Source organism: Marinifilum sp. (genome assembly GCF_965230805.1).
GTDB lineage: Bacteria > Bacteroidota > Bacteroidia > Bacteroidales > Marinifilaceae > Marinifilum.
The window spans coordinates 2,018,498-2,941,243 of sequence record NZ_OZ246019.1; the positions used below are offsets into that span (position 1 = coordinate 2,018,498).

758 protein-coding genes, 18 tRNA genes, 2 rRNA genes, 2 pseudogenes and 1 riboswitch (2 of these 781 only partly in view) are annotated in these 922,746 nt (G+C 35.9%); of the genes and pseudogenes, 403 read left to right on the forward strand and 377 right to left on the reverse strand.

What is annotated here, in order from left to right; translation table 11 throughout:
- From ACO05S_RS08005 to dnaG, 6 genes are all read right to left on the reverse strand, one after another.
- Window positions 1-1,135: ribosomal RNA gene (locus ACO05S_RS08005) — 23S ribosomal RNA — on the reverse strand (it extends 1,738 nt beyond the left edge of the window).
- 126 nt (window positions 1,136-1,261) lie between these two features.
- Window positions 1,262-1,335: transfer RNA gene (locus ACO05S_RS08010), tRNA-Ala, on the reverse strand.
- 103 nt (window positions 1,336-1,438) lie between these two features.
- Window positions 1,439-1,512: transfer RNA gene (locus ACO05S_RS08015), tRNA-Ile, on the reverse strand.
- 147 nt (window positions 1,513-1,659) lie between these two features.
- Window positions 1,660-3,185: ribosomal RNA gene (locus tag ACO05S_RS08020) — 16S ribosomal RNA — on the reverse strand.
- The 16S and 23S rRNA genes sit together here with 2 tRNA genes alongside, the layout of an rRNA operon.
- A gap of 776 nt (window positions 3,186-3,961) precedes the next feature.
- Window positions 3,962-4,486, reverse strand: coding sequence for a pyridoxamine 5'-phosphate oxidase family protein (locus ACO05S_RS08025; protein ID WP_421920998.1), 525 nt, complete (start codon window positions 4,484-4,486; stop codon window positions 3,962-3,964).
- Window positions 4,487-4,553: 67 nt separating this feature from the next.
- Window positions 4,554-6,482 (reverse strand): DNA primase, encoded by a 1,929-nt coding sequence (gene dnaG, locus ACO05S_RS08030; RefSeq protein WP_421920999.1) that lies wholly within the window; start codon window positions 6,480-6,482, stop codon window positions 4,554-4,556.
- Between the two features lie 285 nt (window positions 6,483-6,767).
- Here dnaG and ACO05S_RS08035 point away from each other — a divergent pair, with 285 nt between their 5' ends.
- The 4 genes from ACO05S_RS08035 to ACO05S_RS08050 all read left to right on the forward strand — a co-directional run bounded on the left by ACO05S_RS08035 (window position 6,768) and on the right by ACO05S_RS08050 (window position 9,204).
- Window positions 6,768-7,613, forward strand: coding sequence for a hypothetical protein (locus ACO05S_RS08035; RefSeq protein WP_421921000.1), 846 nt, complete (start codon window positions 6,768-6,770; stop codon window positions 7,611-7,613).
- 9 nt (window positions 7,614-7,622) lie between these two features.
- On the forward strand, window positions 7,623-8,312 hold the full coding sequence (locus ACO05S_RS08040) for an SIR2 family NAD-dependent protein deacylase (RefSeq protein ID WP_421921001.1): 690 nt from the start codon (window positions 7,623-7,625) through the stop codon (window positions 8,310-8,312).
- A 98-nt stretch (window positions 8,313-8,410) separates the two neighbouring features.
- On the forward strand, window positions 8,411-8,536 hold the full coding sequence (locus ACO05S_RS08045) for a hypothetical protein (RefSeq protein ID WP_421921002.1): 126 nt from the start codon (window positions 8,411-8,413) through the stop codon (window positions 8,534-8,536).
- A gap of 485 nt (window positions 8,537-9,021) precedes the next feature.
- Entirely contained in the window at window positions 9,022-9,204 is a 183-nt protein-coding gene (locus tag ACO05S_RS08050; RefSeq protein ID WP_421921003.1) for a hypothetical protein, read from the forward strand.
- A 51-nt stretch (window positions 9,205-9,255) separates the two neighbouring features.
- Here ACO05S_RS08050 and ACO05S_RS08055 read toward each other — a convergent pair whose 3' ends face one another.
- Both ACO05S_RS08055 and ACO05S_RS08060 read right to left on the reverse strand, forming a co-directional pair.
- Window positions 9,256-11,559 (reverse strand): inorganic phosphate transporter, encoded by a 2,304-nt coding sequence (locus tag ACO05S_RS08055; RefSeq protein WP_421921004.1) that lies wholly within the window; start codon window positions 11,557-11,559, stop codon window positions 9,256-9,258.
- Between the two features lie 87 nt (window positions 11,560-11,646).
- Window positions 11,647-12,039 carry a methylglyoxal synthase gene (locus tag ACO05S_RS08060; RefSeq protein ID WP_421921005.1) on the reverse strand — a complete coding sequence of 131 codons (393 nt, stop codon included), beginning with the start codon at window positions 12,037-12,039 and terminating at the stop codon, window positions 11,647-11,649.
- A gap of 312 nt (window positions 12,040-12,351) precedes the next feature.
- On the opposite strand from ACO05S_RS08060, the gene ACO05S_RS08065 reads away from it, so the two are divergent.
- Together ACO05S_RS08065 and ACO05S_RS08070 are read left to right on the forward strand one after the other, a co-directional pair.
- Complete coding sequence (locus tag ACO05S_RS08065; protein ID WP_421921006.1) at window positions 12,352-12,774, forward strand: SPOR domain-containing protein; 423 nt, start codon at window positions 12,352-12,354, stop codon at window positions 12,772-12,774.
- A gap of 10 nt (window positions 12,775-12,784) precedes the next feature.
- Window positions 12,785-13,204 carry an SPOR domain-containing protein gene (locus tag ACO05S_RS08070; protein WP_421921007.1) on the forward strand — a complete coding sequence of 140 codons (420 nt, stop codon included), beginning with the start codon at window positions 12,785-12,787 and terminating at the stop codon, window positions 13,202-13,204.
- Here ACO05S_RS08070 and ACO05S_RS08075 read toward each other — a convergent pair.
- From ACO05S_RS08075 to asnS, 3 genes are all read right to left on the reverse strand, one after another.
- On the reverse strand, window positions 13,198-13,809 hold the full coding sequence (locus ACO05S_RS08075; RefSeq protein ID WP_421921008.1) for a hypothetical protein: 612 nt from the start codon (window positions 13,807-13,809) through the stop codon (window positions 13,198-13,200). The two genes, ACO05S_RS08070 and ACO05S_RS08075, sit on opposite strands and share 7 nt — an antisense overlap.
- A 135-nt stretch (window positions 13,810-13,944) precedes the next feature.
- A complete protein-coding gene (gene rpoN / locus ACO05S_RS08080; protein ID WP_421921009.1) occupies window positions 13,945-15,399 on the reverse strand; it encodes an RNA polymerase factor sigma-54 in 1,455 nt (484 codons plus the stop codon).
- Window positions 15,400-15,660: 261 nt separating this feature from the next.
- Window positions 15,661-17,106 carry an asparagine--tRNA ligase gene (gene asnS / locus ACO05S_RS08085; RefSeq protein WP_421921010.1) on the reverse strand — a complete coding sequence of 482 codons (1,446 nt, stop codon included), beginning with the start codon at window positions 17,104-17,106 and terminating at the stop codon, window positions 15,661-15,663.
- A 452-nt stretch (window positions 17,107-17,558) separates the two neighbouring features.
- On the opposite strand from asnS, the gene ACO05S_RS08090 reads away from it, so the two are divergent.
- On the forward strand, window positions 17,559-17,954 hold the full coding sequence (locus tag ACO05S_RS08090) for an HU family DNA-binding protein (RefSeq protein ID WP_421921011.1): 396 nt from the start codon (window positions 17,559-17,561) through the stop codon (window positions 17,952-17,954).
- Between the two features lie 169 nt (window positions 17,955-18,123).
- Entirely contained in the window at window positions 18,124-19,782 is a 1,659-nt protein-coding gene (locus ACO05S_RS08095) for an AMP-binding protein (RefSeq protein ID WP_421921012.1), read from the forward strand.
- 344 nt (window positions 19,783-20,126) lie between these two features.
- On the opposite strand, the gene ACO05S_RS08100 is transcribed toward ACO05S_RS08095, so the two are convergent.
- Complete coding sequence (locus tag ACO05S_RS08100; protein ID WP_421921013.1) at window positions 20,127-20,993, reverse strand: hypothetical protein; 867 nt, start codon at window positions 20,991-20,993, stop codon at window positions 20,127-20,129.
- A gap of 336 nt (window positions 20,994-21,329) precedes the next feature.
- On the opposite strand from ACO05S_RS08100, the gene ACO05S_RS08105 reads away from it, so the two are divergent.
- From ACO05S_RS08105 to ACO05S_RS08125, 5 genes are all read left to right on the forward strand, one after another.
- The gene (locus ACO05S_RS08105) at window positions 21,330-21,938 is read left to right on the forward strand and encodes a TetR/AcrR family transcriptional regulator (protein WP_421921014.1); all 609 of its coding nucleotides are present in this window, start codon (window positions 21,330-21,332) and stop codon (window positions 21,936-21,938) included.
- A 10-nt stretch (window positions 21,939-21,948) separates the two neighbouring features.
- Entirely contained in the window at window positions 21,949-23,295 is a 1,347-nt protein-coding gene (locus tag ACO05S_RS08110; RefSeq protein WP_421921015.1) for a TolC family protein, read from the forward strand.
- Window positions 23,296-23,325: 30 nt separating this feature from the next.
- Window positions 23,326-24,447, forward strand: coding sequence for an efflux RND transporter periplasmic adaptor subunit (locus ACO05S_RS08115; protein WP_421921016.1), 1,122 nt, complete (start codon window positions 23,326-23,328; stop codon window positions 24,445-24,447).
- 10 nt (window positions 24,448-24,457) lie between these two features.
- Complete coding sequence (locus ACO05S_RS08120; RefSeq protein ID WP_421921017.1) at window positions 24,458-27,895, forward strand: efflux RND transporter permease subunit; 3,438 nt, start codon at window positions 24,458-24,460, stop codon at window positions 27,893-27,895.
- 396 nt (window positions 27,896-28,291) lie between these two features.
- Window positions 28,292-28,888, forward strand: a complete 597-nt coding sequence (locus ACO05S_RS08125; protein ID WP_421921018.1) for a hypothetical protein — start codon at window positions 28,292-28,294, stop codon at window positions 28,886-28,888.
- Window positions 28,889-28,995: 107 nt separating this feature from the next.
- Here the strand turns inward: ACO05S_RS08125 and ACO05S_RS08130 are convergent, their stop codons facing one another.
- The 4 genes from ACO05S_RS08130 to ACO05S_RS08145 form a co-directional block, all read right to left on the reverse strand.
- Entirely contained in the window at window positions 28,996-30,411 is a 1,416-nt protein-coding gene (locus ACO05S_RS08130) for a glycoside hydrolase family 16 protein (RefSeq protein ID WP_421921019.1), read from the reverse strand.
- An 89-nt stretch (window positions 30,412-30,500) separates the two neighbouring features.
- On the reverse strand, window positions 30,501-31,325 hold the full coding sequence (locus ACO05S_RS08135) for a hypothetical protein (RefSeq protein WP_421921020.1): 825 nt from the start codon (window positions 31,323-31,325) through the stop codon (window positions 30,501-30,503).
- Between the two features lie 399 nt (window positions 31,326-31,724).
- Window positions 31,725-32,192 (reverse strand): toxin-antitoxin system YwqK family antitoxin, encoded by a 468-nt coding sequence (locus ACO05S_RS08140; RefSeq protein ID WP_421921021.1) that lies wholly within the window; start codon window positions 32,190-32,192, stop codon window positions 31,725-31,727.
- A 10-nt stretch (window positions 32,193-32,202) separates the two neighbouring features.
- Window positions 32,203-32,574, reverse strand: coding sequence for a carboxypeptidase-like regulatory domain-containing protein (locus tag ACO05S_RS08145; protein ID WP_421921022.1), 372 nt, complete (start codon window positions 32,572-32,574; stop codon window positions 32,203-32,205).
- A 222-nt stretch (window positions 32,575-32,796) separates the two neighbouring features.
- Here ACO05S_RS08145 and ACO05S_RS08150 point away from each other — a divergent pair, with 222 nt between their 5' ends.
- On the forward strand, window positions 32,797-33,507 hold the full coding sequence (locus ACO05S_RS08150; RefSeq protein WP_421921023.1) for a ComF family protein: 711 nt from the start codon (window positions 32,797-32,799) through the stop codon (window positions 33,505-33,507).
- Window positions 33,508-33,568: 61 nt separating this feature from the next.
- On the opposite strand, the gene ACO05S_RS08155 is transcribed toward ACO05S_RS08150, so the two are convergent.
- Together ACO05S_RS08155 and ACO05S_RS08160 are read right to left on the reverse strand one after the other, a co-directional pair.
- Window positions 33,569-34,276 carry a response regulator transcription factor gene (locus tag ACO05S_RS08155; protein ID WP_421921024.1) on the reverse strand — a complete coding sequence of 236 codons (708 nt, stop codon included), beginning with the start codon at window positions 34,274-34,276 and terminating at the stop codon, window positions 33,569-33,571.
- Window positions 34,277-34,300: 24 nt separating this feature from the next.
- Window positions 34,301-35,398 carry a sensor histidine kinase gene (locus tag ACO05S_RS08160; protein ID WP_421921025.1) on the reverse strand — a complete coding sequence of 366 codons (1,098 nt, stop codon included), beginning with the start codon at window positions 35,396-35,398 and terminating at the stop codon, window positions 34,301-34,303.
- Window positions 35,399-35,945: 547 nt separating this feature from the next.
- On the opposite strand from ACO05S_RS08160, the gene ACO05S_RS08165 reads away from it, so the two are divergent.
- Both ACO05S_RS08165 and ACO05S_RS08170 read left to right on the forward strand, forming a co-directional pair.
- The gene (locus ACO05S_RS08165) at window positions 35,946-38,672 is read left to right on the forward strand and encodes a TonB-dependent receptor domain-containing protein (RefSeq protein ID WP_421921026.1); all 2,727 of its coding nucleotides are present in this window, start codon (window positions 35,946-35,948) and stop codon (window positions 38,670-38,672) included.
- A gap of 41 nt (window positions 38,673-38,713) precedes the next feature.
- Window positions 38,714-40,966: a hypothetical protein gene (locus ACO05S_RS08170; protein ID WP_421921027.1), complete on the forward strand. Its 2,253-nt coding sequence runs from the start codon at window positions 38,714-38,716 to the stop codon at window positions 40,964-40,966.
- Window positions 40,967-41,432: 466 nt separating this feature from the next.
- Here the strand turns inward: ACO05S_RS08170 and ACO05S_RS08175 are convergent, their stop codons facing one another.
- Window positions 41,433-41,825, reverse strand: coding sequence for a rhodanese-like domain-containing protein (locus ACO05S_RS08175; protein WP_421921028.1), 393 nt, complete (start codon window positions 41,823-41,825; stop codon window positions 41,433-41,435).
- 37 nt (window positions 41,826-41,862) lie between these two features.
- Window positions 41,863-42,996, reverse strand: coding sequence for a radical SAM family heme chaperone HemW (gene hemW, locus ACO05S_RS08180; RefSeq protein WP_421921029.1), 1,134 nt, complete (start codon window positions 42,994-42,996; stop codon window positions 41,863-41,865).
- A gap of 168 nt (window positions 42,997-43,164) precedes the next feature.
- Here hemW and ACO05S_RS08185 point away from each other — a divergent pair, with 168 nt between their 5' ends.
- Window positions 43,165-43,884 carry a head GIN domain-containing protein gene (locus ACO05S_RS08185; protein ID WP_421921030.1) on the forward strand — a complete coding sequence of 240 codons (720 nt, stop codon included), beginning with the start codon at window positions 43,165-43,167 and terminating at the stop codon, window positions 43,882-43,884.
- 392 nt (window positions 43,885-44,276) lie between these two features.
- Window positions 44,277-44,705: a VanZ family protein gene (locus ACO05S_RS08190; RefSeq protein WP_421921031.1), complete on the forward strand. Its 429-nt coding sequence runs from the start codon at window positions 44,277-44,279 to the stop codon at window positions 44,703-44,705.
- Here the strand turns inward: ACO05S_RS08190 and ACO05S_RS08195 are convergent.
- Both ACO05S_RS08195 and ACO05S_RS08200 read right to left on the reverse strand, forming a co-directional pair.
- The gene (locus ACO05S_RS08195) at window positions 44,700-45,146 is read right to left on the reverse strand and encodes an RrF2 family transcriptional regulator (RefSeq protein ID WP_421921032.1); all 447 of its coding nucleotides are present in this window, start codon (window positions 45,144-45,146) and stop codon (window positions 44,700-44,702) included. The genes ACO05S_RS08190 and ACO05S_RS08195 overlap by 6 nt on opposite strands.
- Window positions 45,147-45,280: 134 nt before the next feature.
- Window positions 45,281-45,718, reverse strand: a complete 438-nt coding sequence (locus tag ACO05S_RS08200; RefSeq protein ID WP_421921033.1) for an RpiB/LacA/LacB family sugar-phosphate isomerase — start codon at window positions 45,716-45,718, stop codon at window positions 45,281-45,283.
- A gap of 837 nt (window positions 45,719-46,555) precedes the next feature.
- Between ACO05S_RS08200 and ACO05S_RS08205 the strand changes: the two genes are divergently transcribed.
- From ACO05S_RS08205 to ACO05S_RS08215, 3 genes are all read left to right on the forward strand, one after another.
- Entirely contained in the window at window positions 46,556-46,939 is a 384-nt protein-coding gene (locus ACO05S_RS08205) for a response regulator (protein WP_421921034.1), read from the forward strand.
- Window positions 46,940-47,021: 82 nt separating this feature from the next.
- Window positions 47,022-48,044 carry a Holliday junction branch migration DNA helicase RuvB gene (gene ruvB / locus ACO05S_RS08210; RefSeq protein ID WP_421921035.1) on the forward strand — a complete coding sequence of 341 codons (1,023 nt, stop codon included), beginning with the start codon at window positions 47,022-47,024 and terminating at the stop codon, window positions 48,042-48,044.
- Between the two features lie 90 nt (window positions 48,045-48,134).
- Window positions 48,135-48,464 (forward strand): hypothetical protein, encoded by a 330-nt coding sequence (locus ACO05S_RS08215; protein ID WP_421921036.1) that lies wholly within the window; start codon window positions 48,135-48,137, stop codon window positions 48,462-48,464.
- Between the two features lie 51 nt (window positions 48,465-48,515).
- Here the strand turns inward: ACO05S_RS08215 and ACO05S_RS08220 are convergent, their stop codons facing one another.
- The 10 genes from ACO05S_RS08220 to ACO05S_RS08265 all read right to left on the reverse strand — a co-directional run bounded on the left by ACO05S_RS08220 (window position 48,516) and on the right by ACO05S_RS08265 (window position 51,071).
- A complete protein-coding gene (locus tag ACO05S_RS08220) occupies window positions 48,516-49,448 on the reverse strand; it encodes a sensor histidine kinase (protein WP_421921037.1) in 933 nt (310 codons plus the stop codon).
- Between the two features lie 194 nt (window positions 49,449-49,642).
- Window positions 49,643-49,741 (reverse strand): ComC/BlpC family leader-containing pheromone/bacteriocin, encoded by a 99-nt coding sequence (locus tag ACO05S_RS08225; RefSeq protein WP_421921281.1) that lies wholly within the window; start codon window positions 49,739-49,741, stop codon window positions 49,643-49,645.
- A gap of 68 nt (window positions 49,742-49,809) precedes the next feature.
- Entirely contained in the window at window positions 49,810-49,902 is a 93-nt protein-coding gene (locus ACO05S_RS08230) for a bacteriocin class II family protein (protein ID WP_421921038.1), read from the reverse strand.
- A 74-nt stretch (window positions 49,903-49,976) separates the two neighbouring features.
- The gene (locus ACO05S_RS08235; RefSeq protein WP_421921038.1) at window positions 49,977-50,069 is read right to left on the reverse strand and encodes a bacteriocin class II family protein; all 93 of its coding nucleotides are present in this window, start codon (window positions 50,067-50,069) and stop codon (window positions 49,977-49,979) included.
- Between the two features lie 74 nt (window positions 50,070-50,143).
- The gene (locus tag ACO05S_RS08240; RefSeq protein ID WP_421921038.1) at window positions 50,144-50,236 is read right to left on the reverse strand and encodes a bacteriocin class II family protein; all 93 of its coding nucleotides are present in this window, start codon (window positions 50,234-50,236) and stop codon (window positions 50,144-50,146) included.
- A gap of 74 nt (window positions 50,237-50,310) precedes the next feature.
- On the reverse strand, window positions 50,311-50,403 hold the full coding sequence (locus ACO05S_RS08245; RefSeq protein ID WP_421921038.1) for a bacteriocin class II family protein: 93 nt from the start codon (window positions 50,401-50,403) through the stop codon (window positions 50,311-50,313).
- A gap of 74 nt (window positions 50,404-50,477) precedes the next feature.
- Window positions 50,478-50,570: a bacteriocin class II family protein gene (locus ACO05S_RS08250; protein ID WP_421921039.1), complete on the reverse strand. Its 93-nt coding sequence runs from the start codon at window positions 50,568-50,570 to the stop codon at window positions 50,478-50,480.
- Between the two features lie 74 nt (window positions 50,571-50,644).
- Window positions 50,645-50,737: a bacteriocin class II family protein gene (locus ACO05S_RS08255; protein ID WP_421921039.1), complete on the reverse strand. Its 93-nt coding sequence runs from the start codon at window positions 50,735-50,737 to the stop codon at window positions 50,645-50,647.
- A 74-nt stretch (window positions 50,738-50,811) separates the two neighbouring features.
- Complete coding sequence (locus tag ACO05S_RS08260) at window positions 50,812-50,904, reverse strand: bacteriocin class II family protein (protein ID WP_421921039.1); 93 nt, start codon at window positions 50,902-50,904, stop codon at window positions 50,812-50,814.
- Window positions 50,905-50,978: 74 nt separating this feature from the next.
- Entirely contained in the window at window positions 50,979-51,071 is a 93-nt protein-coding gene (locus tag ACO05S_RS08265) for a bacteriocin class II family protein (protein ID WP_421921039.1), read from the reverse strand.
- Window positions 51,072-51,252: 181 nt separating this feature from the next.
- On the opposite strand from ACO05S_RS08265, the gene ACO05S_RS08270 reads away from it, so the two are divergent.
- Together ACO05S_RS08270 and ACO05S_RS08275 are read left to right on the forward strand one after the other, a co-directional pair.
- Window positions 51,253-54,084: a CHAT domain-containing protein gene (locus ACO05S_RS08270; protein WP_421921040.1), complete on the forward strand. Its 2,832-nt coding sequence runs from the start codon at window positions 51,253-51,255 to the stop codon at window positions 54,082-54,084.
- A 121-nt stretch (window positions 54,085-54,205) separates the two neighbouring features.
- Window positions 54,206-55,714: an IS1634 family transposase gene (locus ACO05S_RS08275; protein WP_421918485.1), complete on the forward strand. Its 1,509-nt coding sequence runs from the start codon at window positions 54,206-54,208 to the stop codon at window positions 55,712-55,714.
- Between the two features lie 157 nt (window positions 55,715-55,871).
- Here the strand turns inward: ACO05S_RS08275 and ACO05S_RS08280 are convergent, their stop codons facing one another.
- The 5 genes from ACO05S_RS08280 to ACO05S_RS08300 form a co-directional block, all read right to left on the reverse strand.
- Window positions 55,872-57,002: a hypothetical protein gene (locus ACO05S_RS08280; protein ID WP_421921041.1), complete on the reverse strand. Its 1,131-nt coding sequence runs from the start codon at window positions 57,000-57,002 to the stop codon at window positions 55,872-55,874.
- Between the two features lie 91 nt (window positions 57,003-57,093).
- On the reverse strand, window positions 57,094-57,261 hold the full coding sequence (locus ACO05S_RS08285) for a bacteriocin (RefSeq protein ID WP_421921042.1): 168 nt from the start codon (window positions 57,259-57,261) through the stop codon (window positions 57,094-57,096).
- A gap of 249 nt (window positions 57,262-57,510) precedes the next feature.
- Window positions 57,511-57,714, reverse strand: coding sequence for a hypothetical protein (locus ACO05S_RS08290; RefSeq protein ID WP_421921043.1), 204 nt, complete (start codon window positions 57,712-57,714; stop codon window positions 57,511-57,513).
- Window positions 57,715-58,156: 442 nt separating this feature from the next.
- Window positions 58,157-58,903, reverse strand: coding sequence for a hypothetical protein (locus ACO05S_RS08295; RefSeq protein ID WP_421921044.1), 747 nt, complete (start codon window positions 58,901-58,903; stop codon window positions 58,157-58,159).
- A 1,076-nt stretch (window positions 58,904-59,979) separates the two neighbouring features.
- Entirely contained in the window at window positions 59,980-60,684 is a 705-nt protein-coding gene (locus ACO05S_RS08300) for a Crp/Fnr family transcriptional regulator (RefSeq protein WP_421921045.1), read from the reverse strand.
- 663 nt (window positions 60,685-61,347) lie between these two features.
- On the opposite strand from ACO05S_RS08300, the gene ACO05S_RS08305 reads away from it, so the two are divergent.
- Entirely contained in the window at window positions 61,348-61,545 is a 198-nt protein-coding gene (locus ACO05S_RS08305; RefSeq protein ID WP_421921046.1) for an OsmC family protein, read from the forward strand.
- Window positions 61,536-61,766, forward strand: a complete 231-nt coding sequence (locus ACO05S_RS08310) for an OsmC family protein (protein ID WP_421921047.1) — start codon at window positions 61,536-61,538, stop codon at window positions 61,764-61,766. The genes ACO05S_RS08305 and ACO05S_RS08310 overlap by 10 nt, the downstream gene beginning before the upstream one ends.
- 116 nt (window positions 61,767-61,882) lie before the next feature.
- Here the strand turns inward: ACO05S_RS08310 and pheS are convergent, their stop codons facing one another.
- The 4 genes from pheS to ACO05S_RS08330 form a co-directional block, all read right to left on the reverse strand.
- Window positions 61,883-62,905, reverse strand: a complete 1,023-nt coding sequence (pheS, locus tag ACO05S_RS08315) for a phenylalanine--tRNA ligase subunit alpha (RefSeq protein WP_421921048.1) — start codon at window positions 62,903-62,905, stop codon at window positions 61,883-61,885.
- 349 nt (window positions 62,906-63,254) lie between these two features.
- Window positions 63,255-64,079 (reverse strand): peptidylprolyl isomerase, encoded by an 825-nt coding sequence (locus tag ACO05S_RS08320; protein WP_421921049.1) that lies wholly within the window; start codon window positions 64,077-64,079, stop codon window positions 63,255-63,257.
- A 61-nt stretch (window positions 64,080-64,140) separates the two neighbouring features.
- Entirely contained in the window at window positions 64,141-64,953 is an 813-nt protein-coding gene (locus ACO05S_RS08325) for a peptidylprolyl isomerase (RefSeq protein ID WP_421921050.1), read from the reverse strand.
- Window positions 64,954-64,971: 18 nt separating this feature from the next.
- Window positions 64,972-65,322, reverse strand: a complete 351-nt coding sequence (locus tag ACO05S_RS08330; protein ID WP_421921051.1) for a hypothetical protein — start codon at window positions 65,320-65,322, stop codon at window positions 64,972-64,974.
- A 142-nt stretch (window positions 65,323-65,464) separates the two neighbouring features.
- Between ACO05S_RS08330 and ACO05S_RS08335 the strand changes: the two genes are divergently transcribed.
- The 4 genes from ACO05S_RS08335 (at window position 65,465) to ACO05S_RS08350 (ending at window position 67,446) form a co-directional block, all read left to right on the forward strand.
- Window positions 65,465-65,539 (forward strand) — tRNA-Val (locus ACO05S_RS08335).
- A gap of 24 nt (window positions 65,540-65,563) precedes the next feature.
- Window positions 65,564-65,638: transfer RNA gene (locus ACO05S_RS08340), tRNA-Val, on the forward strand.
- A 499-nt stretch (window positions 65,639-66,137) separates the two neighbouring features.
- Window positions 66,138-66,704 carry an RNA polymerase sigma factor gene (locus tag ACO05S_RS08345; RefSeq protein ID WP_421921052.1) on the forward strand — a complete coding sequence of 189 codons (567 nt, stop codon included), beginning with the start codon at window positions 66,138-66,140 and terminating at the stop codon, window positions 66,702-66,704.
- Window positions 66,670-67,446 (forward strand): tetratricopeptide repeat protein, encoded by a 777-nt coding sequence (locus ACO05S_RS08350; RefSeq protein WP_421921053.1) that lies wholly within the window; start codon window positions 66,670-66,672, stop codon window positions 67,444-67,446. Before ACO05S_RS08345 ends, ACO05S_RS08350 begins: the two co-directional genes overlap by 35 nt.
- Before the next feature lie 296 nt (window positions 67,447-67,742).
- Here the strand turns inward: ACO05S_RS08350 and ACO05S_RS08355 are convergent, their stop codons facing one another.
- Complete coding sequence (locus ACO05S_RS08355) at window positions 67,743-69,251, reverse strand: IS1634 family transposase (protein WP_421918485.1); 1,509 nt, start codon at window positions 69,249-69,251, stop codon at window positions 67,743-67,745.
- A 760-nt stretch (window positions 69,252-70,011) separates the two neighbouring features.
- Here ACO05S_RS08355 and ACO05S_RS08360 point away from each other — a divergent pair.
- From ACO05S_RS08360 to uvrC, 18 genes are all read left to right on the forward strand, one after another.
- Window positions 70,012-71,367, forward strand: a complete 1,356-nt coding sequence (locus tag ACO05S_RS08360) for a S41 family peptidase (protein WP_421921054.1) — start codon at window positions 70,012-70,014, stop codon at window positions 71,365-71,367.
- Window positions 71,368-71,374: 7 nt separating this feature from the next.
- A complete protein-coding gene (locus ACO05S_RS08365) occupies window positions 71,375-72,709 on the forward strand; it encodes a radical SAM protein (protein ID WP_421921055.1) in 1,335 nt (444 codons plus the stop codon).
- A 106-nt stretch (window positions 72,710-72,815) separates the two neighbouring features.
- Complete coding sequence (locus ACO05S_RS08370; RefSeq protein ID WP_421921056.1) at window positions 72,816-75,023, forward strand: peptidase domain-containing ABC transporter; 2,208 nt, start codon at window positions 72,816-72,818, stop codon at window positions 75,021-75,023.
- 421 nt (window positions 75,024-75,444) lie between these two features.
- Window positions 75,445-76,743, forward strand: coding sequence for an HlyD family secretion protein (locus ACO05S_RS08375; RefSeq protein WP_421921057.1), 1,299 nt, complete (start codon window positions 75,445-75,447; stop codon window positions 76,741-76,743).
- Window positions 76,744-76,901: 158 nt separating this feature from the next.
- Complete coding sequence (locus ACO05S_RS08380) at window positions 76,902-77,888, forward strand: DUF3187 family protein (protein ID WP_421921058.1); 987 nt, start codon at window positions 76,902-76,904, stop codon at window positions 77,886-77,888.
- A gap of 11 nt (window positions 77,889-77,899) precedes the next feature.
- Window positions 77,900-78,268, forward strand: a complete 369-nt coding sequence (locus ACO05S_RS08385) for a YccF domain-containing protein (RefSeq protein WP_421921059.1) — start codon at window positions 77,900-77,902, stop codon at window positions 78,266-78,268.
- Between the two features lie 375 nt (window positions 78,269-78,643).
- Window positions 78,644-80,122 carry a polysaccharide biosynthesis C-terminal domain-containing protein gene (locus ACO05S_RS08390; RefSeq protein ID WP_421921060.1) on the forward strand — a complete coding sequence of 493 codons (1,479 nt, stop codon included), beginning with the start codon at window positions 78,644-78,646 and terminating at the stop codon, window positions 80,120-80,122.
- 117 nt (window positions 80,123-80,239) lie between these two features.
- Entirely contained in the window at window positions 80,240-80,674 is a 435-nt protein-coding gene (gene dut, locus ACO05S_RS08395) for a dUTP diphosphatase (protein ID WP_421921061.1), read from the forward strand.
- Window positions 80,675-80,768: 94 nt separating this feature from the next.
- Complete coding sequence (locus tag ACO05S_RS08400; RefSeq protein WP_421921062.1) at window positions 80,769-81,773, forward strand: sugar phosphate nucleotidyltransferase; 1,005 nt, start codon at window positions 80,769-80,771, stop codon at window positions 81,771-81,773.
- Between the two features lie 7 nt (window positions 81,774-81,780).
- Window positions 81,781-83,553 (forward strand): tetratricopeptide repeat protein, encoded by a 1,773-nt coding sequence (locus tag ACO05S_RS08405; RefSeq protein WP_421921063.1) that lies wholly within the window; start codon window positions 81,781-81,783, stop codon window positions 83,551-83,553.
- Complete coding sequence (locus ACO05S_RS08410; protein ID WP_421921064.1) at window positions 83,543-84,409, forward strand: DUF4292 domain-containing protein; 867 nt, start codon at window positions 83,543-83,545, stop codon at window positions 84,407-84,409. The genes ACO05S_RS08405 and ACO05S_RS08410 overlap by 11 nt, the downstream gene beginning before the upstream one ends.
- Window positions 84,410-84,423: 14 nt before the next feature.
- Window positions 84,424-85,644 carry a murein hydrolase activator EnvC family protein gene (locus tag ACO05S_RS08415; protein ID WP_421921065.1) on the forward strand — a complete coding sequence of 407 codons (1,221 nt, stop codon included), beginning with the start codon at window positions 84,424-84,426 and terminating at the stop codon, window positions 85,642-85,644.
- Window positions 85,645-85,666: 22 nt separating this feature from the next.
- On the forward strand, window positions 85,667-88,951 hold the full coding sequence (locus ACO05S_RS08420; protein WP_421921066.1) for a DUF4175 family protein: 3,285 nt from the start codon (window positions 85,667-85,669) through the stop codon (window positions 88,949-88,951).
- A complete protein-coding gene (locus tag ACO05S_RS08425) occupies window positions 88,944-89,351 on the forward strand; it encodes an ATP-binding protein (protein WP_421921067.1) in 408 nt (135 codons plus the stop codon). Before ACO05S_RS08420 ends, ACO05S_RS08425 begins: the two co-directional genes overlap by 8 nt.
- Entirely contained in the window at window positions 89,352-89,777 is a 426-nt protein-coding gene (gene ybeY / locus ACO05S_RS08430; RefSeq protein ID WP_421921068.1) for an rRNA maturation RNase YbeY, read from the forward strand.
- Window positions 89,778-89,923: 146 nt separating this feature from the next.
- Window positions 89,924-91,801, forward strand: coding sequence for a tRNA uridine-5-carboxymethylaminomethyl(34) synthesis enzyme MnmG (gene mnmG, locus ACO05S_RS08435; protein ID WP_421921069.1), 1,878 nt, complete (start codon window positions 89,924-89,926; stop codon window positions 91,799-91,801).
- A 134-nt stretch (window positions 91,802-91,935) separates the two neighbouring features.
- Entirely contained in the window at window positions 91,936-93,579 is a 1,644-nt protein-coding gene (gene ade / locus ACO05S_RS08440; protein ID WP_421921070.1) for an adenine deaminase, read from the forward strand.
- Window positions 93,580-93,600: 21 nt separating this feature from the next.
- Complete coding sequence (gene uvrC, locus ACO05S_RS08445; RefSeq protein WP_421921071.1) at window positions 93,601-95,403, forward strand: excinuclease ABC subunit UvrC; 1,803 nt, start codon at window positions 93,601-93,603, stop codon at window positions 95,401-95,403.
- 70 nt (window positions 95,404-95,473) lie between these two features.
- Here the strand turns inward: uvrC and ACO05S_RS08450 are convergent, their stop codons facing one another.
- Window positions 95,474-96,457, reverse strand: coding sequence for a lipoate--protein ligase (locus ACO05S_RS08450; protein WP_421921072.1), 984 nt, complete (start codon window positions 96,455-96,457; stop codon window positions 95,474-95,476).
- Between the two features lie 193 nt (window positions 96,458-96,650).
- Between ACO05S_RS08450 and dtd the strand changes: the two genes are divergently transcribed.
- The 4 genes from dtd (at window position 96,651) to ACO05S_RS08470 (ending at window position 100,533) form a co-directional block, all read left to right on the forward strand.
- Window positions 96,651-97,103, forward strand: coding sequence for a D-aminoacyl-tRNA deacylase (gene dtd / locus ACO05S_RS08455; protein ID WP_421921073.1), 453 nt, complete (start codon window positions 96,651-96,653; stop codon window positions 97,101-97,103).
- The gene (locus ACO05S_RS08460; protein WP_421921074.1) at window positions 97,104-97,445 is read left to right on the forward strand and encodes a nucleotide pyrophosphohydrolase; all 342 of its coding nucleotides are present in this window, start codon (window positions 97,104-97,106) and stop codon (window positions 97,443-97,445) included.
- A 151-nt stretch (window positions 97,446-97,596) separates the two neighbouring features.
- Entirely contained in the window at window positions 97,597-98,496 is a 900-nt protein-coding gene (deoC, locus tag ACO05S_RS08465; protein ID WP_421921075.1) for a deoxyribose-phosphate aldolase, read from the forward strand.
- Between the two features lie 117 nt (window positions 98,497-98,613).
- The gene (locus tag ACO05S_RS08470) at window positions 98,614-100,533 is read left to right on the forward strand and encodes a PAS domain S-box protein (RefSeq protein ID WP_421921076.1); all 1,920 of its coding nucleotides are present in this window, start codon (window positions 98,614-98,616) and stop codon (window positions 100,531-100,533) included.
- Window position 100,534: 1 nt separating this feature from the next.
- On the opposite strand, the gene ACO05S_RS08475 is transcribed toward ACO05S_RS08470, so the two are convergent.
- Window positions 100,535-101,521, reverse strand: coding sequence for a polyprenyl synthetase family protein (locus ACO05S_RS08475; RefSeq protein WP_421921077.1), 987 nt, complete (start codon window positions 101,519-101,521; stop codon window positions 100,535-100,537).
- Window positions 101,522-101,723: 202 nt separating this feature from the next.
- Here ACO05S_RS08475 and ACO05S_RS08480 point away from each other — a divergent pair, with 202 nt between their 5' ends.
- The 6 genes from ACO05S_RS08480 to ACO05S_RS08505 all read left to right on the forward strand — a co-directional run bounded on the left by ACO05S_RS08480 (window position 101,724) and on the right by ACO05S_RS08505 (window position 107,177).
- Window positions 101,724-102,023: an ArsR/SmtB family transcription factor gene (locus ACO05S_RS08480; protein WP_421921078.1), complete on the forward strand. Its 300-nt coding sequence runs from the start codon at window positions 101,724-101,726 to the stop codon at window positions 102,021-102,023.
- Window positions 102,024-102,064: 41 nt separating this feature from the next.
- Window positions 102,065-102,511, forward strand: a complete 447-nt coding sequence (locus tag ACO05S_RS08485) for a 6-pyruvoyl trahydropterin synthase family protein (RefSeq protein ID WP_421921079.1) — start codon at window positions 102,065-102,067, stop codon at window positions 102,509-102,511.
- 167 nt (window positions 102,512-102,678) lie between these two features.
- Complete coding sequence (locus ACO05S_RS08490; RefSeq protein ID WP_421921080.1) at window positions 102,679-103,488, forward strand: 5'-3' exonuclease; 810 nt, start codon at window positions 102,679-102,681, stop codon at window positions 103,486-103,488.
- Window positions 103,485-105,452: a DNA polymerase I gene (gene polA / locus ACO05S_RS08495; protein WP_421921081.1), complete on the forward strand. Its 1,968-nt coding sequence runs from the start codon at window positions 103,485-103,487 to the stop codon at window positions 105,450-105,452. The genes ACO05S_RS08490 and polA overlap by 4 nt, the downstream gene beginning before the upstream one ends.
- Window positions 105,453-105,583: 131 nt before the next feature.
- Window positions 105,584-106,399 (forward strand): EFR1 family ferrodoxin, encoded by an 816-nt coding sequence (locus ACO05S_RS08500; protein WP_421921082.1) that lies wholly within the window; start codon window positions 105,584-105,586, stop codon window positions 106,397-106,399.
- A 178-nt stretch (window positions 106,400-106,577) separates the two neighbouring features.
- Complete coding sequence (locus ACO05S_RS08505) at window positions 106,578-107,177, forward strand: YoaP domain-containing protein (protein ID WP_421921083.1); 600 nt, start codon at window positions 106,578-106,580, stop codon at window positions 107,175-107,177.
- 105 nt (window positions 107,178-107,282) lie between these two features.
- Here the strand turns inward: ACO05S_RS08505 and ACO05S_RS08510 are convergent, their stop codons facing one another.
- From ACO05S_RS08510 to ACO05S_RS08530, 5 genes are all read right to left on the reverse strand, one after another.
- Window positions 107,283-108,971 (reverse strand): S41 family peptidase, encoded by a 1,689-nt coding sequence (locus tag ACO05S_RS08510; RefSeq protein ID WP_421921084.1) that lies wholly within the window; start codon window positions 108,969-108,971, stop codon window positions 107,283-107,285.
- A 232-nt stretch (window positions 108,972-109,203) separates the two neighbouring features.
- The gene (yidD, locus tag ACO05S_RS08515; RefSeq protein ID WP_421921085.1) at window positions 109,204-109,446 is read right to left on the reverse strand and encodes a membrane protein insertion efficiency factor YidD; all 243 of its coding nucleotides are present in this window, start codon (window positions 109,444-109,446) and stop codon (window positions 109,204-109,206) included.
- On the reverse strand, window positions 109,385-109,831 hold the full coding sequence (locus ACO05S_RS08520) for a ribonuclease P protein component (protein ID WP_421921086.1): 447 nt from the start codon (window positions 109,829-109,831) through the stop codon (window positions 109,385-109,387). The genes yidD and ACO05S_RS08520 overlap by 62 nt, the downstream gene beginning before the upstream one ends.
- 79 nt (window positions 109,832-109,910) lie before the next feature.
- Complete coding sequence (locus ACO05S_RS08525) at window positions 109,911-110,669, reverse strand: uroporphyrinogen-III synthase (RefSeq protein WP_421921087.1); 759 nt, start codon at window positions 110,667-110,669, stop codon at window positions 109,911-109,913.
- Between the two features lie 37 nt (window positions 110,670-110,706).
- Window positions 110,707-111,666, reverse strand: coding sequence for a DUF4271 domain-containing protein (locus tag ACO05S_RS08530; RefSeq protein ID WP_421921088.1), 960 nt, complete (start codon window positions 111,664-111,666; stop codon window positions 110,707-110,709).
- Window positions 111,667-112,101: 435 nt separating this feature from the next.
- Here ACO05S_RS08530 and ACO05S_RS08535 point away from each other — a divergent pair, with 435 nt between their 5' ends.
- The 6 genes from ACO05S_RS08535 (at window position 112,102) to ACO05S_RS08560 (ending at window position 119,599) form a co-directional block, all read left to right on the forward strand.
- On the forward strand, window positions 112,102-112,587 hold the full coding sequence (locus ACO05S_RS08535; protein WP_421921089.1) for an RNA polymerase sigma factor: 486 nt from the start codon (window positions 112,102-112,104) through the stop codon (window positions 112,585-112,587).
- An 11-nt stretch (window positions 112,588-112,598) separates the two neighbouring features.
- Window positions 112,599-113,684, forward strand: coding sequence for a hypothetical protein (locus ACO05S_RS08540; RefSeq protein WP_421921090.1), 1,086 nt, complete (start codon window positions 112,599-112,601; stop codon window positions 113,682-113,684).
- A 65-nt stretch (window positions 113,685-113,749) separates the two neighbouring features.
- Window positions 113,750-114,814 carry an outer membrane beta-barrel protein gene (locus ACO05S_RS08545; RefSeq protein ID WP_421921091.1) on the forward strand — a complete coding sequence of 355 codons (1,065 nt, stop codon included), beginning with the start codon at window positions 113,750-113,752 and terminating at the stop codon, window positions 114,812-114,814.
- 200 nt (window positions 114,815-115,014) lie between these two features.
- Window positions 115,015-117,012 (forward strand): tetratricopeptide repeat-containing sensor histidine kinase, encoded by a 1,998-nt coding sequence (locus tag ACO05S_RS08550; protein ID WP_421921092.1) that lies wholly within the window; start codon window positions 115,015-115,017, stop codon window positions 117,010-117,012.
- A 51-nt stretch (window positions 117,013-117,063) separates the two neighbouring features.
- Window positions 117,064-117,774, forward strand: coding sequence for a dipeptidase PepE (gene pepE / locus ACO05S_RS08555; protein ID WP_421921093.1), 711 nt, complete (start codon window positions 117,064-117,066; stop codon window positions 117,772-117,774).
- Between the two features lie 238 nt (window positions 117,775-118,012).
- Entirely contained in the window at window positions 118,013-119,599 is a 1,587-nt protein-coding gene (locus ACO05S_RS08560) for an aspartate:alanine exchanger family transporter (protein ID WP_421921094.1), read from the forward strand.
- A 47-nt stretch (window positions 119,600-119,646) separates the two neighbouring features.
- Here the strand turns inward: ACO05S_RS08560 and ACO05S_RS08565 are convergent, their stop codons facing one another.
- Window positions 119,647-120,414 (reverse strand): exodeoxyribonuclease III, encoded by a 768-nt coding sequence (locus tag ACO05S_RS08565; RefSeq protein WP_421921095.1) that lies wholly within the window; start codon window positions 120,412-120,414, stop codon window positions 119,647-119,649.
- Between the two features lie 186 nt (window positions 120,415-120,600).
- Between ACO05S_RS08565 and rsgA the strand changes: the two genes are divergently transcribed.
- Both rsgA and mnmH read left to right on the forward strand, forming a co-directional pair.
- Window positions 120,601-121,527, forward strand: coding sequence for a ribosome small subunit-dependent GTPase A (gene rsgA, locus ACO05S_RS08570; protein WP_421921096.1), 927 nt, complete (start codon window positions 120,601-120,603; stop codon window positions 121,525-121,527).
- Between the two features lie 88 nt (window positions 121,528-121,615).
- A complete protein-coding gene (mnmH, locus tag ACO05S_RS08575; protein WP_421921097.1) occupies window positions 121,616-122,647 on the forward strand; it encodes a tRNA 2-selenouridine(34) synthase MnmH in 1,032 nt (343 codons plus the stop codon).
- A 1-nt stretch (window position 122,648) separates the two neighbouring features.
- On the opposite strand, the gene ACO05S_RS08580 is transcribed toward mnmH, so the two are convergent.
- Window positions 122,649-123,173, reverse strand: a complete 525-nt coding sequence (locus ACO05S_RS08580) for a YceI family protein (protein ID WP_421921098.1) — start codon at window positions 123,171-123,173, stop codon at window positions 122,649-122,651.
- Window positions 123,174-123,392: 219 nt separating this feature from the next.
- Between ACO05S_RS08580 and ACO05S_RS08585 the strand changes: the two genes are divergently transcribed.
- The 14 genes from ACO05S_RS08585 to ACO05S_RS08650 all read left to right on the forward strand — a co-directional run bounded on the left by ACO05S_RS08585 (window position 123,393) and on the right by ACO05S_RS08650 (window position 135,724).
- A complete protein-coding gene (locus ACO05S_RS08585) occupies window positions 123,393-124,535 on the forward strand; it encodes a sensor histidine kinase (RefSeq protein WP_421921099.1) in 1,143 nt (380 codons plus the stop codon).
- 199 nt (window positions 124,536-124,734) lie between these two features.
- Complete coding sequence (locus ACO05S_RS08590; RefSeq protein WP_421921100.1) at window positions 124,735-125,262, forward strand: YceD family protein; 528 nt, start codon at window positions 124,735-124,737, stop codon at window positions 125,260-125,262.
- A gap of 16 nt (window positions 125,263-125,278) precedes the next feature.
- Entirely contained in the window at window positions 125,279-125,464 is a 186-nt protein-coding gene (gene rpmF / locus ACO05S_RS08595) for a 50S ribosomal protein L32 (protein WP_083464500.1), read from the forward strand.
- A 213-nt stretch (window positions 125,465-125,677) separates the two neighbouring features.
- Window positions 125,678-126,676: a beta-ketoacyl-ACP synthase III gene (locus ACO05S_RS08600; protein WP_421921101.1), complete on the forward strand. Its 999-nt coding sequence runs from the start codon at window positions 125,678-125,680 to the stop codon at window positions 126,674-126,676.
- A 284-nt stretch (window positions 126,677-126,960) separates the two neighbouring features.
- A complete protein-coding gene (locus ACO05S_RS08605; protein ID WP_421921102.1) occupies window positions 126,961-127,332 on the forward strand; it encodes a bactofilin family protein in 372 nt (123 codons plus the stop codon).
- Window positions 127,316-127,552 (forward strand): AtpZ/AtpI family protein, encoded by a 237-nt coding sequence (locus ACO05S_RS08610; RefSeq protein ID WP_421921103.1) that lies wholly within the window; start codon window positions 127,316-127,318, stop codon window positions 127,550-127,552. The genes ACO05S_RS08605 and ACO05S_RS08610 overlap by 17 nt, the downstream gene beginning before the upstream one ends.
- Window positions 127,553-128,384: 832 nt before the next feature.
- Window positions 128,385-129,467 (forward strand): F0F1 ATP synthase subunit A, encoded by a 1,083-nt coding sequence (gene atpB / locus ACO05S_RS08615; protein ID WP_421921104.1) that lies wholly within the window; start codon window positions 128,385-128,387, stop codon window positions 129,465-129,467.
- Between the two features lie 61 nt (window positions 129,468-129,528).
- On the forward strand, window positions 129,529-129,786 hold the full coding sequence (gene atpE / locus ACO05S_RS08620; protein ID WP_262493474.1) for an ATP synthase F0 subunit C: 258 nt from the start codon (window positions 129,529-129,531) through the stop codon (window positions 129,784-129,786).
- Between the two features lie 99 nt (window positions 129,787-129,885).
- A complete protein-coding gene (locus ACO05S_RS08625; protein ID WP_421921105.1) occupies window positions 129,886-130,380 on the forward strand; it encodes a F0F1 ATP synthase subunit B in 495 nt (164 codons plus the stop codon).
- Between the two features lie 123 nt (window positions 130,381-130,503).
- Complete coding sequence (atpH, locus tag ACO05S_RS08630) at window positions 130,504-131,052, forward strand: ATP synthase F1 subunit delta (RefSeq protein ID WP_421921106.1); 549 nt, start codon at window positions 130,504-130,506, stop codon at window positions 131,050-131,052.
- Window positions 131,053-131,194: 142 nt separating this feature from the next.
- The gene (gene atpA / locus ACO05S_RS08635) at window positions 131,195-132,796 is read left to right on the forward strand and encodes a F0F1 ATP synthase subunit alpha (protein ID WP_421921107.1); all 1,602 of its coding nucleotides are present in this window, start codon (window positions 131,195-131,197) and stop codon (window positions 132,794-132,796) included.
- Between the two features lie 118 nt (window positions 132,797-132,914).
- Window positions 132,915-133,784 (forward strand): ATP synthase F1 subunit gamma, encoded by an 870-nt coding sequence (gene atpG / locus ACO05S_RS08640; RefSeq protein WP_421921108.1) that lies wholly within the window; start codon window positions 132,915-132,917, stop codon window positions 133,782-133,784.
- Window positions 133,785-133,963: 179 nt separating this feature from the next.
- Window positions 133,964-135,055 (forward strand): AAA family ATPase, encoded by a 1,092-nt coding sequence (locus ACO05S_RS08645; protein WP_421921109.1) that lies wholly within the window; start codon window positions 133,964-133,966, stop codon window positions 135,053-135,055.
- 3 nt (window positions 135,056-135,058) lie between these two features.
- Window positions 135,059-135,724 (forward strand): DUF4276 family protein, encoded by a 666-nt coding sequence (locus tag ACO05S_RS08650; RefSeq protein ID WP_421921110.1) that lies wholly within the window; start codon window positions 135,059-135,061, stop codon window positions 135,722-135,724.
- A gap of 551 nt (window positions 135,725-136,275) precedes the next feature.
- Here the strand turns inward: ACO05S_RS08650 and ACO05S_RS08655 are convergent.
- The gene (locus tag ACO05S_RS08655; protein ID WP_421921111.1) at window positions 136,276-136,974 is read right to left on the reverse strand and encodes a DNA-binding domain-containing protein; all 699 of its coding nucleotides are present in this window, start codon (window positions 136,972-136,974) and stop codon (window positions 136,276-136,278) included.
- Window positions 136,975-137,130: 156 nt separating this feature from the next.
- On the opposite strand from ACO05S_RS08655, the gene ACO05S_RS08660 reads away from it, so the two are divergent.
- The 7 genes from ACO05S_RS08660 (at window position 137,131) to ACO05S_RS08690 (ending at window position 145,759) form a co-directional block, all read left to right on the forward strand.
- Complete coding sequence (locus ACO05S_RS08660) at window positions 137,131-137,856, forward strand: response regulator transcription factor (protein ID WP_421921112.1); 726 nt, start codon at window positions 137,131-137,133, stop codon at window positions 137,854-137,856.
- 268 nt (window positions 137,857-138,124) lie between these two features.
- The gene (locus ACO05S_RS08665) at window positions 138,125-140,548 is read left to right on the forward strand and encodes an efflux RND transporter permease subunit (RefSeq protein ID WP_421921113.1); all 2,424 of its coding nucleotides are present in this window, start codon (window positions 138,125-138,127) and stop codon (window positions 140,546-140,548) included.
- A gap of 191 nt (window positions 140,549-140,739) precedes the next feature.
- The gene (locus ACO05S_RS08670; protein ID WP_421921114.1) at window positions 140,740-141,714 is read left to right on the forward strand and encodes a polyprenyl synthetase family protein; all 975 of its coding nucleotides are present in this window, start codon (window positions 140,740-140,742) and stop codon (window positions 141,712-141,714) included.
- Window positions 141,715-141,808: 94 nt separating this feature from the next.
- Window positions 141,809-143,320 carry a F0F1 ATP synthase subunit beta gene (atpD, locus tag ACO05S_RS08675; RefSeq protein ID WP_421921115.1) on the forward strand — a complete coding sequence of 504 codons (1,512 nt, stop codon included), beginning with the start codon at window positions 141,809-141,811 and terminating at the stop codon, window positions 143,318-143,320.
- Between the two features lie 94 nt (window positions 143,321-143,414).
- The gene (gene atpC / locus ACO05S_RS08680) at window positions 143,415-143,654 is read left to right on the forward strand and encodes an ATP synthase F1 subunit epsilon (RefSeq protein WP_421921116.1); all 240 of its coding nucleotides are present in this window, start codon (window positions 143,415-143,417) and stop codon (window positions 143,652-143,654) included.
- Between the two features lie 240 nt (window positions 143,655-143,894).
- Entirely contained in the window at window positions 143,895-144,932 is a 1,038-nt protein-coding gene (locus tag ACO05S_RS08685) for a glycosyltransferase family 9 protein (protein WP_421921117.1), read from the forward strand.
- Between the two features lie 164 nt (window positions 144,933-145,096).
- Window positions 145,097-145,759, forward strand: coding sequence for a glutathione peroxidase (locus ACO05S_RS08690; RefSeq protein WP_421921118.1), 663 nt, complete (start codon window positions 145,097-145,099; stop codon window positions 145,757-145,759).
- A gap of 56 nt (window positions 145,760-145,815) precedes the next feature.
- Here ACO05S_RS08690 and ACO05S_RS08695 read toward each other — a convergent pair whose 3' ends face one another.
- From ACO05S_RS08695 to ACO05S_RS08720, 6 genes are all read right to left on the reverse strand, one after another.
- Window positions 145,816-146,817, reverse strand: coding sequence for a GDP-mannose 4,6-dehydratase (locus tag ACO05S_RS08695; RefSeq protein WP_421921119.1), 1,002 nt, complete (start codon window positions 146,815-146,817; stop codon window positions 145,816-145,818).
- A 140-nt stretch (window positions 146,818-146,957) separates the two neighbouring features.
- Complete coding sequence (locus ACO05S_RS08700; RefSeq protein WP_421921120.1) at window positions 146,958-148,667, reverse strand: ArnT family glycosyltransferase; 1,710 nt, start codon at window positions 148,665-148,667, stop codon at window positions 146,958-146,960.
- Window positions 148,664-149,314 carry a lipid-A-disaccharide synthase N-terminal domain-containing protein gene (locus ACO05S_RS08705; protein WP_421921121.1) on the reverse strand — a complete coding sequence of 217 codons (651 nt, stop codon included), beginning with the start codon at window positions 149,312-149,314 and terminating at the stop codon, window positions 148,664-148,666. The genes ACO05S_RS08700 and ACO05S_RS08705 overlap by 4 nt, the downstream gene beginning before the upstream one ends.
- The gene (locus tag ACO05S_RS08710; protein ID WP_421921122.1) at window positions 149,314-150,048 is read right to left on the reverse strand and encodes a glycosyltransferase; all 735 of its coding nucleotides are present in this window, start codon (window positions 150,046-150,048) and stop codon (window positions 149,314-149,316) included. Before ACO05S_RS08710 ends, ACO05S_RS08705 begins: the two co-directional genes overlap by 1 nt.
- 64 nt (window positions 150,049-150,112) lie before the next feature.
- Entirely contained in the window at window positions 150,113-151,369 is a 1,257-nt protein-coding gene (locus ACO05S_RS08715) for a sensor histidine kinase (RefSeq protein ID WP_421921123.1), read from the reverse strand.
- Window positions 151,370-151,390: 21 nt separating this feature from the next.
- Window positions 151,391-152,074 carry a response regulator transcription factor gene (locus tag ACO05S_RS08720; protein ID WP_421921124.1) on the reverse strand — a complete coding sequence of 228 codons (684 nt, stop codon included), beginning with the start codon at window positions 152,072-152,074 and terminating at the stop codon, window positions 151,391-151,393.
- 227 nt (window positions 152,075-152,301) lie between these two features.
- Here ACO05S_RS08720 and ACO05S_RS08725 point away from each other — a divergent pair, with 227 nt between their 5' ends.
- From ACO05S_RS08725 to ACO05S_RS08745, 5 genes are all read left to right on the forward strand, one after another.
- On the forward strand, window positions 152,302-153,639 hold the full coding sequence (locus ACO05S_RS08725; protein WP_421921125.1) for a YihY/virulence factor BrkB family protein: 1,338 nt from the start codon (window positions 152,302-152,304) through the stop codon (window positions 153,637-153,639).
- A 137-nt stretch (window positions 153,640-153,776) separates the two neighbouring features.
- Window positions 153,777-154,010 (forward strand): zinc-ribbon domain-containing protein, encoded by a 234-nt coding sequence (locus ACO05S_RS08730; protein WP_421921126.1) that lies wholly within the window; start codon window positions 153,777-153,779, stop codon window positions 154,008-154,010.
- Window positions 154,011-154,105: 95 nt separating this feature from the next.
- Window positions 154,106-155,665 (forward strand): M81 family metallopeptidase, encoded by a 1,560-nt coding sequence (locus ACO05S_RS08735; RefSeq protein ID WP_421921127.1) that lies wholly within the window; start codon window positions 154,106-154,108, stop codon window positions 155,663-155,665.
- Window positions 155,666-156,470: 805 nt separating this feature from the next.
- On the forward strand, window positions 156,471-157,451 hold the full coding sequence (locus tag ACO05S_RS08740; RefSeq protein WP_421921128.1) for a hypothetical protein: 981 nt from the start codon (window positions 156,471-156,473) through the stop codon (window positions 157,449-157,451).
- A gap of 28 nt (window positions 157,452-157,479) precedes the next feature.
- A complete protein-coding gene (locus tag ACO05S_RS08745) occupies window positions 157,480-157,977 on the forward strand; it encodes a TlpA family protein disulfide reductase (protein ID WP_421921129.1) in 498 nt (165 codons plus the stop codon).
- 254 nt (window positions 157,978-158,231) lie between these two features.
- Here the strand turns inward: ACO05S_RS08745 and ACO05S_RS08750 are convergent, their stop codons facing one another.
- The 6 genes from ACO05S_RS08750 to ACO05S_RS08775 form a co-directional block, all read right to left on the reverse strand.
- Window positions 158,232-160,289: a hypothetical protein gene (locus tag ACO05S_RS08750; RefSeq protein WP_421921130.1), complete on the reverse strand. Its 2,058-nt coding sequence runs from the start codon at window positions 160,287-160,289 to the stop codon at window positions 158,232-158,234.
- Window positions 160,290-160,386: 97 nt separating this feature from the next.
- Window positions 160,387-162,432 carry a hypothetical protein gene (locus ACO05S_RS08755; protein WP_421921131.1) on the reverse strand — a complete coding sequence of 682 codons (2,046 nt, stop codon included), beginning with the start codon at window positions 162,430-162,432 and terminating at the stop codon, window positions 160,387-160,389.
- A gap of 228 nt (window positions 162,433-162,660) precedes the next feature.
- Window positions 162,661-164,376 (reverse strand): PKD-like domain-containing protein, encoded by a 1,716-nt coding sequence (locus ACO05S_RS08760; protein WP_421921132.1) that lies wholly within the window; start codon window positions 164,374-164,376, stop codon window positions 162,661-162,663.
- A gap of 11 nt (window positions 164,377-164,387) precedes the next feature.
- Window positions 164,388-165,551, reverse strand: coding sequence for a DUF5074 domain-containing protein (locus ACO05S_RS08765; protein ID WP_421921133.1), 1,164 nt, complete (start codon window positions 165,549-165,551; stop codon window positions 164,388-164,390).
- On the reverse strand, window positions 165,548-167,563 hold the full coding sequence (locus tag ACO05S_RS08770) for a TonB-dependent receptor (protein WP_421921134.1): 2,016 nt from the start codon (window positions 167,561-167,563) through the stop codon (window positions 165,548-165,550). Before ACO05S_RS08770 ends, ACO05S_RS08765 begins: the two co-directional genes overlap by 4 nt.
- A gap of 343 nt (window positions 167,564-167,906) precedes the next feature.
- Window positions 167,907-168,116, reverse strand: a riboswitch (cobalamin riboswitch).
- 832 nt (window positions 168,117-168,948) lie between these two features.
- Entirely contained in the window at window positions 168,949-170,226 is a 1,278-nt protein-coding gene (locus tag ACO05S_RS08775; protein ID WP_421921135.1) for a KamA family radical SAM protein, read from the reverse strand.
- A gap of 480 nt (window positions 170,227-170,706) precedes the next feature.
- On the opposite strand from ACO05S_RS08775, the gene ACO05S_RS08780 reads away from it, so the two are divergent.
- The 10 genes from ACO05S_RS08780 (at window position 170,707) to ACO05S_RS08825 (ending at window position 185,276) form a co-directional block, all read left to right on the forward strand.
- On the forward strand, window positions 170,707-171,963 hold the full coding sequence (locus ACO05S_RS08780) for a peptidase U32 family protein (RefSeq protein WP_421921136.1): 1,257 nt from the start codon (window positions 170,707-170,709) through the stop codon (window positions 171,961-171,963).
- Between the two features lie 231 nt (window positions 171,964-172,194).
- Window positions 172,195-172,698 carry a TlpA family protein disulfide reductase gene (locus ACO05S_RS08785; RefSeq protein ID WP_421921137.1) on the forward strand — a complete coding sequence of 168 codons (504 nt, stop codon included), beginning with the start codon at window positions 172,195-172,197 and terminating at the stop codon, window positions 172,696-172,698.
- A gap of 3 nt (window positions 172,699-172,701) precedes the next feature.
- Window positions 172,702-173,496 carry a DUF2797 domain-containing protein gene (locus tag ACO05S_RS08790; RefSeq protein WP_421921138.1) on the forward strand — a complete coding sequence of 265 codons (795 nt, stop codon included), beginning with the start codon at window positions 172,702-172,704 and terminating at the stop codon, window positions 173,494-173,496.
- A 101-nt stretch (window positions 173,497-173,597) separates the two neighbouring features.
- Window positions 173,598-174,614, forward strand: a complete 1,017-nt coding sequence (locus ACO05S_RS08795; protein ID WP_421921139.1) for a branched-chain amino acid aminotransferase — start codon at window positions 173,598-173,600, stop codon at window positions 174,612-174,614.
- 473 nt (window positions 174,615-175,087) lie between these two features.
- Entirely contained in the window at window positions 175,088-176,491 is a 1,404-nt protein-coding gene (locus tag ACO05S_RS08800) for a leucine-rich repeat domain-containing protein (protein WP_421921140.1), read from the forward strand.
- Window positions 176,492-177,270: 779 nt separating this feature from the next.
- Window positions 177,271-178,218, forward strand: coding sequence for an alpha/beta hydrolase (locus ACO05S_RS08805; RefSeq protein ID WP_421921141.1), 948 nt, complete (start codon window positions 177,271-177,273; stop codon window positions 178,216-178,218).
- Window positions 178,219-178,448: 230 nt separating this feature from the next.
- The gene (locus ACO05S_RS08810) at window positions 178,449-179,360 is read left to right on the forward strand and encodes a helix-turn-helix domain-containing protein (protein ID WP_421921142.1); all 912 of its coding nucleotides are present in this window, start codon (window positions 178,449-178,451) and stop codon (window positions 179,358-179,360) included.
- Between the two features lie 470 nt (window positions 179,361-179,830).
- Window positions 179,831-182,413 (forward strand): DUF3857 domain-containing protein, encoded by a 2,583-nt coding sequence (locus ACO05S_RS08815; RefSeq protein ID WP_421921143.1) that lies wholly within the window; start codon window positions 179,831-179,833, stop codon window positions 182,411-182,413.
- Between the two features lie 351 nt (window positions 182,414-182,764).
- On the forward strand, window positions 182,765-184,528 hold the full coding sequence (locus tag ACO05S_RS08820) for a histidine kinase (protein ID WP_421921144.1): 1,764 nt from the start codon (window positions 182,765-182,767) through the stop codon (window positions 184,526-184,528).
- Between the two features lie 94 nt (window positions 184,529-184,622).
- Window positions 184,623-185,276, forward strand: a complete 654-nt coding sequence (locus tag ACO05S_RS08825; RefSeq protein WP_421921145.1) for a response regulator transcription factor — start codon at window positions 184,623-184,625, stop codon at window positions 185,274-185,276.
- A 230-nt stretch (window positions 185,277-185,506) separates the two neighbouring features.
- Here ACO05S_RS08825 and hemB read toward each other — a convergent pair whose 3' ends face one another.
- The 10 genes from hemB to ACO05S_RS08875 form a co-directional block, all read right to left on the reverse strand.
- Entirely contained in the window at window positions 185,507-186,481 is a 975-nt protein-coding gene (gene hemB, locus ACO05S_RS08830) for a porphobilinogen synthase (RefSeq protein ID WP_421921146.1), read from the reverse strand.
- Window positions 186,482-186,554: 73 nt separating this feature from the next.
- Complete coding sequence (locus tag ACO05S_RS08835) at window positions 186,555-187,025, reverse strand: hypothetical protein (RefSeq protein ID WP_421921147.1); 471 nt, start codon at window positions 187,023-187,025, stop codon at window positions 186,555-186,557.
- A gap of 2 nt (window positions 187,026-187,027) precedes the next feature.
- Window positions 187,028-188,422: an FtsX-like permease family protein gene (locus tag ACO05S_RS08840; protein ID WP_421921148.1), complete on the reverse strand. Its 1,395-nt coding sequence runs from the start codon at window positions 188,420-188,422 to the stop codon at window positions 187,028-187,030.
- Window positions 188,423-188,424: 2 nt separating this feature from the next.
- Entirely contained in the window at window positions 188,425-189,060 is a 636-nt protein-coding gene (locus ACO05S_RS08845; protein ID WP_421921149.1) for an ABC transporter ATP-binding protein, read from the reverse strand.
- A 186-nt stretch (window positions 189,061-189,246) separates the two neighbouring features.
- Window positions 189,247-190,323, reverse strand: a complete 1,077-nt coding sequence (locus ACO05S_RS08850) for a GTP-binding protein (protein WP_421921150.1) — start codon at window positions 190,321-190,323, stop codon at window positions 189,247-189,249.
- A gap of 1 nt (window position 190,324) precedes the next feature.
- Window positions 190,325-190,444: a GTP-binding protein gene (locus ACO05S_RS08855; protein ID WP_421921151.1), complete on the reverse strand. Its 120-nt coding sequence runs from the start codon at window positions 190,442-190,444 to the stop codon at window positions 190,325-190,327.
- Between the two features lie 84 nt (window positions 190,445-190,528).
- Window positions 190,529-191,557 carry a CobW family GTP-binding protein gene (locus tag ACO05S_RS08860; protein ID WP_421921152.1) on the reverse strand — a complete coding sequence of 343 codons (1,029 nt, stop codon included), beginning with the start codon at window positions 191,555-191,557 and terminating at the stop codon, window positions 190,529-190,531.
- Between the two features lie 493 nt (window positions 191,558-192,050).
- Window positions 192,051-192,248, reverse strand: coding sequence for a hypothetical protein (locus tag ACO05S_RS08865; protein ID WP_421921153.1), 198 nt, complete (start codon window positions 192,246-192,248; stop codon window positions 192,051-192,053).
- A 67-nt stretch (window positions 192,249-192,315) separates the two neighbouring features.
- The gene (locus ACO05S_RS08870) at window positions 192,316-193,833 is read right to left on the reverse strand and encodes a Do family serine endopeptidase (protein WP_421921154.1); all 1,518 of its coding nucleotides are present in this window, start codon (window positions 193,831-193,833) and stop codon (window positions 192,316-192,318) included.
- Window positions 193,834-194,007: 174 nt separating this feature from the next.
- Window positions 194,008-194,451 (reverse strand): Hsp20/alpha crystallin family protein, encoded by a 444-nt coding sequence (locus ACO05S_RS08875; RefSeq protein ID WP_421921155.1) that lies wholly within the window; start codon window positions 194,449-194,451, stop codon window positions 194,008-194,010.
- A 508-nt stretch (window positions 194,452-194,959) separates the two neighbouring features.
- Between ACO05S_RS08875 and ACO05S_RS08880 the strand changes: the two genes are divergently transcribed.
- Window positions 194,960-195,358, forward strand: coding sequence for a DUF2391 family protein (locus ACO05S_RS08880; RefSeq protein WP_421921156.1), 399 nt, complete (start codon window positions 194,960-194,962; stop codon window positions 195,356-195,358).
- Window positions 195,359-196,419: 1,061 nt separating this feature from the next.
- Here the strand turns inward: ACO05S_RS08880 and ACO05S_RS08885 are convergent.
- The 7 genes from ACO05S_RS08885 to ACO05S_RS08915 all read right to left on the reverse strand — a co-directional run bounded on the left by ACO05S_RS08885 (window position 196,420) and on the right by ACO05S_RS08915 (window position 203,804).
- On the reverse strand, window positions 196,420-197,154 hold the full coding sequence (locus ACO05S_RS08885) for a hypothetical protein (RefSeq protein ID WP_421921157.1): 735 nt from the start codon (window positions 197,152-197,154) through the stop codon (window positions 196,420-196,422).
- Between the two features lie 3 nt (window positions 197,155-197,157).
- Window positions 197,158-200,361, reverse strand: coding sequence for an Eco57I restriction-modification methylase domain-containing protein (locus ACO05S_RS08890; protein ID WP_421921158.1), 3,204 nt, complete (start codon window positions 200,359-200,361; stop codon window positions 197,158-197,160).
- A gap of 268 nt (window positions 200,362-200,629) precedes the next feature.
- On the reverse strand, window positions 200,630-200,899 hold the full coding sequence (locus tag ACO05S_RS08895; protein ID WP_421921159.1) for a hypothetical protein: 270 nt from the start codon (window positions 200,897-200,899) through the stop codon (window positions 200,630-200,632).
- A gap of 129 nt (window positions 200,900-201,028) precedes the next feature.
- Entirely contained in the window at window positions 201,029-201,652 is a 624-nt protein-coding gene (locus ACO05S_RS08900; protein WP_421921160.1) for a recombinase family protein, read from the reverse strand.
- A gap of 25 nt (window positions 201,653-201,677) precedes the next feature.
- Entirely contained in the window at window positions 201,678-202,007 is a 330-nt protein-coding gene (locus tag ACO05S_RS08905; protein ID WP_421921161.1) for a hypothetical protein, read from the reverse strand.
- A gap of 5 nt (window positions 202,008-202,012) precedes the next feature.
- Window positions 202,013-203,416: a hypothetical protein gene (locus tag ACO05S_RS08910; protein ID WP_421921162.1), complete on the reverse strand. Its 1,404-nt coding sequence runs from the start codon at window positions 203,414-203,416 to the stop codon at window positions 202,013-202,015.
- 199 nt (window positions 203,417-203,615) lie between these two features.
- A complete protein-coding gene (locus ACO05S_RS08915; protein ID WP_421921163.1) occupies window positions 203,616-203,804 on the reverse strand; it encodes a helix-turn-helix domain-containing protein in 189 nt (62 codons plus the stop codon).
- Between the two features lie 130 nt (window positions 203,805-203,934).
- Here ACO05S_RS08915 and ACO05S_RS08920 point away from each other — a divergent pair, with 130 nt between their 5' ends.
- The gene (locus ACO05S_RS08920; protein ID WP_421921164.1) at window positions 203,935-204,519 is read left to right on the forward strand and encodes a helix-turn-helix domain-containing protein; all 585 of its coding nucleotides are present in this window, start codon (window positions 203,935-203,937) and stop codon (window positions 204,517-204,519) included.
- A gap of 7 nt (window positions 204,520-204,526) precedes the next feature.
- Here ACO05S_RS08920 and ACO05S_RS08925 read toward each other — a convergent pair whose 3' ends face one another.
- The 6 genes from ACO05S_RS08925 to ACO05S_RS08950 form a co-directional block, all read right to left on the reverse strand.
- Entirely contained in the window at window positions 204,527-205,753 is a 1,227-nt protein-coding gene (locus ACO05S_RS08925; protein ID WP_421921165.1) for a tyrosine-type recombinase/integrase, read from the reverse strand.
- A gap of 238 nt (window positions 205,754-205,991) precedes the next feature.
- Window positions 205,992-206,063: transfer RNA gene (locus ACO05S_RS08930), tRNA-Arg, on the reverse strand.
- A gap of 64 nt (window positions 206,064-206,127) precedes the next feature.
- On the reverse strand, window positions 206,128-206,862 hold the full coding sequence (gene recO, locus ACO05S_RS08935; RefSeq protein ID WP_421921166.1) for a DNA repair protein RecO: 735 nt from the start codon (window positions 206,860-206,862) through the stop codon (window positions 206,128-206,130).
- A 59-nt stretch (window positions 206,863-206,921) separates the two neighbouring features.
- Window positions 206,922-209,177: a T9SS type A sorting domain-containing protein gene (locus tag ACO05S_RS08940; RefSeq protein WP_421921167.1), complete on the reverse strand. Its 2,256-nt coding sequence runs from the start codon at window positions 209,175-209,177 to the stop codon at window positions 206,922-206,924.
- 9 nt (window positions 209,178-209,186) lie between these two features.
- Window positions 209,187-209,768: a non-canonical purine NTP diphosphatase gene (locus tag ACO05S_RS08945; RefSeq protein ID WP_421921168.1), complete on the reverse strand. Its 582-nt coding sequence runs from the start codon at window positions 209,766-209,768 to the stop codon at window positions 209,187-209,189.
- A gap of 180 nt (window positions 209,769-209,948) precedes the next feature.
- Entirely contained in the window at window positions 209,949-210,776 is an 828-nt protein-coding gene (locus tag ACO05S_RS08950; RefSeq protein WP_421921169.1) for a universal stress protein, read from the reverse strand.
- Window positions 210,777-211,232: 456 nt separating this feature from the next.
- On the opposite strand from ACO05S_RS08950, the gene ACO05S_RS08955 reads away from it, so the two are divergent.
- Window positions 211,233-212,735 (forward strand): adenylate/guanylate cyclase domain-containing protein, encoded by a 1,503-nt coding sequence (locus tag ACO05S_RS08955; RefSeq protein WP_421921170.1) that lies wholly within the window; start codon window positions 211,233-211,235, stop codon window positions 212,733-212,735.
- Between the two features lie 166 nt (window positions 212,736-212,901).
- Window positions 212,902-214,125, forward strand: a complete 1,224-nt coding sequence (locus tag ACO05S_RS08960; protein WP_421921171.1) for a PLP-dependent aminotransferase family protein — start codon at window positions 212,902-212,904, stop codon at window positions 214,123-214,125.
- 419 nt (window positions 214,126-214,544) lie between these two features.
- On the opposite strand, the gene ACO05S_RS08965 is transcribed toward ACO05S_RS08960, so the two are convergent.
- The gene (locus ACO05S_RS08965; protein WP_421921172.1) at window positions 214,545-215,387 is read right to left on the reverse strand and encodes a PKD domain-containing protein; all 843 of its coding nucleotides are present in this window, start codon (window positions 215,385-215,387) and stop codon (window positions 214,545-214,547) included.
- A 729-nt stretch (window positions 215,388-216,116) separates the two neighbouring features.
- On the opposite strand from ACO05S_RS08965, the gene ltrA reads away from it, so the two are divergent.
- The gene (ltrA, locus tag ACO05S_RS08970; RefSeq protein WP_421921173.1) at window positions 216,117-217,433 is read left to right on the forward strand and encodes a group II intron reverse transcriptase/maturase; all 1,317 of its coding nucleotides are present in this window, start codon (window positions 216,117-216,119) and stop codon (window positions 217,431-217,433) included.
- A gap of 726 nt (window positions 217,434-218,159) precedes the next feature.
- Here ltrA and ACO05S_RS08975 read toward each other — a convergent pair.
- The 6 genes from ACO05S_RS08975 to ACO05S_RS09000 form a co-directional block, all read right to left on the reverse strand.
- Window positions 218,160-219,239 carry a Fic family protein gene (locus ACO05S_RS08975; protein WP_421921174.1) on the reverse strand — a complete coding sequence of 360 codons (1,080 nt, stop codon included), beginning with the start codon at window positions 219,237-219,239 and terminating at the stop codon, window positions 218,160-218,162.
- Window positions 219,240-220,114: 875 nt separating this feature from the next.
- Window positions 220,115-220,660: a GNAT family N-acetyltransferase gene (locus ACO05S_RS08980; protein WP_421921175.1), complete on the reverse strand. Its 546-nt coding sequence runs from the start codon at window positions 220,658-220,660 to the stop codon at window positions 220,115-220,117.
- Between the two features lie 1,063 nt (window positions 220,661-221,723).
- Window positions 221,724-223,283, reverse strand: coding sequence for a hypothetical protein (locus tag ACO05S_RS08985; protein ID WP_421921176.1), 1,560 nt, complete (start codon window positions 223,281-223,283; stop codon window positions 221,724-221,726).
- Between the two features lie 984 nt (window positions 223,284-224,267).
- Window positions 224,268-225,248, reverse strand: a complete 981-nt coding sequence (locus tag ACO05S_RS08990) for a hypothetical protein (RefSeq protein WP_421921177.1) — start codon at window positions 225,246-225,248, stop codon at window positions 224,268-224,270.
- 858 nt (window positions 225,249-226,106) lie between these two features.
- Window positions 226,107-226,463 carry a hypothetical protein gene (locus tag ACO05S_RS08995; protein ID WP_421921178.1) on the reverse strand — a complete coding sequence of 119 codons (357 nt, stop codon included), beginning with the start codon at window positions 226,461-226,463 and terminating at the stop codon, window positions 226,107-226,109.
- Between the two features lie 19 nt (window positions 226,464-226,482).
- Window positions 226,483-226,794 (reverse strand): hypothetical protein, encoded by a 312-nt coding sequence (locus ACO05S_RS09000; RefSeq protein WP_421921179.1) that lies wholly within the window; start codon window positions 226,792-226,794, stop codon window positions 226,483-226,485.
- 2,145 nt (window positions 226,795-228,939) lie between these two features.
- Between ACO05S_RS09000 and ACO05S_RS09005 the strand changes: the two genes are divergently transcribed.
- The 7 genes from ACO05S_RS09005 to ACO05S_RS09035 all read left to right on the forward strand — a co-directional run bounded on the left by ACO05S_RS09005 (window position 228,940) and on the right by ACO05S_RS09035 (window position 237,341).
- Window positions 228,940-229,740, forward strand: coding sequence for a hypothetical protein (locus tag ACO05S_RS09005; RefSeq protein ID WP_421921180.1), 801 nt, complete (start codon window positions 228,940-228,942; stop codon window positions 229,738-229,740).
- 21 nt (window positions 229,741-229,761) lie between these two features.
- The gene (locus tag ACO05S_RS09010; protein WP_421921181.1) at window positions 229,762-230,979 is read left to right on the forward strand and encodes an ammonium transporter; all 1,218 of its coding nucleotides are present in this window, start codon (window positions 229,762-229,764) and stop codon (window positions 230,977-230,979) included.
- Between the two features lie 804 nt (window positions 230,980-231,783).
- The gene (locus ACO05S_RS09015) at window positions 231,784-232,632 is read left to right on the forward strand and encodes a carotenoid biosynthesis protein (RefSeq protein WP_421921182.1); all 849 of its coding nucleotides are present in this window, start codon (window positions 231,784-231,786) and stop codon (window positions 232,630-232,632) included.
- Window positions 232,633-232,634: 2 nt separating this feature from the next.
- Window positions 232,635-233,582, forward strand: a complete 948-nt coding sequence (locus tag ACO05S_RS09020) for an alpha/beta hydrolase (protein ID WP_421921183.1) — start codon at window positions 232,635-232,637, stop codon at window positions 233,580-233,582.
- A gap of 204 nt (window positions 233,583-233,786) precedes the next feature.
- Window positions 233,787-234,695 carry a helix-turn-helix domain-containing protein gene (locus ACO05S_RS09025; RefSeq protein ID WP_421921184.1) on the forward strand — a complete coding sequence of 303 codons (909 nt, stop codon included), beginning with the start codon at window positions 233,787-233,789 and terminating at the stop codon, window positions 234,693-234,695.
- A gap of 603 nt (window positions 234,696-235,298) precedes the next feature.
- Window positions 235,299-236,450 carry a glycoside hydrolase family 76 protein gene (locus ACO05S_RS09030; RefSeq protein ID WP_421921185.1) on the forward strand — a complete coding sequence of 384 codons (1,152 nt, stop codon included), beginning with the start codon at window positions 235,299-235,301 and terminating at the stop codon, window positions 236,448-236,450.
- Window positions 236,451-236,732: 282 nt separating this feature from the next.
- Entirely contained in the window at window positions 236,733-237,341 is a 609-nt protein-coding gene (locus ACO05S_RS09035; protein WP_421921186.1) for a phosphoadenosine phosphosulfate reductase family protein, read from the forward strand.
- A gap of 316 nt (window positions 237,342-237,657) precedes the next feature.
- Here ACO05S_RS09035 and ACO05S_RS09040 read toward each other — a convergent pair whose 3' ends face one another.
- Window positions 237,658-238,932 carry a hypothetical protein gene (locus ACO05S_RS09040; RefSeq protein ID WP_421921187.1) on the reverse strand — a complete coding sequence of 425 codons (1,275 nt, stop codon included), beginning with the start codon at window positions 238,930-238,932 and terminating at the stop codon, window positions 237,658-237,660.
- 241 nt (window positions 238,933-239,173) lie between these two features.
- On the opposite strand from ACO05S_RS09040, the gene ACO05S_RS09045 reads away from it, so the two are divergent.
- Window positions 239,174-240,118, forward strand: a complete 945-nt coding sequence (locus tag ACO05S_RS09045) for an NAD(P)-dependent oxidoreductase (RefSeq protein WP_421921188.1) — start codon at window positions 239,174-239,176, stop codon at window positions 240,116-240,118.
- Window positions 240,119-240,181: 63 nt separating this feature from the next.
- Here the strand turns inward: ACO05S_RS09045 and ACO05S_RS09050 are convergent, their stop codons facing one another.
- Window positions 240,182-240,877 (reverse strand): hypothetical protein, encoded by a 696-nt coding sequence (locus tag ACO05S_RS09050; RefSeq protein ID WP_421921189.1) that lies wholly within the window; start codon window positions 240,875-240,877, stop codon window positions 240,182-240,184.
- Window positions 240,878-241,231: 354 nt separating this feature from the next.
- On the opposite strand from ACO05S_RS09050, the gene ACO05S_RS09055 reads away from it, so the two are divergent.
- Entirely contained in the window at window positions 241,232-241,663 is a 432-nt protein-coding gene (locus ACO05S_RS09055) for a hypothetical protein (RefSeq protein ID WP_421921190.1), read from the forward strand.
- Between the two features lie 76 nt (window positions 241,664-241,739).
- Here ACO05S_RS09055 and queA read toward each other — a convergent pair whose 3' ends face one another.
- The 5 genes from queA to ACO05S_RS09080 form a co-directional block, all read right to left on the reverse strand.
- Window positions 241,740-242,789, reverse strand: a complete 1,050-nt coding sequence (gene queA, locus ACO05S_RS09060; RefSeq protein WP_421921191.1) for a tRNA preQ1(34) S-adenosylmethionine ribosyltransferase-isomerase QueA — start codon at window positions 242,787-242,789, stop codon at window positions 241,740-241,742.
- 81 nt (window positions 242,790-242,870) lie between these two features.
- A complete protein-coding gene (gene truB / locus ACO05S_RS09065) occupies window positions 242,871-243,575 on the reverse strand; it encodes a tRNA pseudouridine(55) synthase TruB (RefSeq protein WP_421921192.1) in 705 nt (234 codons plus the stop codon).
- Between the two features lie 190 nt (window positions 243,576-243,765).
- On the reverse strand, window positions 243,766-244,554 hold the full coding sequence (locus ACO05S_RS09070; protein ID WP_421921193.1) for an undecaprenyl-diphosphate phosphatase: 789 nt from the start codon (window positions 244,552-244,554) through the stop codon (window positions 243,766-243,768).
- 56 nt (window positions 244,555-244,610) lie between these two features.
- Entirely contained in the window at window positions 244,611-244,856 is a 246-nt protein-coding gene (locus tag ACO05S_RS09075; protein WP_421921194.1) for a DUF3098 domain-containing protein, read from the reverse strand.
- 139 nt (window positions 244,857-244,995) lie between these two features.
- Entirely contained in the window at window positions 244,996-245,868 is an 873-nt protein-coding gene (locus ACO05S_RS09080; protein WP_421921195.1) for a cell division protein FtsX, read from the reverse strand.
- Window positions 245,869-246,081: 213 nt separating this feature from the next.
- On the opposite strand from ACO05S_RS09080, the gene ACO05S_RS09085 reads away from it, so the two are divergent.
- Window positions 246,082-247,551 (forward strand): lipopolysaccharide biosynthesis protein, encoded by a 1,470-nt coding sequence (locus ACO05S_RS09085; RefSeq protein WP_421921196.1) that lies wholly within the window; start codon window positions 246,082-246,084, stop codon window positions 247,549-247,551.
- A 369-nt stretch (window positions 247,552-247,920) separates the two neighbouring features.
- Here the strand turns inward: ACO05S_RS09085 and ACO05S_RS09090 are convergent, their stop codons facing one another.
- The 3 genes from ACO05S_RS09090 to ACO05S_RS09100 all read right to left on the reverse strand — a co-directional run bounded on the left by ACO05S_RS09090 (window position 247,921) and on the right by ACO05S_RS09100 (window position 251,046).
- The gene (locus ACO05S_RS09090) at window positions 247,921-248,784 is read right to left on the reverse strand and encodes an N-acetylneuraminate synthase family protein (protein WP_421921197.1); all 864 of its coding nucleotides are present in this window, start codon (window positions 248,782-248,784) and stop codon (window positions 247,921-247,923) included.
- Window positions 248,785-248,790: 6 nt separating this feature from the next.
- A complete protein-coding gene (locus ACO05S_RS09095) occupies window positions 248,791-249,954 on the reverse strand; it encodes a cytidylyltransferase domain-containing protein (RefSeq protein ID WP_421921198.1) in 1,164 nt (387 codons plus the stop codon).
- Window positions 249,955-250,020: 66 nt separating this feature from the next.
- The gene (locus ACO05S_RS09100; RefSeq protein WP_421921199.1) at window positions 250,021-251,046 is read right to left on the reverse strand and encodes a glycosyltransferase family 52; all 1,026 of its coding nucleotides are present in this window, start codon (window positions 251,044-251,046) and stop codon (window positions 250,021-250,023) included.
- 106 nt (window positions 251,047-251,152) lie between these two features.
- Here ACO05S_RS09100 and ACO05S_RS09105 point away from each other — a divergent pair, with 106 nt between their 5' ends.
- On the forward strand, window positions 251,153-252,340 hold the full coding sequence (locus tag ACO05S_RS09105) for a polysaccharide pyruvyl transferase family protein (protein ID WP_421921200.1): 1,188 nt from the start codon (window positions 251,153-251,155) through the stop codon (window positions 252,338-252,340).
- A 10-nt stretch (window positions 252,341-252,350) separates the two neighbouring features.
- On the opposite strand, the gene ACO05S_RS09110 is transcribed toward ACO05S_RS09105, so the two are convergent.
- The 6 genes from ACO05S_RS09110 to ACO05S_RS09135 all read right to left on the reverse strand — a co-directional run bounded on the left by ACO05S_RS09110 (window position 252,351) and on the right by ACO05S_RS09135 (window position 259,890).
- Window positions 252,351-252,740, reverse strand: a complete 390-nt coding sequence (locus tag ACO05S_RS09110; RefSeq protein WP_421921201.1) for an adenylyltransferase/cytidyltransferase family protein — start codon at window positions 252,738-252,740, stop codon at window positions 252,351-252,353.
- Window positions 252,741-252,742: 2 nt separating this feature from the next.
- Entirely contained in the window at window positions 252,743-253,927 is a 1,185-nt protein-coding gene (locus ACO05S_RS09115) for a CDP-glycerol glycerophosphotransferase family protein (protein WP_421921202.1), read from the reverse strand.
- Window positions 253,928-253,961: 34 nt separating this feature from the next.
- Entirely contained in the window at window positions 253,962-256,571 is a 2,610-nt protein-coding gene (locus ACO05S_RS09120; protein ID WP_421921203.1) for a YfhO family protein, read from the reverse strand.
- 183 nt (window positions 256,572-256,754) lie between these two features.
- Window positions 256,755-257,558 (reverse strand): carbon-nitrogen hydrolase family protein, encoded by an 804-nt coding sequence (locus ACO05S_RS09125; RefSeq protein ID WP_421921204.1) that lies wholly within the window; start codon window positions 257,556-257,558, stop codon window positions 256,755-256,757.
- Window positions 257,559-257,840: 282 nt separating this feature from the next.
- A complete protein-coding gene (locus ACO05S_RS09130) occupies window positions 257,841-259,394 on the reverse strand; it encodes a glycine--tRNA ligase (protein WP_421921205.1) in 1,554 nt (517 codons plus the stop codon).
- A 250-nt stretch (window positions 259,395-259,644) separates the two neighbouring features.
- Window positions 259,645-259,890 carry a DUF4834 family protein gene (locus tag ACO05S_RS09135; RefSeq protein WP_421921206.1) on the reverse strand — a complete coding sequence of 82 codons (246 nt, stop codon included), beginning with the start codon at window positions 259,888-259,890 and terminating at the stop codon, window positions 259,645-259,647.
- Window positions 259,891-259,932: 42 nt separating this feature from the next.
- Here ACO05S_RS09135 and ACO05S_RS09140 point away from each other — a divergent pair, with 42 nt between their 5' ends.
- The 4 genes from ACO05S_RS09140 (at window position 259,933) to ACO05S_RS09155 (ending at window position 266,237) form a co-directional block, all read left to right on the forward strand.
- Window positions 259,933-260,091 (forward strand): hypothetical protein, encoded by a 159-nt coding sequence (locus ACO05S_RS09140; RefSeq protein WP_421921207.1) that lies wholly within the window; start codon window positions 259,933-259,935, stop codon window positions 260,089-260,091.
- A gap of 91 nt (window positions 260,092-260,182) precedes the next feature.
- Window positions 260,183-262,927, forward strand: coding sequence for a hypothetical protein (locus ACO05S_RS09145; RefSeq protein WP_421921208.1), 2,745 nt, complete (start codon window positions 260,183-260,185; stop codon window positions 262,925-262,927).
- Window positions 262,928-263,084: 157 nt separating this feature from the next.
- Window positions 263,085-264,740: a hypothetical protein gene (locus ACO05S_RS09150; protein WP_421921209.1), complete on the forward strand. Its 1,656-nt coding sequence runs from the start codon at window positions 263,085-263,087 to the stop codon at window positions 264,738-264,740.
- Between the two features lie 24 nt (window positions 264,741-264,764).
- Entirely contained in the window at window positions 264,765-266,237 is a 1,473-nt protein-coding gene (locus ACO05S_RS09155) for a DUF5723 family protein (RefSeq protein ID WP_421921210.1), read from the forward strand.
- An 89-nt stretch (window positions 266,238-266,326) separates the two neighbouring features.
- Here the strand turns inward: ACO05S_RS09155 and ACO05S_RS09160 are convergent, their stop codons facing one another.
- The 3 genes from ACO05S_RS09160 to ACO05S_RS09170 all read right to left on the reverse strand — a co-directional run bounded on the left by ACO05S_RS09160 (window position 266,327) and on the right by ACO05S_RS09170 (window position 269,585).
- Window positions 266,327-266,653 carry a hypothetical protein gene (locus ACO05S_RS09160; protein ID WP_421921211.1) on the reverse strand — a complete coding sequence of 109 codons (327 nt, stop codon included), beginning with the start codon at window positions 266,651-266,653 and terminating at the stop codon, window positions 266,327-266,329.
- Between the two features lie 138 nt (window positions 266,654-266,791).
- Window positions 266,792-268,351 (reverse strand): aldehyde dehydrogenase family protein, encoded by a 1,560-nt coding sequence (locus tag ACO05S_RS09165; RefSeq protein WP_421921212.1) that lies wholly within the window; start codon window positions 268,349-268,351, stop codon window positions 266,792-266,794.
- 238 nt (window positions 268,352-268,589) lie between these two features.
- Window positions 268,590-269,585, reverse strand: a complete 996-nt coding sequence (locus ACO05S_RS09170) for a dihydroorotate dehydrogenase-like protein (RefSeq protein ID WP_421921213.1) — start codon at window positions 269,583-269,585, stop codon at window positions 268,590-268,592.
- Window positions 269,586-269,775: 190 nt separating this feature from the next.
- On the opposite strand from ACO05S_RS09170, the gene ACO05S_RS09175 reads away from it, so the two are divergent.
- The 9 genes from ACO05S_RS09175 to ACO05S_RS09215 all read left to right on the forward strand — a co-directional run bounded on the left by ACO05S_RS09175 (window position 269,776) and on the right by ACO05S_RS09215 (window position 288,654).
- Window positions 269,776-271,314 (forward strand): AbgT family transporter, encoded by a 1,539-nt coding sequence (locus tag ACO05S_RS09175; protein WP_421921214.1) that lies wholly within the window; start codon window positions 269,776-269,778, stop codon window positions 271,312-271,314.
- A 183-nt stretch (window positions 271,315-271,497) separates the two neighbouring features.
- Window positions 271,498-271,579: transfer RNA gene (locus ACO05S_RS09180), tRNA-Leu, on the forward strand.
- A gap of 611 nt (window positions 271,580-272,190) precedes the next feature.
- Window positions 272,191-272,910: a T9SS type A sorting domain-containing protein gene (locus tag ACO05S_RS09185; RefSeq protein WP_421921215.1), complete on the forward strand. Its 720-nt coding sequence runs from the start codon at window positions 272,191-272,193 to the stop codon at window positions 272,908-272,910.
- Window positions 272,911-272,956: 46 nt separating this feature from the next.
- Window positions 272,957-277,615 carry a tail fiber protein gene (locus ACO05S_RS09190; RefSeq protein ID WP_421921216.1) on the forward strand — a complete coding sequence of 1,553 codons (4,659 nt, stop codon included), beginning with the start codon at window positions 272,957-272,959 and terminating at the stop codon, window positions 277,613-277,615.
- A gap of 38 nt (window positions 277,616-277,653) precedes the next feature.
- Window positions 277,654-284,859, forward strand: coding sequence for an RHS repeat-associated core domain-containing protein (locus ACO05S_RS09195; protein WP_421921217.1), 7,206 nt, complete (start codon window positions 277,654-277,656; stop codon window positions 284,857-284,859).
- A 9-nt stretch (window positions 284,860-284,868) separates the two neighbouring features.
- A complete protein-coding gene (locus tag ACO05S_RS09200; protein ID WP_421921218.1) occupies window positions 284,869-285,264 on the forward strand; it encodes a hypothetical protein in 396 nt (131 codons plus the stop codon).
- 225 nt (window positions 285,265-285,489) lie between these two features.
- Window positions 285,490-286,023, forward strand: a complete 534-nt coding sequence (locus ACO05S_RS09205; protein WP_421921219.1) for an IS1 family transposase — start codon at window positions 285,490-285,492, stop codon at window positions 286,021-286,023.
- Window positions 286,024-287,173: 1,150 nt separating this feature from the next.
- On the forward strand, window positions 287,174-287,845 hold the full coding sequence (locus ACO05S_RS09210) for a hypothetical protein (protein WP_421921220.1): 672 nt from the start codon (window positions 287,174-287,176) through the stop codon (window positions 287,843-287,845).
- 362 nt (window positions 287,846-288,207) lie between these two features.
- Window positions 288,208-288,654 carry a hypothetical protein gene (locus ACO05S_RS09215; protein WP_421921221.1) on the forward strand — a complete coding sequence of 149 codons (447 nt, stop codon included), beginning with the start codon at window positions 288,208-288,210 and terminating at the stop codon, window positions 288,652-288,654.
- Window positions 288,655-288,716: 62 nt separating this feature from the next.
- On the opposite strand, the gene ACO05S_RS09220 is transcribed toward ACO05S_RS09215, so the two are convergent.
- Complete coding sequence (locus tag ACO05S_RS09220; protein WP_421921222.1) at window positions 288,717-290,303, reverse strand: PorP/SprF family type IX secretion system membrane protein; 1,587 nt, start codon at window positions 290,301-290,303, stop codon at window positions 288,717-288,719.
- Between the two features lie 12 nt (window positions 290,304-290,315).
- Window positions 290,316-294,380 (reverse strand): gliding motility-associated C-terminal domain-containing protein, encoded by a 4,065-nt coding sequence (locus ACO05S_RS09225; RefSeq protein ID WP_421921223.1) that lies wholly within the window; start codon window positions 294,378-294,380, stop codon window positions 290,316-290,318.
- A 1,113-nt stretch (window positions 294,381-295,493) separates the two neighbouring features.
- On the opposite strand from ACO05S_RS09225, the gene ACO05S_RS09230 reads away from it, so the two are divergent.
- From ACO05S_RS09230 to ACO05S_RS09240, 3 genes are all read left to right on the forward strand, one after another.
- Complete coding sequence (locus tag ACO05S_RS09230) at window positions 295,494-295,949, forward strand: deoxycytidylate deaminase (protein ID WP_421921224.1); 456 nt, start codon at window positions 295,494-295,496, stop codon at window positions 295,947-295,949.
- A 10-nt stretch (window positions 295,950-295,959) separates the two neighbouring features.
- Window positions 295,960-297,561 carry a S41 family peptidase gene (locus ACO05S_RS09235; RefSeq protein WP_421921225.1) on the forward strand — a complete coding sequence of 534 codons (1,602 nt, stop codon included), beginning with the start codon at window positions 295,960-295,962 and terminating at the stop codon, window positions 297,559-297,561.
- Between the two features lie 506 nt (window positions 297,562-298,067).
- Window positions 298,068-298,913, forward strand: coding sequence for a Spy/CpxP family protein refolding chaperone (locus ACO05S_RS09240; protein ID WP_421921226.1), 846 nt, complete (start codon window positions 298,068-298,070; stop codon window positions 298,911-298,913).
- 638 nt (window positions 298,914-299,551) lie between these two features.
- On the opposite strand, the gene ACO05S_RS09245 is transcribed toward ACO05S_RS09240, so the two are convergent.
- Window positions 299,552-300,403 carry a S24 family peptidase gene (locus tag ACO05S_RS09245; protein WP_421921227.1) on the reverse strand — a complete coding sequence of 284 codons (852 nt, stop codon included), beginning with the start codon at window positions 300,401-300,403 and terminating at the stop codon, window positions 299,552-299,554.
- A 690-nt stretch (window positions 300,404-301,093) separates the two neighbouring features.
- On the opposite strand from ACO05S_RS09245, the gene ACO05S_RS09250 reads away from it, so the two are divergent.
- From ACO05S_RS09250 to ACO05S_RS09305, 12 genes are all read left to right on the forward strand, one after another.
- Window positions 301,094-301,297 carry a hypothetical protein gene (locus ACO05S_RS09250; protein WP_421921228.1) on the forward strand — a complete coding sequence of 68 codons (204 nt, stop codon included), beginning with the start codon at window positions 301,094-301,096 and terminating at the stop codon, window positions 301,295-301,297.
- Between the two features lie 1,041 nt (window positions 301,298-302,338).
- The gene (locus ACO05S_RS09255; protein WP_421921229.1) at window positions 302,339-302,587 is read left to right on the forward strand and encodes a hypothetical protein; all 249 of its coding nucleotides are present in this window, start codon (window positions 302,339-302,341) and stop codon (window positions 302,585-302,587) included.
- Window positions 302,588-302,599: 12 nt separating this feature from the next.
- Window positions 302,600-302,845, forward strand: coding sequence for a hypothetical protein (locus ACO05S_RS09260; protein WP_421921230.1), 246 nt, complete (start codon window positions 302,600-302,602; stop codon window positions 302,843-302,845).
- 30 nt (window positions 302,846-302,875) lie between these two features.
- Window positions 302,876-303,253, forward strand: a complete 378-nt coding sequence (locus ACO05S_RS09265) for a hypothetical protein (protein WP_421921231.1) — start codon at window positions 302,876-302,878, stop codon at window positions 303,251-303,253.
- Window positions 303,254-303,263: 10 nt separating this feature from the next.
- Window positions 303,264-303,656: a hypothetical protein gene (locus ACO05S_RS09270; protein WP_421921232.1), complete on the forward strand. Its 393-nt coding sequence runs from the start codon at window positions 303,264-303,266 to the stop codon at window positions 303,654-303,656.
- 386 nt (window positions 303,657-304,042) lie between these two features.
- Window positions 304,043-309,622 (forward strand): hypothetical protein, encoded by a 5,580-nt coding sequence (locus ACO05S_RS09275; protein WP_421921233.1) that lies wholly within the window; start codon window positions 304,043-304,045, stop codon window positions 309,620-309,622.
- Between the two features lie 90 nt (window positions 309,623-309,712).
- Complete coding sequence (locus ACO05S_RS09280; protein ID WP_421921234.1) at window positions 309,713-310,219, forward strand: hypothetical protein; 507 nt, start codon at window positions 309,713-309,715, stop codon at window positions 310,217-310,219.
- A gap of 493 nt (window positions 310,220-310,712) precedes the next feature.
- Complete coding sequence (locus tag ACO05S_RS09285; protein WP_421921235.1) at window positions 310,713-320,075, forward strand: neuraminidase-like domain-containing protein; 9,363 nt, start codon at window positions 310,713-310,715, stop codon at window positions 320,073-320,075.
- A gap of 329 nt (window positions 320,076-320,404) precedes the next feature.
- The gene (locus tag ACO05S_RS09290; RefSeq protein ID WP_421921236.1) at window positions 320,405-327,526 is read left to right on the forward strand and encodes a SpvB/TcaC N-terminal domain-containing protein; all 7,122 of its coding nucleotides are present in this window, start codon (window positions 320,405-320,407) and stop codon (window positions 327,524-327,526) included.
- Complete coding sequence (locus tag ACO05S_RS09295) at window positions 327,519-328,145, forward strand: hypothetical protein (protein WP_421921237.1); 627 nt, start codon at window positions 327,519-327,521, stop codon at window positions 328,143-328,145. Before ACO05S_RS09290 ends, ACO05S_RS09295 begins: the two co-directional genes overlap by 8 nt.
- Before the next feature lie 179 nt (window positions 328,146-328,324).
- Complete coding sequence (locus tag ACO05S_RS09300) at window positions 328,325-329,629, forward strand: IS1380 family transposase (RefSeq protein ID WP_421921238.1); 1,305 nt, start codon at window positions 328,325-328,327, stop codon at window positions 329,627-329,629.
- Between the two features lie 381 nt (window positions 329,630-330,010).
- Entirely contained in the window at window positions 330,011-331,276 is a 1,266-nt protein-coding gene (locus ACO05S_RS09305) for an IS4 family transposase (RefSeq protein WP_421921282.1), read from the forward strand.
- Window positions 331,277-332,103: 827 nt separating this feature from the next.
- Here ACO05S_RS09305 and hemN read toward each other — a convergent pair.
- Window positions 332,104-333,468 carry an oxygen-independent coproporphyrinogen III oxidase gene (gene hemN / locus ACO05S_RS09310; protein WP_421921239.1) on the reverse strand — a complete coding sequence of 455 codons (1,365 nt, stop codon included), beginning with the start codon at window positions 333,466-333,468 and terminating at the stop codon, window positions 332,104-332,106.
- 132 nt (window positions 333,469-333,600) lie between these two features.
- Here hemN and ACO05S_RS09315 point away from each other — a divergent pair, with 132 nt between their 5' ends.
- Window positions 333,601-334,329, forward strand: a complete 729-nt coding sequence (locus tag ACO05S_RS09315; RefSeq protein WP_421921240.1) for a DUF169 domain-containing protein — start codon at window positions 333,601-333,603, stop codon at window positions 334,327-334,329.
- A gap of 10 nt (window positions 334,330-334,339) precedes the next feature.
- The gene (buk, locus tag ACO05S_RS09320) at window positions 334,340-335,413 is read left to right on the forward strand and encodes a butyrate kinase (protein WP_421921241.1); all 1,074 of its coding nucleotides are present in this window, start codon (window positions 334,340-334,342) and stop codon (window positions 335,411-335,413) included.
- Between the two features lie 427 nt (window positions 335,414-335,840).
- On the opposite strand, the gene trpS is transcribed toward buk, so the two are convergent.
- The gene (gene trpS / locus ACO05S_RS09325; RefSeq protein ID WP_421921242.1) at window positions 335,841-336,830 is read right to left on the reverse strand and encodes a tryptophan--tRNA ligase; all 990 of its coding nucleotides are present in this window, start codon (window positions 336,828-336,830) and stop codon (window positions 335,841-335,843) included.
- Between the two features lie 200 nt (window positions 336,831-337,030).
- Window positions 337,031-337,471 (reverse strand): YqaA family protein, encoded by a 441-nt coding sequence (locus ACO05S_RS09330; RefSeq protein WP_421921243.1) that lies wholly within the window; start codon window positions 337,469-337,471, stop codon window positions 337,031-337,033.
- 121 nt (window positions 337,472-337,592) lie between these two features.
- Here ACO05S_RS09330 and rbfA point away from each other — a divergent pair, with 121 nt between their 5' ends.
- The 4 genes from rbfA to ACO05S_RS09350 all read left to right on the forward strand — a co-directional run bounded on the left by rbfA (window position 337,593) and on the right by ACO05S_RS09350 (window position 340,636).
- A complete protein-coding gene (rbfA, locus tag ACO05S_RS09335; RefSeq protein WP_421921244.1) occupies window positions 337,593-337,928 on the forward strand; it encodes a 30S ribosome-binding factor RbfA in 336 nt (111 codons plus the stop codon).
- A gap of 69 nt (window positions 337,929-337,997) precedes the next feature.
- Entirely contained in the window at window positions 337,998-339,155 is a 1,158-nt protein-coding gene (locus ACO05S_RS09340; RefSeq protein WP_421921245.1) for an ABC transporter permease, read from the forward strand.
- 64 nt (window positions 339,156-339,219) lie between these two features.
- Complete coding sequence (locus tag ACO05S_RS09345; protein WP_421921246.1) at window positions 339,220-339,906, forward strand: hypothetical protein; 687 nt, start codon at window positions 339,220-339,222, stop codon at window positions 339,904-339,906.
- Between the two features lie 217 nt (window positions 339,907-340,123).
- Entirely contained in the window at window positions 340,124-340,636 is a 513-nt protein-coding gene (locus ACO05S_RS09350) for a hypothetical protein (RefSeq protein ID WP_421921247.1), read from the forward strand.
- On the opposite strand, the gene dusB is transcribed toward ACO05S_RS09350, so the two are convergent.
- Window positions 340,616-341,611: a tRNA dihydrouridine synthase DusB gene (gene dusB / locus ACO05S_RS09355; protein ID WP_421921248.1), complete on the reverse strand. Its 996-nt coding sequence runs from the start codon at window positions 341,609-341,611 to the stop codon at window positions 340,616-340,618. The two genes, ACO05S_RS09350 and dusB, sit on opposite strands and share 21 nt — an antisense overlap.
- A 170-nt stretch (window positions 341,612-341,781) precedes the next feature.
- Here dusB and ACO05S_RS09360 point away from each other — a divergent pair, with 170 nt between their 5' ends.
- Window positions 341,782-342,702 carry a CPBP family intramembrane glutamic endopeptidase gene (locus ACO05S_RS09360; protein WP_421921249.1) on the forward strand — a complete coding sequence of 307 codons (921 nt, stop codon included), beginning with the start codon at window positions 341,782-341,784 and terminating at the stop codon, window positions 342,700-342,702.
- Here the strand turns inward: ACO05S_RS09360 and ACO05S_RS09365 are convergent.
- Window positions 342,655-343,428: a hypothetical protein gene (locus tag ACO05S_RS09365; protein WP_421921250.1), complete on the reverse strand. Its 774-nt coding sequence runs from the start codon at window positions 343,426-343,428 to the stop codon at window positions 342,655-342,657. The genes ACO05S_RS09360 and ACO05S_RS09365 overlap by 48 nt on opposite strands.
- A gap of 393 nt (window positions 343,429-343,821) precedes the next feature.
- Between ACO05S_RS09365 and ACO05S_RS09370 the strand changes: the two genes are divergently transcribed.
- Window positions 343,822-345,078 (forward strand): hypothetical protein, encoded by a 1,257-nt coding sequence (locus ACO05S_RS09370; protein ID WP_421921251.1) that lies wholly within the window; start codon window positions 343,822-343,824, stop codon window positions 345,076-345,078.
- Window positions 345,079-345,174: 96 nt separating this feature from the next.
- Complete coding sequence (locus ACO05S_RS09375; protein ID WP_421921252.1) at window positions 345,175-345,624, forward strand: septal ring lytic transglycosylase RlpA family protein; 450 nt, start codon at window positions 345,175-345,177, stop codon at window positions 345,622-345,624.
- Here the strand turns inward: ACO05S_RS09375 and ACO05S_RS09380 are convergent.
- The 4 genes from ACO05S_RS09380 to ACO05S_RS09395 all read right to left on the reverse strand — a co-directional run bounded on the left by ACO05S_RS09380 (window position 345,614) and on the right by ACO05S_RS09395 (window position 349,475).
- On the reverse strand, window positions 345,614-346,375 hold the full coding sequence (locus tag ACO05S_RS09380) for a succinate dehydrogenase/fumarate reductase iron-sulfur subunit (RefSeq protein WP_421921253.1): 762 nt from the start codon (window positions 346,373-346,375) through the stop codon (window positions 345,614-345,616). The two genes, ACO05S_RS09375 and ACO05S_RS09380, sit on opposite strands and share 11 nt — an antisense overlap.
- A 49-nt stretch (window positions 346,376-346,424) precedes the next feature.
- Window positions 346,425-346,775 carry a four helix bundle protein gene (locus tag ACO05S_RS09385; protein WP_421921254.1) on the reverse strand — a complete coding sequence of 117 codons (351 nt, stop codon included), beginning with the start codon at window positions 346,773-346,775 and terminating at the stop codon, window positions 346,425-346,427.
- A gap of 82 nt (window positions 346,776-346,857) precedes the next feature.
- Window positions 346,858-348,798, reverse strand: a complete 1,941-nt coding sequence (locus ACO05S_RS09390) for a fumarate reductase/succinate dehydrogenase flavoprotein subunit (protein WP_421921255.1) — start codon at window positions 348,796-348,798, stop codon at window positions 346,858-346,860.
- Between the two features lie 20 nt (window positions 348,799-348,818).
- Complete coding sequence (locus tag ACO05S_RS09395; protein WP_421921256.1) at window positions 348,819-349,475, reverse strand: succinate dehydrogenase cytochrome b subunit; 657 nt, start codon at window positions 349,473-349,475, stop codon at window positions 348,819-348,821.
- 455 nt (window positions 349,476-349,930) lie between these two features.
- Between ACO05S_RS09395 and ACO05S_RS09400 the strand changes: the two genes are divergently transcribed.
- Window positions 349,931-350,722 carry an alpha/beta fold hydrolase gene (locus ACO05S_RS09400; RefSeq protein ID WP_421921257.1) on the forward strand — a complete coding sequence of 264 codons (792 nt, stop codon included), beginning with the start codon at window positions 349,931-349,933 and terminating at the stop codon, window positions 350,720-350,722.
- 373 nt (window positions 350,723-351,095) lie between these two features.
- On the opposite strand, the gene ACO05S_RS09405 is transcribed toward ACO05S_RS09400, so the two are convergent.
- Window positions 351,096-352,826: a bifunctional metallophosphatase/5'-nucleotidase gene (locus ACO05S_RS09405; RefSeq protein ID WP_421921258.1), complete on the reverse strand. Its 1,731-nt coding sequence runs from the start codon at window positions 352,824-352,826 to the stop codon at window positions 351,096-351,098.
- Window positions 352,827-352,907: 81 nt separating this feature from the next.
- On the reverse strand, window positions 352,908-353,102 hold the full coding sequence (locus ACO05S_RS09410) for a DUF1289 domain-containing protein (RefSeq protein WP_421921259.1): 195 nt from the start codon (window positions 353,100-353,102) through the stop codon (window positions 352,908-352,910).
- 149 nt (window positions 353,103-353,251) lie between these two features.
- On the opposite strand from ACO05S_RS09410, the gene ACO05S_RS09415 reads away from it, so the two are divergent.
- The gene (locus ACO05S_RS09415) at window positions 353,252-353,494 is read left to right on the forward strand and encodes a hypothetical protein (protein WP_421921260.1); all 243 of its coding nucleotides are present in this window, start codon (window positions 353,252-353,254) and stop codon (window positions 353,492-353,494) included.
- A gap of 362 nt (window positions 353,495-353,856) precedes the next feature.
- Here ACO05S_RS09415 and ACO05S_RS09420 read toward each other — a convergent pair whose 3' ends face one another.
- The 3 genes from ACO05S_RS09420 to ACO05S_RS09430 all read right to left on the reverse strand — a co-directional run bounded on the left by ACO05S_RS09420 (window position 353,857) and on the right by ACO05S_RS09430 (window position 360,391).
- Entirely contained in the window at window positions 353,857-356,319 is a 2,463-nt protein-coding gene (locus ACO05S_RS09420) for a helix-turn-helix domain-containing protein (RefSeq protein ID WP_421921261.1), read from the reverse strand.
- A 239-nt stretch (window positions 356,320-356,558) separates the two neighbouring features.
- The gene (locus ACO05S_RS09425) at window positions 356,559-357,806 is read right to left on the reverse strand and encodes a hypothetical protein (protein WP_421921262.1); all 1,248 of its coding nucleotides are present in this window, start codon (window positions 357,804-357,806) and stop codon (window positions 356,559-356,561) included.
- 32 nt (window positions 357,807-357,838) lie between these two features.
- Window positions 357,839-360,391 carry a TonB-dependent receptor gene (locus ACO05S_RS09430; protein ID WP_421921263.1) on the reverse strand — a complete coding sequence of 851 codons (2,553 nt, stop codon included), beginning with the start codon at window positions 360,389-360,391 and terminating at the stop codon, window positions 357,839-357,841.
- Window positions 360,392-361,134: 743 nt separating this feature from the next.
- Between ACO05S_RS09430 and typA the strand changes: the two genes are divergently transcribed.
- Window positions 361,135-362,931 carry a translational GTPase TypA gene (typA, locus tag ACO05S_RS09435; protein WP_421917766.1) on the forward strand — a complete coding sequence of 599 codons (1,797 nt, stop codon included), beginning with the start codon at window positions 361,135-361,137 and terminating at the stop codon, window positions 362,929-362,931.
- Between the two features lie 363 nt (window positions 362,932-363,294).
- Here the strand turns inward: typA and ACO05S_RS09440 are convergent, their stop codons facing one another.
- The 4 genes from ACO05S_RS09440 to ACO05S_RS09455 all read right to left on the reverse strand — a co-directional run bounded on the left by ACO05S_RS09440 (window position 363,295) and on the right by ACO05S_RS09455 (window position 366,637).
- Window positions 363,295-364,884 carry a DUF6029 family protein gene (locus ACO05S_RS09440; protein ID WP_421917767.1) on the reverse strand — a complete coding sequence of 530 codons (1,590 nt, stop codon included), beginning with the start codon at window positions 364,882-364,884 and terminating at the stop codon, window positions 363,295-363,297.
- Complete coding sequence (locus tag ACO05S_RS09445) at window positions 364,881-365,378, reverse strand: TlpA family protein disulfide reductase (RefSeq protein WP_421917768.1); 498 nt, start codon at window positions 365,376-365,378, stop codon at window positions 364,881-364,883. The genes ACO05S_RS09440 and ACO05S_RS09445 overlap by 4 nt, the downstream gene beginning before the upstream one ends.
- Window positions 365,379-365,457: 79 nt before the next feature.
- Window positions 365,458-366,288 (reverse strand): Omp28-related outer membrane protein, encoded by an 831-nt coding sequence (locus ACO05S_RS09450; protein WP_421917769.1) that lies wholly within the window; start codon window positions 366,286-366,288, stop codon window positions 365,458-365,460.
- A gap of 127 nt (window positions 366,289-366,415) precedes the next feature.
- Window positions 366,416-366,637, reverse strand: a complete 222-nt coding sequence (locus ACO05S_RS09455; RefSeq protein WP_421917770.1) for a ferredoxin — start codon at window positions 366,635-366,637, stop codon at window positions 366,416-366,418.
- Window positions 366,638-366,844: 207 nt separating this feature from the next.
- Between ACO05S_RS09455 and ACO05S_RS09460 the strand changes: the two genes are divergently transcribed.
- From ACO05S_RS09460 to ACO05S_RS09485, 6 genes are all read left to right on the forward strand, one after another.
- On the forward strand, window positions 366,845-367,267 hold the full coding sequence (locus ACO05S_RS09460) for a hypothetical protein (RefSeq protein ID WP_421917771.1): 423 nt from the start codon (window positions 366,845-366,847) through the stop codon (window positions 367,265-367,267).
- A gap of 39 nt (window positions 367,268-367,306) precedes the next feature.
- Entirely contained in the window at window positions 367,307-367,630 is a 324-nt protein-coding gene (locus tag ACO05S_RS09465; protein WP_421917772.1) for a PadR family transcriptional regulator, read from the forward strand.
- Between the two features lie 20 nt (window positions 367,631-367,650).
- Complete coding sequence (locus tag ACO05S_RS09470; RefSeq protein WP_421917773.1) at window positions 367,651-369,228, forward strand: PspC domain-containing protein; 1,578 nt, start codon at window positions 367,651-367,653, stop codon at window positions 369,226-369,228.
- A 93-nt stretch (window positions 369,229-369,321) separates the two neighbouring features.
- Window positions 369,322-369,819, forward strand: coding sequence for a DUF4252 domain-containing protein (locus tag ACO05S_RS09475; RefSeq protein WP_421917774.1), 498 nt, complete (start codon window positions 369,322-369,324; stop codon window positions 369,817-369,819).
- Window positions 369,820-369,830: 11 nt separating this feature from the next.
- Window positions 369,831-370,028, forward strand: a complete 198-nt coding sequence (locus tag ACO05S_RS09480; RefSeq protein ID WP_421917775.1) for a PspC domain-containing protein — start codon at window positions 369,831-369,833, stop codon at window positions 370,026-370,028.
- A 208-nt stretch (window positions 370,029-370,236) separates the two neighbouring features.
- A complete protein-coding gene (locus ACO05S_RS09485; RefSeq protein WP_421917776.1) occupies window positions 370,237-371,364 on the forward strand; it encodes a hypothetical protein in 1,128 nt (375 codons plus the stop codon).
- A gap of 3 nt (window positions 371,365-371,367) precedes the next feature.
- On the opposite strand, the gene ACO05S_RS09490 is transcribed toward ACO05S_RS09485, so the two are convergent.
- Window positions 371,368-371,880, reverse strand: coding sequence for a DNA-3-methyladenine glycosylase (locus ACO05S_RS09490; RefSeq protein ID WP_421917777.1), 513 nt, complete (start codon window positions 371,878-371,880; stop codon window positions 371,368-371,370).
- A 414-nt stretch (window positions 371,881-372,294) separates the two neighbouring features.
- On the opposite strand from ACO05S_RS09490, the gene rplM reads away from it, so the two are divergent.
- The 6 genes from rplM (at window position 372,295) to frr (ending at window position 376,639) form a co-directional block, all read left to right on the forward strand.
- Window positions 372,295-372,750 (forward strand): 50S ribosomal protein L13, encoded by a 456-nt coding sequence (gene rplM, locus ACO05S_RS09495; RefSeq protein WP_421917778.1) that lies wholly within the window; start codon window positions 372,295-372,297, stop codon window positions 372,748-372,750.
- 5 nt (window positions 372,751-372,755) lie between these two features.
- On the forward strand, window positions 372,756-373,142 hold the full coding sequence (rpsI, locus tag ACO05S_RS09500) for a 30S ribosomal protein S9 (RefSeq protein ID WP_054715526.1): 387 nt from the start codon (window positions 372,756-372,758) through the stop codon (window positions 373,140-373,142).
- A gap of 102 nt (window positions 373,143-373,244) precedes the next feature.
- The gene (gene rpsB / locus ACO05S_RS09505) at window positions 373,245-374,057 is read left to right on the forward strand and encodes a 30S ribosomal protein S2 (RefSeq protein WP_421917779.1); all 813 of its coding nucleotides are present in this window, start codon (window positions 373,245-373,247) and stop codon (window positions 374,055-374,057) included.
- Between the two features lie 32 nt (window positions 374,058-374,089).
- The gene (tsf, locus tag ACO05S_RS09510) at window positions 374,090-374,914 is read left to right on the forward strand and encodes a translation elongation factor Ts (protein WP_421917780.1); all 825 of its coding nucleotides are present in this window, start codon (window positions 374,090-374,092) and stop codon (window positions 374,912-374,914) included.
- A 271-nt stretch (window positions 374,915-375,185) separates the two neighbouring features.
- Window positions 375,186-375,896 (forward strand): UMP kinase, encoded by a 711-nt coding sequence (gene pyrH, locus ACO05S_RS09515; protein ID WP_421917781.1) that lies wholly within the window; start codon window positions 375,186-375,188, stop codon window positions 375,894-375,896.
- Between the two features lie 179 nt (window positions 375,897-376,075).
- Window positions 376,076-376,639, forward strand: a complete 564-nt coding sequence (gene frr / locus ACO05S_RS09520) for a ribosome recycling factor (protein ID WP_421917782.1) — start codon at window positions 376,076-376,078, stop codon at window positions 376,637-376,639.
- Window positions 376,640-376,817: 178 nt separating this feature from the next.
- Here the strand turns inward: frr and ACO05S_RS09525 are convergent, their stop codons facing one another.
- The 20 genes from ACO05S_RS09525 to ACO05S_RS09620 all read right to left on the reverse strand — a co-directional run bounded on the left by ACO05S_RS09525 (window position 376,818) and on the right by ACO05S_RS09620 (window position 397,735).
- Window positions 376,818-379,952, reverse strand: a complete 3,135-nt coding sequence (locus tag ACO05S_RS09525) for an efflux RND transporter permease subunit (RefSeq protein ID WP_421917783.1) — start codon at window positions 379,950-379,952, stop codon at window positions 376,818-376,820.
- 128 nt (window positions 379,953-380,080) lie between these two features.
- Window positions 380,081-381,565 (reverse strand): TolC family protein, encoded by a 1,485-nt coding sequence (locus ACO05S_RS09530; RefSeq protein WP_421917784.1) that lies wholly within the window; start codon window positions 381,563-381,565, stop codon window positions 380,081-380,083.
- 121 nt (window positions 381,566-381,686) lie between these two features.
- The gene (locus ACO05S_RS09535) at window positions 381,687-384,758 is read right to left on the reverse strand and encodes an efflux RND transporter permease subunit (protein WP_421917785.1); all 3,072 of its coding nucleotides are present in this window, start codon (window positions 384,756-384,758) and stop codon (window positions 381,687-381,689) included.
- Window positions 384,759-384,827: 69 nt separating this feature from the next.
- Entirely contained in the window at window positions 384,828-385,889 is a 1,062-nt protein-coding gene (locus ACO05S_RS09540; RefSeq protein ID WP_421917786.1) for an efflux RND transporter periplasmic adaptor subunit, read from the reverse strand.
- A 135-nt stretch (window positions 385,890-386,024) separates the two neighbouring features.
- Window positions 386,025-386,948, reverse strand: a complete 924-nt coding sequence (lepB, locus tag ACO05S_RS09545; protein ID WP_421917787.1) for a signal peptidase I — start codon at window positions 386,946-386,948, stop codon at window positions 386,025-386,027.
- Window positions 386,945-387,115, reverse strand: coding sequence for a hypothetical protein (locus ACO05S_RS09550; RefSeq protein WP_421917788.1), 171 nt, complete (start codon window positions 387,113-387,115; stop codon window positions 386,945-386,947). Before ACO05S_RS09550 ends, lepB begins: the two co-directional genes overlap by 4 nt.
- A 46-nt stretch (window positions 387,116-387,161) precedes the next feature.
- Window positions 387,162-387,500, reverse strand: coding sequence for a hypothetical protein (locus ACO05S_RS09555; RefSeq protein ID WP_421917789.1), 339 nt, complete (start codon window positions 387,498-387,500; stop codon window positions 387,162-387,164).
- Between the two features lie 87 nt (window positions 387,501-387,587).
- Window positions 387,588-387,806, reverse strand: coding sequence for a hypothetical protein (locus ACO05S_RS09560; RefSeq protein ID WP_421921283.1), 219 nt, complete (start codon window positions 387,804-387,806; stop codon window positions 387,588-387,590).
- A gap of 10 nt (window positions 387,807-387,816) precedes the next feature.
- A complete protein-coding gene (locus ACO05S_RS09565) occupies window positions 387,817-387,990 on the reverse strand; it encodes a hypothetical protein (protein ID WP_421917790.1) in 174 nt (57 codons plus the stop codon).
- 101 nt (window positions 387,991-388,091) lie between these two features.
- The gene (locus ACO05S_RS09570; protein ID WP_421917791.1) at window positions 388,092-389,243 is read right to left on the reverse strand and encodes a DUF4221 family protein; all 1,152 of its coding nucleotides are present in this window, start codon (window positions 389,241-389,243) and stop codon (window positions 388,092-388,094) included.
- A 106-nt stretch (window positions 389,244-389,349) separates the two neighbouring features.
- Complete coding sequence (locus ACO05S_RS09575) at window positions 389,350-389,556, reverse strand: hypothetical protein (protein ID WP_421917792.1); 207 nt, start codon at window positions 389,554-389,556, stop codon at window positions 389,350-389,352.
- 219 nt (window positions 389,557-389,775) lie between these two features.
- A complete protein-coding gene (locus ACO05S_RS09580; RefSeq protein WP_421917793.1) occupies window positions 389,776-391,056 on the reverse strand; it encodes a carboxypeptidase-like regulatory domain-containing protein in 1,281 nt (426 codons plus the stop codon).
- The gene (locus tag ACO05S_RS09585; RefSeq protein WP_421917794.1) at window positions 391,053-391,436 is read right to left on the reverse strand and encodes a DUF1573 domain-containing protein; all 384 of its coding nucleotides are present in this window, start codon (window positions 391,434-391,436) and stop codon (window positions 391,053-391,055) included. Before ACO05S_RS09585 ends, ACO05S_RS09580 begins: the two co-directional genes overlap by 4 nt.
- Window positions 391,436-392,623 carry a hypothetical protein gene (locus ACO05S_RS09590; RefSeq protein WP_421917795.1) on the reverse strand — a complete coding sequence of 396 codons (1,188 nt, stop codon included), beginning with the start codon at window positions 392,621-392,623 and terminating at the stop codon, window positions 391,436-391,438. Before ACO05S_RS09590 ends, ACO05S_RS09585 begins: the two co-directional genes overlap by 1 nt.
- Window positions 392,624-392,870: 247 nt before the next feature.
- Window positions 392,871-393,137 (reverse strand): hypothetical protein, encoded by a 267-nt coding sequence (locus tag ACO05S_RS09595; RefSeq protein WP_421917796.1) that lies wholly within the window; start codon window positions 393,135-393,137, stop codon window positions 392,871-392,873.
- A 5-nt stretch (window positions 393,138-393,142) separates the two neighbouring features.
- Entirely contained in the window at window positions 393,143-393,286 is a 144-nt protein-coding gene (locus ACO05S_RS09600) for a hypothetical protein (RefSeq protein ID WP_421917797.1), read from the reverse strand.
- Window positions 393,287-393,958: 672 nt separating this feature from the next.
- Window positions 393,959-395,242: a M56 family metallopeptidase gene (locus tag ACO05S_RS09605; protein ID WP_421917798.1), complete on the reverse strand. Its 1,284-nt coding sequence runs from the start codon at window positions 395,240-395,242 to the stop codon at window positions 393,959-393,961.
- A 3-nt stretch (window positions 395,243-395,245) separates the two neighbouring features.
- Complete coding sequence (locus ACO05S_RS09610; RefSeq protein WP_421917799.1) at window positions 395,246-395,620, reverse strand: BlaI/MecI/CopY family transcriptional regulator; 375 nt, start codon at window positions 395,618-395,620, stop codon at window positions 395,246-395,248.
- A gap of 217 nt (window positions 395,621-395,837) precedes the next feature.
- On the reverse strand, window positions 395,838-396,626 hold the full coding sequence (locus tag ACO05S_RS09615; protein WP_421917800.1) for a BtpA/SgcQ family protein: 789 nt from the start codon (window positions 396,624-396,626) through the stop codon (window positions 395,838-395,840).
- 98 nt (window positions 396,627-396,724) lie between these two features.
- Complete coding sequence (locus ACO05S_RS09620) at window positions 396,725-397,735, reverse strand: OmpA family protein (RefSeq protein ID WP_421917801.1); 1,011 nt, start codon at window positions 397,733-397,735, stop codon at window positions 396,725-396,727.
- Window positions 397,736-397,885: 150 nt separating this feature from the next.
- On the opposite strand from ACO05S_RS09620, the gene dxs reads away from it, so the two are divergent.
- The gene (dxs, locus tag ACO05S_RS09625) at window positions 397,886-399,799 is read left to right on the forward strand and encodes a 1-deoxy-D-xylulose-5-phosphate synthase (RefSeq protein ID WP_421917802.1); all 1,914 of its coding nucleotides are present in this window, start codon (window positions 397,886-397,888) and stop codon (window positions 399,797-399,799) included.
- Here the strand turns inward: dxs and ACO05S_RS09630 are convergent.
- Window positions 399,796-400,062, reverse strand: a complete 267-nt coding sequence (locus ACO05S_RS09630; protein WP_421917803.1) for a hypothetical protein — start codon at window positions 400,060-400,062, stop codon at window positions 399,796-399,798. The two genes, dxs and ACO05S_RS09630, sit on opposite strands and share 4 nt — an antisense overlap.
- Before the next feature lie 341 nt (window positions 400,063-400,403).
- Between ACO05S_RS09630 and ACO05S_RS09635 the strand changes: the two genes are divergently transcribed.
- The 3 genes from ACO05S_RS09635 (at window position 400,404) to ACO05S_RS09645 (ending at window position 405,736) form a co-directional block, all read left to right on the forward strand.
- Entirely contained in the window at window positions 400,404-402,014 is a 1,611-nt protein-coding gene (locus ACO05S_RS09635) for a SulP family inorganic anion transporter (protein ID WP_421917804.1), read from the forward strand.
- 598 nt (window positions 402,015-402,612) lie between these two features.
- Window positions 402,613-404,253 carry a dipeptidyl-peptidase 3 family protein gene (locus ACO05S_RS09640; protein ID WP_421917805.1) on the forward strand — a complete coding sequence of 547 codons (1,641 nt, stop codon included), beginning with the start codon at window positions 402,613-402,615 and terminating at the stop codon, window positions 404,251-404,253.
- A 769-nt stretch (window positions 404,254-405,022) separates the two neighbouring features.
- Window positions 405,023-405,736, forward strand: a complete 714-nt coding sequence (locus tag ACO05S_RS09645; protein WP_421917806.1) for a DNA-binding domain-containing protein — start codon at window positions 405,023-405,025, stop codon at window positions 405,734-405,736.
- Window positions 405,737-406,073: 337 nt separating this feature from the next.
- Here the strand turns inward: ACO05S_RS09645 and ACO05S_RS09650 are convergent, their stop codons facing one another.
- The 5 genes from ACO05S_RS09650 to kbl all read right to left on the reverse strand — a co-directional run bounded on the left by ACO05S_RS09650 (window position 406,074) and on the right by kbl (window position 412,371).
- Entirely contained in the window at window positions 406,074-407,801 is a 1,728-nt protein-coding gene (locus ACO05S_RS09650; protein ID WP_421917807.1) for an endonuclease, read from the reverse strand.
- A gap of 243 nt (window positions 407,802-408,044) precedes the next feature.
- Window positions 408,045-409,478 (reverse strand): MFS transporter, encoded by a 1,434-nt coding sequence (locus ACO05S_RS09655; protein WP_421917808.1) that lies wholly within the window; start codon window positions 409,476-409,478, stop codon window positions 408,045-408,047.
- Window positions 409,479-409,545: 67 nt separating this feature from the next.
- Window positions 409,546-410,289 (reverse strand): phosphatase PAP2 family protein, encoded by a 744-nt coding sequence (locus ACO05S_RS09660; RefSeq protein ID WP_421917809.1) that lies wholly within the window; start codon window positions 410,287-410,289, stop codon window positions 409,546-409,548.
- A gap of 179 nt (window positions 410,290-410,468) precedes the next feature.
- Window positions 410,469-411,092, reverse strand: a complete 624-nt coding sequence (locus ACO05S_RS09665; RefSeq protein ID WP_421917810.1) for an OmpW family outer membrane protein — start codon at window positions 411,090-411,092, stop codon at window positions 410,469-410,471.
- Window positions 411,093-411,180: 88 nt separating this feature from the next.
- Window positions 411,181-412,371 (reverse strand): glycine C-acetyltransferase, encoded by a 1,191-nt coding sequence (kbl, locus tag ACO05S_RS09670; protein WP_421917811.1) that lies wholly within the window; start codon window positions 412,369-412,371, stop codon window positions 411,181-411,183.
- 377 nt (window positions 412,372-412,748) lie between these two features.
- Between kbl and ACO05S_RS09675 the strand changes: the two genes are divergently transcribed.
- From ACO05S_RS09675 to ACO05S_RS09685, 3 genes are all read left to right on the forward strand, one after another.
- Window positions 412,749-412,822, forward strand: a tRNA-Asn gene (locus ACO05S_RS09675).
- Window positions 412,823-412,869: 47 nt separating this feature from the next.
- A tRNA-Asn gene (locus tag ACO05S_RS09680) sits at window positions 412,870-412,943 on the forward strand.
- Window positions 412,944-412,991: 48 nt separating this feature from the next.
- Window positions 412,992-413,065: transfer RNA gene (locus ACO05S_RS09685), tRNA-Asn, on the forward strand.
- Window positions 413,066-413,110: 45 nt separating this feature from the next.
- On the opposite strand, the gene ACO05S_RS09690 is transcribed toward ACO05S_RS09685, so the two are convergent.
- The 4 genes from ACO05S_RS09690 to ACO05S_RS09705 all read right to left on the reverse strand — a co-directional run bounded on the left by ACO05S_RS09690 (window position 413,111) and on the right by ACO05S_RS09705 (window position 416,838).
- Window positions 413,111-413,725 (reverse strand): deoxynucleoside kinase, encoded by a 615-nt coding sequence (locus ACO05S_RS09690; protein ID WP_421917812.1) that lies wholly within the window; start codon window positions 413,723-413,725, stop codon window positions 413,111-413,113.
- Between the two features lie 65 nt (window positions 413,726-413,790).
- Window positions 413,791-414,411, reverse strand: a complete 621-nt coding sequence (locus ACO05S_RS09695) for a deoxynucleoside kinase (RefSeq protein ID WP_421917813.1) — start codon at window positions 414,409-414,411, stop codon at window positions 413,791-413,793.
- Between the two features lie 89 nt (window positions 414,412-414,500).
- Window positions 414,501-415,280 carry a hypothetical protein gene (locus ACO05S_RS09700; RefSeq protein ID WP_421917814.1) on the reverse strand — a complete coding sequence of 260 codons (780 nt, stop codon included), beginning with the start codon at window positions 415,278-415,280 and terminating at the stop codon, window positions 414,501-414,503.
- Between the two features lie 4 nt (window positions 415,281-415,284).
- Complete coding sequence (locus tag ACO05S_RS09705) at window positions 415,285-416,838, reverse strand: GH3 auxin-responsive promoter family protein (protein WP_421917815.1); 1,554 nt, start codon at window positions 416,836-416,838, stop codon at window positions 415,285-415,287.
- 89 nt (window positions 416,839-416,927) lie between these two features.
- Here ACO05S_RS09705 and ACO05S_RS09710 point away from each other — a divergent pair, with 89 nt between their 5' ends.
- The 3 genes from ACO05S_RS09710 to ACO05S_RS09720 all read left to right on the forward strand — a co-directional run bounded on the left by ACO05S_RS09710 (window position 416,928) and on the right by ACO05S_RS09720 (window position 420,049).
- The gene (locus ACO05S_RS09710; protein WP_421917816.1) at window positions 416,928-417,470 is read left to right on the forward strand and encodes a CvpA family protein; all 543 of its coding nucleotides are present in this window, start codon (window positions 416,928-416,930) and stop codon (window positions 417,468-417,470) included.
- Window positions 417,471-418,212: 742 nt separating this feature from the next.
- Window positions 418,213-419,505 (forward strand): tyrosine--tRNA ligase, encoded by a 1,293-nt coding sequence (tyrS, locus tag ACO05S_RS09715; RefSeq protein WP_421917817.1) that lies wholly within the window; start codon window positions 418,213-418,215, stop codon window positions 419,503-419,505.
- A 73-nt stretch (window positions 419,506-419,578) separates the two neighbouring features.
- Window positions 419,579-420,049: a hypothetical protein gene (locus tag ACO05S_RS09720; protein WP_421917818.1), complete on the forward strand. Its 471-nt coding sequence runs from the start codon at window positions 419,579-419,581 to the stop codon at window positions 420,047-420,049.
- A 47-nt stretch (window positions 420,050-420,096) separates the two neighbouring features.
- Here the strand turns inward: ACO05S_RS09720 and ACO05S_RS09725 are convergent, their stop codons facing one another.
- The 9 genes from ACO05S_RS09725 to ACO05S_RS09765 form a co-directional block, all read right to left on the reverse strand.
- Entirely contained in the window at window positions 420,097-421,317 is a 1,221-nt protein-coding gene (locus ACO05S_RS09725; RefSeq protein ID WP_421917819.1) for a GAF domain-containing SpoIIE family protein phosphatase, read from the reverse strand.
- A 124-nt stretch (window positions 421,318-421,441) separates the two neighbouring features.
- The gene (efp, locus tag ACO05S_RS09730) at window positions 421,442-422,011 is read right to left on the reverse strand and encodes an elongation factor P (protein WP_421917820.1); all 570 of its coding nucleotides are present in this window, start codon (window positions 422,009-422,011) and stop codon (window positions 421,442-421,444) included.
- A gap of 148 nt (window positions 422,012-422,159) precedes the next feature.
- Window positions 422,160-422,891 (reverse strand): DUF3108 domain-containing protein, encoded by a 732-nt coding sequence (locus tag ACO05S_RS09735; protein ID WP_421917821.1) that lies wholly within the window; start codon window positions 422,889-422,891, stop codon window positions 422,160-422,162.
- A 50-nt stretch (window positions 422,892-422,941) separates the two neighbouring features.
- A complete protein-coding gene (tsaB, locus tag ACO05S_RS09740) occupies window positions 422,942-423,655 on the reverse strand; it encodes a tRNA (adenosine(37)-N6)-threonylcarbamoyltransferase complex dimerization subunit type 1 TsaB (RefSeq protein WP_421917822.1) in 714 nt (237 codons plus the stop codon).
- A 238-nt stretch (window positions 423,656-423,893) separates the two neighbouring features.
- A complete protein-coding gene (locus ACO05S_RS09745; RefSeq protein WP_421917823.1) occupies window positions 423,894-425,291 on the reverse strand; it encodes a TolC family protein in 1,398 nt (465 codons plus the stop codon).
- A 99-nt stretch (window positions 425,292-425,390) separates the two neighbouring features.
- Entirely contained in the window at window positions 425,391-426,527 is a 1,137-nt protein-coding gene (locus ACO05S_RS09750; RefSeq protein ID WP_421917824.1) for an efflux RND transporter periplasmic adaptor subunit, read from the reverse strand.
- Window positions 426,528-426,557: 30 nt separating this feature from the next.
- Window positions 426,558-427,808, reverse strand: coding sequence for an ABC transporter permease (locus ACO05S_RS09755; protein ID WP_421917825.1), 1,251 nt, complete (start codon window positions 427,806-427,808; stop codon window positions 426,558-426,560).
- 23 nt (window positions 427,809-427,831) lie between these two features.
- Window positions 427,832-429,085: an ABC transporter permease gene (locus ACO05S_RS09760; RefSeq protein ID WP_421917826.1), complete on the reverse strand. Its 1,254-nt coding sequence runs from the start codon at window positions 429,083-429,085 to the stop codon at window positions 427,832-427,834.
- A 19-nt stretch (window positions 429,086-429,104) separates the two neighbouring features.
- On the reverse strand, window positions 429,105-429,824 hold the full coding sequence (locus ACO05S_RS09765) for an ABC transporter ATP-binding protein (RefSeq protein ID WP_421917827.1): 720 nt from the start codon (window positions 429,822-429,824) through the stop codon (window positions 429,105-429,107).
- Between the two features lie 401 nt (window positions 429,825-430,225).
- Here ACO05S_RS09765 and ACO05S_RS09770 point away from each other — a divergent pair, with 401 nt between their 5' ends.
- From ACO05S_RS09770 to ACO05S_RS09780, 3 genes are all read left to right on the forward strand, one after another.
- Window positions 430,226-431,569 (forward strand): deoxyguanosinetriphosphate triphosphohydrolase, encoded by a 1,344-nt coding sequence (locus ACO05S_RS09770; protein ID WP_421917828.1) that lies wholly within the window; start codon window positions 430,226-430,228, stop codon window positions 431,567-431,569.
- Window positions 431,570-431,572: 3 nt separating this feature from the next.
- Window positions 431,573-432,094 (forward strand): hypothetical protein, encoded by a 522-nt coding sequence (locus ACO05S_RS09775; RefSeq protein WP_421917829.1) that lies wholly within the window; start codon window positions 431,573-431,575, stop codon window positions 432,092-432,094.
- A 135-nt stretch (window positions 432,095-432,229) separates the two neighbouring features.
- Window positions 432,230-432,379 (forward strand): hypothetical protein, encoded by a 150-nt coding sequence (locus tag ACO05S_RS09780; protein ID WP_421917830.1) that lies wholly within the window; start codon window positions 432,230-432,232, stop codon window positions 432,377-432,379.
- Between the two features lie 133 nt (window positions 432,380-432,512).
- Here the strand turns inward: ACO05S_RS09780 and ACO05S_RS09785 are convergent, their stop codons facing one another.
- From ACO05S_RS09785 to ACO05S_RS09805, 5 genes are all read right to left on the reverse strand, one after another.
- The gene (locus tag ACO05S_RS09785; RefSeq protein ID WP_421917831.1) at window positions 432,513-432,947 is read right to left on the reverse strand and encodes a hypothetical protein; all 435 of its coding nucleotides are present in this window, start codon (window positions 432,945-432,947) and stop codon (window positions 432,513-432,515) included.
- Between the two features lie 949 nt (window positions 432,948-433,896).
- Entirely contained in the window at window positions 433,897-434,997 is a 1,101-nt protein-coding gene (locus ACO05S_RS09790; RefSeq protein WP_421917832.1) for a hypothetical protein, read from the reverse strand.
- Window position 434,998: 1 nt separating this feature from the next.
- A complete protein-coding gene (locus ACO05S_RS09795) occupies window positions 434,999-436,873 on the reverse strand; it encodes a metallophosphoesterase family protein (RefSeq protein ID WP_421917833.1) in 1,875 nt (624 codons plus the stop codon).
- A gap of 651 nt (window positions 436,874-437,524) precedes the next feature.
- Window positions 437,525-438,232, reverse strand: coding sequence for a hypothetical protein (locus ACO05S_RS09800; RefSeq protein ID WP_421917834.1), 708 nt, complete (start codon window positions 438,230-438,232; stop codon window positions 437,525-437,527).
- A 1,082-nt stretch (window positions 438,233-439,314) separates the two neighbouring features.
- A complete protein-coding gene (locus ACO05S_RS09805; protein ID WP_421917835.1) occupies window positions 439,315-440,193 on the reverse strand; it encodes a radical SAM protein in 879 nt (292 codons plus the stop codon).
- Between the two features lie 141 nt (window positions 440,194-440,334).
- Here ACO05S_RS09805 and ACO05S_RS09810 point away from each other — a divergent pair, with 141 nt between their 5' ends.
- Window positions 440,335-440,592 carry an acylphosphatase gene (locus ACO05S_RS09810; protein ID WP_421917836.1) on the forward strand — a complete coding sequence of 86 codons (258 nt, stop codon included), beginning with the start codon at window positions 440,335-440,337 and terminating at the stop codon, window positions 440,590-440,592.
- A 36-nt stretch (window positions 440,593-440,628) separates the two neighbouring features.
- Here the strand turns inward: ACO05S_RS09810 and ACO05S_RS09815 are convergent.
- Window positions 440,629-440,699 (reverse strand) — tRNA-Gln (locus tag ACO05S_RS09815).
- A 154-nt stretch (window positions 440,700-440,853) separates the two neighbouring features.
- On the opposite strand from ACO05S_RS09815, the gene ACO05S_RS09820 reads away from it, so the two are divergent.
- Entirely contained in the window at window positions 440,854-441,219 is a 366-nt protein-coding gene (locus ACO05S_RS09820; protein WP_421917837.1) for a hypothetical protein, read from the forward strand.
- 178 nt (window positions 441,220-441,397) lie between these two features.
- On the opposite strand, the gene ACO05S_RS09825 is transcribed toward ACO05S_RS09820, so the two are convergent.
- Window positions 441,398-441,468 (reverse strand) — tRNA-Gln (locus ACO05S_RS09825).
- A 182-nt stretch (window positions 441,469-441,650) separates the two neighbouring features.
- On the opposite strand from ACO05S_RS09825, the gene ACO05S_RS09830 reads away from it, so the two are divergent.
- From ACO05S_RS09830 to ACO05S_RS09850, 5 genes are all read left to right on the forward strand, one after another.
- Complete coding sequence (locus ACO05S_RS09830) at window positions 441,651-444,704, forward strand: DUF2723 domain-containing protein (protein WP_421917838.1); 3,054 nt, start codon at window positions 441,651-441,653, stop codon at window positions 444,702-444,704.
- Window positions 444,705-445,373: 669 nt separating this feature from the next.
- A complete protein-coding gene (locus ACO05S_RS09835; RefSeq protein WP_421917839.1) occupies window positions 445,374-448,436 on the forward strand; it encodes a protein O-mannosyl-transferase family in 3,063 nt (1,020 codons plus the stop codon).
- The gene (locus ACO05S_RS09840; protein ID WP_421917840.1) at window positions 448,436-449,053 is read left to right on the forward strand and encodes a polysaccharide deacetylase family protein; all 618 of its coding nucleotides are present in this window, start codon (window positions 448,436-448,438) and stop codon (window positions 449,051-449,053) included. The genes ACO05S_RS09835 and ACO05S_RS09840 overlap by 1 nt, the downstream gene beginning before the upstream one ends.
- Window positions 449,054-449,466: 413 nt before the next feature.
- Window positions 449,467-450,735, forward strand: a complete 1,269-nt coding sequence (gene purD, locus ACO05S_RS09845; protein WP_421917841.1) for a phosphoribosylamine--glycine ligase — start codon at window positions 449,467-449,469, stop codon at window positions 450,733-450,735.
- 63 nt (window positions 450,736-450,798) lie between these two features.
- On the forward strand, window positions 450,799-451,773 hold the full coding sequence (locus tag ACO05S_RS09850; protein WP_421917842.1) for a DUF6427 family protein: 975 nt from the start codon (window positions 450,799-450,801) through the stop codon (window positions 451,771-451,773).
- A gap of 51 nt (window positions 451,774-451,824) precedes the next feature.
- On the opposite strand, the gene ACO05S_RS09855 is transcribed toward ACO05S_RS09850, so the two are convergent.
- Window positions 451,825-453,705, reverse strand: coding sequence for a DUF4114 domain-containing protein (locus ACO05S_RS09855; RefSeq protein WP_421917843.1), 1,881 nt, complete (start codon window positions 453,703-453,705; stop codon window positions 451,825-451,827).
- Between the two features lie 156 nt (window positions 453,706-453,861).
- On the reverse strand, window positions 453,862-454,941 hold the full coding sequence (locus tag ACO05S_RS09860; RefSeq protein ID WP_421917844.1) for a lysylphosphatidylglycerol synthase transmembrane domain-containing protein: 1,080 nt from the start codon (window positions 454,939-454,941) through the stop codon (window positions 453,862-453,864).
- Between the two features lie 152 nt (window positions 454,942-455,093).
- Between ACO05S_RS09860 and ACO05S_RS09865 the strand changes: the two genes are divergently transcribed.
- The 10 genes from ACO05S_RS09865 (at window position 455,094) to ACO05S_RS09910 (ending at window position 465,695) form a co-directional block, all read left to right on the forward strand.
- The gene (locus ACO05S_RS09865; protein ID WP_421917845.1) at window positions 455,094-457,316 is read left to right on the forward strand and encodes an amino acid permease; all 2,223 of its coding nucleotides are present in this window, start codon (window positions 455,094-455,096) and stop codon (window positions 457,314-457,316) included.
- A 1,058-nt stretch (window positions 457,317-458,374) separates the two neighbouring features.
- A complete protein-coding gene (locus tag ACO05S_RS09870) occupies window positions 458,375-458,479 on the forward strand; it encodes a helix-turn-helix domain-containing protein (RefSeq protein ID WP_421917846.1) in 105 nt (34 codons plus the stop codon).
- A 513-nt stretch (window positions 458,480-458,992) separates the two neighbouring features.
- Complete coding sequence (locus ACO05S_RS09875) at window positions 458,993-459,682, forward strand: HipA domain-containing protein (protein WP_421917847.1); 690 nt, start codon at window positions 458,993-458,995, stop codon at window positions 459,680-459,682.
- A 263-nt stretch (window positions 459,683-459,945) separates the two neighbouring features.
- Window positions 459,946-460,152, forward strand: coding sequence for a hypothetical protein (locus tag ACO05S_RS09880; protein ID WP_421917848.1), 207 nt, complete (start codon window positions 459,946-459,948; stop codon window positions 460,150-460,152).
- 314 nt (window positions 460,153-460,466) lie between these two features.
- Entirely contained in the window at window positions 460,467-460,976 is a 510-nt protein-coding gene (locus ACO05S_RS09885; RefSeq protein WP_421917849.1) for a MarR family winged helix-turn-helix transcriptional regulator, read from the forward strand.
- 455 nt (window positions 460,977-461,431) lie between these two features.
- Window positions 461,432-461,872: a GNAT family N-acetyltransferase gene (locus ACO05S_RS09890; RefSeq protein ID WP_421917850.1), complete on the forward strand. Its 441-nt coding sequence runs from the start codon at window positions 461,432-461,434 to the stop codon at window positions 461,870-461,872.
- A gap of 6 nt (window positions 461,873-461,878) precedes the next feature.
- On the forward strand, window positions 461,879-462,952 hold the full coding sequence (locus ACO05S_RS09895; RefSeq protein WP_421917851.1) for an alanine racemase: 1,074 nt from the start codon (window positions 461,879-461,881) through the stop codon (window positions 462,950-462,952).
- 27 nt (window positions 462,953-462,979) lie between these two features.
- A complete protein-coding gene (locus tag ACO05S_RS09900; RefSeq protein WP_421917852.1) occupies window positions 462,980-463,168 on the forward strand; it encodes a hypothetical protein in 189 nt (62 codons plus the stop codon).
- A gap of 228 nt (window positions 463,169-463,396) precedes the next feature.
- Window positions 463,397-464,863, forward strand: a complete 1,467-nt coding sequence (locus tag ACO05S_RS09905) for a sodium:solute symporter family protein (protein WP_421917853.1) — start codon at window positions 463,397-463,399, stop codon at window positions 464,861-464,863.
- Window positions 464,826-465,695, forward strand: a complete 870-nt coding sequence (locus tag ACO05S_RS09910; protein WP_421917854.1) for an amidohydrolase — start codon at window positions 464,826-464,828, stop codon at window positions 465,693-465,695. The genes ACO05S_RS09905 and ACO05S_RS09910 overlap by 38 nt, the downstream gene beginning before the upstream one ends.
- A 446-nt stretch (window positions 465,696-466,141) precedes the next feature.
- On the opposite strand, the gene ACO05S_RS09915 is transcribed toward ACO05S_RS09910, so the two are convergent.
- Window positions 466,142-466,233, reverse strand: a tRNA-Ala gene (locus tag ACO05S_RS09915).
- Window positions 466,234-466,341: 108 nt separating this feature from the next.
- On the opposite strand from ACO05S_RS09915, the gene ACO05S_RS09920 reads away from it, so the two are divergent.
- The 9 genes from ACO05S_RS09920 to ACO05S_RS09960 all read left to right on the forward strand — a co-directional run bounded on the left by ACO05S_RS09920 (window position 466,342) and on the right by ACO05S_RS09960 (window position 475,020).
- Window positions 466,342-467,634 (forward strand): tyrosine-type recombinase/integrase, encoded by a 1,293-nt coding sequence (locus tag ACO05S_RS09920; protein WP_421917855.1) that lies wholly within the window; start codon window positions 466,342-466,344, stop codon window positions 467,632-467,634.
- Window positions 467,634-468,452, forward strand: a complete 819-nt coding sequence (locus ACO05S_RS09925; protein WP_421917856.1) for a hypothetical protein — start codon at window positions 467,634-467,636, stop codon at window positions 468,450-468,452. The genes ACO05S_RS09920 and ACO05S_RS09925 overlap by 1 nt, the downstream gene beginning before the upstream one ends.
- A 227-nt stretch (window positions 468,453-468,679) precedes the next feature.
- Window positions 468,680-469,000 (forward strand): helix-turn-helix domain-containing protein, encoded by a 321-nt coding sequence (locus ACO05S_RS09930; protein ID WP_421917857.1) that lies wholly within the window; start codon window positions 468,680-468,682, stop codon window positions 468,998-469,000.
- Window positions 469,001-469,006: 6 nt separating this feature from the next.
- A complete protein-coding gene (locus ACO05S_RS09935; protein WP_421917858.1) occupies window positions 469,007-469,339 on the forward strand; it encodes a plasmid mobilization protein in 333 nt (110 codons plus the stop codon).
- Window positions 469,336-470,553: a relaxase/mobilization nuclease domain-containing protein gene (locus ACO05S_RS09940; protein WP_421917859.1), complete on the forward strand. Its 1,218-nt coding sequence runs from the start codon at window positions 469,336-469,338 to the stop codon at window positions 470,551-470,553. Before ACO05S_RS09935 ends, ACO05S_RS09940 begins: the two co-directional genes overlap by 4 nt.
- 69 nt (window positions 470,554-470,622) lie before the next feature.
- A complete protein-coding gene (locus ACO05S_RS09945) occupies window positions 470,623-473,292 on the forward strand; it encodes a toprim domain-containing protein (RefSeq protein WP_421917860.1) in 2,670 nt (889 codons plus the stop codon).
- Complete coding sequence (locus ACO05S_RS09950) at window positions 473,280-474,029, forward strand: ParA family protein (RefSeq protein ID WP_421917861.1); 750 nt, start codon at window positions 473,280-473,282, stop codon at window positions 474,027-474,029. Before ACO05S_RS09945 ends, ACO05S_RS09950 begins: the two co-directional genes overlap by 13 nt.
- A gap of 44 nt (window positions 474,030-474,073) precedes the next feature.
- Window positions 474,074-474,346 carry a hypothetical protein gene (locus ACO05S_RS09955; RefSeq protein ID WP_421917862.1) on the forward strand — a complete coding sequence of 91 codons (273 nt, stop codon included), beginning with the start codon at window positions 474,074-474,076 and terminating at the stop codon, window positions 474,344-474,346.
- Window positions 474,347-474,807: 461 nt separating this feature from the next.
- The gene (locus tag ACO05S_RS09960) at window positions 474,808-475,020 is read left to right on the forward strand and encodes a hypothetical protein (protein WP_421917863.1); all 213 of its coding nucleotides are present in this window, start codon (window positions 474,808-474,810) and stop codon (window positions 475,018-475,020) included.
- 1,011 nt (window positions 475,021-476,031) lie between these two features.
- Here the strand turns inward: ACO05S_RS09960 and ACO05S_RS09965 are convergent.
- Window positions 476,032-476,184 (reverse strand): hypothetical protein, encoded by a 153-nt coding sequence (locus ACO05S_RS09965; RefSeq protein WP_421917864.1) that lies wholly within the window; start codon window positions 476,182-476,184, stop codon window positions 476,032-476,034.
- Window positions 476,185-476,431: 247 nt separating this feature from the next.
- Between ACO05S_RS09965 and ACO05S_RS09970 the strand changes: the two genes are divergently transcribed.
- The 33 genes from ACO05S_RS09970 (at window position 476,432) to ACO05S_RS10130 (ending at window position 516,445) form a co-directional block, all read left to right on the forward strand.
- Window positions 476,432-476,740, forward strand: coding sequence for an ArsR/SmtB family transcription factor (locus tag ACO05S_RS09970; RefSeq protein ID WP_421917865.1), 309 nt, complete (start codon window positions 476,432-476,434; stop codon window positions 476,738-476,740).
- Entirely contained in the window at window positions 476,737-477,228 is a 492-nt protein-coding gene (merTP, locus tag ACO05S_RS09975; protein WP_421917866.1) for a mercuric transport protein MerTP, read from the forward strand. Before ACO05S_RS09970 ends, merTP begins: the two co-directional genes overlap by 4 nt.
- Window positions 477,229-477,356: 128 nt before the next feature.
- Window positions 477,357-477,569 (forward strand): GDCCVxC domain-containing (seleno)protein, encoded by a 213-nt coding sequence (locus ACO05S_RS09980; protein ID WP_421917867.1) that lies wholly within the window; start codon window positions 477,357-477,359, stop codon window positions 477,567-477,569.
- Between the two features lie 11 nt (window positions 477,570-477,580).
- Window positions 477,581-477,994: a Fur family transcriptional regulator gene (locus ACO05S_RS09985; RefSeq protein ID WP_421917868.1), complete on the forward strand. Its 414-nt coding sequence runs from the start codon at window positions 477,581-477,583 to the stop codon at window positions 477,992-477,994.
- A 71-nt stretch (window positions 477,995-478,065) separates the two neighbouring features.
- The gene (locus ACO05S_RS09990; protein ID WP_421917869.1) at window positions 478,066-478,371 is read left to right on the forward strand and encodes a DUF6660 family protein; all 306 of its coding nucleotides are present in this window, start codon (window positions 478,066-478,068) and stop codon (window positions 478,369-478,371) included.
- A gap of 83 nt (window positions 478,372-478,454) precedes the next feature.
- Window positions 478,455-479,405, forward strand: a complete 951-nt coding sequence (locus tag ACO05S_RS09995; RefSeq protein WP_421917870.1) for a hypothetical protein — start codon at window positions 478,455-478,457, stop codon at window positions 479,403-479,405.
- Between the two features lie 520 nt (window positions 479,406-479,925).
- Complete coding sequence (locus tag ACO05S_RS10000; protein WP_421917871.1) at window positions 479,926-484,266, forward strand: CusA/CzcA family heavy metal efflux RND transporter; 4,341 nt, start codon at window positions 479,926-479,928, stop codon at window positions 484,264-484,266.
- Between the two features lie 20 nt (window positions 484,267-484,286).
- Window positions 484,287-485,534, forward strand: coding sequence for an efflux RND transporter periplasmic adaptor subunit (locus ACO05S_RS10005; RefSeq protein ID WP_421917872.1), 1,248 nt, complete (start codon window positions 484,287-484,289; stop codon window positions 485,532-485,534).
- Between the two features lie 12 nt (window positions 485,535-485,546).
- Window positions 485,547-485,879 (forward strand): P-II family nitrogen regulator, encoded by a 333-nt coding sequence (locus ACO05S_RS10010; protein WP_421917873.1) that lies wholly within the window; start codon window positions 485,547-485,549, stop codon window positions 485,877-485,879.
- An 89-nt stretch (window positions 485,880-485,968) separates the two neighbouring features.
- Window positions 485,969-488,050 carry a heavy metal translocating P-type ATPase gene (locus tag ACO05S_RS10015; RefSeq protein ID WP_421917874.1) on the forward strand — a complete coding sequence of 694 codons (2,082 nt, stop codon included), beginning with the start codon at window positions 485,969-485,971 and terminating at the stop codon, window positions 488,048-488,050.
- A gap of 562 nt (window positions 488,051-488,612) precedes the next feature.
- On the forward strand, window positions 488,613-490,409 hold the full coding sequence (locus tag ACO05S_RS10020) for an HAD-IIIC family phosphatase (RefSeq protein WP_421917875.1): 1,797 nt from the start codon (window positions 488,613-488,615) through the stop codon (window positions 490,407-490,409).
- Between the two features lie 1,156 nt (window positions 490,410-491,565).
- Window positions 491,566-492,837 (forward strand): hypothetical protein, encoded by a 1,272-nt coding sequence (locus tag ACO05S_RS10025; protein ID WP_421917876.1) that lies wholly within the window; start codon window positions 491,566-491,568, stop codon window positions 492,835-492,837.
- Window positions 492,838-493,214: 377 nt separating this feature from the next.
- Window positions 493,215-495,596 carry an ATP-binding protein gene (locus tag ACO05S_RS10030; protein WP_421917877.1) on the forward strand — a complete coding sequence of 794 codons (2,382 nt, stop codon included), beginning with the start codon at window positions 493,215-493,217 and terminating at the stop codon, window positions 495,594-495,596.
- 6 nt (window positions 495,597-495,602) lie between these two features.
- A complete protein-coding gene (locus tag ACO05S_RS10035; RefSeq protein ID WP_421917878.1) occupies window positions 495,603-497,003 on the forward strand; it encodes a sigma-54-dependent transcriptional regulator in 1,401 nt (466 codons plus the stop codon).
- A 138-nt stretch (window positions 497,004-497,141) separates the two neighbouring features.
- Window positions 497,142-498,407, forward strand: a complete 1,266-nt coding sequence (locus ACO05S_RS10040; RefSeq protein WP_421917879.1) for a hypothetical protein — start codon at window positions 497,142-497,144, stop codon at window positions 498,405-498,407.
- A 50-nt stretch (window positions 498,408-498,457) separates the two neighbouring features.
- A complete protein-coding gene (locus tag ACO05S_RS10045) occupies window positions 498,458-499,057 on the forward strand; it encodes a carboxypeptidase regulatory-like domain-containing protein (RefSeq protein WP_421917880.1) in 600 nt (199 codons plus the stop codon).
- Between the two features lie 134 nt (window positions 499,058-499,191).
- Window positions 499,192-499,764 carry a helix-turn-helix domain-containing protein gene (locus ACO05S_RS10050; protein ID WP_421917881.1) on the forward strand — a complete coding sequence of 191 codons (573 nt, stop codon included), beginning with the start codon at window positions 499,192-499,194 and terminating at the stop codon, window positions 499,762-499,764.
- Between the two features lie 93 nt (window positions 499,765-499,857).
- On the forward strand, window positions 499,858-500,226 hold the full coding sequence (locus ACO05S_RS10055; RefSeq protein ID WP_421917882.1) for an HYC_CC_PP family protein: 369 nt from the start codon (window positions 499,858-499,860) through the stop codon (window positions 500,224-500,226).
- A gap of 102 nt (window positions 500,227-500,328) precedes the next feature.
- Window positions 500,329-504,135, forward strand: a complete 3,807-nt coding sequence (locus tag ACO05S_RS10060; RefSeq protein WP_421917883.1) for an efflux RND transporter permease subunit — start codon at window positions 500,329-500,331, stop codon at window positions 504,133-504,135.
- A 4-nt stretch (window positions 504,136-504,139) separates the two neighbouring features.
- Window positions 504,140-505,372, forward strand: a complete 1,233-nt coding sequence (locus ACO05S_RS10065) for a TolC family protein (protein ID WP_421917884.1) — start codon at window positions 504,140-504,142, stop codon at window positions 505,370-505,372.
- A gap of 11 nt (window positions 505,373-505,383) precedes the next feature.
- Window positions 505,384-507,189 (forward strand): efflux RND transporter periplasmic adaptor subunit, encoded by a 1,806-nt coding sequence (locus ACO05S_RS10070; protein ID WP_421917885.1) that lies wholly within the window; start codon window positions 505,384-505,386, stop codon window positions 507,187-507,189.
- A 62-nt stretch (window positions 507,190-507,251) separates the two neighbouring features.
- Complete coding sequence (locus tag ACO05S_RS10075) at window positions 507,252-508,067, forward strand: helix-turn-helix domain-containing protein (protein ID WP_421917886.1); 816 nt, start codon at window positions 507,252-507,254, stop codon at window positions 508,065-508,067.
- Between the two features lie 6 nt (window positions 508,068-508,073).
- Window positions 508,074-508,601 carry a hypothetical protein gene (locus tag ACO05S_RS10080; protein ID WP_421917887.1) on the forward strand — a complete coding sequence of 176 codons (528 nt, stop codon included), beginning with the start codon at window positions 508,074-508,076 and terminating at the stop codon, window positions 508,599-508,601.
- Window positions 508,602-508,612: 11 nt separating this feature from the next.
- On the forward strand, window positions 508,613-508,897 hold the full coding sequence (locus ACO05S_RS10085; RefSeq protein WP_421917888.1) for a hypothetical protein: 285 nt from the start codon (window positions 508,613-508,615) through the stop codon (window positions 508,895-508,897).
- Window positions 508,898-509,232: 335 nt separating this feature from the next.
- Window positions 509,233-509,742 carry a hypothetical protein gene (locus ACO05S_RS10090; protein WP_421917889.1) on the forward strand — a complete coding sequence of 170 codons (510 nt, stop codon included), beginning with the start codon at window positions 509,233-509,235 and terminating at the stop codon, window positions 509,740-509,742.
- 69 nt (window positions 509,743-509,811) lie between these two features.
- On the forward strand, window positions 509,812-512,157 hold the full coding sequence (locus tag ACO05S_RS10095; protein WP_421917890.1) for a copper-transporting P-type ATPase: 2,346 nt from the start codon (window positions 509,812-509,814) through the stop codon (window positions 512,155-512,157).
- A 22-nt stretch (window positions 512,158-512,179) separates the two neighbouring features.
- Complete coding sequence (locus ACO05S_RS10100) at window positions 512,180-512,569, forward strand: DUF302 domain-containing protein (RefSeq protein WP_421917891.1); 390 nt, start codon at window positions 512,180-512,182, stop codon at window positions 512,567-512,569.
- A gap of 36 nt (window positions 512,570-512,605) precedes the next feature.
- Window positions 512,606-513,070, forward strand: coding sequence for a TRASH domain-containing protein (locus ACO05S_RS10105; RefSeq protein ID WP_421917892.1), 465 nt, complete (start codon window positions 512,606-512,608; stop codon window positions 513,068-513,070).
- A gap of 56 nt (window positions 513,071-513,126) precedes the next feature.
- Window positions 513,127-513,642, forward strand: coding sequence for a heavy-metal-associated domain-containing protein (locus ACO05S_RS10110; protein ID WP_421917893.1), 516 nt, complete (start codon window positions 513,127-513,129; stop codon window positions 513,640-513,642).
- Between the two features lie 25 nt (window positions 513,643-513,667).
- Window positions 513,668-514,027, forward strand: coding sequence for a heavy-metal-associated domain-containing protein (locus ACO05S_RS10115; protein WP_421917894.1), 360 nt, complete (start codon window positions 513,668-513,670; stop codon window positions 514,025-514,027).
- Window positions 514,028-514,751: 724 nt separating this feature from the next.
- Complete coding sequence (locus ACO05S_RS10120; RefSeq protein ID WP_421917895.1) at window positions 514,752-515,639, forward strand: hypothetical protein; 888 nt, start codon at window positions 514,752-514,754, stop codon at window positions 515,637-515,639.
- 3 nt (window positions 515,640-515,642) lie between these two features.
- Window positions 515,643-515,861, forward strand: a complete 219-nt coding sequence (locus ACO05S_RS10125) for an antitoxin Xre/MbcA/ParS toxin-binding domain-containing protein (protein WP_421917896.1) — start codon at window positions 515,643-515,645, stop codon at window positions 515,859-515,861.
- Between the two features lie 215 nt (window positions 515,862-516,076).
- Window positions 516,077-516,445 (forward strand): hypothetical protein, encoded by a 369-nt coding sequence (locus ACO05S_RS10130; RefSeq protein ID WP_421917897.1) that lies wholly within the window; start codon window positions 516,077-516,079, stop codon window positions 516,443-516,445.
- Between the two features lie 446 nt (window positions 516,446-516,891).
- Here the strand turns inward: ACO05S_RS10130 and ACO05S_RS10135 are convergent.
- Window positions 516,892-516,965 (reverse strand) — tRNA-Ala (locus ACO05S_RS10135).
- Window positions 516,966-517,522: 557 nt separating this feature from the next.
- On the opposite strand from ACO05S_RS10135, the gene ACO05S_RS10140 reads away from it, so the two are divergent.
- Together ACO05S_RS10140 and hflX are read left to right on the forward strand one after the other, a co-directional pair.
- Window positions 517,523-518,206 carry an energy transducer TonB gene (locus tag ACO05S_RS10140; RefSeq protein WP_421917898.1) on the forward strand — a complete coding sequence of 228 codons (684 nt, stop codon included), beginning with the start codon at window positions 517,523-517,525 and terminating at the stop codon, window positions 518,204-518,206.
- Window positions 518,207-518,363: 157 nt separating this feature from the next.
- Window positions 518,364-519,590: a GTPase HflX gene (hflX, locus tag ACO05S_RS10145; RefSeq protein ID WP_421917899.1), complete on the forward strand. Its 1,227-nt coding sequence runs from the start codon at window positions 518,364-518,366 to the stop codon at window positions 519,588-519,590.
- Between the two features lie 57 nt (window positions 519,591-519,647).
- On the opposite strand, the gene ACO05S_RS10150 is transcribed toward hflX, so the two are convergent.
- A complete protein-coding gene (locus ACO05S_RS10150) occupies window positions 519,648-520,637 on the reverse strand; it encodes an aspartate-semialdehyde dehydrogenase (RefSeq protein ID WP_421917900.1) in 990 nt (329 codons plus the stop codon).
- 95 nt (window positions 520,638-520,732) lie between these two features.
- On the opposite strand from ACO05S_RS10150, the gene ACO05S_RS10155 reads away from it, so the two are divergent.
- Window positions 520,733-532,501: a lamin tail domain-containing protein gene (locus ACO05S_RS10155; RefSeq protein ID WP_421917901.1), complete on the forward strand. Its 11,769-nt coding sequence runs from the start codon at window positions 520,733-520,735 to the stop codon at window positions 532,499-532,501.
- Window positions 532,502-532,867: 366 nt separating this feature from the next.
- Here the strand turns inward: ACO05S_RS10155 and lpxK are convergent, their stop codons facing one another.
- Both lpxK and sppA read right to left on the reverse strand, forming a co-directional pair.
- Complete coding sequence (lpxK, locus tag ACO05S_RS10160) at window positions 532,868-533,989, reverse strand: tetraacyldisaccharide 4'-kinase (RefSeq protein ID WP_421917902.1); 1,122 nt, start codon at window positions 533,987-533,989, stop codon at window positions 532,868-532,870.
- A 202-nt stretch (window positions 533,990-534,191) separates the two neighbouring features.
- Complete coding sequence (gene sppA / locus ACO05S_RS10165) at window positions 534,192-535,985, reverse strand: signal peptide peptidase SppA (protein WP_421917903.1); 1,794 nt, start codon at window positions 535,983-535,985, stop codon at window positions 534,192-534,194.
- Between the two features lie 175 nt (window positions 535,986-536,160).
- Between sppA and folK the strand changes: the two genes are divergently transcribed.
- Window positions 536,161-536,649 carry a 2-amino-4-hydroxy-6-hydroxymethyldihydropteridine diphosphokinase gene (folK, locus tag ACO05S_RS10170; RefSeq protein ID WP_421917904.1) on the forward strand — a complete coding sequence of 163 codons (489 nt, stop codon included), beginning with the start codon at window positions 536,161-536,163 and terminating at the stop codon, window positions 536,647-536,649.
- A gap of 93 nt (window positions 536,650-536,742) precedes the next feature.
- On the opposite strand, the gene ACO05S_RS10175 is transcribed toward folK, so the two are convergent.
- From ACO05S_RS10175 to ACO05S_RS10205, 7 genes are all read right to left on the reverse strand, one after another.
- On the reverse strand, window positions 536,743-536,991 hold the full coding sequence (locus tag ACO05S_RS10175; protein WP_421917905.1) for a uracil phosphoribosyltransferase: 249 nt from the start codon (window positions 536,989-536,991) through the stop codon (window positions 536,743-536,745).
- Entirely contained in the window at window positions 536,985-537,398 is a 414-nt protein-coding gene (locus ACO05S_RS10180) for a uracil phosphoribosyltransferase (RefSeq protein WP_421917906.1), read from the reverse strand. Before ACO05S_RS10180 ends, ACO05S_RS10175 begins: the two co-directional genes overlap by 7 nt.
- A 193-nt stretch (window positions 537,399-537,591) precedes the next feature.
- Window positions 537,592-538,287 carry a RadC family protein gene (radC, locus tag ACO05S_RS10185; protein ID WP_421917907.1) on the reverse strand — a complete coding sequence of 232 codons (696 nt, stop codon included), beginning with the start codon at window positions 538,285-538,287 and terminating at the stop codon, window positions 537,592-537,594.
- A gap of 120 nt (window positions 538,288-538,407) precedes the next feature.
- Window positions 538,408-538,659, reverse strand: a complete 252-nt coding sequence (gene rpsT, locus ACO05S_RS10190) for a 30S ribosomal protein S20 (RefSeq protein WP_421917908.1) — start codon at window positions 538,657-538,659, stop codon at window positions 538,408-538,410.
- A gap of 29 nt (window positions 538,660-538,688) precedes the next feature.
- Window positions 538,689-538,763: transfer RNA gene (locus tag ACO05S_RS10195), tRNA-Glu, on the reverse strand.
- A gap of 61 nt (window positions 538,764-538,824) precedes the next feature.
- A tRNA-Glu gene (locus ACO05S_RS10200) sits at window positions 538,825-538,896 on the reverse strand.
- Between the two features lie 229 nt (window positions 538,897-539,125).
- Window positions 539,126-540,067 carry a LysR substrate-binding domain-containing protein gene (locus tag ACO05S_RS10205; RefSeq protein ID WP_421917909.1) on the reverse strand — a complete coding sequence of 314 codons (942 nt, stop codon included), beginning with the start codon at window positions 540,065-540,067 and terminating at the stop codon, window positions 539,126-539,128.
- A gap of 663 nt (window positions 540,068-540,730) precedes the next feature.
- Here ACO05S_RS10205 and ACO05S_RS10210 point away from each other — a divergent pair.
- Window positions 540,731-542,050 carry an acetyl-CoA hydrolase/transferase family protein gene (locus tag ACO05S_RS10210; protein ID WP_421917910.1) on the forward strand — a complete coding sequence of 440 codons (1,320 nt, stop codon included), beginning with the start codon at window positions 540,731-540,733 and terminating at the stop codon, window positions 542,048-542,050.
- A 54-nt stretch (window positions 542,051-542,104) separates the two neighbouring features.
- Here ACO05S_RS10210 and ACO05S_RS10215 read toward each other — a convergent pair whose 3' ends face one another.
- Both ACO05S_RS10215 and ACO05S_RS10220 read right to left on the reverse strand, forming a co-directional pair.
- On the reverse strand, window positions 542,105-544,411 hold the full coding sequence (locus tag ACO05S_RS10215) for a tetratricopeptide repeat protein (RefSeq protein ID WP_421917911.1): 2,307 nt from the start codon (window positions 544,409-544,411) through the stop codon (window positions 542,105-542,107).
- 80 nt (window positions 544,412-544,491) lie between these two features.
- Window positions 544,492-545,856, reverse strand: coding sequence for a UDP-N-acetylmuramate--L-alanine ligase (locus tag ACO05S_RS10220; RefSeq protein WP_421917912.1), 1,365 nt, complete (start codon window positions 545,854-545,856; stop codon window positions 544,492-544,494).
- Between the two features lie 107 nt (window positions 545,857-545,963).
- Between ACO05S_RS10220 and ACO05S_RS10225 the strand changes: the two genes are divergently transcribed.
- Window positions 545,964-546,806, forward strand: coding sequence for an MBL fold metallo-hydrolase (locus ACO05S_RS10225; protein WP_421917913.1), 843 nt, complete (start codon window positions 545,964-545,966; stop codon window positions 546,804-546,806).
- A gap of 20 nt (window positions 546,807-546,826) precedes the next feature.
- Here ACO05S_RS10225 and ACO05S_RS10230 read toward each other — a convergent pair whose 3' ends face one another.
- The 8 genes from ACO05S_RS10230 to ACO05S_RS10265 all read right to left on the reverse strand — a co-directional run bounded on the left by ACO05S_RS10230 (window position 546,827) and on the right by ACO05S_RS10265 (window position 555,092).
- Window positions 546,827-547,168, reverse strand: coding sequence for a hypothetical protein (locus ACO05S_RS10230; protein ID WP_421917914.1), 342 nt, complete (start codon window positions 547,166-547,168; stop codon window positions 546,827-546,829).
- 32 nt (window positions 547,169-547,200) lie between these two features.
- Complete coding sequence (locus ACO05S_RS10235) at window positions 547,201-547,581, reverse strand: DUF2752 domain-containing protein (RefSeq protein ID WP_421917915.1); 381 nt, start codon at window positions 547,579-547,581, stop codon at window positions 547,201-547,203.
- A 40-nt stretch (window positions 547,582-547,621) separates the two neighbouring features.
- Window positions 547,622-548,092, reverse strand: coding sequence for a hypothetical protein (locus tag ACO05S_RS10240; RefSeq protein WP_421917916.1), 471 nt, complete (start codon window positions 548,090-548,092; stop codon window positions 547,622-547,624).
- A 637-nt stretch (window positions 548,093-548,729) separates the two neighbouring features.
- Window positions 548,730-550,886 (reverse strand): methylmalonyl-CoA mutase, encoded by a 2,157-nt coding sequence (scpA, locus tag ACO05S_RS10245; protein WP_421917917.1) that lies wholly within the window; start codon window positions 550,884-550,886, stop codon window positions 548,730-548,732.
- A 193-nt stretch (window positions 550,887-551,079) separates the two neighbouring features.
- Window positions 551,080-551,481 carry a GxxExxY protein gene (locus ACO05S_RS10250; protein ID WP_421917918.1) on the reverse strand — a complete coding sequence of 134 codons (402 nt, stop codon included), beginning with the start codon at window positions 551,479-551,481 and terminating at the stop codon, window positions 551,080-551,082.
- 29 nt (window positions 551,482-551,510) lie between these two features.
- Window positions 551,511-553,373: a methylmalonyl-CoA mutase family protein gene (locus tag ACO05S_RS10255; RefSeq protein WP_421917919.1), complete on the reverse strand. Its 1,863-nt coding sequence runs from the start codon at window positions 553,371-553,373 to the stop codon at window positions 551,511-551,513.
- Between the two features lie 223 nt (window positions 553,374-553,596).
- A complete protein-coding gene (locus ACO05S_RS10260; RefSeq protein ID WP_421917920.1) occupies window positions 553,597-554,646 on the reverse strand; it encodes an endonuclease/exonuclease/phosphatase family protein in 1,050 nt (349 codons plus the stop codon).
- A 104-nt stretch (window positions 554,647-554,750) separates the two neighbouring features.
- Complete coding sequence (locus ACO05S_RS10265; RefSeq protein ID WP_421917921.1) at window positions 554,751-555,092, reverse strand: ArsC/Spx/MgsR family protein; 342 nt, start codon at window positions 555,090-555,092, stop codon at window positions 554,751-554,753.
- Window positions 555,093-555,526: 434 nt separating this feature from the next.
- Between ACO05S_RS10265 and ACO05S_RS10270 the strand changes: the two genes are divergently transcribed.
- The gene (locus tag ACO05S_RS10270; RefSeq protein ID WP_421917922.1) at window positions 555,527-555,724 is read left to right on the forward strand and encodes a DUF6132 family protein; all 198 of its coding nucleotides are present in this window, start codon (window positions 555,527-555,529) and stop codon (window positions 555,722-555,724) included.
- Window positions 555,725-555,757: 33 nt separating this feature from the next.
- Here ACO05S_RS10270 and prfB read toward each other — a convergent pair.
- Window positions 555,758-556,856 (reverse strand): peptide chain release factor 2 gene (prfB, locus tag ACO05S_RS10275; RefSeq protein ID WP_421917923.1). Its coding sequence is split into 2 segments (ribosomal slippage): window positions 555,758-556,792 and window positions 556,794-556,856, totalling 1,098 coding nucleotides; the frame shifts between segments, so codons are not numbered across the junction.
- Between the two features lie 442 nt (window positions 556,857-557,298).
- On the opposite strand from prfB, the gene ACO05S_RS10280 reads away from it, so the two are divergent.
- The 8 genes from ACO05S_RS10280 to ACO05S_RS10315 all read left to right on the forward strand — a co-directional run bounded on the left by ACO05S_RS10280 (window position 557,299) and on the right by ACO05S_RS10315 (window position 566,260).
- Complete coding sequence (locus tag ACO05S_RS10280) at window positions 557,299-558,156, forward strand: hypothetical protein (protein ID WP_421917924.1); 858 nt, start codon at window positions 557,299-557,301, stop codon at window positions 558,154-558,156.
- Between the two features lie 126 nt (window positions 558,157-558,282).
- The gene (locus tag ACO05S_RS10285; RefSeq protein WP_421917925.1) at window positions 558,283-559,551 is read left to right on the forward strand and encodes a DUF6175 family protein; all 1,269 of its coding nucleotides are present in this window, start codon (window positions 558,283-558,285) and stop codon (window positions 559,549-559,551) included.
- Between the two features lie 25 nt (window positions 559,552-559,576).
- Window positions 559,577-561,697 (forward strand): LamG-like jellyroll fold domain-containing protein, encoded by a 2,121-nt coding sequence (locus tag ACO05S_RS10290; RefSeq protein ID WP_421917926.1) that lies wholly within the window; start codon window positions 559,577-559,579, stop codon window positions 561,695-561,697.
- A 40-nt stretch (window positions 561,698-561,737) separates the two neighbouring features.
- The gene (locus tag ACO05S_RS10295) at window positions 561,738-562,307 is read left to right on the forward strand and encodes a hypothetical protein (protein ID WP_421917927.1); all 570 of its coding nucleotides are present in this window, start codon (window positions 561,738-561,740) and stop codon (window positions 562,305-562,307) included.
- Window positions 562,308-562,326: 19 nt separating this feature from the next.
- A complete protein-coding gene (locus tag ACO05S_RS10300) occupies window positions 562,327-563,295 on the forward strand; it encodes a hypothetical protein (protein ID WP_421917928.1) in 969 nt (322 codons plus the stop codon).
- 12 nt (window positions 563,296-563,307) lie between these two features.
- Window positions 563,308-564,384: a M23 family metallopeptidase gene (locus ACO05S_RS10305; protein WP_421917929.1), complete on the forward strand. Its 1,077-nt coding sequence runs from the start codon at window positions 563,308-563,310 to the stop codon at window positions 564,382-564,384.
- 39 nt (window positions 564,385-564,423) lie between these two features.
- Window positions 564,424-565,092, forward strand: coding sequence for a hypothetical protein (locus ACO05S_RS10310; RefSeq protein ID WP_421917930.1), 669 nt, complete (start codon window positions 564,424-564,426; stop codon window positions 565,090-565,092).
- Window positions 565,093-565,207: 115 nt separating this feature from the next.
- Window positions 565,208-566,260 carry a hypothetical protein gene (locus tag ACO05S_RS10315; protein WP_421917931.1) on the forward strand — a complete coding sequence of 351 codons (1,053 nt, stop codon included), beginning with the start codon at window positions 565,208-565,210 and terminating at the stop codon, window positions 566,258-566,260.
- Between the two features lie 295 nt (window positions 566,261-566,555).
- Here ACO05S_RS10315 and ACO05S_RS10320 read toward each other — a convergent pair whose 3' ends face one another.
- Together ACO05S_RS10320 and ACO05S_RS10325 are read right to left on the reverse strand one after the other, a co-directional pair.
- Window positions 566,556-567,410 carry a glycerophosphodiester phosphodiesterase gene (locus ACO05S_RS10320; RefSeq protein ID WP_421917932.1) on the reverse strand — a complete coding sequence of 285 codons (855 nt, stop codon included), beginning with the start codon at window positions 567,408-567,410 and terminating at the stop codon, window positions 566,556-566,558.
- Window positions 567,411-567,423: 13 nt separating this feature from the next.
- On the reverse strand, window positions 567,424-571,347 hold the full coding sequence (locus tag ACO05S_RS10325) for an NACHT domain-containing protein (RefSeq protein ID WP_421917933.1): 3,924 nt from the start codon (window positions 571,345-571,347) through the stop codon (window positions 567,424-567,426).
- 339 nt (window positions 571,348-571,686) lie between these two features.
- Here ACO05S_RS10325 and ACO05S_RS10330 point away from each other — a divergent pair, with 339 nt between their 5' ends.
- A complete protein-coding gene (locus tag ACO05S_RS10330; protein WP_421917934.1) occupies window positions 571,687-572,061 on the forward strand; it encodes a hypothetical protein in 375 nt (124 codons plus the stop codon).
- Between the two features lie 78 nt (window positions 572,062-572,139).
- Window positions 572,140-573,969 carry a tetratricopeptide repeat-containing sensor histidine kinase gene (locus ACO05S_RS10335; RefSeq protein ID WP_421917935.1) on the forward strand — a complete coding sequence of 610 codons (1,830 nt, stop codon included), beginning with the start codon at window positions 572,140-572,142 and terminating at the stop codon, window positions 573,967-573,969.
- Between the two features lie 95 nt (window positions 573,970-574,064).
- Here ACO05S_RS10335 and ACO05S_RS10340 read toward each other — a convergent pair whose 3' ends face one another.
- Window positions 574,065-574,736, reverse strand: coding sequence for a response regulator (locus tag ACO05S_RS10340; protein WP_421917936.1), 672 nt, complete (start codon window positions 574,734-574,736; stop codon window positions 574,065-574,067).
- A 247-nt stretch (window positions 574,737-574,983) separates the two neighbouring features.
- Here ACO05S_RS10340 and ACO05S_RS10345 point away from each other — a divergent pair, with 247 nt between their 5' ends.
- Window positions 574,984-575,724, forward strand: coding sequence for a LytR/AlgR family response regulator transcription factor (locus tag ACO05S_RS10345; protein ID WP_421917937.1), 741 nt, complete (start codon window positions 574,984-574,986; stop codon window positions 575,722-575,724).
- A 96-nt stretch (window positions 575,725-575,820) separates the two neighbouring features.
- Here the strand turns inward: ACO05S_RS10345 and ACO05S_RS10350 are convergent, their stop codons facing one another.
- The 4 genes from ACO05S_RS10350 to prmC all read right to left on the reverse strand — a co-directional run bounded on the left by ACO05S_RS10350 (window position 575,821) and on the right by prmC (window position 579,405).
- On the reverse strand, window positions 575,821-576,417 hold the full coding sequence (locus tag ACO05S_RS10350) for a hypothetical protein (RefSeq protein WP_421917938.1): 597 nt from the start codon (window positions 576,415-576,417) through the stop codon (window positions 575,821-575,823).
- 116 nt (window positions 576,418-576,533) lie between these two features.
- Window positions 576,534-577,943 carry an LPP20 family lipoprotein gene (locus tag ACO05S_RS10355; RefSeq protein WP_421917939.1) on the reverse strand — a complete coding sequence of 470 codons (1,410 nt, stop codon included), beginning with the start codon at window positions 577,941-577,943 and terminating at the stop codon, window positions 576,534-576,536.
- A gap of 85 nt (window positions 577,944-578,028) precedes the next feature.
- Window positions 578,029-578,517, reverse strand: coding sequence for a regulatory protein RecX (locus tag ACO05S_RS10360; protein ID WP_421917940.1), 489 nt, complete (start codon window positions 578,515-578,517; stop codon window positions 578,029-578,031).
- Window positions 578,518-578,544: 27 nt separating this feature from the next.
- Window positions 578,545-579,405 (reverse strand): peptide chain release factor N(5)-glutamine methyltransferase, encoded by an 861-nt coding sequence (gene prmC, locus ACO05S_RS10365; protein WP_421917941.1) that lies wholly within the window; start codon window positions 579,403-579,405, stop codon window positions 578,545-578,547.
- 287 nt (window positions 579,406-579,692) lie between these two features.
- Between prmC and cls the strand changes: the two genes are divergently transcribed.
- Window positions 579,693-581,165, forward strand: coding sequence for a cardiolipin synthase (cls, locus tag ACO05S_RS10370; RefSeq protein WP_421917942.1), 1,473 nt, complete (start codon window positions 579,693-579,695; stop codon window positions 581,163-581,165).
- Here the strand turns inward: cls and ACO05S_RS10375 are convergent.
- The 4 genes from ACO05S_RS10375 to ACO05S_RS10390 form a co-directional block, all read right to left on the reverse strand.
- Window positions 581,149-581,970, reverse strand: coding sequence for a carboxypeptidase-like regulatory domain-containing protein (locus ACO05S_RS10375; protein WP_421917943.1), 822 nt, complete (start codon window positions 581,968-581,970; stop codon window positions 581,149-581,151). The two genes, cls and ACO05S_RS10375, sit on opposite strands and share 17 nt — an antisense overlap.
- Window positions 581,971-581,980: 10 nt before the next feature.
- Window positions 581,981-582,832 (reverse strand): carboxypeptidase-like regulatory domain-containing protein, encoded by an 852-nt coding sequence (locus ACO05S_RS10380; protein WP_421917944.1) that lies wholly within the window; start codon window positions 582,830-582,832, stop codon window positions 581,981-581,983.
- 20 nt (window positions 582,833-582,852) lie between these two features.
- Complete coding sequence (locus ACO05S_RS10385; protein WP_421917945.1) at window positions 582,853-583,668, reverse strand: carboxypeptidase-like regulatory domain-containing protein; 816 nt, start codon at window positions 583,666-583,668, stop codon at window positions 582,853-582,855.
- 187 nt (window positions 583,669-583,855) lie between these two features.
- Window positions 583,856-584,602, reverse strand: coding sequence for a uracil-DNA glycosylase (locus ACO05S_RS10390; protein ID WP_421917946.1), 747 nt, complete (start codon window positions 584,600-584,602; stop codon window positions 583,856-583,858).
- Window positions 584,603-584,778: 176 nt separating this feature from the next.
- Here ACO05S_RS10390 and ACO05S_RS10395 point away from each other — a divergent pair, with 176 nt between their 5' ends.
- Window positions 584,779-585,597, forward strand: a complete 819-nt coding sequence (locus tag ACO05S_RS10395) for a 2,3,4,5-tetrahydropyridine-2,6-dicarboxylate N-succinyltransferase (RefSeq protein WP_421917947.1) — start codon at window positions 584,779-584,781, stop codon at window positions 585,595-585,597.
- A gap of 86 nt (window positions 585,598-585,683) precedes the next feature.
- Complete coding sequence (locus tag ACO05S_RS10400; protein ID WP_421917948.1) at window positions 585,684-586,247, forward strand: L-threonylcarbamoyladenylate synthase; 564 nt, start codon at window positions 585,684-585,686, stop codon at window positions 586,245-586,247.
- Window positions 586,248-586,394: 147 nt separating this feature from the next.
- On the opposite strand, the gene ACO05S_RS10405 is transcribed toward ACO05S_RS10400, so the two are convergent.
- From ACO05S_RS10405 to lpcA, 4 genes are all read right to left on the reverse strand, one after another.
- Window positions 586,395-587,066, reverse strand: a complete 672-nt coding sequence (locus ACO05S_RS10405; RefSeq protein ID WP_421917949.1) for an inorganic pyrophosphatase — start codon at window positions 587,064-587,066, stop codon at window positions 586,395-586,397.
- 410 nt (window positions 587,067-587,476) lie between these two features.
- Entirely contained in the window at window positions 587,477-587,644 is a 168-nt protein-coding gene (locus ACO05S_RS10410) for a hypothetical protein (RefSeq protein ID WP_421917950.1), read from the reverse strand.
- Between the two features lie 37 nt (window positions 587,645-587,681).
- Window positions 587,682-589,220, reverse strand: coding sequence for a YifB family Mg chelatase-like AAA ATPase (locus ACO05S_RS10415; protein WP_421917951.1), 1,539 nt, complete (start codon window positions 589,218-589,220; stop codon window positions 587,682-587,684).
- A 148-nt stretch (window positions 589,221-589,368) separates the two neighbouring features.
- The gene (gene lpcA / locus ACO05S_RS10420) at window positions 589,369-589,944 is read right to left on the reverse strand and encodes a D-sedoheptulose 7-phosphate isomerase (protein ID WP_421917952.1); all 576 of its coding nucleotides are present in this window, start codon (window positions 589,942-589,944) and stop codon (window positions 589,369-589,371) included.
- Window positions 589,945-590,093: 149 nt separating this feature from the next.
- On the opposite strand from lpcA, the gene ACO05S_RS10425 reads away from it, so the two are divergent.
- The 6 genes from ACO05S_RS10425 (at window position 590,094) to ACO05S_RS10450 (ending at window position 596,721) form a co-directional block, all read left to right on the forward strand.
- Window positions 590,094-590,894, forward strand: a complete 801-nt coding sequence (locus ACO05S_RS10425) for an ion transporter (protein ID WP_421917953.1) — start codon at window positions 590,094-590,096, stop codon at window positions 590,892-590,894.
- 535 nt (window positions 590,895-591,429) lie between these two features.
- Window positions 591,430-591,780 carry a hypothetical protein gene (locus ACO05S_RS10430; protein WP_421917954.1) on the forward strand — a complete coding sequence of 117 codons (351 nt, stop codon included), beginning with the start codon at window positions 591,430-591,432 and terminating at the stop codon, window positions 591,778-591,780.
- Between the two features lie 21 nt (window positions 591,781-591,801).
- Window positions 591,802-593,784 carry a DNA mismatch repair endonuclease MutL gene (gene mutL / locus ACO05S_RS10435; protein WP_421917955.1) on the forward strand — a complete coding sequence of 661 codons (1,983 nt, stop codon included), beginning with the start codon at window positions 591,802-591,804 and terminating at the stop codon, window positions 593,782-593,784.
- 126 nt (window positions 593,785-593,910) lie between these two features.
- Complete coding sequence (locus ACO05S_RS10440) at window positions 593,911-594,645, forward strand: rhomboid family intramembrane serine protease (RefSeq protein WP_421917956.1); 735 nt, start codon at window positions 593,911-593,913, stop codon at window positions 594,643-594,645.
- A gap of 55 nt (window positions 594,646-594,700) precedes the next feature.
- The gene (locus tag ACO05S_RS10445) at window positions 594,701-595,636 is read left to right on the forward strand and encodes a rhomboid family intramembrane serine protease (RefSeq protein WP_421917957.1); all 936 of its coding nucleotides are present in this window, start codon (window positions 594,701-594,703) and stop codon (window positions 595,634-595,636) included.
- 5 nt (window positions 595,637-595,641) lie between these two features.
- Entirely contained in the window at window positions 595,642-596,721 is a 1,080-nt protein-coding gene (locus ACO05S_RS10450) for an endonuclease/exonuclease/phosphatase family protein (protein ID WP_421917958.1), read from the forward strand.
- A 162-nt stretch (window positions 596,722-596,883) separates the two neighbouring features.
- Here ACO05S_RS10450 and ACO05S_RS10455 read toward each other — a convergent pair whose 3' ends face one another.
- From ACO05S_RS10455 to ACO05S_RS10475, 5 genes are all read right to left on the reverse strand, one after another.
- Window positions 596,884-597,798 (reverse strand): DUF6263 family protein, encoded by a 915-nt coding sequence (locus ACO05S_RS10455; protein WP_421917959.1) that lies wholly within the window; start codon window positions 597,796-597,798, stop codon window positions 596,884-596,886.
- A 93-nt stretch (window positions 597,799-597,891) separates the two neighbouring features.
- Complete coding sequence (locus ACO05S_RS10460; protein ID WP_421917960.1) at window positions 597,892-598,251, reverse strand: nuclear transport factor 2 family protein; 360 nt, start codon at window positions 598,249-598,251, stop codon at window positions 597,892-597,894.
- A 684-nt stretch (window positions 598,252-598,935) separates the two neighbouring features.
- Window positions 598,936-599,658 carry a head GIN domain-containing protein gene (locus ACO05S_RS10465; RefSeq protein ID WP_421917961.1) on the reverse strand — a complete coding sequence of 241 codons (723 nt, stop codon included), beginning with the start codon at window positions 599,656-599,658 and terminating at the stop codon, window positions 598,936-598,938.
- A gap of 159 nt (window positions 599,659-599,817) precedes the next feature.
- The gene (rimM, locus tag ACO05S_RS10470; protein WP_421917962.1) at window positions 599,818-600,360 is read right to left on the reverse strand and encodes a ribosome maturation factor RimM; all 543 of its coding nucleotides are present in this window, start codon (window positions 600,358-600,360) and stop codon (window positions 599,818-599,820) included.
- A gap of 10 nt (window positions 600,361-600,370) precedes the next feature.
- A complete protein-coding gene (locus ACO05S_RS10475) occupies window positions 600,371-600,913 on the reverse strand; it encodes a 30S ribosomal protein S16 (RefSeq protein ID WP_421917963.1) in 543 nt (180 codons plus the stop codon).
- A 532-nt stretch (window positions 600,914-601,445) separates the two neighbouring features.
- Here ACO05S_RS10475 and dnaE point away from each other — a divergent pair.
- The 4 genes from dnaE to ACO05S_RS10495 all read left to right on the forward strand — a co-directional run bounded on the left by dnaE (window position 601,446) and on the right by ACO05S_RS10495 (window position 608,279).
- Window positions 601,446-605,822: a DNA polymerase III subunit alpha gene (gene dnaE, locus ACO05S_RS10480; RefSeq protein WP_421917964.1), complete on the forward strand. Its 4,377-nt coding sequence runs from the start codon at window positions 601,446-601,448 to the stop codon at window positions 605,820-605,822.
- A gap of 49 nt (window positions 605,823-605,871) precedes the next feature.
- A complete protein-coding gene (gene trxA / locus ACO05S_RS10485; protein WP_421917965.1) occupies window positions 605,872-606,189 on the forward strand; it encodes a thioredoxin in 318 nt (105 codons plus the stop codon).
- A 221-nt stretch (window positions 606,190-606,410) separates the two neighbouring features.
- The gene (locus ACO05S_RS10490; RefSeq protein ID WP_421917966.1) at window positions 606,411-607,334 is read left to right on the forward strand and encodes a DUF58 domain-containing protein; all 924 of its coding nucleotides are present in this window, start codon (window positions 606,411-606,413) and stop codon (window positions 607,332-607,334) included.
- 222 nt (window positions 607,335-607,556) lie between these two features.
- A complete protein-coding gene (locus ACO05S_RS10495) occupies window positions 607,557-608,279 on the forward strand; it encodes a toxin-antitoxin system YwqK family antitoxin (RefSeq protein WP_421917967.1) in 723 nt (240 codons plus the stop codon).
- 86 nt (window positions 608,280-608,365) lie between these two features.
- Here the strand turns inward: ACO05S_RS10495 and ACO05S_RS10500 are convergent, their stop codons facing one another.
- The 3 genes from ACO05S_RS10500 to ACO05S_RS10510 form a co-directional block, all read right to left on the reverse strand.
- Window positions 608,366-610,381: a hypothetical protein gene (locus ACO05S_RS10500; protein ID WP_421917968.1), complete on the reverse strand. Its 2,016-nt coding sequence runs from the start codon at window positions 610,379-610,381 to the stop codon at window positions 608,366-608,368.
- 8 nt (window positions 610,382-610,389) lie between these two features.
- Complete coding sequence (locus ACO05S_RS10505; protein WP_421917969.1) at window positions 610,390-611,781, reverse strand: OmpA family protein; 1,392 nt, start codon at window positions 611,779-611,781, stop codon at window positions 610,390-610,392.
- A gap of 379 nt (window positions 611,782-612,160) precedes the next feature.
- A complete protein-coding gene (locus ACO05S_RS10510; RefSeq protein WP_421917970.1) occupies window positions 612,161-612,619 on the reverse strand; it encodes an Lrp/AsnC family transcriptional regulator in 459 nt (152 codons plus the stop codon).
- A gap of 281 nt (window positions 612,620-612,900) precedes the next feature.
- Between ACO05S_RS10510 and ACO05S_RS10515 the strand changes: the two genes are divergently transcribed.
- The 9 genes from ACO05S_RS10515 to ACO05S_RS10555 all read left to right on the forward strand — a co-directional run bounded on the left by ACO05S_RS10515 (window position 612,901) and on the right by ACO05S_RS10555 (window position 623,631).
- Entirely contained in the window at window positions 612,901-613,440 is a 540-nt protein-coding gene (locus ACO05S_RS10515) for a 2-oxoacid:acceptor oxidoreductase family protein (protein ID WP_421917971.1), read from the forward strand.
- 151 nt (window positions 613,441-613,591) lie between these two features.
- Window positions 613,592-613,885, forward strand: a complete 294-nt coding sequence (locus ACO05S_RS10520) for a 4Fe-4S binding protein (RefSeq protein ID WP_421917972.1) — start codon at window positions 613,592-613,594, stop codon at window positions 613,883-613,885.
- Window positions 613,886-614,072: 187 nt separating this feature from the next.
- On the forward strand, window positions 614,073-615,263 hold the full coding sequence (gene porA / locus ACO05S_RS10525; RefSeq protein ID WP_421917973.1) for a pyruvate ferredoxin oxidoreductase: 1,191 nt from the start codon (window positions 614,073-614,075) through the stop codon (window positions 615,261-615,263).
- Entirely contained in the window at window positions 615,256-616,164 is a 909-nt protein-coding gene (locus tag ACO05S_RS10530; protein WP_421917974.1) for a thiamine pyrophosphate-dependent enzyme, read from the forward strand. The genes porA and ACO05S_RS10530 overlap by 8 nt, the downstream gene beginning before the upstream one ends.
- A 140-nt stretch (window positions 616,165-616,304) precedes the next feature.
- Window positions 616,305-617,522 (forward strand): PLP-dependent aminotransferase family protein, encoded by a 1,218-nt coding sequence (locus ACO05S_RS10535; protein ID WP_421917975.1) that lies wholly within the window; start codon window positions 616,305-616,307, stop codon window positions 617,520-617,522.
- A gap of 353 nt (window positions 617,523-617,875) precedes the next feature.
- Window positions 617,876-619,909, forward strand: coding sequence for a molybdopterin-containing oxidoreductase family protein (locus ACO05S_RS10540; RefSeq protein ID WP_421917976.1), 2,034 nt, complete (start codon window positions 617,876-617,878; stop codon window positions 619,907-619,909).
- A 270-nt stretch (window positions 619,910-620,179) separates the two neighbouring features.
- Window positions 620,180-621,505 (forward strand): 4Fe-4S dicluster domain-containing protein, encoded by a 1,326-nt coding sequence (locus ACO05S_RS10545; protein WP_421917977.1) that lies wholly within the window; start codon window positions 620,180-620,182, stop codon window positions 621,503-621,505.
- Between the two features lie 168 nt (window positions 621,506-621,673).
- Complete coding sequence (locus tag ACO05S_RS10550; RefSeq protein ID WP_421921284.1) at window positions 621,674-622,864, forward strand: trans-sulfuration enzyme family protein; 1,191 nt, start codon at window positions 621,674-621,676, stop codon at window positions 622,862-622,864.
- 245 nt (window positions 622,865-623,109) lie between these two features.
- A complete protein-coding gene (locus ACO05S_RS10555; RefSeq protein WP_421917978.1) occupies window positions 623,110-623,631 on the forward strand; it encodes a GNAT family N-acetyltransferase in 522 nt (173 codons plus the stop codon).
- 98 nt (window positions 623,632-623,729) lie between these two features.
- Here the strand turns inward: ACO05S_RS10555 and ACO05S_RS10560 are convergent, their stop codons facing one another.
- From ACO05S_RS10560 to ACO05S_RS10575, 4 genes are all read right to left on the reverse strand, one after another.
- Window positions 623,730-626,081, reverse strand: a complete 2,352-nt coding sequence (locus ACO05S_RS10560; RefSeq protein WP_421917979.1) for an ABC transporter permease — start codon at window positions 626,079-626,081, stop codon at window positions 623,730-623,732.
- A gap of 20 nt (window positions 626,082-626,101) precedes the next feature.
- A complete protein-coding gene (locus tag ACO05S_RS10565; RefSeq protein WP_421917980.1) occupies window positions 626,102-628,462 on the reverse strand; it encodes an ABC transporter permease in 2,361 nt (786 codons plus the stop codon).
- A 50-nt stretch (window positions 628,463-628,512) separates the two neighbouring features.
- Window positions 628,513-630,855 (reverse strand): ABC transporter permease, encoded by a 2,343-nt coding sequence (locus ACO05S_RS10570; protein ID WP_421917981.1) that lies wholly within the window; start codon window positions 630,853-630,855, stop codon window positions 628,513-628,515.
- A 143-nt stretch (window positions 630,856-630,998) separates the two neighbouring features.
- The gene (locus tag ACO05S_RS10575) at window positions 630,999-631,691 is read right to left on the reverse strand and encodes an ABC transporter ATP-binding protein (RefSeq protein WP_421917982.1); all 693 of its coding nucleotides are present in this window, start codon (window positions 631,689-631,691) and stop codon (window positions 630,999-631,001) included.
- A gap of 210 nt (window positions 631,692-631,901) precedes the next feature.
- On the opposite strand from ACO05S_RS10575, the pseudogene ACO05S_RS10580 reads away from it, so the two are divergent.
- From ACO05S_RS10580 to ACO05S_RS10590, 3 genes and pseudogenes are all read left to right on the forward strand, one after another.
- Window positions 631,902-632,852: pseudogene (locus ACO05S_RS10580) on the forward strand (sigma-54-dependent transcriptional regulator); the annotation flags it as partial.
- A 288-nt stretch (window positions 632,853-633,140) separates the two neighbouring features.
- Complete coding sequence (locus ACO05S_RS10585) at window positions 633,141-633,263, forward strand: helix-turn-helix domain-containing protein (RefSeq protein ID WP_421921285.1); 123 nt, start codon at window positions 633,141-633,143, stop codon at window positions 633,261-633,263.
- Complete coding sequence (locus ACO05S_RS10590; protein ID WP_421917983.1) at window positions 633,253-634,596, forward strand: sensor histidine kinase; 1,344 nt, start codon at window positions 633,253-633,255, stop codon at window positions 634,594-634,596. Before ACO05S_RS10585 ends, ACO05S_RS10590 begins: the two co-directional genes overlap by 11 nt.
- A 399-nt stretch (window positions 634,597-634,995) precedes the next feature.
- Here ACO05S_RS10590 and ACO05S_RS10595 read toward each other — a convergent pair whose 3' ends face one another.
- Window positions 634,996-635,715 (reverse strand): hypothetical protein, encoded by a 720-nt coding sequence (locus ACO05S_RS10595; protein WP_421917984.1) that lies wholly within the window; start codon window positions 635,713-635,715, stop codon window positions 634,996-634,998.
- A gap of 1,066 nt (window positions 635,716-636,781) precedes the next feature.
- On the opposite strand from ACO05S_RS10595, the gene ACO05S_RS10600 reads away from it, so the two are divergent.
- From ACO05S_RS10600 to ACO05S_RS10615, 4 genes are read left to right on the forward strand one after another with little or no spacing between them, the layout of a single operon-like run.
- Window positions 636,782-637,546, forward strand: a complete 765-nt coding sequence (locus ACO05S_RS10600; protein ID WP_421917985.1) for an HNH endonuclease — start codon at window positions 636,782-636,784, stop codon at window positions 637,544-637,546.
- Between the two features lie 15 nt (window positions 637,547-637,561).
- Window positions 637,562-640,168 carry an ATP-binding protein gene (locus ACO05S_RS10605; protein ID WP_421917986.1) on the forward strand — a complete coding sequence of 869 codons (2,607 nt, stop codon included), beginning with the start codon at window positions 637,562-637,564 and terminating at the stop codon, window positions 640,166-640,168.
- Window positions 640,169-640,170: 2 nt separating this feature from the next.
- Window positions 640,171-642,336 (forward strand): hypothetical protein, encoded by a 2,166-nt coding sequence (locus ACO05S_RS10610; protein WP_421917987.1) that lies wholly within the window; start codon window positions 640,171-640,173, stop codon window positions 642,334-642,336.
- On the forward strand, window positions 642,315-643,469 hold the full coding sequence (locus ACO05S_RS10615; protein WP_421917988.1) for a DNA cytosine methyltransferase: 1,155 nt from the start codon (window positions 642,315-642,317) through the stop codon (window positions 643,467-643,469). Before ACO05S_RS10610 ends, ACO05S_RS10615 begins: the two co-directional genes overlap by 22 nt.
- Window positions 643,470-643,931: 462 nt before the next feature.
- On the opposite strand, the gene rmuC is transcribed toward ACO05S_RS10615, so the two are convergent.
- The 3 genes from rmuC to ACO05S_RS10630 all read right to left on the reverse strand — a co-directional run bounded on the left by rmuC (window position 643,932) and on the right by ACO05S_RS10630 (window position 647,508).
- A complete protein-coding gene (rmuC, locus tag ACO05S_RS10620) occupies window positions 643,932-645,305 on the reverse strand; it encodes a DNA recombination protein RmuC (protein ID WP_421917989.1) in 1,374 nt (457 codons plus the stop codon).
- 137 nt (window positions 645,306-645,442) lie between these two features.
- The gene (locus tag ACO05S_RS10625) at window positions 645,443-646,210 is read right to left on the reverse strand and encodes a UDP-2,3-diacylglucosamine diphosphatase (protein WP_421917990.1); all 768 of its coding nucleotides are present in this window, start codon (window positions 646,208-646,210) and stop codon (window positions 645,443-645,445) included.
- 143 nt (window positions 646,211-646,353) lie between these two features.
- A complete protein-coding gene (locus ACO05S_RS10630; RefSeq protein WP_421917991.1) occupies window positions 646,354-647,508 on the reverse strand; it encodes a redoxin domain-containing protein in 1,155 nt (384 codons plus the stop codon).
- Window positions 647,509-648,104: 596 nt separating this feature from the next.
- Here ACO05S_RS10630 and ACO05S_RS10635 point away from each other — a divergent pair.
- The gene (locus tag ACO05S_RS10635; protein WP_421917992.1) at window positions 648,105-649,061 is read left to right on the forward strand and encodes a bifunctional riboflavin kinase/FAD synthetase; all 957 of its coding nucleotides are present in this window, start codon (window positions 648,105-648,107) and stop codon (window positions 649,059-649,061) included.
- 158 nt (window positions 649,062-649,219) lie between these two features.
- Here ACO05S_RS10635 and ACO05S_RS10640 read toward each other — a convergent pair whose 3' ends face one another.
- Entirely contained in the window at window positions 649,220-651,736 is a 2,517-nt protein-coding gene (locus ACO05S_RS10640; RefSeq protein WP_421917993.1) for a sodium-translocating pyrophosphatase, read from the reverse strand.
- Window positions 651,737-651,939: 203 nt separating this feature from the next.
- A complete protein-coding gene (locus tag ACO05S_RS10645; RefSeq protein WP_421917994.1) occupies window positions 651,940-652,398 on the reverse strand; it encodes a Rieske (2Fe-2S) protein in 459 nt (152 codons plus the stop codon).
- 88 nt (window positions 652,399-652,486) lie between these two features.
- On the opposite strand from ACO05S_RS10645, the gene ACO05S_RS10650 reads away from it, so the two are divergent.
- The 3 genes from ACO05S_RS10650 (at window position 652,487) to ACO05S_RS10660 (ending at window position 654,030) form a co-directional block, all read left to right on the forward strand.
- On the forward strand, window positions 652,487-652,951 hold the full coding sequence (locus ACO05S_RS10650) for a hypothetical protein (protein ID WP_421917995.1): 465 nt from the start codon (window positions 652,487-652,489) through the stop codon (window positions 652,949-652,951).
- A 173-nt stretch (window positions 652,952-653,124) separates the two neighbouring features.
- Complete coding sequence (greA, locus tag ACO05S_RS10655; protein WP_421917996.1) at window positions 653,125-653,598, forward strand: transcription elongation factor GreA; 474 nt, start codon at window positions 653,125-653,127, stop codon at window positions 653,596-653,598.
- 36 nt (window positions 653,599-653,634) lie between these two features.
- On the forward strand, window positions 653,635-654,030 hold the full coding sequence (locus ACO05S_RS10660; RefSeq protein ID WP_421917997.1) for an HIT family protein: 396 nt from the start codon (window positions 653,635-653,637) through the stop codon (window positions 654,028-654,030).
- Between the two features lie 58 nt (window positions 654,031-654,088).
- Here ACO05S_RS10660 and ruvC read toward each other — a convergent pair whose 3' ends face one another.
- The 7 genes from ruvC to rplU form a co-directional block, all read right to left on the reverse strand.
- On the reverse strand, window positions 654,089-654,643 hold the full coding sequence (ruvC, locus tag ACO05S_RS10665) for a crossover junction endodeoxyribonuclease RuvC (protein ID WP_421917998.1): 555 nt from the start codon (window positions 654,641-654,643) through the stop codon (window positions 654,089-654,091).
- 7 nt (window positions 654,644-654,650) lie between these two features.
- Window positions 654,651-655,529, reverse strand: coding sequence for a DMT family transporter (locus ACO05S_RS10670; RefSeq protein WP_421917999.1), 879 nt, complete (start codon window positions 655,527-655,529; stop codon window positions 654,651-654,653).
- A 6-nt stretch (window positions 655,530-655,535) separates the two neighbouring features.
- On the reverse strand, window positions 655,536-655,838 hold the full coding sequence (locus ACO05S_RS10675; protein ID WP_421918000.1) for a DUF4286 family protein: 303 nt from the start codon (window positions 655,836-655,838) through the stop codon (window positions 655,536-655,538).
- A 36-nt stretch (window positions 655,839-655,874) separates the two neighbouring features.
- Complete coding sequence (locus ACO05S_RS10680; RefSeq protein ID WP_421918001.1) at window positions 655,875-657,692, reverse strand: tetratricopeptide repeat protein; 1,818 nt, start codon at window positions 657,690-657,692, stop codon at window positions 655,875-655,877.
- A 186-nt stretch (window positions 657,693-657,878) separates the two neighbouring features.
- Window positions 657,879-659,153 carry a serine--tRNA ligase gene (gene serS, locus ACO05S_RS10685; protein WP_421918002.1) on the reverse strand — a complete coding sequence of 425 codons (1,275 nt, stop codon included), beginning with the start codon at window positions 659,151-659,153 and terminating at the stop codon, window positions 657,879-657,881.
- Window positions 659,154-659,268: 115 nt separating this feature from the next.
- Window positions 659,269-659,529, reverse strand: a complete 261-nt coding sequence (gene rpmA / locus ACO05S_RS10690; protein WP_421918003.1) for a 50S ribosomal protein L27 — start codon at window positions 659,527-659,529, stop codon at window positions 659,269-659,271.
- A gap of 19 nt (window positions 659,530-659,548) precedes the next feature.
- Window positions 659,549-659,860, reverse strand: a complete 312-nt coding sequence (gene rplU, locus ACO05S_RS10695; protein ID WP_421918004.1) for a 50S ribosomal protein L21 — start codon at window positions 659,858-659,860, stop codon at window positions 659,549-659,551.
- Window positions 659,861-660,396: 536 nt separating this feature from the next.
- Between rplU and ACO05S_RS10700 the strand changes: the two genes are divergently transcribed.
- The 5 genes from ACO05S_RS10700 to ACO05S_RS10720 all read left to right on the forward strand — a co-directional run bounded on the left by ACO05S_RS10700 (window position 660,397) and on the right by ACO05S_RS10720 (window position 664,747).
- Window positions 660,397-660,999, forward strand: coding sequence for a bifunctional nuclease domain-containing protein (locus ACO05S_RS10700; protein ID WP_421918005.1), 603 nt, complete (start codon window positions 660,397-660,399; stop codon window positions 660,997-660,999).
- A gap of 131 nt (window positions 661,000-661,130) precedes the next feature.
- On the forward strand, window positions 661,131-662,369 hold the full coding sequence (locus ACO05S_RS10705) for an Nramp family divalent metal transporter (protein ID WP_421918006.1): 1,239 nt from the start codon (window positions 661,131-661,133) through the stop codon (window positions 662,367-662,369).
- 10 nt (window positions 662,370-662,379) lie between these two features.
- A complete protein-coding gene (locus ACO05S_RS10710) occupies window positions 662,380-663,138 on the forward strand; it encodes a LamB/YcsF family protein (RefSeq protein WP_421918007.1) in 759 nt (252 codons plus the stop codon).
- Window positions 663,135-663,815, forward strand: coding sequence for a 5-oxoprolinase subunit PxpB (gene pxpB / locus ACO05S_RS10715; protein WP_421918008.1), 681 nt, complete (start codon window positions 663,135-663,137; stop codon window positions 663,813-663,815). Before ACO05S_RS10710 ends, pxpB begins: the two co-directional genes overlap by 4 nt.
- 2 nt (window positions 663,816-663,817) lie before the next feature.
- Window positions 663,818-664,747, forward strand: a complete 930-nt coding sequence (locus tag ACO05S_RS10720) for a biotin-dependent carboxyltransferase family protein (protein ID WP_421918009.1) — start codon at window positions 663,818-663,820, stop codon at window positions 664,745-664,747.
- A gap of 155 nt (window positions 664,748-664,902) precedes the next feature.
- On the opposite strand, the gene ACO05S_RS10725 is transcribed toward ACO05S_RS10720, so the two are convergent.
- Together ACO05S_RS10725 and ACO05S_RS10730 are read right to left on the reverse strand one after the other, a co-directional pair.
- Window positions 664,903-665,259: a hypothetical protein gene (locus ACO05S_RS10725; protein WP_421918010.1), complete on the reverse strand. Its 357-nt coding sequence runs from the start codon at window positions 665,257-665,259 to the stop codon at window positions 664,903-664,905.
- 642 nt (window positions 665,260-665,901) lie between these two features.
- On the reverse strand, window positions 665,902-667,158 hold the full coding sequence (locus ACO05S_RS10730) for a nucleoside permease (RefSeq protein WP_421918011.1): 1,257 nt from the start codon (window positions 667,156-667,158) through the stop codon (window positions 665,902-665,904).
- Window positions 667,159-667,677: 519 nt separating this feature from the next.
- On the opposite strand from ACO05S_RS10730, the gene ACO05S_RS10735 reads away from it, so the two are divergent.
- From ACO05S_RS10735 to ACO05S_RS10745, 3 genes are all read left to right on the forward strand, one after another.
- A complete protein-coding gene (locus ACO05S_RS10735; protein ID WP_421918012.1) occupies window positions 667,678-668,472 on the forward strand; it encodes a thymidylate synthase in 795 nt (264 codons plus the stop codon).
- 235 nt (window positions 668,473-668,707) lie between these two features.
- Window positions 668,708-669,193 (forward strand): dihydrofolate reductase, encoded by a 486-nt coding sequence (locus tag ACO05S_RS10740; protein ID WP_421918013.1) that lies wholly within the window; start codon window positions 668,708-668,710, stop codon window positions 669,191-669,193.
- 3 nt (window positions 669,194-669,196) lie between these two features.
- Window positions 669,197-670,048 (forward strand): hypothetical protein, encoded by an 852-nt coding sequence (locus ACO05S_RS10745; protein WP_421918014.1) that lies wholly within the window; start codon window positions 669,197-669,199, stop codon window positions 670,046-670,048.
- A gap of 98 nt (window positions 670,049-670,146) precedes the next feature.
- Here ACO05S_RS10745 and clpX read toward each other — a convergent pair whose 3' ends face one another.
- The 8 genes from clpX to ACO05S_RS10785 form a co-directional block, all read right to left on the reverse strand.
- Window positions 670,147-671,361, reverse strand: a complete 1,215-nt coding sequence (gene clpX, locus ACO05S_RS10750; RefSeq protein WP_421918015.1) for an ATP-dependent Clp protease ATP-binding subunit ClpX — start codon at window positions 671,359-671,361, stop codon at window positions 670,147-670,149.
- 87 nt (window positions 671,362-671,448) lie between these two features.
- Entirely contained in the window at window positions 671,449-672,123 is a 675-nt protein-coding gene (gene clpP, locus ACO05S_RS10755) for an ATP-dependent Clp endopeptidase proteolytic subunit ClpP (protein WP_421918016.1), read from the reverse strand.
- A 158-nt stretch (window positions 672,124-672,281) separates the two neighbouring features.
- Window positions 672,282-673,631, reverse strand: coding sequence for a trigger factor (tig, locus tag ACO05S_RS10760; RefSeq protein WP_421918017.1), 1,350 nt, complete (start codon window positions 673,629-673,631; stop codon window positions 672,282-672,284).
- Window positions 673,632-673,734: 103 nt separating this feature from the next.
- Window positions 673,735-673,816, reverse strand: a tRNA-Leu gene (locus tag ACO05S_RS10765).
- A 140-nt stretch (window positions 673,817-673,956) separates the two neighbouring features.
- Complete coding sequence (gene lptB, locus ACO05S_RS10770; RefSeq protein ID WP_421918018.1) at window positions 673,957-674,691, reverse strand: LPS export ABC transporter ATP-binding protein; 735 nt, start codon at window positions 674,689-674,691, stop codon at window positions 673,957-673,959.
- Window positions 674,692-674,744: 53 nt separating this feature from the next.
- The gene (locus ACO05S_RS10775; protein WP_421918019.1) at window positions 674,745-677,249 is read right to left on the reverse strand and encodes a DUF5686 family protein; all 2,505 of its coding nucleotides are present in this window, start codon (window positions 677,247-677,249) and stop codon (window positions 674,745-674,747) included.
- 64 nt (window positions 677,250-677,313) lie between these two features.
- The gene (gene tatC, locus ACO05S_RS10780; RefSeq protein ID WP_421918020.1) at window positions 677,314-678,144 is read right to left on the reverse strand and encodes a twin-arginine translocase subunit TatC; all 831 of its coding nucleotides are present in this window, start codon (window positions 678,142-678,144) and stop codon (window positions 677,314-677,316) included.
- Between the two features lie 27 nt (window positions 678,145-678,171).
- Window positions 678,172-679,182 carry a KpsF/GutQ family sugar-phosphate isomerase gene (locus tag ACO05S_RS10785; protein WP_421918021.1) on the reverse strand — a complete coding sequence of 337 codons (1,011 nt, stop codon included), beginning with the start codon at window positions 679,180-679,182 and terminating at the stop codon, window positions 678,172-678,174.
- Between the two features lie 219 nt (window positions 679,183-679,401).
- On the opposite strand from ACO05S_RS10785, the gene recQ reads away from it, so the two are divergent.
- On the forward strand, window positions 679,402-681,579 hold the full coding sequence (recQ, locus tag ACO05S_RS10790) for a DNA helicase RecQ (RefSeq protein ID WP_421918022.1): 2,178 nt from the start codon (window positions 679,402-679,404) through the stop codon (window positions 681,577-681,579).
- 49 nt (window positions 681,580-681,628) lie between these two features.
- Here the strand turns inward: recQ and ACO05S_RS10795 are convergent, their stop codons facing one another.
- Both ACO05S_RS10795 and ACO05S_RS10800 read right to left on the reverse strand, forming a co-directional pair.
- Entirely contained in the window at window positions 681,629-682,807 is a 1,179-nt protein-coding gene (locus ACO05S_RS10795; RefSeq protein ID WP_421918023.1) for a hypothetical protein, read from the reverse strand.
- A 6-nt stretch (window positions 682,808-682,813) separates the two neighbouring features.
- Window positions 682,814-683,827, reverse strand: coding sequence for a lysylphosphatidylglycerol synthase transmembrane domain-containing protein (locus ACO05S_RS10800; RefSeq protein ID WP_421918025.1), 1,014 nt, complete (start codon window positions 683,825-683,827; stop codon window positions 682,814-682,816).
- Between the two features lie 219 nt (window positions 683,828-684,046).
- On the opposite strand from ACO05S_RS10800, the gene rsmA reads away from it, so the two are divergent.
- From rsmA to rodA, 8 genes are all read left to right on the forward strand, one after another.
- The gene (rsmA, locus tag ACO05S_RS10805; RefSeq protein ID WP_421918026.1) at window positions 684,047-684,838 is read left to right on the forward strand and encodes a 16S rRNA (adenine(1518)-N(6)/adenine(1519)-N(6))-dimethyltransferase RsmA; all 792 of its coding nucleotides are present in this window, start codon (window positions 684,047-684,049) and stop codon (window positions 684,836-684,838) included.
- Window positions 684,839-684,862: 24 nt separating this feature from the next.
- On the forward strand, window positions 684,863-686,224 hold the full coding sequence (gene mgtE, locus ACO05S_RS10810; protein WP_421918027.1) for a magnesium transporter: 1,362 nt from the start codon (window positions 684,863-684,865) through the stop codon (window positions 686,222-686,224).
- Window positions 686,225-686,466: 242 nt separating this feature from the next.
- A complete protein-coding gene (gene purH, locus ACO05S_RS10815) occupies window positions 686,467-687,999 on the forward strand; it encodes a bifunctional phosphoribosylaminoimidazolecarboxamide formyltransferase/IMP cyclohydrolase (protein ID WP_421918028.1) in 1,533 nt (510 codons plus the stop codon).
- An 80-nt stretch (window positions 688,000-688,079) separates the two neighbouring features.
- Window positions 688,080-689,102 (forward strand): rod shape-determining protein, encoded by a 1,023-nt coding sequence (locus ACO05S_RS10820; protein ID WP_110361167.1) that lies wholly within the window; start codon window positions 688,080-688,082, stop codon window positions 689,100-689,102.
- 43 nt (window positions 689,103-689,145) lie between these two features.
- Window positions 689,146-689,973 (forward strand): rod shape-determining protein MreC, encoded by an 828-nt coding sequence (mreC, locus tag ACO05S_RS10825; protein ID WP_421918029.1) that lies wholly within the window; start codon window positions 689,146-689,148, stop codon window positions 689,971-689,973.
- Window positions 689,970-690,473 carry a rod shape-determining protein MreD gene (locus tag ACO05S_RS10830; RefSeq protein ID WP_421918030.1) on the forward strand — a complete coding sequence of 168 codons (504 nt, stop codon included), beginning with the start codon at window positions 689,970-689,972 and terminating at the stop codon, window positions 690,471-690,473. Before mreC ends, ACO05S_RS10830 begins: the two co-directional genes overlap by 4 nt.
- A gap of 15 nt (window positions 690,474-690,488) precedes the next feature.
- Window positions 690,489-692,357: a penicillin-binding protein 2 gene (mrdA, locus tag ACO05S_RS10835; RefSeq protein ID WP_421918031.1), complete on the forward strand. Its 1,869-nt coding sequence runs from the start codon at window positions 690,489-690,491 to the stop codon at window positions 692,355-692,357.
- A gap of 8 nt (window positions 692,358-692,365) precedes the next feature.
- Window positions 692,366-693,790, forward strand: a complete 1,425-nt coding sequence (gene rodA / locus ACO05S_RS10840; RefSeq protein WP_421918032.1) for a rod shape-determining protein RodA — start codon at window positions 692,366-692,368, stop codon at window positions 693,788-693,790.
- Here rodA and ACO05S_RS10845 read toward each other — a convergent pair.
- Complete coding sequence (locus ACO05S_RS10845) at window positions 693,744-694,367, reverse strand: ACP phosphodiesterase (protein ID WP_421918033.1); 624 nt, start codon at window positions 694,365-694,367, stop codon at window positions 693,744-693,746. The two genes, rodA and ACO05S_RS10845, sit on opposite strands and share 47 nt — an antisense overlap.
- Window positions 694,368-695,129: 762 nt before the next feature.
- Between ACO05S_RS10845 and ACO05S_RS10850 the strand changes: the two genes are divergently transcribed.
- Window positions 695,130-696,485 (forward strand): cyclic 2,3-diphosphoglycerate synthase, encoded by a 1,356-nt coding sequence (locus tag ACO05S_RS10850; protein ID WP_421918034.1) that lies wholly within the window; start codon window positions 695,130-695,132, stop codon window positions 696,483-696,485.
- 200 nt (window positions 696,486-696,685) lie between these two features.
- Window positions 696,686-699,187 (forward strand): PAS domain S-box protein, encoded by a 2,502-nt coding sequence (locus ACO05S_RS10855; protein WP_421918035.1) that lies wholly within the window; start codon window positions 696,686-696,688, stop codon window positions 699,185-699,187.
- A gap of 2 nt (window positions 699,188-699,189) precedes the next feature.
- Here ACO05S_RS10855 and ACO05S_RS10860 read toward each other — a convergent pair whose 3' ends face one another.
- A complete protein-coding gene (locus ACO05S_RS10860; protein ID WP_421918036.1) occupies window positions 699,190-700,092 on the reverse strand; it encodes a DMT family transporter in 903 nt (300 codons plus the stop codon).
- A 93-nt stretch (window positions 700,093-700,185) separates the two neighbouring features.
- Between ACO05S_RS10860 and ACO05S_RS10865 the strand changes: the two genes are divergently transcribed.
- Entirely contained in the window at window positions 700,186-700,479 is a 294-nt protein-coding gene (locus ACO05S_RS10865) for a hypothetical protein (RefSeq protein ID WP_421918037.1), read from the forward strand.
- A gap of 198 nt (window positions 700,480-700,677) precedes the next feature.
- Here ACO05S_RS10865 and ACO05S_RS10870 read toward each other — a convergent pair whose 3' ends face one another.
- From ACO05S_RS10870 to lysS, 3 genes are all read right to left on the reverse strand, one after another.
- Window positions 700,678-702,018, reverse strand: coding sequence for a glucose-6-phosphate isomerase (locus ACO05S_RS10870; RefSeq protein WP_421918038.1), 1,341 nt, complete (start codon window positions 702,016-702,018; stop codon window positions 700,678-700,680).
- 143 nt (window positions 702,019-702,161) lie between these two features.
- Window positions 702,162-703,157, reverse strand: a complete 996-nt coding sequence (locus ACO05S_RS10875; RefSeq protein ID WP_421918039.1) for an NAD(P)H-dependent glycerol-3-phosphate dehydrogenase — start codon at window positions 703,155-703,157, stop codon at window positions 702,162-702,164.
- Between the two features lie 127 nt (window positions 703,158-703,284).
- The gene (gene lysS, locus ACO05S_RS10880) at window positions 703,285-705,006 is read right to left on the reverse strand and encodes a lysine--tRNA ligase (protein WP_421918040.1); all 1,722 of its coding nucleotides are present in this window, start codon (window positions 705,004-705,006) and stop codon (window positions 703,285-703,287) included.
- A gap of 530 nt (window positions 705,007-705,536) precedes the next feature.
- Between lysS and lipA the strand changes: the two genes are divergently transcribed.
- From lipA to ACO05S_RS10905, 5 genes are all read left to right on the forward strand, one after another.
- Window positions 705,537-706,415: a lipoyl synthase gene (gene lipA / locus ACO05S_RS10885; protein WP_421918041.1), complete on the forward strand. Its 879-nt coding sequence runs from the start codon at window positions 705,537-705,539 to the stop codon at window positions 706,413-706,415.
- Entirely contained in the window at window positions 706,408-707,094 is a 687-nt protein-coding gene (lipB, locus tag ACO05S_RS10890; RefSeq protein ID WP_421918042.1) for a lipoyl(octanoyl) transferase LipB, read from the forward strand. The genes lipA and lipB overlap by 8 nt, the downstream gene beginning before the upstream one ends.
- 40 nt (window positions 707,095-707,134) lie before the next feature.
- Entirely contained in the window at window positions 707,135-708,844 is a 1,710-nt protein-coding gene (gene recJ, locus ACO05S_RS10895; RefSeq protein ID WP_421918043.1) for a single-stranded-DNA-specific exonuclease RecJ, read from the forward strand.
- 359 nt (window positions 708,845-709,203) lie between these two features.
- Window positions 709,204-710,439, forward strand: coding sequence for a uracil-xanthine permease family protein (locus ACO05S_RS10900; RefSeq protein ID WP_421918044.1), 1,236 nt, complete (start codon window positions 709,204-709,206; stop codon window positions 710,437-710,439).
- Window positions 710,440-711,830: 1,391 nt separating this feature from the next.
- Entirely contained in the window at window positions 711,831-712,526 is a 696-nt protein-coding gene (locus ACO05S_RS10905) for a DNA-binding domain-containing protein (protein ID WP_421918045.1), read from the forward strand.
- 967 nt (window positions 712,527-713,493) lie between these two features.
- On the opposite strand, the gene ACO05S_RS10910 is transcribed toward ACO05S_RS10905, so the two are convergent.
- The 4 genes from ACO05S_RS10910 to ybaK are packed head-to-tail and all read right to left on the reverse strand — an operon-like array spanning window position 713,494 to window position 716,668.
- On the reverse strand, window positions 713,494-714,792 hold the full coding sequence (locus ACO05S_RS10910) for an NCS2 family permease (protein WP_421918046.1): 1,299 nt from the start codon (window positions 714,790-714,792) through the stop codon (window positions 713,494-713,496).
- A 25-nt stretch (window positions 714,793-714,817) separates the two neighbouring features.
- Window positions 714,818-715,489 (reverse strand): DUF5020 family protein, encoded by a 672-nt coding sequence (locus ACO05S_RS10915; protein WP_421918047.1) that lies wholly within the window; start codon window positions 715,487-715,489, stop codon window positions 714,818-714,820.
- A gap of 55 nt (window positions 715,490-715,544) precedes the next feature.
- A complete protein-coding gene (locus tag ACO05S_RS10920; RefSeq protein WP_421918048.1) occupies window positions 715,545-716,183 on the reverse strand; it encodes an HAD family hydrolase in 639 nt (212 codons plus the stop codon).
- The gene (gene ybaK, locus ACO05S_RS10925; protein ID WP_421918049.1) at window positions 716,180-716,668 is read right to left on the reverse strand and encodes a Cys-tRNA(Pro) deacylase; all 489 of its coding nucleotides are present in this window, start codon (window positions 716,666-716,668) and stop codon (window positions 716,180-716,182) included. Before ybaK ends, ACO05S_RS10920 begins: the two co-directional genes overlap by 4 nt.
- Window positions 716,669-717,212: 544 nt before the next feature.
- Here ybaK and ACO05S_RS10930 point away from each other — a divergent pair.
- Window positions 717,213-718,118, forward strand: a complete 906-nt coding sequence (locus ACO05S_RS10930) for an RluA family pseudouridine synthase (protein WP_421918050.1) — start codon at window positions 717,213-717,215, stop codon at window positions 718,116-718,118.
- 3 nt (window positions 718,119-718,121) lie between these two features.
- Here the strand turns inward: ACO05S_RS10930 and ACO05S_RS10935 are convergent, their stop codons facing one another.
- The 4 genes from ACO05S_RS10935 to purE all read right to left on the reverse strand — a co-directional run bounded on the left by ACO05S_RS10935 (window position 718,122) and on the right by purE (window position 722,228).
- Window positions 718,122-718,598: a PaaI family thioesterase gene (locus ACO05S_RS10935; protein ID WP_421918051.1), complete on the reverse strand. Its 477-nt coding sequence runs from the start codon at window positions 718,596-718,598 to the stop codon at window positions 718,122-718,124.
- Between the two features lie 54 nt (window positions 718,599-718,652).
- The gene (locus tag ACO05S_RS10940; protein WP_421918052.1) at window positions 718,653-720,686 is read right to left on the reverse strand and encodes a helix-hairpin-helix domain-containing protein; all 2,034 of its coding nucleotides are present in this window, start codon (window positions 720,684-720,686) and stop codon (window positions 718,653-718,655) included.
- A 9-nt stretch (window positions 720,687-720,695) separates the two neighbouring features.
- Window positions 720,696-721,508, reverse strand: a complete 813-nt coding sequence (locus tag ACO05S_RS10945; protein ID WP_421918053.1) for a hypothetical protein — start codon at window positions 721,506-721,508, stop codon at window positions 720,696-720,698.
- A 213-nt stretch (window positions 721,509-721,721) separates the two neighbouring features.
- Entirely contained in the window at window positions 721,722-722,228 is a 507-nt protein-coding gene (gene purE / locus ACO05S_RS10950; RefSeq protein WP_421918054.1) for a 5-(carboxyamino)imidazole ribonucleotide mutase, read from the reverse strand.
- 297 nt (window positions 722,229-722,525) lie between these two features.
- Between purE and hpt the strand changes: the two genes are divergently transcribed.
- The 10 genes from hpt to ACO05S_RS11000 all read left to right on the forward strand — a co-directional run bounded on the left by hpt (window position 722,526) and on the right by ACO05S_RS11000 (window position 734,323).
- Window positions 722,526-723,065, forward strand: a complete 540-nt coding sequence (gene hpt, locus ACO05S_RS10955; protein WP_421918055.1) for a hypoxanthine phosphoribosyltransferase — start codon at window positions 722,526-722,528, stop codon at window positions 723,063-723,065.
- A gap of 3 nt (window positions 723,066-723,068) precedes the next feature.
- A complete protein-coding gene (locus ACO05S_RS10960) occupies window positions 723,069-723,674 on the forward strand; it encodes an adenylate kinase (protein WP_421918056.1) in 606 nt (201 codons plus the stop codon).
- A gap of 12 nt (window positions 723,675-723,686) precedes the next feature.
- Complete coding sequence (gene obgE / locus ACO05S_RS10965) at window positions 723,687-724,676, forward strand: GTPase ObgE (protein WP_421918057.1); 990 nt, start codon at window positions 723,687-723,689, stop codon at window positions 724,674-724,676.
- 13 nt (window positions 724,677-724,689) lie between these two features.
- Window positions 724,690-725,382 (forward strand): phosphatase PAP2 family protein, encoded by a 693-nt coding sequence (locus ACO05S_RS10970; protein ID WP_421918058.1) that lies wholly within the window; start codon window positions 724,690-724,692, stop codon window positions 725,380-725,382.
- Window positions 725,383-725,662: 280 nt separating this feature from the next.
- Entirely contained in the window at window positions 725,663-727,495 is a 1,833-nt protein-coding gene (locus ACO05S_RS10975) for a DNA topoisomerase IV subunit B (protein WP_421918059.1), read from the forward strand.
- A gap of 60 nt (window positions 727,496-727,555) precedes the next feature.
- Window positions 727,556-730,171 carry a DNA gyrase/topoisomerase IV subunit A gene (locus ACO05S_RS10980; protein ID WP_421918060.1) on the forward strand — a complete coding sequence of 872 codons (2,616 nt, stop codon included), beginning with the start codon at window positions 727,556-727,558 and terminating at the stop codon, window positions 730,169-730,171.
- A gap of 39 nt (window positions 730,172-730,210) precedes the next feature.
- Window positions 730,211-730,732: a shikimate kinase gene (locus ACO05S_RS10985; protein ID WP_421918061.1), complete on the forward strand. Its 522-nt coding sequence runs from the start codon at window positions 730,211-730,213 to the stop codon at window positions 730,730-730,732.
- Window positions 730,733-731,129: 397 nt separating this feature from the next.
- Window positions 731,130-732,059, forward strand: a complete 930-nt coding sequence (locus ACO05S_RS10990) for an ATP-binding cassette domain-containing protein (RefSeq protein WP_421918062.1) — start codon at window positions 731,130-731,132, stop codon at window positions 732,057-732,059.
- 7 nt (window positions 732,060-732,066) lie between these two features.
- Entirely contained in the window at window positions 732,067-732,792 is a 726-nt protein-coding gene (locus ACO05S_RS10995) for an ABC transporter permease subunit (protein WP_421918063.1), read from the forward strand.
- Window positions 732,793-732,808: 16 nt separating this feature from the next.
- Window positions 732,809-734,323 carry a GldG family protein gene (locus ACO05S_RS11000; protein ID WP_421918064.1) on the forward strand — a complete coding sequence of 505 codons (1,515 nt, stop codon included), beginning with the start codon at window positions 732,809-732,811 and terminating at the stop codon, window positions 734,321-734,323.
- Window positions 734,324-735,022: 699 nt separating this feature from the next.
- On the opposite strand, the gene ACO05S_RS11005 is transcribed toward ACO05S_RS11000, so the two are convergent.
- The 19 genes from ACO05S_RS11005 to ACO05S_RS11095 all read right to left on the reverse strand — a co-directional run bounded on the left by ACO05S_RS11005 (window position 735,023) and on the right by ACO05S_RS11095 (window position 758,719).
- Window positions 735,023-736,705 carry a transglycosylase SLT domain-containing protein gene (locus tag ACO05S_RS11005; protein ID WP_421918065.1) on the reverse strand — a complete coding sequence of 561 codons (1,683 nt, stop codon included), beginning with the start codon at window positions 736,703-736,705 and terminating at the stop codon, window positions 735,023-735,025.
- A gap of 10 nt (window positions 736,706-736,715) precedes the next feature.
- Window positions 736,716-737,375 carry a DUF5683 domain-containing protein gene (locus ACO05S_RS11010; RefSeq protein WP_421918066.1) on the reverse strand — a complete coding sequence of 220 codons (660 nt, stop codon included), beginning with the start codon at window positions 737,373-737,375 and terminating at the stop codon, window positions 736,716-736,718.
- Window positions 737,376-737,402: 27 nt separating this feature from the next.
- Window positions 737,403-738,278, reverse strand: coding sequence for a ParB/RepB/Spo0J family partition protein (locus tag ACO05S_RS11015; protein ID WP_421918067.1), 876 nt, complete (start codon window positions 738,276-738,278; stop codon window positions 737,403-737,405).
- 20 nt (window positions 738,279-738,298) lie between these two features.
- Window positions 738,299-739,102, reverse strand: coding sequence for a ParA family protein (locus ACO05S_RS11020; RefSeq protein ID WP_421918068.1), 804 nt, complete (start codon window positions 739,100-739,102; stop codon window positions 738,299-738,301).
- A 217-nt stretch (window positions 739,103-739,319) separates the two neighbouring features.
- Entirely contained in the window at window positions 739,320-740,321 is a 1,002-nt protein-coding gene (locus ACO05S_RS11025) for a bifunctional heptose 7-phosphate kinase/heptose 1-phosphate adenyltransferase (RefSeq protein ID WP_421918069.1), read from the reverse strand.
- Window positions 740,322-740,754: 433 nt separating this feature from the next.
- Window positions 740,755-743,229 carry a replication restart helicase PriA gene (gene priA, locus ACO05S_RS11030; RefSeq protein WP_421918070.1) on the reverse strand — a complete coding sequence of 825 codons (2,475 nt, stop codon included), beginning with the start codon at window positions 743,227-743,229 and terminating at the stop codon, window positions 740,755-740,757.
- 122 nt (window positions 743,230-743,351) lie between these two features.
- Window positions 743,352-745,199: a 6-phosphofructokinase gene (pfkA, locus tag ACO05S_RS11035; RefSeq protein ID WP_421918071.1), complete on the reverse strand. Its 1,848-nt coding sequence runs from the start codon at window positions 745,197-745,199 to the stop codon at window positions 743,352-743,354.
- Window positions 745,200-745,216: 17 nt separating this feature from the next.
- A complete protein-coding gene (cmk, locus tag ACO05S_RS11040; protein ID WP_421918072.1) occupies window positions 745,217-745,915 on the reverse strand; it encodes a (d)CMP kinase in 699 nt (232 codons plus the stop codon).
- Window positions 745,916-746,061: 146 nt separating this feature from the next.
- Window positions 746,062-747,093: a type IX secretion system protein PorQ gene (porQ, locus tag ACO05S_RS11045; protein WP_421918073.1), complete on the reverse strand. Its 1,032-nt coding sequence runs from the start codon at window positions 747,091-747,093 to the stop codon at window positions 746,062-746,064.
- Between the two features lie 146 nt (window positions 747,094-747,239).
- The gene (locus tag ACO05S_RS11050; protein ID WP_421918074.1) at window positions 747,240-747,746 is read right to left on the reverse strand and encodes a YkgJ family cysteine cluster protein; all 507 of its coding nucleotides are present in this window, start codon (window positions 747,744-747,746) and stop codon (window positions 747,240-747,242) included.
- 4 nt (window positions 747,747-747,750) lie between these two features.
- Window positions 747,751-748,650, reverse strand: coding sequence for a DMT family transporter (locus tag ACO05S_RS11055; RefSeq protein WP_421918076.1), 900 nt, complete (start codon window positions 748,648-748,650; stop codon window positions 747,751-747,753).
- A 1,275-nt stretch (window positions 748,651-749,925) separates the two neighbouring features.
- On the reverse strand, window positions 749,926-750,651 hold the full coding sequence (locus ACO05S_RS11060; RefSeq protein ID WP_421918077.1) for a sulfite exporter TauE/SafE family protein: 726 nt from the start codon (window positions 750,649-750,651) through the stop codon (window positions 749,926-749,928).
- A 73-nt stretch (window positions 750,652-750,724) separates the two neighbouring features.
- Window positions 750,725-751,171: a FixH family protein gene (locus ACO05S_RS11065; RefSeq protein ID WP_421918078.1), complete on the reverse strand. Its 447-nt coding sequence runs from the start codon at window positions 751,169-751,171 to the stop codon at window positions 750,725-750,727.
- A gap of 306 nt (window positions 751,172-751,477) precedes the next feature.
- Entirely contained in the window at window positions 751,478-752,878 is a 1,401-nt protein-coding gene (ccoG, locus tag ACO05S_RS11070) for a cytochrome c oxidase accessory protein CcoG (RefSeq protein ID WP_421918079.1), read from the reverse strand.
- 101 nt (window positions 752,879-752,979) lie between these two features.
- Window positions 752,980-753,543 (reverse strand): cbb3-type cytochrome c oxidase N-terminal domain-containing protein, encoded by a 564-nt coding sequence (locus ACO05S_RS11075; protein ID WP_421918080.1) that lies wholly within the window; start codon window positions 753,541-753,543, stop codon window positions 752,980-752,982.
- Between the two features lie 16 nt (window positions 753,544-753,559).
- Window positions 753,560-753,760 (reverse strand): cbb3-type cytochrome oxidase subunit 3, encoded by a 201-nt coding sequence (locus ACO05S_RS11080; protein WP_421918081.1) that lies wholly within the window; start codon window positions 753,758-753,760, stop codon window positions 753,560-753,562.
- A gap of 84 nt (window positions 753,761-753,844) precedes the next feature.
- On the reverse strand, window positions 753,845-755,989 hold the full coding sequence (gene ccoN, locus ACO05S_RS11085) for a cytochrome-c oxidase, cbb3-type subunit I (protein ID WP_421918082.1): 2,145 nt from the start codon (window positions 755,987-755,989) through the stop codon (window positions 753,845-753,847).
- 4 nt (window positions 755,990-755,993) lie between these two features.
- Complete coding sequence (gene ccoS / locus ACO05S_RS11090) at window positions 755,994-756,194, reverse strand: cbb3-type cytochrome oxidase assembly protein CcoS (RefSeq protein WP_421918083.1); 201 nt, start codon at window positions 756,192-756,194, stop codon at window positions 755,994-755,996.
- A gap of 44 nt (window positions 756,195-756,238) precedes the next feature.
- The gene (locus ACO05S_RS11095; RefSeq protein WP_421918084.1) at window positions 756,239-758,719 is read right to left on the reverse strand and encodes a heavy metal translocating P-type ATPase; all 2,481 of its coding nucleotides are present in this window, start codon (window positions 758,717-758,719) and stop codon (window positions 756,239-756,241) included.
- 28 nt (window positions 758,720-758,747) lie between these two features.
- Between ACO05S_RS11095 and ACO05S_RS11100 the strand changes: the two genes are divergently transcribed.
- Complete coding sequence (locus ACO05S_RS11100; protein WP_421918085.1) at window positions 758,748-758,885, forward strand: hypothetical protein; 138 nt, start codon at window positions 758,748-758,750, stop codon at window positions 758,883-758,885.
- On the opposite strand, the gene ACO05S_RS11105 is transcribed toward ACO05S_RS11100, so the two are convergent.
- From ACO05S_RS11105 to ACO05S_RS11115, 3 genes are read right to left on the reverse strand one after another with little or no spacing between them, the layout of a single operon-like run.
- Window positions 758,882-759,802, reverse strand: coding sequence for a c-type cytochrome (locus tag ACO05S_RS11105; RefSeq protein WP_421918086.1), 921 nt, complete (start codon window positions 759,800-759,802; stop codon window positions 758,882-758,884). The two genes, ACO05S_RS11100 and ACO05S_RS11105, sit on opposite strands and share 4 nt — an antisense overlap.
- A 12-nt stretch (window positions 759,803-759,814) precedes the next feature.
- The gene (nrfD, locus tag ACO05S_RS11110; protein WP_421918087.1) at window positions 759,815-761,155 is read right to left on the reverse strand and encodes an NrfD/PsrC family molybdoenzyme membrane anchor subunit; all 1,341 of its coding nucleotides are present in this window, start codon (window positions 761,153-761,155) and stop codon (window positions 759,815-759,817) included.
- 50 nt (window positions 761,156-761,205) lie between these two features.
- Window positions 761,206-762,141: a 4Fe-4S dicluster domain-containing protein gene (locus ACO05S_RS11115; protein WP_421918088.1), complete on the reverse strand. Its 936-nt coding sequence runs from the start codon at window positions 762,139-762,141 to the stop codon at window positions 761,206-761,208.
- 719 nt (window positions 762,142-762,860) lie between these two features.
- Here ACO05S_RS11115 and ACO05S_RS11120 point away from each other — a divergent pair.
- Window positions 762,861-763,952 (forward strand): chorismate mutase, encoded by a 1,092-nt coding sequence (locus ACO05S_RS11120; protein ID WP_421918089.1) that lies wholly within the window; start codon window positions 762,861-762,863, stop codon window positions 763,950-763,952.
- A 294-nt stretch (window positions 763,953-764,246) separates the two neighbouring features.
- Here the strand turns inward: ACO05S_RS11120 and ACO05S_RS11125 are convergent.
- The 14 genes and pseudogenes from ACO05S_RS11125 to ACO05S_RS11190 all read right to left on the reverse strand — a co-directional run bounded on the left by ACO05S_RS11125 (window position 764,247) and on the right by ACO05S_RS11190 (window position 783,288).
- Window positions 764,247-765,755, reverse strand: a pseudogene (locus ACO05S_RS11125) (IS1634 family transposase).
- A 250-nt stretch (window positions 765,756-766,005) separates the two neighbouring features.
- A complete protein-coding gene (locus ACO05S_RS11130) occupies window positions 766,006-766,587 on the reverse strand; it encodes a c-type cytochrome (RefSeq protein WP_421918090.1) in 582 nt (193 codons plus the stop codon).
- A 23-nt stretch (window positions 766,588-766,610) separates the two neighbouring features.
- On the reverse strand, window positions 766,611-767,774 hold the full coding sequence (locus tag ACO05S_RS11135) for a hypothetical protein (protein WP_421918091.1): 1,164 nt from the start codon (window positions 767,772-767,774) through the stop codon (window positions 766,611-766,613).
- 17 nt (window positions 767,775-767,791) lie between these two features.
- On the reverse strand, window positions 767,792-768,313 hold the full coding sequence (locus ACO05S_RS11140; RefSeq protein ID WP_421918092.1) for a DUF3341 domain-containing protein: 522 nt from the start codon (window positions 768,311-768,313) through the stop codon (window positions 767,792-767,794).
- Window positions 768,314-768,317: 4 nt separating this feature from the next.
- Window positions 768,318-769,697, reverse strand: a complete 1,380-nt coding sequence (gene nrfD / locus ACO05S_RS11145; protein WP_421918093.1) for an NrfD/PsrC family molybdoenzyme membrane anchor subunit — start codon at window positions 769,695-769,697, stop codon at window positions 768,318-768,320.
- Between the two features lie 134 nt (window positions 769,698-769,831).
- On the reverse strand, window positions 769,832-772,795 hold the full coding sequence (locus tag ACO05S_RS11150) for a 4Fe-4S dicluster domain-containing protein (RefSeq protein WP_421918094.1): 2,964 nt from the start codon (window positions 772,793-772,795) through the stop codon (window positions 769,832-769,834).
- A 56-nt stretch (window positions 772,796-772,851) separates the two neighbouring features.
- Window positions 772,852-774,003, reverse strand: a complete 1,152-nt coding sequence (locus ACO05S_RS11155) for a hypothetical protein (RefSeq protein WP_421918095.1) — start codon at window positions 774,001-774,003, stop codon at window positions 772,852-772,854.
- A gap of 866 nt (window positions 774,004-774,869) precedes the next feature.
- A complete protein-coding gene (locus ACO05S_RS11160; RefSeq protein ID WP_421918096.1) occupies window positions 774,870-775,970 on the reverse strand; it encodes an AI-2E family transporter in 1,101 nt (366 codons plus the stop codon).
- 233 nt (window positions 775,971-776,203) lie between these two features.
- The gene (gene lon / locus ACO05S_RS11165; RefSeq protein WP_421918097.1) at window positions 776,204-778,657 is read right to left on the reverse strand and encodes an endopeptidase La; all 2,454 of its coding nucleotides are present in this window, start codon (window positions 778,655-778,657) and stop codon (window positions 776,204-776,206) included.
- A gap of 173 nt (window positions 778,658-778,830) precedes the next feature.
- Window positions 778,831-780,021, reverse strand: coding sequence for a GlmU family protein (locus ACO05S_RS11170; protein WP_421918098.1), 1,191 nt, complete (start codon window positions 780,019-780,021; stop codon window positions 778,831-778,833).
- A gap of 112 nt (window positions 780,022-780,133) precedes the next feature.
- Entirely contained in the window at window positions 780,134-780,385 is a 252-nt protein-coding gene (locus tag ACO05S_RS11175) for a type B 50S ribosomal protein L31 (protein WP_421918099.1), read from the reverse strand.
- Between the two features lie 87 nt (window positions 780,386-780,472).
- Window positions 780,473-781,687, reverse strand: coding sequence for a GNAT family N-acetyltransferase (locus tag ACO05S_RS11180; RefSeq protein WP_421918100.1), 1,215 nt, complete (start codon window positions 781,685-781,687; stop codon window positions 780,473-780,475).
- 36 nt (window positions 781,688-781,723) lie between these two features.
- On the reverse strand, window positions 781,724-782,485 hold the full coding sequence (locus ACO05S_RS11185; protein ID WP_421918101.1) for a Bax inhibitor-1/YccA family protein: 762 nt from the start codon (window positions 782,483-782,485) through the stop codon (window positions 781,724-781,726).
- A gap of 128 nt (window positions 782,486-782,613) precedes the next feature.
- Window positions 782,614-783,288 carry a DNA alkylation repair protein gene (locus ACO05S_RS11190; protein ID WP_421918102.1) on the reverse strand — a complete coding sequence of 225 codons (675 nt, stop codon included), beginning with the start codon at window positions 783,286-783,288 and terminating at the stop codon, window positions 782,614-782,616.
- Between the two features lie 120 nt (window positions 783,289-783,408).
- On the opposite strand from ACO05S_RS11190, the gene ACO05S_RS11195 reads away from it, so the two are divergent.
- The 5 genes from ACO05S_RS11195 (at window position 783,409) to ACO05S_RS11215 (ending at window position 786,152) form a co-directional block, all read left to right on the forward strand.
- Window positions 783,409-783,484, forward strand: a tRNA-His gene (locus ACO05S_RS11195).
- Window positions 783,485-783,501: 17 nt separating this feature from the next.
- A tRNA-His gene (locus ACO05S_RS11200) sits at window positions 783,502-783,577 on the forward strand.
- Between the two features lie 280 nt (window positions 783,578-783,857).
- Complete coding sequence (locus ACO05S_RS11205) at window positions 783,858-784,508, forward strand: cobalamin B12-binding domain-containing protein (protein WP_421918103.1); 651 nt, start codon at window positions 783,858-783,860, stop codon at window positions 784,506-784,508.
- On the forward strand, window positions 784,501-784,962 hold the full coding sequence (locus ACO05S_RS11210) for a hypothetical protein (RefSeq protein WP_421918104.1): 462 nt from the start codon (window positions 784,501-784,503) through the stop codon (window positions 784,960-784,962). Before ACO05S_RS11205 ends, ACO05S_RS11210 begins: the two co-directional genes overlap by 8 nt.
- A 26-nt stretch (window positions 784,963-784,988) precedes the next feature.
- A complete protein-coding gene (locus ACO05S_RS11215) occupies window positions 784,989-786,152 on the forward strand; it encodes a sensor histidine kinase (protein ID WP_421918105.1) in 1,164 nt (387 codons plus the stop codon).
- A 57-nt stretch (window positions 786,153-786,209) separates the two neighbouring features.
- Here ACO05S_RS11215 and ACO05S_RS11220 read toward each other — a convergent pair whose 3' ends face one another.
- Window positions 786,210-787,274 (reverse strand): PorV/PorQ family protein, encoded by a 1,065-nt coding sequence (locus ACO05S_RS11220; RefSeq protein ID WP_421918106.1) that lies wholly within the window; start codon window positions 787,272-787,274, stop codon window positions 786,210-786,212.
- 144 nt (window positions 787,275-787,418) lie between these two features.
- Between ACO05S_RS11220 and ACO05S_RS11225 the strand changes: the two genes are divergently transcribed.
- The 4 genes from ACO05S_RS11225 (at window position 787,419) to ACO05S_RS11240 (ending at window position 794,173) form a co-directional block, all read left to right on the forward strand.
- Window positions 787,419-788,162 (forward strand): CDP-alcohol phosphatidyltransferase family protein, encoded by a 744-nt coding sequence (locus ACO05S_RS11225; protein WP_421918107.1) that lies wholly within the window; start codon window positions 787,419-787,421, stop codon window positions 788,160-788,162.
- A 159-nt stretch (window positions 788,163-788,321) separates the two neighbouring features.
- Window positions 788,322-790,622: a tetratricopeptide repeat protein gene (locus ACO05S_RS11230; RefSeq protein WP_421918108.1), complete on the forward strand. Its 2,301-nt coding sequence runs from the start codon at window positions 788,322-788,324 to the stop codon at window positions 790,620-790,622.
- Between the two features lie 181 nt (window positions 790,623-790,803).
- Window positions 790,804-792,132, forward strand: coding sequence for an IS5 family transposase (locus ACO05S_RS11235; protein ID WP_421918109.1), 1,329 nt, complete (start codon window positions 790,804-790,806; stop codon window positions 792,130-792,132).
- Window positions 792,133-792,664: 532 nt separating this feature from the next.
- Window positions 792,665-794,173 carry an IS1634 family transposase gene (locus tag ACO05S_RS11240; protein WP_421918110.1) on the forward strand — a complete coding sequence of 503 codons (1,509 nt, stop codon included), beginning with the start codon at window positions 792,665-792,667 and terminating at the stop codon, window positions 794,171-794,173.
- Window positions 794,174-794,295: 122 nt separating this feature from the next.
- Here ACO05S_RS11240 and ACO05S_RS11245 read toward each other — a convergent pair whose 3' ends face one another.
- The 7 genes from ACO05S_RS11245 to ACO05S_RS11275 all read right to left on the reverse strand — a co-directional run bounded on the left by ACO05S_RS11245 (window position 794,296) and on the right by ACO05S_RS11275 (window position 800,068).
- Complete coding sequence (locus tag ACO05S_RS11245) at window positions 794,296-794,616, reverse strand: cation transporter (RefSeq protein WP_421918111.1); 321 nt, start codon at window positions 794,614-794,616, stop codon at window positions 794,296-794,298.
- An 89-nt stretch (window positions 794,617-794,705) separates the two neighbouring features.
- Window positions 794,706-795,572 carry a protoheme IX farnesyltransferase gene (locus ACO05S_RS11250; protein WP_421918112.1) on the reverse strand — a complete coding sequence of 289 codons (867 nt, stop codon included), beginning with the start codon at window positions 795,570-795,572 and terminating at the stop codon, window positions 794,706-794,708.
- A 124-nt stretch (window positions 795,573-795,696) separates the two neighbouring features.
- Complete coding sequence (gene coxB, locus ACO05S_RS11255) at window positions 795,697-796,647, reverse strand: cytochrome c oxidase subunit II (protein WP_421918113.1); 951 nt, start codon at window positions 796,645-796,647, stop codon at window positions 795,697-795,699.
- 3 nt (window positions 796,648-796,650) lie between these two features.
- Window positions 796,651-796,938, reverse strand: coding sequence for a cytochrome C oxidase subunit IV family protein (locus tag ACO05S_RS11260; RefSeq protein WP_421918114.1), 288 nt, complete (start codon window positions 796,936-796,938; stop codon window positions 796,651-796,653).
- Between the two features lie 10 nt (window positions 796,939-796,948).
- Window positions 796,949-797,566: a cytochrome c oxidase subunit 3 family protein gene (locus ACO05S_RS11265; RefSeq protein ID WP_421918115.1), complete on the reverse strand. Its 618-nt coding sequence runs from the start codon at window positions 797,564-797,566 to the stop codon at window positions 796,949-796,951.
- Window positions 797,559-799,169 carry a cytochrome c oxidase subunit I gene (locus ACO05S_RS11270; RefSeq protein ID WP_421918116.1) on the reverse strand — a complete coding sequence of 537 codons (1,611 nt, stop codon included), beginning with the start codon at window positions 799,167-799,169 and terminating at the stop codon, window positions 797,559-797,561. The genes ACO05S_RS11265 and ACO05S_RS11270 overlap by 8 nt, the downstream gene beginning before the upstream one ends.
- 116 nt (window positions 799,170-799,285) lie before the next feature.
- Window positions 799,286-800,068 (reverse strand): SCO family protein, encoded by a 783-nt coding sequence (locus ACO05S_RS11275; protein ID WP_421918117.1) that lies wholly within the window; start codon window positions 800,066-800,068, stop codon window positions 799,286-799,288.
- Window positions 800,069-800,292: 224 nt separating this feature from the next.
- On the opposite strand from ACO05S_RS11275, the gene ACO05S_RS11280 reads away from it, so the two are divergent.
- Window positions 800,293-800,730, forward strand: coding sequence for a c-type cytochrome (locus tag ACO05S_RS11280; RefSeq protein WP_421918118.1), 438 nt, complete (start codon window positions 800,293-800,295; stop codon window positions 800,728-800,730).
- Between the two features lie 41 nt (window positions 800,731-800,771).
- On the opposite strand, the gene ACO05S_RS11285 is transcribed toward ACO05S_RS11280, so the two are convergent.
- The 6 genes from ACO05S_RS11285 to rsfS form a co-directional block, all read right to left on the reverse strand.
- Entirely contained in the window at window positions 800,772-801,035 is a 264-nt protein-coding gene (locus ACO05S_RS11285) for an SEC-C metal-binding domain-containing protein (RefSeq protein WP_421918119.1), read from the reverse strand.
- 1,053 nt (window positions 801,036-802,088) lie between these two features.
- Window positions 802,089-802,457 carry a flotillin-like FloA family protein gene (locus tag ACO05S_RS11290; RefSeq protein WP_421918120.1) on the reverse strand — a complete coding sequence of 123 codons (369 nt, stop codon included), beginning with the start codon at window positions 802,455-802,457 and terminating at the stop codon, window positions 802,089-802,091.
- Window positions 802,458-802,470: 13 nt separating this feature from the next.
- On the reverse strand, window positions 802,471-803,247 hold the full coding sequence (locus ACO05S_RS11295) for an SDR family oxidoreductase (RefSeq protein WP_421918121.1): 777 nt from the start codon (window positions 803,245-803,247) through the stop codon (window positions 802,471-802,473).
- Between the two features lie 85 nt (window positions 803,248-803,332).
- A complete protein-coding gene (locus tag ACO05S_RS11300) occupies window positions 803,333-804,157 on the reverse strand; it encodes a phosphatidate cytidylyltransferase (protein ID WP_421918122.1) in 825 nt (274 codons plus the stop codon).
- Window positions 804,158-804,383: 226 nt separating this feature from the next.
- Entirely contained in the window at window positions 804,384-806,417 is a 2,034-nt protein-coding gene (gene ftsH / locus ACO05S_RS11305; protein ID WP_421918123.1) for an ATP-dependent zinc metalloprotease FtsH, read from the reverse strand.
- A gap of 16 nt (window positions 806,418-806,433) precedes the next feature.
- Window positions 806,434-806,817 carry a ribosome silencing factor gene (rsfS, locus tag ACO05S_RS11310; protein ID WP_421918124.1) on the reverse strand — a complete coding sequence of 128 codons (384 nt, stop codon included), beginning with the start codon at window positions 806,815-806,817 and terminating at the stop codon, window positions 806,434-806,436.
- Window positions 806,818-807,034: 217 nt separating this feature from the next.
- Between rsfS and ACO05S_RS11315 the strand changes: the two genes are divergently transcribed.
- Complete coding sequence (locus tag ACO05S_RS11315; RefSeq protein ID WP_421918125.1) at window positions 807,035-807,784, forward strand: biotin--[acetyl-CoA-carboxylase] ligase; 750 nt, start codon at window positions 807,035-807,037, stop codon at window positions 807,782-807,784.
- A gap of 564 nt (window positions 807,785-808,348) precedes the next feature.
- On the opposite strand, the gene ACO05S_RS11320 is transcribed toward ACO05S_RS11315, so the two are convergent.
- The 6 genes from ACO05S_RS11320 to pyrE all read right to left on the reverse strand — a co-directional run bounded on the left by ACO05S_RS11320 (window position 808,349) and on the right by pyrE (window position 814,169).
- Complete coding sequence (locus ACO05S_RS11320; RefSeq protein WP_421918126.1) at window positions 808,349-808,846, reverse strand: DUF4625 domain-containing protein; 498 nt, start codon at window positions 808,844-808,846, stop codon at window positions 808,349-808,351.
- A 58-nt stretch (window positions 808,847-808,904) separates the two neighbouring features.
- Window positions 808,905-809,396, reverse strand: a complete 492-nt coding sequence (locus ACO05S_RS11325; RefSeq protein WP_421918127.1) for a DUF4625 domain-containing protein — start codon at window positions 809,394-809,396, stop codon at window positions 808,905-808,907.
- Window positions 809,393-811,807: a TonB-dependent receptor gene (locus tag ACO05S_RS11330; protein ID WP_421918128.1), complete on the reverse strand. Its 2,415-nt coding sequence runs from the start codon at window positions 811,805-811,807 to the stop codon at window positions 809,393-809,395. Before ACO05S_RS11330 ends, ACO05S_RS11325 begins: the two co-directional genes overlap by 4 nt.
- On the reverse strand, window positions 811,807-812,217 hold the full coding sequence (locus ACO05S_RS11335) for a Fur family transcriptional regulator (RefSeq protein WP_421918129.1): 411 nt from the start codon (window positions 812,215-812,217) through the stop codon (window positions 811,807-811,809). Before ACO05S_RS11335 ends, ACO05S_RS11330 begins: the two co-directional genes overlap by 1 nt.
- A gap of 537 nt (window positions 812,218-812,754) precedes the next feature.
- Window positions 812,755-813,249, reverse strand: coding sequence for a hypothetical protein (locus ACO05S_RS11340; RefSeq protein ID WP_421918130.1), 495 nt, complete (start codon window positions 813,247-813,249; stop codon window positions 812,755-812,757).
- A gap of 287 nt (window positions 813,250-813,536) precedes the next feature.
- The gene (gene pyrE, locus ACO05S_RS11345) at window positions 813,537-814,169 is read right to left on the reverse strand and encodes an orotate phosphoribosyltransferase (protein WP_421918131.1); all 633 of its coding nucleotides are present in this window, start codon (window positions 814,167-814,169) and stop codon (window positions 813,537-813,539) included.
- Between the two features lie 91 nt (window positions 814,170-814,260).
- Between pyrE and ACO05S_RS11350 the strand changes: the two genes are divergently transcribed.
- A complete protein-coding gene (locus ACO05S_RS11350) occupies window positions 814,261-814,857 on the forward strand; it encodes an NUDIX hydrolase (protein ID WP_421918132.1) in 597 nt (198 codons plus the stop codon).
- A 2-nt stretch (window positions 814,858-814,859) separates the two neighbouring features.
- On the opposite strand, the gene ACO05S_RS11355 is transcribed toward ACO05S_RS11350, so the two are convergent.
- The 18 genes from ACO05S_RS11355 to ACO05S_RS11440 form a co-directional block, all read right to left on the reverse strand.
- Window positions 814,860-816,263 carry a TlpA family protein disulfide reductase gene (locus ACO05S_RS11355; RefSeq protein ID WP_421918133.1) on the reverse strand — a complete coding sequence of 468 codons (1,404 nt, stop codon included), beginning with the start codon at window positions 816,261-816,263 and terminating at the stop codon, window positions 814,860-814,862.
- Between the two features lie 21 nt (window positions 816,264-816,284).
- Window positions 816,285-817,421, reverse strand: coding sequence for a serine hydrolase domain-containing protein (locus ACO05S_RS11360; protein WP_421918134.1), 1,137 nt, complete (start codon window positions 817,419-817,421; stop codon window positions 816,285-816,287).
- 3 nt (window positions 817,422-817,424) lie between these two features.
- A complete protein-coding gene (gene coaD / locus ACO05S_RS11365) occupies window positions 817,425-817,904 on the reverse strand; it encodes a pantetheine-phosphate adenylyltransferase (RefSeq protein WP_421918135.1) in 480 nt (159 codons plus the stop codon).
- Window positions 817,905-817,944: 40 nt separating this feature from the next.
- Window positions 817,945-818,745: an ABC transporter substrate-binding protein gene (locus ACO05S_RS11370; RefSeq protein WP_421918136.1), complete on the reverse strand. Its 801-nt coding sequence runs from the start codon at window positions 818,743-818,745 to the stop codon at window positions 817,945-817,947.
- Window positions 818,745-820,967 (reverse strand): amino acid permease, encoded by a 2,223-nt coding sequence (locus tag ACO05S_RS11375; protein WP_421918137.1) that lies wholly within the window; start codon window positions 820,965-820,967, stop codon window positions 818,745-818,747. The genes ACO05S_RS11370 and ACO05S_RS11375 overlap by 1 nt, the downstream gene beginning before the upstream one ends.
- A 66-nt stretch (window positions 820,968-821,033) precedes the next feature.
- Window positions 821,034-822,161: a DUF4369 domain-containing protein gene (locus ACO05S_RS11380; RefSeq protein ID WP_421918138.1), complete on the reverse strand. Its 1,128-nt coding sequence runs from the start codon at window positions 822,159-822,161 to the stop codon at window positions 821,034-821,036.
- A 964-nt stretch (window positions 822,162-823,125) separates the two neighbouring features.
- Entirely contained in the window at window positions 823,126-824,346 is a 1,221-nt protein-coding gene (gene hydF, locus ACO05S_RS11385) for a [FeFe] hydrogenase H-cluster maturation GTPase HydF (RefSeq protein ID WP_421918139.1), read from the reverse strand.
- A gap of 16 nt (window positions 824,347-824,362) precedes the next feature.
- Window positions 824,363-825,808: a lyase family protein gene (locus ACO05S_RS11390; protein WP_421918140.1), complete on the reverse strand. Its 1,446-nt coding sequence runs from the start codon at window positions 825,806-825,808 to the stop codon at window positions 824,363-824,365.
- A 2-nt stretch (window positions 825,809-825,810) separates the two neighbouring features.
- Window positions 825,811-826,974 carry a sigma-54-dependent transcriptional regulator gene (locus ACO05S_RS11395; protein WP_421918141.1) on the reverse strand — a complete coding sequence of 388 codons (1,164 nt, stop codon included), beginning with the start codon at window positions 826,972-826,974 and terminating at the stop codon, window positions 825,811-825,813.
- 11 nt (window positions 826,975-826,985) lie between these two features.
- A complete protein-coding gene (locus ACO05S_RS11400; RefSeq protein WP_421918142.1) occupies window positions 826,986-827,948 on the reverse strand; it encodes a phosphatase in 963 nt (320 codons plus the stop codon).
- Window positions 827,949-828,282: 334 nt separating this feature from the next.
- On the reverse strand, window positions 828,283-829,623 hold the full coding sequence (locus tag ACO05S_RS11405; RefSeq protein ID WP_421918143.1) for an ABC transporter permease: 1,341 nt from the start codon (window positions 829,621-829,623) through the stop codon (window positions 828,283-828,285).
- Between the two features lie 16 nt (window positions 829,624-829,639).
- Complete coding sequence (locus tag ACO05S_RS11410; protein ID WP_421918144.1) at window positions 829,640-830,563, reverse strand: ABC transporter ATP-binding protein; 924 nt, start codon at window positions 830,561-830,563, stop codon at window positions 829,640-829,642.
- 546 nt (window positions 830,564-831,109) lie between these two features.
- The gene (gene dnaJ, locus ACO05S_RS11415) at window positions 831,110-832,258 is read right to left on the reverse strand and encodes a molecular chaperone DnaJ (RefSeq protein WP_421918145.1); all 1,149 of its coding nucleotides are present in this window, start codon (window positions 832,256-832,258) and stop codon (window positions 831,110-831,112) included.
- A gap of 108 nt (window positions 832,259-832,366) precedes the next feature.
- Window positions 832,367-832,972 (reverse strand): nucleotide exchange factor GrpE, encoded by a 606-nt coding sequence (locus ACO05S_RS11420; protein ID WP_421918146.1) that lies wholly within the window; start codon window positions 832,970-832,972, stop codon window positions 832,367-832,369.
- Between the two features lie 321 nt (window positions 832,973-833,293).
- A complete protein-coding gene (locus ACO05S_RS11425) occupies window positions 833,294-833,830 on the reverse strand; it encodes a TlpA family protein disulfide reductase (protein ID WP_421918147.1) in 537 nt (178 codons plus the stop codon).
- Between the two features lie 85 nt (window positions 833,831-833,915).
- On the reverse strand, window positions 833,916-835,226 hold the full coding sequence (gene murA, locus ACO05S_RS11430; protein ID WP_421918148.1) for a UDP-N-acetylglucosamine 1-carboxyvinyltransferase: 1,311 nt from the start codon (window positions 835,224-835,226) through the stop codon (window positions 833,916-833,918).
- Between the two features lie 117 nt (window positions 835,227-835,343).
- Window positions 835,344-835,967 carry a DUF4290 domain-containing protein gene (locus ACO05S_RS11435; RefSeq protein ID WP_421918149.1) on the reverse strand — a complete coding sequence of 208 codons (624 nt, stop codon included), beginning with the start codon at window positions 835,965-835,967 and terminating at the stop codon, window positions 835,344-835,346.
- Between the two features lie 254 nt (window positions 835,968-836,221).
- The gene (locus ACO05S_RS11440) at window positions 836,222-838,537 is read right to left on the reverse strand and encodes an ATP-dependent helicase (protein WP_421918150.1); all 2,316 of its coding nucleotides are present in this window, start codon (window positions 838,535-838,537) and stop codon (window positions 836,222-836,224) included.
- A 171-nt stretch (window positions 838,538-838,708) separates the two neighbouring features.
- Here ACO05S_RS11440 and ACO05S_RS11445 point away from each other — a divergent pair, with 171 nt between their 5' ends.
- The gene (locus ACO05S_RS11445) at window positions 838,709-840,055 is read left to right on the forward strand and encodes a gliding motility-associated C-terminal domain-containing protein (RefSeq protein WP_421918151.1); all 1,347 of its coding nucleotides are present in this window, start codon (window positions 838,709-838,711) and stop codon (window positions 840,053-840,055) included.
- Window positions 840,056-840,307: 252 nt separating this feature from the next.
- On the opposite strand, the gene ACO05S_RS11450 is transcribed toward ACO05S_RS11445, so the two are convergent.
- Window positions 840,308-842,464 (reverse strand): elongation factor G, encoded by a 2,157-nt coding sequence (locus ACO05S_RS11450; protein WP_421918152.1) that lies wholly within the window; start codon window positions 842,462-842,464, stop codon window positions 840,308-840,310.
- A 392-nt stretch (window positions 842,465-842,856) separates the two neighbouring features.
- On the opposite strand from ACO05S_RS11450, the gene rpsL reads away from it, so the two are divergent.
- From rpsL to eno, 33 genes are all read left to right on the forward strand, one after another.
- On the forward strand, window positions 842,857-843,234 hold the full coding sequence (rpsL, locus tag ACO05S_RS11455; RefSeq protein WP_054714004.1) for a 30S ribosomal protein S12: 378 nt from the start codon (window positions 842,857-842,859) through the stop codon (window positions 843,232-843,234).
- Between the two features lie 127 nt (window positions 843,235-843,361).
- On the forward strand, window positions 843,362-843,838 hold the full coding sequence (rpsG, locus tag ACO05S_RS11460) for a 30S ribosomal protein S7 (RefSeq protein WP_171595772.1): 477 nt from the start codon (window positions 843,362-843,364) through the stop codon (window positions 843,836-843,838).
- A gap of 36 nt (window positions 843,839-843,874) precedes the next feature.
- A complete protein-coding gene (gene fusA / locus ACO05S_RS11465; RefSeq protein WP_421918153.1) occupies window positions 843,875-845,989 on the forward strand; it encodes an elongation factor G in 2,115 nt (704 codons plus the stop codon).
- Between the two features lie 28 nt (window positions 845,990-846,017).
- Entirely contained in the window at window positions 846,018-846,323 is a 306-nt protein-coding gene (rpsJ, locus tag ACO05S_RS11470; RefSeq protein WP_110361030.1) for a 30S ribosomal protein S10, read from the forward strand.
- A gap of 36 nt (window positions 846,324-846,359) precedes the next feature.
- Window positions 846,360-846,977 carry a 50S ribosomal protein L3 gene (rplC, locus tag ACO05S_RS11475; protein ID WP_421918154.1) on the forward strand — a complete coding sequence of 206 codons (618 nt, stop codon included), beginning with the start codon at window positions 846,360-846,362 and terminating at the stop codon, window positions 846,975-846,977.
- Window positions 846,977-847,609, forward strand: a complete 633-nt coding sequence (gene rplD / locus ACO05S_RS11480) for a 50S ribosomal protein L4 (RefSeq protein WP_421918155.1) — start codon at window positions 846,977-846,979, stop codon at window positions 847,607-847,609. Before rplC ends, rplD begins: the two co-directional genes overlap by 1 nt.
- A gap of 11 nt (window positions 847,610-847,620) precedes the next feature.
- Window positions 847,621-847,911, forward strand: coding sequence for a 50S ribosomal protein L23 (rplW, locus tag ACO05S_RS11485; protein ID WP_421918156.1), 291 nt, complete (start codon window positions 847,621-847,623; stop codon window positions 847,909-847,911).
- A gap of 7 nt (window positions 847,912-847,918) precedes the next feature.
- Window positions 847,919-848,743 carry a 50S ribosomal protein L2 gene (gene rplB / locus ACO05S_RS11490; protein ID WP_421918157.1) on the forward strand — a complete coding sequence of 275 codons (825 nt, stop codon included), beginning with the start codon at window positions 847,919-847,921 and terminating at the stop codon, window positions 848,741-848,743.
- A gap of 19 nt (window positions 848,744-848,762) precedes the next feature.
- The gene (gene rpsS / locus ACO05S_RS11495) at window positions 848,763-849,032 is read left to right on the forward strand and encodes a 30S ribosomal protein S19 (RefSeq protein ID WP_110361025.1); all 270 of its coding nucleotides are present in this window, start codon (window positions 848,763-848,765) and stop codon (window positions 849,030-849,032) included.
- A gap of 37 nt (window positions 849,033-849,069) precedes the next feature.
- Window positions 849,070-849,483, forward strand: coding sequence for a 50S ribosomal protein L22 (rplV, locus tag ACO05S_RS11500; RefSeq protein WP_421918158.1), 414 nt, complete (start codon window positions 849,070-849,072; stop codon window positions 849,481-849,483).
- 5 nt (window positions 849,484-849,488) lie between these two features.
- Window positions 849,489-850,199 carry a 30S ribosomal protein S3 gene (gene rpsC, locus ACO05S_RS11505; RefSeq protein ID WP_421918159.1) on the forward strand — a complete coding sequence of 237 codons (711 nt, stop codon included), beginning with the start codon at window positions 849,489-849,491 and terminating at the stop codon, window positions 850,197-850,199.
- A gap of 26 nt (window positions 850,200-850,225) precedes the next feature.
- On the forward strand, window positions 850,226-850,657 hold the full coding sequence (gene rplP, locus ACO05S_RS11510; RefSeq protein WP_110361022.1) for a 50S ribosomal protein L16: 432 nt from the start codon (window positions 850,226-850,228) through the stop codon (window positions 850,655-850,657).
- A gap of 2 nt (window positions 850,658-850,659) precedes the next feature.
- Window positions 850,660-850,857 carry a 50S ribosomal protein L29 gene (gene rpmC / locus ACO05S_RS11515; protein ID WP_152732733.1) on the forward strand — a complete coding sequence of 66 codons (198 nt, stop codon included), beginning with the start codon at window positions 850,660-850,662 and terminating at the stop codon, window positions 850,855-850,857.
- Window positions 850,858-850,861: 4 nt separating this feature from the next.
- Window positions 850,862-851,119: a 30S ribosomal protein S17 gene (gene rpsQ, locus ACO05S_RS11520; protein ID WP_345740875.1), complete on the forward strand. Its 258-nt coding sequence runs from the start codon at window positions 850,862-850,864 to the stop codon at window positions 851,117-851,119.
- Between the two features lie 2 nt (window positions 851,120-851,121).
- Window positions 851,122-851,487, forward strand: coding sequence for a 50S ribosomal protein L14 (gene rplN, locus ACO05S_RS11525; protein ID WP_110361021.1), 366 nt, complete (start codon window positions 851,122-851,124; stop codon window positions 851,485-851,487).
- Window positions 851,488-851,506: 19 nt separating this feature from the next.
- A complete protein-coding gene (gene rplX, locus ACO05S_RS11530; RefSeq protein ID WP_171595778.1) occupies window positions 851,507-851,824 on the forward strand; it encodes a 50S ribosomal protein L24 in 318 nt (105 codons plus the stop codon).
- On the forward strand, window positions 851,824-852,378 hold the full coding sequence (gene rplE, locus ACO05S_RS11535; RefSeq protein WP_421918160.1) for a 50S ribosomal protein L5: 555 nt from the start codon (window positions 851,824-851,826) through the stop codon (window positions 852,376-852,378). Before rplX ends, rplE begins: the two co-directional genes overlap by 1 nt.
- 4 nt (window positions 852,379-852,382) lie before the next feature.
- Window positions 852,383-852,652, forward strand: a complete 270-nt coding sequence (gene rpsN / locus ACO05S_RS11540; protein ID WP_152732738.1) for a 30S ribosomal protein S14 — start codon at window positions 852,383-852,385, stop codon at window positions 852,650-852,652.
- 71 nt (window positions 852,653-852,723) lie between these two features.
- Window positions 852,724-853,119: a 30S ribosomal protein S8 gene (gene rpsH, locus ACO05S_RS11545; RefSeq protein ID WP_421918161.1), complete on the forward strand. Its 396-nt coding sequence runs from the start codon at window positions 852,724-852,726 to the stop codon at window positions 853,117-853,119.
- Between the two features lie 16 nt (window positions 853,120-853,135).
- On the forward strand, window positions 853,136-853,690 hold the full coding sequence (gene rplF / locus ACO05S_RS11550) for a 50S ribosomal protein L6 (protein WP_421918162.1): 555 nt from the start codon (window positions 853,136-853,138) through the stop codon (window positions 853,688-853,690).
- A gap of 18 nt (window positions 853,691-853,708) precedes the next feature.
- Window positions 853,709-854,065 (forward strand): 50S ribosomal protein L18, encoded by a 357-nt coding sequence (gene rplR / locus ACO05S_RS11555; RefSeq protein WP_421918163.1) that lies wholly within the window; start codon window positions 853,709-853,711, stop codon window positions 854,063-854,065.
- Between the two features lie 5 nt (window positions 854,066-854,070).
- Window positions 854,071-854,583 carry a 30S ribosomal protein S5 gene (rpsE, locus tag ACO05S_RS11560; RefSeq protein WP_421918164.1) on the forward strand — a complete coding sequence of 171 codons (513 nt, stop codon included), beginning with the start codon at window positions 854,071-854,073 and terminating at the stop codon, window positions 854,581-854,583.
- 11 nt (window positions 854,584-854,594) lie between these two features.
- Complete coding sequence (rpmD, locus tag ACO05S_RS11565) at window positions 854,595-854,771, forward strand: 50S ribosomal protein L30 (protein WP_282015102.1); 177 nt, start codon at window positions 854,595-854,597, stop codon at window positions 854,769-854,771.
- A 30-nt stretch (window positions 854,772-854,801) separates the two neighbouring features.
- Window positions 854,802-855,248, forward strand: a complete 447-nt coding sequence (gene rplO / locus ACO05S_RS11570; protein WP_421918165.1) for a 50S ribosomal protein L15 — start codon at window positions 854,802-854,804, stop codon at window positions 855,246-855,248.
- A gap of 9 nt (window positions 855,249-855,257) precedes the next feature.
- On the forward strand, window positions 855,258-856,601 hold the full coding sequence (gene secY, locus ACO05S_RS11575) for a preprotein translocase subunit SecY (RefSeq protein WP_421918166.1): 1,344 nt from the start codon (window positions 855,258-855,260) through the stop codon (window positions 856,599-856,601).
- 797 nt (window positions 856,602-857,398) lie between these two features.
- Window positions 857,399-857,620 carry a translation initiation factor IF-1 gene (infA, locus tag ACO05S_RS11580; protein WP_054714084.1) on the forward strand — a complete coding sequence of 74 codons (222 nt, stop codon included), beginning with the start codon at window positions 857,399-857,401 and terminating at the stop codon, window positions 857,618-857,620.
- Window positions 857,621-857,631: 11 nt separating this feature from the next.
- Window positions 857,632-857,748: a type B 50S ribosomal protein L36 gene (ykgO, locus tag ACO05S_RS11585; RefSeq protein WP_054714088.1), complete on the forward strand. Its 117-nt coding sequence runs from the start codon at window positions 857,632-857,634 to the stop codon at window positions 857,746-857,748.
- Between the two features lie 36 nt (window positions 857,749-857,784).
- On the forward strand, window positions 857,785-858,162 hold the full coding sequence (rpsM, locus tag ACO05S_RS11590; RefSeq protein WP_421918167.1) for a 30S ribosomal protein S13: 378 nt from the start codon (window positions 857,785-857,787) through the stop codon (window positions 858,160-858,162).
- A gap of 14 nt (window positions 858,163-858,176) precedes the next feature.
- Entirely contained in the window at window positions 858,177-858,566 is a 390-nt protein-coding gene (gene rpsK, locus ACO05S_RS11595) for a 30S ribosomal protein S11 (protein WP_421918168.1), read from the forward strand.
- 145 nt (window positions 858,567-858,711) lie between these two features.
- Window positions 858,712-859,320 carry a 30S ribosomal protein S4 gene (gene rpsD / locus ACO05S_RS11600; RefSeq protein WP_421918169.1) on the forward strand — a complete coding sequence of 203 codons (609 nt, stop codon included), beginning with the start codon at window positions 858,712-858,714 and terminating at the stop codon, window positions 859,318-859,320.
- 21 nt (window positions 859,321-859,341) lie between these two features.
- Window positions 859,342-860,334, forward strand: a complete 993-nt coding sequence (locus ACO05S_RS11605; protein ID WP_421918170.1) for a DNA-directed RNA polymerase subunit alpha — start codon at window positions 859,342-859,344, stop codon at window positions 860,332-860,334.
- Window positions 860,335-860,340: 6 nt separating this feature from the next.
- Window positions 860,341-860,856 (forward strand): 50S ribosomal protein L17, encoded by a 516-nt coding sequence (rplQ, locus tag ACO05S_RS11610; RefSeq protein ID WP_421918171.1) that lies wholly within the window; start codon window positions 860,341-860,343, stop codon window positions 860,854-860,856.
- 202 nt (window positions 860,857-861,058) lie between these two features.
- Window positions 861,059-862,342, forward strand: a complete 1,284-nt coding sequence (gene eno, locus ACO05S_RS11615) for a phosphopyruvate hydratase (RefSeq protein WP_421918172.1) — start codon at window positions 861,059-861,061, stop codon at window positions 862,340-862,342.
- 72 nt (window positions 862,343-862,414) lie between these two features.
- Here eno and ACO05S_RS11620 read toward each other — a convergent pair whose 3' ends face one another.
- Window positions 862,415-862,921, reverse strand: a complete 507-nt coding sequence (locus tag ACO05S_RS11620) for a response regulator (RefSeq protein WP_421918173.1) — start codon at window positions 862,919-862,921, stop codon at window positions 862,415-862,417.
- Window positions 862,922-863,138: 217 nt separating this feature from the next.
- Between ACO05S_RS11620 and ettA the strand changes: the two genes are divergently transcribed.
- From ettA to hisS, 3 genes are all read left to right on the forward strand, one after another.
- Window positions 863,139-864,827, forward strand: coding sequence for an energy-dependent translational throttle protein EttA (gene ettA / locus ACO05S_RS11625; RefSeq protein WP_421918174.1), 1,689 nt, complete (start codon window positions 863,139-863,141; stop codon window positions 864,825-864,827).
- 83 nt (window positions 864,828-864,910) lie between these two features.
- Entirely contained in the window at window positions 864,911-865,264 is a 354-nt protein-coding gene (locus ACO05S_RS11630) for a DUF4870 domain-containing protein (protein WP_421918175.1), read from the forward strand.
- Between the two features lie 498 nt (window positions 865,265-865,762).
- Window positions 865,763-867,124, forward strand: coding sequence for a histidine--tRNA ligase (gene hisS, locus ACO05S_RS11635; RefSeq protein ID WP_421918176.1), 1,362 nt, complete (start codon window positions 865,763-865,765; stop codon window positions 867,122-867,124).
- 54 nt (window positions 867,125-867,178) lie between these two features.
- On the opposite strand, the gene ACO05S_RS11640 is transcribed toward hisS, so the two are convergent.
- The 5 genes from ACO05S_RS11640 to ACO05S_RS11660 all read right to left on the reverse strand — a co-directional run bounded on the left by ACO05S_RS11640 (window position 867,179) and on the right by ACO05S_RS11660 (window position 872,788).
- On the reverse strand, window positions 867,179-867,661 hold the full coding sequence (locus ACO05S_RS11640) for a hypothetical protein (protein WP_421918177.1): 483 nt from the start codon (window positions 867,659-867,661) through the stop codon (window positions 867,179-867,181).
- 10 nt (window positions 867,662-867,671) lie between these two features.
- Window positions 867,672-868,061 carry a hypothetical protein gene (locus ACO05S_RS11645; protein ID WP_421918178.1) on the reverse strand — a complete coding sequence of 130 codons (390 nt, stop codon included), beginning with the start codon at window positions 868,059-868,061 and terminating at the stop codon, window positions 867,672-867,674.
- A gap of 67 nt (window positions 868,062-868,128) precedes the next feature.
- Window positions 868,129-868,683: an RNA polymerase sigma factor gene (locus ACO05S_RS11650; RefSeq protein ID WP_421918179.1), complete on the reverse strand. Its 555-nt coding sequence runs from the start codon at window positions 868,681-868,683 to the stop codon at window positions 868,129-868,131.
- A gap of 253 nt (window positions 868,684-868,936) precedes the next feature.
- Window positions 868,937-871,000, reverse strand: a complete 2,064-nt coding sequence (locus ACO05S_RS11655; RefSeq protein WP_421918180.1) for a transketolase family protein — start codon at window positions 870,998-871,000, stop codon at window positions 868,937-868,939.
- A 414-nt stretch (window positions 871,001-871,414) separates the two neighbouring features.
- Window positions 871,415-872,788, reverse strand: a complete 1,374-nt coding sequence (locus ACO05S_RS11660; protein WP_421918181.1) for a vWA domain-containing protein — start codon at window positions 872,786-872,788, stop codon at window positions 871,415-871,417.
- Between the two features lie 128 nt (window positions 872,789-872,916).
- Between ACO05S_RS11660 and ACO05S_RS11665 the strand changes: the two genes are divergently transcribed.
- On the forward strand, window positions 872,917-873,711 hold the full coding sequence (locus tag ACO05S_RS11665) for a DUF4412 domain-containing protein (RefSeq protein WP_421918182.1): 795 nt from the start codon (window positions 872,917-872,919) through the stop codon (window positions 873,709-873,711).
- On the opposite strand, the gene ACO05S_RS11670 is transcribed toward ACO05S_RS11665, so the two are convergent.
- Window positions 873,708-874,796: a transglutaminase domain-containing protein gene (locus ACO05S_RS11670; RefSeq protein WP_421918183.1), complete on the reverse strand. Its 1,089-nt coding sequence runs from the start codon at window positions 874,794-874,796 to the stop codon at window positions 873,708-873,710. The genes ACO05S_RS11665 and ACO05S_RS11670 overlap by 4 nt on opposite strands.
- Window positions 874,797-874,931: 135 nt before the next feature.
- Here ACO05S_RS11670 and ychF point away from each other — a divergent pair, with 135 nt between their 5' ends.
- From ychF to ACO05S_RS11690, 4 genes are all read left to right on the forward strand, one after another.
- Window positions 874,932-876,032 (forward strand): redox-regulated ATPase YchF, encoded by a 1,101-nt coding sequence (ychF, locus tag ACO05S_RS11675; protein ID WP_421918184.1) that lies wholly within the window; start codon window positions 874,932-874,934, stop codon window positions 876,030-876,032.
- 183 nt (window positions 876,033-876,215) lie between these two features.
- Window positions 876,216-876,593 (forward strand): fluoride efflux transporter CrcB, encoded by a 378-nt coding sequence (crcB, locus tag ACO05S_RS11680; protein ID WP_421918185.1) that lies wholly within the window; start codon window positions 876,216-876,218, stop codon window positions 876,591-876,593.
- Window positions 876,594-876,652: 59 nt separating this feature from the next.
- A complete protein-coding gene (locus ACO05S_RS11685) occupies window positions 876,653-877,003 on the forward strand; it encodes a DUF190 domain-containing protein (protein ID WP_421918186.1) in 351 nt (116 codons plus the stop codon).
- A 301-nt stretch (window positions 877,004-877,304) separates the two neighbouring features.
- Window positions 877,305-878,930, forward strand: coding sequence for an alkaline phosphatase family protein (locus ACO05S_RS11690; protein WP_421918187.1), 1,626 nt, complete (start codon window positions 877,305-877,307; stop codon window positions 878,928-878,930).
- Window positions 878,931-879,242: 312 nt separating this feature from the next.
- On the opposite strand, the gene ACO05S_RS11695 is transcribed toward ACO05S_RS11690, so the two are convergent.
- The 6 genes from ACO05S_RS11695 to mutY form a co-directional block, all read right to left on the reverse strand.
- Window positions 879,243-880,751: an IS1634 family transposase gene (locus ACO05S_RS11695; protein ID WP_421918188.1), complete on the reverse strand. Its 1,509-nt coding sequence runs from the start codon at window positions 880,749-880,751 to the stop codon at window positions 879,243-879,245.
- 500 nt (window positions 880,752-881,251) lie between these two features.
- Complete coding sequence (locus ACO05S_RS11700; RefSeq protein ID WP_421918189.1) at window positions 881,252-881,881, reverse strand: 4'-phosphopantetheinyl transferase superfamily protein; 630 nt, start codon at window positions 881,879-881,881, stop codon at window positions 881,252-881,254.
- A gap of 13 nt (window positions 881,882-881,894) precedes the next feature.
- Complete coding sequence (gene gldD, locus ACO05S_RS11705) at window positions 881,895-882,479, reverse strand: gliding motility lipoprotein GldD (protein WP_421918190.1); 585 nt, start codon at window positions 882,477-882,479, stop codon at window positions 881,895-881,897.
- A gap of 26 nt (window positions 882,480-882,505) precedes the next feature.
- On the reverse strand, window positions 882,506-883,744 hold the full coding sequence (gldE, locus tag ACO05S_RS11710; protein WP_421918191.1) for a gliding motility-associated protein GldE: 1,239 nt from the start codon (window positions 883,742-883,744) through the stop codon (window positions 882,506-882,508).
- A gap of 125 nt (window positions 883,745-883,869) precedes the next feature.
- Window positions 883,870-884,307 (reverse strand): single-stranded DNA-binding protein, encoded by a 438-nt coding sequence (locus ACO05S_RS11715; protein ID WP_421918192.1) that lies wholly within the window; start codon window positions 884,305-884,307, stop codon window positions 883,870-883,872.
- A 77-nt stretch (window positions 884,308-884,384) separates the two neighbouring features.
- Window positions 884,385-885,434: an A/G-specific adenine glycosylase gene (gene mutY / locus ACO05S_RS11720; RefSeq protein ID WP_421918193.1), complete on the reverse strand. Its 1,050-nt coding sequence runs from the start codon at window positions 885,432-885,434 to the stop codon at window positions 884,385-884,387.
- A gap of 149 nt (window positions 885,435-885,583) precedes the next feature.
- On the opposite strand from mutY, the gene ACO05S_RS11725 reads away from it, so the two are divergent.
- The 3 genes from ACO05S_RS11725 to ACO05S_RS11735 all read left to right on the forward strand — a co-directional run bounded on the left by ACO05S_RS11725 (window position 885,584) and on the right by ACO05S_RS11735 (window position 889,281).
- Window positions 885,584-885,868, forward strand: a complete 285-nt coding sequence (locus ACO05S_RS11725) for an HU family DNA-binding protein (protein ID WP_054714163.1) — start codon at window positions 885,584-885,586, stop codon at window positions 885,866-885,868.
- Between the two features lie 250 nt (window positions 885,869-886,118).
- Complete coding sequence (locus tag ACO05S_RS11730; RefSeq protein ID WP_421918194.1) at window positions 886,119-887,669, forward strand: Rne/Rng family ribonuclease; 1,551 nt, start codon at window positions 886,119-886,121, stop codon at window positions 887,667-887,669.
- A gap of 220 nt (window positions 887,670-887,889) precedes the next feature.
- Window positions 887,890-889,281 carry an NAD(P)/FAD-dependent oxidoreductase gene (locus ACO05S_RS11735; RefSeq protein ID WP_421918195.1) on the forward strand — a complete coding sequence of 464 codons (1,392 nt, stop codon included), beginning with the start codon at window positions 887,890-887,892 and terminating at the stop codon, window positions 889,279-889,281.
- Window positions 889,282-889,779: 498 nt separating this feature from the next.
- Here the strand turns inward: ACO05S_RS11735 and ACO05S_RS11740 are convergent, their stop codons facing one another.
- The 6 genes from ACO05S_RS11740 to lnt all read right to left on the reverse strand — a co-directional run bounded on the left by ACO05S_RS11740 (window position 889,780) and on the right by lnt (window position 895,686).
- Window positions 889,780-890,082: a two-CW domain-containing protein gene (locus ACO05S_RS11740; RefSeq protein ID WP_421918196.1), complete on the reverse strand. Its 303-nt coding sequence runs from the start codon at window positions 890,080-890,082 to the stop codon at window positions 889,780-889,782.
- An 84-nt stretch (window positions 890,083-890,166) separates the two neighbouring features.
- The gene (locus ACO05S_RS11745) at window positions 890,167-891,156 is read right to left on the reverse strand and encodes a DUF4269 domain-containing protein (protein WP_421918197.1); all 990 of its coding nucleotides are present in this window, start codon (window positions 891,154-891,156) and stop codon (window positions 890,167-890,169) included.
- A 280-nt stretch (window positions 891,157-891,436) separates the two neighbouring features.
- The gene (locus tag ACO05S_RS11750) at window positions 891,437-892,006 is read right to left on the reverse strand and encodes a hypothetical protein (protein WP_421918198.1); all 570 of its coding nucleotides are present in this window, start codon (window positions 892,004-892,006) and stop codon (window positions 891,437-891,439) included.
- A gap of 193 nt (window positions 892,007-892,199) precedes the next feature.
- Window positions 892,200-892,436 carry a hypothetical protein gene (locus tag ACO05S_RS11755; protein WP_421918199.1) on the reverse strand — a complete coding sequence of 79 codons (237 nt, stop codon included), beginning with the start codon at window positions 892,434-892,436 and terminating at the stop codon, window positions 892,200-892,202.
- 710 nt (window positions 892,437-893,146) lie between these two features.
- Window positions 893,147-894,190: a hypothetical protein gene (locus ACO05S_RS11760; protein WP_421918200.1), complete on the reverse strand. Its 1,044-nt coding sequence runs from the start codon at window positions 894,188-894,190 to the stop codon at window positions 893,147-893,149.
- Window positions 894,191-894,240: 50 nt separating this feature from the next.
- Window positions 894,241-895,686 carry an apolipoprotein N-acyltransferase gene (gene lnt / locus ACO05S_RS11765; protein WP_421921286.1) on the reverse strand — a complete coding sequence of 482 codons (1,446 nt, stop codon included), beginning with the start codon at window positions 895,684-895,686 and terminating at the stop codon, window positions 894,241-894,243.
- Here lnt and ACO05S_RS11770 point away from each other — a divergent pair.
- Window positions 895,599-895,781, forward strand: coding sequence for a hypothetical protein (locus tag ACO05S_RS11770; protein WP_421921300.1), 183 nt, complete (start codon window positions 895,599-895,601; stop codon window positions 895,779-895,781). The genes lnt and ACO05S_RS11770 overlap by 88 nt on opposite strands.
- Here ACO05S_RS11770 and ACO05S_RS11775 read toward each other — a convergent pair.
- The 8 genes from ACO05S_RS11775 to ACO05S_RS11810 form a co-directional block, all read right to left on the reverse strand.
- A complete protein-coding gene (locus tag ACO05S_RS11775) occupies window positions 895,767-896,633 on the reverse strand; it encodes a DMT family transporter (RefSeq protein WP_421918201.1) in 867 nt (288 codons plus the stop codon). The two genes, ACO05S_RS11770 and ACO05S_RS11775, sit on opposite strands and share 15 nt — an antisense overlap.
- Window positions 896,634-896,652: 19 nt before the next feature.
- Window positions 896,653-897,192, reverse strand: a complete 540-nt coding sequence (locus ACO05S_RS11780) for a DUF4924 family protein (RefSeq protein WP_421918202.1) — start codon at window positions 897,190-897,192, stop codon at window positions 896,653-896,655.
- Window positions 897,193-897,249: 57 nt separating this feature from the next.
- Window positions 897,250-897,627: an RNA-binding S4 domain-containing protein gene (locus ACO05S_RS11785; protein WP_421918203.1), complete on the reverse strand. Its 378-nt coding sequence runs from the start codon at window positions 897,625-897,627 to the stop codon at window positions 897,250-897,252.
- An 11-nt stretch (window positions 897,628-897,638) separates the two neighbouring features.
- On the reverse strand, window positions 897,639-898,259 hold the full coding sequence (pth, locus tag ACO05S_RS11790; protein WP_421918204.1) for an aminoacyl-tRNA hydrolase: 621 nt from the start codon (window positions 898,257-898,259) through the stop codon (window positions 897,639-897,641).
- Between the two features lie 161 nt (window positions 898,260-898,420).
- Window positions 898,421-899,002, reverse strand: coding sequence for a 50S ribosomal protein L25/general stress protein Ctc (locus ACO05S_RS11795; protein WP_421918205.1), 582 nt, complete (start codon window positions 899,000-899,002; stop codon window positions 898,421-898,423).
- Window positions 899,003-899,122: 120 nt separating this feature from the next.
- Window positions 899,123-900,043, reverse strand: a complete 921-nt coding sequence (locus ACO05S_RS11800) for a ribose-phosphate pyrophosphokinase (RefSeq protein ID WP_421921287.1) — start codon at window positions 900,041-900,043, stop codon at window positions 899,123-899,125.
- Between the two features lie 200 nt (window positions 900,044-900,243).
- Entirely contained in the window at window positions 900,244-900,846 is a 603-nt protein-coding gene (gene yihA, locus ACO05S_RS11805) for a ribosome biogenesis GTP-binding protein YihA/YsxC (protein ID WP_421918206.1), read from the reverse strand.
- Between the two features lie 131 nt (window positions 900,847-900,977).
- Window positions 900,978-901,958 carry a type I phosphomannose isomerase catalytic subunit gene (locus ACO05S_RS11810; protein ID WP_421918207.1) on the reverse strand — a complete coding sequence of 327 codons (981 nt, stop codon included), beginning with the start codon at window positions 901,956-901,958 and terminating at the stop codon, window positions 900,978-900,980.
- A gap of 324 nt (window positions 901,959-902,282) precedes the next feature.
- Here ACO05S_RS11810 and udk point away from each other — a divergent pair, with 324 nt between their 5' ends.
- The 3 genes from udk to ACO05S_RS11825 all read left to right on the forward strand — a co-directional run bounded on the left by udk (window position 902,283) and on the right by ACO05S_RS11825 (window position 904,906).
- Complete coding sequence (udk, locus tag ACO05S_RS11815) at window positions 902,283-902,900, forward strand: uridine kinase (RefSeq protein WP_421918208.1); 618 nt, start codon at window positions 902,283-902,285, stop codon at window positions 902,898-902,900.
- A gap of 84 nt (window positions 902,901-902,984) precedes the next feature.
- Window positions 902,985-903,707, forward strand: a complete 723-nt coding sequence (locus tag ACO05S_RS11820) for a 3'-5' exonuclease (protein WP_421918209.1) — start codon at window positions 902,985-902,987, stop codon at window positions 903,705-903,707.
- A gap of 89 nt (window positions 903,708-903,796) precedes the next feature.
- On the forward strand, window positions 903,797-904,906 hold the full coding sequence (locus ACO05S_RS11825) for a hypothetical protein (RefSeq protein ID WP_421918210.1): 1,110 nt from the start codon (window positions 903,797-903,799) through the stop codon (window positions 904,904-904,906).
- A gap of 53 nt (window positions 904,907-904,959) precedes the next feature.
- Here the strand turns inward: ACO05S_RS11825 and ACO05S_RS11830 are convergent, their stop codons facing one another.
- Together ACO05S_RS11830 and ACO05S_RS11835 are read right to left on the reverse strand one after the other, a co-directional pair.
- Window positions 904,960-905,769 (reverse strand): alpha/beta fold hydrolase, encoded by an 810-nt coding sequence (locus tag ACO05S_RS11830; protein ID WP_421918211.1) that lies wholly within the window; start codon window positions 905,767-905,769, stop codon window positions 904,960-904,962.
- A 110-nt stretch (window positions 905,770-905,879) separates the two neighbouring features.
- Window positions 905,880-906,593 carry a pyridoxine 5'-phosphate synthase gene (locus ACO05S_RS11835; protein ID WP_421918212.1) on the reverse strand — a complete coding sequence of 238 codons (714 nt, stop codon included), beginning with the start codon at window positions 906,591-906,593 and terminating at the stop codon, window positions 905,880-905,882.
- A 107-nt stretch (window positions 906,594-906,700) separates the two neighbouring features.
- Between ACO05S_RS11835 and ACO05S_RS11840 the strand changes: the two genes are divergently transcribed.
- From ACO05S_RS11840 to murI, 8 genes are all read left to right on the forward strand, one after another.
- Window positions 906,701-907,366 carry a CBS domain-containing protein gene (locus ACO05S_RS11840; RefSeq protein WP_421918213.1) on the forward strand — a complete coding sequence of 222 codons (666 nt, stop codon included), beginning with the start codon at window positions 906,701-906,703 and terminating at the stop codon, window positions 907,364-907,366.
- A 135-nt stretch (window positions 907,367-907,501) separates the two neighbouring features.
- A complete protein-coding gene (locus tag ACO05S_RS11845) occupies window positions 907,502-908,386 on the forward strand; it encodes an NAD kinase (protein ID WP_421918214.1) in 885 nt (294 codons plus the stop codon).
- Between the two features lie 208 nt (window positions 908,387-908,594).
- Window positions 908,595-909,260, forward strand: coding sequence for a DUF6089 family protein (locus tag ACO05S_RS11850; protein ID WP_421918215.1), 666 nt, complete (start codon window positions 908,595-908,597; stop codon window positions 909,258-909,260).
- 3 nt (window positions 909,261-909,263) lie between these two features.
- Entirely contained in the window at window positions 909,264-910,010 is a 747-nt protein-coding gene (locus ACO05S_RS11855; protein ID WP_421918216.1) for an isoprenyl transferase, read from the forward strand.
- 24 nt (window positions 910,011-910,034) lie between these two features.
- The gene (gene bamA, locus ACO05S_RS11860) at window positions 910,035-912,548 is read left to right on the forward strand and encodes an outer membrane protein assembly factor BamA (RefSeq protein WP_421918217.1); all 2,514 of its coding nucleotides are present in this window, start codon (window positions 910,035-910,037) and stop codon (window positions 912,546-912,548) included.
- Window positions 912,549-912,719: 171 nt separating this feature from the next.
- Window positions 912,720-913,241 carry an OmpH family outer membrane protein gene (locus ACO05S_RS11865; protein WP_421918218.1) on the forward strand — a complete coding sequence of 174 codons (522 nt, stop codon included), beginning with the start codon at window positions 912,720-912,722 and terminating at the stop codon, window positions 913,239-913,241.
- Window positions 913,242-913,270: 29 nt separating this feature from the next.
- Window positions 913,271-913,786 carry an OmpH family outer membrane protein gene (locus tag ACO05S_RS11870; RefSeq protein WP_421918219.1) on the forward strand — a complete coding sequence of 172 codons (516 nt, stop codon included), beginning with the start codon at window positions 913,271-913,273 and terminating at the stop codon, window positions 913,784-913,786.
- An 82-nt stretch (window positions 913,787-913,868) separates the two neighbouring features.
- A complete protein-coding gene (murI, locus tag ACO05S_RS11875) occupies window positions 913,869-914,696 on the forward strand; it encodes a glutamate racemase (RefSeq protein WP_421918220.1) in 828 nt (275 codons plus the stop codon).
- Window positions 914,697-914,728: 32 nt separating this feature from the next.
- On the opposite strand, the gene ACO05S_RS11880 is transcribed toward murI, so the two are convergent.
- The gene (locus tag ACO05S_RS11880) at window positions 914,729-915,262 is read right to left on the reverse strand and encodes a gamma carbonic anhydrase family protein (protein WP_421918221.1); all 534 of its coding nucleotides are present in this window, start codon (window positions 915,260-915,262) and stop codon (window positions 914,729-914,731) included.
- 453 nt (window positions 915,263-915,715) lie between these two features.
- Between ACO05S_RS11880 and ACO05S_RS11885 the strand changes: the two genes are divergently transcribed.
- From ACO05S_RS11885 to ACO05S_RS11900, 4 genes are all read left to right on the forward strand, one after another.
- A complete protein-coding gene (locus ACO05S_RS11885; protein ID WP_421918222.1) occupies window positions 915,716-918,832 on the forward strand; it encodes a SusC/RagA family TonB-linked outer membrane protein in 3,117 nt (1,038 codons plus the stop codon).
- Window positions 918,833-918,842: 10 nt separating this feature from the next.
- Complete coding sequence (locus tag ACO05S_RS11890) at window positions 918,843-920,294, forward strand: SusD/RagB family nutrient-binding outer membrane lipoprotein (protein ID WP_421918223.1); 1,452 nt, start codon at window positions 918,843-918,845, stop codon at window positions 920,292-920,294.
- A gap of 753 nt (window positions 920,295-921,047) precedes the next feature.
- Window positions 921,048-921,791, forward strand: a complete 744-nt coding sequence (locus tag ACO05S_RS11895) for a DUF6261 family protein (protein ID WP_421918224.1) — start codon at window positions 921,048-921,050, stop codon at window positions 921,789-921,791.
- A gap of 458 nt (window positions 921,792-922,249) precedes the next feature.
- Window positions 922,250-922,746, forward strand: the 5' end (the start) of a protein-coding gene (locus ACO05S_RS11900) for a 2-oxoacid:acceptor oxidoreductase subunit alpha (protein ID WP_421918225.1). It continues 1,348 nt past the right edge of the window; 497 of the gene's 1,845 nt are visible here — the first part of the coding sequence; it begins with the start codon at window positions 922,250-922,252; its stop codon lies off the right edge, out of view.

Here is a 922,746-nt window from a genome sequence, read left to right on the forward strand (position 1 = left end):
TCGACTAGTGAGCTGTTACGCACTCTTTAAATGAATGGCTGCTTCCAAGCCAACATCCTAGCTGTCTAAGCAATCTCACCTCGTTTGTTCAACTTAACATACACTTGGGGACCTTAGCTGATGGTCCGGGTTCTTTCCCTCTCGTCTGTGGACCTTAGCACCCACAGGCTCACTGCCAGATATAAGTTATAGCATTCGGAGTTTGTCTGGATTTGATAGGCGGCGAAGCCCTCGCATCCAATCAGTAGCTCTACCTCTATAACTCTCGACTCTGACGCTGCACCTAAATGCATTTCGGGGAGTACGAGCTATTTCTCAGTTTGATTGGCCTTTCACCCCTACCCACAGTTCATCCGAACACTTTTCAACGTGTGACGGTTGGGCCCTCCACTCTGGTTTAACAGAGCTTCAGCCTGACCATGGGTAGATCACCAAGTTTCGCGTCTACCCCCACTAACTTTACGCCCTATTCAGACTCGCTTTCGCTTCGACTTCGCACCTGAAGTGCTTAATCTCGCTAGTGAGGAGTAACTCGTAGGCTCATTATGCAAAAGGCACGCAGTCACACCATAAAGGTGCTCCTACCGCTTGTAGGCGTACGGTTTCAGGTACTCTTTCACTCCTCTGTTCGAGGTGCTTTTCACCTTTCCCTCACGGTACTTGTTCGCTATCGGTCTCTCAGGAGTATTTAGCCTTACCAGATGGTCCTGGCAGATTCACACAGAATTCCTCGTGTTCCGCGCTACTCAGGATACTGCTAGAATTACTTCGCTTACGTGTACGAGACTATCACTCTCTATGGCCTGTCTTTCCAAACAGTTCCACTTCACTTAGATCTTCATATTGCAGTCCTACAACCCTGACATTGCCGAAACAATATCAGTTTGGGCTAATCCCCGTTCGATCGCCACTACTAGGGGAATCACTTTTGTTTTCTTCTCCTCCGGTTACTTAGATGTTTCAGTTCTCCGGGTTTGCCTCCTTTTCAGGATACTCATTGCTGAGTGGGTTGCCCCATTCGGAAATCTACGGATCAAAGGTTATTTGCACCTCACCATAGCTTATCGCAGCTTATCACGTCCTTCTTCGCCTCTGAGAGCCCAGGCATCCGCCATACGCCCTTAATTACTTCTTTTTGTGCCAATAAAAGTATTAAACTTTCATCTCGAAATCAATCGTTGTTTCTTTACTTTGGTTACTTCTACTTTACTACTTTCAATATGTCAAAGAACTTTTAAAATACACCATTTTGTATCTTTCGTGGAGAATATCGGAGTCGAACCGATGACCTCTTGCGTGCAAGGCAAGCGCTCTAGCCAGCTGAGCTAATCCCCCATATTACGTTTCACTTATTTAATTAATAATGAATATTGTGTAATTAATAATTACAACAGCTTTCCATTGTTAATTATTAATTGATAATTATTAATTAAACCTGTAGTCCTGCGCAGATTTGAACTGCGGACCCCTACATTATCAGTGTAGTGCTCTAACCAACTGAGCTACAGGACTAAATTAATAATCCATATGCTAGCGGTTAATCACCCTAACGCTATGGGTTATGGTATATTAAAATGAAAACAAGTAAAAAGTCAGGCAAAACAGAACAATACTCTGTCTTATCACCATAAACATTTTGTCGATATCCTGAATCTCCAGAAAGGAGGTGTTCCAGCCACACCTTCCGGTACGGCTACCTTGTTACGACTTAGCCCCAGTTACCAATTTTACCCTAGGTCGATCCTTAACGGTTACGAACTTCAGGTCCCCTCGGCTTCCATGGCTTGACGGGCGGTGTGTACAAGGCCCGGGAACGTATTCACCGTATCATTGCTGATATACGATTACTAGCGAATCCAACTTCACGGAGTCGAGTTGCAGACTCCGATCCGAACTGAGACCAGCTTTTGAGATTAGCATCCTGTCACCAGGTAGCTGCCCTTTGTACTGGCCATTGTAACACGTGTGTAGCCCTGGACGTAAGGGCCGTGCTGATTTGACGTCATCCCCACCTTCCTCTCACCTTACGGTGGCAGTCTCGCTAGAGTCCTCAGCATTACCTGCTAGCAACTAACGATAGGGGTTGCGCTCGTTATGGGACTTAACCCGACACCTCACGGCACGAGCTGACGACAACCATGCAGCACCTTGTAATTTGCTCCGAAGAGAAGATCCGTTTCCAGATCAGTCAAAATGCATTTAAGCCCAGGTAAGGTTCCTCGCGTATCATCGAATTAAACCACATGTTCCTCCGCTTGTGCGGGCCCCCGTCAATTCCTTTGAGTTTCATTGTTGCCAACGTACTCCCCAGGTGGATTACTTAATGCTTTCGCTCAGTCGCGCACGGTGTATCGCGCACAACGAGTAATCATCGTTTACGGCGTGGACTACCAGGGTATCTAATCCTGTTCGCTCCCCACGCTTTCGTCCATCAGCGTCAATATCAGTTTAGTGAGCTGCCTTCGCAATCGGTGTTCTACGTTATATCTATGCATTTCACCGCTACATAACGTATTCCGCCCACCTCAACTAAATTCAAGACCTGCAGTATCAATGGCAGTTTCACAGTTGAGCTGTGAGATTTCACCACTGACTTACAAGCCCGCCTACGGACCCTTTAAACCCAATAAATCCGGATAACGCTCGAATCCTCCGTATTACCGCGGCTGCTGGCACGGAGTTAGCCGATCCTTATTCATACGGTACATTCAAACACCTACTCGTAGATGCAATTATTCCCGTAAAAAAGCAGTTTACAACCCATAGGGCAGTCATCCTGCACGCGACATGGCTGGTTCAGGCTTGCGCCCATTGACCAATATTCCTCACTGCTGCCTCCCGTAGGAGTCTGGTCCGTGTCTCAGTACCAGTGTGGGGGACTATCCTCTCAGACCCCCTAAACATCATCGCCTTGGTAAGCCGTTACCTTACCAACTAGCTAATGTTACGCATGCCCATCTTGTACCCCAAAAAGGTTTAAATCATCTCCCATGCGAAATATGATTGTTATGCGGTATTAATCCGGATTTCTCCGGGCTATCCCCCTGTACAAGGAAGGTTGCATACGCGTTACTCACCCGTGCGCCGGTCGTCATCTACTGCAAGCAGTAATGTTACCCCTCGACTTGCATGTGTTAGGCCTGTCGCTAGCGTTCATCCTGAGCCAGGATCAAACTCTTCGTTGTATAAAAGTTTTTATAATTCTGTCTCATTCAGATTATCAAAGTTTAATGGTAATTTTTTATTGACAAGGTTGTATTCTTGTTTTTACCTAACTTCTTGTTTTCAATATTTTCAAAGAACGTTCCGTTCTGCTTTTTTCCTTCTAAACCTCCTGAAAAATCAGGCGGAAAAGCGAGTGCAAAGATAAATGAAACTTACTCTTAAATCCAAATAAAATTTGAAATATTTTTGAAGTTTTTTTTTACCCGATGTGATCTCCATCAGATCAACACCTCACTCACAAAACTTTTTTTTAAACTCCCCTCGTTTGAGAAGCGGCTGCAAAGATAAATACTTTTAATTTATAATTGCAAATGTTTTTTAACTTTTTTTCCCAAGCCTCATCCTCTCGAAAGCCTCATAGATACTAGTGCTCCAAAGAATTATCTCTTGTCAAAAGCGGCTGCAAATATAAATACTTTATCTTTACAAATCCTAATCTTTTTTCAAAAAAAATCTAAAACTTTTCAAAATCGTAATCCTCTCAAAAATCTTAACGCGGTTCAACCACTCTTCCCTCAAGAATTACTCTAACGCCTTACCCTTGTAAAGCGGGTGCAAAGATAACTGATACTTTTCCTCTTTTCCAAATCGAAAAATCAAACTTTTTCTTAACACTAGGCTAACTATTTGGTAACCTGAGTAAAAAAATCGAAAAAAATTAAACTTTTTTCAATCGACACCATCCCTGATGTACCTGGACTCAAAAAAAGCCCTCTTAAGTAAGAAGGCTTTGCTGTTATAAATCTTTCTTTGATTTTTTTTGATCCCTTTCGATTTGCCATGGAAAGTTATTCCCATGCGGAGCACCAAATTCTTTAGCTGTTAACTCTTCGGGTTTTAATCGGTAAATTTCTACATTCTTAACCGCCGGTGAATTGTAAGTAAATTTTCTATCGGTATATTGTGCCATAAGAATATTTAAAGCATCAACTTTCTTGTCGTAATCGGTAATGAATTCAATTTTTCCTCTTGCAACAACACTTTTTCCTTTCATTCGGTAACTACATGCAACATGAGCATCTTGTGCAGCAAGTTCTACCGGTGTGCAAAAAGTAACACAAACCTCAGGCTTTGCTTTCATAGAATCAATTAACTTTCCAAAATCAGCTCCATGCATATAGATGTAACCATCGTGATAACCAAAATTCATCGGCACAACATAGGGTCTGTTTTCAGTATCAATAACTCCAAGATTACAGATATCACATGAACGAATAATCTCATCAATCCGTTTTCTGTCTTCAATAAATATTGTTTTCATTTTAATACAGTATCAAGTACAGAGTAATTAGTACAGAGACTATTTACAATATTGGTTATGTACAGTTTTATAGTATTGTTCGGTTTCCCAACTCTTTTGAAATCGCATTTTTGATTTGATCGAGTACCATTTTTTGTTGCATCAGCTCCAACATGCGATCGGCATCACCGTTTTCTTGAGCTTTTCGCATTTCCTGTAATACTTCATTCATTAACAAACGCACTTTTTTACCTTTGTATTCATTTACCATTTTTGGAACTAAATCTTTCAATTTCTCATGAATAGATTCCACAAAACTCCCGTTTTTGGTCCAAATCTTACTTTCTTCGTAAGGTTCACTCAAAATATCTGCGGCTAACTGACTTACTTTATCGTTCGTATGATCTCGGAAAAAGGTTTTTGCATTGAAATTTTCAATACCCATATTCGAACTATATTGATCAAAAACCAATTGATATAATGGATCTACCGATTCCAATTCATCTTTTTGTAATTCTGACACAATAAAGGAACCTACATTAGTAACCACATCCTGATCATTTTCATCCTTCTCTTCAAACAGCACCTCTGAACCAAAATTTAAAAGAAAACTTACAAGCGCTCTTTCCTCCGTATCACAAGCATTAGCAAGGTCTTTAATTCGAGATCTATCAAAACTACCAAGTTCCTTTATTTCTGCTACAGTGCCACTCTCTCTTCTTTTCTTTTCCGTTTTATTTAACTCAGAATATAAAGTTCTTTCATCAACATTTAGTATCCTACTGCACTCTTTTATGTAAGGAGGTCGAGTTGGAGGAGACATCTTTTCTATTGACCTTATTATATCAACAATTAAATTAGCTCTTTTAATAGGATCTCCTTTTGCATCATCTAAAAGTAATTTTGCTTTAAATAAAATAAAATCACTTTCATTTCTATTGATATATTCCACTAAATCTGATGCTCCCATTTTCTTAGAAAATGAATCTGGGTCTTCTCCATCCGGTAAAAGTAAGACTTTAACATTAAGCTCTTGTTCCAAAACCAAATCGATTCCTCGTAATGATGCTTTTATCCCTGCCGGGTCGCCATCATATATAATAGTAACATTGTTTGAGAATCGTTTTATCAAACGGATTTGATCAGGAGTTAATGCTGTACCAGATGATGCAACAACATTTTCGATTCCTGCCTGGTGAAAAGAAATCACATCGGTATAACCTTCTACAAGAAAACATTTATCGTTCTGAACGATTGATTTCTTTGCTTGGTAAATACCATATAAAACACGGCTTTTGTGATAAACTTCCGATTCGGGAGAGTTTAAGTACTTGGCAGTTTTCTTATCATTTTTCAAGGTACGACCGCCAAAAGCAAGAACACGACCGGCAATTCCATGGATAGGAAAAATCACCCTTCCTTTAAATCGATCTATTAACCTGCTCTCTTTAGCGATACTCAAACCTGTTTTCACCAGATACTCTTTTTTGTATCCACTATCCATAGCCTGTTTCGAGAATGCTTCCCATTCTTCGAGGCAAAATCCGATCTGGAACTTTTTAATGATATCATCGCGAAAGCCACGTTCTCTGAGATAACTCATTCCTACAGCCATTCCTTGAGGATGTTGATGTAAGTTATGAGAAAAAGTCTTTTGAGCGAAGGAGTTAACAATCATCATACTCTCACGATCATTTTTTTGCTTAACTTGTTCTGCAGATAGTTCCTGCTCAACGAATTCTATATGATATTTCTTGGCAAGGAATTTTAAAGCACTCACATAATCGAGGTGCTCATGTTCCATGATAAAGTTAACAGCGTTTCCACCTTTACCACATCCAAAACATTTATAAATTCCTTTTGCTGGAGACACCGTAAAAGAAGGAGTTTTCTCGTTATGAAAGGGACACAAACCCAAATAGTTCACTCCTCTTTTCTTCAGCGTTACGAAATCCGAAACAACTTCAGTTATCTCCGCAGCATCAAAAATTTTTGATATGGTAGCCTGATCAATCATACGAACAAAAATAGAAAACATGATTGATATACATCCAATGAATGTAGAATTTTAAAATACTTCGAGTGTCAAATATAATTTTATTAGGATTTGAGAGTTTTATAATCAGATATCACCATAACAATTTCTGTGGCTGATATTTTTTATTGAAGGATAATAAGTGTAATAAAACCAAATTGTTAGCCATGATGAAACGAGCATGATTAAAATAACGATTAAACACACAGGATAATGATTATTTTGATTTTGCGGCTTCCACCTTACAAATAAAAAAATTATAAACAGATGAAAAAACTACTTTTTACCATATTAATTTGCTCACTATGTATGCCACTTTTATCGCAAGAGCATCTACCAAATCATTCCGATTACCTGGCTTTTTTAAAAACAAAAACTCTGGTTGTACTCGATGACAATCCCATGAGTGAATACAATTTCAGAATTCGTGATGTGATCAAAAAAAACTGGAACATTACCGAATATAAGTTTATTTCCAATGCTGAATTTGAAAAGAAAAGATTCGACCCACACTATTCTTTTATCATGAATACCATAGTAACTTTTAACAAAGACAAAACCAAAGCCAGATACAATTTCTTGAGTTTGGTAATGGGGGGAAAGGAGAAAAAGATTGCCAATATGCCCGATTTGTGCTCAGTACCATTATCGTATAAACATGTGCACGAAGATGTGTATGCATATAAGTTGCCTAGTTTTATCCGCTTTATTCAAAAGCATGTGCAACTGATTATTAAAAACCCTAAAATGATATCGGCAAACATGCTGAAATACTATAACAAGAACGCTGCCTTGCTAAAAGGTAAAACTCTTTACATACTAAAGGATGAATTGCAGAAAGAGGTGAACAGCCTGGATAAAATCAGCAAAGTGTATCCAGAAAAGGTGAAAATTGTGAGTCAAGAAGAATTGGAACAGGCCATTGCGAACAGAATGGATAAAGTGGTTTTTCTGCATAAAGTAGGACCAGAACAGTTAAAAATTAAAGCACGTTGTTTTAAGATTTTGGTAGGAGCAAGCGATTCTGAATTTTATTATTTCAATTATCACATGATCAACAAAAAGCAAACCGATGGTTTTTTAGCAAAAGATTTTAGAAGAATTTCCCAATAAATGAAAACTATGAAGAAGCTTGTTGTATTAAGCGGTGCCGGAATGAGTGCTGAAAGTGGAATTAGAACCTTCCGTGATATGGGAGGTTTATGGAATGATTATGACGTAATGGAAGTAGCCAGTCCTACAGCCTGGGCTAAAAACCCCAATCTGGTTCATCAGTTTTACAACGAAAGAAGAAAACAACTGTTTGACTGCTCTCCGAATAAGGGGCATTTGCTAATTAAAGAGTTGGAAAAGCATTTTGATGTTCACATTGTAACACAAAATGTGGATGATTTACACGAAAGAGCTGGTAGTTCCAAAATATTGCATTTACATGGCGAGTTAAAGAAAGCACGTAGCACAGTTGATGAACGTCTCGTTTATGAGTTAGACACATGGAAATTAAGTTTGGAAGATACTTGTGAAAAAGGATCCCCGCTTCGCCCACACATTGTTTGGTTTGGCGAGAGTGTCCCAGCCATATCGAAAGCCGCCGAAATTGTTTCTCATGCAGATCTTCTTTTAATCATTGGCAGCTCTTTAAATGTATATCCGGCTGCCGATCTTATTAATTATATGCCAAACAACAGCCCTGTATATATTATTGACCCTAAGCAACCAGCCATTCGCACCAAAAATAACATCACTTTTATAAGTGAGAAGGCAAGTGTTGGTTTGGATAAATTTTTCGAACTTTTGAATCTTAAATCGTAAAATGTGAAACGAGCCTGCTTAAACAATTAGTTAACATTCACGATAATGGCTATTTTGATCTTGCGGCTTCGATCTGACGATTAAAAAATTATACCCAAATGAAAAATCTATTTATAACAATATTATCGATAATTGCCCTTGCCTCATGCAGCAATTTCGAATCGGAAATCCCTTTGGGTGATCCCGGGGGCAGTAAACTGGATGAAAAATTTCTTGGAAAATAGATTCTTAATCAGGAAAAGAACACTGAAGAAGTTTCGGGTCATATCGAGATTATTCCTTTCAATTCGCAAGAATATCTGGTGCAAATTACCGAATATGCCGACAGTACCGAATTCATTCAATCCATCATGAACTGTAGAATGTTTCCTTGCCAAATCAATAAAGACTTTTATTATAACGTGAGTTCGACGTAAAATTCTATCCACAGAAAGTTATATTTGCGATAGATTTGCATTAAAAATTTGGAAAGAATAGCGGGCTATTTTGAGGAATTTTTAATGTGAAGATGTCGTAAAGAGAACTTTCCATTATGTGTTTGCCTGCTTTCGGCATAAATTTCCTCAAATCTTCTTGAAATATCCCGATATTCCTTCGAAAATTTGAGAAAATTTCTACTCAAAATCAGATCAAACTGTGAACGAATTTTACCTCGAACTCACGTTATTATAATATCCAATTGCTCCACAAGAATAAAAAAAACACCTTCTTGATTTACAAACTACAAGCCATTTCCGGAAACAGATATAAACTTTTGTATTTGGCAAAGGATCATTTCGACAAGCAATTTAAGTCGGCAGATGAATTTCGCGAGTTTGTCGAGAATAACCAAAAAGAGTTTAATAAAACTTTTATAACCGAAGGAATACTGAGTCGTAAAATTGAAAAGTGAAGAAAGCCGGAATAAACAATTCCGGCTTCCAAATATCTATAAAGTCTCAAATTAATCGTTCATCTTATCTTCTTCCATCAAAGATTCCAGCTCTTCTATATTGCCGCCTGAAAAATCTCTTGAGGCTTTCAATAAATTTCCTGCATGCAAGCTAAGGTTTTTGGTTTCGCTCAAGATACCCAAGTATAGAACTGAATTTCTGGTTCCAACTTTATCGCCCTTAATTCTTTTGATTTGCTCTTTTCTGAACTTTCCAAGCAATACCAAAAGATCTTTTTGTTTAGATATTGCTTTCTGAATTTCAGCCGTATCGTAATTGTTCTCTTTCAACAAACGATTAATTGTTCTAAAGAAATCATCAAGACTGGTTTGAATGGTATTCAATTCATGCACCTGCTCCTTGATTAGAGTCTTGTGATTGTTATCCACATATTCGAATGCCGGACCAGCAATAAAGCTCATCGAGTGAGCCATTTCTCTAAGATAATCTATCAATTGAACGTAGAAAGGTCCCGTTGAAATGCTATCTTCAGTTAGCTTTTTCATCATTGCAGGAATCTGATGCTTCATTTGTTTTGCTTCTATATCCAGCTTACTTGCCTTTTTATTACAAACCTTCAATTTTGAACGCTCCTCAAAAGCCAAGCCATTAATAATTTTACCAAACAGGTTCGGAATCTTTTCAGTGATACCAGTAACCGCAAAAGTTATTTGCTCGGATATTCCGCCTTTTATAATAATGGTATCATCATCAGCAGTAACTTCTTTCCCTTTCGCTTGTGATTTTTTCTTGTGAATTACATGAGAACGAACCAAGAAAATAACAGCAATGATTAACAATCCAAATATTGCAAAACTATCCAACCAGTTAATCAGGTTAGCAAAGATAAAAGCTGCTGTAAATGCACTAAATGCAGTAAAGAACCATCCTCCAATCACAGTTAACACACCGGTAATACGGTAAACTGCCGAATCTCTACCCCAGGCTCTATCCGCTAAAGAAGTACCCATTGCCACCATAAATGTTACGTAAGTGGTAGACAGTGGTAACTTAAGAGACGTACCAATAGAAATCAATATACTTGCTACAGTAAGGTTCACCGATGCTCGAATCATATCGAAAGCAGGCTTATCCTTTGCATCAATACCAGCAGTGTGTACTTCTGCGGGTTTTTCAAATCTGTTTGAAATAACTTGATGAACACCAGCTGGCATCATGTTTTTAAGTCGGCAGTTAATATATAAGCAACGACGAACCAATAAACGCGCAAAGAACGACGAACCAAATTTCTCATCACCCTCATTCTGGCTACTTAGGCCAATTTCTGTTTCGGTAACAGTTCGTGCCTTTTTAGAAAACCAAAGTGTAACGGTCATAACTACACCCGCCACAATTAACAAGTAAGTTTCAGTTTGTACTTTCTGACTTAAAATACCCATTGTCATTCCATAAGGATCGGTACCCGGATTGGCTACAAATGCCTGGAACGATTTGAATCCGGCCAAAGGTACACCAATAAAGTTTACAAGGTCGTTACCTGCAAAAGCCATAGCCAAAGCAAATGTACCTACCAAAACAATCACCTTAAGGATATTTAATCGAACAAACCAAACCAAGGCTTGTAACAAAATTGTCCATCCCACAAATGAAACGGCAATAATTGTTAAGGTATTTGATTTAATCCAAGTTAAAGTTTCTTTGGTAATGAAAGAGGATCCTTTAGCTCCTTTAATCAGGATAAAGTAGGTGATTGCAGTAATTGCAAACCCACCGAAAATCGCACCAAAATACTTGAATTTTTTCTCGTATTTGTAGGTGAAAATTAATCGCGTAACCCATTGAACCAATGAACCTGATAAAAAGGCAATAACAACACTCAACAAAATACCCGTAATAATGGCCAGGGCTTTGGCTGAATTGATGTAATTTCCCAGATCCAACAAAGTTTGATCCGAAGAGTTCATAATTTTAACTACGGCAACGGCTACAGCAGCCCCCAGTAACTCAAATACAATAGATACTGTAGTTGAAGTAGGCAAGCCTATTGTGTTGTAAAAGTCCAACAGAATAATATCTGTAAGCATTACCGCAATAAAAATGATCATGATTTCTGCGAAGTAGAATTGATCCGGATGGAAAATTCCTTTACGGGCTACCTCCATCATACCACTCGAAAAAGTTGCTCCTATCAGAATTCCAATGCTGGCAATTATCATGATTGCCCAACGAGGAGCAGCCATAGATCCGAAAGCAGAGTTTAGAAAATTTACAGCGTCGTTACTAACGCCTACGATTAGATCGCTTATGGCTAATGCAAAGAGCACCACCACAATTAATAGATAAAAGTTCTCCATTTGATTAAGTTCATAAATGCATCACAAACATACTAACACATGAAGTTTGGTGTGTTTATTATTTCTTACGTTTGCGTTAACCACATGTTAATTTTTCTCTTCTTCAGATTTGTTTAGCTTCACTAAATAATCGGCAGTAGCAACATTCAAAGCCATAGGTACATTATTAATTACGCAGGTTCGAATTAATGTTTGGATGTCATGTTCATGACCGTGAGGTGTTTCGGCATCAATTAAAAAAATTACTTCGTCAACCTTTCCTTCGAGGATTTGAGCTGCTAAAAGGATATCACCTCCATTGGGTCCGTGCCCAAACGGCTCTACTTCAAGATCGAGAACCGAACTTAAGATTTCAGAAGTATTGGTTGTTCCAATTAATCTGTGATTCCTTAACTCATCCAGATGTCTTTTCACCCAAGCAAGCATCACACTCTTTTTTTCGTTGTGAGCAACCAAAGCGATTGTTTTACTACTTTCCATATTATTATTGTCTTATTTTGAATTAATGTTATATTCTTCTCCTTTAAAAAAGTTCCTAAGTATATAATCAAAAAAACATCTTATTTCAAAAAAATTGCTACTTAATCAATCAAGTTTTTTGTATTTTTCTGATTATTACCAAGTCCGATATTATCTGATTGGATTTTCAACTATTTGAATTAGGATTATCAGATATTAGCAGACATTACATTGTTAATATTAAATTTTAAAACAGTATAACAAATAAACGAAGTATTCTTCAAATCAGTAATAAAATAGTAAATTTGTTAATATTATATTAATGCATACAATATGAAATACCTATCTAGAATTCTGTTATTATCTATTCTTATTTGTGGAATTGGCTTAAGTTCGTGCAAGAAAGAGGTGAAAGATCCTGTAAAAAAAGAAACAACCAAAAAGGTGGCCAAAAAGCAGACAGTAAAAAAGCCGAAGCCAAAATCTGTTGAACAGAAAACTTTAATGCCCGTTGTGGAAAAGATTCCTAAGAAATATTTTCTAATTGTTGCAAGCTTTCAAGAGAAAATGAATGCTGAAAGACTTCAGTCCAAATTAAAGAGCGAAGGTTATGCATCAAATATTCATGATGCCCAAAACGGATTCTATCGTGTTTCATACAAAGCTTTTTCGGATAGAAAACTTGCATTTCAAGAATTGGCATCGGTTCGCACAACGGAAGAACACAAAGACACGTGGCTTTATATCAAACGATAATTTTTAGAACATGGCAAAACTAAGCTATTTACTCATCCCTCTTATTCTTCTTATGCTATCGTGTAAAGATGAAAAAAAGGTAACTATTGTTAGTAAAAAAAATGTTGTTGAACAAACAGCAAAAAGGCAGATGCCTGAACTCACTCCTCCGCCCGAAAAACCAGAACCAAAATTGAGCAAGGCTGAAATTGCCAAAAACAGGAAAATTTTCGATTACCATATTGTAGCAGCAAGTTACAACTACCAAAAACAAGCCGACGATTTTAAAAACAAATTGTACGAAAAAGGTTATCCTGCTATTGTTTTAGAGAAGAACGGCAAATTCAGGGTAATTCTTCAATCATTTAACAACAAAGAATCTGCTATAAAAGAATTAAAACGCCTGAGAAAACTCAATAAAAGACCCGATTTGTGGTTACTACGTCAATAGAGTTGAAGAAAAATAAGGCTAGCGAAAACAACAAAAAAACCCAATACAAAACCTGCATATACCTGGAGAGGACTGTGCAGGTTTAATTTTAAGCGGGAGTATGCCAAAAGGCCTGCAAATACAATTCCAGCCATAAAATATATTCTCATCTGTCCGGCATAAAGAATGGTAAAACACAAAATCATTCCTATAAATCCACCAATGCCAGCCATATGAATGCTTATTTTCCATTTCGTAGAAATTAAAGCAATTACAGCTATGGAGATGATTGCTGCCAATTGTAAATGAGCTACAATTCGTGTAAACGGGAATTTCATTAACAAATAAAAACCCAAAGAATAAAAGATAAGACTTAAGGCCAAGGGAACCAATCTTTCTCTACGTTGTGTTAACCCGTAATCGGAAACAAAGCTTTGAGCCTTTAAAAGTGGCAATGCACTAATGGGAAGAAGTATAGTTGTAATTGCAACAATTAGGTAGACCATACGGATTAATTGAGGAGGTGCAAAATCGAGAAAGGTTCCGGAGTGAAATAGCACAAAAATTGAATACAAAGGCATCAGCATTGGATGTGCGATTCCGGATATGATTCTTGAAAAATTCATTTTTTTTAATTTGAGATTTAAGATCGTAGCGTTTAAGCAAATGCCTTTTAATTAGATCCTGATATAAAACAAAGCTGCAAAAATAATACTTTTGCAGCAGTCTGGGAATATATTCTATTTTTTACTTTATCCTTCTTACAGTTCCTTTCTTAATCGGGCAACCGGAATATTTAATTGCTCGCGATACTTTGCCACCGTTCTGCGTGCAATTTTATATGATTTCTCCTTTAAAATTGCTGCCAGCTTATCATCGGTAAGTGGCTTTTTCTTGTCCTCATTGTCTACACACTCCTGCAAAATCTTTTTGATTTCACGAGTTGATACTTCTTCGCCGCTATCGGTTTGCAAACCTTCCGAGAAGAAATATTTTAAAGAGAAAATACCAAAATGTGTTTGAATGTATTTTGAATTTGATACCCTCGAAATGGTTGAAATGTCTAATCCGGTAATATCAGCAATATCTTTCAGAATCATCGGTTTCAACTTTTTCTCGTCACCCTCCATAAAGTATTCTCGTTGAAACTCGATAATGGCATTCATGCTAACCATTAAAGTATTTTGCCGCTGTTTAATGGCATCGATAAACCACTTTGCCGAATCGAGCTTCTGCTTCACAAACATTACTGCATCTTTCTGCTCTTTGGTTTGATTTTTTTTGTTCCCCGCATAATCCTGAATCATTTCGGAATAGGTACGGCTTACATGCAACTCAGGAACATTTCGTGCATTCAAGCTTAATCGCAAATCCCCATCTTCTTCTTCTAGAATAAAATCAGGAATAATGGTGGGCGAAGCTTTCACCAAAGGGTTGTTAAATGCACTTCCCGGCTTAGGATTAAGCTTAAGAATTTCATCAATGGCACATTTAAAATCCTCATCATTAGCTCCCACACGTTTCTGAATTTTATCGTAATGTTTCTTGGTAAACTCTTCGAAATGTTTTTTCAGAATTAAGTGTGCCAACTTAATATCAGGATTGTGTTTTCCCTTACGGGATATCTGTAACAACAAACATTCTTGCAGATCGCGTGCACCAACTCCTGCAGGATCGAAATCTTGAATGATTCTTAGCAACTCAACAAGTTCTTCAAAAGTAGTTTCGATTCCGGTTGAAAAAGCCAAGTCATCCACAATATTATCGATTTCTCTTCTCAGGTAACCATCTTCGTCGATATTGCCAATTAGGTATTCGGTTAAAGCAGCTTTTTCAGGCTGCAATATTCTTAATCCCAACTGAGAAATCAGTAATTCATGAAAGGTAGTTCCCCCCGAAAAAGGAATCTCTTCGTGCTTGTCATCTTTTGAATAGTTTTGAGCCGATAATTTATAGGAAGGAATGTCCTCATCGTTCATGTAATCCTCTAAAGTAAATTCTTCTTTATCATTATCTTGTTCACTATTGTCATCAGCTTGTATCGATTCTTGAAAATCCTCTACCTTTTCTCCTTCCTCCAGAACCGGATTTTCCTCCAGTTCTTTCTTAATTCTTTCCTCAAGCTGCAAAGTAGGAAGTTCCAACAATTTTATCACCTGGATTTGCTGAGGCGATAATTTCTGTAATAACTTTTGCTGTAAACTTTGCTTTAACATCCCTATTTGTATTCTGGTTTCGTTGGAGCAAGGTACATAATCTGCGCTGAACGAACAAATATCAAGCCAAAACTAAAAAGTTAAAAAATATTAAAGAGAATTTCGAAAACACAATGGCCAAAAATCAAATCCAAAACAGTTTCAATTGAATTCTTAAAACAAAAAACCGCATCACTTGTGTGACACGGTCTTTCAAATATTATAATTATCTCAATACTTTCACATTTGGACTTTGGATATTGAGATTTTGAATTTCACTTCCTAGAACTCAGCATTTTTAGGTGTTCTTGGGAAAGGAATTACGTCACGGATGTTACCCATACCAGTAACAAACAACATCATTCTTTCGAAACCAAGCCCAAAACCTGCGTGAGTTGCAGATCCAAAACGACGAGTATCTAAATACCAATCCATTTCTTCTGCTGGAACATCCATTTCCTTCATTCTTGTTGTTAGCTTGTCCAAATCTTCCTCACGTTGCGATCCACCAACAATTTCACCAATTCCAGGGAACAAGATATCCATGGCAGCAACTGTTTTTCCATCCTCGTTCTGTTTCATATAAAATGCCTTGATATCTTTAGGATAATCGATCAGGATAACAGGTTTTTGGAATTTTTTCTCAACCAAATATCTTTCGTGCTCCGATTGTAAATCAGCTCCCCAACCTTCAATCAAGTACTGGAATTTTTTCTTCTTGTTTGGTTTAGAGTTACGAAGAATATCGATGGCCTCGGTATAGGTCAAACGCACAAAGTCGTTCTCCAATACAAATTTTAATTTCTCGATCAACTCCATCTGACGATCTTCTGCTTTTAAGCCTTTTTCTTCTTCTTGCAGGCGTTTGCTCAAGAATTGCAGATCTTCTATACAATTTTCCAGAGCATATTTAATCATATACTTCAAAAACTCCTCAGCCAAATCCATGTTATCATTGATATCATAGAAAGCCATTTCGGGTTCAATCATCCAAAACTCTGCTAAGTGACGCGTAGTGTTCGAATTCTCGGCACGAAAAGTAGGACCAAAAGTGTAAATCTCACCCAAAGCCATTGCTCCCAGCTCACCTTCAAGCTGACCCGATACGGTTAGATTGGTTTCTTTTCCGAAGAAATCTTCTTTATAATTTATTGTTCCATCCTCGTTTAAAGGTGGATTTTTAGGATCAAGTGTTGAAACTCTAAACATTTCACCAGCACCTTCGGCATCCGATCCAGTAATTAATGGGGTGTGCATGTAGTAGAATCCTTTCTTGTTAAAGAACTCGTGCACAGCATAAGCCATTGCGTGACGAATACGAAAAACTGCACTAAATGTATTGGTACGAAAACGCAAATGCGCTTTTTCTCTTAAAAATTCCAAAGAATGTTTTTTAGGCTGTAGCGGATATTTCTCAGGATCGGCAACACCTAATACTTCAATATTTTTAGCAGCAATCTCAACCGATTGTCCACTACCTTGCGATTCGATAATTTCTCCATCAACCGAAATGGCTGCACCAGTTGTGATTTTTCTTAACAAATCCTCATTAAAATTAGGAACATCAACAACAACCTGAAGATTTTGAATAGTAGAACCATCATTTAAAGCAACGAAATTAATTTGCTTGTTTCCGCGCTTTGTTCTTACCCATCCTTTCACATTCACTGTACTGCCTGCTTCTACAGAAGCCAACAGATCTTTGATCTTAATTCTTTTCTGTTCCATTTAATTAGACTTTTTTAGCTAGCAGCACCAAGCTGTTAGCCCTCAGCTATTCTCAAACAAGAATAACACATTGTAAATATTTCTATTTGCGATCGATATTGCATCAAAAATCACTTTGCGCAAAATCGAACTACAAAAATATAAAAATTGCTTGCATTACTGTTTACTCAATGCTAATTAATTGAAAAAAAGACGGAATAGCTTTATTGTGGAAATGCTTAGTGCATGTTATCATTTCTATTCCTTTTACAAGAGATAATTTGAACTATATACCGTAGTTTTAAATGAAACCAAAGCACAATTAAAACAAAACCTGCTTTATTTCTTATAATTTTATCATGGTCATAATTTATTTTTACCATAATCATTATAACTTTTAACCATGATAAAAATTTAATAACTTAGGGTAGTTTTAATTAAAACCTAAGGTTGTTCAAAAATAAAAATACTGTATGAGTGTTGAATACAAAGTGGTAAAGATAGTTCCTCCTAGTAAAAAGGAAGAAGATTGTAAACCTTATTATCCTAGAATTACAAAAAGAGATAAAATGGATTTAAGAGGTTTGGCTGAGGACATATCCCAAATGTCAACCTTTAGTACCATTGATGTAATCGGAGTTTTGGAAGCATTCACCAGCTTAATTCCCTATTACTTAAAGAATAATTATTCAGTAGAATTAGGCGATTTGGGTACATTCTCGTTGCATATCAATGCTGAAGGATCGGAATCTCCTGAAAAGGTTAGCCGCCATAATGTAAAAGGTGTAAATATGGCATTCAGGCCAAGTCCAAGGGTGAAGAAAGACTTGCAAGATATTAGGTTTAAGAAGGCATCTAGTAAAAAATAAAGTAAGGTTCTTTTTAATTAATAACTATTTTTTTCAAGATTTACTCTATTTCCGAAAACGATTGATTTAATGACATTTAGATATGCACATATAAAAATTGCCAATGCGTAGTTTATGATTTTTTAACAAGATTATTAACTTTAGCGCTTGCATCAATCAAAGTAAATCAATGATTCAAAATAAGTTAGTCAACTGCTTGCAAGAAGCGATTCAAAAAAACCGGGATTTTCCGGCATTCACAAACTACCAAAAAGACACAGTAACATATGCAGATGTAGCCCAACGCATTCATTGGATACACATTCTTTTTAAAGAGCTGGGAATTAAAAAAGGAGACAAAGTTGCCGTTATCGGTCGCAATCTAAATAATTGGGCCATCACTTATCTAGGAACAATTAGTTATGGAGCTATTATCGTTCCAATTTTACCAGATTTTAACTCTAGCGATATTCATCATATCGCAACTCATTCCGATTCGAAACTGCTATTTGCTACAGAAAATATCTTCAACAAGATTGACGATAGCAAGATGAAACAACTGAAAGGGATTCTTTCTTTGGGTGATTATGAGATCCTTTGCTCTTCTGATGAAAAATTGGAGAAAGCCCATAAGCTTGCGAATGATAAAGCAGCAAAAAATCCTGTTGATATAGACAAGTTAAACTATGCCGATCCAAAAGAGGATGATATCGCCGTACTATCCTACACATCGGGAACTTCGGGCTTTTCGAAAGGTGTAATGCTTACTTACCGTTGCTTGCATTCCAACGTACAAATAGGATTTGATTACATCGACTTTAAACCACAGGATAAAGTGGTTTCGTTTTTGCCATTGGCTCACGTTTTTGGATGTTTGTTCGAATTCCTAACCGAGTTCTGTATTGGTTGTCATGTTACTTTTTTATCAAGAGTTCCTACTCCGCAAATCATTACCAAAGCTTTTCAGGATGTAAAACCCCGATTGATTTGTCTGGTTCCTTTAATTATGGAAAAGATTTATAAAAAGAGGATTTTGCCTGTGCTCGAAAGCCGCAGAGTTAAATTGATGCTAAAGATTCCTTTGTTGGAGAAAAAAATCTATAAAAAGATAAGGAACTCATTAATTGAAACTTTTGGAGGTAATTTTATAGAGGTAATTATTGGCGGGGCTGCTTTAAACAAAGAGGTTGAAGATTTCCTAAAGAAAATTGAATTCCCGTTTACTGTAGGTTATGGCATGACCGAGTGTGGCCCCCTGATTAGTTATAGCCCTACCAAACAATTTCGTTCTCACTCGTGCGGTAAAGTGGTAGATCGCATGCAGGTACGAATCGACTCCGAAGATCAGTACAGTGTTGTGGGAGAAATACAAGTGAAGGGCGATAATGTAATGACTGGCTATTACAAAAATTCTGAAGCTACTGCCGAAGCGATGACCGAAGATGGCTGGTTACGAACAGGCGACCTGGGAATTATTGATACCGATGATGTGATTTACATTCGTGGCAGATGCAAGAATATGCTCTTGGGGCCATCGGGTCAAAACATATATCCCGAAGAAATTGAAGCAGCATTAAATAACATGCCTTTTGTTCAGGAGTCGATTGTAACCGATGATAAAGATCACAAACTAATTGCTTTGATTTACCCTGATTACGAAGCCTGTGATGCCGAAGGTTTAAACAAAGATGAAATTCAGCAAGCCTTGGATAAGGACAAGCAGATCATCAATAAAACAATGCCTGCTTACATGCAGATTTCAAGAATCATCCTCTTTCCCGAAGAGTTTAAGAAAACACCGAAACGAAATATTAAAAGATATTTGTATACAAATTTGTATCGCGAATAATAAAGAATTAATAATGAAAGAGATACTTCGGTGTCTCTTTTTTTAGATCCCCTGAAACAAGTTATTTTTTATTATCAGATCGTATACCGGTGTTAATTCCTAAATAACGTGAGTTCGACGTAAAATTCTATCCACAGAAAGTTATATTTGCGATAGATTTGCATTAAAAATTTGGAAAGAATAGCGGGCTATTTTGAGGAATTTTTAATGTGAAGATGTCGTAAAGAGAACTTTCCATTATGTGTTTGCCTGCTTTAGGTATAAATTTCCTCAAATCTTCTTGAAATATCCCGATATTCCTTCGAAAATTTCTACTCAAAATCAGATCAAACTGTGAACGAATTTTACCTCGAACTCACGTTAAATAGTCCACGTTGTAACCTGGTTCTGTGATTTAATTTAAAAACCAAATCAACAATAGGGCTTAAGAAAACTTGTGTTTGCGAATCATTATCCAGATAATACGCCTTGTAGCCTGCCGAAATGGAAAACCTACTGTCTCGATGCCAATGAATCTTTCCCTGACTCTCGAATGCATACTCGCCATCAAAATTGATATTGTAATAGTCAGCAGAAAGAGAAAAATTAAAATTCCTGTATACATTTCCAGCCAACTCCAAACCAGCAAAATATAGTTTCTGATCATCGTAAAATGATGCCGAGCGTTGATATAAGAAATAATAATCGAGTTTCGGAAAATTGTCATCTCCCATCTTTAAAGAAAAATCGAAACCAATGCGTGCCGTTAGTATTAAATCGGGTATGCGAATAAAGCAATCTTCGGGTTGGGGGTTAAGCATTCGGCTCAAAATTAGTTCGTTTCGAAACGTGAATAGATGCGGGATATTTGCAGATTTGGGAATTTGATCCTTAAAACCGGAACTTTTTGCCCATTTTAATCCTAAACTTGGATAATAGAAGGAGTGTTGACTTGATAATAATGTATTTTTCCCAAGCCATTGATGCTTAAATCCGATATTAGGCGCAAATGGAAAAAGTAACAATTCTGAGTTCAATTCGGTTTTAGGGTAATTCCCATATCTACTCTTTGCCAAAGCACTTAGATGCAATTCTCCCATAGGAACTACTTTAGCACCCCTATCCGTCCATGAAGCATAATAATCAACTCTTTTTCCAGGAACCGGCGATTGAGCTTTCGACACAAATACACAGAAAAAAGATATTACCAACAAATAAAATAGCTTCTTCATTACTTTCAATTTTAACCCACAATTTGCATTAGCATATCAATTATAGAAGGTCTTATCTATAAATCCAATTCAAATAATAAGCGTAAAAAATCGGGTTTTATTATAAGGCGAAAAAAAAAATCACCAAATTCTATCGCCCTTTTAAAAATACCATTTACCGATAAAATTGAATTAATTACCTAATTATTAGATACACAGTCTGATTTTGGTTCTATTTTTGGATTGTTAATGTATACAATTTCAATGAATTATGGTGTTAACATGAATTATCTAAAATCTCAGGAAACTTTAAGAACTTTTATAGTTTCCCAAGTATAGTGTGGTTATATTTGGAACATGAAAAATCAGAAAACAGATATTATAGAAGTTTGTTGGGAACTTTTCTTCCAGTTTGGAATAAAGAGTGTTACCATGGATGATATTGCATGCAAACTTGGAATTTCTAAAAAAACCATTTATCAGCACTTTAATAATAAGAACGATTTGGTTGAACAAGCTTTGGAATGGCAAATTAACCATCCTAGTTTTTCATTTCAATCAATGGAAGTTAGTCATCTAAATGCCATTGATCAATACATAGCATTTTACAAGTTCGTGATATCACAAATAGAGAATTCTTGTGATTCTATGATGTACGATTTACGCAAATACTATCCCAGGATTTGGAATAAATTTCACCTTACTACACTTGCAAAGTTTCAGAAGGAATTATTTCTGAATTTGAAGAAAGGGACTGAAGAAGGCTTGTTTAGGCCAGAAATGAATATTGAATGGATCAGCAAGACCATTGCTCGTTTTTATATGAATATGGCTGAATCGGATAGTATAATTATTGAAAAAGATGATATGGCGAATATTGACTATCACAAAGAACTGGTGTTATACCATTTACATGGCATATGCACAAGCAATGGAATAGAATACGTTAAAAACAACTTTAAATAGATCAGAAATAATGAAGAACATCCTACTAACATTCGTGATGATTTTCTCGATTTTCAGCTTACCCACAAAAGCACAAACCGAAAATCCTGAAAGTTTCACATTAGCCGAAGCTCAGCAATATGCTTTGGAAAATTCATATTCGGTAAAGGGGACTGATTATGATTTAAAAGTGGCAAAGAAAAGAGTTTGGGAAACCATTGCTGATGGTTTACCGCAAGTAGATTTCGCAATGGATTATAACAATAATTTAGATGTTGCTGTATCCTTACTTCCAGCAGAATTTTTTGGTGGCGAACCTGGAACTTATACTCCAATTAAGTTTGGACAGCAATATGCCAGTTCTGCTTCGCTTAGTGTTAGTCAGAAAATTTTCGATGGTTCTTATATTGTAGGAACAATGGCCGCCCGAGTTTTTGTTCAGTTATCGAAAGACCAAAAAGAAAAGACAGAAATCGAAATTAAAGATGTTGTAGCGCAGGCGTACTATACTGTTTTGGTTGCCAGAGACAACTATAAAACCATTAAAGAGAATTTAGCCATCAACCAGAAATTACTAACTGAAACAGAAGCCTATTGGGAAAATGGTTTTCGAGAAGAATTGGATGTTGATCAGATTCGTTTAAATCTTAATGCTAGCAAAACCCAATTGTCTGATGCCAAAAGGGCAATATCCACTTCGCTCACTCTATTAAAGTATAGTATGGGAATGGACATTGATGAAAATATTGAATTAAGTAACGAGCTAAAAAATCTGGTAGATCCTATTCGATCAGCAACTCCTGAACTTAGAGGTTACGATGCTTCTGCACATATTGACTACCGAATATTAGAAACTCAGTTAAAAGCTCAGGATTTGATCATTAAAAATGAACAAGCTCAATATTTACCAAATATTTCTGCTTTTTATAGATATGGCAAAAATACAAGTACTGATTTTAGAAATGTATTTAAATCTGATGTACCGTGGTTCAAATCCTCGGTAATTGGTTTACAATTAAATATGCCAATTTTCTCGGCAGGCAAAAGAAGATCAAAAATTAAGCAAGAGCGCATTAATTACATGAGTATCCAAAATGATATGGCAATGACAGAACAAAATCTGAAAAGAGAATTAAGCGTATCATTTTCGAACTTAATGAATGCTCAGGAAACCTATGAAAATAACCTGGAGGCGGTAAAAATTGCAAAAAGAATATACGATAGAACCATTATTAAATTCAATGAGGGTATTTCCACAAGCACTGAATTATCTGAGAATGAACAACAGTATTTAACTGCTCATTCAAACTATATCAATTCTACATTATCCCTATTGAATTCTAAAATTGCTTTCGATAAAGCTCTTGGTAAATTATAATTACAAACATCCTACAAAAAATACAAACAGATGAAAAAGATATTAATTACAGCAATTATTCCATTGCTATTTGCTTGTTCTGCCAAAGATGCTGATAAGGATTTAAGCAAGGAAGATCAGTTAAAAAAATACAAGTCGGAACTTGCCATTTTAAAGAAAAAAATCTCAGAATTAGAGAAAGAGATTAAGAAAGAAAGTAATACTGAGGAAGCGGTTAATGTAGCGGTTACTACGCTCACAAATTCAAAATTTGAACACTTTATTCAACTTACAGGTAATGTTGAAGCGGATAAGAATATCACCATTAAACCTGAGGCGAATGGAAACATTATTTCCATTAATGTGACCGAAGGGCAAAGAGTGAAAAAAGGAGATGTTTTAGGAAAGTTAAATACCGAACAAATTGAAAGAAATATAGATGAAGCAAAAACGAATTTGGCATTGTCTGCAACAGTTTACGAACGTCAGAAAAGATTATGGGATCAAAAAATAGGCTCTGAAATTGAGTTTCTAACTGCTAAGGCTAATAAAGAATCGTTAGAAAGACAAATTGAAGCTTTGGAAGCTCAAAAGGATATGGCAATTATTACTGCTCCATTTAATGGTATCATCGACGAAATTTATCTGAAAAAAGGTGAATTGGCTGGACCAACGGAAGCATTCGCGCAGTTGGTAAATATCGATCAGGTTTATGTTGAAGCCGATGTTGCCGAATCGTACCTTAACTATATTAAGGCTGGTGAAACTGCAGAACTTGAATTTCCTGCCATTGGTTTTACTGCAAAAGCACCAATTTATCGCACCTCAAATATTATCGATCCAAGTAACAGAAGTTTTAAAGTTCGAATCAATTTGAATAATCCTAGTCATAAAATCAAGCCAAACTTAATCTCTGTTCTTAAAATTAAAGATTACGAAATTGATGATGTAATCGTGGTTCCATCCATAATCGTGAAGAAAGATTTTGAAGGTAGCTACTTATATGTTGCTAAAAAAGAAGCTAATCATTTGATTGCAAAAAAAACGTACATCCAAATTTCCAAAACGTACAACAATCTTTCTCTGATCGAGTCGGGCGTTCAAATGGGCGATAAAATTATTACTGAAGGTTATTCTCAAGTTGTGAATGGAACACTAATTAGCACTAAGTAATTCGAAGAAAATGGACAATATAAAAGATCATACTTCTGCCGAAAAAATTCAGCGGGAGTTTAAACCAACATTTGGTGCCTTAAAGAATAAGAACTCGATTTTTATTCTAACATTCATCCTTATTCTGTTCGGATGGTTTTCGTACCAAAGTATGCCAAGAGAATATTTTCCGGAGGTAGTTATACCCAATATCATGATATCAACACCTTATCCGGGCAACTCTCCTATTGATATTGAAAACCTTGTGACAAGACCCATAGAGAAGGAATTAAAGTCGCTAAAAGGGGTTAAAAAATTAAGTTCTGCTTCGTATGAAGATATGAGTTTAATTGTTGTAGAATTTAATACAGATGTTCCTATAAAGCAAGCCCTGCAAGACACCAAAGATAAGGTTGACAAATCTTTAAGCGAATTGCCTGATGATTTGGATACTGATCCTATTGTTGAAGATGTTGATTTTGCAGATTTCCCAATCCTAAATGTGAATCTTTCGGGTGATTTTGGATTGGAAGACTTAAAAGAGTTTGCAGAAGATTTACAAGACAAATTCGAGTCTCTTTCCGAGGTTTCGGAAGCCGATATTAAAGGTATTGACGAAAGAGAGATTAAGATTAATGCTGATTTGCATAAGATGGAAGCAAATGGTGTTAGTTTCCATGATATTGAATTGGCCATTGGCGATGAGAATGTAACTGTTAGTGCCGGTACTTTAATTACTGATAATACTCGAAGAAGCATTCGTACAAGTGCCGATTATACCAGCATGACGCAAATTGAAAACACTATTGTAAAAGTTTCAAATGGTAGAGTTGTTTACTTAAAAGATGTTGCAGAAGTTGAAGATGGTTACGAAGAGTTGTCCTCCATTTCGAGATTAAATAATCAGCCAGTGGTTTCCTTATCAATAACTAAAAAATCTGGTGAAAACCTATTGGCTGCTACCGACGCGATCTATAAAATTATTGACGAAGAGAAAGAAAATGGTACGCTTCCCAGTGGATTAGTGGTTACGGTTACCGACGATACTTCGGAGGATGTACGTGGCCAAGTTACCGATTTAGAAAACTCAATTATAATGGGAATGCTACTGGTAATTATTGTACTATATCTTTTCATGGGTCTAAGAAATGCCTTATTCTCAGGTTTAGCCATTCCCATGTCGATGCTGATTTCAATGATCATTCTAAACCAAATTGGTTATACCGTAAATCAGATGGTACTATTTTCTTTGATTTTGGCCCTTGGTATGCTTGTGGATAATGCGATTGTTGTGGTGGAAAATGTTTATCGATTGCACGAAGAAGGTTTATCGAAACTTGAAGCAACAAAGAAAGGGGTAAGTGAAATTGCAGGTCCCATTATATCGTCAACGGCAACAACATTGGCTGCCTTCTTCCCTTTGTTGCTATGGGGAGGAATCATGGGCGAGTTTATGAAATATCTACCAATTACCCTGATTATAGTATTGGCTTCATCGCTATTTGTAGCATTAATTCTAAACCCTGTATTTACCGCAACATTTGTAAAGCTTGATGATGTAAACAAAAAAATGAACAAGCAAAAGTTCATTCTTATCGGTTCTGCCTTTATAGTAGCTTCTATGCCTTTCTACCTCATGAAAATATTTGGGGTGTTGGAATCTTTTATATTGGCAAATCTACTGATGTTGATAGGTGTGATGGTGCTATTTAATTTGGCAGCACTAAAGCCATTTGCACGTTGGTTTCAAACAAAATTGTTGGTGATTCTAGAAAACCGCTACGAGAAAACATTACGTTTTGCTTTGAAAGGAATCCGGCCATTTCTATTCTTTGCCGGGACTTTCGTTTTGATGATTGTTTCAATTTCATTCTATTTTAGTACAAAACCTCTTTTTGTTTTCTTCCCTGACAACGAGCCAAAATCAATTTACGTAACCATGGAATTGCCATTGGGTACAGATATTCATAAAACCAACGAATTGACAAAGAGGGTTGAACTTATTGTGAATAAAACCATGGAACCATATGAGGATATCATTCGTTCCAAATCAACAAATGTTGGTTCAGGTAAAGGAGCAATGTTCGAGGCTGACCGCGCTCCAAATAAATCATTAACAACCATCTCATTTGTTGAGTTTAAAGAGCGAAATGGAATAAGCACTTCGGAAATTATGAAGGAATTAACTGTAAACTTCGATGGGTTTATAGGAGCAAAAATATTTGTTGAAAAAGACGACTCGGGACCACCAGTAGGATATCCAATCAACATCGAAGTTTCAGGTGATGATTTCGAAACATTATTAATTCAAGCGAATAGAGTTAAACAACTGCTCGATGATGATAGAATTCCGGGTGTTGAAGAATTAAAACTAGATTTGGATCAGGGAAAACCTGAAATGCTAATAAATATAGATCGTGATAAAGTTCGACGTTTTGGATTATCCACAAATCAAGTAGCCAGGGCATTACGTAACTCTCTTTACGGATTAGAAGTATCCAAATTTAAAGATGGAGAAGACGAATACGACATCATGCTTCGCTTAAATGACAAATACCGCTATGATGTTCCAGCACTAATGAATCAGAAAATAAGTGTATTGAGTCCGATCAGCAATAAAATGGTACAAGTTCCTATTTCGGCACTTGCAACTTATTCTTACGGATCAACATACGAAAGAATTAATCGTATCGAAAATACTCGTGTTGTAACCATTTATTCTAATGTAAAAGAAGGATTTAATGCAAATATCATTAACACAAGAATAAGGGAGTTATTGGCAGACTTTTCAATGCCAAAAGCTTACTCATACAAATTAACTGGTGAACAAGAAGAGCAAGAAGAGACTCAAGCTTTCTTAGCACAAGCTTTAATGATTGCTTTGGCTTTAATAAGTCTGATTTTAGTATCTCAGTTTAATTCGGCTATCAAGCCCTTAATTATAATGATTACAGTACTTTTTAGTACAATTGGTGTATTTATTGGTTTAGGGATCTTTCAAATGCCATTTGTAATTCTAATGACAGGTATAGGTATTATATCTCTTGCAGGAATTGTGGTAAACAATGGTATTGTATTAGTAGATTACATTGATCTTTTGAGAAAAAGAAAGATTAAAAATACTAATATGAAAGGAAGAAAATACCTGAGTCCGACTGAAGAAATTGAATGTATTACAGAGGCTGGTAAAACACGTTTGCGTCCTGTATTACTTACAGCCATAACAACAGTATTAGGTTTACTTCCGCTGGCAGTTGGTATGAACTTTAATTTCTTCTCTTTGTTGCGCGAATTCAATCCACATCTTTCATTCGGCAGTGATAGTACTTCTTTCTGGGGTCCCATGTCATGGACAGTAATTTTTGGATTATCAGTTGCCACATTTTTAACTTTGGTAATCGCTCCTGTGATGTTTCGATTATCCACACAAGTAGAACATAAGCTATACGACATTTTTTCAAAGAAATAATGGTATGCATATCATGAAAATATAGCCGATCAAAAGTCGGCTTTTTTCATGTCCTAAGGTGTGAACTTTTAAAACAAACCATTATATCTACATTACACTAAACAGTATGTCAATGCGAAAAAAATATTAGGCAAATATCAATTGCTTTTATTATCTTGATATTAGCATAAACTATAAGCGATAACTTATTGATTTAACAAATTTTAGACAATTATTTATTAAAAATTAAAATCAAATTTTCATCATTAATTAAGGCTTGTTTATCCAGAAAATATGCAGATAAATAAAATCACTTTAATTGATTTTGGGGAAAAACATAATAAGTCGTAAATTTTTTTGAAATGAGTTTGTTGTTTCCAATCAACCAAATTAATCATATTCACTAAACCTCTAAACATGGAAATCGTCTCGGTAATATTGCAAATTTTAATTTTATCAGCACTTGCTTTTATCATTTCATTCCTGATTCAGGAAAAAAGAAATGCTGCACATTCGATGTCGGATAAAGCAGAACAGGAAACAGAAGTAAAAGAATCAACCACAAGTTTACTTGTTTCCTCGGATGAGAAGAGAGAAGAATTTCTTCGAATCAATGCTTTTTTCATGAAAATTTTATGCGAGAAAAAAAGCAAAAGTAATTTTAAAAGACTTCAAAAAGAATTTTTGGAGTTGGGAACGCGATTGTACTATTTAGCTTCTGAACTAACCATTCGAAAGTTCTTAGAATTTAAATCTTTAAGTTCTTTTGTAGAAGGAACAGTACACGAGCATAAAATTGCTTTATTGTGGTTTGCCGAGTTTAATGTTTTGCTACGTAAAGATTTGGGATTGGAAACCTCCCCTGAACAGATCAAGGATTATCTAAACATCATTCTAACTTACTGGGATGAAGATGAAATGGAAAAACAAGAGTTGGATGATTTAAAAGACCAATTGGCCGATTCCATTGATAATTATTTTAGTGTATTCAATGTGGGAACATCGTTAAACTAAAAAAGAGGCCGTCTTAAAAGTAGATTTATGTGTTGGTGAGTTGAGTATTTGAAAAACCTTACAGATACCTACCCGAATACAAAATCCTTTTGAGACAGCCTCTTTTTTTATTGTCTGTTTTTTTGGTAACATCTTATCCAGTCTATTTCCATGCCTGCTTGTAAATTGCCCATTGGCTTTTTAACGGCTACACTAAAATTCAGGTACATAGCATCCTGAGGTACACCTGTTGTTTGTCTTTTTACAGGAACATCATTGATCTTCCAAACCAATTCACCTGCACTCCAGTCCAAAGTATAAATAAAGTATCCTTTGCTTAAATCAATTCCTTTCACAGTAAACTCATTTCTCTGTGGATCTGTCTCACTTCCCCAAAAGTTAGCATTCATGATTTTGCCACCATTAAAGGTTTTAAATATATCTATATGAGGAAGACTCTTATCCGCTACCATCCAGAATGCGTTTTGCACCTGCGAAGGGTTATTAACTTTTATTTTGGCCTCGAAACGCCCATATTTTTGTCGGAACGAATTTCCTGTATTAATAATTGCAGAAGTGTAATCGAATTTTTTAGGCACAAATCCTAGCTTAGGGTTCCAGATCAAACCTTCTTTCTTCTCTGTTTTGGCAATTAAACTAGCCGAAGATCCTGAAAATATTAAATTATCTCCATCGGTATAAGTGTGGAGATCGGTTTCAAGACTGTAAGACCGATCCAATAATTTATCTCCCCAAAAATAGCGTGTAATCCATTTATTTATGTTTAGACTTCCTGAATCAAATTCTTCAGAGAAAGTAAGCTTCCATAGCTTGACCTCTGCAAAAGGATTTTTATTCTTGAGCTTAAAATATTTTACAAACTGACCTGAAGATTTGAGTTTTACATACTCCTGATGCTTTTTAAAATCATCCGTCTTCTCGAATCGTTTTTTATCCAACAGGAAAGCTTTCTCATCTTTAAACTCTTGCGAACTTATCCTTTCCTCCAATTTGTAGTAACTTTTGAGTTCGGCAGATGTATCCAGCTCTTTATAAATTTTAAATGCTTTTGATCTTTGAAACTTAAAATATTCCCTAAGTCGAGAAGAAGATTTTAATGTTTTGTATTCAGCAATCTCCTCTGCATTTTTCTTTTTATGAAGCTTAGCTGATTTCTTAAGATGATCCAACTCCTTGAAACGAGTCAAATCGTCCGATGCTTCAACCAGTTCATAGGTTGATAATTCGGATGAGTCCTTCAAGCGAAAGTAGGTTTTAAACCTTCGTGATCTCTGATATTTTTTAAAAAGCTTTTCTGATTGGTAGAGTTCACTCCTCTTGAAAGATTTTCCTTCAATCATTTTCTTATTATTCCTGAAATCATCAGACAGCACAAATAATTCAAGTTGACTAAACCGCTTTAACTCTTCGGATCTAGAAAACTCTTCGAACTCTTCAAAATCGCTTCTTAGTTCATCTCTTTTTTTCTCAATCGCAACTGTATTTGATGCTTTGCGAAGTTTTAATGTTAGAAAAAAGCCCATATTTTCAATTCTTTAGGATAAAATAAATGCCAAATTTATACAATATGCATAAATAACCATAAACCGAATTAGCGTAGATACAAAATATGCTACTGCTTGACAAACTGATAAGTAATTGTCCCTTTTTGTATTTCAGAGCTTGATTTGCTTGTGTTGAATCTTGATCGATTACTTGCATCAAGGGCCGCATCAAACAAACAATCATCAATGATACTGCATTGCTCTTCAATCACTTTTGACTCAACAACTCTTCCAATTTGATTTACCCCAATTCTAACAACGATCTTGCCTTGTCCTTCGCACTTAAAAACCGGAATTGGTAAATAAGTCTTATGGCGTCCTTCCAAACTATAATAAACACTACTAGGTCCACAATACTCAATACTTTGAAGAGAATCCAGAACTTCTTGCTTTTCTCTTTCTTCTACAAGGCTTAAACTATCCTTCTTAAATTCTTTCAATCCATTCTTGCCAACAAACATATTGTCAGATCCATATACATCCAAACTCTTCTTTATCTCATCAATCATATCCTCCACCTTTTTCTTTGGATCGGCATTTGATTTTTTAACGTTTTGGTTTACGGCTATCGATCGTAGAAGTTTGTCAACCGTTTCGCTTATTTCGGAATTTTTTTTATCTAGTTCTTTTTTAATCTTTTTGTGTTTTTCTTCCAGGATCTGTTCGGCAACTTCCGGTGGAATATCAATAAATATTTCTGATTCCAGAAACAAGTTCCTTGTACGCAATTTACTGGAAAAAAGAAGAATTAATAATATCATGTGAAAACCCATGGTTCCCATCACACCATACTTATTTTTCTTTAAGAATCCATTGAATTCGGATAGCAGATGAAAAGCAAATGTTCTGATTTGCTTGACAACTAGTTTCCCTTTATCCGAAAATAACTTCATTTGTTTAGATTTTTATCCATTTGCCAGATGGAAGGTGCAAGATTAAAATAATCATTACCGTGTATGTATAATAACCATTTTAATTATGCTCGTTTCATAATTTCTATCGTCAATACATAAAGATTCCGCAATATTAGCGAATCTTATTCAAAAGTATACCAGTTTTATGATGAAATGAGTCTTAACTTATCTTGAGAATCTTGAATTTAATAAACAAAAAATAATGGCATAGTACTGGTTAAGGCTATATTTTTCAAGGGATAAACAAAAGGACCAAAGAATAAGATTGAACTCAAACTAATACTGGTAAGGCAGACATTCCTTAAAAATAAATATAAAAAGAGAGCCGCTTAATAAAAATTAAGCGACTCTCTAGAGAACTTCTATTATCTGAATTTACTAAAACTTCCGTTCTTTGATAAGCTTTCCTTTAGCATCCCAAATATACCAATTTCCGACTTTTTTTCCTTCGGAGTACTCCATTTCATAACGTTTTACTCCATTGTCGTCCCAAATGTACCATTTACCATGCTTCTTATTCTTCTTATAATTAGCTTCGGCTATTTTTACCGATTTGTCATTCCAAGTGATCCAGGTACCATCCATTAAACCTTTCACATAAGAGCGAATTTCCTGAACCTTATCATTTTCAAAGTAAAGAGTAATCTTTCCATTCCTCTTTCCTTCTTCGATATTCATTTCAATTCTTTTTACACCACTCTCATAAAATTCTGTATATGTTCCCGTGTAAAGGTCTCCATTATCTGTGTAATATAATCCCTCAACTTCCTCAATCACTTGTGAAAAAGAGTGATTCGCAACCAGACAAAATAATATGCCCAAGATTACTCCAAGCTTCTTAATCATGTACTCTAAATTAGTGCTTTTTTAGTACTAAGCGGATCACATTATTTTTTCCGCTAACGTTCACCTCTTTTAATTTATTATCTGTATACGAAATGTAGCTTGACAATACATTGTATTTTCCAGGTACTACATTTTCGATTTTAAAATTACCATCGAAATCCGTATAAACCGTTTCCTTAGATCCTTCGAAACGGATAGCAACACCAACCAAAGCTTCACCAGTTTCATTATCTAATACAATTCCAGATAAGCTTGTTGTTTCAATATTTGCTAATTCTTCAGCCTTAACTTCTTTGTCACCCTCAGGTGTAACTAAATTCACCGCTTGAATTCCAAATCCAAGTGTCATTAGTGCGATAAAAATGAAAACAAATTTTTTCATTGCTTTAAATTTTTTTGTCTTAGTAATAATTTCAGTTTGTTGTTTAAAAAGTATCTACCAATAACTATTAATCTTTTTTATCTTTAGATACTATTAATTGCAAGCGCCTTTTCACTGCAATTACATCACAAAAGTAAGGTGATAATTTTTTCTTTATATTAGAAGAAGCTTATCTAAACCTTAATTGTGAGTTAATTTAATATTGAGAAATTATTACAAGTAATGACCACAAACTTAAAACGCAATATATCAAGCTTATGCTACGATTTTATCAACTTGTTTTACCCAAATATCTGTCAGGCCTGTGGCAATGTTTTGTATAAAAACGAAACTGCCATCTGTAGTAAATGCTTACATCAGATTCCAAAAACAGATTTTCATTTACAAAAAAACAACCCCGTTTCCGTTCTATTTTGGGGCAGAGTTAAAATAGAATATGCTACCTCCTATTTTACCTTTGCCAAAGGTAGTAAATTTCAGAAATTAATACACAAATTAAAATATTATTCTGGCACAGATATCGGAATCGAACTTGGCAAGTTACTTGCCTATACCATTAAAACATCCGATTTCTATACGGATATAGACCTTATCATTCCAGTTCCACTTCATCCAAAAAAGAGAAAAATTCGAGGCTATAATCAAGCTGAGGTAATAGTAGATGGAATGAAAGAAATTCTGGAAATAGAATCCGACTATATTAATTTATACCGTTCTGTTCACACTCAATCCCAAACCAGAAAATCAAAACTCGAACGTTGGGAAAATGTAGATCAAATTTTTAAGCTACACAATCCCGAACAATTGATAGACAAACATGTACTATTGGTTGATGATGTTGTTACCACCGGCTCAACTCTAGAAGCTTGTGCCCAAGCGATATTAGATGTTGAAGGTAGCAAAGTGAGTATTGCTACCTTGGCTTATGCATGAAGTCATCTGTTTACAGCCATGCACAAAACCTGCACGGAACTTCTTAATGAACTCAGAAGATCTAGTTGGCAGCATCAACAAATTTATAACCCACACCTTTTACGGTTTGGATATATTCATCACCTATCTTTTCGCGCAATTTTCTAATGTGCACATCAATAGTTCTATCCCCAACAATAATTTTTTCTCCCCAAATAGAAGAATAAATTTCATCTCGGGTAAAAACCTTTTGCGGACGAGAAACCAACAAAATTAAAAGTTCAAATTCTTTTCGAGGAAGCGAAAATTCCTTGCCGTCTTGAATAATTAGATAGCGCTCTCTGTCGATTGAAATGTTTCCAATGGTGATTAGTCCGTTGTTTGCATTTTTTCCCTCCTCTAGCACTCGACCCGATCTTTTCAATAAGGCCTTTACTCTACTGATAAAAACTTTCGGTTTAATAGGTTTACTAATATAATCATCAGCACCCGCTTCGAACCCTGCAATTTGAGAATAATCTTCACCTCTTGCTGTTAAAAACGAAATCAGCACATTTGAAAATTCAGGTAATGATCTAATTTTTTCGCAGGTTTCAATGCCATCCATTTCCGGCATCATAACATCCAAAATAATTAGATGAGGATGCATTTTTTTTGCCTTTTCGATAGCTTCTTTACCATTATTTGCCGTTGATACCTGAAAGCCTTCTTTTTTTAGATTATAGCTAAGGAATTCAAGAATATCAGACTCATCGTCTACCAATAAAATTTTGTAATTACTACTTTCCATTTGGTATTGGTTGTTTAGTTTCTATTATTTTGATTTATCAAGAGAAAAAGTAAAACTAGTACCTTCGCCATAAGTACTGCTTACATTTATACTTTGATTGTGAGCATCAATTATATGTTTTACAATTGCCAGACCTAAACCCGAACCTCCCATATTTCTGGCTCTACTTTTATCCACTCGATAAAACCGTTCGAAAATACGTGGTAAATTATCAGATTCGATACCTATTCCGTCATCTCTTACTTCTATTAAAGCTTTATTATCCATACTCATAACTTCAATTGTAGTGGTACCTTTATCTTTTCCGTATTTTATCGAATTTACAATTAAATTATTTAAAACCTGAAAGATTTCTTTTTTATCTGCATATACAAATCGTGGTGCATCAGCTGTTTGCTTAAAATTTAGTTTAATTCCATTTTTATGAGCTCGAATTTCTTGCATCTCTAAAACTTCGTTAATCAGGTCTATTATATTAAACCTTTCAAACATGAGTTTTAACTCTCCTGATTCCAGCTTCGAAATAACTTCCAAATCTTTCACAATTGTAATCATCCGATTGATACTTTTCTCCGTTCTTTCGAGATAATTTCTGTTGATTGATTTATCCTCAAGACCTCCATCAAGTAGTGTCAAAATATAACCCTGGATGTTAAAAATGGGAGTTTTTAATTCGTGTGATACATTACCAATAAACTCTTTTCTAAATTTCTCCTGTTTTTTTAATTGTGCAACTAAAGAACCTCTTTTCTCGCTCCAGATTTTAACCTCTTTTTCAGCTTCCGCCAAAATATCAGTGCTTCTTACTTTATCTCCCAAATCCTTGTCGATTACCTGAGTATCATGTATGGTTTTATATAGCATTCTAACTTTCGAATATAAAAATCTATTTACCAATGCCTTACTAAGTTTATAAATAGTCCAAACCGTTAAAAATCCAAATAATATCATATAGCTTGGCTTTAAAGGAAATAATAGATACATGGTACAAAAAACCATTACTAAACTTCCCGCCAATAAACTTACAAATAGACTGACTTTTGTTGATGAAATAATTTTCATTTCTCTTTTTATCTTACCTGAACAACTATAATTCAAGATATTTCGTTCTGTCACTAGCATTGCATATTGTATTTTATAATGCGCTGCAAATATTTGAATAAAAGTATGATAATTTCCGAAAAGGAAGTTAACTTTTCGTTAACCTTATTGTAATTCAGGCTCTTAAATTTTAATTAAATCTTAATCATTATTAAATAATTCTGCATAGAAAATTGTTCACATTTAATACAAGTACTAAAATTAAGAATTCTTGAATGAAATTTTTCAAGTAAGAATTTAGCAAACTCATTCATTTTTTTGTAGAAATTCGAATAATAATAGACGGGTAAAATTTTTGTAATTGCAATGTAATTAAATCGTAGCATATATGCATTGCACATTGATAATGTGTCAATTACATTTGATATTAAATCAACTATGTATTGAGTTTTTAACGTTTTTTTTACATCTCGTTTACATTACTCACAAACTTTAACCTCCCCTTAACACATCAGGCATTTTTTGATAATTTTTATTTAAAGCCACCTTATTGTTCTACTCATATATCATTCCTAACATCGCATTGTGATTTGAAAGTAAAAATCGTATTGACTTATTAAGGAAAAACATGACAAAGCAATTATTCTTAGTTTTATTACTAACTCTTTCTTCATTCGGGTTATATGCGCAGAAGGGAAGCATTACCGGAAATGTAAAGGATGCAAAAACTGGCGAAGCCTTAATTGGTGCTTCTGTTTTTGTTGATGGAACTACTTTGGGAACAGTAACCGACTTTGATGGTAATTATACCATTCCAAATGTTACTGTAGGTACTGTAACTGTAAAATGCTCTTTCATTTCTTACGAAACATCTTCAAAAGAAAATGTTAGCGTAAGTGAAGGAACTCCGGCAGTTGTTGATTTTATAATGGGAGAATCAACCGTTGCTCTTGAAGATGTTAAAGTTGTTGCAAAAGCCAAAAGGGAATCAGAAGTTGTGCTTCTCTTGGATCAGAAAAAATCTGCTACAATTAAACAATCTATCGGGGCACAAGAATTAGCAACTCAAGGGGTCTCTGATGCAGCGGCAGCTGCAACGAAAATAACAGGGGTGAGCAAACAAAACGATACCAAGGGATTAAACGTTCGTGGTTTAGGAGATCGTTACAACACAACTACTTTAAACGGCTTACCTCTGCCATCAAACAATGCAGAATATAAAAATATCGATCTTGAACTTTTTACGACTGACATTATTGAATTCATCGATATCGAAAAAGTTCCGGGAGCACATTTGTATGGAGACTTTGCTGGTGCAAATGTAAACGTAGTTTCTAAGGTTCATAGTGGAGATCAATTCTTAAAAATTAGCCTAAAAACCGGGTACAACACCAGTTTGTCTGATGCAGATCAGTTTTACTTGGGTGATGGACCTGGACTGTTAGGATTCGATGATTTCGACTACCAAGATAATTTCGATGTTTATGACTTTGAAACAACTTGGAATCCTGAAAAGAAAACCATTTATCCTTTTACTGATATTTCAGTTTCGGCAGGTAAAACTTTTGAGTTTGAAAATTCTAAATTAAATGCATTTGCAACTGTTAGTTTCGATAATGAATACCAGTATAGTGATTTATTGCAAAGACAGGTTAATGGTAGTGATTTCTTTAGAAAAGATCTTTTGGGTGAGCAGTACAAGTACATGACTCAAACCACCGGGATGTTGAATTTAAACTACAACTGGAAATCGAATAATATTTATTTTAATTCGATGATGTTGAACACTTCCGAACAATCACTAAAAAATCTTCGAGGATTTATCTTCGATTTAGCAGAAGAAGGTGGATTTGTTAGAAGATCAGAATACGAAAGAAATACAGTTTTAGTAAACCAACTTTTAGGTGAGCATAAGTTGAATTCTAAAATGAACCTACACTGGGGGATTGCCTACAATACTGTAAACAACATTGTTCCCGACCGACGTCACAATACCATGGAAAATGGTACTGAATCAGAAAAATTCTTTGCCACCAATGACCAGGCCAATAATAACCGTTATTTCCACGATTTAAAAGAAGATGAAATTGCAGCTAACATTAGTTGGGATTATAGTTTTGGAGAAGGATTTGAAGATTCTGATTACCGTGGAAAATTAACAATTGGTTATAACGGTAAATACAAAGACAGAAGCTTTGAATCTACACAGTTCAACCATAAAATTATCACGAATCAGCTTACCGATATTAATAATGTAGATTCCTATTTTAACAATGAGAACCTAAAAGACGGTTTGTTCGATCTGAGAGTTCTATCAAGTAAATTTATTATCCTATCTACTTATGACGGAGAGCAAATAATTAATGCAGGTTTTGCTAATTTAGAGTACAACTTTAGTCCAAAATTTTTAGCATTAATAGGTGTTAGAGCTGAGAATGTATATCAGGAAATTGACTTCAACACAGTATTGGGTGAAGGAAAAGAAGATTTTACAGAATTCAAAGTATTACCAAGTTTATCATTAAAATATGAGTTAACAGAAAAGGCAAATATTCGATTTGCATCAGGTATTACATACACCTTGCCTCAGTTTAAAGAAACCGCCCCTTTTATTTTCGAAGGTATAACAGATGTGTCAATAGGTAATCCGTACCTCAAACCATCTACAAATTACAATGGAGAATTAAAGTGGGAATATTTTCCTAAGCCTAGCGAATTATTATCGGTAGCTGTTTTTGGTAAGTATATTTCAAATCCAATTAACCGATTTGTAAGAGCATCAGCAGGTAATGAGTTTACTTTTGGTAACACTGGAGATTGGGCTTATATCTATGGTTTAGAATTTGAAACCAAAAAAACAATCTGGAAAGCAACCGCAGAAAGCACTTCTAAAAAACTATATGCTTCAGCCAATTTCACTATAATGGATACAAAGCAAGAATTAGATGCTGATAAACTAAAAGAAGAATCAGAAGGAGGTTATACTGCAAACTTTAATAAAGACGAAGAAGACCTTCAGGGATCTGCTTCATTTTTAGCCAATGCAAATTTAAACTACAAATACTCGTGGAAAGATGGTGAAAACTCTATCACTTCATCATTAGTTTACCGATACGAATCAGACAGAATGTATTTAATTGGCTATTCAAGCCTTGGTAACCAAGTTGATAATGAGTTGCACAATCTGGATTTTGTACTTAAATCAAAATTCAATAAATGGGGAGTTAGCTTCTCGGCTAAAAACATTTTAGATCAAGATATCGAAAGATATCAGGAAAATGAAACTCAGGATTGGCTTGTTAAGTCATATAAAAACGGAATAAAATTCGGTTTAGGAATATCCTACACTTTTTAATTAGAAAACAATTTCATTTTATAATTTAATTTAACAAAACGATGAAAAATTTATTGTTAGCAATGTTAGCTGTATCCGTAATCACTTTCTCTAGTTGTTCGGATGATGATAATGATGATCCAAATCCAAATCCAGATCCGACTGATCAATTTGATCCTGCAGATTTTAAAGGCGAAATCAAAGATGGTGAGGAATACACCATGGATTCAAAAACAACTTACAAGTTGACAGGTGCCCTTGTGGTACAAACCGGTGGTACTTTAACAATTCCTGCAGGAACAAGAATAGAAGCTACTTCGCCATCAGCAACTGATACTGATGTACGTTATATCGCTGTTGCACAAGGTGGTAAAATTTATATCAACGGTACTGCTTCTTCTCCTGTAGTAATGACCTCTGACACAAAAGAGCCAGAAGCTTGGGGTGGTTTAGTAGTATGTGGTAGCGCTCCTACAAACAAAGCTGATGCGGGTAGTGCTGGTGCCGAAGTTTCAGGTTTGGCTTATGGTGGAAGCAACGTTAACGACAACTCTGGTGTTATAGAATATTTACGTCTTGAGTACACTGGTTACAAGTATACTAACGAAAAAGAATTTAATGGACTTTCTCTTTTCGGTGTTGGTGCTGGTACTGTTGTTGATTATGTGGTTTCATACAAAGGTGGTGATGATGGTATGGAGTTCTTCGGTGGAACAGTAAACGCTTCTCACCTTGTTTCTATCGATAGTGGTGATGATGGTATCGATTTCGCTGACGGATGGTCAGGAACTGGTGAATACTGGGTTTCTATTAACTCTGCCAAATCAGGTATCGAAGGATCAAATAACGGTGATAATGGAGCTGCTACTCCTATGACGGATGCTACTCTTAAAAACGTAACTGTATACGGAATGGGTGAAAAACCATTCTACTTGAAAGAAGGTGCTGGTAAGCAAACAATCAACAATATTGTAATTGGTGATTTAGCTGCTGAAAAAAGTCAAGCCTTCTTTTTTACTGATGATGATGATGCTGATGCTGCTGCAAGAATTAATGCAGGTGAAATCGTTATTACCAACGCAAATTTTGTTGATATGAAGACTGGTCAAACAAAAGCTGTTAACGGTTTAACTATTAGCGAAAATGTTGAAGCTTTAGGTGCTGGTAATGGAATTAACAAACCAGACTGGATGCCAGATGCATTAAATACAGTAGATGGTTCCACAACCGTTTTTGGTGATCCTGTAGTTGCTGAGGTAGCATTCGAAGGCGATATTACAACTGATATTACTTTAGACGCTAATAACAAATATAAACTAACAGGTGCTGTTGTTGTAAAAGATGGTGGTAGCTTAACGATTCCTGCAGGAACAGTTATTATTGCTACTGATGTTACAGCTGAAGATACTGATGTTCGTTACATTGCTGTTGCGCAAGGCGGTCAGATTTTTGTTAACGGTACTGCTGAAAAGCCAGTTGTTATGACTGCTGAAACTGAAGAACCAGAATCATGGGGAGGATTAGTTCTTTGTGGAAAAGCTCCAACTAATAAGGCAAATGCTGGTAGCGCAGGTGCTGAAGTTTCAGGTTTATCTTACGGTGGTGACGTTTCTAATGATGATTCAGGTAGTATTTCATATTTACGTCTTGAATACACTGGTTACAAGTATACTAATGAAAAAGAATTCAACGGTCTTTCACTTTTCGGAGTAGGTTCAGGTACTACAATCGAGTATGTTGTTTCATACAAAGGTGGTGATGACGGAATGGAGTTCTTCGGTGGAACTGTTAATGCTTCTTACCTTGTTTCTTACGAAAGTGGTGATGATGGTATCGACTTCGCTGACGGATGGTCAGGTACTGGTGAATACTGGATGTCATTAAAATCTGCTAAATCAGGTATCGAAGGTTCAAACAATGGTGATAATGGAGCTGCAACTCCTATGACTAATGCAACCTTAAAACACTTAACTGTTTTCGGTATGACTGAAAAACCATTCTACTTGAAAGAAGGTGCTGGAATGCAAACTATCGAAGATATCGTAATTGGTGGTCTTGATGACAACAAAGCACAAGCATATTTCTTCACTGATGGTGATGATACAGCTGCTGCTCAAAGAATTACTGATGGTGATATTAAAATTACCAAAGCTAAGTTCATTGAAATGGGTACCGGAAATACAGTTAAAGCTGCTTCTGGTTTAACTGTAGGTGAAGATGATAGTGCTACAGGTGCTGGAAACGGTAAAGACAAACCAAGCTGGTTATCTGATGCTTTAAATACAGCATACAACGGAACAACAATTGTGCAATAAGTTTCGCAATACATTTCTATAATATATAAAAGCAGACTCAAATGAGTCTGCTTTTTTTGTGTTTTACGCAATATATTTGCGTTGAAAGCTCATGTTTTAAGGCTAAAACATGAGCTTTCAATATAAAAAGGTGAAGTTGTAAAGTAAAAACTTCATCGTTTAACGTTTAGCAGTGAGCTTTCAATGTTAACCATTGAAGTCGCATCGTTAAAACATCCAGTTTTAATGTCAAAAGCTTAAGTTTTCATGATTTTAGCCGTTCTTTCGCAGCTATAGAACCTGATTTTTCGTTAAAAGTTGAACTTTTTATATTGAAACATGAACCACAGATATTCAAAGCTCAACTTAAAACGTTCAGCACTCACCAAATAACGTAGAAACCTAAGCTTTCAATGGTAAAACCTTAAGTTTTTATATTCAAAGCTTAGGTTTCAACGTAAAACACTCTGCAAATAATGCACACATCTTACTTAACAAGCTCCATTTTTAATTCATTCCAATAGTCTAATCCATCTTGCAGCGAACAAACATGAATCTTGTATTTTTGGTAAATGATTTTTCCTGCAGTAATGCTTCTTTCGCCATATTTACAATACAGCAAATAAGTCTTCTTGGTGCCCAGGGAATCAATAATATGGTATAATTTATCGGAAGTATCGGCTAGTATAGCACCTTCGATATGCCCTTTTTTAAAGTCTTTTCTTAAACGCACATCTATAATTACTGCTTGTGGATTTAACTTAGAAACCCGCAAAAACTGTTTCGGACTTAGTTCCTGTACTGTATCCCGTTGCGAAAATGCATACTGTTGCAACATCAGTACAAATAATAATACTAAACCAATTTTTATAAACTTCATTCTTATTCAATTCTAATTTGCAAATTACTGAAATAAACTAATCATCAATAAAGAAAAAATCAGACATGATATCATTAGAAATAAAAACCCCTTCATCATTCAAAATTAAGCAGTTTTTTTCTCTTCTAATATGCTTGCATTGAATATACTTTTCCGCCTTTATAATACAATGCCTGTATAATTGATCTCCAAATTGTTCCATTACCACATCAAGGTCAAGACCCCAATACGTTCGTAGCGATGTAAGTACCAAGTCGTTAAATCTTTCATAAAAACTTAAATCTTCTTTCTCAGAAAAAATACCACCCTCATTAACCGCTTTCATGTACTTATAATTGTGAGCAATATTCCATTCTCTTTCTTTAAAATTGTATGAATGAGCCGAGGGGCCTATTCCCAGGTATTGCCTCTGTTTCCAATAAGCAGAGTTGTGTTTTGATATGTAAGATTCTTTGCAAAAGTTGGAGATTTCGTAATGTGTAAAACCATTTTCGCGCGCCGAATCTATTAAATATTTAAACTGATTAAAACTTTCCTCCTCCTCAATCTCAATCAATTGTCCTTTTTGAAGCTTTTTTGCAAATACGGTATTCGCATCGTACATCAAATGATAGGAAGAGATATGTTGAATTTCTAATTCATATACCAAATTGAGATTTTCTATCCATTTCGCCATACTCAAGCTAGGTACACCATAAATCTGGTCAACCGAAATGTTATTAAATCCAATATCCTGAGCTCTTTTAATGGCCTGGTAAGCTTCATTCCCTGTATGTCGGCGGTTCATCAAAATTAAATCTTCATCATGAAAAGACTGTATTCCTACGCTTAACCTATTTACCGATGATTTTTTTAATTCGCTTAAAAACTCTTGATTTAAATCATCTGGATTGGCCTCCAAAGTAATTTCGGCATCCATATCAATATTCCAATATTTCGAACATTCATCAATCAACATCTGAATATGCTCCGGATGGTATACAGATGGAGTTCCACCTCCAAAATAAATTGTAGATAAAGATTTTTGATCCAGGTATTCCTTTCTTAATTGCAATTCCTTTTTAAAACAATCAAGCATATCTAAAATCGACTGCATTGAAATACTTTTGTGAAAAGCACAGTAATGGCAAGCTTGCTTGCAGAAGGGGATATGAAAATAAATTCCAGACATATTGAATCATTTTTCTTGCAAGGTAGAAGCATTTCTTTTATTTTCAATATTTGCTAATATTTTGTATAAATAAAAACATCTAAATTGGCGCAAAGAAATGATTTTATGCAACATTTTTATACATATGAGGGTCTTTACATCGAACATTGACATTTAAAATAAAGAACCATGAAAGGATATATTAGAATAATTTCACCAATTTTGATTTTATTAATCAGCTTTGCTACTACCCTATCCACTTTTGCAGATGGTATTAAAGGCAATGGCAATGTAAAATCGGAAGAAAGAGAAGTTGGTAATTTTAAAACCATAAAAGTAAATGGTGCATTCACAATTTATTTGTCACAAGATGATGATTACAGCCTAAAAGTTGTTGCCGACGAGAATCTATTAGATATTATCACCAGTAAGATAAAGGGAGATGTTTTGTATATCGCAACCGAAAAAAGCATTTATAAATCCACCAATTTAAAGCTTTACATCGGTTTTAAACACCTTAATGAAATCAAAGCGAATGGTGCTATTTCTTTAAAATCAGAACAAGTTTTAAGATTTGATGAATTGGAAATAGAAATTAATGGTGCTTCCTCTGCAGATTTACAACTAACAGCTAATCGCTTAAGTATTGATAATAGTGGTGCTTCAACTGTAAAGCTTGCTGGTAAGTCTGAAAAACTTGATATTGACATTTCGGGCGCCGGAAGCGTAAACGCCATTGACATGAAAGCATTAAAAGGAACAATTGATATCAGTGGAGTTGGAAGCGGAAAAGTTTATGTATTAGAAGAATTAAGAGTAAGTATTTCGGGAATCGGTTCGGTAAAATACAAAGGAGATCCGAAAGTTACCAGTGATATTTCCTTCCTGGGAAGTTTAAAAAAATATTAGAAGAAGCCTCTTTTGAAATTTCTTTGAATCATGCACAAATTTCTTCTTTTCCTCATACTTTTTTATAGCCTGTAAGAGCATTAAAATCTCTTATGGTTATCCAAGATACCAGTACTACATTTCGTTCCTAATTCGCTTTGAATGGCCATATATTTATAATGCTTTATTCTCATCACCCCTCTTCGAACTTTCTCAGTTAAAACATTCCATAGCTTATAAAAAATAAATATTGCATCTATAAAATAATACCAGTAATAAAAATAAAAAACTGGCGTAACTTTTATCTGAGCGAAATTGACCATATTAATTTTTGCTAACTTATTTATTTTAGTATTGCTTACTAACTTTAGCTTGCTAACTTTGGGTAACTATTTACTTAAGTGATAATCTTTATGAAGCTTAAATTGTTTTGGCGCAATATCATATGGGCAATAATCATTTTGATTCTTTGTTCCATTCCAGGAGACGATTTACCAAAAACATCAGCCATTCATATCCCCCACTTCGATAAAATCGTACACTTTGGAATGTTTTTTATTATGGGTATTTTTTTAATTGCCGAACTTCGTTTCCAAACGCGTTTAAAAGGTTTTCAAATCGTATTAATTACGGTTTTATTAATAGGTCTTTATGGCGGTATAATAGAATATTTACAGCAGCATTATTTCAAAAACAGAAGTGGTGATTATATCGATTTAATTGCAGATATTTTCGGAGGTATTTTCGCTGTCTTTTTATTTCCATGGTTAAAAAAACAAAAGGACTTGTTAATTAATCGCAAGCCCTTTAGTAAAATATCAATTCTTACAAAAATACTATAAAGAGATGTACTCTTTCGTATTTTCCATTTCTGTAATCAGTTGACCAATTGTTTTTCCTTGAAATAAATCGTAAATCTGTTTTCTTATGTGTCCGAATTGGTTGTGAACCGGACAAGCTGCTTGAGCTTTACTATCTGATTTACATGGGCGAATACCAATTAAACAATTTTCAAACATATCTAATCCATCAACTATTTCAACAATATTCATTAAAGTAATTTCAGATGGATCTTTTCCCATTCCAAATCCTCCATGTGGTCCTTTTGTTGATGTTAGTAATTTTTGTCTTGCTAAACTTTGCAGAATTTTTCCTAGAAATGGAGTCGGAATTTCTAATTCTTCTGCAATCTTTTTAATACCAATCTTTTTACCTTCTTTTGAAGCATTTAATGACAAATAAATTACTGAGCGAATTGCATATTTACAAGTATTCGATAACATCTTAAAAATTTAATTTAACTCCACATTTCAAAAAACAATCAGAGCAAAGATAACAATAATTAGCACTAATTAGCATCTTTAATTCTTTATTTCCTTATTTATGATGATTCTTATTATTAAAAAGCCGAGCTTATTTATAATGGTATTTTATCAATTCTCTTTTGATGTCTACCTCCCTCAAAATCTGTATTTAAAAACACTTTAGCAATTTTTTCAACCTCTTCAAATGAGACGAATCTTGCTGGAATTCCACATACATTTGCATCATTATGTGATCTTGCCAGATTAGCAATTTCCGGCGTCCAACATAAAGCAGCTCTAATTTTTTGATGTTTGTTTGCTGCCATTGTTATACCGTTACCACTGCCACACAAAGTAAAACCAAAATCAAATTCTCCTGATTCCACAGCTACAGCTAAAGGATGAGCTGTATCAGGATAATCCATACTTACTGCAGAATTGGGACCAAAATCTTTTATCTCATAACCATCATTATTTAATATTTCAGCCAATTTATTTTTAAATTGAAATCCTGCGTGATCTGCAGCTAGAGCAATTCTAATTTTTTTCATCTGTTTATATTTTTTTTATTTGTAAGATGGAAGCCGAAATATCAAGATAATTATTAACCTGTCTATTGAATAATTCTTATAATAATGCCCCCTTTTCCAACTACAACTAAATGGTAGTCATTTTCCTTCTTTGTAGCTATTAATTAAAGCTACAAAACTAAGTAATTTTAGCGATTTGCTTTCAAAAAGCTTTTCTACTTACTAAATTCCTTTATCAATGAGATTACAAGTCATTAGCAAGTTGAACTGCAATTCGCATTTGCCTATTTATGAATGGTTTAATAACCTTAAATTCACTTATACACAAAGTTGTTCACATTCAGTTAACACTCTGTTGATTTTTCCTTATTAAAATATCAAAAGATATTTTTGGAAGTAATGACTACTCATTTGTATATAAAAATTCTTTACCAGCTCCAATTTTATTTTTTACCAGAGAATTATAAGCTTTTAACCACTTTTCAACAGACTGTTGATATAGTAGAAGAATAAAATTATCACAACTTCATCTTATCAACAAGAAGTTAATAAGATGTATATCTCACTGTTTTACAACACTTCTATATTAACAAATAGTGTTCATATCACGTTAACATACTATATTTTGCAAGAAAAGCAATTTTCAAAGACACCTCTTACCAACATTATCAACAGGATATCATTATCATTATAATTTTTTAGAAATTTAAAGAAAGAAAATATTAATTAATGATGTGTTGATAAATGCATACTTGCTTATTTCCTTAAAGATTCAATGTTAAATTGTTTTTTGTGCTTACTTAATTATTTCAATGATTTTGTTATCTTGCAAACTATAGAGAATCCACACTTAAGAGAATGAGCTGGGAAACGAAAAATTATTCCATACTTCTTGTTGAAGACAACAAACTTAACCAGACTGTTGTTAAATTTACACTTAAGCGATATGGATACCATATCGATGTTGCTAATAATGGCATTGAAGCGATTGAAATGTTTAAAGATGGAACTTATGATTTTATCCTTATGGATGTAATGATGCCTGAAATGGACGGACTGGAGGCTACAAAAATTATAAGAGAACATGAGAATGAAAACGAAAGGATCCCAATAATTGCTCTCACAGCAGATATAATGGTGGCTAATGAAGAAAAATGCCTTGCACATGGTATGGATGCTCATTTGTCAAAACCGTTCGATTTAGAGCAGCTTTTTAAGATTTTAACTCAAATGGAATTGTAGTTACTTATTTCTTTCAACCGACTTTTTTTAATTTATTTAAGATTTGCTCTCCTGTTTAAAGATTTCAAATTAATTTTGGCGAATGGATGATCATCTGGATATACGAAATCATAATTTTTCTGATAGGGAAAAAGAGTTTGATAATAAATTAAGACCTTTACAATTTTCCGATTTTAGTGGACAAAAGAAAATTGTGGAAAACCTCAGTATTTTTGTTGCTGCGGCAAAAATGCGCAAGGAAGCATTAGATCATGTACTTCTTCATGGTCCTCCTGGCCTTGGAAAAACAACCCTGTCAAATATTCTAGCTAATGAATTAGGAGTTGGTCTTAAAGTTACTTCGGGCCCGGTTCTTGACAAGCCTGGTGATCTTGCGGGTTTATTAACCAATTTAGAGCCCAATGATGTACTTTTTATCGACGAAATACATCGATTAAGCCCGATTGTTGAAGAATACTTATATTCCGCCATGGAGGACTTTAAAATCGATATCATGATTGATAAAGGACCTGCTGCAAGATCTATTCAGTTAGAATTAAATTCTTTTACTCTAATAGGCGCCACTACCCGATCTGGATTATTAACATCTCCCTTGCGTGCAAGATTTGGGATCAATTCCCATCTGGAGTATTACGATCTTCCGGTTTTAACACAAATTGTTGAACGAAGTGCCAGTATTCTTAATGTTGTGATCACGCATGAGGCAGCTGGAGAAATTGCTTCCAGAAGTAGAGGAACACCGAGAATTGTAAATGCGCTATTAAGAAGAGTCAGGGATTTTGCCCAGGTTAAAGGAAATGGATCAATTGATTTAGATATCACAAATTTTTCATTAGAAGCCTTGAATATCGATAAGCACGGTTTGGATGAAATGGATAATCGAATTCTGAATACTGTAATCGATAAGTTTAATGGCGGACCAGTTGGAATTTCAACCATTGCAACAGCAGTAGGCGAAGACAGTGGAACGATTGAGGAGGTTTATGAGCCATTTTTAATAAAGGAAGGATTTATTAAAAGAACACCAAGAGGAAGAGAAGTAACTCCTTTGGCTTATTCACATCTTGGGAAAAATAGGTTTGACGATCCTGAATTACTGTTTTAGTAGAATGAAATAAGAATGATTAAACACAAATGCTAATGATTGTTTTGAACTTGCTGCTTGCATCCGACAAATGAAAATAATTATAAACAGATGAAAAGATTTTTATCAATCCTGTATGCACTTGCCACTGTATTTATTATTGTGGGAGCACTATTTATTTTGCAGGCTGAAAGTTATGGTTTAGCATTGTTAACCTCTGGGCTTGGTTTAAATATCTTATATCGAATTCTAATTTTACGTCTGCAAAAATTCAAAGTATTTAAATTGCACGATTTTCTAAAATTATTAGGAATACTAATTATGATTTTTGCTTGTGTATTGATTTTTACTAATTCCGAGTATAAATTTAATATATTGATTTTATCCGTGATTGTAGATGTGATTATTAATTATAAAGAAATTACCTTGAAAACACAATAGAAAAAGGAGCTTGTGACCAGCAAGCTCCTTTTAACATCCCTAGTTATTTTCCTAAATAGCAATATTCTTTCGAGTATTCGACGAAGAATATATTTCGTTAATATTTTGTTTTAATACAGCTTCAATTTTTTCTTTCAATACAATATTTGACTCTGAGAATTTAAAAGGAATGGTAAAATAAAATATAGAACCATCACCTAAACTAGAATCGATGTATAGTTTACCACCAAGAAATTCTACAATTTCCTTACTGATGCTTAATCCCAATCCTGCACCTGAATGTTCTCTTGTGTAAGAGTTATCCACTTGGGTAAATTTATTAAATATTTTTGCTTGTTCCTGATCACTGATACCAGGTCCTGTATCTTTCACATAGAAAAGAATATTTTGTCGATCCTGAATTGCACAGCCAAAGTCTATTTCTCCTGAGATGGTAAATTTAATGGCATTATCTAGTAAATAAGATAAAACTTTATTCAGCTTTTTGTGGTCAGTAAATATTTTGTTTTCACTCAAATCTTCTGTGTAGTTTAAAACTAAGTTTTTACCACTCATATTTATTTTTTGAGTATAGGAAGAATACAAGTTGACAAGTAATTCGTGAACTTCAACTTCCGATTCAATATATTCTTGCACACCGCTTTCTAATTGTGAAAGCTCAAGAATCCTATTAAAAAGCTCCAGTAGCTCTTTGCTACTCGATGTAAGTATTTTTGTAAATTCATTACGATCTTGTTTCGATAAAGAATCGTCACGAAGAAGTTCCGATGCCCCTACAATCGCATTCATAGGCGTTCGAATTTCATGCGACATGTTTGCAAGGAATGCATCCTTCAGCTTTTCGGTCTCTTTCAGCTGTGTTTGCGCTTCTTTCAATTGTCGCTGCAATTCTTTATATGTAGGACGTTTCTCCATGTAAATGAATTGGACTTTAATTTTGTTGATTTCTTGATCAAAGCCTAATGTAGGCTCAATCAAATACATCTAAAAAAATGTGATTATTAAAATAGATTATGAGAATTGGTTAGACTAAGATGTCGTCATCTATCATTTTGTCTTGGAAACCTCCAAGGATATGGTCTAACTTTTGAATTGTTAATACTTCTGTAGTATTCATAGTATGATGGATGGATATGATACAGGTAAATATATACATTACCATCTACTAATTCAACTATTTATACCAGAATATCGTCATCGATCATTCTTTCTCTAAAACCACCATTAATATTATTAAGATCTTCTGTGTTTAATACTTCAAAATTATTCATTGCTATTTTATTTGGTCGTTAATTATTAGGGAAATAATTTTTTGAAAATTTGGATTACTATGGTCGAGTTGGAGTTACACTAGAATTTCATCATTAATGCACTTATCATGGTACCCACCATTAATATTTTTAAGATCTTCTGTGTTTAATACTTCAAAATTATTCATTGCTATTTTATTTGGTCGTTAATTATTAGGGAAATAATTTTTTGAAAATTTGGATTCCTACGGTCGAGTTGGAGTTACACTAGAATTTCATCATTAATGCACTTATCATGGTACCCACCATTAATATTTTTAAGATCTTCTGTGTTTAATACTTCAAAATTATTCATTGCTATTTTATTTGGTCGTTAATTATTAGGGAAATAATTTTTTGAAAATTTGGATTCCTACGGTCGAGTTGGAGTTACACTAGAATTTCATCATTAATGCACTTATCATGGTACCCACCATTAATATTTTTAAGATCTTCTGTGTTTAATACTTCAAAATTATTCATTGCTATTTTATTTGGTCGTTAATTATTAGGGAAATAATTTTTTGAAAATTTGGATTCCTACGGTCGAGTTGGAGTTATACTAGAATTTCATCATTAATGCACTTATCATGATACCCACCATTAATATTTTTAAGATCTTCTGTGTTTAATACTTCAAAATTATTCATTGCTATTTTATTTGGTCGTTAATTACTAGGGAAATAATTTTTTGAAAATTTGGATTACTATGGTCGAGTTGGAGTTACACTAGAATTTCATCATTAATGCACTTATCATGGTACCCACCATTAATATTTTTAAGATCTTCTGTGTTTAATACTTCAAAATTTTTCATTGCTATTTTATTTGGTCGTTAATTACTAGGGAAATAATTTTTTGAAAATTTGGATTACTATGGTCGAGTTGGAGTTACACTAGAATTTCATCATTAATGCACTTATCATGGTACCCACCATTAATATTTTTAAGATCTTCTGTGTTTAATACTTCAAAATTTTTCATTGCTATTTTATTTGGTCGTTAATTACTAGGGAAATAATTTTTTGAAAATTTGGATTACTATGGTCGAGTTGGAGTTACACTAGAATTTCATCATTAATGCACTTATCATGGTACCCACCATTAATATTTTTAAGATCTTCTGTGTTTAATACTTCAAAATTTTTCATTGCTATTTTATTTGGTCGTTAATTACTAGGGAAATAATTTTTTGAAAATTTGGATTACTATGGTCGAGTTGGAGTTACACTAGAATTTCATCATTAATGCACTTATCATGATACCCACCATTAATATTTTTAAGATCTTCTGTGTTTAATACTTCAAAATTTTTCATTGCTATTGGATATTTTTTAGTTTTTAAGAAAATAATTACACCCCTTTATTCTGATTTTTAGAAAAAGGTAACCCTCTGATTGAAGATTTTTTAAAAAAAACTGTATATATTTAAATCCTTTAAAGAAATAAGGCGTATATAAAGCATTGTTTCTAAGAAGATTAAGAAAAACTACTTAAGCGTGAAAAAAAATCTAAAAAAAGTTCTGCTTTTCTCTGTTTTGCTTGTTTTACTAATTGGTGAGAACAAGAATATGGCTTTTACTTCCTCTATTAATACTAAAGATCAAAAACTTCTAATGATTAATCCTGACACTACTCTTGTGAATCAGGTAAATCGGGGCTTGGAATTTTATAAATCTAGGGAGTTTGTATATGCTGAGCAATGTTTTGATAATGCGATAAAAACTATTCAAAAAGGCGGAGTAATTGATAAAAATATGATTTATCGTACTTATGTAAATTTTGGTGTTATTAAAGCTAGGCTTGGAAAGAGAAGAGATGCTCTAAGGTACTATAGTTATGCTGAAAAGTTAACAATAAAGAATTTTGGAGGTAAGTCGTCTAGGCTCGTGCCAATTTATGTTAATAGCGGTAATATGTATAATGATTTGTTAGATCTATTTAAAGCCCAAGGATATTACGAGAAAGCATTATCCTTAATTGGGGATAATGAATCAAGATATTTACCTCAAATAAACAATAACCTTGGAAATATACACTACAAAAAGCAAGAATATGAAATAGCATTAAATTTTTACAAAAAATCATTGTTTATAAAAAATAATAATAATGATAGGAATACTACATCAACCCTAAATGGAATTGCAAATTGCTATAAACAATTAAAAAATTTTTATGAAGCGGATTCATATTATTTACAAAGTATTAATAATATTAAAAGTTTTGGTGACGAAAATCATTATAAATTAGGAACCTTATATTTGAACTATGGGATATTTCAAAACGAGATTAATAATAAAGAGAATGGATTAAAATTTTTGAAATTAGCTTATAATATTTATTTAAATAATTATGGTCAAAATCATCCAGATGTTGCTCATTGTTTGTTAAATTTTGGTGACTTTTATATGGATAACCAACAGAACGAATTTGCTTTGCGATATTATCAAAAAGCAATAATTTCTGAATTAGATAATTTTTCTGACACTACTATTTATACTAACCCCATTTTAGGCGAGATTGAACCACAAATTTCCATTTTAACGATTCTAAAATCAAAAGCCAATGGCCTTGCTCAACTCTATTTTGAAAAAGAAAATCTGGATGACTTAAAATTTAGTCTTGAAACTTACGATTTATGTTTTGATATCATTGATAAGATCAGGATTGGTTATCAAGATGAAGAGAGTAAATTAACTTTATCCAGTAATGAAAAGGAAACTTATACAAAGGCAATTAACATAGCTGTCCGGCTTTATGAGATAACGAAAGATCCTATCTATAAAGAGAAAGCTTTTAGATATTCGGAACGATCAAAAGCGGCAAGTTTGATGTCCTCTCTGAATGATGAGAATGCAAAGAATATTGGAGGAATTCCTCTTGAATTGCAAGAAGAGGAGATGCTTCTTAGAAAAGATATAGCCAGTTATCGTGAGAAAGTATACGAAGAAAGAAAAAAAGCTCAACCAAATCGAGAGACAATTTCAGAATGGCAGGCAAAGTTGTTCGAACTGAACGAAAGATACGACCAAATGGTTCTACGATTTGAGAAAGAATATCCCAAGTATTATGAACTGAAGTATAAGAATGCAACCATTAAGCTCTCCGATTTACAATCAAAATTGGCCTCTGATGAAATACTGTTGGAATACTCCGTCTCTGATACTTCTTTATTCACATTTGTTATTACTACAGATTCTTTTGATATCATAACTAGAAATTTGGATATTGATAGTTTAGATCAGCATATAGAGGAGCTTAGGAGTTGTTTAAGAACAAATGAATTCGCCGAAAACAGCGCTGAATATTATCGGAGTTATACCAAATCTGCATATGAATTATATCAGATTTTTATAGAGCCTCATAGTGTATCAATTCAAGATAAAAAATTAATTATTGTACCGGATGGAAAAATGGCTTACGTTCCTTTTGGTGTATTAATCAAGCAAAAGGCGAATCTAGATAGAATGAATTATCGTGATTTGGACTATCTATTAAAATCGCATGCCATTACATATCAAAACTCTGCTACTATCGGATATTCTGTTGAATCTGCAGGTTTCAGCTTTTCAACTTCCAAATCGGTTTTGGCTTTTGCACCATCTTATAAGGGTATTAATGATTCAATACTATATACAGAACGCACCTATAGAGATAAGCTATATCCTCTTCCATATACTAAGGAAGAAGTGAATAATATCTCTCATGTAATGAAGGGAGATTTATATCTTGATGATCTGGCTACAGAACAAAATTTTAAAGACCATGCAAGTGATTATGATATTCTTCATCTTGCCATGCACACTATAATTGATGATGAGAACCCGATGTATTCGAAACTTGTGTTTACACAAACGCATGATTCATTGCAAGATGGTCTACTAAACACACATGAGATTTATAATATGAATTTCAACTCAAGAATGGTTGTATTAAGTGCTTGTAATACTGGAGATGGTAAACTTTTAAAAGGTGAAGGGGTAATGAGTTTAGCACGTGGTTTCTTTTACGCTGGATGTCCTAGTATTATTATGACATTATGGACTGTCGAAGATCAAACGGGATCTAACTTAATGACTAATTTCTATACCTTTTTATCACAAGGATTGAAAAAAGATGAAGCCTTAAGACAGGCTAAATTAAAGTATTTAGAAACTTCTGATCCTTTAAAATCTCATCCATATTTCTGGTCAGGATATGTTACCATGGGTGATGTAGATCCACTATACGATTTCGATTTAAATAATAATATTGTATACATGGGATTGGGAGGTTTATTCATCATTTTATTATTCATATTCAGAAAAAAGATAGCAAGAAGAAAAGTATAACTTATACTAATACCCCTGAGTTCCGCACTTTTTTCAGGCAAAAAGATTTAAGTCGCACTATTACAGGGTTATAAGTTCTTTTTAGTTGGATGTTTGGGTGTCCCAGGCTTATATTTGCACTATGTTTGTGAGAAAAAAGAAGAACAATAGTGGTGTTGTCAGTGTGCAAGTCATTGATAAAAGCTCTGGAAAATACAAAGTGCTTAAAACTATCGGCAGTTCTTGTTCTGATACTGAAATAGAAACTCTTTACCAACAAGGACTTGATTATATCTCGCATTATGAAGGTCAACAATCTTTTGATTTTACAGTACAGGATTTCAAGGAAACCGTCAAACAAAGCATACGAAACATTTCAATTGAAGGTGTCCACCTGTTACTTGGCAGGATTTATAATGAAATTGGATTTGACACTGTTTGTAACGACCTTCTAAAACAATTAGTACTGGTTCGACTGTCACACCCGGCAAGTAAGTTAAAAACGACTCAGTATTTACACAGATACTTTTCGATAAATATAAAAGAAGACAGGATATACAGGTATTTGGATAAAGTCTATTCTGATCACAAAGAAACGCTTCAGCAAATTAGTTATCAGCATACCAAAAAGATACTTGGCGGTATCATCAGGGTTGTTTTCTACGATGTTACAACAATTTATTTTCAAATTGATGATGAAGATGATTTAAGAAAACGAGGCTTTTCCAAAGAAGGAAAACACCAGAATCCGCAAATCGTATTGGGGCTACTTGTTGGTGTTGAAGGCTATCCGTCAGCATATGAAATTCATGAAGGTAACAAGTTTGAAGGCCATACAATGCTTCCCATTATTGATGTTTTTAAAGACAAATATGATCTGGATAAGCTAGTTGTTATAGCTGATTCCGGCTTACTCTCATCTTCTAATGTCAAAGAACTTCAGAAGAAAGGTTATGAGTTTATTCTTGGCGCACGCATTAAAAATGAAAGCAAGGCGATTAAAGAAGAAATACTCGCTCTGAATCTCAAAGATAAATCCAGTGCAATTATTCCCAGAACCGATGGAACAAACTTAATTGTCGGATATACTGACAGAAGGGCTAAAAAGGACAGGCATAATAGGGAAAGGGGGCTGATGAAGTTGGAGCAAAGGATCAAATCAGGTAAGCTGACCAAGTCATCGATAAACAATAGAGGATACAATAAGTATTTACAACTGGAAGGAGATATAACTATCAGAATCAATCATGGAAAATTTGAAGAGGATGCAGCATGGGATGGACTGAAAGGTTACATGACCAATACAACACTTTCAAAGGAAGAAATCATCAATAATTATGGCCAGCTATGGAAAATCGAGAAAGCCTTTAGGGTTGCAAAGCATGACCTGAAGATCAGACCAATCTACCATAGACTGCAAAAAAGGATTCAGGCGCTTATCACCATCAATTTTGTAGCCTATAAAGTTTACAAAGAACTTGAGAGGCAACTGAAGTTAAAAACAGACAAAATGAGTCCCGAAAAAGCCATCGACATCGCCAAATCAATCTATGCAATCGAAATCTCAGATCCCAAAACTGGCAACACTTTTAAAGAAACTCTACTTCTAAATGATGAACAAAAACATCTAGCTAAATTATTTGATTTCTAATTTGGGTGTCCCAGTGCGGAACTCAGGAGAAACATGTTGGAAAGGTTATAAATTATTTATTAGCTTAATTAGTTAGAATCATCAGTTTTATTCCCCCCACAATTGTAAATTAAGGGAATCTACTTTTTCTTTATTTAGTATAAATGTTCCACTTTCATTATAATCTTAAGCCAAAAAAATGAGTCTCCTTAATTTCTCCTAAACTTCCAAGATAAAAATCATCCAAATCGGAAGTAGGATTTCCTTTACGTACATCTGCCTCAAACTTTCTTATTACCTTTAATTTGGCCATTGGATTAGGATCTGTAACCAATTTTAATGAATCCTTTATTTTTTGAAAAGGATATTTTATATACCAGCTATTTTTTAAAATATCACTATTGTTTTCATTTAATTGTAATAAACCAATTGCCGCTCTATTTTCATTCTTCAAATTGATTTCATCTGGTTTAAGATTCATATACAATGATACTTTTTCATTTTCAAAGTCAATTTTCAATGCGGGCTTCCCAAATGGTCTTTTTTTATCATTATAAGTAACCGCATCTGCAAAAAATTGTGGTTCAATGTTCCCCTTCTTCAATTCTTCAAATAATAAACTTCTCCAATTTAGTTTATTAGCTATTTGATAAATAGTATCTTTTACGTTTTTCACAATATTTTTAGCATTATTCTTTAGTCCAAAAAAATGACGATGAAGAATAAAATATTTTAGATTCATCGTATCTTTATTGTGTAAAAAATCTGGGATACCATTAATAATATAATCATCATATAACTTTTGAGATAATTGAATCATATTTCCATCATTCTCATTTGTTCCATATCCCTTTCCAGTACTTACTATATTTTGATCTTTGAGAAATATTTGATAATATTTTCTTCGCAAATCTATATTCAGTGTAGAATTATATTGTTTCTGAAGTTTTGGAAATTTTTTATTAAAACTTTTCCACTCATTACTATTCCTTAAATCTAAAAAAGCACTGGATTCAAAATCCTCTTTTGAATAACCATGCAAAACCAATTTTTCTGCTAATTCTAAAGCAGAATCAAACTTTTTACAACGAATAGCACATAAACAGGCATTATGAATATCCTTATAAAAACCCTTTTCATACTCCTTAAATATTTGGCTATATAAATTCAAAGCTTCATCAAATTGGTAATTTGAAATTAATAGTTTAGCAGTATTACACTTCTTGTGATAAGTGATGTAATTATTCTCGGAATATGAGTTATTATAGAAATAACAAACTATTAAAATTAGGTACACTATTTTTTTCATGGTAATAACAATTTACATCATCCAAGAAAATAATTTCTTGGATGATACTTAATTAACTTCTTAAAGACTATAATGGGTTAGCATGAATATATCACAAATTACCATCTCCATCACAAAATTCATGAGCATAACCACCGTCGCCAGTTGGACCACTGCCTGTATAAACGTCTTCTTTACACTGAACACCACCAGAAATTGAGGAAAGTTCATTTTTATTAATCTGACTCTTCTCAAACAATTTTGAATCTAAAGTTTTCATTTGTATAAAAATTACAGCACTTCCTTCCTCCTACAATAGCCAATTGCACAGGTCATCTCGTTTAGCTAGCTTTGCCCTTGATCAGAGTAGCTCAGCTACCAAAGTCGTTTCCGGGTTGAGAATGGACAATTTGTTTGCTTGCTCCCGAGCGACTTTATAAATGCGCATTATTATTTTAAGTCTACTAAATAAAAAAGGTTCACCGCCATTTTGGGCAGTGAACCTTTTTTATTGAACAAAAATTGCAATTTATATATATTCTATAATGTAAGTTCTTAAAACTCTAGAGTATCTAATATTAAAATCTTCATCTTTTATCGATTCTATTAACCTAAAAAGATTTCGCTCAGAAATACCTAAAAGACCGGCAAGTTCTTTTGGACAACCCGTGGATTTATTTTCCGCCAATTTTAATATTTGCTTCTTCAAAAATTCATTTTCTGTAATATTCATCGTTTGTGGTTAAATCATTTAGGCTACACCTATTAATTACAGTAAAATTTAAAGGTAAGTCTGTAAAATGTTAGAATTCGAAAATCATTTAATTTTTAATGATAATCCCTTGGCTTGATCTGTGGCTGATGGCTCATCATTTATTTTTGTAGAGTAGTTGCATGCAAAATCTATACAGCATGCAACTTCACTACAGTTCGATTGTATTTCAAGCTCCTTCGCGAAAATTGAATAATTCTTCGCAATTTTATGGAATCCATAGGGTAAAACATGCTGTCCATAGCCTTAAAAATAGATTCCTTCGAAGCTTTTACCCCTCCATAGCCTGCATTTGTAAAATCATAGCCTAAAAACATCGTCCATAGCCTAAAAAAGCCGTCCATAGCCTCAAAAGCTCGTCCATAGCCTAAACAAATCAATCTTCGTAAGGGTTTCAGAAGGTTTAGGCTTCCAATTTTTCCTTATCCGTTTTGTTTTTAGCCCTTAATTCTCTGAAATACTCGCTACCATATAATTCAATTCTTTCCTCATCTCTCCAGAAAACAAATCGTCCGGCAGTTCGCACTGCATCAACGGCTTCTTTTAAAATGGTATATGCTCTGTCGCGCATATCTTTAGCCGAAGTAGCATTTGCAGTTTTTGCACCGTGTACACCTGCCAGTAAATCGCTGCATTCGTGAGACATGCTTTCAGCCTGATCGAATAGCGCCATATCAATACTATTGGCTGTTAACTGATCGGGATTACCCTTTCCTAAATTGGCCAAATAGGCTAAATCCATCGCCAAATCGTCGTGTCCGTTACCTTCAGCAATGCGATCGACCCTGTCTTTTAAATCTTTATCGTTTCTATAGGCAAACCTACAGTAGTGCAACAAGGTATCTCTTAAATCATAAGCTTTTGGAGCCAGAACCTTCCACTCTCCTTCAGCATCCGATTTGCCTTTAAATACTTCGTCCCACAATATCTGGGCATACTTGCAGCCAAAAGCACGTGTTTCCAACTCATCAATCAATACAAGGTCAATATCTGTTTTAATAAGCTGATCCTTGTCTTGCATCGCATTTTGATTCAACTTAAGAGCCTCATTAATTGCGGTTTCAACTGGTAGGTTAGGAGATTTTACATCCTCTTTACGGATTGCAGTGTATTTTTCCAATAACAATTCGTAACATTCTTTTTCTGTCATTTTCATGATGTTTTAGGGTTAAAAATTCAGATAACTTTATCTTAAAAATATTTAAAACGAGAATCAAAGTAAGAATAATCTCGAATATATGAAAAACAAAAGCGTATTATTTGTTCATCTATCATCTTAACTTTGTTACTTATAGGGAATAATACCAGATTTTATGGGCTATACAGAAGAAATTTTTTTTGAAGATTTTATGAACAATTAGCAATTACTGCCAACCTCGATTCTTACCCTTATTTTTGTAAGATTCCTGCCTTTTCTGACAGGAATAACATCGCACTCATTGGATTTGTAAATAACGTGAGTTCGTCGTAAAATAGCACTGTCCTGCTAATATCTTCTTTTACAGGGATGTAAAAAATATGTGTAATGTTTTTCTCTCTTTTCTCGAAGTTATTCGCAGTTTTAGGTTGAAAAATAGTCATCTGGTAATAAAACACAATCAAATTAAAAGTCATAGCCTGACAGGTACAACTTGCTTATAGGCAGAGCATAACCTGTCTGAAATTTTTAAAATGATGTTTGATGCCCTTAATCAATTGTTTGCTTCTAACAGACTCATGCTTTATTGTTAATATTCTTATAAGAAGTAAAAAAAAGGGGGGTAGCTCCTTGATCTTAGTAGCTCGAAGCATGATGTAAATGCCGAGGCCAGCGCTCATGCTATGTATTTTTTAGTATTCGAACCGAAAATATCAGATTTACTATTTTGTTTTCTGCAATGATTTATACCGCTTTAATTTAGAAACAAAAACCCGTTCTAATCATAGAACGAGTCTCTTTTGGTATAGCAAGTTATTTAACGTGAGTTCGACGTAAAATTCTATCCCCAGAAAGTTATATTTGCGATAGATTTGCATTAAAAATTTGGAAAGAATAGCGGGCTATTTTGAGGAATTTTTAATGTGAAGATGTCGTAAAGAGAACTTTCCATTATGTGTTTGCCTGCTTTAGGCATAAATTTCCTCAAATCTTCTTGAAATATCCCGATATTCCTTCGAAAATTTGAGAAAATTTCTACTCAAAATCAGATCAAACTGTGTACGAATTTTACGTCGAACTCACGTTATTTAGTCTAAACCTCCGGTTTTTCGTAGCAATTTCATATTTAATATTTTTATTCTTCTGCCGTTGGTTTCGATAAGATTATCTACTTTAAACTCCGATAACAAACGTATTATCGATTCGGTAGCCGTGCCAACCATATTCGCTAATTCCTCACGCCTGAGCGATATGTTTATTGTACCGTCATGATCTAATCCAAATGTATCTTCCAATTGAACCAGCACTTCGGCAAGGCGTTCGCGAACCGATTTTTGTGCAATATCTGTAATGTGATTGTTGGCTTCACCCAGTTCGGCACAGGTAATTTTCATTAACTGCAAAGCAAAATTTGAATTCTCCTGGATTAACTTGGTAAGAATGTTGGCAGGAATAAAACATACTATTGCATCATCAATAACCTTTGCCGAGGTACAAAAACGTTCGTGACTGAGAACCGATCGAAATCCAATTAAATCGCCTTCTTTGGCGAATCGAATAATTTGTTCTCTACCTTCAACTCCTGTTTTAAATACCTTTAAAATCCCTTTAAAGAGAAAAAAGCAACCCTTGGCAAAATCCCCTTCCTTATAGATTAAACTTCCCCTTTTTTCAAAGAGTACATTTTTATCCAAAAATAAAAGGTTCTGATCTTCTACACGAAGGTTTGGAAATTTAACACCGAATTTCTTAGCCAACTGATTGCAGTTTGGAAGATTAATTTTTCTTTTCATCAGCCGATAATCTATATCCATTTATTATCCCGATAGCAATCGGGTGAGAGCTGAAAGATTGAAATAAGAATTTCAGCAATGCCTGTTTTATTTCAATCTTTACTCTATAAACTTATTATAAATCCATTTTTTATACCATCCGAAAAACAATTCAAAACAGAAGTCTCCAGAAGTTTTAATCATTATTTAATTGTAGTTTAATTTCTTTTAGAATTAGGTCTAAATATAGCAATTTCAGATTTATTTCTCCAATAAGCTTTGCAGCACTTATATCAATTAAAATCATACCCAATACAGTCCAAAAGTATCACCAACAAACCCATTATATCCAGATTCAAAATCTTATAAATTGCACTTGTCTACTTTTAGTTTAAGCTAAAGTTGAGCAAAAAAACAGTGACAATTTATTCTCGTGATGCGTAAATTTATTTTAATTTTTGAGAGGAAAAGCACATTATTCAAATGTTTTTAATGAAATTTATGCGAAAAGCATCACGGACATCTATCACAAATAGAACTTTCCGAAGATGGTATTTTAATTATAACTCACAATAATATATCAATCATGAAGCGAGCATGATTAAAATAATGATTCAACACACACGATAATGATTATTTGGATTCTGTGGTTGGCATGTAGCAAATTCAAAAAATTATAAACAAATGAAACACAAAATTGAAATGAAATGGCTGGGAAATCTTGCCTATAAAACCCATATGGATGGGCACGAATTAATAACCGACGCAGGAACACAGCTTGGTGGTGAAGGCAAGGGTGTTAGTCCAAAAAAATTAATGCTTACGGCACTAGCCGGTTGCACAGGCATTGATATGGCGATGATTTTAAAAAAATGCGGGTAATTGTAGATGATATCAAGGTAAGGGTTGAAGGGGAACTAAGCGAAGAACAGCCAAGTTATTACAAAAACATGCATGTAATTTATGAATTTACCGGCAAGGATTTACCCCATAAAAAAATAGAACGCGCCGTTAAATTATCGGAAGAAGAATATTGTGGGGTAAGTGCTTTATACAAAAAAGCCATTCCGGTAAGCTCGGAGATTATATATCACGAAGATTAAAACCAGAAAATCGAAATCCCAAAATTCAATAAATAAAGTTATTTATTGAATTTTGGGATTTGGTTTTATATAAAAAAAGCCTCCCACCAATTTTGGAAGACAATTGATAAACCTTTTTAAAAACCTGCTGCTGTAAATTGTTTCAGGAATCGAATGTCATTCTCGAAAAACAATCGAAGATCTTTGATTCCATATTTTAGCATGGTAATGCGCTCAATTCCCATTCCCAAAGCAAATCCTGAATATTTTTTGCTGTCTATTCCGTTTAATTCCAAAACATTTGGATCAACCATACCGCATCCCAAAATTTCCAACCAACCAGTACCTTTACAAACATTACAGCCCTTTCCTCCACACAGCGAACAGGTAACATCAACCTCAGCCGAAGGTTCGGTAAAAGGGAAGTAGGAAGGACGCAATCTGATTTTGGTTTTCTCTCCAAAAAATTCTTTTGCGAAGTAGCTAAGTGTTTGTTTCAAATCTGCAAACGAAACTTTCTCATCCACGTAAAGTGCTTCGATTTGATGAAAAATACAATGTGCACGAGCCGAAATTGCTTCATTACGAAATACCCTACCCGGGGTTAAGCAACGAATTGGCAATTCCATTTCCTGCAAATCGTGAACCTGCACCGATGATGTATGTGTACGTAAAATCACATCCGGATTTTTCTCGATAAAAAAAGTATCCTGCATATCACGAGCCGGATGCTCTTCGGGGAAATTTAAAGCCGAAAAGTTATGCCAGTCATCTTCAATCTCGGGTCCTTCGGAAATGGTGAATCCCACGCGGGCAAAAATTTCTGTAATCTCGTTTCTTACCAAAGAAAGTGGATGACGAGACCCCAATTCAATCGGGTCGCCTGGTAAAGTTAAATCCAATCCCGACTTAACGAATTCAGCACCAGTAAAACTCTCCTTTAAGGTATTTACTTTATCCATTGCAACTGTTTTAAGCTCATTTAAAGCTTGTCCAACAGCCTTTTTCTCTTCATTAGGAACCGTTTTAAAATCGGCAAACAAGGAAGCGATACTACCTTTTTTACTAAGGTGTTTAATTCGAAATTGTTCTACCTCTTCCAGTGTACTGGCCGAAAATCCATTCAGCTCATCAAGCAGATCTTTAATTTTGTCAAGCATGATATAACTTCTTTATTTATTGCAACAGTGCGCAAAGTTACAAAACTTTTATTTATCGAGACAAAAGCAAATATCTATTTAACGTGAGTTCGACGTAAAATTCTATCCACAGAAAGTTATATTTGCGATAGATTTGCATTAAAAATTTGGAAAGAATAGCGGGCTATTTTGAGGAATTTTTAATGTGAAGGTGTCGTAAAGAGAACTTTCCATTATGTGTTTGCCTGCTTTCGGCATAAATCTCCTCAAATCTTCTTGAAATATCCCGATATTCCTTCGAAAATTTGAGAAAATTTCTACTCAAAATCAGATTAAACTGTGAACGAATTTTACCTAGAACTCACGTTAACTAATACTTTAAAATTTTCACTTTCATCTTTACATCAGTATAAGGTCTATCGTTTCCATCGGTTTTTAGATTTACAATTTTATCTAACACCTCTATGCCACCAATTACTTCGCCAAATACTGTGTAATTATAATCAAGATGCGGAACGCCGCCAATTGTAGTATATGCTTTTCTTTGTTCAGGGCTAAACTCCAATCTTTCACTGGATGCATTATAATCAAACTCGATTGATTCTTTTATCTTATTCGCAATAGCCCGAAATTCCGGCACATTCTTAGCCTTTTTGAGTGAGTCAAGAATATGCCTTTTATTTGGAGTAAGGTATCTTTTCACAATTCGCTTTCTTAATGGAACGTTTACTTCCTTTTCCATTGCTGTTAATTCAGCATTGGTAAATACTCGTCCATGTGCAATATAGAATTGCGATACATCCGATTCTTTAAAGATATTCACCTTATCGGGTTGGCGTGGCGAAGCCAAAGCTCCCTTTTTGTGGAAAAACTCAGGGCGAAACTCCGATTCTATAGTTCTGTTGGCACTACCATAACCAATCATCTTGCCCGGAGGGGCATTTCTCGAATCCTGTGATCCTCCCTGTGCAACAAAACCTTTAATAACGCGATAAAAGAGCGTACCATTAAAATGCTGATTCTCGACCAACTGTAAAAAATTTTGTCGATGCTTCGGGGTTTCTTTATATAGCATGATTTTTAGATTCCCTAAATTGGTTTCAATAAGAACAATTGAATTGGTACTTTGAGCTAAAACAGGAGTGCAATTCAGTAGCCATATAATAAGTGCTATAAAGATTTTGAACTTTCTCATTTTCTATCATTAAAAAAGCATCACTCAAATAACTTCAAAACAATTTCCGAAGGGTTAATTTCTATTGTAGGATTTTTATTTTCATACGAACATCTTTCAATGGACGATCATATTCATCCTTTTTAACTTTTGCAATGCTATCTATGAATTGAATACCTTTAATAACCTCTCCAAAAACGGTATAATTACCGTCTAAATGTGGTATTCCACCTATTGATGTATAAGTATCCACTTGTTGCTGCGAAAAGTTAATTCTCTCAGTGGCAAAAATTGAATCAACTTTAAATTGAATTCCATCTATAAGTGCACTAAGCTTATCCAATTCACCTTCGGTTTGATACTTCATTATATCCTTAGCATTTTCTTTCTGAACTTTTTCAAAAATACGATTCTTAAGCCTATCATTTAATTTTACCCTTAAAGAATCTAAGCCCTCTTGGGAATAGACCATTCCTTGTGCCAAATAAAATTGAGAACCAGCAGATTTCTTATCTGGATTAACATCATCTCCTTCGCGAGCTGCTGCGATAACCCCTCTTTTATGGATTAAATGCGGTTTGAATTCTGCATCGATTTGGTAACCAGGTCCACCTTCTCCCAATCTGGTACCAGCTTTAGCATTTTTAGAATCAGGATCGCCTCCTTGTATCATAAAACCATCAATAACCCTGTGGAATAAGGTACCATCAAAATAGTGAGCATGTGCCAGTTTTATAAAATTATCACGGTGCAAAGGAGTCTCGTCATATAACTTGATTTCAATGCCTCCATATTCTGTTTCGATTTGAACTATTCTATTTTTCTTGCCTAATTCCAATTTTTGTTGGCAAGAAACAAATGCGAATACTATTGCTAGATAAACTATTTTTCTCATAAATGAACCAAGTATAAATTAATCGTTTAAATATCCATTATCTTTAAAATATTCCACAATCGAGGATTTTAGCAATTTCTCCTCTTTGTCTTTAGAAAAAGGAGGAACCATTTTATTTTTAATAAAAATAGGCCAATTGTCATCATCATATCCTTTAATCGAGTAATAGTTCCATTTCATCAACAAAGTACAAGTCGCCAAATCAATATGATCCCATTTTTCTTCCTTTGAATAGCTTTCCTGAAAACCTAAACCTCGTTCCTGTATACCAATTAAAAGTAGTGTTCCATTCAAATCAGCATCAACATTAAATTCTTCCGAAATTTTATATAAAAGACTGTTCCAGTCTCGTTCCAAATTATTCTCCATTGTATCAATTTTTTAAGAATGATAAAAATAAAGCTTTCCACCAAAACTATCATACAACTGAAATATTTTTTTAATTTTTTTAAAATTTAAATTTGCAGATAAAAATATTCCAACTTATATTTGCATCGCTTTTAAGGGCAAGGGGCGATTAGCTCAGTTGGTTCAGAGCACTTGGTTTACACCCAAGGGGTCATAGGTTCGAATCCTATATCGCCCACAAAAGCAAAATTTCAATAACAAAGGGCGATTAGCTCAGTTGGTTCAGAGCACTTGGTTTACACCCAAGGGGTCATAAGTTCGAATCTTATATCGCCCACAAAAAACGATCTTTGCAAGAGGGTCGTTTTTTTTGCTTAATAGTTTTATTATTTCGGATCAAACTGGATCAAGCAAACTGCCTTCTAAAATCGGATCAAGCGGAAAACGTGTGGGACGTGTATATTTCATGCATATGTTTCTCCGGTCTAACAATCCAAAATGCCCCATTTAAAGAATAAGTAATTCAACAAAGCGAATAGTTTATTATGCTATTTTAATGTAGAACTTAAATATTCAAATTGTACAAAACTCTTACATTCATTCCTTACAAGTTCATCACAAAAAAATAAGCTTTTGCCGTAACCTAAAACCAATATTAATAGTATATTGCTGAGGTTTATGATAATAAATTCAAAAAAACACAAATTTCTATAAAATCATTTAAACATTATTTTATTCATTTTCAATCATTTACATGTAGGATTGATATTTTTTTAATTTTTTTTACTTTTTGAGGGTTACCTTTTTGCCATAAAAGGAATAAAGGGATAGAAAATATGGATTACACTACTGAAGCGATACTTGAGGGAATAAGTATGAGCAACAACGATGTATTAAACTACATCTACAAAAAATTCTTCCCTAGTATTCGCAATTTTATTGAGAACAATAATGGAAACGAGGAAGATGCACGCGATCTTTTCCAAGAAGCCATTATTGTAATCTATCGAAAAATGAAAAAAGAGCCGTTGGTTCTTACTTGTAACTTTAAAACATACATCTATTCCATTTGCAGACTTTTGTGGTTAAAGCAGCTTGAGAGGAGAAAGAACAGTAATGAAATTAATTCGGAAGGTGTTTTGGATAACAGATTAGATGAAGTTTCTGAAACTTATGACCAAACTGAGAAGTACAGACTTTATCAGAAACATTTCCAAAATCTTGGACCGGATTGTAAAAAGATTCTTCAGCTTGCTCTTGACAAAATCTCACTTAAGGAAATTGCCGAAATTATGGGCTTTAAAAGTGAGAAGTATGCGAAAAAAAGGAAATTTCAGTGTAAACAAACGCTGATAGATAGTATCAAAAATGATAATGAATTTAAAGAAGTATATGATGAATGAAATGAATTTTGACCGTATTGAGGATTTCCTTGATGGTGGATTGTCTGACGATCAGCTAAAGGAATTTGAGAAGGATCTGCTTGATGATCCGGATTTACAGATGGATCTGGATTTACATCAAGAGGTTGACGAGGCCATAGTCGAAAATGACATTATGAACCTTAGAAGTAAATTAGAGGCAATAGAGTTACCCAAGAAAGAGGAGCAAAAGCGCAAGTATAAATACCTTACCAAGTGGAATATTGTTGCTGCTTCATTGGCTTTATTCATAGGATTGGGTAGTTTAATGTTCCTGGTAAATAACAAGGGTACATACTCCAATGAGAAGGTATATAGTAACTATTATAAGCCCTATGAAATCGTAGTAAATACTCGTTCGGCAGACGCCAATATAGATAATATGCTGGTAACTGCTTTAAAAAGCTACGAAGCAAAGGACTATCGGACTGCCCTTAAGTTGTTTAAACAAATATTAGATAAGGACAGTACAAATATTACAAGTAACTTTTATTCAGGAATTTCCAACCTTGAAATAAGCGAGTATCAAAAAGCGAATAAAAACTTTACTAAAGTTATTCGTCATAAGAATAACCTGTTTATAGAGCAATCCGAATGGTATCTTGGTTTTTGCTATTTAATGACTAATGAAAGAGAAAAAGCCATTAAACAATTCAATATCATTGCCAAAGGAAATAGTTTCTATAAGGCGAAAGCTCAGGAAATTCTTAATAAGTTGGAATAGATTATACTCATTCATCTACACATATATTAAAGCTGCACAATCTAATTGTGCAGCTTTCTTTATTATGACCTTAGACACAGCTTTTATACACATCATAGCAGTTATATAAGGAAATGTGTATCACTTTAAGAACCTTTTAGTGATGATAAAAAAAAAGGAAGAGCGCTAGTAACGGTTTCGTTTTTAACAAGAATAAACTCAAAAGAACAATAAGCCAACTTGCTTAATGGTATTAGTATAAGTTATACTTTTCTTCTTGCTATCTTTTTCCTGAGTTCCGCACAGGGACACCCAAATTAGAAATCAAATAATTTAGCTAGATGTTTTTGTTCATCATTTAGAAGTAGAGTTTCTTTAAAAGTGTTGCCAGTTTTGGGATCTGAGATTTCGATTGCATAGATTGATTTGGCGATGTCGATGGCTTTTTCGGGACTCATTTTGTCTGTTTTTAACTTCAGTTGCCTCTCAAGTTCTTTGTAAACTTTATAGGCTACAAAATTGATGGTGATAAGCGCCTGAATCCTTTTTTGCAGTCTATGGTAGATTGGTCTGATCTTCAGGTCATGCTTTGCAACCCTAAAGGCTTTCTCGATTTTCCATAGCTGGCCATAATTATTGATGATTTCTTCCTTTGAAAGTGTTGTATTGGTCATGTAACCTTTCAGTCCATCCCATGCTGCATCCTCTTCAAATTTTCCATGATTGATTCTGATAGTTATATCTCCTTCCAGTTGTAAATACTTATTGTATCCTCTATTGTTTATCGATGACTTGGTCAGCTTACCTGATTTGATCCTTTGCTCCAACTTCATCAGCCCCCTTTCCCTATTATGCCTGTCCTTTTTAGCCCTTCTGTCAGTATATCCGACAATTAAGTTTGTTCCATCGGTTCTGGGAATAATTGCACTGGATTTATCTTTGAGATTCAGAGCGAGTATTTCTTCTTTAATCGCCTTGCTTTCATTTTTAATGCGTGCGCCAAGAATAAACTCATAACCTTTCTTCTGAAGTTCTTTGACATTAGAAGATGAGAGTAAGCCGGAATCAGCTATAACAACTAGCTTATCCAGATCATATTTGTCTTTAAAAACATCAATAATGGGAAGCATTGTATGGCCTTCAAACTTGTTACCTTCATGAATTTCATATGCTGACGGATAGCCTTCAACACCAACAAGTAGCCCCAATACGATTTGCGGATTCTGGTGTTTTCCTTCTTTGGAAAAGCCTCGTTTTCTTAAATCATCTTCATCATCAATTTGAAAATAAATTGTTGTAACATCGTAGAAAACAACCCTGATGATACCGCCAAGTATCTTTTTGGTATGCTGATAACTAATTTGCTGAAGCGTTTCTTTGTGATCAGAATAGACTTTATCCAAATACCTGTATATCCTGTCTTCTTTTATATTTATCGAAAAGTATCTGTGTAAATACTGAGTCGTTTTTAACTTACTTGCCGGGTGTGACAGTCGAACCAGTACTAATTGTTTTAGAAGGTCGTTACAAACAGTGTCAAATCCAATTTCATTATAAATCCTGCCAAGTAACAGGTGGACACCTTCAATTGAAATGTTTCGTATGCTTTGTTTGACGGTTTCCTTGAAATCCTGTACTGTAAAATCAAAAGATTGTTGACCTTCATAATGCGAGATATAATCAAGTCCTTGTTGGTAAAGAGTTTCTATTTCAGTATCAGAACAAGAACTGCCGATAGTTTTAAGCACTTTGTATTTTCCAGAGCTTTTATCAATGACTTGCACACTGACAACACCACTATTGTTCTTCTTTTTTCTCACAAACATAGTGCAAATATAAGCCTGGGACACCCAAACATCCAACTAAAAAGAACTTATAACCCTGTAATAGTGCGACTTAAATCTTTTTGCCTGAAAAAAGTGCGGAACTCAGGAAAAAGTAGATTCCCTTAATTTACAATTGTGGGGGGAATAAAACTGATGATTCTAACTAATTAAGCTAATAAATAATTTATAACCTTTCCAACATGTTTCTTTATTTTTAGGCTTCAAACAAATTATGAACTCCTACTTAGCTTGAAAAAGCAATTTCCTCACTTTCGTCAGTTGGATGCCATGGATTGTGGCTCAACTTGTTTGCGCATGATAGCAAAGTTCACTGCCAAAAATGGCGGTGAACCTTTTTTAATTTAGTATGCTTAAAATAATAATGCGCATTTATAAAATCGCTCGGGAGCAAGCAAACAAATTGTCCATTCTCAACCCGGAAACGACTTTGGTAGCTGAGCTACTCTGATCAAGGGCAAATCTAGCTAAACGAGATGACCTGTGCAATTGGCTATTGTAGGGGGAAGGAAGTGCCATCTAATAATAAGAAAAGATGAAAAAGAATCGTTTTAATGTAATTAATGAGTCCAAATTTGAAAGATTATCAAATAAAGATATGCAAAACTCTAAAGGAGGATGGATTTGTGTTTCATGCAAAAAAAGACAAAGGAAAGTACCTATTGTTATTGGTAAATCTGCTTAATTGATGATTTAACTAACGGCTGATATTTGGTTATCAGCCACTTTTTTTATTTTAAAAATGAATAAGAAGTATAAATTTATTATACCAGTAGTTGCTATTTTTTCTGCACTAACTTCATCTGCTCAAACTAGTGAAAATCATTTAAAATTATTAAACCCGTTAAGCATTATTACAAAAGATGATTTGCTAAAAGATAAAAATGCACTTAAAAAGTTTCATCCTGGCGTATTTAAGAATTTTTCTGAACGTAAATACGATTCATTAATCGAAGCCGTTTCTATAACTTTACCTAAGGATTCCGTTACTGAAACTCAAAAAAGTTTAATAAGGCGTAAGGTGCTTGATATTATTATGTATGAGGATCCACACCTGAGATTTGTTCCTAAACTCACTACAGTAAGTGGCAAAAAATTAAACTTTAAGAGTATAAAAGTATTACCATGTGATTTTTTATGTATTAATGATACTTTGCTTGTTCATAAATCCTATAGTCCTTCTATTAATAAGGGAGATAGAATAATTTGTATAAATGGAGAAAATTCTAAGGACTATTTAAACTCATCTTACAGAGATAGATATTCACCTGCTATTTTATTACAAGCCCCGCACCATTTAAAGTTTAGCCATAGTTATAATTTATTAATTGAAAGAGATGGGAAGAGGAAGGTTATAAATGTAGATGGAATATCACTTACAAAAACCATTTATAATAAAGCTCCTTTTTTTGAACAGGTATTTTCGGATTTCGAAACAGGTTACTTTCGTATTAGTAATTTTGATTTCAACAAGCATCTAGTTACTCGTTTACGTCGTTTTCTTAAGAAATTAGAAAGGGATAATATAACGAATTTGATTATTGATATTCGTGAGAATAAAGGTGGTTCAGGAGATCGATTTGATGAAATCTTCTCGATGTTATCAAATAAAAAGAAATTAATATACCAATCAGATGCTAAGATTAAAATTTCAAATGATAATTATAAGGAATACAACTTTAATAAAGATATGATTGGAGAAGTAGTTTCATTACCAGAGAAGGAATTGGTTAAGGAATTTGCTTTAGATTCTACAAAACTTATTGGGGAAATAGATTGTTTCGTTTTGGTTAGTCGTGATACAGGATCGGTGGCTGCTAGTTTTGCCAATATTATGAATTATAATAATATAGGAACTTTAGTGGGAGAACCATTGTCGCATAATGCCTTAAAGTATGGTGATGTTATAATTGCCAAAAGAGACAATTCAAGATGGGTTATTTCTACCATTGAATATGTTGAACATTCAAATTCACAGGATGGGATACTGTACCCAGATATTTATATCCCCTTTAAAGCCAATGAATATCTTAAAGGTGGAGATCCTGTTTTAGAAGAATGTTTAGATTTAATAAAAGCTAATTCAAAAGAAAATTAAAAGAATAATGGAAAATTTAAAATGGTCTAGATATAATTTCCTTTTGAATTCTAGTCGACATGGGAAGTTTATTTATAATTCTTATACAAATACATTTTTAGAATTGGATGATTCGTTGTTTGAAGATTTTAATTCATTATCTCAATCCAAAAGTGTACAAAAAGATCTGAGAGATATCTTTTCGCAAGAAGAGTTAATGTATTTTAAGGATAACTATATACTAAATGAAAGTGATGATGATTTGGTTGATATAATGCATCATCAAAGTATGGCAAGAATTTTTGATAAAAAACATCTTGTATTAACAATAGCTCCAACCCAAAACTGCAATTTCAATTGTTCATATTGTTATGAAAAATGGCGTAATTCAGGAAGTATGAGCGATGAGACAGAGGATGCTTTAATTAAACATTTGAATGAGCTAAAAGTAACATTTGGACTTGAAACTATTAATCTTACTTGGTATGGTGGTGAACCTTTATTGGAGCATATGAGAATTGCTTCATTAGGCAAAAAAATTAATAAACTAGGCATAAAAATTATTGAATGTGAAATTATCACTAATGGTTATTTGTTTAATGAGAAGAATGTTCAAACTTTGATTGATGTTGGTGTTAATCAGGTTCAGATTACGATTGATGGATTTAAGGAAATTCATGACCAACGACGTCCACTTTTGAGTGGTATTGGTACATTTGATAAAATCATCAAAAATCTGGATTTCTTTTTTGCAAATGAGAATAAGGATAAATTGACAATTGCTCTGAGGGTAAATATTGATAAGTCAAATTCTGACACATACTTGGAAACATACAATTGGCTTAAAAGTCGCTATCCCCAGGAGAATTTACTGGTATATCCGGGTTGGATTTATTTAGATGAAACCAATGAGAAAAAATGTGATTGTTTCGGAAGAAATGAGGCTACGGATTTTTGTTTAGATTTAAGTAAAAATAATGGTATCGTTTCAGAAAAAATATTTCCTGATGATATTAATATGGAATGTTTGGTTAGGAATCCTAATAGTTTAATTGTAGGATGGAAGGGAGAGATTTATAAATGTTTTGAGGATTTAGGAAATGAAGAGTTAATTGTAGGGAGTTTGCATGATAAAGATATTTGGACAAATCAAGAGCTTATTTCTAAATATTCTGTGGGAATTGATCATTATAATGATCCAAAATGTATAAAATGTTCTTATTTACCAATTTGTAATGGCGGATGTCCTCTAAGGCGACTGGAAAATAAATATCATGGAAAGTCTAATGATTGTTGTACTCCTTTTAAAGGCAGGTTGAATGATTATTTAGAACTTTACTACGAGAATATACAAAGGAAATAAACCTTATGGTATTCATGTAGTAAATTCTTAAGCTTGAAACCTTATGGTTTCAGGCTTATTTTTGTTTATTTTTAGGCTTGAAACAAATTATGAACTCCTATTTACCTTGAAAAAGCAATTTCCTCACTTTCGTCAGTTGGATGCCATGGATTGTGGCCCAACTTGTTTGCGCATGATAGCCAAGCACCATGGCAAGAATTATACACTTCAATCTTTACGCGATAAATCGCACATTACCCGCGAAGGGGTTTCGATGTTGGGAATTGCTGATGCTGCTGAAAGTATCGGAATGCGTAGTATAGGTGTACGCATTTCGTTCGATCAGTTGGCCAAGGAAGCGCCATTACCAGCTGTTTGTCACTGGGGACAAAACCATTTTGTAGTAGTTTATAAAGTGGAAATTAAGAAGAACAAAACAACAGTACATGTTGCCGATCCTGGTTCGGGCTTGCTTAAATTCACCAAAGATGAATTTATTAAACAATGGGCAAGTACGCAAAGTCAAGGAGAGCTAAAAGGCCTGTGTTTGTTGTTGGAACCCACACCTGATTTCTACAAGCAAAAGGATGAAGATGTATCTCGTAAGAAAAGCATTGGTTTTTTGTTAAGATATCTTAAGCCTTATCGCAAATTCATGATTCAGTTGGTTTTGGGAATGCTGTTTGGCTCTTTGCTACAACTAATTTTTCCATTTTTAACGCAATCTGTTGTCGATATTGGTATCAATACTCAGAATCTTAACTTTATTTATTTGGTGTTGATAGCACAATTGGTGCTATTTATTTCCCGAATGTCGGTTGAGTTTATACGCTCCTGGATATTATTGCACATTTCAACAAGAATCAACATTTCTTTAATATCTGATTTCCTGATTAAATTGATGAAGCTGCCAATTGGTTTCTTCGATATTAAAATGATTGGGGATCTGTTACAAAGAATTCAGGATCACACAAGAATTGAAAATTTCTTGACATCATCTACCTTGAATGTATTGTTCTCGATGGTGAACTTATTGATTTTTGGAGTTGTACTGGCGGTTTACGATATGACTATTTTCCTGGTATTTATATTGGGATCAGCCTTGTACATCATTTGGGTAAATCTTTTCCTGAGAAAACGTCGAGAGTTGGATGGCAAACGATTTGCTCAAATGTCGAACAATCAGAATTCCTTGGTGCAGCTGATTACCGGAATGCAGGAAATTAAGCTGAACAATTGCGAGAAGCAGAAGCGTTGGGAGTGGGAGCAGATACAGGCTGAATTGTTTCAGGTTCGTACCAAAGGCTTGGCGTTGAATCAATATCAAGTTTCAGGATCGATCTTTTTTAATGAAACTAAGAATATCATTATCACATTTCTTGCTGCAAAAGCAGTATTAGATGGCGGAATGACTTTGGGTATGATGCTGGCGGTGCAATATATCATTGGTCAGTTGAATTCTCCGCTTGATAATTTGGTACAGGTCATCCATTCCTGGCAAGATGCTAAGATCTCTTTAGAGCGTTTGGGTGAAATCCACGAAATGCAAGAGGAAGAGATTGAGGCGGATCAAAAACTCACCGAAATCCCCGATGAAAAAACCATTGATATTGAAAATGTGAGCTTTCAGTATGAGGGTCCGCATTCCGAAATGGTGTTGAATCAGGTAAATCTAAAAGTAGAAGAAGGCAAAACAACGGCAATTGTTGGTGCATCGGGAAGTGGAAAAACCACTTTAATTAAGTTGATGCTTGGTTTTTATCCTAGCACCAAAGGCAGAATTTCCTTGGGAGGCACAACAATAGAAAACTATAGCTCGGCCATGTGGCGTCAAAACTGTGGTGTGGTAATGCAGGATGGTTTTATCTTCTCCGATACCATTGCCAAAAATATTGCTGTGGGAGTTGAGCATATCGATAAAAAAAGGTTGTTATATGCTGTTCAGGTGGCATGTATCGATAGTTTTATCGAAAGTTTGCCATTGCGTTACAATACCAATATTGGTGCTAACGGACATGGATTAAGTCAAGGGCAGAAACAACGAATTTTAATAGCTCGTGCAGTATATAAAAATCCGGAATTTCTGTTTTTTGATGAGGCCACCAATGCATTGGATGCCAATAACGAGATGGCCATTATGAAGAAGCTAAATGAATTCAACAAGGGCAGAACGGTTGTTGTGGTTGCGCATCGCTTAAGCACAGTGCGAAATGCGGATAAAATCATTGTTTTGGAGAAAGGTGAAATTGTAGAGGAAGGCAGTCATGAAGAGTTAACGGCACTTCAAGGAAAGTATTATCAGTTGGTAAAAAATCAACTGGAGCTCGGTAATTAGATCCTGATTGTTATGAGAGATATGATTTTCATAGAGTATTATATTTTAAGAAGAAAGAAAATTATTTGTATTCAGAACCTACAGGCTTGATATTGATTAGTTTTTACAATGAGTTAGGAGATGGTTTTCACGAGAGGATAGATAAACGTGCATTATTAATGTGTTAAGTGATTGGGCTTTAGAAGCTAGGAAAAAGATTGAAGTATATTACAAAGATCAAGTTGTAGGAGCTTGCCTTGCTGACATGATAGTAAAGGAAGGATAATTATTGAGCTAAAGGCAGTTGAAAAATTAGCTCGCAAATACGAGATACAGCTTGGTTTACTTCATATTTTTGTACTTAGGCCACAATAGAAGAGAAAAGTTTTCACAAAAAAATATCATACAGAATCATTAATTTCTGTGTAATCAGCGTCAAAAAATGGAAAAAGACCCGAATATAGAACTACGATCAGACGAAGTAAAAGAGATACTTGGAAGAGTTCCAAACTGGATTATTAGAAGTGGAACTACTTTGTTTTTTATCGTGATTGCTGCCCTTGTTATTGGTAGTTATTTTTTTCGATACCCTGATATAATTAATTCCAAGTTGATTCTAACCACATTAAATCCACCTGCCGAATTGGTGGCTCGATCCAGTGGAAAGATACAGGAATTGTATGTAAAGGATAATGAAGAAATAAAAGAGGGAAGCTTATTGGCGATTATTGAAAATCCTGCTTTTAATGAGGATGTTTTTGCTTTAAAAGAAAAACTGGAAACATTTCAAGCTCATATTACGGGAAGCGAGGATATTGATGCATCTATGATAGAAGGACCGTTTAGGTTGGGAGTTGTTCAATCTTATTACAATATATTTTTAAAGTCGTGTGCGGATTATCAGCGCTTTTTTGAGTTGGAGTATTACGACAGAAAGATTGACTCCTATAACAAGCAAATCAGTAAATACAATATGTATTACAATCGTCAGTATCAGCAAAAGAAAATTTTGGAAAGTGAATTGGCCATTACTAAAAAACAATACGAAAGAGATTCTTCGCTATATGAAAGGGGCGTAATTGCGCAGCAAGCGTTTCAAAATTCGAAGAAGGTATATTTAGAAAGTTCATACACTTTTCATGGTGCACGATCTGCCTTAGCTTCTACACAAATTAACATTTCGGATGTAGAACAGCAGATCATTGATTTGGAATTAAAGAAGGAAAGTGAAAGGAAAGATCTTCAAAATTTAATGATACAATCTTTTGATCAGCTAAAGGCTCAAATAGATATTTGGGAACAAAACTATCTGATACGAACACCTATAGATGGTAGGGTAAGTTTCAATAGATTTTATACCTCAAACCAGAATGTTAAGGAAGGGGAACGTGTTTTTACGGTACTTCCGATTGATTCGACTAAAGTTGTAGCAAGGGTTGAGTTAGGTATTACCGGAGCGGGTAAAGTAAAAGTCGGGCAAAGGGTGAATATTAAATTGGATAATTATCCATATTTAGAATATGGCATGCTTGAAGGAACCATACGATCGATTTCAAAAGTTCCCGAAGATCAGAAATATAGTTTGGATGTGGATTTTCCGAAGGGATTGGTAACCAATTATGGGATTGAACTTGAATTTGCTCAAAAAATTGAAGGGAATGCTGAAATTATTACTGAAGATCTGCGATTGTTACAAAGAATTTTTAATCCAATTCGAGCCTTGTTAAAAGAGAGGTTATAAGTCGGGATATTTTTTTATAGATTCTTAATAGAAGCGCTGCAGTGAGAAACTATATGCAGCGCAATCACATTCATATAGGTACATAAGAAAGTGTATGGATTCCTTCTTAATTATTTGTAGTTTTGGTTTTTTTACTAAGCAAAGCTATTATTTAAAAGATGAAGATAAGAGTTCTGATCATTTTTATTCTGCTAGATATTGCAAGTGCTGCTGCACAACAACAGGTAGAACCATTTAAGACCCACAACCAGAGTCCGTTGATTCATTTTTTTGGTATTCCAAATAGTAGTGGAGGAAATGTTCTGTCGAAAAAGCAGTTTATCTTCAGCAATTGCCTTAATATAGCCAATAATGCTACCTCTTCCCAATTGCAAGAGGAAGCCATTTATTTGGATGGGGAAATGTACCGAAACGATTTGTTTTTTCGTTATGGTGTAAGTAATAAGTTACAGGTTGAAGTAAATGTACCTTTAATTCGTCACTCAACTGGTTTAATGGATCCGTTTATCTCAGGATGGCATGAAACATTTGGATTACCTGGAAAATCGCGTGAAGTAATGTCTAATCACAATCTTACCTACTTATATCGTGAAAATGAGACCACGCATTTGTTATTGGACGAAGGAAGGCTTGATATTGGGGATATTGCAGTACGTTTGACTACTCCGATCCTAAAAAAAAGCTATTTTCAGTTATCTTTTAGTACATCTTTTAAACTGTCAACCGGAAAAAAGGATAATTTGATAGGTAGTGGTACAAATGATGTGAGTTTTAACCTTTCCGCTTCCTCTTTTTCTAAGCAAAATGAACAAACTTTTACTTGGTTTTATTCACTAGGATATTTGCACATTGGCTCAGGGGCGGTTTTGAATGATGTGCTGAGTAATAATGTGATATTTGGGAGTATTGGGACGGCTTATCATTTAAGTAAGAGGTGGATTCCTAAGGTGCAGTTTGATTTTCACACTGGGTTTTACAAAGGATCAACAACGCGACAATTGGGGGAGGAGTCGATTCAATTGGTAATAGGAACAGATTTTTCCTTATCGAAAAAATTGAATTTATCGGCGGCCTTTTCTGAGGATTTAATTGTTAATACAGCACCTGATTTTGTTTTACAATTTGGGGTTTCATATCAACTTTAATATCAAAAATTATGAGCATTATAGGAAATATTATTTGGATTGTTTTTGGAGGAATTTTAATTTTCTTTCAGTATTTAATTGCCGGATTAGTAATGTGTTTCACCATTATAGGAATACCATTCGGAATTAAAATTATGCAATTGTCGATTTTGGGATTGGCTCCTTTTGGTCAACGGGTGCAATACAACGATAATGCCGGTGGGTGTTTAAGTACCTTATTAAATGTGATTTGGATATTTATTGGAGGAATTTGGATTGCCTTAACTCACCTTTTATTTGCCTTACTATTTGCGATCACCATTATTGGAATTCCATTTGCAGCTCAACATGTAAAACTTGCGGGATTTGCTTTAACACCTTTTGGGAAAAGCATAGGATGAAAAAAACTAAACTTCTTAAAAAGAAATATCCCGGCCGAAGAGGCACGGGATTTTCACAAAATACTTAAACAACAAACACTAACATAAACGTTCCTAACGCGTATGAGTTACAAATATGAGAAGAATAATTTGGAAATAAAAGCTATTGAGAGCTTATAATGTCTAAATTATCAAATACTTAGGTCGAAAACGTTTGTGTTGTCCTTATTTATTTTCAATTTAAATACTACTAGATCTTTTTTACTCAAAAAACAAAAATGCTCCACGTGGAACATTCCTGTTCTTTTTTTATTTCATTTTCAGAAGATTGCTTATTTAAGGCTCAATGATATTATTCTGATACCTTTGCTTTTTTAACTAAAACATTACACAAAATTGAATCCTCTTAAGAAACTTGCAGGCGAAACGGCAATTTATGGTGTTAGCTCCATTGTTGGCCGATTTCTAAATTGGCTGTTGGTTCCCTTATACACCTATATTTTTGCACCCAACGAATATGGAATTGTTGCCAATTTAATGTCGTACGTTGCTATCTTCCTGGTTTTACTTACCTATGGAATGGAAACTGGATATTTTCGCTTTGCGAACAAAGAAGGTAAAGCTGATATTACTTTTAGCACAGGTTTTTTAAGTTTATGCTTATCGACAATTGTTTTTTGGATATTGATTCTTGTATTTGTCAAGCCTCTGTCAGACTACCTTAGCATTGCAGACCACAAAGAATATCTGTTATTGCTAGCAGCAACTTTGGGGTTTGATGCCATAACAGCTTTGCCTTTTGCTAAGCTCCGCTTGCAAAACAAAGCGTTTAGATATGCGGGCTTAAAATTGATTAATATTTTTACAAATTTGGGAATAAATTTGTTTTTCCTTGTTTTATGCCCGTGGATTAATATAAACTTTCCTAACATTCCGATTGAAACAATCTGGAATCCGCACATTGGGGTTGGTTATATATTTATTGCTTTTTGTGTGGCCTCACTTCTAAATTTCATTCTTTTATTGCCTGATTTTAAGTTTGTAAGTTTTAAATTGGATCTTGGATTGTTCAAAGAGCTTTTATCTTACTCTTGGCCAATCCTTGTGGTTAGTGTGTGTGGACAAATTAATTTGAATTTGGATAAAATGCTAATGCCAAATTTAATTCCAGCCAAATTAGATCCGATGTATCAAACCGGAATTTATGCGGCGAATTACAAACTTGCGGTAATTATGACCCTCTTTATTCAATCATTTCGGTATGCATTTGAGCCATTTTTTTTCGCACAGGCTAAAAAGGAGAATTCAAAACAAATTTACGCTGATGTTCTAAAATATTTCACTGTGTTTTGTTTATTGATTTTTTTAGGCGTAATGTTCTATATCGACATCGTAAAACTTCTTATAAAATCGAGTTATCACGAAGGATTAAAAATTGTTCCTTATGTTCTTTTGGGTAATTTATTCTTCGGTGTTTTCTTTTCACTATCGCTTTGGTACAAATTAAGTAATAAAACCAAATACGGTGCCTTATTGGCAATGTCAGGATCAATAGTAACCATCCTTATAAATATTCTTCTTGTCCCTAAAATGGGATATCAGGGAGCAGCTTATGCTGTTTTGATTTGTTTTGCTATGATGATGGTGGTTTCGTATTTATTGGGGCAAAAACATTATCCGATCCCTTACGACATTAAAAGGATTCTTTTCTATTTTCTTTTTGCGATGATTCTTTTTGCCATTGGCACCCAAATAAACATCGATAATCAATGGTTAAGAATGCTTGTAAAGACGCCTCTTTTATTTGCCTTTATTGGGCTGGTAATTCATAAGGAAAAGTTGTGGGGAAAGATAAAAAGCTGGGTAAATAAGTAACTCCTATTGGTAGAATTTGGATGCTCCTTAATACCGCAATTACCTTTCATAAGAGATATGAATAGTGTATCTTAGCGAATCGATAAAAATTAGCATCAAACCTTAAATTATAGACAAATGAAAGTGAAAATCGTTAACAAATCGAAACACGGTTTGCCAAAATATAGTACGGACTTATCAGCAGGTATGGATTTAAGAGCCAATATCAACGAACCTGTTTTTTTAAAATCTTTGGAAAGAAAGTTAATACCCACGGGTTTATTTATTGAGTTGCCGGCTGGTTACGAAGCTCAAATTCGACCTAGAAGCGGTATGGCATTAAAGGAAGGGATCTCAGTTTTAAATACTCCTGGCACAATCGATGCTGATTATCGTGGAGAAATAGGGGTGATTCTGGTTAATCTTTCGAACCAACTTGTTGAAATTAATGATGGGGATAGAATCTGTCAGATGGTGGTTGCAGCTCACGAAAAAGTGATATGGGAGGCTGTTGAGGAATTGGAAGTATCTGAACGAGGTGAGGGAGGATTTGGACATACAGGCAAAGCTTAATCGTTAAAAAATATTAAATCCGATTGATTGTAAAGTCTAAATCTTAAATTTGAAGCGAATTTATTTTATACAACACTACTACAAATTTTAAACAATGAAGATTATTGTACCTATGGCAGGTATGGGGAAACGAATGCGTCCTCACACCTTAACAGTGCCAAAACCGTTAATTCCTATTGCAGGAAAACCTATTGTGCAACGTTTGGTTGAAGAAATTGCTAAAGTTTCGAATGAAAGCATAGAAGAAATTGCTTTTATTATTGGAGATTTTGGCAAGGATGTTGAAAAACAACTGAGCGATATAGCTCAAAATATAGGTGCCGAATGCAGCATTTACTATCAAGAAGAGGCCTTGGGAACGGCTCATGCAATTCACTGTGCAGCGCAATCTCTATCGGGGCATGTTGTTGTTGCTTTCGCAGATACTTTGTTTAAAGCAGATTTTGTACTCGATTCAGAAGCAGATAGCGTAATCTGGGTGCAGAAAGTTCAGGATCCATCGGCGTTTGGGGTTGTAAAATTGGATGCTGAGAATAGAATAACTGATTTTGTAGAGAAACCAAAGGAGTTTGTTTCTGATTTGGCAATTATAGGAATTTACTATTTTAAAGATGGTGAAAACCTAAGGTGTGAATTGCAGTACTTGTTAGATAATGAAATTCTTGTGAAAGGGGAATACCAGTTTACTGATGCCTTGGAAAACATGAAAAACAAAGGATTGGTTTTTAAGTCAGGTCAGGTTATTGAGTGGATGGATTGTGGGAATAAGGATGCAACGGTTCATACAAACCAAAGAATTCTGGAATATCATAAGGACGATGAACTGGTTTGTAATTCATCGATTATTGAGAATTCAGTAATCATTCCTCCATGTTATATCGGCGAAAACGTAAAAATTGAGAACTCTATTGTAGGGCCTCACGTTTCGGTTGGTGCTGGAACAGTAGTTAATAATACATTGGTTCGCAATACAATTGTCCAACGCAATTCTAATTTAGAGCATTTAAATCTGGAAAATTCCATGATAGGAAATCATGTAGAGATTCAAGGGGATGTTTCTGAACTGAATGTTGGTGACTATGCGAGCTTTTCAAAATAGATAAAGGATGAAGGTGGGAAGAAAATTGTTAATGACAATATTGTTAGGGTCTTCTGTTTTTTTGGGAGTGCCTTTACATGCAAGGAATATCAAGTCAATAAAGAAAGATAAACTTCAAAAGGAGGTTAAACTAACCGAGCAACAAAGGCTTGAGTTTGATTATGCTTTTGCCGAAGCAACTAAAGCAATCCTACTTGGAGAGATAGAAAAGGGTATTTCGATGTATGTTTCCTGCCTTAAAATTGATCCATCGAGTGCGGTGGTTCGATATGAGTTAGCAAATGTTTATTTAAGCAAAGAGAATTATAACTCAGCTCTTGAATTATCCAGGGGGGCGGTGGCACAGCAGCCTCGTAACCTATGGTATCAAATTCAATTGGCTAATATATACCAGCAAAAAGGAATGATTGATCATGCTTGCAAGGTGTATGGTGAATTAATTGAGATGTATCCTGATCGTCTTGATTTTTTTTATTTGCAGGCTGCTTTATTTGCATCAGTTGAAAAGTTTGAAGAAGCTGTTGAAGTATATAATCGTCTGGAGAAGAAAGTAGGGATTCAGGAAAGTGTTTCGCTTGAAAAAGAGAGGTTGTACCTCAAAATGGGAGATAAAAAATCTGCTTATTCCGAAGTTCAGATGCTTATCAAAAAATATCCATATCGTGCTGATTTTTACGGAGTGTTAGCGGATTTATATCTAGCGGATAATGAAGAAGAAAAAGCCTTTAAGCAGTATCAGGAAATCTTAAAAATAGATCCTGATAATGGATTGGTTCATTTTTATCTGGCGGATTTTTACAGAAAAAAAGGCGAAATCGATAAGGCCAAAGAGTCCTTATTAATAGCTTTCGGCCAAGAAGAGGTTCAGGCTGATCAAAAAATTCAGTACCTGATTGCGATGCTCATGGCTCCGGATCAACCTGAATTATCAGATGATTATTTAAGGTCATTACTTGACATTCTTGTTAAGATTCATCCTGGTCATGTGCGGGTTCATGCATTATATGCCGATTTTTTAAGAAAAAGAAAAGATAACGAAGGAGCCAAACATCATCTTCAAAAAGTTCTGGAAGATGATAAATCAAACTATGTTGTTTGGGAGGAGTTATTATTGATCCATAATGAATTGTTAGATTTCGATAGCATGCTTAAGTTAAGCTCAGAAGCTTTAGCCTATTTTCCAAGTCAGCCCTTACTATATATTTTTAAAGGTGTTGCGGAGGCACAGAAAAATGATTTCAATACGGCCATAAGTACTTTCGAGAAAGGGATAATCTACGTTGGTGATAATGTTCGCTTGCGCATCCAATTTAAAAGCTACATGGGAGATGCATATTATCAGACAGGAGAGTTTCAAAAGGCCTTTAAATCATATGATGAAGTTTTGCTATATGATCCTGAAAATGTGATCATACTAAATAATTACAGCTACTATTTGTCAGTGCGAGGTGAACATTTAGAGAAAGCAAAAGAAATGAGTTTAAAGTGCATTGAATTGGAGCCTGAAAACCCAACTTATCTGGATACTCATGCTTGGGTTTTATATCGTTTGGGAGAATACAATGAAGCAAAAAAAATAATGGAAAAAGCACTAAAATTTGGAGGTGACGATTCTGCAGTGCAGGTTGAGCATTATGGTGACATTCTATACAGACTTGGTGAAGATGACAAAGCATTGGAAGAGTGGAAAAAAGCCTTAGAATTAGGTGAAGGATCGGAATACTTAGCTGAGAAGGTAAAAACAGGATCAATTCCTGAAGAAGAGAAAGATGAAGAGTAAATTAAATTCAAAAATGTATTTGGGAGCCATGGTTTTAATCATGGCTTTTATTCAGTTTTCGTGTAAAACAAGATATGAACTTGGTGTGATAAAGGCAAAACCAATGTCTGATTCAAAACTGTATCGGCACATGTTGGACAGTAGTCTTCATTACGAAACTTTGTTTATAAAAAAATTCTCAGCAAATTATTCGGTCGATGGAGTAAAAAAGAGTTTTAAAGGCGCAATTAAAATACAAAAAGATAGTTTGATTTGGATTACCATTACGGCACCTATAGGAGGACTTGAGGTTGCGAGATTAATGATTAGCCAAGATTCGGTCAAAATGATTAACCGAATGAAAAAGACTTATTTTGTGGATGATTACGACTTCTTTAGGGATCACTTAAACGTAGATCTTAACTTCGAGTCTCTTCAGGCCATCATCACTAACTCTGTTTTTCAGGCCACAAATAATGATAAGGAAAAGTCATTTATTCGTGGGTTTAACGGACGTATTGTTGATAATATGTATGTTTTTACATCTGAAAAATCCCGAAAAGTTGATCGTAAATTAAGAAAAGATAAGTTAAGAAAACTTAGCAGATTTGGTTACCAGAGAATTCAAATTGATCCTGCTTTAATGAGAATTACCGATGTATTGGTAAAAGATTTTGATGACTCAAGGGATGTTAATGTAAAATATCGCGATTTTAAAATGTTTGAGGATAGAAAATTTCCTCAGCGATTGAGTTTCGAGGTGGCTGATCCGAAACATTTATTATATTGTAGTGTTAAATTTAATAAGATTGCTTTTGACGAAAAGCTTAAGTTTTCTTTTAAAATTTCAAGTAAGTACGAAAGAATATATCCTTAATTTATAAGATGCGTGTGTTAAAAATAAGATCCTCATTTATCATTATTTATTTATTGCTTGCACTGATAAGTGGTTCTGTAGATGCTTTTTCACAGATTAGTATGTCAACTCTCAAGAAGAGAAAAGAGCAGAATGAAAAGGACATTGCCTATACCAATACGCTCATCAATAAAACGATTAAAAATAAAAAAGTAAGTTTAGGCAGATTGAATTTATTGAATCAACGAATTCGATCACGACAAGCTCTTATTATCTCAATTGAGAGTGAGGTATCGCACATTGGCAAGCAAATCCGTCAAAAAAATAAGGATATTGAGAAGCTGGAAAATGAGCTAGCCAAATTAAAGACTCAATATGCCAAGGTAATTATTTATGCGCATAAGCAGAGAAACTCATATGAGAAGTTAATGTTTCTTTTGTCTTCTAAGGACTTTAATCAGGCCTATAAGAGATACAAATACCTACAACAATTTTCTGAATACAGCAGAAATCAAGGTAAATCAATTGGAAATAAAAAAGAATCTTTAGCGGCAAAAGTTGTAGAGCTCAACAAAGTTAAGAAAGAGAAGGAGGAGCTTTTGTCCCAAAAAAATCAAGAAAACCTAAAGTTATCAGAAGAAAAATCTCAGCAGACAGCTTTGGTTCAGAAACTAAAAAAGCGTGAAAGGCAATTGCGCGATGATCTAAGAAAACAGAAAAGATACTCACAGAAACTGCAAAAGGAAATTCAAAAAGTAATTGAACGTCAAGCTTTATTGGCAAAAAAGTCTAGCAATTCATCAGGTAAATATGCGATTACCCCCGAGGATAAAACGCTTTCTCTATCTTTTGATAAAAATAAGGGAAAATTACCTTGGCCAACAAAAACTGGATTTATTTCTGAAAAATTTGGAGAACATCCACATCCAGTTCTGAAACATGTAACTGTTCGAAACGATGGTGTAAATATTACTACGGATGCACAATCGGAATGCAGGTCGGTTTTCAAAGGCGAGGTGACCCATATACTTTCTATGCCTGGATTAAATAATGTGGTGATTATCCGACATGGAGAGTTCTTCTCGGTCTATTCGAATCTTGCTTCGGTAAATGTGAAGAAGGGTGATGTTGTTCAATCGAAAGAAAAGATAGGAGTTGTATATACTGATAATTCTCAGGATCAAACGGTTCTTAAATTTCAGTTGTGGAAAGGAAGCACCAAATTAAATCCAGCGCTGTGGTTGTATCGTAACTAGTTTTATTGCGTACAGGTAAGAAATGGAAAATAATCAGAATACTTTAATTGCGAAGCTCGATCGCTTTATTCGTAAATATTATCAGAATCTACTACTACGTGGATTTCTGTTGTGTCTTGTATTGTTTTTCTCTTATTTCTTTCTCATCTCGTTTTCTGAGTATTTTCTTTACCTGTCTGTTGCAATGCGGACCTTACTGGTTAGTTTAACGGCTATTTTTATTGTGGCATTGATTTTTCAGCTTATAGTTCGTCCAATTGTAGGTCTGCTAAAAGTCGGCAAGCGAATTTCTTATCGGCAAGCGATTGAAATTATCTCCAAACATTTTCCTGAGCTTAAGGATAAGTTGATCAATACGCTAGAGTTATCAGTTCAAGCTTCTAAAATTAATCAAGACGAAAATTCGTTGCTGTTAGCAAGTATCAATCAGAGGATTGACTCAGTAAAAATTATCTCTTTCCGAAAAGCAATTTCTTTCAAGGCCAATATTAAGTATCTGAAGTATTTATTTGCTGTTATCTCAGTGCTGATTTTTGTCCATTTGTTAATTCCGGATATGTACTCTAACAGTACGGAAAGACTTCTTAATTTTAACATCAAATATACTCCTCCTGCTGATTTTACATTCCATTTGGACGATTGGTCTGGCATAGCTACTAAAGGGGCGGATTTCTCCTTAAAAGCGCATACAGAGGGGAAGTATATTCCGAAAGAGATATACTTGGTAACAGATAATTCCAGGTTCTTAATGAAAACTGAAAAACTCGGAAATTTTTCATATTTGTTCCGGAATATCAATTCCAATATTTCATTTCGACTTCAATCTGGGAATATAATTTCTAAAGAATTTCAAATCAAGCTAATTTCGAAGCCAAGCATTAAAAAATTTTCTATTTTGATCAAATCACCGAGCTATACAAAACTGCCTTTACGCACTGAAAAAAACATTGGAAATGTCAGTGTTCCAATGGGTTCTGTTTTGGAATGGGTGTTCGAAACAGACTTTTCAAGTGCAGGAGAATTGATTTTTTCTGATTCACTAAACCCTACACCATTAATTTTGGAAAGAAATTCGTTTAAATTTTCTAAAAAAATCAATGAAAAGAGTTCGTATAGAGTTTTTCTAATGAATGATGATTTTAATAGATATTCTTATGCCGAATACAATATTGATATCATTCCAGATTTGTATCCCCAAATAAAAATTTCAAGCATTCAGGATTCAATTATTGAATCCGGATATTATTTCTTAGGACAAATTAAAGATGATTATGGATTCTCAAAATTGAGATTTGTTTATCAAATAGAAAATCAAACGCCAACCTACATTCCCATCTCTGTTGATCCAAATTTAAGTTCACAGGAATTTTTCTTTTCGTTCAATTTTGCCAATGAAAATTTTGAGGATGGGAGTAATATCAAGTATCATTTCGAAGTATTTGATAATGATGGAATCAATGGATCAAAAAAAGCAATTTCACGAAGATTCAATTATTACATTCCTGATTCAAACCAACTTTATGATTTAAACGCTGCAATTCAAGATAGTATTAATAGTAAAATTAACACCGGAATGCAATTGAGCGAATCGATAAAAAAGGATATTCTTCGTATGCAAAGAAATGTTTTAAACGGATCGTCGGAAAAATGGCAACAGAAGCAACTCCTAAAAGGGATTGGGGATAAGAAGAAGCAACTGGATGAATTACTCCATGAAGTAAGGAAACAGAATGAGCGTAAGAATCGTCTAATGAATTCTTCTGGTGTTCTAAAGGAGAAACAAGCACAGATCGAAGAACTGTTAAAAAAAGTAATGGATTCTGATTTGCAGAAACTATTCAATGAGTTTAATAAATTAGCTGAAGATCTAAAATCTGAGGACATAAATAAACTTGGCAACCAATTAAAAATGTCGGTACATGATTTTCAGAAGCAGTTGGATAGAAACCTACAATTACTTGAAAGGTTCGAGATTGAGGTTCGAGTGGAGAAGCTGACGGACAGGATTAATAAGTTGGCTGAGGATCAGGAAAATGCTTTGGGAAAAGAATCTAGAAATCTTGAAATGCTAAACGAAATTCGGTATAGTAATAAGGAACAATGGGAAGAAATTACAAAAGACTTGGACGATGTTTTAGATCAGAACTCTTTCAACCATCAACCATATGATTTCGATCAAGATATTAGCAAAAAACAGGAAGAAATCAATGAAATGATTGAAGAATCTGGTCAGTTGTTGCAAAATAGAAAAGTGGGCAAGGGTGTAAAAAATATGAAAAAAACATCCTCAAAGCTCAAGAGTTTTGCCTATAAATTAAAAGAAAGCATCTCCAATGTCACTTCTGCTCAAAGGACTGAAGACATAGGAAATTTAGTTTTGCTGATGAACAATTTAATTGAGTTTTCGTTTAAACAGGAAGATGCATTAAGTCGCTTTAAGAGAGTTGGGTATTTGAATCCATTATATACCCGAATGATAGAGGAGCAAGGTGAGTTAAAAGAAGAGTACAATTTGATTCAGGATTCATTACTTGCATTATCATCAAGATCACCACAGGTTGCGTCGATGATTGGAAATAGACTATTGAATATTGAAAATGAATTGGAAAAGGTAATTGAGGAAGCTAGTGAAAGGCGAAAAGTTCAATCTGCAACAGCGCAACAAAAAGTATTAGCCGACGTTAATGAATTGAGTGTATTTCTATCTGAAGCTTTAAAACAAATGATGGAACAAATGGCTAATGCTATGCCTGGCGATCAGTTAGGCGATAAAAAACAGGGGCAGGTGTCATTCTCCGGACTCAAATCTCAGCAACAATCTTTAAAAAATATGCTGAAAGAATTAATTTCCGAAATGAAAAATGGTAATTTAGAAAATAGTTCAAAAGTGAAGTTTGGAAAGCTTTTACAGTATCAGGAAATGTATCAACAAAGTTTAAATGAATTGCTTCAAAATGGAAGGTTGGGAAACGAAAGTGAAAAAATCTTACGTGAAGTTGCCAAAATGATTGACCAAAATGAGTCTGACATTTCTAATTTTTCAATAAATTCGTCAATGATATTTCGACAAAATCAGATTTTTTCAAAATTATTAGAAGCCGAAAATGCCCATAGAGAAAAAGATTTTGATAAGAGACGTGAAAGTAAGACAGGAAATATTTTAAAATTGAGTAACCCTAGAGAAATATTTGAGTATAAAAGAGTACGAATAAATTATGAGGGCGTATTTGATGACTCAAATATAATACTGTTTGACTATTATAATAAGTTGTACTTGGATTATATGATAAAACTAAATAATGACTAAATCTGAAAACTTGTTGGTATTTCCATCTGAATTAGAGAACATAAGTAGGGTTGAAAGATTGATTGACGATATTTCATCTTCCTACAATTTAAGCTCGGAAATTTACGGTAAAATTTCTGTAGCTATTATTGAAGCTGTAAATAATGCAATTTTACATGGTAATCGATTGGATGTCTCAAAGAATGTAAAAGTTGAGTTCAATATTGATGATGAAGCTATTCAGTTTATTATCGAAGATGAAGGAAGTGGATTTGACTTTGAAAACATTCCAGATCCAACCCTACCTGAAAATATTGAAAAAACGCATGGTCGAGGGATCTTCTTAATGAATCATCTGGCTGATGATATTGAATTTTGCGAAAATGGAGCATTAGTTGATATGAAATTTAGATTTGCCTAAATGTTGATTACATATAATTCGTGTGAAACAGAAATTCCCGCGATTGATCAAAAACGCATAAGCGATTGGATCAATCGCGTTGTAGTAAATAATGGGGGGGAAATAGGAGAGGTTAATTATTATTTCTGCTCAGATGATTATCTACTAAAAATGAATCGTGAGCACCTAAATCACGATTATTATACTGATATAATTACCTTCGATTACACAATAGCCAATATCATATCAGGTGATCTTTTTATAAGTGTCGATACTGTTAGAGACAACGCAAGCCAATACAAATGCGAATATTTAGAAGAACTCTATCGTGTTATTATCCATGGTGTACTTCATTTGTTGGGAATTAACGATAAAACAGATGAAGAGCAGACTATTATGACACAAAAGGAGGACGAATCATTAGTATTACTTTCCAAGATTGATTAACTTTGTTCAATTTTACATTTTTTTTGAATAACAAGTGATTAGAAACAAATATAGTTTTCTATCAATTTGTTATACATTGGATAAGAGTAAAGAAAATATTTTTAAAATTAAACAAGGAATTAAGAATACAAATATCTGATTGTAGTATGTTGCCTAAATATGATGTAATAGTGGTAGGAGCTGGGCATGCGGGATGTGAAGCAGCAACAGCAGCGGCAAATCTAGGTTCATCAGTTCTTTTGATTACAATGGACATGAATAAGATTGCCCAAATGTCATGTAACCCCGCAATTGGTGGAATTGCGAAAGGTCAAATTGTTCGCGAGCTTGATGCACTAGGTGGATATACAGGTATTGTTACTGATCGTTCATCCATTCAGTTTAGAATGTTGAATCGATCGAAAGGCCCTGCAATGTGGAGTCCAAGAGCCCAATGTGATAGAATGGTCTTTTCCTCTGAATGGAGGAAAATTGTAGAAAATACAGATAATTTAGACATGTGGCAGGATGCTGTGATTGGCCTTATTGTAGATAATGGGACTGTAAAAGGTGTAAAAACCAAACTTGGAATTGAGATATTGTCTCAAACAGTTGTGCTTACTAATGGAACTTTTCTTAATGGACTAATGCATGTTGGAAGAGCACAGGAGAATGGAGGTAGATCTGCAGAGCCTGCATCTGTTGGGATTAGTGAACAGTTAAAATCTTTCGGCTTTAAAGTAGGAAGAATGAAAACCGGAACACCAGCTCGCTTGGATGGGAGAACTATTGATTTTTCTGTAATGAGAGAACAAGGTGGTGAAGATGGTTTTTACCAATTTTCTTATTTAAAAGATCATGTCAATAGAAAACTTCTTCAAAGGCCTTGTTATATTACCTATACAAATCCTGATGTACATGATAATTTACGTGAAGGATTTGAAGACTCTCCAATGTATAATGGTACAATACAAAGTACTGGTCCAAGATACTGCCCCAGTATTGAATCGAAGCTTGCTACTTTTTCTGAAAAGAATGAGCATTTGTTATTTTTGGAGCCAGAAGGGGAACATACGCATGAATATTACATTAACGGATTTTCATCAAGTTTACCTTGGGATATTCAACTTAAAGCCCTGCAAAAAGTACCTGGATTGGAAAATGTAAAAATGTATCGACCCGGATATGCAATCGAGTATGATTACTTCGATCCAACTCAATTGTATCACACGTTGGAAACCAAAATTATTTCGAAGCTTTATTTTGCAGGACAGATTAACGGAACAACCGGTTATGAAGAAGCAGGAGCTCAAGGTATGATTGCTGGAATAAATGCAGCATTATCAGTTCAGGGAAAATCGGATTTTACTCTTAAAAGAGATGAAGCATATATTGGAGTTTTAATCGACGATTTGGTAACAAAAGGAGTTGATGAGCCATATCGAATGTTTACCTCTCGTGCCGAGTATCGAATATTATTACGTCAGGACGATGCAGATGTTAGACTAACTCCAAAAGCATTTGAGTTGGGATTGGCCGAAAAGATAAGAATGGATTTGCTCGAAGAAAAAATTAGCTATAGGGATAAACTATTTAATTTCTGTAAAGAGTTTAGTTGTAAATCTAAATTCCTAAATCCGGTTCTTGAAAAATTGGGAACAAGTCCGTTAAAGCAAGGTGTAAAATTGTATGATATTATTTTACGACCTCAGGTTGGAATTCACGATTTAATTGAGAATGTTACTCCATTAAAAGAGGTTATAAACGAAATCCCAAATCGAAGAGATGAAATTATTGAAGCAGCCGAGGTATTGATAAAGTATAGTGGATATATCGATAGGGAAAAATTAATAGCGGATAAATTGACTCGTTTGGAAAATATCGACATAAAAGGTAGGTTTGATTATATGACATTACAGTCTTTATCAACCGAAGCCAGACAGAAGTTGGACAAGATTCAACCACAGACAATAGGGCAGGCATCACGTATTTCTGGTGTCTCGCCAAGTGACATAAACGTTCTTTTGGTACTTATGGGACGATAATGTTCCACGTGGAACCAAGGGGTATTTTTCAAATGATTACTCCTTAAAACGCCCGAAATCGATCTCCTTGTCAAAAGCAAAGTGATAGTTTCGGGCCTTTTTGTAAGTGTATTTGCACTCTTAAATTCTCTAACATGAAAGATCAAAATTTTAAAATATCGGGTAAAATTGTAGATGTAATTTCACGTGAAATTGTTTCAGGTGAAATTGAAGTAGTTGATGGCCGAATAAAATTCATATTGCCAAAAGCAGATGTTCCCGATCAGTACATATTGCCTGGATTGGTCGATTCTCATATGCATATCGAAAGTTCGCTTTTAATTCCAAGTCGATTTGCAGCTGAAGCAGTAAAGTGTGGAACCTTGGGTTTGGTAACCGATCCGCATGAAATTGCAAATGTGCTTGGCGAGATTGGAGTTGATTTCATGATCAACGATGCAAAGAAAGTTCCACTGGAAATAAAGTTTGGAGTGCCTTCTTGTGTTCCGGCAACAGAACATGAAACTTCAGGTTTTGTTTTGGATAGTAATATCGTGGAAAGTTTGCTTAAAAGAGAAGAAGTAGTTTGCCTGGCCGAGGTAATGGATTTTGTTGGCGTGGTAGAGGAGGATCTGGAAGTACTCAAAAAAATAGTTTTTTGTAAAAAGTTAGGAAAGAAAATCGATGGACATGCACCAGGCTTAAAAGGTGCGGATCTGAAAAAATATGTTGCCGCTGGAATTTCTACAGATCATGAATGTTCTACATTGGAAGAAGCATTGGATAAAATTGCTTTGGGCATGATGATACAAATTAGAGAAGGAAGTGCGGCGCGTGATTTTGATGCTCTATGTTCATTGCTTGAAACTCATCCAGAAAAGGTAATGTTGTGTACCGACGATTTGCATCCTGATGATATGGCTGAAGATGGGCATATCGATTATCTAATAAAAAAAGGATTGGAAAAAGGATATGATCTTTTTAATTTATTGAGAGCAGCCAGTTACAATCCAATTCATCATTACGGGTTGGATTTGGGTCTGATTCAAAATGGAGATTCAGCAGATTTTATTGTAGTGGACAATCTGGATTCCTTTGATGTGATCGAGTCATATCGAAAAGGGGAGTGTATTTATAAAAATGGAAAAGCTTCATTCGAAGTTCATAACGAAATTTTATTAAATAATTTCAGTCGAAAAGCAATCCAGTTATCGGATTTAAATGTCCAACCTAAAAATGGCAGAATAAAAGTAATGGTTGCTAAGGATGGAGATTTGATTACCGATTCCATTTTATGCGATCCAAAAATAGAAGCTTCAAATCTGATTGCAGATGTTGAGAATGACCTGCTAAAAATGGTTGTGATGAGTCGTTACGATAATGGAAAGCCGGTTGTTGGATTTGTAAAAGGTTTTGGATTTAAGAAAGGAGCCATTGCTGAAAGTATTGCTCACGACAGTCATAATATTATAGCTATTGGTACAAGCGATGAAGAGTTGATTCATGCCATAAATACCCTGATTGAATTAAAGGGTGGAATTGTGGCAGTGAACAAGGGCGATAGCAAATTTGTAAAATTAGAAGTAGCAGGATTGATGTCGAATAAAACAGGAAAGGAGTTACTGAATGATTATTCAGAGCTAAGAGATTTCGCTTCGGTTCTGGGATCAGATTTTGAATCTCCATTCATGACACTTGCATTCATGTCTCTATTGGTTATTCCAAAATTAAAATTATCCGATAAGGGATTATTCGATGTAGACCAATTTAAAGTGGTAGATTTATTCACCAATGATTAATAATTCTCTGTATAGTAATCGATGATTAAAAACAAAAACATTGACCATTTAAAATCTCTGATTTTAGCTTTACCTGAAGAACCCGGTGTATACCAATTCTTCGATGAGAACAATACCATTATCTATGTAGGGAAGGCAAAAAGGTTAAAGCGTAGGGTAGCTTCTTACTTTAACAAAGTGCACGACAATGCAAAGACCAATATCATGGTTCGAAAGATTTCGGATATCAAGCATATTGTTGTAAACTCGGAAGAAGATGCATTGCTACTAGAAAATAACCTGATTAAAAAGCACCAGCCCAGGTACAATGTTTTACTAAAAGATGACAAATCATTTCCATGGATTTGCATCAAGAAAGAAAATTTCCCTCGCGTTTCTGTTACCCGGAATCTGGTGAAAGATAGTTCGGAATATTTTGGTCCATTCACAAGTGTTAAGATGGTGAAAACACTTATGGACTTGATTCGTTCATTATACAAGCTTCGAACCTGCAATTTAAGTTTAAACAATGAATCAATTTTAAATGGTAAATTTAAAGTTTGTCTCGAATATCATATTGGTAATTGTAAGGCCCCATGCGAAGGGAAGATCAAGGAGGATGAATACAATGAAACCATACAGGTGATTCGAAATATTCTGAAAGGTAACATCCGAATGGTTACTTCTCACCTTAAGAATAAAATGACAGATCTTGCAGAAGAATTTAAGTTTGAAGAAGCACATGTAATTAAAGAAAAGCTTGAATTGCTGGATAAATACCAGAGTAAATCTACCATTGTAAATCCATCCATTAATAATATTGATGTGTATTCTATTTTGGATGATGAAGAATCGGCATATGTCAATTTTTTAAAGGTAGTAAATGGAACCATTATCCAGGCTCATACAATTGAGTTAAAAAAGAAAATTGAGGAGAGTAAAGAAGATCTGTTGCTTCTTGCCATTACTGAAATCAGACAAAAGATTTTTAGTACTGCAAATGAAATCCTCGTTCCTTTCGAAATAGATTTGCCATTCTCTGGGGTCAAATGTTTGGTTCCTCAACGTGGAGACAAGCGAAAATTATTGGACTTATCCTTACGCAATGTCAAATATTACCGTCTCGAGAAGTTAAAGCAGGGTGAAAAATCCAAAAAGCAATCCAATTCTGATCGAATCTTGGAAAGGATGAAAACAGATTTACGATTAAAAGATCTTCCGGTTCATATTGAATGCTTCGATAATTCGAATATACAGGGAACAAATCCTGTTGCTTCCTGTGTTGTATTTCGAAATGCCAGGCCTTATAAAAAGGATTATCGACATTATAATATAAAGACGGTAGTTGGTGCAAACGATTTTGCTTCAATGGAGGAAATTATTTATCGCAGGTACAAAAGATTATTGGAAGAAAACCAAACATTACCGCAGCTTATCGTAATCGATGGTGGGAAAGGACAATTGGGTGCGGCCTTAAATAGTTTGGGGAAATTGGATTTGCGAGGAAAAATATCACTCATAGGAATCGCAAAGAAATTAGAAGAGATTTATTTTCCAGGCGATCCTTATCCATTATATCTTGACAAGAATTCTGAAACATTAAAAACGATTCAGCACTTGAGAAATGAATCACATCGTTTTGCCATTACATTTCACAAGCAGAAACGATCCAAAGCATTTATTGGTTCGGAATTGGATCGAATAGAAGGAATCGGTCCAAAAAGCGTGCAAAAGTTAATTCAAAGGTTTAAGTCGGTTGAAAATGTGAAGAAGGCCACATTGAATGAAATCTCTGAAGAAATTGGTAATTCAAAAGCTTTAAGTGTCTGGAAATATTTTAATTAAATGAGTTTATCTGTATTAAATTGTAGATTGTAAATTACTCCTTTTCAGATACTTACTATCAAATAATTTATTAAAAAAATAACTGATATAGTTCTTTAGAGCTGATATTATTAAAGTATAAGTCTAGATTAATTAATTCAATAGTTTTGAAAATCAATGTATTAATGTGACTTATTCCTTTAAAGGTATCTAAAAAGCTTTGAAATTGCTCTCTTTTAATGCAATTGCCTGTAATTTCCAGTTCTATAATAAAACCTTTTTCCACTTTCATTTCAATTTCAAGAATTTTACCGGAAGAATAGGCGCACAACTTTTCAAATTGATAATTGGGTGAATATCCATAATTCCATTGCCAGGTTAGAAATTTATCCGTCTTTATTTTCTCAATTGCATTTAAATCTTCTTCAGAGAATGTAAATGCTGTGGAGTTAGGATAGGTATTTTCAAATTCCTGGATAAGCAAATCAGCAAAATCTGTTATCGAAATAGGAGAGGACAAGTATTCGGCAATGTTGGTTACACGACTTCTAATGGATCTTACGCCTCTGTCTTTATACTTTAATGGATTTACCTTTAAGAGTTGGTTTAAGCGCTTTAAATCGCTTGAAAATAGCATTGTGCCATGTTGCATCACCTTATTCTTATATACATGCGATGCATTTCCCGAAAACTTCTTCCCATCAATGGTCAAATCGCTCTTGCCTTCAAACTTGGCATTTACATTTAGCTTTTGAAGCGAGTTGATAATTGGTTGGCTATATGCCTTAAAATCGACCAGCTTTCCTTTTTCTCCTTTCTTGATCAGGCAATAGTTAAGGTTCCCAAAATCATGATATACTGTTCCTCCTCCCGACAACCTGCGAGTCACCGGAATATTTTCGGCATTCACACGATCAAGATTGATTTCGGCCAGGGTATTCTGATGTTTTCCAACAACTAGTGAATCCCGATTAATGTAAAGGAAAAAGAAATCTTCATCGTAATTTTTTAGAAGATATTCTTCACAGGCCAAATTGAAGTAAGGATCGTTTGATTCACTAATAAAATAATTCATGATTTTAATATTTTTTTCCGATCACAAATATCACTATTATTTATGAAAGATATTAATTTAGACTTAATTTTGATAAGCTGATTTTTTTTAACATGTCATCGATTTCATCAATGATTCCTAATCAGACTGACTTATCTTTAAAATCTGCTTTAAATAGCACCCCTAATATAAACATCTTTATAAATATTTAGTTATGCGAGTTGTAATACAACGAGTAAGTAAAGCCTCTGTGACCGTTGAAAATGAAATTGTTGGGCAAATTAACGAAGGTTTGATGATTTTGGTAGGAATCGAAAATGAAGACAACAAAGAAGATGCAGATTGGCTGACTAAGAAAATTTGCAATCTTAGAATTTTTGATGATGAAAATGGTGTAATGAACAAATCCTTACTTGATGTGAAAGGGAATATCTTAACAGTAAGTCAGTTTACCTTGCACGCCAAAACTAAAAAAGGCAACCGACCATCATATATCGCGGCAGCAAAGCCTGATATTTCTGTACCCATTTACGAGTATTTTGTGAAAGAATTGGAGAGAGAATCAGGCACAAATGTACAAACTGGAAAATTTGGTGCTCATATGGAAGTGGCATTAGTGAACGATGGACCGGTAACAATTATAATCGATACCAAAAACAAGGAATAAATGGATGAATTGACGATAAAGGAAGCGCAGAAAAGAGTAGATGATTGGATCAAAAAATATGGCGTTCGTTATTTCAACGAGCTCACCAATATGACCATTCTCGCCGAAGAGGTAGGAGAGGTGGCCCGTATCATCGCAAGGAAGTACGGCGAACAATCATTCAAGGAAAAAGATAAAGAAGTTGATTTGGCCGATGAAATGGCAGATGTACTTTGGGTTTTGATATGCCTTGCTAATCAAACGGGTGTTGATTTAAATGAGGCACTGCTCAAAAATCTCGAAAAGAAAACAAATCGTGACTCGACTCGACATAAACAAAACACCAAACTTTCTAATGATTAATGAAATAAGATAAAAATCACACATTAGGAACTGTTTTTTTGTATAGTTTTGTGACTTAACGAAGAGTACTAAAAAGTACGAAATGGAGAAATCAGTGAATAGATTCGCAACCGGTAAAAAAATAATTAATGACATTTTGAAACTTCAAAAAATGAAGAAAAACATTTTAGAGATCTTGAAAACGTACAATCTGGAATTGAACGATCAAGAAGTGGCAGATCAGGTAAAAGAGATTATCGCTTCTGATTACGATTCATTGTACAGTGTAGAGAATTTAAAGAAAAATTTTTCGTTAATCGATTTAACAACTTTAAATTCTACCGATACACACGAAAGAGCCAAAAGTTTTGCTGAAAATGTTAATAACTTCCGGAATGATTTTGACATGCCAAATGTTGCTGCAATCTGCGTATATCCATACCAAGTTCCAACATTAAATGAAAACTTAAAAGCAGAAGGTGTTAATATTGCTTCTGTGGCCGGTGTTTTCCCATCTTCACAATCATACATTGAAGTTAAGGCATTAGAATGCAAAATGGCTGTTGAAAAAGGAGCCGACGAAATTGATATCGTGATTTCAATAGGAGCTTTCCTTGCGGGCGATTATCAAACTGTATTCGATGAGATTGTGGCTCAGAAAATAGCATGTGGAGAAGGACATCTAAAAGTGATTTTGGAAACTGGCGAGTTGGAAACAGCTTCAAATATTAGAACAGCTTCAATTTTAGCAATGGAAGCCGGTGCAGATTTCATTAAAACATCAACAGGGAAAGTATCTGTTAACGCTACACTTGAGGCTGCATACATAATGACCAAGTCAATTACCGAATATTACGGGAAAACAGGTCGTATGGTAGGATTTAAACCAGCAGGAGGAGTCTCCACTGCAAAAGATGCTATCGAATTTTATACCATATCAAATCACAACTTAGGGGAAAAGTGGTTAAATAATAAATACTTAAGAATTGGGGCTTCGAGTTTGGCTAACAATCTTCTTAGTGAGATTCACAAAATGGAAACAGGAGAAGAAAAATCAATCACATATTTTTGAGATACTAATTGTAATTTTTCATAAAAGTCGGAAACTTTTTCCGACTTTTTGCGTTATATTAGGCCAACAATACTTATCGTTGAAACATTATTGATAATATTATTAAGCTGCTTACAATTGACACAGACATTTAGAGAATCCTCAGAACATCTACAACAGAAAATAAAACAACTGGAAGCCGAACTAAAGAATGTAAAGCAATCTTATGAAGCCAAGTCTGGTTTATTTAAACATTTATTTCGAAATGCTAAAAACCGAACTCAGGATAATCTATCCGTAATCGATACTGATTTTACTTTAGTAGAAGTGAATAATAATCAGTTAAAGCAAATTGGAAAAAAAAGAGCGGATATTATAGGACAAAAGTGTTACAAGGCGATTTATGGTTTACAGAAAGAATGTGAGGAATGTATTGTTAAAGATGTCGTTGCATCGAAAAAAGCAAATCGATTTTTAAAATCCTCTGAAGTTAATAATTCAATAAATTTTGAAGAGAAGCTAATTAATCCTGTACTAAATGAGCATGGAGAGGTTGAAAGGTTGGTTATTGAGAGTAAAGATATTTCTGGTTATTATCAATTGGTTGATAAGGTAGGGCAAAGAGACGATTTTTTTAAAAACATTTTTGAATCCGCAGGCGATGCTTTTTTAATTCATGATTCTAAAGGGAATTTTCTTGATTTTGGCTCAAACTTACCTTCATTGCTTGATTATAAAAAAGAGGAATTTAAAAAACTAAGAATTGATGATATAGATGACCCCACTTACTCAATAAAGTTTGATGCTAGACAACAACAAATGAAAAACAAAGATCATGTTTTATTTGAAACCGAATTGATTAAGAAATCTGGAAAAAGAATTCCTGTTGAAGCTAGTGCAACTTTAATTCCATTGCAAGGTGAACGAATCTTCTTTGTTTCAATTCGCAATTTAGAGAAGAGAAAAGTGGCCGAGGATAAACTCAAAATAAGCGAGAAAAGATTCCGAACTTTGGTAGAAAATGCTTCGGATATAATTATGAGATTTAATAGGGAATACAGATTCCTTTTTGTTAATAATGCTACAGTTAAACTATTACACATTGAAAAAAAAGAGTTTATTGGTAAAAGAAATGAAGATATTGGCTTTCCTAAATCTTTGTGTGAATTCTGGGAACGAGAAATGGAATTTGTGTTTCAGAGTTCAGAAATAAATGTAGTTGAGTTTTCGATTGAGTTAAATGGCGAACTGAAATATTTTGATTGGCAATTGATTCCCGAATTTGATGACAATGGCAAGGTAGCTACCATAATGGCTATTGCCAGAGATATAACAACTCGCAAGTTAAACGAAAAAGCTTTGGAAGAGGCTATAAAAACCAAAGATAAATTTTTCTCAATTATTGCTCATGATTTAAAGAATCCTTTTAATGCGATGTTGCCAATTGTTCAAATTTTAAAAGAGAATCACACCCATATGAAACAAGAGCAATTAACCAGTATGATTGACTTAATTGATTCTTCTTTGAAGCAAGAATACAGTTTGCTTAATAATCTACTGGAGTGGTCTAGAGCTCAAACAGGTGCTATGCAATTAAAAACCGAAAAAATAAAAGTACGAGAATTAGTAGATTCTAATTTATTACTGCACAGAGTAAAGGCAGAAAGCAAGAATATTGAGGTTAAAATAAATAGTGAAACAGATTTTGAAGTACTTGCAGACAAATATACGGCAGAAACTGTAATTAGAAATCTTATATCAAATGCTTTTAAATTTACAAATATTGGAGGTACGATTAATATTAATATTGGTGAGAAGAATGGCGAAATCTACTGTAGTATTGAAGATAATGGGGTAGGAATAAGTACTGAAAATCAACAAAAACTTTTTAGAACAGATACCAATTGTAGCTGCTTGGGAACTTTGGATGAAACAGGAACTGGCCTTGGGTTGATTTTATGCAAAGAGTTTATCGAAAAAAATGGCGGATCAATTCTTGTAGAAAGTGAATTAGGAGTAGGGAGTAAGTTCACGATTTGTTTGCCGAAAGCTACTTGAGTTATTTATTTCTGGAAATTGCATATTCAACCAATTCCTTTAATGATTGATTCGCTTCAGAATTAGGAAAATCAGTCAAAATAGCTAAGGATTTTTCTTTGTACTCAAGCATTTTATTCCGAGTATAATCAATACCTCCTTTTTCCTTCACAAACTGAATTAATTCACTTACTTTTTTAGAATTTTTATTGTGTTTTCTGATAATTTTAATAGCCCACTTTCGTTCTTTATCAGAAACATTACGTAGTACGTAAATCAACGGAAGAGTAAGTTTTTTTTCTTTAATGTCATTCCCAGTGGGCTTTCCTATATTTCCTTGTTTTTCATAGTCGAACAAGTCGTCTTTCATCTGAAAGGCTACACCCAAATATTCACCAAATTTCTTTAATTCTTCTTGCTGTTTTTGATTTGCTCCTACCGAAAGAGCTCCCAAATGTGTACAAGAAGCAATTAAGCTTGCAGTTTTTTTGTAAATGATATCAAAATAAATATCTTCTGTAATGTCCAGTTTACGTGATTTTTCGAGTTGTAGCAGTTCACCTTCACTCATTTCTTTAACAGCATCCGAAACTACTTGTAACTGATCATACTCTTTATTTTTCAAGGCAAGTAATAATCCTTTCGAAAGTAAAAAATCTCCAACCAGAACAGCAGCTTTTGATTTCCAAAGAGCATTTAGCGAGAAAAACCCTCTTCTTTCGTAGGCTTCATCAACAACATCATCATGAATAAGCGTTGCGGTATGCAGTAATTGAGTTAAAGCAGCAGCAACATAAGTCGATTCTACAATATCTCCAACCAATTTGGCGCTAAGAAAAGTAAGAATGGGTCTTACTTCCTTACCTTTTCGTTTAACAACATAATTATTGATAATATCCAGTAAGCGGACTTTGCTTTTCATCGATTGCTTAAAGTAAGAATCGAACTGTTCCATTTCCTTTTCAATAGGAGCTTTTATATTACGAATACTGCTTTTTTTCAAACCCATAGAAACCAAAGTTAACAATTTAAACCTCTCTTGAAAGCCTTACTGAATCTAATTTTTAGATACAAATATCTCTTTTTTATTAAGACTACAAATAAATTATCTACAAAACGAGAAATTTAAATATTTCGATATGATTGTAGTTTTGATTCACGAATATATTTATATATTTGCATTTGATAATTTACGTGAATAAGCTTAGTATATGAAAATTAAAGAATTAGAACCTGAAAAACTGGAGCAGGCGGCAAATATGCTAAAAGCAATCGCCCATCCAATGAGAATTGCAATTTTGGGTTATCTGGAAGATGGTAAGAAACTTACGGTGACTGAAATTCATGAATTACTTAAGATAGAACAATCTACAACTTCTCATCATTTAGGAATTTTAAAGGATAAAGGTGTTTTATCTTCAAAACGCGAAGGAAAAAATACGTACTATTTCCTTAAGCACTGTAGTTTGAGTAATATTGTTGATTGTATCAGCAATTGTACAAATGGATAAAATGTAAACCGGTATCATCCGGTTTTTTTATGACATAAAAAATGGCAAAGATTAGATTAACAAAAGAGTTCCATTTTGAAATGGCTCATGCCTTATGGAATTATGATGGATTGTGTAAAAACATACATGGTCATTCTTATATTTTATTTGTTACAGTAATTGGAGAACCGATTACAGATAAAGCAAATCCTAAGTTGGGAATGGTTATGGATTTTGGAGATTTGAAAGGGATTGTAGCTGAGGAGATTGTTGATCAGTTAGATCATGCATTGGTTCTTAGCAAAGACACACCAAATATCGATCAACTGAATATTCCTCAAATGTTCGATCGGTTTTTTGTGATGGATTACCAACCAACTTGTGAAAATATGATTGCTGATTTTGCAGAAAGAATAAAAGTCCGATTACCAAAAGAGGTAAAATTGCATTCGCTAAAACTGCATGAAACAGCAACCTCATTTGCAGAATGGTATGCTTCTGATAATTAAATAACACCTTTTTAAGATATGTTAAGCTCGAATACATTATTCGGGCTGTTTTGTTATCTATTGATTTGTAATTCGGTCTACTTTATTCATTAATAATTAATCAATGTTAATTGCGATAGCGGTATTATCTTGTATTTTTGTTTGAATACATTAATACATTCAATTTTATGCACTCATCAGCAAGTAATTCCGGCAAAAAACTATTTTTATTAGATGCGTTTGCCTTGATATACAGATCATATTACGCATTTATCAAGAATCCAAGGTTTACATCAACAGGCATTAATTCTTCAGCAATGTTGGGATTTACTAACACACTTTTGGAAGTGCTTGAAAAGGAAAAACCATCGCACATTGCAGTTGTTTTTGATCCTGTAGGTCCTACTTTCCGTCATGAGATGTTTAAAGAGTACAAGGCACAGCGCCCGCCAATGCCAGAAGATCTTCGCAAGTCAATTCCATATATCAAAAGCATTATTCAAGGATTTAATATTCCTGAAATAGATGTGAAAGGATTTGAAGCAGATGATGTAATTGGAACATTGGCAAAAAAGGCCGAAAAAGAAGGTTATAAAGTTTACATGATGACGCCCGATAAGGATTACGCCCAATTGGTAAGTGAAAATATTTTTATGTATAAACCAAAACGTTCGGGAAAAGAAGTTGAAGTTTGGGGAATTCAGGAAGTAAAAGAAAATTTTGGTGTTGATCAACCCGATCAGATCATCGACTATTTGGGATTGATGGGTGATTCTGCCGATAACATTCCAGGTTGCCCGGGTATTGGACCTAAGACTGCACAAAAATTGATAGGATTATACAAATCGATAGATGGACTCTATGAGAATACAGACCATCTAAAAGGAAAACAGAAAGAAAAAATTATAGCCTCAGAAGAGCAAGTTCGTTTTTCGAAAGAGTTGGCAAAAATTGCATTGAATGCTCCGATAGATTTCGATGAAGAAAAATTTAAATGATAGATTTTAACGAAGCCAAGTTGAAAGCTGTTTTTAAGGAATTGGAATTTTTTACGCTTGCTGAACGTGTGTTCAAGAATCAAGGTGATCTTTTCACTGCTCAGACTGAAAAATCTACGGACAGTGAGTCTACAGAAGAAAAAGAAGTCATTCTCAGAGACATAAATACTTTAAACTCCAAGTTTTTTGTGCTTGATAATGAGCAGGTAAGAGCCGACTTAAAGGCGGAATTGTGCATTCAAAAAGAGTTCGCATTTAGAACAATTTTGACTGATTCCGATCCAAACACCTCAAAATTGAGAGGAATGTGCTTCTCATTTAAGAACGACAAGTCTTTTTTTGTTCCGTTACCGGATAATGTTGAAGAAGCCAAAAAAGTTGTTAAGGAATTCAAATACATTTTCGAAGATGAGAAAATCATAAAAATTGGTCACGATTGTAAAAAGGACATTTTAGCACTTCGTTGGTTGGATTGTGAAGTGAAGGCTCCAATTTTCGATACCATGATTGCTCATTACCTGATTCAACCAGAAGTAAAGCATGAATTTTCTTTTGTTGCAAATTCTGTTTTAAACTACAACGTAATTCAGGAAGAGGAGAAAGGAAAAGGCAAAAAAGCACAATTGAGTTTAATGCTGGAGGAAGAGCCAGTGAAACACGATCAATATTGCGAAGAAGTTGTGCTTGGTTTAGAGCTAAAATCAGAGCTTGAGAGTCAAATGGAGGCCAATGGTCTAAGCAAATTGTTTAACGAGGTTGAAATGCCTCTTATGAGCATTCTGGCTGATATGGAATTCAATGGTGTTTCTTTAGATGTTCCAACCTTGAATGATTATGCCAAGGTACTTATCGAAGAGGTAAATGGAATAGAGGCTGATATCAAAGAAATGGCGGATGCAGAGTTCAAAGTTGCATCGCCAAAACAGTTGGGAGAAGTCCTGTTTGAGAAAATGGAGTTGGATAGTAAAGCTAAAAAGACCAAATCAGGGCAGTATTCTACTTCCGAAGCTGTACTTACCAAATTAAAAGGCAAGCACGATATCATTCAAAAGATTTTGGATTTCAGATCATTGAAGAAATTGATTTCAACCTATGTAGAAGCTCTACCAACCTATATCAACCAAGCTTCTGGTAAAATTCATACTTCGTTCAATCAGGCCGAAGCAGCAACTGGTCGTTTGAGTTCTACAAATCCAAACCTGCAGAATATTCCAATTCGAACAGAGCAGGGAAGATACATTCGTAAGGCATTTGTTCCATCTACAGAAGATCACATTTTCCTTTCTGCCGATTATTCGCAGGTTGAATTGCGTTTAATGGCGCACATGAGCAAGGATCAGAACATGATAGATGCTTTTAACCATGCAGCAGATTTCCACCAGGCAACTGCAGCAAAAATTTACAAATTGCCAATCGAAGAGGTAAGCAAAGACATGCGTAGCCGTGCAAAAACTGCGAATTTCGGTATCATTTACGGCATTTCAGCATGGGGATTGGCCGAACGCTTGGACATCTCAAGAAAAGAAGGGAAAGAGCTTAAAGATGGTTATTTTGAGTCCTATCCTGAAGTGAAAGCATTTATGGATGCTAGTATTGAAAAAGCACGTGAGGATGAGTTTGTAGAAACTTTGATGGGCCGACGCAGATATTTAAAAGATATCAATTCTAGCAATGCAATTGTACGTGGAGTAGCCGAACGAAATGCCATTAATGCACCAATTCAAGGTTCAGCAGCCGATGTAATTAAAATTGCCATGATAAACATCGACAAGCGGATGAAAAAGGAGGGAATGAAATCGAAAATGATCATTCAGGTGCATGATGAATTGAACTTCGATTGCCTAAAATCCGAACTGGAACAAATGAAAGTAATTCTTCGTGAAGAAATGGAAAACGCAGTTCAACTAATCGTTCCACTTACCGTGGATATGGGAGTGGGAGAGAACTGGCTGGAAGCGCATTAATTCTAGTTTTACGATATAAAAGTGCTGAATAGAGATTGATTCTTTGTTCGGCACTTTTTTTAGATAATCTTATGTTTTTTGTAGATTAGTATGCAAATCAGAATTAATTAATACTCAATCGAAAAGATTCGATGAATATAGAATTGAAATATTTTACGGGAACAGGAAATTCTTTAAAAGTTTTAGAGATATGCAATTCTATTTTCAAGAACTCAGGTCATGCTACCAGTATTTCCGAAATTTCATTAAATGAAAAAAGCCTTCCGGAATCTAACTTCCTTGGTTTTTGTTTTCCGGTTTATGCTTTTGGCATACCAAGAATTTGTCGCAAATACTTAAAAGGATTGGAACCTTTTAAAATGAAACAGAATGTCTTTCTGCTAATTACAGCGGGTGATTCTGAAGAATCAGGATTTGCAATTAGCGAATGCAGGAAGATATTGCGCAAAAAGAATTGTGAGATTATTTATTCTGCGATAGTTCAAATGCCAATAAATTGGACAACATCTCCAAAACCACCATACCCTCCTTCAAAGGAAGAAGCAATAAAAATTATTAAAGAAGCTGAAATTAAGACCAAAGAAATAGCACAAGATATATTAGACGGAACAGTAAAACATCACGATTTTAACTATCCCAAAAGGTTTTCAATATTTAAGTTTTACTGGGATTACTTGCTATTTAAGTACCTGGGAGTGCAAAACATGTGGCGACTGTTTGAGGTTTATAATAGTTGCAATGCATGCGGACTTTGCGCTAAAATTTGTCCATCCAATAGTATCCAAATTATAAATCAGAAACCTGTTTGGAGTGAAACTTGTGAACAGTGTATGAGATGTGTAAATTTCTGCCCAAAAGAGTCGATATATCAATTGCAAGGTGGAGATACGAAAGGGAAAAATAAATATCATGAACCTGATTATAAACCGAAGTATAATTACTCATAATTAGGTATGACCCAAAACTACCAAATTATTAACCTAACTCCCGAAAACATCGCCGAATATGGTGTATGCGGTTATAAGGATGTAAAAATGCACAAGGAGCTACGAAATAAGATTGATTGGTTCAAGGAATATTATCCAAAAGGATTGAGAATAAAAGCTTTGGTTATCATACCAGGGAATGTTGGAATACATTCCAGGAGAGTTGGCACACAGACCAGTAAATGCCGAAGGCTACCTGTTTATTCACTGTGTTTTTGTAGGATTTAAAAAGGGATTTAAACAAAAAGGATATGCATCGGCATTACTAAAAGAATGTATTAATGAGGCCAAGCAACAAAATAGGAGAGGAGTCGCTGTAGTCACAAGAAAAGGTTCTTTTATGAGTGATAATAATATCTTCCTGAAGCACAGATTTGAAATTGTAGGCAAAGCAAGTCCAGATTTTCAACTGTTGGCACTTCGTTTCAATGAAGATTTAATAATTCCAAGTTTTAAAAGTCATATTACTGAAAATAAGGATATCAAACAGAAAGGTTTGGTAATTATGCGATCTGTTCAATGTCCTTATATCGAGAAGAACGTAAATGCAATTCTCGAAACTGCTCAGAAAAAATATAATCTCACTGCAAAACTGATTGACTTAAAAAATCCAGAATCCGTTCAGCAAGCGCCTTGTGCATTTGGATCGTTTTGCATGATTTACAATGGAGAAGTAATCAGTCATCATCCCATAAGCAATACACGCTTTGAGAATATGATGAATAAATTGTTGAGATAATCAGTAATCTTATAGAAACAAAAAGCTCATTCCTTCCAACGAAAGAATGAGCTTTTTTATATCAATTTTATTTAGCTTCTGACAATTTATTTTGCCTTTATCTTTTTACTTGTTAATCGCATGTAATCCAATACTACCATCCAAAATACCAGCGTACTCGTTATTGTTTTCAAGGACTTCAATGGCTCGCAAAAGAGTTTTATCATTGCGCAAGCTGAATTCAATTCCACCTTTTTGGTAATGATATCTTTTCACGATTTCGTGAGCCAAAAGCTCTTTTAATTCATCTTTGAATCTTTGTAAGTCACGATCTAAATTTGGAGCTAATTTTGCTTCTAAAGCAGCAAATTCATCAGTTGAAATATCGAAGTTCTTCTCTTCTTTTGCAGATTTTTTTAAGGCTTTTATAATCTCAGTACTTTCCGATTTGTATTTAAAATCTTCTTTTGACTTCACAAATTCTACAAATTCATGAAACAGTTCATCACTAACTTCAAATTCCTTTGCAGAAGCAATGCTTTCGTGATTGTTTGCGTATAGCGTAGCAAAATCAAAAAACATGAAATCACGAATCATATTTACACTTAAAATGCTGTAAGTTTCAGGTTCAATCTTAATATCAGGGAGAATACCTCCGCCATCGTACACAGAGCGACCATTTTTTGTATGATATTCTGTAATCAAGGAATCAGCAATTTTACCAACACTGCCATCTTCGTTTCTATGACTGTAATCCAAAGCTTGAATGCATCTTCCGCTGGGAATGTAATACTTGGCCGTAGTTACCTTTAATTTGGTGTTGTAAGTAAGGTTTCGGGTCGTTTGAACCAATCCCTTTCCAAAAGTTCTATTGCCAAGTACAACTCCTCTGTCCAGATCTTGAATTGCTCCAGAAACAATCTCCGACGCAGAAGCCGAACCTCTGTTCACCAAAACAGCAATAGGAATTTCTGCATCAATAGGCAATTTTGTAGCCTTATAGCTTTTATCCCATTTCGAAACCTTTCCTTTTGTACTAACAATACCTTCTCCCTTATTCACAAACAAGTTTGTAATATCAATTGCCTGATCGAGCAAACCTCCAGGGTTTCCTCTTAAATCCAATACAATCGATTTGGCATTTTGCTCTTTCAAAGTTTTTAATGCTTCTTTTACCTCTCCAGACGATTTGTTTGTAAACTGATTTAGGTGGATATATCCGATTGAATCGCTTATCATTCCAAAGTAAGGAACTGATTGAAGCTGAATTTTTTCACGAACCAGTTTTTTTTCCATTATATTCTTAACACCCGGACGCTTAATTTTAATGGTAAGTGGCACGTTTGGTTGTCCTTTTAAAAGATTACTAACATCATCGGTACTTTTATCTTTAGTAGGTGTGCCATTAATTTCAAGCATTACATCACCTGCTTTTAATCCTGCTTTGTAGGCAGGAAATCCTTCGTAAGGTTCTGCAATAATAACTTCATCCTTGTGCTTGCTAATTAAGGCTCCAATACCTGCATATTCTCCGGTTGTCATCAGTTTAAAATCTTCAATTTCTGATTCGGATATGTATGTGGTGTAAGGATCAAGAGTTTTCAGCATGGCATCCATACTCTTTTTTACCAAATCACCAGGATCAATCTCGTCTACATAAAACAAGTTCAGTTCTCTGAACATGGTATAATAAATATTCAGGTTTTTACTGATTTCAAAATTTCTTTCATCCCTGCTGAACCCGAAGAATGCAGCACTACAAAATAGTAGAATAGCCAGCATCCATATGGCTCCTCTTTTTCCTCGAAGCTTCATATTTTTCTTTTTTTAATTGATATTTTAACTAACCCTGCGAAGATTTCCTTTCCTCAAAATAATTGTTTAGCAGAATAATTTTATTAGTAGGCAGTTACAAATATAGCTAATCCCATTGTAAATCTATCACCTTTAACATTTGTTAACCCAATTGTTGAATAATACCAATGGTGTTAGCTATCAAATAGGAATTGTCTTACCTGATAGTTTTTCAAGTTCAGATTCTTTTGATTTAAGGCACAGGATCATGGCCATGTCCTCCCCAGGGATGACAGGATAGAATTCTTCTTATAGCAAGATAAGCCCCTTTGAAGGGACCATGTTTTTTTAATGCCTGAATGGCATACGAAGAACAGGTAGGAGTGTACCTGCATGTAGAAGGAGTTAGTGGAGATATAAAATACTGATAAAACTTAATCGGCAGAATCATGATGAATAGAACTGCCTGTTTTAGTATTTTTAGAATGTTTTTCATACTCTTTAGGAATTCGTTGCAATGCCTTTTTCAGTGAATCTTCCATATCTGCAGTTTCCATAATTTTTTTTGGAAGATATACGAGCATAAAGGCGATCTGAACATTTTTATTCTCTAGTTCTTCGTAAAGCTTGTGTTTATTTAATCGATAAATTTCCCGAATTCTTCTTTTTAAAAGATTTCTCTTTACCGCATGTTTAAAGTTTCTTTTCGAGACGGTTATGGCAACTTGTGCCGGATAATTGGAATGAAGGTCAGCAGCTTTCCATACCACTCGAAAAGGATAACAGGAAAAACCGTTTCCTTCAGAAAATAGTTTGCCAATAAGAATCTTGTGTGTAAGTCTTTCAGCTTTTTCGAAAGTAAAACGTATTTTACGTGTCATTCAGTTTGGATTAAAATACAAAAATCGACAAAAAAAGGGGAAAACAAATTCCCCTTCTTAATTTTTATGTTGTGGCAGGCTACTTGTCTTTATTGTCTTTGTTATATTTCTTGATGAATTGATCCAGAGCCATAGTCATTGAAGGAGCCTGTGGCATTGGAGCCTGAATATCCAGTCTTAACATTGCATCGTTAACTGCTTTTGAAGTAGCTGGACCAAATGCGGCTATAATGGTACTATTTTGTTCAAAATCAGGAAAGTTTTGCAATAGCGAAGTAATACCAGATGGGCTATAGAAAGCAAGTATGTCGTAATTCACATCTGCCAAATCAGATAAATCACTGCTAACTGTACGATACAATATTGCCTTTGTATAATTGATTTTGTTTTTATCAAGAAGAGTTGGGATGGATTGTTTGTGAATATCTGAAAGTGGTATCAGGAATTTCTCTGATTTGTGTTTCACAATGATATCCATTAAATCTTCAAAACGTTTTTCGCCAAAGAAAATTTTACGTTTTCTGTAAACAATGTACTTCTGAAGATAGAAAGCAGTTGATTCGGAAATACAAAAGTATTTCATGTCATCGGGAACAGCAATTCTTAATTCCTCACAAACTCTGAAAAAGTGATCAATGGCTGTACGGCTCGTAAATATAACCGCTGTATGATCCAGAATATTGATTCTTTCCTGTCTAAATTCTTTGGTTGAAACACCTTCCACTTGAATAAAAGGGCGAAAATCAATTTTTAAATTGTATTTTTCGGCCAAATCAAAATAAGGGGATTTTTCTGTTTGGGGCTTTGGTTGTGATACCAGGATAGTCTTGATTCGCAAAACACTAGAGTTTAGTTCAACAATTCTTTACACCGCCTTATACCAATGATATTAACAGTTTGTAAATCACGAGTAAGGGCAAAATTTCCAAGGCACAAAGGTACAAAATCATATAAAATATTGAAACATGTTTGCGAAATAATATTTTAATGCCTCTAAACAGGCGTAATAAATAAAAAATTAAAGTAAGAATTAAACCTGCATGTAATAAAAAATGGGCAGCAAATTCGACTACAAATGGAACGCTTAAGGTAATTGGTGAAAGAAAGATTCCCAGATTTTTATTGTAGATAAATACATTGTATAAATACTCTTTCCCTTCTTTCACACCATCAAAAATATAAGCAATGGTTCTAACCACAATAAGTTTCCCAAAATAGATCAATGATAATCCTGTCAAAACAGAAAAAAATCTTAAGATTGATGATTCTTGATCAATGCCGGTGTGTATATAATTGTAGTACAGTACAGCAAAGAAAGAAAAGTTTACAAAAAACAGTCCGTTTAGAAAAATACCTCCGCGCCGATTTCTCATATTTTTTTCGAGAAACAAAGTGTTAGAAACCTGGTAGTTTAAAATCGAATCAATTAGTCTGTGTAGATATTTATTAAACGAAAAACGAATAATTGCCATAAGAATGAGAATCAAAATCCCCACGGCAGACATCCAGTCACTCTGATTTTTTTCAATTAATCTTCCATCTTTGATTAAAGGTCTTTCAATATTATTATCACGAACTGAATACTCAGCGTTTATATACTCGGGAGTTGGGATAAGATTCAGAAAAATAGTGTCAGTTCTTACGCTATCAGCAGAAGCAAGCAAAGTTTTTAATTCATAGTCGTTTGCTAGCTTAACCCCTTGTTGATTTAACGCTGTCTTATCGCTTATGACTTTCCCTTTGTTTAAGCGCTGTTGCCTAAAATTAACTTGAGGAGTAGAATCTTGAAATACCGTTTTATGAACGGGAGAGACTGATGAATTGATGAAAGCCATTATAATTTGTGTACCATTTCCACAATTACAAAGATAAATTTATTTTGAAGAGCTTGTGCATGAAGAAAAAGAAAGCCAGTAAAATTCTTAAAGCTTGAATCTTCTCATATCCAACCAAGCGTTTAATTCTTAATTTCGTTTTCTCTGTTATGTTCAATTTTTGGTTACTCTTTAGCAATGCCTGTATTAGCATAAAATAATGTAAGACTCATTTCATCCGTTTATAATATTTTTAACTTGCAACATGGAAGCTGCTAGATCAAAATTATCACTAACGAAAAAAGATTTTTCTCATTTTACTATGTGTTATATTTTTAATGATTCACTTCGAATATTGGGGAATAGAATTACACGGAAAGGAAAAATAAATTGGTTCTTCAATTTTCTTGTAACATTTCAAATGTATTATGCGTCCTAGAAACGAAACTAGCCTAAATGAATACTTTAGAGTACAATAAAAGCGTAGACAAATATGCCGATGGCATGTTTCGCTTTATCCTTAAAAACATTAAAGATGAGGATAAAGCTCGTGATATTGTACAAGATAGTTTCGAGAAGTTGTGGCGTAATGTTGAGAATGTAAATTATCAGAAAGTAAAGTCGTATTTGTTCACAACTGCTTATCGTACCATGATTGATTTGATAAGAAGAGAGAAAAGAAAAGAGGATTTTGAGAATGTTGATGTAAAAGAATATTCGCATTCCAGTCAGTATAGTGATTTGAAAGAGCTACTAAACATTGCCCTCGAAAAATTATCGGACATACAACGTGCTGTGATTTTGCTTCGCGATTATGAAGGATATTCTTATGCAGAAATAGCCAAGATTACAGACTTAAATGAATCGCAAGTGAAGGTTTATATATACAGGGCAAGAAAAAATCTTAAAAATTTTATAGGAAGTATAGAAACATTGGTTTAGAGATATTTAGGATGAGAGAAATAGACAGATACAACTACGAAGAGTTCTTTCTTGACTATCTGGAAGGAAATTTAAGTGATTCAGAAACGAAAAAACTGGAACACTTCCTTTCTGATCATCCTGATTTAAAGAAAGAGTTAGATGCAATGTGTTTACTTGAATTGCAAGAGGATAAGCTTGAGCTTGACAAATCATCACTAAAACAAATTCCTTTCAAGCTTGACTTTGATGAATTCTGTATTGCCAAATTAGAAGGAGATTTGGAGCGAATTGAAGATCAAGCCTTTATTTATTATCTAAACAACAATTTAATAGAAAAATCACAATATCAGCAATTCGAAAAAACAAGGCTAAAAGCCAATTTGGAGGTTCTCTATCCTGATAGGGATGAATTAAAAAGAAAAGATCGAAAAATTATTCCTCACTGGCTCCTTTCGGGAGTTAGAGTTGCAGCCTCTATATTGGTTTTGGTTTCGGTTTTGGATGTTTTAATATCTGTAAAAGATGATGAGCAGATTTTGGATAATCATTTAGCACTTAAAGATTCGGTAAATAAAGCAATTTTCGAAACAAATACTAAAAATGATGTTGCAAAAGAATTTTTTGCAAGCAACTCAAAGTTAGAAGAAGCGAGCAATAACTTGCTAATTGATATGAAAGACCCACAGGATAAGTTAACTGCTTTAAGTAAATCAAAATTGAATAAAATTGAAGAACCTTCTGTTTCTAATACAATTGTTAATACCCTCACAGAAAATACCAAGGCAGAACCTAAGAAAATCAGTTTGCCTGATATTATAAAAACTACTGAAATTGAGGCTTTGGCAAATGTTCAAATAGAAGAATACAAAATTGAAACAATAAATAAAGTACCTGTTAGCAGTGGATTGGCTAATTTAGGAATGGCATGGAAATCAAGTATTCCTGAGAAAAGGAACAAATCGATACTTTACGCAGTAGCTAAAATGGGAGTTGAAAAGTTAGGGGAAATAACAGGAAAAAAAGTTCAATTAGAAAAACAATACGATTCTGAAACTGAAAAAATGCGTGTAAAATTCAATACCAAAGGGATAGGCTTTTCTACATCAATAAAATAAAAGTTCACTGTAACAAAAACACCAACAAATCGTCTTACCCATAGAATTATCTAAAAAAAATGATTATGAAAAAATTACTTGTTATGTGTTTTGCATTGGTTGTAGGCTTTGGTGCTTATGCTCAGCATACAATCGATACCTTAAAAACCGATACTCTTAAGAAGAAAAAAGTCTTGATAAAAGATAGTTGGTCGAATAAAAAGGAAAAAGCTAATGAAAAAAAGACCCATACCTTGCATAAAGCTGATAGCCAAGACACCGTTAAGGTAGAATTTATGAACAAGAATGTGGTTAAGGCAGTACAGACCGACAAAGGAGCAAAAGTTAAGCTTGGCAAAATAGGCAAATTTTCTTATCAGGAAGATCGTGATACCACTAAAATTAGAATTGGAGGAAAACAAATTAATATCATAGATGGGTGGCACGGAACCAGAATCAAGATTGAAAGGGTTCATCCCTGGGATCCCAATCAAGACAAGTTCTTTCTTGAAAAAGAGCCAGGCTTTAGGGGGCATTGGGCTGGTTTTGAAATGGGAGTAAATGGATTTTCGGACGAAAGTTATACAGGATATGCTTATGATTTTATGGAATTGGATATGGCGAAATCAATAGCGGTAAACCTAAATTTTCTGCAATATGATATCAGTTTACAAAAGGAGAGAAATACCATTGGCTTGATAACGGGTTTAGGTTTGGAATGGAACAACTATCGTTTTGATAATGATATTACTTTAGCTACACAGAATGGAGTTATTCAACTGGTTGATTTATTCGAAACCTATCCAGATTGGAAGATTAAAAAAACCAAGTTAACTACTTTGTACCTTACCGTTCCTTTGTTGTTAGAGTTTCAGATACCCGTGAAATACAAGAAGAGAAGAGTTCACATGTCGGCTGGTGTAGTGGGCGGTTTACGTCTTGGTTCGCATACAAAAATTAAACATGATGGTGATAAGGTAAAAGATCATGATGATTTTAAGCTGAAAACCTTAAGATATGCAGCTCATGCAAGAATCGGTTATCGCTCGTTAAACTTTTTTGCCACTTATGGTCTTACAGAGTTATTTGAGAGTAATAAAGGGCCAGATTTAACACCGTTTACAGTGGGTATTACATTAATTAGTTTTTAAAATGAAACGAGCACGATTATAATAATTATCAAACGAGGCCGTCTTAAAAGTAGATTTATGTGTTGGTGAGTAGAGTATTTGAAAATCTTACAGATACCTACCCGAATACAAAATCCTTTTGAGACAGCCTCGTTTTTTATTGTTTGTAAGCCATTTGGGCATGTTTTGATTTTTTTAGCATAAAATAGTATATTAGGGGCATGAAAAAAATTCCCCTTACATTATTATTATCACTTTGTTTCATCTTTTCGAGCCAGGCAAACTTTGATATTCAGATTAGTTTAGATAGTCTGCAAAAAAATTATGATAAAGCTGCAGGTCACAACAAATTAAATGCACTGCTGAATCTTAGTAAATATTACTGGAATACTGATCCTTCTCTGGCAATTGAGAAATCTAAGCATGCATTGGGTATAGCCCAAACTCTCGAAAATGAAAAAAGCATGCTTAAGGCCATGTATTATTTAGGTATTGCATATCATATCGATAACCAGTTAGATAATTCCTTGGATTATTTGTTAAGAGCTCATTATTATTCACAAACACACAATTTTATTAAAGAATCAGCCGATGTAGATGTTGAATTGGCATTGGTTTATTATGAAACAAATAAGCTGCATAAAACATATGAGCATACAAATGAGGCATTCGGAATTTATAAAAAGTTGGAGGATGTTAAAGGAATTGCAAATTGCAAGAATTTATTTGGGCTCTACTATAAAGGCAACAAAGATTATAAACGAGCAGAAGAGTATTTTGAGAGTGCATTAGAATCTGCAAAAACTCTTAATAAAAAATCTTTAATCAATTCAATCATAAATGATTTGGGTTCGATGTATGCCGAAATGGGCGATACAGAAAAAGCCATATTGACCTATCAAAAGGATCCGTTTAATAAATCAGGACATGCTAATTTCAAGCGAGGTTCATTTGAGTTGGAACTGGCCAAACATTATCTTAAAAAGGCAGAGCTGTTAAACGCAAAAAAACATTTAGACAATTGTTATTCAATAGCCATCAAATTAAAATCGAAAAAGTTATTTAGAGATTATTACAGGACTTTGGCTGATTACAATTTGAAACTAGGAAATCAATCAGAATCGGTAATTGCTTTTCAAAAATTACTGCAATTTCAAGACTCAATTGCCAACGAAAAGCTGAGTAATAAAATTGAGGATTTGGATTCTCGTCATGCCATGAGCATTAAAAATCATGAAAACCAGGCATTAAGGGATGAAAACCAAAAGCAGCAGTTAAAAATCACTCGCCAATACATCATAGGATTGCTGATATTGTTGGCTTTTATCTTGATCATGTTTATGCTGATCATTAGATATCGTAACAACTTACGAGATAATGAACTGCTTCACCTTAAAAATAGTTTGGTGCACCAGCATCAAGAAGAACTGATTGAAGCGATGAAGCGTATAAAAATTAGTGAAGACAAGCTTCGTGTTGCCAATGATACCAAAGATAAAATGTTCTCGTTAATTGCACATGATTTACGTGGAGCCATTGGCAATATCAGTAATGGATTGAGAATGTACCTGGGTGAAGAAGATTTAAATCTTACCGAACAAGATAAGGAGGAATTCCTTCAAGCATTATTTCACTCTTCGGATAATGCATACGAGTTACTTGAGAACCTTTTGTTTTGGGCTAAAAATCAAACATCAACTTTATCTGCCAATAAACAAATGGTTGATGCCAGTTCAATAATCAATTCTAATATTGGATTGTTGAGCGATTTGGCTAAAATTAAATCGATAAAACTGTTTACTTCAAAAAACCCAAACATAGAGGTTTTTGTTGATTGGAATATGATTAATACAGTGCTGCGCAACCTGATTTCCAATGCCATTAAATTTACCAGAAAAGATGGAAGTGTTGAGATCAAATCCGAGCTTGGAAAATACTTTGTTAAAATATCCGTTATAGATGATGGGATTGGCATGTTACCCGATCAGATCGATAATATATACGATGGAAAAACAACCGATGGAACAGCGGCGGAGAAAGGTACTGGATTGGGATTAACTTTGTGTCGTGATTTTCTTTCTAAGAATTATGGTAAGATGATTGTAAGCAGCGAGATAGACAAAGGAAGTACCTTTGCATTTATTATTCCTAGGCGACCTATGAATCAGGAAAAATATTTGGAATTATTAGAAAAAGAAACACTTCTTTCTCTTGATTAATAAGTATTTTAGATCTGAAAAACACTTAGCTTAAACAAAATTTAAATACTAATGAGATTATTACTGATCAGTAATTCGACAAATCCGGGGGAGGAATACCTGGATTATCCAAAGCACAATATCAAAGAGTTTTTAGGAGATAAGCCCGTAAAAGCATTGTTCATTCCTTATGCCGGAGTAACTGTATCTTTCGATGATTACGAGGCTAAAGTAAAGGAAAGGTTTAATGAAGTAGGACATGATGTGGTATCCATTCATCGTTTCGAGAATCCCATTAAGGCAGTAGAGGAAGCAGAGGCAATTGTAGTAGGAGGTGGAAGTACTTGGAATTTGCTTCACTTGATTCACAAGTACAAGCTTACCGAGCCAATTCGCAATAAGGTGATCAATGAAAAAGCACCATACATTGGTTGGAGTGCAGGATCAAACCTAACTTGCCCTACCATCAAAACTACCAATGATATGCCAATAATAGATCCGATGAGTTTTAATGCTTTAAACCTTATTCCATTTCAAATTAATCCTCATTATCTGGATAAAAATCCTGATGGACATGGTGGGGAAACACGTGAAGATCGAATTAACGAATTCATGGTGTTGAATCGAGATGTTTATGTGGCAGGATTGCGGGAAGCCACCATGTTTCTTGTAGAGGACAACGAGATTAAACTGATTGGTAAAAGGCAGTGCCGAATATTTAAAAATGGCATCGAAACTTATGAATTAGGTGCAAATGACGATTTTAATTTCTTATTGAAATAAGATTCATCTAAAAAAATTAATAAAGCGATTAGGGAAACTTAATCGCTTTGTTTGTTTTGAATTTCTAACTTTACTGCCAAAGTAACCTAAGTTCGCTCTAAAATTCTGGCACAGTTTGGTCTGATTTTGATTGGAAAATTTGTCCAATTTTCGAAAGAATATCGGGATATTTCGAAGAGAATTGAGAAGATTTGTGCCAAAATCACTTTAAAGTAAAAACATAAACAACCATACACTCATGGACTTATTCGCGTCGGCTTATTTTGTTTTGTTTCTTATCGTTGCAATAGGCTTTGTTGTAGGTAACATCAAAGTAAAAGGCATTTCACTCGATGTTTCAGCAGTAATTTTTGTTGCCTTGGTTTTTGGTCATTACGGAGTTAGTATTCCTGAGGATATTCAAAAAATAGGATTAACACTCTTTATTTTTACCATAGGAATTCAAGCTGGCCCAGGTTTTTTTGAATCCTTTAAAAAGAATGGGAGAGAGTTGGTTATACTTGCCATTATTTTAGTGGGAAGTGCTTCCTTAATTACTGTTTTGTTTGCCTTGATCTTTAATATTGATACCAACATAGCTATCGGATTATTAACCGGATCGCTAACCAGTACACCCGGACTTGCCGCTGCCATTGAAACTACGCAATCGGCAATGGCATCAATAGGCTATGGTATTGCTTATCCTTTTGGAGTTATTGGGGTAATATTGTTTGTGAGAATGTATCCTAAATTGTTTAAAGTGGATATCTGCAAAGAAACACAAAAGCTGGAAGATGCGGCTCAGCAAAATTTCCCTGAGCTTTTTAATAAGAACTTTGTAGTTGAGAATGAAAATATTGTTGGTAAAAGCATTGCCGAGTTAAAAATTCGATCGATGACTCAAGCCAATATTTCCCGAATCATGCACAATGGTAAAACAATTGTTCCTACACCCGATACCATCTTAGAAAGTGGCGATATTGTAAAACTAATTGGTACCGAACAGGCTTTGGAAAGTGCTAAAATGATAATTGGTGAAGCAACAGAAGAAAATATCCCTTTGAGCAGGGATTATGTGGTTGAATCAATTTTAGTAACAAACAAGCAAGTTGTAAATAAAACCATTGGGCAGTTAAACGTTTTGGCCAATTACAATGCCCGTATTACACGCATCCGCAGAGCCGGAATTGATATGGTAGCCAGTTCAAAATCGGAAATTCGTTTTGGAGACAAACTGGTGGTAGCCTGTGGAACCGGAAATATTAATAACGTGCGTCACTTGTTTGGTAACGACAGTAAGAAACTGTCTGATACCGATTTTTTCCCAATTGCAACAGGAATTGTACTTGGCGTGTTGGTGGGGAAGTTAAAAATCTCTTTTTCAGATGATTTTACCTTCGGTTTGGGATTAACGGGAGGTGTACTTATTGTGGCTCTGATATTGAGTAGAATAGGAAAAACTGGGCCTATTCTTTGGACCATGTCAGGATCATCTAACCAACTACTCAGGCAGTTGGGATTACTCATGTTTTTGGCCGTGGTTGGAACCAGTGCAGGAGCTCATTTAGAGCAAACCTTTCAGGAATCAGGATGGGTACTATTTTCCGTAGGCATTGGTATTACCTTAATGCCAATGATACTAACCACCCTAATTGGGCACTTTGTATTAAAAATGAATATTCTCAATTTACTGGGAGCTTTAACAGGCAGCATGACCAGTACACCAGGTTTAGCCGCTGTTGATGGCATGTCCGATTCAAGCGCACAATCCATAGCTTATGCTACGGTTTATCCAATTGCTATGGTATTTCTTATTGTTTGTGTTCAGATTTTAAGTTTATTCTAAAAAAAATCCGTCAGAACTTATTTGCCTGACGGACGATTGTTATTTAATTAAAAATCAATTTCTAATACAATTGGACAATGATCTGAGTGAACCACATCGGCAAGAATGGTAGCTCCTTTTAGCTTATCTTGTAAGCTCTTACTTACCATGTGGTAATCTATTCTCCATCCCAGATTCTTGGCTCTGGAACCAGCTCTATAGCTCCACCAGCTGTATTTGTCTGGTGATTGATCGAAAACACGGAAAGAATCAATAAAACCACTTTCAATAAAATTGCTTACCCATTCTCTTTCTTCAGGTAAAAAGCCCGAGACACCTTTTTTCTTTTCGGGTTTGCTGATATCAATTTCTTTATGACAGATGTTATAATCGCCACCGATAACCAAGTTTGGACGTTCCTTTTTCAATTCATTGATATATTCCTGAAAATAGGCCAACCATTCCATTTTATAGTCCTGACGAGGACCTCCGGTTGTTCCTGAAGGATGATAGGTACTAAATACCGAAATATCACCAAAATCAGCTCTAATAGCTCTTCCTTCAATGTCGTATTTCTCGTTGCTCACACCTGTGACGATAGCATCTGGCTTTTGTTTGCTTAAAATTCCAACACCACTATAACCTTTTTTTTCAGCAGAGAACCAATAGCAATGGTATCCCAATTCTTCAAACAAATGAGATTCAATTTGTTCAGGTTGTGCTTTGGTTTCTTGAATCAATAATATGTCCGGATTTTCTTCCTTTAACCAACCAATTAGGTCTTTCCCCAATGCAGCACGTATGCCATTAACATTGTAGCTTATAATTTTTTTCATATTATTTCGTGAGTTTGTGTATTAGTAAAATTGAGTATTTGTCAATTTACCATTGTGAAGATATAAAAAAGCTTTACTTCGAAGAAGCTATATGAAAACCAAAATTACAAAATCACGAAATTACACATTCACAAAATGCTCTCTTTTACTTAAAATCAACTATTTTTGTACAAAAACCAATAGACATTGAAAGAAGGACTGGTAATAAAATCAACAGGGAGTTGGTATACTGTAAAAACCAACGATGGAGAAGTACACAATTGCCGTATTAAAGGGCGATTTAGAATGGAGGGAATCAGAACCACCAATCCAATTTCGGTGGGCGATAAAGTAGATTTCGAAGAAGATAAAGAATCGAAGGTGATTGTTAACATTCACGATCGCAAAAACTACATCATTCGAAAGTCATCTAACCTTTCCAAGCATAGTCAGATTATTGCCTCCAATGTCGATCAGGCATTCTTAATTGTAACCGTAAATTACCCACTTACAACAACAACCTTTATTGATAGATTTTTAGCTACAGCCGAAGCATACCATATTACTGTAAAGCTTATTTTTAATAAGATTGACCGATATCGACCCAATGATATGGATCGATTGGATGGGTTAAAGGCAATTTATGAAAAGATTGGTTACAAATGTTACGAAATTTCAGCAAAGAACGGTACACATCTCGATATTATAAAAGAAGCGCTAAGAGATAAGATCAACCTTTTATCAGGACATTCGGGAGTAGGCAAATCAACATTAATTAATGCCATCCAACCTGGGTTGAATCTAAAAACCGGAGAGATTTCCGAAGCCCATTCACAGGGAAAGCATACAACTACTTTTTCAGAGATGTTTGAGTTGGATTTTGGTGGTTATATTATTGATACTCCCGGGATCAGGGGTTTTGGAACAATTGATATGGAAAAAGAAGAAATCTCGCACTTTTTTCCTGAAATTTTTGAGGCATCGAAACATTGTCAGTTCAACAATTGTAGTCACATTCATGAACCCAAATGTGCAGTAAAGGCTGCTGTTGAAGCAGGAGAAATTAGTATCACCCGATACGAAAGTTACCTTGGAATGGTTATGGAGGATGAGGATAGCAAATACAGAATTTAGTAAAAGATTTTTATTTAAAAAGATATAATTCAGCACGTAGTTATTACGTGCTTTTTGCATAAGGCATTAGCTGAAAACCACCGCAAAAATGGCAAAAGTACTAAAAACCAAAGAATTCCTGGAAATGGGTAAATCAATTCCGATAATTGATGTTAGAACTCCGGCAGAGTTTAAGGAGGGACATATTCCGGGTGCATTTAACATTCCAATTTTTACGAACGAAGAGAGGGTTTTAGTAGGAACGAAGTACAAGAGAGAAAGTAAGGATGCTGCAGTACTCTTAGGGCTTGAATTGGTGGGATCTAAGCTGACTTCATTTGTAAACGCGGCGATGGAATACGCAGTTCAAAAGGAAATTATGGTGCATTGCTGGCGTGGAGGAATGCGCAGCGGAAGTATGGCCTGGTTATTCGAAACAGCAGGATGTAAAGTATATGTACTTGAAGGAGGATATAAGGCTTACAGAAGGTATATTCGTCAACAATTTACTGAAAAGTCGGAATTGCTTGTGCTTGGAGGGATGACTGGAAGTGGGAAGACAGCGGTGCTGCATGAAATGAAAAAACTTGGGGCACAAATCCTCGATTTGGAAGGTATTGCACATCACAAGGGATCTGTTTTTGGATCATTGGGTCAGCTTGAGCAACCCAGCAACGAAAATTTTGAAAATTTACTGGCCAATGTTTGGTTAGATTTAGATCCAAACCAAGCAATTTGGATTGAAGATGAGAGCAAATCAATTGGTTCAGTGTGGATAAATGATGCATTATTCCGACGAATGCGACAAAGCGATGTAATTCAAATTCAGGTACCTAAATCCGAAAGAATAAAGCGCTTAGTAAAAGAATATGCTTGTTTCGATGCGGAAGTATTGGCACAAATGATCTTAAAAATTGGAAAGAGGTTAGGAGGACAGAATGTAACATTAGCTACAGAAAGTTTAGTGAAGGGAGATTATGCAACAGCTGCCAATATAAGCTTGAACTATTACGATAAAGCATACAAACATGGCTTGTCAAAAAGAGAAGGTCAAACAATTCATTACTTGGAATTGGATAAAGATGATCCGAAAGAAAATGCAAAAAAAGTGATAGCGTATTACAATTCTTTAAAAAAGTAAATCATTCAACTACACAAGTAATCGTAATGTCTACCTGTTTACCAACAAAAACGCCGCTTTTTGGGCCAATTTTATAGTCTAAGCGATTGACTTTGAGTTTTCCTGTCAGTGTATTGCGAGAGGAATTAAAAATGATCTCAACTTCCTTTTTTACGCCATGCATGGAAAGTGAACCGATTACTTTATAGTTCATGCCTGTGCGAGAAACTGTTTTGGATGCAAAACAAATTTCAGGATAGCGGGCTATATCGAAATACTTAGGCCCTTTTAAAGCTGTATCCCTTTTTTTCATTCGTGTGTTTATTGATGTTGCATCAATACAAACATCAAAACTAGCTTTCGCAATGTTTTTAGGATCAAATGTTACATTTCCAGTCATCCCTGTAAACTTGCCTTTTACTGTATTGGCGCCAAGATTGGCAACACGAAATTCAACATTAGATTTATCCATTACTATATTTTGAGAGGAGCTTGTAAATAGAATACCACCCACAAAAACTGCTAACAAGACTAATCTTTTTATCATCTTTTATGAATTTAAATAGTTATTAATTAGGAAAATGGGACAAGGCTTTCACTTAAAAACAAATATAATCCATAATGGTTGATCGAAGAGAAACTAATTGCTTGATTTGTAAACTAGCCGACAAATGATATACAAGTATCACTAAGATATTTTTTCCCGCTCAGATAAGATAATTTTTGATTTGTCGTTACCTTTATCAGAAACCATTAATACTCAACATTGGACTTTTACATTAAGAATCGGAATTGGAAATACTATTTTCTGTTTATTGCTCTTATTATTGTAGTAGTATCGATTCTATATACCAATAATTTGGTGAAGAAACTGGCTTACGAAGAGGCCAAGAAGGTTGAACTTTGGGCTATTGGCATTAGCGAACTGGATGTTAATCCTAATCAAGATGTAGAGCTGATTCTTAAAATTATGGAGCAGAATGAAACGATCCCGGTTATTTTGGTTGATGATAATGATAGTATTGTAGCGCATCGTAACATCAATTATTCCACAGGGCAAGAGGATAAAGTTTTACGGAAGAAGCTGTCTGAAATGAAAGCTGGGAATCATTTTATAGAAATACCGATTGTTAATGGAAAAAACTATTTGTATTTCGATGATTCTAATCTTTTAAAACGATTGGCTTGGTATCCTTTTATCCAGTTGGGAGCCATTATCACATTCATAATTATTGCATTTCTGGCCTTTTCATATTCCAAATCAGCCGAGCAAAATCGTGTTTGGGTTGGGATGTCGAAAGAAACGGCTCATCAGCTGGGTACACCAATTAGCTCCTTAATGGCTTGGATGGAACTAATGAAAGCAGGAAGCCCAAGTCAATCAATGATAGACGAAATGTCGAAAGACGTAACACGCTTAGAGGTGATCGCAGAGCGTTTCTCAAAAATAGGATCAAAGCCTATCTTAAAAGATCAAAATGTAAGAGAGATTTTAGAAAGCAGTATCGAATACCTAAAGAAAAGAACATCGGGTAAAATCGATTTTGTTTTTAGGAATGAGGCAAAAAATGAATCGGTTCCTTTAAATAAAGAATTGTTTTCCTGGGTGATAGAAAACCTTACCAAGAATGCAGTGGACGCAATGGAAGGCAAAGGTGAGCTAAATTTTTTACTTCGTCAGGGCAAGGATAAAATTGTTTTGGATATTAAAGACACCGGCAAGGGGATTGCTAAAAGTCAGTTTAGTACCGTGTTCAAGCCGGGCTATACTTCAAAGAAAAGAGGATGGGGCTTAGGTCTGTCACTCGCCAAAAGGATCATTGAAAATTATCATAGTGGAAAAATATTTGTTGCCAGCTCTGAATTGGGAAAGGGAACAGTTTTTAGAATCATTTTACCTCTAAAGTGAAATAACTGGTTTTCAAATCTTCCAAAAAGTTTTGAAACCAAAAAAGAACTCCTTATTTTTGCAGCCCGTTTTTAGGCGGGATCGCATATTAGTTGTCGGTTTGTGATTGGTAATTGCTTGAAATTGACAAAAAAGATGCAATCATTTGTGAATACGTAAGATTAATTTTTATACTTTTGCAAAGTTTTATTTGAATATTTTGGAATATCTAAGCAAATATACGATTCCTTTTAAGGGTTTAAAGGATGGTTTACATGAATTCGAGTTCAAAGTAGATCGTAAATTCTTTGCGTATTTTCAGGAGGACGATGTTTACCAAGCTGAAGCCGATGTTAAAGTTAGTTTCAACAAAAAAACTTTGGTAACCACTCTGGAATTTAAATTAAAAGGAAGCTTAAAAGTTGCTTGCGACAGGTGTTTGGAAGATCTGGAAATAAAAGTTGAGGGTGAAAACTCTCTTCATTTAAAGTTTGGTGAAGAACACGAAGAGCTGGCAGATGATGTAATTGTTCTGGCTGAATCAGAGAACGAGATCAATGTAGCACAATACATCTATGAGCTGTTTGAATTAAGTTTACCTTTAAGCTTTGTGCATCCCGATGATGAGGATGGAAACAGCACTTGTAATGAAATAATGATTCAAAAATTGAATGACCTTTCGGTGAATGAGGAAGAGAAGATTGACCCGAGATGGAATGAATTAAGAAAATTGATAGATAATAATTAGTTAAATAGGTTGAAAAATGGCACATCCAAAACACAGAACGTCGAAGCAGAGAAGAAATAAGAGAAGAAGTCATCTTAGAACAACTCCTGCTACTTTAGCATCTTGCTCAAATTGTGGAGCAACTGTTAAATATCACACTGTTTGCCCTGAGTGCGGTTATTACAGAGGCAAATTAGCTATTGAAAAAGAAGTTACAGCATAGCCTAAGTACAATTAATTAGGTTTGAAGCGATATTAATTTGCTCCTTAGATTCTTCTCAGGGGCAAATTTGCGTTATACATGATTCTTCTCGCTATAGCCCAACTTTTTGAGTCTACTGTTTTAAGATTAAGCAGTGAATTCAGTGTTTAGATAGAGAAAAATATGTATACTTGTAAGCTGAATTATCTGATAAACACTAAGTAAGCTTAAACAATGTCAAAAATTAATGCAGTTATAACTGGAGTTGGGGCTTATGTTCCCGACTATATTCTTACCAACGACGAATTAAGTACCATGGTTGACACATCAGATGAGTGGATCATGACTCGTATTGGTATTAAAGAAAGAAGAATTCTAAAAGGTGAAGGACAAGGATCATCAGAATTAGGAGCAAGAGCCGTTAAGCAGTTGCTCGAAAAAACAGGAACATCTCCAGAGGAAGTTGACTTGGTGATTTGTGCAACAGTAACTCCTGATATGCAGTTTCCTGCAACAGCAAACATTATCAGCGATAAGCTAGAAATTAATAATGCATTTAGTTTTGACTTGAATGCAGGTTGCTCAGGCTTTTTGTATGCCTTGGCAACAGGTTCGAAGTATGTTCAATCAGGAATGTACAAGAAAGTTGTGATTGTTGGAGCAGAGAAAATGTCTTCAATTGTGGATTACACCGATCGACAAACCTGTGCGATTTTTGGTGATGGTTCGGCAGCAGTACTTCTCGAGCCAACCAGCGACGAAGTTGGGGTAATTGACGAAATTCTGCATACGGCTGGCTTTGGGCGCAAGCATTTGCATCAAAAGGCAGGTGGTTCATGCAAGCCAGCTTCACATGAAACGGTTGATGCTCGAGAACATTTTATATATCAGGAAGGAAATCACGTATTTAAACATGCTGTTTCTAACATGGCTGATGTTTCTGTTGAAATGATGGAGAAACACCACATCACTGCTGATGATTTGGCTTGGTTGGTTCCGCATCAGGCAAATAACCGTATAATTGAAGCTACAGCAAAAAGAATGGGCTTGGCGAAGGAAAAAGTGATGATTAACATCGAAAAGTACGGGAACACAACTTCTGCAACTATTCCTTTGTGTTTGTGGGAATGGGAGGAGCAATTGAAAAAAGGAGATCATATTATTCTTTCAGGATTTGGTGCTGGTTTTACCTGGGGATCTATTCTTTTGAAATGGGGTTACGATCCCAAGTAAGAGTGATATGATTACAAGATATTACGGAGGCTTCTATTTAGAAGCCTTTTTTTGTTTCGAATCAGTGGTTTGAAATGGGATTTCTTACTCAAATTTTTATATTTGTAGAGTCCGCAGACGTGAGTGCCGTAGAACCTTCAAATTATTGAACCCGTTCGTATACTTTTTTAGGTTTTTTTTGAGTTGAGATTTTATCAATTCAGGACAAAGTAAGACTGGTTGTGTTTAGCGATTGGTCTTGTTATATCAATACGAATTCAAATATGTTTAGTAAAAAAAATAAAATGAGCAGAAACAACGAAGTACAACCAACAGCCGTTAATCTTATTTGTGATGGAACTTCAATAAAAGGAGATATTCAAGCCTCAAGAGACATCCGCATAGATGGCTATTTAAATGGTAAGATGCAGGTAAACGGAAAGGTAGTTGTAGGAAATACCGGTAAGATTGAAGGAGATGTAAATTGTAAAACGATTGATGTATCGGGTAGGGTAGAAGGCAATATTATTGCATCGGAAATGGTAAACCTAAAGTCGACAGCATTAATCTTGGGGAACATTGCTACAGATAAGATATCTGTTGAACCTGGAGCTAAATTTACAGGATCTTGTAAAATGGGTGAGGCAGCACCTGCAAAGGATGAAAAGAAAAAGTAATCCTAAAGAAAATAAAAAGAAGAAACAGCTAAGTTCTGCAATTAAATATTCAGGCTTAGCTTTTCAAATGATAGTAGTTATTCTGCTTGTTTTATATGCTGGTATAAAATTGGATGAGTATCTGCAAAAAGAATTTCCCTTATTTACATTTATAGGTGCAATACTCGGTGTATTTCTGGCTTTGTACTTTGCAGTTAAAGATTTCATCAAGATGAAGTAATACAGATTTATGGAAAAAAGATACAGATTGTACATTTATAGGTTGGGATTAATTTCGCTTGTATTGCTAATTGGTTCGTTTAGCTTGTTTCTAACTGTTTTCGAACAATGGTTCAATTATGTATTTCCTTTCGTGATTTTGTATTTTTTTCTATTTAATTGTTTTCAGCATTATAAGTTGTTAAAATTATCGAAGGGCGAACCCCGGGTTTTCCATACAAATTACATGGCTTGGTTTGGAATAAAATTGTTCCTGAATCTTAGTTTTATAATTATTTACGTTTTATTGAACAGGGCGCAGGCATTGAGCTTCGTTTTGTTTTTTGCCTTTTGCTATGTGGTTTACACCGTCTTCGAAGTAATTGCGCTCACTAGAACTTTGAGATCTTGAATAAGGAAAGATCAACCTAAACTTTTGTCACAATTGGTTCGCTTTTCAAGTAGAACACTTCCTCAAACTTTATGAACAAATATCGGGATTTAGAACGAACATTGCAGAGGATTTATGCCTAAGGAGTTTAAAACAGGATGAGAAACTCTCTATATGACATGTTCACAATAAAAAAATCCTCAAAATAACTTGCCATTATCTATGAATTTATTTCGAATCTATGGTAAACAGAATTGTCTTTGTGTGGAATTTTTGACAAGTTCACGTTAAATAATTTAAAAAAGTTTTACGGAGAACTTTTTTTATTAAATTTGAGGGACAAAAATCAAATATGGAGGATCTTAAGAGAGACCATATTGATAACAAGTCTATTGACAATTAAAATAACAGATTGAATCGTTCTCTCCCAAAGGAAGAATAATTCATAGCAAGTGATGTAAGTATGAAAAACATTCATCGATTACTACTAATCGCCTTCTTTATTGCCAGCGCTGCTACTGCGTTTGCTTCTGATGAACATGACAAACATGCTCACCACGATACTCATAAGAATGAAAAATTTGAACCCGGAAGCTTTATTATGGATCATATTGCTGATGCTTACGATTGGCATGTTCTATCCTATAAAGACAAGCATGTATCGGTTCCTCTTCCCGTAATTGTGATTTCGGAGCAGTCGGGACTCAATGTATTTATGTCAAGTAAGCTTCATCATGGTCACAGTGCTTACAAAGGATTTTACATTGCACATGAAGGTGAATTTAAAGGCAAACTTGTCGAAAAGATTAATGGACAGGAAGTTCGTCCTTTTGATATTTCAATGACCAAGAATGTTGTTGCAATGTTAGTTAGTATGGTGATCCTTCTATGGATTTTCATTTCAGTTGCAAAAGCTTACACACGAAGAAAAGGTAAAGCTCCGAAAGGAATTCAATCGCTTATGGAGCCACTAATTTTATTTGTGCGCGACGAGATTGCAAAGCCTGCTATTGGTGAAAAGAAACACGAAAAATACATGCCTTTCCTATTAACTGTTTTCTTCTTTATTTGGTTGAATAACCTAATGGGTTTGGTTCCATTAGTTCCGGGAGGAGCAAACGTAACAGGTAATATTACCATTACAATGGTATTGGCTGTATTTACTTTTATTATCACCACCTTTAGTGGAAATAAAAACTACTGGGTGCATATATTTAATACACCTGGGGTACCATGGTGGTTAAAATTCCCAGTGCCTTTGATGCCATTGGTTGAATTAATGGGTGTGTTCACAAAACCATTTGTATTGATGGTTCGTTTGTTTGCTAACATTACGGCAGGTCACATGATCGTTTTGGCATTTGTGAGTTTGATCTTCATATTCGGAGAAATCAGTCCAATGTTAGGATATGGTACCTCGATTGTTTCGATATTGTTCGTGATTTTTATGAATATGTTAGAGCTGCTTGTAGCATTGATACAGGCATATGTATTTACGCTTCTTTCAGCGCTTTACTTTGGTATGGCTACGGAAGAGCATCATTAAGAATTTTCAACTCCTTACAAGGAGCTATTTATAGTTTTTTAATCATTAATATAAAAACACTATGATTACATTATCAATTCTTCTTCAGGCTGCAGCTAGTATGGCAGTTGCTAAAATGGGTGCTGCATTCGGAGCTGGTTTGGCTGCTATTGGTGCTGGTATCGGTATTGGTAAAATTGGTGGATCTGCTCTTGAGAGTATTGCTCGCCAGCCAGAAGCATCTGGAGATATTCGTTCAAACATGATTGTAGCTGCTGCACTTATTGAAGGTGCTGCTTTCTTTGCTATCATCATCTGTTTGTTGGCTATCGTATTGTAATAGCATTACCCACAATTTGCCAAGATGGGATTGCCTGAGGCAAATTGTGGTTACAATTGATTATTAAAATCCACCGTTAGGTGAAAAAAATAGAATAGTATGGGCTTGGTAACACCTGAATTAGGAACTTTTATATGGATGTTTTTGGCTTTTGCCATTGTACTTTTTATCCTTAAAAAGTTTGCCTGGAAACCGATATTGAATGCCTTAAAAGAACGTGAAGATTCGATTGAAGATGCATTGCGTTCTGCTGATCGTGCCAAAGAAGAAATGGCTGAATTGCAAGCCGACAACGAAAGAATACTTCAAGAGGCCAGAAAAGAGCGTGAAGGAATGCTTAAAGAGGCAAAAGAAATGAGTTCTAAGATTGTGAATGAAGCAAAGCAAAAAGCAACTGTGGAAGCCGACAAGCTGGTTGAATCAGCGAGAGCTAACATTGAAAGTGAGAAAGCGGCAGCTTTAAATGAAATTAAAGCTCAAGTGGCTAATCTTTCTGTTGAGATTGCAGAGAAAGTACTTCGTCAACAATTTGCAGATGATCAGCAACAAAAAGATTACTTCAAGAAATTAATGGACGAAGTAAAATTGAATTAGTGAATGAGTGTCCCGATAGCTATCGGGAGAGTGAATGAGTGAAGGAGAATTTTAGCACACAATTTTTATTGAAGCTGTAAATGGTCTTGCTGCTCGATACTCATATCTAAAATCTAAAAAAAAATGAACGAAAGTAAAATCTCGGTTCGATATGCCAAAGCTCTTTTCGAATTAGGAAAAGAGAATAATATGATCGAAACTTTTATATCAGATATTAAAGTTATTGATGATCTGGTTAAGGAAAGTTCTGATTTTTGGCTGATGATTGAAAGTCCTGTGGTAAAAACGCTTCAGAAAAGGGAGACTGTAAAGCAGATATTTTCTGGTAAAATCGAAGCAATGACATTGAATTTTCTGGATTTGGTTCTTCAAAATAGAAGAGAAGTCTATATCAAAGATATTTCCAGAAACTTCTTGGCTCTTTGCAGAAAAGATATGGGCATCTTATCGGCAACTCTTACATCGGCCGCTAAAGTTGAAGAGGCAAGCAAGCAGAAAATATCCGATCTTCTTGCAAAATCATTCGATTCCAAAATAGAACTAAGCGAAGTGATTGATGAAGATCTCATTGGAGGTTTTGTGATTCGTGTGGAAGATCAGCAGTTGGATGCCTCGGTGGCAAATCAATTGAACCAAATCAAACGAGAATTACTAACGAACAGAATAAGTTAAAAGTACTTAAACTGCCTAAAGTACTTAGAGTTTAAAAAGTAAGTTTAGGCATTCAGATAATAAAATATTTAAGTTGTACGTACTTAAAACTTTAGGCAATCATAAGTATTTTAAGTATTTAAGGCACTAAAATCAAATAAATATGGCTAGTATTAAACCTGCAGAAGTTTCGGAAATTCTAAAGCAGCAATTAGAAGGATTAAAAACCGAAGCAGAACTGGAAGAAGTCGGAACCGTATTGCAAGTAGGTGATGGTATCGCTCGCATTTACGGATTATCGAATGTTGAATCAAATGAGTTGATCGAATTCCAAAATGGTGTATTGGGTATTGTATTGAACTTAGAGGAAGACAATATTGGTGCAGTACTTTTGGGTGAAACACAAGGTATTAAAGAAGGTGACGTGGTAAAACGTACCAAGCGCATTGCCTCTATCAATGTTGGTGAGGGTATGTTGGGACGTGTTATCAATACCATTGGTGAACCGATCGACGGCAAAGGTGAAATTACAGGCACTACCTACGAAATGCCATTGGAACGTAAAGCTCCGGGTGTAATTTATCGTCAGCCAGTAAACGAGCCGCTGCAAACAGGTTTGAAAGCAATCGATGCGATGATTCCTATCGGACGTGGTCAGCGTGAGTTAATCATTGGTGACCGTCAGACTGGTAAAACTGCAATTGCAATTGATACCATTATCAATCAGAAAGAATTTTACGACAAGGGTGAGCCTGTTTATTGTATTTATGTAGCAATAGGACAGAAAGGTTCAACCGTTGCGAATATTGCCAGAACTCTTGAAGAAAACGGAGCTATGGCTTATACAACAATTGTATCTGCAACCGCATCAGATCCGGCTGCATTGCAATTTTACGCACCATTTGCAGGAGCATCTATTGGTGAGTTCTTCCGTGATACAGGTCGTCCGGCATTGATCATTTACGATGATTTATCTAAACAGGCTGTATCATACCGTGAGGTATCATTATTGCTTCGTCGCCCACCAGGACGTGAGGCCTATCCTGGAGACGTATTTTATCTTCACTCAAGATTATTGGAACGCGCTGCTAAGGTGATTAATTCTGATGATATTGCTCGTCAGATGAATGATCTGCCTGAGAGTTTGAAGAACGCCAAGGATGAAAATGGAGAATCAATCATTAAGGGTGGTGGTTCATTAACTGCACTTCCAATTATCGAGACTCAGGCGGGTGACGTATCTGCATACATTCCAACCAACGTAATTTCGATTACCGATGGGCAAATCTTCCTGGAATCAGACTTGTTTAACGCTGGTATTCGTCCGGCAATTAATGTAGGTATCTCGGTATCTCGTGTGGGAGGGTCAGCTCAAATCAAATCGATGAAAAAGGTTGCCGGTACATTGAAGTTGGATCAGGCGCAGTATCGTGAATTGGAAGCATTTGCCAAGTTTGGTTCGGATATGGATGCTGCAACACTTGCTGTATTGAATAAAGGAGCCAAGAACGTTGAAATCTTGAAGCAGGGTCAATACTCACCATTTACAGTAGATAAACAGGTTGCGATTCTTTACTGTGGTACTCAAGGATTATTGAGAAATGTTCCTGTTGAGAAGGTGAAAGAATTTGAGAGTGATTTCCTTCAGTTCATGGACTTGAAACACAAAGATGTGATGAATGAGCTAGGAGCAGGTAAATATACCAAGGAAGCTCAGGATGTTATGCGTAAGGTAGCTGAAGAAGTTGCTGCAAAGTATAAATAAAGCTGTTAGCCGTTAGCTCATAGTTGGCGGCTAAAGCCTATTATAAAAAACGATAGATGAATTCTGATGTTGGATAAAACATATCTAATATCTCATATCTAAAAATCTATTAAGACAAATGGCTAATTTAAAAGAAATTCGTACTCGTATTTCGTCGGTTCAGAAAACCAAACAGGTTACTGCAGCGATGAAAATGGTTTCTGCTGCAAAACTGAAAAAAGCTCAGGACGCCATTGTACAAATTCGTCCCTATGCCGATAAATTGCACGAGATTCTTTCGAATCTTACCGGGAGCTTAATACCTGATGACAATTTGTATGGCATCGAGCGAAAAGCCGACAAGATATTATTGATTGCAATTACTTCCAATAAAGGACTTTGTGGAGCTTTTAATTCAAATGTGATGAAGCAGGTTAATGTCCTTACCGAAGGGGTATATGCCAGTCAGAGTCAACAAGGACATGTTGATGTACTTTGTATAGGAAAACAGGCTTACGAGATATTAAAGAAAACTCATAAGGTTATTGGTGAGCACAACAGCTTATACGATGATTTGAGTTTTGAAAATGTTTCGGCACTGGCAGAATCGATCATGGAAGAGTTTGTTGACGGCAGATACGATAAGGTAGAATTGGTGTACAACCAGTTTAAAAATGCTGGTGTGCAGATTCTAACCACCGAACAATTCCTGCCTGTTCAGCACGAAGAGGAGGAGAATCATGTTCATTCGGATTACATTTTCGAGCCAAATAAAGAAGAGATCGTTCAGGATTTAATTCCTAAATCCTTAAAAACACAATTCTTTAAAGCAATGTTAGATTCCTTTGCATCGGAGCATGGCGCGCGAATGACCGCAATGCACAAAGCAACCGATAATGCATCTGATTTGCTTCAGGATTTGAATTTAACTTACAACAAAGCTCGTCAAGCTGCAATTACCAACGAAATTTTGGAAATTGTATCAGGAGCAAACGCCTTAGCCCAATAAGACCCAAAAGTGGTTTAAAAGGGATAAAACGACCATATTTAAAAGATTTATATTGCTGCAAACGCCTCATTCGAAAGAGTGGGGCGTTTTTATTATCGAGATTTTTGAATACATTTAATACTTCATAAGCTATCCTATAGTTTATATCTTTGCATTTATACCGAATTATACTGAAAAGAATGATAACCAGACTACAACTTAGTGGCTATAAATCCATAAAGAATCTAGATATTCGTTTAGAATCCATTAATATTTTATTGGGAAGCAATGGGGTAGGAAAGAGTAATTTTATTTCTCTTTTTTCTCTGCTGCGAAACTTGTATCAGAGTAACTTTCAGAACTATGTTGAGATAAAAGGTGGCGCTGATAGCCTTCTTCATTTTGGAAGAAAACATACTTCTAACATTGGTATTGATATTTGTTTCGGATCGGAAAATAACGATAAAAATAGATTTATAGTAGACATAGAGGCTGCTCAGGACTCATTCATATTAAAATCGATTGACACAGCATTTAAACCTGTAACAAATTGGCATTATAATTATTTTGAGAGTAATGTACGTGAATCTAATTTTGCAAATATTAGATCAGGGCAAGCATATTACGTTAATGATTATTTACAAGAGTTTGATGTTTATCACTTTCATGATACAGGAGATCAATCTCCAATGAAGGGGAAATGTAATATTGATGATAATTATAGGTTGAAAAGAGATGGATCAAATTTAGCTGCATTTTTGTATTATCTAAAAAAAAGACATTTCAAACATTTTAAAAGAATAGAGATGACCATTAGGTCAATAGCTCCATTTTTTGATCGCTTCGATCTAAAACCAAATCGCTTAAATGAGCAAAAAATTCAGTTGGAGTGGAAAGAAAAGGGTTTTCCAGATGCTTATTTTGATTCTTATCATCTTTCTGACGGAACTCTTCGTTTCATTTGTCTAGCCACATTGCTCATGCAGCCAGAGCCTCCCAAAACTATAATCATTGATGAGCCTGAATTGGGTTTACATCCTGTTGCAGTGAATAAACTAGCATCCTTAATCCGTAAAATCTCTTCTAAAAGTCAGGTTATTGTGTCAACTCAGTCCATCAATTTAATTGATAATTTCGAGCCAGAGAATATCATTGTGACCGATAGAAAAGACAACAGTTCTACATTTAGAAGACTTAATTCAGATGAACTATCTTCTTGGCTTGAAGAATACACTTTAGGTGATATTTGGGGAAAGAATTTATTTGGAGCTCAACCATACAATAACATTTAGAGTATGAATAGAATTGTGTTCATTGTAGAAGGTGATACAGAAATACTTTTGGTTGAAAAAGTCATAATGCCATACATCTATGAGTTGGGTTATCAAATCTCATACAATTGCCAGACCATTACCACCAATAGAAAGCAGCATAAAAAAGGAGGAGTAGGAAGTTATGGAAAATTCAAAAATGAGATACTACGAACCATTGCTCAAGGGGATGTATTGGTAACAAGCCTGATTGATTTCTTTAAATTACCTACTGATTTTCCTTCTTTTAAAAATGATTCCAACAGGATAGAAGAGATCGAGAAAGGTATATTGGAAGACTTTGACAGTAACCCAAATTTAATTCCATACATTCAAAGACATGAGGTAGAGGCTTTGATGTATTCAAATATGGATGGGTTTGAATTGGTAATGGATGACGAAGATCAATTGGAAAAGGTACAACAGATTATGGATGAATATCCCAATCCTGAAGATATTAACAATTCTCCAGAAACAGCACCATCGAAACGTTTACAAGGAATATTTAATTACGATAAAACTGGTGATGGTGAAATGATTTTTGAAATGGTAGGAATACAGGCGATGCTTGATAAATGCCCACGTTTTGCTAAATGGATTAATGAAATAAGAGCTAAGCTTGATGAGATGACCAATAAAGATACAATATGATTCTAACTTCTTTTAAAGATTTATAATACAGTTAACACTTCATCCTAAAAAAAGCGATGTTTGTTTCTATACTAACGTGAGTTCGACGTAAAATTCGTTCACAGTTTGATCTGATTTTGAGTAGAAATTTTCGAAGGAATATCGGGATATTTCAAGAAGATCTGAGGAAATTTATGCCGAAAGCAGGCAAACACATAATGGAAAGTTCTCTTTACGACATCTTCACATTAAAAATTCCTCAAAATAGCCCGCTATTCTTTCCAAATTTTTAATGCAAATCTATCGCAAATATAACTTTCTGTGGATAGAATTTTATGTCGAACTCACGTTATATACCAGTGAAACATACAAATACAAAAATCCCCACTTCAATTAAAGTGAGGAATAACTTTCTTTTCATAGCTGCCAGTACTTTGAGACGACAACTGCATGCACTTTGAGACGACAACTGCATACACTTTGAGTCGACAACTGCATACACTTTGAGTCGACAACTGCATACACTTTGACACTCAAAGTGTATGCACTAAAACACTCAGTAGGCAGTTTCTTTAACTAATGGTCAATGAAAACTTACTTGTAGTTTCTTTTATTCCCTTGGTTGTGTATGCCCCAAATGTACTTTGGGTTTTTATTCTTATTCTATATTTTCCAATAGCAAGATCAGGAATTAAACCAACGATTTTCTTTTGTCCATTATCAGCAATCTGTGTTACTTTTGTTTCTGTGCCATCTTCGGCTACAAAGAAAAAGCCTATGCCAGCATCTTCACCTGCTATTTTTAGTCGCTTGCCGTGTATTTCGAATAAGCTGTTCTTTGTAAGTTTATCGTTTTTACTTTGCGTAGCAATGTCGATAAAACTGGAGATTACAGGATCGGTTTCAACACTGTCTACCTTGGTTAATTGTACTTGCTCAATGGCATCTCTTACCTGCGTACCATTTGTAAGATTCACATTGATTTGATGTTTTTCAGGGTCGAATACATCTGTATCTTCATCGAATACACCTGTAATGGAATAAGCAAGATTAAAGATAGGCAGATTAATATTTTCGCCTCGACGTATGCATTCCTCAATGATTTGGAAAAAGGCAGTCAAAACGGCGTTAATATCAGTTCTGCTCAATACGTTTCTTTTCTCAAGCATCAGTTGAATGATAGCATCCAGGTCGTGCGATTTTTCGGTTAATATGCGAGCTGCATAATTGTTTTCATCGGTTAGTTGGTTTTCTTTTAAATAGTACTTCATACTCTATTGGGTTTTAATAATTGTATTAACAAAATCAGAAGCAAAATTATGTCATAGAAAATGTTTTGCAATAGCCGTTTTTAGCTATTTTTATGAATTCAAAATACCTGCTGTATCTCATAAGTCGAACTGACTAAGAATTTTGCAAATAGAATAGTGGCTTTTAACAAATCATATCAAATAGAAGAAAGTGATATCGACTTGCATAAACTGGAAGAGTATCAAGAATTATTTAAAAGGCTTGACCCAATAAGTCAAAGTTCTTTATTGGTTATTGATTATTACCACAGCAAATATTTTTATATATCAGAAAAAGTAAAAATTAAGTTGGGATTAGACTCTGATTCGACAGATGCAGTAGCAAAAAAAATCCGGATACATCCCGATGATCATTTAATTATCGATTCATTAGATAGAGCCATAAAATACATTTGCAGTCAAGCAATTGACGAGAGAAAGAAGTATCGTTTGGTAAACAATTTTCGAGTTTGCAATGAGTCGAAACAATACGTTCGCATATTTGTACAGCACTCTATTTTGGAAATGGACAAACGAGGCAATATCTGGTTGGGCTTGCGAAAAATAGATTATGACCCGGATCAGGGGATGGACAAGCCTGCTGTTTCCTTTCTTCAGCATGTAGAAACGAACGAAATTGTTTATACCATTTATGGTGATACAGAAAGTGGTTTGATCTCGAAAAGGGAGAGGGAAGTGCTTAAGCTAATTTCGGATGGATATGCCAGCAAACAGATTGCAGACAGATTGTTTATCAGTGAGAACACCGTAAACAATCATCGAAAGAATATCCTAAGAAAACTACATGCAAGCAATACATTCGAAGCCATTCATAAAGCAGTAAGGGCAAGAATCATTAAGTAGCCTATAAAAACAGGATGTACTCGCCTAGCTTACAGATCACATAGCAATAGGATTTTAACCATATTCTGCAAGCAATTAATTTGTTAAAACTCAGATGATTTCATACTTTTTCCGTATTTTGGCATCATTATGTTTTAGGCCCAATTCTTATCAATGTAAATTGATTATTTAGAACATGTACAAGCTTTATTCGCATCTTTTGAAATGAAGATTTTAAGTCGTATTTTCGCCGAACTCTAAAAGAAATTGGGAAATAATATAGAATCGTATGTGGAATAGGATAGCAGGAATAATTCTAAGGAATAGAATTTTACTTTTAGTGGTTATTGGGCTTGTAACATCGTTTATGGCTTATAAAGCGCAGTTTGTTGAAATGTCCTATACCTATGCAGCCTTACTGCCTGATGATGATCCTGCATCAATCGAATATCAGAAGTTTAGAAATACTTTTGGACAGGAAGGGAACATGATGTTCTTTGCCGTGCAAGATCCTGATTTTTATGAGTTGGAAAAATTTAATGATTGGATAGCACTGGGAGATAGTCTTGGTTCATTGGATGGAATTGATGCAGTGGTATCCATTGCTCATACCTGGAACATAAACAAGAACAAGGAAAAAAAGCGTTTCGAATTTGATCCTATTTTTCCACACAAAGTTAAAACACAGCACGAACTGGATAGCTTGGCAGCCATTGCCGAAGCCTTGCCATTTTATCACGGCAGCTTTATCAACAAAGAAAGCAACACTTATCTTATGGGGATTACGGTTAATGCCAAAATCATTAACTCCAAAGCGCGTGAACCAATGGTTGCAAAGGTTCGTGAAATAACCGATAATTTTACCGAGAAATACGGACTGAATATGAAATATTCGGGTCTGCCTTACATTCGTGTAGTTACTGCACAGATGATTAAAGGGGAGATGAACATGTTTATTTACTTATCGCTATTGGTTACGGCCATTATTTTGTTCATGTTCTTCCGTTCGTTTAAAGTGGTATTTTTTTGTATGCTGGTGGTGGGTTTAAGTGTGATTTGGGCAGTAGGATCAATGGTGCTGTTCGATTACAAAATCACTTTACTTACTGCAATGCTGCCACCTCTTCTGGTGGTAATTGGGATACCGAACTCGGTCTTCCTGATTAATAAATATCACGGAGAATACATTCGCCACAATAATAAAATAAAGGCTTTGCAACGAGTGGTAGCTAAAATTGGGAATGCAACTTTCTTAACCAATCTTACTACGGCATCGGGTTTTGCAACCTTTATTGTGACTTCAAGTCAGATTTTAAAGGAGTTTGGAGTAATTGCGGCATTAAATATCATGGTAGTGTTTATGCTATCGCTATTATTGATTCCTATTATTTTTAGTTTTTTGGCACCACCTGATCATAAGGCCACCAAGCACCTGGATAATAAACTTACAGTGTGGTTTGTGGGCAGATTGGAAAAAATTGTTTTAAACCATAGAAATATGGTTTATGCTGTTGCGATTTCCTTGTTGGTTTTAGGAGGATTTGGGATCAGCAAAATGAAGAGTACCGGTTACATGGTTGATGATTTGCCACACGATAATGAAATTTATCAGGATCTTAAATTTTTCGAAAAGAATATGGATGGGATTATGCCATTGGAGGTAATGGTTGAAACCACGAAAAAATCAGGGATTCTAAAATCGTCTACTTTAAAACGGCTCAACAAACTGAATGACTCCTTAAAGGCCTATCCCGAAATATCAGGTTCGGTTTCAATTGTTGAGGCTGCCAAGTTTGCAAATCAGGCCTATTTTAATGGCAAGGAGAAGTATTACAAACTACCAAGCAATCAAACCAAAGACATCATCCTGTCCTATTTGGCAAAGGCCGAAACAGGCGCTGATTCTAAAGTTTTGGAAACTTTCGTAGATTCTACTCAATCGGTAACAAGAATGAGTTTTAGAATGAAAGATATTGGAACAACCAGGATGGCAGAAATGGAACAAACCATACTGCAACATGTAAATGAAATTTTTCCAAAAGACAAGTACAATGTGCATGTAACCGGATCAAGTATAGTATTCTTTAAAGGAACCCAATACCTGATTCGAAACCTGTTTTTGAGTTTGGCCTTGGCAATATTCTTAATTGCTTCTTTTATGGCCTGGATGTTCTCATCGAAAAGAATGGTTATGGTTGCTTTAATTCCAAACCTATTGCCATTAATTGTTACTGCCGCCTTAATGGGCTATTTTGGGATTCCCATCAAAGCATCTACCATATTGGTGTTTAGCATTGCCTTTGGAATCTCGGTAGATGATACCATTCATTATTTGGCAAAATATCGTCAGGAACTAAAAGCAACCAATTGGAGCATCCGGTCATCGGTGGTTTTGGCATTACGTGAAACGGGGCAGAGCATGATGTACACATCTATAATCCTATTTTTTGGATTCAGTATTTTTGCTTTGTCTGAATTTGGGGGTACTGTATCGCTTGGGGTTTTGGTTTCCATTACTTTGCTATCGGCCATGCTTTCAAATTTGGTACTATTGCCATCCTTATTGCTAACGCTTGAAAAGGCTATTACAAACCGTTCATTTAAGGAACCACTGCTTCATATTTACGATGAAGAGGAGGATATTGAACTGGATAATTTACGAATTGCAATTATTGAGAACAAAGAAGCCGAAAAACAATCTGCTGCTAACTAATTTTTTATATTTTAGTGAGCTGTTTTAAAAAGCTTTTACTTGCTGGACTAAAGCTATTAGCATGCTCAGGTATCATGCCGAGTTTCGAATTGTTGTGGTTTTGCTTGAGGTCTAAGCAATCAATTTTATCCCGAAAACTTTCGGGCAATGTCTCATCCCGATTGCTATCGGAATCGTAATCTAATAAGAACATGTATAGTTTTAAAGAACTTCAGGAAATCGTTCAGAATGAAATTGATGGACTGGAGTTTTCTACTCCACCCGAAGGTTTGTTCGAACCCATGAAGTATATCCTTGGGATAGGAGGTAAGCGCCTTCGCCCGATTTTAGTACTGCTAAGTGCCAATCTATTTAAAGAAGATTTAAAGAAAGTTTGCTTGCCCGCAATTGGTATCGAAGTATTTCACAATTTTACCCTATTGCACGACGATGTAATGGATCATGCTCCAATTCGAAGAAGCAAAGCTACTGTTCACGAAAAATGGAACAGCAATGTGGCCATTCTTTCGGGTGATGCGATGTCGATTAAAGCTTATCAGTACATTGTTAGCTGCGAAGACAAACATTTACGAGATGTTCTAACAGTGTTTAATCAAACAGCACTTGAGGTATGCGAAGGACAGCAGTTCGATATGGAATTCGAGGACAGAATTGATGTGCAGATCGATGAATATCTGGAAATGATTCGCTTAAAAACGGCCGTTCTTTTGGGAGGAAGCTTAAAGATGGGTGCTATCATGGGCGATGCTGATTTAAAAGACGCAGAACTGTTGTACCATTTTGGAGTAAATCTGGGAATGGCTTTCCAATTACAAGATGATTACCTGGATGTTTTTGGTGATGAAGGAGTATTTGGTAAAAAGATTGGTGGGGATATTCTTTGCAATAAAAAGACTTATTTGTTGATTAAAGCATTTGAGCTGGCAAAAGCTGATGATAAAAAAGAATTGGAAACATGGATTACTGCAAAAGATTTTAATCCGGAAGAAAAAATTAAAGCAGTAAGGTCAATTTACGAAAAACTTAATGTGAAAGATAAATCACAATCTAAGATTGATGAGTATTTTAGCCTTTGCTTGGAGTACTTGGATAAAGTAAATGTTCCTGCCGAAAAGAAGTCGGAATTGTACTCTATGGTGAAGAAATTAGTAAATCGTTCCGTTTAAGAGTGTTAAATTGTTAAGATAACATTCTCCTTTATTGGTAAAAAATTCTAAATTTGTCATCACGCGATATTAATGATCCAAAAATAAATAGTAAATGTCACACAATACAGGCAAAATTGTACAGGTAATCGGACCTGTAATCGATGTAAGTTTTGAGAAGGAAGGCGCTAAGCTTCCTGAGATTTACGATTCTCTTGAGGTCGTGATGGAAAACGGTAAAAATTTGATAGTTGAGTGTCAACAGCACATTGGTGAAAATACTGTGCGCGCAATTGCAATGGATTCTACTGACGGGTTACGCCGTGGAATGGATGTAATTGCAACAGGTTCTCCGATAATTATGCCTGCCGGTGATAAAATCAAAGGTAGACTTTTGAATGTTGTTGGTGAAACCATCGACGGTATTGATAAGGTAGACAAGGAAGGTGGATACCCTATTCACAGAACTCCTCCTGCTTTTGAAGAATTAAGTACCGAATCCGAAGTTTTCTATACAGGTATTAAAGTAATCGACTTGATTGAGCCATATGCAAAAGGTGGTAAAATTGGTTTGTTTGGTGGAGCTGGTGTAGGTAAAACTGTATTGATTCAAGAGTTGATTAATAATATTGCAATCGGACAAGATGGTTTGTCTGTTTTTGCAGGAGTAGGTGAGCGTACTCGCGAGGGTAACGATTTGCTTCGTGAGATGATTGAATCGAAAGTAATCCGTTATGGAGATGAGTTCGAAGAAGACATGGAGAAAGGTGGATGGGATCTATCAAAAGTAGATAAAGATGCTTTAGATAAATCACAGGTATCACTGGTTTTCGGTCAGATGAACGAGCCTCCTGGAGCACGTGCTCGTGTGGCATTGTCAGGACTAACAGTTGCAGAAAGTTTACGTGATGGTGATGAGAAATCAGGTGGTCGCGATATTCTATTCTTCGTTGATAATATTTTCCGTTTTACTCAGGCAGGTTCTGAGGTATCAGCACTATTGGGTCGTATGCCATCAGCAGTAGGTTACCAACCAACACTTTCAACCGAAATGGGTATCATGCAGGAGCGTATTACTTCTACCAAGCGAGGATCCATTACATCGGTACAGGCAGTTTATGTACCTGCGGATGACTTGACCGACCCTGCACCGGCAACAACCTTTGCCCACTTGGATGCAACAACGGTATTGAATCGTAAAATTTCAGAGTTGGGTATTTATCCTGCGGTAGATCCATTGGATTCTACATCTCGTATCCTAACTCCGGATGTAGTAGGTGAAGCACATTATACTTGTGCTCAAAAAGTAAAAGAGATTCTTCAGCGTTACAAAGAGCTTCAGGATATCATTGCCATTTTGGGTATGGAAGAACTTTCGGAAGAAGACAAGCTGGTTGTGCACCGTGCTCGTCGTGTTCAGAGATTCTTATCGCAGCCTTTCCACGTTGCTGAGCAGTTTACAGGATTAAAAGGATGTTTGGTATCAATCGAAGACACAATTAAAGGTTTCAACATGATTATGGATGGTGAAGTGGATCAATATCCTGAGGCAGCATTCAACCTTGTAGGAACCATTGAAGAAGCCATCGAAAAAGGTGAGAAATTACTTGCTGAAGCAGAAGCATAATCAAGTATAAAGCTTAAGAGCTAAAAGCTATAAGTACACTTTATTTGTAGCTTTTTACTGATAACTGATCATTGTTAACTGATAATTGATAAATATGCATTTAGAAATAGTGACACCGGAAAAAAATCTGTATTCAGGAGAAGTAGTTTTAGTTCAATTACCTGGTAAAGATGGATCTTTCGAGATACTGAATAATCACGCTCCTATTGTTTCTACCCTTGAAAAAGGAACCATTAAGTTGAGACCTTTAGAAGGAGATGACATCTATTTTGAGATTGGTGGAGGAGTTATAGAATGCAAGAAAAATGTAATTTCAGTATTGGCTGATAGTTAAATAAAAAGTAGTTGGTGCTAGCATTTATAGTAGCTGGCACTGATTCTAGATATTAAAAAGAGACTTTGAAGATATTTCAAAGTCTCTTTTGTTTTTTCTAGAGCTATTGTGAATCCGAACTTAAGTCGGAATCCCAAGCTGTTCACTAAAAATTTGTTACTTTTGCTTCTCATTAGAGCAATTGTCAAAGCTGTAAAGCATCTTGATACTCGATACTAAAATCTTGATACTCTGAAAAACATGCCTAAAAAATTTCTAATCATTCGATTCAGTTCGATTGGTGATATTATTCAGTGTATGACCGTTTTGGACGGAATACTAAACCATTATCCTGATGCTGAAATTCATTGGATCGCAAGAAAGGACATGTCCTCCTTCCTGGCCATGGATCAACGAATACATAAGGTTTGGGGATTTGATCGTCAAAAGGGTTTTAAAGGCCTTCTGGAGCAAGCAAGGCAGCTTAAACAGGAAAAGTTCGACTACGTGTATGATGCGCACTCAAACATTCGCTCTATCATTCTAAAAACAGTTTTGGTGCCACGTTGGAAGCGATGGTTTGGAATTGGGCCAAAATTTACCATGCGGAGCAAAGATCGAATCAAAAGAATTTTGCTGTTCAAATTCAGAATTGATTGCTTTCCAATGCCATTTAAAGGAATGTTATCCTTCCGCAAGCCTCTTATAAAATGGGGAATTGATGATTATTCTAAGGTAAATGAGAATTGGTATTTTCCTTCGGACTTGAAGCAAAGAATGGATCAACAGGTTTTTGGAAAGCTGAAAGGCGATCAGCGAAAGCTTGTTAGCTTGGTTCCGTCGGCGGCATGGCAAATGAAAAGATGGCCTGTTTCGCATTGGCAAAAATTAGTAGAACTTCTTCCGGAGTACCATTTTATGATTCTGGCAGGGCCGGATGATGTATTCTGCAAAGAAATAGAAGAAGTTGCCCCGGAGCGAGTGCTTAATTTGAGTGGCAAAACCAATCTCTTGGAATCTTGTTATTTGGTTCAAAAGTCGAATTTGGTGATATCAGGAGATACGGGTTTTCTGCATGCTGCTGATAAATTTAATATACCAGCACTTTCGTTAATGGGGCCAACTGCATTTGGATTTACAAGCGGAGAGCATGTAAAAACCTTGGAAGTTGATATGAAATGTCGCCCTTGCACCAAGGACGGATCGGGCAAATGCAAGATGAAAATCTACCAACAATGCATGGTGGACATTCATCCGAAGCGAGTGGCCGATGAGGTGAAAATGTTAATGAATTCTTAAATCGGACTTTAGGGTATTTTAATTCTTTCTACTTCTTATTTTTTATGATACCTTAGACTAGTCATGAGATAAGAGCAGCGAAATTTGATTATCAATTGGAATAATAAACCAAACAAATTTCTCTGATCTAATATCTCACATCTATAATCTAATATCTAAACAGGATGAAAAACTTAGCATTGCTACTAATGGTTTTAGTAGGAGTTTATACCAGCCAAACCATTGCACAAAGCAAAGAGAAAAAAGAATGCAAAAAAGAGTGTTCTAAACAAAAGTGTGACAGCAAAAGCTTTTACAGCTACAAAATGAAATCTCTGCAAGGCGAAGAGGTTAATCTGGAGAAATACAAGGGGAAGGTTGTTTTGGTGGTGAATACTGCAAGTAAATGCGGTTTAACGCCTCAATACAAGGGTTTAGAAGCCATGTACAAGAAGTACAAGGATCAAGGTTTAGTAATTTTGGGTTTTCCTTGTAATCAGTTTTTGGGGCAGGAACCCGGAACAGCTAAGGAAATTGGAGATTTTTGCCAAAAGAATTATGGGGTAAGTTTCCCGATGTTCGAAAAGATTGAAGTTCGTGGCGAGAATGCTCATCCATTGTATAAGATGTTGACATCAGAAAAGTCTTTTAAAGGATTTGATGGTTCACCATCAGGCCAAAAGTTCAAAGGCTTTATCAGCCAAAGATTCCCCGAAATTTACGAAGGGGATGGTGTAAAATGGAACTTCACAAAGTTCTTAATCGACAGAGAAGGAAAAGTGGTTCAGAGAATTGAACCAAACATTGCTCCTGAAAGTATGGAAGATGATGTGAAGAAACTGTTATAAATGAAGAGAGCTCCCAAGGGAGCTCTTCTTTATTGATTTAATTCTTCAGGTCTGTATTATGCTACAATTTCTCTAATGTGAATTCTTTTAAACCAATCTACGAAAAAGCTCATTCCTTCTTTGAATGATACCTTTGGATCGTATCCAATTAGATTTTGTGCTTTGGTAATGTCAGCATAGGTTTGGTCTACATCGCCGGCTTGCATGGGCATACGATTGATTATGGGTTTAATGCCTGAAGTCTCGGCAATGCATTCAATCATTTCACTTAAGCGAACAGGGTAGCTGTTGCCCAGGTTAATGGTTTCGAATACTTTGTCATTTGCAAACAGGTATTCGCAAGTTTTCAAAATTCCATCAACAGTATCTTCTACATAGGTATAATCGCGGGCGGTACTGCCATCGCCAAACACCGGAATGGCTTCTTCCTTTGTCATTAACTTTAGGAATTTATGAATGGCCAAATCGGGTCGCTGACGAGGACCAAACACTGTGAAGAACCTCATGTTAATGATATCCAGATGATACAAATGATGATAAGAGTGGTTTAAGATCTCGCATGCTTTTTTTGAGAAAGCGTAGGGAGAAATTACCTTGTCAACATTCTGATCTTCGGTAAAAGGAACCACTTTGTTGTTTCCATAAACCGATGATGATGAGGCAAAGGCAAGTTTCCGGATTCCTTTTTCATTCATGAAATCCAATACATTTCGCGTTGCCGTGATATTGCTATCAATATAACTTTGCGGATTCTCGATAGATGGTCTTACTCCTGCTTTTCCTGCCAGGTGCACAATTAAATCAATCTCCTCATCAATACAGTTCAAACTTTCACTTTCACGCAAATCGATTTCGTAAAAATCGAAATCACGATTGCGAATAAAGCCTTCCATATTGTCCATTTTGATGTCAAGAGAATAAAATGGATCAAAATTATCCACACCTATCACCTTATAACCTTCATTTAACAGTTTCTCAGTTAAATGTGAGCCAATAAAACCAGCACAACCTGTTACCAGGATTGTTTTCTCATTATCTCTTCTCTGTGCAATTTTCATAGCCTTTTCGTCTTATACGTTCAAAAATGATTTGTCAAAATTGACAATCTCAAATCATTAAACCAATGAGAGTTTAATACTCTGGTATTGAATTAATAAAAGTTTCATTTTTACAATCAATTGGAAATGATTTCTTAATACTAATTTGATAATATGGTAAGTTTCTTTCGACTTGTTTCGGAATCGTTAAGAGGCGTAATCAAACTGACATATTTTTTAAAATGCGTCTTGTTTCTTCTCTTACCTGCTCGTTGTTTATTATTGTCGTACTGATCAATTATTGAGATCTGCATCTTCTTTATTTGCTCAGGTAAGAATACATCCTCTGGATTTTCGGTTGAGATTACTACAAAGGGCTTTTTTTCAGGCAAATTAATCTGTTCTTTAGTATTCCATTCTTTTACTTCTTTTCCAATTTCGTAAACGAGTTCAATTCTAAACTGGTGCTCTCCAATGCTGTAGTAGTTGCAATGCTGTATATCTGTTATATTTCTAACTTCAGCTATACTCTTGAATTCCGGATTTCGATTTAAAATGCCTCCTGTATGCGGAATAATGAAAATAACAACAATTAATAGTAAGGCAGTTGTGCTTATGATCATACCCCTAATATTTCGATTGATCCAACAGATGATTAGACTCACAGCAATGAGTTCTGAGAAAATGGAGAATAGAGCAAAAGAGTGAAATGACATTAATTTCTCATGTTGAAACATAAAAAATGCAGCAATCGGAATTGAAAAAGCAAGAATGGCAATGATCCAAATGTTGATGCCAAACAGCAAACGATCCATTTTATTGGAACAATCATTCTTAAAAACAATGTAAAAATGATGAAGCAACTGTCCTGTCAATAAAGCGGAAGGAATTAAGACTGGTAAAAGGTATCGGTCTTTTTTCTCGGGGATAATGGATAGAAGAATGATCGAAGATAAAGTCCAAATCAGTGCAAACTTGTATTCCTTTTTTGCTTTAAAATTTTTAAGAGCATAGGGAACAAACAAGCTGGTGATTATAAAAAACGTCCAGATTCCCGATTGAATAGGAAAATTCCAATAGTAATAGAACGGACGAACATGACGATTCATCCACGATCCTGATTCGAGTTTGGATACTGTCGCTGCTTCCTGAGCATGTGTAAGTGTAATATAAACCGGCCACCAAAAACTGATGACTACAAAAATAAATAGACAAAGTGCAATTGGCTTCCAATATCGCCTTAGGTTCTTAGGCTTGTATATTGTGAAATAAGCAATGAAAAAGGGCAGAAGTAGAGCAAAAAATGCGACTGGCCCTTTACTTAGAAAGGATAAACCTAAGAAAACGCCTGCAAAAGAGAACTTAAGCCATAAACCATTACTATTTTTAAAGGAATTGTGGATTAGCCAGATGGCACCTAACATGAAAGAGTGACAATAAATATCCCAGGTTCCTGTTCTGCTCATAAATAGCACATAAAAGCTTGTAAGCAATATAAGGCTGTTGCTTAGCGCTTTTGTTCTGTTTCCATTTAAACTAAGGGTAAATTGATACATGAAAAGAACCATTAAGGAACCCATTATTCCAGCAGGAAAACGAAGCATGCTTAAGTTTTCCATACCGAACATACTGCCGAATATTGCGGTAATCCAGGTTGGTAGCGGAGGTTTAGCCAATCGCAATTCTCCGTTCATGGTCGGTAGCAGCCAATTGTTTTTTTCAATCATTTCGCGGGCGGTAACAAAGTTTCTTGCCTCCATGATATTTACAAAAAACTCGCTGTTGAAAAGAAAAAAGGAGATGTAACATGCAATAATCAGAATTATAACATGAGTGTATCGATTGTTATCCAGTATTGAATCAAGAGTCATTTTTGTTGATTTGCAGAGTTCAATTGAAGTTTATTTTTTCTGATGAGTATGATGTTTCGGGCATAAACAATGATTCCAAATCCTTGTCCGATAAACAATACCGGATCGGCACGATAAATGGCATAAGACAAAATCATGCACGAGCCTGTAATACTAATGATCCAAAATCCCATGGGAAGAATAGATTCCCCTTTACGCTCGGAGTAAATCCATTGGTATATGAATCGGAAAGTAAAAGTGATTTGTCCGGCAATTCCCCAAATTAAAAGCCATAAGGGGATATCGTCATTTTTAAATAATTGTTGATAATGTATATCCCAATGATTAAGAATACTTGCAAAGGCAATAAGTGGTGTTGCTAATGCGATAACCCTAGTAACTAAGGGAAGCTTTTTCCATCGGTTTTGTAATTGTAAATTGCGGATATAAATGCTGTAAGCAATAATTTGTCCAAGAATGATGGCAAAGTCATCTCGCAATAAACCATATATGAATAATAACCAGGAAGCCAGAATACTTAATTGCCAAAAAATACTTGGCGAAATGGAATTGCCGGCTTTTTCTGATTTTATCCATTGAACAATTAAACGCGCAGAGAAAAGTGCCTGAGCTAAAAAACCAATTGAATAAACAGATAAGTTTTCCATTAAGCCTGATTTACGATTTCGTAATTGATGTAGCGTTTTTTCATCCAGCGGTAAGCAAAACAATCTTTAAACGGACCAACCAAACGATTAAAAAAGTGGTATTTGGCTTCGCCAGCAACTCTTGGGAAGTGACGAACGGGAATTTGTTTAATTTTACCCTTCTGCAACATGATTAAAGCAGGAATAAATCGATGCATACCTTTAAAAAAAGGAATCTTTTTGGCATATTTTGCTTGCAATATCTTTAAAGGACATCCGGTATCTATGGCTTTGTCTTTTGTCATAAATCGGCGAAAGCCATTGGCTATGGTCGAACTCATGTTTTTTACAAAACTGTCTTTTCTGTTTTGTCGATATCCTGTTACCAAAGCATAATCATGACGATATTTCATGAGTAAGTCAAAATCGAAAGGAGAAGTCTGTAAATCGGAATCAATATAACCTATAAATTCGGTGTTTGCATGATCGATGCCCGCTTTAAGAGCTGCACTTAAACCTAGATTTTTGCTCAGTTGCAGGTAATGAAACCGATCAGAACTCTTACAAATGGCTTCAATAAATAGTTGACTGTTATCAGTAGATCCATCATTTACAAATAACACCTGCGATGGGTGCGGAGAAGTGGAAAAATAGGATGTAAATTCATCCTTAACTCTTTCAAGATTATCCTCTTCGTTAAAAACAGGAACTACAATAGTAAGTTCAAACTTAGCTTGGAAAATGCTGTGATTCATATCTGCTGTTTGGTTTCCGTTTAAATATTATGGAATAAAGGAAAGCAGCAGATCTAACAAAAACCTAACAATTAGGTAACATGAAGGTAAAAGTGTGTTTAAAATCCTTAAAAGAGTATTCAATTTTCATCCCATAATGATCTGCAATCTTTTTTACAATTGCCAATCCAATGCCAGTGGAGTTATTGCTTTTGCTTTCTTTATAAAAGCGTTTAAATATCAAATTGGGTTCTTTTATTGGTGTTTCACCAAAGTTTGAAATACTGAATTGTGTTTTGAATAATTTTATTTCAATAATTTTGCTGGCAGGACTGTGATTAACCGCATTGCTTGTAATGTTCTGGATCAGTAGACTGGCAAGTCGCTTATCCATTTTCATTCGACACGAGCCGGAGTATTGAATATCTGCACTAAGGTTCCGATCCTGAAGGATATCTTCCAAATGATTCACTCGCAAGCGAAAGAGATCCAGCATGACAATTTCTTCAGTTTCGTTGAACTGTCCGTGATCAATTTTAGCCAGAAGCAGAAGAGCTTTTGTAATTCCCGATAATCGGTCGGTTGAAAGATATATTTCTCGTATAGACTGAATTGTATCATCATCCAAATCAGTTTTCGAAAAAAGATTTTCACACTTGTTTCTAACAATTGCCAATGGAGTTTGGAGTTCATGAGCAGCATTGGCCGAAAAGTCTTTCGATGCTTTATAATCTTTTTCCAATCGATCCGACATTTTTGTGATCACTTGGTTCAGATCATCAAACTCATTAATACCTGTATCATTTAGCTTCAATTGTTTATTGTTGGCAAATGAATATTCTTTTAACAACTCCACATTTTTATTAAAGGTTCTCCAAAGAATGGCATTCATTTTTTGAGTAAAGAGAAGAACAAGTATAAATATTAATCCCAGGATGGTAGTGATAAGCGCTGTGAATAAGGCAAAAATATCATCAAATTCCATTAGCATTTGGCGAGTTATAATTTGATAATTTTTTTCCTTGATTGATTTGTATGTAATTAGTTCTCTAAAAGGAACAAGTTCATCTTCTTTGGGATCATAGATTAATGTGTCTTTTGTTGTTTCATTTTTGATATCGGAAAAAGAAATCTCTTCAGCAATATCAGTAGGGTAAACGCTTAAAAAAGTACCTTTTTCTTCTATGGTTTCTGCAATTACCTCAGCCTCCATTAGCAGTTGTTGATCAATCTCTTCTTTTAGAATGATATTGCTTAGTAAGATGATAACAAGGTCGGCAATTAAAAAGACAAGAATGCCATATCTTAGGTAGGTGCGGTTAATTTTGCTTAGAAGTTTCATCTTTTTATGCTGGTTTCATGTTTAATGAATTTCAATTTTGTAGCCGAAGCCATGAACGGTTTTAATGTAGTTTTTACCAGTGTATTTTTTCAATTTTTTTCGCAAGCGATTAATGTGAGTATAGATAAAGTCAGAATTATCCATAAAAACTGAATTTTCTCCCCACACATGTTCAAATAAACTCTCTTTGGTTAACACTCTGTTTTCACTTTCAATAAAATAAAGCAAGAGATCATATTCCTTTTTGCTAAGATCTACATTCTTTCCATTAATTTTTACCGATCTATTTTGTGTTTCAATTTCAATGTTTTCAAAAATAATATTGATTTTATCGGTGTGGAAATTACGACGTAACAGAGCATTAATTCTAGCGTTTAGCTCCGATAAGTGAAACGGTTTTACCAGATAATCATCGGCACCCAGATTTAATCCATCTACACGATCTTCCAGTTTTTCCCTGGCAGAAATAATAATAACTCCGGTATCATCCCAATTGGATTTGATAAAAGAGATACAATCAAGTCCGTCGCCATCGGGCAATCCTAGATCCAGAAGAATAATTGGAAAGAATTTCTTTTCGAATATCTCCTTAGCCATCGAAATCGTTGTGGCTTTTGTGCATACAAATCCTGAATTTTCAAGAAACTCAACAATGGTTTTTTGTAAACTTAAATCATCTTCGATTATTAGGATTTCTTTTTTCATTCGTTTAAAATTTACTCCATTTGCCGAATGGAAGCCGCAAGATTAAAATAATCATTGCCGCTTGTGTGTAATAATTATTCTGATCGTGCCCGTTTCATTTTTGAATCTCTGTTCAGATTATATCAAATAACAAACTTACGAAAAGCAAAGAATATTTTAACGATCAAGTTTTTTTTTACATTTTTAAGTAATTTCGAATCATAAGCTATTCATAAAAAACAATACGGATGGGCAAAATTCGCGAATATTTTGATATTACAATGAACTTCCTGAGTAGGGGAGTGTGGAACATGCGTTTGAAAGATTTATCGGGACACCGTTATTTTCTGATCAGGCAATTGCGAATTTACCTGTTGGCAGTGAAAGGATTTTATGAGGACAAATGCCAGTTGAGAGCTTCGGCCTTAACATTTTACTCATTGCTTTCGGTAGTTCCGGTTTTGGCAATGGGTTTTGGAATTGCCAAAGGATTCGATTTGGAAGGAAAACTGGAAGCGGAATTGAAAGCTAATTTGGCTGGTCAGCAAGAGGTTTTAACCTGGCTGATTGAGTTTGCCAATAAAATGCTCGAGAATACCAAAGGATCGCTGATTGCCGGATTAGGATTTGTAATCCTATTCTGGTCGGTGGTAAAGGTTTTAAGCAATATCGAGGAATCGTTTAACGATGTTTGGCGAATTAAAAAGCCAAGAACCTGGGGACGAAAGTTTAGCGATTATACTGCACTAATGATATTTGCCCCAATACTTTTGATTGGTTCCAGTGGTGCTACCGTTGTTTTGAAAACCATGATTCAACAAATTACACAGGGGAGTGGCTTGATGGAAACCGTAGGCCCTTTTCTTACCTTCCTGATCAATTTAGCGCCTTTCTTTTTGGTGTGGGTGCTGTTTACTCTGCTTTATACATTCATGCCTAATACGCATGTAAAGTTCAAATCGGGATTAATAGCTGGGATTATTGCCGGAACCATTTATCAAATATTCCAGGTCTTGTACATCGAGTTTCAGGGAATGGTAACCACCTACAATGCTGTTTACGGTAGTTTTGCTGCCCTGCCATTGTTCTTAATGTGGTTGCAATTGAGTTGGCTGGTGGTTTTGTTTGGAGCAGAAATATCCTTTGCCGAGCAGAATGTGGAAAATTACGAGTACGAAGCCGAAACGACAGAGATATCCTACGATTACAAGCGTTTATTGAGTTTGTATGTTTTGAATTTGATTGTGCAAAATTTCAAACAAGACAAAAAGCCCTTGTGTTCTCAGGAAATATCTCACCAGTTGGAAATGCCAATTCGCTTGGTGCGAGAGATATTATTCAATCTGCTTAGTGCCGGTCTGATTTCGGAGCTAACCACCGAGAAAGATAAACAAATGGCCTATCAGCCTGCCTTCGACATTAATGAAATGACCGTTAGTAAGGTGATTGATTTATTGGAGAAATGGGGATCTGATAAGATTCCGGTTCTGGAAACCGAAGTGTATGCCGATTTAAAACTGATTGTGGCAGAGTACAGGAAATCTTTCTCGGTTGAGGGAAGAGAGATTTTGTTGAAGGACATTTAGAATGTATCAAGACACAAGTATCAAGTATCAAGAAAAGTATGATGTGATTATGTGAGCAAAATAGAAAGAATATAGTGTAAATTAATATTAGCAGTTATAGTCTTGATACTATAATCTCGCTACTCAATACTAAAAATATGATTTTCATCTTTGGAGCCAACGATAAAGTAATAGAACAACGTCAATCATTTCAGCAGGAACACTGCTACAATTGCAACAATACAACTCACTGGATTTTGGAAAAGAATGCTACCTATGCCAGTTTGTTTTTTATCTCGGTTTTCCCAATAAAAACGAGGTACATCTATTATTGTCCGATTTGCAAAAATGGAAGGCAGTTGGAGAAAGAGGAATATGAAAGATTGAGGTAATTACTCAATTCCCAATTAATAATTACTGGTTTATCCTAGGATTGAGATATTAAGGTATCCCAAAAGCCAAGTCTGAGTACCTAAATTTCAACTAAATGAACAACAAAACTGTTATCGCCATCTTTGCCTTGTGTATATTATTGATTTCATCATGTGCGAAGAAAGAGAAGAAAGAACTGCCTAAAATTGCTATTGCAGGATTCTGGATTGAATGCAGTACTTTTTCGCCTGCCAAGAGCGAGGCTAAAGCCTTTAAGCAATTAAGAGGAGATGAGATTTTCGATTATTATCCGTTTTTTGGTGTAGACTCTACACTAAGAAAACAAGCCAATTGGGTGCCAACCTTAAGGGCTCGTGCCATTCCTGGCGGAGTAGTTACCAAAGAAACTTACGAAAGCTTCGTGAAAGAGATATTGGAAAAACTTAAGGTGAACGGTCCGTTTGATGGCATGTTTTTAGATATTCATGGCGCAAGCAGCGTTGAGGGAATGGATGATCCGGAAGGGGATCTGATTAGCAGAATTAGACAGGTTGTAGGAACCGACTGCTTGATTTCAACCAGCATGGATTTGCATGGGAATGTAACCAAAGAGTTGGTAAAACAAACCGATTTAATAACCTGTTTCCGTTTGGCTCCACACGAAGATGCCATGGAGACCAGAAGAAGAGCCGTTCAGAATCTTGTAGATCGACTAGAGAGCGGAAAAGGCAAACCTAAATACAAGGCATGGATTCCGGTTCCGGTGCTATTGCCCGGCGAAAAAACCAGTACTCGCATTGAACCGGGCAAAAGTCTGTATGCTAAAGTTGATCCGCTAAGCAAACAGGAAGGCGTGATTGACGCTGCAATATGGGTAGGCTATGCATGGGGCGATGCACCACGAAACATTGCAACAGTTACTGCCTATGGCGATAACAAGGAGGAAGTGGCCAAAGCAGCCGAATACCTTGCAAAAAGCTTTTGGGATGTGCGAAAACAATTCGAGTTTGTAGCTCCGGTAGCCAGTTTGGATGAAAGTTTACATGCAGCCATTAATAGCGATAAAAAGCCTTTTATCATTAGTGATATGGGCGATAACCCAACAGCAGGAGGTGCCGGTGATGTGACCTGGACACTTGCCGAGCTTTTAAAAAGACCGGAGTTTAAAAAGGCAAATGGGCCTAGCTTAATTTATGCTTCAATTCCAGGACCAAAATTCGTTGAGAAGGCTGTGAAATTGGGAGAAGGCGCGATGATTGAGGCAGAGGCCGGTGCAAATGTTGATTCACGTTACTCGGGGCCAGTTTTGCTGAAAGGAAAGATTGAAAAAATAAGACATGGCGATAAACATGCCGAAACCGAAGTGGTGGTGAAAGTAGGAAGCATGCATGTAATTGTTACAAAAATTCGTAAGCCATACCATCACGAAGCTGATTTTACCAATTTGGGATTGAATCCGCGTAAGACGGATATTGTAATGGTGAAAATCGGCTATTTGGTGCCAGAACTGTACAAGATGCGTGGTGATTGGCTGATGGCCCTTACTCCAGGAGGTGTTGATCAGGATTTAATTCGCTTGGGGCACAAACGCATACAACGCCCGATGTTCCCATTCGATGCTGATATGGAAGATCCCGACCTGTCGGCTCGCATGATTCCATTGGCGAACGAATAAAACACAACAGTTACCTATTAACGCGAGTTCGACGTAAAATTCTATCCACAGAAAGTTCTATTTGGGATAGATTTGCATTAAAAATTTGGAAAGAATAGCGTGCTATTTTGAGGAATTTTTAATGTGAAGATGTCGTAAAGAGAACTTTCCATTATGTGTTTGCCTGCTTTCGGCATAAATTTCCTCAAATCTTCTTGAAATATCCCGATATTCCTTCGAAAATTTGAGAAAATTTCTACTCAAAATCAGATCAAACTGTGAACGAATTTTACGTCGAATTCACGTTATTAGGTATAGGCGCACGGCAGTGCGTCTTTTTTTGTGCCTTATTGTGTGCTTGTGTTTACATGCTAAACAGAAAAGAAATCAATCATAAACCAGAGGAAATATCATTGATAAAAGTATAAATCATTTGTACAATCCTAAAAAACTTTTTGTTATTTTAGTAAAGTGATGTAAAGAAAGTTAAATCACTAACGAATTTGTTGCTTTTAGAAGTAGATGATGCTAAAATGATGGTGTGTGTTTTATAAATAATTGTAAAATTTAAAATTACAATGTTAAAAGGTATCACAATTCATTATAAGAAAAGAAAACAGGCATAAATTTGATTAAGGAAGGTTGATAATGATAAATCGAAAGTAAAGCATTGTAGTTCGAAAGTATTTGAGGAGTGTACGAAGTCTAAACAATGTTATGCGAAAGCCTCTGTTTGGTTAACGATCCACGATTATAGATAAGCGATAGTTAAAGAAAAATCTACGCAAGTATCTTAATTAATAAAAATGGTATATAACTTTACTGCTTGTGTAAAGATCTTTTAAGAGAAGACAATACTTTAAATCAGGATAAACCCGATACAGATATCAGACTTATGAACAAAGCCCAAAAACGCATATTCAAACAAGCCATACGATTGCAAGAGTTTAGCGCACATAGTGCAATATTACAAAGCGATCCTTTCTATCAGGAGGCTTACCAAAAACTGCATGCTTTGGTGAATGAACTGGAAGAGTTGAATCAGATGCAATATCAAAACAAGGGTAAAATGGCTTTCGACAAGCAGAAAAGTCGTGAGCAATTAGAGTCGCATTGTTTTCAGGTGGCTTGTTTGTTAAAAAGCTATGGTAACTTTTATCATTTTGTACCTTTTGCTTGCTTAAAAGGATATGGAAAAAACCAGCTTTACAAGTATTCCGGAAATAATCTATTATCAAGTTCGGTAAGCCTGCAGAAAATTATCGAGGAATATCCTGAGGAGAGTGAGAAGGCTATGGTTGGGGATTTTTGGGAACAGGAATTGAAGAACAGCATAGCCACCTTCGATAAATTATTGGATGATCCGAAATGGCGAAAGAAAGAACTGAAAGCAACAGGCGAGAGTATACAGGATAGATTAAAGCAATACCAAAATTTGCTGAATCATGTAATCGTGCCCTATGTAAAGGGCAAGTATGCAAGCACCGACTCCGACTTGCTTTTTGATGTGGAAAATGTATTGAGATATGAAAAGATCCCCAGACGAAAAATCAGTTTGGTAGGAACGATTAAGGATGATCGGGGTGTTCCTGTGCATCGGCCAAGACTAACGATAGACAATAAAAAAACCATGGTGAAACGAGGTGCAAAGGGTAACTTTTTTATCAAAAACCTAAGCGCAGGCCGGCATAGTTTGGTGTTTACCTGCAAGAACTATGAAAGTGTGACAAAAGAAGTGATGATTGTAAAGGATAAGCTTTGCAGGCTGGATGTGGTGATGAAAATGAAAACAATTCGTAATTTTTGAAAGCGAAATTCATAATACCCATATTGCCATGAAATTCCTGCTCGCCCTTACCATTTCGATTATTGCTTTTTCTTGCAGTAATCCTGTTGATGAGAATAGAATCATCGATTCGGAGCAATTCGCCGAAATCGTATCACAGAAAGACAAAACACTGGTTTACATCTATACTACTTGGTGCAGCGGTTGCCGCAAAAGTTTAGAGCAAACCTTGCCCAAGCTTATGCACGATATCAATACAGAAGATTATCAGCTGGTGCTGATTGCGGTTAGCAAAAACAGGGCAGAGGTAGACTCATTGGTAGCCGCCAGTGCTTTAAGCAATAGTTCTTATTTTCTGGATTTTATTGGTCCCGATAAAGGCAAATTCCAATCGCTAGGGATTAGGCAGTTTCTCACTTCTAATTTTCCTGATGATAAGATCTACACAGGAGGAATTCCTGTTTTTTTTCTTGTGAATCGGGATAAGAAGATCCTGGAAAAGAAGCTTCCGCATGCTTATGATGAGGTGGTGGAGTTGTTGAATTGAAAAGGGACTTGGTTAAAATATGTGCATGCTATTTTTCTTGCAGATTGGCGCAGTTTGCAGGTAGTGTTTTTCGAGTCATACCCTGACATTTACAGCTTGGTAATAGTCAGAGCATGACTTAGGGGATGGTGCTTTTTTTTGTGTTTTCTTGGAATAGAAACGAAACACAGGAACTCTTTTCGATCATGACAAATAAAAAACCCCTTGCAGGATGAATGCAAGGGGAAGTAATGGTTTAGATATCCTTGTTTTAATTATTCGCCAATAAACTCACCGTCTTTCATATTTTGGAAAGTTGGGTTGTATTTACAGCTTTTTACTTTCCAATTTTCTTCGGATAGAGAGGCTACTGCATTCTGCAGACCTGAAAAATCGTTTAGGTTGGCACAGTTGATAATCTCTACTCTTCCAATTTTTGTAACAGTAGTAAATGCATTAAGATCTGTTATAGGGCATCTGGAGGCTGCTCCTGTCCAATTGGCTCCTTTTATCTTCAGTTCACTTGAAATTTCGGTTAAAAGTGGCCATTCGAGGGTTTTCAAAGCCCATGGGACCATCAGGTTGAATCGGTCCATTTTTTTGAGCTTTGGTGCTTTTATACTGATCAAATCAACCAGTCCTATTTTTAATTCACCAATGCTTTCCAAATCGGTAAATTCCAATTCGGTTTGATCAGAACCAGAGGTTTGAGAATATGCATTTAAGTCTTTTACCGACTCAATGGTAATCTTGGGCAGATTGTATTGTGATACCTTTAGCTCTCCGGATATTGTTTCTATTCCCTGAAGAGTTGGGAATGCAGTTGCTGATTTATATCCATTCAAAATGAGTGTGTTTAGGCTTTTTGGTAAATTTAAGTTCTCCAACGCATAAGCACCTCCTAATTCAATACTTTCAAGATCTGAGATTTTTGAAAAGTCAAGACTTTTAGTTTCTGCGATTTTACTATATTCTATCATTGGGCAAGCGCTAAGTTTTGGAAAAGCAATCTCTTCAGCAGCCACGTTAGAAATATAGAGTTCCGTACCAATATTTGTAAGTTCAGGACATTTTATCTCTTTAACAAATGCTGTGTCCCAAGTACCCGAAATCTTAAGAGAACCTGTGCTCGTTAATTTTGGCAATTCCACTTTAAGCAAAGCAATAAGGCCAATTAGATCTAAATTATTGTTTACTGTTGTAAGTTCGGGAAGGTACAATTCTTCAAGAATCCCATTCGAGCCAACATTAAAAACAATTGAGTTGGCATGTGTTAGTTTTGGCAAATTTAAGCTAAGTAATGAATCAAGGCCTTTTAAATTAACTTGATTAACATTTTTTAGCTCATCAAGTTTTAGATTATTTAATTGTGTAAGAGAGCTTAGTTTTAAATTGCCACCAATGCTAGTCAGTTTTGATAAATCTATTTCTTCATTTGTTTTCAGATGAGTAAAAGAGACTGAACCAAGTACCGATGTAAGCTTGCTTAACTCAAGTTTTTTCAGCACATTGTTTGATCCTGCAACGGCTTCATTTTTTTCTGATTGAATACTAAAATTTCCATAAATGTTATTTAGAGATGAAAGTACAATGGATTCGATAGAGTCTGAGTTAATGGTAACAGCATATGCATTTTCAAGTTTTGGAAAATCAACACTACTCACTTTTGCAGTATTTACATATACTTTACCAACTGAAGCTAATGATTCAAATTGAATCTCGACTTTTTGCTTGGGATTGAAAGCTTTGTCTTGGTTTCCAAAATAGATGTTTCCGGCTTTTTTGAGCTTTTTAAGTGCATTGAACTGATCCAAGCCAAAAGAATCTTTAATTACAATGTTTTTCGATACTTCTGTAATGTTATTCAGTGCATCAAGGTTTTCAACATCGTCAATAATAAGATTACCATCAATTATTGTGACACCTTTACTTGCAAAAGCATCAACATCGGCTTGTGTTAATAGGCTCACGTCGCCATTGCTGCTTATTTGGTTTTTAATTAGGGAAAAATAATAGGTTTTTTCTTCGTTGTTGTAAGATTTTACCTTGAAATCAAGCGTTTTATCCCAATCGCTTATGGTTTTAGGATCTGGCGTGATTTCTGATAGTTCGGAGATTTGATATTCTGCTTTGGCATTGCTTAAATCTACATTTGCGTTAATTTCAATGGTAATGCTATCGCCTGTAATTAAAGCATCGTATTGTGTGCCATCTTTTACCAACTGAAAAAAGCTGATATAATTGTCTGTTCCTTCGAAAGGACTATCGTCATCGCTACAACTGCAAAGACCGATGAAAAGGCCCAATGCGGCCATTATGATTTTATTCTTCATTTTGTATGATTTCTTATTAAAACTAATAGAAGATGGATGAGTGAAATAATAGGTTTTGTACGAATCATTTCACCATTTTAATCTCTTCTGTTCCGACTTAATTGTTGCTGTATTTACCGTCTTTCATATCTGTATAATCAGGATTATACAAACAATCCTGAACAGTCCACTTGTCTGCTGTTAACGACCCGATCACATTTTTTAAGCCTGAAAAATCTTTTAATTTTCCGGCAAATTTTATTTCTACGCTGCCTGCATTGCTTAATGCTGAGAAAGCATCCATGTTTTCAATAATACTTCTGGATGCTTGCCATTTGTTGTTTCCACCAAAGAAATTTAATTGTCCGTTAATATTTGTTAGTTTGGGTAATTTGATATCTGTTAAAAGCGTACACCCTTTAATGGAGAAGTTGTTACCTACGGTTGTTAAGTCAGGAGCTGACAAACTTGTAAGATTTTGAAGACTGATAATTTCAAGATCTTCATCAATTTCTTCTAAGCTTAAGAGGTTTACCAATTCAAATTTGTTTGTATTGTTGATGTATAATTTATTGATCTTTTTAATTCCATCAATTTTTATCGTTTTCGCATAACATGATCTGATATCCAGAACACCTTTAATCTCTTCAAGATCTTTAAGTGTTGGGAAATCATAAGTTTTTCTGCGGAAATCAATGTTTACGTCTCCACTTAATACCGGAGGTGTTTTAAACACGCTTAGTTTACTACATTCCACAAGCTTTAAGTTACTCAGGTTTGTTATGTTAGGATTTTCGAAACTTGAAAGGCTTTTGGTTCCTAACAGCGCTATGCTGTTGCAAGTATTTAAATTCGGTAACGAAATACTTTCCAAAAACGGAGTAGATTCGATTGACAGTTCTCCTTTAATACAATTTAATTCTGGAAATTCAAGTTTTATTGAAGAAGCAAAACGAATGGTAAAATCTTCCTCGATTGTGCGCAAGGCCGGCAAGTTGATGCTTGTCAGGTTTAAACTAAATATGTTTAAACTTGAAATGTAAACAGAAGAAGCGGAATCTAGCTTTCGAGCGTAAAACTCAGTCATTCCGTCATTGTTTTTAATGTTTAGGAGATTGCCTACTGAAGTAAGTTCAGGCAAATCGATTTTCGGTATTGATCTGATATACTGCAATTGCAAATCGCCACCTGTCTTTTTTAGCTTGGATAAATTCAACTCTTTCACTTCCCAGAAGTTCTCAATCCACAGCTTTCCTCCTACATGGTTTAGTTCAGGCAGCTTGATTGCTCTAAGAGATGTATTTGAATTGATCTCTTGGTAGTTTTTATTGCGAACTGCTTTCAAACTAAAATCGGCTGTACATTCCTCTAAAGAAGAGAAGTTTATGCTTTTTAGTTCTTTTGAGTTGATATAGATCTCGTTAGCTTTGTTCAGTTTTGGAAAGGACAAAGATTGAATGCTATCAGAATTAATTATCAATTGATTTACCTGTTCTAAGTTGTAAAATTCCAAATCGGATACTTTAATTGCATTAGCTTGCTCTTTAATTGAACCTAAGTAGATGCCGCCTGCATAGTTGATATTGCTTAATCCTCCAAAATTAGCGGATGTAGCCGAACTGTTTATTACAATGTTTAAATCAACAGTAGTAAGCTCGCTAAGGGGCGTAAGGTCTTTAATGGTATCAAACTCAACAGAAGGAGTGGTTGTGTGGCCAATAATCAAGTTACCATTGATTTTAGTGATCCCTTTTTTGGCAAACTCTACCAGATCGGCTTGGGTTAATAAAACCACATTATCAGGATCAACCACATCAGTTCTGTGTACAGTATACTTGTAACTTGCAAATTCATTGTTCCAGGCATTTACTCTAAAGATTTGTTCTTCGTTCCAGTTGTTTACGGTTTTAGGATCTGGTTGAAGACTAGCATTTTCACTTAGAGTGTAATCAGCATTGGCTGCAGATAAGTTAATATTTTGCGGTACAGTGATGATGATTTCATCTTTGGCTATTGAAGCCGGATATTTTACACCATCTACGGTTAATGCAAAAGAAATGACATGAGCATTATCTCCTTTAAATGGATTATCTTCATCAGAGCAGCCTAAGAGTAGGGTGGTTGTTAAGAAGATTAATAAAAATCTATTTATAATTGTTTTCATCTGTTTTATAATTTCTCTTGATTTGACAGATGGAAGCTGCAAGATCAAAATAATCATTATCGTGTGTGCAATAATTGTTTTAATCATGCTCGTTTCATCTGTTTTAAATTTTACATTGTCAGCTGGTCTCGAAGGTTTTCAAGAATTGGATGTATTTCAGTATTTATTAAAATCTATCATTTGAATGCTTCGTTGTAAACCAGTACAGGTCGGTTTATGGATTTGTTTTTACTTAATCAGGTTAAAATCTATAAAACCAAATACTTCTGTAGAATTTTCACCAAGCCAACCAGCCTTAATGTTTAAACCTCCAACAACTTTAACAAAATCGATATATTCTAAATTTGCGGGTGAACCATCGTATTTAATGGCATTGCTAATCTTAAAGTGATTGCCATTTGCTGCAGCACTGTAATTAATATCATCAGTTAATCTGTCAATAGAGCTAAAATTATCTACATATCCCCACTCAAACTCTTCGTTGTGCCAGTATCCCGGAGAAGTTTCTTTGGTTCTTGATTTAAGACGAGTACCTCTTAACGTATAGGTGTCAGCTTCAACCCAAAGAGGATAGTAATAATCTTGATTGTGCCAAGCGCCCAGGTAATCGATGCATCCGGACATTCCTTGATTGTCGGTCCATTGCACTGGTAATCCTGGGTTTTTTGGTCTGTAATAGGTTACTGCATAGTCTTTAATCGTTGTACTGTTTTCTGTATCAGATCCTTTCAATTCATACCAAGTGTCGTTTGGTAGTCCATCACCATTCTCATCCTGCATTACCCATACAATTCCAGGCTCAGAAGATCCTTTGAATGAATTTCCTTTGATTTGGATATTGTAGTCCCCGTCGTTTTCAATACTGTGATCGAAACCTACAACAATGCTACCTCCAAATCCGCCTAACGAAACATATGCATTTTTTTCTAATCGATCCTCAGCATATTGTGCAGCTTCTTCATTTGTATACACAGTATAATGTTCGTTTACAAACTGTCCGGGAGCTGGTAAAAAGCTATATACTTGGTTCCAATTTTTGGAATTTGCCGAAGAAGCTTTTCGTTTATAAGTTCCTTCAGGAGCACAAACATTAACGATAAGGTTTTGCGTAACTTGTGCATAGTCGTTTTTCATGCTAACAGAAACGGAGTGTTTACCTTGTTCGCTGCTAGAGAAAGCGTACCATTCCTGATCACCTTTTTGTTTTTCTTCACCATCCACGGTCCAAATAAACTCACCACCTAGAGCATTGCTAATATCATAAGCCATTAGCCTGATAGTTCTGCCAGATGACATATTGTATTCAGTTTGATCGAATACCCAGGAGAAAGGCAAATCTTCAGCATTGCATACCTTAATTGGAATACTTAGCTGATCAGATCCATCCTCATTGGTAGCCTTAATGGTTAGTTTAAATTCACCAAGCTCAGTTGAAGAAAATGAATAATCTTTGCTAGTTGCCTTTTCTTGTCCATCAATTGTCCATGAATAAGTTGATTGATCACCATTTTCGACATTCGGTTTTAAATCTAAATTAGATCCTTTTACAATGGTGAAACCATTTTTAGGAATGTTGATAGAAATCTGTGGTAAAACAAGATCCACTACAGCAATTTTCATTTCCAGGAATGCTGATCCCACACTGTTCACCACATCCAGTGTTAAGAACTTATCTCCAAGCTCTTCGGCTTCGTATTCAAGAGTTGGAGAAGTACTCACAATTTTTCCGTCAATTTTCCATGCAAATACCGCATCTTCAGCAAATTTGTAGAAAGGTGAAATGTTTAAGGTTTTCCCTATTTTAACCTTAAAGCTTACACTATCTCCCTCCAATCCAATGGTAGGAGCTAATATTTCCACATCGTCATCATCACTACATGAGTGCAAACAAAGTACCATGCCACATAGTAGCAATAGCACGCCCTTTAGAATTGTTGTTTTCATTATTTAAAAATTTAGTTGTTTATTACTGCTTTATGGGTGAATACCATGTGAGCAGGAATATCGCCGGTGGTTACAGACCATTTTCTAATTCCGTCACTGGTAAAACAGTGGAGTGTTCCTGGTGTCACATAGTCTTTGGCATCTGTAACGAAGAATTCACCACTTTCAGGATTCACCATAAGGCCATATGGTATTTTAATTTTTTTGTCGGTTCCGTCTTTAATAAAGTTTCGTGTGACAACACGTTTGCTTTTAACATTCATAATGGCATAAGTTATGGTATTGCTGTTTGTTAGGTAGCTCCACTCTGTGCTGTAAATGTAAAGGGAATCACCACAGAGAGTCATGTTGCTATTGGGTAACAAATCGAATTTATCAGTAACGATATCCGTATGCGAATCGATTACAAAGGTTTTTGAAGGAGTATCGTAATAGTCACCGCGTGATGACACCCAGATGTTGCCATACTTGTCGAGTTCCAATCGGTGTAGGTTAATGCCAACCTCAATTTTCTTGATCTCCTTAAAGCTATCTAAATCAATTACTGAAACTGTGCTGTCGTAGTTGGGAACCCTGTAGCCGCCAGAATTGGCTACGTACAGTTTATTACCAACAATTACCATTTCGTCTGGTTGATATCCCACCACGCAGGTATCAAGAACCGTTAGGTTGGTAGTATCCATTTTGGCAACATACCCAAGACGAGCATTGGGATCAATTTTTACAGGGCCGGCATAAGAGCTAACATAGGCATATTTACCTTTAAAAGTGATATAACGACAATTGGGAATGGATACAGCTTTGATATGCTTCACGCTACGTACATCCATTACCTCAACAAAATGCGAACAGTTGATAATGGCGTATAACTTGTCTCCATAAATTTGAATGTCGTTGCCTACATCACCAAGTTCTCTTGCTACACCTGGATTTCTATCCGCATATATATTTTTGTGGTATTTTCCGGTTTCATAATCGAAGTAATCCAATGTTGCTTTATTGCTCCCCATATTTCCTTCGTTTAAGAGGAAAAAGCCTTTTATGGGACCAGACTCTTCGGGTGTAGTGATTTCAGTTTCGGTTGGGCTAATTATCTCTTCGTCCTTTCGGCAGGATGCAAGAAATACTGCCACCATTAGCAACAAAATAGAAAATTTTGTATAGGCTTTTCTCATAAGATAAGATTGAATTTAAGTTTGACATTGGTTCCTGGCATTGGATAACACTGAACCACCTCATATTGTTGGTCTAGTAAATTGTTTACTTCTCCGGTTAATCGTAAAGAATATTTACTGAATTGGATCTCTTTAGAAATGGACAGATCATGAGTGTACCATGGCTGAGCATAATTTTCTTTTATATTTGCAACAGCTTCATATCTTTCACCTGTATAGATGAAGCTATAGTTTAGCCCCCAACCTTTATGACTAATGTTAGAAACTACCGATCCACTGTGCCAAGGGATGTAAGGAATTTGCCCACCGTACCACTCACTGCTTCTATCTGTAAAGTCTTGTGCTTTTTGATAGGTATAATTTAATAGTGTATTTATAGAAACATCTCTGAACTTGAACATTGTAGAAATAGAAGCATCAATGCCCCTAATTTCAACTTCTCCCAGATTAATCATTGTCCATCTAAATTGATTTGAGGTGGGCATGGCAATGATTTTATCTTCTACCTCGTTGTAGTAGGCATCTACTTTAAGTTTAATGCTTTTTATCAATCCTGATTCGAATAACTTATGATAGGTTGCTCCAATGTTATACTGTGTGGTAAATTCCGGATTCAGATTTTTATTCCCGATAAAAGTGTAGTACAAATCATTAAATGTGGGCAATCTGAAAACTCGTTTGTAAAAAGCTCGAATATGAAAATTGTTTTCAGAGAAAGGTTGATAGGAGAATACTAGCGTTGGAGTAAATTCACTCATGTTTTTCGCTTTTCCCCCCTCAACTTTTGTTGAATTTATAACCCTTGTATGTAGTAAACTTCCTTGAACTTTTAATCTTGTAAAACAGATAGAACTGGCCAGAGCATTCAAGTAGGTATATCTTTCAGGGTAGACAAAATTGATTAAATCGGCATCAAGGGTATTGTATTGTATATCGCTTGCCAGAGAAACACTCCACAAATCATTTACACTGTAGAGTTGAGCAGCAGAGAAATATGCTTCTTGTTGTTTGTAGTGATTATTCACATACATGGTAGAAACATCTAATCTGGGATCTGACAAATAGTGCATATAGTCATAAGCATATTTGGCATTCAACAATAGGCTGTAATTGGTTGTCAGCTTTTTCTTAAAGGATCCCTGAATAAAAAAATTATTGTCCCACTGTCTGTCCTGATGTCTGAATTTACCAGGTTCTTCTCTGACGGAAGCACCTGGATATCCGCGTTCTGAATCATATAGATACAGTTTTGTTTTCCAGTTTCCACTCTTAATTTTACCGAATAAACTTCCTTCAACACGTATCATTTTAACATCGCCGTTTTTTCTGGTTTCAGTGGTTTTGTATCCATCTTTTTTTGCATAGGTAAATTTGTATTTTCCGGATGTATACATATATTCAGTGTTGAAAGAACAGCTTATTTTATCATTGAGTTTGTGTTCCCACAACACACTCGGGTTATACAAGTCAAAAGATCCGGTTTTGAATCCTACGTTTAGATGATTTGTTTTCGAATCCTTAAAGATCGGAGTCTTGGTTCTTAAGAATAAAGCACTTGCTGAAGCATAGTTTTTCGCAGGCTGGAAAAGAGCACTTTTCTGTCCATTGTAAATGGAGATTGCTTCCATATTATCTAAAGAGAACCTGCCAAGATCGACAATGCCATTTTGAGCATTCCCAATTTGAATGCCATCATAAAAAACACCAACATGATGACTTCCCATACTCCTAACATTAACGGTTTTCAATCCACCAATACCACCATAGTCCTTTATTTGAATACCGGAAAAATATCTGATAGCATCTGCAACAGAGTGAGCATTAAGACTTTTAAGCTTCTTGCCTGATAAAACTTGAACAGGAATAATTTCATTCTGAACTTTGTCTCGGACAACATTAACTTCATGAAGATTGTATACTTTGCTTGTATCTACTTTCGTTTGCGAAGTGGCTGTATGACTGAGCTTAAGAATAAAGATTGCAATCAAACTAATTTTTAGGAATTTGTTCATGGTTTTATTTAAAAGAGATAGAGCGAATCTTTAGTTTAACGATTAGGCTTGTGTTGTTTAAGCCTTTAGGAATGAGGTTGTTTGCTTCATTTTTAGAATGATATGTTTGAATACATGTTCTGCCTATTATCGATAGATGAACTGTAGGAAAGGATTTTAGCATTAATCCTATGCTTGAATTGCTTGCTTGTTTTGTATACATGCCTGTTCTTTACAAATCATAATCATCTTAAATAAATTATAGATTTTACAGATAACAGTCATGTTTTCTAACGCATGTATGAAAAGCCAGTGAAAACCTGATATTATAGTTGATTATCGTCCATATCCCCGTAGACTGCAAAATCTATTGTCAACAAAGGCAGGTCTTCTGACTTATTCCATACTTAAAAGCCTTCCCGGTTGAATTAACCAGTGGCGTAGGATATTAAGTAATTTTTCCCTAAGGAATGGAACTTACAGCAGCGGGAACTGTTGCCGAATCTCACGGCATTCCCTTTTAATTTTACACTTTTAGCGGTAAAAGTGAAAAACCTTTGTGGTGGCAAAAGTATTTATTATTAAATCAAATCCAAAGGAAATTTATCAAATATCTGTGGGTATTGTTTTATAACATCAGACTAAAAATTCTGATACCAGTTTCATTTTTAGAATCATACCCTGACATTTACAGCTTGGTGACAGTCAGAGCATGACTTGGGGGATGGTTCTTCTTTTTGTGTTTGATGCTCTCACTGGAGTGAGGGTATCAATGGTTTACTGCGGGGAACCAGGTTTCGAAGATGTAAGACAGAATGCAGGTGGTGTTTTCGAGTCATATCCTGACATTTACAGCTTGGTGATAGTCAGAGCATAACTTGGGGCATGGTGTTTTTTTGTGGTTGATATTTCCTGGAGATTGGCGCGGTTAGCAGGTGGTGTTTTCGAGTCATACCCTGACATTAACAGCTTGGTGATAGTCATAGCATGACTAGTGGGATGGTTCTTCTTTTTGTGGTTGATGCTCTCACTGGAGTGAGGGTATCAATGGTTTACTGCGGGGAACCAGGTTTCGAAGATGTAAGATAGAAAGTAGGTTGTGTTTTCGAGTCATAGCCTGACATTTACAGCTTGGTAATAGTCAGAGCATGACTTGTGGGATGGTTCTTCTTTTTGTGGTTGATGCTCTCACTGGAGTGAGGGTATCAATGGTTTACTGCCGGGAACCAGGTTTCGAAGATGTAAGACAGAAAGCAGGTTGTGTTTTTCGAGTCATAGCCTGACATTTACCGCTTGATGACAGTCAGAGCATGACTTGTGGGATGGTAATAATTGATATTGAATTCAAAAAAAAGACCCATCAGAAACTGACAGGTCTAGAACTTGAAATATAATATCTTGATGGTTTAAGCCTCTTCGTAGAAAAATTTATCAGCGAAAGCTGGTTTCAAATCATCTAACCAAAGTGCTTTAGGATCATATTTTGCAAAGAATGGACGTCCAACCCAGTCGGAGTTTCTTCCTTGAATAAAGTTCAAAACATAAACCTTTTCTCCGTTGATTTCGCTGATACCGGAAACCTGAACTTTTCCGGGGTTGGCCGACATACTTGGTCCGCGAACTGTACGACAAACACCACTAACTTGAGAGTAGGCTCTACGGAATATATTCCAAGCCTCTTCCAAAGTAACGGCAAAGTATTCTTGAGCACCTGTTTCACGAGCAATAAACATGTAGTAAGGAATCATTCCCCAGTCTACCTGTTTTCTCCACATGCGAGCCCACATGTCGGCATCAAAGTTCAAGTGTTTCATTAATGGAGATTGAGTACGAATTACCGCACCTGTAGCTCGAATATTTTTCACAGCTTGCTCTACAGCTTGGCTGCTCATTTCGTTGATATGATTAAAGTGTGCCATTACAGAAAGGTTCAATCCATTATCATGAATCTTTTTGAACACATCCAACAATTGCCCGGCATCATCATCGCTGGTGTAACGATATGGCCAGTAAGCTAATGTTTTTGTACCAATTCTGATTGTTTTAAGATTTGGAATGTCAGCAGCAATAATCGCATCGATATATTGTTCGAATACCTTTGATTTCATCACCATTGGATCGCCGCCTGTAAACAACAAATCAGTAATTGACGGGTTTTGACGCAAATACTCAATGATTAAATCCACCTGCTTCATGGCAAATTTCAGCTCATCAATACCTGTAAATTGCGGCCAACGAAAACAGAAAGTGCAGTATGCATGACAAGTTTGTCCCTGCGATGGGAAAAACAACATGGTTTCGTCGTATTTGTGCTGAATGCCAACTAATTTTTCTCCGTTAAGTTCAGGAACATTGTGTACCTGTCCTGCCGGATTAGGGTTCAACTCCATTCTAATTTGGTTGGCAGCTTTTGTGATTTCAGGTCTTGAAGCACCACTTCTTACCAATTCAGCCATTCTGTTGTAATGTTCGGCCGAAAGCATATCTTTTTGAGGGAAAGTAAGGATGAAAATCGGATCATTTTCGAACTTATCCCAATTAATCAATTCATCTACAACGTAATTATTTGCTTTAAAAGGAAGAACCTCTCCAACAACTTCAATGTCAAAAATTTGTTCGTCGCTCAGGTTACTAATCTGAGGAATTTTTTTAAAGGTCTTCAGTGTGTAAGCTCTATACTTCATAGGCTAATATCCAGTTTAATGTTTTAGCAGCCATCGATTATTGAAAACGATTGCCCCCTAGTTGCAATTATTCTATTAACAAACAAGCTATTAGGATATGGTAGCATGACGTGTGTGTAACTCGTTTGAGTTAAAAAAGGCTACAAATGAGATTCCCCAGTTTTAAGATAGGGAAAAATTGGGATAATTTCCACATAAACTGCTCATCGTCAGATGTAAAGGAAGACTAGTATCCCAGCGTATCAAATAGCTGTGGCACAAAAGTATAATAATTAAAATTTTTAAACAAGCTTGTTTGGAGCTTAAGTATTTGTAATCCTGTTAGATTTAACCTTAGTGTAGCTCTAATTTATATTGCAGGAATGAGCTATAAAGATTACTTTTGCTGAGGATCAGGAAGAAGGCTGTGTTGTGTTAAATGCTTAATTTAACAGCTTGTGCCGGCGTTCTAAATAAATATTTTTCATACTCTTATTTTTAATGAAAAGAAGTGATATAGACTTAATGGCTCCGGTAGGATCTTATGAATCCTTAATGGCAGCTATTCAGGGGGGAGCGAACTCGATATATTTTGGTATCGAACAATTAAATATGCGATCAAGATCGGCAAATAACTTTGGCTTTGAAGATCTGCAAAAAATTGCAAGCATCTGCAAAGAGAAGCATGTAAAATCTTACCTAACAGTGAATACCGTATTGTTCGATCATGATATCAAATTGATGTATAAAATTGTTGATGCAGCAAAGGAGAGCGGACTTACTGCTATTATTGCATCGGATGTTTCGGCAATTATGTATGCACGATCGATTGATGTTGAGGTACACATTTCGACACAGTGCAATATCACCAATATTGAAGCGCTTAAATTCTACGCCCAATTTGCCGATGTGGTGGTTTTGGCTCGAGAGTTAGATTTGAATCAGGTAAAAGCCATTTACGATCAGATTGAAGAGCAAGATATTCGCGGTCCTAAAGGAGAATTGGTTCAGATTGAAATGTTTGCTCATGGAGCTTTGTGCATGGCAGTGTCAGGAAAATGTTATTTGAGTTTGCATGAAAAAAATTCATCAGGAAACCGCGGAGCATGCATGCAAACCTGTAGAAAAGCTTATTCGGTAAGGGAAAAAGAATCTGGTAACGAATTGGAAATTGATAATGAATACATCATGTCACCAAAAGATTTGTGTACCATTGGATTTCTTAATAAAATGTTGGATGCAGGAGTCCGAGTTCTTAAATTCGAGGGTCGCGCACGTTCTCCGGAATATGTGAAGACTGTAGTTAGTTGTTACAACGAAGCAGTTGATTCCTATTTGGATGAATCTTATAACAAAGAAAAAATTGAGGTCTGGATGGAACGTTTGTCAACGGTTTTCAATCGTGGGTTTTGGGATGGATATTACCTTGGACAAAAGTTGGGAGAATGGAGTAACGAATATGGAAACCGTGCCACCAAGCGTAAAATGTTGGTGGGAAAGGGAACCAATTACTTTGGCAAGATTAAAGTAGCCGAATTCCTTTTGGAATCGAATGAACTTGCGGTTGGCGATAATATACTAATTACAGGCCCAACAACAGGAGTTGTAGAAACAACAATTAAAGAGATCCGTGTAGATCTAAAACCAGTTGAAAAAGCAGTTAAAGGAGATAGCTTCTCAATTGCTCTGGATACAATGATTCGTCGATCAGACAAACTATACAAGATTGTTGAAGTAAGCAATGATCTGATACAGTAGAAAGTGTGGAAAAGTTGAAGATTCAAACAGTCAAACAGTCGAAAGGTCAAATAGTCCAAAGAAATTATTCAGTAATAAAGAATTACCCTGAAAAGTTAAAATGATTATAGCCTAGGGCAACGCCCAAGGTGATATTGTAGTTTTTTAATAGTCGCATCTGCTGGGGTTAAGGTTTTAGGATGACTTCATGCGACTTTAAATGGAATCCAAAATAATTAAAGCAAAACAGACATGAATAAATTTGTTTTAACATTGATGTCCTTATTTGTTGCGCTATCCCTTACAGCCAACAATCACCAAGGATCTTTACTAAAAAAGGGAGATAATGTTCCTGAATTCACAGTCACTACTCTTGATGGAGAAGAAATGGCTATTAATAAGCTAAAGGGCAAAGTTGTATTGATCAATTTTTTTGCTACCTGGTGCGGGCCATGCATGAAGGAGTTGCCTGAAGTTCAAAAGCAATTGTGGCCAAAATTTAAAGATGAAAATTTTGTAATGATTTCGATTGGACGTCAGCATAGCAAAGAGGAATTAATGAAGTGGAACAAGACGAAAGGCTTTACTTTCCCTATTGCTCCGGATCCTAAGCGAGAAGTCTATTCAAAATTTGCCAATCAGTACATTCCTCGTAACTTTATTGTCGATAAATCAGGAAAGATCATCTGGCAAGGAGTAGGTTTCGATCGGAAGGAGTTGGATGAGATGATGAAAACCATTCAGGAAAATTTATAATTCATGCAAGGAAATATCAGGAAAATGCACACTCAATTGGGTGAGAAGGTGCAATATCATTTGCCTATTGGCGATGGCCTAAGAGATATGAACTCACTAATTGGGAAAGAGATTAGTTTAAAATATTTGGATCAGATCAACTGCATCCATTGCGGTGTAAAGACAAAAACATCCTTTTCGCAAGGATATTGTTATTCATGTTTTATGATTTTACCACAAACCGATCCGAGTATTGTTCGTCCTGAATTGGATTTGTCTTATTTGGGTATTTCGCGGGATATGGAATGGGCAAAAGAGAATTTCTTACGTCCGCATTACGTTTATTTGGCCTATTCAGGCCATGTAAAAGTTGGAGTAACCCGCGAATCGCAAATACCGACCCGTTGGATTGATCAAGGGGCAAGCAGGGCAATCAAACTAGCTAAAACACCAAACCGACATATAGCTGGTGTAATTGAGGTAGCTTTGAAAGAGCATTTTTCCGATAAAACCAATTGGAGAGAAATGTTGAAGCAAGATGGATCTGCAGATACTGATTTGTTGGAAGAGAAGAAAAAGGCTGTAGAGAATTTGCATCCAGAGCTAAGGCAGTATGTTTGCAGTGAGGATAAGGTTTATGATATTAACTATCCGGTTGATGAAGTTCCTGAAAAGATTACTAGTTTCGGTTTTGATAAAACGAAGGAATTTACAGGGATACTGAAAGGAATAAAAGGGCAGTATCTAATTTTTGAAGGAGGTAAAGTTATAAATATTCGAAAACACAACGGATATCTTATCGAATTGAAAGCAGAATAAGAAAAAAAGTATAAAACTGTAGGCAAATAGATCAAATTTCTTAATACATTTGTCTGGATAAAAAATATGCAATATCATTAATCGATAAATTCAAATCTGAAATGGAAAACATTAACTGGAAAGAATTTGGTTTTGGATATACTAAAACTGATTACAACGTTCGTTGTCACTATCGTGATGGAAAATGGGGAGAATTAGAAGTTTCTTCATCTGATCAAATCAATGTTCACATTGCATCTACAGGTTTGCACTACGGACAGCAAGCATTTGAAGGTCTAAAAGCATTTAAAGGGCCTGATGGTAAAGTTAGAGTTTTCCGTATCGATGAAAATGGCAAGCGTCTTCAGAGTTCATCTCACGGGATTATGATGGCTGAAATGCCTTTCGATTTATTTCGCGAAGCTGTAATCAAAACGATTAAATTAAATGAAAGATGGGTTCCTCCATATGAATCAGGAGCTTCTCTTTACATTCGTCCGGTGTTGTTTGGTAATGGTGCACAAGTAGGAGTAAAACCTTCAGACGAATATACTTTTGCTGTATTTGTAATGCCTGTGGGGCCATATTTTAAAGAAGGGTTTAAACCTACCGATTACGTTATTTATCGTGAATACGACCGAGCAGCTCCGCAAGGAACAGGAACTTACAAAGTAGGTGGCAATTACGCAGCTTCATTAAGAGGTGGTAATAGAGCACATGGCGAAGGTTTTTCGGCAGTATTATTCTTAGATGCTAAGGAAAAGAAATACATCGATGAGTGTGGCCCGGCTAACTTCTTCGGAATAAAGGATAACAGCTATGTGACTCCAAAATCAAATACAATTCTTCCTTCGATCACAAACAAGAGCTTGTGTCAGATTGCTAAGGACTTGGGGATGAATGTGGAGCGTCGTCCTATCACTGTTGAAGAGTTAGCAGATTTTTCAGAAGCAGGAGCGTGTGGTACAGCAGCTGTAATTTCACCAATTCGCAAAATTGTTGATGCAGACAACAACATTGATTATAATTATGGTGATGAAGCCGGAGAAGTAAGCTTTAAGCTTTATGAAACTCTTCGCGGAATTCAGTATGGTACTGTTGAAGACAAGCACAATTGGAATACAATTATCGAGTTTTAAGAATTAGCTATTGGCAGTTAGCCTTTGGTTTTTATGATACTAGAGGGAATTCTTTTGGGAGTTCCCTCTTTTCTAATCGCTTTGAGCAATTGTCTAACCATCTATTCGAGAACGAGACCAAGCATGGGCTTGGTCGGGGAAAATAGAATACTTATTGTTAGCTAATTGAACCAAATATTTGCATATTTAAGCATTTTCCAAAGCTTACAGATAAATGTAGGAGACATTCAAGCTATAAACTCACATTTTTTAAAAAGCCTGTCTATTTCAAAAATCAACAATAATTAGTATCATAAAAATGCTATGCTTTAATTATTGCGGTATTTCAAGTGTTAATAGTTAAGTTTGCGAGGATATTAAAACTAATAATCTCCATTTAACCATTATAGCCTAAGATAGATTTCTAAAAACAATAAACTAGTAGTTATATAATACACAAATTCAAATTTTAATATTAAATACATAATTGTTCTATGAAAAATTTATTTTGTATCCTTTTATTGTTTATTGCAACAGTTTCAGTTGCTCAAGAAGTTGAGTTAAAGATTGAAACACCACCACCTTATAAAGTTTTTGATAACGTACTTGTAGAAGTATTCATAGTAAACAATACGAATCAGCCAATCAGCTATTTCGATTCAAGGTATACTTCTTGGGATTCTTATACTGAAGAGTGGACAATTAGTGTTGAAGGGAAACCTTTAGAAATATATAATTTCAATGATGGACACGAAGGTAAATATACCGAGAAATCAATTCTTAAATTAATGCCTGGTGAAAGGCGTAATCTAAAAAGCCGCCTTTTTAAACTAAATTCATCTGGCAAATACCAATTTAGTTATAAGCAAAACCAATCGCCTAAACTTATTAAAGAGGCATATGCTAGCAATAAGAGTGTTTATCAATTATCACAAAGTATATCAACTTTTACAGTATCAGGTAAGCTCGAAATTAATGTAGCTGATATCCAAAACAATTTAAATGTTAACAAAGTAGATATGAGTTGGGAGAAATGGCAAGAGTACAGTAAACAAAAAGTGTATAAAGATAAGCGTTTCTTCACTAAATTAGAGGACGCCTTAGAAGATCCTGAAAATGTATACTATTTGATGCTTCATTGTGATGGGATCAGTTTGGAAATGATTGAAAAGATAGGGTTATTCGTTAACCTTAAACGATTGGACATTGGAAATTATAGTCTCGAAATAGTGCCGGCATCCATAGCAAAGCTTGATTTGTATGAATTTCAACTATTAACAGCTCAAGGTAAAAAAGTTGAGTTTTCAGAAGAATTTAGTTTGAACAATACGATCCGTAAATGTCAAGTTAAATCTACTGACTATATTTCACCTAATATTCTTAAAGTAAGAAGTATTGAAGAGCTTGATTTAAGAAATTCGGACTTAACAACTTTACCATATCTCGGTAATCTCTCAAACCTGAGAAAGTTAAATGCCATAGGAAATTGTTTTAAAAATATTGATAATTCTGGTTTAGAAAATATAACAACTTTAGAAGAGGTCAATATAGGTTCAAAATCTCCTATCGATATAAGCCCTATTACAAATTGGACAAGTTTAAAGAGTTTAAGTATTGCAATGAACACGGTTACAATAATTCCTGAATCAATTAGTAACTTGAACAAGCTTCAAAAGCTTAACTTGAGTTACAATGATTTCAAATCTCTTCCGGGATCTGTGACAAAATTAACTTCATTAAAAGAGGTTGATTTTAGCAATTCCGGCATTACATCTCTTCCTGAAGGGTTTGCAACTCTTCCTTTAAATAAAGTAAATATTAAAGGTTCACCATGTTCTAAATCGAATGATTATAAAATATTAAAGAAAAGATTGGGCAACAATTTCATTGCAAAATAATAGGCATACTCGATTCAAGTTTTTAGAAAAGCTTAAAGAAGGATAAGATTTATGTATCCTTAAAACTGCTGTATTTAACGTGAGTTCGAGGTAAAATTCGTTCAGAGTTTGATCTGATTTTGAGTAGAAATTTTCTCAAATTTTCGAAGGAATATCGGGATATTTCAAGAAGATTTGAGGAAATTTATGCCGAAAGCAGGCAAACACATAATGGAAAGTTCTCTTTACGACATCTTCACATTAAAAATTCCTCAAAATAGCCCGCTATTCTTTCCAAATTTTTAATGCAAATCTATCGCAAATATAACTTTCTGTGGATAGAATTTTACGTCTAACTCAGGTTATTTAAGTCTTAATTGGGCAGATTTATTACTTTTTAGACAGACTGCCGTAATGCGCAAGCCTTAGCCCATACTAGTATAAAGAATGCTAATTCCCCGAACTAATTTTTTGACCTATTTTCCTTTCTACTGCGTTAAGCTTTTTCGCCGTAGCTACGGCTATGCCTGTAAACCTTGCCTTGTAAAAAGAAAAATATTTTCAAAAACTTTAATTCGTTTTATTAACACTCTTCACACTAGCAATATTCACTTATTATTCCAGTATCAGCATGAAACGGGCATGCGGTCTGATACAAAATAATACGCTTGTCATTTCAGAGATTAGTATACAACTATCAGGGATTAGTATTAAATACTTATTTAAGATCGGAGTACTTTTATACATGTAACATTTAAAGTTATTAAACGATAGTATTAATTAATATAACATTATTTAAGATGACATTAGCAGAGACGAAAGCACAGACTTTCAAAGCAGGTAAAAACATGGTAAGCTTTACCAGCGATGGTGAAAAAATTGCAGCACATTTATTTTTACCAGCCGATTATGAAGTAGGTAAAAACTATCCAGCAGTAATTGTTACTCCTCCTGCAACAGGTGTGAAAGAACAAACCGCAGGTATTTATGCAGAGGCGCTTAGTAAAAAAGGATTTCTGACACTAACCTTTGATCCAAGAGGATGGGGAGAAAGTGGAGGCAGACCTTTTGTTGTTCACCCTGACTATCAGGTGCGAGATTGCAGAAATGCCGTAAACTACGTGATGACTCTTGATGCAACAAACAAGGATAATGTTTTTAACCTAGGTATTTGCATGGGAACAGGATGGGCCGCTTATGAAACAGCATTTGATACCAGAATTAAAGGCTTGGCAATGATCAGCCCATACTTGTTAGATCTTAACGAATTGGTTGATTTAATGGGCGGTTCTGATAAGTTTAGAGCCACTTTAATTGCTCCAACCCTACCGGCTGCACAATCACAATTTGAATCGGGAGAAGACTTTTATATAAAACCCGTACCTGAAACTGAGGAAGAAATTAAAATGGCTGACCCTATTTCAATAGGTATGAGAGATTATTATCTACCGGGAAAACCTGGTGACGTTCCAAACTGGAAGAATAAGGGATGTTTAAATGAGTCTTACACTTTATACGGATTTTCAATTTTCAATTATACAAAATTACTTGAATCAACACCTAAATATGTAGCTTATGGAGATCAAGCTGTTTCAAAAGGTGGAGCTATTAAATTCGTAAATGCAACCAATCCTGAAAAAGTAACGGTTATTGAAGGTGAAGGACACTTCGATTTATATTGGAAGCCAGAGCATGTAGCGAGAATTTCTGATGAAATTTCAGATTTCTTCAAAGAGCAAATAAAATAATCTGAAACGAGCATGAATAAGATAATTACTATACATACACGGTATTGATTATTTTAATCTTGCGGTTTACATCTGGCAAATAGTGAAAATTACATACAGATGAAAAAACAACTCTATGATATAAATTAATCATAGATTATAAGCTTTAACAGTTGGTTATTAATTACTTTTAATAAATTCTTATCAGTAACTTTAACCAGCTGTTTTTTTTGTTTAAAAAAGAAAGGATTATGAGCAATATAATCAGAATAGAAAATATAAGTGAATTAAATAAATTGCTCAATCAGGATAAGCCTAAGCATTCTTTAATAAGTATAATTGATTTCTCAAAAATCAACTACCAAGTATTTGAAAATTTTGGAGTGGAAAAAATTAATTATAATTTTTATAGCATTATCTTAAAAAATTTAGTGCCCGGAAGCTTGAGGTATGGTAGGAATAATTACGATTTTCAGGATGGTAGTCTATTCTTTATGGCACCTGGCCAAGTTTTAACTTTGGAAAATATAAACCATGAAGATGTATATGGCTGGGGGTTAAGTTTCCATCCGAATCTGATAAGAGGTACTTCTTTAAATTCAAAAATAAAAGAGTACACATTTTTTAACTACACGCTAAAGGAAGCATTACACCTATCTGATGAAGAAAAATGTACCTTGGGAAACATTATGTCAGATATCAACAAAGAATTAAATCATCCAATTGACAAACACAGCAAAGCCGTAATTGTTTCAGCTATTGAACTTTTGTTAAATCATTGCTTGCGTTATTACGAAAGGCAATTTATTACTCGTTCAGAACTCAATCAGGATGTTATCGTAAAATTGGAAGAGTATTTAACCAATTATTTTAAATCTAAAAAGCAACAAACTAATGGACTACCCACTGCAAAGCAGTGTGCCGAACAAGTTCATTTATCTCCAAACTATTTGTGCGACTTATTAAAAAAAGAAACAGGTAAGAGCACACAAGAACATATACATTACTATGTGGTGGAGCTTGCCAAGCATAAACTTTTAAGCACAAAAAATTCGATTAGCGGAATTGCCTATGATCTGGGATTCAAATATCCCCAGTACTTTAGTAAATTGTTTAAGAAGAAAACGGGAATGTCTCCTGCTGAATATCGAAATCTGAACTAAATCCAGCCAATGCATACCCATACGAAAGCATTCGATTATACTTATTTATTAACTCTTTTGGGGAAGCATTTGCATGTTAAAACTTTTTCCAGAGCTTACGGATAAATGTGCTCTGCTCATTCAAGGCACGCAATGTATAAACAGAATAGGCGATAGGGATGAGGTTACCTCGAACTCACGTTAGTTATAGACCTCTTCAATTTTTACGCAGTTTGATAGGTGAAGCCTACTATCTCCTACTTTGCATCCACACACCTCTTTGTAAAAGCTTAAAAAGCAAGCTGCAAATACTTCATGCCTTTAAAAAGGCTCTGATAAGCGGCTCAGGCTCTTTTTGAAATCAGTCCTGTAGGAAAGACCTCCATGCTGTGATACAGCAAACAGGAATCATTCTAATTTAGCAAGTCAGAGATATTGCATTAGTTTTTTTGATAAATTAAGAGCTCCTAATCCTGTTAAAAGCATACGCAATGAAACTAATTCAACTCTTTTTGCTACTGATCTTCACGGCTCAATCCAGTTTATCTTTTTCCACTCCCACATTTAAGATTAAAGCTTCTCCGGTTTGGAAAACCAAGATTAAATTCGATCCAAAAGCACATGATTATAAAAACGAGGGCTCGGTGAGTTATCTGTTGCTCGATTGGCAGGACAACGTGATTACCCAAGAGTACAATTACCGTTACTGCATTCGCTTAAATAATGAAGATGCCGTACAGGCCAACTCACAATTGTATTTTACTTTCGATCCAAGCCATCAGGAATTGTATATCCATACCATCAGGCTGTATCGCAATGGCAAAATCATCGATAAACTCAACAGAAATAAAATCGAACTCATCAGAAACGAGAAGAATGCGGAGCGCTACATCTATGACGGAAGTTATTCGGCGGTGAGCATACTCGAAGATGTGCAGGTTGGCGATATTCTTGAATACGAATATACCTTAAAGGGAGCCAATCCTTTATTTAAGGATCATTTTTACAATTACCATACTCAGGCTTACAGTTCCGAAGTTCAACACATGTATTATCAGATGTTGTTGCCAAAGCATAAAAAATATCTGGTGAAAAACCTGTATGGAGGAGTTGAGCCTATACGAAATTCTCGAAATGGCGTGCAATCGCTATCCTGGGATTTAAAAAATGTAGCCCCAATTTTTACCGATGAAGATAGTCCGGAATGGTACGATCCTTATCCGGCTTCCGAAATCAGTTCATTCCAAAACTGGAAAGAGGTGCGTGCATTTATGAAGAAACTCTATCCTATGGATGTAAAATGTCCGATGATTAGCAGGTTCATTGCCCAAAAAAAATACAGCCCCACCGATGAAGGTCTCATTCAGATCATCCGTTTTGTTCAGGATGAAATTAGGTATCTGGGCATGAGCAATGGTGTAAATTCGCATAAACCACACCATCCCGAAAAGGTATTTAAACAACGGTTTGGCGATTGCAAAGACAAGTCATATTTGCTATGCTATATGCTTAGGCAGATAGGTATAGAGGCATGGCCGGCAATTGTGAATACCACGGCCAAAAGATATGTCGATCGTTACGCTCCTTCGCCTTTTGCTTTCAACCATGTAATTGTAAAAATCAACTGGAAAGGTAAAACCTATTGGGTAGATCCTACCTATAACAATCAGAAGGGTGGAATCGATCAATTGCAGAATCCGATGTATGGAAAAGCTCTTGTGATTGACAAGGGTGATAGCGATTTGGAACTCATCCCCGAAGACCAGCTCAGAAAAGTGCTAATCAACGAAAATTTTTGGTTTACCGATAGCATTTCAAAGATCAGATACGAGGTAGTTAGCCATTTTAGCGGACAAATTGCCAACGATCGAAGAAGCTGGAACCTGGGAATCTCATTGGCTAACAACAAAGATGCTTATTTGGATTACTGCACCCGATTCTACCAAAACATGAATTGGAAAAACGATTCATCTTTGATTTTTCGTGACAATCCTGAAAAGAATATTTTCCGAATTATTGAAAAGTACGAAATAGAAAGCCCGTGGGAACATAGGGGAGCTGACAGCATAGAGTTGTATTCGAGCTATTTCCCTTACAATATGTACGAGTTTTTAAACTCAACCAATGATAAGGTAAGAAGCGCACCCCTAAAAATAACTCATCCCATTGATGTGGAATTGAAAATGAACCTTCACTTTCCAAAGCACAAGCAGGTTGGATTTATGGAGGAACAAGACAGTATCATCAACGAATTCTTTCATTTTAATTACAGCGTTTCAAATAATATGCTGTCAAATTTTGTAACGGTTAGCTACAAATACAAAAGCTTGAAAGACCATGTGCCTCTAGATAAATTAAAGGCTTACTATAAAGATTACGATCGTTTGTCCGACAAGTGCGAATATCCGGTTCAGTGGGGAATGGATGTCGATCCTGAATTTAAAATCTTTGGCCCGGCTATTTTTGTGAGTCTACTGCTGCTGCTTGCAAGTTTCTTCTTCCTTCGTAAACTCTACCGCTGGGACATTCCGCGTGAGGTATCCTATGGGTCGATTCGAGAGAGCATTGGCGGATGGCTGGGACTGGTGGCTCTTGGACTTTATGTCACTCCTTTTTCTATAACTTACATTTTAATTGATAACGATTATTTTAACAAAGGCATGTGGGATCAGTTTATTGCCATGTATACTGATAATCCTTTTTTAGCCGGCTCACTTTATTTTTATGAATTGATGTTTAATATGGGAATCATCATCTTTGCAATATTCATGATTGTATTGATGCACAAAAAACGAACTACTTTCCCAAAACTCTATATCTACTTTAGGGTAGCTATTCTTGCAGGAATCATATTAGACAATATTTGGTCCGCAGAAATTGCCGGATTCGAAAGTATAGACGAAAATGCACTCACTCGAAGTATTATTAGTGCTGCCATATGGATTCCATACATGATGAAATCGCAACGTGTTAAAGAGACCTTTGTAAAAAGACTAAAGAAAGAACAGACGGAAGTGCAGGATGAAGAAGTTCAGAAAATGGAAGAGGTGGTAAGATCATCAAGCTATAGCTGAAAAACTTTAACATGCTTTAATAAACAGCCTGTTTTTCCAAAATCATACCTTAATCGTTGGCATTTTCTTATGAAATTTCAAGATATGGAATGATTGGGAACAATTATTCAATCGTTTTCGACAGCTGTTTGAATAGAATATAATACCTTTGCGCTTATCTAATACCAGTTTTATTGTGAAATGATTCTTCAATTGTTGTAAGTGTTTTGAGTTTAGCCAGGCTAAAAAATAAATGTATAAGCTTAGCTGGGGCGATATTTTTTAGGAAGAATAAACTCAAAAGGACAAGTGAAGGAGACAGATTTAATGGTAATACTGGCATAAGCACATATTACTTAAGCGCAATTGGGTATGAGAAAATCATTGGCTAAAAAACTTCTTGTAAACTTTGTAGTCCTAAATCTATTATCGATACTAATTGTTGGTGTTTTTGCCTATAAACAGGCAAAAGATGCTTTAATATTGCGCACTTACAATCAGCTTACGTCTGTTAGAATTGAAAAACAAAAGCGAGTTGAACATTTCTTTCAACAAAGAATAAATGAAGTAAAAGCATTGTGTAATCTTGATTTTCAACCTTCATTGCAAAAAATCACCCCTGAATTATTACACGACAAAATTGAGCATAGCATTATCAATAAGGCTTTTTCCTCATTACTATCGAATAACAACACCTATCACAACATTTACATTTACTTGTCGGAGCTCGAAAACACTGCTTTTAATATCGATGGCAGGGCAGAGAGCATAAGTAGCGCATCCATTACTGCCGAGTATAAACAATTATTCTCTAGTTTGCTTGCCGGCAACGGGATTTCGATTCATGAACTGTTTGTAAACACGGATAAGCTGCATACTGAAGTATTAATTTGTCAATCGATAAAAATTAAACAACAAAGTGTAGTCATCGCCTTTAGCCTTAATATGGATGGTATTAATGCTATTATGCTCGATAGAAATCCCTTAAATGGCCTTGGCGAATCCGGCGAAGCTTATTTGGTTGGCGAAGACCATTTCCTAAGAAGTGCAAGCCGATTTAAAGAGAATGCTGTGTTTACCTTAAAGTCGGCAACCAAAGGCGTAAAATTGGCATACAAGGACAGTATCGGTTCAGCCATTTTTCAGGATTACAGAGGTATAAAGGTATTGAGTTCCTTTAGCAAGATGAATTTACCTGACTTGAACTGGGCTATTTTAGCTGAAATGGATCATCAGGAAGCCATGATTCCGATTCGGAATTACGGAAACTCAATGGTATACATTCTAATTATTCTTAGTTTGTTGCTATTGGGTGTTGTTAGCATTATTGCAAGCAATATAACTGCTCCCATAAGGAAACTGCAAGCCGAGACAGAAAAGGTTTCATCGGGAATTTACGAGCCTGTTTCGGATATCAAAGCCGAAGGCGAAATTCAGGAATTGGTAACCGCATTTAATCAAATGACCAGTAAGATCAAGGAGCAAAAAGAGAATATTCAGCTTGCAAAAGATCAAAGCATATCATCGATGATAGATGGACAGGAAACAGAGCGGAACCGCCTTGCCAGAGAACTGCATGATGGTTTGGCTCAAACGGTTCTTGCAATTAAAATGCATCTGGAAAATGCGGCTACCGAAAATTCGGTAGAAGTATTGAAAAAATCCAGGGAAATGCTTTCCGATTTGCTGGCTGAAATTAGAGTGATGTCGAACGATTTAATGCCAGCAGTATTGCGTGAATTCGGGTTGAAAGATGCCTTATGCAGTTTGCTCCATCAGATCGAAGAGAATACCCATTTGCAAACGAATTTGGAAGTTCACGAAGACTTACTACCCCAAATAGGCAAGAAGTCTGAAACCTATCTATACAGAATTGCTCAAGAAGCTCTTAGTAATATTATAAAACATGCCAATGCCGGCAAAGTAAGCATTTTTATTTATCAAAAGTCTGATTTTCTTTTCTTCAAGATCGAAGATGATGGCATTGGTTTAAATGATAATAAAAAAAATGGAAATGGATTATCAAATATTAAGGAGCGAATTTCGATTTTAGGTGGGCAAGCAATTTTAAAGAATATTCAACCTGTAGGGTTTAGGGTAATGTGCAAAATTCCGTTATCAAAATTATTGGTATAAAACGAGTATGATTAAAATAATTATTAAACATACACTGTAATGATTATTTTGATCTTGCAACTTCCATCTGACAAATGGAAAAAACTACAAACAGATGAAAAAGATTAATGTTGTTTTGGTAGATGATCACAAACTATTTCGTGATGGCTTGAAATCTTTGTTACACAATACCGAAGATGTTCGGATTGTAGGAGAATACAGCAAGGCAGATGATTTGATTATGGAAATCAACCAAGTGCCGGTGGATATCGTAATCACAGACATTAGTATGCCAGGAAAAAATGGCATTGAACTTACTCAGTATCTGGGCGAAATGCATCCATGCATTCGAACGATTATCCTATCTATGCATAATAACAAAGAGTTTATTCTACGTGCAATGGAGGTTGGAGCTAAGGCATATTTACCAAAGGATATTGCCGGAAATGAGTTGAAGAATGCCATTCGCGAGGTGAGTTTAGGAAACGAGTATTTTAATCAGTCCATTAGTAATATCATTATGCGAAGCTTAATGCGAGACAATAAAGCTGAAAAGAACTGCAATGAGTTAACGCGACGGGAAATTGAAGTGCTTCGATTGGTAGCCGATGGATTAATGAACAAAGAGGTTGCCGAGCAGTTAAACATAAGTGTACGTACGGTTGATTGCCATAAAAATCATATCATGAGCAAGCTTAAATTGAATACAACCGCCGAATTGGTAAAATATGCCATTAAAAATAGAATTATCGAAGTAGAAATTGATTAGATGTTTCCCTCTTTTGATTGAATGAATAACTACTCATATTGCTTCCCAAGTTTTTTGAACAAAAGCAAGCATGTATAAAAGACTTAAATAAAGTATGGAAGCGTATTTGTACAAAAAGATTGGCTCTCAAAAAGTTCAAAACAATCCGGATAGTTTTATCGCTATCCGGATTGTTTTTCGTGGGTGACACTCGTAGGTATTAGCCTGAGTTCGATAAAAAATATTCGTTGTTATCCCTTGATCAATCCGGCATAATCTTTCGCAAAATAAGTTAAAATGATATCTGCTCCAGCTCTTGCGATGCTAATCAACATTTCCTGCATTGCTGCTTCATAATCCAGATAACCTTTCTGGGCAGCTGCCATTAGCATAGAGCATTCTCCACTTACATTATATGCTGCAATAGGTAAATGTGAATTCTGTTTCAGCAACTGGATTACATCCAAATACAATGTAGCGGGCTTCACCATTAAAATATCAGCTCCTTCCATTGTGTCCAGTTCTGCCTCCCTTAGTGCTTCCATCTTATTGGCAGGATTCATTTGATAGGTTTTCTTATCTCCTGCTTTTGGTGCAGAATCTAAAGCATCCCGAAAAGGGCCATAATAAGCCGATGCGTATTTGGCTGTATAGGAAATGATACTTGTATCCATAAAACCTGCCTTATCCAGATCTTCTCTAAGGTAAGCAACTCTTCCATCCATCATATCAGATGGACCAATCATATCGATTCCGGCTTGTGCCTGGGCAATAGCCATTTTAGACAAAATGGGCAAGCTAGCATCATTTTCAATCTTAGCATTGCTTACAAAACCGTCATGCCCATCGGATGAATATGGATCCATGGCAACATCCGAAATCAGAGTAATTTGCGGAAATGTGGTCTTAATCTTATTAATGGCATGTAAATAGAAGTTATCATTGGAATAGCTATAAGAAGCAATGCTATCTTTTAAATGCTCTTTAACTGCGGGAAACAATACATATTGCTGAATGCCTAGTGCAATACAAGAGTCTATTTCTTTTAGAATCAAATCTAAAGACCATCTGTAATTACCTGGCATCGATTTTATTTCATCTTGAATGCCATTGCCGTCTACAATAAATAGTGGATACACTAAATGAGCAACATCCAATCTGGTTTCACAAAGCATCTGTCTTATGGCTTCCGACTTTCTGTTTCTTCTGGGTCTGTTTAGCATCATTATTTCGTATGATTTTGGTGTATTGGAAATATTAAAAACAGTTTGTTGTTCTCTCCCAATAACATCTTGTTTTCTATTTTATTAGTTTTACAAATTCAACCTCATCCATGATATAAATCAGATGTTCTGAATCTTTCGTATTGAGTCTTAATTTCCCTTCTATTTCAAAATAATCATCTGTTTTTAAGCGCTTAAATCTTTGCAAATGCTCGGGCGAAACGTTTAATTCAATTATGGTCTGAAGTCCATCGCCTGTACAAAAAAAGCATGTATTCATGGGATTGTATGAAAGTACAAATATGTTTCCGGTGATATTAACAGGCAGAAAGAATCCTTTCACTTTTAGAGATTGTCCATCTAATCGTTTTAATTCCTTACCAAATTTTGGTCTTGGTAGCAATGTTTCGTACGTAAGGGAATAAAAGTATCTGATCTTAACATCATTCAGTAGTACATCCCAAACTTTATCATTCGTTAGCTTTTGTGCATTTATCGAAAAGGCAGAACTTATAACAAAATAAAATACAAGGAATTTTATCTTCATGATTAATGGCTTAAAGTAAAATGCAGGTTGTTCTTATAGGCCTTTATTGCAGGTATAAAGGCAGCCAACAAACCTATGCCCGCACAAAATACCAATAGAATCAATTCTTTGTAAAAAACGCCGGAATCGAACGAAGTTCCAAGGTAAAACTGAGGCAAATACATCCAAATCAAGTACGAAGCAATTATACCTGTAAACCAGCCTGAAACTGCCATAATAATTCCCTGAGCATAAAGCAAAGCTACGACTTTAAGTCGCGAAGCCCCTGCAAGACGCAAAAGCGCAATTTCGAAAATGCTTTGATTAAATAGATTTAGCAGGTAAATAAAAATATTGATTGATGAAATTAATATGATGATCCATGCCAACAGCCTTAAGGTATTAAGTCCCATTCCCAAAAGCGAAATAAGCCTGTTTATTTCGATTGCAGGAGAAGCGGCTTGCATTGTGGTGTTTTGATTAATTGCCCTAGGCAGGCTTATTGCTGCCTGTGGACTTTTATAAAACACCAGCAAAGCAGTAATGGCTTCGGATGCTTTTGTGTTTTTAACAACCAATTCGCCTTTCAGTTCCAGATACAAGCTAGCCTCTTCTTCATTCAATTCTTCTCCATGCGAGATTTTATGTTGCAAATGTTCCAGTTTTTCATTTTCATGGATATGATTTTCATGCTCATGCATACATGTCTCATGATGTTCTTCTTCTCCGTGTCCGTGATGATCGTGATCGCAACATTCACCATGAACATGTTCTTCTCCATGTTCACCATGCTCATGCTTGTGGCTATGCACCATCCAAACACTTTCAACAGGTGTTAAAATCAGATTGTCAGTAACATTTCCTGATTTCTTGAGTACTCCTCTTACCGTATATCGAAAATCGTCGTGGCTGTGTCCTTCTTCTAAAAAGCCATGAACCCCGGTAAATGTATCTCCGATCTTCAATCCTGTTTTTTTGATAACATTTGCTCCAATTACAGCATCTAAAGGTTCGTTGAATGAACTACCTTCCTCAAAATCGCATTGGTATAATTTTAAATAATCCTTATGAGTACCTACAATACGAAATCCTTTATAACTATCGCCCAAAGCAATTGGAATGCTATGTTTCACCAAAGGATTTCTTTGAACTTTTTCCACTTCGCTAAGCGCGATATTTCCTGTAGGGGCATCAATATGCAGTACCGAAGATAAGATGAGCTGCAATGGACTCCCCTTAGCTCCAACTACCAAATCGATACCTCCCAAATTGCTTTTGTATTGATTGTTGAGAAAACTTTCTGTTTTGATGATAAGCGAAATAAGTGCTACTCCAATTGCAAATAAAAGCACACTTAATGCACTATTGTATGGCTTATGAAGCAATTTTGCCACTGCTATTTTTAGGATGGTTAGCATACTTAATTTAGTTGGATTTTGTTTGTAAATTCTTTTTTTAATCGTGCATCGTGCGTTGCAAGCAGAAGTGTAACATGGTAAGTTTTACAAATACTCATTATTAGTTCGGTAAACCGTTTGCAATTGTCATCGTCCAAACTTGATGTAGGCTCGTCGGCCAAAATAATACCAGGTTTATTGATCATTGCTCGTGCAATTGAAAAGCGCTGAAGTTCGCCACTACTTAAAGTGGCTGGTTTCTTAAGAACCAAATCAGCTATGCCTAAATCATTTAACAGTTTATCCATAAACTCTAGGTCTGCATTATTCCCCGATAATTCGGTAAAATACAATAGGTTTTTGTGCATACTTAAGGCCTCGATAAAATAGTTTTTCTGAAAAATCATACCAAAGTGTTTTGCCCTGAAAATATCAAGTTCTGTAGGTTTTAAATCGCGAAGCAATGTATTGGCAATATCCAGAGTTCCGCTTGACGGAATTAAAATACCGGCAATTAAATGAAGCAATGTAGTTTTTCCACTGCCTGAGTTTCCTGTAAGCAGCCAGGATTCATTTTCCTCAACTTTTAAATCGGGGAAATTAAAGATCTTACCCTCTGGATATTGATAGGAAAGACCTTCCGTTTTGATATAGCCCATAATTATTCAATTCGTATGTTTTATTGTTTTTGATTTTTACAGATTAGAAGTACCAATTGCAGTATTACCATGAAACGAGCATGATTCAACACACGACAATGATTATTCTGATCTTGCGGTTTGCATCTTACAGATAAAAACAAGTCGCATATTTGCTTTTTTGAGTATATTCTTCGTTAACAATCATTAAAGAGGCCATTCATCCTCAAATTCGTGCGTATTCAATTCCATCGCTCTAATTTCTGATTCGGTACATAAGCAAGCTTCCAATTCTTGCCTTATCGCCTCTTCGTCCAAATCCTGACCAATGATTACAAGTTCGTTTTGCCTATCGCCAAAACGCTTATCCCATTTGCTCATAATATATTCCTCGTTCTGCTGAAAAGCAGGATGTTGATTGCGCTCTATGATATCGAGTGAAGCCCACCATACCCCTGCTTTGTCTGCTCGAAGCGATCCTCCGGCCTGACTCCAGTTTATGGCCTCCTTGGGTCGAGAGGCAATCCAAAACAACCCTTTACTTCGGATAATGGCTCCATCCCATTCCAAATTGACGTAATGCCAGAATCGTCCGGGATGAAAAGGACGCTTGTTACGAAAAATAAAGGAAGAAATCCCGTATTCCTCGGTTTCGGGAGTATGCTCTCCCTCAAGTTCTTTCATCCAACCTGCAGCTGATGCAGCTTCTTCAAAATTAAAAAGCCCCGTGTTTACGATCTCTTCAAGATTAATTTTTGCATAGCTCGATACCAATATTTTGGCAACGGGATTCAGTTTATGAATTACCGCTTTAAGTTGTTCTAATCTTTCATTGCCAATCAAATCGGCTTTGTTAATGATGATCACATTTGCAAATTCAATCTGGTCTGTCAATAAGTTTACAATGGTGCGTTGATCCTCCGGATCATCATTCATGCCACGCTTGGCTATGGTATCCAGACTTTCAAAATCTTTTTCAAAATTAAAAGCATCCACTACGGTTACCATAGTATCTAGCCTTGCCCATTGTGTAAGATCAATTCCTGATTCCTCAAAAGCATAAGTAAATGTTTGAGCAACAGGAATGGGTTCACTAATCCCTGTACTCTCAATAAACAGATAGTCGAAGCGATTTTGTTGTGCCAGTTTTTCTACTTCCTTTACAAGATCTTCGCGCAAGGTACAGCAAATACAACCGTTACTCATCTCAACCAGTTTCTCATCGGTACGCGACAGTACATTTTCGTTTTCAACCAATTGAGCATCTATGTTTATTTCGCTCATATCATTTACGATAACTGCTGCACGCCAGATTTTCTTTGTTGTGCAATATGTGATTGAGCAAAGTCGTTTTTCCTGCTCCTAAAAATCCACTTAAAACTGTAACCGGTAATTTTTTAGTCATTTTGTTTTGCTTTTATACGATTCAACTATCACCCTAAGGTATACAGGAACTTTTGTTGCTGATATCCCTTAAATGTTCAATTTCCTAATTCTTTTCCTGTACTGGTGATTCTAACAATTGATAAAGGTTATCTTCCAGTTTGTCGTGGTCTAATCTTTTGCCTATAAAAACAAGCTTACTAAAACGGGTTTCTGTTCCCCAGTTTTCTCCATCTTCAATCATAAAATTACTCCTAACCGCTTGAAAAATTTGCTTTTCGGAGGTATCGGAAAAACTAACAATCCCTTTAACCCTGAATACAGTATCTTGGTTAAAGAATAGAAAATTCTGCATCCAAACATTAAATTTTTTCGTATCAAAGCTTCCCGGTATGATAAATCCCAATGATTTAATATCGTGCTTATGCTGATGATGTGCTGACTTAGCTACGAATGACGATTGATTAATAATTCCTTCTCCAAAAACCGATAAGTTTTGAAATGACATGGTTGACTTCTCAATGGTTTTTGCCGAGAAAGCGTTTAAATCCAATAAATTAACATTTTCAACTTTTGCAAATTCAGCCTTGTATCGTTTAGCCATGGGATTTATACCGCCAATTACGCTTTCCAATTGGCTCAAGTAATCCTGTTGAACACAATCTGCTTTATTCAGAAGCACAACATCAGCCAGTGCCAGTTGTTTCCTAACTTCAGCCTGCTCCTCTAAAAGGTCTTCCATATTTTCACAATCGGCAAGGCAAATAACACTGTCGATCCTAAAATTTAATTGTATACTTTCCGATGCAAGGAATGCTTTAATAATCGAATCCGGGTCGGCTATTCCTGTGGTTTCAATCAGCAAATGGTCAAATGGATAAGGGCTATTTAAAAGCTTTTTGATTGTTTCATAGAAACCCTCGCTTAACGAACAGCAAATACATCCATTCGAAAGTTCAAAAATATTTTCGTCTGTGCCTACAATCAAACCTCCGTCAATTCCTATTTCTCCAAACTCATTCTCAATAATAGCAAACTTTTTTTCAGGCTGGTCTTTTATCAATTGATTGAGCAGGCTTGTTTTACCAGCTCCCAAAAAGCCCGTTATAATTGTTACCGGAATTCTCATATCCATATCTTTGATTATTTACAATTTGTAAAATATGCGATTCTTAAAAGCTCTATTGCATAGGTTCACAGCTCACGCATATCATTATATTCCAAATTTACCTAGGCTTCACATTTGCCACAACCAGTCAAATGCAACACCGTTGCAAATATAGTGAATGGTTTAAAATAATCTACATCTTAAAACAATAAACTGGCTTAAGCTATTCCGTAGTAAGGGATTTGATTTGTTTATTAACACTTTAGCTTGATCCATAAAAAAACTCCGTATCCCCAAAAAAGGTATACGGAGTTTATAATATGGAGTAGCCCCACCAGAACCTTAATTCTTAGTTATATTCGATTGATTTTATGCACTTTACAAGTATTAAATTTTGTAGACATACCCTAATTTACTCCCTGTTCATTTTGAAGGCTATAGAGTTATTGCATTGAAATAATGCGTAAGAGTCTATCCAGCTTTCACCGAATAGACTCTTACTAGAAAATTTGCAAAGAGACTATGATAATGGAACCAAGCTAGTATTGATTATCTCATCGATAACATCTAAACGATTGTTAAAACGATTCTTGAGCCAGTTTATTAATTTTTCCTGATCATTTTCATCCAACCAATTCATAGATTTAATCAACTCCTTTCGAAATAAACTTTCCTGATCGGCAACCGCCTCTAAAACAAACTTTTGATGCTCTAACATATCTGATGATTATTTAGTTATAAGAAAATCTATTTAAACTCTCTAGTCACATTTTAATCAATTATGCTTATTCATTAATACCAAAGGCATAATAATATTGTCCAGGATAATCAGGATAAACCCCTTTTAGCATCACTCCACCCGATTTCCCTTTCAGGATCGTTTTTAATTCTTTCAAACTTTCTACTCTTTTATCATTAACATGAGTAATTACAAATCCCTCTTTAATATTGGTTTGAGTTCGCAGTATACCAGAATTCAGCTTTTCAATCATTAATCCTGTTGGCACATCCAGTTTTGAAGCTTTTTCTCTATCTACTTCAATGATTTCAGCTCCAAGTTTGGAAAGTATATCTCTATGATTGTTACTACTAATTTCACTTTCGCCTTGTGCATTCTTTAATGTGATCTCAAATTCTTTGGCTTTTCCAAGACGATTTACTCCTACCAACAATTGATCTCCAGGACGATGTTGACCAATTATTTCGAGTAAATCAGAAGATGTCTTTATCTTATTCTTGTTCACTTTAACAATCACATCTCCTTTTTGAAGCCCTGCCTCTTTCGCAGAACTTTCAGTCATTAAGCTATCAACATAAACCCCCTCAGTAACATCCAAGTCTTTTTCTTTGGCAAAATTTCCATCTACGCTTCGGATGGTAATTCCCATATAACCACGTTGTACAAATCCGTATTCTAGAATATCTTCCACAACCTTACTCACAATATTCGATGGAATGGCAAACCCATAACCTGAATAAGAACCTGTTGGACTTGCAATAGCAGTATTAATACCTATTAATCCTCCTTTTAGATTTACCAGTGCTCCACCACTATTACCGGGGTTGATTGCCGCATCGGTTTGGATGAAGGATTCTATAGCTGATTGCGACTGCAGAATATTAATATTTCTACCTTTTGCACTAACAATACCAGCTGTTACAGTCGAGTTTAAATTAAAAGGGTTTCCAACTGCCAAAACCCACTCTCCAATTTCTACATCATCAGAATTTACAAATGGGACATGTGCCAATTTCCTTTCCTTAATTTGTATCACAGCCAAATCAGTTGTTGGATCAGTTCCGATCACCTTTGCTTTATATACTCTATTATCGTGTAAACTCACTTCAATATCTTCAGCTCCATCAATTACATGGTTATTAGTAACAATATACCCATCAGAGCTAATAATTACTCCCGAGCCAGTTCCTACCCGAGTATATGGACCTCGTTGCTGTGGTGTTCTTTGTTCAAACTTAAAGTGTGGACCAAAAAAATCTTTCAGCATATTATCGTTGAAAAAATCTCTAAAAGGAGATGGAACTTTCTGTCTGCTTTGAGCACCCGGAATATGAGTCGATTTTATATGCACTACTGCATCCATCACTTTCTTTGATACATCAGTAAATTGCAAGGGAACCACTTCTCCATTATGGTTTACCGTGTATGCTGCACCAACAACGGGTGCAGAATCTATATGTTTAATGGTATAGGTTTTATCTTCCTTATTAAAGAAAATAAATCCAACAGATGTAACTACACTGGCAATGAATGCAACTATAAATAATTGAGCAATTTTCTTCATAATAAATACTTTAAAATTTTACTACTAGCTTGATATTAAAATGTGAAAGCTCTTGAACCACGTCTAAATGCAACAAATTGTTAACAAGCAAATCACATTCTAATCCATAAGCTTACCACCTACCTTTTGCAGAGTAAGTGGCAAGCATATTTTTTAATAAACAGTCTGATTTTCTTAGGAAATCTTAATAATTCTGGCTGGCTTTGGCTTTGCTTCTTCTTTCTTAGGTAAGTGAATTACCAAAATCCCATCAGAATAATTGGCCTTAATTTTATCACCATCGACTACATCCGAAGGCAATTGAAACGAACGCTGGAACGAACAATAAGAGAATTCTTTCCTGGTATATTTGTCCCCCTTATTTTCAACCTCACTCTTCCTTTCAGAAGAAACAGTCAACTGATTGTTGTCTAAATTAATATTGAAGTCTTTCTTATCCATTCCTGGAGCTGCTACCTCAATAGTGAATTCATTTTTATCCTCTTTCACATTCACCGCAGGTAAAGTGGTGTTTGTGGTAGAGAAATTTGTGGTATTCCAATCCATCCAATCTCTGGAGAAAAAATTATCAAAGAAGGATGGGAAAAAATTATCGGTATTTTTCTTAACTAAAGTCATAATTATACCCTCCCTAATTTAAATTAATATATTCTTATATTCTCAATAAAATTAGAATCGCGATTCACTTTACCCCTTTCAAATTAAATGCCAAATCCATCCAATTTTCGTAGAGCTCTGAAAATCAAAAGCTAATTCAAAAGAAGAAATTATGCTTAACTGACATTTTTTCATTTTCCAAAACAAATCTCATGATATTTTGACACAATCATCTACCTATTAGGACATTATGACATTTTACAACAAAAAAGCGAAATAAAATAAGATAATTGATACAATAGCTTTATTTCAACATTTAACGTACAAAATTTCTTCAAAAATGATTGCGCTATCATATTTCTTTGAAATTCATTATATCTTTAATAGCTATAAAAATAAACACAAGTCGCCACGTGGCGATTTGTAGCCAAACACGAATGCATATATTTCTAAAGAAAGAATGGTTCTGATTTATTGCCCGTGTTTCATAAATACTCATTTAACTATAGTTGCTAATATCAGTCAAACCATGAGTAAGGATACAATTAATTTAGAAGATATTATACAAGTTGTTGTCGGCTCATCCGCTCTAACAATACCAGTTGCATTTTCAGAGGAATCCTGGCGACTAAGCGAAACCTTACCAACTCTAAACCTGGTTGTTATCATTCTTCTTTCCTTAATTTTTATAAATATTTACTCATTTCAGGGAATTTTTCAAGGAAACGTAAAGAATCGATTATCTCATTTTTTATTCAGAACCTTAATAGACTATGGAGTCACCTTTATTGTAGTATTTATCATACTATTTGCATTAAATAGAATGCCAATATTAGAGGAACCTCTTATTGCTTTAAAAAGAATTATAATTCTCTCTTTCCCTGCTTCAATGGGTGGTGTAATTGTGGATGGATTTGACAAAGAATAGTATTTAATATCAGCTTCAATTACTTGTGACCCCACCAGAACCTAGTTAAGTAGTTGTAATATTCTGTTTTTGAGACTTATACACACTATTCGCATTGAGCAAACACCCTATTTTGTCCCCAATAAATAATTCTCGTACTTTTTAATTTCATGTAACGAGGATACGTTACATGAAAAGTTAAATGTAGACACATATAAGTTTTAAATGTGCGGCAAACATCCCCTTTTTTTGCGTTGGTTTGTAAATTTTACCTATTTTTGGAGTAAGGTTGAATCATTACTTAGACTTCGAGCAATTAAGACTAGAGTCACTGAGTAGTTTTTCAACCATTTTATTTGATATTCATATCAGTATCTAAATGTGGTAAACGGGATGCATAGGTAATAGCCATATAGTCATGGCTGCTAATTTCCCGTATTTTCTAGACTTTAATCATATCAAATCACCCATCAGGATAGTTTATGTCGTAGATACCAGCTAATCTACCAGATAAAGACGGAATAATTATAGGGCGCTATAGCATTATAAAAACAATTGCACGATTGACTATCAGCAACTTTACTATATCGTCAATAATATTCTTCACTTCTGAATTATCAATTAATAGCATCTAAAGATGGTAAACGGGATACATAGGTAATAGCAAGATAGTCATAACCGCTAATTTCCCGTATTTTCTAGACTTTAACCATATCAAACCAGCCATCAGGATAGCTTATGTCGTAGATACCAGCTAATTTACCAGATAAAGACGGAATAATTATAGGGCATTATAGCATTATAAAAACAATTGCACGATTGACTATCAGCAACTTTACTATATCGTCAATAATATTCTTCACTTCTGAATTATCAATTAATAGCATCTAAAGGTGGTAAACGGGATACATAGGTAATAGCAAGATAGTCATAACCGCTAATTTCCCGTATTTTCTAGACTTTAACCATATCAAACCACCCATCAGGATAGTTTATGTCGTAGATACTAGCTAATCTGCTAGATAAAGACGGAATAATTATAGGGTATCGAACATTTACTAATCTAAACAATCACATTTAAACTAATTGATTAAATGATTGTAATCTAGAACAATATGCGCTATTAGGATTGGATAATTACGAATGACTCTCTTGTGAACACTTTTATAAATAAACTGATATTCTTCTATTTCTTTCTTATTTGGACAATTAATATGATATCGATTTAATTCAGCAATCAAATTCACATCATTTTCGTATTTTTCTAATAGGTATTGTATAGCATCATAAGAGTTAGAAGCGCTAATTTCATTCCTATCATCAGATGACTCAAGAAATGAAATCATACCAGCTACAGGTGTATTCGTTTCTGGATAATACTGTTCGTTAATAAAACGTAAGACCCCTTCTGTTATATATTTATCTGCAATCTTTTTGTTAAATCTTTTGCACTCAAAGATAAAGTATGCATCACCGTTCAGTAATGGTGAACAAACCTTAATATCTAAAATTCCTGTTTTTATATTACTTGAAAACTCTTCAACACCTGACTGAAAAAGATAATGCTTAAGATCAAAAAAAGAACGATATGGTTCTATATAATTTACAATCAAATCGTTTCGTAAGAAATCTTCCAATTCAACGGATTTAGCTACTTTTCCTCTTACTTTTGTCGCAGTATTTTTAATTTCCTCACGTGAATATGATTGATCTTTTTCTAATAATTTATAACCATAAATTATTGCATTAATGCATGAATCAAACTTAGAATCATATTCATTGAAATTATTTTGGACAAAACTGTCTACTCCTACCATAATTTACAAGGCAACTTTTATTGTTTTCATTTCAGCTTTCACAATTTCTTCTTCAAATTCCAATGCATCAAGGTATGCAACAGCCTTATGCCAAAGCTTTCTTTCGTTAGGTTTTATAATATAAAAAGAAGTCGAAGTAAAACCTCTTACGTCTTGCTGAAAGTATAAATTTTTGCATACTTCATATATTCCTAAGTCTCCTAATAAATCGACATTGTCTTTATTTGGTTTAATAATAATAGACTGCTTTGATTCAATTTTGAAATTAATTCGTAAAAATTCATTTGTATATGACACTTCTGCCTGAAGCGATTTATTTATTTTATCAAATCTAGACTTGAAAAACTTAGTAAACACGTTAATATAACTTACAATATATAATTCATCGTTAGCAATATTAAGGTTTAATGGTTTGAATATTATTGATTTTTTTTCACGGAGTAGTAAAGGAATGGAAACATTCATGGAATAATCAACAAGCGCTTGTTCCTCTTCATCAAGGTTATATAGCCTATTTATTAGTTTTTCAATTTTCCTTTTGTTATCAACTACAACTTCTGGATTATTAATATTGATTACAATTTCTTTAGATAGAGTACTTAATTCATTGTCTATCACTATTGGGAATTTCTCAAATTCATCAAAATTGATTCGGCTTTTTTCTACACCTAATGAAGCTCCCGTGTTTAAGGTGAAATAGGTAAACAGTTTTGAATTGAAAATTGAAGATAGTGCACTTAAAAAATTACTTGAATCAACATGTTTATTAGTTGATATTAGTGAACCTACAGTAGACGTAAATGTCACCTTCTCCGTATTAAATGCTGTAACAGCACCAAAGAGGTGTTCATCATATTTTAAATTTTTTAGAACAACGCCCTTTTTAAATAATAACTTATCACCTTCAAAATATCTTTGGCTAGGTAAATATCCAACTCTAGAATCAGTATTATTTTCCAGTTCTAAGTATTTTCTAAAGGATTTATTCGGCATAGCAAAATATGGACGAAATTCGTTTTTTGCATCCAGAAATTTGTGATCGAGAAGGTGTGATGCATCTTTTTTCGTAACACCATCCTTAAGTTTTAATCCTCCATTCTGTTCGTAGCCTAATTCTGCAAAATACTCTTTTGCTGTTTTAAAAAGCTTTTTATTTTTAAGTTTTTTAATAAGATGAACATCCAACACATTACCATAAACCAGAGTTTTCCATAACCAATCTATTCCACCAAGCCTTTCCATAAAGTACTCTTGTTTTATTCTCTTTACATCATGCTTCTCAACCAAAATTGTTTTATAATGCAAAAAGAAAGAATTTGGCTTTACCGTAATGTGTTGTATTACATTTTTAGAAGTATTACCATTGTTTTTTTCAGGTATGTAAGTTATTATTGCAGCAGGATATCTTGCGTTCTCAAAAATATGATTCCCGCCTCTGAGCTTATTGTTAACAGGAGATAATTCTACTACTTGATGTATGTTATATTTAGATAAAAAATAATTCCTGAAATTCTTTGAAGTCTTCCCAGTATTATAAAGTACCTTACTAGAAACGACAAAAGAACATTTAGGAGCTTTTTGTTTGGTTGCAAAATCACTAGACCTGATTAAAAAAGCTTGACATATTTCCTTGCCACCAATTTGAAGTGCCAGCCGATCAGCAGGTGCTTTGCCTTTATTTTCTCGTGCATTTCTATCTTTTATGTAATTATTATAATTGGAATTAGGAATATTTCCCCATGGAGGATTACCAATAATAAAGTCTACATTCTGAATTATTGTATTAAAAGGGTGGTTTGTATTGAAAAAATCGGCTTCTAATCCACCAAAAAGATTTTCTTCTCTAAGTTTTTCAAATCTAAATCTTTCGATTTCGGCAGGTTGTTTGTAATCTAATATCGTAATGTATAGTGAGAAGATAGTAATATCAATAGCATCAGAATCAATATCAATACCATATATATTTGATTTAATAAGTCTCCATAATCTTGAATCTGATAATGTCTTGTTTCCTATTAAAAACAATTCTTTTTCAATAATTTTCCTGACCGTTTCTACGAGAAATATTCCAGAGCCACAAGAAGGATCAAGTACTTTACAATCTGAATTAAGCTTTTCTTCATTTTCAAGAAAAGGAGATACGGTTTGTGATAAGATATAGTCTACTATATATGAAGGTGTATAGTACGCTTTTATATCTTTTTGTTTCGATAATTCTACATCATCATTTTCATCACTATTACCAATAAAACTTTCATAGATACTACTAATTAATTCTACTGGGATTATTTCAAAATCATATAAATCAAATAAGGATTGTTGAACCACATAGTTGGTTCCAAATTTTTTACCTCCTGAGAAAAAAGAAGAACAAGTAAATAAATTATACAATACTTTTAAATGATCATCATTAATATTTTCTATTTCGTAATAACTAAACAACCCATTTTCTTCAAAAAGTGGGAACATATCCCCATTGTACTTATGGGTTAAGTAATTAAAGAATCCATACAAGTCGTCTTTTTTCAGAATCAGATTTCTAAAAGATTCTTTACGCTCCAATTTATTTTCTCCTGTAATAAAACTTTGATCACTAAAAGTTACATTTCGATCAATTAAATAACTTACAAATAACAATCTACCAATTAGCCTATTTGCGGCTTTTGGAAGTAAATTTAATCCATCTTTTGCAACCAAAATTCTTCTCGCGTCGGTAATGTTTTTCAATAAATACTTGTCTATTGTATTTTTCCTTTCACCAATAGATTTATAAACATTTCCTCGAATTAGATTTATAAAGGTAAAATCATCTAAATTGCAATCGTTTAAAGACCTAAGCTTTTTTAGGTCTAAACTATTAGTATCATTTCCATGATATATATCAAGAGTGTCTGGTTTGCAAATGAATACAACTTGAGCTAAACCAAAATTAATAACCTGTTTATGAATTAGGTCTTCTTTCTCATTATCTGGATTATCAAAAAATAATATAAACGATTGATTAAAAGGTTTGGGATGATTGTCTTCTGTTTCAGAATTATTTTGATAGAGACAAAAAAAAGCGTCTGGTTTTATTACATCTTTAAGAATTCGACTAATTCTATAAGGAAATTTATGAACCCAGAAATCAGCATCACTTAAATAAAATAATCCATTATCTTTATTTAATCCAAGTTTCTGATAAAGCTGTTTTAAACGATTCTTCATAAAGCAAAAATAAGTTTTTTTCACCCTTGTTGCAATTTAATTACTCACTAAATATAAATTGCTTATACATCTGCATTTCAGGCGATTATAGCCCATTGGGCTTCTTCCATTCTTTATTGTATTTATTTTCCTACTAACTTTTGATATTGAATTCTATTCTTAGTTAGAGTTGGTAGGTGTTAAAGGGTATAACTCGATAATTCGTGGTTAATCGCCTCATTGACGATTTATTCCAACCATATCAATAGTCAGTTTCTCTTCTGTTTCTTTAATAATTCGATATTGCTTCATCGCTCTGCATCTTTTTGTAATGTTCAACTATTTCTTTTACAAATTGGGCTTTGGGGATTTTCCAACCTTTGCCATATGGTTTAGCAAATATCTTTTTGCTCATATTCTTTGTTTGGATTCTATTTTTTACAGTTTTCTCATGAACTCCTAAAAATTCTGCACATTCGGCAACATTCATACAAGTATTACTTGCATCAAATAAAAATGAGCCAATAAAGCTGGCTTCTATCATTTCATATTTATTCATTGTATAAAGTTTTAAATTTTTGATCTGATTGAATTTGTATTCACTTTAGCGTATACCCTTTTGTCATCACGCCTGAACTTAGTTAAAAGTATCAATACTGAGGCTTTTTGTGTATTTATTGTGGTTAGGCTAATTTGAATACGCTTTTTGTGTGTCTAAATGCTTTTTGACCCGTTGAACGGTGGAGGGAGATTTTTTTACAAGCTTGGCAATTTTTCGTATCGATTTTCCATCATTCAAAAGTTCTATGATATCGGCATGTTGTTTTTCAAACTGCTCTGCCGTCAATTTTCCTTTCCCTGCATGAAGCTTATAAACACCTTTTGCTTTTGCAATGGCTATACCCTCTGCCTGTCTTTCCTTAATTCGTTCATATTCCATTTGCGAAGCCATAACCATAACAGCGGAAATCCAGTCAAATATTTGATTGTATTTTCCGTCAATAAAGCTTTTAAGGCTCATTTTATAGATTGTTACCGAAACTTTATTCTTCTTCATGACATCCAAAGTTTGAAGAACATCAGGAACACTTCTACCCAGTCGATCAAAATCATAAACAACAAGTTCAGATATCTTACCTTTATTTACTGCATCCATAATTATTTTTCCACTTGGACGCTCGGCAAACGGTATCATACCTGAATACTTATCTATTACCAATTTGCCAGTAACATCCTTTAGACCGTCAACCTGTCTTTCTTCATTTTGTCCTGTGGTTGAAACACGGGCATACTTGTATACGTTCTTTTCCATGAGCAAATACTTGTAGTAAAACCTATTAATTGTCGTAACTAATGCTTAAATGAGGAGAGTGCTTTAAATCGTCTGCAATATTTCCTTTGAATTTATTGTAGATCAATATTGCCGTATCCCGATTATCATTGTCTTTTGAAGTGTAGTTGCTAAAGATCGTGTTATATGTATCCAGTAAATCATGATTTGTACACTTATCTAAATCAAGTCCCATTAAGCAAATAATCGGATAACAACCATTAGTAGCAATTAAATCACAACCTGTTACCTTTTCGATATTGTCAAAGATTCGACTTACCGTTACAGTATCTTCCAATAAGTCGATAATCAAATTTTCTTTTTTCGTAGTAATCATTTTAATTATGCTTTTTTAAGCCTGTTAACAGGGCATTTGGTTAATTTTTCTTTTTTGGTTCTCTTGTCAAATTCTTTGAGAAAAAAACGGGCGTCATCGCCATTATAGAGCCTTTCTCTTCCATTCATTTTTACAATTATTGAAGTTTTTCTACTTGGTATTCCAATTCTTTTCTTTCGATCTGGATTATTAGTCTTTATCAGTTTCAAGTTTTCGCCTACCTCATTAATGAGCTTTACTATTTGTTCTTGCTTCTGGGTTCTCTTGGCTTTTCTTTGCTCAGATACTTTAAGATTATAGGCTTTATCCCTACATTTTCTCTGATCAGTGCAATATTTTGACTTTTTATTCCCTTTAATTTCCTTATCGCATACCAAACAGTAATTTTTTTCTTTTTTCACCTCTCCTTGTTCGGTGGATTCGCACCATACAATACATGGTGTGTTTGTAACAGATTTTTGTGCGTGTTTTTTTAATTTATTCCAACCATTCAAGACCTGAAATTCGGTGTATTCGTAACAGTTTTTTGTGCGTGCAATATTCGAAATTTCCAATGAAATAAGGTCTTTCAGGATATTTTTAATGTTGCGTTTTGCATACTTGTTTACCAATTTTTCAAGTAATTCCTTATAGCGTTGACGATCTATACGACTCCTTTCATCTTTTAACCACCAATTAGGATTTCGCAAATCCTTAAACTTACCTTTGTATTTTTTAGGAATTTTGTGAGTAGTTGGAAGTTGTCTCCATTCGAAAAATATTGTTTCATCTATGAATTTGAGGAACTTATCTTTTATTAATCGTACAAATTTTTCCTTATCCAATAGGTCTGAAAGGGTATGTATTTGGTAGCTTTCAACCGATCTCATTTTGGTAAACTTGGTTTCAATCCTGAGCATTTCAGACTGCAAACAGGCTTGCTCAGCCTTATCGTAAAATTTATAGGTAGTATTAGTTCTTTTATAGCTATATCCGTATCCAGTTTTACCATTTATTTCCATATCGGAACGCTCAGCACCACGACAGTACAAAATACTGTCCAAGAATGTCTTGGTGTCTATTTTGCACAAACTTGTATCGAGGTTTAAACCTATTTCAAAACCCCGTAAAATTGCCGTTTCGGGATTTACTCCAAACTCGGATAACTGGTTTACCGCCTTTTGAAAATCATCGTAAGTAAAGCGGTCTCCATTGTGTTCTCCTTTATTGTAAAACTTATGTATTGATCCTTTTATTTTTACTTTCCCTTTTGGCTCAATAATAAACCGCAACCCGTTGTAAATAGATACTTTACTACCTTTAATCTCTCTTGTATCCTCATTGATAGTATAATCAAAACTAAGCTTTGGATTAAATTTCCAAAGGTTAGAATCGAAGTCAATAAGTTCTATGATTATCCCGTCTATCAATGGTAATGGAGGTAATAAAATGTAGAGAGTTAATTGTTTTAAAAAAATGGTGTGTGCGTAACAAAAAACCGTGCGTGTGCCTTACTCGGAATGAGATTTTTTTTGTAAAAAACAGGCGTTTCAAATTTGGTGTGTCTGTAACAGTTTTTCTGCGTGCAAAACTTCTGCAACGCCTAAATTTATTGCTACACAAACGAGTTTAAGTTAACGGTTTTACAGGACGCAATGCAGCATCTAATTCAGTACGCTTAAATCGATTTGTATTGCCAATTTTATAAGCTGTGATAATGCCTTTGCCAATCCAGTTATGAAGTGTTTTTCGACATACTTTTAAATAACTTAAAGCTTCTGCTGTGTTTAAATACGGACTTTCAATTTGTGCTTTCATTCGAATAGTGTTTTACGTATATTTGTGCAATTCAGTGTAAATAATTATTTTTAGATGTACAAATATATGTGTTTTGGTATATTATTTACATGTTTTTGGTATGTTTTTCACACTTTTACACAGCGCAAACATGGATTCCACTGTAATTGAACGAGTTAAAGAGATTAGAAAAAATAATAAAGTTTCTCAAAAAGAATTTGCTTTAGCCTTAGGAGTGTCAGCTCCATACATTGCAGGGCTTGAAATGGGTAGAAATAGTGTAAATCAAAAATTCTTAAATGCACTTAAAGAAAAATATAATATCTCAGCAGATTGGTTATTATTTGGAGAGAAAGCAGCAATTAATCTAGAAGACAGCCTTAAAATGGCACTTATTTTAGATACAGCAGACAGGGAAACATTAATAGCCTCTTGGACTATATATGAATTATTAAGAAATAGTTCTTATCCAGATCAAAGAAAAGCTGCACAGGCTATTAAAGATGCAAATTTCGAAGACCAACATAAGACAGCTTGGAATCTCGGCGAGCAAAAAAGTGAATTATATAGAATAATATTAAAACACCTTCATTTGGAAAATAAACCAATATCTGAACTAACTGGTACAATTCAAGCCTACTTAGAAATTAGTATTAAAATGCATAATTATATTTCAGAAATGATTGATAGTAATCATGAACACTTTCATGGACATGGATCATTTTCTTATAGATAACTAAATCTTATTTTGCAATATCAAGCACATTTTCAGATTGCCATGCTTTAAGTACAATATCTGCATGCTCCTTGTTGTCCAACTTGATATATTTATAGAAACTCTTTTCTGTACGATGTCCAGTAATCTTCATAATTGTTGCCGCAGGAATCCCTTTCTGGTAACTATTGGTTGCAAATGATCTTCGTGCAGTATGTGAGCTAACTAACTCGTACTTTTTATAGGATTTATTTACTAATACACCATCAATGTATGATTTTCGCCAAACAACATTATTTATTTTAGCCAACTTACACACCTCTTTTAACTGTTTATTTATCTTAGTATTGGCCTTTAAACTATAATTATATTTTTCTAGAATCTGGACAACCTGAGATAATAGGGGAATTGTAACACGCTCCCCAGTTTTAGCCTGCATGGTATTAATATAGTTCCCAGTAATACACCCCCTATTCAAGTTAATTACATCTTGATATCTTAAGCCTGTATAGCAGCCAATCATAAACACATCTCTAGACCGTTCTAGATGTGGTTTATCGGATAAATCAAGCAAAAGAATAGTTCTCACTTCTTGATCTGTTAAATATATATTCTCAGCATCAACTGCGATTCGCTTAAAATGCTTACTTCGAAATCCTATATTATCAGTAAGTTTTTGGCTTATTGCTTCATTCATTAAGGTTTTTAGTGCCTGAATATATTTACCAAGTGTATTAGGGCTATATTTATACTCTCCTTTTAAGTATTCCAAAAAATCATAGTAAAAGGCAACATCAATATTTTCAAAGTCTAGAGATTCATTTCTATACTTTTGAAAACCGTTTAAATGCTCATGAAGCAATCTAAATTTACTAATTGTTGATTTTGCCAGAGGTTTACCAGTTTTAGGATTAATTTTTTTGATTTGTAAATCAGAGAATGATTTTGCAAAACTTAACAGATTAATTTTAGACGCCTTCTCATCCGTTAAAGCCCTTTGAATAAGTTCTCTTACATCATCCTTTGTTTTAGGCTTTTTATCCAAGTAGAAAAGTTGAAAACGCTCCTTGCAATCTAATAAATAGCGGTTTATATCAACTTTATTTGTAATACTAGTTATGTTTTTAATTTGCTGAGTGTGTTTATTCCAATATTCTTTTTTCAGCCTTATACCTGTACTGCACTGAACTTCTGTATTTAAATGCCTAATTCTTGCAACAATAAAACCTCTTCTTATTTGAAAATTCAAGTTCATTACTAGTGTTTTATATATGTATAAAATATGTACCCTTTTTTGTCCCCCAATGTGAGAGTGTCCCCTATTTTGCACCCTTAACACTATACAAACATACATCTTTTTACACACTTTTTCACATTTTGCACATACATTTAAATATTGGCAAAAACAAAAAAAAGCCCCAGATAGCTCTACAACTTCCTAAGGCTTAATACATTAAAGGCTGTCTATTTTATTTAACTCGACAATTTCAAAGTAGCCCCACCAGGACTCGAACCTGGATCTATTGTTTAGGAAACAACTATTCTATCCCTTGAACTATGGGGCCAATTGAATCATGCAAATGTATTTAAACAAGATCGAAGATCAAAACCGAGTTTAAAAAAAGTTTATCATTCATCACCATTAAACAGTTCTTCAATTACAGAAAGCGACTTAAGCGATGAAAACCCCTGGCTTTGCAGAGCATAAAAGTTGAGCAAGCTTCTCAAAATAGTTCCAATTTGTTTTTTATTGATTTTTAAGGTGTTTAACTGATCAATAGAAGTATTGAATAAGCGTGAGAGGATCTGACTCTCTAACTTTCCCAAGCAATGTGCATGAGCATTTTCTTCTCTAACGAAACGACCATTGTCCATATCGAAATTGCTATTGATTTGCGACCAGTTCGTTTGTGGGTAGAAACCTAAAAATCGAGTTAATTTGCTTAAGAAATAAAGATGAAACAAGTCTAAAGGCTCATCTGTTAAATCGAGGTAGCGAATGCTGTTATAAAGGAAAACAAAGAGGTCTTTATTTGCTTCTTCTTCTCGTAACACCTTCGAAAGAACTTCTGTTAAGAAAAGTGCCAGGGTGCTTTTGTGAACATCAAAAATCAGACTGTTTAAAGTTTCCGAAAGCCTCACCTCTTTAAGTGATTGAATATTTTTCCCTTCACGATGATAAACCTCCATGTCAAGAAGAAAAAAAGGACGAAAAAGATTGCTCTTGCTTTTAGACTTCCTGGAATGCCCACCTTTTACTATATAGCTCTGGCGACCAAATTTTTCGGTATATATATGTACTATCAGACTGGTTTCTCCGTACTGAACACGATTTAATACAATGCCTTTTGTCTGGTGTAGCATTTCTTCTGGTTCGTTTTAAGGTATAATACCGATTTGTCTCTGGAATGTTGCTTTGCAAGTTAGTTAATAAACAACAGCTTAATCACTTTTGACTTTGACCCATCGGAATTTGAACAAAAAATTAGGTAAACACCGGTATGAACTCTCGATCCGCTAAAATTTCGCCCATCCCAAATAAACTGACCACCTTCCGATTTACCTTCCCACACCAAGGCTCCGCTTACATTGGTAATTTTAACAGTCGAATTATCCATTAGGCCACTAACGATTATATCGCCACGATAAGTCTCTCGAACTGGATTTGGATAAACATACAAATCGTTGTAATTCTCTGTTCCCTCGGTAACCTTTCCCCTATATGAAACCATTCCCTTATTGGTAAGAAAGAAAACCTCTCCGGTGCCGGGATTTGCCGATATTTGTTGAACATTATTCGATGGGAGCGGACTGTTTTCCATTGTAAAATGTGCAAGCTGTTCATCACCATTTTCTGATACCAGAAAAGCACCCGAATCTTCCGTCCCTAACCACTTCTGATTAGCACCATTTATTTCTATACACTGCACTTTCTCCGTTGAGAGCAAAAACTGCGTAGATCCCTCAATACTTATTATTGGTCGATAGGCAAAAAAATTACCATCTCTAAAAATGTTTCCCGGATCTGAATAAACTGCTATTCCACTTGATGTTCCAACCCATACACTTCCTTTTTGATCTTCCTTAATGTCATAAACCCGGGAACTAATGCTTGAATTATTTTCATCTCGAAGGGTAAAATTACCGTGCACATCATCATCATCATTCGCAAGCGTACCATTCTCGTTAAATGCAAATAAGGTACTGCCGACTCCTCTTAACACCCATTTGTCGCCATTTTGCAGTGCTATTATTTTTCGTGAATCAGATCGATTATCCAAGCTACCATACGACAAGGAAACCCATTCATTTTCATAGGTCAAGGCCTTAACTGCATTATTCGAATTTGCCTCTACAATCCAGAGAGTTCCATCTTCATCTGAATCCATAGAGTTGATCCCCTCATTTCCCAATGGAGAATTCCCGGAATGATAATAGTTAGTGAATTCCTCCTCCTGAAATTCGAACAATCCATCCCTCCAACAGGCAGCATAAATTCTAGATTCATTTCGTTTGTTAGAGCGTATCGAGATAATATCTTTTTTCCCTGCCAACTCCGAAACATTCGATTCTGTAAAATTCTTCCATTCTAAATCATTGTACAAATAAAGTTCGGCAGGCAAATTCTTGTTAATGCTTCCAGAACTTGCCCAGCTTTGTTTTCCAACCGAACAGACGGTTGTAATATCAGATCGCAAAGGCCCATCGGGCTTGATTTGAACAAACTCCCCACCTTGCTTTTCCAAAAGTGAATGCTCATTGTCTGCAATAAACGTTCTGTCATCGATTTGTAAAATGCTTCTGAAAGAATTGGATTGAACTCCAGAAATAATTGAAATTTGATCCCCTGATGTATTAAATTCTTTTATGCTGCTATTTAAAACAACATATAAGGAACTCTTGTGAGGCGATATGGAAAAAATACTTTCCGATTCCACGAGAAATTCACGCCAAACTTGTTGACTGAGCTTATAGATTTCATTTCCGATTTCTGATGTACGTCTAAGAACAAAAAGATCTTGATCCATTATACATAGCTCCTTACATGCCCTGTTGTAATTAGGAATTTCAGAAACCAATACCCAATTATTAAAATCAGCTAAATTTGTCGAGTTTAAATCGGCTCTAAAAAGTCCATTTTCTGTTGCAGCCCACAAATAAGATGAATTGCTTATCACATCATTTACTTGTATTTGTTTGCCATTTAAACCTATCAGATAAGTATCTGCAATTTCTTGCCGACTTAAATGAAGAACAACAATTCCAAAATTGGTAGACAAATAAGCAAGATCCTCACTAATATATATCGAATTGATTTGCTTATCCGAAAAGCCTGCAAAATTTTTAATTTCCGAGATATTAAGCACATCCTCATTAGACAAGAGATCAACATTTCCGTTTTTATAAGCCAAAATAAGTAATTCATGATCAGAAGACCAGCCTACAGCGGTAATTTCATTATCAGACAAAGTATTGGTTTTGCCATATGTCCTTATTTCACCATCCAACAATGAATAAGAAAATAATCCTGATTCAGTTAAGCAATAAACATGATTCGATGATGCTACCAGTTGCCATGCTTTTCGGTAGGGTAAATGCTCACTCCAACCCACAAAGTTCTGTGCGAACGATGACATAAAGTAAGAAATCAGAAAAACCAATATAGCAACCTGTCTCATGGCAACTTCTTATGCATTATACTCCAATAGAAACTGAACCAGTTTTTGAACAGCCAATCCTCTATGACTAATCCTGTTTTTTTCACTCACCTCCATTTCTGCAAATGACACAGAATATCCTTCTGGTTCAAAAATAGGGTCATATCCAAATCCATCTTTTCCCCTTTGCGAATCAAGAATATTGCCATTCACTATCCCTTCAAATTGATACTCATTATCATTTAAAAATAAGGAAATAACTGTCCTGAACCTTGCTGATCTATCCTTTTCCCCTTCGAGCTTTTCAAGCGCCTTTTTCATATTCGCTGTGGCATCTTTATCCTCCCCGGCATAGCGTGCTGAATAAACTCCAGGTTCCCCATTTAAGGATTTAATTTCCAAGCCAGTGTCATCTGCAAAGCAGTTTACATTGTACTTTTTGTATATGTATTCAGCTTTCTGTGTCGCATTCTCTTCCAGAGTTTCGTAGTCTTCGGGAATTTCTTCATTACAATTAATGTCTGCTAAACTTAGTAATTCGACTTTTTCGCCAAGCAGTAGCTGTAACTCCTTCATTTTATTTTGGTTATTGGTAGCAAAAACTAATTTCATCTGTTTATATTTTTTTTCCATTTACCAGATGGAAGCTGCAAGATCACAAATTATCATTGTCGTGGGTGTTTAATGATTATTTTAATCATGCTCGGTTCATATGTATATTTACAATTATTTCAAACAAAAAACAACGGCTAAAAAACCGTTGTTCAAATATAGAGATTAATAAAATATGCCTTAATAAAAACTTCCGTATTTAGACAAATCCGTTCTTGGATTGACACACATTACCGGAATGTGAGCTGAATTGGCAATTACAAACTGTTCATGTGCTCCAAGCATGTAATCCTGGAATGAGATATTTTTGGTAGTCATGATCAGGATGATATCTGCATCAATCCTCTTGGCAAAATCAACAGTTTCCATTGCAAAATCATTACCTCCATCGGCGGTATCAATTTCATAATCAATTCCTCTGTTTTCAAGGTATTTTTTTGCAAAAACCAGATTGGCTTTTGTTCTTTGAAGCATCTGTCCTTCGGGCATCTTTGGAGTAATAATGCGCATTTTTGCTCTAAAGAACTTACCTAAAAACTCTGCCCAGCTTAATTTCTCCTTATTTTCCTTTTTAAAATCGACAGGAAGAACAACAGAGGAATATTTCTTTTGTACTGGTGGAGCTTGCACCACAATAAATGGGACTCTTGAACCTACAATTACCTTAAGTGCCCAACTACCCGTAAGTTTTTGCATACCTTTAATGCCATGTGTACCCATAAGCACCAACATGGCATTCATTTCTTTTGCAACATCATTTATTGTGGTAAAAATACTTCCATCGCGAACGATAAAATCAGGTCGAACATTCTTTTCCTTGTAGATTCCTTCAACAGCTTCAGCCATTTTATTTTTTGCTTCTTCTATTTGAGACTCTTTTTTAACAATATGAACCAAAATAACCTCGGCGTCAACATTTTCAGCAAAAATAGATGCATGATCGAATGCATATTCTGCAACATTAGAAAAATCCCAAGCTACAAGTAAAGATCTTTTTATACTTTCCATAGTTTAGTTTAAAGGGGAAACAGTGAAATATATGTATTAACATAACAGGAGTTCAATTTAGGTAATTTTTACTAAAACAACAAATTTATTCCACTAGTAAAAGTCTGCTTATTATTTTCTATTTATCAAACAATTTCAATTTGTTTTTAGCTTTTTATTAATTGATAAAACAGGAAGCATAACAAATCGAATAGTGGTTCTGTCTAAATAAAATTTAACGAAGTACCCCAGTATTATTCTTTATTACATCTGTTTAGATTTTTTCCCAGTTACCAGATGGAAGCCGCAAGATCAAAATAATCATTCGCCTGTGTGTTTAATAATGATTTTATCATGCCCGCTTCTTCATTAAAAATGGTTAAAGAATAGATTTTAAAGCGCTGCTAAGCCATAGAATTCAAATTTCTTCCCTATTTTTAGTGTCATCGCATTTCTTAGATAAATAATAAATCCACAATGGAACATCTTACTCTCTTTTTACTTGTTAGAACAATTTTCACATGCAATTTTATCGGACAAGTTGAAATTGAATTCTTGTCTCAGAACTTCATTCTTTTTGCAATGCTACTCCCAATAATTGTTGTATTTCTATTTCTTTGGTTTAGGATTGAACTTAGAAGACAAAGAAGCGAAATTGAAAGAGAGTTTTACAATAAGAATCAAGAACTAATTTTTAAAAAGGAAAAAGCAGAAAAGTTACTCTCCAACTTATTGCCAAAACAAACGGCTGAGGAACTCCAATCTAAAGGAAAGGTAAGCTCTCGAAGATATAGAATGGTAACGGTTTTGTTTTCTGACATCCACGGCTTTACTAAAATTGTGGAACAAATGAATCCTGAAGACTTAATTGATGAATTGGACAAATTCTTTGTGCATTTTGATACAGTAGTAGAAAAATACAATATCGAAAAAATTAAGACCGTAGGTGATGCTTACATGTGCGCTGGAGGTATTCCTAACAAAAACAGAACCAACCCTATCGAGGTAATTTTGGCAGCATTGGAGATCCAGCAATATATGAAAAACATGATAATCAATTCGAAAGATGGCAAGAAAGCCATTTGGGGTTTGCGAATAGGTATTCATACGGGTCCTGTAATTGCCGGTGTGGTAGGTACTAAAAAAATTAGCTATGATATTTGGGGTGATACAGTAAATACCGCAAGCAGAATGGAATCCTCAGGTGCTGTTAATCAAATCAATATATCGGGAATGACATACATGCTGGTAAAAGATTTCTTTATTTGCGAATACCGCGGCAGAATGCCTGTAAAATACAAAGGAAATATCGATATGTATTTTGTAAAAGGTTTCTTGCCCAAAATGTCAAGCGACCTAAAAGGATTAGTGTCGAATGATTATTTTCTTACTTGCTTTCAGATGCTGAGATATGATGATCTGGAAGAAACAATTCTGACCAAAATGGAAAACGAGCTTCCAAAAAATCTTTACTATCATAACTTAAAACACACCATTGATGTAATCACTGAAGTAGAAATTATCGGTCGTAAAGAAGGTATTACCGAAGCCGAAATGCTGATCATTAAAACTGCAGCACTTTTTCACGACACGGGCTTTATACTTTCTTACAAGGATCACGAAGAATTTAGTGTAAAACTAGCCAAGCACATTCTGCCTAAATACAAATACCAGGAAAACCAAATTGAAGAAGTTTGCAATCTAATTATGCATACAAAGCATCCTCCAAAGCCTGAAACTCTTTTAGAAATGATTATGTGCGATGCAGATCTGGATTACCTTGGAAGAACGGATTTTATACCGGTATCGGGTAATTTATATCGCGAGCTAAAAGAGTACGGTAAAATTAGGAGTATCGATGAGTGGAATCGCTTGCAAATAAAATTCATCGAAAATCATCAGTACTTTACAAAAACTGCTCGAAGTATGCGAAATGTAAACAAAACCAAACAGCTTGAAAAGCTTAGAGAGCTGATTTGATTAATCTTAAGTTTTCAACTCATATTTATTATAAATTGTCATTTGTATAGCTCATTTGTTTATAAATCTATGGTTTTAACACGATAAAAACGTAAATTTATTAGTGCTAAACCTCTTGATTTTTAATGAAATCACGATAAACAAACTAAACAAAAGGGAGATTAAAATGATTGCAAATTTAGAAGATGTTCTTTCCGATAGTGCAAAAGGAATGAAACGTTCTGTAATTAGAGAATTATTAAAATTAACTCAACGAGATGATATTATTTCATTTGCCGGAGGTTTACCTGCTCCTGATTCATTCCCAATTGATGATTTAAAAAAAATATCTTGTTCCATTCTTGACCACGAAGGAAGTTCAGCCCTCCAATATGGTGCAACCGAAGGTGATCGTAAACTTCGGGAAATCCTAACCAAAAGATATCAAGATCAAGGATTACAGATTACAACCGACAATCTGGTGATTCTTACCTCATCGCAACAAGGTTTGGATTTGGCTGGAAAAATATTTTTAAACCGTGGCGATAAATACATCTGTGGATTACCAAGCTATTTAGGCGGATTAAGTGCCTTTTCGAGCTATGGAGGAATCCCAATTGGAATAAAACTGGATCATCATGGGATGCGTTCCGACCTGCTTGAAGATACACTGCTTAAAATGAAAAAGGATGGTGAAATGCCCAAATTCATCTATGTGATTCCGGATTTTCAAAATCCTGCAGGAATTACAATGCCTGAATTCCGTCGTATGGAAATCATTGATATCGCCAGAAAATACAATGTCTTAATTATTGAGGACAGCCCTTATAGAGAGTTACGATTCGAAGGAAAATCCCAGAGAATGATGTACGAACTCGATAACAAAGGTCTGGTATTGAGCCTGGGAACTTTCTCTAAAATCTTTGTTCCTGGGTTCAGAATTGGCTGGATAGTTGCACATGAAGCAATAATTGATAAATTTGTAAAGGCAAAGCAGTCAACAGATTTGTGCACTGCTCCGTTTGTTCAAAAGATTGCAGCTAAGTATCTTGAAGATGGATTATTCGATAAGAATTTGAAGAAGATTATCGAAATGTATCACAGCAAAAGAGATGTGATGTTACAGGCTTTTGAGGATTATATGCCCGAAGGCGTTAGTTGGACAAAACCAGAAGGGGGATTATTTCTATTTTTGAGTTTACCTAAAGGTATGGGTGCTGAAGATCTTTTTAAGGTAGCAATTGAAAAGAATGTGGCTTTTGTTCTAGGCTCAGTTTTCCATTGCGATGGAAGTGGAAAAAATACCATGAGAATTAATTTCTCGTTTATGGATGAAGAGCAAAATCGAATTGGTGTTCAACGATTGGCCGAATCTATAAATACATTAATGAATAAACAAGTGGAAATTTAATCGTTTGTGTTCAGTATGAACCAAACACATTTTTTATAATTATAAATCCTAATTCTCACCTTACAACGAGAATAGAGGGAGTTCCCAAAAGAACTCCCTCTAATTTTTTAGATACATTCCTAGCAAAGTCCAATACTTGGAACTACAATTACTCTTGACCGATTGAAGAAGCGGGGTTACGAATCAATGCTTGACATTTACAAGAAAATTTCCCCACAACTTAACGAACCGCTGTATACGAGACCCGTACGTACAGTGGTGTGAGAGGTTCTCCGCTAGGCTAATGGCCTAGCGGCTGCCTACTCCATTGACATTCGTTAAATTCTTTCTTAGTGGTCTTATTTTTAGCAAAAATAACCAATAATTCATTTGTTTTAAATTCATTAGTACTTGTAGTGTTATCTTTTAGTACTGTATCTCTATTGATAAATATTCTGAGATACATTATTTATAATACGCTTTTTATACGCATCAAATTCAGCTTTTGAATGAACTACAGTAGAAGAAAATTTCAATTGTGAGCCTTCATTTGTAAATGAAGAAAAAATAGAAATCCCAATTACTTTTCCTCTTTGATGAACAAAAGCAACACCATCGTAAAAATACCACCAAGCATTAGAGTAATTGATCTTGTCTTTGGCATCTGGATCTCCATAATATTCTTTTATTAAGTTATAGTCTGATTCATACCTGATACCATTTTGATTAGCTCCGTTAAAGTTTAAATCTATTACCTGCTGTAATATGTCATTATCATCAATAGTTGAATTTTTGGAAGATAAATTCAGCCAGACACCCTTATTAAGGAGCTTTATTGATAATGAATATCTATCATTATATTGGTTTTTACTGCTCCTCTCCAGCATCCACTTATCCTCAATGTTCTTTTTCACATTGCCCCAAGTATCATTAATGATACAACCTCCCCATTTTTTGCCATCGTAAATATATGGTTCTTCAATGTCCATAATTTTGGTCGCCTCGGTGCTACCACCACTTCCAATAGCTTTTAGCGTTATATTATACTGCCCAGGTGATTCATATTGATATGTTGGATGTTCATCTTTAATCATTGGTTTTCCATCACCAAAGTTCCATTCGTACTCTGTACCATTAATAGAAAGATTGGATATAGTAATTAATTCACCTGTAATGGCAACATTTTTGTCTAGCTCAAAATTGGCTTCGGCAATAGGTAGATCTTTATTGCAAGAGAAGATTGCAAATAAGAATAATGTAAAAAAAATGCTTATATATTTCATTTATAATTATTTAGTATTAATTCTGATAAAACTAGCTTTCTAATGAATGTCAACGTTCAATTGTATGTGGTCGGGCGGGATTTCGTGCAGAAATCCAGTCAGACCCGCAGGTGAGTAGCCGGAAGGTTTGACCAGTCAAACCGATACTAGCCCCGCCTGCCATATACAATTTGTGTGTGCCCTGCATGAGCAAGAGCACACTTATTTGTAAGCTCTTGAAAAAGTTTAAATATGCAAATATTTAGTCAAAAGAGCTAACAATAAGTATGTTAATTTTCCAGAGGGTGTAAGTCCCTTATGTGCCGAGGTGACTCTGGGAAGCATTAGTAAGTCGCAAGGTGGTTTACCGTGAGGTATGCACTGAAGGAAGCGAGACTACAAAATCCGGTACTGACGAACAGGAACCTGATATGAGGCTATGAGGTTGGATAAGGCAGCACATCATGTCGACGTCCTAACTCTTTTTTAGAGAAACACCAAAGTAGTAGATCAGGCAGGAATTGGAGGAAGGAAAATGCTCTTACCGGGGGATATCTCAGGAACTACGGGTTAGTTGTACTGAGAAGTCAGCAGATACCATATTAGCTATTGGTAACGAGCCATGAATAGAAACCATGGAGGTCTCACAAAATAGTGAAGGGTTGAACGTTAAGTTGTTCCAAATGTTGCAAGGAAGCTTTCTTATGATTCTAGCCTTGCATTAAGCGGAACAGGGAAAAAGTAATTAAAATGATTGAGCAAATACTAACAGGCAAGAACTTATTACGAGCCATGTACGGGGTTCAAAAGAACCACGGTTCTGCAGGTGTTGATCATATGCCTGTAACCAAACTTACAGACCTCATGTCGATTAATCGGGATGAGCTGACTGAAAAGGTTCGTACAGGAAAGTATTTGCCCCATGCGATTTTAGGTGTGGAGATTCCAAAAGGGAACGGAAAGATGCGCTTATTGGGTATTCCGACCGTAACCGATCGTTTGCTTCAGCAAGCGGTATTGCAGATCATCCCGGCAAAATTCGAGTTTGAATTCTCAGACAATAGTTTTGGATTTCGACCAAAGCGAAGTCTGCATCAGGCAGTCATGAAAGCACAGGGATATATTAACGATGGCTTTCAGCATATTGTAGATATCGACCTGCAAACTTTCTTTGATGAAGTGGATCACTGCTACCTATTGCAGTTACTTTATCGAAAGATAAAATGCAGAGAAACAATGCGCCTGATTCGTAAATGGCTTCGAGCCCCGATTTTAATTGAAGGCAAACTGGTCAAACGAAGAAAAGGAGTACCACAAGGTAGTCCACTAAGTCCTCTTTTGTCCAATATCATGTTGCATGAACTGGACAGAGAACTGGAACTCCAGAACTTACGCTTTGTACGCTATGCGGATGATTTTAGCATTTATTTTAAAACAAAATCGCAAGCCCGACAAGTTGGGAATTCGATTTACAAGTTTTTAAGAGACAAGCTAAAATTAAAAATCAACAGAGAAAAGAGTGGAATTCGCCGACCAGTTCACTTCACCCTTTTAGGGTTTGGCTTTGTACCAACCTACAAGAAAGGGGAACGAGGCAAATATCAATTGGTAGTTTCCAAAAAGAGTTGGAAAAACTTAAAGCAAAAGCTAAAAACCATCACCCGAAAAACGACTCCTATGAGTTTTGAAGAACGTATTCAAAAACTTGCTGAGGTTCAAAGAGGTTGGGTAAACAACTTCCGAATGGCTAGTATGCTGGTTAAACTTCAAGATGTTGATGGATGGATTCGTAACAGGCTCAGATATTGTATCTGGCATCATTGGAAAAAGCTTGAACGAAAAAGGAAAAACCTGATTCGTTTAGGAGTAGAACAGGGTCAAGCCTATGCATGGTCTCGTTCTCGAATGGGAGGTTGGGCAATTGCTCAAAGTCCAATACTTGGAACTACAATAACTCTTGACCGATTGAAGAAGCGAGGCTACGAATCAATGCTTGACATTTACAAGAAAATTTCCCCACAACTTAACGAACCGCTGTATACGAGACCCGTACGTACAGTGGTGTGAGAGGTTCTCCGCTAGGCTAATGGCCTAGCGGCTGCCTACTCGATGTGTGCCCTGCATGAGCAAGAGCACACTTATCTGTAAGCTCTTGAAAAAGTTTAAATATGCAAATATTTGATCAAACGAGCTAACAATAAGTATGTTAATTTTCCAGAGGGTGCAAGTCCCTTATGTGCCGAGGTGACTCTGGGAAGCATTAGTAAGTCGCAAGGTGGTTTACCGTGAGGTATGCACTGAAGGAAGCGAGACTACAAAATCCGGTACTGACGAACAGGAACCTGATATGAGGCTATGAGCTTGGATAAGGCAGCACATCATGTCGACGTCCTAACTCTTTATTAGAGAAACACCAAAGTAGTTGATCAGGCAGGAATTGGAGGAAGGAAAGAGCTCTTACTAGGGGAGATCTTGTCAACCACGAGTTGGTTATGGCAAGAAGTCAGCAGAAGCCATATTAGTTACGGGAAATGAGCCACAAATAGAAACTGTGGAGGTCTCACAAGGTAGTGAAGGGCTGAACGTTAGGTTGCCTTAAATTCAATAAGGAAGCTCTCATTTATTTGAGTCTAGGCTTATTCTAAAATCGGGCAAAGGTGTTATTGGTGTAAAGAGCGATGACACTGATACCTAACGAACCGCCGTATACGAGACCCGTACGTACGGTGGTGTGAGAGGTGTACCAGTGGGCTGTTAGCTCACTGGCCATCTACTCGATTAGGCTTTCGTGCTTTATTGTTTTAATATTTCAATCAGTTCTTTATTCACATATAAAGTTTCTCGACCGACTTTTTGAGATTTTAGCACTTCAATATTTTCTAATTCTTTTAAATATCGTGATGCTGCTTTTCTTTCCACTCCCAATTTATTAACGACAAATTCAATCTTTGAATAGGGTTGTTCAAATAGTAATTCTACAAGTTCTTTTCTATAAACTTTTGGTGCTTTCTCTTGAACTTTTAATATTGTCAAGTCAAGCTGATTTTTAATATTTGTTATTTTTGTAATCGTATTCTTTGAAGTGCTTTCTACAGCTTTGAGCATAAACATTATCCATTCTTCCCATTTTCCTATTTTATTTGTTTGATTAAGGAGTTTATAATATTCAGCTTTGTTATCAATGATATAAGAACTTAGATATAAAATAGGAACATCTATTAGGTCATTTAACATCAAATACAAGATATTCAGGATTCGACCAGTTCTGCCATTCCCATCATAAAATGGGTGAATACTTTCAAACTGAAAATGTAATATTGCTAAATTAATCAATGGAGATAAGTCGTCTTGCTGATTGTAATGATTAATAAAATTTGTTAGAAGCTCTAAAATCTCATCTTTATCTTGAGGTGGTGTATATACAACTTCTCCTGTTGAGTCATTTTTTAATACAGTTCCAGGTGTACTTCTAATCCCTGCTGTGTTATCAACTAATTCTTGCTGAATGCTCACAATATCATTGACTTTTAAGAATCCTTGTTTTTGTGCAAGGTCAAATCCATGAAATATTGCTTTTCTGTAATTAACAACTTCCTTTGTCTCTGCAGATACTGTAGTTTTATTTACAGTTAACGCTTTATATAAATCATCTTGAGTTGTTATAATATTCTCAATCTCGGAACTGTCTTTAGCTTCTTGTAATACTATTGCATTAATTAACATTGCTTGATTGGGTATTGTTTTTGCAATCCCTTTTAGTTCTGCCAAGGCAGCAGTTGCCTTGTTTGTTTGTCTAAGTATCTCAATTGTTTCAACCTTGTCTCTTAGAGGTGGAAGCTTTTCCAGTTTAATATATGGTGCATTCTGTCCCATGTTCTTTTTATTTGTCCCAAAAATATAAAATTAGGTACAAATAACAATATTGTGCGACTTTTTGTACCGCATGAAGCCTAACGGTTTGGCTAAAATTTGAGGGCGATATACAACCACCACCTTATCAAAGCCGTTACCGTTTAAAATTTTGTTGTATTATCAAGTTGAACGTCACCGCCCTTGAATTTTAACTTTTGTGTGTGCCCTGCATGAGCAAGAGCACACTTATTTGTAAGCTCTTGAAAAAGTTTAAATATGCAAATATTTGATCAAACGAGCTAACAATAAGTATGTTAATTTTCCAGAGGGTGTAAGTCCCTTATGTGCCGAGGTGACTCTGGGAAGCATTAGTAAGTCGCAAGGTGGTTTACCGTGAGGTATGCACTGAAGGAAGCGAGACTACAAAATCCGGTACTGACGAACAGGAACCTGATATGAGGATATGAGCTTGGATAAGGCAGCACATCATGTCGACGTCCTAACTCTTTTTTAGAGAAACACCAAAGTAGTAGATCAGGCAGGAATTGGAGGAAGGAAAATGCTCTTACCAGGGGAGATCTTGTCAACCACGAGTTGGTTATGACAAGAAGTCAGCAGAAGCCATAGTAGTTACGGGAAATGAGCCACAAATAGAAACTGTGGAGGTCTCACAAAGTAGCGAAGGGCTGAACCTTAGGTTGTCTTAAATTCAATAAGGAAGCTCTCATTTATTTGAGTCTAGCCTTATTCTAAAATCGGGCAAAGGTGTTGTTGGTGTAAAGAGCGATGACACTGATACCTAACGAACCGCCGTATACGAGACCCGTACGTACGGTGGTGTGAGAGGTGTACCAGTGGGCTGTTAGCTCACTGGCCATCTACTCGATTGTGCTCTGTTATTTTCCAACTTGCTTTTTCGTTATACCATATAAAATCAAGTCGTGATACTCTGTTTTCTTTAAAACATGTTCTTTCAATTCGCCTTCTTTTGTCATTCCGCTGTTTTGCATAACCTTTCCAGAGGCTGGATTTTTCGCTAAATGAGATGATGTAAGTTTATTTAGTCCGAGGTTGTCAAATCCGAAGTCAATTATCTTTTTGGTTGCCTCGGTAGCTATACCTTTTCGCCAAAACGGTTCCGCAATCCAATATCCGATTTCAGCGCGATTAAATCTTTTCTCTACAGTCAATCCAATTCCGCCAATAAATTCGTTATTTTCTTTTAATCGAATTGCGAAAATGTAATTGGTTCCAGATTTTAATCCCTGATTAGCAAGATTTATCCAGTAAATAGCATCCTGTTCGGAATAAGGATGTGGAAGATTGAGCGTATAGTCCGATATATTTTTATTGGAAGCATATTTTACTATGTCCTCGATATCATCGGCTTTCAATTCGGTTAGCATTAGTCTTTCCGTCTCAATCTTTGGTAATTTATTCATCTAATCCAAATGTTTGTTTTAATAGAGCACAACGCTGAGTATAAGAATAGTAGCCGAGTTTGAAACACATCACCATCCAAATACTACGAGCCGAAGCTTTTGTTTTGGTTACTAATTTAAGTTTTATTGTTAGCCGAAGCAAAAGCTTTGGCGGTGTTAATTAATAGCTCAGACCTTCGCAAACCACTGTCACGGCTATTATTTTTATACAAAATGTGTGTGCCCTGCATGAGCAAGAGCACACTTATCTGTAAGCTCTTGAAAAAGTTTAAATATGCAAATATTTGATCAAACGAGCTAACAATAAGTATGTTAATTTTCCAGAGGGTGCAAGTCCCTTATGTGCCGAGGTGACTCTGGGAAGCATTAGTAAGTCGCAAGGTGGTTTACCGTGAGGTATGCACTGAAGGAAGCGAGACTACAAAATCCGGTACTGACGAACAGGAACCTGATATGAGGCTATGAGGTTGGATAAGGCAGCACATCATGTCGACGTCCTAACTCTTTTTTAGAGAAACACCAAAGTAGTAGATCAGGCAGGAATTGGAGGAAGGAAAATGCTCTTACCAGGGGAGATCTTGTCAACCACGAGTTGGTTATGACAAGAAGTCAGCAGAAGCCATAGTAGTTACGGGAAATGAGCCACAAATAGAAACTGTGGAGGTCTCACAAAGTAGCGAAGGGCTGAACGTTAGGTTGTCTTAAATTCAATAAGGAAGCTCTCATTTATTTGAGTCTAGCCTTATTCTAAAATCGGGCAAAGGTGTTGTTGGTGTAAAGAGCGATGACACTGATACCTAACGAACCGCCGTATACGAGACCCGTACGTACGGTGGTGTGAGAGGTGTACCAGTGGGCTGTTAGCTCACTGGCCATCTACTCGATTAACAAACGTTATTTTAAAATTTTCCACTTTTTATCAATTAGCATTTTCCTATTTCAAGTATAAGAATTAGGTGAATCTAGCAAATTGCGATTACATTTTACATTAGAGATATTTATATTAAAAACAATCTAAGTAATGGTAAAGCACTATATATAATTAATTTAACACACTATATGTTTACAAGACTTTTTCAAGTTCCTCTATTGTTTTAACCGGAGGTAAACCTTCCGAATAACGATAAACATTTTCTAGTAACTGCTTAAACATTAGACTTTCTGCGGTATATTCTGTAAGTAATTGATTGACCTTTTCACCCCAAGCAAATGCAACATTTACTAAAGTGAAATCTCCTTCATCTTTAAAACTCCTGAAGTTATTAACGAATCTTGGCTGCATCCATATTTCAAAATGATGTGTCTGAACAACTTCACTATGCCCATTTGGATATTCTTCTATAGTCTCTAAATGTACATCTTCCTTAACATTTTCTTTAGAATATGAAGGACCGTAGATTTTGCTTGCGTACCATAAAAAAGTGTTATGAAAACGAGGGAAGTAATTTTTGTCGACAAGTTCAAATTCTCCATAGAAAACCTTTCTAATTGTTGACCACATTTCTTTATTTAGATAAGATCCCTCAATACCAAAACCAAAATCTAATCCAACTCCAGAAGGATTAAATTCCTTATTTCTTAGCCTCTCCTTACGTTTCATTTTAAATTCATGCTCAGCCATGATTGCCTTATCTTTTGCTATTTTATAAGATGTTATATAGGAATCATGATTTTCTATTGCCTCCGTTGTTTTTTTTACGAATAATGTTGCACGACTTCTTGATTTGTGAATAGAGACAATAAAATGAGCTTCTGAGGTTTTCGCATCATGTAAAATAAGTTTCTCTACATTGGGAAAGCTTACCAAGGGTATAAAACCATAATTTCCATTTGGGGATACACCTAGTGCAGGTTTTATTATTTTATAACTTAAAGAAATATCACTTTGAGACCGCCTAGCTGAATTGTTTCTTTCTAATTTATAATTTGCATGAATTTCTTTATCGAACAACACATTGTCTATTTTTGATGAATCAATATAAATACTGATTCCGTTTTGTCCAGGTTTTATTAGAGGATCGAATACATCTTCATTAACTTTACTTAAACTTCCTAGTACCAGAGATCCATTTCTTGCAATGCTTTCTTGTAACCTAATTTTACAGACAAATCTAACTAAACCTTCCACTTGGGCTGCATCACCTACTTTTTCGTATTCACCGTGTAAGCCAATATTTTTTATTTCAAACTTTCCATCACTCAAATATTTTAATAATATTTTTTTAGTTCCGGTATTACCTCTAAATTTTCCGGTTCGTTTATCCTTTTGAATGGTTTTTAGGTCAAGGGAATGATAACCATCGATAAGTTTTTGATTAATACGACCATGATATACTATTGTAGATGGCTCTCCCTTGCCTTTTTTGTTGTCATATTGAGTAATTCTTAAGAAAACCGATACCCATTCAGTTACCTTAGCAGGTTTTTTATATATTGGAGAATATCCCTGATAAAGTTCAATTTTTGTTAGTTTTCTCTGCGATTGAGTTCGCACTATTCCAGAATACACGCCCGAAATTTCTTCGTTAACCTGCGCATGGGTATACAAGGAAAAAGAAGTTAAAGTCACCAAAAGTATAAATGCATTTAACAACTTGAAATTTGACTTTTGTATTGTTTTCATTTTAGGTATAAATTTAACTGATGTCACATTTTTAAGGTTAATCCAAGGTTCTTACAAACCACTATTTTGTATTTCACTTAATTCAAATCATCTGCATTTTTGGTTTATGTTTGTTAACGGTAAATTGTATGGTGTCGTAGGGCATTTCAAGGCACTTCCCTGTCAAGTTGCTAAGTAGCCGAAGCGCAGGTTTGACACCTGCGAATGTGACACGCCGTCGAAGCTGCGCTTCGGCGGTGCTGATATGAGAGCAAAACTTCAAATACTCACTATCTGCCCTATGCACTATACAAAATGTGTGTGCCCTGCATGAGCAAGAGCACACTTATTTGTAAGCTCTTGAAAAAGTTTAAATATGCAAATATTTAGTCAAAAGAGCTAACAATAAGTATGTTAATTTTCCAGAGGGTGTAAGTCCCTTATGTGCCGAGGTGACTCTGGGAAGCATTAGTAAGTCGCAAGGTGGTTTACCGTGAGGTATGCACTGAAGGAAGCGAGACTACAAAATCCGGTACTGACGAACAGGAACCTGATATGAGGCTATGAGGTTGGATAAGGCAGCACATCATGTCGACGTCCTAACTCTTTTTTAGAGAAACACCAAAGTAGTAGATCAGGCAGGAATTGGAGGAAGGAAAATGCTCTTACCAGGGGAGATCTTGTCAACCACGAGTTGGTTATGACAAGAAGTCAGCAGAAGCCATAGTAGTTACGGGAAATGAGCCACAAATAGAAACTGTGGAGGTCTCACAAAGTAGCGAAGGGCTGAACGTTAGGTTGTCTTAAATTCAATAAGGAAGCTCTCATTTATTTGAGTCTAGCCTTATTCTAAAATCGGGCAAAGGTGTTGTTGGTGTAAAGAGCGATGACACTGATACCTAACGAACCGCCGTATACGAGACCCGTACGTACGGTGGTGTGAGAGGTGTATCAGTGGGCTGTTAGCTCACTGGCCATCTACTCGATTGTAAAACGTTTTTTATACTAATCAATTATGAGTTGTCTATTCTGTGATATTTTAATATTTTCATTGAGTTCTAAAAGTCGAATTATATTACCTGATCTATCACCATGAAATGACGATTCAATCTGAAATAGACTTTCATCACAATGTTTTTCTGCTTTCAAATTAGTCGACATAATTGTTTGAACAATTGTTACATCTTTACCATCTCTAGGTAGAGTGACATAACCTAATATATTAAGGTTTCCGAATGATTCAAAGGCTTCTACTTCTGTATCATTTTCATCTAATGTTGTTTTGTCGTAAGAATAAATGGTGTTTTTTTCAGGTGAAATTTTACAATATCCATCTTTATAGCCTTTGAAGCTAAAAACTGTATTATGTAATAAAAGTAAAGTGCAGAGTGTAAAATAATTTGATTGTTTTCTAAAATCAGAAATATCTATTTCAAAATTATTTTTTTTGATTATATCTATAGTTTCCTCTAGAAGTTCAGTCTGTGAATAAGCTTCTTTTGCATTAATAAAGCTCATAACAAAAGCAATTGCTTCAATTGTAAGATTCGAAATTTTCCCCTTTAAAAGTATAGAATATCCATTCTTGTTATCCTTAAAACCTTTTCCAACTCTTGACTTTAGTCGTTCCTTACTAGTCTTAAAACTTTCTTTCAATTTTAATTCATCTGATTTTTCAATTTGATAAATCATCAGTTTTTTTATCCAAGTCGGAAATGGGTTAGCTAGATTGAGTTTTTTATTATTTGAGGTGAATTCTAAGAAATATTTAATACTCAAATACATACCTTCCAATGATTGATTAGTTAGCCCTCTATCTCTAATATCATTATGGGCCACAAAATCAGATATTTCTCGAAAGACCTTAAAACCATTAGAATAAGCTCTCAATTTCATGAATAAATTGTCAACATCATTTTCGTCAAAATTCCCTTCTTGAATTTTATTGATAAGTTTTTGTGTCTTTTGTCTTTCTATTTGTTTCATTTCACTCTTTATTTTTAATGAAAGACTTATTTATAAATGTTTTACAACGTTGAGTGTATGATTTCGTAAGGGATTTCGGGCTTCAAACCTATCAAGTTACTACCCAAATGTGATGTGGATGATGCCGCTCGATAACCTCTGAAACCCTTATGAATTATACACATTGTGTGTGCCCTGCATGAGCAAGAGCACACTTATTTGTAAGCTCTTGAAAAAGTTTAAATATGCAAATATTTGATCAAACGAGCTAACAATAAGTATGTTAATTTTCCAGAGGGTGCAAGTCCCTTATGTGCCGAGGTGACTCTCGGAAGCATTAGTAAGTCGCAAGGTGGTTTACCGTGAGGTATGCACTGAAGGAAGCGAGACTACAAAATCCGGTACTGACGAACAGGAACCTGATATGAGGCTATGAGGTTGGATAAGGCAGCACATCATGTCGACGTCCTAACTCTTTTTTAGAGAAACACCAAAGTAGTAGATCAGGCAGGAATTGGAGGAAGGAAAATGCTCTTACCAGGGGAGATCTTGTCAACCACGAGTTGGTTATGGCAAGAAGTCAGCAGAAGCCATAGTAGTTACGGGAAATGAGCCACAAATAGAAACTGTGGAGGTCTCACAAAGTAGCGAAGGGCTGAACGTTAGGTTGTCTTAAATTCAATAAGGAAGCTCTCATTTATTTGAGTCTAGCCTTATTCTAAAATCGGGCAAAGGTGTTGTTGGTGTAAAGAGCGATGACACTGATACCTAACGAACCGCCGTATACGAGACCCGTACGTACGGTGGTGTGAGAGGTGTACCAGTGGGCTGTTAGCTCACTGGCCATCTACTCGATTGGCGTGTCGTTATTTTTATCATCTATTTATTTTTTCTTTTATAATCATCTAACCAACTTTGAAATCCCATTGCTTCAGCACTATCACCTTTAGCTATTTGCTTTATTATGCCTAAGGCTTTTTTTTCTATTTTTGAATCAATTGGAATCCTTTCTAATATGTGAACAGCAGCCCATACATTAGTTTTATTCTCAATTATGTCAAGCAGTTTAATAAAATCGCTTATAGTTTCGGTCGTGTCTTCATATCCTATTTTCTCAGCAATTTCATACATCCTATCAACTGATTTATTATGTCTTTTTACAGATTTTTTATCAGCATAATCAGTTCTTGCACAATTAGCTGTTAACTCCTTATATTCCTCTATCAGGTTTCTCATTTAATGTTTAGCAAAATTGTTACATTCCTTTTAATGTCTCTACAAATGTCCCGTAGTATCCAATAAAAACCAACTCATCTTTGTTTGATTTGATTCCTAGTCCAAACATATTATCTTCTTGGTCATATATGATTTTATATCCATTACCATCTTCAGTTTCTTCAAGTACAGTCCAGAGTCTAATCTCTCTATTATCATTGAACGAATCTAAATATGTCTGTTTAACGGGCTCTATTAAACATCTATCAAGTTCTACTCCATGAGCATTTGATAAATCAGGATTATCTTTTAATTCTTCTTTAATTATATTTTTAACATCTTCTATGTTCATGTCCTTTTTCTAATGCACGCCAACTATTAATTTGTGCACTGGTGCACTTATTTTTCTTATCTCAGAGTAAAAAGGTGCACAATACACGCCATATTGGTATGTATTGTGCACTTATTTTTGATTCACGATTCCAAATCTAAGAATTATAATCAATATTATCACGATTCAACAGGCAACAATTCGCATTGGGTTTGTTAAACACGGATCAATGCCATTTTGATGCATCAAAATAAACATATCATACCTTTAGGTCTGGATGATTTGCAACAGTATGGCAATTGAAAACAGAACAAAAAAGCATTGTCGGAGAAAATGACTGTAGAAATTCTCTAGGCACACATTGTTCAAAAGACAACGCCCTATGAAATTCTCTACGAGCATTGTTCAAAAGACAATGCCCTATGAAATTCTCTAGGAGCATTGTTCAAAAGACAAGGCTCTATGAAATTCCCTAGGGGCATTGTTCAAAAGACAATGCCCTATGAAATTCCCTAGGGGCATTGTTCAAAAGACAATGCCCTATGAAATTCTCTAGGAGCGTTGTTCAAAAGACAACGCCCTATGAAATTCCCTAGGAGCATTGTTCAAAAGACAAGGCTCTATGAAATTCTCTAGGGGCATTGCTCAAAAGACAATGCCCTATGAAATTCTCTACGAGCATTGTTCAAAAGACAATGCCCTATGAAATTCCCTAGGAGCATTGTTCAAAAGGCAAGGCTCTATGAACTTCTCTAGGAGCGTTGTTCAAAAGACAACGCCCTATGAAATTCCCTAGGGGCGTTGTTCAAAAGACAATGCCCTATGAAATTCTCTAGGAGCGTTGTTCAAAAGACAACGCCCTATGAAATTCTCTAGGAGCGTTGTTCAAAAGACAATCGCCCTATGAAATTCTCTAGGAGCATTGTTCAAAAGACAATGCCCTATGAAATTCCCTAGGCGCATTGTTCAAAAGACAATGCCCTATGAAATTCCCTAGGGGCATTGTTCAAAAGACAATGCCTTATGAAATTCCCTAGGGCCATTGTTCAAAAGACAAGGCTCTATGAAATTCTCTAGGGGCATTGTTCAAAAGACAATGCCCTATGAAATTCTCTAGGGGCGTTGTTCAAAAGACAATGCCCTATGAAATTCCCTAGGAGCGTTGTTCAAAAGACAATGCCCTATGAAATTCCCTAGGGGCGTTGTTCAAAAGACAATGCCCTATGAAATTCTCTAGGCGCATTGTTCAAAAGACAATGCCTTATGAAATTCCCTAGGGCCATTGTTCGAAAGGAAAAAGGGCTTTTAAAACTTTTAGGGCTTTGACTTTTGAGAAAAACGGTTTTTGAACTTAAAAAAGCGGATTGTCACTTAAACAATGTCTGTATGAATTTTAAAATGGCCATTGTCACTTGAACAATGGCCATTTTGAATTTAATTTTGGCATTGTCAGTCGATCAAAGTGCGTTTTTAAATTCAAAAGGTCTTTTTCCTTTCGATCAACGCTCCTAGAGAATTTTAATATGCCATTGTCAATCGATCAAGGCAGTTAATAAATTTCTTAGACAGCTTGGTTTCTAAAACAGACAAGCTTTGAGTCCTTGTTGTATTCCTTAGTGGTAAATTATTGATACCCTCAACTTAAAGTGAGAGCATCAAGAAAGGAATCATTAGCAAACAAGCTTTGTGTTCCTTGGTGGGTTTCTTCCTTATTCCTTAGTGGTAAATTATTTCTTTGTGCTTTTTAAAGCCAGAGCATCCAAAATCCTATCATATTCCTTGTTGGTATATTTCTTTGTGCTTTTAATATTGATACCCTCAACTTAGAGTGAGAGCATCAAAACAGAAATTAATCATTAGCAAAAAACCTTTGTGTCCCTTGGTGAAATCCTTCCTTATTCCTTAGTGGTAGATTATTCTTTTTGAATACAACGGGGTAAATTTTTCTTTGTGTTTGTTAAAGTGAGCACATCAAAAACAAAAAGAAACTTTTGGTTTAGAAATGGTATAATTCAGGCTCCCATTGCTTCAACTTTACTAGGTAATTCACCTATACAATAGCCATTTTTCGTAAGTCATATTAAGAGAAATTCTCTATTTCAAATATTTCGTGGCAAGCCTATATTGGCACAATTAAAACACAACAAAAATCTAACATTTAATTCTATGAAACGATTAGGCTTATTTTTATGCGTAACCTTTATGGTTTGTTTTAGCAATCTTTCTTTTGGTCAGGAAGAAAAACCTATCCTCGATTTTGGTGCCGATGTGATGAGTCGCTATGTATGGCGCGGAACACAGTTTGGAGGAACGAGTCCAAGTCTTCAACCTTCGGTAAGTTTAACTTACAAAGGATGGGAGCTAGGAGCTTGGGGAGCATACTCATTAGGAGGAAACAATGAAGGTCAGGAGTTTGATATTTATTTAGCTTACACTTTTGCTGACGATCAATTTAGTTTAAGCTTAACGGATTACTACTTTCCAACCGAAGGAGCTGACTACAACTATTTTGAATTTGATAACGATATGACTGGTCATGTATTGGAGGGAACCCTTAGTTTTAATGGAAACGATAAAATCCCATTTGGCCTGATGGTAGCTGTTAACTTTTGGGGAGCAGATGCAATCAGACTAGGTGATAATGCATCTCAGGCTGATTTTAACCAGAAAACAAGATTGCAATATTCTACCTATGCCGAATTGTCCTACAGTACTACGATGGAAAATGATGTGACTCTTGACGCATTTTTGGGAATCAACTTAACCGATCCGGCCGAGGGTAATCAAAGTTCGGGATTTGTAGGCGAAAGTGGTTACTACGGAAGCAAGGCAGGTGTGGTTAATTTAGGAATGACTTTGTCGAAGGAAGTGGCAATTAATGACAATTTCTCATTGCCGGTATCCGCTTCATTAATTACCAACCCAGTAGATGAGAAAATCTATTTTGTATTCGGATTTTCATTTTAATAAATCAAATAACAATATACTATGTTTGAATCAGGATCAACAACGTTTATGATTTTATGTACCAGCCTGGTGATGTTAATGACACCTGGATTGGCCTTTTTTTACGGAGGTTTAGCTGGTAAAAGAAATATTTTAGGTGTAATGATGCAAACCTTTGTGTCGTTAGGAATAACAACCATAATGTGGGTTGCAATAGGCTACTCTTTGTGCTTTAGTGGCGGAGAAGGAGGAATAATTGGTAATCTCGACCTGGCATTTTTAAATGGGATTGATTTCGATGCACCATTCAGTGGGGCCGACGGCAAATACCCAATGTATATCTTTATTGCGTATCAAATGATGTTTGCCATTATTACTCCTGCTCTTATAACAGGTGCATTTGTAAATCGGGTTACCTTTAAGGCTTATCTTATTTTCTTGGTGTTATGGCAATTGTTTGTATACTATCCGTTTGTGCATATGATTTGGGGCGGAGGAATACTTGCCGAATGGGGTGTTCTTGACTTTGCCGGAGGTGTGGTTGTTCATGCAACAGCAGGTTTTGCGGCTTTGGCTTCGGTATTTTATGTAGGAAAACGTCGCGATAAGGAAACACCTCCAAATAGCATTCCACTGGTAGCTATTGGTACAGGTTTGCTATGGTTTGGTTGGTATGGATTTAATGCAGGTAGCGAATTGGATGTTGATGCAATTTCGACCTTGGCATTTTTGAATACTGATGTTGCCGCTTCTTTTGCAGCAATTACATGGTTAATTATTGAATGGGCACGCGAGGGCAAACCAAAATTTGTTGGATTATTAACAGGAGCAGTTGCAGGTTTAGCAACCATAACTCCGGCAGCAGGTTTTGTACCATTATGGGCAGCTATGCTTATTGGTATTGTTGCAGGTGCACTTTGTTATGTGGCCGTGCAGTTTAAAAACAAATGGGGCTGGGATGATGCTCTTGATGTATGGGGAGTACACGGCATGGGCGGTGTATTCGGAACCATCGCATTAGGGGTGTTTGCTTCTTCGGCAATCAATAACCAATCTGGTTTATTAGAAGGAGATGCTGCATTCTTTTTAAAAGAGGTAACAGCTGTGCTTATCGGAGCTATTTACGCATTTGTATTTACATATTTAATGCTTGCAATTATCAACTATATAACTCCTGTAAAAGTCAACGAGGAAGATGAAGATCTAGGCCTGGACGCATCATTGCATGGAGAACGCGCATATGATGAAGGTGCTTTATAACTAAATCACCTTTACTATATGCTATTTACCCAGAGGGTGTTCAAAAAGTAATTTCTCTGTATTAAATTTCAGCTTGCCTAGCCCCTAAAGGGAATCTGAATGTCAATCTTCACTTAAGTCTATAAGTTGTTGAAAGCAGTGAAACCATACTTTTGGGACACCCTCTCTTTATTCGAACTTCGCATCGGATCTTAAAACCCTAAAAACCGCAGTTCTACTAAAAAAAATGTAAGGGTTTTCACTGATTTTAAGTAAAAATTTGCTCAAATTACCGTGGGAATATCGGGATATTTCGAGGAGATTTATGCCAATAGCAGTGAAATTATTTGTAAAGTCAACTTCACCTAATCTTTACTTCAAAAATTCTTAAAAATCCCCCGATATTCTTTCAGCTTATTTAAAGAAACTCCTGAATAAATCTGACTTTCTGTGGCGAATAGTTTTATCGAACTTCGGTTAAAAGCATAAACCCGTCGGCGAATTGGCTTGCGCTTACCTTCCTTGTCCCTCCATATCAAAATAGCCCGCTATTCTTTCCAAATTTTTAATGCAAATCTATCGCAAATATAACTTTCTGTGGATAGAATTTTACGTCGAACTCACGTTAATATTAAGGCAAAAACAAAGCTACAGATTACATGGTATTTTAAAAACAGCCTACTCACAATTTATCAGTACTGGCTCATATATAGGTGGAACTTACCGCCGAAATGGCCTAAGAAATGTATACAAAAAAAGATGTTTTGATTAAAAGTGTTTGTTTAGATATACATACTTTTAAATGCATTCTTAAATAAAAAAATTATGAAACAAGAAAAAACATTTTTTGCAAGTATGACACTACTTGTATTGTTAGCATTTCTACAGGCTTTTTTTAACTCAATTATGCAGAATGAGCTGATAAATCTCATGCAAACAGTAATTCTAACAATTTTTGTTCTGTATCATGGCGTATATCGATATGGATGGGGAAGATTATTAGTTATGTTTGTTATTGTATTTGCTACTGGTTGGATCTTTGAAAGTTTGAGTATTGCTACCGGCTTTCCTTTTGGTAATTACGAATACTCTGATTTATTAGGTGTTAAATTGGGAACCGTTCCATTTGCAATAATGCCAGCTTACTTTGCAATGGGTTTTATTTCATGGACAATTGCCTCCATTCTGCATTCTAAAACCGACAATACAATAAAAGGTAGTGAACTAATCACCATGCCTTTAGTAGCTTCTTTTGTAATGTCTTCTTGGGATGTGACCGGAGATCCTCAATGGTCAAGTATTGTTGGAAGATGGACTTGGTTTGATGGAGGTGAATATTTTGGTGTTCCTTTTACCAATTATCTTGGATGGTTTTTTGTAGTCTTTATTTTCTATTTTGTTTTTGCCTTAATGGATAGATATAAAACTGTACCGGTAAAATTCAAATTGCTTGAGAACAGAAAGTATTGGATTTTTGCACCTCTTATTTATCTTCATGTTTTGGTTGAGGCACTAACGAATTACATAAGCAAACCAAATTTGGAAGTAGTATCAAAAGACGGACACACTTGGTGGACGGGAGATATTTATGGCTCACTTTTGCTGGTTGGGATGTGGACAATGCTTCCAATTGCTCTTTATGCGATTTTAAGACTTAAAAAAGATTTTAAATAAAGATGGAAAAACTAACAACAGGACGAAATACGGTTTGTTTCGAAAGTGATGGTTTTAAACTTGAAGGGCACCTTTTTATTCCAGAGGATTACAAAGAAGGCGAAAAGCGTGGAGCTATTGTGGTAACAAGGCCTGCTTCCGGAGTGAAAGAACAGACAGCAGGTCTTTATGCCGAGAAATTTGCAGAAAAATCTTATATCACTCTTGCTTTCGACCCAAAAGGATACGGAGGAAGCGAAGGAGTTCCACAAATGGAAGATCCATTTTCAATAATTTCGGATAATAAAAACGCCTACAAATACCTCCAATCTTTGCAGCAAGTAGATGCCAATAAAATTATTAGTGCCGGTATTTGTATGGGAGCAGGGCATGCAGTTGCAGCTAGTTCAGACGACCAAAGAGTAAAAGCTACACTTGCTATCAGCCCTTACCTTACGTCGCAAATTGATTATCCGAAAGCATTTGGTGGAAGAATGTTGACTAAAATTATGATGGGAATTTCAGACCCCATCATTAAGCTTTTTAAAATGTTGGGAGTTTATTTTTATATTCCGATTGTGCCCCTAAAAAAATGGATGGAATTGATACCTGCAACTGAAACACAAACAGGTATGAAACAATACTACGGATATGAAAATAAACCTGGTAGCGTTCCAAGTTGGAAGAATAAGGGAAATTTCTATCATGCAAGCTATATTATGACAGGAAAATACAATCCTTTCAATTACATTAAGGGATTTATTAATAAACCATTTTTTATGGCATATGCTGATGGTGGCTATTCAACAGATAAAATTGAGCAATTTTACAATGATGTTCCTGCTGATGAGAAATTTATAATGGTATGCCCAAACTCAACGCACTTTGATTTATATTACAAACCTGAATTTGTAAAACCTATTGTAGATCAGGCATGCGAATTCTTAAATCAAAACAATTTAAATCCATAGTTCTTATTATATTTCGGTGGTGGATTAAGTATTTTCAAACCATTATAATTGGCGCAAAGATCAGCGTTTTTTATCTTGCCACGAGGGAATATCAAATCGCATCACCGAAAATAAGATTACTCAACTAACTTGGGAGATTAGGATAATCCTTGTCATTTTAAAGGATGATTTACTTTTAATCAACTTAATGAATAAATAAGCCTAATGGATAAAAAAACCATTAATCTTACCACTGTAAGTAAAATACATTCTCTTTTAAATCAAGGGGCTGTAAGGCATCCTTTGATTAGTGTGATTGATTTTTCAAAAGTGAATTTTACCGATGGAGTATTTCCAATTGATGCTAGATTTAACTTGAGTTTTTATTCACTTATAATTAAAAAGTTGGATGACGGCATTTTAAAATATGGTCGTCAAAATTATGATTCTCAAGATGGGAGCTTGTTTTTTTTAGCACCTAATCAGGTTTTTAAGTTAGGCGATGCGCATGCAGTTTATGGTTGGGGCATCGTGTTTCATCCCGATTTGATATATGGTACTTCACTAGACAAGAACATACAAACTTATTCATTTTTTAGCTATTCGAACAACGAGGCCTTGCATGTTTCCGAAGAGGAAGCAAGTCGTTTAACCCTTATTGTGCAAGGAATTGACCAAGAGTTAAACAGGGCAACAGATAAACACACCAAAAGTGTTATTATTTCAAGTTTGGAACTTTTGCTAAATCATTGTTTGCGCTATTATGACCGCCAGTTTGATACAAGGTCGCATTCAAATAGTGATACCTTGGCAAAGATTGAAACCTTTCTATTGGAAAGTTTTAATTCATCTAATTTAAAAAACGAGGGACTGCCAACAGTTACGCAATGTGCTAAATATGTAAATCTATCAACCGGATATCTTTCTGATTTGTTAAAAAAAGAAACTGGTAAAAGCACTCAAGAGCACATTCATTTTTATGCAATTGAATTTGCCAAAAAGAAGTTATTGCAAAGTGAGGATACCATAAGCGAAATCGCCTATGAACTGGGATTCAAGTATCCGCAGTATTTCTCAAAATTATTTAAGCAAAAAACGGGTATAACACCAAATAATTACAGGCAGCTAAACTAAATTTTAATCACTTCCTCTATTTAATTTAACGTGAGTTCGACGTAAAATTCTATCCACAGAAAGTTATATTTGCGATAGATTTGCATTAAAAATTTGGAAAGAATAGCGAGCTATTTTGAGGAATTTTTAATGTGAAGATGTCGTAAAGAGAACTTTCCATTATGTGTTCGCCTGCTTTCGGCATAAATTTCCTCAAATCTTATTGAAATATCCCGATATTCCTTCGAAAATTTCTACTCAAAATCAGTGCAAACTGTGAACGAATTTTACGTCGAACTCACGTTAATTTAGCTGTTAAATACAGGCAGCTGGCTTGCACAAGCGCTAGTTTCATGGCTTTACTTGTTTCTGAGCAGGTAGAGTAGTTTGTTATTCACTTAAAAAAACTACTATATTTGGCACAGGCGTAGATTGAAGTACTCAGCATACACCAAAATTATCTCATGAAGACGAGATTGGTTTTGATGAAAAAATTCTCAACCCATCAAATATAGGATGGTATGTTATATTTTTTGTGCTTGCTTTCAAAATGCTTATCAACCCTTAAGTTTTAATCAAATAACAGAAGTTTACTTTTGGATTATTCCTATTTAAATGAAGAAGATGAGGCAAATTAGTTGGTTTTTATTTGTGATGTTACTATATGTTTTAGTAGCATGTAGTAGCGATGGGGATAATCCTGCTGCAGGTGCCGAACAGGAAGAGCAAATGGATTGGTTGCTAAATGCAAATAAGGCAACACAAGTTTTTATTACTAGCTATTGGAACAGCCAAGGCAGGTATTTCAATAAAAATAATCAGGGAAATTCTGAATTTCACTACTGGCCTCAAGCACACTCATTAGATGTTTTATTGGATGCCTATGAAAGAACCAATAGCGAGCTTTATCTCAGCTATATCAACAATTGGTTCGAAGGAGTAAAAGCCAAGAATGCCAATACTTGGATCAATGATTACTATGACGATATGGAGTGGAATGCTCTGGCCATGTTAAGAGCCTATGAAATAACCGGTAATCAAAAATTTAAAGAGGCTGTGGATATCCTATGGGAGGATATTAAAACAGGTTGGAATAATTATGCAGGTGGAGGATTAATGTGGGTGAAAACTAAGCCTAATGGTAAAAATGCCATATCCAATAGTCCGGCTTCCATTTTAGCATCTCGCTTGTATCAACTCGATAAAGATCAGGATGACCTGGAATGGGCTTTAAAAACCTACAATTGGGTAAAGAGCAATTTGGTGGACCCTTCAACAGGTGCTGTATGGGATCATGTAGTTGATAATGGTGGAGTATTATCCATTAGAAAGGATTGGATTTTTACATACAATCAAGGAGTATATCAGGGTGCAGCTTTAGAGCTTTACAAAATTACAGGCGAATCAGTCTATTTAAATGATGCGCAAAAGGCAGCTAATTATACTATAAATTCACTATCTACAACGGCCGGATTATTGAAAGATGAGGGCGATGGAGATGGAGGATTGTTCAAAGGTATATTTGTAAGGTATTTCACCCAATTGATCCGAAACAAAAACCTATCCCAAAATATGCGCAATCAATATGCTAATTTCCTAGAGCATAATGCAGATAGTTTATGGGCGTATGGCAGAGATAAGGAAAGTAATCTTTTTAATACATACTGGAATATCACTCCTGATTCTACAGTAGATTTAACCGTTCAGTTAAGCGGTGTCATGTTGCTCGAAGCAGCGGCTTTGCTGCAATCGGAAGGTATAATTAAGCCTAGTTGATGTAAGGATTTAATACCCGAAGATTGATGTTGGGATGTAGCCGCTGATTTTATGCCTAATCGGCACAAGACAAGAATATCTTGGATTTAGTTTTAAGCTTTTTATAAAGACATTTACTGTTTTTATAAAATTGATACCCTCAGTCTATGGAAAACATCAAAAACAGATCATCAAAACACATAGCAACTTTTGGATTATTCTTTGTTTTAAAAGTTTAAAGCAGATTTTTTTTATAATTTCGTTGGTGCAATTCAGAAAAATAAACGATTAATAAGCATAAAAATGGATATTAAAGCACTTAACGAGGATTTAAGAGGTAAAACCCCAAAGGAGATTATTGAATGGGCAGTTGAATATGGAAAAAAGGCTGTGGTTACAACCAACTTCAGACCCTATGAAGCTGTTATTCTTCATGCATGTGCTCAAGTTAAAAAGGATATTCCTGTGATTTGGTGTGATTCAGGATACAATACCTCCAATACCTATCGCCATGCCGAACAAACCATCAAGCAATTGGATCTGAATGTGAAATTGTATGTACCCAAGCAAAGTGCAGCACATCGTGATGTGGTAATGGGGATTCCTGATATTAATGATCCGAAGCACAAAGAATTTACCGAGCAGGTAAAATTAGAGCCATTCCGCAGAGCTATGGAAGAGCACAAGCCAGATGTTTGGTTTACAAACTTAAGAAAAGGTCAAACTGCTTTCCGCGATTCTATTGATATCCTTTCACTTTCGGCTGATGGACTACTAAAAGTTAGTCCATTCTACGATTGGAGCGATGAGCAAATGGACAAATACCTTGAAGAACACAATTTAGGTATCGAAACAAAGTATTATGATCCTACAAAAGTTCTTGGCAACCGTGAGTGTGGATTACACGCCTAATACACTACGAAGAGCATAAAAAGCTTGCGGCTTCCATTTGACAAATGAGAAAATTGTAAGCTGATCAATTTTAAATCAACGCTTTTGTTCTTAACAGGATAAAGGCGTTTTTTGTGCAATACCATAAAACAGCTTGCACAAGCATAATAAAACCGGCATTACAGATTATACCGGGTTTACCACGAAATGAGCCTTAAAATGCTGTTGAGCTTTGTCAAAGCAAAATATAGAGGCATAGCTTTCAAAGAATTTAACTGCTTTTGGCATATATTTCCTCAAATCCCCTAGCAATATCCTGATATTCCTTCGGTAATTTCTACTCAAAATCATTGTAAAGGGGAACCGTTTTTTTAGTCGAGATCGGCTTATTAATCATACACAGATCTGTGTTTTTAAACTCTTCCAATTTTTTATCAAATAATACCTGAGAATGATTCAGTTCAGCTTTGTGTTTCTCGGCAAACGAAAAGCGAAAAGGAGAGTGTCGCTCGCATTGTTGAATAAATGCAGGACTAAAGTCTTTTGGGTTGGTAAGCACCGATGAGGCGAAAAGCAGGCTAAAGCTGCGTTTAATTAAACCCTGGAACGCAATTTTGCCAGGATATATTTGTTGTATAGTTGCCAAAACTTCTTTTCCCAAATAGTAGGTTTTGCACAACATGCTATCCAAATATTGTGAATGAAGATTTTTCGAAAAACATGTAAATACACCCTCGTACAAATCATCCCGGGCATCCTGCAAATCGTCAAGAATTTGCAAATAGGCACCATATTCATACAGAAAATGAAGTTGATCGTAGCTCAATTCTCCTGCAATTAAATAACCATCGGCAATCACCGATGTTGCACCTTTGGTAACTGCAATTTCGAAACATTTAATATCGCTTAATACGCTTTGCCTGGTTAAGGCTATGCTCCTGGTTTGTGCATGATGAATGTCCAGCAGGCTTTCGTATAGCTTAGGAAAATCATTTCTATCAAAATCATCCTCAATCATGCTTACCAATTGATAGATTCTCTCTTCTGCTTTGCTTTTTGCAATCACCTTATCGCCCTGTAAACGTAGCTCAAATCGTTTCGAGAACTCTATTTTGTCTTGATAGGAGATTCTTCTCGAATCGATGAAATTATCGGAATACGGATAAAGCAAGCTATATGCCAGTGTTGATGAGGTGGTTTGAACAGGATAATTGAATAAGGATTGTAAACCAAAGACGATCCACTGATTTCTTAATGCCTGAAAAAGTTCTTCATTGCTTAGCTCAGAATCAAACTGTAGAGCTCTTCTGATAAAATCTTTTGTAGCCACAATCATATCATCCGAAAAAATCAATTGCAATTGATCTCTGGTATAGGAAAGTTCATCTCTGAAAAAGGATTTGCACTTGTTGAGCAGTATATCATTTTCATTGATTTCGTTTTGGCTGAAGGATTTGGCAAAATTCAGGAATCGTTCACACTTCATTTCCCAAATAAACTTCTCGATACTCGAATATTTCCTTTTGTTTTTTGGGAAGTCTTCGGCACAGCTAAGCCATTTGTTTATGAATTGATTTAAGAATTTATTGTATGTTTTTTGGTGTTCAATCATAATTTAGTGGGTTAATTTAGCTCATACAAATTCATAAAAAAAACGGAGTCTTAAAATTTTAATCGGTCAAAATGCCTTATTGGCTGATCAATCTATTTTTTACACAGTTTAGAATGGAAATCTTTATTGCATTGATTCTGAACAATGAAATCTTTACTTTAGCAGTCTGATTTTTATAAAGATATTTGTTTAATGAGTTGTGGAGATGTAGATCATCTTACTGCCTGATAATATAAATGAAATGAAATTCGCAATACTTGAACCAATAGGAATGACCGCCTGCCAATATGGTCAGTTTAAAAAAGAATTTGAAGATCTGGGACACGAGCTGGTGTTTTTTGGAGATCGAAACGAGGACGAGCAAGAGATGATTAAGCGTGCTGAGGGAGCCGATGCCATTGTGGTAAGCAACATTCCAATCACGAAAAATTTTATTGATGCCTGCCCCAATCTTTCGATGATTTCAGTTGCCTTTACAGGAATAGATCATATTGATATGCAGGCTTGTAACGAGCGAAATGTTTTGGTTTCCAATGCCTCTGGATTTTCTACCGAATCGGTAGCCGAACTTTGCATTGGCATGATATTATCGGTGTATCGCAAGATTGTTGGAGGCGATGCCATGACACGTTTTGGTGGTGGTCGTGGCGGATTTTTAGGCACTGAATTAAATGGAAAGACTTTAGGGATTATTGGAGCTGGTGAAATCGGTCTTAGAGTAGCTCAAATAGCAAAAGTTTTTAATTGTAGGGTACTTGCCTATAGTAGAAGCGAAAAGTGTGTAGAAGGTGTAACTTTTGTTGATAAGGAAACTTTGCTGAGGGAGTCGGATATTGTTTCATTGCATGTACCATTAAGCAATGAAACAAAGGGCTTAATGGGGAAAGAGGAATTTAAACTGATGAAAGCAGAAGCCATTCTAATCAATACTGCACGCGGACCAGTTGTGGATAGCGAAGCTTTGTGTTGGGCTTTGGATGAGGCAGAAATTGCTGGAGCAGCACTAGATGTTTACGAAAAAGAACCTCCTTTGGATAGGGATCATATCCTGTTTACAGCACCAAACCTAATTATGCTGCCACACATTGCTTATGCTACCAACGAATCCTTCCAAAAACGAATCGATATCGTAATGGAAAATATTAAGCTTTGGCTACAGGGCAAGCCAAGAAATATAATGAATTAATAAATCCTAAAAATAAAATCCCAAGCTCCATATTCCGGAATTTGGGATTTGTATTTAGGAATTTTACTTTACAATTTTCACCAGCTGTGTAATGCCCGTTAACTTTCCTTTCTTATTGTAAGATTCACTTCTAATGGTTCCAATATCCTTTGAAATCCAAATTACATTGCGCATGGTGACGTTCACAAATCCTGTTTTACTCTGAATTTCCTCTGAAAGCTTATAACACTTAAATGTTCCGGCTGGGGTATCCATGTTTTCTTTCGATTCTACCTTACGGTTTGTGATGTTTGTAGTAAAACTCATGTTCATCATTCCGCCTTCTATTGATACTGTTATAGATCCGTCTTTTAGCTTTTGCCCCGGACTTAAATTGGCAGGATAATTTATGTCATCGGTAATAACTTTCACTTCCATATTCTGAAAGGCTTCCATCTGTTTTTCGTTCAAGTACTGATCCATATCAATATAAAACTCATTGCCCTTGCAACGAAAAGTAATGGTGTCCTGCATTAGTATTTTATCAGCAGAATTGCCATCCATTGTGGTGTGCAGCATAGAATAAATGGTTTCATCGTCTTTGTTTTTAATCGATAATAATTTTTGTGTGTAGGAACCTAGAACTTTTCCTTTCTGGTTGGTCATTTCGTAATGCAATTCAGTACCAACAGTGTTGGGAATGTAAATGGTGCACTCCTGTGCAATGCAAAATTGACTTGTGCAGATTAGAATAAGAATCAGATATAATATCTTTTTCATGATAATAAAAATTGTGGCTTAAGGCCATGGTTTAAAGTGAAAAAACAAATGTCACCGATTGGCGACCAAAGAGTATGAGAGTTCTGCTTTCAGAATTTTAAATTTAAGTAATAACAGATTGGCAGAAAAATAAATTTGATAGAGAGGAGAGATATTAAAGACTGATTCGTCTTTTTATAGATGAACTCATCTTTAATTAAAAAATCTTTGATACTTTTAAATGTAAATTAAGAGAGAAAATGAAATATATAAACAGATGAAACGAGCATGATTAAAATAATTATTAAACATACACCGTAATGATTATTTTGATCTTGCGGCTTCCATCTGGCAAATGGAAAAATATATAAACAGATGAATCTTGAAATAAAAGAATATCAATTCGGAGAAAGACCTCAGGTTACCAGACCCAATCGAGAAATATTAAATGTTCTTGGCGAAGAAGGAGTAAGAAAATTAGTTGACGACCATTATAATCTATTAAGAAAAAGTGAAATAGGAGCGTTGTTTCCATCGGATGAAGAAGAGTTTGAAGCTGCCAAGTTACGCTCATCTGATTTTTTTATACAGATTTTAGGAGGGTCGCAATACTTTAATCAGAATAGAGGGGAACCGATGTTGGTTCGTCGCCATCGCCCATTTAAAATAACTGCCGATGGAAGAAGAATTTGGTTGGAATGCTATCAGAAACTACTGCCGAAACTTGGACTTTCTGAGGACTTGCTTATGTCTTATTGGAATTACTTAAATGTATTTTCCACTTGGATGATTAATACTGAGGAGTAATTGCAATTTGAATAAGGAAAGAAAAAAGCTGATGATTATAAAATCACCAGCTTTTAAATATTTTACTTTATCAGACTTACAAAATCAACATTGCATCCCCATAAGTTCCAAATCGGTATTTCTCCTTAATTGCTTCTTCGTAAGCAGCCATTACATTGTCGTAACCACCAAATGCACAAACCATCATCATTAAGGTAGAAAGAGGCAAGTGGAAGTTTGTAATCATTCTGTTTGGTACATGGAAGTCATAAGGAGGGAAAATGAATTTATTCGTCCATCCTTCAAAAGGTTTTAGAGTTCCCATTGTGGATACAGAACTTTCAAGAGTTCTCATTACAGTTGTTCCAACAGCACAAACATTTTTCTTTTTCTTTTTCGCAGAGTTGACTTTTTCTACAGCTTCATTCTCAATAAAGATTTGCTCCGAATCCATTTTGTGTTTGGTCAAATCCTCAACATCAACTGAGCGGAAATTACCCAAGCCAACATGGAGAGTTACCTCAGCAAAATCAATACCTTTAATCTCCAAACGCTTCATCAATTCGCGGCTAAAGTGCATACCTGCTGTAGGAGCTGCAACAGCACCTTCGTGCTTTGCAAAAATGGTTTGGTAACGCTCTGCATCTTCAGGCTCAACCGAACGATCGATAAATTTTGGAAGGGGTGTTTCTCCTAATCCAAAAAGAGTTTCTTTGAATTCGTTATATGGTCCGTCGAACAAAAAGCGCAGCGTTCTACCTCTTGATGTTGTATTATCTATTACCTCAGCAACCAACAAATCATCTTCGCCAAAGTACAATTTATTACCAATTCTGATTTTACGAGCCGGATCAACCAAAACATCCCAAAGTCTTTGCTCACGATTCAATTCACGCAACAAGAATACTTCAATTTCGGCACCTGTTTTCTCTTTGTTACCATACAAACGAGCAGGAAATACTTTGGTATTATTGAACACCATTACATCTTCATCATCGAAATATTCGATTAAATCTTTAAAGATTTTGTGCTCAATTTTACCTGAATCTTTGTGAAGTACCATTAAACGAGATTCATCTCTGTTATAGGCTGGATGTAAAGCAATAAGTTCTGTAGGTAATTTATACTTAAACTTAGATAACTTCATAAGGCTGACTGACTTTTAATATGTATTTTTTGTTATTGCAAAAAGCGAAGCTTTTCGTTCTACGAAAAAGTTGCAAGATAGTTATAAATTTCCTAAGAATTTTATAAAATCTTCAATTTCAATAGCATCGTCGATTTTGAAATCGCCGATTTGAGTACGTTGCAGAGCAGTTAAATGAGCACCACTGTTTAAAGCCTGACCAATGTCGCGTGCTAAAGCTCTGATATAGGTTCCTTTACTGCAAACCACTCTAATCTTCAGAACATTTTCTTCATATTCAAGAACTTCGATTTCATCGATCACCAATGTTTTCTTCTTGATTTCAACTTCCTGACCTTTTCGGGCATATTCGTAAGCACGTTTTCCATTTACTTTTACAGCCGAATAATCGGGTGGACGTTGCTCTATGCTTCCAATAAATCCTTTTAAAGTTTTGTCAATTAGCTCACGTGTAATGTGTTCTGTTTGATATTCTTGATCAATTTCTGTTTCCAAATCAAAGGATGGAGTGCTTGCTCCCAATTGCAAAGTGGCAATGTATTCTTTAACCTGAGACTGATAGGTATCAATCTTCTTGGTGTACTTGCCAACACAGACAATCATCAACCCGGTGGCCAAAGGATCCAATGTTCCTGCATGACCTACCTTAATATTTTTCACGCGAAGCTTGTGCTTGATTTTGAACTTGATTTTGTTCACCAAATCAAACGAAGTCCACTCATATGGCTTATTCAATAGAATAAAAGCACCTTGTTGAAAGTCATTATCGGTTTCGAATCGAATCATCAGCTAAGTGATTTGCCATTTAAAAACTGTTTGAATTTGATTTTAGAATTTTTTATCCATGAAAAATGAAGTATAACAAGGCAAATTTTATGCGAATAGTGGTTCTATTTAAATAGAATTTAACGCAGTTAGGCTTCATTTCGTCATATTAAAAAAACTAAAGGATAAATTTTAAACAGTTTTTTTACAATTAGGCTGCAAAAATAGCAATTACTCCGATAATCAGGCAATAAATGGCAAAATAGATTAGTTTTCCTTTTTTAACGAGTTTAATCATCCAGCTGCAAGCCAGTAATCCGGAGATAAAAGCTGCAATGAATCCAACAATTAAAGGTGTTAGTTTAATGTTGCCATGAGATGTAAATTCACCACTGGCCAAACTCAAAATATTTTCTCCAATTATAGGAACCAAAACCATTAGGAAAGAGAATTTGGCAATATCTGCTTTTTTATTTCCAAGCAATAGTCCTGTTGCGATGGTAGCCCCGGAACGCGAAATTCCCGGCAGAATGGCAAATGTTTGTGCTACACCAATTATCAAAGCATCTTTAAATGATATTTCTTTGTCTTTTTGTTTTGCATAGTATGTAAATCCCAGCAAAGTGGCGGTTATCAGTAGCATGCAACCTACCAAAAGCAAAATGCCATTCTTATCGAAAAGAGCAGATACCTCTTCCTTAAAGAAAACACCTACAATTCCAATCGGAATCATAGATACAGCAATTTTAAAAAGGTATTGGGTGGATTCATTCCATTGAAAAAGGAAAATATCCTTGAAAAGGGCAAGAATATCTTTTCTAAAAACAATAATGGTACTAAGAACTGTTGCTCCATGTACAATTACAGTAAAAGCAAGATTATTTTCTGTGTCGACACCCAATAGAGCTTTTCCAAGTTCAAGGTGGCCACTGCTGCTCACAGGTAAAAATTCAGTCAGTCCCTGTAGCAATCCAAGAAGTAAAGCTTCAATCCAATTCATAAAATTAAGTAGTGCGTTTTTTCCGATATGTATTTCGGAATCAGATAGGTAATACGCTATTTTGTTTCTTTTGGTTTCTTCATAATGGCATAAATTTCGAACGCAAATCCGAATAAAACCACCAGTGGAGCAAGTGTAATTCTTCTAAAACTAAAGATACTTTCATCAAAAACATTAGGATCATCGGAGCCACCGCCCATCATTAAAACGAAACCAATAATTATAATTACAAAACCAATTAGAAGAAGTTTGTAGTTTTCTCTACCAAGAGCGAAACCTGGTTTGTTATTTTGTTTGTTCATGTGTTCAAAATATATCCGTGTTGGAAAATCAATGCCAAATTTATAAAATATTAGTGCCTAAAGTACTTAAAGTGCCTAAAATTATAATGGATGACTTACATTATTTTTGCTCTGCCTAAAATATCTTAAAAGCTAGAGGCTAATATAATGATCTTGATTCCAATCTTAAATACTTATTTACTGCAAATAAAGTAGAAATCCAGGTAATGAATAAACCCGTTAAAATAATTAGTAAAAATAACAGTCCTACCAACTCGGTGTTGTTAAAGCTAATGACTTGCCTCAATTCCTTCTGAGAAAGATAAATAGTGCCAGAAAGCATTGCGTTTGCGAATAATGCACCTAAAAATCCGTGAAGTAAACCTTTTCCCATAAATGGTTTACGAATAAAACCTCTGGTGGCACCAACCAGCTGCATGGTGTTAATGATTAATCGTTGAGAATAAATTGATAATCGGATTGTGTTGTTAATCAGTGTAAACGAAATAATAAATAAAACAGCGCTAAAAGCCAAAAGGATGAAACTAATGCGCTTTACATTATCGTTTACCAAATGTACCAGTGATTTTTGGTAGTAAACTTCCTGCACTTGTGAGTATCTTGTTAGGTCTTGCTCGATAAGGGCAATACTATCCGGGTTGGCATATTGGGCGTATAGTTTTACATCAATTGCAGCTTGTAATGGATTGTAGCCCAAAAAGGAGATAAAATCTTCACCCAATTCTTTTTGCAGGTCTTTAGCTGCAGTTGCTTTATCAACAAATTCAGTTGCTTTTACAAATTCACTTGCATCCAGATTTTTTTGCAGACGTCTAATTTCAACCTCTTTTACATTGTCTTTTAGAATGATGGAAACACCTATGTTCTCTTTCACATAGTTTGAAAGTTGATTAGCATTTAAAATCAGTAAACCCATAAGTCCTAGCATGAAAAGGACAAGAGAAATACTAATTACAGATGTGATATATGAGGAACGCAATCGTCGTGTTGTGCCTTTTTCTTTTTTTGCCATTTGCTCGCTTATTTAAAATCGATTATGACCTGTAATGAATGGATCACTTGCGAAAATACGATTTTTTAGCGAAAAGCTTCCTCTTACATGCTACAAGTTTTAAGCTGATAGAAAGTATTTAGATTTACTCATTTACGCATTCGTAGATTTGCTTCGTTTCTATTTGTTTTTTGTTAAGTTTGTGTTGGTAATATCGCAAAACATAGCATTACATTGGGAATTATTCGACAACAAACCATTAAGGGAAGCTTCATTTCATATATAGGAGCTATTTTGGGTTTCATTAATACCGGGATTTTATATCCCAATTTTTTTGCCACCGATCAGATTGGTTTAATTGCCTGGTTAGGAGCAATTACAACCTTAGCCGCTCAATTTTCAAGTTTGGGATTCAATAATGTAACAGCACGATTGTTTCCATATTTCAGAAACGAGAATGTAAACCACAATGGGTACTTGTTTATTCTTTTCTGGGTAGGAATGGCTGGTTTTGCCCTTTCGCTGATTGGGTATTTTGTATTGCAACCTCTTGCAGTTGAAATGTATCAGGATGAATCGCCATTGTATTTGAATTATCTCATCTATTTAATTCCATTGGTATTTTTCACTCTGTTTTACAACCTTTTCGAAGGATATAACCGTGTGATGTACGATGCAGTTTCCGGAACTTTTTTTAGAGATATTGTTTTTAAGGTACTAAACCTCACTTTTCTGATTTTATTTTGGCAAGATGTGATTGATTTTTCCCAGTTCATTTTGCTGTATGTATTGGCATATTGCTCACCAAGTGTATTTCTGTTTATTTTATTGTGGGTACGTGGGCACATTTCTTTTGCCTCAAATTTAAAGTTTGTAACGCCCGATCTTAGAAAGTCGATGTGCAGTGTTTCTTTCTTTGGAATACTGAATGGTTTAAGCGATAAATTGGCCAATCAGATTGATAGAATCATGCTTGTGAGTTACATTGGACTTGGGCCTACCGGGATTTTTGGAACCATGTGTAATTTTGGAACATTGGTTTCGATGCCATCGCGTACACTTCGAAAAATTGCCAGTACTGTGATTGCCGAAGCATGGAAAAAGAATGACTTAAAAACAATTGCTCAGATTTATTCTCAAAGCGGATTACATCAGTTTATGCTCGGATGCCTGTTGTTTATTGGCATCTGGATTAATATCGATAATATCCTCGAAATAGTTTCTGATAGATTTATTGATGGGAAATATGTCGTTTTTTTTATTGGTTTATCAAATGTAGTTCAGATGCTTTCGGGAGTAAGTGGGGTGATTATTCAATCATCCTCATACTACAAAATGCAAACCGTTTTTATGGTAATGTATGGTATACTTGTAATCACCTCCAATATAATCATGATACGAATTTGGGGAATAACAGGAGCAGCTGTTGCATCTTTAACAGCAACTTTCTTTCTTAATCTGTCAAAATATCTGTTTTTATTAAAAAGATATCAGTTTCAACCCTTCAATTACAGATATCTATTAGTGATTTTAGTGGCTTTTACTGCTTATTGTGCAGGCTATTTAGTGCCCAAATCAGATTGGTTTGTAATCGACATTGCACTGCGATCAGCAGTGCTTGGTGGAGTTTATGTGTTACTATCCTTTGTTTTTAGGATATCTAAAGATTTCAATCAATTTGTAAAAAAAGCAATTGGAATGTAGATATTACAGCCTTAAAAGAGCTATAAATTTTTTCCCATACCCTGTAAAGCTTTAGGCATACCCCTGTATAAGCCTTTACTTTGATCATGTAAAGCTTTAGGCATACCCCTGTATAAGCCTTTACAGGGTATGGGAAAAATGATTGTGTTGCCCTGCATGAAAAATCACATTGATTTTTAATATTAGCGAATAACGAATCGAGGCCCGGGGGGCTTGTGGTGTGAGAGGTTCTTCTCTTGCGTTTCGTGCGTTATTTTAACGTGAGTTGGACAGGCATGTTCTTTGGCTGCAGAAATTCCATAGAGCCATTTTTCCAGCAACAATATTAAAGGATAGATTGCCAATAAGTTTTTAAGGTTCTATCAGAAATTACTTCTGATACTTTAATTTTTCTCGTTGCTCCTTCTCAATATCAAGAATATCTTCACTCTTTAACGACATTGCTTTGTTTACAGCTTTCAGGTCGCGAACAAGTTTACGAACGCCGGCAGGTTCAAGAGATGCAGCATGATCTGTTCCTTTCCAGGTTCTATCGAGTGTGTAATGTCGTTCCACCCAATTTGCACCCAATACATAAGCAGCCACATCAACGGCTATTCCCAAGTGATGACCCGAAAATCCAATTTCCTTCACTCTGTTTTGATACTTTTCCTTAAGTCTGCTGATTTCGAGCAGGCAAACATCTTCGAAAGGAACCGGATAGCCTGATGTACATGCATATAACACAATATCTTGATTTCGATTCTTTTCTTCGAAGAATGAAATGAGATCTTCAATTTCGTCTTTACTGGTCATTCCGGTTGAAACATGAATTTCACCTTCGTAATTATCGCACAGCCAGCCAAGCATTTCGTAATTGTTGTTGCAAGCAGAAGGTATTTTTATCAACTCTGGTTGTAAACTTGCAATTTGCTGAGCAGAACTTAAGTCCCATGTCGAGGTAGAGTAAGTAATTTCCAATTCGTCGCAATACTCTTTTAAGCGTTTGTGCTCTTCTAAATTAAATTCCAGATATTCTCTGTGCGCTCCGTAAGTATCACCATACGAGTTAGCAGGATTAGGGTGTGGTGCGTTGTATTGCGATTCGGTAAGTAATTCCTTATTATTTCGTTTTTGAAATTTCACCACATCTGCATTACAGAATATCTTAGCTACTTTAATTAGCTCTTTTGCAATTTCGATATCTCCTTTATGATTGCAACCAATTTCTGCAATAACCTTTGCCTCTTTCATTGTATTTTATTTAAATCTTTTGTTGTAATTAATGATAAACTCAACAGCCTCACGAATTGCCATATTACCACCATTGTTGGTAAGCGATAAATCGCAGGATTGTTTCACTTCGGGAATGGCATCATTCGGACATATTCCCCACGAAACAGCATTTAAATTTGCCATATCATTAATGTCGTCGCCAATATAGGCAATTTCATTACGTGAAATATTTTTATCCAATAGGATTTGATTTAAGCGAGTATACTTATCCATTACGCCCATGTATAAATTCTTGATGCCAAGTTTTTCCATTCGTTGAGCAACTATGGGCGAATTTTCAGAGGTCATGACCATGATATCGACACCCGAATTTCTTAAAATAGCCAAGCCCATTCCATCGCGCATCGAAAATGTTTTTGCTAATTCACCTTCCGGTGATACCTGCACTTTTCCATCGGTAAAAACGCCATCAACATCCAGCACAACTGCTTTAATTTTCTTAGGATTTCTTTTGTGTTGATGAAGCCTGTTCAAAAGTAGCTTTTCAATCATTAGTAAATCGCTGGTTTCGTCAATTTCAGTCAAGCTATCTTCCGGCATTTCAATCAACCCGATCTTGCCACTTAGTCTGTTTTTGCTTTTAAGGAAAGCATCTTTCGAAGAAACATAAACAGCACCATTTTCTATTAAAAGGCCATCAAAATCTTGTCTTCTCGGTCTATTTGCATAGTCGTAGTTTACACTTTCCCCATTACGGTTCCAGATAAACCTTTTTGTATTGACAACAGATAAGGCAGAATCATTTTTTTCGCTTGTTATTTTTCGCAGTCCCTTATTAATGTCTTCCCTTGTGGTTAAAGGAGAAGTTGCCTGAAGCAAACAAATGATGTCATAATCATTTTTTAAGTGATCCGAAAATTCAAGCATAGCTTGCTCGGTGCTGGCAGTATCTGAAGCGCTTTCTTCGCTTCTTTCAATAGCCTTTACCTTAGGAGCCCAGGAATATTCATTTCTAACCTGATTAATAATTTCTTTATCATCGGTAAAAACATATATCTCGTCAAGATCCGAAAAGATTGCTTCTCCCAAACACCATTGATATAGTGGCCGGCCAAGTATCTTGACCTTATTTTTTCCAGGAATACCTTTTGATCCTTCTCGAAGTGGAATAATAGCAACTGATTTCATAATGCTTTTTGCTTGTGTCGATTTATTTTTTGAGATACTAATGTTAAAAACAATTTTCGGAATAATCTACATTTTGAACCTCTTTTGCAGTTCAGAATGGATCTTGGGATCCCAAGATTCGCCTAAAAAGACTTTTTCATTGATAAAATTACAATTATGAAGTGCAGATGAGAATATGGTTATTCCTTTATCAAACTGAACAGATTGGTTGAGGTTTAAAACTTCTAAAGGAAAAGAGCCAGGTATAATTCCATCTATTTCCGGAATGACTTCTTGATAACTTGTTTTTTCTCTGGGATGATTTTTTAGGTATACCTGATAGCCTTTGGCTTTGTATTCACGGGCTATTTTTTTGTATAAATTGATCTTATACTGCTCTGAAATAAAATTATCCTCTGATAAAGGCTGAGTAATTATGAGTGCATTTTTTATGTTGTTTTTCTGAATGCTAAGATCTTTCAGGAAAAAATCTACAACTTCTTTTTTCTTTTCCCGACTTAAGTTTTCTACTAAATCTGTTAGCTCGAATTTTTTAGATTTTGCACGAGCTTTATTAGGTAACTGATCGGGTTGAGAAACCCATATCTCTTTAAAGAAGGAATCGGCAGGACGATCGGGAATTCCATGAATCAATTTAATTGCTCTTGTTATTGGATTTTTAATCTCGCGATAGACAATTAAACCATCTTCCAAAATCCTAAAGTAGTTTTTACCAAAGTTAAAAAACAGATATTTCTGAAATAGCAGAGTAGTTGAAAATACATTGATTTCAGAATCACCGATTAACTCTTCTAATTTACCTTTCTCCACAAACCGATCGAAATATTTATTTACCTGCTTGCGATAGAAAAAAATATTAGCCAGAACTTCCTTTAAACCTTTTATTTTTCGGTTGCGTAAATCCTTCACACCAATTACATCATCAAAGTAAGAACATGACAATAGCTGAGCTTCGTATGCATCGAAGGCGGAATCCATATTAAAATAGATAAGCTTTGACTTTATTCCTTTTTGCTTATTTGCGATAGCCAACAAAACACTTATGTATAAGTTGAAGATGCTAGTGCAAACATAAACCTGATTCTTATTCATTACCGAGTATGTGATGTCTATTTGATTTGGGATTCGGCTTAAAATTAATCATTTTTGCAGCAGACTGCATTGAAAAGTAAAGGAATCATCACCCAAAACTTGTAAAATGAAAAACAAGCTTATTCTAAGGATCATTAATAATCCGTTTGAAGTATATCGCAAAGGAAAGATTTTATTAAGATACAGGAGAAGCAAGATGCTGAACAAAAGATTGTTGAGCTCAAGTGGGAAGGTAGATTTCCATTACGGTGTGTGGGGTATAGGAAATGCCGGCGATATTGTTCTCTTTCAAGAAGTAGAGAATACGATTCAAAAGCATCCGTTTTACCAAAGAGATTTAGGAACTGGCGAAATTTGTGAAGAGGAAATTGAATTGCTGAATAAAAAAGCCAGGGTTTTGGTACTTGGTGGTGGTGGACTTTTTCTTAAAGACTCGAATTCAAACTCAAATTCCGGATGGCAATTCAACATAAAGGAAAGCAGGCTTGACAAATTGCATGTCCCATTGGTACTATTTGCCGTAGGGTATAACCGTTTTAGAGGTCAAGAGGAGTTTGATGAGGTATTTGAAAGTCATTTGCTGAAAACCATTTCAAAAGCCGCTTTTGTTGGTTTAAGAAATACAGGGAGCATCAATGCGATAAAAACTTATCTGCCCGAAGAATTACAATCTAAGATTAAATTTCAGCCCTGTCCGACAACCATTATTAAAAAGCTTCATCCCGAAGTAGAACAGAGCTTTAATTTTAATCGCAAAAGGGATAAAAAAATTGCCATAAACATTGCCTTTGACCGCGAAGAAATGAGATTTAAAGGACGATTTAAGAGTATACTTGCATCCTTGGTCTCTATTTGTGAATCCTACAAAGCAGAAGCTTGGAAAGTAGAATTTGTAGGCCATTGTAAAGTGGATAAAAAAATAAAACCATACATTAAATCGAAATTTCCATTTAAGGATTTAACTTACGATTCTTATGATCAAATCATTGATTATTACAAGAATGTTCCGATTACAATAGGAATGAGAGGTCATGCGCAAATGATACCATTTGGAATTGGGAATGGAATTCTTTCCTTGATATCGCATGATAAAATGAAATGGTTTTTGGATGATATCAAACATCCCGAATGGGGAATTGAAATCTTATCGGAACAGTTCGAATCGGATCTGCAAGAAAAACTTGAGAAACTAATTTCTGATTATGATGCTGTACAAAAGAAAATTAACCTGGCACAGGATATGCTTTACCAGCTTACCATGGATAATGTAAAGGAAATTAACTCATTAAGATAGGTATGGAATTCTATCTTTTTATTATTTCAATGATTTCGGTGGTTGAAATGGAAGGTGTACGTTCAAGATAAATCACTTCGCATAAACTTTTAAACTCGTCAAATTTATCTTTCCAGTCATCACCCATTACCAATACATCAGCATTGTATTTTTTGATATAGTCGCCTTTTAATTCCAGCGATTCTTCATAAAATACTTCATCAACAACTTTAAGTGCGTTAATAATTCGTGTTCTTTCTTCCTGACTATGAATTGGATTTTTTTGCTTTTTGGAAAAGTTAAGGGCATCGGTTGAAACACCAACTATCAGATAATCTCCGAATTGTTTAGCTCGTTCAAGAATATTTAAATGACCTATGTGGAAGAGATCAAATGTTCCAAATGTGATAACACGCTTCATATTTAATTGTTTAGTTTTCGTAATTCGTTGTACACTCTTTCGCAGCTTCCGTTATCCTGATAAGTGTGATACATATCACGAATTTTCTTGCGCCACTTGGCGTGAGTTTGCGGCTGATCGAAATATCGTTTTAAATTTGTGATAAACGCTTTCTGACTTTCTGATTTTGCCCCCGGGGAATTTTCCTCGAAATCGATAAAAAAGCCTTTGTATTGGCTGTATTCTTCCAAATCGTATGGCAAGAATACAATCGGACGATCCAATAACAAGTAATCGATCCAAAGCGAAGAGTAATCGGTTACCAATATATCAATGTAAGGAAGCAATTCATACACATCTTCGAATCGATCCTGATCGGCTTTTATTACTCGTTCTATTGCAAAGAAATCGTGTGTTTTTTGTACCGATTTGCGTTTGATATCTTCCTTGTGCCCACGAACCAAAATATATGCATCTTCTTCCTCCAGGAACTTCGCCAGTTTATCGCCATCGAAATCTTCGAAAGGGAAGAAGTGTGTTTTGTGTCCTTCTTCGCGCCAGGTTGGAGCGTAAAGAATAATCTTCCGATCCAAGAATGGATTCTTAAGCAATAAATCGGTATTTAGTTTTAGCTGATCAGTCAAATAATCGTTGCGAGGCAAGCCTGTTACCCAAACATTGTTCATGTCGATATCAAATCCTGCAGCATGAATAATTTGCTCCAAAGGTGAACTTCCCACCATATAAGAATAGCCTTGCAACTGTTTGCGTTTGCCATATTTTCTCCAAACAGGCGTTTGCAAAGCCATTTTCTTCATAGGCGTTCCGTGTCCCAGATAAATAATATTCTTGCATTTTTGATGCAGATAGTAAGGCGCAAAAGCAGCGGCACTAATGCCGTATGAAATGATTACATGCTTACTTCTCAGAAATAAAAAGAATCCTTTTAATGACAGTGCGTAAACGATTTCACCCGGAAATTTCTCTTGCAGTTGCTTGTAAAGCTTCTTGTTAGAAGTGAACAGGATGCTGTTGAAGTCGTTCTTTCCCCTCATGTATTCGAACAGGTATTTCGAATTATCGAAAAACACTTTCTCGGTCAGAAAAAAAAGTGCGATCCTTTTGTTTTTGGGCATCAACTTCTCGATAAAAAGATAGAAGCAACGCATAAAAAACAGAACGATATGCAGAAATACAATCTTCTGCATAAAGTTTACAAATTGTTGTGTTTTATTGTATCCGCTAGACATTTTCTTTTTTATAGAATTTGATACCATAAACAATTGCACCCAATGCAGCAAGAAAGAAAAGAATCATACTTCCAAGAGATATTTTCTCTCCAATGATATATCCCTTAGGTTCAAATTTAAATTCCACCTTGTGATTTCCTGCTGGTAATTTCATGGCACGCAATACATAGTTTGCTCTAAAATGTTTTGCGGGCTTGCCATCGATATAGGCATTCCAACCTGGTTGGTAATACACTTCAGAGAAAACTGCCAGTTGATCTGTTTGTGCCTCGTATTCGTAGCTAATTTGATTTGGCGAATATGCTGTCATGCTGATATTGGCGACAGAATCAGCTACAATATTTAATCCGCTAAGCTGATCTTTAAAACGTTGATCAACAATGGCCTCTTTGGCAGGATCGAATCCATTTAAAAGCATGATCTCCTCGTTTGCATCCTGAACAAGTTTATACGAATCAACAAACCAGGCATTTCCCAAAGCATTAGGATTAATGCTTAGCTGAGCACCTTTCTCACCCTGACTAATAATGTATTTAGCATTCAGCATGTCTAAGGCTTTCATATTGCCTTTGTCGATATGATATTCGTACAATTCCTGAATACGACGAAGCTTCGCTCCATGGTACCCTCCAATTGATTTGTGGAAGTAGGAAGGACGTGCGTTCTGAAAAGGACCTCCGATTTGCTCAAACACCCTGTAGTTGGTGTTGTAAGTTACGGCCCAAATTTGTGCTGCTACCTTTTCGTAATCGCTGGCTTTTCTGTTCTTTCTGGTATATTCTTTTAGTGCCTGATCGGCAATGGCTTTTAGTTCAGGATTGTTCTTTAGCTCGTTTTGCAAGATCTGATAATCTGCCATATTAGGCATATAGGCCAACTTTAATTCTTTCTTTTCTACAAACGCATCGTTGTTGGTAAATCGCTTGTTTACCGGGTAAAGATCAGCTATAATTAAAATGATAAGCGCTGGAATAAAGAATTTTGCTTTTAGGTAGTCTTTTGAGAATGCCCAAATTAAAGCAATACCAACAACAATGAATAGAATTGTTCGAAGTGCATCAGCTCTAAACATGTCGATTCTAGCATCCATCAAATCATTCTGAATCTTAGTAATAAAAGAAACTGCATTTGGATTGGAAGCACTGATTTGGGTAAAATAGTTTTTCTCAACATCACTTAGGAAATCCAATCCAAAAGTTGGAATTAGATACAGAAGAATTGCAACACCACCAGTTAAAGCAAATGGCAGAACTAACACATTAAGCTTGAATGATGAGATATTAACTTTCTTTTTCAGAATCTCAGGTTCTTCGATGATCTTTTTGAGTGCTAATATTGCAAGAAGTGGAACGCAAAGCTCAACAATGATGAGGATTGAAGAAACGGCTCTAAACTTGTTGTAAAGAGGTACATAATCGAAGAAAAAATGCGACAGAGCAGGGAAGTTATGTCCCCATGAAAGCATAATTGCTAAAATTGTGGCTGTTAATAATCCCCATTTTAAGCGTCCAGCAACAATAAATAATCCTAAAATGAATAGAAACAATATAAAAGCACCAATATAAACTGGTCCTACAGTGAAGATTTGATTTCCCCAATAATGGTGGTTTTTAACCTGTTCCATATTGTAATAATCAGCAACAGATTTAATTTGACCTCCATTCACATAGTTTAGCACTTGGATTCCTTCCTGTGGGGATCCACCGCCACCTTTGGCATTTGGAATCAATAAACTCAAAGTCTCTTGAATGCCATAGCTCCACATGGTACCATAATCTTTATCAACACCGGTAGTTTGATTGTCTTGATTGCCCAGGCTCAATTCAGATTTACCACGAATGGTTGATTTACTGTATTCATATGAGCTAATCAGGTTGGTAAAGTTCACACCTAAAGCTATAATTGATGCTATGGCAAGTACTCCCATAGCCTTAAAGAAATGCTTCAAATTCTTTTCTTTCAGCTGGTGATAGAATTCAAATATCAGGATACAGACAACCGTTAACATGAAATAATAAGTCATCTGAATGTGATTGGAATACAATTCCATGATCAGGAAGAAAGTCGCAATAATGCCACCCCACAGATATCTTCCTCTCAAAACCATGAGGATTCCACCCAATGCAGGAGGGATAAAGGCCAAAGCGTTTACTTTCCACAAGTGACCTGCCCCAATGATAATGATGAAATAGGTGGAGAATGCATAGGCAATCGATCCGGCTATGGATAGCCATGGATTTACTCGTAAACTAATGAGCAGAATGTAAAAGCCAATCATGTACAACATTAGAAACTTCACAGGATCGGGAGTGTAAAGCTCCATCATCTGCTTAAAGGTATACATGTCTTTTGCCTGGTAATCAACATTAATTTGATAGGATGGCATTCCTCCAAACATGGAGTTGGTCCACAAGGCATCTTCACCGGTTTTCTCACGGAAATCAATAATCTCTTTTTTAGCACCCCAGGCATGAATCGAATCGCCTTTTTTGAATTGTTTTCCCTCCAGTGCAGGTTGGAAATACATAAATGCTACAATTAAAAATACCAGTATTGATACCAGATGGGGTAATGCTGACTTAACTATCGATTTTATATCCATTTAATTACAAATTACGAGTTACAAATTACGAGCAGAACATACGAGATTTGTAATTCGCAGTGATTCATTCGTAATTTTAAAATTCAGGCTCTAAAATACAAAAAGCACAGAACAAAATTGCCCAGTGCTTCACTTAATATATGTCTTAAGTGCTTAAAATTGTAGGTTAAGATGAAGAACAGATCACTTGTAATCCTCTTTTCGGTCTTTTCTAAATTGGTATTCTTCACGGATTGTATCAATAACATCTGTATCTATTTCAGCTATCATTACTTCCTCTTTTTCTTTAAGGATGGTGGGAGAGGTGTTGTAGTCAATCCAGGGCGGACAGAATATAGACTTGCCATATTCATCGCCAGCTCGATTTAAACTCAACATGTAGATTTGGTTTTCCAATGCCCGGGTAATGACAAAATGATGCCAACTTGGGAAACTATTATCCTTGTAAAAGGCAACCGGATGAAGAAGGAAATCAATATTGTGATCAAATGCCAGACTTCTTGTTAATTCAGGAAATCGCATATCGTAACAAATAATCATACCTATTTTAAGTCCATTAATTTCAAAACTTACCGTTTGGTCTCCTCTTTGGAAATATTCCTTTTCCATAGAGTTGCCAAATTGAGCCATGTGTTGCTTGCTGTAAATGCATGCTATTTCTCCATTTGGATTGATAACGGCTTGCGAGATGTAGTAATTCTCATTTTTCTTATGTGGAAACCCATAACAGATATAGCAATTCTTTTCTTTTGCAATTTTTGAGAAGAATCGAAAACCAGCTCCATCCACCTCTTCTGCTAAATGGGTAAGCTCATTAAATGTTTCTCGTGAATATCCACAGGTGAAAAGCTCTGGCAGAACAATGAGGTCAACAGCTTCGAGCTGATCTATGATTCCTTTGGCACGATGAAGGTTGGCATCTCTATCTGCTACAGATTTTGCATCGCAATTGTCGATCTGAATGGCGGCGAATTTGAGCTTTGGCATAGTTTAAGGGATTTAAAAGCTAAGCTTAAAGATAGTGAAATTGAAAATACCTTATCCAAAGTCGATTTGTCATGCTCTGACTTTAAGCAAGCTGTAAGTGTCAGGGTATGACTATGAGTGGCTTATTGTATCGAGAGCCTCACTTATAGTGTGATCCTCAAGCTGAAAAATAATATTTTTGCAGTTCTTGTTCCTTCTCCTCAAGGAGAAGGTTAGGATGACACGATTATACAACAAAAGCCATTCCCGTTTGAGAATGGCTTTTGAATATGATTGATCTGCTTATTTCAATTTCTTGAATAAAGCTTTCATGCTAACATGTGAATCTAAGATTTCAGCTAGTTTTGAAATCTCAATACGTTCCTGTTCCATGCTGTCGCGATGACGAATGGTAACGGTATTGTCTTCCAACGATTGGTGATCAACTGTTACACAGAAAGGAGTACCTATAGCATCCTGACGACGGTAACGCTTACCAATAGAATCTTTTTCATCATACTGGCAATTAAAGTCGAATTTTATATCATCGATAATTGCACGAGCTTTATCAGGAAGACCATCTTTTTTGGTTAATGGCATTACTGCTAATTTGATTGGAGCTAAAGCAGCTGGTAATCTTAGAACAACTCTTTCGTCAGTTTTACCATCTTCTTTTTCGATTTTCTCTTCTGCATATGCTTCCGACATAATCTGAAGGAACATACGATCAACTCCAATCGAAGTCTCAACTACATAAGGAACGTAGCTCTTGTTCAATTCTGGATCGAAATACTGAATTTTCTTTCCTGAGAATTCCTGGTGCTGACTTAAATCGAAGTCTGTACGAGAGTGAATACCTTCAACCTCTTTAAATCCGAATGGGAATTTAAATTCAACATCAGTTGCAGCGTTAGCGTAATGAGCCAACTTATCATGATCATGGAAACGGTATTTGTCATCAGCAAAACCAAGAGCTTTATGCCAGCTCATACGAGTTTCTTTCCATTTTTCGAACCATTTCATTTCTTCTCCTGGACGAACAAAGAACTGAAGTTCCATTTGCTCAAATTCACGCATACGGAAAATGAACTGACGCGCTACAATCTCGTTACGGAATGCTTTACCAATCTGAGCAATTCCAAAAGGAATTTTCATACGACCGGTTTTCTGTACGTTCAAGTAGTTTACAAAAATACCCTGTGCAGTTTCCGGACGAAGATAAATTTTACTACTTCCATCAGAAGTTGATCCCATTTCGGTAGAGAACATCAAATTGAACTGACGAACATCGGTCCAATTTTTAGTTCCTGAAATTGGACAAGCAATCTCGTTATCGATAATGATTTGCTTTAACTCTTCCAGATCATTCTTATCCAAAGCATCAACAAAACGCTTGTGAATAGCATCCATTTTTTCCTGGTTTGCTTTTACACGAGGGTTGGTTGCTCTAAATTGTTCTTCATCGAAAGATTCACCAAATTTTTTCTTTGCTTTGGCAACTTCTTTATCCATTTTGGCTTCATACTTAGCCATCAAATCCTCGATTAAAACATCAGCACGGTAACGTTTCTTTGAGTCTTTGTTGTCAATCAACGGATCGTTAAAAGCATCAACGTGGCCCGAAGCTTTCCAAATGGTTGGGTGCATAAAAATAGCAGAATCGATACCTACAACATTTTCGTGCAATTTTACCATAGAATCCCACCAGTATTTTTTGATGTTGTTTTTCAATTCAACACCCAATTGTGCGTAATCGTAAACAGCACTTAATCCATCGTAAATTTCTGAAGATTGAAATACAAATCCGTACTCCTTACAATGGGCAACCAGTTTTTTGAAAACATCTTCCTGAGCCATAAATTTTATATTTTGAGATTATTATTTTCGTTTAGCTATTAGCAGTTGGTTGTTAGCCTTTAAAATGAAAAAGCATTACATAGAACTGAAATGCTTAATATACTTATTATTACAATTTGAAAGGCAAAAATACGATTCGAAAGCATTATATTCAATTAATTTTGAGTCTTTTTGATAATAAATTTGATGAGATGTAATCGTAACCGATTTAGTTGGCTAATTGCCAAAAGCAAATAGCGAAAGGCTGAATTTAATCTACTTCCTCGAAATCCACATAATCGCCAATGTCCTTTTTGTTGGGATTGTTTTTTTTATCAGTGGATTTATCGATAGTAACTTCACCTTCTTTTTTTTCTTGCGCTTGCTGCTGTCTTTTAGCCTCATTTTGCATTTTGTCAAAAGTCTTCTTCACCAAAAACGGGAACATTGCACGAATGATCAGTTTTAGCAAATAATAAATGCCGACAGCAACAATGATAAACTTTAAAAATGCCATATTCTTTTATTTTGAGTGACAAAGATAAAAGAATTATACCAATTGAAATTTCTATTTCAATCATTTGATGTTTTAATTGATAGAGTAAAGAATCAAGCTATCGAGACCTATTTTAATCATGCTGGTTTTATACCAATGCTGGTATCATATTGTACCGGACAAAAAGCAAATTTTCCTGATAATTTAAGTCTTGAGAGTTAAAACTCTACAGATAAAAGCCAGTCACATCATTTTTTAACGTTGCATAAATTCTTATTTTTGGAGCAACACTGTACTTTGCAATCCATAAACTATGCTAAGAAAAATTCTGATCTCTTTTTTCATTGTTTTGTTATTAACAATTATTGTTTTAAGCTATCTGTATCTTCAAAAACAAAAGGAATACAAAGGAGTTGATCCTTTTTCCGCCATTCCCGTTAACTCAGAATTAATTGTTCAGTTCGAAAGTTTGGAACAGCTCATTCAAAAGCTTGATAACAATACAGGAGCCTGGCAAGAGCTAAGCAATTTCGATGCGCTTGCAAAAATCAATAACAACCTGCAATTTATAGATAGTTTAGCGAGCAATATCGATTTGGATCACCAATTTTCGCTTGATAGATCCTTTACATTGGCAAGTCATCTGCAAGGCAAGAATGATATTGAGTACCTGTATATTCTACCCATTTTAGATTACTTGGAAGAAAAGAAACTAAGAACCGCCGTGTCGAACTGGATTGGCCCTGATTTGACTTTAGGCGAGCGCAACTACCAAAACACTAGCCTTTATACTATTCCTTTTGCAAATAATAATGAAATTCATTTTGCCTTTTCGAAAGGTTTGTTTCTTGCCAGCAGATCGATGCTTTTACTTGAAAGCTCGGTAAGACAATTGAGTACCGATAATTCGATCTCTAAATCAAAAGGATTCGAGCAAATAAAAAGAACCATTGGAAAAAATGTTGATGCCAATATCTTTCTGAACCTAAAAACATTCCCAAAGCAAGTTTCATTTTCATTAAATCAAAAATTCAGCAAGTTTATTCGCAACTACACGAATATTGGAAATTGGACCGAGCTCGACTTGAGTTTTAGAAACAGAATTATCCTGATGAATGGATTTACATACAGCGATCCAAATCAGGGAAACCTAATGAACTTGTTTTTGCAACAAGAACCTGTAAAAATGGAAATGGAATCTGTTCTTCCGGCGAATATTGGTGTTTTGGCTGTTTTGGGAATGGATGATCCCCTGCTTCACAAAGGAAAATACCGTAAGTTTTTAGATCAGATGGGCAAACTTTCTGATTATCAAAAAGACATTAACAATCTTAAAAAGAAAACAGGTGAAGATTTTGAGGAGATTTTTTTCTCGATTATTTACAAGGAAATAGGCTTGGCTTTTGCAGAAGGAAATGCAGACAAAAGGTTTACGGTAGTTCGCACCAAAAGTGCCAGTATTGCTAAGGATAAGATGTTAAAACCAATTATAAACTATGCCAAAAAGAAGAAAAGAACTTTGTCCTATTACAAAAGAACCTATCAGTTGGATTCTGAAACCTTGTTCGAGATCTACCGTTTGCCCGACGATCGTTTGCCTGAGAAACTATTCGGCAGCTTTTTTACGGATGCCTCATCGGCATATTTTACCTTTATAAACAACTATATGGTAATGGGGCCTAGCATCAATGCTTTGTCAGAGTTTATAAAAGAATCGGTTCTTGGCAAAACACTTGATAGCAACCAAAATTACCAAGAGAACAAAGAGTTTTTATCCAACAAGGCCAACTTCTTTCTTTATACCTCAACACCAAAGGCCAACCGTTTTATTGCCAGCTTTCTTAATACCGAGCTTCAATCGGTAATTCAAAATCATAAGGAAAGCGTGAATAAATTTCAGGCTGTTGGCTTGCAGCTAAGCTCGAATCGCAACCTGATATACAACAATTTGTTTATTGAGTATGATCCGGTTTTGGAAATGGCTCCACAAACCGACTGGGAGTCAAGACTTGATACTTGCTTCCGACACAAGCCTTATTTGGTAAAAAACCATTACACCAAAGAGAATGAAATCTTTGTTCAGGATATTAACAAGCAGATCTACCTGGTAAATCCATCGGGTCGTATCCTGTGGAAAAAAACTTTGGATTCTCAGATTGTTGGAAAGGTTGAGCAAATTGATTTTTTTAAAAATAATAAACTTCAATACCTTTTTGCCACCAGAAAGCATTTGCATTTAATCGACAGAAACGGCAACTACGTTAAAAATTATCCGATTCGTTTAAAAGCCGAAGCGACCAGAGGAATCTCCATTTTCGATTACGACAAAAACAAGAACTACCGCATTTTTATTCCTTGTAAGGATCAGCGCATTTATGCATACTCTAAAGAGGGTAAAATTATAACAGGTTGGCATGCCAAAAGAGCAGAAAATCCTATTACTTGCGAGGTACAGCATTTTAGGGTAGGAGGAAAAGACTACATTGTATATGCCGATAAATACCGTATTTATATCTTAAACAGGCGAGGAGCTGAAAGAGTGAAACTAAAAAAACAATTCTCAAAATCAGAGAAAAACCCATTTTACCTTGAAAAGCAGCACAACAGAATGCTTGCCAGCGATACCAATGGAAACATCCATTACATCTATTTCAATGGAAAAGTAGAAACAAAATCATTCACACAACTTTCCGAAGCACATTTTTTTGTAGCATCCGATATGAATGCAGATGGAAGAAACGAATACCTGTTTGCCGATTACAACTTTCTTAAAATTTTTGATAGCAATGGGAATCAAAAACTTGAGAAAAAATTTGATTCAGGAATTAGCTACAGGCCTAATGTTTACAAGTTCTCGCGCAGAAAAATCGAAATAGGCATTTGTGTTGAGAACGAAAATAAAATTTACCTGATTGATCTTAAAGGGAACAATCACTCCGGTTTCCCTTTAAAAGGAAATACAGAATTCTCGATAGGCTTTGCTAAGCCAGGAGATAAATCATTTAATCTGTATGTTGGGGATAGCCGAAACTTCTTATTAAACTATTCCGTACACTAACCCGTTTGTCAATAATAACAGGTAATTCATGTAATATAAGTATTTGTTTACATGATTATTTGTTTTTTTGATTTCGATTAAAACTGTAGCATTACAGCTAGGGTGAAAGCTGTTGAGTACGGTTCAAAACTATTATTGTCTATTTAATTGTATTACTATGATATTTAAATCACGATTTCTGATTCCACTATTGCTATGTGGAGTACTGGCCATTACCGCCCAATCATGCTTCGATTCCGACGATTATGACATGGATCGATTATCTGATAAAGTAGAATGGACGCCTAACATGATTGCTCCGGTAGGATACGGAACCTACTCGCTTTGGTATCTTTTAAACGAGCACGAACTAGATATTAATGATCAAACCATCTTTAACGAAAATGGAAATTTGGTGATCAAACATCGCGAAAATGATATTTTCACTTATTCGGTAGATGATGTATTGGATTTTCCAAATCAGTTAAACCAAAATATAAGCATCTTTTTAGGAAGTTTTCCGGGTATTCCGTATGCTTCAATCCCAAACCCTATGAATTTTTCACAGGTTATTTCAATTGATGCAGGAGGCAATAACATCATCCTTTCTGAATTGCAATTTAATGCAAATCTCGAGTTTACACTTTCTAATCCGTTGAATACAGATCTGGATTTAACCGTTACGTTTCCGAGTTTAATGGAAGGGGGAAGCATGGTTACCAGAACGTTTAACCTTCCGGCATTTACGAGCAATCAATTAGAGACCATCAACCTAAGCGGAGCTACGGCTGCTTTCAAAACACCATATTCAGCCAGCAACGAATTAGATATTAATTTCTCCGTATCAATTCATGATAATGCCAGCCATATCATTAATGGCCTTGGAAATCTTGGAGTCAATTTAAATGTACAGAATATTGATTTTATAACTGCAGCGGGCGATTTTGGCCAACAGACCATCAATATCGGAACGGGAAGTATTGATTTAGGTGTTGATTTGTGGGATGATGTAGATGGAGAATATCGATTTACAAATCCTAAAATTCACTTGTACTTGCGCAATTCGGTTGGTGTTCCTTTCGAAATTGGAGCAAACATTACCGGCTACAATTCAAGTGGCAGATCTGCAAACTTAAATCCACAGGCTCTTCAACCCGGTTATCCAAGCAATTTTTCTGCTGGCAATCCCAATACAATTGATGTACTTAATAATAAGCTTACTTACGACAAGAGCAATTCAAATATTGTAAATTTAATGGCTTTACCTCCATCCAATCGATTGGATTATTTTGGTAATGTAAACTTAAATCCTGATCCTGTTGATATTCCTACCAAACCAAACATTCTAAGCAGCAGTTCAAGAATTGATGCAGACATCGAAATCGAAATCCCACTTGAATTTACAGCAACAAATCTTAGCCTGCAGGATACAATTGACGATGTTGACATTGATGATGCTGATAAAGTAATGAATGCTGCAATTGTGGTTACAGCCGAAAATGGTTACCCTCTTGATGCAAGCATTGCGAGCATCCTACTTACCGATGCCAATTACAATGTGATTGACGAAATAAAAGACAATGAAATTATTGATGCAGCTTTGGTATACACTTCTGGTCCAATGATTGGTGAGGTAGATCCCAATTCAATCAAAGAGGTATCGCACGAAATAAAGCTTACTCAATCACAAATTGCCAATCTCGATTTCACCGAAAATATCATTATCAATGCACTTGTAAGTACCGAAAATGGAGGATTCCCGGTTAAATTAAAAGGCGATTACCAGTTGAAATTTACCATCTCGGTTCAAGCCCAACTCGATTTAAGTAACTAAACAAGCACTTTAAAACATCCTACAATGACCAGATTATTAACTAAAATATCTCTAACAGGATTGCTTCTTGTAATCCTGACATTTAATGGTATTGCTCAAAAAGTGAACAATACCTTATATTTGATGAAGAATGTTCCTCAATCGAACCAGCTGAATCCGGCAATTCAACCCGAATGTAAAGTATTTGTGGGATTTCCGGCTTTAAGTTCGATCTACTTTAATTATAGCAACAGCAGCTTTGCATATGATGATGTAATTACCGATGGAACAGGCATCAGGAGCGATTCACTGGTGGTGAACGTAAATCGCTTTCACGATGCATTAAAAACTACAAATTTTGTTTCGCAACAGTTCGAATTGACTCTTTTGGCAGTGGGCGTTCGTGCCAAAGATTACTATTTTACATTGGATGTAATCGAAAAAGAAGATTCCCGCTTTTCTTTCGACAAAGAAATGATTTCCTTTTTGAAAGATGGGAACTACGATTACAGAGGCAGAACTGCCAATTGGGGTGGTTTGGGTGTAGATGCCAATGCTTATCATGAAATTGCATTGGGCGTTTCCAAAAAAATCAACGACAAGTGGACAGTGGGTGTAAAAGGGAAAATGTTGTTTGGAATCGCTAATCTGCACATGAACGAATCGGATATGTCGGTTTATACATCCTTAAGCGGCGATGAGGTAATCCTAAATTCGAAGCATCGATTAAGAGCCTCAATACCGATCAACCAAATTAGCTACGATGCCAATGGATTTATCGACGATATTAATTTTGATGGTGATGATTTTGATGAAGATTTCTTCCTGAATACGGATAACAAAGGTTTTGCTGTTGATTTAGGAATGAGCTATCAAATGGACGAAAAAACCACCCTTTATGCAAGTGTTTTGGATATCGGAGCCATCAACTGGAAATCTAACGGCTACGAATTTGTTCAGGATGGATCATTCACTTACAATGGTGCAGATTGGTCACAGTCTGGGAACTCAAACGATCCGAATTACAGAGAAATAGAAGATGTTTTTGATGATTTGGTTGATGATATTGAAGATGAATTTAGGGTTTCGGATTTGGTGGGATCTTATGCGGTAGCTTTACCAACCAAAATTTACTTGGGAGGAACACATCAAATTCATAAAAAAATGAATGTTGGAGCCTTAAGTCGTACCGAAATTTTTAATGGTAAAGTTCAGTCTTCGCTTACTTTATCGGCTAATGCCAGATTTTTAAGAAACCTAAGCACAAGCTTAAGCTATTCGGTATTGAATAATTCTTATACAAACATTGGCTTTGGTTTGGCTGCAAAACTGGGGCCTTTGCAGTTTTATACCGTAACCGATAATGTAATTGCAGCAATAAAACCAAATGGTGCACAACTTGCCAATGTTCGTTTCGGATTTAACTTCCTGTTTGGCTGCAAGAACAAGAAGAAAAAGTGGGACGAATGTTCTTGGAGCGAGCCCATCAGAAACAAAAAGAAACCCTTGTACAAATAAAGTCGTAACTTTATATTGCTCTGTGTGAGCAGAGTGTTTACATCAATTTAAATTCAGGGCTACCCTTTATGGGTGGTCCTTTTTTTGTTTCATTCGAAATAAAGCTCTGGGTACAAAAAAATGCGGTAAATGCTGGCATTTTGTTTTAAAATCGCTCCCCTCTGCCTTTCCCCAACTTGGGAAAGTTCAAAACCAAAATAAAAAGTCCTTCCCCAAGCTGGGAAAGCTTGAATTGAAAAAAACATAGCTTTCCCAGCTTGGGAAAGTGATTTTAAAAAAAAAGGAGCCTTTCCCAACTTGGGAAAACACATTTTAAAAAAAAGGGGCGATTCCCAACTTGGGAAAGCTTGCTTCAAAAAAAAGAAGGCTTCCCCAACTTGGGGAAGGTAGTTCTGAAAAAAAAATGCCTTCCCCAAAATGAGATTCCTTTTCTATCATGTTCCGATTCGTTCCCCGAAGAGGAAGAACCCGAACTCACGTTATTATTAGTTGAACTCATGCTATAAACAGAGCTCAGTTTAGCCAAGCTACGAATGCATGTATTCCGATACAATCTACAAATCAAACTTGATTCCCTGTGCCAATGGTAAATCGGCACCAAAATTTAAAGTGTTGGTTTGTCTTCTCATGTAAGTTTTCCAGGAATCAGAACCCGATTCGCGACCGCCACCAGTTTCTTTTTCGCCACCAAAGGCACCGCCAATTTCAGCACCCGATGTTCCGATGTTTACATTGGCAATACCACAATCGCTGCCAACCGCAGAAATAAAGGTTTGAGCTTCTCTCATGTTCAAGGTAAATATGGATGAGGACAAACCCTGTGGAACACTGTTGTGCAGTTCAATGGCCTCGTCAAGAGTTTTGTATTTCATGATATACAGCACAGGTACGAACGATTCATCCTGAACAATTTGCCAATGATTTTCTACCTCGCAAAAAGTTGGCAATACATAGTTTCCTCCTAAAACTTTATCGCCAAATACAATTGTACCACCTGCTTTCTTCACCTCAGCAATGGCCGTTTGGTATACATCAACAGCTCCATCATCAATTACCGGCCCCACCAAAGTATTTTCGTCAAGCGGATTACCAATTTTCTTTTCAACCTGTTTGTATGCATTTAGCAATCGGTTTTTTACATCATGGTAAATGCTTTCGTGAATAATCAAACGGCGGGTAGAGGTACAACGCTGTCCTGCCGTTCCTACCGACCCAAAAACAATGCCGGGAATGGCCATATCCAAATCGGCTGATGGAGCTACAATAATTGCGTTATTACCTCCCAATTCGGCAATGGTTCTGCCCAAACGTGCACCCACTTTTTCGGCAACTCTTTTCCCGATAGCAGTCGATCCGGTTACAGAAATTAAAGGAACGCGCTTGTCCTCAATAAAATTATCTCCCATTACCGATGATTTGGCTACAACCAGATTGAAAACACCTTCGGGAACATCATTGTCTTTTAATACCTTTTGAATGATGTTGTGACAGGCAATGGCGCAGAGAGGCACTTTCGAGCTTGGTTTCCAAATTACCACATCGCCGCAAACAGCGGCTATCATGGCATTCCATGCCCAAACTGCAACCGGAAAATTAAAAGCAGAAATAACCCCAACCAAACCAAGCGGATGATACTGATCCATCATTTTATGGTCTGGCCTTTCGGAATGCATAGTAAATCCGTAAAGCATTCTCGACTGCCCCACTGCAAAGTCGCAAATGTCGATCATCTCCTGAACTTCGCCCAGTCCTTCCTGATAGATTTTTCCCATTTCGAGTGTTACCAATTTTCCCAGATCCTCTTTGGCATCGCGCAAGGCATTACCAATTTGGCGCACAATTTCGCCACGCTTTGGCGCAGGCATTTTGCGCCATACTTTAAAGGCTTCCTGGGCTTTTACCAGCACTTTTTCGTAGTCGTTCTTATCGGCATTTTTAACTTTTGCAATTAACGATCCGTCGATTGGCGAGTAGGATTCGGTAACAGCACCTTTGCAATCGAACCATTCGGTTCCGGTTGATACTCCGGCATTGACATCCGATATGCCCAATCGTTTTAGCGTTTCCTCTATTCCAAAATTCTTTTCGAGTTCGTGTGATTTTATAATTTCCATATAATTATGATTTAATTGTGATAAGCAATTTTTATAACGAGAAGTATACAATTTAGTAAAAGCCAATTTAAATTGTAATGATTTTTATCAATTTTATTATCAGAGGAGGATGAGGTTCTTTCCAGAATTTTGAGAAGGGCAGCTTTATAGCTTTCTTCTTATGCATTAGGCCTTTTTTTTGCAATAAAAAACCCGAACCAATGCTTGATTCGGGCTTACTGTATTCTGATAAAAGATGTTAATGCATAATAAAATTCCTAAAGTGTTTCATGAATTGAACTCTTTGGTAAGCCGCAGGATCATTAGAGTTCGATTGGCTCATTTTCCCTTTAAAGTCACGAATATTTTCAAACTCGTGATCTTCCATCCACGAGTAAATTTCTTTTAAAAGGATATCGATATATTCGGGGCCATGCTTGTAAATTACCGAAGCCAGCTGAACGGCATCAGCACCGGCCAAAATGTGTTTGATAATGCTTTCGGATGTATGAATCCCCGTGGTTCCTGCCAATGAGCAGTTAACACGTTCCGACATAATGCCAATCCATCTTAACGAATTTTTGTAATCATCGGAGTGCGATAGCACTTGTCCGCTGGTAACACTTAAATTGTGTATGTCAATGTCAGGACTGTAGAAACGGTTGAACATTACCACTCCATCAGCATCCATATCGTTTAATTTCTGAATAAGCTTAGCAAGATTAGAGTGGTAAGGACTAATTTTTAGTGCTACAGGAATTGCAACCTGATCTTTCACGGTTTTAAGAACATCAAAATAGATTTGTTCGTTTTCTTCACCCGATCTGTTCAGGTCGGTTGGCAATACAAACAGGTTAATTTCCAATGCATCGGCACCAGCTTTTTCAATTTCGCGCGAAAAGTAAGTCCATTTCTGAGCACTAACACAGTTGATACTTGCAATTACCGGAATGGAAACGGCAGCTTTGGCTTCCTCAATCAATCTGAGATATTTCCTTAGAATATCCTCGTGCGGATCTTCCTCCATATAATCAAAGGTTTCGGGATAGATGTACGGACGACTGGTCATGGCATGCATTTGCTCTTCCATTTCCAAAATAATTTCTTCCTCGAAAAGAGATTTAAGAACAATTGCACCTGCTCCATTGGCTTCTAATTCAACTAATTTTTCAATAGAATCGGTTAAACCGGAACTGGCAACAATGATTGGATTTTTTAAATCAAGTCCTAAATAGCTTGTAGTTAAGTTTGGCATATCAGTTAAGTTTTGTTTTTGCGATAATTTTGATTTTGAATCAAATTTAAATGGGCTTGCAGTTTATTTCAAATCAATAATCTTTATACTAAGATAGAAAATCCTGATCTTAAAGCTTTGCAAATCTTCTTGCAGTATAGCTCTTTTTTCACTTGTTTTGAAGATTACACTTTAAAACTACCCATTTAGAATGAATATTTCAGTAAAGAAAAAAAGAAGTTGGACCGATAGATTTTTGAATCTAACCGAGAAGTTTGGAAATGCCTTACCGCATCCTGCTACCTTATTTGCAATTTTTGCCTTAATGGCAGTATTATTATCCGGATTAGCCTCCCTTTTTCATTGGAAAGCTGTACATCCTGGAACAAAAGAAACCATCGAAGTGGTGAACCTTATTTCAGTAGAAGGTTTGCATCGCATGCTGATCGAAATGGTTGATAACTTTACCGGTTTTGCGCCTTTGGGAATTGTTATGGTGGCCATGTTGGGAATTGGTATTGCCGAAAGCAGTGGTTTAATTGCCACACTCATCCGCAAATTGGTGCTATCGGCTCCAAAAAAGATGCTGACTTTTGTATTGGTTTTATCTGGGATTTTATCAAATACTGCTTCGGATGTAGGATATGTTCTCCTGATTCCACTTGCCGGGGTGATTTTCGTTGCAGTAGACCGACATCCTATTGCAGGTATGGCGGCAGCTTTTGCCGGTGTATCGGGTGGGTTTTCGGCCAACTTGATTTTAGGAACCATAGATCCTTTGTTGGCCGGTCTTTCTGAGGAGGCAGCACGTATTGTTGATCCAACGGTAAGTGTAAATCCTACCGCTAACTATTACTTTATGGTAGTATCTACCTTTGTAATTGCTTTTGTAGGGACTTTGGTTACCGATAAAGTAATAGAACCACGACTTGGCGTTTACAAAGATGCAAGCGAGCACAAAGAGGAAATTCACAAGTTAACAGCTTTGGAGCGAAGAGGACTGCGTTGGGCCTTGTATGTAGCTCTTTTCTTAATAGCCGTTGCCCTTTGGGGATTAATCCCTGAAAATGGATTCCTTAGAGGAACTGATGGTGGTTTTTTAACTTCGCCATTGCTTAAGGGTGTTGTTGCCATATTGTTGTTGGGAGCCGGAGGTTGTGGTATTGCCTACGGATTTGGAGCCAAGGTTTTTAAAAACGATGCAGATATCATGGATGGTATGGCTAAATCGATGCAAACTCTGGCTAGCTACTATGTTTTGGTATTTTTTGCGGCTCAGTTTGTTGCCTATTTTAAATGGTCGAACTTGGGTGTAGTGATGGCAATTAAAGGAGCCGGAGCTTTAATGGCTGCCGAAATAGGTATGATTCCGCTGATGATATTATTTGTAATGCTATCGGCAATCATTAATATGCTTATGGGATCGGCTTCGGCCAAATGGGCGATTATGGCACCCATTTTTATCCCGATGTTTATGTTGATGGGCTACTCCCCTGAACTTTCGCAAGTAGTATACAGAATAGGGGATAGTGTTACCAATGTAATATCTCCAATGATGAGTTTCTTTGCATTAATCATAGCTTACTTTCAGAAATACGAAAAGAATTCTGGCATTGGAACCATTATAGCCACTATGTTGCCTTATTCGGTGGTATTCTTTGTGGTTTGGGTAATTCTATTAATGGCATGGATCTTTTTAGGCCTTCCATTAGGACCGGGGGCAGGATTGGAGTATACCATGCCTCAATAATTTTTTATAAAAACACCACCCGAAGCAAAATCTATACTTGGGTGTAAAAATATGAATCTCAGTGCATGTAGGATATTCTCTTTATTCCACTGAGATTTTTTAAGTATTTTTTTCGAAAAAATGTAGATTTTGTTTTGCGAGAATCAAACAATTATCTACATTTGCATCGCATTCAAAAGCAATGCCCAGGTGGCGGAATTGGTAGACGCGCTGGTCTCAAACACCAGTGGGGCAACCCGTGCCGGTTCGATCCCGGCCCTGGGTACAAAAAGATCCTTTCGAAGATATTCGAAAGGATCTTTTTTTATGCACTACAGTAAGGAAATTGCTTTAGATTGGGATCAAGCGGAAAACTGGATCATGATCTGGGTCTTTCAAGTAATCAGGGGATCATGATAGTGGAATTGAGACGTAATGTGCGGGAGCTGGTTAAGGAACATAAAAAGAGAAAATCGTTATTTGGAAAACTAATTATTTGGCAATCAATCGCTTCTGTTTTTTAGCCTATGATTGGATTGTATGTAAACAACAAGCAATTAAAGGATAATGATTTGAAATTTAGATATATTGAAGCTTGTGGTGGGGGTGATTCAGAAGGGCTATTGGTATTAGAATCTGTTTTTGATATTAATTCTAATATAATTAAGATGCAGATAATTACAAATGAGTAAATAAAATAGAATATAATTATTTCTACATATAGATTGATGATTAATTTATTTTTTTTGTATGTTTGACGTTAATCAAGAAAAATAAATTATATACCAATAAAAATACAATGTCAATAACTAACCTATGAATACTGTAATAAGAACAACATTAATTTTTATGCTTTGTTGTATGATCGTTTCTGTTGGTAAAACTCAATCGATTAAGATGAAATCATTAGTTGCAAGTCTAAAAGTAAGAGATAGTGAAAAATTTGATTCATATTTTGCAAATCTTGGTGCTGATGTAAGGGAATTACAGAGGATACATGGTATTACATATAAGTTAAGTTTTGATTCAGAAGCTATTTATGCAGATTCAGTATTTATTTCAGCAGATAGAAATTTACTTGGATTAGCAAATGATGAATATTTCGAAATGCAAAGAGTCGACAGTTCTTTTGTATTGTATTCTCTAACTTTAAAAGGAAGAAATAAGGCGTTGAAACTTGATACTCTTCCAATATTATTAAATTTTGTTATTAAGCCAGAAACACATTATAACCTTATTGCAAACAATTGTGAATATACTATTGAATTTCAGGCTGAAAGCGTAACTGCTTATGACAATAATAAAACCGAAATTGAACTAAGTCCATTCGTATTACCAATAAAGTTGGAATGCGAAGAGAAAGGAGAGAGTCAATTGTTAATTGCAGCACCAAATCCAACTAGAGAACGTTGCTGGGTACACTTACCTACTGAGAAAAAACAGGATGTTAAAACTTTAGTATTATATAATACAGCCGGAAAACCACAAAGTTTTACTTCCCAGCTTAATGATGAGGAGCTTGAATTAAACCTGGATTGCTTGCTTTCCGGGCATTACTACCTGAATATCATTTATTCAAAATATGATAAAGATGTGGTTAAGATTGTAAAACTTTAATCCAAGACTAATTTTTTTGAAAAAAACGAGTTTAATTTATGTTAATATGAAGAAAATCTACTATTTAATATTTATTCTATTACTTAATATTCCAATTGCAAATGCACAGAGCATTCAGGGGAAACAGGAAATTAAAAATCATTTTCAAAATGGAAATGCCCCAGGAGCAATACACTTCGGATATTTAATTGATGCCTGCTATAATTATTCTGTCGGAGAAGGTTTGATATATGATTCCGCAAATAATTTATTAAAATCAGAAGTTCCATTGAATGTTCTTTACAACAAGCTTTCAGATACTGCAAGAATTCTTAGACAGGAAAGAACGCATGAGTTCACCATTTTAAAAAATTCTTTATCAAACAGCGAAACTAATTTAAGTGGAAAGATTATTGATCTGGAAAATAGGATGAGAGCAGAACACTCAGACACTGCGACTCAGATTAGACTGGATTTTAGGAATTCATTGAATACATTTAACGCCTCACTTCAAAACGATTATAATTCTCTTTCAAATAAAGTAAAACAGAATAAGAATGAAATCGTTCAGTCTTTGAAGGATTCCACAATTTCTTTGCGTTCATACATTCAGCAGGAGAATCTCAGTTTAGAAAGTAAAATTGGAAGTTTACAAAGCGCAGTTGAAAATGATTTTATTCAGTTTGATCAGAACAAAACAAATGAAATTGCAGATACGGCTAAATCCCTTCGTTCAAACTTTTCTTTATTGAATCAAACAACCAATTCAAAATTATCTGATGAAGTTGGTCGAATTGAAGGCTTATTGAGTGACAACAATAATAAAATGCTTGATACTGCTAAAAACATCAGAACTGATTTTAACCTTAAAATAAACCAACAGAATAATAACTTACTAGATACTGCCAATAGCATTCGAAACACAATTACACATTTAAACTCGAACTTAGATAAAAAAATATCTGATGAAGTTAGTCGGATTGAAGACTTATTGAGTGACAACAATAATAAAATGCTCGATGCCGCTAAAAACATAAGAACTGATTTTAACCTGGAAATAAACCAACAGAATGATAACTTACGAGATACTGCCAATAGTATTCGAAACACAATTTCACATTTAAATTCGAATCTGGATAAGAAGTTTTCTGATGAAGTGATCCGACTGGATGCTAATATTAATAAAGCAGAATTGGCACTTCAGGATACGGCATTACAAATTCGATCTGATTTTAAAATCAAATTAGAATACCTGGAAGTTGCACTGCAAGATACTTCTAAAGTAATTCGCAAAAGCATTAGTGATTTAAATGAGAGTTTACAACTAAAAATAGAAACAGGAGATGCTGATTTAGAACTTCTTCTTACTGATGCCAAGTTAAGCTTAAGAAAGAAAATTGATTCTTTGGCTGAAGTTCATAATCTGGATCGAATTGCGCAAGAAAACCGGATGATGGCAATTGAGGAAAACCATCAGGATGTAAGAGATACCGTTTATAAAATGAAGGTAAAGCTTGATACACTGAATTATACAGAAAAAAACTTTACCAACACCTTAAAAGAAAAGCTTTTAAATATTGATGATGGAGCCACAAGAAGCGATAACAATTTTACAGATGAATTAAAATCGAAATTAGATGGAATAGAAAACAATGCTAACAATTATCAATTGCCTTTAGGAACACACGGAAAGTTAGGAGGAATTCAATTAAGCCAGGATTTTGTATTGTACAATGGTAAGGCTTATAACGCTTTAGATGCAGATAAAATTGACAGACAATATGCTACTGATACCATTATTAAGAATTGGACATCGGAAATGAAGGATGGGGACCAATGGACCAGGCTTCGCTACAAGATGGAAAATGGATCGGTTGATGCAGAAGGAAATAAGCTGTATGATTATGGAGAATGGAATCAGGCATACAAATTTATTTACGATGACCTTGAGACCTCTTACTATGAATTTAATGCAACAGACTCAACAAATGTAATTCTTGGGATTCATGAAAAGAATAAAAAGTTTTTAGGAGAAGATAATACGCTTATTGGTCATAGTGCCGGTTATACACTATACAAAGGTGGAGATAGAAATGTTTTGCTAGGCAAATCTGCTGGTAGAAGTTCTCAAGGCATATCCGATAATGTTTTAATTGGTAACCAGGCTGGTGAATCGATTGGAGATCCTGATATTGTATCTGTAATTAGTGGAGAATACAATGGAGAGCGAAATGTAGCACTTGGAAGCAAGGCCATGCAAGGACGGAATGCAAGTGGTAAATCGGTGGCAATTGGTTATTCTGCTATGGAGTTAGGAGAACAAAACTCAACAATTGCCATTGGATATAAGGCTGCAAATTCAAATTCCGGTTCTAATAATATAGCTATAGGATATGAGGCTGCTCATTCTATTCCGGGTTCAAATACAAACAATAATATTGCCATTGGATATCGTTCGGCATTCAATACAAGTTATGCCAAGAGGAATATTTTTGTAGGAGACTCCTCTGCTTTTAGCAACGAATCGGGCACAGGTAACATTTTTATTGGACATGGCAGCGGCAAAAGCAATAAGGGAAGTGGAAACCTGTTTATTGGGAATGATATGGAGCTTAATGGGGATAATAAGCTGTTAATCGGAAATAATAACAATGTTCTGATTTCGGGCGATTTTTCTGCTAACACAGTATCCATAAATAAACTTAACACACAAAATTTAGAGGTCGTAAATTCCAGTTCAAATTCTTACTCGATAGGCAGCAACGAAGTAATTAATGCCACTTCGCAATATGTTGGGCAGGGAGGAGTAAATACGCCAGGAAGAGTCGTAAGTTCCTATGCAAACTCGAAAGCAAGCACAACAACAGCAATTGCAGCTCCTAATGGAACTGTGAATGCAAAATATGTATCAGCCAATCAGTCGATACAAATAGGCGCCAGTGAAGTTGTAAACAGCACTGCCGAATTTGTTGGTTCCGGGGGTGTAAATACTACTGGGGATATCAGCACAAATGCTAATCTTACTGCAAATGATTTACAATCAAACACTGCAAAATTTACTCAATCTCTTCAGGTTGCAGGTATCGATATCGTAAAACACGATGGAACAAACATTACAGAGAGGTACGCTACTCAAAATCATATTCATTTGCCAGCAGAAATATCAACCAACACTGAAAATAGGTTTGTAAAAGATTCTGATATCTCAAATTGGAACAATAAAGTTGATAAAGTATTGGGCAAAGCACTGTCGACTAACGATTTTACAACTGCATATAAATCGAAACTGGATGGAATCTCAGTAGGAGCAAATAAGTATGTGCATCCTTCCAGTCATTCTGCAAGTATGATCATGCAAGATGCAAGCCACCGTTTTATTACCGATACCGATAAAACAAAATGGAACAATAAGGTTGACAAAGTATCGGGCAAAGCATTGTCGAGTAAGGATTTTACCGCTGCCTATAAATCGAAACTGGATGGAATTGCGGCCGGAGCAAATAAATATGTGCATCCTACCAACCATTCTGCAAGTATGATCACGCAAGATGCAAGCCACCGTTTTGTTAGCGATACCGATAAAACAAAATGGAACAATAAGGTTGACAAAGTATCGGGTAAAACATTGTCGAGTAAGGATTTTACCGCTGCCTACAAATCGAAATTGGATGGAATTGCTGCCGGAGCAAATAAATATGTGCATCCAGGCAGTCATTCGGCAAGCATGATTACCCAAGATGCAACACATCGATTTATTAGCGATTCTGAAAGAAACACTTGGAACAACAAGGTAGATAAAGTATCGGGTAAAGGCTTATCTACTAACGATTTTACCAGCACACATAAATCGAAACTGGATGGGATTGCAGCAGGAGCAAATCAATATGTGCATCCAGCCAATCATTCGGCCAATATGATTATTCAAGATGCAAGCCACCGCTTTATTAGCGATTCGGAAAGAAATACTTGGAATAACAAAGTAAATAAAGTGTCGGGTAAAGCATTGTCGAGCAATGATTTTACCAGTGCCTATAAATCAAAACTCGATGGAGTTGCTACAGGAGCCAACAAATATGTGCACCCAGCCAATCATTCGGCCAATATGATTAGCACCACAACCGATAAACAATTTGTAAGCCAAAGCGAAAAAGACAATTGGAATGCAGGGCAAATACCAGTTGGTGGAATTATTATGTGGAACGGAACCACTGTTCCTAACGGTTGGGCCTTGTGTAACGGACAAACGGTAAATGGAAAAGTAACACCTGATTTAAGAGGTAGGTTTATTGTGGGAAGTTATGCCGGAAAATCAGGTTTTAATGTTGGTAATTCTGGAGGAATTGTTACTAATGCCGGGCAAACATCTACTTCTGGTGGTCATAATCATACAGGAAATACCGGAGGGTACAAACTAACTTCAAGCGATTTACCGGAACATAGGCATAATATGGCTCATACCCATAAAATTCCGGCAAAGAAAGGAGCCAGATATTCTTCAACCACCGATGAGAGTAATCCTGGTGGATCGGGCAAAGGAAGCAGAAGAACAATGAACAATACAAGGGACTATAATTTCTCAACAGAGGCTGCTTCTACATCTTATACCGGCTATACAGGTAGGTCAAGCTCAAACATGAATGCTCATAAGCATACAATTTCCTCTGATGGGTCGCACGTGCATACAGTTCCTTACTACGTGTTAGCATTTATTATGAGAGTGGAATAGTTTATTTATGCCGTACTACAGCAACGAAACCAAATTACATGAAAAGACTTTTACCATTTCTATATATTTTCCTGAATACTGTTTTTGTTTATTCTCAGCACTTAGCAACAGAACAAGACAGTCTGCAAAAACCATTGGCAAAATCTGCTGTTTCCACAAAATCGGGGAGTGGTGGTGGAAATAGCTCAGGCGGATTGGCCCCGGTTTCCATGCCCATTATGCCATCGCCAACAGCAGCATCGTTGGTGCGAAATGCAACAGCCAGTCCCAATTTATATACCGGTGCAGTTAATGTAAGCATACCCTTGTATACCCTCCCGGCACAAGGAATGAGCATTCCCATTGGCCTGGTATACCAGAGCAATGGAGTGAAAGTAAACGATAAAAACGGACCATTGGGCATGACCTGGAGTTTGCAGGGAGGTGGTGCTGTAGCAAGAATTGTGAGGGGCTATCCCGATGAGTTTAAAGGGAAAATTTACAAAGAAATCTGGTTGGAAACAGATCCGGAAAAAAAAGAAAAGCAAGAAGTAAATGTAAGCGGATTTTGGTACAATAAAATACCAGTAGATTATCAAAGCAAACTGGAAAGCTTTAATCGGGTTATTGATCGCTCGGAAGGGAAAGATGAAAACCTTTGGGATACCGAACCAGATAAATATTTGTTTAGTGCTCCTGGTTTGTCTGGTAGTTTTTATATTCCTGGCAAAACCTCTGCCCCTATAATTCATTGCGATGCAGATATCGATATTCAAACTCACATTTTGAATGGAAAAATAAATGGATTTGTTATTAAAGCAGCTTCGGGAATTTGTTATGAGTTTGGTATGAAGGAAAACTATCTGGAAAAACAGTCTTTTATTACCGAAAGCAAGATTAGTGAGGCAAGGTTTAAGCAAATACAAGATAAATTTTATGAAACGGAGTTTACATTTGAAGATTGCATTTTTACAAAAACCTGGTTGGACGAGAAGAATAAATATACTTCAACATGGTATTTGAAAAGAATTATTACACCCTACAATGCTGATGCTATCTATTACAATTATCAATCTGATGAAGACAGAGTAGAGGAACAGGCAAAATCGATAGATGTACATATCGATAATTCTTTTAATGATTATTACTTTGCAAACCGAAGCAAATCGAATATTCGAGTGAATCGTTATCCCAAAGATAAAGATTACCTTTCACAGGTGTTTACCTCGAAACAAACAACAACAAGCATATATGCCCCTAAGCGTTTAAAAAGTATTACCAGTTCGGCAGGAAAAGTTGATTTCTTGTATGCAGTTGAAGAAAGAAAGTGTATAGAGCAAGTAAAATTGTATGGAAGCGACAAAAAGACGATTGTAAAATCATATCATCTTAGGTATACAGAAGAAATCAATAAAGTAATTGAACCTTTATATCCATCTTTAACCAACTATTATACAGCACGAGGTCGATCTTATGCAGGTTCAAGGAGAATAAGTAGTAATGAAAGTAAGAAAGGAAGTTCTTCAAGAAAGTTTTTGACGGAAATATATGAAATCAATAAAACAAATAGTGATTCCTTACAAATATTTAAATTCGAATATCATAAAACTGAATTGTTGCCTGAGTTTTGTTCCCAATTTCAGAATCATTATGGCTTTTATATAAACTATCCGAGTTTCAAGTCGCAATTTTATATCGACGAAAATTCAATATATTACCCAATCCTGGCGCTTGATGAGTATAAACCTAACAGAGTAAGAACATCAAATAGTCCTATTCAGATTATTGGTCCGGGTACTCCTAATCTTGATGATGACGGCAGTAATTTGTCCATATCCGATACAACAGTAGTGAATGGCATGTTGATATCCATGCAAAATGCAACAGGAGCACTCACAAAATTTGTGTATGATGCTACACCTGAAGGAGCCATTTTAAAACAATCTCTTACTTACGATGGCGCAAAGAAAATTCAAACAATCAAATATGAGTATGAAAATCCCATTCAACCTTTGGGATTTAGTTCACGCTTGTACAAATTAGGAGAATTTAAAACGGGTATAAGTCCTTGGGGACGAACCGAAACACTGTTAACACAAGGATCTCCATTTGGATTTGAAAAAGCTATAGTATTAACCAATGGAGTAAAGAATGTAAGTTATTTCACAACTGCTAAGGATTATAATAACAAGTTGGAGTCTTCAACAAGTTTTCAGGATGTAATTACAGGTGTAAATGTAGCTAATGGAAGAACGAATGGATATGATGAAGATGAAAGAGACAGGTATGATTTGTATACTTTTGAAGAATTCCTCGATTTTCTGAAAAGTAAAGACAAGCATGCCGTGATGGAAGCTTTAAGAATTTATCCTGATGATAAAGACACATATGAATGTGTTGATTTTGTTTTGGCTGAGTTACGCAAACAGAAGATTTATCCATCATTTGATTTTTACTATAAAAAAAGAAAGAAACTACAAACCAGTTCCAAACATCAGGTAGGAAGACCCACAGAATGCGATCAGTTAAGAGGAAGAGTTGTAAAAAACGAAACTTATAATTTGAATGGAAAAATTTCCGCTATTCAGGAATATAATTATTCTCTAATATCATTAAATGAATACAGTTCCAAAAAAAAGGCTTTTATAGTTTCGCAGTGTGATTACGAAGCCAACGATGTTAAGTACATTGTTCCCTACAAGATCGATTATGAAACCCTGCGTTTAAAAAGCAGCAAAACCATCTCCTACATCACAAAAAACGAAAAAATAGAAAAGGAAAGTACTGTAGAATCCTATTCTGATATTTTTCCCTTATTGCCTGAAACTGTAACACAAAAGAATTTGAACACCGGAGATATTTGGAAAACCAATTCTTCCTATCTGGTATTTGGTGAATCTGGTAAATCAACAGCTAAGTCAAAAATAAAATCGGAGACAGATCAGGATGTAATAGAACCGGATGATGATAATACAGGAGGAAGCAATACCAGTTATCCTAAATACAATACTTACGCAAAATATGCAGTACAAAAGCAGGAAAGTTTTAAAAATGGAAAACAACTTTCGGGAAGTCAGGTAATTTACGATGAGAACACTCAATTGCCAAAAGAGTTAAAAACATGGATTAATGGAGAATATGAGACCAGTTTAACTTACGATAAATTCGATCACAAGCGAAGAATTTTACAAGCGCACGGACGCGATGGTGTTCCAACATCTTATCGTTACAAGGGAAATTTTCTCGATTTGTCTGCACAGAATGCTACTTACGATGAAATTAGATATGGTAAAGTCGATGATTTACGCAACAATCTTAAAGCTGCAATGATTGCTTCGGCCAACTATTCGAAAGAAGGATTTTTAACCGACCAGACCGATGCCAATGGATATACAGTGTTTTATGAGTACGACGATTTTGGACGCTTACAACTTCTGCGCGATCATGATAAAAACATTGTAAAAGCTTACGATTATCAGTATGGTAAAGTTGGACAAGAAAAGGTAAGTGAAGAAAAGCTGGGAATAGGCCAAATGGTATTGGGCGAGAGTTTTGTAGTGGGTGGCTATACCAAAAGCAAAACGGAAGGCTTGCCATCGGCAGGGAAAAACTACATTGCTACTTATGGATTTAAAAAGGAGAATGCCACATTTTTCGACCGTAACAATGCCGATAAGGCAAATACTGCCATTGAATACCAGGATGGATTAGGACGGCCTACACAGCAAGTTGCACTAAATACCCTGCCACAAGGCTATAGTGTTGTGCAATCATTCGAGTACGATAGCCTGGGGCGACAGCCTGTACAGTACCGAAGCCTGCCAATGCTTAGCGATTCGAAATACAAAAAAGACTGGAAACAGTATTTAAAAGACCGTTACGAAAATACATATAAGGCCGAAAGCAGTTACGATGAATTTAACCGGATTGACAAGCAGGGGAGTTTTGGAGAGGAATATGCATTGAACAAACGCCCGAAAATTACACACTATGGTATGAACCAGCAGACTGTTGAATCTTATACTGCTGATTTAAATTCAGAACAATTCACAAAAAAGAATTATGCTAAAGGAACACTCCTAAAAACAGCAGTTTACTACGAGGGCATTACCAATGTGGTGTACAAAAACATGAACGGACAAGTGGTGCGCAAAGGAGCAGCACAAGGAAACCAAAGAGGAGATGTAAACCATGCTTCGGCACTGATTACCGATTACGTGTACGACGATTACGGCAACCTGCGAGCCATTTTACCACCACAGGCAAAGGGAGATATCAGCAAAACGGAATATGTATACAAATTCCATTACGACGAGCGCAACCGACTGGTAAAAAAGGAAATTCCCGGAGCCGGAAGTATTACATTGGAATACGATGAGCTGGACAGGCTAATAAGAGAAACCGATGCCAAAGGCTTGACCACTTACATTAAGTATGATGAACTAAGCCGACCAATAGAAACAGGATATTTAAAAAAGCAGTCAGCGGTCAGCGATCAGCAATCAGCAGGTGAAGAAACCGTATTAAGCCGAACCTACTACGACAATTATGAGTTTGCATTTGCACAGGCAAATGCTTGCAGTTTGGAGCATACCGAAAATAATTTGGGAAGAATTACAGGAAGCGAGACCCGTGTATTAGGAAGCGACACCTGGATAAAAGCCGTAAGTTACTACGACAAGGAAGGCCGGGTAATTGAAGCCATATCGCAAAACAATGCAGGTGGAACCGATAAGGTAGTAACAGTTTACGATTTTGAGGGGAAAGTTACCGAAACCAAGGTAAGCAAAACTTTTAACGGCAAAGATTATTCCAGCCTTCGCCGATACGATTACGGCAAAAGCGGCGAGTTGGAAAATGTGCACCATGGGGTAAACGGACAAAGCAGTATTGTGCTTTCAAGTTTTAGCTACAACAGCGATGGATCGCTGAAAGAAAAACGTGTGCATAACGGCACAATTAAAACCAATTACACTTACGACGAGTTAGACCGCATGGTAAAAGCCAAAAGCGACAAGTTGTTTGAGTACGAACTGGCCTACGATTCTTCGCTAAAAGGCAGCAATAACCAATCGTATTACGATGGCAGCCTTAGTGCCATGGCCTGGAAAAGCAACAACAAGAAAAGATATACCTACACCTTTACCTACGACAATTGGAAAAACCTTTCGGAGGCCAATTCTACCGATCACCCTTACACAACGGTGTACCATTACGATAGAAATGGGAATATGGATTGGTTGAAACGCCGCGATAGCTTGTGCACCCAACCCGGAGATGTTTACCAGCATTTCGAATACGATTACCAGGGCAACCAGTTGCACCAGTTAACAAGGCTAAACACCGAGCAGGTAGAAGTTTGGCCCGGCGATGCCAATAACGATGGTAAAGTAGATGTTGACGACCAGCACCCGGTTGGTTTTAATTACAAGCTAAAAGCCAAGGCAAGAGATACCCGCAGCACCGCCTGGAAAGCCTTTTTGGCCATACAGCGCAAGGGCGACGATTTGGCTTTTTCGGATACCAATGGTGACGGAAAAATAAACGAGTTGGACACCATTGCCATACATCAAAACCTATTGAAAACGCATGATGTTGCCGAGCCAACAGCCGCCAAACCCTTTTCGTACCAGTACGACAAGAACGGCAATATGGTGTACGACCAGTACAAAAAACTGCGAATTAGCTACAATATTTTTAACCTGCCTGATACTTTAAGTGTTGCAGGACAAGGAAAAATTGTAAACCAGTATTTGGCTGATGGAACATTGCTGCGCCGTAGCTTTTTCGACGAAGACGATAACGAAGTAAAACGCATCGACTACCAGGGCGAATTCCTCTTTGTAAACGGGCAGCTGGATAAAATATTTACCGAAGAAGGTTACTACCAGCCAACAAGGGCTACCAAAACCAAGAAAAGTGATTTTGGCACCTATTTTTACACGCTTAAAGATCATTTGGGGCACACCCGTGTAGTGGTTGACGAAGAAGAGAATGTAATACAGGAAACTGCCTATTACCCATATGGTGGAATAATTGCCGGGCTTTCTACCAAAAGCAAATATAATTATCTTTATACAGGCAAGGAGCTGGTTGATAGTTTGGGTGTAAATTGGTACGATCATCATGCAAGGTATTACGACCCCGAAATAGGCCGCTGGTTTGCCATCGACCCTGCATTGCAGGCTTCAAGTCCATATTTGGCAATGGGGAACAATCCCATGATGATGGTGGATGAAGATGGGGAGTGGTTTTTTGCTGCTTTGGCAGTTGGAGCATTAATAGGTGCAGGTAGTTACACAGCAAGCATTGCCTTTAGCAAAGGAGGTTTCGATAATTGGAGCTGGGGAGGATTTTTTCAATCGGCAGGTATGGGAGCTGTTTCGGGAGTTGCTACTGCTGGTATTGGAAATGCCTTACAAGGTATGAGCGGTTTTGGCACGGAAGCCTTACGGGCAGGTATGCATGGAGTCACACAAGGGGGATTAGGAGCAGTTCAAGGAGATAATTTTTTTAATGGTTTTGCCAGTGGAGCAATAAGTTCACTTGCATCCTCCGGTTTTCAGGCTGTGGATCCTAATTTTGGAAAATCAGCATGGAATAGTTCTTTTGTGGGTGCATTATCTGGTGGTATTGGTGCTGAACTTTCTGGTGGTGATTTCTGGCGTGGTGCTGGGCAAGGGGCTACTGTGGCTTTGTTGAATCATTATGGGCATCAGGTTGAGGGTAATTTGAATGAAAAAAGGGCGAGGAATAAAAGGGCTGAGGCGTATGCTGAACAGGCGTTTAGTGGGATTAGTTTAGCGGATTCAGATAATCGAACGTTATTTTTGTTAGGAACAGGTTTGGCAAATGACGGAACTATTGGCACTTTTGACATCTATCAAAGAAGTAATGTAGGAATTAAAGCTGCTGCAATTCGAAACAATATGCCAACAAAAGCTATTGATGGTATAATAGGAAAAATAAATAGGATTCTTACTATAACCAAATGGGTTGGTAGAGGTATTGTGGTTTTAGGTGCAGCGAGTTCTGTTTATGATGGTTATGTTTCTTATCAAAATGGAGATATCATGGGAACAAGAAAAGCAGGGTTAGATTTAGGAGTGGGCTTAGGAGCGGCATTTGTGGGAGGTATACAAGGAGTTATTATATATGGTGGATATATGATGATTTTTGATCCGTCACCATATAAAGGTCCAGGATATCAAGCTCCTAATATTATAAAAAGAGACAATACATATGTTGCACCTCCAATTTATTAAAAAACGAGTATGAAGATTTACAAATACACATATTATATACTTTTTCTTTTGTGGCAAAAGAAAAAAGATGAACCTGAAAATGCAAAGATAAATGCTATACTTACAATAACCTTTGCGATGTATTTAAATATTTTGAGCACACCTCTTATTGCATTAGCATTCCTTAAAAAAGATTTAGTTGTTATGCCAGAGTTAAAATCTAAAGTTATAATTGTATTACTCCTAATCATGGTAGGAATCATAAATTATACTTTCTTAGCAAAAAAAGACAAACACAATAAAATCATTAAAAAATTTGCTCAGGAAAGAAGCAATCAACTTAATTTTTCTAAATTTTTAGTATTTGTATATCTTGCTATTTCTTTTGGTTTACCATTGTATATTTTTTTATTTACTGTTCCGTAAATTAGGTAATGCATCAAATTGACTAATATAAATAATGTGAAACTGTAAGAGGTTAATATTCAGCAGAAAAATAAATAAAAATGTAAAAAAATAAGCGGTACAATGTATCGCTTATTTTATTTTAAGGCTTTAAAACAGCTAAAATGGGAAAAAACTCGACCTCGTGCTTCAAATTTACTGATGACAATAAATGTAAATATTGTGGTAACGAAAATTTGGTTAAAAATGGACACACAAAAACAGCAATATTATTGTAAGCAGTGTAAAAAGTATGTTGTAATATCATATTCTTATCATGCATATCAAACTTCACTAAATTATAAAATAGTAGCCTTAACCAAAGAGGGAGTTGGAATACGTGGTATTTCAAGATTATTAAGTATTTCGCAAAATACCGTTCTGTCGAGAATAAAAGCTATTGCCTCACAAATAAAAGAACCGATATTGGTAAAAGGCAAAGAATACGAAGTAGATGAATTGCGAACCTTTATACAAACCAAGAGTCGTTTAATTTGGGTAGTGAGCGCATTACGAAAAGATACCGGAGAAATAGTACGCTGCAATATTGGTAGCAGAACCAACAAAACCTTAAAACGAGTAACAGAAAGCTTGGAACTATCGGAAGCAAAGAACATATATACCGATGGTTTGAAGCAATACAAAACGCTTATTGGAAGTAATGTTCACAAAATTAAACGCTTTGGAACCAACCATATTGAAAGATATCATCTAAATCTAAGAACACACCTAAAAGATTGAACCGCCGAAATATTTGTTATAGCTAAAGTTTGTGCATGCTGGTGGCAGTGATTCGGATTTATTTGTGGGCTTAAATAAACGCCACGAAAGCCTCGGCTTATATTAACCTTTCGCATATGAAGCAACTAATCAATTAAAAAACTATGGTTCGTGAATACCTAACAGGTAGCGGGTACATATTTCTAGTTGGCTAACGCATTGTATAATGTTTTGTTGTAGGACTTAAAAGTCCGTTGGTGCCCCAAAAAATGTATCCTTTCTGGATAAATATGCTTATCTCGCAAAGATTTGACAGGCTGTCGACTATGACAGACCTGTGAAATTTACAAACATATTGATCTCGCACATCGACAACCTATCGAAGTTAAAAATTCAAATAGCTGTTGAATGTGACAGACCTCTTTAAATCTCAGAATTACCCAATTAGAATTCAGACAGGCTTATGAAATTTACAAATATATTGATCTCGCACATCGACAACCTATCGAAGTTAAAAATTCAAATAGCTGTTGAATGCGACAGACCCCTTTAAATCTCAGAATTATTCAATTAGAATTCAGACAGGCTTATGAAATTTTAAAATGTACACTGCTGTGTGCATGATTAGTAATGTAATTTTTTTAAAGCTAAAAAATATAAGCTATGCTTTATTTGTTGCAACCCATCACAGATGCGTCTTTAAATATTACCATCAAAGAACGAGGCTGTCGCACGAAACGAAGTTCGATGTAATCAATCCTTTCGTGTGGTTTTATAAATTATTATAACGTGAGTTCGACGTAAAATTCTATCTACAGAAAGTTATATTTGGGATAGATTTGCATTAAAAATTTGGAAAGAGTAGCGTGCTATTTTGAGGAATTTTTAATGTGAAGATGTCGTAAAGAGAACTTTCCATTATGTGTTTGCCTGCTTTCGGCATAAATTTCTTCAAATCTTCTTGAAATATCCCGATATTCCTTCGAAAATTTCTACTTAAAATCAGATCAAACTATGAACGAATTTTACGTCGAACTCACGTTATTTTATGGCTAAGGATTGTTGTAAATTGATTTGTGCAAGTTTACTTTTTCGCAAATTAATTGATCCCTTATATTTGCAAAACAATTATCTTAATTTAAAACGCAAAAACAAACAACAAACAAAAATTATGGGAATAGACCTTATTTTCATGCTAACCAAAAATGATCAAACCGTTCCTGATGCAAGAAAGTATGTGAAGGAAATTGTGGCGGCAGGAGTAAAACACATTGGATTTAAGGATGTGGGCTTGCCTTTTGAAGAACTTCAAGCCCTTACTCAGGAATTGCGAAAGGAAGATGTTACAATATATCTTGAGGTGGTAAGCCTGGATGAGCATACCGAAAAGAACTCGGCTATGATTGCAATGGATTTAAATGTTGATTATCTGCTGGGAGGTACCAGACCCGAGGCCATTGCTCCAGTCGTTAAAAATCATCCAATAAAGTATTACCCATTTGTTGGACAAATTGAAAAGCATCCAAGTGTTTTAATAGGATCAATACCTGAGATTTCTATGCATGCCGAAAAAATTACAAGCATCCAAGGAGTTGATGGCATAGACCTTTTGGCATATCGTCATACCGGTGATGATATTCCTGCTCTTATTAAAGAGGTTTCGAGATGTTCAAAAAAACCAATTATTGTAGCGGGTAGTATCGATAGGCTGGAAAGAGTTGAACTTGTAAAAGAAATTGGAGTATCGGCATTTACAGTGGGTACAGCAGCATTCAATCAATTGTTTCCGTCTGAAAAACCTGGTCTTGCAGGGCAAGTTGAATGTATTCTGCAAAAGTGCTAATCGTAACGATTTTACATTTTTTAACACTCCTTGTGATTTGTTAACCCATATGTTGAATACATTTGTAAGGCACAAAAGAAGTAGATTAGGTTTTTTTCATAGAATAATAGATGTAGAGTTTAGATAAATAACCCGGTTTTATGCCGGGTTTTTTATTTTGTATTACTTATTGCCTGAGTTCGTTTTTTAATCAGCTATCTACTGTTTCAAGTATCTGCAATTTATTTGTAGTGACGTTTTATTTTACGTCGAACTCACGTTAAATATAAATTTATTGGCAATTGATTTAGAATAGGGTGAACATATTTTGTAGATTTGTGTAAACGAAAATTGAAACTTATTTAATCTCTAAAATTTCAAATATGAAAAACTCTATTGTTATTTTATTTTTACTAATCGGATTTTCCTTAAGTGCACAAAACACCAAACTTGAGGTGTTAAAGGAATTTGTTTCAGGTACCATTAACTTTAATGACGAATTTGCAGATTTGGGTCAGCCAATAATGACAATCAATAAATTGGCCGAAGCTCAAGCTGATAAAACAATTGAACTGACAAAGGATAACATTGAGGAAACGCTAAAAATTGCAAAGTCATACAAAACTTGTATCATTACCGTTGGAGTTCACACCATTGTTAAAGTTACCGATTTTGAGGATTGCAGTCCGAGTGGAGCTTGGGGAGCATGCATGCCAATGGGAAAAGGCTATGTTCAAAAATCCGGTGTTTTAAATGAAAAGAAAGACTACATCAAGAATATCATTGGCCGTCCTGGTTCACAGGAGAGAAAAGTATTCTTGTTTAAGTAAGAAATGATTTGATACAGATATGAGGCTTCTCTTGCATTACAGCACAGAAGCCTCATTTTTTGTTATTGATAGTCATATATTTCAAAAGTTACTCGCCGGTTGTTGGCTCTGCTTTGATTGTCGGTATTGGCCACTACAGGATTTCTTTCGCCATGCGGTATAATAATAATTCTATTATCGGGAACCCCGTTTAAAATTAGATAGTTTTTAACTGTGGTAAGACGTTTATAGGCCAATTCGATATTGGCGTTATCAGAACCAATATCATCGGTATGGCCATGCATTTTTAGAATATAGGATGCATTCTCAACCATCATACTAATAACGGTTACAAGCTTTCGTCGCGAGTACTCAGTCAGCTCATACTTTCCGAACGCAAAGTAAATATTTTCCAGGCGTTCCTCCATTTCAACTCTTTCTTCTTTTTGCTCCGGGCATCCGTTATTGGCAGCTAGTCCCGGAATTTCAGGGCAAAAATCTTCACTATCAACCACGCCGTCTTGGTCGGTGTCTATAGGACAACCGCGTTCATCAACAATGTAAAAAGGCGGGGTTTTCGGACAATCGTCTTGTTCGTCAGGCACACCATCACGATCTTCATCAGCCATTTTGTCGTTTTTCTCCATTTGTTCCAGTTCATGACGCAAACGATCTATTTTCTTGTATTTCTCAGCCAATAATGTTTTTAGTGTGCTGATATCATTATTTAAGATTCTTTCCGGTTCCTTCTTCTTTTTGCTTTTCAGGCGATAACCAATAAGGAATTCATGATTGTTTGAAGCGTATCTGCCTGTTTTCTGAATTCCAATATCATATGCATATCCAAGAACAAAGTTTTTTAATACATTGATACCTATATTCAATCCAAGCGAAAAATCATCGCGATAGTTTACTGCAAACCAAGCTTTCTCGTAAAGCTTCGCGATTACATTAACATCGAACTGAACGGGAGAATTTTTTGCATATCGCATCATTAGGTATGGGGTAATGCTCAGATCTTTAATGCTGCGGATTTTAAACTCGTAGGCTCCACTAAGCATGGCGTGGCGAACCAAATGGTACGACGATTCGCTTCCATTATTGTTTTCACTCACCGAGTTGTTTAAAAGTTGCGGAATTGTTAGTCCAATAGCTAAGCTTTTATGGGTATAATACAAACCCATGTTTGCCATGAATTCGGTATTCTTATAGTTGCTGTTTAATAGATAGGGATCGGATGGATTTGCCCTTAAATCACTCATGTTTACCCTAAAGTCTGATATCCCTGCCGATAAGCCAAGCCTCAAAAAATGATCGGTATAAATTTGCAATTGGTAGGCATAACTTACAAGTGCTTGCGTATGATCAAAAATACCTACATTATCATTTACCAGATTAAATCCTAAACCATATTTGGATTGGCGTAAGGCTGCATCGGCCGTGAAAACATGTGTTACCTGGCCACCATCAAAATCAGCAAATTTTTGGTTTCTCAACAAATAGGCATTAAATAATCCACTTGCACCTGCTGCAGCAGGATTGTAAACTGTTGGATTAATGTAATATTGATCTAATAAGGGCACCTGCTGGGCTTTCAGTTCCTTAGCAGAAAAATGGCTAAAGGTAAAAATGAAAAGCAGAATGTATTTTGAGAAGTAAAGTTGTTTCATAGGTGAGTGTTTTTAATTGCCCAGAATGGATAAGCTTCCCTTTATGGGTTTAATATCTTCCGAATTAAATTCGATTAAGTAATAATATGCACCATTAGGGAGAGTGGAGCCATTAAAGTTTCCTTGCCAATTGTTTTGGTATGATTTTGAGTGATAAACTTGCTGCCCATATATGTTAAAAACATAAACTTCAGGATTACCCAGGCTTGATTCATAATGAATCATCCAGTTGTCGTTAATGCCATCGCCATTTGGTGTAAGGGCATTGTTTACAATAACCGGGTGATTCTCATCCAGCTCTATTTGTACAAGCTGTCCTGCATCTGCCGAACGACATGCATTTCCATCAACCACCATTACCTGGTATGTGCCTACCTCAAGCCCCGATAGCTCCAGAATAGGATCATCCGTAGTGACGGTTTCCCCGGGATTAACGATGTAGGTGTAGGGAGCTATGCCTTCCGAAACCGAAATCACCAAATTTCCATCGTAACCCGACTGCACATCACCTGCAAAAATCTGTAGTTTAGGCTTGGGCTGCAGATTGTAATTTGGCCTTGCAGCTACAAGTTGATCCATACAATTGCCAATGCTCACATATAGGTTTGAGCTAAGCGTTGGCAGGATATCTTCAAACAACAGAGGTCCGCCATTACCGATAAGTTCAGCTAGTACATCATCACCTTCCTGAAGAACATAGCTTATTCCATTAATAGAACCGGTTAGCTCGATATCAATGGATTCGCCTTCGCAAAATTCATCAGGAGTAGCAAAGTTTTCCAATGAATTGTAGCTAATATCAGGAACCGTAATCTGTTTTGTATTATTTAAAGCAAGAGGGTCTGAACATACCGTTTCATGAGCAAAAACCGTAAATGTTTTGCTTGCATTTAAAATGATTTCCGGGAATTGAATTGTTCCACCATTGCCAAGTACATTTGGTTCAATAAAGTTAATCCCATCATGCAATTCGTAGAGTATGCCCGATTGACTGTTTTCAACCGAAAGGTGAACAGTTTCCCCCATACAAACCGTATCCCTGTTGCTAACCAACAATCGATTTGTTTCAGGAGCATGGTGTACATCTACATCAACGGTGTATCTAATATCAATTGGAGACAAACATTTTTCTCCCAAGGCTTCAATTCTGTAGGTAGTGGAATTGGCAGGCGAAGTGGGTTCGAAATGGATATCCTGATTATTTCCCCATATTGGATTTCCCAGGGCTGTGTCTTTATCCCAAAGCTGGTACTGAACTTTGGTATCGGTAGGCGTTAGCGATACAATTACTTGTTCTCCTTCACAAATTGTATGTTTGTCGATGGTTGGATGCAGATGGATTTCCGGTTGCAAACCTACTTCTACTTTTGTTGTTTCGGCAAGAGTTTGTTGAGTTCCGCAGGTTTGATTGGTGGCAATTACTTGATAGGTAACCGAACGAAATGGCGAAAACTCCGAAAAGGATATGACTGATCCAGTTCCTGCTATTGCATCGCCTTCCGGATAAGTGCCATCAAACAACTGATAATTCACTCCAAGTTCGCTCGAATCAATTGAAATGATTGTATTTTCGCCTACACAAAGTTTAGACTCCGAAATGCTGACTCCAATAGTAGAGAGTGGCAATTTTACAACCTCAAGTTCAATCCTGTTCTTTAAATCTAATCTGTCGTTACAGCCAGCCTTAGTTGTTTCAACAATGTAAGTTGTGGTGGTGTCAGGCAAAACAGAATTAAAATCGAGGGTGCCATTATTTCCTGTGGCTACATCCTGAACATTGCCTTTATGGTCTTTCAACCAATAGGACAATCCATTTTCCGAAGCTTCAACCGAGATTACAACCGGAGTATTTAAACTTTCGCAAATCTGATTTTGGCTTGCCGAAACCACTAAATCGAGGTTTGGGCCTCCATGAACGGTAATGTTACTTGTGTTGGGATAAGTAATGGGTGATGAACAGATCAAACTTTGGGCTTGTATACTCAGGCTTTGCGATTGACTTGGTTTGATATGCACGCTAATATCGGTACCATTTCCTTCTACGCCTCCTAAATTTCCCTCAAGGCTACCTATCACATCGTATCGAATCCCACTTTCGCTATTATTAATGGTAACGGAAATTAATTCGCCATCACAAATGGCTATTGGGTTTACTGTATAGCTTATGCTTCCTGCAGGTTGCGGGTTTACAGTTACCACAGCTTGATTGGTGATTTCGTAAACCAAAGAGCAGCTTGGTTTCATTACATCAACAGAGTAGTTGGTATTGCTTAGCGGACTCACCGCCGGGAAATCTATTTGTGCACCGTTGCCATTAACCGGAATCCCAATGGTTCCTGAGGCATCTTTTAATTGGTATTGCACATTGTTTTCGGAATTGGCAATACCAATTACAGTCGATTCGCCTTCGCATATTTCGCCAGGTGTTGCCGATAATACAAGATCGAGTTGCGGTAGAGCATTTACAGTAATGTTTGAGTTTTGATGGAGCGTGCTTACCGTGCTGCACCCATTTTTAACTGCTTCAATTTCGTAGCTTGTGTTATTTGTTGGCGACACAGTAAATTCAATACTGCTTCCATTGCCAATTTGTGGCACACCAATATCTGTTGTTCCGTTAGTTAGCTGGTAACTTACATCCGTTTCGCTTGCATTTACAGCAATGGAAATGCTTTCGCCGATACAAATATCAGCGGCAGCGGGGCTTATACTTAAATCTAAATCCGCTTGGGGTTTTACATTTACCTCTATGCTTTTGTCAAGAGTTTTGCTTGCCGAGCAGGAAGTAGAACTAATTTTTACATGGTAAGTTGTATGGGTAGCAGGACTAACATTTGTAAAAGAAATGGCTGCACCATCACCTGTAATGGGAGAGCCTATATTATTAGTTCCGTCGCTAAGTTGATATTCAACACCATTTTCCGATTCATCCAGTTGAATCGAAACCGATTCTCCCAGGCAAATTTCATTTTTGTCTGCCGACAGATTGATGTTGCTTCGTGGGCTTGCACCTACTGTTACCATGATCTTCTGGTCCAGATTGTAATAACTCAAGCAGTTTGCGCCAAAAGCTCTAATTGTATACAGTTCTGTTGATGTAGGGGCAATTGTAAAAACCAGGTTGCTGCCGGTTCCGCTTAAAGGTCCGGTTACATAGGAACTTCCGTCGAATATCTGATAATCAATACCTATTTCTGAGTTCTCGATGGTTATTTTTACATTTTCTCCTTGGCAGATTTGGTTGTTGTCGGCATATACTACCAAATCGGTTTTAGGAGAAGGAGCAACATTAATGATTGCGGTATGGTTTAACTTGATCTGATTATGGCAATTGCCACCACTTACAAAAACTTGATAGCTGGTATTGGCTTGAGGAAATACTTGCGGAAATTGAATAGTTCCTCCATTTCCTGCAATGGATGGCGGAAAATCATCAGGACCATTGTTTAAAAGGTATTGGTAAGTATTTTCTGTATTGTCAACAGAAATGAGTACACCCTCACCTTTGCAGATCTGAGTATCCGAGGAATAAACCGATAAATTTAAATCAGGCCCCGGACTAACCGCAACGGTAACACTTTCTGTTAAATCAGAGCTTTCGCTGCTTGTAGTGTTCGTGGCAGTAATGGTATAGGTAGCACTTGTCGTTGGTAAAAGTGTAAAAGAAATTTGCGAACCAGTTCCACTAAGTGGTGTTCCGCTATTGATCCCATCAGATTTTAGCTGGTACTCAACTCCTGTTTCGCTGCTCTCCAAAAAAATAGTGATGCTTTCTCCAACACAAATTGATGATTTATCCACACTTACATGAATTGTATTATCCGGTGGAGCTTGTGCAGCATGTGCTGGAATCAGGCGAATAAGAAAAAAAAAGATTACTAATAATTGCAATAAAACTCCAATAACTGACTTATGCCCTTTTTGAAAACAGTCATTTACGAAAGTACTCTCTTTGGTTTTGAAAGAGTCCGGGCTTTGTTCTTGTGGCTTACTTATCAGACGCTTGTATAAATTAGTGCTTTTATTGCTAAGGCCAAGTAAAAGAGTAGTATTTTGATTGGGGTAAAAGTGTTTCATTCAAATGTTATCGATTAGATTTTATAGCTATAATATAATTGGGCTTGCAAAAAATACTTGAATGAAAAATGAATACAATACATGAGGTCCTGTTTTTTGATTTTTTAAGATTTTGAGAAAGTTCTTCCTACTAATGCCATATCCCTTCTATAGTCCTAAAAATAATGTAGTATAGATCTTTATGAGATTTATACAACTATTCTTGATTGACTGGCAAACCAACGAGTATGTACTAAAATAAGGGGATAAAGGGATGGCTTTAAAATACGATGAGAAATTGACAAAAGCACAAATAATGCGGATGAGTGTATTTTATTTCACTGTCAACCCATTATGGTAAGCTATTAAGCCGAATTGGATTGTAAAAATGCTTATCCTTTGAGATGAATTGGAGTAGTGATTCAAAAAGCAATCAAATTTTTGATACTGTGCCCCACGTTTATTTTTATTTAGCCAGTCTTGATTTGTAATCAGGGCGTTTGGTGTTTACGATTTTTAATACGTAAAGTAGATCTATCCGCACACATATAAATACAAATCTTTTAGTGGGAACACCTTTGGTATCCCATATAGAGGTTTGATGCTCTCACTTGGTTTGGTGTGTAAATGATTTACTAAAATGAACCTAATTATAATGAGACCCTAAGGTCTTAACTTCTGCTTCTGCCAATCTTTGTTGGTGCAGGTCAATGCCAGCAGACTCAGGCATAAATCAGACTGTTTTTTAGATATTCTGGCATTCATTTTTTTAATAACGCGAGTTCGACGTAAAATTCTATCCACAGAAAGTTATATTTGCGACAGATTTGCATTAAAAATTTGGAAAGAATAGCGTGCTATTTTGAGGAATTTTTAATGTGAAGATGTCGTAAAGAGAACTTTCCATTATGTGTTTGCCTGCTTTCGGCATAAATTTTCTCAAATTTTCGAAGGAATATCGGGATATTTCAAGAAGATTTGAGGAAATTTCTACTCAAAATCAGATCAAACTGTGAACGAATTTTACATCGAACTCACGTTAAATACAATTGCTCCGGGATTCCTTATAAATCAGCATGAACTCCCAATATATTTTTATACATTTGTTAGAATTACATAATATGAGTTGAAAATATGATGAATAAAGAATCGGTGATTGCACTTAGTAAACAAGAGAAATTGGATAGAAGATATTTAAGAATGGCCTTGGTTTGGGCCGAAAATTCATATTGTAAGAGAAGACAGGTAGGGGCTTTGATTGTAAAAGATAAGATGATTATCTCTGATGGTTATAACGGAACACCATCCGGCTTCGAAAATGTGTGCGAGGATGAGAACTTTAAAACCAAACCTTACGTATTACATGCGGAAGCCAATGCCATTACTAAAGTTGCCAAGTCGGGCAATAGCAGCGAAAATGCTACTTTATACGTTACCGCTTCTCCTTGCATCGAGTGCGCAAAGCTAATAATTCAAGCCGGAATTGTGCGTGTGGTCTATTCCGAAAAGTATCATAGTTCCGATGGAATCGATTTGTTAGACCGAGCAGGTATCGAATTAAAATACATCAATTTGAACGAAGAAAATTAAAACAAAATACATGAGTTATAACAATAAAAGAAGTGCGATATTTCTGCCTATATTATTGGCATTAGCCATTTTAGCAGGTATGTTCATAAATTCCCTGTTTTCAGGAAACAAGCATGGAGATTCAGCCATATTTCAATTGCCCAAAGCAGGAAACAAGTTGGATGTTGTATTGGATATGATTGAATCGGATTACGTAGATACAATTAGCTCGACTGCTTTGGTTGAGCAAGCAATCCCGGCTTTGTTAAAAGATCTGGATCCGCATACGGTGTATATTCCGGCAAAGGATCTACAGAAAGTTGAGGACGAACTGAAAGGAAATTTTGGAGGAATTGGCGTTCAATTTATCAGGTATCAGGATACTGTGGCAATTGTAAGAGTAATTCCTGGTGGGCCTTCGGAATTGGCTGGTATAAAAGCCGGCGATCGTTTGGTAACGGTTAACGATACTTCCATAATCGGTAAAGAATTAAAAGACAACGATATTATAAGTAAACTGAAAGGCCCTAAAGGAACACCAGTAAGAGTTGGAGTTTATCGCAGAAGCTCCAATGAGAATCTTGAAATGGAACTCCTTCGGGGATCCATTCCGGTTCCAAGCGTAGATGTTGCTTATATGATTAATGATTTGCTTGGATATATAAAAGTGAGTCGCTTTGCTGCAACCACCTATTTCGAATTTTCAGAAGGACTTGAGAAATTGGAATCGCAAGGATTGCAGAAACTGATTGTGGATCTGCGTGGAAATACAGGTGGATATCTTTCTGAAGCCACAAACATGATCAACGAATTTCTTTCCGAAGATAAAATGATGGTGTATACCGAAGGAAAATCACAAGCCAGAACAAATTACAAATCAAACGGAAGTGGCAGATTCCAGAGTTTACCGGTAATTGTTCTGATTGATGAGGTTTCGGCCTCGGCAAGTGAAATTTTTGCGGGAGCCATTCAAGATAACGACCGAGGTAAAATAGTGGGTCGCCGCTCGTTTGGTAAAGGACTGGTGCAGGAGCAAAGACGCTTGCCTGATGGTTCAGCTTTAAGATTAACAGTGGCTCGTTACTACACGCCTACCGGAAGATGTATTCAAAAACCATATACCAACGGAAAAGAAGCCTATTACAACGATTTGAACCTTCGATTTATTCATGGTGAATTTCAGAAGAAAGACTCCATTCATTTTAATGATTCATTAAAATATACAACCCCTGGAGGAAACACAGTTTATGGTGGCGGTGGTATAATGCCTGATGTATTTATTCCGGTTGATACTTCGGGATATTCGAATTACTTTCGTGATTTGAGAAGAAAAGGTATCATTTACCAGTATGCATTTGCATTTGTCGATCGGTACAGAGAACAAATGCAGGGCTTAGAATCCCACAGCGATGTTTTAAATTTTGTAAAGGACAAAGCCATTATCAAAAATTTGGTAGCTTACGCTGATAAAAAGGGAGTAAAACCAGATTCAAAAGGCTTAAGACAATCCCGTAAGGTAATCGAAACCCAGTTGAAAGCATATATTGCCCGAGATTTGATCGATGACATTGGATTTTATCCCATCATTCGAGACTTGGATAAAACTTTAATCGAGGCCGAAACACATTTTTAGTTTAATATATACCAAGATATGAGAAAGAGACTTGCTGAACAGTGAGTCTCTTTTTTACATTCAATAAGTCCCAAAATAAATTAACCTGAGTTCGACTTAAAATTCTATCCACAGAAAGTTATATTTGGGATAGATTTGCATTAAAAATATGGAAAGAATAGCGGGCTATTTTGAGGAATTTTTAATGTGAAGATGTCGTAAAGAGAACTTTCCATTATGTGTTTGCCTGCTTTTGGCATAAATTTCCTCAAATCTTCTTGAAATATCCCGATATTCCTTCGAAAATTTCTACTCAAAATCAGATCAAACTGTGAACGAATTTTACGTCGAACTCACGTTAAATTAAGGAAAAGACCTCATTTTATAATAACACAGGCATTTGGATCGGTTCAAAAAAAATCAATCCCAATTAAACTTTACAACGATTCGCAAGTCCAAGCACTGAATTCGATTTTAAAATAGCGCTGGAATTATCAAGTTAAGAACCATTTAAAAAATTAGACAAAATGAAGAAACCAGTTGTAGTTGGAATAATTTGCATGTTTGTAGTGGCTGGAATGTCGAACTTATATGCGCAGCAAAACAGAGGACAAGGAGGACAAAGAAATTTACAATGTAAAAAAGGGAAAGCTTTTAATCTAACAGAGGAACAAAAAGAGCAAATGAAAGAAGTGCGCACCCGGTATGCGAAACAATCTTTAAATATAAAGAATGAGTTGAACGAGCTGCGGGCAAAACAGAAAACTTTGGTTTCGGCCGAACAGCCAAATAAGTCAAAGGTTTATGCTAATATCGATAAGATGACTACTTTAAAGAAAGAATTGCAAGTTCAGAAATTAGATATGCGACTGGAAATGCATTCTTTTTTAAGTGAAGAGCAATTGTTGCGAGCAGATTTTAAAGCAAATCACCGCAAGGGTATGAAACAAGGCCATAGAGGAAAGAGAGCTATGGCTCAGGGAATGCATGCCAAAGCAAAAAAAGAGCATGTGCAAGCTATAAAAGACATGAAAGCTGACAAAGGCAAAAGAAACATGCTCGATTTAAGTGAAGAGCAGAAAGGTCAGATGAAAGAATTGCGTTTGGCTCATCTGAAGGATACCAAATCGTTAAGAGATGAGGCCGAAGAACTAAGACTGAAACAAAGAAACCTAATGACTGACGAAGATCCTGATAAATCGATATTGCTTGCTAATGTAAAGCGCTTGTCGGATATTCAGAACAGTTTAGTTAAGAAGAAATTCGATCACCAAATGGAGGTTCGCAAAATTTTAAACGAGGATCAGTTAGTACTTTTCCTAAGCCGAGCTGGCAAGGGGAAAGCTTTTCATAAAGGCCACAGAGGGTGGTAACACCAGAGTAATACAATTAGATTAGAGAGGTTCTTTTTTAGTTGGGCACTGAAAAAGTACTAAAATTTAGAAAAGCCATTAAAAAGATGATATTTTTCCTTTTAATGGCTTTTTTTTTATTAAATCATAAGTAGCACTATATGTGTATCTTATGCTTTAGTGGAAAAGTCAAGATCTGATATTCTACATCTGAATTTATCGGTCTATCCAAAATTCAGGGGTTTTTCAGTGCCCTCTTTTTTAGGAACCTCTTTTTTTTGAATGCCCTTTAGGGATAGATTCATATTTGGTTTAATGTAAAAAAAATGAAGCAGTAACTTCCCGCATGAATAATGATTAATACCAGATGATATAAAGTCTGGATGTATTCGTGAGTTACTTCCCTTTCGATTCCAAATAAAAGAGTTTTTGTTTCGAATTAAAGGATTTGGTCTGTCAACGTCAAAATTTAGCTTATCTAAGCCAAATGTATGTATAGAAACCCCAATTCTTATATTTCGAACCTAAGCGTTTGATTAAGGAGCCGAAACAGATGAGTAAGAGATCCAAATACTTCTATTCGAAACCTAAAGAGAATATTTTGAAATCCAAAACAGTCAATATTTCTGAAATCCAATTGGGTTTATAATTAAATTACTTCATTTGTCTGACTCTTCAATCATTTTTGTCAGTTGATGAATTTTATTTTCGAAGTCCAGCTGCTTTATTTCCAAATTGTTAATCATCTGGTATAAATCAGCAGAACGATTTCCTAGGTCAAAACTCATAAAAGCCTTAACGGCCCACACCTCTAATATTTCATCTTGATTAACCGTTTTGACAGAATAACTGGCATTGTCACTCTTCAAGATGAACTGACCTCGCTCTTTTAAACGATTCAAAACACGCTTAACAACCACTCCTGTTTTAAGAACGACAACATAGACCAATCCGTCTTTAATCAGATCCGAATCATCTACTGCCATTGCAAACACCCAAGAATTATTGGATAAAGTTGGTTCCATGCTATCTCCTGAAACCTGAAAACCTCTAAAGGTAGCCCCTTGAAACTCTGGGCGAGGAATGTTAAATGCTGGTTGTTGTTTTATAAAGTGGACATTGTCAATGTTTTCGGGATAACCAGCAGCTGCTCTGACATCTAACATTAAAATATTTTCTCTTTCATTGCTGTCTACTGTAATACACCTTGGAAGCACTTGTACTTTCTGCAAACGATCATTATCATTATGATTTTTGATTTGATCTATTCCGGAAAGATTTTTAAAAGGTTCACCCTCTCCTGTTAAAAGCCAATTAATATTGACTGATTCGAACTTTCTTGTAATGTCAGATAGAATATCAAAACTTGGTTTATTTTTTGCATTAAGGACATTGTATATTTTATCAGCACGAGAATAGCCTAATTTCCTGGAAAAGGCAAGTGGGCTAAGATTCATTCCACTTATAATTAGCTCAAACCTTTTACTGTAATCATTGTAATTATAGCTCATAAAGTTTATTTTGGATTTGATTAGTACCAAATTTATTGTATGTTTGTAATGATACTTTATGCGAATATAATAAAAATACAATGAATTGTCAAATGACCATGCTTTGTAATTATTAGAATATCAGATATTAAGCGTTTTTATCACAGCAAGTCATTGATTAATAATGACTGAAGAAAATCTTATTCCATTACAATAATTATAGAAGTTGTTTTATTTTAGGCAATAATAAATTTTTGTAAAGCATTTAATGACTAAAGTATGATTTAGCTATTTGCAACTATTTATTTTGTGACAATCAACAAAGTTAATTTATTTTATAGTTAAAAATTGAATGTGAAAATATTGATCTAAAAATAAGACGTCAATATGTTAATCATAAAATCATAAATTAATTTGCAACAAATACAGACTAATTGATGACCGGAATTTACTTTATTACATTTTTATCTATTTTACTTCAGCTTATTCAACAGGGTCACAGTAGGCTCGATTGTTATCCGTAATAAACTTTCGATAAGACATGGTTGTATAAAATAAGAACGAATAGAAACAATGATTTTAATGATTGACTCCATCAAAAATACACCCGTACTAAATCTATTGACCCTTTTACTTGCCATGAAAGTCTATCTGAAATATATACCAATAGTTATCTATCCATTAAACTAACTATTTAAAACATACTTAAAAATGAGCTACAACAAAAGAAATTTACTAATCAAGATTATCGAAGTCCAAAATATCTATATTGAACACTCAAAAAGAGGAGCTACTGGGAAATGGATTTTTAACGAGCTAATTCATCCTAAATTCAGAATTAGCCGAGCTACTTTTTACAATTATCTTGCTACTAATGCTAAAAAGGAATTAAAGGAATTAGATGCGAATAACTAAGAAAAACACTTGCATTGTTAAACCAAAGGTAGTAAACATACAATTCAAATAGATCAAGGTGGGATGCGCAGCTCACCTTGGGCTTCAATATTAACAAGCTATACTTTTATTGTAATTGCATTCAACTAATGACTCTTAAAATAGCTGCACTGTATTTAGTAAAACCATAATTTAAAGATGGCTCAGATGCTTCTTCTTATTTAATTCTGCACTACAATTACATTAATAAGCATATAATCAACTTCATCCTTTCCGACTTAATAAACAAGAAGACTTGCGGCATAGAATTCACTATTCGTATTCTATTAAATAGCTACTTTGTCATTTTGTCATCCGAAAATCATATTCACAAGAAAATCTCTTCATCCAATGTATACAACATTAGAAGTAATATAGAAAATACATTGCTTTTATTCGATCCAAGCATTTATGTTATAATAGTTTTATTTGGAATGAGTTTTAAACTATTTTTAGTTTAATCAAGTGCAAAAGTAGAGGCATAGCCATTGCTAAGTCGATATTCTTTAGTAAAGAATCGACTCAAATGGTCAAAAATGTGGATTTATTTTATTGTAATAATTTCGATCAAAACTATAATGCAATCCACTTATTAACATACCGGTTTATAAGTTACACTCCCAACAAACAACTTTATTCCATCTTCTCTAAATCCAAAAAAACAACTGTTTCGATTATGATTGATTTACTTATGCTTCTGAGAGATACTCTTTTTCTTTGAAGCAAACAAAAATACATTTTGTGAAAAATCAAATATAATTTAGGAAGTCTAACCATTAGACCAATTTATACAACTGTTATATAGTATTTTGGAGGACATACAAATGATTTGCAATTTTAAAATCGAAACAAACAAAAAGCGTTTCTCAATTACTGTTTCTGTATATAGTCATTAAGAAATTTTATGCCTCTATTCAGAGATACAAGTTTTGATCAAATTATTTATGAAATCCCGAAGCTAGATTGAAAATGGTTTCAAATATTAGATTAACAAATTTGTAGTAACATATAAAAACTCACCAAATGAATAAAAATATAATCGCAACAATACTGAATGAGAAAGAAGACATATCAGAAGAAAATTTATTGCATAGTCTGAAAAAAAGATTAAAGGTTGCCGAGAGTGCTGGTATTTACAAAGCGCAAGCCGATTACTGGAAAGAACAACACCATAGTCTAAGACAGCAATGTTTTAGGGCAATAAATAGAAAGAATGGCTTAAAGTACCTCAGCGAAATACTTGAAGAGGACATCCATACACTAACAATTTAAATTTTATAGCCAATGGAAAAAAAAATGAACATTACACTTGGCCAAGTGCTGTCAATGGCATTAACCGTTTTTATAATCACACTTGGGGGGTGGTTTAACATGAGCGGCAGAGTGAAAGCTCTTGAAGTAGAAACAGATATTCGTATCAGACAGCTAGAGACACAAGTGCAGAAGAACAGGGATTATTTTCATAAAATACTAGATGAAGTACAACAAGTGAAAATTGTTCTTGAAAACAAAAAAGACAGGGAGAATTAAAAAATGGCCTTCACATTTAGTAAAAAATCAATGGACAGACTACTTCAAGTTGATCCGCGATTACAGGAACTAATAAAGAATACCATTGCTTTAAGCCCCATAGATTTTGGAATACCAAAATTTGGAGGTTTAAGAACCGAGAAAGAACAAGAAGAACTTTATAGAAAAGGTCTCTCAAAGTGCGATGGATACAAGATCAAAAGCTTCCATCAAACAGGAAATGCAATTGATATTTATGCCTATATAAATGGCAAAGCATCCTGGAACAAAATTCATCTGGCAATAATTGCAGGAGTAATTCTTGGAGAAGCAAATCGAATGAACCTGAATGTAAGATGGGGCGGCACATTTGGTAGCGATAGTTTTAATGGATGGGACATGCCTCATTTCGAGTTAATTACATATTAAATTTTCAACAATGGGATTTTTATCAAGCAAGCGATCAGAAAGAATATTAGACGGAGCCATTAAAGGAATTGATGCCCTTTTTTTTACAAAAGAAGAGAAAGCACAACAATCATTAAAAGTTGCCGATGCACAAATGGAATTCCTAAAAACCACATTAAGTGAAAGCTCAGCAAGATCGGTAACTCGCAGATATCTTGCTCTAGCAATAGTAGGTGTATTCTTGTTTCTCATTTTAGGATCAGGTATGGTCTACCCAATAAATCAAGAATATGCTAAATTTCTATTCGAGCTAGTTAATTCACTAAACACACTGGTGATGATGGTTGCAGGTTTCTTTTTCGGAGCTTATATGATAGGTTCGCACATTTGGGGAAAAGGGCGAACCAAAGAAAAGGCAAAGTAAATAACCAAAACACAAGACATTCATTTAAAATAAGTCCCTCCTTTCCTAGATGAAATGATTTCATCATTACATCACCATATATGAGTGAAAATAAATATCAACCTGGAAAGTAGCATTCCACTTTCGGCTAAAAAAATAGACAATTGCGAAACGCAGGTAGCGACAGAAAGTTGTAGCTATTTTTCTAAGGTTGATACGATCCGGTTATACCAATTGTATTCCAAAATGATTAATAAATCATTTTGCTTATTACAATGGTTAATACCGATATGCAATCACAGAGCCATTGTTTTCATCGCTCGTTTCGATTGGTAATCGGTATTATTCAAAAGTCTTTAGATAAGGGATTAATAATTATATGTAGAAAGCATTAAAAGATATTAACTATGAATGATAAAAATATATTTACAAACAATGCCATATTAGCCTTGCTATTAGAGCAAGATGAAATAGAGCAGGTTAAGCACGAGGTTGGTCTTGTTCCTAATAAAGATGGAGATGGCTATGAGACTCATACAGGTGAGATCTATACCTCAGCAGATATCATTACGTTACGTAACAATGCGGATTTTGGCTTAGGTTCTACAAAATTTGCTGGCTTAATAGCAAAAAAATACGATGGAGTAAATGATGGACAACTTGTGTTTGATGCCGATGGATATGCACGTGTAGGTGATAAGGACAGCCTACAAATGATTGCAACTCGCGAAAATTCTCCTCTTCCAAACGGAGTAGCCTATTATGATAATGGCACGAGAAAATTTAAAACCAAAGATGAATCTACTTTATCGGTAGCACAAGCTGCCAACGCTAACAAACTTGGAACATACACGGCTTCTCAATACTTGAGAAACGACATTAATGAACCTAAATTAAGCGTAAGCGGAAGTTTAAAATTTTCTTTGGAAGCAGACTCTGATAACTCAAACGAATCAGATAATGTTGAACTATACCTTTCTCAAGGTGGTGGTGGTACTACTGCAAGTCTAGGTTTAAACAGCTCAAACGATCTTTATTTAAATCACGGAACTACTCGTGTTTTTGAATACGACGAAGGAGAAAGTAATCTAATTTTTGATTCAACAGTTCATTCTTCTGCAAAGTTTAATAAAACTGTACTATACTCGCCTGAAACCTCAACTGACATCATGAACATTCGCAGATATGGCAATGATCATACTGTACTAAACATTTGGAGTCCACCACAAACAGCATGGGGCGGTGCTAAAGAGAGTACTATAGCATTGGTTCGTGGTGATGGAAATGAGTACTTCATGGATATCTACAACATGGACTATGGAAACTCAGATCAGGGAAATAACCTGGATTATGGTGAACCTGAAATGGGGATCAGACTTCAGAAAAGAGGAACTGGTTCTTATACTCCATTCTATATTGAATACGGAAATGGAAGTGAAGAATTTAAGGCACTTGAAATTCACCCTAATGGGACTGATACTTCTAACCAGTCTTCAGTAACTCTGAACCGACTAATTGCAAACTATGACGGAAATACGAAATTTGAAACAACAAATGAGGGTTCTAAGACTATTGGTGAACATATTATTACAGGATATTCGTTCTTAGAAGGTAGGATTTACGCCAAAGGGGATGGTGGAGAATCAATTAGAGTTAGACCAGCTTCAAGTACAGATACCAATCCTTACATCAGTTTTTATAGATCCAGTTTAGCTGGCCGAACTGGCTATTTACAAGCTATTTCCTCCGGAATGCAACTGACTTCTGAAACGGGCTATTTAAATCTTAATTCTACCACTTCAGGTGTTTACCTCAGATATTCAGGTGATGTAAAATTCAACACAACATCAGATGGTACATACACAGATGGTGTCAGTAATATTAAAGGTACTGTTAAAATAACAGGTGATAATACAAATTATGGGGAACGACACCCTTTGTTGTGGGGAAGAGGGAAGTCAGGCGATACTGTACTCTGGCAAACAGTTAGAGGAGGTTTCCTTGAATTTACAAATGGTTCTACTTATGGAACTGATCCTAATAACATGGTTAGTATTTGGACAGGTACTAGGCCTGCGGTAAATATTGGTTCAACTAAACTTGTTAACGATAATGATTCTGGATTATTAAAACTACAAACAGATCATGGTTATATTAAAATGGGTGCAAGTAATTCAAGCTGGGCACACTTTTATACTGACAGATCAAAATTTTACTTTGATAGTGGAATATCAGCCGTGTCTGAATTAGGAATTTATAACACAACTACCAGTTTACGTGACAAAATATTAAATCTTTCAGATAGTCATTATTTAGAGAGTAATGGAACTGGAATTAAACACTTTGGAGATTCAATGTTTACTGGCTACGTTGGTACCGAAACATTTAAAGATGGTTTTAGTGGTGAAGGTTGGAGGACTGATAATTTGGGTAATTCAACTTTCGATTCACTTACAGTGAGAAAAACATTCAACGTCTATGAATTGAATGTGAATAAAATTCGCTCTGGAAATGGCTCTTATTGGTTCTCTGATGGGATGAAGTTTGAAAAAGATTGGGGTACTGACTCTACCTATTATAGAATAGGATTAGATCAAGATACTTCGGACGAAAGACAACCTTTTAGAGTAGGTGATATATTGCGCTGTCAGGTTTGGACTGGGTCAGGGATAAAATACTATACACTTACAGTTGATGCTATCCCAAGTGATAATACATATTTTAGAGCCCCAAAATCAAGCAAAACTGGTTCCGGAGTACCAGAGATAGGTGATGAATTAGTAAGAATTGGAAATACTACGGATACCGATAGACAAGGTGCTGTTTACATCACATCCAATGACAACAATGCTCCATATATTGATGTTCTTGATGGTGTTAATTCTGATTCTTTTGTTAATAAAACAAAAGTTCGTTTAGGAAAATTAGATGGCATTACATCACCAACATTTGGAAATCTTTCCGGTTATGGACTATGGGCTCAAGATTCATATTTAGAAGGTGGCATCAATGCTACTTTTGGTAAGATTGGAGGATGGGATATTTCTTCATATGATATACGATCAGTAGCAAATGGTTTTACAACCCGAATAATTAATAGTGTTGGTACAGTAGAACCACGTATAGAAATTCTAAAAGATACTAGTAACTATGTAAAGATGTTCCACCGAACTGATAGCGATGATTTTGGTATTATTGGCAGACAAGGAGGAAACACATTATTTCAATTAGGAAGCACTAACAAAATCGCTGGCTGGAATTTTTCAAGTACAGAATTAACAGGAGGAAGTACTCACATTAAGAGTACTGGTGCCGTATACAATTATTCTAGTGGCACTTATAAATGGGAGCTAGCCGCTGATGGTAGTGGTAGATTGGCAAACGGTAATATAAGTTGGGACGCCACAGGCAATACAACTCTGGGCTCAGGCGTTACTCTTCAGTGGGAACACCTAAGCGCTGAATCTAAAGCCAACTTAAAAGGTGAGCCTGGACAAGATGGAAAAGACGGGGCACAAGGATTGCAAGGACCACAAGGACTTCAAGGTCCCCAAGGAGATCAGGGACCGCAAGGTCTACAAGGTTTAAAAGGAGACGATGGAGCTAATGGAGTCGATGGTCAGGACGGAACTAACGGTACTGATGGACGCGACGGAAAAGACTCTCCAGTACTATACATTAATACAGAAACCAGAGATTTTCCTACAAACACGAATTATGCTGGTGGTACTAAATATACTTTCACTTCTGCCTGGGGTGGACCAACAACAATATGGATAAGAGCTTTAGATGCTGAAGGTGCCGTGCATTGCGGATTAAATAACTCTGATTTAGGGACTATGTCTGGACCAGATAATGCTACATTATGGTATAAATTTGACTGTACTTTAGCAACTGGTTCAAATGAGATCTCAATCTGGTCAACCACTGCTGATGGAGGTTCAGTATATGAAATTATAGTGAAAGCAGAACCTATTAAAAATACCTATATTGATGCTACAGGTTTATATACGGGAACAATTTCAGCCAATAAAATCAATGCGGGAACCATTCATGCTGATAGAATTGGTGTAAATTCCATTAGTGCATCAAAAATTAAAACTAACGAACTGGTGGTGGGTGATAACATTGCCATGGGGTCTAATGCGACTATTAGCTGGTCTAAAGTATCTGGCACATCAGGTGTTGAAACTACAGCAGGTGCGCAGTCAAAAGCTGATTCAGCTAAATCACAAGCAATTAGCACTGCAGCCTCTGATGCTACAACAAAAGCAAACAATGCCCAAACAGCAGCTACCAATGTTGCTAACGCAGCTCAAAATACGGCAGATATTGCAAACTCATTAGCTACCACTCTGAGAGATACTCAAGGTATGGCATATTCCAAAACCATTACAGTTGGTGGCGACGCAAGATATTTCTATCCAGTTGTAATTAAACACGGTAATCAATATGTACAAAGACGTATTGTTGTTAAAAGAGGCTATAATGAAACTGCTCCTCATAATAATACATACTGGAACAACTCAACAACTCACTTTGGAGCTTTAGGCCTTGACATTAGAGCTAACTTTGGAGGTTGGGGTGGTACTACATATGGATGGACTGTAGACGACTTAAAACAGCAGTATAACACTAGTTATGGTGGTTGTTTCGGTGGAGCAGAGAACTGTATGCACCAAATGGGTTTTGCAATTTTTCTTAGAGGTGGTGGAGCTGTGTACCATATTTATTCAGAACAGACCGTAGATAATGCCCAGGTATGTTTAAATCAGGATAAAATCTATGACCATACTAATAACAGTTATGATGCTTATGCCCCATCACCTAAGGATAGCGCCAGTTCAAACGTTAGAAGTGCTATTTCAGCCTTGATTACAGCACACAGAAATGTGGATGGTGACTTGGCAACAACAATCACTAACGACACACTTTCAACCACAAATGTTATTGCAACCAACTTAAAAGTAAAAGCTGCGAACATTCAAGACAAACTAACAGCTGATAAAATAGATGTAAGTACGTTGTATGTGGGTGATGGTGGTATTAGACTAGATAACTCAGCTAAAATTACTTGGGGCAATGTAGAAAATAAACCAAGTATACCAACAGTAATCTCAGTAACTACAGCACAAGATAAAGCAAATGATGCATACAATAAAGCAGTAGCAGCTCAGGATGATATTAATGATAAAGATGATAATTGGGTAACTACATTAACTCAAAATACTATCACAACAGAGTATATCAACGGTAAACATATTACTGCACTAGGAGCAGTAAATGCTGGTAGTTTTAACATCAATGATAAGTTTAAAGTTGATGCTAATGGATATTTAACTGCTACAGGTGCTACAATTACTGGAACAATAAACGCTACATCCGGTACTTTCAGTGGTAATGTTACTTCCACCAGTGGTAAAATTGCTTCCTTTAATTTTAATGGCTCACAAATGTGGTCTGGATCAAGTCCAAGAAATACTGGAGTAACACTTGGCAACTCTCAAACATCAAGTGGTGGATACATTGATATTCGAGGAAATAACACTAGTGAAAACCTATTATATCTACAAAATGGTAGAATTCAACACCAATTGGGAGAATTCCTAGCCGCTGACATTAATGCCCGAGGTACTTTATTAGTAAATCAATTGCAGTTAAAAAAACATACTAGTACAGGTAGCACTAGTTCTGGTTCTCCAACAACTTTATATGCTAATGGAGCATCCTATTTTGCACTTGGTTCAAGTTCAAGCTCAAGACACTTTCAATTATCAGGTGGAGTAGATGGTCAAATGATAATTATATTCAATAGAAATGATCGTGATAGCTGCTATGTTAAAGGTACTCTAGATTCTAAAGATGGTTATTTCGAAATCCCTGGAGGTTGTGCTTTTGGTTTTATATATGATACCGGTACAAAATACAGGCCAACAGCAACAGGTGGTCATTGGATTTGTTTCAGTAAATGGAATCAAAACTGGTAAGCACCCCAAAAAACTACGAATTGGAATATTACAATTTTATAAGAATACCACTATTGGTTATTTCAACTTTAAAAATAAATTTTTAACAAAATGAAAAACAAAAATTTGTACGAATTAAAAGAGGCAATCAGCCGAGTGAACAACAAAGGAAACAACAAGTTCAAATTGGCATTATTATTAAATGAAAAGATGATTGATGAGCGTATTGAGTCGATTGAAAAATTACGTGAGCAATCGGAAGAATACAAAGCTTTTGAACAGAACAGACATGAGTTGATTTCTGCACATGCTGAGTTGGACGATAATGGACAGGTAGTTGTTTACTCTCAACCTGAAGGACAAGGTGGCATCTCGAATGATGGCTATGGTTACCCAAACATCGTAAAAGAAAAAAAGGAATACGAAAAACAACTCAACTCCTTACAGGAAGAAAACAAGGAAGTGATTGATGCAGAAGTTAAAAAGCAATCTGAATTTGTTGAAACCATAAACCAGGATGTTGAACCTGCCATTGAGTTTAGTACAGTTTCCTTCGACTGCATTCCTGAAATTGAGTATGAAGAAATGAAGGTGCTAATGCCATTTATCGAAAAATAGAAACAAATAAACGTATTATTTTCTGAATAATACAAAATAACAATCCCTTATCACTTACCATTTCAAGTTAAAAGTGGTAGTAAGACAAGAATAACCGGATCTTATTACAATTGATCACCTATAAGTTTTCCCCAAGGGTGTGATTAATTGGCATTCAAGGGATTTAATTCAAGAAATCGAATACCCTTAATTTTCTGCTGAACAGGCTGAAAATTGGTAGATCAACAGTAACAAATGCCGTGGGTCTACCCTGGGTATCCTTTGTAATACTGGTATTACGATGAAATAAGTGTCCTTCTTTTGTTCTTTGGGCTTTATTCTTTGTTAAAAAATATGGTAGTAGCTACGCCTATGACTCTATTTTTAACCTTGACTAAACTCAAAATTCTCAAAACAAGTTAAGAGTCATTTCATTATAAAGCCAGTATAATAATTTGAAACACCAATATCGATTTTATGAAAACACAATCGATATGAAATAATTTATTTAAATATGACAGATAAAATTGATTTATACGATGAGTTAGGCCCTGGTGGAGAACTGAGTGGTCCTAATCCAATTAAGGGATATCAATACAATTCCTTTATGATTTCAGGTCGAGTTTACGATCATTCCACATCAGGTTTGGGAAGGGGGTTGGATATATATGCCTACCAACATGATTCTGAAAACTTGGTATTCAAGAAAAAAGTTGCATGTAAAGCTGATGGAAGCTTTAGCATCCAGTTTTTGGAGAGTGAAGTAATTACCGACAACTATCAAAATCCAATTGAACTTTTCGTTTACCAGGGAGGCACACAGCTAGGTTTAGTTGGCGATGGCAATGTTTATATTACCGCAGCTCAGCCACTCTACTTAAAAAGACTTTTCATTGCCACAAGGTCTTCTGTAAGCGGTGTTGTGAAACGCCAAAACCTTGTGAATGCTTCGGGATGTTTAATTGAACTTTACAAAGATACAAACAACGACCCTGCTACTGCAGAATTAATTGAAAATGCAAATGCATTTACCAACATTAACGGAGAATATAAAATTCCATATGTTGGTAATATTAGAAACTCTTTGCGATTAAAGTTCTATAACAATGAAGATATTGAAACAAGTACCAGCGATCCGGCAAGTTTAACTAGTACGCCTGTCGAAATTGCAGATATCACCGAACCATTTACTGGCGAAGCTCCTACTATTGGAGAATTAATTGAAGATTCAGAGAATGGTAAAATCTTCGAAGTTGTAGCAATCAACGGAAGCGATCTCACCAAAAGACTTGTTTCCTGGAGCGATGAAAGTACTCCCAGAGCGAAATATTTATGGACATATATCTGGTCTGATGGTAAGAATTATCAGGTGCTAGACCGAAAAGTTGTATACCAAGCAGATGGAAAATCAAGAGAGTGTTATACACGAGTTCCAGAAGAATCATTTAATCCTGCAAACCAAACTATTCTTGATAAACTAACAGAAACCTACAAGGCATATTGGTCTCCTTTATTGGTGACAAGCAATCAGGAAGAAGAAGTAAACTATATGTTTACAAACAATACTCTTGATGATTATACAAAAATTATACATCGTGAAGAAGAGCTTATTCCTGCAAGTGCATCAACCGATAGTGCTACTCCTGTTCGAAGCTTGATTAAAGGCTATAGTGCAGAAGATACGCCATTTGTTGCATCATTAATTGGTGCTACCGAAGAAGATGTTCAAGATTTAAGCCAGGCACGAGATTTTAACACCCAAATGAAATTAAATCATGAAGGTATCCTATTCGGACTAATTAAAAAAGGAGTAGAATTAGATATTACTGCTTTCTTTAGCATGTCTGAAACAAACTTAAAATCAAAAATACAAGAAGCAGTTAATGACAATGTTATTCCTGAACTAAATGACATACAAGCAGCTTTAGATGAGATTAAAGAAGGCCTGATCGAGATTGTTACAGTGAAATACGATGACATTTTTGAAGGAATAACTGATACTACTGTTCAGGCAGTTAATGCTAACTCGACCAAAAAGACTAGCTTTATTAAAACAATGGTAAAGTATACCTACGATAATAAAAGACTGGATGCAAGCTTTTGGGCCGAATTAAGCTTTAGTGCACAAGAAGAACAGCAGCTGATGAGAGCCGTTCAATACAGTGAAGTCTGTAACAACAACGAAGACTTTATTAACCGCTATGTTGTATCAGGAACCTTACAGTCATTCAGTGTACTTCTGAGCAAAACCAAAGCAGAAATTGAAACTGAGATTACATCAGGAGTATTGGCTTCAGAAGACATGCCAGATGGCATTACTACTGCTGAAGCATATGCTGATTATATTTACACTCAGATAGAAGATAAGTTTGCTACAGAATCTCTTCTTTATGATTTGGCGAACACCAGCTTTACCATTGAAGGCGATACTGAATTAACAACAAAGTTTAACAGTTTAAGAGCAAAACTAATCACCGAAACGTTAGATAGTACTTCTCATTTTTATGATATTGCTTACACGGCTGGTTATACTTTTAATATTGAGCAAGGACCTGTTCGCGATTTTCTTGAAACCAGCGAGGTCGATACAGCTTTAGCATCTTTCTACAGCGGATTAACTCCATACGATAAGCAGGACTGGATTCAATTTATGACCATTATTCAGCGTGTTTACAGTATTACTTCAGAGGGTAAATTTGAAACCATTAAGGCATTAATTGAAAAAGATTACCTATCGGCTTACGACGTTGTTAAAGCCGGAAGAAGCAATTTTATCAATACGATGAATGGTACGTTAGCCGAGGCAAAAAGCCTGAAAATTTACAAGGCTGCCGAGTACAAGGTGAACAAAGCACTTACTATTCTAAACAAATATTCGGGCAATTCGAATGCAGGAATGCCAATTGTGGTGAAGGATAAAAAGTTAGAATCTGGCGATGCAAGCAAGGTTCAATTGCTAAGCCTTCCGGAAATGTCAATACTTTTTGGCGATCAGGATGTAACAGATACCAAACATGGAGAATCTGTATTAGGTCCTGCTGCTTATTTGGTAGATGTTTTAAATGTATTGAAACAATTTAAAGTGAGCGATACCGCTGGCAAAGAAAGCTTATACGATAAGCTTGTTGAACGCCGTCCAGACATTGAGCAAATCCCTTTAAATTGTACTAACGCAGTAACGCGAATTCCATACATTGATTTGGTAATGGAAATTCTCGAAAGTGCTGTTTATTACAATGAAAATGGTAGTTATCAGATTACAAATTGGGATACCACTAAAACCGAAGAACAGCTAAAAACCGATCCTGAATATACGCAGTATGCTGTATACGACAAGATCAAGAAAAACACAATAAGCTCATGGTTGTCTAAACCATTTGACTTGTTTAGCGAAGAGCTGAAGTTATTTGGTAAAGCATTGGGCATTAACCGTACTAAACTTGCTGAACCTTATAGCAACTTAAGCAATGCAGCCAATCCTTGTTTCGATGTATTAGGGCTAACAAAGGAAGAACAAGTTCTGTTCCCTGCAAGCTCTGTGGAAACAGATGCTGCTCTTGATTTTGCTTTTGATTCAGTTTTTGGAGTAAATCCTGATCCTGCACCTACTCAGTTACCGATTAAAGATTTTCTTGAAAAATCAATAATGACACTTGATGAATTCAAGGCTTTAATTGATTCTTACTATGTGAATCCTTATGTGACAGATGGACAAGACTTTCAACGATTTACAATTCACTACAGCGGAAAACAGGAATTAAGTACAGCTTATCTTGATTTTGGTTCAGAATCAAGATTGAAAGCCTTTTTAATGCGTATGTTCCAGTTTCGCCGTTTGATGATGGTAACAGAATGGTCGGCTCCAGTTTTAGATGCACTTTTAGTTAATACTGAGTACAAGGCTTATTACAACACTACAAACAGTAATAACAATTTGATTACCTCGGATGCAGTGAATCGTATTGGCCATGCTAAAATGGTTCAGGAATATTTGGGCTTAAATGACAATCAGGTAGCTGGTGTATTTGGAAAAGCTGTTGTTTTGGAGTATGAAAAAATCACATCCTTTATCAACCGATTCTTTATTAATAATGACTTGGCAAAAGAGCATAAAGAAACATTAAAAGAATGGTTAAGCATTGATGATGATAGTGGTGCTCCTGTTAATGCCCTGGCATATAACAAAGAAGGAGAACCTCATGTATTCCTGGAATACTTGCAAAATGCGATGAATTTGGATAAAGATGAGCTATTGGCATTATCATCTTTATTGGAATTAGATAACAATGCACCAAAATTAACTGCTACTGGTATTCAAAACATGATTACAGGCTGGCAATTGGCTGAAGCTTATGGACTGAGTATTGATGAGTTTGTAAAGTATTGTCAGTTCATTCAGTTTGATGTTACAAAATCGTTGGTTAAGAGTGTAGATACCCTAACAATTGCTCAGAAAATAGCAATCGCCAACCAGACGAATGTACTGGAGTTATTGTTTTTGTTAAATCATCAGGGAACTGAAGAAGAATTGCAAAAATTCGATGAGAAAGCCCTTACCATGGCTAAAAACATCTTCGAAAAGAAAGATGAAATTGATGCTGATGATCCTGAATTATCTGCTAAAGTCAGTGCAATTATCGAAGAGCAATTACAACTAAACACTCCATTGGAAGCTGCATTTATTAGCAAGTCTATTACCGAACAATCAATTGATGCTTCAACAGTTACAGACTATGTAATCGCAAGTGATCCAACAGTGGAAACTGATGCTTACGACAAATTATCCATTGCTTTAAAGCACTGTTTAAAAGCGCTGGCTCTATGCGAGCAAATGGGTATTGAGGAAAACGATTTAGCTAATATCGCAAGCAGTCCAGTTGATATCTTTAACTTACCATTGGATGAAGCACAAGCTGTATCTTTTGATAATTTTTGTAAACTTTCAGCAATTTGCCAAGCCGGGCAATACCTTAACGAAGAGAAAAACCGATTCGAGTTTTACAATCAAGTTCTTACTGTTGATAAAGCGAGTCTTACTCTTACAGATTATATTGACTGGTTCTCAATTTTATCAGATTGGGAGCACAATGATGAATTAGAGTCTAGCAAGTACAACAGCAACCTGAACTGGTTCTTACAGGCTGGAGAAATCAATCAGTTTTTAAACAGATATGGTATTTCTTCTGCAGATGCTCTTAAGCTGATTAAATGGAATTGGGCCAATGCAACTGAAGCAGAACAAAGTGTAAAAAGCATAGCAGCCATTGCTCAGGATAAGGCAAATTCAGGAATTTACAATGCAGAAATGACTGCAGGACGTGATAAACTCCGTACAAAACAACGCGATGCATTGGTACATTACTTGTTTGAAAAAAACAGTGGACAATTTACCGACATCTACGACCTGTATTCTTACTTTTTGATTGATACACAAATGACCCCAGCAGTTTCGAGCAGCCGTATTTTACAGGCTACATTAACTGTACAGGCATTTATTCAACGAATTCAGCTAGGGCTTGAAACAGACATCACATTCACCAAAAAAGATGCGAAAAAATGGGAGTGGATGAGTTTATACCGAGTTTGGGAAGCCAATCGTAAAATTTTCTTATACCCCGAAAACTGGTTGGAACCTGAATTGCGCGATAACAAAACTCCATTCTTTAAAGAACTGGAAAAAGAGCTAACAGGTAAAGAAATTACCAAAGAGGCCGTGGAAAATTCTTATATGGATTACATTTCCAAATTCGAACAAGTAGCCAATATCGAAATCTGCCAGATGTACAACGAGGAGCATGACAACTTCACAGTTTTACATGTTATTGGACGTTCTCGTTTCGAGCCTCGCGAGTATTTCTATCGCAAATTGGTGAACGAATCGTACTGGACACCTTGGGAGAAAATGGGAATTGAGATCAACACTGAGCACATTGCCCCTGCAATTATTAAGGACCGATTGGTAGCATTCTGGTTAGAATGTACTGATTCTGCAAAAGAACCAACTGACGATGATTTATCAGTAGACCCAAATACCACATCAAAAATTACTCCTAAACGGACTAAAAAACAATTGCAAATGCAATTATGTTGGAGTGAATTAATTGATAACAAATGGACTCGTAAACGCTCATGTGAGGATAAAGTGTTGATTGACGATGAAGGAACAGATGAGAAGTTTGACTACCGTTTGGTTTATGAGGAAGGAGACACCAACTATCTGCATATTTTAAATGCACCAAAGTCTCACCTTGGTGAAAACAAAGGCTTTACTTTCACTGTAGAATGCTTTAATCATATTCATCTAACAAAACAATCTTATTTCAAGGGCAAAAGCTATGTTATGCCACAAGGCATGAGTACCTACGGACAAAAAGCACAAATGACAAACGGCAAAGCTTGGTTATCCTTACCTGTAGCAGCCACCAACGGAGTTGCCTATGCCAACAATGTGGTCGAGAACATTAAGGGACGTACACGTTTGGTGTATCCACACCAATACAAACACTTTATGTGTAATTCTCCTTTTGTAGTTGAAACCAACATGCAATCCGTTGTTTTTGTTCCAACAGTAAAAGCTGAAAAAAGTTCAGTACTCCTTAAAAAAGTAATTCGCTATACCTATACATATCCTTATTTTAGAGTGTTAAGAAGGTATTATCGACCTGAATATAGTTGTCGTTACTACAATTGGGAAAGATATCACGACAATTGGGAAAGGTATCATGACCATTGGGAAAGAAGAGAACGTCGTGAATATAGGATTCCAAAATTTTACACTTGGGAGCACGAATACTTGTCTGTAATTAAAGAAACACCAACTCGTAAAGTAATTTCTTTCGAACTAATAAATAAGGAAGTAAGACTTCTTGAAGCACCAATCTTTAAACCGGATATGAAGGCCAATCTGGCTTATCATCCTTATATGGAAACTTTACGTTCTAACCTACAAAAGTATGGTATAGATGGAATTCTGGATCCTTTAGGTGTTGACGATAAGAATCATCAACTTTTGCCACAACAGGCCAATAAAGATTACCTAAGAGACTTTGAATTGAATAGTGAAGTGGTGAAAAATGTACTTGAAGATGAAAATCCTGGAGACAACATGAAGTACATCGCAGAGCAATTTGAATACGACTCAAGTGGATCCTATTCCTTGTACAACTGGGAGCTGTTTTTCCACATTCCATTCCTATTGGCGAACCGCTTCTTAATCGAAGGCAACTTCGACGAAGCCTTAAGATGGATGCATTACATTTTCGATCCAAGAGAAACAGAGGGAGAAGATGCGGCCAAATACTGGAAATTCAAACCTTTTGCCGATTACAATTCTACTGTAGGTATCGACGATCTTCTGTTCGACTTGAATATGAACAACGAAGACGATCCTTCGAACGTTGAGTTAAACAAGCAAATTGAAATGTGGAGCAGCGATCCGTTTAAGCCACATAATATTGCGCAAATGCGTCCGGGTGCTTATATGAAAGCAGTTATAATGCGTTACCTTGACATTATTATTGCTCATGGCGATAACCTTTTCCGTATCGATACAACTGAATCCATTAACGAAGCGACGCAATATTACATGATTGCCGCTCAATTGTTAGGACGCAAACCAGAAGTTGTTGAAACTGAAATTTTAGAGCCTAAGTCGTACATGCAGATGGAAACAGATGGCATGAGCAAAGCCATCGAGTACTTCGAAGAAGGAATTATTAAGCCGGAAAACGCAGCTTATTTGGAAAAATATGTTGAGTCGAACGAGCTGGAAGTTGCCTCGAAACCATTTAGCAAAGACAAAGACAAGAAAGGCTTACTTACCGATATTTACGGAACACTTGAACATGAAGGTGATGTGGCCAAGTTGTACTTTGGCATTCCAAAGAATGATAAAATGCTGGCTTACTGGGATCGTGTGGCCGACAGACTGTTCAAAATTAGAAACAGCTTGAACATAGATGGTATCAAACGAACCGTAGCCTTGTTTGCACCGCCAATTGATCCGGCATTGTTGATTCGCGCTCGTTTGGCTGGTATCAGCATTGGTGAAGTAATGAAACAGAAGGATGCCAATCCAACTGAATATCGCTTCCAGACCTTATTGCAACGTGCATTAGAGATTTGTAGCGAAGTGCAGTCATTGGGTTCACAATTGCTATCGGCACTTGAAAAAGGAGATACCGAAAAAATTAGTGTATTGCGTGCCAACCACGAAAAAACATTAACCGAGCAGGTAACAGAAATTAAAGAGAAAAGTGTTGAAGAAGCCGAAGAAGCCATTGAGCAACTGAAATTGCAGCAGGAAAATACCCAATTCAGGGAAAAATACTATCGCAAGAAGAAGAAAATTAGTGGCAAGGAAAGGCAGCAGTTATTATTTATGGATGCTGGAATGGCATTACAAACTGCTTCTCAGTATATGAAGGTTACTGCGGCTTCAGCTGCAATGTTTCCTGATATTACATGGGGAGGCTCAGGCTTTGGTGGTTCACCTCACTTTGTTACGCATCACGGTGGTAAAAAGATAGCAGACTCCGGACTAAAATTTGCTGATGCATTAAGTCTATTAGGATCAATTTCCAGTCATATGGGTACACGTACTGGAATTGTAGCCGGATACGAACGCCGCAAACAAGACTGGAATTTCCAGGCAGATGTAGCCAAGCAAGATCTGGAGCTATTGAAGCAACAGGAAATATCTGCTGAAATTCGCAAGGCAATTGCTTTAAAAGATTTACAGAACCATGAGCTACAGGTAGAGCAAAGCCAAGAAAGCTTTGATGTATTAAGCACTAAGTTTACCAACGAACAACTTTACTTGTGGATGGCTGGGGAGATTAATACCCTTTATCGCTCTGCCTTTGATATGGCCTATGAAATGGCAAAACAGGCCGAAGGTGCTTACAACTTTGAGTTGTGTCCTGACAATCCAAGATTGCCATTGGCAACTGATTTCTTTAATGCACAGAACAAAGGTTTATTGGCAGGTGAAAAACTGTACATGGAGTTGAAGAAGATGGAAGCGGATTACCTGGCAAATAACAAACGCAAGTTTGAATTGACCAAGCATGTATCATTGGCTCTATTAAATCCTCAAAAGATTTTGGATTTACGCAGCGGAGGAACCTGTACCATCGATCTGCCGGAAGTATTATTCGACATAGATCATCCAGGACATTTTAAACGTCGCATTAAGAGTGTGTCCTTAAGCATTCCATGTGTAGCAGGTGCTTACACCTCTATTTCAGCAGACCTGAGCTTAATTAACAGCTCCATTGTAACAGATGATCAGGGAACCGTATTTTCTCCTAAAAAGAAAGTTACGCGAATGGCTACCAGCAATGCTGTAAATGACAGTGGTTTGTTCGAGTTGAATTTCAACGATGCACGCTATTTGCCATTTGAAGGAGCAGGAGCTGCTAGTGAGTGGGTAATTACATTGCCAAATACAGTTCGCCAGTTCGATTACAACAGTATAAATGATGTAATTATGCACATTAACTACACGTCAGAGGATGCTGGTAACAGGACAACTGTTGAAAACAATCTGGTTAGCAATTTAAATAGCTTGGTAGAAGGTGAAGTCTTTGTTACCATGTTCAGTCTAAAAGCGCAATATCCAGATGCCTGGGCTAAAATACTCACAGAACAAGTGATTATTGATGTTAGCAAATCTCAATTGCCATTCTATTTGCAAGAGCAAAATATTGAAATCAAAGGAGTTGATACAGTTGTTCTTTCCGGAAAGAATCAGATTACCAGAGAACTTTTCGATGGTACAGATCCAATGGAAGAAGATAATACCATAACTATTCCAATGACTGATATAAGAGAAGCAGATGACCTGATGGTTGTAATGAAATACAAAGTTGCATAAAGCAAGAATTTAATCCTTCAAGACGAGTTTGATCTTTCATGTAAAGGTTAACAAATCTAAGGGATAAATTCCTCCCGGAAGTCCTGTAAAACACTATAACTTCGCACAAGTCCTTGCGTGTGGTATAGAACTAAAGAATGCAAGAGCAATCAGCTCTTGCAACGGGACTTCCATCGCTTTTTAAGAATTGTATTCGGATACGCTTATTAAATTTTTGTACAATAAACAATCATGATAAAGTATGGAATAGCAAGATCACAGCCTTCATCATTCTTGGAGCTTGTAACCTAAAGCTTAATACTTTGTACTTGATGACAATTAATATTCTTATGAATTTCAATCAATCGGAACAATCCGAACAAAATAAAAATACTCAGTCATCAGCCTTGCCACAATCGAATATTACTCCGATAGGACAAGCTGTAGATGTTGATAAAAACGATGGTGCAAAAAAAGGATCTCAATCATTAATTAATCTGCCCAAAGGTGGTGGTGCAATCAAAGGGATTGGCGAAAAGTTCGAAACCAATCCGGTTACCGGTACCTTCTCAATGAGTGCGCCACTGGCCATTAGTCCTGGTCGAAATGGCTTTACACCACAACTGGGATTATCCTATAATTCTGGCAGTGGCAATTCTCCATTTGGATTAGGCTGGGGTGTTGGTGTCCCAAATATCACCCGCAAAACCGACAAAGGTTTGCCACAATATGACGACATCAACGAATCTGATACTTTCATCCTTTCAGGTGCTGAAGATTTGGTCCCCGTTGATGAGGCACCAAGAACTATAGACAATTTTAGCATCAAACGCTATATGCCGCGCACCGAAGGTTTGTTTGTGCAAATAGAACAATGGCGCAACACCACAAACGGCGATATACATTGGCGTACCATTTCCAAAGAAAATCTTATTTCGGTTTACGGACAAGATGCTAGCGCTCGAATAGCTCATCCCGAGGATGCACGAAAAGTATTTAGCTGGTACCTTCAGGAAAGCTACGATACCAAAGGCAACTTAATGCGCTATTCTTATCTAAAAGAAAACAGCGATAATGTTTCGCCAGAGGTATACGAAAAGCACCGCTTGGCAAACAACAAAGCCTTTACCAATATTTATCCCGACCAGGTGCAATATGGCAATACAGCCATGTACGACCCGGCTGCAGGTACTTATAATGGCGACTGGCTTTTTGCTTTGGTCTTTGACTATGGCAACTACAGCACATATTCGAGCAATGGAAGTGCGCTAACGCCAACATCCAATTGGGATACACGTCAAGATCCATTCTCGGTTTACCGTGCAGGTTTCGAAATGAGAACTTACCGTTTGTGTCAACGTGTACTAATGTTCCATTATTTTGCTGATGATTTGGCAGCAGATGCTACTTTGGTGAAATCCACCAATCTGCAGTACAACAAAGATGAGCACATGGCACAGTTGATCCAAGTGCAACATCAATCACATGATAGCGCGGAAACAGCGAGCATGCCACCACTCACTTTTACCTACAGTGAGGCGCAAGTGAGCGACAAACTTCATAGTATCGATCAAGATCATTTGAATCATCTGCCCAATGGACTGGCAACATCTGGTTGGCAATGGGCCGATTTATATGGGGAAGGCATCAGCTCTCTGCTAAAAACAGAGAACGAAGCCTGGTACTACAAACCAAACTTGGGTGATGCACGTTGGACCGACAGCACAGAAAGCATTGCCGAACCAACCCCTGTTTTTGGAGAAGTGCAGCAAATTGACCTAAAGCCAAATGCCATCAAAGCCAAGGCTGCATCTTTTTACCTGGGCGATGTAAATAGCGATTCGCAGCCAGAACTGGTAGTAAATGCACCAGGCGTAAATGGCTATTACAGCTATAAAGACGGAGAATGGCAGAATTTCCAGGCTTTCGACAACATGCCTAATATAGAAATGAGCCATCCCGATGTAAAACAAATAGACCTTTCTGGTGATGGATTGGGTGATTTGTTAATCAGTCGTGGAAATTATTTTGAGTTATACCTGTCGGCCGGAAAAGAAGGCTACAAAGGTTATCGCAAGGTGGATTTGGGACATGATGATGACATGGCTCCCGTAGTTCTCTTCTCCGATGCCAAAAACTCTGTTTACTTAACAGATATGACAGGCGACGGCTTGAGTGATATTGTACGCATTACTCACAACTCAGTGTGTTACTGGCCAAATATGGGTTACGGACGTTTTGGCGAAAAAGTACTAATGGCCAATCCTCCTTTGTTGGATGCTCCTGATCGTTTTAATCCATCAAGAGTACTTCTTACAGATGTTGATGGTACAGGAACAACCGACATCATCTATTTGGATGCTTTGCAAGTTACTTACTCTAAAAATCAGGCTGGTAACTCTTGGAGCGATGCATTCCATATTTCTGCTTTTCCAACCATTGACAATTTATCACAGGTTTCTGTTACAGATTTAATGGGGAATGGTACATCTTGTTTGGTATGGTCATCACCATTACAGCATCATCAGCATCACCTGTTATTTGTAGAGCTAACATCAGGCGTGAAGCCTTACTTACTTACCCAATTCGAAAACAATATGGGGCGAAAGGTAAGCCTTCAGTATGCTCCGTCAAGCAAGTTTTTCATGCAGGATAAATTGGCTGGAAAGCCATGGATTACTCGTCTGCCCTTCCCTGTTCAGGTTTTGGAGCGTGTGGAAGATCACGAACAAGTAAGCGATACAAAATTGGTGAGCCTTTACGCATATCATCACGGGCACTACGATGTTCACGAACGTGAGTTTCGTGGTTTTGGTATGGTAGAACAATGGGATACCGAGCACCTAATCGATTCCTATTCACAAGAAAGTGATTATCATCAGGATCCTGTCTATACCAAAAGTTGGTTTCACAATGGCGCTTACGACAACAGAGAAGCCATTTCTACTCAATTTGTACAGGAATATTTTTCGGTCGACAATGATTCCTGGGAGTTAGCAGACTCAGTTCTTCCATCAGGCTTGACCTTTGAAGAAGAACGTGAAGCATGCCGTGCTCTGCGCGGACAATTGCTGCGATCGGAAATTTATGGCCAAGATGCTTCGGCAGTGGAAGATATCCCTTACCTGGTGGAAGAAAAGAACATGACTGTTAAGCTCCTACAGCCAAAAGGTGAGAACAAGCATGCCGTATTTTTGCCAATTAACAACGAGGCCATCTCCTATCATTACGAACGTGATGCTGATGATCCTAGAATAGCGCATTCCGTAACATTAAATACCGATGAGTATGGCAATGTGTTGGAAGCTTTCAATATTGCTTATCCACGACGTGATACCAATGCTACAAACGAGCAAAAAAGCTTGAAAGTAGTTTGCACACAAAATAGCTATATCAATCGCTCCGAAACCAATCTTCAAATTATTGGAGTTCCGTACGAAAGCAAACAGCTTGAGTTTACGGGCCTGGTATACAACGATGAACCTTTTAGCAAAGAAAGCTTACAGGCAGCATTGGATTTTGCTACTGAAATTAATTTCTCAGCCTCTCCGTCGAGCGGATTGGAGAAACGTTGTTTCCAACATCAGAAATCATTTTTCTACGATGAAGCTTTAACCGATAGCTTGCCTTTAGGCGAAATCGCTTCTCATGCTCTGCTCTACAAATCGCTTAATGCTGATTTAACTGAAGATTTGCTTAATAGCTTAGATGCAGCAGGTGATAAATACACCATTGACCGTCTGAGCAACGAAGCAGCCTATGTATTTGAACCTGGTGCAAATGGGAAACCAGGAGTATGGTGGATTCCTTCTGAAGTTATTAGCTTTGATCCATTAGCCTTTTATCTGCCAAAAACACAAAGCGATGTATTTGGAAACAGCACTCAAATGTATTACGACAATTACAAGTTGCTACTTACCGAAACCATAGATGCCCTTGGTTATAAGAGTACAGCTGAGGTTGATTACCGGGTGTTGCAGGTAAAAAAACTAACAGATCCCAACGGCAATAGTCAGGAATTGGCTTTCGATACCCTTGGTATGGTATCGGCTGTAGCTTTGGTAGGCTCGAGAGGCGAAGGCGATACATTGTCCGATCCAAGCATGAAATACAGCTACGATTTAAATGCATGGTTAAGCGATCAAAAACCTGCGCAAGGACATGTAGAGTTGCGAGTTAAGCACGGCACTGGCAATACAGGTTGGATGGAAAGCTACGAATACACCGGAGGTTGGGGAAATTTGGTAATGACTAAAGTACAGGCCGAAGATGGCGATGCCATGCAGATAACCGATGGTCATGTAGAAACGGTATATACAACAAATCGTTGGGTAGGCACAGGGCGTACCGTGTATAACAACAAAGGTGAGGTAGTAAGACAATACGAACCTTATTTTAGTACCACACACGAATACGAAGATGAAGAGGTGCTTGTACAACATGGAGTAGGTCCTGTTTTACACTACGATGCCCTGGGACGAAACATTAAAACTGATTTGCCGGATGGCACCCTAACTAAAGTGGAATTTACCCCTTGGGAGCAATACAATTACGATCAAAACGATACTGTTTTGGAAAGTCAATGGTATCAGGAAAACAAGGTTACGAATTCGGGCTTAGGTGATCGCCCTGATTTGCGCGATAAGATTAAGGGTGACAGAGGAAATATAGGCGATAATATTTCCCCAGATCCAAACAATCCGGGAGGCTCGATTGACTTACCAGATCCTACTGATCCAATTGATCCGGAAAATCCGCAATACCCTATTGACACAGAACTCATCGAATCCAATGTAAGGGTAGTACTACAGACTGAAAAACATGCCAACACTCCTCAGGTACGATATTTCGACAATCTTGGGAGAGAGTACATGGTAGAAGACGACAATGGCGACTATGGTAAATATCGCGTTCACACAAAACTGGATATTGCAGGTCGTCCGGTAGAAGTTACCGATGCAAAAGGCAGGCTTATGACTACCAATACATTTGCCATGCAACAAGCTTTGCAGGTGCACAATATCGATTCGGGTACTCGCACATTGTTAAATGATGCTACCGGACAGCCCCTTTATTCCTGGGACAGCCGTAACCATAAGGTTCGTATGACTTACGATACTTTGCGACGCCCATTAGCTACTTACTTAAAAGAAGGAAACAATGCCGAAATAAAAGTACAAGAACAAGTATATGGTACTTCCGATTTTCTGAACAACATCGGTCAGTTGGAATTCCAATACGACCAAAGTGGTCGTACACAAATGGTAAGCTACGATTTTAAAGGAAATCCTGAAATGACCGCATATACTTTTTATGCAGCTTACCAAGCTTATAAAAACCTGAACAACAACCCAGCCTATATGCCAACAACCCACACCAACGAAATAAGTGTTGATGCCCTTAATCGCCCGGTAAGCAAAATTTTGCCCGATGGTTCGGTAGAAACCTACCAATACAACAAAGCGGGTTTGTTGGAAAGTTTAACATCTGGTGGACAGGCCTACATAAATAATATTAACTACAATGAAAAAGGGCAACGTACTGATATTTATTATGCCAATGGCAGCAAAACCAAATACGAATACGATGCTAAAAACTTTCGTTTAACACGTTTGTTGACAACTCGTAATACGGGTGCTGATATTTTGCAGGATTTGAATTACACTTACGATCCGGTTGGAAATATTGTGGAACAGGTTGACAATGCAAAGCAAACTTTCTACTACAGCAACACCGTAATAGAACCAAAAGGACAATATGAGTATGATGCCTTGTACCGTTTGGTAAAAGCCACAGGGCGAGAGCTAAACAGCTTGGCCGTGCCAACACATAGCGATTTTGCCAATAACATTGGTCTGCCCAACACAGCTGCCAATGCCATGCAAAACTATACGCACAACTACACTTACGACGAGTTGGGGAATATGCTAAACGTGAATGCCAAAGGCGATTGGACCCGCGACTACTTTTACAATACCCACAACAATTTTCTGCAAGGGCATACGGTATTGGTAAACGAATATAGCTACGATGCCCACGGCAATATGCTAAACATGCCTCACCTGCAAGCCATGCATTGGGATTACAACGATTGGCTGACCCAGGTAGACTTAGATACAAGCGGCAACAAAGCCTATTATGTGTACAATGCAGCTGGCGAGCGCGTGCGAAAAGTTGTAATAAAAGACAATATCCACGAAGAACGATTTTATTTTGGTGATTTCGAAATATATCATAAATTTGTTAGCGGTTCGTTGGTAACTGAGCGCACAACTGTTAATATCTCAGACGATAAGAAAAAGATAGCAACAGCCGAAACGCTCACCATTGATCAAGGTTCTTTGACAGTTAATCCTGTAGCAGTTATTCGCTATCAGTACGACAATCATTTGGGTTCTGCCTCTTTAGAGTTAGACGAAAGTGCCGACATCATTTCTTACGAAGAGTACCATCCTTTTGGAACTACCTCGTACAGAAGTGGACGCAGCGAGACCGAAACCTCTCAAAAGCGTTACAAATATGTAGGCAAGGAAAGAGATGAGGAGACTGGCCTGTACTATTATGGTTTCCGTTACTATGCGGCCTGGATTTGTAGGTTTGTGAGTGTGGATCCTTTGCAGTTTGAGTATCCTCATTATACACCGTTCCAATATGCCGGGAACAAACCGATTACTTATATTGATTTGGATGGGTTGGAGGAGGCTCCTGGATTATATTCGAATTCATGTGACGATTTACAATTTGAAAGAGAATATGGTCTTTTACCTGATCAAATATGGGATACTGCTGTAAATGGATTAAATAATATTGCCGCTATTTGGATTGAAATATTTCTAACTGATGAAAAAGAGGGTAGTGTAATTCGAAAAATGTTTGAAGATGAAGGAATTATTCTATCTAATGATATTCCTAATGAAGAGTTAGGCGATATTTTTAAAGTCCGTTTTAGAGATAGAGAGCCAGAGATTGAAGTAACGGGAATGGGATATATAGAAGATGTAACTGATACTTTCATTGCTACAGTAGATCTAGCCGCAATACTCTATCCAGATAAAGTAACTGGTTTTATGGCAAAAGCTTCACCTCTTACTTTAAAAGTACTGTCTAGTGGTTTAAATAAAATGCCATCTTGGGTTTTAGAAGGAATAAAGTTTGAAAATAAATATTTCAGTGATCTAATTAAATCTGGAAAAAATGTACATAGAAGAGTTTCTTTTAAAGCCTTGGATGAAGACGGAGAATGGGTTAGAGCAGTAGTAGATGGTGTAATTGATAATGGTGATGACACATTTACATTTATTGAAACTAAATTAAGAAATACCACAGAGCTTACTAAGAATCAAAAAATTGTCTATAAAGCATTGGAAAATGGAGAAGCTATTGCAGTTGGAGACAATGCACTTAACCTATTTGATGAAATTGGACAAAAAGTAAAAGCTGACGTAAAACGAATAAATAAATATAATGACTAGAAAAGAACTATTTTTTCATTTGCTTGAAAAAGAACTTAAAGAGTATGGTTTTAAATACCTTAAATCTAAAAATAAGTTTGTGAAAAGGAGTAATAGTGGAGATTATATAATTGACTTTAATATTTGGCCGAGTTTTATACAGGTTGAAGCAAATCTAAAAATAGTAATTAAGCAAATTGAGGATATCAAGAAAAAGGCTTGGGGCAAAGAATATATAAAAAATATTTCTGTTGGAAGACAAAAATCCTATTTAATTGAAAATCCTGAAGAGGCTATTAGTTGGACTGACAATGAGTCAAATATAAGATACTCTGTAAAAAAAGAAATTGAATTCTATATTAATTATGGCAAACAGTATTTTGAAGAAAGAAGCAATATATCAAAGCTTAATCAAATATTGAATATAAATCCCGGAAATGAGCTTTATGTAGCTTATAATCCATATCAAACAATATATTTAGCAATTATTGTCGCCAAATTAGATAATCATCCAAAATTATTAGAGCTTTATAATATTTATAGAGAAATAATTGGGAAACGAAAACCAAGCTTTTTAGGTAAGTATGATAAACTCGTGAACCATTTGGAATCGCATTACCCAGATAGTCCGAGCTTGTAACTTTTGCACCCCCAGATAGTCCGAGCTTGTACCCCAGATAGTCCGAGCTTGTACTGACTGATGGTGCGAGCGTCTCCCTAAAATCCGCATGTAAAAGTGTAAAAAAGTTGTAAAGCTTAATATTTCAAAGCTTTACAACTTTGATTTTTTCACCTAAATTGGTGATAAAACCTCGCACTATGAAAATACAACAAAGTTCTCATTTATCGCCTTTTGGTGGTTTAAATTTTGTACTTGAAGAATTTGAAAATCTTAAAATTGATCAACTATTATACACCTGCCTACCTAAACTTTCCAGCAATAGTCATTACTCATGGAAAGATCTGATCTTTTCCTTCTGGTCTGTTTACTTTTGCGGAGGAAGTTGCATTGAGGATTTGGGAGAAAACTTTAGAGGTTTTCTAACAGATAGCCCGTATCTAAAAGCCCCTAGTCCAGATAGATTACTTAGTCGATTTAAAGAACTCTCAGAAGCAAAATATGTGTGTAAAACCAAACGCGGAGAAGCAATAAATGAATTTAGCGAAAACCCAACATTGGATATGTTGAATATTAAATTGCTAAAAAGGTTAAACCCAGAAAAATATCTTAAAAGGGATTTGATACTTGACTATGATAACACAATTATTTTTACAGGTAAAGCTGATGCGAAAATGACCTATAAAAGAGAATATGGTTACTGTCCGGGTGTTGGGATTATTGGTAGTGACATTGTAGGCATTCAAAATAGAAATGGCAATAGTGTTGCCTATGCCTTGCAAGAAAAGACATTGGAAACAATGTTTGAAAATCTAAGACAAGAAGGTATTTCAATTGATGCATTCAGAGCTGATAGTGGTTCTTATAAATTTGACATTATAAATACGGTAAACAGGTATGTCAATAAGTTTTACGTTCGTATAAAAATGCGACCTAGTATTTATCAAGCTATTAATAAGGTGAATAATTGGAAGGAAATAAAAACCAAAGATGGCAGAACACTATTTCGTGGATCATCTAAATTTACTCCTTTCAAAAGAGCGGCACAAAATCAAAAGCAAAAAGGATTACTTAAAGAGTATAGAATTGTTGTTACCAAAGAAAATAATCTGGATGGACAGTTAAATGTATTCACCAATGAAGCATGTGTTTATAGTTGTATAATGACTTCTGATTTTGAAAAAACTGATGATGAAATTGTCTTCTTTTATAATCAAAGAGGTACTATCGAAAGAGAGTTTGATGTATTAAAGAATGATTTTGGATGGAGACACTTACCATTCTCTAAACTTGAACAAAACACAGTTTTTCTGATACTTACTGCAATGTGTAGAAATTTATATGATTATATTATTCAAAAATTCTCATCTCGTTATCAAAATCTGAAATCAAATTTTAGAATCAAGAAATTTATTTTTCGATTTATTTGCATTCCAGCTAAATGGATCAGCCATGCCAGGTACAAATATCTGAAAGTATATGGAAAGATAGCTTTCAAGACATAGTATTTCCTGACAGTATGTTGATTTTCTTATTTATTGGCACTTAAATAACAGTTATTCTTTTGGAGAACTGATTATTATCTTTTTACCTCAGGACTAGTCCGCCACATGAGCATTGGTTCATTGCATGCTAATAATGAATTTTTGACTTGCTATTTATCTTATCAGGATTATTATTTATGAAATAAAATTCAAAAATTTGCTTTACTTTATCTACTTGCGGATTTTAGGTACAAGCTCGCGCTCAATGTCATTAAGTTAAGGATGTAAAATGCTGAATAACAGCATAAATAGCAAGGTTTTTAGGCATTTTTTTGCTATATTTATATAGTATTCAGAGAGTTATTATGATGAAAAAAAACTACTAAATTTATTGTAGAAAAAATACGAGAACATTTATTTTCGGAACAATTAAAGTTTCAGTTTCGAATGAATGAAAAGGATTTTACCCGAGATAGAGTCTTAACATTCTCAACCACATTAGTCTTCATGATGAATTTTTTAAGAAAAAGTCTTGCCATAGAGATTTATAGTTTCGTTAAGAATATCAATATAAGATCATTTTCGAAAAGTGCCTTTGTGCAGAGCCGAAAGAAAATTGATCCTCGTGTTTTTAAGGAACTTTCTCAGGTGTTAACTCATGAATTTTATACCGATAATGATGAGTCTGTAAAACTCTGGAAAGGCTTTCGGTTATTAGCTGTTGATGGAACCAGAATATCTTTGCCTGATACAAAAGAGTTAAGATCCATTTATGGCGCTACAAAAAATCAAACCAAAACAACTGTGGCTCAAGCCCGATTGTCTGTTTTATATGACGTACTAAACAATTACGTGATTGATGGAAAGTTAGGAGCTTTGTCGACAGGCGAAAAATCATTAGCAATAGACCATTTACAAACTACTCAAAGCAATGATTTGGTTATTTATGATAGAGGATATCCTTCTTTCGATTTGATTTATGAACACTTACAATTAGAAATTGATTGTTTAATCCGAGCAAAAATTAGCTTTAATGCTGCAACACAAAAGTTTATTGCAAGTGGTAAATATTCAAGCATCATTGATATGAAGCCGGGCAAAAATGTATCGTTAAAGAATAAAACTTACTCCAAAAATGATTCGATAAAAGTACGCTTAATTAGAGTAGATCTCGCTGATGGAACAACAGAACTGTTAATGACAACTTTATTATGCAGTAAAAACTATCCTACGGGAATTTTCAAGGATTTGTATTTTAAACGATGGGGAGTAGAAAATTTCTATGATGAATTAAAGAATAAGATAAAAGTAGAATTGTTTTCAGGTTATTCAAATCAGTGCATTCTGCAAGATTTTTATGCAGCTCTATTCATCTCAAATATTCAAACTCTGATGGTAACAGAATTGAATGATGAATTACAGGAAAATCAAACAACAAAGTATAAATACAAAGTAAACAGTAATTTATCCTATGGATTCTTGAAAGATCGAATTGTAGAATTGTTTCTTTCAAACAAAGATATAGACACCGTTTTTTCAGAACTTAAAGATATTTTCAGAAAGCATCTGATTCCAATAAGACCCAATCGAAGTTTTGAAAGGCATAAGGATAAATACAGAAATAGAGTTAAACCAAAGGTCACTAAAAACCAACGCAATGCATTGTGAAGTGACCTTAACTTAATGACATTGAGCTCGCGCTAGCCGAGGCCTGTAGCCAAAATATATCGCCTGTAGCCAATTTAGGTATTCCTGTAGCGATATTTGATACGTCTGTAGCGAAAATAAGTCGGCTGTAGCCGAATTTACACCTCCTGTAGCGAAAATAAGTCGCCTGTAGCCTAAATTACCCTCCTGTAGCGAAAAGGAGGCGCCTGTAGCAAAAAACACCCTCCTGTAGCAAAAATAAGTCGCCTGTAGCCTAAATTAACGTGAGTTCGACGTAAAATTCTATCCACAGAAAGTTATATTTGGGATAGATTTGCATTAAAAATTTGGAAAGAATAGCGGGCTATTTAGAGGAATTTTTAATGTGAAGATGTGGTAAAGAGAACTTTCCATTATGTGTTTACCTGCTTTCGGCATAAATTTGCTCAAACGAATTTTACCTCGAACTCACGTTATTTAATCCCGAAAGGACAGCTTTTTTTGGATAGCAACGGACTTTTATGTCCTGCAACAAGGTATGATACAATGCGGTATCCAGCTTGCAATATGTACTTTGGTTAAAACAGATTAGCTTTTCATTTTTCTTGCCATTTAATTCTTTTCCTGGCCTTTTTATCCATTTTCTTATTGGTTGCACAAAAAGGAATACAAAGAACAGAAGGGGAGCCTTAGTTCTAATATCTTTGCAAAAAAACAAGTGCAGGAAAAAGCAGAAGTTAGGATCTTAGGGTCTTATTCGAAATGAGGCTCTTGGTGCTAAACCACTGATACCTTTATCCAAATTGCTGAACATCAAAATTTAAGTCTTCACTCTTATTTGTAAACTGTTATATGGCTTTCGAAAACATATTGTTATTCCCTTTTTGTGAGTAGCGCAGTTTGTTATCGAATGGTTTGGCAATGTTTCTCAGGAAAATCATACCCAAATCGGTAACGATTAATTTTTCCTTGTCCAGTTCAATAATTCCTTCTTCTTTCATCACACTTAACTCTTCGGTAATCTTATCGGGGAGGTGTTTTTTTAACTCATCGGTAAAGAACAGCTCGCGACGACAGGTAATGTCCAGAATAGCACGTTTCACACTTAAGTCTTCATCGGAAAGAAAATAGCCCTTAACCAAATCCAATTCATTTTTTTTGCAGGCGGTGATGTATCGGCTAATTTCCTTCGGATTTTGTGCATAAGCATATTTAGCATCAGAAATTGATGATGCGCCCAGACCAATCAATAATTCGGTGTGAGAAGTGTTGTAACCCATAAAATTTCGGTGAAGTCGCTTTTCTTCTCGTGCAGCATACAATTCATCATGCGGCAAGGAAAAGTGATCCATACCAATATCGCTGTAGTTAAGTTCGGCAAGTTTTTCTTTTCCCAAATCGTACAAAGCACGTTTGTCGGCACTGTCCGGAATATCGGCATCGGTAAACATACGCTGCCCTTTCGTTTTCCAAGGCACATGTGCATACGAATAGTAGGCAATTCTATCTGGTTTTAATTCGGCAACCTTTTTAAAAGTATCGCGAACCGATGAAATTTTTTGCTTTGGCAATCCGTAAATCAAATCAAAATTTACCGAATGATAACCTATTTCCCGGGCAGCTTCGGTAACTTCTTTTACAATTTCGAAACTTTGTTTGCGGTTAATTACCCGCTGTACTTCGGGATCGAAATCCTGAACGCCATAGCTTACTCTTCGGAATCCTACATCGTATAAGGCTTGCAAATGTGCCCTGCTTGTATTGTTGGGATGACCTTCGAAACTAAATTCATACTTAGGATGTAGATCAGCATTTTCTTTTAAGCCATTAATAAGTCTTTTCAGATTTTCAGGACTAAAGAAAGTTGGGGTACCGCCACCCAAATGCAACTCTCTTAAAATAGGTTTTTGGCCAAAAGTATTTAAGTAAATTTTCCATTCTCGAATTAATGCATCAATATAGTTATCCTCAACACCATGATCGCGAGAAATTACTTTGGTGCATGCACAATACGTGCAAAGCTGTTCGCAGTAAGGCAAATGTACATAAATGCTGATTCCGTTTGTAGAATTCGATTCGTCGAAAGTGCGTTTTACTACTTTTAACCATTCGCTGGCATTGGGTTTAGTATCACCCCAAAAAGGAACTGTGGGGTAGCTTGTGTATCGCGGTACAGGAACATTATACTTTTCAATTAAGTGCTCTTTGTTCATGAAAAATTCTTTTGCCTAATTTCATACAAAGATATCTTTTTTTACCAATATCCTTTAACGGACTTAATTGATCTTGTTTGATGATGGTAAGTTCAAATTTGATATTTTTATATGAATCAAAAACAAAGTAAAATGGATATCAAGTTAAAAAGGGATTTTATTGAAAAGTATTGGAAGTATTTTGGAGAAGAAACAGATCTTCCTATCACTTTTTGGTACAACAACAATCAAATTCAAGAACAGCAAATCAAACCTAAAAGTTGGATGTGTATAATTGGTCAGCTTAGCAGAATAAGGAAAGGAGAGAGTTTGAGTTTTTCTTCCGAATCGGTAAGTTGTGCCGGAGGAAAAGCTTATTGCGGATTTTCAGATTTTATGCCTGGTTTGGCTGACTACCTTTCAACTGGTGAGGAGCGGTATCTTAAAAACAAAGATATTGCCCAAGAGGTAATTCATCAGTTTCCGGTTTATAATGCTCCGGGAAAATACATCAGTTTTAAACGATGGGATCAACTATTGGAAGAGGATCATCCTGAGGTGGTAATTTTTTTTGCAAAACCTGATGTGCTGTCAGGACTATTTACTCTGGCAAGCTTTGATCAGACTGATTTGCAGGCAATAATTGCTCCTTTCTCTTCAGGATGTGGATCAATTATTACATTTCCATATCAGGAAGCGATTAAAGAAAATCCAAAAGCAATTTTAGGGATGTTTGATCCTTCAGCCCGGCCTTTTGTTGGCGAGAATACATTAAGCCTGGCAATTCCAATGAAAAAGATGGAAATAATGCTAGCCAACATGGATGAAAGTTTTTTGACTACAGATCAATGGTTAAAAGTCAGGAATAGAATAATCAGATAATAAAATACTTATGGATAAAAATGAAGTAGTTGTTGTGATCAACCCTGGTTCAACCTCAACAAAAATAGCAGTTTACAATCGCAAAGGATTACTTAAAGATTTTGTGATCCGACATTTGCAGATAGATTTGGATCGATTTAATCGAGTTACCGATCAGTTTGAATACAGGTACGAAATGGTGAAAAAAGGGATTGATGAAATGCTTGCAGGAAAAGATTTGTTAATTGTAGGAGTGGTTGGCCGAGGTGGAATTGTAAAGCCTCTTGAGGGAGGAACTTATCGAATTAATAATGATTTTTTGGATGATGCTAAAACCGGTAAATACGGCGACCATGCTTCGAATTTGGGAAGTTTGCTGGCAAATAAGTTGGCCATTCATTTTGGTTTGCAGCAAAGTTATACAGTCGACCCGGTTTCGGCAGGTAATATTGTTGAAAAAGCTCAGATTTCGGGAGTTCCCGGAATCGAAAGAAATCGTCGGGGGCATCCTTTAAACATGAAAATGACTGCCAGAAAGATTGCAGCAAAGCAAGGAATATCATACGATGATGCCAAATATGTAATTGCGCATCTGGGAGGTGGAATTTCCATCGCTTCGGTTGAAGGAGGAAAAATTACTGACGTTAATGATGCATTAATGGGGATGGGACCATTTTCACCAAACAGGGCAGGAGCGATTCCAACCCGTGGAATTATGGATTTGTGCTATTCGAAACCAAGAAAAGAAGTGGAAAATCTTTTAAGTAAGAACAGTGGTTTAAAAGCTTATTTGGGGGTTGATGATTTGCGTGATGTTTTCAAACTAATCGATTCTGGAAACGAAAAGGCGCAATTGATTTACGATGCATTTGTTTATCAGATTGCCAAAGAGATAGGATCTTATCATGCAGCAATAAAATGCAAGGCAAATGGAATTATTATAACTGGTGGGATTGCTTACTCCGATCGATTTATTGAAGATTTAAAGGAATATGTAGGATGCTTGACCGAATTTTTCGTTTATCCCGGAGAGAATGAAATGGAAGCCTTGGCCGAAGGCGCATTTAGAGTTATTGATGGTAAGGAACTGGCATTGGAATATTGACTGAGGGTGTCCAAAAAGTAAGTTTAAATCTTGCAGTGTAATGCTGAACAAAGAAAAACATTTGATTCTCAATTGCAGAGATTCTTTGTTTTCCTAGGAATGACACTTATGAAATATATTAACGTGAGTTCGACTTAAAATTCTATCCACAGAAAGTTATATTAGGGATGATAGATTTGCATTAAAAATTTGGAAAGAATAGCGGGCTATTTTGAGGAATTTTTAATGTGAAGATGTCGTAAAGAGAACTTTCCATTATTTGTTTGCCTGCTTTCGGCATAAATTTCCTCAAATCTTCTTGAAATATTCCGATATTCCTTCGAAAATTTCTACTCAAAATCAGATCAAACTGTGAACGAATTTTACGTCGAACTCAGGTTATTTTACTTTTTGGACAGTCTCATCATTATCGAGAATCGATTTTATTCTAGAATTTTTTAAAGCCAATTAGTTTGCGAACTTCTTCAATGGTTTTTGCCGCACTTTCGCGTGCCTTATCAGCACCTAATTTGGTTACCTTGTGCAGGTATTCATCATCTTGCATGATATCCAAAATACGCTCACGAATAGGACTTGTAAAGTTAATGATATCTTCGGCCAATTGTTTTTTCATATCGCCATAGCGAATTTCACAATTGTTGTACTTGTTGTCAAAAAACTCGTAAGTATCCTTTGCAGATACAATGTCCATTAAAGTAAACAGGTTCTGAATGGCTTCAGGTTTTTCCTGATTCATTTCGGTAGGGCCACTATCCGAAACGGCCTTCATCACCTTCTTGCGGATATCTTTAGGATCATCAACCAAACAAATGGCATTTCCTTCGGATTTTCCCATTTTTCCCGATCCATCTAATCCGGGAACTTTAATAAACTCGCCTGTGTACGAATAGGCTTGAGGGATTGGGAATGTTTCTTCGCCATAAATATTGTTGAAACGACGGGCAAATTTACGAGCCATTTCCAGATTTTGCTCCTGATCTTTTCCAACGGGAACCTGATGGGCTTTGTGAATTAAAATATCCGCAGCCATTAATACCGGATAAGTTAACAAACCTGCATTTACATTGTCGGGTTGTTTACGAGCTTTGTCTTTAAACGAAGTTGTTCGTTCCAACTCTCCCAAATAAGCATTCATGTTCATCAACAAATACAGTTCAGGAATTTCAGGTACATCACTCTGCACATATACAGTTGCTTTTTCCGGATCGATTCCACAAGCCAAGTATTCAGCAAGCACTCTCTTTACGTTGATATGAAGATCTTCGGGAGTTGGATGTGTAGTTAGGGAATGCCAATCAGCAATAAAGAAAAAGCAATTGTTGTCGTTTTGCATTTGCACAAAGTTCTTTACTGCTCCGAAGTAATTTCCCAGGTGTAAGTTACCTGTCGATCGAATTCCACTTACTACTGTTTTCATTAGTTAATTCATTAATGGCTCATTAAATGAGCCGTTTATACTTGAAAAATTTGTCAGACAAAATTATGAAACCTATCCGATAAATAAAATAGGAAAGCATTTTTCTCTTTTATCAAATTCTTAGCAAAGGCGATATTTTTTAACAACGAATCAAATCAAAAGGACAAAAGAATGAAATTGATTTCATGCTAATATCGGTATTACATAGCCTGCACGCTTAAGTAAGCCCAAAGCATGTATCGGCCTACTTTACCAGCAGCCATAAACAAAGCCATCCCGTAGGGGTTGGTTCGCAGTAGTCCCAGGCCTATAGGAATTAAGTCGCCAACAAAGGGAAGGAAAGCAAAAAAGGCCAATGCATTTCCTTTGTTTCGCAAAAACTCTTTGGCTTTAATGGCTTTATCAGGTTTAATTCTCAAGTATTTTTCAATTCTTTCCAGTTTGCCCCAATAGCTCAAGTAGTAACCCGTTAGTCCGCCCAGCCAGTTTCCCAGGCTGGCAATTGCCACAGTTTGGCCAATATCGTATCCGGAATAAACACAAAGACTAAGAATTGCCTCTGAGCTGAAGGGTAGAATGGTAGCAGCCAAAAAACTTGCCAGAAACAGTCCCCAATATCCATATTCCATGAATTCTGCCATGCTGCAAAAGTATAAAAAGGAATTATTTTTATTAAACAAGTTTAACTTTTCAACACTTTGGCTATTCAACACTTTTACAGACTTTATTATATCTTTGTAAAAAAAATTTAGAAAAGTATTTATGGAAAGCACAAGACAAAGCAAAGTTTCAAGATTATTGCAAAAGGATTTAGGATTAATTTTTCAGCAGGAAGGGCGAAATCTATTTGGTGGTAAAATGATATCGGTAACTACTGTAAGAATTAGTCCTGATTTGGGTCTTGCCAAAGTTTACCTTAGTATTTTTCCATCCGATAAATCGGAAGATACTCTGGAGGTGGTGAGAATGAACACCAAAAACATCCGAAGATTACTTGGAGCAAGAGTGGGTAAACAACTAAGAGTAGTTCCTGAATTGGCTTTCTATATCGATGATTCTTTAGATTACATCGAGAACATCGATAATCTATTGTCTTAACTTCAACTAAATTTGAACCTACCTTTTCACATAGCCAGGCGATATCTGTTTTCAAAAAAGAAGCAGAATGTGATCAATATTATTTCGCTGATTTCTGTAGTTGGTGTAGCCGTTGGTACAATGGCTTTGGTAATTGTTCTTTCTGCTTTTAATGGCTTAAATCAATTTCTCGATCAGCAGTATAGTAGTTTCGATCCTGATTTAAAAATTCTTCCGGCAAAAGGCAAAACCTTTGTTCCCGATGCAAGATTTGAGCAAATCAGAAATAGGGAACAAGTGGCATTTTTTGCTGAAGTTCTGGAAGAAAATGCACTTTTGAAATATGGAAATCGTCAGCGTCCGGCCATTGTAAAAGGAGTTGATGAGAATTTTACCCTGATGACTGGTATTGATACCTTGATGATGGATGGCAATTTTGTATTGGATACGCCTAAGCATCAGTTTGTAGTTTTGGGATATGGTGTTGCACTCGACTTGGGAGTAGGTTTAACCTTTGTTGATCCAATTAAATTTTATGTGCCTAAACGCAATGCCAAACTTGGACACAATCCAATGAATGCATTTAATACCGAAGTTTTGTATCCATCCGGATTTTTTCAAGTTCAAATTGATTTTGACATGCAATACACTTTGGTTCCAATTGATTTTGCCCGTAAGCTTTTCAATTATGAGAATGAAGTAAGTGCAATTGAACTAGGAATTAATGACAATGTAGATGTTGAAGATGTAAAAGATGAATTGCAACAAATTCTGGGTGATGAATATCAGGTGAAGAACCGCTTCGAATTGCATGATGTAGTGTATAAAATGATGAAGACCGAGAAAGCTGTGGTATTCTTGATACTGGCTTTTATTCTGCTCATTGCTTCTTTCAATATCATAGGCTCTTTAACCATGCTAATTTTGGATAAGAAAGAAGATGTTGGCACTTTAAGGAGCTTAGGCGCAAATCAAAAAACAATCAAACAATTGTTCCTGATAGAAGGATGTTTAATTTCTTTCTCCGGAGCGATTATTGGCTTGGTTTTAGGGCTTACAATCTGTTTGCTACAAATTAAATTTGGCATTGTAAAGTTAGCTGCCGGAAACTTCATGATGAACGCCTACCCGGTGAGTATTCATTTTACTGATATTTTTATCATCTTTATAACGGTTGTATTAATAGGATTCTTTGCTTCGCGTTTTCCCGTTCAGTACATTACCAAACGTTACTTGCAGTTTAGCTGATAAGACTACCTGCTATTGATGAACAAAAATCGATTTGATTGTAATAATTGAAAAAAATTTAGAAATGAAAAAGATAATAGTACTCTGCATGTTGGCATTTGGGATTTCTACTTTGGTAAATGCGCAACAAACCGCTTTAACTTCCAATGGCAAGCTTGTTATTCTTTACGACAATGGCACATGGAAATATGCCGATGTAAAAGTACCTGAGAAAAAAGGTAAAGATGCGGAAAATAAACTTCACGAAAAGACAGAAAAAGAAACTCTTGGGATGCCTGTTTTGGATAATAGTCCGATTGTATTAAAAGATGGAGTGGTTGAAAAAATAGCTTTTATTGAAGGTCCAAGTAAGAAATTATCGAAGTATTTTAAGCAGAAGAACATTGTTCGTTGCGACTTTACCTTAACGTCGAAAGGCGGAAAAGCTTATTTGAAAACCGATTGGAAAATCATGAACGGAGAGGCTTATTCATACTTTGGGTTTATAAAGGAGGGGAACAAACTTTCCTTGGAACTGATTGGAGGAAAGGTGTTGGATTTGGTTTATACTAAAGAATTTGAGCCGAAAGAATATCAGAAATATGGTTTTTCAACTTATTCGGCTGAATTGGAATTAAACGTAGAGCAAATTCGGATGTTAAAAAACTCGATTGTTTTTAAAGCTCATATGAATTGGTCACGCCGAACAGAGGAGTACAAGGTTATTGCACCTTCTTATTTTATGAAATCATTACCAAAAATTTTGGAATAATGAGGTCGTTTCTTGTTCTTATGATATTGCTTTTTTGTGGCATTGGCCATGTAGATGCTCAGATGAGACTAAGAACTCCCGATGGAAGGTTTGTTTTGCTTTTTGATAATGGGACCTGGAAATAGGAAGAAGCGAAGAAGGCAGAGACGAAAAAACGGACTCAGGTTAAATTGGAAAGCCGGTTTTGCTTAAAAGTGCAGAATTAGAAGTGCAAACCGTGATTAAGGGAGAGAGTGCAAAACTGAGCAAATTCTCTAAGAGCAAAAATACCGTGAAGTGCGATTTTCAGTTGGTTTCAGATGAAGAGAAATTTGTTCTGAAAACCAATTGGAAAATCTTGGATGAAGAAGGATTTCGTTTCTTTGGATTTATTACCAAAAAGTCAAAAATCGACTTGGAATTATCCAATGGAGAAATAGTAAGTTTGAATTATGCAGAAGATTTTGAACCCAAAGAGTATCCAAATTATGGTTTTACGATTTTTAAGTCAGAGCTTACGCTTAGCGAAGATCAAATTAGAGCTTTGCAAAAAGGATACATTAGCAAATCGAGTATGCAATGGAGCAGAAGGCTTGAAGAATATGCTGTTTTCGATCCGGATTACTTTATAAGCCAACTTTCCAAATTTTTAATGCAAATCTATCGCAAATATAACTTTCTGTGGATAGAATTTTACGTCGAACTCACGTTAAACTTTGAACAAAACTATCTATTCCTCTTCAACCTGTAAGTTACCCCATTCCGAAGCAATTTTATTTAGGATTAGGATCAGGTCATCGTAGTGATCTGCACGAAGCATATCGATACGAGTTTGTTTAAAATTGTATAATCCTTTAAACATGCCTGCCATATGGCGGCGCATGTGTAAAATGCCTCGCCTCTCATCTATCCAGTCAATGGCGGCATCTATTTGTTCTTTTAGCATGTCGACTTGCTGTGCCACAGTTGCTGTTGGAAGTAGTTCGCCAGTTTTAAGATAATGTTTAACATCTCTGAAAATCCAAGGTTTTCCAACAGCAGCACGCCCAATCATTATGGCATCAACCCCATACTTGTCAAATGCCTCTTTTGCCTTAACAGGATTTGTAATGTCTCCGTTTCCAATAATGGGAATGTGCATTCGCGGATTGTTCTTCACTTCCCCAATTAGGGTCCAATCTGCTTCACCTTTGTACATTTGGCATCGAGTTCTGCCATGAATGGTAAGTCCTGCAATTCCTATATCCTGCAATTGTTCAGCAAGCTCAACAATGATCTTCGAGCCGGCATCCCAACCTAATCTTGTTTTCACCGTTACCGGGATATTTACTGCCTTAACAATCTCTTCAGTAATTTTTAATAATTGGGGCAGGTTTTGCAGCATTCCCGAGCCTGCGCCTTTGCCAGCAACTTTTCTAACCGGACAACCAAAGTTCAAATCAAGAAAATCGGGCTTCGCTTCTTCTACAATTTTGGCAGCTTCAACCATTGGATCTACCTCCTTGCCATATATTTGAATGGCAACCGGACGTTCCTCTTCCAATATGGTAAGCTTTTTCATGCTTCTGTTTACCGATCGAATTAGTGCATCTGATGAGATAAATTCGGTATACATTAAATCGGCACCATATCTCTTACATAAAACTCTAAACGGGGGATTGGTAACATCTTCCATTGGAGCCAACAAAACCGGCTGCTTTCCCAAGTCCAAATTTCCTATCTTCACTTCAGCTTCTTTTATATTAGTGCACAAAGATAGTAGAATTATAATGAATGAATGAAAGAGAAAATGAGTGAAAGGGTGATGATAGGTTTTATGCCGAACACTCACTCAATTAAACATTCGTAAATTCAGAATCTATTCTTACTTTTGTGTTTCATCCAAATGTAAGAATCATGTTAAAAGGATCTATGGAGCATTATTCTCCATTTTATCAATTGCTAATAAGCTTATTGCTTGTTTTAGGATCATTTCTATTAGCCATGTTTGTGGGTACAGTAATTGCCTTGTTACTTTTTGATATCAATATCTTTACTGATACTCAAACACTGAATATTTATAGCGATGCGGTTAATATTTCGGTTCTTAAATTTTATCAATCGATATATTCGACAGGAATGTTTATTATACCACCCTTTATCATTGCTTTCCTTTTTAATAAAGATGTTTTAAAATCCTTATTCCTGCATAAAGGAGCCAAGCTTCCTGTTGCATTAATGGCAACTTTCATCATCATCATCTCATTGCCAATGATTAATCTTCTGGGGCAGGTAAATTCTTATTTAAGTTTGCCTGAGTTTATGTCGGGAATCGAAACCTGGATGAAAGACAGTGAGGAACAAGCAAAGATTGTAACCCAGAAGTTTTTGATTATGAACTCTTATTCGGACTTGTGGGTGAACTTGATTGTAATTGCTCTTATTCCTGCAATTGGTGAAGAATTATTATTTCGAGGAGTTTTGCAGGGAATCTTTGCTAAGCTGACCAAAAATATTCACTGGGGAATAATTATCACTGCATTCTTGTTTGCTGCGCTTCATATGCAGTTTTACGGTTTATTACCTCGAATGGCAATGGGAATTCTGTTTGGTTATCTACTGGTTTGGTCAGGAAGTTTATGGGCTCCAATTATTGCCCACTTGGCAAATAACGCTATGGCTGTAATCACGCAATATTACATTCTTAAAGGGAGTTTACCTAAAGAAGTGGAAACAATAGGCACCAATGGAAACTATTGGATTTCAGGACTAATATCTATTGTGCTTGTTTTAATCTTGTTGCATATTTTCCGAGCCATTTGCAAAAGGGAGACTTAACGAAGCTTGTTCGGCCTTTTTCGACTGTTCTAACTTCTCTCGTTCACTTTTACGCCAAATGTAAACAATACCATATTCAGAACATTTTTCACGTTTGTCTTCATCCGGGAGCGATTTAAACTTTTTCTCAACCTGATTCCAAAGTTCCAGAATAAGTTTATCCGCATCTTCACGATATTCTCCTACCTTTTCAGAGAACCGATGTGTGTTGTTTTGAAGTGTTTTCTGATAATTATAGGCCTGATTAAAGTTTTCACAGTTTACTCGCACCAAAGCAATGGAAGGGCTGTAAATGGGATTGCCTCCCATTCGGATTCTTTCTTGTTCGCCCTTAACAAGTTTTTCTCCCCATTCAATTACTTTCGAATCCTTTAGCAAGGAAGGAGTAGCTTTTGAATGCTTTTTGAGGCCATAAAATTCACGTACATCTTCCTTCATCTCACCTCTGATGATACAGAAATTCAATACTTGAATAAAATGAGAAACATACAAACGTGCTTTTCGCAATTTTTCATTGTATTCCTTGCTTTTTCTCGATTGCTGACTTAGTGCTTGTCTGTGGTTTCGAATCGCAAGTTCATAGTGGGGTAGAAAGCTTTCTATTCTTTGATATAATGAGTAAGAAAAAGCCAAATCGAAGCGATTTACTCTCATACTAATACTCAACGCAGCTTTAAGAGCACGAACACGTGCTGTATCTGTATTCGGAAGTCGGCGGTACGGCATTAATTAAGTTGGATTAAGCAATAATGGTATAGTGATAGACGAATATACAAAAAAATTATGTGCCTATTTTACCGTTCGCAGAGCCGTTGTTCTGTAATTGGTGTGATTTTGTAGAATATTTCCACACAGGTTTGTTCCAAAACTTCCACGATTGTAGGTAGTTATTGGTTCAACTGATAATTTGCCTACGCTTGCATTATCTTTTATAAGCTATACGTTTACAGGGATTTAAAATTGTTTCAGAAATAAGGTAGGGTCATATCTTTTTATTTCGGTATTTAAATTGTAATAGTGTAAAAAGTCAAAAATTAAACTGAATTTTTTAATCAAACACAGATGCAAAAAATAATTAAAAATTTACATGGGTACGATTATCAACTAAAATTTAATAATATGAAGAGAAACATTTTTGCCGTAGGAATGTTGCTAGCTTTTTCAGCTGCACTTTGGAGTTGTTCAAGTTCGGATGATAAAACTCCGGATCTAGATCAAGTTTTGGATAAAGAAACTGTTGCTACTGAAGCAGCAAGTTTGGCTGCAGCCGTCGAAGAAATAACTAGTTCTCCTGGTTTTGAACTGATTACAATGAGTGAATCAGGATCGTCAGTTAAAGAAGGAACGGAAGAAGATGGCTCAGACGAGAGATTTTCTTTAGCCCAGTCAATCACCTTAGAGGATATTAAAGGGGTATATGATTATATTCTTCCTGCTAAGGATGAAGAAAGCAATACTAAAATGGGATATGGTTTTTGGCATAATGCTTTCGACAGAGTTGACGATAGTGAATTTTTTGAAATCAATCTTCCTCAAGAAAAAGCAGAAAGACCATGGAAACTATATGTTGAAGAAGATGATGATGCTGAATTAGAGAATAATTTCCACATCAAAGCTTCAGAGTACAATTCGTCAACTGAAACGAACAATGATGGGATCAAGTTTGATTACATGTTAAATGCTGACTTGTCTATTGAAGAAGAAGATGCAGGTAATATTATTGTGGATTGGACTTTAGATATGCCTGGTTTTAAAATGTCGGATGAGGAAATGTTAGACGATGAAATGCCAGGTAGTGGAATGACTTGGACATATATGTCAGAATTTGGCTTGGATAATGGTTATTCAGTAGGACATGATTTCATTTTAGGAGAAACTGTAGAATTCGCTTACAACCTGAAGAAGGATGAGGAAGTTCTTTTCATGGAGGAAGTAAAGTTCAATAGAGGTTCAGAAGAAGATTATGATGCTGATTATGAATATGCTTTAACCATTGGTAACATTAAAATTGTAAAAAAATCATCAAGTGACGAATACGAAGTATATCGCGATGGGCAGCTTGAAGAAGATGCTGTTATCGAGATTCTTGAAGAAGAAGATGATGCTACAAAGAATGATGAGGATGAAGGAGAATTTGATGAAGATGAGTCAGAGGATGCATTCTGTCGTGGTGGATTCGATATCAAAATTACCTTTACCAATGACGACGGTACAGAAGACGTTGTAATCTTGTCGGAACTTCTTGGAGAAGATACTTTAAATGATCTTGATGAAATTTTCAGCTCAATGTATGATATGTACTTTGTTAAGAACTTGGTTGACAGAGTAGCAAGAGAAGCATATCGTGAGAACACGCAACAAAATTTTGGGGAATAGTTTCAGCAAACAGAATTTACAAATTAAAATCCGGTCATTTGGCCGGATTTTTTTATACACCTTTAATATCAGTTTTATTATGAAACTTCTAAATAGATGAAATTACTTGGTTTTATTATGGCACTTATTTTTTTAAGTTTTGCTGCAATATCTCAGGATTTAAAAGAAGAAGCGGAAGCTGGTAAAGCTAGTTTTTATTCTAAGTATTTTGAAGGGAGAAAAACTGCTAGCGGAGAAATATTTAGACAGAACAAGTTTACGGCAGCTCATAAAAGCCTTCCATTTGGTACCTGGGTAAAAGTGATTAATATGCGGAACAAATGCTCTGTAATTGTATGTATTAATGATAGGGGACCATTTGTTAAGGGAAGGATTATCGACCTATCGAAATCAGCTGCCAGAAAGATTGGGAATCTAAATGAAGGCGTATTCCAAGTGGAAATAAAGATCTATCAAAAGGATACGATTTACATCAAATCACCAAAAAAGAGCGCTACCCTAAGGCAACGCTCACCATATTTGGATTTCAGTCTAATTATTCTTTAATCTTGGCAGATAAGAACTCGCGGTTCAAACGAGCGATGTTTGCAATAGAAATTCCCTTAGGGCATTCCACCTCGCAAGCACCAGTATTGGTACAGTTACCAAAACCTAGCTCATCCATTTTAGCTACCATGTTTTTCGCACGACGAGAAGCTTCAATACGTCCTTGTGGCAATTTAGCCAAGTGAGAAACTTTGGCTGAAACGAATAACATAGCCGAAGAGTTCTTACAAGTTGCAACACAAGCACCACAACCAATACATGCAGCAGCATCCATTGCTTCTTCTGCATCGTCCTGAGAAATTGGAATTGCATTACCATCAGGTACACCACCGGTATTTACTGAGATGTAACCACCTGCTTGCAATACTTTCTCGAAAGCAGAGCGGTCAACAATCAAGTCTTTAATTACCGGGAATGCCCCAGCTCTCCAAGGCTCAATCGTGATTGTTTCGCCTTCTTTGAATTTGCGCATGTGCAACTGACATGTTGTAATGTCGTCGTCTGGTCCATGAGCACGTCCGTTGATAAACAAGCTGCACATGCCGCAGATTCCTTCGCGACAATCGTGATCGAATGCGATAGGCTCTTGCCCATCCTTAATCAATTGCTCATTTAAAATGTCCAACATTTCAAGGAAAGAAGTACCTCCTGAGATGTCATTGATTTTATAGGTCTCAAAATTACCTGTTGCTTTAGCGTTCTTCTGACGCCAAACCTTTATAGTTAATTCTTTAATTATTTTATCTGCCATTTTTTTAGCTTTTTAGTATCAAGATATTAGTACAAAGTATCAAGAAAAATTAGTTAAAGTTTTGTTTCAGAGCATGGATCATACGTTGAATTTCAGTGTTTAAATGAAATGCAACATTACAATTTACTTCTTGAACAAATTTTAAATCAATACAAAGAATTAAAAGCGATTCCAGTTCAAAAGAACTGCCATTTGCAATGTCTAAAAATCTAGCCATTTTAGTATTGGTTTTTCTTCCACATCCTTCTGCAATATTTGAAGGAATTGAAACCGCGGCTCTTTGCATTTGAGATACAAGACCAAATTTTTCTGTATCAGTTAACAAGACCGTAATAGAATAAATCTCCTTAACAAGAACTCTTGCTTTTCTCCAGACAATTAAATCTTTGAAATTATGCATAATGTCTATTGATTTTTTTCTTGATACTTGAGTCTCAATACTTGATACTAGAAATAATCGATACTAGTTACTACCTATTAAATTACTTATAGCTACGCTGCGTAAGTTCTACAGTTTCAAATACTAACTCTTCCTTATGCAATTCAGGTTCTTGGTTTTCTCCTTTGTATTCCCAAGCTGATACATAAGTGTAGTTGTCATCGTCACGTTTTGCTTCGCCTTCCTCTGTTACTGATTCTTCACGATAGTGACCACCACATGATTCGTTACGATTCAAAGCATCACGAGCCATTAAGTCACCTAATTCGATGAAATCAGCAACGCGACCTGCTTTTTCAAGTTCGATATTCATTGCATCAAAATCACCAGGGATGCGAACATCATTGTAAAAGTCTTCTTTGATCTTAGCAATCTCAGCAATTGCGAATTTCAAACCTTCTTCGTTACGAGCCATACCAACGTAATCCCACATGATGTTTCCTAAACGCTTGTGGAATGAATCAACAGACTTGCTGCCTTTTACATTGTAAAGTTTCTGTAGACGATCAGCAACAGCTTTCTCTTTTTTATCGAACTCAGGGTGATTTACATCAATACGTGGAGTCTGAATTTCGTCAGCCAGGTAATCGCCAATCGTGTATGGCAATACGAAGTAACCATCAGCTAAACCTTGCATCAAAGCAGAAGCACCCAGACGGTTACCACCATGATCAGAGAAGTTAGCTTCACCAATTGCATACAAACCAGGAACTGTAGTCATTAAATTGTAGTCAACCCATACACCACCCATTGAATAGTGGATTGCAGGATAAATCTGCATTGGCTCTTTATAAGGATCTACGTCAGTAATCTTTTCGTACATCTGGAACAAGTTTCCATAACGAGCTTCGATTACATCCTGTCCTAAACGTTCAATTGAATATTTAAAGTCAAGGAATACAGCTTTACCTTCAGCGTTAACACCAAAACCAGCATCACAACGCTCTTTAGCAGCACGAGAAGCAACGTCGCGTGGTACCAAGTTACCGTATGATGGGTATCTTCTTTCCAAATAGAAATCACGATCTGCATCAGCAATATCGTTTGGCCCCATCTCACCTTTCTGTAATTTTTCAGCATCTTCCTTTTTTCTTGGAACCCACACGCGTCCGTCGTTACGCAAGGACTCAGACATCAAGGTCAGTTTAGACTGCTGTTCACCATGAACAGGAATACAAGTTGGGTGAATCTGCACGAAACATGGGTTTCCAAAGAATGCTCCGTTTTTGTATGCTTGCCATGCAGCACCACCATTACATCCCATCGCATTTGTTGATAGGAAGAATACATTACCGTAACCACCCGAAGCGATTACCACTGCATGTGCTCCGTGACGCTCTATTTCACCGGTAACCAGGTTGCGAGTGATGATACCACGAGCTTTACCATCAACAGTAACGATGTCAAGCATCTCGTTACGCTCGTGCATTTCAATCTTTCCTTGTCCGATCATGCGGTTCATAGAAGCGTAACAACCCAATAGCAACTGTTGTCCGGTTTGGCCACGTGCGTAGAAAGTACGACTTACCAATACACCGCCGAATGAACGGTTAGCCAATGTTCCACCATACTCACGTGCAAAAGGTACACCTTGAGCAACACATTGGTCGATGATGTCACCACTTACCTCGGCCAAACGGTATACGTTTGCCTCACGTGCACGATAGTCTCCACCTTTAATTGTATCGTAAAACAAACGATAAATAGAGTCGTTATCGTTCTGATAGTTTTTAGCAGCATTAATACCACCCTGAGCAGCAATAGAGTGAGCTCTACGACCTGAATCCTGATAGCAAAATGCTTTTACGTTGTATCCCATCTCTGCCAAAGAAGCGGCAGCAGATCCACCGGCCAATCCGGTTCCTACAACGATAATATCTAATTTTCTCTTATTCGCAGGACTAACTACTTTAATAGTAGCTTTGTGTTTCGACCACTTTTCAGCTAATGGTCCGGCTGGAATTTTCGAATTTAATACTGTCATAACCGTTTAAATATTAACAATTAAGCAAAAAAGTGTAAATACAAAGGAATAATAATGAATCCGCCAGAAATAATAATTGCGTAGATATAACCCGCTTTTTCCAAACGAGCTCTCCAAATAATATTACTCATTCCGATAGATTGGAATGCTGACCAGAAACCGTGAGCCAAGTGTAATCCCAATAAGATTGCACCAACTACATAAAGACCAGTGTATACCAGGCCTGTTGATCCATTAGTAAATAAGTTCTTTACCAATTGATAATCGTCATGTACATTTCCCTGAATCTGAATTGGCACAAAGAAATGCATCAAGTGCATTACAATGAAAACCAAAACCAAACCACCCAAAACAAACATGTTTCTCGAAGACCAGGTACTGCTGTTACCCAAGTTCTGCGTAGCATACTTTTGAGGGCGAGCTTTCTGGTTTTGCAATGTTAAAATGATTGCATAGATGATGTGTACAATGAAACCACCAAATAATACGGGTTGTAATCCAAATCGAATTACTGGTGTTGCCATAAAATGTGCTCCGGCATTGAATAACTCTCCTGTGCTATCAAACATCAAGAAGGAATTCAAGATCAGGTGCACCAATAAAAATAGTACAAGGAAGAGACCTGATAAACTCATTATCAACTTTTTCCCAATAGATGAACTTAAAAAACTGCTCATAAGTTTAAAGATTTAATTAGACTGTTTATTATAAGCTTTTACTGTAATTTTTTGCAAAAGTAGATGCTGCCCACTGCTGAAACAATATTTAGGAACATATACAATTTATTTAGATTGATTCTAGCACGATCCTGAAAATCAGGTTTCTGAAAATCAGAAATATAAAACTACTTATAATTCTAACTATAAACCAATTAAGGAATAAATTCTGTAATGAATTTTTTTTAAACGGTGCAATTTATTAAATATTTGTATGCTATAGAACAAGCTTTTTTATATTCTTGTAATTTAGAATAAGGTTTTTACGAAGTGACCTAAATTTAGGGTGATACGTTAGTATTTGCAATCTAGAATACCCCCTAAACCCATAAAAGGGCTTATTTAGTGCAAGAATTGAAGTCACCCTTAGGGGTAAATCTGAATGAAGAATCAAATAATTAAATTATAAATTGAAGATGGATCAGTATTTAGAACTGGAAAATTGTCGTTTACGTTATCGAGATCAAGGAAAGGGTAATACCGTAGTACTTCTTCATGGCTATCTCGAATCAATAGAAACTTTCGAAACTTTTGCCAATGATCTTGCCCGCTTGGCAAGGGTGATTACAGTTGATTTACCAGGACATGGATCTTCTGAATTAAAAAGTGATTCATACAGTATTGATGAGATGGCAAAAGCTGTAGATCAGCTGGCAGAGCATTTGAACTTGGAGCGCATCAATATCGTAGGACACTCCATGGGCGGCTATGTTGCTTTAGCTTACGCTGATTTGTTCGCCAAAAAGTTGGAAAGTTTCTGCTTGTTTCATTCAAGCCCCAATCCTGATACAGAAGAAAAGAAAGCAAATCGCAGGAAAGAAATCGAAATGGTAAAGAGTGGCAAAAAGGAATTGATTTGTAAAAGCAGTATTCCAAATACTTTTTCGAATAATAATTTGAAAAAATATGCACACGAAATCGAAAGAATAACAAAGCTTGCTTGCAATACTTCTGATAAAGGAATGATAGCTGCTTTGGAAGCCATGATAAATCGCCCAGATCGTAATCATGTGGTAAAAGCATTAGATATGCCCAAAGTTAGCATCATAGGGAAGATGGATAATTTTATTCCTTTTCAGTTGGCAGGACAAATCGCCAAAGAAACCAATTTGACTCCATTTGTATTGCAAACATCAGGCCATATGGGCTTTATCGAGCAAAGGCAGGAATGTTTACGTGAGATTTTCCGCATTATTTACGAATGCTAAAGCAAGCACAAAGTACAGCTTAGGATATCACGAATAGCACAAAGAAAAATCCCGATAATATGCATTACTATCGGGATTCTTTAAGCTTTTTATTATTAACGTGAGTTCGACGTAAAATTCTATCCACAGAAAGTTATATTTGGGATAGATTTGCATTAAAAATATGGAAAGAATAGCGGGCTATTTTGAGGAATTTTTAATGTGAAGATGTCGTAAAGAGAACTTTCCATTATGTGTTTGTCTGCTTTCGGCATAAATTTCCTCAAATCTTCTTGAAATATCCCGATATTGCTTCGAAAATTTGAGAAAATTTCTACTCAAAATCAGATCAAACTGTGAACGAATTATACGTCGAACTCACGTTATTATTAGCTTAATTTCCATAAAGCAACTCATATTCTCTCTTACTTGCTGTTGCATGCCATTTTTCCGGAACAACTTTCCAGTTGTGATTACACTCTATATCAACAGTTCCTTTTTTTTCTATCCATTTCATTAGGTAGTAGCGAAGGTCTTTGGTCGTAGAGTTGATTAATCTGCTGTTTAATTCTTCTTTGCTTAGTCCGGAGCCTTTAGTCAGGTGATCGCCGCCACCATTTCCACGATAAGAATTTAGAGCAACTTTATAGCTTCTATTTTCATCAAATTTTTCACCCGAGCTCATACCCAATATAGATACTCTATCGCCATAAGGTTTTGAGATATCAAGGGTGTAATCAATTCCTTCGGCCGAATCGTAATTAAAATACAGGGTGCTCAGCTTGCTGCCCTTATCCGCAGCAGAAATATATAACATCGGATCTTTTGCCGATTTCATTTGTTGAAACCAATCCTTATAACTGAACTCAAGAAAATCTTTAATTTCTTTTCCGCTGAGGTTCATGGTATACAACAAATTTTCGTATCGATAGAGCTTAAATAAATCTCTCACTTGCAGTTGCCCCGAATCAATTGTTGCATTAAAAGAAAGGGGAGCCGCAAATGACACTTCTGCATCGGTTAAATCCATTTGTATGTTCTGGATCAAATCCATAAAAGGAGAATCGCCAAACATGGCATCTTTGGCAGAGATACTTCTTTCAAAACGGCCAACTTCTCTCGAAACATATGCCTCAACCTCTTTAAACCTCGAAGCAAAATGATCGACATACGCTTTCGAGCTTTGCACATTCTTTATTTCAACAAGCTTTGGGTGTAGAGTTTTATCGTATACTTTTTTCACCTTGTTCCAGCTTAAATCAACAATTACTTCGGCTAAAAATTCTGCTTTGTTTTTCGGATTGATTACCAAAACGTTTTTCTTTTCGGGATTTTTAAACCATGAAATTCTTTCGCGATGATCGTGTCCGCAAATAATCATATCGAAACCCGAAACTTGTTTGGCAACCAAAATAGATGCGTTTTCGTGACTGAGCTCAGATTTCTGCTCTTCGCCAGCACCGGAGTGAAACAATCCGATTACAAAATCAGCTTGTTCTTTTTCATTAATGATTTTGATCCACTTTTCTGCCGATTCAATCATGGGTTCAAAGTGCATTCCCGACCATATTTTTTCGGGCAGCCACTTGGGAATAGCAGGCGTTATGATGCCCAAAACAGCAACCTTAACACCTTGTTTTTCAATAATTGAATAGGGTTGAAAATAGGGTTTGCCATCGGAATTTCGAACAGCATTGGCTGCCAACCAAGGAAAATTAAATTCTTTTACCAGCTTGTCGTAAACTTCGTGTCCGGGTTCAATGTCATGATTCCCAACTGTGGCAGCATCGTAAGCCATAAAGTTCATTACATCAGCACAAATGTGCGTGTTGTCTGTTTTCTCAAAATTCGAGTAATAAACCAAAGGATCTCCCTGCAAGATATCTCCGTTATCCAATAAAATAACCTCGGCATCAGATTTTTCTCTTTCTTGCGAAAGGTATTCATAAACTTGCGCCAAAGATGTATTGGTTTCCCGGTCGTTTACCAAATCATAAGGAAATAATGCTCCGTGCACATCGCTGGTGGCATATATTTTTAACTGTAGTTGATCTGCTTTGTGATGCCCGCATGCAGACAAAATCAGCATCAATATCAAAGAATAAAATATCCACTTTAAGTACATTTTATTGGCTGTTTTTTAGTGTGATTTGAAATAAGCTTAAAGTTATAAAAAAGAACAATGTCGTTTTGTTAAGCTTTTGTTTCACCTAAAGAATACGCCTGATGAGGTATCAGGAGCATTGGTTCTTTTGCGAGCTTTTTCCAGCACTTCTTTCTTTTCAGCATCGCTGTAAAGCGACCAGTTTCCTATTTCTTCAATAGTTCTCTGACATCCGAAACATACGCCATTACAATCTTGGCGACAAATTTGAATACAAGGTGATTTTACTTCTTCCATATCTTGAATTGTTTTATTTAAACTGATTACAAATAAAGATTAAAAAGTCTTTTTTTCAAAATAATTGAATCGGACTGATATCCATTAATGCCTAATGTAAAGATTGTGAATTTGTACTGCAGCAATTAAACGATTTTGAAAGCATAGCTTTGCAACAAGCCGAAAGTGAAGTAGCCAAAAAAGATCCGGCAAATGTCACTAAGTTAAAGAAAGCAGCCATTAAAAAATTAAACGCCAATATAGTAGGTTATATGAACACCATGGCAAAGGTTGATCCGGATACGTGCAAGACGACAGCAAATACCATTGCCGAGTTAAAAGATAAAAACAAAGAATTGGTAAAGCTCTGTTGCTTAAAAAGCGATGAGGAAGTAGATGCTAAGCTAATTTAAATAAGAAAGAGACCTGAAAGCAAATGGATCACTTCTAACAGCAGAATACCAACCAAGAAAAATCCCGAACTTCTTCAAGTTCGGGACTTCTTCTAACCACTAATTACTAACCTAAATCTAATCTATGAAAAAACTTCTCTGTTTTGTACATTACAAATGTAGGCTGTAAGTGTGCTAAAAGCTTTGAATAAATGTTAAAGAAGTTTAAAAGAGGATAGAGATTTTATTTTGTGCCTCTTTTTCTTGTTGGAATTTGGTTCACTTTTAAGTCTCATATTAATATGCTCAAGAGTTCCACTTCGTTCCGGTTTCCTAGTAGGGGAAATTTTAAAATGAAAGGGCAGACTTAGCTTAATTGTGACTTACTCCTTCGCATTTTTCAAAAAAGCCTGAACATATCGCAATTCCGAGTAAGAATAATCATCACCTAATGCTTCTTTTGCGGGGTTTAAGGTTTCAAGTCCGCTAATTTTAAACTGTTCTTTAATCTTTTCAATTTTATCAGTCTCAACAAAATCTTTTAAATCCAGCATGCCTAAGCCCACATAATGCGCTAAATGCGATTCAATGGTAGTTGTTTTTAAATTCCTAAAAGCTGCAATCTCTCTAATGTTTTTTCCTTCCTGAAACAGTTCAAAACTTATTTCGTAGGTGCTGGGTTTTTTGGGCTTTTCTTCGGGTTCGGGAATAAAATTTAATAGTCCCAAACCTTTTTCTTGTCGATATTCCGAAACCAATTCAATAATTTCGTGTCCGTAGCGTTCAATTTTCTTTTTCCCAAATCCATGAATGGTATTTAACTGCTCAAGAGAGTAGGGAAGCTTGTTCGAAATATCAATTAAACTTTTTTGAGCTGCTATAAAGTAGATAGGGATATCATTTTTTTCGGCAACTCCTTTGCGCCAATTGTTTAATGTTCTTAGCATGGCCGGATGTTCTGCTTTTTCATCTGCAACATCACGCTTTCTTCTGGTTTTGCTCGTTTGCTTTTGCAGCATAGCCTGAGCTCTTGTATTTAAATAATCAGTCAAATTAAATCCGGTAATACAATCTTTTAAACAAGTGTATTTTACCGAAACGAACTCGTCTAATTCTTTTAAATCTTTGTTTACGGTTTTTTCAATGGACTGATTATCGGTATCGAAACTGTAATCCTTTAAAATCGAAATGAGCAATGATTCTAATTTCTCCGAAAAATATTCAGCAGCTTTTTTAATTCTATTTTGCGCATTATCGTTTTCTTCCAAAACAGTTTGCCTGCAGTAATTTTGAATTTGCGGCAGAAACTTCTCACTTACATCATATAGCTCAGTTTTTACGGCATTGTCGGCATTTCTCATTTTCTCAGCCAAATCGCCATGAATGCTTTTACCATTATCAGTCAAATACCTGTTGGTATAAGCAAATTTTTTATTGATTTCCTTAAACGAGAACAATTCCTCTAAGAGTTGGTGCTGAAAATGGGCTTTGGCAGCAAGTAAATCTTGTTCTACGGGAGGGTTTTGCTCAATGTATTGGGTAAAGCTCGAAACCGCATGATCGCATATGATTCCGCTTCTGTTCAATTTCGATTTTAATACCACTCCGTCCAATGTTTTGCATCTGCTTAGTGCCACATAAACTTGCCCGTGTGCAAAGGCAGCATTGGCATCGATAATGGCTTTTTCGAATGTCAAGCCCTGGCTTTTATGAATGGTAATTGCCCAAGCCAATTTTAAAGGATATTGAGTAAACTGTCCCACCACATCTTCCTCAATCTCTTTGCTTTTGTCGTTAATACTGTATTTGATATTTTGCCATTCTTCGGGGGTAACATCAATTTCAGAATCATCACCCTGACAAATAACGGTAATCATATCTTCCTTAAATTGGCTAATGCTACCTATTTTGCCATTGAAATATCGTTTTTTGGGAGAGCTGTCGTTTTTTACGAACATGACTTGTGCTCCAACTTTTAATAGAAGATGTTCATCGGTTGGGTAGGAGTATTCAGGAAATTGTCCATCGATACGGGCAGTAAATCTTTTGGGTTTTTCTTCGAGTACATCCAGTTTCTCTTCATTAATTTTTTGTGCCCTGGCATTGTGAGTTGTTAGTGTTATGTAGCCATCTTTATCAGAGGGATTAAAATCGGGCAAATATCTCTTTTCCAATTCCTGATACGATTCAGAAGAGAGATGATTGTTTCTAATTTCATTCAGTATCTGAATAAAATCCTGATCTTTTTGGCGGTATACATGTTTTAACTCAATGCTAACATGCTGTGAATTCTTAAAGGCTCTGCTACTAAAGAAAAAAGGAGTTTTATAGTGTTGATTTAAAAGGCTCCATTCTTCGTGTTTTACAACTGGCGGCAATTGTTGTAAATCGCCAATCATTAAAACTTGTGCACCACCAAATGGCAGATTTTGGTTTTTAAATTTCCGCAGAACTTCATCAATTCCATCCAGCAAATCGGCTCGAACCATACTAATTTCATCAATAATCAGTAGATCCAAAGACTTTATCAGATTGATTTTTTCTTTTCGGTATTTCTTGATAAAGGTATTGCCTTTTACATTGGCCGAATTTCCTTTATCGTTTAGGATTTGATTTGGCAGAATAGGGCCAAATGGCAATTGAAAAAAGGAATGAATGGTTACGCCTCCTGCATTGATAGCTGCAACACCAGTTGGTGCAACTACAACCATTCGTTTGGGAAGTTCGTTTTTAAGTTGCTTTAAAAAGGTGGTTTTGCCAGTGCCGGCTTTTCCGGTAAGAAAAATTGTTGCATTGGTATTTCTAACGAATTGATGTGCTAGTTCGAGTTGTTTATTAGATTCCATTTTGTACAGATCAGTATGAAAGGAATAAAATTACAAAATGGAATTTAGATTAAACAATAATTGGGTAGCAAATTCATCAAGATCCATTATAAAGTGGGTTTTGAGCATGGTTGGCTATACCAATACCAATTCAAAATCAGAAGTTTGAATGTAAGCCCTGCTAAAGAATTGAAATGATATCCAAAACAAAAACCCCGAATCGTTGTGATTCGGGGTTTATATTTGATATCAATAAAAGATTAAATATCTTCTACAACCTCAAGGGTAATAGCATCACTTCCTCCGGTACCATTGTAATAGGCATAAGTAATTTCGTAAACATCACCTACGGCTAATTCAAAATTGGCTTTTAAGATCTTTGTAATTTTTGGAAGGATTGCCGCAACAATCTCTTCTTCGCTCATATCTTTTGTATAGAAATTATGATATTTACCATCACCAACCAATTCATAATCTGCATTAACTAACGTATAAGTTTCTGTTGCAGCTTTTTCTGAAACAACTAGTTTTACTGGAGGCACAAACACCCAAGTTCTATCTTTATATGCAACTAAAGATGATTGAGTAATTGTTTGAGATAAAGTTTTAAGTACATATTCGCCTGTTGCCCAGTCAAACTCAACATTAACACTTTTTCTCCAGCCAGTTTCTTCAAGCGTATAACCTACATACAGATTTCTGTGCAATCCATAATATACATACTTAATTTCTTTTTTATCACCTACCACAGCATCAGGATACTTTGCTATTAAGAAATCTGGCAAATAATCATCAACCTTAATTGATGATGTAAAATTATCAAACTTACCTGGATCTCCCCAATCCTCACCAAATGAATCGTAATCATCTGAAGTCATTTCATAAGCGGTATCTTCATCATACCCATAATCTTTGTCAGAATTTACCCATACAGTACCATTATATTCGTACTCTACATATCTGTCTCCTGTTCCATAAAATTTGTAGTTCAATAATTTATAGTCACCTACTTTAGCAATTGGGAATCTTCTATCCATGAAAGCAAGTAAATATTCATCAATAGGCATATTCTTATTAAAACTACCATATTCACCAGGCTCATCTTCACCATCTCCAAGAAGGTCATAATCATTATTAGTTAGTTTATGAGCCTCTGGATCCATATCTCTATCATAAGAACTAGGAATATAGAAATTATAACTCACAGTATATTCAAGACCTGGCTCTCCATAGAATAATTTATTATTTAGAATTTCAGGAAGAAAATCTGCTACTGGTGCATACTTCGAAAAGTTTTTATAGTCCTTAACACCTTGGTCTGAAGACAAAGCATAATCAGCTTCGATTAATTCATAACCATCTTCAATAAGAGTTTTATCCGAGAAAAATAATTGCTCTTCGTATTCATCGGCATAAGCCTTATCTACTTCTTCATAAACATCCTCCATTGGGTCACAAGCTGTGAACATCAATGCAAGAGCTGATGCCATATATAATATTTTTTTCATCTGTCTATTTTTTAAGTTTAAACCAAGTTAGATTAGAATTTCACTTTTAAACCTGTTGACCAAGTTCTTCCAAATCCGTAGTAAACCAAAGCATCACTTGAAACGTGAGTTGTACCATCTTGTGCTTTAGAAATATACTCTGTATCGAATACATTGTTCATGTTACCATAGACAGAAGCTTTTAAACCTGCAATTTCAAATCTGTAGTTGAAACCTAAGTCAACCAAACCAACATCAGGCATTTTCCAGGCATCACCTGGAACTGATTTTGCACTACGTTTCGAAGCGTCAAAATTAGCATAGTGTTTCCCATAGTATAAGTAATCACCGTTAATGGTCAAATTAGGGAGTACTTCATATCCTACTGAAATTGATCCTGTTATTTGAGCAGAGTTACCCACGTGTACATCTTTAATAACAGCACTAAATTCATCAATTAATTCATTTGTATCCTCATCGAATATAGCAGCATATACATCATCTTCGTAAATCCAATCACCCCATGAGAACATGGCATCAATGCTTATTTTCTTAGAAGGTTTATAACTTGCTTCAAACTCAATCCCTTGGTGCAATTGATTCAAACCACTCAAGTTTACTTTTTCCTGAACTAAAGTCTGTATCAAACCACGATCTCTCCAATTGGTTCTATACAGAGTAACTTGAGCATCGAAGTTAGATGAAGTGTATTTATAGCCAAGTTCAGCAGTGATGATTTTTTCATACTTCACATCTTCATTCACATCGTTTCTATAATTTAAGAATACGTTGTTGAAGTATGGAGTTCTTTGTACATAACCTCCGTTTGCAAATACAGAGTGAATAGAGTTGAACTTATAGCTAACACCTGCTTTAACATTCCATGGGAAGAAATGCTCCCAATCAGTTTCTTGCTCACCTGGTGCATAGTTAAAGTAATCAATTCTTTTGTATGATTTTCTTGAGATCGCAGCAGAAACGAAACCAGTTACATTGTCACCAGCATATTCAGCCTGACCGAAAAGACCAGTGTACATCACCTTACCATCATTGTAGTAAGAATACTTGTCACCTTTTTTCAACCAAGTATCTGCATCTCTGTTTAGATCTTTATGATCAAGGAAGAATGCGCCACCTAAAAGATCTTCAACTTCTCTGTAATGCTCTCCTTTGTAATATCTTAAATCAAGACCACCAGTATAAGTAATCGCTTGTTTGGTCATTGTTAATGAAGACAATAAACCAATCCAAGAGTGATTATTTACTGAGTTACCAATAATTGCTTGAGATCCTTCAGCAGTGTATGTAGCATTTAATGCTGCTACGCCCTCAAAGTCCAATAAACCATCTGCTGTTCTCATAATACCAACTTCATCTTCTCCAGTATCATCATTCACACTCAGCCAATTATCTTGCTCACCTGAAACGCGACGACCACCTCCTGAACCAATAGATCCATAAAGAGATGTTGTTAACAAGGTTTCTTCGTTAATATTCCAATAGTGGTTCAATTGAGCCTGTGGCTTGTGGTAGTAATTGTAACCATATCCACCACCATAAATCTTACCTTCACGGATACCATAGTCAGAGTTGAATTTCTCCTCGTGTTTATGTTGTCTGTACTGCTCGATTGTGTGCTTGTTACCACGCTGGTTGTGCCATTGTGGAGCCCCAGTAATCATGAATGACATAGTGTGCTTGTCGTTGATCTTTTTTGAAACATTTGCATAGTAAGACCAAGCATCAAAATCAGTACCTCTAACATAACCGTCACCATAAGTATGAGAACCCAATAAAGTAACAGCCCAGCCATTCTCCATTAAACCTGTGGAAACAGAAAACAATTGCTTCCTATAACCATCGTTACCAATACCGGTTTTAATAACGCCACCTTTTTTAGCATCAGTCGATTTTGTAAGGATATTGATTGTACCACCAACTGAAGATAGACCTAATTTAGATGCTCCCAAACCACGCTGAACCTGCATAGTTCTAGAAACATCAGAAAGGCCAGCCCAGTTCGACCAGTAAACCTTACCATTTTCCATATCGTTAACAGGGATACCGTTAATCAATACTCCTACATTGTTTGAATCGAAACCACGAACGTAAACAGAAGCATCACCAAATCCACCACCTTCTTTCGAAGTGTAAATAGATGGAGTCGTTTTTAAGATCTCAGGATACTCCTGCGATCCCAATTTGTTCTCAATAAGATCGGCACTAACAGTAGAAACAGATACTGGTGTTTGACGATCAGTAACAACCGAAGCCATTACACTTACTTCATTCAAACCAACAGCATCCGATTCCAGTTTGATTTCACCCAAATCTTGTGCTCCTACTAAGGTGATTTCCTTATCGAGGAAACCAACAAAACTTACAATAATTTTTGATGTTCCTTGAGGCACTTGCAAAGCAAAAGAACCATCAAAACCTGAAACTGTACCTAAAGTTGTTCCTGGTACAGCAATTGAAGCCCCTGGTAAACTCTCACCAGAACCTCCGTCTACGACCACACCTTTTAAGGTGGTTTGAGCAATAGCTGCAACGGACAGCATTAATACAACTGCCATTGTCAAAATACTTCTCATAACATTTTTCATAAAAACGAATTGTTAGGTTAGTAATCATGTGGCAACATGCCACAAAATCATTACACTTTCCTTGGAGTAAAGGATTATAAAATGGTTTGGTCAAAATTTATTAACAAATCATCAGCCATCATATGTTTATGGTACATTCGATAAAACAATTGGTTAACCGGTAACTTATCGCTGGCTCAATCACCGAGGTTATTTTTACCTGTAACCAAATATTATATCAAGTTTTAAGCTGATCACTCTTGCATTCCGAATTTGGAAGAAAGTATCTTTTGTCGATTTTCATAACAAAAAGGCAATCTGCCAAATGATTCTTTTAAAAGTGATTATACTTCACCCATAAAACAATACAAATCTCAAACTAGTTAATAAAGCTACGAAGATATAATTGATGTTATCCGCAATGGATTTGATTCTAAAATTAAATTATATCTCCAAATCGCATTGCAAATCTATTGGATTTATCCCATTCATCCTGTTAAGCGAATTTTAAATAAGTGCTAATTTAAGTTTTACATTTTTGGGTTGACTTAAATAAATCACTACCAAAACATTTATTCCCAAAAATAAAACGTACTTTTGCAGCCGCATTTTTAGTAGCGCAATCGATTCTGATACAATTAATTCAAAATTTTTTGTGTGCGAATCTTGACATTAACTAGGAGAAGCTTTACAATGAAAGCAGTCTTTTTTTTCAATTGATATTACCTGATTTTTAAGACATAGAGTCATAAAGAAGATACGAGATGAAGAAACTAAGAAACATTGCAATTATCGCTCACGTTGACCACGGAAAAACCACCTTGGTTGATAAAATGATAATGCACAGCAACATTTTTAGAAAGAATGAAAATCCGGGTGATTTGATCCTGGATAACAATGACCTGGAAAGGGAGAGAGGGATTACCATTTTATCGAAAAACGTATCTCTTGAATACAAGGATGTTAAAATCAATATTATTGATACTCCTGGTCACTCCGACTTTGGTGGCGAGGTTGAGCGTGTTTTAAATATGGCCGATGGTGTACTTTTATTGGTTGATGCCTTTGAAGGAACCATGCCTCAAACTCGTTTTGTATTGTCAAAAGCTTTGGCTTTGGGATTAAAACCTGTTGTGGTTGTAAATAAGGTTGATAAACCAAACTGTCGCCCCGAAGAAGTACAGGAACAAGTGTTTGAATTGATGTTCAACCTTGAAGCAACTGAAGAGCAGTTGGACTTTCCTACAATTTATGGATCGGCGAAGGAAGGCTGGATGTCGAAAGATTGGAAAACTCCAACCAATGATATTACTGCAATTCTTGATGCAATTCTGGAATACATTCCGGAACCAAAAGTTTTAGAAGGAACTCCACAGATGCTGATTACATCTTTAGATTTCTCTAATTATGTAGGCCGTATTGCTGTAGGTAGAGTTCACAGAGGTCAATTAAGAGAGGGAATGGACGTAAGCCTTGCAAAACGTGATGGTAGTGTTAAGAAATCAAGAATTAAGGAGTTGCATGTATTTACTGGCTTAGGAAAAGAAAGAGTTTCTAGCGTAGAATCTGGTGAACTTTGTGCACTAGTTGGTATTGATGGTTTTGATATTGGTGATTCAATTTGTGATATTGAAAATCCTGAACCATTAGATCCAATTGCAATTGATGAGCCAACCATGAGTATGTTATTTACTATTAACAACTCTCCATTTTATGGACAGGATGGTAAATATGTTACTTCTCGTCACTTAATAGATCGTTTGGAGTTAGAATTGGAAAAGAACCTTGCATTACGTGTCGTTCCTACTGATTCTGCTGACTCTTATAATGTATTTGGTCGCGGTGTACTTCACTTGTCTGTTTTAATTGAGACAATGAGACGTGAAGGTTATGAACTTCAGGTTGGACAACCACAGGTAATTATTAAAGATATTGCTGGTGAGAAATGTGAGCCAATTGAGATACTATATATTGATCTTCCTGAAGATGTATCAGGAAAAGCAATTGAGTTGATTACTCAGCGTAAGGGCGAAATGTTAACTATGGAGCGTAAAGCTGATCGCATTCACCTTGAATTCCACATTCCATCAAGGGGAATTATTGGATTGAGAAATCAGATTCTTACTGCAACTGCAGGTGAAGCTGTAATGTCTCACCGCTTCCATGAATACCAGCCTCATAAAGGTGAAATTCCTGGACGTATTAACGGTTCGTTAATTGCAATGGAAACTGGCACAACATTCGCGTACGCACTTGGAAAACTGCAAGATCGTGGACGTTTCTTCGTAGCACCTCAAACTGAAATTTACAAAGGACAAGTTGTAGGAGAAAACACTCGCGCTGGCGATTTGGATATTAATGTTACCAAGACCAAGAAGCTAACCAATATGCGTACTTCAGGTACTGATGACAAGATTCGATTAGCTCCTCCTGTTATCTTTACATTGGAAGAAGCATTGGAATACATCCAAGGTGATGAGTATGTTGAGGTAACACCAAATAGTATTCGAATTCGTAAAATTTTACTATCAGAACACGATAGAAAAAGAGCGGCAAAATAAAAATCAATAAGCTTTGCAAGTACTTGATTTGGCAATTTTCAAATCAAGTATATGCTTCGGCTATTCTAGGAAGAGTCACTTCCCGGACAGACGGTAAGCCTTCCCGGACACAAGTCATGAGCTCCCGGACATGGGGGTACGGCTTCCCGGACAGGAGGTTTGTTGTCCCGGACAGGAATATGCCATTGCCTGGTGGTAAGGAAGGACTGCCTTGTGGTAAGGAGCCTATAAAATAAGGGAATCCAAAGATTCCCTTTTCTAAGCAAGTAGTGTAAACTGGTAAGTTACCACTCACTTTTGGCTGTTAAATAACGTGAGTTCGACGTAAAATATCAATCATGTTGATTTATAATTGAATTGGAATTAAAGCTTCCAAGATAAATTCATACTAAGAGCCTTGGCGCCGGGTAAAAATTTACAAACTCCTCCTACACAGGTGTAACCATCTCGTGTTTCCCCATAAGACAATGCTATTCTTGATTTTTTATGAGCATAGGCGGCACCAAACAAATAATAATGTTTCTCTTCTTCTCCAAAATTATACTGATCGGAAACAAATACCGAGAAACCTTTACTGTTGGCATATTCAATTAAAAAGGAACCCCAGTTTCCCAAATCGTTTTTGGTAGACATAAATCCAAACTCTGTTTTTACAGAATGCTTTTTATTGATTTTGGTTAATAAATCAGCAAGAAAAACATGTGAATAAACCAACTCTTTCCCTTGAATATCATCCTCTACTAAGAATTTATTGTATTCCTGATAGGTATATTCTGCGATCAGCTTATAGCGTTTGCTTATTTTCTTTTCGATTTGTAAGCCATGTTCGCTTAGCATTTTTTCGCGCCAGTACAAAAACTTGCCTTCGTTGTTTTCCAAGTCATTCTGACTGTAAAAAACCGATGAATTCAATTTTAGTTTGGTCCCATATTTACCACCCAACGAACTATTCTTTTTGAACTTATAAAAAACTGAAGCATTAAAGCCTATCTCGTTGTTTTGCTTCGATTGATAAGTGTAAATGTTATAAATATTGTACGAATGAATATTGGCGATACTAGGAATGTAATTCATGTTATAATTAAATACATCTTCATCCTTTCTGCCATCTCCATTTCCATCCAATTCCCTTTCATAAAGCACTTGCATATTGTCAACGGCTCTGAAATTTAGGTTGATACCAAATCCTTTAACAGAGTACGATGGAGAAATCTGCAAAGCCTTCCCTTTGCTTCTGCTATATAAATTTAAAACATTGGCGTCAGGGGTTTTATAAGCAAATTCTGTATTCAGGTTAAAATTGCCAAAGTTTAAACCAAGTCTTCCAGAATACAATTTTACATTATCATGCTGTGTTGTTCTCCTATTTGTAAATTCCTCTTGCTTTAGCAGAGCCGAAAATCCTAGAGTTAATCCCGTGTTTTTAATATCAAAATTTAACTCGGCATCGGCTCCATATAAAGTAACATCTTGGGTGTCGAAGTAAAAATTTGGCTTTCCGGCAATAGCCTTAAAACGCAAGAAATCATACGGTGCGTAATTTACGCTCACCCCAAAGGTCGATTGGTCAATCCCAATGTCTCTTTCTCGAAAAGATCGATAAATTAAACCTCCTCCAAATTGTTCGTAGAAATCACCCAAGCGCACATTTAATTTCTTCGATTGATAAGAAACGTATTTCTTCGTTAATCCATGATCATCATAAGCAATTGCAAATCCAAGCAAAGGATTTGGAAAGTAACTTTCAAAGGTTCCTCCAGCCTCAAATTTTCCATATCGGTACGATAAATCCAAGTAATTGTTGGAGGCAAAATCTTTGTCTCTGATATTTTTAGCAATATCATTAATATAATATTGCGAGTTCGACTCAAGGGAGGCGTTTAAAACTCCTTTTTGCTGCGAAAATCCCGCCAAGGGAAAAATTACGAGTAGGATATATAAGTACTTTCTCATTTCGAGTTCAATTCTTTAAATTTCTGATACAATTCATATTCTGCTCCTACGGTATAGGATGTTTTTTCATAAACGATTTCTCCCTTTTTATTTACAATCAGAGAGTAAGGAATGGAGCCTATATTTAAGGCACGTTTTAATTCGCTATTGCTATCAGAATATACTTCAAAGGGCCAATCGTTGCCATTTACAAGACTCTTTAAGTTTGCATTCGATTTGCTATCGTCTACCGAAATGGCAATCATTTCAAAATCCGATTCACCCTGCCAATCTTCATATTCGTCAGAAATTGCATTCATTTCGATTAAGCACGGTTTGCACCAAGTTGCAAAAAAACAAATTACCGTTGCTTTATCATTCAATATAGTTTTGATATCGGTACTTTTCCCATTTAAATCTTTGATCTTGATTTCGGGAATTTGTTTTTGTGAAAAGGCACTTATCCCAAACACAAACATGACCATGAATGCTGAAAAAAATTTTATTCGTTTCATTTGTTTATTGTTTTTCTAGTTAATGCAATTATTAGCATTCACAAATAAATTATTCTTGGAAATGTGATATTGGTTTTCGTTACTCTTCCTCTGCATGAAAATCAACCTGCTCATTTGCCGAGACGATTTGTGTATTTAATACCTCATCAGAAGATTCAACAAAAACAACCACTTCAAGATTATCTGAGTTCTTACCTGCAATACTAAAGGTCTGGCTTGTTTCATATACATTCTCACTTGCACTTTCTGAACCCGGAATATTTTGTTGCAATACAGCTTGCTGAAGAACATGATTGTGATTAAAATTGCTTATAGATCTTGGTGAAGATTGGTATTCAGAACCGCTAAACTGATAATTGGTTTGTGTTGCAACAATGTTATTTTCCAACAAATACACAGTATAATTTAAGGTTGAAAGATTTTTGTAGAATTTAAACTTAAGGTTTACATTTAAGTTGGTTCCGTTCACTTCCGGATTGATGGCAATGGCCACTTTTGAGCTCCTTGTATAATCGGAAGCGCTAAAATCATTTCTAAACGAATGACTGGTATGTTTATCTACAATAACCGTGGTTTGAGAACTTACTTTATTTTCGCTGGCAACATTAATCGCTGTTTCATTTTCGAGTTCTGATCCCAAAAAATGAATGGCCACAGGAACAAATACACTCTTATCTGCATTCTCTGATTTTTCTATGGCCAAAATACAATTGCCGCACCAAGTGGCCACGTAATCTTCTATTAATACTCTTTTGACAACAGTAATTCCACTATCTGAAGCTTCGGTATTTTCTTCTCCTGAGGTTTCATTCGGACTATCCTCTACAACTAACTTCTCGTCGGAGGAACAAGCAGATAGAATCAGAACAATAACTGATAATAATATCTGGTAAGTAATTTTTGCTTTCATATGGTTTGATATTTTAATTCAACTTCTATATGCAATATCAAACTATAACTAAAAAAGAAATGTGAGCCAGATCACCAAAATAGTGTTTTCTCAAAAACACCCCTCAAATACATATTTGGTTTTGATACTATTCTATTCTTATACAATTGACAGGGCAAATTTCTACTGCTTTTTTGTTTTGCTCTTCTTCATCAGTAAGTATATCAAGCACAAATTCATTTTTTAAATGATAAGCACCTATCAAATCACACTTTCCATCTTCCTCATTCATATCCCAAAAACCTGGTGCAACTCCAACACAATATGCACAGCCAATGCATTTTTCTCTTCGCTGATATACTTTTCTCATACGTAAAAAGTCTTCTTTAAAATAAGAATTTTAATAATTCTCAAAAATAGTATAATTATTTTTTTAATTTTTTCTTGTTGATTTACTGGAAGTTACGATTTTATTTTGAAAATATTTAGTACTATGTATTGCATATTACCTTTTTTTCTATGTATGTTTGTATAACAAACTTATAGGTTAGAGATAGTATTATTTAATTTTATACAAATGAAATCCTTATTAAAAGACAAAATATTGAGAATTACACTACTAACATTAGTAGTGGTTGCTTTCTCCATTGAGTCGAAGGCTCAATTGTTAACAATGGACAGACTTATAAAGCCATTTCTGAATTTTAATTCTGAAGCCATGAGTGGTGAAGAGTCTCCATCGGAAGAACTGAACAATGAAAAAGGATACCTAGATAATGGCATATTAATTTTTAAGGAAAATTTAAAAGTTTGCAAAGACATAGTTTCAGGAAGCTCTCAAAACAAAGATCTAAATGAACAAACAATTTTAAATACTGAAAACAAATGCATTAACTGCAAAGACAATACTGCCATTAAACAAGACACAGTAGCAAGAACAAAAAAGAAGCGATCTAAAAAGTTCAGAAATTTCCCTGGAAACATTAGATCAAGAATTTAAAACAGCAAATATGATTTAAACAGTATAAATATTCCAAGTATGAAAATAGAAAACACAAAAGCCCAAATGCGAAAAGGAGTGCTGGAATATTGTATTCTTTCCATTCTCTCTAAAAGTGATGCTTATGCATCAGATATCATTAAGGAACTTAAAGAGGCCAAAATGATAGTTGTGGAAGGGACACTTTATCCCTTACTAACCAGACTTAAGAATGCAGGTTTATTAACCTACAGATGGGAAGAATCGACACAAGGACCTCCAAGAAAGTATTATACAAGTACCGATGTAGGAAACGATTTTTTGAAAGAACTTGATGGTTCGTGGCAAGAATTGGTTGATGCCGTTAATACAATTAAAAAGTAAGTCCAAAAACTGTTAACACTATGAAAAAGACATTAACAATTAATATAAGCGGAAGTATATTTCACATTGATGAAGATGCTTTTGAAAAATTACAAGATTACCTGCGAACGATCAATAGTCACTTCGGCTCAGGCGAGGAAGGAAAAGAAATTATTTCTGATATTGAATCCAGAATCGCGGAGATTTTCCAGGAAAAACTTAGTAGCAAAGATCAGGTTGTAAATGTAGAAATGGTTGAAGAAGTGATCACCATTATGGGTAAACCTGAAGAAATTTTTGAGACCGATGTAGAAAGTGCCGAGGATACCCAAACTCAATCTCAAACCACGACTAATGGAAAGAAAAAGCGCAGATTGTATCGCGATCCTGATCATAGAGTTTTTGGTGGAGTTTCGAGTGGACTTGCTGCTTATTTTGGAATTGATGTAGTAGTCTTTCGACTTCTCTTTGTGCTATTCACAATCTTAGGACATGGATTTCCTATACTTCTATACATCATATTTTGGATTGTTGTTCCTAAAGCCATTTCTACTAGTCAAAAATTGGAAATGAAAGGTAAAAAGGTCAACATATCCAATATCGAGGAATCGATAAAAGATGAATACAAGGAGGTAAAGGAGAACTTTGATAAAATGAGGGAGAAAAATGGGCCTCAGGTAAAAGATGGATTTGACAGATCGATTGATTTTCTTGGATCTGCACTTCGCCTGGTTCTTAAGGTGATTATAATCTTGCTAGGAATTGGATTTATTTTTGCCGGCTTTGTTTCTCTTATCAGCTTTATAGGCTCCATGATTTTTGCACATAGTTTCTTTGGACCATTTGCCGACTTCCATTTCCCTGGAGCAATGTTTCCTAAACTGTTTCTAGATGGAACTAGCATCACACTCTTCACCATTGGTATTGTTGTAGTCATTGCAATTCCTTTAATGTTATTAATTTTCGCAGGAATTAAACTACTATTCAACTTTAAAACCAATAATAAGATAATCGGTTTTACAGCATTGGCAGTATGGCTAACAGGAATCATTCTATTAATCAGCTTAAGTTTCTCCCAAATTAAAGGGTATATGCACAGCAGCACCCGATATTCAGAAACACAGTCCATTGAACAGTTAAGTAGCGATACTCTTTATTTACAATGCACCAATAACATTGGGAGTGATTGGTACGAAGGACATATCGACTTAGACAATGTTAAAGTATACATTAACGATGATGAAGAAATAGTTGTTGGCGAACCAACTCTAGATATCGAAAGAAGTTATTCAGATGAATTTGCAGTAAAACTTAAGAAAAAAGCTCGTGGCCGAACACTTGATAATGCGGTTGAGAACGCTGAAAATATAGAGTACAAATGGACACAAAATGATTCAGTTTTAGTATTTGATGAATACTTCACCTTAGGAGAAGATGTTAAGTGGCGTAATCAAAGACTACACATCACAGTGAAAGTACCAGAAGGAAAAATTGTTTACCTTGATGATTCTATGGGAAAAATCATTCATGACATAGATAATGTTAATAACACCTGGGACTTTGACATGTTGGACCAGATGTGGATAATGAAAAAAGAAGGCTTAAGCCTCGTTAAATAATAAATAGTTGTTCTATCCATGTTTTGCACCGATACCTTTTTCATCACACACAATTAAATCGGTGCAAACATGGCTAATTTTAAAACAAAAATTATGAGAAAATTACTAGTAATATTAGTAGCGTTTGCTTTGCCTTTACTTTCACAGGCACAAACAAAAGGAGAAAAATTGCACGCCAAATATTCAAACATTGATGGCTTTAACAGTTTTAGTTTTGCAGGATCATTTCTGAAGAATCTAGATTTTGATGTTGATGAAGATGAACTGGAAAAAAACGTAACAGGCGATTGCAAAAATATTAAATTCTTAAGCTTTAAGCACGAAACGGGAAATGAATCCAAATTTAAAAAGATTGTAGTTTCGCAACTTTCGAAAGGTAATTCATACAAAGAAGTATTAACTGAAGAACGAGACAAGGATTGCGATGACGTTCATTTCTTTGCCAAAGGAAAAGGAAAAAAGTTTAGCGAATTTCACATTCTACATTACAATGAAAACAGAACCTCTTTGATTTCATTTTTCGGAGATTTTCATGTTGATGAATTAGAAACTTTGTCGCATTACAGCATCGACAAAGATGAAGAAGATTAAAAATAAAGGTTATGAAAAAATTATTCAGATCAAGAGATAAAAAAATTGCAGGTGTTTGCGGTGGCATATCACAATATATTAATCCCGAATTAGATCCGGTTATTATAAGAGCAGGATATTTAATCCTAACATTATTTAATCCGCTAATGCTATTGGTTTACTTCATATTGGCGATGGTATTGCCTGATGCAAACTGCGAGACGATTTAAAATTTGAATGCGATCTTTACCCCAATTTGGTGAAGAAGGGCTTCGTCTTTTTCACCTGCTTTACCAAAAGTATTCAAAACGTAAGGCCTCTTCCAATTTTGGAAGAGGTCTTTTTTTTGTAATTCAACATTTATATTTTTAAGATCTTTTTAAGTTAGAAAAGTAATGCTTTAAATTACCTTTGCAGCGAATAAACTAAACCAAGCAGATGAAAAAAATAACTATCCTGATATTGCTTCTTACAATTCTTGTAAATATTTCTTTTGGCCAGGCAATAAATCCATATTTCCACTTTAAAGATTTTAATAAAGCAGATAGTAGTAAATTATTTCTTCGATTTGAAAACCTGAACTTTGTTAAAAACAATGAATACAATGGTGAGTTTTCAAAGGGTGCAACCTGGGTAGGCTATTTGGCCACACCAAAATTAGTTTACTATCCAAGTTCTAATTTTAGAATTGAAGCAGGTGTTCGATTGCAAAAATATTCCGGAAGAGTAAATTTTACTGAAACGGAACCAGTATTCTCAGCCATATATAAACCATCCAATAAAATTGAGTTTATTATGGGAAGTTTAAACCAGAATAATAATCATGATCTATCTGAACCAATGTTTGAGCCTGAAAGATATTTCATGGAAACTGCCGAGAATGGATTTCAGCTTTTATACAATACCCAAAAATTGGATTTCCAAACATGGATTAACTGGGAACAATTCATACTCGAAAATGATCCTTTTCAAGAAAGATTTACCTTCGGTATATCTGGAAAATGGAAACTAAACCATTCCAAAGAATCCAATTTATTCGTTCCCTTAGAAGTAATTATTACCCATCGTGGTGGAGAAATAGATAGTTCTGATGGATCGGTTCAAACTGTAGCTAATTATGGTTCGGGGCTTGCATTCAAAAAGCAAATCGAGAACTCCACAATTAAATCATGGTATGTAAAAGCAATGGCTTACTATTTTTCGGATAATTCATCCGAAAAAGAATTCATATTCGACAAAGGACATGCTTTATACCCACAAGTTGGATTTACAACAAAAAACGCTCAATTAAATCTTGGATATTGGAATGCATATCATTTTGCATCATCACGTGGATCGAAGTTATTTCAAACCATAGCAATTGATACACCAGGTTATTTTGAAGACAGGAGAGAATTGGCAACACTAAATTATTATCATGAGCATAAAATTGCCAGTGGAATTCACTTTGGAGGCAAGTTAGATGTGTATTATGATCTAAAAAATTCGAAAGAGAATTGGGCTGCGGCTATTTATCTTAGAATTAACGGCGATTTCTTTTTAAAGAAAGTGAAATGGAACAAATAAAACTCATTCCAGAACATACCTGAAAAGTTTATTTTTCCATATTTCTCCAGCATAATCAATATTGATACGAGGATGAAGTGTAAAGCTTGCTTGATAAGAATCATCCTCTATCCATATTCGATGCGATTTGCTTAAATCTTCTCCGTAAAAGCTTTTATCTAATTGTAAGGATCTACCTACTCTGCCAGGACCATCAATATTTTCTACTCCACGAATTAAAATTGCCTGTGGCTGATCCTTTGATCCTGTTACAATATTTAACAACCAGTACATACCATAAATCAAATAAACATATACCAAACCTCCTTCAGCATACATTACTTCGGTTCGTTCAGTTCGCCCTTTGGCAGCATGGCAAGCAAGATCCTCTTCACCAATATACATTTCAATATCAGTGATTCTGTATTTTTTGATTTTTTCGTCGTCAAATTTTCGAACCAGCAACTTCCCCACAAGATCCTTTGCTACTAAACTTATTTCTCTTTGGAAAAAATCCTCTTTTAACTTCTTTCCCATTAATTTAAATTCTAATTCATAGACTTCCAAATTAAAAAAAACATGCTTAACAATTGCCTAGAAAGCTTTGTGAAATGATTTTGTTACAAAAAAAGATAAATATTTAAAGATCAAGCAAAATATATTTCATACTTTTGCAGTGAAATTGTGACAATGGGCTTTCTTGAGAACGAATCCCTCCCCAACATGTTGATTTGACTACCCTTAGCAAGTACCAAATTCAATACTGGGTGATATATCAATTTTGATTTTTTTGATTCACTTAATCACTCCACATTATCCCGATTATCCACAACTGATTAAGTATCCATCAATTAATCAAGAAAAAAATTGGTGTATTTGGGAGATTCTTGTACTTTTGCAAGCCAAATTGGAATAATTGTATTAAAGTATTAATTGTTAAAAGTTTTAGAAGTGGATACATTAAGTTACAAAACTGTTTCTGCTAACGAAGCAACTGCTAATAAAGAGTGGGTTGTTATCGACGCAGAAAATGAAGTGTTGGGTAGACTTGCTTCAAAAGTAGCTAAACTACTTAGAGGTAAATACAAGCCTAACTACACTCCTCATGTTGATTGTGGAGACAACGTGGTTATTATTAATGCTGAAAAGGTTCGTTTGACTGGTAACAAAATGACTGACCGTCAGTTTTTCTCTTACACCGGACACCCAGGTGGACAAAGAATTAAATCTCCTGCTGATCTTATGGAAAAGCACCCAGAGAGATTAATTGAAAAAGCTGTTAAAGGTATGCTTCCAAAAAACCGTTTAGGAAGAAAGCTTTACACTAACCTTTACGTTTATGTAGGTAGTGAACACAAGCACGAAGCACAACAGCCAAAGAAATTAGATTTAAACAAAATTAAATAAGAGGTATGGAAGTAATTAATGCTATCGGACGTAGAAAGGCAGCAGTTGCTCGTGTATACGTTAGCGAAGGTAAGGGTCAGATTACCATCAATAAAAAAGAGCTTAAAGAGTACTTTACTACCGGAACTCTACAATACATCGTTACTCAGCCATTAAATCTTCTTGAGGTTGCTGATAAGTACGACATCAAAGTTAACCTTGATGGTGGTGGTGTAAAAGGTCAAGCAGAAGCACTTCGTTTGGCTATCGCTAGAGCTCTGGTAAAAATTGATGCAGAATCAAAATCTGCTCTTAGAACTGCAGGTTTCATGACACGTGACCCTCGTGAGGTTGAGCGTAAGAAGCCAGGTCAGCCTAAAGCACGTAAAAGATTTCAATTTAGTAAACGTTAATGTTTTTGTGGCAGGTTTAGTATCTAAATTGTTAAGACTTCGTTTTTCGAACTACTTGACAATTGCCATAAAATGAATGTAAACGATTAAAAAAACAAAAAAATGTCAAATACTACATTTGAAGAATTGTTAGAAGCCGGATGTCACTTCGGTCACTTAACAAGAAAATGGAATCCTAAAATGGCTCCCTACATTTTCATGGAGCGTAACGGAATTCACATTATAGACCTACACAAAACAGCAGTTAAAGTTGACGATGCAGCAGCAGCGTTAAGTCAAATTGCTAAATCAGGAAGAAAAATACTTTTTGTTGCTACAAAAAAGCAAGCCAAAGCTATCGTTTCAGAAAAAGTAAGTGCTGTAAACATGCCATATGTAACTGAGCGTTGGCCAGGTGGTATGCTAACTAACTTCCCTACCATCAGAAAGGCAGTGAAGAAAATGACTTCGATTGATAAAATGGAAGCTGACGGAACTTTTAACCACCTTTCTAAAAGAGAAAGACTACAAATCTCTCGTCAGAGAGCTAAGCTTGAAAAGAACTTGGGTTCTATTGCTGATCTGACCAGATTACCAGCAGCTTTGTTTGTAGTTGATGTAATGAAAGAATACATTGCAGTTAAAGAAGCTAATCGTTTGGGTATCCCTGTATTTGCTATGGTAGATACAAACTCAAGCCCGGAAGGTGTTGATTTCGTAATTCCAGCGAATGACGATGCTTCTAACTCAATTTCTATTATCCTTGATAAAGTTACAGGAGCAATTAAAGACGGTTTGGCTGAAAGAAAAGTAGAGAGAGAAAAAGAATCTGCTGATAAAAAAACAGCTAAAGTGAAAAAGGCAGCAGCCAAAGAAGAAGCTCCAGCTGCACCAGAAGCTCCAGCTACTGAAGCAGAACAGAATGATAAGGAGTAATTATTTATTCATATAAAAAAATTCTAAATATCATGTCTATTAAAGCAGCAGACGTAGCCAAATTGCGTAAAGCAACTGGCGCAGGAATGATGGATTGTAAAAAAGCTCTTACTGAAGCAGAAGGAGATTTTGATGCAGCAGTAGAAATCATTCGTAAAAAAGGGATGGCAATTGCTAACAAACGTGCCGACAGGGAAGCAACTGAAGGTGTTGTTCTAGCAAAAGTTTCAGAAGACAAGAAAACAGGTGCATTAATTACTTTGAACTGTGAAACTGATTTCGTAGCAAAGAATGAAAACTTTGTAGCATTCGCTACACAGATCCTTGATCTTGCTTTAGCAAACAAGCCAGCTGATTTGGAAGCTTTGAAAGCTCTGGAAATGGATGGAAGAACAGTTGAAGCGCATGTTACTGAGCAGACTGGTGTAATCGGCGAAAAAATCGATTTAAGTAATTATGAAACAATCGAAGCTGAATCAGCAGTTGCATATATCCACGCAGGTAACAAATTGGCGACTTTAATTGGATTCAACAAGGAAGTTGAAGAACAAATGGGTAAAGACGTTGCTATGCAAGCAGCAGCTATGGCTCCTATTGCTATTAACGAAGATGCAGTTCCAGCTGATGTGGTAGCAAAAGAGTTGGAGATTGGTAAAGAAAAAGCTCGTCTTGAAGGTAAACCAGAACAAATTCTTGACAAAATTGCTCAAGGTCGTTTAGGTAAATTCTTCAAAGAGGTTACTTTATTGAACCAAGACTTTGTAAAAGATGGTAAAAAATCAGTTAAGCAGTATCTTACTGAAGCTGACAAAGACCTTACGGTTACTGCAATGAAGCGCTTTACTTTGAATGCTTAATACAATTATTATTACATATGAAAAGAGTTCCGAATGGGACTCTTTTTTTTTGTCAAATCGAGAAAATCTAATTCCTGTTTTATTATGACATGAGTCTTAACTTGTTACAGGAATATTTTCATATTAAAAATCAGAGGGATAAATTCTAAACAGTTTCTTATTTTTTAGTTAATTTTGGTTGGCTTAAATTTAATTGCCTTAAGTTAATTGCTAAAAATATAAATAACCAAAGCTTGAGCCTGATGGCTTGAAGCTTACAGCTGAACAAAACATGGCTAAATACAAAAGAGTACTTTTAAAGTTGAGTGGTGAATCATTAATGGGAGAACAACATTATGGTATTGATTCGCAACGTTTAAACGATTATGCAGAGCAGATTAAAGAAATCACCAAACTTGGCGTTCAAGTGGGAATTGTTATTGGCGGTGGAAATATTTTCCGTGGTTTAAGCGGAGCAGCAAAAGGTTTTGATCGTGTTAAAGGAGACCAAATGGGTATGATGGCGACCGTTATTAATAGCTTAGCCCTAAACTCTGCATTGGATGCAATTGGATGTAAATCAAGAGTGCTTACAGCCATTAGGATGGAGCCTATTGGCGAGTTTTACTCAAAGCAAAAAGCCATTGATTACCTAAACGATGGCTATGTTGCGATTTTCTCGGCAGGAACAGGAAATCCATACTTTACAACCGATACAGGTTCATCGCTACGGGGTATTGAAATCGAAGCGGATGCTATGCTAAAAGGAACTCGGGTTGATGGCATTTATACAGCAGATCCTGAAAAAGATCCATCAGCCACAAAATTTCAAAATATTACTTTCGATGAGATTTACAATCGCAACCTTCGCATAATGGATCTGACCGCAACAACCATGTGCAAAGAAAATAATTTGAACATTGTTGTATTTGACATGGATACAAAAGGAAATTTAAAGAAAGTAATTGAAGGAGAAAAAATCGGTACTGTAGTTCACAATTAAGCTGTTAGCCGCAGGCTATTGGTTGTTAGCAAATAAAAATAGTATCTTTAAAAGAAGTTAAACTGACTTTAGCTTTATTTATTGTTTGCTAATAGCGAAATACTAAAAGCCAATAGCTAAAAATTTATATTTTTGTAAACACATACATTGATCAATATTAACAATAAAATCTTTCTCCTATGACCGAAGAAGTTCAAATGTATCTGGATGATGCAAAGGAAAAGATGGAATCTGCAGTAGACCATCTTGAAAAAGAATTACTTAAAATTCGTGCAGGAAAAGCTAGTCCTAGCATGTTAAATGGTGTTATGGTTGACTATTATGGAAGCATGACTCCTTTAGCTCAAGTTGCTAATGTGAGTGTTCCTGATCCTAGAACAATTGCTGTTCAACCTTGGGAAAAAAGCATGATTTCTCCTATCGAAAAAGCAATTCTAAATGCAAATTTAGGTTTCAACCCTGATAACAATGGTGAAATTATCCGGATTAATATTCCTGCTTTAACTGAGGAACGTCGTGGTGACTTGGTAAAACAATCGAAAGCAGAGTGTGAAAATGCTAAAGTTAGTATTCGTAACGCTCGCCGCGATACCAATGTTGAGCTGAAAAAATTGATAAAAGAAGGATTATCAGAAGATCTTGAGAAAGATGCTGAAGCAGAAGTGCAAAATATGACCGATAACTTCGGTAAAAAAATTGATGCTATGCTTGCCGATAAAGAGAAAGATATAATGACTATATAATAGAGAAAAGCTGCCATTTGGCAGCTTTTTTTATGCTTTTAAGTGCCTCTACCTTATCCATATACATTGAATTTTCCTCTTGAAAAATCACTCTTCTAATAACCATCTTCCTTAAAGTTTGAACTCACAATAAAAAATGAAGCATAAGCCAATGTATTAATAAAATATCTTATTGCATTTATTTTGAATTCATATCTTTTAGTGGCATCAGCAATGGTAAATAAAAAATAATACCTAATAGTGAAAACAATAACCCTCCTATTGTTCCCGCTGCTAATGAAAACCAAAACACCTCATTCTTTCCAGCAATTAAAAAGGGAACTAAACCTAAAATGGTAGATATAATGGTAAGTAGTATTGGAACAATCTTGCGCTGATATGCTTTTATATAAGTTTTCTTGTTAGATCCACTCATTTGTTGCCTTATATTATTCCAGTCATTCACAATATAAAGTGCGGCATTAACTGAAATCCCACATAACAAAACAAAGGCCGCATATCCTCCCTGATCAAAGTTCAAATCAAAAAGGTAAAAAGTTAGAAATACTCCTATAAATGAAATGGGAATCATGGCAATAATTGCCAATGGTTGCATGAATGATTCCAAAAGTATGGAACAGATAAAATAGATAATTAAAATTACCAATGCAATTAACCAATAGGAAGCTTTATCCTTGTCACCCCACCAGCCATAGTAGCCTTGTTTTTTGATACTGTAACCCAGAGGAAGTGTCTTTTCAGTTTCTTCAATATACTTTTTCATGACCCGGTTTCCCAACTTCCCCGGTCCTATAAAATCGTACTGAACCACCACTTGATATTCCTGATTCTTCTTATATATGTCGTTACCAACTCTTTCTTTATTGATATTAGCACAATCCGAAAGCTTTAACTTTTTCTCCCTAATCTGTAAAGGAACATTGTTCAAATGCCAAAGGTCAAAAGATTCTGCCTTATCGGAAACAAAAGCCAGTTGATTTTCCTGCCCCCCTATCATTATTCTCGCAGAAGAAGAAGCTCCTAGTACTTCTCTCAAATAGGAATAGACTTCTGAATAATTAATTCCATATAAGGCTAACAGCTCTTCGTTGGCACTAAAGTTAAATTCATATTTTAAACGGGTATTCCAACCAGAACTTCCAACCACCTCACATTCTTTCACACGAGGATTCTTTAAAACCTTCTCTCGTAAATCATTTGCCAAGGCATATAATTTCTCATAGTTATATCCGTAAAGCGTGATCCATGAATTGCGCATTCCATCTCCAATGGCATTCGAGAATCCTCGTCCAATTCCATAAACTCCCCAATCCATTCCTCCATAGTTAATGGCTTTCTCCGTGATCATATTCTTAAGTACATAAGGAAAAGAGGAATATTCTGCAGAATCGGTAAATGTAATATTGATACGTCCATTTCTAGAATTGTATATCTTACATTGATATTGCTGTATCTCCTTGAACTGCGACAAATAATTTTCCATGTACATCATGGCATCATTTAGCTGCAAGAGCGTGCTACCTTCAGGCATTTTTCCGACAATATTTAACTTTGTTTGCTCAGGTTCAGTATAAAAAGATTGCTCGAATACATTCTCCGCAAAAAGCCTTAAACTTCCACCCAAAACATATTCCATTGGTTGTTTTATATTTTCCTTGAACCAATAAGAACCAATTGTTTTCTTATATAGTTCAGAAAACTTTCCCTCTTCTTCCATTTCATCAGGTAAAAGGTGAATCGGCAGACCAAATCCCAAGATCATAAGAAGGATAAAGGCAAATTTCCAACGCTTAATAAACAGAATGACTTTCTCATAAAATTTTCCGATCCTGAAGATTATCTTTTTCCTTCTAAACGATCTCTTGTTATTCTTTTGTGCCAATGGAAATTTATCGAGTATTGCAGGCAGTAATAGAATTGCGACCACTAGTGATACTGATAAGTTTACAATCATTACCAAGGCAAAATCAATCAGCTTTAGTTTTTGCTCTTCGCTTAAAAAGAAAATTACACTTAATGATCCTATTGTGGTTAAAGTTGCTGCTAAAATAGCTATAAACACTCTTTTGTTTTGTTGATGTTTTATATGATCCAACATCACAATACTGTTATCAAGAATTATCCCAAGCGATATAGTAATTCCAGCCAATGCATACAGATGAATTTCCAGTTTCAGCAAATAATAAAATATCGCTGCAATACTCAAATTAACTACAAGACTTACAATAATGATACATAGATACCGCCATTGCCTGCTAATTATCAATACAAATAGTAACAATATGAACAAGGACAGACCTGTACGCCAGGCAATCTTCTCCAGCTCTTTTCTAATGTAATCGGTAGCATCATAAGTTTGTATTATAGAATAAGCGGATGGGAGATCCGCTTTAAACTTTTCCATTTGCGATTCCAAACGATTGGCAACATCAATTTGGTTAGCCGTTTTCTCTGCATATACAATCATGTTAATCGTATTCAAACCATTAATCCGAAAATAAGAATCGGGTTGCTTTTCTCTGTAAGTTAGTTTTGCAACATCAGAAAGATAAATGATTCGATCACCTACCTTAACCAAAGGTAATGCAGATGGATTGAGCTGATCATTATTACTACTTTTAATATGAATTTGAGTATAAGTCCCTTCTTGTTTGGATAAGACTACGCCACCAAGTTCTTTTTTCTTGAAGAAGTTATTGATGCCTTGAATTATTTGTTGTGAACTAATTCCCAACTGCATCAACTTACGACTATCATATTTCACTTCCCAAACAAAAGGAACTGAACCATACACCTCAATATTATTAATCCCTTCAACCAGACTAAGTTGAGGAACGATTTTTTCTTCTGCAAATTGCTGTATGAAATAGGGACTGGCACTAGCGTTTATAGTATACGATTTCAAAAACTGCCTGTCTTCATTTTCAGTTTTCATACTTAGGTATGGATAAGAAAGACCTTCGGGCAATTCAGGATATACTTGTCGAATCAGGGTAGCCATCTCAAAGCGTGCCATATCCAAATCCACATCTTTATCGAAAGCAACCTGAATATTTCCATAGCCGGCAGAAGATTTAGATCTGATCTCCTTAACGGCCTGCATTGAATTGAATACACCTTCCAACTTAGAGGTGACTTCTTTTTCAATTACTCTTGCACTGGCTTTGACCCAGGAATAATTTACTCCTATCTCTGGTAAGGAACGAGAAGGCGTGAACTTCACATTTAGCAAAGGCACAAAGCATACTCCAATTATTGTTAGTACAACAAAAAGGATAATAATAGAAAAAGACTGATTACTTTGTGGTTTCATCCGTTTAAATTTCAGTTTTTTTACTGGACGGATCTCGATTAATTTTAATCATTCTCATATATGTAGTTTGGGATGTTAAAACTCATGTTCGTTACATAAATATAGGCTGCAAGTGAGATGGTACGAGATTACATTTCTTTTAATTGTTTATCAAATAACTCTTCCAATTCGAGTTTGGCTCTAAAATCATAAAGCGTGTATAGTTGAATACCATAGTAATACAACCAATAATCCTTCAAATGGTATAAATAATCCTTTTGAGCGGAAGTTTGTTTTTTAAGGGCATCATCCAACTGAAGAACCGTTAGTTTTCCCTCTTTGAACAGTTTCAGATTCACTTTATATGATTTTTGAGCAACTTTAGCGGCTCGTTGGGCATTGTCAACCAAACTTTTTTGTAAGTTAAAATCGATCACTTTTTGACTTACCTCTTGCTTAAAATCCATTTCCCTTTGCTTCGCCTGCAAACGAATTACTTCATTATCGTTTAAGGCCATCTTATATTTCCCTTTTCTCTTTCCCCAATCCAGAATAGGAATATTAATACTAAGCTTCACTTTCTGCTGATCCAAGGGTTTTTCATAAGCACTTTTTAATGATTCTGCCTGTTGATTTAATCCATAACTTGCCGTTAATGTAGCTTGAAATCGACTCTCTTTTTTTGTTTTCTCAACATCCATATCCGCCTGCATTTGATTTTGCTTATTCTCTAGTAACAAAGGATTATTCTTTAAAGCCAAATCCATAGCAACACCAGCATCAATACTGAGATTGCTTATATTTTCAGGCCATACGAGTTCATTAACTTTCTCTTCGTCTATATCAAGAAATAAATTCAGATCGAAACAGGCTTGCTGCAAGAGCTTTTCACTTTTCACAAGATCAATATCAGCTTGTAACACATTTAACTCCAAATTCAACAACTCACTTTGCTTAATGGCTGCTATCTCATATCTTTTTTTCCCAATGTCATAAAGTAGGTTTGAGTTCTTTTTATTCGTTCTGGCAATTTGTTCATCTAAACTTGCCAATACCTGATTAAAGAATAGTTCAATGGCTTTTAGATTTATAGCCTGGGTATTTGAAATGTATTCCTTTTTGGCTTTTTCAAACTTCAGGGGAGCCAATTTGCTCATCCATTTTTGTTCGTTGTATGCGAAAATTGGTTGAATCAATCCAATTCTAACCGGCGTTGTTGTGTAACTCTTAGAATCACCATCTCCGTAATTTTCCAAACGGCCAAAATCAGAATCTACATAGATTGTTCCTCCTGTAAATGATAGATTTTGAGTAAGTGACATTCTTGCATATGAATATAAACTTTGTTGTTCTTTAAACTCATCAAGATTACTGACCGAATTGTAACGAGATACAAAAGAGCGATTGTAGTCGAAAGGTGTCATACCTAATAATAAGTTAGGTAGTCGATCTGCCAAATAGGATTTATACTCCCACTTTCTGGACTGAAACATGTTTCTTTGCAGAAAGGCATCAAGAGATTTGGTCTGTGCCAAATCCAAGACTTGTTCCAAACTCATTTTGTTCTGTTGTGCAAGTATATTCCTACACAACAAGATTACCATGGATATAGAAATGATCAATTTTACGTTCATCTGGTTATAATTTTCTTTAATTTATCAGATGGAACTCTCGATGAATTTTAATCATTCTTATTCAATATTATAGAAGGTTAAAATTCATGTTCGTTTCATATTAATAGCTTTCAGCTACAAGTCATATTTTCCTATTAACAGCTTGTAACTTAAAATCTGCATTTTTATTTCTATTTAAATAATAATAACAAAGCGGTACAAAATATAAACTTACCAGTGTTCCGATAAACATTCCACCAATTACAACAATTGCCAGTGGTTTTTGTAATTCAGCACCCAAGCCATCTAAAAATAAGAATGGCAAAAGAGCCAATATGGTAGTTATGGAAGTCATTAAAATCGGCTTCAATCGTCTTTGTCCTCCTACCAGAATGGCTTTAATTAATCCAAAACCATTTTCTTTTCTTAATCTGTTAATGGTATCAATCTTTAATATGGAATCGTTAATAATAATTCCCGACATCACAATTAAACCGATTAATGACATCAAGTTTAGATCACCACCGAATATCCAAAGTATCAGCAATGCTCCACCAATATCAATAGGTACTTCGAGCAATACAATTAATGGCTGAGTAATGGATTCGAATTGAGAAGCCAAAATAAAATACAACAAGAGCAGTGAAATCACTAATATCAATCCCAGCTGTTCTACAAGTGCTCTATTGGAAAAAATGCTACCGGAAAAGCTCAAGTCCACATCCTTGTACTTGCCAAGTATTTGCCTTATTTTCTTCTTTACTGCAACAAGTTGATCATCTTTAATATTGAGTTCGTAAGGGACAAATTCTCCCTCTTTACCTGCCGTAATACTTTTTAGAGACTCATAAGGATGTTGCTTTACAAGTTGGTTTAAGTTGTACCAAACTCCTTCGCTGTTCACCACTCTATTCTTGTTAATCAATTCAAACAAAGTATTCTTATTATCGCCTAATACAAGTGGAATCTGATCCTGATTGTTTCGAATCACATCCAATTGGTTGTGATTAAATGCGGTTTGTAATTGTTTATAAAATGAATTGACATCAATTTTATACAGCATCAAGATTACCGGATCAAACTCCAGACTTACTTGTTCCTGAAAAGTTTGCGACGTGTTAAATTCATCCGGAAAAGTATCTTTAAAGTCTTGCTGCAAATCTTTTATCTGTAATAGTTGTTCTTTTTCATTTCCATTCCTAAAATTTATCCTGGCAAGCAAAGGAGATTCGTCATCAGCAAAAACCTGTTCAAACAGATTCTCCGGACTTGTAAAATAAAAGCTGGCTTCCCTGTAGTAATCATGCAAATGGTGCTTGAAAAGATTTTTAATAGGATCTATATCTACACTATTCTGTACTTTGATATAAACCAATGATTCGGAAGCAGAAAGTTCATGTCTGCGATTCAAAAGGTATTGCTGCTCACCTATTAAAGCTGAAGTTTGTGCCAGGCCTGGCTTTATTTGTCCAATCAGTTGCTCGGTTCTTCTTTTGTTTTCTTCTATGTTAATCCGATCATTCCAATCGATTCTTAGTATCATTTCGTGTTGGGTAAGTTCAGGCAATCTCTTTTTAGGCAATGAGATTAATAATGTGATGGCAGCTCCCAGTAAAAGCAAATACAGAAACCATGACAATTTCTGATTTCTAAATACTTTTCTAAGGCCTGATTCATACAAAACTGCATAATCAAGTTTACTCAAATTATTTACCCATTTATCTAACTTTCCTTGCTTTTCGTTTTTGTAGAATAATCGGTAATAAACAGGAAGCAGGCTAATGGATACCAAAAGCGACACAAACAAACCAATACTCACAGCCAAAGCCTGATCGTAAAACAAAGCTCCTGCAATGCCTGAGATAAAAATCAATGGCAGAAATACCGAACAGGTAGTCAGTACCGAACTTAGCAGGGGTCTTATTACTTCATTGGTTCCCTTTATACATGACTGCAAAAGGTTTTCACCTCTCAACCTAAACTGCGAAATGTTATCAATAACAATAATGGAATTGTCAATCATCATTCCAATTCCCAAAACCAAACCCGAAAGTGATATGATGTTTAAAGATAATCCTGCCAAGTGAAAAAACAGTAAGGAAATGATAAGTGATGCAGGTATTGACACACCAATTAACCAAGGTGCACGAAAATCTTTTAAAAAGAAAAACATGACCAGAAAAGCCAAACTTGCTCCCAGCAACAGACTTTGTTTAAGGTTGTCAATGGAATAGTCCAATAGTTTGGTTTGATCTTCGGATATTTCAAATTGGATATTTGGATATTCTTCATGAAAGTGATCAATTAAAGATTTCAATTCATCTTTCATATCCTGTATCCGGGCATCAGCCTGCTTAATGATAGATAAAGAAACTGCCTCTTTACCATTAATCATTGCCAGGCCTTTTTTGCTTTGTTCAACTAATTCAACTGTAGCCACATCTTTTAACTGCAATATCCTTCCATCAACATTAAAGTAAAGATTTTTGATATCGTTTACATTCTGAAAACTCTTTGAAAAATGAATGTTGAACTGGTAATGTCCATCTCGAATAATCAGATTTCCAAAGTCGATATTATTTTTACTTATCAGGTTTTCAATATCGTTATGGCTAATTTGGTGAGTCTTCATTTTCCCCAAATCGGGCTGAATAAAGATTTCAGGAAAAGTTCTGCCTGTAATATCAACCATGGCAACAGGTGAAAGTTGTTCTATGCGTTTGCGAATTACTGCATCGGCAAACTGACTCAACTCCATAAACTGTTGTGAACTTTGTTCTTTTTGTAAGCTTAAATTCAGTTTTAAAACCGGGATATCCGTTGCACTTGCCTTTATTACCTGTGGCCTGTCCATATCTTTAGGAAGCATTGACATGCATTTGTCAATCTTTTCGTTCACCTCAATATAGGCAAGGTTAATATCGCTTCCATAAGCCATTTTCATGTGAATGAAAGAACTTCCATCGCGAGTTACACTTTTGATATCTTCAAGCTGAGGAACCTGAAGCAATTGTCGCCTGATGGTTTTTACAACTGTATTTTCCAGCTGACGTGCCGAACGGTTTTCATGCGAAATTTGTACACTTATTTCAGGAATGGCAACATCAGGCAATAAGGATATTGGCAACAATCCAATCGCCACACAACCCAATAGCAAAATGGCTAAAAAGGTCATGCTTACGGCAATGGGGCGGGTTAGTAGGAATTTTATCATTTTTTTAAGTTGCAAGCTACAAGCTTCAAGTTGCAAGCTTCCTTGAAGATAGTTACTTGGATGTTGAGCTTATTGTACGAGTTGCACTTTTGATTCGTGGGCAAGGTTTAAACTTCCTTCTACAATTACTTTGTCTCCCTCGTTTAAACCTTCTAAAATTGTATAGGACTCACTGTTTTCATGCCCTGTTTTTACGTAATTCCACAATGCTTTTCCTTCCTTATAGGTAAAAACAACTTGTTTGTTTTGTCGCAGCAGAAGTGCCGATTTGGGAATAATCAATTGATGCTCCAGCTTCCTTTCTATCACCACTTTCACATTCATTCCTTCCATTAACTTGCCATTGGTATTCTGAATCAAGGCTTTTACACTTACCAAGCCATTTTCATCAATCACGGGATTAATCTGTGATAGCTTACCTTTATAAGTTTCTTGATCAAAGGCAAAAGGTAAAATACTTACTTCCTGGTTCACAAACAACTGATCAACTTCCGATTCCATTACAGTAAATTCCACTTCAAAACTTTTTGTATCAATTAAAGTGCAAAATGCTTTTCCAACCTCTACTTGCTGATAAACTTTAGCAGATAAATTAGAAATTACACCTGAAAAAGGTGCTATCAAGTGTGCAGATTCCAAATCGTGCTTTGTCTTTTTGAAATCAATCAAAGCATCATTTAGCCCTGACTTTAATTTGGCAATGTTTAATATTTTCCTTGGAATATTTGTGGTATCCTTTCCATCGTAGCCCTGACCAATTAAAATATTCTCCATTTCCAACTTGGCTTTGGCAACTGCCTGCTTGCTCTTTTCCAATTGATTGACAAGTTCAAAATCTTCCAGATTGGCAATAAGATCACCCTTTTCAACATAGGTTCCATTTTTTGCCAACAAAGTCTTTACTTTTCCTGATAGTTTAAAAGGCAAATCAGTTTTGTACAAAGCACACAGTTTTCCATTACTGATAATCTCCTGTTTAAAATTGCTACGCTCAAGTGGAATTGTTTTTACAGGATTACTTTCTACAATTGTGGATGCCCTGACAGTATTTTCTGAGGATTTACCTTGAGTGGAAGTGCAAGCACTAACAAAAAGACTAATTCCACTTAAAAGAATTAGGGTTTGTTTCATAGTTTATGAATTACATGTATTATTCTGCAACTATTTCAATTTATATCGAAATAAACCGAGATTAGTTATGATTTTACTTTTAAAATATTGATAATTAGTTTGTACTGAAAAATGCAAATTACTTCGTTAAAGCAACTAGAAAGTATAGAAAACTTTTCCTATTATTTTTTGAAATGGAATCAATCCAAAATTTCTTGAATCTACAGAATGAGATCTATTATCTCCCATCATAAAATAATAATCATTTTCAATAATAAACTTATCTGTTGCTTCTCCACTTATAAAAATATTTGAATCTTTTTTTACAATCTTTTTCTGCTCATACCTGTTGATAAACGCAGAATAAAATTTGTAATTTTCATTATTCAAACAAATGGTATCTCCTTTTTCTGGTATTTTAAAGTTAAATTGAAAAGTTTTAGATATGCTAATATCCTTATTGTGTGATAAATCCAGATACTGCAATAAATCAATCTGTTCTAATTTCTTTATCTTATCCCCACTTAATTTAACCTTATTAACACTTTTTCCATTTATATATTCACTCCATTGCAATACATTATTTTTAATAAAAAAATCATTTAATTTTTTATTATCCTTTCGAACTACAAAATCACAAATTATGGTATTTGAATAATCATACTTCTCTTCATTACAATACCATATGTTGTTCTCAACAGTTAATTTATCTCCGGGAATACCTACACACCTCTTAATTAAAAAAGAAGAATCTTGAATAGAATGAAAAACCAATACATCACCATTTATGGGTTTTGAACAAGCAAGTATTCTTTTGTAACTCCAACGATTTTTTGCCAATAATTCTTCAAATTTTCTTGAAATAAAAAGTAATGAATTTGTCCAAGGTATTTGATCTAAAGACTGTGGTAATACAGCACCATAACTTAGTTTTTCGACTAACGCATAACTTTTATCTTCAATATTAGGTTTCATTGAAGCTGTTGGTACCCAAAATACTTCTGCTACAAATACTCGCAACAATAATACTGTAGCATAAAGTATAATCAAACACAATAATCCTTTCAATAAAAATCTCATTCCGATCCAACTATTTCTTTTCCAAAAAGTTCCTTATTAATTGTACGAAGATAAAGCTCTTTTAATTTCTCGTTGTGCATTGGATTGCCAACGATAACAATTTTATTATTTATGGCTAAAAAAGTATGAAAAATATTTCTTTCCGGTAATTTACCTAATTTAATCATTGCAGAATTAGGATCTTTGATAAAAGGAAATGTAAGTCTCTTTTTGTTAAAAAAATTTTTCTAATTCGCTATAGCTATAAGCATTTACAAAAAAATTGAAATTTACTTCATTGGCCATTTCATTTTGCATTATAAAATCATTCCAAAGTTTTAAATCTTCTAAACATATGCCACAATTCCCATTAATACACGAATAAACCTGAATATTAAAATCTCTTGGTTTTTCAATATAATTCTCCGGGTAGAATAACTCCAAGGAATCAGGAATTATAACATTATTACCAACAAGTGCTTCAATAGCATTTTTAATATCCGTTTTTCTTTTATATCCATCACACGATACAAACAATAAAAAAGAAATTAGCAGAAGAAATATTTGCTTCATTTGTATATAATTTTCTTTAAATAATCTGCTCACATTCAGTTATTAATAATCATATCAATACGAAAAATAAAGTGCTTTAGATCTTATTCAATCATTGAGATCGTACTTTACCAATTGAATATCTTCTTCAAGAGCCAAACCATATATAGAATTATCACTTTTATCATACGAAAAACACACCAGAGGTTTATCTAACTTGTATTTTTTAAGAGGGATTCCATTCCAATCATAAACTAAAAGATAGTTACCAATAAATGTATTTTTAACATATTGCTCAATAGTTTTATCAGTATATAATGCAAATATTCTCTCGTCACTAACATCTTGTTACTACATGAGCACAAGCCCTATTTTCATCAGGTTTTACTTCTTTTGCTAGAACTTTCAAATTATCGGTTTCAATGGAATTTTCATTACTTACAAGGCTATGACTAAATAAAAAACCAAAACATACTACTCCCACTAATGATAAAAGAATCTTTTTCTTCATAATAAAAAAATTAGCAAAGTATTAGCTTTGCAGTGTTATATTATATTTTTGCACAGTACACTTGCCTTTCCTCATAAGTATTTGTATTGAATTACTACATTCTACTCTACTTTTACTTCAAAAAGTTCAAAACTCATCGATGATAAATCAAGATTAGGATTATTAGGATGATCTGGAGATAAATATAAACCATCCTTACCTACAAAACTCTTCTCCCAATCATATTTATTGTCTTTAAATACTTTATCTGCAATAATGTCTAATGAGCTATCTAAAATCATAATACCAAAAGAAGTCGGTTCTTTATTAATCAACATCAGATCACTATTTTTAGACACATTCTTCTTACCCAATTTATAAAAACGATAAAGATATTTTCTATAAGGATCCCATAGTAGCTTAGTATATTCAGTACTGATTATACGCTTATACAAATTCTCATTAAAATCATTCGTAAATCTATATTCGGTTAACGATTTAATATTTTTACTTCGACATTCAAATTCTACGAAGTTTTCAAAATCTTGTGTGTAGTAAATGTTATGAGTACTGGCAAAAGCAATTATATATCCATTATTAAATTGAGATGAAAAATTAAAATGCCTTTTTAATTTCAATTTTGAAGATTCATAAGGAATATGCATTCCTACCAGTTTATGTTCTTGAGTTTTGGAATTGTATTTTAGCGTTGTTTTGTACTCTTTAAATTCATTAAGATCTTTTGTTGTCCAGTTTCCCTCTAAATACATTGGTAAAAACAAATCATCGCCATCAATATATATATGAGTATTATTATTGTCAAGCGTTCTTGGATACTTTCTACCCTCGCTATAATCAATTTCATCTATTTTTTCTGCATTCGAGTTAATAATACCAAGCTTAAATTTAAAGAAAGGTGTAACAATAATAGAATCTGTATTTATAACTTTAAAACCTCCTATACGGTCAAATCCATGTGGACCTCTTTCTGCAATATTTATTTGTTTTAATAGCTTTTGTTTTTCAACATCATAAACTAACAATTGATTTTTTTTATTTAAAAAATAGAGCAATTCTTTATCTTCTTTATTATTGATACAGCTTAGCTTGTATACTCTCGAATCAACATCATTGGGAAATGAAAATTTCTTAATTATTTTCTTTGATTTTAAATCGAACCCAGGTTTATACTCGCATTTTTTTAATTTATCCTGACTACAGGAAAAACACAAAAGCAAGAATATGATGAAGTAAATAGGAATAAGTTTATTCATTGTTATTCTTAATTTATTTTAACACTAAAAAGTAAAAAAGATAATTAAATCGTGGAGAAGAATATTTTCAACTTAAATATTTATTCTTCTCCAAATCAATCAAGTTTTATGGTATATAACAAACAATTGATCCTGCAAATTCACAATCACTACCACTCCAAAATTTATAATTATCATCTTTTTTAGGAATTTCTGTTGCAAGTGCATCAATATTATCTGCCTTAAGAGTTCTATTGTTATTTACAAGGTTATAACTAAATAAAAAACCAAAACATACTGCTCCCACTAATGATAAAAGAATCTTTTTCTTCATAATAAAAAAATTTAGCAAAGTATTAACTTTGCAGTGTTACATTACATTTTTGCACAGTACACTTGCCTTTCCTCATAAAAGCATTTGTGCTGTGCTCTTTTTTTCTGCTATATCTGGCAGAACAGTTCCATTGGTATTGAGATGTCTTCCATATTAAGCACACTTCTTAAGTGCCTTAAACCTCTCTAAGTATTTTCTATTTACTTTTCTGTTTTCTAATTAAAATTCTTTCAACAACTTGGATAGATACTGTATCGCGATTTTTCCTTGTTGTATTTGATTATTATCATTCTCAAACCATTTATCACAATTATGCATGTATTGATATTCCAATGATTTATGACCTAAAGAAGGATCCTTCAAATCATTGACAATACTCTGTCTATCATCAAATAATGACTGAGTAGTACTCCAAGCTTTCGGACTATAGATTATGAAAGGATTAATTGAGTAGCTATTAAAACACCACACTTCCTTATCTATATCGAAATTAGTTGCCTTCTGAAATTTATTTGAAATGATGGTTTGCTCTTCCAATTTACCTTTCTTGATTTCACACTTAATGCTATTAAAAAATGGTTTTTCATCGAAATAATTAAAAGTATAATATTCTTTACCTGCAACATTTTTATATTTTAATACAGACCATATTTTTTCACTTTTCTGTTCTAAACTAATCAGTTGCAAGCTTTCTCGATGAAATAAAAACTTACCTTCACTTTTTCCTCTCTTAAAAGAAATTGAATAGTAATATTCCTGCTTTTTCTTATAGATGCTATCAATTTTAAAAGAATACTTTTTAGCATGTTTTGGATTTAGCACACCGTAATAATTAAGAATTTGAAAAGAACGTAAGCCATTACCTAAATTTGATTGCAAGCCAACATTATTACCTGTTTTTTTCATTACAGTATGCAATATCTTCTCTTTTCTATCTGCCAGACATGTATTCTCGGCAAAAAACTTATAATTAACCAATGGATTTTTAGTAACAACATCTCCAGAATAAATTGCATAACCTAAACTCTCCATATAAAAGCAATAACTTCTATCAATTTTAATGTATTGTGCTGCTTGACACTTTGAAAGGTGAGTATATTTTGGTCTATTCTTGTGATATAACTCAATCACACTCATAGCAATTTTTTTAGCATTAAGCTTTTGTTTCTCATCTATCACTTCAACAGTTAGGAGTTGACTTACAATAGGTTTTAATGATATAGACTGTTGCTTAAATATTTTTCCAAACTGTATAACTCTAGAATCATATCCTATATAAGAGATAATTACTGTATCATGTTTTTCTTTTCCTTCTATCTGCAAATGAAATATGCCCTTATCATCTGTGCTAGTTCCTATACTATACTTTGGCAAAAATACATTTGCATATGGCAAACTTTCATTACTATCTACATCAACAATTTTACATTCAATAGTATTTTGTGCTGACAATACCTTGACCATCAAAAGCATCGCAAAAAATAATGTAAATATCCTCATTTTTTACTTTTTATAATATTAACCTTCAGTATCAACTTATAAAATTTACATTCTGTGTTTGCTTTCATTATAGCAACTAACTTCTTGTTTCCTAAATCTTTTTTTGTGTCGAATTCCAGTTCAAGAACTCCCCAGTCATCAGGACATATAATAGAATCAGACAAACGATATCCCGTACAAATACAATCAGGATTAACATACTCAATCACCAAATCATTCTGGCCAATATTCTTAAAGCTATACTCCCCTTTAACAATTGTTCCTTGTTCAATACTATCAAGCTTTACTATCTTATTTTCAAATATGATATTCGTTTTTTTTTCACTGTCGTTGAAAATGAAAAACCAATTAATAACAACAACTATCAATAGTAGCCTCATTATATTCTTTTTAAAATTGATTTTGGTAATTCAAAACGATAAATCCTCATGCTTTCTTCCTCATCATTCAGAAGTACATTGGAATAAAAATAAGGTGGAATGCAACCTTTTACCCAATTAAATCCTTTGGGAACGTCAATATCACCAATTAAGCTGGTTCCTTTATAAATTTGTAATCCATCAACATTTGCTTCACCTCCTTTAGTATATGATCGAAACATTAAATCATATTCTTCAAAATATTCAATATGCGAATAATATCCCTTAGTCGATCGACTGGCAATTAATTCATCAGGATTGATTGCTTTTCGAATTGGTAATTTTACAGTCTGGAAAGTTGTATCCATATCAGAACCAGCATTACCAAACACATATTTCAAATTAAAATCTTTTGAATAATGATAAATCAAAGAGTCTATTTCGTATGAAATGGTAAAGCTATCATCTCTATCAATTTCAAAATCATAATACATATGATAAGGTAAAACATTAGGTAATCTTTTATAATATTCTGGAGAAATTCTTCCAAACACTCCATCATATTCACCTTTATCTAAATTATATTTCATTAAGATTCTACCATTCAAATAATAGTTCTCACCAGATGCTATTCCAAAATTTTTACACTCAGCATAAATAGGGATAAACATTTCATTTTTACTGTTTATTCTTGCGTACATATTTCCATAGTGAAAATTATATGGGTCCATATCTTCTGGTTTGCTATTATTTTGATTTCTTCCCTTCTTGTTATAGTTGCTCACAGTTGTACTAAGTCTACACCAATCAGAGTCATGAATGTGCATATCCATTCCAGATCCCAAAAACACGTATTTATCTTTAAATAGGGAAGCCATTTCAAGCCTTCCGGCACTCAATTCCATCGGACCTCTTCCCTGTCCTAATTGTGTGCTAATAAATTTACCATTTCTATCATATACGTAAGCAAAACAAAACCTTTCGTCAATAAAAATAAGATTAGAATCCTTAACCAACACTTTCCCTTCAAATGAGCAAAACTCATTTGATCCAAGCTTGATCTCTTCTAATTCTATTTTTTTTATTTGAATGTTTTTACTTCCTACATACTCTCCATCAAAATATTTATAAAAACTTTCTTTTCCATCTTTACATGATGTGACAAACAAAATGAATAAGGCAATTATACCGAACAAATTAGATCTCATTACTTGATATTTAAGAAGATGGCTGTAAACAACCATCTTCATTTTTATTAAATTTATCTGCTGCAATTCCTGTCATACTTCCAGCATTTATCTGTATGACCACAATCATCACCTTTACCATTTAAAAGATCTAGACTTTAGTGTAAAAACATCTAGACCTTTTTGAAAAAAGGTCTAGACTTTATTTTTTTACATCTAGACTTTTTTTAATAAAGTCTAGACTATTTTTAAAAATAACTTGATCTAATTATTCGCTTTCTACGGAACTTTCTTGCGGAGTGGCTATTTTCTCGAATTTTGCTCTAGCCAGGTCATCTTTAAATAATACTCCTGGGCGGAAACTTACTTTTACACCATCAATATGGTGGGCATTTAAGTCTTCTTCCTTTTCTACGCCTTCGCTCTTGGCAATTAAACCCATATTACCAAACTCACCCAGGTCAACTGTATAACCATCGAGTAAGGTTTTGGGAACAATCTGAAGAAAGCCTTCTATTACAGATATAATATCCATTTGATTTAAACTGGAGCGATCGGCAATTTTTCTTCTGCTATAAAACGAATGTTTCTTTTGCCTTTTGTGTTAATAGAGGCATAATACTTGGCTGGTGCTTGCGGATCTCTTGGGTTTTTACGTCCGACTGGTTTGAAATTAATACTCATTTCTTAAATGTTTTAGGGTTAATACTTGAACTGAGTTAGGATTGCTTTATTATTAACATTTTTTAAAACTATAAAAATAATTTTTTAACGAAAATTTTTTATTGTAACAATTTGTCAATGCGTTGTTTTAGTATATAATCACGTAATATGGGTTTTTAATCGCGTATTTATATCCATTTGCCATATTGGCCAATTAAAATGAAAAACTCCAATATTTAATATAGTTTTTACTTAATTGTGATCTTATTATCACATTAAACTCTTCTTATGTTATTTAACGTGAGTTCGAGGTAAAATTCGTTCACAGTTTGCGCTGATTTTGAGTAGAAATTTTCGAAGGAATATCGGGATATTTCAAGAAGATTTGAGGAAATTTATGCCGAAAGCAGGCAAACACATAATGGAAAGTTCTCTTTACGACATCTTCACATTAAAAATTCCTCAAAATAGCCCGCTATTCTTTCCAAATTTTTAATGCAAATCTATCCCAAATAGAACTTTCTGTGGATAGAATTTTACGTCGAACTCACGTTATTTACCTATATATGCTCAGTATGTCCTTAGTAATTTTATTCATTCCAAAACATTTTGCTCAGATATAAAAACTAAAACCCACGGAAAACTTGTTTTCCGTGGGTTTAATTATCATCTAACAAATATGCTATCAAAATACTATTCCAATCTAAATTTAAGCTTAAACTCAAGCTCCTTCCCAATCCAATTTTGATTGGTCATACGTGGTATGGATTTGAGAATTCGCTTAGCCTCTTTTTCCAGACTCTTACGACCAGCCTGAGAATCACTCTGCCCATCCTCTGAGCTTTTATAAGCAACGATTACGACTTCTTCAATTTTCACTAGATTTGCCCCAGTTTGCTGCACAATATTTACTCCCTTTACTTTCCCGTTTTTATCAACTGCAACCCGGGCAATTACATCTGCTTGTACGTTGTTCTTTTGAGCTACCAAAGGATACTTCACATACCTGGCAATGAACTTTTGTAAATCCAAAGAGTTTGATATTGTCTTCTCAGACTTCTTTTCCACCTTTACTTCATCAGCCTGATTAGGGTTGGTAAATGCCAACAGGCTAAAAACCAAAATAGGCAATAAGAGTAATCCTTTTAATCTATCAATTGTTCTATTTTTATCTGATTTGTTCATCATTATTATCCTTTTTTTAGTAAGACTTTGATTGTAATTATTAACCAAGTGATTTTGTCCTTGCTTTTGTACAAGATTGAGCAAGGAATATTGATAATCCTTCGGTTCAGATAGACTCTTAAGCATGATGTTGTCAACACAAAATTCATGATTATTGGCAATTAAATTTCGTAACCACCATGCAAAAGGATTCCACCATTGAAAGATTAGCATACCTTCAATTAAGGTCAGATCAATAGAGTGCCAACCGGCACAATGAGTTTTTTCGTGCTCTAAAATAAGCTTACTATCTTCTCTTCTTTCCAATTCTTCCGGAATAAAAATTGTTCTGAAAAAAGAGAAAGGTCCCAGCTTCGAATCTGGTAGAACAGCCAATGAAAAACCTTTGTAAGATTTACATTCTGCTTTTCTTTTCAGACTTATAATAGATGCATAGCCGTAAAAAAGCCGAATTAACAATACAAGACTAATTAGACCATACAGCACAATACCCCAAAACTCCATTGAAAAAGAAAAATGATTCGTTACCTGAACTGTATCTGTATTCATTTGACCGACCGATACAAAAGTATGTAAAGGTACAGTGGCACCCATATCTGTGAACAACATTTTTTTCATCCAAACAGGCATGGCAAGCAATGGCACTATCCATGGCAATAAAAGGCTACCAATCAGCCAAATCCTGTTTCGTTTAAAAAAACTATCGTTCGATAATACAAGCACATACAAAAGAACTGATACAGCTAATACAATTCCTCCTTTTATTTGATATTCCCAAAACATTTCGATCATAGCTTACTCTTTATCTTCTTTCTTTTCAATCAGATCAATGAGCTCCTTAAGGTCATCAACGTTTAGTTTTTCTTCCTTCACAAAAAATGAAACCACATTTTTATAGGAAGATTCAAAATAATCCGATACTACATTTTTGATGAATAATTTCCGATATTCCTCTCTTGTAATTACCGGATAATATTCATGAGTATTACCATAGGAATTGTGAGATACAAACCCTTTTTCCTCTAATCCGCGAATAATTGTGCTAAAAGTATTGTAGTGTGGTTTGGGTTCGGAATGTTGTTTTAACAGGTCCTTTACAAAACCTTTACCAGCATCCCACAATATCTTCATTACATCTTCTTCCCGTTTCGTTAATCGTTTTGTATGCATTTAAATTGCCTTTTTTATATACCATGAATAATGTTGACAATTCAAAGATAACTATTTTTTTCGTTCTTCCAACTATTCTTTTCGTTGCTTAACGAGTTTTTTAGTTTCATTTGCATGATAAGCTTATAAATTATTAATATCCAATATCTATAAACAACAAAGTCTAAGAGGTACTATCTCTTAGACTTTTGTAATTCCATCATCAATTTCTGAAAATCTACTTCCTTAGTAGCTTGACCTTCTCCATGAACATATTTAAGTGTTCTCCCGATATTGGATTCTTCCAATAACCACCTTCCTTAAAATGTGAACCTACAATAAAACCAGAAGCATAATCCCAGTATTCGGAAAGATTATCTGCTGTTATGCCTGATCCTATAAAAATTGGCAAATTAAGCTTGTCCTTCAAACTTTTCATTTCATGTAAATAAACAGCTTTGCCTGTAGAAGAACCAGTAACGATTACACCATCACTCAAGAAAAATTCAGCAGCTTTTGCGGTTTCATCAATGTCAACATCGGCAGTAAGGGCATGCGAACTGTGTTTCTTTTTTATATCAGTAAAGATCTTTACATCTTCTGCACCTATTGCTTTACGGTATCTCAATAGCTCACCAGCGCAAGAATCCATATACCCCTCATCTGCCACATGTCCGAACACAAAACCTTCTACTCGAATAAATTGGAAATTTGCTGCCTGTGCAACTGCCAATGCTTCCTTATTGGCTCCAGCCAGGATTTGTATGCCCAAATCTAAATCCGTTGCCTCACGTACCGCTATAGCTATCGCAGTCATACTTGCAACAATTTCTGGTCCTATAGTTTCTTTAAGATATGGAACATCATGCATGTTCTCAATCATAATGGCATCCAAGCCAGCTTCAGTATATATTTTGGCCTCTTCAACTGCCATATCACAGATTTGTGAGATACTATATTTATTTTGCGGAGTTCCTGGCAATGCCTGCACATGCACCATTCCGATGATTGTTTTATTTAAGTTCATCCTTATTGCTTTTATAAAATATTTTCAACGCAAAGAAAAGATAACATCTCATCCAACATTTTAAAAGAATTTTGTGCCTTAGCGACTTAGCGTTTAAATTAATTTGTTTCCAATATCTGAAACAACTCATCCAACTTGGGGGTCAAAATAATTTCCGTTCTACGGTTTTTACTTCGACCTGCCGCACTTGAGTTGCTTTCGACCGGAATATACTTGCTACGACCTGCCACGGTTAATCGTTTTGGAGCCACTCCTTTATTTTTAATAATGATTCTTACAATTGAAGTTGCTCTTTTTACACTTAAGTCCCAGTTGTCTTTTAATACACCGCTCCCATTATATGGTACATTGTCGGTATGTCCTTCAATCATTACATTGATATCCTTATTTTGAGCCAATACCTTTGACAATTGATCCAATGCCTGTACTCCACGTTCATCCACAGTATAAGAACCAGATCTAAACAATAGTTTCTCGTCCATAGAAACATAAACCTTTCCATTTTTTGTACTAATTGACAAGCCATTTCCTTCGAAACCTGTTAATGCGCTCATTACTTTATTTCGAAGAGCTTTTACAGCCTCATCTTTCTTTTTTAATGCGGTTTCCAACTCGCGAAGACGCTGATCTCGTTTTCCAAGCTCAAGCTGCAATGCATCCAACTTTTTCTTTCGGGCATCCATCTTCTTCTCAAGACTTGAAACTTCGTCCTCTCTTAATCGAAGATTGTTTTGTGCTTTACGGATTTGTTCCAATAAAGCTTTTGTTTCCTTGGCATTGCCAGCCTGAATCCCGGCCAATTGATCCATTAAATCACGATTGCTTCGCTCGGCGCGGCTTAATCTTTCACGAGCTGATTGTAATCTTCTGGATAATGATATGGTATCTGATAAAACCTTATCATGTTTCCCTTTAAGAACATCCAGTTTGCCTTGCAATTCGTTATTGCTTTCACTCAATTCAAGATTCTTTTCTTTCTGCATTTCAAGTTCTTCCAAACAATTTGCCTGTTTATTTTGTAATTCTTGAAACTGACGGGTTGGAACACATGAAAAAAGACTCATCGCTATTAGCAATGCGATTATTGAAGGACTTAATTTTTTGAACATTTTTAATAATACTTTTATTAGTAATGGAACTTACTTGTAAACAAATATATGAATACCGCGTTTTATACACGAATACCATGCCAATATTACTTGTTATTTATTTATTATCTTCGTGCAATATTTTAACGACTTAAACAGAAAATTTCTTACATGACGCAAGCAGATAAAAAATTATTGGATCAAATTAATTATCCTGAAGATTTGAAAAAAATCTCGGAAGATGATTTGATTCAAGTTTGTTTTGAATTGCGACAAGAAATTATCGAACAAGTTTCCTGTAATCCAGGGCATTTTGGAGCTAGTCTGGGTGTTGTAGAACTCACTGTTGCACTTCATTATGTGTTGAATACTCCATACGATAATCTGGTTTGGGATGTTGGTCATCAGGCTTACGGACACAAAATTCTTACAGGAAGAAAAGATGTTTTTCATACCAATCGCAAATACAAAGGAATTAGTGGATTTCCAAATCGGTATGAAAGTGAATACGATTCCTTTACTGTTGGGCACTCTTCAACATCTATTTCGGCGGCATTGGGAATGGCAGTAGCTGCTCAATTAAAAGGAGAAATCGATAGAAAAACGGTTGCTGTAATTGGTGATGGTTCGATGACTGCAGGATTGGCTTTCGAAGGTTTAAACAATGCTGCTGGTAATAATGCCGATTTGCTGGTTATTCTGAATGATAACAATATGGCCATAGATCCCAATACTGGGGGTTTAAATAATTATTTACTCGATATCACTACCTCGCAAACATATAATAAGGTTAAAAATGATGTCTGGCGATTTCTTGGAAAATTCAACAGAATTAATCCAAACACACAAAAATTATTTCAGAAGGTAGAAAATGGAATAAAAACCATTCTTCTTAAGCAGAGTAACCTTTTCGAGGCTCTTAACTTTAGATATTTTGGCCCGGTTGATGGGCATGATGTGAATCATTTGGTAAAAGTACTAAGCGACTTACAAAAAATTCCTGGTCCTAAAATACTTCATTGCATTACAACAAAAGGGAAGGGTTTTAAGCAAGCCGAAATTAACCAAACTTATTGGCATGCACCGGGGAAATTCGATATCGAAACCGGAGAAATCATTCAATCGACAGATAATGGACCGAAAGCTCCTAAGTTTCAGGATGTGTTTGGTGAAACATTGGTAGAACTTGCCAAGAACAATGACAAGATTGTTGGAATAACTCCGGCAATGCCTACAGGTAGTTCTATGAACAAGCTAATGGAGGCCATGCCCGAAAGAGCTTTCGATGTAGGGATTGCAGAACAGCATGCTGTTACTTTCTCTGGTGGATTGGCCGCACAAGGAAAAATTCCATTCTGTGCAATTTATTCATCGTTTATGCAGCGAGCCTACGATCAGGTAATTCACGATGTAGCTTTGCAAGGCGTAAATGTGGTGTTTTGTTTAGACAGAGGAGGATTGGTTGGAGCCGATGGGGCTACTCATCATGGTGTTTACGATTTGTCGTTCATGCGTTGTGTTCCTAATCTTATCATTGCGGCTCCTTTAAACGAAATCGAATTGCGAAATCTCATGTTTACCGCTCAGCAAGAAAATATGGGTGCATTCTGTATTCGATACCCTCGCGGAAGAGGTAGAATTATTGATTGGAAACAAGATTTTGAAATTCTGCCTGTTGGAAAAGGTCAAAAGTTGAGAGAGGGTGAAGATTTAGCCATTCTATCAATTGGAGCAATCGGAACAGAAGCCATGGATGCCATTGAAGAACTTGAAAAAGAAGGCATATCTATTGCTCATTACGATATGAGATATTTGAAGCCAATTGATGGAGAATTATTGTGCGAAGTATTTGCGAAACATCAAAATATAATTAGCCTGGAAGATGGCTGTATTGTTGGAGGTTTAGGTTCAGCTATTCTCGAATTTATGAGTGACAAAGGCTACCAAAGCCGTGTAATGCGTTTGGGAGTTCCTGATAAATGGGTAGAGCAAGGAACTCAGCAAGAGCTTTACAAAGAGTGTGGATACGACAAGCAAGGCATTATTAAATCTGTTCGTCAGCTTATTGCCAAAACATGCCTTTAAGGATTGTCCCTGTAGCCATCCGAATAAGGATCCAGTCCTTCAAAATCGCCTGTAAAGGAATCGATTTGCGATTGCATTTCTTTATCCATTTTAATTAGGTAAACAGTATCTTCGGTAAGTAATTCCAATACTTTAATTTTGCTGCCATCAGGTTTGGTAATGCTAATTAAATCCTCAACGTGAATTCCATCAGGGAATGTTTTGATTAACAATTGTAACAAATCCATTCCTATGCTCTTATAGTCCTTAATAACTCTTTTCATCTCCTTTTCGATAAACAAATTTTATCAAACCAAAATCATGCATTCCCTTACGGGCAAGAGTGTTTTTAATCAGGATTGTTTTGCTAATGTCAATTTAAGGAAATTCGAAATATCTGGAAAAATTATTTTAGCCAAGTACTGGTAATAACTTGTTTTTAGAATTTGAGAAGCCATTTGTAGAAGTCGTGCTTACAAAGATTTGGATACAGTGGTTTTTAAAATCAAAATGGTACTCCATCGTTTTCGCTCAAAGTATTTACACTTTCTTGATATAACAGTGCATGCTGTTCGAGCCAAAAGTCTATTTTAGCGCCCTTAATCACAATTTTAGGTTTTAAAACATGGTAGATTTTTTTAAAAAGAAAGCAAAGAATTCTAAAGATGATATTTTATCCGGTTTAACCGTTGCATTGGCATTGGTTCCCGAAGCAGTAGCCTTTGCGTTTGTAGCCGGAGTAGATCCTTTGGTAGGTTTATACGCCGCCTTTATGATCGGATTGATTACCTCGGTATTTGGTGGTAGGCCAGGAATGATTTCGGGTGCAACCGGAGCTATGGCGGTGGTATTGGTAAATCTTGTAAAAGAAGGAAACGAAATGGGAATGGCCATGGCTACACCCGTTGAAAACATGGGCTTAAATTACCTTTTTGCTACCATTGTGCTAACCGGGCTTATTCAATTCCTGGCTGGGGTATTTAAATTTGGTAAATTCGTTCGCCTGATTCCTCATCCTGTAATGATGGGATTTGTAAATGGCCTGGCAATTGTAATTTTTCTTTCTCAATTGGGGATGTTTACCGAAAAAATTGCAGGAGAAGCGGTTTGGTTGCACGGAATCGAACTTTATTCTATGATCGGCCTGGTGGTTTTAACCATGGCAATCATGTTCTTCTTGCCAAAAATAACCTCTAAAATTCCGGCTGCACTAACTGGGATTGTTGTAGTTTCGGCCGTTGTAATATTTGGCGGACTGGATGTAAGCACTGTTGGCTCGTTTATTAAAGAAGGTGGTGGTTCTGGCTTAAAAGGTGGTTTGCCAACATTCCAATCGCAGCTGTTTACCATGGTTCCCTTAAACTGGGAAACAATCAAATTTGTATTGCCATATGCTTCTATTTTGGCAGCAATTGGTCTAATCGAATCCTTAATGACTTTAAACCTATTGGATGAGATTACCAACAGTCGTGGTAATGGTAATCGGGAGTGTATGGCGCAAGGTGCTGCCAATATCGTTACCGGTTTTTTTGGTGGAATGGGTGGTTGTGCCATGATCGGACAATCCTTAATTAATGTAAAATCAGGTGGTCGCGGAAGATTGTCAGGAATCGTAGCTGCGCTTACCCTATTGGCATTTATTCTTTTTGCTGCTTCATATATCGAAATGGTACCCATTGCGGCCTTGGTGGGTGTAATGTTTATGGTGGTTATCGGAACCTTTGCATGGTCAAGCTTCCGTATTCTTAATAAAATCCCAAAATCAGATGCTTTTGTATTGATTTTAGTATCCGGTTTAACCGTGCTTTTTGATTTGGCAATAGCAGTATTGGTAGGTGTTATTGTAAGTGCCTTGGTGTTCTCGTGGGAGAATGCCAGAAGAATTCGTGCCCGTAAATCATTAAAAGAAGATGGAACCAAAGTTTATGAGATTTGGGGACCACTTTTTTTCGGATCAATTGCTACCTTTATGACCAAGTTTGATGTAGCCAATGATCCGGATTCGGTTGAGATAGATTTTATTGAGTCGAGAGTTTCGGATCACTCAGGGATTGAAGCCATCCGTAATCTGGTAAAGAAGTACGAAGATGCAGGTAAAATCATTAAACTAAAGCATTTGAGCGAGGATTGCATTAAATTGCTTAATCGTGCCGACGATCATTTCAGAACTGTGATTATTCGTGATATTGATGATCCACGTTACTATGTTGTAACCGACAAAGTAAAGATTGAATAATAATACCTGTTTGAGGAAGCCTTTCCTCGAATTTTTTTTTCACCTCCTTCCCACGCTGGGAGGAGGTGTTTTTGTAGACACAATCTGATCGTAGTATTGCAATAAAGTAAGTCTCATTATTTCTCAAAAATGTTGTCTTAACTACTATGCCTGATTTCGATTAAAAATATTCGCCATAAAAAGTCAGGTTTTTAAAGTAATGATTGGTTTAAGATGACTTTTCAAAGAATTTCACTGTTTTTGGGCATAAACTCCCTCGCAATATCCCTTCGTTAATTTTAGAAAGTTTCTACTCAAAATCAGTGCAAACTTTTACAATATTTTAAGTTGAACTGAGGTTATAGATTTCCGTCTGTTTTTTGCTTAACTAAACTCAAAATTCTTAAAACAATTTAATACGCACCTCATAAAAAAAACAGAGATTGGTTATTGTAAGAACAAAACTTTGGTTTTTCATGCTTATGGCTTGATAATACAAATCTATGCTTGTACTTTTGAGTGTTTTGAAAGATCTAGTATGGTAAAAATAATCAATCAATTTTTACCATTATTTCAAATACCAAAAACAACATTTTCTAACTTAATAATCATTGTAAAAATGAAAAGACTCACATCTATTGCAGTGTTGTTAGGCCTTATTGTTGGCTTGGCAGCTTGTAATCCAAAAGAAAAAAAAGAGGTGGTAGTTTCACCAACGCAAAAATTGGTCGATCAGTATGCGGAATTTGAACTAACTACTGTTTTAAATCTTTTAACCGAAAAGGAAAAGCAGATGATTCCTATCCTGATTGAAGTAGCTGATATCATGGAAGAGTTATTCTGGAAAGATGCCATTGGTGACAAAACAGAATTTCTTTCTCAATTAAATGATCCTGCAGCTGTTGCCTATGCCAAAATCAACTATGGCCCTTGGGACAGGTTAGATAACAACAAAGCTTTCCTGAAAGGGTTTGGTGAAAAACCCAAAGGTGCTAATTTTTATCCTAAGGATATGACAGCCGACGAGTTCGAGGCCATTAAGGATGAAATGAAAACGGATTGGTATACAAAAATCATTCGTGATGCTGATGGATCGTTAAGAGTTGCTCCGTACCACAAAGTATATCCTGAAGAAACTGCCAAAGCTGCTAAATTGTTAAAAAAAGCGGCTGAATTGGCTGAAGATAAAGGCTTGAAAAACTATCTTGAACTTCGTGCAGAAGCTCTTTTAACCGATGACTATTTGGCTTCGGATTTGGCTTGGATGGACATGAAAACCAACACCATTGATTTTGTTGTTGGCCCAATCGAAACCTATGAAGATGACCTTTACGGATACAAAGCTTCTCACTCTGGTCAGATTTTGGTGAAAGACAAAGCATGGAGTGAAAAATTATCGAAGTTTGCTTCCTTATTGCCACGATTGCAAAAAGGACTTCCTGTGCCTGAAGAGTACAAAGCCGAAAAAGCCAAAGCCAATGCTGATATGAATGCTTACGATGTAATTTATTACGCTGGTGATTGCAATTCAGGTAGCAAAAACATTGCGATTAACTTACCAAACGATCCTCGTGTACATGTAGCCAAAGGAAGTAGAAAGCTGCAGTTGAAAAATGCGATGCAGGCTAAATTCGATAAAATTCTGCTTCCTATTTCTGATTTACTGATTGACGAGAGCCAACGTAAAAACGTAACTTTCGATGCTTTTTTCGAAAATGTAATGTTTCATGAAGTAGGTCACGGATTGGGAATTAAGTATACTTTAAAAGATAAGATTAGCATTCGCAATGCTCTTAAAGATGCTTACACGTCTATTGAAGAAGGAAAAGCTGATATTTTAGGTTTGTATGTGATTACGCAAATGGCTGAGTGGGGCGAAATGGACAAAAGCAAACTGATGGACAACTATGTTACTTTCATGGCTGGTATCTTCCGTTCGGTTCGCTTTGGTGTTGCAAGTGCACATGGTAAAGCAAACATGATGCGTTTCTATTTCTTCGAAGAGCAAGGTGCATTTACCAGAAATCCTGAAACTGGAACCTACAAAGTTGATTTTGAAAGAATGAAAGCTGCTATGAAAGAATTGGCAAGACAAATTTTAATTGTTCAAGGTGACGGGAACTACGAATTGGCGAAACAAATGATTGCTGATAAAGGTTATATCCGCGAAGATTTGCAAAAAGATCTGGATCGTGTAAATAATGCAGGTATTCCTAAAGATGTAGTATTTAAGCAAGGTACTAAAGTGCTTGGGCTATAATATTCGGAAGTACAACTAAAAAACACAAAATGGGCGCAACTCAGATTGAAGTTGTACCCATTTTTTTGTTTGGACTAATTTCAGATAGATTTTAACTGTTTTTATGCCTTAAAATTAATTTTTCATACTTCTCCCATAGCATGGGAATAGGTAGTCGGTTTTGTGTTGTTGCTTATTCTTTTGCTTCCCGAGCCTTTTTCCTGACAATTCGAATGGAATTTGCAGTGTCTACCTCCAAAAAGATTCACAATTCATCATTGTTTTGGGTACGGGCTTATATCTTCTTTAAGACTAGGTATTCTTTTTTCTGTATCAAAATTGCCTTTCATCAGGCTAGCTCTTTTCTTTCGAAGAATTGAGCGTTCATATCAGTTAGCATAAGCCCGGGATGCTTATTCGGTTCATCCATTAGTGGGTAAGGATGACTTGCGCTGCCCTTATGTTTTGCTACATTGACAATAAGGTGCGTGGCTTGGCCTATGATCTTGAACTTGCTAAGGCGATTCTCCCTCTACAAACAAATCGCAGAACAATTTAAGGTTCCTTTTAAGGTACTTAAGGATTTTTCTATCCTAACACCTTAGGTAAGACTTCCGGAAAATGGGTTTCATCATACTACGTTGATTAAATATTCTGGGAAAGGGGTGGATTTAATATAATTTTACAATTATTAACATATTTCAAACCTATAGCTCATGTATTTTGATTAGTTTTAGTGCTGCAAAACCCAGAGTTTATTATCAAAAAGAAATAACTAAAACGATTCAAAATGACAAAAGTGAATGTTTGGTTGCAAGACAACCTTTTAACTCCAAAACCTAACGATTTTTATGGAAGAGTAAAACCAATGGGAACCATAAAAATAGATGATATCGCTCAAGAAATTATTAAGGAGGGAACAGAGTACAAGAAAGAAACCATTGTTGATATTCTTTCGCGAAGTAATAGAATTATTATTGAGAAAATGGCCGAAGGCTATAGTGTAAACACAGGTGTATTTTATGGACACATTTCGGTTAATGGCGTTTTTAACGGAGCTACTGACCGGTTCAATCCCGAAGAACATCGCTTAATAGCCTCGTTTACCAGTAGCAATGAATTACGTGCCGAACTTAAGAAAACACAGGTTGAAATTGTTGGAACCATAACCAACGAACCTGTTATTGGTAAAGTAATTGATAGTTTAAGCCAAGTTGAGGATAGTACTATCACACCTAATAATGTGATTTTAATTAACGGGAATCGTATAAAAATAGCTGGCAGCGATGCTTCGGTAGGCGTCTATTTAGTTAATCAGGCCGATAACACTCGACATAAGTGCGAACAAATTATATCTAACGAGCCCAAGCAATTATTGGTAATGGTTCCTGCTCTGGAGGCCGGGAATTATGCATTGGAAATAGTAACGCAGTACTCATCGGGAAATAGCACTGTAAAAGAGCCAAGAAGTACTCAGTTCGAGCATGTATTAATTGTAGAATAAGAATACGTATAATTTGAAACAATCCGGATAGTTGTATAGCTATCCGGATTTTTTCGTGGTAGGCTCTCGTAGGTACTTACGAGGGGTCCTCGTAGGTACTAATGACAGACCCTCGTAGGTACGTACGAGAGGCACTCGTAGGTGTTAGCCTGGGTTCGACTAAAAATACTTGATAACGAAAGTCAGATTTATTCAAGCAAAGATTGGCTGAAGATGGGTTTTCAAAGAATTTAACTGCTTTTGGCTAAATTTTCTCAAATCCCCTCGCAATATCGAGATATTCCTTCGGTAATTTGAGAAAATTTCTACTCAAAATCAGGGTGTTAGGTTTCAGGATTTATCTTTTCAGTAGCTTTTTAGTGATTCTATTACCATCATCGGTAATGAAAGTAACGAAGTACATCCCTTTTGGTAAATTTCCAATTAATATACGCGTATCCGGCGATTTTATTTCCATGATATTGCGCCCTGTAAGGTTGGTGATATGAATGGAAATAATATTGCTGATATTGGTTAGCTTAATTTCGCTGGTTGCCGGATTAGGATAGAAAGAAGGATTTCCTTTGGCGTATAAATCCTTGATACCCGTAATCACCTCTGTTGTAAAGGTCCAGGTATCATCCGAAATTCCCGGGTAGGCAACGCCATTTGTACTCACAAATGCATATTCATCAATTAAAACGGTGTATTCAGTAGCACCTTCAAGATCCTCAGAAAGATCAATACTTACATTTTCTCCTTCGAATTTGGCGTTTGAAGCCAAAATGTCAATTGGGTCAAGGCCATCGGCTTTAATCGTTATACTTCCATTTCCGGCTTGTACCTTCTTATCAAAAGTCAATTGAAGATCGGTTTCAACCGACACGTTATTGCTATCGTCATCGGGCGAGAAATTTACCAATTCGGGTGGGGTATATGTAGCTGTAAATGTCCAGTAATCTTTATCGGATATTCCATCAAAAGTGTTTGAAGAAGCATCAGTAATGGCGCCATTATCAATTAAAACGTAGTACTTAACTCCCTCTTCGTACATTGCTTCCGAATTAATTAAGAGTTGGTTGCTAGAATATTGCAGTCGCGTACTTGGAATGCTTAAGGTTTCGAATACCGAATCATCATGGTATCTTTTAATGCTAACCGAACCGGTTCCTTCTTTTACTTCTTCATTAAATTTAATGATCAGATTTGCGGTTAATGATACTCCATCGACCCCATTGGCAGGACTTAATTCAGTAATAGCGGGACTTTCAGTATCAACAGCAGCAGTCCAGATATCATCAACCCATTCGGGATGATCGATAAAAGGATTTCTATTTCCTTGTATGGTATAAACCTTTTCATTCCTGGCTTTTTCAGCAGCATCAACAGGATCTTGATTGTTCCAATCCATTAAAGTGGAAAGTTTACCAAACAGCGGATCTTTATTTGATATCGTGCTGTAACTTAGGTCATCGGTCAGTTCAAGATCAGGGCGACCATTTTCGCCTTCGTAGCGAACCGCCATATAAAATATCATACGAGCAATATCTCCTTTCACTGCATCGCGAGGTTCCCAGGTAAAATCATTATCATCATACTTGCAATCTGTAGCTTCATTGTGTGCTGTACCACCATTATCGAATAAGCGGTTGCTACGATCTGAGTTTACACTTGCATCGCAAGCTCTTAAAGCATGTATATCGGTACCGGGTCCTTCATCTGTTCCAAAATCACCATGCGATTTGGCCCAAATGTGCTCTCTGTTCCAATAATCTTGTTGGTTATTTTTAGATTTATTTGCTTTAGGGATTGATTTGCCGGTGTAGATGAGGATTATATGGTTTTCATTGTCCGGATCCTGATCAGCTTCATCCAATGCATCCCAAACATCATATTCGCTTGATGTGTATGGAAGTTCGGTATGCCCCTTAATAATATTGTGCAATGAGGTTTTTAACTCACTTCCGGTTTTTCCGGTGGCCGATTGGTAGTACTCTTCAATACTTACTTGTGCAAGCAATATGCTACTCCACAGAAGCAGTGCATTAAGAATAAAAAGAGTTTTTAAGCGTAAAAGTTTTGTCATATGTTATGCCTTCTCAAATTTGTAAAATACTTGGTTGACAGCATTAAATGGTTGTGGTTGCATATGCTACAAACAATTCACAGAAGTGCGATTCTTGTAGCACGGAATAATGTCGTTAAAATATGAAATATCCGTCAGACAGCATTGATTTTTAAGCTTATTTTGATGAAAAATTAAGGAAGAAGAATCCCGCCAAAGCGGGATAGAAGACTCAAGAGCCATCTTAATAAATTGGTGTATTTGTTAAGATTTTTTATTCATTATAAATTTATCGTATAAAAATAAGGCAACTACAGCAAACAAACCGATACTCAGAATTACCATCCAGATTCTAGAAGGATTGTAGCTTGTCCAAAGGTAATTGGTTAACTCATGGCTTGTCATGTTCATGCGTTCGGCAGCTTGGTTAAAGTATTCATTTTGCGACAAATTCTCAGGTAGGCTTAATCTTCTTTTTGCAACTTCTTGTTTTACAAATGCAGTCTTGTCTGACATTTGTTGGTAAACACCACCTGCAATAAAACCTGCGAATACATTCCCTAAGAAAACAGGAATAAACGAGTATCCCATGTAAAGTGCTTTTTTATCGGCTGGAGCAATACGGCCAATGTATTCTGTAATTTTTGGCGAACCGGCCATTTCACCAATTGCGAAAATATAAATAGCTGCAACTGTAAATAGCACATTCTGAGTAAACAGTGTTAAGGCCATACCAATTGCACAAACAAAGAAACCTGTCATCATGGTGCGAAGAGGTTTCCATTTCATTACGATGCTCGATACAATGATCTGGAACAGGATAATAAACATGGCATCGAAATTCACGATGAACTCGGCTTCCATTTGCCCATTGTGGGCTCCATAGTTTTCACTAAAGAATGGCATGTAGTTATGAAAGAAGTTGTAGATAACAGATGTGTCTACCCATTGTGCGATGAATACCGGAAGGGTGAAGAACAGTTGGTTGTACATTGTCCAGAAACCAGCAACAATCAATAGGAAAAGAATGAATTTAAAGTCTAAAATAACAAGTGTAATGTTTTTGAATACGTTTATGACTGACTTTGCTAATGAATCAGTGTTTGGCTTACGATTGGGTTCTTTATAGAAAATCAGTAAAATAAAGTTTACAGCAACAATGGCCGCCGAAATATTGAAAACCAAATCGTAAGATGAGTTCTTAAAAAGTAGGGTTACCATAGGTCCAAAGAAGGCACCAATGTTAACCATCATGTAAAAGATTCCAAATCCAATGGAGGCTGTTTCATCGTTTGTTGTTTTTGCTACGGTAGCAGATATAACTGGTTTAAATAAGGCAGCACCCAATGCCAAATATAAATACATGATAAACACGCCTGTAAAAGTATCGAACATAGGCAGCAAAATAAACGCTGATGTATAGATACAGAATGCTATGAACAGGACTTTTTTGTAACCATATTTATCGGCAATTGAACCGGTAATTACAGGAAGGAAATATAGAATACCTGTTCCTATTCCCATGATCATTCCTTTTTGTGTTTGGGTAAATTCCAACCCTCCTGCATCTGATGAACCTGTTAGATAGTTGGCAAATAACATGAAAAAGCCATACCAGGCCCATCTTTCGAAAAGTTCTATTGTGTTGGCTACCCAAAAGGTTTTGGGGAATTTCTTAAATACATTAGCGATACTCATATCTATATTTTTTAGTTATAAAGATTGTTTGTTTTTAGTGGCTATATTATTGAAGTGCTTTAAGTACTTAAAACTTTATAATTATTCCATTTCCGCTAAACAATACCCTCTGATTTTTTCGTTTGTGAGAATAGAGACCTGCAAAATAGCCAATTCCGCCCCCTAAAACAACATCTGATAACCAATGTCGGTTTCGATACATTCTGGCTAAACTTACCGATACAGGAATTGCATAGATCCATTTGCTGTATTCTTCGGCAAAAGGAGTGAAAACAGACCATGCCACAAATGCATGCCCCGATGGAAAAGATTTGCTGTTGTTGGTGTTGCCTCCAAAAGCATCGAAATGCATATTGCCATTCATTTGATCGGGACGCGAACGGCCAGCGATAATCTTAACACTTTCGGTTAAAATTGCTCCTGTAAGTAATGCTTTTGCTGAGTTTAAAGTAGTGTTGGAAAGTCGTTCATCTTTAATTACCCTGCCTATTGCCCAAGTAGCCACAATAGAGGGTGCAATGATTTTCTTTTCGCCAAACTCGTTAAAAAAATCAGTGTATGCATTGGTAAAGGAAGATTGATTGTCTTTGATTCTGTCATTTGCCCATTCGTCAATCAGGAATGCACTGCCCAGTAATCCGCCAAAAACAATCAGATTCTTACTGCTGAAAACCTCTTTGCCCAAACCAGGGTTTAAGATATTTCGTGAGCTTTTAAAGTAGGGAATAGAATCTTGCTGATTCAATTTAAATCCTTTTGATTGTATAGCGATCAGCAAAAGAAATATGAGTGGTAAAAGCTTATTCTTCACAGGTTACATTTTAGAAACCAACAAAAATAGAAGAATTTTTGGATAGCATTGGGGAGATGCGAAAAAAGCCACCCAAAATGGATAGCCATTAGAAATTATACGAGTTATGAAATGAGCATGATTAAACTCAAAATTCTCAAAACAGAATAAAACTCAGTTCTGAATTAAACTGCTGCTATTTAAAATCTGTAATAGAAACCGATTGATAATTCGGGGAGTGAAATTTTATCTAAACCTGAATACGATGTAATCGAATCAGATAAATTAGGAATGTACATGTACCTAAGATTCATATCAAAGCTCCATTCATCGGAAATGTGATACAGAAAGCCAATGTTTGGGGCTAAACCTACTTTGTGATCAGTCAATGTATTTTTAAAATCGTTTGTTCCTGCTGAATTCGCTATGAAATCGACCTTATTTCGGTAGTAAAAATAGCCAAATGCCAATGACGCATAAGGTCTGAAATCCCTATCCCAGACATCAAAATAATAAGATGCACGCAGTAAGGCCGAACCGATATTGTAATCCACATCGTAGTTTCCGCGATGGTCTCCGTCCCAGAATTTATCCTGTCCCAGCATACTGAACGAAACTTCGGCTCCAACGCTTATCTTCTTGTTTAGCATTTTTCTAGCTGATAAACGAAAATTAGGCCCACCATTAGCCTGATCACCAAAATCGCCCAGAGGAAATTGGTATCCAATCGATCCGCCCACAAAATAAGTTTGATCTTTATAATATTGAGAATAGGATTCTGTGGAGAAAATAAGTGCCAGAACAATAAAAATGTATCGCTTCATTATCTTCAAAATTTAGATTCGTAGAGGCTAAATTATAAAAAAACCGGAAACTCAAATGAGCGCCCGGCTTTAAAACTTATTGTGAGTTCTATTCAATCACTTTTAATTCTTTACCAATCTTGATAAATGCTTCCAATGCTTTATCTAAATGCTCTTTTTCGTGAGCCGCAGAAAGCTGGATGCGGATACGAGCCTGTCCTTTAGGTACAACAGGATAGTAGAAACCAATTACATAAATTCCTTCATCCAACAATTTAGCTGCAAATTGTTGTGAAAGAACTGCATCGTATAGCATCAAAGCATTAATAGCAGAATCAGATGGTTTTACATCAAAACCTGCTTTTAACAATCCTTCTCTGAAATACTGAGCATTCCAGATAACTTTATCTCTCAACTCAGTTGATTCGCTCAACATATCGAATACCGAGATGGAAGCACCAACAATAACTGGCGACAATGAGTTTGAGAACAAGTATGGGCGAGAACGCTGGCGCAACATATCAATAATTTCTGCTTTACCAGTAGTAAAACCACCTAATGCTCCACCCAATGCTTTTCCTAAAGTAGAAGTAATGATATCTACACGATCCATGCACTTGTGGTATTCGTGAGTACCACGACCTGTTTCGCCAATAAAACCAGAAGCATGACTATCGTCAACCATTACCAATGCATTGTACTTCTCAGCCAAATTGCAAATTTCATTCAATTTTGCGATATCGCCATCCATAGAAAATACACCGTCGGTTACTATGATTCGGTAACGCTGCGCCTGAGAAACTTTCAATTGCTCCTCCAAATCAGCCATATCAGCATGCTTGTAACGGTAACGAGCCGCTTTACACAAACGAACACCATCAATAATAGATGCGTGGTTCAATTCATCCGAGATAATTGCATCATCTTTTGTGAATAAAGGTTCGAAAACACCACCATTAGCATCGAAAGCAGCAGCATATAAAATGGTATCTTCCATGCCACAGAATTTAGCAATTTTTTCTTCCAACTCTTTGTGTATATCAGTAGTTCCGCAAATAAACCGAACCGATGACATTCCGTATCCGTGAGAATCTAAAGCTTTTCTAGCTCCTTCCATCACACGTGGATGCGAGGACAAACCAAGGTAGTTGTTTGCGCAAAAGTTCAACACTGTTTCGCCAGTACTCACTTTAATTTCTGCTCCTTGTGGCGTGGTAATGATTCTTTCGTTTTTGTACAATCCGGCATCTTTAATGCCTTGTATCTCCTCTGCAAGATAGTCTTTGAATTTTCCGTACATGTGTCTGTTGTTTTAGATATTTGATTATCGTTTGATAATTAACCATCCAAAATTACAATAAAATTCGTCTCAAAAGGAAAGGAAAAACTGTTTTTTAGATGGCTTTTACCCCTTAGTGGAGTAAAGTTTACTGAGCTTTCGTGTTTTTCACAACAATATTACTAGTTAACTCTTTTCTTACACTTGATATTGATAAACAAACAGATAGATATAAAACTGAATTATTGATTGAAGGATAGCAATAAAAAAAATGATTCTTTTTTGAAAAAATATTGAAATAGCTGTTGCATTATTGGGTAAATCCTGTTAGTTTTGCATCGCAATTTTCCTCAAGAACGCAGTTCATAAGAAGTGCAGGGGATGATTAGGAGTTATACTCCTCCTTAGCTCAGCTGGTTAGAGCACCTGACTGTTAATCAGGGGGTCCTAGGTTCAAGTCCTAGAGGGGGAGCAAAGAAACCTTTCTTAATGGGTTGTAAAATAAATTAGGAGTTATACTCCTCCTTAGCTCAGCTGGTTAGAGCACCTGACTGTTAATCAGGGGGTCCTAGGTTCAAGTCCTAGAGGGGGAGCAAAAAAAACCTTTCTTAATGGGTTGTAAAATGATTTAGGAGTTATACTCCTCCTTAGCTCAGCTGGTTAGAGCACCTGACTGTTAATCAGGGGGTCCTAGGTTCAAGTCCTAGAGGGGGAGCAAACAAAAGCCATCCGTTAGGGTGGCTTTTTTCTTATTTATTTGCTAGAACAGTCCGTGAACCTTAGCTTCAACTTTATCTACTATACCATTTAAATCAGATGGATTTTCAAGGAAATCCATATTATCAGCATCTACAATCAACAGGTTTCCGTTTTTGTAATTTGATATCCAGTTTTCATACCTGTCGTTAAGCTTTTTCAAATAATCCAAGCGGATGGTTTCTTCATAATCTCGACCTCGTTTTTGAATTTGATTCACCAGAGTAGGCACTGATGATCGCAAATATATTAGCAAATCAGGAGCCTGAACCATCGAACTCATCAACTGAAATAAGTTACAATAGTTAGTAAAATCACGCTCCGACATTAAACCCATATCATACAGATTTGGAGCAAAAATTTTAGCATCCTCGAATATTGTACGATCCTGAACTATATTTTTACCCGATTTACGAATCTGCATTATCTGAGAAAAGCGGCTTTTAAGGAAATAGATCTGCAAGTTGAACGACCAGCGTTGCATGTTGTCGTAAAAATCATTTAGGTATGGGTTTTCATCTACATCTTCGTAGTGGGCTTCCCACCTGTAATGTTTCGCTAATAGTTCTGTTAGGGTGGTTTTTCCAGATCCGATGTTCCCAGCTATGGCTATATGCATTTTAATAGAATGATTAGTTTTGAATATGAATTATAAATTTTAAGCACTATTGTACAACTTATCATTTATAATTTAAAAAGTCCGTGAAGGTGAGCGTCAATTTTGGTGATTACAGAGCTTAAGTCTTTTGGATTGTTAAGAAAATCCATATCATCAACATCAATGATTAAAAGTTTTCCATTTTGATAACCGTTAATCCAAGCCTCGTATCTTTCATTAAGCCTTTTTAAATAATCCAAACGTATGGTTTCTTCGTAATGGCGACCTCTTTCTTGTATATGTTTTACGAGAGTAGAAATAGATGCTCTTAAGTAAATTAGTAAATCAGGTGCTTGTATAAGAGGACTCATGATATCAAAAAGAGATAAATAGTTGTCGAAATCTCTTTTGGGCATTAGATTCATAGATTCTAAATTAGGAGCAAAAATATATGCATCTTCATAAATAGTTCTGTCGTGAATGATATCTTTTCCAGATTTACGAAGTGCTAAAACCTGATTGAATCTGTAGTTTAAAAAGTATATTTGTAAAGCGAACGACCAACGTTTCATATCGTCATAAAAGTCATTCAGATATGGATTGTCATCCACATCTTCGAAATGAGCTTCCCATCCGTAATGTTTTGCCAATAATTCTGCCAAGGTAGTTTTACCGGCTCCTATGTTCCCCGCTACAGCAATATGCATATTTATGTTAGGTTAGTTTAAAAAGCAAGAAAATAAAATTAGTAATAATTTTTGTATATCAACTTCTTATTGTCAAGAATAAATCCGCACTATTTTGAATTAGAAATTAAGCTTTTAATAGCGATTGATTTTTCATTATTAATGAAAATCTTCCCGTTATTGCATCGAATTGTTTTCTTAAGTGATTTCTCGTTTGAATATATTAATCGATCAGATTGACTTAAATATTGGTGTTGATATAAGCCTTTTTTCGTTTGGTAATAAATTTTGTTTTCAAAAATCTGGAAATCCTGAATATTAGGAAGAGGAAGCTTTCGAGCAAATTGCCCGTTTTGATCAAGCTGCAGAATGCCTTTGTTAGCGTAAAGTAAAAATAGATTGCTATTGTATTCAACAATCTTAACAATTTTAGCTTCATCAAAAAAAGATCCTAACAGAATTGATTCTCCTGATTTAATGCCAAGGTTTGATATACGAAAAATTTGATTCTCTATTGAATTGTAAATCCAAAATCCACCTTTATGTGAGTTGCTAATCAATTCGGTTTCATTATCTGAAAAATCATACAAATCGATTACACTTCCAATTTGGGATAACTTATTGTTTAAATAAACAATTTGATTGAAATCTCGATAGAACAAGAGAATTCTTAATGGGTCGGATACATCAATTGAAGAGATATTTCCAATAGTGAGATCAGAAAAGTTACAGATTCTCTTTCCAGAAGAATCATATTTTGATATTTCGGAACCAAGAACCACATATAGATTTCCAAGCTGATCAATTTCAAAAAAATCAGATGATGTGCTAATTTCAATTGTTTGAGGAATACTCAAAAAAGATAAAATCCAAATGGTTAAAATCTGCATGCAATTATTGATTTTCCTTAAGCAATTCTTCTATTAATGTGCGGTTGTTAGACAATCGGGGAACTTTATTTTGTCCTCCTAATTTTCCTTTCGATTTTAACCAATCATAAAATAAGCCTTTCTTGGCAATAGTAATAATAGGTTTTTCAAGAGTAATGTTTTTATATCTTTTCGCCTCGTAATCCGAATTTAAGCTCATTAAGGCATTATCAAGCACAAAATTGAATTCTTCGATGCTTATTGGAGCCAGTTCAAACTCTATTAACCATTGATGTGTACCTTTTTGGTTTGTATCCATAAAAACCGGAGCTGCTGTGTATTCTTTTATCACTGCCTTGGTTTTGGTACAAGCTATTTTCATAGCTTTTTCAGCATTGTCTATAATTAGTTCTTCTCCAAATGCATTGATATACAGTTTTGTTCTTCCCGAAATCTTAAACTTAAATGGTAGTTTAGAGGTAAAATGAATGGTATCACCAATCTGGTATCTCCAAAGACCTCCGTTGGTAGTAATTAGCATCGCATAGTTTTTATACAATTCTACCTCTTCCAGACTAATTGCTTTTGGATGCTCGTCATTCACATTTTCCAAAGGAATAAATTCGTAGTAAATTCCATAATCAAGCATCAATAGCATCGATTCATCTTCTGGATTATCTTGTATCCCAAAGAATCCTTCAGAAGCATTGTAGGTTTCAAGATAATTCATCTGTTCTAGCGGTAAAATTTCTTTAAACTGCCCGCGATAAGGAGTAAAGCTAACACCACCATGCACAAAAAGCTCAAGGTTTGGCCAAACTTCATGAATGTGGCTTTTTCCGGATACTTTTAAAATATGTTTAAGCAATACCAGAAACCAAGAAGGCACACCTGATAGACTGGTAACATTTTCGTTGAGTGTGGCCTCGGTCATTTTGTGCAACTTCTCTTCCCACTCGTCTAGCAATACAATTGAAGTATCCGGAGTTCTTATAAAATCAGCCCAAAACGGAAGGTTCTGTATGATAATGGCTGATAAATCACCGTAGTAGGAATCATTTTGGATGTTATTTATTTGATGGCTGCCTCCAAGAGTGAGTCCTTTTCCATACAGAATTCCAGTATCTGGATAAAGAGATGTGTAAATTGCTAAGATATCCTTACCTCCTCTAAAGTGACAATCTTCCAAAGCTTCTTTGCTAACCGGAATAAACTTGCTTTTAGAATTAGTGGTTCCTGATGATTTAGCAAACCATTTGATTTCTGAAGGCCAAAAAATATTTTTCTCTCCATTTCTCAAACGTTCAATATAAACTTCTATGTCTTCGTAAGTTTGTATGGGGAGTCTTTCTTCAAAGTCGCTGAGCGATTCCATAGACTTAAAATCGTACTTTTGTCCCCATTCTGTATCAAAGGCCTGATCCAACAGTTGGGTTAGTGTTTCTTTCTGTATCTCAATTGGATGCTCCTTGAAAAACTCGATTTGCGAAAGTCTTTTGGTATTTAACCAGCTGACAAGAGAGTTGATAAATGCCATTTTTTCTTTTTTTGCTGACTTAAATATAAATATTTTTGACATGTACATTATCTTAGTTCATTCTAAATTAAGGTCATTGTAAAGGTTTTTCTTATATTTGATCGTTTGTTGCTAACAATAACTAATCCATTATGACTATTCTTGATATCCTTATAGGTTTACCTTTAGTTTATGCCATATACAAAGGATTTACAAAAGGACTCATCGTTGAAGTTGCTACTTTACTAGCATTGATTCTAGGTATTTATGGAGCAATTCACTTTTCGGACTTTACCGCAGAGTTTATAAATAAGCGATTTGAGTATGATTCCAACTATATGGGTATTATGGCATTCGTAATAACATTTATAGTGATTGTGATCGTACTTAATGTTTTAGGCAAAATGCTGAATTCATTAATCGAAGCTGTTGCTTTGGGAATGGTAAATCGATTATTAGGGGCAATGTTTGGATTGTTGAAGGGAATTATCATTTTAAGTATTGTGATATACTTTGTAAACATTCTGGATAAAAAGTTCCATTTTATTTCTCAAGAGAAGAAAAATAATAGCTTTTTTTATCAGCCATTAATAATCATTTCGGAAACAATGTTTGACATTTTGGATTCTGACTTAGGAGATGCCGCAAGTAAAGTAAAAGAAGAGGTGCAAAAGCAACTTCCTGTTGAAGTATGATGCACCTTTATCTCTCTTCAAAAACACGTAATACTCAACTAGAAACCTGTCTGACTTAGCCCTTTTTTAACTTTTTTCTTGGGACGTCTATCAGAGGCGAAAGTAAAATACCAAATTCTCAAATTATTAACAAACGTGAGTTCGACGTAAAATTCGTTCACAGTTTGCACTGATTTTGAGTAGAAATTTTCTCAAATTTTCGAAGGAATATCGGGATATTTCAAGAAGATTTGAGGAAATTTATGCCGAAAGCAGGCAAACACATAATGGAAAGTTCTCTTTACGACATCTTCACATTAAAAATTTCTCAAAATAGCCCGCTATTCTTTCCAAATTTTTAATGTAAATCTATCGCAAATATAACTTTCTGTGGATAGAATTTTACGTCGAACTCACGTTAACAACGCAATTCCGACACACTCCTATAAAATAGTATTTTTAAGATCAACATGGATAAAGATAACATTGCTAAGCAAGATTTTGTTATAGCACATTAGCATAAAATAATTCTCCTTCTTTTGTTCTTTTGAGTTTAATTTTCGTTAAAAAATATTGCTGTAGCTAATGCTAAGCCTCAATTATTTGCCTTGATTAAACTCAAAATTCTCAAAGGAATTTAAGACTCACTTCATGATAAAACTGTTATAATACGAAAATAGCCTCCTTTTTAACAAGCTAAAATGTTATCTTTGGTGGTTGAATAAATTTGTTACTAATCTGATTTCGACTAAAAATAGAAGGAATGAATTTTATAGAAGAACTGCAATGGCGTGGCATGATTCACGATATGATGCCCGGAATCGAAGAACAACTACAGAAAGAACTTACATCGGCATATGTGGGAATTGACCCGACTGCGGATTCTTTGCATATTGGTCATCTTGTGAGTGTAATGATGTTGAAGCATTTCCAAGTTGCTGGTCATAAACCAATTGTTTTGGTAGGTGGAGCAACAGGTATGATAGGTGATCCTTCAGGAAAATCGCAAGAGCGAAATCTTTTGGATGAAGATACTTTACGTCATAATCAGGAGTGTTTAAGAGCTCAGCTTTCGAAGTTTATGGATTTCGATTCAGATGCTGAAAATGCTGCCGAGATGGTAAACAATTATGACTGGATGAAGGATTTCTCTTTCTTGGATTTTATTCGCGATATCGGAAAGCACATTACTGTAAATTATATGATGAGTAAGGATTCGGTGAAAAAGAGGTTGAGTGCTGACTCTAAATCAGGAATGTCGTTTACCGAATTTACATACCAGTTGGTGCAGGGAACAGACTTTTTGGAGTTGTATCGTTCGAAAAACTGTAAGCTTCAGATGGGAGGATCGGATCAGTGGGGAAATATCACTACAGGAACTGAGTTGATCAGAAGAAAAGAAGGGGGTACTGCCTGGGCAATTACCTGTCCGTTAATTACAAAAGCAGATGGTGGTAAGTTTGGAAAAACCGAGTCAGGAAATATTTGGTTGGATCCTAAACGTACTTCTCCATATAAATTCTACCAGTTCTGGTTGAATACTTCGGATGAGGATGCAGAGAAATATATTAAGATTTTTACCTTGATTCCACGTGAAGAAATTGCGGCCTTGGTGGAAGAGCACAAAGAAGCACCTCACCAAAGAAAACTTCAGCAGCGATTGGCTAAGGAAGTTACCATCATGATTCATTCCGAAGAAGATTACAACACTGCTGTTGAGGCTTCTCAAATTCTATTTGGAAAAGCAACGGCTGATGTGCTTAAAAAACTGGATGAAGATACATTCTTATCCGTATTTGAAGGAGTGCCTCAATTTAATGTAAATAAATCTGAATTTGAAGCAGGAGTGGATATAGTTGAACTTTTAGCAGTAAAAACAGATGTATTTCCATCAAAGGGAGAATTGAGAAGGTTATTTAAAGGGAATGCAATAAGTATCAACAAAGAGAAAGTCCAGAACGCCGAATTAACTGTTACAAAGGAACATCTGATTGCTGATAAGTATTTTCTTGTTCAGAAAGGTAAAAAGAATTATTTCCTTGTTGTGGCTTGTTAATTTAATGCTATTGCCTTATTTTTAACAGATAAAGTCAAATTAAAAACCAAATCATAACCAAAAATTTAATTTTATGAAACTTTTAAAGTATACCTTAATCTTATTGTTCTCTGCCGGAATAATGAGCTGTGGTGGCGGTGGGAGCGATGAACCGGAAGATATAGAAAAGCCAAAGGCAACAATTAGCAGTCCTGGTAATACAGTAACAACAGGAGAAAACTTTAACGTTACTTTTTCTGCTAGTGATGATATTGGATTGAAATCATACAGAGTTCAAATATCTATTGTAAATGCCACTGGTATGTCAGTTAAAAGCTATCAATCATTTAGTTTTGATTCTAATGTTAATCTGACCGACGCAAATGATGAATCACTTCCGGTAATTGCAGTAGGTGATAAGAGTGCTAGTGTTAATTTCCCAATATCAACTAGTTTTGGAGAGAATACTGTTGCGACTAAAGGTATGTATCAACTTACAGTTACAGTTACTGATACTTCAAATAAAACAGATTCATTTGAGAAGACATTCCAAATACAAGATTAAATTGTTAAAAATACATACAGAAAAGGATCGGAGACCCGATCCTTTTTTTATGCTTTAAATTCTATACCAAATAAAGAAATATCATCTACTACTGCCTTATTCTTTTTTCCTAATTCAATGTGCCTTGTCAGATCAAGAAAAGTATCATGCAAATTTTTATTGTTAGAAAACAGATTGCTGATTAACTGCATTCCAATTTGCATCTTATCTCCCTTGTCTAATTCTATTAGCCCGTCAGTAAAGCAAAGTAGCTTTGAATGATCCTGTATGTAAATATCACCAACAGAAATAGCGGGAATTTCGTCTAGCATACCCAAACCAATGCAGCCCTTTTTTAAATGGGTTGTTTCTTTGGTTTTATAGTTATACAAGATGGGAGGATGGTGACTTGCATTAACATATCGCAGCTTTCGGGTTGTATAATTGTATACTCCAATAAAGAGAGTCAGAAATTTCTCATCACTCGAGCTGTCGCATACTTTTTTATTTAATTTATTCATCAACTCATCTAGGGGAGTATCTGGATTAAATAGTGCACGCAATGTTGCTTGAAAATTTGACATGATTAATGCCGCAGGAATTCCTTTTCCCGATACATCGCCAATACAGAAACCTAATTCCTGATTATTGAAATTGATAAAGTCGTAATAATCGCCTCCTATTTCGAAGTGAGGCTGATAATAGCCTTGCGATGAAATGTATTCATTCTGTGGCAAGGAGTTATGATTAGGGATTAATAGGTTTTGAATTTTTGAAGCTAATTCCATTTCCTTTTTAATCGCCTCCTGCGCAAGCAATTGTCTGTGCATGCGCTTATTCTCCATGGCCACAATAATAATATTCGAAATGGTCTGTATAAAGCTTAGATGCTTGATTGCGGGGCTCATGCCTTCCATTTCCTCATCCAGATCACCAATTAGAATATAAGCGAGAACCGAATTTTTGTGAAAAACCGGAATTAGAAAATCAAAACAACACAGATGTTCTGGAAAATCTGTAGAAATATAAGTGATGTCATCGTGACTAGCCAAGTCGGTTTCAATTTTAATCCGATCCGTTATCTTGTTATCTATTCCCGAGATCAATAACCTTTCCCATGAAGAGTTGAATTTAAAAACTGCGATTTTTCCAATTTTAAGCTCGTTGAATAGGATGCTTTCATATTTTTTTAGTAAATCTTCAATCGATAAGTTTTCGTTGATTGCTTGGGTTATTTTTAGTATAAGATCTAGCTTAAATTTACTGTTTACAACTTGTTGCTTAATCACTACAGTGGTTTTTAGAGATTTAGAGTTCCAATTTAATAAATAATAAGGCGATCCACAATTTGAATAAGAGGAATAAAAAAAGGATTCCATGAAGAATCCTTTTTATATGATAAGATAAAAGTAATTATGCTTTTACGCGTTCCACATAGCTGTGATCACGAGTATCAATTTTAATGATGTCATCAGTATTGATGAAAAGTGGAACCATTATAGTTGCACCAGTTTCAACAGTAGCTGGTTTTAAAGAGTTTGTTGATGAAGTATCTCCTCTTAGTCCAGGTTCCGTATAAGTTACCTGCATGGTTACATGAGCAGGAAGTTCGACATACAATGGGGTTTCAGTATCAGCATGGAAAACTGCTTCTACAGAATCTCCTTCTTTTAAAAGGTCAGGAGAATTGATTAAAGACTCTTCTAAAGCAATTTGCTCATATGTTTCTGTATGCATCAGGTTGTACCCCATGTCATCTTTATATAGAAATTGGTGAGGGCGTCTCTCAATTCTCGCAACATCAACCTTCACGCCAGAGTTAAAAGTATTATCGATTACTTTACCAGTTTTAACATTTTTAAGTTTAGTTCTAACAAAAGCAGGGCCTTTACCTGGTTTTACATGTTGAAACTGTACAATGGTATATAGATCATCCTTGTAGTGGATACACATTCCATTCTTAAAATCTGCAGTACTTGCCATGATATAAAGAAATTTTATTTATTAATCGTTTTCAATTTGCAATGAGCCAACAACCCATTAATGGGTGCAAAAGTAATCGAAACAATCAATAATCTAAAATATTCAGTGCTTTTGTTTGATTAATAAAGTGATATGGAGGGAATGAGGTTTACTTTTTAATCAAAGAATTGGTTGAAAAATCCGAGAAGTTGGTTAAATCGCACCGAAGTGATCCTAAAAATAAATCGAATTGAACACGAACTGGAACTTTATTGGCATCAGCCGAAATCCAGATTTTCATGTCGTCTTCATCTTCAAATGCTCTTCCTGTTTGTACGACAGGAATAAACTTGTAACACTTTATTTTGCCAATTTTACTATTTACGTGATCGTAGCCCATAAAACGGAACTGTAAAAGAAATTCTTCATCTGCAAAGTAAGTCTGGATTTTAACTACTTGTCCTACCTTCAATTCCGAATTAAAATGGTAGGCTCTGGCAAAGTAAAACGCAGAAAGAATATCATGAATTCCTTCAGGGACATTTTTAATGCCAGAACGTTGGCTATTAATTTGATTATTATCTCTGTCGAATGTTACCTCGTTATATCTTTTGTAACTTCCTTCGCGTATGTTACGAATGGCTTTTACAGGCAGTAGGGTTTCTTTATCAAAGTAACTCTCGTAAGTGTCTTTAACCCTGTAAAGGGTGTTGAATAGACCAACAGTTCTTCCAGTTAAGGTGGCATGAAATACCTCCTTGCCATTCATTTTGTCTGACTTTAATTTTAAACTGGCCTTTCCTCCACGTACAATGCCATAATGAATTACATATTTCAAATGTTCCTCTTTTTCAGCTGCTAATGTAGCCGAATTCGAAAAGGTACTAGATGAAAGCACCATGAAGCAAATAAAAAATAGAGTAAACCTGAGCATACGCATTGTATTAGTTCTTATTTAAAAATATTTTTTTTAGGGTTTGTTGCGACAAAATCCTTTAAATAAAAGGGTTCGAAATATGCAACGTCTTCTAATTCGTTGTTTTTAAATTTATTTTCTGCCAGTTCGACCATTCCTAAGGCAGTTGCATTAATATTATCAAGAAAGATGCCATTTTCGCTTTTGATAACCCCTTTGCATTTAGAAGAGCCATCACCAAAGAAAACAATCTCATTATTCGAAAGTTCATCTGCAAAAGAATTTTCATCAATAATATCAGCAGAAATTTCTCTTATTAGTTTGGCATTTGAGTTATAGAAAGCTGTATATACCTCCATTCTTCTTGCATCAATCATAGGGCAATACAAAGCTTTTTCTTTGTTTATTAAACTATCAGATACATTACTTGTATCATGTAGGGCTTTTGTCATCGATTGTAAAGTGCTTACAGCAATTAAAGGAATGCCTGCTCCATAACAAATTCCTTTAGCAGTTGAAACGCCGATACGCAAACCAGTGTAAGACCCAGGTCCCATACTAATAGCCACACCATCTAAATCCGCAATTGTTAAATTATTTTCGTTTAGAATATTCTCTACAAAAATTGTTAGATTGCTAGCATGTTTCATACCCTCTTTATTTTCTTTTAATGCCAATAATTTCCCGTCTTTCCCTAATGCAACAGAACAAACTGCTGTTGATGTTTCGATGTTTAAAAGTAATGCCATGTTCAATTTATTTAATCATTGCAAAATAAATGATAAAAAGGGAAAACGAGTGCGAGAATTATCAAGAAAATGGATTAATTATAATTGTGAACAAACTTATTGATATTAGGCTTGCATGATATTGTGATTGTATTAATTCAATTTTAATTTTTATGTAGTACCGTTTTAAAAGTAAAACCCCCGACTAATAAAACTGGAATTATAGCCGGGAGTTTCGAGTTGTTATGTGTAAACTTGATTATAATTTTATTTCGATGCCATTGTAAAAGTCAAGAATCTTTGTTCTGAAAATGTATTCGTATTTTGCTTGTAAGAGATCGGATTTTGCTTGAAACAGATTATTTTTTTCTTGATTGTAGTCTACTGAATTAACCAAACCTAAGTTGAACTTTTCCTCGGTATAACGGAATGCTTCTTCGGTTGATGAAACGGCAGTTTTACTTGAGAAATATTTGTTCATAGCAGCTTTTGCATTTGCATGAGCTTGCTGAATTTCTTTTCTCAATACATTTTTCGAATTTTCCATATTCAACTTATAACGGTTGATATTAATCTTAGCATTTGCAATGTTTCGATTAACAATGCTACCATTAAAAATTGGAATACGTAGACTAAAACCAAAGGCTTTATTTTCACGATTAGATAACTGATCACTCAGTTTCATTTCTTCACGAATCAAAATTGTTTGTGTTCTTCCAGTATCATCAAGTATGGGAATGCCCGCATTATTTCTTAGAAGTCCTACTTCCGGAAAATCTTTAGAATAACTCGATCCCCAATATCCTGACATTGACAAAGAAGGAGATCGTTGGCCTTTTGCAATTACAAGTCCTTGTTCTGAGCTTTCTAACCTATATCTGGCTGCCTTCATCTCAGGCCTGAATTCTAATGCATTAATAAATACCGATTCGGGGTCTACCATAGAACGAGTTGCATTTAAAACAGGTAGTTCAGGAACGCTAATATCAAATTCTGAAGGATTTTCAAGATCTAACAATTGTGCCAGTTCCAATAAGGTTAAAGTTAAATTATTTGATGCGTTAACCACTTCAAGATTTTCTCTTGCAGCCTGGGCGTTTTGTTCCATTAAAGTTCCTTTTGGAAGTGTTCCTGCTTCCACCAAAGCTTCTGTTCTTTTAATTTGCAATTTGGTTACTTTTAACTTCTCCTGTGCAACTTGCAGCAATTCTTTGTTAAAAAGGATGCTCAAATAAGAAGATGTGATGTTTAAGGCCAAGTCTTCTTTTGCTTTTTCAACATCTTGAAGGTTGGCTTTCAAATCCAATTTGTTTTGCTTAATTGAATTGAATTTCTGAAAGCCATTAAATAGTGTTAAATCAGCTGATAAGCCTATGGATCCACTTTGAGTGTTGTTATCCGCATAAGTGTTGTCGGCACTCAAGGTACGTCCATAGCTAAAGTTATAGCTGGTACTACCATTCAGGCTTGGGAGGAGGTCGAGTTTTGATTGCTTGGTATTGTTAGACTGCATTTCAGCATCTAACTTGCGAAGTTGCAGATCGATATTGTGTTCTTTCGCATAGTTGATGCATTTCTCTAAACTCCATTTTTCTTGAGCATTAGCAAAAGAGAAGGAGAATGCAAGTGCGATAAGCGGTAATATTAATTTCTTCATTTGTGTTTGTTTTATAATCCGTTAAAGGGAAAAAGCAATTATAAAAACTTTTTTGGATATGATAAATATGAGTATAAATTCACTTATAACAAAGTTAGCTTAGTCTTTCTTTTTTTCTTTTTTCTTATCTTCCTTAATCATATCCGATTTTTTCTTCTTCTCACCTTTTAACTTCTCATCTTTAGTGATTCCTTCTAATACCTCTATATTTATGCCATCTGATAGACCAGTTTTAATGAATCTTCTTTCAAATTCCTGAGGAGAAGTTTCTACTTCAACGAAAGTTGAGTCGTTTTCAAACTCAAGCAAACTTTCGTTTACAGCTAACACTTTTTCTCTTTTTTCAAGAACGATTTCGGCGTTTGCGCTATAGCCTGAGCGGATGAAGTACTTGTCGTTAAGCTCAACCGAAGCCTTAATTTCAAATTGGATTGCACCATTTTCTTCAACACCTTTTGGAGATATATATTCGAGTTCTGCATCAAACTTAACATCTTCAATTGCACCAATTGTTAGTTGTAAGTTCATTCCCTGGTTAATTCGGCCAACTTCCGTTTCATCAACTTTACCTTGGAAAATCATTTCTCCCATATCTGCAACAATTGCAACAGTTGTACCATCATTAAAAGTGTTTGATTGAATTACTGAGTTACCTTCTTTAATTGGAATATCCAAAATCATACCCTCAATGGTTGAACGAATGATTGTGTTTGTGGCATTCGCAGAGCTCTTTGTAACACCTTCTTTTATCAATTGTAGGTTATCTTTTGCCGACTGAAGTTCTTCACGAGAATTGCGATAAGCCAATTGTGTTTTCTGAAAGTCAGATTCGGAAATTACCTTCTTGTCATATAAAGCTTTATCTCGATTGAAATTAATCTCTGCATCTTCGTAGTTAATTTTAGCAACATTTACCCTAGATTCGGCACTGTTTAGGTTAATCATGTCTGGGATGATCTTAATTTTAGCAATTGGATCGCCTTTTTTCAGCATTTCACCAGCTTCAACATATAATTTTTCGATGATACCCGAAACCCCCTGTGGCTTGATTTCAATTTCTTTTCTTGGTACAACCGAACCTGTGGCAATTGTTTTTTTGACAATGTCGGTAACTTCAGGTGATTTAATATGATAAACTTCAGGTTTGTTTTGCGACTTTTTATATAGGAAAACTATGGTTCCTGCAAAAAGTGCAATGAAGAATACCACGAGAACAATTCTAAGAACTTTTTTCATGACTAGTATTATTTTCAGATTTATGACTTATTATTCAAACCTTAATGCATCAACGGGTTTAATTCTAATGGCTCTTTGAGCTGGCAATAATCCGGCAAGAACACCAAAGAATACAAGAACGCCAAGTGCAATAAATGCAACATTAATATCAACGTATGGATTTAATATTTGTGGATTTGGATCTCCTTCGGTTGCTTTGCCAATTAACTCCACAATAATTACCCCAAAAACTAAACCCCAAAATCCTGCAAAGGAGGTAAGGAACACCGATTCGTTAATGATTTGACCCACAACCAATGAAGGCTTAGCTCCAATTGCACGTTTTATCCCAAGCTCTTTCGTTCTTTCTTTTACAACTACGTGCATAATATTACTAACACCAATAACTCCTGTAATGAGAACTCCAAATCCAATCACCCAAAATAGGAACCCGATACTATTGAACAAGCCAAAAATCTTGTTGAATAATTTGGCAATATTAAAATGTCCGATGGCTTGTGTGTCTTCAGGGTGAATAGAGTGAAGACGAGCAAGCACCTCAAATATTTTATCTTCCAATTCAGCTACTGATTCTCCAACTCTTGCAGTAGCAAGAAATACATAGAATTTATCTCCGTAATTATATAGTTGCTGAAGGGTAGTGTAGGGCAGTTGAATAATGTCATCACGATTACCCATATTATTGCTTAAAGGTTTTATCTCGCCAACGATTTTGAAAAATATACCATTTACCTTTAGGTATTGTCCAATAGGATCTTCATCCTCCTCAAACATTAACTCTTTAACACGGGGGCCAATGGTAATTACCTTACGGAATTCTTTTAAATCATTTTCATTGATAAATCTACCATTAATAACTTCAACAGGATTTACCTTGTTCATTTCTGGTGAAGTGCCCTTAATTCTAAAATTTCCTTTCTTATCCTTTCGGAATGTATTGTGAGTTGCACCGCCGCTCCAGCCATTAATATCAGGAGCAATGTGTTCCAATTCCGGAATATTTTTCTTCAGAGCTATCAAGTCATCATTGGTAAAATGATATCGTCTGTTTCTTGGTAAGCCTTTAAAAGCTTTTGTTGTTCTTTCTACCCAAAATACGGTTGAATTGGTTGCGAAATTACCTAATGATGATTCGATATTATTTTGAAATCCTCTGCCAATACCTAACAGTGTTACCAAAATAAGAATACCAAACATTACCCCCAAACCTGTTAGGATGGTACGTAGTTTATTCTTTTTCAATGCGGCAGTAATTTCATGCCATTTATCTAGATCGAACATTGTAATGTCGTTTAAAAATCTAATTATTCGTCTCTTAAAGCTTCAATAGGTCTAATAGCTGCTGCTTTTCGAGCAGGAAAGAAACCTGCCAAAGCACCAGTAATTACTAAAACAACCGTTGCGCCTACAGCAATTCCAAGATCAACCTGTGGGTTAAGAAAATATATTGCTGCCGGAGGATAAACTTTTTCGATAACATTAAATTGATTGATGGCCTCCAACAGCCCTACACCAGCAATTAATCCAATATATCCGGAAGCAGCGGTAATAAATATTGCCTCCATTAATATTAATCCTACAACCGATTGAGGCGATGCACCAATTGCTTTCCGGATGCCAATTTCTTTTGTTCGCTCTCTAACCACAATCATCATGATATTGAAAACTCCAATTACTCCTAACACTATAGTGAATATTCCTATTATCCAAACAAACATTTCTATAGCACTGAACAAACCCGCAAAAGTTTGAGAGTTTTCAATATTATTTTGAATCCAAAGCGCATTTCTATCTTCTTTGCTAAAATTGTGTCTGTCAGCCAATTTATAGGTAATCTGCGTTTCGATATTTTTGCTTTCCTCTACAGATACGTTATCAAGCGTAAATGAGATTCTTCGAATGTGGTCATTATTGTTGAATATTTTCTGTGCTACGGTAATCGGAATATAAATTTCTCTCGAGTTGTCATCAAAACTTTGTTGGTGAAAAACACCTACCACTTTAAATTTTATTTTGTTGATGTTAATGAATTTGTTAATCGCCGTTTCGTTAGGGAACAAAACCTTCTTCACTTCATCCTGAATGGCAACAACTTTTCTATGCTCATCCAAATCGTTCTGGTTAAGAAATCTTCCTCTAATTATTTCGAAATTTTTGATTTTTTTGTAAGTATCGTGAACCGGAGAAACATTAAAATTTCCAAAATTGTTCTTATAGGAGATGATTTCCGCACCTGGAATATAGGACATGGCCGAAATGGCATCTATTTTCTGAATTGATTTCTTAAGATTCAAGAAATCATCATTAACCATTTGTATGTATTTGCCTTCAGGTGTACCTTTGTATGCTTTTGTGGTTCGTCCACCATATATTTGCATACTGTTTTTGGCATCTTCGGCAAATACAGATGTCATACCATTGCGCAACCCTCTACCAGCTCCCAGTAGAAATATCAACATAAAAATTCCGGTTGCTACCGAAAATCCCGTTAAAATTGTTCTGGTTTTATTTTTCTGAATGGTACTAAATATTTCTTGCCACTTATCTCTGTCAAACATAGCTTGATATTAGTTTTTTTTATTCCTGATGAGGAATTTTAACCGATTCTGTGTTGTTAATTAGGTTATTCTCCACGATTGATTCAATAACACCATCTTTAAGATTGATGATTCGATCTGTCATGTGGGCAATGTCGTTTTCGTGAGTAACAATAATTACAGTTATTCCTGATTGGTTAATCTCTTTTAAAAGCTCCATTACTTCAATCGAAGTTGTTGAATCAAGAGCACCGGTAGGCTCATCAGCCAGAATAATTTTTGGCTGAGTAATCATAGCTCTGGCAATGGCAACTCTTTGTTTTTGTCCACCCGAAAGTTCATTTGGCATATGATGTGCCCATTCCTTTAAACCCATTTTATCAAGATATTCCAATGCAAGATTGTTTCTTTTTTTTCTTGATACTTTCTGATAGTATAAGGGTAATGCCACATTTTCCATGGCGTTTTTAAAAGAAATTAGATTAAATGATTGAAAGACAAAACCCAACAAGTTATTGCGAAGTTTAGCAGCTTTTGTCTCGCTCATCGATTTAATTTCTTCGTTATTCAGTACATAAACACCTTTGTCATGATTGTCTAAGAGCCCGAGAATGTTTAACAATGTCGACTTTCCAGAACCGGAAGATCCCATAATTGATAACAATTCACCTTCCTTAATATGCAAATCGATACCCTTTAGTACGTGCAACTTGTTGGTTCCGGTAATGTACGATTTATGGATATTTTGTAATCGGATCATAATATTGATGTGTTAAAATAATCTGTACACAATAATAAACTTATGTGGTTTGATCTGAAATAAAATTAGACCAACGCACATAATTATCGACAAACCTGTGTTATAAACTGATGATGTCGAAATCAAATAGCATAATAATATAATAGAAAACCTTCACCCCAATGGTATGCTCATTTTCAATACTCGTGCCACTGAATAAAACTACCAGTAAATCAGCAGAATGAAATTTACAACTACTAATTTATTCAGAAAGGTGTGTACGATGGTATTACAAATATTGTACGTAATCGTACAATTTTGGAGGGATATGCTTTTACCCGATTACTGATATAGTTAATAAATGCTAAACAGATCGGGTAGCTTGTATTTTTAATGTAATTTAGGTGCTTTAAATCTACATTATGGATTGGATAAAATTACTTTCAACAAAAAGATTCGGGCAAGAAGATAAATACTCATCAGCAGGAGCTGATATTAGAACACAATTTCAGAGAGATTACGACAGGTTGATTTTTTCATCGCCATTTCGTCGACTTCAAAATAAAACACAAGTTTTTCCTTTGCCGGGAAGCATATTTGTTCATAACAGATTAACGCACAGTTTGGAGGTGTCGAGTGTTGGAAGATCGCTAGGAAATTTATTGGCAGAAAAATTAATTGCCAAAAAGCAAGTACATCCTGATTCAGGTATTCGAGAAATTGGTAGCATAGTGGCAGCGGCTTGTTTGGCGCATGATCTGGGAAACCCACCATTTGGTCATTCTGGCGAAAAGGCCTTGTCGCATTATTTTGAAACTGGCAAAGGGCAGAAACTCAAAAGTAAGTTTAGCAAAGAGGAATGGAGTGATTTAATCAATTTTGAAGGAAATGCCAATGCCTTACGATTGTTAACGCATGCATTTAAGGGGAGGAGAAAAGGTGGTTATGCGCTTACTTATTCAACCATTGCTTCAATTGTAAAGTATCCTTGGGATTCTCCCGCAATACCCGATCCCAAAAAGCCGAAATATGGATTTTTTCAAACAGAAAAGAAGGGTTACATAAAAATTGCCAAGGAGCTCGGAATACCCGAGCTAAGTAATGAGGTTTATGCACGCTTTCCATTGGTATATTTGGTTGAGGCGGCCGATGATATTTGTTACCAAATAATGGATATTGAAGATGCACACAAATTAAATATTCTTAGTACAGCAGAAACCAAGGAGCTGCTTCTGAATTTTTATGACTCTGAAAGGGACAGCTCAACTATTGAAAGGATAGAGGATACTTGCCGGGAGGTTACTGATACCAATGAGCAAATTGCATTTATTAGAGCTAGTGTAATTGGTAAATTAGTTGGAGAATGCGTCGAAGTTTTCTTGAGTAATTATAATGCAATTTTAAATGGAACATTTAAAGGTTCATTAATAAAAAGAGTTGAACCTACCTGCAAACAAGCATACAAAACTTGTTCAGATGCAGCTGTAAAAAGAATTTATCGGCACCGATCGGTTATTGAGATTGAATTGGCTGGGTATAAAATTTTGGGAACCTTGTTGGAGGAGTTCGTTACAGCTGTAATGGAACCTGAGAATTTCTACTCCAAAAACCTATTATCATTGATACCCGAGCAATATGATGTATCAGGAGAAAGCGACTATAAGAAAGTAATGTCGGTTTTGGACTTTGTGTCGGGAATGACTGATGTTTTTGCTCTTGGTTTGTATAGAAAGATTAAAGGAATAGAATTACCGGAAATAAAGTAAGCTATGAAGAAAGCCTTAATTATTTATATTCTTGCTTTTGTATGTTTAACAAGTGCAAAGGCTCAAACAGAATGGGAGAAAATTACCTCCGAGAAATCAAAAATCAGTTTCTCAATTCCTGATCAACCCTTTATTCAGAATAAAATGCTAAATGGTATTTCGACAGAGGTTTTTAGTTTTAAAGATGCAATTACCGTTTTTGGATTGGTAGCCTCCGATTTGTCAAAGCTTGGTTTGGATTTTACTTATTCTGATCCTTCGGCATATTATCAGGAAATGAAAGAAGGGAGTTTGGTTTCCAGAGGAACCATTTTGATTGGAGAAAGTTCAGTAGCCTATCAAAAAATGCTAGGTAAAGAGATACAGTATACTCAAATGGTGGGTAAGCATGAGTACACTTATTTTAAAAGATTCTTTTTTCGTGGCAAGTATATTTATCAAATTACCATTGGTGGGCCTTCTCGAATGAAAAAGATACTCCTTAATAAAAAAAACATCTACTTTAATTCTATCTTTTTTTTGTGAAAATTACGCAACGAATAATTGAAACAACGCATTCATAAATTCATATTACGTAATGGTTAATTCGTGCAATGTCGACTTGAAAAGCAATCGTATTCCTATTAATTTTATGGAAGTAAAACAGTTAAACTTTTGGCGATGAAACTATTCAAGAAATTAAAAGAATTGTTCTATGCGGTTGACGAAGATTTTGTGGTTGTTGATCTTACCACAAAAATGATTCAATCGATGAACTCCAGAGATTGGAATCGATTAAAAGACAAAAAAAAATACATGGTAATCAAGTAATGTACTCAACCAAGCTTGAAACTTGGCAACATCTTTAATCGAACTAACTGTAATAATAAAAGCGAACCCCAAAAATTATTGAGGTTCGCCAGCATATTTGTGATATTTAGAATTTGGCTATTTTAAGATATATCTAATTGGCATAAAATAGAATTTCCTCAATAACAGTCAAATCACGATTCTCAAAGTAAAACTCTATTCTCGCTATTGTCCTAATAGTATCAGGTAAGTTACTTATGTAATAATCCCCTGAAATATAGTCTCCATCTTCAAAAATCACTCTGTTTCTAGAATCATAAAATCTGTAATGAAGCTCTCCTTCATAATAATCCAAAAAGAGTATCTCAAATCCTCTCAGTTCTGTTAAATTATAAGCATCTAAAAGCAATGCTCCTCTGCCTTCTAAAATAGCAGGTGCCTCAGAATAGTCTACGGTGTTCCATGGATTTTCCCAATGGCCATAAGCATCACTGAACGTAAATGCTTCTGGAATTTGAGCATGCGAGCTAGTATAGCTTGCACAAAGAATTGTCATGATGGTCGCTACAAAAAATAATGTTTTTTTCATTTTGAATAATTTAATTTATTAATGCCTACTCTATACGCTTTTCGGCTAACGCATTAGTTATCGTATTCTGTGTTTATTGTTGCAAATAATAGATGATGCGAATGTGTTTATTAAGTCAATATTTTACTGTGTAAATAATGATTATTATAGAAGCAATAATATGAAATAGAACAAAAGTATGTTAATTTTATATTTTAATATCATTACTGCAATAGTTAGAAAAATCAAGTAATAAAAATAAAGACACCTATAGTACTTAAGACAATTGCAATAGGGTGCTGAACAAGTCTTGTTCAAATCTAAATTCAATTTTATCTACATTCTGTAAAATTTCAGCATTGATTAAGTCGGTCGACACAAATTAATTGCAGGGCTTAAAAAATTGAAAAACAGATAGTAAGATACTTTAGGATTTAATTTGATGCTTATTTCCTCATTTTTTGTAATAATGGATGGTGAGAATGGAATCGGAGTCGTTTTTGTTTCTTTTGAATGCGGGTGATCATGTTTGTTGTTTTATAAGTTAGCATATTTAAATAGTCAATTCGAATTTATGGAAATTATTTAACTATCCAAAAAATAATCACAAAAAAATTATTGTTATTTTCATAAATACACTGGAAATTGATGAGTTATTATTGGCTCAAGCAATTATGTAGATTATATTTCAGGATAAATGTTTTCTTCAAAAAGAAGTTTTAAGCCTGAATGAAACTATTCAAGAAATTATAAGAACTGCTTTATCGGTTGACGAAGATTTTGTGCTTGTTGATTTTACCACAAAAATGATTCAATCGATGAATTCCAGAGATTGGAATCGATTAAAAGCCAAGAAGAACTTCATGTTAATCAGATGGTGTATTCGAAGCAGATTAAAAAAGATTACGGCAAGTTATGCAATTGCATTAGTCAGAGCCTTGGTAAACTCGTAAGAAATTGATTTTAACTATTAGTCGGAATTTTGCTTGCTCTTAATTTTAAGTTTTTTCAAGCCTTTAATAATAATATTTCCAGTTCCATTAGGTTTGCAAGGATACTGAAATTCACTTCTGCTTATTTTTTCATCCCAAATGGTTTCATAGAATTTATCCAAGTATTTAAGTGTTCTTTTTTGGTAGGTTTTGTCAATTAATGAATTGTTCTCGTAAATGGCGTAAATGTCTTCTTTTAAAACATTAAAGGTTTTGAAAGTCGACTCAAAATCACCCATGTCTTCAATGCAATAGCCTCTGTATCTTCTGTCTCTAACCGATTTTAACAGGAGAGCCTCTGCAGGTAATGCATAAGGAGTGTTTACAATGCCCGACATGTCGAAATCGTAAGGGACAGCATAAAGTGATGAATCCTCGTTATCATTAATAATTTTAATATTATGGAGATACTGTATGGACCAATCGGTGTTTCCGATCAAGTATTGAAAAACCGACATCTTAAGGAATTCGTCCTTTTCAATTAATTCAGGATTTAGTTCCAATTGTTTGCGTATGGATGAATTGTTTCGGGTAGCCAATTTATTCTGATCCTCAAGTATAATCCCGTACTTGGCAGTTATAACCTTATTTCTGCTTGTGTCCTCAAAAGTTACTTTTACCAGTCTCACGCAAAAACTCTTGGGTGTGATCAATTGATAAATTTTATAGGCCAAATACTCACGTAAAACATATTTCTCATGAATGCAGCTTGTAACTAGTTTTAACTTGTTTTGTCCTATAAAAATCGTCTTAGCCAAATTCGGTAATTTGTCAAAATTTAGGAGTAAAGGAGGAGTGTAACAATTCTCTCGCTTTTTTCGAAAATGTCCCCGTGTTTTTAACCGAACAGGTAAGGAATACCGCTCATCCTGTAACTCATATGATAGTATAAAGGAATGATATTTTGGTTTATCCCTTCGATCCTTAAATAGTTTTCTTACATCTCCTTTCAATACTATTTCGAAAACCTCTTCGCTCTCGAAAAGTGGCGAAGATGCATAAGCAATCGAATCAATGCGTTGTGCACATACGGGCAATGCAAAGACTACTGATAGTAGTATGATGAGGGTAAAACGCATATCATTCTCTAAGCATGTATTCGTCGATTAATTCTAAAGTATCCGGATTTTTAACTCTTACTTCTATTTTTTCACCATTAATATCGATAAGAACAAGGGCGTTTTGTGTTGAGAAGTTTCGAACATGATCCGACCATGGAGTTTTTTCCTGTGCATAATATGGAGCTCCGGCAGCACCATTATTGATTTGGTAGAAAGTTCGAGACAATTTAAGCTTCTTAAATTCATAATCTGTAGGATACCTTTCCATTTTGTTGGTAATGGTAAGCAGGTTGTAATTGTGTTCGTCTCCGCTTAAAATGGCAACTGTTTTTTTGCTCTTGTTTACAATCAGGTCTAAAAGCTGGTCTCTACGTTGAATGATTCCTTTTTCGTATGCATTCCCACTTACAAAAGCCCTGTAATCATTATTGCCATTGTACCACATGTCATCTTTAACATGACCACCATTAGGGAAAAACGGAGTGTGAATGGTGATAAAAACATGGTCGATATCTTTATTCTTCTCTAACTTTTTTAAAGTCTGTTGTAGCCATTTTAGTTGATTATCCATGATAAAAGCATGAGTATTTCCGCTAGTTGTGGTGAGTCCGTGAGGAGCATAAAAGTAGTTTGAATTTAATGCAACAATTGCAACATTATCGTAGGCATACCAATAAACATTTTCTTTGTAGGAAGGAAAATCAATTGATTCAGGATTAGGGTCGTATTTAGAATTATCTTCGCTAACCAGACCATTTTCGGGCAAAACAAAATTATCCTGAAAAAGCGATTCACTCGAATCATCTGTAAAGGGAAAGTGATCGATTAAATAAACATTACCGGTTTGGGTATCCTTAAAAACATAGTTGTAGGTTTCGTGATTACCAAAACCAGGAACAAAAGGAATGTAATGCCACCACGGCTCAACGGCATGTTTCCAATTTGCATATTGAAGGTTCATTCGCTCATGGCTAGTGTCGTAACCGTCAATTAAGTCGCCGGTAAATTGCATGAATTTAATTTTTTCGGCACTAGCCAAAGCAGCAATTTTCTTCATGATATATGCATTGGCTCCAAAAATGCTACGTTCGCCACCACCTTTGCCGGCACGAGAATCACTTGCATAGGCAAAGCTAAAAGCAGTTCTGCTTCCTGCCTGCGGAGCTGTTTCAAAACTGAAGTCAAAATCAAAATCACCTACAGATACAGTGTATTTGTATTTTGTTGCAGCTTGTAAATCATCAATTTTAATTTCATGATGTTTGCCTGGCTTTTTGTTTTTGTAGGTTTTTCCATCAATAATGATTTTTCCTTCAATCTCGTTAGATGTAGTAAAAGAAATTATGGCTCCCTTAGGCGATAATTGATTAATAAACGGCCCTTCGACAATAGTAGGTTCAACTTTAAACATACCATCTGTATAAGAGAAAGCAACTCTTCCATCGTAAAGCATATTGCCTTTATCTGTTACAATTCGATAAGCAATAACACCTTGCCCGGTTTTTTCCCAATGAATCATATCGTACTTGCCCGATAAAGATTTTTTTACAGGGATGTTGCTAATTCCATTGTATATAGGCGAGCTCTCTTTAAAAAATACAGGTTGCGGATGCTTGCCATCCTTGTAATTGATAAAGCCAAAGTATAATGTTCCGCTCAGTTCGGGAAATTTAAAGTTGAAGCTTATTCCTTCTGTGGTTCCTGTAGCAGCCGAATATAAATCTTCAAATCGAAATAAATCGTTAGCTTTTTCTGCATAAATTTTTCTATCATCTATTTGCAGAAAAACGCCATTTTCATCAGAACCAATATTGCTGTAAACTGCGGGTACTTTCTGTGCTAGGGCAAAGGAGAATGTTACCAATAGCAGGGCAATTGTATTTAGAAACTTCATATTGTATATCTATTTAAAATGATTCAAATAAACGTGAGTTCGACGTAAAATTCTATCCACAGGAAGTTATATTTGGGATAGATTTACATTAAAAATTTGGAAAGAATAGCGAGCTATTTTGAGAAATTTTTAATGTGAAGATGTCGTAAAGAGAACTTTCCATTATGTGTTTGCCTGCTTTAGGCATAAATTTCCTCAAATCTTTTTGAAATATCCCGATATTCCTTCGAAAATTTGAGAAAATTTCTACTCAAAATCAGATCAAACTGTGAACGAATTTGACCTCGAACTCACGTTAATAAATATACAACATGAAATAAAGCATTAAAAATTTTTGTTTTTGGTGAACTGATTAAATGATATTATTTCTTTTCGAGCTTCTAAATCATGTTGAGCAAACGATATCTGTTTTGTTTGGCACCCACAAATTAAGGATGTGGGTATAATTATTTTCCATTTGTCAGCTGGAAGTCACAAGATCAAAATAATCATTACTATGTATGTTTAATAATGTTCGCTTCATTATAAAACTGGCATAACAGTTCACTTCGGCCATTCAACACTTCGTATTTTCAAGAGTTTCTAAAAAAAAGCGAACCCCAAACAATCTTGGGATTCGCTACGGCAAATATATCAATATTATACTACATTCTATTTTTCATTCGTAGTTTCTTCAACTACATCTTCGGTTTCTTCGGTTTGTGTTGTCGATTTGCTCGAAGCATACAGCACATAGTCGTTGTAAAAAGCTTCGTTTTCGTGTTCCCAGATTCTTTTTCCAACTTCGCAAAGCTCAACAATTAATTCGTAAAGCTCATTACCAATTGCAAGGCGCTCAACACTTTTCTGTTCACGAACCGATATTGCTTCGGCTTGGGCATCAATGGCATCATCCAAAGCCATGGTTGCATCAATGGTTTGTGTAATTAATTCGGTTGTTACATTGCGAGTGTTCAACTGATCTGTAAAGAAATCGGCAGTCTGGCAAACGTGCTTCGCGTAGGCCACCAATTCGCTATCAGTTTTTCTGTCTACTCCACTAAAACGGAAGGTTGCATATTCTTTGCTACCACTTCCTAAAGCCAATTTCGACTTAAAAGCAATTTCGCCCAACAATCCAACCAAAGTACTGCGACATTCGTCCTTTGCATTGGTTTTTAAAGTTTTTTGACCTTCCCAATACATGTCGGGCAAAATGTCTTTAAACTGTTTTGTTTTTTCCTCCACTTTAGTAGGGATGGTTTCGTCATATCCGAACTTTACAAATTCGTTAACATCACGATTAACTACTGCTTTTACTCTATCTCCGCGTTGTCCTAACTCAGAGTAGGGCATTTTGAATCCTTTTACTTGTTTCATTTTTTTGAAATTAGGGTGATTGATATATTTTACCGTACTTTTTAATATGTTCTTAAAAATAGAGGGGCAAAGTAGTAATTATTCTGCAAGAATCAACCTAAGATATGTTAAAAAGATAGAGGGTGGATCATTAAGCGTTGATTAGCAGAAGTTTCGACTTGATTTTGGCAGGTAATTTTAAGGATATTACCCCGTAAATTGGGGATAAATTGCCCTTTTTCTCTAGTCCAATAAGGTAAAAATATCGGCTAGGATGTCATTTTTCTTTTTCGACTCGTTAGCGTTAACGTTCGACCTGTTAATGTTTGGGTATTTGTTAATAAGTGCAGCGTTCTACCTGTCATCTGTATCGTTCTACCTGCCATCTGCATCGTTCGTGTTAATAAATGCACCGTTCGTGTTAATAAGTGCACCGTTCGACCCGCCATCTGCATCGTTCGACCTGCCATCTGCACAGTATTTGTTAATAACCGCACGGTATTTGTTAATAACCGCAATGCACTTGGCAGCTAGTACAGAACTTCTGCCATGAGCAAGCTTGCATTTGCCTGCTCATATGATTCCAAAGACAGCTAGAAGCTTGCAGATGAGAGGAAGTAGTTTGTCAACAACAGGAATGAGGGCAACAAAATTAGAAAATAGGCTGCAGATGGGTGGTGGGAGCTTGTTTTTATTGCTTACACCATAGGGACATGGCATTCCATGTCTTTAATGAATAGGGAAAAGAAAAATTCCAACTTTGGGGAGTTGGGTGTGAAAAAAGTTTTTTTAGAATAAGATCAAATATCTATAGATTGGATTTCAATACTCGATACTTTTCTACAAAAAACATCGATACAGTCGAATTTATTTTGATCAAAAATTACAAGGCTCTTTCCAACTGCGTATAGCGTACTTTCCAATAAAATTCCATCAGCTCCAATGATGAATCTAATATATTCACAAATGAATTTATAAAAGAATAATCATTATTACGAAGTAGATTCTTAAATGAAGTGCTTTAAAAGATTGTTGAAGAGCTTCTAGGCCGATTAAGTTCTTTTCATGCTGATTTTTTTCTTTCATTTAAGCTTGCGATTTATCTACAATCCCCTCATCCACTCCTCACGCAACTTTGCATTGGCAGGATCATCCAAAACCACATTAATTCTGTTGAGCATTTCCTGCTTGTCGCGGGGGAAATTACCTCGCAACACCAAATAGTTGGAGGCATGGTCGCTCCGGAAGATGGTTGATTCCAGTTCCAACTTCTCGATGAATACTTTCATTTCGGCAATCAGCTCTAGGGTGTTTAGTGGAATAAATTCTCCATCAAACTTTTTGGCAAAATGATCTTCGCCATACGGATAGCTCAAAACCAATGTGGATAGAAACTCAGGTTGAATTTCGTTAACTACTTTGGCCGAATTTATAGCGTGCTGATGCGAGTAGTTTTTACCACCCAGTCCGTTTAGAATCATTACCGAAAGTTTGATTCCTGCTGCTCGAGCTCTTTTAAGAGCTTTGGCCGTACTTTCGTAATTTTCCGATTTGTTAATTCTGCCCAACAATTCATCATCGCCCGATTCTATTCCAACATACAGAAGTTTTAATCCTTTGGCGGCCAATTGCTGAAGCTCTGTATCTGTTTTTGCTTCAATATCTTTTGGTAAAGCATAGGACGAAACACGATTTAGGCGAGGAAATTTTTCATTCAATTGATCCAAAATCCGCGAAAGCTTGTCGAAAGAAAGTACCATTGCATTTCCATCGGCTAAGAATACCTTGCGATACTGATTTGCATATGGCTGCATGGAATCGATATCTGCTAAAATATTTTCCTCTTTTCGAGCACGAAATTGTTTGCTGCTGTACATTTCGCAAAAAGCACATTTGTTCCAGGCACATCCTAATGTTACCTGTAATATAAATGAGTATGCCTCGCTTGGCGGACGGAATAGTGGTTCGTTGTATTGGATCATGGGGTAAAAATAATCAAGTTCAAAGTAATAGGTGTAAAGTTTAAAGTGAAATCTAATTCAGGTAATTTAATTGTGTGCTAACAGCCAACAGCAATTATTTTCTATCTTGCAAAAAAATCAAAATGCAATGAGTAAAAAGCTGTGAGGATTACAGTGTATGGAAAAGTACAAGGTGTTGGGTTTAGGTATCATACCCGAAAGGCAGCGCAGTGTTTTGGTATTAATGGCTTTGTTAAAAACCAAGTAAGTGGAGCGGTGTATGCTGAAGCGGAAGGTGATCAAATGGCTGTTGATTTGTTTTGTGAATGGTGTAAAAAAGGACCTGATTGGGCAAGAGTTGATCGAATAAGTATTTGCGAAGCTGGCGTGAAGGAATATTCAGCTTTCGAGATCAGGTAAAATGAAAAAAGCTTCCTCAAAATAGGAAGCTTTAAGTTGACCCATAAGGACTCGAACCTTAAACGTCTGGACCAAAACCAGATGTGTTACCATTACACCATGGGTCAATACCATACAGTCATTTTTTGACTAAGACGCTGCAAATATAGTGGAAATATTTATACGTCAAAGTGGAAAATTACAAAAATATTGCGCAGTATTTTGCGTTAGGAAGTTTGAGAAGTTGAATGCTTCTCATTGTCAATTTAAAAAGGTTTGGAAATGGAAGAAAAAAAAGTTGAATCTTTAACTGGAAAATGGATTTACGAAGAGGATTATGGCTATGGAGTAGCACAGGGGGAATTGATTTTGGTGCAGGAAGGGAAGAAATTATCTGGTAAAATTATTTTTTCGGAGAATGTTGACTCCGCTGAGCCTTTTATGATTCAGGAAAAAATAGAGGGAGAGATTAATCAGAATCGAATCAAAATAAGAGCAACGGAATATGATGTCATCCATGCTGATTTCGACATCAGCTATGAATTGGATTCCTGGGAAGGAATGATGATTAACGAAACCACTATCGAAGGAGAAAGTTTGGATGATCAAGGAATAGCCGGGAGTTTTAGGTTTACAAAGATGGTTTAAGGCTTAAACTGTCTATTGTTCGAAAAGTCTTGAAGAGTAGAAAAGTGGTACTGTTTGATAATCTTAGATATCTGCCAGAGAAGTAAAAAAATCAATAGCTCTGAATTTAACTCAGAGTTCATAAGACATAAATCCAGATACAAAAAAAGCTTCGATATTAATTTCGAAGCTTTTTAAGTTGACCCATAAGGACTCGAACCTTAAACGTCTGGACCAAAACCAGATGTGTTACCATTACACCATGGGTCAATCATAATGCGTCTTTTCGTAAAGACTTTGCAAATGTAGTAATTTTTTTTTGTGTGCAAACAAAATCATAAAAATATTCTGCCGGAATTCAATGGAAACACTGAAATTTGACTATTTTCGTTCAGATTATTTAAACCGTTTCTTCAGCTAAGAATCAATACAAAAATAAAAATACACACAAGATGAGATCTAATTACAAATTGGTTAATAATGTGTTAGGCTGGATAGCTTTTTTTATAGCAGCTATTACCTATTTATTAACTGTTGAACCAACAACCAGTTTATGGGATTGTGGAGAGTTTATTACTTCGGCCTATGGTTTGGAGGTTGGTCATCCACCAGGAGCACCTCTGTTCATGATTATTGCTCGATTTTTTGCCCTTTTTGCACCAAGTCCTTCCGAGGCTGCATTAATGGTTAATGTAATGTCGGCTTTGGCATCGGCATTTACAATTCTGTTCTTGTTCTGGACCATCACTCATCTTGCAAAAAAATTGGTTGACAATGTTGAAGAACTGTCAAAAGGCAATCTGTTTGCAATTATGGGAACCGGTATGGTGGGAGCATTGGCTTATACTTTTTCCGATACTTTTTGGTTCTCGGCGGTCGAAGGCGAGGTGTATGCATTATCATCATTGTTTACAGCAATTGTTTTTTGGGCAATCCTGAAATGGGAAGATGTAGCTCATGAGAAAAACGCTAATCGTTGGATAATACTAATTGCATATTTAATGGGATTGTCGATTGGTGTTCACTTGCTGAATTTACTTGCGATTCCTGCAATTGTTTTTGTGTATTACTTCAAAAAATATGAGCCTAGCCGTAATGGGATTATTACAGCTATCGCAATTGCAGTAGCTATACTTGGCGTTATCATGTATGGTATAATTCCAGGGGTTGTAAAAGTAGCATCTTGGTTCGAACTTGTTTTTGTAAATGGTTTTGGATTGCCATATAAATCGGGGGTACTGGTGTATTCTGCCTTACTTATTTCTTTTGTGATTTGGGCAATTAATTACACTGTTAAGAAGAATTATGTGGTATTAAATACCATTGTAACAGCCTTTATGGTGATTGTGATTGGTTATTCTTCATTTGCAATGATTGTGATTCGTTCTACGGCAAATCCACCCATGGATGAGAATAATCCGGATAACGTGTTCGCATTGCTTTCTTATTTGAACCGTGAACAGTATGGCGACAGACCTTTAATTTATGGAGAGTATTATAATGCTCCAGCAGTTGACTTAATAGAAACAAAGCCAAATTACATTCAAAAAAACAACAAATATGTAATTGCATCGCGCAAGCAAAAATACGAGTTCGATTCACGTTTTGAGACTTTATTCCCCCGTATGTATAGCTCTCGCGATAACCATGTTCGTGAATATGAAACTTGGGGAGGAGTAAAGAAAAATAATCCAATAGCATTAGGAAACGGAGAAGTAGCTTACAAGCCAAGTTTCGGATCTAACCTACAGTTTTTCTTTAAATACCAGGTTGGATGGATGTATTGGAGATATTTTATGTGGAACTTTGTGGGGCGCCAGAATGATATTCAAGGACATGGAGGAATTCTTCATGGCAATTGGGTTTCTGGTATTCCTGCTATCGATAGGAATAAAGTAGGAAACGAAGATAAACTATATCCCGAATTAAAAAATAAGAAATCGCGCAATACCTACTTTTTCTTGCCATTTATATTGGGCTTAATAGGACTGATTTATCAGTTTAGGGCAGGGAAGAAAGGAAAGCAGGATTTCATAATAGTAATGTTGTTGTTCTTCTTTACAGGATTGGCTATTGTGGTTTATTTGAATCAGTATCCGTATCAGCCACGTGAGCGTGATTATGCCTATGCAGGTTCGTTTTACGCTTTTGCAATATGGATTGGTTTTGGCGTAATGGGATTGTATCAAGCTTTAAAGAAGAGAATGCCTGAGGTGCTTAGTGCCGTATTAATTACAGCATTTTGTTTGCTTGCAGTTCCAGGATTAATGGCACAGCAAAACTGGGATGATCATGATCGTTCAGGTCGTTATGCAACCTTGGCTTATGCTAAAAATTACCTGAACTCTTGTGCACCCAATGCCATTTTGTTCACTTATGGCGATAACGATACATTTCCGCTATGGTATGCTCAGGAGGTTGAAGGCATTCGAAGAGATATCAGAATTGTGAATTTAAGCCTTTTGGCGGGTGATTGGTATATTAATCAGATGCGAAACAAAGCTTATGATTCTGATCCGATTCCTATGAGTATTACAGCTGATAAAATTGAACCTGGAAAGCGTGATCAGGTGCCAATACTTGAACGTTTAAAAGGTGAAGAATCCTTACAACAAATGCTTCAGTTTGTTGCAAGCGACAATAAGGCTTCTAAAGTGGAAATGCAAACCGGAAGAATGCTTGATTACTTTCCGGGAAGGAATGTATACATCCCTGTTGATTCTGCCAAGGTAGTAAACAACGGAACGGTTCAACCTGAGGATGCTCATTTAATCAAGAATAAATTGGATTGGAAGATAACGAGAAACTATCTATATAAAAATGATATTATGGTATATGATATCATTGCTGAAAACAATTGGGAGCGTCCAATTTATTTCTCGGTTGGTATGGGGCTTAACAGCTTTCTTGGATTAGAGAATTATTTTCAGTTAGAAGGTGCTGCTTATCGTCTTGTGCCAATAGAATCTGAATCGAACGGAATGGAAATAGGAAGAATAAATAGTGATATTCTGTATAATAATTTCGTTAATAAATTTGAGTTTGGCCGCATCAAGGAACCTGATGTTTATGTGGATCAATTTCATATTTTAACGATTAATATCATGAGTTTTCGTTCTAACTACAGCCGTTTGGCAAGTCAACTAAACGATGAAGGCAAAAAAGAAAAAGCCGTTAAAGTATTGGATAAATGCATGGAAGAATTACCAACAAGCAAGATTCCTTACGATAACAGTTTAATTGGATTTATACAGGAATACTACAGAGCTGGTGCAATTGAAAAGGGGAATGCTTTATTCGAGGAAATGGCACAACAGTCTTACGATAAACTGGATTATTATTTCTCGTTACAGCCAGTTTTAGCCAAAAGCTTTAGAAACGAACAGGAGAGAGAAATAAGAGTGGTTCAAATGTTGTTAGGTCTGGCTGAAATGGGAAAACAAACCGAATTAAAAGAAAAAGCACAACAAAAGTTCGAACTTCTATTTAAATCTTACACCGAATAAAAAGAAAAAATAATATTTGGAATGACTGTCATTATAATGGCAGTCATTTTTATTGAATAAAATGTAAAACCGATAGGGCAACGCCGATTCAGAACCGCAGATTGATAATTTATCGGTCAATTTTTTTTCGTATCCGCATTCATCAACATGCGTTCAAGAGCAGCTTAATAAGACGAACAGTTTGATGCTCTCGCTTAGGTGTATGCTTAATTCAAATATCTTTCTGTTGTGCTCGTTCCACTTGCCAACATTAGCCTCCGGCCTACCAATTGTTGTACGAGACCTGTCATCTGCCTCTTCTGCCAGCCATTGTTTCCCTACTTCCTGATGAAATAGCGCATATTAACAAATACGGTGCAGATATCAACAAATACCTTTCCCCTGACAGGTAGAATGACGCAGATGGCAATTAGACTGGTGCACTTATCAACAAATAGCGAAACAATGCCAGCTTGAATAGTGCAGATGGCAGGACATACAGGAAAACACAGCAAGAAAAGAGACGGTAATACCAGTTTGATATTCTATAATTGATAGATTTTCAGCAGCAATGAATGTAGTATTTTGTCAATCTATCCTTTATTTTAAGCTTTTCTCACATCATACAAATCCATACTTTTGTGGAAAATAGTATCTTCGAAACTATGTATCACACTTATTTTATCTGATATGAGTAAATATCAAAAAATTAATGTACTTGTTGGTTGGTTGTCTTTTGCTATAGCAGCCATAGTTTATTTTTTAAGCCTGGAGCCTACCGTAAGCTTTTGGGATTGTGGGGAGTTTATTACTGCATCATACAAATTGGAAATTGGACATCCTCCGGGAGCTCCTTTTTTTATGGTATTAGCAAGGTTTTTTGCACTTTTTGCCGGAGGAACAGAGAATGTGGCACACATGATCAATGCACTTTCGGGGATGCTTAGTGCTTTTACCATTCTCTTTTTATTTTGGACCATTACGCATTTGGCTCAAAAGCTTATTTCCAATAGTCAAGAGCCAAGCGAGATGCAAATTTGGAAAGCTATTGCTGCCGGATTTATTGGAGCAATGGCTTATACTTTTTCGGATACTTTTTGGTTTTCGGCAGTGGAAGGAGAGGTGTATGCAACATCCTCATTATTTACGGCAGTTGTATTCTGGTGTATCTTGAAATGGGAAAACGAATCAGGAAAAGCTTATGCCAATCGTTGGATCATCCTGATTGCATATCTTATGGGTTTATCGATAGGAGTTCACCTGCTTAACCTCTTAGCAATACCCGCAATTGTAATGGTGTATTATTTTAAGAACTATACTCCTACAAGAAATGGAATTATAAAAGCTCTTGGCTTGTCGGTATTATTACTTGGAGGAGCCATGTATGTAATTATTCCCGGAGTTGTAAAACTGGCTTTTCTATTCGATTTGTTCTTTGTAAATGTAATAGGCTTGCCATTTAATTCGGGTTTAATCATATTCATTTTAGTAGTGATTGCCACCATTGTTTGGGGAATTCGTTATACCATTAATAAGCAAAAGATTCTTGCTAATACTGTATTAATGGCATTTACTGTAGTTTTAATAGGATATTCGTCTTATGCTTTAATCATGATTCGATCTAATGCAAATCCTAGTTTAGATCAGAACAATCCAGAAGATTTGCATACCCTCTTATCCTATTTAAATCGTGAGCAGTATGGCGATACCCCATTAATTTACGGACAGTATTTTAATGCACCTTTAGATCAGAATGAAAGATATGTGAAGGATAAGAATGTATACATCAAAAAGGATGGAAAGTATGTGATTTCTTACGAGAAAAAGAAAGCCAATTTTAAAGACTCTCATAAATCTATTTTTCCAAGAATGCATACCAAAGGCATGAGCGGCAAAAATCCTGTTGAATACGCAAAGTGGACAGGAGTTGATCCCAATCAGAAAGAGAAACCAAGCTTTTTACAAAACCTGAAATTCTTTTTTTCATACCAGGTAAACTATATGTATGTGCGTTACTTCATGTGGAATTTTGTAGGACGACAATCTGATAAACAATCCTATGGTGGGGTAGTTGAAGGCAATTGGATATCTGGAATTCCATTTATCGATAATATGCGCCTGGGCGATCAGGCCTTACGCCCCGATCACATGAAAAATAACAGGGGAAATAATAAGTACTATTTCTTGCCATTTTTGCTTGGAATTGCAGGCTTGTTATATCAATACAGAAAAAACAAGACAGGGCAGAAAGATTTTTGGGTAATCATGTTATTGTTTGTCTTTACAGGATTGGCGATTGTTCTTTACCTGAATCAACCTCCTTTGCAGCCACGTGAAAGAGATTATGCTTACGCAGGATCGTTTTATGCATTTGCCATTTGGATTGGTTTAGGATTTTTAGCGGTCTTGGAAGCTTGCAAAAGAGTTTTAAAATCAGAGAAAATTGCGGTTCCATTGGTATTTGTGCTTTGTTGTGCTGCTGTTCCTGTACTAATGGCTCAACAAAACTGGGATGATCATGACAGATCAGGAAGATATCTTGCAAGAGATATGGCTTATAATTATCTAAATTCCTGCGAACCCAATGCCATTCTGTTTACCATGGGCGACAACGATACTTTCCCACTTTGGTATTTACAGGAAGTTGAAGGAGTAAGAACTGACGTTCGCGTTTGCAATTTGAGTTATTTATCCACCGATTGGTATATCGACCAAATGAAACAGCAGAATTACGATTCGGCTCCATTGCCAATATCCATGCCGAAAGAAAAATACTTGGAAGGTAAGAGAGATGTTGTTTATCTGGTGGATGATCCAAGATTAAAAGCTTATGTAGAAAAAAACAATGGCTTGGATATTAAAGAAGCATTGGATTACGTTTTAAGTGACAAGAAGAGCACCAAAACTATATATGGTTACGATGAGAGAATTGATCATTTTCCTGCAAGTAAATTCCGAATGGAAGTAGATAAAAAACAAATTTTGAAAACTGGTGCAGTAAGCGAGAAGGATGCAGACCTGATTGTGGATCAAATGCAATGGGAAGTAAAAGCAAACCACATTGAAAAATCGGGCTTAGCCTTGTACAATATGCTGGTTGAAAACAATTGGAAACGTCCAATGTATTTTGCCATTACAGTTCCTTCGAGTGGTTATTTTGGTTTGGAAAACTATTTTCAGCTAGAAGGATTTGCATATCGATTGGTACCAATTGAGACCATTAATGAAGATGGTCAGGTGGGAAGAGTGAATGTATCGAAAATGTATACCAATTTGCTGGAAAAATTCAAGTGGGGAAATATTGAAGATCCTAATGTTTATCTGGATGAAACTTGTTCAAGAATGACAATGAGTATGCGTAATAATTACCTTCGCCTGGCAGAATCCTTTATGGATAAGGGCAAGAGAGATTCAGCAGTTATGACTTTGGATAAATGTATGGAAATCGTTCCTAACAAAAGAGTTCCTTTAGATTACTGGGGAGTTTTGATTGCGAAAGCATATTATCGTGCAGCTGAATATGAAAAGGCGAATCAGATAATTGAAGAAGTTACGAAACGTTTGGTAAAAGAGTTAAATTACTATGCGAATTTAAAACCTGTTTCTACCTCTGAATTTCCGCGTTGGCAAAAAAGAAACCTGTATTTAATGCAAGAGCTGTATCAAATTACAGATCATTACGAACAAACAGATTTGAACGAGAAAATAGAATTTGAATTTAAACGATTGTTAGGCGATTATAAGAAAGGATGATGAGGCTAAGATGGTTGAGAGCTCCGGGAATACTTAAGAGGTTATTTCCGGACTTTGTATGGAGGTATAATGCAGATGAGAAAAGGGTTTATCTGACTTTTGATGATGGACCCATTCCGGAATCAACCCCGTGGACTTTGGATTTACTAAAAAAAAAGAGAGTAAAGGCAACCTTCTTTTGCGTGGGCGATAATGTGCGTAAATACCCCGAACTATTCCGTAGCATTATAGAAGATGGTCATGCAGTTGGGAATCATACCCACAATCATTTAAAAGCTTGGCACAACAATACTCCAAAGTATGTGGAAAATGTAATTATGGCTTCGGAATACATCGATTCAAAGCTCTTTCGTCCTCCTTATGGCTTAATTAAATCCTCACAGCTTAAGTGCCTATCTGCGGATTATAAGGTGATTATGTGGGATGTGTTAAGTGGAGATTACAGACAGGACATTAGCCCGGAAAGATGCTACCGGGATGTGATGAAAAAGGTACGACCCGGTTCAATTTTGCTGTTTCATAATCACATAAAGTCGGAGAGGAACATGCGCTATACGCTTACTCGACTAATAGATGAATTAAAGGAACAGGGTTACGATTTTGGGATTTGTCATTAGAAAAATTCAAATTCATTGCATCTCAATCTGGATAACTGCAATTGAATCCTTAAATTTGCTGTCGATCAAACTTATAATAACCCGAGTTCGGTTACAAATATCAGCCACAGAAAGTCAGGTTTAGTCAAGACTTGCTTTAAAAAGTGTGAAATATTATCAGGATATTTTCAAAATTTTTTAAAGTAAAGAATGGAGGAAGGTGATTTTTTCAACACGTTTGACTGCTTTTGGCATAAATTTCCTCAAATCCCCACGAAATATCCCGATATTCCTTCGGGAATTTGAGAAAATTTTTAATCAGAATCAGTTCAAACTGTGTCAATATTTTTATGCCAACTTTGGTTAATACCATTTTATAACAAAATCATTATTACATAGTTTATATAGATGATGATTTTCAATTTAATTGACAGATGAAAGTACTTCTTTTGGGGTCTGGTGGCCGTGAGCATGCATTCGCATGGAAATTCAAACAAAGTAAAAAACTGGAAAAACTTTTTGTTGCACCTGGAAATGCCGGGACAGCAGAAATTGCAGAGAATGTAAATCTTAATCCAAATGATTTTGATGGCATAAAGAGATTTGTTTTGAAGAATAAAATCAATATGGTGGTTGTTGGTCCGGAAGATCCATTGGTAAATGGTATTCACGATTTCTTTTTAAGCGATGACGAGATCAAGGAAATTCCAGTTATTGGTCCTGAAAAATTAGGTGCCCGGTTAGAAGGGAGTAAAGACTTCGCCAAAGAGTTCATGTTCCGTCACAACATTCCAACCGCAGGCTATAAAAGTGTAAGCAATGAAAATCTGGAGGAAGGCTTAACATTTCTTGAAAGTATGAAAGCACCTTATGTTCTTAAGGCTGATGGTTTGGCTGCAGGGAAAGGAGTTTTAATTATTGAAGATCTTGAGGAAGCGAAAAATTCACTGAAAGAAATGTTAGGTGGAATGTTCGGTGATGCCGGAAATAGAGTTGTTATTGAAGAATTTTTGTCAGGTATTGAATTGTCTGTTTTTGTTTTAACCGATGGAAAATCATACCGCACTCTTGCCGAAGCAAAAGATTACAAAAGAATAGGTGAGGGCGATACTGGTTTGAATACGGGTGGTATGGGTGCGATTTCTCCTGTTCCATTTGCCAAAGGGGAGTTTATGCAAAAAGTGGAAGAACGTGTAATTGCTCCTACCATTAACGGATTGCAGAAAGACAAGATCCCTTACAAAGGATTTGTATTTATAGGTTTGATGAATGTTGCTGGTAACCCTTATGTAATTGAATACAACGTGAGAATGGGCGATCCTGAAACGGAAGTAATTATGCCTCGTGTGAAATCCGATCTTTTAGAATTAATGGAAGCCGTAGCGAAGAAGGAATTAGACAAGGCCGATTTCGAAATAGACGAAAGAACCGTTTCTACGGTGATGCTGGTATCAGGAGGCTACCCTGAAACCTACGAAAAAGGGAAAGTCATAAAGAACCTTGAAAAAGTGGAAGGAAGTATCGTGTTCCATGCAGGTACAAGCAATGCGAACGGCGAGTTTCTTACAAACGGAGGTAGAGTCATCTCGGTGAGTTCATACGGTAACAGCATGATGGAGGCTCTGACATCTTCATTTAAAAATGCAGAATTAATCGATTTTGAAGGTAAATATTACCGTCGAGATATCGGTTTCGATTTATAATCACAAAATCTTATACGGTTTCTGGAGAATTGAATTCCGGGAACCGTTATTAAAATTTTCGAAATGCTGCTTAAAACACTGAAAGGAAGGCATTATTTGCTATTGGTTATGGTTCCGGTTTTTCTTGTGCTGCTATGGATTAAGGCCTTCATTTCTCCTGTTTCCTTAACTTATGGACAGAATCAAATGCCGCTTTATCGTTTACTTGAAAGTGTTACAGGAGGCAGTGTTACTGCAATGAATATTATTGGTTGCATTCTGCTTATTTTGATGTCTTTACTGGTAGTTCGATTGAACGAGAAGTACAATTTTATAAGGCAAAGAACCGATTTACCAGCCTTTATATTTGCTTTAATTGCTACAGGTACGGTTTCCTTGTATGGTATGCATCCTTCGCTATTGGCAAGTTTTCTTCTCTTTTTTGCGATTGATGGTATTTTTGCGATTTATCATGGATCAAGAACTTTGGCCAAATCCTTTGAGGTAGGCTTGTTCGTAGGACTAGCTGCAATTTCTTACCTCTTTGCCTTTGTATTTATATTTTGGTTTTGGATTGCATTGGCTTTTCTAGGCTATTTTCGTATTCGAGAAATTCTGGCTGGACTGATAGGCTATTTAGTTCCAATTTTTATTGTAGTTAGTTTTTACTACCTAAAAGATGAGTTAGGTGTATTTATTGATACCATAAAGGGATTAGTAAATTATGAATTCAAAGCAGAATATTCATTTATCCAGATGATGTATTGGGGAATTATACTTGGATTTGTTCTCTTGTCATCGGCATTTATGGTTAAAGTAGTTGAGGAGAAAAAAATTAGTTCACGAAAGTATTTTATAATCCTGTTTGTGTTTTTTTTAACCGCAGTTACCAGCTTTTTTTTATTTTCTGGCGCTGGTACCGAGCTTTACTTTCTTGTATTAATACCAATCACGTTTATAATTAGTCACTATTTTGTACAGAGCAGATACTCGTGGGTCGGAGAATTGCTATTTGCAATATTTATAGGGGCTGGCATCCTTATTCATTTTTTGGGATAAAAGAAATGCCAACTCCAGGGAGTTGGCATCTCAATAACAAAGTGGTTGTGACTATTTCTCAATAATGTTTTCCGTATCAAAAGCAGTTGACACTACATTGTCTTCTTCATTATCGGTAATAGTGAAAATAATATCGTTATAATCTTTATCTCCATTAGGTAATTTTACGTCTTCAAAACAAAGAACAATGTCTTTACAGTTTTGTTCTATGAATAATATATGTTGCTGACTATCATTTTCATTTAACTCAACATTTGTATAATGCCTGTAAAAACCGTCGGTAGTAGTCCCGTTTTTCCAACCTTTAGCAATTAAACAGAAACCAATAACGGTATTTTCAGGGAAAGCTTTATCACCCAATTGAACTCGGTCTCCTGAAGTTAATCCTCCACCTTCACCTTTTTTCGAAACATTGGGGAAAAGCATGTGCAGCTCAACTTCATCTTCACCTGTTGGAGGGTTGCCAGCATCGTAAGTATAGTAAGCCAAAGAATTTCTCCATCCGGCTCCTTCATCAATAAAAGTCAAATAAACAGGAGATTCTTTCTTTAATTTTAGGGTCAGTTTATTTTCATCAGCAAATAAATCTGAGTGGGTATCACTATTGTCTATTCTCTCAGGGAACATAGCAATAATGTTATCTACCAATGTGGCACATGGTTTAGTTGTAATAATATCATCAGGAATACCTTCGTCAATCTCGATGTTTAATATTTTAAGACCGCCAGTACCTGCTGCAACAAAAATGCAATTCCCTTTCGATTCTACATAGTTCACGGAAACATCAAAGTCCATACTTCCCATTAACAAAACTTCATCATCAATGTCTGGAATAATAGCTCCAACATATAAACCGGCTCCACCATTACCAATAAGCAATAACTCATCGTTAAGAGCAACCGAATTGGTTACAAAATCTTCATCTAACTCACCTTGAGGAGTTGCAGGACGATCGATATGCTCTTTCAAATCACCATTCAATTCTCTAATATCCAGTCCCCCTTCATTTAAAGCAGCTAATAATAGATTGTCAGTAACATCAATCTCAGTTTTTGAATCCGAAGTTACAGGTCCGTTAAGATCTATAAATTCTGGTCCCGATAGATCTGTAATAGAGAATTTTTGCAACTGAGGCGCTGTTTCTGAACCTTCTAAAACATAGATGTGATCAGTATTAATAGCTACTGATCTTGCTTCATTAATATCCTTAGATCCTACTAAAGTGAAATCGTGGTTTAGCACTGTAAGTTTACCATTCGATCCGCTTGTTACATAGATATAATTGTCATCGACCTTAACATCAGTGGCAACATAGGAGTCAATATCGTAGGTGTTCGATACAAAAAGAATTTCTCCCGAAGGACTAATTTTTAATTCAATTAAAATTGCTGGTGATTGGTAAAGAAATCCAGGAGCATCCATATCATGAGCACCGGCTAAATATAATTTTCCATCGTAATAATCTACAGCACTAACGTCAACGTCGGAAAACATCGCTTGCGCTTTAAGAATAGGAGTGGATACGTCAGCAATATTAAACAATTCAACACCACCATTGTATTCCGAACCTTTTGTGTTGTAGGAAACAAAGGCCATGTCATCAACAATTTTAACGTGAGTAGCCTGCACAAACTCACCAGCTACTTTAGGTGCATCCACCTCTGCTTTAAGTTTAAAAGCGTAGTTTTTGGTAGGATCAATATCAAAATCTGTCTTTAAAGATTTGGTTTTACCCGTATTAATATCATTAACGATTACCAATTCGTTGCTATAATTAACACGAGAGCTTAAATCGGAAGTATTGTTCGTAATACTTACTGATTTGATTACATCACCTTTATCCTGTGGCTTATCAGACTCCTTAAAATCGTCATCAGAGCATGAAGTAATTACGGCAGTCAAAAAGACTAAAAAAAGTAAATATTTTTTCATAAGTATATAGTATTTAATTATCCTGCTAAATTTAATAATATGCAAGTTACATCCTTTAGTTGAATCTGGAATAGGATTATGCTAAAACTTTATAAAGTTTTGATTAAAAAAAGGTTTTTATCTATTAAAACCCCTAATCGCTTGTTTGATATGTTTTTATGACTTGTTGCTTTTAAAGTGCGTTCTAATCCATCTTGGCAATAGGTATACGCCAATAAATAGGTAAGGATAATATGATATTAAACGCCATATAAGTGCCATGCTTGCAGCAAGGCCTGTGCTTGGCAGAAAATCTCCCAGATATTGAGTGAAAACCCATTCCGAAAATCCACTTCCTCCCGGAGTAGGACTAACCAGCATCATAATCCACATGACCAATTGTCGAGCAAATATCATGATGTGATCGGCGAAAGTATAACTATCCAACATAAATGCAACCAGCATAGCATTTACAACCCAATATCTGGCTGTCCAAGACCAGAATGTTGCCATAAAGGCTTTTAGCCAAAATAAAAAAGGTTTTTGTCTAAGTTCTTTAGAGCTGTCGATAATATCGCTACCGGCTTTATTGGCTCCATGTTTCCATTTTCGTAAAACCGGCAATTTAAAAATCCATAGAAGTAACCATTTTAGTCCTCTGGGGTTCCAAAACAGTCCGTAGGTAAGAACCATAAGGTAGATAAGCTTTACTGTATATCCCCCAAGGGCAAAATACAATAATGAATCAAGCCAAATGGAGTGTTCGGGAGATGCAACCATAAACAACTGTTTTACATTTAATAGTAAAATCAGTAATGGGAACATGATTATAAAATAAAGTTCGTCGAGAAATGATGTTGACATGACAACTGCAGAACTTTTGCCAACTTTAAGCCCCTCTTTGTTAAGGTATAGAATGGCAACCGAAGTACCACCAATGGCCGAGGGTGTAATTGCGGACGTAAATTCCCAAAGCATGATAATGCGAAATACTTTTCCCCAAGAAAATTTTCTGTCAGTAAGGATTCTTAAGCGAGCCATATAACCGAGGTCGCGAATAAGCATCATAAGCAGAGCAATGCAGAGCCAAAATACCGAATACCATGTAAATTCGATTAAAGAAAATGTATTTACATCTACCTCTTTAACCAGCATGTAGATAACAACGGCTATTCCAATTAAAATTGGATAAATAATCCTACTTGGTTTAACTCCATCAAGCAGTTTCTTTGATGTGTTTGCTTTCTTTGTTGTCATGCTAGGTTATATGGAAAAATAAAATTACACAAATAAAAAACTTATATCACAATGAAGTGGTAAAGTATTTGTTAAAATTATCCAAATATAACCAGACTTAGATATTCCATCCTTTTTTCTATTTTTAGTAGTCTAATTTTATACAGCTTACTATGTCGACAAATACTTCAATTCAAAAATTTGGAACAGCTCCTGTATTCTTCACCGCAATTTCTACCATATTAGGCGCCATATTATTTTTAAGATTTGGATATGCAGTCGGTAGCTTGGGTTTTTGGGGTGTTATACTAATAATACTACTTGGCCATGCAGTTACAATTCCAACTGCTTTAGCAATATCAGAAATTGCTACCAATAAAAGAGTAGAAGGAGGCGGGGAATACTTTATCATATCCAGATCTTTTGGATTAAACATTGGTGCAACCATTGGTATGGCTTTGTTTATGTCGCAAGCCATTAGTGTTGCTTTTTATGTTATTGCTTTTACCGAAGCTTTTGAGCCAGTTTTTAATTGGGTGCAAGAAACATACGGATATCAGCTGCCCAGACAAGTAATTAGTATTCCGGCTATGCTTTTGCTTTCGGCTCTGATATTGAAAAAAGGTGCAAATCTGGGGGTAAAAGCGCTTTATTTTGTTGTTGCCATTCTATTTATTTCACTGGCTTTATTTTTTCTGGGATCTACAGAGTATTCAGCAATTAGCGATTTTAACTTATGGAATGCCGATTTTAAGAATGCCGATAGTTTTTTTATTGTATTTGCCATTATATTTCCGGCTTTTACAGGAATGACAGCCGGAGTTGGATTGTCGGGAGATTTAAAAAATCCATCGAGGGCGATCCCATTGGGAACAACTGCGGCAACATTAATAGGTATGATTATCTATTTCTTTATTGTATATAAATTAGCAGGATCGGCAAGCAGCGATGAACTGATAGGAAATCAGCTAATCATGTCTAAAATAGCCTTAGGAGGAAGCGTAATTATTCCCTTGGGTTTGGCAGCTTCTACAATTTCATCGGCAATTGGTTCGGTAATGGTGGCTCCAAGAACTTTGCAGGCTCTGTCTATCGATAAATCTTTTCCTTCGAAAGGCTTGAATTCTTGGTTGGCAAAAGGACGGAATAAAGATGGTGAACCTATTAATGCATCGCTAATTACATGCATTATCGCATTGGTTTTTGTAGCCCTTGGAGATGTAAATGCGGTTGCTGAAATTATTTCCATGTTTTTCATGCTTACCTATGGTGCACTTTGTTTAATTTCTTTTTTAAATCATTTTGGATCATCGCCAAGTTACCGACCTTCTTTTAAGTCTAAGTGGTTGTTGTCTCTTATCGGATTTTTAATTTCTATTTGGGTGATGTTTAAAATCAATACACTTTATGCTTTTAGCGCAGTTGTTTTTATGAGTTTGATTTATTTGTTTATTAACCGATATCACAAAAACAGAAATGGATTGGAATCGATTTTTTTAAATTCCCTATATCAGTTAAACCGAAACATGCAGGTATTTTTACAAAAAGCAGGAAAGAAAAAAACAAGGGAATGGAGGCCAAGCGCAATTTGTATTTCTAAAGATTCGTTTGAACGTGATACGGCATTTAAATTATTGAATTGGATTTCGTATAAATATGGATTTGGCACCTATTTACATAGAATCGAAGGTTATTACTCCAAAGCAACCTACCAACAATCGCAAAAGGAGTTAAACAAACTAATTAACAGTTTCGATAAGGTCGAAAATCATGTATATATCGATACTATTATTTCTCCCTCATATACCTCGGCAATAGCACAGGCCATTCAGTTGCCCGGGATAGCCGGTATGGAAAATAATATGGTAATCTTTGAGTTTGATAAGGAATTGCCGAATCGACTTGATTTGATTATCGAAAACTACTCTTTGGCACGTGCAGGAAATTTCGATTTCTGTATTCTGGGAAGTTCGCGACGAAAATTCAATTATAATAATAATATCCATGTCTGGATAAAATCATCAGATACCGATAATGCAAATTTGATGATACTTTTGAGTTTCATTATTGGAGGACATCCGGATTGGAACAAGGCAGATATTAAAATATTTAATATTTGTAAGGAAGATCAGGCGGGCGAAACAAGAAAACAGCTTAATGATTTGGTTGAGAGTGGAAGATTAGCTATTACAAATTCAAATATCGAAATCATACATGAGCAGCAAGATGTTGCTTCACGCGAAATTATAAATGAAAGATCGGCTGAGGCCGGATTAACGATTTTGGGATTTAGAGGAGAAAGCCTGAAGCATGAAAAATCAAGATTGTTTAAAGGCTATGATGGCTTGGGAAATATCTTATTTATTAATTCTAATAGCAGAAAGGATATTAACTGAAAAAAAAAGTCCGGGAACCACCCCGGACTTTACTCTAACCCATTTTAATCTATGAAAACCTAATCCTCTCGGAAAGGACAGTACAAATGTATGCATAAGTTATTTTCCCGCACAAGAAAAAGTGTTAAAGAAGGTTAAATCCTTAGTTAATTAATGTGTTTTCCTCGCATGAGCCAGAGTAAAATTATCGGTAAGTTCCGCAAAAATTATACATGCAAATATTTACCGGAAATCGCCAAGCCCCTGCTAAGCTTATACTTGTTCTTGTTCTGGTGGTAATCCTATTATTGGAATTACAATTGCGCCTGAGCGTCTTAAAATGAGTGGATACATATTTATGCTCGATCTCTACAATATCATTTCTCCACAATTTAACGAAGCTTTGTTCGTATCATTATCTTTTTAATTAATGCAAAGCCAAAGTGTTATATTTATCGATTTATACACTAACATTATCCATTTAATTATAAAACTTCCGAAAGAATTATTATTAAAATCAAATAAGGATCAATTCGTACCGCCCTAAAAGTTTTGAAAATATCATCTAAGTTCAACTCGGAAGGTGATTGTACCTACTCGGATGGGTAAATTGTTAACTTTTATGCCATTTGGGCTGACTCGGATGGGTCTGTACCCTACTCGTATGCCATTTTGGCTGACTCGGATGGGTCTGTACCCTACTCGGACGCTATTGTACCTGACTCGTATCGGTAAATACTGGGCTGAGGTCGAATTCTGATTAACTAAATGTAATGTTGATTGGAAAGTTTGCAGCTAAAAAGAGATGTTTAGAGCTTATAAAATAACTCCACAAAATAAAGAGGCTGCTCAATGTAGACCTATAATCATCTGTATTTTAAACAACAATAAGGATAGTTTACAGGTTTACACAGAAAAATCAAAAACATTACATACTTAGGAAAGAGTTTAATTTACATTATACCCTTACGGGTATATTAACGGTGAAAGGTGACATTTTTTGTACCCGATAGGGTATAATTTGATGGATTCTTTTAGTTTTTATATTCAATAAGGTATAAAAACTAAAAGATTAATTTATGTCGCTATCAGAATTTGTAAAACAGAAACGTAAATTATTAAACCTTACTCAACAGGATTTCGCAGACAAAGCTGGAGTAGGTTTAAGGTTTGTTCGTGACTAAGAGCAAGGCAAAGCAACTTTAAGAATGGATAAGGTAAATAACGTGAGTTCGACGTAAAATTCTATCCACAGAAAGTTATATTAGGGATAGATTTGCATTAAAAATTTGGAAAGAATAGCGGGCTATTTTGAGGAATTTTTAATGTGAAGATATCGTAAAGAGAACTTTCCATTATTTGTTTGCCTGCTTTCGGCATAAATTTCCTCAAATCTTCTTGAAATATCCCGATATTCCTTCGAAAATTTGATAAAATTTCTACTCAAAATCAGATCAAACTGTGAACGAATTTTACGTCGAACTCACGTTAAATAAGGTTTTAATTTTGTTTGGTAAAGAATTAGGACCTGTACCTATTAATAAATCTGAAATTCAATGAGAAAAGCAAATGTTGGACTTGGCTGATCAGGTAATAAAAAGTTTGATTGCACTTACTGGTGTTCAGCCAAAGTTATCACTAGAAATATCAGGTGTTAAGTAAAAGCACTCCAATAAAAGATTTACCATTGTCGGGTTGTGGGGTGGATACATATTAAACAGTTTCCATTTCTTCCTGAATTAGAGGATCTGACAATGAATCTTGCTAAAGTTTCGAAGATAAATAAAGTTCCACATTCTTTGATTCGATTAAAAAATGGCAAGTTGGCTTATATTACAAAACGTATAGATAGGGTAAAAGGGAAAAAACTCCATATGGAGGATATGTGCCAGCTCACGGAACGAATGACGGAATTTAAGTATAGGGGATCTTACGAGCTGATAGGAAAGGCAATTTTAAAGTATTCAAGTAATCCGGGTTTGGATTTGATCAATTTCTTTGAACAAGTTGTATTTTCTTTTTTAACGGGAAATACTGACATGCACTTAAAGAACTTTTCGTTAATAAATCAACCAGACATGGGGTATGTATTAACTCCAGCATATGATATGCTATCTGCAGCTTTGGTAATGGAAGAGGATGATGAAGATTTGGCTCTAACTCTTAATGCAAAGAAAAAGAAAATTAGGCGAAAAGATTTTGAAGCTAGTTTTAATCTATTTGAAATCCCACAAAAGGCACAAGACAAAATCTTTGCTAAGTTTCAGAAAACATTTCCATCCTGGTTCGATCTTATTGAAGTAAGTTTTCTTTCACAAGAAATGAAGGAGCAATATATCGCTTTGATTCACGAAAGAGCATATAGGTTAGGTATGCTAATTTCTTAAATCTGTGTAAACCAGATGCTATTTGAAAATCAGCTAGTTAATAACTCATGTAAACAGTGTAAACCCTAATGTTACCCAGTAATTAGTTGTGTTTCAGTTTGTAGCAAAGGAGGTTTGCAGGTTTAAACAGAAAATTGTAATACACACTATACTACACAAAAATGTTGTTCAATTCATAAAGGATGCTTTACTAAAATCTACATCTATGGTGAAAATGATTGCAACTTACCATGTACATATCTTTAGTTCTTAACCAAGGGAATATGAAAAATAGTATAATCAATGATGCTTTTGTTTCAGAACAAGCAGCTTTAATTGAGGCACACGAAATTGACTATTGGATATTTGGATATCATCATGTTAATGTGGAAGAATTTGAATTGTATAATACAAAGTTTCTCACCAATCAGTTGGGATATGTTTCGATTGGGGAGCATTATAGCTATAAAACGAGTGTTATAAATATTTAGAATTGATAGAAAAGGGAATAACTAAGTTTTAATTTAGGAAATTTCCAGTGACAACAAATAAACTTTTTTTAAATCGCTTCTGGCGAAGACCAGATCTTTAATTGATGAACAAACAAGTTAAGGTTACTTACTCAATTGCTAGCTACAATATTAAAAGCTTTGAATATATAATATACAGCTTAAAAGTTCATTTTTATTTGAAGACATGCTAAAGCTTCATTTATCTGTGATAATTAAACAATGAATGTTATTTTAGTGATAGAATCACTATTTTTGCAAAACATTAAGGCAAGAAGTTACTTACATATAGATCTATGGATTATAAGAATATCATTATAAAAATTAGACGAATTGTTCGTTCGATTAACCTTGAGTCTAAGAAAATTCAAAAAGACTATGGGGTAAGCATTCCACAAATTTTGTGTTTGGAATACTTAAAGGGTTCTCCTAATTATCAGGAAACACAAAAGTCTATTCGTGCTCACTTAAACTTAAATTCAAGCACAGTGACAGGAATTATTAGCCGACTTGAGAAAAAAGGATTTCTTGCTCGTTTGCCAAAGACTGGTGATAGAAGAACAACGGTAATTGCCTTAACTTCACTCGGAGATCAACTACTAAAAAATACACCTGATTTATTGCAGCAGCGGCTAGCTATAAAGCTGAAGAAAATTGCCGATTCAGATCTGGAAAAAATAGAAGAGACCTTGGAAATCCTGGTAAATATGCTTGAGATTGAAGAACTGGAAGCTTCTCCAGTACTTACCGCAGAAGATATCATCAAAGAAGAACTAAATTCTGAAGAAGAAAATATAGATTTGTAGAAAGCAGGTCATAGAATTCATACCAAAGCTGTCATAACATGATGGCTTTTTTTGTGCCTGTTTCTTGTAAATTATTAATGAATTGTTTTAGGATTCTCATTCTGGTTTGAAGAAGAATTGTTTGCTTTATCTGAAGCCTTTTTCTTTTTAGAATACTTCTTTTTTGCTCTGATCATTTTGCCACTTTTTCCAAAGTATGTCTTTATAGATTAACAACCCTAAGTAATAGCTCATTGCTTATGATTTTTACAAGATAAAAGTTCTATGCAAACAAAATATATACAAGAAATAAGATTTGCAAGTAATTTAAAGTAAAGTTGCATTATGAATGCAGGTCATATAAGTGTCGTATGTGTTGATGTGTTGCAATATATCATTAATGTAATCATCTTTTGCCTAAGCCAATTGAATTGTTATATTTGTTCTATAGAAACAAAAAACTTAAATGTATAAGTATGATTACTATTAAACTTATGACTTCCTTTCTTCGCCCCGATGCTTATGAAAAGAAAGAACTGCTTAATTTTCTCCATGAACATCTTGAAGAGTATGGCGATGACAAGGCGGATATTGAAAAAGCAATGCAATATGCATTAAAAGAAATGCCGTCGATGGGAGGATTTATTCTAGCTGCAAAATTGGACAATGAAATTGTTGGAGCTGTAGTGGTAAATAGAACTGGAATGGAAGGGTATATACCTGAAAACATACTTGTATACATTGCATCACACAAGAATCGCAGAGGAAAGGGAATTGGTAAAAAACTAATGGAAGAAACCATAAAAATTGCGAAAGGTTCAATTGCTTTACATGTTGAGCCGGATAATCCTGCAAAACATTTATATGAAAAAATGGGATTTGAGAATAAATACCTTGAAATGAGGTTCACAAAATAAAATGTAATGGCATTTGTAACTCTTAATACTTCCAAATTACAAGAAAACTACTGTTTTTTGGATAAATTATTTAAAGAAAATAGCATTCGATGGACCGTGGTTTCAAAATTGTTGTGTGGAAACAAATTGTTTTTGGAAAATTTAATTTCCTTAGGAATTAAGAGTCTATGTGATTCCAGGGTTTCTAATCTGAAAATGATTAAGAAACTAGATCCCAACATTGAGACGATTTACATAAAACCTCCCCCAAAATTATCTGTTAGTGAAATTATTAAATATGCAGATGTTAGTGTAAACACTGAATTAAAAACCATCGATTTACTTTCTCGTGAGGCTTTAAAGCAAGAAAAGAAGCATAAAATTATTATCATGATTGAAATGGGAGAGCTAAGAGAAGGAGTAATGCGTGAAGATTTTATCGACTTCTATAAGAAGGTTTTTGATTTGCCGAATATTGAAGTGGTAGGCATCGGAACAAATCTAACTTGCTTAAATGGTGTGCTTCCTAACGAAGATAAATTAATACAGCTTAGTTTGTACCGACAACTTATAGAGGCCAAGTTTGATAAAAAAATCCCTTTGGTTTCCGGGGGGTCATCAGTAACCATTCCGCTTTTGCTTCATGATATTTTACCTAGGGGTGTCAACCATTTCAGAGTTGGTGAATCATTGTTTCTGGGTACCGATGTATACAACGACACAGCTCTTGAAGGATTAAATACCGATGTGTTTAAATTATATGCTGAAATTATTGAGCTAATAGAGAAACCTATGGTGCCCGCAGGCGAACTGGGCACCAATGTCGAAGGTGAAAGTCATTCATTGGAGGTCGATCAAATGGGTGAGACTTCTTATCGGGCAATTATCGACTTGGGAATGTTGGATGTAGATAGTAAACACATCAACCCTAAGGATAACTCAATAGAACTTGTCGGGGCTAGCTCAGATATGTTGGTAGTGGATTTGGGAGATAATAAAAATAAGTATAAGGTAGGTGGTTTAATTGAATTTACTATGGATTATATGGGCGTTTTGCGCATTATGTCTTCCATGTATATTGAAAAAAGATTAGTTGAATAAACTTATCGTTATAAAAGAGTATTGTAAATGAGAAATAATAAAATATTAGAGGAGGAAATAATAGAATTTGTTCGTTTAAATCAACCTGTAGGTTTGGGCCATATTTTAGCAGGTTTAAATTTGTCACATTATTCCGGTGCAAAAATTGTTCTTGGCCTAATTCAAAAGGAGAAATTAAAATATTCAGATAGTGGAAAGCGAATTCTGATCAAATAGTCAATACTAATTAATTTCAACGAAAGTCGTTTTTTAGGTAATTGAGATGTACTAAGTCAATATTTTTTTCCATGTTATAGAAGTTATTCCCAATTGCTTAAAAATGCATAACGTCACCAGGAACATGGTGACGTTATTTAATTTGGTGGAACAAATATTTAGCTCAGGGATATGACTTATAAGTAAGAAGTGAATACTAGTACTTGTGTTATATTATAACTTTTTTCTATGCATATTATTGATATTATCATTTTTGTCATCTACTTCACAGCTATGCTGGGTATTGGAGTTTATTTCTTTAAGAAAAATGAAAACAATGAAGACTACTATGTTGGTGGCAGACAACTTGGTGCATGGCATATAGGATTATCTGTTGTGGCTACCGATGTAGGTGGAGGGTTTTCAATAGGATTGGGAGGTTTGGGCTTTGCTATTGGACTTGGTGGATCCTGGATGCTATTTACTGGCTTGGTTGGCGCGTGGTTAAGTGCCGTTGTACTAATTCCTATTATCAGTAAGCTTTCCCAAAAAAATAAACTATTTACATTTCCTCAAATATTCGAGTACTTCTACAACCATAAGGTAGCACTTATTGCCGGAGTAATTTCGGCAATTGGATATATTGGATTTACAAGCTCACAACTTCTGGCCGGTGCTAAATTGGCATCAGCTACTTTTACCGAAATTGATTTGAATGCCGCATTAATAATAATGGGCATGCTTGCAGTGGTTTACACCAGTATAGGTGGTTTAAAGGCTGTAATTTATACTGATACGGTACAGTGGATTATTTTAATGGCAGGACTACTATTTATTGGACTACCTGTATCATATTACAAAATAGGTGGAATAGAAGTAATCAGAACAACACTTGGAAAGGAATTTCTTTCATTGGGGAATGTATCTTGGCAACAAATTGTGAATTGGGGAATTACGATTATACCCATTTGGTTTGTTGGAATGACCCTATATCAGCGTATTTATGCCTCCAAAAATGAAAAGGAAGCAAAAAAGGCATGGTTTATTGCCGGGTTGTTCGAATGGCCATTAATGGCATTTATGGGGGTGACTTTAGGGCTGTTTTCTCGTGTAGCTTATGAAAATGGAATGTTCGCAGACTTTGGAAATGCATTAGGCACGACTTTAGATGCAGAGATGGGATTGCCTGTTTTGCTTAATACAGTTCTTCCTGCAGGTATCATGGGACTAATGCTATCGGCTTATTTTTCTGCTATTCTTTCAACCGCTGATAGTTGTCTTATGGCTGCTTCTGGAAATGTACAAACAGACATCTTAGGGAAAATCTTCAAATTTAAGCAAAATGCTAAATTTCAATTGAGAGTTTCACAGGTTATTACACTTGTGATTGGAGGGTTGGCATTGTTCCTTGCATCACGAATGACTAATGTACTTGAGTTAATGCTTTACTCTTATGCGTTTATGGTATCAGGTTTGTTTGTTCCAGTAATTGCTGCATTGTATGGTAAAAGACCTAATGCCACCGCAGCTATATCTTCTATGATTTCAGGAGGTGTAACTACAGTTCTTTTAACCACTTTAAACGTTAAGTTGCCATTCGATTTGGATGCAAATATTTTTGGGATATCAACTTCTGTTTTTGTTTATCTAATTTCCTCATTAATTTATAAGAAAAAATATGAGAAATATAATCGCATTAAGACGAGAAATACATAAATATCCTGAGCTCTCTAATAAGGAATTTGAAACATCTGGGCGCATTGCCAGTTTTTTTCAAAATCTGTCTCCCAATCAGATTGTAAAGCGTGGTTCTACAGGGCTTGCCTTTGTTTTTAATAAAAAGGAAAGTGGAAAAACCATAATGTTTCGTGCCGAACTTGATGAATTACCAATTACTGAAGCGAACAAATTGACCTATGCTTCGGCCCTTAATGGAATAGCGCATGCATGCGGACACGATGGGCACATGGCAATCTTTTCGGGCCTTGCAAAAAAAATATCAGCTCATCCACCTCAGAAAGGTAAAGTTGTTTTACTTTTTCAGCCAGCAGAAGAAGTCGAACATGGAGCATATGATGTAATTAATCTTCCTGATTTTATTACAATACAACCGGATTATATATTTGCCTTACACAATATTCCGGGAGAGGAAAAGCATAAAATCCTAATCAAAGAAGGTAGTTTTTCTGCTGCCTCAAAGGGATTAACTGTTAAGTTAAATGGTAAAACTTCTCATGCCGCAGAACCTGAAAACGGAATTAATCCTGCTCAGGCAATATCTAAAATAATTCAGGAACTTCACCAGCTAAAAAATCGGAAAAACCAATTTGAAGATCTCATCCTTTTAACAATTATTCATATCCAATTGGGAGAAGTGGCTTTTGGAACTTCAACTGGATATGCAGAAATCAGAATTACTCTTCGTTCTTTTAAAAACAATGATATGGATCTGCTTTCAAGTCAGACCGAGCAAAACATTAAACGAATTGCAAGAGAGAAAAACCTAAAATTTACACTGAAATATTCAGAAGTTTTCCCGCTACAGTGAATGATAAGGAATGTGTTAAATTCATTCAGGAAGCTGCCAGGGAAAATCAGTTGTCAATGGAAAGCATTTCAAAACCATTTTAAATGGTCAGAAGACTTTGGCTTTTAAACCCAAAAATACAAAAGAGGTTTTTTTGGGTTGCGAGCAGGAATCAATCAAGCTACTCTGCACAATCTCAATCACAACTTCCCTGATGAGATTATAGATACAGGAATAAATGTATTCTTTTCAGTATATCACAAAATCACTTGTAAATAATCCGAAACGCTAACCATTACAAAACAATTGAACAATGCAAGGAAGCTCATTTATTACCCTTAAACGAGAAGCTCTTCAAAATAATATTCGATTCCTGAAGAAAATAGCTGTTGGAGGTTTGGAAATCTGTTTGCGAAGAAACAAAAAGCGGTCACGACATAAATGCCATAACCGCTTTGATTTGAGGGTGGAGAGTACCGGAATCGAACCGATGACCTTTTGACTGCCAGTCAAATTCCTTTATTACATTGTTTCTTATAGTTACCTATAGATGTTGGATTTTATAGGGCTTTTAGTTAGTTTTGTTATAGTTGATATTTCAAAATAACTAGTTGTAGATAGATTTTGTTAGTTATTTTGTTAGTGCAAAATCTATTTAAATATTAAAATGTCGGAAAAACTACCTGTAATTGTTCATCCAGAAATTAATGAAGAAGCTTTAAGAAGTGAAAAGGGAGTTTCATTAGTGGCATTTCTAGATACAGTTCGAAAACGAAAAGATGGAACATCTTCTGTAAAGTTAAAAATAATTCATCAACGCTATCCAGCTTATTTTACAACTAAAATTTCTTTAACAGAGAAGGATTACTTGAAGTTATTTGAACGAAGAATAAGTTCTGATCTAAAAGAGAAAAAGGTTATTATTCATACATACTTAATGAGAGCATATTCCATCATTAATATGATGGATGAATTCTCTTTTAGTGAGTTTAAAGAGCATTTCAAAAAGAAGCGTGTTGATGCAAAAAGTGTCTACACTTATTACGAAAGATACATAGCTCAATTAAAATCGGAAGATAGGCTAGGAACTGCCCAGAATTATGAGTACTCCATGAAAAAGCTAAAAGAATTTCATGGCAAGAAAACTATTGCATTTGAGACAATTACTCCAACCTTTTTAAGAAAGTATGAGAATTGGATGTTAGCAAAAGGTCATAGTAGAACTACAGTTGGGATCTATTGCCGTCCTTTAAAAAAGATAATTAATGATGCTATTGAAGATGGTATTCTTGATAGTAAGAAAAGTCCGTTTGGAGATGTTAAAAGAGGTCGTTACAAATCACCCGAACCTGAAAACCCTAAGAAAGCTTTAACACTTGAAGAAATTGGGAAGATTATCAATTATTCTCCGGAACCTGGGTCACCAGAACATTATTACAGAGATATGTGGGTGTTTTCTTACTTGGGGAATGGTATCAATATGAAGGATGTTTGTTTGTTGAAATATAAAGACATTTATGCCGATAGTATTGTATATGCTCGTGAAAAGGTAAAGAATACAAATCGTTCGGCTAAAACAATCTCCATTGCACTAATTGATAAAAACAAGGAAATAATTGAACGTTGGGGTAACCAATCAAAGAAGAAGAATGATTTTATTTTTCCTATTCTCGAGAGAAAACCAAATGAGGAGGAAATAAAGAAAAAAGTGCAGCAGTTTGTTAAGCAAGTGAATAAGTATATGAAACGGATTTCTGAAAAATTGGAATTAAATGTTTCGGTAACCACTTACTATGCGAGACATTCTTTTGTTACTGTACTTGTGCGTTCAGGTGTTGATATCCATACAATAGCTGAAAGTGTTGGCCACTCCAGTATGAAAGTAATTGATAAATATATCGCGAGTATCTCTAATGAAGAGAAAGTGAAGAATGCTAATAAACTTTTAAAATTTGAATGATGATTGCACCTATAAAAGTACCTCTAACCAGAGATCAAATTTATTCTAAAATTAAGAAAGCAAATGTTGAATTTCTTTCTGATGATTTTGAGATAAAAGAGGGTGATATGAAATATGATTTTAATAAACTGAAAAAGGAAGTAAGGGCACTTATTTGGTATCTAAATCAAAATACTCAGAGTACTTTCAGTAATGATACTATTGATAAGATGATAGATATTATAAGAAGAAAAATGAGGTATCTTGAATATAAGTATACGGAGAAAAATGAAGATGATGATTTATATGGTATCCATGCAACACACTTTAATGAAGATGAATTATTGAAGTATACTTCTTATTTGTTTTATCACTTAAGAAATGACTTTGTACTTTTATATAATGAACTTGATGAAATAGCTGGATACATGAATACTATAGGAAGGTTAAAGAGTCAAGTTGAAGCTGAAAAAAATGGGAAGGACCAGATTATGGAACTTTTTGGAGCCCTAGGTAAATCGGAAGAGTATGCGATTGAGAAGATAGCGCAGGGAAAGAATAAGGAAAGAATAGTTTGTATGTATTGTTTTTATAATGGAATTAAGATAATTAAAGATAATGCAAGTAGGATAGGAGGTAAGTTTGAGGTTAAAGCATCACAGAAACTTGAATATATGTATATGGATGTAGAAAAGGATTGTAAAAGAGTTGGTTTTAGTCGTTTTGCTTCAGATTTCTTATTTGTTTATCCATTGTTGGATTCTAATGCTAAGGAAAAGGCAGATAAAGATGTTATACTGTATAAAGAAAAGATGAAGGTAGATTTATTTGTTAATTAATAATTATTAATAACTGATTTAAAGAGAGTATTCCTCAAAAGGAATACTCTTTTTTGTTGAGCGTTAAAGCTAATTGTCTTCAAATGAAGGCTTTCCTAATTTATTACTAGTAAGAAATTAGGAATAAAAGTTTGTTGTAGTAGGTTTTATCTATCATTGTATCATACACTATGTTGTGTTGATTAGTAATAATAGTTAATGGATATTAATAGTAAAAATAGTGAGATATGAACAGTGTAATAGTAGTAAGTCCAAATGACTTAAAAGAATTCATAGAGGTCGCTGTTAAAAATGTTTTATCAGAACAGCCATTAAAAGAGAATTCTAAAAAGATAAATGAAGTCCTTGTCTTGTCAGAAGCTGCAGAATATTGCAGAATGCCTGTTCCAACATTTAGGGAATATTTAGGGAGGAGAGAAATCAAAGGAGCAAAAATAGGTAAGTCATGGCGATTCTTCACAGAAGATTTAGATGAGTTTATGCATAAATATAAAGTTAAAACTCACTCTGAAATAGATAAAGAAATTGATGATGAATTGTCTAAGTAATTTAATATGGCGAGACCTAGAAAATTGCAAGAGGAATTACGTATTCATCAGCTAAATATTCGGTTAACAGATAGCGAACAATCCTACGCTTTAAAACAGGCTGAGATGGCAGGTTTATCTCCTGCTAATTGGATAAGAACTTCAGCATTCTCAAAAAAGGCTTTACAGATAAAAGTTTCTCCAATGCATCGAGCCTACTATCGGCAATTGGTAGGCTTAGGGAGTAATGTGAATCAGTTGACTAGAAAAATTAATCAGCATCAGTATCCAAAAATTTATCAGCAATTATTGGAGGTGAAAAGTTTATTAGTAAAGATTAATGAAGTGTTTCATAAATGATAGGTAAGCAGGTTACAGGCACTTCCTTCCGATCTGTTTTAAACTATAATGAAGAAAAAGTCAAAAAAGGCGTTGCTGAAATAATTGGTAGCAATATGCTCTGCAGAGATTCTAGATCCTTAGCAAAAGAGTTTGGTATGATTAGAGCCTTAAAACCCAATCTTTCTAAGGCTGTTTATCATGTATCATTAAGCATTTCTCCTGAAGAGAATCTAACCAATGATCAGTTTCAGGAGCTAGGGGAGAAATATCTCGAAGGAATGGGCTATCGAAATAGTCAATTTGTGATTTATCGTCATACAGATACGGAATGTCCCCATATTCATATTATTGCTAATCGTATCGATATGGAAGGTAAAGTTGTTAGTGATAAATGGAATTTTAAACGTTCTGAAAATATAATTCGAGAATTGGAAATAGAATTTGGGCTTCAACAAGTAAAATCATCTTCTGAGGCAAAAGAAAAAGCTCTTTCTAAAGGAGAGTTTGAATTTAATAAGCGAACAGCTTTAGCACCAATAAAAGTCCAATTGCAGGAAATGATAAAAGAAGCTCTAAAATTTAGTGCAGATCAAGAGCATTTTCAAAATATTATGAATCAAATGGGCGCTAATGTGCAATTTCATAAATCAAAATCAGGACAAACTTTTGGTATAAGTTTCGAATATGAAGGAGTTTCGTTTAAAGGTTCTAAGCTAGGAAAAGCTTATTCCTGGAATAAAATAAAAACTCAATTAAATAATGGAAAAGATAAAACAGCAGGCCAGACAACAATTAAAGGAGAAGACAGAGCTCTTAGATCAGCAGGTACAACGCTTGCAGAATACAAACAGGAAAAACATACAAGAATTAACAGAGGCTCTTCTTCCCATTACTGCAAATCTGAATGGGATAGTACTTTCGATAAGACAGGAAGTGTTCGAAACTCAAGTGCAACAAAAGAATCTAAGTCAAATGATTCAAAAGGCAGAGTTCCAGATCGAAAAAATGAAAGAAGCAAGCAAAGAAGTTCAGGCAGCCAGAATATCACTAAAAATGAAAGCATATCTATTCTCCTTGCTAGTGGGAGTGATAACTGGGGCGATGATTTTTCTCGCCTTGTTTCTGAACTTAATAATAAACAACTAGAAAACAACTATGACAACTCTGAGAAAGAGAAAAAGAAAAAACGGAAGAAGAAAAAGTTAGATTCCTCAAAGGGAATGAGTATGTAGAAAATAAAAAAAAGGTGAACGCCACATTCACCTATAATTTAAATACGCCACATTATTCATGTGTAATCTATGAGCAAAAATAACAAAAATGGATCTATTAACCTAATAGATAGGATAAATCAAAGTCCTGAAATGCAATTGAAAATTATTCAGCATTTTTTTCCACAAGCTACATTAAAGAAAAAGTTTAAGACTCACGAAGAGAAGACTCCCTCTACATCTATTAAATTAAGTGATGGTAAATACTGGCTAAAGAACTTTGCTTCTTCAGATAAGGCAATGGATTGTTTTAATATTGCAAGGGAGAAGTTAGAAGTAGAAATGTCGGAAGTTCTTAAATATTTGACAAGTAATCTATTTCCTGAGTACTGCTATAAGGAATATGGTACAAAACCTAGAACTGTTGTCGAAAAGCAAATTTTTGCAATAAAAAACAATCCAATAACTCAAGCTAAAGCTTATCTTGAAGGGCGAGGTATTGGATGTGATAAATTACCATCCAATTCCTTTTATCAGAACAATTCAAAAAATGGAGTGCTAGATGGAATAGTTTTTCTGGATTCAAAAGAAAGATTAATAAATAAGAGATATTTTGAAGACAAAGAAGGACGAGGTAATTATCTTAATCAAGGTGATTTAAACGGGTCTTTATATACTAAATGTTATCAAGAAAACAAGGATACTGTTTTTATTACGGAAGGTGTTATAAATACTTTGTCTTTGTATCCTGTTTATTCAGGTATAGCAATCTTTAGTGCTACTAATAAAGTTTCAAAGTCAGGAATTGCATCATTTATTCAAAATAAAAAGGTTGTAATAGCATTAGACAACGATAAAGGAGGGAATGAAGCTGCTGAAATTCTCTATCAGAAAATAATGAAATGGGATATATCGGTAATTTCTATTCACAAATTGATAGTTCCAGAGGGGAAGGATATAAATGATCTTTTAAAGGATAATAATTTGTTCTCTTTCTTAAAGCAGGTTAAAAACTACAAGCAGCTTTACCCTGAATATATGTCCAATTCGGAAGATGAGAAAAGAGACATTAATGATGTTGGATTTTTTAAAAGAAATAGCTGTTACTATGTAGAGGATCAATTTAAAGGGAAAGTGCGAGAGAGAAGAATTTCTAATTTTATCATGAAAGTTCTTTACTTTTTACCGGATGGATCGGATGATGCTAAACGAATTTTTTTAATTCAAAACAGATCTGGTAAATCTGTACTTTTAACAATATCTTCAAAAAATTTAAACTTAAAATCATTCAAATCCAGTATTGCATCGGTTGGTGGTTTTTCCTTTTTGGGGTCACAATACGAGTTGGATGTTATTCTTGAATCGTTAAGGGAAAGGGAGGAAACAGCCAATAATATTGACATATTAGGGTATCAAACCGAATATAATTTGTATGCCTTCAGTAATGGAATAATTCATGAAGGAGGTTTTTGTAAAGTTGATAGGTTTGGTGTTGTAAAAGTTAATGGAAAATCTCTATATATTCCAGCTTTTAGTATAATTAACAAGCATTCTATATGGTATGACAAGGAAAAAAGATTCAAATTTTTATCTGGTAGGATAAAATTTGCGGAATGGGCTGATTTACTCTATAAAGCTTATCATGATAAAGCAGTGGTTGGAATGTGCTTTGTGATAGGGGGATTATTTCGAGATTATATATTCAGGGAATTGGGCTTTTATCCTTTTCTATTTCTATTTGGGGATTATGGAGTTGGTAAAACTACATTTTCAGAATTCTTCTTAAGCTTATTTGGACCAGGGAGCAGAGGGATTTCACTAGAGGGAGGATCGACTTCTAAATCCGTTGCGAGAAGTGCGGATCAACAACGAAATGCCTTATTGTATCTTAAAGAGTTAAACGCAAAAATTGAATCTAAAATTACAGGATTCTTAAAGACTGCTTATGATGGTGATGGATATTCAAGAGCTCAACTTTCCAATGATAACAAGACTCATGATATTCAGGTTAATTCAGCAATCATGTTAGATGGAAATTACTTGCCTACCATGTCATCAGCCTTGTATAGTAGAATGATCATTATAAACTTTTCGAGTCATCTCTTTTCAGATGAAGAAACAGAAGCTTTTCAAATTCTTAAAAAAGAGGCAAAAGCTGGTTTTGGTAAAGTGATATTAGAAATATTGAATCACCGATCACATTTTGTTAGAGAGTTTAGGGAACAATTCGATCTTGTTTATCATGAATTGAAGTTTCAGAATTCAAAAACTGCAAAATACTCTGAACGAAATGTAAAGCATATTACTTTGCTCTTAGCGATTTATAAAATAATGAGTGTTAAGTTGAATTTTCCAATGAAATACGAAGAGTTGTATGATTGCTTATTGGAAAATGCAAGAGAGCAAGAAGAGTCATTGCAACGTGTAGGTGAGATTAATCAGTTTTGGGAAGTAGTTGAATCACTCAAATCTGAATCTAAATTGAAAAAGCAACATTTTGGGTTCATTCAGCATGATGGAAAAGAATTGTTAGGAATCCATTTCAAACTAATATATCCATTGTACAGAAGGTTCTGTCTTAATCAAAATCAACCATCTCTAGACTCTGGAACATTATTGGCCCTATTGAAAGACCAGAAGTCATTTGTAAAGACCTGGCAAAAGGGTCGAGTTGATTCTCATACAATTAAAGGATTAGGAAGTGCATATTTATTTGAATTTGAAAAATTACCATTAGAAAAAGAATTATGGCTAAAATAATATCAATCATCAATCAAAAAGGAGGAGTGGGGAAAACAACAACCACCTGTTCACTAGCTACTGCCCTCAGTTTAAAAGGAAAGAAAGTATTACTTGTGGATCTGGATCCGCAATCCAACCTATCTCAATCGTTGGGAATCGGCGATTTCGAAAATAATATATATCAAGCTTTAAAACGGGAGTCTGAATTTTTACCAATAGAGGTTATGAATAATTTAAGTCTTGTTCCATCTTGTATGGATTTGAGCGCATTGGAAAACGAAATGAATAATGAGCCAGGCAGGGAATATCTACTTAAAGAACTGTTAGAGCCAGTTAAGGATCAATATGACTTTATTTTAATTGATTGTTCTCCTTCGATTGGTTTAATTGCATTAAATGCTCTTTCTGCTTGCGATACATTTATAATTCCGGTTCTTCCCCATCATCTGAGTATTCAAGGTTTAAGTGGGTTAGCAGATGTTGCTAAAAAAATTAAATCCAGAATTAACTCAAGATTAAAACTCGAAGGAGTGCTTATTACTCAGTTTAGCCATCGTAAGGTTTTACATCGTGATGTGCAGATGGCTTTGAAAAATCATTTTAAGGGAAGGTTATATAACACCACCATTCGAGAGAATATCTCTCTTGCAGAAGCACCTTCTGCTGGCTTAGATATTTTTCGATATGCACCCAATAGTAATGGAGCTGAAGACTATTTAAAGCTATGTGAGGAATTTTTAAGCAAGCAATCTTAATATTTTTCTAATTGATACCATAAACACCATTAAAACCATATACTATGGCAGGAAAGAATTTTAAATCGGGTATTGATGGATTATTACAGGCCAGCACTTCCGAAAAAAAAGAATCTGATAAAGAAAAAAATAAAACTGTTAAAAAAATAAAGACGGGGATTAAAGCAACTTATTACTACAATGCAACACAGTTGGATAAAATAAAAGCAATTGCCTATTACGATAGAAAACCTATCGGAAAAGTGATTGAGGAGGCATTGGAAGAGTATATTCAATCGTATAAGAACATGACCAAAGCCCAAAAGTTAAAGCGTTAAAACTGTTTAAATTAAAAGGAAAGAATCTGCTGTATGGTGGATTTTTTTTTGCCTTGAATTAACTTCATTATAGAAAAATTGAAATTTCATTGTAAACCTGTAAATCATTATGGTGTTATTGGTTATAAGGTATATATAATCAGTCGTTTGTGTGATTGCATTAAGGTTTACAATGGGTTTACACAGGTTTACATGGGATTTTAATGTAAAGATAATTAATGGATTATGGGTTTACATTGTTTTTTCTTTATCAGATTCTTTTTTGGATTATTATATTGTGATTGTATAAGGCACATATTAACGCATGTCCTGAGATGAAATATCCACAAGCACAGATTGATTTTTTTTGAAACCTGAAGCCGCTAAAAAGAGCAGTTGAAGCTTTTCAAAAACTACCCAAGCTGAATGATTCTGAAGTTTGTATTTTGTCAGCTCCATCTGAAATGAATCCTTTATCCTATATGGAAAAAAGAATTAGGGTTGAGAGTCGTCTAGTATATGGAGCGGTGAATAAATTGACTCTTTCGCCAAATAAAGCATTGTTAAAAGGCGATTATTTAATTGATGATTATATCGAAGGAAAAGGTCAGGGTCAGGTTGAAGGAAAGCTAATAAATTTTGGATCTGATGAGTTTCCAGATTGGGATTCTGTATTAAAATACTTCTTGATTTAGTAATTTTTTATCAGAGTGATTTGCGAACAACATTTGGTTAAGAGCAAGCCATGTTTTAGCTACGGAAAACCCTTGCACAACTACTTGAAATTTTCTTCACATTCGTTTGAAAAATTATTACTCGGTACAGCTCGTAAGGATGAAAATATTATACTGTAAGGGAAGAAATTGAAAGACTAAATTTCCAGGATGGTCAATCGCAGAATTATTATTCCGAACAATTAATCTAGTTAACAGTTTCCTATTAAGATAATCTAATTTATTCTGATAAAACAGCTCTTTTTGTTCGTTTGACTATTGAGGTGAGATACTATTGAATTATTGAAAAGAAGAGCCATTGTTGAATTAGGTGAATATATTAATCTTGTATTAATATAATAACGAAAACCTTGATGTAATATTAAGGAACATCGAAAGGCTGCACCTAAACATTGATATTTTCTTTTGAAACGAATTTACCAAAAGTTCGAATCCCACTTCCTTCTAATTTTAGTAATATGGGCGTTTCAGTTGTGATGGGAGGATCTTGTGCAAACAAAGTCGTTGCTGTGAAAACAATTATGAATTTAATTATCAATCAGTCATAGATAATGTTTTAAGTGGTATATTCCTTCGATTGGATCTTTTCTTTATTATTGCCATAAATCAACAATTTCCTATTCCTGCCTTAACTAAAGTGTCTTTTTTGATTTCATATTTTCACAGCAACCTAATAGTTTCCCGTCAACTGTAATGGCAGGAAATCTTTTAACTACATATCCCTTTATTTTGGTAAGACAAATTTTAGTTTCGCATTGATCTGAAAGATTATGAATAGTGATTTAACAAATATCGACAGCTATATCTCTTACTAATTGCACAACAGGTTCACACATTGGGTAGACTGCTATAAAGGTTTCGATTTGTCGTTTCATATTTTTTAAGATTTAGTTAACCGAGGAACAAAGATGAGATGACAGAGATGGCGGTAAACAAATTCATTCAGGAAAATCACTCTTATTGAGAATTGTACTACCTTAGCTGTTCTTCAATTTGACGAATTTCTTTCAACTTTTCGGTCACATCATCCAATTGCAGGTGTGGGAATTCCTCCATTAAATTATTCAATCTGTTTTTTATGTCTTTTGTTAAGTCTTTGGGTAATTGATATCCCTCTTGTTCCATTATATCGGTTTTTTTCTAGCTGATAAGGTGTGTTGTTTGTTGTGCACGCTCATCATGGTTACTCCAGAGCTTCTTTTAATTTAGGTCACTCTTATATAAGCACTTCCCGATTAAGCTGCAATCATTTAATCATTTGCTTAAATGTTTATTTGTTTTTAAATTTGCTTCAGCAAAAAGGATGGATATGAAAACTATGACGTGTATACGAAAGAAAGCAGACCCTGTGAAGATTTCCAAATTTTCAAACGTGATTAACACTAACAAATCGAATTTTACCAGGGTAGGCAAACAATTGAGTCTGATTGGAAACGAAGTCCGCTTAAAAATTCTTTGGCTGCTTCAGCAGGGTGAACTATGTGTTTGTGACTTAAGCGACATCTTAAAGATGACCATACCTGCCGTTTCCCAGCATTTAAGGAAGCTTAAGGATTTGGAAATGGTCGACTTTCGAAGGGAGGGAAAAACACTCTACTATTTTATTCATCCTCAAATGTCCGATATAATCGTTCTTCTTTTAATGGAATTTGCAAATAAATTAGAAACTGAAACCGTATGAAAACCCAAGAATCAACCAGAAGGGTAATAGGAGTTAGTATCCTCTCCTCAGTTGCAGCCTCGCTTTATTGTATAACCCCTGTATTGGTATTACTTACAGGAAGCAGCGGTCTAGCATCTACTTTTTCGTTTATGGAACCGGTGCGCCCCTATCTCATTGCTTTAACAGTGATTGTATTGGGCTTTGCCTGGTACCAAAAATTGAAACCCCGAAAAAGCGAGTCAATTGAATGTGCCTGTGACAAGAAAGAGAAGAAAACTCCCTTTGTTCAAGGTAGATTCTTTTTGAATCTGGTTACCCTCTTTATTGCTGTAATGCTTGCTTTTCCCTGGTATTCTCAGGTGTTTTACCCTGAAGCAAAAGGAAACATCACTATTTTGGAAAGCTCTAAAATTGAAATCGTGAAAATGGACATTAAAGGTATGACCTGCATCAGCTGTGAATCTCATTTAGTATATGAGGTGTCCCAATTTAGGGGATTTATTTAGGCAAGTGCTGATTATGCTACAGAAGAAGCATCTGTTACATTTGATAACACCAAATTCTTGATTGACAGTATAGTTTTAGTGATTGATAAAACTGGGTATAAAGTAATTGCAATTAAAAGAAAAAACTAATGAAGAAAACCATCGAACTACATTCTGTCTTTACTTGTCCTAACTGTGGGTACCAAAAAGAGGAAGAAATGCCCACGGATGCTTGCCAATTTCTCTATGAATGCAAGAATTGTAAGGCTTTGCTTAAACCGAAGCCAGGAGACTGCTGTGTTTATTGCTCCTATGGGGCGGTTCCATGTCCTCCGATTCAAAAAAATAAAAGTTGTTGTTAATTTGGAAAAAAATGATCTCGGAATTAGATAATAAACTCAAATCCAAAAATATTAAACCAACCGCAATGCGTAAGTTGGTTCTACAGATGTTGGTCAAGCAAAAGACGGCCATCAGTCTGCCTGAATTGGAGCTACAATTTGAAAAAGTTGACAGGGCTACTCTTTACAGGACATTAAAAACCTTTGAAGAGAAAAAACTAATCCATCGTATTGAGGATGGATCCGGGGCAGTAAAATATGCTTTGTGCCATGAAAAATGCAATTGCTATCCGGAAGATCTGCATGTCCATTTTCTTTGTACTAAATGCAATCATACATATTGCTTGGAGGAAATTCAAATTCCTGTTATCAATCTTCCACATGGTTTTGTTCTTGCAAGCGTAAACATGGTGGTAAAAGGAATCTGTTCCAATTGCAAGAAATAACTTTGCAACTCAGTTGCACAAACTTTTTCCGATATTTGTAGTAGGAATTTAAAGCAACTGATTATTTAAGTATGAAATTCATAGCAGTCATATTATCGGTGTATGTAATGGTTTTAACAGCCATGCCTTGTGATGATGTACATGCTGCTGATACTAGTTTAGTTGTTTTGGAATTACTCGAGCAAAACCAGTATCACTCATATGATGTTGATTTATGTTCTCCCTTTTGCTTCTGTGTTTGCTGTCAAACACACCCCAATCCTGTTGCATACTTTACCTTCCAAATTGATTTTGCAGGTTTTAATTTAATAATGCCATCAATTGTACAGAATGAAAGGGAATGTATAATTTCATTCTTTCGACCTCCCAAAGTTTAATTCAGTTTTATTTTCTGGTGGACATGAGAAGAATACTTGTGTCTTAATGAATTGTAGCTATTTATTTTATAAAACTGAATGCCATGAAAACAATAAGATTAATTTTATCAATTGCAATGGTATTTTTCATTTCGATTGGAAATACTAACGCTCAATTTAGGGTAAAAAAGAAACACTTACAGGAAATTGATTTAGAAAATACTCCTGTATATGTTCAAACACTGGAATCCATTGTAAACCAAAATGAACCATTCACAGAATGTGATGAAAAAAACACTGCCCAAACTCTTAATAAACATGACGACATGCTGTTTAGGAAAGTTGTTAAGGACCATTGGTATCTTCCAAATTTAGCAGGAGAATTAAGTCGCAAAGAGATTGAAAGAAAACTTAAGGCAGAGGAAGAAATTTGGTACATTGCTTTCAGTAAACATGCAGATAGTTTCTTCTACAGAAGGAGTGCTAAGCGAAATTCTTACTTCAACTATTCACATTATGAATTATCTCTAGTCGAAAACAAAATTGAAGTCATCTCAATTCCATTAGTCAGTGAAGAATTGTCTGAGCTTGAGTTGCACTTTGCCATTAAAACCCTCCAAAGCATTATCAATAAAGTGGAGGCATTCAAAAACATCCGGCAGTATGCCAATAAGATTAATTCAAATGCCAAAATAATCTCAGAAAAAATACTATTGGTATCTGAAAATTTAACTGGCTATTCTCAGGAATATCTTCAGCAATTCTATGAGGGACAAGTAAAAATTGCAAGTGAAAAAGAAATTCTTCAGGCTATTCACGATAAAGATGGACAATATGCCTACCTAATGATTACTGTTAATGATTCTTCGGAGGAACCATCATTTAACCACATTATTCTTGATTGCGGTAAAAATGAACCTTTATTGGTCCTTAGAAATTGCACCTTTTATTCAAAGCTCTGTGAATATACTTGCAGATTTCAACAACACTCTAATAAGTTAGAATTCCTGTTTGGTTTTCATTTTAAGAAATACCAAAGGATTATAGACTCATAAATAACTATTTGGGACCATGGCTACCAGGAAATTAAACAAAAAACAATTGAGGGACATGCAAATTGTTGAAAACAAAAAATTCAATAAAACCCTGTTAACTACCTTCAGTTTGTTTTTCCTGTTTCTAATATTGATTCTGTTTTTTTCACTTATTGGTGTGATACCAAAATTCCTATAGAAAATTCGCATTATACGCAAGACAGTTCCTAAACATTTGGTTTGTATGTCTAGTGATCGTTTGCAATATCACGAAAGCTCAAAAGTTGTGTATGCAAACAGAGTATTCTATATCTGTAGTACCAGATGCCATCAACATCTAGTTAACAACTTTCGGGAACTTGCCTTTGTTACAGATGCATTTTCCTGTAAAACCATCAGTAAATCCAATGCCGCAATTAGCTTGAAAGAGAAGAATCAACCAATGTTGGTCTATTTTGAAAACATGAAAAACCACAAAAATTATTATACAGAAAAAACTAGTAGCTAATATCAGAGTTTTAATAAGTAAAATATATATGAAATGATAAACAGTATAATATCTTTCTCAATTAAAAACAAGGCACTGATCTCGCTTATGACAATTGGCCTGATTATAGGTGGTTTATACTCCATGACCAAAGTGCCGCTGGATGCCGTACCCGACATTACCAACAACCAGGTATTGGTAATTACCACAGCCCCTAATCTGGGAACAGAAGACATTGAACAGTTTGTTACCTACCAGGTAGAGCTGGCAGTAGCTAACTTGCCCGATGTTACAGAAATTCGTAGCATTTCAAGGTTTGGACTGTCGGTTGTAACCATCGTTTTTAAGGATGAAGCCGGCACTTACCTGCCCCGCCAATTGGTGAGTGAAGCTCTAACGGAGGTAAAAGAAAAAATCCCCGAAGGGTTTGGAGAACCATTTATGGCTCCAATAAGTACCGGATTGGGTGAAATCTATCAATACACACTGGAAGTGCAGGCCGGTTATGAGAAGGTGTATGATGATATGGAACTTCGAACCATTCAAGACTGGATTGTTAAAAGGCAAATGGCCATGTTACCAGGTGTTGTTGAAATTAATACTTTTGGTGGCAGAGGTAAGCAATACGAGGTTGCTGTTAATTCGGATAAGCTCCGCAGTATGGGTTTAACAATTACTGATGTTTTTGAAGTATTGGAAGCCAATAATCAGAATACCGGTGGTGCATATATCGAGAAGAACTTTCAGTCCAACTTTATTCGTGGCGAAGGTTTAATGAGGTCGTTGGATGACATTAAAAACACCTTAGTGGCAAACATTGAAGGACAACCGGTTTTTATCAGGGATGTAGCGGATGTAAAATACGGGAGTTTTGTACGCTACGGTGCATTTACAAAAGACGGAAAAGGTGAAGCAGTTGGTGGCATTGTCATGATGCTGAAGGGGGAAAATTCTAATGACGTTATTGATCGAGTAAAAGAACGAATAGCTTTAATCCAGAAATCATTGCCTGAAGGTGTTGTAATAAAATCTTTTCTTGACCGTAGCAAACTGATAAAAAGTACAACAACTACGGTAGCAGAAAACCTTGGGATGGGTGCATTGATTGTCATCTTTGTATTGGTGCTTTTTTTGGGTAATCTTCGGGGAGGTTTGATAGTGGCATCAACCATTCCATTGGCATTGCTATTTGCATTTATTATGATGCACTTTTTCGGCGTGTGGGCGAACCTTATGAGCTTAGGTGCTCTTGATTTTGGGATTCTGGTGGATGGTGCTGTCATTATTGTGGAAAGCATGATTTTCTACCTGCATAGGAAATCATATATCGGAACAAAACTAAATTCCTCAAAACGTAATGAAATTGCCTATAATTCGGCGAGTAAAATGATGAATTCTGCCTTTTTCGGGCAGTTAATCATTTTGATTGTTTTCATACCTGTATTGGCATTACAAGGTGTTGAAGGTAAAATGTTCATTCCTATGGCCATGACATTCGGCTTCGCTGTATTGGGAGTGGTAGTGCTTTGCCTTACATATATACCCATGATGGCAGCCTTATTTCTTCAACCCCCTAAAACGGATAAAAAATCTTGGGGAGATAAATTGATTGGCAAGCTTGAAAGTATTTATACGCCGGTAATTGACTGGGCGCTTGACAAAAGTCGTATAGTACTAACGATTGCTCTTGTATTACTAATTTCAGGGGGGGGGTTATTCACACGAATGGGTGCTGAATTTATTCCTCAATTGGATGAAGGCGATTTTGCTTTTCAGGCCTTCTTGAAACCGGGCACCTCGCTTTCCGAAGTGCGGAAAGCTTCTACCCGCCTGGAGCAGATTGTGCTGGAGAACTTTCCGGACGAAATTGAATCCATCCAAAGCCGCATAGGAGTAGCTGATTTGCCAATGGATCCAATGCCAATTGACATTGCTGATATATTTGTTATCCTCAAGCCGCAGGAAAAGTGGACCAAAGCTGAATCGAAGCAGGAACTTATTGATAAGGTAAGAGAAAAAGTCAGTGTGTTACCCGGCATCAATTTTGAATTTACCCAACCTATTGAAATGCGTTTCAACGAATTGCTGACAGGTATCCGTGAAGATGTTGCCATTAAACTTTATGGTGACGATTTGGATCTATTGGCCGACAAGGCCCAGGAAATTGCAGGGCTTATTTCAGGGGTTTACGGAATTGCAGGAGTTAAAGCGGAAGCAACCCGGGGACTGCCCCAGATTACTGTTCATTACGATCGGAATAAGCTAGGCAGATACGGCTTGAAAATTACGGAACTGAATACAATTGTTGAAACAGCATTTAGCGGTGGTGTTGCCGGAAGTATCTACGAGGGGGAACGGATGTTCGACCTTGTGGTGAGGTTAGGTGAAGCACATCGCCAAAGCATTAGTGATATTCGAAATTTATTTGTCACCCTTCCGGATGGTAATCAAATACCTCTGAAAGAAGTGGCTGATATCAATTACCAGCCTGGTCCCATGCAAATCAGCCGTGACAATACAAACAGGCGTACCTATGTAGGGATTAATGTTGAAGGCAGGGATATAAAATCCCTTGTTGAGGAGATCCAGGAAATATTGGATGAAAAGCTGAAATTACCCTCAGGTTACTATATCCGTTACGGCGGGGCCTTCGAAAACCTGGAAAGAGCTTCAAAAAGATTGTCTTTAGTAGTTCCCCTCGCTTTGGCACTAATATTCATGTTGGTGTTTTTTGCCGTGAAATCTCTTAAGCAAACATTGATGATATACGTAGCGATACCATTTGCTGCTGTTGGTGGAATCTATTCGTTGTATTTGAGGGATATGCCGTTTAGTATTTCAGCAGGAATTGGCTTTATCGTGTTGTTTGGTGTAGCGGTACTGAATGGTTTGGTGTTAGTTAGTGGGTTTAATGAACTTAAAGCAGAAGGTAAACTCCACATCAAAGAAATCATTAAAAAAGGCTCAATAAGACGTATTCGTCCAATTCTTCTGACTGCATCGACCGATATATTAGGCTTTCTCCCAATGGCGGTTTCAACCTCGGCCGGTGCTGAAGTACAACGACCTTTGGCAACAGTTGTAATAGGCGGTATGCTAACTTCAACCTTACTTACTCTGGTAGTTTTACCTGTACTGTACCGGTGGGTTGAATCTGGTAAGAAAAAGTTAAAAGAACCTAAATTAAATACCGCTGTTTTGTCGGTTGTATTTATAATAACGGGACTGTTTTTTTCAGGAACATTGAAAGCCCAGGAATCATCCATCACTTTACAACAAGCGATTGAAAGGGCCAAAGAAATTTATCCGTCCCTTAAGGCTGCCCAAATGGAAGTTGAAAAGCAACAAGCCTTAAAATCTACAGCTTTCGAATTGGGTTCCACTAAATTATTTACTGGCAGAGAAGAAGTTAAAGATGGTACAAAGGGCGTCCAAAATCAGATCGGTATTGAACAATCTAGCATTGATCTTTTTGCGATTCCTTCAAAGATCCAATTGACCAACGCCAGGACCAATTTGGCGGTGTCTGGGAAAAACTTAACCGAATTTACATTGACTCGAGATGTTAGCAAGGCTTGGTATGAGGCTGTAAATGCCAAGCAACAATTATCTCTATATAAACAACTTGATAGCCTATATGCAGATTTTGAAAAAGCGGCAGCCTTAAGGTTTAAAACGCAGCAGACTTCCAAAATTGAATATCTGTCTGCTTCAGCAAAATACAAGGAGCTACTGGTAAATATCAAAAAAGCTGAAAGTAGCTATTCGGCAGCTTTACAAATTTTAAATCAATATTTAATGTACCCTGGCAAATTTGATGTAGATGTAAAAGGATTGGAACAAAATGATTTTTCAGTTTTATCTGTAAGAGATTCATTAAAAGGAAGCCCTGTGTTAGATTTTTTTTCCTATACCACCGATGTTGCCAAATCATCCTGGAAAGCAGAACGGGCGGGGTATCTTCCCAAGATCGACCTCGGCTATGTAAAACAATCGGTTGATGGAACATCCGGTTTTTATGGATGGGAAGTTGGTGTATCTGTTCCTTTACTATTTTTCTCCCAAGCAGGAAAAACCAAGGCTTCAAAACTTACCTATAAAATGGCTCAACATCAATTTGCGCAAATACATTTGGAAATCATGGCAGAGTACAACCAGTTATTTAGCAGATATATGACATTGAAAGAGGTACTCGATTATTATCGAAAAGAGGCATTACCATTGGCCGATGAACAAATAGAGGCCTCCAATCTGGCGTATCGCCTTGGAAGCATAGGTTACGTCCAATTTATCCAAAATATGGAAACTGCCATAAATACCAAACAGGAATTTCTATACCAACAGGCAGAGTATTATGAATTGTCTACCCAATTAAAATTCATAACAGGAAAATAATCAACAAAATAGTGTAAAAAATGAAAACAAAAATATTCATAGCGTTACTTGCAGTGGCAACCCTACTATCGTGCAATTCAACGAAGCAAAACAAACATCAAGGAGAAGAGCATGAAGAACATGGCCCTGAAGGTGTAGTTGTTTTAAACGAGCAACAACAAAAAGCCCTTAATTTAAAATTAGGCAATTTCCAAATGAGAAATTTAACTTCTGTAGTAAAAACCAATGGTCAGTTAGAAGTTCCTCCGGCCAATAGCGCAGACATTACAGCTGTAATTGGTGGAAACGTTAAACAAATTAGGGTATTCCATGGAGATAAAGTAAAAGAGGGACAACTGCTTGCCGTTCTTGAACATCCCGATTACATCGTGTTGCAAGAAAATTTTTCTGAGATAGCAAATAGACTCGAATATTTGGAAAAAGAATATGAGCGTCAAAAGGAATTGTTTGAAAATAAGATAGGAGCAGGCAAAGTTTATCAACAGGCAAAGGCTGAATACAAAACTGCAAAAGCGAAATACGAAGGATTGAAATCCCGTTTGCAATTATTGCATCTCTCCCCCGAAAAAGTAATCGAGGGAAAGATCTCTAATACGGTCAACATTTTATCACCTATTAATGGCTATGTAAATGAAGTAAATATTAAAGTGGGCACCTATGTCGATGCCAGAGATAAGCTATTTGCTATAACAGACAACAGTACCATTCATGCTGATTTTATGGTATATGAAAAGGATGTACACCTCGTTAAAGAAGGACAGAAAGTTCATTTTACCGTTTCAAATCGACCTGAAAAAGAATACACCGGGTATGTTTTTGCCATAGGGAAAGAATTTGAAGCCAATTCCCGGGCAGTTCATATTCATGCAAAAATTAATGAACAAGTTTCCGGCTTAATCCCTGGTATGTATATATCCGGACATTTACATGCCGATGAGAAATATACCCGTGCTTTACCCAAGGAGGCAATCGTTACGGAGGGTACAAAATCTTATATTTTTATTTATGATGAGATAGCCCTTTCAAAACAACATGAGCATACAACACATGGTGACGATGAAATTAAGAATGAACATGGCGGTCACGATAATGAAGATGCTCATAGTAAAGCTTTCAGGATGGTTGAAGTCATTCCAGGGCAAAAAGATGACGGTTATACAGAAATACATCTGATAGATTCTTTACCGGAAAATGTTCAGATTGTGATGAATGCTGCCTACTATTTGTTAGCCGATATGAAAAAAGAAGAGACAGAACACGAACATTAAAAAAGTGAAGTTATGAAAGAAATAAAGGCATTTATAAGGCCCAATAAGGTAAATGAGATTGTTCATCGGCTAATAGACAATGGATTTGAGAATATTACTATTTCTTCAGCTGAAGGAACAGGAAAACTACAGGATGAAAATGCGTTTGTATCCCGAAAGTTCTCCGTAACTGATAGTCTGATAGCTAAAATTGAAATGGTGATCAATAATAATGAAGTTGAAAAAGTAGTAAATATTATTTCAGAATACCTTAGAACACTCAATCCCGGAGATGGGATTCTATATGTATCTGACGTTGAAAGAGCATTTCGTGTAAAAACAAACTTGGAAAACGGAGAGGAATGATTTCCAAAAGATAGCAGGTTGCAGCAACGCCTAGCAATCTGCTGCTTCATACGTGGTATTTCTCCGGATAAAAATTGTATAAAGAAGATATGAAAAAATATAAATTAAAAAATCTAGATTGTGCTTCTTGCGCCGCAAAAATTGAAAGCAGTTTGGCTAAATTGGATGAAGTAAAATTTGTGAATATCAATTTTGTCACCTCTTTGCTGACAATAGATACCTATAACCTTGAAAAGGTGAAAGGCAAAATAAAAGAGATTGAACCGGAAGTTGAAATTGGAGAAACCGACAAAGAGAAAACAATAGTTTCAACAAGTGAAATTGCTGAAAACAAATGGACATTAATTAAAGCGGTTTCAGGTCTTCTTCTTCTACTTGCAGGCCTGGTTTTTGAGGAGGAAATACACAATACGCCTTTTCAAATCGCAGAATATGCATTATTTGTGGCGGCATATCTGATTGTGGGATGGAAAGTCCTTGCAGCGGCTGTTAAAAACATCATTAGGGGGCAGGTTTTTAACGAACATTTTTTAATGACTGTAGCAACCTTGGGGGCTCTCGCAATAGATGAAATGCCCGAAGCTGTTGCGGTAATGTTGTTTTATGTGGTTGGTGAATTGTTCCAGGACATTGCAGTGAATCGATCCCGAAAGTCAATAAAATCGCTTCTAGAAATAAAACCGGATTTTGCGAATCTTAAATTAAACGGAGACATAAAGAGGGTTTCACCGGAAAATGTAAAAATTGGTGAACTGATAATTGTAAAGGCAGGAGAAAAAATTCCTTTGGATGGACTTGTAACTGATGGAGATTCCTTTGTTGATACTTCAGCACTTACCGGGGAAAGTGTCCCAAGAAAAATAAAACCAAAAGATGAAGTGTTAGCGGGCATGATCAATCAATCCGGATTAATCACCGTTAAAGTCACACGACTTTTTGGTGAATCTTCCATAGCTAAAATTCTAGAACTAGTTGAAAATGCAACTTCAAAGAAAGCAGAAACCGAAAAGTTTATTACCACATTTGCTAAATTCTATACCCCCGTAATAGTGGCTATTGCCTTTCTACTAGCTGTTTTACCCCCTCTTTTAATCACTGGAGCAACCTTTAGTGATTGGATTTACAGGGCATTGGTCGTGCTGGTTATTTCTTGTCCGTGCGCACTTGTAATCAGCATTCCGCTGGGATATTTTGGTGGTATCGGGGGGGCTTCCCGTAGGGGAATTTTAGTGAAAGGGTCCAACTTTCTGGATGCATTGACACAGGTAAAAACAGTAGTATTTGATAAAACAGGAACATTAACCAAAGGCGAATTCAAAGTTTCCAGTATATCTCCTTCAAACGGTTTCGACGAAAAAACAATACTAGAATATGCTGCCTATGCTGAATATAATTCGAACCATCCGATTGCAAAATCCATATTCGAATCTTATAAACAAGATTTTAACATTTCGAGAATTGGGAAAGTGGAAGAAATATCAGGACATGGAGTGAAAGCATACATCGATAATAAAGAAATCTTTGTTGGAAATGACAAGCTCCTTCATAAAGGAAATATTAAACATGATATATGCGAAGCGGGAGGAACCGTTGTTCATATTGTTATCGACAAAAAATATGCTGGTCATATCCTTATATCAGATAACCTGAAAGACGATGCCCTTGAAGCCATTGAGCGGTTAAATAAAAATAAAATAAATACCGTTATGCTCACCGGCGACAGCAAATATGCAGCAGACATTTTTGCTGAAAAGTTGGGGATTAGAGAATATTATGCCGATTTGCTTCCGGAAAGTAAAGTTGAACACATTGAAAGAATGTTGAACAAGGAAAGCAAAGTTGCTTTTGTGGGCGATGGTATAAACGATGCTCCTGTGCTTGCCCGTGCTGATGTAGGAATTGCCATGGGGGCCCTAGGTTCTGATGCCGCAATTGAAACCGCAGATGTTGTTTTAATGACAGACTCGCCTTCAAAAGTGGCTACTGCCATAGGTGTTGCAATCAAAACAAGAAAAATTGTTTGGCAGAACATCATATTTGCCTTGGGGGTCAAACTGGCTTTTATCGTCCTGGGTGTCTTCGGAATTGCAACCATGTGGGAAGCGGTATTTGGCGATATGGGGGTAGCTATAATTGCAATATTGAACGCTACACGTGTTTTAAGAGGTTAGTAGGTTGTGCTGTTGCTATTACCTGGCTTTATCTATTCGTTTTTGCACTATAGTCGTAAAAACTGGTAAAAAAACCAAAGGCCAAACATTCTATGCATCCATTATTGTACTAGGCTGCAATATTGGCCTCAGTAAGATGGGGAAATATAGATGATGCAAATAGAAAGTTACTTTCTGTTATTAATCAACTTTCTTTATCCGAACTATTTATTAAAGAAACTGAGACTAATAACATTTCTAATGACAGGCAAAGCTTTAATTGCATCATCTATACATAGTTCTATAAATGATTTGGAACTGGCTGTTAGATCTATTTACGTCATTCATATTATCCTCTTTCGAAATTTTCCAAAATAGACAATTATCACGTAATTGCTAGAGATTGTTGTGGAGATTTTTATCAGACATACCAGATTCGAAAAAGAAATAATATCAAAAATATCATCTTTATTTTAATTAGAGTTTTTAATATGTAGGAATTGCATAAGTTAAGAATATCATTTCGCTGTTTAAATTGAATCCATTAGAAATATTAAGTATTTTATAATGAAAAAGTTATTCTATGGATACAATAAAACTCATAATATGGGATTTGGACGATACGTTCTGGTCTGGAACACTTTCTGAAGGAGAAATTAGTCCTATTCAAACCAATATTGAATTGGTAAAGTCGTTAACAGGTAGGGGGGTCATGAATTCCATATCCTCAAAAAATGATTTCGAAAAAGCAAAAGAAAAATTGCAAGAACTTCAAGTTTGGGATTATTTTATTTTTCCAAAAATCAACTGGCAGCCAAAGGGACAAAACATCCAAAGTATCATTGAAAATGCTCAGTTAAGAGCTCAGAATGTCTTGTTTTTGGATGATAATCATTTAAATTTGGAAGAAGTCAAATTTTACAATCAACACATATGGGTTGAAGATCCAGCATTTATTGCAAAAATAAGGGGACATAAATCATTCGTTGGAAAGGATGATGCTACGCATGAACGCTTATCACATTATCGGGTATTGGAAAAAAAAGTGAAGGAACGATCTAATTTTTCTGATAATAAAGAGTTCTTAAGGTCCTCCAAAATAAAACTAACTTTTTTAGAAGATTTTACACCTAATATCAATAGGGTTCTAGAGCTAATTCAAAGAACAAACCAAATCAACTACACAAAGAAAAGAATTGATCGAGATGAATTAAATAAATTACTTTCAAATTCCAATTATGAATGCAAAATGGTTAAGGTCAAGGATAGATTTGGAGAGTATGGAATCGTAGGATTCTATGCTCTACATAAGCCAACAAATACACTTGAACATTTTCTGTTTTCATGTAGATCGATGAATGTTGGAGTTGAGCAATTTGTATATGCTCAACTAGAATTCCCTAAAATCTCTGTGGTTGGGGAGGTTACAGCAGATCTGGATAAGTGGACTAAACCGGATTGGATCCAAGTCCGAGATGATTGGAGCGAGAATTTACCAAACAGTGAAAATGACAAAAAAGCAATTCAGCTTTTATTAAAAGGAGCATGTGATTTAAATCAAATGCTTCATTATCTATGTTACAAGAATATTGAAATTCAAACTGAATTTAATGGAGTTAATTTCAATAACCACCCGATTCCGCAGGCGAGTTCAGTCATATTGCTTCAATCACAATCCCTACCGAAAGAAAATAAGTCACATCTGATCAGAAACCTCCCTTTTTTCGATAAGGATATATTTTCAACTAAAGTGTTTGACGAAAAGTATGATGTTCTTGTCTATAGTCTGCTTGTCGATTATACAATGGATCTTTATGAGTCTAAGAATACTGGTGAACTTGTACCGTATGAGAGTTATTCAGATTTTATAAAAGAAAGTAAAGAACAATTTATTGAAAGATGTCAAAAACATGGGTTTCGTAATATGAATGGGAAATTCTACGATAATTTTAAAAATCAATTTACATTTCTTGGACAGATTTCTCCAGATACATTCCGTAAGAATTTAGAGAGCCTTAAAACAAAAATTACTAAACCCATAATTTTTATAAATGGAGCTGAGTTAAACTCACCAGTAGATAACAAATCAGAATTTGGCAAAGCGCGAGAACGACATATCCTGATGAATAAGGCATTAGATGAATTTTGTGCCAAAAATGATAATGTATATTTACTTGATGTAAGGAAGATTGTTACAGAAACTGATATCAACCACAGCATTCGGCATTACAAACGACATGTATATGAAGAAATGGCCAGGGAGTTAATTATTATTATTGAGAAAATACACCAATTAAGATTTGAGAAAAACGTTTTTAAATATACCTTTAATAAAGCTTCTCAGTTTTTATATTATTACATAAAGGAATTGGTACGATAATGCTAATTACTGTTTGTCTCCGCTTTTAGGATGAAGACTAAAACAATTATCTAGGATATAATATCAGATTGACTTCAGACGAATTAATTCAATTTTAGCATTTGCTTGAAAAATTTTATAATCCTTGATATTTTTATTAGGGATTATTTTAAAATTGACATCCATATTATTAAGGTACCTGTAAAAAGTAGCTCTACTTTTACCAATAATTATGGCAATATCTTCAACTTACATTTTTTTATCTTCATGGCCCAGTGGAAGTGTTGCGGTCATCAAGGGTTAGGAACTCCGCTCCCTTTATGCTATGCCTATTAGTAAAACCAAAACAACTCCCGGCAACAACCACTTCATCTTACTATTGCGAATTGCGTCCTAGTTTTGGTTCAAGCTCAATACTATGAAAACAATCGAACTACACTCTGTTGTTATCTGCCCTTTTTGTGGTTATCAAAAAGAAGAATAAATACCTACCAGTTTTTTATGAATGTGAAAGTGCACAACAGTACTCAAACCCTTGGAAGGAGACTGTTGTTTTGTCTTATGTGTTTGAAAGTTGTTGTATTTCAGGGTTTTATTAGTTAAGTATAAAAAAGGATTTAAATAAACAACGTAGTGTAATTTGTGATTTTTTTTAATCAGATTTAAATTGATTTAGCCTAAAACTGGTGTACACTTCAAACTGTACCCAAAATCAACCTCCTTTAATGTCTAATTCGACAGAAATTGACTCCTTTTTTTAGTCTACACATAATTTGAACCTGAAAAAATTATTTGGTACGAATAGGTCATGTTTTTGATGATCAAATAATGAAATCATTAAAATATAGTTATGAAATTCTAGAATTATTGATAGATGACAAATTTGGCTTATTCAAAGAGTATATAAAGTTTCTATCTCAACATGGAAAGAGTCATAACAAATACGAAAACGAGACATTTAAAGGTCAATAATGTGACATTCAAAGTCTCATTTTTATTTCTACTAAAACTACCTATTAATACTAGTGAATCTTGTATGTATGATGTATAGAGGGATGTAACAATTGATCATGTTCTTGGCATATTTATTGGTTTTGCATTTGTGCTAATTATAAGGGATTGGGGCGATAATAATATGTTGACCTGCCCTGAATTCTTAATTAATAAACTATTCACTATGACATACCGTTTTATAAAAGATTTAATAACTCACAAAATAAAATTTGGTGCTGGTTTTGAAAAAGAACTTCAACGAATAACTAAGCTAAATAATTATTCAAAAGAGGAACTTAATGAACTTAAAAGTATCGAACTGGTTAAACTTTATCGAAATGCTTTCGAAAATTCTGTCTTTTACAAAAGATTCTATCAAAAACATGGCTTAAACCTAAATTCAGTAAGAGATTTGTCGGATCTTTCAAAAATTCCCATTCTCACCAAATCAGAAGTGAAGGAGTATGGTAAAGAAATGCTAACGAAATCAAAATTTACTGTTTTTAAAGCATATTCCAGTGGAACATCAGGAACTCCTCTCCAGGTTTATCGCGATTTTAATTCAACAATTAAAGAAAATGCATATGTATACTTTTTTCAAGCTATGCATGGTTATAATTTAGGTGATCGGGTCGTATCTTTAAGAGGTACTCTAGATCGCAAGACATTTTCTCATCATGATAAGGTCAATAATGTATTGTATTTATCAAGCTTCCATTTAAAAAAAGACAGAATCATTGAATATTATAATGCAATTAAAGAATTTCAACCCAAAGTAATTCAAGCCTATCCTAGTTCCATGCATATATTGGCAACAGAACTATATAAATTAGGCAAAGAATTACACATTCCAATAGCTTTTACATCTTCCGAAGTTTTGCACGACTTTCAAAAATCAATTATTGAAAAAGTTTTGAATACTAAAATTTTCGACTGGTATGGTAATGCTGAAAGGACAGTTGCTTTAGGTCAGAGTCAAGATTCACTCTATCGTGAACTCCCATTGTATTCTCATGTTGAAGTTGAAGATAAGCATTTGATAACAACTAGCTTTGTGAATTCCGTTTTTCCTTTAATTCGCTATAAAGTTGATGATGTGATTAGGTTGGCACCTAACTGTGAAGAAGAATGTATTGTAGAAAAAATTGAAGGTCGTGATGATGATTATATTGTATTGAAAAATGGTCATCGAATAGGCCGATTAGATTTGGCATTTAAAAAAATAAAAAGATTATTAGCAGCACAAATTATCCAAAATAAGAAAAATGAAATCCATGTGAATTTTATACCTGATCAGGGATTTTCTAATTCTGATTTAAATTCAATTGAAAAAAACCTACGGGATCTTATAGGATTAGAGTGTGGTATACTATTTGAAAAAATAGAATCTAATCAATTGATTAGAACAAAAAAAGGAAAATTTAATCTGGTAATATCAAAATTGAATGGAAGCTGAATAATAACTCTTGTTAGGATTGGATATTGATAAAACTCAATAACAGCATCAAGGAATCTTATATGAACTGGTTTTGTAAACGATTTGCTTAAAGTAATCTTTATTCTAAATAATTATATGCAACTGAAATTCAACCAAAAACAAAAGCAGGTAAATATAAGTAAACACGAAATCGCTTTTATAGTTGTCATAACTATTGAAGCGATTTTTATATGTATAAGCTCATGTATTTTTAGTCTAATTGAGGATTTATAAATTCCAAAAGTTCACCTTTTGCTACATGTCAAGATAACCATAGGATTGAAGTTTTTTCCCTAAGATTAATATTTTCTATATCTGCATGATTTTCGTACTTTTAGTAGAAGAAGCCACTTTACATGATAAATTTTAATAAAATACTTCATATCAATATTCGGGACAAATTTGTTGTGGCATTCCTTACATTATCATTATTACCAATTGTTATCGTAGGTAGTTGGGGAATTCATTCCAACCTTCAGCTTCAACGTGAACTTGCTACAAATGACCTTAACAATGAATTGAAAGACATAAAGGGAGAGTTGGCACACTTCTTTTATGGGTTGGAAGAGAATATTTATTTTCTAACCTCTTCGAATTCTTTCAAAAATTTTACTCAGCAATATCAAAGTGATAATGATTACCAACAACAGGAAATTGTAACATCATTGCTTCCTGAAGTATTAACTTTTACCCGACAAAAAGATATGTTCTATCAAATAAAACTGATAGATTTTGAAGGAGAAGAATTGTTTCAGGTTGTCCAGCAAAACTCTTCTTATCATTTGGTAAAGCCTGGTGATCTCAATCAAGGAGGAAGTAGGTATTATATATATGTTGCCCAACAGACCAAGCCAAATTCAGCGACCTTTAGTCCAACAGAAATTATACCTGTTAATGGTTCAACGCCTATTCAGACCATTTGTTGCATTTATCACGTGCAACAGCCAGATTTCAAAGGAGCTTTAATTATTCATATTAAGGCAGATAGTTTTTATCGAATCATTGAGAGTTCAAGAAATCTTTTTCCACGGAAAATCATGTTGGTTGATGATCATGGATATTACGTATACCATTCCGAATACAAAGATTCATGGAATAAACTTTCTGCCTTTAAAGAACAATCAAATCTTAATGTAGACTATGGACAGAATTTTACCAAGAGGATATTTTTAAATGTTCAGGATAGCATTTTTGATTTTGATTCCATTTTGGTAGGAAGTGCACGTGTATTTGAAGCAGATTCAGAGTTTGAGCAAAAGTATAATCTCTTAATTGCAATTTCCAAAAATGTAATCTTTTCAGAAATCAGGTCTCAATTTATCCTTTTCGCATCTATTCTTAGTGGATTTGTCCTTATTTCCTTTCTGGTAGCATTAATCGCTACAAAGCAATTTGTACAGCCAATTACAAATTTGATTGAAAAAGCAAAATTCATTTCAAGTGGCAATTATACGTCACGTGTCGAAGTTGAAACGCACGATGAAATAGCAGATCTGGCAAAACAATTTAATGTAATGACTCAATCTCTGGAGAAAAGGGAAAAACAGATTAGTATGCATCAGGATATGCTTAAGGAAAAGGTGAAATTAAGAACTTTCGAACTCGAAACGGAAAAAAATAAGCTACAGACCATACTCGACAATATTCCTAATGGAATTTTGATGTTAGATAAAAATGGGATAATACTATCAGCAAGCACTGTGTTGACTACAATTCTGAATAAATCAAAAATGGATTTGGTAGGAAGGAAATATTGTGATGTTATTGACTGTAATCACGATTTGGAAAGTTGTTTTCTGAATGAATTATTTCAATCCAACGAATTCAAGACAGCATCATGGGTTTACCCCAAAGACAAGAGTGATAAAAAATATCTTGAACATGTATTGATACCAATCTATAAAAATGGTATTGGAGAGAGAGTTTTAGCAATCATTACAGATAATACCAGAAAGAAAAAGCTTCAAGATAAATTGATAAAAAGTGAAAAATTCGCTGTCACTGGAGAATTAGCTGTTGTAATTGCGCATGAAGTTAGAAATTCACTAACTTCTGTAAGTATGATTCTGCAATTGATTCAAAGAAGTGAAGAACTTAAGGATGCAGAATCTGTTGATGTTGCTCTTGATTCAATTAAAAAATTAGAGAGTGTGGTAAAAAACTTGTTAGGCTTTGCTCGTCCACAGTTGCCGGTTAAAGAAAGATGTAACATTAACCAGGTACTTGAATTTTGTGTGAAATTTGTTCGACATCAAATGGAAAAAGATAAAGCTGAAATTCAAATTCAATTGGATAAGCAGCTTCCATCCTTGAAATTAGATGAGAATCAGGTAAAAGAGGCCATTATTAATTTGATTCTAAATGGATTTCAGGCGATAGAAAAGCAAGGAACAATTAAAGTAATTGCGAGGAAAGAAAACTTGAATCAACAAATGAAGGATTTACAGGAATTAAGTATCCACGAAGATGGAGAATTCAGAGTGGAAGAGAATGAAATTCATCTTTCAAAAGGTGAGGAAGTTATTTGCATTGAAATAGAGGATAACGGAATTGGGATACCTCAGGACAATATTGAGCGAATTTTTGATCCTTTTTTTACTACCAAAAGAAATGGAACAGGTTTGGGTTTACCGCAAGTAAAAAGAGTAATTAATCAGCATGGAGGAATTGTAAGGGTTTGTTCTGAGTATTCTAAGGGGACTTGTTTTACAGTCTACCTACCTATTTGTAAAAGTTAAATGCCTATGAAACTAAAAGGGAAATCGATTTTAATTGCCGATGACGATAAAAATATTCGTTATGCGTTTAAAAAAACTTTTGAATCGCTGTCCGCTATTGTTCATCAGGCAGGAACAGGAAAGGAAGCAATTACTGCAATTGAAAAGGAAAGTCCGGATTTGATCTTTTTGGATGTTGATATGCCAGAATTGAGTGGTCTTGAGGTGATTCAACTTCTAAAGGAGGATAATAATAAGATACCTATTATTGTAATTACTGGTTATGGGACGATGAGTACCGCTATAAAAGCAGTTCAATTGGGTGCGTATGAATACTTGACAAAACCTCTGGATATTGATAAGATTTTTGTGATTGCACAAAGGGCCATTGAGATGGTTTCTCTTAGAAAAAAAATTCAGGAACTGGAGAGTCAACAAAGAGGTAAAACAAATGATAGGGAACTAATTGGCCAACACCCTGGTATGCATGAAGTGTTTAAAGTTATTGGTGCAGTTACTACAGCACCTAACACTCTTAATGTATTGATCACTGGTGAGAGTGGTACTGGTAAAGAGTTGGTGGCCAGGGCAATTCATAACAATGGAAATCATAAGGATGAACCTTTTATTGGAGTAAACTGTTCTGTTTTTTCGGAAAGTTTATTGGAAAGCGAACTATTTGGTCACGAAAAGGGTGCATTTACAGGAGCAGGGGAAAGAAAAAAAGGTAAATTGGAAGTTGCGGAATCTGGTACAATTTTTTTGGATGAAATCAGCGAGATATCGAAAGAGTTACAGGTTAAACTATTAAGGGTATTGCAAGAGAGAGAATTTTACCGAGTTGGTGGTAACCAGCTAATCAAGGTAAAAGCACGTTTTATTGCTTCCTCTAACCGAAATATCGAACAAGAAGTGAGCAAGGGAAATTTTAGGAAAGATTTGTTTTATAGGTTGAATGTGATGCATATTCATGTCCCACCTTTGAGAGAAAGGGCTTCAGATATTTCTCTTCTGTTTGATTATTTTATCCATAAATATTCCAAGCGGCAGGGAAAGGAAATAAATGGAGTATCAAAAAATGTGTATGAATTTATAAACAAACACAACTTTCCAGGCAATGTTCGTGAACTAGAAAATATTGCTGAAAGGGCGGTGGTAATGACAAAAGGAAGGGTGATTGAAAAATCGGTTTTAAATTCATTTTATTCAGCAAAAGAAGAGTGTCAACTGGAATTTCCCTCATTGGTTTTGAGTGAAGCCAGAAAGAGTACCAATGATATGTTTGAAAAGCAGTTTCTTGACCGCTTGCTTAAAGAAGCCCAGGGGAAAATTTCTGAGGCAGCTAAAATTGCAGGTGTTGATAGAAGAACGATTCATCGAATGCTAAAAAAGAATAATGTTAATCCAAATCAATACAAAGAGAAGTGATTCGTGCAGACAATCATTTTCTTAAATCAGTGAAGTAAAAAACTGTAAACTAATTCTGTAGAATAGATATTCAGTCATAAAACATTTATTATTGGTGTTGGTGATACAGTTTTACGATAATCCTCAAAATAAGGGACTATGAAAGCTAAATTTGTTACGCTATTACTCTTGCTTATAAGTATTCTTTTACCGGAAAAGGGTGAAGCAATTCCTTCCTTTTCCAGGAAATATAAAACAAGTTGTATTACCTGTCATTCAGTATATCCTAAGTTAACTCCTTTTGGAGAATCTTTTCGAATAAATGGTTATCAGTTTCCTGAAAAAGAACAGGAAAACATAAAGGAAGATAGAGTAACACTTGGAGCTGAAGCCTATAAAAAAATATGGCCTGATGCTGTATGGCCCAATTCGATACCTGCTAAATCACCCATTTCGTTAAGAGGGAAAACCTCATACGATGGAAAGCGGGTTGAGAATGGAGATCTAGTTTCGGAATTTGGCTTGCCAAGTCTGCAGTTTTTGGCGGCAAACACTTTGGGTAAAGACATTTCCATATTTTTGGGAGCCCACTTATACGAAGAGGGAAAAACTGGTAATATAGATCGTTTTTTTATTCGATTTAGTAATCTATTGGATGGTTTTCTACCTGAAAAGTCATTATCGGTTAGAGTTGGTCAATTTATACCAGAGGTGGTCCCTTTTACTTCTAATCACAGGGGACTTACTCAAACTTCATATGCCTTTAATACCTATGCTCCTTCTCAGGGGAATGAGTTTGTTGGAGCCTATGTTCATGAACAAGTACCTTTTGGCATCGAGAATTTTCAATTGGGTATGGAGTTTAGCGGATTGTTCACTCCTCGATTAAGATATGTCGGTGGAATCATTAATGGAGGTGGTGCACAGCATGATACCAATAACAAAAAGGATTTTTATGGACGATTGGCTTATAAAATTGGTGGAATGGCTTTTGATGGAAGTTTAAAGGAGAATGTGCCAATTGACAAGGAAGTTTCGGTATCTCTTGGAACTTTTGCTTACAGGGGGAGCGGAGTGGTAGGTGATACAATTAATTATAACATTCATCGAATTGGTGCAGATTTTAATCTCATCATTAACCAATTCAATTTGATTGGAGGCGTAATAGGTGGAACAGATGAAGGTGAATTGAAAACGAAATACCACCTCTTTTTTGCTGAGGCTAGTTACATGTTTTATCCTTGGTTAATTGGTCTTGTTCGTTATGAACAGGCTAAGCCTGAAGATGGGAAATCCATAAACAGACTTGTACCACACATGAGTGCTCTTGTGGTAGCTAATGTTAAGTTCTATGTGGAAACCAGTTTTGATACCAACGATCAAGAGCTTGATTATTTTGCTCTTGGATTGGATTTTGCCTTTTAAGAAATTTCTTGATGTTTCTTAAAATATATCGTAATCAATAAATTTTGAGTATGGAAAATTTAAAAAGAATCTGTTTACTGATAATTATATTATTTCTACCTGGTTTTGTGGCTTCTCAAACAATTTTAGGGGAAGTTGTAACGGATCCTGGTAACGAGAAATACAAAAATAATACTGTGGTCTATATTGAGAATGTCGATGCTCGCTTTGAACTGCCTGAGAAAAATCCTGTTATGAACCAAAAGGAGTTAAAATTCATACCTAAAGTTCTTCCTGTTTTAGTTGGTTCTACGGTTGATTTTTTGAATAGTGACGATGTATTGCATAATGTGTTTTCTCCAGATTCATGTGCTAATAAATTTAATCTGGGAACATGGAAAAAAGGAGAAGTTAGGTCTGTTACATATGATAAAATTGAATGTGTATCAGTTCTCCTTTGTAATGTCCACCCAGAAATGGAGGCCTATGTAATTGTTCTGCAAAATCCTTATTTTGCCATAACCAACGAGAAGGGAGAGTTTTTCATTGAGAATGTACCTCCCGGCAATTACAAATTGAGTGTTTGGAACGAAAAACTTGACGCTAAATCAAAACAAATTACAGTTGATGAAACAGGGGAAGTGATCGTGAATTTTCAATTGAAGAGATGAAAAATAGCGATAGTAATACATGTCTAAGATCTTTAGTGTTTTATTGAAAGTGTGGTGCTCGATTTAAGATTTATTTGATTGTTGGTTAATTACAAAAGATGGTATTAATCAGTTTTTTTTTACATTAGCCTCTTATGAAACAGTATAGAGTAAATATTAAGAATATGGTGTGTCCTAGGTGCATCATGGCAGTTCAAGACATTCTAAATGAATTAAATATCCAATATAATGATGTTAATCTTGGATATGTGAATTTAGCTAAAAGTTTAACCGATGCAGAGCTCAGTGAGTTCAAACGTAAGTTGGAAGATTTTGGGTTTGAAATCCTGAATGACAAAAGAATGAAACTGATTGAACAAATCAAGAATGAAATAATAAGATTTGTTCATCATCCGGAATGTGAAGAGCAAATTGGAAATCTTACAAAACACCTTCCTGATGCAATTGGCCACAGTTACTCCTCTTTGAGTAAATTATTTTCAGAAATTGAAGGCATAACAATCGAAAAATACCTAATCCTTCAAAAGGTGGAGAAAGCGAAGGAGCTTTTATTTTACGAGGAGTTAACGATTAGTGAAATAGCGTATCAATTAAATTATAGCTCAAGTCAACATTTTTCTCGTCAATTTAAATCTATAACGGGATTAACACCAAGTGAGTTTAGTAAGAACAAAAATAAGGGAAGAAATCCTATTTCAGACTTGTAAGTTACAAAACACAGAAATTGTGCACATCTTTTAAAAAAATATGCACATTACATTTACAAAGTATCTCTACATTTGTAATATTAGTTTTCTAAGATGATAAAAAGATTTGGTCATATAATTCTAGCACTCATTCTATTTGTTGTAACAACTGGAATGACAATTTCTACTCACTATTGTGGAGAGAGAGTTAAGGATTTGTCTTTTTTATCAGAAGTTGATTCATGTTGTGAAATGCCAGATGGGTGTTGTCATGATGAAATAATCACCTTAAAAATCGAAGATTCCTTCTCGATTTCATCTTATTCTTTTGATTTTTCGGAAGTGGTATTAGAATTGCCTGCAATAATTGAGCTCGTAGATATTGAAGCTATTGCAAGTGCAGAAATTTATTTCCTAATCCACTTAAGCCCGCCGCTTAAAATCCAAACCATACTTTCTAGTTTACAGAATTATAGATTATGATTTGAAACTTATCTTTTGATTGGTGCGTAAGAATTGTTGTGTCTAATAATTTCTTGTTCATCAAATTGTTAAGAGTTAAAAATAAATCATAATTGGATAAGTATGCTTAATAAAATTATTCGTTTTTTCCTTGAGAATAAACTAGTTACTTTTTTGGTGCTAATTGTAATGATTAGCTGGGGGATTATCAATTCTCCTTTTGGTTGGGATACTGGATTTTTGCCAAAGGATCCTGTACCGGTTGATGCAATTCCTGATATAGGAGAAAATCAACAAATTGTTTATACAGAATGGCCTGGGAGATCTCCTCAAGACATTGAGGATCAGATCTCATATCCATTGACAACATCCTTGTTAGGAATTCCTGGTGTAAAAACCATTCGTAGTAATTCTATTTTTGGTCTTTCCAGTATCTATATCATATTTGAAGAAGATATAGAGTTTTATTGGAGCAGGACAAGAATATTAGAAAAGTTGAATTCTCTTCCGGCAGGTACCTTACCAGAGGATGTAACACCAGCTTTAGGGCCGGATGCAACGGCATTAGGGCAGATATACTGGTATACATTAGAGGGTAGAGATAAAGATGGAAATCCTTCCGGTGGTTGGGATCCACATGAGCTGAGAACCATTCAGGACTTTTATGTTCGATATTCGTTAACATCAGCTAAAGGAGTTGCTGAGGTGGCTTCAATTGGTGGTTTTGTTAAAGAATATCAAATCGATATTGATCCAAATGCTATGAAAGCACATGGTGTCAATATACCACAAATTATGGCTGCTGTTAAAAATAGCAACCTTGATATTGGTGCCAGAACAATTGAATTCAATAGAGCTGAATATTTGGTTAGGGCATTAGGATATGTCAAAAATCTGGAAGACATTGAAAAAAGTGTTGTTACAGTTAGAAATAACATTCCAATTAGGTTAAAAGACGTTGCGAAGGTAAATTTTGGGCCAGCCACTCGAAGAGGAGGATTAGATAAAGGAGGATCTGAGGCTGTTGGAGGAGTAGTTGTAGCTAGATATGGTGCAAATCCTTTGCATACCATTGATAATGTAAAAAGCAAAATTGAAGAAATAGAAGCTGGTTTACCTTCTAAAACATTAGCTGATGGAACGGTATCTAAGGTAACAATTGTCCCATTCTATGATCGAACCGGATTAATAAAAGAAACCTTAGGAACTTTAGAGGAGGCAATTACCCTGGAATTATTAATCAGTATACTTGTTGTAATTGTGCTGGTTTTAAATCTCAGAGCCTCTTTCTTAATTTCAAGTCTTCTACCAATAGGTGTTTTAATTACTTTCATTACAATGAGACAATTTGGTGTTGATGCCAATATTGTAGCACTATCAGGTATTGCCATCGCAATTGGTGTAATGGTTGATGTTGGGGTTGTCTTCACGGAAAATATTATTAGGCATGCCGAAGCACCGGAGAATATAGGTGCAAGAGGGAAAAGGCTATTGGAAATTGTTTATACGGGCACCGTCGAGGTTGCAGGAGCTGTTGTTACAGCACTGGCCACTACTATTATTAGTTTCTTACCTGTATTTGCCATGGAAGCTGCAGAAGGGAAACTGTTTAAGCCACTTGCTTTTACAAAGACATTTACGATGTTGGCAGCCTTGTTGATTGGGTTAATAATAATACCAACCCTGGCTCATCTAATTTTTTCAATACGATTCGATAAGAATAAATACAAAAAAGTCTGGAATATCGTATTGATTGTTTTGGGCGTATTTTTATCAATTTACAGTGGGTATTATATTGCTTTGATTATAACGGCATATGGAATTAATGGATTACTCTCAGATCGTTGGCCAGAAAATAAGAAGTCATGGGTAAACTATATTAATATAGCCATAACAGTTGTCGCCGTTGTTTTCTTTCTTACGAAAGCCTGGATGCCACTTGGAGCACAAAATACTTTATTCGCTAACTTTTTATTTGTTATTGCGATTGTGACAATAGTTTTAGGAGCTCTTTCTATGGTAGTTGTGTTCTATCCAAGAATTCTAAAATGGTGTTTAAACAACAAGTGGAAGTTTATGACAGTGCCAATTTTCATTGTTTTGTTTGGTATTTCTGTTTGGCAAGGATTTGATAAAATATTTGGTTTCATGCCAGGTTTTGTAAAAAAGACGGAGGTGTACCAGGATTTAAGTGAATCCATACCAGGTATTGGGAAAGAGTTTATGCCATCACTGGATGAAGGATCATTTTTATTGATGCCAACAACAATGCCTCATTCAGGTATCGAAGAGAATTTGGAAGTGATAAGAATTCTTGACAAAAGAATCAATTCCATTCCTGAAGTTGAAAATGTTGTAGGCAAATGGGGACGAGTTAATTCCGCTCTGGATCCGGCTCCTACATCCATGTATGAAAATGTAATCAACTACAAATCTGAATATATTCTAAATGAATCAGGGCATAGAATGAGATTTAAGGTTGATAAGAATGATGCATTTATTTTAAAAGATGGATCCACTTACAACCCAAGCGAAGAGGGTTTCAAGCTAATTGATAAGGAGAATTTAATCGTTGACAAAAATGGAGAATATTTCAGACAATGGAGAGATGAAATAAAATCACCAAATGACATTTGGGATGAAATCATCAATCAATCGACAATTCCTGGCTTGACCTCTGCTCCTAAATTGCAACCAATTCAAACACGATTGGTAATGTTGCAAACAGGAATGAGAGCTCCAATGGGGATAAAAGTATTCGGTCCGGATTTGGAATCAATTGAGAAAGTTGGATATGAAATAGAGAAACACCTTAAACAGGTTGAAGGTGTACAGGGCATGTCGGTTTTTGCTGATAGAGTTGTTGGTAAGCCATATTTAGAATTGGAAATTGATAGAGATGCGATCTCTCGTCATGGAATTACCGTTAAAAATCTGCAGGCAGTAATAAGTAGCGCGATTGGAGGTATGCAATTAACCACAACGGTTGAAGGTCGTGAAAGATTCCCTGTTCGCTTAAGATATGCAAGAGAATATCGAGATAATCCTGAAGATTTAAAAAAGATATTAATTCCAACATCATCAGGATCTCAAATTCCTTTAGGGGAACTGGTGAAAGTGAATTATGTGAGAGGACCGCAGCTAATTAAATCTGAGAATACATTTTTAGTTGGATATGTAATTTTTGATAAAAAGGAAGGGTACGCAGAAGTTGATGTTGTGGAAAATGCTCAAGCTTATTTGAAGAAGAAGATTGATGATGGAGAATTTGTTGTTCCAGCTGGATTGAGCTATGTATTTACTGGAAATTATGAGAATCAAATTCGTGCAACAAAACGATTAATGATAGTGGTTCCAATTTCTTTAATTGTCATTTTCTTAATTCTATATTTTCAGTTTCGATCTGTAACCTCAACAACTTTGATATTCAGTGGAATTATTGTTGCATTATCAGGAGGTTTTATAATGTTGTGGCTGTATGGACAACCATGGTTTATGAATGGAACTTTAGCAGGTATGAATTTAAGGGATCTGTTTCAAGTCCAAACGATTAACCTTAGTGTTGCAGTATGGGTAGGATTTATAGCCCTGTTCGGTGTAGCTACTGATGATGGAGTGTTAATTAGTACCTACATAAAGCAATTACAGGATAAAAAAACGCCAAAATCGGTTGAAGAGATTAGAGCTTTGATTTTAGAAGCAGGTTCTAAGCGTGTTCGTCCTGCAATGATGACAACAGCAACAACAATTATTGCACTGCTTCCTGTTCTTACATCTACAGGTAAAGGATCTGATATTATGGTGCCAATGGCCATTCCATTGTTTGGAGGAATGACAATTGAAGTACTTACCATGTTTGTTGTACCAGTGTTGTATGGTTTCTGGCAGGAAAGAAAATTGAAATTAGAACTAAAAAAACAAAAGGCATAAAATCATGAGAAAGATAAAAATATACATAACATTCTTACTCCTTTTTACATCGTCGGTTGTTTTGGGTCAGCAGGAGTTGACATCTTACCTGAAATTAGGAGCAGAAAATAATCCAGAGTTAAAAGCCCGTTTTAATGAGTATATGGCGGCTTTAGAAGTGGCACCACAGGTGAAAGCATTACCTGATCCTCAATTGGCATTTGCTTACTTTATAAAACCAGTTGAAACCAGAATGGGACCCCAGGAATTTAAGTTTTCACTTTCTCAAATGTTTCCATGGTTTGGAACATTAAAGGCCAAAGAAAACATTGCTGTTATGAATGCCAAGGCTAAGTATGAAATGTTTGAGGATGCAAAATCGAGATTATTTAGTGATATAAGTGCGAACTTTTATAATATCTATTTTAACAAGAAAGCCATTTCGATAACCAATGACAATCTGAATATTTTAAAGGCATTTCAGAAACTGGCTACCATTAAAGTCGAGGCTGGTTTAGTTTCAGCTGTCGATGAATATCGAATTGAAATGGAAATTGGAGATTTACAAAATCAACTGGCTCTTTTAAAAGACAAGCAACAAGTATTGGAGGTTTCATTTAACAACTTATTAAATACCGATGAATCAATAATAGTTCAAACACCTGAGGTTTTATGGGAAGATGATATTCGCTATACAAAGGAAGCTTTATTGGACTCAGTAAGAAATAACAATCATAAAATATTGGGGATTTCACTTCAGCAGGAGTCGCTTAAATACAAAAAGATTTTGGCTGAAAAACAGGGGAAACCTAGTTTTAATTTAGGTCTTGATTATACGATTGTAGGTAAGGGTGAAAATAATTTGGAGGGTAAGGATGCATTTATTTTTCCCAAGGTTGGAATAACTATTCCTCTTTATCGAAACAAGTATAAGGCAATGGTAAATGAGGTGGTTTACTTGGAAACAGCCAAAGAAATGGATAAAGCAAATACAATGAATATGCTGGAATCTATTTTTGAAAACTCCTGGAAAGAGTATAGAGATGGACATCGTAGGATAGCTTTATACATTTCACAATTAGAGTTAGCCAATAAATCTCTAAATCTGTTGGAAACGGATTACGCAACAGGGAATAAACACTTTGAGGAAATATTAAGAATGGAAAGAAAGGTTTTGAAGTACAATTTGGAACTGGAAAAAGCCAGAGCAGACAAACAAGCTGCAATCGCATTCATCAACTACTTAATGGGTAAATAAATAGTACTGTCATGAAAAATATAATTAATAATATAAAAGAAAATTACAAGTTAGTAATTGCAGTTTTAGTGGTAGGAATACTTCTTGGATTGATATTCTCAGGATCATCGGATAAATATGTAGTTAATTCAAGTAATATTGAAGGACATGAAGGACATAATCATGAATCTGAAGATCCAACTACCTGGACATGTTCAATGCATCCACAAATTAAGCAGGATAAACCTGGGTTATGCCCAATATGTGCGATGGATTTAATTCCTCTTACTTCAATGCAATCGAGCGGTGACGATGTAGACCCTAATGAAATTGTTATGACTGAATCGGCTGCAAAATTAGCCGATATTCAAACCATGATGGTTCAATTGGGAGTTCCCGAAAAATCAATTCGCTTGCAAGGGAAAATTCATGCGGATGAAAGAAATATTTCAGAATTAACTGCAAGATTTGGAGGTAGAATAGAAAAGCTATTTGTGAATTATACTGGTCAAACGGTTCGTAAAGGTGAAAAATTAGCAACGGTTTATTCGCCTGCCTTGGTCACTGCGCAAAGGGAGCTTTTGGAAGCTATTAGTTTTAAGGATACCAGGCCATCATTGTACCAAGCTGCAAGAGGAAAGCTGAAGTTATGGGATTTAACCGAGAAACAAATTGCAGGAATAGAGAAAAAGGGGGAGCCTACCTTATATTTTGATGTTGTTTCACCAATATCAGGAACAGTTACAATGAGACATGTGGCAATAGGTGATTACATTAAGGAAGGAACAAAGCTATTCAAAGTGGTTGATTTATCTAAACTTTGGGTGATGTTTGATGCTTATGAAAGTGATTTGCCATGGGTGAAATTGAATGATAAGGTTGAATTTTCTGTTCAGGCAATACCTGGGAAAAACTACGAAGCGAAAGTAACTTATATTGATCCATTTATTAATGGAAAAACAAGAGTTGCGAAAGTGCGTGCTGAAGTTTCAAACAAAGAACAGTTGTTAAAGCCAGAGATGTTTGTAAATGGAGTAGTTGTGTCAAAAATTGCCGAAGATAGTGATGAGTTACTTATTCCAAAATCATCAATTTTATGGACAGGTAAGCGAGCTATAGTTTATGTGAAAGTACCAGATCGAGAAAGTCCATCTTTTCTATATCGTGAAGTGGTTCTTGGACCTGAGGCAGGATCATTCTTTGTAGTAAAAGAAGGTTTGAGTCAAGGCGAAGAAATTGCGATTAATGGAGTCTTTAAAATAGATGCAGCAGCTCAATTGATTGGCTTACCAAGTATGATGAATCCTGAAGGAGGACAAATGTCTACAGGTCATAATCATGGTGAAATGTCTGTTGATCATTCGAAGCATGAAATTCAAACTTACAATGTTGACAGTAAATTCAAGAATCAACTTACTCAGTTTTATCAAGCGTATTTGTCATTAAATAAAGCATTTGTGAGTTCGGATCCCAATCAAGTTGTATCTCAGTCTAAAGAATTATTAGATCAGCTTGAATCAATAGACATGTCACTTTTGAAGGGAGATGCTCATATGTCGTGGATGGAGGATTTGAAAGTACTTGAATCGAAGTTAAAAGAAATTTCAGATGTGAACGATATTGATAAGCAAAGAATTGCGTTTGCTCCATTTAATCAGGCTTTGTATAAAAGTATAAAATCGTTTGGTCTGGATAAGGTAACAGTTTATTTCCAGTATTGTCCTATGGCTAATGGAGATAAAGGTGCCTATTGGTTTAGTGATTCAGAAGAAATTCGTAATCCATATTTTGGGGATATGATGCTGAAATGTGGAGAAGTGAAGGAAACCATTAAATAGTGGTATTTAGGAGAGGGAGTATCTGCTCCCTCCAAAATAATTGCAATCTAAAATTATTTATCATGAATATTTATAAAGTTGCAAATCTTCGAATTCGAAATAAAGAATTATTGATTCACTCAATAATTGGACTGTTAGTTGGCTTTTTTATTCTACATCCAATAAGTATGATTATTTATTGGTTCGATACAAATGGAATCGATTACAGTTTAATTAATGTGAGTAAGATAATTACTGAAAGTATTGCACACACTTTTAGTTTTCATATGATTGGAATGTCAATAGCATTTTCGATTTTAGGAACTCTAATCGGATTTGGATCAGGTCTCTATTATAGATCCTTAAAAAGAAAGGAAGGAGTGCTTTTAGGAAAAAGGAAATTATTAGAGCAAAGCATTCCCTCGTTGATCAAGGAAGGTGAAAATGAATTTGTTGAGTTTAAGTCTTCTTTACGACATGATTATTATCAGGTAAAAACAAACAAAAACTTAGAACTGGTAATAATGAAATCAATTGCAGGTTTTTTAAATGCCAAAGGCGGAACATTAATTATTGGAGTTAATGATTTTGGAGAAGTTTTGGGGCTTGATAATGATTATTTTACTCTAAAGAAAAATGATAAAGATGGTTTTCAACAAAGATTGATCACTTTGGTAGCAAAAACATTTGGGAAAAATATGTGTGCCTATTTGAATATTTCATTTCATGTAATAAATAAACGCGAAATATGTACGGTTGTAATTAAGCCATCAGAAAGGCCAGTTTACTTAAATGAAAATTCAAGGACTATATTTTATTTGAGGACAGGAAATGTTACCAATCCCCTTACAACTAGCGAAACGGTTAGGTATTTACAATCGCGTCAATTGCTAAAGTAGAATGTTATGAAAACAATGATAGTCACAATGATATTCCTTCTGATTTTAAATATAGATGGGATATCTCAAATAAAGCTTGAAGGAACGGTTAATTCTAAGTATAAATCAATACAGATGGATGATGGAACCTTCAGATATGCGAAATATAATGGTGAGAAAGAGGCAATTTATATCTATAATCTTGACAATACAATATGGAGAACTATCAATCTTCCATTGCCTAAAAATCATCATCTGGATGAAGTAAAATTAATCTCTCAAAAAGTGTTTAATAAAGATGATCTGGTTGAGATTGTTTATTCATGCGTTGAACATACTGTGCCTGATAATTACGAAGATCCCACTGTAGATTTTGGTCAGGTGAAGTTCACTTTGAATATCATTAACGAAATGGGAGAATCTCTTTTAAGAGTGGAGGATAGTAATGAGATGGAAATTGTTAAGTCAAAAGGAGGAACGAAATTACTTGTATATAAACATATAGGTGAAAGTTTTAGTGGTGAAGATCAAACTCTTATTTATAATTTACCTTAAAGTATAATGATATGGAAAATGATTATAAAACAACAATTTTTGTTGCAGAAAATCACTTGTCAGATTCTGAAACCTTATCAGTGTATCAGTTATTTTTTGGAGTTGATGGAGTAAAGGATTTGGCTTGCTATCAGAATAGTATTGAACTTACATATAACCCTATGGTAATAAGTTCCATTGAAATGTTTCAATTCATTATTGATTTGGGTATCAATTCATACAAAGGAAATAAATCAGAACTGTTGGAAGATCAATTTAATATTGACTTCAGTGATTTTAGATTTAATGTATACTAAATTGAATTGAGTGATAATTCGGTTGTTAACTGTGGTAGGTTAACTAGTGGAGAAGGAGTCAGCTTTGAATTGATCCTTGGTTGACTCCTTCAATTAAAAGTATAATAAAGTTTTAATAAATATATAAATCCATGTAATGGTTAGATTCATAGTTTGGTACCTGCCATTCGGCAGGATAGTTTAGGTCTGTAATGTAGGGGGTCAATGTTGATCTTTATCAGATCCCCTACGTTCTTCTGCACAGTAAATGGAATTTAAATGAAATTTTCAATTCGGATTTACATTTTTAAGGATATTAACAATAACAGTTGTTTAACAATTTAAAAAGATGAGTTATGAAATTTAAGCTAGTTATGTTTTTAATTATAGTTGTTTCTTTTTTAATGAGTTGTAGTGATAGTTCTGATTCGGAATTTAATGATATCTCAGGTACATATATCGGAACAATCGCAATAAGTAACAATTTAAAATCAAGTAATGATCTAAATGGTTCTGATGCTACAACTATAGTGCAATTTCAAGGAGACCAAATAGAAGTACACTGCTTTGGTGAAGCATTAGATACAACTCTTATCCTAGATTATTATCATCATAGAGATAGTGTATTTGTTTGTCATACTGGTGAGGAATTCGAAAACTTATATGGTCATATGAAAGGGCAAGGACACATGTCTGGAGGTATGATGGATGATATGCATGATGATGAGACAGAGTGGATGCATCATTTAAATGATGAGCATGAATTAAATGATGAACACTTTGGTGGTTTTGATCTACAAAAACATTCATTTAGTTTTTTGTTTAAAATGGAAGATGGTGATTATTTGTTTAGCGGGACGAAATAAAATTGGACTAAATTAAAAAGTCAAAATGCCCAATTGTGATAGTGGTGAATAGTTTTAAAATTATTAGATATGAATGATAAAAGTAATACAGCGGGTCATGATTGTTGTTCATCTCAGCATGAAAATAATAGAGATGTTATTCTAGGCTATTCTTGTCCAATGCAATGCGAGGGTGACAAAGTGTATCCTGAGGAAGGGAAATGTCCAGTGTGTAAGATGAAATTGGATGTTGTTGTTATTCGAAATAATCAGAAAGAATCTTCTCAAAAAGTCATTCAAGGAAGTAAGGTGACAAATCATTTTGGTAATAAATATTATTGCCCAATGATGTGTGAGGGCGACAAAAAATATGACAAGCCGGGCGACTGCCCAGTTTGTGGAATGGACCTTGTTGCTGAACAAGCAGAAGAAATAGGAGATGATAAAACTTACACACAGGTAAAGCATAAATTTATGGTTGCTTTATTATTATGTGTTCCTGTTTTTGTGATCGCAATGTCTGATCTTTTTGCTCTAAACTTAGATTTGATAGCACCAAAATATTTGTGGGGATGGATGGAATTAATTTTGACTACACCAATTGTATTTTATTCAAGCTGGACTTTTTTTATTCGTGGTTGGAAGTCAATTAAAACTTGGAATCCTAACATGTGGACTTTAATATCAATAGGAGTAGGTAGTGCTTATGTTTTTAGTGTAATTGCAATTGTTGCCCCAGATATTTTTCCACATCAATTTAAAGATGTTTCAGGTAATGTTCATCTTTATTTTGAGGCCGCTGCAGTAATTTTGACTCTTGTGTTACTTGGTCAGTTACTTGAATTAAGGGCACATGGCAAAACCAATGCTGCCATAAAAGCTTTACTAAACCTTTCTCCTCCAGTGGCAAATAGAATTAAAAATGGTCAAGAGGAGGAAATACTTTTAGATCAGGTTCAGATAGGTGATGTATTGAGAGTGAAACCTGGAGAAAAAATACCCGTTGATGGATGTATAATTAAGGGAGAGGCAGTAATCGATGAAAGTATGATTACCGGAGAGTCAATTCCTGTAGAAAAATTTATAGGTGATAAAGTTACTGGAGGCACTATAAACGGAAAAACATCTTTTGATTTTCAAGCTGAAAAAATTGGTTCGGATACCCTCTTGGCTCAAATTATTGCAATGGTTAATGAAGCAAGTCATTCAAAAGCTCCAATTCAGAAGATTGCTGATTTAGTGGCAAAATATTTTGTAATTGTTGTTTTAATAATTGCTATTAGCACATTTATTGTCTGGGCTATTTTTGGTCCAGAGCCAGCTTATGTATATGCATTTATCAATTCTGTATCGGTTCTAATAATTGCCTGTCCTTGTGCATTGGGATTAGCAACTCCTGTTTCTGTTATGGTTGGAACAGGTCGAGGAGCTCAGTCTGGGGTTTTGGTTAAGGATGCCCGTTCAATTGAAGAAATGAATAAAGTAGATATTTTGATTGTTGATAAAACAGGCACGCTTACAGAAGGAAAACCTACGCTTAAAACCTATCATTCATTTACAAACTTAAGCAATGAGGAGGTTTTACAATTGGCAGCCTCAGTTGATGCTCATAGTGAACATCCAGTGGCGGAAGCCATTGTTAAAGGAGCTAAAAATCTGGGAATTGAACTTTTTGCGGTTAGCAAATTTGAATCAATTACTGGGAAAGGAGTGAAAGCCATTTATAAGGAAAAGCCTATTTACCTTGGAAATAAACGTTTGTTGGAAGAGTGTGAGATTGATTTGACAGAACTTCAGGTCGATCTTGTTATCAAAAAACAGAGTTTGGGAGAAACGGTAATGTTTTTAATTGCCGATAATCAGTTGGAAGGAATAATTAGTGTTTCTGATAAATTAAAACCATCCTCACATGAAGCAATTAAGAAACTTCAAAAGATGAATGTTTCTGTATATATGCTTACTGGGGATAATGAGAATACTGCCAAGGCAGTTTCAGGAGAGCTTAAGTTGGATGGGTTTACAGCCGACTGCTTACCTGAGGATAAATTTAGGAGAGTAAAAGAATTACAGGGAAAGGGACACGTTGTAGCTATGGCAGGAGATGGAATAAATGATGCTCCTGCTCTGGAACTTGCAAATGTTGGAATTGCAATGGGGACAGGAACTGATATTGCAATGCAAAGTGCAGAAATAACCCTTGTAAAAGGGAATCTTAATGGAATTGTTCGCTCAAGAGAATTAAGTATTCATGTAATGCGTAATATAAAGCAAAATCTTTTTTTTGCGTTCATATATAATGCGCTTGGAATTCCTATTGCTGCGGGTCTGTTGTATCCATTTTTCGGTTTGTTACTCAGTCCCATAATAGCTGCCGTTGCAATGAGTTTTAGTTCTGTATCTGTCATAACAAATGCATTACGTTTAAGAAAAATTTAATCATAATTAAAATCAAAAATAGATGACATATTATAATGCAAAAGTAATTGAATCAAGTTTCGAAAAGGCAGAGGAACAGGTTCGAGAAAAGTTGAGTAAGGTGGGATTTGGAGTTCTTACTGAAATAAATCTTCAGGAAAAATTCAATGAAAAACTAGGAGTTGATTTTCGTAGGTACAAGATATTAGGTGCTTGTAATCCGCAATTTGCCTATCAGGCGGTGAAGTTGGAGGATAAGATTGGAACGCTCTTGCCTTGTAATGTAGTAATACAGGAGCTAGATAATTCTAAAATTGAAATTTCTGTGATTAATCCTATTGCTAGCATGACGGTCGTTGACAATAAGGAAGTAGAAGAGATAGCTAATGATGTTACAATTCTTTTAAGAAATTTCATAGAGTCTATAGATTAACAATCTAATTCGAGTGGATAGTAAAAATTAGGTATCATGAGACGAAGAGTTGGTAAAAAACTTGCAAAAGCAAAACAAGAGAAAACAAACAAATTAAATGGATTTTTGCTACTGGGAGGTATACTATTGCTTGTTACAGTCGCTTTGTACGGTCCTAAATTATTTAATAGAACTAATCAAAGTGAAATTATTGCTTCTCAACATATTGGCAAAAATATCCCTTTGAATAAAGTATGTATGGTTAGAGGTGATATTAAAGCTAAAGATACTCACATGCTTCGTATTGGTGATAAAGTATACTTTGGCTGTTGTCAGAAGTGTTTATCTAAATTAAAAAACAATGTTAACAATGTTCAGTATGCTTCTGATCCAGCAACAGGCAAAATGATCAATAAAGCAGAAGCTCTAATTAAGCTTAATCCTATCAATTCTAATAAGGTATTGTTTTTTGAATCACAAGAAACATATGATCAATATTTGAAACTGATTTTAAATGAATAGGTGCTGATATTAACAACTATTAAATAAAAGAGTAAGTAATAATTAAAATTTAAAACATGAAAATTAAAGCATTTTATTTGGTATTAACTGTGCTCCTTATGGGGACTGCAATTGCTAACGGACAATCAAAAAAAGAAGAATTTAAAGTATATGGTAATTGTGGAATGTGCGAGAATCGTATTGAAAAAGCAGCTTTATCGGTAGAAGGAGTAACAGTTGCAGAATGGAATAAGGAATCAAAAATTATTAGCGTGACATTTAATGGTTCAAAGACAAAAGTTCATGAGATTCATAAGGCGATTGCTAATGTAGGCCATGATACTGAGATGCATAAAGCAAAAAATGAGGTTTATAGTAAACTTCCAGGATGCTGCCAATATCAGAGAGTAGCTTTAACATCTGGACATTCTCATAATCACAAGGAACATTCAGGTTGTAGTCACAATACAGATAAAAAATCTTCTGATCATTCAGGATGTAGCCATAAAGGAAAAAATATTTCTAAAAAGTCAGAATGTTCACATGCACATAAAAAGCAGAGCAGTTCATGTTGTAACAAAACGAAAGAATAATATTAACATTAAAAATTAAAATAAGATGATTTTAAAAAAAATAGCACTTATAGGATTATTATTGTGCAGTGGTTTAGGCTTGATGGCTCAAGAAACATCAAAGAAGTTTAAGGTATACGGTAACTGTGGAATGTGTGAGAGTCGAATTGAGAAAGCTGCCTTATCGGTAGAAGGAGTATCAATAGCAGATTGGGATAAAACTACAAAAATGATTAATGTTAAATTTGACAAATCTAAAACAGATGTGCATAAAATTCATATGGCAATTGCCAATTCAGGTCATGATACAGAAATGCACAAGGCCAAAGATGAAGTTTATAACAAACTTCATGGTTGCTGCCAATATATAAGGTCCAACAAAGATCAGATGGATCATAAGCATTAATTTTTTGATTTAAATATTATAAGGAGAATTGTATTACTTCCTATGCTGAGAAGAATAGGAGGAGTTGATTAAATGCTTAGTTTTGATTCAGGATTCACCTTTATAATAGAGAGGAAAAGGCCGTTAACTTAACGGTCTTTTTTTAGTTAATTTCATACGTTTGGACTATTAGGCTATTTAAGAAATGGTATTATGTAATCATGCAAAAATGATATAGATGCAGTAATTTATGCATAGTTGTCGAATTGCGTCTGGTATGATTAATTAGGAAAAGCTGTTGAAATTCTATACGAGTAAACAAATGAATTGAATTATAAAGGTTTGTAAAGAGGACTTTTTAAAGGCAAAGTCTGAAATCCAATAAATTAAAATGGTGAAATACTTGCCATACTGTATGGCGTATATTTAAATGCCAGATTATATGGTAATTATTGCAAATATAGTAAAATAAAAACACGATAGTTTTTATTGCTCCATAGTCTAAAACCTCTATCTTTACGATAGAAATACAACAAGAAAATATTGCGTTACTGAAGTTTCTCATTCTATAAAACCGCCAATTTTAACGAACCAGAGAAACGGACGGGTGAACGCACCAGGATACGGTGTGTTCTCTTGTTTCGTTGTGTTGGTTCAGGGTGCTTGGCGGTACCTATAGAAGACTCAATGGGATAGAGGACATGCCTCTTTTCGTTTTTGGTAGCGCCTGCTAAAACTGCCACAAATGAAAAAGTACGAAACACCTGAAATTTCTAATAAAAACTGTGATCACACAACTTGTAAAAGTGAAAGGCTATTAGATAAGGAATACGAGAATTGTATTTTGCCAAACATTTTTGATTCTGAAGTTAATTATCAAGAAGGTACAGTAAGAAATATTGATTCGCTTAGTTTTTTTGAAAGGTTTTTGTTGAGTGCATTGTTGAGAGGTTCGGACCATAAAAATTATGAAGTTTATACCTATGATAATGTGAAATGGCACTTAAGCCCTAATTCGTTTTTTATAAAAGATATTGTAGAGTTTCTTATAAATCGCAAACTTATTGAAGTTTCCATTGATGAATCAAAAAATACTAATGTAATTGATAAATTCCTGGATCAATTTGAATTCCGTTTTGTAATGGAAAATGAGTTATACGGTAGGGATTTATATTTGGAATTGATTTCTTCTGACCTAAAAAATACTCCTCTGGCTGATATTCAAACCTTATGGCAATTTTTATCAATTGAGGAGTGTATTGGAGTTATTGAGTGTCATTGTAAGATGGAAGGTTTTGTATGGACTCCAACAGATACAGATAGAAAAGTTATCAAAGAGATATTGATGGATTATTCTGTCAGTCAATTTTATAATGTGTTTCATGAATTACTTGAAAAAAAGAAAACCAAGTTCAAAGGAGAAGATGTTTCAAGGCAGTGGTTTTTTATGGATTTAGTTGAAGATCTTTCATCTTATTTTACGGTAGTTAAGCATATAGATTTTAAAGTTGTGAATGAAATGAAATTTTATGGAGTAATTTCTGATTTTACCAATTCTTGTTATGATCTTGTTTTGGGATTTGGTAAAGAAGCTTTTATTCTGTCACCTTATTCTCATCGTTTAATCGAGTAGATTATGGAGCAGGACAAAAATAAAACTAAAAATGAACCTACTCCTGAAGATTTGTTGGCAAAAGGAGAGGAGTTGTTTGGATCGAAAGTAAGGTTTGATCATTGGATGAATTGCCCTAATTCCTTTTTTGGAGAAATCAAACCATATTATTTGATGTTTGAATCAGGTGGAATCAAGAAGATTTATCAGGAGCTAATACGATTAGAATTTGGGGTATTTTGATGAAATATGGATAATCTCTTCATAAACCTGATATGAGAAAGTACAAACTTACAATTGGAGTTTAACATCAATTAAAGTTCTTCAAATCGAGAATTGACTTAAACTGGTTAGTGCTTTTATATTGTATTATATACTTGACTTTATACAATTCAATTAAATATACATTCTTATAGGGTTATTATGACTTTACCATGAGTGCTATAAATGTTTTAAAAATGATGAAAAAGGGAAAGGATTACATTTTAATTTCAGAACTTTCAAGTGAGGAACAGGAACCTTTTCAAAAGTGGCTTTATGGAAAGGATAAACCTATAATTGATGATGAAAGAATTGATCCTAAGGATTGCTGCTATAAATTGGACTATGAAAAGTGGAGAGCATTTCATAAAACTCAAGAATATAGTTCAGAATGTGTGCAATTTGATGATGCAATAAAGTCCGATTCCATAGAAGGTGATGCTGAAATGTTAATGCCTAATAGTGATAAAAAAAGGGGTTTGAATGACTTGTTGAAGGACGTTGATCAAGATAATATTCACTCTGAGACCAATACCGGAGATTCGATTGGAAAGGAAGATTGGTGATTTGTTGTTGTGAAATATCTTAAATAAGTGACTGGTATAAATTTGTCTACCAAAGGAAAAAAATTGAATTTCTTATGGTATATATGTTAATGCAATACTGGCCATATTGTATGGTTTTACCAGAAACAGATTTTAAAAAGTGCAGATGGTAGTTCTTATTTCTATGTAAACCAAAGGTCGCATAAAATCAAGCGGTTAGTAATTGGTGTAAACTGTGTAAATCCTAATGTAATTTAGTAACTTATTGGATGGCAGTCTGTAGTGGAGGTGGTTTACAGGTTTACACAGAAAAGTGCAATATCTTATAATAGTGAAGAAAAATTAACTTCTGAGGACTTAAAAAATAAAATTCTTTTAGAAAATTAAGAATCGAATGTTAGTGCTTTTGTTAGTGCAAAAGATAAAGCGGCCACAGCATAAATGCCATAACCGCCTTGATTTGAGGGTGGAGAGTACCGGAATCGAACCGGTGACCTTTTGACTGCCAGTCAAACGCTCTAGCCAACTGAGCTAACCCCCCGTTTATAATAATCAGTTTCTTTGTATCTGATCTGACCGAATAAAGATAACGCATGCAAATATAATTTAAAATGAGGCACATTAAACAACTTGACAGTGATTTTTTTAGAAAAGCAAACATTTTTTATTTTTATACGTAAGGAAAATTGGAGTGAAGAATCTATTTTAGTCCGAAAATTGTTTGTCAATAGACAATTGATTGGTAGCAATGTATAGTGTGTGTATAGGTAGGATGAGTTCGGATAATATGGATTTTTCACTCTTATTTGTTAAAAATATAATTTAGAATGGCTTTAAAGAGAAAAATGTACTAAATTTATAGTTGATTTATTTACAGGGGTTTTATGCTTCTTAAAAATGGGTATTCTTGAATATTATTATCACAGATTTTATTGTTCTTAAGCATTGAAAATCAAAAAATAGGATTAAGAAAAATGATTTGCCCGTTATTTTTATATCTTTATGCCTCGAATAATTTCACTGAGAATAGAATTTTGATTATAGAATTGAAAAACTTACTTTTAAGCGCTGAATTTAAAAGAAAATTAAAAGAAAATTATGGAAGTTAAGAAGTCACCAAAAGCAGATCTTGAAAATAAGAGAGGTCTCTTTCTTGAGATTGGTCTGGCACTGACTCTTGCCTTTGTATTTCTTGCATTTGAATGGCGTGTAGATTCTGCGGAAGCTACAGGCTTGGAAGATCAACAAGAGATGGAGGCTGAAGAGGAGATGATTCCTGTTACCAGACAAGAACCTATTAAGCCACCACCACCACCACCACCAGCACCTAAAGTAGCTGAGGTATTGGAAATTGTGGATAACGATGAAGAGATTGAAGATGAGCTTGAAATTGAAGACTCCGATGCTGATATGGATGAAGAAGTTGATATCCAAGTTGTAGAAGAGGAGGAGGAAGAAGATGAAGCCCAAGTATTCGTTGTTGTGGAAGATATGCCTGAATTTCCAGGAGGTCAGCTAGAATTACAGAAGTGGATTGCCAAGTCTATCAAATACCCTGTAATTGCTCAGGAGAATGGGATTGTCGGTCGTGTATTTGTTACTTTCGTAGTAAACAAGGTTGGTGGAGTTGAACAAGTTCGTGTGATACGTGGAGTTGATCCATCTCTAGATAAAGAAGCAGTTCGTGTAATTAACCAAATGCCAAAATGGAAACCAGGTAAGCAGCGTGGAAAACCAGTAAGGGTTTCTTATACTGTACCTATTAACTTCCAATTGCAGTAGAGTAATATACTATATTTTATAAGATAATATTTATAAGAGGTTTCGATTGTTCGAAACCTCTTTTTTGTGGCTAAACGAAAGTATTGCAGAATATTGTGTATTTTTGCCTTTTTACAGGAGAAACTGGTATTACACAAAATATTCCTAAAAGAAATAAATGGGAGACTATCTTAGAACAAAAAAAGAGAAAGAAAAGGCGATTTTAATAGGAGTGATTGATCAGTCAAAGGGTATGACTGTGCAAGAAGTTGATGAGTATTTAGCAGAATTGGATTTTTTGGCTTTAACTGCTGGGGCAAAAACTGTTAAACGATTTACTCAGAAATTAGAATATCCAAATCCAAAAACTTTTGTTGGAGCGGGTAAGCTTCAGGATATTCAGGATTTTCTAGAAGTAAATGAGGATGTTGGCATGGTAATTTTTGATGATGAATTAACTCCAACTCAACTCCGAAATGTTGAAAGAATATTGAAGAGAAAAATCTTGGATAGAACCAATTTGATTCTTGATATTTTTGCCAGCAGAGCTCAGACCGCGCATGCTAAAACACAGGTTGAATTGGCACAATATCAATATATGTTACCACGATTAACTCGCATGTGGACTCACCTTGAGCGTCAGCGAGGAGGTATTGGAATGCGTGGCCCTGGGGAAACTCAGATCGAGACTGACCGTCGTATCATTTTGGATAAAATTGCAAAGCTGAAACAAGATCTAAAGAAAATTGATAAGCAAAAGGCAACCCAACGTAAAAATCGTGGCAAACTAGTACGTGTAGCTTTGGTAGGATATACCAATGTTGGGAAATCTACAATAATGAATATGCTTAGTAAATCTGATGTATTTGCTGAGAATAAGCTTTTTGCTACACTTGATACAACAGTGCGTAAAGTTGTTATTCAGAATGTTCCATTTCTTTTAGCAGATACAGTCGGGTTTATTCGGAAGTTACCTCACCATTTGGTAGAATCATTTAAATCAACCTTGGATGAGGTTCGTGAGGCAGATGTGATTCTTCATGTAGTGGACATTTCGCATCCTAACTTTGAGGATCACATTAAGGTTGTAAATGAAACAATGGTTGAAATTGATAATAGAGAGAAACCATCCTTTCTTGTGTTTAATAAAATTGATGCCTTTACCTACGTGAAGAAAGATGAGGATGATTTGTTACCTAAAACAAGAGAAAACTTTAGTTTGGATGAACTAAAACAGATGTGGATTGCTAAAGGTGAGAAACCTTGTTTATTTATTTCAGCTATTGAGAAACAAAATATAGAGGAATTTAGAGAGGAAGTATATGGTGTAATTCGTGAAATTCATTCTGCACGTTTTCCTTATAATGACTTCCTATATCAGGATTATTCAAATTTAATGGATTAGATAGAAGGTATTCAAAAAAACCGATGCAGAGAAAAGCATCGGTTTTTTTTTAATTCTTTAAACCAGCTCATTTTTGGCTAAATATTCTGCAATTTGGACTGCGTTAGTAGCAGCTCCTTTTCTTAAGTTATCTGCAACAACCCAGATGTTCAAGCTGTTTGGATTTGAGTAATCGCGTCGAATTCGGCCAACAAAAACTTCATCGCGATCATGAGAGTATTTTGGCATAGGATATTCGTTATTATCAAGATTGTCCTGTACGATAACACCATCCGTTTCCGATAGAAGCTGTTTTATTTCTTCAACATTAAAATCATTAGCAAATTCAATGTTTATTGATTCAGCATGACCTCCAACTACAGGCACACGTACTGCGGTAGCTGTAACTCTGATGTTATCATCTTTCAAGATTTTTCTGGTTTCATTAACCAACTTCATCTCTTCTTTTGTGTAGGCATTTTCAGTAAATACATCACAATGTGGGAGGCAATTTTTATCAATTTCGTGCGGATAAGCTTTTTCTCCATTAATTCCTATACGTTCAGCTTCAAATTGCTGAACAGCCTTTACTCCAGTTCCGGTAATTGATTGATAAGTTGAAATCACCAAGCGTTCAATTTTGTATTTTTCATGAAGAGGAGCTAGAGCTACTACCATTTGAATTGTTGAACAATTGGGGTTTGCAATAATCTTATCATCTTTGGTTAATTCTGTAGCATTAATCTCAGGAACAACTAATTTTTTAGATGCATCCATTCGCCAAGCCGAGGAGTTGTCTACTACAGTAGTTCCAACTTTGGCAAATTCAGGAGCCCATTTTAATGATGTCTCTCCTCCAGCTGAGAAAATTGCAATTTGTGGTTTCATTTTAATTGCATCTTCTATACTGATAACTTTATACTTGTTGCCATTAAAAGTAAGCTCTTTTCCCACTGATCTTTCACTTGCGACCAGATATAAATCACTAACCGGAAGATTTCTTTCTTCCATTACATCCAGTATTTTTTGGCCTACCAATCCAGTAGCTCCAACAATTGCTATTTTCATAACATAATAAAGCTTTAACTCCTTGTTTATAATTACGGTTATAGTTAGATTAGCTTTTTATTAAAAAAGCAAGTCAAAGTTAAAATTAATTTTCTATGAAAAAAAACCTAAGCCTGAAATTGTTCTTTCTCTTGGTTTTGCAAGTAAATGCAGATCTATATGCAGAGGATATTTGGACAATAAATTTTTCAGATTCAACGGATTTAAACAAAGGTTACTGGGGTGATAATGCAGATATGTCTGGAGTTCATTGGGATTTGGATATATCTAATTGCAAGCTATCGGAAGATGCAGATTACGTGAAAGTAGTTGAAACGAGCGGAGGAAGGTTGGAAGCTGTAGATTGTGATGGTGAAGCAATCTGGACGAGTAATTCAATTGATATTTCGAAGTTTAAAAATTGTAACATCTCGGTATTGGCTTCTGAAACAGGGACTTCATCAAATACTAACAAGTACATTAAACTGTTCTATAAAATTGATAATGGCAGCGAGCATGCTTTCGATGAGAATGGAGAAAATATTGGGAATTGGGGAAGTGTAGAAGCATCAACAGCTGGTATTTCCGGAAAAGAGATGGTCATAGTGATTCGAATTAACAATCCTTTATCAAGCAATAAAGTCTATTTCGATGATATTGTTGTAACTGGTGAGCCAATAGTAATAGAAAATGATAAGCTTACAGAAGTATCGGCACCTGCAAGTCAAGCTCAAGCCCGTTCGATAAGCCCAGATATTGATTCAGAAGAAGAGGCTGTTTCGTGTTTTAGATTTGTAATAGATGAAACAGATTCAGCGGGTGATGGTGTCCCAACGAATATTTCGCGTATGACATTCTACAATACCAAACTGCTTAAAGGTATTGATTGGAATAGGGAGTTAGGCGGTGTCTTAATTTATTCTGAAGGAACATTACTGAACTACAACAAGCTGGAAATAAGTTCTGATTCCTTGTATTTTGATTTTATAGAAAATCAAGTTTTAATTCCGGATGGAGAAAAAAGAGAGTTTGAATTAAAGGTTTATCTGAATTCAGAAGTCGAATTAACAGATCATAGCAGATTTCAATTAGCCATAGGGAAAAATGCAAGAGGCTTTTTGTCTTACCCAAGTGGATCTGGCTTTATTGATAATGATAAAATGATTGAATCCGAAATTTATACCGTTGATATAGAAGCTTCTCGCTTAATACTTTTTAATATTCCTGAATCAGTAATAAGAAATCAACATTTCCAGTTTACTGTCAATGCTGTTGATCAGTTCGGCAATCTTGATTCTGATCAAAGTAATAAAATAAAACTGTCCTTATGTATAGGAAAAGGAGAGCTTATAACAACTTCTCAATTTGAAAGACCTTTAGATCAAGGAGTTTTAGTATTTGATTCTCTTCGATATCGAATTGTAGATACGATTCAGCTTAAATTATCTGGTAAAAATTTGGCTGAAATTATTTCGTCAGAAATTATTGTTGAAAACACATATGAATCACAGGCCATCAACTCCTCTTGGATTCCTGAGGATACAATTTTATCCACTTTGAGAACGCATAAGAAACAAGCATTTAAGTTATTCGAATTTACAGTTAAAGATGCTGGTGATGATGATGCACCAACAGAACTTAAGAAAGTTTCTATTGCAAGCAGTGAAATCAATCAAATAGATTTTAAGAATACTTTTGGAGGTTTTTATTTTACGAGGGATGATAAGGAGCTGGACACAGAGTTTGAAGTTTCAAAAGACAGGATTGAGGTTATATTTCAAGAATCGGAATCAAAAGCTGTTATTGAAAGTGAAACCACTGCTAATTTTTCTTTGTATTCATACTTTGCTGAAGGAGAAGGGATAGATGGAGATTTAATTCAGCTTAAAATTAATAAATCTAGCAGCGATTGGGAAGTATCAAAAGAAAACAGTGGGCTTAGACTTGATTTTGACAAGGACATATTGGGCCCTCAATTTATTTGTGAGGTAGAGGCGACACAGATGCAATTTTCAGAAGTTCCAAAATCGATAAAGCCTAATGAGGAATTTACAATTGAAATTGAGTTGCTTGATGAATTTATGAATCAGGATGCAAATTCTAATAAGAAAGTCAATATTAGTTTAGCAGCAGGAACTGGAGAATTGAAGTCCTCTTCAGGAATGAAAAAATCTATTGAGAATGGGAAGATTATATGGAAAGATTTGATATATGATAGGGCGGAGCACTTCACCATTCAAGCAGAAGCAGATGGGTTTGAAACGATACTTTCTGATGATATATCCAGTGTAGATCAGAATTCTGCCATTGTAACAAGCGAAATAATTTCAAATCAACAATTGCCGTCTAATTCTATAAGTAAGGAAAAAGCAGTTTCTGTTCTTAGATTTACTATAGTAGATTCGGCTTTTTATGACGATTTACCAACCATAATTAAAACGGCAGTATTTTATAAAAAGGAGCTTCCCGAGTCCTTCGACTGGCAAAAGCACATTGCAGGAGCAGTCATTAAAAGTAAAGACGAAATACTTGCAATAACTTCAGATATTGATAATGAATGCATCAAATTTAACTCAAGCAAAGGTTTATTTCGTGTAGATAATGGAAAAAATCGAGATCTTGAGTTAGCAGTATTTTTTAGAGAGTCGTGTTTACCTGATAATATGCAATTTCAAGTCTTTATCCCCCAAAATATTTTAGGTTGGAAGACAGGAGTTAATAGTTCTGAGTTGGTAAAAAGTTTGAGCAAAGATATTACTTCAGATACATTTCATTTAAATGTGGTAGCCGATCGGATTCGGTTTGTTTCAGCTCCATTATTTGTAAAGGATAGTTCGGAGTATTTTAGGCTAAATCTTATAGCATGTGATCAGTATCATAATATCGATATGGATTATATTGATAAGTTTCATTTAGAATTGCTTAAAGGCGATGGAAAAATAGTTCACAATTATGAACTAAAATTTAAAAAAGGGATATCAGAACTGGAAGCCATTAAATATAAAGGGAATGATGAGTTTGTATTAAAAGCCACATCAAATTTGCTTCCTGATACTATAAATATAATGTTAGGAAACAGTGTTTTAGGCATAAGTAATGATTTTGAATCAAATGACTTGAGCGAATATTTAAATGTGAATGATTGGGCTTTATCAACATATCAATCAATAAAAGATAGTAAATCGTTAAAACACAATTTAAGTAATCAGGTAGGGAGTAGTCATATATCTCGCAAATTGGAAGGTTGGAAACCAGGAAAAGGGTCTACTAGGTGGAGTTTCATCTTGAAGAATGGAGATTGGGATCCTAGTTCCGGAAACTATTTTGTATTTCATTTATGTATGGATCAGGATGATCCGACAAAAGCAGAAGATCTTTATTCAGTTGGTGTAAATCTGAATGGTTCTAGCGATTTGTTAAGTTTATGGAAAAGCCAAAAAGATCAAAAACCAGACTTATTATTGCAGACCAATTTAGATTGGAACGAAAATGAATTAGTAGCCGTTCAAGTTGATTACAATGAACATGGCAAATGGGAGCTAGCTTACAATCGGTTAGGAGAAACAGAGAATTGGTTTAGAATAGGAGAAGTTTATTCAGAAATTGCTAGTGATGCAGAAGTATTTTATTCTGGATTGGAATATTATTTCGAAACAGCTTCCAGGGCTGGAAGATTATGGTTTGATAATTTTAGTGTACAATCTGTAAATACAGCTCCTTATATCAAATCGCACCAAATAGTTGGACAAGATTCTATTTTAATTATTTTTTCTGAGAATTTAGATGTATACCAAAATTTAACCACAGAGAATTTCACAGTAAATTGTAATGGAGGTGAATTAAGTTCATTTAGTCCTTCATTTACAGATTTAGAGAATGAGATTTTAATTGTTTTGGGAACTAATTTAACAAATGGCCATTATCAAGTGGAAGTTGAGAATATTCTTGATGAAGGTGGTGCAGTTTTAGTTACAGATTTTATTGATTTTGATTATTTATGTCCCTCTAAAGCTTTTGACCTTGTGATCAACGAAATCATGGCCGATGAAAGTCCAGTGCAAGGCTTACCGGAGTATGAATACATTGAGCTTTACAACACAAATGATTATCCCGTTTCATTGGAAGGATGGAAATTGCAGGTTGGCAGTAAGGAATTGTTATTTTCTGCAGATACCCTTTCATCCAACTCCTATTTGATTCTTTGTTCGAATTCAGCGGTTGAAGCCTTTTCGGAATATGGTCAAACAATGGGGATGTCAAATTTTACAGGCCTGAACAATTCCGGGAACGGTATAAAACTGTATTCAGACAAAGGAGTAGAAATTGATGCAATCACTTATTCTGATTCCTGGTACAAATCAAAAGATAAAAGTAAGGGAGGCTGGAGTCTGGAACGAATCGATGCGATGAATACATGCAGCAGCTATAACAACTGGTCGGCTTCAACCAATGCAAATGGCGGAACACCTGGTTGTGTTAATTCGGTAAACTCATCCAATACCGACAATAAAGCTCCTCAGCTTGTTTCATTCAGGCTTTTGTCAGAAAATTGTATATCCCTGCGCTTTGATGAAATAGTAAAAGAGGAATCCTTAATCAGAACAGAAAATTATGCGATAAGCTCAAATCCTGTTGCAGAGATAAGTGCGATAGGTTTGCAGGCTGTGGAGTTGAAGTTTGAAAAAGATTTCACTGATGGCAAGCAACTTCATTTTGAGCTTTCAGGCATAGCGGATGAGTGTGACAATTACCTGGATACCACATTGAATTTTGTGTACCATCAGGTTCATGAACATGACCTTGTGATCAACGAAATCATGGCCGATGAAAGTCCAGTGCAAGGCTTACCGGAGTATGAATACATTGAGCTTTACAACACAAATGATTATCCCGTTTCATTGGAAGGATGGAAATTGCAGGTTGGCAGTAAGGAATTGTTATTTTCTGCAGATACCCTTTCATCCAACTCCTATTTGATTCTTTGTTCGAATTCAGCGGTTGAAGCCTTTTCGGAATATGGTCAAACAATGGGGATGTCAAATTTTACAGGCCTGAACAATTCCGGGAACGGTATAAAACTGTATTCAGACAAAGGAGTAGAAATTGATGCAATCACTTATTCTGATTCCTGGTACAAATCAAAAGATAAAAGTGAGGGAGGCTGGAGTCTGGAACGAATCGATGCGATGAATACATGCAGCAGCTATAACAACTGGTCGGCTTCAACCAATGCAAATGGCGGAACACCCGGTTGTGTTAATTCGGTAAACTCATCCAATACCGACAATAAAGCTCCTCAGCTTGTTTCATTCAGGCTTTTGTCAGAAAATTGTATATCCCTGCGCTTTGATGAAATAGTAAAAGAAGAATCCTTAATCAGAACAGAAAATTATGCGATAAGCTCAAATCCTGTTGCAGAGATAAGTGCGATAGGTTTGCAGGTTGTGGAGTTGAAGTTTGAAAAAGATTTCACTGATGGCAAGCAACTTCATTTAGAGCTTTCAGGCATAGCGGATGAGTGTGACAATTATCTGGATACCACATTGAATTTTGTGTACCATCAGGTTCATGAACATGACCTTGTGATCAACGAAATCATGGCCGATGAAAGTCCAGTGCAAGGCTTACCGGAGTATGAATACATTGAGCTTTACAACACAAATGATTATCCCGTTTCATTGGAAGGATGGAAATTGCAGGTTGGCAGTAAGGAATTGTTATTTTCTGCAGATACCCTTTCATCCAACTCCTATTTGATTCTTTGTTCGAATTCAGCGGTTGAAGCCTTTTCGGAATATGGTCAAACAATGGGGATGTCAAATTTTACAGGCCTGAACAATTCCGGGAACGGTATAAAACTGTATTCAGACAAAGGAGTAGGAATTGATGCAATCACTTATTCTGATTCCTGGTACAAATCAAAAGATAAAAGTGAGGGAGGCTGGAGTCTGGAACGAATCGATGCGATGAATACATGCAGCAGCTATAACAACTGGTCGGCTTCAACCAATGCAAATGGCGGAACACCCGGTTGTGTTAATTCGGTAAACTCATCCAATACCGACAATAAAGCTCCTCAGCTTGTTTCATTCAGGCTTTTGTCAGAAAATTGTATATCCCTGCGCTTTGATGAAATAGTAAAAGAAGAATCCTTAATCAGAACAGAAAATTATGCGATAAGCTCAAATCCTGTTGCAGAGATAAGTGCGATAGGTTTGCAGGTTGTGGAGTTGAAGTTTGAAAAAGATTTCACTGATGGCAAGCAACTTCATTTTGAGCTTTCAGGCATAGCGGATGAGTGTGACAATTATCTGGATACCACATTGAATTTTGTGTACCATCAGGTTCATGAACATGACCTTGTGATCAACGAAATCATGGCCGATGAAAGTCCAGTGCAAGGCTTACCGGAGTATGAATACATTGAGCTTTACAACACAAATGATTATCCCGTTTCATTGGAAGGATGGAAATTGCAGGTTGGCAGTAAGGAATTGTTATTTTCTGCAGATACCCTTTCATCCAACTCCTATTTGATTCTTTGTTCGAATTCAGCGGTTGAAGCCTTTTCGGAATATGGTCAAACAATGGGGATGTCAAATTTTACAGGCCTGAACAATTCCGGGAACGGTATAAAACTGTATTCAGACAAAGGAGTAGGAATTGATGCAATCACTTATTCTGATTCCTGGTACAAATCAAAAGATAAAAGTGAGGGAGGCTGGAGTCTGGAACGAATCGATGCGATGAATACATGCAGCAGCTATAACAACTGGTCGGCTTCAACCAATGCAAATGGCGGAACACCCGGTTGTGTTAATTCGGTAAACTCATCCAATACCGACAATAAAGCTCCTCAGCTTGTTTCATTCAGGCTTTTGTCAGAAAATTGTATATCCCTGCGCTTTGATGAAATAGTAAAAGAAGAATCCTTAATCAGAACAGAAAATTATGCGATAAGCTCAAATCCTGTTGCAGAGATAAGTGCGATAGGTTTGCAGGTTGTGGAGTTGAAGTTTGAAAAAGATTTCACTGATGGCAAGCAACTTCATTTTGAGCTTTCAGGCATAGCGGATGAGTGTGACAATTATCTGGATACCACATTGAATTTTGTGTACCATCAGGTTCATGAACATGACCTTGTGATCAACGAAATCATGGCCGATGAAAGTCCAGTGCAAGGCTTACCGGAGTATGAATACATTGAGCTTTACAACACAAATGATTATCCCGTTTCATTGGAAGGATGGAAATTGCAGGTTGGCAGTAAGGAATTGTTATTTTCTGCAGATACCCTTTCATCCAACTCCTATTTGATTCTTTGTTCGAATTCAGCGGTTGAAGCCTTTTCGGAATATGGTCAAACAATGGGGATGTCAAATTTTACAGGCCTGAACAATTCCGGGAACGGTATAAAACTGTATTCAGACAAAGGAGTAGAAATTGATGCAATCACTTATTCTGATTCCTGGTACAAATCAAAAGATAAAAGTGAGGGAGGCTGGAGTCTGGAACGAATCGATGCGATGAATACATGCAGCAGCTATAACAACTGGTCGGCTTCAACCAATGCAAATGGCGGAACACCCGGTTGTGTTAATTCGGTAAACTCATCCAATACCGACAATAAAGCTCCTCAGCTTGTTTCATTCAGGCTTTTGTCAGAAAATTGTATATCCCTGCGCTTTGATGAAATAGTAAAAGAAGAATCCTTAATCAGAACAGAAAATTATGCGATAAGCTCAAATCCTGTTGCAGAGATAAGTGCGATAGGTTTGCAGGTTGTGGAGTTGAAGTTTGAAAAAGATTTCACTGATGGCAAGCAACTTCATTTAGAGCTTTCAGGCATAGCGGATGAGTGTGACAATTATCTGGATACCACATTGAATTTTGTGTACCATCAGGTTCATGAACATGACCTTGTGATCAACGAAATCATGGCCGATGAAAGTCCAGTGCAAGGCTTACCGGAGTATGAATACATTGAGCTTTACAACACAAATGATTATCCCGTTTCATTGGAAGGATGGAAATTGCAGGTTGGCAGTAAGGAATTGTTATTTTCTGCAGATACCCTTTCATCCAACTCCTATTTGATTCTTTGTTCGAATTCAGCGGTTGAAGCCTTTTCGGAATATGGTCAAACAATGGGGATGTCAAATTTTACAGGCCTGAACAATTCCGGGAACGGTATAAAACTGTATTCAGACAAAGGAGTAGAAATTGATGCAATCACTTATTCTGATTCCTGGTACAAATCAAAAGATAAAAGTGAGGGAGGCTGGAGTCTGGAACGAATCGATGCGATGAATACATGCAGCAGCTATAACAACTGGTCGGCTTCAACCAATGCAAATGGCGGAACACCCGGTTGTGTTAATTCGGTAAACTCATCCAATACCGACAATAAAGCTCCTCAGCTTGTTTCATTCAGGCTTTTGTCAGAAAATTGTATATCCCTGCGCTTTGATGAAATAGTAAAAGAAGAATCCTTAATCAGAACAGAAAATTATGCGATAAGCTCAAATCCTGTTGCAGAGATAAGTGCGATAGGTTTGCAGGCTGTGGAGTTGAAGTTTGAAAAAGATTTCACTGATGGCAAGCAACTTCATTTTGAGCTTTCAGGCATAGCGGATGAGTGTGACAATTACCTGGATACCACATTGAATTTTGTGTACCATCAGGTTCATGAACATGACCTTGTGATCAACGAAATCATGGCCGATGAAAGTCCAGTGCAAGGCTTACCGGAGTATGAATACATTGAGCTTTACAACACAAATGATTATCCCGTTTCATTGGAAGGATGGAAATTGCAGGTTGGCAGTAAGGAATTGTTATTTTCTGCAGATACCCTTTCATCCAACTCCTATTTGATTCTTTGTTCGAATTCAGCGGTTGAAGCCTTTTCGGAATATGGTCAAACAATGGGGATGTCAAATTTTACAGGCCTGAACAATTCCGGGAACGGTATAAAACTGTATTCAGACAAAGGAGTAGAAATTGATGCAATCACTTATTCTGATTCCTGGTACAAATCAAAAGATAAAAGTGAGGGAGGCTGGAGTCTGGAACGAATCGATGCGATGAATACATGCAGCAGCTATAACAACTGGTCGGCTTCAACCAATGCAAATGGCGGAACACCCGGTTGTGTTAATTCGGTAAACTCATCCAATACCGACAATAAAGCTCCTCAGCTTGTTTCATTCAGGCTTTTGTCAGAAAATTGTATATCCCTGCGCTTTGATGAAATAGTAAAAGAAGAATCCTTAATCAGAACAGAAAATTATGCGATAAGCTCAAATCCTGTTGCAGAGATAAGTGCGATAGGTTTGCAGGTTGTGGAGTTGAAGTTTGAAAAAGATTTCACTGATGGCAAGCAACTTCATTTTGAGCTTTCAGGCATAGCGGATGAGTGTGACAATTATCTGGATACCACATTGAATTTTGTGTACCATCAGGTTCATGAACATGACCTTGTGATCAACGAAATCATGGCCGATGAAAGTCCAGTGCAAGGCTTACCGGAGTATGAATACATTGAGCTTTACAACACAAATGATTATCCCGTTTCATTGGAAGGATGGAAATTGCAGGTTGGCAGTAAGGAATTGTTATTTTCTGCAGATACCCTTTCATCCAACTCCTATTTGATTCTTTGTTCGAATTCAGCGGTTGAAGCCTTTTCGGAATATGGTCAAACAATGGGGATGTCAAATTTTACAGGCCTGAACAATTCCGGGAACGGTATAAAACTGTATTCAGACAAAGGAGTAGAAATTGATGCAATCACTTATTCTGATTCCTGGTACAAATCAAAAGATAAAAGTAAGGGAGGCTGGAGTCTGGAACGAATCGATGCGATGAATACATGCAGCAGCTATAACAACTGGTCGGCTTCAACCAATGCAAATGGCGGAACACCCGGTTGTGTTAATTCGGTAAACTCATCCAATACCGACAATAAAGCTCCTCAGCTTGTTTCATTCAGGCTTTTGTCAGAAAATTGTATATCCCTGCGCTTTGATGAAATAGTAAAAGAAGAATCCTTAATCAGAACAGAAAATTATGCGATAAGCTCAAATCCTGTTGCAGAGATAAGTGCGATAGGTTTGCAGGCTGTGGAGTTGAAGTTTGAAAAAGATTTCACTGATGGCAAGCAACTTCATTTTGAGCTTTCAGGCATAGCGGATGAGTGTGACAATTACCTGGATACCACATTGAATTTTGTGTACCATCAGGTTCATGAACATGACCTTGTGATCAACGAAATCATGGCCGATGAAAGTCCAGTGCAAGGCTTACCGGAGTATGAATACATTGAGCTTTACAACACAAATGATTATCCCGTTTCATTGGAAGGATGGAAATTGCAGGTTGGCAGTAAGGAATTGTTATTTTCTGCAGATACCCTTTCATCCAATTCCTATTTGATTCTTTGTTCGAATTCAGCGGTTGAAGCCTTTTCGGAATATGGTCAAACAATGGGGATGTCAAATTTTACAGGCCTGAACAATTCCGGGAACAGTATAAAACTGTATTCAGACAAAGGAGTAGAAATTGATGAAATCACTTATTCTGATTCCTGGTACAAATCAAAAGATAAAAGTAAGGGAGGCTGGAGTCTGGAGCGAATAGATGCAATGAACTTTGCATGGCAGGAGCCAAACTGGACAGTTTCATTATCACAAGATGGAGGTACTCCAGGGAGTGTAAATTCTGTTTTTTCAGACAATAAGGATTATACTTCTCCTGAAGTTCATTTTATCCAGGCTTATAGTACTAATTCACTTCTTCTTACCTTTACTGAGCCGATGCTTGAAAGTCAAACCATATTAGAAGCCAACTATTTATTGAAACCTGATAATATTCTCGCAATGGCAGTAAGTAAGATAAGTGAAACGCAATTTGAAATAGTATTTGAGGAACAATTAATTGAAAATTCAAAATACAATCTGGAGATATCTGAAAATGTAACAGACTTGGCTTCAAATAAACTTAAAAGTAGTGAAATTGAATTTTATGTGCCTGCTACAATTGAAAAGGGCGATATTGTCATTAATGAAATCTTGTTTAATCCTTTTTCCGAAGGTTCAGACTATGTCGAGCTTTATAATCGTACAAGAAATATTTATGATTTATCACAGTTGTATCTAGGAAAAAAAGATGATAACTATATTTTAATTGATAGTGTTAGATTGTCACAGAATCTGAAACTAATATTTCCTAAAGAATATTGTCTGTTTAGTGCCGATACTTCTCATGTTGTCAGCATGTACCTTACTTCTAATACAAGAGTGTTTCATCAAGTTGCTTTGCCAAATTATCCAGATAATAGAGGTAGAATTGTATTGTTTACCAAATATGATGTAATTGATGATTTAGAATACAGTGAAGATATGCAGTTCGAATTGTTAGCATCTAAAGAAGGGGTAGCATTGGAAAGAGTAAATCCTGATAGAGAAACCAATATGAAAAACAATTGGCAGTCGGCTGCTCAAAGCATAGGTTTTGGAACCCCAGGATTAAAAAATTCTGCATTCGATGCAATAGATGTTTCAGAGGAGGAAGTTAGCTTATCTAAGAAAATATTCTCCCCTGATAATGATGGTGTTGATGATCGTTTGTACATCAATTTCAATCTACATGAGGATGGATATGTTGCCAACATCCGAATTTACAATTCAAAGGGAATAGAAATAAGAAATTTAGCCAGTAATTATTATCTAGCTAATGTTGAGCGTTTATCTTGGGATGGTTTAAGTTCCCAAAAAGAGCGCTTACCTATAGGAATATACTTGGTTTATATTGAGTTGTTTAATCCTGAGGGGCAAGTAAAAGTATTCAAAAAAACGTGTGTAATTGGAGGAAAGTTTAAATAATTATTGACTATTATGTTAGAACTAAAAATGAACGTTAGTTCTTGTGTGTTTACATTGATTTTTGTAAATTGATGATGCATAGAGCATTTGAGAAAGTGCAATTTTGGATAAAGCCAAAATGCTTTAGCAATAGCTGTTAATTAATGTAGTGGTTAATTAAATGGTAGAGTAAAGGGGGAATTTGAATTCTCCCTTTTTTTCTGAATGTCTCTATATTATTCCCGTCGGTGCTTACTGGTTATTTCAACTTTTTTAGCATGCCCAAGCTTTTGCACATCCCTTCCCAAGTTTTTTGAACAAAACCAAACATTTACAAAGACACATCCACAAAAAGAACTACTTTCTCTTATTAATGAATGTTTACATTTAATCTTTTTTGATACTGTGCAAATTACTCGATCGTTTATTTTTCTTTACGTAGCTTAATATTTGATGATCAAATTTAGATTTATCCTCCTTAAGGAATTTGATGCATAATGGAACAAAGAAAAGGTGTTTTTTAATACACGTTTGTTTGATTTCCATATCTAAAATACGAGTGGCATCTTTTTCGGTAGTAATAATGATTTTATTATAGCCTTCTAGTTCATTAAATCTTTTTTCGATTGTTTCAATATCCTTTTGATTAAAAGCATAATGATCGGGGAAATGATATTCCTCAATTCGGTCAGAAAAGCTATCCAAATATTCGCGCAAAGGTTTTGGGTTAGCAATACCTGTAAAAAGAAGAATTGAGAAAGTCTCTTTAGTCCACTCTTTATCATCTATACTTAAGGCTTCTTCTGGAAAAACAGGCTGCAAATGTCCATAATCCAAGCAGGTGAAATACAGTTTCTGATAAGGTAATATCTTTAGTTCTTTTACTATGATGCGTCTTTCAATCGGAGTCATTAAGGCTGGTGATTTACTAACTATAATGATGTTGGCGCGAGCTCGCTCCTCAGCATTTTCTCGAAGCCTTCCGTATGGCATAATAAAGTCACGAGTAATCGGACGGTTGTAATCAATTAACAGAATTGATAAACCTGGTTTAATATGTCTATGCTGATATGCATCATCCAGAAGAATAGCACTCAAATCATTTCCTTGTTCACTTTTTAAAAGGTTCTTAACCCCATTTACCCTTTTACTGTCAACAGATACTAGGATCTCGGGAAATTTTCGTTTAATCTGCATTGGCTCATCGCCTATCTGATTTGCTGTAGAGTTTTCATTAGATAAGATAAAGCCTTTGGATTTTCTTTTGTATCCTCTACTAAGAGTAGCAAGTTTGTAATCATCTTTTAATAAAGTGATAAGGTACTCTATATGAGGAGTTTTTCCAGTACCTCCAACCGTAATGTTGCCCACCGAAATGATTGGAATTTTAAATTCTGTGCTTGTAAGTAAATTTAAATCGAAAAGCATATTTCGCACAGCCATAATTAAACCGTAAAGCAAACTTAATGGCAATAGAAGAACTCTGAAAAAACGTAATAATGCCTTCATTAGTTATAATTTTGACCTATTGTTCATGTATCTATTATAAAATCCAGAACAGTCACAAAAATTAAATAAATATCTGTTAGGATTTAAAACGAATTAAATATGACAATTATTTTTTAGTTATAGATCAAAAATATTGTTATTCGTGAGATAAAAAAAGAATCCTCGATTTCTTGAGGATTCTTGTAACCATATGGTGTTAAAATTAATTCAATTCGATTTCATAAGGCAGACGAGTTTGAATACCTCCTAAATTTAATAAGTTTTTAGCTTTATTATAATATTTGTAATTTTCACCCAATTCGAATTTTAGGAATCTTGTTTTCGCTTCTCCGGTAAGATCTTTAATAATTTCTTCAATCGGATCTTTTTGTTTTGGAAGAGAAACGATTCTGTAATCTTCTAAACCAGCTTTTTCTTTAGCTATTTCGATAGCAGTTTCTAGTCCACCAAGTACATCAACCAGACCATTTTCTTTGGCATCAATCGCACTCCAAACTCTTCCTTGAGCAACTTCATGAATCTCTTTTTTTGATTTGTTGCGACCAGTGGCAACTCTTGTAAGGAAAGTATCATATCCATCATTAATAATGTCTTGAAGTATTATTTTTTCGGATTCAGTAAATTTTCTTGAAGAGACAGGAACAACCATTAACGGAAAACTTCCGCCAAATGCAGTATGCTTATTTGTTCCATAGGAGTCGGTTGTAAAACCAATTTTATTTTTAATTAATTCTTCACCAGAGAAGAATAAGCCATAAATCCCAATTGAACCTGTAATTGTATTCTTATCAGCAACAATGGTATCGGCGGGACAAGCAATGTAATAACCACCTGAAGCAGCAACATTACCCATTGAGGCAATTACGGGTTTTTCTTGGGATGCTAGCTCAACTTCTCTCCAGATGATATCTGAAACTAAAGCGCTACCTCCTGGAGAATTTACACGTAAAACAATAGCTTTAACAGTAGAGTCTCTTCTTGCTTTGCGGATAGTACCAGCCAATTCAGGACCAATGGCAGTTTCACTTTGCTCATTACCAATAGAACCTGATGCATAAACAACAGCAATCTTGTTTTTAGAGAATTTTGTAGAGGGATCGGGAGATTTAGAATAATCAGACACACTAATCAAGCGTAGCTTTTTGTCTTCTTTAATGTCTGAAAGCTTTCTTAATATTGAATTCATTTCATCTTGATAAATGACGCCATCTATAAGCTTATAATTTTTAGCATCCTTCGCCTTTTTAATGGCAAAAGCATCAATCATATCATTTAATTCATCAATTGAGATTCCTCTTTCTTCTGAGATTCCTTTCAAAATTTGATTCCAAATATCACTAACATAAGCCATTGTTTGCTCGCGACTTTCATCACTCATATTATCTCTAAAAAATTGCTCGGTTGCCGATTTGTATTTTCCAACTCGGATCACTTGAGCTTCAACGCCAATTTTTTTCAGAAAATTATTGTAAAATGTTTTTTCTCCACCCATACCAAGAATAAATATCATGGCTTCAGGATTAAGATAGATACTATCTGAAACGGAGTTCAGATAATAAGCTTTTTGTGAGTATCCAAAATTATTATAGCTTACAATAAATTTTCCAGTCTCTTTAAATTCTTTTAGCTTGTTCCTGATCTCTTCAATAGAAGCGATACCTCCAAAGTTTGCAGAAACATCACTTACGTTTAGATAGATCCCTTTGATTTTTTCATCTGTTTTAGCTTTTTCGATGCTTTCCAATATGGTGGTTAAACCGATACTGGAACTACCAGAACCAGGAATGTCCAGATCATCAAATGGGCTTTCAGATCCCCTGTCAGCCAGAGATTTATTCAGTTTAATTTCCAGGATACTTTTGTTTTTGACAGTAACAGGTTTATCAGCGCTTGATGCGATACCAACAATTATCATGAAACCAAGAAGCAAAAGAAGAAACCCACCAACAATAACCCCAAGTATTGAGGCAAATGTAAATTTGAAAAAACTTTTCATATTAATATACTTTAAATTGATTATTCTAATTTATAAAAAGAAGCCAATTTATGTAAATCGGCTTAAAGCAAATATATTTAATTAAACTGATAGAAATTCCAAAAGCTAATTATTTTCGATGTATATTTTGTTTGAAAAGATTTCTTTGTTTCTTTTACCGATCAAATTGAAAATGATGGCAAAAGTATATTTTTTAATAGGTGGTAATTTAGGAGATCGTGAATTGGTTCTTAAAAGAACAACTTATGCATTAGCAAAATATGTTGGCAAAATTGTAAAAGAGTCGGCCGTATATGAGACCGAGCCATGGGGTTTTAATCATGATAAGAGCTTTCTAAATCAGGTTGTAGTGGTTGAAACTAAATTGTTGCCTGAAAATGTACTTCAAAAGACACAGGATATTGAAAAATCTCTTGGTCGTGTGCGAAAGAAAAATCGCTATAGTGAAAGAATCATAGATATTGACATTTTATTCTATGATAAGGTAATCGTAAATACTGAAAGGCTTGAAATTCCACATCCACGAATGGGAGAGAGGTTGTTTGTTTTAGCTCCTTTGGCTGAACTAGCTCCCGAAATGATTCATCCAGCAAATGGGAACAGTATCTTAGAAATGAAAGATAGATGTCCTGATACCTCTGATGTATGTGTGTTTAAGGAATAATACCAATGAAGCCATAAGCTTCACCTCAGAATAAAACTTGTATAAAAAAGGACTGTAACAATAACAGCCCTTGATATATTATTAAAACATTTATTATCCTAATTTAGCTCCGAACGCCAAATCTCCTGCATCTCCACAGCCAGGAACAATATATGATTTAGAATTTAAATCAGCGTCAACAACTCCATTCCAAATGGTTGTATTCTCCTGGGGTAAATTATTCTTTACCATATCAACACCTTGTTGGCTTGCAATTACAGAAACAATATGTACGTGCTTAGGAGTACCTTTTGTTAGTATTGCCTTGTAAGCCAGTTCCATTGATGATCCTGTGGCTAGCATAGGATCTGCAAGAATAACGATTTTACCATCGATAGAAGGAGATGAGATGTATTCAAAATTAATTTAAATTTTCCATCTTCAGTATGCTTTCGATATGCCGAGATGAAAGCATTTTCTGATTTGTCGAAATAGCTTAACAAGCCATTGTGTAAAGGAAGACCAGCTCTTAATATTGAAGCTACAACGATTTCATCTTTTGGAAGAGACGAAATCGCAGTTCCTAGTGGAGTTTCTACTTCTTGATCTTCAAAGTCAAGAGTTTTACTGATTTCGTAAGCGAATATTTCACCTACTCTTTCAAGATTTCTTCTGAAGCGAAGGGGATCTTTTTGAATCGTAAGATCTCGAATTTCAGCTATAAATTGGTTAAAAAGGGAGTTTTGTTTTCCTAAAGTATGGACCACCATGTTTTTATTATTTAAAAATTAGCTGAACGCAAATATAACCATATTTCAATAATATTAAGGAAAGAAAGTTAGGAAAAACAATAATATAATTCATCTGTTTATAATTTTTTCTATTTGTCAGATGAAAGCCACAAGATCAAAATAATCATTAGCGTGTGTGTTTAATAATTATTTTTATCATGCTTGTTTCTTCCTAAATTAAATTTTCATCAGCAAAACTATAGTAATTGTTCTCACCAATAATTAAATGATCAAGAATGTTGATATTCATCAGCTTGGCAGCTTCTATTGAACGGTTTGTTATGTCTTTGTCAGCGGTAGATGGAGAAAGATTTCCTGATGGGTGATTGTGGCATAATATTAAATTAACTGCTTCCAACTGTAAAGCATCTTTTAAAACAAGCCTGATGTCGAAAACAGTTCCTGTAATCCCACCAGAAGACACATTTTTTATTTCAATAACTTTGTTGGCTCTATTCATAAATAGGACCCAAAATTCTTCATGTCCTAAGTTTTCAACAAACGGGGACAAGATTTCAAAAGCATCTCGACTGCAAGAGATTTTTTCTTTTTGTTTGCTTTGAAAAGCTGTTTGTCTTCTTCCAATTTCAAGAGCAGAAATAATGCTTATGGCTTTAGCTTCACCAATTCCTTTCATTTTCATTAAATCATGAATTGATTTTTTAGCCAACACATTTAAGTCATTATTGCAATGAGAAAGAATCGACTTGGAAAGTTCCACAGCAGATTGATTGCGATTACCACTGCCAATAATAATAGCTAAAAGTTCAGCCGACGATAAGCTTTTAACTCCATGGTACATTAATTTCTCTCTTGGGCGATCTTCTAGTGCCCAGTCTTTAATGCTAAGTTTGTTGTATTCTTCCATATATGTTTCTTGTAAATACCAAGCTAAGTTAGAAATTTACATAAATATTACAAATATGAAACCAGTACAAACACAAAAAGGGTTCTCATTGAGAACCCTTTAATACAGAGTTATAGTGTCTTAAAGCTTGTTAACGTGTAATGCTAATTTAGATTTTAAGTTAGCAGCTTTATTCTTATGAATTACATTAGTTTTCGCAAGTTTATCCAACATTGCAGTTACTTTAGGAAGTAATTCAGTAGCAGCTTCCTTGTCTGAAGTAGCACGTAACTTTCTTACAGCATTTCTTGCAGTCTTAGCGTAATACTTATTGTGTACTCTTCTTTTCTCAGACTGTCTGATTCTCTTAATTGCAGATTGATGATTTGCCATCCTTTTAAAAGTTATCTAAATTATTATCTTGGTAGTCCGTACGGGAATCGAACCCGTGTTACCAGAATGAAAATCTGGCGTCCTAACCCCTAGACGAACGGACCATTGTTTATTAATTAAAGCACAGCAAAGATAAATTAAAATCAAGTTGCTGCAAAATTTTTGTAGTCCGTACGGGAATCGAACCCGTGTTACCAGAATGAAAATCTGGCGTCCTAACCCCTAGACGAACGGACCATCTAATTTTTCAGAGCTGCAAAGATAAATCAAATTTCTAAACCTGCAAACACTTTGCAAAATATCTCGGTAAAAAGCCTTAGAAATAATTAAGACTTGAGCTCTCATTTTTTTCTTTAGCGCTGCAAAGAAAGATATAATTCCTTATACCTGCAAAACTTTTTTCGAAAAAAAATACACTTTTTCTTGTGAGTGAAACTAACTGCTTCGTTATAAGCTAAAAATGGATTTAACGCCATTCAACAATTGTTCCCCTGTCACTACTTAAAAAACTATTTGGGATAATACTTTTTATTTGTTCAGCTAATAAATCGAGAAGCTTATTTTTTGAATAGTGGCGAGAATAAACCAAACTAACCTCTCTTAAAGGATGAATATTTGTGAATTTTTTTACCTGTGCTAATTTTTCAGTTGGTAGATACTGCGTAGCTAATTCAGGAATAAGGGTAAATCCACCTTCACGATCAACAATTTTCATTAATGTTTCTAAGGAATTACTTTCGAATTCGAAAGGTAGTTCTTGGTGCTGTAAATCGTGCATTTCACATAGATTAATCACTTGGTTTCTAAAACAGTGTCCATCGCTAAGCATCCAAATTTCCGGAGTAGCAATGTCTTTAACTTCAACAATTGGTTGCTTTAATAAGTGATGATCTTTATGTGCATAAATCATCATTTCTTCATAAAAAAGATGTCTTTCACGAATTCTGTCATCTTTTGCTGGCGTTACAAAAATTCCAACATCAATCTTATCTTTCCTTAAACTTTGCACAATTTCCTCAGAAACCAGTTCTTCAACTTCAACTTTAATCGATGGATATCTTCTGATATAATCACCAATAAACATCGGAAGTAGAAAAGGGGCTAATGTTGGTATAATTCCGATTTTTAAATTACCTTCAACTGTGTTTTTATGATCGGTAATAATTTCATCGATTTTTTTTGTTTCACTCAGTATAATGCGGGCTTGTTCAATTATATTCTTCCCAACATCGGTTGGAATAATTGGCTGCTTACTTCGATCAAATATTGTAATGTCTAAAAACTCTTCCAATTTTTTAATTTGCATGCTTAAAGTTGGTTGAGTGATGAAACATTTTTCAGCGGCGGTTGCAAAATGGCGGTATGTATCCACGGCCAGGATGTATTCAAGTTGAGTAATTGTAATCATGGATTAGTGTTTTTTTTGAGATTCCTCCAAATATAAACATTATCTATAACACTATAAACAATATTGATTTGATTGATGTAATATTGGTTCGTATATTTGATGTAGAAAAAAGGAAAACTATTTTTCACAAGTACTTAAAAATAGTATACCTTATTTAATAGGGTTAGAAAAATAATAGTTTGATAGTTTTTGTTATTTAAGTTTTATTAGATGTTTGGGTTTTGCAGCCGGGAGTTTGGGTCTCCCGGCTTCTTTTTTGCTTATAATTAAGCACTCTATTTGATTTTTACTTTATGGCACTTTTTAGATTACATTTTAATTTGGTGGGATATTGTTTTGACGTGGACATTTGCTTGCTAGTGTAAAGAATGCTAATTCCCCGGACTAATTTTTTGACCTATTTTCCTTTCTACTGCGTTAAGCTTTTTCGCCGTAGCTACGGCTATGCCTGTAAACCTTGCCTTGTAAAAAGAAAAATATTTTCAAAAACTTTAATTCGTTTTATTAACACTCTTCACGCTAGACTTAATGCTTTAGTTATGAATGCAATCCATCACATGTTGTGTAGCATCTATGCTGAATAGCAGAAATTGCACCTAAAAAATATACTACTTTGGTCGGCAATTTAAAATTTATAAACTTCAATATAAAAACCGATTAGAGATGCGCAAAGAGATTAAAACAGTTTCTTTTGAAGAAGCTGCAAAGGTGATAAAGTCTGGCGATAGAGTGCACTTACACTCTGTTGCATTAACACCTCATAAATTCATTAATGCAATGTGTGATCGTGGTCGTAATGGAGAAATTTACGATGTAACGATTCAGCATATACACACCGAAGGGCCAGCTCCATATGCTGATACAGAATTTGAAGGGATTTTTAATCTTGAATCATTGTTTGTTGGAGCCAACGTAAGAAAACAAACTCAAGCTGGTTATGCCGATTATATTCCTGTATTTCTTGGAGAAACTCAACAATTAATTCGCGAAGGAATTTTAAAAGTTAATGTTGCGGTAGTGCAAGTTAGCACTCCAGACAAACATGGCTATGTGTCGCTTGGTACATCAGTGGAAGCAAGTAAGGCAGCAGTGGAAGAAGCTGATACAGTTGTTGCTATTATCAACCCTAATGTGCCTCGTGCATTTGGTGACGCAATGATGCCTGTGACAGCATTCAACCTTTTCTGTGAAGATAACTCACCACTCATTGAGCACAACAATGCGCCATTATCAGATCTTGATATTGCAATTGGTAAGAATGTGGCAGAATTAATTCCTGATGGCGCATGTCTTCAAATGGGAATTGGCGGTATTCCTAATGCTGTTTTGGCTCAATTGGGTAATCACAAAGATCTTGGAGTTCACACAGAAATGTTTGCAGATGGTCTTCTTCCTTTGGTTGAAAATGGTGTTGTTAATGGTAAAAACAAGAAATTAGATCCAGGTAAAATTGTAGCTGGTTTCCTAATGGGAACAAAAGACTTATATGATTTTGTTGATGATAATCCAGGAGTACTAATGATGGATGTAGCCTATACTAATGGAGTTCACATTATTAAACAAAACCCTAAGGTCTGTGCTATTAACTCGGCATTATCAATTGATATTACCGGTCAGGTTTGTGCTGACTCAATTGGCACCAAACACTATTCAGGTGTAGGTGGACAAATAGACTTTACGCGCGGTGCAGCGGCTTCGGAAGGTGGTGTGCCTATTATTGCCATGCCTTCTGTAACGGGTAAAGGGGTTTCTAAAATTACACCAACATTATTAACTGGTTCGGGAGTTGTAACAACTCGTAACAATATGAGATGGTTTGTAACGGAGCATGGTGCAGTAAACTTGTTTGGCAAATCGTTGCAGCAAAGGGCTAAGGCAATTATCTCGGTTGCTCACCCTGACTTTAGAGAAGAGCTTGATAGGGCTGCATTCGAACGATTTGGATCTCACTATCATTTTGTAAATAAAGTTGCTGCTAAGTAGCTTATGCAGATATAAAATACTTGAAGAGGCATCAAATTAATGATTGCCTCTTTTTTATGCATTTGTTTTTGGCATAGATTCCAATATCTTTTCTGATTTAGGTATGGTGATATAGAAACTACTTCCTTTTCCTTCTTCACTCTCGGCCCAAATTTTACCTCCATTTTTTTCTACATATTCTTTACAAAGAAGAAGCCCGATTCCAGCTCCCTTTTCTTGGGCAGTTCCTAAGGCAAGGTAGTTGCTATCAAGCCTGAATATCTTATTCAAGTTCGATTTGCTGATTCCAATTCCTTCATCAGAAACTTCTAATTCAACAAGATATTTCTTCTCTCTTGCCGAAAGAGTTATTTTTCTCTCGGGATATGAGAATTTAATCGCATTTGAAATGATATTTTTAAATACTTCGGACATGGCAGTAGGATCAGCATAAGCCATACAAGTATTGTTCATTTTAAAAATAAACTTTAGATTTTTTTCAATAATAGATCCCGAAAGTTTTTGGAGGATTTCATTAAGCGATTCTCGTATATCAAAATACTTGGGAGAGAAATCAGTTTTCCCAGCTTGAGATGCCGACCATAGTAAAAGATTTTCGACCAATTCATTGGTGTGAGCAGACAAATTTCGAATGCCCACAGCTAATGATTTTTGATTTTCAATATCATTATTTTCAAAGCTAGAGATAAGTTTTGAACTGCTACTTTTGAGATCGATAAAAGGATCACGTAGATCTCTTGAAATAATATTAAAAATTTTATCCTTGGTTAGGTTTAGATCCCTTAAAATAATATCCGATTCTTTTAAGCGTGAATTAATATCTTCTAATTCTTGGTTTTTAAATGTAAGTGCTTCAGTCGTCTGTTTTCGTATCTGTATATTTTTATATGCGATGTAGCCGGTTATTACCGCGAAAAATATCAATACAATAAACAAGTAAATTAAAATACTTTGCATTCTGTTGTACTCTTTTAAGCCTTTAATTTCTTTTTTGTTTTTTGATATCTCATACTTGGCCTCAAATTCGCTGATTCTGTCTTTGTCAAATCTGTCGGCAATGCTTTTAAATTTCGAACTAGAGTAATTCCGATAGTATTCAAGTGCTTTTTTGTAGTCACCTTTATTCGAATAGTATTCAAATAGATTTTCAGAGCTTGATTTTTGTAGGTTTCTATCTTTTGAATACTGAGCATTATTATACGCCGATTGCAAATAATTTAAGGCATCATCACTCTTATAATAATCCATTAAAATTTCACCTATGCTATTTGAGGAGTAAGCAACTCCAATTGTATTGCCCATTTTTTCGTACAAATTGAGAGCAATTTTATGGTACTCCTGACTTTTGTCAAAATTGTTAAAACTACGATATAAGTTTCCGATCAAAGAATAAACATTGGCTTGTTCTTTCACATCACCAGTTTCATTATATAGCTTTAGGGACTCATTATAATGCTTTAAAGAAAAATCGAGTTCGTTTAGATCTTTGTAAACTGTACCTATGTTCTTTAAGGTAGCCGCTGTGTATTCGCTGCTTCCTAATTTTCTCCTAATATTTAAAGCTCGGTTATAAAAATGAAGTGATTCATTAAAATTATTCAACCTCCAATAAATTCCACCAAGATCGTTTAAGGTATAGGCAATTAATGATTCATCATTTAATTGTTCACGAAGGAATAGGGCTTTCTTATAATAATCTAAGGCTTTATTGTACTTGTTGAGGTTTTTGTACACATTACCAAGATTGTTCAATGAAGAGGCAATATCCGATTTATCGCCAAGCTTGGATCTGATTTCCAAAGATTTTAAGTAGTATTCCAATGCATTCGCATAATCTTTATCAAGCCAATAAACACTCCCAATATTGTTTAAGGTATAGGCTACTTCTTTTTCAGATCCTTCTTTTTGCCTAATTTCCAGTGATTGATTGAAATATTCGAGAGCTTTCTGATGTTTGTTCAGGATCTTATGTATCTCACCTAAATTATTGTAAGACGCTGAAACGGCCAGTTCATCAGATTCACTTTTACGAATTTTCAGAGCCTGTAAATGGCAATCTAAGGCTCTTCTTAAATTGTTTATCTTTCGATACAGATTCCCAAGATCATATAAGGCATTGGCATGATTTGTAGGATTTCCTGATGATAAAATCACCACTTCTTTTAAATGGTCAATGCTTTTATCAATATTAACATCCAAATAGAGTTTTGATAGTTCTTGCAGTAACAAAATTCGTTGTTCACCTTCGGTTTTAGGCAATAATTCTTCAGCTTTCCGGATTTGACCTTGGGCATACAAACTCCCAAGACCAAACGAAAGGATAAGAAATATAAGAAGGATTAACTTGCGTAAAGCAGACATGGATTTTAATCTGTTTAATCTGATTCACAATAAAAATACCATTATTTTGTTGACAGACAAAAGGATGTAATTTTTTGCAATTAGTATTTGTTGACAATTTTTTCTGCCAGTTCAATCAAATTGAGACCCGAAAAATTACCAGAACTCATTAGTAAAACATTAGTGTGATTGAAATCATGTTCTAGTAAATCAGTAATAACTTGATCAGAATCTGTGTACACTGTAACATTGTTTCCTCCAAAAGCCTCGGCAACCTGGATTTTAGTAATTGGCTCAAGTTTTTTGTGCTCAATGGTTTTGGGATTGAAATAAACAATTGCTTCATCGGCTGAGCCCATTGTGTTTTTATAGTGAGGAAGAAATTCCTTCTTTAAGCTACTGAATGTGTGCAATTCCATACAAGCAATTAATTTTCGATTGGTAAATTGCTTTTTTACTGCCTCAGTGGTTGCTTTTAGCTTTGAAGGAGAATGTGCAAAATCCTGAAATACGGTACATGAGTTTTTATCAGCCAACTTTTGCAAGCGTTTTGCTGCACCCGAAAAGTATTGAATCGACTGGTAAAAACTCTCATCGCTTAATCCAATTTTTCTACAAATATGAAAAGCTCCCATTAGGTTTTGCAGGTTGTGTTCTCCAAATATCTCCAAAGGAATTTCACCCTTATTTGTCTTAAGAATACTGCAATTGTCAACTATCTTAAACGGGTGTGAATGATATGGAATATATTCGATATCCTCTCTCTTGTTCTTTATAATCTTTGCGATATGCTCATCTTCATCAAAATAGATTAAAGAACCATTTTCTTGAATCATTTGAGTGAATATTTCAAACTGATTAAGGTAGTTCTCGAAGGTAGGGAAGACATTGATGTGATCCCAGGCAATTCCTGTTATCAGTGCGATATGAGGGTGGTACAAGTGGAATTTTGGTCTACGGTCAATTGGAGAAGAAAGATACTCATCTCCTTCAAAAATGGCTATTTTAGATTCCTGGCTTAATTTGACCATGGTTTCAAAACCTTCAATCTGTGCACCCACCATGTAATCAAATTCGATGTTATTGTCTTTTAATGCATGCATTACCATTGAAGTGGTAGTTGTTTTTCCGTGGCTTCCACCGATAACGATTCTGGTTTTATCCTTTGTTTGTTCGTAAATGTATTCGGGATAGGAGTAGATCTTTAGGCCAAGTTCCTGTGCTTTTAATAATTCCGGATTATCAATTCTTGCATGCATGCCAAGAATGATTGCATCGAAGCTTGTATCTAATTTTTCGGGATACCATCCCCACTCCTTAGGCAGGATTCCATATTTCTCTAATCTTGATTTTGATGGTTCAAAAATCTCATCATCCGATCCGGTAATTTCGAATCCTTTATTATGTAATGCGATTGCTAAATTGTGCATGGCGCTGCCACCAATTGCTATAAAATGAACTTTCATTGATTATCTTTTATAAAATTGTATTTTTGATCTGCATTAAAACCCGCAGTGCACAAGTGATATTGTGTATTTAAAAAAAAATAAAGATACTGGAAAAAAAAGGAATCATGGAAATATATAATATAGAAACAGGAAATTTTATGTGCGATGGAGGAGCAATGTTTAGTGTGGTTCCTAAGGTGATGTGGAGTAGAAAATATCCGGTTAACGAAGACAACTATTGCAACTGTGCCATGAGAAGCATGCTGGTTGTTGATGGTGATAGAAAGATTTTAATTGATAATGGAGCAGGCGACAAGCAAAGTGAGGATTTCTTTAAACATCAACATTTAAATGGTGATGAAACTTTGTTGGGATCATTGAAAAATGCTGGTTTTTCCGCTAAGGATATTACCGATGTTGTGTTTACTCACCTGCACTTCGATCATTGTGGGGGAGCAGTAAAATGGGATGCTGATCAAAAAGGATATGAGTTGGTTTTTAAAAATGCTCAACATTGGGTAAGCAAGCATCAATGGGAAAATTACCTGAATCCTAATTTGCGCGAAAGCGATGCGTTTTTCGATGAAAATATCATGCCAATAAAAGAAGCCGGGAAGTTAAATTTTGTGGAGTCGGAAGGGGAGCTATTCCCTAATTTTAAGGTAAAGATTTTTGAAGGACACACACCTGGTTTAATGATTCCGGTTCTAAATTTCAATGGACAGGAAGTAGTTTTTGCAGGCGACTTTATTCCAACAGCAGCCAATGTTCCTGTAAAATGGTTAGCGAGTTACGATTTAAATCCAAGTTCATCATTAGCCGAAAAGCAAGAGTTCCTTGCAGAAGCTGTAGAAAACAATGCAATTTTATTTTTGCAACACGACATCACGACTGAGTGTTGTAGTCTTAAAAAAACAGAGAAAGGAGTTAAGGTAGATCGATGTTTCTCCCTTTCCGAGATCAAATGAGGATATCAAAAAAGCTTGCATCAGGATGCAAGCTTTAATTCTGTATGATAGCCTTGATAATGACTCAATGCATTTTCAATATTGTCAATTCTTTCAAATACTGTTTTTGCGGTGCCGAAATCAGTATAGTTAGAATCGAGATAACTCATATGGTATTCAACCAATCTGAGTTGAGTTGAGAGACTTGAGGTGGCAAATTTCTTTTCGAGATCAATATGTTTGATTCCATTTTGATCTAACAGTTCCTGAATAATAACTCCTGCCTTAATAATCCTTCTTGAAAGATTATTCTCGTTATGAACATGTAGCACCATAACACTTGTTAGCAGGGTCAAGCATAAACTAACCAGAATAAATGACATATCGCAAAAGTTTAATAAATATTTAACTCGATTCAATTTACGATAAAATTTCTGAATAGTTTAAATGAGAATAGAATCAAGGGTCTGAAAGCCAATGAAAATGCAAAGATCGACAGGCAGATATCTGCCAGAATATATGTATTGATCCAAGAAATATTATATTTCATCAGGAAAAAAGTAAGAATCCTAAAAACCAACTGAAACACAAAAAATAAAAAGATTTGAACTGCAAATGGATTGAATTCTTTAGCTGATTTAATATCGAATAGAACAAGAGCCGAGAATGCACGGGAAAGACCCGTTGACGGACTATCTGATCCTGTGATTTGAGTAAAAAAGGATGGAATGGGATGTTGAAGTTGTTTATTGGAATAGAATGCCGAATACAAAAAAATCAGCAGTATGATAATCACAAAAATTAAATTGATGATTTGATATGTTTTTATGCGATCACTATTTTTTATTGGCTTCAATTTCAACTTTTATTTTCATTTCAAGGCTATCAATTTCGTTTGCTATTGAATCGATATTGATTTCTTCAAGTTGCTGTTCCAGCTCCTCCAAAGCTTCTTGCAAATCAGGATTTTGAACAGATTCTTCAATCACCTCTTCAATTACACCTTCTACAAAGCCTCCGATTTCATCTTCATTCATACTGGCAACTCCAACAAAAAAGAATAGCCAAATAGATGCTACCAAAACACCCAGAACCGAAACAACCAAAGCAGCAATGTTAATGCCTCTTGCTCCACTCTCTCTATTGGCCTGGCTAAGGCCGATAACACTAAGAATGATTGCGATTATTCCAGGAACAAAGGCGATAAAACCAATGCAAGGAATAAATCCAATAAACAGAGTTATAATTCCCAGAACCAAAGCAATGATTCCTATTGTTTGACCAGAGTTTGAGCGTACTTGTTCCATGTCTATGTAAGTGCTGATTATTGCGCTAATATACTAATTTTTCGATAGGATTTCTTTTAAGTTTCAATATGGCTTTTTGTATAAGAGAAAATCATTTTCGTTTCAGATTTCCTAAATGGGAAAATCAAAAAATGATATTTTAAGCAATGCCTGTTTAGGCAAAGCGTGAAAAATGATATTTTAAGCAATGCCTGTTTAGGCAAAGCATGAAAAATTGATTTTTTGAACAATGCCTGTTTAGGCAAAGCGTGAAAAATTGATTTTTTGCCTCTTGCCAGTTTAGGCAAAGCCAAAAAAATGATTTTTTGCCTCGTGCCAGTTTAGGCAAAGCAAAAAATAAGATTTTCAAATGCCAGTTTAGGCAAAGCAAAAAATAGGATTTTTAAATGCCAGTTTAGGGACAATACCATTCTTAAACCAAAAGTTTTGAAGTGTCTCTTGTTAAACTTTCAAGTTGTGCAAGTTATTTAAAAGGTCTGGTAAGTCAGTTTGTTTGTTGCAATATTTAATTATGAGCCACACTGATATAGATTGGCAAGTAAACAACAATATGCATTAGAGCTCAGGTTATTTGTATAGATAAAAAAGACAGGAAGTAAAACCCCCTGTCTTTAAAGTATCTTGATAACCGTAATGATTAATCTTTGTATTGCTCGATTAAGATTTCAAGCATTTGAATCGCACATTTTGAAACTTTTGTTCCAGGGCCAAATACACCAGCAACACCTGCTTCATATAAGAAATCGTAGTCTTGAGCCGGAATTACACCACCTGCAGTTACCATGATATCTTCGCGACCCAATTTCTTCAATTCCCCGATAATTGCTGGAACCAAAGTCTTGTGACCAGCAGCCAATGATGATACACCAACCATGTGTACGTCATTTTCTACAGCTTGCTTGGCAGATTCTTCCGGAGTTTGGAACAATGGTCCCATATCCACATCAAATCCCATATCAGCAAAACCAGTAGCAACCACTTTACCGCCACGGTCGTGACCATCCTGACCCATTTTTGCGATCATGATACGTGGACGACGTCCTGTTTGCTCTGCAAATTTATCTGCCAATTCTTTCGCTTTTGCGAAGTCAGCATCTTCTTTCGATTCTGATGAATATACTCCTGACACGGTTCTAATAACAGCTTTATATCTACCACAAATTTTCTCACAAGCATCTGAAATCTCACCCAATGAAGCACGAGCTTGTGCAGCTTTAACAGCAAGATCCAACAAGTTACCTTCACCACCGTTGGCACAAGCAGTGATGGCTTCAAGAGTTTTCTGTACTTCTTCTTCGTTTCGGTTAGCACGAAGCTTAGCCAAACGCTCAATCTGAGCAGTACGTACAGCAGTGTTGTCAACCTCTAAGATATCCAATGGATCTTCTTTTGCCAAACGATATTTGTTGGTACCGACAATGGTTTGGGTTCCTGCATCAATCTTAGCCTGAGTACGAGCAGCAGCTTCCTCGATACGAAGCTTTGGAATACCAGACTCAATAGCCTTAGCCATACCACCTAGTTTCTCAACCTCTTCGATGTGAGCCCAAGCTTTGTCTACCAATTCCTGAGTTAATGATTCTACGTAGTATGAACCTGCCCAAGGATCAACTGCTTTACAGATAGTTGATTCATCCTGGATATAAATCTGAGTGTTACGTGCAATACGTGCAGAGAAGTCAGTTGGAAGTGCAATCGCTTCATCCAATGCATTGGTGTGAAGAGACTGAGTGTGACCCAATGCAGCTGCCATTGCTTCGATACAAGTACGACCTACGTTGTTGAATGGATCCTGCTCGGTTAAGGACCAACCTGAAGTTTGCGAGTGAGTACGCAATGCCATAGACTTAGGGTTCTTAGGATTGAATTGTTTTACAATCTTCGCCCAAAGCAAACGACCCGCTCTCATTTTTGCAATCTCCATAAATTGGTTCATACCAATTGCCCAGAAGAACGACAAACGAGGGGCAAAAGCGTCAACATCCATACCAGCAGCAACACCTTTCTTCAAATACTCTAAACCATCGGCAAGCGTATAAGCCAACTCGATATCTGCAGTTGCGCCTGCTTCTTGCATGTGGTAACCCGAGATAGAAATAGAGTTAAACTTAGGCATCTTCTGCGAAGTATATTCGAAGATATCAGCAATAATCTTCATCGAGAACTCTGGTGGGTAGATGTAAGTGTTACGCACCATGAACTCTTTCAAGATATCATTCTGAATGGTACCTGAAAGCTCTTCTAATTTAGCTCCTTGTTCCAAACCTGCTACAATGTAGAAAGCCAAAACAGGAAGAACAGCACCGTTCATTGTCATTGATACCGACATCTTGTTCAATGGAATTTGATCGAAAAGGATCTCCATATCTAAGATCGAATCGATAGCAACACCAGCCTTACCTACATCACCAATTACACGTGGGTGATCTGAATCGTATCCACGGTGAGTAGCCAAGTCGAACGCTACAGAAAGACCTTTCTGACCAGCAGCAAGGTTACGACGGTAGAATGCATTCGATTCTTCAGCAGTAGAGAAACCTGCGTACTGACGAACGGTCCATGGACGCAAAGGATACATAGCTGAATAAGGTCCGCGAAGGAATGGAGGCAAACCGGAAACGAAGTTTAGGTGTTCCATACCTTCTAAATCTTCCTTGTTAAAAGCAGTTTTAACAGGAATTTGCTCAGGTGTCATCCAAGATTTTTCGATGCTGTTTTCCTTCTCCCATTCTTGAGAAGATGCAGCAGCTCTTTGAGATGACTTGATATCTATATTTTTAAAATTTGGTTTCATTTTCTTTTTGTTTTTAAACGCTAAGGCGCGAAGACGCCGAGAATTAATTTAAATATTACTTTACTTTTTGATGATTACAGGAAAATGGAATTTTTAAAATATTATCAATTAAATTTTCTTATTTCCATTTTGAAATCATTTTTGCGTCTTTGTGTCTTTGCGTTGATTATTTGAACGCTAAGGTTCGAAGGCGCTACTTTATTAAAAAATAATTATTGACTTTTCGTTTGATTCCTTGCTTTAACAAGGGAACATTAAAATTGATTAAAAAACCAAGTCTTATATCTGCAAGTTTCATGTAAGTAACTAATTGAACCTCATGCACAGGTAATAATACTTCCACTGCTTTTAATTCAATAATAATACAATCTTCAACTAAAAGGTCAATGATAAATTCTTTTTCTAAAACTTTACCCTTAAAGTTGACAGGCAATTTAACTTGTCGCTCAACCTTTAGGTTTAAGTTTTGTAATTCTTCAACCAGACAAATTTCATAAACTGATTCAAGTAAACCAGGACCAAGTTCTTTATGAACTTCATAAGAAGCTTGAACAACTTTACGTCCTATTTCCTCATATCTGTTTTTAGAAATCATCTTTTGCGTCTTTGTGTCTTTGCGTTGAATTAAATTCCTAACTCGGCTTGGTAAGCTTTTAATGTTTCAAGTACGTTCGACTTCACGTTAATAAAGTTTTCAACACCTTTAGCTTTTAATTCTTCGGCACAAGCAGGAGCACCAGCAACAACTACTGTAGCTTTTCCTTTTAATGCTTCATAAACTTCGGGAGCGATAGTTGCATACTCATCATCGGATGAACAAACAACAACGATTTTTGCGTTCTTCTCAGTTACAAATTTTACTCCTTCTTCAACCGAAGTGAATCCGTTGTGGTCTTCTACGTCGAATCCGGCACAAGCAAAAAAGTTACAAGCAAACTGGCCACGAGCTTTACGCATGTTTAGGTTACCCATTGGGAACATCATCACTTTAGGGCGTCCGTTTTGTTTTGCGTAAACATCGGTTTTGTAACGCATAGCTTCGAAAGCCTGAGCGCCACGGTATGGTTTTAAAGTTTCGCATTCTGCATTTGCGTCAGCATTATCGTCAGCCTCAAATAATGCAGCATCCAATTCAGTTTCTGCAACCTCACCGAAATTAGGGAACTGGTTCGTTCCTAAGAAGTTTTCTCGACGAGTAGCAACTGCCATATCTCTCTTCTGCGCTGTAGCTTTAATGGTTTCCTGAACAAAACCATCTCTGAATGCAGCCAGGTAACCACCTTTTTCCTGTACTTCGAGGAATAATTTCCATGCCTCTTCACTGATTGACTCAGTAAGCGACTCAATATAATATGATCCTGCAGCAGGGTCAGCAATTTTTCCGAAGTGTGATTCTTCTTTCAACAACAATTGCTGGTTACGTGCGATACGCTCCGAGAAATCAGTAGTATCTTCGTAAACCGAGTTGAAAGGTTTAACTGTGTATGAATCCAATCCGCCAAGAACAGATGACATGGCCTCGGTTTGAGTACGAAGCATGTTTACATATGGATCGTAAATCGTCTTGTTCCAGTCTGAAGTTTCAGCGTGGATGTTCATTTTACACATTTCTTCCGAAGCACCAAATTCTTTTAGGATGTAAGCCCAAAGCATACGACCTGCTCTTAGCTTGGCAATCTCCATAAAATATTTAGAACTGGTTGCAAAGTTGAAACGGATTTTTGGAGCAATTTCTTCAATTGACAAACCAGCTTCCATCAACTTGCTTATATATTCAGCACCGGCAGCTAAACTAAAACCTAATTCTTCAACGATAGATGAACCTGAGTTGTTGAATAATCTACCGCCAACAGCAACAACTTTAAAGCCGGGAAGTTCTTTTGCAGCTTCAACAGCTTCTTTCAAGTGCTTGAAAGAGTTTTCTTCCGAAGTACAGAATTTACCGCATATACTGTAGCCGCCTAAAATATCGATGGCAACACCACCTTGAACTTTGTCAAGAGGAATCCCTTTTTCACCTGCAATTGCCTGTAAGTTTTTAATTAATTCCACAGTGCCATGAGATTTTTCGAAGTTAAGCTCAACACAATCCATGTAAACACCTTCCAGCAAAGTTGCCAATTCTTCTTTGCTAAGGTCTTTCCAATTTAAAACGAAACCTAATGAGTCGATACCTTTGTAAAGAACCTCAAGAGCTTTGTTGTTTGCAGCCTTAACATCTTTAACAATGATATCCTGACGGATAAACCAGTCGTTGTTGTCCTTCTTGTTTCCTCGTACATATGGAAAATCTCCAGGATAAGTGTTCATGTACATCTTATCACCCATGTTTTCCAGTCTGTAGAAAGGCTGAACATTGAATCCTTCATTTGTTCTCCAAACCAACTTTCTGTTGAAGTCAGCGCCTTTAAGGTCTTTAGTGATTTTGTCGACCCACTCCTGTGTTGATTGTGGTACAAATTCACTAAAAAGTTTATTATCTGCCATAAGTGTAACTGTTTAAAAATTAGGGTCTAAAAATAAGCCCTTTTTATCACTTAGAAAAAGTTTAAAAAATGTTCTTCATCATACTTTTGCAACACCATTTATTTAATGAATAATGATGAGTTATAAATGAAACTAAAGTCGCCCATGAATTAACAATTAAAATTCTTTTATTTGTTGATTATTAAATGTGTAAAGTGTTTGTTGGGTTTTTTAGTTTCTTCATTCATAATTCATAATTGGCAATAATTGGTGCATGATCAGATACCTGCATCCATTGCTGCAAAGTGGCTCCGCTACCTTTCACAAACTTTCCGTTGGTAAATAAAAAGTCTAGTTTTCGGTTCCAAAAGCCATGCTTGTCCGTTGTATGCGTAAAATGATCTTTATTATTGTTCTGATATTCATCCAAAGCAATGGCTGCCTGATAATTTTCATAGAAAGGTATCATCCATTGGGTTTCATCTGAATAATCATCTGCTTCAAATTCTTCATCTGTGCAAGCTGAATCATCAAACTTGCTGGTTTGTTTGGTGTAGGGCGGAAGTGAGTTGAAATCCCCTCCCAATATAAGTTGATCTCCTTTAAGGGATATCGCATCAGCGTATGCTTTAATAATATCCAATTGTTTTTTCTTGGTATCATCTTTTGCAAATGCCGAGGCATGAGTATTTAGAATATGCAGTGTTTTGTTTTGATGCTCAAATTGTACATCCAGAATATTTCTTTTCAGATAAAAATAGCGGATTATAAAATTCTGTGATTGAATTAAGGGAAGGGCGATTCGTTTGGCATTAGTAAATTTCAACTTTGTAAGGATTGCATTTCCGGAATCCATTTTGCCGATTCCATCGCTTGGAATGGTAGATGCTTTCCATTGCGATGCATAAGCTGCATAATTAAAATCAGTATTGTCGAGCAAGTATTGCACTTGGTCGACAAAGGCACTGCGCTTGGCATTCACATCGGCTTCCTGTATCAATAAAATATCGGGACTAACTTCACGGATTTTCTCAGCCAAAGCATCCATGTGGCTTAGCACTTCCGATTTTTCCATGATCACTCTATCGCCATGGCAATCGAAAAAGAAATCGATACGTCCTCCGCCAAACTTAATGTTCCAGGTCATCACCTTAAGCGTATCGGGGAAATTATATTCTTTAATTTCTGCAGATTGATAAAGAGTGACCTCATGTCCAATTTTTGTGCTAAAAGGATCGCAGGCTGTTGAAATTACAGAGAGCAAAATCAGGTAATATTTTTTTAAGATCTTCATGTTCCTCAATTGATTTTACTGGATAATAACTGGCAATAAAATTACCTTTGAATTCTGTTGCAAGACTCAATTAGGTGTTTAAGAAAGATTTAAATTGTTAGAGATTATAAAATCGCATCAGCGGTTTCGACAGGGTCGGCAAAAACGGCTTTACAATCCTTAACGATTATAGGGCGTTGGATTAGCTTTGGGCACTCAATCAATATTTTGATCCACTCCTCACTAGTAAAGATTTTTCCTTTAAAATCGCTTTTGTATATTTTTTCCTGAGTACGAATAATTTCCTGAGGCTCTTTGTTCATTCTCATCAGTACATCAGTAAGTTCTTTTTCGGTAAATTCTTCTTTTAAATACAATCTAATCTCAGGATCCAAACCTTTATCCTGAAGGTATTTTAATCCGGCTCGGCTTTTGGCACATCTCGGATTGTGATAGATCTTTAACATTGTGTTGTTGTGTATCTTTAAGTTTTTGTGAGTACAAATATACAGCTTTCGAGAAGATTAACAGATATGTAAAGATGAAATTCGCAAGCCTTAATTGTCATGCAATTGACATTGTTTTTGGAATATCTTTATTAACGTGAGTTCGACGTAAAATTCTATCCACAGAAAGTTATATTTGCGATAGATTTGCATTAAAAATTTGGAAAGAATAGCGGGCTATTTTGAGGAATTTTTAATGTGAAGATGTTGTAAAGAGAACTTTCCATTATGTGTTTGCCTGCTTTCGGCATAAATTTCCTCAAATCTTCTTGAAATATCCCGATATTCCTTCGAAAATTTGAGAAAATTTCTACTCAAAATCAGATCAAACTGTGAACGAATTTTACCTCGAACTCACGTTTATTAGGTTTGAAAATAAGAAAGAATAAAGAAATATGAAGAACTTTTTGAAAAAGAGAAAATTTGAGATTATAGGTGCACTTTTAGGCTTACTTGGGGGATATTTATATTGGAGATATGTAGGATGTGTTTCGGGAACTTGTGCGATAAAATCCAACTGGTATACTATGGTGCCTTATGGCGGATTATTTGGCATTCTGATGGGTGGAATTGTAAAGCCTAAAAAGAAGTAGAGACGTTGCATTCAACGTCTCTAAGAGTCGTTTTTATTTTTTCTCTTCTCCTGCAAATTCCATCAAAAAAGCTTTGATGAATCCATCTAAATCACCATCCATAACGGCTTGAACATTTGATGATTCATGGCCAGTTCTTACATCTTTCACCAATTTATAAGGTTGCATAACGTAAGAACGTATTTGCGATCCCCACTCAATTTTCATTTTCGAACCTTCAATCTTATCAATGGCTTCCTGACGTTTGCGTAACTCCAATTCGTACAACTGAGATTTTAATAAGCGAAGTGCATTTTCGCGGTTCCCAAGCTGTGATCTACTTTCGGTATTTTCGATAATGATTCCTGTAGGAGCATGTCGCAATCGAACTCCGGTTTCAACCTTGTTTACATTTTGTCCGCCGGCACCACCCGAACGGAAAGTATCCCATGAAATATCAGCAGGATTAATTTCAATCTCAATGCTATCATCAATGGCAGGATAAACATATACCGAGGCAAAAGAGGTCATGCGTTTATTGGCTGAATTGAAAGGAGACAGGCGTACCAAACGGTGCACACCATTTTCCGATTTAAGGTATCCGTAAGCAAAATCACCTTCGAATTCTAAGGTGGCAGATTTAATACCAGCTTCGTCACCTTCCTGGTATTCCAATTGTTTTACCTTATAGCCATGCGATTCTCCATAACGAAGGTACATTCGGTGCAGCATGTCGGCCCAGTCGCAACTTTCGGTTCCACCAGCACCTGCATTAATTTTAAGAATGGCCCCCAGCTTATCTTCCTCTTTGCGAAGCATGTTTTTCAGTTCCAATTCCTCAATTAGGCTTTCGGTTGCAACAAATTGATTATCCACTTCCTCAGGTTCGGCTTCTCCTTCTTTGGCAAAATCGAAAAGAACGGCCAAATCATCATATGACTCTTTAACTTCATCGTAGGATTCTACCCATGACTTAAGGCCACGAACCTTTTTCATTTGAACTTCTGCCTCCTTTGGATTATCCCAAAATCCAGGAGCCTGAGTCCGCATTTCTTCTTCTTGTATCTGAATTAGTTTGGCATCAATGTCAAAGATACCTCCTTAACGCTTCCGTGCGTTCCGCTAAACTCTTTAGCTGGTCTGTTGTAATCATTTGTAGTTTTTAAGAATTGGAATGTAAAGGTAATTAAAAACTAGTTATTCAGATGATAATATTTTGCAAGTGTTGAATGAAAGAGAAATTGGTTTTTTCATGCAGTTGAATGCAGATCCAGTGTCACAAATACACGCAGAAAACCATGTGTTTCTTGATCTGTGGCAATCCCGAAAGTTATGTGGGCAGTTAATACTTATAAATGCCTGTGTTCTGATTGATGCAAACAGATCGTAAAATAGCCAATTAAGGGAATTTCAATAGAATGATTCTGCACTCTTGATTCCTCAATAGCACGTTTTAATAATTAAGCAATTTGATTCGATAGATAGCATTGTTTGCCTTACCAAAGAAAGCAATTCTTTCCCTTATTTTATTGTCAGATTAAGTATTTGATGATCTGGTTAATCAATTCTAATAACATCACTTTAAAAAGAAAAAAATGAAAAAATTAACTCTTTTCTTAAGCGTAATCATCATTGCGAGTGTTTCATTTGCTCAGAAAGAAGCTGTGCTAATTGGCGAGTTTAGCAGTGGACATTCCGATGCGAAAGCAATAAGCAAAAATGTAAGAGACATAACCATTCAGGAATTTACAAATAAAGGTATGCATAAAGTGATTGACTTACATGCTTTGCCAGCGGTGCATAAAGAAAAATACAGACAGTCAGGCGAAGCTGGTATGAATGATCTAAATTCGGAGCGATTGGCTTTGTGTACCGAAATGGGGGCTGATTATATTGTTTATGGAACTGTGGCAGATTATGCGATAAGAACAATCAAAAGTGAGGATGGATCGATTAGTTACGATGCCAATATAAGTGTAAGCATAAAAGCAGTAAAGGTAATTAATGCAAGTGCAAAGGGTGCTACCACATTTACTTCGCGCACAACCATTCCTTGCAATACCAAAACAGCAGCCATTGCCAAAGCTACAAAGGCCTGTGGCATGAAAATCAAAAAGTTTATTGGTGATACATTCAAGCTTGAGATTCAGATTGTTCAAATCCTCGAAAAATCCGGGAAAGAGGCTTCGAAAGTATTGGTGGAAGCCGGATCGGATATGGGAGTGAAAAAGAATGATGTTTTTATTGTGAATGAGGAACAAAAAATAGGCTCAAAAACAAGGTTGATAGAGCTAGGAAAATTGAAAGTTACCAAAGTGGATGGTAAAGATTTTTCTCAGTGCAAAGTTTCAGGAGGAGGAGATAAGATTTTAACTGCTTTTAACGAACAGAAAAGAATGAAAATAGTTTACAAGGCTAAAATTTCATTAAAAGATCGCTTGAATAATTTGTAATTGATGATAGTAAAATTTAAAAATATTTGGCATTGAAACGAGCATGATTAAAATAATTATTACACGCACTAATGATTATTATGATCTTGTGGCTTCCATCTGACAAATAGAAAAAAATAAATACAGATGAAATATCTAATATCCGTTTTGTTCTTTTTTCTTGTTGCATATACCGTGTTTGCTCAAAATTATAAAAGTGGGGATGTAACATTGGTTTCGAAAACTGATAATACGATTGTTTTAAGGGCTGTGGGATGTCATAAAAAAAAGCAAATGACCGAAGAGGAAGCCCAAAAAACTGCTTTTCGGGTTTTATTCAATATTGGACTTGAAGGTTATAACAATGGAAAGCCCTTGGTTGATGCCAATAGCAGAAAGGAAAACAAGGAATACTTCGATAAAATGTTTTCGGAAGCAAGGTATAACATGTTTGTAAAGACAAGCAGAATTTTGGCTGGCCCCGAAAGGGAAGGAAAGCTTTTTAAGTCTACTGTAAGTATTGAGATTTATATTGCCTCGCTGGAGCGTGATATGAAAACCTATAACATTAGTCCATCATTTGGACAGGCGACAAGTGAGTTAGCAGATCAGATTCAATTGCCAACAATAATGGTTGTGCCATATCGACCAGAGGGGAAATCGTTTAAAGATGTATTAAAAAATGATTTCGATCGTCGTATTGCAGTGGCTAAAGTGCAGGAAAGCTTCAACAAAAAAGGAGTAAATACCATCGATTTTGAAGCCAAATTGAATGCGGCGATTCGCTCTGCCAACTTTGAAATGAATGATGCACAAACTATTGATAAGCAGCTGTTGAGAAATTCGGGTTCGGATATTTACGTAACGGTTGATTTGAAAAAGGATTTTACTACTGCGGGGAATCGCATTGCTTTAATTCTTAAAGCTTATGAAACTTCGACAGGAAATGTTTTGGCGAATAAGCAAAATTGGTCGGGAAGGTTTAGAACCAGTGCAATCGATCAATTAAGTGTGATGGCCATAAGGTCTGTAATGGATGATTTCCTGAACCAAGTATCAACAAATTTCCAAAAGAAAGCAGACAGGGGAAACAGCATTGTTTTAAATATATCCATTGCCAGCGATTCCATGACCGATATGGATACAGAACTTGGTAAAGACATGATTCCATTATCAGATCTCTTGCGTATTTGGGTTAAAAAAAATGCTTTTAAAGGCAGGTATCATGTTCAGGGATCGGTTGCAGAAGGGGTGATATTCGATCAGATTCAGGTACCACCTAAGGATGAAAATGGAAATCTGTTTAGTGTGAGTGATTTTGCATTCAACCTCTGGGATTATTTAAGGAGTGATATGGGTATTGCTTGCAAAAAAAGGGTTGATGGCAATACGGTTTACATCACCATACAGGAATAGTTGACTTTAAACAAACAGAGCAAATATGAATTTTCTTGTTTTAAATATTAATGGTATGAGTCGGAGTTCTTTAAGGATTCTGACCCTATTCCTTTTGTTGTTTATTCCAATTCAAATGATTGGGCAGAATAGGCCTTCGTGGGTAATTAGTCGACCAATTAATACCATGTATTATACAGGTATTGGATATGCCGAAAAATCGCAGGAAGACTATATGAAAGTAGCCAAACAAAAAGCATTAAGCGATTTGATTTCTGAGATAGAAGTAAAGGTTGCCAGTAATTCTTTACTAAATACCTTAGATGAGAATGGCCAGGTTTCAACTTCTTTTCAGGAGGATATTAAAGTTGAGGCTCAACACACCATTGGAGATTATCAATTGGTGGAAGCGTGGGAGAATGATACAGAATATTGGGTATTTTATCAGTTGAATAAATACGATTATAAAGAAAAGGAGCGCATACGAATTGAGCGCATTCAACAAAAGGCTTACGATAATTTGCAAAAAGCAAGGAGACATAAAATCTCTGGAAATATTTCGGCAGCCATCTTTAATTACATTGAAGGCTTAAGGCTTATACAAAGTGATTTGAACAAGAACTTGGCATACCAAGTGAATGGAGAAACCATATACTTGGGTAATGAGCTGTATCAGGCTTTACTTGATACTTTCGACGATATTGAATTGTCGGCAATCCCGGGTTCTGTTAGTGCACAAACTTTTCAGGCTGTGAAAGAGCCAATTAGTATAATCGTAAAACAAGGGGCATACTCCATAGCAAATTTGCCTTTAAAGGCAGAGTTTACTTCTGGTTCGGGTGATTTGAATGCGAATCTTTTAACCAATGACAATGGAAGTGCAAAATTGCAGATTTTAAATGTTAGTAGTAAGCAAAGCAGACAGATTGTTAGCATAAAACCTGATATAGAAAAACTATGTGCTGCCAACGATAAAGTGGTTCGAAAACTGATTGCCAACATCAAATCGATACCAGAGGCGCAGGTAAGTATTAATTTGGAAGCGCAAGCTCTTAAAGCCTTTTTAAGGCAGGGACAATATGGCAATTCAGCTTTAATCAAATCACTGAAAAGGATTTTAAGTAACAACTACTTCAATTTTGTTCCCAACGAATCATCGGCAGATATCATTGTTGATTTAAGCGAAGAGTTTCGACAAGGAGGAATGCTTAGTGGCGAAATGTACAATATGAAGGAGTATTTTACTTCGGTAAGTTTAGAGATTGTAAAAAGAAATACCCAGGAAACTGTTTTTCAGTATTCGGTAAAAGATCAACGGTCTTTAGCTCCCGAAAGTACTTCTGAATCAGCAGCACGCATGTCGGCGAGTCGGAATGTTCTAAAAAAGATGCAGCGTAAGCTCAATCAAGAGTTAAAAAAGTTGCAGATGACTTTTTATCATGCCGATCTTACTCCAAAGGTTCAGCCACAAGTTCAGCCTGAGAGAATTCCGGTTCAGCAAAACAACACAACACCAACTCCGGACTTACTTGTTCCTTCTGGCTTATTGGCTTACTACACATTCGACGATGGAACCGGGAAGAACATTATGGGCATGAGCAATTACAATGCCTTGGTACAAGGAGATCATACTCCGATGGTAATTATAAGCACTTTAAGTGGGGCAGGCAAGTCAGCACAATTCAATGGCGATTCTTATCTGGCTATTCCACAACATCCCATTCAGAACTGGAGTGCTTATTCCATTAGTGCATGGGTAAAAACAAGTTCGGGAGGAGCTATTCTTGGGCGAAAAGCAGCAGGATGTACCATTTTAGGAACCACAGTTCAAAACCAGCTGTTCTATCAGAAAAAGTATGATAATGGAGGATACATCACATTTGATTTTGATGCCAACCGAATGTTATTGGATAACCAATGGCACATGCTAACCTTAACCGTTGAGGTGCTGCAAAATGAATCGCGTTCAAAATTGTTTTTAGATGGCCAAATGGTTTTGGTCGAAAATACCAGGATGCGAGGCAATATCCAGAGTGGCGAAGGAGCCTTTATTGGTTACGACCCTGGTGCGAAAAGGTATTTTACGGGCGAGATCGATAACCTAAGAATATACAATCGCCAGTTGCGCGAGGAGGAAATCAGACAGCTTTATTTCAAGCATCAATAAGAATTACACAATACATTAAAACTTATAAAATTATCAAGAAATGAAAACACGTTTAGGAAAATTATTTGCTTTTGCATTGATGGGGTCAATGTTTGCATGTTCGGCACCACAGCAGGTAGCACAAGTACAACAACCTGATGAGGTAGACTTTGATGTTCCTTGCTCGGGACCAGAATATTTTACCAATGCAGAATATTTTAGAGCATCGTCTGACGGCTTAAGTCCGAATATGGATATCGCTAAGAAAATGGCTTATACCAATGCACGGGCAGAATTGGCCACGGCCATTCAGGCAAAAGTGGAAAGAGTAACAGATAATTACTCATCGCAGCATGATTTTAATGGAAATCAAGAAGCAAAACAGCGCTTTCAGGATCTTCCAAGAATTGTGGTAAAACAGGTGGTAAGTGGTACTCGTGTGATTTGCGAGAAAATGAAGAAAACCAAAGAAGGTAAATTTCACTGTTATGTGTGTATGGAACTGGCCGGTGAAGAGATTGTTAAAAACATGAAAGATAGAATCAGCCAGGACGATAAATTAAAAATCGACTTTGAGTACGAAAAATTCAAAAAAGATTTGAAAGAAGAAATGGCTAAATCAGGATCTTAATTGAGGGTTCCTTCATAAAATGGATATCAAATCATTATTGATATTATTCTTAATTGTTTTAGGTAATCTACAACCAAAAGGGCAGGTTCGGGATGCTTGCCCTTTGGTTGCGGATTCTCTGCAAGCTGAATTTTGTCAAGATTCGGAAAAAGGAAAATATCCGGCTTGGATTGGGCTGGCAACATCCGATGAGTTGTGCATTGGAATTTCCGACCCTTATATGGATTCGTACATGGCCTTTGAGCAAGCAAAACTTAGAGCGGTAGCCATTGCATGTTTAAAAAAGAATCTTGCTTATCGGTCGATAGTTGATCATTACACATCTGATAAAAGAGAAAGATATGCCAGTTCAAAATTTGTGAGTTTAACCAATGTTTTTTCGGCAGCACAGGTTGACCTAAAAGCTTTGCCCATTGAAAAGAGTTTTACTTCAAGTTTCGATGAGGTATTTGTTTTGTTGAAATCGTCAAATATCAACCAGATAACAAGCGAATGCGACAGTACAAATACCATTCGAATATCGGTAGATTTGCTGCAAAGTGAAACCAAAGGATCAGGAGAGGAGAGCTATAACTTTATCAAGCTTTTCATCAAAACACCAAATCAATATCCCATTAAGGAGATGAAATACTACTCCTACAATACCAAAACAGGAAAGGATATTGTTTCAAAAATAAACCAGTTCGAAATAAAATTTCCTTCCGGGATATTTAGGTATCAGCCATTTCAACAAACTGATACAAGCGCTTATCAAAAAGGACTGATTGATGCATCCTTGCATTATTCGTTTTGGAATGCATACCTCGATGTAATTTTAAACAACCTTTTGTTAATGACCAAGGATGGCGGGCAGGTAAATTCATTAGGCAATCAGTGCAATAGCATGTTTAAGAATTTATTCCGACTTGTAGATTATCAGAAGATGAAGTTTAGCATTACTGATTTAAAGATAGAGGGAAACCGAATTTATATGAAAACCGATTATTAATATAGGAATACGATGATGAGAAAGTACATATCAATAATGGCTTGTTTGTCTGTTGTTCTGCTTGTAAATATCAGACAAGTTAGAGCACAAGAGTACGATTCGTTCGAAGCCTACAAAAAGGCAGAGAAAGCTCGATTTGAAAAATACAAGGAAGAATACAAGCGCCAGTTCGAAGCTTTTAAAAAGAATGAACTCGACTGGAACAAGGAGATCCTGGGGATTGAAGTGGAAACTCCCGTATCGGAAAAAGTAGATGTAAAAGACAAGGATTTGATTACAAAGCCAGCAGTGCCAAGCTATGTAAATCTAACGGCAAGTTTAGACGACGAAATCAAACAGATTAAGCGCAAAATAGAGAAAATTACGATTGATGAATCTCTTGTTGAGGCTGACAAACCTAACGAAGTACAAGCTGAAACCAAACCGCAAGAAAAGGTTAAGGAGGAAGTGGAACCAGCGCAGGCAATGACCAATTCCAAACAGGTAGCAAATAAAAATACGTACTCGAATCAAATGTCGAATCCGTTGGAAAATCAAGCTGCAAAAAAGGTAAAATCCAATAATATAAGCAAGCTAAAAATAAGTGAGCCTTTGGCAAAGGCAAGCAATATGATGAACAGCAAAGTAAATGTTTCTGCCGAAAAAGCTGTGGGAATCGAGAATCATAAAGCCAGTTTAATCGAAGTTGAAAAGAGAAGCATTCCTTCTGCAAAACCAATCTACGACAAGTACCGATTGAGTTCAAAGTTTGGCAATCGCTTTCATCCCATATTGCATCGATGGCGTTTCCATGGAGGAGTAGATATGGCTTGTCCGAAGGGCACCGATATTCATGTGCCTGCCGATGGGGTAATCTTAAAATCGGGATGGAACGGTGGATATGGCAATTACATCAAAGTAAAGCATGGCAATGGCTATGAAACGGTTTATGGCCATTTATCTAAAGTGAGTGTGAAGAAGGGGCAGAAGGTGAAAAAAGGAGATGTAATTGGTAAAGTAGGAAGCACTGGCCGATCAACGGGATCTCACCTGCATTACGAAATCATTAAAAACAAAAAGCGGGTGAACCCTGAGCGATTCTTTGGATAGAAAAATAATTCTGATTCTTAACTCATAATTTAAATACTCATGATCACCAAACTATTTAAAATACTTACCCCTTTGATGATTTATGCTTTTGGGCGTGAATTGATGGCTACGATTCAGATGGTATCATTTGCAGATGTTTTTCAGAAAATATTTTTTATCGCCTTGGTAGGTGGATTTTTATTTACAAGCCTTTTTATAAAAACCCATGGTTACCTGGCCATTTTAACCCACGAATTAACTCACAATGTACTGGGCGTTTTAACCTTTAACAAGCCCATTGCATTAAATGTTGAAGCCAATAGCGGAGGTTATTTTGCCTACCAAGGAAAACAGAATATCCTATCGGTATTGTCGCCTTATTTCTTCCCATTGCTCACCGTTTTAATTTTTCCGGTCTATTTTATTTTGGCCAGTTCGGGAGCCGAGATCTATTTCGGACTACTGGGAGCAACGCTTGGATTCTCCTTTTCCATTGCCATTCGTCAGGGAAAACCACATCAGCCCGATTTGCATGTGTTTGGCATCGCATGGTCTTATCTTATCATCTTGTTTTTTCAAATCTTGATTTGGGGTCTGCTCATTTCATTCGTAATTGGCAGAATGCCCATGTTGGTAAGCTATGTAAAAATGAGTACTGATCATATTATCGAGCTGTATGAAATACTAAAGGGCTTGGTGCTGATGGGATTGGATATGACAAAATCATAAACCTTTAAAGAGTGGTTTAATCATATTAATAGTAAAAAAATGGAGTTCAGAAACCATGTAAAAAAACGAAGCGGAACTGAAAAGCTATACGAGTAGGAACTTTAAATCCCAAATCATGAAAAAACTGATTTTTTTTATTCTATTGGTATTTCTTTTTGGAACTATTGTGGTACAGGCTAATCCTTTAGTCCAAACAGATGAAACCAATTCGACAAACACAGAACAATCGGCACAAACCGAGGAACTGACAGACACAGAACAAACTGCTACACCTACTGATAACGAAGCTGAATCGAAGGGTGGCGGCATTGTTTGGATGCAATTGATTTTTGGAGGAAGCTATTTATTGGGCGTTTTTATATTGTTTCCTTTGGTGGTTTACACCAATTATCATGAAAAGATGCTGGGCGATGAAAATCCGGATAAGTACAAAATACCTGAGGATCTATCGGAAAATGAGAGAAACGACAGAGCCGAACAAGTTTTGCAGGGGATTGAGGATAAGTTAACTCCTTTTACCGATGATGAAGGCAACGAAATGGTGACCATTACCAGCGGTGCTCAAGCAAAGTATGTGCGAAATGGTTTAAACTATATTCACACCAGACTGTGTCCTACCGACCCACTTTTAAAAGCAAGGACTAAGGAGTTTTTAGGAGTGTATAAGGATAGAACTACAAGGGAGTATACCGGTTCCAATTGGATTTTAGGATGTGCCATAGGGATTTTGGTTTTTATGGGTTTTATGGATATTTCCATGTTACTTGAACCATTTACCTTTATTCATCTTATCGGGATTGCCTTCTATTACCTATCGAGTCGAACAGCCAAATATGCTTTGGAAAAAAGAATGGATAACTTTAAATCTCGGAAATTGGGTATTATAGGAGGTGTTATGGCAGCATTGTTTGCAGGATTCTCGATTAAAGAATATGTAAGCGTAAATGGTGGCCCATGGCAAAGAGATTATGAATCGGAAGGAACATCAACACTCATGCTAATTGTGGTTATAATAATGGCAGCCTTTTTTATTGGATTTTTAGTCGCCTTTTTCGGTGTGTTGAATTTCGTGATCAACTATTCAACTTCATTTGTTAATCCTTTAAAAAAACCGGAAGATTGGTATCAAGCAAAATTTAATGAACAAAGAGTTGCTGTTGTTTCATAAGAAAAACTCTTTTAACTCGCATAAAGTTTGCAATCACTTTGCTGAGGGTCTCAATAGATTTGAGGCTCTCAGTTTTTTCGTAGCCAATCTTATTTGATTCAATTGAAATCTCAGGCTATAAAGAAGGATGAATTGCTTTGAAAGCTGTAAAAAATATTCCTTGCTTAAATCAAAAACGCTGCCAGCTTTGGCAGTGTTTAAATCAAGTATTCCGCAAAAAATTGCGAAACTTATCGGTACTACTGGTGCAATCGGCAAGTTTTAAAACCGATGACAGGCTTTCTCCTAGACAATGTCATTTGTTCTGTTGAGATCTCCACGGTTTATTGGTGATTACTCCATCTGCTCCAATGTATTCCATCCTGTTGATTACTGAAAGTGAGTTGCAGGTCCATGCATTGGTACTTTTGTTGAGCGCATGTATTCTTTTAATGATTGATCTGGAAAGGAAAAAACAGTTGACATTGTATGATCGGATATAATCTTTAGGTTCGAAAAGATGAGGTGCCGTATCGAAGGCAATTTTTAGGGAGGGAATAACAAATACTTCCAGTTTATGGAGTTCCTGATTGGGATCCAACTCATGAACTTTTGCCAAAACATTATCATGAAAGCTTTGAATAATGCACCAATTTTTGGCTTTGTGTTGATGTATGCAATTCACCACTTTTCTTTCGATTCCCAGGTAGTAGGGGCTATTGTTCTTGATTTCAATAATCAATTTCGCTTGTCCGTTCACACAATCTAAGACTTCATGCAGCAATGGCACCTTTTCATCTTTAAATTCCGGGGAAAACCACTCTCCAGCATCCAGACTTTGAATGTATTTCCAATTCAGATTTTTAATTTTTCCCTTGCCATTGGTGGTTCGATTTACCTTATTGTCATGCATTACACAAATTTCACCATCCTTAGACAGATGAACATCAATTTCAATCATATCAACACCATCGCTTAGTGCTTGTTTCACCGCAGCCAAAGTATTTTCGGGCGCCTTGGCACAAGCGCCCCGATGTGCGATCACCGATAGGGAGGACGGGCTTGTGTTTTTCGAAAAAGTAGTGAGTTTGATGGAATGAAATGCTCCATATAAAATGGGGACGCATAAAATTAATAAGAGGCTTTTCCTGAATTTTCTTTTTTTAGTCATGATTTTTTTGATTTTAAAATTTGATACCAAAAAGTTTATCAAACACATATGTGGATAGCTTCTTAAACCATCCTTTGTAATTTTCTACCTCGGTTCCATATTGCATAATTTGCTTTAAACTAGCACTAATTTGTGGATTGTTCTGTAAAGACCAAATGATGAAATTACCAAATTTATGGGTTAACAAATCCCCAATGTTTTCATAGGATTGATTGTAATGAATCAAATCTTCACGGAACTTGTCGATTTCCGGGAAAGATGAAGTTCGTAGATTGTTGTTGACAAAGAAATCCACTTCCTTGTGATGGTAACTTTTAATCGTACCCAGAGTTTTACACAAAAAGGTTCTTATATCATCTTGGTAATTGGCTCGATCCACTTCTATGGAATCCAAATCCCGAATTGTAGATTCGTATTGTATTTTATTCATGCTGTATTCAAGCAGTTGCAAAGCACTTTTATAGTAACCAAAATCTGTAACCAAAACAGCAATGTTTTCGATGCAATAGTAAAGCAACTCTTTGTCCATTTTCTGCATAGCCTCATCAATCAACTGGTAGAAAATAGGCATAGGATATATATCTTCTTCTCGTTTATTGCCATCGCCATAATGCCTACAGAAGGCTGCACCATACCAATTTAGCGTGTATTGCTTGTAGGGTTTGTTATTGTTGGCTTCGTAATTGTTGTGTGCGAAATACACACCTTTGCACCTAATTGTCCAATTGTAGGTAAGTGTTGCAAATAAACGTATAGACTCCTTTTCAGGTTTCTCCTTTTTAATGATGTATCTAAATAACACATACAAAATAGACATCTGCATGTAATTTACACTTGGGTGTGAAACATCAGCCTGTTCAACCTGTTTCACGATATTTTCTATGCGTTTCCAATCTTTAAAGGCTTGCATAATCAACACTCTTTCTAACATAAAAAAGCTGTAAGCATCTCCCGAATACATGGCTTTCATTACCAAAGGATGCAGGTCTTTAAAATCGTCCCTGTCATTAGTCAAGTAATCCAGAAGTTGGTTGTAGCCTTTGTGCGACCATTCTCCATTCTTGCTGTGAACAGGAATTTGATCCCAGAAATGTTGGTATTCAATTCCATTGTTTACATATTCCGACTGAATGGTGGCCAATTTGCGCAGCGTAAACTTCTTTAAAATCGGAAATATAAAGCTAAACTCATTAAGGATTTTGATCCATTGATTGATAATCTTATAAGAGAATTCGTAATCTTTACTACCATCTATATTGTTTTTACTCGAAAGATCTTCCACAATTAGAAGTATACTGATTCGAATGGCAGGATCAAACACATTTTTCTTCAACAAATCGCTCCGGAAATTAAAGAGTATATTCGATTTGGACATTTTTCCTGTAAGATGATCCAAAATTTTGAATCCCAGATTTTTGTCCATCTTGCTGATGTAATAAACATATAAGCTCACGATATCCCTTACTTTTGAAAGCGGGTTGGCCATGGCATGCAACAAAGCATTAACCGGATGCTTGTCTTTCGGATACAAATGGTTTTGGTAGATATCCGATTTAAAGATTTCATAAATAGCATAAATAGCAATCTTTTTTACCTGTATGGTAGGCAATAATTCGTTTAATATTTGATTTTGTTCTTGCAAACGATCTTCATATTTTGTGGATTGGCTATTGGTTTTTTTTTTGCTGTAATCTTCCAGTAATTTGTCCAATTTGTCGAGGCGTTTTCCTTTTTCGTTCGAAAGTTCGTGATCATGCGATAGCAATTGTTCCAGCAAATTCCAGACTTGATTGTAATCTTCCTGTAAAATCACCGAAAGGGCATCTATTACCAACTGCTGCGCCTCGTAAGAATTGTCGCAAGCCAAGCTTAATATGGTTTTAGGATCGTTGTGTTTGTCCAAATAATCTTGAAGCAAGGCAGAGCGCAAGGCGTTGCGAACAACCGCATAATTTTTACCAGTGTGCAATGCTTGTATATACGATTCGGCAGGAATAGGCAATGCCCGATGATCCAGTTTTCTATTTTCCTCATCTTTAAAAATTCGGGCAAACCAGTACTCTTGGTAACGTTCATAAACAAATCGAATTTCATCAATGCCATATTTCTTTTCAATTTTCAGAATTCCCTTTTCAATTAATGCTTCAAAAGGAGTACTGAATTCAAAATCATCGTTGGCAAAAATACTTTTACTTAGACTGTTCAAACGATCATCTTCATTATCAAATGCCGCAATCAGTTGTTCCATAGAAATGGAATCATGATCCGATTTCCAAAGGCATTTGGCAATTTTGTTGAGCAGAACATATTCACGCTTGTTTTTTCCTGCCAGGCTAATTCCTTTTTCCCTTAGCAGATTTTCGAATAGATGATTGGAATGGAACAAACGAATGTCCTTTGGCAAAGCTTGCTTTTGAAAAACCACTGACGACATTTTTAGGATCAACGGATCGGTTAAACGATTCCTGATCAAATTAAAATCGGAATGAAAGAGTTCCTCCTTACTGGTTTTGATCTGATATTTTTGCTGATATTTTAAGTAAGTGCTAGCCAATTCGGTTTCGCTCAAATGTTGAATGGTAGTATGCTCTTCTTTTATTTGGTTGGAGAAATACAAATCATGCTTGATTCTTGATGCTTCCAGTTCAATCAGTTCTTTCCAGGTATAGGAACGGCAGCTGATAACAACCTTTAGCTTGGGCAAATTGTGTTTGATGAAATACTTGTCGATTGCTTTCAACAACTGAATCGGACCTTTCTGATTTTTCTGCGATGTCTCATCAAAATAATCTACGCATTCGTTAATGGCATCAAAAAAGAAGAAGACATTCTTTTGCTGATGTTTAGCCAAAATCTGCAAATTGACCAAGAATGTTTCCAGTTTTAGTTCTCCAAATGCAGTTTGAAAATACTCTTCCACACTTATGTTCGAGAATATCTTACTGTTGACACAAATAACACATTCGTTCTGCCGTTGTAATTCCCAAGCCCAATGGCATATTTGATTGGTTTTACCGCTGCCTGCACTTCCCAAAAGAACAAATGCACTTGCTGTAGATTCAATAAACCGTTCAAACGAAATACTAACTTGCTTGCGATCGGTAAAAACTTCGGCGTCGTATTTTTCTTTCGACATCTCAGTCAAAAATCCATTGGTTTGATTTTTTGATTCCTTTAGGTAGTCTGCCCATTTTTTCTTGCTTTGCAAAAGTGATATGCCTACCTTTTTTCTTGCTTCAATAATGGTATATTCCTCTTGCAGATTCAACATCAAAAGACCCACTGCAAAGTTGATGGTGTGTTCACGAAACTCGGTGTTGCAATTGCCTGTTAGTAAACTTATGGTTTGTTTAAAATGATCAGCCTTCAAATTAAAACTAGTCAGGATTTCCTTGTCGGTCAGATTTTTAATTTCCTTTAAAAACTTATCGGTAATCATCCTGTGGCCTTTCAAAGTATTGATGGCATCAAGTAGTATCTTTTCTTGTATAAACTCATTTAGCTCTTTCTGCAAAAGTAAGAGTTTATCCTGTTTGCCTTTTTCTATCCATGCTACAGCACTTTTTTCAATAAGGATTTTTAGCTCTCTGCTCTGAGCAATCAGAAACTGGTGGTTTTGCTCGTAAGTATCCCAGTTTGTATAATCAGCTAATATACCCAGGCAGCGCTTGGCACAGAAATTAGTTTGTATGTTTTCATGTGCCAATAGTACTTGCACTTGCTTTTGCCAATTGATCATGGAAGCGTTCCAAATCGACTGTACGTATTTGAAAAGTGTATGGTTTACATGATTTTTTATTCTTGAGGCGGTTTGTAATTTCTTTTCGCATTTGTGATTCAGAAATTCTTTACGGATTAGTGTTCTGATTTCGCAACCGTTGGCTTTTACTTCCTCCTCTGTAAAGTATTTAATGGTAGGGATTTCTGTTGTAAGCATATTGTTTGGGTTTCAATTGATTTGCCATTCTTTTTTTGGAAATGGAAGTTTCCAATCATTTCCAAAATTAAGATAGGAGTTCTGCTTAGATTTGTTCATAGAAATTTCAATCGAATGTTTATCTCGTTCGAACTTGGTTGGCTACCAAAGATAATAAACATTCTCAAAGAGTGAACATAAGCAATCTGAAAAATTGCTTTGAAAGGACGATTTTTCGTTTTGCTTACTGTTCATTCATCCTTTCAAACCATTTTAGCCAGAAAATTTTCTGGTTGTTAAATCAAACGCTCACTATATCGTAATAGGCGAGCTATGTCAAAACTTTAAATCTAAAATACAATGAAAACAAATACATTTTTTTATACGCTTTTAATTGCTTTATGCTCTTTAACTCTTGTTAGCTGCGATCATTCGGATGATGATTTTGGACAGAGAGAGGCTCAAAGTTCCATTTCAATAAAGGTTTTAAAATCAAATCTAAAATATGGTGATGATGATGTTCAAATACCGGATTGGCCAATAACTCTTGAAGGCAAAACAATGAGGAATTTAAATGTCACTTTAGAATCTAAGCCGGAACCTGAAATTATGAAACAAACAACATCTGATGATAGTGGCGTGTTTTATTTTGATGTTGAAGAACCAGGAGAATATCTGATTAAGGTTAATCATCAAGATGGTTTTGCCGAAGAACTTGAGATAAGTTTAGAATAAAATAACACATTCAGTTATTTTTAATAAATTAAGAGAGCCATATTTATGGCTCTCTTTTGTTCATTTCACCTAAACCCAATGAAACTGTATTCACTGCCTAAATTTTTATTTTGCAAATTGATTGTTTGTGTATGTGTCTTGTGCATATCGGAAATCCTTTTAGCAGAAAACAAATCAGAACGTAAAGAAATCATCAAGCAAATTACTTTAGGAATGGAACATTGGAAGAGACATTCTTATGATAGTGCTCATGTATACTTGTTAGAATCGGAAAGAAGAGCTGTGCAGGCTCAAGACACTCAATTAATAGTGGTGAGTTTGAATAATTTGGGATTGCTTGAAACTTCGAGAGCAAATTATGAGAAGAGTATTGAATGCTTCCAAAAATCATTGAAATATAATTCGAAAAGCAATTGTTCAAAACTAAATACACTTTTAAATCTTAGTAAGGCTTACCGCAAGATGGCAGATTATAAATCAGCATTAAGTTATTTGCACAAAACCAAAAATACTGCGGAAAGTTTGCAAAGAAATAAAGAGCTTGCTGCCTGCTATAATGAATTTGGGATTATAAAAAAGTTACAAAAGAAATATGAAGAAGCGCTTTCTTACTATCAAAAATCATTAGAGATCCGCAGAGAACTAGGCTATAAGAAAGGAATTGTTTGTTCGCTAAATAACCTCGGCAATGTATACAAAGAACAAAGGAATTTTTCAAAAGCATTATTGTATTTTAATGAGGCTTTAAATCTTAAACTGGAATTAGGGGATAAAAGGTATTTGGCATCTGCTTACATTAATGTTGGTGAAGTTCAAATGAAATTGAACGATTTCATAAATGCAGAAATTAGTTTAATGAAGGCATTGAATTATAGTCAGGACTCTAATGATATCGTATTGGAAATTACAAGTTGCTTTTTATTAGGGGAGATGTTGATTTACAAAAATAAGTTTTCACAATCCAAATTGTTTTTACACCGAGCCCATAAAAAGGCTGAGCTTATCAAAGCCTTGGATTTACAAAAAGAAGTGTTATTGCGTTTAAAAAACCTCTTCGCAGCCCAAAACAAAGGAAAAGAAGCGCTAGTCTACTACGATAAATATATCAGCGTTAAAGACAGCATTTTCAATACCGAGAACATGCAGCACATGCAAGAGATGGAAACCCGCTACAAAACCCGCGAAAAGGAGCAGCAAATAGAGGTCTTGCATATCGAAAAGGAAGCCAAAGCCAAGGAAAGTTTTTATATAAAAATTGTCTTCGGCTTGTTTTTATTTTCCCTTTTACCGATAGCTTTCTTTTTAAAACAAAGACAGAAAAACAGAATTTTAAAGGAAAGGGTAGCGGCTTCTAATAGGGAATGTACAAAACTAGGCATGGAATTGCACGACTCAATATCTGGCAGCCTGACTTATTTGTGCAGAAGCATGGAAAAGGAAAGAGTAGGTGATGCTTTTGTTGATCAATTGCGAAAAGTAAGCGACCAGGTGAGAGGCATTTCCCATCAGCTGAACATGACTGCAATTGCCAACCAGGAATTTCGCGATGCATTGTCGGACTCCTTGCAATTGGATCATTTCCCGGAAGATGTCGACCTGAAAATTTTTGTTCCCGAGGGCTTTGAAATCGACGATTACGAAAAGAAAATCAACCTGATTCGGATTGTTCAGGAGCTAAAAACGAACAGTTTAAAGCATGCCAAAGCATCTTCTATAGTCATCAGTTTTGCACGAGTGCAGAATAAAGTGCGCTTAGATTATACCGACAATGGCATCGGCTTCGACTTGAAGGAAGCAAAAAAAGGCAATGGTTTGTACAATATCCAAGAGCGAGTAGAGCTTCTCGCAGCAAAACTGGAATGGCAAACTGCTTCTGGCCATGGTGTTTGCTTTAAGTTGATTGTGTAGTTGGCATTCCCAAACTTCAGTTAGTGTTTTCATATTTGCATGATCACCCCAAAAAGTATAGGTAGAGCTTTCATCAGGTTTGCCTGAAATAAAAACTAAGGATTGGTCTCTTTAATCCTATCATAAAAGTGTTTTAAACCATCCTTACTTCTTACGTCTAACTTGCAATAAATATTACTGAGGTGTTTTTTTATAGTATTTAGCGTAATTCCTAGCATACTTGCCAATTGATCGTTGTTACTTTTACTATTCTCCGATACGGTTTGAACCACTTTTAATTCGGTGTTGGTTAGCAGTTTTTCTTTTTCCTTATCAGATTTAAAAAATTTTTGATTTTCATCTGCACTTTTTTGCTTGTGCTCCAAATAGGATGGAGATTCATAGAAAATATCCGAATCTTGATTCATAACTGCATCAATTGTAGTAACGATATCCGCAACTTTTGCATCTTTATTTAAATAGGAGTTGAATTTGGCTTTAAGAATGTCTTTTTTAATCACTTTAAGTTTGTAATTGGTATAGGCTATGCATTTTAGATTTTTCCTTTTTTCTTTAAGCTCTGCTACGAATGAAATGATATCCTCATTGGGGTAATTGGTATACTCATAATCAACCAGCATTAAATCGATTTCACGGTTTTGAATGTAGGCCGTGGCTTTTGAAGGGTAAGTAAAGGTATTGATATTAGCATCGGGATACATGTCAGCCAATAGCTCGGCACTTGCTTTTCTTAATAAATGATGATCTTCGATTACAACAATATTCATATCAAAAATTATAGGCGGATGAGATTATCAACGAAAGTATAAATTATTTTTACCGTAATGAGCTTTTGGATGCAGATTTTTATAAAAAAGAGCTTGTGCTTTAATTACTTAAATGGTACATTGGATATCTAAAAATAAGGATTGGATCATTTCAGGTGGACAAAATGTACTACTTCGGGTTATTTTTTGGAGAGTAGAAAATGCGGAGCTTTGTTTTAATTGATAATCGAACTTAAACATCCCGGCCATGAATGATTATTTAATCGTAGATCAATGCAAAAAGGAAATTGCAGATCTAAAAATGAAGCTAAGTAAAATCGAACCAGAGTGCATGTTGTACCATTCTACTACTGTTGAAAATGCTTTAACGCTTTACCTATTGCACAAGCCAAAATTGGTTTTTTTAGAAGTGAATCTTAAAAATGAGAATGGATTTGAGTTACTGTATAGATTGTTGGAGTTAGGAGAGCGTCCCAACTTTGCCATTACAACCAAAAAAGAAGCTTATGCCATTAAAGCTATTCGATCCTCGGCAGTTGATTATTTACTTAAACCAGTAGCCATGGAGGATTTGCGTTTTTGTTTGAATCGTATTCACAGTATAGAATACGAGGAGATGGAGAAACAGAGAATAGCCGAGCTGTTTCTGAAATTGAGAACGCAGAAGAGAGTTACCATTAAAAATCGTGTGGGTTTTGAGGTCATAAAACCAGAGGAAATTCTGTTTTGCAAGGCCGATAGAAATTACACCGACATCAAATTTGTGGATGGTTCAAGCTTAACAACCTCCACTACTTTAGGAAGCGTAGTGCAACAACTAACCAGCAAAATATTTTTCAGAATTGGCCGATCGGCGGTAATTAATTTGGATTATTTAAAATCGGTAAATCGAAAAGACAAACAATGTTTGCTGGCCTGCAATAATGAAATTTATAAACTTCCGATGTCTCCGAATCGAGTTCAGGAACTATCGAGAGTTTTGAATTAAAAGTGATTGTACCTTTACTCTACACTACTACTATTATTATAAAAACAGCGCATGAATTCAATCCATGCGCTGTTTTAATTTATGCCTTGAAATATCTTAGAATCCTCGTTGTTGAGATTGCAATTTCTGCATTTCCGCTTCGAAAGTTTTCTTAAATTTTTCGTAATCGTAGTCCACTTTCAACAAGTCATCTTTCGATAACTTTTGGTTGATCGCTTCTTCCAAATCTTTAGAACTCATTTCAATTGCCATATAAGTTTTGTACTTGTTTTGAGCAGTTTTGGTTTGCTTTTCGCAGATTACCTTGATGTTATTTAATTGTTGATTGATAACTTCTCTGGTTAATCCTTCAAATCTTTCCTCCACTTGTTCAACATTGTTCAACTCTGTTGAATTTACGTAATTGTCGATGGTTCCCTGAACAGTAGATTGAATTAAAGTAGCCAATTCGGCACGAGCATTGGTTCCTGCTTTTTTCTTTGCAACCATTTGATCTAAACTCTCGCCAATGGCAGACGCTCTAAAGTGGTTTTTGTCACTTTGGTAATCAGGACCTGTGCAATAAACTTCGATAAGCTCTTCGCCTTGTGCTTTTGTTGAAACAGCTTTTTCAGCCGATCCACATGAACTTAATCCCGCAGAAAATAAAACTCCTAAGCCAAGGAATAATGATTGTAATTTTCTTGTTTTCATCTTTTTTAGATTTTAGATGTGAGATGAGAGAAATGAGATTCTCAAATCGCTACTCTCAGCATTATTTTATACTTATTAGATTTTGAGTACAATGCCTCATATCTACTTACTACATATTATAAGTCGAGTTGATTTAATTTCGGAATAATACTGTTGTGAATTTCTTCAACGGCTTGTTCGTAAGCTTCTTTTACAGCATAATCGTAACTAATGGGTTTCATTCCTTTCACCTCGTAAATGGCATCGTTAAAAATTTCCATTCCACTTTTCGCATCAGTCAACGAAAAAAAGCAATCCAGATAAACGATAAATATTTTGTAGTTTCTTCCTTCTTTAATTTCTCCTTTGGTAACATTGGTATTAATATCCAGAATCACTTTCGCCTTATCTTTTTCACTGGTGAAAGAGAAGAAATTTTCCGAAAGTTCTTTTTTCATGTTGTTTTTTAAGATTTCTCTATTCGAATCTTTCCCAAAAATTTTCTCACTAAAATTTAAGTATGCTTTTAATCGCTCAACATTGATAATAATTTTGCTTTTGGGTGCCGATTCTGGCGTAAAGAACAATTTATTCAGCTGATAATTCTCCAATTCTTCGTTCAGAATAGAGCTCAGATCTAAGCCAACTTCTATTTCCTGTAGTTTTCTTTTCGAAGTCACTTTGGAAAGTTGCGAAGCAGCATAACCAAACTCGTCGGTGCTAACTTTGTTGTTTAAAACACCTTCTCCTTTCGAGAAATTGATGGACAGAGCAAGACCTGGAATTAAACGATTTCCACTTTCTCCCAACCATTCTGCTTTAATCATGATTGGCTCTTTCTTTGAGGTCGAAATTTCAATTTGGATTGCTTTTCGGTCTGGTGTCAATTCTGTACGCTTAAAAATATTCTGGATGGAATTGTAGATATCAGTTCCCAAGTTGATTTTTCCGTTGAAAGTCATAACCGATAAATCTTCGTCCAAATGTTTCTTAATTACATCAAGACATTTAGCGTAATAGCTAAGGGCTTGGAAAATATCTAATTTTTCTTCACTGGCTTTGGCTTGTTCAAAGAAGTTCTGAGCCAATTTCTTTGCTTTGTTTAGCTTAATCCGCTTTTGCAGTTCATATTGCGACTTCGATAAGCGATAGTACACCCAATATTCATTTCCTTTTTTATTGTCCCATGATCCTACAATTTCATATCCTTCCAGTTCTTCCATTAAAGAGGTTCTTATTTCTGATTGGAATTCTTCACGAAAAGCCTTTTCATCTTCGAATTGCTGAAGAACAGAATTGGCTGAGATATTCACCGAGATTTCGGAGCATAAATCGTGCAGCGCTTGGTTTTTCGCAAGTTGAATGTAATTGGTTTTCGAATTATCTTTTCTAACCACAGAAATTCCCACATAGTATTCGGGCGTAATAGGTCTTTCTTGCACCCATTTCGGAGGCCTTCTTTTTGCCATACTCTGCTGTGCAGAACAACCTACAAGCAAAAGCAATATCAGAATGTAATGAATAGTTGTGTGTAAAATTTTAATCATTTGTATGCATTTAAAGTAATTTTCGATAGCGAAATTAAAGATAAACATTCCTTAACAATAAGCTTGCCAAAAGCAGATTAAAATATTATTCTGATTTTGAAAGCAAATCATCAATCAGATTTAAAGACAGTTGAGACTCAAAACCTCTGCTTTGGGCAAAACGATATAGTTTCGTTTTTAATTGATATCGATCATCATGTCTTAAGCTTTCTAGTTTCCTTTGTAATAGATCTCGAAGATTCTTTTGATATTCATCTTGATTTATCTGTTCTAAAGCTTCGTGTATTATGCCTTCAGGAATGTGTTTGTGCTTTAAATGATGCGATATTTTTATTTTTCCCCACTTGTTAAATCGGCATTTGTCTTGCACATAAAAGTTGGTATATCTACTTTCGTCAATAAATTTATCTTCCATTAAGGAATTTATGATTTCATCCTGATCCTCAACAGAGATATTCCAATCTTGTAACTTTTTGCGAATATCGCTACAGCATTTTTCTTGTTTGCTGCAAATAAATTGCACTTTCGAAAGAGCAGCCTGTGTACTGATATTGAAGGGCTTTTTTTTATGCATATCAATCAATTTGAATTCGTAAGTAATTCATCTTTTAATGGCCGACATCATTCGGTCTTTTCCATTAATATCCCTACGTAATTTTATATCCGAAAAGCCTTTTTGTTCAAGCAATTGTTTCATTTCATCACCTAAACTTTCGTTGATCTCAAAATACAGTTTGCCTCCCTGGTTCAGATGCGAAAGTGCCAGTTCTGCAATTTTGCGGTAAAAAATCAATGGATCACGATCACTAACAAAAAGTGCTGTATGTGGTTCATAGTCCAATACATTCTTCTCCATTTTTTCTTGTTCGGCTTCGGTAACATATGGCGGATTGCTTACGATGATATCCAATTTTCGCCACTCAAATTTCTCCCAATTTAAAATATCTCTCTCGTAGTACTGCACTTCAACTTCATTTCGTATTGCATTTTCTCTTGCGGTTTTAATGGCTTCGGTCGAAATATCCACGCTAATCACATTTGCTTTTACAAGATGTTTGGCCAGACAAATGGGGATGCAGCCGCTTCCAGTTCCAATATCCAACACATTCAGATTTTTTTCGTGATTCTCATTAATAATCGCATGAACCAACTCCTCTGTTTCGGGTCTGGGAATTAATGTATGTTCATTTACCTTGAATTTCAGTTCGTAAAAATCGGCTTCGCCAAGAACATATTGAATGGGTTTACTTTTTTGTAAGTCTGCAAGATAATTCCATATTTTTTCGAATTGATTTTCTGTTAAGGATTCATTTTTATTCAGTTGAATTTGAGTTCGAGAAAAATCCAAAACATTCTCAATCAGAATATAGGCAATACTTTCACTCTCTCTTAAACTATAAATGCCTACAAGTTCCTTTTTGATATAATTTATTGTAGATTGTATGCTGTTTAATTGACACATCTTTTCTGAATAATTAGATTGGGATTTTAGTTATTAGTTGAAAGATTATAAACAAAGTAATCTCTCTTCGCATATCTAACACCAGCTTTATTATAAAATGAGTCGTAAATTATTTTGAGAATTTGGAGTTTAGTCAAGGAAAAAAATAGTTGCACAGCCATAGCTAAGGCGATAATTCTTAACGAAGAATAAACTCAAAAGAACGAGACTCCTTTCATACTAATACTGGTATCATCTCTCAAGCTTGTTATTGCACAAAGATACTAATCTTCTGTTCTCGTAGTTTTATGTTACTATCAATTAATTGGTCGGATTTTTGGGTACAGCTTTTTGTAGTACTGGGTATATTGTATTCACTTAGCATTATTGCTACCATAATCATCGTTTTACTTGAGAATAGGAGCCCTTTAAAAACCATATCCTGGATATTGGTCTTGATATTTCTCCCGATTTTTGGTTTCGTAGTTTACCTGGTTTTTGGTCAAAGTTTCCGCAAACAAAAAATGTTTAGCAGAAAAGGCTTGGGAGATTTAAAATGGCTACAGGTGATGAGTCAGGATCAAAAGCTGCAATTGGAAAAAAGTCGTTTTTTAAAGGATGAACGTATCCATGAAAAGAAAAACATCATGACTTTGCTTTTGAATAACTCAAAAGCTTTGTTGAGTGCTTACAACAAGGTAAATGTTTTAAATAATGGACAAGAAACGTTCACAGCAATATTTAGTGAACTCCGCAAAGCTCAAGATCATATTCATCTTGAATATTATATCATCGAAGAAGGCGAATTGGCATCTCAATTATTGGATATCCTGGTTGAAAAAGCCAGGAGTGGAGTAGAAGTGCGAGTGATTTACGATGATGTTGGAAGTTGGAAGTTGAGTAAAAACTATGTGGAAACTTTAAAAGAAGCGGGTGTTAAAGTACAAGCTTTTTTACCGGTTCGGTTTCCAATACTAACCAGTAGGGTAAACTATCGAAATCACCGAAAAATTATTGTGATTGATGGACTCACTGCTTTTGTTGGCGGATTAAACTTAGCCGATAGATACCTGCATGGAATTCCTGAAATAGGCATTTGGCGCGATACGCATCTGCAAGTAAAAGGCGAAGCAGCATCCAGTTTGCAAATCGTATTTTTATTCGATTGGTATTTTGTTCGCCAAGAGGTGTTGTTTAACGAAAAATACTTTCCAAATATAAGGGCTAAAGAGAAATGCTTGTTACAAATTACAGCTTCAGGAGCCGATTCCGATTGGGCAAGTATCATGCAAGCTTATTTTTCGGCCATTACTTCGGCAAAACGCAACGTGTATATTTCATCACCTTACTTTATGCCCAACGGTAGCATTTTAATGGCCTTAAAAACATCGGCCATGAGTGGTGTGGATGTGCGGATTTTAATTCCGAATCAATCAGATTCTGTAATGACATATTGGGGAACCTTATCTTACATTGAAGAATTGTTGGAAGCAGGTGTTAGAATCTACTTTTACAAGGCTGGTTTTAATCACAGTAAAATTATGACTGTTGATGGAATTGTATCGACAGTGGGAACCGCCAATATGGATGTTCGCAGTTTTGAACAAAATTTTGAAGTGAATGCTTTGATATACGACGAGAGAATTACCTTGGACCTAAGAGAGAGATTCCTTCAGGATTTAACACAAAGTGATGAAGTGATATTGGAACAATGGATTCATCGATCGAAAAAGCAAAAAATAAAAGAGTCGGTTGCTCGATTGTTTACTCCTCTTTTGTAGCGTATTTCTCAAACAGCTCAAAAATCTGTTTTATGATGTCATAGTCGGTAGAGTTCTCGCTAAGTTCTATATTGGCACTGCAATACGGCATAAAAGCTTCTAATTCGTCACCTTTTAAACCTGTTACTTCCGAAACAATTTCGGCATTGTACTTCGCATCTGTTTTTTTGTTTTTGATCTCTGCTCTAATCAATTTACTGAGCTTTTTCTTAGCTTTTTCCTTTTTGCTGAGCTTATTGTGAAGAAAATCCGTGGGTCTGAAAATTGCATCCCAAACGTCTAATTTTCGATCTATTTTAGGGCGGTATTGCGCAGGAACAGGGTTTGGCGCTTTCGTATTGTAGGGAGCAAGTTCTTTTAAAATGTCTTTGTTAATGGGATTCTTTTCCTCCACTTTTGTTTGTATAAACTGATTTTTAAATTCTTCCCATGTACCAAATGCATAAACATCCACTTCTTTTAATAAGTAGGAGATGTCTTGCAGTTCGATTCTAAAAAATGGTGGGAAATCAGGGTTAAGGATTACAGGTACTACCCACTGTTTCATTTCATAACCCAAAGCGCTAATGATAAGTGTGTCTTTTTGTTGAATTTGCAAATGAAAAACACCCTTGTTATCGCAAATATTTCCTTTTCTTGATCTTTTAATGGTAATCACAGCATTTGAAATGCCTTTACCAGTATTCGATGAGTACACCAAGCCCGAAATGCTAATAACAGAATCTTGTAAAAAAGATTGAGCATTGCAGAACAAAGATTGCATACTGAATACAACAATAATAATGATTCCGAAAAAGATTTTCATGCTCACCAATTTAAGGACGCAGGTGGTTGGGGATTTTATGATTGGCATCAAGATCCAATACATTCGAATTTGCCTTTTCAGGATCGAGCTTGTACTCTTCGTAAAGTTTTAAAATTCGTTTTTGAATTTCTATCTCACTGTCGTGATAGATAAAATTGCCTTTTCTACTAATATAGTTATATACTATTTCTAAAGTTTTACCGGTTTCATTCGTTAGTTCGCTTACAATTTTTCGGTTAAACTTTTCGTACAACCTTTGCTGATGCAAAGAATTGATTTTATCAGAGTAAACAGGCTTGTCTTTTCTCCTGGTTTTAAATAGGCCACTCCCAATGCTCAATAAACCCTGAACCACATTTGGCGGAGTACGTTCAAGCTCTTTCAGCTTTACCTTTTGTAATTGCGATTTGTTCAGCCTATAGGCTTCGCCCATATTCTTTTTAGCAGGTGTTTTTGCTTTTACAAAATCGTTTTTAAAATCCTCCCAAGTACCCAAAGCATAAACATTCACTTCTTTTAATAAAACTGCATGGTTTTTTAAATAGATCTGAAAAAAAGGAGGGAAATTTGGATCGATAATAAATGGAACAGGCCATTCTTTTATCTCATAACCCATCGAACTAATAACTAAGGTATCATTTGCCTGAATTTGCAAATGAAAAACACCGGAGCTGTCGCTTATTACACCTCTTCGTGTTCGTTTGATGGTAACAATAGCATTTTCAATTCCATTTTTATTCTTTTCCGACAAAATTAAGCCCGAAATGCTAATGGTTGATTCTAGCATACTGCTTTGAGCAAAACAATTGCTTGATAATAGAATGAATGGTAATAGTAAAAGAAGTATATATCTTGTATTCATGTAAATGGATTATAAAAAACTTAAGGTCTAAGGTGATTCTGGATTTTTCCTAACGAATCGGTAAAGGTAAGGTCGAGATCCCAATCTGTTTTTTCTTGCAAAAACTCTTTGTGCAATTGTTTTATTCTTAGAAAGATATACATATCACTACTTTGGTACGAAAACGAAGTTCTTGAATTGATGTATTTCATTAGATGGTCTAGCCGGTTTCCATGTTCATTTGTAATTTCGCTTACCATATTGCGATTGAACTTTTGAGCCAAAAGCAACGAATGAACCTCTTCTAACCTGCCAGGAACTTTCATCCCTTTAAATTTCTTTTTAAAATTCCCAAAACCGATACTTACACCTGCTCCTTGTCTTCTAGTGGCTCTGCCTGTATATTCGTCCATTGTGAAATCGCCAAAACTAATACCTAAAGCATCAGGATCTGCCGGTACTTTTGCTTTTAAAAACTGCTGTTTAAAATCGTTCCAACTACCACAAGAGTATACCCACACTTCACTTAGCATGTAACTTTCCTTCTCCATCACAATTTCTGTGAATATCTCATTTTCTAGATCCGGAGTTTGAATATCTACAATTTGAGGTTTAAATCCCATGGCCGTAACTTTAAGCGTTTGGTTGGGATTGACTCTGATTCTAAAAAATCCTAAGCTATCGCAGATAATTCCCCAATAAGTATCTTCCAAATGCACATTAGCAAAAGAAACTCCCTCTTTTGTTTCGTTGTTAATTACCTTACCCGATACAATAAAACTTAGGTCTTGTTTGTTCTGTGAAAAAGAGCTGCTAAAAGCAAGCAGTAATAATATGGAGCTAATATAGGTTTTCAATATGCTACAATTTTAAAAAAGAGCCTTACATCTTATCTGAATTTTCTTGCAAGCATTAAATATAATTCACTTATTGATCCTAATTCAAAATTATTACACTTTTTAACACACTTTAACTGAAATTAAGCAGATATTGTACAATATCGGAGAAAAGCTTAAAAATGTTACAGGTTTAATAATAATGGGATTACCGATATCCTAGCCAATTTACTTTGTTTTTGGTTTCGCTAAACGGATTTACTTTTCCAAACAAAATGTCATTGTCTCGTTGATAGCACATCATTGGGTGTGAGGTTTCAATTTTATTTTCGATAGGGATATCAGTAACGATATTTTGGGCATTATTCCCCCAAAGAAACCAAACGGCCTTTTTATTTTTATCAGCAATGTAGGCAAGAAGTTTTTGAGTGAATTCTGCCCAGATTTTGGCATGAGAATTCGGATTGCCAATTTCGCAGGTAAATGCTGTATTTAAAAGAAGAACATTTTCTTTCTCCCACCAATATCGGAACAGTTGGTTGGGCGGAAGCAGCTTAAATTCCCCATCCATTGGCAAACGATCGCCCTCGTTTAGCTGCTTTAATATTTCAGAGTACTTCAACTCTTCCGAATTGTAGGCTTTGTAAATGCTTCTTAAGATATTTTTCAACGAAACATTCCTAAATTTATCGAACCACGAATTCAGTCCGTTTACTTCAAATGCACGGCCTGTGGCAACTCCCTCTTGAGGATAAGGATCTTGTCCAAGAATTACAACAGGAATTGCATGTAAATTCATCTCTAAAAATCGAAGTACCCATTCTTTTTTTGGTGTGGCGCTTTTCAGGTCAATGGATGATTCAATGTGCTTGATTAAATCGATAAGTTCATCATTTAGAAAGGAATTCCACGATTCGTGAATGCTTAAACTTGACAGAAAGATAGAGTTTTGCATGTTCAGATAATTTGTTTGCCCAAAAGTAAAAAATGGAACGGAAAATTGCCAATTGCACGAAAGAAACTCATTCACACCATAAGTATAGACGCTACACTTTTTCACTTTTCACTTTCCCACTCATCTACTTTTAATTAGTTTTGTGAGGATTAACCAAAATTTTAGAAATAAAAAGTATGTACGAAGATTTGAAACAAAGCATCGAAGCTGCTTGGGAGGATCGCTCACTCTTGGCTACTCCTGAGGTTCAAAAAAAAATAGAGCAAGTTATTGAGCTTTTGGATAAAGGAAGCTTGCGAACTGCCGAGCCAATAGAAGGTGGATGGCAGGTGAACGAATGGGTAAAAAAAGCGGTTATCTTATATTTTCCGATTCGTAAGATGGAAACCATAGAGCTTGGACCATTCGAATTTCACGATAAAATGGCATTGAAAACCAAGTATGCCGATTTGGGAGTTCGTGTTGTTCCTCATGCAGTATCGCGTTACGGCGCTTTCTTGGCAAAAGATGTGGTTATGATGCCATCATACGTAAACATTGGAGCCTATGTTGATGAGGGAACCATGGTTGATACTTGGGCAACAGTAGGTTCTTGTGCTCAAATCGGCAAGCATGTTCATTTGAGTGGTGGTGTTGGTATTGGGGGAGTATTGGAACCAATTCAGGCTGCTCCGGTAATTGTGGAAGACAACTGTTTTATCGGATCTCGTTGTATCGTTGTAGAAGGCGTACATCTCGAAAAAGAGGTTGTGTTGGGTGCCAATGTTGTGCTAACCAAATCAACTAAAATTATCGATGTTACAGGAGAGGAGCCAATTGAATATTCAGGATTTGTTCCAGCACGTTCGGTTGTGATTCCGGGAACCAGAACCAAAAAATTTCCGGCAGGCGAGTATCAAGTTCCTTGTGCATTGATTATTGGTAAACGCAAGCCATCAACCGATCTGAAAACATCATTAAACGACGCATTGCGCGAATACAACGTAGCGGTGTAAATTGTAATGCTTATAAGTTGAAAGTACTTATGAGTCATAAGTACTTAAAGTTGTTAGATCACTTTAAGTACTTTAAATACTAAAACATGAACAAGGACATCAACAAAGCATTGGAGGTTTTAAAATCGGGAGGTGTAATTCTATATCCTACCGATACCATTTGGGGAATTGGCTGCGATGCTACCAATGCAGATGCTGTGAAAAGGGTGTATGCAATAAAGCAGCGAGAAGATTGCAAAGCCATGTTGGTTTTAATGGAGAATCCGAATAGACTGAACTCCTATGTTGAAGAAGTTCCTGAAATTGCCTGGGATTTGATTGATGCCAATGATAAACCAATGACACTCATTTATCCGGGAGCTAAGAATCTTGCGCCAAACCTGGTCAATTCCGATGGAACGATTGGTATCCGTATTACCGAGGAAGAGTTTAGCTCAAAGCTGATTCAACGATTCAAAAAGCCCATTGTTTCTACATCGGCAAATATTAGTGGCGATCCTTCGCCGGCAAATTTTACCGAAATCAATGAGAAATTAAAAAACTTGGTTAATTACGTAGTAGAGTATCGACAAGACGATATCGAAAAAGCAAATGCCTCAAGTATCATAAAAATAGGCTTAGGAGGGGAAATCCAAATCTTACGAAAGTAGAATAAGTGCAAATAAAAAATACAAAGACGCAAAGGAGGTTTTACACCTTTGCGTCTTTGCCTTAAAAAGCGACAGCCTTTACCAAGTATCCTCATATAAAAGCTGAATACCGGGATTAAATATCAGGTAACGATCACTTTTTCCTTGTTACACGTGTTTTAAAATATCCTCCAAATTTTCGAATTTGATTTTGTAGTCGTTCATCGATCGGCGAATTACTTCGTGTGCCTCATCTACTCCATAAATGTGAGTAATTTCAGCTTGAGAATCCAATCCTGGCATATCCTTGTAAGTTAAGAAGTAGTGTTTTAAACGATCAACAATTACATCCGGCAAGCACTGTATATTGGTAAACTCACCGTATGTAGCATCGTTAATCAACACTGCAATAATCTTATCGTCGGCCTCGTTTCCATCAATCATACGAAATCCTCCAACAGGACGAACCTCGGCAATAATATCACCATGCGAGATCGATTTCTCGGTAAGGATACAAATATCCAACGGATCGGAGTCACCTTGAATGCCAGGCTTACCTGATTTGTCGCTTGAGAATTCACCCACCGAACTGCCACAATAGGTCTGTGGCAAGAAACCGTATAATGCCGGAATTACATTCGAGTACTTTTGCGGACGATCAATTTTAAGATATCCGCTTACCTTATCCACCTCGTACTTAACTGTATCTGTTGGAACCATCTCGATAAATGCCATTACCGATTCCGGGGCATTATCACCAATATCCAATCCATGCCATGGATGTGATTTGTATCGCAAGCCCATTAGTCTTGCAATCGGATCGTTTAGTTTGTTTCCCATAGTAAGTGTTTCTTTACAAGTATCATTTTAACAAAATGAACTTAATTCATTTGATATTAACAAATGTAGCAAAACAATATAAATATCTAGCCCGATATTTTTTTCTTTTGCACGATATTATAGCAGTTTTATTAGGAAACAAGCAGGATTAAAATAATTATTAAACACACTCACTAATGATTATTTGGATCTTGCGGCTTCCGTCTGGAAAAGGGAAGAAAATAATAAACCGATAAAACGAGTCTTAATTTTAGTTGCACTCAGATGATCATTGCAATTGGGTGATTTCCTTCATATTCGTGCCGAAATTTGTGGTAATACTCTCAGAATCGTTCCGGCTATGCTCTCACAAACAGTAATGCACTTCAGGTGCATTACTGTCGATAACAATACATTTCTTGTGTGAGGGGCTATTCCTTACTGATTGGGGCTTCTTTCTCTTCCACAACTTCTTCTTCCGCCTTTTTCTTTCCGCTTGCAAACTTCGGAAATAGTCGATTGGCATAATTCTTCCCAAACAACTTGATTGCATCCAAGGAATTGAATTCGTACTGCTTTCGCAATTCAGCCTGAGCCATCTGCTTGGCTTAGGCTCTCAGCAAAATCATTCTTTCATCATCCACCCCAACCATCGCGATCTAAACTTCGGTACTGAATGGCTTCGGCCAAGTGTTCGCTTTCGATATTCTCGGATCCGCATAAATCGGCTATGGTTCTCGAAACCTTAAGGATTCTATCGTAAGCACGAGCCGATAAACCTACTTTTTCCATAGCGGTTTTTAACAAGGCTTTTCCTGCTTCATCGGGCTGGCAGTATTTTCGGAGCAGTTTAGAACTCATTTGAGCATTACAGTGCATGCCTTCCTCTTCTTTAAATCTGCTTTCCTGAATTTGTCTGGCTTTCTCAACCCTGGCACGAATCTCTTCACTTTTTTCCGATAGTCGGGTATCTGATATCTTATCAAAAGTGACGGGAACTACTTCAATATGGATATCAATTCTATCGAGTAAAGGTCCGCTAATTTTGCTTAGGTACTTTTGAACCATTCCGGGAGCACAAACACAATCTTTTTCAGGATGATTGTAATATCCGCAAGGGCAAGGATTCATTGATGAAATCAACATGGTGCTTGCCGGATAATCTACCGTAAATTTTGCTCTGGAAATGGTAATGGTTCTGTCTTCCAAAGGCTGACGCATCACCTCCAATACGGTTCTTTTAAACTCGGGCAGTTCATCTAAAAATAACACGCCATTGTGCGCAAGACTAATTTCGCCAGGTTGTGGATAGGTTCCGCCTCCTACCAGAGCAACATCTGATATGGTATGATGAGGGCTACGGAACGGACGCTGAGTCATTAAAGCGCTATCTTTTTCTAATGTTCCCGCAACCGAATGTATCTTGGTTGTTTCCAATGCTTCTTGCAAACTTAGTGGAGGTAATATGCCGGGAATCCTTTTTGCCAACATGGTTTTACCTGCTCCAGGAGGACCAATCATGATGATGTTATGACCGCCTGCTGCTGCAATCTCCAGAGCTCTTTTTACGTTTTCCTGTCCTTTTACATCAGCAAAATCATGAGGAAACTTATTTAAATGAGAATAAAACTCTGCTCTTGTATCCACTAAAGTGGGTGCAATTTTTGCATCTCCTTTTAAAAATGCAATGACCTCGCTAATGTTATCGGCTCCATATATTTTTAATTTGTCAACAACAGCAGCTTCCCGGGCGTTTGCTTTGGGAAGAATCAATCCTTCAAAGCCTTCTTCTCGTGCTTGTATTGCCATGGGCAGTACTCCTTTTATGGGAACCAAGCTGCCATCAAGTGATAACTCTCCCATAATTAAATATTTTTCTAGGCTATCGCAGTGTATTTGTTCGGTAGCCGTTAAAATACCAATGGCAAGTGGCAAATCATAAGCCGATCCTTCTTTTCGAATATCAGCCGGAGCCATATTAATAATAATCTTTCTACCTGGAATCTTATAGCCAGCTTCGCGCAGAGCTGAGTCGATTCTTTGCTGACTTTCTTTAACTGCATTATCGGGTAATCCTACCAGCGAAAAGCGAACACCCTGAAATACATTTACTTCAATTGTAATAGTTGTTGCATGGATACCATAAACGGCGCTACCATATGTTTTAACAAGCATAAGTTTGGATTCTTAATAAACGAAATAAACGTTGAATGTAGTAAGAATTCATCATTCATCAAAACATAATCAGCACTAGCGATATAAGCGCACATAAAAAAGCTGCAACATAAATCTGCTACAGCTTTAAATATTTTTGTTCTTTCTTTTACTTCATTCCGGCTTCGATATACTGAATCAAACAATGAATTATTTTAATATGGATTTCCTGAACTCTGTCGGAATAAGCTTTCCAAGGCACTCTAATTTCAACATCACACATCTCTGCCATTTTACCTCCTGTTTTGCCTGTTAGTCCAACAACTGTCATTCCTTTTTCTTTGGCAGATTTTATGGCATTTATCACATTGTTCGAGTTGCCGGATGTACTGATTCCCAAGAATACATCACCTTTTTGTCCCATACCTTCAACATATCTCGAAAAAATGTAATCGAAACCATAATCATTGCCAACACATGTTATATGACTTGGATCGGAAATGGCAATAGCTGCTATTCCGGGGCGATCGTCGCGAAAACGACCCGTTAATTCTTCGGCAAAGTGCATGGCATCGCACATAGAGCCACCGTTACCACAAGAAATTATTTTTCCGCCATTTTGAATTGAATCTGCCATAAATTCTCCGGCTTTTTCAATGGCTTTAAAGTTATCCTCATTGGCAACAAATTGATTTAAAACCTCCTGTGCATCAAGAAAACTTTGTTTTATATCGTTTATTATCATGATTTAAAATTTTTCCAAAAGTAAGAAATGCTGCTCAGAATCAAGAATTATCAGTATCAATTTTAAAATCAGAAATACTCTCTTTCAGCCCAAAAGGATTATGGTTTAGTTTTTCTTACTAAGTTTACCTAAAATCCAATAAGCATATCATGTTGTTAAAAGAGAAACTATACAATGTAATTTTCGAGGCTGATACCAGGGCAGGCAAACTATTCGACCTGTTGTTATTAATTGTAATTCTGCTTAGTATTCTTTTCGTAATGCTGGAAAGCGTTCCTACAATCGAAAAAAAATATCATGATTTTCTAAAAATAGCTGAGTGGATCATTACCATCATTTTTAGTATGGAATATTTGATTAGAATATGGATTGTGCGACATCCGCAGAAATACATTTTTAGTTTTTATGGGATTATTGATTTTTTATCGGTACTTCCAAGTTATTTGGCACTATTTTTTGCCGGAACGCAGGGCCTAATGGTGATTAGAGCTTTACGTTTACTTCGTGTATTTAGAATTCTGAAGCTGAACAGGTATTTAAAAGAGAGTGCAATTATTATCAAGGCGCTTCGTGAAAGCCGATATAAAATTTCGGTGTTTCTATTCGGTGTTTTAACTCTGGTCATTATCATTGGCACGGTGATGTATCTTGTCGAAGGCGCCGAAAATGGATTTACAAGTATCCCTCGCGGAATTTATTGGGCTGTTGTAACATTAACAACGGTGGGGTATGGCGATATATCTCCAGTAAGCTCGCTTGGGCAATTCTTTGCCAGTGTGGTTATGATTATAGGTTATGCTATAATAGCCGTACCCACAGGCATTGTAACGGCCGAGCTTACCAAACAAAGCCATAAAGAAATCTCAACACAAGTTTGTCCCGAATGTTTGGCTGAAGGGCATAATCATGATGCAAAATATTGCTGTGAATGCGGATCAAAACTAAATTAACGCGAGTTCGACGTAAAATTCTATCCACAGAAAGTTCTATTTGGGATAGATTTGCATTAAAAATTTGGAAAGAATAGCGGGCTATTTTGAGGAATTTTTAATGTGAAGATGTCGTAAAGAGAACTTTCCATTATGTGTTTGCCTGCTTTCGGCATAAATTTCCTCAAATCTTCTTGAAATATCCTGATATTCCTTCGAAAATTTCTACTCAAAATCAGATCAAACTGTGAACGAATTTTACGTCGAACTCGCGTTAAATTAATCACCATCGCATCACGCAGGATAGGGGCTTGCAAAAACGCATCAATTTATAAAGGGCTCTTGTTAAAGACATACAATTTGGGCGCCTCTACTCACAAAAGAATGAGACTTGTTTTATGCTAATGCTGGTATTAAAAAGCAAATTAAGATTTTATCGGTATATTTGTAGCTCTCATTACGCAAGGGAGGATGAGGAATTTTTATTCTCTGTTTTTAAAGACAAAAAATTTGCCTATACCACATTATCAACAAATTAGGTGTAAAACAATTTATTATGGGATTTACCAGCGGTTTCTTTAAAAAACCACAACATAAACGATTCAATTTGCAGCCTCGATACTGGGATCCTGCAAAAGAAGAAAGAGAAGATCGTGAGCGAAGAATAAAATTGGAACTTGGGATTAAGGATGAAAAGGACCAGTACATCCCTAACATTAAAGGCAGAATGAAAAGTGAAATTCGTCATAAACATTCAGATGCCAGAGGAGCCAGACAAAGATCAAACTTTAGGCTATTATTCATTTTTGTGATTCTGGCGATTGTGGCATATGTTTATGTTTTTGGCTGGGATGAATTGTTGGGGAAAATTATTAGCGGTATGGAAAGTTTAAAATTCAATCGCTAACATCAAATTTCAAACGAATATATGTCAGATTTGATACAGATACTACCTGACAGCGTTGCCAATCAAATTGCGGCAGGTGAGGTGGTTCAAAGACCAGCTTCGGTGGTAAAAGAGCTTGTTGAAAATGCAATAGATGCGGGTGCTGGTTCCATAAAAATTAATCTTAAAGATGCGGGTAAAACCCTGATTCAGGTAATCGATAATGGCTGTGGCATGTCGCTTACAGATGCCAGATTGGCTTTCGAGCGTCATGCTACCTCAAAAATCCGTAAAGCAGGCGATCTGTTCGGAATTCGTAGCATGGGTTTTCGTGGCGAAGCTTTGGCTTCCATTGCTGCAATTGCCAATGTTGAGCTAAAAACAAAACGTACCGAGGATGAATTGGGAACTCACATTGTAATTGATGGCTCGGAATTGGTTTCGCAAGAAGCCTCGGCATGTAGTAATGGCAGTAACTTTATTGTGAAAAACCTATTCTTTAATGTTCCTGCCCGCCGAAAATTCCTGAAAGCAAACTCTACCGAACTTCGAAATATCATTACCGAATTTCATAGGATTGTTCTTTCGCATCCTGATATTGCGTTTACACTGATACATAACGGCACCGAAGTATACAACCTTCCTGCATCGCATATTCGTCAGCGAATTATTAATGTGTTTGGGAAAAGTATGAATGCCCGATTGATCAGCATTAAAACTGATACCAGCATTGTAAAACTTACCGGCTTTATTGGCAAGCCAAAAAATGCAAAGAAAAACACAGGAGAACAGTTCTTTTTTGTGAACAAGCGCTTTATGCGACACCCATATTTCTATAAGGCGGTGATTCAGGCATACGATAAGATTTTGCCTCCCGAAACCATTCCTCCGTATTTTATCTTTTTCGAGGTAGATCCTAAAATCATCGATATCAATATTCATCCTACCAAAACCGAAATCAAGTTTGAGGATGAAAGAGCGATCTATCAAATCATTCAGGCTTCCATTCGCGAGGCTTTAGGAAAATTCAATATCGTTCCTTCCATCGATTTTGATGAGGATACAAGTTTGGAAATTCCGGTTGTCGATGAAAATACAGAAGTGGAAGCCCCAATGATTAAGGTGAACCCTGAGTTTAACCCTTTTGATGCCGAATCGAACTTTAACCCTTTCGAGGCCGAAAAAAGTTACAATCCTTTCGAGCAATCGGCAAGTTCTATCGAGTCTAATCCGTTTTTTCAGGAGTTTAAAGCTAAAACACCCGAGCCAGGCTCAAGCAGGGCAGCCAAGAAACAAGTTCCTGAAGATTGGGAAAAACTGTATGAAGAAAAAGTATTGCCTGAAGAGGAAAAGCCTGAAAAGCAGCCGGTAATCGACAGAGAAAATATTCCTGATTATTTTCAGGCTCCTGAGATTCCTACTCCTCAGCAAGCACAAATCCAAGCTGCCGAACAGCCCAATAAAACCAAGAATTTTTTCCAGCTTAAGAACAAATACATTCTAACACCCATTCGTTCGGGTTTAATGATTATTGATCAGCGAAAGGCACACGAAAGAATTTTGTTTGAAAAGTTTATGAACTCATTGGAAAATCAGAAAGGAATTGCTCAACAGAACTTGTTTCCTCAGACTATTGAGATGAATGCATCGGACTATACTCTTTTGCAGGTGATTTTGGAAGATGTGAAGGCTTTGGGTTTTGATATCCGGGAATTTGGAAAGAAAACTTTTGTGATAAACGGAACGCCTGCGGATATTCAGAATTGTGATCCAAAGGAGTTACTGGAAAATCTGTTGGCCAACTACAAAAGCAATCAGCTCGACGTGAAATTGAAAGTACGTGAGAATTTGGCGAAATCCTTGGCAAAAGCTTCGGCAGTAAACTATGGAAAATCACTTACCAACGAGGAAATGAGTTCCATAATTGATCAACTTTTTGCTTGTAACCTTCCTAACTTTACGCCCGATGGTAAACCTGTGATCTCGGTTCTGGAAACTCAGGAATTAGAAAATCGATTTAAATAGTATTAATAAATTATTCAAACATGGCGTTTAGCCTGACAAACTGGCTTGCAATTATGAGCCGAAGCCTGTAATTTTAAAATGGTCTGACTATTGTTAGACTAGAACTAATTTTTAAAAGCATAACGAATGACACAATACAGACCACCACTTTTGAATTTACCTCCAGTGGTTAAAAATCTTTTGATAATTAATGTACTATTACTCCTTGCTACTTATTTGTTCAAATCAAAATTTGACATTGATTTGAGACAACAGCTGGGATTGTTCTACCCTGCATCTGATTTATTCAGACCCCATCAGATTTTTACCCACATGTTTATGCATGCTGATATCACCCACTTATTTTTTAACATGTTTGCCTTGTTCATGTTTGGTAGAGTATTGGAAAGTGTGTGGGGACCCAAACGCTTTTTATCGTTTTATTTGATAACTGGTCTTGGAGCAGCACTACTACACGTGTTGGTTGCATTTATTGAGTATAAAGTTGCAATATCATCTATTGGAGCTGATCAATTAGATTATTTTAAGGAACTAGCTGCTCAAGGAAAATATATTCCCGGCACAGTTTCAGAAAAAATAACATCGATCATGTATTCTCCAACAATTGGGGCTTCAGGAGCTGTATTTGGTATCCTCCTGGGTTTTGGAATGCTATTCCCAAACACTGAATTAATGCTAATTTTTCCTCCCATTCCGATCAAAGCCAAGTATTTTGTAATTGGCTATGGTGTTATTGAATTATACCTCGCTTTTTTAAATAGACCTGGTGATAACATTGCCCATTTTGCCCATTTGGGAGGCATGTTGTTTGGATATATCTTAATTAAATATTGGCAGAAAAATTCTAACCGCTTTTATTAAATTGTTTGCAATAAAAATGAAGTAAGGAAGTTTATATCGATAATGAAGGTGAATCATGAACATGAACTTTAACAATCCATATCAGAGCTATTCCAACCAAAACATTTGGGAAGGAATCAAGAATTCCTTTAAACAAGGAAGCCATCTTACCAAGTTGATTTATATCAACCTGAGTGTGTATCTTCTGATTCTGGTTCTCAGAATTCTGACTTTGCTTACAAAATCGAATCTTGAAGATCTTGTAACAAACCTATTAATGGTTCCTGCTGATCCTGCTAACATCATTACGCAACCATGGTCGGTATTCACGTACATGTTTCTGCATACCGATTTTTTGCATATTCTTATGAATATGCTTTGGTTCTTCTGGTTTGGGAAGATATTTCTTACCTATCTCGATCAGAAGAAACTATTGAGTGTATACCTGATAGGTGGATTAACTGGAGCGGCTGTTTACATCTTTGCATACAATCTTTTTCCTGCACTACAGGATGTTAAGCATATATCTTACGCCTTGGGTGCTTCCGCATCTGTTATGGCAGTAGTTTTTGCAGTTGTTTCATATGCGCCAAACCACAACATTCATCTAATGTTTTTAGGTCCTGTAAAAATTAAGTTCGTAGCCTTGTTCTTTATTGTTACGGATTTGCTTTACTTGTCGGAAAACGTAAACATTGGTGGACACATAGCCCATTTAGGAGGTGCTTTTTATGGATGGTTGTTTATTTCACAATTGCGCAAGGGCAAAGATATTTCGGGAGGCTTTAACTCCATAATGGATTCTTTTTTCAATCTGTTCAGAAGAGAAAAGAAAATGAAGGTGAGTTATAAGAACACTCGCAATATGACCGATGAGCAATACAACAAATCCAAACAAGTAAACCAGGATGAATTGAATCGAATTCTGGAGAAGATAGCCAAATCGGGTTATGATAGTTTAAGCAAGACAGAAAAAGAGATTCTGTTTAAATCGAGCAATCAAAATAAATAGTTGAATTGAAAAACATTCTTCATAAAAGCTTGGTTATTTTCAGCCTGATTTTTTCAGGCTCATTGCTCATTGCTTATGGTGCACCACACATCAGTCCCGAGGAGTATTGGCTACCTGCCTTTTGGGGATTGGCCTATCCGTATTTGCTTTTGGCTAATGTGGTGTTTACAGTATACTGGATGCTAAGAAAACGCTGGAGTTTTTTAATTCCATTGATTGCAATTCTTATTGGATATGGTCATTTACAGGATTTCATACAAATTAGCCGGTCAAATACAGAATCCAATGAATCTGCTTCGATAAAGTTGATGACCTATAATGTGCGTGCGTTCGACAGATACGAATGGAGCAATGACAAGAAGACTCCGGGTAAAATGCTTGAACTTTTAAAACAAAACCAAGCAGATATCTATTGCTTTCAGGAATTTCATTATACAAAAAAGGGGCTTCTTAGCTTTTCCAATTTAAAAAAAGCCACAAACTGCAAATATCTTTTTTTAGGTAGCAAAACCAATGGAGTGGCTCTTTTCTCTAAATACCCAATTGTTAATAGGGGAGAGATCAGTTTTGATAAGGACAACAGGTGTAATGCCATTTATGCAGATATTAAAAAGGATGGGAAGATGGTTCGTGTATACAATTTGCACCTTGAGTCCAATAGGCTAGGTGGCAGAAATTATACCTTTATCAACAAGAAAGACTTTAAGGCTGACGATCTGGAATTGGAAGAAATTAAAGACATTTCTTTTAGGCTTAGACATGCCTTTATTCGCAGAGCAAAGCAAGCTGAAATTATTAGAGGGGATATCGAAAAATCTCCATATCCAACTATTGTTTGTGGCGATTTTAACGATACTGCGCACTCTTATGCATACCACAAAATAAAAAATGATTTTACCGATTGTTTCCGAGAAAAAGGTTTAGGAATTGGAACCACATATTCGGGTGATTTTCCATCATTTAGAATAGACTTTGTGCTGCACAACCACAAGATCGTTTGCTCCAACTACAAAAGGATTAAAAAGAAATATTCAGATCATTTTCCCGTATTTACCGAATTGAATTTTGTTTCGAACTCGCATTAATGCCAGCTTGTCGTGAAATGAGCCTTAAACTATATTGAGTTGTTGTAAAGACAACAGATCCAAGGATCGCCTTGGTGGCTGCAATAATTATGAAGGAAGAATAAACTCAAAATACCTAAAATAAGCTAAGACCCGTTTCACGATAAGTAGCTTGTAACAATATTATTTTGTGATGATAGATTTTGATTTGAGGCTCATAGGAATTTTCATTCCATCGGGCATTTGGGCATTTCCTTTAATATGGGTTGTTCCGCTCAGATCCTGACTTATTGTAGCTTCAATAATCCATCCGCTGGTTTTATCTATTTTGATATCAGAAATCAATTGCCCGTTCAATTCTATTTTCATGTCCATGTTATTTTGTTTCATGAATGCAGCATCCGGATCACTTGCCATATCACCAACTCCATGAATCAAATAGTAATTGTCGCTGGCTTCTTTCAATTCGAAATTGGTTCTCAGCTTTACCGACATCCCTGCTTCGATATTTGTTTCTGTCATCCACTGGCTTCCGATTTTTACCATCTCCTCAGGGTAAATATTTGTTATCTGCTCAAAGCTGCCTTTAAATGCTTTTTTGCCATACGATTGACGCAACTGAGCAACAATTTGCTCTTTTTGCTGTGTATTAAAATCGAAACCTTCAAACATGCCTTCGAATATTTTTTCCAAACCATTTACACTTATCACTTTTCCGGTGTTACTCATCTTTAGCACGAATGGCTTATTGGTGATTCTCGAAAGCATGGTCGACATGATATCTCCCTCTTTAACATTGTTCGAGCTAAAGGATGTTTTGCCTTGAGGGGTATCCATATCCATCATCATGTTTTCATATACAACATCCATAGTATACTGGCTATTATCATTGCTTTTAACCGTATATAGGATATCTCCTTTAATCATCATCTTAATTTCAACCGACATGCCATTAATATCCTGTTTTATGGTCATGTTGGCAGTGGTTTTCTGAGTGTATTCTTTTCCTTTTTCAAGATGTAAAGCCAACTTGTACTTTTTAGCTTGAACACAAAATGTGACCGTAAGAATTAAAGCAATCGTTAAAAGTTTTTTCATGGGATTTTTTATTAAGACATTTTTAAACAATAGAATTGTGGTAGCGGAAATAAATCTATGCTTAATTATTGAGGATTCAGAATAAATTTCTATTTATTTTTTGGGGATAGGCAGATTATGCATCCTCAAAAAAGACAGCTTGTCCCAATAACCTCGCTGAAGAATTATTTTATCATCTTGGAATTGGAAGAAGCCACAACCTCGCAGTCCCAAAGGATCTTTCCATTCCAGTATGGCCCAATTGCCATCTTCGAAAATATTCTCAACAATGCAGGTCATATCGGCAGCAGCAAATTCTTCGGCAAACATATTGCGAATTGCCTCTTTTCCATTTATCGGATGATTTGCCACCTGATGGTTTATGGCATTGACATGATAAAATTCTGCAATTTGCTCGGCATTTCCTCTATTAAATGCCTTTACCCATTTTTGTACGATCTGTTTTGGACTCATGATTTTGTGTTAAAGGGGGTTTCGATATTTACTTTAGGGGCTTTGTTTTGTCTTATGTAAAAATGTAAAAACTCAAAACAAATAAGTATTATCGGGTATAATATTATTCTAGGCACATTTTACTCCTGCTGGTAAACTCTAATTTTCGCAATCGGCTAAATAAAAATACTCGAAAGTCCTTTTATGTTTGCAGGTGTAATCTTACCCTCCGTGCATGCACATCTGCCATAATCCATCATCTTTCTGCGGACAAGTTACAAAATTTCGTAAATCGGTACTTCTAACTTATCATTGGTAAGTAGTCCTTTGAGAATTGTTGCCAATGATCCACACTTTTCCGCTGGCTGCCAACAGCTTGCGTTCGATGACAAGCCATAGGGAAGCGACGACAAGCCTTAGGGAAGTGGCGACAAGAGATAGGGAAGTGGCGACAAGCCATAGGGAAGTAACGACAAGAGATAAAAAAATGGCGACAAGAGATAAAAGCATTGCGACATGAGATTTAGGGATTGCGACAAGAGATAGGGAAACGGCGACAAGAGATAGGGAAACGGCGCCAAGCCTTAGGGATGTGACAACATTTTACACGCATAAATGGCAGATTCTGTTTATTAAAGCGTGCCTGGTGAAAGAGATTGTGTACATTAAAACTTGCTACAAATGCCATGCAGCGAAACTCAACAACTATTCTCCAACCGATTTAATCGAACCCGATCCTGCCGTTTTGCTATCAACATACTCTGGATTACCTCTGTAATAAATGTCTCCACTACCAGCTACACGAGCATTAATTCTTTCCGATGCGTAAACCTTGCAATCGCCGGAACCCGAAATTCTAACCATTACCGATTTTGCCTCGAAATAACCAGCTTCAACATCGCCAGATCCGCTGATGTGAATTTCAAGTTCATCTTTGCATACTCCTTTTAATCGAATGTCTCCAGAACCCGAAATATGGCACTCCAAATTATCAGCTTTTAGCTCATCAATAATAATGTTTCCACTTCCACTAATAGCATAATCAACACTTCCTGATCTAATTGGTGTTTTAGCTATGATATTTCCAGAACCTGATATTTTTAAGTTTTCAACATCAGGAGTAGAGATATAAACCTCCACTTTTTTAAGCGAGCGGGAGTTCCATCCCCAACCTTTGTTCTTTTTGCGTTTAATTTTTAAAGTTGATCCTTCCACTTCTGTAATAATCTCATCCAGATCATCTAAATATCCCTTAATTTTTACGGATGTTTTATTGTCTTGGCTCACATAAACTTTTGCTGCTATTGAAAGGCTAATCGATTCGAAAGAACGAACTTTACGATCTTCGGTTTTTTGAGCAGAAGCAATTGTGCTGCTTAAAATAAAAACAAAAATAGCAAGTAGGGAAGTAATACCTTTTGATTTCATATCTTATGCTTTTAGGTAAATAATCGTTTGTACTTTTTAAAGGACGAACAACCTACCCAAAAGTTGCATCACTATTTGTAAATGCGTGATTTTGTAAGTGAAAATTATTAGATGCTAAAAAAACTCCAAGTACTATAAGCACTTCAAGTACTTCAAACACTATTCATCAAGGTACAAATCAATCAAACCATCCGGGGTTTCCATTATAATGGTTTTGTTTTCTTCATCAAGGTCGATAAAGTTTTCGTCGGCAAAAGGAATCATCACCTCCTCATTGTTTATTTCAATCACCATCACAATATTGCCGGCATAATCCTGAATGTCTATAATCTCGCCAAGTTCACCTTTTTCTTCATCCTCGTAGGTGAAACCAATTAACACATTCGGATCAAGTTCATCATCTGCCTCAATAAAGTCAGGCACATCTTTCATCGGAATATAAATATCGCAACCAATAAACCTTTTGGCCTTTTCTTCCGTTGCCATATCCTCCAATAAAATTCTCACACTCGAATGATTTCTCGAGCTCAGTCCGTTTTTAGGGATAAAAAAAGGAACCAATCCCCCGTCGATATCAACAAGGATTGATTCCAATTTATTTCTTTCAAGAAGATCACCATTGGTCTTAGCCACCAATTCACCCTTAACTCCATGAGTTTTTGTAAACGAACCAGCTAAATAGCAATCCTCTTTTCTAAGCATGCAATTCAAATTAAGCTTCAGTTCCTTCGGCTCCTTCTTCATTTGCAGCTTCAGCATCGTCACCCGCTTCTTCAGCTTTAGCAGCAGCTTCAGCTTCAGCAGCTTTTTTAGCGATAGCTTCAGCTCTATCAGAGCTAATCTTAGCTTCTGCTTCCAAACGTGCAGCTTTAGCTTCGTCAGAAGCTTTTGTAAGACCATCTTTCTTCGCGTTGATCTTGGCTACTTTTTCTTGCTTCCAAGCCTGAAATCTTTCTTCAGCAGTAGCTTCATCAAAAGCACCTTTTTTAACACCCTCTAACAAGTGCTTTTTCATCATCACACCTTCGTACGATAAAATTGCTCTTGCAGTGTCGGTAGGCTGAGCACCATTACCAAGCCATGCTAAGGCTTTGTCAAAATTTAGGTCAATTGTAGCAGGATTGGTGTTTGGATCGTACGACCCAATACGCTCAATGTATCTACCATCACGTGGCGCTCTGCTATCTGCTACCACAATGTGGTAGAATGCACGTCTTTTACGACCGTGTCTTGCTAGTCTAATTTTTACTGGCATAACTCTTTTAAATAAGATTAATAAATTTGCCTACATTATAGATGTGGCATACATACCACGTTTTATAAGCGCGACAAAGATACAATTTTTTTTGATTCGAAACAGCTGTTTAAGAATAATTTAAACCTCTAAGTGCATTGCTCTCAGCTCCTCAAGCATCAAGTAGATTTGGGCGTGTCCCTTCGGGTCGGGCTTTTCGTTCCAAGTCCTCGCTCGTTCCTCCCTCCGGGCTTTCCACTGTAATCCCTCACGCAAATAAAACTGAAACGGAATATCGCTTTTTCAAAAGCAAGTAAATTTTAAATTACGAATTACCACTTGCGATTCTCCATGCAATCATATTTTAATTAAAAAGCTTGCAACTGTAAGCTTATAGCCAACAGCTAACAACTTGTTCAATCATTGCACCTACCTATCCGTTACATAGAGATATCAAAGAACTATAGAATCTTCTAATTCACACAAATTTATTCCTTATCTTCGCATTTCAGCCCTTAAAAGGGGCATAAAACAGATTAATCCTGATACCAAGATGTTTTTAATATTTGATACCGAAACAACAGGCTTACCCAAAAAATGGAAAGCCCCTTTAGATGATTTTGACAACTGGCCAAGAATGGTTCAGCTGGCATGGCAATGTCACGATATCGAAGGGAATTTCCTGTTCGCCAAAAACCACGTAATCACTCCCGATGGATATACAATTCCCGAGGATGTAGTTGCGGTACACGGTATCTCCACCGAAATTGCTCATGAAAAAGGAATTCCACTAGTCGAGGCCTTGAATGATTTCATGCAAGATGTTCGCAAATCAAGATTCATCATTGGGCACAATGTTTCCTTCGATATTAACATTGTGGCTTGCGAATTGTTGCGCTGCAAAATGGACGAGAAGGATCTTGTTAAAGCAGCTTCATTAGATACCATGCTTGGCAGTAAGGAGTTTTGTGATTTGAAACGTAGAGGACAACTAAAAAATCCAACACTAACCGAACTGCACACAAAACTGTTTGGTGTTCCTTTTGCCGAAGCTCATAATGCAGCAGCCGATGTGGAAGCCACATCTCGTTGTTTTCTCGAGTTGATAAGAGTCGATGGATTAAGTCCCCACTTGCATAAAATGACAGCAGAGCAGGTTCAGGCTTTTAAAATCAACAATCCAAAACCTATTGAACTGGTCGGAATCCAGTACGAATCCTTTAAGATTAAGACGGTTTTCGACGACATTTCAATCGAGAAGGAAGAGCGCAAAAGAAAAGAGGCTGCCAAAAACATGATCCAACAGCCCTTTGTGCATTTGCATGTTCATTCCCAGTATTCAATTCTCGATGGGGCTGCAAAAACATCAGCTATCGCTAACAAAGCAAAAATAGATGGAATGCCTGCAGTGGCCTTAACCGATCACGGAAGCATGTTCGGCATCAAAGAGTTTCATGTTGCCTGCAACAAAGCAGGCATAAAACCCATTATTGGGGTGGAAGCGTACATGGCAAAGCGCGGACATTTGGTAAAAGAAAACAAATCCGATGGATCGGGTTACCACCTTGTTCTATTGGCTAAAAATTATAAAGGATATCAAAGCCTGCTCAAGTTAACATCCATAGCCCATACCGATGGGATGTACTATAAACCACGTATCGATAAAGACCTACTGGAACAATATAGCGAAGGATTAATTGTAAGTAGCGCCTGTTTGGGAGGTGAAGTCTCGCAACTCATCATGGCTGGAAACATTGAAAAGGCCAAAGAAACCATTCTGTGGTACAAAGATGTATTCGGAGAAGATTATTACCTGGAAATCCAACGTCATCCAAACGATGACCCCAGACTAAAAACCGATGTCTGGGAAAACCAGGTTAAAGTTAACAAGGTAATACGACAACTGGGAGCCGAACTTGGGCTTAAGGTAATTGCCACCAACGATTCCCATTTCGTAGAAGCTGAAGATGCCGCAGCGCATGATGTATTGGTATGTTTGAATACGGGTAGAGATTACGACGATCCAACTCGTATGCGCTACACCAAACAAGAGTGGTTTAAAACCACCAAAGAAATGAATGAACTCTTTGCTGATGTACCCGATGCACTTGCAAATACTTTGGAAATTGCCGAAAAAGTGGAAGCCTTCGACTTGGATTGTAATCCCATTATGCCTCCTTTTGATATCCCCGAAGAATATGGAACTGTTGAAGGCTACAGCAAAAAGTATGATGAGGCTGCGCTAATTGAGGAATTTGAAAAAGAACGTTACGAAAAGTTAGGTGGCTACGAAAAAGTGTTGCCAATTAAGTTAGAGGCGGATTATCTAAAGCATCTGGCTTTTGAAGGCGCCAAAATAAGATATGGAGAAGAGCTGGAAGATCACGTTGTTGAACGCCTGAATTTTGAGTTGAATACCATAAAAACAATGGGTTTCCCCGGATATTTCTTGATTACCCAGGATTTTATCAATTGGGCCAAAAACAATGGTGTAATTGTTGGGCCAGGTCGTGGTTCAGCAGCAGGTTCAGCAGTGGCTTACTGCATTTCCATTACCGATGTTGATCCTATTAAATATGATCTGCTGTTCGAGCGTTTCCTGAATCCCGATCGTATCTCCATGCCTGATGTGGATATCGACTTCGATGACGATGGAAGACAGGAAGTTCTCGACTATGTAACCGAGAAATACGGACAGGATAAAGTCGCTCACATCTGTACTTTCGGTACCATGGCAACAAAAAGTTCCATTAAAGATGTGGCTCGTGTCCTTCGATTAGATCTGGCTGAAGCAAACCGACTGGCAAAAATGGTTCCCGAAGCTCCAAAAATGAGCTTCAAGAAAGCTTACGAAGAGGAACCAGCATTGTTGGAAGAGAAGGATTCACCAAATCCTTTAATTGCAAGAACAATTAAATTTGCCGAAGCGCTCGAAGGTTCGGTGCGTCAGACTGGTGTGCATGCATGTGGTGTGCTTATTGGAAAAAATCCACTCGACGAGCATCTTCCGGTAATGCCAACCAAGGGCGAGGAATTGTTAACCACCCAATACGATGGCCGTTTTGTAGAGGATATCGGTCTGCTAAAAATGGATTTTCTGGGTTTAAAGACCTTGTCCATCATCAAAGAGGTGCTGTCCAATGTAAAACTATCCAAAGGTATCGATGTCGACATTAATAATGTTGACCTTGAAAATGAAAAGACCTTTCATCTATTTAGCCGTGGTGAAACCACTGCCATTTTCCAGTTCGAGTCACCGGGGATGAAGAAGCATCTTAGGGCACTAAAACCAAACCGTTTCGAAGATTTGGTTGCCATGAATGCTTTGTACCGTCCGGGTCCAATGGAATACATTCCATCCTTTATTCGAAGAAAAAATGGTGAAGAGGAGATTACCTACGATCATCCAATCATGGAGGATTATCTTAAGGATACCTATGGGATTACCGTTTATCAGGAGCAAGTGATGCTCCAGTCGAGAGCATTGGGGCAATTTACTCGTGGGATGTCCGATTCCTTGCGTAAGGCAATGGGTAAAAAAATCATTGCAATGATGGATAAACTGAAAGTTGAGTTTATCAATGGTTGCCATGATAACCCCAAGTTTATGGAAGGTGTTGGTGGCGACAATGTCAAAGCTGATAAACTGATCGAGAAAATCTGGTCGGACTGGGAAGCATTTGCCAAATATGCGTTTAACAAGTCTCACTCGGTTTGTTACGCTTATATTGCTTATCAAACAGGATTCCTTAAAGCACATTATCCGGCAGAATTTATGGCTGCCGTTCTGTCTCGTAACTTATCCGATATTACGAAAGTAACCATCTTTATGGATGAGTGTAAGCGAATGGGACTACCAGTACTTGGCCCTGATGTGAATGAATCGTATTCAAGTTTTACGGTAAATAAGAATGGTGAAATTCGTTTTGGAATGGCTGGAGTTAAAGGTGTTGGTGAACAAGCCGTTCATGATATTATCGAAGAGCGTAAGAATGGCGCCTTTAAAGATATTTTTGATTTTGTAGAGCGCGTAAACTTAAGATCAGTAAACAAAAGAACGCTCGAAAATCTGGCCATGTCAGGAGGTTTCGATAGCTTCGGACTAAAAAGAAGTCAGTATTTCCAGTCTGATGAAAATGATGTAAGCTTTATGGAGCATTTGGTGAAATATGGAAATAAACTTCAGGCCGAGAAAATGAATAACCAGCAAACCCTGTTTGGAGGGGTTGAAGATTATGTAGTTACACCTCCTAAAGCTCCCGAATGTGCTGAATGGGGTAAGCTAGAACGTTTAAACAAAGAGAAAGAGCTTATCGGTATTTACCTGTCTGCGCATCCACTGGATGATTACAAAACAACAATTAATAACTTCTGTAATGCCAGTATATCAGAGCTGTCAGCCGATTTTGACAGCTTTGCAAATAAAGATGTAAATATTGCAGGTATGATTACTGCCATCCGAAGGGGAACCACTAAAAATGGTAATCCATTTGCCATTATAGCAGTGGAAGATTTCTCGGATTCTTACGAATTGGCATTTTTTGGAAAAGACTTTATCGAATTTGGAAATTATTTCGTCGAGGGATTATCAATTTATATCAGCGGGCGGGTGCAGACCAGATCTTGGCCCAAAGATTCTACCGAACTTGAATATAAGGTAAAAAACATCATGATGCTATCTGAAGTTCTTGAGAAGAAAGCAAAAGAATTTACCTTGGAAATTCCTTTATCGGCATTAACAGATGAATTGGTTAGCGAAATCTATACTTGTGTTGATGAAAACAAGGGAAGCATGAAACTCAATTTCGAAATCTTCGACAATGGTAAAAAGGCTCTGAAGATGTTCTCTCGAAGCTATAGAGTTGAACTAACAAATGATTTAATAGAATATTTTGAAAATAATGCAGAAATTAAATTCAAAATTAACTAAATTGCACTAGTTTTTAATAAAATACATAAACGCTAAAAAATAGATTACCATGACAATTGAAGTGAACGATTCTAATTTTGAAGAAGTTGTTTTGAAATCAGATAAGCCGGTATTGGTGGACTTTTGGGCAGAATGGTGTGGCCCATGTAGAATGGTTGGTCCAATTGTAGACGAATTGGCAACTGATTACGATGGAAAAATCGTAGTAACTAAAGTAGATGTTGACAGCAGTCCTGCAACTTCGGCTAAGTTTGGAATTCGTAATATTCCTACTATTCTTTTCTTTAAAGGAGGAGAGGTAGTTGACAAACAAGTTGGAGCAGTTCCAAAATCAAGCTTGGCAGAAAAAATTGATGCTCTATTGTAATAAGAGTATAAAAATATTTAGGGCATAGAGTTTTATCTATGCCCTTTTTTTATCTTGTCAATGTAAGAAATCTCCAAATACTGCGTTATTCTCATTTTTGAAACAGTCATTTGCACCAGTAAACTCCTTGGTTTCAAAACTTCGAAAGCCTTGTCTTTTGAGCTTTCTTATCAAAGACTGTTGAATGAGCAGTTTTCTTGTTAACACAATCTGAAAATAAAATGGTAAAGCAATTATCAGACTTGATTCAATTCGAGCAATTCGATAATTTAGAATTACTTGCGCATCAAATTGTAGAGGGTTTCCTTATTGGCCTGCATCGCAGTCCATACCATGGTTTCTCGGTAGAATTTGCTGAACACCGTCTGTACAACAAAGGAGAATCAACAAAGCACATCGATTGGAAACTGTATGCCCGAAGTGATAAAATGTTTGTAAAACAATTTGAAGAAGAGACCAACCTTCGTGCCCACATTGTATTGGATACTTCTTCGTCCATGCTTTTTCCTTACCAGCTAAAACACCAAACAAAGCTAAGTTATTCGGTCTTGTGTGCTGCTGCCTTAATTCATTTGCTAAGAAAACAAAGGGATGCCGTTGGCCTCTGTACATTTTCAGATAAAATAAACATACTTACACCTTCCAAACTATCACTTACGCATGCACAATTGTTGTACTCTCACTTGTACAAGGCATATAAAACAGAGGAAATAGGACACAAAAAAACAACCAAAATTGCGGATACGCTGCACAAGCTGGCCGAAGGATTGCAAAGTAGATCTTTGCTTATTGTTTTTTCAGATTTTACTGGCAGCGAATCAGCAAAGGAAATTATGGAATCCCTGCAACACCTGCGTTTCAATAAACACGAAGTCATTTTATTTGCTGTTCATGATCAGGAATTAGAATTGGATTTTAACTTTGATAACCGTCCAAGTCATTTTGTTGATTTGGAAACAGGAGATAGTGTAAAGTTGAATCCAACTGATATAAAGGAAATGTATCAGAAAGAACAGCAAAAATTCTTCAACGAATTAAACTTGTTGTGCAAGCAGTTTTCTATTGATTTTGTTGAGGCAGATATCAGAAAAGGTTTCAGTAATGTACTCCAAACCTATCTTTTAAAGAGAAAGAAGCTAATGTAGCTTATTTTGCCTAGTGCTCACCTTATTTATTCTTCGAATAATTTTTAAGTTCTCGAGGTTTAATTTATTTTTATTGGGCGGTTTTCAAATTCTTTTGAATATCTGAATCTTAAGGATCTCTCGATGAAACAAGCATGATTAAAATAATTATTAATCACACAGGCTAATAATTATTTTGATCTTGCGGCTTCCATCTGACAAATGAGATAAAATTATAACCAGATGAAATATAGATTTATCATTCTTCTTATTTTTATTTTATTTGCTTGCCAGCGAAAGGCAGATCGTAATTCGAGTAACGACACGAATTTTGTTGAGAATGGTGTAGTAAAGAAATATGACGAACAAAATAAACTATCAGCCGAAATTACCTACCAAAATGGAGTTCGCAATGGAGCCGCCAGATATTACTATTCATCAGGTGCATTGAGTGATGAAATCATGTACGTTGACGATGAGAAGAATGGAGTGGCTAAAAAATATCACAAGAATGGTAATATATACAGTTTAACGCCATACATTAACGACGAAAAAGATGGGATTCAGAAAAAATACTACGACAATGGGAAGATTTGGGCCGAAACCTCTTATATGAAAGGTCAGCCAGGAATTGGCTTAAAAGAGTACAAGCGAGATGGCAGTTTAAGAAAAAAATTTCCAAAAATTGAGATTGAAAAGTTTATAAAATCTGATCGGATAGTTCTAAAATTATTTTTGAGCAATTACTCCAAAAATGTAATATTCTATGTTACTGAACTAATGAAAGACAAATACATTCCACTTATGGCTAAGCCATTATATGCCAAAGGAGGATCTGCACGTTACGAATTTCTTTTGACTCCAAAAAGTAGAATTGATACAAGCCTTACGATTGTTGCAAAATATCAAACGAAAGATTATAATATTTTCGTTTCGAAACGAGAGGTAAAGCTTAAAATGAAGTAGTTATGTCAGTATTCCAGTGCGCAAGAAGGGTACTTTATTTGGGACTTTGAATAAAGCTTGCCCTTTAATATACGCTAGTATCTTGTTTAAAAATTCAATTTAAAAACAATCAAATCCGCTTTATCCCCTAATCGGGTAGCGCTAATGACTACAGAATTGCCATCGGTAAGCGAGATGTCGTTTAGCTTCACGCCTTGTGGCAAGGCAAATTCTTTTTCGCTTTTTACAGTACCCAAATCATCAATTTGTACCAGTTTAATTTTGTTATTGTAGGTACCTGCAAGAACAAAACTGTTATCGGCCAAAGCCACAAGATGCTCGGGCATGCCTTGGCCTGTAAGATTTAGGGGCAATTCCCAAAGTTTTTTACCAGAGCTGTCGTAAGCTGCAGCAAAGGTTCCACCAGTCGTTGTACCAGCAAATAGAACTTGCTTGTTGGCATTTATACCTATGGCAGTGGACTGTTGATTCTCGGGCAATAGAACATCCCATTGTAAATAACCAGCTTCATTTATGGCAAAAATCCAGTTTCCGGCTGCAGCAAAAGCAGTGTTCGAGGCAGTATCGCTAGCCAAAGCATAAACCTTACCCTTATTGGTATAATTGCGCGACCATAGCTTTTTACCATTGGCATTTAGCTTCACCAAGGCAGGAGTGAACAAGGAGTCTTGGGTGTTTTTGGTATATCCGGCAATTAAAATGTTGTTGTCGGGGTATACCACAAAATCGAGTGCTTCGGCCATGCTCACTTTCTGATTGAATACATTTTGCCCATTGGCGGCTAACTTGTAAATCCATGCCTCACCATCCACACTATCAACAATTGCATTGGTAATTCCGGCCACATAAATTTCATTTTCGGCACTTACGTTCACCTTATTTACCAGGTCATCGAAAGGGTTTCCTAAAATCTTATTCCAGAGCATTTCTCCATTGGCATCCAAACCTAAAATCCAAGAGTCGTACATTTCTCCTTCGGCTTTGGGTGTGGCTGAAACTACCACTAGTTCTCCATTGGGGCGAGTAGCAATTCCACCACCAAAATCCTTGAACTCTTGATTGTCGAATCCTTTTACAAAGAGGTAATTTTCTTCTGGAAAGTCTTTCAGAATCTCATCGCCCAATATGCTGGCTTTCAAATTAAAAATATCGACGTACTGTTTCCCTTCAGGGTATAAAGACACAAATTGATTGTAAGCCTCTAAGCTTTTTACGCTCTTGGCCCAATCAAAAAGCAATTGTTTCTTTAATGCTCTAGCCGCAGCTATTTTCGATGAATTGGGAAAGTCGGCAATATACTTGTCGATGGCCTCCAATGTCTTTTTAGCCGCTGCCTCTTTAAAGGCCATTTCTGCCATTTGTTTCTTTACCTTGTTAACTTGTAGTGCTTCCGGATAATTTTCAACAAAATCGTGCAAATCCTTTACTGTGCCTTTACTGATCCCATTTTGGTAAGCCAACTGGTTTCGCAATTTTGTTGCCGTATTCACTTGAGCTGATTCAGGATAATCTTTTAGGAATTGATTAAAGGCATCAACCGTATTTTTCTTCTCAGCTTCACGAAATTTAATGTAAGTTAAAATGTGAGCCACATTGCCTTTGTATTTGGAATCGGGAAATTCTTGTAAGAACCTTGTTGCATGATCGGCATTGTTCTCCTCTCTCACGAACTTAATCAACTTGTCTTCGATGTGCTGATATTCCCAGTCCATGTTTTTAGCTATGGGTCTGTTTTTTCGTCTTTTATCTTGTTTGGTAAACAATTCGTTTAAAACCTCTTTCTCGTCATCGGTGAACTGAGGCTTTGCATCGTATGCTTTCTGAAAATAGGCAAAGGCTTTAAAGTAATCTTTACTAGAATATTTATCGAAAGCGTAAAGGGCAGCCAGTCCAATATTTGCCATTGCCGATTCAGGCTCTTTTACCAAAACTTTTTCAAAACTTACTTTGGCCTTGGCAAGCTCAGAATTGATATCGGCTGTTGCCCGGGCTTCCATGCCTTTGAATAAAGAATTGTTGTATATCCTTTTCGTATTTTGCGCCACGCTAAGCATTGAGATTAGCATGAACACAATTAGTATATTTATTTTTTTGGAGTTCATGTAGGGGCTTATTTTTTTAATACTAAAAATTCCACACGGCGATTCTTCGAGCGTCCGTTGTCTGTTTGGTTGGTATCTATCGGTCTTGAAGCTCCGTAGCCAGCCGCTTTCATACTGTTGGCATCTATTCCTTTGCCAACAAGGTAGTTCACCACCGATTCGGCACGTCGCTGACTTAAGCCCTCATTCAGTTCATCAGAGCCCACATTATCGGTATGTCCGCTAATTTGAATCTGGCTAACAATTCCTTCTTGTAAGAAATTGGCAACCTTGTCGAGTTCTTCAAAAGAGGTGGGTAAAAGCGTACTTTTGTTGAATTCAAAAAAGATATTGTCGAGAATCAATGCAGCCCCTTCTTCAATTTGTCTCAGTTCTTCGGTAAACAAATCTTTAGGCAATTCAGGCTCAATAAAAGTAATGCTTCCTTTCGAGTGGCAATTGTTTTGGTCACTTACGTGATAAGTATATGTTCCAGCTTGCAGATTCGTAAGTTTTGTGCTGTTTTTTATTCCATTGCTCCAATCGATGTTATAAGGTGGCTGTCCGCCAGATATTCCCAAACTAATTACACCATCGTTTATAATTTTACTAATTTGACCGGTAACTGGATTTTTACCTCCTGTATAAGAGGAATCAATTACCACGGTTTCTAATCCTTGGGGAACACATGCGCATGAGGTACAATCAACCAATGGACGAATCTCAAAATCGTCGAAAAAGTAGTAAGCGTATTCTTTGCCTTTTTTATTTTTGGTATCACGACCGGTAGCCACGTAGTTGGTGTTCTCATAGTTCTTAAAGTTTCCTACTATAAAGTATTCCTCGAAACCTTGCGCAGTATATACCATACAGAACTGAGCCCATTCTTCGGTATTATCTAAAAATAGACCTTCTTTATTGCTCAAGTGGGCTTTAAAATTTAAAAAGCTTTTATTGCCGTTGGCGATTTCTGTTTCAGAAAAATGCATGCCTAATTGGTCCACAGCAAACTTACTTCCCGATGCCAATTTGTACCAAAAGGAAACGCAATATTTCTGACCTTCAATCATAGGACTGCTTAAAGTACCCTGAAAATATTCCCTGAAATTGCGATTGCTTCCACTTAGAATTGCGCCCATGTAGCCTTTTCCTGACTTGGCTTTGCTGTAGCCTGCAAAATTATCGGGTACGCCAACTTCTCCAGTGCTGCACTCGTTAAAATAATCGGGAGTGGTAAATGATGGATAGGTCCAATGCGGAATCAACTTGTGGGTCTTATCCATAAAAGTGTAGCCTTGAGGGCATTCATCATACTTCTCAAAACTAGGATTAAGCACCATATTCTCCTCCTGGGCATATGATCCAAACCAGGTGAAAATAGCACTCAATACCATGAGATACTTTAGGTAAATGTTCTTCATTATAAGTAAAGTTGTAGTTAAGTCTTTATCCTCCAGAATCAAATGTATTAACAAAACATACTTTAAACAATATTATCAACAATATTTCTATATTAAGAATCCTACCAATTGAACCATGAATAAAATGTTCCCTGTAGGGACACGCCATGGCGTGTCCATTCTTTAATAAAAGGCGTATCCATTTTTAATAATAATGGCGTGACCGTTTTCAATAATAGGCATGTCCATTGATAAAATTGATGACCTGACCTTTGAAGATAAAATAGATGGCATGGGTGATCGATCTATTTAGGTTGTCGTTTTATTTTTCATGTATTGCAATAAGCGGACACGCAAGGTTATATGCGGCCACGTCATGGCATGGCCTAACGGTAATACATCACAAATCAAACCCAACCTTTTCCGAGGAAGCGATCACGAAAGTACTGTTGAATCGTGTAAGAAATTCGAACTTCGAAAGTTTTTCCTGAATAAAATATTGAAATTCATTCATGTCTTTCACCATAATTTTTAGCATAGCATCAAAATTTCCTGAGGTGTAATAAAATTCCATCACTTCGGGTAATGCCAAAGCTTGTTCTCGAAACGAATCCACCACATCCCGTGTGTGTTTTGTAAGCAAAATAGAGATGAAAACTGTCATGCTTCTATCGATTTTCTCAGGATCGAGCATGGCAACATAGTTTTTGATAATTCCACTTCTTTCAAGCTTTTTTACCCTCTCATAAACGGGTGTATTGCTAAGGTGTAACTTCTCTGCTAACTCCTTGATGGTGATTCTACAATCTTGCTGAAGGAGCTCTAAAATTTTACGATCGGTTCTGTCTAGCTTTTCCATAGGAGAAAAATTTTCTATTGATATACCTGTTTTTAGCTTTTGTAAAGATATAAATTCTTTAAAAGCATGTGTATTATAGAGTAGTTTTCTGTATTTATTTCATTTACTAGTAAATCATTTGGCTGTTGGGTATTTTTACAAGACAAAATCTCTTGGATAGATATAAGACAAGAGATGTTAGATATGAGAATTCACAAAATATTAAAAAACACTAATAGAAACTTAGATGAGGATTTAAAGAGATCTAAAAATCTCAAATCTTCTATCTCAAATCTAAAATCATGAAAGAAATCAGATGGCACGGACGAGGAGGTCAGGGAGGATTTACCGCTTCTCGCTTGTTAGGAATTGCAGCCAGCGTTCACGGAGGAAAACATGCTTTGGCTTTTCCATCATTTGGACCTGAGCGAAGAGGTGCGCCAGTATTGGCATTTACAAAGATTGACGATATGAAGATTCACGATCGAAGTGAGGTTCAGAACAGCGACTTCGTAGTGGTGATGGATGAAACTTTAATTGTTCCAGGTTTTGACAAAGGAGTTAGACCAGGAGCTTGTATTCTTATCAATACTCAGGATGTAAATCAATATGCCGAGCAATTAAAAGGTTTTGATTTACAAGGTATTGATGCTACATCTTTAGCGATGGAAATTTTGGGTCGCCCAATTACCAACACTGCAATGTATGGAGCTTTGGCGGCAGCATCGGGTTTGGTAAGTAAGGAAGCGGCAATTGCAAGTATTCATACCGAAATGAAGCCAAAACTAGCTCAGCTTAATGAGAAAATTGTAGAGAGAGCATTTGAATTAATGAACAATTAAGAATGAGTAATTAATAATTGTTCACCCCTTCGCCTATCGGCACTTCCTCTTCAAGGGGAAGAAGATAAAATTAAGATTTGACCTTGATTTCGAAATTCTCCCTTTTTAGGGGAGATGGCGACAGCCAGAGGGGTGTTTAAGAAGAACAAATATGAACAGACCTAAACATACAGAATATAAAACTCCAACTCATATTGATGATTACCCAACAGGGCCACAATACGATGCAGGTTTTCTTCCAGAAAAGAATGCAGGATGGAGAACTTTCAAGCCCGTTGTAGATCACGAAGCATGCGTTTATTGCTTACGCTGCTATTTGCTTTGTCCTGATGGAACCATCATGAAAGACAATGGCAAAATTAAAATTGACATGGATTATTGCAAGGGATGTGGAGTTTGTGCCTACGAATGCCCTAAAGATGCAATTAAAATGGAAAAGGAGTAAAAATTAAAGCTCCAAGCTCCAAGTCACAAGCTTCAAGTTCTACAAAAGTTTAATTGAAGTTTTCTCCCTTTCAGGGGAGATCCCGACAGGGAGAGGGGTGTTTTAAAGCTGCAAGCTAAAGGCTAACAGCTAAGAGCTTGTCAATTAGAATTGCTTGGCAAGCAAATCAAAAAAGATATTTAAAGAGATGAAAAATAATAAGATTTTTATTTCCGGTGATGAGGCAGTAGCACAAGGAGTGAGACTTTCACGTCCACATGTAGTGGCTGCATATCCTATCACCCCGCAGACCATCACAGTTGAGCGTTTATCAGAAATGGTAGAAGCAGGCGAGATGGATGGAGAATACATGCACGTGGAGTCTGAGCACTCTGCAATCTCAGCTACAATGGGAGCTAGTGCAGTTGGTGCAAGAACATTTACTGCATCATCATCGCAAGGATTGTTGTACATGGCAGAAGGTCTTCACTATTGTAGTGGTGGACGATGGCCGGTAGTGATGATGAATGCCAACCGTTCGGTTGCCTTACCTTGGAGTATATATGGCGATCAGAGAGATTCTCTTTCTCTTTTGGATTCGGGTTGGATTCAGGTGTACGTTGAGGATGCACAGGAAGCATTGGACATGATCATACAGGCATATAAAATTGCGGAACACAAAGACGTCTTAACTCCAATGATGGTGAATTTGGATGGATTTATCCTAACTCATACCTATGAATTGGTTGAAATTCCGGATCAGGAAATGGTTGATCACTTCTTGCCTCCATTCGAGACACCAAACAAAATGTCATTCGAAGAGCCAAAAAACCTTGGATTCAGTTCTCGTCCGGATGACAATACCGAATTCAAATATCAGCAGAACGAAGCAATGTTTAATGCCATTGATGTAATTCACAAAACGGATGAGGACTTCTCCAAAATGTTTGGCAGAAAGTATCATGGTATGGTGGAAGAATACATGTGCGAAGATGCTGAAGTGGTATTGGTAGCTTTGGGTAGTGTTTGTGGTACTGTTAGAGTGGTGATTGACAAAATGCGTGCTGAAGGCAAGAAAGTTGGATTGTTAAAAATCCGTTACATGCGTCCATTCCCAGTTGAAGAAGTGAAAGGCTTGGCAAAGAGAGTGAAAGCAATAGGTGTTATCGATAAAGATATTTCTTTTGGATACGAAGGAACGGTTTATACCAATGTCAACTCAGCCATTTCTCAGATTGACAAATATGTATACAAAAGCAACTTTGTTGGTGGTTTAGGTGGTCGCGATATCACCAAAGACGACATTGAAGACATGTACAACAAGTTGTTTGCAGGATTGGAAAACAAGAGTGAAGAGACAGTAGAATTTTTCAGTTTAAATGTAGAAGGCAATGACTAAAGTATTAGATATCCCAAAAGTGAATGCGAAGAACATGACCGAGAAGGAGTTTTTCTATGGTCATAAAGCTTGTGCCGGATGCGGCGGTAGTATTGCTGTGCGTTTGGCTTTAATAGTATTGGGCGAGCGAACTTATTCGGCTCTTCCAGCTGGTTGTATGTCGGCAGTAGGATTCATTTATCCACAAATGGCATTCAATTCAAATGCAATTATAACAACTTTCCCGGGATCGGCTAGTATGGCTGCAGGTATTGCTGCCGGTGCCAAAGCATTGGGACAGGAAGATTTCAAAACCGTAGTATTTGCCGGTGACGGTGGTACAGCAGATATCGGTTTCCAGGCTTTATCAGGAATGATCGATCGTAATGATGATGTTTTATACATCTGCTATGATAACGAAGCCTATATGAACACTGGAATTCAGAAAAGTGGATTAACTCCTTACGGAACCAAAACCACTACAACTCCGGCTGGTCAGAATATCCCAGGAACGGTAACCCACAAGAAAAACTTGTTCGAGATTATTGCTGCTCACGATATTCAGTATGCTGCAACTGCAAGTATTGGATATCCTCAGGATTTCTTGAACAAGGTGAACAAAGCAAAGCACATTAAAGGTGCAACTTTTATTCATGTGTATGCATCTTGTCCAACAGGATGGGGAACACCAACCGAAACATCGGTAGAAATTGCTAAGGATGCAGTTGATGCAGGTTTGATTTTCCTTGCGGAATATGAAGTTGGAGAATACAAATTGAACCGTAATCCAAAGGAATTCAAATCGGTTACAGAATACCTAAAAAAACAAGGCCGATTCAAACACATGAGCGAAGCAGATATTCAATGCGTAATCGAAAACCGCGACAAGAAGTGGGAGCGCATGCGCAAAAATTGGCTTTAAACTTAAGGTAAAAGCATAAAGGTAAAAGGTAATAAGACAGCTTTCACCTTTTACCTAATCGCTTTTAGCTTGTTGATTGCTATACAAAACTTAAATACATCAGAATCCAAACAAACAGAACTAAACAAAAACCAAACACAATGATCAGCGATTTAAAAGGAACATTTTCCCAAATCAGCAACAACAATAAACGATCAGCAATTCGTGAAATCTTGAAATTGACTCAAAATCCTGAGATTATTTCATTTGCAGGAGGTTTACCAGCACCGGAATCATTTCCTGTAGATGCTTTGGATAGTATCGTATCGGATATGTTGCGAGAAGAAGGTGCAGCAGTATTACAGTACGATGCAACCGAAGGAGTTACTGAGCTTAGAGAACTACTTGTAAAAAAGTATAAGAACGAAGGTGTTCAGTGTTCTTTAGAGAATATGATTGTAACAACAGGATCTCAGCAAGGACTTGACTTGGTAGGAAAAGTTTTTGTGAATCAAGGTGATGTTGTGATTTGTGGATTGCCTTCATATTTGGGTGGTATTAGTGCTTTCCAGGCTTATGGAGCTACAATGGAAGGTGTACCAATGGACGAGTACGGAATGAGCGCAGAGCTATTGGAAGCGAAGTTGATAGAGTTGGGAGAGCAAGGCATTAAACCAAAGTTCATTTATGTGATTCCTGATTTTCAGAACCCAACAGGTATTACAATGCCTGAATCGCGTAGATTGGAGATCATTGCTTTGGCACACAAATATGATGTGTTGATTGTTGAGGATTGCCCATACAGAGAGGTTCGTTTCGATGGAGAGCCACAAAGAATGATGTACGATTTGGACAATGATGATCATGTAATCACTTTGGGAACTTTCTCAAAGATTTTTGCTCCTGGATTCCGTATTGGTTGGATTCTAGGTCCGAAAGATGTGAATGAAAAAATTGTTGTTGCCAAGCAATCGGCTGATTTGTGTACACCAACTTTCGTTCAGAAAATTGCAATTCGTTACATGAATTCTGGAGTTTTCGAAGAGAACTTGCAAAAGACTATCGATTTGTATCACCAGCGAAGAGATGTGATGTTGGCAGAGATGGAAAAATGTATGCCAGACTTCGTTAAATGGACTCGTCCAGAAGGAGGAATGTTCCTATTCATTACTTTGCCAGAACACATGGATGCTTTGGAATTATTCCACAAAGCAATTGAGAAAAAAGTTGCCTTTGTAACAGGTAATGTCTTCTATTGCGATGGTGGAGGAACCAATACCATGCGTTTGAATTTCTCGTATGTGAACAACGAAAAAGCAATTGCAGGTATTCAACGATTAGCAGAAATCATTGAAGCTGAAGTATTGGAAGAAGCATAAAAGTTCGAGTTAAGGCAAAGGAGTAGTGGAAATTTATATTATCCTTTGCCTCGGGTTTTAACCCGAGAGTAAAAAAATAAGCCTGTAGGGCTGTAATCTTTATAGCCCAGGGAAACACCCTGGGTTTATTGTATGTTTTAAATCATTGTTGCAACTGCTAGGTGAATTGTTGTGGATGAAATCTTGCGACGAAATTGGGGTAACTCCTTCTTAGAATTGTTATTTCTATTGTCTTGGGTTTTAACCCGAGGTTGATTTTAATATTATTAAGGGAGTGTAGTATATGATTTTGCTTATGTATTCACTCCCTTTTGTTTTTTTTGAGTAATTTTTCCAAAAATTTACTAACCATTATGAAGGAATTCTCATCCGTCTGTCCACGTAACTGCTATAGTACTTGTAGTATAAAAGTTCGCTTGGAAGATGACAAAGTCATTGGAATTGATCCGCATCCTGAAAATAGGGCTACACCCGAAGGACCTTGCATAAAAGGTTTGGCTTATGTTGAGCGAGCAAATTCAAAAGATAGAATTCTACATCCTTTAAAGAGAGTAGCAGAGGGTAAGTATGAGCGAATATCTTGGGATGAAGCTTTGAATAGTATCGTTGAGAAACTGAAATCTTGTAAAGATAATTTTGGTGTGCATTCGGTTTTGTACTTTGCTGCTAGTGGCATGTCTGGACTGTTAAATGGTGTAAGTTCAAACTTTTGGAAACTATTTGGTGGCGCAACAACAACCTATGGGAATCTTTGTTGGCCAGCAGGTTTGGAAGCAACTAGATTGACTTTAGGAGCTAATAAACACAATGCTCCCTGGGATTTGGAAAATGCCAAATTGATTGTTTTATGGGGAAAGAATCCTGCTGAAACAAATATTCAGGAAATGATCCCCATTGAAAAAGCCCAAGAAAAAGGAGCCAAACTGATTGTGATTGATCCACGAAGAACTCCTTCGAGTGAGAGGGCAAATTACTTGTTTCAAATTAAATCGGGAACCGATGCTGCTTTGGCTTTGGGAATTGCAAGAGAATTGATTCAAAATGATTGGATTGATAAAGAATTCATAGAAAAATACCTTATCGGCTTTGAGCAATTCAAGACTCGTACTGAGGAATATACTTTGGATAAGGTATCAGAAATTTGTCGTATTCCGGTTGAAGCCATTCAGGAACTGGCAAAGCAAATTGGAACAACTGATGCCATGACGCTGATCCCTGGCTATGGATTGCAGCGATACGAAAATGGAGGTCAGACCACACGCTGCATTCTTGCTCTTTCGGTGATAACAGGAAATATTGGTAAACTGGGAGCTTGCTTTCATTATGCGAATCTGCAAAGTTATGTGTTTGATGATTTAAAAGAACCAGAATCATACTTCCCGGGATGCGAGCATCCAAGTTTTAGGAGGAAAATATCTGTAGCCAAATTGGGTGAGGATTTATTGAATATCAAAGATCCGGAAGTGAAGTTTATCTGGGTAGAAAGAGGAAATCCTTTGTCGCAAAATCCAGATACCAATAAAATCAAAAAGGCATTTAGGAAGGTGGATTTTAGAGTGGTCGTAGATCAGTTCATGACTGATACCACTTTGGAAGCAGATATCATTCTGCCAGCCAAAAACATGTTCGAGCAAACAGATATTGTTGGTTCATATTGGAATCCATACGTGCAATTAAGGCAGAAGGTAATGGAACCGGCAGGCGAGGTAAAACCAGAAACGGAAATCTATTATCTACTGGCAAAGAAGTTGGGATTCACCGATGAGGAGATCAAAGGAAATATTCCCGAACCTACCGATGAATCAATAGAGGAATACTTAAATGGCTTTCTAAAAGATTTTCCCGAATTGAGTCTGGAACAACTAAAGAAAGGGCCGCAATTGGCAAAATCTTTTGAGGAAATTCCATTTGCAGATCATCAGTTTCCAACTCCGTCAGGAAAAATTGAGTTGTATAATGAGCAGGCGCAAGAACTTTGGGGAGTTGATCCTCTGCCAGAGTATGTCCCTTTGCCAGAACAAACTGAATTTTCTTTACAATTGATATCACCAAACTCAAAGAACAGAATTCATTCTCAGTTTGGAAATTTAAATGTGATAAAACAATTTGAGCCAGAAGCTTTTCTTTTTGTACATCCATTGGATGCGGAGGAAAAGGCAATGAAAAATGGTGAGAAGGTTGAGATTTACAATCACCAGGGAAGAGCAGAAGTGAAATTGCAATACGATTTGGGATTGCGAAGGGGTGATGTGGTACTAACCAACGGACATCAATCGCACTTGGGAGCAGCACCAAACCTGTTTACAAAGGGATGCGAAACTGACATGGGACACGGAACTGCTTTTCACAATACATGGGTTGACCTGAAGAAAATTAGTAATGAATAATAAAGAATAAGATTTAGATCAAAGGTGGAAGAGGCTTAATGGGCATTGGAAGATCAAAATGCTTATCCGCAGAAAACTTTTAGAAAGAAGGGGAAGCTTCGAAGAATTGAGAAGATCACCCCGCCGCACTTAAAGTTTTCAAGTAGAAGTAATTTGAGCTTACACGCCCTAGATTTTTTGCTGACTTTTTTATCAATGAAAAAAGTCAGAGCTAATCCGGCTTGAGGATAAAGTTAATTTATTAATAGTGCATAAAGTACTAATAATGATATGGAAAAAAACTCATTCATATTCAACACCAACAGATGCGTAGGCTGTAATGCTTGTGCAGCGGGTTGCAGCATAGAAAATGGCACCGATTTAATGATGAATTGGCGCGAGGTGAATACAGGCAATAAAATCAAACATCCGGGTTTACCTGTATTTCATTTCTCATTGGCTTGCAATCATTGCGAGGATGCTCCTTGCATGAAAAATTGCCCTGCTTTGGCTTATACTCGCGATGAGAAAACGGGTGCAATTATTCATCACGCTGAAGCTTGTATTGGATGCACCTATTGTACATGGGCTTGTCCTTACGATGCACCAAAGTTTAATCCAACGACGAATATTGTTGAGAAATGTAATTTCTGTGTAGATAGAATCTCAGATGGTAAAAAACCAGCTTGTGTGGAAGCTTGCCCAGTGGGAGCATTGGACTTTGGACAATTGATTTTGAGTAATGAGGACAGAGTTACTCCTGGTTTTGTGGATATGGGAATCAAACCATCCATTCAACTGATTCCTTTGCGAGAGGAGAATACAGCCCCAAAAATTGAGAATATCGATCAGGAAGAGATTGATAAGAAAAAGATAGAGGAGTGGTTACCAAAACCAAAAGATAAGGTAGCATTGGATAAGGAATGGACTTTGGTTTTGTTTACCCTAGCAGTTGCAGGATTGGTAAGCTGGCAAGCTGCACATTTAATGGGAAGAATAGAAATGCAGTTAATTCCTTTTGCCGTTGTATCCGTATTGGCAATTGCCTTAACATCACTACATATTGGGAAAAAGATGCGCATGTGGCGATTCATTCTCAACCTAAAAGGGTCATGGCTAAGTAGAGAAATCTTTTCCTTTTCCGCTTTTTTAGGATTAACAGGATTGCAGCTAATAACCGGAAATCAAATATTGGGCTATGTGGCAATGGCCTTTGGAATCTTTAGTCTGATTTCTGTTGATATGGTATACAAATTCCTGACTCGAAAGGATGGTATTTTTGTGCATTCCGGAATGGTAAGTTTTACGGGGATTTTATTTTTTATGTGGCTGATCGACGTGTCAATTGCTATTGAACTTATAATTCTATTAAAAGGAAGTTTATACATTAGTAGGAAAATATCTTTACGCCTATTGAGATTGAGCCATTTTCCAGCTCTTTCATTGCTAAGAATACTCTGTTTATTAATCCCATATTTTCTGTTGGGTACGCAATGGGAATTGAGCTTAGCAATATCTTTAGCCATTATATTCGGAGGAGAATTAATCGATAGGGCAGAATTCTATTACGAATCGGATATCATTACACCTGAAAAGAAATTACGAATGACGAATTAGCAATTACGATTTACGAGAAAAAAATAATTTCACCCTTTTGCCTGTCGGCATTTTCCCTGAAAGGGAAAAACTGAAAATTGAGGTTCAGTTAATCTTTTGATTCTCCCCTTCTAGGGGAGATGGCGATAGCCAGAGGGGTGTTTAATTCACTCATTAACACATTTACTCATTCACTCATATACCATGAAAAAAAACATCAACGCCAATCACACACCGCTTTACCGTGAAGCGGGATTCAACCTAAAAGATTCGAGAACTACAAAGGAAGCTTTTGCGGCAGAGTTAGATCATCCGCACGAGCCAGAGAACTATATCTACTCTCGCTACCGAAATCCAAGCACAGTTGCAGTGGAGCAACAAATCATGGAGTTGGAAGGTTGCAATTGGGCTTTGTTGGTAGAAACAGGAATGGCGGCTATCGATGTGGCAGTATCGGTATTCCAAAAAGGAAAAGATACCCGTCCGTGGCTGTTCTTTCATGAAATTTACGGCGGAACCAATTCTTTTATCGATACGGTTTTAATCAAACGAAGAAATTTGGATGTGCACCGATTTTACGCCAATGATGGGCTATATGATTTCGAGGAGTTGGAAAGAATGCTAAAGGAAATCAAACCGGAATTCCTGTATTTCGAAGCGGTTTCGAACCCCATGTTGATTGTGGCTGATGTAAAAAGAATCATGGAATTGGCAAAACAGTACGATTGTAAAATTATTGTAGACAATACATTCGGAACACCTTATTTGTGGAAGCCATTAATAGATGGTGCAGATTTGGTGATTCACTCTGCAACCAAATACATGAGTGGACATGGTAACATTACAGCCGGAGTAATATGTGGTAACGATGAGGAGTTGATGAAAGAAGCCATTGAATACCGCAAATGGGCAGGACACTTTTTAAGTCCTGATGATGCCTACCGATTAGGATCGCAATTAAAAAGTTTCGACTTGCGCTTTAAACAACATTGTGATAATGCCTTGGCTTTGGCAGAATACTTAGAAAATCATCCAAAAATAGAAGAAGTATTGTACCCAGGTTTAGAATCACATCCAACACGAAACGAAGCTGTAGCCTTATTCGGAGATAAAGGCTTTGGTGGCATGGTAACATTCGATATTAAAGGAGAGTCGGATGAGGACAAACGTGAAAAATGCAATCGCTTTATAGCCGCCTTAGAAGAGACCATTCCTTTAGTGCCAACTCTTGGCGAAGTGGATACCATTCTACTGCCTGTTGAACCTGTTTGGGGAGCCAAATATCCATTGCCTGGAACCATTCGATTATCGGTTGGTATTGAGAATATTGAGAAATTGAAAGGGTGGATTGGAAATGCCCTTGATTCAATTGGTAATTAAGATTTACCATAAGGACAAGCCATGCAAGTTCTCATGCATAAAAGGAGGGTGATTATTTTGATGACAAAGCTTGCGAGTACACAAAGATGAGAAGATTTAATAAAACACTTCGTGTCTTTGTGTCTTTGCATTTAGATATGTTCCATATTTCTAAATTAGAATCATTTTAAAGAAAAACTTGCACAATTGGTAGATTTGTACGAGATTAAATCTCTGAGTAAAACCTTAAAAACAAGAAATCAGAGATGAATATTATATTGGAAACCGACCGACTATACCTACGAGAAATATTACCAAGCGACGATGAAAAAATGTTTGAAATGGACTCGGATGCGGAAGTGTATAAGTTTTTAGGAAGCAAACCTATTCGTGATATTGATCAGAGCAGAAAGATGATAGAGAATATCATCCGACAGTACAAGGAGAATGGAATTGGCCGATGGGCCATTATCGATAAGGAAAGTCACAATTTTATGGGCTGGACTGGGTTTAAGCTCGAAAAAGAGGAGCTGAACGGAAACAGCAATTATTACGATCTGCGTTTCAGACTGCTAAGAAAATACTGGGGCAAAGGTTATATTACCGAAGCTACCAAAGCAGCCATTGAGTATGCTTTCGAAAAACTGGATATCAAAGAAATTTGCAGCATGACCTTGGTGAGTAATGAAAAGTCGCAACGGGTACTTGATAAACTCGGTTTAAAGCTTGACGGAAAGTTCATGTATCAAGGTGATGAAATTACCTGGTACAAACGATCAAAAAACTGATTGTTATTCTTTGTAGAGGACAGTTACATAGAATAGGTAAATCAGGCTAAATGTACCTGATATTACCTATTCGGGATTGACCACAATCCATGAAGATTTTATTCATATCGTAAACTCTCCACCGGATTTCTCCTTGCAGCTCTCCACGATTGCCACGAAACAGTGAGCATTGCAATTCCCATGGCAATGATTCCGGCCAGTGCGAATATCCACCAGCTGAGTTCTGTTTTGTAGGCGAAGTTTTGGAGCCATTGGTTCATGGCGAAGTAGGAGATTGGAATAGCAATTATCAATGCGGTAAAAACCAACTTTAGAAAATCCTTATTTAGCAATCGCATGATTTCATAATTTTTTGCACCATTTACTTTTCTTACGCCAATTTCTTTGGTTTTCTTTTTGGTGTCGAATAGTGCAATGGTAAACAGTCCCAAACATGCAATTAGGATAGAAATGATGGTAAATATGATATAAACCAACCTTAAACGTTTCTCACCAGCATACATTTTCTGAATTTGATCAGAAACAAAAGAGTATTCGAAAGTTTTTTGAGGATTAAACTGCTTAAATAATTTTTCGACATACTGAATTCCTGCGCGAATATTCTTGTCGTTTAATCGTATGAAAAAATCAGATTCAATATCGTAAAAATAGAGCATGACTAAAGGGTTGGGTTTTGCAGAAAGATGCTCAAAATGGTAATCTTTAATCACACCAATAATCTCATAGTCTCCTTTTTGCCAATACCGATTTTTGAGTATTGTGTTTTCAATATCTTTAACATTCCAAAACTTTAAGGCAGCTTCATTAATTACCATTTTGTCTTCTCTCGATTTGTCTAACTCTTCATCGAAAAACCTACCTTGTACGACTTTAAATTCGAATACATTGGCATGTATTGGATTTACGATTAACATTGCCTGTGAGGTATAATCGCTCCCTTCTTCCTGAATTTTCCAAGGTGCCGCATAAGGATTTATGGGTGAATTGCCTTGTGTAAACGAAGTAATAAGTGGAGAAGATTGAAGTTGATCTTTTACGTATTTGAGATTATCCTTACGTTCATCCGATTTTTTGAAATATTCTTCTCGGTTTTCTATAAATGGGATTTCATAAAACATTCTGGTTTTAATTATATTACTGTAATTAAAGCCTAAATTTTTATTGAGAAGTAGATTGATTTGCTTTGTACTTACAATTGATGAAATCAGAAAAGATACCAAAAGAATAAACTGAAAAATCACAAGCTGTTTCTGGCCAATAATTTTCATTTTATTCTTTTTAAAATGATTTCTGCGAATAATAGATAGAGGAAAAATTAAGGCAATTATGAGCTGACTTGTAACGTACAGAGTTGAAAGTAATAGTATATAATCTTCACTCAATTCTAAGTTGGTTTCAATCACCTGATTAAAATGGGGGAGAAACATAAAGACTCCCAGAAGGATTAGGCCGATTGAAAGAATGGAAATAATAATATTTTCAAGGATTAAATAAACAGATAAGTGCAACTGATTTGCTCCATTTGCTTTGAATATTTCATTTTTCTTGAGACTTGAGTTGACTCCTAAAAGCTGCAAGTTTGAAAAGTTCAAACAGGAAATAATAAACAATAGCAGAATGCAAGCCAGCAGAATATAAATGTTTTTCATATTCCCTGATTTGGAAAAATGATGCTCGAATCGACTATTTGAATGCTGAAAATAGATATCCCTGAAAGGAATTACACTCATCTCACTTTCTGAAAACTGATGATGATTTTTTCCTGCATTTTTGATTTTCTCTATAAATGGCTTTTTATCTACACCTTTTTTGAATAAGATAAAATCAACACCAGTTTTACTATATTTCTCTTTGTAAGGAACTATAAAATTAAATTTTAAAGAACTGTTTGACTTGGGATTTTCGAGAATCCCGGCAATAGTCATAGTTTGACTATTTCTGCCTGAAATAGCAACAGTTTCGCCAATTGGATTTGTGTCACCATAAAATTTTCTGGCGAGATCTTCAGTAAGAAAAATAGCATCAGGATTAGAAAACGCCTTTTTATCACCAATAATTAGGTTAAAATCTAATATGTCAAAAAATGTACTATCCGTAAAAATACCGCTAGGTTCTAAGGTTTTTTGGTTCGCATTAATTAAAAAATCTCCTTCTTTAAATTGAGCTACTTTGGCAACTTTTTCCACTTCGGGATGAGCGGTATAATCGAGATTAAAGAAATGGCTAAGGTCAATTGGTCGCCAATCGCTTTGAGGTGTTACTTTGCAAACAGCAATGTAAATATCTGTCTCTCGTTTATGAAACTTGTTCATCGAGAGTTCATTATCTACATAGGAAAGTAATAGCACAATGCAAATTCCACCAAAAATTAGAGTAAGTAAACTGCCTATTGTAATAAGCGACTTAGACTTAAGATTAAGCAGTGCTATTTTGAAATTATAAAAGGTCATATTTTATCAATATTTTGTAATTATTCATACCTCAAACTCTCAACAGGATTTCTCCTTGCAGCTCTCCACGATTGCCACGAAACAGTTAGCAGGGCAATTCCTATGGCAATGATTCCTGACAGGGCAAAAATCCACCAAGAGAGTTCTGTTTTGTAGGCGAAGTTTTGTAGCCATTTGTTCATGGCGTAATAGGCTATTGGGCATGCCACTACGAAGGCAACAGCTACCCATTTCAGAAAATCTTTGTTGAGCATTACGATTATTTGTAAAGTTTTGGCTCCGTTTACTTTTCTGACGCCAACTTCCTTTGTTCTTTGGTTAATAGAATACGATGCTATTGCTATAAGACCAAAGCATGATAGAAGAAATGCTAGAAGTGTAAAGCCACTTATTATCTTATTTAATCTTTTGAGTTCTTTGTAGTGAGCGTTTAGTTTGTCTTTTGCAAAAAGAATGTTTGGAGTAATTTCCGGGATTAATTTCTTCCATTTTTCTTTCATTAATTCAATTACTTGGATGGAAGCTCCTTTTACGGCTCTTACAGACAAGTAATTCCAAGAGCTGGCATTTTCATTTTCCCTAAAAAAATGAGCCATGGCCTGATTTTCTCTTTGTTTGCTTTGATAACTGTAATTGTCTACCGTTCCAATGATTTGAAATGCCTTGCCTGTTTTAGAGCTGCTGTGTAAAATTTGTTCATTAGCATTTTTATAGCCCAAAATATCCATGGCCTTTTTATTAACTATTATTTTGTCTTTATAGTATAAATGATCTTTATTAAATCCTTGACCATTTAGAATTTTCATCCCATAAGTTTCAAAGTATTTTTTTCCAACATATGCCTTTCGAAAATGTATATTGTCTGTATTGATTATCTCTTCAGGAAAGAATGAATTGTAGTTTTCACTGTAAGATCCAGGAATATTATTGGAGAAACAAACAGATTTTACAAGTGCATCTTTTTCTAATTCATCATACAATTGTTGATATCTGTTTGATGCATCTTCTTTATCCTTAAATTGCCAGTTATCAATTGCAGCTACCAATACATTTTCTTTGTCGAATCCAGGATCAATATTAATCATTCCATTTATTTGTTTTTTCATTAGCAAGCTGCCTGAAATCAAAACAATAGCAATGGTAAACTGTAGAACTAGTAATGTGTATTTGTAAAATGAAGATTGCTTAGATTTTGTTTTTATTGACTTGGAGTTTTTGTGGTAAGATATTTTACGCAATAATACATATGGAGCAATGCTTGAAATAATTGCTATTGTAAGCCAAATAAGGAGTAAAGTTGTAACGAATATTTTATTGCTTAGGCTTCGAAATTCCAAAGCTACATTGAACGATTCGTTAAAGAAAGGAAGAGAAAGGTAAACGCCAATACATGCAAGGCTTACCCCAATACTACTTATTAATAATGATTCTCCAAAAACTTGTATAAGGATATGATGATTATGAGCTCCTAATGCTTTTTTTATTTCAATTTCATTGATACGCTCAAAAGAACTTGTAAGGTTTAAATTGATAAAATTCAATAAAGCTATAATTAATATACTTAATGCAATAACAGCTAATATAATTAAAAGTGTTTTTTTAGTTTCGTACTCAAAATGATACTCTTTAAAAGGAATCAGTTGAATTCCTTTTTTTTCTTTTCCGGCAGGGAAAAAATATTTTGTTGCAATTTGTTGAAGTTTTTCTTCTACCATCGTTTGATCTGAATGATTGGGCAGCACAACATATGTAGCGGAGAAAGTGTTATACCAATCATGAACTACTTTCATATTAGGACTTATTTCATAACCAGTTTCGTAGGAAGTTGAAATGTTAAATTTTTCAGAAGAATTTGTTGGTATGTCTACCACTCCAGTAACGGTTAGGAATGTATTGTCGAAGTTTATTCTAAGTTTTTTGCCGATAGCACTTTCTTTTCCGAAATATTTATAAGCAAACTTCGAACTAATCACAACATCGTATTTCTTTTTTATTCCTATTGTAGGCGAACCCTGAACAAAAGGGAATGAGAAAATTGAAAAGTAACCGGTATCAACGCAATGGACATTTTCAGAAAAAGCTTTCTCCTGATAACTTATCCGATAGCTATCCCAATTAAAGATTCGGGTTCCATTGCTAATTTCAGGAATATCTTCCAATATTCGAGGCAGCAGAAGACCTTTGGTTTGTGTTGATCCTTCTTCTTTAATTTTATAAATAGTTGACAGCTTATCATTAAATCTATTGTAATTATAGTCATGATAAAGATACATGCATAACAATAGGAAGGCACATAGTCCAATGCTTAAACCGAAAATGTTAATGAACAAATAGTTGCTCTTTCTTAAAATAAACTTAAGGCTGCTTTTTAGATGAATCATAGGTGTTTTTCTTAGTTATTTTATTGCGCTAAACTTGCATTCAGTTAGAATTACTCATACCTCAAACTCTCAACAGGATTTCTCCTTGCAGCCCTCCACGATTGCCACGAAACAGTTAGCAGGGCAATTCCCATGGCAATGATTCCAGCCAGTGCGAATATCCACCAGCTGAGTTCGGTTTTGTAGGCAAAGTTTTGGAGCCATTTGTTCATGGCGTAATAGACAATTGGGCATGCTAACACAAAAGCGATGATAACCCATTTCAGAAAGTCCTTGTTTAGCATCAGTAAAATATCCAGTTTACCAGCTCCATTTACTTTTCTGATACCAACTTCTTTTATTCGGTTGTTAATACTTAAGAATGTGATAGCTAATAATCCCAAACAGCTAATTAATATTGCCAATACAGAGAAGTAACTAACCAATGTTAGTGCTTTTAGCTCCTTTTGATATTGTTTCTCAAGTAAGGAATTCAAGAATTGAACTTCCATATGCACATCAGGATCAACATTAACAAATACATTTTTGATTTGTTGTTTGATATTTTCTATTTGAGAAATTGAGTTTTTTGCAAGTCTAATAGAAAGTTGACTATTATAATTTGAGTATTTGATTACTAATGGTTCAATAGTTTGATGTAATGAGGTGTAATTAAAATCTTTCACTATACCTATCACTTCATTATCATGTAAACAAATGTCAAAAGGAGAGCTTATACCAAATTTTTTAATAAATGACTCATTTACGAGATAGCAGTTTTTATCGGCCGAGTAGTTTTTGAAATTTCTACCATTTACAATCTCCAATCCCAGAGTTTGAACAAATTCACTACTAACTTGACAGTGATTTACATCAATATCTTGTTGTTCCCCATTCACATTAATTGTAAAGCGCCAGTTTGAATAAATCTGGCCAGGTAAACAATCAGACAAACAAGTAGATATTACACCAGGAATATCATTTAAACCTTGTTGCAAGACTTCTCTTTTGCTCAATAAATTATCTGTTAACGGGATATTCAGTATTTGTTCTTTATCAAATCCTAGGTTTTTGCTTTGTAGAAAAACCATCTGTTTGTACAAGAATATGGTTGTAATAATTAATGAAACTGAAATAACAAACTGAAGAACAACAAGTCCACCTTTCCATTTACTGGTATTAGAACTACCAGTTTGATTTGTTTTTAAAAGTACAAGCGTTGATTTTCTGGTAAATTTTAAAGCGGGATAAAGGCCTGCTATAATACCAGTTATCAATCCGATAATTGATAGAAGAGCAAAAAATTTAAAATTGAAAATTTGTTGAATTGGAATTTGGTTTTGCAACAGTTGATTAAATTCTGGGAACAGAAATACAATGAATACTGTCGCAATTAATGTTGATATTAAACTGATAACTACTGAATCGGCAATGTATTTTTTTATCAAGGTATATTTACTAGCTCCTTCAACCTTTCTAATCCCCATTTCTTTCATTTTTAACGAAGAACTGGCAACAGACATGTTTATGAAATTAAAGATGGCCAGACTAAGAATACTAATTGCAATCAATAAAAATATAGTAAGTTGAGTTTTGCTTCCTCGAAGAATAAGCTTATCGTATTGAGCTTCCGATGAAAAATGAATATCGGTAAATAGGGTTAAGCTGTAATCTATTTCATTAGCCTCAATTTGATTTTTCATTAGCTTATTAATCTTGTCGCTAATAATTTTAGGCTTAGAGCTGCTCAGTAATATAGTATGGTAGGCAGAATTGAACCAATTATCAAGATCAAATCCATTGTATATTTCAAAACTTGCAAATGGTAATAAAACATCAAACTTGATTGAAGAATTAGATGGGGAATCCTCAATAATTCCAACTATAGTATGAAGTTCTTTACCATTGTACTTTACTGTTTTACCGACAGCATCCTCATTTGGAAATATTTTTTCTGCTAAGGTTTTAGAAAGAACAATCGATTTTTTATCCAGAAAATTAGACTTTGGATTGCCCTGAAGAATATCAAAAGAGAATATGTCAAAAAAATCAGGATCTATGAATAATGGTTCTTTTACTCGAAAGGAATGCTTACCAATGGTAACATAATTGTATGTTTTAAAAAAGGGATGAAAAATTCGAGTGATAGATTCTATTTCATTAAAATTTTCCTCGCACCATTTTGCCATTGGTGCAGGTGTTATTGGCAGACTTTGTGATTGAACCTTGCCTTCTATTCGGTATATTTTGCCAGCATTATCATGAAATTGATCATACCCTATTTCATTAAAAATGTAAACAGAAATAAAGGTTACACAAGCAATTCCTACCGATAAACCAAAAATATTAATGATAAAAAATAATGGTCTCCTGGCAATATTTCTAAATGTCGATTTTAAATTGAATAGTATCATTATTGATTTAGATTGTTTTTTTACTCATACCTCAAACTCTCAACAGGATTCCTCCTTGCCGCCCTCCACGATTGCCACGAAACGGTTAGCAGCCTAGTTGCCATCCATTTCATCAGGCCTGTGAAAATATGTTGGGATTATTTTTAAAAAACCTGATCTGCCACCAAATTCTCTTCAGTCACTACTTTACCATCGAACAAATTGATAATTCGGTGAGCATAACCAGCATCTTTTGTGGAGTGGGTAACCATTACAATTGTTGTTCCTTCACGGTTGAGTTCGGTTAGTAGTTCCATAACCTCTTGTCCGTTTTTCGAATCCAGATTACCGGTAGGCTCATCGGCAAGTATTAAACCAGGATTTGAAACAACTGCACGGGCAATGGCAACACGCTGCTGCTGACCACCTGATAGTTGCTGAGGATAATGTTTTGCACGATGACTCATGTTCATTCTGTCCAAAACCTTGCTTACCATTTCTTTTCTCTTTTTCGAGCTAATACGCTGGTAAACCAAAGGCATTTCAACATTTTCGAACACATTCAGCTCATCAATCAGGTTGAACGATTGAAACACAAAACCAATGTTCCCTTTGCGCAAATCGGTACGTTGCCCTTCTTTTAGCTTCGATACTTCTGTGGTATTAAAAGTGTACTCACCCTCCGAAGGATTATCGAGTAGACCGAGTATGTTTAAAAGGGTAGACTTGCCACAACCCGAAGGTCCCATAATGGCTACAAATTCGCCACTTCTAATAGTAAGGCTAACATCATTTAATGCAAGTGTTTCAATCTCATCGGTTCTAAAAATTTTCGAAAGTTTGTTAGTAGAAATCATATTCGTCTTTTTATAAATAACATTTTTATCAATTTATTGCTTATGGTTGCGAACTCTGTGCCGCTATTTGTAAGTGGCAATATATCAGTATAAATGGAGACAAGAGCAAAAGTAAGGTGTAAAATATTTAGACACCGCTTGTCTAGTATTTTGAAAAGCTGATTAATTTAGAGGGAAAATGATTATTTGTAATACTCATTCACTCTACTCATGAAAAAGTCCAATATTTTAATTATCGACGATAACAGAAGTGTACTAAGTGCATTAGATCTGTTGTTATCCCCACACTGTGCAAGCCTAAAGTGTTTATCCTCGCCCAAAACCCTTTTTACCGAGATGCAAACCGACGATTACGATGTGGTATTGTTAGATATGAATTTTACGGCCGGAATCAATAATGGAAATGAGGGAATTTATTGGTTAAACCAGATATTAGAGCAATATCCGCGTATAAGCGTAGTAATGATTACCGCTTATGGCGATGTTGAATTGGCAGTTAAAGCCGTACGTTCCGGTGCAAGCGATTTTGTTTTAAAACCCTGGGACAACGAAAAGATGATTGCAACTGTAGATACGGCTTGCAAACTGAGTCGATCGAAGAAGGAGCTGAAAAAGATGCAATTAAAAGAGAAACAGCTTATCGAAGAAATTAATGGTTCCAATAAAGATTTGATTGGCTCTTCGGCTAGTTGGGAAAGGGCAATGAAAATGGTTCGTAAAGTTGCCGATACCAATGCCAATGTATTGATTACCGGCGAAAATGGCACAGGAAAGGAATTGATTGCCAGAGAAATTCATCGCCTGTCGAAACGGTCGGATAAAGTGATGGTGAGTGTGGATATGGGCGCAATTACCGAATCCTTATTCGAAAGCGAATTGTTCGGGCACAAAAAAGGTGCATTTACCGATGCTCATTCCGACAGAATGGGTAAGATTGAGGCCGCAAACAATGGAACCTTGTTTTTGGATGAGATAGGAAACCTTGGTATGCCAATGCAGGCAAAGCTACTTTCTGTTATATAGAACAGGGTACTAACAAAAGTGGGCGATAATCACCAAACAAAAGTTGATTTGCGATTGATTTGTGCTACCAATGGCAATTTGCAACAGATGGTAGCCGATGGAAATTTTCGTGAAGATCTTTTGTATCGAATCAATACCATTCACATCGAAGTGCCACCCCTGCGCGATAGAAAAGATGATATTCCTGAACTGGCAGATTTCTTTGTGAATAAGTATGCCGACAAATATGGCAAATCAATACAATTAACAAATCAGGCTATTGAAAAACTAAGCGAGTACTCCTGGCCTGGAAATGTAAGAGAATTACAACACGCAGTCGAGAAAGCAGTGATACTATCCGATACCAAGCAACTAAAGGCTGGCGATTTTGTTTTTAAGAGCGATGACTTAAGCAATGTGGCCAGCTTTGGTGGTACACTCGAAGATATGGAAGCACAATTAATTGCCTCGGCCATCGAAAAACATGCAGGAAATTTATCAGCCGTAGCAAGCCAGTTGGGAATATCCCGACAAACGCTCTACAATAAAATCAAGAAATATGGGCTATAAAAATTACAAGATGGCGCTTTTCTTGCGTATTGCAGCGTTGCTGGCAACAGCAATTTGCTGTGGTTATTCCATAGCCACTAACAGCTACCTTTCATTAGCTTTTTTAGTTCCGATTATTCTGGCCGAAGTATTCGAATTGCTTCGATTCTTAAATAAAACTCATAAGCAAATAGATTTCTTCATCAAAGCCATTAAAAACGAAGATACTAGCCTGCGTTTTCCTGAAAAATCAGGCAATAAAATTATTAATGAATTGCACCGAAGTTTAAACGAACTAAATGGAATACTTCAGCAAGTGCAAACCAAATCGAGAATTAAGGAGAAGTATTTTGGTGAAATATTGCAGAACATTTCAACAGGGGTAATTGTGCTATCGGAAAATACACACATTACCGATGTTAACTCAGCAGCATTGGAACTGTTGGGTTTGCCTACCTTAACACACATCAGTCAGTTAAAACGTTTAGATACCCGCTTCACCAATTCCTTAATAGAGATATCCAATAAGCAAAAGCAGGTGCTCGAATTATCTTCACCAAAGGAAAGAGTACAAATCAATACGGCATGTTCCGAAATTCGTATTGGGAAGGAAGACATTAAGCTGATTACTTTACAGGATATTCGTGGAGAACTGGAACGCAAAGAGGTTGATGCATGGATAAAACTGATACGAGTACTGAGTCATGAAATTATGAATTCGCTGGCACCGGTCACTTCCATTGCACAATCGCTAAAGCGGATTTGGGAAGAGAAAGCCCAGAAGATGATTGCGCAAAATCTGGAAACAGAAGTAGACAAAACCGTTAACGGATTGGGAGTAATTAGCGAGATGAGTGAAGCTCTGATTCATTTTGTGAAATCGTATCGAATGTTATCCAAGCCTCCAAAACCCATGTTGGCAAATGTAAACTCCATTGAGTTTTTCGATAGGCTAAGTATTCTTCTCTCGCCAATAAAAGAGAAGTTCTTAGGAGAATTAAACATTCAAAGCCCGCAAAGATCATTCGATTTTGTTGCCGACGAACAGATGATTGTTCAAGTTATTATTAACCTGGTAAAAAATGCACAGGAAGCATTTAATGGTGAAACTGAGGGGGCAAAAATAAGTGTGAACTGCAACAAAAAAGGCCCCATTTGCGAGATCAATGTTATTGACAACGGCCCGGGAATACCTGCCGAAATAGCCGATGAAATTTTTATTCCGTTCTTTACCACAAAAAGAAATGGCAGCGGCGTAGGTTTAAGCTATTCCCGACAGATTATCCGTGCCCATGGGGGTAGTTTGTACTGCAGTTCAAAACCCAATCAAACCGTGTTTAAGTTGAGGTGGTGATGCGCTAAGGGTGATTCAGGGCTTATGCTTGGGAATAGGTAACGTGAGTTCGAGGTAAAATTCGTTCACAGTTTGATCTGATTTTGAGTAGAAATTTTCTCAAATTTTCGAAGGAATATCGGGATATTTCAAGAAGATTTGAGGAAATTTATGCTTAAAGCAGGCAAACACATAATGGAAAGTTCTCTTTACGACATCTTCATATTAAAAATTCCTCAAAATAGCCCGCTATTCTTTCCATATTTTTAATGCAAATCTATCGCAAATAGAACTTACTGTGGATAGAATTTTATGTTGAACTCACCTTAAGTAATACAAGTGTAACAAACAATACGGCAAAAAAATCCCCCAAACCATATGGTTCGGAGGATTCGATCCTTAAATATTGATAACAATAACTTATTCCTGCTTTTCGTCGGTTAACTCGTCTTTCTTGTCTTCCGGTTTTTCGTTGCTTGCTTTCGAACTGGGAGTAGGAAATTTAAACCACTTTAAAAATTCTTCATCATCTTCGTAAATGGATTTTGCTGCCTTAAAGTACGTGCTAAGCTTTTCGTACAGCTTATTCAGTGCAAGCATCCGTTCTTCGGTGGCACGATTACGCTTTAAGATACAATCCGATTGTTCATCCATATAAGCTTTTAGCTTGTTGCGTTGATCAAGAATATTGCTAAAGCGCTCTTCGGTCCACCCTTTGGCGGTTAAAGTTGCTTTGTATTTATTTGCGATCATGTGAAAATCGGTAAGAAACATATACATCAGCTTGGGATTGCGACGAGCCTCTTCATAGTCATTAAAACCAAACTGATTCCATATTTTTTTATCATTCGGAAATGCCATTTCGATATCGAACTTGCTTCTCTGAAAAAGCTTGCCACAAACATTTACCTGCTTCATTACATCCTCGGTAGACTTGGCCTGAATGTCGATATAGGTATTGTCCGAAGGGATATTACTGGCTGTTTCGAAGATGTTTTCCAACTCGCTAAAAGTTTCTGGAGTAAAATGCGGTGAGAATGATTCAAAATCGGTGTGTTTTTCTTTAAGAATTGTAATTCTGTGTCCCGAAAAAATAATGAAATTAGCATCACTACCGCTGTAGGCTCTTGTTTGGCTCATATTCATAGTTTTTTGTTTTATGTTTTTCGGAATTGAAAGTAATACCTTTGTTCTGAAAATGCAACAAAAAGGCAACAAAAAGATATGTTTAAATTTGTTAAAACACTTCTAGCTCCTGTTATTGCTATGTTTTTAGTGCATATAGATTTTTCTTATCAAGATCATGATGCTTATTTATAATAACTATGTGAAATATAGGAGCGCTTATTAATGTATAGATAATCATCTGTTTTAATGGATGCTTGCGGATAGTTTGTTATGATTCTTGATTATTCGATACATTTTACTAGCATCTTTTCACTAAAAACACGCCTTTAAATAGATGGAGCGTACAAGCCAAAAGAAGAAATGCACGAGCCAAAAGTAACTACTACAAAATTTAAGATGATGCGCTTGGCTTAAAACAACAGATGCACAAAGTTTGAGACAATTGGCTCGATACATTTTAATGTACACAATCTCTTTCACCAGGCACGCTTTAATAAACAGAATCTGCCATTTATGCGTGTAAAATGTTGTCACATCCCTAAGGCTAGGCGCCGTTTCCCTATCTCTTGTCGCAATTTCCCCATCTCTTGTCGCAATCCCTAAATCTCATGTCGCAATGCTTTTATCTCTTGTCGCCATTTTTTTATCTCTTGTTGTTACTTCCCTATGGCTTGTCGCCACTTCCCTATCTCTTGTCGCCACTTCCCTAAGGCTTGTCGTCGCTTCCCTATGGTTTGTCGGCAAACGCAAGCTGTTGGCAGACAGCGGAAAAGTGTGGATCATTGGCAACAATTCTCAAAGGACTACTTACCAATGATAAGTTAGAAGTACCGATTTACGAAATTTTGTAACTTGTCCGCAGAAAGATGATGGATTATGGCAGATGTGCATGAACGGAAGGTGAGATTACACCTGCAAACATAAAAGGACTTTCGAGTATTTTTATTTAGCCGATTACGAAAATTAGAGTTTACCAGCAGTAGTAACATTCTTTTGAAATAGGATTATTCCCGACAATATTTATTTGTTCTGAGTTTTTTTCTATTTTTACATAAGCAAAAAACAAAGACTATTACTTATGCGTAGCCCTAACTGGAGTGAGGAAGAACTCATTCTTGCTTTTAACCTCTATTTAAAAACTGAGTATCGAAAGATAACTCCAAGCAATCTCCAAATTATTGAGCTGGCCAATATTATTGGAAGAACTCCAGGTGCTGTAAGTTTTAAGTTATCAAATTTGGCGAGTTTAGACCCTGCGGTAAAAAGGGCAGGTAAAAAAGGACATGCCAATGCAGGCAAAGCAACCGAGGAGATTTTCGAAAAATTCCAGAACGACAGAGAAGGCTTAATATACCAAAGCGAAAAGATACTGGCCGAACGAGAAGGAAGAAGCCTCGAAATGAAGTACGAAACAGAATTGCCAGAAGCAAACAATTTGGTAGGAGAAACCAAAGAACGATATGTGAAAACGCGAGTAAACCAAAACTTTTTCCGCCAGATGATCCTTACCAACTACCAAAGCAAATGTGCGGTAACAGGCATTGACCTGCCACAGCTATTAATAGCCAGCCACATTTTACCATGGGCACAAAACAAGGCCGAACGCCTGAACCCCGAAAATGGCATTTGCCTTTCGGCACTCTACGACAAGGCTTTCGACCAACACCTAATAAGTTTCGATGAGGATTACCGACTTATCCTCTCAACAAAGCTGAAAGAACACTGCACCAAAACATACTACCAAACCCATTTCGGAAAACTGGAAGGACAGGAAATGCTCTTGCCCGATAAATGGTTGCCGAAGAGGGAGTTTTTGGAGTGGCATAGAATTAAGTTATTTTAGTAAAAAATCTATATTATGAAACTAACATACAATCCTAGAATTCTAAAACAATTAGGTACTGAATTAATTACGAAGGATGAAATTGCAATTTCAGAGTTAATTAAAAACTCTTATGATGCTAAGGCTGAAAATGTTACAATCCATTTCTTTGATAGTATCGAAGACTTGAACCCAAAGAAATTTTTAGTGCCATTCTTCGGGAAGGTAGAGGAGTTGCTAATAGAGTCTTCATTTCAAAATTTAATGGTTATTGAAGATGATGGTGAAGGAATGGATTATTTTAGATTAAAGAATGCTTTTTTTGAAGTTGGAACTACCTCTAAGTTTGATCAGATAAATGAAAATAATAAGGTTTTCCTAGGACAAAAAGGGATTGGACGTTTATCCGCTCAAAAAATAGCACCGATTCTTTGGATTGAAACATCAGATGGTAATGGAGATGTTAATTTGGTTCAAGTAGATTGGGAAAAATTTATTTCAGACAGGCAGTTTGATGCACCAGAATTCACCTATAAAAATATTAATAATAGATCCTTCACTAGGCTTTGGTTAATTTCGGACACTGACAAAAAGATAACCTTTGATAATTTTTTTGAAGAATTAATACAGCAGGAAAAAGATATTTGGGAAAATCCAGTAGGAGCTAGATTCAAAATATTAAAAATTACTCCTTCTCTTCAATCTACAATAAGCTTTTTATACTCACCATTTGAAAAAGAAAAGTCACTTTTAAACCTCAAGTTTTTTTATAATGATAAAATAGTATCATCTAAATTTAATACAACAGCACTAGATGTTGCAGAATCAATTCACTCTTTTACACTTGAAGAGAAGGATAATGATGTTGTCTTAAAAATGGAAATGAAAGTTAAACCATGGTTTATTGAGAGATTACATAGAAGTTGGATTAAAGAAAAGTTGTTGATTAGTAGTTATGTGAAAGATCATACGTTTTATTCAATGGATATTTTGAAGCCTTTAAAGGAAAGGTATAAAAAGAACTTGTGTCTTGAATATTCTTTAAATGATTTAAACATTCGACTTAATAAAAAATGTAAAAATGAAATTGATTTTATTGAGCAACTTAGAAATTTAATACCTGTGATGGGTAAAGTATATTCCTTTAAACGGGATGCAGCTTTAAGAGGAATGGCCATAAGATCTGCAATAGAGAATAATTATTTAGCGAATAGGGATAATAAGTCAATTGGTTTACCGGAACTATTAGAATCACATAATGGAATAAAACTTTTTAGGAATAAACATAGAATTGCAACATTAGGAAATAAAGATAATGACTGGTTAGAATTGCAACAGAAAAGGACAAAAGGACAACAGTTTTTTAGATTTGATATAGGTAATGTAATTGGATATGTTTCTGTAAATGACCCTAAACAAAAGTATATAACAGAAACCAGTTCTAGGGAACATCTTAATGAGAATGAGGTAACACAGGCACTCCAAATAATGTTAGACTTCATCTTCAATGACATGTTTTATGAATTTTCTCGAACTGCTTCGCTAATTACAAAACAGATACTTGAGGAAAAAGGATTAATTCCAAAGTCAAAGGAAAAGGAAGTTCAAGAAGCATCAAATCAAATCTCTGAACAATTAGTTGCTGCTAAAAAGGGATTAAAAGCATTTGAAGCAACATTTAAAGTTTTAGAAAAAAATAAGGAGTTGGATACTCCAGATAAAATTGATGCAGCAAAAAGAATTATAAAGGAGATAAATACCATGTCATCTTCCTTTTCTGATACTATGAATGCATCTGTTCAATCTCTTAAGGATATTGACAAAATTTTAGCTATTGCTCGAGAAGAGCAAAACAGGATAAAAGTTGATGCATATAATAACTATAAATTAATGGCTAATGGTTTGATTACAGAAACAATTACGCATGAGTTCCATTCGCTTATGCAAGACCAAGCTAGTGATGGTGATTATAAAGATAAGTTCAAAGGATTAAAGGATTATTTGTTAGATACAGAAGCGTACGACTTAAATAAACAGAATCTAAAGCCAATAGAAAATAAGTACAATTCAATGAATAAGAAATTCATTGAAATAGAATTGTTCTATAAATTTTTAGAGAAAACTTTCTTGTATAAAGGAACAATGGATGAGTTTGTCTCTGAAAATATTAAGAGTTTTCTTCAGAATAGTATTTTGGATAGGTATTCAGAAAGATTAGAGGAAAATGATATAGAATTAAGAGTTGATTTTGCAGATTTAGAGGTGTTAGTACCTAAAGGATCTTTAGTTCATATTTTTTATAACCTAATTGAAAATTCAATTTATTGGATTGGTTACAGACAGCGTCAAGCTATGTTAGATTCAACATATCAAAGAGAAGGAGAAGATTTTATTGAAGTTAGAAAAAAGGATGGAAATACTATTCAAATATTAGATTCTGGCACAGGAGTGTTGGAAGCTTTTCAATACACACTATTTCAACCATTACAATCAGGTAAAAAGTCTAATGGTAGAGGAATGGGGTTATACATTGTTAGTAATTTTTTGGATTCATTTGATTCTAAAATACGCCTAACGGATGATGTTAATGAGTATGGGAATAGGTACATTTTTGAAATAGAATTTAACTCTCTAAAAAAATAAGAATGATACACGAAGTAGTTAATGATTTTAATATTGAAAGCCTAATAATTATTGAAGATAGTATTGCGTGTATTGAACAAGTTGAAGAGGCATTAACAAAATTTTGTTTGAGCAATTCTGAAACAACAAATAAGATTATAGGTAATCTGTTGTTGTTTGAGCTAGGTAATATTGCTGAAGGTTTGATAGAACTTAAATATCTAACAGACAAATATTGTGATGATGAAACTAGTAGAGAGCTCCTATTAAATATGGAGTTATGCCGCTTTTTTGAGAAGAATGGGCTTCCGGAATATGAACAAGTTTTAAAGTATGTTTCATTATTAGAAAAGGAATATTCAAAATATAAAAATGTTTTTAAAAAACATGGAGTTGCTGGGTTTGGTGGTGAATATGAGAAGATTGTAGGAGATATATTGTATAAGAAAGAGTTGGGGTTGACAATATTTGACTCAACAGGTAATTTTAAGGAAATTTGTGAGATATTAAAAAGGGAATCTCGAGGATGGAGTCTTGCAATAATAGATAAAAAATTAAAAGGTGGAGATGATGGAAAAGCATTTGCAATAGATCTATACAAATTCTGTTCAGAGAATAACATTCACTTTTCATCAGTAATATTAACTTCAAATTTTGAAGAAACCGTAAAAATAGAAGCAAAAGACTATTTTATAACCGAAATTGAGAAGGGATCAAATGATATTGAAGCGGAATTGGTTTCTACTTTAGCTCAAAGTGCTTATGTGTCTATGTTTAATGGAGTAAAGAATAAATCAAGAGAAGCTATTGATGAAGCCTTTAAACTTGTTTTGGGAAACTCTAACAACATTGCTAAAATTATATATCAATCAAAGAATGAAGGAATTTCTTCGTTTGATGCAATTTTAGATTCGTTCAATCTTGCCCATACATTTAAATTATCAAATAAAATAAATCAAACTTTTAAGCATGATTTTTTAATGGCCAATAGTATTAATACTAATGCTTTTCAAAATCATATGGGTTTGGAAGATATTAGCGAAGACCTTAAGCAATTAAATTGTTTTGAGATTTTTGATTATTCAATTAATAAAAAATACTCTCCAATTGGTAATGGTGATGTTTTTAAAATTGAAGATGAATATTACGTTCTGATGGCTCAATCTTGCGATGTTTCATTACGAGCTTCAAATAATAAGCGAAAACTTAAAAATGCAGATCTTGTAAGGATTAAATTTAGAGAAGGGATTTTAGAGAATAAATATGTAATAGATGTTAATGAAAGCGAGAGTGTAGTTAGATTAAATTATTTTAAATCGGAAGGAATATTTGGTTCTATTTCTGTGAAGTTTAATGATATTAAGACGTGTGATTATGTGGTTTTAGATCTTTGCTCTTATAACAATGATGGCAAGTCATCTATTGAAATAAATACAGATTTGGGTGGTGAAGTAGCAAATGTATTAGCTAGCAATAGAATCGAGTACTACAATGACATAAATAGAATGCTAAATGAGGTAAAGGATATTGAAATTCCTCAAATTATTACGCAACATTTGAATGATTTTAATATATGGAATGGTTCTATCGATGGTAGAACATTTAATTGGTCAGCAAATCGAGTTTGTAGAATTAAAGGTGAGTTCCTTTCCTCCTTATACAATGAATATAGTAAGTTTAAGAGTAGAGTAGGCTTAAATAATTTATTTCCAGCAGCTGAAATAGCTGTTCTGAAAAAAATATATGTCAGTTACCCTTCGAATCATTTAGAAAGGGCATATGATATAAACTTATGGGAATCAAAAGGAAATAGGTTCATTAAATTAGATGAGCTGACTTCTAAGATTTATGGAGATTTTAATGTCTTAGGTTTTTTAGATCTTCCAGAGGAAATTAAAATAGAGGAATCTAAAAAATATAAACTAATTCAGTCTGATGATAAGCTTAGATTGGAGCTAGCGTACTATAATCATGTTAAGAATTTACCGCATAGGAAATCCCGAATAACTTGTAGTGATTTGAAGTTAAAAAGTCAAGAACTTAAGACTGAAGAAGGAGAAACCATTTTGCCGAATAGAATAAATATTGCAAATATTAATGGGGGGATAATAGTTGAAGAAGAAAATAAAATCATTAAACTTGACGGCGGAATATTACAAGTTGGAGAATGTCAAGATCAAACAAAATAATATCACTTTTTTCAGGAGGCGGATTTCTTGATTTAGGTTTCATAAATAATGGCTTTAAAATTGAAAGAGCGCATGAAATTCATGAACCATTTATTGATGCCTATAATGCTAGTTTGAATTCTTACTTTGAGAAATCTGAAAATTTCTTTGTAAAGAGTAAAATCTCTTTCCATAATCCGATAACACAAGCAGCAGATCTTTCATCCGCAAATATTCAAAATGAATTACGTAATGAATTTCATGGTATTTCGGGCATAATAGGTGGTCCTCCTTGTCAAGATTTTTCAATTGGAGGGTCTAACCTTGGTATGGATGGAGAGAGAGGAAAGTTAATTTTTGCTTATTCAAATATTGTGAATAAGGTTCGTCCTAGCTTTATCTTTTTTGAAAACGTAGAAGGTCTAATCAAAACAAGGAGGCACAAAATTGGTTTTGATTCATTATTAAGAAGACTAAAAAGCTATGGATATTGTGTATGGTATAAAGTTTTGAATTCTCTTGAATACGGTATACCTCAAGATCGTCCACGAATAGCTTTAGTAGGCTTTAAAAGAGAAATAGTTGAGATCTTAGAAGCAAATGGTTATAGGAGGAAAATTAGAGATGATTATTATTCTGATCAATTAGTGTTTAGATTTCCTAAAGGTAATTTAATTGAACCTAAATCTTTGATTTGGCCTAAAAAATGGAAATTTGGCTCTGATATTATAGAAGATGAAATAGAGTTAATACCGAAGGAATATCGTTGTTTATTTGTGGAGGAAGTATTTAAGTCAATTAAAAATGATGATCCAAATCAAAATGAACACTTTATCCCTAAATCAAATAAATTTCAATTTATAGAAGAGGGTGATACGAACAGAAAATCATTTAAAAGGCTTCACAGGTATAGATTTAGTCCAACCGTAGCATATGGAAATAATGAAGTACATCTACACCCGACGCTTCCACGGAGATTGTCTGTTAGGGAAGCTCTAAGATTACAATCTGTGCCTGATGAATATGTACTTCCTAGTTCTGTTCCTTTGACGCATAAATTTAAATTAATAGGAAATGGAGTGCCCGTAAGGAAAGCAGAATTAATTGCAAGGGAAATAAGAAGAACACTCAATATTTATGAAAGGTTAAGATAATTAGTCCCCAAACGGGGCTTTTCTTATCATTACACAAAAACCAAAGGGCAAGCCAAAACTTGCCCTTCCCTATAAAATCTAAGACCTTTAATAGTATTCACTGTTTATTTTCTGCGTAAATCAGCGAATAGATTTGCGATATCTGCGAGAAACATTTAAAAGCTCAATTTAAACACCACCAAATCCGCTTTATCTTCTAATCGGGTAGGGCTAATGGCTACATAATTATCAGCGGTAAGCGCAATGTCATTCAGTTTTACCAGAGCTTTTGCAAACTGCCCATTGATAAAATAAGAAGGAATTAATTCAGAATAATCAATAAATAGATGTCAAGGCTGGCACCTCTTATTGTTCTCGAAAAAAGCTTTGATGCTTCCCACTTGGCTAAGGGGATAAATACTTTACTGCTAAGAACCTCAGGCCTTACTTATGCTTCTTCCCATATCTTATTTTTGCGCAAAATTATTCTTTCAAACCAGGAGCATCATCCATTCTGTCGATTAAGGCTTGAGGCAATTTTTTCTTTACCTTGGCGCCCAGTTCCCTAATTTTTTCGGCACTACGTATCAAGTTACCACGGCCTTCGGTAAGTTTATTCATCGAAGTTGAATAAGTTTTTTTGGCCGTATCCATCTGTCTGCCCAAGCTAATCATATCCTCAACAAAGCCTACAAATTTGTCGTACAAAGCTCCTCCCTGGCGTGCAATTTCCAATACATTTCGGTTTTGGTGTTCCTGTTTCCAGATTGAGGCGATGGTGCGCAATGTAGCCAATAGGGTGGATGGACTTACAATTACAATTTTGCTTTCCCAAGCGTAGCTAAACAGTTCCTGATCGGCCTGCACGGCCATGGCAAACGACGATTCGATCGGAACAAACATCAAAACAAAGTCAGGAGAGTTTAAAGCCTCTGCACTTTGGTAATGCTTATCGGCCAATTCTTTTACGTGTGCTTTCATCGAACTAATGTGATCTTTCAGGTATTTAGCCTTTTCCTCTTCGCCCTTGCAATTCACAAAACGCTCGTAGGCAACCAACGACACCTTCGAATCAACGATCACATGTTTCTCATCAGGCAAACGGATAATCGCATCCGGGCGAATGGTCTGTCCTTCGATGTTTTGTGTAACTACTTCGCGATCGTACTCTTCACCTTTTGTAAGCCCCGAACGCTCAAGTATTCTTTCCAAAACAACCTCACCCCAATTTCCTTGTTTTTTTACATCACCTTTTAAGGCTTTTGTAAGGTTGTTGGCTTCGTCGCTTATTTTGGCATTTAAATCGTAAAGCTTTTTCACTTCCTCTTTCAGGCTGATCTTATCGCGCAGCTCTTTGTCGTAGGTTTCCTCTACCTTCTTCTCAAACGAAGTCAGTTTTTCCTTTATTGGTCCCAGTATATCACTCATGTTCTTCTGATTCGAAGAAGTAAACTCTTTGGTGTTTTCTTTTAGGATTTTAGAAGCAATATTTTCGAATTCGGTAGTGAATTTCTTTTGCAATTCCAGGAGTTCCTGTTTTTGATTCTCTAAACGCTCCTCCAAGTTCTTTCTTTCGGTAGCCGATATTGAAACCGAACGGGTTAGTTTTTCATTTTTATCTCTTTCTTCGCTCAATGAATTCAACAATTCTTCTTTTTCCCGTTTTGAATTGTTTGCACGCTCTTCCAGTATCGATAATTGATGCGATAAGTCTGATCTTTCCTTTATAAAAGCATTTTCTTGTTTCAACAATTCTTCGCGACTCAAAGTAGCTTGTTGGGTGATTTTTTTTCTCATCACCAGCCATCCAATAATAAAGCCTTTCAGAATTCCAATTCCAATATATAAATATTCCATCCGTTTTTCTTTAAGAACAAAGTATTTGGCGAAGGAACACAAAGTACTGTGTATCCTGTGCTAATTTTCTGTGCTTTGTGTGTGTCTATTTATGATTTATTTGTTCGATCAAAAATAACAATTTATAAAATCATTACTTAGTGATAATTTTTAGGTTTTTCGAATTCTTTCAGTTCCATTAAGCCATTATCCAGCACTGCATAGGTAAAATGTGTAACCCAATCACCAGTGTTAATGTATCTGCTTTTGCCGTTCAAATCAATATCGCATGGCCAATGCCTGTGGCCAAACACAAAATAATCGAAATGTTCTTTCTTTAGTTCGTCTCTGGAAAAAAGAACAAGCCATTCTTTATCAATACCTCTAAAATCATCTGCTTCAACCATGCCATTGCTCAGGCGGCTGTGTCCCGACCATTTAAGTGCCAACCAAATTGCAAAATTCGGATGAATCCTGGCAAAGCCCCATTGTAAAAAAGGATTGGTAAATATCTTTTTCAGGATTTTATAACTTTTGTCGTAAGGCCCCATTCCATCGCCATGAGCCAGAAAGAATTTCTTTCCGTGTAATTCTGTTTTCACGATATCACGATGTACAATAACTCCTGTTTCGCTTGGCAGATAATCAAACACCCAAATGTCGTGATTTCCAGTAAAAAAATGCACCGGAATACCGGAATCGGTAATTTCGGCAAGTTTGCCTAAAACTCTTGTAAACCCTCTTGGTACGGCACGTTTGTATTCAAACCAAAAGTCAAAAATATCACCCATCAAGTAAATGGCTTCGGCATCTGCTTTTACCATATCCAACCATTTTACAAACAACAATTCGCGCTCACGATTATTGTTCAAAGCTGGTGCACCCAGATGTACATCCGATGCAAAATATATTTTTTTATTCCTCATAAATTGTACTTATAAGTGCCTAAAACTGAAAGAACCTAAAGTTTATTAAAACCATTTGTTAATTGCTACAGATATAGAATGCCTTAAGTTAGCAATAATCACTGATAACCTAAGGCACTTTAAATACTCATAAACTTTAAGTACTATTTCACATACTCAGCAACTTTCTCTTCCAGTCGTCTTCCAAAAAGATCTTTACCAACAATTTCGCCTCTTTGGTCGATAAGATAATTTGCAGGCACTTGCTGAATATTTAATAAGCGCACGGCATTGGCACTTCCGTTTTTAAGATCACAAACATTTGTCCAGTTCATCTGGTCTTCTTTAATTGCCTTTTTCCAAAGATTTTCGTCCTGATCGACAGAAATCTGATAGATTCTTAAACCTTTGCTTTTGTACTTATCGTAGATTTTTTTCAAGGTTTTATTTTGCTTACGCGACCTGGCATCCTGAGAAGCCCAGTAACTTAGAACAATAAATTTTCCTTGAAACGACGAAAGGCTAAGCTCTTTGCCATTGGTATCCGGCAATGTAATTTCCGGGAAACCGGATCCCTTTTCTTCAATCATTTTGGCAATACTCAAACTGGCCATTCTCTTTTCAAGGGTTTTGTAGTTGGCCAAAATAGCTTTGGTGTATTCATGTTCAGGATAAAGTGCTTTCATCGAAGAGGCAACAATTCTTACAAATTGAATATCCTTGTTTTCATTCAAAGTAAAAGTATTGTCATCAATTTTTTGATACAATGCCATATAGCTAGCCAAGGATGTAGCGTTTTCCATGATAAAATTGATAGAGAATTCTCTTTGGGCTTGAATGGCTTCCACATATTTGGCAAGCAAATTTTGCGATACGCTTGAGAAATCCGCATCGTTTTTTTTCTCTTCCATTTGCTTGCGGATTTTAGCAATTTTAGCCTTGGTTACATTTAAAGTATCGTTGATTTGTTTTACCAGCTTCGAACCTTTCGACCCTTCAACAATATACTTTTTGTTCATGTTCTCAGCCTTGCTATAAACTAGCATATTATCGTTTTCCTCTGCCAAAAGTGTAAGCAATTTACCATTCGATAAACGCAGCAAATAAAATTCGGGTTGAGTTACATTACAATCAAATTCAAATCGACCTTCTTTGTCAAGTTTAACCGAATCAATAGTAGTTGTTCCGGAAATATGCAGATGATCAAAATACAAAGTTTTGCCATTTGCATTGTCGATTTTTCCTTCGATGCTTACATTTCCTTTTTGACCACAGGCCCAGAATAAAAATAGTGGAAGTACAAATAATAGTTTTCTCATACTTATGGATTAGATTGTGTTATTTAAAAAATATTTGTTTCGCGATTAAATTGCTTTATTTCAAAAGCCTTGCCTTACTAAAGCCCGAAGGGTGCGTGTTCACAAAGCAAGAGGAGTGCGAAACTTAAGGCGGAAATTTACTAATAATTTCCTGTATAATCATTATCGAGTCATACGAATCAGGAGTTGAAAGTACTTAATGTATAAAGTTTCGATGCTTGCAAAAAAAGAGCTTACAATCATTAAATGAACTATTACAGCGAAATAAGGAAACTAAATATTCAAATTTAACTTTAAGTACTTGAGGCATTTTAAGCATTAGCCTGCCTCTTCTTCGAATAAAAACTTAGCTCAACGGAATAACAGCATCGCTAAAGCAAAAGTTGTGATTTGTTTCCTGTAATACCCGGATTTCCATGAAATGATTCTCATTTCTTAATGGGTATGGTTTAGATCAACTAATGTAATGAGCTGATCAGGTTTGGGAATTTTTCATATTTTTGCTTTCAGATTAAAAAGGTGAAATTTTCTGCTTTTGACAGAATAAATGGTAGATAAATTGATTTGACTTTCGCCTCTTACAACTAATATATCTGATGAAAATATATAAGAATCTTAAAGATTTCTCTGCACTTAATCCGGTGGTTACCATTGGTACTTTCGATGGAGTTCATCTAGGTCATCGTAAAGTAATTCGGCGATTACAGGAATTGGCTCATAAGGTGAAAGGCGAGACCGTGATTTTCACCTTCTATCCACATCCTCGTTTGGTATTAAACAAGGAAGACAACGGACTTCGCCTGATTAATACTTTGGAAGAGAAGAAAGTTCTGCTCGAAGCGGCTGGTATCGATCATCTTGTAATTTATCCATTTACCAAAGAGTTTTCGCAATTGTCGTATGTTGAGTTTGTTGAACAGATTTTGGTAAAACAAATGGGAATGAAATACCTGGTTGTAGGTTACGATCACCGATTTGGACACAACAGGGAAGGAAAGTACGAGGATCTAAAGGTTTTTGCCGATCAGTTGAACTTTAAGATTGAGCGTCAGGATGTTTTAAATATGGATGCCATTAATGTAAGCTCAACCAAAATCCGCAAAGCCATTGGCGAAGGAGATATCAAAACGGCAAACAAATATCTGGGTTATAGATTCTTTATTAAAGGCGATGTGGTTGACGGACAAAAGTTAGGCAGTAAAATAGGTTTTCCTACGGCTAATATCAATCCGCAGGAAAGCTATAAACTTGTTCCAAAAGATGGAGTGTATGCCGTTAAGGTTGATGTTGATGATAAACGTTATTTGGGAATGTTGAATATTGGGGTGCGTCCTACAGTAAACAATCAATTGGATAAGCGATCTATAGAAGTTCACATTCTGGATTTTGATAAAGATATTTACTACAAGAACATTACCATTCATTTTTACCAAAGAATACGTAATGAGCAATTCTTTGCCTCGATAGATGAGCTAAAGGCACAGTTGGCTAAAGATAAGCAAGCTGTTGTTGAGTTATTAGGGCAATTAGGAGAACCAGATTGGAGTGAATAGAATTTTACGTCGAACTCACGTTTATTAATAACCTTAGCCATATTGTATATCAAAGTCCCCTTCAGGGGATTTGGGGGTAAATCATCAATAATCGGCGTCTAAATAAAAAACAACCCCGAAGAAAATCTTCGGGGTCATTACAATTTGAAAGCAAATATTTAATTTTTGCTAGCTTCAGCCTTTACATCTTTATGATGGTTAATACCTGATTTTTCTGTTTTGGTTTCAGGTGTACTTCCCTGTTCTATTGGCTTATCAGGAATTCTCATTCCGTAGAATGAACGATAAACAAAGAACAATCCAATTAGCAAGAATATACCTCCAATGTATGGAGCCATATTTGCCTCCCCAGTTTTATCAGCATGAATAATCAATTCAATTGCAATTTCAGCAGCCAATAGACCGAATAGAGTAGAGAACTTAATAATCGGGTTTAGAGCTACCGAAGAAGTATCCTTGTATGGATCACCAACTGTATCACCTACAATAGTTGCATCATGAAGTGCCGTATTTTTCTCTTTTAAATCAACTTCAACCACTTTTTTAGCATTATCCCATGCGCCACCAGCATTAGCCATATACATCGCCTGGAACAGCCCGAAAATAGCAATTGAAATTAAGTAAGCAACAAAGAAATTAGGACTGAAGAATGCGAATGCCAAAGTTAAACTCAAAATAACAGCGAAAATATTCCACATTCCTGTTTGTGCATATTGAGTACAAATCTTAACAACATTCTTTGAATCCTCAATGTCGGCTTCTTCTTTATCCAGATTAATGTTTTTCTTGATGTATTCTACCGCTCTATAAGCACCTGTAGTTACAGCTTGCATAGAAGCTCCCGAGAACCAGTAGATAACAGCTCCACCCGTAATTAGACCAAGAATTACAGAAGGATCAGTCAATTGAATTTGCAATAAAGATTCTCCTGTTGAAAGAATAGTACCTTTAAGAAGAAGAATAATTGCAAAAATCATGGTAGTAGCACCAATTACCGCAGTACCAATTAATACAGGTTTTGCAGTTGCTTTAAATGTGTTACCTGCCGAGTCGTTATCCTCAAGGTTGTGTTTCCCAGTTTCAAAATTAGGAGCAAAACCAAAATCTTTTTCAATTTCCTCGCTAATGTTAGGGATTTTTTCAATTTGAGATAATTCAAATACCGACTGAGCATTATCGGTTACAGGTCCGTAACTATCTACAGCAATTGTAACAGGTCCCATACCTAAGAAACCAAAGGCAACCAAACCAAATGCAAAAATACCAGGATACTCACCAAAAATTGCAATATCCTGAACGGTATAGAATGCAATAGCCATAAGTGCCATCATAACCATTCCTTTCCAGAATGCAGAAAAATTACCAGCAACCATACCCGAAAGAATAGTAAGAGAAGCACCACCTTCGCGCGAAGCACTAACTACCTCTTGAACGTGACGGGAACTTGAACTTGTAAATGCTTTGGTAAATTCAGGAATAATTGCAGCAGCCAATGTACCACAAGAAATAATGGTTGAAAGTTTCCACCAAAGTCCTTCTGGAAGATCTTGAATAAGTACATAACTTAGAGCGTAGGTTACAACAATTGAAATAATCGACGTAATCCATACCAATGTGGTTAATGGAGCTTCAAAATCGAAACTATCAAGTTTGCTATATTTTGCTTTTGCAATGCCTTGATTTACCAAATAAGCCAAAACTGACGTGAAAATCATTAAAACACGCATTGCGAAAATCCATACAATTAAAGTAGATGCGAAGCCAACATTTGGCATTAAACCAGTTTCACCAAACATTAGAATGATGAAAGTAATTAAGGCTACACCAGTCACGCCATAAGTTTCAAAACCATCAGCAGTAGGTCCAACACTATCACCAGCGTTATCACCAGTACAGTCGGCAATTACACCAGGGTTTCTTGGGTCATCTTCTCCAATTTTGAAAACGATTTTCATCAGATCAGCTCCAATATCAGCAATCTTAGTAAAGATACCACCGGCAATTCTAAGGGCAGATGCACCAAGCGATTCTCCAATTGCAAAACCAACGAAACATGCACCAGCACTTTCACCAGGAATGAAAAGAAGAATGGCAATCATCATGATTAACTCCACACAAATCAGCAGCAAACCAACGCTCATTCCTGCCTGAAGAGGGATAGACATTACATCGAATGGCTTTTTCTTTAAAGCAGCAAAAGAAGTTCTGCTGTTTGCATAGGTATTAATTCTTATTCCAAACCATGCAACACCATATGATCCAAGAATACCAAGAACGGTCCACAGAAGAATCAGCAAGGTCTTAGGAATGCTAAGGTCAGCAAGTGCAAGAAAGTAATAAGCAATTGCCACACCAATAATCACGAATAGAATAATCAGGAATTTACCTTGCTGCAGCAAATAGGTTTTGCAGGTTTCATAAATAATATTGGAAACTTTAGCCATTGATTTATGGGTAGGAAGTTTTTTAATTCTATTGAATTGAACCATCCCAAACAATAGCCCCAGCACAATGATGATAATTCCGTAAAGGAGCAAGTTCCAACCATGAATGCCTCCAATTCCATCAAAAACACTTTGCCTTAAATCAGGAACCACCAAATCGGCTTCACTTGCGAAAGATGCTAAGGGCGCCAATAAACCCCCTAACACAAGTAGTAATAATGCTTTCTTCATAAGATTATAAATTAATTTGAATAGGTGAATTTCTATTCAAATTATGCATTATTGTTTACCTAGTCAAGGCTTTTTTAAAGAAATATGCAATTAGGAAAAATTTCGGTGATTTGCTTTGTATGCTGATTTTGTTATATTTACGATGTCAAAATTAGTTCTGTCGCGAATGGGGCTATTTTTTAGTTTTCGAAATGCCGGGCTTATTAATTGGAAACTTTTAAAGTATTATTCTGAACAGAATAAGAACTTTTATATTCTTTTAATTTATGAGTTGCCACCGAACCATTAAATGGCCAACCTGTAAATAAGTTGAATTTGCTGCCACAAATAGGGCACTCGGCAAAACTTCCATCAATTTTTAAATGTTCATTTGCATCTTTATCATGTGTGCATGAAGCATCGTATACTGCAAATTCCGTATTGCTGGTTCTAACAACCAAAAATCCATGGCCCAAGTAAGCGGTGGAAGTATCAATTTCATCAAAATACAGTGCATTTCCAACTGCATTCAAATCAGGGTAGTATTCTAAATGAATTGTGCCAGATACATATACATCCGGAATGATTTCGTCTTCATCTGTGGATTTACTGCAAGAATAAATACCCAGACACAATGAAAAGAAAATGAAAAAATATAGTAAATTTGGTTTGTTGACTAACATGATTTTGTAGTTTGCATTATTTAAACGCAGGCAAAGCCTGATTAGTATTGATTAACTGTAAAACTAACAATTAAAAATTAGAACTCTCATGGATGAAGGATGGGGAAATATTATATATTTGATCTTACTGGCAGTTGTAGGAATTTTTAGTTCTATCAGAAAGAACAAGAAGAAAGCTGCTCCAATGTCTCCACCCGATGATGGCGAAATTCCTGAGCAGACGGTTCCTCAGGCACCAAAGTCTCAAGGTGATTTTGAATCGGTGTTTGAGACTTTGTTAGGGCAGCAAACTCCGGAACCTTATCTTCAGGAAGAAATAATGGATGAGGATGAGTTAAGTGTTGAAGAAGAAGTGATTTTAGATTCGGTTCCAGAGCAGAAAGACCCAAGAGAAAGTAGTATTGAATATGTAGAAGAACACAAAACATCATCATTGGATGCTTTAAAGGATCTTTACAGTGAAGACGAATCGGAAGAAGAAGAAGAAATCGAGGGGATGGATTGGCGTCAAGCTATTATTTACAAGGAAATTTTAGATAGAAAGTACAATTAGCTTAATTTTTAGTACTTTTATAAGTCCCGGTAAATTTAGAAAAAAGGAGCATAAATATAATTTTTATATATTTGTACCCTGAAGAGTTCCGAGCAGTCGGGATTCTTTTTGTTTTATAGGTCTTTGGTGATCCGGGAATTAAGAAATCAAGAAAAAATAAATAGGAGGATATTATGTCTGGTTATTCATATGTAACAGCAGATGGTTTAAAAAAACTAAGAGAAGAATTAGAACAGCTTGAAACGATTGAGCGTCCAAAAATTTCAAAACAAATTGGGGAGGCTATCGACAAGGGGGATTTGTCGGAAAATGCAGAGTACGATGCAGCTAAAGAAGCTCAAGGACTGTTGGAAGCAAAAATTGCTCAATTAAGAGGAGTAATTGCAAATAGTAGAGTGATTGATGAAACAAAAATTGATACTTCAAAGGTGCAGATGATGAATAAAGTGACCATTAAGAATCAAAAGAATGGCGCTGTAATGACTTATACTCTGGTATCTGAATCGGAAGCAGATTTAAAAAAAGGAAAACTTTCTATCAATACACCAATTGCCAAAGGATTAATTGGTAAAAAGGTAGGAGATGTTGTAGATATTCAGGTTCCTAATGGAATTATTCCTTTCGAAATTGTTGAAATTTCAATCTAGCAAAGACGAATTGAAAACTTTTTAAAACAAGATAAAATGGCTTCAATTTTTACAAAAATAGTTCAAGGCGAGATCCCTTGCCATAAGATTGCAGAAGACGATAAGTACTTTGCTTTTTTAGATATTAGTCCATTGGCTAAAGGACATACATTGGTAATTCCAAAACAGGAAGTCGATTATATTTTCGACTTGGAAGATGATGTATTGGCAGGCTTAAATGTATTCGCTAAAAAAATAGCTAAAGCAATTGATAAAAGCTTGGAATGTAAAAGAGTTGGAGTTGCTGTTATTGGCTTAGAAGTTCCGCATACTCACATTCACTTGGTACCTTTAAATCATATTGGAGATTTAAATTTCGATAATCCTAAATTATCTCTAAGTCAGGAAGAACTAGCAGAAGTTGCCGAGGCAATTCGTAAAAATATAGATTGAAACAATAGCTTATAAATATTGGGAGAGCCGCTGTAAAGCGGCTTTTTTTGTAAGGAATTTATTTTTTTACTCTATTGGGATTACTCTTTACAAAATCGGCCCAAGAAGAAGATTTTCCTGTTTTAATTGGATTACTACTCTGAAAAAAGTGGCACATCGCTATTGCAATCGCATCCGATTCATCTGGATTTTGTGGAAATTCTTTCATTTTAAAATAGCGTTGAAGAATAACTGCTAATTGTTCTTTCGAGGCAGTTCCTGTTCCTGTAATGGCCAGCTTAATTTTTCGTGGAGCATATTCAAAAATAGGAATGTTACGTTGTAGAGCAGCAGCAATACAAACTCCTTGTGCTCGTCCCAGTTTTAGCATCGATTGAATGTTCTTACCAAAAAATTGTGATTCAATAGCCAATTCATCGGGTTTGTATTCATCAATTACTTGTAAAGTTCGCTGGAATATCTTTTGAAGTTTAATGTATGGATCACCAATCTTCTTTAAATCAACCACACCCGAAACCAAGATTTCAGGCTTTTTGTTTACAATCCTGATTAATCCGTATCCCATTAAACTGGTGCCCGGATCAACTCCCATAATTATTCTGTCGTTACTCAATTGAATTTTATTTTTGAACAAGTTTTTGCAGCCCAATTCCGGATATAATAAGAATTAGTCCGACCAGCGTACTAAGATAGATAGATTCTCCGAGAATGAGATGAATAAACAGTAGCGAAACAAAAGGGCTTAAAAAGACGAAATGACTAATTTTATCCGTTGAACTAGTTAATTTCATTGCTTTTAGCCAGAGCACATAAGAAATTCCGCACTCAACAATTCCGATGTATATTCCCGCTATTAAAGGCTTTGTTTCGGGAATTGTAAATTCTGAAAACAGCGCAATTGTAATGGCAATATAGAAAAAGCCAAAAATAAAATTCAAAAATAGTTTGGCAACTTCTTCTCGGTTATCTCTAACATTAAAAATCCAATACAAAGCCCAAAAAATTGAACTTCCGATGGCAAGCAGAACGCCAAAAGGATCTGGAGTTTCAATGGATGCAAATGAAGCTTTGTTGGCGATTACGATTACACCACAAAAACTAATGAAAATGCAGAGGAAACTTTTGATACTGATCTTCTGCTTAAGCAATGGAATAGAAAGTAATACCAAGCTGATTGGCCAAATGTAATTCAAACTCAATGCGAATTGAGCGGGTAATATTTCATAGACCTTTAGTAATACCAGGTAATACAAAAATGGGTTGAGCAATCCTAAAATTGCAGAACTGAGATAGTACTTTTTACTGACTCGAATACTTTTAGCAAGCTTCTTTTTAAAAAACAATAAGGAAGAAAGAAGTATCAGGGCTGTTCCCGAAGAGATCAACAACAAGTGAAAAAAATCCATGCCAATTAAAGCAATCTTGAATGCCGTGGCGACTGTCGACCAGCATAAGATTGCCAACAAAGCGTAGAGATTGGCTTTTGTTTGTTGTGTCAATGAATTTTATATTTCCTGTAAAAGTGATGAAAAGCAGATGATTTGATCTTGAAATCGTGCTTTAAAAACTGCTTTTGTTCTGGGCTCGAAACTATTGATGTACTTTTCCAGTTGCTCACGAGATTTAAACAAAAGTTGCAAGGAGTAGGTGAGTCCACCATCTTCTTTGGCAAGCATTACTTTGCAAAAATAGTGGTCAGAGAATGTTCCGGTTTCTTTAAGCAAAGGAATAAATTTGTCTTTCATCCATGCTACAAAAACCTCGTCCAATTGCTTGTCGAATAAATAAGTAGTATTATACAATAACATGTGCTTGATATTAAAATTTGCGCAAATGTAAAAAAATTAATCCCTAAGAGCATTTATTTTTTTTCTGGCTACAACTGAAAATATACTGCCAGGGTAATCTGTTATTATGGATTTGTAGCAGTCTATTGCGGCTGATGTCTTTTTCATCTTCTCAAGCAATTCACCCTTTCTAAAAAGTGCTTTGTCGGCAAGAGAATCCCAGGGGTGATCAACAATTATTTTTTCAAGGTTTTCCAAGGCCTCATCCTTTTTATTCAGGCTTAAGTAAATCTCATACTTCTTAAAGTATACCTCGTCAATAAGGCTGTGAGCCGGTTGATTTCGAATCAACTCATTCAACTTATTTAATGCTGCCTCTTCCTTTTTCTGAAGAAGTAGAAAATCAGCTGCAGCATAAGTTTTCATAGCCGTATAGCTGGTGTCTAAAGTGGTATTGTTGCTAATTAATTGCGAAAGGGCTATGGCATCATTGGCAATTAATTTTGAGCTGCTACCTTTGAGCGCATCCAATTGTGCCTTGGCCCATTTTAGTTCTCCCAAATAATAGGAAACCTTTGCTTTTTTATATTTGGCTTCATAACCGATATCATTGTTTTTGTTGGCTTTCTCTATTTGCGAGTAAAGAAGGATTGCATCCCATTTTTCGCCGGCAAACAATTTAATATCTGCCAATTCCATTTTAATTTGCGATTTGTATTGAGGATGAATACTTTGATTTTTTAGAGCAGATTCAAGCTTCTCAATTGCTTTATTGCTCTGATTTAAATAGGCAGATAAGATATGGGAGAATCGAACGATTGCTTCCGAAATCTGAGAAGTGTTTTTCTCTTTATTTAGGAAGTTTTCGTAAGTTGAAGCCAAGTTTTTCCAACTTTCCAAAGACTTGTCATTAGCTTCTTTTAATTGTAAGAATTGAGTTTCTAATTGTTCTGTTTTAGCTTTGATATAATTCGATGCTTCGGGACCTTTATCAATTACGAACTGAAAGGATTGTATTGCAGTTTCAAAATCTTTGTTGCTTCTTGCTGTTTGTCCCAAAGCCATTAATCGAAAGCCATCTTCTTTTTTAATCAGATCGATTGATCGTGCCTGAGCCAAGGCAGGCTGAAATTGCTTTTTCTGCATAAAATACCATTGCAGTAGTTCTTTGAGTGCAAAATTATCTGGTTCCGACTGCATTTTATTCAACAGCTGATTTCGAATAATGGGATCAAGGCTTGAATCGATGTCTTGACTAAGTGCTGATTGAAGACGATTTTGAACTGTACTTACTTTACTTGGATCCACTGAAACTCCCAGTAAAAATTCTCTGACCATTTTTTCATAATCTCTTTGATAGAAATAGATATTTCCCAATTCGATATGGTAAAGCTGAGCTTGATTTAAAAGTTCACGTCCTTTTTCATAAGTTTTGACTGCAAACTCATATTCCCGAATGGTAACAAATTCATTGGCCACATTATTAATATCTACCTTAATGGGCTTTAGCTTTTGCAATGCCTTATTGTATTGAATTATTGCTGTAGTTTCCTGATTCCATTTCTTGTATACATAGCCCAAGCTAATTGTAAAGCTATTGTTTGTAGGATTTTTGCGAATCTGTTTCTTCGCAAAGCTTTCAGCATCTTTAAACTCTTCCAGTGCCAGCAAGCAATTTATGTAATAATTATAATAGGTCTTGGATTTTGTAACATCATACAAATCGTAAAAAAGACTTGAAGCAGGCTTGTATTCTTTGTCACGGAAGTATTTAAATGCCAATGCACTTCCCGATTGGATATTCAATTGGCCAAAAGAGGAAAGGCTTACCGATAACATTAAAATCAGTAATATGCTTGTAAGTATCTTTTTCATCTGCGTATATTTTTTTTCCATTTGTCAGATGGAAGCCACAAGATCAAAATAGTCAATACCGTCTAGGTTTAATCATTATTTTAATCATGCTCGTTTCAAAATGCAATCTGTAAGAATTCACCACCATAAAAATAAAAAAAAGCCCGACTTTAAGGTTCGGGCTCATGTAAATATTTTGATAATCCACTAGTCGATAAGGTCAAACCCTGTATAAGGTATCAATGCTTTTGGGATTTTAATTCCTTCTGGTGTTTGATGATTTTCCAATAAAGCAGCTACGATTCTTGGCAAAGCCAATGCACTTCCATTTAAGGTGTGAGCCATTTGAGGCTTCTTCATATCCTTATCTTTAAATCGAAGTTTTAAACGGTTTGCTTGATACGATTCAAAGTTGGAAACCGAACTTACCTCCAGCCATTTGTCTTGAGCAGCAGAATACACTTCGAAATCGAAAGTTAGAGCAGCTGTAAAGCTTGTGTCGCCACCACATAGTCGTAATAAGCGATATGGTAGCTCCAATTTTTGGATAATGCCTTCTACATGTTTTACCATCTCATCAAGAGTTTCATATGATTTGTCAGGATGTTGCAATTGAACGATTTCCACCTTATCGAATTGGTGCAAGCGATTTAAACCACGAACATCTTTACCATACGAACCAGCTTCTCTTCTGAAGCAAGCCGAGTAGGCTGTGTTTTTAACAGGAAACTCTTCTCCTTTAAGAATTACATCACGATAAATGTTTGTAACGGGAACCTCTGCGGTTGGAATCAAATACAAGTTATCTTCTGTTACATGATACATTTGTCCTTCCTTGTCAGGCAATTGTCCGGTACCGTATCCTGAATCTTCGTTTACAACCAATGGAGGGATCACTTCTTCATAACCTGCTTTGCGGTTCTCATCAAGAAAGAAATTGATCAAAGCCCTCTGAAGAATTGCACCTTTTCCACGATACAATGGGAAACCTGCACCTGTAATTTTTACACCCAAATCAAAATCGATCAAATTGTATTTTTTAGCCAATTCCCAATGCGGAATGGCATCAGGAGCCAAGTTAGGAGCCTCGCCATTGGTTTTTTCAATAACATTATCTTCTTCGCCTTTACCTACAGGTACCGATGAATGTGGAATATTAGGAATTTGCAATAGCAAATCGTTTAATTCTTCAACAATGGAGTTTTGCTTCGAACTTAATTCTGCAATGGTGTTTTTTAACTCGCCTGTTTTCGATTTTGCTGCATTTGCTTCTTCTGCTTTTCCACTTTTAAAAAGCATACCAATTTCTTTCGATAAGCTGTTCATTTCTGCTTGAGCAGCATCTTGTTCAGCTTGAGTAGCTTTTCTGTTCTCATCAAGATCAATGATTTTTTCGATAATTTCACTGGCATCGAAATTTTTGATCTTTAAAGCCTTAATGGCTTCCTCTTGATTTTCCTGTAAATATTTTAGGCTTAGCATCTATTTTCTTTTGATGATGATTATTCCCTGATTTTATGAAGTGTAAAAATAAAAAAATCTCCTGTCTTTATACCTTGATAAAGCAGGAGATTTAAATATTTTAATACTGAACAAACTATTCAGCAAGAGGTTCAATAGAAACGTAAGATTTGTTGTCTCTTTTCTTTCTGAAAACAACAGTACCATCAACAAGTGCGAATAGAGTGTGATCTTTACCACAACCTACATTTTCGCCTGCGTTATGCTTAGTTCCTCTTTGGCGTACAAGAATATTTCCAGCCTTTGCAAATTGTCCGCCGTAAATTTTAACTCCTAATCGTTTACTTTCCGATTCTCTACCATTCTTCGAGCTACCAACTCCTTTTTTATGTGCCATTTTGTAATATTTTTAAGGATTAAGCTACAATTTCTTCAATTTGAATTTGTGAAAGGTACTGACGGTGACCGTTCAGTTTTTGGTATCCTTTTCTTCTTTTCTTTTTGAATACTTTAACCTTATCACCTCTCATATGTGATAAAACTTTTGCAGTTACTTTAGCACCTTCAACAGCAGGAGCTCCAACTACAACTTCACCTTCGTTATCAACTAAAAGAACTTTAGCGAACTCAACTTGTCCACCTTCTTCAGCTTCTAATCTGTGAACGAAAATCTTTTGGTCTTTTTCAACTTTAAATTGCTGACCCGCGATTTCTACAATTGCGTACATTTTAATACAATTTTACGATTTGTTCCAGGGGGTGGGCAACTTGCTAATCAGCTTATTCCTCTTGGTAAACCCCCGAAGAAATTATTTTTCGGATTGCAAAAATAGAAAAGAATAATTGATAAACAAAGTTTTATGAATGTAAATGCGATTTTTCATCAACTTTTTTATACCTGGCAACATCGGTTCTGGTTTGTTTAAAGATATCTGCCATATAAGCTCAGATTTAATCAGGATTGGCTTTAACAAAACTGACAATATATCCGAATTTCCTGACTTGGGGTTTAAAAGTTTCCTGATTCATGTTTGGATTTTGTAGGCTAATAATTGTATCTTCATATAATTCAACTACAGCAATTGACTGGATATAAAATAAATTTACAGGTTAAGTTTGCTTAGTGATTGATTAATTGATCTTGTAATAGATTCTGAATCTCTGGGGCGCAAATAAAATTAATATCTTGTTTTCCATTATTTTTAATAAGCTTCAAAACAATTATTATATTTGCTACACAAAAGATGGAAATTTGTAGAAACCTATGGGTAAAATAAAATTAAACGTTCTTGGATTGTCATACAGCCAGACTCAATCAGGTGCATATGCATTGGTCTTATCCGAAGAGGAGGGCGATAGACGAATTCCTATTATAATAGGAGGAGTGGAAGCGCAATCCATTGCGATACAATTGGAAGAATTAGATCCTCCCAGACCTTTAACACATGATTTGTTTAAAAGTTTTGCAGAGGCTTTTGCCGTTAATGTTACGGAGGTGAATATATATCGATTGGAAGAGGGAATATTCTATTCTGAATTGATTTGTGAAAAGGGTACTGATAGAATTCGGATTGATTCCAGAACCTCGGATGCGGTAGCCATAGCACTTCGTTTTAAATGTCCCATTTATACCACAGATGATATAATTAATAAAGCAGGAATTGTTTTATCGATTGAGGGAGAACCACAAGAACCTACCATTACCGCACCTACTGCCGAGTTTGGAACTGCTGAGTCTACTTCAAGTAGCAAGTATAATGAATATACAATCACGCAGCTAGAGGGAATGCTTGACGATGCCATTCGCGATGAGGATTACGAAAGAGCATCACTGATAAGAGATGAATTAGATAAAAGAGGGGCTTAGTTCAAAGTATAAATATTTGTTCGAGGCAGGTGATGAACCTGCCTCTTTTTTGTTGATAAAACCGATGTAAATATCTGTACGGATTAAAAAAAAGTTATTTTTATGGGCATTGATCTAAGCTTAATAACCCTATGAACTTAAAAGAGAAACTAAAAAACCTTGGTCCGGGCATACTGGTAACAGCTGCATTTATTGGTCCGGGAACCATTACCACATGTACTTTAACCGGAGCCGGATTTGGATATGCCCTACTTTGGGGGCTTGTATTTAGTGTTCTTGCCACAATTGTATTGCAGGAAATGACTGCTCGTTTGGGCATCATTGGTCAGAAAGGATTGGGCGAAGCATTGAGGCAGCAGTTTCAAAATCCGTTTTTAAAGATTTTGGCAATCGTACTTGTACTTTCGGCAATCCTAATCGGAAATGCAGCATACGAAACAGGAAATATTCTTGGTGCATCGCTTGGAATGATTGAGATGACCAAGATTTCGACAATTAATATTGGTGGATGGCAGGTTCAAATTTGGGGACCGGTTATTGGAACGATTGCTTTTATTTTATTGATTGCGGGCACTTACAAAAGCTTGGAGCGCATCTTAATCGCACTGGTCTTGCTGATGAGTGTTTCGTTCATATCTACCATGTTAATAATAGGACCCGAATTATTGCCAATAATAAAGGGAATGTTTGTTCCATCGCTTCCGGCAAAAAGTGTTTACATGCTAATTGGATTGATTGGCACCACAGTAGTACCTTACAATCTTTTTCTGCATGCTTCGGTGGTTAGGGAAAAGTGGTCGAAAAAAGAAGATCTGTCAGCAGCAAGAACCGATTTGTTTTATTCGGTTGTATTGGGGGGTGTTATTTCCATGTCGATTGTGATAACATCTGCGGCAGCATTTTTTGGAACAGGTGCTGAAATAAAGGGAGCCAGCGACCTGGCTTCACAGTTGAAACCCTTGCTTGGCGATTGGGCAGGCATTATCATGTCACTTGGATTGTTTGCTGCCGGTATTTCGTCGGCAATTACCGCTCCTTTGGCAGCAGCCTATGCTACCTCAGGAATATTGGGTTGGAAAGTAGATCTAAAATCGATAAAGTTTAAAGCCGTTTGGATGGTGATTCTGTTGATAGGAATTGTTTTTTCAGCCATTGGTTTTAGCCCAATAAAAGCCATTGTGTTTGCGCAAATAGCCAATGGAATTCTTCTGCCTGTTATTGCTATTTATTTGCTGATTATCATGAACAGCAGCAAGGTGTTGGGTGCGCACCGAAATAAGTTGGCTCAAAATATTATTGGAGCCATTGTGGTTTGTGTAATGATTGGCTTAGGCGCAAAGAGCATTTTGCACGTGGCAGGTGTATTTTAATTCAGACAATATGATTCGTATAGATTTAAATAGTGATTTGGGAGAAAGCTTCGGCAACTACAAAATTGGTATGGATGAGCAATTGATGAAATACATCAGTTCTGCCAATATTGCTTGTGGATTTCATGCCGGTGATCCAATGATAATGGAAAAGACCATTGGTTTGGCTTTGGATCATGATGTTGCCATTGGTGCACATCCTGCTTATCCCGATTTGGTGGGATTTGGAAGAAGAAATATGAAGGTTTCGGTTGAGGAGCTAAAAGCCATGGTAAAGTATCAGGTGGCAGCGCTGAAAGGAATGACCGAATCATTGGGAGGCAAATTGCAACATGTAAAACCACATGGTGCCATGTACAATCAGGCTGCAGCCGATTTGAATCTTGCATTGGCAATAGCCGAAGGAATAAAAGAAATTGATACCAAGCTTATTTTTATGGGCTTGGCAAATTCATATATGCATACTGCAGCAGAACATGCAGGTTTACTTTTCGCATCAGAGGTGTTCGCCGATAGAGCCTATAACAAGCTAGGTAAATTGGTGTCGAGGAGCGAAGAAGGAGCTGTAATTCATGATCCTAAAGTGGTTTGCGAACGTGTGTTGCGAATGGTGAAAGAGGGGAAAGTAATCAGCATTGAAGGAGCAGAAGTGGCATTGAATGCCGATACAATATGCATTCATGGCGATAATCCGGCAGCCTTCGATTTGGCTGTGAAGATTTATGAAAGTTTGCATGAGAATAAAATCCAAATTAAGGCATTAAGATGATAGAATACATTCCATCAGGAGATTCTGCATTTCTTGTAAAATTTGGAAATGAGATCTCCGAGCAGATCAATCGAAAAGTAAGAGCATACTTTATCGCGCTAAACGAGAAGAATATTGAGGGAATTATAGAATGTGTTCCTTCTTATACCGATTTAATGGTACTCTATAATCCTTTGGTAATTGGATACAAAGAGGTGTTGAGGCATTTGAAATCCGTATCGGAAAATAGATCGGATATTGAAATGCCCGAAGCCAGAACCGTTAAGATTCCTGTTTGTTATGGCGGGCAATTTGGCGATGATATGGAAGCCGTAAAAAAACATACTGGCTTGTCGGCAAAGGAGATTATTGAGAAACATTCCCGGAATAGCTATTTGGTGTACATGCTTGGATTCACTCCCGGATTTTGTTACCTGGGTGGGATGGAAAAAAGTATTGCTACACCACGAAAACAAGTGCCCAGCCAGAAAATTTTGGCGGGTTCGGTTGGAATTGCTGCTGAGCAAACAGGAATTTATCCGATCGAGAGTCCGGGAGGTTGGCAGATTATTGGGCGAACACCAATTAAGTTGTTCGATCCGAACAGGAAGCCTGAATTTTTGCTGCAAGCGGGGGATTATCTAAAATTTTATCCGATAAGTGAAGAGGAATATCATAAACTGAACGAAAACGACTAAGCATGGGAAAGATAAAGATATTGAATCCGGGATTGCTGAGTACCATTCAGGATGGAGGTCGTTTTGGATATCAACAATATGGTATGCCGGTAGCCGGAGCTATGGATTTGTATTCGTTGCGATTGGCCAACTGGTGCGTGGGAAATCACGCAAGTGAAGCTTGTATTGAGGCAACCCTTCTTGGACCTGCAATCGAATTTCAATCTAAAACCTATATCGCGATAAGCGGGGCTACAATTCAGCCCTTGTTGAATGATAAAGCGGTGAAGATGAATGCCAGCATAGAGGTAAATGAGGGCGATGTTTTGAGTTTTGGAAGTATTCAAACAGGTTGTAGAATATACATTGCAGTTGCCGGAGGATTTCAAATACCAGAATTGATGGAAAGTAAATCCACTTATCTGCGTGGGAAATTAGGAGGTTTTAACGGACGAGCTCTTAAGCCTGCTGATGAATTGGTGCTTAACGATTGTGAGGAGAGACAAAACAGAAGTGTAGCTGATGAGTTGCTGCTAAAATATTCAGCCTTCTCAGAGATTAGAGTAAGTACAGGGGCTGAGGTAAGGCATTTTACCATGGATGGCATCAGGACTTTTTTGTGTTCGGTTTATACGCTTAGCCCGCAAAGCGATAGAATGGGCTACCGCTTGTCGGGCAAAAAAATTGAGCATGCCAATGGGGCTGATATTATCTCTTCGGGAATTGTAACGGGAGCAATTCAGGTTCCGGGACATGGCGAGCCGATCATCATGATGTCGGATCATCAAACCGTTGGTGGATACACCAAAATTGCACAGGTAATTGCCGTCGATTTGCCATTACTGGGACAAATGAAACCTGGTGATCAAATTAAATTTAAGGAAGTGAGTTTACAAACTGCTCAAGATTTGATGATTGAACGGGCAAATAAATTGAATGAACTTTTAATATAAGCTCCATTAAAACGATTCGCCACAGAAATCAGATCAAACTGTGAACGAATTTTACGTCGAACTCACGTTAATTTAAAAAGGCTTAAACGCTAACTTACCGGCATTGCACTTATTTGCGAATTTCCCTTCATGCGATAAGCCAATTGAGCTTATCGCTACTTTTTCTGCAAGCCGATCACATCTCGTAAAATTTCGCATTCTTTTTCCAATTCGGCAATGCGGTTTTTCATTCTTTGGTTCTCTTCCTGCATGTTATTGCTTTCGGTAGATACCGGATATTCAATTTCTATTCTATCGGCAATTTGTCTGAAAATGTTAACATCCAGAGCTTTGCAAATAGAGAACAAGCGACTGACATTCATGTCATTTCTTTTCAGGATATAATGCATGCCAGGCTGAGAAAGATTCAACATGTCTTGTAATTTCGGTCTGTTGATATACTTATCGTGCATGGCATTTTCAATCATTTTTCTGAGATTAAACGGAAGATCTTTAATTTCTGCATTTTTCATGTGCACTATTATTTCTTAAATAAGATAAATGGATTTTACAATTTATGTATTAGTTATTTAAAAATCAAATAAAGAAATAAAATAGAATGATAATTAAATAAATAAAAACTATAAATAAATGTATTTTATTTATTCAGTAATAATATATAATTATAAATAAATTGATAATAAAGATTAATATTTAAATTATAAAGATTATTAAATTATATATAACGATTAATAAATAAGTTATATTTATTTTTTAATAAATATCTTAAATTATTGGTTTTGAATTAGAATGAACTCAGGTTAAATAGGTCTCTTTGGGTCACTCATTCGCTTATTTTATATGAAATAAGTGCTTTTAGCGGGCTAAATTTATCCAAGTGTTTTATCTAACAAAGCAAATGTGGCGAAAGGCTGTGTTGTTTTGATGTGTTAAGCAGTGTAAGGCTTTAAAAACGCTCGCGGACTTGTGATATCATTTCTAAATCAAAAGTTATTATTTGTTTTGATGCTCTCTTGTATTCCCAAAGAAAAAACTTTACCACAAAGGGATGAGGAAGGAGTTTGCCGAGCCCGGCAAATGTTTCTGATAAAATTAGTATAAAAACAAAAAAAGACAGGGATTAACCTGCCTTTCTCCTTAAGTTTTTACTCTTATTAATGTGCAATGTTCTCAACTTGCTTTGGGTCGTGTTTGTGTTTGAACATTATGGCAAAGAATATTGCAATTACCAGGGAGTAGATTGCAAAGGTGTTCCAAATGTCCATCCAAATAAATTTACCATCGCTGGCGGTAAAGAATGTTCCAATAATAATTCCGCTGATCCACGATCCCATAATGGCACCAAAGCCATTGGTCATCATCATAAACAATCCTTGTGCGCTTGCGCGGATATTTGAATCGCATTGCGTTTCGACGAACAGAGAGCCTGAAATGTTAAAGAAATCGAAAGCCATACCATAAATGATACACGACAGGATAATCATCCATAATCCTCCGGAAGGATCGCCATAAGCAAATAATCCGAAACGAAGTACCCAGGCAATCATACTGATCAGCATTACTTTCTTGATACCAAATTTCTTTAGGAAGAATGGAATGGCCAGGATGAATAAGGTTTCGGATATCTGAGAAATCGACATGATGATTGTTGAATATTTTACAACAAATGAATCGGCGTATTGTGGAATTTTTTCAAATTCGGTAAGGAATCGGTCACCATACATGTTGGTTAACTGCAAGGCTGCACCCAAAAACATGGAGAAGATGAAGAACAATGCCATTTTGTAATTCTTGAACAATTTAAAGGCATTGAGTCCTAGTGTTTCGGTAAGCGAAGCATTGTTTTGTCCTTTGTTTTGTGGCTTGCATTGAGGCATACTAAATGAATAGACGGCCAAAATGAAGGATACAAATCCGGCAATATAGAACTGATTAACCGAAGCTTTTGATCCCGTAAGGTTGGTTACCCACATGGCGGCAATAAAACCTATGGTTCCCCAAACGCGAATGGGAGGAAAAACTTTAATCACATCGAAGTTGTTGTTTTTTAAGACTGTGTATGAAATGGTATTCATTAATGCGATGGTTGGCATGTAGCATATCATTGCCAAAAGAATTACAGTAATGAACATGCTTGGTGTTTCAACCTGCGGAAGATACAGTAAAGCTGCTCCTCCAAGCAAATGAAGAATACCGTATAATCTTTCTGCATTCATCCATCGGTCGGCAATAATACCAGTAAGTGTAGGCATAAATAAAGAAGAGATTCCCATGGTTGAGAATACGGCACCAAATTCGGCTGGCGACCATTGTTTTGTTCCAAACCAGTAATTGGCAATGGTTATTAACCAAGCACCCCAGATAAAAAACTGAAGGAAGTTTAATAGTGTCAATCGACCTTTAATTCCCATAATTTGTAGATTAAATAAGTAAGATAAGTATTTGCTATTCTAAATGGATTGGTTGTTCTAGCAGCTCAAAATTAACAGGGCAATCTATACGCTTATGATTGGATATCAATTTTGAAAGAGTCAAATCTAACAAAAAAAGGAGAAAGCTAAAAGCGATTAAGATTTGCTTTAAATGAAACTGAAGTTAATCGCGGCATTAGCATAAAATCAATCTCATTCTTTTGTTCGCCGAAACGCTCAATTTGGCCGCCACTGCAACAATTTTATGCAATTTGGTCGCTCTTGCAAGACCCAAATCTTGCTGGTGATGCTTTGCTGTTGGTTAAAACCTATTGCCATAGCCGGGCTTTACTTTTTGTCTGGATTCTACTCAAAATTCCCAAAAGAATTTAAGACTCATTTTGCCGATTTATAATTTTTTTCATTTGCAGGGGAGATGCCACAAGAAAAATGTCATGATTTTATTGATACTAGAGTGTATTCCTTATCTTTAAAAATTAAAAATTTGGACTATAGATTATGCAACAATATCATCAGTTATTAGAGAGAGTTCTGGAGGAAGGAAATAGGAAAGAAGACAGGACCGGAACGGGAACCATTAGTGTTTTTGGGCATCAGATGCGTTTTGACTTGTCGAAAGGTTTTCCGGTATTAACCACTAAGAAATTACATTTAAAATCGATCATACACGAATTGCTTTGGTTCTTGAATGGCGATACCAATGTGAAGTATCTTCAGGATCATGGAGTTCGTATCTGGAACGAATGGGCGGATAAAAACGGTGACTTGGGGCATATATACGGATACCAGTGGAGATCGTGGCCAAAGGAAAATGGAGAATCCTTGGATCAGATCAAGCAGGTGGTTCAGGATATCAAGAACAATCCCGACTCACGAAGATTAATTGTGAGTGCTTGGAATGCGGGAGATATCGAGAAGATGGCTTTGCCTCCTTGTCATGCTTTGTTTCAATTTTATGTGGCCGATGGAAAATTGTCTTGTCAGTTGTACCAGCGTAGTGCAGATATTTTTCTTGGAGTGCCTTTTAATATTGCATCCTATGCTTTACTTAATATGATGATGGCACAGGTTTGTGATCTTGAACCAGGCGAATTTGTTCATACCTTAGGTGATGCTCATATTTATTTGAATCATATGGATCAGGTAAAGCTGCAATTGACTCGTGAGCCAAAAGATTTGCCTCAAATGAAAATTAATCCGGAAGTGAAAAGTATTTTTGATTTTAAATATGAGGATTTCTCTTTGGAAAATTACGAGGCGCATCCACATATCAAAGGGGAAATTTCGGTATGATTGCCAATAGCGAATGAACTGTATACTGCAACAGCAGGATTTTGAATACGCAGCTCGCATCGAGAATAAAAGAAGTAAATTTAAGCAAACAATTGCTTATCAGAAAGCAGTAAAGAAACGTAATTCATCTGTTTATAAATTTTACCATTGGCAGATGAAGACGCATGATCAAAATAATCATTTTTGTATGTGTTATTTTAATCCGCTCGTTTCGTAATTATAAATTTGTAATTCTATGAATATAGCTATTATAGTTGCCGCATCAAGAAATAATGTTATTGGGAAAAACAATCAACTTATTTGGCGCCTTTCGGCAGATTTAAAAAGATTTAAAGCCTTAACTACGGGGCATACCATTATTATGGGACGAAAAACATTCGACTCCATTGGAAAACCGCTTCCTAACAGAACTTCGGTAATTATTACCAGGCAAAAAGATTATCAGCAGGAAGGATGCATTGTAGTGCATTCCTTAGAGGAAGCATTGGAAACGGTAAAAGATCAGGAGAAAGTTTTTATTATTGGAGGAGGAACAATTTACGAACAGTCTATAGATAAAGCTGATGAATTGTATCTGACACTGGTGCATAGAGAATTTTTTGGCGATACATTCTTCCCTAAAATTAAATTAACAGAGTGGGAGTCGGTGGCAAGAGAAGATTGTTTGCCAGATGAAAAGAATGAATATCCTTATTCATTTATTGATTATAAAAGAAAATAGAAAATGAATAGTAAATGTTTAAAATTATTACTGTTTGGCATATTCCTGATAGGAGTTTCGAATTCTTGCTATACAGGTTCCGATCCTGAAGATATTATAGAAGAAGTTTTTTCGGTGCCAGCAGAATACTGCTTAGTAATTAATAATGGCATTAATGATATTGTAATGGATGTAAATGCCATTGTAATGAATAATCTGGATACCAAGAAGGATACAATTGATGATGAAATTGCAAAATGTGTTACTCCCGTGATACATAGAACAGGAGAAGTTATTGATTCAGTAGTTATTGACTATGGAACATCATCAAACTGTAGTTCAAATGGAGGAAGTTTTAGAGGTAAGATAATTGTAGAACCTACTAATGAAAACCTTCAGGATTTTGATATAAGACTTTCAGATTTTATTGCAAATGGTTTTGATGTTACGGGTGGTTTCAGTTTTAATATTGTAGGAAGAGAGGCTGGTCGTAATTTTTCGGTATCAACTGATGCTATCAAATTTTCTTTCTCTGATTCAGAGGAAACGGTTTTTACTTTTACAGTTCCATCTTTCGAAGCTGATTACACCTATATAAGAAGTGAGAATGATGATATTGATTATGTAGATGATATTTACAATCTAACAAGCGATATTGATATTACAGATCCAAATGGAGCACAGATGTCATTAACTAGTGAATCGGATTTGGTGTATGCCTATTCTTGCGAAAATATTATTGGAGGAACTGCATTCTTTAGTTTGCAGGATATAGGAGAAGGACTTGTTAATTATGGTGGAGGCAATACCCTTGATAATTGCGATGGCATTGTAAGTGTTACTGCCGAAGGGTCGACGATTAGCGTGAGTTTGTAGAAAATTTTTATGTCGAAATTACATTAAATAAAAAACACCGGGCTTGATGAAAGCCTGGTGTTTTTTGTATGATCGCTATACAAACTTTTAAATATCAGTTATGCTACTTTTAAGCGCTTTAGATTAACTTTCTCTAATTTCTCGCTTGCGTATTTATCATCAATTAAAATTTTCTTCTCTTTACCCGAAGGCAGCTCAAACATTGCATCCATCATAATGGCTTCGCAAATTGAGCGCAATCCACGAGCTCCCAGTTTAAACTCTACGGCTTTGTCAACAATGTACTCAAGTGCACTCTCTTTAAAAGTTAAGTCGATATTATCAATCTTAAACAGTTTGGTGTATTGTTTTACGATTGAGTTTTTAGGCTCTGTTAAGATGTTACGAAGAGCTTCCCGGTTAAGAGGCTCCAGATAAGTTAAAACTGGTAAACGTCCAATAATTTCCGGAATCAAACCGAAGGATTTTAAATCCTGTGGAGCGATATATTGCAGGAAGTTTTCTTGGTCGACCTGCTCTTTTTCTTTGCTTGCGTTAAAGCCAACAACTTGGGTGTTCATTCTTTGTGCAATCTTTCTTTGGATACCATCGAAAGCACCGCCACAAACAAAAAGAATGTTTTTCGTATTCACAGGAATCATTTTCTGGTCGGGATGTTTTCGGCCTCCCTGAGGTGGAACATTTACAACCGAACCTTCCAATAATTTTAACAATCCTTGTTGAACACCTTCTCCCGAAACATCGCGGGTGATTGATGGATTGTCACTTTTGCGTGCTATTTTATCAATCTCATCAATAAAAACAATTCCTTTTTCGGCAGCTTCAATATCGTAGTCCGAAGCTTGAAGCAGTCTTGTTAAAATTGATTCGATATCCTCGCCAACATAACCAGCTTCGGTAAGAACGGTTGCGTCGACAATGGTAAAAGGAACATGCAACATTTTAGCAATGGTTCTTGCCAAAAGAGTTTTACCAGTTCCTGTTTCTCCGACTAGAATAATATTTGATTTTTCAATCTCGATATCTTCGTCATCTCTTTCCTGAAGTAATCTTTTGTAGTGGTTGTAAACGGCAACGGAAAGGTATTTTTTGGCCTCATCCTGACCAATTACGTATTGATCGAGGAAGGCTTTAATTTCCATTGGTTTCAACAATTTAATCTCTTTCAGGTCGAGATCCGATTGATTCCTTAATTCTTCCTGTACAATCGAATAGGCCTGATCAATACAGCTGTCGCATATATGACCACTGATTCCTGCAATCAGAAGATTAGTATCTTTCTTTTCTCTCCCACAAAACGAGCATTTATCCATGATATTGATTTATAGTACTAAAAATGCAAAGTTAATGATTTTACGATTAACTCTGCATTGGGTTTGATTTGATTTTGAGATGATTGATTATTTCTCGCGCATCAGCACTTCATCAATCATTCCATATTCTTTTGCTTCCATCGCTGTCATCCAGTAATCACGGTCAGAGTCTTTTTCAACCTTTTCGTAAGTATTACCCGAATGATCAGCAATAATGGTATACAGTTCTTTCTTTAATTTCAAGATTTCGCGAGCAGTTATTTCGATATCAGAAGCTTGTCCTTGAGCACCGCCCATTGGCTGATGAATCATGATTCGCGAGTGTTTAAGTGCCGAACGTTTTCCTTTCGTTCCGGCAGTTAGCAATACAGCTCCCATCGAAGCAGCCATACCAGTACAAATGGTTGCAACATCACATTTGATGTACTGCATTGTATCGTAAATACCTAAACCAGCATGAACCGAACCTCCTGGTGAGTTGAAATATATCTGAATGTCTTTGGAAGGATCGGTAGATTCAAGGAATAGTAGTTGAGCCATGATGATGTTTGCAACATAGTCATCAATCGGCACACCAAGAAAGATGATTCTATCCATCATCAGACGAGAGAAAACATCCATTGATGCAACATTAAGCTGTCTTTCTTCGATAATTGTTGGAGAAATATAGCTGTTGCTAATTGACGTATATTTATCTAATGTAAGGCTATTGATGCCCATGTGCTGTGTGGCAAATTTTCTGAATTCGTCTTTTGTTACCATATAGATGAGATTTTAAATTTCGTAGACCTAAATTAGTTAAATTTTCTCCATTTGAAAAGAATAGCTTAACAAAAACTAGTTTAAGGATCAAAAAGAAAACCACGTCCCAAGGAGGCGTGGTTTTTTCTATATTTTAAAACAAATTTAAATAGTTTCTCTTACTCAAACATCTTGTTGAATTCTTCAGTAGAAACTTCCTTTTCTTCAATTTTTACTGCACCTTTCAGGAACTCAACAATTTTGTTATCAATCATCCTTTCGTAGATCTTTCTTTGCTCTTCCTGATTTTGCATCATTTGTTGAGCGTAGTTTGTTAAGTATTCTTCAGGTACATCCATCATACCGTATTGTTGGAATTGCATCAAAGCTTGTTGCTTGGCAAAGGCCATGATTTCTTCTTGCTCAACTTTAAGTTCGTTTTCTTCAGTCAATCTATTTTTAATCAACTGCCATTTAAACTCATCCACATAGTTTGCGAAATCTTCCTCAACTTGCTCCTTGGTAATTTCATTGTTGCTGATAGTAATCCAACGTTTCAAGAATGCTTCAGGAAGTTCCATTTTAGATTTCTTAATCAATTTTTCCTTAGCATCAATTAAGAACTTGTAATCGCTATCGTTAACTAGTTGTTTTTCGATATCTTCTTTGATTTTAGCTTTGAATTCTTCTTCAGAAGAAACCGTTCCTTCACCAAAGACTTTATCGAATAATTCTTGGTTTAGTTCAGCATTAACAAACTTGGTAATTTCTGTAATTGTAAATTGGAAATCAGAATCTAAAGTTTCAGCTTCTTCTTTAGAGATGTTAAGCATAGAAGCTAAGTCAGTTTTGTTGGCAAAAGACTTAGCTGGGTTAAATACTACAACGTCATCTTTCTTCGCACCAATAAATTTCTTCTTAGCATCTTCATCAGCCATATATTCTAATGAAATTGCAACATCTTCACTAGTAATTCCATCTTCAACAAGTTTACCTTCAGCGTCAACTTGTGCGTAGTTACCTTTCAAAAGTTCTTTTTCTTCAACAGCTTCAACTGGCTGGTTTGAACCGAAACGACGAGCGTGCATTTCAACGCCATTCTCAATCATTTTTTCATCAACAGCAATTTTGAAGAATGTTAGCTTATCTCTTTTGCTAAGGTTAAGATTGTATTCCGGAGCCAAAGCAATATCGAAAGCAAATTCGAAATCGGTATCTGTTCCCCAGTTGATTTCTTTTTGTTCAGTTTCGTTAGGAAGTGGTTCGCCTAAAATTTTCAAATCATTTTCTCGAATGTACTTCGTTAGCTCTTCGCTAAGAAGTTTGTTCACTTCCTCAGCTAAAACAGGAGTACCATACATTTTTTCGATCACACCCATAGGTACTTTACCTTGGCGGAAACCATTGATATTTGCTTTTTTACGATAGTCTTTTAAAACATCGTTTACACGACTTTCATAGTCTTCTTTAACAATCTGTAATTTTATTACAGCGTTTAAATCATCAATGTTGGTTTTTGTGATGTTCATTTTTTAGCTATTAAAAGATAAAACCTTATTAATTAAAAAAAACCGCTCAACCATTGACACATTGTATCGTAGTATGGGCGGTTTAAGGTTATTTTTTATGTAGTGCGGATGAAGGGACTCGAACCCCCACGCCTTACGGCACTAGATCCTAAGTCTAGCGCGGCTACCAATTACGCCACATCCGCAGGTTAATTGCGGTGCAAATATAGAGTTGTTTTTTATAATTTGCAATAACAATCAAGAAAAAAATGAAGATTTTTTTACGAAAAAATCTGAGAAGAAAATCCGGAACTAAAATGTAAGGCATTTAACACTTTGTATCCGCTTATTTTACTGGTTTTCTAAGTTCGAAATTCTTTCCGAGATAAACTCTTCTTACGTCTTCGTCGGCAGCTAATTCCTCTGCAGTCCCCGATTTTAAGATACTTCCTTCGAATAATAGGTATGCTCTTTCGGTAATAGAAAGTGTCTCTTGCACGTTGTGGTCGGTGATTAATATGCCTATATTTTTATCTTTAAGATGACGCACAATTTCTTGAATATCTTCTACTGCAATTGGATCAACTCCTGCAAATGGCTCATCCAGAAGAATAAATTTAGGTTTGATTGAAAGTGCCCGGGCGATTTCAGTTCTTCGTCTTTCTCCTCCTGATAGTTGTATTCCAAGACTTTTTCTAATCTTTTGAAGACTGAATTCGTTAAGCATTTCTTCCAGTCGATGCGCCTGATATTCTTTTGAGAAATCAGACATTTCAAGAACAGATTTAATGTTGTCCTCAACACTTAGCTTTCTAAAGACTGAAGCCTCTTGAGCCAGATATCCAACACCAAGTTGAGCTCTTTTGTACACTGGTTCTTGAGTAATTTCACGATTATCAAGGAAAATTCTACCACCATTTGGTTGAATCAATCCAACAATCATATAGAAAGATGTTGTTTTTCCTGCTCCATTCGGGCCAAGTAATCCAACAATTTCGCCTTGTTTCACATCAACAGAAACGCCTTTTACTACTGTGCGGCTCTTGTATCGTTTAATTAAATTTTCAGCTCTTAAAATCATACTTATCCAATTTTTTAATCGTTTGGAATTGTGCAAATATAAAAATGATATTATTAGAATGTGATTTGTAGCATCGCACGGATGCCAAAATCTTCAAAATCCTGATAAGGATTGTCATCCAAGTGGGTCAATCTCCACATGGCGTCAATTCTAATAAATTTAAAGATATTTTCGATTCCAACGCTAGCCTCAAAGTATGGTTTACTTAGGTCCGACAAGCCTTGGGGAAATTGCATGTATGTTTCTGTGTTGGGCAGTGATCCATTGTTTTTATTGCTCAACTTGCCAATCAATCCTTTCCCTGAAACTACAGTTCTCCATTTTAGTTTTCTGAAAAGTGGAATTCGATTTAAGATTAATCCATTGAAATGATGTTCTACAAATAAACTTGCATATTGGTCACTTGCAAACTCATAGTAATTCATCATATTGAAAGCGTAAGGATCGAAAGCATAAGTTTCGTTTCCTTCGTGTAAGTGTAATAAAGGATACGGGACTTTACCAAAAAGTTTGCCCCCTGAAGCTAAAAAGTACAGGTTTCCAACTGGGGGAAGTTCAAATGTGTGTTCAACACTTAGATCTATTTTCTGATAGTCGTAGTTGGAACCAAGCACATCTTTCATGCCCATTGTAAGGTATAAGTTTATAATCGGTACAGGCCCTCCAAGATGAACTCTTTCAAATTCACCCATAACAATTTTTTCATTCTTTGTCCAACGAGTTCTCAGCTCCAATTCTGCGGTGGTAATTCTTGATATTGAATTGCCAAAACGATCCAGAAATGGAACAAATTCTGTTGGTTTGATATCACGATATCTAAACTTTAAAGTATTTGAAAAACCTTGAAACCATTCTTTCTCATAGTGAGTTTCAAATTGATTAAGCATTGTTAGCTTATTGTTAGGATTTCGTTTAAGCAATGAGGCCAAGATATTTCCTTCGGTAAATGCGTTTGGACTTTTCCCCAATTGATGGATATCATGTTTATATTGCATGCCGAAGGTTTCTCTAGGTAGTTTCTTAATCATGTATAAAAAACCCAAGCCATATTTCAGTTTTTCATCTTTTGTGCCATATGCCAAATGACCATTCAGCATGATCTTGGTACTAAAGGCATTCGAAGTTCGTCCTCCAAACATGAATCGGTTTCCTTCAATTTCATTAAAGCTGTAGAGTTTGTAATAAGGTCCGTATTCAAATTTACCATGAACATAGTAACCCGTAATAAAAGTTGTGACAACATCCACAATGTTTTTATAAAGCGGAACGTTTTGAATGGAATCAACCATAGCGTATATTCCTGATTCACGTTCGGATAATTTAAAGGGGCGAGCATTGTCCCAGAATACTTTTGGCTGGATTAACGCATCCTCATTAACAATTACATTATTATCAAGCTTAATGATTTCTTCTTGTAAAGGAACATTTACTTTTACATTTTTATACGATACTGTTTTTCTTCCGAAGAAACCCATCTGTTTGGTAGAGTCTTTTTCAGTAAGCATGAAATCAACAAAGAGGTTTGATTTTTTCAAGAACCAGGTGGTATCGTTTAGTTTTTGAAATTCATTATTGCTAACCAAATCTTTAACCCAGTTTAGATTAACATCTTTGGCAATTCTCATTTGCATGTTTTGTATGGCAAAAGTAGAGTCAGCAACCCAGAAATTTCCAATAAAAGTTGGTTCTTGCTTTCGTTTTGGCTTAAAAGACAAATGATAACACCAATTTCCATCACGATAAGCACTATCAGTAAGATAATATTTGTAGTATCGTAATCCTCCGTCGGCAATTGGACTGACAAAACCCATGTCGAATAAATCGATATAATTGTCGTAAATATTCACATTTTGATGCAGCTGACCTGTAAATTGAGCCAGGCTAGCGTTGTCTTGAATTCCTGACATTTGTGAAGCTTTTATGACTTCGCATTCAACCCTGGGTTTATCCTGATAATAGTAATCGGACAATGATTCAGTAATAAAAATTGGAAGATACGGCTTTCCTGTTATTACGGATGTATCCATATAATCGAAAACAAACTGGAACTGACGCATGATTTTCCTGTCTTTAAAATCATCTTTGATGTTGTTCAGATCCATTTCCATTTTTGTGTAGGTTTCTGCTTGAAAGGAACTGAATCGCGCCGGGTTGTTTTTCTTTTTGTGTTTAATAATTTTACGCAGAAGAACATGAGCTGGGTTTTCGCCCGGAACTACAACGATTTCTTTCAGATCAATGGTTTCAGAATCAAGCTCTACATTTAATGTTTGAAAGTTTCCCTTTTGAACAGGGAAAACTTTTTCCTTGTATCCTACAAATGAAATGTAGATTGAATCTCCCGGAGTTCTGGTTTCCAGAAAGTAATTCCCATCAAAATCAGTTGTTGTGCCAATGGTTGTGCCTTTGTAGGCGATATTTACAAAAGGCAAGGCTTGTTTTGTTTTTGAGTCTACAACCTTTCCTCTTACTTTAGTAGATTGTCCAATTGCATTTAAGTTTAGTAAGGACAATATCAGAACGCTTAAAAAGAAATATCCTTTTTTTAATATCTGCATCTTGATTAAATAAATAATGTCTAAGAGATCGCACTCAGACTTAAAAAGTTAAATAATTTTAGTTTTACTCTTTTGCAAGTTCAGCCTCTTGTTTTTTCTGAATTCGCTTTGAGATTTTAATTCCGATTTCGTAAAGCAACATTAATGGCAAGCAAACCAAAACCTGACTAAAAATATCAGGAGGAGTAATAATTGCTGATAAAATCAGAATTAAAACAACCGAATGCTTTCTATACTTTTTCAAGAAATCAGGAGTTACCAAGCCAATTTTACTCAAAAAGAAAATTAGAATTGGCAGCTCGAAAATAACTCCACTTGCCAATACAATCGAAGTTACCGATGAGATGTAGGATTTTAGATTAATTTGGTTCATAACCTGATCACTTACACTGTAGGATCCTAAGAAGTGAACCGATAGTGGGGTAATAATATAATAGCCAAAAAGAACACCTAAAGCGAACAAAAAACTGGTGTAAAAAATTGATCCTCGTGCATGTTTCTTTTCGTTTGAGTATAGTGCTGGTTTTATGAAACACCAAAACTCGTAAAAAATATATGGAAATCCTGCAATAATTCCAGCAACCAACGAAACACTAATATGTGTGGCAAATTGACCTGCCATATTAATGTTGATTACCTGGAAGGGTGCTGTATTAATTTTTAATGCTTTAACTCCTGTTAAATCTGATAATTGAGCGAACATTCGGTTTGTTAAAAAATCTGGATTCTTTGGAGCTAAAATCAAGAAGTCAAATATGAAATCGTAAAATACAAAAGCCGAAACAGCAAAAACCAAAACTGCTATTATGGATCGCATTAGATGCCATCTTAACACTTCAAGATGCTCCAGAAAACTCATTTGATTTTCATTCGACTGTTGTTCTTTTTCAGACATGATTAGTTGTTTTGAGAGGCTAAGATATTAAACAATTCCTTCTTTCAAAATATCGTGCAGATGAACCATGCCAATATATTTTCCTTCGTCCACAACGGCTAGGCCTGTAATGTTGTTTTTCTCCATCGCTTGGAATGCGTTAACAGCTAATACATCAGAACTGGTTGTTTTTGGGTTGGGTGTCATAATATCTTTAGCTGTAAGCTGACTTACATCCTCATTTCTTTCTAACATTCTACGAAGGTCACCATCTGTAATAATCCCTAAAAGTTCGTCTTTTTCGTTAACAACAGCTGTTGAGCCCATTCTTTTCGAAGAAATTTCAAGGATGATTGGTCTTACTTTTTCATCTATGGTAACTTTTGGGGGATTATCTTTTGATACTAAATCGCTAACACGTAAATATAATTTTTTACCTAATGCCCCACCAGGGTGGTATTTGGCAAAATCTCTATCCGTAAACTGACGGCATTCTAACAAAACTACAGCTAAAGCATCTCCAAGAACCAACTGCGCAGTTGTTGAATTTGTCGGTGCTAAGTTGTTTGGACAAGCTTCCTTTTTAATTTTTGCCTTAAGAACATAATCGGAATTTAGGGCAAGAAAAGAATCCAGTCCAGATACCATTGCAATTAGTATGTTACCCATATTTTTGATCAATGGCACCAAAACTTTGATTTCTGGAGTATTTCCACTTTTTGAAATGCAGATTACGATGTCATATGGACGAATCATTCCTAAATCTCCATGAATTGCATCAGCTGCGTGCATGAATAGAGCAGGAGTGCCTGTGGAATTAAGTGTTGCGACAATTTTGTTTGCAATATTGGCACTTTTACCAATCCCTGTAATTACAAGTCTTCCATTGCTTTCTAGAATAAGTTTTACGATTTTAACAAAATCTCCGTCAATGTAATTTTTTAATTGATAAATGGAATTTGCTTCTTCTTCAATCGTTTTGATTGCAATTTTCTTTATATCCTCTGCTGACTTCACAGTATATTGATTTTTTGTTTGTACAAAGCTAACTAAACTCATTTGTATTGATTTACTACTTTCTAGTTAAAATCTGTTAAAAGTTAAAACGGTTTTGAATTGTACAAGTGTTTATCTAAATTTAAAATACAAAAGTATCTAATTTTTGTAATTCGGGGATTGCTGATGGTGTAAAAATCATCAGCTAAACATTTAATGTCACTAATAAAATATTAATTTAGCAAGCCACTTAGCATATTAGTAAGCATATCAAATTAAAGTATGGGAAAAAACTTTGAATTATCATCTAATTTAAAGAAGTATTTTGGATTCGAGCATTTCAAGGGGAATCAAGAGCCTGTAATTCAAAATATACTAGATGGGAACGACACATTTGTGTTGATGCCGACAGGAGGAGGGAAATCACTCTGTTACCAACTACCTTCATTGATGCTGGAGGGTACCGCAATCGTTATATCTCCACTTATTGCACTGATGAAAAATCAGGTTGATGCAATGAGAAACTTCGGAGAGGATGATGGAATTGCACATTTTCTAAATTCATCCTTGTCTAAATCAGCAACTTTAAAAGTTAAGGAGGATGTATTAGAAGGGCGTACAAAGTTGCTGTATGTAGCACCTGAATCTCTAACAAAGGAGAGTAATATCGAATTTCTAAAACAGGTTAAGATTACATTTTATGCAGTGGATGAGGCTCACTGTATATCGGAATGGGGGCATGATTTCCGACCAGAGTATAGAAAAATAAGACCTATTGTTAATGAAATTGGAAATGCACCTATAATTGCTCTAACGGCAACGGCGACTCCTAAAGTGCAACATGACATCCAAAAAAATCTTGGCATGTTGGATGCAAAGGTTTTTAAATCTTCATTTAATAGGCCTAATTTATATTATGAGGTACGTCCAAAGATAAATGCTACCAAAGAAATAATAAAGTTCATAAAGGGCAATCCTGGTAAGTCGGGAATTATATATTGTTTGAGTAGAAAGAAAGTTGAAGAGTTAGCAGAAACTCTACTGGTAAATGGAATAAAGGCTGTGCCATACCACGCGGGTATGGATTCCACTACAAGATCTGGAAATCAGGATAAATTTTTGATGGAAGATGTTGATGTTGTAGTTGCAACTATCGCTTTCGGAATGGGAATTGATAAGCCAGATGTTCGGTTTGTTATTCATTATGACATACCGAAAAGTTTGGAAGGTTACTATCAGGAAACTGGAAGAGCAGGACGTGACGGTGGAGAAGGTCGCTGCATAACGTTCTATAGTTACAAAGATATTCAGAAACTTGAAAAGTTTATGCAAGGTAAGCCAGTTGCTGAGCAAGAGATTGGGAAGCAATTATTAATGGAGACTGTTTCGTATGCAGAGTCTGCTGTTTGCAGAAGGACAGTTCTTTTGCATTATTTCGGGGAAAAACACAACGAGGATCATTGCGGAACTTGTGATAATTGCTTACATCCGAAAAAAGAATTCCAGGGAGAGCAGTATGTAGTCAAAGCGCTAAATCTGGTTAAAGAAGTTAAGGAAAGATTTAAGGTTGATCATCTGGTTAATATCTTAATTGGATCTCAGAATTCGGCCATAAAATCTTACAAACACGATCAACTTGATTTGTATGGGAGTGGAGATGAAAAGGATGAGCACTTTTGGAATATGGTATATCGTCGAGCGCTTATCAATTCATTTATTGAAAAAGATATTGAGCAATATGGAGTGATTAAGATGCGACCGGAAGGGGATAAGTTTATTGAAAACCCATTTCCCTTTATGTTGACTGATGATCATGATTTTGAAGGGGTTGATGCGGAGGCGCCCAAAGGTAGTGGCATTGCAGTAATGGATGAAGAACTATTATCAATGCTAAAAGATCTTCGAAAAAGGGTTGCCAAACAAAAGGATGTGCCTCCCTATGTGGTTTTTCAGGATCCTTCTTTGCAAGAAATGTCTATACATTACCCAACAACGATTGAAGAGTTGGGTCATATTCATGGAGTCGGAGCTGGAAAAGCCAAACGGTTTGGAAAAGATTTTGTTGCCCTGATCAGTAAACATGTTGAGGAAAATGATATTGAAAGACCACAAGATATGGTGGTGCGTATGGTCGCTGATAAATCGAAATTCAAGGTATATATTATACAAAGTATCGATAGAAAGTTGGATCTTGAAGATATTGCTGAAGCAAAGGGAATGGACTATGAAGATTTGCTAAAAGAGATGGAGGTAATTGTCTATTCTGGTACAAAACTCAACTTAGATTATTACGTTGATGAAGTTATCGATGAAGATAAGCAAGAAGAAATTCTGGACTATTTTTACGAGGCCGAAACAGATAATATTGATGATGCCCTTGATGAACTGGGAGAGGAAGATTATTCTGAAGAAGACATACGTTTAATGAGGATCTTGTTCCATTCAGAAAATGGATTGTAAGGATGAAAATCAAACTAATAATAATGGGCTGTAAATTTACAGTCCATTATTATTGTATAATTTCAGATCGTTTAAATATTTTGTTTTCATCAAAGAGTTTTCGATAAGTGTAATGAGTTTTGTATACTTCTGCGCCAATGTGTTTCATTAAATGGCTCATTCTTGGATTAAAATCACCAATCCAATTCATTTCCAAGGTTTTAAATGGGAACTTTTTGTCAAGGCTTGATTTTGAGAATTCATAAATCATGGCAGCTTCAATTCCTCTTTTTTGGAATTCTGGCACAACACCAAATATCAGACCAATGGCATTCTTATTTTTTTGAAAATATTTGTAAAAAAGAAATCTAAGCTTACCAAACAAATTAATTTTACCATTAATGTGCTGTAAATATTCATTCAAATCCTGTATCATGATAAAAAAGCCAATGGGTTGATTGTTGTGATAGGCAAACCACATTAATTTTTCATGAATAATTGGTTTTAGTTCATCGAAAAGAGTTTTTGTTTGGTGTTCTGTGATTCCCTCTATTCCAGGAATTTCCTTTATCCACGCTTCATTGTAAATCTGAACAAAATCTTTAATGAATTGTTTTGTTTTAGATTTTAAAAAGTGTTTCACTCTATAATTTGGATTTTTACTTAATCTTTCGGCTTTCCACTTTATGATATCGCTTAAGCTATCTGGAGAGAAAATGGTTTTGTAAGTAAATTGCTTAAAGTAAACCTTGAAACCATAACTTTCAAAGAAACTTTTATAGTAAGCCTTGTGGTACGGCATGTTGTAAACAGGTCGATGTTCTCCTTCTACTTGCAATCCCCACCACTGATGTCTTTCTCCAAAATTTATTGGCCCATCCATCGCTTCTATTTTTCTCTTTTGAAGCCAGTTCTTGCAGTGATCAAAAAGAGTAAATGCTGCCTCTTTATCTTCGATACACTCAAAAAAACCTATGCCTCCTGTTGGTTGATCGCTTAAATCTTTGGATTTGTGATCGATAAATGCAGCAATGCGGCCAATAGTTTCATTCGAACTGTTGATGATGATCCAGCGACAGCATTCTCCATGTTGAAACATCTTATTTTCGTTGGGATTAAAGATATTTTCAATTTCAAAATCGAGAGGTCTTATCCAGTTTTTTTCATTTTGATACAATCGAACAGGCAATTCGAGGAATTCCTTCCTTGTTTTATGATCTTTTATCTCAATGATTGTAAAACGTCCCATTTAAGCTTAAGCTTGGTTTTTGATTAATTCTTTTTTATTTGCAAAGGGAAGGGCAATTACAGAAAGTGCTCCAACAATTATGATCATGGCAGTTTGTGCCCCGTGAACCACCAAAGCAAAACTTCTTGACATGCTCTCAATGTTTTGAACTTCAGGGAGGTAAACAAGCAGTGTGCCAATTACCATAAAATGCCATGCTCCAATTCCACCTTGAACGGGTGCAACCATTCCTAAAGCACTCATCACAAACACCGTTAGTCCCGCCAAAGCTGGAAGGTTTGAAGTGAAGCCAAAACTAAAGAAACAAATGTATGTCATTAGGTAATACATCAGCCAAATAAACACTGTGTGCAAAACAAATGGCCATTTGTTCTCAATTTTTTTGATGGTTCTAAAACCATCCATGAAATTTATTAGAGTTTGATCTATTTTTTTAAAAACTCTAGTGTGTTTAAATTTCTTTCTAAGTAACCAAACGGTTAGAATGATCGCAAATAAAGTATATAAGGTGTATGCGGAGGCAAAGATATTGGATAGTTTTGCACTTACCTCAGGGTTGTTGCTGAAGAAGTTAGCGATAACTGAAAATTGAGTTGACAATGCAATCAAAAGGAAAATGAAAAGCATAATGATGTCTAAAACGCGTTCGAGTACCACAGTGCCTACCAATTGAGAAAAGGAAATTTTTTCATATTTACTGATGATTCCACATCTTGAAATTTCTCCCATTCTGGGCAGGGCAAGGTTAGCAAAATAACCAACCATTACGGCAAGAAAAGTATTAACTGTGCGTGGTTTTTTACCAAGTGATTCTATTAGTAAATTCCACCGGATGGTTCTGCTGATATGACTTAATAGGCCAAAGAACAATGATAGTACTATCCAGTAATAATTAACGTCATTTTTGATAGTGTGAAGCAGTTCAGAGGCATTTTGGTCACGATATGTGATCCAAAATAAAAGCGCTCCTATCGAAAAGAAGATTAAAAATTTAAGAGTAATTGCAAGCTTTTTCTTCAATTTGAATATTTTTAATGTTAGAATTTTTCCTAAAAAAACTAACAATGATTAATTTTTTAGTGCGAATACCGACTTATTCGGTATTAAGTCCTAATTTTACCGAGCGTTAAAATAAGCTACAAAAATAAGTAAATGTTTGTAATCTCCTTTTAAAAGCTTCTGAATTTAACTTCTGTTAATCTTGGGGGCAATTATAAAAAGAGAATAAAAAAGATATGTATGGAATACGTTAGGGCGAAGAAAAATCTGGGGCAGCATTTCTTAAAAGATCTCAATATTGCAAAAAAAATTGTAGCAGGCTTGCAGGCTGATAATATTTCCAAAGTTTTGGAAGTTGGTCCGGGAATGGGAGTTCTGACTCAGTATCTATTAAAAGATGACAATTTTGAGACTCATGTTGTGGAAATTGATACGGAATCTGTAGCTTATTTGCAAGAGAATTACCCAGAATTATCGGATCGAATTATTGAGGAAGATTTTCTGATGTATGATTTATCATCTCATTTTCATGAGCCTTTTGCTGTGATAGGAAATTTTCCATATAATATTTCTTCCCAAATTTTTTTTAAGATCCTAGAAAATCGTAATCAGGTTCCTGAAGTAGTTGGAATGATTCAAAAAGAAGTTGCCGAACGCATGAGTGCCAATCCAGGGAATAAGATCTATGGGATTTTGAGTGTCTTGATGCAGGCGTTTTATAATATCGAATATTTGTTCACGGTAAGTGAAAAAGTATTTGATCCACCTCCAAGAGTAAAATCTGCAGTAATTAGAATGGTACGCAATTCCACTGCTAATTTAGATTGTGACGAAAAATTATTTTTTCGAGTCGTAAAGACGGGGTTTAATCAACGCCGTAAAACATTACGAAACTCCTTGAAACCAATCTTATGCGAAAATAAACTTGAAGATGAATTAATGTCGAAAAGACCTGAACAGTTAACTATTACTGAGTTTGTAAGTTTAACAAATAAAATTCAGGGGGTATTGAATGTGCAGTTAAACGAATAAAAGTTACACCTAAAAATTTTTGTTATGCAATTTGAATTGACTCGCAAATATATCGATGAAGTAAAAAGAGTTATCGAAGAAAAGAATGAGGCGGAGGCAATTGGATTAATGGAAGAATTGCATCCAGCTGATATTGCCGAAATCTATGATGAATTGAGTATTGATGAGGCAAAATTTCTTTATCTGCTTCTTGATGGAGATACCGCAGCCGATGTTTTGGCAGAGCTTGAAGAGGATGATAGAGATCGCTTTGTGAAAGCTCTTCCCGCAGAGGTAGTTGCTAGAAAATTTATCGATAATATGGATTCGGATGATGCTGCTGATGTTATTGGTGGTTTGTCTGATGAGAAACAAGAGGAAATACTTTCACACATAGAGGATATTGAGCAGGCTGGTGATATTGTAGATCTTTTGCATTATGATGAGGACACTGCTGGTGGTCTTATGGCCAAGGAGCTTGTAATTGTTAATGAAAACTGGACGGTTTTAACTTGTTTGAGAGAATTGAGTCGTCAGGCTGAAGATATTGATGAGATTTACTATGTGTATGTTGTTGATGATGATGGTATTCTAAAGGGAACTCTTTCATTAAAGAAAATGATTTTGAGCTCAACTTCAGCTAAAATTATAAACATTTATCAGCCAGATGTAATGTCGGTTCATACTGATGCTGAAGATGAGGAAGTTGCTTTGATTATGGAAAAATACGACCTTGTAGCGATTCCGGTTGTTGATAGTATTGGAAGACTTATGGGACGAATCACGATTGATGATGTTGTAGATGTAATTCGGGACGAAGCTGAAAAAGACTATCAAATGGCTTCTGGTCTTACTGAGGATGTAGAGGCTAGTGACTCTATCTGGCTTCAAACCCGGGCGCGATTACCATGGCTTTTAATTGGGCTTTTAGGTGGTATTTTTGCGGCAATGGTTATATCTGCTCATGAAAATGGGCTTGAACATACACCTGAATTGGCATTTTTTATCCCGTTGATAACTGCGATGGGTGGTAATGTTGGCGTGCAGTCATCAGCAATAATTGTGCAAGCCATTGCAAATAACTCATTGGGTTTTGAGAGTACATTTAGCAGAATATTAAGAGAACTGGCCGGAGCCTTAATAAATGGCTTAACATGCTCTCTAATCCTTTTTGTAGGAGCATATTTTCTCACCGATAATTCAGTGGAGTTAACATTGTCTATCTCGGTAGCATTGTTTTCAGTAATAATATTTGCTGCGCTTGGGGGAACATTAATACCATTAATGCTGAATAAAGCCAAGATTGATCCTGCTGTTGCAACAGGACCATTTATTACAACATTAAATGATATTGTTGGTTTATTCATTTACTTGACCATAGGAGCTTATTTTTTAATGACTCTATAGCTAAAATTGTTTCTTATTTCTTTTGGCTGCAAAGCGATCAATTGGGGATATAAAAATATTGACCAGAAAGGAATTTCTATGGTCGGATTTCTTTTAGGTTTTTCTTAACTTTGCATGGGGTTATTCGAGACCTTGTAAATTACTGGAAGTTAGATATTTGCAATGTCAATAAACCAGAATTGTTTTTTCGTAAGAGAATTTAATCTATACCATTTTATAAAATATCTCCAAAAAATAGAATTATGAAGAGAGCTCTAATAAGTGTTTTTGATAAAACTAATGTTGTTGAGTTTGCAAAAAATCTAACCGAACTGGGTTGGGAAATTATTTCCACCGGTGGAACATCTTCAAGATTTAAAGCAGAAGGAATTTCGGTTATGGATATTTCGGACTTGACCAAATTTCCGGAATGTTTCGATGGTCGTTTAAAAACCATACATCCGCATGTAGAGGGAGGAATTCTTGCCATTCGGGATAATGAAGTTCATCAAAAACAAATGGTTGAGTTGGGTATCGCTCCAATTGATATTGTAGTTTGTAACCTTTATCCATTTAAGCAAACTGTTTTAAACCCGAAATCAAGCCATGAAGATATCGTTGAGAATATTGACATAGGTGGTCCAACCATGTTGAGAGCTGCTGCAAAGAACTGTAATTTTGTTTCAGTGATTACCGATCCTGAGGATTATACCAAAGTAATTGCTGAGTTAAAAGAATCAGGAGATACAAGCCATGAAACAAAAGAATATTTGGCAGCGAAAGTTTTTGAACACACAGCACATTACGATGCATTGATTTCTGGATATTTTAATAAAAAACTGAAAGTAAAATCGCCAAAAACTTTAACACTTACATACGAAAAGAAACAGGATTTACGTTACGGTGAAAACCCGCATCAGAATGCAACTTTCTACACTCAAATTCAGGAGACAGAAGGTACATTAACTGCTGCGAATAAAATTCACGGTAAGGAATTATCGTATAACAATATTGGAGATGCTGATGGAGCATTGGAAACATTGAAAGAATTCGATGAGCCAACAATTGTAGCTGCAAAGCATGCGAATCCATGTGGAATTGGTAGTGCTGATAGCATTTCTGAAGCATTTCAGAAAGCTTATGATGCCGATCCGGTTTCAATTTTTGGAGGAATTGTAGCAGCTAACCGTGAAATTGACAAGGCAACTGCCGAAATCATGAGCGGAATCTTCCTGGAAGTAATTGTTGCTCCGTCATTTAGCAAGGAAGCTCTTGAAGTATTAACCAAGAAGAAAAATTTAAGACTTTTGGAATTGCCTGAGATCCTAAAATCAGATTATACTGCAATGAAAGGCAAAACTGTATTGGGTGGATTATTGGTTCAGGATCAGGATCAGAAACTGATTGGAGAAGAACTAAAAGTAGTGACCAAAAGACAACCATCTGAAAAAGAGATGGAGGATTTAATGTTTGCATGGAAGACAGTGAAACATGCAAAATCGAATGGTATTGCCTTGGCAAAAGACAAAACTTCAACTGGTGTTGGGCCAGGACAGGTAAGTCGAATCTGGGCTTTGGAAAATGCAATTCGTCAGGGAGCAGAAAGAATTCAGGGAAGCGTAATGGCTTCTGATGCATTCTTACCATTCTCGGATTGTGTTGAAGCAGCTCATAAATCAGGTGTTACCGCTATTATTCAGCCAGGAGGATCAATTAGGGACGAAGATTCAATAAAAGCTGCTGACGAATTCGGTATTGCTATGGTGTTTACCGGAATGAGACATTTTAAACACTAAAGAATTTGCTGGTTCGGATATGGAATTCCTACTGTATCCGAATTGCAACATTAAAAAGATAACAGAGATATAGCTACCATATGGGATTATTTTCATTTTTAACTCAGGAGATTGCTATTGATTTAGGTACTGCTAACACAATCATTATTTGTAATGATAAAATTGTTGTTGATGAACCTTCGATAGTAGCTCTTGATCGCCGCACCGAAAAAATGGTTGCGATTGGTGAGAAAGCTCGCCAAATGCAAGGTAAAACACACGAAGATTTAAAAACCATTCGTCCGCTGAGGGATGGTGTTATTGCCGACTTTAATGCGGCAGAGCAGATGATACGGGGGATGATTAAGATGATTAACAAAAAACCTCGTTTATTTCCTCCTTCATTAAGAATTGTTGTGTGTATTCCTTCGGGTAGTACCGAGGTAGAGATGCGTGCAGTACGCGACTCCTCGGAGCATGCAGGTGGTAGAGATGTCTACATGATTTACGAGCCAATGGCAGCTGCTATTGGTATCGGAATTGATGTGGAAGCTCCGGAAGGAAACATGGTAGTTGATATAGGTGGTGGTACTACCGAAATTGCAGTTATTTCATTAGGAGGAATTGTTACCAATAAATCCATTCGTATTGCGGGCGACGATTTAACTGTTGATATTCAGGAATACATGCGTCATCAGCACAATATTAAAATTGGGGAAAGAACAGCCGAAGAAATTAAGATTCACGTAGGATCAGCGTTGTCAGAGCTCGAAGATCCACCAGCTGACTTCCGCGTTCAAGGTCCAAATCAAATGACAGCGCTGCCAATTGAAGTGCCTGTTTCATATCAAGAGATTGCCCATTGTTTAGAGAAATCAATCTCTAAAATTGAAATTGCAATTTTAAGTGCTTTAGAGCAAACACCACCAGAATTGTATGCGGATATTGTAAATAGAGGGATCTATTTGGCAGGAGGAGGAGCATTGCTGCGTGGGCTTGACAAGAGATTAACCGATAAAATTAATATTCCATTTCATATTGCTGAAGATCCATTGAGAGCGGTAGCGCGTGGAACGGGAATAGCCCTTAAGAATGTTGATAAATTTTCGTTCCTGAGAAGATAATCGGGGACGAAAGCATGTGTTATAGTCAGGAATTGATTTTCGAATGAAGAATCTGTTGCACTCTATTGTACGATTTCACTTTACGATCTTATTTATTGTAATAGAATTTTTTTGTTTGTTATTATTGGTCAACTATAATAACTATCAGAAATCACAATTCCTGAATTCGAGTAATGCCATTAGCGGAGGCATCTACCAAAAGGTATCCTCTATCACTGACTATCTTTCTTTGGTCAAGATGAATGAAGAATTGAATCGCGAAAATGCCAGGTTAAGAAATCTTTTGAAATCATCTTACTCCTTATCGGCTGATTCTTCTTTTTCCTTTACCGATACAATTTACAAGCAGAAATACATCTATCGTACTGCTAAAATTATTAACAACTCTGTTAATAAACAGTTGAATTATATCACGATTGACAAAGGAAAAATTCATGGAATTGAGAGTGAAATGGCAGTTGTGACAGATCATGGTGTAGTTGGAGTAGTGAAAAGTGTTTCCAATAACTTTTCTTCGGTGATATCACTTTTAAATAATCGCCTTAGAGTTTCTGCAAAGTTAAAGAGAAACAACTATTACGGCTCATTAATTTGGGATGGAATTGATTACCGAAGAGCGCAGCTAAAAGACATTCCTTTTCATGTAAATATTGCCAAAGGAGATAGCATTGTTACCAGTGGTTTTTCTGCTATATTTCCAGAAGGTATTCCGTTAGGTGTAGTTGATGAAGTTCTGTCAGCATCGGGAAGTAATTTTCAGGATGTAAAAGTATTGCTTTCCAACGATTTTAAAAGCATTTCATATGTGAAAGTGGTTAGTGATTTGATGAAAGAAGAGCGATTAAATATTGAGGAGGAGGCATTAGAATGAATATCATCTTAAAAAATATCATCCGCTTTGTAGTTTTGATTCTAATACAGGTAACGATCTTGAATAACATTCAGGTAAGTGGATTTGTGAATCCGTATATGTACATTCTGTTCATCTTATTATTGCCATTTGAAATCCCCAATTGGCTACTATTACTACTTTCCTTTTTCCTTGGCTTTTGCATTGATGTTTTTTGCGGAACATTTGGAATGCATGCATCGGCTTGCGTTTTTATGGGATATATCCGTCCTTATATTCTGAATTACTTGTCGCTTCGCGATGGGTACGAGGTAGGAACATTCCCTGGGGTTGCTCATTTCGGATTTGGCTGGTTCTTTAAATATGCGCTAAGCTTAATTTTTGCTCATCATAGTTTCTTGTTTATTATCGAGTCATTTTCTTTCGCTAACTTTAGTGAAACTATGATGCGGATCATTTTCAGTACATTTTTCTCCTTAACTTTAATACTTACTTCTCAGTTTTTAATGTTCAAAAAATAGATCAACAATAGATAAATGAATAATTTCTCAAATCGGATATATGTAATAGGAGGAATCTTTGTACTTGTTGTGCTGATTTTTATGATCAAACTATTTAATCTGCAAATTCTAGATGATTCTTATAAATTATCGGCAGAGAATAATTCTCAGCGACAAGTAACTCAGTATCCGGCGCGTGGATTAATTTACGATCGTAACGGGAAACTTTTGGTATATAATCAAGCGGTATACGATGTAATGATTATTCCAAGGCAAGTACATGTTTTCGATACGCTAGATTTTTGCCATCTACTTGGAATTGAAAAGAAAGATGCTATTAAAAAACTGGGAAAAGCAAAGAAGTATTCTTATCGCAAAGCATCTGTTTTTTTGAAGCAGTTGTCATCGGAACGATACGCTGTTTTGCAGGAGAAACTTTATAAGTTTCCGGGATTTTTTGTTCAACCAAGAACACTGAGAAAATACCCTAGAAAGAGTGCTGCGCATACTTTGGGTTATTTAAACGAAGTAGATAACAAAGAAATTAAAGCTGATCCATATTATAGTCAGGGCGACTATATTGGTAAAAGTGGAATTGAACTGACTTATGAAAAAGCATTAAGAGGAGAGAAGGGGAAAAAAATATATTGGGCTGATGTTTACAACAGAATAAAAGGATCTTATAGAGAAGGTAAGTTTGATAAACAGCCGGTTTCAGGAAAAGATTTGGTAGCTACTCTGGATATTGATTTGCAGGAGTATGGCGAACTTTTGATGCAGAATAAAAAAGGAGGTATTGTGGCTCTGGAACCATCAACAGGTGAGATTTTAGCAAAGATATCCAGCCCAGATTACAATCCGGACATGCTGGTTGGCAGGGAAATGGGAAGAAACTACTCAACTTTGATCCGAAATGATAGTTTAAAACCTCTTTTCGATAGAGCTTTAATGGCTCAATATGCACCAGGATCAATTTTTAAAATGATAAATGCCTTAATTGGCTTGCAAGAAAAAGTGATTAGTCCCTTTACACGCTTTGAGTGTCATGGAGAATATCGCGTGGGGTCTTTTAAAATGGGTTGTCACCATCATGTATCGCCTCTGGATTTACGGCATTCTATCATGCATTCCTGCAATACCTATTATGCTTATACATTTCGCTATATCGTTGAATCTCCAAAGTTTGGCTCTGTAAATAATGGTTACGATGTTTGGCGAAATCATGTAATGTCATTTGGTTTAGGGCAGACTTTGGGAACAGATTTACCCCATGAAAGAAAAGGGAGTATTCCGAACCTTGATTACTATTTAAAAAAATACAGACGAAAAAATTTACGTGCCTTGAATATAATTTCAGTGTCAATTGGCCAGGGGGAATTGTTAATTACTCCGATGCAAATGGCAAATATGTGTGCTGCTATTGCTAACAGAGGGTATTTTTATACCCCGCATATCATAAAGTCGGTTGGTGAAGAAAAAGAGATTGCTAAAAAGTATACTGTAAGACATGAAACAAGTATTGATTCGTCCTATTTTCCACCTGTAATTGATGGCATGGAAATGGTAATTATAGGTGGCGAAGGAAGTACGGGTGGATTGGCAGCAATTCCCGGAGTTAGGGTTTGTGGTAAAACAGGAACGGTGCAAAATCCTCATGGTGATGATCATTCTGTATTTATAGCATTTGCTCCTCGCGAAAACCCAAAAATCGCAATTTTGGTCTATGTAGAGAACGGAGTTTGGGGATCGAGATATGGAGCACCAATTGGAGGCTTAATGATAGAGAAGTACATTCGCGGAGATATATCGGTTAGCAAAAAATGGATCGAGAAGCGCATGTTGGAGGCTGATCTGATCCACCAGCTTGATGAGGAGAAGAAAATTTCAGAATCTAGTAATCATTAGAAAGAAATATGACCAGAAGAGTAAGTTTGCTAAAAAATGTAGATTGGTGGACAATTTTATTATACACAGTTCTTGTTTTTTTGGGGTGGATAAACATTTACGCAGCGGTTTATAACGAAGAGTATCAAAGTATTTTTGATGTTACCCAAAGATATGGAAAGCAGCTTATGTGGATTGCTGCCGCAGTGGTACTGGCAATAGTTATTCTGATAATTGAGAGTAAGTTTTACTCGGCATTTGCTTATCCTACCTATATCTTTATGATTTTTCTTCTGGTAGCAGTGCTTGTGTTTGGGCGCGATATTAAGGGAGCGAAATCATGGTTCGAATTGGGACCAATTCGTTTTCAACCTGCCGAATTTGCAAAATTCGCCACTTGCCTTGCCATTTCGAGATACCTTACTCAGTATAATTTTAAAATACACAATTTAAAATCCCTCCTCATTTCTTTCATTATTTTATTCACACCAATGATATTGATTGTGCTACAAGGTGATGCCGGATCGGCTTTGGTATATTCTGTTTTTATTCTGGTACTTTATAGAGAGGGGCTTTCTGAGATTGTTTTGTTTTTGGCTTTTTTGGCTGCTCTCTTATTTATATTTACACTTATTTGGCAAAAGTTTACCGTGCTTCTTATTATTGTCTGTGCAAGCCTTTTAATGTCGAAGGCAAATGGACTTAAGTGGCTGGCATTTGCGAAGGCACTTGGTATGATTGGAATTGGCTTTGTTTTGGTTTGGTTAGTTGGTAAGGGCATAAAAATTGAATTGTCTAATTATCTGATTTTATTAATTTCTTTAGCTCTTAGTGCAATTCCATTTTTTGTACATACATATAAAAACAAATTAATGCATGTTGCATGGATTATATTCATTGCTATAGCAAGTATCTGTTATACATTTTCGGTAGGATATATTATCGAGAACATATTAGAGGTTCATCAACGAACAAGAATTAACGAGTTTTTAGGCATTGAATCTGATCCATTTGGTGCAGGATATAATGTGGCTCAATCTAAAATAGCAATAGGTTCTGGCGGATTTTCCGGCAAAGGCTTTTTAAATGGAACGCAAACTAAATTTAAGTTTGTACCCGAGCAAAGCACCGATTTTATTTTTTGTACAGTAGGCGAAGAATGGGGCTTCTTGGGTTCAAGTGTTGTATTGCTTCTTTTGCTTACGCTGATTTTGAGATTGCTCTTTTTGGCAGAGCGTCAACGTTCTTCATTTAGTCGTGTTTATGGATATGGAGTGGCCTGTATCCTATTTTTTCATCTTGCCATTAATGTTGGCATGACAGTTGGTCTGGCACCTGTAATCGGGATCCCCTTGCCATTTTTTAGTTATGGAGGCTCATCTTTATGGTCATTTACAATTTTACTTTTTATTTTCCTTCGTTTGGATGCCAATCGTTTGGAGTTGCTACGTTAATATTGTGCGCGCTCTTTACGTAGTCCAACACCTCATTCATAAATATCTTAAATTCATCCTCAAATTCCAGGTAATGATTTTTTAGGGTTTCAATAGCAAAGTTCGAATTATCAGGTAAACTGGTTCTTTTAGCCATTATGTCCAGTGCATTTTGCAAACCAGCAAAGCTTGCATAGCTCTCAAGCCTTCTGCTTTGAATCAAAAAAGGGAGGAACATTTTTACACGATGAGGCAGCAACAAATAGTTTTTAACCAAAACTTCATGCGATTGATTAACGAAGTTTCTGATTGGATTGATATGGTAACTATTCCAGTTCTCAGCTAAGAAATGATCGTATATAACATCAACAACAACACCTGAATATCTTCCAAAACCTTCTTTTAATCTTTGAGAACTTTTGCTTATAAGCGGATGTTTATCCGTAAAGTAATCTATATTTCTGTGTAAGATGATCCCTTTCTGAATTTCCGGGTGATAGTTCAGATACTTCTTGCCTTTGATAGAATCACCTATAAAGTTTCCCACCTTCACCTTGTCAGAATTGCCTGATAAATATAAATGCGCTAAAAAATTCATTTCTCAAAAATACAAAAAGCTATTTACACCAGTTTTATAAAGAAACGAGCCAGATATACATGGCGATGATTATTTTGATCTTGCGGCTTCCATCTGGCAAATTAAAAATATAAGTAGATGAACCTGAGAAGTAAATATCAATTATTTTGATTCATAATTGGTGTTCCTGCTAAATTTACTTTTCATCTGGATGACAATTAACTCATTAGGATCAAGAACAATGCTACCAAACATGAGAACGCTGCCTTTTAGCAAGAATACCCCGACACTACGAATTATTACCTTGTCTTTATGCTTACGCTGACTTTATACATTGGAAATTTGCCGCCGCACATCAGTTCATATTCACGCATTGTACTGATACTGGTTTGGAATATTGTCTTGGCATAAAATTATGGCGATTTGTTTTATAAAACTACTGTAAGCGTAACTGTCAAGATTCAGAACACTGTGAATACCTTTATGAATGGCATTGTAGGATCGGAGCCTTTCAAAAAACGCCTAAACTATATAAGAGCCTTGCAGCTACACTCAAATTGGGCGTCGTTGCTGACAAAAGAATGAGAATGATTTCATGGTAGTTTTTGGAATAACTAAATAAGTTACGTTTAACTGAATTTAATGTCAAGTTTTTTTTCTGTGTTAAGCAACATTCTAGAAATAAGGAATTAAAAGCTTGTCAGATTAGCTAAATTCCTTTAAAGTAATAATTTTAAAGGTTCAGACAACTAAAATTATTTTTAAACTAAAGAAAGAGAAGTTATGGCTAAGAAAAATGTTATTATTGTTGGTGCGGCCGGTCGTGATTTTCACAACTTCAACACTTACTTCAGAGACAATTCAGAGTATAACGTAGTAGCGTTTACAGCTGCTCAAATTCCAGACATCGATGGAAGAAAATATCCAGCTGAACTTGCAGGATCTTTGTATCCAGAAGGAATTCCTATTTATACAGAAGATGATCTGCCCAACTTAATTAAGGAGTTTTGTATTGATGATTGCGTTTTCTCTTATTCTGATGTGTCGTATAAGAAAGTGATGAATGTTAGTGCCATTGTTAATGCTGCAGGAGCTAACTTTAAGTTATTAGGTCCGGGTGATACAATGATAAAAAGCCATAAGCCGTTAATTGCTGTAGTAGCCACCCGAACAGGTTGCGGCAAATCACAAACATCTCGCAAGGTAATTGAAGAATTGATGGCTAAAGGACTAAAAGTAATCGCAATTCGTCATCCAATGCCTTATGGCGATTTGGTTGCTCAAAAAGTTCAGCGTTTTGCCACAGTTGAAGATTTAAAGAAACACAAATGTACTGTTGAGGAAATGGAAGAGTATGAACCACATGTAACAAGGGGTAACGTAATATATGCAGGAGTTGATTATGAAGCAATTGTGCGTGCTGCAGAAGAGGATCCCGATGGATGTGATGTGATTCTTTGGGATGGTGGGAATAACGATTTCGCATTTTATAAGCCTGATTTAACCATTACCGTAGCCGATCCTCATCGTGCGGGAGCAGAATTGAGTTATTATCCTGGCGAGGTAAATTTAAGAATGGCAGATGTTGTAGTAATTAATAAAATGGATTCAGCGGCTCCCGAGGGTATTCAAGAGGTTAGAGAAAGCATTTCATATGCTAATCCTAAAGCTCAAGTTGTTGATGGCGCATCGCCAATTAGCGTTGATGATCCTGAAATGATACGTGGCAAACGTGTTTTAATTGTGGAGGATGGACCTACATTAACGCATGGAGAGATGAAGATTGGTGCAGGGACAATTGCTGCTCGTAAATTTGGAGCTGCTGAAGAAATAGATGCACGCCCATATTTGGTTGGTAAGTTGAAAGGAACTTATGAAATCTATCCAGAGATTGGAAACATTCTACCAGCAATGGGGTATTCCGATCAACAATTAGCAGACCTTGAAGCCACAATTAATGCTAGTGATTGCGATGCTGTTGTGATAGGTACACCAATAGATTTGAATAGAATTATTAATATCAAAAAACCAAATACTCGTGTTTACTATGATTTAGAAGAGATAGGATATCCTAAAATGTCACATATCATCAAGCAGTTTATAAAAGATCATAGTTTAATAAATGAAACCGTTGAGTAATTAAAAAATAAATAAAAGTTGAACCAGGGGAATCAGAAAGTATCTGTTCCCCTTGTTCTTTGTCTAGTTACGTTTGTTATGAAATAGTTTAGTGAATGAAAACCTTTTTACATTATTCGAGTATAAAGTCTTTTAATTGCCGTTGTGCAAATTGGCAATAACCGACTATTACTAATAAATTACACTTTGAGAATTTATTTATGAACGACTCGATGCTGCTAGGACTTGTTCAGAATGCTTCATTACTATTTAGTTTTAGCATTCTTTACGAATACATGTGGGTAAATAAAGCAGAAATAAAATCATTATTACGGAAAGTAGTAATTGGCTGCATTATAGGTATTATTGGTATCATTTTAATGATGACCTCTTGGAAGACAACAACTGGAATTGTATTTGATACCCGATCAGTAGTTTTATCCATATCGGGTTTATTTTTTGGCGCATTGCCTACTATTGTTGCAATGATTATTACTACAGCATACCAGTTGTTTATGGGCGGCGATGGAGTATTAATGGGAGTTGCTATGATTATCTTTTCCGGTAGCATTGGAATGATTTGGAAATATAAGTTTCTAAAAACCGATAATCAACTAAACTGGATTGAATTACTTTTAATGGGCTTTGTGGTTCATATTATTGTGTTATTTTGCACGTATCTTTTTTCTGCAGAAGAGCTTAATTCGACTTTATCCTATCAAATATTGCCAGTTCTTACATTATTTCCAATCGTAAACATGCTGTTGGGTTTGTTTATGAATCGTCAATTACAAAATGTAAATAATAGAAAAAACTTGTCAACTGCCAAAAAAAAGTATTCAAGGTTGTACGAAAGCATGTCGGATGCTTATATGGTAATGGATATCGACTTAAATATTTTGGAATGCAACAAAGCTTTACAACAGCTATTGGGCTTTTCAGAGGAAGAACTACTTAAAGTCAATTGTAAGGATATAACACCTAAAAAATGGTTAAAAGTTGATGAAGAAGTTATAAGTAATGAAGTTTTAAAGAATGGGAATTCTAAAGTATACGAAAAAGAATGTCTGAAAAAAGATGGAGGGGGCATACCAATTGAAATAAGAGTTCATCTTTTAAAAGATGAATACGAAAAACCTAAAGGTTATTGGGCGATTATTAGGGATATTAGTCTTCGAAAAAATGCTATACAGCAGATATATAATGAGAGAGCTAGATTAGAAACCATTCTGGAAACAGTTCCCGAAATGATTTGGTTGAAAGACTGCAAGGGTAAGTATCTTAATTGTAATAAAAATTTTGCAGATTTTATTGGAGTAAAAGAGGAAAGCCTTATAGGTCATTCGGATCATGACATTTATAAAGGGAAAGAGATTGCAGATTTTTACTATAAAAAGGATTTGGAGGTGATTGAATCAGGCAGCACTATTCGATTTGTTAATATCGCAAATTCTGCCAGATCGGATAAGGAAATTCTCACCGAAACCATTAAAACGCCCATGTACGACTCAAAAGGTGAAATCGTGGGTGTACTGGGTGTATCAAGGGATATAACGGAAATAAAGAAAGCGGAAGAGGAACTTAGACAAGCAAAAGAAAAAGCAGAAGAATCAGATAAATTGAAGTCTATTTTTTTAGCAAATATGAGTCATGAAATTCGTACTCCAATGAATGCTATTATGGGATTCACCGAGCTTATAATAGATTCGGATATTGAGCAGGTAGAAAGAATGCAATATGTAAATATCATTCAACAATCAGGAAGTAGATTGCTGCAGATTATAGATGATATTGTGGATCTTTCGAAATTAGAGATGAATCAAATTGCAATTAAGAAGTCAGATTTTAATTTAGTTGATCTAATTAAAGAAAGTATTGATATCAATAAAAATAATGAACTCATTAAAACCAAACCCAATTTAAAATTAGCCTTTAAGGTAAACCCTATGCTTGCCGATTTAAAATTGTATTCGGATGGCAATAGAATTCAGCAAATCTTGGATAATCTGATTGATAACTCGATTAAATTTTCAGAATCTGGTACGGTTGAAGTAGGATGCAACTTAATTAAAGAAGATGAACGTCATTTCGTTGAGGTGTATGTAAAAGATGAAGGGATTGGAATTCCGGAAGACCGACATGAGATTATTTTTGAGAGGTTTAGGCAGGGAGATGAAGAGCATTTTATTGATGGAACAGGTCTTGGATTAAGTATCTGCAAAGGTTTGGTTGATTTGTTGGGCGGGAAAATCAGGTTTGAGTCGGAGTTTGAGATAGGCAGTACATTCTATTTCACAATTCCTGTTGACAAAGCTCAAATCAGCCAAGTAATAGCCTATTCAGAATCATTGGATTACTACTCTAAATCAAAGAAAATTTTGGTGGCCGAGAATGATTATAATTCTTTTCTGTATGTAAAAAAACTATTAGTCCAGGAAGGATTGGAGGTGATTTATGCTGAAAATTGCAGTGATATGCTAGAGAAGGTGAAAAGTCTAAGCCCGGATTTATTGATTATGGATTTAAATATTCCCGGGAAGAATACTATGACTTGTTTGAATGAAATTACCAAATCAGAAAAGTCAATTAAGATTATTGCTCAAACTGCTATGGTATTAAATGGAGAAGAAGAGCGATGCTTTAAAGCAGGTTGTCATGGGTATATTACCAAACCGTTTAGCAAGGAGAAATTGTGTAGCGAAGTACGTAAGGTGCTGACATAGTTCTATTTTTTTGTAGCGATAGCATCGGCAATGGTAATGCTAATTATTCCCAATATTGTTAAGCATCCACCTAAAAGTTGATTTATGCTCGGCAGCATACCCATTAAAAGAAAAGTGCCGGCAATAATAAAAATACTTCTTGAAGTTCCAATTAATGTAGTGATGGAAGCATCAACAAACTTTAATGATGCATAAGTGAGCAGTACTCCTAAAAAGGGGCCTAAAAGTGAACCAATTGTGATGTATAAAACGGATGCTACTGTATAATTTGGCAACTCCAGCTTTATTAGTAAGTAGGAAGTAAATCCAATAAATAGGAATAAATTTCGACATACGCTTATCATTGTGGTGGGGATATTTTTAATTTCTGATCTTGCCAAAACAAGACTTATTCCATAAAACAATGCAAATAGCAATGCACTAATGCTTGCTGGTGTTAAGAGAATCTGAATGTTAAATCCTGCATTATTGATGTTCATGATAAACACACCTGCCAAGCTTATTGCAATTCCCATAATTGAAAGCAATCCATATCTGATATGGTAAAACAGGAATCCGATAAGAACTACAAAAATAGGACTTGTGTTAGCCAAGAATGATACAATGGCAGGATTTTCGGTAAGTTTTATGGATAGAAAAAATGATGTAATCGATATGAATTCAGATACCCCTATAAGGAATAAGATTTGTTTTGATTTTGAAGGCAAGCTTTTTAGTCTGATACGTTTTGTAAACAATCGATTGTAAATGATATTATAGACTACAGCAAGACCAAACCAAAGTACACCAAAGGATGGTAAGTTTATGTCATTTAATGCCAATTTGCTAAACAAAAAAACATTTGAAAAGCTAATGGTTGCCGCTAGTGCTAAGGCAATCCCTTTGTATTTGGTTTTATTTCTCATTTATATGGAAGAATTGGAACAAAAGTACCCAAAATATGGTGATTTCAACCTGCATATAGCGCAAGAACAATTATAATTGATATATTCGCTTGCATGGAATTGAATTTGATATTGGCAGCCTTAGCAACTTATGTTTTGAATATCCCTTTTGGGTTTGTGCGTCAAGCATTTAAGAAGTACTCCTTGATGTGGTTTATCTCCATTCATGCGCCAATACCTTTTGTAGTTTTGTTTAGACATCTTTTTGGGCTTGGTTTTGAACTTTATACCTATCCGATAATGCTTACTGCTTTTTTTCTTGGACAACTTACAGGCAAAAAAATCAGAATTTATTTCGATAGTAAAAAGCTACAGCAAGAAGCAGAAATTACATACACAGATGATTAACGCATGCTAAGTTTGGAAATGGGTTCTGCTATTTGCTGGTAAATACCTGAATTAACAATACGAGTTTGAGTTAGTGCGTACCCCTTGCAGGTGCGAAGGAGTGTTTGCTATTCGAGAAACAGAATAAAAACTGTTTCCCTTGGAGCATAAAAAAGACCAGTATAAGAACTGGCCTTTAGAATATTATCAAATTGCAATTTATAATCTTTCTTTGATTTTTGCTGATTCTTCTTCGAATCCAGGTTTTTCAAGTAATGCAAACATGTTGCTTTTGTATGCTTCAACACCCGGCTGGTCGAATGGATTTACATCTAAGATATATCCACTTATACCACAGGCAACTTCAAAGAAATAAAGCAATTCTCCCAAGTAAAACTCGTTTAGCTGAGGTATTTCAATTTTAAGGTTGGGAACACCTCCATCAACGTGAGCCAATTGAGTTCCCAATTCAGCCATTTTATTCACTTCATCAACACGTTTACCAGCAAGATAATTCAACTTATCCAGATTGTCTTTGTCTTCTGGAATAAGAACTGTGTGATTCGGCTTGTCAATAGAAATTACTGTTTCGAAAATATTTCTTTGTCCTTCCTGTATGTACTGACCCATTGAATGAAGATCACTTGTAAAATCTACGCTTGCGGGGAAAATGCCTTTATTCTCTTTTCCTTCACTTTCACCGTAAAGTTGTTTCCACCATTCAGCAACATTGTGAAGTTTAGGATTGTAGTTTGCTAAAATTTCAATGCCTTTTCCTTTTTGGTATAAAGCATTTCTTGTTGCAGCATAAAGCAATGCAGGGTTTTCTTCAAAAGCGGCAGCAACAGTATAATCTTGCATCGATTTAGCACCATCAACCAAGGCCTTGATATCATGACCGGCAACAGCAATTGGTAGCAAGCCAACCGGAGTTAGAACCGAGTAGCGTCCACCAACATTATCAGGAATAACGAAAGTTTTATAACCTTCCTGCTCAGCAAGAGTTCTAAGAGCACCTTTCGATTCGTCGGTGATGGCAACAATTCTGTCACGAGCCTCTTCTTTTCCTACTTGTTCCTCTAACATTTCTTTCAACAATCTGAAAGCAATAGCTGGTTCTGTAGTGGTGCCTGATTTTGAAATTACACAAATCCCAAATTCAATACTTTTCAGTATGTCTGTTAATTCGAATAAGTAGTCTTCGCTGATGTTTTGCCCCGCATAAAGAACCAAGGGATTTTCGTCTCCGGCATTTAGCTGATCGAAACTGTGCGCTAGTGCATCGTTAACAGCTTTAGCACCAAGGTACGAACCTCCAATACCTATAACTACAAGCACTTCAACTTTGTCTTTTAATGATTTTGCAGTGGTTTCGATATCATTTAGTTCAGCTTCGGTAATTCTTGAAGGCAAATCAACCCAGCCAATAAAATCATTCCCTTTTCCGGTTCCTTCATGAAGGGAAATAAGGTGTTTTTTACTGCTTTCTTCAAACCTTAAAATCTCTTCCTTACTAACAAAATCAAGAGATTTGTCGATACTCAATTTAATGTGTTCCATTGTGTAGAAATTAAGCCTTACATTTTGCCATTATCCGAACCGAACCCCTCCAATTAGTTTGATAGTAACAGAATGTAAAAGTTGTATTTTAAATAGTTAATTTTTACAATAATCAGCTGTAAAAATACAGCTAATATTTAAGTCTAACGTAAATCCTCTGTTAATAATTTCACCTCAATTGTAGGAGAAATTCGTTCGTATAGGATGTTGTAAACCGCCATTGTAATAGGCATATTTACATTGTAATCATCGTTTATTTCTTTAATACATTTAACGGCGTAATAACCTTCGGCAATCATATGCATTTCCAATTGAGCTGATTTAACTGTATAACCTTTCCCAATCATCGTTCCAAATGTACGGTTTCGACTAAATTGCGAATAACAAGTAACCAATAAATCTCCTAAATATGCCGAGCTTTTAATATCTCTTGTGATTGGCCGCACTGTATCTACAAAGCGTTTAATTTCTTGAATTGCGTTTGAAATTAACACTGCTTGAAAGTTATCTCCGTATCTAAGGCCATGGCAAATTCCGGCAGCTATGGCAATAACATTTTTAAGCACGGCTGCATATTCAGTACCATAGATATCATCCGATATGGTTGTTTTGATGTATGGGCATTCCATATTTAATGCCAAGGAGCGAGCTTTTCTTGTATCCTGACAGGCTATCGTAAGGTATGATAATCTTTCCATTGCAACCTCCTCGGCATGGCAAGGACCTGAAATTACACCAATACTATCTAAGGGTACATTGTAGTGTTCATTAAAGAATTCACCAATAATCATGTTTTCATCAGGAACAATACCCTTAATTGCAGAAACAATATATTTATCCTCTAAGTTGACTGTTAATCTTTTTAATGCATTTTTTAGAAAGGCCGATGGAACTGCAAATATGATTACATCCGAATTCTTAACTACTTCATCCAAATTGTTATAGAATTCAATCTGATCTATGTCAAATTCAACTCCTGTAAGGTATCTCGGATTATGGCTAAGTTGTTTAAACTGTTTTATGGTTTCTGCATTTCGCATGTACCAGTTCAGTTTAAGCTCATTTTCGCGAAGTATTTTTGCGATTGCTGTTGCCCAACTACCACCACCAATAATTGCAATTCTTGACGATTCGTTCATATAATATTGCTAAGTCTGTTTTAAATAGAGAGTTGTTTCAGTAAAACAGATCCCTAATTTAATAAATATCGGAGGAAGGGAAAAATTCCCGACCTCCGATTCTGTAATATTTTTTAATAAAATAGGTTTAAGACAGCCACTCTTTTACCTCATCTTGACTAGGGTTTTTAAGACCCATTTTAAGCTTTTTATTTAAACCACAAATGTCTTGATGCAATTTTGTAGGCTTTTCTTCTGTTAATGCTTCAACGGTTTGAAATCCTGCCTTTCTGATAATAGGCATCCATTCCGGAGCAATTCCCAATTCGGCAAACTTTTCGTCGTTGTCAAAAGCAGCTTTCTTTTCTGGTCGCATTTGAGGGAAGAAAAGTACATCCTGAATCGATTGTGAATTCGTCATCAGCATGGTTAATCGGTCGATACCAATCCCCATACCTGATGTTGGAGGCATGCCATATTCCAAGGCACGTACAAAATCCATATCTATAAACATTGCTTCATCATCACCTTTTTCGCTCAGTTTCATCTGCTCCTGGAATCTTTCCAACTGATCGATTGGGTCATTCAACTCAGAGTAAGCATTACAAACTTCCTTACCATTTACCATTAACTCAAAACGTTCAGTTAAATCAGGGTTTTCTCTGTGTTTCTTACAAAGAGGTGACATTTCAACAGGATAATCGGTAATGAAAGTAGGTTGAATGTAATTGCCTTCACACTTCTCACCAAAAATTTCATCAATCAATTTACCTTTTCCAAAAGTTTCATCAACTTCAATGTTTAACTGCTTACAAACATCGCGAAGCTGGTTTTCATCCATCCCGTTGATATCAATTCCAGTATGTTCTTTGATCGAGTCAATCATCGATATACGTTTGAAAGGACGTTTAAAGTCGATCTCTTTGTCTCCAACCTGAACTTTTGTTGTTCCGTGCAGATCCAAAGCAACTTTCTCAATCATTTCTTCGGTGAAATCCATCATCCAATTGTAGTCTTTGTAAGCTACATAAATCTCCATTACAGTAAACTCAGGATTGTGAGTTCTGTCCATACCTTCGTTGCGGAAGTCTTTTGCAAATTCATAAACCCCTTCGAATCCACCAACGATTAATCTTTTTAAATACAACTCGTTGGCAATACGCATGTATAAAGGAATATCCAAAGCATTGTGATGTGTAATAAACGGACGTGCCGAAGCACCACCAGGAATGGCTTGCAAGATCGGAGTTTCCACCTCAAGGTATCCTTTGCTGTTGAACAATTCTCGCATTGAGTTGATAATCTTGGTTCTTTTCAGGAATACATCCTTAACATCCGGGTTTACCACCAAGTCGACGTAACGTTGACGGTAACGCATTTCAGGATCACTAAAAGCATCGTATACTTTTCCGTCTTTTTCCTTAACAATTGGAAGAGGACGAACAGATTTTGAAAGAACAGTCATTTCGGTTGTGTGAACTGAAGTCTCACCAACCTTGGTTTTAAATACGTATCCCTTAACTCCAATGAAGTCACCAATATCCAAAAGCTTTTTAAATACTGTGTTGTAAAGAGTTTTATCCTCTTCAGGACAAATAGAATCTCTGGCAATATACACTTGTATTCTGCCTTTCGAATCCTGAAGTTCAATAAAAGAAGCCTTTCCCATAATTCTTCTGCTCATAATTCTACCTGCAATGCAAACCTCTTGTAGCTTGTTCTTTTCAGGATCGAAATCTTTCAGAATATCTGTAGAATAATTATTTACATGATATTGTGCTGCCGGAAAAGGATTGATGCCCAATTCCTGCATTTCTTTTAGGGAATTTCTTCTAACGATCTCTTGTTCACTAAGTTCTAACGCATTCATCTTAATCTCAATAAAGTTTATTCGGGTGCAAAGATATAATAACCTGAGTTCGATTAAAAATATACGCTACAGAAAGTCAGGTTTATTCAATATTCATCATTGAAAAACACATATGGAACCGAATAGGAATTGTTGAATGGGTGTTATACCGTTTTTTTATGAAATAAGCCTCCTTCTTTGGTTCGTTATAGTTTATTCTTCCTTAAAAGAGATCTCTATAGCTAAGGCTGTGTCTGTACTTTTTACCTTGGCTAAACTCAAAATTCACAGAACAATTTAAGGCTCATCTCGTGATAAAACTCTTATTATTTTATATTATTGCAGGATAAATGATGGTATTTAGATTGAATACAAATAACTATCGCGTGTGAAATCATATTAAAAACAGCTTGATTTTAAACACATATTCGATCCTTTCGAATACCTTTGCATGAATTGAAATGTTATGGTGTATTTTTTTAGGTGTTGTGGATTTTGTGTTGATAATCGGCTGTTGTTCTGGTTGTTGATTGAAATAAGAAGGAGTTGAGATGAAGATAAAAAGAAAGCCTGATTGGCTTAAAATACAGCTGCCAAAAGGTGATGATTATGCCTATGTAAATGGTATTGTTAAAGAGCATGGATTACATACAATTTGTTCGAGCGGTAAATGTCCGAATGTTGGAGAATGCTGGGGGAATGGAACAGCAACTTTTATGATTCTGGGAAATATTTGTACCCGGGCATGTAAATTTTGTAACGTACCCACAGGAAAGCCTCTTGCTGTTGATACAAAAGAGCCAAAGCGTTTGGCGCGTTCGATAAAACTAATGAATCTAAAGCATGCGGTGCTTACTTCGGTAGATCGCGATGATCTGGAAGATGGAGGATCGCGCATTTGGGCAGAATGTATCAGAGAAATAAAAGCAAGTACTCCAGCTACTACTTTGGAGGTTTTGATTCCCGATTTTAATGGGAAGCAAGAAGATGTAGATCGTGTAATCAATGAGAATCCTGAAGTGATATCTCATAATTTGGAAACGGTTCGCAGGTTAACTCCCGAGGTGAGAAGTCGCGCAAAATATGATGTGAGTCTAAAGGTGTTGAAGCAAATTGCTGATTCAGGAATTGTTGCCAAATCGGGAATTATGCTGGGACTAGGTGAAACTGAAGAGGAGATCTATCAGACCATGGATGATTTGTTGGCGGTAGGCGTAAGGGTAATGACCATTGGGCAGTACTTGCAACCCACCCGAAAACATCTTGAATTGAAAGAGTACATTACACCGGAAACATTTAAAAAATATGAACAAGTAGGCCTACAGAAAGGTTTTGCATTTGTAGAAAGTACTCCGCTTGTTCGTTCGTCATATCATGCAGAGCGACATGTAAATGCGCTTAATTTAAAGCAGGCTTTAAAAAATGATTAATACTATTTTCAGAGATCTGGGCTCAATTGACTATCCCAAAGCCTGGGACTATCAAGAAAACTTATTTCAGGAAGTATTGCAATCGAAACAGGCAAATGCCCACCTTCCTGTCGAGGAAAAAAATCTTACCAACAACTATCTGCTTTTTTGTGAGCATCCGCATGTTTATACATTGGGGAAGAGCGGCAAAGAGCAGAATATGTTGCTTAATATGTTGCAGTTGCAAGCAAAAGAAGCAAGTTTTCATAAAATAAATCGTGGTGGCGATATCACTTACCATGGCCCGGGACAAATTGTAGGCTATCCAATTTTAAACCTGGAAACCTATGATATGGGAATCAAAAAATACATCGAGACACTTGAGCAAGCAATTATGAATTGTATTGCCGATTATGGATTGGAAGGAAGTAGGCTTGATGGTGCAACAGGAGTGTGGCTAGATGTAGATACACCAAGGGTTAGAAAGATTTGTGCGATAGGTGTGCGTGTAAGCCGATGGGTAAGTATGCATGGTTTTGCATTTAATGTAAATACCGATTTAAAGTATTTTGATTACATAAATCCTTGTGGTTTTGTTGATAAAGGTGTTAGCTCATTAAAAAAAGAATTGGGTAAAGAGCTTGATATAGAAGAGGTAAAACATAACCTAAGGAATCATATCGCAAACTTTTTGATATGAAGCTGGAAATTGACTAATTTGGCTAGCTAAAATCTTGGGTATGGAAAAAAGATGGGTAATAAATGAGCCGGGCGATGAAGAAACGGTTGGCGCACTGATGGAATCATTGGGTGTTGACCAGGTGATTGCCAATCTGTTAGTTCAGAGAGGAGTCACAAGCTTCGAAATGGCCAAGGCTTTTTTTCGGCCCAGTCTTGATGATTTGCACGATCCATTCCTAATGAATGATATGAGTAAAGCGGTTGACCGCTTGGTTGATGCCATGGAGAAGCAAGAGCGTGTGATGGTATATGGCGATTACGATGTTGATGGAACAACTTCGGTAGCTCTTGTTTATTCTTATTTAAAATCGCATTTCGATTTTATAGATTATTATATTCCCGATCGCTATTCGGAAGGCTATGGGATCTCTAAAACAGGAATTGATTATGCAGCAGAGCATAAAGTGAGTTTAGTGATTGCATTAGATTGTGGAATTAAAGCGGTAGAAAAAATTGCCTATGCTAGCAATAAAGGTGTTGATTTTATCATTTGCGATCATCATACACCCGATGAAAATTTGCCTAATGCAGTGGCAGTGCTCGATCCCAAAAGAAGTGATTGCCAATATCCCTGTGATGTTCTTTCGGGTTGTGGAGTTGGCTTTAAGCTGATGCAGGGCTTGGCTGCTCGTAAAAATTGGGAGTTCGAAACTCTAATTCCTTTGCTAGATTTGTTGGCGGTGAGTATTGCCTCAGATATCGTTCCAATTACAGGTGAGAACAGGGTGTTAACTTACTTTGGATTAAAACGCTTGAATGAAAATCCCCGTTTGGGATTAAAAACAATATTGAAACTGGCTGGCGTTACCAAGGATTTAAGCGTTAACGATATTGTCTTTAAAATAGGACCTAGAATTAATGCAGCCGGGCGCATTCAGTCGGGAAATCGAGCCGTTCAATTGCTAATCGCCGAAAGGGAACAAGCGGCAACTTTAATTGGCGATACCATTAACGGATTAAATGAAGATCGTAAAGAGCTGGATCACAGCATTACCGATGATGCTTTGCAGCGTGTTGCAAAAAGCAAATCCTTGTTGCAAAAGAAAAGTACGGTTTTGTTCGATCGCAACTGGCACAAGGGTGTAATAGGAATTGTGGCATCGCGAATGATCGAAACCTATTACAAGCCAACCGTAATTCTTACCGAGTCGAATGGATTTGCAACAGGTAGTGCTCGCTCGGTTGATGGTTTTGATTTATACAATGCCATATCTTCTTGTAGCGATTTGCTCGAAAATTTTGGAGGACACAAATATGCCGCAGGTCTTACAATGAAAATTGAGAATGTTGGGATATTCCAGCAACGATTCGAAGAGTACGTTTGCGATCACATTACCGAAGATATGTTGATCCCCCAGATAAAGGTAGATGCGAGCATTAAACTATCGGATATTACACCTAAGTTTTTTCGTGTGTTAAAGCAATTCGAACCATTCGGACCCAAAAATATGACTCCTGTTTTTATCAGCGAAAATGTAGTTGACTATGGCTACAGTCGACCCGTTGGTAGAAATAAAGAGCACCTTAAATTATCGGTTGTTGATGATATACGTGAAGGTGATGTAAAAGGAGGAATTGCTTTTTCTATGGGTAATCTTTACCCAAAAATTTCCAGCGGCTCACCATTTGATGTTTGCTACTCCTTGCAAGAGAACGAATACATGGGAAAAGTAGAAACCCAACTAATGGTGCGTGATATTAAGTTTTAATTGCTGTTTGGGTTGTCAGCTATCCGTTATTGGTTGTCAATGGATAATTGTTATTTATTGGCTGAGATTTAGAATTTTCTGGGCTATATAACCATTTACAGGATGTTTGAAAGCCACTCCTTAATTTAGGTCATAATTTTATATTGCCTACTTGCCTGCTTTTAGCACTGCAATGATGTACCAACAGTACTTTTAAACCCACATTAATCGCTTATTGTCCTCTCTCCGTTTGCAGTCTACCTGATAACCGACAACCGACAACTGATAACCGGCAACTGATAACCGACAACTGACAACCGATCATTGTTTTCTATTTTTATTATCTTTGTGCCAATTTGTGAATTTTTAAAACCCATTTTATGATCCTTACTCAAGAAGCTACGGCTCCGGGATTACAGAGTCCCACAAAAAGAATTATTTTGGGAGTACAATTTCTCTTTGTTGCCTTTGGCGCAACGGTACTCGTCCCATTATTAGTTGGTATTGACCCAGCAGTTGCATTATTTACAGCAGGAATCGGAACCTTGATTTTTCATTTAATCACAAAAGGTATGGTTCCTGTTTTTTTAGGCAGTAGCTTTGCTTTTATTGCTCCAATTGTTGCTGCAACAGAACTCTACGGTTTGCCAGGTACATTATCTGGATTAATTGCAGTTGGTGTGGTTTACGGACTTGTTTCCGGAATTATCAAGATATGGGGATTACGAGTAATCGAAAAGATATTCCCTTCAATTGTAGTTGGGCCAGTCATCATGATTATAGGATTGTCATTAGCTCCGGTAGCTGTAAATATGGCAAAAACCGATTGGGTAATCTCTTCAATTGCATTGTTAACAGCCATATTGATTGTGGTGTATACCAAAGGCATGCTTAAGCTGATTCCTATATTCTCTGCCATTGTGGTTGGATATTTGGTTTCTATGATTTTAGGAAAAGTTGATTTTGCTCCAATTCAGGAAGCTGCCTGGTTTGCATTGCCAGAATTTGTTCGTCCGGAATTAAATTGGAGTGCTGTGATGTATATGATTCCTGTTGCTTTTGCTCCCATTATTGAGCATGTTGGTGACATGTATGCCATTGGTGGAGTAGCAAACAAAGAATTTGTTAAAAAACCGGGCTTGAACCGTACTTTGCTGGGTGATGGTGTTGCCACCGCTTTTGCAGGATTTTTTGGTGGACCACCAAATACTACTTATTCAGAAGTAACAGGTGCAATAGCATTGACTAAGGTAGTTGATCCAAGGGTGTTGAGAATTGCTGCGGTTACTGCATTGGTATTTTCATTAATTGGTAAGGTAAGTGCATTCCTTAAAACCATTCCCCAAGCTGTTTTGGGTGGAATTATGCTATTACTATTTGGTATGATAGCAGGTATTGGGATAAAAACCTTAATTGATGCCAAAACCGATTTTACCAAAACCAGAAATCAAGTAATTATTTCGGTTGTACTTACTGTTGGTATTGGTGGAGCACAAATTACATACGGTAACTTTTCGTTGGCAGGTATTGGTTTGGCATCGGTTGTAGGCGTGGTATTAAACCTGATATTGCCCGACAAATCAAATCCTATTAAGGGAAGTGAAGTAGACGAGTAGTTGATAGTTAGGTTTTTGTTTAAATAATTAACCTTTTTAATAAGTATTCTGTTAAAATTTATTAAATTTGATTCTGTTAACCTGAATCTTTATTTAGGTCTTAACATCCCTTTCATATATAAAGCCCCTGCGAAGGGGCTTTTTTAATTCTTTGAGAGAAAACCATTGATGGTATTTTATAATGCTCTTTGTTTTAAGTGATTTATCGCCATCATTCCCTGGTCTAAATTTTGAAAATGATCTAAATGAAGAGCTTTATTTTCTTTATTCAACAATTCAGTCAGGTAGATTGAATATTATCATCATTGTCTGCATTAACAAATTTCAATTTTGAGTTTAATCATCATTTAATGCCTTATCGGTAATTGCTCCACCAAATAAGTAACGTGAGTTCGAGGTAAAATTCGTTCACAGTTTGCACTGATTTTGAGTAGAAATTTTCTCAAATATTCGAAGGAATATCGGGATATTTCAAGAAGATTTGAGGAAATTTATGCCGAAAGCAGGCAAACACATAATGAAAAGTTCTCTTTACGACATCTTCATATTAAAAATTCCTCAAAATAGCCCGCTATTCTTTCCAAATTTTTAATGCAAATCTATCGCAAATATAACTTTCTGTGGATAGAATTTTACGTCGAACTCAGGTTAAGTAGCTTTCTTTTAAGTTTCGGTTTAAAGATGATTTCTTTTGACGTTCTGCCAAATGATCTAATTAAGGAGTCTACAATTTTAAAGTTTAACCTGCTATCGTAAAAAAAGGAATTTTAGTGAATCTGCAATTTCTTTAACAGGATCGCTAAGGTGGTTGCATTCTTTTAATATTTCCTCTTTAGTTAAAGCAATTCCATTTTCATCCGCTTTAGTAAAGACTTCTACATAATCAGAAGCTTCATTCCTGTTCCTATAAGGATATATTAATTCTATTATTTCCTGTATAGTTTTAAGTGTATCATTCGATGATGGCGTAAACTCACGTTATTATAAATTTTGTTTGCTTCATTTCTTAAGATTTAATTACTATTCCACTTTATTTTTATTCCATTTTTCTGTAAAAGGTAACCCCCTTGATATGTGTTGTAAAACACTTGTAGCGCATTTGTTTTGTAAAGTACTGGAAATGCATTGTAACTCTTATGAATTTCGGATGTTTGTGTTGCATATAATTATTCTAAATAAAAAATCAATTTGCATATCATTTTAATGTTTACTAGTTTCAGGTGTTGATTTTATTAAAGGAACTACAACTAATATATTGGAGAGATTTAATTATTTTGAAATTATAATTTATGACTATTAAATATTACACATGTATTGAAATTTTTAGACCGGGTGTGTTGTGCTTTTAATTTGCATATCATATGTAGTAATAATTTTTTAAATTTTATATTATGGAATACTCCTTGTATGATTGTATGTTAACCAAAGACAATCCCCATGATAAACTTGGGAAAGTGACAAACCAAAAGCCTAGAGGCTTTAAAAAATTATTGGATGACCTTACTGGTCCGGGTTCTATTTTAAAGGAAACGGAGTCGAAGGCTGTGATCGATAAGTATTGGGAAACCATTACCCAATATGTAAGCGAAGGGTATGCTTATCACGATGATTATATTAGTGTGAATTTGGATATCGCAGGTGTTTTCGAGGATGAGAATGATAGGTTCGATCCATCGCGTCATAGTATTAATGTGAGCATTGTGCCATGTAATAACCTAAAGGCAGCTACTCAAAACATTAAGCCAACTTATGTGGAACCTAACAACGAAATACCAGTTATTCAAAAAGTATATGATTGGGGTACTGAGAAAATCGATGAATTTCTTACACCGGGAGCTGCACTTGAAATAGAAGGCAAGGCACTTAAGATTTACGAGGATGTAGATGGACAAGGTGTATTTTTCATCAACAAAGCCGACGGAGTTGAAACCAAGGGTTCTATGCCAAAATTGAACGAACCTAAGAAACTATCGCTGAAAGTTCCTGCTCTAAATCCGGGAGAATACAGGATTGAAATTCGAAATACTACCAGGTTTGGAAAGTCGATGCGAATAGGAATATCAACCGCATATTATACCGTGCAATAAATACAGCTTCTTTAATTTGCTTACAACTGCCCGTATCTGTGTTTAAGGTGCGGGCTTTATGGTTATTTGTTTTTGTTTCTACCATGTTGTTAGGATATCAGGGGTAGGATACTACCGATATCCTGACCATGATACGGTCGATATCAAGGGTATGATTCTATAGATACCCTGACCATGATACTATCGATATTAGGGGTGTGATTATATCGACCCTAAAGATGTCGTAAAGAGAACTTTCCATTATGTGTTTGTCTGCTTTAGGCATAAATTTCCTCAAATCTTCTTGAAATATCCCGATATTCCTTCGAAAATTTGATAAAATTTCTACTCAAAATCAGATCAAACTGTGAACGAATTTTATGTCGAACTCACCTTAATAAAGTGGTTTACTAAAGATGATACATATCCACGGCCAGAATGGGTAAAGAGAGCATCAAACTTTTTTTTATGTCTTTTTAGTGTTTTGTTGATATATCAAACAGGAGTTTACTTCGACTTCATTCAAGGAATTACATACAGTCCACAGCTTAGTTTAATAGAGAATATAAGTCTTAATCAGTTAATCATCCTTTTGGCTTCATGTGCAGTATTTGTAAATATATTCTGGATTTTATTTAGTGTGGCTCAAATAGGAACAAAGTGGGTGTTAAATGTTTTAAATCAGACAAATAGACTGATTAGCTTGATGGCTCTATTACATCCTTAGCTAATATTAGACAGCAGCAAAGTGAAAAATTTGTTTCATTCTTGTTCTTGATATCGAGATTGATACCTGCTAAATTCGAAGTTTGTTCTTATGTTTTCTTTGATTAAAAAAACTTGAGATTGCTTAAATAAAGCGAATTTGATGCAAATTATGTATTAAATGATTTATGAAAACGATTTTTCTAAGCAAAAATCCCTCTCTACATAAGGTAAAGAGGGATTTTGAATATGGAAAATTCTATTTTGAACCTTGTGCTATCAATTAGGCAAAATAGAACTTGATAATAAACAATGCTGCGATTACAATCATTACCGGACTGATTTCTTTGTAACGGCCAGTAAGCAATTTTAAGATTACGAAAGATAACATCCCAAATACAATACCATCAGCAATGCTAAAAGTTAATGGCATCATAATGATACATAGGAATGCAGGAATGGCTTCGGTAAAGTCGTTCAGGTCAACCTTTATAATTGGCGACATCATAAATAAGCCAACAATGACCAAAGCTGGAGCAGTTGCAGCTGAAGGAATCATGACAAATACCGGGGCAAATAACAATGCCAATGCAAACATACCTGCGGTGGCAAGTGCGGTCATACCTGTTTTGCCGCCTTCCGATACACCTGCAGCACTCTCAACGTAAGTGGTTACGGTTGAAGTCCCCAAGATTGATCCAAAGAAAGTACCAACAGCATCAGCAAAAAGAGCTTGCTTTACGCGAGGAACACGACCTTCTTGATCCAACATGTCAGCTTTAGAAGCAACACCAACCAAAGTTCCTACAGTATCGAACATGTCTACAAATAGGAATGTGAATAGCACAACTGCCATATCAATGGTGAAGATTTGTGAGAAATCGAACTGGAAGAAGATGGGCGAAATGGATGGAGGAACACTTACAAACTTATAATTTTCAGGCATGTGTGCTACTCCTAAAAGTAAAGCCAATACGGTTGAGAAAAGAATTCCGATTAAAAGAGAGCCTTTTACCTTTCTTGCAAAAAGAATACCTGTAAGCAGGATACCAACTAAACCAACAATAACACTCGGACTTTTCATATCGCCAAGACTTACTAAGGTTGCAGGGTTGTCAACAATTACACCAGCACCTTTTAATCCTATAAATGCAATAAAAAGTCCAATACCTACCGATACCGAATGTTTAAGGTTTAGCGGAATGGAGTTAACGATTAGCTCTCGAATGTTGAATGCTGTAAGAACAAGGAATATAATACCTTCAAGAAATACTGCTGTTAAAGCAAATTGCCAGCTGTATCCCATTCCTAATACTACTGTAAATGCAAAGAAGGCATTCAATCCCATACCTGGAGCCAATGCGAAAGGAAGTTTGGCGACCAAAGCCATTACTAATGTTGCTATAATAGCCGAAATTGCCGTTGCTGTAAACACAGCACCTTTATCCATTCCGGTAGCACTTAAAATATCCGGATTAACCGCAAGGATGTATGCCATGGTCATAAATGTGGTGATACCGGCAACAATCTCGGTGCGTAGGGTGGAACCCTGCTTGCTAATATTAAAAAACTTATCTAACATGATTGTTTGTTTTTAAATGATTTGATTAAAAATTCCACTTCACTGCAAGGGTTGGACGAACTTTGAAATCGTCACCAGCAAAGTTGTTAGAGATTTCAATCTCGCCACCTAAAGAAAGATTTTTTGTTGCGTTATACCAGAACTGAGGCTCAGTTAAGAATACTAATTCATCAGAAACACCTACAGCATCTTCATCAGCATTTTCCGACCATAAATCAGCAAAACCAGAGAAAGTAATTTTACCGTCGAAAAAGTTTACGTACCAAGTACCAGTAATTTGGAAGTTAGCTTCACCTGCATCTTTAATCGCTTTGTAACCTGCATAAGTTGAGAATCCACATTTAGCACCACCTTTAGCATAGTTTAAACCGAAAATCCATGCATCGTTAATAGTGTAACCAAAATCACCAATTGGAGTTTCTGCATTTCCAACACCACCATTATACTCAATGTGCAGACCGATAGGCATTTTTTCTGTTTTCAATACACGTGCAATTTCATAATAACCTTGGTTGATACCATTTTCAGCATCGTAATCAAAATCAACGAAAGTAAAAGTGTTACCCCATTTATCAACCTTAAACATTTCAAATGTTGAAGTAAACTGACCTCTGTCGAAATCGCGGTGTAACTGAAAGTTTTGTGCATTAGCAGCAAAAGAAACCAAAACAGCGAAGATTGTAATTAATTTTTTCATAATAGATGATTGTTTGATAGAAATTAATAGGTAAAAAATATAATAAAATGCTTGTTTAAGTCTTAGTGATCTCTTTTAAGTGCCTGACTACCCTGGGGCAACCAGTTCCTTTTAACTTTTTATAGGATTGATGCCCCGACGCAATTAAAATGCAATTGCATTTCAACTGTTTCGCAACTTCGTAATCATGAGTGGTGTCGCCCAAAAGACAGACTTCATTGGCTTGTAGATTGTGTTTTTGCATCAATTGTAAACCATTCTCAATTTTCGAACTTGCGTAGATGTTATCAATACCTAATATTTCTTCGAAATACTTGGTGATATCCTCATTGCGAGTAGAATCATCAAGCATTTTTTGTTCCATGGCTGATAAGATAAACTGCATTTTACCCTCTTTGTTAAAATGCGAAAGCAAATCGATAGCTTCCGGAAATATTGCCGATTGAGGCAGTAATGAGGTATAATTTTCGATATACTCGTTTGCTGTTTGATCCCAATCTTCGGTTTTAAAATTAAACCCTACTGCTTCGTAATAGCTTTTTACCGGAAAAGTAAATACTTCCCGATAAGCTTTGGTGCTTAGTAAAGGCAAATCTCTTTTGTGTAGCATTTTATTGATGCTCAGAACTCCTATTGCTAAATCGTCGAGAATTGTTCCGTTGTAATCCCAAATTATGCTTTTAAAATCTATCATTGTACTGTGATTTTAGGGTTTGAGATTGCTCCAATACATGCTTTTGTTACTGAATGTAAATCGGAAGGATTTATTTTGATCTGTTTGCCTCTAATTCCTGCACTAATTAGAATGTAATCTAATGCTAGTGCAGACTGATCGAGATAAATAGGGTAGTCTTTCTTCATGCCAAGGGGAGAACATCCACCACGGATGTAACCGGTAAGTTCCTGAATGTTTTTCATGGGAACCATAGCGCATTTTTTGTTTCCACTGATTTGCGCAATGGTTTTAAGCTTGAGTTCTGATGAACCAGGTATGCAGGCTACAATCACTCCCGTTTTGTCTCCTGAAAGCACAAGTGTTTTGTAGATCTGACGAATATGCTGACCCGTTTTTTCGGCTACACGTTCAGCTCCCAGTTCAACAGGATCTGTATCGTAATCGATAATTGCATATTCTATGTTTGCCCGATCTAAAATGCGAGCTGCATTGGTTTTCTTCATCCTTTCGTTTTTTGGCCCAATCTCGAAGTTTCTCTTCTTAAATTAGGAATTACCAGTTTCCCAGATGATATTTTGAATGAGCGGCAAAAATAGTAAAAAAAATAGATTTCAAAATTGTTTCAGGTTCAATTGCATTGGTGATTTGTTTTAGACGGCTTGTTTTTACAGTGATTTAGAAATTTAAGTATTTGATAGTTTTAATTTTTAATGAATTAAAATTGGAAGGGTTTTGTGCTTCGACCCTAGTGTAAAGAATGCTAATTCCCCGAACTAATTTTTTGACCTATTTTCCTTTCTACTGCGTTAAGCTTTTTCGCCGTAGCTACGGCTATGCCTGTAAACCTTGCCTTGTAAAAAGAAAAATATTTTCAAAAACTTTAATTCGTTTTATTAACACTCTTCACACTAGGCTTCAAAAAAATATCTTATATACTTTAACGTCGAACTCACCTTACTTTAAACTAAGGGTATACAAACTTATTTTTTTGGTGAATTTGTTGTGATTTATTCATAAATTGCTGATGCGTAAAGTTTTAACTGAATTATGGTAGTGATTGAGGCTCATATCGTTCCTGAAGGAACAGAAAGTATGCGTTTGCAAGAATATGCATTGGGTATATTCTCTGCAATAAATACCAATCAAGGAGTAAAAAAAGCAATTAAACGTGGTTTAATCAGAGTAAATGGGGTGCAAGCGTCAACAGGATTATGGGTAAAACCGGGCTTTAAAATTGAGCTTTGCGATCTGGAACTTCCGCCTGCTAAGATTTACAGACTGAGGCTTGAGGTTGTTTATGAGGATGATAATATTGCGATTGTGAACAAACCTGGTGGTATTTCGGTTAGTGGGAATCAGTTTAGAACCGTTCAAAATGCTTTGCCATTTAATTTGCGTCCATCGATGAGGAAAAATGCTCTTTCGGTGTTTAGACCTGTTCATCGCATTGATAACCCAACCTGTGGACTGTTATTGGTTGCCAAAACTCAAGATGCATCTGCCAAACTTGGTCAGCAGTTTCAGAACAGAGCAGTTAGGAAAAGGTATAGGGCGGTAGTTATAGGATCGATGCCCAACAAGGGGAAAATAGATATGCAAGTTGATGATAAAGATGCAATAAGTGCGTTTGAATTGGTGAAATGCTCGCCCTCAATTCGAAATAGGTTTTTAAGTCTGCTTGATCTGTATCCCGAGACAGGAAGAACACACCAGCTAAGAATTCATATGGCAGCTCTGGGCAATCCGATTTTGGGTGATAAGATTTATGGAACGGAAGGAGAGGTTCTTAAAGGAAAAGGATTGTTTCTGTGTGCAGCGGGTTTGCAATTCACTCACCCCGAAACAGGCGAGGAGATGAAGATTTCTATCGAACCTCCATCTAAATTCGAACGATTTATGCAGATGGAAGAAAAACGATGGGAGAAATATAAGGCTGAGACAGAAACGGTTTAATTGTTATTCCTCATAAAATGCATCAATCCCCGGATATTCAAACTTTTTAATTGCCATTTCCTGCGGGAAAATCATGTATTGCACTTCGGCTTCCGAGCAAACTTTTCCTTGCAGATCTGTAATTTCAGCATGAATATTGGCAAATCTTTTGTTCTTCGAAACCAATCTGCCTCGAACCCTTAGTTTTCCTTTATCGGTAAAAGCTGAATTTTTGAATTTGGCATTTAATGCGGTAGTTACTCCTGCTGTTTCGCATTTCACAAAAACTACCCAACACGCAATCTCATCAAGAATAGTGGTTTGTATTCCTCCGTGCAGAACATTCTTAAATCCCGAAAAGTGAGTTTTAGGCTCCCATTCGGAAACAATATACTCGCCATCTTCAAAGAATTCCATTTGTAAGCCTTGCTCGTTATCCGGCGAACAGCCGAAGCATTTACCGTTTTCGGTAGAACGATATGGGTTGATGATCTTTTTCATGATGCTTGATTTTTAAGTGCTCGAAAGTACAACAAGAATTTGATTGAGAAAAATCTAGAAGTTGAATTTTAATTGAGCTTTGAAATCTGATTTCGTATTGCCATGAATCAAAGAAGTGCCGGTTCCAATGCGTTCACTTTTCGAGTATTTTGTCTGGGCATACCTGGCATATAGGGTAAGCTTATTATTGATTTTATAATTCAGATTCAAATAAAATCGACTTCCTTTATTGTAATAGGCAGGGATGGAATAGGCGTATAAGATATCGTTTTCGTAGGCATAAATTCTTGTGTTGTATGAATCGGTATCAAACAGTGCGTAACGTAAACTAATATTTAGGGGGAATTCAGGAAAATGATAAATCAAATCCTGATAAATTAGAAAGCCGTTTTCGTTTTGTTCTGCCTGCTTGTATTGTGAAAATTCAATTCTGTTTCTAATTTCCCAATTTGTTGCTGGTTTTGATGATAAATGCAGGCGGTATTGAGTTTTTTCGAATTCAACAGGAGTGTTGATAAAGCTAGAAGGCATATTATCTGCTTTGTTTTCTTGTTTGTACCTAAAATACACCGATAGCTTTTCGTTTTGGGTGTATTCTATTTCCGAAAAATACTCGTGTCCTTTGCTTGGTGAGTTGGCGGACTGTCTTAGCCAGGGAAACTCAAACTGATCGTAGTATGCTTTAATCGTCCACTTTGGAAAAGGATGAAAATCAATACCAAAATACAAACCTTCCTCGTTTTGATTTCTACTTTGTTCCGAAAATGAATTAGCGAAGAGTGCATGATAGTCTTTGTCATATTTTCGGTATATGGCTTCTAGGCTCAATTGTGGGTGAATTTGAATATTTGCAGCTTGCAAAATGCCTAAGCCTCCCGATTTCGATTTGGCAACTTCGGCAAAAAGATGGATGTGGTTGATTTGGCTTTGGTAGGTGAAGCTTAAGTTGTAATTGTCTTGCCCCCGAAAGTTATATGTAGAATAAGCTTTTTCTTGGATTTTAATTTCAGGCGAGAAAGAGTAATAAACATAACAAATGCCAAATTCGCTGCTCTTTAAGTTCCACATAAGATATCCTCCAAGCAGTTTTTCTTCTAAAGCATCTTTTTTGTTTAGTTCATTGCGATTTCGGTGTAGTCCGGTATTTACAATTCTGGATACAAATGATGAAATAGTATCAGATTTGGTGCTTGCATCAATCTTCTTTAACGATCCGAAGGCAGCCAGATTGACTCCTTTTGTTGGAGCAACAAGAATAGAAGCACCTCTAAAAAAACGATTTTCGTCGCTTGATTTATATGCTCTAATCCCTTGATATTTTCGAGCATTTTGAGTGGTAAAAGAAGATTTATTTCCTCCCATTCCGGTCCATAAACTTAAGCCTTGCCCAAACTTAATTTGGTAGTCGCCCAAATTGATTTGTTGAATAAATCCCCTAAATTGTTTTTGAAGATGAATGGAATAGAAATCAAAGCCATTTTGATTATCATCTTTAAAGAAAGGTTCACCTTTATCGTTCTCGGCGGTAAAGCCGAAATTTATGCCGGATTTAGGATCTTGCAGTTGATATCTGCTGTAATATTTCCATGAATCTCCCAAATATTTTGAGTTCACCTTGGTAGAGGTGTAACCTGCTTCTTTTTCGAAATTGTGCTCTGTTCGCAACAGAAGAAGATGTTTCCCTGATTTTGAATCTTGTGATTTTAAATTTGTTTTGCTTGCGATCATTGGAGCAATTATTCGAACCAAATCAGATGAAAAACCGTTTATTAACTGCAATTCGTAAATACTTAAGATTTCTCCATTTTCATCCCTGTACTTTAACAATTGTTCTATCTGATTTCGATTAAGAAGGTGGAGTTTTTGTAGTTCGTAAAAACTTGCTGTATTAATGTTTAATGGGTTTTGTGTTAGTCGGGTAATTTCTTCTAAAAGATTGGTGTAATCTGAATTTTCTTCTTCCTGTTCGGCAATATTTTCGATAATTCGTTCAATTAAGTCTTGTTCGCTAGTTGTATTTTGTGATTGAGATACCAGAGTGCATGATAGCATAATCACAAATAGTATTTTGATTCGTAAATGTTTCATGATATGGGTTTAGAATTGGAAGCTTAGGTCGGCAGAAGGAGTATACCCCAAAACGGGATGGCGAGCAAATGCAATATTCGCTTTAAAATGGGGAAAACTAAATCCGAAACCCATGCTTGCAGAATTGGGATGATTGTAGAAACCAGCTCGTAGAAATAGCTTTTTGTTTACAGGATATTCTATTCCTGTTTTTATTTGTAAGTCTTGATCTATGTCTTTAAAAACTTCAGAACTAATTATCGAGCCATTGGATAAAACCCATGAAAATCCTAAGCTTCCAGTGGTGGAAATTTTATCATCGTAATCCCAGGTTTGGAATCTTTCCTGCGTTGGATTCGAAACTTGGAAGCCCAAATAAAAGTTAGGACTGATTTTGGCTAACAGACCAATCTCAAATGTGTATTTTGATTGTGATCCGTATTCCGCTTTCAGCTCTTTTTTTAATTGATTGAATAGTAATCCGGCCCAGAAATTTTTACCTAAAGCTTTGGCATATGCAATTCCAAGTTTGGATTCTTTATAAAGATCAAAGCCGTATTGTGTATAAACTCCGGCAAATGTACCAAGTTTACCAGGTATGTTTACGTGTAATGATTTGGAGCTAAGTTCTTTGTTCGAGAATCTGTTTTCGTAATATGCACCAAAGGATTTTTTCGTTAAAAGTGCTAGTGCGGCAGGATTGTGGAAACCAGACCACTCATCGTAAACAGCAACAAATGCATTACCCATTGCAAATGATCTTGCCCCGGCGGGCCTGTTTTCTGTTGTGCCGAAAACTTTAAAAGAGGAAATAAGAAGACTTAATAATACTAGTTTGCGCATTGTAAATTTGTAAATAATTACTGTTCGAAAAAGTAAAATCAAGATAAACAGTAGTTCTTCTTAATTCTAAATTTCTTATAAATACGCTCTGAATAGTAAACTTGCTTAGGCTGTTTGGCCTGTGGTTGAATAAAAGTTGTGTTTAAATTATAAAAAAAATCTGCACATCATAACGAAATGCAGATTTATTTTAATAAAAGGGATTATGCTTTTTTAGTTGGTTTTGTAGTCGTACTTAACAGTCGACAGCTCATCGTTTGCTTTAACGATTTTATCTTTCAATCCTTCTTTAAAATCAATTACAGCTTCTTGTAATTTTTCATCACCAACAGCAAGAATTTGTGCTGCTAAAATACCCGCATTCATTGCTCCGTTAATAGCAACAGTTGCCACCGGAATTCCTGGAGGCATTTGAGCAATACTTAAAAGAGCATCCATTCCATCAAGTGATGCTTTAATTGGAACTCCAATAACAGGAATCGTAGTCATTGCAGCAATTACACCTGGTAAATGAGCCGCCATTCCTGCGCCGGCAATGATTGCTTGAATACCATTTTCTTTAGCATTTTTAGCAAATTTTTCAACTTGTTCCGGAGTTCTGTGTGCAGATAATGCGTTGATCTCGAAAGGGATTTTAAAATCGTTTAGAACTTTTGCTGCTTTTTCCATGACTGGCAGATCGGATGTGCTGCCCATTATAATGCTTACTTTTGCTTTCATATGCTTTTAATTTCGTGGATTTAATAAATAAAATGACAAAAAATTGTACTTTTGCAGCCAAATCAGAAATTGTTTTAATTCTAAATTGAGAACCTGCATCTGTCGCTAATTTATTGGCGTAAAAATGAAAAAAAAATATGTATGTTCCATGTGGAGTTGAAACATTTTTTATTTACTGATTCGAAGATAGATAATATTGCAATAACGATAGCTTAGGGCATCCGCCTTAATCATCCGATAATTCGAAGTTTTTTGATGGAGGGAAATCGGACAACAAAGACAAATTATTAAAGACCAATGAAAACTGTAAAACTTCTTGATCGAGAATTTCGAGTATCGATTCCTGCTGAGGAAATTGATAAAGTAATAGCCCAAATGGCTGAAAAAATGAATAAGGAATTGGCAGGAAAAGATCCTTTGTTCATCTGCATTTTAAATGGTTCATTCATGTTTGCATCAGATTTGATGAAACAAATTACTGTTGAGAATTCACAAATAACCTTTATGCGTTTGTCGTCGTACGAGGGAACCAATACCACAGGAAAAGTAAAAAAATTAATGGGCTTTACCGAAGATTTGAAAGATCGTACAGTTGTGTTATTAGAGGATATTGTTGATACAGGAATCACAATTTCGAATACGCTTGAGCAAATTAAAGGCTATGAAGCGAAAGAAATTTTGGTAGCAACCATGCTGTTTAAACCAGACGCATTAATAAGAGATGTGAAATTACACTATGTAGGTATGGATATTCCTAATGATTTTATTGTTGGCAGAGGATTGGACTATGATGGAATGGGAAGAAATCTGCCGGATATCTATACAGTAATTGAGTAAATAATGTTGAATATTGTTTTGTTTGGGCCTCCGGGGTCGGGAAAAGGGACGCAGTCGAAATTATTACAAGAAAAGTTTGGGTTAATTCACTTGTCCACAGGAGATGTTTGTAGAGAGGAAATTAAAAAAGCTACCCCAGAAGGGTTGGAAGCTAAGCGATTAATTGATGGGGGTAACTTTTTTCCCGATAAGTTGGCATATCGTATTGTAGAGAAATTTATCGATTCAAATAACAAGGCAAAAGGATTTGTTTATGATGGAATGCCTAGGCATGTTGGTCAGATTCCAGTATTTGCAGATGTGCTTGCCAAGCGAAATAGTATTGTTGATATTGTGATCGAGCTAAAGGTAGAAGAAGAGGAATTGATTCAGCGCTTGCTGAAACGAGGTGAAACTTCTGGGCGACCAGACGATAGCGGGCGCAAAGTAATCGAAAAGCGTTTACGAATATATGATGATGTAACTGCGCCAATTGCAGAAGAATATAAAAAAGCGGGAGTATATTTTTCTGTTAATGCCATGGGATCTATGCAGGAGGTTTTGGAAAGAATTTCGAAATTACTAGAAGAGAAGTTATCGCTTAAGCCTGAATTTTCCAAGTTAAGCTAGAAAATAAAAACTATGTCGGGATCTAATTTTGTTGATTACGTAAAGATTTTTTGTAGATCGGGAGCTGGTGGAAATGGCTCAACACATCTTCATCGTGATAAATTAACGATGAAAGGAGGTCCTGATGGTGGTGACGGTGGTCGTGGTGGCCATATCATTATTCGTGCAAATGCTCAGCTTTGGACTTTAATTCACCTGAAATTTAGTCGCCATGTATTTGCTGGTGATGGCGGATCGGGAAGCCAGAGCAGGAGTACAGGATTTGATGGTGAAGATAAGGTGATTGAAGTGCCTCTGGGGACGCTTGCTCGCGACGCGGAAACTGGAGAGGTGATTTTTGATGTTACCGAAGATGGGGAAGAAAAAATTCTTGTAAAAGGAGGACGTGGTGGTCTTGGAAACTGGAATTTTAGATCATCTACCAATCAAACTCCAAGATATGCTCAAACAGGAGAAGAAAGAGTTGAGCGCTCGGTTATTTTAGAACTAAAAGTTCTTGCAGATGTTGGTTTGGTTGGTTTTCCCAGTGTTGGAAAATCTACACTTCTTTCGGTTGTTTCAGCTGCAAAACCAAAAATTGCCGAATATCATTTTACCACACTGGTTCCTAATCTTGGAATTGTAGCCTATCGAGACGATCGTTCATTTATTATGGCCGATATCCCAGGAATTATTGAAGGAGCTCATGAAGGCAGAGGATTAGGTTTGCGCTTCTTACGTCATATCGAGCGAAATTCAGTCCTTTTGTTCATGATAGCCTCCGATAGTAATGATATTCACAATGAATACAAGGTATTGCTAAACGAACTAAAACAATTTAATCCGGAATTGTTGGATAAACAGAGACTATTAGCCATTACCAAATCAGATATGTTGGATGAGGAATTAATGGAAGAAATAAAGCAAGATCTGCCTGATGTTCCATGTGTTTTTATATCTTCAGTGGCTCAGAAAGGAATCATGGAATTAAAGGACATGATCTGGAAAGCAATAAACGAATAAAACGATACTGCAAATGGATGCTTTGATTCAATTGGATAAAGATCTTTTTATATGGCTGAATAGTCATAATTCTTCATTTTGGGATGTTGTAATGATGTTTTTTACCCGAAAAGAATTTTGGATTCCCTTATATCTGTTGTTTTTGTACCAAATCTACAAAGTAAAACAAAAAGAAGCATTTTGGTGGATTTTAGGCGCATTCGTGTTAATATTTCTTTGCGATCAGATTTCAACTCAGCTCTTTAAAAATGTTTTTGAACGATTTCGACCAAGTCATGACCCTAGTTTGGAAGGAATCGTAAATTTGGTTAGTGGATACAAAGGCGGTAAATATGGATTCGTGTCGTCGCATGCTACAAATTCCTTTGGATTTGCAATTTTTACATCACTGCTATTTAGAAATAAGTTATACACATTTTTCATATTTACTTGGTCCATGTTGGTGATTTACACCCGTATTTATCTTGGCGTTCATTTTCCGGGCGATGTAATTGGGGGAATGATACTTGGCTTAATTCTGGGATATGCCGTTTATCGATTAACTCATTGGTTTACCAACTGGCGTAAAGGGCCATTAACACGGAGTAGAAGAAACCTTCAATCTTTATCTTATGCTTCAGCTTGGTTATTAATAGGAGTTGCTTCGGTTGAAATGATTACCATTTGCTTGGTGGTGAAAAAGTTATTGAAATACGGTTTGTTCTAGCAAGCTGAGCAAATGCTTATTTATTAATAAACTCAGATTTCGAAAAAATCAAGGAAATTTGCTCTCAGAAATTCAGAGAACTACAAGTTTTGTCAATTCTAAGACTCGCGTTTATTTGGAATGGTTTTGATTTTTAATGCATTTAAATTGATTTTTAGCGAAATAAGTTTTCCTATTGTTTTCTGAGTGTGTGATTATAACTGTCTTTCAATAGGCTGTTGATAAACTACTTTATAAGGAATCGTTCTTTTAGCTATATTTGTAAAAACGCAAAATTTTCATGACTGCAAAATATTCTGAAGACTCAATACGTACGCTTGATTGGAAAGAACACATCCGAAAACGTCCTGGTATGTACATCGGGAAATTAGGCGATGGTTCTTCCCATGATGATGGTATTTATATTTTATTAAAAGAAGTAATTGATAACTCCATTGACGAATTTGCAATGGGTATTGGTAAATCTATTGAAGTTACCATTACTGATCGTAAAGTTGTTGTTCGTGATTACGGACGTGGAATTCCTTTGGGTAAAGTAATCGACGTTACTTCTAAAATGAATACCGGTGCCAAGTACGATTCAAAAGCTTTTAAAAAGTCGGTTGGATTGAATGGTGTAGGTATTAAGGCTGTAAATGCTTTGTCTGATGATTTTGTGATTGAATCGTTTCGAGAAGGAGAAGTTAAAAAAGCTCAGTTCTCAAGAGGGGTTCTTCTTAACGAAGAAGAAATTCAGTCAACAGCGGAAAAGAATGGTGTAAAAATTACCTTTCATCCTGATGAGGAGATGTTTCCGAATTACAGATTTATTTCGGAATACATCCAAACTATGCTGAAGAATTACGTGTACCTGAACGCAGGTCTTTCGATATTCTTTAATGGAGAAAAATTCCTTTCCAGAAATGGGTTGTTAGATCTTTTGACGGAAAATATGAATTCAGAAGGTTTGTACAATATTGTTCATATGAAAGGCGAAGATATTGAAATCGCACTTACTCATGGGCGTCAGTATGGAGAGGAATACTATTCTTTTGTGAATGGACAGCATACCACCCAAGGAGGTACACATCTGGCCGCATTTCGCGAGGCTTTGGTAAAAACAGTTCGTGATTTTTATAAAAAAGATTTCGATACCTCAGATATCCGTACTTCAATTATTGCAGCCATAAGTATTAAGGTGGAAGAGCCGGTTTTCGAATCACAAACCAAAACCAAGCTAGGGTCAAAAGATATTGGTCCCAATGGTCCTTCAGTCCGTAATTTTATTATGGATTTTGTGACTTCAAATTTTGATAACTATCTGCATAAGAATCCAGAGGTAGCAGATATTTTACACAAGAAAATTCTCGAAAACGAGAAGGAGCGTAAGGCTATTTCCGGAATTAAGAAAATAGCAAAGGAGAGAGCCAAAAAGGCAAGTCTTCACAATAGAAAATTGCGGGATTGTAGAGTTCATTTCAATTCTAACCACGAATTAAAATCAGAAACTTCCATTTTTATTACCGAGGGTGATTCGGCAAGTGGATCGATAACAAAATCAAGAAATGTAAACACGCAGGCTGTGTTTAGCTTGAAGGGAAAGCCATTGAATACATATGGTTTGACCAAGAAGATCGTTTACGAAAATGAAGAATTTAATTTGCTGCAAGCAGCCTTAAATATTGAAGATGGTATGGAAGGATTACGTTACAACAACGTAATTATTGCAACAGATGCTGATGTGGATGGTATGCACATCCGGTTGTTGTTAATCACCTTTTTTCTTCAATTCTTTCCTGATTTAGTAAGGGGAGGACATCTTTACATTTTACAAACCCCTTTGTTCAGGGTTAGAAACAAGAAAAAAACTTACTACTGTTATTCTGCAGAGGAAAGAGAAAAGGCAATGAAGCGTTTGGGCGCGAAACCTGAAATTACCCGATTTAAGGGTTTGGGTGAGATTTCTCCCGACGAATTCAAAAACTTTATTGGAAAAGATATCAGGCTTGACCCTGTTGTAATGAAAAAGGATGATTCTGTTTCAGGAATGTTGGAATTCTACATGGGAAAAAATACACCGAAAAGGCAGGAATTCATCATCGACAATTTATACGTTGAGAAAGACGAGTTGTAATTCTTGCTTGACCCCAATCAGCAAATCGAAGAACTAAAATCATAAACCCAAAAAATCTCTATGAGTAGCGAAGAGAGTCAAGATATGGAGAACCCGGAGGAGTTGGAAAATGAGTTGAATGGTAAGTCAGAAGCCATGAGAAATGTTACTTACCTATCAGGTATGTATCAAGATTGGTTTCTTGATTATGCATCATATGTAATCCTTGAACGTGCAGTACCTTATGTGAACGATGGACTAAAACCTGTTCAGCGAAGGATTTTGCATGCCATGAAACAATTGGATGATGGACGTTACAACAAAGTAGCAAACATTATTGGTAACACCATGCAGTATCATCCCCATGGCGATGCATCTATTGGTGATGCATTGGTTCAATTGGGACAAAAAGATTTGTTAATCGATACTCAAGGGAACTGGGGTAATATACTTACAGGTGATTCCTCTGCAGCCCCTCGTTACATAGAGGCTCGTTTATCGAAATTTGCCTTAGAGGTTTTATTTAATCCGAAAACCACCAATTGGAAACTCTCTTACGATGGTAGAAATAAGGAACCTATTACACTTCCGGTTAAATTTCCATTGTTGTTGGCACAAGGAGTAGAGGGGATTGCTGTGGGATTGGCTTCTAAGATTTTACCGCATAATTTTAATGAGCTGCTTCAGGCTTGTATCGCTTATTTAAAAGGCAATGAATTTGAGCTTTATCCTGATTTTCCGACCGCCGGAATGATAGAGGTGAGTCGTTATAACGATGGTTTAAGAGGAGGAGCAGTAAAAGTTCGTGCGAGAATCGAGAAGCTTGACAATAAGACATTAAAAATTTCTGAGATTCCATTTGGTAAAACAACGTCGAGTTTAATTGATTCCATTATCAAGGCCAACGAAAAAGGGAAAATCAAAATCAAAAAGATCGACGATAATACAGCTGCCAATGTTGAGATTCTAATTCATTTGGCAAATGGTATCTCTTCGGATAAAACCATTGATGCATTGTATGCATTTACTGATTGTGAAACTTCAATATCACCAAATGCATGTATTATCGAAGATGATACACCAAAATTTATTGGTGTATCGGAAATTCTGAAACGATCGGCAGACAATACAGTTGCGCTCTTAAAACTTGAGCTGGAAATTCGCAAGCGTGAATTGGAAGAGGCTTGGCATTACGCCTCTCTAGAAAGAATTTTCATAGAGAATAGAATATATCGTGATATTGAGGAATGTGAAACTTGGGAATCGGTTCTGGAGACTATTGACAAGGGATTAAAACCTCACACAAAACATTTAATGCGAGCGGTTACCCAGGATGACATCATTCGCTTAACAGAGATCAAAATCAAGAGAATCTCCAAGTTTGATATCGACAAGGCGAAAGATTTTATTCAGTCTATCGAAGATGAGATTGAAGAGATTAAGGTTCATATTGCCAATATCATTCCTTTCACAATTCGTTATTTCCAGGCAGTAAAGAAGAAATACGGAAAAGGAAAAGAGAGAAAAACAGAGATCAGAAACTTCGAGAATATTGTTGCAACTAAGGTTGTTGTGGCAAATCAAAAATTGTATATCAATCTTGAAGATGGTTTCATGGGAACCAGCTTAAAGAAAGATGAGTATGTTTGCGATTGCTCTGATATAGATGATATTATTGTTATTCGAAAAGATGGAACTTATTTTGTAACCAAGGTTACAGAAAAATCATTCATTGGAAAGAATATATTGCACTTAGCTGTTTTCCGTAAAAACGACAAAAGAACCATTTATAATGTCGCTTATCGCGATGGACGAGGTGGTATTTGCTATGTGAAGCGTTTTTCAGTTACCAGTATTACAAGGGATAAGGAGTACGATCTAACAAAAGGAACAGCTGGGTCCAGAATATTATACTTTACTGCCAATCCAAATGGCGAGGCAGAGGTGATTCGTGTAGTTTTAAAACCAAAACCAAGGTTAAAGAAATTAAACTTTGAGTTTGATTTTGCTGACTTAGCGGTAAAGGGTCGTGCATCTAGGGGAAATATACTTTCTAGAAACGATGTGCATAAAATTACCTTAAAACACGAAGGAATTTCAACTCTTGGCGGCCGTAAGATATGGTTCGATCCGGATGTGCTCCGTTTGAATACCGATCAACGTGGCGATTTCCTTGGAGAATTTCTGGGTGATGACAGAATACTTGTCATAAGCAGACCCGCATCTTTTCATTTTACCAGTTTTGATTTGAGCAATCATTACGCAGATAACATCAGTATTATTGAAAAATTTGAGGCAGAAAAAGTGTGGTCAGCAGTATTCTACGATGCCGATCAGGAATATTGGTATTTGAAACGCTTTACCATGGAAGGAAATGGTAAGCCAATTGGTTTTGTTGGAGATAATCCTGATAATAAATTGCTGATTCTTACTGATGAAAAATACCCTAGGTTCGAAATTTCGTTTGGAGGCAAAAACGTAGACAGACCAAATGAAATTATAGAAGGAGAAGAGTTTATTGGAGTTAAATCTTATAAGGCAAGAGGCAAAAGAATAAGTATTTATGAAATTGACTCTATCAAAGAGATTGAACCATTACCACGCGAAGATGAAAGCACAGAAGAAGAGATTGATACGCTTGAGATAAACGAATCCGAGGACAAGGAGAGTGATGATCAAATAGAATTAAAGTTGTAATCATGAGGGTGTCGAAGGCACCTCTTTTTTCTTAGAAGGATGCGATTATTTATAATAGGATATATGGGATGTGGAAAATCCAGATGGGGTAAAATGATTGCCAGTCATTATGGACTTCATTTTATTGATTTGGATAGGCATATTGAGGAAAGAGAAGGAATGACTATCCCAGAGATATTTGCAGAATTTAAAGAAGAAGGATTCAGAGAAAAGGAATGTGCAGCCTTGCAATCAATCTCGAATTATGAGGATGTAATTGTAGCTACAGGAGGTGGTGCACCTTGCTTTAAAAACAATATGCAGATAATGAATAAACTAGGAGAAACACTTTATATTGAAGGGACTCCCGAATTATTAAGAGAACGGATTGCCAGCTCAAAAACAGAAAGACCACTGGTCAAAAATCTGTCACATGAAGAACTTCTAGTGTATATTCAAAATCATCTCGAATCAAGAAAAGCATTTTATGAGCAGGCTAAGCATAAAATCATTTCCGGAGATCTAAAATTGGACGATTTTATTCTGCTGTTAGATGCAGTGATAGACTCTTCAAATTGCTAAGTTTGAATTCACCTAAGCCGTGGATTTATTTTATTTAGAATTTAGAGGTTATCCAAGGCTAACAATAGAATCATTCCGATATTTTTTAAGGAAGAATAAACTCAAAAGGACGAAAAAATGAGACTTTTCTCATTTAATACTGCTATAATCCTTTATTGCATTACTATGCCTAACAAATTAAACATTAGTCCTTCACTTGCCTGCCAAAATGATTCAGATTCGATTAGCAAGCCATCCATATTAAATATTAGGGCTTTAATCCTACGGCAATTTTAATCTTTTTTTAACTTTACAGATCTTATCAAATTGTTAATAATTGTTAAATCGCCTTGTGCTTCCTTATATAGGAGTCGATTTTTTTAAATTTGTTAGATATCAATTAATAAAATTATCTGGTATGGATATAGTCGTTGAGCACTTAACTAAAAGATATGGACCTCAAAAAGCTGTTGATAACGTATCATTTCGGGTAAAAGCAGGCGAGGTGTTAGGTTTTTTAGGTCCAAATGGTGCCGGAAAAACAACAACAATGAAGGCTATTGCTTGTTATATCAATCCTGATGAAGGAGATATAAAAGTTGGAGGTTATTCGATAAAAGAGCATCCTGAAATAATTAAAACAAATATTGGTTATTTGCCTGAAAATAATCCTCTTTATCAGGATATGAATATCATTGATTTTCTTGAATTTATCGCTAAAATTCATGGAATTCCCAAGTATATCATTCCTGAAAGAATATTGGATATGGTTAGAATCTGTGGACTTGAAGGCGAGAAACATAAATTGATTAGTGAATTATCTAAAGGATACCAACAAAGAGTTGGTTTGGCACAAACACTTATTCATGATCCTGAAATTTTAATATTGGACGAACCTACTACAGGTTTAGATCCAAATCAAATTGTTGAGATTAGAGAATTGATCAAGAGAATCGGGAAGGAGAAGACAGTTATTTTAAGTTCTCATATTTTAGCGGAGGTGGAGGCTACTTGCGATCGAATTTTAATTATTAATAATGGACGAATTGTTGTTGATGGTACAGCTGAAGATTTACGAAAACAAGCTGCTGGAAATGAGATTCTAAGACTTGGAATCCAAGGGGGAGATATTAATGATATATTTGACCATTTAATCGGTCTCGAAACCGTTGAAACTGTAGACTTTCTGGATGTTGGTAAACAGTTGTTCGAGGTACAATCTAAAGAAGAAGAAAGCTCAGTAAAATCCATTTTCGATCTTTGTGTGCAAAACAATTATTATATTTCAGAACTAACACCTACTGAAAAAAAATTAGAAGATATTTTTCGTCAACTAACTCTTCATTAATAGAAATATGAAGCAAATTTTACACATCGCAAATCGTGAATTAAATACATTTTTCGATTCCTTAACAGCTTATGTACTAATTATTATTTTTCTTGGCTTTAGTGGATTCTTCACATGGATTTATGGTGCAGATGTATTCTTTCTTGGTCAAGCCAGTTTAAGCACTTTCTTTACAGTTGCATATTGGAGTTTGTTTATTTTTATACCTGCATTAACCATGAGATCCATAGCAGGTGAATTGAAAGCTGGTACCTTAGAACTCCTACTTACCAAACCAGTAAGTGATTGGCAGTTAATATTGGGTAAGTTTCTGTCAACTTTCTTTCTAATTGGGATTGCACTTACACCTACTTTGTTTTATTATTTTACTTTATGGGCAATAGGTCCGGTAGACCATTCTGCAATTGTACTTGGTTATGTTGGTTTATTATTAATGAGTATGGTGTATATTAGCATTGGATTACTTACCAGCTGTTTGTTTTCAAATCCAATTGTTGCATCACTCACAGCGATATCTATTGGGATTTTTTTCCATATTATATTTGATGTTTTGGCAGCAAATTTCGTTGGCTTTGCTGGTACTTTGTTTAGCTTTTTAAGTCTGTCTACACATTTTGAATCAATTACTCGCGGTGTGGTCGACACTAAGGATTTGATTTATTTTTTTTCTATTGCTTTCTTTTGCTTGTACTCATCAAAGATGATTCTGGCAAACAGAAATCTACAAGTTTAATTGATAGATACATTGTATGATTAAAAAGAAGAAAGTTGTATACAGTATTTTAGTAGTAGCAGGCATTTTGGTCGTGCTAAACTCATTGTCTTCTGTGTTTTTTCTAAGAGCTGATTTTACGGAGGATAAAAGATATACTCTGGATCGATCAACTAAGCGCATCCTAAGCGAGGTTAACGAACCCATAATTATTACTTTATACATTTCAGATGATTTGCCTCCTGATGTTAACAGGACGGTTCAGGATTTTAAAAACCTTCTGACTGAGTACAATCATTACAGCAAGAGGAAGATCTCATTCGAATATGTAAATCCTAATAAAAATGAAGAATTAGAACAAGAAGCAATAGAAGCAGGCATAAATCCTGTTCCGTTAGAGATTAGGGAAAAAGATCAATTGAAAGTGCAACGTGTTTTTTTAGGTGTTGTTATTCAGGTGGGTGATGAGTTTGAGCCCATTCCATTAATTAAGCCTGGAATTGCAATGGAATACGCTCTTTCGACGCTTATTAAAAGGCTAACTATTAGAGATAAACCTCAAATTGGGTACATAATGGGGCATGGTGAACCTGAGTTCGCCACCATTGAACAAGTATTGGATGAACTTACTATTTTATATGATGTTAAGCCGGTCTACCTATTGTCCGAACCGGATTTACAAAAGTATAAATGTCTAATGCTAATAGGACCAACAGGTACTATTTCTCCATCGCAATTGGGTAGTTTAGATAACTATTTGGAAAAGGGAGGTTCTTTAATGATTGCTATGGAGCGGGTGAGGGGTATGCTTAATGAAGGAATTGGTGTATCTGTAAATACGGGTTTAGAAAAATGGCTCGAACAAAAAGGTTTGTATGTTGAAGATTCCTTTATTGTTGATAAAAAGTGTGGTACTGTTACCGTTCATCAGCAAGGTTTTTTCTCATTCCCTCAGCAGATAAATTTTCCATTTTTGCCCGTAATTTCCAAATTTACAAATCACATAATTACTGATGGAATTGAAACCCTTATATTGCAATTTGCTAGTCCAATAAAATATGTAGGAGATACAGTAATGAACTACCAACCTTTGGCTTATACCTCAAAAATATCTGGAAAATTAAAGGCTCCAATTAGTTTTAACATTGGTCGGCAATGGAGAGCTCAAGACTTTTTGTATCCTGATTTAACGGTGGCTGCTGCTCTGTCCGGTCCCATGGGCGGAACAGCTAAAGCTAAGATTTGCTTGATTGGAGATGGAAATTTCATAGTTAATGGATTTGGAGCCAATAAGATATCAATTCAACAAGATAATATAAACCTTTTTGCAAATGCAATCGACTGGCTTTCCGATGATTCTGGATTAATGAGTTTAAGAACAAAAGGAGTTTCTTCACGACCTTTACGAGAAATTACAGAAGGAAAGGTATTCTTGATTAAATACTTTAACTTCTTGGTGCCAGTATTTCTATTGATAACTTATGGAGCTATTAGATTCAGACGAAGGAGCATTAAAAGAAGTAAACGAATGCGGCCAGGATTTATAAAGTAGTAAAGATTTGTTCCCGGCTTCCGGCAAACCGGGGAAGGTTTTACCGGAAGCTAATTAGCATATCAATGAATTGGGAAACAAATAAAAACACAGGTTTTTATTTTCCGAAGGCAATTTAATTATACTAAAATGAGTAATCAAAAAAAATCTACCCATATCTTACACAAAGAGAATTCTAAATGGTGTAAGTTGCAGATTATTAATTTGATCTGCTACCGTAAGCTTGTGTAATTTGGAGTCTATCTAAATAACGTAAGTTCGACGTAAAATTCTATCCACAGAAAGTTATATTTGCGATAGATTTGCATTAAAAATTTGGAAAGAATAGCGTGCTATTTTGAGGAATTTTTAATTTGAAGATGTCGTAAAGAGAACTTTCCATTATGTGTTTGCCTGCTTTCGGCATAAATTTCCTCAAATCTTCTTGAAATATCCCGATATTCCTTTGAAAATTTGAGAAAATTTCTACTCAAAATCAGATCAAACTGTGAACGAATTTTACGTCGAACTCGCGTTAAATAGTGTAGATTCGATCTAAATTTTTATTTACAGATGTTGCAAAGAAAATTTTCCAGTAAGGCTGTAACTCATTTTGAATGATATTTATTTTAGGGCAATACTGGTGCTAAAATAAACATCATAAAAGCACAAAAAAAGCGAAGATTACTCTCCGCCCGTCTAGGATCTATTTTATATAAATTAGCTTTTTCTTTTAATTCTTAATTTTTGACCTACTTTTAAGCTTCGAGCATCTTTTATGTTATTTAATTTCATGATGTCATAGTTAGATACCCCTGGGAATTTCTTGGCAATTGTCCAGAAATTATCGCCTCTGCGTACTGTGTAATAGATGTATGAGCCATCGTATTTTTGCGTAGAAGTAATATTTGTTGCACTTTTCTTTGTACTTGCTGATTTACCCAAAGTAGCTTGTTTTTGGACAAAGTTCATTTGATTAAAATTACTGTAATATGCTAGCTTGGATTTAGGCACATACACAACAAGCTTTTGTCCTACCTTAATTAAGTTTCTTCTAATGTTATTCCAATAACGCAAATCGGAAGTTCTAACGTGAAACCACGATGCAATAAGACCAACAGCATCTCCAGGTTTTACTTTATAATATACTTTAGCCTTGTTTTTAGGTGCTACATGGGCAAATCTCTGATATCTATCCCTAGGGTTAACAACCTTGTCTTTTTGACTGAAATAATAATCTTTTTTATAAGAGAAAATAGAATCTTGCAAGTCAATGAACTTCGATGTAAATTCTAATGGAAGTTTAAGCGAATAAGCTTTATCTCCTGGTAAAATATCTGCTCTATATTGTGGATTTAAATCTCTTAGTTGTTCTTTAGGAATATTGATCACTTTCGAAACCTGATCAAAATGCAGAGTTTCATCAATCATTAAAGTGTCGCAAGCTATTGGGAAATTTGATTTTTTCGGATATAAATTGTGTTCTTTGTGATAATTAAAAGTATAAATTGCTGCTATGAAAGCAGGTACGTAACCTCTTGTTTCACGAGGGAGCCTATAATATATATCCCAATAATTTCTTTTGCCTCCACTGCGGCGAATGGCTTTATTTACGTTACCGGGACCACAATTGTAGGCCGCAATTACCAAATGCCAATTGCCGTAAACCTTATACATATCCTTTAAGTACTTCACAGCAGCATAGCTCGATTTAATTGGATCTCTTCTTTCATCCACAAATGAGTTGATATTCAGCTTATACATTTTACCTGTTCCGTACATGAATTGCCAAAGGCCACTTGCACCTGCACGTGACAATGCTTTAGGATTTAGTGCCGATTCAATTATTGGAAGGTATTTTAATTCTTGGGGAAGCCCTTCCTTATCCAGGATTGCTTCAAAAATAGGGAAGTAATATTCCGATAATCCCATCATGTATTCAACTTGAGATCGTCTTTTCTCAGAATACAATTTGATGTAATTCTCAACGATTTTATTGAAGGATAGATCAATTAAGGAAGGAACTGCTTTTAATCGATTGATGTAGACAGAATCGGAAAGAGCTATGTTAGAATTAAGCTTTTTAGTACTGTATTGTGAATCCGTATGTTCAATATACCAAAGATGAAGTAAACTATCCAAATTATTTGAAAAGTTGGGATTTATAATATCATTTAGATCGTATCGAACATCCACATTGTTTAGCTTTAAAAATGCTAAAGTGTCAGATTCTATTACTGGTTCATTTTCGGCAGTTTCCTTATAAACTGTATCTATAGTAGGTAGAACACTTTCGGTTGCTACCGGCATTTCTTGCTTATTTTGAGTGGCATTTGGCTTAATGGTACTACATGCCAATGTAGTTCCCAATAAAAGAACTGGTATATATATTTTTCTTCTCATTTTCTCTATTCTAAAAAGTAATTTGGCATCTAAATCCTAAAGAGTTGCCGGTAAATGCTGAATAGCTAACAGCAGGTTCAACTCTTAGTGTAAGTTCATCGTTTACATTAAAATTCATCAAGTGAGCGTCAATAGCTGCATCAATGATATTTAATACGTAAACACCAGCTAAAATGATATAGCTTAGGTCTCTGTCGTGTTTATAGGAATCTTTTCTATTCTGGAGTTGAGTTTTAAACCATTGATCAGTTCTGCTATCGGAATTGTCCCAGTCTCTATCCAGTATTTTCTGATAAGAGTTGGCTGTTGGCTTAGGTGTTTGACTTTGTTGTTCTTCAGGAAGATTCTTCCATTCCAGAAATATAGAAAAGTCGCGAAAAGCATTTTTATTTTCTTTAAATCTTTTTGTATTCCAATCGATGGCATAAACGGTTGCTCCAATTCCTGCATAAAGAATAGGAATTTTCCAGTATTTTTTATTGTATGCCTGGCCTAAACCGGGTAGCATAACTGAATACATTGTAGCTTTATGAGGCGAGTGTACCTTAGTACTCGATTCCACTTGCACGGTATCAGCTATAATTTTCTGTGCCTGCACTCTTAAAGGCCGGGCAAAGAACATCACACACAATACCGCCACTAAACCAAAAAGTGGGCGTAATTTGTTCAATTTGTATTGCTTTAATATTATTACTATTTACGAATTCATTTGATCCATAACGGCCAAAATGCGCTCTAAATCATCATCTGATTTAAAAGGGATAATTATTTTTCCTTTGCCGTTATTTGTGCGTTTTAAATCAACTTTAGTTTTAAAATGTTGAGAAAGGTGATCTTTCAAAGACTCATATTCTTCAGGCAAGGAAGTTTTCGTTGGAGCTTTTTGCTCATTTTTCCCATTGTTTAGTTCACGAACCAATTCCTCTACTTTTCGAACAGAGTAATCGTTTTGAACTGTTAATTGAAAAATTTCAAGCTGCGATTTAGGGTCGTTAATATTAACAAGAGCTCTGGCATGACCCATAAGAAGTCTTTTGTCTCGAATTCCTTTCTGAATTTCGGCAGGCAACTTTAGTAATCGTAAATAGTTAGATATGGTGGAGCGTTTTTTTCCAACGCGTTCGGATAAACTCTCTTGGGTTAGTTTAATTTCATCAATTAATCGTTGGTAACTAATTGCAATTTCAATTGAATCGAGATCTTCACGTTGAATGTTCTCAACTAATGCCAACTCCAACATCTTGTCATCATCGGCAAGTCGAATGTAAACGGGAACTTTTGTTAATCCAGCAATTTTTGCTGCTCTAAATCTTCGTTCCCCAGCAATAAGTTGGTAAGAATTATTATTGATTTTGCGCACAGTTAGTGGTTGAACAATGCCCAGTTCTTTAATTGATTGGGCAAGTTCATTCAAAGCTTCTTCGTCGAATTTTGTTCTAGGTTGATAAGGATTGGCTTCAATTTTAGAAATTTCAATCTCATTACTTAAATTTCTTTCTGATTTTGCCTGTACTTCATCAGCATCGTCAATTAGTGCTCCTAATCCCCTTCCTAATGCGCTTTTCTTTGCCATGTTACTCTTTCAATATTATATTATTCGCTGATAATCTTTTCTTGATTACTTATTTTAGTCATGTTGTTATTTTGCAACAATTCACGGGCTAAATTTAAGTAATTAATTGCACCTGCCGAATCAGCATCGTAAAGAATTGCAGGTTTACCATAGCTAGGTGCTTCTCCAAGTTTGGTATTGCGTTGTATAATGGTTTCAAATACCATATCTTGAAAATGCTTTTTAACCTCGCTAACTACCTGATTTGATAATCTTAAACGACTATCGTACATGGTTAAAAGGAAACCTTCGATTTCCAATTCGGTATTTAAACGGCTCTGAATGATTTTAATCGTGTTCAAAAGTTTGCCAAGACCTTCCAAAGCGAAATATTCACATTGAACAGGAATGATAACAGAATCGGCAGCTGTTAGTGCATTTACTGTTATCAAACCCAGGGATGGAGAACAGTCGATCAGAACAAAATCATAATCAGAACTAACTTGCTCTAACACCTTCGAAAGAATTTTCTCACGATTCGCCAAGTTTAGCATTTCAATTTCAGCACCAACCAAATCAATATGAGAAGGAATAATATCAAACCCTTCAATATCACTTTTAAGAACTGCTTTCTTAGGATCTATCCCATCTACTATACATTCATAAATGCTTTTCTCAATTGAACGTACGTCGAATCCTATTCCTGATGTAGAATTAGCCTGTGGATCAGCGTCAACGATCAAAACCTTATATTCCAAAACGGCAAGGCTCGATGCCAGATTGATAGCCGTTGTGGTTTTTCCAACCCCTCCCTTTTGGTTCGCCAGAGCAATAATTTTAGCCATAAACAATTCGTATTACAAGGATTTAAATTTAAATGATTTGATGTTGTCCCAAAGATACAATTTTAAGCGACATTTAAAATCTTGAGTGCCTCTAAAATAGCCATTGATTGATCTTAAATTTTCAACATATCTATGGGTCGAGATTGTCAAATCGAAGAATAATGAACTTCCTAAACATCAGTTGTTTTCATAATTAATTCCTGTTCCTCCAAAGAAATTAAGCCTGTGCAAATAGTTTAATGCTTTCTTCCAGCAATTTTTTCTTTTCAATTGGCACAACAACTGGAATTTCACATACAATACCACCAGCCAGATTAGATATTGCAGCTATATCTTTGGCTTCCATTCCTGCAGCTAAACAAAGAGTTGCAACGCTAATAACAGTATCACCAGCTCCTGAAACATCTGCAATTTCACGAACAACGGCGGGAATGTGCTCATATGTACTTTCGTTGCTAATAAAAACGCCAAGTTCCGATAGAGTTATCAACAGTTTGTTAATATCCATTTCTTTTTGGAACTTTTTGGCTTCGCTAAACAATCCTTCAATATCTCCTTTTTCAAGATTTAGATTCGATCCTTCGACAAACTCCTTAAAATTGGGTTTGAATAGCGTAACGTTTTTATAATCTGAGTAATGTCTCTTCTTAGGGTCTACAAGGACAGGAATATTTTTTTTGTTTGCAATGGCTGTAATCTCTTCAATTAGCTTCTTAGTAATTACTCCTTTGTCGTAATCTTCGAAAACCACTGCGTGAATTTCCTGCTTCCCGATTAAATTTTTGATGTGATCGATAAATTCAAATTCAATTTCATCGGCTAATTCGTGGGTATCTTCTTCGTCGACACGAATCATGTGCTGGTTGTCGCTAATAAACCTCGTTTTTACCGTTGTTCTTCTATGTTTACTCGCTATGATTCCAAACTGTTCCTTTTGTATTTCGGTTAAGAGTTCTAAGAATTCTTTCCCTTTCTCGTCGTTTCCTATCACCGAACAGAGTATAGGATTGGCACCCATCGATTTAATATTTAATGCAACATTGGCTGCACCACCTAATCTGCTTTCGCGATTCACGCAAGAAACGATTGGTACAGGTGCTTCAGGCGAAATTCGTTCTACCTTACCCCATACATAGGCATCAACCATTACATCTCCAATAATAAGGACATTATAATCAGCAAAACTTTCGAAAGTTTTTTCCAGTTCAATTTTCTTCACGATGATTCGATTTTCGAAATTATGAGGGCAAAGATAAACAAATTCGCTTGTTCGGGAACAGGAACAATTTTCCTTATGATTTTTTAACACTTGAGTTCTGCACTTGGCATTTGCATTTCAGAATCGCTAGTCCTGATTTGAAATCAGGGCTTTCGGAGCTCAGGATTTTTAATTCTAAAAATTTAGATTTATCTATCGGATCCTCAAAAACACGTAAATCTTGTAAAGGATGCGTGTTTTTCATCTCAAAGTAGTTCAATGCTCATGCTTGTGTGGTGGTATCAATGGTTTCCTTATGAGAGTCGAGTCTTATTGTGAATAAAGCCCCTCAGGTCTTCACTTCTGCTTCTTTGCTTTCTTGTTTTTTTACCAAGATATTAATGCCAGCGCTCCTTTCTGTTCTTGGCATTTGCATTTCTATGCTTGATTGGCATTAGATTGGATCAACATCAAAGTTGATTACAATGCTTTTAAATTTATCGATTTCTTTTAGGAAGTTGGCTTGTTGATTCAAAATCCATTTGGCTTTTGCGGGTGAACTTTTCTTTTCAATTTTGATAAGAATATTTACGATAAAAGAGTTCTGAATACGATTGATTAAAGGCGATTGTGGACCAAATATGCGAATGCCAAATATCTTGCGTAGCGAACTGGCCAGATAGTTGGCTGCTTCGTTCACCAAGCCTTGGTTTTTGTGTTTTAAGCTAATGTTTATCAGACGATAAAAAGGAGGATAAATGTATTCTTCTCGCTCTGCAATTTGTGAAGAATACATCTCAAAATAATCATTTTTAACTACATTTTTAATGATATCATGATCCGGAGTATAGGTTTGAATTAAAACCTTACCCCTCTTTTTTTTTCTGCCCGCTCTGCCCGAAACTTGCGCCATCATCTGAAAGCTTCGTTCGTAGGCCCTAAAATCAGGATAATTAAGCATGGAATCTGCATTTAATATTCCAACCAAACTAACATTATCAAAATCCAAGCCTTTCGAAACCATTTGAGTACCTACCAAAATATCTATTTCTTGCTGCTCAAATTGGTAGATTATTTTCTCGTAGGCATTTTTTTTACGTGTGGTATCTAAATCCATTCTGCCAACTCTGGCTTCCGGAAAAATGTGTAATATTTCCTCTTCAATTTTTTCCGTCCCAAAACCTTTGGTCTCCAATTCCTCAGATCCACAATGTGTGCATTTGTGAGGAAGAGCCATGCCATGTCCGCAGTAATGGCAGGTAAGCGTATTGTTATGACGATGGTAGGTAAGACTTACCGAGCAGTTTGGACAGTATGGCACCCAGCCGCACGATTTGCATTCCAAATAAGGGGCATAGCCTCTTCTGTTCTGAAACAGGATGATTTGTTCTTTGTTCTCCAAACTTTCTTCCATCTGTGTTACAAGTGCTGGGGAGAAGATGGACTTCATCAACTTTTTTTTTCGAGCCTCTTTGATATCTGTAACAATAATTTCAGGCATTTCAATTTCCTGATGTCGCTTAAAGAGTTCAACCAAACCATATTTCCCAATTTGAGCATTGTAATAACTTTCAATTGCCGGAGTTGCGGTTCCTAATAAAGTTTTTGCGCCATGAAGTTGGGCCAGATATAAAGCAGCATCGCGAGCATGATATCTTGGCGAAGGATCAAATTGTTTGTATGTGTTTTCGTGCTCTTCATCAACAATGATTAATCCTAAATTGTTAAAAGGAAGAAACACGGATGATCGCACTCCTAAAACAATCTGATAGGATTTGTTAGCATTGTTTTCCAGTACGTTGTTATATATTTCAACCCGTTCCGCATCACTAAATTTAGAATGGTAAACACCAACCTGATTACCAAAAACTGATTTTAATCGATTGACGATTTGAGTGGTTAATGCAATTTCGGGTAAAAGGTAAAGAACCTGTTTTCCTAGTTTAAGGTTCTCCTCAATTAAATGCATGTAAATTTCAGTTTTTCCACTTGATGTTACTCCATGCAATAGTACACAATTTTTGTCTTCAAAGTTTTTGTGAATTTCATTAATTGCTTTTTCCTGATGTGAGTTTAACTGCTTTAAGCCAGTAAGTGGCACCTCATTTAAATCAAGTCGATCAAGCTTTTCATGGTAGAATTTTAGAATCTTCTTATCAACAAGCGATTTCAAAATACTTCGGGAACAATCAATTGATTTTAACAGTTTCAGACTACTCACTTTTACAGGAGTATCTTCGAAATAATGTTTGGATAGGTTTAAATATGAATAAAGCAATTCTTGTTGCTTTTTGGCTCTTTTCAATCCATTAAGGATTGTAGCAATTTCTTCTTCAGGGAAATTAGCGTATAATGTTACAAACTCTTGCTTTTTTTCTTTATAAGTGGATGATATTAGCTCTTCAACACAAACGGCTCCTTTTTCCATGAGAGATTTTATCTGCGGAAGCGTATTTTTTAAGCCTGTAGCCTGATTTAAACTGGCAATACTTACGTCTTTTGAATGCCTTAAAATTGTCAGAATTTGCTCCTGGCTTTTGCTAATTTGTTTTTCGGCAACAAAACTTTCGTTTAGCTTGATTTTGGTTTGACTTTCGAGTTTTAAGCCCGAAGGTATGGCAGCCTTGTAAACATCTCCCAATACTGCCTGATAGTATTGAGAGATCCAATCCCAAAATTTTAACTGAATCGGATTAATTGCTGGTATCTCATCAAGACAAGATAGAATATCTTTTAGCTCGTAATCAGTGGGAGCATTACTGTGCAGTTCTTTTACGATGCCAGTATATAGTTTTTTGCTACCCAATGGAACAACTACTCGTTTTCCTACCGATAATTCTGTTTTTAACTCATCAGGAACCGAATAAGTAAAAACACCTGCTAATGGGAGAGGGAGTATGATATCTGCGTATTCGTGATGATTGTTCATTTTTGAGCATTTTCCTCAAAGTTATTAGTTCTGATTGAAATCCCAAGAGTGGAATCTCAATCAGAAGAAATATCTTATACCAGTTTTAGGAATACCTCAAGTAAACAATATCTGTCACAGATTTAGATAGAAAGGATTTCGTTAATGTGTAAGTAGGTATCCTTTACTTTCTTTTTATTCTTGATGGTTTTGTTGAATGGTACGTGAGTAACATCGCCGTTAACCAATCCAACCATGATACTTTTTTGATCATCCAGTAGTGCTTCGACTGCTGCAACTCCCAAAGTAGATGCTGTTACACGGTCGAATGCCGATGGAGAGCCACCACGTTGCATGTGTCCAAGTATGGATACACGAATATCATATTCAGGATGTTCTTTTTCAATTTCTTTTGCAATGGTATAAGCTCCTCCAGATTTATCCCCTTCGGCTACAATTACAATTCCACTTGATTTGTGTTCTTTGTATCCTTTTTCAAGGTATGATTGCAATTCTTTAGCATGGGTTTCTTTTTCAGGAATCAGAATCGCTTCAGCGCCAGTTGCAATTCCGCTTCGTAAAGCAATAAAACCAGCATCACGTCCCATTACTTCAATAAAGAATAAACGGTTGTGAGCGCTTGCAGTGTCACGAATTTTATCAACAGCTTCGATTACAGTATTGATGGCAGTATCATAACCAATGGTATAATCGGTACCATACAAATCGTTATCAATGGTTCCTGGTATACCTACAACAGGAATGTCGTGCTCCTGGGTAAAGATGCGAGCGCCCGAAAAAGTACCGTCACCACCTATTACAACCAAAGCGTCAATTTTGTTATCAAGCATTTGCTGATAAGCTTTTTGTCTCCCCTCAAAAGTTCTAAACTCTTGGCTTCTTGCCGAACGAAGAACAGTTCCTCCTTTTCCAATGATATTACTTACATCATGCGATTTCATTTTCTTGAAATTGCCGTTGATCAGGCCTTCATAGCCTTGCTTAATACCAACAACTTCAATTTTGTTGAAGATTGCAGTGCGAACAACTGCGCGAATCGCAGCGTTCATACCCGGAGCATCACCTCCTGATGTAAGCACACCTATTTTCTTAATTCGTGACATGCTAAATTTTCTTTTATTTTCAAGTTTGATTTTTTCATTTACTTCGTTCATCAGCCAAGCAGGGGTTGAAGTGGCACCACTTACACCTACTGATTTTGCCCTTGCAAACCAACTCATATCTATATCATGTGGCTCCGATATGAAATAGCTATTTCGATTTGTGCCTTTACAAACATCAAAAAGCAATTTGCCATTTGAACTTTTTTTGCCACCTACAAAAACAATTACATCATGCTTTTGCGCAAACTCCTTCATCAAAGGAAGCCTGTTTGCTACCTTCCTGCATATTGTATCATGTGCCTTAAAGGAGGCATTCGTTGTTTTTTGCAAATGTTGTCGAATCAAATTAAAACCCTCAATGGTTTTTGTTGTTTGCGAGAACAATTCAACAGGTAAATCCGGATTAACGGATTTAAGATCTTTTACAGTTTCAATTACAATTGCATTTCCTTCGGTTTGGCCAAGCAATCCATTTACTTCGGCATGCCCTTTTTTACCGTAAATTAAAATCTGACCCTTGTCTTCTTTAATTGCTTGGTAAGCTTTTTTAATTCTTTTCTGAAGGGTTAAAACCACCGGGCAAGTGGCATCAACTATTTCGTTGTTATTTTTCTTCGCTATTTCATACGATGAGGGTGGTTCGCCATGAGCTCGAAACAGAACTTTTTTTTCTTTTAAGTCTTTGTATTCATCATGTTTAATGCTTTGCAATCCTAAATCATTAAGGCGATTTACCTCAATATTGTTGTGAACGATATCGCCAATACAATAGAGTTGACCATCTTTAGTTAGGTGTTCTTCTGCCTTCTTAATTGCATTTACCACACCAAAACAGAAACCGGCATTAGGATCAATTTCTACCTTCATTGCTTACTCTTTTACAGTCATTTAACGACTTCGTTCATCTTTGCAATAATCCAATCCAGTTGCTCTTCTTTGCTGAGCTTGCTATTGTTTAACACGATTGCATCTTCAGCTTTTCTTAAAGGGCTCTCATCTCTGTTTTCGTCGATATAATCTCTTTTCTTTACATTTTCACGTATCTCCTCAAGAGATACTGTATCACCTTTATCTTTCAATTCTTTATAACGACGAATTGCTCTTACTTCAACATCGGCAGTCATAAAAATTTTCAAATCAGCATCCGGAAACACTACTGTTCCTATATCTCTTCCGTCCATAATTACGCCACCATCTTTGCTTAATTCGCGCTGAAAAGCAACCATTTTTTCGCGTACAAACCTAATTTTTGCAATTAAGCTTACGTTATCTGATACTTCGAGAGAACGAATCTCATCTTCAACCAATGCGTTGTTTAAGTAGGTTTCATGACCTTGTTTTCGGTCATTATACTTAAATGATATAGAAACCTGATCGATTAAATGACTTAATTTATTTTCGTCTACTTTTTCATTTTTCACCAAATTGTTTCGCATTGCAAATAGAGTAATCACTCTATACATTGCTCCACTATCGATATAGATGTAATTTATTTTTTTTGCTAAATCTTTGGCAACGGTACTTTTGCCGCATGATGAATGACCATCAATGGCTATAATTAGTTTCTTTTCAGATATATTCATTCGTTGTATTGCTTGTTTTTTTTGCAATTGGGTACAAAAGTAGTAAGAAAATCGGTCAATAATAGGTTTCACGATCTAAAAATGCAGACGATTCAGGCACGTACTCGTCTGTAAACGATTGAAATGCGACTTAAAGAATAAAGAAATTACCTAAAATTAAAGTTGCTAAGTCGGGTACTTACCGAAAAATGACTGCTTGAGCCTGCCAAATGGTATTTTGCCGAGGCGAAATTGATGCGGAAACGAGAAACCGTTAAACCAAATCCCCAAGTAAAACCTACTGTAGATTTCTTCTCATCTACACCAAGTTCATCTCTTCGCTGAAAGTTATACCCCAAACGAAGGCTAAAGTTTTTGCTAGGGAGAAACTCAGCTCCTAAAATTAAATGCTTTGCAGCTTTGTCAATAAATCCGTTTTCTGAAGATTGGTTGGTGAAAGAATTATCTACTTGATTTAATTCTGATCGATAGGATTGATCGAACTTTTCAAGATGTCGATAGGTAATTGCAAAAGCGAAAGGAGCATGCTGTAGTTTTGTGCTCATTCCAATTAAAATTTCGTTGGGCAAATCTTCTCTGTGCGATCCGTAATATGCTTTTATTTGATATCCAAAATTGCGTGCAAGTATTGAAGCTCTAAAGAGCTCATCAGAGCTATTGTAGATTACAGCCAAATCGCTTGCCAAACCAAAGGACTTGTATTTTTCAAGCGACGAGTATATTGGTTTTAGGGTGACTCCAATGCGCAAATTTTTATTGATTTCTTTTCCGTAACAGATAAAAAGAGCATAATCTGAGGCCTTAAAATTACCGGTGATATCACCCTGTACATCGGCCTCGGTAAATTCTCCATAGTTTACGTAGTGCATTCCCAAAGAGAAAGTACCAATGTTCTTATAGCTTCTGGTGTATGAAGCATACCCATAGTTGATATCTGCCAAATAACTTACATAGTTCAGATTCACCGATTGATCCAATTCGGGGTGTAAGGCTGCGGGATTGTAAAAAGCATAATCGGCATCTACATTTCCCAATGCAATTTGGTCTCCTCCCAGGGCAGCAACACGAGCAGAACTTCCTAAATTCAGGAATTCATATGTATTCTCGCCGGCAGATTGAGAAAAAGTCTGTAAGCCGGATAGCATTAGGAAGAGACATATGACTAGTGTTCTGTTCATTTGTAATGTTATGAAACGAGAATGATTAAAAATAAGTGTTCAACATACACGGTAATGATTATTTTGATCTTGTGACTTCCATCTTACAAATGGAAAAAAATTGAGCAGATGGAATTTAAAGATATAAATCCGATTCGAAACGAGTCTTACAATTGATCTTTTTTCTTCTTCAATCTATCGCTTACTTCATAAACTGCCGGGCAATAATGTGTATTTTTTAAGCTAAGATTTAAAATCTGATAAAAGCGTTTGCGATCGGTGTGAGGGTATTCGCGGCAGGCTCTTGGACGGTTCTCATAAACCATACAGTAATTGTCGGGCATTAAAAATGGGCAAGGAGCTTCTCGAAAAACATAGTCGTTGTCATTATCAACTTCCAGGTACCGATTTATAAGATCTGCTGGTTTCATGCGAAGATGCTTGCTCAACCTTTCAATGTCTTTATCGATAATAATGGGGCTAATGCTCTTACAGCAGTTGGCACATTCCAGGCAGTCCAATTCTTTAAACACCTCATCGTGCAATGCGTGAACGATCTTATCAAGTTGTTTTGGTTTTTTCTTTTTCAATTTGGCAAAAAACTCTTTGGTATCGGCCTCGGTTTGATTGGCTTTTACCTTCAATTGCTCTAAATCGATCTTTATTTTTCCCATGAAATTACTTCTTAACTTTTGAGAATTTTAGTTTGGCCTGCGATAAAAACAAACCGGATATCACAATTGAGATCCCGATCATTTTTTGGAATGAGAGTGTTTCATTCAATACAAAAAATGCAAAAATTGCCGTAAATACGGGTATTGCATTAATAAAGACATTCGATTTGTTGATGCCCAAATGTTTGATTCCGTAGGTAAATAAAATAAAAGCCAATGAAGAAGCAAAAACAGCCAACTCTATCAAAGCGATCCATACTTTTAAAGTGGGTTGAGCACTTAAAAAGTGATTCAGCTCAAAGCTTAGAAATAGTGGTAAAAAGAAAGCGATGCCAATTAAGTTTTGGTAGGAAATCAGCGTAAGCGGACTGTATTTCGAAGCCAAACCTTTAAGTACAATGGAATAGCCTACTGCTGCTGCCACGGCTAAAAACATTAATGCAATTCCCAAAGGCGAGGCCACCAAATTGAATTCTTTGTTAAAGATGATTACACCCACACCAATTACCGAAAATATTATTCCCAATACAATTTTTGAACTGATTTTCTCTTTGTGGAACAAGTAAGCTCCGAAAGGAGAGAATAAGGGAATGGTAGAAATGATTACTGCTCCAAGAGTTGAGGATACAAGCTTTAAGCCTAAGCTTTCGCCTAAAAAGTAAAGGAATGGCTCAAAAAAAGCCAATAGGATCAAATGCAATCTGTCTTCTTTTTTTATGCTTTGAATACGGTTTAAGCTTTTACCGATAATGAATAAAAGAAAGGATGAAATGATAAGACGCAGCAATACAGTTGTTATAGGATTGTACACCAGGTACACTATTTTTACCCATACATAAGAGAAACTCCAAAAAAGCATTGCCATTACAATGCTGGCATACACCACAAGAGATTGTTTGTTCATTTTCGATTGGCTTGAATATTTTGAGGCGAAAATACTGATTTATTTTGAGCTTTCGGGCAAATGTGTATTCCAACAAGTTAATCGCAAGTAGGTCTATGTAATTTCTACTTAACGTGAGTTCGAGGAAAAATTCGTTCACAGTTTGATCTGATTTTGAGTAGAAATTTTCTCAAATATTCGAAGGAATATCGGGATATTTCAAGAAGATTTGAGGAAATTTATGCCTAAAGCAGGCAAACACATAATGGAAAGTTCTCTTTACGACATCTTCACATTAAAAATTCCTCAAAATAGCACGCTATTCTTTCCAAATTTTTAATGCAAATCTATCGCAAATATAACTTTCTGTGGATAGAATTTTACGTCGAACTCACGTTACTTAAAATCAGTGCAAACTGTGACAATATTTTTAGTGGAGCTTAGGCGAATACCTTCACGATTGTTTTCATTTTAGAAAGCACCCAAAATAATTCATGCAATGCTGTTACAATTAACAACGAAATTTTGGAGATCGTATCCCATGCGAATACACTCTTTCGCTAAACAAAAATCTCCACTTCAATAAACAGTGAGGAATTACTTTCTTTTCTTACCTGCGAGTAGTTTGACCCGACAACTGCATACACTTTGACCCAACAACTGCATACACTTTGACTCGACAACTGCATACACTTTGACATTCAAAGTGCAGGCACTCTTACACTCAGTAGGCATACACTCTTAGTGTAAGAGTGCCTATACTCTTGTAATTCTTATTCTTAACGTGAGTTCGACGTAAAATTCGTTCGTTTGATCTGATTTTGAGTAGAGATTTTCTCAAATTTTCGAAGGAATATCGGGATATTTCAAGAAGGTTTGAGGAGATTTATGCCTAAAGCAGGCAAACACATAATGGAAAGTTCTCTTTACGACATCTTCACATTAAAAATTCCTCAAAATAGCCCGCTATTCTTTCCAAATTTTTAATGCAAATCTAACTTTCTGTGGATAGAATTTTAAGTCGAACTCACGTTATTCTTAACAAAGCAGATAAAATTCAGTAAGGAGAGCATATCCTTCATCTCAAAGGCATTTGATGCTCTTACTTGCGCGAGGGTATTAATGGTTTACCAAAGAGATCCACATTTTGAATCGTCCCAAACTCAAACAGCTCTGCTATTTCAGATGCTTGCATGTTCTTGCCAAGAGCTTTCATTGTCTCAACAGCAAAGTTTGTGCTCTTCGCAATTGGGTTCATGCGTATTCCAACAAAATAGATGTGCTTTACGGGTAATCTTAATGACAACAGGAAGGTTCTTCTTGCTGAGCTTCTTCAATAGGAACCGTCATTGCTTTTTCCGGTGGACTTAAATATGGGATGTTAAGGCTTAATCCACGAAGTATGAATAGCACGCCAATAAATACAATTGCATAGGGAATAAGTTTGCTTATTTTTTTGCGCAGTTCCAATGTAATCATGTTTCCGATAAGGGAAATTGCCAGGAGCATGGGCAAAGTGCCCAAACCGAATATAAACATGAAAAGGCTACCACCCACGGATGATCCTGTTGCAATAGCTCCTGCAATGGCAAAGTAAACCAATCCACAGGGTAATAATCCGTTTAACAAGCCAATCATTAACAAGGCTCCGTAGCTTCGTTGCGCAAATAGTTTTCCCAACGACATTTTTACTTTCCCAACGAAAGAAAATATGCCTTTATCGGCATTGAATCGATTTTTATAGATGGATGGGGTGATTACCGAAAGAATCATGATGGCTCCCATAATAACAGATACCCATTGTTGAAAACCACTCATCACCAAGCCGCGACCCAAAAGGCCAAATATGGCTCCCATCGCTGCATAGGTAATGGCTCTGCCCAAATTGTATAAAACGCCCCCAAATATTCTTGCTAACCACGAATCGGTTTTTAATGGAATTGCCAATGCGATAGGTCCACACATTCCAATGCAGTGAAAGCTTCCTAAAAGTCCTAATGTTAATGCTGATATATATACCATATGTTTGTTCTGTTTAAGCACACTGTGCACTAAGTTCTTTGTGCTTAGCTTACTATTTTACATCGAACTCACGTTATTTACTCAAATAAATTGCCTCTTCCTTATAGTAAGCAACATCATTATAAACCCAATCTAATTTAATGGTGTATCGTCCTTGTAACAGTTCATCTGTACTAATTACATGAACACCACTATCGGTTAAAGCCAATTTGTATTTCAAATCCAAATCGTAATCGGCAGGTCGGTACACAATAATGTCACCTTTTACACCCGATCTCATACCGAGGGGAAAGGTGATTTCAATATTGTTTCCTACCTGTTTAATCGTAACGGGGTTTTCCAATTGTTGTGCATTTCTTATCTTATTGATCTTATCTTGATGCTTCACCCCGGTAGGATAATAATCCTTCGATACCAGGTTTATTTTTTGTGTTGTACTAAATCCAACAAAAATTAATACACCAATAACATATAGCGATGCCATAATTCCCAGTTTTGTACCCCAACTTAGTTTCTTCATTTCCTTTTAATATTTAGATTTTAGTATCGCTTCGCAAGAAAAATTACTATTCCCCCTAGTTTGCACTTGATACTTTTATCTTATTCCGGCATTACCACGAAATCAGACTTGTTCTTTTTTGCAAGGCTCTCTTACTGCAATATCATAGATAATGTTCTTCACAGAGTTCCGAATCTTGCCAGTGATGCGTTTAGTTGTTTATATGTTTCTTCCATTTGTCAGATGCAAGCCACAAGGTCTAAACAATCAATAGCGTGTATGTTTTGTAATTATTTTAAACCTGCTCGTTTCAAAATAAAACTGGTATTAATTCGGTCCAACAAAAGTTAAATCCACCTCTTCAATTAATTTCTGATCAGCATAAACTCCAATGCTAATCGGTATTTGATCACCTTTAACTGCCGACTTAGGAAGAATGGCAAAAAATACGCCTTCTTTTATTGAGCTAGCATCGGCTTTTAAGTCTTCACCAATTACCTTTATCTCACCTTTGTGATCCATAATTTTAAAGTGAATTGGTACTTCCAGGGTAGTTTTGTTTACCACCTTAAAACTATACATGTTACTGATATTGCCGTGATCCTGTTGCTGATACATTAATCCCGGTGTACGCAGAATGATTGCTTCCAAATCGGTTCTTGAGGCAAACAAACCAATAACAACACCAATTAAAGCGGTAAGAACAACGGTGTAGGCAATTTTACGAACAGGCCAGTTGTTCTTTTTGCCTTCGGCGATGTTTTTTTCAGAATCGAAACGAATCAGTCCCTTGGGTTTTCCCACCCATTCCATTACCGAATTACATTCATCGATACAGGCAGTGCAGTTGATGCATTCCAATTGTGTACCATCGCGAACATCAATACCTGTAGGACAAACATCAACACATTGATAACAATCGATGCAATCACCTTTGCCTTCGGCTTCGCGATCTTCACCAGCTTCCAGTGGAGCACGTTCTTCGCCTCGTTTGTAGTCATAGGCAACCACTATGGTATTTGAATCAAGCAATACACCTTGCAATCTGCCGTAAGGACAGATCATTCCGCATACCTGTTCTCTTAATTTGGCAAATACAAAGTACATGACTCCCGAGAATGCCAAAGCCACAGTAAATCCAACCTTATGCTCAGATATCGGTTCATTTATGATTTTCCACAATTCATCAATTCCAATGATATAGCTCAGGAATGTGTTGGTGATGAGGAAACAAATGGCATAAAATACAATTGTTTTTAAGCTTTTCTTCCAAAATTTCTCGAAGGTAAACGATTGGGCATTCAGTTTCCTTTGTTCCTGATGTGACCCTTCGATTAAATATTCGATTTTTCTGAAGATGAACTCCATGAAAACAGTTTGCGGGCATGTCCACCCGCACCAAATTCTTCCGTAACTAACGGTAAAAAACACGATGAACACAAATAAAGTGATCATTGAAAAAAGAAAGATGTGAAAATCCTGAGGCCAAAACCTTACACCAAATAGAATAAATTTTCTTTCCAGAACATTTAAAAGAAACAATGGTTCACCGCCTATTTTTACAAAAGGCAATCCAAACATCAGCGCAAGCAAAGTATAACTCACTATATTTCTGTAGTTATATAGTTTACCTTTGGGTTTTTGTGCATAAACCCATCTTCGCTTTCCACTATCATTAAGCGTGGCTAGCTGATCACGATAAGTGTTGTAAGGATTTTCAGAAGTCATTTTTTGTTTATTGTAAGTTATAAGTACTTAAAGTATCTGAGCTTGTAATTTAAAACCAGAACTTTAAGTACTTAAGGCATTTTAAGTATTTTAATACTGTATTACTCAACAAGCTCACCCTGAGCTTCTCTTGCATTGGGAGGATTAGTTCCCTGTAAGCTCATTGTATAACTAGAAACTTGCAGCATTTGTTCAGGAGATAGTTGATTTTGCCATGCCAACATTCCCTTCAATGGTTTACCTACTTTAATAATTTGGTATACATCTTTTAAGGTACCACCGTTTATCCAGTATTTGTCGGTTAGGTTGGGTCCGATAGCATTTCCTTCTCCAACGGCACCATGACAAGCAATACAGTTTTTGTCGTAAATTTCTTTTCCTTTAGCAAGATTTGCGGCATCTGTCATCAATACCAATGCGTTTTCATCAAACTTAGGTTTTGGTTTATTTGCTTCTGCCAATGCCATTTCCTTATTGTACTCATCGATTTGCAGATCATCTCCGAATACATGATAGCGGAAAATGTAAACAGCAGAAAATACAATTGTGATGTAGAATAAGTAACGCCACCATTTTGGCATAGGATTATTCAATTCTCTGATACCATCATAATCATGGTCGCTAATCAGGTGTTTGTTTTCTTCAAGATATTTATCGTTATCCATTGCTATAGATTTAGGGTCAATTATTATTTATTTCAGAAGAATCGGCATCATCTTCATCAAGAGCATAGCTTTCCATTTGTGTAAAAAAGGCCTTGTTACTTTTCTTAAAAGTCCACCAAACCATTCCTGCAAAAAACAGAAAAAAAATCAGTAGCGAGATACTGGGAAAGAAGCCCACATCTGCTATACCTTGTAAGTAATGACTAACTAATTTCATATTATTTAGATTTGAGATGCCAGATATGAGATATTAGAAAGGTGGAAAGTCTAAATTCTAATATCTCAAATCTCACATCTAATATTATTCTTTTACTGAGATGTCTCTACCCAAGCGCTGCAGGTAGGCAATCAAAGCAATAATTTCTTTGTCGCTGCTTACATCAACACCATTTGCATTTAAATCAGCAGCAATTTCTTGGGCTTGTTTTTTCAAGTCATCGTTTGCTACCTGATCGTAATTAGGAGGATAAGGAGCTTCATCGTAAGGAACTCCAAGTGTGGTCATCGCTCTAATCTTAGCCGGAGTGGATGAAATATCCAGTTCATCTTTAATCAACCAAGGATACTTAGGCATGATGGACTGAGCATTCATCTTCTGTGGGTCCAACATGTGGTTGTAATGCCAAACATTGGTTTTGTACATTTTTCCTCCAGGTACACCTGTGCGAGCCAAATCCGGACCGGTACGTTTCGATCCCCAAAGGTGTGGGTGATCGTATACAAACTCACCGGCTTTAGAGTACTCGCCATAACGCTCTGTTTCAGATCTAAATGGACGAACCATTTGTGAGTGACAAGTATTACACCCTTCACGGATATAAATGTCGCGCCCTTGTAATTCGAGTGGCGTATATGGTTTTACACTTTCAATGGTTGGCACATTCGATTTAATCAGGTAAGTAGGAATAATCTCGAAAGCACCACCAATTAAAATTGCTACCGTAGAAAGTATCATAAACTGAATCGGTTTTCTTTCCAACCAACGGTGCCATCCTTCACCTTTTTCGCGTTTCTTAGGAGAATGCAAGGCTGGAGCCGAAGCTTCTTCGTTGTCGGCACATTTGCCCGAAGCAGCAGTTTTAAACAGGTTGTAAACCATTAAGAATAAACTGGCAAAGTACAATAATCCACCTAGTATACGAACGTGGTACATTGGAAGTATCTGTGTAACTGTTTCAAGGAAATTAGGATAAGCCAATAGTCCGTCAGGAGTAAATTCTTTCCACATTAAAGTTTGAACTACTGCTCCCCAATACAATGGCAATGCATAAAAAATCATACCTAAAGTACCCATCCAGAAATGAGCATTTGCCAATTTCTCTGAATAAAGTTTGGTCTTCCACATTTTAGGGAACAGGTAGTAAAGCATACCAAATGTTAGGAATCCATTCCAGCCCATTGCACCTATATGTACGTGAGCAATTGTCCAGTCGGTGTAATGTGTTAGCGAGTTTACCCACTTTAACGACATCATTGGCCCTTCGAAAGTTGACATACCGTAAGCTGTAACGGCAACCACCATAAATTTCAAAGTTGCACTGTCACGAACTTTATCCCAGGCACCACGAAGGGTAAGCAAACCGTTGAACATACCTCCCCACGAAGGGGCAATCAACATCACCGAGAATACCACACCTAATGATTGAGCCCAATCAGGAAGAGCAGTATACAACAAGTGGTGAGGGCCAGCCCAGATATAAAGGAATACCAATGCCCAGAAGTGAATAATTGATAAGCGGTATGAGTATACCGGACGATTAGCTGCCTTTGGCAAGAAATAATACATCAATCCCAAATAAGGAGTGGTTAGGAAGAATGCCACTGCATTGTGTCCGTACCACCATTGTACCAGAGCGTCCTGAACACCGGCATAAACCGGGTAGGATTGAATCCAGCTATATGGAAGCTCAATGGAGTTACCAAGGTGAAGCACAGCAACTGTAACAAAGGTGGCGATGTAGAACCAAATGGAAACATATAGGTGATCAGCTCTACGTCTCAGAATTGTACCAAACATGTTCCATCCAAATACTACCCAAATAATAGTAATTGCGATATCGATAGGCCATTCCAACTCGGCATATTCTTTACTTGTAGTGATACCAAGAACAAATGTTACTGCTGCAGAAACGATAATTGCCTGCCATCCCCAAAAGTGAATCCAGCTCAGTTTATCGCTAAACATTCTGGCTTTTAGTAATCGCTGCAACGAATAATACACTGCTGCAAAAATACCGTTCCCAACAAATGCGAATATTACCGCATTGGTATGGATCGGACGAATTCGCCCGAATGTGGTGTATTCCAAATTAAAATTAAAAAAAGGAAAAGCAAGCTGTAATGCTGCCAGTAATCCTACCAACATTCCCACTACACCCCAAAGTATGGTAGCGTAGGCAAAATATTTAACGATTTTGTTATCGTACGAAAAGTGTTGTGTTTCCATTAAATTAAGATTTATGGTTCTTCTTTGCTGTATTTTTTTGATCTGATAGTTCTTCTGAATTCTTCTCTTTATCATCGAATAAAATTCTTACCGAAGGAGAGTAGGAGTCATCGTATTGTCCTTTTTTAACGGCCCATAGAAATCCAATTAGGAATCCTCCTGCAACTAACATACTCACACCGATTAAAACGAACAAAACACTCATAGTTAAAAGCTTAAAGCCTCTAGCTGTTAGCTATTAGCTTGTTATTAATTTAGTTGAACAGATTTTGCCGAGATATAGGTTTTCTGTTCTGTATTTTTCTTATTTCTAATATTATATTCTGATTCTTTACTTTTTGCAATTAGATTGGTAGTTATGGTTGTAAATGCTACAATCGAAACCGAACTAATTGGCATTAACAATGCTGCAACAATTGGGGATAAAATCCCTTGAATGGCAAAATAAAGGCCGACAAAATTATACAAAAACGATAGCAGGAAACTTAGCTTAACAATTCCAAGGCTCTTTTTTGTGATGGTTAAAAATCGCTTTAGTTCAGAGAACTTTGCAGATTCTAGAATTGCATCACATGCAGGAGAAAAATGATATACATCATCTGCAATCGAAATGCCAACATCACTTGATTTTAAAGCTCCGGCATCATTCAGTCCATCGCCTATCATTAATACTTTTTTACCATCTTTCTTCAATTGGTTAATGTATTCCAATTTATCATTGGGCGATTGATCGTATCGAAGTTTTGATGAGGCAGGGAAAATTTTTTCAAGATTCTCTCTTTCTGCATCATTATCTCCGGTAAGAACATGCAAATCATATTTTGATGACAAATTTTTGATCAAGTCTGATAAACCTGCTCTGTATTGATTGCTTAAAGTAAAGTGACCTTTTAACTTTCCATCTGCCGAGAAATATACTTCTGTTGTTAGAGATTTACTCTCAGCGATCCCTTCTGATATGAATTTTGCCGAGCCCAATTTGATCTCACGGCCATTCACGATACCAGATATTCCCATAGACGGAAGCTCGTGATAATTTTCTACATTTTCCGGACTAATATCCTTTAGATGATCGTAAATTGAGGCGCTTAGGATGTGTGTTGAATGTCTGGTTAATGACTTCACTGCCACATCATCTTCAGCTGTCAATTTTTCACCTTTGAAAGAAATTTTTATTTCATCAGCTTGGGTAATGGTTCCCGTTTTATCGAAGACAATACTTGTAATAGAGTTTAATTTCTCAACAACATGAGAACTTTTCAAATAAATTCCCAATCGTCCCATTAGTCGCATGGTATTGCCCAATGCAAAAGGCGCAGAAAGTGCCAATGCACAAGGACAGGCTACAATAAGAACCGACGTAAATGCAAAAACTGCCTTACTGGTATCATTAAATAACCAGTAAATCCCACTTAACACAGCAATGGCAATAACGGTTAAGGTGAAATGCTTACTAATTCTGTCAATTAAAGAATTCAGCTTAGAGGATTCCGTATTTTCTTCATCAAACTGATTCCAAAGTTGTGTTAGGCGACTTTGAACCACGTCTTTCTCTATGGTTAGTTCAATTGCACTTCCCATTTGCTTTCCACCTGCAAAAATCTGATCGCCGGCTTCCTTAAAAACGGGTTTCGATTCACCGGTTACAAAACTATAATCAATCTGCGCATCACCTTTTGTAAGAATACTATCTGCAGGAATCAATTCCTGATTTCTGATCAGAATGATATCCCCCTTTTTCAATTTCTCGATTGGAGTACTTACTTCCTGTCCTTTCACCATTTTACTAACAGCTACAGGGAAATACGAGCGGTAGTCCCTCTCGAATGATAAAGCCTGATAAGTTCTGTTCTGATACCATTTACCAATCAGTAGAAAAAAGATCAATCCTGTAAGGGAATCCATATATCCGGCACCTGTACCAGAGAATATTTCGAAAGAACTTTGAATGAATAATGTTAGAATTCCTAAGGCAATCGGTACGTCGATATTTACAAAGCGATGCTTGATGGCTTTGTAAGCAGATACAAGATAATCGTTACCGCTATAAAGAAATACGGGAAGCACCAAAAAGAAATTCATCATTCCAAAAAAATCTTTAAAATGCGTTTCAAGGTATTCGCTTCCAGGTACATATTCAGGCAAACTCAAAAGCATGATGTTTCCAAAACAAAAACCAGCGATACCAATTTTGTAAAGCAGTTTTTTGTTGACATCCTTGTTTTGCTTTTGCTGAAGCATGTCCAAAGTAATTTCAGGAACATAGTGAATCGAAGAAAGCAATTCAGCCAATTGGCGAAGGCTTATTTGATCGGAATCGAAGGTTAAACTTACCTCTTTCTTCACAAAATTAACTACCGATCTTAATACTCCCTGGTTAAGAATATTCAGATTTTCGAGCAGCCAAATACAAGAGCTGCAATGAATAGCCGGAATGTATAAAGTGATTTTACGGATGTTTCCTTCCGAGAAATCGTACAATTGGTTGGCAATTTCTGCTTCATCCAGAAATGCAAACTTCTCTTTAAATTTAGCGCTCTCAATTTTAATTCCGGGATTGGATTCAAAATCGTAGTAGGAGCATAGCTCATTCTCATGCAAAAGCTGATATACAGTACAACAGCCATTACAACAAAAGGGTTTTCCATCCCACATTACAGGATGCTTACCACAGTCGTCGCCACAGTGCACACAAATTTGATTTTTTGTTTCTTGCTGCATATTTGCCATCTTGCAGAGGGTAATTTAAATTCTGACTATGAGAACAGATTCAAATTTAATTTATATCGTTGTTGCAATAAGCGCTCTTCATTTTCTGATTGGAATTGGATATCTTCTTTACAAGTTGGGAAGACCTTCAAAATCCCAAAAGGAAGAAAATGAAGAAAACGATTAGTCTTTGCCTTTTGCCAATTTTGGGAGTTTGATTAATTGGAATAATACCAGAAAGATAATACTCCAAATAGCAATAACACCGCCCACATAAGTTACAATAATCCAAATTGGAGCATTGGCACTGGTTCCCCACATTGCTCTTTCGTCCAGAGGATTAACCGGATCGGTTGGAACACCCAATGTAACTACTCTTGCTTCTTCCAATTTTCCGTAGAAAGCATCATCAGTTACTTTAACAAGCATATTAACTTGTCCTTCTCTGTCGCCGGGAAGATCTTTCGGGAACTGAATTTGAACATCTCCTTTTTCGTTTGTATAAGGGTCTTCGCCCGATACATCTAAATATCCAAAGCTTCTCTTAACCAAGAAACTCATTTCGATTCCTTGCAGCCCTACACGTTGTCCTTTATTGGTAACACCACTTAATTTGGCTAACATCTTTTTATCAGCGTCATCAACTTTAAGCTCTAATTTTACATCCGTAACTTCTGGATTTTTAATTTCAGCTACCTGTTGTTTTACCTGTTTGTTTCTATCAAATGATCTCAAGAAGTTGATTACCATCCATTTGTCTTCGTCACTTAAGGTTTTTTCAAATGCCGGCATGGCTCCTTTTCCCTTATTTACTTTGTAGAAGATCTCTCCATCGTTTTGAACCAAAAAGTTCTGTGCTCCTAAATCTGTTGGAGCAACGGGGGCTAAAGGCAGCATATTTGCCATTGTAGGATCGCCATGACAAGACTTACATTGTATGTTATAGATTTTCTTACCAGAGCTAATGTTTTTAGACGTAGCTTCATAAGGATTCTGTTTCTTTTTTGCGGAAGCTGGAACGATCCAATCTTGTGCATTTGCCATTGAGCCTGAGAAAACAAAAATCAGGAGCAAAGCAGCTATATTTTTAATTGTATTCTTCATGATTCTTATTGTTTAGGCATCAATTTTAACTTCAATTCCTTTGCTTTCTGCAGTTTCGACAATTGGAACTACAGGGAAGATTTTTGAAAGTACTGTAATGATTAATAGTACCAATGCAAAACTTAAAACTGTAACCGAAATTTCGATTGCAGTAGGATAGTAATGCACAAAATTTTCAGGAACATTTTGTATTGGCAAATGAGGATGAAGCATTGTTGGAATAACAATTACATAGCGTTTAAACCATGCACCAGCCAATACAAATAGTGAAATAATCATGATGGGTAAAGGCTTTCTGAATTTCTTGTTTACCAATAAAATAATCGGAATGATATTTCCTAACAATTGAGAAGCCCAGAACATGATCGCCCAGTTGCCATAGAATAATTCTTGCAAGTGGATATCATCACCTGTTTTCATTTTATATCCGGGGACTAGAAATTCGTTCAGGTTAAAGTAAAGATACACTAAACAAACGGCTACCATCAGTTTACCCATTTTATCAAACTGCAAATCGGTAATGTAATCTTGTAATTTGTAGTTTACTCTAAAGAAATACATGGCAATGATTAAGGCTGCCGAACCGGCAACAAATGCACCTGCTACGAAATATGGGCCAAATATGGTTGTATCCCAGCCATTTCGCAAAGTAGCTGCAAACAACCATGATGTAACAGTGTGAATTGCCAGACCAATAGGAACGATAAGAACCATGAGGGTGCGAATCATCTTATGGAGATGTTTGTGTTGTTCAGCTGTGTTGATATATCCTAAAGACAGAATATTGTACAATTTCTTCATAATAGGAGAAGCTTTTGTCAACTCACGCTTACAGATTGCCAAATCAGGAATCATTGGCAGTATTAATAACAATGCACTCACTGTTAGGTAGGTTGTAATTACAGTAACATCCCAAAGAATTGGTGATTGAAAACGACCGTGAATAATTACATTCAGAACTCTGTCGGGACGCCCCATGTCTAATACAATTACTAAACCTGCAACAGCCACAAAAGCTACAGCAATGATTTCGGCAATTCTGGATATAGGAGTGATCCAATCGATTCTTAACAAGCCAAGAATTGATGAAATTAACATTCCCACCAAACTAACGGCCACAAAGAATACAAAGTTGGCGATATACAATCCCCACGAAACGTAATCACGCATTCCGGTAACACCTAAACCATCCTTTAATTGTACGTAATAGGCCCAACCGCAAACACAAATTACTGTGATTAGAAATACAATCCAAAGTTCCAAACCTTTGTGGTTTTGCATTGGATGTAGAATGTCTTTTTTTATTTTTTCAAACGAAAGAGATGTTTCTTTCTGTTTTGGTAAGTCATTCATAAGATTAAGTCATTTAGGGCAAATTATTATCTATTGTTTTTTGATATTTATTAATGAAGATTTTCCTCGTTTAACAAATCTCCATTAAATTCGAAAGCTCTGTTTTTAGGAGGCAGATAGTATACTCTGGGCTTGGTTCCCAATTCTTCCAATAAGGTATAACCAGCATTATCTCTAATCAATTCAGAGAAACGAACCGTTTCACCTGTGGTACCATTTGTAACTGCATCCTCGTTTTGGTCACCAAAGTAGTATACTCCATTTGGACATGCAGAAACGCAAGAAGGAAGCTTATCTACCCTTAATCTGTCAGCACTAAACAAGCATTTACTAATGGTTCCTTTTTTCTGAGGAACGTTCGCTTCTATATTATAGGTAAGATCTTTGTATTTTTCGGCATCCTTAGGTTCTGTCCATTGGAAAATACGTGCAGAATAAGGACATGCTGCAATGCAGAATCTACAACCAATACATCTTTCATTATCGATTAGAACGATTCCATCCTGGCGTTTAAAAGTAGCATCAACAGGACAAACTTTTGTGCAAGGAGGATTATCGCAATGCTGGCAAGGCTTTGGCATAAAATAAGGTGCCGTGTGCTCTGCATCTTGCATTTGAAGGACATTAATATGGTGCTGATCAGGTCGTAGCTGGTGGTGGTTCTGACAAGCCGACATACATTTTCTTGCATTACGACATTTACCTAAATCGATAACCATTACAAATGATTTGCCAGGAATTCCTTCGCGTCCCCTTTTTTGAAGTTCATCAAGAGGTTCAGTAACTGTTGGGCGCAATTGGTTTTTGTCCACTTGTACAAGTTGTCCATCTTGTGTTAGTAAATTCACCATTTCTGCTGGCTTTTTCGCTGCTGCTTTAGCTGCCCCAATCAAAGAAAAGCTACTAACAACACCTGCAGCACCAACTGAAATACCAAAACTCTTCAGGAATTTTCTTCTGCTGTGGTTTGATGTTTCTTCTTTCATTATGCTTAAAGGTTAGTTTTCAAAAAATATAACTGATCAGACCATAAATAGATCGATATGAATTTGTAATAAGGATGCACTTTAAAACGATTCTAAATAAGACTAAATTGTTTCCGAATTCAGTAGCATTAAAGGCTTTTTGTTTAAAGTTTTTATGTTCTACCATCGATTGCGTGGTTGTTCAAATATAAAGAAATATATCGAAACCTATTTGAGATATTTAGGATAGTGAATGTTGATTGTTTAAATACTTGTTTGATTGATGCTTGGCTTAAAGTTAAGAAAATGAGCATTTTAGTTGATTTTATAAGGGTTTAGCAATAGCTACTTATATATTTAGAAATGTAAATGTATTGGACTGGTTGTAAGTGTTGTATCATCTAATAAAACGATCTAAAATCAAGATTTATAGGGAGATGTGGTATAATTCACTACTTGTGCAATTGCTTGGATATTAAATGTTTATTGATTTTCTAGATGTGCTTATAAAAAGTATCTATGGGTTAGTGCTTGTATCATAGGGAATAGTGCATACATTTCGTGGTATTTCGGTTGCTTCAGAAGCAGTTGTGCTCAGTTTGTAAGCATATAAATACTTGCATAAAACCAGTCTTATTTCATGAGATTGCTGGTATAACATTCTGGCGAAGCCAATTGTTTAAAAGGTCTTTTTAGATCTTAACTAAAAATGTAATTTTGTGCAGCTTAATTTTAATAATATGAGTGGATTGGATAATATCAATGCTATACATCATTGGTTCAATAAAAAATTGGATACCCATCCGATTGTAATAAGTGGCCCGTGCAGTGCAGAGTCGGAGGAGCAGATGATTTCAACAGCAAAGGCTTTGAATGATACAAAGCAGGTGCAGATTTTTAGAGCAGGAGTTTGGAAGCCAAGAACAAGGCCAAATTCCTTTGAGGGCAGAGGTTTGGATGCTTTGCAATGGTTAAATACAGTAAAATTGGAAACCGGTTTGTTAAGTATGGTCGAAGTAGCCTCTCCAAAACATGTTGAGATGTGTTTGCGTCACAATGTTGATATTTTGTGGATAGGTGCACGAACAACCTCAAATCCATTTTCGGTTCAAGAATTGGCAAGTGCATTACAAGGGATGAATATTCCTGTAATGGTAAAGAATCCGATTAATCCTGATATTAATTTATGGATTGGTGCTTTGGAAAGAATCAACAAAGCTGGAATTACAAAGCTTTCCGCCATTCACAGGGGATTTTATCCCTTCGAGAAAACAAGGTTCCGTAATATTCCAAAATGGGAAATTCCTATTGAGTTAAAGTCTCGTTTTCATAATCTGCCAATCATTTGTGATCCAAGTCATATTGCAGGAAGCACAAAGTACATTCACGAAATGGCACAAAAAGCTATGGATCTTAACATGGATGGTTTGATGATTGAAAGCCACTTTAATCCAAAAAAAGCTTTAAGCGATGGCGAACAACAGATAACACCCGAAGAATTAAATAGGCTTTTAAGAGGTTTGGTTTGCCGCTTACATGTTATAGATGAGGATGAGATTGATCAGCTTGAAAAATTTAGGAATCAGCTTGATTCGATAGATGCTCAACTTATTGAATTGCTTGCGCAACGACTTAATATTGTTGACGAAATCGGAGAATACAAACAAGAGAAGAATATAACGATTCTTCAATTGCAGAGATGGGAGAAAGTTCGGGAAAGAGGAATTGAATTAGCAAAAAGCCTGGGTTTGTCGGAGAAATTTACCACTAAGCTTTTGAGAATGATTCATAAGGAATCTATTCTAAGGCAAAATGATGTAATGAATAGATAGATGCTTTGTTTCTGACCTTCTTGTATTCTTATTTGAACAGGATCTGTATTGGTTTTAATTAACGTGAGTTCGAGGTAAAATTCGTTCACAGTTTGATCTGATTTTGAGTTGAAATTTTCACAAATTTTCGAAGGAATATCGGGATATTTCAAGAAGGTTTGAGGAAATTTATGCCGAAAGCAGGCAAACACATAATGGAAAGTTCTCTTTACGACATCTTCACATTAAAAATTCCTCAAAATAGCACGCTATTCTTTCCAAATTTTTCCTGAGTTCCGCACAGGGACACCCAAATTAGAAATCAAATAATTTAGCTAGATGTTTTTGTTCATCATTTAGAAGTAGAGTTTCTTTAAAAGTGTTGCCAGTTTTGGGATCTGAGATTTCGATTGCATAGATTGATTTGGCGATGTCGATGGCTTTTTCGGGACTCATTTTGTCTGTTTTTAACTTCAGTTGCCTCTCAAGTTCTTTGTAAACTTTATAGGCTACAAAATTGATGGTGATAAGCGCCTGAATCCTTTTTTGCAGTCTATGGTAGATTGGTCTGATCTTCAGGTCATGCTTTGCAACCCTAAAGGCTTTCTCGATTTTCCATAGCTGGCCATAATTATTGATGATTTCTTCCTTTGAAAGTGTTGTATTGGTCATGTAACCTTTCAGTCCATCCCATGCTGCATCCTCTTCAAATTTTCCATGATTGATTCTGATAGTTATATCTCCTTCCAGTTGTAAATACTTATTGTATCCTCTATTGTTTATCGATGACTTGGTCAGCTTACCTGATTTGATCCTTTGCTCCAACTTCATCAGCCCCCTTTCCCTATTATGCCTGTCCTTTTTAGCCCTTCTGTCAGTATATCCGACAATTAAGTTTGTTCCATCGGTTCTGGGAATAATTGCACTGGATTTATCTTTGAGATTCAGAGCGAGTATTTCTTCTTTAATCGCCTTGCTTTCATTTTTAATGCGTGCGCCAAGAATAAACTCATAACCTTTCTCCTGAAGTTCTTTGACATTAGAAGATGAGAGTAAGCCGGAATCAGCTATAACAACTAGCTTATCCAGATCATATTTGTCTTTAAAAACATCAATAATGGGAAGCATTGTATGGCCTTCAAACTTGTTGCCTTCATGAATTTCATATGCTAACGGATAGCCTTCAATACCAACAAGTAGCCCCAATACGATTTGCGGATTCTGGTGTTTTCCTTCTTTGGAAAAGCCTCGTTTTCTTAAATCATCTTCATCATCAATTTGAAAATAAATTGTTGTAACATCGTAGAAAACAACCCTGATGATACCGCCAAGTATCTTTTTGGTGTGATGATAACTAATTTGCTGAAGCGTTTCTTTGTGATCAGAATAGACTTTATCCAAATACCTGTATATCCTGTCTTCTTTTATATTTATCGAAAAGTATCTGTGTAAATACTGAGTCGTTTTTAACTTACTTGCCGGGTGCGACAGTCGAACCAGTACTAATTGTTTTAGAAGGTCGTTACAAACAGTGTCAAATCCAATTTCATTATAAATCCTGCCAAGTAACAGGTGGACACCTTCAATTGAAATGTTTCGTATGCTTTGTTTGACGGTTTACTTGAAATCCTGTACTGTAAAATCAAAAGATTGTTGACCTTCATAATGCGAGATATAATCAAGTCCTTGTTGGTAAAGAGTTTCTATTTCAGTATCAGAACAAGAACTGCCGATAGTTTTAAGCACTTTGTATTTTCCAGAGCTTTTATCAATGACTTGCACACTGACAACACCACTATTGTTCTTCTTTTTTCTCACAAACATAGTGCAAATATAAGCCTGGGACACCCAAACATCCAACTAAAAAGTACTTATAACCCTGTAATAGTGCGACTTAAATCTTTTTGCCTGAAAAAAGTGCGGAACTCAGGAAAAAGACAAAGTTAAACGTGAAGAAATTGCTCAAAAAATTGAGACGGTAGGATTTACTGTAAATGAGTAAAGTCGCATCATAAATTAAATCAAAAGCACTTCACATTAAATGGAGTGCTTTTTTTATCACATTTTAAGCAAATTAGGGATATTCTCCCAACTCCTTTCCCTGCAACTCCACCTTAATGTATTCAATAATTTTCCATCTGTCGTCAGGTTTAATTTGTGGACCATGCGCACCCATAACACCGTAACCTGCCGTTATCACATGAAAGATCTCTCCTCGTGGGGTGTTTTTCAGTACATCGGTAATTAAACTCTTTGGCTCGTAAGGATATTTGCCACTGGTATACAAATATCCTTGCCCGTCGCCTTTTTCGCCGTGACAGTTGATGCAAAAGATGCCAAAAAGCTCCTTGCCTCTATCTACATCATTCATACTCATATCTGTGATATTAATGATATTCTTACCAGCCCAAGTTCTGTTTTCAATAGTTTTCTCAAAATCATAAGGAATCATCTCTCTTGGAATGCTTCCTTCGGCAGGTAATCTTAAGGTCTTTCCATCCGCAAAATTCGGATTGGAAGAATAAGTTTCATAGGCTCTTGAATCCTGCATATCCGGAAAATACGAATGACCCGGATGGTTGTTATCCTTATCGCAGGAAGCCATCATACTTGCCAACAATAGCACAATTGCCGTTCTGTGTCTATATCTTTTCATAGTCAATTCATTAAAAAATAAAATCAGGTTTCGTAATGGAAACTTTCTTCGAGCAAAGGATCGTTTTTAACCAACAAGGGTGTTTTTGCCAATGATGTAAATACAACATATAAAAATCCTCCTAAATACAAGGCTACAAATCCTATTTCGATTAAACCAATCTGAGCTGTTTTTCCAACGGTTCCCGGTATTACGAGCATATACACATTTAGCCAATGCCCTATCAGTACAACTGTGGCAACAAAGCTTAACCACTTTAAATTACGCTTTGAATCTCTTGTCATTAATGCCAACAATGGGAACAAGAAGTTTATGATTAAAACTGTAAAGAACAATACAGTATGATCTCTTAATCGAGGAACAAAATAGACGGTTTCTTCGGGAATGTGACTGTACCAAATCAAAAGGTATTGAGAGAACCACAAGTACATCCAAAATATACTAAAGGCAAACAAGTATTTCCCCATATCGTGAATGTGCTCCTTATTGATGTATTCCAAATAGCCCTGCGACTTCAGGAAAGCTATCAGTAATATGATTGTAGCAATACCCGATACAAACATGCCAATAAATATAAACCAGCCAAACAAGGTACTGAACCAATGAGCATCAATGGACATGATCCAATCCCAGCTCATTGTAGAGCTTGTAATGGCAAAAAACACCATAAATAATGCCGCAAGAATTTTACCCCTATTGTGATATTTCAAGTCGGGATTTAAATCCTGATCAAGAGAATTTTTCCTAAGCAAATAACATAAGCCAATCCAACCAATAAAATACAGAGCCATTCGTGCAAAAAAGAAAGGAACATTTAAATAAGCTGCTTTTCCTTCCAGAATAGGATCGTTTAATCCTTCGTGCGACCAATGATACAAGTCGTGCATTCCAAAATAGATCAGGAACATTAAAGCTGCTGATATGGGTAAAAATTTGGTTAAGGCCTCGGGAATCCGCTTTAAGGCAGTATACCACCCCGCATATGAAATTTTATGAAGAGCCAGAAAAACTCCTCCAAAAAGCGCAATAAACAAGAAAAACAAGTTGTTGATTAAAACATTAGCCCACAATTCCTGCCTGCTTGGCAATTCGATAACATAGCCCAAAATCAGCAAAAGAATCCCAACGCCCGCTATGGATAAGATTCCATATTGTGTTTTTCGTTTTAAAGTATATTTATCTTCCATCTGTGTGATTTTGAAGGTTATTTGTCAATCTCTTTCACTTTAATTTCTTGAGCTTCCTCCTTTAGGAGGATTTCTTTTACCTGTTCATCCTGCTTTCCTGCCTCATCCAAATCAACAATGATCATGAATCGGTTATCGGTTATTCTTTCATCGTGAATTGGATTGTTAGCGCCAGGGCCTAATTTCGAACGAATCAGGAAAGCAAACACCATCCCAAAAGCAGCAAAAAGTACGGTTAACTCAAAGGTGATTGGAATAAAGGACGGAATGGCTAAGTGTGGCTTACCACCTATAAACAAAGGATAATCAACAATAAAGACCCAAGCCTGAAACCCAAAAGCCAGAATACAGCCAATGGCACCGCCTATAAAGCCCACTATCGGAATTCTGGAACGCTTGTAACCTAATATCGGATCTAATCCATGAATTGGGAAAGGAGTTAAAACATCTTGTATCGACATCTGTTTCTCTTTTAAATCTTTTGTTGCCCTTAAAAGATTCTCCTCATCCTCGAAATATGCTGAAATGTATCTCCTCATGTCGCTAGTGTTTTTCTTTGGTTTCCGATTTATCTTTTTGATCTCCCGAACTCTTTAATACACTTTTTACTTCGGCGATTGCAATTACCGGGAATACCCGAATAAACAGAAGAAAACAGGTAAAGAACAGTCCAAGTGTTCCTATAAAAATCCCCACTTCAACCATTGTAGGTTCGTACATCGACCAGCTTGATGGCAAATAATCGCGATGAAGAGAGGTTACGATAATTACAAATCGCTCGAACCACATGCCTATATTGATGAATATGGACAGGATAAAGGTAAATACCAGGTTGCGCCTCAATTTCTTGAACCAAAGCAGTTGAGGCGAAATAACGTTACAGGTCATCATGATCCAATAAGCCCACCAATATGGCCCTGTAGCACGGTTCAGGAAAGCATATTGCTCATACTCTACTCCCGAATACCAGGCAATAAACAGCTCGGTGATGTAGGCAATTCCCACAATTGATCCTGTGGCTATAATAATCTTATTCATCGATTCGATATGCCCGATGGTAATATAATTCTCAAGGTTTAGAACTTTTCTGGTAATGATCAGCAGAGTAAGCACCATGGCAAAACCAGAGAAGATGGCACCCGCAACAAAATAGGGCGGGAAGATGGTGGTGTGCCAGCCAGGAATCACCGAAGTGGCAAAGTCGGAACTTACAATACTATGTACAGAAAGAACAAGCGGAGCTGCCAAACCTGCTAAAATCAAACTAATTGATTCGTGCCGCTGCCAGTGCTTTGCCGATCCGGTCCAACCAAAACTCAACAATCCATATATCCATTTCTTGAATTTGGATTTCATTCTGTCGCGAATGGTGCCAAGATCAGGAATTAAACCAACATACCAAAAAAGCAGAGATACCGTAAAGTAAGTACTAATGGCAAACACATCCCATAACAATGGAGAGTTAAAGTTTACCCAAAGACCACGCGTATTTGGATATGGAAAAACAAAGAATGCCAGCAAAGGTCTACCCATATGAATGATTGGAAATAGCCCTGCACACATCACAGCAAATAAGGTCATTGCCTCGGCCGAACGGTTGATACTGGTTCTCCATTTCTGACGGAACAAAAGCAAGATTGCGGAAATAAAGGTTCCGGCATGACCAATACCAACCCACCATACAAAGTTGGTGATTCCCCATCCCCAACCAATGGTTTTGTTTAGTCCCCAGGTTCCTACTCCCTCCCAAATGGTATAAGCCATCATGGCCAAACCAAGCATCAAAGCAGAAACCGTTAATGTGATTCCTGCATACCAGGCTTTACCCGGCTTGCCTTCGATAGGAGCGGAAATTTCGTCCGTTATTTTCTTGTAGGTCTTCTTCCCCGTTACAAGGGGTTCTCTAATAGGCGACACATACATAGGCGTGGATTTATAATTAGTTCAATCTTTATTTTATTATTTATACTCTTGCTTATTTATTTATCTATCATGTTTAGTCTGCAAGCTAAAAGGAAAAAGTATAAAGATCCTTTGCCTTTTTGCTTTTAGCTTAGCTAAGCCTTTCTATTTCTAATCTTTGTTAAATAACTTACCGATGGTAAAGTGTGAATTTCTTCGAGCAGATGGTAGTTTCGCTTGCTTGAAGTTTCCTTTACCAGTTTGCTTTCCTTGTCGTTTAAATCGCCAAAGATGATGGCTCCCGAAGGACAAGCCTGCTGACAAGCGGTCTTGATTTCTCCATCCTTTACTTTTCTGCCTTCAATCTTGGCATTTAGTTTTCCTTCCTGAATTCTTTGCACACAAAGCGAACATTTCTCGATAACTCCTTTGGCTCGAATGGTAACATCAGGATTCAAAACCATTCGTTTTAGGTCTATGGTCATTTCTGCTACATCATGCAAGTTGTTTGGAATAGAATCCGCTTTGGTATAATCGAACCAATTGAAACGTCGAACTTTATACGGACAGTTGTTTCCGCAATATCGTGTACCAATGCATCGGTTGTAAGCCATTTGATTCAAGCCCTCGCTGCTGTGGTTGGTTGCCGCTACCGGGCAAACATTTTCGCACGGAGCATTATCGCAATGCTGACACATTACCGGCTGGAAGGAAACATCCGGATTGAACTCATCCCCCGAGAAATATCGGTCAATTCGAATCCAAGACATCTCGTGCGCACGAACTACCTCTTTCTTCCCAACTACCGGAATATTGTTTTCGGACTGACAAGCAATTGTGCAAGCCCCGCATCCCACACAGGAATTTAAATCAACCACCAAGCCCCAATGATGGTTTGGAAACTTTGGTTTTTCGTAAATGCTTGCATTTTCGTAGGCATGATGCGATTCGTTGCCTGCCGATGGATTCTTCTTGTACTCTTCCAATGCAGCCTCGCGAACTATGGCTCTGCCTTCCATGGAATGATGTGTTTGTGTCATCGCCAAATCATACTTCTCATTGGTTTTTGCCAGCTTTATATCCGCAATAAAATCATCACTTGCTTTTTGCAAGTAGTTTACATTAACACCCACATTCTTTCCAACAATTCCACAAACCTGTCGCCCATAGCCCAAAGCTACAGACATGCTATTGTATGCTTGGCCTGGCAAAATATAAACCGGAAGTGCTACTTTAGCATTCAACTCAAGCATATCACCGGTTTCGAGCATCATTTCTTCGGCCTGTTTTGGCGATATGCACAAGTAATTGTCCCAGCAAATTTTCGTTAGCGGATCGGGCATTTCTTGCAACCATGGATTATTGGCCATTTTTCCATCGCCAATGGCAATGGATTGGTACAATTGCAATTCTACCCCTTTACTATTGGCAGGTTTTGCCAGTTTATTAACAAGACTGTTGATATCTTTTATTTTTAGTTTGGTATCGAATACTGATTTTACATCCGGCTCAAACACTCCTTGTTGCAGACTGTGATTCCAAAAAGTGGTGAAGTTTGGATAAGCATCCTGCAATGGGTACATGTTCTTTTCCCAATAGGCTTTAATAAAATTCATGTAATTGATATCCTCGCCTATCCAGCTAAGCAGACTCGACTGAAATTGCCTGGTATCGAAAAGCGGACGAATTCCCGGCTGCATCAGGCTGTATCTATTGGTTTTGGGTTCAAAATCGTTCCAACTTTCAAGAAAATGATTATCAGGAGCTACCAAATCCATCAATGCGGTAGTCTCGTTTGGAACCTCATCCATGGCCATGCTGAATGATATCTTTTTAAGAGCATCAGCAAACTCTTTTCCTTTGTTGTAATTAAAAACCGGGTTCACCCCATAAGTGATTATTCCTTTTAGCTTACCAGATTTCATATCCTCCAAAAGCTGATCCATATCGGAATCAATGGCTTTGTGGGTATACACTTGCTTGTCTACTCGTAAAGTAGAGCCATAATTCTCTAATTCGTAATTAATGGCGTTAACAATAATCTGTACATTGGTGTTCTTTGATCCTGAAACAACAATAGACTTGCCTTTATGCAAGCACAAATCTTTGGCAATGTTTTGGATATCTGCGGAAGCTTTAGGAATAGAATAAGTTGTTTTCCCTAAGCCTTGCAAAATCTCGTTGTAGAGCTGTGCAATCATTAAATTTTGTTCCGAAGGTTTTACAGGAATCCGCTTATCGGCGTTACTACCTGTAAGCGACAAGCGCGATTCTATTTGGGTATGATGCGACATGGAAGTTTTTCCATTACTCAACTTTCTTTTCTTGCTGTATTGCCTGATATGCTCTACCGGCATCAGCCAGGTACCCATAAAATCGGCATCGAAACTTACAATCCTATCAGCATAATCAAATCGGTAATCGGCAATGCCAGCTTTGCCAAAGCACATTTCGTTTGCCTGAATTAGTGCTGACGCTGATTGACTATCATACTGCACCCATTTTACGTTTGGATATTGAGCAATGAACTTTTTAATGATACTTATGGTGCTTGGGCTGTAAATGCTCGAAGTAAGCAAAACCACTTTTTCGTTGATATTTTTAAGATGATTTAATTCTTTTCGAACTCTCTCATCCAGCTCATTCCATAATACCTTCTCATTTCCTTTCTTAGGATTTTTATATCTGCTCGTATCATACAAATCCAAAACCGATGCTTGTACCCTAGAGCTGGTTCCGCCATGAGTCACCCCCGATAAATCGTTTCCCTCTATCTTAATGGGTCTTCCCTCGCGGGTTTTAATCAGAATGCTGCAATAGTCACTCCCCTTGGCAAAACTTGATGCATAATAATTGGCTTTTCCCGGTGTTATTTCTTCGGGCTGAATAAGGTAGGGAATGGCTTTTTGAACGGAGTTCTCGCAACTTGCCACTATAGTACCAATAGCCAGGCTAAAACCACAAAGCTTTAAGAAATCGCGTCGTTTGCTTTTGGTATTATTTTCATTCTTGTCGAAGATATCCAAGATCTGCTCCAGGTTTCCTTTAGGTATGGCTTTATCGGGAACAGAGTTTTCTCCATTTTTTAGTTCGGTAAGGCTTTTCCAATATTTTTTCATAGGTAAACGATTATCAAGTGATACAAAATAGTTGGTTGAGTTCCACTCGCAGTGCACTAGTAATGGCAACGAGCACACTCCCTTCCTCCAATATCCGTTACTCTAACACTATCTATTACACCCGAAGTAAGTTTCTCGTGTAGCTTTTTAAATGATTCAGAATAGTAGGCGTTTTCTCGAAAATCAACTGCAGTTTTATCGTGACAATCCAAACACCAGCCCATCGAAAGATCTTCGACCTGTTTTACCACATGCATTTCTTCAACTAGCCCATGACATTCCTGGCAGTCTCGCTTGCCAACATTTACATGTTGGGCATGACTAAAGAAAACATGATCGGGAAGTTGATGAATGCGAATCCACTCAACAGGAGTATTGTTATCAACTGCCGCATGAATTTTATTGATTTCGAATTTGCCTGAATTGCTACCTTCGCGCACAATAACATGGCAGTTCATACATAGGTTCACATGAGGTATTCCTGCCGATTTACTTTCATCCACTGTAGTGTGACAATAACGGCAATCAATCTTATTATCGGTTGCATGTATCTTATGCGAAAATTTAATTGGCTGGCTCGGCGCATAGTTCTGCTTTCTACCCAAGGCTATGGCGCCTTTGGCAAGCATTTGTATCTGGTATCCAAAAGCAAAAACAAATATCAGTACAGGAATAATTTTATATTTGATTTTTTTGGTAAAGAATAAGTCGAGCAAAGCAAGAGTAATTAAAGCTCCCAGAAAGAAAAACACAATCAGATTATTGACTTTTGGTTTTGTTTCGTAAAGCACACTTGTATTTATCTGCTGCAAGTAGGATTTAATGTATCCCAGTTCCTCATCGCTAAAGGAATAGTTTTGATGTGATTCCTCCATTTTTTTGCCCAAAGGAGACATAAGAACCGAACGAAATTCGGCTATGGACTTATTGGCATATGTTCCGGCAATGTCTTTGGCCGAAGGATTCCAATTTAATGTGTCGATATAATTGATATTGTGACAGGACACACAAGATTGCCACTCCACGGGAGTTCTGGTTAATCCTTTAAACAATCTTTCGCCTCGCTTTTCGCTATTTAAAAAGTAATCGAAATGACCGGTATGATCATCGTTTTTTGTAGAATCGGCCTCACCAGCAATAATTTGAAATGGGGCAAGCAGTAAAATAAATAAAAACAAGGCACTCGTTAATCTGTAGGTTTTACTCATAGGTCAGGTATTTTACAGACAAGGTTATATAATAGCAATACGCAATCGTGCAATGTATATGCGATTGTTTCTGTTTTCACTTTCCCTACAATTCATCAACATTTCAAGAAACAATCGAAGCGAATCCTTTCTTCTAAACGATTCGCTCTCTATCAAATATAACAATTTAAACCATTAAATCACAGCCTTTTCTCGTTACAAAATGTAACAATCAGTTCTCTAATAAAAGATTTCCCCATCTTCTATTAGTGTTTTCAATTCATTCATGAAATAAAAAAAAGATTGAGAAAATGAGTTTCCAAATCATTTTCCCAAGATAAAGCTGTGCCAAAAGATAAGCTGTCTCAAAAAAAGATGAAACATTTTATATCAATGATTCCTTCCGTTATTGAAAGTTGCAAGCTGCACCAAGCAAAGTTGTAGTAAGAACTTTGCAAAGTAGTAGTAAGAACTTTTTAAAGTGGTAGTAAGAACTTCATCAAGTTGTAGTAAGAACTTTGCAAAGTGGTAAGTACAACTTTCTGAAGTTGTACCTATAACTTTATCAAGTTGTAGGTACTACTTTTAACGATTCCAAAATTTATCAGTTTGTGGATGATAACAAATCAATAATAAAAGTGGTGCAAAGCATTCAAAAACAATATAAAAATATCGAAATGATTTTAAGCAATCAGAAACCGGAATTGCCTCAACAAATCGTGAAAACAGATAAAACAAACCGAAGATTTTAGGATAAAGAACCCTGAGTGCTGAGGATAAGCTGATTGAACCGAAGAATTATTTTGAGCTTTTGAGTATATCAATCAGCTATTGGCAATTGGCTATTTTAAAACGGATGACTCTAATGAATCATCCGTTTTGTTATATCATATGTTCTGCGTTAATTTCTTTACAAATCGGTACTGATTAAAAAACTCTTTGGCAATTACACGAAGAATGGTGTATGAAGGTATGGCAAGCATCATTCCGATAATTCCGGCTAAACTTCCTGCCATAATAATTACAATAAAAATCTCTAAGGGATGTGCATTCACACTGTTGGAATAAATCAAGGGTTGGAAAAGAATATTGTCGATAATCTGTACACAGGCAAATACCAATGCCATATAACCAAGTAGTGGTAAAATCTCGCTATAGAAATCGGCATGGATGTTGGTTGCAATGCCAATAATCATTCCAAAGCTGGCACCAATAATAGGCCCAATGTATGGGATTACGTTCATGATACCGGCAAACAAGCCAATTACTACCGCTGTTCCGAATGGCAAGCCAACAATACTTAAGCCCAGGGTTACTAAAAATCCTACCAAAATTACTTCGAAAAACAGCCCCACAAAATAACGCATCAACAGATTCTTGATTGATTCCAATACATGTCGAACCCCTTCTTCGTGTTTTGATGGTACCATTATAACCACTCCACTGGTAAATAAACTGCTATCTTTTAAAAAGAAAAAGGTAATGAACGAAATGGAGAAGAGTGCAATAAATATATTCCCCAGTGTACCTGCTAAAGAACCAAATATGGATGATACATCAGAAATTTTAACAAAAGAGGTAAAATTATCGATTACCACAGCTTTAAGGTTAAAGTCATCTCCTTCTGCCGAATATTTAGCTATTAATCGTTCCAGGTTTTTGATAGGCTCCTCCAGGCTTTGAGCCGCTGCATTTACATCAATGGTTGATAATTCCTCGGCCTGTGCCGCAACCATTGGTATAAAGGTTCGGAAAAACATTACCGTAACAAACCACAGCAAAACTAATGTTATCCCTGCTGATAAGGCTGGTGGACAAGTCCATTTCTTGATTTTTACCTTGTTTAAAAAATCGACAACAGGCCTCCCAACAAAAGATAATACTACCGAAATTAAGATGTAGGTAACAATATTGCTAAAATACCAAATCATTAATCCTAGTAGGATTAGGCCGATGGCAACCAAAACATATTTTCCTTTTCCGTTCATAAAATACAGGTGATGAGATATTAAATTTGAGAATTGATATTATTATACGAGTTTTATTATGAGATGAGTCTTAAATTGTTTTAAGGATTTTGAGTTGAGTCAGGATAAAAGAATGAGACTTATTTCATGACAACACTGGTATTAGTTCATAAATGTAAGAATTTTTATAACATGAATATTCAGAAAACAAAAAAGCCCTCAAATTGAGAGCTTTCCTTTGTGTATTATCCTGATTATATTTTTAATGGATTCTTTACTTTCTGCTTCATTAAAGCAATGTCGAGAACTTCCATAATCTCATCTACAAAATGGAATTTTAATCCTTTTAAGTAGATATCCTTGATTTCCTCGATATCCTTCTTGTTTTGATTGCAAAGAATAATCTCCTTGATTCCTGCTCGTTTAGCAGCAAGGATTTTTTCCTTAATTCCACCTACCGGAAGCACTTTACCTCGTAGAGTAATCTCACCGGTCATGGCTATATTCTTTTTCACTTTACGCTGGGTAAATGCCGAAGCCATTGCGGTTACCATGGTAACACCTGCCGATGGTCCATCCTTTGGAATTGCTCCTTCGGGCACGTGAACGTGAAGATTCCACTCATCGAAAGCTTCTTTCTTAATTTCCAAAGATTCGCAATGTGCCCTAAGATATTCTTGAGCCAACAATGCAGATTCTTTCATCACATCACCTAAATTACCAGTAAGGGTTAGTTTCCCTTTACCTGCCGACAGGCTCGATTCTATGAATAAGATCTCTCCTCCAACCGAAGTCCAAGCCAAGCCTGTTACCACACCAGCATATTCGTTGCCCTGATATTTCTCGCGATTAAACATTTTTGCTCCCAAATACTCTTTCAAATCTTCCGGCTGAAGATTGACATCGTATTCTTCTTCCATCGCAACTTTACGTGCCACTCTGCGCATAATTTTAGCTATGCGCTGATCCAATGCACGAACACCTGATTCTCGGGTATATTTATCGATTACCTCAGCAATTACTTCTTTTGAAACTTTAATACGATCTTTGGTAATTCCATGATTCTCCATCTGTTTCGGAATCAGGTGACGCCTTGCGATCTCCACCTTTTCTTCCTGAATGTAACCACTTACATCAATCATTTCCATACGGTCGCGAAGTGGTGCCGAAATCGATCCTACATTGTTTGCAGTTGCCACAAACATCACCTTCGACAAATCGTAATCTACCTCAAGAAAATTATCGTGGAAAGCGTTGTTTTGCTCCGGATCCAATACCTCAAGTAAGGCTGATGACGGATCTCCTCTAAAGTCGCTACCTACCTTATCAATCTCATCCAAGATAAATACCGGGTTCGACGAACCGGCTTTTTTCATTCCTTGAATGATTCGACCGGGCATTGCGCCAATATATGTTTTTCTGTGTCCTCTAATTTCCGACTCATCATGCAGTCCGCCTAAAGACATTCTGACATACTTTCTATTTAAAGATTCAGCAATTGATTTCCCCAGAGATGTTTTACCAACACCGGGAGGTCCGTACAAACATAGTATCGGAGATTTTAAATCACCCTTTAATTTAAGAACAGCCAAATGCTCGATGATACGATCTTTTACCTTTTCTAAGCCGAAATGATCTTTATCAAGAACTTTTTGCGCTCTTTTCAAGTCAAAGTTATCCTCGGTATATTCGCTCCAAGGTAAATCCAAAAGTTCCTGTAAATAATTCAATTGAACTGAGTATTCGGCTGCCGCCGGATTTAACCTTTGCAGTTTCTTTAACTCTTTTTGGAAAGTTTCAGCCACTTCCTCGGTCCACTTTTTTTCTTTCGACTTTTCTTCCAGTTCAATTACATCCTGATCGTTAGGACTTCCACCCAATTCATCCTGAATGGTTTTCATTTGCTGGTGCAACAAATATTCTCTTTGCTGCTGATCCATATCCGTCTTTACTTTCGACTGAATATCATCTTTCAGCTCCAACACCTGAACTTCACGCACCAAATATTCCAAAAGTTTCATGGCACGATCCCGAATATTGTCGAACTCCAATAGCCTTTGTTTCTGATCGTGCTTGATTTCGGAATTGCTTGAAATAAAGTTGATCAAGAAGGATGAACCTTCGATATTTTTAATGGCGAAAGTTGCTTCGTTTGGAATCTGTGGTGATAGCTTAATTACTTTAATGGCAATATCCTTAACCGAAGAAACCAGCGCTTTGTATTCATTGTCTTCAACCTCCGGACGATTGTCTTTCATGGTTTTAATGCGTCCTACATGGTATGGCTCTTCATTAAGCATAGCCTCAAGTTCGAAACGCTTTTTCCCCTGAAGAATAACAGTAGTAGTTCCATCAGGCATCTCAAGAATTTTGATAATTTGAGCTACTGTACCAATTTTATTGATATCCTCGAAGTGAGGCTCTTCAACACTCAAATCAATTTGCGAGGCTGCACCTAGCATGCCTTTGCTGTTGTACACATCGCGAACCAATTTCAAGGATTTTTCTCTTCCCACCGAAATTGGAATTACTACACCAGGAAACAAAACTGTATTTCGAAGGGCTAATATTGGCAAAGTGTCAGGTACCTGCAACTCATCCAATGCACTTTCATCCTCATCGGTTATAATTGGAATAAAATCCGAATCTTCATCCATCATATTTGACAAAACTATATCACTTATATTGAACTCTATCTTACTACTCATTATCTCTTTTGCCTTTCTTACATTGTGTATAATAAAGGAAGTAAGTTTTGATTAAACTATGATGACAAAATGTCGCTTCCTTTTTTTAAAATTAAGTCGATAAGTACTTGGCAATACCTGTGCCAAACAAAAAAGTCCTCACTTTTTTTGTAAGGACTCTTGGCAATTCTATTTTAAAATGATTTTCTGTATTCTTTTGTCATTTCAAAAATGTGAGTCAGGATTCTTTTTTCTTTATCATCAAATTCTTTTCCTCGTCGCCGCATCACCAAATCGGCAACCTCAAATGTTGCATTCAACCTGTACTCTTTAAATCCATGATTTCCTCCCATAGCGAAAGAAGGAATAAAATTACGAGGAAAGCCCGCTCCAAAAATATTTGAACTTACACCGATTACGGTTCCGGTATTCAACATGGTATTGATTCCTAATTTGGAATGATCCCCCATGATGGTACCACAGAATTGCAGACCTGTTTTGGCAAAACTCTGACTTACGTAACTCCACAATTTTACCTGCGAATAGTTGTTTTTAAGATTAGAATTGTTGGTGTCGGCGCCAATATTACACCATTCTCCTAAAACTGCATTACCCAGGAATCCATCGTGAGCTTTATTCGAATAGCCAAACATTACCACATTATTCAACTCGCCTCCACATTTGCAATAAGGACCTAATGTTGTAGCTCCATAAATTTTGGCTCCTAAATTCAATACTGAATGCTCACACATCGCCAGTGGACCTCGCACCAATACTCCTTCCATTATTTCGGCATCTTTGCCAATATAAATTGGCCCTTTCAGGGCATTTAGTGTTGCAAACTCAAGTTTTGCTCCTTCTTCTATAAAGATATTTTCTTTTCCCAGAACATTTACAGTTTCAGGAATTGGTTGCGACTCTCGTCCTTCGGTTAACAAGTCAAAATCTTCACGAAGAATTGTATCATTTAATGAGAAAATATCATAGGCCTTCAGTACTCTGTCATACTCGCCCAAATATTCAATCCGATTACCTGAATCAATCTTCTCTTTTTGCACCAAGCCAAGCTCATCTTCTTTCAGGCAAGCAGCCAAAACAATATCCTCGGCAAGAAGAAAATCTCCTTCATTCAAATCTTGAATCGCTTCAATTAACTTTCTATTTGGTATAAGCGATCCATTAATTAAAATGTTTTTATCCTTTTTCTTTACAGGATATTTTTCGCTTAAATAGTCTTGAGTTAAAAAACTAAAGTCGACATTTAAATGGTGTTCCCATTTCTCACGAATCGTTAAGATTCCAACTCGAACTTCGCAAACAGGACGAGTAAATGTTAGCGGAAGCAGTTCATTCCATGCTCCATCATCAAAAAGAATATAATTCATTGCAGTAGTATTTAAATCTGATTGTATTTGTAAGACTCAGATTTTATGTATGATCAAAAATAAAAAAAAGCCCCGAATTTCGGAGCTTTTCTTTTATAGTAATTTTTTGATCTTACTTCTTGAACTTCTTGTAACGGTTCATGAATTTGTCTACACGTCCTGCTGTATCTACCAAAGTCATCTTACCTGTATAGAATGGGTGAGATGTATTAGAGATCTCTAATTTTACCAATGGGTACTCAACGCCTTCAACCTCGATAGTTTCTTTAGTGTTAGCTGTAGACTTTGCTAAAAAAACAGTTTCGTTGGACATGTCTTTAAAAGCTACCAAACGGTAGTTTCCCGGATGTATTCCCTTTTTCATTTTAAATATCCTTTAAATTTCTTATAATCTTCTTCCAATGGAGTGCAAAGGTAGATATTGTAATTTATTTTGCAAAGAATTATTTAATTATTCTGCACTTTCCTTTGTCTTTTTCAACTTTCCCTTATCTCCTCTGTTTTCCAGAGGGATAATAGGCGTTCTTTTAAAAGGTTTATTCGGATCAAAAAGGTATCTGTATGAATAATGTGTCTTCATTCGTACTCCTCCAACCGACTCGTAAATGGAAATCATCTTCGGATTAAAATCGCCAACCCATGATAATTCCATTTCATGGTAATGAGGTTTACGTTTCATCACTTTATCCATATGCCAAAAAATAGCAGATTCTACCCCGTATCTTTGATATTTAGGTACAACACCCATAATGGAAATTCTGGCTCGAGTAATTGTTTTTCTTTTCAGATAAAACAAAAATTTTAGCTTGTTCCATAAATTGAATTTCCCATTCATTTTGGTAAGAATTTGGTTGATATCAGGCATTGCAACAAAAAATGCAATTGGTTGTCCTTCGAAATATGCAAACCAAATAAACTCCTCTTCAATAACTCCTTTCCCGTCTTTTGCAATTTTTTGGATATCTTCCGGATCGATAGGTGAAAAATTATCATGAAATTTCCAAGCTTCATTGTAAATTGAAATCAAATCCTGAACATACTTCTCAGTGTTATCGTAGCTAAAATGCTCAAATGAGAATCCAGGTTTTTTAGCCACCCATTCGGCTATTTTCCAAAATCTTTCGGGGAACTTCTTTTTTAAATCAAGATGATAACTGTACTGTTCAAAAAACACTTTAAATCCGTACTCCTCGAAAAACTCTTGATAATATTTATGATTGTACGGCATTCCATATCCTTGTGGAATAAATCCATCCACCAATAATCCCCAATGGTTATCGTTCTCTCCAAAATTAACCGGGCCATCCATAGCTTCCATGCCTTTATTGGCTAACCAAGCTTTTGCGGTATCGAATAAAAGAAATGCCGCCTTTTTGTCATTTATGCACTCAAAAAATCCACAACCCCCGGTTGGTTGATCAAATGTATTGGCTTTGTTCTCGTTTACAAAAGCTGCAATACGACCTATTGTTGTTCCTTTCTCATCTTGTAGAATCCAACGAGTGGCTGAACCATGGGAGAAGAAAGAATTTTCTTTAGGATTGAAAATCCCTTCAATTTCGGCATCTAGTGGACGCGCATAGTTGGAGTCATTCTTATATAACGTTCCGGCCAGATCTAAGAACTCTGTTCGATGCTTCTGATTTGTAACTTCAATAATATTCACAAAAAACTTCTTAAATAGTTGATAGAGAAGAATTAATTAGTCACGACTGGCAATTTTCGCCAACAACCTTAGTAGTTCGATATAAAGCCATATCAATGTAACCATTAAACCAAATGCCCCATACCATTCCATATATTTTGGTGCACCCGATTGAGCGCCTTTTTCAATAAAATCAAAATCCAAAACCAGATTTAATGCTGCAATAACAACAATCACCAAGCTGATTCCGATACTCATTAAGCTTGAGCCATAATAGAATCCATTGCCAATTCCAAACATGTTCATGATCCATGTTACCAAATAGAATAACATGACTCCTCCTGTTGCAGCAATCAATCCCGATCTGAATTTTTGTGTTACTTTAATCCATCCTGTTTTGTACGCAAACAACATGGCAAACAAAGTTCCGAAAGTTAAACCCACTGCTTGTATCACAATTCCCGGGTATGCTGCATTCATTAATGCCGAAATACCACCTAAAAATAAACCTTCGAACAATGCATAAAAAGGTGCTGTATATGGAGAAATTTTAGGTTTAAACACAGTAACCAGTGCTAAAATAAAACCTCCTATTGCACCTCCAATCATCCAAGGATAAACGGATGAAGTAATTTCTCCAGTGCCAGTTACAGAAACCATTCCCCAAGTAAAACTTGCAGCAGCTACCACAAAAAGCAGCAGCATTGCTATTTTATTTACGGTTCCATTAATCGTCATAGTTTCTATATACGCCTCAGCTCGTGAGTTTTGAAAAATCTTTTCACTTAAAACCGGATTAGAACTTTTAGTTAATGCCATATATCTTAGTTGTTTATCTACAATAATGTACTAGTTATGATATTATTTTGAGCCTCAAATTTACTCTGTTTAATTCTGATTTCCTAGATTTTTAAAATAGAAGCCAATTAAATCTTCTTAAAATCACTTTACAAGTCAAGCTCGTACTGCAAATCATCCCATACTTCCTGCCAATTTTCATCCTCAGCTCTTAAATCATGAACCATTTGGCTAATTTTATGAGCAATCTCTTTATTCAATCGAACCATTTTTCCCAAACATCTTTTCAACTGATTTCTCAGATAAAACTCATCGATATTTGTAGGAATAATTTCTACAATTTTGAATAATTCACCAATCTTCGCCTCTTTTTTGTTCATTGCCAATCTTCCGGAAACAATAATTGCGCTTACCACCCTCCGGTAGTTTCCCGATTGTAACCAATCTGGAATCAATTGGTAAATATTCGAATGATTCAGAAACAGATTCATACTCACCTGCTCTATCAATTCATTTGAATCCATTTCGTCGAACCAACGATTAATTTGTTCATTACTTAACTTTTCCGGCTCTTCCAATAAGCTAGCTAGAATCTTTGTCTCACGAAACCCTTTTGTCCAGAGCTTATGTGCAAGCAAATGGTCTTTTGAATATTCACTTGCTAATTCACGCAGATTCACAATCGTGGCGCCAATGGATCTTGTATAGTTCAAACCATATTTTCTCATCTCATGATGAGTTTCACCATTACGTAAAATCATAAGCTTTTTAAAAATTTGCTGAAATATTGCTTCTGTGTCCTTATCGCCAATAAAAAATTCCATTCTAATAAAATTGTTAACTGCTTGCAAAGGTAGACTTTATAATCCTACTGTAATATTTTTTTATTTTTATTTGGATCATTTGTCAGGATTTCTCTATATTTGCACCGCTAACGCAAAAATGGTGGATGTAGCTCAGTTGGTTAGAGCGCTGGATTGTGGTTCCAGAGGTCGCCGGTTCGACCCCGGTCTTTCACCCTTCTTTTTACACTACATGGTGGATGTAGCTCAGTTGGTTAGAGCGCTGGATTGTGGTTCCAGAGGTCGCCGGTTCGACCCCGGTCTTTCACCCAAAAGAAAAGCAGGTTCATTTTGAGCTTGCTTTTTTTGTTTGTCAACGATTTTTGGTCTTTCTACAACAACAAGAATGAAACTGTTTATTGAACACAACTTGAAAAAATGACTTCAAAAAAGTAGGCACTAATTATTAAAAATGCGAAATTTCCTTTACTATTACAGAAATCATTAAAGCAATCCAGTCTAGTTTTATTACCTTTAGTCAGTTTATTTTTGTAAACATTTTTAATTCAATCCATTAATCCTCCTCAAAATAAACAACAAATCGATTTGTAATGACTGCAAGTTCTTCCGACATAAACCAAAAATTCTTCGATTCACTCCTTTATGGCAATCGTACAATTTGCTCGCAGTTGATAAAAGAACAAGTGAAGCAGGACATTGACATTAAGGATTTGTACGAAAATGTTATGAAACCCTCTCTCTACAAAATTGGAGAGTTATGGGAGCTCAACAAAATTAGTGTAGCCACTGAACATTTGGCATCTGCAATTGTTGAAGCAATTCTAAACGAACTTTACCCAGAGCTTATTACTGCTCCTAAAAAAGAGAAAAAGGCAATTGTCTTGTGTGTTGAAAATGAACAGCATCAGATTGGCATAAAAATGGTAAGCGACATTTTTGAAGCCAATGGTTGGCATTCTTATTTCTTAGGAGCAAACACACCTATTAAAGAACTCATTAAATTTGCAAAAATCACAAACCCCGATTTAATAGCCATCTCCATGAGTCTTTTTTTTCACCTACCTGTGCTTGAGAATATGATTCAAAAAATATCGGATGCAATTCCCTCCATTCAAATTCTGGTTGGTGGACAAGGATTTAAAAGAGGAGGCACTGACGCCATCAAAAAATATTCGAACACCCAATACTTACCCAATCTATTTGAATTTGATCAACATCTTAAAAAACTATCCCATGAATAAACAACAACTGCTTTCATCTGCCAATGAACTACATCAAGTAAAGCAAAACACCGCCAATGAATATCTGGAAAAATCGGAAACGCTGATCAGCAAAATCAACACTAAAATGCTGAATCGTGAGGACATCAAAAAACTAATTGGAGAAAACAATATTGGCATGATGAAAGACAATCATGCCAATCACGTTCGTTTTATACACTCCATTTTAAATCATTACAATGCCGAAGTACTGGTCGATACCATTTTGTGGGTATTCAGATCATACAGAAGCCACGGGTTTTCTGCAAACTATTGGGCTGCTCAATTAAATGCATGGATCGAAATTTTGCAAGAGGAATTAAATGAAGACAGTCGTAACGAAATTCATCCATACTACAATTGGATACTAATTAACATCCCCTCTTTTGTTGCTCTTTCCAATGAAAAATTAGAATATTCTAATCCCCAAAATTGAACCCAATATTCCAAAAGCACTTCCTAATGACAAATCAAGATATTTATTGCCTGCTTAGCAATTGGCAAGATGAAATCGATGAATCGATTTTAAAAAGCAATTCCCTATGTGCGGCCATGTTTTCCATAGATGGAAACCTACTTTTTAGCAATCCTGCATTTGGTTCGCTGCTTAAGAAAAATCCAGCTGCGTCCTTTATGAATCCAAGCTTTGATCATCTTGTTGCTCTCCCAAATCATGATGTTTTAATTTTTGATGGATATTTGACTCTTGGCTGCATGAATTCCACAATACAATCCATTTTTGTTCAAGCCTACAGAAAGGACGATAAAATTCTTATACTTGGAGGAATGAACAACCATCAAGTACTTGATCAGGTAGATAAAATGGCAGATTTGAATCGTGAAATTATCAATTTGCAGCGCGAATTGTTAAAGAAAAACAACTCGCTTGAAAGCACACTAAATGACTTGCATGAATCGAACCTTCGCTTGCAAAATGAAAAGCAAACCCGCGATAAAATTTTCTCAGTTATTGCACACGACTTAAGAAGCCCTTTTAATACCATAATTGGGTTCTCTAACATATTAATGAACAAATTTGCTTTGTTAAACAAAAATGACATTTGCGAACATGCAGGCATCATTCACGAATCTGCCAAAAATACATTGTTTTTACTCGACAATTTATTATTCTGGGCCAAATCACAAACCGGAGAAATCAAATTCTTACCCAGAGAAACCAACTTGTACGAAATTGTCGAAATATCAGCAGCCATTGCAAATCCGGCAGCAAAGTATAAAGAAATCAGCATCTCCATGCATATCCCCAGAAACATCTCGATTTATGTCGATAATCAACTGATGAATACAATCATTAGAAACCTATTGACCAATTCCATTAAATTCACAAACAGGAAGGGAAGCATTAAAATAGAAGCCAAAATAAACAAGGAGTGGGCAGAAATAATGATTTCTGACAATGGTATAGGAATGGATGAATTGACTCTTGCCAATTTGTTTACGAACTCACAAACACAAAGCATAAAAGGAACCGAAAACGAGAAAGGTTCTGGATTAGGATTAAAACTCTGCAAGGAATTTATCAAAAAACATGGTGGCAATATTTGGGCTGAAAGCGAATTAGGGGCAGGAAGTAAATTTACTTTTACGATGCCAATATGCAAGTGATTGGCATGCTAATGAAGAGGGATTAAGAAGAATACCCTCTGTAATATCTAAAAATTACTAATCAAAAGAATAAGCCAACGAAAACACATTGGAATATCGGGCTATGGATTGATCACCAACATCAGTTAAAGCATAATCCAATCGGAAATTTTTGATGTGAATGCCCAAACCCAGGTTAGGTTGAAAAGTCCAACTGCTGCTGTTATCAAAATCCGTTTCTTCCTGAAAGTTGTTTACTCCCGCACGCAAAAAAATAAACTTTTTAAACGAGGCTTCAATTCCTATGTGCGGATCGATACTTATGGGATCGCCTTGCACCAACACATTTCGTTTGCCATCGAAAGTAAGATCGGCATTGAACTCGGCAAGCAAAGCAAATTTGCTGGATAATTGAAACACTCTGCTTACCCCCAAAATCAATTTTGGTAAACTTAGCTCGGTTGAATTCTCGGGTATTTCGTTGCCTGTAATCGCAAAAACCTCTTCCAACTGATCGGTTTTAAACACCCAAGAATTAAAAGTGCTAGTGGCATCGCGTAATAGCGCCCCAAATTTCCATGATGATGTGCTATATGTGGCAGCCAAATCGATTCCAAAACCATAGGCAGAAGCAAAATCGCCTGTGTGACGATAAATCAGCTTAACATTCCCGCCCAGATTCAATCCTTTAATACCCGTTTTTCGTGCATAAGAAATTAGCAGGGCATAGTCGGCAGCAGTAAATGTAGTGATTCTATCGTATCGTAAATTTCCTTCATTATCGACGAGCTCCAATGTATTTGGGATATCATCCACACCAAAGCGAATCAAACTAAAGGCAATTACACTTTCTAAATTCAACTTTACGGCTAGTCCAGCATAATCGTAGGCAGATAATCCTCCAAAATACTCGGCATGCATGGCTGCTATATCATATTTATTATCCATTTTCACCAATGATGCAGGATTCCAATATGCCGCTTCAACATTACTTTGTGATGCAACACAAGCGTTTCCCATGGCAAATGATCGGGCACCAACTCCAATCGAGAGGAATTCGTTACTATAGGCAGGGGCTGTGGTTTGTCCCATCGACAAACCATTAAATCCTAATATTAAACAGAGTGTTAGTAATACTCGCATATTGCACATTTATAGAAACGTAAAAATAGTATGCTTTTTTTAATCTATTGCATAATTTTGTTGATTTGGAATGAATAGCAAGTGTAAACAAGTAGAATCGGAAAATTCACTTATTTTTGTGATACTAAAAACAAAGCAAAAAGCATGAGTATTGTAAAGCACATCCCAAACACCATTACATGTTTAAACTTATTTTCGGGCTGCACAGCAAGCCTACTTGCCGTTGAAGGTCATTTGGAATTGTCTGCTGCCTTTGTACTGCTAGCTGCAATTTTCGATTTTATGGATGGTTTGACCGCACGTGCTTTAAAAGCTTATTCTCCTATGGGTAAAGAACTTGACTCCCTCGCTGATATGGTAAGCTTTGGCCTCACCCCAGGTCTAATTGCTTTGGGATATTTAAAATTATCTGTTTTGGGAGATGCTTCCGCAGATTTTAATCCGCAAGAATTAAATATGGCACAAATGGCAATTCTTTTATCAGCATTTATTATTCCTGTGTTTTCGGCTCTTCGTTTGGCCAAGTTCAATGTTGATGACAGACAAACAACATCTTTTATTGGAGTACCTACACCGGCCAATGCCATGTTTTGGGCATCCATTCCATTGGTGCTTCACTTCGGCAATTATCCCACAATCCAGGAATGGATTTTAAATCCGATCATATTAATTGTAACAATCCTGATTACCTCCTTTTTGCTAACTGCTGAAATTAAAATGTTCTCTTTAAAAGTAAAAAGCCTAAGCTGGAAAGATAATAAGATCAGATATGCATTTTTAATCAGTTTAATCGCTTTAGCAATAGCATTAAAATGGCTTGTTATTCCTTTAATATTAATTGTTTACCTTTTATTTTCTATTTTAGACAATATGACTAGCAAAAAATAAAAGCTTCATTCTCTTGATTAGAATAAATCTAGATCTGTTTTTTTATCAGCAAAAAATAAAACTAATCCACTTTTACAAAACCATTCTGTCCTATTAATCGTAAAGAAGGAATATTATTTTATTACATTAATATATGAATCAGTTTTTATAAGATATAATATGGTAGTCATTTTAAGATTTTTATTACTGTTTTTTGTTGTGAGTTTTGGTTCATGCAGCTTTAACAATCAAAACAAAGAAAATGTATTAAATGATGATGAATCAATAAATGCTTTTTATGGTAATCAATTAAAAATATACCGAAAGCTGGCTGTGGAGGATTACGGTTCTTCTCGCATTGTTTTAAAACAATTACTTTATCAAATCGATACTTTATCAAACAAAACAAAAATAGCAAGTAGTTTTTACTCGACCTTGGCTACAGTAGAAAATCAAAAGTCTAATTTTAAGTTAGCAGATAGTCTTTTAAACCTGTCTTTTAAAAATGCCAGGCTCCATACAGATTCATCCATATACTGCCTTCTGTATTTTAATCAGGCAACCATGTTTTGGTATAGAAGCAAATATGAAGAAGCCGAGAAAACCTATCTGAAATCATTAAAAATTGGGAAAACATACAAGGATAGCATACACCGATTGCCGAGTATGATTAATCTGGGAAGTTTATTAATTAATTACAACAAGCCAAATAAAGGTGCCGAATATCTTGAAAAAGCTTTGGCGCTATGTACAAAGAAAGAGCATTTGCCAAACAAAGCAGTCATATGTAATAACCTTGGCATTACTTATGAAAGAAGAGGCAATTTGGCTTTGGCTATGAAGTATTACAAGCAAAGCTTACAAATACTGGATAGCATCAATTCCAAAAGGAATTATCTTCATCCGCTTAATAATTTGGCTAATATTTATTCGAATCTTGGAATGGATTCTTTAGCTATGGTAAACTACAATACAGTTTGCAAAATTGCTCATAAGCAAAAAAACAAAAAGCTGGAAGCTACTGGTTTTATCAATATAGGCAAATCAAACTTTGATCAAGGGGATATTGAATCGGCTGTTGATTATTTGTTAAAGGCAACAAAAATACTAGAAGGCCTAAATCCCTCGTCTTTGCTAGCTTTATCTTATAATTTACTTGGTTCAATCGATCAAGAATTGGGCAACTATAAGCAGGCATACACTTGGTATCAAAAATCAATTAAAATTAGCAAATCATTAGAGGATATTCACAATTTAAACAGTTGTAAGGTCAACCTTGGGCAATTGTATCTTGATCAGGAAAAACATCTGCAAGCAGCTGAAATTGCAACTGAAACATATCATTCAACATCCGAGAATCCAAACTTAAAACTAACATATAAAAGTGCGTTAATTGCTGGCAAGGCTTACAAAAAATTAAAGCAAAATAAAAAAGCGGTTAAATTTTACGACTTATATTCAAAATATTTTACCCAATACTCCGACACAATTAATGCAAAGCAAAATAAAAATTTTGCATATGCATACGAATTACAAAAAAAAGAAGCTAAAAACATCGAACTACAACTGCAACAAGAATTACATAAGCAGGAGCTTATTGCTAAAGAATCTTTAATTGGCAAACAACGAACACTAATTATATCTGGTATTATTGTGGTTTTATTACTTGTGATTATTGCTATTATATATATACTTAGCACTAACAATAACCAGAAAACCAACCTTTTATTACAAGCCAAAAATCAAGAAATTAACCAAAAGAACAAAGAATTAGAAAAAGATAATGAATTCAAGAATAATTTATTCTCTATTGTATCTCATGATATTAAAAGCCCTTTACTATCGCTTCATAATTTTCTGAACCTATTAGAAATGGGTGAGATTAAAACCGAAGAAATACAAGAACATATTCACGAAACCTTATCAAAAAACGAAGCTACCTTAAATATGATTGAAGATTTGTTGCTATGGACAAAACAACAAATGCATGATACGAAATGCCCATTCATTAAGGTCTGTTTTTCCGATATTTTACAAGAAGTTTTAAATCTGTTTAATTCTGTTTCAAAAGAGAAAAACATCTCAATTGATTCTAATATCACTAAAGACATTTGTCTCTCTACAGATCCTAATGTACTTAAGTTGATACTCAGAAATCTGATTTCAAATTCGATTAAATTTACACCTGAAAATGGTAGCATTCACATCGGAATAGATCCTTCCCAACCAGAACTCACCTTTTTTGTGAAAGATACTGGCAAAGGCATTCCGTTAAAAGACCAAAACAAAATATTGGATCTTAACTCAACTCATACTTCTTTAGGATTGAACAAAGAAAAAGGCAATGGGCTTGGCTTAAAGCTTTGTAAATTTTTTATTGAAAAAAATGGTGGTAAGATTTGGTTTAAAAGCAATCCAGATCAAGGCACTACTTTTTACGTAAAATACCTTAGTCATGAAAATGATTTGATAAACCAATAACGCGATATCCACCCTACTGTTTATAAAATGACACTTTTCTGGATCTTAATTTGTTAATTAGTTGATCCTTAAGAATGTCCCATATTATTGATAATCAGCATTTAATTGCGAATAACCTTTGTTTTAAGAATAGTTTAATTGCAAGGTTATTAGTAAATTGGGTAAAAATCTTGCAGAAATAATGAAAGGAACATTACCTAATCAGAATCAACGGAACTTATTCCGACCTATTCTAAAAGATATTATTAACCCTAATCATGAACTGATAATTTTATCAAAGCGTATTGATTGGCAATATTTTGAAGATAGCTTTAGTCCATTGTATTCACATACAGGTCAACCAGGTATTCCAATACGCACCATGGTTGGTCTGTTGTTACTAAAAAGGATCTATAATTTAGGTGATGAAACGGTTATGGTACAATGGGTTCAAAATCCATATTACCAGTACTTTTGTGGAGAAGCAGAGTTTCAATGGGAACCACCATGTGATCCTTCAGACATGGTTCATTTTCGAAAACGTATCGGAGAAGAGGGAGCAGAAAAAATATTGGAAGTATCTATTCACACCAGAAAAGATGAAATCAGAAGTACCAATGACGTTCCGATAGACACAACAGCCCAGGAAAAAAACATAAGCTATCCAACGGATGCCAAACTACTGATAAAAGTGATTAAACGATGCAACAAAATTGCCAAAGAGCAGGGAATTGATCAACGTCAGAATTACAAAAGAACAATGAAAAAACTGTTGCTAAAACAACGCTTTGCTCATCATCCAAAACGTAAGAAAGAAGCAACAGCTGCGCTACGAAAATTGCGAACTATAGCAGGACGATTGGTTCGGGAACTGGAACGAAAACTCAGTGAAGATGCTTTGAAACAATACCAGGAGATTCTAAAGAATTGTAACAAAATTGTAGTTCAAAAGAGAAATGACAAGAACAAAATTTACAGTTTACATGAACCCGAAACGGCTTGCATAGCAAAAGGAAAAGCTCATAAAAAGTTTGAATTTGGATCAAAAGTATCTTTCGCTGTAATGCCGGGAGTAAATATTATAGTTGGCATCAAAAATTTTAATGGTAATCCCAATGACACATCAACACTTGAACCTGCATTGGAAAATATTGAGAAGATAAGTAAGATAAAGTTTAAAAATGCTATTGTGGATCGAGGTTACAAAGGAAAAAAGATGTTACGTGGCACCTGTATTGTAACGCCAAGACCACCTTCTTCAAGGCAGCCTTATTCAAAAGACACAATGCGTAAGAAGTGCAGATCCAGAGCTGCTGTTGAACCTGTAATTGGACATACAAAACATGGTAACCGAATGATCAGAAATTATCTGAAAGGAATTGTTGGTAACTCTGTTAATGCAAACTTGGCTGCTGCAGGATATAACTTCAAAGCATTACTGCGAAGAATCAAAGAGCACATTCTTTGGACATTAATTTTTCTGGGAAGTAAGTACAAAATCCCAGAAAAATTAATTTATAAATTGACTTAGTAAGGATCGACTAATTATAAGATGCTAACATCTGGCTATATAACGCCCTTAATTGAACATACAGATATTTCGAAAAGCAAGTGTTTTTTATGGTAAAACCAGCTCTTCACTGCAAGTTACTTTTAGCTACATGTTTTGAAAGCATAAATTTTGCCATATCATCAGGCATCTTTACCTATTTGGTTTTTGGACAATCCTCAACCTGAAATGATTCTGGAAGTTTTACACTAATAACAACTGATTGAGAGCATTGGTAATTAACGTGAGTTCGACGTAAAATTCTATCCACAGAAAGTTATATTTGCGATAGATTTGCATTAAAAATTTGGAAAGAATAGCGGGCTATTTTGAGGAATTTTTAATGTGAAGATGTCGTAAAGAGAACTTTCCATTATGTGTTTGCCTGCTTTCGGCATAAATTTCCTCTTGAGTTCCGCACTTTTTTCAGGCAAAAAGATTTAAGTCGCACTATTACAGGGTTATAAGTTCTTTTTAGTTGGATGTTTGGGTGTCCCAGGCTTATATTTGCACTATGTTTGTGAGAAAAAAGAAGAACAATAGTGGTGTTGTCAGTGTGCAAGTCATTGATAAAAGCTCTGGAAAATACAAAGTGCTTAAAACTATCGGCAGTTCTTGTTCTGATACTGAAATAGAAACTCTTTACCAACAAGGACTTGATTATATCTCGCATTATGAAGGTCAACAATCTTTTGATTTTACAGTACAGGATTTCAAGGAAACCGTCAAACAAAGCATACGAAACATTTCAATTGAAGGTGTCCACCTGTTACTTGGCAGGATTTATAATGAAATTGGATTTGACACTGTTTGTAACGACCTTCTAAAACAATTAGTACTGGTTCGACTGTCACACCCGGCAAGTAAGTTAAAAACGACTCAGTATTTACACAGATACTTTTCGATAAATATAAAAGAAGACAGGATATACAGGTATTTGGATAAAGTCTATTCTGATCACAAAGAAACGCTTCAGCAAATTAGTTATCATCACACCAAAAAGATACTTGGCGGTATCATCAGGGTTGTTTTCTACGATGTTACAACAATTTATTTTCAAATTGATGATGAAGATGATTTAAGAAAACGAGGCTTTTCCAAAGAAGGAAAACACCAGAATCCGCAAATCGTATTGGGGCTACTTGTTGGTATTGAAGGCTATCCGTTAGCATATGAAATTCATGAAGGCAACAAGTTTGAAGGCCATACAATGCTTCCCATTATTGATGTTTTTAAAGACAAATATGATCTGGATAAGCTAGTTGTTATAGCTGATTCCGGCTTACTCTCATCTTCTAATGTCAAAGAACTTCAGGAGAAAGGTTATGAGTTTATTCTTGGCGCACGCATTAAAAATGAAAGCAAGGCGATTAAAGAAGAAATACTCGCTCTGAATCTCAAAGATAAATCCAGTGCAATTATTCCCAGAACCGATGGAACAAACTTAATTGTCGGATATACTGACAGAAGGGCTAAAAAGGACAGGCATAATAGGGAAAGGGGGCTGATGAAGTTGGAGCAAAGGATCAAATCAGGTAAGCTGACCAAGTCATCGATAAACAATAGAGGATACAATAAGTATTTACAACTGGAAGGAGATATAACTATCAGAATCAATCATGGAAAATTTGAAGAGGATGCAGCATGGGATGGACTGAAAGGTTACATGACCAATACAACACTTTCAAAGGAAGAAATCATCAATAATTATGGCCAGCTATGGAAAATCGAGAAAGCCTTTAGGGTTGCAAAGCATGACCTGAAGATCAGACCAATCTACCATAGACTGCAAAAAAGGATTCAGGCGCATATCACCATCAATTTTGTAACCTATAAAGTTTACAAAGAACTTGAGAGGCAACTGAAGTTAAAAACAGACAAAATGAGTCCCGAAAAAGCCATCGACATCGCCAAATCAATCTATGCAATCGAAATCTCAGATCCCAAAACTGGCAACACTTTTAAAGAAACTCTACTTCTAAATGATGAACAAAAACATCTAGCTAAATTATTTGATTTCTAATTTGGGTGTCCCAGTGCGGAACTCAGGAGGAGTTGGGAGAATATCCCTAATTTGCTTAAAATGTGATAAAAAAAGCACTCCATTTAATGTGAAGTGCTTTTGATCTAATTTATGATGCGACTTTACTCATTTACAGTAAATCCTACCGTCTCAATTTTTTGAGCAATTTCTTCACGTTTAACTTTGTCTTTTTCCACCTTTATGGTGACTTTATTGTTTTTATAAGAGGCTTTTACCTCTTTTACTCCGTCCACTTCCTTAAGGCCGTTTACAACAGATTTTTCGCAGCCTGTGCAAGTCATGCCCGTTACATTAAATTCTATCTCTTGGTAATCTACTACCTGCGAACTTGTTGCTTCATCAGTTTTTTCTGATTTTTTTGTGCTCGACTGACATGCTGCAAATAATCCTACAGCCAATATCAGAATTAATAACTTTTTCATCATATTTTGGTTTGGTTCACAATAAAAATAAGAAGTCTGCTTATAAAAATCTAGTAAAGAGTGAATAATAACAATTTGATAACAAGTTCTTACAGGTAAAATTTGTCTATGCTGATCATGATCATCACCAATAAAAAGTATAGATTGAGCCTAAGAAAAAGTTTTCTGGTATGAGATCTTTCTTCTTTTTTAAGCAGTATAAAACTGTTCGGAACAATCCACATGGATAGTATTAGTAAGGTCCAAATTAAAATCTGAGAAGAAATTACCTGAAAAGTAGGCAGCAGCAGAGCCACAACTATAGTTGCCAGCATCCAAACTAAGGTAATTTTTCTAATTTGATTGAATGTAAATAGATCAGTTAAAACTTTAAAACCTGCTTTTTTGTAATCATCGCCATACAACATGAGTAGAAGCCAGAAATGAGGTATTTGTCCTATAAAGAAGAAAAAGGCTAGTGCCAGAATGGGAGGCGCCATTAAATCACCTCCTGCTGCAATCCATCCAATCCAGGGAGGAAATGCCCCGCTTAAAGCACCGGGAACCACTGCAAAGGCTGTAAACTGCTTTAATGGGGTATATACAAGGTTGTACCAGAAAATTGAGAGAATTGCAATCCATAAGCTTGTAATGTTGCCTCCACAGGCTAGAAATCCACATCCTGTTAATAAAAATAAGGCACTCCAACGTACTGCTTCAGAAATGCTAATTTTTCCCGACGGTATAGGCCTGAATTTTGTTCTGTTCATTAAAGCATCCTTTTTGCACTCTTGCACATGATTTAAAGCTGAAGCACCCATTACAATCAAAAATATGCCAAATACTACATCGAACATTTGCCATGATATTTCAGGCGTATAAAGAATGAATCCTGTAAAACAGGACATGGCAATAGGAATAGCTATTTTAACTTTTCCTAACTCCAGTAATACTGATGCTTTTGATTGTATATTCATGTTTATAGTGCGAATCAAGGTCCCCAAAAAACCTTGTATTAAAAGAATTAGCTTTCATGTTATGAACATTGAATAGAGTAACAAAATGCTATTAGCTGCATACTATGTGACTAATGGCTTTTAGTTATTTGTTCTCGCTAAGTGTTCTCATAAACTCAATAATTTCTCCAATATCCTCTTCGGTAAGTTCGTTTTTATAGGAGAGCATTAAACCTTTCTGATAGCCATCCACAATATCATCGTTAGGATTGTAGATAGAATTTAAAATGTAAGCGCTATCGACTAAGACCTCTCTTTTTTCTTTGCCGGTTTTAACAAGTTCTTTACTACCATACAAACCTTTCCAGGTTGGACCAACTAATTTCGAACCATCGATCGAATGACAGGCCAAACAACCATTTTTCTTTACAATGGATAAACCTAATGCACCAGGTTTATCAGAAATTAAAGTGACGGTTTGAGTAGTATCAATATACCAAGTATCAAATTTTTCTTGTGGCATTACAATTACCGATGTTTGCATATAAGAATGTCGCAATCCGCAATATTCTGTACAGAACAAATCGAATTCTCCTTCACGACCTGGTATAAACCACATCATGTGCTCCTGGCCTGGTACTACATCTTGTTTTAAACGAAATGCCGGAATGTAAACACTATGTAGTACATCCAATGCAATTAAATCCAATTTAATGGCGCGGCCGATTGGCACGTAAAGCGTATCGGTTGTTTTGCCATTTTCGTATTCGAATTGCCAATTCCACATTCTACCAATGGTTTTGATTTCGAAGGCGTCTTCAGGAACTTCCTTCATGGGTTTGTAACCCATCCAGCCATAGTAAAACATTACCATTACCAAGGCAGTTGGAATCACAGTCCAAAGTATTTCCAGACTCACACTTCCGTGGATTTGTGTTGCTTTCGGATTTTTCGATTTTCGATATCGAAAAACGAAGTATATCATGACAACTGTAATGGCAACAAGGAAAAATAGAATGATTCCTAAAATCACCATAAAAGAGGTGTCAACACCTTTTACAAAATTTGAAGCATCGGCTATTCCTTTCGAAAACATAAGCTATCGGTATAAGTAATCCATGAATGTAATAACTATCACACAGGCAAGTAGCAAAAACACACTTGCTACCATAATGCCATAAAATTTCTTGTCGAATTTTAAGTGCATAAAAATCAGCAATACTAAAATTGACTTGATGCTTGCCAGCAGCAGTGCCATTGTAACTGTAAAGGGGCCTAAATCGATTTCTGTAACTGCTACGGATATAAATGTCATAAACAGCAATGCGATTAAGACATATATGTAGGTTTTGTATTTTACGATGTGAGTATGTTGGTCTTTTTCCATAATGCTTGATTTAGGTGATGAGATAAAATAAAGGGAAAAGGAAAATCCAGATTAAATCGACAAGGTGCCAGTAGAGTCCACTGTTTTCGAGAATAATAAAGTTATCATGCACAACTTTACCTTTAATCACCAAATGCATAACGTAACCAATAAAAGCCATTCCAATAAGGATGTGAAGGGCGTGCAATCCTGTCATGGCATAGTACAGTCCAAAAAATAACAGTTCACCGCGACTTGCTTCTTGCAATGTCATATTTCCTGGATAGATGCCATGAGAGATTTTTCCACTCCATTCAAAGTATTTGTTCACCATAAAGGCCAGAGCCAACAGAAGGGTAATACCCATTAATATCAGTGTAAGCTTTTTGTTTTTGTATTGAATGGCACTAACCGACATGGCAATGGTCATACTACTTACCAGAAGAATAACGGTATTGATTGTGCCTAACGTAGTGTCTAGCTCTTCGGCTGCCAAATGAAAAGCAAGCGGATTTAAATATCTGTAAACCGAATAGGCAATGAATAGTCCACCAAAAAGCAGAAGTTCGGTGAAAATGAAAATCCACATTCCGGTTTTAGCACCTTCATCGTCTCTATGTTCGTCTATGTGTACCTGATGATCATTCATATCCGTAAGGGTGTTTGGTTACTGTTGGAATTTCTTCAAAATTTTCAAGACTAGGAGGACTGGCTATGGTCCATTCCAAAGTTTTGCCTTTCCAAGGATCCGCTTCGGCAGGTTCTCCATATTTGGCAGATCGCACAAGGTTCGTGATAATGATGATTAAGCCGGATATCATTAGTAAAGCACCTAACGATGACACGATATTTGGTCCATGGAATTCATCCACATAGTCGTAATATCTTCGAGGCATACCTGTCATTCCCAAATAAAACATTGGAAGGTAAAGAATGTTGAATCCTGTAAAGAAAATGGCCAAGCCGATATTCGCCCATGATTTGTCGTACATCCGCCCGAACATTTTAGGATACCAGTAATGAATGGCACCGAAAAAAGCATAACCTGTTCCACCAAATACAATAAAATGAAAGTGAGCAACAACAAAGGCGGTATCATGCAAATGAACATTGGTTGATAAGGCTCCCAGAACCATTCCCGATAATCCTCCAACCATAAACACAAACAAAAAGCAGAGAGCCCATAAAAAAGGAGTTTGAATATCGATGGAAGCCTTGTGCAGGGTTGCTACCCAGTTAAAGATTTTAATGGCACTTGGTATGGCCACAAAAAATGTCAGAATGGAGAAAGTGTACAATGCAGTACCACTCATTCCCGAGGTAAACATGTGATGCCCCCATACAAAGTACCCTACAAAAGCAATGGCCAGGGTCGATACCACGATTGCCTTGTATCCGAAGATGGTTTTACGGGCAAAGGTTGGAATGATTTCAGAAATCACTCCCATGGCAGGCAGGATCATAATGTATACAGCGGGATGAGAATAAATCCAGAACAAGTGCTGATATAAGATTGGATCGCCACCTAATGCAGGATCGAAAAATCCGATCTGCATGGTTCTTTCCAGTACAATCATTAAAAGGGTAACTCCTACAATTGGTGTGGCAAGTACCTGTATCCAAGATGTGCCGTAAAGTGCCCATGGGAACAATGGCATTTTCATCCATGACATACCCGGGGCACGCATTCTGTGTATGGTTACAATAAAGTTAATACCTGTGGCAATGGATGAGAAGCCCAAAACAAATGCACCCGTAACCGCAGGCAACATATTGGTGCCGGTTCTAAAACTGTACGGAGCATAGAATGTCCATCCGGTATCTGGTGGTCCATCGCCTAAAAATTGAGCAGACAAGGCAATAAATGCCCCAACAATGTAAATCCACCAGGAAAGAAGATTGAGTTTGGGGAATGCTACATCTTTTGCACCTATCATGATCGGCAGAAAGAAATTCCCAAAAACTGCAGGTAATCCAGGTACCACAATCAGGAATATCATTGTAATGCCATGTAGCGTAAAGAAACTGTTGTAGGTTTGAGCATCCATAATAGTTTTACCTGGAGCGATAAGCTCAATTTTCATGGCAAGTCCAAGCAAGGCTGCAACACTAAACAATACTAACATGCTGTACAAATAGAGTAGACCAATGCGTTTGTGGTCTGTCGAGAAAATCCAGGCAAACAATCCTTTGAATCGACCTTTGTATTCAAGGTAACTTACCTCGGTGTGCTGATTTACGGTTTCTGACATATTGTATAGGTATTAATTTATTTACTTATTTAAGTACGAATTACAATGATTACACAGTTTGATGTGTGAATAAATCCAATTAAAATTTGATTCGTAGCAATTTGAGAAATTCGTTCTTAACTATTTTTTCGTTTTGGCCTTCTAACTATCAGCAGCAGGAAAATGATGATTCCCATTGCAAGTATAATTGTACCTGTAATCTTTGTAATATTTAAAACATAGGCCTGTCCTACAGGATCGTATGAATAACAATACTGTAATATCTTATTGATGGTGGGTCCGGCTTGTCCTTTCGAGGCTTCGAGTATGGCCAGTTTGAATTCGAATGGTAAAAAGTAGGTTCCATTCAGGTAACGTGTAATTTTACCATCAGGGCTTAAAACAATAACTGTTGCAGCGTGAGTGTAATCGTTCCCTGCTTTTTTGTATCGAAAGCCCATGCTTTTTGTTGCTTTTGCAATGTTGATACTATCAGCGGTAAAGAATTTCCAGCCTTCCTCAGTGTTTTTTCCTTTTACAAGGGATTTATAATTGTTTTTCTTCTTAATGGCCAAATCAATGGTCTCGCTTGGATCAAAGCTAATGGTAAGAATTTGGTAATCTTCTGATAGGTTTAAATCACTTTTTTCGACGACTTCGGCTAGTCCATCCATTAAGGGACTGCAAATTCCAGGGCAACGGTAGTATACAAATATTAAAGCAGTAGGTTTATCAATCTGTTCTTTCAGGTTCACCAATTTTCCAGCTTCGTTTGTTAGCATGATATCTGCTGGAATGTAATCGTCGAGATGCTCGATTATACCAATTTCAAAATCGTAATATAATTCTTTGGCGTTTTGGCTAAGCGAAATAAAAGATTGAAGAAGAATGGCAAGGCAAATAGCAAATTTAAACTTCATAGTTATTCCTCCAATTTTAGGGTTTAGGAGAGAAAATCGGTAAATATCCAATAAAATTATTCTCGTCCGGTTAAGTGGTTGTATATAAATATATAAAATAATTTTGTGGTTATTTATGCTTAACTTTCTTTTTTTACGACACTTAGCTATTTAGATTGTAGTTTTATTTTAATAATATTACCTGATGTAACTGTTTTAATAGACTTACCAAAAGAGGGAGATTTATGAAAGGTTTAAACTTAATACTTGTCTTTTTCTATATTATATCCATATTATCTTGTGGCCATTCTAATACCAAAAAGAAAGTAACTACTAGCGATTCTGCAACGATTACTGCCAAAGATTTAGAAAAAGGAGCAAGTTTGTATCGGGCGAAATGTATGAACTGTCATATGAAATCGGGGAAAGGAATTGAAAAATTCTACCCTCCATTGGCTGATTCTGATTACCTGAGGGAGAACTTGGAAGAGGCCATTTACATGGTGAAATATGGGAGTAATAAGCCCATCAAGGTAAATGGAATAAAATACAATAGTTTAATGCCAGCATCGGGTTTAACCGATGAGGAACTTGTTCTTGTTTTTAATTACATTTTAAATTCTTGGGGGAACGATTATGGAAGCATTAAGCTTGAGCAGGTAGAGGCAATAAAACGAAAATAAAAAAAAGACCATTCCTTTGGGATGATCTCTTTTGAGAATAGTTAGCTTATGCTGCTTCTTACTCTAAAATGTTCTTTTCTAAGTTTTTTTATCGATAAGACTTTAATTTCTACTTCTCCTGTTTTTTCATCAATTTTTCGAACGGCTATTTTGCTTCTTTTTTGATGATCCGGATAATGACAGGATTTATACTTTTTGCCACTACCGCAGTAACATTTCTCATTACGTTCCATTTTTACGTAGTAGAATGCTTCCTCCTTAGTTGAATTGAAGAAGCTTAAAAAACTATCAAGAATTTTCTTCATTGCGACTTACTTTATATTTAGGATTACATTTTGGGTTCTGTTAAGTTACTGTTTATCCTAATTCGAAGCAAATGAAATTGTAATACAAGTATTTATGCGAATAAAGTCTCCTTTTTTGACCTAATGAACATGAGTTCGACGTAAAATTCGTTCACCGTTTGATCTGATTTTGAGTAGAAATTTTATCAAATTTTCGAAGGAATATAGGGATATTTCAAGAAGATTTGAGGAAATTTATGCCTAAAGCAGGCAAACACATAATGGAAAGTTCTCTTTATGACATCTTCACATTAAAAATTCCTCAAAATAGCCCGCTATTCTTTCCAAATTTTTAATACAAATCTATCCCAAATATAACTTTCTGTGGATAGAATTTTACGTCGAGCTCACGTTAATGAGTGTATTCTGCGTTAGATATCTTGCCATACCGATGTGTATGCCTCTATTTCTTGTCTTGATTGGATTCAAAATTATCAAAAACAATCCGGGACTCATTTCTGTTTATAATTTCTTCTATTGGTCAGATGGAAGCCGCAAGATTAAAAGAATCATTAACATGTAGGTTTAATAATTATTTTAACCATTTTAGTTGCATAATAAAAACTGGAATAATTGCACTTTGTAAGGAAAGCAAGTAGTTGGGCATAATAGGTAATTAAGTCTGAAGTTGAAATGGTTGGAAAAATTAACTTTATAAGTTGCTTGCACAAATTATTCTTCTTCCGAAAAGTATGCTGTGTAGGCTTACAATGAACATTTTATTTTCGAGAAGCATGCAGTGTAAACTTGCAAAGTATGTTCTACCCAAATAAAGTTTGCCGTGTAAGCTTGCAATCAGCATTTTTCTTTCGTAAAAGTATGGGGTGTACGCTTGCAAAATATGTTCGACCAATTTAAAATGAACTTTGCGAGCGTGCAAAGGCTATTTTTTTTCGTAAAGGTATGCCGTGGAAGCTTACGCATGCTCGACCAATTTTACATGTGCCGTGTAAGCTTGCATGGCACACTTTTCTTCTTTTTACTAATCATTTTGATTCATAATTGGTATAGCATTCAAGAATTTTTAGCTTCAGTCAAAATATCAACTCCATTTAAATCCAAAGAACTTAGTTCTCGAAATGATTTGTTATTCCCATTTATTTTGTAAATGATCATTGCCTGGCATAGGTTTTCTAAATTACCCCCAGCCAAGAAATGAGCTTCCAGGAATGGACGATCCAAATCTAAATTGGCTTTCTTTGCTTCAATTAGACATCGCACTATAATGGCCGGAGGTACTTTTCTAAATCTCATAAAAGCTAAGTGAATTAATGAAATCCGGACCCCTGATAATCTTGCTGAAAAGTATAAAGCTATTGGTAGAAAGAACATTAAAATATAGAATGCTATAATTGCCAATAATATATAAAATACGATTTCCATTTAATGTATACATTTAACCGTGAATTCCAAGAATTTGTCCCCCATCAATACTGATGGTCTGACCAGTGATATAGCCTGAAGAAGGTGAGAGGAGCCACACTGCCAGTTGACCCAAATCATCTGGGTTTCCCATTTTTTTCATACGAATGCCAAGTGCTATTTTATCTTTGGCTTGCTTGGCGGTGATGTTTTCTTGTTCAGCTTTTTTATCCAATAAGCGATTAATTGCGGGAGTTTCATGATAACCCGGTCCAATAATATTTAGGGTAACACCCGAATCTGCGATTTCTTGCGATAGGGTTTTTACAAAACCAACAACCGAAAGTCTCAGAGAGGTACTCAAAACCAAATTATCGATAGGCTGTTTAACGGATGCACTCTCCAGAAAAACCATTCTTCCGTATGACTCTTTCATCATCAGAGGGACCAATGTTTGAGTCAGTTCCACTTTCCAGCGCAGTAATAGTTGGTAGGCATTGTCCCAATCCTCAATTTTGGTTTCCAATGTTTTCATTGGGGGAGGACCTCCGGCATTTACAAATGCACCAGATAGCTTTCTTTCGCCTATCTGCTTTTTCAAAAGGTGTATGTTTTTTGGCTCGGTAATATCTGCGCAAAGCGATTCTACTGAATCTGGATATTGTTTTTCCAGTTGATTTAGTTTCTCGCTACCTCGGGCAATGGCAATTACTTTGGCTCCGTCCTGAACCAAATACTTTAATACGGCAGCACCAAATCCTGATGTTGCACCACAAACTACAAATAGTTGATCTTTAATATGTAAATCCATAAAGAAATAAATTTAGGATGAATATCTACTAAAAATAACTTTTTCTTTTCGGATTTTGTTGAAGAATACAGAGGTTAGGAGCATTTTAACGGAAAAACTCATTAATCACTTGAAGAAATACAAATATCATGGGGGAAACCAATAGAAGTGCATCAAAACGATCTAACAGTCCACCATGTCCTGGAATAATTGTACCCGAATCTTTAATGTTAATGCTTCGTTTCAGTAAGGATTCTACCAAATCACCCATCGATCCAAATGCTACAACAATAGCTCCTGTTATGATCCATTCAATTGTTGTTAAGTCTTTTGTGTATAGTGAAATCAGGTAGGCAATTGCTATTGTAATTATTGCCCCTCCAATACTTCCTTCCCATGATTTTTTAGGAGAAATCCTTTCGAACAGACGATGCTTCCCTAGATTAATACCAACCAAATAAGCACCGGTATCATTAGCCCAAATAAGAACGAATACTCCCATTAAGATCTCCCAATGAAATTCATTATCTTGAAAAGGAAAGGCTAGGAAATTTAAAAGTGAGAAGGGAAGAGCGATATATAGTATGCCCATAAAGGTATATGCTATGTTGCCAAAAGGATTTTCCTTCTTGCGATACATCTCAAAAATGGGAATTACTACCAATGATGGTACAAAAAGTGCAAATAATGAAGAATTATTAAAATATTTATAAACAAAGCAAGAAGTAAACAGGAGCGCTGCTCCTATTAATCCTGTAGTAATTTGAGGAACGCAATCGTGTTTTTGAATCAGCTTGTAGAATTCGTAACTAGCCAGAAGTGTAATGCCCAAAAATATCACGAAAAATGAAATGGGATGAATAACGATTCCTGTTACCAGTACAACTACGAATATGAGGCCGAATAATGCTCTTGTTAAAAAGTTTCTCACTTGAGATAAATTAATATTTTTTGATGCAAGGCATCAAATTGTTCTGTTAGTGTTTCAGCCCTCAAAAGTAGTGTTTTTTCATGACTTATTTCAGTAACATCTTCTGAGATATGAATTTTACAACATGCGAATAGCTGTTTGTCAGCGGAACTATTGGTTGTGTCAAAAAAAGAAAAAGCTGAATTACCGTGGGTAATTCAGCTTTTAAATATTCTAAAAAGTCAACTTATACTGCTTTACTTTCGTTATCTTCTTTTGGATTTTTTTCTGATGTTGAAGGAACAATTTTCTTTTCCTCTTCATTTTCTTTCCCAAAGTCTCTTTTCCCAAAAATCTCTTCCAGATCTTCACTAAAGATCACCTCACGTTCCAAAAGAAGTTCTGCCAGTTTATTATGACACTCTTCATTATCTCGAAGTACTTTCTTAGCTCTTTCGTAGCTATTTTCAATCAAGGATTTAACCTCTTGATCAATCAGTTCAGCTGTTTTCTCGCTGTATGGTTTCGAGAATGAATAATCAGACTGACCTGAAGAATCGTAATAGCTAACATTCCCCACCTTATCACTCATACCGAAGATTGAAACCATGGCAATTGCTTGCTTGGTTACTTTCTCCAAATCGTTTTGCGCACCTGTTGATATTTTGCCAAAAGTAATTTCTTCGGCAGCTCTACCACCCAGAGTAGAACACATTTCGTCAAGCAATTGCTCTTTGGTTGTAATACTTCTCTCCTCAGGAAGATACCAAGCAGCACCAAGAGCTTTCCCTCGCGGAACAATGGTAACCTTCACCAAAGGGTGAGCATGTTCAAGCAACCAAGAAATTGTTGCATGACCCGCTTCGTGATAAGCTATCGTCTTTTTTTCTTCTATTGAGATGATCTTATTTTTCTTCTCCAAGCCACCAATAATACGGTCGATGGCATCAAGGAAATCTTGTTTCTCGATAATGTCCTTTTTCTTTCTTGCTGCAATCAAAGCCGACTCATTGCATACATTGGCAATATCGGCTCCCGAGAATCCCGGAGTTTGTTTGGCAAGAAATTCCTGATCAATTTTTGGATCAAGTTTCAATGGTTTCAAATGAACATTGAAAATTTCTCTACGCTCATTTAAATCTGGCAATTCTACATGGATCTGACGATCGAAACGTCCCGCACGCATTAGGGCACGGTCAAGAATGTCGGCACGGTTGGTAGCCGCCAAAATAATAACACCTGAATTGGTGTCGAAACCATCCATTTCTGTTAGCAGCTGGTTTAAGGTATTCTCGCGCTCATCATTTGAGCCCATATTTGGGTTTTTACCGCGAGCACGACCAATTGCATCAATCTCATCGATAAATACAATACACGGGGCTTTTTCTTTGGCTTGTTTGAACAAATCGCGAACACGACTTGCACCAACACCCACAAACATCTCAACAAAATCGGAGCCCGACATACTAAAGAATGGAACATTCGCCTCACCGGCAACAGCTTTTGCCAACAAGGTTTTACCAGTTCCCGGAGGCCCCACAAGCAATGCACCCTTAGGAATTTTACCACCTAATTTTGTGTATCGTTGTGGATGTTTCAGGAATTCCACAATCTCTTCTACTTCTTGCTTGGCTTCTGCCAGACCAGCAACATCATTAAAGTTTATATTGATATTTGATTCCTTATCGAAAACTTTTGCTTTTGACTTGCCAACATTAAAGATGTTACCACCTCCGCCACCGCCACCGGCACCACGACTCATTCTTCGGAATACATAGAACCATATACCAATAATCAGTGCAAAGGGAAGTATCCACATAATAAAATCACCAAAAGGATTTTCCTGTGTTGTATATTCAGGTTCAACCCTATCAAATTCTGAGATTTTTTCTTGGGCTTTATCTAACTGTTCCGCAAATTGCTCAATAGAACCAATTGGGAATGTGTAATGAGGTCCCGCCTTGGAAGGGGAGTCAAAACTAGATTCGAAAAGATCCGGATATTTGTCTAAGCTTTCTTCTCTCAGGTAAACATTTACCTCTAAAAGGTTTCTGACTACCACAATTCGATCCACATCCTGGTTGCGAATCATTTCATTTTTAACCTTTTGCCAGCGGGTTTCTTTAGGACTTTGTCCTAGATCCAACAAATTAAGTGCAATAAAGGCTACTGCAATTAAACCATAAATCCAATAAGCATTGAATTTTGGAGGCTTAATCATGTTGTTTCCATTTTTACCTTTTGAAAAAGGAGATTTATTTTGATTATTCTTCTCTGTCATTCTTTTTAGTTAAAGGTTATTGATTTGGCTGAGGATCCTCAATTCGGGTTACCGGAGCATCGGCCCATAAGCTTTCCAGCTTATAAAAGTCTCTATATTTTTTTTGAAAAACATGAACCACTACATCGGCATAATCCAATAGAATCCATTGAGCATTTTGTAGTCCTTCTTTTTTCCATACTTTTTCGTTTACTTCTTCTCTCACGTAATCTTCAACGGAATCAGTAAGTCCCATTACATGGGTATTCGAAGTTCCGTTACAGATTATAAAATATTTACAGACTGAGTTGTCAATTTTCCTCAAGTCTATTTTTACGATATCTTCAGCCTTCTTATTTTGCAACCCTTCAATAATAGCCTCAACAAGGTCTTCCGAGTTGTATTCTTGCTTTTTTGTCATATTTTAATTTTACTTACAAAGATAATTTTTTTTCATTCTCAATAACTTCCTTTTCTACATTGCTTAAAGAAAGGATGATTATTTGCATTTCTTCATTTTATCAGATCTTAAAATGTGCAGCAATACAATTTAATCTTTCTTTCTATTTTTGTACCTTCTGATTTTTACAATTACTAAAGATAGTAATTCTGTAAATCATATTCTAACAAGCAATTACATGCAGAAAAAATTATTTACTTCCCAATCGATTATACGTAAAAACAAGATAAATTCCACAAATAATTTTGCTTTGGAATTGTTAAAATCTAGAAATCCTGCCGCCGGGACTGTCGTTTTGACATTAAATCAGACAAAAGGCCGCGGTCAACAAACAAATTCTTGGGAAAGTGAAAGTGGCAAAAACCTTACCATTAGTATCATACTAAGGCCAGAATTTCTTCCAATAACACAACAATTTCACATTTCCATGTTGATTTCGCTTGGTGTATACGATTATTTGTGTAACTACTTGGAGAATGTTTCCATAAAATGGCCTAATGATATTTATGTGGGGGACAAGAAAATTGCAGGCATATTGATTGAGAATTCTATTATGGGATCAGTTTTGAGTACATCGGTATGTGGCATTGGTCTTAATGTCAATCAAAGCAAATTTATTTCTGATGCTCCTAATCCAATATCACTATTAAATTGTACAGGTAAAGAGTATGATCTGGAAACTGAATTAGAGAAGTTGTTGATTTGTATTGAGAAAAGATATTATCAATTAAAGAATGATTTTTTCATGCAAATGGAGAAGGATTATCTGGATAAATTGTATTGGCATAATGAGGATCACTCTTTTGAGGATGAGAATGGATTGTTTACAGGAAGAATAGTTGGTATTAGCAATTGGGGGCAATTACGAATTGAAGCAGAAGAAGGTGAGAGAATCTATAATTTTAAAGAGGTGAGCTTTATTAAATAACGTGAGTTCGACGTAAAATTCGTTCACAGTTTGATCTGATTTTGAGTAGAAATTTTCTTAAATTTTCGAAGGAATATCGGGATGTTTCAAGAAGATTTAAGGAAATTTATGCCGAAAGCAGGCAAACACATAATGGAAAGTTCTCTTTACGACATCTTCACATTAAAAATTCCTCAAAATAGCCCGCTATTCTTTCCAAATTTTTAATGCAAATCTATCGTAAATATAACTTTCTGTGGATAGAATTTTACGTCGAACTCACGTTAAATAGGCACAACAGCTGTATCAAACTTATCTGTTAAGCAAGGTGCTTTTGTTTTAAAATCTTCCTAGTAAAATAAGCATTGGAATCAACAGAAATGCTTAGCTCTGACAAACAATACCAGCATTAGTACGAAACATTTTAGACTCATTTCACCTGATTATATTTTTTTCTATTTGTCAGATGGAAATCACAAGATCAGAATAATCATTACCGTATAGGTTTAACAATCATTTTAATCATGCTCGTTTCATAATAAAACTGGCATTATTGCAGATTTAAGAGATGCTATTTCTTATAGGTCAATTCTGCCTGTGCAACATTTTAATGCTTAATCCTTTTTGGGTCGACCAACCTTCTTTATCGGTTAAGCTGATAAAAAAATGGTAATCTCCTTCATCCAATAATACACCTTCATTTTCAGAAGGAATGGAAATAGATATATTTGTTTCATATTCTTTCAATCCTGTGGGGATGGAATAATCTTCTATATAAACAAAGGGAATAACAGGTTCTTTTACCGGATCCAAATCGCATTCAGTAACTTCTGTACTGTGGGAATGATGATCGAAATTGTTGTGAATATCAATACTGTATGAACCCAATTCAACATTATCCGAGAATCTTAGTTTTAACACAAATGTTTCCCCAAAATATATGGTCTCGCAATTCTTTGGGAATGCATCTTCAAAATTAATATCAATTGTTGGTTTTGTTGTATCCACCTCACTGTCGTCGCTACAGGCTGTTGCAAGTAATACGAAAAATGCGATTAGAAGAATTAGATTTTTCTTTTTCATATCAATGAAATTAGAAAAAAGCCAGCAGGAGTATACTAACCTGACTGGCTTTCACTGTTTATTCTTTTTTAAGTACAATTTCAATATCTGCGTCCTCAGCGCTTTGGTTGCCTTCCATATCGGTAACCACAAAATCAAAATGATATTCGCCTGGTTCTGCCCCTAAATCTATTTCAAGGTGCTCATGAAAAGTTGTATTTTTTAATCCAGAGAACTTAGTGTAGGTAGTATCGATTTCCCATTCGTCATGTTCATCGGCTTTTGCACTTTTGTGATGATGTTCCCCCTCAGGATGAAGTCTTACCTGAATTTTATCGATTTTCCCTTCTGCTACAACTTCAACTTTCATATGAAGTTCGCCACCAATTGTGGCAGTACGCTCGTCTCCATGAGTATCGCCTTCACCCAATTCTAAAATGGTGATTTCTGGTTTAGCAATCGAGTCATCATCGTTGTCGCATGCAGTAAATAAACTTGCAACTCCTAAGGCGATTGCAAATAAAATAACTTTCTTGTTTATAGTATTAATTTTAAAATTGTTATAAATCAAATTTTTCCTGAATAAGGGATAGTAACATTTACAATAAAATTCCTTCCCGGTTCAGGTACGTTTATCAGCCTATAAAAACTGGTATGATTAAAATATCTTGTATTGAACAGATTGTGGATCTGCATTGAGATCTTTAGCTTCTGATTTCCCAAAGGAATATCGCCTCCAAAACCAAGGTTTATTAATTGATAACCATCAGTTGGATCTTCAGGAGGAACAACTTTATTCTGAGAGTCAGTTAGTCGATAATCAAAAGAGAAATAGGCATTTTCAATAAGAGAAAGCTTATTTCTATTGTATTTTACACTGAAAATGGCCGAAGCGGGAGGTGAAAGCGGCAGTGTGAAACCTTTTTTCTCACCCGATAATTGTTCCGAATAAACATATTCGCCAATGATCCCCAATTGCAAATCTTCCAGAATTTCATAGTGAGCATGCACCTCGCCACCATATCTTAATACTTCGCTTTCGGTGTAATAAAACTTCTGATTTCCATTACCATAAAATCTGTCGTGATCTGGAGTTGGATTCAGATAAATGTAGTTGGAAAAATGGTTTACAAAAGGTGAGGTACCAATTACCAATTTATTAGTATGATATTCTAAATTGGCATCAAATTGATAAGATTCTTCGGGGGACAAGTTTGAGTCTCCTACTTCGTATCTAAAACGGTGGTAATTCACTCCATTTGCTGCCAGCTCTTTGGCTATTGGCATTCTAAAACTCTTACCCACATTGGCTTTAAAAGTCCAATTTTCGGCATTGGAGTTGTATCCTACCGACCAGCTAAAGTTCGAGAAGTTACGGTTGATGTTTTCAGCCCGCTGTAGGTATTCCAGAGTAGGAGGTTCATTCTCATCAATAGGCGATCGAAACCAATCGAAATACTCTTGTGTATCAATGTTTCCATAGTCGTAACGAACACCTAACTGAATGCTGCTTTGTTCTGATAATTTGTTGCGAACAAAAGTAAAACCACCCAATGTAAGCTGCTTGTATTTTGGAATAATAAATCCTCGTCCATCAATTCGATTATCCTGAAATTCGCCATTCATTCCAAAAACCATCTTTGTTTTTTCATTTAATTGATATGCTATTTTGGCATTTCCAGAGTACACGAACTTTTCGAACTCTCTTTCCAAATCAGGATTAAAACCCAGCGTTTCTGGAGCAACAGGAGGCATGTATCCATGACTAACGTATTTGCTCCACTCTTCACGGAAGTTTCGTTGAAAGCCCAGATCGATATTTAGTTTGAGTTTATTCCAATTATACTGGTTAGTGCTTATTAGCTTGATATGGTTCACCTTTTGATAAGGGTAATTGATATCACGGCTCGATTTATCATGAAGCTGTGTATCTACATTTCGAGGCTCTAAACCATGTGCATTGGCAAAAAAGCCGCTTTTACTGTTTACCGAACTCACAAAAAGTTTACTTAGAAATCCATCTTTTACCATTCCCAGTGTGAAGTGCAGGTTTTTTTTATATCCTGCTGTGTTGCGCAAATGATTTTTGTACAAAGGGGCACGATAAGAATAAATATCAATACTATCGGCAGGTACTTTATAATCGCCGTAATCCATATAGGTTGCTCTTACATTGGCAAAAAACTTTCCCTTTCTACCGTAAACCGAAACGGATGTTCCCATTAAATCATTATTGCTTTTACCTGTGATATCCACCAAGCCACCAATTGAATTATTTGCAGGCAATTTTCTGTTTTGCATATCAATAACACCACCTATAGCATCCGATCCATACATTAGCGATGAAGGACCTTTAATCACCTCAATGTTATCTACAGCATACTGGTCAATCTCAAGTCCATGGTCAGATCCCCATTGCTGTGCCTCGTGTTTAATATTGTTTTCGACTACCACAACCCGGTTAAAACCCAATCCTCGAATTACCGGTTTCGACTGTCCGGAGCCTATATTAATGGTTGTAACACCAGGTAATCTTTCCAAAGAATTCATCAAACTTCCTCCAAGGTATCGCTTCAACTCATCATCATTAACAAGCTCGATGCTTAGCGATTCTTCTCTTTTTCTTTGTTCGGCATAATTATCGGTAATTACCACCTCGCTTAAGTTGAGATTAGAAACATTAAGTTGAGCATTATAGCTAGTATTCTTTTCAATAAAAAGAGTATCTACCAATGTATTATACCCTATAAATGAAACTTCTATCACATAGGTATTCTTTTGTAAATTGGAGATTCTAAAATCGCCATTGCGATCGCTTACCGTACCCTTTTTTATGGGATACAACATAAGCGATGCCCCGGGCAGAGCTTTATGGTTCTGGTCAAGGATCTTTCCTTTTAGAATATAACTACTTTGCCCAAATGCTGAAAAAGACAGAATCACAAATAGTATAATGGTGATATGTTTTTGTAAGCCATACATTATTTGTTCTGATTTTTACAAGTTGGACAAGTGCCTTTAATAATTACTTCGGTTTCATTGTCCGAAAAGCCATCCGGAAGAGCATACTTTTGTATGGGGATGTTATCTAAGCATTTTACCATTTTGCAAATGCTACAATAGAAATGTGCATGCTCCTGTTTGCGTGTAATGGAATGATGCAGAGCATATTTTACCAGTTGATTGTCTACAACAATTTTGTGGAGGATATTATTTTCTTCCAAGGTTTTAAATGAACGATAGAAGGTAGTTCGATCGTAATTGCTTGTTAAGCTCTCTCGTATTTCGTTTTCGGAAAGAGCATGACCCGAATTCATTACCACTTCCAGAATTCCTTCACGACAACTGGTTCGTTTTAGCTTATGTGTATTTAATATTTCAGCAGGCGTCATTGTGACAGATGATTTAAATGCAACGGTGTTGCAAATATAGTGTGAATTACTGAAAATAAATACGGAAATTTATATCAAAGCAGTAAAATTCGTTGCATTAACCATCGGCATCCAATTTTTGCCGTAATCATTCTTCATATTTTATAGGCAACTATTGAATCAATATGACTTCCTGTGATGGATCTTTTTAATCGAGTTCAGCTTATTAAAAAAGCAGCAATAAGATGCATCATTCATCTTATTGCTGCTTTTTATATTCTGTTGATGTTCTTTTATTCAATGCTTTGCAACATATTATAACGTGAGTTCGAGGTAAAATTCGTTCACAGTTTGATCTGATTTTGAGTAGAAATTTTCGAAGGAATATCGGGATATTTCAAGAAGATTTGAGGGAATTTATGCCTAAAGCAGGCAAACACATAATGGAAAGTTCTCTTTACGACATCTTCACATTAAAAATTCCTCAAAATAGCCCGCTATTCTTTCCAAATTTTTAATGCAAATCTATCGCAAATATAACTTTCTGTGGATAGAATTTTACATCGAACTCACGTTATTATAAGGTATTTGAGTTAATCCTTCTGCCAATTGATCGATGCCTTTTTCCAGTTTCTTTTTCAGCATCATCTTCATCATGGCATTTAGTTCAGCATGCACGGTAAGGCGAATTCTGGTATCATAAGCATCCTTTTCAATCAGTTGAATCCAAATATAAAACTCGAAAGGGCTTCTTCCGTATCCGGTTAGTTTTAAAGTCTTGTTTTCTTCCTTTTCAACAAACTGCAATCCAGCCTCGCCAAAGCCTTTAATCACGAAAGTGCAATTGTCTTCAGTAGCTTCCCAGTGTTCAATATGCTCGCTAAAATTAACTTTCTTTTGAGCTTGTGCTTCAATTTGTTCTTGTACTTGAGGGTTATTTGCAGCTAACTCAAATACTTTGGCAATTTTTCTAAAATCCGAAAAGAAACCATACACATCACCTACCATGTGTGGAATCTTTTTTACTTCACTAACAATTTTTGTTGTCGACATTATTCTGTCCTCCTTTAGAATACAAAAGAGGGTATTTTTAAGCTTTTGGCTTTTGGCAGTTAGCCATGCCATTGCTAAAAAATACTCTCTCTGATATTATACTATTATAAAATATCTCTATGTGCAATAAAGAGTTTAGCGATCAATTTCACGTGAGTAGATTAAAATAAAAAACAATTATTAAAAGCCAATCACTAAAAGCTGATAGCTAATGGTTTTATCGATAATTATAATTCCCATTTAAACCCATTCTAGCTTTCATGCTATTGCTGAAATTGAATAAAATACTATACTCCCCAGCTTGCAGGATCTTTTCTCCATTCTTTCAATTGATCCACATCTTCTGCCTTTACGTAACCAATTTCTTGTGCACGATCAATCATTACGTTGTAATCACTTAAAGTATCAAGCTTGCAATTTGCTTCGCTGAAGTTATCAAGGGCTTTTTGGAAACCATAAGTAAAAATAGCAACCATACCCAATACTTCGCAACCAGCTTCTCTAAGTGCATTAACAGCCTTTAAGCTACTGCCACCAGTCGAAATCAGATCTTCAATTACAACCACCTTCTGACCTGGTTTGATATCCCCTTCAATTAGGTTGGTCATTCCGTGTGCTTTTGCCGATGAACGAATGTAAACCATTGGCTTGTTCATTTCTTCGGCAACCAAAGCTCCTTGTGCAATTGCACCAGTGGCAACACCAGCAATTACTTCTACTTCGGGATATTTCTCTTTAACTACATCAGCAAAAGCTTTTTTGATATAAGTTCTTACTTCAGGAAAAGAAAGAGTTTTTCGGTTATCACAATAAATAGGAGATTTCCATCCCGATGCCCAGGTAAATGGGTTTGTTGGTTCTAGTTTAATTGCCTTAATTTGCAGCAAATGTTCAGCGACTTGTTTAGCAGTATTTTGCATTCTTTCTCTGGATTTATGAATTACTAACTGAATTCAAAACACGGAAATTCAAAGCATTATGTTTTTTGATGTGTTTTAAAATCTATCGCAAATGTATAAAGTATTTTTTAAAGATCGATTGATTTTTTTAGGTGATAAAATCGAAAGTTTGGATTTCGAAGGAATGGTTTATGCCTGGACGGCAGATGAATCCTTGGAAGGATTAATTCTACAGTTTGATGCAGAGGAAAACCGAGCTCAAATCTTTATTGCTGCTGATGATGTGGAAACCCTCTTTGATCACTTTAAATCTTGTTTTAAATACATTGAAGCAGCCGGCGGAAAGGTATACAATCAGCAAAAAGAAATATTGGCAATCTACCGACTTGGCAAATGGGATTTGCCCAAAGGAAAAGTTGAGAAAGGAGAAGGGATTTTGGAAGCTGCCATACGTGAAGTGGAAGAGGAGTGTGGAATTTCTGGTGTGAAAATCGAAAAAGAACTCAACTCGACCTACCACACCTATTGGATGAAGGATAAATTTGTTTTGAAACGTACCTATTGGTATCAAATGATTTACTCGGGTTCGCAACAATTGGTTCCTCAAACTGAAGAAGACATTCAGGAAGTAAAATGGTTAGCAGAAGATAATTTACAAGAGTTTAAGGCGAATACTTATGCTTCAATTTTGACGGTTATGAATGAATAGATTTATTTCTTATGTGCGTTCCTGGCAGCATCCCTCGCAATTTTTATAAACTCCAAATGAATATTTTCTTTTGGTCCCGGAGCAGCTGCCTTAACAATGTTTCCTTTCGGGTCGATTAGAACATAGCTGGGAAAAGCTTTTATCTTATACTCATGAATTAAATGATGCTGATTGCCAATGTGAACAAACTTCCATGTATACCTGTTGTTTTTCGAGAACTCAAGCCATTTTTTTACATCCCAATCGCAAGCAATGCTTAAAAACTCGACATGTTTCCCGAATTGTTTCTTGAGCTTTACCATCTCTTTAAAGTCTTGTAAGCAAGGGTAGGATTGCGTATTGCAGAAATTCAGGTACAGGTATTTTCCTTTGTAATCGGCCAGCTGAACTCCGCCAAATTTAAATTCGGGAGCAGGATAATTCTTCTGCAAGTGAGTGATTTTAGATATAAAGTTGCGACAAAGATTCTTGTTGTAATCATTGCTTGATGCTTTGATGATCTCTTGCAAAATGGAAAGTGATTTATCTTTTCCAATAAACTTTCTGGTGAATGAATCGAATGTAGAAGTGGCAATGATCATATCCAGCAATTGAGCATTTGAATAGGCAGGGTATTTTTGCATCAGCTTTTTAATCTCGGCATAGGAATTTGCTGACTTAAAGGCATTGCTTAATGTCAAACTTTCTTTCTGCTTAAAATATCCGTTAAGAAAATTTCCATACTGCTTTTTGTACAAGCTCATGTAAGCAGGATTGTTGACTTGTATTTCTTGATCCTTAAAAAAGTCATTTTCTATTTTTTGGAAAGCAATGGGGTTCGATAAAAACTCTAAAAATCCCAAACGATAACGAAGATAATCAATAAAAAACTGATTTTTGATATTCCCAAATTCCTGTTTTACTTGTTTCGAGAATAGAATTCCTTCCGATTTCTCTTTTTTGCGGTAAATTCTGTGAAAGTTCTGATTGATAAAAGAGTCCAGTTTATCATCCAATCTGCGAATATTTCTGTTCAATTCGTTGGGAGTAGTATTGGCAAGCCCAAGCATTAACTCATCGGCTTCGAAAAAAGGATTTAGCTTTTGAGCTGGCGTTAACTCTTGTTTTGGAGGAAATCTTAGCTCATATCTTTTGCCAGGTTCAATGTATAAGAAGCCTTTGTATACACCAAGAGGTAGAAAAATTAATTGAGTCTTTTCTACTTCCAATTCGAGCAAAAATTTGCCATTGGCATCCACTTTAAAATCTGCAATTTTTTTACTGGTATAGGTAAATGAATCGGTATGATACATCACACTAATTGTGCTGCCCTGGTATGATTTCGCAATTCCCGAAAGGATTACCTTTTCGGCATGTGCAGCAAAAGACAAAAGCGCAATTAAAGTAAGAAAAAGCAGATTTTTCATAGCGAAGATTTCAAGGATTTTCTATTGCAATATTTTAAGGGCGATATCAACATATTTGGGAATATCCATTGTGATTTCTCCTTCGTTAATTTCATCTTTCGCCTTGCCAAAGCGAACTACAACAGCATTTTTTTCGGCAATGGAGTAGATGTATTGTCCTCTGTGACCACGCATGTATGGGATACTCATGTTCTTGTATGGCAAAATCCAGTATTGATATCCGTAAAAATCCAAAGGAGCGGTTTTATCACTGTTCAAAAGGGAAGATGCAGCAGTTGTTGCTTCTGTGATATACTGTTCTGAAACCAGCTGCTTTTTGTTCCACGAACCCTTATTCAGCACCAACTGACCAAAACGGGCTGCATCGCGGGCATTGGTATTAAAACAGCAGAACGATTTTTCGTCACCATCTTTTTTATCCAAACTCCAAAGTGCTGTATTTACTGCGTGCATTGGCTTCCACAAAGTTCGTTCGGCATATTTCGAGATGGTTTCGCCGCTTGCCTTTTCAACAATAAAAGCCAAAAGCTGAGTATTTCCACTCTGATATCGGAAACGAACACCAGGTTTTTCGATTAATTGCTGATCGGTACTTACCTGCCGCAATTTTTTGCCGTAATAAGCTTTGGTGGTAATCGAAGTAGGACTGGTGTAAGCTTCGTCCCAATCTAAACCAGAACTCATGGTAAGCAGATTCTTAATTGTTACTTTGCCACGTTCATCATTGGCAAATTCCTCTAAATAACTCCCAATTGGCTCATCCACCGATTTTATTTTTCCTTCGTCAATGGCAATGCCAATTAAAAGGCTTACAATGCTTTTGGTAGCCGAGAAAATATTGGAATACGAATCAGCATCATAGCCATCCCAATACTCTTCGTATAATACTTTTCCGTTTTGTATGATTAAATAAGCAACCGTTTCATGATCTTCCAGATACTCACGATCCGAATTTTCAAGTTCATACTTGTTGTATGAATCGGCTTCTTTCCATTCTCTGCTATCGGCAACATTTACTTCGGTATTTTCGAAAATCTTGTAATCATCGATATTTGCATACCAATAAATAAGGCTTGTACGCAAGTAATTAGGCACCAAAAGCATCCAAAGAGCTGTGAGTAAAGCCAGAATTAATACCGTTTTACTTATTCTTGACATGGTTTATAGCTTTAGTTTATATGCATCAGGATCAATTACATTGGGTAAAAATTGCGAGGCATCGCCACCATGTCGTATGATATCACGAACAATGGTCGAAGTAATCATGGTATGCTCGGGAGTGGTTAGCAAGAAGATGGATTCTAAATCGTAGGCCATTTTCTTGTTGATTTGAGCAATGGCTCGTTCGTACTCGAAGTCGGCAGCGGTTCTTAAACCTCTTAAAATAAAATGTGCATTTTTCGATTTGCAATACTCAACGGTAAGTCCACTAAATGTTTCCACTTCAATTTTTGGGTTGTTGTGAAAAGCTTCTTTGATCCATAGAATGCGTTTTTCAATTGGGAAAAACTGTTTTTTTTCAGAGTTATATCCTATTGCAATCGTAATTTTATCGAATAGGGGTAAAGCCCGGCTTACAATAGATTCATGCCCGATAGTAAATGGGTCGAACGATCCGGGAAAAATAGCAATGCGTTCCATTTAAATATGATTTCATTTGAAGCAAAAATAAAAAGAATTATTATGCTTTAACTTTTTTAATCAAGTTTATAAAATAATCTGCTGCTTGCAGCATGTGCGATTCGTACCAGGAGAACATTTCACCATCAACCAGTTCAACTTTGGCATCAGGAAGCAAGTCTTCCATTTCCTTTTTATTGATTTCCTCAAAAGGATAGGGCTCCGAAGAAAGCAATACCAAATCAGGATTTAAATTTTTAATGTCATCTTCACTCAAATTTGGATACCGCTCTTGCGGATCTTCCAGTACATTTTCAAATCCACACATTTCCAACATCGAGTGGATAAAGGAGTTTCTGCCCACTGCCATAAACGGTTTTCTCCAAATCAGGTAAAGTACTTTTAATGATTTTTCACCTTTCGGGATTTTGGCAAAATTACTTCTTATTTGATTGGTGATTTCGAAAGCTTTAGGCTCTGTACCTGTTATTTTTCCGGTGTTCAGAATGTTCTCCAAGGCCTCCTCGTAGTTGCGTACCTTGCTTACATACACAGGAAAACTCTCCATTAGCGCTTCCACCTCAGCTTTGTTATTTTCCTCTTCGTTTACAAGAATTAAATCAGGATGTAACAAGTTGATTTTATCCACATACAGGTTTTTAGGCCCGCCAATATTTGGTAATCTCTTGATCTTGTCTTTAGGATAGCGACAAAATTTGGTTCGTGAAATCACTTTATCTTCCAATCCCAAATCGAATAAAAACTCGGTGGTTGATGGAACAGCCGGAATAATTCTTTTGGGCGGAAAAGGAATAATTACCTCCCGGCCAAGGCCATCGGTAATTTTTATAGAATCAGCCATTATTTAATATTAATTTCTTTATATGAACTCACAAAAAGTATATTTCCCATATCTTCAAAACCTGTAAACAAATCAAGGCCTTCCTCCTTAACTTCTTCCTGGTTAAATCCGAGTATGCTTAAATCGGCATCTAATGAATTTTGTATGATTACCTGCTTTTTGTTGGTGTAGTTTGCATTAATCAACTGTATGTTACTTGGCGATATTGGTAGTCGGCCGGATTTGATTAGAGCCAGTAACTTATCTTTCTGACTTTCTAACTGATCGCCGGGATAGATGGCAAAAATCTTAATGGTTCCTTTCTTCCAATCAGGATGTCCCTGAATGATGTAAGCCAGCAGAATCATTAGGTTGGCATTTTCCAAATCGTTGGCACCTATCCAAACATGTATTTCTTTTTTGTATCCAAAGCCTTTGTACGAGGTATTCAGAATGCAAACATCAAAATGAGTTGATTCCAAAAGCTTATAATTGTCGATTACATAGTTAAGCCGATCGGGCTCAGTTCTCGAAAACTCGAAAAGAATGGAGTTGTAACCGTGTCCGGATATTCCCGAAAGCTGCATTACCTGGGCTATGGCAGAAGTCATGGAGGGAGAGATAATTGTATCGAGATACACCCTGTTTTTGCTTCCTGATGCCAGGTTAATCAATTTGTTCATTACTTTCTTCGATTCCTCGTTGGTTTGTTCATTTAGGTATCCTTCCAGAAAATGAATGTAGGTTCCAAAACCATATTTGTATGATATCCACCTTAAAAGGTCGAAAGCCGATCGGCGCTTGAATGAATCTTGCGAAATACAAATGGCAAAAGGCCTCCAGCTTAGTTCACGATCACCTTTTTCTGCTCGTTGAGCAAAAATTTGCAGGTGGCGACTCAATTGGAACACCACACCACGAAACAGTTTTGCCAGTCCGCGATTTCCTTTGGCCGTAACGTTAATACCGTAATAAATGCCCCCCATTATCATTAATGACAATATGGCATATGTCATGTTCATTTGAAACATGATCCACACAGAAAGAACAGCGCCCATTAAGGACAAATACCACTTGGAACGGAAGGTAGGACGGTAGGATGGATCGGCTGCAAAATGTTCCAGAAAGGAGATGATACAAATGGCTCCATAGGTAACCATAAAGAACATGGAAATGATTTGCGCCACAAAATCAACATCACCAATAAAAACAAAAACAAAAGCAATGGCAATAGAGATGATGGATGCATTAATCGGTTCGTTGTTTTTCTTGCTTTCTGATTTTAACCATTTGTTCAGGCCTTGCTGAGGAAAAATATCATCAAGGCCAATGGCTTGCAAGGTTCGTGGCGCCACCATAATTGAACCCAAAGCCGACGACAAAGAGGCCGCTGCCAATCCGATAGGAATGATTGGTCCCCAAACAGCTATTTTTCTCATGATCAGCTGATCGCTTGCCAGATCTTCCGGACTTGCCGAAACGGTAAATTTATAGGCTGCCCAAATGTAAATCAGCAAGCCGCCAATGGTAGCCCAAATGGTTCCTCGGGGAATCGATTTTCGGGGATTTCTTAAATCGCCCGAAAGTCCTAAGCCTGCTGCCAGCCCCGTAAATGCAGGAAAAACTATGGTAAATACATAAAAAAAGCTTTTTGGATTTTCTATGGTAGCATCTAAAACCATTTCTGTTGGTGCATTTTCAGGAGTGCCAATAAAGAACATGAACAATGAAATTGCTAATGTGGCTACAACAACGTACAATGCTTTCATTCCCATGTTTGCACCTCGTGTTAGAAATAAACCGGCCAATAGGGTCATGGTAGGAATGCTAATCGCTCTTTTGTCGTAGATCAGGAGTCCATAGTTGTCGGCAATCCATTGAATAAGCGGGTCGAATGCTTCGGCAAAAGCAATTACATAAAAGGCAACCGAAATGGCCTGCGAAAGGTATAGAGTAATACCAATTGCAGCACCAATATTTAATCCAAACGATCGGGAAATGATGTAGTAGGCACCTCCTCCCAATACTTTTTGATTGGTAGCAATTTCGGCAACAGCCATTGCGGTTGGAATGGTAATTAAGTGGCCTAAAACAATAATTCCAATTACGCCTATAAAACCTACATTTCCCACAGCCCAGCCAAAGCGAAGGAACAAAATAGCTCCTAAAATGGTAGAGATTGCTGTAAGGAAAACGGGCATGGTGCCAAAACTGGCTTTGGTTTTCAGTAATTTATCGGGCATAGTTAAATTTCTTTAGTAGCTGTGATCAAAGCGATAAATATAGTTAATAGATATTGATATTAATGCTTAGAGCTTTGAAAGATATATTGAGATGTTGGATTTTAACAATTCCAAATCCTTTGTATCCTGGTGATAAAGGATTTTGCCATTCTTATCCAATAAAAAGGCATTAAATCCTCTGTCGAGAAATCGAACCACCTCTACACTATTGTCCAAACTTTCTATTTCGATACAATTGAGCTCAGGCTTTGGCTTGGGATGCCATGATTCCCCTTTGTTGGTTCCGGGAATTCTGTGCATGTTAAACGAAGAATTTCGAATGATGCTTACTAGCTCTAAGGAAGGAAAAGTGCTGGTTATGTTTTTAATTTCCTGGTAGAATTTTTCATTTCTATCGGGCGTCCAGGCTCTCCAAAAATAAAGCAGAATGGGCTTTCCTTTGTGCTCCGATAATTTATAGCGATTGCCACTTAGGCTTGGGGCATCAATCTCAGGAAACTGCCCTTTGTTTTCAAGCGTTTCAACAATCTCAATTCTTTTTTTCAGGCTCTTAACGTACATTCCGTTCGGATTAGCCAGCTTTAAAATTGTCAATTGCTTTTTGATGTTTTCCAGATCTCGTTTACCTGCATAATACTCTTGGTAAAGCAGGTATGGAATAACAGGAGATGAGGCATATTTGTAAAAGTAGTCGTTTTTAAATTTATTCAAGCTTGCATATTCTTTCATAAACTGATCTTTTTTTATTGGATCAGATTGAACTTCGGGGATCTGTAGGGTCTCAATAACTTTCAGTTTTCGTTTGTTGTTTTCTGCCAGTTTAGCTTTAAAATCTTCGTATCGATCTTGCGCAGGCGATCCCTTTAGTTTGCCAATCAGGAATTTATAATTCATCTCTTTTTTATGAACGAAGAGGTACATTTCGCTTGGCGATAGAAATATTTTCCCCGATTTTCTGCCCGAAACACTGATTTGAGCTGCAAAAGCTTGCTCGCAAGCAGCATGAAACTCAAATTCTCCGTTGTTTGTCTTTACAGAATCAATTAAGTCTTTTGAGTCTCCGTCGAGTTTGTACAGATAAATAAATTGCTCCTGCAAACCACCAATCATCCCTTTTAGGGTAAAGGAATTTTGAGCATTTGCAGGGAGAGTAAAAAGAATTGAAAGGAAGAAGATCCAAATTAACTTGTTCATTGTTTAGGTGTTTAGTATTTATTTTAAAAACTAAAGGTAACAATAATTGATTTTAATTATCAGCCTGTTGGCCGGATAGCACATTAAAATGGTTTTTTTGATAGAATGAAACCTGATTTGAGCTTCCCGGGTTTGGGAAACTTAGTTTTGAATTTATTTCGACCTACTTTAAAGCAATATTATGCCCAAATAAAATATTTGAAAGAAATATGATTTAATATTAGCACCAAATAAAATATTTGAATGTAATATGAATCAATATTAATACGAAATAAAAAATTTGAAATCAATATGTAATCATATTAAGTCGAAATAAAATATTTGAAACAAATATGATGACTTTTTAGCCAAAAAAAATTGAGATAAGCAAAAACCAAGTTGGGGAGAGCTAATTCATTTTAAAATGGACTGTCCCACGATTTAAAAGGCAGGAAATGATTTTGAATTTATCTTTCCGAATATTTCGAAGGGCGAATTCAAGTGATTTTTAAAAAAAATTGCCTGGGAATGGCTCCAGAAAAACTTCTTACCTGTTCTCATGCATCTTGTTGGTTATTTTACGTCGAACTCACCTTATTTATCAATCTGTATTAGCACGGCTTTGCTGGCATTGGAAGGACAGGCTGCTTATAAGCAGAAAACTTTTAGTAAGACCGGGAAGCTGAGAACTTGTTCGAAGATCGCGCGGCCGCACTTAAAGTTTTCAATTAGAAGCAGTTTGTTCTTACTTGCCTTATATTTTTAGAGATCCTGACGGCTCTGTTAATATCATATTCATGCAGCTTATGTATCAAAACGCTCTTTAAAAATAGGCTGTGAGTTGGTATCGAAATCAGGCAAACTGATTTGCCATGGGTATTAGTTTGAGCTAATTTTTTTTGAGATTTTACTATTGATACCCATTAATAAGAGCATCAAAAACAGAGCATCAAAGCAAATAGAAACTTTTACTTTAAAAATTTTCTTAAAGATAATCTAGTGAAGAATTTTCGACCCTGGCAAAAGGTGCCACAGCCCTGTTGTAAATGCCCTGAACATATGCAATTGCCATTCCGTAATTTGTTACGGGAATTCCGGCATCAATGGCTGCTTGTAATCGGTTGCTCAATTGTTTGGGTGTAATCATGCAGCCGCCACACTGAATTAAAAGCGCATAATCCGATATCTCTCCGGGAATTTCATCCAATCCGGCAATCACAACAAATTCCAATTGTTTGCCTGTGTAATTCGAGATCCATCGGGGAATTTTAACCCTTCCAATATCATCGCAAGAGCTATGGTGAGAGCAACTTTCTAAAAGCAGAATTTTGTCGCCATCTTTTAGTTCCGATATTTTAGGAGTTCCTTGCAGGTAAGCACTAAAATTGCCTTTGAAGTGAGCAAGCATGATGCTAAAGCTGGTAAGTGCCACATCCGATGGGATAGAAGCACCTGCTTTAAGGAACACCTGGCTATCGGTAACAACAAGTTTTGGTTTGATTCCTGTTTTTCGAAGAAAAGCATCTACCTCGCGTTCTTTTAGAACAATGCAAACAGCATCGTTATCCAGAATGTCTCGTATGGCTTGCACCTGTGGCAGAATCAACCTTCCCTCCGGAGCTTCAATGTCAATCGGAGTAATCAATAACACAATATCGCCGTAGGCAATCAAATCGCCTAAAAGAGAAGGAGTAGTAAAAGCTGATTCGGGAATGGCTTTTTTGATGCTTTTTACGATGGGCTCGATATCCCCCTTAAGGGAATTGAATTGAAGAATATTTTTTGCTCCTGCACTAGTCAACTTATTTAAAGTGTCCTGATGCATTAGCTCCAAGTCTTCTTTGTTATGTATGGCAATAAAAGGAAGGTCTTGTTTCTCGAATTTTTCGATCAATCCTTTTTCAAAATCACCAAAGGTATTGTGGGTAATCACCAAAATGGCAAGGTCGATGGTTTTAATGGTCTGATTGGTTTTCAGGATTCTTTTCTTTCCCAACTCACCAGTATCGTCAATTCCGGCGGTGTCAATCAGGATTACCGGCCCAAACCCAGTGATTTCGAAAGATTTTTTAACGGGGTCGGTAGTGGTGCCTGCCACATCGGAAACAATGGCGATGTCCTGACCAGCCAAAAAGTTGATTAATGTACTTTTCCCGTTATTTCTTCTCCCAAAAATTCCAATATGTGGACGACGTTCTCTTCCCATTTCTTGCGGTTTTCGATTATCGGTTGATGGTATCTCCAATTCGATAACCCAATTTCAAGAGCTCTTCAGGTTCGATTAAACTTTTAAGTTTTGAAGGCTCGATGACATTTAAAATCTGATTAGCTTCAACAATCGAGATGTTTTTGTTTTTCATCTCTTTGGCCAATTTAGCTGCCTGATGATATCCAATGTAAGGCGACAAAGCCGTTGCCACCGAAGGATTATTGATTACATTTTCTTCGGTTAAACCTGATTCTATTAGCAGTTCTTTAAAAAGGTTTTGGGCAAGCGCATGATTTGCTGCAATCAACAATTTAATACTATCCAATAAGGCGTGGCCAATGGATGGCAGATATGCATTCAGTTCAAGACAGCCTTGTCCTGATAGGTTACTAATCAGGATATCATTCGCATATACTTTGTGTGCCGAACTAATTACAAATTCCGGGATAACAGGATTCACTTTTCCGGGCATGATGGAACTGCCAACTTGCATTTTAGGAAGCTGAACTTCGCGGTTTTTGAATAAATCGGAAGCCAACAATCGCAAATCGGCTGCCATTTTTTCCAGATTTACCGCATGTGCCTTAAGAGTTGCATGTACCTCAACAAAACCATCCTGATTGGCAGTAGCATCCGATAAATTTTCCGATCGGGTAATGGGCAAGCCAGTTAGTCTTCGCAGGTTTGGTACCACTTCCATAATAAAAAAGCGAGGAATAGATAAACCCGTACCAATGGCACCACCACCCAGATTCACTTCTTTGATTCGTTCAAAACATTTCGAAACCCGCCACCAATCTCTCGACAAAGCATTGTTGTAGGTACTAAACAATTTATCGTATGATGAAGGAACCGCAGCTTGCATTTGAGTGTATCCTATGCGCAGCACGTTTCGGTATTTGCTTTCCGTATTCTCCACCTGCAAGCGCAAGTTGTTAATCGATTCTTCCAGTTTCTGAAGCAAACGAATGGCAGTAACTTTAAGCGATGTAGGGATTACATCATTGGTAGATTGAAATACATTGGCATGTTCGAAAGGATCAATCTTTTTGTAGTCGCCACAATTTTCGCCGGCTTTTTGCAAAGCCCTGTTGGCAATTATTTCATTCACATTCATGTTCATGCTTGTGCCGGCTCCGCCTTGAATGGCAGGAACAATAAAATGCTCGAAATGTTCTCCCAAATTAATTTCCGAAGCCACTTCGTCTAATTCCTCAAGCAGATTTTTATCGAGCAACTGAAAAGGAAATTCCTGATCTGGAAACTTGCTGTTAATTCCGGTTAAAAAACCAAGATAGGTTTTGTAGCAAGCTTGCTTTACAATGCCAATGGCCATGTACCATTCCTTATGGAAGGCAGTGTTATCAGGAAAATTTTCTTTTGCACGCAACGAATGAATTCCCCAAAGTGCATTTTTAGGAATCTGTCTTTCGCCGATAAAATCTGATTCGATTCTCATGATTAATGGGCTGATTTGGTGTAAGCTTTTACATCGTCAACGCTGATGCTATTTTGTCCCAAAATAATTAAGCGTTCAATGATATTTCTAAATTCACGTATATTTCCTGTGTAGTTGATCTTTTTTAGTTCTTCAATAGCCGCTTCATCAATTCCTTTAACGGGCAATCCCATTTCTCCGCAAATCATATCAATAAAATGATTTGCCAGCAAAGGAACATCCTCAATTCTATCGTTTAACGAAGGAACTTCGATTAAAATTACACTCAAACGATGGTATAAATCTTCACGAAAATGGTTGTTTTCAATTTCCTCTTTCAGGTTTTTGTTGGTAGCAGCAATCACGCGAACATTTACTTTAATTTCTTTGTCGCCACCAACACGGGTAATTCTGTTCTCCTGCAAAGCTCTTAACACTTTCGCTTGCGCTGATAGACTCATATCTCCAATCTCATCAAGGAATAGAGTACCTCCGTCGGCCAATTCGAATTTGCCTTTGCGTTGCTTGTGAGCCGATGTAAAGGATCCTTTTTCGTGGCCGAACAATTCGCTTTCGATCAATTCGGAAGGAATGGCAGCACAGTTTACCTCAATAAAAGGGCTTTTACAGCGATTGCTTTGTTCGTGAATGCGATGAGCAACCAATTCTTTGCCTGTTCCATTGGGGCCGGTAATTAAAATACGAGCATCGGTAGGCGCTACTTTGTCGATCATTTCGTTCACTGCCTTAATGGCATCTGCCTCGCCAATCATTTCATATTTCTTGCTCACCTTTCGTTTCAGAACCTTGGTTTCTGTTATCAGCTTCGATTTGTCCATTGCATTGCGAATGGTAATCAAAATTCGATTTAAATCAAGTGGCTTTTCAATAAAGTCGAAAGCTCCTTTTTTAATCGCTTCAACCGCAGTATCAATATTCCCATGACCCGAAATCATAATCACCGGTGTGTCTATTCCCAATTCCTGCATTTTCTCAAGAACTTCGATTCCGTCCATTTGAGGCATTTTGATATCGCATAGTATCGCATCAAACTCTTCGTTTTTTGCCGTTTCCAAACCAGCCATTCCATCTTCGGCAAGACTGATTTCATACTTTTCATAGCTCAAAATATCTTTTAAAGTATTGCGAATACTTCTTTCATCATCAATGATTAGAATTTTAGACATACCTGTTTTTTTTATTCTACAGCTAATGCTGATTGGTTCCTGTTTTTCTCGATAAGCTCAAATAAAGCTCCTTCCTTTAAAGCATAAGACGATTGGTACAATTTACTAAACCCGGCCTCCTTAACCAGGTGATTAATAAAAATACTGGCAATCACCATGAGTTCAACACGCACCGGATCCATCCCTTTCATTGCTTTTCGTTCTTCCAGGCTTGATGCCAGAAAAACTTGATGCAGTCTGAAAAAATCCTTCAGTTTGATTTCGAATTGCGATTCGGGCAAACCACTTACTTGTAATCCATCGGCCAACAGGATTTGCTTAAAAGTATCGAATGAACCCGATGAGCCAATTAAGGTTTTTACATTGTGAAGTTCCAATACTTCAAAAAGATCTGTTAGCTGCTCTTTTAAAAATTCTTCTACCAATTGTATATCAGCTTTGCTCATTGGATCGGAGGGGACAAATTTTTCCAAAAGGCGAGTCATCCCTAAAGGATAACTTTTTTTCCAGAAAATCTGATCATTATTAGCAATAATAATTTCGTTGCTTCCTCCTCCAATATCAAGAATGGCAACTGGTTCATGATTCAGCTGCACTGCATTTTTTGTTCCCGAATAAATGAGTTCAGCCTCACGATCTCCGGAAATAATTTCGACTTTAATCCGATAGGTATCTTCAATCATTTTAACAAACTCTTTCCCGTTTGAAGCCGATCGAATTGCAGAAGTGGCAAATGCAATTTTTTTGTTAGCATCAAATTCCTGGGAAATACGATTCATCTCATCAAATGCATTTTTTGCCCTTAGAATTGCTATGTCGGTTATGTTGTTTTTATTGATTCCTCCTTTGCCAATTTTGGTAGGATATTTTGAACGGTGTAGAATAATAGGAAGCTCCCCTTCGCTCCATTCAGCTACCAATAAATTAAATGTATTGGTGCCTAAATCAATTACAGAAATCCGTTTCTTTTGCATATTAATAGGTTAAAGGTTTAAGTGAATGCGATCTAGCCTGTTTTTTTAGGATTAGATTTATAATCGAAGATAGTAAAATCTTGCTTTATGAATAATAACTTTTATCAATATCTTGTGAATGCTGAGCTTACGCGCGCAATGGCACCAAAAACTGTGCCTAAAACGTTTCGGTGTGCAATGTTTGGCAGATGAAACGAGCGTGATTAAAATCATTATTAAACACGCACGATAATGATGATTTCGATCTGGTGATTTTCATCTGGCCAATGGAAAAGTTATAAAAAGATGAAAAATGCCCCGAAACGAGGCATTTTCAATTAAAGACAGAATATTTTTAGTTGTGATATCTTAGCCATTTCCAAATTTCTTTGTACGAAACTTTTTTGCCATACATCAAGATTCCTGTTCGGTATATTTTTGCGGCAATCCAGGTAATTAAAAGGAATGTTCCAATCAAAATGGTCATGGAAAGCAATAACTCCCAGATTGGTACTCCAAAAGGAATTCGCACCAACATTACAATAGGCGAAGTAAGAGGAATAATAGAACCCCAAAATGCTAAACTACTTTCCGGATTTCGTGCTACTGCTATGCCAATGTACAATGCAAAGATTAAAGGAATGGTTATTGGCAACATAAATTGCTGGGTTTCCGTTTCATTGTCAACAGCACTTCCTACTGCTGCAAATAAGGCTGAGTACAACAAATACCCACCTAAAAAGAAGAAGATAAAGGCAGCAACGATTCCTGCAATATAGGCAAGGTCGAATGTTCCTAGAATGTCTTGCGCCATTTTCAACTGTCCGGCATCTAAAGAAGCTGCACCCGTCGGCAATTCAGCAACGTTTTTCGCTTGTTGTAAAGTATCCATATCTACCCCGGGTAAAACCAATGCCGAGCCAACAGTGATTATAATTCCAGTTAGCACAACCCACATTATAAATTGGGTTAATCCAACCATGGCAACACCAACAATTTTCCCCATCATCAATTGGAATGGTTTTACCGATGAAATAATCACCTCAACAACTCGGTTGCTTTTCTCTTCGATTACACCGCGCATAACCTGAACTCCATACATGAAAATAAACATGTAAATGATTAAGCTGGCGGCAAAACCAATTCCCATAGCAATTTCGGTTGAGCTTTGCTTAACCTCCCCATCTTCGCCAAACTTAATGGTTCGCATTGAGATGGGTGTTTTTGTGGCAGCCAATTTTTCTTCCAGATCAGGCATGTTGGCTTCTGCAATTATTTTTGATCGCTTTAATTTTTCGATATGCTGCCTGATTTGTGTGCCCACATTTGTTTTTACCTCAATGGTAACCTGTTTATGAGAAAATAATTCAGCAGTTTTGCTGGAATAAATATCCTTAGGAATTACGAGAATGGCGTAATATCCTTTTTTCCCCATATTTTCTTTTGCATCATCGAAAGTTGTGTTTTGCAGATACTCATAAGTAGTGAATTCCGAACTTTTAACAGGTTCTGCCAATTCCGATTCGTTTAATACCGCAATGGTTCTTTTTTCGGTATCATCTTTCAACATCATCCATAACATAAAAGCATATATTCCTGCAATTAATATGGGAGTAAGAAAGGTAAGAATCAGGAAGGATCTTTTTTTTACGCGAGAGAGGTATTCTCTTTGTATAATGATAAATATCTTGTTCATATTTTAAATCTTGTGCTTAGATGGTTTTGCTTTCTTTTACAACTCGAATAAAAATATCATTCATATTAGGAATGATCTCGCGGAAGGAAATAATGTTCAGATAAGGCAGGAGTTGTTCTAATAATTCATTAGAAGTAGAGCCATTATTTAATTTGATTTTAAGGGTATTGAACTCGATTCCTTTTTCCTGACCAATAATTTCGAAATCAGCTTTAAGAACCTGTTCCAGTTTATCAAATTCACCGGTGTAATTTATTTCGTAGGTATTGGTTCTGTACTTCTTCTTAATCTGTTCTACTGATCCATCAAGAATTTTTTCTGATTTGTTGATTAATGCAATGTGGTCGCAGATTTCTTCAACAGATCCCATGTTATGAGTCGAGAAGATAATAGTTGCTCCTTTCTCCCGAAGTTGCAGAATCTCTTTCTTCAGCAGGTTTGCATTAATAGGATCAAACCCGCTAAAGGGCTCATCAAAAATTAACAATTCAGGATTATGCAGAATGGTAACAATAAACTGTACTTTTTGTGCCATCCCTTTCGATAGTTCTTCCACTTTTTTATCCCACCAAGGTAAGATGTCAAACTTATCGAACCATGCTTTTAATTTTTTAGTGGCTTCTTTTTGGCTCATGCCCTTTAGTTGAGCAAGGTAAACAGCTTGCTCACCAACTTTCATTTTTTTATACAAACCTCTTTCTTCGGGAAGGTAGCCAATGCGTTTTACATCTTCAGGCTTTAGGGGTTTTCCGTTAAAAAATACTTCTCCCGCATCGGGGCCGGTAATTTGGTTGATGATGCGAATCAGTGTTGTTTTTCCAGCTCCATTCGGACCGAGTAATCCAAATATACTGCCTTTCGGAACAGATATACTTACTTTGTTAAGAGCTTTATGCCCTGCATATTGCTTAACAAGGTTTTTTGCTTCGAAAAATGTCATGAATTATAGTTTAGCTTAGTGTCACTTTAATTAAGAAACTGTTTAAGATTGATTCTTTAACTTTTTCATTGATAAAAAATTTAAAACAAATCAATACTCTTATTAATCGAAATCTAAAATACACAATTTATCATCATGCCAACATAAAAAATCGATATAAAGAAGGTAATACAGGTTTTAGGATGTTATTTAACGTGAGTTCGACGTAAAATTCTATCCACAGAAAGTTATATTTGGGATAGATTTGCATTAAAAATTTGGAAAGAATAGCGGGCTATTTTGAGGAATTTTTAATGTGAAGATGTCCTAAAGAGAACTTTCCATTATTTGTTTGCCTGCTTTCGGCATCAATTTCCTCAAATCTTCTTGAAATATCCCGATATTCCTTCGAAAATTTGAGAAAATTTCTACTCAAAATCAGTGCAAACTGTGAACGAATTTTACGTCGAACTCACGTTATTTAATCGATGATATAAAACTTGCTTAAACAAGAAATCCCGGCAGAAATGCCGGGATTGAATTATTTGATTTTGTAATTAAGCGTAGCTATTCGAAGAAGTTTCTTACTTTCTTGAAAAAGCTTTTTTCGTGAGATGATGGTTTGGGATGAAATGATTCGGAAACTTGAAGTTTTTCCAAAATCTTTTTCTCTTCCTTGCTTACATTATTTGGTACCCAAACATTAATTTTAACCAAAAGATCACCTCGTCCGTATCCATTAACATCAGGAAGGCCTTTGCCTCTCAAACGCAAAATCTTTCCGGGTTGAGTTCCTCCGTCAATCCTTACTTTCACTTTGTTTTCTATGGTAGGAATCTCAACAGCGGTTCCCAAAATAGAATCAGGAATACTAATGAATAAGTTGTAAAGCAAATCATTTTCATCGCGAACCAATTCCGGATGTTCTTCCTCTTGAATAAGGATTAACAAATCACCGTTAATTCCGCCACGACGAGCAGCATTGCCTTTGCCGCTAACCGAAAGCTGCATGCCTTCTGCCACACCAGCAGGGATATTTATTGAGATGACTTCTTCATCGCGCACAATACCTTCTCCGGCACAACTTGTACATTTATCGGTAATGATTTTACCATCTCCATTACAAGTAGGGCAGGTTGAAGCAGTTTGCATTTGCCCCAGAATGGTATTCTGTACTCGGGTAACCTGTCCTGAACCATTACAAGTAGGACAAGTAGAAAAAGATGATCCGTCTTTAGCACCAGAACCGTTACAAGATTTACATTCAACGTACTTCTTAACCTTAATCTTCTTTTCAACTCCTTCGGCAATTTCTTGCAAAGTCAGTTTCACCTTTACCCTAAGGTTGCTACCACGATTCACACGACGAGAGCTACGGCCTCCGCCGCCAAATCCACCGCCAAAGAAAGAACCGCCTCCAAAAATATCTCCAAAGTGAGAGAAAATATCTTCCATATTCATTCCGCCACCGAAACCACCGCCGGCAGCACCGCCCATTCCGGCATGGCCAAATTGATCGTAACGTTGGCGTTTTTCAGGATTGCTTAAAACTTCGTAAGCTTCGGCTGCTTCCTTAAAACTTTCTTCGGCTTGTTTATCACCCGGATTTTTATCGGGATGATACTGAATTGCCTTTTTACGATATGCTTTTTTTAATTCGGCTTCCGAGGCAGATTTTGAAACCCCTAAAACCTCATAATAATCTCTTTTCGACATTTTCTAAAAATTTGTGTTTGGTTAATGATTGAGCCAAAATGGGAATTCATCCTCATCTACTCAGTAACACTCTCAATAACTATTGAGACACACAATAACGGTTTAAAATTATTCTCCTACAACAACTTTTGCGAAACGGATCACTTTTTCATTTAGCGTGTATCCTTTTTCAACGCAATCAACCACTTTACCTTTCATGTCCTCTGATGGAGCTGGAATTTTGGTAATTGCTTCGTGAATGTCGGTATCAAATTCTTTGTTAATGGCTTCAATTTCCTGAACTCCATTTTGCAAAATGAAATCCTTAAAATTGTTATAGATTAAGTGAACCCCTTCTTTTAAAGCTTCTACATCTTTTGCTTCATCAATTGATTGCAAAGCTCTCTCGAAGTTGTCCATTACAGGAAGAACATTAACAAGAATTTTTTCACCTGCCGATTTGGTAAGTTCCATTTTCTCTTTTAAGGTTCTTTTTCTGTAGTTATCAAACTCAGCTGATAAGCGCATGTATTTGTCGCTGATATCTTGAAGTTTGGCTCCAAGTTCTTCTATTTCGTCAGCTTTCTTTTCTTTTGCTGATTTTTTCTTTTCTTTCTTTTTTTCAGCCTTTGGTTCTTCTTTCACTTCTTTCTCCTCAACAGGCTGTTCTACTTTAGTTTCCAAATCCTTTTCTTCCAATTCTTCTTTTTTTGATTTGCTTGTATCTTTTGTCATTTTTCAATGATTTTTGCGTTCTAAATTTACACGGCAGAACTAAACAAATAACCTGCCAATTTGTGCCTTCGCGACAAATTGGCACAAAGATAGAATTTGAAACTGTAATTATTTCCTTTTTTGCTTCTTTTCATGCAGATAATTATGTCATTAGCTGATACAGAAAAGTCAAATTTCTCATCTTTCATTGAAAAAGAATCAAGCGGTTAGAATATTATGCAGGTCGGGATGTAAAATGGTATAATTGGCTGAATAAAAAAAAGCGAGTACAAATTACCCGCTTTTAAATAGCCTAAGTTCGACTAAAATATCTCGAATGTTCTATTTTTTTTGTTGAAGCATTAGAGCTTGTTCTAAATTGGCTCCTCGCAAATTCTTGGCTATAATAATGCCATTTCCATCAATCAGAAAATTAGAAGGAATAGAACGAATTCCAAATTTATTTGAGGTTGGAGATTGCCAGCCTTTTAATTCGCTTACATGATATTTCCAGCTAAGATTGTCTTTTGCAATGGCAGCCTTCCAACTTGCTAATTTTTTATCTAGCGAAAAACTGTAAATCTCAAAACCATTCCCGTTTTTAAATTCAGATTCTTTAAACTTGTTGTAAGCAGCTACAATTACAGGATTCTCGTGTCTGCAAGGAGGACACCATGAAGCCCAAAAGTCTACCAAAACCACTTTGCCTTTTAAGGCACTTAGCTTTAATGATTTACCATCAATGGATTTGGCAACTATGTCAGGGAGTTTGTCTCCAACATTAAATCCTTCTTTTGCGACTTTTGATGTATTACCTGCTGCAGCTGAAATTGAGAATAAGAACGCTAAAATCAAAAATGTATATTTGAATTGTTTCATATCTGTTTTTATTAACTATTAATAATTCAATTTGCTTTCAAATTAAAAATAGCGATATCTGCTCGTTTAATCTGTTAAAGAATAGTTAATTAACAATTCGTTTGATGTTTGCACCAATTGCATTCAATCTTAAATTAATGTTCTCGTACCCTCGGTCAATTTGATCAATGTTATGAATTGTGCTTTTGCCCTCAGCTGATAAAGCAGCTATTAGTAGGGCAACACCAGCGCGAATATCCGGCGAAACCATTGTTGTGGGTCTTAATTGATATTCATGATTCAATCCGATTACTGTGGCACGATGCGGATCGCAAAGAATGATTTGTGCGCCCATATCAATCAATTTATCTGTAAAGAACAATCGGCTTTCAAACATTTTTTGATGGATTAATACGCTTCCTTTAGCTTGTGTGGCAACAACAAGAAAAACGCTTAGTAAATCAGGAGTTAATCCTGGCCAAGGGGCATCTGCAATGGTTAAAATCGATCCATCAATAAAATTTTCGATCTTGTAATTGTCCTGTCTTGGGATATAGATATCATCACCCTTTAATTCCATTTTAATTCCCAATCGACGGAAAGCATCAGGAATCATTCCCAATTCTTTGTAAGCAACATCTTTAATGGTAATCTCAGACTTGGTCATGGCAGCCAAACCAATGAAACTTCCAATTTCAATCATATCAGGAAGGATTTTGTGCTCGCAGCCACCAAGTTCCTTTACCCCTTCAATTTCTAATAAGTTAGAACCCAAGCCGATGATTTTGGCTCCCATTGAAATTAGCATTCTACACAATTGTTGGATGTATGGTTCGCATGCAGCATTATATATGGTGGTTTTTCCTTCGGCCAATACTGCTGCCATAATAATATTTGCAGTACCCGTAACCGATGCTTCATCTAAAAGCATGTAGGTTCCTTTTAGTTTTTTTGCCTCTACTCTATAGAAATTCTCGCCTTGGTTAAAATTGAACTTGGCACCAAGTTTCTCAAAACCGATGAAGTGAGTATCTAATCTTCTGCGGCCAATTTTGTCGCCTCCCGGACGAGGAATATATCCTTTTCCAAATCGAGCCAAAAGCGGACCGATAATCATGATTGAACCACGAAGCGAAGAACCTTTCTTTACAAATTCAGGAGAATTCAGATATTCAAGATTCACACTTTCGGCTTTGAAAGTATAAGTGTTTTTAGATTCCTGAGATACATGAACTCCCAAATCAGACAAGAGTTCAATTAATTTGTTTACATCCAGAATATTGGGAATGTTATGAATTGTTACTTTTTGGTCGGTTAATAATGTTGCACAAAGAATTTGTAAGGCTTCATTTTTTGCCCCTTGTGGCGTTAATTCACCTTTTAGAGCTTGGCCTCCAATTATTTCGAAAGTACTCATGATAGTCTGTGTTTTGTTGTAAATGACAGGTTAAAGATAATCATAAAAGTGAAGGAAAAATCGAAAATTTAACGCAGGGAAACAAAAAAAAGCCAGTTGAAAAACCGGCTTTAAAAATTATCTACTTTTGTTTTTGCGATTATCATTTCGATGCCCGCTATGCTTTTTACGTGGCTTATTTTTTTGTGAGAAATCCTTTTCTCTGGCTTCACGCAATTTTAATTCCTCAGCAATGGTAAGCTGCCCATTCGATAGCTCTATAATATCTTGAAAAATTTTCTCATCAGGCACACTGTCCTTGTTCCAATTGATGAAAGACTTTTTCATGTGGTTTGCAATCATTAAAATCAAAGCATCTTTTTCTTTTTGATCTTCAAGTTCGATGGCTTCGGCAATTAAGGATTCGATTGTTTTACCGTAATGACGATATTTAATGCGCTCGTTTTTATAAGGAACCTTTTCAGGCTTTTTTGATAACTTTTCTTTTGTTGGTGTTTCAAAAGGAGAATCAATATCTAATTTAAAATCTGACATTAATGCCAAGTGATCCCATAGTTTGTGCCTAAAATCGCTAACATCTCTAAGGTGTGGATACATGTTACCCATTACGGCAATAATGCTTTTGGCTACTCTGTTTCTCTCTTCTTTGTCTTCAACAGTTAAAGCAAAGTCAACCATTTTTTGAACGTTTCGTCCATATTCAGGAAGAGTAAGATGTTTCCTGTTCGAATTGTAATCCATTTATTCAGTTGTGTTAATTACGGCAATCAATTTTTATATAAAAGGTAAATTTGTTTGCTAGTTGCAGTCAATACCGAAATAAAATTGAAGTTTGTTTTAAATGATTCGTAGTGACTTTTTCTGGTTTGCCGCTTATTTTTAATGAAGTAAATAAGAAATTTAGCGTATCGTTTTGGTAATCGACAATATCAGAAAGTCTTAGAACTCACTGCAAATGTATGTGTTTTCTTTAATCATTACAAATTGTTCGATAATTATCCTACAATTTTAAGTTTCGCAAACTTAAGAAGAAGTTGTTTTTGTCCAACTGTTTTAAAGAATACTGTAGCCTTAATATTAGGTTTGTTTCCTTCCATTTGCAGAACCTTCCCTTTCCCAAACCTTTGGTGTTCTACCTCCATTCCAGCTTGAATTAATTCAGGGTCGGAAGGGGTAAAATTAGGATCGATATTGTTGTTACTTTGTTTTGGATGCGATATTTGCTGTTTTAGTTTAGGTTTAGCCGAAAAACTTCTTTTTTGCTGAAACTTGCTTGGCGAGCTTGGCATCTCAAATTCAGTTTCGCTTTGGGAATTGTCTCTGCCATTTCCTGTAAATTCGGGTTCTTGCTCATAGGAAAAGTCCAGAAATCTCTCATCAATCTCTCGTATAAAACGACTAGGTCTCGGAAAACTCATATTTCCCCATTTGTATCTCGATTTAGCAAATGAAAGAGTGGCCTTTTTCTCGGCACGAGTTAAAGCTACATAGAACAATCTTCTTTCTTCTTCCAATTCTTGTTGGGTATTGGTAGCCATTTGCGAAGGAAATAATTCTTCTTCCAATCCAACAATATACAAATAGGGAAACTCCAAACCTTTTGCCGAGTGAATGGTCATTAAAGTAACCTTATCACGATCTTCATCCTTTTCGTTATCCTGATCGGTTAACAAAGCCACGTCTTCAAGGAAGTTCGGCAAGTGCAGGTTGCGCCCTTCTTCTAAAGCATTCTGTGTAAATTCTTGAATCCCATTTAGTAACTCCTGGATGTTTTCATGTCTTGAAACGCCTTCCGGTGAATTGTCGTTGTATAATTCTTTAATGATTCCTGTAGATTTGGCAATATTATCGGCTAAGTCGAAAGCAGTTTCAGTTTCCAATTGGTCTTGAAAGCCTTTTATTAGATCTGCAAATTTTGTGATCTTAGAAATGGTTCCTGCATTTAAACCATATGGTCTTTGTTGCAAACCGCAAATAATGTCCCAAATGCTAATTGCATTTTGTACAGCGGCTTCTTGGAGTTTGGCAATTGTTGTAGCACCAATACCACGTTTGGGATAATTAATTACTCTCTTTATTGCCTCTTCGTCATGCGGATTTACAGCCATTCGGCAATAAGCCAAGAGGTCTTTTATTTCCTTACGTTGATAAAAAGACAAGCCGCCATAAATCTTATAGGGAAGGTTTAATTTCCGTAATGATTCCTCAAAAATTCTCGATTGAGCATTGGTTCTGTACAAAATGGCAAAATCCTGATATGCATTGTGCGAGCGCATTCGTGTTTCAAAAATATCATTCGAAATCAGGTAACCTTCCTCATGGTCGGTTAAAGCTTTTACAACTTTAATTTTATCGCCAGCTTCGTTTTCCGAATAAGATTCTTTTTTGATTTGTCCTTTGTTCTTATGAATAATGCTGTTGGCAGCGTTTACAATGTTTTGTGTTGATCTGTAATTCTGTTCCAGTTTGTAGAGTTGATAGTTTGGGTAATCGTTTCTAAAATTCAGAATGTTTTCGATTTTAGCACCTCGGAATGAATAAATACTTTGAGCATCGTCACCCACAACACAAATATTTTTGTGTTGCTCCACCAGTTTTTTCACAATTAAATACTGTGCGTAGTTGGTATCCTGATACTCGTCTACCAATAAATAGCTGAACTTGCCCTGATATTTAGACAGTATTTCCGGGAAATCTCTAAATAAGATGTTGGTTTGCAGAAGCAAATCGTCAAAATCCATCGCATTTGCTTGTTTGCACCTTTTAGCATATCTCGAATAGATTTCTGATATTCTTGGTTTTCTTGCTTCAGCATCAGCTTTTTGGGCATTTGCATTATTGACGTATGCCGCTGCGGTAATCAAATTGTTTTTAGCCGAAGATATTCTGTTTTGAACCTCGTTTGGCTTGTACACCTTATCGTCTAACTGCATTTCCTTGATTATGGCACGATAAAGATTTCGTGAATCTTGCGTGTCGTATATCGTGAAGTTCGAATCAAATCCTAAATGATCAGCTTCGTATCTTAAAATTTTAGAGAATATAGAGTGGAATGTTCCCATCCACAAGCTTTGTGCTTGATCAGAGCCAACAACATTTGCAATTCGATCTTTCATTTCGCGAGCTGCTTTGTTGGTAAAGGTTAAGGCTAAAATCGAATAAGGGCGAACTCCTTGGTTCAGCAGATGAGCAATTCTATAGGTAAGCACTCTCGTTTTTCCCGAACCTGCACCTGCAATCACAAGCGAAGGGCCGGTGTAATTTTCAACAGCTTCTTTCTGAACAGGGTTTAACTCATTCAAATATTCCATTCTAACAATTATTTATCTGTAAATTTTGTGTGTCAAAAATAACACTTGTAGATTAAATAGGAGTTCTTTTTGTGAATTAAGCCACAAGATAATTGATTAATATTGAAAAATCGGCTTAAATTTTTCTAATATTGTAAATCAAACTATGCAAATTAAATGTCCCAAATAAAGATGACAATTAAATCCGTTTTTAGATATTCCATTCAATTTCTTTTTGTTTTAGCAGCCGTATTATCAACTTCTTTTTTGTCGGAAGTTTATGGACAAATTTCGGCACCAAAGTCTAGTTACAGAAGCCTAACTGAATATACTGCCACTGCAAATGATTCAATTTTTGTTTTTTGTGACAATATTGGAACCGGAGTTGGTGAGTTAAGAGCCGACTCGCCTGATAGAACAAATGGCTGGACATTTAATTGGACTAAGTGGGATGTTGCAACCAACGATTTTACAACGAATGTGCTTATCGAGTCAAATCAGAGTTTTTCAATATTGTCTAACTTAACTGACGGAAGGTATCGTGTAATCATCTCTAAAGGTGGCGAAACTGATGTTGTAAGTGTTGCATGGGTTTTAAATAATACCAATTCAATCCCTGTTTTAAGCTTAGATTTAATGGATTGTGTTGGAGTGCATTTTTCAGCGTCATTTGCTAAAAAAGATCTACAGTATCAAGATGTTCCAAATTTAAATCAGTTAAATGTGCCAGTTGAGGATCGAGTGATTTTTTCATTACAAAGAAATGGAGAAGAGAAACTAAGAACTCAATTTGATAATTACGATGGATCGGATAAGAGTTTTATAGATCAGGAAGCATACGAAGAAGATGAGACTTATAAATTGGTGCTTACTGATCAATATGGGTGTGAGTTTATATCTAATACAATTCAAACACCTACTTATGTGGTAAAAGCTGATTTTTCTTTTGATAACAATTTTCAGGAAAACAGTGGAAATGAGGCTCCGATGAAAGTAAGGTTTAATAACAATTCTATTAATGCTACTGATTATGAATGGTACTTGTATCAAGATTACGACAAGTTGCCTGAGGGAATGACTAGTGTTGAAGATAGTTTGTTGACCGATGGGATATTAACCGATGAGGTATTAGCTCCATACACATATCAATATGCGGGGAATTACTTCGTTAAACTGATAGTTAAGTCGGATAAAGAACCAGAGGTATGTGTTGATGAAATGATACTAAGTGCTCCAATAAAAGTAGATACTTCCTTGGTACAAGTTCCTAACGTGTTCACCCCAAATGGCGACGGTAAAAATGATGTTTGGAGAATTAAGACTCAATCTTTGTTTTTGGAGAGTTTTCATGCAATTGTTTTTAATCGTTGGGGGCGAGTGGTGTACGAATGGAGGAATCCGGATGAAGGTTGGAATGGAAAAATTAATGGGAAAATGGCTACTCCCGGAACTTATTTTTACGTGATTACCGCAGCGGGCAGAGAAGAGCCTAAGAAAAAATATACTAAAAAAGGTTCGTTTATGCTGATAAGGAAATAAAAAAGACTTGACTTTTTTTTATTCTTTCCAGTCTAAATTTTTTATGGGGGCGATTTAATACATATGATTTAGTAATAGGATCAATCTATTTATTAATTGGCTTGTTAACTTTACTTATTACAACTTTTGGGTTAAACTTTGTCTAGCTGTTAATCACTAAGGAGTTTTTGCAGGTGTTTTATTTGGTAAAGATATCCTAAAAAAACCGCCTCAAAAGTGAGACGGTTTTAGTAATGTGCTTCTGTAATGCAATTATGCTTCTGCAGTTTCTTCTTCGTAAGCTGCCAGTAATTCTTCTTGAACATCACCTGGAACTTTTTCGTAAGCATCAAATTTCATCGAGAATTGGGCGCGACCACCAGTTAGTGAGCTCAAAGAAGTAGAGTAGCGATTCATCTCTTTCAAAGGAACCTTAGCAATAATTTTTTGGAATCCTTTTTCTGCTTCCATACCCATAATCATGGCTCTACGAGTTTGTAGATCACTCATAACGTCACCCATTCTGTCCTCTGGAACCAATACCTCTACATCGTAAATTGGTTCAAGAATTTTAGGGGCAGCATTTTTAAATGCAGCACTAAATGCATGGCGACCGGCTAGCTTAAACGAAATTTCATTGGAGTCTACTGCATGCATCTTTCCATCGTAAATTACAACGCGAATATCGCGGGCATATGAACCTGTTAACGGACCTTCATCCATTTTTTCCATTACTCCTTTCAAGATAGCAGGTAGGAATCTAGTGTCGATAGCACCACCAACAATACAGTTGCAGAAAACCAATTTTCCACCCCAATCAAGCTCGTGTTCTTCTGTTCCTCTCAAGTTTACTTTCAATTCCTTGCCTTCTAAATTGTACATTACAGGATCTGGCATTCCTTCTGTGAAAGGTTCAATAATCATATGAACCTCGCCAAACTGCCCGGAACCTCCCGATTGTTTTTTGTGGCGATAATCAGCCTGAGCCAGCTTGGTAATGGTCTCGCGATAAGGAATCTTAGGGTCAAGGAATTCTATTTCCATTTTATCATTGTTCAATAATCTCCACTTTAATGTATTCATGTGAAATTCACCTTGCCCGTGAAGAATGATTTGTTTCAATTCCTTCGAGTATTCGATAAGAATTGTAGGATCTTCTTCGTGAATACGATGCAATAGTTCCCCTAATCTTTCTTCATCTCCATCTTCTTTTGCTTTAACAGCAGTTCTGTATTTTGGTTCCGGGAATTCAATTTCTTTATATGTGAAATCACAATCTTTACAGTTTAAGGTGTGATTGTTCTTCGTATTTTTCAATTTTACAGTTGCCCCGATATCACCTGCCACCAGTTCCGAAACTCTTTCTCTGTTTCTTCCTGCAACCAGATATAATTGAGATAACCTTTCCTTGGTGTCGTTGTTAATATTGGTTAAATCATCACCTTCTTTCACACTCCCCGAAATGACTTTAAAGTAACTTACTTCACCAATATGTGGTTCCATCGAGGTTTTAAATATAAATAGTGATGTTGGAGCATTTACGTCGCATTTCGCTTCTCGGCCACTAACGGTTGGAATAGCAGGCATTTCAGTAACGAAAGGAACAATATTGCCAATAAACTCCATTAAACGGCGAACGCCCATATCTTTTTTAGCCGAAATACAAAATACCGGGAACAAATCACCTGCAATCATCCCTTTTTTCATTCCTTCTCGCATTTCGTCTTCGGTAAGTGTTCCCTTGTCAAAATACAATTCCATAAGAGCTTCATCATTCTCTGCAGCCGATTCTACAAGCTCATTGTGTAGTTCATCAGCCTTTCCTTTTTCCGAATCAGGAATATCTAAGATTTGTGGTTCCCCTCCTTCCGGTTCCCATTGGTACATTTTCATTTTTAGTACATCCACAACTGCGTTAAAATCTACGCCAACGTTTACGGGATACTGCACAATTGAAACTTTATTACCAAAATTAGTCTTCGCTGATTCTATTGATTGATCAAAATTAGCTTTATCGTGATCCAATTGGTTCACCACAAAAATAAGTGGAGTGTTTAAAGCTTCCGCTCTTCGTCCAATAATCTCAGTACCAACCTCAACACCGTGTTGTGCATTGATTAGCATTAGTCCGGTATCGGTTACATTTAAAGCTGAAATTACACCACCCGAAAAGTCGTCAGCACCTGGAGTATCAATAAAATTGATTTTCTTCCCTAACCATTCAGTGTACAATACCGTTGAAAATACGGAATTTCCATATTCGTGTTCTACAGGATTGTAATCAGAAACGGTGTTATTATCTTCCACGTTTCCGCGTCTTGTAATAACACCGCCTTCAAACAACATAGACTCGGCCAGGGTAGTTTTACCCGAGCCGGCGTTGCCAATGAGGGCGATGTTCTTAATTTCATTTGATTGATACACTTTCATAATTGTATTTTTTGGGGTTTATATAAAATGTTAGTATCAAAAACCAGATTTTAGGTTTTTAAGGATTCCCAAATTAATTAACTTTTTAATAAGATACAATAAACATTAAAGCTATTTGTTGAAAATAATTTACATGCAGATGTATTGATTGTGTTTTTTATCTAATCCCACCATTTTCCTGTCACGAATGAGGTTCAGATAGAACTTATTTAAAATCAGTTGTTTTTTTATTCGTATCGATTTGACTTTTTAAAGTCTTTTTGTACCTTTGTGCGCTGATTTCAAGGGGATTTTTGCAAAAATCAACATGTTGATTGTTGTTTTTAGTAAATAAATAATACCTTTGCAAACCAATTTGTTAAAATATATTTAATTAAAAAGTAATTGTTAATATGCCTACAATTCAACAGTTAGTTCGAAAAGGAAGAACCAAGCTTCAAGAGAAGAGCAAGGCTCCAGCGTTGGATTCTTGTCCTCAAAGAAGAGGGGTTTGCGTGCGTGTGTATACCACTACACCTAAGAAACCTAACTCAGCAATGCGTAAAGTTGCTCGTGTTAGATTGACTAACGGAAAAGAAGTGAATGCTTACATTCCGGGTGAAGGACATAATTTACAAGAGCACTCGATTGTATTGATTAGAGGTGGTCGTGTGAAAGACCTTCCAGGGGTAAGATATCACCTTGTTCGTGGTGCTCTTGATGCTTCAGGGGTAGAAGGTCGTATGCAGCGTCGTTCTAAGTATGGTACTAAGAGACCAAAGAAAAAGTAAAAACCTAGTTTGTAACTGTAGGAGTTATAGTTTATGTGTTGTTCCCACTAGGTTGAGTAAATAGTCGTGAGACTGTTGAAGACGTTTTTGGGCAGCTAACATACGAATAGCTCGTAAACTAAAAGAGATGAGAAAATCAAGACCTAAAAAAAGAATCTTGTTGCCAGATCCAAAATTCAATGATGTTTTGGTTACAAGATTTGTAAATGACTTGATGATGGACGGTAAGAAGAATCTTGCGTTCAAAATTTTCTATGATGCATTAGAAATTGTTAAGTCGAAAACTGAAAAGTTAGAAAAATCTCCACTAGAGATTTGGAAAAAGTCTTTGGAGAATATCACTCCAGCTGTAGAGGTAAAGAGTCGCCGTGTTGGTGGTGCTACCTTTCAGGTTCCAATGGAAATTCGTCCGGAAAGAAAAGTTTCTATTTCTATTAAGAATATGATTCTTTTTGCTCGTAAGAGATCAGGTAAGTCTATGGCTGAAAAATTATCAGCTGAGATTATCGCCGCTTTTAACGAAGAAGGAGGAGCTTTCAAGAAGAAAGAAGATACTCATAGAATGGCTGAAGCTAACCGTGCTTTTGCTCACTTTAGATTTTAATAGAATTGTTTAAGCAATTTGTAGAGGACAAAGAAAATGGCTAAGAGAGATTTAAAATTTACCAGAAACATTGGTATCATGGCACACATCGACGCCGGTAAGACAACTACTACCGAGCGTATTTTGTATTATACAGGTGTGTCTCACAAGATTGGTGAGGTTCACGATGGTGCAGCTACAATGGACTGGATGGAGCAAGAGCAAGAAAGAGGTATTACAATTACTTCTGCAGCTACTACTTGTTTTTGGAACTACGATAGCAAGAAGTATCAAATCAACATTATTGATACCCCGGGTCACGTTGACTTTACTGTAGAGGTAGAGCGTTCGTTACGTGTTCTTGACGGTGCTGTTGCATGTTTTTGTGCAGTAGGTGGTGTTGAAGCACAGTCTGAAACAGTTTGGAGACAAGCTGATAAATATAGAGTTCCTCGTATGGGTTTTGTAAACAAGATGGACCGTTCTGGTGCTGACTTTTTCAAAGCTGTACGTGAGGTAAAAGAAAAATTAGGAGCTAATCCTATTCCAATTCAAATTCCAATCGGATCTGAAGAGAGCTTTAGAGGAGTAATCGATTTGATTACGATGAAAGCTATCATCTGGTATGATGATGAGAATGGTACAAATTATACTTTGGAAGATATTCCAGATCACTTGGTTGCTGATGCAAATGAGTGGAGAGAGAAGTTGGTAGAGGCAGTTGCAGAAAACGACGAAGAGTTATTGGAGAGATTCTTTGAGGATCCAGATTCAATTACTGAAGATGAGATGTATGCTGTTATCCGTAAAGCTACTATCTCTATGGATATCGTTCCTATGCTTTGTGGTTCTGCATTTAAAAATAAAGGTGTTCAGCGTTTGTTGGATGCAATTATTACTTATATGCCATCACCACTTGACGTAGAAGCTATTGTTGGTACTGTTCCAGGTTCTGACGAAGAAGTAACGCGTAAGCCGGATGTTGATGAGCCTTTGGCTGCATTGGCATTTAAAATTGCTACTGACCCATTCGTAGGTCGTTTGGCATTTACTCGTGTTTATTCAGGTTCTATTGATGCCGGATCATATGTATATAATACAAGATCAGGAAACAAGGAGCGTATTTCTCGTTTGTACCAAATGCACTCAAACAAGCAGAATGCTATCGAAAGCGTAGAAGCTGGTGATATTTGTGCTTGTGTTGGATTTAAAGATATTCGTACTGGTGATACACTTTGTCAAAAAGAGTCTCCAATCGAGTTAGAATCAATGGATTTTCCAGATCCAGTAATCGGTATCGCTGTTGAGCCATTGACTCAGAAGGATGTTGATAAATTGGGTATGGCTCTTGGTAAATTGGCTGAAGAGGATCCAACATTCCAGGTTAAAACCGACGAAGATTCAGGTCAAACAGTGATTTCTGGTATGGGTGAGCTTCACTTGGATATCATTATCGACCGTTTGAAGCGTGAATTTAAAGTTGAGTGTAACCAGGGAGCACCTCAGGTTGCTTACAAAGAAGCTATCAAAGGTTCTGTTGAACACCGTCAGGTATTCAAAAAGCAGTCTGGTGGACGTGGTAAATTTGCTGATATTCAATTCCGTTTGATGCCAGTCGATTCGGATTTCGAAGGTGAAGGATTACAGTTTGTTGATCAGATTAAAGGTGGTAATATTCCTAAGGAATTTGTTCCTTCTGTTCAGAAAGGTTTTACTGATGCAATGAAAAATGGTGTGTTGGCAGGTTACACTGTAGATACATTGAAAGTTGAGTTGTTTGACGGATCTTTCCACCCGGTTGACTCGGATCAATTATCATTTGAGATGGCTGCTAAGCAAGGTTTCAAAGAAGCTTGTGCTAAGGCGAATCCAGTTCTTCTTGAGCCAATCATGAAGATGGAAGTTATTACTCCTGAGGAGTACATGGGTGATATCATCGGAGATTTGAATAAGCGTCGTGGTCAGGTTGAAGGAATGGAGTCGAAGCATGGTGCTCGTGTTGTAAATGCTAAAGTGCCTTTGGCAGAACAATTCGGTTATGTAACTGTGTTGAGAACCTTGTCTTCAGGTCGTGCAAACTCTTCAATGGAATTCTCTCACTTCGAAGAGGTACCTAAAGGTATCGCTAAAGAGGTTGTTGAGAACGCCAAGGGTAAAGTTGAATTATTATAATTATATCATCGTATAATATCTAAATAAGATGAGCCAAAAAATTAGAATTAAACTGAAATCTTACGATCACAACTTGGTGGACAAGTCGGCTGAGAAAATCGTTAAGACAGTTAAGGCTACAGGTGCTGTTGTTAGTGGACCAATTCCACTTCCAACTCACAAAAGAATTTTTACTGTTCTTCGTTCTACTTTCGTGAATAAGAAATCAAGAGAACAGTTTCAACTTTCTTCTTTCAAGCGTTTGATTGATATTTACAGTTCAACTGCCAATACAATTGATGCTTTGATGAAGCTTGAGTTGCCTAGCGGTGTAGAAGTTGAAATCAAAGTTTGATAATCTAGTAAGATTTATTTTTAAAAGTAAAGAGAAATGCCAGGATTAATTGGAAAAAAAATCGGAATGACTTCCGTTTACAGTGCCGAGGGAAAAAATATTCCATGCACTGTCATTGAGGCAGGTCCATGTGTTGTAACGCAAGTTAAGACTGTTGAGTCTGACGGTTACGAAGCACTTCAGTTGGCTTTTGATGAAAAGAAAGAAAAGCGAACAACTAAGGCGCTAGATGGGCACTTTAAAAAGGCAAACACAACTCCTAAAAAAAGACTAGTAGAGTTTTCTGATTTTGAAAATGAGTACCAGTTGGGAGACGTTATCGATGTTGATTTATTCGAAAATACTCCATATGTGGATATTACGGGTATTTCAAAGGGTAAGGGTTTCCAAGGTGTTGTAAAACGTCATGGTTTTGGCGGAGTAGGTGGACAAACACACGGTCAGCATAACCGTTTACGTGCGCCTGGTTCTATTGGTGCTGCATCTTACCCAGCTCGCGTATTTAAAGGCATGAGAATGGCCGGACGCGACGGTAACAAAACTGTGAAGGTTCAAAACCTTCAAGTTCTTAAGGTTATTAAAGAGAATAACCTATTGTTAGTTAAAGGATCTCTTCCAGGGTCTAAAGGTTCATACGTAATTATTGAGAAGTAATGGAATTAGCGATTTTAAACACAGCTGGAGAAGATACTGGTAGAAAAATTGAATTAAAGGATTCAGTTTTTAGCATCGAGCCAAATGAGCATGCTATTTACCTAGACGTTAAGCAATTCTTGGCAAATCAACGTCAGGGAACTCACAAATCAAAAGAAAGAGCTGAGATCTCTGGTAGTACTGCCAAACTAAAGAAACAAAAGGGTACTGGTACTGCACGTGCTGGTAGTATCAAGTCACCTATCTTCAGAGGAGGAGGACGCGTTTTCGGTCCTCGTCCAAGAAACTACGGTTTCAAATTGAATAAAAAACTGAAGCAGTTGGCTCGTAAATCTGCTTTAACGATCAAAGCTCAGAACGATGCTTTAATGGTAGTTGAAGACTTCAATTTCGAAGCTCCAAAGACAAAAGATTTTGTTAATATTCAGAATAGCTTGAAAGTGGCTGACAGAAAGGTACTTTTGGTTTTATCTGAAGATAATAAAAACATATATTTGTCTTCTCGTAATTTGAAGAATGTTAACGTTGTAAGTGTTTCTGACCTTGCAACTTATGACATTATGAAAGCTTCAACTTTGGTATTTGTAGAAAGTTCTGTTAAGGGACTTGATGAAATGTTTAAACTAAACTAAGTTTAAAAAAAATGGATATTTTAATTAAGCCAATCGTTACTGAGAAAATGACTGATCAAAGCGAAAAATTTAATCGCTTTGGTTTTGTTGTGGATCGTAGAGCGACAAAGATCGAAATTAAGGCTGCAGTAGAATCAATGTACAATGTTAAAGTTGCGGCTGTAAATACCATGAATTATCAGGGTAAAAAGAAGAGCCGTTACACTAAGGCAGGTGTAATTGAGGGTAGAACGCCGTCTTTCAAAAAGGCGATCGTTACTTTAGTTGAAGGTGATAATATAGATTTTTATAGCAATATTTAATTAGAAAATGGCTGTACGTAAATTAAAACCTGTAACTCCTGGTCAAAGAAATAAGATTTTAAATACCTTTGAGCAGGTAACTACAGACAAACCTGAAAAATCATTGTTAAGACCAATGAAAAAAACTGGTGGTAGAAATAACACCGGTAAGATGACAATGAGATATATAGGTGGTGGTCACAAGAGAAGATATCGAGTTATTGATTTCAAAAGAGACAAGGACAATGTTCCGGCAAAAGTTGTTTCGATTGAGTACGATCCAAACCGTACTGCACGCATAGCATTGCTTGTGTATGCTGACGGTGAGAAACGTTACATTATCGCTCCAAACGGACTTGAAGTTGGACAGACTTTGCTTTCTGGTGAAAAGGTAGCTCCTGAGATCGGAAACTCAATGCCATTATCTGATATTCCATTAGGTACAATAATTCATAATATTGAATTAAGACCCTCTCAAGGTGCTGTGATGGCTCGTAGCGCTGGTGCATATGCCCAACTTGTTTCAAGAGAAGGCAAATATGCAATGATCAAATTACCTTCTGGAGAGGTTAGAATGATCCTAATAACTTGTAAAGCAACTATTGGTACTGTTTCTAATACTGACCATGCATTGGAAAGAAGTGGTAAAGCCGGTCGTACTCGTTGGTTAGGAAGAAGACCTCGTGTTCGCGGTGTGGTAATGAATCCAGTTGATCACCCAATGGGTGGTGGTGAAGGTAAATCTTCAGGTGGACATCCACGTTCTAGAACAGGTGTTTTAGCGAAAGGTTTCAAAACTAGAGCTAAAAAGAATGCTTCTAATAAGTATATTGTTGAAAGAAGGAAAAAGTAATTTGATTAATTAGATTGTTATGAGTCGTTCATTAAAAAAAGGCCCTTTTATCGATTTCAAATTGGAGAAACGAGTATTGGAGCAAAACGAATCAGGGAAAAAATCTGTGATTAAAACCTGGTCAAGACGTTCTATGATTTCTCCGGATTTCGTAGGTCACACAGTTGCCGTTCACAACGGAAACAAATTCATTCCAGTTTATGTTACCGAAAATATGGTAGGACATAAATTAGGTGAATTTGCGCCAACTCGTACTTTTAGAGGTCACGCTGATAAGAAGAAAAAATAGCGTGAAGCGTTTTAATTAACATTTTGAATTTGTAAAAATGGGTGCAAGAAAAAGAATAAGAGCAAACCAAATAAAGGAGGAAAAAAAGAGCAAAGCATTTGCTAGCTTGAAAAATGTTCCTACTTCGCCTCGCAAAATGAGACTTGTTGCCGATATGGTAAGAGGTATGGAGGTGAACCGAGCTTTAGATGTACTTCGTTTCAGTCCGAAAGAAGCATCGATTCGCGTAGAAAAACTATTGCTTTCTGCTATTGCCAACTGGCAAGCAAAGAACGAAGGTCAAAGAATTGAAGAAAGTGAATTATTCATCAAAGAAATTTGTGTTGATTCAGCTAGAATCCTTAAGCGTTTAAGACCAGCTCCACAAGGGAGAGCACATAGAATTAGAAAAAGATCAAATCATGTAACTATATTGTTGGATAGTAAAGCTGCCAATAATACAAAAGAATAGTTAGAATGGGACAAAAAGTAAATCCAATAGGAAATAGACTAGGAATCGTCAGAGGATGGGATTCTAACTGGTTTGGCGGAAAAAACTACGGCGATAAGCTTGTTGAAGATACCAAAATTAGAAAGTACCTAAATGCTCGTTTAGCTAAAGCAAGTATTTCTAAAATCATTATCGAAAGAACTCTTAAATTAATCACTATCACTATCAACACTGCTCGTCCTGGTATCATTATCGGGAAAGGCGGTCAAGAAGTTGACAAGTTGAAAGAGGAGTTAAAGAAGATTACAGACAAGGAAGTACAAATTAATATCTTCGAAATTAAACGTCCAGAAATGGATGCTGTAATCGTTGCTAATAACATTGCTCGTCAGATTGAAGGCCGTATCGCCTACAGAAGAGCAATTAAGATGGCTATTGCTTCTACTATGAGAATGGGTGCTGAAGGAATCAAAATTCAGATTTCTGGCCGTTTGAATGGAGCGGAAATGGCGCGTTCTGAAATGTATAAAGAAGGACGTACCCCACTTCATACCTTAAGAGCTGATATCGATTACTGTCAAGCTGAAGCTTTGACTACTTACGGTTTGATCGGTATCAAAGTTTGGATCTGTAAAGGTGAAGTTTACGGAAAACGTGATCTTACTCCTAACGCTGGCATGAAAGATAGCCGTGGTCCAAAAGGAAAAGGTGGTTTTAATAGAAGAAAAAAGAAGTAGTCTTTAAATTTTAAAGAATTAGTACGATGTTACAACCAAAAAGGACAAAATTTAGAAGACAACAAAAGGGAAGAATGAAAGGTAACGCTGGTCGCGGTACTGAATTAGCATTCGGATCTTTTGGGATCAAGTCACTTGAAGAAAAGTGGATTACTGGTCGTCAAATTGAAGCTGCTCGTGTGGCAGTAACCCGATATATGCAGAGACAAGGTCAAATCTGGATTCGTATTTTTCCAGATAAGCCAATCACTAAGAAGCCTGCAGAGGTACGTATGGGTAAGGGTAAGGGTTCTCCAGAAGGATTCGTTGCTCCTGTTTCACCAGGAAGAATGTTATTCGAATGTGAGGGTGTACCTTACGAAGTAGCTAAAGAGGCATTACGTCTTGCAGCTCAGAAATTACCTGTTACTACAAAGTTTGTCGTAAGACGTGATTATGTTGAAAGTTCAAATGATTAATCATGAAGAATTCAGAAATTAAAGAGTTAACAACACAGGAAATAGTAGAAAAGTTGGATGCCGAAAGAGCATCATTAACTCGCTTCAGACTAAATCACGCTATTTCACCTTTGGAAAATCCTTTGCAAATTAAGGAAACGAGACGCAACGTTGCCAAATTGATGACAGAGTTACGTCAGAGACAATTAACTGAAAAGTAAAAAAGTGATGGAAAGAAATCTTAGAAAAGAGCGTATCGGGGTTGTGGTTAGCAGCAAAATGGAAAAATCCATTACTGTTGCAGTTCACACAAAGGAAAAACACCCGATTTACGGTAAATTTGTGAACAAAACCAAAAAATTCACTGCTCACGACGAGGAAAACACCTGTAACGAAGGTGATACCGTAAAAATCATGGAAACCCGACCTTTAAGTAAAAATAAGAGTTGGAGATTAGTGGAAATTATTGAAAGAGCTAAGTAATCATGATACAAACAGAAAGTAGACTATTAGTAGCTGATAACAGTGGAGCAAAGGAAGTACTTTGTATCCGCGTGTTAGGCGGTACCAAAAAACGTTATGCTTCAATTGGAGATAAAATTGTGGTTACCGTGAAGAACGCTATCGCCGGTTCCGATATGAAAAAAGGAACAGTAACAAAAGCAGTTGTTGTTCGCACCAAAAAAGAGATTAGAAGACAAGACGGATCTTATATTCGCTTCGATGATAACGCATGTGTTTTATTAAACACTGCTGGTGAAATGAGAGGAACCCGTATTTTTGGACCTGTTGCAAGAGAGTTACGTGACACTGATATGAAGATCGTTTCTTTAGCACCAGAAGTTTTATAATCTTTGTAAACCTAGAACAATGAAGTTACATATTAAAAAGGGTGATACCGTTATTGTAAACGCTGGGGAATCAAAAGGACAGGAAGGTAAAGTTTTAGAAGTTCTTGTTGACAAGCAACGTGCGATCGTTGAAGGTGTTAACATGATCTCTAAACATACCAAGCCAAACGCTGAGAATCCTCAAGGTGGTATCGTTAAAAAAGAAGCCTCAATTCACATTTCTAATTTAAATGTGAAAGATCCTTCAACAGGAAAAGCTACCCGTATCGGTAGAAAAATGGGCGACAACAACAAATTAGTTAGATACTCTAAAAAGTCAGGGGAGGAGATTAAGTAATGAGCTATATACCGACTCTTAAGAAACAGTATGCAGAAGAAATCGTTCCTGCTTTAATGAAGGAATTCGATTACAAAACTGTAATGCAAGCACCTAAATTAACGAAGATAGTAATTAACCAAGGTGTTGGTTCGGCGATTGCTGATAAAAAAATACTTGAATTCTCTGTAAACGAGCTTACTGCAATTACTGGTCAGAAAGCTGTTCAGACTTTGTCTTCTAAAGATATCTCGAACTTTAAGTTACGTAAAGGTATGCCAATTGGTACTACTGTAACTTTACGTCGTGAGCGTATGTACGAATTTCTTGAAAAGTTAGTTCGTGTTGCTTTACCACGTATCCGTGACTTTAAAGGTATTAAGAGTAAATTAGACGGTAGAGGTAACTATACTTTAGGTATCGAAGAACAAATCATTTTCCCTGAGATTGTTTTGGATAACGTAAACAAAATCATGGGTATGAACATTACCTTCGTTACTACTGCGAATACCGACGAAGAAGCTTATGCTCTTTTGAGAGAATTTGGATTACCATTTAAAAATCTAAAAAAATAAGACGATGGCTAAAGAATCAATGAAAGCTCGCGAAGTTAAGCGTCAGAAATTAGTTGAAAAATACGCAGCTAAAAGAGCTAAACTTAAAGAGGAAGGCGATTACATCGCTCTTAGTCGTTTGCCAAAAAACTCTTCACCTGTTCGTTTACACAACAGGTGTAAAATCACCGGACGTCCGAAAGGTTATATGAGACAATTCGGAGTTAGTCGTATCACTTTCCGTGAAATGGCTTCATCTGGTTTGATCCCAGGAGTAAAGAAGGCAAGTTGGTAATCAAAAATTGTTTATCAGAATTTTGTTAAATATTGTCCCGAGAAATCGGGATCAATTTAATTTTTTATTATATGACAGATCCAATAGCAGATTTTCTTACACGTTTAAGAAATGCGATTTTGGCAAACCACAAAGTTGTTGAGGTGCCAGCATCGAACGTGAAAAAAGAAATGACAAAGATTCTTAAGGATAAAGGTTATATCCTTAACTACAAATTTGTAGACGATGGACTTCAAGGAGTAATTAAAATTGCTTTGAAATACCATCCTGAAACCAAAATTCCAGCGATCAAAGATCTTAAGCGTGTATCAAAACCAGGATTAAGAAAATATTGCGGAGCTATAGAATTACCTCGCGTACTTAACGGTTTAGGAATTGCGATTCTTTCTACTTCTCAGGGAGTTATGACTGACAAGGAAGCTCGTCAGAAGCATGTTGGTGGTGAAATATTGTGTTACGTTTATTAATTAAGGAGGATTAGAAATGTCACGAATTGGAAAATTACCTATCAATTTGCCTGCCGGAGTAAGCGTAATGGTAAATAAAGATAATTCAGTAGTTGTTAAAGGACCTAAAGGTGAATTGACACAACAAATTGATGCCGAAATCAAAGTTTCTGTTGAAGAAAACAAAGTTGTTCTTGAACGTCCTTCTGATCAGAAAAGACACAAAGCAATGCACGGTTTATACCGTTCAATAGTGAATAATGCGGTTATCGGTGTTTCTGAAGGTTATAAGATTGAGCAAGAATTGGTGGGTGTTGGTTACCGTGCAACTTCGAAAGGTCAGCTTTTGGAATTAGCTCTTGGTTACTCTCACTTAATCCACATGGAGATTGCTCCTGAAGTTAAAGTAACTGCTGTAACTGAAAAACGTGCTAATCCAATTATCACTCTTGAGAGTTGCGATAAGCACTTAGTAGGACAAGTAGCTGCTAAAATCAGATCATTCAGAAAACCTGAACCATATAAAGGTAAAGGTATTAAATTTGTTGGAGAACAGCTTAGAAGAAAAGCTGGTAAATCTGCAGGTAAATAATTTCTAAAACAGTAAATTATGGCTTTAACTAAGCAAGAAAGAAGACTAAGAATTAAAAGAAGAATTCGCAAGTCGGTTTCTGGAACTGCTGAAAGACCAAGAATGTCAGTTTTTCGTTCTAATAAGCAGATTTCAGTACAATTGATCGATGATCTTTCAGGTAAAACTTTGCTAGCGACTAGCTCGCAAATAAAAGAGATTACTGAAAAATCAGTAAATAAAATTGAACAAGCTGAGCTAGTAGGACAAGCAATTGCTGAAAAAGCAACTGCTGTAGGTATCACTAGTGTTGTTTTCGATAGGAATGGTTATCTATACCATGGTAGAGTTAAATCATTAGCGGACGCTGCTCGTAAAGGTGGCCTTAAATTTTAATAATTATGGCAGATATCAAAAACGTTAAGACCAGCGACGCAGAATTGAAAGATAGACTGGTTGCTATTAATCGTGTTACGAAAGTAACAAAAGGTGGTAGAACTTTTAGTTTCTCTGCAATTGTTGTGGTAGGAAACGAAAATGGATTAGTAGGATGGGGACTAGGTAAAGCAAACGAGGTAACCACTGCTATTGCCAAAGGAGTAGAAGCTGCTAAGAAAAATTTGATAAAAGTACCCGTATATAAAGGAACTATTCCTCACGAACAATTATCAAGATATGGTGGAGCACAGGTTTTTATTAAACCTGCTTCTCACGGTACCGGGGTTAAAGCTGGCGGAGCGATGCGTTCTGTATTGGAGAGTGTTGGCGTAACCGATGTACTGGCTAAATCAAAAGGTTCATCAAACCCTCATAACCTTGTGAAAGCAACATTTAACGCTCTTGCTGAGTTGAGAGATGCACATGCTATTGCTGAGCAAAGAGGTGTTTCATTAGATAAAGTGTTTAACGGATAATTTTAAGGAAGATGGCTAAGATTAAAATCACTCAAATCAAGAGCAAAATCGGTAGCACCGAGCGCCAGAAAAAAACCTTGGAAGCATTAGGTTTGAACAAAATCAATGCTACAGTTGAACACGAAGCTACACCTCAAATTAAAGGGATGGTGGCTAAAGTGCAACACTTGGTTTCCGTAGAAGAATAAATCATTGTAAATATTTAGAAATAAATAGATATGGACTTAAGTAACTTAAAACCCGCTGAAGGATCGACTAAAACTAGAAAGAGAATCGGTCGCGGTCAAGGATCAGGAAGAGGCGGTACCTCTACAAGAGGACATAAAGGTGCGAAGTCAAGATCTGGATACTCTAAGAAAGTTGGTTTTGAAGGTGGTCAAATGCCTTTGCAACGTAGAGTTCCTAAGTTTGGATTTAAGAACATCAACAGAAAAGAATACAAAGCAATTAATGTTGAAGTTTTACAGGCATTAGCAGAAAAAAATAACCTTAGCGTTATTGACGTAGATGTTTTGGTAAATGCTGGATTGGCATCAAAGAATGATAACGTTAAGATTTTAGGTAATGGTACAATTACTGCTAAATTAGAAGTAAAAGCTCATGCATTTTCGAAATCTGCTCAATCAGCGATTGAAGCAGTAGAAGGAACAGTTGTTAAATTGTAAGATTAGATAATGAAAGGTTTAATAGAAACATTGAAGAACATCTGGAAGATTGAAGATTTAAGGTCGCGTATCTTAACTACAATAGGTCTTCTATTAGTGTACCGTTTAGGTGCCAAGGTGGTTTTGCCAGGAATTGACCCGGCACATTTGGATGCGTTAAAATCTCAAACAGCAGATGGGGTTTTAGGATTGTTGAACATGTTCTCGGGAGGTGCGTTTGCTAATGCTTCGATATTTGCTCTCGGTATTATGCCATATATTTCTGCCTCTATTGTAATTCAGTTAATGGGAATTGCTGTTCCTTATTTCCAAAGATTACAACGCGAAGGAGAGAGTGGACGTAGAAAAATCAATCAGATCACCCGTTACCTAACTGTTATTATCCTTGTTCTTCAAGCGCCAGGATATTTATTAAACTTACATTCAACTTTACCTGAAGCTGCCTTTATTTTAAAAGATGCATTTTTTACGGTATCATCAGTGATAATACTTGCAGCGGGATCGATGTTCATAATGTGGTTGGGAGAGAAAATTACTGACAAAGGTATCGGTAATGGGATCTCAATTATCATCATGATAGGTATTATTGCAAGATTACCATTCTCGTTCATTGCGGAATTGGGATCAAGAATTGAAGGACACGGCGGTGGTTTGATCGTTTTGGTTCTTGAGATTGTGGTTCTGTTCATGATTTTTGCGTTAACAATTCTGTTGGTGCAAGGAACAAGAAAAATACCTGTGCAATATGCTAAAAGAATTGTAGGTAACAAACAATATGGTGGCGTAAGACAGTACATTCCTTTGAAAGTGAATGCTGCTGGTGTTATGCCAATTATTTTTGCTCAGGCAATTATGTTTTTACCAATGGCATTTGTTAATTATGCTAGTTCTGATGCATTAACAGGAGTAGCTGCAGCCTTATCTAATTATACTGGATTTTGGTACAATGCACTGTTCTTTGTAATGATTGTATTGTTCACATATTTCTATACTGCAATTACAGTGAATCCGACGCAAATGGCTGAGGATATGAAGAAGAATGGTGGTTTTATTCCAGGTATTAAGCCAGGAAAGAAAACAATCGACTTTCTTGATACTGTAATGTCACGTATTACCTTACCTGGATCTATCTTTCTTGGTTTGGTTGCAATCTTACCAGCCTTTGCTATGATTGCAGGTGTGAATAATGAATTCGCGCATTTTTACGGTGGTACTTCATTGTTGATTCTCGTTGGTGTAGTGCTTGATACATTACAGCAAATAGAATCGCACTTATTAATGCGTCACTACGACGGGTTAATGAAGTCTGGTAGAATAAAAGGCAAATCTCCGGGAGGAGCTGCTGCTTATTAAAATATTTTTGCTTTCTTTGCAAAGATTTTTTAAGATGGAGGAAGAAAATGACTTAATGTCAAAAAAGTAATAATCTGGCGACTAGGATCTTTGGTAAGTTAACTAAGGCCTTAGTCCCAGATATTCACCTTTAAACTTAGATGCAATTGCAGAAGAATTGTTTAAGAGACAATGGAACTAGACCTGAGTTTCGTATTTACGCTGGATTCCCAAGCATTTGGTTCATTTAAGCAGCAGGTGGTTGAGGGAGTTTCATCTTGCTATGAGTTGAAATAAGGTAATATTATTTCTTGTGGTTGTGGTGCTTTGTTGAATGGCTTTTATGGTGATTCTGCATACACTATTTCGGGGGAATGATTAAATCTTAAATTCAACAATTGTTGAAGGTTACCATAGAAGCACTTTATAAAGGACTTGAAAACGCTATCGAAGGTAATCATCTAAGAGATATAGGTTTTGCCATTCAAAGGCATACTGAGATGAAGGATTACTTGATTGTTAGAAAAGGAGTGGTACGGAATTGAAAAAAGTCTTCATGAACATTCTCAGGTTCCAAATTACAGATAAAAGGACGAGGATTAAAATTAAGAGAAGAAGGGTTAGTACTTGCAATTGAATCAATTATTAATCTGGTAACAAAGAAATCTATCAGTAAAATGATGGTTGTAAAGTTGTAACGGTTCATGGATAAGCATGCGTACTTTGGGAACATACTATAGACGTGCGTATAGTAAAGGCGCAAATCCTGTCCGGTTTTGAATTTATTGAAGAATAAACTAATAAAATATAAAGAGCTTATGGCTAAACAGCCTTCAATAGAACAAGACGGTACTATTACCGAAGCATTATCAAATGCTATGTTTCGTGTAGAACTTGAAAACGGTCATGTGATTACAGCTCACATCTCCGGTAAAATGAGAATGCACTACATTAAGATCTTACCAGGTGATAAGGTTAAGGTAGAGATGTCACCGTACGATCTTACTAAAGGGCGCATTACTTTTAGATACAAAAATTAAACTCGATAAAAATGAAAGTAAGAGCATCTGTAAAAAAACGTTCTGAAGATTGTAAAATTGTTAGAAGAAAAGGACGTTTATATGTGATTAATAAAAAGAATCCTAAGTTCAAGCAACGTCAGGGATAATTTGATTAATTTTATTAAAAGATAAATATTTAATTTATGGCTAGAATTGTTGGAGTTGATCTGCCTCAAAATAAAAGAGGTGTAATTAGCTTGACTTATATCTTTGGTATTGGTCGCAGTGCTGCTCGTCAGATTTTGGACGAAGCGGGTGTGGCGCATGATACTAAGGTAAAAGACTGGACAGATGATGAATCTGCTAAGATTCGTCAAGCGATTAATGCAAACTTTAAGGTTGAAGGGGAGTTGCGTTCTTTAACACAGTTGAATATTAAGCGTTTGATGGATATTGGTTGTTATCGTGGCGTTCGTCACCGTATTGGTTTACCTTTGCGTGGACAAAAAACGAAAAACAACTCGCGTACCAGAAAAGGGAAAAGAAAAACAGTTGCAAATAAGAAGAAAGCGACTAAATAATTAATTGTTAAAATATGGCAAAGAAGTCAACATCAGTAAAGAAAAAAGTTGTGAAGATTGAGGCTGTAGGACAGGCTCATATCCATTCATCGTTTAACAATATTATTATCTCTTTAACCAATAATAATGGACAAGTTATTTCATGGTCATCAGCTGGTAAAATGGGCTTTAGGGGGTCTAAAAAGAATACTCCTTATGCTGCACAACAAGCTGCGACAGACTGTGGTAAAGTTGCTCACGATTTAGGGTTAAGAAAAGTGAAAGTATTTGTTAAAGGTCCCGGTAACGGGCGTGAATCTGCTATTCGTGCTATCAATTCATGTGGAATTGATATTTCAGAAATTGTAGACGTTACTCCACTTCCACACAACGGATGTCGTCCTCCTAAGAGACGTAGAGTTTAATAAATATAAGGTTTAATAAAAAATGCAAACTTAGGCTTTGGATTATTTTTTTTTGAATCCTCTCTAAAAAATCGCGGCACTTTTGTAGTTCAAAACTAAGCAAGCAAAGTTTCTATTTGTAGAAAAATTTAAATTTTAAGATAACATGGCTAGATATATAGGACCAAAGTCAAAAATTGCTAGAAAATTTGGTGAGCCAATTTTTGGACCTGATAAAGCATTTGAAAATAAGAATTACCCTCCAGGTCAGCACGGTAACAGCCGTCGCAGAAAAAAGATGTCTGAATACGGGGTTCAATTAAAAGAAAAGCAAAAAGCAAAATACACTTACGGTGTATTGGAGAAACAATTCTCGAACTTATTTAAAAAGGCCGCAAGAAGTAAGGGTATTACCGGTGAAGTTTTGTTACAACTTCTTGAATGTCGTTTAGATAACGTGGTTTACAGATTAGGTGTTGCTCCAACAAGATCAGCTGCACGTCAGTTGGTTAGCCATAAACATGTAACTGTTAACGGACAGATATGTAACATTCCTTCATACTCGGTAAAAACTGGAGATATTATTGGAATTCGCGAAAAATCGAAATCTCTAGAAGTTATTACCGATTCTTTATCAACTGCCAGATATAACCAAGCATCTTGGTTGGAATGGGATCAAACCTCTCTCAGCGGTAAGTTTTTAAACATACCTGAAAGAACAGAAATTCCTGAAAATATCAAGGAACAGTTAATCGTTGAATTGTATTCTAAGTAATAAATAGTTAATAAGTAATTTATGGCAATTTTAGCTTTCCAAAAACCGGACAAAGTTATCATGCTCGACGCAGACGATAAATTCGGGAAATTCGAATTTCGTCCATTGGAGCCTGGATATGGTATTACAATAGGTAACGCTTTAAGAAGAATCTTACTTTCCTCTCTTGAAGGTTTCGCTATTACAACTATCAAAATTCAGGGAGTTGACCATGAGTTTTCAACTATTCCAGGAGTTATCGAAGATGTAACTGAGATGATCCTGAACTTGAAGCAGGTACGGTTTAAACAAAGAGTTGAAGAGGTGGACAATGAATTGGTGACAGTTACCATTTCGGATCAGGAAACTTTTACAGCAGGCGACATTAACAAGTTCCTTACCGGTTTCGAAGTGTTAAATCCGGAGCTTGTAATTTGCAGAATGGATAGCTCTGCTAAATTGCAGTTAGATTTAACTATTAATAAAGGTCGTGGTTATGTGCCTTCTGTTGAAAATAAACCTGTAGATGTAGAGTTTGGTGTAATTCCAATCGACTCAATTTACACTCCTATTAAGAATGTAAAATATGAAGTTGAAAACTATCGTGTAGAGCAGAAAACTGACTATGAAAAGTTACTTTTCGAGATTACTACTGATGGTTCTATTCATCCAAAGGATGCATTGAAAGAGGCTGCTAAAATTCTTATTTATCACTTCATGCTTTTCTCTGATGAAAAGATTACTCTTGATTCAGACGAGAAATTTGCAAATGAGGAGTTTGATGAGGAGGTATTGCACATGCGTCAGTTGTTGAAGACCAAATTGGTGGACATGGATCTTTCAGTTCGAGCATTGAACTGTTTGAAAGCTGCCGATGTTGATACTTTAGGAGATTTAGTACAGTACAACAGAAACGATCTTCTTAAATTTAGAAACTTTGGTAAGAAATCTCTAACCGAATTAGATGATCTATTAGTATCATTAAATCTTACTTTCGGTATGGATATTTCTAAGTACAAATTAGATAAGGAATAAGGTAAAATGAGACATAGAAAGAAATTTAATCACTTAGGAAGAAAGGCAGCTCATAGAAAAGCTATGCTTGCAAATATGGCATCTTCCTTGATTTTGCATAAAAGAATCTCAACTACTACAGCTAAAGCTAAGGCTTTAAAAATGTATGTTGAGCCATTAATCACCAAAAGTAAAAATGATACCACTCACTCAAGACGTGTTGTATTTAGCTACTTGAAGCAAAAAGAAGCGGTTACGGAATTGTTCAGAGAAGTATCACCTAAAATTACTACTAGAAGCGGTGGTTATACCAGAATTTTAAAAAGTGGTAACCGTTTAGGTGATAATGCTGAGATGTGTTATATCGAGTTAGTTGATTTCAACGAAACTTACACAACTGAGAAGAAAACAGAAGCTAAGAAGTCTACAAGAAGAAGACGCGGAGGTAAAGCAACTACTAAGGCAGAAGGAAGTGATACTGTTGACGCTAAAGCAGAAGAGGCTGGCCAAGCTGCTGAGGAAGCCGATAAGAAGGAAGAATAGTCTTTCTGTAAGAATACTAAAAGGGGTAAAGTTAATCTTTATCCCTTTTTTAATGCCCTGAATATTTTTGCAACGTTTGCGTTAAAAGTTTAATATGTTTTACATACAAACAGCGTTATAATTTGCTTGAAAATGACGAAATTTAGGGTTGAAAATTAAGAAGTTAAATTATTTGCTATTATAATTATTTAATACGTAAGTTATGTCTGAAATTGTAAAGATTCACGGTCGTGAGATTCTTGACTCACGTGGAAACCCAACTATTGAAGTTGAAGTAACATTAGCAAGTGGCGTAATGGGACGCGCTGCAGTTCCGTCAGGAGCTTCTACAGGTGAAAATGAAGCATTAGAGCTTCGTGATGGTGACAAAGCTCGTTATCTTGGAAAGGGAGTTCTAAAAGCTGTAGAAAACGTAAATACCGTTATCGCTGAAGCTTTAGTGGGTATGGATGCTACCGATCAGGTTGCTGTTGATACTAAAATGTTAGAGCTGGATGGTACTAAAACTAAGTCGAATTTGGGAGCTAACGCTATGTTAGGCGTGTCTTTAGCAACTGCAAAAGCGGCTGCTGATTACTCAGGTATGCCATTGTATCGATACATTGGTGGAACTAATGCAACAGTACTTCCAGTACCAATGATGAACATCATCAACGGAGGTTCTCACTCTGATGCTACAATTGCTTTCCAAGAGTTCATGATTCGTCCTGTTGGCGCTCCTTCTTTCCGTGAAGCTTTAAGAATGGGTGCGGAAGTATTTCATGCTCTTGCTAAAGTATTGAAAGGTAAAAACCTTTCTACTGCAGTAGGTGATGAAGGTGGATTCGCTCCAATGTTAGGTGGTACTGAGGAAGCAATTGAGTGCATTTTGACTGCTATTACTAATGCAGGTTACAAGCCAGGTCGGAAAGAAGATGGTGGTGATGTTTCTATCGCTATGGACTGTGCCGCTTCCGAATTCTTTAAAGATGGTATATATGACTACGGCATTTTCGAGCCAAACGGAGTGAAAAGAAACTCTGAAGAGCAAGCTGCTTTCTTGGCAGAATTAATTGAGAAATACCCAATCGATTCTATTGAGGATGGTATGGACGAAGGCGATTGGGACGGATGGGTAGCCCTAAACGCTAAGATTGGTGATAAGTGTCAGTTGGTAGGTGACGATTTATTTGTAACCAACGTTGAATACTTGTCAAAAGGTATCGAGTTAAAGGCTGCTAACTCAATCTTGATTAAAGTAAACCAAATCGGTACTTTAACTGAGACTATGAATGCTATTGAAATGGCTCACCGTGCAGGTTATACCTCTGTAACTTCTCATCGCTCAGGTGAAACTGAAGATGCTACCATTGCAGATATTGCTGTAGCTACTAACTCTGGTCAGATCAAAACAGGTTCATTAAGTCGTTCAGATCGTATGGCTAAGTACAACCAATTACTTCGTATCGAAGAAGAATTGGGAGCTAACGCTCAGTTCGGATGTTAATCGGATATTTAGTATTTAATAAAAGAGGGATTCAATTGAGAATCCCTCTTTTTTGTTCATATCTTAAGATCATTAAGCGTACTCTTGAATCAGTTCGTATATAGTCTTGCATTGGAAAGGCTTGGATAAATACACATCCATACCAATTTCTACAGAAATATCTTTATCATCGGAATAATAATTTGCCGTAAAGGCAATTATTGGGATCGATCTCTTAACCTTTCTATCTTGCTCAATTTTTTTAATTCTTAGAGAGGCCTCAATACCCCCCATAATTGGCATCTGAAGATCCATAAGGATAATATCATATTCGTTCTCAGAGAATTTTTCAACGGCTTGCTTTCCATTTTCAGCAATATCTACTTTGCCAACTTTGTGTTTTAAGTAAACCTCAAGCGTTTTTCTGTTGCTGGGTTGATCCTCGACCAGTAAAACTCTAACATTTTCAATTTTTGTATTAGTCTTGTTTGGATGAGTTTTTACGATCTGTATTGATTCAATACTTTCTTCCCAATATATTTTTTTCTTTGTCTCAATGCCAATTTCTTCAAGCAATGCTGTTAATTTTTCGTGTACCATTTTGTGCTTATCAATTACCCCAACGATTAATATCTAAAAATATAGAATTTAAAGTGGAATTAAAAGTTAGTTCTCTTAAAACAATCAACATAAAAAGATTTAGTTATTCACAGTAAAACTTAATGTATTGCATTCTAATCAATTTTAGTAACAAAGAACTACCATCATTTTTTTATTTTTGAGCTTATTAAGCTAGATAAATTAAAAACTTGTAATAATGTCTGACGATAAGAAAATTATTTTTTCTATGATGGGGGTAAGTAAAATCTTCCCACCTCAGAAGAAAGTACTTAATAACATCAACCTTTCATTCTTTTATGGCGCTAAAATAGGGATTATTGGATTGAATGGTTCAGGAAAATCAACTTTGCTTAAAATTATAGCTGGTCTTGAAAAATCATTCGATGGACATGTAGTTTGGCCAAAAGAACATACCATTGGATATTTGGAGCAGGAGCCACAGTTGGAAGCCAGCAAAACTGTAAGGGAAATTGTACAAGAAGGTGTTCAAGAAATTGTGCAAGTTTTGGCAGACTATGAAGCTGTGAATTTAAAATTTGCTGACCCCGAAGTTCTTGAAGATCCTGATAAAATGCAAGCTGTAATGGATGAGCAGGCTGTTCTTCAGGAAAAGATTGACCGATTCGATGCATGGAATCTGGATACAAAACTAGAAAGGGCAATGGACGCGCTTCGTTGTCCTAATGGAGAAGCATTGGTTCAACATTTATCTGGAGGAGAGCGCCGTCGTGTTGCATTGTGTCGCTTGTTGCTTCAAGAGCCGGATATTCTTCTTTTAGATGAGCCTACCAATCATTTGGATACTGAATCGGTGCAGTGGTTAGAGCAGCATCTGCATCAGTATAAAGGCACTGTTATTTGTATTACTCACGACCGTTACTTTTTGGATAATGTTGCAGGTTGGATTCTGGAGTTGGATAGAGGTGAAGGTATTCCTTGGAAAGGGAATTACACTTCTTGGCTGGATCAGAAATCGAAAAGACTCGCTCAGGAAGAGACAGTGGCTAGTAAGAGAAGAAAAACACTTGAGCGAGAGTTGGAATGGGTTAATATGGCTCCGAAAGCTCGACAGGCTAAAAATAAGGCACGTTTAAAAGCTTACGATACTTTGATGAATCAGGATGTGAAACAAAAGGAAGAGAAATTGGAGATTTTCATTCCTAATGGTCCTCGTTTAGGCAATAAAGTTATTCATGCGAAAGAAGTTGCCAAAGGGTTCGAAAACAAATTGCTGTTCGAAAATCTTGAGTTCGAATTGCCACCTGCAGGTATTGTTGGTATTATTGGTCCCAATGGTGCGGGTAAAACTACCCTGTTCCGCATGATTATGGGATTGGAGCAACCAAACAAAGGCACTTTTGAGCTTGGTGAAACTGTAAAAGTTGGATATGTAGATCAGCAACATGCTGATATTGATTCTGAGAAAACAGTTTACGAAGTAATCTCGGGAGGAGGAGAATTGATATCTGTTGGAGGCAGACAATTGAATGCACGTGCCTATGTAAGCAGATTTAATTTTTCTGGTGCCGATCAGGAAAAGAAATGTGGAGTGCTTTCAGGAGGTGAGAGAAATCGCTTACACTTGGCCTTAACTTTGAAAGAAGAGGCAAATGTGCTACTGCTGGATGAGCCTACGAATGATATCGATGTAAATACACTTCGTGCTCTTGAAGAAGGTTTAGAAAGTTTTGCAGGTTGTGCAGTTGTTATTTCACACGACCGTTGGTTCCTTGATCGAGTTGCTACACATATTCTTGCATTCGAGGGTAATTCTGAAGTTTACTATTTTGAAGGAAGCTATTCTGATTACGAAATTAATCGCAAGAAACGATTAGGAGATGAAGGTCCTAAACGTATCAGATACAAGAAATTAATTGCAGATTAAGAAGACAGAGGGAAGATTTTGAAAAGGAATCTTCCCTTATTTTTTGTAACTTAAGCTAATATTATTCTTAATTAAAAAACATTATGAGCGAATTTGCAACACCTAACGATGAAAGAAATTGGGCAATGTATTGTCATTTATCTGCTTTAGCAATGTTTATCTTTCCTTTTGGAAATATTATTGGACCACTTATTTTATGGTCGATGAAAAAAGACCATTCTGCTTTGGTTGATAGAGAAGGGAAAAAAGCTTTGAATTTTCAAATTTCAATGAGTATTTATCTTTTTGTTTCAGCCTTTTTAATAATAATAGGCATTGGTATTTTGTTATTAATTGCACTTGGTTTGGTAAACCTTATTTTCGTAGTGATGGCTGTTGTTAAAACCTTAACTGGTGAAGACTACGAATATCCGCTCAGTATAAAAATATTAAATTGATTAAATGAAATCTTTCTCATTATACAAGACAATCTACTTTTTAGGGGTTGTCTTAATTTTTATTGGTGGTTACCGATTGTTCAAAAATCTTTCTTACGGAGAATTATTATTTTCTTCTGGAATTCTTTGCTATTCAGGGGTTCAAATCTTCTTACTTTTCTATAAGTCGATATCCGAATGGAAACTTTTTGAATACCTCAAACTATCAGTAAATGTATTGTTCCTGATATCAATAATACTTTTGTTGATTTTGAATTTACAGGAGTGGTATTATCCATTTATTTTGGGGCTATTGATTGATTTCTTTTCAAATATCTCGAAAAGAATAAATAGACGGCCAACTTAGGTTTAAAGATATTTTCAGGCTAACAAAAATAATTGGAAGCTTCAAAAAGATTTTTTCACTAATCATTCTCGTCTTAAGTAACAAACTGTGCTACTATCGAAATATTTAATATTTTTGTAAATCTGATAAAAAATCAAAATAAAGAATAAGAAATGGCTCAAAAACTGTCTATTCCTAAAGGAACGAGAGATTTTTCACCTGTTGAAATGGTGAAGAGAAATTATATTTTTGATACCATTAAAGATGTTTTTCAATTGTATGGATTCATGCCGATTGAAACTCCATCAATGGAAAATCTTTCAACTCTAATGGGAAAATATGGAGAAGAAGGGGATAAATTACTTTTTAAGGTATTGAATTCGGGAGATTTTATCTCGAAAGTGCGCGATGAACAATTGCAAGAGCGCAATTCGGTTAAGCTTACAACAAAGATTAGTGAAAAAGGTCTTCGTTACGATTTAACTGTACCATTTGCTCGTTACGTTGTTCAGCATCGTAACGATATTAGTTTCCCTTTTAAGCGATACCAAATTCAGCCGGTGTGGAGAGCCGATCGTCCGCAAAAAGGACGTTACCGTGAATTTTATCAGTGCGATGTTGATGTGATAGGAAGTAATTCGCTTTTAAATGAAGTTGAATTGATACAGATTGTTGATGAAGTATATCGCAGGCTGCAATTGAATGTAGTTGTAAAATTCAATAACCGTAAAATTTTGGCAGGTATTGCCGAAATTATTGGTGAGGCCGAGAAAATTATCGATATCACGGTTGCTATCGATAAGCTTGACAAAATTGGATTGGAGAATGTAAACAAAGAGTTGGCAGAGAAGGGAGTATCTGCGAAAGCAATTGAAATGCTGCAGCCAATTATTTTGTTATCGGGCACCAATGCCGAAAAAACTGCAAAATTAAAAGAGTTATTGGCCAGTTCGGAAGTTGGGATGAAGGGTATCGAGGAATTGGAAACCGTATTCAACTACCTGGAAAAACTAGATGTAAAAACCGAAGTTGAATTGGATTTAACTCTTGCCAGAGGTTTGAATTACTATACTGGAGCCATTTTCGAGGTAAAGTCTAAAGATATGGAGTTTGGTAGCATTACCGGAGGAGGGCGTTACGACGATTTAACCGGTATTTTTGGTTTGAAAGATGTTTCTGGAGTTGGTATTTCGTTTGGTGCAGATCGTATTTACGATGTGTTAGAACAAATGAATAAGTTCCCAGAGGAAACTGCAGCTACAACCAAAGTGTTGTTCATTAATTTTGGCGAGAAAGAGGAATTATTCTGCTTACCAGTTTTAGCTAAATTGCGTGCCAATGGTGTGAATGCCGAAATTTATCCTGTATCGCAGAAAATGAAAAAGCAAATGACATATGCCAACAACAAAAATATTCCTTACGTGATTATGGTTGGTGAAAGCGAAATGGAAGAGGGTGTTGTGAGTTTGAAAAACATGGAAACTGGCGATCAGGAAAAATTAACTCCAGTGCAATTAATTGAAAAACTAGCATAGTTTAAAGTGGCTTAAAAAATAGAAGGGCTGTCAACGAACAGCCCTTTTTTGTAGTCATTTATGTCTTTCGCGCTGGCCCATATGACGCCCTTTTTCTTTTATTTTCCTTAGCAACATGTTCTGAAATTGTTTTTCGGTATGATATAGTTCAAGCACTTTCTTTATGGGAAGAACCTTTTTAAATTTTTCATGATACTCCATGTTTAGTTGTGCTTCTTTCACTCTAAGGGAAATCATGTTGTCGCTTATCTGAACCAATTTGCTCTCAGGTATACTATCCAAACCATTTCTGATTTTACGGAACAATACCCTACCATCCTGTCTAAGTTGTTCTTTCTTGTTTTCAAATTCATTGTAAACAGGCCAAAATAATTGAGCTTCTTCAGGTGTTAAGGCTAATCTTTGTGTAATGAATGCTACCTTTTGAGCTTGAATTTCCTTATGCATTCTGCCACGACCTTCGCCTTTTCCTTTTTGCGCCATTGCCGCGAAACAAAAAAGCATTACAATTGATATTGATAGGATTAATCGTTTCATATTTTAATAATTATAAGTTCGCTAATAAATCATCGGTTGTGATATCGTAATCCGAAAGGTATTCAATAATTTCGTCAGTAGTAGGTTCCGGCATGCCATCAAAAAACAAATCAGAATCAATATTTTCTGTGTTAATGGAGCTTGTATCTTCGATTTGCGATATCTGTGGATTTTGGTATTCAGTAGGAACGACCGTGGTCAATATAAGTTTTGCTACCAAAACAAATCCAATAACGCTGGCTGCCATCCACATGTATGGCTTAAGTAATTGAACCAAATTCCTTTTCTTTGGATTCTCTTCTTGCTTAATTCTTTTGTTGATTCGATCACTAAGATCCTCAAAATAATTTTCAGGAACTTTAAATGCTTGATCTTTTTTCATGTCTGACAGATTATTCATGATTCATATATTTTATAGACTGTCAAAATTTAATTTGGTTTAATCATTTAATATTGGATTGATATTGCTAACACTCCAACTTAAGAAAAGACTCAATTTTTTTTACTGCATGATGATAGGATGCTTTTAAAGCTCCAACCGATGTTTCAAGAACTTCTGAAATTTCTTCATATTTCAGTTCATCAAAATACTTCATATTAAACACGAGGCGTTGTTTTTCGGGCAACCTCAAAATTGCCTTTTGGAATTCTATTTGCGCCTGATCTCCATCAAAATATTCATCGGCCTGCAAATTGGCAATTAACATCTCTTCCACATCTTTATTGGCAAAAGCAATATTTCGTCTCTGCTTCTCTTTTAAAAATGTTAGTGATTCGTTGGTTGCAATTCGGTACATCCAAGTAAAAAATTTAGCATCGTACCTAAACTTAATCAAACCTTTCCAGATCTTCACGAAAGTGTTTTGCAAAACATCATCAGCATCATCGTGCGATAATACAATTTTCCTGATTTGCCAATACAGTCTTTCCTGGTATTTTCTCACCAACATTGAAAAAGCCTGACTTTGGGTTTTCTTATCCTGAAAAAGTTGTAATATTTCTTCGTCAGATATATTATTCATCAATATCTAATCTATAATTGAAATTTATTCTTTGCTTCAAACTTACTAAGAATAATGCCAATGGGTTTCTATTTTTTTATCATGCTTTCGCAGATAAGCATAGCATGAACACCAATCGCAATTAAAAGTAGCCATTTGCAATTGCTTCTCGAAGGGTAAGACTTACTTCTTTTAAAAAGGTTTAATGAATGTACACTAGGGCAAAAAAAATCCGGAATCAAACTGACTCCGGATTCGTATCTTGAATCGTGTTTTATTTTTGAAGCAATGTTTCAACTTCTTTCACAACATTTTCGGCATTATAGCCAAATTTTTCATCCAAAACTCCAGCAGGTGCTGAGTAACCGAAATGATCTAAACCTACCGATTTTCCCTTAGGACCAACCAATCCTTGAAGTGTTACAGGCAAACCAGCAGTTAAACCAAGAACAGGAATTCCAGCAGGAATAACTTCGTTTTGGTATTCAGCCGATTGTTGTCTGAACAATCCTTCAGAAGGAACTGAAATGATTTGTACTTTCAAACCTTTATCAGCTTTCAAAATTTCAGCACCGGCAACCAAAGTTGAAACCTCAGAACCACTAGCTAATAGAATTACATCAGGAGTAGATTCTGGTTTTTCAACAATGTAAGCACCTTTTTCGGCAGCCAAAGCTTCCTCATATCTGTTTCCGTTTGCAGCCGGAAGATCTTTAATATTCTGGCGAGATAAGATCAAAGCAGTTGGGGTTTTTGTGTTCTCCATAGCCATTTTCCATGCAACTGTTGTTTCATCAACATCAGCAGGACGAAGAGCCAATAAACTCATTTCACCAGAGTGATTCTTCAATTGCTCCAACAAACGAATTTGCGCTTCTTGCTCAATTGGTTGGTGAGTAGGTCCGTCTTCACCTACACGGAAAGCATCGTGAGTCCAGATGTACTTCACAGGAACTTGCATAAGTGCCGATAAACGAACGGCTGGTTTCATGTAATCCGAGAATACGAAGAAAGTACCACAAGCGACAAATACACCACCGTGAAGCGCAATACCGTTACAAATTGCAGCCATTGTTAACTCCGCAACACCAGCTTGCAAGAATGCACCCGAGAAATCACCTTTTGCGATTGCTTTTGTTTGTTTTAAGAATCCGTCAGTTTTATCTGAGTTACTCAAGTCGGCAGACGAAACAATCATGTTGTCAACACTTTTTGCCAATTCGGCTAATACAGCAGAAGAAGCAGCACGAGTTGCCGCACCTGATTTTTGCTCGATAGATGCGTAATCAATTTCCGGAGCATCACCGTTAAAGAATTTTTCCAGTTTAGCAGCTAATTCAGGATTTGCTTTTGCCCATTCAGCTTGTTCAGCTTTTTTAGTATCAGCATATTCTTGTTTCTTTTTAAGAACTTCTTTGTAGTAAGCCTCTACTTCAGGGAAAATTTGGAATGGTTTTTCGGGATTACCACCTAAGTTTTCGATAGTTTTGTCTAAAGAAGCACCAGCAGCACCTAGAGGCTGTCCGTGAGTAGAAACCATATTTTCGAAGCTGCAACCATCGGCATCAACAGCACCCTTACCCATTACGGTTTCACCAATAATAAGAGTAGGACGTTCTGTTTCGTTGTTAGCCGCTAGTAGTGCAACACGAATTTCCGATGCGTTGTTACCATCAATCGTAATAACGTTCCATCCCCAAGCTTCGTATTTTTTAGCTGTATCTTCTATTGTAACTTCATCAACTTTTGTTGAAAGCTGAATGTTGTTAGAATCGTAGAACATGATTAGGTTACTTAGTCCTAAAGTTCCGGCAATTCTACCTGCACCTTGAGCAATTTCTTCCTGAATTCCACCATCAGAAATAAAAGTGTAAGTTTTGTGAGACATCCATTCACCAAAACGTGCGGCAAGGAAACGCTCAGCAATGGCAGCACCAACAGCCATTGTATGACCTTGTCCTAGTGGACCGGAAGTATTTTCAACACCTCTTTCAATATCAACTTCTGGGTGTCCGGGAGTTGGGGAGCTCCATTGTCTGAAGTTTGCAAGTTCCTCCATACTATAGTTGCCCGTTAATGCAAGAATGGAATAAAGCATTGGCGACATATGACCCGGATCAAGGAAAAAGCGATCACGATTGATCCATTGTTTATCCGATGGGTCGAAGTTTAAAAATTCGGAGTAAAGTACGTTTACAAAATCAGCACCACCCATAGCACCTCCAGGGTGTCCGGACTTTGCTTTTTCTACCATAGCAGCTGCAAGAATACGAATGTTATCCGAAGCCTTGTCAGTTACCGTAAGATCCACTTGGTTGTTCATTTCTTTTAGATCCATTTTTATAAAATGAGATTTTAATGATAAAAACTTGGTAAGGTTTTATTAATGCATGCAAATATAAACAAAAATGCAATCCTTTTTGAGCGAATCTTGTTTAAATAAAAGATTTGTAAACCAAAGAGATTCAAATCATTCCCGTCCTGTATTTATATTTCATCAACAGAAAAAGTGCTATGTGAGTTTGTAATATTGGTATAATATCAATTACACACCAAAATTTTGTCCTTTTAAGCTTTCATCATTTAATGAAAGACCAAACTGGGATAATCCCATTTATAATGGTTAAATAAGTGGTTCCAAATTTTGGGCAGAATTTAGATAAAGAGTATTTTATCAGTCGTTTTGACTTGTAATTGATATCAAAGGAGACTTATTTTAACTGTTTATAATTTTTCAAATTAATACCAATATTTAAAACCTAACCGAAACTGACTTGCCTGATTGGATCTCGAAACTTGACTTTCTGGAGTTTTGAGAAAGAGAAGCATTTTTATTTCGGAAGATGATGTGATAAACACCAGGTTGGAGGGTTAAGGTTTCCCGAAGCTTTTTTTCTTGCATATCGTAAATCCATTCCAAATGCTCATTGCGTTGCACAAAAATGCTGCAAGGGCCGTGTGATGGTTTAAAAATGGTTGCCAAACCAGGTTGTGGAATTTTAATTCGAGTTGTGGTGCTTTGATTAATTTTAACATTCGGAATTTTGATTCGCGGAAGCGTTAGAATTTCTAAATTGTATGTACCTGTAATGTATTTAACGCTTTGATTGATCTTTTGGGTATTTATTATTTGTGTATCGATTTTTACAAGAGTTTGCAAGTCTTTATACATGTTTGCCCTGTTCGATTCAATTGTTAAAAAACCTTGTGGCGCATCAAAACCGATTTTGCTATGTTTTCCTGCCAGAATAGTTACGCTGTCCTTGTGAAGTTCAGGAATAGTATGAATCGTTATGTTATAACTTAGTAACGGATCGATATAAAGAGTATCTGGATTTCCTTTTGCATTTAGGGTATGCATAAATTGATAACGAACCTTTCCTGATACATTATTGTAAAAAGTCATGGCTACATCTGTTTCGCTTGGATAACCATTGGCATCAATCAAATTTACCTGGGCAGATGTCTTATTCAATACCTGCGAAATAACATACTCCAGAGTGCCTCCGAATTTTTCTTCATGTTCTACTTGCAAAAAGTTTCCGATGCACTCAAAACTACTTTTGAAATTCACGTCCAAACCAATGCCTATTATAAAAGGTTTGAGTATAATTCCTGCCTTTTGTAGTTTGGCCGACACTTCGCAAGGATCGCCATCACAGGCTTCCACCCCATCGGTAATTAATATCACAACATTTCTAACACCTTTTTGCTTAGTAGGAAAATCGGCTGCAGACAATTCCAATGAATGGGCAATGGGGGTAGTTCCTTTGGGAATAAGGTATCGTAAAGTTTGCCTGATTTTACTTGCATTATTTGGCAAGAAAGGGACTTCGAGTTTGGTATCGTTGCAATCTTGCGGCGGAACCGGACTTTGATGTCCGTATACTCTTAAAGCCATTTCAACATTGCTTTCACACTCAAGGCTATCTACCATACTAATCAGGAATTGGCGAGCGATATCTATTTTTTTTGATTCTTCCCAATATCCATTCATACTTTGTGAAGCATCAAAAATGAAAAGAATTCTTGTTTTTTCATCAGCTTGCAAAGATTTGCTTTGTGATAATAATGGATTGGCAAATAAAAGTGCAATTAGTGCGATAATAAAATAGTGTATCTTCAAAACGAATTTTTAGATGTTTAGTGCGATAAAAATACTAAATGATCAGCTCAATTAAATGTAGAGAAGCATTACTTATCAAAAGTTATTTTTAAATTTGATACCTATAACGCTTGCACCACCTAAATAATATGAGTAGATCGCTTTTGTATACTATATTTTTCTTTTTTTGTTTGGTTGGACTGATATTTTTCTTTTCAGGGAATAATGGCCTGATTGTAAAAATGAGAATTATCAAGAACGAAAGGGAATATAGAAATATTTATTATTTGCAAAAAGAAAGATTTAAAGTGGTTACAGAAAACCGATCGCTTATTTTTTCGGAGGGAGAAGTAAGTTTGCTTAATACCAGAAACAAAACGTATTGGAAGGGAAGTATTAAGACTTTTAATAAAGCCATGCTAAATTCCAGTTTGAATCCTTATATTCAGCTTAAAACTAAGAATAATTACTTTAAAAAAAGTTTGCAAGAAAAGGATCGAAAGGCTCTGCAAAAGATTGTTGAAAGCACCTCGGGAAAACAAAACAGTGATGTTCTAAAAGCTGAAATTAAGATGACTCCTGATTATAATTCTATTGCTGGATTTGTTTCAAGAAAATATCTGGTGAAGCAAAATAATCGTGTTGTAGAAGAAATTTGGGTGGCCGAGAATTTAAAAAAATACATTCACTATGATTTAAACCTCGATCTGTACAATGATTTTATGGAGAGCCTGCTTCAACATACCGATTCTAGATTATACTTGCATTTGGAATCATTCATGGGAATCATAAAAAATGGATTTCCCATGAGAATAAGAATGTATGGAGGCAAGCATGTTACCGAAACGGAAGTGGAACAATTAATAAAGAAAAAGTTTCACAATTCTGTATTTGAGCTTGGCAAAGGGTACAAAAGGGTAGAACTTTCAAGTTTGCTTAACTAATCCAGAAGAATAAAATTTTTACTTTCCTGCTCAATCACTCTCTCAATAATCTTGAGGTTATCAATTGATTGCAATTTCATTATTTTTGATGAAATGTCTGTACTAGCTCCAAACAACTCAGCTGCTTTCATCAGTTTTTCTCGGGCTTTTATAAAATGATAATATTGCAATGCATCAATGTCTCCTTCAAAATTCAAAATAATTCTTGAATATCTGTAATACTCCATTGCCAAGTTAAACTTGTTGGCCGGATTAACACGATAAATCTCAATAGCCGTTTTCAGCCTTCGTTTGGCACTGGATAAGGCGTTGTATTGTGAAATACTGTCGGTGAAATGATAGGATTTTGGAGTCTCAGATAAATGCTTATCAATGGCAATTTCGCCTAAATTAAAAATTTCAAGAGGTACAGGATTTTCCAGGAATTGCCACATCGGAATTAAGGGCATATGTGTATTTATAAACTCTTCGGGTGATACCATAAAAAACTCATTTGCTTTATTCTTAATTCCTGTGTGATATAATATAGCATTTGCCCAACTTAAGTCGAAACAAAACCAAAAGCCATCAACCTTTGCAGCGTTCCATGCGTGTGTTGCTCTGTCTTGTAAAGCACCATTTTTTGTAATGTATCCACTAATAGAGTAACATTCTATTCCGGATTGGTCGCAGAAATATTGGAACAAGCGCGAAAACCCTTCACAAACAGCCATTCTTTTTTTAAGAACACAAACTGGAGTCGAACAATTATTTGATCCCATGTAAAATAAAATTTTAGGGTCATATAACAGTTCAATTTGATTTTTATACCTGATGTTTTTGATAATCCAATAATAGAAAGCTCTTACCGTTTCGGTTTGATTTACGGCAGTTTCTGCAAGGTAATTATGAAGTGTAACGATATTATTACTTACACTGTCGGGTGTTTTTCTAACATGTTTATCAATATGGCCAAATCTTGCTGTAGGTTGATCCTGAGCATATACTGATCCCAAAGAAATCAAGCAAAAAGATAATATGAATAGTAGTTTTGCAATCATATGAAATTCGTATAAAGCTAGTAAAATATAAGTTAAACAGTTCATTAATTTGTTCCTTTTTATTCTATTAACAAATTTTTAGGAGATATGAAGAAAATTGGCACATCGAAAATTAAAATGTACTTTTGCTCAGATTTTTGAAAATAGAAACGAAGCAAATCAAAATAATATAGAATTGCCATGGCATTACAGTGTGGAATTGTAGGATTACCAAATGTAGGTAAATCAACTCTGTTTAATTGTTTGTCGAATGCGAAAGCACAATCGGCTAATTTTCCTTTTTGTACAATTGAACCAAATGTAGGTGTAATTACAGTACCTGATGATAGACTAATTAAATTGTCTGATTTAGTTGATCCGGAAAGAGTACAGCCTGCGACTGTAGAAATTGTTGATATTGCAGGTTTGGTAAAAGGTGCGAGTAAAGGAGAGGGTTTAGGAAATAAATTCCTTTCAAATATTCGCGAAACTGATGCTATTATTCACGTATTGCGTTGTTTCGTGGACGATAATATTACGCATGTTGATGGTAATGTAGATCCGGTTCGTGATAAGGAAACAATTGATACAGAATTGCAATTAAAAGATTTGGAAACCGTTGAAGCTCGCATTCAAAAATCTGCTAAGGTTGCGCAAACAGGGAAAGATCCTAAAGCGAAAAAAATGTTTGAGGTTTTAAATCGCTATAAAGAAGCTTTAGAACAAGGGAAATCTGCAAGGACAGTTGAATTAACAGAGTCGGAAGAAGAAGTTACTAAAGATTTGTATTTACTTACGACAAAACCTATTCTTTACGTTTGTAATGTTGATGAGGCAGCAGTGAAAGATGGGAATCAATATGTTGAAGCCGTTAAGGAAGCAGTAAAAGATGAGCATGCGGAACTTCTTTTGATTGGTGCTGCAATTGAAGCAGATATTTCGGAATTGGAAACTTACGAGGAGAAACAAATGTTTCTTGAAGATTTGGGATTGGAAGAGCCAGGTGTTAATAAATTGATTAAAACAGCCTACAAGTTGTTGGATTTAGAAACTTATTTTACGGCTGGTAAAAAAGAGGTTCGTGCATGGACCTATCCAAAAGGGGCAAAAGCTCCACAGGCTGCTGGTGTAATTCACACCGATTTCGAAAAAGGCTTTATTAGAGCAGAGGTAATTAAGTACAGTGATTACGTTGAACTCGGTTCGGAAAGTGCTTGTAAAGATGCTGGAAAAATGAACGTAGAAGGGAAAGAATATGTAGTGCAGGACGGTGATATCATGCACTTCCGTTTTAATGTGTAAGACATTAGAACCTGTAATATATAAAAATGGTCGTTCAAGTTTGAATGGCCATTTTTGTTTAAAATATCTTTACTCTTGTATAATCCATTGATATAAATATTTTCAAACAATAAGAGTATCTTTGCTTTGTGTAATGAATATTAATAATTCGTTGCTTGTTATTTCATTATAAATTATTTAAAGATGATACGCACACTGTTTCTAATTGGTATGGGAGGTTTCCTGGGAAGTGTTTCCCGTTATTTAATCGGTCAGGGATTACATCGAATTTTCGATACCATTTTCCCAATTGGCACCATGACAGTGAATATTGTTGGTAGTTTTATTATTGGAGTTGTGTATTCTCTTGCCGAGAGAGACAATCTTATAAGTCCTGAGATGAGAATGTTTCTTGCAGTGGGTTTTTGCGGTGGATTTACCACCTTTTCTTCTTTTGCCTTCGACAAATTGAATCTTTTAAAAGATAGCGGATTTTTGTATCTTTCTGTTTATGTGGGAGGAAGCGTTTTTCTTGGCCTCTTGGCAGTGTATTTAGGTACTCAAATTAACAAGTTGTTTTAGTTCAGAGATTAGTTTGAGGAGCTTCGATCTAATATCTGCAAAACCTCAAATCCATTAAAATGAAATTGAAAGGGAAAGCAAAATTACTTCGAGTATATATTGGCGAGGCCGATAGGGTTTATCAGAGGCCTTTGTATGAAGCAATAGTGTATGGGGCAAAAAAGTATGGTTTAGCAGGCGCTACTGTTCATCGCGGAGTTATGTCCTACGGAGCCAGTTCAAGAATTCATACCTCCAAAATTTTTACGCTAGCTGATGATTTGCCAATAATAGTTGATATTGTTGATTCCACTGAAAAAGTAGAGGGGTTTCTGCACATTTTAGAATTGCTAATCGAGAAATCGGGTGGTGGCGGAATGATTACCATGGAACAGGTGGACGTAATCCGATATCAAGCACAGTCTAAATAATACCATTGTTAGGTTGAAGCAGTAGATTCGTTTCATCCGGTTATTATTTTTTCCATTAGCCATATGTAAGCCGAAAGATCAAAATAATCATTATCGTGTTGGTTTAATTGTTTTAATCATGCTCGTTCCTTCATAAAATTGGTATCATATAAGTTCTACTCATTAACAGGTTAAGCTGTGAAAGAATTTTAGATCAAACTCACCTAATTTAGACTTGTATTCCATCACATCAATGGCTTAAATCAGAGCGAATCCATTATATTTGTTGCCGACAATATTATAACGCCAATATCATATAGGGATGAACAGACGAACCGTAATCATATTACTGATATTTTTAATCACCAAAATTTCAATAGTAAAGGCACAAAGAACTCGAAAAATACCTTCTGAACAGCCGAAATTGGTGGTTGGAATTGTGGTAGATCATTTAAGACCAGATTATTATTTTCGATTTTCAAATCTGATTGGTGAAAAGGGTTTTAAACGATTAATGAATCAGGGAACTTATTGTAAAAACACAAAATTTACCTACTTATACTCTCAAACAGGACCCGATCATGCAAGTATTTATACAGGAACACCTCCTGCATATCATGGCATCATTTCTCATGGATGGTACGATCGATTATCGGGTGAGTTAAATATGGCTAAAGAAGATGGAGATGCTAAAATAGTTGGCATTGAATCGAAAGAAAAAGGTAAATCACCTAAAAATTTGTTGGCGCCTACAATAGGCGACGAAATCAAATTATTCAATCACCATTCACGAGTTATAGGGGTTGGCTTAAATGCTGAGGCAGCATTGTTTTCTGCGGGTCATGCTGCCGACGGAGCCTATTGGATGGATGATCTATCTGGTATGTTTGTTACATCTTCTCACTATCAGGATACCATGTACAATTGGGTGAGTGAATTCAATAATAAGAAGTTCGCCGATTTTTACATGGATCGAATTTGGACGCCATTCGACGGACAAGATAAACCGAAAATTTCGGAAAGAATTTTGGGTAAAGTAGGTCTTTCATCGGATTTCTATTACGATTTGAATAAAGAAAAAAGGACATATGGATACAAAGCCATTAAGGCAACTCCATTTGGAAACATGTTGGTGAAAGATTTTGCCATTTCTGCCATCATTAACGAAAACTTAGGGCGTGATGACGATACCGATTTTCTATCCCTTACCTTTTCTTGCTTGGATTATAAACACAGAGAATTGTCTCCTTTTGCTGCCGAGATGATTGATAACTTCATCAGGTTAGATCGAGAGATAGAACATTTTTTGGATTTTCTTGATGAACAAATTGGCTTGGAAAACGTATTGGTTTTTCTTACTGCAGATCAATCGGCAAACTACACGCCTGAGAACTTAAAGGCGCAAAACATCCCTAACGGATATTTTAGTTCCTACAACGCTATGGCTTTGTTAAAATCATATCTAAATGTAATGTATGGAAGTGGCGATTGGATTTTGGGATACGATTCGCAGCAGGTTTATTTAAACCATCAGTTGATCGAAGATTCTAAATTATCCTTGGAAGAGATGCAATTAAAAGCAGCCAACTTCCTAATTCAGTTTACAGGTGTGGCTAATACCATTCCGGCCAGCAGTTTAATTACTGCCAACTATACCCATGGGGTAATGCAAAAAGTGCAGCGATCCTTCAATCAAAAACGATCTGGTGATGTATTGATTACGCTTGAACCTGGTTGGATGCACAAAATAAAAGATGAGAGAGATAAAATTGCTCAATACAGCTACACCAATCAGGTTCCTTTGTTTTGGTACGGTTGGAAAATTAAACGTGGCACAGTTTCTCGAACTGTTTATATAGAAGATATCGTTCCTACAATTTCCAATTTCTTGAACATTTCAATTCCTTCTGGTTGCGATGGTAATCCAATTGAGGAGCTTACAAAGTGATGATTGATCATTAACCCCTTGTACTTTGTAAGTTTTTAGCAGAAGAATATTTAATCAGGGTTATAAAATAAATTTCTGAAAATGAACTTATGATCATGCTGATAAAGCTTTATTTTTTGGAAAAATTCATATGCTAGGATGATTATACCTCAATCAATTTTGTAGGAAGCATATTTTATCATGATGAAACATGCTTCGTTTTTCCTGATTCCTAATTGCACGACGATTTTATACCCTTCCATTTTTATGGAAAGGAATAAAATCGTGCTGATACAAACAGTATTTCCTGAGTTCCGCACAGGGACACCCAAATTAGAAATCAAATAATTTAGCTAGATGTTTTTGTTCATCATTTAGAAGTAGAGTTTCTTTAAAAGTGTTGCCAGTTTTGGGATCTGAGATTTCGATTGCATAGATTGATTTGGCGATGTCGATGGCTTTTTCGGGACTCATTTTGTCTGTTTTTAACTTCAGTTGCCTCTCAAGTTCTTTGTAAACTTTATAGGCTACAAAATTGATGGTGATAAGCGCCTGAATCCTTTTTTGCAGTCTATGGTAGATTGGTCTGATCTTCAGGTCATGCTTTGCAACCCTAAAGGCTTTCTCGATTTTCCATAGCTGGCCATAATTATTGATGATTTCTTCCTTTGAAAGTGTTGTATTGGTCATGTAACCTTTCAGTCCATCCCATGCTGCATCCTCTTCAAATTTTCCATGATTGATTCTGATAGTTATATCTCCTTCCAGTTGTAAATACTTATTGTATCCTCTATTGTTTATCGATGACTTGGTCAGCTTACCTGATTTGATCCTTTGCTCCAACTTCATCAGCCCCCTTTCCCTATTATGCCTGTCCTTTTTAGCCCTTCTGTCAGTATATCCGACAATTAAGTTTGTTCCATCGGTTCTGGGAATAATTGCACTGGATTTATCTTTGAGATTCAGAGCGAGTATTTCTTCTTTAATCGCCTTGCTTTCATTTTTAATGCGTGCGCCAAGAATAAACTCATAACCTTTCTCCTGAAGTTCTTTGACATTAGAAGATGAGAGTAAGCCGGAATCAGCTATAACAACTAGCTTATCCAGATCATATTTGTCTTTAAAAACATCAATAATGGGAAGCATTGTATGGCCTTCAAACTTGTTGCCTTCATGAATTTCATATGCTAACGGATAGCCTTCAACACCAACAAGTAGCCCCAATACGATTTGCGGATTCTGGTGTTTTCCTTCTTTGGAAAAGCCTCGTTTTCTTAAATCATCTTCATCATCAATTTGAAAATAAATTGTTGTAACATCGTAGAAAACAACCCTGATGATACCGCCAAGTATCTTTTTGGTGTGATGATAACTAATTTGCTGAAGCGTTTCTTTGTGATCAGAATAGACTTTATCCAAATACCTGTATATCCTGTCTTCTTTTATATTTATCGAAAAGTATCTGTGTAAATACTGAGTCGTTTTTAACTTACTTGCCGGGTGTGACAGTCGAACCAGTACTAATTGTTTTAGAAGGTCGTTACAAACAGTGTCAAATCCAATTTCATTATAAATCCTGCCAAGTAACAGGTGGACACCTTCAATTGAAATGTTTCGTATGCTTTGTTTGACGGTTTCCTTGAAATCCTGTACTGTAAAATCAAAAGATTGTTGACCTTCATAATGCGAGATATAATCAAGTCCTTGTTGGTAAAGAGTTTCTATTTCAGTATCAGAACAAGAACTGCCGATAGTTTTAAGCACTTTGTATTTTCCAGAGCTTTTATCAATGACTTGCACACTGACAACACCACTATTGTTCTTCTTTTTTCTCACAAACATAGTGCAAATATAAGCCTGGGACACCCAAACATCCAACTAAAAAGAACTTATAACCCTGTAATAGTGCGACTTAAATCTTTTTGCCTGAAAAAAGTGCGGAACTCAGGAGGGTTATAAAATAAATTTCTGAAAATGCACTTATGATCATGCTGATAAAGCTTTATTTTTTGGAAAAATTCATATGCTAGGATGATTATACCTCAATCAATTTTGTAGGAAGCATATTTTATCATGATGAAACATGCTTCGTTTTTCCTGATTCCTAATTGCACGACGATTTTATACCCTTCCATTTTTATGGAAAGGAATAAAATCGTGCTGATACAAACAGTATTTTTTTACGATCAGGCTTTCAGGATCGTTTTTTAAAATAAACTTGGCTTAGCCATGCTTCACAAGTCCATTTCTAATATCCATTAAAGAGATGTTTTCAAAGTTGATAGATTCTAATAGCCATGCTTTAGAAGATGGAATTTATATTCTTTCTCTATTCTGGAGCTTCATTTTAAAGAATATACCAGCAGGTATTCATCAAACAGAATATACCTGAAAGTATAGGATTCAGAGAAATCATTCCGGCAAACTTCTCCTTTAAAAGTATTTTGGTGGGGTGAAAAAGGATGAATCTTCAATTCATTGATCAAATGAACATCCTTTTTGCCATAGAATTTAATTAGACATTCTTTTGCGCACCAGTGCTGATATAGGTGAAATGTTCGATTTTGATCTGAAATATTTTCAAGTTCCGATTCAGAAAGAAATCGATTTGCAATTCTTTGAACTCTATCCGATAGGAATTCCATATCCAAGGCTGGGATAGATTCCTTGCATACAAATATGGCAGCAAAATTTTTGGTATGACTGATGCTAATATTTAAATCGGAATCAACTAAAAATGGCTTTCCATGTTTATTATTCTCAATTCTTAAGTTGGCAGAAATGTATCTCTGAACCAGTAATCGGATGGCCAAATACTCTTTTTTCCTCGATTCGCTTCCAAAGGAATTTAACTTTTCAAGCTCTTTATCGCTTAAGTAAACTTGATTTTTTAGGCTGTCGGCCTTTTCATCAATCTTCCAAACGTATAGATTGCAATGCTCGCAAATTTGTAGGTGTTTGAATAATGGCATTTCAATCAGAGAATTATTTTTTCCACTCTAAGCTTTCGATCAACTTCACAATATCTTTATCGATATATTGAATTACGGGAGCCAAAGAATCCTGATTTGGGTGTTCTTTAAAGTAAAGAGCCCCACGCAAAAAATGTGCGGTACTGTCGGTTGCAACAAATTGCACCGATGAGGCGGTATTTCCTTTGATTCGATAAATTAGAGCATATACCTTTTTGTCTTGATTTAGGAATGCTTGTTCTTCTATGGCATCAGCTTTAATGCTGTGTTTATATGCCATTTTTCTCGAATCTTCGAGGTATTCCTCAACATTTTCATCTACTCTTTTATAGCTTAAATGAATGGTTGCCTTGTATCCAGGATATTGAACGTTTAACCAATACTTTTCGGCACCTTTAGTATTGTCAACATTCACTTCGGCAATCGACAATTTGTCAAAACTATAAGGATAATCCTGATTCCAATTCTCGTATTGTTTTCCTGGTAAATCAATACGAAAATAACCTTTGGGTTTGGGAGTATATTTTTCTTTGCACGACATCATTGCAACTAACAAGCTTGCAATAAGAGTAAAGTAAACGAATTGATTCAATTTCATTTTATAAATATTCAGAACGGTGTTTCTTATTTGCTTGATTTGAGTTTAGGAGGCAGGAATCGGATTTTTTTGATCCTTCTATTATCAGCAGCTTCTACAATAAATTTGTAGTTATGATGAGAGAACTCCTCTTTTTTCTGAGGGATTTCACCTTTTAATTCCAGTAAAATTCCCGCCAATGTATCAGCATCGCCCTTAATGTCTTCGAACAGATCAGAATCTAATTCTGTGATCTTAAAGAAATCGTTAAGCAAAGTTTTTCCTTCAAATACATAGGAGCCATCTTTTTCAAGGGTATAGGTTTCTTTTTCTTCATCCGATTCATCGGTAATATCGCCAATAATCTCTTCCAGAATATCCTCCATGGTGATGATGCCAGATGTACCACCATATTCATCAACGACAATGGCCATGTGGTTTTTTTGAGTTTGGAACTCTTCAAGCAGATCGTTGATTTTTTTGGTTTCAGGTACATAATAAGGAGGTCTGATAATGGACTGCCAACGAAAAGTATTGGGTTTGTGATGATGAGGAAGCAGATCTTTCACATAAAGAATGCCTTTTACATTGTCGAAGGTTCCATCGTAAACAGGAATTCTTGAGTATCCAGAGTCAATTAATATCGATTTTAGTTTCCCAAAACCTGTTCTTACGTCAATGGCTACTACATCAACACGTGATTTCATAATTTCAACGACATTGATGTTCCCGAAATTTACAATTCCTTCCAGAATTTCCATTTCATCGCTAATTTCATCAGCGGTTAATTCAAGGGCTTGCGATAAATCGCCCATCGAAATATTCTGCTTTTTAGAAATCCGCTTGTTAACAATCGAAGTAGATTTAATCAGGATAACTGACAAAGGCCTAAAGATCTTTTCCATATAGTATAAGGGAAAAGCCATAAATTTTGAAAACCTCATCGAAGTTTGGGTAGCATATACTTTTGGAATAATCTCACCAAAAAGTAAAAGCAAAAAAGTAATAATTACCACCTGAACCAAAAAGCCGATGGTTGGCGCATTGGAAAAATCCACAATTGAATTGGTAATAAAGCTTGATAAAATAACGATTCCAACATTTACAAAATTATTACCGATTAGAATGGTAGCCAGAAGTTCCTCCGGCATTCTTAGTAATTTTAACAATCGGCGATTTTTCTGATTTTCTTCTGCTTCTATATCATTAATTTGCTGAGGCGATAAAGAAAATAGAGCAACTTCAGATCCTGAAATCAATGCAGAGCAAAATAAAAGAAGTACCATTACAAGTAAACTTATAATGGTACTTATATCAAAAGAGTAAAAAACAATATCAGTATTGTTTAAAAATAATGTTGAAAAACTGTCTGTTTCCAATTTTCTCTCAGGTTGGTTAACACTCGTCTAAATTAGAATGGAAGATCGTCAGTTTCTTCTTCTGAAGCTCCGGCTTCATTGGTTGCAGTAGCTTGAGTGGTAGCTGTACTTTCTGGTGTTGAAGTAGGCTGGCTGCTATCTCCTTTTCTATCCAACATTCTAATGTTATCGCCAAATATTTCGGTCATATATCTTTTATTACCATCTTGGTCATCCCACGAGCGAGTGCGAATTCTACCTTCAATATACAATTGCATACCTTTTTTAACGTATGTTTCTGCAATTTCAGCTAATTTTCTCCACAACACAATGTTGTGCCATTCTGTTTGTGTTACCTTTTCGTTGTTTTTATTGGTGTATGTTTCGCTAGTTGCTAAAGGAAAATTTGCAACTGCAACACCATTGTCTAAATAACGTACTTCGGGGTCTTTCCCAACATTTCCGATAAGGATAACTTTGTTTACTGACATATTATCTTATTTTTTAATTAACAATAGGTTAAAGATACAAACTTTTAGATTGCTCCATAATTTATTCGAGGCTTATTTTAAATTACTTGCTTTGCTATATGATTTGCAACTAATTTTGGAAATGGATAATTCTCAGCATCCTGTTTTTTTATAAAACTAAAACTCTCGAATCTTTTAATTTGTTCAGCATCAATTTCAATATGGATAAAGCTTGTATTAATATTTTGATGCGTTAATTTGTGTACGATATTATCACTAATTGACTGTATTACCAAATCCTTATTGGCAAAAATATCTTTCCATTGTTTTGATTGTATTATTTTGTCGGTAGTCATTAGTCTATCAAACTCAATTAAAGGATACTGAAACATGTTTTTCCAGATATCTTTACTTTCTCGTTTTTCAATTGCAAATCGACCAGAACAAGATATGAACAAATAGTAAAAGTAGCGATCCTTAGGATTAATTTGTTTACTCTTTTTTGGTAATTGATCTACTCTGTTTGATTTAAACGCAAAACAACTTGCATGAATAGGACAAGTATCACAATTGGGAGATTTCGGTGTGCATTGCAATGCTCCAAATTCAATAATGGCTTGGTTGTATATTTCAGGGCTGGCATTACCCATAGTTTCTTGTGCAAGCTTCTGAAATAGTTTTTTCCCTTCACTACTATCGATAGGAGTTTCTACGCCAAATATTCTTGCAAGTACTCTATATACGTTTCCATCTACTGCGGCATAAGGCAAGTTATATGCAAATGATGATATGGCTGCTGCGGTATATGTACCTATCCCTTTTAAGGAAAGTATCTCCTTATATGTTTTTGGAAATATACCATTATATAGGGTATGAATTGTTTTGGCAGCATGATGAAGATTTCTGGCTCTGGAATAATAACCTAATCCTTGCCATATATTTAAAACTTCTTGCTCATCAGCCAATGCTAAATCCATTACAGTAGGAAACCTACTTGTAAATTTGTTATAATAGTCAGTTGCAGTAACAACTCTTGTTTGTTGTAACATGATTTCTGAAATCCATATTAAATATGGGTTCTTTGTATTTCGCCAAGGAAGGTCTCGTTTATGGTTGCGATACCAGTTTATGATTTGGTTATTAAGCATCTCGAATAAAATAAGGGATTCAACTTTTTTCAAAAATGCACAAAAATATTTGTTTTCGATTTCGTTAATATCTGGAAATCTTATATATTTGCATTCTGATTTGAGGAAATGATGTTGTAAATAATTGATAATTAAAGATTTTTTAAGAGATGACTAAAGCGGATATTGTTAACGAGATTTCTAAAAACACTGGAATTGAGAAAATTACAGTTCAGAAAACTGTAGAAGCTTTTATGGATACTATCAAAGGTTCATTGGTAAAAGGAAAGAATGTGTATTTGAGAGGTTTCGGAAGTTTTATCGTTAAGAAAAGAGCAGAGAAAACTGCAAGAAACATTTCTAAAAACACAACAATTATAATCCCAGAGCACTTTATCCCAGCTTTCAAGCCTGCGAAAACTTTCGTAAGTAAAGTGAAAACTAACGTAAAGTAGTTTAAGATTTTTAAATTAATTAAATAATTCGAAGTTATGCCTAGCGGAAAAAAAAGAAAAAGACATAAGATGGCTACGCACAAGCGTAAAAAGAGACTAAGAAAAAATCGTCATAAGAAGAAGAAATAGCTTTCTTATAGCTTGTTTTGTAAGAACGAAATAAATAAACCTAAAGAACTTTTTTAGTACTTTAGGTTTATCTATTTGTAAGAACTGATTAACTTTAATAAAAATAAGAATAATTTAAGTAGTGAGTAACGAGCTTGTAATTGATGTAAATCCTAATGAAATTGTAATTGCTCTGCTTAGCAACCGACAGTTGGTGGAGCTTACCAGAGAAAAAAGTAATCTTCAATTTGCAGTAGGAGATATATATTTGGGGAAGGTAAAGAAGATAATGCCCGGTTTAAATGCTGCGTTCATTGATGTTGGTTATGAAAAAGATGCATTTTTACATTATCTGGATCTGGGACATCAATTTCGATCACTAAATAAATTCTTACAACAGGCCTTGGCAAGAAAAGGTCGAAACCTTTCGGTCTCAAAAATGAGATTGGAAAAAGATATTGATAAGAATGGAAAAATGTCTGATGTTGTTAAATCAGGACAGTACATTCTGGTTCAGGTTGCCAAAGAGCCAATATCTACAAAAGGTCCGAGACTTTGCTCGGAGATATCCATAGCAGGGCGTAACATTGTTCTGATGCCTTTTTCTGATAAAGTTTCCATCTCTCAGAAAATTAAATCAACCGAAGAAAAGAAACGACTCCGCCAGCTGCTTCAAAGCATTAAGCCTAAAAATTATGGTGTGATCGTAAGAACTGTGGCCGAAGGGAAACGTGTTGCTGAATTGGATCAGGAACTTAGGTCTTTGGTTGAGAAATGGGAGGGAAGTTTCCAACACATTAGAGATATGTATCCCCCAAAATTGGTTTTGGGAGAAATGGATAGAACGACTGCCATTTTGCGTGATATTTTGAATTCATCCTTCGAAAATATCTATGTAAATGATGCCAGTGCTGCAAAAGATATAAAAAACTACATAGCTGGAATCGCTCCTGAAAAATCAAAAATTGTGAAGCATGTTACAGGTGATACGCCAATTTTTGATCAGTTAGGTGTTGACAAGCAAATTAAATCTTCATTCGGAAAAACCGTTTCTTTCAAGAATGGTGCGTACCTAATAATAGAGCATACCGAAGCTTTTCATGTAATCGATGTGAACAGTGGTAATCGGTCGAAAGCAGGCAACGATCAGGAAACGAATGCGGTAGAAGTTAATTTGTCGGCTGCGGAAGAAATCGCTCGTCAGCTTCGCTTGCGCGATATGGGTGGAATTATTGTGGTTGATTTTATTGATATGCATTCTGCTGAAAACCGTCAGAAGGTTTTCGAACGTATGAAAGATATAATGGGACGGGACAGAACCAAACACAATATCTTGCCATTAAGTAAGTTTGGTTTAATGCAGATTACTCGCCAACGAGTTCGTCCCGAAATGAATATTGAGATTCAAGAGACTTGTCCAACATGTCTTGGATCGGGGAAAATAGCTCCTGCAGTTTTACTAACCGATCAGATTGAAGAAAAATTGAAATCAGTTGCTCAAACTGGTGAGAAGAATTTAACTCTTAAGGTGCACTCATATGTTGCTGCCTATATTAATAAAGGTTTCTGGAAGTCATTAAGAAGACAATGGCAAACAAAATTGGGAGTGAAATTATCCGTTAAAGAAGTACCATCTTACGATTTCCTGGTATTTAAAATTTTCGATAAGAATAATCAGGAAATCGAATTGTAAGTTCTTTTCGATCATTACGCTTGAATCCTCTTAGCACATGTTTAAGAGGATTATTTGTTTATACTGGTCTACCTCGGGTTATACTCGTATTATGGGTTTGATATTTATAATCATTATAAGTTGAAACTGTTCTTTGCCTGAAAAAGAATGCCTACTTTTGAAAGTTTGCCTTTCGGAAAAATGGTAAGCCGCTTTAATCTTTTTAAAATTTAAATTACGTATGGAAAAATACGATGTGATTATTGTAGGAGCCGGTCCTGCCGGTATTTTTTGTGCTTACGAATTAGTAAAAAAACGAGACGACTTAAAAATTTTAATCCTCGAAAAGGGAAGAGGCATGGACAAGCGTTCATGTCCGAAACACACCAATGGCGGTATTTGTGTACACTGTAAACCCTGCAGTATTACAACGGGTTGGGCAGGAGCAGGAGCTTTTTCTGATGGAAAGCTGTCTTTATCGCACGAGGTGGGAGGAACTCTTCCCGATTACTTGGGAGTTGAAGAAACCATTGATTTGATTAAGTACACCGATGATATTTATTTGGAATTTGGAGCTGCAACAGATATTCATGGTAAAGAATTAACACCTGCAATGGAGAAAATTCGTCGCAAAGCAATTGAGTCGAATTTGAAACTGGTTCATTGCCCGGTAAGGCATCTGGGAACTGAAAAAGCGCAAGATCTTTACAGGCGATTATACGAATTTGTTACTTCGAAAGGAGTGGAAGTACAGTTTAATTGTGCGGTTGAAAGCTTAATTCTGGATGGTGACAAAATTAAGGGAGTTAAGAATGGAAAAGGCAGCTATTATGCCGATTTGGTTATGGTTTCGGTGGGCAGAGATGGTGCTGATTGGCTGATGAAGGAATGTAGCAAGGAAAGTATCTCTACCGAGGTTGGTGTTGTTGATATAGGGGTACGTGTTGAGTGCAGAAACGAAATCATGCAGGATATCAATGAGAATTTTTACGAAGCCAAACTGATTCACTATACTCAAACCTTCGACGATAAAGTGAGGACTTTCTGTAGCAATCCGGGTGGATTTGTTTCATCGGAATATTACGATGGTGATTTAGCGGTGGTGAATGGCCATAGTTACAAGGATCTGAAAAGTGATAACACAAATTTTGCCTTGTTGGTTTCGCAAAAATTTACTGAACCCTTTAAAGCGCCAATTGAGTATGGAAAGCACATTGCACGATTGGCCAATATGCTTACCAACAATCAGATCTTGGTGCAGCGATTTGGAGACTTGGTTCGCGGACGCAGAACAACTTCTAAACGCTTGTATCGCAACAATATTATCCCAACATTAAAAGATGCTATCCCGGGAGATATGAGTCTGGTTCTGCCGCATCGTATTTTAAAGGACATTGAAGAAATGATTTATGCACTGGATAAGGTAACACCAGGCTTGGCTTCCGATGAAACTTTATTGTATGGAGTAGAGGTGAAATTCTACAGCAATATCACGAAAGTGGATGAAAGTTTTCAGTCTACTTCGGTTAAGAATCTCTATTTGGGAGGCGATGGCGCCGGGATTACACGTGGTTTAATGCAAGCCTCGGTGAATGGAGTTGTGATTGCCAGAGAGTTGCTTAAGCATCTGTAAAGCATATTTGAATTTTAACTAACGTGAGTTCGACGTAAAATTCTATCCACAGAAAGTTATATTTGGGATAGATTTGCATTAAAAATTTGGAAAGAATAGCGGGCTATTTTGAGGAATTTTTAATGTGAAGATGTCGTAAAGAGAACTTTCTATTATGTGTTTGCCTGCTTTCTGCATAAATTTCCTCAAATCTTCTTGAAATATCCCGATATTCCTTCGAAAATTTGAAAAAAATTCTACTCAAAATCAGATCAAACTGTGAACGAATTTTACCTCGAACTCACGTTAGTTAGGATGGAAACCAAACAGATTTAAACATCCTTCTCATGCTTTAGTTTAGCGACCGGAAAAATCAAAATAGAGTTCCTTTGCTTGCATAACTCCCTGCATATAACACCAGTTTTATTATGAAGTAAGTCTTTAATTGTTTCATAATAAAACTGGTAGAAACAGCGGTCTAATCCATTTGCCAAATGTTGCAGTTTGTAGGGTCTGATGTCATTTGTCTTTTTTTAAGACTGCTTCGTCTAAAACAACGAATGTTCTGCCTTCTTCGTTATTAACCATTTTAAAAAAGCTGCAATTTATACATCCCAATAGCTTTTCATCAATATCGCCTTGAGTGCCTTTGTTGCAAAGTGTTCCTTTAACAGTCCAGCAGCTTCTTCCGGCATTAATTCCATTATTTATACCGGTATTAGCAACCGATGTACTTGCAGGGCAAACTCCCAATTCTTTTGCGTTTTCTCCTCCTATTTCTCTGCCACATTTAAAGTATTCCCAACAATTTAATTTACTCATAAGCGTACGTCTCCTTCCCCAAAATAATTCTACTCTTTTCCTATCTGATAATTGATCTGAAAAAACAGATTTATTCAATTATCATCAAGCACCTGTATCAAGCATATGTTTTTTTAAATTCCAAAGTCTTTTGATTTCATTGTTGCTGCGACCTTCAAGCTTTAATAAGCCCGAATAAGGATCTCCGGTAATGTTTAAAAGTTTGGCAAAGGCTGGCTCGGTTTTTATGCCCAATTCCTTTAGCTTAATTACCTCTTTGTTAAAATCTTCTCCTAATAATTTTAAGATTCGATCCTCAATTAGCATGTGTCTGTATGAATTCTGAGCCGTTACCGGATAGGCCGACCCATAAATTTCAATATTAAAACCTTCGAACTTAAAGTTGGCGATTACCACCCAGTATCCGGCTTTTTCTTTTTGCTCAATTTTGAATCCTTCGTATTCCCCAAAAATTGATTCTACAATTCGTTCGAAACGATCGGCATCGAAAAATCTGCAGGCAATATCCAAATCGCTTTCTTTAACCGATATCCCAATAGGAATGCTACCTGTTAAAGTTGGATTGTATTCGGCAAGAGAGTCAAAAATGCCAAGATTTAAAAGGCAATTGTATGCTTTAAACTGCACAGCCGAACCGCTTTTAAGATAAATGATATTTCTCCAATCTTTATTGATATCGCGAAACTGTTCATCTAATATTTGTTTCGCATCTTCAATGTTTGAGTATTCAAATGCTTTAACTTGAGCACAACCGGCTATCATTGCCGAAACTTGCTTTTTGCTATTCTTTCTGTACAAGCAAACAATTGGTTTGTTAAACTCGGCAGCACGGCCAATTTCATAGCCAACACCAAGCGATGGAGTGCTTACCTCAGCCACCACAACATCCGATTCCATCACCCATTTTAAATCGCGATCGTGAATTTCTTCGTCTGACAAGTTGTTTTCTAAAACTTTTGAGCCGATATGCTCGGTTAAGACAATACCGTAATTTTTTAATTCACTTATTATTTGTTTGTAGATATCAGCGTCCTCATGTCCGCCTCGGATTGATCCGGAGAAGTATATTTTCATACTGAGTTGTTTAGATTGTTCTTTTATTCTGTTCGCGTAATTCTAATATAATTTAAATCTGTATATATTCCAATAGTTCAATATCTACTTCCTGTAATTTTACTTCAAATCTACCTTATGCCGGTTTTATTATAACAAGCATGATAAAAATCATTAGTAAGCATACAGGGTAATGATTATTTTGATCTGATTGATTTAATCCGGCGAATGGTAATAAAATTATAAACAGATGAAAGAATGAGATTTATTTCATGATAATACTGGGGTTGGTTTAATGGAATCAATTCAATTTTATTCTTACAGGTTCGGGGATTAATTTCTGAAGTCCTTTTGCCTGTGGTGAGTTAATGTCGATATATTTCCAATTGCTTGATTTTTTATTGGCAATTGCCACCATCGATCGGTTTGCCTGTATCGTAAATGAATTGCTATCTGCGTTGTACTTCACATTTTCTTTTCCAAACTCTTGTTCGAATTTTGCTTGAACCAAGGATGAACCTTGCGACATCAATCCTGATAGTTTCACTTTCACCACACCGTAGTAATGTATCTTGCAATACTTCTCGTTGCCCCATTCAACCACATTCGAAATTCTAGTTATCGATTTAAAATCCGTAGTCATTTTAACCCCCATGCTGTCCATGCCTTTCATTAGCATGATCATGTTTTCTTTACTCATCATCTCAAAAATGCGCGGATACAACATTTCTGTAACAACATCCCATTCTTTGTTGTTAAAAGCGGTGGTATAGCTAAGGAGGTCTTTTTCGAATGTGTTTTTCAGATTTTTCTGAGCAAATGCAGTTGAAAATATCAATACAAGTGCTAGTAAGCTTACAATTTTCTTCATGTTCATATCTTTTATTTCGCCTGAATATAGCAAAAAGGATCTTGTACACAGACTTAAAAGATGTTAAAACAGCTTATTTATAAGGCTCTGTTTCTTAAATGTCGCATTGTTTTGTTGCAAATGAAATGCACCTTTTACAAATCTATCGAATCACTTTTGAGGCAAGTTGTGGCATACTGCAAGCCATATTGTATTAATTTGATTCAATACAAGCATTGCTTTTACTTGTACGACCTGTCATCTGTATCCTTCTACCCGTTGTTGTTGGCCTTCTATCTGCCAATGTTTCACTATTTGTTAATAAGTGCGCCGTTCTACCTGCCAATTGCATCGTTCGTGTTGATATCTTCATCCTTCGTGTTGATAAGTGCACCGTTCTACCTGCCGTCTGCATCGTTCTACCTGTCATCTGCATCGTTCCACCTGTCATCTGCACGCTAATTGTTAATAAGTGCAATTCATTTGCAAGGAATAACTTAAGCATTGGCAGGTAGAAGAATGCATTTCTTAGGTCGTAAGCAAGCAATGGCAGCTCGAAGCGTGCATATGGCTAGTCTCTCGCTAACATTAATGGGTAGAATGGTGCCGATGACAGATAAAAGGAAGCAGATGCCAAGTAAGACCCCAACATTGGCTATGATTAGGGCTGATCTGTTAAGGTTCAGCCTTACATTTTTGGCAAGAAGGTGAAAAATGGAGAAAATTTCTTCTTAAAATCAGTGCAAACTGTGAACGAATTTTACGTCGAACTCACGTTATAATATCAATTCTGAGTTAAAATGATTGATGTTTAATGCTTTTATTCATGCCTAGTGTAAAGAATGCTAATTCCCCGAACTAATTTTTTGACCTATTTTCCTTTCTACTGCGTTAAGCTTTTTCGCCGTAGCTGCGGCTATGCCTGTAAACCTTGCCTTGTAAAAAGAAAAATATTTTCAAAAACTTTAATTCGTTTTATTAACACTCTTCACACTAGCAGTTTCGAAGATGCCGGATGCTCTTGCTTGGGGGAGGGTTTCGATGCTTTGCTACTAAGGGCCTCATTTCGAATGAGACCCTTAGCTTATAATCTTGGTTTTATGATGAGATAAATTATAAGCAGATGAAATAAGTCTTATTTATTGCTTATACCCTTATAAATTACTCCAGCCTAATCTTACAATTGTTGGCTCTGATATTCAATTTCGAGATTGATTTTTTGGTTCCAACTTTTCCTTTTGCCACAAAGGTGTTTTTATCGGCAGTAGCTTCGTTCTTTAGTGTAAAATCATTCGAGTTATCGAACTTTACCGATTTGTGGTTGATTTCGTAATCGAGATTGCAGCCCTTCATAAAGCTCAGGCCAATATGAGCAGATCTGGAATCAATTTTGATGAATGAAAACATGTTGTTAATGTTGAATACATTGATGTGTCCATATCTGAGTTCATAATCGATTTCATCTCCCATTTGAGCGAGTTCAAATTTTGAAAAAACAGATGAGCCGTAAAGTGTTTCAATTTCTTTAATATCAAATTTATCACGTGATGATTTGATATTTAGGTGATCGATAACCTGAATGTGGTATTCCGAATCGCGGCTTTCGCCGGAAATTTTATCAGCATTTTCAATTTTGATATCAGAACCTGCCGCATCCAGTTCGGTACTGGCTAGTTGGTTGACCTTTACATTCACATTGGAAAGTTTTAATCGGTTGTTACCATTTAAACTATTGGCAGTAAAGTTCCCACCGTTTTGATCCAGGTTAAATTTAGCATTGTGATCATCCATAAAAACATCGCCATTCTTTTGAATGATCTCAAGATTAACGGAAGCGGGCATTTGCACAGTGTACGAAATCTTAATTTTACCTTTATTAAATAAGGAGTTGCTTAGTTTCTTAATGGAGAAGAAATCGCCCAAAACAGTTTGTGCTACCAATTGCTGGCCACCTTCGGTAAAGTCGATGTTAATGTTATCGGCTATGGTTTCGTTCTTGTCTGGTTTCGATCCGTCAGCAGTAATTAAAACTTCGAAATGAATTTCATCTTTGTCCCAATTTTTTACTTGAACTTTTCCGTAGTGAGCTTCAATCTTCAGATTCTCAACAGTTTTAAATGTTTTGTCTATTTTTTTGTGTTTGGCTGCGTTAAGCGATCCGCTAATCAAGCAAGCGCATAGTAAGGCGAGTACTAATCGATACATATTGTGTGTAATTTTTAGTTTTAAAAATACTTCTCTCAAAATTAATGGAATTAAAACTTTCTTCCTGATAATGATTGTGTGTATGTGCGAATTTTAACAAAGATTAAGAGAAGCAGGGCAAAAAACAGAGTAATTCTGCCGATATAGTCTCCGTGCTCTGTATAAAATGTTTTACCATTTAATAAACTCAGATTACCAGAAAGTATTGTTTTATTCCACCAACTTGTTTTAGCAATTATCGTGCCTTTAGAGTTGATGTGAGCAGAAATTCCATTGTTGGCAACACGAATGTATTCGCGACGAGTTTCGATAGCCCGTAAACGGCTAAAATTAAAATGGTGCTTATAGCCAGGAGTATTTTTCCACCATCCATCGTTGGTGATCATGCAAATAAAACCTGATTTTTCGGGAACTCGTTGTGCACAGTAATCGCTAAATATAGATTCGAAGCAAACAATTGGAACGATTAGCGCCGAATTAGCCGTAAAATAATCGGTTTCGTTTCTGCTACTGTAGGTTCCGTTATAGCCACCAATCTCCAACGAGTATTTATTCAAAAATCCCAAATATCTGTCGAAAGGAATCCGCTCGAACATGGGCACCAGTTTGGTTTTGTGGTAAAATTGCGGCGAAGAATCGCTAATCAGAAGTGCTGAGTTGAATGATTCATCTTCAATTTTACTGTGCACTCCAATCAGGAAGTCTGTTTTTGGATATCTTTTTTTAAGATTGCTTAATTGCTGATAGTACTGCGAGGCAATTGGATTATTTTCATTTATAGATTGTAGAACCAGAGTTTCCGGACCAAATAGGAAATCTGGTGCATCTGTTTTACAAACCGAATCGGCAAGTCTTATGAATTCATTGAAATGCTTTTGCTCGTTTTCTGATACAAATTTCTCGGTATACGGATCGAGGTTGGGTTGAATTAATGCAAATGTTCGCTTTTCTTTACTGTTTTCAGGTTTACTATCATTGCAAATTGATGAAAAGAGCAGAGGAAATCCAAATAGAATCATCAATACAACAATCTTAGAATATTTAAAATCGTTTTCTTTACGGATTATCTCAAAAATACTGTAGTTGATGAGGATGATCCACATACTTCCGCCTCTTGTACCTGTGTATTCGTACCACTGCACCCATGAAGTAGCCGAGGCAAAGGCATTTCCCAGGTTCAGCCATGGCCAGGCCAAATCCCATTGGGTGTGGAAAAATTCAAAACCCAACCAGATAATCAGAAATGGAAACAGAATGGAGATACGAAGTGTTCGTCTTGCGATACTGATGAACCAAAATATCAGCGAAAGCAGCATTGAGTTTAAAATAGCGATTAGGAATACGCCAGCTAGATGTGCTTGCGCAACCCACCAATAAGCCATTGCATTCCATACAAAAAAACTTAGAAATGTATAATTGTAAAGCAGATACGGGTTGTGATGATCTGAAAGTTTTCTTTCTAAGAAAAGGAGTGGAAGCCAAGCAAAAAGAATCAGGAAAAATAGTGATGGGATACAAAATGGGATTCCCAGTAAAATTCCGGAGCTTAGAGCAAGAAGCAGGTTTTTATTCACAATTATCGATGTGTTAGATTAACACCCACTAAAATAATGGCAATGGATACGATTTGTGCGATACTAATGTAATCGCCACCAATTACAATGCCCCAGAAAATGGCAACAATTGGAATGATATACGCAATGGAAGCAGCAAAAACATGCGATGATTGTTTGATGAGGCGATTGTAGAAGATAACACCAGTAAAAGTTAGTAAGGCAAGCAAACTAAGCATTAAAGCGCTATTGGAGAAATTCTGGGCTGCCAATGGCGTGCTAAGATCTGTAAATGCAAGGTAGCATCCGGCCATAGGACCAACAAAAAGGAAGGCTAAAGAAGCAATTTCGGTACCATTAAGGTTTGGTAAGGCAAAACTTATGATGTTAATGCTGGCAGCAACCGAAACCATGGCCATAAAAACAAAGAAAATGCCCAATAAATGCGTTGTTCCGTGCGATTCTCCCGAAAAGATAATGATTAATGTTCCTGCGAAACCAAGCACTAAACCACCGATTACTTTGCTGTTGGTTTTGTTTTTAAAAAGTAGGATTGCCAATAATAAAGTGATTGTGGGCAGCATGGCAGTTAGCATGCCGGCAATCGAGGAACTGATTAAGGTTTGAGCTTTGGCAAAAAAGTAGGAGGGACCAATATTTCCGGTCACCCCTGATAGTAGTAAAGGAATGATATTATTCTTGTTGAGCTTTTTAAAATTTTTAAATATTAAAGGAGTAAAAAGTAAGAACGACAGGAAAACCTGAAATGCGGCTACTTGATCGTGGCTAAAACTTTCGAGTGCCATCTCCCTTAAAATATATGGGCTTCCCCAAATGAATGCAACCAGTAATAGTAAAAACCAATTGTTTTTTTTGTTCGATCCTTTCATGATTATAAGAGATGTTACACTATTCCTTTTCTTCTTCGAAAGCTTTGTATTTGGCAGTTAAATCAGAAATTAACTGGCTAAAAGTTGTAACAGCAGCAATGGTTTCTTTCGAAATTTCTTTCTGTTGAAGTTTTAGCATTAAGGTGCCATATAGTGCAGTAAGACAAACTTCAATATCATTATTGTCTTCTTTAGCTTGAGATTTCAGACGGAATTCGGCGATATTTCCGGCAGCTTTTTCGAATAATCCAATATGTGCAGCATCCTTTTTGTTGTTTAAAAGGTGCAGGTGGTAATCGAACAACTCATTTACATTGTTTTTTAGAATCTGCAAATGTCCGCGCTCTTCCAGCTTTTCAATTTTCATCATTTCAATCAGGTTCTCGTACCATGTTCTAATTTCTTGATGTTTTTCATCGTCTTGTTTGAACTGAGAAATGATGTTTTTATCAATGGCTTCGATATCGAATTTATATGCTCTCAATATATCTTCAACTTGCCACATGTATAAGATGTATTCTGCCAAGTTGGTTTTTCTTTTTTCCTGTGCTATTATCATGATGATACAATTGTCAGTTATTGGTTATCAGTTATCACTACCTTCGGTAATACTGCCTTATCCTCTTTTTAATTTATCAATTAATCGACGTTCCAGTTTTGTAGGACGACCTGTTCCTCTCTGGCGTTTTTCGAAGCCATGTGTTTTGGTAGCATTCAGCAAGTCCAGTTGATCTTGAGCGGTAATATCTTCTACAAAATCAACGGCTAGTTTAGCCGACATTCTTTTTCCGGATATTGCTTTTACTTGATAGCTGCGAATAATTGGAGGAACACGAATGTCAATTTTTTCATTCACTTTCACTTCGCGCGAAGGTTTAATGGTAACTCCATTAATGGAGACCTTGCCTTTTTTACAAGCATCGGCAGCCATGCTGCGGGTTTTAAAAATCCGAACTGCCCACATCCATTTATCAATTCTTACCTTCTCGTCCATATTTTATTGATTTATTTTCCGTTCTTCTTGGTGTTGTAGGCGGTCATGGTTCTTTGAATTCCAATTGTACTCATGCCTTTAATCATGTTAATACAGATCTTATAAAGTTCGGGCAATTTCTCTTTTTCTTCTTCTGTCCATTTTCCAAGAACGTAATCTACCTGTTGGCCTTTATGAAAATCATCGCCAATACCAAAACGAAGGCGAGCGTAGTTTTGGTGACCTAAAGTGGCATTGATATGTTTTAGTCCATTATGACCGGCATCGCTTCCTTTGGGGCGCAAGCGCAAGGTTCCGAAAGGAAGAGCAAGGTCATCAACCAGTATCATCATGTTTTCAACAGCGATTTTCTCTTTTTGCAACCAGTAATTAACGGCTTTTCCGCTAAGGTTCATATATGTGCTTGGTTTAACCAAGATATAAGTTCTGCCTTTAAATTTGTATTCTGTCATTGCGCCATATCTGGCATCTTTGAACTCAATTTTTGCAGTTTCGGCTAATGTATCTAAAATACTAAAACCAATATTGTGACGGGTATTGTGATATTCTGCACCAATATTTCCTAAACCCACAACCAGATATTTCATTGGATCATATTTTTTATCACGATCAGAGGAAGATAATTTCCCCATTATATTTTTCAGGAATTGTATCATAACACATCCAAAGTTAGAATAATTGTTTAAATCTAATGATGAGTTTTGATATTGGAAAATACAGGATTAACCTGATTTCAAATAAAAAACCTCCCATGCCATTGGCTGGGAGGTTGTATTTTGTGCCAGAGAATAAATTATTCTTCTGCGGTTGAAGCCTGTGCAGCAGCACGAGCAGCTCTTGTAAGCTTAACTTGAACAACTACGGCATTCTTAGCATTTAATAACTCAAGGTTATCGAAAGCAAGTTCTCTAATCTGAGTACTCTTACCCAAACCTAATTCAGTTACATCGATAGGCAAGAATTCAGGAAGATCTTTCATTAAACCTTTAACTTTTAGTTTTCTCAAGTTAACTGCCAATTTACCACCGGCCTGAACACCTTTTGCAAACCCTTCAACTTTGATAGGAATCAATACTTCGAAAGCTTTGTCTTCGAATACTTGGTAGAAGTCAGCGTGAATAGCTTTGTCAGTAGTAGCGTGGAATTGAACCTCTCTCATAACTGCAGTAAACTCTTTACCTTCGATATCGAATTTTACGATGAAAGTTTCAGGAGTATAAAGCAATTTGTTGATGTCCTTCTCGCTAATTGCAAAGTGAATGTTTTCTTCACCACCGTACAACTCACAAGGAACCATTTCTTCTCTACGTAAAGCTTTAGTCGCTTTCTTTCCTAAGTCAGTTCTTAAAGAACCTTTTAATTCTAAAGTTTTCATTTGATATGAATTTTGTGCTACTCAATGCCATCATCAACACCCGGTAAAAAAGGTTCAGCTAACATCCCATCACACGTTTATAAATTGTTTTTACCTAAAAAATCGGCGCAAAGATAATGATTATAAAATAAAATTGGAACTGATTGATTCGCAATTGTAAACATTCAGAATTGTTTTAGCGAAAATTTCAGCAATACTCAATGCTTTGATCATTTCATGCTCTTCCTTTAATGGAATGGAATTCGTAAAAATGACTTCCTCAAGAGCTGAATCTTCGATTCTATCGTAAGCGGGACCAGAAAGAACAGCATGAGAAGCGATAGCACGTACGCTTTTTGCTCCTTTTTCTTTAAGCATATTTGCAGCTTTGGTAATGGTTCCGGCAGTATCGATCATGTCGTCAACAATTACTACATTTTTGCCATCAACCTCGCCAATAGCCGTCATTTCGCCAATCACATTTGCTTTTTCCCGGCGCTTGTGGCAGATGGCAATATCGGCATGAAGATATTTAGCGTAAGCATGTGCTCTTTTACTACCACCCATATCAGGAGATGCCACAACAAGGTTTTCTAGTTTTAATTCCTCAATGTATGGCAGAAGAACTGATGAACCATACAAATGATCAACTGGTATATCGAAGAAGCCTTGAATTTGATCTGCATGTAAATCCATAGTCATTACGCGATCAACCCCGGCAGCCATTAAAAGGTTGGCAACTAATTTTGCACCGATTGCTACTCTTGGGCGATCTTTTCGGTCTTGACGAGCAAAACCAAAATAAGGAATTACTGCGCAAACTTTATAAGCCGATGCTCTTTTGGCTGCATCAATCATTAGCAAAAGTTCCATTAAATTATCCGTTGGAGGATAAGTTGATTGAACGATAAAAACATGGGCTCCACGAACGGTTTCCTCATAAGCAGTTTCAAACTCTCCATCGCTAAATCGGATTATGCTTGACTCTCCAACAGTCAAACCGGCAGCTTCGGCTATTTTAGCAGCCAAGTGCTCGCTATTCGATCCAGCAAAGATTTTAATCGGGGCTTTCATTAAAGTATATTTTATTTATAAATCAGATAAATTTTTACTGTGCAAATTTAAAAATTATTGATGCAAAAAAATTAAATAAATCTTTTAACGGCAAATATTTTTGCCAATTGATTCCTTTAAGTTTTACAGTTATTTAGATTAAAAAGAAGATTTCTTTAACAGAGATCTTCTTCGCATATTTTAGGCATTTATTCCCTTGTCATTTTAATTGTTTCCTCGATATATTTTAATATTTCATCCTTTCCCAATCCTGATGATGATGAACTGATAAAATAAGGAGGCATTTCTTCCCATGATTCGAGCATCACCTTTTTGTAGGTATTAATGCTTTCGTTAAGTTTTTGTTTTGTAAGTTTGTCGGCTTTGGTAAAGATGATTGAAAAAGGGACTTCGTTAATACCGAGCCATTCCATAAATTCGGTATCCTTAGCTTGTGGTTCGTGTCGCGAATCAATCAGCACAAAAAGGGTAACCAAATTGGGTCTGTTTTCGATGTATTTAAATATTAATCGTGAAAAACGCTGGCGAGTATTTTTTGCAACTTTTGCGAATCCATATCCGGGCAAATCCACCAAGAACCAATCCTTATTAATTAAGAAATGATTTATTAATTGGGTTTTACCAGGTTTCGAAGATGTTTTTGCCAAGTTTTTATTGTTGGTAAGCATGTTAATCAAGGATGATTTACCAACATTTGAACGCCCTATAAAAGCGTACTCTGGCTTGTCAGGTTTCGGACATTTATTAACATCTGAATTAGACATTACGAATTCTGCTACAGTAATATTCATTGGTTCTCCGTTTTCGTGCGCAAATGTATACAGATTCTGACATAATCCGAAATAAAATCATTTTAGTTTGGACAAAATAAAAAACCTCTTCTCGATAGGTTGGGAAGAGGTTTAATTCTATAAAACTGGTGTTACTTGATATATACTTCAAGTATTTCAGTTTTTCCTTTTGGGAATAATAATATACTCTCTAATGCCGCGGGGATTAAAACCGTTTCGCCTTTAGCAACTTCTATGGTATGTCCACCTTCGCTTTCAATGGTAAAATCACCATCCAAACACATGTAAATAACGAAAGAGTCTAGTTGTGAATAATCTTTTTCGATTTGCTTATCGAATTCAAGCGTATTGGTTGTAAAATACGGACAGCGCACCAGCTCCTTGGTTTCGTTAAGCTCGGTTTTGTAGTCTGTTCTGTATTTTTTTTCATAGCTGTAATCAATGGCATCAACAGCCAATTCGGTGTGCAATTCCCTCGGATTTCCCTGATCATCGGTTCGGTTCCAATCGTACATGCGATACGTAACATCTGATGTTTGCTGAATCTCGGCTAGTAAAATGCCTTTGCCAATTGCATGAACTCTGCCAGCAGGAATAAAGAAACAACTTCCTTTTTTAACAGGTTCGTTGTTAAGAATCTCTTCTAGTTTTCCTTCTTCTAGCTTGGCAACATACTTAGCCTTATCCACTTCCTGATTGAACCCAACAATTAATTCAGATCCTTTATCTGCCTCAATAACATACCACATTTCTGTTTTTCCAAATGCATTGTGTCTTTCTTTCGAAAGCTCATCGTCAGGATGAACCTGTATAGACAATACATCATTGGCATCGATAAATTTGATGAGTAATGGAAACTCCACTCCAAAGTTATCATAAACTTTATCGCCTACAAGGTCGCCCATGTAAACTTCAATTAGCTCTTCAAGATTATTTCCGGCAAGTTTTCCATTGCTCACTTGCGAAATATCTCCTGCTACTCCCGAAATTTCCCAACTTTCACCAGCATTTGGCAGTGGAGAAAAATCTTTGTTCAATACTGTTTTTAATTTGCTACCACCCCAGATTTTATCTTTTAGGATTGGTTTAAATTTTAGAGGATACAAACTCATGTCTATTCGATTAAATAATTTGATTGATGTTTATTCCTGCATTAGTATAAAATGAATCTCATTCTTTTGTCCTTTTGAGTTTATTTTTCCTAAAAAAAACATTGTCGTAAGGCTATGCCTCTATTTTCTTTCGCAGCTAAGCTCAAAAATCTTAAAACAATTTATAAGTCATTTCACAATAAAGCTGGTATTGTATGGCTTTAAGGATCTATATAAAAATTCACAACCGGCTGTTTTGCGATCATTTTTAAATAATTACTAATTTGCTTGCCGATTCATTGCAAAAGTATCAATTTTGCAGCAAACATCTAAATATCATACAACATGTTGATTATTGGAATTGCCGGAGGTACTGGTTCGGGAAAAACCACAGTGGTCAGAAAAATCATAGAAAAACTACCGCAGGGAGAAGTTGCAGTTTTACCTCAGGATTCATATTACCGGGATCATTCAGAAATGCCATTGGAAGAGCGTCAGGAGATTAACTTTGATCATCCAAGATCGGTGGAATTTGAGTTGCTGGTTGAACACATCAAACAATTAAAATGTGGAAAAACAATTGATCAACCTATATATTCATATCTAAGCTGTTTGAGGTCGGAAGAAACAATAAAAGTAGAGCCAAAAGAAGTTGTGATTGTAGAGGGAATCTTGGCTTTAACACAACCTGAGCTTCGCAATTTAATGGATTTAAAAATATTTGTTGATTGTGATGCTGATGATAGATTAAATCGAGTGATAAAACGGGATATTGTTGAAAGAGGAAGATCGGTTAATAAAGTACTGGATCGTTACGAAAAAACCGTTAAACCAATGCACTTGCAATTTATTGAACCATCGAAAAGATATGCGGATATTATTGTACCCCAGGGAGGAAATAATATTGTAGCCATTAATATTCTTACTCATTTTATCGAGAAGAATCTGGTTATGAAATTTTAAATTGAGAATAAGATATTGCAAGGAGATTTTGTTTGAATCTCTATTTTTTATATCTTCTTTCGGTATTTATGATAAACCTTTGCTATGCTTAATAAGATCAAGGCGGATAGTTTACTTTTTATTGATATAGAGACTGTTTCGGGCACAGAAGATTTTGAACAACTTTCTCCAAAGCTTCAAGATTTGTGGGAAAAGAAGTCAAATTATTTTAGAAAAGAAGATGAATCGGCAGCTGATGTATATCAGCGAGCAGGCATTTATGCTGAGTTCGGAAAAATTGTGTGCATATCAACGGGTATGATCGTTTATAAAGAAGGAGGACGCAAATTTGTTGCTAAATCTTTTTATGGAGATAATGAGCGATTGTTGTTGGAGGAGTTTGCAGATATGTTGACTCGATTTTGCAGTAAGCCATATCGTAACCTATGTGCGCATAATGGTAAGGAGTTTGATTTCCCTTATATTGCTCGGCGAATGTTGATAAATGGAATTGCATTGCCGGATATCTTAGATATAGCAGGCAAAAAGCCCTGGGAGGTGCAATTTATAGACACCATGGAGTTATGGAAGTTTGGTGATTATAAGCACTATACATCTTTGGCTCTATTGTGTGAGATCTTTAATATTCCTACACCTAAAGATGATATAGATGGGTCTATGGTAGGTGAAGTTTATTGGAAAGAAGGAGATTTAAAACGTATTGCCATTTATTGCGAGAAAGATATCTTAGCTACGGCACAATTGTTTTTGCGCTACCAAGGAGAACCTTTAATACCAGAAGAAAATTTTGAAAGAAAATTGTTGTAATTACTTTGTTATTGTACAATAATTTGACTTTTTTCGTGTTTAACAATTCAACAAAGATTAAATAATCTAAACCTGAAAAATAGTAAAGAATGAATCATTCAATTTATAAGAACTTTTCGCTTGCCATATTAATGGTGGGATCGCTTTCATTGTTTTCATGTGGAGGCAGTAGTGGAGGAGATGAGGAAGAATTTGAGTTTAGATCATCAGACTTGACTAATAAATATTGGTATGCGAATCCATATAGGAATCAAAACTTCACAACTGATGATGCCCTACTAGTATATAAATTTAACGGAAATGGAGATTTAGTTAGGCAAGATTATAGTGGAAGAAGGGATGATTCTGATGCAGGAAATTGGAATCTATCTTATGATAACACTTTAACTATAGATGATAAAACCACAGGAAATGTAAGAGAATATACAATTGATAAATCATCAACAAGTAATCATTTATTTCTAAAAAGTTCATTGGGTAATTGGGATTTTTATTCTGATTTTGATGAGTTGGAGGATTTGACTGCTGATGCATCAATAGTTAAAGAAGTTGTACTTTCTAATGGTAGTTTCGGTAGTAAATATCGTTATGAGTTTGAAGTGGAAGGAGAGTTTGTAGAACAAGCAAAAGTAATTTTAAAGTCCACGAGTTTTGATCTGGTTGAAGCAAGCAATGCTGATGGAAAGATTGTTTGGAAACTATCAGAAAATGATGCAAAAAATTATTACGATACTTTTGAAGGTGCAGAATTGGCAAAATTCTACGTGAAAATGAACACGGGAGAAGAGTATAAATTAGAAGATAATATCGAAAATACGGATATCGAATCATTAAATATTGAAGCTGTAGCAATTGAGCATGGTACTGGAACAGGACCACTTTCGGTTAGTGCAGAGTGGAAAGCCATTGATAATGAGAATGCATTCTATTATGTACAGATTCTAAATTCTAACAAGGATGAGAATAATCCTTTGGTAACTTCAAACTGGCAACCAGAACAGAATTCAAGTGATGGAACTCAATCAATTACTTTGTCTGAAACAAATGCTGGAGATTTTGGTTTAAGTCTGGGCGAAGTTTTTTATGTGAAGGTTGTAGCCTTTTTGTATGAAGATGGAATTAATCCTTATCAAGGAGACATTCACGATTATAACAAACAGGCAAAATCAATGTATATTCGTTCTGGAGGAGAATGGTAAGAATAATTTTATAATATCATAAAAAGACTCCGCAATTTGCGGAGTTTTTTGTTTTAATCCAATACAAAATACTCAATGGTTTTTACCAATAGCCTTGGTTGTTCTGCATGAACCCAATGTCCTGCCTTGGGAATAGTGGTAATTTCGGCATAGGGGAAAATGGTTCGAATCAATTGATGATCATCATCGGTAATATAGTTTGATCTTTCACCTCTAATGAACAAAACTGGGAAACCAGTAATTCCTTTTCCTTTCTGGAATTTTTCCTGATCTGTTCCATCCATTATTTGCGGAAGATACTCGCTGATGGTTTTAATATTTAGTTTCCAAACGAATTCTTTAGTGTCGTTCCGTTTTAGGTTTTTAAGTAGGAATTGCCGAACCCTTTCACTACTAATGCTATTCGATAGTTTCTGATCAATTTCCGTTCTGCTTTTATAAGCAGTTAAATCAAAATTCAACATTGCAGAAACAATATTTGCATGATCTATGGTTTGCGGAGCGTAATCTGATATTTTTGTATAGTTTTTGGGGGCAATATCAACAACAATTAAATTGTTTACCCTTTCAGGATAATCTACTGCAAAAAACATTACAGTTTTCCCGCCCATCGAGTGGCCAAGAAGAGTCGCTTTCTTAATATCATGATCATCCATTAATTCTAATAAATCTTCCTTTAAGTTTTGGTAAGTATGAGAATCCGAATGAGGCGAAGTACCATGATTTCTTTGATCTAGAATAAAGACTTCGAAATTGTTGGCTAACTCTTTTGCAACACTCAACCAGTTGTCCGAAGATCCATATAATCCATGAACAATGATTAATGGAGATCCTTCACCAATTTTCCTATAATTCAACTTCATAGAGTAATGCTATTTTAATAACAAACAGTTATAAAGATATAACAGATCTTTAGATTGTAAAAAGAAAGGGTACCGTACTGGCACCCTTTAAAAAGTATATTTTGAATGATTTATTTCAGACACTTTTTGTACATCTGTACGGTGTTTTCCAAGCCAAAATACAATGCATCAGAAATTAAGGCATGACCGATTGAAACTTCGGCTAGGTTTGGAATTTCTTGATAAAAATATTGAAGATTTTCCAGGCTCAAATCATGACCAGCATTAATTTCGAGTCCCAATTCATGAGCTCTTTTTGCTGCAGTAACAAAAGGATGGACAGCTTCCTCTTTATTCTTTGAGTACTCTGTAGCATAAGGTTCTGTGTACAACTCAATACGATTGGTTCCAGTTGCAACGGCACCTTCAATGTTCGCCAAATTTGTATCTACAAAAATAGAGGTTCTGATCCCGGCAGCTTTAAATCGAGAGATGATATCAATTAATAGATCTTTATTTTTTACAGTATCCCAGCCTGCATTCGAAGTGATTGCTTCAGGTGGATCGGGGACCAAAGTAACCTGTTCCGGTTTTACTTCAAGAACCAGTTCCATAAAATCTTGCGAAGGGTATCCTTCAATATTGAACTCGGTTGTTACCAAAGGTTTTAAATCTCTAACATCTTGGTAACGAATGTGTCTTTCATCAGGGCGAGGGTGAACAGTAATTCCTTCGGCACCAAATCTTTCGCAGTTTACAGCTGCTTCGCAAACATTAGGAGTGTTGCCTCCTCTGGCATTTCTTAATGTCGCAATTTTGTTTATATTTACACTTAATCTAGTCATTTTAATAGAGTCTTAAATAAAAAGGAATGGCGGGTAAAAACAGTAATAGATTTTGTAAAAAGTCTACCCATCGGCAAAAATATAAGTAATTCCTAGAAAAACTATGTATGATCGCAAAAGATTTAATTTCTGACTTGGTTCCTGTTTTAAGGGAGGCTGATACTGGAATTCAGGCATTGAACTGGATGGAGATTTTTCGTGTTTCACATTTACCAATTGTAAAAGGAGATGAGTTTTTAGGGTTAATATCAGATAATGATATATATGACTTAAATCAGGCCGAAGAGCCAATCGGAAAGCAAAAGCTATCCTTGTTTAGTCCTTATGTAATGGAAAGTCAGCACATCTACGATGTGATTGAAATAATTTCGAGATTAAAGCTTACTGTGATCCCTGTATTGGAAGATGAAAAAACCTATGTAGGTTTAATAACCTTAAACGATCTAATGCAGTACATAGAAAGAATTTATTCTGTTCGCGAACCAGGAGGAATTATAGTGCTTGATCTAAACTCGGTGGATTATTCACTTAGTGAAATTTCTCAAATTGTAGAAGGGAACGATGCTAAAATATTAAGTCTGTACGTAAAATCTGCTGCTGATTCAAGAAAGATTGAACTCACCCTAAAGATAAATCGTAGTAATATTACCTCAATAATTCAGACATTCTTGCGTTACGATTATACAATTAAGACCACTTATGTACGTGAAGATGATATTAAGGATGTGCTTGAAGATCGCTACAACTCATTCATGAGGTTTTTGAATATTTAATTTCCAGATCTTTTAAAGATGGAGTTTCAGAAATAAGGGAAACTTTTATATTTGTCTTTGCAGATTAGGTGTGATTTTATGTAGTTACATGAAATCATGTAATGGTAATAAATCAACTAAACAAACAATAATAAGATGAAGATTGCTCTATTTGGTAAGCTTTTTAATGAAAGCTTTACTGAAAGCTTTAAGCTAATGTTCGAAGATTTTATTAAGCATCAGGTTGAGGTAGATATCTATCAGCCTTTCTATGATTTCCTGATTCGTGATATTAATTTTAAACCACCAGTAAACAATTACTTTAATGGTTATCAAGATCTGGATAAAGATGTTGATTTCGTTTTCTCGGTTGGTGGAGATGGAACATTTCTCGAAGCTGTTACTTTTGTTCGAGATGCAGGAATTCCCATAGTTGGGATCAATAGTGGGCGTTTAGGGTTTATGGCGGATATTGCAGGAGATGAGATTCCTCAGGCTCTAACTAGCATTTTTCAAGGAAATTATACCATTGAAGAACGAAGTTTGTTGCAATTGGAGACTTTGAGAAATGGATTGTTTTCGGAATTTAATTATGCACTGAATGAATTTACTGTGCATAAAACAGATACAGCCTCGATGATTACCATTCATACCTATTTAAATAATGAATACCTTAATTCTTATTGGGCAGACGGACTAATTATCTCTACGCCAACAGGTTCAACAGCTTATTCTTTAAGTGTTGGAGGTCCGATATTAATTCCAAATACCCAAAACTTTATTATCTCACCAATTTCGCCACATAATTTAACGGTACGCCCTATTGTAGTTCCAGATCATCATGAAATTACCTTGCGCGTAGAAGGCAGAAGTGATAGCTATTTAGCTTCATTAGATTCTCGATCGTGTACATTTGAATCTTCAAATGAACTTAAAATTAAAAAATCGGATTTTCAAATTAAAGTTTTGAAATTAAGGAGTCATAGTTTTTACGGAACCTTGCGTAATAAGCTAATGTGGGGAGTTGATAAACGTAATTAATAATTTAATTGAGTGACTTTTTTATTTTAACAAAATTTAACTCTATCAGCATTATATTTTACCCCTGAAATAAGGATTTTTAAGATTATATGTTACTTTTGTAGCTTGTGAATGAAATTTGGGACGCTGCATCCTCTTTTAAGCAAGTCTTTTGGGTTGATTCAAGTCTTTTGTTTTACATTCGCCAGGGAAAAACAAATTTGTTTTTATGCGGAGACTGATTTTTGTGATACTCTTTTTTGTTGCTTATATAACGGCATATTCGCAAACCAAAGCAGAGTTAGGTTTTTACGGAGGTGTAGCCTATTATATGGGAGATATTAATCCAACTTATCACTTTTATTCAAATTCTGTTGCAATTGGCGGAATATACAGGTATAATTTTAATCCAAGGTATTCTTTAAGAGCAAGTATGATATTTTCTGGTTTAAAGGGAGATGATCTCGATGCAAAAAATTATTATCAGCAGAACAGAGGTGCTTCTTTTGATACCGATTTGGTTGACTTATCTCTTCAGGCAGAATTTAATTTTCAACCTTTTTGGGCACCGGCAAAATCAAAAACGAAAAGGTTGATTCCTTATGTAACGGCAGGAATCGGTTACCTTGCACCAAGCAGTACCGATTCATCCTTAACAATTCCCATGGGAGCTGGATTAAAATATAATCTGGGAGGAAGATGGACCGCTGCTTTAGAGTGGAGTTTTAGAAAAACATTCACTGACAAACTGGATCATTTGGATGATCCAAACAATTTTAATGAAAGCAACTTAATGCACAATAATGATTGGGCATCCTTCTTTGGAATCATGTTTAGTTATAAACTGTTTCCTGATAATGAAGAGTGTCATTCGTACGGTCGACTTGTAAAGTAATATATGTCATTCAAAGAAAAGATTATAAAAGAAAAGTTGCCTTCTCATTTGGCAATCATTATGGATGGTAACGGTCGCTGGGCAAAAATGCGTGGTGAGCACCGAATTGTAGGCCATCAGAATGGCGTTGAAGCGGTAAGACAAACTGTCGAAGGAGCCGCTGAATTGGGAATTTCTTATCTCACCCTTTATGCTTTCTCAACCGAAAACTGGAAACGTCCCAAGAATGAAGTTCTTGGCTTGATGTCGCTTTTGGTTGAGGCAATGGAAAACGAGACTCCAACTCTAATGAAGAACAATGTTCGATTAATGGCAATTGGAGATTTGAATAGCTTGCCTAATGAGGTAAAGGATAAATTAAATGGAACCATTGATACTACAGCTGCAAATACTGGATTAACATTAGTGTTAGCTTTGAGCTATAGCTCGAGATGGGAGATAGTTAATGCTGTAAAAGAGATAGCTGATAAAGTTGAGAACCAACAATTATCTGTCGATGATATTGATGATTCTATTTTTGAAAATCATTTGGCAACTGCAGGTATTCCTGACCCTGAATTGATGATCAGAACCAGTGGCGAAACAAGAATTAGCAATTTTTTGCTGTGGCAACTCGCTTATACCGAACTGTATTTTACCGAGCTTTTTTGGCCGGATTTTACCAAGGATGAATTATACAAGGCTCTGTATAATTATCAAATCAGAGAACGCAGGTTTGGTAAAATAAGTGAACAATTAACCGATAATTAAGAATTAACCATTATAAGTAAAGTAATGATTAAACGATTAACTTTTATTATAACTCTATTTTTAAGTTTAACTGCTTTAGCACAGGAAACTGATACGATTTACAACCCGAAAATTGATTATAACTCCCCTAGGAAATATGAATTAGGAGGAGTAACTGTATCTGGAACAAGACACGTAGAAAATAACGTTCTTATTCAAATGTCGGGATTACGTGCAGGTGCGCAGATCGAAGTTCCTGGTGAAAAAGTAACAAAAGCAGTTAAAAAGCTATACAAGCAAGGATTGTTTTCCGATGTAAAAATTACAGCAAGCAAGTTAATTGATAAAAAGATCTATCTGAATATTTTCCTCCAAGAGCGTCCAAGGTTATCCGAAGTTAATTATAATGGTACTTCAAAAAGTGAGACTAGCAAGCTGGAGGAAAGGTTAAATCTTCGAAAGGGTAATACGGTTACCGATAATGTGATAACCACCATTAAAACCATTGTTGGAAATTATTTTAAGGAAAAAGGTTTCTATAATGTTGATGTAAATGTGCTGCAACGGGATGATCCTAATCAAGAAAATAGTGTGATTTTGGATATCAACATGGATAGAAATAATAAAATAAAAATTAAGAATATTTTTATTGAAGGAAACGGAGCTCTATCTGATAACAAAGTTAAAAAGGCCATTAAATCTTCTAAAGAGAAACGTTTTAAGAATTTCTTAAAATCTTCAAAATACATTGAAGAAAAATGGAATGAGGATAAGCTTGGATTGATTACAAAGTACAACGAGAAAGGTTACCGTGACGCTTTAATTGTTTCTGACAGTGTTGAGCAAGTTTCCGAAGATCGAGTGAATCTTTATTTAAAATTAAAAGAGGGTAATCAGTATTTCTTTAATGATATTACCTGGGTGGGTAATACCGTTTATACTTCATTTGATTTAAAGCGAGTTCTCAAAATCCAAAAGGGTGATGTTTATAATCAAACTTATTTGCAAGAAAGACTGAGAGATGATGACGATGCTGTTAGTAATCTGTATTTGGATAAGGGATATTTATTTTTTAATGTGAATCCAATTGAAAAGGTGATCGGCCAAGACTCCATCAATATTGAAATGAGGATGGTTGAAGGAAAGCAAGCAACTATCGATCGTGTAAATATTGTTGGTAATACAAAAACTCACGAGCATGTAGCTCGTCGAGAGTTGTATACTTATCCTGGCGAGTTGTTTAGTAAGTCAGATATTATCCGTTCAGTTCGGGAGTTAGCTCAATTGGGACATTTCGATCCCGAAACAATTAATCCAGATATCGATCCACATCCTGAAAGCGGAACTGTTGATATTACTTACGAGTTGACCGAGAAAGCCAATGATCAAATTGAACTTTCAGGTGGTTGGGGAGCGGGTATGATTATTGGTACCGTAGGTTTACGATTCTCAAATTTCTCGATTCGTAATATTTTTAATAAAGAAGCTTGGAGTCCACTGCCAACAGGAGATGGCCAAACCTTAAGTATACGGGCTCAAACAAATGGTTCTTATTATAATTCGTATAGTTTATCATTTACAGAACCTTGGTTGGGAGGGAAGAAGCCAACTTCCTTAAGTACTTCTATTTACTATTCGCAGCAATCGGGATTTAGTAGGTCTGCTTATGGGCGTTATGCAGGTTTTAGTAATGTAGATACAGACCAAAGTCAGAAAATATTTGGTGCAAGTGTAGGTTTGGCACGAAGACTAAAATGGCCTGATGATTACTTCTCGTTATATAATGAAGTGAGCTATCAAAACTTTAGATTAAAGAACTGGGCTTATTATTTGATTTCAGACGGAACTTCAAATAACTTTAGTTTTACAACAACTCTTTCAAGAAGCTCGATTGATAATCCATTATATACTCGCAGAGGTTCTTCTTTCTCTTTGAGTTTGAAATTTACACCGCCTTACTCTTTGTTTGAAGATCTGGATTATTCTCGTGCAAGTGATGACGAAAAGTATAAATGGATTGAGTATCACAAATGGGTGTTTAAGGGAAAAATGTACAGTGGTTTGCTGCCTAAAAACGATAAATTGGTGCTTTATACCGGAGCAGAATTTGGATATTTAGGATACTACGATAAGGATAAGAGATCTCCTTTTGAAGGATTTGAAGTTGGTGGTGATGGAATGTCGGGTTATAGCATGTATGGTAGTGATAATATTGGAGTAAGAGGATATGAAAATGGTTCGTTAACACCAATTCAGCCTAATGGTAGACGACTTGGTGGTAACATTTATTCTAAACTTACTACAGAAGTCCGTTATCCATTGTCATTGAGTCAATCAGCAACAATTTATGCATTGGCATTTGCAGAGGCAGGTAATGCTTGGTACGATTTTGAAGATTATCAACCGTTCAATTTAAAGCGTTCTGCTGGTGTTGGTTTAAGAATTTTCTTGCCGATGTTTGGACTGTTGGGGATAGACTGGGCTTACGGATTTGATGAAGCTAATCAAGCTGGACAAAACGGTAGTCAGTTCCATTTTGTTATCGGTCAACAATTTTAACATGTTTTAAGAAATGAGTGTTGGGGACTCAGTTAATTTGGCTTAATTTAGACGTTGATTTTAAAGGGTTTTATTTTGAAGCGAGCATGATTAAAATAATTATTAAACCTAGAGGGTAAATATTTTGATCTTGTTGCTTCCATCTGACAAATGAGATAAAATAATAAACAGATGAAACAAATATTCTTATTGGTTGTATTATTGGTATTTAGTATCGAAGGCTTATATTCTCAGCAACGATATGGCTTTGTAGATACGGAATATATCTTGAATAAAATGCCTGATTATAAAAATGCTCAAGATCAACTGGATAAGATATCTAAGCAGTGGCAAAATGAGATAGAGGGCATTTCGGTTGAAATAAAAGAATTGCATGCCAAATATAGAGCAGATGAGGTTTTTCTTTCTACAGAGATGAGAGAGAAAAGAGAAAAAGCAATCCATGATAAAGAAGTATTAGTGCAGAAGTTGCAGCAAAAATATTTTGGACGAAATGGAGAATTATATAAAAAAAGACAGGAATTAATGAAGCCTATCCAAGATGATATCTATGAGGCAATCAAGGAGATAGCTAAGTCGGGGAGTTATGGTATGATTATTGATCGTGCTAATGGGCCAACAATAATATATAGCAATACAAAGTTCGACTTAAGTGATAAAGTATTGTATAAATTAGGTATAAGAACTAAATAAATATCAAATAAAAACTAACTGAGTATACTATGAGACAATTTTTAAAAGTAACATTAGTAGCCACTTTCCTTTTAACAGGAGCTAATCTATTTGCACAGACAGTAAAATTAGGACATATTAATTCGAATGAATTATTGGCAATAATGCCTGAAAAAGAAGAAGCCCAAAAACAAATTCAAGCTCAAGCAGCTGAATATGATAATCAAATTAAGGCAATGAATGTAGAGTACCAAACTTTGCTCCAAGCATATGTTAAGGATGAGGGCACCCTCTCGGAAGCAATTAAAGCCAATAAGCAAAAAGAAATTCAGGATTTGCAAAATCGTATGAGAGAGTTTGATGGTTTTGCGCAAACAGAGTTGCAAAAAAAGCAAACAGAATTGCTAAGACCTATTTTCGATAAGGCCTCTAAAGCAATTAAAGATGTTGGTGCTGAAAATGGATTTACCTATATTTTAGATGCAAGTACAGGTGTTATTTTGTTTAATGCTGATAGCAGTATTGATGTAATGCCATTGGTCAAAGCAAAACTTGGGCTACAGTAATCTTTTTTTCGATATTATTGAGTAAAGGTGGTATCAAAATACCGCCTTTTTTAATTTTATGCCCTATAGGTTAATATTTAGTATGAGTAATAAAAAAAGAGCTATTGGTGTTTTCGATTCTGGTTATGGCGGTTTAACCATCTTGAATGAATTTTTAAAGCAATTGCCTGAGTATGATTTCATTTATTTAGGGGATAATGCTCGAAGTCCTTATGGAACCAGATCATATGATGTAGTTTATGACTATACCTTACAAGCAGTTGAGCAGCTGTTCTCAATGAATTGTGAATTGGTAATTCTGGCATGTAACACAGCTTCGGCCAAAGCTCTTCGCACTATACAGCAGTGCGACTTACCTAAAATTGATGCGAATAAACGGGTGTTAGGAGTCATCCGACCCAGTGTTGAGGAAGTAGGCATGTTAACAATAACCAATCATGTAGGAGTTTTAGGAACAGTGGGTACGGTGCGCTCGAACTCATACCCTCTGGAGATAAAGAAATTGTTCCCGGAAATAAAGGTAATTCAGGAATCTTGTCCCATGTGGGTTCCATTGGTTGAGAATAACGAATTTAAGAGTGAAGGAGGGCAGCATTTCATAAAAAAGAATATTGAGAATTTACTAAAAAGGGATCCAAAAATCGATACAATTATTTTAGGATGTACGCATTATCCAATTTTACTGGATGAGATAAGGAAATATATACCCTTGGGTATCAATTTGATTTCGCAAGGAGAGATCGTAGCAAAGAGCTTAAAAGATTACTTAAGAAGACATCCCGAAATGGATATGAGATGCACTAAAAATGGCGATCGAGAATTTTACACTACTGAATTTGTTGATAGTTTTGAAGATAAAGCAAGTCGATTCTTAAACAAAGAATTAAGAGCTAAACATCTCGACTATTAAAAAAGCCTCTGCTTATGCAAAGGCTAAAAAGATTATTTTACCGATTCTTCATCAGTTTGATACCAACTTGCATACATGGCATAGCTGTTAGCAATTCGGTTGATTTCCCCCTCAAGCAAATCAGGACTAATTTCTTTGATTTTTTTAGCTGGTGATCCTGCATAAACACTTCCCGACTCAACACGAGTTCCTTTAGTTACGACAGATCCAGCAGCAACAATAGAATTACTTTCAATTACTGCATCATCCAATATTACTGCTCCCATTCCAATTAGTACATTGTCTTTAATGGTGCAACCATGTACCACAGCATTGTGAGCTATTGAAACATTATTTCCTATATTGGTAGGCGATTTTTTATATGTCGCGTGTATTGTTGCATTATCCTGAACGTTTACATTATTTCCAAGTTTAATGTAGTGGACATCACCACGAAGAACTGCACTATACCAAATACTGCAATCATTTCCCATTTCGATATCACCAATGATAGCTGCGTTCTCAGCTAGAAAACAATTTTTACCCAATTTTGGTGTTTTGCCATTCAAATCTCTAATAATAGCCATTCTTATTTAGTTTGATTATAAATACAAAGATAGTTAAAAATTAATCTGTAGCTGTGCAAAGCAATATGTTGTAAAAAAAGTTACGCAAACGATGGCGTTGAATATTTTGAATATCAATCAAATAGTTTTGTTTTGATATGGCAGTTAAACTCCAGCAATAAGTAATAGATTGTAAGTAATAAATACCGTTTTTATCTCGATTTAAAAGGTTTACGTTAAAAGAGGTTTGTTTTTTTAAGAATTTTTCACACTTTTGACAGGTCAGATTTAATAAGGGGTGTTAAAATTTGACTAGTTGGATCATTGGAATTAGGGGTACATTCTTGATTCAACTACAATTTAAGAAAGTTCTAAAGGGGAATATTCTTTCCGAGATCTCGATAGGGAAAATTGGATTTCGGAGTGCATATATAAATGTGTATTAATTAATAATTAACCACTAACTAAAAGTTTATGAAAAAAAGTTTAGTTTCGATGCTAATCCTATTTTTTGTAGGGTTGCAGGGTGTTCTAGCCCAAAGTCGAGAAGTTTCAGGGGTGGTTACCTCAGCCGATGATGGGCTGTCGATTCCTGGAGTTTCCGTAACTGTTAAAGGTACTACCATCGGTACCACAACCGACTTCGATGGAAAATATTCGTTAAATGTTCCTAAGGATGGTAAATTTCTTGTTTTTTCTTTTGTAGGAATGCATATGCAAGAAATTGAAATCACATCTTCTACAATTAATGTAGTGATGGAAACTGAATCTATTGGTGTAGATGAGGTTGTTGTTACTGCAATTGGGATTAGCCGTCAGGAAAAATCCTTAGGTTATGCAGTAAGTAAAGTTGATGGAGAGTCATTAACTAATGCAAAAGATCCAAATATTGTAAGTAGTATGGCTGGGAAAGTGTCAGGTGTTCGTATTACTCAACAGTCAGGAAGTGTTGGAGGATCCAGTAAAATTATTATCCGTGGGGCAACATCTCTTGGAGGTAATAATCAGCCACTTTTCGTTGTAGACGGAATGCCAATCAATAATAAATACTATGGAAATGGTATAGAGGGATCTGTTGATTATGGTAATGCTGCTGCAGATATTAACTCCATGGATGTGGAGTCTCTTAACGTATTAAAAGGAGCAGCCGCAACCGCATTATATGGAGCAAGAGCGAAAAATGGTGCAATAATCATCACTACTAAAAAAGGTAAGAAGGGTAAGGTAAACTTAAGTTATAACACAAGTATGCGCTTTGACGAAGTTGCCAAACTGCCTGATTATCAAAATCAATATGCACAAGGATTAGATGGTGAATATTATTTGAAGAATTTTAACGGTTGGGGACCAAAAATTAGTGATGTTCAAGATCAGACCTTTAAAGATTTTTTAGGTGATGATGTCAAACTTCAGGCTTATCCTGATAATGTTGAGGATTTTTTTAAGACAGGGCACACTTTCATTCATAACTTTGACATGAGTGGTGGTGATGAAAATAGTGATTTTAGAATAAGTTACACAAATACTACACAAAAAGGTATTGTACCTCAAAGTGAGTTTAAGAAAAATGATATTGCTTTTAATGTTGGAAGGAATTTGAATGACTGGATTAGTGTACGCGCTAATGGTACTTATAGTAGAGGTGTTCGTGAGGGGTTGTCTGCTCAGGGATCAAATGACCCTAATATTGTGGTTAGTAGTATGATTACAATGCCGAGAACTACGGATATTCATAAGTTGAGAAGAGATGCTTATGATGAATTTGGCAATCAAAATTCATGGGATGGAGATGGCAAAACAAATAATCCGTATTTTATTCTGGATAATAACAAAATTTCTTCGGATAATGAAAGATTTTTTGGATCTGGATCGATCACTGTGAAACCTACTTCATGGTTAACAATTAAGAACCAAACAGGTATTGATTTTTCAACATCAGAAAGAAAAACCATTTATTCAGTTGGTACAATTGGTGAAATTCAAGGCAAATGGAATACGGATGTATATCGTACACGTGTAATAAATAATGATTTTATTATTACTGCAAGTAAAGATTTTACTGAAGATCTTACTGTGAATGCTATAGTTGGGCATAATATTTATCAAAATGAATATGACCGTAAAAGCGTTTCAGCAGGAGAATTGACAGCTCCAGGTTTATACACTTGGACAAATGCAAAAACACATGTTCCTTCTAACTATTACTCCAAAAAGAGAATACATGGTATATTTGGAGAGGTGAGTTTTGATTACCAAGACATGTTATATCTTACAATCACTGGGCGTAATGATTTTTCCAGTACCTTACCTGATGGTAATAACTCATACTTTTATCCTTCAGTAAGTTTTAGTTATCTTTTTTCTAAGAATATTTCATTACCTGCATGGTTTAATCTTGGTAAAGTTCGATTAAACTGGGCAAACGTTGGTAGTGATGAGGATCCATATCAATTAGATTTTGAATATAACTCTAGAAGTACATGGTTTAGTCAATATGGTGCAGGTGGAACTTTCCCGCATGCTGGAATTAGCGGGTTTACTATTCCAAGAACCTTACCTAATGCTGATCTGAAACCTCAAAATCAGGTTTCATATGAAGCAGGTGTTGATTTGAGATTCTTTAATAGTAGGATTACACTAGACGCTACTTATTATAGAATTGATACTGAAGATCAGATTATTGGTATTGACGTGCCTTTGTCAACTGGATTCTTTGCTAAGAAAATTAATGCAGGTCTAGTGAGAAACGAAGGTATTGAGATAGAACTAGCTATTACTCCTATTCAGACTGATAAATTTGAGTGGAATGCAAGATTTGCATTTGGAAGCAATAAAAACACTGTCGAAGAATTAACAGATGAATTAAAGCTTTACGCACTAACAAGTGGCTGGTCTGGTTTGCAAATTCAAGCTGAACCTGAAAAAGCAATGGGATTATATGGTACTGCTTGGAAGCGTAACGATAATGGCGATATAATCATCAATGATGAAACTGGATTAAGAGAGATTGAGCCGCAAAAACACTTAGGCAAAATTGATCCTGACTTTACTTTGGGAATCGTAAACAATATTAGATTCGGAAACTTTACATTTAATGCTGTTATTGATTGGAGACAAGGAGGTAAAATGTTCTCTGGAACAGTGGCGGCATTAAGATCAGCAGGTCTTGTTGAAGAAACTTTGGCTAATAGAAATACTCCTATTACTGATAAAGGTGTAAATGAAATCATAAATGGAGACAATGTGACCTATGTTGAAAATACAACTCCAGTTGAAAGTATGCAGAAATATTGGGAACATATTAGTTCCATTAGTAATACTGAAGGAAGTGTATTTGATGCTACCTATATGAAACTAAGAGAAGTTAGTCTATCTTATAGAGTTCCTCAGAAATTTTTACCTAAAAATGGATATATTAAAGGGCTCTCAATTGGTATTGAAGGTAGAAATTTATGGAATATTATTGATAATGTTCCTCATATTGATCCTGAATTAAACTTTTTTGGACCTGCAGCAATAGGTGGAGGTGTAGAGTTTAATAGTGTACCAATGTCTCGTAGTTATGGATTTAATGTTAAGTTAAACTTCTAAAAAGTAAAAAATGAGAATAATTAAAAATATAGGAATTGCATTAATTGCTCTGTTATCTCTGAGTGGTTGTGATTCATGGCTAGATATCAATCAAAGTCCAAATTCGGTTAATGAAGTAGAACCACAATTTTTATTTGGATATGCAATAACCTCCTGGAGTGGCAATAGAACAGGAGGAGACTCTTACTTACCAATTGAGTTAATGAACCAAACTGCTGCATCTGGAGGTTCATTTGGTTGGGGATATGCTGAGGATAGATATGATATTTCACCCTATTCAACAGGGAATGCTTGGAAAATGTACTATGCTACTTCAGGTGCAAATTTGAAGGAAGCTATAAAAATAGCTGAAGAGAATGGTGACTCAAATATTGCTGCACAGTGTAAGATCGCTTTTGCATCTATGTTTTATGAGTGTACTATGATTTGGGGCGATGTTCCATTCGAACAAGCATGGACAGAAGAAAATTATCCAAAATTTGATACTCAGGAATCCATATTAAATAATTTAATTGCGATGCTTGATGAAGCTATTAATCAAATTGATGAATCAAATAATATTAAAATTACCTTAGAAGATGCTTTTTTTAGCGGGGATTTGAATAAGTGGAAAAAGCTTGCTAATTCCATGAAGTACAAAATTGCTATGGTAATGGTTGATGCAGATCCAACAAAGGCTGATTTAATTGCTCAATTAGTAAAAGAAGATTTGCTTACATCAAGTGATAATGTTGAATTCCCATACTATGATGAGTCCGGGCATAAGAATCCAAAGTACCGTTTATTTGAGAAGTATAATGGAGGTCAGAATACTTGGATTTTTGCTAATACTATCATTCTTGATGATATGATGAAGCCATTGGATGATCCAAGGATACCAATTTATTTTGCTCCAGGAAAAGAAGCTGTTGTTGGAGATGACTATTACAAAGGAGTAGAAACAGCAACTGAGGCTGACGATACTCATTCACTAATTAGAGTAGGAACAATATTAAGAGCAGATGCTCCTGACTTAATTTTAAGTAGTCATGAAATAAAGTTCTTAATTGCTGAAACTTATGCAAGAGGCTTAGGTATGAGTGCGAATTTGGTTGAGGCTGACAAGTACTTCAAAGAAGGATTACAAGAGGCATTGAGTTATTATGGAGTTGATCAATCTGATATTGATACTTTTGTTGCTAAGCCTGAACTTGACCTTAAATCGGTAACTAATCCATTGAATGTATTGAGAGTTCAGCAATATGTCGACTTACAGGATCGTCCTCTTGAAGCTTGGGTTCAAATGAGAAGAAGTGGAGCCAAAGGATCTGAGATTCCTAACCTATCAACCCCTAATGGGGCGGATGCACCTGATGGTGAAATTGCTAGAAGATGGGATTATCCAAATAATGAGTTAAGCGGTAATAAAAACGGGCCAAAGGTTCTTCCTAAAATGTGGGAAAGCATGTGGTTTGATAAATAAAATTCAATAATAGATGAGGAGGGTGTCCTAAAATGGATTCCCTCTTTTTTTATGCACTTTAATCAGAACCTATTGAATATTTCAGATCCTCCTAAAAACTATAGAAACTCATCATCAAGCATAAAGTACTCACATATAGAAGGCCATGAAGAGAACTCATACATGAAGTGAACTCACGTTATTTAAAACAGACCGAAACAAACTAAATATTTGCAATTTCCTTAGCCACCTACAAATCCATAATAAGTGCAACTCTTATAATCCCTGCCATTACCCGCTTTGCTTCAATTGCATTTTTAAAATATACCTGCCAAACAATTCCTCCTTTCAATTGCAAGTGCATTTTATATCAGCAAAAGCTTATTGGTAACAGATGCGCTTGCAATTACAAGTACCATGATGCGGGGTACACATTTTTGCACTTGCATTTGTTATGAACTTGCGCTTGGTGGTGAAATATACACTTGCAATTGATTGGCCAAAACTCGTGGTGAAGAGAATTGCACTTGCAGTAGATGGGTGCAAAACCGATTGGGAATCGATTTCAATCGATTTTTGAGGGGTACGACACTACTGGATATCGATTCGAAAATGCTTAAATAAGAATGCGCAAATGCAAATATTCAGGCAATTGTAATAAAAAATACCACATGTATGATGGAATAATAAAATATTATTGATAAAACTATTGTTTTATTAAAAATTAAACAATAGTTTTATTCTCATCTAATAACCTACTAAATACTTATACATATGTTTGAAAAAATAAATTACCGAAACCTTGGCAACACCGAAACTTACAATCTGATTAAAACCATTGTTGCAATTGTTTCGGGAGCGGATACCGAGCCTTTAAAATTTAAGGTGTGGCTCGATAAACTAAGCGTTCCTTTTAAAAAACTTGAAGTATCTATTGGGCTTGATAGGGGTAGTGAAAAAACCGAGCTTATTAGAGAAGCCGATGATATTAGGGACAGTTGTTTTAAGGCCATAAAAGCATATCTGGAGGCTTGCAAACTAAGAAACAACGAAACATGGCAGAATGCAGCAGGTGTGCTATGGAGAATTATTGAAAATCATGGATTATTGATTCACAACGAAAGTTATTCCAAAGAAAGTTCATTACTGGATAACCTTATTATTGAATTGGACACCAACGAGGAAGCAAAAGTTGCCATTGCTAGTTTGCAACTTACCGATTGGCATAACGAGTTAAAAACTGCACAGCAATCTTTTCTTAGCTTATGGAATGAGCGCAGAGATGAACGAATTAGTAAACCAACAAGTGAAAGTATTGAAGCAAGAAAGGAAATTAAAACGAGCACTGCTTATTTACTGCAATCAATTGAGTTGAATTATATTTCAAGCGGCGATGAAACCTACCTTAACTTGATTGATGGTATTAATGATGAAATAAAAAGTGCCAATGCAATTGCCAAGGCAAGAATTACCAGGCGAAAGAATAACGAGGAGTTATCCGAGGATTCTGAACTATAATAAAAGATCATATTAACAATGGTTATTGGATAGAAACCGAAATGAGCAATTGAGTTTATTTCGGTTTTTTATAGTCAGGTCTCTGAATTTTTGCATCCCGAAGTTAAATTTCCTTCTTATTAAGACTTAATCAACTATAAATCAGTCCTGTTTTTGCACATAAGTTTGTTGTAACTTTTTATAATACAAACGTTTGCAGAAAGTATATAAAATTTCAAACCTTTTCTTGTCTAAAATTGGGGAAACGCTACCTTTACCATGTTTTAAAACATGAAACGAGCCTGATTAAAATAATTATTTAAACATACACTGTAATGATTATTTTGATCTTGCTGCTTCCATCTGATAAATTGAAAAAATACAAATAGATGAAATATAATTTCATTGTTTTAATCATTCTCAACATCAATAAACTAATAAAACAAAAGATTTAATCTGAGATTAAATTAGAAACAGTCATGAGTCAAAAGACAAAAGTTATTGAAAAGGAAGAAGTTGTTATTAGATTTTCGGGAGACTCCGGGGACGGTATGCAGCTTACGGGAACCCAGTTTTCTGATACTTCCGCATTATTTGGGAACGATGTAGCTACTTTCCCGGATTACCCTGCGGAAATCAGAGCTCCACAAGGAACAGTAGGTGGTGTATCTGGATTCCAATTGCATTTTGGACATAAGGAAGTGAATACACCGGGCGATTATGCAGATGTATTGGTTGCAATGAACCCGGCAGCTCTTAAAGCCAATTTGAAATGGGTAAAAGCTAGTGGAACAATCATCGTGAACGAGGATACTTTCACCGATCGAAACCTTGAAAAAGCAGGTTACGATGCAGATCCATTGCAAGATGATAAACTATCGGATTACAATCTGATTAAGGCTAAAGTTACTTCTTTAACCAAAGAGTGTTTGAAAGATTCAGGACTGGATCAGAAGAGTATTCTTCGAAGCAAAAA

Bases quoted from the DNA above. Each gene is read 5' to 3' on its own strand.
- ACO05S_RS08025 (WP_421920998.1), bottom strand. From the start codon at position 4,486: ATGAAAACAATATTTATTGAAGACAGAAAACGGATTGATGAGATTATT.
- dnaG (WP_421920999.1), bottom strand. From the start codon at position 6,482: ATGATTGATCAGGCTACCATATCAAAAATTTTTGATGCTGCGGAGATA.
- ACO05S_RS08035 (WP_421921000.1), top strand. From the start codon at position 6,768: ATGAAAAAACTACTTTTTACCATATTAATTTGCTCACTATGTATGCCA.
- ACO05S_RS08040 (WP_421921001.1), top strand. From the start codon at position 7,623: ATGAAGAAGCTTGTTGTATTAAGCGGTGCCGGAATGAGTGCTGAAAGT.
- ACO05S_RS08045 (WP_421921002.1), top strand. From the start codon at position 8,411: ATGAAAAATCTATTTATAACAATATTATCGATAATTGCCCTTGCCTCA.
- ACO05S_RS08055 (WP_421921004.1), bottom strand. From the start codon at position 11,559: ATGGAGAACTTTTATCTATTAATTGTGGTGGTGCTCTTTGCATTAGCC.
- ACO05S_RS08060 (WP_421921005.1), bottom strand. From the start codon at position 12,039: ATGGAAAGTAGTAAAACAATCGCTTTGGTTGCTCACAACGAAAAAAAG.
- ACO05S_RS08065 (WP_421921006.1), top strand. From the start codon at position 12,352: ATGAAATACCTATCTAGAATTCTGTTATTATCTATTCTTATTTGTGGA.
- ACO05S_RS08070 (WP_421921007.1), top strand. From the start codon at position 12,785: ATGGCAAAACTAAGCTATTTACTCATCCCTCTTATTCTTCTTATGCTA.
- ACO05S_RS08075 (WP_421921008.1), bottom strand. From the start codon at position 13,809: ATGAATTTTTCAAGAATCATATCCGGAATCGCACATCCAATGCTGATG.
- rpoN (WP_421921009.1), bottom strand. From the start codon at position 15,399: ATGTTAAAGCAAAGTTTACAGCAAAAGTTATTACAGAAATTATCGCCT.
- asnS (WP_421921010.1), bottom strand. From the start codon at position 17,106: ATGGAACAGAAAAGAATTAAGATCAAAGATCTGTTGGCTTCTGTAGAA.
- ACO05S_RS08090 (WP_421921011.1), top strand. From the start codon at position 17,559: ATGAGTGTTGAATACAAAGTGGTAAAGATAGTTCCTCCTAGTAAAAAG.
- ACO05S_RS08095 (WP_421921012.1), top strand. From the start codon at position 18,124: ATGATTCAAAATAAGTTAGTCAACTGCTTGCAAGAAGCGATTCAAAAA.
- ACO05S_RS08100 (WP_421921013.1), bottom strand. From the start codon at position 20,993: ATGAAGAAGCTATTTTATTTGTTGGTAATATCTTTTTTCTGTGTATTT.
- ACO05S_RS08105 (WP_421921014.1), top strand. From the start codon at position 21,330: ATGAAAAATCAGAAAACAGATATTATAGAAGTTTGTTGGGAACTTTTC.
- ACO05S_RS08110 (WP_421921015.1), top strand. From the start codon at position 21,949: ATGAAGAACATCCTACTAACATTCGTGATGATTTTCTCGATTTTCAGC.
- ACO05S_RS08115 (WP_421921016.1), top strand. From the start codon at position 23,326: ATGAAAAAGATATTAATTACAGCAATTATTCCATTGCTATTTGCTTGT.
- ACO05S_RS08120 (WP_421921017.1), top strand. From the start codon at position 24,458: ATGGACAATATAAAAGATCATACTTCTGCCGAAAAAATTCAGCGGGAG.
- ACO05S_RS08125 (WP_421921018.1), top strand. From the start codon at position 28,292: ATGGAAATCGTCTCGGTAATATTGCAAATTTTAATTTTATCAGCACTT.
- ACO05S_RS08130 (WP_421921019.1), bottom strand. From the start codon at position 30,411: ATGGGCTTTTTTCTAACATTAAAACTTCGCAAAGCATCAAATACAGTT.
- ACO05S_RS08135 (WP_421921020.1), bottom strand. From the start codon at position 31,325: ATGAAGTTATTTTCGGATAAAGGGAAACTAGTTGTCAAGCAAATCAGA.
- ACO05S_RS08140 (WP_421921021.1), bottom strand. From the start codon at position 32,192: ATGATTAAGAAGCTTGGAGTAATCTTGGGCATATTATTTTGTCTGGTT.
- ACO05S_RS08145 (WP_421921022.1), bottom strand. From the start codon at position 32,574: ATGAAAAAATTTGTTTTCATTTTTATCGCACTAATGACACTTGGATTT.
- ACO05S_RS08150 (WP_421921023.1), top strand. From the start codon at position 32,797: ATGACCACAAACTTAAAACGCAATATATCAAGCTTATGCTACGATTTT.
- ACO05S_RS08155 (WP_421921024.1), bottom strand. From the start codon at position 34,276: ATGGAAAGTAGTAATTACAAAATTTTATTGGTAGACGATGAGTCTGAT.
- ACO05S_RS08160 (WP_421921025.1), bottom strand. From the start codon at position 35,398: ATGCTAGTGACAGAACGAAATATCTTGAATTATAGTTGTTCAGGTAAG.
- ACO05S_RS08165 (WP_421921026.1), top strand. From the start codon at position 35,946: ATGACAAAGCAATTATTCTTAGTTTTATTACTAACTCTTTCTTCATTC.
- ACO05S_RS08170 (WP_421921027.1), top strand. From the start codon at position 38,714: ATGAAAAATTTATTGTTAGCAATGTTAGCTGTATCCGTAATCACTTTC.
- ACO05S_RS08175 (WP_421921028.1), bottom strand. From the start codon at position 41,825: ATGAAGTTTATAAAAATTGGTTTAGTATTATTATTTGTACTGATGTTG.
- hemW (WP_421921029.1), bottom strand. From the start codon at position 42,996: ATGTCTGGAATTTATTTTCATATCCCCTTCTGCAAGCAAGCTTGCCAT.
- ACO05S_RS08185 (WP_421921030.1), top strand. From the start codon at position 43,165: ATGAAAGGATATATTAGAATAATTTCACCAATTTTGATTTTATTAATC.
- ACO05S_RS08190 (WP_421921031.1), top strand. From the start codon at position 44,277: ATGAAGCTTAAATTGTTTTGGCGCAATATCATATGGGCAATAATCATT.
- ACO05S_RS08195 (WP_421921032.1), bottom strand. From the start codon at position 45,146: ATGTTATCGAATACTTGTAAATATGCAATTCGCTCAGTAATTTATTTG.
- ACO05S_RS08200 (WP_421921033.1), bottom strand. From the start codon at position 45,718: ATGAAAAAAATTAGAATTGCTCTAGCTGCAGATCACGCAGGATTTCAA.
- ACO05S_RS08205 (WP_421921034.1), top strand. From the start codon at position 46,556: ATGAGCTGGGAAACGAAAAATTATTCCATACTTCTTGTTGAAGACAAC.
- ruvB (WP_421921035.1), top strand. From the start codon at position 47,022: ATGGATGATCATCTGGATATACGAAATCATAATTTTTCTGATAGGGAA.
- ACO05S_RS08215 (WP_421921036.1), top strand. From the start codon at position 48,135: ATGAAAAGATTTTTATCAATCCTGTATGCACTTGCCACTGTATTTATT.
- ACO05S_RS08220 (WP_421921037.1), bottom strand. From the start codon at position 49,448: ATGTATTTGATTGAGCCTACATTAGGCTTTGATCAAGAAATCAACAAA.
- ACO05S_RS08230 (WP_421921038.1), bottom strand. From the start codon at position 49,902: ATGAATAATTTTGAAGTATTAAACACAGAAGATCTTAAAAATATTAAT.
- ACO05S_RS08235 (WP_421921038.1), bottom strand. From the start codon at position 50,069: ATGAATAATTTTGAAGTATTAAACACAGAAGATCTTAAAAATATTAAT.
- ACO05S_RS08240 (WP_421921038.1), bottom strand. From the start codon at position 50,236: ATGAATAATTTTGAAGTATTAAACACAGAAGATCTTAAAAATATTAAT.
- ACO05S_RS08245 (WP_421921038.1), bottom strand. From the start codon at position 50,403: ATGAATAATTTTGAAGTATTAAACACAGAAGATCTTAAAAATATTAAT.
- ACO05S_RS08250 (WP_421921039.1), bottom strand. From the start codon at position 50,570: ATGAAAAATTTTGAAGTATTAAACACAGAAGATCTTAAAAATATTAAT.
- ACO05S_RS08255 (WP_421921039.1), bottom strand. From the start codon at position 50,737: ATGAAAAATTTTGAAGTATTAAACACAGAAGATCTTAAAAATATTAAT.
- ACO05S_RS08260 (WP_421921039.1), bottom strand. From the start codon at position 50,904: ATGAAAAATTTTGAAGTATTAAACACAGAAGATCTTAAAAATATTAAT.
- ACO05S_RS08265 (WP_421921039.1), bottom strand. From the start codon at position 51,071: ATGAAAAATTTTGAAGTATTAAACACAGAAGATCTTAAAAATATTAAT.
- ACO05S_RS08275 (WP_421918485.1), top strand. From the start codon at position 54,206: ATGTTTGTGAGAAAAAAGAAGAACAATAGTGGTGTTGTCAGTGTGCAA.
- ACO05S_RS08280 (WP_421921041.1), bottom strand. From the start codon at position 57,002: ATGAAAAAAATAGTGTACCTAATTTTAATAGTTTGTTATTTCTATAAT.
- ACO05S_RS08285 (WP_421921042.1), bottom strand. From the start codon at position 57,261: ATGAAAACTTTAGATTCAAAATTGTTTGAGAAGAGTCAGATTAATAAA.
- ACO05S_RS08290 (WP_421921043.1), bottom strand. From the start codon at position 57,714: ATGAATATTACAGAAAATGAATTTTTGAAGAAGCAAATATTAAAATTG.
- ACO05S_RS08295 (WP_421921044.1), bottom strand. From the start codon at position 58,903: ATGACAGAAAAAGAATGTTACGAATTGTTATTGGAAAAATACACTGCA.
- ACO05S_RS08300 (WP_421921045.1), bottom strand. From the start codon at position 60,684: ATGAAAAGAAAAATTAATCTTCCAAACTGCAATCAGTTGGCTAAGAAA.
- ACO05S_RS08305 (WP_421921046.1), top strand. From the start codon at position 61,348: ATGAAACACAAAATTGAAATGAAATGGCTGGGAAATCTTGCCTATAAA.
- ACO05S_RS08310 (WP_421921047.1), top strand. From the start codon at position 61,536: ATGCGGGTAATTGTAGATGATATCAAGGTAAGGGTTGAAGGGGAACTA.
- pheS (WP_421921048.1), bottom strand. From the start codon at position 62,905: ATGCTTGACAAAATTAAAGATCTGCTTGATGAGCTGAATGGATTTTCG.
- ACO05S_RS08320 (WP_421921049.1), bottom strand. From the start codon at position 64,079: ATGAGAAAGTTCAAAATCTTTATAGCACTTATTATATGGCTACTGAAT.
- ACO05S_RS08325 (WP_421921050.1), bottom strand. From the start codon at position 64,953: ATGAGAAAAATAGTTTATCTAGCAATAGTATTCGCATTTGTTTCTTGC.
- ACO05S_RS08330 (WP_421921051.1), bottom strand. From the start codon at position 65,322: ATGGAGAATAATTTGGAACGAGACTGGAACAGTCTTTTATATAAAATT.
- ACO05S_RS08345 (WP_421921052.1), top strand. From the start codon at position 66,138: ATGGATTACACTACTGAAGCGATACTTGAGGGAATAAGTATGAGCAAC.
- ACO05S_RS08350 (WP_421921053.1), top strand. From the start codon at position 66,670: ATGATAATGAATTTAAAGAAGTATATGATGAATGAAATGAATTTTGAC.
- ACO05S_RS08355 (WP_421918485.1), bottom strand. From the start codon at position 69,251: ATGTTTGTGAGAAAAAAGAAGAACAATAGTGGTGTTGTCAGTGTGCAA.
- ACO05S_RS08360 (WP_421921054.1), top strand. From the start codon at position 70,012: ATGAATAAGAAGTATAAATTTATTATACCAGTAGTTGCTATTTTTTCT.
- ACO05S_RS08365 (WP_421921055.1), top strand. From the start codon at position 71,375: ATGGAAAATTTAAAATGGTCTAGATATAATTTCCTTTTGAATTCTAGT.
- ACO05S_RS08375 (WP_421921057.1), top strand. From the start codon at position 75,445: ATGGAAAAAGACCCGAATATAGAACTACGATCAGACGAAGTAAAAGAG.
- ACO05S_RS08380 (WP_421921058.1), top strand. From the start codon at position 76,902: ATGAAGATAAGAGTTCTGATCATTTTTATTCTGCTAGATATTGCAAGT.
- ACO05S_RS08385 (WP_421921059.1), top strand. From the start codon at position 77,900: ATGAGCATTATAGGAAATATTATTTGGATTGTTTTTGGAGGAATTTTA.
- dut (WP_421921061.1), top strand. From the start codon at position 80,240: ATGAAAGTGAAAATCGTTAACAAATCGAAACACGGTTTGCCAAAATAT.
- ACO05S_RS08400 (WP_421921062.1), top strand. From the start codon at position 80,769: ATGAAGATTATTGTACCTATGGCAGGTATGGGGAAACGAATGCGTCCT.
- ACO05S_RS08405 (WP_421921063.1), top strand. From the start codon at position 81,781: ATGAAGGTGGGAAGAAAATTGTTAATGACAATATTGTTAGGGTCTTCT.
- ACO05S_RS08410 (WP_421921064.1), top strand. From the start codon at position 83,543: ATGAAGAGTAAATTAAATTCAAAAATGTATTTGGGAGCCATGGTTTTA.
- ACO05S_RS08420 (WP_421921066.1), top strand. From the start codon at position 85,667: ATGGAAAATAATCAGAATACTTTAATTGCGAAGCTCGATCGCTTTATT.
- ACO05S_RS08425 (WP_421921067.1), top strand. From the start codon at position 88,944: ATGACTAAATCTGAAAACTTGTTGGTATTTCCATCTGAATTAGAGAAC.
- ybeY (WP_421921068.1), top strand. From the start codon at position 89,352: ATGTTGATTACATATAATTCGTGTGAAACAGAAATTCCCGCGATTGAT.
- mnmG (WP_421921069.1), top strand. From the start codon at position 89,924: ATGTTGCCTAAATATGATGTAATAGTGGTAGGAGCTGGGCATGCGGGA.
- ade (WP_421921070.1), top strand. From the start codon at position 91,936: ATGAAAGATCAAAATTTTAAAATATCGGGTAAAATTGTAGATGTAATT.
- uvrC (WP_421921071.1), top strand. From the start codon at position 93,601: ATGATTAAAAACAAAAACATTGACCATTTAAAATCTCTGATTTTAGCT.
- ACO05S_RS08450 (WP_421921072.1), bottom strand. From the start codon at position 96,457: ATGAATTATTTTATTAGTGAATCAAACGATCCTTACTTCAATTTGGCC.
- dtd (WP_421921073.1), top strand. From the start codon at position 96,651: ATGCGAGTTGTAATACAACGAGTAAGTAAAGCCTCTGTGACCGTTGAA.
- ACO05S_RS08460 (WP_421921074.1), top strand. From the start codon at position 97,104: ATGGATGAATTGACGATAAAGGAAGCGCAGAAAAGAGTAGATGATTGG.
- deoC (WP_421921075.1), top strand. From the start codon at position 97,597: ATGAAGAAAAACATTTTAGAGATCTTGAAAACGTACAATCTGGAATTG.
- ACO05S_RS08475 (WP_421921077.1), bottom strand. From the start codon at position 101,521: ATGGGTTTGAAAAAAAGCAGTATTCGTAATATAAAAGCTCCTATTGAA.
- ACO05S_RS08480 (WP_421921078.1), top strand. From the start codon at position 101,724: ATGAAAATTAAAGAATTAGAACCTGAAAAACTGGAGCAGGCGGCAAAT.
- ACO05S_RS08485 (WP_421921079.1), top strand. From the start codon at position 102,065: ATGGCAAAGATTAGATTAACAAAAGAGTTCCATTTTGAAATGGCTCAT.
- ACO05S_RS08490 (WP_421921080.1), top strand. From the start codon at position 102,679: ATGCACTCATCAGCAAGTAATTCCGGCAAAAAACTATTTTTATTAGAT.
- polA (WP_421921081.1), top strand. From the start codon at position 103,485: ATGATAGATTTTAACGAAGCCAAGTTGAAAGCTGTTTTTAAGGAATTG.
- ACO05S_RS08500 (WP_421921082.1), top strand. From the start codon at position 105,584: ATGAATATAGAATTGAAATATTTTACGGGAACAGGAAATTCTTTAAAA.
- ACO05S_RS08505 (WP_421921083.1), top strand. From the start codon at position 106,578: ATGTTGGAATACATTCCAGGAGAGTTGGCACACAGACCAGTAAATGCC.
- ACO05S_RS08510 (WP_421921084.1), bottom strand. From the start codon at position 108,971: ATGAAGCTTCGAGGAAAAAGAGGAGCCATATGGATGCTGGCTATTCTA.
- yidD (WP_421921085.1), bottom strand. From the start codon at position 109,446: ATGAAAAACATTCTAAAAATACTAAAACAGGCAGTTCTATTCATCATG.
- ACO05S_RS08520 (WP_421921086.1), bottom strand. From the start codon at position 109,831: ATGACACGTAAAATACGTTTTACTTTCGAAAAAGCTGAAAGACTTACA.
- ACO05S_RS08530 (WP_421921088.1), bottom strand. From the start codon at position 111,666: ATGGCTTTCATCAATTCATCAGTCTCTCCCGTTCATAAAACGGTATTT.
- ACO05S_RS08535 (WP_421921089.1), top strand. From the start codon at position 112,102: ATGAATACTTTAGAGTACAATAAAAGCGTAGACAAATATGCCGATGGC.
- ACO05S_RS08540 (WP_421921090.1), top strand. From the start codon at position 112,599: ATGAGAGAAATAGACAGATACAACTACGAAGAGTTCTTTCTTGACTAT.
- ACO05S_RS08545 (WP_421921091.1), top strand. From the start codon at position 113,750: ATGAAAAAATTACTTGTTATGTGTTTTGCATTGGTTGTAGGCTTTGGT.
- ACO05S_RS08550 (WP_421921092.1), top strand. From the start codon at position 115,015: ATGAAAAAAATTCCCCTTACATTATTATTATCACTTTGTTTCATCTTT.
- pepE (WP_421921093.1), top strand. From the start codon at position 117,064: ATGAGATTATTACTGATCAGTAATTCGACAAATCCGGGGGAGGAATAC.
- ACO05S_RS08560 (WP_421921094.1), top strand. From the start codon at position 118,013: ATGGACTTATTCGCGTCGGCTTATTTTGTTTTGTTTCTTATCGTTGCA.
- ACO05S_RS08565 (WP_421921095.1), bottom strand. From the start codon at position 120,414: ATGAAAAAAATTATAAGCTACAATGTTAATGGCATACGTGCTGCATTG.
- mnmH (WP_421921097.1), top strand. From the start codon at position 121,616: ATGGCAAAAGTACTAAAAACCAAAGAATTCCTGGAAATGGGTAAATCA.
- ACO05S_RS08580 (WP_421921098.1), bottom strand. From the start codon at position 123,173: ATGATAAAAAGATTAGTCTTGTTAGCAGTTTTTGTGGGTGGTATTCTA.
- rpmF (WP_083464500.1), top strand. From the start codon at position 125,279: ATGGCACATCCAAAACACAGAACGTCGAAGCAGAGAAGAAATAAGAGA.
- ACO05S_RS08600 (WP_421921101.1), top strand. From the start codon at position 125,678: ATGTCAAAAATTAATGCAGTTATAACTGGAGTTGGGGCTTATGTTCCC.
- ACO05S_RS08605 (WP_421921102.1), top strand. From the start codon at position 126,961: ATGAGCAGAAACAACGAAGTACAACCAACAGCCGTTAATCTTATTTGT.
- ACO05S_RS08610 (WP_421921103.1), top strand. From the start codon at position 127,316: ATGAAAAGAAAAAGTAATCCTAAAGAAAATAAAAAGAAGAAACAGCTA.
- atpB (WP_421921104.1), top strand. From the start codon at position 128,385: ATGAAAAACATTCATCGATTACTACTAATCGCCTTCTTTATTGCCAGC.
- atpE (WP_262493474.1), top strand. From the start codon at position 129,529: ATGATTACATTATCAATTCTTCTTCAGGCTGCAGCTAGTATGGCAGTT.
- ACO05S_RS08625 (WP_421921105.1), top strand. From the start codon at position 129,886: ATGGGCTTGGTAACACCTGAATTAGGAACTTTTATATGGATGTTTTTG.
- atpH (WP_421921106.1), top strand. From the start codon at position 130,504: ATGAACGAAAGTAAAATCTCGGTTCGATATGCCAAAGCTCTTTTCGAA.
- atpA (WP_421921107.1), top strand. From the start codon at position 131,195: ATGGCTAGTATTAAACCTGCAGAAGTTTCGGAAATTCTAAAGCAGCAA.
- atpG (WP_421921108.1), top strand. From the start codon at position 132,915: ATGGCTAATTTAAAAGAAATTCGTACTCGTATTTCGTCGGTTCAGAAA.
- ACO05S_RS08645 (WP_421921109.1), top strand. From the start codon at position 133,964: ATGATAACCAGACTACAACTTAGTGGCTATAAATCCATAAAGAATCTA.
- ACO05S_RS08650 (WP_421921110.1), top strand. From the start codon at position 135,059: ATGAATAGAATTGTGTTCATTGTAGAAGGTGATACAGAAATACTTTTG.
- ACO05S_RS08655 (WP_421921111.1), bottom strand. From the start codon at position 136,974: ATGAAGTACTATTTAAAAGAAAACCAACTAACCGATGAAAACAATTAT.
- ACO05S_RS08665 (WP_421921113.1), top strand. From the start codon at position 138,125: ATGTGGAATAGGATAGCAGGAATAATTCTAAGGAATAGAATTTTACTT.
- ACO05S_RS08670 (WP_421921114.1), top strand. From the start codon at position 140,740: ATGTATAGTTTTAAAGAACTTCAGGAAATCGTTCAGAATGAAATTGAT.
- atpD (WP_421921115.1), top strand. From the start codon at position 141,809: ATGTCACACAATACAGGCAAAATTGTACAGGTAATCGGACCTGTAATC.
- atpC (WP_421921116.1), top strand. From the start codon at position 143,415: ATGCATTTAGAAATAGTGACACCGGAAAAAAATCTGTATTCAGGAGAA.
- ACO05S_RS08685 (WP_421921117.1), top strand. From the start codon at position 143,895: ATGCCTAAAAAATTTCTAATCATTCGATTCAGTTCGATTGGTGATATT.
- ACO05S_RS08690 (WP_421921118.1), top strand. From the start codon at position 145,097: ATGAAAAACTTAGCATTGCTACTAATGGTTTTAGTAGGAGTTTATACC.
- ACO05S_RS08695 (WP_421921119.1), bottom strand. From the start codon at position 146,817: ATGAAAATTGCACAGAGAAGAGATAATGAGAAAACAATCCTGGTAACA.
- ACO05S_RS08700 (WP_421921120.1), bottom strand. From the start codon at position 148,667: ATGACTCTTGATTCAATACTGGATAACAATCGATACACTCATGTTATA.
- ACO05S_RS08705 (WP_421921121.1), bottom strand. From the start codon at position 149,314: ATGGAAAACTTATCTGTTTATTCAATTGGTTTTTTAGCTCAGGCACTT.
- ACO05S_RS08710 (WP_421921122.1), bottom strand. From the start codon at position 150,048: ATGAATCACAGCATTTTCCAAGCTAAGTTTGAACTTACTATTGTAGTT.
- ACO05S_RS08715 (WP_421921123.1), bottom strand. From the start codon at position 151,369: ATGAAACTTCTAAGCAAAATTAACCGCACCTACCTAAGATATGGCATT.
- ACO05S_RS08720 (WP_421921124.1), bottom strand. From the start codon at position 152,074: ATGAAAAAAGAAATCCTAATAATCGAAGATGATTTAAGTTTACAAAAA.
- ACO05S_RS08725 (WP_421921125.1), top strand. From the start codon at position 152,302: ATGGGCAAAATTCGCGAATATTTTGATATTACAATGAACTTCCTGAGT.
- ACO05S_RS08730 (WP_421921126.1), top strand. From the start codon at position 153,777: ATGATTTTCATCTTTGGAGCCAACGATAAAGTAATAGAACAACGTCAA.
- ACO05S_RS08735 (WP_421921127.1), top strand. From the start codon at position 154,106: ATGAACAACAAAACTGTTATCGCCATCTTTGCCTTGTGTATATTATTG.
- ACO05S_RS08745 (WP_421921129.1), top strand. From the start codon at position 157,480: ATGAAATTCCTGCTCGCCCTTACCATTTCGATTATTGCTTTTTCTTGC.
- ACO05S_RS08750 (WP_421921130.1), bottom strand. From the start codon at position 160,289: ATGAAGAATAAAATCATAATGGCCGCATTGGGCCTTTTCATCGGTCTT.
- ACO05S_RS08755 (WP_421921131.1), bottom strand. From the start codon at position 162,432: ATGAAAACAATTATAAATAGATTTTTATTAATCTTCTTAACAACCACC.
- ACO05S_RS08760 (WP_421921132.1), bottom strand. From the start codon at position 164,376: ATGAAAACAACAATTCTAAAGGGCGTGCTATTGCTACTATGTGGCATG.
- ACO05S_RS08765 (WP_421921133.1), bottom strand. From the start codon at position 165,551: ATGAGAAAAGCCTATACAAAATTTTCTATTTTGTTGCTAATGGTGGCA.
- ACO05S_RS08770 (WP_421921134.1), bottom strand. From the start codon at position 167,563: ATGAACAAATTCCTAAAAATTAGTTTGATTGCAATCTTTATTCTTAAG.
- ACO05S_RS08775 (WP_421921135.1), bottom strand. From the start codon at position 170,226: ATGAAGTATAGAGCTTACACACTGAAGACCTTTAAAAAAATTCCTCAG.
- ACO05S_RS08780 (WP_421921136.1), top strand. From the start codon at position 170,707: ATGAAAAGAAGTGATATAGACTTAATGGCTCCGGTAGGATCTTATGAA.
- ACO05S_RS08785 (WP_421921137.1), top strand. From the start codon at position 172,195: ATGAATAAATTTGTTTTAACATTGATGTCCTTATTTGTTGCGCTATCC.
- ACO05S_RS08790 (WP_421921138.1), top strand. From the start codon at position 172,702: ATGCAAGGAAATATCAGGAAAATGCACACTCAATTGGGTGAGAAGGTG.
- ACO05S_RS08795 (WP_421921139.1), top strand. From the start codon at position 173,598: ATGGAAAACATTAACTGGAAAGAATTTGGTTTTGGATATACTAAAACT.
- ACO05S_RS08800 (WP_421921140.1), top strand. From the start codon at position 175,088: ATGAAAAATTTATTTTGTATCCTTTTATTGTTTATTGCAACAGTTTCA.
- ACO05S_RS08805 (WP_421921141.1), top strand. From the start codon at position 177,271: ATGACATTAGCAGAGACGAAAGCACAGACTTTCAAAGCAGGTAAAAAC.
- ACO05S_RS08810 (WP_421921142.1), top strand. From the start codon at position 178,449: ATGAGCAATATAATCAGAATAGAAAATATAAGTGAATTAAATAAATTG.
- ACO05S_RS08815 (WP_421921143.1), top strand. From the start codon at position 179,831: ATGAAACTAATTCAACTCTTTTTGCTACTGATCTTCACGGCTCAATCC.
- ACO05S_RS08820 (WP_421921144.1), top strand. From the start codon at position 182,765: ATGAGAAAATCATTGGCTAAAAAACTTCTTGTAAACTTTGTAGTCCTA.
- ACO05S_RS08825 (WP_421921145.1), top strand. From the start codon at position 184,623: ATGAAAAAGATTAATGTTGTTTTGGTAGATGATCACAAACTATTTCGT.
- hemB (WP_421921146.1), bottom strand. From the start codon at position 186,481: ATGATGCTAAACAGACCCAGAAGAAACAGAAAGTCGGAAGCCATAAGA.
- ACO05S_RS08835 (WP_421921147.1), bottom strand. From the start codon at position 187,025: ATGAAGATAAAATTCCTTGTATTTTATTTTGTTATAAGTTCTGCCTTT.
- ACO05S_RS08840 (WP_421921148.1), bottom strand. From the start codon at position 188,422: ATGCTAACCATCCTAAAAATAGCAGTGGCAAAATTGCTTCATAAGCCA.
- ACO05S_RS08845 (WP_421921149.1), bottom strand. From the start codon at position 189,060: ATGGGCTATATCAAAACGGAAGGTCTTTCCTATCAATATCCAGAGGGT.
- ACO05S_RS08850 (WP_421921150.1), bottom strand. From the start codon at position 190,323: ATGAGCGAAATAAACATAGATGCTCAATTGGTTGAAAACGAAAATGTA.
- ACO05S_RS08855 (WP_421921151.1), bottom strand. From the start codon at position 190,444: ATGACTAAAAAATTACCGGTTACAGTTTTAAGTGGATTTTTAGGAGCA.
- ACO05S_RS08860 (WP_421921152.1), bottom strand. From the start codon at position 191,557: ATGGATATGAGAATTCCGGTAACAATTATAACGGGCTTTTTGGGAGCT.
- ACO05S_RS08865 (WP_421921153.1), bottom strand. From the start codon at position 192,248: ATGTTAGAGCATCAAAAGTTTGTTTTAGAGGCGGTTGCCGATCAGGAA.
- ACO05S_RS08870 (WP_421921154.1), bottom strand. From the start codon at position 193,833: ATGAAGAAAATTGCTCAATTATTTATAGTTGCATTCATTGCCAGTGTA.
- ACO05S_RS08875 (WP_421921155.1), bottom strand. From the start codon at position 194,451: ATGACTTTAGTTAAGAAAAATACCGATAATTTTTTCCCATCCTTCTTT.
- ACO05S_RS08880 (WP_421921156.1), top strand. From the start codon at position 194,960: ATGAGTAAGGATACAATTAATTTAGAAGATATTATACAAGTTGTTGTC.
- ACO05S_RS08885 (WP_421921157.1), bottom strand. From the start codon at position 197,154: ATGGTAGGAGTAGACAGTTTTGTCCAAAATAATTTCAATGAATATGAT.
- ACO05S_RS08890 (WP_421921158.1), bottom strand. From the start codon at position 200,361: ATGAAGAATCGTTTAAAACAGCTTTATCAGAAACTTGGATTAAATAAA.
- ACO05S_RS08895 (WP_421921159.1), bottom strand. From the start codon at position 200,899: ATGAATAAATATGAAATGATAGAAGCCAGCTTTATTGGCTCATTTTTA.
- ACO05S_RS08900 (WP_421921160.1), bottom strand. From the start codon at position 201,652: ATGGAAAAGAACGTATACAAGTATGCCCGTGTTTCAACCACAGGACAA.
- ACO05S_RS08905 (WP_421921161.1), bottom strand. From the start codon at position 202,007: ATGATTACTACGAAAAAAGAAAATTTGATTATCGACTTATTGGAAGAT.
- ACO05S_RS08915 (WP_421921163.1), bottom strand. From the start codon at position 203,804: ATGAAAGCACAAATTGAAAGTCCGTATTTAAACACAGCAGAAGCTTTA.
- ACO05S_RS08920 (WP_421921164.1), top strand. From the start codon at position 203,935: ATGGATTCCACTGTAATTGAACGAGTTAAAGAGATTAGAAAAAATAAT.
- ACO05S_RS08925 (WP_421921165.1), bottom strand. From the start codon at position 205,753: ATGAACTTGAATTTTCAAATAAGAAGAGGTTTTATTGTTGCAAGAATT.
- recO (WP_421921166.1), bottom strand. From the start codon at position 206,862: ATGCTACACCAGACAAAAGGCATTGTATTAAATCGTGTTCAGTACGGA.
- ACO05S_RS08940 (WP_421921167.1), bottom strand. From the start codon at position 209,177: ATGAGACAGGTTGCTATATTGGTTTTTCTGATTTCTTACTTTATGTCA.
- ACO05S_RS08945 (WP_421921168.1), bottom strand. From the start codon at position 209,768: ATGAAATTAGTTTTTGCTACCAATAACCAAAATAAAATGAAGGAGTTA.
- ACO05S_RS08950 (WP_421921169.1), bottom strand. From the start codon at position 210,776: ATGGAAAGTATAAAAAGATCTTTACTTGTAGCTTGGGATTTTTCTAAT.
- ACO05S_RS08955 (WP_421921170.1), top strand. From the start codon at position 211,233: ATGGAACATCTTACTCTCTTTTTACTTGTTAGAACAATTTTCACATGC.
- ACO05S_RS08960 (WP_421921171.1), top strand. From the start codon at position 212,902: ATGATTGCAAATTTAGAAGATGTTCTTTCCGATAGTGCAAAAGGAATG.
- ACO05S_RS08965 (WP_421921172.1), bottom strand. From the start codon at position 215,387: ATGAAATATATAAGCATTTTTTTTACATTATTCTTATTTGCAATCTTC.
- ltrA (WP_421921173.1), top strand. From the start codon at position 216,117: ATGATTGAGCAAATACTAACAGGCAAGAACTTATTACGAGCCATGTAC.
- ACO05S_RS08975 (WP_421921174.1), bottom strand. From the start codon at position 219,239: ATGGGACAGAATGCACCATATATTAAACTGGAAAAGCTTCCACCTCTA.
- ACO05S_RS08980 (WP_421921175.1), bottom strand. From the start codon at position 220,660: ATGAATAAATTACCAAAGATTGAGACGGAAAGACTAATGCTAACCGAA.
- ACO05S_RS08985 (WP_421921176.1), bottom strand. From the start codon at position 223,283: ATGAAAACAATACAAAAGTCAAATTTCAAGTTGTTAAATGCATTTATA.
- ACO05S_RS08990 (WP_421921177.1), bottom strand. From the start codon at position 225,248: ATGAAACAAATAGAAAGACAAAAGACACAAAAACTTATCAATAAAATT.
- ACO05S_RS08995 (WP_421921178.1), bottom strand. From the start codon at position 226,463: ATGAGAAACCTGATAGAGGAATATAAGGAGTTAACAGCTAATTGTGCA.
- ACO05S_RS09000 (WP_421921179.1), bottom strand. From the start codon at position 226,794: ATGAACATAGAAGATGTTAAAAATATAATTAAAGAAGAATTAAAAGAT.
- ACO05S_RS09005 (WP_421921180.1), top strand. From the start codon at position 228,940: ATGAAACGATTAGGCTTATTTTTATGCGTAACCTTTATGGTTTGTTTT.
- ACO05S_RS09010 (WP_421921181.1), top strand. From the start codon at position 229,762: ATGTTTGAATCAGGATCAACAACGTTTATGATTTTATGTACCAGCCTG.
- ACO05S_RS09015 (WP_421921182.1), top strand. From the start codon at position 231,784: ATGAAACAAGAAAAAACATTTTTTGCAAGTATGACACTACTTGTATTG.
- ACO05S_RS09020 (WP_421921183.1), top strand. From the start codon at position 232,635: ATGGAAAAACTAACAACAGGACGAAATACGGTTTGTTTCGAAAGTGAT.
- ACO05S_RS09025 (WP_421921184.1), top strand. From the start codon at position 233,787: ATGGATAAAAAAACCATTAATCTTACCACTGTAAGTAAAATACATTCT.
- ACO05S_RS09030 (WP_421921185.1), top strand. From the start codon at position 235,299: ATGAGGCAAATTAGTTGGTTTTTATTTGTGATGTTACTATATGTTTTA.
- ACO05S_RS09035 (WP_421921186.1), top strand. From the start codon at position 236,733: ATGGATATTAAAGCACTTAACGAGGATTTAAGAGGTAAAACCCCAAAG.
- ACO05S_RS09040 (WP_421921187.1), bottom strand. From the start codon at position 238,932: ATGATTGAACACCAAAAAACATACAATAAATTCTTAAATCAATTCATA.
- ACO05S_RS09045 (WP_421921188.1), top strand. From the start codon at position 239,174: ATGAAATTCGCAATACTTGAACCAATAGGAATGACCGCCTGCCAATAT.
- ACO05S_RS09050 (WP_421921189.1), bottom strand. From the start codon at position 240,877: ATGAAAAAGATATTATATCTGATTCTTATTCTAATCTGCACAAGTCAA.
- ACO05S_RS09055 (WP_421921190.1), top strand. From the start codon at position 241,232: ATGAATCTTGAAATAAAAGAATATCAATTCGGAGAAAGACCTCAGGTT.
- queA (WP_421921191.1), bottom strand. From the start codon at position 242,789: ATGAAGTTATCTAAGTTTAAGTATAAATTACCTACAGAACTTATTGCT.
- truB (WP_421921192.1), bottom strand. From the start codon at position 243,575: ATGATTCGATTCGAAACCGATAATGACTTTCAACAAGGTGCTTTTATT.
- ACO05S_RS09070 (WP_421921193.1), bottom strand. From the start codon at position 244,554: ATGAATTGGATTGAAGCTTTACTTCTTGGATTGCTACAGGGACTGACT.
- ACO05S_RS09075 (WP_421921194.1), bottom strand. From the start codon at position 244,856: ATGAACAAACAAAATAACAAACCAGGTTTCGCTCTTGGTAGAGAAAAC.
- ACO05S_RS09080 (WP_421921195.1), bottom strand. From the start codon at position 245,868: ATGGCAAAAAAAGAAAAAGGCACAACACGACGATTGCGTTCCTCATAT.
- ACO05S_RS09090 (WP_421921197.1), bottom strand. From the start codon at position 248,784: ATGAAAGAGGCAAAGGTTATTGCAGAAATTGGTTGCAATCATAAAGGA.
- ACO05S_RS09095 (WP_421921198.1), bottom strand. From the start codon at position 249,954: ATGAAATCAGTTGCTATTATTCCACTTCGAGAAGGATCAAAAGGTATT.
- ACO05S_RS09100 (WP_421921199.1), bottom strand. From the start codon at position 251,046: ATGAATAAGAATCAGGTTTATGTTTGCACTAGCATCTTCAACTTATAC.
- ACO05S_RS09105 (WP_421921200.1), top strand. From the start codon at position 251,153: ATGAAAAACAAGCTTATTCTAAGGATCATTAATAATCCGTTTGAAGTA.
- ACO05S_RS09110 (WP_421921201.1), bottom strand. From the start codon at position 252,740: ATGAAGCGTGTTATCACATTTGGAACATTTGATCTCTTCCACATAGGT.
- ACO05S_RS09115 (WP_421921202.1), bottom strand. From the start codon at position 253,927: ATGCAGAAGATTGTATTTCTGCATATCGTTCTGTTTTTTATGCGTTGC.
- ACO05S_RS09120 (WP_421921203.1), bottom strand. From the start codon at position 256,571: ATGGATATAAAATCGATAGTTAAGTCAGCATTACCCCATCTGGTATCA.
- ACO05S_RS09125 (WP_421921204.1), bottom strand. From the start codon at position 257,558: ATGCCAAAGCTCAAATTCGCCGCCATTCAGATCGACAATTGCGATGCA.
- ACO05S_RS09130 (WP_421921205.1), bottom strand. From the start codon at position 259,394: ATGGCTCAGGAAGATGTTTTCAAAAAACTGGTTGCCCATTGTAAGGAG.
- ACO05S_RS09135 (WP_421921206.1), bottom strand. From the start codon at position 259,890: ATGGCATTTTTAAAGTTTATCATTGTTGCTGTCGGCATTTATTATTTG.
- ACO05S_RS09145 (WP_421921208.1), top strand. From the start codon at position 260,183: ATGCTAAGAAAAATTCTGATCTCTTTTTTCATTGTTTTGTTATTAACA.
- ACO05S_RS09150 (WP_421921209.1), top strand. From the start codon at position 263,085: ATGATATTTAAATCACGATTTCTGATTCCACTATTGCTATGTGGAGTA.
- ACO05S_RS09155 (WP_421921210.1), top strand. From the start codon at position 264,765: ATGACCAGATTATTAACTAAAATATCTCTAACAGGATTGCTTCTTGTA.
- ACO05S_RS09165 (WP_421921212.1), bottom strand. From the start codon at position 268,351: ATGGAAATTATAAAATCACACGAACTCGAAAAGAATTTTGGAATAGAG.
- ACO05S_RS09170 (WP_421921213.1), bottom strand. From the start codon at position 269,585: ATGCCAAACTTAACTACAAGCTATTTAGGACTTGATTTAAAAAATCCA.
- ACO05S_RS09175 (WP_421921214.1), top strand. From the start codon at position 269,776: ATGAATATTTCAGTAAAGAAAAAAAGAAGTTGGACCGATAGATTTTTG.
- ACO05S_RS09185 (WP_421921215.1), top strand. From the start codon at position 272,191: ATGAAATCATTAGTTGCAAGTCTAAAAGTAAGAGATAGTGAAAAATTT.
- ACO05S_RS09190 (WP_421921216.1), top strand. From the start codon at position 272,957: ATGAAGAAAATCTACTATTTAATATTTATTCTATTACTTAATATTCCA.
- ACO05S_RS09195 (WP_421921217.1), top strand. From the start codon at position 277,654: ATGAAAAGACTTTTACCATTTCTATATATTTTCCTGAATACTGTTTTT.
- ACO05S_RS09200 (WP_421921218.1), top strand. From the start codon at position 284,869: ATGAAGATTTACAAATACACATATTATATACTTTTTCTTTTGTGGCAA.
- ACO05S_RS09205 (WP_421921219.1), top strand. From the start codon at position 285,490: ATGGACACACAAAAACAGCAATATTATTGTAAGCAGTGTAAAAAGTAT.
- ACO05S_RS09210 (WP_421921220.1), top strand. From the start codon at position 287,174: ATGGGAATAGACCTTATTTTCATGCTAACCAAAAATGATCAAACCGTT.
- ACO05S_RS09215 (WP_421921221.1), top strand. From the start codon at position 288,208: ATGAAAAACTCTATTGTTATTTTATTTTTACTAATCGGATTTTCCTTA.
- ACO05S_RS09220 (WP_421921222.1), bottom strand. From the start codon at position 290,303: ATGAAACAACTTTACTTCTCAAAATACATTCTGCTTTTCATTTTTACC.
- ACO05S_RS09225 (WP_421921223.1), bottom strand. From the start codon at position 294,380: ATGAAACACTTTTACCCCAATCAAAATACTACTCTTTTACTTGGCCTT.
- ACO05S_RS09230 (WP_421921224.1), top strand. From the start codon at position 295,494: ATGATGAATAAAGAATCGGTGATTGCACTTAGTAAACAAGAGAAATTG.
- ACO05S_RS09235 (WP_421921225.1), top strand. From the start codon at position 295,960: ATGAGTTATAACAATAAAAGAAGTGCGATATTTCTGCCTATATTATTG.
- ACO05S_RS09240 (WP_421921226.1), top strand. From the start codon at position 298,068: ATGAAGAAACCAGTTGTAGTTGGAATAATTTGCATGTTTGTAGTGGCT.
- ACO05S_RS09245 (WP_421921227.1), bottom strand. From the start codon at position 300,403: ATGAGCTATAATTACAATGATTACAGTAAAAGGTTTGAGCTAATTATA.
- ACO05S_RS09250 (WP_421921228.1), top strand. From the start codon at position 301,094: ATGAGCTACAACAAAAGAAATTTACTAATCAAGATTATCGAAGTCCAA.
- ACO05S_RS09255 (WP_421921229.1), top strand. From the start codon at position 302,339: ATGAATAAAAATATAATCGCAACAATACTGAATGAGAAAGAAGACATA.
- ACO05S_RS09260 (WP_421921230.1), top strand. From the start codon at position 302,600: ATGGAAAAAAAAATGAACATTACACTTGGCCAAGTGCTGTCAATGGCA.
- ACO05S_RS09265 (WP_421921231.1), top strand. From the start codon at position 302,876: ATGGACAGACTACTTCAAGTTGATCCGCGATTACAGGAACTAATAAAG.
- ACO05S_RS09270 (WP_421921232.1), top strand. From the start codon at position 303,264: ATGGGATTTTTATCAAGCAAGCGATCAGAAAGAATATTAGACGGAGCC.
- ACO05S_RS09275 (WP_421921233.1), top strand. From the start codon at position 304,043: ATGAATGATAAAAATATATTTACAAACAATGCCATATTAGCCTTGCTA.
- ACO05S_RS09280 (WP_421921234.1), top strand. From the start codon at position 309,713: ATGAAAAACAAAAATTTGTACGAATTAAAAGAGGCAATCAGCCGAGTG.
- ACO05S_RS09285 (WP_421921235.1), top strand. From the start codon at position 310,713: ATGACAGATAAAATTGATTTATACGATGAGTTAGGCCCTGGTGGAGAA.
- ACO05S_RS09290 (WP_421921236.1), top strand. From the start codon at position 320,405: ATGAATTTCAATCAATCGGAACAATCCGAACAAAATAAAAATACTCAG.
- ACO05S_RS09295 (WP_421921237.1), top strand. From the start codon at position 327,519: ATGACTAGAAAAGAACTATTTTTTCATTTGCTTGAAAAAGAACTTAAA.
- ACO05S_RS09300 (WP_421921238.1), top strand. From the start codon at position 328,325: ATGAAAATACAACAAAGTTCTCATTTATCGCCTTTTGGTGGTTTAAAT.
- hemN (WP_421921239.1), bottom strand. From the start codon at position 333,468: ATGAACAAAGAGCACTTAATTGAAAAGTATAATGTTCCTGTACCGCGA.
- ACO05S_RS09315 (WP_421921240.1), top strand. From the start codon at position 333,601: ATGGATATCAAGTTAAAAAGGGATTTTATTGAAAAGTATTGGAAGTAT.
- buk (WP_421921241.1), top strand. From the start codon at position 334,340: ATGGATAAAAATGAAGTAGTTGTTGTGATCAACCCTGGTTCAACCTCA.
- trpS (WP_421921242.1), bottom strand. From the start codon at position 336,830: ATGAAAACAGTAGTAAGTGGAATTCGATCGACAGGTAACTTACACCTG.
- ACO05S_RS09330 (WP_421921243.1), bottom strand. From the start codon at position 337,471: ATGGCAGAATTCATGGAATATGGATATTGGGGACTGTTTCTGGCAAGT.
- rbfA (WP_421921244.1), top strand. From the start codon at position 337,593: ATGGAAAGCACAAGACAAAGCAAAGTTTCAAGATTATTGCAAAAGGAT.
- ACO05S_RS09345 (WP_421921246.1), top strand. From the start codon at position 339,220: ATGAAAAAGATAATAGTACTCTGCATGTTGGCATTTGGGATTTCTACT.
- ACO05S_RS09360 (WP_421921249.1), top strand. From the start codon at position 341,782: ATGTTAAAAGGATCTATGGAGCATTATTCTCCATTTTATCAATTGCTA.
- ACO05S_RS09365 (WP_421921250.1), bottom strand. From the start codon at position 343,428: ATGCCGTACCGCCGACTTCCGAATACAGATACAGCACGTGTTCGTGCT.
- ACO05S_RS09370 (WP_421921251.1), top strand. From the start codon at position 343,822: ATGAAGAGAAACATTTTTGCCGTAGGAATGTTGCTAGCTTTTTCAGCT.
- ACO05S_RS09375 (WP_421921252.1), top strand. From the start codon at position 345,175: ATGAAATTACTTGGTTTTATTATGGCACTTATTTTTTTAAGTTTTGCT.
- ACO05S_RS09380 (WP_421921253.1), bottom strand. From the start codon at position 346,375: ATGGCAGATAAAATAATTAAAGAATTAACTATAAAGGTTTGGCGTCAG.
- ACO05S_RS09385 (WP_421921254.1), bottom strand. From the start codon at position 346,775: ATGCATAATTTCAAAGATTTAATTGTCTGGAGAAAAGCAAGAGTTCTT.
- ACO05S_RS09390 (WP_421921255.1), bottom strand. From the start codon at position 348,798: ATGACAGTATTAAATTCGAAAATTCCAGCCGGACCATTAGCTGAAAAG.
- ACO05S_RS09395 (WP_421921256.1), bottom strand. From the start codon at position 349,475: ATGAGCAGTTTTTTAAGTTCATCTATTGGGAAAAAGTTGATAATGAGT.
- ACO05S_RS09400 (WP_421921257.1), top strand. From the start codon at position 349,931: ATGGATCAGTATTTAGAACTGGAAAATTGTCGTTTACGTTATCGAGAT.
- ACO05S_RS09405 (WP_421921258.1), bottom strand. From the start codon at position 352,826: ATGTACTTAAAGTGGATATTTTATTCTTTGATATTGATGCTGATTTTG.
- ACO05S_RS09410 (WP_421921259.1), bottom strand. From the start codon at position 353,102: ATGGAAGAAGTAAAATCACCTTGTATTCAAATTTGTCGCCAAGATTGT.
- ACO05S_RS09420 (WP_421921261.1), bottom strand. From the start codon at position 356,319: ATGGAATCTAATAAACAACTCGAACTAGCACATCAATTCGTTAGAAAT.
- ACO05S_RS09425 (WP_421921262.1), bottom strand. From the start codon at position 357,806: ATGAAAAAAATATTATATATGGCATCAGCTCTTGCATTGATGTTCACA.
- ACO05S_RS09430 (WP_421921263.1), bottom strand. From the start codon at position 360,391: ATGAAAAATGTTATGAGAAGTATTTTGACAATGGCAGTTGTATTAATG.
- typA (WP_421917766.1), top strand. From the start codon at position 361,135: ATGAAGAAACTAAGAAACATTGCAATTATCGCTCACGTTGACCACGGA.
- ACO05S_RS09440 (WP_421917767.1), bottom strand. From the start codon at position 364,884: ATGAGAAAGTACTTATATATCCTACTCGTAATTTTTCCCTTGGCGGGA.
- ACO05S_RS09445 (WP_421917768.1), bottom strand. From the start codon at position 365,378: ATGAAACGAATAAAATTTTTTTCAGCATTCATGGTCATGTTTGTGTTT.
- ACO05S_RS09450 (WP_421917769.1), bottom strand. From the start codon at position 366,288: ATGAAAGCAAAAATTACTTACCAGATATTATTATCAGTTATTGTTCTG.
- ACO05S_RS09455 (WP_421917770.1), bottom strand. From the start codon at position 366,637: ATGAGAAAAGTATATCAGCGAAGAGAAAAATGCATTGGCTGTGCATAT.
- ACO05S_RS09460 (WP_421917771.1), top strand. From the start codon at position 366,845: ATGAAATCCTTATTAAAAGACAAAATATTGAGAATTACACTACTAACA.
- ACO05S_RS09465 (WP_421917772.1), top strand. From the start codon at position 367,307: ATGAAAATAGAAAACACAAAAGCCCAAATGCGAAAAGGAGTGCTGGAA.
- ACO05S_RS09470 (WP_421917773.1), top strand. From the start codon at position 367,651: ATGAAAAAGACATTAACAATTAATATAAGCGGAAGTATATTTCACATT.
- ACO05S_RS09475 (WP_421917774.1), top strand. From the start codon at position 369,322: ATGAGAAAATTACTAGTAATATTAGTAGCGTTTGCTTTGCCTTTACTT.
- ACO05S_RS09480 (WP_421917775.1), top strand. From the start codon at position 369,831: ATGAAAAAATTATTCAGATCAAGAGATAAAAAAATTGCAGGTGTTTGC.
- ACO05S_RS09485 (WP_421917776.1), top strand. From the start codon at position 370,237: ATGAAAAAAATAACTATCCTGATATTGCTTCTTACAATTCTTGTAAAT.
- ACO05S_RS09490 (WP_421917777.1), bottom strand. From the start codon at position 371,880: ATGGGAAAGAAGTTAAAAGAGGATTTTTTCCAAAGAGAAATAAGTTTA.
- rpsI (WP_054715526.1), top strand. From the start codon at position 372,756: ATGGAAGTAATTAATGCTATCGGACGTAGAAAGGCAGCAGTTGCTCGT.
- rpsB (WP_421917779.1), top strand. From the start codon at position 373,245: ATGTCAAATACTACATTTGAAGAATTGTTAGAAGCCGGATGTCACTTC.
- tsf (WP_421917780.1), top strand. From the start codon at position 374,090: ATGTCTATTAAAGCAGCAGACGTAGCCAAATTGCGTAAAGCAACTGGC.
- pyrH (WP_421917781.1), top strand. From the start codon at position 375,186: ATGGCTAAATACAAAAGAGTACTTTTAAAGTTGAGTGGTGAATCATTA.
- frr (WP_421917782.1), top strand. From the start codon at position 376,076: ATGACCGAAGAAGTTCAAATGTATCTGGATGATGCAAAGGAAAAGATG.
- ACO05S_RS09525 (WP_421917783.1), bottom strand. From the start codon at position 379,952: ATGAAACCACAAAGTAATCAGTCTTTTTCTATTATTATCCTTTTTGTT.
- ACO05S_RS09530 (WP_421917784.1), bottom strand. From the start codon at position 381,565: ATGAACGTAAAATTGATCATTTCTATATCCATGGTAATCTTGTTGTGT.
- ACO05S_RS09535 (WP_421917785.1), bottom strand. From the start codon at position 384,758: ATGATAAAATTCCTACTAACCCGCCCCATTGCCGTAAGCATGACCTTT.
- ACO05S_RS09540 (WP_421917786.1), bottom strand. From the start codon at position 385,889: ATGAAACAAACCCTAATTCTTTTAAGTGGAATTAGTCTTTTTGTTAGT.
- lepB (WP_421917787.1), bottom strand. From the start codon at position 386,948: ATGAGATTTTTATTGAAAGGATTATTGTGTTTGATTATACTTTATGCT.
- ACO05S_RS09550 (WP_421917788.1), bottom strand. From the start codon at position 387,115: ATGATTAAATTAGGTAAATTACCGGAAAGAAATATTTTTCATACTTTT.
- ACO05S_RS09555 (WP_421917789.1), bottom strand. From the start codon at position 387,500: ATGAAGCAAATATTTCTTCTGCTAATTTCTTTTTTATTGTTTGTATCG.
- ACO05S_RS09565 (WP_421917790.1), bottom strand. From the start codon at position 387,990: ATGAAGAAAAAGATTCTTTTATCATTAGTGGGAGTAGTATGTTTTGGT.
- ACO05S_RS09570 (WP_421917791.1), bottom strand. From the start codon at position 389,243: ATGAATAAACTTATTCCTATTTACTTCATCATATTCTTGCTTTTGTGT.
- ACO05S_RS09575 (WP_421917792.1), bottom strand. From the start codon at position 389,556: ATGAAGAAAAAGATTCTTTTATCATTAGTGGGAGCAGTATGTTTTGGT.
- ACO05S_RS09580 (WP_421917793.1), bottom strand. From the start codon at position 391,056: ATGAGGATATTTACATTATTTTTTGCGATGCTTTTGATGGTCAAGGTA.
- ACO05S_RS09585 (WP_421917794.1), bottom strand. From the start codon at position 391,436: ATGAGGCTACTATTGATAGTTGTTGTTATTAATTGGTTTTTCATTTTC.
- ACO05S_RS09590 (WP_421917795.1), bottom strand. From the start codon at position 392,623: ATGAGATCTAATTTGTTCGGTATAATTGCCTTATTCATTTTGTTTGTC.
- ACO05S_RS09595 (WP_421917796.1), bottom strand. From the start codon at position 393,137: ATGGATATTATATCTGTAATAGAAGGCTTTCTTCAGATTGTTCCCAAA.
- ACO05S_RS09600 (WP_421917797.1), bottom strand. From the start codon at position 393,286: ATGAGTATTAATTTCAAACCAGTCGGACGTAAAAACCCAAGAGATCCG.
- ACO05S_RS09605 (WP_421917798.1), bottom strand. From the start codon at position 395,242: ATGATCGAAATGTTTTGGGAATATCAAATAAAAGGAGGAATTGTATTA.
- ACO05S_RS09610 (WP_421917799.1), bottom strand. From the start codon at position 395,620: ATGCATACAAAACGATTAACGAAACGGGAAGAAGATGTAATGAAGATA.
- ACO05S_RS09615 (WP_421917800.1), bottom strand. From the start codon at position 396,626: ATGAACTTAAATAAAACAATCATCGGAATGGTGCATGTGCAGGCATTG.
- ACO05S_RS09620 (WP_421917801.1), bottom strand. From the start codon at position 397,735: ATGTTCAAAAAATTAAGTCCTTCAATAATCGCATTGCTAATAGCGATG.
- dxs (WP_421917802.1), top strand. From the start codon at position 397,886: ATGACGCAAGCAGATAAAAAATTATTGGATCAAATTAATTATCCTGAA.
- ACO05S_RS09630 (WP_421917803.1), bottom strand. From the start codon at position 400,062: ATGAAAAGAGTTATTAAGGACTATAAGAGCATAGGAATGGATTTGTTA.
- ACO05S_RS09635 (WP_421917804.1), top strand. From the start codon at position 400,404: ATGGTAGATTTTTTTAAAAAGAAAGCAAAGAATTCTAAAGATGATATT.
- ACO05S_RS09640 (WP_421917805.1), top strand. From the start codon at position 402,613: ATGAAAAGACTCACATCTATTGCAGTGTTGTTAGGCCTTATTGTTGGC.
- ACO05S_RS09645 (WP_421917806.1), top strand. From the start codon at position 405,023: ATGACAAAAGTGAATGTTTGGTTGCAAGACAACCTTTTAACTCCAAAA.
- ACO05S_RS09650 (WP_421917807.1), bottom strand. From the start codon at position 407,801: ATGACAAAACTTTTACGCTTAAAAACTCTTTTTATTCTTAATGCACTG.
- ACO05S_RS09655 (WP_421917808.1), bottom strand. From the start codon at position 409,478: ATGAGTATCGCTAATGTATTTAAGAAATTCCCCAAAACCTTTTGGGTA.
- ACO05S_RS09665 (WP_421917810.1), bottom strand. From the start codon at position 411,092: ATGAAGCGATACATTTTTATTGTTCTGGCACTTATTTTCTCCACAGAA.
- kbl (WP_421917811.1), bottom strand. From the start codon at position 412,371: ATGTACGGAAAATTCAAAGACTATCTTGCAGAGGAGATACAAGGCATT.
- ACO05S_RS09690 (WP_421917812.1), bottom strand. From the start codon at position 413,725: ATGCATATAGCCATAGCTGGGAACATCGGATCTGGAAAAACCACCCTA.
- ACO05S_RS09695 (WP_421917813.1), bottom strand. From the start codon at position 414,411: ATGCATATTGCTGTAGCGGGGAACATAGGAGCCGGTAAAACTACCTTG.
- ACO05S_RS09700 (WP_421917814.1), bottom strand. From the start codon at position 415,280: ATGCAGATTTTAACCATTTGGATTTTATCTTTTTTGAGTATTCCTCAA.
- ACO05S_RS09705 (WP_421917815.1), bottom strand. From the start codon at position 416,838: ATGTCAAAAATATTTATATTTAAGTCAGCAAAAAAAGAAAAAATGGCA.
- ACO05S_RS09710 (WP_421917816.1), top strand. From the start codon at position 416,928: ATGACTATTCTTGATATCCTTATAGGTTTACCTTTAGTTTATGCCATA.
- tyrS (WP_421917817.1), top strand. From the start codon at position 418,213: ATGAATTTTATAGAAGAACTGCAATGGCGTGGCATGATTCACGATATG.
- ACO05S_RS09720 (WP_421917818.1), top strand. From the start codon at position 419,579: ATGAAACTTTTAAAGTATACCTTAATCTTATTGTTCTCTGCCGGAATA.
- efp (WP_421917820.1), bottom strand. From the start codon at position 422,011: ATGGCAAGTACTGCAGATTTTAAGAATGGAATGTGTATCCACTACAAG.
- ACO05S_RS09735 (WP_421917821.1), bottom strand. From the start codon at position 422,891: ATGGTGCTTTCATCTAGTACCTTTTCGAATTCGGCTACATTAGCAGCT.
- tsaB (WP_421917822.1), bottom strand. From the start codon at position 423,655: ATGGCATTACTTTTAAACATCGAAACATCAACAGCAGTTTGTTCTGTT.
- ACO05S_RS09745 (WP_421917823.1), bottom strand. From the start codon at position 425,291: ATGAAGAAATTAATATTACCGCTTATCGCACTTGCATTCTCCTTCTCT.
- ACO05S_RS09750 (WP_421917824.1), bottom strand. From the start codon at position 426,527: ATGAAAAAAGTTCTTAGAATTGTTCTCGTGGTATTCTTCATTGCACTT.
- ACO05S_RS09755 (WP_421917825.1), bottom strand. From the start codon at position 427,808: ATGTTCGATCTAGATAAATGGCATGAAATTACTGCCGCATTGAAAAAG.
- ACO05S_RS09760 (WP_421917826.1), bottom strand. From the start codon at position 429,085: ATGTTTGACAGAGATAAGTGGCAAGAAATATTTAGTACCATTCAGAAA.
- ACO05S_RS09765 (WP_421917827.1), bottom strand. From the start codon at position 429,824: ATGATCCGATTACAAAATATCCATAAATCGTACATTACCGGAACCAAC.
- ACO05S_RS09770 (WP_421917828.1), top strand. From the start codon at position 430,226: ATGGATTGGATAAAATTACTTTCAACAAAAAGATTCGGGCAAGAAGAT.
- ACO05S_RS09775 (WP_421917829.1), top strand. From the start codon at position 431,573: ATGAAGAAAGCCTTAATTATTTATATTCTTGCTTTTGTATGTTTAACA.
- ACO05S_RS09780 (WP_421917830.1), top strand. From the start codon at position 432,230: ATGAAACTATTCAAGAAATTAAAAGAATTGTTCTATGCGGTTGACGAA.
- ACO05S_RS09785 (WP_421917831.1), bottom strand. From the start codon at position 432,947: ATGAAAAAAACATTATTTTTTGTAGCGACCATCATGACAATTCTTTGT.
- ACO05S_RS09790 (WP_421917832.1), bottom strand. From the start codon at position 434,997: ATGCGTTTTACCCTCATCATACTACTATCAGTAGTCTTTGCATTGCCC.
- ACO05S_RS09795 (WP_421917833.1), bottom strand. From the start codon at position 436,873: ATGAAGTTTCTAAATACAATTGCCCTGCTATTGGTAACATTCTCCTTT.
- ACO05S_RS09800 (WP_421917834.1), bottom strand. From the start codon at position 438,232: ATGAAACAAGTAAAAGGATTCAAAATGCCCTACTCTGAGTTAGGACAA.
- ACO05S_RS09805 (WP_421917835.1), bottom strand. From the start codon at position 440,193: ATGATCCAATACAACGAACCACTATTCCGTCCGCCAAGCGAGGCATAC.
- ACO05S_RS09820 (WP_421917837.1), top strand. From the start codon at position 440,854: ATGGAAGAAAAAAAAGTTGAATCTTTAACTGGAAAATGGATTTACGAA.
- ACO05S_RS09830 (WP_421917838.1), top strand. From the start codon at position 441,651: ATGAGATCTAATTACAAATTGGTTAATAATGTGTTAGGCTGGATAGCT.
- ACO05S_RS09835 (WP_421917839.1), top strand. From the start codon at position 445,374: ATGAGTAAATATCAAAAAATTAATGTACTTGTTGGTTGGTTGTCTTTT.
- ACO05S_RS09840 (WP_421917840.1), top strand. From the start codon at position 448,436: ATGAGGCTAAGATGGTTGAGAGCTCCGGGAATACTTAAGAGGTTATTT.
- purD (WP_421917841.1), top strand. From the start codon at position 449,467: ATGAAAGTACTTCTTTTGGGGTCTGGTGGCCGTGAGCATGCATTCGCA.
- ACO05S_RS09850 (WP_421917842.1), top strand. From the start codon at position 450,799: ATGCTGCTTAAAACACTGAAAGGAAGGCATTATTTGCTATTGGTTATG.
- ACO05S_RS09855 (WP_421917843.1), bottom strand. From the start codon at position 453,705: ATGAAAAAATATTTACTTTTTTTAGTCTTTTTGACTGCCGTAATTACT.
- ACO05S_RS09860 (WP_421917844.1), bottom strand. From the start codon at position 454,941: ATGACAACAAAGAAAGCAAACACATCAAAGAAACTGCTTGATGGAGTT.
- ACO05S_RS09865 (WP_421917845.1), top strand. From the start codon at position 455,094: ATGTCGACAAATACTTCAATTCAAAAATTTGGAACAGCTCCTGTATTC.
- ACO05S_RS09870 (WP_421917846.1), top strand. From the start codon at position 458,375: ATGTCGCTATCAGAATTTGTAAAACAGAAACGTAAATTATTAAACCTT.
- ACO05S_RS09880 (WP_421917848.1), top strand. From the start codon at position 459,946: ATGAAAAATAGTATAATCAATGATGCTTTTGTTTCAGAACAAGCAGCT.
- ACO05S_RS09885 (WP_421917849.1), top strand. From the start codon at position 460,467: ATGGATTATAAGAATATCATTATAAAAATTAGACGAATTGTTCGTTCG.
- ACO05S_RS09890 (WP_421917850.1), top strand. From the start codon at position 461,432: ATGATTACTATTAAACTTATGACTTCCTTTCTTCGCCCCGATGCTTAT.
- ACO05S_RS09895 (WP_421917851.1), top strand. From the start codon at position 461,879: ATGGCATTTGTAACTCTTAATACTTCCAAATTACAAGAAAACTACTGT.
- ACO05S_RS09900 (WP_421917852.1), top strand. From the start codon at position 462,980: ATGAGAAATAATAAAATATTAGAGGAGGAAATAATAGAATTTGTTCGT.
- ACO05S_RS09905 (WP_421917853.1), top strand. From the start codon at position 463,397: ATGCATATTATTGATATTATCATTTTTGTCATCTACTTCACAGCTATG.
- ACO05S_RS09910 (WP_421917854.1), top strand. From the start codon at position 464,826: ATGAGAAATATAATCGCATTAAGACGAGAAATACATAAATATCCTGAG.
- ACO05S_RS09920 (WP_421917855.1), top strand. From the start codon at position 466,342: ATGTCGGAAAAACTACCTGTAATTGTTCATCCAGAAATTAATGAAGAA.
- ACO05S_RS09925 (WP_421917856.1), top strand. From the start codon at position 467,634: ATGATTGCACCTATAAAAGTACCTCTAACCAGAGATCAAATTTATTCT.
- ACO05S_RS09930 (WP_421917857.1), top strand. From the start codon at position 468,680: ATGAACAGTGTAATAGTAGTAAGTCCAAATGACTTAAAAGAATTCATA.
- ACO05S_RS09935 (WP_421917858.1), top strand. From the start codon at position 469,007: ATGGCGAGACCTAGAAAATTGCAAGAGGAATTACGTATTCATCAGCTA.
- ACO05S_RS09940 (WP_421917859.1), top strand. From the start codon at position 469,336: ATGATAGGTAAGCAGGTTACAGGCACTTCCTTCCGATCTGTTTTAAAC.
- ACO05S_RS09945 (WP_421917860.1), top strand. From the start codon at position 470,623: ATGAGCAAAAATAACAAAAATGGATCTATTAACCTAATAGATAGGATA.
- ACO05S_RS09950 (WP_421917861.1), top strand. From the start codon at position 473,280: ATGGCTAAAATAATATCAATCATCAATCAAAAAGGAGGAGTGGGGAAA.
- ACO05S_RS09955 (WP_421917862.1), top strand. From the start codon at position 474,074: ATGGCAGGAAAGAATTTTAAATCGGGTATTGATGGATTATTACAGGCC.
- ACO05S_RS09960 (WP_421917863.1), top strand. From the start codon at position 474,808: ATGGAAAAAAGAATTAGGGTTGAGAGTCGTCTAGTATATGGAGCGGTG.
- ACO05S_RS09965 (WP_421917864.1), bottom strand. From the start codon at position 476,184: ATGGAACAAGAGGGATATCAATTACCCAAAGACTTAACAAAAGACATA.
- merTP (WP_421917866.1), top strand. From the start codon at position 476,737: ATGAAAACCCAAGAATCAACCAGAAGGGTAATAGGAGTTAGTATCCTC.
- ACO05S_RS09980 (WP_421917867.1), top strand. From the start codon at position 477,357: ATGAAGAAAACCATCGAACTACATTCTGTCTTTACTTGTCCTAACTGT.
- ACO05S_RS09985 (WP_421917868.1), top strand. From the start codon at position 477,581: ATGATCTCGGAATTAGATAATAAACTCAAATCCAAAAATATTAAACCA.
- ACO05S_RS09990 (WP_421917869.1), top strand. From the start codon at position 478,066: ATGAAATTCATAGCAGTCATATTATCGGTGTATGTAATGGTTTTAACA.
- ACO05S_RS09995 (WP_421917870.1), top strand. From the start codon at position 478,455: ATGAAAACAATAAGATTAATTTTATCAATTGCAATGGTATTTTTCATT.
- ACO05S_RS10000 (WP_421917871.1), top strand. From the start codon at position 479,926: ATGATAAACAGTATAATATCTTTCTCAATTAAAAACAAGGCACTGATC.
- ACO05S_RS10005 (WP_421917872.1), top strand. From the start codon at position 484,287: ATGAAAACAAAAATATTCATAGCGTTACTTGCAGTGGCAACCCTACTA.
- ACO05S_RS10010 (WP_421917873.1), top strand. From the start codon at position 485,547: ATGAAAGAAATAAAGGCATTTATAAGGCCCAATAAGGTAAATGAGATT.
- ACO05S_RS10015 (WP_421917874.1), top strand. From the start codon at position 485,969: ATGAAAAAATATAAATTAAAAAATCTAGATTGTGCTTCTTGCGCCGCA.
- ACO05S_RS10020 (WP_421917875.1), top strand. From the start codon at position 488,613: ATGGATACAATAAAACTCATAATATGGGATTTGGACGATACGTTCTGG.
- ACO05S_RS10025 (WP_421917876.1), top strand. From the start codon at position 491,566: ATGACATACCGTTTTATAAAAGATTTAATAACTCACAAAATAAAATTT.
- ACO05S_RS10030 (WP_421917877.1), top strand. From the start codon at position 493,215: ATGATAAATTTTAATAAAATACTTCATATCAATATTCGGGACAAATTT.
- ACO05S_RS10035 (WP_421917878.1), top strand. From the start codon at position 495,603: ATGAAACTAAAAGGGAAATCGATTTTAATTGCCGATGACGATAAAAAT.
- ACO05S_RS10040 (WP_421917879.1), top strand. From the start codon at position 497,142: ATGAAAGCTAAATTTGTTACGCTATTACTCTTGCTTATAAGTATTCTT.
- ACO05S_RS10045 (WP_421917880.1), top strand. From the start codon at position 498,458: ATGGAAAATTTAAAAAGAATCTGTTTACTGATAATTATATTATTTCTA.
- ACO05S_RS10050 (WP_421917881.1), top strand. From the start codon at position 499,192: ATGAAACAGTATAGAGTAAATATTAAGAATATGGTGTGTCCTAGGTGC.
- ACO05S_RS10055 (WP_421917882.1), top strand. From the start codon at position 499,858: ATGATAAAAAGATTTGGTCATATAATTCTAGCACTCATTCTATTTGTT.
- ACO05S_RS10060 (WP_421917883.1), top strand. From the start codon at position 500,329: ATGCTTAATAAAATTATTCGTTTTTTCCTTGAGAATAAACTAGTTACT.
- ACO05S_RS10065 (WP_421917884.1), top strand. From the start codon at position 504,140: ATGAGAAAGATAAAAATATACATAACATTCTTACTCCTTTTTACATCG.
- ACO05S_RS10070 (WP_421917885.1), top strand. From the start codon at position 505,384: ATGAAAAATATAATTAATAATATAAAAGAAAATTACAAGTTAGTAATT.
- ACO05S_RS10075 (WP_421917886.1), top strand. From the start codon at position 507,252: ATGAATATTTATAAAGTTGCAAATCTTCGAATTCGAAATAAAGAATTA.
- ACO05S_RS10080 (WP_421917887.1), top strand. From the start codon at position 508,074: ATGAAAACAATGATAGTCACAATGATATTCCTTCTGATTTTAAATATA.
- ACO05S_RS10085 (WP_421917888.1), top strand. From the start codon at position 508,613: ATGGAAAATGATTATAAAACAACAATTTTTGTTGCAGAAAATCACTTG.
- ACO05S_RS10090 (WP_421917889.1), top strand. From the start codon at position 509,233: ATGAAATTTAAGCTAGTTATGTTTTTAATTATAGTTGTTTCTTTTTTA.
- ACO05S_RS10095 (WP_421917890.1), top strand. From the start codon at position 509,812: ATGAATGATAAAAGTAATACAGCGGGTCATGATTGTTGTTCATCTCAG.
- ACO05S_RS10100 (WP_421917891.1), top strand. From the start codon at position 512,180: ATGACATATTATAATGCAAAAGTAATTGAATCAAGTTTCGAAAAGGCA.
- ACO05S_RS10105 (WP_421917892.1), top strand. From the start codon at position 512,606: ATGAGACGAAGAGTTGGTAAAAAACTTGCAAAAGCAAAACAAGAGAAA.
- ACO05S_RS10110 (WP_421917893.1), top strand. From the start codon at position 513,127: ATGAAAATTAAAGCATTTTATTTGGTATTAACTGTGCTCCTTATGGGG.
- ACO05S_RS10115 (WP_421917894.1), top strand. From the start codon at position 513,668: ATGATTTTAAAAAAAATAGCACTTATAGGATTATTATTGTGCAGTGGT.
- ACO05S_RS10120 (WP_421917895.1), top strand. From the start codon at position 514,752: ATGAAAAAGTACGAAACACCTGAAATTTCTAATAAAAACTGTGATCAC.
- ACO05S_RS10125 (WP_421917896.1), top strand. From the start codon at position 515,643: ATGGAGCAGGACAAAAATAAAACTAAAAATGAACCTACTCCTGAAGAT.
- ACO05S_RS10130 (WP_421917897.1), top strand. From the start codon at position 516,077: ATGATGAAAAAGGGAAAGGATTACATTTTAATTTCAGAACTTTCAAGT.
- ACO05S_RS10140 (WP_421917898.1), top strand. From the start codon at position 517,523: ATGGAAGTTAAGAAGTCACCAAAAGCAGATCTTGAAAATAAGAGAGGT.
- hflX (WP_421917899.1), top strand. From the start codon at position 518,364: ATGGGAGACTATCTTAGAACAAAAAAAGAGAAAGAAAAGGCGATTTTA.
- ACO05S_RS10150 (WP_421917900.1), bottom strand. From the start codon at position 520,637: ATGAAAATAGCAATTGTTGGAGCTACTGGATTGGTAGGCCAAAAAATA.
- ACO05S_RS10155 (WP_421917901.1), top strand. From the start codon at position 520,733: ATGAAAAAAAACCTAAGCCTGAAATTGTTCTTTCTCTTGGTTTTGCAA.
- lpxK (WP_421917902.1), bottom strand. From the start codon at position 533,989: ATGAAGGCATTATTACGTTTTTTCAGAGTTCTTCTATTGCCATTAAGT.
- sppA (WP_421917903.1), bottom strand. From the start codon at position 535,985: ATGAAAAGTTTTTTCAAATTTACATTTGCCTCAATACTTGGGGTTATT.
- folK (WP_421917904.1), top strand. From the start codon at position 536,161: ATGGCAAAAGTATATTTTTTAATAGGTGGTAATTTAGGAGATCGTGAA.
- ACO05S_RS10175 (WP_421917905.1), bottom strand. From the start codon at position 536,991: ATGCTAGCCACAGGATCATCAATGGAACTGGCTTACAAGGCAATACTA.
- ACO05S_RS10180 (WP_421917906.1), bottom strand. From the start codon at position 537,398: ATGGTGGTCCATACTTTAGGAAAACAAAACTCCCTTTTTAACCAATTT.
- radC (WP_421917907.1), bottom strand. From the start codon at position 538,287: ATGGAAGAATACAACAAACTTAGCATTAAAGACTGGGCACTAGAAGAT.
- rpsT (WP_421917908.1), bottom strand. From the start codon at position 538,659: ATGGCAAATCATCAATCTGCAATTAAGAGAATCAGACAGTCTGAGAAA.
- ACO05S_RS10205 (WP_421917909.1), bottom strand. From the start codon at position 540,067: ATGATTACAATTACTCAACTTGAATACATCCTGGCCGTGGATACATAC.
- ACO05S_RS10210 (WP_421917910.1), top strand. From the start codon at position 540,731: ATGCGCAAAGAGATTAAAACAGTTTCTTTTGAAGAAGCTGCAAAGGTG.
- ACO05S_RS10215 (WP_421917911.1), bottom strand. From the start codon at position 544,411: ATGTCTGCTTTACGCAAGTTAATCCTTCTTATATTTCTTATCCTTTCG.
- ACO05S_RS10220 (WP_421917912.1), bottom strand. From the start codon at position 545,856: ATGAAAGTTCATTTTATAGCAATTGGTGGCAGCGCCATGCACAATTTA.
- ACO05S_RS10225 (WP_421917913.1), top strand. From the start codon at position 545,964: ATGGAAATATATAATATAGAAACAGGAAATTTTATGTGCGATGGAGGA.
- ACO05S_RS10230 (WP_421917914.1), bottom strand. From the start codon at position 547,168: ATGTCATTTATTCTGGTTAGTTTATGCTTGACCCTGCTAACAAGTGTT.
- ACO05S_RS10240 (WP_421917916.1), bottom strand. From the start codon at position 548,092: ATGGAACAAGTACGCTCAAACTCTGGTCAAACAATAGGAATCATTGCT.
- scpA (WP_421917917.1), bottom strand. From the start codon at position 550,886: ATGAAACCAAATTTTAAAAATATAGATATCAAGTCATCTCAAAGAGCT.
- ACO05S_RS10250 (WP_421917918.1), bottom strand. From the start codon at position 551,481: ATGATTTCTAAAAACAGATATGAGGAAATAGGACGTAAAGTTGTTCAA.
- ACO05S_RS10255 (WP_421917919.1), bottom strand. From the start codon at position 553,373: ATGGCAGATAATAAACTTTTTAGTGAATTTGTACCACAATCAACACAG.
- ACO05S_RS10260 (WP_421917920.1), bottom strand. From the start codon at position 554,646: ATGAAGATCTTAAAAAAATATTACCTGATTTTGCTCTCTGTAATTTCA.
- ACO05S_RS10265 (WP_421917921.1), bottom strand. From the start codon at position 555,092: ATGTTAAAGATCTATCACAATCCGAGATGTGCCAAAAGCCGAGCCGGA.
- ACO05S_RS10270 (WP_421917922.1), top strand. From the start codon at position 555,527: ATGAAGAACTTTTTGAAAAAGAGAAAATTTGAGATTATAGGTGCACTT.
- ACO05S_RS10280 (WP_421917924.1), top strand. From the start codon at position 557,299: ATGAAAAAATTAACTCTTTTCTTAAGCGTAATCATCATTGCGAGTGTT.
- ACO05S_RS10285 (WP_421917925.1), top strand. From the start codon at position 558,283: ATGAAATATCTAATATCCGTTTTGTTCTTTTTTCTTGTTGCATATACC.
- ACO05S_RS10290 (WP_421917926.1), top strand. From the start codon at position 559,577: ATGAATTTTCTTGTTTTAAATATTAATGGTATGAGTCGGAGTTCTTTA.
- ACO05S_RS10295 (WP_421917927.1), top strand. From the start codon at position 561,738: ATGAAAACACGTTTAGGAAAATTATTTGCTTTTGCATTGATGGGGTCA.
- ACO05S_RS10300 (WP_421917928.1), top strand. From the start codon at position 562,327: ATGGATATCAAATCATTATTGATATTATTCTTAATTGTTTTAGGTAAT.
- ACO05S_RS10305 (WP_421917929.1), top strand. From the start codon at position 563,308: ATGATGAGAAAGTACATATCAATAATGGCTTGTTTGTCTGTTGTTCTG.
- ACO05S_RS10310 (WP_421917930.1), top strand. From the start codon at position 564,424: ATGATCACCAAACTATTTAAAATACTTACCCCTTTGATGATTTATGCT.
- ACO05S_RS10315 (WP_421917931.1), top strand. From the start codon at position 565,208: ATGAAAAAACTGATTTTTTTTATTCTATTGGTATTTCTTTTTGGAACT.
- ACO05S_RS10320 (WP_421917932.1), bottom strand. From the start codon at position 567,410: ATGACTAAAAAAAGAAAATTCAGGAAAAGCCTCTTATTAATTTTATGC.
- ACO05S_RS10325 (WP_421917933.1), bottom strand. From the start codon at position 571,347: ATGCTTACAACAGAAATCCCTACCATTAAATACTTTACAGAGGAGGAA.
- ACO05S_RS10330 (WP_421917934.1), top strand. From the start codon at position 571,687: ATGAAAACAAATACATTTTTTTATACGCTTTTAATTGCTTTATGCTCT.
- ACO05S_RS10335 (WP_421917935.1), top strand. From the start codon at position 572,140: ATGAAACTGTATTCACTGCCTAAATTTTTATTTTGCAAATTGATTGTT.
- ACO05S_RS10340 (WP_421917936.1), bottom strand. From the start codon at position 574,736: ATGAATATTGTTGTAATCGAAGATCATCATTTATTAAGAAAAGCAAGT.
- ACO05S_RS10345 (WP_421917937.1), top strand. From the start codon at position 574,984: ATGAATGATTATTTAATCGTAGATCAATGCAAAAAGGAAATTGCAGAT.
- ACO05S_RS10350 (WP_421917938.1), bottom strand. From the start codon at position 576,417: ATGAAAACAAGAAAATTACAATCATTATTCCTTGGCTTAGGAGTTTTA.
- ACO05S_RS10355 (WP_421917939.1), bottom strand. From the start codon at position 577,943: ATGATTAAAATTTTACACACAACTATTCATTACATTCTGATATTGCTT.
- ACO05S_RS10360 (WP_421917940.1), bottom strand. From the start codon at position 578,517: ATGCATAAAAAAAAGCCCTTCAATATCAGTACACAGGCTGCTCTTTCG.
- prmC (WP_421917941.1), bottom strand. From the start codon at position 579,405: ATGTGTCAATTAAACAGCATACAATCTACAATAAATTATATCAAAAAG.
- cls (WP_421917942.1), top strand. From the start codon at position 579,693: ATGTTACTATCAATTAATTGGTCGGATTTTTGGGTACAGCTTTTTGTA.
- ACO05S_RS10375 (WP_421917943.1), bottom strand. From the start codon at position 581,970: ATGAAAATCTTTTTCGGAATCATTATTATTGTTGTATTCAGTATGCAA.
- ACO05S_RS10380 (WP_421917944.1), bottom strand. From the start codon at position 582,832: ATGAATACAAGATATATACTTCTTTTACTATTACCATTCATTCTATTA.
- ACO05S_RS10390 (WP_421917946.1), bottom strand. From the start codon at position 584,602: ATGCAAAACTCTATCTTTCTGTCAAGTTTAAGCATTCACGAATCGTGG.
- ACO05S_RS10395 (WP_421917947.1), top strand. From the start codon at position 584,779: ATGTACGAAGATTTGAAACAAAGCATCGAAGCTGCTTGGGAGGATCGC.
- ACO05S_RS10400 (WP_421917948.1), top strand. From the start codon at position 585,684: ATGAACAAGGACATCAACAAAGCATTGGAGGTTTTAAAATCGGGAGGT.
- ACO05S_RS10405 (WP_421917949.1), bottom strand. From the start codon at position 587,066: ATGGGAAACAAACTAAACGATCCGATTGCAAGACTAATGGGCTTGCGA.
- ACO05S_RS10410 (WP_421917950.1), bottom strand. From the start codon at position 587,644: ATGGCTCAGGCTGAATTGCGAAAGCAGTACGAATTCAATTCCTTGGAT.
- ACO05S_RS10415 (WP_421917951.1), bottom strand. From the start codon at position 589,220: ATGCTTGTTAAAACATATGGTAGCGCCGTTTATGGTATCCATGCAACA.
- lpcA (WP_421917952.1), bottom strand. From the start codon at position 589,944: ATGATAATAAACGATATAAAACAAAGTTTTCTTGATGCACAGGAGGTT.
- ACO05S_RS10425 (WP_421917953.1), top strand. From the start codon at position 590,094: ATGTTGTTAAAAGAGAAACTATACAATGTAATTTTCGAGGCTGATACC.
- ACO05S_RS10430 (WP_421917954.1), top strand. From the start codon at position 591,430: ATGGGATTTACCAGCGGTTTCTTTAAAAAACCACAACATAAACGATTC.
- mutL (WP_421917955.1), top strand. From the start codon at position 591,802: ATGTCAGATTTGATACAGATACTACCTGACAGCGTTGCCAATCAAATT.
- ACO05S_RS10440 (WP_421917956.1), top strand. From the start codon at position 593,911: ATGACACAATACAGACCACCACTTTTGAATTTACCTCCAGTGGTTAAA.
- ACO05S_RS10445 (WP_421917957.1), top strand. From the start codon at position 594,701: ATGAACATGAACTTTAACAATCCATATCAGAGCTATTCCAACCAAAAC.
- ACO05S_RS10455 (WP_421917959.1), bottom strand. From the start codon at position 597,798: ATGAAAAAACTTTTAACGATTGCTTTAATTCTTACGGTCACATTTTGT.
- ACO05S_RS10460 (WP_421917960.1), bottom strand. From the start codon at position 598,251: ATGAGTCCAAAACAGATCGTACAAAAATGGGTAAAGGCATTTAATAGA.
- ACO05S_RS10465 (WP_421917961.1), bottom strand. From the start codon at position 599,658: ATGAAATCAAAAGGTATTACTTCCCTACTTGCTATTTTTGTTTTTATT.
- rimM (WP_421917962.1), bottom strand. From the start codon at position 600,360: ATGCTTAGAAAAGAGGATTGCTATTTAGCTGGTTCGTTTACAAAAACT.
- ACO05S_RS10475 (WP_421917963.1), bottom strand. From the start codon at position 600,913: ATGCCAGTAAAAATTAGACTAGCAAGACACGGTCGTAAAAGACGTGCA.
- dnaE (WP_421917964.1), top strand. From the start codon at position 601,446: ATGTTTTTAATATTTGATACCGAAACAACAGGCTTACCCAAAAAATGG.
- trxA (WP_421917965.1), top strand. From the start codon at position 605,872: ATGACAATTGAAGTGAACGATTCTAATTTTGAAGAAGTTGTTTTGAAA.
- ACO05S_RS10490 (WP_421917966.1), top strand. From the start codon at position 606,411: ATGGTAAAGCAATTATCAGACTTGATTCAATTCGAGCAATTCGATAAT.
- ACO05S_RS10495 (WP_421917967.1), top strand. From the start codon at position 607,557: ATGAAATATAGATTTATCATTCTTCTTATTTTTATTTTATTTGCTTGC.
- ACO05S_RS10500 (WP_421917968.1), bottom strand. From the start codon at position 610,381: ATGAACTCCAAAAAAATAAATATACTAATTGTGTTCATGCTAATCTCA.
- ACO05S_RS10505 (WP_421917969.1), bottom strand. From the start codon at position 611,781: ATGAAGAACATTTACCTAAAGTATCTCATGGTATTGAGTGCTATTTTC.
- ACO05S_RS10510 (WP_421917970.1), bottom strand. From the start codon at position 612,619: ATGGAAAAGCTAGACAGAACCGATCGTAAAATTTTAGAGCTCCTTCAG.
- ACO05S_RS10515 (WP_421917971.1), top strand. From the start codon at position 612,901: ATGAAAGAAATCAGATGGCACGGACGAGGAGGTCAGGGAGGATTTACC.
- ACO05S_RS10520 (WP_421917972.1), top strand. From the start codon at position 613,592: ATGAACAGACCTAAACATACAGAATATAAAACTCCAACTCATATTGAT.
- porA (WP_421917973.1), top strand. From the start codon at position 614,073: ATGAAAAATAATAAGATTTTTATTTCCGGTGATGAGGCAGTAGCACAA.
- ACO05S_RS10530 (WP_421917974.1), top strand. From the start codon at position 615,256: ATGACTAAAGTATTAGATATCCCAAAAGTGAATGCGAAGAACATGACC.
- ACO05S_RS10535 (WP_421917975.1), top strand. From the start codon at position 616,305: ATGATCAGCGATTTAAAAGGAACATTTTCCCAAATCAGCAACAACAAT.
- ACO05S_RS10540 (WP_421917976.1), top strand. From the start codon at position 617,876: ATGAAGGAATTCTCATCCGTCTGTCCACGTAACTGCTATAGTACTTGT.
- ACO05S_RS10545 (WP_421917977.1), top strand. From the start codon at position 620,180: ATGGAAAAAAACTCATTCATATTCAACACCAACAGATGCGTAGGCTGT.
- ACO05S_RS10555 (WP_421917978.1), top strand. From the start codon at position 623,110: ATGAATATTATATTGGAAACCGACCGACTATACCTACGAGAAATATTA.
- ACO05S_RS10560 (WP_421917979.1), bottom strand. From the start codon at position 626,081: ATGACCTTTTATAATTTCAAAATAGCACTGCTTAATCTTAAGTCTAAG.
- ACO05S_RS10565 (WP_421917980.1), bottom strand. From the start codon at position 628,462: ATGATTCATCTAAAAAGCAGCCTTAAGTTTATTTTAAGAAAGAGCAAC.
- ACO05S_RS10570 (WP_421917981.1), bottom strand. From the start codon at position 630,855: ATGATACTATTCAATTTAAAATCGACATTTAGAAATATTGCCAGGAGA.
- ACO05S_RS10575 (WP_421917982.1), bottom strand. From the start codon at position 631,691: ATGATTTCTACTAACAAACTTTCGAAAATTTTTAGAACCGATGAGATT.
- ACO05S_RS10585 (WP_421921285.1), top strand. From the start codon at position 633,141: ATGGAAGCACAATTAATTGCCTCGGCCATCGAAAAACATGCAGGAAAT.
- ACO05S_RS10590 (WP_421917983.1), top strand. From the start codon at position 633,253: ATGGGCTATAAAAATTACAAGATGGCGCTTTTCTTGCGTATTGCAGCG.
- ACO05S_RS10595 (WP_421917984.1), bottom strand. From the start codon at position 635,715: ATGAGCCAAACAAGAGCCTACAGCGGTAGTGATGCTAATTTCATTATT.
- ACO05S_RS10600 (WP_421917985.1), top strand. From the start codon at position 636,782: ATGCGTAGCCCTAACTGGAGTGAGGAAGAACTCATTCTTGCTTTTAAC.
- ACO05S_RS10605 (WP_421917986.1), top strand. From the start codon at position 637,562: ATGAAACTAACATACAATCCTAGAATTCTAAAACAATTAGGTACTGAA.
- ACO05S_RS10610 (WP_421917987.1), top strand. From the start codon at position 640,171: ATGATACACGAAGTAGTTAATGATTTTAATATTGAAAGCCTAATAATT.
- ACO05S_RS10615 (WP_421917988.1), top strand. From the start codon at position 642,315: ATGTCAAGATCAAACAAAATAATATCACTTTTTTCAGGAGGCGGATTT.
- rmuC (WP_421917989.1), bottom strand. From the start codon at position 645,305: ATGGAATATTTATATATTGGAATTGGAATTCTGAAAGGCTTTATTATT.
- ACO05S_RS10625 (WP_421917990.1), bottom strand. From the start codon at position 646,210: ATGAGGAATAAAAAAATATATTTTGCATCGGATGTACATCTGGGTGCA.
- ACO05S_RS10630 (WP_421917991.1), bottom strand. From the start codon at position 647,508: ATGAGAAAACTATTATTTGTACTTCCACTATTTTTATTCTGGGCCTGT.
- ACO05S_RS10635 (WP_421917992.1), top strand. From the start codon at position 648,105: ATGAAAATATATAAGAATCTTAAAGATTTCTCTGCACTTAATCCGGTG.
- ACO05S_RS10640 (WP_421917993.1), bottom strand. From the start codon at position 651,736: ATGAAGAAAGCATTATTACTACTTGTGTTAGGGGGTTTATTGGCGCCC.
- ACO05S_RS10645 (WP_421917994.1), bottom strand. From the start codon at position 652,398: ATGTTAGTCAACAAACCAAATTTACTATATTTTTTCATTTTCTTTTCA.
- ACO05S_RS10650 (WP_421917995.1), top strand. From the start codon at position 652,487: ATGGATGAAGGATGGGGAAATATTATATATTTGATCTTACTGGCAGTT.
- greA (WP_421917996.1), top strand. From the start codon at position 653,125: ATGTCTGGTTATTCATATGTAACAGCAGATGGTTTAAAAAAACTAAGA.
- ACO05S_RS10660 (WP_421917997.1), top strand. From the start codon at position 653,635: ATGGCTTCAATTTTTACAAAAATAGTTCAAGGCGAGATCCCTTGCCAT.
- ACO05S_RS10675 (WP_421918000.1), bottom strand. From the start codon at position 655,838: ATGTTATTGTATAATACTACTTATTTATTCGACAAGCAATTGGACGAG.
- ACO05S_RS10680 (WP_421918001.1), bottom strand. From the start codon at position 657,692: ATGAAAAAGATACTTACAAGCATATTACTGATTTTAATGTTATCGGTA.
- serS (WP_421918002.1), bottom strand. From the start codon at position 659,153: ATGCTAAGCCTAAAATATTTACAGGAAAATCAAGAGGAAGCCATTAAG.
- rpmA (WP_421918003.1), bottom strand. From the start codon at position 659,529: ATGGCACATAAAAAAGGAGTTGGTAGCTCGAAGAATGGTAGAGAATCG.
- rplU (WP_421918004.1), bottom strand. From the start codon at position 659,860: ATGTACGCAATTGTAGAAATCGCGGGTCAGCAATTTAAAGTTGAAAAA.
- ACO05S_RS10700 (WP_421918005.1), top strand. From the start codon at position 660,397: ATGGGTAAAATAAAATTAAACGTTCTTGGATTGTCATACAGCCAGACT.
- ACO05S_RS10705 (WP_421918006.1), top strand. From the start codon at position 661,131: ATGAACTTAAAAGAGAAACTAAAAAACCTTGGTCCGGGCATACTGGTA.
- ACO05S_RS10710 (WP_421918007.1), top strand. From the start codon at position 662,380: ATGATTCGTATAGATTTAAATAGTGATTTGGGAGAAAGCTTCGGCAAC.
- pxpB (WP_421918008.1), top strand. From the start codon at position 663,135: ATGATAGAATACATTCCATCAGGAGATTCTGCATTTCTTGTAAAATTT.
- ACO05S_RS10720 (WP_421918009.1), top strand. From the start codon at position 663,818: ATGGGAAAGATAAAGATATTGAATCCGGGATTGCTGAGTACCATTCAG.
- ACO05S_RS10725 (WP_421918010.1), bottom strand. From the start codon at position 665,259: ATGAAAAATGCAGAAATTAAAGATCTTCCGTTTAATCTCAGAAAAATG.
- ACO05S_RS10730 (WP_421918011.1), bottom strand. From the start codon at position 667,158: ATGGGAATTAAAGGTCGATTGACACTATTAAACTTCCTTCAGTTTTTT.
- ACO05S_RS10735 (WP_421918012.1), top strand. From the start codon at position 667,678: ATGCAACAATATCATCAGTTATTAGAGAGAGTTCTGGAGGAAGGAAAT.
- ACO05S_RS10740 (WP_421918013.1), top strand. From the start codon at position 668,708: ATGAATATAGCTATTATAGTTGCCGCATCAAGAAATAATGTTATTGGG.
- ACO05S_RS10745 (WP_421918014.1), top strand. From the start codon at position 669,197: ATGAATAGTAAATGTTTAAAATTATTACTGTTTGGCATATTCCTGATA.
- clpX (WP_421918015.1), bottom strand. From the start codon at position 671,361: ATGGATAAATGCTCGTTTTGTGGGAGAGAAAAGAAAGATACTAATCTT.
- clpP (WP_421918016.1), bottom strand. From the start codon at position 672,123: ATGGTAACAAAAGACGAATTCAGAAAATTTGCCACACAGCACATGGGC.
- tig (WP_421918017.1), bottom strand. From the start codon at position 673,631: ATGAACATCACAAAAACCAACATTGATGATTTAAACGCTGTAATAAAA.
- lptB (WP_421918018.1), bottom strand. From the start codon at position 674,691: ATGATTTTAAGAGCTGAAAATTTAATTAAACGATACAAGAGCCGCACA.
- ACO05S_RS10775 (WP_421918019.1), bottom strand. From the start codon at position 677,249: ATGCAGATATTAAAAAAAGGATATTTCTTTTTAAGCGTTCTGATATTG.
- tatC (WP_421918020.1), bottom strand. From the start codon at position 678,144: ATGTCTGAAAAAGAACAACAGTCGAATGAAAATCAAATGAGTTTTCTG.
- ACO05S_RS10785 (WP_421918021.1), bottom strand. From the start codon at position 679,182: ATGAGTTTAGTTAGCTTTGTACAAACAAAAAATCAATATACTGTGAAG.
- recQ (WP_421918022.1), top strand. From the start codon at position 679,402: ATGGGAAAAAACTTTGAATTATCATCTAATTTAAAGAAGTATTTTGGA.
- ACO05S_RS10795 (WP_421918023.1), bottom strand. From the start codon at position 682,807: ATGGGACGTTTTACAATCATTGAGATAAAAGATCATAAAACAAGGAAG.
- rsmA (WP_421918026.1), top strand. From the start codon at position 684,047: ATGGAATACGTTAGGGCGAAGAAAAATCTGGGGCAGCATTTCTTAAAA.
- mgtE (WP_421918027.1), top strand. From the start codon at position 684,863: ATGCAATTTGAATTGACTCGCAAATATATCGATGAAGTAAAAAGAGTT.
- purH (WP_421918028.1), top strand. From the start codon at position 686,467: ATGAAGAGAGCTCTAATAAGTGTTTTTGATAAAACTAATGTTGTTGAG.
- ACO05S_RS10820 (WP_110361167.1), top strand. From the start codon at position 688,080: ATGGGATTATTTTCATTTTTAACTCAGGAGATTGCTATTGATTTAGGT.
- mreC (WP_421918029.1), top strand. From the start codon at position 689,146: ATGAAGAATCTGTTGCACTCTATTGTACGATTTCACTTTACGATCTTA.
- ACO05S_RS10830 (WP_421918030.1), top strand. From the start codon at position 689,970: ATGAATATCATCTTAAAAAATATCATCCGCTTTGTAGTTTTGATTCTA.
- mrdA (WP_421918031.1), top strand. From the start codon at position 690,489: ATGAATAATTTCTCAAATCGGATATATGTAATAGGAGGAATCTTTGTA.
- rodA (WP_421918032.1), top strand. From the start codon at position 692,366: ATGACCAGAAGAGTAAGTTTGCTAAAAAATGTAGATTGGTGGACAATT.
- ACO05S_RS10845 (WP_421918033.1), bottom strand. From the start codon at position 694,367: ATGAATTTTTTAGCGCATTTATATTTATCAGGCAATTCTGACAAGGTG.
- ACO05S_RS10850 (WP_421918034.1), top strand. From the start codon at position 695,130: ATGGCTAAGAAAAATGTTATTATTGTTGGTGCGGCCGGTCGTGATTTT.
- ACO05S_RS10855 (WP_421918035.1), top strand. From the start codon at position 696,686: ATGAACGACTCGATGCTGCTAGGACTTGTTCAGAATGCTTCATTACTA.
- ACO05S_RS10860 (WP_421918036.1), bottom strand. From the start codon at position 700,092: ATGAGAAATAAAACCAAATACAAAGGGATTGCCTTAGCACTAGCGGCA.
- ACO05S_RS10865 (WP_421918037.1), top strand. From the start codon at position 700,186: ATGGAATTGAATTTGATATTGGCAGCCTTAGCAACTTATGTTTTGAAT.
- ACO05S_RS10870 (WP_421918038.1), bottom strand. From the start codon at position 702,018: ATGGAACACATTAAATTGAGTATCGACAAATCTCTTGATTTTGTTAGT.
- ACO05S_RS10875 (WP_421918039.1), bottom strand. From the start codon at position 703,157: ATGAACGAATCGTCAAGAATTGCAATTATTGGTGGTGGTAGTTGGGCA.
- lysS (WP_421918040.1), bottom strand. From the start codon at position 705,006: ATGAATGCGTTAGAACTTAGTGAACAAGAGATCGTTAGAAGAAATTCC.
- lipA (WP_421918041.1), top strand. From the start codon at position 705,537: ATGAAGATAAAAAGAAAGCCTGATTGGCTTAAAATACAGCTGCCAAAA.
- lipB (WP_421918042.1), top strand. From the start codon at position 706,408: ATGATTAATACTATTTTCAGAGATCTGGGCTCAATTGACTATCCCAAA.
- recJ (WP_421918043.1), top strand. From the start codon at position 707,135: ATGGAAAAAAGATGGGTAATAAATGAGCCGGGCGATGAAGAAACGGTT.
- ACO05S_RS10900 (WP_421918044.1), top strand. From the start codon at position 709,204: ATGATCCTTACTCAAGAAGCTACGGCTCCGGGATTACAGAGTCCCACA.
- ACO05S_RS10905 (WP_421918045.1), top strand. From the start codon at position 711,831: ATGGAATACTCCTTGTATGATTGTATGTTAACCAAAGACAATCCCCAT.
- ACO05S_RS10910 (WP_421918046.1), bottom strand. From the start codon at position 714,792: ATGTTAGATAAGTTTTTTAATATTAGCAAGCAGGGTTCCACCCTACGC.
- ACO05S_RS10915 (WP_421918047.1), bottom strand. From the start codon at position 715,489: ATGAAAAAATTAATTACAATCTTCGCTGTTTTGGTTTCTTTTGCTGCT.
- ACO05S_RS10920 (WP_421918048.1), bottom strand. From the start codon at position 716,183: ATGATAGATTTTAAAAGCATAATTTGGGATTACAACGGAACAATTCTC.
- ybaK (WP_421918049.1), bottom strand. From the start codon at position 716,668: ATGAAGAAAACCAATGCAGCTCGCATTTTAGATCGGGCAAACATAGAA.
- ACO05S_RS10930 (WP_421918050.1), top strand. From the start codon at position 717,213: ATGGTAGTGATTGAGGCTCATATCGTTCCTGAAGGAACAGAAAGTATG.
- ACO05S_RS10935 (WP_421918051.1), bottom strand. From the start codon at position 718,598: ATGAAAAAGATCATCAACCCATATCGTTCTACCGAAAACGGTAAATGC.
- ACO05S_RS10940 (WP_421918052.1), bottom strand. From the start codon at position 720,686: ATGAAACATTTACGAATCAAAATACTATTTGTGATTATGCTATCATGC.
- ACO05S_RS10945 (WP_421918053.1), bottom strand. From the start codon at position 721,508: ATGCGCAAACTAGTATTATTAAGTCTTCTTATTTCCTCTTTTAAAGTT.
- purE (WP_421918054.1), bottom strand. From the start codon at position 722,228: ATGAAAGCAAAAGTAAGCATTATAATGGGCAGCACATCCGATCTGCCA.
- hpt (WP_421918055.1), top strand. From the start codon at position 722,526: ATGAAAACTGTAAAACTTCTTGATCGAGAATTTCGAGTATCGATTCCT.
- ACO05S_RS10960 (WP_421918056.1), top strand. From the start codon at position 723,069: ATGTTGAATATTGTTTTGTTTGGGCCTCCGGGGTCGGGAAAAGGGACG.
- obgE (WP_421918057.1), top strand. From the start codon at position 723,687: ATGTCGGGATCTAATTTTGTTGATTACGTAAAGATTTTTTGTAGATCG.
- ACO05S_RS10970 (WP_421918058.1), top strand. From the start codon at position 724,690: ATGGATGCTTTGATTCAATTGGATAAAGATCTTTTTATATGGCTGAAT.
- ACO05S_RS10975 (WP_421918059.1), top strand. From the start codon at position 725,663: ATGACTGCAAAATATTCTGAAGACTCAATACGTACGCTTGATTGGAAA.
- ACO05S_RS10980 (WP_421918060.1), top strand. From the start codon at position 727,556: ATGAGTAGCGAAGAGAGTCAAGATATGGAGAACCCGGAGGAGTTGGAA.
- ACO05S_RS10985 (WP_421918061.1), top strand. From the start codon at position 730,211: ATGCGATTATTTATAATAGGATATATGGGATGTGGAAAATCCAGATGG.
- ACO05S_RS10990 (WP_421918062.1), top strand. From the start codon at position 731,130: ATGGATATAGTCGTTGAGCACTTAACTAAAAGATATGGACCTCAAAAA.
- ACO05S_RS10995 (WP_421918063.1), top strand. From the start codon at position 732,067: ATGAAGCAAATTTTACACATCGCAAATCGTGAATTAAATACATTTTTC.
- ACO05S_RS11000 (WP_421918064.1), top strand. From the start codon at position 732,809: ATGATTAAAAAGAAGAAAGTTGTATACAGTATTTTAGTAGTAGCAGGC.
- ACO05S_RS11005 (WP_421918065.1), bottom strand. From the start codon at position 736,705: ATGAGAAGAAAAATATATATACCAGTTCTTTTATTGGGAACTACATTG.
- ACO05S_RS11015 (WP_421918067.1), bottom strand. From the start codon at position 738,278: ATGGCAAAGAAAAGCGCATTAGGAAGGGGATTAGGAGCACTAATTGAC.
- ACO05S_RS11020 (WP_421918068.1), bottom strand. From the start codon at position 739,102: ATGGCTAAAATTATTGCTCTGGCGAACCAAAAGGGAGGGGTTGGAAAA.
- priA (WP_421918070.1), bottom strand. From the start codon at position 743,229: ATGAACAATCATCACGAATACGCAGATATCATACTCCCTCTCCCATTA.
- pfkA (WP_421918071.1), bottom strand. From the start codon at position 745,199: ATGAAGGTAGAAATTGATCCTAATGCCGGTTTCTGTTTTGGTGTGGTA.
- cmk (WP_421918072.1), bottom strand. From the start codon at position 745,915: ATGAATATATCTGAAAAGAAACTAATTATAGCCATTGATGGTCATTCA.
- porQ (WP_421918073.1), bottom strand. From the start codon at position 747,093: ATGAACAGAACACTAGTCATATGTCTCTTCCTAATGCTATCCGGCTTA.
- ACO05S_RS11050 (WP_421918074.1), bottom strand. From the start codon at position 747,746: ATGGGAAAAATAAAGATCGATTTAGAGCAATTGAAGGTAAAAGCCAAT.
- ACO05S_RS11055 (WP_421918076.1), bottom strand. From the start codon at position 748,650: ATGAACAAACAATCTCTTGTGGTGTATGCCAGCATTGTAATGGCAATG.
- ACO05S_RS11060 (WP_421918077.1), bottom strand. From the start codon at position 750,651: ATGGTATATATATCAGCATTAACATTAGGACTTTTAGGAAGCTTTCAC.
- ACO05S_RS11065 (WP_421918078.1), bottom strand. From the start codon at position 751,171: ATGAAGAAACTAAGTTGGGGTACAAAACTGGGAATTATGGCATCGCTA.
- ccoG (WP_421918079.1), bottom strand. From the start codon at position 752,878: ATGACTTCTGAAAATCCTTACAACACTTATCGTGATCAGCTAGCCACG.
- ACO05S_RS11075 (WP_421918080.1), bottom strand. From the start codon at position 753,543: ATGGATAACGATAAATATCTTGAAGAAAACAAACACCTGATTAGCGAC.
- ACO05S_RS11080 (WP_421918081.1), bottom strand. From the start codon at position 753,760: ATGAAATTAGTTAGTCATTACTTACAAGGTATAGCAGATGTGGGCTTC.
- ccoN (WP_421918082.1), bottom strand. From the start codon at position 755,989: ATGGAAACACAACACTTTTCGTACGATAACAAAATCGTTAAATATTTT.
- ccoS (WP_421918083.1), bottom strand. From the start codon at position 756,194: ATGAGTGTTTTGTTCGTTTTAATCGGTGTGAGTATGTTAGTTGCAGGA.
- ACO05S_RS11095 (WP_421918084.1), bottom strand. From the start codon at position 758,719: ATGGCAAATATGCAGCAAGAAACAAAAAATCAAATTTGTGTGCACTGT.
- ACO05S_RS11100 (WP_421918085.1), top strand. From the start codon at position 758,748: ATGAGAACAGATTCAAATTTAATTTATATCGTTGTTGCAATAAGCGCT.
- ACO05S_RS11105 (WP_421918086.1), bottom strand. From the start codon at position 759,802: ATGAAGAATACAATTAAAAATATAGCTGCTTTGCTCCTGATTTTTGTT.
- nrfD (WP_421918087.1), bottom strand. From the start codon at position 761,155: ATGAATGACTTACCAAAACAGAAAGAAACATCTCTTTCGTTTGAAAAA.
- ACO05S_RS11115 (WP_421918088.1), bottom strand. From the start codon at position 762,141: ATGAAAGAAGAAACATCAAACCACAGCAGAAGAAAATTCCTGAAGAGT.
- ACO05S_RS11120 (WP_421918089.1), top strand. From the start codon at position 762,861: ATGAGTGGATTGGATAATATCAATGCTATACATCATTGGTTCAATAAA.
- ACO05S_RS11130 (WP_421918090.1), bottom strand. From the start codon at position 766,587: ATGAAAAGATATAGACACAGAACGGCAATTGTGCTATTGTTGGCAAGT.
- ACO05S_RS11135 (WP_421918091.1), bottom strand. From the start codon at position 767,774: ATGGAAGATAAATATACTTTAAAACGAAAAACACAATATGGAATCTTA.
- ACO05S_RS11140 (WP_421918092.1), bottom strand. From the start codon at position 768,313: ATGAGGAGATACATTTCAGCATATTTCGAGGATGAGGAGAATCTTTTA.
- nrfD (WP_421918093.1), bottom strand. From the start codon at position 769,697: ATGTATGTGTCGCCTATTAGAGAACCCCTTGTAACGGGGAAGAAGACC.
- ACO05S_RS11150 (WP_421918094.1), bottom strand. From the start codon at position 772,795: ATGAAAAAATATTGGAAAAGCCTTACCGAACTAAAAAATGGAGAAAAC.
- ACO05S_RS11155 (WP_421918095.1), bottom strand. From the start codon at position 774,003: ATGAGTAAAACCTACAGATTAACGAGTGCCTTGTTTTTATTTATTTTA.
- ACO05S_RS11160 (WP_421918096.1), bottom strand. From the start codon at position 775,970: ATGAACGGAAAAGGAAAATATGTTTTGGTTGCCATCGGCCTAATCCTA.
- lon (WP_421918097.1), bottom strand. From the start codon at position 778,657: ATGAGTAGTAAGATAGAGTTCAATATAAGTGATATAGTTTTGTCAAAT.
- ACO05S_RS11170 (WP_421918098.1), bottom strand. From the start codon at position 780,021: ATGAATTATATTCTTTTTGATGATGGAGCATGGAATGAACTGCTTCCG.
- ACO05S_RS11175 (WP_421918099.1), bottom strand. From the start codon at position 780,385: ATGAAAAAGGGAATACATCCGGGAAACTACCGTTTGGTAGCTTTTAAA.
- ACO05S_RS11185 (WP_421918101.1), bottom strand. From the start codon at position 782,485: ATGGCATTAACTAAAAGTTCTAATCCGGTTTTAAGTGAAAAGATTTTT.
- ACO05S_RS11190 (WP_421918102.1), bottom strand. From the start codon at position 783,288: ATGGAATTTTTTATTGGCGATAAGGACACAGAAGCAATATTTCAGCAA.
- ACO05S_RS11205 (WP_421918103.1), top strand. From the start codon at position 783,858: ATGACTGCAAGTTCTTCCGACATAAACCAAAAATTCTTCGATTCACTC.
- ACO05S_RS11210 (WP_421918104.1), top strand. From the start codon at position 784,501: ATGAATAAACAACAACTGCTTTCATCTGCCAATGAACTACATCAAGTA.
- ACO05S_RS11215 (WP_421918105.1), top strand. From the start codon at position 784,989: ATGACAAATCAAGATATTTATTGCCTGCTTAGCAATTGGCAAGATGAA.
- ACO05S_RS11220 (WP_421918106.1), bottom strand. From the start codon at position 787,274: ATGCGAGTATTACTAACACTCTGTTTAATATTAGGATTTAATGGTTTG.
- ACO05S_RS11225 (WP_421918107.1), top strand. From the start codon at position 787,419: ATGAGTATTGTAAAGCACATCCCAAACACCATTACATGTTTAAACTTA.
- ACO05S_RS11230 (WP_421918108.1), top strand. From the start codon at position 788,322: ATGGTAGTCATTTTAAGATTTTTATTACTGTTTTTTGTTGTGAGTTTT.
- ACO05S_RS11235 (WP_421918109.1), top strand. From the start codon at position 790,804: ATGAAAGGAACATTACCTAATCAGAATCAACGGAACTTATTCCGACCT.
- ACO05S_RS11240 (WP_421918110.1), top strand. From the start codon at position 792,665: ATGTTTGTGAGAAAAAAGAAGAACAATAGTGGTGTTGTCAGTGTGCAA.
- ACO05S_RS11245 (WP_421918111.1), bottom strand. From the start codon at position 794,616: ATGAAAAAGTTATTAATTCTGATATTGGCTGTAGGATTATTTGCAGCA.
- ACO05S_RS11250 (WP_421918112.1), bottom strand. From the start codon at position 795,572: ATGAATATACAATCAAAAGCATCAGTATTACTGGAGTTAGGAAAAGTT.
- coxB (WP_421918113.1), bottom strand. From the start codon at position 796,647: ATGTTTTCGAAAGGAATAGCCGATGCTTCAAATTTTGTAAAAGGTGTT.
- ACO05S_RS11260 (WP_421918114.1), bottom strand. From the start codon at position 796,938: ATGGAAAAAGACCAACATACTCACATCGTAAAATACAAAACCTACATA.
- ACO05S_RS11265 (WP_421918115.1), bottom strand. From the start codon at position 797,566: ATGAATGATCATCAGGTACACATAGACGAACATAGAGACGATGAAGGT.
- ACO05S_RS11270 (WP_421918116.1), bottom strand. From the start codon at position 799,169: ATGTCAGAAACCGTAAATCAGCACACCGAGGTAAGTTACCTTGAATAC.
- ACO05S_RS11275 (WP_421918117.1), bottom strand. From the start codon at position 800,068: ATGAAGTTTAAATTTGCTATTTGCCTTGCCATTCTTCTTCAATCTTTT.
- ACO05S_RS11280 (WP_421918118.1), top strand. From the start codon at position 800,293: ATGAAAGGTTTAAACTTAATACTTGTCTTTTTCTATATTATATCCATA.
- ACO05S_RS11285 (WP_421918119.1), bottom strand. From the start codon at position 801,035: ATGAAGAAAATTCTTGATAGTTTTTTAAGCTTCTTCAATTCAACTAAG.
- ACO05S_RS11290 (WP_421918120.1), bottom strand. From the start codon at position 802,457: ATGGAAATCGTATTTTATATATTATTGGCAATTATAGCATTCTATATT.
- ACO05S_RS11295 (WP_421918121.1), bottom strand. From the start codon at position 803,247: ATGGATTTACATATTAAAGATCAACTATTTGTAGTTTGTGGTGCAACA.
- ftsH (WP_421918123.1), bottom strand. From the start codon at position 806,417: ATGACAGAGAAGAATAATCAAAATAAATCTCCTTTTTCAAAAGGTAAA.
- rsfS (WP_421918124.1), bottom strand. From the start codon at position 806,817: ATGACAAAAAAGCAAGAATACAACTCGGAAGACCTTGTTGAGGCTATT.
- ACO05S_RS11315 (WP_421918125.1), top strand. From the start codon at position 807,035: ATGCAGAAAAAATTATTTACTTCCCAATCGATTATACGTAAAAACAAG.
- ACO05S_RS11320 (WP_421918126.1), bottom strand. From the start codon at position 808,846: ATGAAAAAGAAAAATCTAATTCTTCTAATCGCATTTTTCGTATTACTT.
- ACO05S_RS11330 (WP_421918128.1), bottom strand. From the start codon at position 811,807: ATGTATGGCTTACAAAAACATATCACCATTATACTATTTGTGATTCTG.
- ACO05S_RS11335 (WP_421918129.1), bottom strand. From the start codon at position 812,217: ATGACGCCTGCTGAAATATTAAATACACATAAGCTAAAACGAACCAGT.
- ACO05S_RS11340 (WP_421918130.1), bottom strand. From the start codon at position 813,249: ATGTCGACAACAAAAATTGTTAGTGAAGTAAAAAAGATTCCACACATG.
- pyrE (WP_421918131.1), bottom strand. From the start codon at position 814,169: ATGCAAAATACTGCTAAACAAGTCGCTGAACATTTGCTGCAAATTAAG.
- ACO05S_RS11350 (WP_421918132.1), top strand. From the start codon at position 814,261: ATGTATAAAGTATTTTTTAAAGATCGATTGATTTTTTTAGGTGATAAA.
- ACO05S_RS11355 (WP_421918133.1), bottom strand. From the start codon at position 816,263: ATGAAAAATCTGCTTTTTCTTACTTTAATTGCGCTTTTGTCTTTTGCT.
- ACO05S_RS11360 (WP_421918134.1), bottom strand. From the start codon at position 817,421: ATGTCAAGAATAAGTAAAACGGTATTAATTCTGGCTTTACTCACAGCT.
- coaD (WP_421918135.1), bottom strand. From the start codon at position 817,904: ATGGAACGCATTGCTATTTTTCCCGGATCGTTCGACCCATTTACTATC.
- ACO05S_RS11370 (WP_421918136.1), bottom strand. From the start codon at position 818,745: ATGGCTGATTCTATAAAAATTACCGATGGCCTTGGCCGGGAGGTAATT.
- ACO05S_RS11375 (WP_421918137.1), bottom strand. From the start codon at position 820,967: ATGCCCGATAAATTACTGAAAACCAAAGCCAGTTTTGGCACCATGCCC.
- ACO05S_RS11380 (WP_421918138.1), bottom strand. From the start codon at position 822,161: ATGAACAAGTTAATTTGGATCTTCTTCCTTTCAATTCTTTTTACTCTC.
- hydF (WP_421918139.1), bottom strand. From the start codon at position 824,346: ATGGGAAGAGAACGTCGTCCACATATTGGAATTTTTGGGAGAAGAAAT.
- ACO05S_RS11390 (WP_421918140.1), bottom strand. From the start codon at position 825,808: ATGAGAATCGAATCAGATTTTATCGGCGAAAGACAGATTCCTAAAAAT.
- ACO05S_RS11395 (WP_421918141.1), bottom strand. From the start codon at position 826,974: ATGTCTAAAATTCTAATCATTGATGATGAAAGAAGTATTCGCAATACT.
- ACO05S_RS11400 (WP_421918142.1), bottom strand. From the start codon at position 827,948: ATGCAAAAGAAACGGATTTCTGTAATTGATTTAGGCACCAATACATTT.
- ACO05S_RS11405 (WP_421918143.1), bottom strand. From the start codon at position 829,623: ATGAACAAGATATTTATCATTATACAAAGAGAATACCTCTCTCGCGTA.
- ACO05S_RS11410 (WP_421918144.1), bottom strand. From the start codon at position 830,563: ATGACATTTTTCGAAGCAAAAAACCTTGTTAAGCAATATGCAGGGCAT.
- dnaJ (WP_421918145.1), bottom strand. From the start codon at position 832,258: ATGTCGAAAAGAGATTATTATGAGGTTTTAGGGGTTTCAAAATCTGCC.
- ACO05S_RS11420 (WP_421918146.1), bottom strand. From the start codon at position 832,972: ATGACAAAAGATACAAGCAAATCAAAAAAAGAAGAATTGGAAGAAAAG.
- ACO05S_RS11425 (WP_421918147.1), bottom strand. From the start codon at position 833,830: ATGAAACAATTCAAATATACATTTTTGATTTTAGCGTTCTTATTCTCA.
- murA (WP_421918148.1), bottom strand. From the start codon at position 835,226: ATGAGTACTTTCGAAATAATTGGAGGCCAAGCTCTAAAAGGTGAATTA.
- ACO05S_RS11435 (WP_421918149.1), bottom strand. From the start codon at position 835,967: ATGGATTACAATTCGAACAGGAAACATCTTACTCTTCCTGAATATGGA.
- ACO05S_RS11440 (WP_421918150.1), bottom strand. From the start codon at position 838,537: ATGGAATATTTGAATGAGTTAAACCCTGTTCAGAAAGAAGCTGTTGAA.
- ACO05S_RS11445 (WP_421918151.1), top strand. From the start codon at position 838,709: ATGACAATTAAATCCGTTTTTAGATATTCCATTCAATTTCTTTTTGTT.
- ACO05S_RS11450 (WP_421918152.1), bottom strand. From the start codon at position 842,464: ATGAAAGTGTATCAATCAAATGAAATTAAGAACATCGCCCTCATTGGC.
- rpsL (WP_054714004.1), top strand. From the start codon at position 842,857: ATGCCTACAATTCAACAGTTAGTTCGAAAAGGAAGAACCAAGCTTCAA.
- rpsG (WP_171595772.1), top strand. From the start codon at position 843,362: ATGAGAAAATCAAGACCTAAAAAAAGAATCTTGTTGCCAGATCCAAAA.
- fusA (WP_421918153.1), top strand. From the start codon at position 843,875: ATGGCTAAGAGAGATTTAAAATTTACCAGAAACATTGGTATCATGGCA.
- rpsJ (WP_110361030.1), top strand. From the start codon at position 846,018: ATGAGCCAAAAAATTAGAATTAAACTGAAATCTTACGATCACAACTTG.
- rplC (WP_421918154.1), top strand. From the start codon at position 846,360: ATGCCAGGATTAATTGGAAAAAAAATCGGAATGACTTCCGTTTACAGT.
- rplD (WP_421918155.1), top strand. From the start codon at position 846,977: ATGGAATTAGCGATTTTAAACACAGCTGGAGAAGATACTGGTAGAAAA.
- rplW (WP_421918156.1), top strand. From the start codon at position 847,621: ATGGATATTTTAATTAAGCCAATCGTTACTGAGAAAATGACTGATCAA.
- rplB (WP_421918157.1), top strand. From the start codon at position 847,919: ATGGCTGTACGTAAATTAAAACCTGTAACTCCTGGTCAAAGAAATAAG.
- rpsS (WP_110361025.1), top strand. From the start codon at position 848,763: ATGAGTCGTTCATTAAAAAAAGGCCCTTTTATCGATTTCAAATTGGAG.
- rplV (WP_421918158.1), top strand. From the start codon at position 849,070: ATGGGTGCAAGAAAAAGAATAAGAGCAAACCAAATAAAGGAGGAAAAA.
- rpsC (WP_421918159.1), top strand. From the start codon at position 849,489: ATGGGACAAAAAGTAAATCCAATAGGAAATAGACTAGGAATCGTCAGA.
- rplP (WP_110361022.1), top strand. From the start codon at position 850,226: ATGTTACAACCAAAAAGGACAAAATTTAGAAGACAACAAAAGGGAAGA.
- rpmC (WP_152732733.1), top strand. From the start codon at position 850,660: ATGAAGAATTCAGAAATTAAAGAGTTAACAACACAGGAAATAGTAGAA.
- rplN (WP_110361021.1), top strand. From the start codon at position 851,122: ATGATACAAACAGAAAGTAGACTATTAGTAGCTGATAACAGTGGAGCA.
- rplX (WP_171595778.1), top strand. From the start codon at position 851,507: ATGAAGTTACATATTAAAAAGGGTGATACCGTTATTGTAAACGCTGGG.
- rplE (WP_421918160.1), top strand. From the start codon at position 851,824: ATGAGCTATATACCGACTCTTAAGAAACAGTATGCAGAAGAAATCGTT.
- rpsN (WP_152732738.1), top strand. From the start codon at position 852,383: ATGGCTAAAGAATCAATGAAAGCTCGCGAAGTTAAGCGTCAGAAATTA.
- rpsH (WP_421918161.1), top strand. From the start codon at position 852,724: ATGACAGATCCAATAGCAGATTTTCTTACACGTTTAAGAAATGCGATT.
- rplF (WP_421918162.1), top strand. From the start codon at position 853,136: ATGTCACGAATTGGAAAATTACCTATCAATTTGCCTGCCGGAGTAAGC.
- rplR (WP_421918163.1), top strand. From the start codon at position 853,709: ATGGCTTTAACTAAGCAAGAAAGAAGACTAAGAATTAAAAGAAGAATT.
- rpsE (WP_421918164.1), top strand. From the start codon at position 854,071: ATGGCAGATATCAAAAACGTTAAGACCAGCGACGCAGAATTGAAAGAT.
- rpmD (WP_282015102.1), top strand. From the start codon at position 854,595: ATGGCTAAGATTAAAATCACTCAAATCAAGAGCAAAATCGGTAGCACC.
- rplO (WP_421918165.1), top strand. From the start codon at position 854,802: ATGGACTTAAGTAACTTAAAACCCGCTGAAGGATCGACTAAAACTAGA.
- secY (WP_421918166.1), top strand. From the start codon at position 855,258: ATGAAAGGTTTAATAGAAACATTGAAGAACATCTGGAAGATTGAAGAT.
- infA (WP_054714084.1), top strand. From the start codon at position 857,399: ATGGCTAAACAGCCTTCAATAGAACAAGACGGTACTATTACCGAAGCA.
- ykgO (WP_054714088.1), top strand. From the start codon at position 857,632: ATGAAAGTAAGAGCATCTGTAAAAAAACGTTCTGAAGATTGTAAAATT.
- rpsM (WP_421918167.1), top strand. From the start codon at position 857,785: ATGGCTAGAATTGTTGGAGTTGATCTGCCTCAAAATAAAAGAGGTGTA.
- rpsK (WP_421918168.1), top strand. From the start codon at position 858,177: ATGGCAAAGAAGTCAACATCAGTAAAGAAAAAAGTTGTGAAGATTGAG.
- rpsD (WP_421918169.1), top strand. From the start codon at position 858,712: ATGGCTAGATATATAGGACCAAAGTCAAAAATTGCTAGAAAATTTGGT.
- ACO05S_RS11605 (WP_421918170.1), top strand. From the start codon at position 859,342: ATGGCAATTTTAGCTTTCCAAAAACCGGACAAAGTTATCATGCTCGAC.
- rplQ (WP_421918171.1), top strand. From the start codon at position 860,341: ATGAGACATAGAAAGAAATTTAATCACTTAGGAAGAAAGGCAGCTCAT.
- eno (WP_421918172.1), top strand. From the start codon at position 861,059: ATGTCTGAAATTGTAAAGATTCACGGTCGTGAGATTCTTGACTCACGT.
- ACO05S_RS11620 (WP_421918173.1), bottom strand. From the start codon at position 862,921: ATGGTACACGAAAAATTAACAGCATTGCTTGAAGAAATTGGCATTGAG.
- ettA (WP_421918174.1), top strand. From the start codon at position 863,139: ATGTCTGACGATAAGAAAATTATTTTTTCTATGATGGGGGTAAGTAAA.
- ACO05S_RS11630 (WP_421918175.1), top strand. From the start codon at position 864,911: ATGAGCGAATTTGCAACACCTAACGATGAAAGAAATTGGGCAATGTAT.
- hisS (WP_421918176.1), top strand. From the start codon at position 865,763: ATGGCTCAAAAACTGTCTATTCCTAAAGGAACGAGAGATTTTTCACCT.
- ACO05S_RS11640 (WP_421918177.1), bottom strand. From the start codon at position 867,661: ATGAAACGATTAATCCTATCAATATCAATTGTAATGCTTTTTTGTTTC.
- ACO05S_RS11645 (WP_421918178.1), bottom strand. From the start codon at position 868,061: ATGAATAATCTGTCAGACATGAAAAAAGATCAAGCATTTAAAGTTCCT.
- ACO05S_RS11650 (WP_421918179.1), bottom strand. From the start codon at position 868,683: ATGAATAATATATCTGACGAAGAAATATTACAACTTTTTCAGGATAAG.
- ACO05S_RS11655 (WP_421918180.1), bottom strand. From the start codon at position 871,000: ATGGATCTAAAAGAAATGAACAACCAAGTGGATCTTACGGTAACTGAC.
- ACO05S_RS11665 (WP_421918182.1), top strand. From the start codon at position 872,917: ATGAGTAGATCGCTTTTGTATACTATATTTTTCTTTTTTTGTTTGGTT.
- ACO05S_RS11670 (WP_421918183.1), bottom strand. From the start codon at position 874,796: ATGAACTGTTTAACTTATATTTTACTAGCTTTATACGAATTTCATATG.
- ychF (WP_421918184.1), top strand. From the start codon at position 874,932: ATGGCATTACAGTGTGGAATTGTAGGATTACCAAATGTAGGTAAATCA.
- crcB (WP_421918185.1), top strand. From the start codon at position 876,216: ATGATACGCACACTGTTTCTAATTGGTATGGGAGGTTTCCTGGGAAGT.
- ACO05S_RS11685 (WP_421918186.1), top strand. From the start codon at position 876,653: ATGAAATTGAAAGGGAAAGCAAAATTACTTCGAGTATATATTGGCGAG.
- ACO05S_RS11690 (WP_421918187.1), top strand. From the start codon at position 877,305: ATGAACAGACGAACCGTAATCATATTACTGATATTTTTAATCACCAAA.
- ACO05S_RS11695 (WP_421918188.1), bottom strand. From the start codon at position 880,751: ATGTTTGTGAGAAAAAAGAAGAACAATAGTGGTGTTGTCAGTGTGCAA.
- ACO05S_RS11700 (WP_421918189.1), bottom strand. From the start codon at position 881,881: ATGCCATTATTCAAACACCTACAAATTTGCGAGCATTGCAATCTATAC.
- gldD (WP_421918190.1), bottom strand. From the start codon at position 882,479: ATGAAATTGAATCAATTCGTTTACTTTACTCTTATTGCAAGCTTGTTA.
- gldE (WP_421918191.1), bottom strand. From the start codon at position 883,744: ATGGTACTTCTTTTATTTTGCTCTGCATTGATTTCAGGATCTGAAGTT.
- ACO05S_RS11715 (WP_421918192.1), bottom strand. From the start codon at position 884,307: ATGTCAGTAAACAAAGTTATCCTTATCGGAAATGTTGGGAAAGACCCC.
- mutY (WP_421918193.1), bottom strand. From the start codon at position 885,434: ATGCTTAATAACCAAATCATAAACTGGTATCGCAACCATAAACGAGAC.
- ACO05S_RS11725 (WP_054714163.1), top strand. From the start codon at position 885,584: ATGACTAAAGCGGATATTGTTAACGAGATTTCTAAAAACACTGGAATT.
- ACO05S_RS11735 (WP_421918195.1), top strand. From the start codon at position 887,890: ATGGAAAAATACGATGTGATTATTGTAGGAGCCGGTCCTGCCGGTATT.
- ACO05S_RS11740 (WP_421918196.1), bottom strand. From the start codon at position 890,082: ATGAGTAAATTAAATTGTTGGGAATACTTTAAATGTGGCAGAGAAATA.
- ACO05S_RS11745 (WP_421918197.1), bottom strand. From the start codon at position 891,156: ATGAAAATATACTTCTCCGGATCAATCCGAGGCGGACATGAGGACGCT.
- ACO05S_RS11750 (WP_421918198.1), bottom strand. From the start codon at position 892,006: ATGAAGAAAATTGTAAGCTTACTAGCACTTGTATTGATATTTTCAACT.
- ACO05S_RS11755 (WP_421918199.1), bottom strand. From the start codon at position 892,436: ATGACAGGTGGAACGATGCAGATGACAGGTAGAACGATGCAGACGGCA.
- ACO05S_RS11760 (WP_421918200.1), bottom strand. From the start codon at position 894,190: ATGTATCGATTAGTACTCGCCTTACTATGCGCTTGCTTGATTAGCGGA.
- ACO05S_RS11770 (WP_421921300.1), top strand. From the start codon at position 895,599: ATGTATAATTGTAAAGCAGATACGGGTTGTGATGATCTGAAAGTTTTC.
- ACO05S_RS11775 (WP_421918201.1), bottom strand. From the start codon at position 896,633: ATGAAAGGATCGAACAAAAAAAACAATTGGTTTTTACTATTACTGGTT.
- ACO05S_RS11780 (WP_421918202.1), bottom strand. From the start codon at position 897,192: ATGATAATAGCACAGGAAAAAAGAAAAACCAACTTGGCAGAATACATC.
- ACO05S_RS11785 (WP_421918203.1), bottom strand. From the start codon at position 897,627: ATGGACGAGAAGGTAAGAATTGATAAATGGATGTGGGCAGTTCGGATT.
- pth (WP_421918204.1), bottom strand. From the start codon at position 898,259: ATGGGGAAATTATCTTCCTCTGATCGTGATAAAAAATATGATCCAATG.
- ACO05S_RS11795 (WP_421918205.1), bottom strand. From the start codon at position 899,002: ATGAAAACTTTAGAATTAAAAGGTTCTTTAAGAACTGACTTAGGAAAG.
- yihA (WP_421918206.1), bottom strand. From the start codon at position 900,846: ATGAATATTACTGTAGCAGAATTCGTAATGTCTAATTCAGATGTTAAT.
- ACO05S_RS11810 (WP_421918207.1), bottom strand. From the start codon at position 901,958: ATGAGTTTGTATCCTCTAAAATTTAAACCAATCCTAAAAGATAAAATC.
- udk (WP_421918208.1), top strand. From the start codon at position 902,283: ATGTTGATTATTGGAATTGCCGGAGGTACTGGTTCGGGAAAAACCACA.
- ACO05S_RS11820 (WP_421918209.1), top strand. From the start codon at position 902,985: ATGCTTAATAAGATCAAGGCGGATAGTTTACTTTTTATTGATATAGAG.
- ACO05S_RS11825 (WP_421918210.1), top strand. From the start codon at position 903,797: ATGAATCATTCAATTTATAAGAACTTTTCGCTTGCCATATTAATGGTG.
- ACO05S_RS11830 (WP_421918211.1), bottom strand. From the start codon at position 905,769: ATGAAGTTGAATTATAGGAAAATTGGTGAAGGATCTCCATTAATCATT.
- ACO05S_RS11835 (WP_421918212.1), bottom strand. From the start codon at position 906,593: ATGACTAGATTAAGTGTAAATATAAACAAAATTGCGACATTAAGAAAT.
- ACO05S_RS11840 (WP_421918213.1), top strand. From the start codon at position 906,701: ATGATCGCAAAAGATTTAATTTCTGACTTGGTTCCTGTTTTAAGGGAG.
- ACO05S_RS11845 (WP_421918214.1), top strand. From the start codon at position 907,502: ATGAAGATTGCTCTATTTGGTAAGCTTTTTAATGAAAGCTTTACTGAA.
- ACO05S_RS11850 (WP_421918215.1), top strand. From the start codon at position 908,595: ATGCGGAGACTGATTTTTGTGATACTCTTTTTTGTTGCTTATATAACG.
- ACO05S_RS11855 (WP_421918216.1), top strand. From the start codon at position 909,264: ATGTCATTCAAAGAAAAGATTATAAAAGAAAAGTTGCCTTCTCATTTG.
- bamA (WP_421918217.1), top strand. From the start codon at position 910,035: ATGATTAAACGATTAACTTTTATTATAACTCTATTTTTAAGTTTAACT.
- ACO05S_RS11865 (WP_421918218.1), top strand. From the start codon at position 912,720: ATGAAACAAATATTCTTATTGGTTGTATTATTGGTATTTAGTATCGAA.
- ACO05S_RS11870 (WP_421918219.1), top strand. From the start codon at position 913,271: ATGAGACAATTTTTAAAAGTAACATTAGTAGCCACTTTCCTTTTAACA.
- murI (WP_421918220.1), top strand. From the start codon at position 913,869: ATGAGTAATAAAAAAAGAGCTATTGGTGTTTTCGATTCTGGTTATGGC.
- ACO05S_RS11880 (WP_421918221.1), bottom strand. From the start codon at position 915,262: ATGGCTATTATTAGAGATTTGAATGGCAAAACACCAAAATTGGGTAAA.
- ACO05S_RS11885 (WP_421918222.1), top strand. From the start codon at position 915,716: ATGAAAAAAAGTTTAGTTTCGATGCTAATCCTATTTTTTGTAGGGTTG.
- ACO05S_RS11890 (WP_421918223.1), top strand. From the start codon at position 918,843: ATGAGAATAATTAAAAATATAGGAATTGCATTAATTGCTCTGTTATCT.
- ACO05S_RS11895 (WP_421918224.1), top strand. From the start codon at position 921,048: ATGTTTGAAAAAATAAATTACCGAAACCTTGGCAACACCGAAACTTAC.